This is a genomic window from Pseudomonas sp. F2 (assembly GCF_057174385.1).
Genome location: NZ_CM169904.1, coordinates 4,690,672 through 5,613,417, shown reverse-complemented (window position 1 = coordinate 5,613,417; position 922,746 = coordinate 4,690,672). Strand labels below are relative to the sequence as shown.

Genomic DNA, 922,746 nt, shown 5'->3' with positions numbered 1-922,746 from the left:
TGGGCCGCGTCGAAGGCTATCGCAACTTCTGCAACAAGATCTGGAACGCCGCGCGTTATGTTCTGGACAAAGGTGAAGACTGCGGCCAGAACGGCGAAGCCTACGAGCTGTCGCTGGCGGATCGCTGGATCATCTCGCAACTGCAACGCACCGAAGCCGAAGTGACCCGTCAACTGGATCAGTTCCGTTTCGACCTCGCCGCGCAAGCGCTGTACGAGTTCATCTGGAACCAGTACTGCGACTGGTACCTGGAACTGTCCAAGCCAGTGCTGTGGGACGAAAACGCGCCGGTCGAGCGCCAGCGCGGCACCCGTCGCACGCTGGTGCGCGTGCTGGAAGTGGCGCTGCGTCTGGCGCATCCGTTCATGCCGTTCATCACTGAAGAAATCTGGCAGCGCATCGCGCCGCTGGCCGGTATTCAGGGCAAGACGATCATGCTGCAGCCTTGGCCAGTGGCCAACGAAGAGCGCATTGATCCGGCCGCCGAGGACGACATCGAATGGCTCAAAGGTCTGATGCTCGGCACGCGCAACATTCGTGGGGAGATGAACATCGGCCCGGGCAAACCGCTGCCGATCTACCTGAAGAACGTCAGTGCTGAAGACCAGCGTCGTCTGACCGAGAACGAAGCGCTGCTGAAGAAGCTGGCGCGTCTGGAATCGATCACCGTGCTGGCCGCTGGCGAAGAAGCGCCACTGTCCGCCACCGCGCTGGTTGGCGAGATGGAAGTGCTGGTGCCGATGGCCGGCCTGATCGACAAGGGCGCCGAGCTGGCGCGTCTGGACAAGGAAATCCTGCGTCTGCAGGGTGAAGTCCAGCGAGTTGGCGGCAAGCTGTCGAACGCCGGTTTCGTTGACAAGGCCCCGGCCGAAGTCATCGAGAAGGAACGCGCCAAACTGGCCGAGGCGGAACAGGCCTTGGGCAAACTGGCCGAGCAACACGCGCGGATTTCCAGCCTGTAAGGGCAAGCCGCAATGACAAAGGGAGGCCAAGTGGCCTCCCTTTTTTATTCCAGAACACCAATCCCCTGTAGGAGCTGCCGAAGGCTGCGATCTTTTGACTTTGATTTTTTTAAAAACAAGATCAAAAGATCGCAGCCTTCGGCAGCTCCTACATGCGTTCGGCGCATGACTCATCAATGTGGGACAATACCCGCCACTTTCAGCCATACCCGAATCGATCACACCCATGAACGCCCCCCGCACACCCAAACCTGCGCGCAACAAGCCTGATGCCGCGACCCCGGCCAAAGCCGTCGAGCCGCGTGAAAAGGCCAGCCTGCACCCGCGCAATCGCCATCAGGGCCGCTACGACTTCCCGGCGCTGATCAAGACCACGCCGGAACTGGCGAAATTCGTGATCACCAACCCGTATGGCAAGGAAAGCATCGATTTCGCCAGCCCCGACGCGGTGCGCGTGTTCAACCGGGCGCTGCTCAAAGCGTTTTATGGGATCGAGCATTGGGACATCCCGGCCGATTACCTCTGCCCGCCGGTGCCGGGCCGTGCCGATTACGTGCACTTTCTCGCGGACCTGCTGGCCAGCATGAACGACGGCAAGGTGCCGCGCGGCGCGATCGTGAACGTGCTGGACATCGGCATGGGCGCCAACTGCGTTTATCCGCTGATCGGCAACAGCGAATACCGCTGGCACTTCCTCGGCTCGGAAATCGACCCGACCGCCGTGGCTGCCGCCCGAGCCATCGTCCAGTCCAACGGGCTGAACAAGGTGATCCAGCTGCGCCAGCAGGAGAACCGCAAGCACATCCTGATTGGCTTGCTGGAGCCGGGCGAGCGCTTTGACCTGACCATGTGCAACCCGCCGTTCCACGCCTCGATGGAAGAGGCGACCAAGGGCAGCGAGCGCAAATGGCGCGCACTGGGCAAGGCTGATCCGAAACGCAAACTGCCGGTGCTGAACTTCGGTGGTCAGTCTGCCGAGCTGTGGTGTGAAGGCGGTGAAGCGCGTTTCGTGACGCAACTGATCGCCGAGAGCGCGAACTTCCAGCACAAGGTGCTGTGGTTCAGCACCCTGGTCTCGAAAGCCTCGAACCTTCCGGCCATCGAAACCGCCCTGAAAAAGGCCGGCGTGCTGGAAAGCCAGGTGGTGGAGATGTCGCAGGGGCAGAAACAGAGCCGCTTCGTGGCGTGGACCTTCCAGACCAAGTCCGAGCAGCAGATCTGGCGTCGCGAGCGCTGGGTTCGCTGATTCTGTAGGAGCTGCGGCACGCTGCGATCTTTTGATCCTGCTTGAAAACAAGATCAAAAGATCGCTGCCTCGTTTCACTCGACAGCTCCTACAGGGCGGCGTAACGCCTTGCCAAATCGCAGGCACAAAAAAACCGTGCCCGGATCGCTCCGGTGCACGGTTTTTTATCGCTGCGTCTTACTTGTTCACAGCGTCGGTCAGGCCTTTGGCCACAACCAGCTTGATCACTTTCTTGGCAGGGATTTCGATGGCAGCGCCAGTCGAAGGGTTACGGCCAGTGCGGGCAGGACGCTCGGTCACTTTCAGCTTGCCGATACCTGGCAAGGTGATTTCGCCGCCGTTTTCCAGCTGATCGGCAACGATTTGGCCCAGTTGGTCCAGAGCGTTACGCGCGGTGGTTTTCGGCGCGTCGATAGCTTCAGCGATGTCGGCGATCAGTTGGTCTTTAGTAAGAGCCATGTAGTGTTCCTTCCCTATCAAATTCATATGGATTGCAGAGTGCAGTGTCAGCCATCGAGCCCGATCTTCTGGATCTGGCACCCTCGGCGATAACCACGACGAGTCGGGTTATAGATACCGAAATCAGGGTTTGGTTCGACCTGACAAATGCTGATTGCACGCTTAACGCAGTGACTTCGCGTAAGACCGGGCAAAACTAGCACAGAGACGGGGAAATATCCGCCTCTAGCTACCCATTTGGTCAGGTTTATTGCTCTAAATCGGTAAAAAACTGCATAAGCACAGGCGCTTGCCCCGGATTTAGCCTTCAACCCCGTGATTACGCGACCACGGGCCACAATTTTCAAGTCATCCCCCATTCATGTAGGAGCTGCCGAAGGCTGCGATCTTTTGACTTTGATTTTTCAAAAACAAGATCAAAAGATCGCAGCCTTCGGCAGCTCCTACAGGGAGCCTCGGATGGAGTTTGCGGTACACTGGGCGCTTTTTCGGGGGAGCCCGCCCTCCTCCCTTCCACCAGCCGAGAAGCCCATGCCGATCCGTCATTGCATCGTCCACCTGATCGACAAAAAACCCGACGGCACGCCCGCAGTTCTGCACGCCCGCGACTCCGAACTGGCTGAGTCCGCGGCCATCGAGAACATGCTTGCCGACCTCAACGAGAGCTACAACGCCAAGCAAGGCAAAGCCTGGGGCCTGTTCCATCCGGAATCCGGCGCGTTTCCGTTCAGCGGCTGGCTGAAGGAATACATGGAAGGCGGCCAGAACTTCACTGCGTTCAGCAAAGTCGCGGTCGAGCATCTGCAGAAACTGATGGAGGAATCGAACCTGTCGGTCGGCGGCCACGTGCTGTTCGCCCACTATCAGCAAGGCATGACCGACTACCTGGCGATCGCCCTGCTGCACCACAGCGAAGGCGTGGCGGTGACCGACGAGCTGGACGTCACCCCGTCGCGTCATCTCGACCTCGGCCAACTGCACCTGGCGGCGCGGATCAACGTCTCCGAGTGGCAGAACAACAAGCAGTCCAAGCAGTACATCTCGTTCATCAAGGGCAAGAACGGCAAGAAGGTTTCGGAGTACTTCCGCGACTTCATCGGCTGCCAGGAAGGCGTCGACGGCCCTGGCGAGACCCGCACCCTGCTCAAGGCCTTCAGCGACTTCGTCGAGAGCGAAGACCTGCCGGAAGATTCCGCTCGCGAGAAAACCAAGACTCTGGTCGATTACGCCAGCAGCCAGGCCAAGCTCGGCGAGCCAATGGGCCTGGAAGAGCTGTCGGAGCTGATCGACGAGGAGCGCCCGAAGGCCTTCTACGATCACATCCGCAACAAGGACTACGGTCTGTCGCCGGAAATTCCGGCGGACAAACGCACCCTCAACCAGTTCCGCCGCTTCACCGGCCGCGCCGAAGGCCTGTCAATCAGCTTTGAAGCGCACCTGCTGGGTTCGAAGATCGAATACGACGAAGAGGCCGGTACCTTGATCATCAAGGGCCTGCCGACCTCGCTCACCGATCAGCTCAAGCGCCGCAACTGATGCTGGGCAATGTGCTGAAGAAGGTTGCGCTGGTTCTGCTGGTGGTGGTGATCTATCAGAACTGGGGCAAGATCGAGCGGGTGTTCAACCCGTCGCAGATGGTTTCTGAGCAGACGCGGGCGCAGGCCCGTGTCGTGCTGTATGCCACCGACTGGTGCGGCTACTGCAAGCAGACAAAGCGTTTTCTCGACAGCAAGGGGATTGCTTTCCGGGAATTCGATATCGAGAAGGACGCCGAGGCGCGTAAAGCGTATGAGGCGCTGGGCGGGCGCGGGATTCCGCTGATCGACGTGAATGGCACGTTGATTCGCGGATTCGACCCGGACGAAATCCTCGCTGCCCTGCAGTAACAGCAAGATCAAGATCAAAAGATCGCAGCCTTCGGCAGCTCCTACATGAGATCGGTGTGGGAGCTGCCGGAGGCTGCGATCTTTTGCTTTTAGCGGGCTTCGATGCGGAAACCAAAGCGCGGGAAGTGCACGTGCACCACGCCGCCACGCGGGTCTTCGCGGCGCAGGATCAGCTCTTCGCGGCCAGCAAACAGCAACTCGCCTTCCACCGGATCCACCCCGTAGTCAATGGCAGCAATCGCCACCTGCTGCCCGGCCGTGAACCCGTTCGGATCGACAAACTGCTCATCCGGCAACGCCGCCGGCGTCGAGGTGCGCGCCACTTGCAGCGCCTCCTCGGCGCTCATTTCGCTCGCGGCGCCATGGCCAAAGCCCAGCACACGCCCAAGCCAGGCCGTCACGGCCGGATATTCATCGACCAACGGCGCAGTGACGTGCGTCGCCTTGAGGAACCATAGCGGATGCGCCAGGGCGAAGTCGGCAATCGACGGCTCACCGAACAGAAAGTCGCCCTGCTCGCGCTGCAACTGCTGCTCCAGGCGCGACATGATCGTTGGCCATTGGTGTTTGGCCTGTTCGGCCGGCAACCGCGTGGCGCTGCCACCACTGAACAGACCGGCACGGTCAGCCATGAACGCCTTGATCGCTTCCGGCGGCAACTTGCCGAAACGCACCGCCACCGATTCTGGCTGGAACACCAGGCTGACCGCATGCTGGAACACCACCGAATCGGCCCATGCCGCGAAGCTGACACTGATCATTTCCTGACCTTCCGGAAAAAACGCCGGCAGGGCTTTTTCCTGCTCCAGGCGACGGGCGATCAACGAGGTGTCGCAATAGATGTCGGCGCCGACCTGCAACACCGGAGTCTTGCGGTAGCCGCCAGTCAGCGCGGTCAGATCCGGCTTGGGCATCACCGGCGAGATGTGCACCGAGCGCCAGGACAAGCCTTTGAAGCCCAACAGCAGGCGAGCCTTTTCGGCAAATGGAGAGGTCGGGTAATGATGCAGAATCAACTCGGACATGCTCGGCTCCGCCGCACAGAAAGTGAATCGGCAGCTTAGCGTGCATTTGATTAGCAGCCTACAGATCTGGCTGATGGGAACCGATCAGTCAGATTGATAAGACGCGACCAGGCATTCCTTGGCGCTTTTGCGCAGCTTCTTGATCAAGCGTTCCTGGCGCAACGCATCGCTCTTGTCGCGGCAACGTTCGGTGTAGACCAGCGCCATCGCCGGGCTGGACAGGAAGAAGCGCGCGCCCTTGCCGCTCTGATGCTTGGCAAAGCGCCGCACCGGATCGTCGCTGATCCCGCAATACAGCGAGCCGTTGGCCGCGCGCACGAGATAGACGAACCAGGATTTGCTCACGGGTTCGACAACATCAACCGGTTTTTCGCTGAGGCTGGTCACTTCGGGATCTGGACGTGCAGGAAACAGGCCGCGATCTTATCAGCGACCGGCCTGAAATGCCTTCAGCCCTTTCAGCGCCTGTGCGCGAACGGCATTGCGCACCAGCGATGTCCAGCCCAGCAGCAAGCCCTTGAAACCCAACGCCTGACGCGACCAGCGCCACAGGTCGAAGTGATCGTGATGCTCGCAGATCTTGCCGTCACGAAAGACGAAGCGCGCCTGAATATCGTTAATCACCACGTTGCCGGTCTGGCTGAACAGATACGTCGCCACCCAGTGCGCGCCACCGCTGCGCTCGTCGGCGCGGACATTGTCGAAGGTCAGGGAGAAGTCCTTGGCGCGAGTGGTGAGCATGCGCCACATGTCCCCGGCATCGCGCCCGCGCAACTCGCCGAAGGCCGGATCGCTGAACACCACGTCATCGGTGTAGCACGCGGCCATGGCCTCGGCGTCGAGGCGCTGGAAGGCCTGGTAGAAGCGGGTGATCAGGGCGGCGTGGGCTTCGCTCATGGGCAAACTCCGGGAAATGGACAGATTGCCAGCACGATAAGCTGCAAATCGCAGAAACACTATCGGCATTCGCAAAGCGAATACCACGCAAGATTTAAAGCACCGCAAAAACTGTGGGAGCGAGCCTGCTCGCGAAGAAGCCGGCACATTCAACATGATCGGTGCCTGAACCATTGTCTTCGCGAGCAGGCTCGCTCACACATGGGATATCACTGGCCCCAAAAAAGGGTTACGCGTCAGATCTTTTCGCTTTGCACTTGCACGTACAGCGCCCGGCCGGCACCAAGGCCGGCAACGATCGCACCGGTGCCGATGATGCCGAAAATCCAGCCCACGGCATTCCAGCCGCCAGTCCAGTCATGCACCACGCCGACGGCGAACGGCCCCATCGACGCCAGGGTGTAGCCGAAGCCCTGGGACATGCTCGACAGGTTCGCTGCCACATGCGAGTCCCGCGAGCGCAGCACGATCAGGGTCAGCGCCAGACTGAACGTACCGCCCTGCCCCAGCCCCAACAGAATCGCCCAGCCCCACAGCCCTTCAATCGGCGCATACAGGCAACCGAACAGACCGCCGAGGGTCAGCGCCATCACCACCACGATCGCCAGACGCTGATCCTTGCCCCGGGTCGCCAGCCACGGCGCCGCGAGGGAGCTGGCGAGCTGGATGATCACCGAGCCGGACAGCACCAGGCCGGCCTGGGTCGGAGTCAGACCACGACCGATCAGGATCGACGGCAACCAGCCGAACACGATGTACGCCAGCGACGATTGCAGGCCCATGTACAAGGTAACTTGCCACGCCAGCGGATCGCGCAGCAGCCCACGCACCCGATAGGCAACGTTGTGCGCGCCGTGTTTCTGCCCGACTTGCGGCAGCCAGAACAGCGCCGCCACCAGCGCCGGAATCACCCAGAAGCCCAGGCCCAGTGCCCAGCTGTTATCAAAGTGCTCGCTCAACGGCACAGTCGAACCCGCTGCCATTGCCGCGCCCAGGCACAGCGCCATGGTGTACACGCCGGTCATGGTTCCGGCGTGTCTGGCGAAGTCGCGTTTGACAATGCCCGGCAGCAATACACCGATGATGCCGATGCTCGCGCCACCAAGCACGCTACCTGCAAACAGCCCGATCTCACCGAAGTTGCTGCGCACAATGATCCCGGCGGCCAGGGTCAGCAGAATCCCCAGCACCACCCGTTCAGCGCCGAAACGCCGCGCCAGAATCGGCGCCAGCGGTGCGAACAAACCGAGGCACAACACCGGCAGCGTGGTCAGCAGACCGGCCTGCGCCGCAGACAGGCCAAGGCTTTTCGACACTTCGCTGAGCAACGGCGCCATGCTCGACAGTGCCGGGCGCAAGTTGAGCGCCACCAGAATCAGCCCCAGCAGCAACAGCCACGGCCGACGCACCAGCGGATGGCTTTGCTGTACTTGTTCGTCGTCAGCCTCGGCATCGATCAGCAGCTCTTCGAGCTCCGCCGTGCGCTTGGGGGTTGAAAAGTTTTTCTCGCTTTCAAGGTTCATTGATCAACTGCCTCGATATGGCTTTGGCCCGTTCCGGGTCGCGTTGTTCGACGGCATCGAGCAACTCGATGTGCAGGTCGAACACTTCCTGACGGCGCGGGACGATGTTCAGCGTCTGGCGCAATTGCGCGCCGACGATGCTGGAGAAATAGCGATACAACTCGCTGAGGGTGGGGTTGTGCGCGGCGTCCACCAGACGGCGGTGGAACACCAGATCGCAGGCAATGTAAGTGTCGAGATCACCGTGGTAATGACTGCCACTGGCGCCAAGTGCCTCGCGCAGTGCGACCAGATCCTCATCGGTACGACGCAGCGCGGCCAGACCAATCGCCTCGACTTCGAGGATGTGGCGGGTTTCCCGCGCCTGCTCCAGCGAGCAACGGGACAACGCCTTGAGCGTGTCCATCGGATCCACCACCGCGCGCAAATAACTGCCGTCGCCCTGCCGGATTTCAATCAACCCGGAAAACGCCAGCACGCGCATGGCTTCACGCACGGTGTTGCGGCTGATGCCCAGTTCGGCGCACAGCTCAGGCTCGGTGGGCAGCCGTTCGCCAACCTGCCACACGCCATCGGTGATGCGTTGGCGCAACTGATCCAGGGCCTGATCGACCAGGGATCGCTTGATCAAAGGTGAGGTGTCTGTCATGAAATTCGCCCTTTCATCCAATCATAGGATGAATTTTCTGACATCTTAGTCAGCTGGCCGGGTTCATACAACCCCGTGTAGGAGCTGCCGCAGGCTGCGATCTTTTGATCTTGTGTTTAACGATCAACATCAAAAGATCGCAGCCTGCGGCAGCTTCTACAGGGGAAAAATGAAAATCGCGGCAAAAGAAAACCCGGCACAGGGCCGGGTTTGGTTTGCACGTCCGCTTGGGATCAATGCAGGATCTGACTCAGGAACAGTTTGGTGCGGTCATTCTGCGGGTTGTCGAAGAAGTCGTTGGGCGCTGCCTGCTCGACGATTTCGCCTTTGTCCATGAAGATCACCCGGTTGGCCACGGTGCGGGCGAAGCCCATTTCGTGGGTCACGCAGAGCATGGTCATGCCGTCTTCGGCGAGGCCGATCATGGTGTCGAGCACCTCTTTCACCATCTCCGGGTCGAGTGCCGAAGTCGGTTCGTCGAACAGCATGATTTTCGGTTTCATGCACAGCGCGCGGGCGATCGCTACACGCTGTTGCTGACCGCCGGACAACTGCCCCGGGAATTTATGCGCCTGCTCCGGGATGCGTACACGCTCCAGGTAATGCATGGCGATTTCCTCGGCCTTGCGCTTGGGCATCTTGCGCACCCACATCGGCGCCAGCGTGCAGTTCTGCAGGATGGTCAGGTGCGGGAACAGGTTGAAGTGCTGGAACACCATGCCGACTTCGCGGCGGATCGCTTCGATCTGCTTGAGGTCGTTGGTCAGCTCCACGCCATCAACCACGATGCGGCCCTGCTGGTGTTCTTCCAGGCGATTGAGGCAGCGGATGGTGGTCGATTTGCCGGAACCCGACGGGCCGCACAGAACGATACGCTCGCCCTGTTTGACGTTGAGGTTGATGTCCTTGAGCACGTGGAACTGGCCGTACCACTTGTTCACGCCCTGCATCTGGATAATGCCTTCAGGGCCCACAGGCTTTTTGATTGCTTCGCTCATTTACAAAGAACTCCTAACGCTTGTGGCCAGTGTCGAGCTTGCGTTCCAGATGCATGGAATAGCGCGACATACCAAAACAGAAAATCCAGAACACCAGGGCGGCGAACACGTAGCCTTCGGTGGCCATGCCCAGCCATTTCGGATCGGCAGCGGCTTGCTTGACGCTGTTGAGCAGGTCGAACAGGCCGATGATGATCACAAGGCTAGTGTCCTTGAACAGCGCAATGAAGGTGTTGACGATGCCCGGGATCACCAGCTTCAGGGCTTGCGGCAGAATCACCAGACCCATGGCTCGCCAGTAACCGAGGCCCATCGCCGCAGCCGCTTCGTACTGCCCTTTGGGGATCGCTTGCAGACCGCCGCGCACCACCTCGGCGACGTAGGCCGACTGGAACAGAATCACCCCGATCAGCGCCCGCAGCAGCTTGTCGAAGTTCATGCCCTCGGGCAGGAACAGCGGCAGCATCACCGAGGACATGAACAGCACCGTGATCAACGGCACGCCACGCCAGAACTCGATGAACGTCACGCAGACCACGCGAATCGCCGGCATGTTCGAGCGACGGCCCAATGCCAGAATGATCCCCAGCGGCAACGCGCCGGCGATACCGACGGTGGCGATCACCAGGGTCAGCATCAGACCGCCCCACTGACTGGTCGCCACAGTGTCGAGGCCGAACACGCCGCCGTGCAGCAGGCACCAGGCAACGATCGGGTAGATCACCAGGAAGCTCAGGCCGTACACCGCTTTGCGCGGGAAGCGCGAGATGAACAGCGGCGCCACGCCGAGCACTGCCAGCCACACGGTCAGGTCTACACGCCAGCGCAGTTCCACCGGGTAGTAGCCGTACATGAACTGGCCGAAACGCTGCTGAATGAACACCCAGCAGGCGCCGTCCTTGGTGCAGTCGGCGCGGGTGGTGCCGACCCAGTTGGCGTCGAGGATCGCCCAGCTGAGGATTGGCGGCACGACGAGATAGATCAGGTAAAACGCAAACAGGGTCAGCAGGGTGTTGAGCCAGCTGGAGAACATGTTGGCGCGTATCCATGCCATCGGGCCAAAAACCTTGGCCGGCGGTGGCATGTCGGGTTTGAAAGTATGGGTTGTCATGCGCGTTTCCTCACCGCTCGATCAGCGCAATGCGCTTGTTGTACCAGTTCATCAGCAGGGAAATGCTGATACTGATCGCCAGGTACACGCTCATGGTGATGGCAATGACTTCGATCGCCTGACCGGTCTGGTTGAGCACGGTACCGGCGAACAGCGAAACCATTTCCGGATAACCGATACCGGCGGCCAGCGACGAGTTCTTCGCCAGGTTCAGGTATTGGCTGGTCAGCGGCGGAATGATCACCCGCAGGGCTTGCGGAATGATCACCTTGCGCAGGGTCGGGCCGTTACGCAAGCCGAGCGAACGCGCCGCTTCGGTCTGGCCATGGCTGACCGACTTGATCCCGGAACGGACGATTTCCGCGATGAATGCTGCGGTGTACACAGTCAACGCCAGGGTCAAGGCGAGCAGTTCCGGGATCAGCACCCAGCCGCCGACGAAGTTGAAGCCCTTGAGTTGCGGCATTTCCCAGTGCAGGGGTGCACCGAAGATCAGCGTGCACAAGGTCGGGATCACCAGCAGGATCGCCAGGCCGGTCCAGAACTTGTGGAATGGTTCGCCGGTGTCTTCGAATCGCTTGTTGGCCCAGCGGCACATCAGCACGATGGCGACGATGGCCAGCACCACGCTGATGAAGAATGCCCAGAAGCCGTCAGCCATCTGCGCGGCCGGCATGTTCAGGCCCCGGCTGCTGACAAAGAAGGTGTCACCGAAGTTGTGGCTGTTACGCGGTCCCGGCATGGTCAGGAACACCGCGAAGTACCAGAACAGGATCTGCAGCAGCGGCGGAATGTTGCGGAACACTTCCACATACACGGTCGCCAGTTTGCTGATGATCCAGTTCGGCGACAGCCGCGCCACACCGATGATGAAGCCCAGCAGGGTCGCCAGGATCACGCCGATGAAGGTCACCAGCAGCGTATTGAGCAGGCCGATCACGAACACCCGCGCGTAACTGTCCGCTTCGGTGTAGGAGATCAGGTGTTGAGCGATGCCGAACCCGGCACTGCGCTCGAGAAAGTCGAAACCGGACGTGATGCCCCGGTGTTGAAGGTTGGTCTGGGTGTTATCAAACAGATACCAGCCCATGGCGACCACCGCCACGACAGTGATGATCTGAAACAGCCACGCACGCACTCGCGGATCGCTGAGGCTGAACCTCTGCTTTGGTGCGCCGATTGAATTTTGCATGAAGTGCCCCGGAAAAAATGGAACAGAACATCACCCGGCGGTTGGCCCGCCGGGTGATAGAACCATTAGCGCACTGGTGGTGCGTACTGAATGCCGCCGTTGGTCCACAGCGCGTTCAGGCCACGGTCGATTTCCAGCGGAGTGCTCTTGCCGAGGTTTTTCTCGAAGATTTCACCGTAGTTACCGACCTGCGAAACGATTTTCACAACCCAGTCCTTCGGCAGTTTCAGGTCCTTGCCGTATTCACCGTCAGCGCCCAGCAGACGAGCAACGTCCGGGTTCTTGGTGGATTTGGCTTCTTCCAGCACGTTTTTCGAGGTCACGCCGGCTTCTTCGGCGTTCAGCAGCGCGTAGCCAACCCAGCGAACGATCGCCAGCCACTCGTCGTCGCCATTACGCACGACCGGGCCCAGTGGTTCTTTGGAGATGGTTTCCGGCAGTACCACGTAGTCTTTTGGCGAGGCCAGCTTGCTGCGCTGTGCGTACAGCTGCGACTTGTCGGAGGTCAGCACGTCGCAACGACCGGATTCCAGCGACTTGGCGCTTTCATCGGAGGTGTCGAAGGTGATCGGGGTGTACTTCAGGCCGTTGGCGCGGAAGTAGTCGGAGACGTTCAGTTCGGTGGTGGTACCGGCCTGGATGCAGATGGTTGCACCGTCCAGTTCCTTGGCACTTTTCACGCCCAGCTTGTTGTTGGCCAGGAAGCCCACGCCGTCGTAGTAAGTGATGAAGCCCGGGAATTTCAGGCCCATGCCGGCGTCACGCGAGCTGGTCATGGTAGTGTTGCGCGAGAGCAGGTCGATTTCGCCGGACTGCAGCGCGGTGAAGCGCTCCTTGGCGTTCAACTGGCTGAACTTGACCTTGTTGGCGTCGCCGAACACGGCAGCGGCCACAGCGCGGCAAACGTCAGCGTCGATCCCGAGAATCTTGCCCGAAGCGTCCGGCACCGAGAAACCCGGCAGACCGTCGCTCACGCCGCATTGCACGAAACCTTTCTTCTGCACGGCATCCAGGGTTGCACCCGCCTGAGCGAACCCGCTGACGCCGAGTACTGCTGCAGCAGTCACGACCGCCAGAGTGGATTTCAACATCTTCATTCAAACCTCCAGTTTTGCTCTTGTTGTGTCGGAGCTTGAGTCCAGTCGCACCCTTTTGAGGCGTTGTTGACCCGTGTTGGCTTTTTTTGGGGTCAACCGACGTAAGACCTTCGCTATGAGTCTAGTAGGAGAAAATCCACATCATGGACAACTCACTTCTCACCAGTCGGCCGAACGGGCTGTAGCCCTTTCACGTTCGCGTTGCCCGTAGCGGCCATTGGCGAACATCCATCACCGGATTCTTTGCAATCCCTTCGCACGACGTACACTGATAGTGTTACCGCAAGGCGTAGGACGCTTCATACAGAATCCTCCATAGCAAAGCCCGTACCACACCGCTTGCTGAAGCGGTTGCGCGACAGGTCAATAGCAAAACTTGTAGCCTTGCGACATCTTGTTAACGGATCGACCGGGCGCGCACGCAAATCACGCACTTATTGAGAGCGCCCGCACATTTTTGGAGCAGCCATGCACGAGCCCCTGATTCTTCAACCCCAAAAGCCCGCAGACGCCTGTGTGATCTGGCTGCACGGTCTCGGCGCGGATCGCTATGACTTCCTGCCAGTGGCTGAAGCGCTGCAGGAAAGCCTGCTGAGTACGCGCTTCGTATTGCCGCAAGCGCCAACCCTGCCCGTCACCATCAACGGCGGTTACGCGATGCCGAGCTGGTACGACATAAAAGCAATGAGTCCGGCGCGGTCGATTGACCGTGAGCAGTTGGAAGCGTCGGCGGATCGCATCATCGAATTGATCGAAAAGGAGCGCGCCAGCGGAATAGACGCCTCGCGGATTTTTCTCGCCGGGTTTTCCCAGGGTGGCGCCGTTGTGCTGCACACCGCTTATATAAAGTGGCAAGGCCCGTTGGGTGGTGTACTCGCCCTGTCCACCTATGCCCCGACCTTCACTCACGAGATGGAGCTTTCAGCCAGTCAGCAGCGCATTCCAGCGCTGTGCCTGCACGGTCAATTCGACGGCGTGGTGCAGAACTCGATGGGGCGCAGCGCCTATGAGCATTTGGTGAAGCATGGTGTCACCGTGACATGGCAGGAATACCCAATGGAGCACGAAGTGTTACCCGAAGAAATTCGCGACATCGGGGTCTGGCTGGGTGAACACCTGCGTTGATCGTTTCAGTTCGAACGTCCCTTTGATCATCCCACTACGCCGAGCCCGCTTCTTGCATTACACTGGCCGGCGTACATTCCTTAACCAATTGATGAGATGACCGTGCTCAAAGCACTCAAGAAAATGTTCGGTAAAAGCGAGGCTGAGCAGCTCGCGCCAGTCCCCAGTGCGCCGTCGCACGCCCCCGGCCCTCGCAGTGAAGCGCCCAAGGTTGAACGTCCGGCTCCGGTAGCGACACCCAAGCCCGAGCCGAAACCCGCCAGCGCCGCCGAACCTGCCCGCGCCGAAGCGCCGAAACCGGCCCGTCCGCGCCGCGAACCGAAGCCCAAGGCACCGGTCATCCCCTGGAAACTCGAAGACTTCGTCGTCGAGCCACAGGAGGGCAAAACCCGCTTCCACGATTTCAAACTGGCTCCGGAACTGATGCACGCCATCCAGGACCTGGGCTTCCCGTACTGCACGCCGATCCAGGCGCAGGTGCTGGGTTTCACCCTCGCCGGCAAAGACGCCATCGGCCGCGCGCAGACCGGCACCGGCAAGACCGCCGCGTTCCTGATCTCGATCATCACCCAACTGCTGCAGACCCCGCCGCCGAAAGAACGCTACATGGGCGAACCCCGCGCACTGATCATCGCGCCGACCCGTGAGCTGGTGGTGCAGATCGCCAAGGATGCGGCCGACCTGACCAAGTACACCGGCCTCAACGTGATGACGTTCGTTGGCGGCATGGACTTCGACAAGCAGCTCAAGCACCTCGAAGCACGCCACTGCGACATCCTCGTCGCCACACCGGGCCGTCTGCTCGACTTCAACCAGCGCGGCGACGTGCACCTGGACATGGTCGAAGTGATGGTGCTCGACGAAGCCGACCGCATGCTCGACATGGGCTTTATCCCGCAAGTGCGGCAGATCATTCGCCAGACTCCGCCGAAGTCCGAGCGTCAGACCCTGCTGTTCTCCGCGACCTTCACCGAAGACGTGATGAACCTGGCCAAGCAATGGACCACCGATCCGGCAATCGTCGAAATCGAAGTCACCAACGTGGCCAACGAAAACGTCGAGCAGCACATCTACGCGGTAGCCGGTGCGGACAAGTACAAATTGCTGTTCAACCTGGTCAACGACAACGGCTGGGAGCGCGTGATCGTCTTCGCCAACCGCAAGGACGAAGTGCGCCGCATCGAAGAGCGTCTGGTACGTGACGGCATCAACGCTGCGCAACTGTCCGGCGACGTGCCGCAGCACAAGCGCATCAAGACCCTGGAAGGCTTCCGCGAAGGCAAGATTCGCGTGCTGGTGGCCACCGATGTCGCCGGTCGTGGCATCCACATCGACGGCATCAGCCACGTGATCAACTTCACCCTCCCGGAAGTCCCGGACGATTACGTGCACCGCATCGGCCGTACCGGTCGCGCCGGCGCCGATGGCGTGTCGATCAGCTTCGCCGGTGAGGACGACTCGTACCAGTTGCCGTCGATCGAAGAGAAGCTCGGTCGCAAGATCAGCTGCGAAACACCGCCGACGCACCTGCTGCGCGCAGTCGAACGCAAGCGTCCGCAGCCGCAGTAAACGACCCGAAAGCAAAAAGCGCAGCCGGCAACGGACTGCGCTTTTTTTTGCCCGACGTTTTCACCAGGCGCTTGCGATAGATAACTAAAAGTCCATAATGGACAAATAAGTTTATATCCAGACCGCGGAGCCTGACATGTCCAGTACACCCTACGTGATCGACCACACCCAGGCCCGCGAGCTGCTGGCGCGCATTGACGTGCCGCAGATCCTGCGCAAACTGTTTCGCGACCTTGCCGCCGGCCACGCCGTACAACCCGCGCAGCAACTGGTGGAGTTCCCGCAGGGCGCCGGCGACTTTATCAACTACCTGGGCGTGCTGGCCGAGGACGGTGTGTACGGGGTCAAGACCTCGCCGTACATCGTCCGCGAACAAGGGCCGCTGGTGACGGCGTGGACACTGTTGATGTCGATGCAAACCGGCCAGCCACTGCTGCTGTGCGACGCCGGCGAACTGACCACCGCACGCACCGCTGCGACCACCGCCGTTGCTGTCGATGCCCTCGCCCCGCTGAATGCCACACGACTGGCGATCATCGGCAGCGGCAAGGTTGCCCAGGCGCATCTGCATTACGTGAAAGGGCTGCGCGACTGGCAGCGCATCAGCGTGTACTCACCGAGCCTGTCTGAAGACGCTGAAACCCGGGCGCTGCTGAAAGAGATCTACCCCGGGTTGAACATTGCCGACAGCCGCGCAGCCGCCCTCGCCGAGGCCGACGTGATCATGCTCTGCACGTCATCTGCCGGTCCGGTCATCGACCCGGCCAGCTTGAGCAAACCGGCACTGATCACCTCGATCAGCACCAACGCCCCCCGCGCCCATGAAGTACCGCCAAAGACTCTGGGCGACATGCAGGTGTTCTGCGACTATCGGCTGACCACGCCGGGCTCGGCGGGTGAAATGCTGATCGCCGCCGAGCAGCATGGCTGGAACAAGGATTTGATCATCGGCGACCTGGCCGATCTGCTCAGCGAGAAAGTGCAGCGCCCCGGTTACGACCGTCACGTGTTCTTCCGTTCAATCGGCCTGGGCCTGGAAGACATTGCGCTGGCCAATGCTATTTATCACCTCAAGCACTGACACCTCGATCCCTTGTAGGAGCTGACGAGTGAAACGAGGCTGCGATCTTTTGATTTTCAAAAGACAAGATCAAAAGATCGCAGCCTCGTTTCACTCGTCAGCTCCTACAGGATTCCAGATAAATTGGGAGATTTCATGAGCCAGGCAGATTTCATCATCATCGGCGGCGGGATTGCCGGCGCTTCCACCGGTTTCTGGCTGTCGCGCCACGCCAAAGTGATCGTGCTCGAACGCGAATCACACCCGGCCTATCACTCCACCGGACGTTCTGCGGCGCTCTATACCGCCGCCTACGGCACGCCGCAGGTGCGCGCGCTGACGCTGGCCAGCCGTGAGTTTTTCGACCATCCGCCGAGCGGCTTTTGCGAGCACCCATTGCTCACGCCACGCGGCGAAATGACCGTGGATTTCACCGGTGACGCCGCCGAACTGAACAATCAGTACCTCAGCGCCAAAGCCACGGTGCCAGAGATGCAATTGCTCAGCGCCGATGAAGCCTGTGCCCGTCTGCCGATCCTGCGTCGGGAAAAAGTCCATGGCGCGATCTACGACCCGACCGCCAGCGACATCGACACCGACGCCCTGCATCAGGGCTACCTGCGCGGTATCCGCCGCAACAACGGCCAGGTGCACACCGATTGCGAAGTGCTGGGCCTGCGTCGTGACACTGACGGCCAGTGGCAAGTGCAGACCAACGGTCAGACCTTCAGCGCGCCGGTCATCATCAACGCCGCCGGCGCCTGGGCCGACAAGATCGGCGCACTGGCCGGTGCACAAGCGCTGGGCCTGCAACCCAAGCGCCGCGCGGCGTTCATTTTCGCCGGTCCCGAGGGCGTAGACATTCATCGCTGGCCGATGCTGGTCAGCCTCGATGAGTCGTTCTATATGAAGCCCGACGCCGGGATGTTCCTCGGTTCGCCGGCCAACGCCGACCCGGTCGAACCCCACGATGTGCAGCCGGAAGAGCTGGACATCGCCATGGGCATCTACCAGATCGAAGAGGCCACGACCCTGACCATCCGCCGCCCGACCCGCACCTGGGCCGGTTTGCGCAGTTTTGTCGCCGACGGTGATCTGCTCAGCGGTTTCGATCCGCAGGTGCCCGGGCTGTTCTGGGTCGCGGCTCAAGGCGGTTACGGTATTCAGACCTCACCGGCCATGGGCCAGGCCAGTGCGGCATTGGTACGCGGTGAAGCCTTGCCTGAACATCTGCAGCAGTTCGGCCTGAGCAGCGCCATGCTCTCCCTCGCAAGGCTCGGCTAAGACCCTTGGCGGATGACGCGCCCAACGGATTGCGGCACACTCGCAGCGCCCCCGTGCACGGGTGCGTTGACGCCGCCTGGAGCTCCACAAACATGACCGCCCCCGAATTCGATCCGGCACTGGATAATTTCCGCGCCATCGCCGACGCCATCGCCACGCTGTTCTTTCCCCACGCCGAAGTGGTGCTGCACGACTTGCGCACGCAGAAGGTCGACTACATCGCCAACAACTTGTCCAAACGCGAGATCGGCGACGATTCATCGCTTGAAGACATGCTCAGCGAGGAGGTCAGTGAGCGCAACATCGGTCCGTACGAAAAGCTCAATTGGGACGGCCAGAAGATACGCAGCCTGAGCACGGTGCTGCGCGACAGCGAAGAGCGGCCACTGGCGGTGCTGTGCATCAACCTGAATATTTCGTTGTTCGAGAATGCCAAGGCTGCGCTGGACCTGTTCCTGTCACCGAGCAAACTGATCCCGCAGCCGGATTCACTGTTTCGCGATGACTGGCAGGAGCGCATCAACACCTTCCTCCACGCCTGGCTGCGCGAGCGCCAGCTGAGCCTGAATCTGCTGACTCGCGACCACAAGCGCGAACTGGTGCTGGCGCTGCACGCCGAAGGCGCGTTCAAGGGCAAGAGCGCCTCGAACTATGTGGCCAACGTGCTGAACATGGGGCGGGCGACGGTGTACAAGCATTTGAAGGAATTGAAGGGCTGAAGATCTGCATTGGCATTTCCGGCCCCATCGCTGGCAAGCCAACTCCCACAGTTTTTTGGGTGTACACAAAATCTGTGCACGACTCGGTCGCTGTGGGAGCTGGCTTGCCAGCGATAGCGGACTGTCAGTCGCCGTAGATGTCGGACTTGAAATACTTCTCGGAAATCTTCTGATATTCGCCGCTGGCACGAATCCCGTCGATGGCCGTATTCAACTGGCTGACCAGTTCGGTATTGCCCTTGCGCACCGCAATCCCCGCGCCTTCGCCCACGTACTTCGGATCCTTCAGTTCTGGCCCGACAAACGCGTAACCCTTGCCGCGTGGCATCGACAGGAAGTCGGTCAGCGGAATGGTGTCGGCAAAAATCGCATCGAGCCGCCCTGCTGCAAGGTCCATGTAGATTTCTTCGTTATTGCCATAGCGCTTGACGATGATGCCCTTGGGCTCGAACACCTCGGTGGCATACCGGTCGGTGGTGGTCGCACGCTGCACACCGACGGTCTTGCCCTTGAGGCTGGCGTACTGGTCATCGACCGTGGCGCCTTCCTTCATCACCAGCCGCGACGAAGTGAAGTAGTACTTGTGGGTGAAATCCACCGACTTCTTGCGGTCTTCGTTGATGGTCATCGACGACAGCGCCATGTCGATTTTCTTCACTTTCAGCGAAGGGATCAGGCCATCGAACTCACCCTCGACCCATACGCACTTGACCTTCATCTGCGCACACAGGGCGTTGCCGATGTCGTAGTCGAAACCGACGATCTCGCCCTTGTCGGTTTTCGAGGCGAACGGTGGATAAGCGGCCTCAATGCCGATGCGCAGGGCTTTCTCAGCGGCAAAGGAATGGGTGCACGCCAACAGGCTCAGGGCCAGACCGGTGATGAGGGGGAGTTTCTTCATGTTCGTTCTCTCGCGGGTTGTTGTTGGTTTGGCAAGACAGAAGAAAAGAGCTGGAAAGGGGAATGCCTTTTTTTGTACTTATAAATCCATATTGGACTCGCACGTACAAATCGTCAATTAGCTGAAGAAAGGTATTTGGTGTTGCGGATGGCCTAATCGCCGGCAAGCCATCTCCCACAGGGTTCAGAGGTGTACATGAATATGTGCATGACACAAAACACTGTGGGAGCTGGCTTGCCAGCGATGACTGACTAGAGGGCGATGCAGTAATTACTTCTTCCAGCGATCCGCCGCAGCATGATCACTGTCACGCCCTTCCACCCAACGCGGGCCATCGCTGGTGTTTTCTTTTTTCCAGAACGGCGCGCGGGTTTTCAGGTAGTCCATGACAAAGGCGCAGGCGTCGAATGCCGCCTGGCGATGGGCGCTGGCCGCGCCGACAAACACAATCGGCTCGCCCGGCTCCAGCGCGCCGATGCGGTGCAGCACTTCCAGCTTCAGCAGCGGCCAGCGCTGCTCAGCCTCGATGGCGATCTTGCCAAGGGCTTTTTCGGTCATGCCCGGATAGTGTTCGAGGAACATGCCGGCCACATCCAGCCCGTCATTAAAGTCGCGCACGTAGCCGACAAAACTCACCACCGCGCCAACGCCGACATTCGCCGCGTGCATCGCGTTGACTTCAGCGCCGGGATCGAACGCCGTGGACTGCACACGAATCGCCATCCGTCAGCCTCCGGTCACGGTGGGAAAGAACGCCACCTCGTCGCCGTCGCTCACCGGTTCGTCGAGCTGGCACAGGTCTTCGTTGCGCGCGCACATCAGGTTCTGCTCGCTCAAGACCTCGGCGCCATCGCGTTGCGCGAGCAGCGTACGGACATCGTCGACCGTGGCGAAATCGCCTTCGACCTTGACCGAGTCCACGCCCAGCGCTTCACGGTAACGGGCAAAGAATTTAACCGTCAGTTTCATGGTTGCTCCGCCTGAAAATGCCCGCTCTTGCCGCCGACCTTTTCCAGCAAACGCACGCTTTCGATGGTCATGCCCCGGTCCACCGCTTTGCACATGTCGTAAATGGTCAGCGCGGCAACGCTGGCAGCGGTCAGTGCCTCCATCTCCACGCCGGTCTGCCCGGAGAGCTTGCAGCGGGCGACGATGCGAACGCTGTCGTCGCCTTCAGCACTGAGCTCGACCTTGACACCGGTGAGCATCAGCGGATGGCACAACGGGATCAGATCGCTGGTTTTCTTCGCGGCCTGAATGCCGGCAATGCGAGCGACGGCAAACACGTCACCCTTGGGGTGGCCGCCGCTGACGATCATCTGCAGGGTTTCGGGCAGCATGCGCACCAGCGCCTGGGCGGTCGCCTCACGGAATGTCACGGCTTTTTCGGTGACGTCGACCATGTTGGCGCGACCTTGGGAATCGAGATGAGTCAGCACGGGATTACTCCTGATCAGGAGCGTGGATTGTAAACCTGTGGGTCAAATTTCCGCACCCACGAATTCTTCGTGTAGGAGCTGCCGCAGGCTGCGATCTTTTGACTTTGATTTTTAGAAACAAGATCAAAAGATCGCAGCCTGCGGCAGCTCCTACAGTGGATCAGTGGTGTTCATCAGGCTGGCATCAATCAATGGAATTGTGGTTCAGGCATAAAAAACCGGGCGGCTTTGCGGCCGCCCGGTTTTGTTGGAAGGGTTACAGATGCGATTCGGCGTATTCGGCCAGGATCGAGCGTGGCACGCCCTGCAGGGTGATGTGCACCCCGTTGGGGAAATCCTTGAAGCGTTCGGTCAGATAGGTCAGCCCGGAGCTGGTCGCGGACAGGTAAGGGGTGTCGATCTGTGCCAGGTTGCCCAGGCACACCACTTTGGAACCGGCGCCGGCCCGGGTGATGATGGTTTTCATCTGGTGCGGCGTAAGGTTCTGGCATTCGTCGATCAGGATCAGGCTCTGCTGGAAGCTGCGACCGCGAATGTAGTTGAGCGATTTGAACTGCAACGGCACTTTGCTGAGGATGTAATCGACGCTGCCATGGGTGTTTTCATCATCCATGTGCAAAGCTTCGAGGTTGTCGGTGATGGCGCCCAGCCAGGGCTCCATTTTTTCCGCTTCGGTGCCGGGCAGGAAGCCGATTTCCTGGTCCAGGCCCTGCACGCTGCGGGTCGCGATGATGCGGCGATAGCGCTTGCTGACCATGGTCTGCTCGATCGCCGCGGCCAGCGCCAGAATGGTTTTACCGGAACCTGCCGCACCCGACAGGTTGACCAGATGAATGTCCGGATCCAGCAGCGCGTAGAGCGCCAGACTCTGATAGATGTCCCGCGGCTTGAGGCCCCAGGCTTCCTGGTGCAGCAGCGGTTCCTGGTGCAGGTCGAGGATCAGCAGCTTGTCTTCCTGGATTTCCTTGATCCAGCCGACAAAGCCTTGTTCGTCAATGATGAACTCGTTGATGTGCACCGCTGGCAGGTTGTCGATCAGCTGCACCTGATGCCAGGTGCGGCCGTGATCCTGACGGGTATCGACCTTGCTCACGCGGTCCCAGAAGGAGCCGGTCATGTTGTGATAACCGTTGGGCAGCAGGGACACGTCATCGACCAGTTGGTCGGTGCTGTAGTCCTCGGCATCGATGCCGCAGGCGCGCGCCTTGAGGCGCATGTTGATGTCTTTGGTGACCAGCACCACCGCCTTCTGTGGATCACGGGTGTGCAGGTCGATCAACTGGTTGATGATTTTGTTGTCGTTCAGGTGCTCGGGCAGAATCAGGTTCGACTCGGCCTGTTTGCTCATCAGAATTGACAGCAAGCCTTTCGGCCCGCCCTTGCCGCGCTGGATCGGCACGCCCAGCTCGACGTCCTCGGGGGAGGCATCGCCCAGGGTCTTGTCGATCAGGCGGATCGCCTGGCGGCATTCGGCAGCAACGCTGTGATGGCCGCTCTTGAGCTTGTCCAGCTCCTCAAGCACGGTCATCGGGATCGCGACGTGGTGTTCTTCGAAATTCAGCAGGGCATTTGGATCGTGAATCAATACGTTGGTATCGAGTACATAAAGGATTGGCTGGTTGGAAGAAGGGCTACGTCCGTGATCATCCATACTCGGTCACCTTTGTGGGAGCCATTCGACGCAATACCTGGGCGGTGCTGCGCCTCGAAGTGACTGCCGAATTCATCCACGAGGGCCTGGATGAACTGCACACAAAAGGAGTCTTGGAAGACGCCACCTGTGTTGCAGGTTTCGGCGGTCTGTCTTCGTAATACTCCAAAACCCATGACATAAAAAAGCACTTTGACGGTTTTTTTAAGTTTATTTTGCAGAGTGACGAAAAGCCCTTGGCGGACCGTGCAGACCCCGCTAAAGTCGGAAGTCCGCCTGCATCGAATTCTCTGAAAAAATCGCCAAAAGCCCAATGTTTCCGGGCTTTTTCCGTTTACTAGCGAAACCCGTCCTGACAATCTTCAAAGCCGATGCCGCTTTGCGCAGTCTGCGTGATCAACCACGGCAACGCGGTCCTCACCGCATCCTGTTTCATGTTGAAATTGATCACCCCGTGGCGCCATAAAAACATCAGGGTCAGCACTCGCTGCGCGCTCTGCGCCCCCTTGAGCTTGCCGGCACCATCCTGGGCATCGATGTCCCACAGCGCCACTTGCAGGCCCTGACTGCGCAAGAAGCTGCCAGCATCAGAACGACGCTGTCCCTCCGGCGGGCGGAACAGCGGCACGTAGTTTTCCGGCAACTTGTTCTTCACCAGATCGGCGCTGCGGCGCACCGAGTCCTGCCAGTCCTGCCAATAGCTGTGGGAACGGAACTCCCAACCCTGCACGCCGACACACTGTTTCGAGAACTCCGATTGCAGATTGCTCACTGAGCGATCCGCCAGTCGCGCCTGCACGTCCTTGCCCAACAGAAAGAACGTGCCGCTGAGATTGGCTTTGCGCAGGTAGTCGGCGATCCAGTCGGTGTTGTCCGGCTGCAGATTGGCGGCGCTGTCGAAACTCAGCAGAAACAGCCGGTCGTGCATCTCGTCGCCGCTGCGTTCATAGTCGCCGAAACGATCGATTTCACTGCTGGTCTGCGGCGACAGTGCGGCCTTGCGCATCAGCTCGTCCAGGTACTGCAGATGAAACAACCGGCTCGGTTCGGCCCATTTGGTGTAATAACTGTCGTCGCTGACCACGAACTTGGCGGCCTGCTCGCGCAGGGTCGGCAGGTCTTCGACGAGGAAGCAGAACGAGGCATCCTGATCGCAGCTCTGCTGGGCGAAGTTGTAGTTGGCCAACAGACGTTCCCAGAGCCGCTGCCGCAGGCGGCTGATCGCGTCGACATTGACCGTGCGCAGGCCAAGACGCTGGGCCAGCGCAGCCTCGTCCAGCGCTTCGGTGCCGAGCAGGCCCCGGGCGAACATGAGGATTTCCGCGCGCGAGGCGACGTCGAACAGCGTCGGATTGCTGAGCTGCTCCGGCCAGGTGCTGCGATCCAGCGTCGCCACATCGCCCGGTGCCGCCATGGCCCCGCAGCTCATCAGCCACGCCGTGAATAAAAGAACAATGCGCAAAGGGGTGTCTCCATAACCAAACCCGCGCGGCACTATATCGCGGGTGGCCGCAGGACAATCAAAAGAAAGATCAAAAGATCGCAGCCTTCGGCAGCTCCTACAAAGGCAGCCAACAGTCGACCGTAACCTGTAGGAGCTGCCGAAGGCTGCGATCTTTTCCAGCACACCATCGATCACCTATGGGCTTGATAGCTGGAGTCAACCCGGCCAACCCCCTAGAATCGCCCCCACGATCAAAGGAGACGACTTCATGCTGATGGTGATTTCCCCCGCCAAGACCCTCGATTACGAAACACCGCCGGCGACCCAGCGCTTTACCCAGCCGCAATACCTCGACCATTCCCAGGAGCTGATCCAGCAACTGCGCGAACTGAGCCCGGCACAAATCAGCGAACTGATGCACGTGTCCGACAAGATTGGCGGCCTCAACGCCGCGCGTTTCGGCAGCTGGACGCCTGCCTTCACCCCGGAAAACGCCAAGCAGGCGCTGCTCGCCTTCAAAGGTGACGTGTACACCGGCCTCGACGCCCAGTCCTTCAGCGAAGCCCAGTTCGACTACGCACAAAAGCACCTGCGCATGCTCTCCGGGCTCTATGGTCTGTTGCGTCCGCTGGATCTGATGCAGCCGTACCGTCTGGAAATGGGCACCAAACTGGCCAACGCCCGTGGCAAGGATCTCTACGCGTTCTGGGGCACCCGTATCAGTGAATGGCTCAACGAAGCGCTGGCCGAGCAAGGCGACGACGTGCTGCTGAACCTGGCGTCCAACGAGTACTTCTCGGCGGTCAAGCGCAGCGCCCTGAACGCGCGGATCATCAACACCGAGTTCAAGGACCTGAAGAACGGTCAGTACAAGATCATCAGTTTCTACGCGAAGAAGGCTCGTGGGCTGATGAGCCGTTTCGTGATTCAGGAAAAAATCAATGATCCCGCCCTGCTCAAACAGTTCGACGTGCAGGGTTATCAGTACAGCGCCGAGCAGTCGAAACCGGACAATCTGGTGTTTCTGCGCGACCACGCCCCGGAATAAAGCATGCCCAATGCACGACTCTTTCTATAAGGAGTCGTGCAGCTCGCACGACGTCAAAAATCCCCCGCCTCATTTCGCCGTTTTATTGGCGCCATAAAATCGTCCCACCCGATTCTAATTTTAGTTTCACTCGACACCCGCACTTTTTTTCAGTAGTGGCACGTAAATTTTTTTACGGTAGTGGCACAAAACTATCTAGCTGGATTGCGCACCGATTAATAAAGGGCCAAATCGAAAGTGCTATCAATTTGAGACCAGTGCCATCTTTGTCAATATTTCAAAAAATTTCAGATTTCGCGATGAGCGGGTAGGAACTATGTCCAAATGCATAGCTCATACCACCGGTAACGATTCTCGCCGAGTTTGTACGAGATAACTTACGCAGAGCGGAGAACCATGTAACCAAGTTGTCACAGCAACTTGCCTAGATGGTTCACTCATCTGATCAACTAACGATGGATAGGTGATACGCACCATAAACATCCTCTACAAGGCCAAGGCTGCGCCCCTGTAAACGTGCTCGCCTGAGCACCCAACCGCTTGATCTACGGGCTTTTCGTCCGACATCAGGTGGACTGAAAACATGCACGAGAGTCTTCCAGCAAGAAGATCCGCTGCATAACAGGGCAAGTCATAACAACCAGGCCTAGTTGCGCACATCTTGAGTGCACTTATTTAGACACTCGGAACTTAGTATGCCTGCACACGGCATTGTGGCGCCTGTTTGCCGCACTTTCGAGTGCACTATGACCGCTGAACACCATTAACTCCGGCCATCTAATGGCTTGATAAAACACAGAGGTATTTGCGATGCGCATCAGCATATTTGGTTTGGGTTACGTTGGCGCAGTATGTGCCGGTTGCCTGTCTGCACGGGGCCATGACGTGGTTGGCGTCGATGTTGCCAAAGACAAGATCGACATGATCAACGCCGGCAAGTCGCCGATTGTTGAACCGGGTCTGGGCGAACTTCTGGCCCAGGGTATCGAGACCGGTCGTCTGCGCGGTACAACCAACTTCGCCGAAGCAATTCGTGACACCGACCTGTCGATGATCTGCGTCGGTACACCGAGCAAGAAGAACGGCGACCTGGAACTGAACTACATCGAGGCGGTGTGCCGCGAGATCGGTTTCGTACTGCGTGAAAAATCCACCCGCCACACCATCGTGGTGCGCAGCACCGTGCTGCCGGGCACCGTCGCCAACGTGGTCATCCCGATCCTCGAAGACTGCTCGGGCAAGAAGGCCGGTGTCGATTTCGGCGTCGCGGTCAACCCGGAATTCCTGCGTGAATCCACCGCGATCAAGGACTACGACCTGCCACCGATGACCGTCATCGGCGAGTTCGACAAGGCCTCGGGCGACGTTCTGCAATCGCTGTACGAAGAACTCGACGCGCCGATCATCCGCAAGGACATCGCCGTCGCCGAGATGATCAAGTACACCTGCAACGTCTGGCACGCAACCAAGGTCACCTTCGCCAACGAGATCGGCAACATCGCCAAAGCGGTCGGCGTCGATGGCCGTGAAGTGATGGACGTGGTCTGCCAGGACAAGACCCTCAACCTGTCCCAGTACTACATGCGCCCTGGCTTCGCCTTCGGCGGTTCGTGCCTGCCCAAAGACGTACGCGCCCTGACCTACCGCGCCGGTTCGCTGGACGTCGAAGCACCGCTGCTCAACTCGCTGATGCGCAGCAACGAATCGCAAGTGCAGAACGCCTTCGACATCGTTGAAAGCCACGACAAACGCAAAGTCGCCCTGCTCGGCCTGAGCTTCAAGGCCGGCACCGACGACCTGCGTGAAAGCCCGCTGGTGGAACTGGCCGAAATGCTGATCGGCAAGGGCTATGACCTGAGCATCTACGACAGCAACGTCGAGTACGCCCGTGTTCACGGCGCGAACAAGGACTACATCGAGTCGAAGATCCCGCACGTGTCGTCCCTGCTCAACGCGGACTTCGATTCGGTGATCGACAACTCCGACGTGATCATCCTCGGCAACCGCGACGAGAAATTCCGCGCGCTGGCCCAGGAAGCTCCGCAAGGCAAACAGGTCATCGACCTGGTCGGCTTCATGGCCAAAGCCACCAACCCAGGTACTCGCACTGAAGGTATCTGCTGGTAACACAGACGTTGCGCGCCGCCGCGTAACTCATAGGCGGCGCGCAACCAATGTGTGATCCCGGAATGTAGGAGCTGCCGCAGGCTGCGATCTTTACCCGGCGCACTTGAGTCCTGAGTGAACCCGAAAAGATCAAAAGATCGCAGCCTTCGGCAGCTCCTACACAGGGTTCGCCCGAATTGCACGTGACATTGCAGTTCTTTGTAAGCCTGCCTTAACCCCATCGGGCCACCCGACAGGCTCGCCCGAGATAGAGACGGATGCAGATTATGCACAGGCTAAAGCACGGCCTACTTCAGGCCGCCGGTTGGCTGTTTTACCTCAGTTTGTTGATGGGTCTGGCCTTGATGCTGCCCACGTCCACATTCGACTCCGAGTCGAAGGACTTCATTTTCCTGATTGGCGCCGTGGGTATCTGGCGCTACTCGATGGGTGCAACGCACTTTGTGCGCGGCATGATTTTTCTCTACATCGTTTACCCGCACCTGCGCCGCAAAGTGCGCAAGCTGGGTAAAGCGGCGGACCCGTCGCATGTGTTTCTGATGGTCACCAGTTTCCGTATCGACGCGCTCACCACCGCGCAGGTCTACAGCTCGGTGATCCGCGAAGCCATCGACTGCGAACTGCCGACCACCGTGGTCTGCTCGATCGTCGAAATGTCCGATGAGCTGCTGGTCAAGGCGCTGTGGGCGCGGATGAATCCGCCAGACCGGGTGAAGCTCGACTTCGTGCGCATTCCCGGCACCGGCAAGCGTGATGGCCTGGCCTACGGTTTCCGCGCGATCTCCCGTCACCTGCCGGACGACCGCGCCGTAGTGGCCGTGATCGACGGTGACACCGTGCTCGGTGAAGGCACCGTGCGCAAGACCGTGCCGTGGTTCCAGCTGTTCGGCAATGTCGGCGGCCTGACCACCAACGAATTCTGCGAAGTGCGCGGCGGCTACATCATGAGCGAATGGCACAAGCTGCGTTTCGCCCAGCGTCACATCAACATGTGCTCGATGGCCCTGTCCAAGCGCGTACTGACCATGACCGGGCGTATGTCGGTGTTCCGTGCCACCGTGGTGACCGACCCGGAATTCATCGCCGACGTCGAAAGCGACTCGCTGCAGCACTGGCGCCTGGGTCGTTTCAAGTTCCTCACCGGTGACGACAAATCGAGCTGGTTCAGCCTGATGCGCCTGGGTTACGACACCTTCTACGTGCCGGACGCCGCGATCAACACCGTTGAACACCCGCCGGAAAAGAGCTTCATCAAGGCCAGCCGCAAACTGATGTTCCGCTGGTACGGCAACAACCTGCGCCAGAACTCGCGAGCGCTGGGCCTGGGTGTGAAACGCCTCGGCGCCTTCACCTCGGTGGTGCTGTTCGATCAGCGTGTGTCGATGTGGACCTCGCTGCTGGGCCTGACCGTGGCGATCATCGCCAGCTTCAAGTACGGCGGTGCGTTCATCCTCGCCTACCTGCTGTGGATCGGCATCACGCGCCTGATTCTGACCTTGCTGCTGTCGTGCTCCGGTCACCGGATCGGCCCGGCCTATCCCGTGATTCTGTATTACAACCAGATCGTCGGTGCGCTGGTGAAGATCTACGTGTTCTTCCGCCTCGACCAGCAATCCTGGACGCGCCAACCCACTTCCCTGACCCGTGATCTCGCCAGCTTTCAACGTTGGTTCAACACCTGGTCGTCTCGGACCATGACCTTCTCCGCCGGCAGCATTTTCGTCGCCGTGCTGCTGATGATGGTCTGACCTGCCCCTATTGAATTAACAAGGAAATCGCCCCCATGAATACCGCCGTCAACGCCAACGTAGTGCATGAATCCGAAGCCCAGCGTCAGCACGCCCGAGTGAAAATCCCGGCCAAACTGCGCTTCTTCGGCCCGGACCGGACGCCGGTCGAGGCGCGGGTCCTGGACCTGTCCGCCGGTGGTCTGGCGTTCAACGCCGGACAACTGCCGCTCAAGACCGGCGACGTGTACAAGGCACGCCTGCAATTTGTGATCGACAACCTCGGCCTGGCCATGGACGTCGAACTGCAAGTGCGCTCCTACGACCGCCAGAGCGGCCGCGTCGGTTGCCAGTTCCAGAACCTCGAACCGCAAGACATCTCGACCCTGCGTCACCTGATCACGTCGCACCTGGCCGGCGACATCGTCAGCATGGGTGAAGTGCTGGCGACGCTGCAGCGCGACAACTTCACCAAGGCGCGCAAGGTCAAGGACGGCGGCAGCGGCATGACCCCGTTCGGGCGTCTGAAAGCGGTGACCTTCAGCGCCGGGGTATTCGCCATCGGCCTGGTGGCGTTCGGTTTCGTCTTCAAGTCGGTGTACGGCATGTACTTCGTCAGCCATGCGCAGGCCGGTCTGGTCAGCGTACCGGGAATGAACATCACCATGCCGCGTGACGGCACCGTGCAGAGCCTGGTCAAGTCCGACGGCGTCGCCGCCAAAGGCGCCCCGCTGGCGACCTTCAGCACCAGCATGCTCGACGTGCTCAAGGGCCATCTCGACGAAGACCAGTTGCAACCGGCCAAGGTGGAAGAACTGTTCGGCAAGCAGATGACCGGCACCCTGACCTCGCCGTGCGATTGCACCGTGGCCCAGCAACTGGTGGCTGACGGTCAGTACGCAAGCAAAGGCGACGTGATTTTCACCCTGGTACCGCGCAACACCCAGGCCACCGTCGATGCGCGCTTCTCCTATCGCCAGTTCGGCGACGTGCGTCCGGGTACGCCAGTGAGCTTCCAGATCGCCGGCGAAGACCAGACCCGCACCGGCAAGATCGTCAGCAGCACCAGCCTGAAAAGCGCCGACCTGTCCTCCGACATCCGCGTGCAGATCCAGCCGGACGAACCGCTGGACAGCAGCTTCGCCGGCCGTCCGGTGGAAGTGAACAGCGACCGTGGTCCGAACCTGAACTGGCTGATCGACAAAGCCATGGCTGCCGGTCTTTAAGTCGAGGACATGCCTGTGACTATCATCCGTCTCCTGAGAACACCGCGATCCCTGTGGGAGCTGGCTTGCCAGCGATTGGATCAACGCGGTCTGTCTGACACACCGAGCCGCCTGAATCGCTGGCAAGCCAGCTCCCACAAAGGTCATATGGTGTGCTCGCTGGCACTGGCCGTCAGCCTCGCCGGTTGCGCCGGCCTGCCCGACCAGCGCCTGGCCAACGAAGCGCTCAAGCGTGGCGACACTGCCACTGCCGCGCAGAACTACCGCGCACTGGCCGATCTGGGTTACAGCGAGGCGCAAGTCGGTCTCGCCGATATCCAGGTCGACAGCCGCGACCCCGAGCAGATCAAACAGGCCGAAGCGACCTACCGCGCCGCCGCCGACGTGTCGCCACGGGCCCAGGCCCGTCTCGGTCGCCTGCTGGTGGCCAAGCCCGGTTCCACCGAAGCCGAGCACCACGAAGCTGAAAGCCTGCTGAAAAAAGCCGCCGCCAACGGCGAAGGCAACACGTTGATCCCGCTGGCGATGCTGTACCTGCAATTCCCGCACAGCTTCCCGAATATCAACGCGCAGCAGCAGATCGATCAGTGGCGCAAATCCGGTTACCCGGAAGCGGGTCTGGCGCAGGTGCTGCTGTATCGCACCCAAGGCACTTACGACCAGCATCTGGATGACGTGGAAAAGATCTGCAAGGCCGCGCTCAACACCACCGACATCTGCTACGTCGAACTGGCCACGGTGTATCAGAAACGTGCCCAGCCTGAGCAACAGGCCGAGCTGCTCAAGCAGATGCAGGCCGGTTACAGCCGCGGCACGGTCAGCGCGCAGCGCGTCGATTCGGTGGCCCGCGTGCTGGCCGATTCGACCCTCGGCAAAACCGACGAGAAGACCGCGCAGTCGCTGCTCGAACCGATCGCCCCGGGCTACCCGGCATCGTGGGTGACCCTCGCGCAGCTGCTTTACGACTTCCCGGAACTGGGCGACGTCGATCAGATGATGAAGTACCTGGACAACGGCCGCGCCGCCGACCAGCCGCGCGCCGAACTGTTGCTGGGCAAGCTCTACTACGAAGGCAAACTGGTGCCGGCCGACGCAAAAGTCGCCGAAGAACATTTCCAGAAAGCCGTCGGCCGCGAAGTCGCCGCTGACTACTACCTCGGCCAGATCTATCGCCGTGGTTACCTGGGCAAGGTCTATCCGCAGAAGGCTCTCGACCACCTGCTGACCGCTGCGCGCAACGGCCAGAACAGCGCCGATTTCGCCATCGCCCAACTGTTTTCCCAAGGCAAGGGCACCAAGCCCGATCCGCTCAACGCCTATGTATTCAGCCAATTGGCCAAGGCGCAGAACACCCCGCAAGCCGATGAACTGGCGACCACCCTCGCAGCGCAATTGCCGCCCGAGCGTCTGGCCGAAGCCCAGCGCCTGCTGCAACAGGAACAGGCCAGCCGTGGCGCCCTGAACCAGAACACGCTGCAACTGCACGCCCTGCAAGAAGAAGACGGCGAGGAATCCCTATGAAGTTGAATCCCTTTGTGAAGGCTGGCATTGGCCTCACGTTCGCGCTGATCTGGTCTTGCCCGACACTGGCCGCGATCACTGAAACCAAGAACTTCGGTCTGGAAGTGAAAATCACCGGCCAGTCCGAAGACGACCGCGACCTCGGCACCGCCAGCGGCGGCGACGTCAACGGTGTGGGCCTGGACCTGCGTCCGTGGGTCTACGGCGAAAGCGGTGCGTGGAGTGCCTACGCCATGGGCCAGGCCGTGACCTCGACCGACATTATCGAAACCGACACCCTGCAGCAGTCCGACGGTGAACAAACCACCGACAACAGCGACCGCAAAACCAAGAAAAACTACCTGGCGATGCGCGAATTCTGGGTCGGCTACAGCGGCCTGACGCCGTACCCCGGCGAGATGCTCAAGTTCGGTCGCCAGCGTCTGCGCAATGACGACGGCCAATGGCGTGACACCAACATCGAAGCGCTGAACTGGACCTTCGACACCACCCTGCTGCGCGCCAACGTCGGTGTCGCCGAACGCTTCAGCGAATACCGCACCGACCTCAAAGAGCTGGCGCCGAAAGACAAGGATCGCCTGCACGCCTACGCCGATGCCGCCTACCAGTGGACGCCGGGTAACTGGGTCGGCATTCGCGGTCATCACACCCACGACAACGGCAAGCTCGATTACGCCGAACCGGGCGTGCCCCGCGACACCCTCGACAAAACCCAGAACGGCGACATCAGCTGGCTCGGTCTGACCGCCGACAGCGACGCCTACAACTGGCGCAACACCAACACCATCAACTACTGGGGCAGCATCACCGGCATGAGCGGCGACCTTGATTCGGTCAACCCGCTGAACGCTGATGGCAGCCGTCCGGCCCAAGCCAAGCGCAGTGATGACATCAACGGCTGGGCCACTGACCTTGGCGTGCGCCTGCGCCTCGATCCGCAGTGGCAGGTCGGTGCGGCCTACGCCCGCGCCAGCGCCGATTACCAGCAGAACGGTCTGGAAAGCAACCGCTCCAACTACACCGGTACCCGCTCGCGCGTGCACCGTTTCGGCGAAGCATTCCGTGGCGAAATGAACAACATGCAGACCGCGACCCTGTTCGGTTCATGGATGCTCAACGACCAGTACGACGCCAGCCTGATCTACCACAAGTTCTGGCGCGTGGACGGCAACAAGCCGGTGGGCAGCAACGGCATCAACGCCGTGGAAAACAACACCGACGACGTCACCGGCGCAATCCTCTCCAGCACCTCGCTGCCACTGCAGGATGGCAACAAGGACCTGGGTCAGGAAATGGACCTGGTGGTGACCAAGTACTTCAAGCAAGGCTTGCTGCCGGCGGCGTTGAGCCAGTCGATCGACGAGCCGTCGGCGCTGGTGCGTTTCCGTGGCGGTGTGTTCAAGCCGGGTGATGCCTATGGCAGCCAGGTCGATTCGTACATGCACCGCGCGTTCATCGACGTGATCTGGCGCTTCTGATGCAAACCGCCAAGGGAGTGCCCGACATGCACCATGCAAGGAAAGGCTCGCTCAGCCTGTTGGCCGGCGCCATGCTGCTGGCCTCCGCTGGCGCGTTCGCCACGGTGGAACCGGCCAAGCCGGTGACCACCGCCAAAGAGCTGCAACAAGCCAAGACCTACACCGTCAGCAGCGCGCCGACCGAGGCGCTGGAGCTGGCCAAGCCGAAACTGCCCGACCTGTCCGGCTTCACCGCCGAGGCTGCTGCGGCGAAAATCGTCCGTAGCAAAGCAGGCAAGATCAGCGTGCGCCGGATGATGCAGGAAGACGCCCTGAAGGACTTCATCGGCGGCGACAACAAGATGGCCGAATGGGTGGTGCGTCAGCACGGTATCCCGCAGGCGATCTTCGTCGACGACGGTTACCTGAACCTCAAGGATCTGGCGCAGAAGCTGCCCAAGCAGTACTTCAGCGAGACCTCGCCGGGCGTGTACCTGGCGAAGCTGCCGATTGTGGTCGGCCGCAAAGGCATCCTCGAAATCGATGGTCAGACCCAGGAGTTGCGCCTGTCGCAAGAGGCCGGTTCGTTCCTGGTCAACGACGGTCAGTTGTTTGTGCGTGACACCAAAGTCACTGGCTGGCGCGAGAAGGACAACGGCCCGGCCACCTTCCGTTCGCCGAAGGAATTCCGTCCGTTCCTGCTGGCCTGGGGCGGCACCGAGACCTACATCGTCAACAGCAAGATGGCCAGTTTCGGTTACGCCAACAGTAAGTCGTACGGGGTGAGTATTTCCCAGTACACGCCGAACATGGCCAAGGTCCTCAAGCGTCCCGAGCCGACCGGCTGGATCGTCGGCTCCGAGTTCTCCGACATGTGGTACGGCTTCTACTGCTACGAGACCCGCGACTTCGTGGTCAAGGGCAACACCTACAAGGACAACATCGTCTACGGCATCGACCCGCACGACCGTTCCCACGGTCTGATCATTGCCGAGAACACCGTCCACGGCACGAAGAAGAAGCACGGCATCATCATTTCCCGTGAGGTGAACGACAGCTTCATCTTCAACAACAAGAGCTACGACAACCACCTCTCGGGCCTGGTGATCGACCGTAACAGCGTCAACAACATCATTGCCTACAACGAGATCTACAAGAACCACACGGACGGCATCACCCTCTACGAGTCCGCCGACAACCTGCTGTGGGGCAACAAGGTCATCAGCAACAAGCGCCACGGCATCCGCATTCGTAACAGCGTGAACATCCGCCTCTACGAAAACGTCGCCATGGCCAACGGGCTGACCGGCGTCTACGGCCACATCAAGGACCTGACCGACACCGACCGCGACATCAAGCTCGACCCGTTCGACGCCCAGGTCTCGCTGATCGTGGTCGGCGGTGAACTGGCGGCCAACGGCAGCGGCCCGATGGCCATCGACTCGCCGTTGAGCGTCGAGCTGTATCGCGTATCGATGCTGGCGCCGACCAAGTCCAGCGGCATCAGCTTCAACGGCATCCTCGGCGAGCGCCAGGATGAAATTCTCGACCTGCTGGTGCGCCAGCAGAAAGCCGTACTGATCGACCCTGTCGAACGCCAGACCGAACTGCGGGACTGAGGATAATTTTATGCACCCACACTTGATCAAATTACTCAGCCTGTCGGCCCTGACCGTGGGCATTCTGGCGGCCAGCAATGCTGCTCGCGCCGATGAAGCGGCGGGCGCCACCGCGCCAAAATTCAGCGCCGAACCGTGCTGCAACCTGTGCCCGGCCGCGCACGATGCGAAGAACTACACCACGCGTTATCAGCAGAACTTCACCACCCTGGTGCAGGCGCAGGGCGACTGGCTGTTCCGTACCCAGGAAGATTTGCGCACCGAGTTCAACACCACCCCGGCCGGCTACAAACGCCTGCAACAACTGCACGATGCGTTCAAGGCCAAAGGCGTCGAACTGGTGATCGTCTACCAGCCGACCCGTGGCCTGGTGAACCGCAACAAGCTCAACCCGCAGGAAAAAGCCGCGTTCGATTACGAGAAAGCGCTGGGCAACTACAAGACCATGCTCGGCCGTTTCGCCAAGATGGGTTACGTGGTACCGGACCTGTCGCCGCTGACCAACGAATCGCTGCCGGACACCCTGCCCGCCCACGATTTCTACTTCCGCGGCGACCAGCACTGGACCCCATACGGTGCTCAGCGCACAGCGAAAATCGTCGCCGAGAAGGTCAAGCAGATCCCGGCCTTCGCCGACATTCCCAAGCGTGAATTCGAGACCAAGCGCACCGGGCGCATGGGCAAGACCGGCACCCTGCACAACATGGCCGGGCAACTGTGCGGCACCAGTTACGCGATCCAGTACATGGACCAGTTCACCACCGAGCCGAAAGGCGAGGCCGGTGACGGCGACCTGTTCGGTGATTCCGGCAACCCGCAAATCACCCTCGTCGGTACCTCGCACAGCGGCAAGAACTACAACTTTGCCGGCTTCCTCGAAGAGGCCATTGGCGCCGACATCCTCAATGTCGCCTTCCCCGGCGGTGGTCTCGAAGGTTCGATGCTGCAGTACCTCGGTAGCGATGAATTCCAAAAGACCCCGCCGAAGATTCTGATCTGGGAATTCTCGCCGCTGTACCGCCTCGACCAGGAAACCATCTATCGCCAGATGATGGCGCTGCTGGATAACGGATGTGAAGGCAAGGAAACCCAAATGTCCGCCAGCACCACGCTCAAGCCTGGCGGCAAACAGGAACTGCTGGTCAACAGCAAAAACCTGAACCTGCAGAACAGCAGCCATCAGGTCGACATCCGCTTCGCCGACACCTCGGTGAAAACCCTGCAAGCCACCCTCTGGTACATGAACGGTCGCCACGAGGACATCAAGATCGAGAAACCGGAAACCTCCGACACCGACGGTCGTTTCGCCTTTGAGCTGCGCACGGACGAAGACTGGGCCTCGCAAAATCTGCTGGCCGTCGAAGTCCAGGGCCCGGAAGCGGGTACCGCGCCGCAAAAAGTCGAAGCGAAAATCTGCAAACGCAACGTATTCCCGGGCGCTGGGCCACAAACCGCGCAAGTCGGGCAATGAGGTCTGCTATGCGAAATCGAACGATCAAACACCTGCTTGCGCCATCCCTGCTGACCCTGGCGATGTTCGCCGGGGCCACTCAGGCCGCCGCGCCATTGCGCCCGCCGCAGGGCTACTTCGCCCCGGTGGATAAATTCAAGAGCGGCGACAACAGCGAAGGCTGCGACGCGATGCCGGCGCCGTACACCGGACCGCTGCAATTTCGCAGCAAATACGAAGGCTCGGACAAGGCCCGCGCGACCCTGAACGTGCAGTCGGAAAAAGCCTTCCGCGATACCACCAAGGACATCACCACCCTGGAGCGCGGCACCGCCAAACGAGTGATGCAGTTCATGCGCGACGGCCGTCCGGAGCAGCTCGACTGCACGCTGAACTGGCTGACCGCGTGGGCCAAGGCCGATGCGTTGATGTCGAAAGACTTCAACCACACCGGCAAGTCGATGCGCAAATGGGCGCTGGGCAGCATGGCCTCTTCGTACATCCGCCTGAAGTTCTCCGACTCGCATCCGCTGGCCACGCATCAGCAAGAAGCGCAGCAGATCGAGGCGTGGTTCAGCAAGATGGCCGATCAGGTGGTCAGCGACTGGGACAACCTGCCGCTGGAAAAAACCAACAACCACTCGTACTGGGCCGCCTGGTCGGTGATGGCCACCGCCGTCGCCACCAACCGTCGCGACCTGTTCGACTGGGCGGTGAAGGAATACAAGGTCGGGGTCAATCAAGTCGACGCCGACGGCTTCCTGCCCAACGAACTCAAGCGCCAGCAACGCGCCCTCGCCTATCACAACTACGCCCTGCCGCCACTGGCGATGATTGCCAGCTTCGCCCAGGTCAACGGGGTGGATCTGCGTCAGGAAAACAACAGCGCGCTCAAGCGTCTGGGTGATCGGGTGTTGGCCGGGGTGAAAGACCCGGATCAGTTCGAGGAAAAGAACGGCAAGAAACAGGACATGACCGACCTGAAAGAGGACATGAAATTCGCCTGGCTTGAACCGTTCTGCACCCTCTACACCTGCCCGGCAGATGTGATCGAGAAGAAGCACGGCATGCAACCGTTCAAGACCTTCCGCCTCGGCGGCGACCTGACCAAGGTCTACGACCCGTCGCATGAGAAGGGCAACAAGGGTTCGTAGGACAGGACACAAAACCCTGTGGGAGCTGGCTTGCCAGCGATTGCAATCCGACATTCAACACGGATGTCGAACGACCTGACGCTATCGCTGGCAAGCCAGCTCCCACACGGGTTGTGGTGAATCTGGATGCAATACATCCCCCGGAATTTTCATGGGGGGTTTGGGGGGGCTTTGGCCCTTGACTGTTGGTTCAAACATGGAGAGATCGGGATGGTATTTTCATCCAACGTGTTCCTGTTTCTGTTCTTGCCGATCTTTCTCGGCTTGTACTACTTGAGCGGGCAACGCTATCGCAACCTGTTGCTGCTGATCGCCAGCTACGTGTTCTACGCGTGGTGGCGGGTGGACTTCCTGGCGCTGTTCGCCGGCGTCACCCTGTGGAACTACTGGATCGGCCTGAAAGTCGGTGCCGCCGGCGTGCGTACCAAACCGGCGCAGCGCTGGCTGCTGCTCGGCGTCGCGGTCGACCTGTGCATCCTCGGCTACTTCAAATACGCCAATTTCGGCGTGGACAGCATCAACGCGATCATGACCTCGTTCGGTCTGGAACCGTTCATCCTGACCCACGTGCTGCTGCCGATCGGTATCTCGTTCTACATCTTCGAATCGATCAGCTACATCATCGACGTGTACCGCGGCGACACCCCGGCCACGCGCAACCTGATCGACTTCGCGGCGTTCGTGGCGATCTTCCCGCACCTGATTGCCGGCCCGGTTCTGCGCTTCCGCGACCTCGCCGATCAATTCAACAACCGCACCCACACCCTCGACAAGTTCTCCGAGGGCTGCACGCGGTTCATGCAGGGTTTCATCAAGAAGGTGTTCATCGCCGACACCCTCGCGGTAGTGGCCGACCACTGCTTCGCCCTGCAAAACCCGACTACGGGTGATGCCTGGCTGGGCGCGCTGGCGTACACCGCGCAGCTGTATTTCGACTTCTCCGGTTACAGCGACATGGCCATCGGTCTGGGCCTGATGATGGGTTTCCGCTTCATGGAAAACTTCAAGCAGCCGTACATCAGCCAGTCGATCACCGAGTTCTGGCGTCGCTGGCACATCAGCCTGTCGACCTGGCTGCGTGACTACCTGTACATCACCCTCGGCGGTAACCGCAAAGGCACGCTGATGACCTATCGCAACCTGTTCCTGACCATGCTGTTGGGTGGTCTGTGGCACGGCGCGAACATCACTTACATCGTCTGGGGCGCCTGGCACGGCATGTGGCTGGCGATCGAAAAAATGCTCGGCATCAACACCTCGCCGCGCAGCCTCAACCCGATCCGCTGGGCGCTGACTTTCCTGCTGGTGGTGATGGGCTGGGTGATCTTCCGTGCCGAGAACCTGCACGTCGCCGGGCGCATGTACGGCGCGATGTTCAGCTTCGGCGACTGGTCGCTGTCGGAACTCAACCGCGCCAGCCTCACCGGTCTGCAAGTGGCAACCCTGGTGGTGGCGTACGCAACGCTGGCGTTCTTCGGCCTGCGTGATCTGTACACCAACCAGCCTCCGGTCAAAACCAAGCCAGTAGTCAACGTCGAAACCGACGGCCCTGCCGCTGCGACCCCGGGCATCATCAAAGCCGCACCCGGCGAAAACCCGGCGAGCATCCACGAGCCTGGCTACACCGTCGGCGTCGAAGCCCAGGTGCAACCGGCGTACTGGACGGCGGACTGGTCGCGCTACGTGATGCGCGGGCTGATCCTGCTGCTGTTCATCGCCTCGATTCTCAAACTCTCGGCGCAAAGCTTCTCGCCGTTCCTTTACTTCCAGTTCTGAGGGATCTGACATGACCCGCTCATTACGCATCTTCTACATCGCTCTGTTTCTGCTGACCCTGCTGGTACTCGGTCTGTGGTCGGTGCGCAGCTTCTTCGGCTTCAACACCAATGCCGACGCGACGGTGCTCAACGGCCGCTGGACCAAAGCCGTGGAAACCCACTACGACGATCAGTTTCCGATCAAGCGACTGGGCACCAACCTCTGGGCGGCGCTGGATTTCAAACTGTTCAACGAAGGGCGTCCGGGCGTGGTGCTCGGTCGCGATCAGTGGCTGTACAGCGACGAAGAATTCAACCCGATCGTCAACGAAGAGCTGAACCTGCAAGGCAACTACGCGCTGGTTGAAGGCGTGCGCCAGACCCTGAAAGAGAAAGGCGTGAAACTGGTGATGGCGATCGTGCCGGCCAAGGTGCGCCTGTACCCGGAACACTTGGGTGAAGTGAAACCGGCGAGCATTCACGCCAACCTTTATCAGGATTTCCACGCCCGTGTCGCGGCAGACAAGATCCTCGCCCCGGACCTGCTCGGCCCGCTGCAACAGGCCAAGCAAAACGGTCAGCAAGTGTTCCTGCGCACCGACACCCACTGGACTCCGGAAGGCGCCGAAATCGCCGCCAACACCCTGGCCAAGACCATCGCCGACAAGTTCCCGCTCAGCGGCGAGCCGCAGCGCTTCGTCACCACGCCAGCGGAGAAGGTCACGCACAAGGGCGACCTGCGTCTGTTCCTGCCGCTGGATCCGCTGTTCGAAAACCTGATGCCGGCGCAAGAGCCGCTGCAAAAGCGCAACACCGTGGCCGCCGAGCAACCGGCCGGTGACGACGCGCTGTTCGCCAGCAGCGAAGTACCGGTCGCACTGATCGGCACCAGCTACAGCGCCAACCCCAACTGGAACTTCGTCGGTGCGCTGAAACAAGCGCTGCACAGCGACGTCGTGAATTACGCCGAGGACGGCCACGGCCCGATCCTGCCGATGCTCAGCTACCTGAAAAGCGATGACTTCAAGAACAGCCCGCCGCAGGTGCTGATCTGGGAGTTTCCTGAACGATATCTGCCTGTGAACAACGAAATCGGCGACGCCGACCCGCAGTGGGTCGCAGAGCTCAAACAAGCCGGTGCTCGCCAACAAAACGTAGCCATCAACACTAAATCCGAGACGCCCGATCGGGCGCAAAACTGAAAGAGAGGTAACACCATGACTTTCACTACTACTCCTCGTCGTCTCGCCAAACGCTTCGCACTGGTTGCAGGCCTCAGCGTGCTTTCCGTCCAGGCTTTCGCCGGTGGCGACGCCGCGCTGTACGGCCCGACCGCACCGAAAGGCTCGACCTTCGTGCGGGTCTACAACGCCAGCAACGCCGAAGTCAGCGCCACCGTCGGCAGCACCAATCTGAGTGACGTAGCGCCACTGGCCAGCAGCGACTTCAGCTTCATGCCGGGCGGTGACTACAGCGCCAAAGTCGGCAGCCAGACCCTGCCGGTCAAACTGGCCGGTGACCACTACTACACCCTGGTCAACAACGCGTCCGGCGCGCCGCAACTGATCGAAGAACCGCCGTTCAAGAACAAGCAGAAATCCCTGGTGCGCGTGCAGAACCTCAGCGACAAGCCGCTGACCCTGAAGACCGCCGACGGCAAGACCGAGGTGGTGCCGAACGTGGCCGCCAAGGGCCGTGGCGAGCGTGAGATCAACCCGGTGAAAGTCAGCCTGGCGCTGTACGAAGGTGACAAGAAAGTCGGCGACGTGAAACCGGTCGCGCTGGAGCGCGGTGAGGCCGCGGTGCTGTACGTCACCGGCTCCGGCAGCAGCCTGTCGCCAGTCTGGGTGAAACGCCCGGTGTCGACGCGCTAACACATTTCATGAACTGACCCGGCCTCCTGTGGGAGCTGGCTTGCCAGCGATGCAGACACCTCGGTTCTGCAGATACACCGAGGTGATGCCATCGCTGGCAAGCCAGGCTCCCACAGGGACCGAGGCAAGAGTTCGGATACGCGACAACAACAAGAGTGAAACGACACAACGTTCGTGCCTCTAACCAATCGATTTTTATGGAGTAAACAACATGATTCCGGTGATCTTGTCAGGTGGTAGCGGTTCACGTCTTTGGCCGCTTTCGCGTAAGCAATTCCCTAAACAATTCCTGGCCCTGACCGGTGAACACACGCTGTTCCAGCAAACGCTGGAGCGCCTGGTGTTCGAAGGCATGGACACGCCGATCGTGGTCTGCAACAAAGATCACCGTTTCATCGTCAACGAACAGTTGGCCAACCGTAACCTCGAATGCCAGCGCATCCTCATGGAGCCGTTCGGCCGCAACACCGCACCAGCGGTAGCGCTGACCGCGATGATGCTGGTCAATGAAGGGCGTGACGAACTGATGCTGGTGCTGCCGGCCGATCACGTACTGGAAGACCAGAAAGCCCTGCAACGCGCCCTCGCCCTGGCCACCGTCGCCGCCGAAAACGGCGAGATGGTGCTGTTCGGCGTGCCGGCGACCAAACCGGAAACCGGCTACGGCTACATCAAATCCACCGGCGACTCGCTGCTGCCAGAAGGCGTCAGCCGCGTTTCGCACTTCGTTGAAAAACCTGACGTCAAACGCGCCACTGAGTACGTTGAATCAGGCGGCTACTACTGGAACAGCGGCATGTTCCTGTTCCGCGCCAGTCGCTTCCTCGAAGAGCTGAAAAAGCACGATCCGGACATCTACGACACCTGCCTGCTGACCCTTGAGCGCAGCCAGCAGGACGCCGACACCATCACCTTCGACGAAGCCACCTTCGCTTGCTGCCCGGACAACTCCATCGACTACTCGGTGATGGAAAAAACCCAGCGCGCCTGCGTGGTGCCGCTGACCGCCGGCTGGAGCGATGTCGGTTGCTGGTCGTCGCTGTGGGAAGTCAACGAGAAGGATGCCAACGGCAACGTCAGCAAAGGCGACGTGGTGATCCAGGACAGCAAGAACTGCATGATCCACGGCAACGGCAAACTGGTGTCGGTGATCGGCCTGGAAAACATCGTCGTGGTCGAAACCAAGGACGCGATGATGATCGCCCACAAGGACAAGGTCCAGGGCGTCAAGCAGATGGTCAACACCCTCAACGAGCAGGGCCGCAGCGAAACCCAGAACCACTGCGAGGTCTACCGTCCATGGGGTTCCTACGACTCGGTAGACATGGGCGGCCGTTTCCAGGTCAAGCACATCTCGGTGAAGCCGGGCGCCTGCCTGTCGTTGCAGATGCACCACCACCGCGCCGAACACTGGATCGTGGTCAGCGGCACCGCCGAAGTGACCTGCGATGACAACGTGTTCCTGCTCTGCGAGAACCAGTCGACCTACATCCCGATCGCCTCGGTGCACCGCCTGCGCAACCCGGGCAAGATCCCGCTGGAAATCATCGAAGTGCAGTCGGGTTCGTACCTGGGTGAAGACGATATCGAGCGCTTCGAAGACATCTACGGTCGCTCCACCCCGATCGAACGCGGCGTGTCGGTGAAAACCATCGCGCAGTGATCTCCCGGCAATAAGAAGCCCCCGTCCAGCCCGCTGCGTCCCCTATCCGCAGTGGGTTGGGCGGGGGCTTTTTTTAGAAGCAAAAGATCGCAGCCTGCGGCAGCTCCTACAGGGAAAACGCGTTCAAACTGTAGGAGCTGCCGCAGGCTGCGATCTTTTGACTTTACCCTGCCCATCGCCAACCTCACCTACGGTTAGGTAGGATGCCCCTCTATCCCTGCGAGGTTGTGCGACATGTTCATCGGCGTCTTGCTGGTCATTACCTGGCTGATCCTCTTGCTGCGTTATCCGGCCAAGGCCGTGCCGGTGTCGGTCGCGGCCGCCGTAGGTCTGGGATTGGTCGCGGTCTGGGTGGTGTGGCTGGACAACCGCGAGCTCAAGCAACTGGCACGCCTGGAGATGCGCATTGTCTATGCGCCCGAACAATGCCCGGCGGATCGCCCGCTGCAACTGAAAATGAACAACGGCAACGACGTGCCGCTGACCGAACTGCGCTGGCGCATCGCAGCCTACGCGCCCGGGGACACGGTCAATCTGGCCGACAACCAATACTCCGCCCCACGCTATCGCGGCCCCGGCGAACTGCAGGCCGGCGGTAACTGGGAAGACTGCCTGCCGATGCCACCGCTGCGCCCCGGTTACCGTCCGCAAACCCTGGAGTTTCGCGCAGAGCGTTTGCAGGGCAGTTTCTCCGACTGATCCCCCTCCCCACCTTTTTGCACAAGGAATGCGCCATGCCCGTTGCGTTGATTACCGGTTGCTCCAGCGGCATTGGCCGCGCCCTCGCCGATGCATTCAAAGCCGCCGGCTACGAAGTCTGGGCCACTGCGCGCAAAACCGAAGATGTCGCGGCCGTCGCCGCTGCCGGGTTCACCGCCATCGCGCTGGACGTCAATGACAGCCTGGCGCTGGAACAGCTCGCCGAACGCCTCAACCAGCAACACGGCGGCCTCGATGTGCTGATCAACAACGCCGGTTATGGCGCCATGGGGCCGCTGCTCGACGGCGGCGTGCCGGCCATGCAGCGCCAGTTCGAAACCAATGTGTTCTCGATTGTCGGCGTTACCCGCGCACTGTTTCCGGTACTGCGTCGGGCCAAGGGGCTGGTGGTGAACATCGGCAGTGTCTCAGGCGTGCTGGTGACGCCGTTCGCTGGCGCGTATTGCGCCTCGAAAGCGGCGGTGCATGCGTTGAGCGATGCACTGCGCATGGAGCTGGCGCCGTTCGGCATTCGCGTGATGGAGGTTCAGCCCGGGGCGATTCAGTCGAGCTTCGCCAAGAATGCCGGGCACGAAGCCGAGCAACTGATCAACGAGCAATCGCCGTGGTTTCCCTTGCGTGAGGGGATCCGCGCACGGGCCAAGGCCTCGCAGGACAAGCCGACGCCAGCCAGTGAGTTTGCGGCTGAGTTGCTCAAGGCTGTGCAGCGGGACAAGCCGCCACGCTTGATTCGTATCGGTAATGGCAGCCGCGCGTTGCCGTTGCTGGCGACGGTGTTGCCCAAGGGGTTGCTGGAGTCGACGTTGATGCGGCGGTTCGGGTTGCGTGGGAAGCTCTGAGACCGGATTGACGCTTTCGCGAGCAAGCTCGCTCCCACACTGGATCTGTGACACATCGAAGATCCCCTGTGGGAGCGAGCCTGCTCGCGAAGGGGCCAGATCAGCCAACACTCAGCCCCAGCCCTTCATGAAATCAATGAACGCCCGCACCTTCAACGGCAAATGCCGGGTATCCGGGTACTGCGCATACACCCCCTACCGGGCGAAGCGGTGATCGACCAGCAACCGCACCAATCGCCCCGCTTCCAGATCGTCCTGAATCAGCCACTGCTGCTCAGTTCGCTGTTGGGCGCATTGGGCGGCAATGATTTCCGCTTACTGCTTTCTCGCCGCCGCTCTGCTGAAGCTGTTGCCGATGGTCGCCGCGCTGCGTTTCGACGCCTCCACAGTGCTCGCCCTACTGAGCCCACCTTCCCTTCAGGAAAAACCCACATGATTGACTACAACGAATATTTTGATGAAGTGATCCAGGCCCACCTGGTCATCGAACGCTGGTTTGCCGTGGAGCAGGATTCGGCGGAACTTGCGCGCTTGCTGAGCCGGTTCTCGGCGGATTTTTCCATGGTCACGCGGCTGGGTCGGGCGCTGGATATCGAAGCCTTGCGCGGGCTGTTTCAGTCAGCAGGCGGGAAGAAGCCCGGGTTCCGGATCGAGCTCAGTGAGCTGCGCGGGATTGCCCTGCATGCGCATGGCGCAACGCTGAGTTATCGCGAACAGCAGAGCGATGCGAGCGGGTTGCACACTGATCGCCGGTCGACAGTGGTGTTTGAAAAGAGCGAAGACGGGCGGGTGCTGTGGCGGCATTTGCAGGAGACGTTTTGCAGCGAATAGATTTCCTGAGAAACCGCGTCGCCCCAATCGCGGGCAAGCCACGCTCCCACAGGTATCACGGCGTTCAAAGAATTTGCGCACGCCACAACATCTGTGGGAGCGTGGCTTGCCCGCGATGGCAGCGACGCGGTCTGTCAGTTGTCCACCGACTCTTGCTTCACCACCACCGTGCAAGTGATCCCCGCCGCCAGCAACACCCCCTCCGGCACGTCATCGATGTGAATGCGCACCGGTACCCGCTGTGCCAGGCGCACCCAGTTGAACGTCGGGTTCACGTCGGCGATCAGCTCGCGGCTTTCCGGGTTGTCGCGGTCGTAGATGCCGCGGGAAATGCTTTCCACGTGGCCCTTCAACACTTCGCCGCTCATCAGTTGCATGTCGGCTTTGTCACCCACGCGCACATGCGGCAGTTTGGTCTCTTCGAAGAAGCCGTAGACCCAGAACGAGTTCATGTCGACCACGGCCATTTTCGCTTCGCCAATGCGCGCGTAGTCGCCGCGATGCACGTTGAGGTTGGTCACGTAACCGTCCACTGCCGCGCGCACTTCAGTGCGTTTGAGGTTCAGTTCCGCGGCTTCCAGTTGCGCTTGTGCGTGTTGGTAATCGGCCAGCGCGGCGTCGGCGATGTTGCTGGCGTCGTCGCGGTTTTCCTTGGAGATCACCAGGTTGTCCAGGTCAGCGCGGCGATGGGCATTGACCTTGCGCATCTCCCAGGTCGACTTGCGCGAAGCCACCAGCGACTGCGCCTGCTTGACCGCGATGCGGTAGTGCTCCGGATCGATCTGCATCAGCAGATCGCCCTTCTTCACCAACTGGTTGTCGCGCACCGGTACATCGATGACTTCACCGGTGACGTCGGCCGCGACGTTGATGATGTCGGCACGAACCCGGCCGTCACGGGTCCACGGGGTGTTCATGTAGTGCTCCCACAGGGTCCGGCCAATCCACAGTGCCAGGGCCAGCACCAGCAGGGTCGCGAGCAGGCTGAAAAACTTTTTCATCAGAACGTTCTCAACGGTAGACAGTCAGCGCCATCGCGCCGAACAGACAGGTAAACAGACTCAGGCGCAGCAGCGCCGGGTGCCAGAAAAAGCGGTACAGGTCGAACCCCGAAAGGAACCGGTCCAGCGCCCAGGCCAGCGCCGCGGCGACAAAAAACATCAGGGTCATGGTCGGCATGTACACGCCGTGGAAAGCAATTTCACGAGGCATGGGCAAGTCCTTCGGGCTTGGCGACGGCATAGGCGGCGAGCGGTGATTGCGGGTCGAGCAACGAGGTGCGGATGAAGTGCAGGTAGCTCTTCACCCGACGCAGCGCGGAGGTGTCGAAGTGCGGCGCGAACGGCTCGTCGGTCGCGGCGACCCGGCTGATCGCGTGATCGACCGCGACCAGTGCACGCTCCAGATTGCTTGGGTTCGGTTGCAGAAACAGCCGCACCAGCGCCCGGCCCATGACGCGGATCGCCTGACGCCACGGCTGCGATTCGGCGTACGCCGGGTGCACCGGGAGGATCGCCTGTTCCTTGCGCAACTCGATGATCGCGTGGCCGACTTCGAGCACCACGAACATCCAGCGCAGCAGGTTTTTTTGTACCTTCGGCTGACCGGCAGCGAGGCCGTATGCCTGATGCAACAGATCGCGGGTGCGACTCTCGAAACTCGACGCCAGCCCCTTGAGTTTGCCGCTGATGGCGTAGACCACCTGACCGCGCAGGTCCTGCTCCAGCCGCTTCCACAACCAGCGGCTGTTCGGCGGCAGAATGATTGCCCCCGCCGCCGCGCACACCAGCATGCCCATGACCATGGCGATGTAGTCGTTGATGAAGGTGTAAGGGTTGTAGACGGTCAGGTTGTCCGGCACGGAACCTGTGCTGAAGAAGATCAGCAACCCCAGGCCGACCCCGGCATATTGCGGCCGCGACGTGAGGAACGAACCGAGCACGATCACCGGCGCGAGCATCACGCACAACAGCGGAAAACCGTCGATCCACGGGAAGATGAAAAACATCTCGACGAAGCCGATCAGCGCCCCGAGGAACGTCCCGCAGGCCATTTGAAAAGCCATGCGTTTCGGGTTCGGTGTGGCGGCGGACAAACCCACGGTGGCGGCGGCAATCAAGGTCATGGTCGCGCCACTCGGCCACGCGGTGGCCACCCAATAGCTGCCCAGCACAATCAGGATGAACGACGCGCGGATCCCCGAAGCCGCCGCGGCCCACCAGTTGGTTTGCGGGGTGAACGGCTCGTCCCAGCGCTCACGCTCGTGGCGGTGATCGGCCAGCGAGGCGTGGGTCTGTGCATAACTGTGCAAGTCATCGACGAAGCGATAGAGCAATTCGTAGGCGGTGTGGAAGTCCAGTTGCTCGGCTTCACTCGGAGCGGTTTCCTGGAAAATGCCGCGCAAGGTTCGCACGCGTGTCGGCAGGCCTTCCTTGTAAGTCGCCAACGCCGTCGCCAAGCGTGCCGCGTCCGGGCTGGTCAAGGCACGGCCACTGAAGCCGTCGAGCACTTCGGCCAGGTCCTGCAGGCCCGGTTTGATCGCGGCCACCACATGTTCTTCGCCATTGCCGCGCAGGCGCTCGAGCAACTGATGCAGGGCGTTGAAGCGTGTGGTGATGCCCATGAACTCGCTGTTCAAACGACTGAGGCGACCGTTGCGCCGACGCATGTGCGGGTCTTCGAACACGGTCACGCTGCGCAGCCCTTCCAGGCCTACGGCTTCGGCGATGAAGCGCACGTTGCTCGCTTCGAACGACTCGGCCTTGCTGCGCCCGCGCAGGCCATCGGTGACGAACAGCGCGAACACACCGAAGCGCTGATACAGGGCGTTGCGCATGGCTGCGCTGGCGGTTTGCGGCAGGATCGCGGCGCTGATCACGGTCGAGCAGAGAATCCCCAACGAGATTTCCAGCACCCGCCACACAGCGGCCATGAACGCACCGTCCGGGTGCGCCAGCGCCGGCAGTCCGACCATCGCCGCGGTGTAGCCAGCGAGGACAAAACCGTAGGCACGAAAATTACGGCAGCGCGCCGCACCCGCCGAACAAATGCCGACCCAGATTGCCAGCGAGCCCAAGAACAATTCGGTGTTCTGCGCGAACAGCGCGATCAGCGTGACCATCATCGCCGACCCGGCCAGAGTGCCGAGGAAGCGATAGAAACTCTTGGCGAACACCTGCCCGCTCTGCGGCTGCATGACGATGAACACGGTGATCATCGCCGTACGCGGTTGCGGCAACTCCAGGCGCATCGCAAGCCACAGCGTCAGGAACGCGGCGAGCAATACCTTGAAGATGTAGACCCAGGTCACGCCATCACTGCGCGCCCAGTCAAAGAAGCCACGGCGCCATTCCAGGGAGGCGAGCCAGCGTAGAGGTGCGGGCAAGGGAGTCATTAAATCTGCTCAATGATTGAGGACTGAAGAGTTATCTGTGGCAAACATCAATTTTTGTGGTGAACACAAACTCTGTGGTGAGGGGATTTATCCCCGATGGGTTGCGCAGCAGCCCCAAGAAAAGCCAATGCGGTGTGCCAAGCAGAACCGGTTTGCAGGTTTTGGGGCTGCTCCGCAGCCCATCGGGGATGAATCCCCTCGCCACAAAGGTTTTGTGTAGTGAGTTGTGTGTTCACCGCAGCAGAGTCGGGGTTTTCGGGGCTGCTGTTTGCTCGGCAGTCGGCACGTCATTACCCGCCCCGAGGCCGCCACCCAACGCCGTCACCAGCTCGGCATGCGCACTCAAGCGCGCCGCCTGCACTTGCTGCTGCACTTGCTGTTGCTTGAACAGCAAGGTCTGCGCATTGAGCACGTTGAGGTAATCGGTGAGGCCGCGCTGATAGGCAATCATCGCGATGTCGTAGGTCTTCTGCGCGGTGGCCACCGACTCGGCAGCGAAGGCTTGCTGCTTGTCCATCGACTCGCGGCGGATCAACTGGTCGGAGATGTTCTTCAGCGCATTGACCAGCGTCTGGTTGTAATGCGCCACAGCGATGTCATACCCGGCGGACGCTTCGCCCAGCTCACTGCGCAAACGTCCACCGTCGAAGATCGGCAACGAGATCGCCGGGCCGACGTTGTAGTTGAGCTTCTTGCCAGTCAAAAACTCCAGCGCCCCGCCGCCGGTGGCCATGTAGCCGAGGCTGCCGACCAGATCGACGTTGGGATAAAACCCGGCGTGCGCCACGTCGATCCCGCGTGCCTGCGCTGCCACTTGCCAACGACTGGCAACCACGTCCGGGCGTTGACCGAGCAACTCGGCGGGCAATGCCGACGGCAGCTTCAACGCAGCCCCCAGCGCCAAAGTCGGGCGCTGCAACTGCGCGCCGTCGCCCGGGCCCCTACCGGCCAGCGCGGCGATCTGGTTGCGGCTCAGGGCGATGGCTTCGTCGAGCGCATCCAGTTGCCGATGGGTTTCCGGCAACGGTGTTTCGGCCTGACTGACTTCGAAGTGCGTGCCGATCCCGCCATCCAGACGCTTCTGCGCCAGATCCAGAATCTGCTGTTGCTGCTTGAGGGTCGCGGCGACGATATCGCGCTGGGCATAGTGCAGCGACAGCTCGATGTAGGCGCGCACGATATTCTTCTGCAATTCCAGCTGCGCCAGCCGCGCTTCGGCGGCGCTCATGTGCGCCAGATCCACCGCGCGTTCGCTGGCATTGCTTTCGCGGCCCCAGAGGTCGAGGGCGTAGCTGAAGCCCAGTGCGGCGTTGTTGTCCCAGGTGGTGGTGTTGGCCAGCTCGCCCGGGCCGTAGAACTGGTCGGTCGGCCAGTTGTGGCGCTTGAGCGTCGACTCGCCATTGATCTGCAACGACTCGGCCGCTTCGGCGACACCGGCCAGCGCCTTGGCCTGACGCACCCGCGCCGCGGCCATGGCCATGCTCGGACTGCCCTGCACGGCGAGGTCGATCCAGCGATTGAGTTGCGGGTCGCCGTAGGCTTGCCACCATTGTGCGGTGGGCCAATTGGCGTCTTTGGCGGCGTGGGCAATCGCGTCGTCGGTGGCCAGGGTATTGGCCTCCAGTGCCTTGCCCTGCGGGGCAATTCCTCCGGTACCGATGCAGCCGCCAAGACCCAAAGTAAAAGCCAGAACACTGAGCGGCAAAAGCGCTCTGTTGATGCGACGCGGCACAGCTGCGAATTCCTGAAAGAGGATAAGGCGGGACGTGTTCCCTTCTGTAGGAGCTGCCGAAGGCTGCGATCTTTGATCCTGATTCCCTTAAAACAGAATCAAAAGATCGCAGCCTTCGGCAGCTCCTACAGGGAACGGCGCAATTCTAGGGAACGCCCTGTTCGGCGATAAGCTGGGATTCCTGTGAATCTTTGTTACCGTTAACGAGATAATCCCTTGGTCGGGGGTCTCAGCCCCTGAAACTTCGTGTCACAATTTGCCATCTCCCTTGAGAGCACCCCATGGACACATTGCAAAACATGCGCGCCTTCAGTTGTGTGGCCGAAGCTGGCAGCTTCACCGCCGCCGCCGTGCAACTCGACACCACCACGGCCAACGTCTCGCGCGCGGTCTCCAACCTGGAAGCCCACCTGCAAACCCGCCTGCTCAATCGCACGACCCGGCGCATCGCCCTGACCGAGGCCGGCAAGCGCTACCTGCTGCGTTGCGAGCAGATCCTGGCCTATGTCGAAGAAGCCGAAGCCGAGGCCAGCGAAGCCCACGCGCGCCCCGCCGGCCAACTGAAAGTGCACACCATGACCGGCATCGGTCAGCACTTCGTGATCGACGCCATCGCCCGCTACCGCAAGACCCACCCGGACGTGACCTTCGACCTGACCATGGCCAACCGCGTGCCGGACCTGCTCGACGAGGGCTATGACGTGTCCATCGTGCTGGCCAGCGAACTGCCGGACTCGGGCTTCGTCTCGCAACGCCTGGGCATCACCTACAGCATCGTCTGCGCCTCCCCGGCCTACGTGAAAGCCAACGGCTGCGCGCAAAAACCCAGCGACCTGCTGAACCACGCCTGCCTGCGCCTCGTCAGCCCGGTGATCCCCCTGGAAAAATGGGCCTTCAACGGCCCCGACGGCCAGGAAATGGTCACCATCAACAGCTCGCCGTTCCTGGTGAACTCCGCCGACGCCATGAAAGCCGCGATCATCAGCGGCATGGGCGTCGGCGTCCTGCCGGTCTACGCCGCCATCGAAGGCCTGCGCAACGGCACGCTGGTGCGGATGATGCCCAACTACCGCTCGCAGGAACTCAACCTGTACGCGATCTATCCGTCGCGGCAATACCTGGATGCGAAGATCAAGACCTGGGTCGAGTATTTGCGCGGGTCACTGCCGGAGATATTGGCGGCGCACCAAGCGGAACTGGCGGCTTATGAGTTGAGTGGCAGCCTCGCCGGAGCCCGTGTCGCCAACTGATTTTCAACACATCGCTAAACCTGTAGGAGCTGCCGCAGGCTGCGATCTTTTGCCCTTGATGTTTAACAATCAAAAGATCGCAGCCTACGGCAGCTCCTACAGAAGCGGTGATTTGAAGGGAGTTTTCCGACAGGTTTTGACGGTTGTGGCTCGGAAGTGGGGTGGATAGGCTGGTTCGGTCGCTGACACATCAGCGACCGGGTCTGGAAAACCCGAAGGATCAAAGCACATGACATAATGCCGCGCTTTTTCAGCGCCGGTGTTTCAGTTATGGCGGCTGTACGTGGGAGACCCTCGGGTCTGCCGGGTTTGATCCTTTGCCGGTTTTTCCAGCCTGCGTACAGCTGCCACCCACTTCGCCTGGAAACGAAAAGTGGCAGCTCCATTTCGTTAAAAGGATCTTTGCCATGATTAAGCCTTCACCCAATCCGCCCCCAGCGGAAAGCACGTCCCCCTACGAATCCCTCGATTCAAAAAAGCTCCACGACGCCGCCGAACGCGCCCTCGACCACTACCTGAAACCTTCCGCCGCCGCTGTAAGAATCCACAAACCCAGCAGCATGTTCCAGGTCGCCCCCGACATGGACAACGAAAGCCTGCTGGTTCACGCCTGCGAATCACTGGCCTCGGCGAGCATCATGACCAGCGACATTGCGGCCTACGTCGACAGCCCGCAGCGACAAACGATACTGGCGATCCAGCAAATCATCATGCTCGCCGAACTGGCGGTGAACCGGGTGCTGGATAACCACGAAATCTCGCAATCTCCAACACATAACTAATCCCCCTGTGGGAGCGAGCCTGCTCGCGAAGGCGCCAGCGCATTCAGTATTTATGTTGCCTGCCCCACCGCTTTCGCGAGCAGGCTCGCTCCCACAGGTAAATCGGGTGCATTCAGCCAGAACCTGGTCGGCTGTCAGGCCGCCATCGCTGGCAAGCCAGCTCCCACAAGGACTGAGTGGATTCAGTTAGATCCAGGTCGGCTGTCAGGCCGCCATCGCTGGCAAGCCAGCTCCGACAAGATCAAGATCAAAAGATCGCACCCTCCGGCAGCACCTACACAGGATGAGCGTTAGCTCGGCTGCAGCTCTTGATCTTGCCGTGCCGGCCCCTTCGGCAGGCTGAGTGGAGGGGTTTATCCGGGGGTGGGAGCGCAGCGACCGTTTGGCGCAGCCAAAGGCATCGAGAGGAGGTGCAGCGAAGCAAACCGGAGGCGATGCCCCCGGATAAACCCCGCAACGAAGGAACCCGAGCCTAAGCGAGGGCCGTACGCCGGGGCCCAGCGTTTTGGTTACTTTTGGGCGTCTGCAAAAGTGACTCGCCGTAAGGGCGAAACCGCCAGCCGCAACACCCCAAGCAACGGATAAACACCCAAAACCCCAAGAGCATGGTCGGCCCAGAGGCCGCCAAGACAAGCCAAACCCCACAAAGAAATGTTAGCGTGCTTGGTAATAAAGACAGCCGAGCCCAAGCCCAATGAAAAAAACAGTCCTGGCCTTCAGCCGCATCACCCCACCCATGATCGAACGCCTGCAACAGGAATTCGACGTCATCGTTCCCAACCCGAAGAACGGTGACATCAACGCCCAGTTCAACGAAGCCCTGCCCCACGCCCACGGCCTGATCGGCGTCGGCCGCAAACTCGGCAAAGCCCAACTCGAAACCGCCACAAAACTCGAAGTGGTCTCCAGCGTCTCCGTCGGCTACGACAACTACGACCTCGACTACTTCAATGAACGCGGAATCATGCTCACCAACACCCCGGACGTGCTCACCGAAAGCACCGCCGACCTCGCCTTCGCCCTGATCATGAGCAGCGCCCGCCGCGTCGCCGAACTCGATGCCTGGACCAAGGCCGGGCAGTGGCAAGCCAGCGTCGGCGCGCCATTGTTCGGCTGCGATGTCCACGGCAAGACCCTGGGCATCGTCGGCATGGGCAACATCGGCGCCGCCATCGCCCGCCGTGGCCACTTCGGCTTCAACATGCCGATTATCTACAGCGGCAACAGCCGCAAGCCCGAACTGGAACAACAACTCGGCGCACACTTTCGCAGCCTCGACGAGTTGCTCGCCGAAGCCGATTTCGTCTGCCTGGTGGTGCCGCTCAGCGACAAGACCCGCCACCTGATCAGCCATCGCGAACTGGGCCTGATGAAGCCGGGCGCGATCCTGGTCAACATCTCCCGTGGTCCGGTGGTCGACGAGCCGGCGCTGATCGAGGCGCTGCAGAACAATCGCATCCGTGGCGCCGGTCTGGACGTCTACGAAAAAGAACCGCTGGCCGAGTCCCCGCTGTTCCAGTTGAAAAATGCTGTGACATTGCCGCACATCGGCTCGGCCACCGGAGAAACCCGCGAAGCCATGGCCAATCGCGCGCTGGCCAACCTGCGCAGCGCCTTGATGGGCGAGCGTCCACGGGATCTGGTAAACCCGCAGGTCTGGCGCGGTTAAACAAAATCGGGCAAGTGCCAAAAGACACTTGCCCGACACGTTATGCACGCCCACATACTTTGCAATTCAACCCGACACCAAAACAATAGACCCCGCTATAAACTCTCCCGACATATCGAACCCTCGACAAATGTTATGGAGAACACACTTGAACGCTCTGACCATGGATAAAATTATCCGCTACAGCAAAGTCATACTGATGAGTTACTTCAGTTTTTTTGGCTTGCTGATGATGTTCAGCAATTTCACCGACTACGGTTCAAACTACGAATATGTCGCGCACGTCCTGAGCATGGACACGACCGAACACAACCCCAACCTGCGCTACCGCGCCATCACCTCGCCAACGCTGCACCACCGTATCTACTGGCTGATCATTACCCTGGAAGTCACTTTCAGCGCATTTTGCATGTTGGGTGTCTATCAATTACTCAAGAACATCAACGGCTCCAGCGAGGAATTTCATGAAGCCAAGAAGTTTTCGATCATTGGCCTTTTAATAGCTGTTTTCATCTACTACGTATGTTTTCAAGTTGTCGGCGTCGAATGGTTCGACATGGACACTTCAAACATCTGGAACGCCAAGGATTGGGCCCGACATATTGTCGACTTTATCTTGCCGCTGCTGATTTACATCGTGATAAAAGTCGAGCGCTGAACATCAGCGCTCGCACAGTGACAGGCTCAAGCCAACTTGCCCTGACGGGGCAAAGCCAGGGCACGAGGTTTGCGAAATACCAAGACGTTGCCAAGCATGACCAACACCAGGCCGAGCAGCGCCGGAGCCGTCCACTGGTAGCCTTCGGCAAACGCCGAAACGTTCAGCGCCACCACCGGGAACAACACTGTGCAATAGGCCGCGCGCTCCGGGCCCATGCGCCCGACCAGCGTCAGGTAGGCGGTGAAACCGATCACTGAACCCGGGATCACCAGATACAACAGCGCGCCGACGTAACGTGGCGACCAGTCCATGTCGAACGCAATGCCTTTGACCAGGCACCACACCGACAACATCGCCGCCCCGTAGGCCATGCCCCAGGCATTGGTGGTCAACGGTTTCAGACCGGCCTTCTGCTGCAGACTCGACAGCATGTTGCCCGCCGAGAAACACAGCGTGCCGCACAGGGCCAACGCCAGACCGAGCAAGGTCTGCGGACTGGCTTGATGGCCGGACAGTTCCGGCCAGAACAACATCCCCAGACCGAACAAACCGAGCGCGCCCCCCATCAGCACATTGTGCGCAATGCGCTGACCGAAGAACACCCGCGCATTGAGCGCGTTCCACAAGGTGGCGGTGGAAAACACCACCGCCACCAGACCGCTGGGAATCCACTGGCTGGCCGTCAGAAAGCACATGAAGTTGACGCAGAAAAGGCACAACCCCTGCGCCACGCAGATCAAATGACCACGGCGATTCATCGGTTGCAGGCGCCGGCTGAGCAGCAACAGCACGAACAGCACCAGCGCGGCGAGGCCGAAGCGATAGACGATCGACACCGGAATCGCCACCACCCCCAATTGCCATTTCAGGGCAATCCAGGTGGTGCCCCAGATCAGCACGGTCAGCAGATACAGCGAAAGGTTCATGGCGAGACTCCTGAGGACACCAGACCTCTGTGGCGAGCGAGCTTGCTCGCGCCGGGCTGCGCAGCAGCTCCGTTCATGAGTGCGGCGCACTCGGCGGGAGCAAGCTCCCTCGCCACAGGGTTGTGTTGTATGGAGATTCAGGGTGCGGCAGCAACGATCGGGGCGCTTGCAGATTCTTGCGCTTTTGTCGCCCGACAGGCTGGCAGCGCCAAGGCTACGGAGTAGGATGCAAGGCGTTGGAGAGAACCGCACATGGCCGCTATCGATACCCTGCAAGTCTTTCAAGCCCTCAACCGCTCGCCGAACGCACGCCTTGTGCACAGCGCCGAGCTCGGTGACGGCTTGTCTGCGGCTCTGTGGACCAACCACCACGACGCCCAGGAATACGAAGCGCCGAGCCACCACACGCTGTCCTGCTACATCGCCGGTGGCACCGGCACCTTTCGGCGCGGGCAGCCGGGGCACAAGGGTGGACCGGACAAACTGTGCATCCTGCCCGCCGATCACCAATCCGGCTGGGTGATCAACGGTGACATTCGCCTCGCTCACCTGTACTTCAGTGCCGAGCAATTTGCGTTGGGCTGCGTCACCTTGCTCGATCGCGAGCCGCGAGAAATGCAGTTGCGCGAGCAGACGTTTCTCGAAGATCCGCAACAGGCACAGCGCTTTCGGCAATTGCTCACGCTGAACTGGGACGAGCCGGCCGAACGTTTGCTGACCAGCAGCCTCGCTCACGAGTTGATCAGCCACACCCTGCTCAGCCAGGTCGGCGCCCGTCAGGGTGTGCGCCTCAAGGGCGGACTGGCGCCCCACCAGCGCCGGCAGTTGGTGGAGTTCATCGACAGTCAATTGGCCGAACCGATCAGCCTAGGGCAACTGGCCGGTCTGTGTGCGTTGTCGGAATACCACTTTGCGCGGATGTTTCGCGTGAGCTTCGGCTTGCCGCCGCATCAGTACGTGCTGGCGCGACGCATGAGCCGGGCGCGGGAGTTGCTGCGCGGGACGGCGTTGCCGCTGGGGGAAATTGCGCTGGCGTGCGGGTTTGCCAGTGCCAGTCATTTCACCAACCGGTTTCGCCAAGTGTTGGGTGGGACGCCGGGGGATTATCGGCAGGCGTTTTTGCGTTAGAGGCGAATTTTTCAGGTGTCTGTCAGGGCCTTATCGCTGGCAAGCCAGCTCCCACAATGTCTCCGCCCGTTCAAGACGTCTGTGTCCCGACCGAGAACCTGTGGGAGCTGGCTTGCCGGCGATGAACGATGACGCGGTCCCCGATCAGAACTCCAGCGTGCTGGAGAGCGAAATCTGCCGCGAATCACCCATCGACACAAAGAACCGGCTCGCCGCCGAGGTGTAGTACGTGCGGTCGAACAGGTTCTTCACGTTGAGCTGGAACTTGACCTTCTGCCCTTCGAGTCGGGTGTCGTAAGTGGCGAATGCATCGGCCACGGTGTAGCTCGGCAGGTCGAAATCATTCACCGCGTTGCCCGCGCGCTCGCCGACATACCGCGCCCCGGCACCGACCCGCAGTTGGTCGCCACCGATCACGCTGCCGAAGTCATACACCGCTGACAATGAGCCGCTGTTTTTCGCCACGTTCTGCAGGCGATTGCCTTTGTAGTCCGGGTCTTCGGTGACCTCGGCATCGGTGTAGGCATAGGCGCCGATCAGGCTCCAGCGATCGCTCAACTGGCCGGTCAGGTCCAGTTCCAGACCACGGGAACGCACCTCGCCCGCGGCGCTGTAGATCGTGGTCGGGCCTTCGGCGTTGGCCACCAGCACGTTACGTTTCTTGATGTCGAACAATGCAATGTTGCCGGTGATGCGCCCCGGCATATCCAGACGCGCCCCCAATTCCCACGACTTGGCTTCTTCCGGCGCAATACTGCCGTCGAGCACAGTGCTGCTGCCGCTGAGCGGGGCGATGGTCGAGTTGGGTTTGAACGATTCGGTGTAGCTGCCGTAGAACGACAACTCGTCGGTGTAGCGATACACCAGACCGGCGCGCGGTACGAACTTCTGCCCGTTGCTGTCGGTGTTGGCCTTGAACGGCACGCCTTTGCCGGCATACTGGTCGTACTCCTGGAAGCGCCCGCCGGCGACCAGAATCCACTGATCATTGAGATGGATCGAGTCCTGCAGGAACACCGAATCGCTGCGCAGCAGATCGGTCTGCGCGCTGTCCGCCGGGCTGACCGTGGTGCCTTCGACTTCACGGCCATACACCGGATTGACGTAGCTGAAGGTGCTCAGGCTTTTCTGGCGGATCAGGTCGGCGCGATAGATTTTGCGGTACTCGTCGTCGACGCCGAACACCAGGTCATGTTGCATGCCCAGCAGGTTGACCTTGCCCTCAAGGCTGGCGGTGGTGAAGCGGTCGGTGCTGATCGCGCCTTGCGTGCCGTCCATGCTGCGGGTCAGCGTGCCTTTTTTGGTATCGATGGCGGTCACGCGCACCTGGCTGGCGTCGTAGGTTTCGCGGTTCCAGCTGTAGCCGAAGTGGGCTTTCCAGTCGTCGTTGAGTTCGTGGTCGGCCTCGAAATGGTACAGATCCGAGCGGCCTTCCATGTCGTTGAACGGCTCGTCCAGACGCTCGTTGCGCGAGATGTCCAGCGGATGGTTGGTGCGCGGATCGATGACCGTGCCCCGGTCGAACGGGGTGAGAAACTCGCGGTGTTCATAGCCGAACGACAGCTGGGTACGCTCGCCGAACCAGGCCAGCGACGGCGCGATCAGCGTCTCGCGGTGGGTGCCGTAGTTGCGCCAGTAATCTTCGTCTTCATGGTCCAGCACCAACCGGTAGGCCAGCCCGGATTCACCCAGTGCCCCGGTGCTGTCGAAGGTGCCGCCGCTGCCATTCTTGCCGTCGCCGTAGCTCGAACCGCGCAGGGTCAGCGCGTTGTATTGGGTCAATTCCGGCTTTTTGCTGACCAGGTTGACCACCCCGCCCGGGTCCTGAATGCCGTAGAGCAACGAGGCCGGGCCCTTGAGCACTTCGACCCGATCGACTGTCGCGTTCATGCCACGGCCCTGCACGATCGGCATGCCGTCGCGCATGATCGAGCCGTTGCGGTTGTCGCCGAAACCGCGGGTCATCACCGAGTCCTGAGTGCTGCCCAAGGTGTTGCCCTGGGTGATGCCGCTGACGTTGGCCAGCGCATCGTCGAGATTGCGCGGGGTCTGATCGCGAATGACCTGGGCCGGAATCACGTTGACGGTCTGCGGAATCTCCTGCAGCGAAGCCGAGGAGCGCATCACCGAACTGGTCTGCGGCGGCTGGTAGCTCATCGACTCGTCGCGGGTCGAGGTGATGGTGGTGGCGCCGAGGTTAAGCGCACCGGCGGTGGGCTGCGGTTCCAGCGCCAGGGTGTGGCTGTCGGTGCGGCGGAAGGTCATGCCCGAACCGCTGAGCAGGCGTTGCAGCGCTTGTTCGGCGCTCATCTGGCCGCTGACGGCCGGGGCGTTGATGCCGTACGGCGCCTCATCGGTGTAGACCACGCTCTGCCCGGTGACGCGGCTGAAATCGCTCAGGGCCTGGGGCAGCGGTTTGGCGCTCAGGGAAAAATTGAACGGCTTCTGCGCGGGGCTGCTGACGGCTTCAGCGGCGAGTGCAACGCTCATCGGCAACAGCGCCAATGCGGAAAAACTCAATGCCGAAACGCCTAACCACTGTTTGACCGAACCCGATTTTGCCCTGGACTTCATTGCTCAATGACCTGTGTAGAACCGCAACGGATGCGAATGAATCGCAGTTTCAGTCACTACACGGATGGGGCTGTGGTTTACCTCACCACAATTTTGAAAATTTTTTTGGAGATCAAAAGATCGCAGCCTGCGGCAGCTCCTACAGGTTACGCGATCCCCTGTAGGAGCTGCCGCAGGCTGCGATCTTTTGACGTTGATTCAACGCAGAATAATCAGATGCCCCAACACCTGACGCTGCTCAAACCCCAGCACACCCTGCAAAGAACTCAACACCGCCTGCGGATCCTTGCTCGGAAAACTGCCGCTGACCTTGCGCGCAGCCAACTCATCGTTGAGCACAACAATCCGCCCTGGGTAATAGCGCCGCAAATCCTGCACCACATCGGCCAGCGACGCCTTGTAGTACGTCAGCCAGCCTTGCCGCCAGGCCAATTGTGCTTCGCTGTCCACGGCGTGCAGTTTTTCTGCGCGGCCTTGTCCGTAAGCCACTTGCTGGCCAGCCGTCAGAATCTGCTGTTGCGCATTGCGATCCGCCGTCACGCCAACGCGCCCCGACAGCACCGTGACCTGCGCGCCCCGCGGTTGCAGACGCACTTCGAACTGCGTACCGAGGACCCGCGCCTGGCCATTCTCGGCCTCGACCACAAAGGGATCACCGGTGTGCGTCACATTGAAAAAACCAGCGCCACGCCGCAACTGCACATGCCGCTCACCTCGACTGAAATCCACGGCAATAGCGCTGTCGGCGTCCAACGTGACTTGCGATTGGTCGGCCAAGGTCACCGTGCGGATTTCCCCCGGCGCCGAAACGTAATCGGCGCCCAGATCGTCGATCCAGCGCTGCGGCTGCCAGCCCGTGCCGAGGCTGAGCATCAGCAACAGACACGCGGCCATTGCCAGCGCGCCCGACCAGCGCAACAGCGGCGAGCGACGCGGACGCTCCATTGCATTGAGGTAGCCCTGCAACGCAAACGCGTCCTCATCGGCCAGGGCGCGCGCCGGACTTTCGCTCAACTCCCACACGACTTGCGCCTGGGCGTAGGCCTCGGCGTGGGCCGGGTCGGCGCGCAGCCACTGGCTGAACGTCAGTTGATCGCCAGTGCTCGGGCGGTCGTGCAACAGGCTCAGCCAGGCGAGTGCGGCCTGTTCCTGAGCGGGTGTAGGGATGATGCGGTCGGTGGCTTTCACGGTGCTTTCCCTGGCAGGCGTGGTGCGGGTTCGCGCAGGCTGGCCTTGCAGGCCTCGAGGGCGCGCATCATATGTTTTTCCACGGCACTTTGAGACAGGCCCATCGCCTTGGCGATGTCTGCATACTTGCGACCGTGAATGCGATTGAGCAAAAAAATCTGCCGGGTGCGCTCGGGCAAGGCGCGCAACGCCGCTTCGACATGGCGCAGGTCATTGCCCGCTTCGAGCGCGGCTTGCGGTTCGCTGCCGTGGCTGTCCGGCGCATCCGGTTGCCAGCCCTCGTTGACCCGCACCCGCGTGCCTTCGCTGCGCAAATGATCAATGGCGATGTTGCCGGCGCAACGCAACAGGTAGGTGCTGAGTTCTTCGACCTGCACCAGCGGCCTGCGCCAGAACCGCAGGAACAGGTCCTGCACCAGATCCGCTGCCGTGGCCCGGCAACCGACGCGCCGGTTGACCAGCGCTTCCATTTGCGAGCGCTGCGAGAGGAACACCTGAAGAAAATGCGCACGCGCGCCATGGGGCTCGTCGTCGCGGGACTCCGGCGGATGACCGATCAGCATCTCAGCACCGCGCCCAGGCGGCGACCGGACTGGCGAGCAGGCTCAACCCGGCCAGTGCGAGGGCCAGACGTGGCCGATAGGGCAGCAACAACACCAACGCCAAGGCGCTGAGCATGAGCACCGCGAACCAGTCGACCAGACCGAAACCCCAGCCGTTTGCCCCGACAGCTGACCAGAGCGATAAGCCGAGCAACAGCCACCCGGCGAGTTTCAGAACCCGTGCACGTCGGGCCGAGGGTTTGTTGCCGAGCAGCTCATCGTGGTGCCGTGGCATCGACAGACACAACGCGCTGAACCCGGCATAGCACAGCAACAACGCCAGCAACATCAGCTCACCTCCTGCTCAAGCGTGATCGGCCGCGGCTTTTCGCGGGGAGTTTTTTTCACGCTGACGGCGCTGCCGGCACGCTGCATTTTCCAGGCGGCCCAACCAAGGAACAGGCCTGCGCCCAGGCACGTCAGATCGAAACCCGCCAGCGTCCAGTCGCCTTGCGCCAGCGTTACGCCGAGACTCCATGGCGTGGCCAGATTGATCAGTGGCACCGCGATAAACAGCACGCCAGCCAGCCCCAGCTGTTCGACCCAGGCCGTTCGCCCCTTGCGCAGCAGCGCATGCACCACGCTCAAGGCCCAGGCGATAAAAAACGCATTCACTTCTTGATCGGCGCGCCCGGCCAGGTCCGCCGGCAACAGGCGATTGGCCAAAAAGAACACCGCCACCGCCGCTGTCAGCCCGGCCATGCTGGCGATGTTCAGCACCTCCACCACGCGCAATTCGAATGGGAGCACACCGCTTTTGGCATGTTTGAGCTGGCGCTTGCCGAGCCAGATCACCAGCCCGGTGCAGATCATCGCGGCACTCGCCAGACCGCAGATGAAGTACAGCCAACGCAGGATCGGGCCGGCGAAATGACCGATGTGCAGACCGTAGAAACCACTGACGATCGTCATCGGCAGCGGCTTGTCGGGCGTGGCGCCGAGCATCTGCCCGGTGACGCCGTTGAAGGTCAGGTTGCTGCCGTACTCATAGGCGATCCGGTCGGAACTCGCGCGCGACAGCTGCACCGTGGCATTGGCGTCGCCGGGGTTGATGACGCTGACCCGCGCCGTATGCCCCCCCGCCCACTGCTCGCTCGCCCGTACCAATAAGGGTGCCAGCGGTGGCAGCGAACTCGCTTGAGCGGCGCGTTGCGGAGTTGGCGTTTCGGGAAACATCTCTTGGTAAAACGCTTCGCGATCAGTGCCGTAGGACGCCAGAATGCTGGCCGGCATGACCATCGCCATGAAAATCACCAGGCTGCTGTAAGTGATCATCAGATGAAACGGCAGTACCAGCACGCCGACCGCATTATGCCCGTCGAGCCATGAACGCTGGCCTTTGCGCGGGCGAAAGGTGAAGAAGTCTTTGAAGATTTTCTTGTGGGTGATGATGCCAGTGATCAGCGCAATGAACATTACCATCGCGGCCGTCGTCGCCAGCCAGCGGCCCCACGGATACGGCATTTGCAGCTGGAAATGGAAGCGGTAGAAGAACTCGCCGCCCCGGCTGTCCCGGGCCTGTATTTCTGCACCGGTCTGCGCATCGAGCGTTTTTTGCGTGAAGCTTCCACGCTTGCCGGCTTCGGCCGGTGTGTTTTGCCAACGCACAGTCAACGCAGGATCACGGGCATTCGGCAAATCAATCAACCAACGCGAAGCAGCCGGCGCGTGCTGCTGCAGATAGCCTTGCGCCAGGCTCAGGCTGTTCGCTGAATCGATGGCGTGCACGGGAATTTCCGGCTGCATCCAGTGGCTGATTTCAGCCTTGAAATAGGCCAGCGTTCCGCTCAGGAAAATCGCAAACAGCAGCCAGCCAAACACCAGTCCCGTCCAGGTATGCAGCCAGGCCATCGACTGACGAAAGCCCTCTTTCATGCGTAGCCCAAGCCCCGCGCGGCGCCGAATACCGTCGCCAGAATCACGCTGGGCACCAGCAGACCGACCCACGCCGACCACGCCGTGCGACAGGCGAAGCACCAGAGCACCGCGACCAGATAAACCAGAAAGGAAATGGTCATGCCGGTCACCACCGCTTCGGCACGACTCAACGGTAGCCACAGCGTCAGGGCGACACTGGCCAGCGCCGCAACCAGATAGCCGCCGAACACCGCCGCCAGCACCCGCGAGGTGATGGCCAGACGATAGGACATGGGAAGTGAGGCGAGTTTGCCTTTCATGTTTCGACCCTGAAACGAAAAAACGTCCAGCCGATAAAGCCGAACCAACAGGCGAGCAATATTAATGATAAATATTCTCATACGCAAAAGCATCTGATTGCCGGGCAGCGCTACACACCCCTACAATGCGAACAGTTCTTGTTCTCTAACGCATCGATCATGCGCCCGGAGTAATACCCTTGTCGTCCGCCCATCCCGTCGAATCGCTTTACCACGACCACCACAGCTGGCTCACCGGCTGGTTGCGGCGCAGGCTCGGCTGCCCGGACAGCGCCGCGGATCTGGCGCAGGACACCTTCATCCGCGTGCTCAGCGCTCGTGAACAACCGGTGATCATCGAGCCGCGCGCCTTCCTGACCACCCTCGCCAAACGCGTGCTGTTCAATCATTACCGTCGCCAGGACCTGGAACGCGCCTATCTCGAGACCCTGGCGCAGATGCCGGAAATGCTTGCGCCATCGGAAGAAGACAAAGCGATCATCCTGCAAACCCTGATCGAACTGGATCAGTTGCTCGACGGCTTGCCGCGCCTGGTCAAACGCGCCTTTCTGCTGGCGCAGGTTGATGGCCTGACCTATCCGCAAATCGCCGCCGAACTGGGCATCTCCGTAGCCACAGTCAAACGTCATCTGCACAAAGCCGCCCTGCGCTGCTATTTCGCCCTATGAACCGCAACCCGGATTTCTCTGCGCAAGTGGCCGAGCAGGCCGTGCACTGGTTGATGGAAATGCAGCAAGGGTCGCTCTCCCCGCGCCAGCAACACGCCTGGCAGCAATGGCTGGACGCCCACAGCGAACACCGTCGGGCGTGGGAGCACATGCAGCGGGTCAACCAGCGCTTGCGCGGTGTATCTTCGCCATTGGCCCATGCCGCGTTGAACGGGCCGAAGTCCTCCAGCCGCCGTCAGGCGCTCAAATTGCTGCTGCTTCTCGGTGCCGGTTCCGCCGTCACCTGGGGCATGCGCGAGCACAATCCGCTGCCGACACTGCTCGCCGATTACCGCAGCCCGCTGGGTCAGCGCCGCAAGGTGGCGCTGGGTGCGGGCAGCCAGTTGCAGCTCAACACCGCCAGTGCAGCGGACGTGGACAGCACGCAACGACTGATCCGTCTGCTGGAAGGCGAGATCCTCCTGAGCACCACGCAAGCGTTCGAAGTGCGCACGGCGCAAGGCACTCTGCAAACCCGGGCGGCACGCCTCAACGTGAGGCAGTTCGCCGATCGCACGCAGGTGGCAGTGTTTGAGGGTCAAGTGGAGTTGAATGCCCAAGGGTGTGCGCCGATGTTATTGCCCATCGCCCGTCAGCTGAGCTTCAGCGCCACCTCGATCAGCGAAGCCAGGCCACTGGACGCCAACAGCGGCGCCTGGGCCGACGGCATGTTGATCGCCGCGCACATGCGCCTGGGCGACTTCCTTGAAGAGCTCGCACGCTACCGGCGCGGCCAGTTGCATTGCGATGCGAAAGTGGCCGATCTGCTGATCTCCGGGACTTATCCACTGGACGACAGCGAGCGGATTCTGGATCTGCTGCAAGTCAGTCTGCCGGTGAACGTGCGGCGGTTTACCCGCTATTGGGTCAGCGTCGAAGCGCGGGCTTAGAGGCAAAATCCAAAGATCGCAGCCTGCGGCAGCTCCTACAGGATGTACATCAAGCCAATGTAGGAGCTGCCGAAGGCTGCGATCTTTTGCTCTCGAAAATAAATGAGCCGTTTTTCAGATCTGGCGTGACAGAGAAGGAAAGCCCCCTTGATTCAACCTTCTCAGGATCACCCTTCATGCACCCCACCCGCCTCACGCCACTGGCCCGCCACCTGCGCAACCTCGTACTGGGCGCCAGCCTGAGCTTCAGCGCTCTGCCAGCCATGGCCGCCGAAACCAAGGTTTACCACATCGCCCCGGCGTCGCTGGAAAACGCCCTCAACCAGTTTGGTCGTGAAGCCGGCGTGCTGATCTCCTTCGGTTCGCAGATCACCAGCGGCGTGCAAAGCCGTGGCCTGGAAGGCAGCTACACCGCCGCCCAAGGTCTCGATGCATTGCTCGAGGGCACCGGCCTGCAAGCCCGCGCCGAAGGTAACAACGCGTTCAGCCTGCAACCGGTCGGCGACACCGCGCTGGAGCTGGACGCCTCGAAAGTCGTCGGTGACTGGCTCGGTGACGCGGCGCAGGTCAACGTGTTCGAGCATCCGGGCGCCCGCGACGTGATCCGCCGTGAAGACTTCGAACGCCAAGGCGCGACCCAGGCGCGCGATGTACTCAACCGCATCCCCGGGGTCAACGCGCCGGAAAACAACGGCACCGGCAGCCACGACATGGCGCTGAACTTTGGCATTCGCGGTCTTAACCCGCGCCTGGCGGCGCGCTCGACGGTACTGATGGACGGCATTCCCGTGCCGTTCGCCCCTTACGGCCAGCCACAGTTGTCGTTTGCGCCGATCAGCATGGGCAACATGGACGCGGTGGATGTGGTGCGTGGCGGCGGCGCGGTGCGTTACGGCCCGCAAAACGTCGGCGGTGTGGTCAACTTCGTGACCCGCGCCATCCCCGATGAGCCGACGGTCAAGGGTGGGTTCCAGACAGAAACCAGTCCGTCGTCGAGCCATGACGGCTTCAAGACCAGCGCCAATCTGCTGGCCGGCGGCACCCATGCCAACGGTCTGGGCGGCGCGTTGCTGTATTCCGGGACTCGCGGTGGCGACTGGCGTGAACACAGCGACAGCGAGATCGACGACCTGATTCTCAAGGGTAAATACCAGTTCGACGAGGCCAACAGCTTCAACGCCATGGCCCAGTATTACGAAGGCAAGGCCGACATGCCCGGTGGCCTGAGCGTCGCCGATTACGACGCCGATCCGTACCAGTCGACGCGCCTGAAAGACCAGTTCTGGGGTCGCCGCACAATGTTCAACTTCGGCTATCGCTATCAGGAAGATCGCCGCGAATTCACCGCCAACACCTTCTTCACCAAAACCTTGCGCAGCGGTTATCTGGATCAGGGCAGCTTTCTCTCGCTGTCGCCGCGCGAGTATTGGGTACGCGGTTTCGAAACGCGCTTCGCCCAAGGTTTTGATCTCGGCCCGACCAGCCATGAAGTCGGCGTCGGTTATCGCTACATCAACGAGGCTGGCCACGAGTTGCGCTATCGCACGCCGATCAGCAGCAACCAATACCCGACCACTAACAGCCGCAACGACCGCGACACCCGCGGTGGCACCGAAGCCAATGCGTTGTTCGTCGACGATCGCATCGACATCGGCAAATGGACCATCACCCCGGGCGTGCGCTACGAGATGATCGAGTCGCAGCAGACCAACAACCTGACCAACGTCAAATACCAAGGCGACTACAACACCGCGCTGCCGGCACTGAATGTGCTGTATCACCTGACTGACAGCTGGAATCTGTACGCCAACACCGAAGGCTCGTTCGGCAGCGTGCAGTACAGCCAGATGCCTAACCGCGTGAGCAGCGGCGAAGTGAAACCGGAGAAGGCTCGCACCTGGGAACTCGGCACCCGTTACGACAACGGTGCATTGCGCGCGGAGATCGGTGCATTTCTGATCAACTTCGACAACCAATACGAAAGCAACCAGACCAATGATTCAGTGATCGCCCGTGGCGAGACCCGTCATCAGGGCATTGAGACCAGCGTCAATTACGCACTGGATGACTTGAGCCCGGCACTGGCCGGTTTCGATGTGTACGCCACTTATGCCTATGTCGACGCGACCATCCGCGAAGACGGGCCGAACAAGGGCAACCGCGTGCCGTTCTCCTCAAAACACAAAGGCACGATTGGCGTCGGTTACATCGAAGGGCCGTGGAAGCTCAACGTTGACAGTAGCTTCCAGAGCGACCAGTTCGCCGACAACGCCAACACCTCCAAGGAGAGTGCTGACGGCAGCACCGGCAAAATCCCCGGCTACATGCTGTTCAGCAGCCGCGCCGGTTACGACTTCGGCCCGCAACTATCGGATCTGAACGTGGCAGTGGGGGTGAAGAACATCTTCAACACGCAGTATTTCACCCGCTCGTTTGATGACAACAACAAGGGCAAGTACGTGGGTGAACCGCGCACGGTGTATGTACAAACGTCTGTAGCTTTCTGAAAAACTGTGGCGAGGGAGCTTGCTCCCTCGCCACACTGCTCAGCAACACAAACAAAAACGGGCCTGCTTGCGCAGGCCCGTTCTCATGGGGTGGCTTGAAAAATCAGCGCATCAACTGTTGATCGCTGCCTGTTCGTTCTCCAGAAACTCTTCTTCCAGCAGTGCGTCGTTCGCCTTGCTGAATGGCACGATGGCAGCGCGCGGTTTACCCCGCAGTTTGCCAAACAGGTGCTCCAGCGCATGTTCCAGTTTTTCGGCTGCACCGTCGATCGCCTGTTCCAGCGAATCGGCTTTATGGGTGACGGAAATCGGTTGATGGCCTTTTGGCCGCGCTTCCAGTTGGCAGCGCAAGTCATGGGGACCTGGTTTGTCGCCGTTCTCGTCGCTCAGGTGGACTTCGACACGGGTCAGGTCTTCTTCATAACGGTCGAGCGTGCTCTCAATGGTTGTACGTACCCACTCCTCCAGTCGTTTACTGCTTTGAATATGGTTATCGCTGTTGACTTGGATTTGCATAGTTCATCCCTTATTTCAGCTAGCTCGCGAGAGGCCTTGAATTGAATTTCCTGACCCCTTGGTTACAACAATCGGCCCGACTGACGAACATTTCAACCCCTGAAAAAAGATAAATATTCATTCGCAAAAAAAGCCGGACAACCGAGCAAGTCACTGGTAAGGTCGGGAGTTGGGTTGCCTCGCAACCCTGCAAAATCTGCTCACAATTGCCCGTCGTTCAACGGATGTAAACTGCGGAAAATCCCCGCTTCCTCCACCAGCCAGTCATGCACCGCACGCACGCCCGGATGGCTCAATGCCCCCGGCGCATAGAGCAATACATAGCGCTTGTGGTTCGGCACCGACAGCCCGAACGGCACGATCAACGTCCCGCGCTCCAGTTCATCGTTGAGCAACGTGCGCCGGGCAATCGCCACGCCCATACCGGCGATCGCCGCTTCGATGGTCAGGTGATTGCGATTGAACGTGTGCCCCCGCCGTACGTCGGCGCCTTCAAAGCCAATCGCGTTCAGATAAAACTCCCATTCCGCGTATTCATAACTGCCGCGCCAGGCGGTGATGTCGTGCAACAACGGGAAATGCACCAGATCCGCCGGCCCATGCAGCGGCGGGCGCCCGCGCAACAGGCTCGGCGCACACACCGGAAAAATCTGCTCATCGAGCAAGGCTGTGGATAACAGCCCCGGATAGCTGCCGTCGTTCAGATCGATCGCCAAATCGAAGTCACCCTCGTGCAACGGCACGCTGCTGTCCTCGGCCACCAGCCGTAACTGGATGTCCGGATAGCGCTGTTGCAGGCGCGGCAGACGCGGAGTCAGCCATTTGCTCAGGAACGACGGAATCGAACGCACGCGCAAAATCCCGCTGATCATCCCGGCATCCAGACGACGCAATTCAGCATCGATGTTGCCGTAGGCCTCATTGACGGTGATGGCCAGCCGCTGGCCTTCCGCACTCAACTCGACACCCCGCGCCCGGCGATGAAACAGGCGAAAGCCCAGACGCTCTTCCAGTTGGCGAATCTGCTGACTGACCGCCCCCGGGGTGATGTGCAGCTCTTCCGCGCAACGGGTGAACGACAGGTGCCGCGCGGCACAGGAAAACACCTGCAGCCAGACGTAGGTCTGGGCGTGCAATTGACGACTCATCGTTTAGTCCTGCTAAAGGCTTTCTTAGGAAGTTTCGTTGGTCACGTAGGACCGAGGTAGGCAGTATCGCCGACATTGCGCTTGTCCTACAAAAAATGGCAGCGATTCCTACTCCATTGCTTGTAAGGGTTTAGCATGGCTATCAGTGTTTTTGATCTATTCAAAGTCGGCATCGGTCCGTCCAGTTCCCACACCGTCGGCCCGATGCGCGCTGCTGCGACCTTCGCCCAGGCGCTGATCGAGCACCGCCTGCTCAACGATGTGCGTCGGGTGGAAATCCGTTTATACGGCTCGTTGTCGGCCACCGGTGTCGGCCACGCCACCGACCGCGCCACGGTCATGGGCCTGATGGGCGAATGGCCGGACAGCATTGATCCCTCGACCATCGACCTACGCATCCAGCAACTGCGCGAAAGCGGCCTGTTGCTTCTGGCCGGTCAGAGAGAAATTTCCTTCAACTGGCAGCACGATCTCCTGCTGCTGGACGAAAGCCTGCCCTACCACCCCAACGCCATGTCGCTGACAGCCTTTGGCGAAAGCGCCGAGCTGTTCACGCAAACGTACTACTCGATTGGCGGCGGTTTCATCGTCGAAGCGGCGCAAGCCGAGTCCGGTGTGGCGCCGGCCGGCGACGTGGTGCTGCCGTACGATTTTTCCAGCGCCGCCGAATTGCTCAGCCTGTGCAAGCAGTACAACTTGCGCGTGTCGGAGCTGATGATGGCCAACGAACGGGCCTGGCGCAGTGACGCTGAAATCCGTAACGGTTTGCTGCACATCTGGTCGGTGATGCGCGAGTGCGTCGAACAGGGCCTGCGCCACGAAGGCATCCTGCCCGGTGGGCTGAACGTGCCGCGCCGGGCGGCGAAACTGCACCGCAGCCTGCTGGAAATCGGCAAGCCGAACGTGATCAGTTCAACGCTGTCGGCGATGGAGTGGGTCAACCTTTTCGCCCTCGCCGTTAACGAAGAGAACGCGGCCGGCGGGCGCATGGTGACCGCGCCGACCAATGGCGCGGCCGGGATCATTCCGGCGGTGCTGCACTACTACATGAAATTCAACCCGGACGCTTCTGACGATGACGTGGTCGCGTTCTTCATGGGCGCCGCCGCTGTCGGCATTTTGTGTAAGAAAAATGCTTCGATCTCCGGCGCTGAAGTCGGCTGCCAGGGCGAGGTCGGTTCGGCCTGCGCGATGGCCGCGGCGGGCCTCGCTGAAGTGCTGGGTGCGACTCCGGAACAACTGGAAAACGCCGCCGAAATCGGCCTGGAACACAACCTCGGCCTGACCTGCGACCCGGTCGGCGGCCTGGTGCAGGTGCCGTGCATCGAACGCAATGCCATCGCCGCCGTGAAGGCGATCAATGCCACACAAATGGCCCTGCGCGGCGACGGCAAACACTTCATTTCCCTCGACCGGGTGATCCGCACCATGCGCGACACCGGCGCCGACATGCACGACAAATACAAAGAGACTTCACGGGGAGGCCTGGCCGTGAGCTGGGTGGAGTGCTAACGCGCATTCCCTGACCGCCCCGGCAGGCCGCAACTTGCGGCCTGCCAACCGTGAGCCCGAGCAAAAATAATAACGAGGCAAAAACGATGACCGATGTACGTACACCTGCTGCCGAAAATCCCGCTGTAGATCGCACACGCAACACCGACGTTGCCCACAAGGGCTGGAGCAAATCCGACACCACCTGGATGCTCGGTCTGTACGGCACCGCGATTGGTGCCGGCACATTGTTTCTGCCGATCAATGCCGGCGTCGGCGGTTTCTGGCCGTTGCTGATTCTGGCGCTGCTGGCCTTCCCGATGACTTTCTTCGCCCACCGAGGCCTGACCCGCTTCGTGCTGTCCGGGCGTTCCGGCGACATCACCGAAGTCGTCGAAGAACACTTCGGTATCGGCGCCGGCAAGCTGATTACCCTGCTGTATTTCTTTGCGATTTTTCCGATCCTGCTGGTGTACAGCGTGGCGCTGACCAACACCCTGAGCAGTTTTCTCGAACACCAGTTGCACATCGCCCCGCCACCACGGGCAATCCTGTCGCTGGTGCTGATCCTCGGCCTGATGGCGATCGTGCGCTGCGGCCAGAACGTGATCGTCAAAGCCATGAGCGTGCTGGTTTACCCGTTCGTCGCCGCGCTGCTGTTACTCGGCCTCAGTCTGATTCCGAACTGGAATGGCGCGTTCTTCGCCAGCGCACAAGAGGCAATGCCGCTGTCGACATTCCTCAAGACCCTGTGGCTGGCGATCCCGGTGATGGTGTTCTCGTTCAACCACTCGCCGATCATCTCCGCCTTCGCGGTCGACCAGAAACAGCGTTACGGCGCCAGGGCGGAACGCAAGAGCAGCGGCATCCTCGCCATGGCCCACGGCATGATGGTGGTGACGGTGATGTTCTTCTGCTTCAGTTGCGTGCTGGCGCTGTCGCCGGCCGATCTTGCAGCAGCGAAGGCGCAGAACATTTCGATCCTGTCGTACCTGGCCAACCACTTCCAGACCCCGGTCATCGCCTACGCCGCGCCGCTGATCGCGCTGGTGGCGATCACCAAATCCTTCCTCGGCCACTACATCGGCGCCAGCGAAGGCTTTCAGGGCATGATCGTCAAGAGTTTGCGTGGCCATGGCAAGGTGATGTCGGCGAGCTGGCTGAACCGTGCGACCGCGCTGTTCATGATCCTCAGTTGCTGGGCCGTGGCCACCTTCAACCCGAGCATTCTGGGCATGATCGAAACCCTCGGCGGGCCGGTGATCGCCTGCCTGTTGTTCCTGATGCCGATGTACGCCATCCGCCGAGTGCCAGCCTTGCGCCAGTACTCGGGACAGGCCTCCAACGTGTTCGTGGTGCTGATCGGCCTGATTGCACTGTCGGCGATCATCTACTCGGTTCTGCCCTGAAACGGGCCATAAATGACAAAGGCGAGCCATGGGCTCGCCTTTTTTATGCCGTATCCATTGTCCAACAATTTTCCCGGCACAGCCCTTGCTATGACCTGTGCAGGAGCTGACGCAGGCTGCGATCTTTTGATCTTTGTGACCGAAATCAAAACACTGAAGATCAAAAGAACGCAGCCTGCGGCAGCTCCTACACGAAGCAACAACACAGGCCACGGAATCGCCGATGGTCCGGTATGGCGAACCAACCCGATCACGGCCGGTCAACAACTGCACGTTCAATCAGGCGGTGACGCATCATGGACAACCCTTTTCAGATCATTACCGATGCCTTCGCGCCGGACTATCAGATCAACCTGAGCATTCAAGGACTGGACGGCAGCATCATGCTGACCCTGTCCAACAGCGGCCGAATCGTCGCCAAACGGATGATCAGCGCCGAACAGCGCAACGACCCGTTACGGCTCAAGCGGCTGGTGCAAAGCATTCAATTCGGCATCGCCATCGAACAGGGCCACAGTGCCATGGCGATCCTCGAAGCGATGACCAGCGGCGACGGGTTGCCCCCGCCACCGCAGCAGAACAATGGCCAGCCTCGGCCGTCGATGGGCCTTTAAAGCTCACCCTTCTCGATCTCGGGGTGTTCACCGGAACCGGCGCCGAGTTTGCGTTGCGGTTTTTCGATCTTCACCGACGGGAATTGCGACGAGGCGTAGCGCACCACCAGAATCGAGAACGCCAGCAGCAGAATGCCGCCGCACAGGTAGATGATGCCCATGTCCGGCGGATTGTGGTGCGAGACGTTGGAGATCAGCAGGCGGGTCAGCGCAGTGATCGCCACGTAGATCAGAAAGCGCACCGGCATGTGGTTGGTCTTGAAATAAATCCCGACCATTGCGCCCAGTTCCAGATAGATGAACAGCAACAGAATGTCATCGATCTTGATGTGGCCTTCTTCGAGCATGCCGAGAAATTCCATCACCGCCGCCCACGCGGTCACCGCACCGATGGCGAACAGCGCCAGGTAGTGGAAGGTTTCGACAAACAGGTTGCCCAGGGACTCGGCCAGTTGATGCACGTTTTGCCGCAATTTCTCGGCCCAGTTGATTTTCACGATGATGTTCCTTAGCCCGATGCGAGCGGATGATGCCGGTTGGACGTGACGGTTTTCCGTATGCGCTGTGCGCCATGCAGAAACGAGGCCACGCATCATGGCGAGCCGGCATGAAACCTGCGCCGTGGCGTTTGGTCGCACCGTTGAACAGACACCGTCGACAAGAACGATTGTGACGATCCAACTAAAGTTTCTTGATAAGTTCGTTACGCTGAAAAGGCATTAGCTTATAAATGAAATATTTATTGACCGGGTCATTCTGTGAACTCGCGCACACCCTCCCCGGTAATTCACCAGTTAGTTATCCAATAAATTACTCGTGTAATTATTTCCAGAGCAGACCCATCAACGAAGCTTTAACGGCAGCAGCAATCTTGTTTTGGCAACCGAGTTTCTTCAGGCAATGGTTTATATGGAAGTTTACGGTCCTTTTGCTGATGCCGAGGATCACCGAAACATCGTCCGATGACTTTCCGTCAGCGGTCCATTGCAGAATTTCCTTTTCCCTTTGCGACAGTTCTATCGGTACCGGGATTACCGAATCGGCGCCGCGCATTTGCAGGCGCGTCAGGCCCAGATGGGTGATCTGGGCCAGCCATGAAAGCGCTGCCTGCTTGGTTTCGAGTTCTAGTGCGGTGATCGCTTCGCTGCCCCGGGCAAACGTCACCAGCCCTTGAGTTTCGCTGTTCAGCAGCGTCTGCCCCCAACCTTCGCAGATTCCATGAGCATGCGCTTCCTGCCAGAATTCGGGCGCCTGAGCCTTGAGTTCCGCGTCCCACAACACCGGTCTCACGCTGCGCATTGCGCGCATCACGTAAGGGTCGATGTCCAGGTAACGATTGGCGGAATAGGCAGCTTGCCAGGCCGGCGAATAGTTATTGGCGAGAAACAGGCAAGGTTTGGTGATGGGAAAAAGCCTGCGTGAACCATAGGCCACATAATCAAACTCCAACTGCCTGGCAACGGTCTTGATATTGTCGAACAACAACTCGACATCCGTTGCAGACATGGCGTTTTCCAACAGTTCAGCCTGCCGATACGACATAGAGATTCCTTTCCCACAGTTATTGCTGTCGGCCTCTTGCCAACATGCCTAGCATATTTCCAAATGTTTCCGCTAGCTGTCAAGGGTGACAGGTAGTCTGCGAGCGCAGTGTGCACTTTAATCGCCACCCAACCAATCACTAAACGGAATCTGTGATGGATTACTTGTCAGGACGTTATGACCAGTTGACGACAGTAAAGCGTCAACGCTTGGCTCAATATCGCTATCAGGTCTTTGTCGAACGCCTCGGCTGGCAATTATCAACACCGAACGATTTCGAGTTTGATCAGTTCGACCACAGCGGCACCCATTACATCGTTGCGCAAGAACAAGACGGCAACATCAAAGGTTGCGCACGCCTGTTGCCGACCACCCAGCCGTATTTGCTGAGTGAGGTGTTCACCGCGTTGCTCGGTGACCAGCCTGCACCGTGCGGTGATGACATCTGGGAGCTGTCGCGCTTCACCTCACTGGACCTCGATGCCGAGGGCGGCAAAAACGAACAAGTGATGTCCGACGAAAATACCGTCGGCCTGTTCATGGCCACGCTCGAGTACGCCCGAACCTGCGGTGTTTCACATCTGGTGTCGGTGTCCCCGATCGCCATCGGCCGCCTGCTCAAACGTGGCGGCATCGACTACAAATGGCTGGCACCGCCACAGGTCCTGGACAACCGAACCCTCGGCGCCTGCTACATCACGGTGCAGTAAAACTGTCCGACACGCGATAACAAAAAACACATCAACTGAAGCTGCTGACACGCGTCGAGCAGCCCCTTTCGGTGTGGGTCGATTTCACGCCATGGATAGCAACTGCCTTAAACCAACGTTCAACACAGAGGGATGATCATGATCGACATGCACAGGAAAGTTGCCAAAGACATCGTCCACAAGGGCCACGACGACGATGTGCTGATTTACGACGCTCACCACTTGCTGCCGGCCTGGTTGCCTGCCGCCATCGTGCAACGGGCGAACCTTGATCCGGTGGATCTGGAGATAATCAATCAGGCCTATCGGCTGGACAGCGAGCGCCTGGTGCTGCGCTCACTGCCAACCATCATCGACCTGCAGGCGCTCGAACAGGCGGGCCTGTCCGACTGTCTACCGGAGCTGCTGACGAATTACGAAAAGACCACCGACCACCTGATCCTCAGCGGCGTCTGGGTGCTGGAAAGCACCGAAGCCAAACTGGCTCGACTGCCCGGTTGCGACAACGGCCTGAGCCTCGATCAGCGCCGGCAGGTGCATGATGTCCTGAAAAACCTGGACGGCTGCCCGCAGCAGGGTCTGCTGTATTTCACCCTGTTCAACGACACCGCCAATTACTTTTTCTACCGCAAGCACCACGAGCATGTCCCGGGCCTGATGCTGATCGAAGCGGCACGCCAGGCCATGTACGCGCAGTTCTACGAGCACAGCGGTTACGCCCGCGGCGAGGTGTCGATTTCCATCGTTGATCTGCTGTCGAGTTTTCCCCGTTACACCGAGTCTTCGTTTCAGGTGGATGTGCTGGTCGGCGACTACGAAGGCATGGCGCAGCCACGGGCGCGCAAGGTCGACAAGCGTGCACGCTTCTTTCAGCGCGGCGAACTGGTGGCCGACATTCGCCTGCATGGCGAAGTGATCAAGATGCCGGTGTTCAAGCGCATGCGGAATATCAACATCGACCCGGCCTGCTGGTTCCGCCCGCTCAAGGGCATACGCCATGAAGTGCTGGTGCGCCTGGATTCCGGGCGTCACCTCTCCGCCCGTCTGGAGCTGCTGTCGATGGCCGGCCTGCAAGTGCAATGCGACAGCCCGCTCGACGCCTCCGAGCGCGGCCACGTTTACCTGTATCTGGAAAGCGAAGGGATGCTCAGTCTGCCGCTGCAATCGCTGCACGCCAGCGACGCGACAAAGGCCGGCACGCTCAAACTGCATCTGGCAGAGCTGGATTCGCCGTTGCGCTTCAAGTGGCGCGAAGTGCTCAAACAGTTCGCTTACTTCTCCCACGAAGAAACCGCTCCGGCCCCGGCGCCCGCTCTCGGACAACCGGTGTGGATGACCTTCGATCAGACCAGCGCAATGCCCGAACACAGGAAGGAAGCATGATGACGCGCTATCCCCACGTGCTGGAGCCGCTGCGGCTGGCCGGCGGGCTGGAGTTGCGCAATCGGCTGTTCTTCGCGTCGATGGGCGTGGACCTGGCCGATCACAGCGGGTGCGTGACACCCGCCATGATCGAGTTTTATCAGGGCATCATGGAGGGCGGCTGCTCCATGGCGTTTCTGTGCAACGCCACGGTCTCGCCGCAGTCACGCTTGCAGAGCACCGGGCTCGGCCTGTTCGAAGCACATCAGGGCGAATCGCTCAGGGCGATGTTCGCCATGGCCGAGCAGGTCAACACGCCAGTGGGTGTGCAACTGCAGCATTACGGCGGCCAGGGCACCACCACCCACACCGGGGTTGCCGTGTTGACCCCGAGCGGCGTGCCCTGCCCGCGCGTGTCGAAACTTGATCCGGATTATCGCGTGCGGATCATGGACGAAACCGACATCGCCCTGGTGATCGAGCAGTTCGCCCATTCCGCCTGGCTGGCCTGGACCAACGGCGCACGCCTGGTGCAGTTGCAGGCGTCCAACGGCTACCTGCTGAGCAGTTTTCTCTCGCCGCACACCAACAAGCGCACCGACCGCTATGGCGGCAGCGAAGAGAACCGCGCGCGGCTGTTGCTTGACGTGGTCAGGGCCATTCGCGAGCGCACCCAGGGCCAATTGATCGTCACCATTCGTCTGGGCATCGACGACCGTCTGGGCGCGGAAGGGCTGCAATATCCGGACATCAAGGAAACCGTGCAGGCACTCTGTCAGGCCGGCGTTGCCGCGCTGGAATGTTCGATGTGCATGGGCGCGACCTTCGGCCAGTTGATTGTGCATTCCGAGACCATGGACGCCTACCTGCAAGCCGGCGTGCGGGCGATCAAGTCCGTGGCGACAGTGCCGGTGGGTTACGCCGGTTTCATCGACGGTCTGGACAAGGCCGAGCAGTTGCTGGCCGACGGCGTATGCGATTGGGTGGGCATGTCGCGGGCGCTGTTTGCCGACAACGACCTGATTAACAAAACCCTGCAGGGCCGCTCCGCCGATATCCACAAATGCCGGTGGGACAGCCAGTGCTTCAGCGACAAGAGCAATCCGCGACTGGATCGGGTGTATTGCTGCGTGAACCCGAAATATTTACGCCCCGCGTTGGCATAAGGAGATGCGACATATGTACGATTTTCTGGGAAAAGTATGCCTGGTCACCGGCGGCACCAGCGGCATTGGCGAGACCGTCAGCGAACGCCTGATCAAGGCCGGCGCCGAGGTGATCGTGTTCGGCCGGGACGAGGAAAAAGGCGCGGCGCTGGCCGATCGGCTGGGTGAACACTGCCGCTTCATCGCCTGCGATGTCGGGGATCCGGCGCAGGTCGAGCAGGCGTTCGCGAGCATTCGTTCGGCCTACGGCCGCCTCGATTGCGCGTTCAACAATGCCGGCGTGACCGCCAAGTACGGAGCGCTCGCGCAATCGTGCCCGGATGACTGGATGAAGGTGATGAACATCAACGTCAACGGCACCTATCACTGCATGCGTCATGAACTGCAACTGATGCTCACCCGCGGCACCGGGGCCATCGTCAATACCTCGTCCTGCGCCGGCGTGGTACCGATTGGCGGCCAGGTGGCCTATGTCGCCAGCAAGCAGGCGATCAACGGCATGACCCAAGTGGCGTCGATCGAAAATGCGCGGCTGGAAGACGGTGGCTGCATTCGCGTCAATGCGGTCGCCCCGGGACCGATCCTCGGCGGCATGAACAGCGAGGCACGCCTGAAAGCCGCACCGGAAAACACCCAGCGCAAAATCAACGTGACGTCGATGAAACGCTTCGGCACGGCGGACGAAGTGGCCAACGCGGTGCTCTGGCTGCTCAGCGATCAATCCGCTTACGTCACGGGTGTGATCATGCCCATCGATGGGGGGTACGCCAGCGGCAAGTTCTGAAATCAAACAAACCAACGACCCGCCGCGTGCGGGTCGTTTTGTTTGAGGGGCGTAAATCAGGAAAATCGCCGAATCCGGTCTACATTGAAAAGCCACTACCCAAAGCGCAGGGATTCGCTTATCCTTTCGCTGTATATAAATACAGTAGTCGCTAAGACAACTAAATGTGAAGGCATGTGAGGTGGTGAATGGCCGTCGAAGTGGTATACCGCAGCAGCCGAGATCTGGAGCGCTTGTTCATGGATAAAGCCGAAGCTGACCGTCATGACAAAATGCTCGAACTGGCCGAGATGCTGTCCGAAGTGTTGCAAAAAGCCGTGCCGTCGCTGAACGAGCAACAGGTTGAAGAAGTCGGGATCTACATGGCGAAGAACCGCGATGTGTTCGCCAAGGCGTTCAAGAGCCAGCCTGATGCGCTGTCGGAGCTGATCAATGCACCGGCAGACGTCGTTGAAAAAGCTGAAACGGCCGAGCCGGAAGAGGCTCCCGTGAAGCCGGTCAAAGCGGCGAAAGCTGCCAAATAACAACGTTTGAATCGAAAAGATCGCAGCCTGCGGCAGCTCCTACAGGGAATACGCATTCCATATGTAGGAGCTGCCGCAGGCTGCGATCTTTTGCTTTCAGCGATACAGGACTTTCTCCGCCAACTCATCCGCCACCCGCGCCGGCGAGCGTTTCTCGGCCTGCGCATGGGCAAACACCTCGGTCAGCCTCGAGCTGATCTTCGACAGGTGCGCAGTAATCGTCCCAAGCTCTTCGCCGCGATGCTTGAGCGAAACATAAATCAACCCGCCCGCGTTGATCACGTAATCCGGCGCATACAGAATCCCCCGACGCTCCAGTTGATCGGCCACATCCAGATGCGTCAGCTGATTGTTCGCCGATCCCGCCACCGCCGAGCAACGCAGTTGCGTCACTGTGTGGCTGTTGAGTACCCCGCCGAGGCCGCACGGCGCAAGGATGTCGCACGGTGTGCTGAGCAACGCATCGTTGGCGATCGGATGCGCGTTGAGCTGTTCCATCGCCAGTTGCACCTTGCCGTGATCGATATCGCTGACCAGCAACTCCGCGCCCGCCGCGTGCAACTGCTCGGCCAGTGCATAACCAACGTTGCCCAGACCTTGAATCGCCACGCGCAGGCCCTCGAGGTTGTCGCTGCCCAGCCGCGCCATGGCGGTGGCGCGAATGCCGGTGAACACCCCCATCGCCGCGTGCGGTGCCGGGTCACCGGCCGAGGTGGTGCTGGTGACATGCCGGGTCTGCTGGGCGATGCAATCCATGTCCGCCACCGACGTGCCGCTGTCGATGGCGGTGATGTAGCGACCGTCGAGCTGCTCGATGCAGCGCCCGAAAGCCTCGAACAGCGCACCGCGGTTTTCCACATGCGCCGGGCGTACGATCACTGCCACCCCGCCGCCCTGGGCCAGTCCGGCCAGCGCCGCTTTGTAGCTCATGCCCTGCGCGAGGCGAATGGCGTCCTCGACTGCGGATTCGTCGTTGGGATAGGCAAGATAACGGCAACCGCCCAGGGCAGGCCCGAGGCGACTGTTATGAATGGCAATGACCGCCTTCAACCCGGTGACCGGGTCAACGCTGAGGTGCAGCGATTCCAGGCGAGTGCTTTGCATGAGAGCGAACATCGGCAGGCTCCCGAATCACTTCTGGTAGTCGCCAGTATAGGCTTGCGCCCAAAAATTGCTGAAGCGCACCGGAATAAGCGTCGGCGCCAACGGCGACTTTGCGGCATAACCTGGCCGGTACTGGACGAATGGCACGGACGGGGCTAAAACGAGGCATGCCCCGGAGATTTCGATGAGTCCGCGCCAACGTTTTTTCGAGTGTCTGCACCGTTCACCGCCCGCACTGTTCGAAGCGGCGCTGTGGATGGCTGCCGAGCACGAAAAAGGCCTGGATGTCGAAGCACTGCAACACGACTTCAAGGAGCTGCAACAGCGCGTCAGCTACGGCTTGCCGATGCTGCCAGTCAGCGAACTGGCGCAACCGTTGCTGCGGCGGATGAATGATCTGGGCTTTTCTCAGGACGATTTTCTGCCGCTGCGCCCACAGGTCGCGTTGTTGCACAAGGTGTTGCAGACCCGTCGCGGCCAGCCACTGAGCCTGTCCCTGATAGCCCTGGAACTGGCGCGCAGTCTGGAGATTCCGCTGGTCGGCGTGAACTTCCCCGGGCATTTCCTGCTGCGGGTGCCCGGCGCTGATCACTTGCTGGATCCCTGCGGCGGTCGGCGGCTTTACCCGAATGATTGCCGCGAGTTGTTGCAGCGGCAGTACGGCGCGCACATGAAACTCAACGCCGAGCATCTATTGGTCGCCACCCCGGTCCAAATGCTGCAGCGCCTGTCACGCAACCTGCGCCAGTTGCATCTGGCGCACGAGGATTACATCGCTGCGTTGATCGATGCCGAACGCGTGCTGGAACTGGGCGGTGCCAGCGCTGCCGATTATCTGGCCCGCGCCAGCCTGTATCAGCGCCTCGACTGCCCGAACGCCGAGCGTTTCGATCTGGAGCATGCGTTGCTGCTCAGTGACGATCCGATCCAGCGCCTGCGCCTGACCGAACGGCTCGGGCACCTGCCTCCGAATTCCGTGGTCCACTAATTCCTGTGTGGGAGCGAGCCTGCTCGCGAAGCAGGCGCCTCGGTTTATCCTTTAAACCGCGTTATCGTTCTTCGCGAGCAAGCTCGCTCCCACATTGGGTTGCGGGATATCTGAGGGCGAACGCACCTGGATGATCAGCAGTGCCGCAATGACCGCCGGAATCGCGCAGAAGAAGAAAATCTGCGCCACCGGAATGTGCATCGCCAGCAGCAGGCTGCCGAACAGCGGCCCGAGGATCGAACCGAAGCGCCCTACCCCCAACGCCCAGCCCGTGCCCGTGGCACGCACCTGCGCCGGATAGAAGTTACTGGCGAAGGCGTTCAGCGTCAGTTGCCCACCAATGATGCAAAACCCGGCGGCAAACACGCAGGCCACCAGATAGCGCGGATTGTCGTGATTCAGGCCCAGCAGAATCGTGCACACAGCCGCCCCGGCCAACACTGCGCAGAGCAGGCGCACCTTGCGCTTGAGCCGGTCAGCGAACCACGCCATGCAAACCGCGCCCAAGGTGCCGGCGAACAGGAACATCGAGGTCACCAGGTTGGCTTCATTGAGTTTCAGACCGCTTTCGAGCAACAGCGTCGGCAGCCAGCTGATCATGAAATACAGCAGAATCAGGCTGACAAAAAACGTCGCCCAGATCAGCAGGGTCGGTCGTGCATAACCGTTGCGGAACAGCTCGACCACGGTCAGTTTGCTGCCCTGCTCGCGCTCGTTCTGCTCGACCGAGGCGGCCGGTGGCTGCCAGTCCGGCAGCATTCGCGCGGTGACTTTGCGCAGGCGCGCATAGGGCGGTGCATCGCGCAGCAGTCGCGGCAGCGATTCAGGCAGCATCCACCACAGAAACGGAAACAGCAGCAGCGGCGTGACACCACCGGCAAGGAACACCGCTTGCCAGCCAAAGCGATCAATGAACCCCGCCGCAACAAAACCACCCGCCGCACCGCCAAAGGAAAAGCCGCAAGCGGCCAGCGTAACCATCAAGGTGCGCAGGCGCGGCGGCGAATACTCCGACATCAGGGCCATGGCACTGGGCATCGCCCCGCCCATGCCGATGCCGCAGATAAAGCGCGCGATCATCAGGGTATTCAGGGAATCGGCGAACACCATCAGCACCGTGAGGGTGGCGTAGATCAGCACGCACGCCAGCAGAATCCGCCGCACGCCGAAGCGGTCAGCCAGCGGCGTCACCGCGAGCGAACCAAGGGTCAGGCCCAACAGGTTGGCACTGAAAACCGGCCCGAAGGCGGCTTTCTCCAGGCCCCAGTCCTGCGCCAGGGCCGGCACCACATAACCGAGCACCTGGGCGTCGTAGCCGTCGGTGACCAGCAACAAGGCGAGCAGGATCAAGAGCAACCACTGATAGCGGGACACAGGACGGGCGTCGAGTGCCGCCCGGAAGCTGGCAATCTGGTTGTGCATCGCAAGGTACCTGTTTTGTTTTTATGATGTTTTAGGTGCAACACGGACCCCATGAGGGAGCGAGCCTGCTCGCGAAAACGGTGTGCCAGCCAAAAGAATGTCTGCTGATACGACCTCTTCGCCAGCAGGCTCGCGCCCACAGGGTCTTACGGTGTATCGGGCTGGTTGGCCGGATGCGCCTTGATGAACGCCGGATGCTCAGCCGCCAACGCGGCTACGCGACAAATCCGTGGATAAGCCTCCAGCGAAACACCGAAGCGCTGCGCTGCGTACAACTGTGGAATCAGGTACACGTCCGCCACACACGGCCACTCGCCGAAACAGAAACCGCTGTCGCCGATCAACTGCTCGACAGTCGCCAGCCCCTGACTGATCCAGTGCGCAATCCACTCCACCACCTGCGGCTCTTCGTGGCCCAGCTGGCGCAGACGATTGAGCACGCTGACGTTGTGCAGCGGATGCACGTCGCAGCCAATCACCGCCGCGACGCCACGCACATGGGCGCGGGCGGCGAGGTCTTCCGGCAGCAGCGGCTGCTGTGGATAACGCTCTTCCAGGTACTCGATGATCGCTGGCGACTGAATCAGCAACTCGCCGTCATCCGTACGCAAAGCCGGCACCCGGCCCTGCGGATTGATCGCCAGATACGCCGCCTGCCGATGCTCGCCCCCGGACGGCGCAATCAGGTTGACCGGCAGCGCGTTGTAGTCGAGCCCCTTCAGCGCCAGAGCGATACGCACCCGGTACGACGAGGTGGAACGGTAATAGGTGTAGAGATCCATGAGCCGCTCCTGTCAGCGCGCCGCCAGCACTGTGCCGCGGCATTCGCCGAAGCCGATCGAGGCAAAACCGTCCCGGGCGCAACGCGCGCGCAGGATGATTTCATCACCGTCTTCGAGGAATTTGCGCACTTCGCCGGAAGCCAGTTCGATCGGCTTTTTACCGCCCTCGGTGATTTCCAGCAGGCTGCCGAACTGACCGCTTTGCGGACCGGACAAAGTGCCCGAACCGAACAGGTCACCGGCCTGCAACTGGCAGCCGTTGACGCTGTGATGCGCGACCATTTGTGCGACGGTCCAGTACATGTAGCGCGTGTTGCTCAGGGTCAGGCGATGAGCCGGCAGATTCTGCTCGCGCATGGCTTCGGTGAGCAGCAGCACTTCCAGTTCGATGTCAAAGGCACCGCCCTCCTGATCGCGCTTGTCGAACAGGTAAGGCAGCGGCTGCGGATCACCTTCAGGGCGCGCCGGTTGTGCCGTGCGGAAAGGCTCCAGCGCTTCGGCCGTCACCACCCACGGTGAGACGCTGGTGATAAAACTCTTGGACAGGAACGGGCCCAGCGGCTGGTATTCCCAGGCCTGGATATCGCGGGCCGACCAGTCGTTGAGCAGGCAGAAACCGGCAATGTGATCAGCCGCGTCACCAATGGCAATCGACTCGCCCATCTCGTTGCCCTGACCGATCCAGATGCCCAGTTCCAGCTCGTAGTCCAGTCGTGCGCACGGGCCGAAGGTCGGCTCGCTGGCACCGGCTGGCAGGGTCTGGCCTTTGGGGCGGCGCACGTCGGTACCGGAGGCGCGCACGGTGGAGGCGCGACCGTGATAGCCGATCGGCACGTGCTTGTAGTTCGGCAACAACGGGTTGTCCGGGCGGAACAGTTTGCCGACGTTCTGCGCGTGTTCGATGCCGACGTAGAAGTCGGTGTAATCGCTGATGCGGGCCGGCAGGTGCATCTGGCAATCGGCAGCCAAGGGCAGCAGTTTTGCGCCTTGGGCTTCGATGGCGCCGCGATGGCTGCTGCCCTCGCTGAACAGTTCCAGCAAGCGCGTACGCAAGGCGACACGGGCTTCGCGACCGAGGTCGAAGAAAGCATTCAACAGGCCGCCGTGCATGGCCTCGACCGCACTGCGCGCGGCGCCGTCAAACAGACCGGCTTCAAGCGCCACTTGCAGATCGAAAATATGCTCGCCAATCGCCACGCCCGCGCGCGGCGCCGAGCCGTTGATGCTGAACACGCCCAGCGGCAGGTTCTGCAACGGGAAATCCGCGTGGCCGTTGGCCGAAGCAACCCAGCTGCGGGTGATGGAATTCTGCGTCATGGGTTATCTCCGGGTCGGGTCGAACGTGGCGGGCAGCGTGGCCCAGCAGGCGTCGTAATTGGATTGCAGTTGCGGGCAGTCGAGGGCGAAACGGCTTGGGCGCAGCACCTGACTGGTCTCGAACATGAAGGCCATGGTGTTGTCGATCTTCGCTGGTTTGAGTTCGGCGTTGATCGCTTTGGTGCAGGTTTCGCCGTCCGGGCCGTGGGCACTCATGCAGCTGTGCAGCGAGGCACCGCCGGGCACGAAGCCTTCAGCCTTGGCGTCGTATTCGCCGTGGATCAGGCCCATGAACTCGTTCATCAGGTTGCGATGGAACCACGGTGGACGGAAGGTGTTCTCGGCGACCATCCAGCGTGGCGGGAAGATCACGAAGTCGAGGTTGGCCATGCCATGCACGCTGGTCGGCGAGGTCAGCACGGTGAAAATCGACGGGTCAGGATGATCGAAACTCACGGTGCCAATGGTGTTGAAACGGCGCAGATCGTATTTGTACGGCACGTTGTTGCCGTGCCAGGCGACCACGTTCAGCGGCGAATGATCGAGTTGGGTGCCCCACAACTGGCCAAGGAATTTCTGCACCAGCGTCGTCGGCTGCTGCAGGTTTTCGTAGGCAGCGACCGGCGCGAGGAAGTCCCGTGGATTGGCCAGACCGTTGCTGCCGATCGGCCCCAGGTCCGGCAGGCGCAGCGGCGCGCCGTGGTTCTCGGCAACGTAACCGCGCACCTGCGGATCAAGCAGTTCGACGCGGAATTTCAGACCGCGTGGCAACACGGCGATTTCCAGCGGCGCGACTTCGAGCACACCGAGTTCGGTGGCAATCCGCAGTCGCCCGAGTTGCGGCACCAGCAGCAGTTCGCCGTCGGCGTTGTAGAACACCCGATCCATCGAGCGATTGGCGGCGTAGTTATAGATGCTGATGCCGGCCGGTTTTTCCGCTGCCGAGTTGGCGACCATACCGACCAGGCCGTCGATGAAGTCGGTCGGCTCGGCGGGCATTTGCAGTGGATTCCAGCGCAGACGATTCGGGGTTACGTCACCCAGCGGGCCGCCAGCCAGTTGCCGCTCCAGTTTGACGAACGCCGGGTGATTGGCCGACGGTTGAATCCGGTACAACCACGTACGTCGCGCTTCACTGCGGGTCATGGTGAACGCCGTGCCGGAGAGCAATTCGGTGTAGAGGCCGTAGGGCGCTTTTTGCGGGGAGTTCTGGCCGATGGGCAAGGCGCCGGGCAACGCTTCACTGCAAAATTCGTTGCCGAAACCGGACTGGTACGCCAGCGCCGACGCGTTTGAATCGAGGTTCATGGAGCCTCCTGAACAGGGAGTCGGCAGTGGCCCATCGCTCTGGCTCAAAGCTTTGCGCACGCCGGGGTTGTTATTATCGTAATCCAATTACGCATAACGTAATTTGCTCGCTAACCAGCGTCAAGCTATAAAGACGCCCATTCGTTTTCGGATCCCGGCCGCACCATGGAAAAAACCAGCGACAGCAACGGCAAACAGAAAGTCCGCTCCGCCGAGGTCGGCACCGACATCCTCAAGGCATTGGCCGAGTTGTCGCCCTCCACCTCGTTGTCGCGTCTGGCCGAACATGTGCAGATGCCGGCGAGCAAGGTGCACCGTTATCTTCAGGCCCTGATCGCCAGTGGTTTCGCCGAGCAGAACGCCGCCACCAACCATTACGGACTCGGCCGTGAAGCGTTGCGCGTGGGCCTGGCAGCCCTGAACAGTATGGACGTGCTGAAAGTCGCCGCCCTGCCGCTGTCGGAGTTGCGTGATGAACTGAATGAAACCTGCTTTCTGGCGGTGTGGGGCAATCAGGGCGCGACCGTGGTGCACATCGAGCCGGCGGTGCGCGCGGTGACGGTGGTCACGCAATTGGGTTCGGTATTACCGCTGCTCAGTTCATCCACTGGCTTGGTGTTCAGTGCCTATCTGCCGCATCGCGAAACCGATGAACTGCGCGTACTGGAAACCGCCATCGCCGACCATCCGCTGGCCGATGAAAAAAACTACGTCAGCCTGTGTGAACAGATCCGTGAACGCGGTCTGCATCATGTGCACGGTTTGTTGATGCCGGGCGTGGATGCGTTGTCGGCGCCAGTGTTCAACGCCGTCGGGCAGATCGCAGCGGTACTAACGATTGTCGGCCCGACTTCATTGTTCCACGCCGATGAAAACGGCCCGGCCGCCCGGCGATTGCTGGCGGCGGCACGCGCCGTCAGTTGGCGCATGGGCTATCAGGCCGACGACCTGCGCCCTTGAAACAACAGCCACAATCCCTTCAGTGACCCAATAGCGTAGCCGGACACGACTGTTGCATGCCCCGTAACAGTGCATGTCCGGAATCGCTCTGTTTCCTTCGATCTCAAGTGCTTATTCTGAGCGGGCTTTCACGGCACACGCCGCAAAGCCCCGGCCTTGGCTGCCGAGCAACTCGCGCCAGCGCTGACCGATTTCAGATGAGTCGATGCTTCGATTGATCGCCCCGGTGTTCACTGACGTTGATTTGTAGCTCCTTGATCCAACGTCTTACCTTGGCCGCTGCGTTTGCAGCGGCCTTTTTTATGGGCGGGATTTATGCCGGTGGGACAGGTCGCTTGACGGTCATGGCAGATGTCAAAGCGAATACTTCTGCAGATTCGCCATCATTTCCTTCAGCGCTTCAATGTTGTCATTGGGATGCGCCGCGCCTTCGAAATCGCAGATCTGCTGCCAATGCGCCGCGACGTCTTCCGGAGAGAAACCGCTGCGTGGATCGAACCCGGCGCCGAGGCTGCGCTCCCAGCGCACCTTGCCCATCCAGCCACCACCGACTTCAAACAGACCGGACGTTTCCTGGCACTGTTCACTGGTCAGGTACACCACCAGCGGGCTGACCAGTTCCGGTTTCAGCTGTTCGAACACTTGCGGCGGGATCAGCCCCTCGGTCATGCGTGTGCCGCCAGTGGGCGCGATGGCGTTGACCAGAATGTTGTTCTTGCGCCCTTCGATGGCCAGCGTCCGGGTCAATCCGTACAGGCCGAGTTTGGCCATGCCGTAATTGGACTGACCGAAGTTGCCGTAGATGCCTGAGGTCGATGCCGTGAAGATCACCCGGCCATAGTTCTGCTCGCGCAGGTACGGCCAAGCGGCGCGGGTCACTTTGTAAGCGCCTTCGACGTGAACGCGATAGACCAGGTCCCAGTCGGCGTCGTCCATCTTGTGAAAGGTCTTGTCGCGCAGGATCCCGGCGTTGTTCACCACCACGTCGACACGGCCAAAGGCATCGAGGGCGTTCTGCACCAGTTTGTCGCCGTCGGTGACCGAGTCGTGGTTGGCCTCGGCAATGCCGCCGGCTTCGCGAATTTCCGCCACCACACGGTCGGCGGCGGAGGCGTTGGCGCCCTCACCCTGGGTCGAGCCGCCGAGGTCGTTGACCAGCACTCTGGCGCCGTGCCGGGCGAACAGCAAAGCATGCGCCCGGCCCAGGCCACCACCGGCGCCGGTGACGATCACGACTTTATCTTCGAAACGTACGGACTCATTCATCGCAGGAACTCCAGCAGGCCAGTATTGAGTCCGAGTGTCAGGCACAGGGCTTTGGGTCACAACAAATACGGCTGAGGCTGAATGGTGCGCGATAAGGGTGGGGGATGATGAGGGCGTCAAAAGATCAAAAGATCGCAACCTGCGGCAGCGCCTGCATTAATTTGTGCAGGAGTTGCCGCAGGCTGCGATCTTTTGATCTCTCAGGAGCACGCCACCTTGCGCGGCGGCAACGCCAGGCGGTCACGAAACGCCAGATAATGTTTGAGCACCTGCACCGGCGCCTCGATCTGTGGATAGTGGCCGATGCCCGGCAACAACACCGTGTCGGCGCCCGCGATCAACTGGCGGTAACGCTCGACCATGTGCGCACCGGAGACCGGATCGACTTCGCCATCAATCACCCGCAACGGGATGTCATCACGCTGCATGGCCGCTACCCAGCGGTCGCGCTGCGCCCGGCGCTCGGGGATGTAGCCAATCAGTTTGTGCAGGATGCGCGGACCGCGATGGGTCTCGATCAGGCTCCAGAAATCATCCAGCTCACTTTCGCTGGGGCCGGTCTGCGGACCGAAAATCTGCCGAAAGCTTTTCACCAACGCATCACGGCTGAAGGCCCGGCCAATCATCCAGCCCAAAGGGCTAAGCAACAGCTTTTGCATCAACACCGGGCGATGGGTTTCCGGGAACAGCCCGCCGTTGAGGAACACGCAACTGGCGACGGCGAGCCGGTTTTCGTAATGCCGCGCGAGCAGTTCCTGGGCGACGCTGTCGCCGTAATCGTGAGCCAGAATATGCAGGGGTTGCTCGACCTGCAGATGGGCCAGCAGTGCCTGTTGCAAATCGGCCTGTTCCAGCAGGCTGTAGCTGTGACTCAACGGTTTGGCCGAATCACCGAAACCGAGCATGTCACAGGCGATCACCCGATAGCGCTGGGCCAGCGGCTGCCACAAGTAGTGCCAGTCCCAACTGGCCGTTGGAAAGCCATGGATCAGCAACAGCGGCTCACCCTGCCCCGCCGTCCAGTAACGGATCGACTGGCCGCGAAAGACAAACGTCCGGCTGCGTTTGCGCCAGACACACAGAGGAATCTCGGCAAGAGGCATCAGAGTTTATATCCGGGGTCTTGTTTATCGAGTTTACGCAGCAACGCCGGCCAGGCCAGCGCGCCGCCCATGCCTTGAGCACTTTTGGTGACGCCGGCGATCATCGCTTTGGCGCCCGCCAGGATCTGCGGTTCGATGGCGATCAGTTCAGCACCGCCGGTCTGCGCCATGACCTGAATGTCGCAGGCGCGCTGGAAGGTGAACATCATCAAAAAGGTGTCGGCGATGGTGCCGCCACAGGTCAGCAGACCGTGGTTGTGCAGCATCAGGAAATCGTTCTCGCCCAGGTCGGCCTGCAAGCGCGCTTTCTCTTCGTGATTCAGCGCCACGCCTTCGTAGGCGTGATAGGCCAGGCTCGACAACACGAACAGCGACTGCTGGCTGATCGGCAACACGCCCTGCTTCTGCGCTGAAACGGCCACGCCGGACGCGGTGTGCGTGTGCAATACACACACCACGTCGTGCCGCACTTCGTGCACGGCGCTGTGGATGGTGTAACCGGCGGGGTTGATATCGTAGGGACTGTCCATGAGCTTGTTGCCGGCCTGATCGACTTTGACCAGGCTGGACGCGGTGATCTCATGGAACATCAAGCCGAACGGGTTGATCAGGAAGTCTTCGGTGCCCGGGACCTTGGCGGAAATGTGGGTAAAGATCAGGTCGTCCCAGCCATGCAGGGCGACCAGTCGATAACAGGCGGCGAGATCGACCCGGGTCTGCCACTCCGCAGCACTGACCTGGTCTTTGACATTAACGGGCGACTGGACGGGGGCTACGCTCACTGTATGCACCTCTGCGTTCTTATTGTTTGGCACGTGTCAGCAGTCTAGTCAGCTCCCGGGGCTCACGTAGTTGCATTGCCAGCCAGCTTGATGACTGAGCGGGTCAGCCATGCAAACAGCTTGGATCCATGTCAAAGCAACGACGCCAACAAAGGCGCGGCGAACAGATTGAGCAGTCCCGTCAGCACCATCACCAGCCCGGCCACCGAGCCCTCTTCACCGCCCACTTCATGCGCCCGACTGACGCCGGCACCGTGCGCGCCAACCCCAAACAATGCACCGCGCGCCAAGGCACTGCGCAGCGGCAGCCACTTGAGCAGCACGCCGCCGAGCATCGCACCGAACACACCGGTGAACATCACGAACACGGCCGTCAGTTCCGGCACGCCACCCAGATCCTGCGCCAGCGGCATGGCGAACGGCGTGGTGATCGAACGCGGCACCAGCGACATCGTGACTGAGATATCCAGCGCCAGCGCCCTGGCCAGGCCAAACGAGGTAGCGATCGATGCCGCGCTGCCGGCGAGCATGCCCAGCAACAGCGCTGACCAGTGCCGCACCAGCAGACGTCGCTGCTGCCAGATCGGCACCGCGAAAGCGACCGTCACCGGCCCGAGCACCAGCATCAGCCAATGGGTGTTGCTGGCGTATTCGGCATACGCCGTGTGCAACGGTATGGCGAGCGCCAGCAGCAGCGCCGGCACCAAAATCAGCGGCGACAGCAGATAACGCCCGGTACGCCGATAAATCCAGCGACTGAACAGATACGCCAACAGAGTGAAAGCGAGCCAGAACATCGGCATCCATTCAAGCTTCATGAGACCGCCTCAGGCGCACAGCCAACTCCACGGTAAAGGCCGTCACCAGCATCACCATCAGGGTGCTGGCGCCAATCACCAGCAGAATTCGCCAACCGTCATCACGCAGCAGTGCGCCGTAGTCGAGCAGACTCATCAGTGCCGGAATAAAGAACAGCAGCATCTCGGCCATCAGCAAGCCGGCACCCAGTTGCAGCGCCGCCGGTTTGACCCAGCCAAACGCGAACGCCAGCAGCAACAGGGCCATGCCGATAACGCCACCGGGGATTGGCCAGGCCAGCCACGCGGCGATCTGGCAGCCGAGCAGATAGAGACCGAGCAACACGCCCAGTTCTGCTATCAGACGGGAAACATACGTGAGGGACGCAGCGTTCATGATGGGCTCCTTACAGGGGCTTATTTTACGAAGCGGCCTGCCATCCCAGAAGCGAATTGTTAGACTCATGGCTATTCCAAAACGGAATCGGACAATGGAATTCAAACAGCTGCGCAGTTTTGTCGAAGTCATGCGTCAAGGCGGCTTTACCCAGGCGGCGAAAACCCTGCACGTCAGTCAGTCGGCGGTGAGCAAACAAGTCGCGCAACTGGAGCAGAGTCTCGGCACGCCGTTGCTCGAACGGCTCGGCTCCCAGTTACACCTGACCGCTGCGGGCAGCGTGGTGCTGTCACACGCCGAGGGCATGCTGCGCTTGCGTCAGGAGTTGCTCAGCGAACTGGATGATCTGAGCCAGCTGGCGCGCGGCGAATTGCGCCTCGGTCTGCCGCTGCTGGGCAGCGATGCGTTGTTCGCCGGTTTGTTCGCCGAATATCGGCGGCGCTATCCGAACATCAGCATTCAATTGCTTGAGGGCGGTAGCCGTAACGTCGAGCAGGCGGTGCTCAGCGGAGAACTGGAGTTGGGTGGCAGCTTGCTGCCCAAGGATCCGCAGTTCGATTTTCAGCCGTTCTGCGATGAGAAGCTCGACGCGTTGCTGCCGGTGGATCATCCACTGGCGGCGCGTGGTGAAATTGCTCTGGAGGAGTTGGCCGAAACACCGTTCCTGCTGTATCAGCGCAGCTTCGTACTCAATGACCGTCTATTGCAGGCGTGCCAGCAATTGGGCTTTACCCCGAAAGAAGGCGGACGCAGTGGTCAGGCGGATTTTCTCGTGGCGCTGGTGGCAGCCGGACAAGGCGTGGTGTTATTGCCGAGCGTGGTCGCCCGGGCACTGGAGCGTCCGGGCGTGGTGCGCCTGACCTTGCGCGCGCCAGATTATCTGCGTTGGGATATCGCGTTCATCTGGCGTCGCGGCGCCTACCTGTCGAAAGCTGCCCAGGCCTGGCTGGCCCTGCTGCGCGAACGCGCGATCAACCCTTGAGCGCGGCGATCAGTTGCGCCAGCCAAGGCTCGGCATCGGTTTCAGGGGTCACGCTTTCGCTGGCGTCCAGACGCAGCATCTCCTGTACTTCGCGCACGCCCAGCTCGGCGAACAACTCGCGCATCTGCTCGCCACCGCCGCAAAACGTATCGCCGTAACTGGCATCGCCCAAACCGATCACCGCGCCGGGCAAGCCGCGCCAGGCCATTGGCAATTGATCGCGAAGGCTGAAAAACAGCGGCTGCAGGTTATCCGGCAACTCGCCCATGCCGGTGGTCGAGGTCACCGCGAGAATCGCTTCAGGGCCGAACGCCTGAATATCCGCCAGGCTGGCGCGCGAGTTGTAGAAGGTTTCAAAACCGGCGTCTTTCAGCAGGTTCTGCGCGTGACGGGCGACTTCTTCGGCCGTGCCGTAAACCGAGCCGGAGAGGATGGCGACTTTCATCAATCTGATCCTGGAGCTGAAAAAAAGAGCGGCGATAGTAGCAGTCCGACGCAAAAGCCGCGATCCAGGCCCGAATAGCCGTGATGGCCAGTAGACAGACTGGCTGGAACTTCTAGAATGCCAGCCAATATCGACACTGAAAGGATTCATTGATGATCAACGCCAGTCTGCTGCAAATGGTGATCAACGCTTCGAACGACGGGATCGTGGTTGCAGAAAAGGAAGGCGAACAGGACAACATCCTGATTTACGTAAACCCGGCCTTCGAGCGCCTGACCGGTTATAGCAGCGAAGAAATTCTCTACCAGGATTGCCGTTTTCTGCAGTCCGGCGACCGCGATCAGCCAAGTCTGGAAAGGATTCGCGAAGTGCTGCGCGCTGGTGGCGCGTGTCGCGAAACATTGCGCAATTATCGCAAGGACGGCACGCCTTTCTGGAATGAACTGTCGCTATCGACGGTACAAAACGCCGATGATGGCCAGACTTATTTCGTCGGCGTGCAGAAGGACGTCACGGTTCAGGTCAAGGCGCAGCAACGCGTCGCGCAACTGGAAGCACAGGTTGCCGCCTTGCAAGCCGAACTCTCTGCCCTGAAAGCGACGAACGGCGCAAACAAAACGGCGAACTAAGTGTCAGTAACTACAATCACCAATGACTTTGTAACTAATTCTTTCGAGCCAGGCCATGCAACGCGACGCCCTCCTGACCCAGGATGAGCTGGATTTCATCCAGACCATGCAGCACAACCCGCAACTCAATGTGCGGGATGCGACGTCGAGCCTGTTGGTCAATGGTGGCTCGCAGATCCGTGACCTGCTCACGCGCCTGGCGGCTCATGAGCAAGTGACCATCCAGGCCAACTTCGAAAATCAGCAGATGACCTTCCCGTTGCACCTGGTGGAAGACGAATTTCACGCGTTGCACCTGCGTCTGGGCGTACCCAGCATTTACGAAGACGGGCCGATGGTTCGCCCATGGCGTCTGACCCTCGAAGAGCCGGTCGCGCTGGAAAATGCCAAGGGCCAACCGGGGATGATGTGGGTGCACGAGGTGTCGCACAAAGGCGTGCTGCTGGAAATGCGCAACAAGACCAAACCGCCCAAGCATTTCGCCCTGTGGTTCAGCCCTTCAGGTTATGAGCGGATCTCCCTGCGCGGCAATTTCGAGCGCGAAACCGAGCACGGCTTCTACGCCTACGAACTGAGCCAGACCGATGCCGATGAAACCGAACGCCTGCGTCAGTTCATCCTGCAACAACACCGTCTGACCCACCCCGCCCTGCACACCTGATATTCAGGTATCCAGCGTCCCCGCGAGAAACTGCGTCATGCGCTGACGCATCGTCGCCCCTTCATTGCCCAGACAACCGATTGACGATCCGGCCAGACTATCCTGTGCCAGATCGGCAGCGTCGCCCGCGAGCATTACCTGACAGTCGAGACTCAAGGCCAGCCGATTCAGACGGCGCGGCAAATCCGGGGTGGGGGCGTGATTGGAAAACAGCACCAGCGCCTGTGGCTTGATCCGCTCGCAGACCAACGCCAATTCATCGAATGGCTGACCAGTGGTCAGCACTCGCACCCCCGCATCATTGCCACTGAGAAATAACGCGGCAACCAGTAACTCGAGTTCACGGCACTGACCGGCGAGCGCACTGACAATCACCTTGCGCGGTTGCGTGCCGCGCAGCGTGACAATGCGTTGCAGAACCCGCGCCCTCAGGAACCCGTCGAAAAACAGCCACTCGCTGGTCTGCCCAAAGGCATCCTGGCGTTGCAACATCTGCAGCCACAACGGCATGAGAATGTCCTGGAACACCACTGACAGCGAATATGAAGAGAAAATCTGGTTGTAGACCTGATCCAGCGCGCGGTCATCGAACGCGCTGACTGCAACCTGCACCTGTAGCTGCCACTGCGCGTAATCAGCCTGCACCAGATCATCAGGAATGATATGCGCCAGCACTTTCAGCGGCTCGGTCTTGGCGAGGATCTTGCCGACCTTGCTCACCGCCACGCCGCGGTCGATCCAGTCGACGATGCTGCGCACGCGCTCGATTTCGGTCATCGAATACAGCCGGTGCCCGCTTTCGGTGCGCGTCGGCTGAATCAAACCGTAGCGACGCTCCCATGCACGCAGCGTTACCGGGTTGACGCCGGTCAGGCGCGACACCTCACGAATAGGGAACAACTCTTCGCGCTCAAATGCGACAGAGGCCTGCAAAGCAGAGTCAGCGTCCGTGATAACAGCCATTGTGCAGGTGCATCCACTCGGTAGATTTGGATCCCATTCTACCTCCGATGCCCTGTATCGGTTCAACCCATCAATAGAGACGAAAGTCTCTGAAACGGCGCGCAAAATCAGGAATAATCCTTGCTAGTCGAAAAACGCAGGCCCTTACCCCGGGCCTGCGCATCGCGAAACTTCTACCCGAAGCGACGCACTCGGAAACATGGAGATACATAATGTCTACTTCCCCCGTCACACTGATGGTCGCGCGTCGCGTCGCCGACGGACGCTATCAGGACCTGATTGCCTGGCTGCGCGAAGGCGAACAACTGGCCACTGACTTTCCCGGTTACCTGGGCTCCGGCGTGCTCGCTCCGCCACCCGGTGACAACGAATTCCAGATCATTTTCCGCTTTGTCGACGAACAGACCCTGCATGCCTGGGAGCACTCGGTCTCGCGTACCGCGTGGCTCGCGCGGGGCAGCGATCTGTTCGCGCATCCCAAAGAACATCGGGTCAGCGGCATCGAAGGCTGGTTCGGCGCGGCCGGTCAGCGGCCACCGCGCTGGAAACAGGCCGTGGCCATCTGGCTGGCGTTCTTTCCGGTATCGCTGCTGTTCAACTTTGTTCTCGGGCCGTTGCTCGGCGACATGAGCCTGCTGCCGCGGGTGTTGATCAGCACGGCGTGCCTGACGCCATTGATGGTGTATTTCTTTATTCCGCTGTCGACGCGGCTGCTGGCCAACTGGTTGAACGCTGTGCCAGCGCGACCTTTGCCTGCAACACCCTCTACGCAGAATCGCTAAAGATCGCAGCCTCGTTGCACTCGTCAGCTCCTACGGATGAAGGCGCCCCTGTAGGAGCTGCCGAAGGCTGCGATCTTTTCGCCAGCGTCGCTGTTATAGTTTTTGCTCCAACCGCGACGCGAGCCATTCATGACCAATTCCTCCGCCCCGATTCTCATCACCGGTGCCGGCCAGCGTGTCGGTCTGCACTGCGCGCAGCGTTTGCTTGAAGACGGCCATCAGGTCATTTTCACCTACCGCAGCGAACGTCCCGGCGTGCAAGCGCTGCGGGATCTGGGCGCGATCGGAGTGTTCGCCGACTTCTCCAGCGAAGCGGCCATTCTCGCCTTCATCGATGAACTGAAAACCCATACCGACCGCTTGCGCGCCATCGTCCACAACGCCTCCGAATGGCTGGCGGAAACCCCGGGCAACGAAGCCGAAGCCTTCGTACGCATGCTCAACGTGCACCTGCTCGCGCCGTACCTGATCAACCTGCACTGCGCCGACCTGCTCAAGCGCTCGACACCGGCCGACATCATCCATATCAGTGACGACGTCACGCGCAAGGGCAGCAGCAAACACATCGGTTATTGCGCCAGCAAGGCCGGGCTCGACAGCCTGACCCTGTCGTTCGCCGCGCGTTATGCACCGGCGATCAAGGTCAACGGCATCGCGCCGGCCCTGCTATTGTTCAATCCCGACGACGACGCGGCGTACCGCGCCAAGGCGCTGGCCAAATCCGCGCTGGGCATCGAGCCCGGCAGCGAAGTGATCTACCAGAGCCTGCGCTATCTGCTCGACAACCCCTATGTCACCGGTACGACCCTGACCGTCAATGGCGGACGGCACGTCAAATAAGCTGCTGCGCGAGGCTCTCCCATGACCCGTTCCCTGCCCGAGAATTACCGCGAGATCCTCATCGGCCTCGGTGAAGACCCCGACCGCGAAGGCCTGCTCGACACCCCGCTGCGCGCGGCCAGGGCCATGCAATACCTGTGTCACGGCTACGAACAGCGTGTGGAGGAGATCGTCAACGGCGCGCTGTTTGCTTCCGACAGCGACGAGATGATCATCGTCGCCGACATCGAGCTCTACTCGTTGTGCGAACATCACCTGCTGCCCTTCATCGGCAAGGCCCATGTGGCTTATATTCCAACCGGCAAGGTGCTGGGGCTGTCGAAGATCGCGCGGCTGGTGGACATGTTCGCCCGGCGCCTGCAGATTCAGGAAAACCTCACCCGGCAGATTGCCGACGCAGTGCAACAGGTCACCGATGCCGCTGGCGTCGCGGTGGTCATCGAGGCCCGGCACATGTGCATGATGATGCGCGGTGTCGAGAAACAGAATTCGACCATGAACACCTCGGTCATGCTCGGCGCCTTTCGCGACTCGAGCAACACCCGCCAGGAGTTCCTGCAATTGATTGGACGGAGCAAGTAAATGTCACAACTTCAACCGGGAATGGCGCGCATCCGGGTCAAGGATCTGCGCCTGCGCACCTTTATCGGGATCAACGAGGACGAGATCCTCAACAAACAGGATGTACTGATCAACCTGACCATTCAGTACGCCGCGCAGGAAGCGGTGCGCGACAACGACATCGATCATGCGCTGAACTACCGCACCATCACCAAGGCGATCATCGCCCACGTCGAGGGCAATCGCTTTGCGCTGCTCGAACGCCTGACCCAGGAGCTGCTGGATCTGGTGATGAGCAATACCGCCGTGCTTTACGCCGAAGTCGAAGTCGACAAGCCGCATGCCCTGCGATTTGCCGAATCGGTGTCGATCACCCTCGCGGCCAGCCGCTGAGCGCGTCTGGCGCATTGCTCGCCAGACTTTTATCATCCGCGCCACGAATAGACTGCACAGAGCCCATCATGACCGAGCAACAACGCCTCGAACTCGAAGCCGCCGCCTTCCGCCGGCTGGTCGCCCATCTGGACAGCCGCAAGGACGTGCAGAACATCGACCTGATGAACCTTGCCGGGTTCTGCCGCAACTGCCTGTCCAAGTGGTACAAGGCCGCCGCCGATGACCGTCAGATCGAGGTCAGCCTCGATGACGCCCGCGAAGTGGTTTACGGCATGCCGTACGCCGAATGGAAAGCCCAATACCAGCAAGAAGCCAGCGCCGAACAACAGGCGGCGTTCGCCAAAGGAAAACCCAATGAGTGATCTGAACACCCTGCGCGCCAGCCTCAACAGCGGCAAACACGCTTTCGCCGATACCCTGGCCTTCATCGCTGCCGGTTATGACTACCAGCCGCAAGCGTTCAACAATGGTGGCGTGGAAAACGCTGCCGGGCAGAACGAAGGTTCGTGCAAGACCCTGGGTCTGGCACTGCTGGAAGGCTTGAGCGATGAAGAAGCGCTGCTGGCATTCGGCGAGCATTACCGCTCGGTGCTGGCGACGCCTGAAGGCAGTGACCACGGCAATATCCGTGCGCTGATCAAGCACGGTCTGGCCGGTGTGAAGTTCGAAGCACAGCCGCTGACCCGCCGCTGATTCAAGATCAAAAGATCGCAGCCTGCGGCAGCTCCTACACTGATCCCTGTAGGAGCTGCCGCAGGCTGCGATCTTTTGACTCTCATAAAAAAACCGGCCGAAGCCGGTTTTTTTGTGCCTGCGGTCTTAGAACGAAGCGTTCTGCAGACCGTCCAGGTAACGCTCGGTGTCCAGTGCCGCCATGCAGCCGGCACCGGCCGAAGTGATGGCCTGACGGTAAACGTGGTCAGCGACGTCGCCGGCAGCGAAGATGCCTTCGACGCTGGTGGCAGTGGCGTTGCCATCACGACCGCCCTGCACCACCAGGTATCCGTCTTTGAGAGTCAACTGGCCTTCGAACAGCGAAGTGTTCGGAGTATGGCCGATGGCGATAAACACGCCGTCGACCTTGATTTCGTCGAAGCTGCCATCGTTGTTTTTCAGGCGCGCACCGGTCACACCCATGTTGTCGCCCAGCACTTCGTCGAGGTTGGCGTTCAGCTTGAGGATGATCTTGCCTTCAGCCACACGGGCGTTGAGCTTGTCGATCAGGATCTTCTCGGCGCGGAAAGTTTCGCGACGGTGGATCAGGGTCACGGTGCTGGCGATGTTGGCCAGGTACAGTGCTTCCTCTACTGCGGTGTTGCCGCCGCCGACCACAGCCACTGGCTTGTTGCGGTAGAAGAAACCGTCGCAGGTCGCGCAGGCGGAAACACCTTTGCCCATGAACGCCTCTTCCGACGGCAAGCCCAGGTAACGAGCGCTGGCACCCGTGGCGATAATCAGGGCGTCGCAGGTGTAGGTCGCGCTGTCGCCAGTCAGGGTGTACGGCTTGACGGCGAAGTCCACGGCGTTGATGTGATCGAAAACGATCTCGGTTTCAAACCGCTCGGCGTGCTCGCGCATGCGCTCCATCAGCGCCGGACCGGTCAAGCCGTGCACGTCGCCCGGCCAGTTGTCGACTTCAGTGGTGGTGGTCAGCTGACCGCCAGCCTGCATGCCGGTGATCAGCAGTGGCTTGAGGTTGGCACGGGCGGCGTAGACCGCAGCGCTGTAACCGGCAGGGCCGGAACCGAGAATAATCACTCGCGAATGACGGACTTCAGACATGACCTGCTCCTGTTGACCGGGCCGAAACACTGGCGCGGAACGCCGGACTGCCGGCGGGAATAAAAAAGGACTGTGGATAACCTTGGGGAAGGCATGAGCTCGACAGTCCTGTAAAAAGTTGGGTGCAGCGTATCGAGGGGGGCAAGATTAAGGAAATACGGTTTAACAATCCAGCTCATAGGTGGTCTCTATGCGCAGACTCCGACCAGATCGACGTCTTTGTTACAGTGAATGTCGATCGCTCTGCCGCGCTTTCGCACCGGTTGCAAAGTCGGTAAGGTCGGCGCGTTTTCCCTTGCTCGGAGCACCTTATGCCCGCCCCTGTTCTGTCCGGCCCGCAATACCTGCGCGAAGGCCTCAAACTGGTTCTCAGCCCGGGCCTGCGCCTGTTCGTGCTGCTGCCACTGGCGATCAACCTGGTGCTGTTCGTCGGATTGATCTATCTGGCCGGCCATCAGTTCAGCCTGTGGGTCGACAACTTGATGCCGTCGCTGCCCGACTGGCTGAGTTTTCTCAGTTACATCCTGTGGCCGCTGTTCGTGGTGCTGGTGGCATTGATGGTGTTTTTCACCTTCACCATGCTCGCCAACGTGATCGCGGCGCCGTTCAACGGCTTCCTCGCGGAGAAGGTCGAAGTGGTGGTACGCGGCACCGATGATTTCCCGGCCTTCAGCTGGGGCGAACTGATTGCGATGATTCCGCGCACCCTGGCCCGGGAAATGCGCAAGCTCGGCTACTTCCTGCCCCGGGCGATCGGCCTGTTCATTCTCTCGTTCATCCCGGTGGTCAATATCGTCGCCGCACCGCTGTGGCTGCTGTTCGGCGTGTGGATGATGGCGATTCAGTACATCGACTACCCGGCGGACAACCACAAACTGGGCTGGAACGAGATGCTCGCCTGGCTGCGGCAGAAGCGCTGGCAGAGCATGAGTTTTGGCGGGATCGTCTATCTGGTGCTGCTGATTCCGGTGGTGAATATTCTGATGATGCCGGCCGCTGTTGCGGGCGCGACCTTGTTCTGGGTACGTGAGCGCGGCGCGGAGAACCTTGTCGCACAGCGCTGAGCCGCTCACAGACCGCCAGTCACAAATCCATCATCCGAACGTCACAAGCACGACATGGCCTCAGCCGACACTGAGGTCATGACGACAGCTCTGCATATCACTCTGATCAGCGAAACCTTTCCACCGGAAATCAACGGGGTGGCCAATACCCTTGGCCGCTTGTGCGATGGTTTGCGCGCGCGTGGGCATCAGGTGGAACTGGTGCGACCGCGCCAGGCGGGAGATCCACAGCGTGTCGAGGACGATGCCTTGCTGTTGTGCCGGGGCTGGCCGTTGCCGGGTTATCCGGGATTGCAATGGGGTCAGTCGTCGATGCACAAGCTGCTGCGGCGCTGGCAGCGTCATCGCCCGGACGTGCTGTACATCGCCACAGAAGGTCCGCTCGGCTTGTCAGCCTTGCGGGCGGCGCGGCGCCTGGGGATCTCGGTGGTCAGCGGTTTTCATACCAATTTCCAGCAGTACACCCATCAGTACGGGCTGGGTTTGCTGACGCGCTTGCTGACGCATTATCTGCGCTGGTTCCACAATCGCTCGTCGATGACCCTGGTGCCGAGCGTCAGTCAGCGTCTGGAACTGGAGCGCCGGCATTTCGACCGCCTCGCCCTGCTCTCCAGAGGCGTGGACAGCCAGTTGTTTCACCCGGCCAGGCGCCTGAACGGGTTGCGTGAGCAATGGGGCCTGAGCGAGCAGGACATCGCGGTGATTCACGTAGGACGTCTGGCCACGGAGAAGAATCTGGGCCTGCTCAAGCGCTGCTTCGATAAACTCCGCAGCACTTATCCACAGCGCAACCTGAGACTGATCGTGGTCGGCGATGGACCGCAACGGCTTGCGCTGGAAAAAGAGCTGCCTGAGGCGATTTTCTGTGGGTCACAGCGCGGCGAAGCGCTGGCGGCGCACTATGCCTCGGGGGATATTTTTCTGTTCCCGAGCATGACCGAAACCTTCGGCAATGTGGTGCTTGAAGCACTGGCTTCAGGTCTGGGGGTGGTGGCGTACGATCAGGCAGCGGCGGCGCAGCATATTCGCCACGGCTACAACGGTGTGCTGGCGATGCCGGGTGATGAAGAGGCGTTTTGCGATGCGGCGGCTTGGCTGCTGGAAGAAGATGAGCGATTGCGCTGCGTGCGCCTGAATGCGCGCCAGCATGCCAGTCGCCAGGGGTGGGCGGCGATCATCGAGCAATTTGAAAAGCATTTGCGTGGGGCGTGTCTGCGGGAGCAGGTGTTGCCGAATGCGCAGACATTGCCTTAGATCTTTGCTGATTTTGAAGCCGCCATCGCTGGCAAGCCAGCTCCCACAAGGGCCTGCGGTGAACACAATTTTTGTGAACACCCGCAATACCTGTGGGAGCTGGCTTGCCAGCGATAGCATCAGTTTGAGCGCCGCTTAAACCAGCGTCATCAACGCCTCACGGCTGAACGGCAGAATGTCCTGCTCACGCCCTTCACGGACTTTCAGCGCCCAGTCCGGATCCACCAGCAGCGCACGGCCCACCGCCACCAGATCGAACTCGTCGTTGTTCAGACGCTCCAGCAGTTTCTCCAGGCTCGCCGGTTGTGCGACCTTGTCGGTGTTGACCATGAACTGCAGGAACTCGCCGTCCAGGCCGACGCTGCCAACGGTAATGGTCGGCTTGCCGGTCAGCTTGCGTGTCCAGCCGGCCAGGTTCAGCTCGGAACCGTCGAACTCGGGCTCCCAGAAACGCCGCGTCGAGCAGTGGAAAATATCCACACCGGCGTCGGCCAGCGGCTTGAGGAATTCGCCCAGCGCCTCGGGCGTTTGTACCAGACGCGCGGTGTAATCCTGCTGCTTCCACTGCGAGAAACGGAAGATGATCGGGAAGCCTTCGCCGACGGCGGCGCGCACCGCTTGAATCAATTCGATGGCGAAACGCGAGCGGTTGGCCAGGCTGCCGCCGTATTCGTCGCTGCGCTGATTGCTGCCTTCCCAGAAGAACTGGTCGATCAGGTAACCGTGGGCACCATGGATTTCCACGCCGTCCATGCCGATGCTTTTGGCGTCTTTGGCAGCTTGGGCGAATGCGGCGATCACGTCTAGAATGTCCTGCTTGGTCATGCCGTGCACCACGACCTGACCGTCCTTGAGCTTTTCCGTCGGGCCGTAACCCGGCACGCTGGCGTCCGGCTCGGTGCCGATACGGCGCACGCTGCCGACATGCCACAGTTGCGGAACAATCTTGCCGCCCTCGGCATGCACCGCGTCGACCACTTTTTTCCAGCCGGCCAGTGGCGCTTCACCGAAGAACTGCGGCACGTTCGGATAACCGTTGGAGGCCTTGTGACCGACCGTGGTGCCTTCGGTGATGATCAGACCGACACCGGCCGCGGCGCGGCGACGGTAGTACTCGATCACTTTGGAGTTGGGCACGCCTCCCGGGGAAAACGAGCGGGTCATTGGCGCCATGACCACGCGGGTCGGCAGTTCGAGGGCACCGAGGTGGAACGGTTTGAACAGGGCTTGCACCGGCATTGGAAGGCTCCACAGGGAATGACTTTATGACGGCGATAATATGGAGAGTCGCAAGCCTTGAACAGCATTATTGATTTGAGTGATCAAGGATCAAAAGACACAAAGCAAAGATCGCAGTCTGCGGCAGCGCCTGCAACGGTCAGTGCAGAAACGAAAAAATCGCAGCTTCGACAGTCCTTGTAGGAGCTGCCGCAGGCTGCGATCTTTCGCTCTGACTATTTCAGCCCAACGCTTTTTCAATCGCGTGAACGATGGTCGGATCATCCGGCGCCGTACGCGGCGAAAACCGCGCCAGCACCCGGCCGTCCTTGCCAAGCAGAAATTTCTCGAAGTTCCAGGTGATATCACCCGGAAACTCCGCACCCTCGCCCGCCAGCAAACGGTACAGTTGATGGCGCTCGTGACCATTGACTTCGAGCTTGCTCGACAACGGAAATGTCACTCCGTAGTTGAGGCTGCAGAACTCTTGAATTTCCTGTTCGCTACCGGGTTCCTGGCCGGCAAACTGGTTGCACGGCAGGCCCAGCACAGTGAAGCCTTTGTCTTTGAATTGCTGATAGAGGTTTTCCAGTGCCGCGTACTGTGGAGTCAAGCCGCATTTGGAGGCGACGTTGACCACCAGCACGACTTGGCCCTTGAACGGCGCCAGCGGTAGCTCCTGACCATCCAGGGCTGTCAACTTAAGGTCGTGAAAAGCACTCATGACGTACTCCAGGATTCCCGTGTTCTACTCGAAACAGCCACTTGGCGAGGCCACCAAGGACAGCCGCGGACTAAAAAGGCGCCCGCAGGCGCCTCTCCAGTACTCGAAGCTTAGCGCAGAAAATCAGTGGTGATGGCCACCTTCGCCATGGACGTGACCATGCGCGACTTCTTCCTGGCTGGCGTCACGGACAGCAACGACCTTCACTTTGAAGTTCAGGCGCTGACCGGCCAGTGGGTGGTTACCGTCAACGGTGACATCGTCGCCGTCCAGGTCACGGATGGTCACGATCTGCATCTGGCCGTCCGGCGCCGAAGCGTGGAACTGCATGCCGACTTCCAGCTCGTCAACGCCTTCGAACATGCTGCGGCTCAGGGTGCTGACCAGTTCGGCAGCGTATTCGCCGTAAGCGTCTTCCGGCTCAACGGACACTTCCAGCTCGTCACCAACAGCCTTGCCTTCCAGCGCTTTTTCCAGGCCAGGGATGATGTTGCCGGCGCCTTGCAGGTAGACCAGCGGAGCGCCGCCGGCGGAGCTGTCGATGACCTCACCAGCGTCGTTGGTCAGGGTATAGTCGATAGAGACAGCCTTGTTGGCGGCGATCAGCATGGGGCGAAACCTTTTGTATAAGAATATAGAAAGACCCAGTTTAGCGAAGCAATCGCGCGAAAGCGAACACAACCCGGACAAACGGGAATCAACGATCACCGGCTTCCATCAGGACGAGGAGGGACACTGGGTGGCCGAGCTATCCTGTGGCCACACCCAGCACGTGCGTCATCAGCCGCCCTGGCAATCGCGCGCCTGGGTCCTTGACCCGGCGCAACGTATTGAAAAAATAGGCCAACCCTTTACCTGCGGTTGGTGCGCACAAGGCTCGGTTAGCGATAACCTTGGCGACTGAATTTCGGTAGGCGGTCACATATAGATCGCCACCCTTGCCATGCACCCTCAGAGAATCCGCATGCAAACTTTTTTTATCGCACCCACCGATTTTGGCGTGGGTCTGACCTCCATCAGCCTGGGGCTGGTGCGTACCCTGGAGCGGGCCGGACTGAAAGTCGGCTTCTTCAAACCGATTGCCCAGCCGCATCCCGGCGACACCGGCCCTGAACGCTCCACCGAACTGGTGGCACGTACTCACGGCCTGAAACCGCCGCAACCACTGGGCCTGGCCCACGTCGAGCGAATGCTCGGCGACGGTCAGCTCGATGAGCTGCTCGAAGAAATCATCGCCCTGTATCAGCAAGCGGCTGTCGGCAAGGACGTGCTGGTGGTCGAAGGCATGGTGCCGACCCGCAGCGCCAGCTACGCCGCGCGGGTCAATTTGCACCTGGCCAAAAGCCTGGATGCCGAGGTGATTCTGGTCTCGGCTCCGGAAAACGAAGTGCTCGCCGAACTCTCCGGCCGCGTGGAATTGCAGGCGCAACTGTTCGGCGGTCCGAAAGATCCGAAAGTCCTCGGCGTGATCCTCAACAAGGTCAAGACCGAGGAGAGCATGGAGGCCTTCGCCACGCGGCTGAAGGAGCATTCGCCGTTGCTGCGCAGCGGTGACTTCCGCCTGCTCGGCTGCATTCCGTTCCAGCCCGAACTCAACGCCCCACGTACCCGCGACGTTGCCGACCTGATGGGCGCACAGGTACTCAATGCCGGCGATTATGAAACCCGGCGCATGACCAAAATCATTATCTGCGCGCGCACCATGCGCAACACCGTAGAACTGCTCAAGCCCGGCGTGCTGGTGGTAACCCCGGGCGATCGCGACGACATCATTCTTGCGGTCAGTCTTGCGGCGCTCAACGGCGTGCCATTGGCCGGGCTGTTGCTGACCAGTGACACCCTGCCCGATCCACGCATCATGGACTTGTGCCGTGGCGCGTTGCAGGCCGGTCTGCCGGTATTGTCGGTGAGCACCGGCTCCTACGACACCGCCAACCTGCTCAATGGCCTGAACAAGGAAATCCCCATTGATGACCGCGAGCGCGCGGAGATCATCACCGACTTCGTCGCCAGCCATCTCGACGCCAAGTGGCTGCACCAGCGCTGCGGCACCCCGCGGGAAATGCGCCTGTCGCCAGCGGTATTCCGCTATCAACTGATTCAACGGGCGCAGTCGGCAAACAAGCGCATCGTCCTGCCCGAAGGCAGCGAGCCGCTCACCGTGCAGGCGGCGGCGATCTGTCAGGAGCGCGGCATCGCCCGTTGCGTGTTGCTGGCCAAACCGGCGGACGTTGAAGCCGTGGCCCGCGCGCAAGGCATCGAGCTGCCGCCGGGGCTGGAGATTCTCGATCCGGACCTGATCCGCGAGCGCTATATCGAGCCGATGGTCGCCCTGCGCAAAAGCAAAAGCCTCAACGCGCCGATGGCCGAACAGCAACTGGAAGACACCGTGGTCATTGGCACCATGATGCTTGCGCTGGATGAAGTCGATGGGCTGGTGTCGGGCGTGATCAACACCACCGCCAACACCATCCGCCCGGCGCTGCAACTGATCAAGACCGCGCCGGGCTGCACGCTGGTGTCTTCGGTGTTCTTCATGCTGTTCCCCGAAGAAGTGCTGGTCTACGGTGACTGCGTGATGAATCCGCACCCAAGCGCAACTGAGCTGGCCGAGATCGCCCTGCAAAGCGCCGACTCGGCAGCGGCCTTCGGCATCACCCCGCGCGTGGCGATGATCAGTTACTCCAGCGGCGAGTCGGCCAGCGGCGAAGAAGTCGAGAAAGTCCGCGAAGCCACCCTGCTCGCCCACGAGCAACAGCACTCGCTGCTGATCGACGGGCCGCTGCAATACGACGCCGCTGCCAACGCCGATGTGGCCCGGCAACTGGCGCCCAACAGCCAGGTGGCCGGCCGCGCCACGGTGTTCGTGTTCCCCGACCTGAACACCGGCAACACCACCCACAAAGCCGTGCAGCGCAGCGCCGACTGCGTCAGCCTCGGCCCGATGCTGCAAGGCCTGCGCAAACCGGTGAACGACCTGCCGCGCGGCGCGCAGGTCGACGACATCGTCTACACCATCGCCCTGACCGCGATTCAAGCCGCCAACCGACCTATGGATGTGTAAATGCTGGACTTCCTGCCCGCCCCGATTCGCGGCGTGATCGCCGCACTGCTGTTGGCGCTCAATACGATTCTGCTGTGCTCGTTTCTGTTCTGTGTGGCGCTGATCAAAGTGCTGCCCTTCGACCTCGCCGGCCGCGCCTCGCTGTGGCTGATGAGCCACACCCACGAAGCCTGGATCAGTAACAACAAGGGCTGGATGAACCTGGTACGCCGCACCCGCTGGCACATCAGCGGCTTGCAAGGCCTGGATTACAAACACTCGTATTTGATCACCAGCAACCACCAGAGCTGGGTCGACATTCTGGTGCTGCAATACGTGCTCAACCGGCGCATCCAGCCACTGAAATTCTTCCTCAAGCAGGAGCTGATCTGGGTCCCGGTGATTGGCCTGGCGTGGTGGGCGCTGGGCTTTCCGTTCATGAAACGCTACTCCAAGGCCTATCTGGAAAAACACCCGGAGAAGAAAGGCAAAGACCTGGAAACCACGCGCAAGACCTGCGCGAAGTTTCGCGACAACCCGGTGGGGATTTTCAACTTTGTCGAAGGCACACGCTTCACCGAAGGCAAGCACGCGCAGCAGCAATCACCGTTCAAATACCTGCTCAAGCCCAAGGCTGGCGGCATCGCCTTTGTGCTGGATGCGATGGGTGAGCAGCTTGAGTCGATCGTCAACGTGACCATTCACTACCCGGGCGGGCGCCCGGGGTTCTGGGACCTGCTGTGCGGCAACGTGCGCGACGTGGTAGTGCACTTTGAAGAACTGAAAATCCCGCCGGCCTTCATCGGCAAGAACTACGACCAGGACGGCGAATACCGTCTGCAGTTTCAGGGCTGGATCAATCAGCTGTGGCAGGACAAGGATGCGCTGCTGGAGCAGATGCACTGCGAATTCCCGAACCGGCACTAACCTTGTGGAAGCCAGCCTGTTGGCGATGGCCGAGATCAGCTAGCGTCATTGGTGAATGACACACCGCCATCGCTGGCAGGCCAGCTCCCACAAAAGAGCAAAAGCAAAAACAAGATCAAAAGATCGCAGCCTGCGGCAGCTCCTACAGGGAAGATAATACAACCCGCACGCGGCGCATGCCGCCCCACTCCAGGATGAGCGCAAGCTCGGCTGCAGCTCTTGATCTTGATCCACGGGCGACGTCGGAAGGCTGAGCGAAGGGATTGATCCGGGGGTGGGAGCGCAGCGACCGTTTGGCGCAGCCAAACACAGCGAGAGGAGGTGCAGCGAAGCAAACCGTAGGCGCTGCCCCCGGATCAATCCCGCAGCGAAGGGACCCCGAGCCCCAGCGAGCGGGCCGAACGCAGGAGCAAGCCTTTTGGGTTACCTTTTCGGCGTTTGGAAAAGGTGACTCGCCGTAAGGGCGAAACCCTAAGCAGCCGTTACCGCAGCAACGGATATGTACTCAATCAACAAGAGCATGGTCGGCCCAAAAGCCGCCATCGCCGAAAACCAAATCGCCCCCAATAAAAAAGCCCGCCGATGATCACTCATCCGCGGGCCTTTCATTTCCGGCAAACGCTTAAATCGCGCCACGCTTGCGCAGCAGATCCAACACCTGCTTGACGCTCTCTTCCAACGACAGCGACTGCGTGTCGATCACCAGATCGGCATTCAGCGGCACGTCATACGGGAACGACTCACCCGGAATATTATCGCCACCCGCAGCATACAAGCCCTGCGGATCACGCTCGGCACACACCGCCGGCGAAGCCTGCACATAAACCGTCAGCAGACGATCCTTGCCGATCAGCTCCCTGGCCTGCTCGCGACCTTCAGCACTCGGCGCAACAAACGCCGCCAGGGTCAACAGACCGGCTTCGTTGAACTGACGCGCCACATGTGCGGCACGACGCCAGTTCTCGGTACGACCGGCACGATCCTGCGGCAGACCTTTGTTCAGGTCGTGACGCAGATTCTGACCATCCAGCACAAACACCGCACGGCCCATGTCGAACAACTTGCGCTCGACCGCATAGGCCAGCGTGCTCTTGCCCGCGCCCGACAGGCCGCTGAACAGCACGGTCGCCGGTTGCTGGCCAAAGCGCTGGGCACGTTCTTCGGTAGCAACGTGAGCCAGTTTGCCGTGGTGGGTGGCCGTGCCGTGGCTCAGTGGCTGAGCGACGATCATGCCGGCGCCAACGGTGCCGTTGGTCAGACGATCGATAACGATGAACGCACCGGTGGTGCGGTTGCTGTCGTAACCGTCGAGGGCGATCGGCGCGTCGAGCGCGACCTTCACCTTGCCGATTTCATTGAGCTGCAACGCGCTCGCCGGACCTTCTTCGAGGGTGTTGACGTCGACCTTGTTGACGATGCTGGCAATCGAGCCGGGCACGTAACTGGTGGCGCGCTTGATGTCGTATTTCTTGCCCGGCAACATCGGCTCTTCAGCCATCCACACCAGCATCGCTTCGAAGCTGTCGGTGACCGGCGGCACGTTGTCGGCATGCACCAGCAAGTCGCCACGGGAGATGTCGATTTCGTCTTCCATGGTCAGCGTCACCGCTTGACCAGGACCGGCCTGCTCCAGTTCACCTTCGAAGGTGACGATGGATTTGACGCGGCTGCTCTTGCCCGACGGCAGCACCACCACTTCGTCGCCCTTGTGCACGATGCCGCTGGCGAGGGTGCCGGCGAAGCCGCGGAAGTTCAGGTTCGGACGGTTGACGTATTGCACCGGGAAGCGCAGATCGGTGAAGTTGCGATCGCCCGACACCTCCACGGTCTCGAGAATTTCCATCAGCGACTGCCCTTTGTACCAAGGCGAGCGCTCGGACTTGTTCACCACGTTGTCGCCCTTGAGAGCAGACATCGGCACGAAGTGCATGCTGGTCGGCTTCATCTTCAAGCCTTCGGCGAACTTCAGGTAGTCGGCCTTGATCGACTCGAACACACCTTCATCAAAGTCTTTCAGGTCCATCTTGTTGATGGCGACGACGATGTGCTTGATGCCCAGCAACGAGGCGATGAAGCTGTGGCGACGGGTCTGGGTCTGCACGCCGTAACGCGCGTCGACCAGGATGATCGCCAGGTCACAGGTGGATGCACCGGTGGCCATGTTGCGGGTGTACTGCTCATGGCCGGGGGTGTCGGCGATGATGAACTTGCGCTTGGCGGTGGAGAAGTAGCGGTAGGCGACATCGATGGTGATGCCCTGCTCACGCTCGGCCTGCAGGCCGTCGACCAGCAACGCCAGGTCGATGTCGTCACCGGTGGTGCCGACTTTCTTCGAATCGCGGGTGATGGCTTCCAGATGATCTTCGTAGATCATCTTGGAGTCGTGCAGCAGGCGCCCGATCAGGGTGCTTTTGCCGTCGTCGACGTTACCGCAGGTCAAAAAGCGCAGCAGCTCTTTACGTTCGTGCTGGCCCAGGTAGGCGAGGATGTCCTCGCTGATCAAATCAGATGCGTGCGACATGACAACCCCTTAGAAATAGCCTTGACGTTTTTTATCTTCCATCGAGCCGGCGCCATCGTGGTCGATGACCCGGCCCTGGCGCTCGGAAGTTCGCGTCAGGAGCATTTCCTGAATGATGTCCGTGAGGCTTTCGGCCTCGGACTCCACCGCGCCCGTCAACGGGTAGCAGCCAAGGGTACGGAAACGCACTTTCTTTTTGACGATACGCGCCTTGTCCTCGTCGGACAGATGCTCAAGGATGCGCTCGTCATCGATCATGATCAGCGTGCCGTTCTTCTCGATCACTTCGCGTTCGGCGGCGAAATACAGCGGCACGATCGGGATGCCTTCGAGGTAGATGTACTGCCAGATGTCCAGTTCGGTCCAGTTCGACAACGGGAACACACGAATGGATTCGCCCTTGTTGACCTTGCCGTTGTAGACGTTCCACAGCTCCGGACGCTGATTCTTCGGGTCCCAGCGGTGCTTGCTGTCGCGGAACGAGTACACGCGCTCCTTGGCGCGGGACTTCTCTTCGTCACGACGGGCACCACCGAACGCGGCGTCGAAACCATGCTTGTCGAGTGCCTGCTTCAGGCCCTCGGTCTTCATGATGTCGGTGTGTTTGGCGCTGCCATGGGTGAACGGGTTGATGTTCTGCGCCACGCCATCGGGGTTGATGTGGGTGATCAGGTCCAGGCCCAGCTCTTCGACCATCTTGTCGCGGAACTTGTACATCTCCTGGAATTTCCAGCGAGTGTCGACGTGCATCACCGGAAACGGCAGTTTGCCCGGGAAGAACGCCTTGCGTGCCAGGTGCAGCATCACGGCGGAGTCTTTACCGATGGAGTACAGCATCACCGGGTTGTCGAACTCGGCGGCCACCTCGCGGATGATGTGGATGCTTTCCGCCTCCAGCTGTTTCAGATGCGTCAGTTTGTCGACCATGGCTACTCACGAAAGCTTTCTTATGAACGGCCAGCGGGCCGTGTTCGAGCGGGGAATCCTAGCACAGCGCCCTCTTCTAATCAGGACGCCAACTAGATCGAAAGGGCATATGAATATGCCCACCAGTTTGCCCCACTAACCCTGTAGGACAGCATCTCAGATCAGGCTCGCCGGGAGTCGTCAGATCGGGTTCGGGCAGTCGATGAAGATGTGTTCCAGAGCAAAACGTTTTGCCAGGTAGTCGCCCAGCGCCTGCACTCCATAGCGCTCGGTGGCATGGTGGCCGGCGGCGATGAAGCTGATGTCGTTTTCCCGGGCGCTGTGGAAGGTCTGCTCGGAGGCTTCGCCACTGAGGAACAGATCAACGCCCGCCGCCACGCCCTGATCGATATAGCCCTGCCCGCCACCAGTGCACCAGCCGACCCGGCGAATCATCGCACTGCCTTCGACCAGCAGTGGCTCGCGCCCCATGACATCCTGAACCTTGCGCGCGAAATCACGCGGGGTCATGGGCTCGTTCAACGAGCCGACCAGCCCGACGATCTTCAGGTTGTCCGGGTCCAACGGCCCTTCGACGGTGATGTCCAGTTGACGCGCCAGTTGCACGTTGTTGCCAACCTCCGGGTGCAGGTCCAGTGGCAGGTGATAAGCGAGCAGACTGATGTCGTGCTTGAGCAGGGTCTTCAGGCGGCGCTGCTTCATGCCGGTGATGCACGGGTTTTCGCCTTTCCAGAAATAGCCGTGATGCACGAGTATCAGATCGGCTTCGGCTTCCACTGCAGCATCGAGCAAGGCCTGACTGGCGGTGACGCCACTGACAATGCGCATCACCTGCGGACGCCCCTCCACCTGCAGGCCATTGGGGCAATAATCGGCGATTTTCGCACTGCCGAGGTAACGGTCGGCTTCTTCGACCAGGGTGCTGAGGGCGACGGCCATGAAAGACTCCTAAATATCCCGTTCAGAGGCGCGCGCGGCCTCGTATAATGCGCGACATTATCGGCGGTCTGCCCCCGCCTGCAACTTTTCCAGGACGTGCTTAATGCTCAAGGCGCTGCGTTTTTTTGGCTGGCCGCTGTTGGCCGGCGTGCTTATCGCTCTGTTGATTATTCAGCGTTACCCGCAGTGGGTCGGGCTTCCGAGCCTCGACGTCAACCTGCAACAGGCCCCGCAAACCACCAGTGTGCAGCAGGGCCCGGTGTCCTATGCCGACGCGGTGACCATCGCCGCACCGTCGGTGGTCAATCTCTACACCACCAAAGTCATCAACAAACCGGCGCACCCGCTGTTTGAGGATCCGCAGTTCCGGCGCTTCTTCGGTGACAACTCGCCGAAGCAGAAACGCATGGAATCGAGCCTCGGTTCCGGCGTGATCATGAGCCCGGAAGGCTACATCCTGACCAACAACCATGTAACCACCGGCGCCGATCAGATCGTCGTGGCGCTCAAGGACGGTCGCGAAACCCTCGCCCGCGTCATCGGCAGCGACCCGGAAACCGACCTCGCGGTGTTGAAGATTGACCTGAAAAACCTCCCGGCGATCACCGTCGGCCGCTCCGACAACATCCGTATCGGCGACGTCGCGCTGGCCATCGGCAACCCGTTCGGCGTCGGCCAGACCGTGACCATGGGCATCATCAGCGCCACCGGGCGCAACCAGTTGGGCCTGAACAACTACGAAGACTTCATCCAGACCGACGCGGCGATCAACCCGGGCAACTCCGGCGGCGCACTGGTCGATGCCAACGGCAACCTCACCGGCATCAACACCGCGATCTTCTCCAAGTCCGGCGGCTCGCAGGGCATCGGTTTTGCGATCCCGGTGAAACTGGCGATGGAAGTGATGAAGTCGATCATCGAGCACGGTCAGGTGATTCGTGGCTGGCTCGGTATTGAAGTGCAGCCGCTGACTCAGGAGCTGGCCGAGTCGTTTGGCCTGTCCGGGCGTCCGGGAATTGTCGTGGCGGGAATCTTCCGCGATGGCCCGGCACAGAAGGCCGGCCTGCAGTTGGGTGACGTGATTCTGAGTATCGACGGCGAACCGGCGGGTGATGGCCGCAAGTCAATGAACCAGGTGGCGCGGATCAAACCGACCGACAAGGTCACGATTCAAGTGATGCGCAATGGCAAGGAGCTGAAGCTGACCGCGGAAATCGGCCTGCGTCCACCGCCGGCGCCGGTCAAGGAAGAAGAGTAAGGCGCCAGTACAAACCAATGTGGGAGCGAGCCTGCTCGCGAAGAGGTCGTCACAGTCAACAATAATGTTGAATGACAGACCGCTTTCGCGAGCAGGCTCGCTCCCACAGGTTCAGCGGCGGTTTAGAGGTCGCCGAGGCCGTCGATCAGCGCCTGATTCTGCTCCGGCGTACCGATCGAAATCCGCAGGAACTGGGCAATCCGCTCCTGCTTGAAGTGACGCACGATCACGCCCTGCTCGCGCAGCCTGGCCGCCAGCCCTGCCGCATCGTGTTGCGGGTGACGGGCAAAGATGAAGTTCGCCGCCGACGGCAGCACTTCGAAACCCTTGGCCTGCAACTGCGCAATCACCCACTCACGACTCTCGATGACCAGACGGCAGGTCTTGTCGAAATACTCGCGATCCTCGAACGCGGCCGCCGCCCCGACAATCGCCAAGCGATCCAGCGGATAGGAGTTGAAGCTGTTCTTGATGCGCTCCAGCGCTTCGATCAGATCCGGATGCCCCACCGCCAGGCCGACGCGCAGGCCGGCCAGCGAGCGCGACTTGGACAGGGTCTGGGTCACCAGCAGGTTTGGATAACGATCCACCAGGCTGATCGCGGTTTCGCCGCCAAAGTCGATGTAGGCCTCATCCACCACGACCACCGAATCCGGGCTGGCCTTGAGGATCTGCTCGACCGCCTCCAGCGCCAACAGGCAACCGGTGGGTGCGTTCGGGTTGGGGAATATGATCCCGCCGCTGGGTTTGGCGTAGTCCGCCGGGTTGATCTGGAACTGTGCGTCCAGCGGCACGGCGTCGAACTGGATGCCGTACAGACCGCAATACACCGGATAGAAGCTGTAGCTGATGTCCGGAAACAGCAGCGGCTGCTCGTGTTGCAGCAGACCGTGGAAGATGTGCGCAAGCACTTCGTCCGAACCGTTGCCGAGGAACACCTGATTGCTCTGCACGCCGTAGTAGTGGGCGACGGCGGTTTTCAGCAGATCGCTGTTCGGGTCCGGGTACAGGCGCAGATTGTCGTTGAGCTCGGTCTGCATCGCCGCCAGGGCTTTGGGCGACGGGCCATACGGATTTTCGTTGGTGTTGAGCTTGACCAGTCTGGTCAGCTTCGGCTGTTCGCCCGGCACATACGGCACCAGATCCTTGACGAACGGGCTCCAGAATTTACTCATGTTCAATTCCCCTTCACTTCGTCTTTGATGCGATATTCGGCGCTGCGTGCGTGCGCGCTCAGGGATTCGCCACGGGCCAGCACGGACGCGGTCTTGCCCAGCTCGGAAGCACCGGCCTCGGAGCAGAAGATGATCGACGAACGTTTCTGGAAGTCGTACACGCCCAGCGGTGAGGAGAAACGCGCGGTGCCGGAGGTTGGCAGCACGTGGTTCGGGCCGGCGCAGTAATCACCCAGCGCTTCAGAGGTGTGGCGGCCCATGAAGATCGCGCCGGCGTGACGGATCTGCGGCAACCACGCTTGTGGGTCAGCGACCGACAGCTCCAGGTGTTCCGGGGCGATGCGGTTGGCGACTTCGATCGCCTGCGCCATGTCCTTCACGTGAATCAACGCACCACGGCCATTGATCGAGGTTTCGATGATGGTTGCGCGGTCCATGGTCGGCAGCAGTTTGTCGATGCTCGCCGCGACCTTGTCGAGGAACTCGGCGTCGGGACTGACCAGAATCGCCTGCGCGTCTTCGTCGTGTTCGGCCTGGGAGAACAGGTCCATGGCGATCCAGTCCGGATCGGTCTGGCCGTCGCACACTACGAGAATTTCCGAGGGGCCGGCGATCATGTCGATGCCGACCTGACCGAATACGTGGCGTTTGGCAGTGGCGACATAGATGTTGCCCGGGCCGACCACTTTGTCCACCTGCGGCACGCTTTCGGTGCCGTAAGCCAGTGCGGCAACCGCTTGTGCGCCGCCGATGGTGAACACCCGGTCAACGCCGGCAATGCACGCCGCCGCCAGCACCAGCTCATTGATTTCACCGCGCGGGGTCGGCACCACCATGACCACTTCGGCCACGCCGGCGACCTTGGCCGGAATCGCGTTCATCAACACCGACGACGGGTATGACGCCTTGCCGCCCGGCACGTACAGGCCGGCGCGATCCAGCGGTGTGACCTTCTGCCCGAGCACGGTGCCGTCGGCCTCGGTGTAGCTCCAGGAGTCCTGTTTCTGTTTTTCGTGGTAGCTGCGCACCCGCGCCGCGGCTTTTTCCAGCGCTTCGCGCTGTGCCACGGTGATGCGAGTCAGGGCCAGTTCCAGACGCTCGCGCGGCAGGATCAGGTCAGCCATCGAGGCGACTTCGAGACCGTCGAATTTCTGGGTGAACTCGACCAGCGCGGCGTCACCGCGTTCGCGCACCGCCTTGATGATGTCCAGCACGCGCTGATTGACCGAGTCGTCAGACACACTTTCCCAGCTCAGCAGATGATCCAGATGATGCGCGAAATCCGGGTCAGCAGCGTTGAGTCGGCGAATTGCAGTCGGTGCGGTCATAGCGAGAGCCTCATAGGAATGGCAAAAACTCAGGCGCCCTAACTTAGCAGTCGTTTCCGCTTGGGCACCTGAGATTCTGGCTATGAGGCGGATAGACGGGCGCGACTCAAGGTCGCGCAGGTACATCAGCCGCGGTGTCGCGATTCCACTGCCGTGCGCAGGTTATCGATCAACGCCTGGATTCGGGCGTGTTGCATCTTCATCGAAGCCTTGTTGACCACCAGGCGCGAGCTGATCGTGGCGATCAGTTCCTGAGGTTCCAGGCCGTTGGCGCGCAGTGTGTTGCCGGTGTCGACCACGTCGATGATCTTGTCGGCCAGACCGATCAGCGGCGCCAGCTCCATCGAGCCGTAGAGCTTGATGATGTCGACCTGACGGCCCTGCTCGGCGTAGTAGCGCTTGGCAACGTTGACGAACTTGGTCGCCACGCGCAAACGGCCCTTGGGCTCGGCTGCGCCGATCTTGCCGGCCGTCATCAGCTTGCACTGGGCAATCTGCAGATCCAGCGGCTCGTAGAGGCCCTGGCCGGTGTATTCCATCAGCACGTCTTTACCGGCGACGCCGAGGTCGGCCGCGCCATGCTCGACATAGGTCGGCACGTCGGTGGCACGCACGATCAACAGACGTACGTCATCCTGAGTGGTGGGGATGATCAGTTTGCGGCTCTTGTCCGGATTCTCGGTCGGCACGATGCCGGCTTCAGCGAGAAGCGGCAGGGTATCGTCAAGGATGCGGCCCTTGGACAGTGCGATGGTCAACATGGGAAACGTCAGTCCTTATCAAGGTACTCATGTCCGGTCGCAATCGGCGCCGGACACACATCGAGCCGGATACCGGCTCGACTCGAAACTAATTCAGTGGACACCTCCCTGTGCCCAGTGCAGCGACTAGCCCGGAACGCGACGGATCTTGGCGCCCAGCATCTGCAGTTTTTCTTCGATGCACTCGTAACCACGGTCGATGTGGTAGATGCGGTCGATCAGGGTATCGCCTTCGGCCACCAGGGCCGAGATGACCAGACTCGCCGAAGCACGCAGGTCGGTGGCCATCACTGGCGCGCCCTTCAGCACTTCAGTACCGGTGACGATCGCAGTGTTGCCTTCGACCTGGATTTTGGCGCCCATGCGGTGCAGTTCGTAGACGTGCATGAAACGGTTTTCGAAGATCGTCTCGATTACCGCACCGGTGCCTTCGGCAATGGCGTTGAGCGAGATGAACTGCGCCTGCATGTCGGTCGGGAACGCCGGGTACGGCGCTGTGCGCACGTTGACCGCTTTCGGGCGCTTGCCGTGCATGTTCAGCTCGATCCAGTCGTCACCGCTGGTGACTTCAGCGCCGGCTTCACGGAGCTTTTCCAGAACGGCTTCGAGGATGGTCGGATCGGTGTCCTTGACCTTGACGCGGCCACCGGTGACCGCAGCGGCCACCAGGTAGGTGCCGGTTTCGATACGGTCAGGCATGACTTTGTAGAAGCACGAGCCCAGGCGCTCGACGCCATCGATGGTAATGGTGTCGGTACCAGCGCCGGAAACCTTGGCGCCCATGGCGTTGAGGAAGTTCGCCAGGTCAACCACTTCCGGCTCGCGCGCAGCGTTCTGCAGCACGCTGCGACCCTTGGCGAGGGCTGCAGCCATCATGATGTTTTCGGTACCGGTCACACTGACGGTATCGAAGAAGAAGCTTGCGCCGCGCAGGCCGCCTTCAGGCGCCTTGGCCTTGATGTAGCCGCCTTCGACGTCGATCACCGCGCCCATGGCTTCGAGACCACGGATGTGCAGGTCAACCGGGCGCGAACCGATGGCGCAACCGCCAGGCAGGGCGACTTCGGCTTCACCGAAACGGGCAACCATCGGCCCCAGAACCAGGATCGAGGCACGCATGGTTTTCACCAGTTCGTACGGCGCGATCAGGGTCTTGATGGTGCGAGGGTCGATTTCAACGCTGAGTTTCTCGTCGATCACAGGCTCGATGCCCATGCGACCGAACAGCTCGATCATGGTGGTGATGTCGTGCAGGTGCGGCAGGTTGCCAACGGTCACCGGGCCATCGCACAGCAGGGTGGCGGCCAGAATCGGCAGGGCGGAGTTCTTCGCCCCGGAGATACGGATTTCGCCATCAAGACGAACGCCACCGGTAATAATCAATTTATCCATAAGAATCTCGACGCCCTAGGGCTCAGGTGCGCTCGGCCCAGGCCGCGCTGCTGAAAAATTTCATAGTGACCGCGTGGATGCTGCCATCAGCGATCCAAGGGTTCAAATGGGCATAGATGCTTTGCTGACGCTTGACCGGGCTCAACGCCGCCAGTTCATCACTAATCACGTTCAGCTGGAAGTTGCAGCCTTCGCCTTCAACTTCCACCTGCGTTCCTGGCAGCTTTCCTTCAAGGAAGCTCTTCACTTCTACGGCCTGCATGCTCAACCTCAATCGGCGCCCTGTGCGCACGGGTCGGACATCATACAAAAAAGCCCCGCGCCTGCGAACCCCGCATTGGCAGGACTCTGACGGGGGGCTTGTTTGTCGATGCGGGTTCAGGGGTGCGCCAGCAACTCGGTCAGTTCGCTGACCTGAGCGATTTCGCGCATGTCTTCCGGCATCGCGCGGATGCTGACAGCCTTGCCGGCCGCCCGGGCATCGCGCATGAAGCACAGCAGCAAGGACAAGCCGACGCTGCTGGACTTCTTCACTGCCGAACAATCAATCACCAGCGATGCCGCCTTGCTGGACTTGATCAGCGCCTGGCCTTCCTTGCGCAGGTCGGGGCCTGTGCGATAGTCCAGCACTCCGCTGAGCAATAGCTCGTCGACATCACTCATACGAACTGCCGCCTCATTCATTGCGCTGGCTTCTCGGCAGCTTTCTCGGTGGTTTCCTTGGCCTTGGCCACTTCGCCAGCCCAATTGTTGATGGTCTTGTCCAGATCGTTGCCATTGCGCTGCATCGCATCCGCGAACTGATCACGGAACAGCTTGCCGATGTTGATGCCGTTGATGATCACGTTGCGCAGCTTCCACTCGCCGTTGATCTTCTCCAGCGTGTACTGCACCGGATAGATCGCGCCGTTGCTGCCCTTGACGGTCATGCCGACGCTGGTGCGATCGCCCGATTCATCCTTGGCCGGATCAACCGTGATGCCCTGATTGTTGTATTCGAGCAAGGCATTGCCGTAGAACTGGAACAGGCCTTTCTTGAAGTTTTCCTGGAAAGTCTGCATCTGCGCGGGCGTGGCCTTGCGCGAATACTTGACCGTCATGATGCTCTTGGAAATGCCCTCGGCATCCACTACCGGGCCGACGATGTTGTTCAACGCGGCATAGAAATCAGCCGGATCCTGCTTGTATTTCGCTTTATTGGCCGACAGGTCGGCCAGCATCCGGTTCGTGGTGTCCTGAACCAGATCGTGCGCCGATTGCCCGGGCGCAGCGTTAGCCAGCAGTGGCAGTGTCGCGAGCAACACCAACAGGCCACGTCGCAAGGTAGAGATCATTCAAAAGCTCCTCATTTGGCGTCTTTGCTAACGGTATTGAGCAGGAATTTACCGATCAGGTCTTCCAGTACCAGAGACGACTGCGTGTCGTGGATGGTTCCACCATCCTTCAGACGAGTGTCCTCCCCACCCACGCTGATACCGATGTACTTCTCGCCCAACAGGCCAGCGGTCAGGATAGACGCTGTGGAGTCGGTCGGCAGGTTGTCGACCTTTTTATCCACTTGCAGGGTGACCCGACCGGTGAAGCTGTCGCGATCCAGATCGATGGCCGTGACCTTGCCGATGGTTACACCGGCCATGGTCACTTTGGCTCTGACCGTCAAACCGGCGATATTGTCGAAGTAGGCATACAGCTTATAGGTGTCGGTGGTCGAGGTCGGAGACAGGCCACTGACCCGCAGCGCCAGCAGCAACAAGGCCAGGATCCCTGCCAGCAGGAACAGGCCGACACCGATTTCCAGGGTGCGGTTTTGCATCAGAAATCTCCAAACATCAAAGCGGTCAGAATAAAGTCCAGGCCGAGCACTGCCAGCGAGGCAAACACCACGGTCTTGGTGGTGGCACGACTGATACCCTCGGAAGTGGGCTCACAGTCATAGCCTTGGAATACGGCAATCCAGGTCACTACAAAGGCAAAAACAATACTTTTGATCACGCCGTTGAGCACGTCACTGGTGAAATTCACGCTGTTCTGCATGTTCGCCCAATAAGAGCCTTCATACACACCCAGCCAGTCGACAGCCACCCATGAACCACCCCAGATGCCTACCACGCTGAAAATCATCGCCAGCACCGGCAGGGAAATGAAACCGGCCCACAGGCGCGGAGCAATGATGTACTTGAGCGGGTCGACGCCGATCATTTCCAGGCTGGAAAGCTGTTCGGTGGACTTCATGTTGCCGATTTCGGCCGTCAGCGCCGAACCGGCACGCCCGGCAAACAGCAGCGCCGTCACCACCGGACCCAACTCTCGCAACAAGGTCAGGGCAACCATCTGCCCCACTGCCTGCTCCGAACCGTAGCTCGACAGAATACTGAAGCCCTGCAGCGCCAGCACCATGCCGATGAAAATCCCGGAGACGACGATGATCACCAGCGACATCACGCCAACCGAATGCAGTTGCTTGACCAGCAGACCAAAACCGCCGCTGATGCCGCCACGACCGAGCAGGGCGTGAAACAGGAACAGGGTCGCGCGGCCAAACACCGCCACGGCGTCGATCGCCGTCTCGCCGAAGCGGCGGACGCGTTCTATCAATGAAATTCTGCGCATCAGCGCTTCCCCAGAAGATCTGCGCGGTAATCCGTCGCTGGAAAATGGTACGGCACCGGGCCATCGGGGTTGCCGGTCATGAACTGGCGAATACGCGGTTCATCCGAGTTCATCAATTCGTCCGGCGTGCCCTGTCCCAGCACCTGACCATCACCCACGACATAGATGTAGTCAGCGATGCTCGCGGTTTCGGCCAGGTCGTGGGAAACCACAATGCTGGTAATGCCCAGCGCATCGTTGAGCAGACGGATCAGGCGCACCAGTACGCCCATGGCGATCGGATCCTGACCAACGAAAGGCTCGTCATACATGAGGATCTGCGGATCGAGCGCGATCGCCCGCGCCAGCGCCACGCGACGTTTCATGCCGCCCGACAGCTCGTCCGGCATCAACTCGATCGCACCGCGCAGTCCAACCGCCTGCAATTTGAGCAGGACGATGTCGCGGATCATCTCGTCCGGTAATTGGGTATGAACCCGCAGGGGGAAAGCGACGTTCTCGAAGACATCGAGATCGGTGAACAGCGCGCCACTCTGAAACAGCACGCCCATGTGCTTTCGCGCATCGAACAGATCACTGCGCGACAGCGACGGCAGGTTCTGACCGTTGACCCAGACTTCCCCGCTGGAGGGCCGTAATTGCGCGCCCATCAATCGCAGCAGCGTGGTCTTGCCACACCCGGAAGGCCCCATGATGCCGGTAACCTTGCCGCGCGGGATGCGAATATCGACGTTATTGAAAATGCTGCGCGCACCGCGCTTGAAGGAGACTCCCTTCAGCTCGACCGCGTAGGCGTTATCGGCACTCATCTAAACTCCTTGCGATGCAGCCTCTCACTCGGACGCCTGGCTTTCCGCAGAAAGCACATACCTCCCGGGCAGGCCGAACTGGCGGCGAACTATATCACTGCAAACGCCAAGCGCCCAAGGCCCATGCCCTTCCGCGTTCAACGATATGACAGGCCCGATGGCACTTTTTCAGGGTTTTGGTTGCCAGGAATGACAAAGCTCGACGAACTTGCGTGAGGCTTTTCAACATAACCGCTATAATCGCCGCCTTTTCATCGGGCTATACGATTTCTGACATGAGCCAATCCAGCGACCTGATTCAATCGGCACAACGCACCATCCGCCTCGAAGTGGAAGCCGTACAAGGCTTGTTGCCCCATATCGACGCCGATTTCGTACGCGCTTGCGAGATGATTCTGGCCAGCAAGGGCCGTGTGGTCGTGGTCGGCATGGGCAAATCCGGGCATGTCGGCAACAAGATTGCCGCGACCCTGGCCAGCACCGGCACCCCGGCATTTTTTGTTCATCCAGCCGAAGCCAGCCACGGCGACATGGGCATGATCACCCGCGATGACGTGATCCTTGCCCTCTCCAACTCCGGCTCGACCAACGAAATCGTCACCCTGCTGCCGTTGATCAAGCGCCTGGGCATCCAGTTGATCAGCCTGACCGGCAATCCACAGTCACCGCTGGCCAAGGCCGCCGAAGTCAATCTCAACGTTCACGTCGAGCACGAAGCCTGCCCGCTGAACCTGGCACCGACTTCCTCGACCACCGCTGCGCTGGTCATGGGCGATGCCCTGGCCGTGGCGCTGCTGGAAGCCCGGGGTTTTACCGCCGAAGATTTTGCTTTCTCCCACCCGGGCGGCGCCCTGGGTCGACGCCTGTTGCTGAAAGTGGAAAACGTCATGCACGCCGGCCAGGAGCTGCCGCAAGTGCAACGCGGTACCCTGCTCAAGGACGCGCTCATGGAAATGACCCGCAAGGGCCTGGGCATGACCGCGATCGTTGAAGCCGATGGCAAACTCGCCGGGATCTTCACCGACGGCGACTTGCGCCGCACCCTGGATCGCAGCATCGACATCCGCAGCGCCACCATCGACCAGGTCATGACCGCACACGGCAAGACCGCACGGCCGGAGATGCTCGCCGCCGAAGCGCTGAAAATCATGGAAGACCACCGAATCAACGCACTGGTGGTCGTGGACGAAGAAGATCGCCCAATCGGCGCCTTCAACCTCTCCGATCTGCTGCGTGCAGGAGTGATGTAATGACAACCGATCTGCTGCAACGCGGCAAAGCGATCAAACTGGCGGTGTTCGACGTCGATGGCGTCCTCACCGACGGGCGCCTGTACTTCCTCGAAGACGGCAGCGAATTCAAGACCTTCAACACCCTCGACGGCCAGGGCATCAAGATGCTGATGAATGCCGGCGTAGAAACCGCCATCATCAGCGGCCGCAAGACGCCGGTGGTCGAGCGCCGGGCGAAGAACCTCGGCATCCCGCACCTGTTTCAGGGCCGCGAAGACAAATTGGTGGTTCTGGACGGCCTATTGGCGCAACTGGGCCTAAGCTATGAACAGGTCGCCTACCTCGGTGACGACCTGCCTGACCTGCCGGTGATCCGCCGCGTAGGCTTGGGCATGGCCGTGGCCAATGCTGCCGACTTCGTGCGCGAACACGCCCATGGCGTCACTCGGGCCCGCGGTGGCGAAGGTGCCGCCCGCGAATTCTGCGAATTGATCCTGCGCGCCCAGGGCCGCCTCGATGCGGCCAACGCCGCGTACCTGTGAGCCAAACCATGTTTAGCAAAAAATTTCGCAACTTCCTGTTGTTCGGCTGTATCGCTGCCCTGTTTGCAGCGGTCGGCTACTGGAACATCAGCCCTGAACGGTTCCTCGACAAACCTGTGACCAAGGTCGAAGACACCGCCATCGACTGGTACGCCACGAACACGCATACCCTGCAATACCTTCCGGACGGCAAGGTGCAGTACGAAATGACGTCGGACAAGGCCGAGCATCTGAAAGCGACGGACGTGACACTGGTCACCAAACCCGACCTCAACATGTTCCGCGGCACAGACTTTCCGTGGCATGTGACCAGCGAGCGTGGCGAAGTAAACCCGGACGGAACCCAGGTAGAACTGATCGACTCGGTACGCATCAAGCGCACCGATGAAAAGAACCGCGACACCCTGATCACCAGCACCCGCATGACGGTGTTCCCTCAGCAGCAATATGCGCAGACCGAGCAACCCGTTAGAATCGACGGCGCTGGCGGTGTATCGACTGGCGTGGGAATGAAGGCGTATTTGAAGGAAAGCAGGATACACCTGCAATCGAACGTAAGAGGACAGTATGAGGCTCGTTAAAACCCTCCCTATTTTGCTCAGTCTGGGCGCAGCACTGGGAAGCGTGAGCGCCTGGGCTCTGCCGAACGATCAGCAGCAACCTATCCGCATTCAGGCCGACGACGCCCAACTGGACGACAAGAATGGCATCGCCACCTATAAAGGTGACGTGATCATCACCCAGGGTTCGATGATCGTTAAGGGCAATACGGTGACCATCACCCGTACCCCGACCGGCGACATCGACGTGGTGACCTCGGTGGGTAACCTTGCCTACTTCGAGCAGTTGCAAACCCAGGGTGACACCAAGCCTGTACAGGGCTGGGGCGTGACGATCCAGTATCACGCCGCGCAAAACCGCGTCGTGCTGATCGACAAGGCCAAGGTTGTCGACAAGGACAACAACACCACCCAGGGCGAGAAAATCGTCTATGACACGGTGAGAAAACTGGCCAGCGCCGGTCGCGCTACCGGCAACAAGGTCACCGAGACGCGTCCGCGCATCGACATGGTGATCCAGCCGAAGAAGAAAACCGACGAGAAAACCCAGTAATGGCAACTCTGAAAGCTCAGCACCTGGCCAAGGCCTATAAAAGCCGCCAGGTCGTGCGTGACGTCAGCCTGTCGATCGACAGCGGCCAGATCGTCGGCCTGCTCGGCCCGAACGGCGCCGGCAAGACCACCTGCTTCTACATGATCGTCGGCCTGGTGCAGGCCGATCAGGGCCGCGTACTGATCGACGATCTGGACGTCAGCCACCAGCCGATGCACGGTCGCGCCAAGGCCGGTATCGGCTATCTGCCGCAAGAAGCGTCGATCTTCCGCAAACTGTCGGTGGCCGACAACATCATGGCCATCCTCGAGACTCGTCAGGAGCTCGACAAGGCCGGTCGTCGCAAGGAGCTGGAAAGCCTGCTGCAGGAGTTCCATATCAGCCACATCCGCGACAACCTCGGCATGAGCCTGTCCGGTGGTGAACGCCGTCGGGTGGAAATCGCCCGCGCCCTGGCGACCGCCCCGAAATTCATCCTGCTCGACGAACCGTTCGCCGGTGTCGACCCGATCTCGGTCGGCGACATCAAGCAGATCATCCATCACCTCAAGGCCAAGGGCATCGGTGTGCTGATCACCGACCATAACGTGCGTGAGACGCTGGATATCTGCGAGACCGCCTACATCGTCAACGACGGTCAACTGATCGCTGAAGGCGATGCGGCAACCATCCTTGCCAACGACCTGGTGAAGGAAGTGTACCTGGGCCACGAGTTCCGCCTCTAAAGCGCGAGCGCATTCGGCCAGCCGTCCGGGTGCTGTAACGTTGAAGCGCTTTTTTTATACGCTTTATTGTTACAGCGCTCTAGGCAAACACGACAGTTTCAGGCATATAATTTGCTTAAGTTTGGCGCTTCGGCGCCCTGTAGTGGATGGCGCATGCGCGCCGGCGAATAAGGTGTTAAGCCCCTGCCATGAAACCATCGCTAGTCTTGAGAATGGGCCAGCAGCTGACGATGACACCGCAGCTGCAACAGGCCATCCGCCTGCTCCAATTGTCGACCCTGGACCTGCAACAGGAAATCCAGGAGGCCCTGGAATCCAATCCGATGCTCGAGCGCCAGGAAGAAGGCGACGACTTCGACAACTCCGATCCATTGGCCGACAACGCCGAACAAAAACCCAACACCGAGATTCAGGAACCCTCCTATCAGGAAACCGCCCCGACGGTGGACAACCTGGAGGAAGGCGAATGGAACGAGCGCATTCCTAACGAATTGCCCGTCGATACCGCCTGGGAAGACGTCTACCAGACCAGCGCCAGCAGCCTGCCCAGCAGCGATGACGACGAGTGGGATTTCACCACCCGCACCTCCGCCGGGGAAAGCCTGCAAAGCCATCTGCTGTGGCAACTGAACCTGGCGCCGATGTCCGACACCGACCGCCTGATCGCCGTGACCCTGATCGATTGCATCAACAACCAGGGTTATCTCGACGAAACGCTCGAAGAAATTCTCGACGCCTTTGATCCGGAGCTCGACATCGAGCTGGACGAGATCGAAGCCGTTCTGCACCGCATTCAGCAATTCGAACCCGCCGGCATCGGCGCGCGCAACCTCGGCGAATGCCTGTTGCTGCAACTGCGTCAACTCCCGGCCAAGACTCCTTGGCTGAACGAAGCCAAGCGTCTGGTCAGCGACTACATCGATCTGCTTGGCAGTCGCGACTACAGCCAGCTGATGCGACGCATGAAGCTCAAGGAAGACGAGCTGCGTCAGGTCATCGAACTGGTGCAGAGCCTCAATCCGCGCCCGGGTTCACAGATCGAATCCACCGAAGCCGAGTACGTGGTGCCTGACGTGATTGTGCGCAAGGACAACGAACGCTGGCTGGTCGAGCTGAATCAGGAGTCGGTGCCTCGTCTGCGGGTCAATGCGCAGTACGCCGGCTTCGTGCGACGCGCCGACACCAGCGCCGACAACACCTTCATGCGCAACCAGTTGCAAGAGGCGCGCTGGTTCATCAAGAGCCTGCAAAGCCGCAATGAAACCCTGATGAAGGTGGCCACCCAGATCGTCGAGCACCAACGTGGCTTCCTGGAATACGGCGACGAAGCCATGAAACCGTTGGTCCTGCATGACATCGCCGAGGCGGTCGGCATGCACGAATCGACGATTTCCCGGGTCACCACGCAGAAATTCATGCATACCCCTCGGGGCATTTATGAACTGAAATACTTTTTCTCCAGCCACGTCAGCACCTCTGAAGGCGGTGAATGCTCATCCACGGCGATCCGCGCGATCATCAAAAAACTGGTCGCGGCGGAAAATCAGAAAAAGCCATTGAGTGACAGCAAGATCGCTGGTTTACTGGAGGCACAAGGCATTCAGGTGGCTCGCCGCACCGTCGCCAAGTACCGTGAATCCCTCGGGATCGCGCCTTCGAGCGAACGCAAGCGGTTGATGTAAGCCACGTTACAGCGTTCCAGTGGCAGGCTATCCGGCCTGCCGCTTTATGCACTGGCAACGAAGGAGAAGCTGTATGCAAGTCAACATCAGTGGACACCAACTGGAAGTGACCGAACCTCTGCGCACCTACATCAACGAGAAACTCGAACGATTGGAGCGCCATTTCGACAAGATCACTAACGTGCAGGTCACGATGTGCGTCGAAAAGCTCAAGCAGAAAATCGAAGCCACCTTGCATATACCCGGCAGCGAAGTGGTCGCCAACGCAGAAGATACCGACATGTATGCTGCGATCGACTCACTGACCGACAAGCTGGATCGCCAACTCAAAAAGCATAAGGAAAAGACCCAGAGCCTCCTTCAGGGCGCAACCGGTCGTTAACACTCCCAACCCATGATCCGACTTGAAAGTATCCTGACCCCCGGCCGTTCCCTGGTGAACGTGCCGGGCGGCAGTAAAAAGAAAGCCCTCGAACAGATTGCCAACCTCATCCATAAAGAAGTGCCGGATCTGGCCATGCAGGATGTGTTCGATGCGCTGATCGCCCGTGAGAAACTCGGTTCCACCGGTTTCGGCAACGGCATCGCCATTCCCCACTGTCGCCTCAAAGGCTGCGAAGCGCCTATCAGCGCATTGATGCACCTTGATGCCCCCATTGATTTCGATGCCATCGACGGCGCTCCGGTTGACTTGCTGTTTGTCCTGCTGGTCCCGGAAGCGGCCACCGATGCTCACCTCGAATTACTGCGCCAGATCGCCAGCATGCTCGATCGCAAGGAAGTGCGCGAAAAACTGCGCAGCGCACCGAGTAATGAAGCCTTGTATCATGTCGTCCTGAGCGAGCAGAACGGTCATTAATCATGCGTTTGATCATCGTCAGCGGCCGCTCCGGCTCGGGTAAAAGTACTGCCCTGGATGTCCTTGAGGACAACGGCTACTACTGCATCGACAACCTGCCGGCCGGCTTGCTGCCGGAACTCGCCGAACGCGCCCTGATTCATACGGAGCTGGCCCAGCCGCTGGTGGCCGTGTCGATCGATGCACGCAATCTGCCGAGCCACCTGTCGCGTTTCCCCGAACTGCTTGAAGAAGTCCGCGCCCGCCACATCCAGTGCGATGTGCTGTATCTGGATGCTGACGAAGAAACCCTGCTCAAGCGCTTCTCGGAAACCCGCCGACGCCATCCGCTGAGCACTGCCAACCGCTCGCTGGCCGAAGCGATCAACGACGAAACTGCCCTGCTCGGCCCGATTGCCGACCTGGCCGACCTCAAGGTCAACACTACCAACCTGAATCTGTACCAGCTGCGTGACACCATCAAGTTGCGCCTGCTGAACCAGCCGGAGCCGGGCACGGCGTTTCTGGTCGAGTCGTTCGGCTTCAAGCGCGGCATGCCGGTGGACGCGGATCTGGTGTTCGACGTGCGCTGCCTGCCCAACCCGTACTGGAAGCCGGAGCTACGCGCCCAATCGGGTCTCGATGCACCAGTCGCCGAATACCTGGCGGCGCAGCCGGAAGTCGAGGAGATGTATCAGGATATCTTCGGCTATCTGAATAAATGGCTGCCACGCTTTGCGGCGAGCAACCGCGCCTACGTCACCATTGCCATTGGCTGCACAGGTGGGCATCACCGCTCCGTTTACCTGACCGAACGCCTGGGTCAGGCCCTGCAGAAAACCCTGAAGAACGTCCAGGTTCGCCACCGCGACCTCACTTAAAGGATTCACACCGCGATGCCTGCTCTGGAAATCGAAATCATCAATAAACTGGGCCTGCATGCCCGAGCGTCGGCCAAGTTCGTCGGGGTGGCGGGTCAGTTCCCGGATTGCACGATCAGAGTGGGTCGTACACCAGAAACAACCGTGGACGGTAAAAGCATCATGGCGATGATGATGCTGGCTGCCGGCAAGGGCACGAAGATCTATCTGAGCACCGAAGGCCATCAGGAAAAAGAAGCGCTGGATGCGCTGGTGGCGTTGATCAACAACTACTTCGATGAGGGTGGTTGATCGTTAAAGATCAAAAGATCAAAAAATCGCAGCCTGCGGCAGCTTCTACAGTGAACGCATTCCAAATGCAGGAGCTGCCGCAGGCTGCGATCTTTTGATATTCAGCCCAATGCGGTATCCATCACCATCATCAGACAAAACCCGATCAGCAAGCCAAGACTGGCCAGCTTGTCATGACCATTGCGTCGCGACTCGGGGATCACCTCATGCGTCACTACCAGCAACATCGCTCCCGCGGCCAGCGCCAGCCCCAACGGCAACAACAACTCTGCCAGGCTGACCAGCCACGCACAGAGCAGCGCAAACACCGGCTCGACCAGCCCTGACGCCGCACCGATCAAAAACGCCTTGACCCGCGACATCCCGGCCCCGGCCAACACCAGCGCAATCACTAACCCCTCTGGCACATCCTGCAAGGCGATGCCCATCGCCAGGCTGTCGGCATCCGGCATGCCGCCGCCAGCAGACACCCCCACCGCCATGCCTTCCGGGATGTTGTGGGCAATGATGGCAAACACGAACAGCCAGATCCGCGGCGCAATCATCGGGCGCTCAGGGGTACCGACGAGCATTTCCGGTGAGGCGCCGGACAGTTTCAGGTCCGCCAGATACAGACCGAATGCACCGAGCATGATGCCGAAGCAGATCAACCCGCTGGCAGCCCACGGTGTCAGGCCCAGACTTTCAGCAGCAGCGATACCTGGCACGATCAGCGAAAACGCAGTCGCCGCCAGCATCACGCCGGCGCCGAACCCCAACAGCGTATCGCTGAGCCTCTGCGGCATGCGCCGGATCACCAGCACCGGCACCGCGCCGAGCGCCGTGCCGAGGGCGCAAATCGCGCCACCCTGCAAGGCCCGCGACAGTTTCGGCTGCAGATCCAGCCACTCCAGCCCATGCGCCGCCAGCAAAGTCATGCCCGCCAGCAGCAACAGCGACCCGATCGCGTAACGAAACATGCGTCCACCGCCAGCCGCCAGTGTTTCAGTGCTCATAGTCAGCCTTGGATTGTTTTTATGGATGACTTAAAACCAGAGCAGCCTGATAACGCGCGGCAACTTCAGGCCAATTGATCACGTTGTAGAACGCGTTGATGTATTCCGGGCGACGGTTTTGGTAACGCAGGTAGTAGGCGTGTTCCCAGACGTCCAGACCGAGAATCGGCGTGTTGCCGTTCATCAACGGGCTGTCCTGATTGCCGCTACTTTCCACGACCAGTTCTTTTTCCGGGGTCACGCTGAGCCAGGCCCAGCCACTGCCGAAACGGGTCAGCGCGGCTTTGGTGAAGGCCTCCTTGAAGCTGTCGAGACCGCCCAATTGCTCCTCGATCGCCTTGGCCAGTGCACCGTCAGGCTTGCCGCCACCGTTGGGCACCATGACTTCCCAGAACAGCGAATGGTTGGCATGCCCGCCACCCTGATTGATCACGGCCGCACGGAGTTTTTCCGGCAACTGCTGGACGCTGGCGACCAGTTTTTCCACCGGCCACTCGGCGTACTCAGTGCCTTCGACGGCAGCGTTGAGGTTGTTAATGTAGGTCTGGTGGTGCTTGGTGTAGTGAATCTCCATGGTTTGCGCATCGATGTGCGGTTCCAGGGCGTCGTAGGCGTACGGCAAGGCAGGCAAGGTAAAAGCCATTTCAGTGGACTCCATGGTGATGTGAGGCTGACGCGCGGCGTGCATTGCCGATGTCCGGGTGCAGCAGGCGCTGGGTGCGCGGGTATTCGCCGTGTTCGCCGATGAAATTCAGCAGCTCGACGTAGGTCTTGCTGCTCTGGCGCAACGCCGCTTCCCGCAGGGCCGGGCGCAGGCGCTCGTCCTGCATGGTCTGCAATAACCGTTGATGAATCGCGCAGAGGTACTCGGCGCTCTCCTCCGGCTGGTTCAGGCGCAGGTGCAGATCCGCCAGGTTGTGGTGGGAGATGACGCAGGCCGCCACTGCTTCGTCGGCGTCCGCCCAGCGTTCGAACAGCACTTGCGCCAAGGCCAGGGCTTGCAGGTAAGCCTCACGGGCATCAATCAGTTCGCCGAGCATGAAGCAGCGATTGGCCCGTTCGATCGTGCGTTTCCAGTGCTCCATGGTGAACCTCCAAAGCAGTTGCGGGATTTACACGCCGCCGGCAGTGAGTTTCTCGGGGTTGAGTAACTCTTCCAGTTGGCTGCGCGACAGGTCGGTGTGCTCCAGCGCGACGTCAATCACCGGGCGACCCTGTTTGTAGGCCTGCTTGGCGATTTCCGCGGCTTTCTGGTAACCGATGATCGGGTTGAGCGCGGTGACCAGAATCGGGTTGCGCGACAGCGCTTCCTTGAGCCGCGCCTCGTTGACCTTGAAGCTGGCGATGGCTTTGTCGCCGAGCAGACGGCTGGCATTGGCCAGCAGTTCGATGCTGCTCAGCAGGTTCTGGGCGATGATTGGCAGCATCACGTTCAGTTCGAAGTTGCCCGACTGGCCGGCGATGGTGATTACCGAATCGTTGCCGATGACTTGCGCGGCGACCATCGCGGTGGCTTCCGGGATCACCGGATTGACCTTGCCCGGCATGATTGAGGAGCCCGGCTGCAAAGCTTCCAGCTCGATTTCACCGAGACCGGCGAGCGGGCCGGAGTTCATCCAGCGCAAGTCGTTGGCGATTTTCATCAGCGACACGGCAATGGCCTTGAGCTGGCCGGAGACGGCGACGGCGGTGTCCTGCGAGCCGATCAGGGCGAACAGATCCTTGCCCGGAGTGAATTGCACATGGGTCAGCTGGCTTAATTGGCGGCTGAAACGCGCGGCGAATTCCGGGTGCGCATTGATCCCGGTGCCGACGGCCGTGCCACCCTGCGCCAGCGATTGCAGGCTCGGCAGCAGATCCTGCAGGTGGGCAATGTTGGCCTTGAGTTGCTGCGCCCAACCGTTGAGCACCTGACTCATGCGCACCGGCATCGCATCCATCAGGTGCGTGCGGCCGGTTTTAACGTGGTGATGCACTTGCACGGCTTTGTTTTCGATGACCTGCACCAGATGCAGCAACGCCGGCAGGAGTTGTTCGTGCAACGCCAAGGCAGCGCTGACGTGAATGGTGGTCGGGATGATGTCGTTGCTGCTCTGGCCGCAGTTGACGTGATCGTTCGGGTTGACCGGCTCGCCGAGCAAGCGACTGGCGAGGGTTGCGATCACTTCATTGGCGTTCATGTTGGAACTGGTGCCGGAGCCGGTCTGGAAGATTTCCACCGGAAAATGCTGCATGAAATCGCCTTCGAGCAGGCCTTGCGCGGCGTCGCTGATGGCCTTGCCTTGCGAGGCGCTGAGCTGGTTGAGCTCAACGTTGGCCCGCGCGGCGGCGGCTTTGGCGAGGATCAGCGCACGGATGAACTGCGTTGGCATCGGTTTGCCGCTGATCGGGAAGTTATCCACTGCGCGCTGGGTCTGCGCGCCGTAGAGAGCGTCCACCGGCACCTGCAGTTCGCCCATGCTGTCGCGCTCAATACGAGTCTTGGTCATCTGAAAATCCTTGGACTGATTCAATGAGAGGAATCGAGGGTTGCAACTCGCAGGTCGCCAGTTGCCAGGTGTAGCGCTGCCAACGCTGGAGTCGGCAGTTGCACAGCGACAGGCGCTCCATTTCACGCAGCGGGCGCCAGGCTTGATCGAGACACAAGCTGCGCCAGTGCCATGGCAACGCGATGTCGGTGGCTGTGTCGAGCAGCAAGCGGAAGGAGGTTTCAGCGATGGTCCACGGGGAAGTCGCCGTGCAGCAGGCCAGATAACGGCCCTCGGCCAGGTAATGTTCGATCAGGCGCGGTTCGTCGGGGTCCATCGCGCAACGGATCTGGCGACTCATCCAGCGCCAGCTTTCGAGGTATGGCTGCTCGTGCAAGGCAGAACTCATGATCCGGGACTCGTGCGGAGATGAGATTCATTATTAGATGATAATGAGAACCAAAACAAGAGCGCTTGGTTACACAAACTCCATTGTGGGAGCGAGCCTGCTCGCGAAGGCGTCGTGTCAGTCACCGCTGCGGTCGGCTGTTAAATCGCTTTCGCGAGCAGGCTCGCTCCCACAGGGTTTTGTGTCGAGCCATGAAAAAAGGCGCGCCACCCGATTGGGTGGCGCGCCTTTTTGTAACCGCCGGGTTTTAGCTGCCCGCCACAGTCATCCGCTCAATCAACACCGAGCCCGTGCGAATATTGCTGCGCAGCTCCAGATCATTACCGACGGCGACGATCTGCTTGAACATGTCGCGCATGTTGCCGGCGATGGTCACTTCCTGCACGGCGAACTGGATTTCGCCATTCTCGACCCAGAACCCCGCCGCTCCGCGCGAATAATCGCCGGTGACCATGTTCAAGCCATGACCCATCAATTCGGTAACCAGCAAGCCACGACCCATGCGTTTCAACAGCGCCGCCTGGTCTTCATCACCATGCGTCACGAACAGGTTATGCACGCCCCCCGCGTTGGCGGTGCTTGGCATGCCGAGTTTGCGCCCGGAGTACGTGCCGAGGATGTACGACACCAATTCGCCCTTTTCGACGAACGGTTTGGCGTAGGTGGCCAGACCATCACCGTCGTAGGACGCACTGCCCATGGCGCGCATCAGATGTGGACGCTCATCGATGGTCAGCCATTCCGGAAACAGCTTCTGCCCCAGCGTGCCTTCGAGGAACGACGATTTGCGATACAGACTGCCGCCAGACACCGCCGACAGGAAGCTGCCGAATAACCCGCCCGCCAGCTCAGCGGAAAACAGCACCGGCACTTCGCAGGTCCGCACCGGACGCGCGCCCAGACGACTCGCGGCCCGTTGCGCGGCACGCTGGCCGATGCTCACCGGATCCGCCAGCAGGCTGCCCTGACGATTGACGTCATACCAGTAATCGCGCTGCATCTGGCCATCAGCTTCGGCGATCATCACGCAGCTCAGGCTGTGCCGGGTCGACGCGTAGCCGCCGATGAAACCGTGGCTGTTGCCATACACGCGGCAGCCCTGATGGGTGCTGAGGGTGGTGCCGTCGGCGTTCTTGATTCGCGCATCGGCGTCGAACGCCGCCGCTTCACAGAGCAACGCCTTCTCGATCGCCTGCTCCGGGGTGATGTCCCATTCGTGGAACAGGTCGAAATCCTGCACCTCCCTGGCCATCAACGCGGCATCGGCGAGGCCCGAGGCTTCGTCTTCAGAGGTGTGTCTGGCGATCGCCAGTGCGGCAGCAACGGTTTCACGAATCGCATCCGGCCCGGTGGCGGAGGTGCTGGCCGAGCCTTTGCGCTGGCCGACGTACAGGGTGATGCCAAAGCCCTGGTCGCGATTGAACTCGACCGTCTCGACCTCACGCTGGCGCACCGAGGTCGACAAACCCTGCTCCAGCGACACCGCAACTTCGCAGGCACTGGCGCCCTGACGCTTGGCTTCGGCGATGATCTGCTCGACCTGTTCCTGCAGTGCCGGCAATGCTTGCGGGCCGACGCTTTGAACTGCACTCATGCTCATCTCCACTCAAATTCTGCTTTCGGCTGGGGTCATCGAGCGACCGGGCCGGACAAGCGGCCCCCGACTGGTTATCATGGCGGCGTTTCTTTGCGGACTGCCACCATGGTTGATTCTTACGACGACTCCCTCGATACGGGAGAAAAAAGCAAATCTCAGGTCAAACGCGAGCTGCATGCTCTGGTTGACCTTGGCGAGCGCCTTACAACACTCAAGCCCGACTTGCAGGCAAAACTGCCATTGACCGACGCTCTGCGCCGGGCCCTGGCCGATGCGCCGAAGCACACCGCGAACATCGCGCGTAAACGGCACCTGCAGTTCATCGGCAAACTGATGCGCGATCAGGACACTGACGCGATTCTGGTCCTGCTCGATCAACTCGATGCCTCCACCCGTCAGTACAACGAGCGTTTCCACAACCTCGAACGCTGGCGTGACCGGCTGATCGCCGGTGACGATGCCGTGCTGGAGAAATTCGTCGTCGAATACCCCGATGCCGATCGCCAGCAACTGCGTTCGCTGATCCGTCAGGCTCAGCACGAGGTTGCACACAACAAACCTCCTGCTTCCAGCCGCAAGATCTTCAAGTACATCCGTGAGCTGGACGATACGCAACGCGGTCTGCGTTGAGATTCGTCCCTGTAGGAGCTGCCGCAGGCTGCGATCTTTTGATCTTGTAAAAACAAAGATCGCAGCCTGCGGCAGCTCCTACAGCTGTTTTTTTTATGCGCCCGTGCCCCCCACGGTAATCGCATCGATCTTCAGCGTCGGCTGACCGACACCCACCGGTACCGACTGCCCGTCCTTGCCACACGTGCCCACACCGCTGTCCAGTGCCAGATCGTTACCGACCATCGACACCCGGCTCATCGCCTCGGGGCCGTTGCCGATCAACGTCGCGCCCTTGACCGGTGCGGTGATCTTGCCGTCCTCGATCAGGTACGCCTCGCTGGTGGAGAACACGAACTTGCCGCTGGTGATGTCAACCTGACCGCCGCCGAGGTTGGCGCAGTAGATGCCTTTCTTCACCGATGCGATGATTTCTGCCGGATCGCTTTCGCCACCGAGCATGTAGGTGTTGGTCATGCGCGGCATCGGCAGATGCGCGTATGACTCACGACGACCGTTGCCGGTACGGGCTACACCCATCAGGCGCGCGTTGAGCTTGTCCTGCATGTAACCCTTGAGCACACCGTTCTCGATCAGCGTGGTGCACTCGGTCGGAGTGCCTTCGTCATCGACGCTCAGCGAACCGCGACGGCCGCTCAAGGTGCCATCATCGACGATGGTGCAGAGTTTGGAGGCGACCATTTCGCCCATTCGCCCGCTGTAGGCCGAACTGCCCTTGCGGTTGAAATCCCCCTCCAGACCGTGGCCGACCGCTTCGTGCAGGAGCACGCCGGACCAACCCGAACCGAGGACGACAGGCAAGGTGCCGGCCGGTGCCGGAATCGCTTCCAGGTTCACCAGCGCCTGGCGCAGCGCTTCGCGGGCGTAGCCCATGGCGCGGTCTTCGGCGAGGAAATAGCGGTAATCGGTACGCCCGCCACCGCCATGCCCGCCGCGCTCGCGACGGCCATTCTGCTCGACGATCACGCTGACGTTGAAACGCACCAGCGGACGCACGTCAGCAGCCAGGCCACCGTCGGTGGACGCCACCAGAATCCGTTCCCAGACCCCGGCCATGCTCACGCTGACCTGTTGAATCCGTGGATCAAGGGCGCGGGTAGCGACGTCGATGCGCTTGAGCAGCTCGACTTTCTCGGCGCGGCTCAGCACTTCCAGCGGATTGTCCGGCGCGTACAGCTGTGCGACATCCTGAGTGCTGAAGGCCTGCACCGTGCCGTTCTGCCCGGCGCGGGAGATCGAACGCGCAGCACGCGCCGCCGCACCAAGGGCTTCAAGCGTGATCGCGTTGCTGTAGGCAAAACCGGTTTTCTCACCGGACTGCGCACGCACGCCAACTCCCTGGTCGAGGTTGAAGCTGCCTTCCTTGACGATACCGTCTTCCAGCGACCACGACTCGGAGATCTGGCCCTGGAAATACAGGTCGGCCGCATCGATCCCCGGGCCGGCCAGATCGCCGAGCACGCCTTGCAGGCTCTCGATGGTCACGCCGCCGGGCGCCAACAGGTGATCACTGACTGAGGACAACAACTCGCTCATAGGTTTACGCCTTAAATTCATGTTCTGAAGCAGGCCGCTGGGCGCCCTGCGAGAAAAACCGCCGATGACTCGTCACCGGCATTCGCGCCCTGATAGACGCTTGTTCGTCACTGTCGCGTGCGGCCAACAGCACCGCCTCGCCTTGATCCTGATGCGCCAGCACCCGGCCCCACGGGTCGACAATCGCCGCATGACCGAAGGTTTCACGCGGTCCCGGGTGAGTCCCGCCCTGTGCTGCCGCCAATACATAACACTGGGTCTCGATGGCCCGGGCGCGAATCAGTACCTCCCAGTGCGCCGCACCGGTCACAGCGGTGAAGGCCGACGGGGCGGTGATCAACTCGGCACCGGCAGCGCGCAATTCGCTGTACAACTCCGGAAAGCGCAGGTCGTAGCACACGGTCAGGCCGACTCGGCCGACCGGTGTGTCCGCCACCACGACGCCACTGCCATAAGCATAGTCATCGGATTCACGATACCGCCCGCGATTGTCCGCCACATCGACATCGAACAGGTGCAACTTGTCATACCGTGCAACGGTTTCACCCTGATCATTGACCAACAGCGAGCAGGCGTGAGACTTGGCGTCCGGTTGCCCGAGCGGCGGCAACGGCAAGGTGCCGGCAACTATCCATAACTTGAGGTCGCGAGCGGTCTGTTTCAACCATGGCAGGATCGGGCCTTCACCGAGCGCTTCGGCCCTGCCGATGTCGGCAATGTCACGACGACCCATGGCGGCGAAGTTTTCCGGCAGCACTGCCAGCTTCGCGCCGCCGGTTGCCGCCTGCTCAAGCAGGCGTCGGGCCTGCGCCAGATTGGCCAGCACATCGCTCTGGCTGACCATTTGAATCACCGCTAAAGACATGGCCGCTTCCTGACAGGGAGTCCACTTATCACTGCAGGAGCTGCCGCAGGCCGCGATCTTTTGATTTTGCTTTTAAAAACCACATCAAAAGATCGCAGCCTGCGGCAGCTCCTATACGGGGAAAAGCCTCATGCTACTCAAAAAGGCTTGTCGAAGGTGATTTTCGGCTCTTTCCATGGGCCCTTGACGGTGTATTTGACGCTGGCGAAGCGTGCCACGCGGTCACCGATCAGCTTGTCGATGAGGAACAATGCCCCGCCGACCGCTGGCGCGCCGACAATCAGCGCGGCGATCGGCAGATTGTTGGTCACCGGCAAGGTCACCAGCAATTTTGCATCGACCTGATCGCCAACCAGATCCAGAGTACCGTCCAGCTCAAGATTGCTTGAAGGACCGGTCAGCCGAATCGGCTCGCGGGTGACATACACGCCGTTGTTTGCCACCAACAGACCCTTGACCCGGTCGTAGCTCAAGCCTTTGCCGAACAAGTCGGAGAAGTCCAGACGCAGACGGCGCCCAATGGAGTTGAAGTTGAGCAGACCGAACACCCGCAACGCCTGCGCGCCGCCCTCCACTTCAACGAACTGACCTTTATTCAGCGAGGCATCCAGCGTGCCGGAGAAACGCTTGGTCGCCAGCCACGCCGGCGATCCCGGCCAGCGGCCATCGACGTCCATGTGGAATTCTTCACTGGTCACGCTCGGCGCAAAACCCCAGCCCTTGAGCACATCAGCGAGGTTTTTGCCGCTGGCCCGGCCTTTGAACCAGCTGTTGGTCGAACCCGGGGTACCTTCCCAGCCGCCATTGCCTTGCAACAGGATGCCCTTGAGGCCCATGTCCATATTGTTCAGGGCGAGGCCTTTGGCCGTTGGCCGTACCTTGAGCGACCAGCCGCCCACCAGATCCGCGCCGAGAAACAATTGATTGATGGTGATGTCCAGCGCGGGAATCTTCGTCGGGTCGACGGAAACCAGCGGATCAGGCGAGTTCTCGTCGGCCTGCACCGTCGGATCCGGTGCCGGCAGCCGCACGTATTGCAGATTGACCGCGATCGGCGCGCCCTTGGCATCGGGAAGACTGGCCGAGCCTTTGGCCTGCTGGCTGTCGAGTGCCAGATTCCACGCCCACGGTTTGCGATTGACCTGAACTGCCGCCTGGTCGAGGGTGGTGCCGAATGCGGTGAGCTTGCCCACCTTGAAGTCGGCACTGTTGAGTAATTGCTTGGCGCTGCCACCCGGGTCGTTACCGGCGTATTTATTGACCAGGTCCTGCCACGGCGCGACGTCCAGCTCCGACAGCACACCGCGAATGCGCAGGCCTTTGGCGTCCGGCAGGACTGCGTCGCCAGTTCCGAGAAACAGCTCGCCACGACCATCGGCGAAACTGCTCGGCGGTGCGGCGAAGGTGAAGCTGGCCAGTTGATCGTAACTGACCCAAAAACGCCGCTCCGGACCTTGCAAGCTCATGCGGAACACCGTGTCACGCCCTTGCTGGGCCGACATGCCGAACGGCGCCGGCAGATCCACCGCGACGCCTTTCATGCTGGAGTTGACCGTCAGTTGACTGTCGGTGCCGTCGAGGTTGACCTGCAACTGATAGGGAAGGGTCCCAGACACCGGCAACGGCTGAGTCACGCCCAGCCAGTCAGTGAGTTTCTTGACCTCGACCTGCCCGGAAGCCGAGACCCGCGTCTTGAGCTTGCCCGGGCTGCCATCCGCGAAAATCTGCGCGGTCACCGGCTTGTCAAAAGCCTTGGCGGCGATGTTCTGCCCACTCAATCCCTTGGCGCTGTCGAAACGGAAATCGCCTTTGAGCTGGCTCAGCTCAAGTTTCGGCTCCGCCAGTTTCAAGCGCGCATTGGCAGTCTTGAAGTCGACGAGGATCTTCGGCAAATCGCCCTTTTCCAGCGGGATATCGAGTTTGACCTTGCCCTGCAGATCGCCCTCGCCTTCCCAGCCGGCAAACGTTTCGCCAGTGCCGATCGGCGCGGTCTGGAGAATTTTCAGGCCATCGCCCAATCCACCGGCAAACCCGCCGTCGAGGAACAGATGCGTATGCTGCCCCGCCGGGACATGGGGAATGTTGACGAAAACATCGCTGACCTGGGTGTCGAGCAACTGCCCCTTGTCGGCCACGATGCGCACACCGCTGTCCTCGATGAACACGTCGCCACTGACCTTGCTCACGTGCGGCCAGCCTGGCTGGAACGCCAGCTCGGCGTCATGCACCTTGAAGAACAGGCTGATGCTGCGATCGACATCCTTGGCATTTTTGCTCAGCGAACCCTGGTACTGGAAAAACCCCTGGTCCACCGCGCCTTTGAGGATCGCCGTGCGCAGCCACTCGTCGAGGGCCGGACTCAAGACTTCGGGCAGGTATTTGGCGGTGTAGCGACCGTCGCCATCGACCAGCCCGACGCGCAGGTCCATGTAGTCTTCCTGGCTATGGTCGAAGTGCAGGCGGATCAGGAAATCGCCGGCAATCTTGCCCTCCTCGCCCAGCACTTTCAGGTAAGGCGCGATCAGGGTGAAACCTTCTTTATCGAGCTTCCAGGTCAGTCGGGCATTGGCCTGAATGTATTGCCACGGCTTGGCGAAGATCGGATCGAGGTGCAGGACGAAATCCTTGCTGTCCAGGCGCAGCTCGCCGCCGTCAAGGTTGCCGCTGAGGCTGCCACTGACGTTCCGCGCCGCCGGAGCACCGTGATAGGCGTCGAACCCGACTTTATCCAGATTGGCCGCGAAGCCGAATTTCGAGCCATCGGTAGCGTTCGGGCGAAAATCCAGCAACACGTTGCGCAACCCGCCGGTCACTTTCAGGTGATCGACAACAGTGGCGAAGCCTTCAGGCAGCGGCCCCAGTGCATTCAGCAACGGGGTGATCGGCTGCAAATCGAGGCGATCAGCCTGCAGATGCCACAGCTCGTCGACTGTATCAGTGGCTGCCGTCTGCTTGAGCTGCACGTGAGTTTCCCAGCGGGTTTCGCCAACACTCATCGCCAGCGAATCGAGCGTAACGGTCGCGCCGTCATCGTCGCGCTGGTAATAGCCATTGAGCGCCAGATTGCTGATCTTGATCGGCTTGCGCTCGGCATAAGCGCCGGTCACCTGCGGTGCGTTCAAACGGACAGCGGCGCTTTGCAGGGCGCCGTCATTCCAGTTCACCCACAGCTCGCCGCCCGCCTTGATCTCGGAAAAATTCCATTGCTGGGTCAAACGCTCGGGCAGCCACTTCGACCAGTCGCTTTGCGGCAGGCTGACATAGCCTTCCACCGAGCTGTCCGGCAGTCGGGAGGGGCGAATCCGTGTACGCAGGCTCATCGCCATCGGCTGCCCGTCGGGCAAAGTCAGACGAGCGTCGAGGCGCTGCCGGCTGCTGCCGGTTTTCAGATTGAGGCCGACGTAGGTGAAGGTCATCGGCGCATGGTCCAGCGGCTGCACGGTCACCTGACTGTCGAGCACCGACAATTGCTGAACGATCTGCGAGCGCTTGAACAGTTGTTCGGGATCAAGCGGCTGGTCGTTCTGCACCGGCAGGCCTTCCAGCGCCCAACTACCGTCCTGCGCTTCCTTGACGCTGATTTTCAGACCGTTCAATTCCAGATGGGCGATACGCACTTCGCGCGCCAGCAGGCTGCCCCAGAGATCCGGCACCGCACGTACCCGGTCCAGACGCAAGGCATTCGCGCCGTCACCGACCATCACGTCATGGGCCAGCAGGATCGGTGCAAATCCGCTCCAGTCACCTTCCAGTTCGCCGATCTGCAACGGCATGCCGAGCGCGGCACTGGCCTTGTCTTCGATGTCGGTACGGTACTCCGCCACCAGCGGCGTCAATTCCCGACCGAGGCTGACGTACAACGCCAACAGCACCAGAACCAACGCGCACAGGCCCAGTCCCCAGCGGGTGAGTGCGGCCAAAATGCGTGTCAGACGCTCCATGTCAGTTGGCTCCCATGGCGAAAAAACTGCGAAAAGCTGAGGCCAGCCGTTGTGGATTAAATGTGCCGCAGGGGATCAGAGCAGCACCACATCATATTGTTCCTGGGAATACATGGTTTCGACCTGAAAGCGTATGGTGCGACCGATGAACCCTTCAAGCTCGGCGACGTTACCGGACTCTTCATCGAGCAAACGGTCCACTACTTTCTGGTTCGCCAACACCCGATAACCCTCGGCCTGATAGGCCCGGGCTTCACGCAGAATCTCGCGGAAAATCTCGTAACAGATGGTTTCCGGGGTCTTCAACTTGCCCCGGCCCTGGCAACTGCTGCACGGCTCGCACAGCACTTGTTCAAGGCTTTCGCGGGTGCGCTTACGGGTCATCTGCACCAGGCCCAACTCGGTGATGCCAATGATGTTGGTCTTGGCGTGATCACGTTCGAGCTGTTTCTCCAGGGTGCGCAGCACCTGGCGCTGATGTTCTTCATCTTCCATGTCGATGAAGTCGATGATGATGATCCCGCCCAAATTGCGCAGGCGCATCTGCCGGGCAATCGCGGTGGCGGCTTCGAGGTTGGTCTTGAAGATGGTTTCTTCAAGGTTGCGATGGCCTACAAACGCGCCGGTGTTAACGTCGATGGTGGTCATGGCTTCCGCCGGATCGACCACCAGATAGCCGCCGGACTTGAGCGGCACTTTGCGCTCGAGGGCTTTCTGGATTTCGTCTTCGACGCCATACAGGTCGAAAATCGGCCGCTCGCCCGGGTAGTGTTCCAGACGATCGGCGATTTCCGGCATCAGTTCGGCGACAAACTGTGTGGTTTTCTGGAAGGTTTCCCGGGAGTCGATACGGATCTTCTCGATCTTCGGGCTGACCAGATCGCGCAGGGTACGCAGCGCCAGACCGAGGTCTTCGTAGATGACACTCGGTGCGCCGATGGTCTGGATCTGCGCGTTGATCTGGTCCCACAGGCGCCGCAGGTAGCGGATGTCCATGAGGATTTCATCGGCCCCGGCGCCTTCGGCGGCGGTACGCAGGATAAAGCCGCCAGCCTCCTTGATCCCTTCCTTGGCCACGCAATCGCTGACCACCTGCTTGAGGCGCTCGCGCTCGGCTTCGTCTTCGATCTTCAGGGAAATGCCGACATGGGCGGTGCGCGGCATGTACACCAAATAGCGCGACGGAATCGACAGCTGCGTGGTCAGGCGCGCGCCTTTGGAACCGATCGGGTCCTTGGTGACCTGCACCACCAGGCTCTGGCCTTCATGCACCAGCGCGCTGATGCTTTCCACCGCTGGGCCTTCGCGCAGGGAAATTTCCGAGGCGTGAATGAATGCCGCACGGTCCAGACCGATATCGACAAATGCCGCCTGCATGCCCGGCAGCACCCTGACGATCTTGCCTTTATAGATGTTGCCGACGATCCCGCGTTTTTGCGTGCGCTCGACGTGGACTTCTTGCAGCACACCGTTTTCGACCACCGCCACGCGCGATTCCATCGGCGTGATGTTGATCAGAATCTCTTCACTCATGGCAGGGTCTCGTTCAGGCATGTTCACGATAATGGCCGCATCTTGATCCATACGACGCTCATTGCGCGTTCAGGTTTTGCCAACAGGGTATGCCGAAATGGCCCAACAGTTCTGCGGTTTCGCAAACCGGCAGCCCGACCACCGCCGAATAGCTGCCATTGAGCCCGGCGACAAACACCGCGCCGAGGCCCTGAATGCCATATCCGCCGGCCTTGTCCCGAGGTTCGCCACTGGCCCAGTAGGCCGCCGCCTCTTCGCGGCTGATCGGGCGGAAGCGCACCAGACTGCGCACCACGCGCGACTCGCAACGCTGGCCGTCCAGCACAGCGATGGCGGTCAGCACTTCATGCTCTTTGCCGGACAACATCATCAGCATGGCGCATGCGTCGGCTTCGTCCACCGGTTTGCCAAGAATTTTATCGTCGAGTACCACGGCAGTGTCCGCCCCCAGTACGCAAAACGCCGCGTCGCAGGCGAGCGCGCGTCGACCGGCCTCGGCCTTGCCACGCGCCAGGCGCTCGACATAGGCCGAAGGCAATTCTTCGGCAAGCGGGGTTTCGTCGATTTCCGCGCTGATGGCGGAGAACGGCACGCCGATCTGCGTGAGCAATTCACGCCGGCGCGGCGAACCAGAGGCGAGGTAAAGCGGCTTCATCAAGACATCTCCCTTGTCGAGGTGCGGGCACATGCCTGACCGAATCAGTTGATTTTGTAGCGTCGGCGCAATCCACGCAAAGCGAAGCTGACCCAAGGCCAGAGCAACGCGCTGGTCAATGCCGGCAGTACCAGTGCCAGCGTTGGCTGGCGGTTGCCGGTCAGGGCGCTGAGCCACAGTTGAACCAGCTGAGCGAGGCCGAAGATCACCAGGATCACCAGGCATTGCTGCCACATCGGGAACATCCGCAGACGCTGCTGCAACGACAGCACCAGGAAGGTGATCAGCGTCAGGATCAACGCGTTCTGCCCAAGCAGCGTGCCGTACAGCACGTCTTCGGCCAGTCCCAGGCAAAACGCGGTAACCATGCCGACCGTTTGCGGCAGGGCCAGAGCCCAGAACGCCAGGAGCAGCGCCAGCCACAGCGGGCGCAGGATCTCCATGAATTGCGGCATCGGCGACACACTGAGCAGCAGGCCGATGAGAAACGTCAGCCAGACCATCCAACCGTTACGCGAAGCGGTAGCCCCGACCATTATTCTTGTCTCCCGGTGTTGGCCGGCGTGGTGACAGGCGGTTTGGCCGCTGGTCGAACCGCCGGCTGGGACGCTGCAGGCCGGCTATTCGCGGGCGTGGCTGCAGTTGGTTTGGCAGGCGGCTTGCTGGCGACCGGTTTGGCCGGCGTAGCACTGACCGCCGGCGTGGCGGTCGCGGCCGGCGCAGTCACCGCTGCAGGCGGTGTCACGGTTTTCGGCACCGTGGCCGGAATCACCGGTCCACCGCCCTGCGCATCAAGATTTTCCTGAGCCTGCGCCGCATCGTTGGCGCGCTCTTCGGCGGTGCGGTTGTCGCTGAATACCAGCAGCAGATAACGGCTGCGGTTCAACGCAGCGGTCGGCACCGCACGGACAATCGCGAAAGGCTGACCGGAGTCGTGGATGACTTCCTTGACCGTTGCCACCGGATAGCCGGCCGGGAAGCGCTGCCCGAGACCGGAGCTGACCAGCAGATCGCCTTCCTTGATGTCAGCGGTGTCGGCGACGTGCCGCAGTTCCAGACGTTCCGGGTTGCCGGTGCCGCTGGCAATCGCCCGCAGACCGTTACGGTTCACCTGGACAGGAATGCTGTGCGTGGTGTCGGTCAGCAGCAGCACACGGGAGGTGTACGGCATCAATTCGACCACCTGGCCCATCAGACCGCGCGCATCGAGCACCGGCTGACCGAGCACCACGCCATCGCGCTCACCCTTATTGATGATGATGCGATGGGTGAAGGGATTGGGGTCCATGCCGATCAACTCGGCCACTTCGACCTTTTCGTTGACCAGTGCGGAGGAATTGAGCAACTCGCGCAGCCGCACGTTCTGCTCGGTGAGAGCGGCGAGCTTTTGCATGCGGCCCTGCAACAGCAGGTTCTCGGTCTTGAGTTTTTCGTTTTCGGCGACCAGCTCGGTGCGACTGCCAAACTGACTGGCGACACCGTCCCACAACCGGCCGGGCAGGTCGGTGATCCAGTAGGCATCCATCAGCACCAGCGACGCTTGCTTGCGCGCAGGCTTGAGCAGGTCAAAGCGGGCATCGACCACCATCAGCGCGATCGACAGCACGGCCAGCACCAACAGGCGCACGCCCAACGAAGGGCCCTTGGCGAAAAGCGGTTTAATAAGCCGCTCCTCCCAGGCAAATGTTCTGTTTATTCATACGGCATCAAACCGGCCTGGATGAAGACTGACAGAAGATAAACGCCAACAGGCAGCACTGCAAAGTGCTGCCTGTGCGCTCACCCACGTATTGCAACCCAGCGCTTATTCGCTGGAGAGCAGGTCCATGGTGTGCTTGTCCATCATTTCCAATGCACGGCCACCGCCGCGAGCAACGCAGGTCAGCGGGTCTTCGGCAACGATCACCGGCAGACCGGTTTCCTGAGCCAGCAACTTGTCGAGGTCACGCAGCAGCGCGCCACCACCGGTCAGCACCAGACCACGCTCGGCGATGTCGGAAGCCAGTTCTGGCGGCGACTGCTCCAGGGCGCTTTTCACGGCCTGAACGATGGTTGCCAGGGACTCTTGCAGAGCTTCCAGCACTTCATTGGAGTTCAGGGTGAATGCGCGTGGAACGCCTTCGGCCAGGTTGCGACCGCGAACGTCGACTTCGCGAACTTCGCCGCCCGGGTAGGCCGTACCGATTTCCTGCTTGATGCGCTCGGCCGTCGATTCACCGATCAGGCTGCCGTAGTTACGGCGCACGTAGGTGATGATCGCTTCGTCGAAGCGGTCGCCGCCAACGCGGACGGATTCGGCATAGACCACACCGTTCAGGGAGATCAGCGCGATTTCGGTGGTACCACCGCCGATATCGACGACCATCGAGCCACGGGCTTCTTCAACCGGCAGGCCGGCACCGATCGCAGCAGCCATCGGCTCTTCGATCAGGAACACTTCACGGGCACCGGCACCAAGGGCCGATTCACGGATGGCACGACGCTCAACCTGGGTGGATTTGCATGGAACGCAGATCAGCACACGAGGGCTGGGCTGCAGAAAGCTGTTTTCGTGAACCTTGTTGATAAAGTATTGCAGCATCTTTTCGCAGACGCTGAAGTCGGCAATCACGCCGTCCTTCATCGGACGAATGGCAGCAATGTTGCCCGGCGTACGGCCGAGCATGCGCTTGGCTTCGGTGCCGACAGCGACGACACTTTTCTGGTTACCGTGTGTCCGAATGGCCACAACCGATGGCTCATTCAGGACGATACCGCGCTCGCGCACGTAAATAAGGGTGTTGGCAGTGCCCAGGTCAATGGAGAGATCGCTGGAAAACATGCCACGCAGTTTCTTGAACATGGGAAAGGGACCCTAGGCAACGCGTGGGTAAAAAAGTGCGGCAAACTCTAACAACGACAGGGATTTTGGGCAAGGCGCCAATATGTTAAATTGGCCGCTTTTCTGTGCACCAAGCCCCACAATCGCGGCCTTATGACCGTAGAAGTGCGGTAGTGTTCCGACAATCTAACACACGGACGCCGTCCGTTCTGTTTTCCACTGGAGAATCCCGATGGCGCTAGAACGCTCCGACGTGGAAAAAATCGCGCATCTGGCCTGCCTTGGCCTGAATGATGCCGATCTTCCGCACATTACTTCCGCCCTCAACAGCATTCTCGGGCTGGTCGACGAAATGCAGGCCGTCGATACCGACGGTATCGAGCCTTTGGCCCACCCGCTGGAAGCCAGTCAGCGCCTGCGCGCCGACGTCGTGACCGAGACCAATCACCGCGAGGCCTATCAGTCCATCGCACCAGCGGTCGAAAACGGCCTGTATCTGGTTCCGAAAGTCATCGACTAAAGGGAAAGAGCCTGCAATGCATCAAATGACTCTGGCCGAGATCGCCCGCGGTCTCGCCGATAAAAAGTTTTCCTCCGAAGAGCTGACCAAAGTCCTGCTGGCGCGTATTACCCAGCTCGATCCGCAGCTCAACAGCTTCATCAGCCTCACCGAAGAGCTGGCGCTTGCGCAGGCGAAAGCCGCCGACGCGCGTCGGGCCAACGGTGAGAGCGGTGCCCTGCTTGGCGCGCCGATCGCCCACAAGGACCTGTTCTGCACCCAGGGCATCCGCACCAGTTGCGGCTCGAAGATGCTCGACAACTTTAAAGCGCCATACGACGCCACCGTGGTTGCGAAACTGGCGGCTGCCGGTGCCGTGACGCTGGGCAAGACCAACATGGACGAGTTCGCCATGGGTTCGGCCAACGAGTCGAGCTGGTACGGCGCGGTGAAAAACCCGTGGAACCTGGAACACGTACCGGGCGGTTCGTCCGGTGGTTCGGCCGCGGCGGTTGCCGCGCGCCTGTTGCCGGCGGCCACGGCCACCGACACCGGTGGTTCGATCCGTCAGCCCGCCGCGTTCACCAACCTCACCGGCCTGAAACCGACCTACGGTCGCGTATCGCGCTGGGGCATGATCGCTTACGCCTCCAGTCTCGATCAGGGCGGCCCGCTGGCGCGCACTGCCGAAGACTGCGCGATTTTGTTGCAAGGTATGGCCGGGTTCGATCAGAACGATTCGACCAGCATCGATGAGCCGGTTCCGGATTACTCCGCGGGTCTCAACACTTCGCTGCAAGGCCTGCGCATCGGCGTGCCGAAGGAATACTTCAGCGCCGGTCTCGACCCGCGCATCGCCGAACTGATCCAGAACAGCATCAAAGAGCTGCAGAAGCTCGGCGCCGTGATCAAGGAAATCAGCCTGCCGAACATGCAACACGCGATTCCTGCGTACTACGTGATCGCCCCGGCCGAAGCTTCCTCGAACCTGTCGCGTTTTGACGGCGTGCGCTTCGGCCATCGCTGCGAGAACCCGGAAAACCTGATCGACCTGTACAAGCGCTCGCGTGGCGAAGGCTTCGGGCCTGAAGTGCAGCGCCGGATCATGGTCGGCGCCTACGCGCTGTCCGCCGGTTACTACGACGCCTACTACCTGAAAGCGCAGAAGATCCGTCGCCTGGTGAAGAACGACTTCATGGCGGCCTTCAATGAAGTCGACATCATCCTCGGCCCGACCACGCCGAACCCGGCCTGGAAGCTCGGCGCAAAGAACAGCGATCCGGTCGCTGCCTATCTGGAAGACGTCTACACCATCACCGCCAACCTCGCGGGCCTGCCGGGTCTGTCGATGCCGGCCGGTTTTGTCGACGGTCTGCCGGTGGGCGTGCAGTTGCTCGCGCCGTATTTCCAGGAAGGTCGCCTGTTGAACGTTGCCCACCAGTATCAGTTACACACTGACTGGCACACCCGCACCCCGCAGGGGTTTTGAAACTGCTGCGCTCGGTAATGCTGCGTTGAAAACTGGCTCGTAATGCTCATTGACTAAAGTCAACTCCGCTTACTCGCCAGTTTTCGCCTTGCCTTACCTTCGCTCGCAACGTTTCAAAATCCCCAGCAAAAGGCTAGGAGACACACATGCAATGGGAAGTCGTGATCGGGCTGGAGATTCACACTCAGCTCACTACCCGGTCGAAAATCTTTTCCGGTAGTTCCACCCAGTTCGGCTCCGAGCCGAACACCCAGGCCAGCCTGATCGACCTGGGCATGCCCGGCGTATTGCCGGTACTGAACCAGGAAGCGGTACGCATGGCGGTGATGTTCGGTCTGGCGATTGACGCCGAGATCGGTCAGCACAACGTGTTCGCGCGTAAAAACTACTTCTACCCGGACCTGCCGAAGGGCTACCAGATCAGCCAGATGGAATTGCCGATTGTCGGCAAGGGCCACCTGGACATCGCCCTGGAAGACGGCACGGTCAAGCGCGTCGGCATCACCCGCGCGCACCTGGAAGAAGACGCCGGCAAGAGCCTGCACGAAGAATTCAATGGTGCCACCGGCATCGACCTGAACCGTGCCGGCACGCCGCTGCTGGAAATCGTTTCCGAGCCGGACATGCGCAGCGCCAAGGAAGCCGTGGCTTACGTCAAAGCGATCCACGCGCTGGTGCGTTACCTGGGCATCTGCGACGGCAACATGGCCGAAGGCTCGCTGCGTTGCGACTGCAACGTCTCGGTCCGCCCGAAAGGCCAGGTCGAATTCGGCACCCGCTGCGAGATCAAGAACGTCAACTCGTTCCGCTTCATCGAGAAGGCGATCAACTCCGAGATCCAGCGGCAGATCGAGCTGATCGAAGACGGCGGCAAAGTGATCCAGCAGACCCGTCTGTACGATCCGAACAAGGACGAGACCCGTCCGATGCGTTCCAAAGAGGAAGCCAACGACTACCGTTACTTCCCCGATCCGGACCTGCTGCCGGTGGTCATCGAAGAGTCGTTCCTCGGCGAGGTGCGCGCCACCCTGCCAGAACTGCCACCGCAAAAGCGCGAGCGTTTCCAGAGCCAGTTCGGTCTGTCGGCCTACGACGCCAACGTGCTGGCCACCAGCCGTGAGCAAGCGGACTACTTCGAAAAAGTCGCGGCCATCGGTGGCGACGCCAAACTGGCGGCGAACTGGGTGATGGTCGAGTTGGGCAGCCTGCTCAACAAGCAAGGCCTGGACATCGAGGACTCGCCGGTCTCCGCCGAGCTGTTGGGCGGCATGCTGCAGCGCATCAAGGACAACACCATCTCCGGCAAGATCGCCAAAGTGGTGTTCGAAGCGATGGCCAACGGCGAAGGCACGGCGGACGAGATCATCGACAAGCGCGGCCTCAAGCAAGTGACCGACAGCGGCGCGATCTCGGCGGTACTGGACGAAATGCTCGCGGCCAACGCCGAGCAGGTCGAACAATACCGCGCGGCCGACGAAGCCAAACGCGGCAAGATGTTCGGCTTCTTCGTCGGTCAGGCCATGAAGGCTTCGAAAGGCAAAGCCAACCCGCAGCAAGTGAACGAACTGCTGAAAAGCAAGCTCGAAGGCTGATGAAAATGGAGCCAGACAAACAGCCTGGCTCCATCCCCTGTGGGAACAATCTATGGCTGAAGGGGTTTTGTGGTGAGGGGATTTATCCCCGATGGGCTGCGAAACGGCCCCGATTCTTCTGTATCTGGAATTTGGGGGCGCTGCGCGCCCCATCGGGGATAAATCCCCTCGCCACAGACGCTGATCTCCACATTGTGTTGTTTCCACATTTGTTTTGTGGAGCTTTCGAATGAAACGCCTGCTCGGCGCCTGCGCCCTGCTCTCCTTGCTCGCCGGTTGCGCCAGCAACGACATCATCGACCCGCACGGTTACGACCAGACTGGCGTCGCTTCCTATTACGGTGCCAAACACCACGGTAAACGCACCGCCAGCGGCGAAGCGTTCAACCAGAACTCCCTGACCGCCGCCCATCGCCAACTGCCGTTCGGCACGCGGGTGAAGGTCACCAACCTGAAAAACGACAAATCCTGCGTTGTGCGCATCAACGATCGCGGCCCGCACACCCGTGGCCGCTTGATCGATGTCTCCCGTGAAGCCGCCGAACGCCTTGGCATGCTCGGCAGCGGCACGGCACGCGTGCGCGTACAGGCCCTCGACGACTGATGGAGCGCTGACCATTTTTGCTCTGGCCGATTTACCGCTGATCAACGTGATCGAGTTGCTCAGCGGCCTGATCCTGTTGATCCTCGGCGCCGAACTGATGGTGCGCGCCGCGGTGCGCCTGGCCGCGCGCCTGCATGTGCGCCCGCTGATCATCGGCCTGACCATCGTCGCCCTCGGCAGCAGCGCCCCGCAAATGGCGGTCAGCCTGCAAGCGACCCTGACGCACAACCCCGACATCGCCGTCGGCAGCGTGATCGGCAGCAGCATCTTCAACATCCTCGTGACCCTCGGTCTGTCGGCGCTGATTATTCCGCTGCGGGTCTCGCGGCAACTGGTGCGCCTGGATATTCCGCTGATGATCGGCGCCAGCCTGCTGGTGTTTGTCCTCGCCTGGAACGAACAGATCGGTCGCTTCGACGGCGTACTGTTACTTGCGGCATTGGCGTTGTACCTCAGTTTGTTGCTGCGCCAGTCGCGGCACTCGGCGCGTCCGCATTCGCAATTGCCGCAAGCCCCGCAGGTGCCGTGGTTCAGCAGTCTGTTGATGATCGTTGTCGGCCTGGCGCTGCTGGTGTTCGCCGGGCATTTGCTGCTCGGCGCAGCGGTGGCGGTGGCGACGGACCTGGGTTTTTCCGAACGGGTGATCGGCCTGACCGTGGTCGCAGTCGGCACCTCGCTGCCGGAACTTGCCACCTCGCTGATCGCCGCACTGCGCGGACAGCGCGATATCGCCGTGGGCAACGTGATCGGCGCCAACCTGTTCAACCTGCTCGGGGTGCTCGGCGTTACCGCACTGATCGCACCGACACCGTTGTCGGTCTCGCCCAACGCACTGGATTTCGACCTGCCGGTGATGCTCGGCGTCGCCGCGTTGTGCCTGCCGGTGTTCTATTCCGGCTATCGCGTGACCCGCGCTGAAGGTTTGTTGTTGCTCGGTTTGTACGCGGTTTACGGGCTGCACGTGGTGTCGTTCACCACCGGCATGCCACTGGCCGGCAAACTGGAAAAGCTGATGCTGTTTTACGTGCTGCCAACGCTGCTGGCGTTTCTGTTGTTCACGTCCGTACGCGCCTGGCGCCGCCAACACCACAAGAGGGATGTGCCATGACCGATTCGCAGAAAACCGGGGTTGAAATCCGCCGCCAGGTAATGGGCGACGCGTTTGTCGACCGCGCGCTGGGCAATGCCACCGAGTTCACTCAACCCTTGCAGGATTTCGTCAACGAACACGCCTGGGGCGGCGTGTGGAATCGCGAAGGTTTGCCGCTGAAGACTCGCAGCCTGATCACCCTCGCCGCGCTGACCGCGTTGAAGTGCCCGCAGGAATTGAAGGGTCACGTACGTGGCGCGTTGAACAATGGCTGCACGGTCGATGAGATCCGTGAGGCGCTGCTGCATTGCGCGGTGTACGCCGGCGTACCGGCGGCGATCGACGCGTTCCGCGCGGCGCAGGAAGTGATCGACAGTTACCAGAAAAACTAAAAGATCGCAGCCTTCGGCAGCTCCTACAGGAGAACGCATTCCAATGTAGGAGCTGCCGCAGGCTGCGATCTTTTGATCTTGCCCTTCAGATCCACCCACCCCACTGCAACAGAAAGATCCCGATATTGGTGGTCACCGCCGCCATCAGCGTGGTCAGCACGATGATCGCCGCTGCCAGCTCATGATTGCCCTGCGCCGCACGGGCCATAACGAAACTGGCGGCGGCGGTCGGGCTGCCGAAGTACAGAAACAGAATCCCCAGCTCCGCCCCGCGAAAGCCCCACAGCCATGCGCCCAGCGTGGCAATCACCGGCAGGCCGATCATCTTCACCAGACTCGAGCTGAGCGCCATGTTGCCGCTTTTGCGCAGCGCCGCCAGCGACAGCGTACCGCCAATGCAGATCAGGGCCAGCGGCAGCGTGGTTTGCGCCAGGTACTGGCCGGAGGTTTCCAGCCAGCCCGGCAGACCGATCTTGAAATAAGCGAACGGCGCCGCCGCGATCACGCTGATAATCAGCGGATTGCTGAACACGCTTTTGCAGATGCTCCACGGATCGGACTTGATCACCGGGCTGTACACCGCGAGCACGATGGTCGACAGGGTGTTGTAGAACAGGATCACCAGCGCCGCGAGAATTGCCCCGAGAGAAATCCCGTAGTCGCCATACATGCTCGCCGCCAGCGCCAGGCCGATCACGCCGTTGTTGCCGCGAAACGCGCCTTGGGTGTAGATGCCCCGGTCTTCACGCGGGCAGCGGAAAATCGCCCAGCCCCAGGCCAGGGCAAAACTGACCAGCGTGGCGAGGGCGAAATAGATGAGCAGCGCCGGTTGCAACGCGGCGTGCAGGTCGGCATGCAGGATGCCGAGAAACAGCAGCGCCGGCATGCTGACGTTGAACACCAGCGAGGAGGCGGTGTGGATGAAGTTGTCGTTGATCCAGTCGATGCGCTTGAGCAACACCCCGAGGAACAGCATGGCAAACACCGGCGCGGTGATGTTCAGGGTTTCGAGGAAGATTGCCAGCATGCCGGGGGAGCCTTTGGGTGAGCGTCGTCAGGGGCTAATGATAAGCCACTGAGTTGCCATTGAAGATCAAAAGATCGCAGCCTGCGGCAGCTCCTACAGTGGAATTCGCGTTTCCCTGTAGGAGCTGCCGCAGGCTGCGATCTTTTTTGGACTCAGGTAATCGGCGCCGGATTGAACAGGGTGATGTCGTTATGCAGCTTGTGCTTCTCCGCCCATGTCTGCTGCTTGCCGCTCGCCACATCCAGGTAATAGTGGAACAACTCCCAGCCCAACGCCTCGATGGTCGCGCGCCCGGTGGCGATACGTCCGGCGTCGATGTCGATCAGATCCGGCCAGCGTTGCGCCAGCTCGGTCCGGGTCGAGACCTTCACCACCGGCGCCATCGCCAGGCCATACGGCGTACCTCGCCCGGTGGTGAACACATGCAGGTTCATCCCCGCGGCCAACTGCAAGGTGCCGCAGACAAAATCACTCGCCGGCGTCGCGCAGAAAATCAAACCCTTCTGCTTGAAACGCTCACCAGGGCCGAGCACGCCATTGATCGCGCTGCTGCCGGATTTGACGATCGAGCCCAGCGACTTTTCGACAATGTTCGACAAACCGCCCTTCTTGTTGCCCGGCGTGGTATTGGCGCTGCGATCCGCTTCGCCCTTGGCCAGATAGCGGTCGTACCAGTCCATCTCGCGCACCAGTTCCTGCGCCACGGTCTTGGTTTCGGCACGGGACGTCAGCAGATAGATCGCATCGCGCACTTCAGTGACTTCGGAAAACATCACCGTCGCCCCGGCGCGCAGCAGCAAGTCCGAGGCATACCCCAACGCCGGGTTGGCGGTGATGCCGGAGAACGCATCGCTGCCGCCGCACTGCATGCCGAGTATCAGCTCGGAGGCCGGCACGGTTTCGCGGCGGCGCTGGTCAAGTTTCTGCAAACGGACTTCGGCCAGCGCCATGATCTGCTCGATCATCTCGGTGAAACCGTGACTGGAATCCTGCAGGCGATACAGCCACGGCTCGCTGAGATCCACCGAGGCGTCATCCTCGTGCATCACCTGCCCGGCCTGCAATTTCTCGCAGCCCAGGCTGATCACCAGCGCTTCGCCACCCAGGTTCGGGTTGCGTGCCAGATTGCGCACGGTGCGGATCGGGATGTACGCATCGGTGGCGGTGATCGCCACGCCGCAGCCGTAACTGTGGGTCAGCGCCACCACGTCATCAACGTGCGGATACTTCGGCAGCAGCTCGTCCTTGATGCGCTTTACCGCGTGATCAAGCACGCCAGTCACGCACTGCACCGTGGTGGTGATCCCGAGAATATTGCGTGTGCCGACGGTGCCGTCGGCGTTGCGATAACCCTCGAACGTGAAGCCTTCCAGCGGGGCCTGCGCGGCCGGCACTTCGGTGGACAGCGGCAGGCTGTCCAGCGGCGGCGCGGTCGGCATGCGCAGTTGATCTTCCTTGACCCAGCTGCCCCGCGGGATCGGCTGCAACGCGTAGCCGATGGTCTGGCCGTAGCGAATCACCTGGCCGCCCTCGGGAATGTCCTCAAGAGTCACCTTGTGGCTCTGCGGCACAAAGTCCACGGTCACCAGACCGTCCGGGAACTCGGTGCCGGCCGGTACGCCCTGGTCGTTGACCACAATCACTACGTTGTCCCGCTCGTGCAGGCGGATGTAGCGCGGCGAGTCGGAATGTTCAATCAACTGCATGACGCCGCTCCTCAGGAATGCGCTTGAGACAATTTGCCAGTGATTTCAGAACCACCGTTGGTTGGCGGCTCTTTGAGCACCACACGTTTGATCGGGCCGACGATCACCAGGTAGCTGAACACCGCAACCAGTGCGTTGGCACCGACGAACACCAGTGCCCACTTGAACGAACCGGTGGAGCTGATGATGTAGCCGATCACGATCGGCGTGGTAATCGAAGCGAGGTTGCCGAAGGTGTTGAACAACCCGCCGCTCAGGCCAGCGATCTGTTTTGGCGAAGTGTCGGACACCACCGCCCAACCCAGCGCGCCCACGCCTTTGCCGAAGAAGGCCAGGGCCATGAAACCAACGACCATCCATTCCACGTCAACGTAGTTGCAGGCCACGATGCTGCTCGATACCAGCAAGCCGGCAATGATCGGCGCCTTGCGGGCGAAGGTCAGCGAATGCCCTTTGCGCAGCAGGTAATCGGAAATCACCCCGCCAAGCACCCCACCAATAAAGCCGCAGATCGCCGGCAACGAGGCAATGAAACCGGCCTTGAGGATGGTCATGCCGCGCTCCTGCACCAGGTACACCGGGAACCAGGTCAGGAAGAAATAAGTGATGCCGTTGATGCAGTACTGGCCCAGATACACGCCGAGCATCATGCGGTTGGTCAGCAACTGACGGATGTAATCCCACTTCGGCCCGTCGGCTTTTTTGCCTTGCTTGACGTCCATGTCGACCATGCCGCCATTGTCGGCGATGAACTGCACTTCGGCTTCGTTGGCCAGCGGATGCTGACGCGGGCTGTGGATAACCTTGAGCCAGACCAGCGAGAAGATGATGCCGAGGATACCCATGACAATAAACACGTGCTCCCAGCCGAAGCGATACACGATCCAGCCCATCAGCGGTGCAAACAGCACAGTGGCGAAGTATTGCGCCGAGTTGAAGATCGCCGAGGCCGTACCGCGTTCAGCGGTCGGGAACCAGGCCGCGACAATCCGTGCGTTACCGGGAAAAGATGGCGCCTCCGCCAGACCGACCAGGAAGCGCAGCATGAACAGCGCAACGATCGCCGTGGACATGCCGAATTCACCGACAAAGCCTTGCAGCACGGTGAACAGCGACCAGGTGAAAATGCTCAGGGCGTAGACTTTTTTCGAGCCGAAGCGATCGAGCAGCCAGCCACCGGGAATCTGTCCGGCAACGTAGGCCCACCCGAAAGCGGAGAAGATATAACCGAGGGTGACCGCGTCGATACCGAGGTCTTTTTGCAGGCTGGAACCGGCGATGGCGATGGTCGCTCGGTCGGCGTAGTTGATCGTGGTCACCAGAAACAGCATGAGCAGGATCAAATAGCGGACGTGAGTCGGCTTGGACGATTGCATGTAGATGTACTCCCACTGATTATTTTTATGCGCGGGTGAATCTTTCTTTGGTCTGGCTTTTGTGGGAGCTGGCTTGCCAGCGATGGCATCACCGCGGTACGACGAACTATCGCGTCGTCCGCATCGCTGGCAAGCCAGCTCCCACAGGTATTGCGTGTATCAGGAGCCGATGTAGCTGGTCTTCACGACCGTGTAGAACTCTTGCGCATAGCGGCCTTGCTCACGTGAGCCATAGGATGAACCCTTACGGCCCCCGAACGGAACGTGGTAATCGACACCGGCGGTCGGCAGGTTGACCATCACCATCCCGGCCTGCGAATGGCGCTTGAAGTGGTTGGCGTACTTCAGCGACGTGGTGGCGATACCGGCGGACAAACCGAACTCGGTGTCGTTGGCCATCGCCAGCGCCGCCTCGTAATCGGCCACGCGAACGATGTTGGCCACCGGGCCAAAGATTTCTTCACGGCTGATACGCATCGACGCTTCGCTGTCGGCAAACAGCGTTGGCGCGAGGAAGTAGCCTTCGGTGTCGCAGGTCACCAGACCACCGCCGCTGACCAGACGTGCACCTTCGGACTGGCCGATGTCGATGTACTTCATGTCCTGTTCCAGCTGCGCCTGGGAAACCACCGGACCGATGTCGGTGCCGGATTTCAGCGCGTGGCCGACCTTGATCGACTGCATGCGCTCGGCCATGGCTTCGACGAACTTGTCATGAATCCCGGCAGTGACGATCAAGCGGCTCGACGCCGTGCAACGCTGGCCGGTGGAGTAGAACGCGCTCTGCACCGACAGCTCGACCGCCTGCTTGAGGTCGGCGTCGTCGAGAATGATCTGCGGGTTCTTGCCGCCCATTTCCAGCTGAACCTTGGCCTGGCGCGACACACAATTAACGGCGATCTGCCGACCCACGCCGACCGAACCGGTGAAACTGATGCCATCAACTTTCGGGCTGTTGACCAGCGCTTCGCCGACCACCCGACCGCTGCCCATCACCAGGTTGAACACGCCGGCCGGGAAGCCAGCGCGGGAGATGATTTCCGCCAGGGCCCAGGCACAGCCGGGCACCAGATCCGCCGGTTTCAGCACCACGCAGTTGCCGTAGGCCAGCGCCGGAGCAATCTTCCAGGCCGGGATGGCAATCGGGAAGTTCCACGGGGTGATCAGACCGACCACGCCGAGGGCTTCGCGGGTGACTTCGACGTTGACGCCCGGGCGCACCGACGGCACATAGTCGCCGGACAGACGCAGGCATTCACCGGCGAAAAACTTGAAGATGTTGCCGGCGCGGGTCACTTCGCCGATGGCTTCGGGCAGGGTCTTGCCCTCTTCGCGAGCCAGCAGGGTGCCGAGTTCTTCGCGACGGGCGAGGATCTCCGTGCCGACTTTATCCAGCGCATCGTGACGGGCCTGAATGCCCGAAACCGACCAGGTCGGGAACGCGGCGCGGGCCGCATCGATGGCGGCGTGAACCTGCGTCAGGTCAGCCTTGGCGTAGTCGCCGATGGTATCGCTCAGTTCGGACGGGTTGATGTTCGCCGAGTAGTCGGCACCGGCGACCCATTCACCGTTGATGTAGTTGTCGTAGCGTTTTGCAGTTGTCACAGGGCAGCCCTCAAATCTCAAAGCCTTTACGCAAAAAGCCGCTGATTACTCAGCGGCCGCGTTTTTGTCGGGTGTTACTGCGCACCTTGCTTGTCGATCAGCGCAGCCAGCATTTCGTACTCTTCGCCGGTCAGGTCGGTCAGCGGTGCCCGCACCGGGCCTGCGTCATAGCCGGCGATTTTCGCGCCTGCCTTGACGATGCTCACGGCGTAGCCAGCCTTGCGGTTGCGGATGTCGAGGTACGGCAGGAAGAAGTCGTCGATGATCTTGCCGACGGTGGCGTGATCGTCGCGGGCAATCGCGTGGTAGAAGTCCATCGCGGTTTTCGGGATGAAGTTGAACACCGCCGACGAGTAAACCGGCACGCCCAGTGCCTTGTAGGCAGCGGCGTAGACTTCCGCGGTCGGCAGGCCGCCGAGGTAGCTGAAGCGATCACCGAGGCGGCGACGGATCGACACCATCAACTCGATATCGCCCAGACCGTCCTTGTAGCCGATCAGGTTCGGGCAGCGCTCGGCCAGTCGCTCCAGCAATGGCGCAGTCAGGCGGCAGACGTTGCGGTTGTAGACCACCACCCCGATGTTCACCGATTTGCACACGGCTTCAACGTGGGCGGCGACGCCGTCCTGACTGGCTTCGGTCAGATAGTGCGGCAGCAGCAACAGGCCTTTGGCGCCCAGGCGCTCGGCTTCCTGGGCGTACTCGATGGCCTGACGGGTCGAACCGCCGACACCGGCCAGAATCGGTACGCTGCTGGCGCAGGTATCGACGGCAGTCTTGATGATTTCCGAGTATTCGCTGGCGGCCAGGGAGAAGAACTCACCGGTGCCGCCGGCGGCGAACAAGGCTGAAGCGCCATACGGAGCCAGCCATTCCAGACGCTTGATGTAGCCGGCGCGGTTGAAATCGCCCTGCGCGTTGAAATCAGTGACCGGGAACGACAGCAGGCCGGCAGAGAGGATGGACTTCAGTTCTTGTGGATTCATTATTCGAACACCCTGGGTAGCAACGTTTTTTGTGAGTTTTATGATTCAGCCAACGCTGAAGTTGTAGGTCATCGTACAACTTAAAAGACAACCGTCAACTGCATTTCATCGTTGCCCCGCACTTTTTGTCGGACAAGATTCCTTCTTGACGTAGGAAAAATCTGGTCTAGGCTCGATTTAACTGTATATACATACAGTTAAAAATAAATTCACCGACGACATATCAAGGAGCCAGAAATGTCCGGACTGCATGCAAAACCACAGGAACGACCCAACCCGGTCGTCGCTCGACTCGATGATCTTTTCACTGTAAAAGGCATCCGCTTCAACGCCGACAATCCGCATCTGCTGCTGCACATCGCCGACGCCCACAGCGATGTCGCACCGGCTACCGCCCTCCCCGGCAACGCCTTGAACATTCGACCGCCACTGCGCTTCGAAGGCGCTGAACACACAGCCATCGGCGACAACACCCTGCTGCGCTTCAGCGAAAATGCCGAACCGATCCGCGCGCAAAACAAGCCCTTGCACTTGCCCAATGGCCTTGCGCTGACCTACGGCCAGGTGGTGGCGCTGGCTGGAGATTTCTACGGTGTGGTCGATCGACCGATCAACGAAGGCGCGACCCCGGCTGATCGCCTGAACCGCTTCCACGCTGCATTTGATTCTCTCGCCGTGCTGCCGGCCTCACGCGCCGAGGCCACACAGATTCTCGCGGTCATGCAAAAGGAGATCGACGCGGTCAAACAGGCGATCAAGGACGGCAAAGCACCGCACGAAGCCTACGACGCGCTCGGAGATACGTTGTCCGAAGAGTGGAACAAGCTCACCGGCGGCGGCAGTTTCGTCTCCGCGCTGTTTCCGCTTGGGCGTTATCTGAAACTGGCGGCGAACAACACCGACCACTTCGGCGAATGGGCCAGACTGGCCTACATCGCCGGCCACACCGCCGCCCTGCAAACCGCAGTCGCAGCCCGCACCGATCACGATGAGCAGCAACTGGAACGGGCCTACGCGATGAACGCGTTTGCCGACCACTTCCTCACCGACCTGTTCTCTGCCGGCCACCTGCGTGTGCCACGCAAAGAGATGGCGGCGGTGGTCACGCCGAGCGATCTCGGCTCGCTGGTCACCCGTTTCATGCACGACGAGGACAGCAAGTTCGGCCTCAAGGTACGCAACGCCCACGGCGATCAATGGCGTGCCTACGGCGACAAGCGCTACTTCGACGCCAGCGACGCGGACAACCGCACCCAGGTCAATCTGGCAGTGCAAGCTTCAGCGGACGAAATCTTTGCTGCCTACCTCAGCGGTAACGTGCCCGCCCCTTCAACGTTTGCCGCGCTGCAACGCCTGCCGGATCTGACGGCGGTGCTGAATCTTTCCAGCAACTTCTCGCCGCTGTTCCGCGTCGAGGGCGGCAAGGTGCTGCGGCGCAAAGATGTGAACAACCTCAACGACACCGCCACCATCGATGACTGGTGGGGCTGGAGCACGTACTTGCTGCTCAAGGACTACCACCCGACGGGCAACGTCAATCAGGGAGAATGAGCAATGACGATCACATTGAAACTGGAACTGGCGTCGGGGCAGTCGCTGCAGGGCGCACCGCTGGAGCTGCTGGCGGACGGCAAGCCGATTGCGCGAGGGATTGTGGATGAGGACGGTTTGGTGGCGTTTGCTGCCAAGCCGCGCAAAGCAAAACTGGCGGTGAGGGTGGATCGCTCGATATTGCCGCGCTGAATTCACCGGCCTCATCGCTGGCAAGCCAGCTCCCACAGTGACGGATGTCGTACGCGAAAGCCGCTTCAACACTTCAACTTGGGGGAGCTGGCTTGCCAGCGATGGCGGTATGTCAGGCGCACATAAACCGCCAGACACTCAGCCGCGCTGCGCCTGCGCCTCTTCATGGGCCTGGCGCAGCCTTTCACGGCTGTTGGTCAAATGCAGGCGCATCGCCGCCCGCGCCGCATCGGCATCCTGGCGGGCAATCGCCTCGTAGATTTCCTCGTGCTCACGGCTCAGGCGGTTCATGTAGTGCTGCTGATCATCGTGGGCCAGGCGCGCCGAATTCAACCGCGTACGCGGAATGATGCTGGTGCCCAGGTGGGTCATGATGTCGGTGAAGTAGCGGTTGCCGGTGGACAGAGCGATTTCCAGGTGGAAGGCGAAGTCCGACGCTACCGCATCGCTGGCGTGGGCCACGCTGTCGTTCAGTGCATCGAGGGCGGCGCGCATGGTCGCCAGTTGTTCGGGACTGCGACGTTGCGCGGCGAGGCCGGCAGATTCGACTTCCAGGCTGATGCGCAATTCGAGAATCGCCAGCACATCACGCAGGGTGACCACCGTGGCCGGATCGATACGGAAACCGCTCGGGCTTGGCGTGTCGAGCACAAAAGTGCCAATGCCGTGGCGGGTTTCAACTTGACCGGCCGCCTGCAAACGGGAAATGGCCTCGCGCACCACGGTGCGGCTGACGCCATGGGCTTCCATGATCGCCGACTCGGTAGGCAGTTTGTCACCGCGTTTGAGCAGGCCATCGCGGATCTGCTCGCTCAGCACCGTCACCAGTTCCTGGGCCAGGCTGCGGCGCTTGCGCGGGAGGCGAGGGGTGTCGATCGGGTTTTCCATGGTCAACGTCTGGTCTCGAAAATTCGGCTTGGTGAGCATCATAGCGCACGCGGGTTGTACGATCACTGTCGAGTCGAAACACCGCCCCTGTAGGAGCTGCCGCAGGCTGCGATCTTTTGATCTTGAAAAACAACATCAAAAGATCGCAGCCTGCGGCAGCTCCTACAGGGGTGTGGTGTTCAAGCGGTCACGGCCTGTTCCACCAGATGCCCGCTGTCGATCCGCACATGCCGTGGGTGGAAGCGCTTGAGGCTGCTGCGGTGGCCGACGCTGACAATGCTCAGGCCCGGCAACTGATCGATCAGCGCCTGATACAACGTTGCCTCATCCTCTTCATCCATCGCCGACGTCGCTTCGTCCATGTACAGCCATTGCGGTGCGTAAAGCATGGCGCGGGCGAAGGCCAGGCGTTGCTGCTCACCCGGCGACAGCATGCGCTGCCAGTGATTGGCTTCGTCCAGACGTGCGACCAGATGCGGCAGACGGCAAGTCTCCAGCACCTGCGCGTAACGCTCTGGCGCGTAGGTGTCGCCCGGTTGTGGATAACTCAAGGCTTCGCGCAGGGTACCGATCGGCAGATACGGCTTCTGCGGCAGGAACAGATAACGCGCCGCCGGCAGGCGAATAGCGCCGTGGCCCGCGGGCCACAAGTGCCCCATCGCCCGCAGCAACGTCGACTTGCCGCTGCCGGATCGGCCGCTGAGCATCACCCGCTCGCCCGGCTCCACCGTCATGTCGGCATTGGTCAGCAGGTGACGACCATCGGCCAGGTCCAGGCCAAGATTGTGCACTTGCAATTCACTGCCCTGATTCTGCACATCGATGGCCGGAGCGCGCTGTTCGTTATCGGTCATGGCCTGACGGAAGCTCAGCAGACGATCACAGGTGGCGCGCCAGGACGCGAGGCTCTGATAGGCGCTGATGAACCAGCTGAAACTCTCCTGGACGTTGCCGAATGCCGAGCTGATCTGCATCAGTTCACCCAGCTCGATCTTGCCGGCGAGGTAACGCGGCGACGCCACGATAAACGGGAAAATGATCGCAGCCTGGCTGTAACCGGCAGTGAAGAACGTCAGGCGCTTGGACACTTTCATGATGTCCCAGAAGTTGTGCCAGACATTACCGAAGCGACCGCTCAAGCGACGGTTTTCGTTCGGCTCGCCGTTGTACAACGCGATGCTCTCGGCATTCTCACGAATCCGCACCATGGAAAAACGCAGGTCGGCTTCGAAGCGTTGTTGTTGGTTGTTCAGGCCGATCAAGCGGCGACCGATCAAGTGCGTCAGCCAGCTGCCCACCACGGCATAGACCAGCACGCACCAGAACATGTAGCCGGGAATGGTGATGCCATAGACCTCAATGCTGCCCGACACGCCCCACAGAATGATCGAGAACGACACCAGGCTGACGATATTGCGCAGCAGGCCGATCCCCAGCTCAAGGGTATTGGAGGTGAAGTTATTGAGGTCTTCGGAAATCCGCTGGTCCGGGTTATCGGTGTAACCGCCCTGCTCCAGCTGGTAGTAATTCTTGTCGGCGAGCCAACGGGAGAAATGCTTTTCGGTGAGCCAGGCCCGCCAGCGAATCGTCAGCATCTGGGTCAGATAAAGCCGGTACACCGCACCAACAATCGCCACCGCTGCAATCGCGCAGAAATACAGAATCAGCTGCCAGAACGCCGCTTCATCTTTCTTCTGCAGCGCGTTGTAGAAATCCTTGTACCAGGTGTTGAACCACACCGAAATCCCCACGCTGAGCAGCGACAGCGCAATCACCGCAATCAGCAATGTCCAGGCCTTGCCCTTCTCTTCACTGCGCCAGTAAGGCGTGATGATCCCCCACACCTTGCGAAAAAACTGCCCGCGCACAGCATCGTTGACCGCGGAATATTCAGCGTTCTGATTCATGGAAAAGGCTCGATAAAGAAAAGAACAGACACGCACCGATCATAGTTGATCGGTGCGCGTTATCGCGAGAGTTGGCGATGGCCGTTCAGCGCAGGTTCAGCGACGAACCGGGCGCTTCTGCAGTTTGCGCTGCAGGGTGCGGCGGTGCATGCCCAGGGCGCGGGCAGTGGCGGAGATGTTGCCTTCGTGCTCGGTGAGCACGCGCTGGATGTGCTCCCATTGCAGACGGTCCACCGACATCGGGTTTTCCGGCACCAGGCTGTCGAGGTCGGCGTGCTCGGAGAGCAGCGCAGCCAGCACGTCGTCGGCGTCGGCCGGTTTACACAGGTAGTTGCAGGCGCCGCGCTTGATCGCTTCGACTGCCGTGGCAATGCTCGAATAACCGGTGAGGATCACCACGCGCATTTCCGGGTCCAGTTCCAGCAGCTTGGGCAGCAGCACCAGACCGGAGTCGCCGTCCATTTTCAGGTCCAGCGCGGCGTAGTCCGGCAGGTCGGCCTGGGCGATGGTCAAGCCTTCTTCGGCGGAACCGGCAGTGCTGACGCGAAAGCCACGGCGGGCCATGGCACGGGCCATTACCCGGGTGAAGGTCGCGTCGTCGTCGACCAGCAGCAAATGCGGCAGTTCTTCGCCTTCGACTTGGATTTCGTCACTCATGTTGGTCTCCTCGGGCGCCGTGGGGCAGGCGCAGCTCGGTGAGCGTGCCGCCTTCCTCATGACTATAGAGTTTCACTGAGCCGCCGGCGCGTGTCACGCTGGCCTTGCTCAAAAACAGGCCCAGGCCGAAACCTTTGCCCTTGGTGGTAAAAAACGGTTTGCCGATCTGCTCGGCGATGGCCAGCGGCACGCCGGCACCGTGGTCACGAATGCTGATGGTCACGGTTTCCGCGTCCCAGTCCAGCGTCACCTGAAGATTTTCCGGGCAGGCGTCGGCGGCATTGTTCAGCAGATTGAGCAGCGCCTGGGTCAGATCCGGCGGCGGTGCCATGCGCGGGACTGTGCCCTGGCCGAGACGCTGAAAGCGATAACTGGCTTCCGGACGCATCAGGTGCCAACGGTTCAGCGCTTCGTCGAGCCATTGGGTGACGTCCTGCATCTCCACGGCCATACGGCGGTTGGCCTCGGCGGCGCGCACCAGTTGTTGCAACGTTTCTTTGCACAGTTTGACCTGATCCTGCAGCACCTTCAGGTCGTCCTGCAACATCGCGTCGGGGTGGTCCTGCTGCATTTCCTTGAGCAACACGCTCATGGTCGCCAGCGGTGTGCCGAGTTCATGCGCCGCGCCAGCGGCCTGGGTGGCGACGGCGAGCAATTGCTGATCGCGCAGGCCTTCTTCGCGACGAATCGCGCGCAATTCTTCCTGACGACGCAGCTCTTCAGCCATGCGCGCAGCGAAAAACGTGATCACCGCAGCCGCCAGCGCAAAGCTCAGCCACATGCCGTAGATCTGCAGGTTCTCGCGGGCCACCGGCAGAGTTTCCAACGGGTAGAAACGCGTGAGCATCACGGTGTACAGCGCCAGCGCGATGCCGGACAGAATCACCGAATAACGCCACGGCAGCGTCACCGCCGCGATGGTCAGTGGCACCAGATAGTAGGAAACGAACGGGTTGGTCGAACCGCCGGAGAAATACAGCAGCGCACTGTGGATCACCAGATCGCAGGCCAGTTGCAGCGCATATTCGAGTTCAGTCACCGGCCACGAGGTGCGCAGACGCACGGCAGTGAACACACAGAGCAGTATCGAGCAGCCGAGGGTCATCGCCAGTTGCACCCACGGCAACGGCAGCAGTTGCAGCCAGTAGGCCAGGCCAACGGAACCGGCCTGCGCGGCGAGCACCAGGGTGCGGATGAACGTCAGCCGCCAGAGGTTCTGGCGAGTGGCGGAAGTCAGTTGTACGGGGGCGAGCATGAGCTCTCCTGATGAGCGCTCCAGGCGGATCGCACGGAGTATAACCAAGCCGCGGCTTTGAGAGGCGAAAGTGCGGCAAATGACCACATGGCGCTGGCGGTAAATTGGGCTACAGCGCATGGCTGTCCGAGATCAGTGTGGTGAGGGGATTTATCCCCGATGGGTGGCGAAGCCGCCCCAAACACTGCAATCCGCTTTTCACGGGCAGACCGCATCCGCAGAATTGCGACTGCTTCGCAGCCGATCGGGGCGGTGCGACGTTTCGCTAAATCCCCTCGCTACAAAAACACTTCCAGGCCAATCCGGCGCATCTGTATAGAAGTTGTAACTGGGCGAACCGCAGCGCAGAAGCTAGAGTCTGATGGTTTCACGCAGGGACGAACCAACACCTGCGCATTATTCAAGGAGCCTTCATGCACACATTTCGCCGCAGCGCCGCCCTTCTCGCCCTGACCGTCGGCAGCATCGCCAGCCTTCCGGCGCTGGCCGCCGATGAGCTGCACTACAACCAGATCTCCCTGCGCGCCGAAGTCAGCCAGGAAGTGGCCCGCGACCTGATGATCGTGACGCTCTACACCGAAGCGCAAAACACCGACCCGGCCAAACTCGCCGCCGACGTCAGCACCACCATGAACAAGGCGCTGGCCCAAGCCAAGCAAGTCAAAGACATCACCCTGCGCCAGGGCAGCCGCAACAGCTACCCGATCTACGACACCAAGGGCCAGAAAATCACCGGCTGGCGCGAACGCGCCGAACTGCGCCTGGAAAGCGCCGACTTCGCCGCCCTGTCCAAACTCACTGGCGAACTGCTGACCGACCTGAAAATGGGCGGCATGGACTTCGCCATCGCCGAGCCGACCCGCAAGGCCAGCGAAGACCAACTGCTCAAAGAAGCCGTCAACGCCTTCAAGGCCCGCGCGCAACTGGCCACCGATGCACTGGGCGGCAAAGGCTACAAAATCGTCAACCTGAACCTCAACAGCAACGGCTACCCACAACCGTACATGCGCGCCCCGATGATGATGAAAGCCGCCGGCATGGCGGATTCGGCACCGGTCACACCGGAAGTCGAAGCCGGCACCAGCCAGGTCAGCCTGACTGCCGATGGCTCGATTGAAGTGCTGATGCAGTGAATTGATGTGGGCTGAATGAAAAACCGGCGATCAGAGAATGATCGCCGGTTTTTTTGTGCCTGGGAGTTGTGTTGTTTGATCTGACGCCTTCGCGAGCAAGCTCGCTCCCACATTTGAAATGCGCACTCCTGTGGGAGCGAGCCTGCTCGCGAAGAACGATAACGCGGTCTCAAGCCGGCGGATCAACCCGATCCAGCGCCCGATTCACCGCCAGTTCAGCGAGCATGATGATCTGCTGGATCGCCAGCGCCGTATTGCGCTGCGGGCGACTGAGCTGATCGGCGAAATCACTGGCCATGGTGTTGGCCGAGGCCAGGGACTCACAGGCGTGGGCCAACAGACTTTCCGTGTCGATGCCCGGATGGACGAGGAACATCGAGCTGGGTGGACGCGGTTTTGTGGCTTCGGGGCTTAAGTAGAAATCGAGGGCGCGTTTGATCGCTTCGCGGTTTTTTGCGAGGTCTTCGGCGTGGAGGGCTTCGGTGAGTGGGGTTGTGGGTTCGAGTGGTGGATCTGGGACTGGCTTAGTCATTGGATAACCCTATTTTTGCAAATGAACGCCAGCACTTGCCGTTTCTCACGCGGCGAAGTGGGTGGCAGCTATGTGCGGGGTGAGAAACCGGAAAAATAGGAAACCGGCCAGACCGAAGTCTGCCCGCACACAGCCGCCATGACGCATTTGCAGGCAAAAGATAAGCCGCCTGCAATTATGCGGACACATGGACTGAATCACTAATTTTTCCAGGCTCTCACACCCGATCGCTGAGTTTTCAGCGACAGCTCAAGGCTAGAGAGCCAGCGTCCGAGGGACAACCTGAAAATCTTGTGGGAAGGTTCTGGTTATCCCACACACCTTTAAACACAACCCCACTCCCTGTAGGAGCTGCCGAAGGCTCGGGCCGCGTTCGGACGATCTTTTGACTTTGACTCTCACAATTAAAAGCAAGATCAAAAGATCGCAGCCTTCGGCAGCTCCTACAGGGGGATCGGGTTTATTCAGTTAGAGACCGGTCGGCTGTCAGGCCGACATCGCTGGCAAGCCAGCTCCCACAGTGGTGGAATTCAACCAATAGGCCGAGTGCCAGCTCGCCGAAAGCTTTTGATCTTGATCCACGGGCGACGTCGGAAAGCTGAGCGCAGGGATTGATCCGGGCGTGGGAGCGCAGCGACCGTTTGGCGCAGCCAAACACAGCGAGAGGAGGTGCAGCGAAGCAAACCGTAGACGCTGCGCCCGGATCGATCCCGGAGCGAAGGAACCCCGAGCCCCAGCGAGCGGGCCGAACGCAGGAGCAAGCGTTTTTGGTTACTTTTGGGGCGTTTGCCAAAAGTGACCCGCCGTAAGGGCGGAACCCCAAGCCGCCGTTACCGCAGCAACGGATATGTACCCACGGCCCAGATATACCGAGATAGACACCCCAACAAGAAAAACGATATTTCCGAACACACCCAAATCCCCGCTACCCTGAAAAAACAACCACCTCCAAAACCCGGGGACTCCATGGAAAGATTCACCCTCAAGCCACTCCTGATCACTCTCGCACTAACAGCCATAGCCCCCATCGCCAACGCCACCACCACCCTGGTCTATTGCTCCGAAGCCAGCCCCGCCGGCTTCGACCCCAGCCAATACACCAGCGGCACCGACTTCGACGCCTCCGCCGAAACCGTCTTCAACCGCCTCACCCAATTCCAGCGCGGCGGCACCGACATCGAACCCGGCCTGGCGACAAAATGGGACGTTTCCAACGACGGCCTGCAATACACCTTCCACCTGCGCCAAGGCGTGAAATTCCACACCACGGAATATTTCACCCCGACGCGCGACTTCAACGCCGACGACGTGCTGTTCACCTTCCAGCGCCTGCTCGACCCGGACAACGCCTTCCGCAAAGCCTACCCCGCCGAGTCTCCGTACTTCACCGACATGGGCCTGAACACCACGATCAAATCAGTGGAAAAACTCGACGACAACACCGTGCGCTTCAACCTGAACAACGTCGACGCCGCGTTCGTGCAAAACCTCGCCATGAGCTTCGCCTCGGTGCAATCGGCCGAATACGCCGCCCAACTGTTAAAGGAGGGCAAAGCCGCCGACCTCAATCAGAAACCGGTGGGCACCGGCCCGTTCGTGTTCAAGCGTTACCAGAAAGACGCGCAGATCCGCTACGCCGCGAACAAGGACTACTGGAAACCCGAGGACGTGAAAATCGACAACCTGGTGTTCTCGATTACCCCGGATGCCGCTGTCCGTCTGCAGAAGCTCAAGACCGGCGAATGCCAGGTCAGCGGCTACCCGCGCCCGGCCGACATCGAAGTGATGGAACAAGACCCGAACCTGCGCGTATTGAAGCAGGCCGGTTTCAACCTCGGCTTCCTCGCCTACAACACCACTCACCCGCCACTCGATCAGCTCAAGGTCCGTCAGGCGCTGGACATGGCCATCGACAAACCGGCGATCATCAAAGCCGTCTACCAGAGTGCCGGGCAACTGGCGCAGAACGCCTTGCCACCGGCGCAATGGTCGTATGACCCGAACATCAAGGACGCGCCGTACGACCCGGTGAAAGCCAAGGCGCTACTCAAGGAAGCCGGGGTTGCACCGGGTACCACCATCAATCTCTGGGCGATGACCGTGCAGCGCGCCTCCAACCCGAATGCGCGGATGTCGGCGCAGATGATCCAGCAGGATTGGGACAAGATCGGGATCAAGGCCAACATCGTCAGCTACGAATGGGGCGAATACATCAAGCGCGCTAAAAATGGCGAACACGACGCGATGATCTATGGTTGGACAGGAGACAACGGCGACCCGGACAACTGGCTCGGCGTGCTCTACAGCTGCGCGGCAGTCAAGGGCAGCAACTACGCCAAGTGGTGCGACCCGGCCTACGACAAATTGATTCAGCAGGCCAAGGTGTCCACGGATAAAGCGCAACGGGTAAAACTGTATCAACAGGCGCAACTGATCCTTAAACAGCAGGTGCCGATCACGCCCATTGCCAACTCCACGGTGTTCCAGCCGCTGCGCAAGGAAGTGAGCGACTTCAAGATCAGTCCGTTTGGCCTTACACCCTTCTACGGCGTGGGTATAAATAAGTAACACCAGGCCCCAATGCGGCGCGCACAACGTGACCGGCGCACCGTTTTGGGGCTTCGTTTGCACCGTAAAAAACGGCCGCAAACGGTCAAATGCGTCAACTCTTATACAAATGCGACATTAAGGTACGTTCGTGCCACGCTTTGAGGCCGGCAGTCGCTCTGGATCTTGCATTGGGTATGGCCCCTGCATAAGTATCCGCAGGCACGACTCACGAGGTCGTACCTCAATATTAAAAAATGACAACAAATCATGAGGCCAACATGCTTAAACACGCGGTCATTCCGTTTTTAGTCGGCGCAGGCTTGTTAGCCTCCGCACCTTTCGCATCCGCTGCGACTAACCTGGTGTTCTGCTCCGAAGGGAGCCCGGCCGGTTTTGATCCAGGCCAGTACACCACCGGAACCGACTTCGACGCCTCAGCCGAAACCATGTTCAACCGTCTGAGCCAGTTCGAGCGTGGCGGCACCGCCGTTATCCCGGGCCTGGCCACCAGCTGGGACATTTCCCCGGACGGCCTGAATTACACCTTCCACCTGCGTGAAGGCGTCAAGTTCCACACCACCCCGTATTTCAAGCCGACTCGTGAGTTCAACGCCGACGACGTGCTGTTCACCTTCAATCGCATGATTAACAAGGATGACCCGTTCCGTAAGGCCTACCCGACCGAATTCCCGTACTTCACCGACATGGGGATGGACACCAACATCACCAAGATCGATAAAGTCGACGACCACACCGTCAAGTTCACGCTGAAAGAAGTCGACGCCGCGTTCATCCAGAACATGGCCATGAGCTTCGCCTCGATCCAGTCCGCCGAGTACGCTGCCCAGCTGCTCAAGGAAGGCAAGGCTGCCGACATCAACCAGAAGCCGATCGGCACTGGTCCGTTCGTGTTCAAGAGCTACCAGAAAGACTCGAACATCCGCTACACCGGCAACAAGGACTACTGGAAGCCTGAGGACGTGAAGATCGACAACCTGATCTTCGCTATCACCACCGACCCGTCGGTGCGCATCCAGAAGCTGAAAAAGAACGAATGCCAGGTCACCCTGTTCCCGCGTCCGGCGGATCTCGCGGCGCTCAAGGCCGACAAGACCCTGAAGATGCCTGACCAGGCCGGTTTCAACCTGGGCTACATCGCCTACAACGTGATGGACAAGGTCAAGGGCAGCAACGAGCCTAACCCGCTGGCCGACCTGCGCGTGCGCCAGGCGCTGGACATGGCGGTGAACAAGCCGCAGATCATTGATTCGGTTTACCAGGGCGCCGGTCAGCTGGCCGTCAACGCCATGCCGCCGACCCAGTGGTCCTACGACACCACCATCAAGGACGCCAAATACGATCCTGAGAAAGCCAAACAGCTGCTCAAGGAAGCCGGCGTCAAGGAAGGGACCGAAATCGTTCTGTGGGCGATGCCGGTACAGCGTCCGTACAACCCGAACGCCAAGCTGATGGCTGAAATGCTCCAGTCCGACTGGAAGAAGATCGGCCTGAACGTGAAGATCACCAGCTACGAATGGGGCGAGTACATCAAGCGCTCCAAAGGTGGCGAGAACCAGGCCATGCTGATTGGCTGGAGCGGTGACAATGGTGATCCCGACAACTGGCTGAACGTGCTGTTCGGCTGCGACTCGCTCAACGGCAACAACTTCTCCAAGTGGTGCGACAAGAAGTACGACGGTCTCGTCAAAGATGCCAAGCGCACCACCGATCAGGCCAAGCGCACCGAACTGTACAAACAGGCGCAACACGTCCTCAAAGATGCTGTTCCCTACACACCTATCGCTCACTCGACGGTGTTCCAACCCATGCGCGCCAACGTGCAGGACTTCAAGATCAGCCCATTCGGCTTGAATTCCTTCTACGGCGTCAGCGTCAGCAATTAAGCCATCGCAGCGGCGACGTTCATGACGTCGCCGCTGCTTTAGCTGCCGGAAGTCAGGAATTTGCCTACAGCCAATTCCGTTGCGGATGACTGCAACGGCAGGGGATGTGTCGACTTTTCCTACGAGCATTCAGGCAATTACGCATTTACTGCCAGACCCACGGCCCCTACCGTCGGGTTCTGACCAGTTTCTGCGTGGGCCATCGGCTTGCTGTACGTACTGGATTGAGCTCAGTGCCACCTCAACTTCCCTGGACGGGATCGCGGTGCATTGAACAACACGACAAAAAGAGGGAGCGTCATGCGCCATACCTTGGTTTTTTCCGCATTGCTGGGCGCCGGCCTGTTGGCCGCCACGTCCGCCAGTTTTGCCGCCAGCAAGAGCCTGGTGTTCTGCTCCGAAGGCAGCCCGGCGGGTTTTGATACCGCGCAATACACGACGGCGACCGATAACGATGCCGCCGAGCCGCTGTACAACCGTCTGGTCGAGTTCGAAAAAGGCGCGACCAACGTCGTACCGGGACTGGCAACCCAGTGGGATATTTCCGAGGATGGTCTCAAGTACACCTTTCACCTGCGTGAAGGTGTGAAATTTCATACAACGCCGTACTTCAAACCGACGCGCGATTTCAACGCCGACGACGTGCTGTTCACGTTTAACCGCATGCTCGATCCCGCGCAGCCATTCCGTAAGGCTTATCCGACCGAATTCCCGTATTTCAACGGGATGAGCCTGAACAAGAACATCGCCAAGGTCGAAAAGACCGGGCCGCTGACCGTGGAGTTCACGCTCAACAGCGTCGACGCCGCGTTCATCCAGAACATTGCCATGAGCTTCGCCGCGATCCTGTCTGCCGAGTACGCCGACAAGTTGCTGGCCGAAGGCAAGCCGAGCGACATCAACCAGAAGCCGATCGGGACCGGGCCGTTCGTGTTCAAGAGCTATCAGAAGGACTCGAACATCCGTTATACCGGCAACGAACATTACTGGGACCCGAGCCGGGTCAAGCTGAAGAATCTGATCTTCGCGATCAACACCGACGCTTCGGTGCGCGTGCAGAAGCTCAAGGCCGGCGAATGCCAGATCACCCTGCACCCGCGCCCTGCCGACGTTGAAGCGCTGAAGGCCGACCCGAAACTGCAGCTGATTTCCAAGCCTGGCTTCAACCTCGGTTACATTGCCTACAACGTCCGTCACAAGCCCTTCGACCAGCTCGAAGTGCGTCAGGCGCTGGACATGGCGGTGAATAAACAAGGGATTCTCAACGCTGTTTATCAAGGCGCCGGACAACTGGCGGTCAACGGCATGCCGCCGACCCAGTGGTCCTACGACGACAGCATCAAGGATGCCGCCTACAACCCGGAAAAAGCCAAAGAGCTGCTCAAGGCCGCCGGCGTCAAGGAAGGCACCGAGATCACGCTGTGGGCGATGCCGGTCCAGCGTCCGTACAACCCGAACGCCAAACTGATGGCCGAAATGCTCCAGGCTGACTGGGCGAAGATCGGTCTGAAAGTGAAGATTGTCAGCTACGAATGGGGCGAGTACATCAAGCGCACCAAGAATGGCGAGCACGACATCAGCCTGATTGGCTGGACCGGCGACAACGGGGATCCGGACAACTGGCTGGGCACCCTGTACAGCTGCGATGCCATCGGCGGCAACAACTACTCCATGTGGTGCGATCCGGCTTACGACAAGCTGATCAAAGAGGCCAAGGTCGTCACCGACCGCGACCAGCGCACCACGCTCTACAAACAGGCGCAGCAGTTGCTCAAGCAGCAAGTGCCGATCACGCCTGTCGCCCACTCGACGGTCAACCAGCCGTTAAGCGCCCGGGTTGAAGGCTTCAAGGTCAGCCCCTTCGGTCGCAATGTGTTCTCGGGCGTCAGTATCGATTAACCCAACCGATTAGCCGCAATGCTGAGGGGGCTGTCTATCCCCCTCACGCAAGCGCTTTGCCGAAATTCGCCAATCAGGCCTTTTGCAAACGTTTGCGATGTGTGAATGAGTTCTAAACCAATAACCGGCCCACCCAAAAAAGCCGGCATAAAAAGAAAGTAAAGGAGCTTCACCCATGAAACTGAGCAATACCGCGATATTGGCCTTGGCCATCAGCAGCATCACCGCCACGGCTTACGCGGAAACCCAAAGCCAGGCGTTCACTCCGGTGACCGTTAACGAGAAGAGCGCCCAGGCTGAAGCCACCGGCTTCCTCGAAGGTCAGTCGATCAGCGGCTCGACCCGCAACTGGTACGCCAACGAACAACTGAAGCGCGGCGGCAAGTTCACCTATCGCAAGGATGGCGTGGCCACCCCGACCGATCGCCGTATCAACTGGGTGCAAGGCACCATCGTCAAGTACAACTCGGGCTTCACCGAAGGCACCGTCGGTTTCAGCACCGAAGTGGCGGCGTACAACGCCATCGCGCTGGAGCGTGACCGCGAGAACCTGGCGTCCAACAACGGTGGCGCACCGGGCACCCGTCCAGGCGCAGGTAACAACCGTACCCTGACCCGTGAAGGCGGCGAAGCCCAGGGCCAGTGGAGCAAAGTCGGCCTGGCCAACGTCAAGGCGCGTATCTCCAACACCACCCTGACCGCCGGCCGCATGAACTTCAGCAGCCCGCAGGTTGATGTGATCGGCAACCGTCCGCTGCCATCGAGCTTCGAAGGTATCGCGATCCACAGCGAAGAGCTGAACAATCTGTCCTTCGACCTGGCCTCGTTCGACCGCGTTTCGCCGCGTACCGAAGAAAGCCTGAGCAAGTTTCGCTCCGAATACGGCGCGATTGATGCCGAGGCCGACCACGTTCACACCGGCGGCATCTCGTACCAGCCGTTCGCCAGCCTGACCACCAGCCTCTGGGGCACCCAGGCCGAAGACCTGTGGAACCAGTACTACTTCGGCGCCACCCACGTGCTGGGTGACAGCTCGGTTCTGGCTCTGACCACCGGTCTGAACTACTACAAGACCGTGGACGAAGGTAAGAAAAAACTGGGTGAAATCGACAACGATACCTACTCCCTGTCGTTCGGCCTGACTCACCAGGCGCATACCCTGACCTTCTCTTACCAGGAAGTGAACGGTAACGAGTACTTCGACTACCTGCACGAAACCAACGGCATCTACCTGGCCAACTCCCTGCTGTCGGACTTCAACGGCCCGAACGAGAAATCCTTCCAGGTTGCCTATGGTCTGAACATGGCCGAATACGGCGTGCCAGGCCTGAAGTTCAACATCTACCAGGCCCGCGGCTGGGGCATCGACGGCACTCACTACAAGGGTGGCGGCTACGACGGCGTGCAGTCGATGGACGGCGAGCACCACTATGAATACGGCATCGGTGCTGCTTATGCCGTACAGAGCGGTCCTCTGAAAGCCACCACCGTTCGTGCGACCTATACCGCTCACCGCGCCAGCGAAAACCAGGCTGACGGCAGCATCAACGAGTTCCGTCTCGTGACCACGATTCCATTCAACATCCTGTAAAAACCGCCGACCGACGGCTGACTCATGACGAGTCGGCCGTTCGGTTTTTTGTCTTCAACCGATTGCAGAGGGTTATCGATGAAAATGCTTCCCCTACGTGCGGCCGTCACGGCTGTGTTGTTGAGCGCCGCCATCGGCGTCTCGGCCAAACCCTTGGTGGTCTGCACCGAAGCCAGCCCGGAAGGCTTCGATATGGTCCAGTACACAACTGCAGTCACTGCCGATGCGGTGGCCGAAACGATCTTCAACCGTCTGGCGGACTTCAAGCCCGGCACCACCGAAGTGATTCCGGCACTGGCCGAATCCTGGGACATCAGTGAAGACGGCCTGACTTACACGTTCCACCTGCGCAAAGGCGTCAAGTTTCACACCACCGAATACTTCAAGCCGACCCGCGACATGAACGCCGACGACGTGGTCTGGAGCTTCCAGCGTCAGCTGGACCCGAATCACCCGTGGCACAAACTGTCGAGCGTGGGCTTCCCGTACTTTGAAAGCATGGGCTTCAAGGAACTGCTCAAAAGCGTCGAAAAAGTCGACGACAACACGGTCAAGTTCACCCTGACCCGCCGCGAAGCGCCGTTCCTGGCCGACATCGCCATGGCGTTTTCCTCGATTTACCCGGCCGAATACGCCGACCAGTTGCTCAAGTCCGGCAAGACCGCCGACCTCAACAACAAGCCTGTGGGCACCGGCCCGTTCATCTTCCAGCGTTACGCCAAGGATGCGCAGGTGCGTTTCAAGGCCAACCCGGACTACTTCCGTGGCAAGCCACCGGCTGATGCGTTGATCCTGGCAATCGCCACCGACAACAACGTGCGCCTGCAGAAGCTCAAGGCCAACGAGTGCCAGATCGCGCTGTATCCGAAGCCGGATGACATTCCGAGCATCAAGAAAGACAGCAACCTGAAGGTCGATGAGCTGGACGCGATGACCGTCTCGTACATCGCCATGAACACTCAGCACAAATACATGAGCGACGTGCGTGTCCGCAAAGCGATCGACATCGCTTTCGACAAGGAAGCCTACGTCAACGCCCTGTTCGGCAAAGGCAACGCGACCGTAGCGGTCAACCCCTACCCGCCGACCCTGCTGGGCTACAACCACGACCTGAAGAACCCGCCACGTGACCTCGACAAGGCCCGCGCCTTGCTCAAGGAAGCCGGGGTCCCGGAAGGCACCGTGTTTACTCTGTTTACCCGTAACGGCGGCGGCCCGACCAACCCCAATCCGATGCTCGGCGCACAGATGATGCAGGCCGACCTGGCGAAAGTCGGGATCAAGGTCGACATCCGTGTGATGGAATGGGGCGAGATGCTCAAGCGCGCCAAGGCCGGCGAACACGATATGGTGTCGGCCGGATGGGCGGGCGACAACGGCGACCCGGATAACTTCCTGACGCCTATGCTCAGTTGCGAAGCGGCCAAGAACGGCGAAAACTACGCGCGCTGGTGCAACGAGAAATTCCAGGCACTGCTCGACGAAGCACGGGCTAAAGTAGATCCGGCCGAACGCGCAAAGCTCTACGAACAGGCCCAGGTGCTGTTTAATCAGGACCAACCGTGGATCAGCATGGCCCACACCCGTATGTTTACCGCAATGCGCAATAACGTAGAGGGTTACCACATCAGCCCTCTGACCACGAATAACTTCGCCACCACCCAGGTGAAGTAGATAAGAAACTCCCGGCCTCCCTGACCCCAGGGTCGCCGGGCACGCCTAACCGGCTGATGAGGTACCACACAAGATGTTTAGTTTTATTGCCCGCCGACTGGGGTTGTTGATCCCCACGTTTTTCGGCATCACCCTGCTGACTTTCGCGTTGATTCGCATGATTCCCGGCGACCCCGTGGAAGTGATGATGGGCGAACGTCGGGTCGACCCCGAAATGCACGCTCAGGCAATGGAACGCCTTGGTCTGAACAAACCGCTGTATGCCCAGTACCTGGACTACATCGGCAAACTGGCCCACGGCGATCTCGGCGAATCCCTGCGTACGCGTGAGAGCGTATGGACCGAGTTCACCTCCCTCTTCCCGGCGACCCTGGAACTGTCCATGGCCGCCCTGCTGTTCGCCGGCATTCTCGGTCTTCTGGCCGGGGTGATCGCGGCCCTCAAGCGAGGCTCCCTGTTCGACCATGGGGTGATGGGCATCTCCCTGGCGGGGTATTCGATGCCGATCTTCTGGTGGGGCCTGATCCTGATCATGTTCTTCTCCGTGAGCCTGGGCTGGACCCCGGTATCCGGGCGGATCGACCTGCTCTACGACATCGAGCCGCGCACCGGTTTCATGCTGATCGACACGCTGCTGGCCGATGACACGGGCGCGTTCTTCGATGCCCTGCATCACCTGATCCTGCCGGCCATCGTGCTCGGCACCATTCCACTGGCAGTGATCGCGCGGATGACCCGTTCGTCGATGCTCGAAGTGCTGCGTGAAGACTACATCCGCACCGCCAAGGCCAAAGGCCTGTCGCCGTCGCGCGTGGTGTTCGTGCACGGCCTGCGTAACGCGCTGATCCCGGTCCTGACCGTGGTCGGCCTGCAAGTCGGTACCCTGCTGGCCGGCGCGGTCCTGACCGAAACCATCTTCTCCTGGCCCGGCATCGGTAAATGGCTGATCGAAGCCATCGGCGCCCGGGACTACCCGGTTGTGCAAAACGGCATCCTGTTAATCGCCTGCCTGGTGATTCTGGTCAACTTCGTAGTGGACATCCTCTACGGCTTTGCCAACCCACGCATCCGTCATCAGCGCTGAGGTCCATACCATGAGCACTCCAACATCCTCAGTAGCCACTTCCGCGCCAAGCGCGGATCAAAGCCTGCTGTATCCGTCACCGTACAAAGAATTCTGGCAAGCCTTCGCGAAGAACAAGGGCGCGGTTGCCGGCCTGCTGTTCATGCTGCTGGTGATTTTCTGCGCGATCTTCGCGCCGTGGGTCGCCCCGCATAACCCGAGCGAGCAATACCGGGACTTCCTGCTGACGCCACCGGCGTGGCTCGAAGGCGGGCAAATGCAGTTCCTGCTCGGCACCGATGAACTGGGCCGCGACCTGCTGTCGCGGCTGATCCAGGGTTCGCGCCTGTCGCTGCTGATCGGTCTGTCGTCGGTGGTGATGTCGTTGATCCCGGGGATCCTGCTGGGTCTGTTCGCCGGTTTCTTCCCGAAGATGATCGGCCCGACCATCATGCGTCTGATGGACATCATGCTGGCCCTGCCGTCCCTGCTGCTGGCGGTGGCGATTGTCGCCATCCTCGGCCCTGGCCTGATCAACACCGTGATCGCCATCGCCGTGGTTTCGCTGCCGTCCTACGTGCGTCTGACCCGTGCCGCCGTGATGGGCGAACTGAACCGCGACTACGTCACCGCCGCGCGCCTGGCCGGTGCCGGTCTGCCGCGCCTGATGTTCATCACCGTGCTGCCCAACTGCATGGCACCGCTGATCGTACAGGCCACCCTGAGTTTCTCTTCGGCGATTCTCGACGCGGCGGCGCTGGGCTTCCTCGGCCTTGGCGTACAACCGCCAACCCCTGAGTGGGGCACCATGCTGGCCTCGGCCCGCGACTACATCGAACGTGCCTGGTGGGTGGTGAGTCTGCCTGGTTTGACCATTTTGCTCAGCGTGCTGGCAATCAACCTGATGGGCGACGGCCTGCGCGACGCGCTGGACCCGAAACTCAAGAACGCCGCCTGAGGAGATTCCCATGTCACTGCTAGAAATCAAGAATCTCAACGTCCGCTTCGGCGACAAGAACGCGACGCCCGTGGTCGATGGCCTCGACCTGAAAGTCGACAAGGGCGAAGTCCTGGCCATCGTTGGCGAGTCGGGATCGGGTAAATCCGTGACCATGATGGCGCTGATGGGGCTGATCGAGCATCCCGGCATCGTCACTGCCGACTCGCTCAGCTTCGACGGCAAAGACATGCTCAAGCTGAGCAATCGTCAGCGTCGGCAAATCGTCGGCAAAGACCTGTCGATGGTGTTCCAGGATCCGATGACCGCGCTCAACCCGAGCTACACCGTCGGTTTCCAGATCGAAGAAGTGCTGCGCCTGCACCTGAAAATGTCCGGCAAGCAAGCGCGTAAACGCGCCATCGAACTGCTGGAGAAAGTGGAAATTCCGGGCGCCGCCAGCCGCATGGACGCCTACCCGCACCAACTGTCCGGCGGCATGAGCCAGCGTGTGGCAATTGCCATGGCGATTGCCGGCGAGCCGAAACTGCTGATCGCCGACGAACCGACCACGGCGCTGGACGTGACGATTCAGGCGCAGATCATGGATCTGCTGCTGGCGTTGCAGAAAGAACAGAACATGGGCCTGGTGCTGATCACTCACGACCTCGCGGTCGTGGCCGAAACCGCCCAGCGCGTCTGTGTGATGTACGCAGGCCAAGCGGTAGAAGTCGGTCAGGTGCCGCAACTGTTCGACATCCCGGCACACCCTTACAGCGAAGCGCTGCTCAAGGCGATTCCCGAGCACAGTCTGGGCGCCGAGCGCCTGTCGACCCTGCCGGGCATCGTTCCAGGCCGCTACGACCGTCCGCAGGGTTGCCTGCTGTCGCCGCGCTGCCCGTACGTGCAGGACAGCTGCCGCGTGCAGCGTCCAGCCCTTGATCCGAAAGCCAACAGCCTCGCCCGTTGCTTCTACCCGCTGAACCAGGAGGTGGCGTAATGGCCGTCGTACTTACCGCCCGCGACCTGACCCGTCACTACGAAGTCTCCCGTGGCCTGTTCAAGGGCCACGCGACCGTGCGCGCCCTCAACGGCGTGTCGTTCGAACTGGAAGCCGGCAAGACCCTCGCTGTCGTAGGCGAATCGGGTTGCGGCAAATCCACCCTCGCCCGCGCCCTGACCCTGATTGAAGAGCCGTCTTCCGGCTCGCTGAAAATTGCCGGGCAAGAAGTCGCCGGCGCCGACAAGGCCCAGCGCAAGCAACTGCGCAAAGACGTGCAGATGGTGTTTCAGAGCCCGTACGCGTCGTTGAACCCGCGGCAGAAAATCGGTGATCAATTGGCCGAGCCGCTGCTGATCAACACCAACCTGAGTGCAACCGAGCGTCGCGAGAAGGTCCAGGCGATGATGAAGCAGGTCGGCTTGCGTCCTGAGCACTACCAGCGCTATCCGCACATGTTCTCTGGCGGTCAGCGTCAGCGTATTGCCCTGGCGCGGGCGATGATGCTGCAACCGAAAGTGCTGGTGGCGGACGAACCGACCTCGGCGCTCGACGTATCGATTCAGGCGCAGGTGCTGAACCTGTTCATGGACCTGCAGCAGGAGTTCAACACCGCCTACGTGTTCATCTCGCACAACCTGGCGGTGGTGCGGCATGTCGCCGACTCGGTGCTGGTGATGTACCTCGGCCGTCCGGTGGAAATGGGCCCGAAAGAGGACATCTACACCCGGCCTCTGCACCCTTACACCCAGGCCTTGTTGTCGGCTACACCCACGATCCACCCGGATCCCGACAAGCCGAAAATCAAGATTGTCGGCGAACTGCCTAACCCGCTGAACCCGCCACCGGGCTGTGCGTTCCACAAGCGCTGCCCGTACGCGACCGAGCGTTGCAGCACTGAAGAGCCGGCCCTGCGCCCGCTCGACAACCGGCAGGTGGCTTGCCATTACGCCGAACAGTTCCTCGATGGCGCGGCGTAAGCAAAACCGGAGACCGCCACTCAACCTGTAGGAGCTGTCGAGTGAAACGAGGCTGCGATCTGTTGAGTTTCAGAATCAAGATCAAAAGATCGCAGCGTGCGGCAGCTCCTGCAGGAATCGTGTTTATCCGGAAATAATGTGTTAACCCAAACCTCTTCTCCCCCGATTGCGCATCAGTCGGGGAAGAAGGGGTTTTCTTTTGCCGGCGATTTACGACTGGCTGTCGCCTTCGTCATCGTCAGTGTCCGGCTCGTCAGTGGTCGAGTCGTCATCATCCTTGCTGCCGCCCTGATCCTGATCGCCCGGTTCGGATTCAGACTTGGCCAGCATGACCACACCGGCTTGCCCGTGGGCTGCGTTAAACCCCTGTGATGGTGTGGCAGAACTTGCCCACGCCGCCGTAGTGCCAAGCGTCAACATCACCAAAACCTTAAGCAACAGCACAATGCGTTGAAAAATGCTCATAGCCATTTCCATCCTTTCGTGGTTGAAGCCTGGGGTGCCGATCCGGCGCTGAATGAAATCTAGTTCCGATCAGTCCGGTTCACCAGATAGGACGCTGACCAACCCCGGGAAATGCCCTGGTACGAGAGATCACTTGTGAATAACCGCTATAACCGAATCAGCTAAGCGAGACCGTGCGTTCGCTGGTGGCCAGCGCTTTGGCCTGGGTCGACGAGCGCGTCGCCAGGCAAATCAGCGGCAAGGTCAACAACGCCAGTGTCGCGCTCGCAAGCCATACACTGTGGCCGCCGAAGTGCCCATACAGCTGACCACTCAACACCGGCGACAACAATGCACTGGCGCTCCAGCTCATGAAAAACAGACCGAAATACTGGCCGCTTTTGCCACCCTGCGCGTGCCGCATGACCAGCACATTCAGCGGCGGCATGAAAAAAGCTTCACCCAAGGTCCAGATCACCGTCGACAGACACACGTAAAACAAGCCGGAGCCAAACGGCAACATCCCCAACCCGACCGCCAACAACACACAACCCGCGAGCAATTGCCGACGCAAGCCCCAGCGCTCGCCCCAGTGCGTAAGCGGGATCTGCAGCGCCACCACCAGCATCGCGTTAAGCCCGAACTGCCAGCCGATGGCCTCGGTGCTCAAGTGGTAGTAATCGCGCAGATAGTTGCCCAGCGTGCTGTAAACCGTGTCGAAGGCCATCCCCAGCAACACGGCCGCACCGAGCAGCCAGAGGAATGCCGCGTCGCGCAACGGTGTACGAGTGCCAGCTTCGGTCACCTCATCGGGCTTGAGTACCACGCGGCGCCAGGTGGTGCGCACAAACCACAGCAACGCGAGCAGCGTCATCGCCGCACTGACAAAAAACACCCAACGGAAATCCGTCTGCGCCAACACCCCGCCGGCCACCCCGGCAGCCGCCATACCAAGGTTTCGCGCCACCCGGCTCAAGGCTTGAGCACGGGAGCGCTGCGCAGGCTCGCAATACTCCATGATCAGCCGCTGATGCAGCGTTCTAATCGCCCCGTCGACGGCACCACTGAGCAACAGCAACACGGCCAGCAACGCCACCTGCGTCACCAGCCCCAACAGGATCAACACCCACATGGAAACAAAGAACAACGCGGCGGTCAGCCGCGCCGTCCGCACATGATCACTGAGCAACCCACCGAGCATCGAACCGATCAACAACCCGGCACCGTAAGCCGACAACAGCCAGCCCACCGTCTCGATCGCCAGCCCCAGCTCCTGACGCAGATACAGCGCCATGAACAATTTGACCATGCTGCTCAAGCGATTAATGAACAGCAGCGCCGCAAGCACCCAGGCCATCAGGCTGAAATAGCCGTTGGGGCGCAGCAGATGGACGAGGTTGCGCGTCATTCCATTGACCTCTCAAAGCGACTGGCGGGGACCTGAAACACTAACGCCCAGCACACCGGTTGTCGCGCTCAAGAACATCGATATCTGAAAATACAGAGTCGCCCTACAACCCTGTGGGAGCTGTCGTAGGCAGCGATCTTTTGACTTCGCGTTTCAAATCCAAAAGATCGCAGCCCTCGGTCGCTCAGTTCGATTAGAAAATGGTCGGCTCGCAGGCCGCCTTCGCTGGCAAGCCAGCTCCCACAACGGATTGGGGTATTCATTTGGAGAACGGTTGGCTGGCAGGGCGCCTTCGCGAGCAGGCTCGCTCCCACAGGGAAATTGAGTGACTTCAGTGGGAGATTGGTCGGCCGACAGGCCGCCATCGCTGGCAAGCCAGCTCCCACAATGGATTGGGTATTCATTTGGAGAACGGTTGGCTGGCAGGGCGCCTTCGCGAGCAGGCTCGCTCCCACAGGGAAATTGAGTGACTTCAGTGGGAGATTGCTCGGCTGACAGGCCGCCATCGCTGGCAAGCCAGCTCCCACAATGGATTGGGTATTCATTTGGAGAACGGTTGGCTGGCAGGGCGCCTTCGCGAGCAGGCTCGCTCCCACAGGGAAATTGAGTGACTTCAGTGGGAGATTGGTCGGCCGACAGGCCGCCATCGCTGGCAAGCCAGCTCCCACAATGGATTGGGTATTCATTTGGAGAACGGTTGGCTGGCAGGGCGCCTTCGCGAGCAGGCTCGCTCCCACAGGGAAATTGAGTGACTTCAGTGGGAGATTGCTCGGCTGACAGGCCGCCATCGCTGGCAAGCCAGCTCCCACAATGGATTGGGGTATTTATTTAGAGAACAGTTGGCTGGCAGGGCGCCTTCGCGAGCAGGCTCGCTCCCACAGGGAAATTGAGTGACTTCAGTGGGAGATTGGTCGGCTGACAGGCCGCCATCGCTGGCAATCCAGCTCCCACAATGGACTGGGGTATTCATTTGGAGAACGGTTGGCTGGCAGGGCGCCTTCGCGAGCAGGCTCGCTCCCACAGGGAAATTGAGTGACTTCAGTGGGAAATTGGTCGGCTGACAGGCCGCCATCGCTGGCAAGCCAGCTCCCACAACGGATTGGGGTATTCATTTGGAGAACGGTTGGCTGGCAGGGCGCCTTCGCGAGCAGGCTCGCTCCCACAGGGAAATTGAGTGACTTCAGTGGGAGATTGGTCGGCTGACAGGCCGCCATCGCTGGCAAGCCAGCTCCCACACAAGAGCAAGAGCAGAACGCGCACCGCTCTTGCTCCTCACCACTCAACACGATGAGCGTTAGCTCGAGTACCGCTTTTGATCTTGATCCACGGGCGACATCGGAAGGCTGAGTGGAGGGATTGATCCGGGGGTGGGAGCGCAGCGACCGTTTGGCGAAGCCAAACACAGCGAGAGGAGGTGCAGCGAAGCAAACCGTAGGCGCTGCGCCCGGATCAATCCCGCAACGAAGGGACCCCGAGCCCCAGCGAGCGGGCCGAACGCAGGAGCAAGCCTTTTTTTGCTTACTTTTTTGAGGCGTTTGTCAAAAAAGTGAGTCGCCGTCAGGGCGAAACCCTAAGCCGCCATCACCGAAAAAACGGATATACACCCAAAACCACCCGAAGCCTGGCCGGCCCAAAGGCCGCCAAGACAAAGTCCCAAAGAAAAGCCCCCAAGGCCTACACCTCAGGGGCTTTCGAACAACCCAGCTCAGCGCTTAATGATGCTCACGCGTCGCACGGAATTTCACATCCGGCCAACGCTCTTCCATCAACGCCAGGTTAACCCGCGTCGGCGCCAGGTAGGTCAGGTGCCCACCGCCATCCAGCGCGAGGTTCTCCACCGCCTTGTTGGAAAACTCCTCAAGCTTCTTCTTGTCGCTGCATTCGATCCAGCGCGCCGAGTAAACAGTGATCGGCTCATACGAGCACTCGACCTTGTATTCCTCCTTCAAACGACTGGCGACCACATCAAACTGCAGCACACCGACGGCGCCAAGAATGATGTCGTTACTGCGCTCCGGGAAGAACACCTGAGTCGCGCCCTCTTCAGCCAACTGCTGCAGACCCTGACGCAATTGCTTGGACTTCAGCGGATCACGCAGACGTACGCGACGGAACAGTTCCGGCGCAAAGTGCGGGATGCCGGTGAAACCGAGGACTTCGCCTTCGCTGAAGGTGTCGCCGATCTGGATCGTGCCGTGGTTGTGCAGACCGATGATGTCGCCGGCGTACGCCTCTTCCAGCTGTTCACGCTCGGAAGAGAAGAACGTCAGGGCGTCGCCGATGCGCACGTCCTTGCCGGTACGCACATGGCGCATCTTCATGCCTTTCTCGTACTTGCCGGAGCAGATACGCATGAAAGCGATACGGTCGCGGTGTTTCGGGTCCATGTTCGCCTGGATCTTGAAGATGAAGCCCGAGAACTTCTCTTCCACCGGCTCGACGGTGCGCTCGTTGGCGACACGGGCCAGCGGACGCGGCGCCCAGTCCACAACGGCGTCAAGTACGTGGTCGACCCCGAAGTTGCCCAGTGCGGTACCGAAGAACACCGGAGTCAGTTGACCGTCGAGGAACTCCTGCTGGTTGAACTCGTGGCAGGCGCCCTGCACCAGTTCCAGCTGTTCGAGGAAGCGCTCGTACTCGTCGCCCAAGTGCGCACGCGCCTCGTCGGAATCGAGTTTCTCGATGATCTTGGTTTCAGTGCGTTCGTGACCGTGACCGGCGGTGTAGACAATGATGTAGTCGTCGGCCAGGTGGTACACGCCCTTGAAGTCGCGGTAGCAACCGATCGGCCAGGTGATCGGCGCTGCCTTGATCTTGAGGACGGCTTCGATTTCGTCGAGCAGTTCGATCGGGTCGCGGATGTCACGGTCGAGTTTGTTGATGAAGCTGACGATCGGCGTGTCACGCAGACGGCAGACGTCCATCAGGGCGATGGTCCGTGGCTCGACACCTTTACCGCCGTCGAGCACCATCAGCGCCGAGTCGACTGCGGTCAGGGTGCGGTAGGTGTCTTCGGAGAAGTCTTCGTGGCCCGGGGTGTCGAGCAGGTTGATCATGTGTTCGCGATACGGGAACTGCATGACCGACGTGGTAATGGAAATACCCCGCTGCTTCTCCATCTCCATCCAGTCGGATGTCGCATGGCGGTCGGATTTACGGGATTTCACCGTGCCGGCCACTGCAATCGCCTTGCCCATCAACAGGAGCTTTTCGGTGATCGTGGTTTTACCGGCATCGGGGTGGGAAATAATGGCGAAAGTGCGGCGTTTCGCGACTTCGGCGGCCTGGTTGGTCATGGGAAATCGCCTGGCGGTGATTCAAAAAAGGGCGGCGAGTATAGCTTAAAAAGTAACCGCCGAACCACCGTCCCTCGGTCGCGCAAAACCCCTGCGGCAGCTCCTACAGGTGGCCAAACAGTGTCTAACGTGGGAACCTTTTAAAGCACGGAGACGTCCATCCCCTGTTACGACATTTCGTCAGGGGCTGAAAAATCAGCAAGTTAGCCTGACGAGGCTGCGCTCATGGCTCGCTTTCAGATCGCTTTGCCGGTCCTGAAAAACGGCTACTTTTCGCGAACGCTGACTTCGGCAGCCAGGAATGGCCTTGCCACACGGAGCTGCGCTCGCCGACTACAAAAAAAGGAGTCCGCCTGTGGCTATCCGCTATGGCAAAGGGCTGATGGGAGGTGCGGTGGTGATCGCGCTCCTGGCCCTGCTGGTCCACTGGATCGGCATCAACACGATCGAACACTACCGCGACGATTTGTTGTTTTACCTGCAAGCTCATCTGATTCTCGTCCTCGCTTCAATGCTGGCCGCCATGGTCGTGGGCATCCCCGCCGGTATCTTTCTCAGCCGCCCGAGCATGGTCGGCCGCGCTGAACGCTTCATGCAAATCTTCAATATCGGCAACACCGTGCCTCCGCTGGCGGTACTGGCGATTGCCCTGGGGATTCTCGGCATCGGCAGTGGTCCGGCGATCTTCGCTTTGTTCCTCGCTTCTCTGTTGCCAATTGTGCGCAACACCTACGAAGGCCTGAAAAACGTTCAGGGGTCGCTCAAAGAAGCCGCCGTCGGCATCGGCATGACCCCGCGCCAGGTGCTGTGGAAAGTCGAATTGCCTAACGCCGTGCCGATCATCATCGGTGGCGTGCGCGTGGCGCTGGCGATCAACGTCGGCACCGCACCGCTGGCCTTCCTGATCGGCGCCAACAGCCTCGGCAGCCTGATCTTCCCCGGCATCGCCCTGAACAATCAGCCGCAACTGCTGCTCGGCGCTGCGTGTACCGCGCTGCTGGCCCTGCTGCTCGATGGCGTCGTCACCCTCGCCAGCCGTCTCTGGCTGGAACGCGGTCTGCGCCCGTCTTAAGGCTTTTGCGAAGGAATAGTTATGAAACGATTTAGCTTGATCTTGAGCTGCCTCCTGCTGTTTGCAGGACTGGCCCAAGCCGCCGAAAAACCGGTTATCCGCCTCGGCGCCCGGGTGTTCACCGAGCAGACCCTGCTCGCGGAAATCACCGCGCAATACTTGCGCAGCAAAGGCTACGACGCGCAGATCACCGGCGGTCTGGGCAGCAACCTCGCCCGCAGCGCCCACGAAAGCGGACAGCTGGACATGCTCTGGGAATACACCGGCGTGTCGCTGGTGGCCTACAACCATGTCACCGAGAAACTCGACAGCGAACAGTCCTACGCCCGGGTCAAAGAACTCGACGCGAAAAAAGGCCTGGTCTGGCTGACCCCGTCGAAATTCAGCAACACCTACGCCCTCGCCCTGCCGAAAAAAGTCGCCGAGGAGTATCCGCAGATCAACACCATCAGCGACCTGAACAAGGTGCTGCGCGATGAAGCCCGGACCAATCACCTGGTGGCGCTGGACACCGAGTTCGCCAACCGCTCCGACGGTCTGGACGGCATGGTCAAGCTCTACGACATGAACCTGACCCGCAAGAACATCCGGCAGATGGACGCGGGGCTGGTCTACACCGCGCTGCGCAATGGCCAAGTGTTTGCCGGTCTGGTCTACACCACCGACGGCCGCTTGAATGCGTTCGGCCTGAAACTGCTGGAAGACGACAAGCACTACTTCCCCGACTACACCGCCGCGCCCGTGGTGCGCCAGGCCTACCTCGACGCGCACCCGCAACTGGCCGAGCAACTCAAGCCGCTGGCGCAACTGTTCGACGACGAAACCATGCGCCAGCTCAACGCGCGGGTCGACGTCGATCACGAAAGCCCATCGAAAGTGGCCGCCGATTTCCTGCGCCAGCATCCACTCAACTAAGGAGGAAAAGTCATGGAATTTCTGAACGCCTTTTCCCACCTCGACTGGCAGCAGGTGATGCACCTGACCTGGCAGCACATCACCCTGGTCGGCATCGCGGTGACATTGGCGATTCTCATCGGCGTGCCGCTGGGCATTCTGATGACGCGGTTCCCGACACTCGCAGGTCCCTTGCAAGCCAGCGCCACAGTGTTGCTGACCGTGCCGTCGATTGCCCTGTTCGGCCTGCTGCTGCCGTTCTATTCCAAATTCGGCCAGGGCCTGGGGCCGATGCCGGCGATCACTGCGGTGTTCCTCTATTCGCTGCTGCCGATCATGCGCAACACCTACCTCGCCCTGACCGGCGTCGAACCGGGCATTCGTGAAGCCGCGCGCGGCATCGGCATGACCTTCGGCCAGCGCCTGCGCATGGTCGAGCTGCCGATTGCGGTGCCGGTGATTCTCGCCGGCGTGCGCACTGCGGTGGTGATGAACATCGGCGTGATGACCATCGCCGCGACCATCGGCGCCGGAGGCCTCGGTGTGCTGATCCTCGCCTCCATCAGCCGCAGCGACATGTCGATGCTGATCGTCGGCGCGCTGCTGGTCAGTCTTCTGGCGATCTTCGCCGACCTTCTCCTGCAGTGGCTGCAACGTACGCTGACTCCAAAAGGACTCCTCAAATGATCGAACTTCAAAACCTCAGCAAGACCTTTCAGAGCAACGGCAAAGATGTCAAAGCCGTGGACTCGGTGAGCCTGACCGTCAATGAAGGCGAGATCTGTGTGTTCCTCGGGCCATCGGGTTGCGGCAAAAGCACCACGCTGAAAATGATCAACCGTCTGATCAAACCGACCTCGGGCAAGATCCTGATCAACGGCGAAGACACCACCGACCTCGACGAAGTGACCTTGCGCCGCAACATCGGCTACGTGATCCAGCAGATCGGTCTGTTCCCGAACATGACCATCGAAGAGAACATCGTCGTGGTGCCGAAACTGCTCGGCTGGGACAAACAGAAATGCCACGACCGCGCCCGCGAATTGATGAGCATGATCAAGCTGGAACCCAAGCAGTATCTGCATCGCTACCCGCGTGAACTGTCCGGCGGTCAGCAACAGCGCATCGGAGTGATCCGTGCGCTGGCGGCCGATGCGCCACTGTTGCTGATGGACGAGCCGTTCGGCGCGGTCGACCCGATCAACCGCGAGATGATCCAGAACGAGTTTTTCGAGATGCAACGCGCGCTGAACAAGACCGTGATCATGGTCAGCCACGACATCGACGAAGCGATCAAACTCGGTGACAAGATCGCGATCTTCCGCGCCGGCAAGCTGCTGCAGATCGATCACCCGGACACCCTGCTCGCGCACCCGGCGGACGACTTCGTCAGCAACTTCGTCGGCCAGGACAGCACCCTCAAGCGTCTGCTGCTGGTGAAGGCGGAAGACGCGGCGGACAACGCCCCGTCGGTCAGTCCGGAAACCCCGGTGGCCGATGCGCTGGAGTTGATGGACGAGCACGACCGCCGCTACGTGGTGGTCACCTGTGCCGAGAACAAGGCGCTGGGTTATGTGCGACGCCGCGACCTGCATCGCCAGACCGGCACCTGCGCGCAATTCCTCCGTGAGTTCAACGCCACTGCAGCGTACGACGAGCACCTGCGCATCCTGTTGTCGCGCATGTACGAGTTCAATCGTTCGTGGCTGCCGGTGATGGATGCCGAGCGGGTGTTCCTTGGCGAGGTGACGCAGGAGTCGATTGCGGCTTACCTGAGCTCGGGACGTTCGCGGGGCATGAAGACCAATATCGTTTCGCCGGCTGAGGCCGTGGTCGCCTGATCAATTAAAAGGTCGAATATCTACCCTGTGGCGAGGGAGCTTGCTCCCGCTGGGTCGCGAAGCGGCCCTGCTTTTAAAAAAGCGGGGACTGCTTCGCAGTCCCGCGGGAGCAAGCTCCCTCGCCACAGTTTTTTTGTGTATTCAAAGACTGGAAAAGAATATCAACACCGAGGTGAGCTCTGGCACTCCTAAAGCACCCGCCATATTTATCAAAATCCCCCTCACACCCACCTCTCGCCGCCAACGTCGCCGATGTTGCGCCTAACGTACTTGCCCTTGAGTTAGCTGACAAAAGCGGCGAACGTGCAGGTATTTTTAACACATGAAAATTGGTGGGGAACATCTGTCCGTCATCTCGGTCGGCTACAAAGAGTGATATCCGCGACGTACGTCAGAAGCGTGCAAAAACGCGACATTTTTAGTTGATCTCAGGCCCCTCACGCCCTAAAGTTCGCGCCGAACGTCCATGCTGGAAACGATCCATCCGGCTCAAGTACTGACGACGAGACAGCAAGGCCAAGGGCAGTTACGCCCGTGGCCTTTTTGCTTTCGGCGACATGCCTTGGGAAGTAGGCGAACCAAAGTGGGGATACGGAGGACGTTCATTTACACCCATGTTTTTACCCGTTTGCCCATAGGAGCACTCCAGCATGTCGATCCAGGTCGAAGACTATTTCGCGCGCGAAACCTTTCAGAAAATGAAGGCGTTCGCCGACAAACAGGAAACCCCGTTCGTGGTGATCGACACCGCGATGATCGCCCAGGCCTACGATGACCTGCGCGCCGGTTTCGAATTCGCCAAGGTCTACTACGCGGTCAAGGCCAACCCGGCTGTCGAGATCATCGACCTGCTCAAAGAGAAAGGCTCGAGCTTTGATATCGCCTCCATCTATGAGCTGGACAAAGTCCTGAGCCGTGGCGTCAGCCCGGATCAGATCAGCTACGGCAACACCATCAAGAAGTCCAAGGACATCCGCTACTTCTTCGAGAAGGGCGTGCGCCTGTACGCCACCGACTCCGAAGCCGACCTGCGCAACATCGCCAAAGCCGCGCCGGGTTCGAAAGTCTATGTGCGCATCCTCACCGAAGGCTCGACCACCGCTGACTGGCCGCTGTCGCGCAAGTTCGGCTGCCAGACCGACATGGCCATGGACCTGCTGATCCTCGCCCGCGACCTCGGTCTGGTGCCTTACGGCATCTCGTTCCACGTCGGTTCGCAGCAGCGCGACATCAGCGTCTGGGACGCGGCGATCGCCAAGGTCAAAGTGATCTTCGAGCGCCTGAAGGAAGAAGACGGTATCCACCTGAAGCTGATCAACATGGGCGGTGGCTTCCCGGCCAACTACATCACCCGTACCAACAGCCTGGAAACCTACGCCGAAGAAATCATCCGTTTCCTGAAAGAAGACTTCGGTGATGACCTGCCGGAAATCATTCTGGAACCGGGCCGTTCGCTGATCGCCAATGCCGGCATTCTGGTCAGCGAAGTGGTACTGGTCGCACGTAAATCGCGCACCGCCGTCGAGCGTTGGGTCTACACCGATGTGGGCAAGTTCTCCGGGCTGATCGAAACTATGGACGAAGCCATCAAGTTCCCGATCTGGACCGAGAAGAAAGGCGAGATGGAAGAAGTGGTGATCGCCGGTCCAACGTGCGACAGCGCCGACATCATGTACGAGAACTACAAGTACGGCCTGCCACTGAACCTGGCGATCGGTGATCGTCTGTACTGGCTTTCGACCGGTGCCTACACCACCAGTTACAGCGCCGTCGAATTCAATGGCTTCCCACCGCTGAAATCGTTCTACGTGTAACCCACGTCGATTGAAAAAAGGCCCATGTTTTCATGGGCCTTTTTTATTGGCGCAGCCATGACTCGATACGGGTCAACTGCGCATGGATCTTTTTGCCAATAGCCGACAATTCAGCCTCCCTGTCTTCACGAACGTCGTCAGCGTCTGCAAGGTCGTCAACCTCCTCCTTTAGCAATCGCAAATTTCTCTGTGAGCGCTCCTATTGATAATCTGCCATTCAACTTAGTTCACGAAAACAAATACCCACAAGCCGTTAAATATTAAAAAATACACACATCCCGAACAACCAAAACTCATCCACCACTTATGCAAGAGATTTCAAAAAACGACAAATAATAAACAACAAGAAGTCACACTCAATACCTATACTCACAAGCAAAAGCAATATTAACCTTGAGACTCTTACAACCACTCAAGGAATTAAAAAGTGCAACCCAGTCCAAATCCGCTCATCACCAAGGACGACATTCGAAAAATAAAGAACTACATCTCTGCCGCCAAAGCATTGCCACGCAATGTCGAAGATGTAGAACGCCAATTAAAAACCAAACACACCGGCATTACCGGCCTGGAACTTACTGACATTGTTCAGCTTAATCATACGATCATCAACAATGCCAATTCGTGGATCGATATCGAGTATTCGATGAAGCGTGTGGCCGGAAGTCTCTCGACCTTTTCGGAGGACCTGGAAAGTTTTGGTCAGGAAATTATCGACGCCATCGTGACGATGCCGGGCTACATAAATTACCTGGGCACCATCGACTCGCTGAGCGAAGAAGAAATAACCAGGCTCCCGCCACTGGAGATCGGCACGGCAGAAAAGAATCGATTTGGCTCCATTCAGGAATCTCTCGCATTCATTGCAAGATCGATCGGCGAGAAGCAGCTCAGCAGTCTGGATGTCAGCGAACGTTTGAAGTATTTCAGGACCGATCTTAACGACAACGTTGCCGTGAGTATTGGCGAAAAACTACGTTTGGCCGGCGATGCGCAACTCAACCGACAACTGACCGAATTGAACGTTTCGATTGATCGGGCGAACAAACTCATACAGGAAAAAACCCGCGAGACGGCGCCGGATTTTTTTGATCACATTCTTGGTTTTTTCACCGCTTACCAAGGCGGCCCCCTCGGCTCGAGCGTTTATTACAAAACGCTCGAACTTCAGCAGAGTACCCATTTACGCCCATTGATCGCCCAGCGAGATCAACTCGCGGAGCAGATCAAACAAACCAACATCCTGGCCGGCACGCTTCTGGAATTCCAGTCGGGTCTGGACAGCATGTCGCTGTATGTCGAAGGAGCCATCCAGAGTACCTCGCAACTGGAGACGCTATGGATCTCCATTACTGACTACATCAATGCTTCGCAAAATAAAGTCATGGGTATGCACGAATTTCTGACCCTCAGAAGTTTTGTCTCCAGTTTCAAGATTGTTATTAAAAACTGGAAAACCGTTCAAGCCAACGCGAATCAACTCATCCACGCATTCGACTGACACCATCCAATCATTCAGGAAATATTCATCATGACCAACCTTATTTACGCCCAGCCTGACCTCGGCCGTATTCAAGAAAGCCGCGAGGCAATTCGTTATCAAGCGCTCGTTGGCTCTGCCAACCTGTATATCAAAGCCTTGAGCGATGAGTTGATCGCTTTGAATGCCGCCGTCAGCGACCTTGATCTTACGGCCGCGAATATCTTCACTTCGGCAATTACAGCGCTGGAGACCGACGACCTGAACGAAAACCTGCAGGCACTGGCCAGCCTCAACGCCAGTGAAACTAGTGCTCAGGTTGAAAAAGCACGCCAGCAGTATTCGCACATCGTCACGCAACTGATCAAGCTATGCGCTGAACACATGACCAGGTTGCACGCTTCACTGCACAACGGTGTGTTCGGCGTACAGAGCATCGCCATCAGCAACAATCGTTTCCGACTTGAAGAATTGGCTGCGGCCAAAATCAGTCTGACCCAAGAGTACGACGCCGAGAAAATCCCGCTGGCTGAATTGAAAGACGATGAAACCGTTCTGAATCTGGCCATTGCCGAGTTCGAAAAGCTGACATTCATTGATCGAATCAAGCCATTGCTTGAACAACTGAAGGCGATCATCGGCAACAAACCGACCACCCCTGAGGCGGCGGCACTGGAGGCCGGACTGATTATCGCCAACAAGTTTCTCGACGAAGCCAACGAGCTGATCAAATACAAGGATCTGATCAAGGCGCGTCAGATCATCCAGACGCGCCTTGCACAACGCGAGGAGCGCGTGGCGTCGCTGGCCAGGCAACTGCGCGACAACGACGACAAGACCCGCCAGTTGAAAGATACCCAGAAGGTTGTGCCACACCAGCAAACCTATGTCAGTGAGGCCGGCAAACTGACGGCTGCGTTTTCCGCGTTTCTCGGTGCGGTCACGGCTGTGCCGAATGAAGACGTTCTGCGGCGTGGCGAACGATTGCTGGAACACAGCCAGTCCCTGCGCAATTACCTGATACCGCTGCAGGGACGCTGGTTACGCGGGTGATCGAAGGCGCCTGCCCTCGATTACTGATGGAGAGCAGGCGCCTCGGCGTCAAGGGCCGCCAGACGCTGACGGTACTCGGCGCCCATGGCGCGTATCTGCGGATGCGCGGATGCCAGCAGCGATTCGCCGCTGACGCGCAGGAACTTCACATTGCCGAGCCATAAAGCCTTGCGCAGCCATTGCAGCGCCTCTTCGATTCGCCCCGCTTGCGCCAGGATCGCGGCGTGACTGAACTGCCCGCGAAAATCCCCACCCTCGGCGGAGCGTCGATACCAGTCGTGTGCTGCTGGCAGATCCATCGGGCCTGCCCGCCCTTCCTCCAGATACCGTCCCAGCAGGTTCATTGACTTCGCATGACCCGCTTCAGCGGCGCGCCGATACAACGCCAATGCCTGACGCTGATCGACCATGACACCGCGCCCGGTCGCCAGCAGATTGGCGAGGTTGTACATCGCCCAATCCAGCCCCGCGTCAGCGGCGATTCGATAATGCTGCGCGGCAATCGCGGCATTCGCGACGCATCCCCAGCCATGCTCATGACAACGGCCCAGCATGTTGCGCGCCATCAAGTGCCCTTGCCTGGCGGCGATGGCGAACCAGCGCAGTGCCAACGTTTGATCCTGAGCAATGCCACGGCCATCGAGCAGGATCTGCCCGAGCAACGCCTGCGCTTCAACAATGCCCTGGCCGGCGGCGAGCAGAATCGCCTGCGCCGCACGCGCCGGACTTTCTTCGAGCATGGCGCTGAGCTGCGCAACGTCGAGCACTTCCTCGCGCCGCAGTTGAAAACTCATACGTCAACCCAGCGCCGCAGCAGGTTGTGATAGGTGCCGGTCAGGCGAATCAGCGACGGGTGATCAGGCATGTCCTGAGTGAGCTGCTGGATCGCCCCGTCCATCTCGAACAGCAAGGCGCGCTGGCTGTCTTCGCGCACCAGACTCTGCGTCCAGAAGAACGACGCATAACGCGCACCACGGCTGACGGCGTTGACCTTGTGCAGGCTGGTGCCGGGGTACAGCACCATGTCGCCGGCGGGCAGTTTCACCCGTTGCGTGCCAAAGGTGTCCTGAATCTCCAGTTCGCCGCCGTCGTAATCCTCGGGCTCACTGAAAAACAGCGTGGCCGACAGATCGGTGCGCACCCGCTCGATGCTGCCTTTGGGCTGACGCACGGCGTTGTCGATGTGAAAGTCGAAACTGCCGCCCGCCGTGTAGCAGTTGAGTAACGGCGGGAATACTTTGTGCGGCAGCGCAGCGGACATGAACTGCGGATTTTTCCACAGCCGCTCGAGCATCGCGGCACCGATTTCCTTGGCCAGCGGATGGCCTTCCGGCAGTTGCAGATTGTGCTTGGCCTTGGCCGACTGATAGCCGGCGGTTATTTTGCCATCGGCCCAATCCGCCTGCTCCAGCGCCTCGCGGATGCGCTGCACCTCTTCTTTGCCGAACAGGCCGGGGATATGCAACAGCATGGCGATCGTACCTGATGGTAAAGGGGTGCCAATGGTATTGATTCTTATTGTCTGTGTAAAACCCGCGTGACGGATGAACCGGTAAAAACCGTAAGGTTAAATTGTAAAGAATGTAAATTCGTCGCGAATAACAATGTTTCGCAATTGATACGAATACCTGTTTACCCTATATTCCGCGACCTCAAATCCTTGGGGAGGGGAATAAAAATGTCACGTCAACACGCACAATTGCCGGTCAGTTCACCACGCCTGCTCGCTTCGGCCATTGGTGTCGCCATCACCGCCGGTTCCGCTGGCCACATGGTCTTCGCCGCAGAAAAGACCGACAGCAAAGCCTCCGGCAATGCCATCGCCCTGGACGCTACCGCCATCACCGGCGAAGCGCAGGACTCGACGTCCTACCAGGTCGAAAAAGCCTCCTCGCCCAAGTACACCGCGCCGCTGGTTGATACCCCGCGCTCGGTCACCGTCATCCCGCAACAAGTGCTCAAAGACACCGGCGCCCTGAACATGCAGGACGCGCTGCGCACCGTGCCGGGCATCACCTTCGGTGCCGGTGAAGGCGGCAACCCGCAGGGTGACCGTCCGTTCATCCGCGGCTTCGACGCTCAAGGCGACACCTACCTCGACGGCGTGCGCGACACCGGTTCGCAGAGCCGCGAAATCTTCGCTGTGGAGAACATTGAAGTCAGCAAAGGCCCGAACTCGGCCATCGGCGGTCGTGGCGCAGCCGGCGGCAGCATCAACCTGGTGAGCAAAAAAGCACACCTGGGCAACTCGTTCGACGGTGGTTTCACCTGGGGTTCCGACCAGACCCAGCGATACACCCTGGATGGCAACTACCAGTTCAGCGACACCGCTGCCGGCCGCCTGAACCTGATGAGCCACGAGAGCAATGTCGCCGGTCGCGACAAGGTCGACTACGATCGCTGGGGCATCGCGCCGTCCCTGGCGTTTGGTCTGGGCACCGACACCCGGGTCAACCTCGACTACTACCATCTGGAAAGCAACGACACCCCGGACTCGGGCATTCCTTACACCATTCCGGCCGGTGGTTCGGCGGCACGTACCAAGTCCAACCCGGACAAGCCGTACGCCGGTGGCGATCACAGCAACTTCTACGGTCTGGATCGGGACTTCCGCAAGGGCCGCACCGACACCGCGACTTTCGCCATCGAGCATGACCTGAGCGACTCGCTGACCATCAAGAACACCCTGCGGCACGGCACCAGCATGCAGGATTACATCCTGACTCAGCCGGACGACAGCAAGGGCAACGTCAACAATGGCAGCGTCTGGCGCCGTGCCAACACGCGGGTCAGCAACACCGAGACCACCACCAATCAGACTGATCTGTTCGGCAATTTCTATGTCGCCGGTTTCAAGAACAGCTTCTCCACCGGTGTCGAATACACCCGCGAGGAAGGCCAGAAATCCTCGTACAACGTCAACACTGACACCACGCCGCGCACCAGCGCCGCGACCACCAATTGCACCCCGTCGATGATTGGCGCATCGAGCGGCTACAACTGCACCTCGCTGTCGAATCCGAACCCTAACGATCCGTGGAACGGCGCGATCTCGCGCAACTACGCCGGCACCGACACCAAGGCCAACACCTATGCGCTGTATGCGTTCGACACCCTGGAGTTGTCCGAGCAGTGGCTGGTGAACATGGGCCTGCGTTACGACCACTTCGATACCGACTACAAGACCTACAACAAAGCAGGCACCACCACTTCCAAGGGTGATGACACCAGCGAGTTCGTCACCGGTCAGTTCGGCGTGGTCTACAAACCGGCACCAAACGGCAGCATCTACGCCTCCTACGCAACCTCCGCGACGCCACCGGGCAACACCCTCGGCGAAGGCCAGGAAGGCAACCCGCTGGGCGGCACTCCGGACCGCAATGGCAACCTGCTCAAGAGCGACATGGAGCCGGAAACCACCAAGAACTACGAAATCGGTACCAAGTGGGATCTGCTGAACGATCGCCTGTCGCTGACCGCTGACCTCTTCCGCACCGAGAAAGAAAACGCTCGCGTACAAGTCGACACCACCTCGTACGAAAACGCCGGCAAGACCCGCGTGCAAGGTATCGAGCTGTCGGCCAGCGGCAAGATCACCGACAAGTGGCAAGTGTTCGCTGGCTACGCCTACATGGACAGCGAACAGGTGGACGGTGGCGACCTGCCGACCAACAAGGCCAACAACGGTAACGAGTTGCCGAACACGCCGAAAAACAGCGCCAGCCTATGGACCACTTACCAGGTCACGCCGAAGCTGACCCTCGGTGGCGGCGCGTTCTACGTCGACGACGTCTACGGCAGCGTGGCCAACACCACGATGGTCGATTCCTATGTCCGCTACGACGCGATGGCCGCCTACAAGCTGAGCAAGAACGTCGACCTGCAACTCAACGTGCAGAACCTGACCAACGAGGTCTACTACGACAAAGCCTTCTCGACGCACTTCGCCAACCAGGCGGCGGGCCGTACTGCATTGTTGAGCACCAACTTCCACTTCTGACCGATGTGGAAACCTGTGGGAGCGAGCCTGCTCGCGAAAGCGGTGGGTCAGTCAAGTAGAGGCTGACTGACACGACGTCTTCGCGAGCAGGCTCGCTCCCACAAGGTATGCGCCGCAAGGCTTGGCCCCGTTCATCGACTGAACGGGGCCTTTGTGCGTAATCAAAGAAGCTCTCGACAACCCACGGCATAATGCGCGCCGTGATGACAATTTTCGAACGGACAAGGCGAGCGACGTGTTGAAGAAAACCCTGTTCCAGTTGCACTGGTTTTTCGGCATCACTGCCGGGCTGGTGCTGGCCCTGATGGGCATTACCGGTGCCGCCTACTCGTTCCAGGACGAAATCCTGCGGGCGCTGAACCCGTCGGTGTTGCAGGTGGAAAAACAGGTCGCTGGCGTCCTGCCCCCGGTCGAGCTGGTGGAACACATCGAAGCAAGCGCCGGCAAGAAAGTCGCGATGCTCTGGGTCGAAACCGACAGCGGCAACGCCGCACGTGTCTACTTCACCCCGCCCAAAGGCGAACGTCGCGGCGAGATGCGCTACTTCGATCCGTACACCGGCGAGTTCATGGGCGACGCTGTGGGCCAGGACTTTTTCGGTCTGATGCTGCAACTGCACCGCTTCCTCGCCATGGGCGATACCGGGCGCAACATCACCGGCGCCTGCACCTTGATCCTGGTGTTCTTCTGCCTCTCCGGGCTGTACCTGCGCTGGCCGCGCCAGTGGAACAGCTGGCGCGTGTGGCTGACCCTCGACTGGCAGAAAAAGGGCCGCAGCTTCAACTGGGATTTGCACTCGGTGGCCGGCACCTGGTGCCTGCTGGTGTATCTGCTGCTGGCGTTGACCGGGTTGTCCTGGTCGTACGAGTGGTACAACAAAGGCCTGACCAGACTGCTTTCCGATGCGCCGCAAAACGAACGCATGCGCGGCGGTCGTGGCCCGGCGCCGGAAGGCCCGGCACCGACGGCCGACTACGCGGCGATGTGGAGCAGCATCTATAGCGCTGCCGGCCCGGGCCTGTCGGCGTATAACATCCGCATGCCGCCAGTGGCCGGGCAACCGGCGACCGTGTTCTACCTGCTCGACAGCTCGCCGCATGATCGCGCGCTGAACCAGATCACCCTCGACCCGGCCACCGGCGTGGTCAAACGTGTCGACCGCTACGCCGACAAGAGCTTCAAAGCGCAGCTGTTGACCAGCATTTACGCGCTGCACGTCGGCAGCTATTTCGGTCTGGCCGGACGGATCATCGTCACCCTCGCGGCGGTGTGCATGCCGCTGTTTTTCATCACCGGATGGCTGCTGTATCTGGACCGCCGGCGCAAGAAAAAACAGATTCAGGACGCACGCAAAGGTCTTCAGACTCCGGCCGGCGATGCACCGGCATGGTTGGTGGGTTTTGCCACTCAGAGTGGTTTTGCCGAACAACTGGCCTGGCAGACCGCCGGGCAATTACAGGCCGCCGGGTTGCCGGTGAAGGTGCAGCCGCTGGCGGACGTCAGCGCCGAGGATCTGCGCGAATCGAGCAATGCGTTGTTCGTGGTCAGCACGTTCGGCGACGGCGAAGCACCGGACAGCGCGCGCGGTTTCGAACGCAAAGTGCTGCGCACCGCTGCCAGCTTCGACGGCCTGAACTATGCGGTGCTGGGCCTCGGCGATCGCCAGTACCCACAATTCTGCGGCTTCGCCCGACGCCTGCATCAGTGGCTTGACGATCACGGCGGCAAGACCCTGTTCGCTCCGGTGGAAGTCGACAGCGGCGACCCGTACGCCCTGCGTCACTGGCAGACGCAGCTCGGCCTGATCACCGGGCAAGCGCCGGTCGACACCTGGCAAGCGCCGAGCTACGACAACTGGACGCTGGTCAGCCGCGAACTGATGAACCCCGACAGCAGCGGCGCGCCGGTTTACCTGTTGGGCCTGAAGGCGCCGAGTACCAGCAGCTGGCTGGCCGGGGATCTGGTAGAGGTGCTGCCACGCAATTGCGCGTGGGCGGTCGAACATTTCCTCGACGGCCTCGGCATTCGCGGCGAAACCCGCGTGACGATCAACGGCCTGGAAGAGCCGCTGGAAGTCGCCCTCGCCTCGCGCCAACTGCCCGAGCATCGCGCGCATCTGGTCGGCCTGCATGCGCAAGCGCTGGTGGAGGCAATGGTGCCGCTGGCGATGCGCGAGTACTCGATTGCCTCGATTGCCGCTGACGGTGTGCTGGAGTTGATCGTGCGCCAGGAGCAGCACAGCGATGGCAGCCTGGGCATCGGTTCCGGTTGGCTGACCGAGCATGCTCCGGTCGGCGGCAGCATCAGCCTGCGTGTACGTCGCAACAGTGGCTTCCACCTGCCAAACGAACCGGTGCCGATGATTCTGCTGGGCAACGGCACCGGCCTCGCCGGGCTGCGCAGCCTGCTCAAGGCACGCATCGCCGACGGTCAGCAGCGTCACTGGCTGCTGTTCGGCGAGCGCAATCGCGAGCATGATTTCCTCTGCCGCGCGGAGCTGGAAGAGTGGTTGATCAATGGCGATCTGGCGCGACTCGATCTGGCGTTTTCACGGGATCAGGCGCAGAAGATTTACGTCCAGGATCGCCTGCGCGAATCCGCTGAAGAGCTGAAGAAGTGGCTGGCCGATGGTGCGGTGATCTATATCTGCGGCAGCCTTCAGGGCATGGCCGCTGGCGTCGATCAGGCACTCAACGACATCCTCGGCAGCGCCGAAGTCGAACGCCTGATCGAACAGGGTCGCTACCGCCGCGACGTGTACTGACACTACTCATACCCCATGTGGGAGCGAGCTTGCTCGCGAAGGCGTCGTGCCAGTCGGCCTAATTGTCAACTGATCCACCGCTTTCGCGAGCAAGCTCGCTCCCACAAGGAAATTGCAGTGCCTGTGAAATCAGACAGGCTGCAACTTCTGCTCGAAAACCGCCACCCCATTCAAATCCCGCAACACCACACTCATCTCCCCGCTCTGCGCTTCGATATTCACCTCGCCAAAAAACTGAAACCCGGCAAACGGTGAAGCGTTCTGCGTCGGTGGTGCTTTCTGGAACACCACCTCCGGGCCGAAGGTCTTGTCCAGCGGATTGGGCCCGAAACTGCCGGCATTCAGCGGCCCGGCGACAAACTCCCAGAACGGTTCGAAATCCTGAAACGCCGCGCGATCCGGGTGGTAATGATGCGCCGCGCAGTAATGCACGTCCGCGGTCAGAAACACGAAATTGCGCACGTGCTGCGCCCGCAGAAAACCGAGCAGTTCGGCGACTTCCAGTTCACGCCCTTGCGCCGGGCCGGGATCACCGTTGGCCACCGCCTCCCAGCGTGCGACGCCGGGGCTGACTTCGCCGTCGGGCACGCCGAGGCCGATCGGCATGTCGGCGGCGATCACCTTCCACTGTGCCTTGGAGTGCTTCAAGCCGCGCTTGAGCCAGTCCAGTTGTTCACGTCCCAAAAACGGTTTGGCCGCGCCAAGGTTGTCGTCGTTGGCCCCGCGATAGCTGCGCATGTCGAGCACGAACACGTCGAGCATCGGCCCGTAGCTGAGCTTGCGATAAATCCGCCCGCCGCCATCGGCCGCCTGCAAACGCATCGGCGAATATTCCAGCCAGGCCTTGCGCGCACGGCCGACCAGGGTGTGGATATCTTTCTCTTGATAACGCTCGTCGAGCTGCTTGCCCGGCGACCAGTTGTTGACCACTTCGTGGTCGTCCCACTGCCAGATCTGCGGTACTTCGGCATTGAAGCGGCGGATGTTTTCATCCATCAGGTTGTAGCGGTAATTGCCGCGATAGTCGTCGAGGGTCTGCGCCACTTTGCTCTTGGCTTCGGTGGTGAGGTTGCGCCAAATCCGCCCGCCTTCGGTGGTTACTTGCGCCGGCACCGGGCCGTCGGCGTAGATGGTGTCGCCGCTGTGGATAAAGAAGTCCGGCAGGCGCAGGCGCATGGATTCGTAGATGCGCATGCCGCCGATGTCCGGGTTGATGCCGAAGCCCTGGCCGACGGTGTCGCCACTCCAGACGAAACGGATATTGCGCCGCGCCTTCGGAGCGCTGCGCAAATGGCCGAGCCACGGTTCGCTGGCGACGCCGGATTGCGCGTCCTTGAAATACACCCGATAGAAAATCGCCTGATCGGCGGGCAGCCCGGTCAGCTCAACCCGGGCGGTGAAATCGGTGCGCGCGTCAGCCAGGGGCGAGACGACACGGCGCGGGTGGCGAAACTGGCTGCGGGTGTCCCACTCGACCACCATCCGCGCCGGACGGTCGCTGCGGCTCCAGATCATCGCGCGGTCGCCTTGCAGGTCGCCGGACTGCACGCCGTCGGTGAGTTGCGGCCGATCCTTGACCGACGCGATCACTGCCGGCGCCAGCCCCGGCATCAGCAGCCCGGCACCGACAACCTGCATGACCCGTCGGCGACCAACGTTGAAATCGCTCATGCGTGTTCTCCCTGAAAAAAGGAAAACTTAAGCACGGGATCATGAATCCGGCATGACACAAACAAAGATCGCAGCCTGCGGCAGCTCCTACAGAGAACCTCGATCCCCTGTAGGAGCTGCCGAAGGCTGCGATCTTTTGCCCTTAAGCTTTTACCGGTTCCAGCGCCAACTCAACGGCTTCCGGACGCTTGACCGTCGCATAGACAACAGCCGTCAACAGACTCCCCGCGACAATCGCCAGCAGATACAACAACGCATGATTGATCGCATTGGGGATCGCCAGCACAAACAAGCCACCATGCGGCGCCATCAGTTTGCAGCCGAAGTACATCGACAACGCGCCGGTCAGCGCACCGCCGGCGATGCTCGCCGGGATCACCCGCAGCGGGTCTTTGGCAGCAAACGGAATTGCCCCTTCAGAGATAAAGCACAGCCCCAGCACCAGCGCCGCTTTACCGGCCTCGCGCTCGGTCTGGGCGAACTTGCGGCGAGCGATGAACGTGGCAATGCCCAGCCCGATGGGCGGCACCATACCGGCAGCCATGGTCGCGGCCATCGGCGCATAACTCTGCGAAGCCAGCAGCCCCACCGAGAAGGCATACGCGGCTTTGTTGATCGGTCCGCCGAGGTCGACGCACATCATGCCGCCGAGCAATACCCCGAGCAGGATCGCGTTGGTGGTGCCCATGCTGTCGAGGAAATGCGTCAGCGCCGCGAGCATCCCGGCGACCGGTTTACCCACCACGTAGATCATCACCAGACCGGTGAACAGGCTGGCGAACAACGGGATGATCAGAATCGGTTTCAGCGCTTCCAGACTCTGCGGCAACGCCACATAACGACTGATGGCCTTGGCCGCATAACCGGCGATGAAACCGGCGACGATCCCGCCGATAAACCCGGCGCCCAATGTGCTGGCAAGCAAACCACCAATCATCCCCGGTGCCAGGCCCGGACGGTCGGCGATCGAGTAGGCGATGTAACCGGCGAGCAGCGGCACCATCAATTTGAAAGCGGTCTCGCCGCCGATCTGCATCAGTGCCGCCGCCAGCGTGCCTTCTTCCTTGAACGCGGTGATGCCGAAGACGAACGACAGCGCGATCATCAGACCACCGGCCACCACCATCGGCAGCATGAACGAGACACCGGTCAGCAGGTGTTTGTAAACGCCGGTTTTCTCTTGTTTGGCCGGCGCCTTGCCGTCGCTCGCAGCGCTCTCCACCTGAGCTTCGGCGAGGGCTTTTTTCAGTGTGGCTTCGGATTGCTTCAAGGCAATGCCGGTGCCGCAGCGGTAGATTTTCTTGCCGGCAAAACGCTCGGTGGCGACTTCGATGTCCGCCGCCAGCAACACCACATCAGCCTCGGCAATCGCCGTCGCGCTGAGCGGGGTTTTCGCGCCGACCGAACCCTGGGTTTCGACGTGCAGTTCATAGCCCAGACGCTTGGCCGTCTGCTGCAACGCCTCGGCCGCCATGAAAGTGTGGGCAACACCGGTCGGGCAGGCGGTGATGGCGACGATGCGCGGCGCACGTGGCGCAGCGGTAAGCGGGGCGGCTTCGCTGGCGACATAAACTTCAGCCTCTTGCGCACCGCGACGCAGCACCGCTTCGACATCTTGCAGCGCTTGCGCCGGGGCGATGCGGAACACGCGCTTGCCGACAAAACGCGTCATGTCGATGTCACCGGTGGCGACCAGCAACACCCACTCCGCCGCCTCAATGGTGGCGGCCGACAACTCACGTTCCGGATGCGCCGCATCGACCACTTCAACGCTGGTGCTCCAGCCCTGACGCTGAGCCGCCGCGTCGAGCAGACGGGCGCACAGCACACTGGTGACCATGCCGTTCGGGCAGGCCGTGACAATGGCTAATTTCATGACAAACCCTCTTATTGTTCTGTCAGGGGACGCACGCGCACGCCCTGTTCGAGCCGCGCCAGTTGCGCCGCGTCGTTGATACCGAAGCCGATTTGCGTCACCGCCATCGCGGCAATCGCCGTGGCCGTGCGCAGAGTCTGCTCGGGCGTCTCGGCACTGAGCAGACCGTGGAGCATGCCGGCCAGCAGCGAATCGCCGGCCCCTACCGTGCTGGCGACCGTAACCTTCGGCGGCGTGGCATGCAGCGCCGAGCCGACACTGAACCAGTTCACACCGTCGGCACCGTGGGAGATCACCACGTGCTCGATGCCTTTGGCATGCAGGCACGCTGCAGCCTGGGCTTCGGCGGCGTGGGAGACCACATCGCAATCGAGCGCATCGGCGAGTTCTTCGGTGTTCGGCTTGATCAGCCACGGGCGCGCTTCAATGGCCGCGCGCAAGGCTTCGCCGCTGCTGTCGAGGGCGACTTTCAGGCCGAGGCCGTTCAGGCGTTCGATCAACTCGCGCAACCACTGCGCGCTGACGCCACGCGGCAGACTGCCGGCGACCACCACCGCGTCATGCCCCGGAGCAATCTGCAGCAGACGCTCAAGCAACGCTTGCTGCGCCGCGGCGTCGACCACCGGTCCCGGACCGTTGATGTCGGTGATGCGCCCATCGTGCTCGGCGACCTTGATGTTGCTGCGCGTCTCCCCCGGCACGCGGATGAACGCGTCGATAAAGCCGCGCTTGGCAAACAGGGTTTCGAAAGCCTGCAGATTGTCTTCGCCGAGAAAGCCGCTGACCGTCAGTTGATGCCCGAGATCCGCCAGCACTTGCGCGACGTTCACGCCTTTGCCGGCGGCGTGGGTGTGCATCTCGTCGCTGCGGTTGACCTGACCGGCCTCCAGGCGTGACAGCTCGACCGTGAGGTCCAGCGCCGGATTGAGGGTCAGAGTGAGAATCTTGGCCATTACAGGGCCTCCACTAATGCACGCACTTCGTTCGCGCTGCCCACGGTGAGGGCTTGTTGAGCAAGGGTTTGCGCCTGGTTCAGGCTGAGTTCGCGGATGCGCGCCTTGACCTCGGCGATGCTGCGCCCGGACACGCTCAGCTCATCGACACCGAGGCCGACCAGCACCGGCACCGCCAGCGGATCCGCCGCCAGTTCGCCGCAGACACCGACCCATTTGCCATGGGCATGCGCGGCGCGCACGGTGATGTCGATCAGTTGCAGCACCGCCGGGTGCAGGCCGTCAGCCTGGGCCGAAAGCGTCGGATGACCACGGTCGATGGCCAGGGTGTATTGCGTGAGGTCGTTGGTGCCGACGCTGAAAAAGTCGACTTCCTTGGCCAGCACCGGCGCCAGCAACGCAGCGGACGGCACCTCGATCATGATCCCCAGTTGCAAGTCCGCGACCGGGATTTCCAGGCGCAGGCGTTCGGTCATGTCGCGGGCCTGACGCCACTCTTCAACGCTGCCGACCATCGGGAACATGATCCGCAACGGCCGGTTGTCCGCCGAACGCAGCAAGGCGCGCAACTGCGCTTCCATGACCTGCGGACGCTGCAACGTCAGGCGAATGCCACGCACGCCGAGGAAGGGGTTTTCTTCCTTGGCGATCGGCCAATACGGCAGCGGTTTGTCGCCACCGACATCAAGGGTGCGAACCACCAGCGGCCGACCGGCGAGGCCATCGAGAACGCGGCGGTATTCGACTTCCTGAGTGGCTTCGTCCGGCGCCTGCGGGTGGGCCATGAAAATCAGTTCGGTGCGCAGCAGGCCGATGCCTTCGGCGCCCTGCTCCACTGCGGCGGTAACTCCGGCGCTTTCACCGATGTTGGCGAACACTTCCACGGCGTGACCGTCGCTGGTGTGCGCCGGTTGATGCCGTTGTTCGGCGGCAGCCTTGAGACGCTGCTCGCGGGTATCGCGTTCCTCGGCGGCACGTTGCAGGGTCGCGGCATCGGCATCGACGTGCAGGCGACCGCGCTGGCCGTCGAGCAGCAGCGGCGTGCCGGGTTCCAGCAATAACACTGCTGCGCCCGCACCAACCAGCGCCGGAATCCCCAATGCACGGGCGACGATTGCACTGTGCGCCGTGGCGCCACCACGCGCGGTGAGAATCCCAGCCACGCGGGACGGATCGAGTCGCGCCACGTCCGACGGGCCGACCTCATCCATCACCAGAATGTACGGCTGCTCCGGCTCGTTCGGCGTTTGTACACCGCAAAGTTGCGCCAGCACCCGGCGACCGATGTCCCGCAGGTCCGCCGCCCGCTCGGCGAGCAACGCGTCCTGCAGCGATTCCTGTTGCCTGGCTGCCGCTTCGATCACCGCCATCCACGCCGCTTCGGCGCTTTCGCCTTGCTTGAGGCGAGTGTCGACTTCGTCGGTCAGTTCCGGGTCGTCGAGCATTTCCTGGTGAGTGATGAAAATCTCGCGGATGGCCTTGGCCTTGCTGCGTTCGATCAGGCCCTGAATGTCACGGCGCACGTCGCTCAGAGCTTGCTTGAGGCGTTCGCGCTCGATCGCGGCGGACTCGCCGCGCAACGGGTAATCAATGGCTTGCTGCACCTGAATGTGCGCAGGTCCAATGGCGATGCCCGGTGCCGCCGGGATCGCCTGCAATTGCGCGCCGGACGCCGGGGCAATCAGCACCTCGGCAATATCGGTGATGACTTCGCGTTGCTGACTCACGGCCGGCAGCGGTTCGACTTCTTCACCGAGGCCTTCTTCGATAGCGGCCAGCAGCGCCGGCAAGGCATCGGCGGCGATGCTCGGTTCGGCGATCAACTCCAGCACCTGACCACGCCGCGCACCGAGGCTCAGCAGTTTGCTCAGGCTTTTCACCGACACCGCGCTGTCCGCGCTGTCGACGATGCGCACACGGATTTCACCGTCAAAACTCTTCGCCAGTTGCGCAAGGATCTTCGCCGGACGTGCATGCAGACCGTGAGCGTTGGCCAGCGCAATTCGCGCGCTCGGCCAATCGGCGGGCAGTTCGCCGCCGAGCACTTCGAGAACTTTGCGGCTGCTGGTGGCACGGCCCAGCTCATGGCCGCGACCTTCAATCAACAACGCGCACAGACGTTCGAGCAGCGCCTGATGCGCCTCACCCAGACTGGCCAGACAGAACAGACCGCTGAGCGGCTGGCCGAGGTAACGCATCGGTTTGTCCGGAGTGACGAACGCCAGGCCCGGACGCTTCACGGTTTGCTCGCTGTGCAGCCACCACAGGCCATCGCCCAGCGGCAGCGCTTCGACTTGCTGCAACACACCGGCAAACCCGTTGCTCACACAATCGGCCTGCCGCAGCAGACGCGCGCCACGCCAGACCAGTTCTTCGAAATCGTCAGCCGACACGCCGAGGCCGATCATCTGCGCATCCAGCGCCAATTCCTGCGGCGCACCTTGCAGCAGTTTCAGCAGCGCTTCCGGCGAGCTCGCGCGACGCAGGGCCTGGCCCAGATCGGTCTCGCCGAGGGCGCGGGTCAGCAGTTGCAGCAGACGCAGGTGTTCGTCGGATTTGGCAGCGATGCCGATCGCCAGATAAACGATCTGGCCATCGCCCCAATCCACGCCCTCGGGAAACTGCATCAGCCGCACGCCAGTGGCGAACACCTGATCGCGGGTCTCGGGCGTACCGTGGGGGATGGCGATACCCTGGCCGAGAAAGGTCGAGCCCTGGGCTTCCCGGGCCTGCAAGCCGGCGAGGTAACCGTCGGCGACCAGGCCATCGGCCACCAGATGATTGGCGAGCAATTGCAGGGCGGCGGGTTTATCCACAGCCGATTGGCCCATGGATATCTGCTCTATAGTGAGCTCGAGCATGCGATCTCCTTTTTGGCACATGGATGCGCCAGGATATTGTTTTGAATGGTCACAGCTTAGGCGCTGGTCAGCCTGCTTTTCAGCGGCCGTTTTGGCGGTTTCACGGCAGAACCGGCCAAAGGCGTCTAAAACGTAGAAAATACGCTTGCTGAAACGTTTAATCTAGATTGATCGGCACGTTACTCGATAATGTCTCATCCTTGAAGTCCAACTTGTCGGATGCGCTGCGACAATAGTCGTCTGCCTGAATCGGGTAGGATTGGCGAAAATGTCGCGGCAAGCTCGAAAAAACAAGGAAATACCGGGTTGAAACTCAGTGATATCGCGCGGTTGGCCGGAGTGTCCGTGACCACCGCCAGCTACGTCATCAACGGCAAGGCCGAACAGCAACGCATCAGCAACGCCACGGTCGAGCGGGTGCGTGCGGTCGTCGAACAGCACGGCTTCACCCCCAATCCACAAGCGGCCGGGTTGCGCAGTCGGCACACCCGCACGTTGGGCTTTATTCTGCCGGATCTGGAAAACCCCAGTTACGCGCGGATCGCCAAACTGCTCGAGCAAGGCGCGCGCGCGCGGGGTTATCAGTTGCTGATCGCCAGCTCCGACGACGCGCCGGACAGCGAGCGCCAGTTGCTGCAACTGTTCAAGGCGCGCCGCTGCGATGCGCTGATTGTCGCCAGTTGCCTGCCGGCCGGTGACGACAGCTATCGCCAGTTGCAGGCCAAGGGTCTGCCGATCATCGCCATCGACCGGGTCATGGAACCCGAGCACTTCTGCTCGGTGATCAGTGACGACCGCGAAGCCAGCCTGCACCTGACCCAGAGCCTGCTCGCCCCGCAGCCAAAACAGATCGTGCTGCTCGGCGCACGTCCGGAGCTGAGCATCAGTCAGGAACGTGCGGCCGGCTTCAAGCAGGCACTGCTCGACTTCAAAGGCGAAGTGCTGATCGAGCACGCCGAGTCCTTCAGCCGCGAATGCGGCAAGCAACTGATGGAAGAACTCCTGCAACGGCTGGGGCATTTGCCGGATGCACTGGTGACCACCTCCTACGTGCTGCTGCAGGGCGTGTTCGATGCGCTGCATGACTTCCCGCTCAAATCCCGTCCGCTGCGCCTGGGCACGTTCGGTGACACGCAGTTGCTGGACTTCCTGCCATTGCCGGTCAACGCCATGGCCCAGCAGCACCAGTTGATCGCCGACAAGGCGCTGGAGCTGGCGTTGGCTGCGGTTGAGCAAGCCGAATACAAGCCTGGCGTGCAGGCCATCGCGCGGACCTTCAAGCAGCGTATTCACCGGGACTGAGACGTGGAGCTGATCGACAGCCACACCCACCTCGACTTCCCCGACTTCGACGCCGATCGCGCGGCGTTGCTCGCCGAAAGCCGCGCTCTCGGCGTGCGGCGGATGGTGCTGCTGGGGGTTTATCAGGGCAATTGGCAACGGCTGTGGGATCTGGTGCAGAGCGATGCCGACTTGTATGCAGCGTTCGGTCTGCATCCGGTGTACCTCGATCAGCATCGACCCGCAGACCTGCGCGCACTCGGCGACTGGCTGACGCGGCTGCGCGGCCATCGGCAACTGTGTGCGGTGGGCGAGATCGGTCTGGATTATTTCATCGAAACCCTCGACCGCGAACGCCAGCAAGCGCTGTTCGACGCGCAACTGCAACTGGCGGCAGACTTCGATTTGCCGGCGCTGATCCACGTCCGCCGCAGCCACGCAGCCGTAATCGCCACGCTCAAGCGCTTCAAGCTCAAACGCGCCGGGATCATCCACGCCTTCGCCGGCAGCCGCGAAGAGGCACGCGAATACATCAAACTCGGGTTCAAACTGGGTCTGGGCGGCGCGCCAACCTGGCCGCAGGCGTTGCGCATGCATCGGGTGCTGGCGGAGTTGCCACTGGATTCGATCGTGCTCGAGACCGACTCGCCAGACATGGCCCCGGCGATGTTTCCCGGCGTACGCAATACACCGGCACACTTGCCGGCGATCTGTGCGGCGCTCGCCGAGTTGATGAACATCAGCCCGGAACAACTGGCTGTCGCCAGCACCGCCAACAGCTGCGAAGTATTCGGTTGGTAACACGCCTTCTGTAGGAGCTGCGGCACTGCGATCTTTTGCTCCTCGCCCTTAAAACAAGATCAAAAGATCGCAGCCTCGTTTCACTCGGCAGCTCCTACAGTCGGTTTGCATGCGCTCTGGCTGCGTCGAGGATCAGGGTCATGTGCTGACGGTGGTGAAAAAAACGCAGTAGCGCGAAGTACGCGAAAAGCACGATCAGTGACGCATTCAACTGTTCAGTCACGCTGAGCAGCCCGATCCATTCCATGACCAGCGCCACCAGCAGCGCGGTGCACACGGTTACCGAGGCGCTGAAGCGCAGCAATCCCAGCGAATCGAGGGACTTGAAGCGTTTAATCTGTTTCGGGCAACGCAACTCCAGAGTTTTCTGGCAGTGCGCGCAAGTGAACGGTTCGTTGATTGCGATGGCGTTGAGTTGCCATGGCTTGAGTAGCTGCGTGGTCTGGCAATGAGCACAACGGCCCTGGACTCCCAGGGTTGCAACGGACATGAGCGGCCTCCTCGACGCAATCAGCGGAACACGGATACTGGCTCATTAATGACGAAAAGCCAGCCGTCGGAAGAAAACAGGAATTGGCTTACACGCGTAGGTATCAATGCATTACAACATGTTCTGACATCTGCCCTGCTCCTCCTGTTGGAATGAGCATGTAGTGAGGGGATTCATCCCCGATGGACTGCGCAGCAGTCCCTGATCACTTGCAGGCATGAAGGGACGCTGCGCGTCCCATCGGGGATGAATCCCCTCCCTACAGGTTTCTCGGCAGTATTCAGACGCGGAACGCGCTGATCAGCTGTTTGAGTTCCACTACCTGCGCCGACAATGCCCGGCTGGCGTCCTCGGTCTGATGCGCACCTTGGGCCGTGCGTTCACCGGCGCGGTTGATCTCGACGATGTTCTGGTCGATGTCATGCGCGACGGCGGTCTGCTGCTCCACGGCAGCGGCGATCTGCTGGTTCTGATCGACGATCATGCCTACCGCACCCAGGATATTTTCCAACGCCTGCTGGACCTTTTCCGACTGCCCGACCGTGCCGTTGGCCATCTGATGGCTGACGCCCATGGCTTTCACCGCCGCACCGACGCCGCCATGCAGTTTGGCGATCATCTGCTCGATTTCTTCGGTCGATTGCTGAGTGCGTTTGGCCAACGTACGCACTTCATCTGCCACCACGGCAAAGCCACGGCCCTGCTCGCCGGCACGGGCCGCTTCGATGGCCGCGTTAAGCGCCAGCAGATTGGTCTGCTCGGCAATGCTCTTGATCACTTCCAGCACGCGGCTGATCGACTGGCTGTCGCTGGCCAACTGATTGATCACCAGCACCGATTGGTCGATCTCGCTGGCCAACGCGGCAATGCTGCCCTGCTGCGACTCCACCAGTGTGCGGCCGCTGACGGTTTCATCGTTGACGCTGTGCGCACTGCTCACCGCTGCCGCTGCGCTGCGTGCAACTTCCAGCGAGGTCGCCGACATCTGATTCATCGCGGTCGCCACTTGCTCGATCTGCGTGCGCTGCCCGGCCACCGCCTGATTGCTTTGCGCGGAGACGTTTTCCACCTGCCCGGCCTGGCGCTCGACCTCAGCCACGGTTTGGCCGACCCGTTCGATCAGGTCGTGGATCTTCCTTACGGTGCCGTTGAACACCTCGCCCAGCTCGCCGAGTTCATCGCGGCTGCTGGCCTTGAAATTGACCGTCATGTCACCGGCCGCGACCTTGTCCATCATCGCGCCCAAACGCTTGAGCGTGGTGCGGGTCGAGGCGTAGAAACCCGCGTAGAGATAGAAAATCAGCACGAACACCACCGACAACGCCACCGCCTGCAACACCATGTGCGTGCGGTTTTGCGCCAGGCGCTGTTGCAGTTGGGTATCGAGAAATTTCAAGGTCGCGTCATTGAGCTGGTAGGTCTGCGCCATCAGCCCGGTGACTTGGTCGTAAAACGCCTGCCACGGAGTATCGAGGGTCTCGGCCACCACGACTTTCGCTTCAAACAGTTCACTGGCCTGTTTGAGCGAGGTCTTGCTGCTGTCGGACGGCGCGCTGAGGCTGGCGCGCGCGGCTTTGCTGGAATCGAGGGCATCCTGCAATTTCAGTGCGTATTCGGCCTGGAGCTTTTCGATCTGCGCCAGCAACTCGTCGAAACGGGTACTCGACGAGCTGTTGAGAAAGCCCTGCCCCAACGAATATGAGCCGATGGCCCGGCCTTCGCCGAGGGTTTGGGTGACGCCCGGGGTAATGTTGGTGAGCAATTCGCTGAGCTGGCGGATGTCGCTCTGATTGTCGCGGCTCAGTCCGGCCTGACTGGCGATGATCTGGCTGAATATCTGCGCATTACCAAGCAATTTGCCGATCATCGCGCTTTTGCTTTGCAGGGAGCTTTCCGCCTGTTGCGCCTTGAACGCGCTGATCATTTCGTCGCGTTTGCCGTCGAACAGTTTGACCTGCTCGGGATCGTCGGTCATCGCCTGCAGACCTTGCAAGCGCGCCAGCACGGCTTGCTCCAAGCTGCTGATCTGCGCCTCGAGGTTGTCGGCCTTGCCGGACTGCCCGAGGACGACGTTGATCTGTACCAGATTGTTCAGGGTTTCCAGATCCCGGCGCAGGCTCAGGCTGCTGCCCAGCAGATCGAGGCTCTGCAATTCGACCCGGGTGCCCTGGAATTCGCGGTAGGAATCGCGCACCAGATAGAAATTGGTCACCAGCATCGGCACCAGAAACAGCACGCTGATCAGGCTGAACTTCATGCCGAAGCTCAGACGGTTCATCAGCGAGACGGCGGGATAGAGCAAGCTCTTCACTGGAAGTCTCCCTTGGTTTTTCTTGTTTTTATTGGCAGGCGCAGGGCGACAGCAGATAGCCACTATCGGGCGCTGTCTCTGTATAGCTCAAATCGGCGGGAGGTTTTGTAACTTAAGGTTAACGACTACGCTGCGCCGGTCACTGACCTGTGGCGAGGGGATTTATCCCCGATGGGCTGCGCAGCAGCCCATTAAGATATTGGGGCCGCTGCGCGCCCCATCGGGGATAAATCCCCTCACCACAATGAATTTCACGGGCGAGTATCAGTGAATCAAGACTGTCCACAAGGCAAACCCGGCATACCACAGCACTGCCGCGCGCAGCAGCAGTTCCCACAGGCAATCGAGGGTGTTGATGCCTTCAGGGCCGACCACCGGCGGCGGGATCTCGCCTGCTGCCAGACCGACCTTGTTGATCAGATGCGCGGCGCTGATGTTCCAGTTCAACAGCTCGTGCAACATCACCCGGCTGACCGCGACGAAGTTGCCAACCAGTGCAAGGCTGGCAGCCAGCAGGCGCACCGGCAACCAGTCAAAGGCGTGACGTAACTGGGCGGCACGTTCGGCGAGCGCCGGGTTCTGGCTGTTTTCTTCCGCCAACGCCAGCAAGCGATAAGCTAGCGCCGCCACAGGACCGAGCACGAAGTACCAGAAAATCACCGCGAAGAAGCTCTGATAGGCCTCCCATAACAGATGCCCCTGGACCCTATCCAGCAACTGCTCGCCGCTGTCGGCGCAGATGTCCAGATCACGTTTGGCCACATGCGCGGCCGCTTGCAGGTCTTCGCGACGCCAGGCGTCACGAAACGGCCCGAGGCCACCGAGCAGATCACCGCGTCCCAGCGCATAAATCACCACCAGCAAATGCACCGGTAGCGCCAGCAGGCCATAAGCGACAGGTTCCAGCACCAGCAGCAACAAGCCGAGCAGCGCCACCGGCAGCAACACCAGAATGATCAGCACCAGCCACGGCCGATTCGATAATCGTGGGCTGCTTTCGAGTTTGTGCAGCTCGCGGATCCATCCGCCATCGCGTTGAACCCGATGGCGCAAGGCCGAGAACTTCTCGATCCAGACCGCCAGCAGTAACACCAGAAAACTCATTGTCCTTCCTCTTGTGCCAGGGCTGCGCGGTAACGCGCCCAGTCGAATGCCGGGCCAGGATCGGTCTTGCGCCCGGGTGCGATGTCGCTGTGCCCGCAGATACGGGCGCCGGTGATGGCCGGAAATGCGGTTTGCAGCTGACGCGTCAGCGTGATCAGCGCCTGATACTGCGCATCGGTAAAGGGCAGATCATCGGTGCCTTCGAGCTCGATGCCCACGGAAAAATCGTTACAGGTTTCCCGGCCTTCGAACATCGACACGCCAGCATGCCACGCCCGCTCCAGACAGGAGACAAACTGGGTGACGCTGCCGTCACGTTCGATCAGAAAATGCGCCGAGACGCGCAAGTCGGCAATCCCAGCAAAATAGGGATGCTCGGTGACATCCAGACGATTCTGGAAAAATTCCTGCACCTTGCCGGTGGCGAACTGCGCCGGCGGCAGGCTGATGTTGTGGATCACCAACAGGGAGATTTCGCCCGCGGGGCGTTCATTGAAGTTGGGTGATGGGCAGACCTGCACCCCGTGACACCACCCGCTAGCGGGATCCAACTGCATACCGATTCCTTCAACGCCGACTGTGTTGGCGCCCAGTATGCCGTGATCAGCCCCCGGCGCGCGATCACTTGCCGCGATTGAGTCGCCGCAGATTGCCAAGCACCGACTCCAGCGCCCGATCGAACAGTAAAGTGTCATCCAGTGCCCGTACCGCGCCCCGGCGGAATTCAAGGGCCAGGTCGATGCGGCTGCGCTCCAGCACTTTCATCCCGGTGCGGTCGACGAACACGTATTTGCCGGTAGCCTCGATGATCGCTGCCAGCTTGCAGCGCAGGCTGTGCTCGTCGTCTTCCTGGAAGGCGACCCAACTGCCCAGACGCAGTTGCTCCACCTGACGCAGGCCGGGGTCGTCATGCGCCAGGCCGCTGGCATTCAGGCCGGTCGCGCCCTCATCGGCGCTGCGCAGGGTAATGTGCTGCGACACTTCAACCAGCGCCGGCGCATCGGTTGGCGGCTCGGTTGAGGGCTCAAGCACCCGCACATGCAACGCTTCCAGCTCGCTGAAAAATTCGCTGGTGGCGAACGGATCGAACGCCGAACTGCTCAGGCCATCACGCAATGATTTGAGCAAACCGGGCACCAGCGCCAGCAATCGCAGACCGGCGTCCGCCTCGTCATGACGCTGCACGCTCCAGATCAATTGTTCCATGGTCTGGACATCGGCCTGCCATTCAGCCGACTGGTCGCCATGCTTGAGGCACGTCAGCAGCAGTACTTTGCTCCACGCATCACGCACGAACATTACCACCGAAGGCGGCAGGACTTTCCCCAGCAGCGCCAGATTCAACACCTGCTCGACCCGCTGCCGGGCCAACTCGGTTTTCGCTCGCCCTTCCTCGGCGTCGCGCAAACGCTGCTCAAGCAATTCGCTGCGCCGCCGCTCATCGCTGGTGAAGGCGAGGAAGTCTGCGAGCAATTCGGAGAAGATCGCCGGGTCGTCAACGAACTCGGTGAGCAGGCGCTGCACCACTTGTTCGATGCGCAGATAAAGGCTGTCACGCGCCTCGCCGCTGCAATCGCCCCAGCCCATGGCGGCATCGGCGATTTCATTGAGCAGGCGTCGCGCCGGGTGGCTGCCGCGGCTGAAGAAGCTTTTGTCGAGCACCGCCACTTTGAGCATCGGAATCTGCAAACGGGCGATCAACGCCTTGAGCGAATCCGGCAGGTTAGGGTCTTCGAGGATGCAGTCGAAGACCATCGCGATCAGGTTGATCACATCTTCATCCGCACCGTCGACGATGCGCGATTTGCCGCTCCTGACGCTGACCCGCGTCAGCAACTGTTCGAGCTGGTTGCGCAGGTCGAAGTCATCCTGCGCCGCCAGCGCCGGTACGTATTGCTGCAGATGCGAGAGCAGGCGCAGCAGATCGCGGGTACTGATCGGTTGCGTCGCGACGCTCGGCTCCAGGGTCGGCGCGACGCTGCCGCGCACGTGCCGGAGCAACTCCTGCAACGCGGCGAAAACTTCCTGTACGCCTTCGTCGGCGGGAGCCGGCTCGTCGCTTTCTTCGCTGCTGATGCTCGCTGCCGCACGCTCGACCGCGCGACGCGCAGGTGCCGGTTTCAACTCGGGCAGCACGCCAGTGGCGACCAGCAATTGATTGGCTTCGGCGTACAACGGCTCGGTGTCGGCCAGCACGTAGCGTTCGAACAGTTTGAGCAAGATCAGCTTGACCTTGATCTCCACCCCCAGGTTGCGCCCGGCTTGCAGAAAAAACTCGCAGAGCATCGTCGGCCCGAGCGGGTTGTGCTGGTTGTCGAAATTCTTGCCCAGCAACACGTTGAGCCGCGCAGTCAGTTGATCGAGGGCAAAGCCGTCACGCTTGAGCACCCGACCGACCATGGTCTCGACCGCTACATTGCGCTCCATGTCGTCGGTCCGCGGTGCCGACTCTTCGAACATCAACGAATCGGGCAACGTGTGCTGAACGGGGTCGTACTGGATGAGGGCGACGAAGGCTTCGAAAAATTGTTCGAGAAACCCGCGCTCGATGTTTTTGCGTTTGAGGCGCAGGTCGCGCATGGCTTCGAAAAAGATGTTCTGTTCGACATCGTTGCGCGCCCGGTCGGCCATTTCGAACAGGGTGTCGTCGGCGTTATCGAACAACTCCTGCAAACCGTGGCGCAGTTGCTGGGCCGCCTTGTCGCGGACCTGAAGCAGAATCACAGGCAGGCGGGCGAGCGGCGAGTGATTCGCCTGATCGGTAGCGGCCTTGTGCAAAGGCACTACATTCCCGTCGTTGTGCATCCAAGCCTCCTGAAACGGTGATTCCACTGGGCAGATACCGCGCGATTCCCTGTGGGAGCGGGCTTGCTCTCACATCAGCGTCAAAGCCATGACGTCAAATGCAAGGCGGATTATCTTGCAAAACTTGTCGCGGGCGCTATAGCCATCAGGGTTTCCCCTATGCCTGCAACACCTTCCAGTGACCACGAGAAGCATTGCTTTGCTCACAGAAAATCGACCAGTTGCAGTCTGCCACGCGCGTTCTCGCCTTGGGTTGGCTCTCGCCATGCCCCTATAATCGGCGCACTTAGTTTGTGGAGCCCGTTATGCCGAATCTACGTCTCGCTGATCTGACCGCCGAAATCGAAGCCAACGTGCGCCGCGCGTTGCTCGAAGACGTCGGCAGCGGCGACATCACCGCGCAACTGATCCCGGCCGAACGTCTGGCCAAAGCCACCATCATTACTCGTGACGACGCCGTCATCTGCGGCACGGCGTGGGTCGACACGGTGTTTCGCCAGCTCGATCCGCGCGTCGCGGTGCATTGGCAGGTGCGGGATGGCGAACGGGTCAAACCCAATCAGCCGTTGTTTCACCTGGAGGGCCCGGCGCGTTCACTGCTGACGGGCGAGCGCAGCGCGCTGAACTTCCTGCAACTGCTGTCCGGCGTGGCGACGCGTGCGCAGTACCTGGCGGACTTCGTGGCCCAGACCCAGGTCAAGCTGCTGGATACCCGCAAGACCCTGCCGGGCCTGCGTCTGGCACAGAAATACGCAGTGACCTGCGGCGGCTGCCACAACCACCGCATCGGCCTCTACGATGCGTTTCTGATCAAGGAAAACCACATCGCCGCCAGCGGCGGCATCGCGCAGGCCATCGCCGCCGCGCACAAGATCGCGCCGGGCAAACCGGTGGAAGTCGAAGTGGAAAGCCTGGAAGAGCTGAAAGAAGCGCTGGCAGCCGGCGCCGACATCATCATGCTCGACGAGTTGAGCCTGGACGACATGCGCGAAGCCGTGCGCCTGAACGGCGGCAAGGCCAAACTGGAAGCCAGTGGCGGCATCAACGAAAGCACGCTGCTGCCGATCGCCGAGACCGGGGTCGATTACATCTCGATCGGTGCGATGACCAAGGATGTGAAGGCAGTGGACCTGTCGATGCGTCTGAGCCTCTGAGGCCCTCACGCCATAAAAAACGCCAGCCCGGTCAAGGCTGGCGTTTTTGTTTCAGACCACCAGATTGTTCATCTCGCAGTACTCTTCCCAATCGACGCCCAACACTTCGGCCGCCTCCTTGTGCAGTTCCAGACGCTTGGCCTCAAACTCTTCAGGGGTGCTGGTGTACTTGAGCGTCAACTCCCACGGCTGCAAGCCCTGGGCCTCGGCTTCGTCCTCGAACGCCCACTGGATCTGGTCCTTCTGCTCATCAGGACTCAGGTCCTTGATCTCTTCCAGCAGTTGGGGCGCATCGAGCTTGTATTTCTCCAGCGCTTGTTCGTGACGTTGCTCTTGAGTTAATTCGGTCATGGCGTTCTCGCTGATCGTAAGAATGGAGGATGGATCTGGATCATCAAGGATCTCTCTGACGCGGACTGTCCGGCCTTCGGAACCATTCGGGATCATCTGAAAACTGCTGGGCGATGCTCATGCAGGCATCGAATATAGGACGTTTGCATGACGAATTACACGGCTCTTTACATCTCTCGAACAAAAACTTGACCTGCGGAACATAAATCCGGATTTTGAATCATAGCGATGTGCCACTTCGGCACTCACTCTTGCTGTTCACAAGGAAAACCAGTGATGCGCAGCTTTTCGAAGAATTGTTCCGTTGTGTCTGCCAGTGCCTTGCTCGCCGCCATGCTGTTGCCGGCCAGCGCCATGGCGCTTGAATTGAGCAACAGCAGCTCATCCTATGGCGACAAGGTTTCGCTGATTCACAATGACTACGGCAAGGATGTTGTCATCAAAAGCGATATCAGCATTGATGAACTGCAAAAGATCCGCGATACCGTCCGCGATCAGTCACGCCAGATTGAAGAACTCAAACGCAGCAGCGGTTCGAGCTCGAACTCCAGCAGCAAGGAAATCGATGACCTGAAGAGCAAGGTCAAGGATCAGGACCGGCAACTGGATACCCTCGGACGCCAGGTCGAAGACCTCAAGCGCAACAGCGGCTCGAGCTCGAATTCCGCCAGCAGCGAGATTTCCAGCCTGAAGCAGAAAATCAATGATCAGGATCGCGCCATGGATCAGCTCAAACGTACCGTCGAGGATCTGAGCCGCAAAGTGAAATAAGGGAAGTGGTGCCCGAGACAGGAATCGAACCTGCGACCTTCGCGTTACGAGTGCGCTGCTCTACCGGCTGAGCTACACGGGCGGTGGGCTAAACCTAGCACCGGTTTTCATAAAAGCAAAGATCGCAGCCTGCGGCAGCTCCTACACGATCGTTAACACACCTGTTGTGTAGGAGCTGCCGCAGGCTGCGATCTTTTGATCTTTAAGCGCGACAAAAAAAATGCCCCGCCGTTTTCACGGCGGGGCATTTTCATTGCGCTGAAGCTGGGGGCTGATTAAACGCCCGAAGCCTTGGCCGCTGCCACGTCTTTGATGGACAGCTTGATACGGCCGCGGTTGTCCACGTCCAGTACCAGCACTTCCACTTCCTGGCCTTCTTTCAGGATGTCGGTGACTTTCTCTACGCGAGCGTCGCTCAGCATCGAGATGTGCACCAGACCGTCCTTGCCCGGCAGGATGTTGACGAATGCGCCGAAGTCGACGATGCGCTCAACCTTGCCGACGTAGATCTTGCCGATCTCGGCTTCTGCAGTGATGCTCAGAACGCGCTGACGAGCAGCTTCTGCGGCATCCTTGGTTTCGCCGAAGATCTTGATCGAACCGTCGTCTTCGATGTCGATCGAAGCCTTGGTTTCTTCGCAGATCGCACGGATGGTCGCGCCACCTTTACCGATAACGTCACGGATCTTGTCGGTGTCGATCTTCATCGCGATCATGGTCGGCGCGTTGGCCGACAGCTCGGTACGCGACTGACCGATGATCTGGTTCATCTGGCCGAGGATGTTCAGGCGCGCTTCCAGGGCCTGGCCCAGAGCGATTTCCATGATCTCTTCGGTGATGCCCTTGATCTTGATGTCCATCTGCAGCGCAGTAACGCCTTTGGCGGTACCGGCTACTTTGAAGTCCATGTCGCCCAGGTGGTCTTCGTCACCCAGGATGTCGGTCAGGACGGCGAACTTCTCGCCTTCCTTGACCAGACCCATGGCGATACCGGCAACCGGCGCCTTCATTGGAACACCAGCGTCCATCAGCGCCAGGGAAGCGCCGCAAACGGAAGCCATCGAGCTGGAACCGTTGGATTCGGTGATTTCCGACACGACACGGATGGTGTACGGGAACACGTCAGCGGCCGGCAGCATGGCCGAAACCGAACGACGGGCCAGACGGCCGTGACCGATTTCACGACGACCGGCGCCACCCATGCGACCACACTCGCCCACCGAGAACGGAGGGAAGTTGTAGTGCAGCATGAACGGGTCTTTTTTCTCGCCTTCCAGGGTGTCCAGCAGCTGTGCGTCACGGGCAGTACCCAGTGTCGCGACTACCAGAGCCTGGGTTTCACCACGGGTGAACAGCGCCGAACCGTGAGTCTTCGGCAGCACGCCGACTTCGATGTTCAGCGGACGTACGGTGCGGGTGTCGCGGCCGTCGATACGTGGCTTGCCGTTAACGATGTTTTCGCGAACGGTGCGGTATTCGATCTCGCCGAAAGCGGCTTTGACGTCGGCAGCCGAAGGCTGGCCTTCTTCACCGGACAGCTTGGCCACAACCTGGTCTTTCAGCTCGCCCAGACGTGCGTAGCGGTCAGCCTTGACGGTGATGGTGTAAGCCTGGGAGATCGCTTCGCCGAACTCGGCACGGATCGCGCCCAGCAGTTCGGTGGCTTCTGGAGCCGGAGCCCAGGTCCAGGTTGGCTTGGCGGCTTCAGCGGCCAGTTCCTTGACGGCGTTGATCACCACCTGGAACTCGTCGTGAGCAAACAGTACTGCGCCCAGCATCTGGTCTTCGGTCAGCTCTTTGGCTTCCGATTCAACCATCAGTACGGCGTCGGAAGTACCGGCGACGACCATGTCCAGGCTCGAAGCAGCTTGCTGCTCGTAGGTCGGGTTCAGCAGGTAGCCGGTGCTTTCGTGGAAAGCGACGCGAGCGGCGCCGATCGGGCCGTCGAACGGAATGCCCGAGATGGCCAGGGCAGCCGAGGTACCGATCATCGCAGCGATGTCCGGATCGGTCTTCTTGCTGGTGGAAACGACGGTGCAGACAACCTGCACTTCGTTCATGAAGCCTTCCGGGAACAGCGGACGGATCGGACGGTCGATCAGTCGGGAAGTCAGGGTTTCTTTCTCGGAAGGACGGCCTTCACGCTTGAAGAAACCGCCAGGGATCTTACCGGCAGCGTAAGTTTTTTCCTGGTAGTGAACGGACAGAGGGAAGAAGCCCTTGCCTGGATCGGCTTGCTTGGCACCGACTACGGTCACCAATACGCTGACGTCGTCGTCAACGGTGACCAATACTGCGCCGGAGGCCTGACGGGCGATACGGCCGGTCTCGAGGGTAACGGTCGACTGACCGAACTGGAATTTTTTGATTACCGGGTTCACGGTGTCCTACCTTCTTTGTGGCTCTTGGGGGAACTGGTTTCTTGCGAAATTCTTGGGCAATGTCGGGAATCGGCCCGCTGACTGTCCGGGTAAAACGGTAGTGCAGATAAAACTTGAGGCTGGGAGCCTGCCAGCCACCAGCGGAAAACCGCTGATGCCTGACAGACAACCAACCTCATAGCGCAATCGCTGATTAGCGACGCAGACCCAGGCGGCCGATCAGAGCGCTGTAACGGCTCAGATCCTTGCCTTTCAGGTAGTCCAGCAGCTTGCGACGCTGGTTTACCATGCGGATCAGACCACGACGGGAGTGGTGGTCTTTACCGTTGGCCTTGAAGTGACCTTGCAGTTTGTTGATGTTGGCGGTCAGCAGTGCAACTTGCACTTCTGGCGAACCAGTATCACCAACAGCTTGCTGGTAGTCGGCAACGATTTGAGCTTTTTCTTGAACGTCGAGAGCCATGAGGCAATCCTTTTATCAGGAAACTGTTTCAAAAACAGTTTCAACAGGCCAGGGACAAATCCCTGTATCTATAAATGAGTAGTGACCGTGCCTGTTGACAGCCACACTCGCCGGCCTGCTGTTACACAGACCGGTTTCCGGTCATTCTGACCGAATCAGTCGACGCGGCGCGATGCGCCCGTCTTCGCTCACTTCACCGATACCGATGAAGCGACCATTGTGATCCTGTACCCGTACCATGCCGAACTTCGGAGCATCCGGGGCACGTACCGGCTGGCCGTTGAGCCAGTAGAACGCACTCGCTTCGGAGAAGTGCAGCAGCGGCCAATCCTGCAGGCCGCTGTCCGATGGCATCAGGAAGCGGTCGACCGCTTCGTTGCCGCCTTCGGCATGTACCGCTTCCAGCTCTTCGAGGGTCACGGTCTGCGCCAGGGTGAAAGGTCCGGCCTGGGTACGACGCAGTTCCGCGACGTACGCACCACAACCGAGCTGCTCACCGATATCCTCCACCAGGGTGCGAATATAGGTGCCCTTGCTGCAATCCACCGCAAGACGCGCAGTATCGCCTTCGAAGGCCAGCAATTCCAAGCGCGCAATAGTAACAGAACGCGGTTCGCGCTCCACTACTTCGCCTGCACGAGCCAGCTTGTACAACGGCTGACCATCACGCTTGAGTGCCGAGTACATCGGCGGTATCTGACTGATTTGCCCGCGAAATTTCGGCAGAACCGCTTCGACATCGGCGCGACCAACGGTCACCGGGCGCTCCTGCAAAACCTCACCCTCGGCGTCCGCCGTGGTGGTGGTCTTGCCCAGTTGCGCGAGGGTTTCATAACCCTTGTCGGAATCGAGCAGGTATTGCGAGAACTTGGTTGCTTCGCCAAAGCACAGCGGCAATACACCGGTGGCCAACGGATCGAGGCTGCCGGTGTGACCGGCCTTCTCGGCGTTGAGCAACCAGCGAACCTTCTGCAACGCGGCGTTGGAGGTGAACCCCAGCGGCTTGTCGAGCAGGATGATACCGCTGACGTTACGACGGATACGTTTGACCTGAGCCACCGAATTACTCCTTGGTGTCTTCAGGTGCAGCGGCCACGTGCTGATTGTCCTCAGCCACGGCGCGCTCGATCAGGGCCGACAGGTGCGCGCCACGCACGACGCTTTCGTCGTAGTGGAAATGCAATTGCGGCACGCTGCGCAGCTTCATTTCACGGGCCAGTTGCATGCGCAGGAAGCCTGCGGCAGCGTTGAGCACCTTGATGCTTTGCGCGATGTCTTCGGCGTTGTCCTGCCCCATCACGGTGATGAAGATCTTCGCGTGACCGACGTCACGGCTGACTTCTACAGCGGTAATGGTGACCAGGCCGACGCGCGGGTCTTTGACTTCACGACGGATCAGCTGGGCCAGCTCACGCTGCATCTGATCGCCGATACGTTGGGTACGGCTGTATTCTTTTGCCATGATTTTGTTACCTGTTACTGCCCCACGGTGAAACCCGCAAGGTCTGAAAGCGGCAAACGCCCGGCCTGACAAAAGCCAGACCGGGCGTTGCGTTTAGAGTCCTGACGCCGTGGCGCGCATCTGCATGCGGCGGCTCGGCGTGGCCCTTGAAGTGCGCGAGTCAGAGGCTGCGAGCAACCTGAACCTTCTCGAAGACTTCGATCTTGTCACCGACTTTGACGTCGTTGTAGCTCTTCACGCCGATACCGCATTCCATGCCGGCACGTACTTCGGAAGCGTCATCCTTGAAGCGGCGCAGGGATTCCAGCTCGCCTTCGAAGATAACGATGTCTTCACGCAGTACACGGATCGGACGGTTACGGTGCACAACACCTTCGATCACCATGCAACCGGCGATCGCGCCAAACTTCGGCGAACGGAACACGTCGCGCACTTCGGCCACACCCAGGATGTTCTCGCGAACATCGCTGCCGAGCATGCCGGTCAGGGCTTTCTTGACGTCTTCGATGATGTCGTAGATCACGTTGTAGTAACGCATGTCCAGACCTTCCTGCTCGACGATCTTCCGTGCGCCAGCATCGGCACGCACGTTGAAGCCGAACAGTACAGCGTTGGAAGCCAGTGCCAGGTTGGCGTCGGACTCGGTGATACCACCGACACCGCCACCGACCACGCGCACTTGCACTTCGTCGTTGCCCAGGCCGTTCAGAGCGCCCTGCAAAGCTTCCAGCGAACCACGGACGTCGGATTTGAGGACGATGTTGAGCGTCTTCTTCTCTTCCTGGCCCATGTTTTCGAAGATATTTTCCAGCTTGCCGGCGTGAGCGCGAGCCAGTTTGACTTCGCGGAACTTGCCTTGACGGAACAGAGCCACTTCACGGGCTTTCTTCTCGTCGGCAACCACGCTCATCTCGTCGCCAGCGTCCGGTGTACCGTCAAGACCCAGGATCTCGACCGGAATGGCCGGACCGGCTTCCTTGATCGGCTTGCCGTTCTCGTCGAGCATGGCGCGCACGCGGCCATAGTTCGAGCCGACCAGCACCATGTCGCCTTGACGCAGCGTACCGTCCTGAACCAGCACGGTGGCCACCGGGCCACGGCCCTTGTCCAGACGCGATTCAACGACAACACCACGGCCAGGAGCCGATGGGGTGGCGGTCAGTTCGAGCACTTCGGCCTGCAGCAGAACGGCTTCGAGCAGTTCGTCAACGCCGGTACCCATTTTCGCCGAAACCGGTACGAATGGCGTGTCGCCGCCCCAGTCTTCGGAAGTCACGCCGTGAACCGACAGTTCGCTACGGATGCGATCGAGGTCGGCACCCGGCTTGTCGATCTTGTTCACCGCGACCACCAGAGGAACGCCAGCCGCCTGAGCGTGCTGAACAGCCTCGATGGTTTGCGGCATCACGCCGTCGTCCGCCGCAACCACCAGGATCACGATGTCGGTCGCCTTGGCACCACGGGCACGCATTGCGGTAAACGCAGCGTGACCCGGGGTGTCGAGGAACGTCACCATGCCACGGTCGGTTTCAACGTGGTATGCACCGATGTGCTGGGTAATGCCGCCGGCTTCGCCCGCTGCTACCTTGGCACGACGGATGTAGTCGAGCAGGGAAGTCTTACCGTGGTCAACGTGGCCCATTACGGTCACGACTGGCGCACGGGAAACAGCCTCGCCTTCAAACTTCAGGGACTCGGCCAGGGAATCTTCCAGGGCGGTGTCGCTGACCAGGGTCACTTTGTGGCCCAATTCTTCAGCGACCAGTTGAGCAGTTTCCTGATCGAGTACCTGGTTGATGGTCGCTGGAGTGCCCAGTTTGAACATGAACTTGATGATTTCAGCAGCCTTGACCGACATCTGCTGGGCAAGATCGCCAACAGTGATGGTCTCGCCGATCTTCACTTCACGCACGACAGGACCGGTAGGGTTCTGGAAACCGTGAGCGTTGCGCTTCTTCAGCTTGGCCTTGCCGCGACCACCACGACGGAAGCCGTCGCTTTCTTCGTCGGTTGTGCGTGGCGCCACACGTGGCGCCGGCGCTTTTTCTTTGACCGATGCGCGATGCGGAGCGTTTTTGCGCTCGCCGTCGCCGCCGCCGCCACGACGATTGTTATCGTCGGCACGTGGTTTGTCCGGACGGCGCTGTTCGTCACGCTTGCGAGTGTCGGCAGCTGGCGCAGCAGCGACAACCGGTGCGGCTTCGCGCACAGGTTCAGCGACTGGCGCAGGTGCTGCAACAGCTTCGGCAGGAGCGCTCGGCGCAGCAGCAGGCTGGCGACGCGCTTCTTCTTCAGCGCGCTGCTTGGCTTCTTCTTCAGCCTTCTGACGGGCAGCATTTTCTACTGCGCGACGCTCTTCCAGTTCACGCTGGCGCTCGGCTTCGATTTCTTCCGGGCTACGCTGTACGAAAACCTTCTTCTTGCGAACTTCTACGCTAATGCTCTTGCTACCAGCCACACGCAGGGTGCTGGTGGTTTTACGCTGCAGCGTGATTTTGCGTGGTTCTTCCACTTTCGCCTTGTGGCTGCTTTTCAAGTGAGTCAGCAGGGATTGCTTCTCACTGTCAGTCACATGTTCTTCGGCGGCGGTGTGCGGCAGACCTGCCTCACGCATCTGCTGCAACAGGCGCTCTACCGGTGTTTTGACCTCATCGGCCAGTTGTTTCACCGTGACTTGCGTCATGCACTTCTCTCCTCAGGCCGCGCCTAATTACTCGAACCAGTGGGCTCGGGCGGCCATGATCAACTTGCCGGCACGATCATCGTCAATGCCGTCGATGTCGAGCAGGTCGTCAATAGACTGCTCGGCCAGGTCTTCGCGGGTAATTACGCCGCGCACCGCCAGTTCCATCGCCAAATCCTTGTCCATACCCTCAAGCGAGAGCAGGTCTTCGGCCGGATGGGCGTCTGCCAGCTTTTCCTCAGTAGCGATGGCTTTGGTCAACAAACGATCCTTGGCACGAGCGCGAAGCTCGTTGACGATGTCTTCGTCAAAGCCGTCGATGTTGAGCATTTCTTCCAACGGTACGTAGGCAATCTCTTCCAGGCTGGTGAAGCCTTCATCTACCAGCACCTGAGCCAGCTCTTCGTCGACTTCCAGCTCGTCGATGAAGTTGCGCAGGATGTCGCCGGTTTCTGCTTGTTGCTTAGCCTGGATGTCCGATTCGGTCATCACGTTCAGGGTCCAGCCTGTCAACTGGCTCGCCAGACGCACGTTCTGACCACCACGACCGATGGCCTGAGCCAGATTGTCTGCGCCAACGGCGATGTCCATGGCATGGGCATCTTCGTCAACGATAATGGCCGCCACTTCTGCCGGCGACATGGCATTGATCACGAACTGCGCCGGGTTATCGTCCCACAGGACGATGTCGACACGCTCGCCACCCAACTCGCCCGACACGGCCTGGACGCGCGAACCGCGCATACCGATGCACGCGCCCTGCGGGTCGATGCGTTTGTCCTTGGAACGGACAGCGATCTTGGCACGCGAACCCGGATCACGGGACGCCGCCATGACCTCAATCAGGCCTTCAGCAATTTCCGGCACTTCGATGCGGAACAACTCGATCAGCATTTCCGGCGCGGTACGCGACAGGATCAACTGCGGGCCGCGGTTCTCGGTGCGGATTTCCTTGAGCAGTGCACGCAGGCGCACACCGACACGGAAGGTTTCGCGAGAAATGATGTCTTCACGGGCCAGCAACGCTTCGGCGTTGTTGCCCAGATCGACGATCACGTTGTCGCGGGTGACTTTCTTCACGGTGCCGGAGATGATTTCTCCCAGGCGCTCGCGATAGGCGTCGACCACTTGAGCGCGCTCGGCTTCACGGACTTTCTGCACGATGACCTGTTTGGCGGTCTGTGCAGCAATGCGGCCGAACTCGATGGATTCGATCTTTTCTTCGACGACGTCGCCGACCTTGGCGCCCGGATGCGTTTCGGCAACCTTGCTTGGCCAGGTTTCGATCGCAGGATCGTCGAGATCATTCTCTTCGACGACCGTCCAGCGACGGAAAGTCTCGTAGGAACCGGTGTGGCGGTTAATTTCCACACGCAGGTCAACTTCGTCTTCAAAACGCTTTTTGGTAGCAGTGGCCAGAGCCAGCTCCAGCGCTTCAAAAATCACGCTTGCCGGTACACCCTTTTCATTGGATACCGACTCAACAACCAGCAGTACTTCTTTGCTCATCGTACGCCTCGCCTTTCGCAAGCCATTGGATCCGCGGGATCCGCGTCTCAGTCAAAACTGGGAATAATGTTGGCCTTGTCGATCATATCGATCGGCAACAGGAACTCATGGTCTTCTACCTGCACCACGACGTCCTGTTCTTCTACACCGCGCAGAAGGCCCTGAAAGTTGCGTCGACCTTCAAAAGGCGAGCGCAGCTTGATCTTCACTTGTTCACCGGCAAATTTTGCAAACTGCTCAAGAGTGAACAGTGGGCGTTCCATGCCAGGCGAGGAAACTTCGAGGGTGTACTCAACGGAGATCGGATCTTCAACATCCAGGACACCGCTGATCTGACGGCTGACAATGGCGCAATCGTCCACCAGCACGCCACCCTCTTTATCGATATAAACACGCAACATCGAGTGACGACCCTGAGCCGAAAACTCGATACCCCAGCATTCATAGCCTAGGGCCACGACCACCGGGGCCAACAAGGCCTGCAACTCTTCTAGCTTGCTCGACACCTGAACCCCCTCGTGCATGTAAATGCATGCGCTGCAAAATAAAAAAATGGGCGAAACGCCCATCCTTGAAACGCCGTCGAACAGCGGCGCAGAAAGTATCCAGCTAACAAAAAGCCCCTGAAAAGGGGCTCCTTAAACTGGTTGCGGGGGCCGGATTTGAACCGACGACCTTCGGGTTATGAGCCCGACGAGCTACCAGACTGCTCCACCCCGCGACAAAGCTGGGGCGGAAGTATACGACCGATCCCTTATAGGGTCAATGTAACCTTCCACCTGCAAGAAAGCCCGCAACAGCGGGCTCTCCTGACTAATTGGTACCGAGAAGGGGACTCGAACCCCTACACCCTATGGGCACAACCACCTCAAGGTTGCGTGTCTACCAATTCCACCACCTCGGCAAAACTACGTTTGAAACCCTTCTTACTTCTGCTCTTGAGCTGGAGGTACGTCAGTCGCTGGAGTAGCCGACTTTTGCTCTTGAAGCACCGGGACATCATCAGAAGCCGGTTGTTGTTGCTTTGGTACTTCCAACACTGCTGGATCTGGCAAACCTGCTTGAGTCAGCTGATGAGCTTTCTCTTTAGCAAAGTAACCTAACCCCAAGCTGGTTATGAAGAAACCGGCGGCAAGTATAGCAGTAAACTTACTAAGAAAGGTAGAGGAACCTTGGCTTCCGAACACAGTATTTGAAGCACCTGCTCCGAAAGACGCGCCAGCGTCCGCACCTTTACCCTGCTGCAGCAAAACCAGAGCAACTACGCCCAATGCACCCAGCAGATGAAAAACGACTACGACTGTTTCCAGCATTTTTTCAGTTTCCCGCGGCGCGACAAATCGCACCGAACTCATCTGCATTCAGGGAAGCTCCACCAATGAGCCCCCCATCGATATCCGGCATGCCGAACAGTTCGACCGCATTGGCCGCCTTCACGCTGCCGCCGTATAGAAGCCGCACACCTCGCGCGACTTCAGAATTCTCTGCCGCCAACTGCTCGCGAATGGCTTTATGCACATCCTGAGCCTGTTGCGGCGTTGCAGTCAGTCCGGTACCAATGGCCCAGACAGGCTCGTAAGCAATGACCGCCTTGGCAAAGGCACCAACACCCAGCTCCTCGATGATGCTGCCCAGCTGACGCCCGACAACCTCAAGAGTTTTTCCGGCTTCGCGCTGCTCGAGGGTCTCCCCTACACACAACACCGGAATCAAGCCACATGCCTGTGCCGCTGCGAACTTGCGATTCAGCATCCCGTCTCGCTCGCCCATTATCTGGCGGCGTTCGGAGTGCCCGACAAGCACCAGGGAACAACCTGCATCCACCAACTGACTCGGCGCAATTTCACCGGTCAATGCACCTTGCATGGATTCCACCGCAGAATTCTGCGCACCGACCGAAATCGATTTGCCTTTCAAGCCATCAATCACTTGATTGATATGCAAGCAAGGCGGGAATACCGCGACATCAACACCGCTTGGCAAGGCCAGATGACGAAGGCCGTTGATCAGCTCAGCGACGCTGGCGCGGGTACCGTGCATCTTCCAGTTACCAGCTACCATAGGGCGACGCATGCTGTACCTCGTCGGTCAAAGTGGGCGCAGATGTTACCCAACACAATCATGGCTGGCAAGCCGAATCAGGCAGAAACTTCAGTTACCAGTTTTGCCAGTTCTTCGGCGTAGCTGCGAACCTGAGTTTCATCCTCGCCTTCGACCATCACACGCACCAATGGCTCTGTGCCGGACTTGCGTAGAAGCACGCGACCACGACCCGCCATTGCCTGGGTTACACGCGCACTGGCCTCCTTGACCGCCGGGTGCTCGAGCGGACTTTCGCCACCACCGAAATGCACATTGATCAGTACCTGAGGGCACTTGCGCAACGCCTGACGCGTTTGGGCAAGGCCTTCATTGCGGGTTTTCAGTGCCATCAGCACCTGCAACGCGGCAATGATTGCATCACCGGTGGTGGTGTGATTGAAGCAGACGATATGCCCAGAGTTCTCACCACCTACCAGCCAGTTGCGCTCCAGTAGTTCGGCGATCACATAACGGTCACCGACATTGGCACGAATGAATGGAATCGAGAGTTCTGCCAGAGCGAGCTCCAGACCGAGGTTACTCATCAGCGTGCCGACTACGCCGCCCTGCAATTTGCCACGCCCGTGCAGATCACGCGCGATGATGAACAGCAACTCGTCACCATCAACGATGGCGCCAGTGTGATCCACCATCAGCACCCGATCACCGTCACCGTCAAAGGCGATGCCCAGATCAGCGTGCTCGGCGAGAACAGCGGCTTGCAGCGGCCCCATATGAGTCGAACCGCAATTATCGTTAATGTTCAGACCATTGGGCTGAGCCGACAGCACGACCACTTCGGCGCCCAACTCACGAAAGACACTAGGAGCAACTTTGTAGGTCGCTCCGTGTGCGCAGTCGATCACGATTTTCAAACCGGAAAAGCTGGTACCGGTAGGCACGCTGCTTTTACAGAATTCGATGTAGCGACCCGAAGCGTCGTTGATACGCGACACCTTGCCAATCTTGCTCGACTCAACCACGGTCATCGGGGTATCGAGCAATTCTTCGATCATCAGCTCCAACTCGTCAGGCAGCTTGGTGCCTTTACCCGAGAAGAACTTGATGCCGTTATCGTCATGCGGGTTATGTGAAGCACTGATCACGATCCCGGCTTCGGCTTGAAACGTGCGCGACAGATAGGCAATGGCGGGCGTCGGCATCGGGCCGAGCAGCATCACATCGGCGCCCGCCGACGTCAGACCTGCCTCAAGCGCCGATTCGAACATGTAGCCGGAGATTCGCGTGTCCTTGCCAACCAGCACCTTGCACGCGCCCATCTTGCGAAAGGCCATACCGGCCGCCCAGCCGAGCTTAAGCATGAAGTCAGGAGTGATCGGATATTCACCGACACGACCACGAATACCGTCAGTACCAAAGTATTTCTTGCTCATAAGTGCTCCATCATTCTTATTCGGCTGATTCCACGGCCGCGAGCATACGCACCACGTCTACCGTTTCCGCCACATCATGGACGCGCAATATACGCGCTCCTTTAATCGATGCCAGTGCCGCCAGTGCGAGACCGCCGTGCAAACGCTCACCCACGGGTCGGCTCAAAGCCTGGCCAATCATGCTTTTGCGTGAGACACCGACCAATAGCGGACGCCCCAGCGCATGCAGGGCTTCCATATGCTTGAACAAGCTTAGATTGTGCTGCAGGGTTTTCGCGAAACCGAAACCGGGATCAAGAATAATCCGCTCTGCCGGAATACCTGCCGCCGCACATTGAGCCATGCGCTCTGCCAGAAACTCACCGACTTCCCGGGTAACGTCCTGATAGCGCGGGTTGTCCTGCATGTCACCCGGCTCGCCGAGCATATGCATCAGACAGACCGGCAACCCGGTCGCGGCTGCGGCATCCAGCGCACCATCGCGGCGCAACGAGCGCACATCATTGATCAACCCGGCACCCAGGCGCGCTGTTTCACGCATCACCGCAGGTGTCGAAGTATCGACCGAGATGACCACATCCAGCTCGCGATTGATCAGCTCCACGATCGGAGCTACGCGTTCCAATTCCTCGAGCGGTGAAACCGCACGCGCGCCAGGCCGGGTCGACTCACCGCCGACATCGATCAGCGTCGCCCCAGCAGCCACCATGGCTGCGGCGTGACGCAAGGCCACGTCGAGCTGGTTGTACCGGCCACCATCGGAGAAGGAATCGGGAGTGACATTGAGAATGCCCATGACATGCGTCCGGGCCAAATCAAGAACCCGGTTGCCGCAAGGCAACCGGGTCAGGGACTGTGCAGAAGTCATTTCAAACCTTAAACATCAGCAGCCGGACCGCCGATCGGTGTTTCCGGACGCTCATCCTGAATCACCGGAGGCGGAGGCGTACCCGTGCCACCTGTCCAGTCACGCGGCTCACGTGGCGTACGACCCGCCATGATGTCGTCGATCTGCTCGGCATCAATGGTTTCGTACTTCATCAGCGCATCAGCCATGGCATCCAGCTTGTCACGGTTGTCCGTGAGGATCTGCTTGGCCGTGCCGTAACACTGGTCGATGATGCTGCGCACTTCGGAGTCGATAAGTTTGGCTGTCTCACCGGAGAAGCTGGCATTCTGACCACCACCACCGCGACCGAGGAACACTTCGCCCTCTTCTTCGGCGTACATCAGCGGACCGAGTTTTTCCGACAGGCCCCACTTGGTCACCATGTTCCGCGCAATCTGACTGGCACGCATGATGTCGTTGGAAGCGCCGGTGGTCACACCATCGAAACCAAGGGTCATCTCTTCGGCGATACGGCCACCGTACAGCGAGCAGATCTGGCTGATCAGCGCACGCTTGGACAGACTGTAACGATCCTCTTCAGGCAGGAACATGGTCACGCCCAGCGCACGGCCACGCGGAATGATCGAAACCTTGTAGACCGGATCATGCTCAGGCACAACGCGCCCAACGATCGCATGGCCCGCTTCGTGATAAGCAGTGTTCTGTTTCTCTTTCTCGGACATGACCATGGATTTGCGCTCGGCGCCCATCATGATCTTGTCTTTGGCCAATTCGAACTCTTTCATTTCAACGATGCGCTTTCCGCTACGTGCCGCGAACAGCGACGCTTCGTTGACCAGGTTGGCCAGATCGGCACCGGAAAAGCCTGGGGTACCACGGGCGATAACGGCTGGAGCCACGTCATCACCCATTGGCACTTTCCGCATGTGAACCTTGAGAATCTGCTCGCGACCGCGGATATCCGGCAAACCTACAACGACCTGACGGTCGAAACGGCCCGGACGCAGCAGCGCAGGGTCAAGTACGTCAGGACGGTTGGTGGCAGCGATCACAATGATGCCGTCATTCATTTCGAAGCCGTCCATCTCTACCAGCAACTGGTTGAGGGTCTGCTCACGCTCGTCGTGACCGCCGCCCATGCCGGCGCCACGGTGGCGACCGACGGCGTCGATTTCGTCAATGAAGATGATGCACGGCGCGTGCTTCTTGGCCTGCTCGAACATGTCGCGAACGCGGCTTGCACCAACACCCACAAACATTTCAACAAAGTCGGAACCGGAGATGGTGAAGAACGGCACTTTCGCTTCGCCGGCAATCGCCTTGGCCAGCAAGGTTTTACCGGTACCCGGAGGGCCGACCATCAATACGCCGCGAGGAATACGACCGCCGAGGCGCTGGAACTTGCCCGGATCACGCAGGAACTCAACCAGCTCACCAACTTCTTCCTTGGCTTCGTCGCAACCAGCAACGTCAGCCAGCGTGGTCTTCACCTGGTCTTCGGAGAGCAGGCGTGCCTTGCTCTTGCCAAAGCTCATCGGTCCGCCCTTGCCGCCGGCACCGCCCTGCATCTGGCGCATGAAGAACATGAACACCGCGATGATCACCAGGATCGGGAAGCTGGCCACCAGAAGTTGAGTCCAGATGCTTTGCTGCTCAGGCTGCTTGCCTTCAACCACAACGTGATTGTCGACCAGGTCGCCGATCAGGCCGTTGTCCTGGATCGCCGGACGAATGGTCTTGAAGCTGTCGCCATCGTTGCGCTTGCCGGTAATCACATAGCCGTCAACGGCTACGCGCTCGACCTTGCCATCCTTGACCTGCTGGATGAAGTCGGAATAGTTGAGGGTCTGCGGCTCGTTAGGGCTGGAGAAGTTGTTCATCACCGTCACGAGGACTGCCGCGATGATCAACCACAGGATCAGATTCTTTGCCATATCGTTCAATTAACTACCCTCTGAAGCAAGCTCCGCTACTGGCGCGCGCTTCGCATGATATTCACCGGCCTAACTTACTACATTACCTACAACTCTTGCAGGCGCCGTCTGTAACCCTTTGTGAAACACTTTCTACACAATATTCGCTTATGCACGCGGGGCAAAATACGAAAAACCTATCGCCCCGGCAAAAAACCTCGTTTTACTCATTACCGCCACGGTAACCCCAAGCCAGCATGTATTGCTCGCGGGAGCTGCCACGGGAGGAGTCCGGCTTGATCATCTGGATCTTGTCGAACTTCTTCCGAGCATCCTTCAGGTAGACATCAAAACCTTCGCCCTGAAAAATCTTGATCACAAAATTACCACCCGGCTTGAGTATCCGCTCCGCCAGATCAAGCGCCAGCTCGCAAAGGAACATGGCTTTTGGCATGTCCACTTCAGGCGTACCACTCATATTGGGGGCCATATCGGAAATCACAAGGTCCACCTGTGAATTACCCACGGCTTCAAGGATTCGCGCGAGCACTTCGTCCTCGGTGAAATCACCCTGAATAAAGGTCACGTCAGGGATACTGTCCATCTCCAGGATGTCCGAAGCGATCAGTCGCCCCTGACCACCGATCAGCCGGCTGGTGACCTGCGACCAGCCGCCGGGCGCCGCACCCAGGTCGACAACGCTCATGCCGGAACGGATCAGCTTGTATTTCTCCTGGATCTCCAGAAGCTTGTAACTCGCACGCGAGCGGTAGCCATCCTTCTGCGCCTGCTTCACATAAGGATCGTTGACATGTCGTTTCAGCCAACCAAGGCTTGTCTTGGAACGCGCCATTGGGCACCTCGATAATAAGGGTCGTGATTAATTGGGCGGATCCACGAACCCTCGGGTAAAATGGCCGCCATTTTACAGAATCCAGACGAAAGGGTCAGATTATGCCGCTCACTCCAGAGCAGAAGAAACAGTACAAATCCATTGGCCACCACCTGAAACCGGTTTTGACGGTGGCGGACAACGGTCTGACTGAAGGTGTATTAGCCGAACTTGAACGCGCCTTGGCGGATCACGAGCTGATCAAGATCAAGCTCAACATCCTCGACCGCGAGTCGCGCCTGGCGCACATTGCAGAGCTGTGCAAGGTCGGCAAGGCTGATCTGGTACAGGTCATCGGCAAGATGGCGCTGGTTTATCGCAAGAACTTCAGCGTCAACAAGCAGCTGTCGAACGTTCATCGCTTCAAGTGATGGCAAGGGTCAAGGGTGTGCTTCGCGCACCCTGCCACTCCATCCCGGTAGCGGCTGCAACACCAGCACCAGTCCAGAGAAGCCCAACAGCAGAAAACTGAATGCCTGCCAGCGCTGCGCTTGCGGCCAGCCGACATGCACGGCGACAAACATCGCACACGCATACAGTGCCATCAACAACACCTGCCCGCGAAAATCCCGCCACAGACTGGCAAGGCCCTCGGCCCGTACCAGCACCAAAGCCTGAAAAATCACGCAGGCCGCGGCAAAAATCACCAGCGACACTTCGAACGCATCGGCAATCTCATCGATCAGCAACGGTGCCAGACCAATCTTGCCCAGCACCGGTCGCAAACCGAGATGAATCAGCCAGAAGCCGCCGACCCACAACGTCTGGGTCAGCTGCCAAAGCATGGTGCCCGCACGTAGCGGGCGCCTGCCTTCAGATGTGACGGACTTCGACAATCTCGTACTCGATAACACCACTCGGCGTTTTCACGGCAACCACGTCACCCTCTTCCTTGCCGATCAAGGCACGGGCCAAGGGCGAGCCGACCGAAATCTTGCCGAGTTTGAAGTCAGCCTCATCCTCACCCACGATGTGGTAAGCGACGCTTTCATCCGTCTCGACGTTGGCGATTTCGACAGTGGTACCGAAGATCACTTTGCCGGTGTGCGGAATGGTCGTGACATCAATGATGACCTGATTCTGGATCCGGCCTTCGATATCACGGATCCGCGCCTCGACCATGCCCTGCTGTTCGCGGGCGGCATGGTATTCGGCGTTTTCCTTCAGATCACCCAGCTCGCGAGCCGTACCGATGTCCTGGCTGAGCTTCGGACGAACGACCTTGGTCAGGTGAGCGTGTTCTTCTTCCAGGGCTTTTGCGCCCTGGACGGTCATTGGGTACTTGATCATGCCTTCAATCCTGCGTGTAGATCCTGCAAGCGGCGTACGGTCTTCTCGGGACCGAACTTCAGCGCTTCACAGATAGCTTCGCCCGCAGCAATGGTAGTGGTGCAGTAGATCTTGTGCTGCAGGGCATTACGACGAATGGAGTAGGAATCAGCGATCGACTGACGACCTTCGGTGGTGTTGATGATCAGGGTGACTTCGTCATTCTTGATCATGTCGACCACGTGCGGACGCCCCTCGGTCACCTTGTTCACGCGGCGCACTTTCAGGCCTGCGGCTTCGATCAGCTTGGCAGTACCGGCAGTGGCGACCACTTCGAAGCCCAAGTTGATCAGATCACGGGCCACGCCTGCAACCAGCGGCTTGTCATCGTCACGCACGCTGATGAACGCGGTACCGCCGGTCGGCAGCACTTCGCTCGCGCCCATCTGGGCCTTGGCGAAGGCTTCACCGAAGGTGTCGCCGACGCCCATCACTTCACCGGTGGACTTCATCTCCGGGCCGAGGATCGGGTCAACGCCAGGGAATTTGGCGAACGGGAACACCGCCTCTTTCACGCTGTAGAAGTTCGGGATGATTTCCTTGGTGAAGCCGATTTCCTTCAGGGTCTTACCGGCCATGACGCGTGCAGCGATCATTGCCAGGGAAACACCGATGCACTTGGACACGAACGGTACGGTACGCGAAGCGCGCGGGTTGACTTCGATGACGTAGATGTCTTCGCCCTGCAGGGCCAGTTGCACGTTCATCAGGCCGACAACGCCCAGCTCCAGGGCCATTTTCTTGACCTGTTCGCGCATCTCGTCCTGGATGTGCGCCGGCAGCGAGTACGGCGGCAGCGAGCACGCGGAGTCACCGGAGTGAACGCCCGCCTGTTCGATGTGCTGCATGATCGCGCCGATCACCACGTCTTTGCCGTCGCAGACCGCATCCACGTCCATCTCGATGGCGCAGTTGAGGAAGTGGTCGAGCAGCACCGGGCTGTCGTTGGACACCTGCACCGCATCACGCAGGTAGCGCTTGAGTTCGTCTTCCTTGTAGACGATTTCCATCGCGCGGCCGCCCAGTACGTAGGACGGACGCACCACCAGCGGATAACCGATTTTCGCGGCAGCGCGAACGGCTTCGTCTTCGCTGCGCACGGTGGCGTTTGGCGGCTGACGCAGGTTCAGGCGCTCAACCATTTGCTGGAAGCGCTCACGGTCTTCGGCGCGGTCGATGGCGTCAGGGCTGGTACCGATGATCGGCACGCCAGCGGCTTCGAGGGCACGCGCCAGTTTCAGCGGAGTCTGGCCGCCGTACTGGACGATCACGCCTTTCGGCTTCTCGACGCGGCAGATTTCCAGTACGTCTTCCAGGGTTACCGGCTCGAAGTACAGACGGTCGGACGTGTCGTAGTCGGTGGAAACGGTTTCCGGGTTGCAGTTGACCATGATTGTTTCGTAGCCGTCTTCGCGCAGTGCGAGGGCGGCGTGTACGCAGCAATAGTCGAACTCGATGCCCTGGCCGATACGGTTCGGACCACCACCCAGAATCATGATCTTGTCGCGACCGGACGGCGCGGCTTCGCACTCTTCCTCGTACGTCGAGTAGAGATACGCGGTGTCGGTGGCGAACTCGGCGGCACAGGTGTCAACGCGCTTGTAGACCGGGAACACTTCCAGTTTTTGACGGTGCGTACGCAGGTTCTTCTCGGTCACACCCAGCAGTTTGGCCAGACGCTGATCGGAGAAGCCTTTGCGCTTGAGCTTGAACATCAGGTCGCGGTCGATAGCGGACAGACCGAGGGTCTTGACCTTCTCTTCTTCCTTGATCAGATCTTCGATCTGCACCAGGAACCACGGGTCGATCATGTTCATGCCGAAAATGTCTTCGACGGTCATGCCGGCGCGGAATGCGTCCGCTACGTACCAGATACGCTCGGCGCCCGGCACGGTCAGCTCGCGCTTGAGGATGCTCATGCTTTCCGGGTTGCTCAGGTCGAGCTTCTCGTCCAGCCCGCAAACGCCCACTTCCAGACCGCGCAGGGCTTTCTGCAGGGATTCCTGGAAGGTGCGGCCGATGGCCATGACTTCACCGACCGACTTCATTTGCGTGGTCAGGCGCGCGTCAGCCTTGGCGAATTTCTCGAAGGCGAAACGTGGCAGCTTGGTCACAACGTAGTCGATCGACGGCTCGAAGGACGCCGGGGTCTTGCCGCCGGTGATGTCGTTGGACAGTTCGTCGAGGGTGTAGCCCACAGCCAGTTTGGCCGCGACTTTGGCAATCGGGAAACCGGTGGCTTTCGAAGCCAGTGCCGAGGAACGCGATACGCGCGGGTTCATCTCGATCACAACCATGCGGCCAGTGTCCGGGCAGATACCGAATTGCACGTTGGAGCCGCCGGTCTCGACGCCGATCTCGCGCAGTACCGCCAGCGAGGCGTTACGCAGGATCTGGTATTCCTTGTCGGTCAGGGTCTGTGCCGGAGCAACGGTGATCGAGTCACCGGTATGCACGCCCATCGGGTCGAAGTTCTCGATCGAGCAGACGATGATGCAGTTGTCCTTTTTGTCGCGGACAACTTCCATTTCATATTCTTTCCAGCCGATCAGCGATTCGTCGATCAGCAGCTCTTTGGTCGGCGACAGGTCCAGACCGCGGGCGCAGATTTCTTCGAACTCTTCCCGGTTGTAGGCAATACCGCCGCCGGTGCCACCCATGGTGAAGGACGGACGGATGATGCATGGGAAACCCAGACGCTCGAGAACGGCATTGGCTTCTTCCATGCTGTGGGCAATACCGGAACGCGGGCATTCCAGGCCGATGGATTTCATGGCCTTGTCGAAACGCGAACGGTCTTCAGCCTTGTCGATGGTGTCGGCGTTGGCACCGATCATTTCCACGCCGAACTTTTCCAGAACGCCTTCGCGCTCCAGATCCAGGGCGCAGTTCAGTGCAGTCTGGCCACCCATGGTTGGCAGCACCGCGTCCGGGCGCTCTTTTTCGATGATCTTGGCCACGGTCTGCCACTTGATCGGCTCGATGTACGTGGCGTCAGCCATGTCCGGGTCGGTCATGATGGTGGCCGGGTTGGAGTTCACCAGGATGACGCGGTAACCCTCTTCGCGCAGGGCTTTGCAGGCCTGGGCGCCGGAGTAGTCGAATTCGCAGGCCTGGCCGATAACGATCGGGCCAGCGCCGAGAATCAGGATGCTTTTAATGTCTGTACGTTTTGGCATGGGTTTGTCACTCAAATCCGCAGGTCAGTCGGCAAGCCGTCTTGATCGATTTCTGAAGCCCTGAGGGGCGCCACCGGTGTCGGGGCCGCCCTCGAGGGCTTCTCGCTACAGTCTCAAGGCGAACGCTTAGCGTCGCTTGGCCATCTCGTTGATGAAGCGGTCGAACAGGGGCGCCACATCGTTCGGGCCCGGGCTCGCTTCAGGGTGGCCCTGGAAGCTGAACGCGCTCTTGTCGGTGCGCTCGATGCCTTGCAGGGTGCCATCGAACAGCGATTTGTGGATCGCACGCACGTTGGCCGGCAGGGTCGCTTCGTCAACCGCGAAACCGTGGTTCTGGCTGGTGATCATCACGACGCCTGTGTCCAGATCCTGTACCGGGTGGTTGGCACCGTGGTGGCCATGGCCCATTTTCAGGGTCTTGGCGCCGGAGGCCAGAGCCAGCAGCTGGTGACCAAGGCAGATACCGAAGACCGGAATCTCGGTTTCCAGCACTTCCTTGATCGCCTTGATCGCGTAGTCGCAAGGCTCCGGATCACCAGGACCGTTGGACAGGAACACACCGTCCGGCTTGAGCGCCAGCACGTCGGCTGCCGGGGTTTGCGCCGGCACCACGGTCACGCGGCAGCCGCGCTCGACCAGCATGCGCAGGATGTTCAGCTTGACGCCGTAGTCGTAGGCAACCACGTGGTATGGCAGCTCGGACGCTTCGAGGGTCGCGTGACTGTCGGTCTTCAGATCCCAGACAGTGGAGCGCCATTCATACTTTTCCTTGGTGCTGACGACTTTCGCCAGATCCATGCCCTTCAGGCCCGGGAAGCCTTGCGCAGCAGCAATGGCAGCTTCTTCGGAGATGTTGTCGCCAGCCATGATGCAGCCGTTCTGGGCGCCTTTTTCACGCAGGATGCGGGTCAGGCGGCGGGTGTCGATACCGGCGATTGCCACAACGTTGTTGGCTTTCAGGTAGTCGGACAGGGACATCGTGTTACGCCAGTTGCTCGCTACCAGCGGCAGGTCACGGATGACCAGGCCAGCGGACCATACGCGGTCGGACTCGGCATCTTCCGGCGTGGTGCCGGTGTTGCCGATGTGCGGGTAAGTCAGGGTAACGATCTGTTGGGCGTAGGAAGGATCGGTAAGGATTTCCTGATAGCCGGTCATTGCGGTGTTGAACACCACCTCACCAACGGTTTGACCGTCGGCTCCAATGGCTTCGCCGCGAAAAATGCTGCCATCAGCAAGGGCGAGTATGGCTGGCTTAGTCAAGAAGACCTCCCGTAAATAACGCATGAAAGGGCAATCGCAGGTTGTAAAAAAGCGGAGTGACGTATGGACACGTCACCCCGCTTCTTCACTGAATTATTCTGCGCGCTTTTAGTGGACACACTAAAGCTGTAGCTTACAGAAAAAGGCTTTTTTGGTCCACCGCTAAAGAGCCTAAAAGGCCGGAGAATGCGACAGGGCGTCGCGCGGTGGAGAAAAACCAGCGCAAACCGGGCGTTTGCGCTGGGTAAAACATTCAATCAATGCAGGTCGAGCACGTCCTGCATGTCATACAGACCCGGCTCGCGGCCATCCAGCCACAACGCCGCACGCACCGCGCCCTTGGCGAAGGTCATGCGACTGGAAGCCTTGTGCGTGATCTCCAGGCGCTCGCCTTCGCAGGCAAACAGCACGGTGTGATCACCGACCACATCACCACCGCGAACGGTGGCGAAACCAATGGTTTCCCGCTCGCGCGCCCCGGTGTGACCTTCACGACCATAGACCGAGACTTTCTGCAGATCACGATCCAGCGCATCGGCAATCACTTCACCCATGCGCAGCGCCGTGCCCGAAGGCGCGTCAATCTTGTGCCGGTGATGCGCCTCGATGATCTCGATGTCGGCATCGTCGCCCAGCACCCGGGCAGTCATTTCGAGCAGCTTCAGCGACAGGTTGACCCCGACACTGAAGTTGGCCGCAAACACGATCGGAATATCCTTGCCCGCCTCGGCCAGCAGTTGCTTCTGCGCAGCGTCGAGCCCGGTGGTGCCGATGACCATGGCCTTGCCAGCCTTGCGACAGAACGCGAGGTTTTTCAACATCACTTCCGGCAGGGTGAAGTCGATCAGCACATCGAACTCTTCAGCCACCGATTCGAGGTTGCCGGACAACGGCACACCGATACGACCCAGCGAAGCCAGCTCACCGGCGTCCACTCCGATCAGCGTACTGCCGGGACGAACGATCGCCGCAGTCAGGCCGGTCAATGGCGCGCGCTGTTGCACGGCTTCGACCAGAATCTTGCCCATGCGCCCGGCGGCGCCCATCACAGCTATACGTCGCATGCCGACTCCTTACAGATCGCCGAAGAAGCGCTTCACACCATCGAACCAACCAGTGGTTTTCGGCGAGTGGCTGTTATCGTCCGCCAGCGAGCTGCGGAATTCTTCGAGCAGTTCGCGCTGACGACGATTCAGATTGACCGGGGTCTCGACCGCTACGCGGCACATCAAGTCGCCCGCACCACCGCCACGCACCGGCGCCACGCCTTTGCCGCGTACACGGAACTGCTTGCCGGTCTGGGTGCCTTCGGGGATTTTCAATTTGACGCGACCGTCGAGGGTCGGGATTTCCAGCTCGCCGCCGAGCGCCGCATCAACAAAGCTGATCGGCACTTCGCAGAACAGGTGCTTGCCATCGCGCTGGAAGATGTCGTGCTCGCGCACGTTGATCACCACGTACAGGTCGCCGGTCGGGCCGCCCTGGGTGCCCGCCTCGCCCTCGCCGGACAGACGAATGCGGTCGCCGGTATCAACACCAGCCGGCACTTTGACCGACAGGGTCTTGTATTCTTCGACGCGACCGTCGCCGTGGCAGGAATCGCACGGATCGGAAATGATCTTGCCTTGGCCATGGCAGCGCGGGCAGGTCTGCTGCACCGAGAAGAAGCCCTGCTGCATGCGCACCTGACCAATGCCGCCGCAGGTCGGGCAAGTCGATGGCGACGAGCCTTTCTTCGCGCCGGAACCATCGCATGGCTTGCAATTGACCAGTGTCGGAACGCGGATATTCACGGTGGTACCGCGTACCGCTTCTTCCAGATTCAGCTCCAGGGTGTAGCGCAAATCGCTGCCGCGCTGGGCGCCGCCACGGGAACCGCCGCGACCGCCACCGAAGAAGTCACTGAAGACATCGCCAAAGATGTCAGAGAAATTCTGCCCGCCGAAACCGGCACCACCGCCACCCATGCTTGGGTCGACGCCAGCATGACCGTACTGGTCGTAGGCCGCGCGCTTGCTCGAATCGGACAATACTTCGTAGGCTTCGTTGGCCTCTTTGAACAGTTCTTCCGACGCTTTGTCATCGGGATTACGGTCCGGGTGGTGCTTCATCGCCAGGCGACGATAGGCCTTTTTCAGGTCTGCATCGCTTGAACCACGCTCGACACCCAATACTTCGTAATAGTCACGCTTTGCCATAAGTCTTTGCACTCTTGAGGACGTTCGGCAAACCCCTCCTGAGGATGGCCAAACTCGTTGAGCCCCAATACAGGCCCGGACCCAACTCACGTCAATTCAACGATCCTGGTCTTTGTTTCTTGTGGTACTTGCGGCACGAAAAGCAGGAGCATTCCCGGCCATACCAACAGCATGCAAGGCTTGTCGCATGCTGTAAAAATTCACGTATTCCAGATACGCCAACGCGGGAGCAAGCTCCCGCGCGGCGACATCCTACCAGTCACCGCCGCAAGGCAGTCAACCGGCCGACCAACAACTTACTTGTGGTCTTTGACTTCTTCGAACTCGGCATCGACAACATCGTCAGCCTTTTCAGCTTTCTCGTCGTGCGGCGCCGCGCCTTCAGCAGGCTGAGCCTGTTCGGCGTACATCTTCTGGGCAACCGGAGCCGAGACTTTCGACAGCTCTTCGATCTTCGCTTCGATGGCAGCCTTGTCGTCGCCTTTCACAGCGGCTTCCAGTGCAACCACGGCAGCTTCAATCGCGGTCTTCTCTTCGGCGCTGACCTTGTCGCCCGCTTCGGTGACCATTTTGCGAGTCGAGTGAACCAGTGCGTCACCCTTGTTACGGGATTCAGCCAGCTCCGCGAACTTGCGGTCTTCCTCGGCGTTCAGCTCGGCGTCGCGAACCATCTTCTGAATTTCTTCATCCGACAGACCGGAGTTGGCCTTGATGGTGATCTTCTGCTCTTTACCGGTCGCCTTGTCTTTCGCGCCAACGTGCAGGATGCCGTTTGCGTCGATGTCGAAGGTCACTTCGATCTGCGGCACGCCACGTGGAGCAGGTGGAATGTCGGCCAGGTCGAATTTGCCCAGGGACTTGTTCTGCGCAGCTTGCTTACGCTCACCCTGCAGGACGTGAATGGTCACGGCGCCCTGGTTGTCGTCGGCAGTCGAGAACACTTGCGATTTCTTGGTAGGAATCGTGGTGTTTTTCTCGATCAGCGCGGTCATCACGCCACCCATGGTTTCGATACCCAGGGTCAGCGGGCTGACGTCGAGCAGCAGAACGTCTTTCACGTCACCGGCCAGAACGGCGCCCTGAATCGCAGCACCCATGGCAACCGCTTCGTCCGGGTTCACGTCTTTACGTGCTTCTTTACCGAAGAAATCGGTCACCAGCTTCTGTACCAGCGGCATACGGGTCTGACCGCCGACCAGAATCACGTCGTTGATCGCGCCAACGTCGATACCGGCGTCTTTCATGGCGATACGGCAAGGTTCGATGGTGCGCTGAACCAGGTCTTCAACCAGTGCTTCGAGCTTGGCACGCGAAATCTTCACATTCAGGTGCTTAGGACCGGTGGCGTCTGCAGTGATGTACGGCAGGTTGACGTCGGTCGACTGCGCGGACGACAGCTCGATCTTGGCTTTCTCAGCGGCTTCTTTCAGGCGCTGCATGGCCAGCGGGTCACCTTTGAGGTTCATGCCGCTTTCTTTCTTGAATTCGTCAACGAGGTAGTCGATCAGACGAATGTCAAAGTCTTCACCGCCGAGGAAGGTGTCACCGTTGGTGGCCAACACTTCGAACTGGTGCTCGCCGTCAACCTCAGCGATCTCAATCACCGACACGTCGAAAGTACCGCCACCCAGGTCGTAAACGATCACGGTGTGATCGCCCTTGGCCTTGTCCATACCGTAAGCCAGAGCCGCTGCGGTTGGTTCGTTGATGATACGTTTAACGTCCAGACCGGCGATGCGGCCGGCGTCTTTGGTCGCCTGACGCTGGCTGTCGTTGAAGTAGGCCGGAACGGTGATCACCGCTTCAGTCACAGGCTCGCCGAGGTAATCTTCGGCAGTCTTCTTCATCTTCTTCAGGATTTCAGCCGAGATTTGTGGCGGCGCCATTTTCTGGCCGTTCACTTCAACCCAGGCGTCGCCGTTGTCAGCCTTGGCGATTTTGTACGGGACCATCTTGATGTCTTTCTGTACGACTTCTTCGTCGAACTTGCGACCGATCAGACGCTTCACCGCGTACAGGGTGTTGTGCGGGTTGGTCACTGCCTGACGCTTGGCCGACTGACCAACGAGGATTTCACCATCGTTGGCGTAAGCGATGATCGACGGCGTGGTGCGCGCGCCTTCGGCGTTTTCGATAACTTTGGCTACGCCGTTTTCCAGCACGGAGACGCAGGAGTTGGTAGTCCCCAGGTCGATACCGATAATTTTGCCCATGTTCACTCTCCCGAAACTTTGGATTTTGTTGCCGCAGCAGTGGTGGCTAACTGCGGTAATACTTAAACGCTTGACTTCTAAATGGGGGCCTTGCGGCTAATTTCAAGCCTTCTCGTCAATCGAAGGCGAAATTGGCGCCGGCGCCTTGCTGACCACAACCATGGCCGGACGCAACAGGCGACCGTTGAGCTGGTAGCCCTTCTGGAACACCTTCAGAACGCTGTTCGGTTCAACGTCGGCGCTCTCCTGCATGGCCATCGCCTGATGGTGAACGGCGTTGAACGGTTCGCCATGCGGATCGATCGCTTCAAGCTGATAACGCTTGAGGGTGTCGTGGAACATTTTCAGGGTCAGCTCGATGCCTTCACGCATCGGACGGATGCTTTCGTCGTCCGGGCTCGACAATTCGAGACCGCGCTCCAGGCTGTCAACGATCGGCAGCAAGTCACCGGCGAATTTTTCCAGCGCAAACTTGTGCGCTTTCTCGACATCCTGCTCGGCACGGCGGCGGACGTTCTGCAGATCGGCAGCTACGCGCAGAGACTGATCCTGCGCGGCGGCCAACTGCTCTTCGAGCACTTGTACACGGGTCGCCAGGTCGTCACCCGAAGTTTCGGGCGCCTGATTGGCTTCTGGATTTTGCGTATCTACTGTCTGTTCGTCAGCCATAGAATTCTCCTTTCAATTACGTCCGCGAGCTGTACTCGCGCTTCTGCCCCGATATATGGGGCCGCAAAATCAGGCTTCAAGGGCCTGCAATGATTAACCCTACAAAAAAGTGCTGCATTGTCATTCCTGCTCGGACTAAGCATTTGATCGGATCAAGCAAATCGAGCTAAACGAGGGCATTGTCAGGCCGAAACAAAACACTGTATAAATAACCAGACCTAAAGCCTGGGAGCGGCCTTTATGCTGGTGCACCTGTCCGTACACAACTACGCCATCGTTGAACATCTCGATCTCGAACTTGATCGCGGGATGAGCGTGATCACAGGGGAAACCGGCGCCGGCAAGTCGATCATGCTCGACGCCCTGGGCCTGACCCTTGGTGACCGCGCCGACAGCGGCGTGGTTCGCCCGGGCGCCGACAAGGCCGACATTCTGGCCACCTTCGACCTGGTCGACATTCCCGAAGCCCACGCCTGGCTGGCCGAGCGCGACCTCGAAAACGACGGCCCGTGCATCCTGCGCCGGGTGATCACCGCCGAAGGCCGTTCGCGCGGCTATATCAATGGCACACCCTGCCCGCTCGGTGATCTCAAGGCCCTCGGCGAACTGCTGATCGATATCCACAGCCAGCACGAACACCAGTCCCTGCTGAAAACCGACACTCACCGGCGCCTGCTCGACGAATACGCCGGCGCTACCGATCTGGCCCGCCAGGTGCAACTCGCCGCGCAGCGCTGGCGCCAGACCCGCCAGGAACTGGAGCGCCTCTCCAACTCGGGTGACGAGCAACGCGCGCGTCACCAATTGCTCAGCTACCAGCTCGAAGAACTGGAGAACCTCGGCCTCGGCGAAAACGAGCTGGAACAGCTGGAGCAGGAACACAAGAATCTGACCAACGCCGAAACCCTGCTTGGCATTTGTCGACAGGTGGTCGAGCAGTGCAGCGAAAGCGATTCCGGCAATGTACTGAATGCACTGACCGCCAGTCTCAATCGCCTGTCGAGCGTGAACAACTCGGTCGGCGCGCTGGGCGAAGCCAGCAGCCTGCTGACCAGCGCGCAGATCCAGGTCGAAGAAGCCGTGGGCGAGCTCAATCGTTTCCTCGACAACTTCGATGCCGATCCGGCGCGCCTGCAGTATCTGGAAGAACGCCTCGACGCGATTTACACCTTGGCGCGCAAGCACCGGATCCAGCCAACCGAAGTCGCCGAGATGCAGCAGAAATTGCTCGATGAAATCGAGACATTGAATGCCAACGACGAATCCATCGAACGCCTGGGTGATGAACTGGCCTCTTATGCCCGCCATTATCAAGAGAAGGCCCGGGAACTGAGCGACTTGCGCCATCAGGCCGCCAGCAGCCTCGCCAGCGCCGTGGAGCAAGAGATCCAGCGTTTGGGCATGCCGGGCGGACGCTTCACCATCGAGCTGCGCGCCAATACCAGCGACGAACTGCAGCCTAACGGCCTGGAACAAGTCGAACTGCTGGTCAGCGCCAACCCCGGCCAGCCGCTCAAGACGCTGGCCAAAGTAGCCTCCGGTGGCGAGCTGTCGCGGATCAGCCTGGCGATTCAAGTGATCACTGCGCAGACCTCACGGGTGCCAACCCTGGTATTCGACGAAGTGGACGTGGGTATCGGCGGGCCGACAGCGGAAATCGTCGGTCAGTTGTTGCGGCGTCTTGGCGATCGCGGCCAAGTGCTGACCGTGACGCATTTGCCGCAAGTGGCGGCGCAGGGTCATCAGCATTTATTTGTGCACAAGGTTCGCGGCGAGCAGGCGACTCACACTGCCGTGTCCAAGCTGAGCAAGAACGACCGCATAGAAGAAGTGGCGCGGATGCTGGGCGGCATCGACTTGACCAAAGAGTCCTTGGCTCACGCGAAAAAAATGGTGGTCACGGCAAAAGTTTAAGAACGGCAGAAAGCACGAAGGCGACCCTTGGGTCGCCTTCGTTCGTTTCGCGAACCTGAAATTCGCGCGACATGCTTACTTTTTCTTGCGTACGTACAGCACCAGATTGTGATCTACCAGATCAACACCGTGCTCCTCGGCAATTGCCTTCTGGAGCTTTTCGATTTCCGGACTGACGAATTCGACGACTTCACCGGTTTCCACGTTGACCATATGGTCGTGGTGGCCACCGTCAGCCAATTCGAATACCGCGTGGCCACCGTCGAAGTTGTGACGGACCACGAGGCCAGCAGCTTCGAACTGGGTCAGAACACGGTAAACCGTGGCCAGACCGACGTCCTCGCCCGCTTCCATCAACGCCTTGTAGACGTCTTCGGCACTCATGTGACGCTGCTCGGTAGAATCGAGCATTTGCAGGATCTTGACCCGTGGCAGGGTCACTTTGAGGCCGGCTTTGCGTAGTTCGCTATTTTCAACCATGGTCAGCTTTCTCGCGATGCTGCTTCGCAGCTTCTCTTAATGCGGGTATGATCGGCGTTTACGTTGTCCCAGCCAAGATAGTGGAAGTCGCCCACCGATGCAAAACACCAAGCTCTTGCTAACCAGTTTCACCTTTGTGGGACTGCTCGCACTCGCCGGTTGTTCATTCCCCGGGGTTTACAAAATCGACATCCAGCAGGGCAATGTCGTCACGCAGGACATGATAGACCAGTTACGCCCGGGAATGACCCGTCGGCAAGTACGGTTTATCATGGGTAACCCTCTGCTGACCGACACGTTCCATGCCGATCGCTGGGATTATCTGTACAGCCTGCAACCTGGTGGCGGTGAACGCCAGCAGGAGCGCGTGAGTGTTAATTTCAACTCCAACGACCAGCTTGTCAGCCTGTCCGGTGACTTCATGCCGGGCGTAAGCCGTGACGAGGCCATTCTCGGAAAGGACAGTGGCACCAGCGTGACCGCCCCTGCTGAAAACGCCGAGAAGCCGAAGCCGGAACAACCCGCCAAACCAGGCTCCTTGCTGGATTCGATCCAGAAGGACGTGGACGGTGTTGAAACCGTTCCGGTTCCGACGCCTGAGCCGCTGGACACCTCGCCGCAGTAATGCGCGAGGCAATAAAAAACCCGGAATTTCCGGGTTTTTTATTGCCTGCGATCTGGCCAGGCTACTGATTTCGCGCTTTGGCCTCGGCAGCCTTGGCCGCCCGCAGGCGTCGAACCTCTTTCGGGTCCGCCAGCAACGGCCGGTAGATCTCGATGCGCTCCCCCGCCTGAATCAAGCGAGCCCGTGGATCAGCCACCACCTTGCCGAAGATCCCCAGCGGACAATCACTCAGATCCAGCTCCGGGAATTCATCGCCAATACCTGACTTGAGCACCGCCTCTCGCACTGTCGTCCCTTCCGGGACGCTCAAAGTGCGCAGAAGCTGACGATCCACGGCGGCATACACCACTTCAATCTCGATCACCGGATCAACCATGCATCTGCTTGGCACGCTGGCAGAACGCATCCACCAACGTATTCGCCGCCTGATTGAACAGCGGGCCAAGCGTCGCGCGCACCAGCGGGCCGGCGTAGTCAAAAGACAGGTCAAGACTGATCTTGCAGGCCTTCTCGTTCAATGCCTTGAAGACCCAGACACCATGCAGCTGGTTGAACGGGCCTTCTTCCAGGTTCATCTCGATCGATTGCCCCGGCACCAGCGTATTGCGCGTGACGAAGTGCTGACTGAGACCGCCCTTGGCCACGCCAACGCTGGCGCGCATGTGCTCGGGCGAGCTTTCCAGCACTTCGGCGGACGAGCACCATGGCAAGAATTCCGGGTAACGCGCGACGTCGTTGACCAGGTCGTAGAGGAATTGCGCCGGGTATGGCAGCAACGCCGAACGTTGAATATGTGTCGTCATGTAAGCGTTACTTCCAGAGCTGAGCGGCAAACACTACAAGAATGCCGATAGGCGCCACGTAGCGCATCAAGAACAAGGACAGGGCAAACAGCGCCGGGTTACGAATCGACAACTCCTCCCGCACCGCATCACGCCCCATCACCCAACCGGCAAACAGCACGAAGCACAGGCCACCGAGCGGCAACATGATCCGCGAGGTGAAGAAATCGATCACGCCGAAGAAGTCCAGACCGCCCGCCGCACCCCATTGGTAGAGATGGAACAGCCCGCCTTCGTTCACGAAAAATTTGGCTTCCTTCCAGATATTGAAAGAGAAAACCGTACCCAGACCGACGAACCAGCAGATGAACGCCAGCCAGAAAGTCACCCAGCCACGGCTGATTTTCGTGCGCTCAACCAGATAGGCCACCATCGGTTCAAGCAAGGAAATCGCCGAGCTCCAGGCGGCAATCGCCACCAGCACAAAGAACACCACGCCCATCAACTGGCCGAAAACCACGTTACCGAAGGCAAATGGCAGACTGACAAACATCAGGCCTGGGCCTTCGCTAGGGTTCAAACCGCCAGCAAACACAATCGGAAACAATGCCAGACCGGCCACCAGCGATACAAAGGTATCCAGCAGCGCCACACCGACCACGGTGCCAGAGAGCGAGGCTTCCTTGGTCATGTAAGCGCCGTAGATCATGATCGAGCCGACGCCCACGCTCAGGGAAAAGAACGCGTGGCCCATGGCGGGCAGCAAGCCGTCGAGGACTTTTTCCGGATGGAAGTCGAACATGAAATGCACGCCTTCCATGAAATGCCCGGTAGTCATGCTGTAACCCAGCAATACCAACACCATCACGAACAGCAGCGGCATCATGATCCGCAGGCTGCGCTCCAGCCCGGCAACCACGCCTTTGGCGATCACCACGGCCGACAACAGCATGAAAACTGTGTGCCAAAGTGTCAGACGCCAAGGATCGGAGATCACATTGCCGAAATAAGCGCCGACCTGCTCCGCCGTAGCACCCTGGAAGTCGCCGCGCCCCATGTCGATGATGTAATCCAGCGACCAGCCGCCGACCACACTATAGAAAGACAGGATCAGCAGCGCCGTGATCATCCCGGCAAACGCGCCCCACGACCACTTGCCCGAATGCCCGGCCTCCCGCGCGAGCACCTTCAAGGCGTTCGCCGGACTCTGCCGTGCGCGACGGCCGATCAGGGTTTCCGCCAGCATGACCGGGATCCCGATCAATGCGATGCAGGCGAGAAACATCAGCACGAAGGCGCCGCCGCCGTAGACCCCGACCATGTAGGGGAATTTCCAGATGCTGCCCAGTCCCACGGCCGAACCGGTCGCGGCGAATATGAAAACCCAGCGGCTAGCCCAACTGCCGTGGACAGAAACCTTGTCTGTCGACATTGAATATCACGCCCAAGCGTTAGAAAAAGAGGCCGCATTGTCCGGGATTCACTCAACCTGCTCAAGCACGCAGCATCACCGTAGCCGAGGATCATTTATCTCCATATAATGCCGCCCCTATGGCTAAACAGAAGAAACACCCAACAGGGACCATCGCGCAGAACAAAAAGGCGCGACACGATTACTTCATCGAACATCGTTTCGAGGCTGGTCTGGTCCTGGCCGGCTGGGAAGTAAAAAGTCTGCGGGCAAGCAAGCTGCAACTGGTCGACAGTTACGTGCTGCTCAAGGACGGCGAAGCCTGGCTTCTCGGCAGTCACATCACGCCGTTGATGACCGCCAGCACCCACGTCATCGCCGATCCGACCCGCACCCGCAAACTGCTGCTCAATAAGCGCGAGCTGGAAAAACTCGCCGCTGCCGTGCAACAGAAAGGCTACGCCTGCGTGTGCCTGTCCTTCTACTGGAGCAAGCACATGGTCAAGTGCGAGATTGCTCTGGGCAAGGGCAAGAAGGAATACGACAAGCGTGACACCGAGCGCGAACGCGACGCCGGTCGTGAGTTGCAGCGCGCCGTGCGCAACAAGGGCAAGGAAGAATAAATTTCTTCTGCCTGAAAAGATCGCAGCCTTCGGCAGCTCCTACAGGGAAAGACACATTCCTGTGTAGGAGCTGCCGAAGGCTGCGATCTTTTTGCTTCTAAAAACTACATTCCCTTGCGCCGCTCCGCCCGAGCCATGCGCTGAACTTCCTGCCGCACCTCTTCCAGCACCTCTTGCACATACAGAATGTGCCGACTGGAAACCTCCCGCGCCTGCTCCGCACGCCCTTCGATAATCGCCAGATACAGCTCCCGGTGCTGAGAGATCAGCATGTCGCGGGTTTCCGTGCGCTGTTTGTACATGCCGCCGATGTTGGTCACCACGTTGCGCTTGAGCAAATCGAAAAGCCCGCGAATGGTGTGCAGCAGCACCGCGTTGTGACTGGCTTCGGCAATCGCCAAGTGAAACTTCGCGTCCGCCGCGCCCTCTTCCACCCGGCTCACTTCGTCATGCCGCGTGTAGCAATCCTGCAGCTCGTTGAACGCTGCGGTCAGGCGCTCACGATCCACATCCGTGGCGCGCAATGCTGCGTAATAGGCACACGATGCCTCCAGAGTGTGCCGAAACTCCAGCAAGTCGCGCTGCGCTTCGGGGTTGCTCTCCAGCAGCAATAGCAGGGGGTCGCTGAAGGTCGATCCGAGGGTTTCCACCACGTAATTGCCGCCGCCCTGGCGACTGACCAGCAAGCCCTTGGCCGCCAGTTTCTGAATCGCTTCGCGCAACGACGGACGCGACACGCCGAACTGCTCGGCCAAGGTGCGCTCAGCCGGAAGCCGCTCGCCGGACTTCAGCGTGCCCTCGAGGATCATCCCCTCGAGGCGCTCGACAATATCGTCAGACAAACGGCGCTGACGAATCTGATCAAACCCCATAACTCATTTCTCCACGATCCCGACCGCTCGCCGGGCTCTCTATTCTGGCCTATCGGCGCCCCGCCGACACCTGTCAGAGCACATTTGCCCGACCGGATCAGATGCCTTCTGCACCGCTTATTCGACAAAAGTTTCAGGGCGACAAATTGACACACCGATATCAAGGCTTTTACCCTAGCCAACAGCGATTGTAAATTGGTATTACCAATTAACCAAGAACGCTGACAGTGCCTGACCAACAACAATTAGGGGCCACCCCATATGCAAACCTGGCAACAGCTCTACACCCCGCTCGGCAGTCTCGGCGTCTCCGCACTCGCGGCCGTCATCCCCATCGTTTTCTTCTTCCTGGCTCTGGCGGTGTTCCGCCTCAAGGGTCATGTGGCCGGCAGCATCACGCTCGCCCTGTCGATTGCCGTGGCGATTTTCGCCTTTCACATGCCGGTCGACATGGCTTTCGCCGCTGCCGGATACGGCTTTGCCTATGGTCTGTGGCCGATTGCCTGGATCATCGTCGCGGCGGTGTTCCTCTACAAACTGACGGTCAAGAGTGGTCAGTTCGAGGTCATTCGCAGTTCGGTGCTGTCGATCACCGACGACCAGCGCCTGCAGGTGTTGCTGATCGGTTTCTGCTTCGGCGCGTTCCTCGAAGGTGCCGCCGGCTTCGGCGCGCCAGTGGCCATTACCGCCGCGCTGCTGGTCGGTCTCGGGTTCAACCCGCTGTACGCCGCCGGCCTGTGCCTGATTGCCAACACCGCGCCGGTGGCGTTCGGCGCACTGGGGATTCCGATCATCGTGGCCGGTCAGGTGACGGGCATCGACGCGTTCAAGATCGGCGCCATGACCGGTCGCCAACTGCCACTGCTGTCGCTGTTCGTACCGTTCTGGCTGGTGTTCATGATGGACGGCCTGCGTGGTGTGCGTGAAACCTGGCCGGCAGCACTGGTTGCAGGCCTGAGCTTCGCCGTGACCCAGTACTTCACTTCGAACTTCATCGGCCCGGAGCTGCCGGACATCACCTCGGCCCTGGCCAGCCTGATTTCCCTGACCCTGTTCCTCAAAGTCTGGCAACCAAAACGCGCCGCCGGTCAGCACATCGCCGGCGCCGTGTCGGCCTCGGTGGTAACCGCCAGCGCTGGCGGTTTCGGCCAGAAGCGCAGCACCGTGGCGTCGCCTTACAGCCTCTGGGAAATTTTCATCGCCTGGTCGCCGTTCCTGATCCTTACCGTGCTGGTAACCATCTGGACGCTGAAACCCTTCAAAGCCATGTTCGCCGCTGGCGGTTCGATGTACGCCTGGGTATTCAACTTCGCCATCCCGCACCTGGATCAACTGGTGATCAAGACCGCGCCGATCGTGGCCACACCGACTGCGATTCCGGCGGTGTTCAAACTCGACCCGATTTCCGCGACCGGCACAGCGATCTTCTTCTCGGCATTGATCTCGATGCTGGTGCTGAAGATCAACTTCAAAACTGGTCTGACCACTTTGAAAGAGACCTTCTACGAACTGCGCTGGCCTATTCTGTCGATCGGCATGGTGCTGGCCTTCGCCTTCGTCACCAACTACTCGGGGATGTCTTCGACCATGGCGCTGGTCCTGGCCGCGACCGGCGCAGCCTTCCCGTTCTTCTCGCCGTTCCTCGGCTGGCTGGGCGTGTTCCTCACCGGTTCCGATACTTCGTCCAACGCGCTGTTCAGTTCGCTGCAGGCGACCACCGCACACCAGATCGGCGTCAACGACACCTTGCTGGTGGCAGCCAACACCAGCGGCGGCGTGACCGGCAAGATGATCTCGCCACAATCGATCGCCGTGGCCTGCGCCGCGACCGGGCTGGTGGGCAAGGAATCGGATCTGTTCCGCTTCACCCTCAAGCACAGCCTATTCTTTGCCACGATCGTAGGCCTGATCACGCTGGCCCAGGCCTACTGGTTCACCGGCATGCTGGTGCACTGATCCTATAAACAAAACGGAAATAACCGACGCCGGTTCGTGATTCCGGCGTCAGCAATTCACCACCCGGTCTGTAAGGCTGCTGAAAGCAAGGCGCTTTATATTCAGCAGCCGCCACAGACGGATAACCGGGCCCACCCGGAGACACGCCTGATGAGCGAGCTTTTTTACAACGCTGTGCCCAACGCCACGCGCGTCGCACCGCCGCTGCCCGAACCTCGGCAATACCCCAGCGAGAAACCGTCGCGGGTCTACCTGTTCGGCACGTGCGTGGTCGACCTGTTCTACCCCGAAGCCGGGATGGACGCGATCCATTTGCTGGAGCGCGAAGGCATCCGCGTCGAGTACCCGCAAGGGCAGAGCTGCTGCGGGCAACCGGCCTACACCTCGGGTTACACCGAGCAGGCGCGGACGGTCGCGCGCGCGCAACTGGCGTTGTTTGCCGGGGATTATCCGGTGGTGGTGCCGTCGGGTTCCTGCGCGGGCATGCTGCGCGAGCATTACGCGGACTTGTTCAAGGACGAGCCGCAAACGTTGAAACAGGTACAGGCCCTCGCGGCCCGCACTTATGAACTGGCTGAGTTTCTGCTGCTTGTCTGCAAGGTGCAGCTCAAGGACAGCGGCGAACCGGTCAAAGTGGCGCTGCACACTTCGTGTTCGGCACGTCGCGAAATGAACACCCACCTGCACGGCCGCGAGCTGTTGGCGCAGTTGAGCAACGTGGAACGGGTCAACCACGATCACGAAAGCGAATGCTGTGGCTTCGGTGGGACATTCAGCGTCCGTATGCCAGACATTTCCGGCGCGATGGTGGCTGACAAGACCAAAGCGTTGAAGGATTCCGGCGCACACAAAGTGTTGAGCGCCGACTGTGGCTGTTTGATGAACATCAACGGCGCATTGGAGAAACAAAAAGAAGCGCTGCGCGGGCAACATCTCGCCAGCTTTCTGTGGCAACGAACCGGAGGTGCGCAATGAGCACCTCGACGATTATTCCTACGGTTGCCGTAGAAGAAGACTTCCGCACCCGGGCGCACAACGCCTTGGGTGATCAGCAGTTACGGAACAACTTCCGTACTGCCATGGATTCACTGATGACCAAGCGGGCAGCGGCGTTCAGCGATGCCCACGAAAGAGAACACTTGCGTGCCCTGGGCAACTCGATCAGGGCGCGCGCGCTCTCCAAGTTGCCCGACCTGCTCGAGCAACTGGAACAGAACCTGACCCGCAACGGTGTGACAGTGCACTGGGCGGAAACGGTGGACGAAGCCAATGGCATCGTCCTTTCGATCATCCGCGCTCACGAGGCGCGGCAAGTGATCAAGGGCAAATCGATGGTCAGCGAAGAGATGGAGATGAACCATTTCCTCGAGGCTCAAGGTGTTGAATGCCTGGAATCCGACATGGGGGAATACATCGTCCAGCTCGACCACGAGAAGCCTTCACACATCATTATGCCGGCGATCCACAAGAATGCCGGTCAGGTCGCGTCCTTGTTCCACGACAAACTTGGCGTGGAGTACACCAAGGACGTTGACCAACTCATTCAGATCGGTCGCAGAGTCCTGCGGCAGAAATTCTTCGAAGCGGACATCGGCGTTTCCGGCGTCAACTTCGCCGTGGCCGAAACCGGCACCCTGCTGCTGGTGGAAAACGAAGGCAACGGGCGCATGACCACCACCGTACCGCCGGTGCACATCGCCGTCACCGGCATCGAAAAGGTCGTGGAAAACCTGCGCGACGTGGTGCCGCTGTTGTCGCTGCTGACCCGCTCGGCGCTGGGCATTCCGATTACCACCTACGTCAACATGATCTCCGGCCCGCGCAAGGAACATGAACTCGACGGCCCGCAGGAAGTGCATCTGGTGCTGCTCGACAACGGTCGCAGCCAGGCCTTCGCCGACAGCGAACTGCGCCAGACCCTGAACTGCATCCGCTGTGGCGCGTGCATGAACCATTGCCCGGTTTACACCCGCGTCGGTGGTCACACCTACGGCGAGGTTTATCCGGGACCGATCGGCAAAATCATCACCCCGCACATGGTCGGTCTGGCGAAAGTCCCGGACCACCCGAGCGCTTCGTCGTTGTGCGGTGCCTGCGGTGAAGTGTGCCCGGTGAAAATTCCGATCCCGGCAATTCTGCGCCGATTGCGCGAAGAAAACGTCAAAGCCCCGGACGCTCCACACCAAGTGATGCGCGGCCAGGGCAGCAAGTATTCGCGCAAGGAACGCTTCATCTGGAACGCCTGGGCGAAACTCAACAGCTCGCCGACGCTGTATCGGTTGTTCGGGTTCTTCGCCACGCGCCTGCGTGCCATGACCCCGAGCAATGTCGGCCCGTGGACGCAAAACCACAGCGCACCAAAACCCGCCGCCCGCTCACTGCACGACATGGCCCGCGAGCATCTGGGCAAACAGGGAGACCGCTGATGAGCGCCAAGCAAAATATCCTCGCCAAGCTGCGGAAAAGTCTGACCGGTGCCACACCGATTGCCGACGACTTCGACGTCGATCTGGTGACCCAGCCTTACACCTACAGCGCCGAGCAACGTATCCCGCAGCTGCGCAAACTTATGGAAGCGGTGCACACCGAAATCCATGTGACCACCGGCGCAGACTGGCCGGCGCTACTCGCGCAATTACTGCGTGACCGTCAGATGCCGAGCCTGCTGATTGCACCGACGACGCCTCACGGGCAACGCGTCTCACAACACTGGGCGAACAATCCTGATCTGCCGACGCTGAAGTACTACAACCGGCCGATGGAGGAGTGGAAAGCCGAACTGTTCAACGACACTCCGGCCAGCCTGACCGGCACCCTCGGCGCCATCGCCGCCACCGGCAGCCTGATTCTCTGGCCAACCCGTGAAGAGCCGCGACTGATGAGCCTGGTGCCGCCGGTGCATTTCGCCCTGCTCAAGGCCAGCGAAATCCGCGACAACTTCTATCAGGTGCAACAGGAATTCGAGTGGGCACAAGGCATGCCGACCAATGCGCTGCTGGTATCCGGCCCGTCGAAAACCGCCGACATCGAGCAAGTGCTGGCCTACGGCGCTCACGGCCCGAAAGACCTGGTGGTACTGATCCTGGAGGACCAATGACGCTTCCGGTGAATTTCCTGCGTGATGCGCAGCAACTGATTCCAGCGGAGCGCCGCTTCGACGATCCGCTGTCGACCTTGGCCTTCGGCACCGACGCCAGTTTTTATCGGCTGATTCCCAAACTGGTGATCCGCGTCGAGTCCGAAGACGAAGTGATAGCGCTGCTGAAACTGGCCCAGCGCGATCAAGTCCCGGTGACCTTCCGCGCCGCCGGCACCAGTTTGTCCGGGCAGGCGATCAGCGATTCGGTGCTGATTGTGCTGGGGGATAACTGGAACGCTCGCGAGATTCGTGATCAAGGCCTGCAGATTCGTCTACAGCCGGGCGTGATCGGCGCGCAAGCCAACGCGTGGTTGGCACCGTTCGGGCGCAAGATCGGCCCGGATCCGGCGTCGATCAACGCCTGCAAGATCGGCGGCATCGTCGCCAACAACGCCAGCGGCATGTGCTGCGGCACCGCGCAAAACACTTATCACACACTGGCCGGAATTCGTCTGGTACTGGCCGACGGCACCCGTCTCGACACTGAAGACGCAGCCAGTGTCGCCGCGTTTCGCGAAAGCCACGGCGAACTGCTGGAGCGTCTGGCGACGTTGGGCCGTGAGACCCGCGCCAATGCCGAACTGGCGGCGAGAATCCGCCACAAATACCGTCTGAAAAATACCACCGGCCTGTCACTCAACGCCCTGGTGGATTTCGACGAGCCTGTGGATATCTTGAGCCACCTGCTGGTCGGCTCCGAAGGCACCCTCGGCTTCATCAGTGCGGTGACCTATGACACAGTGATCGACCACCCGAACAAGGCGTCGGCACTGATCGTGTTCCCGGATGTGGAAACCTGCTGCAACGCGGTCACGGTGCTGAAAAACCAACCGGTATCAGCGGTGGAACTGCTGGACCGACGCAGCCTGCGCTCGGTGCAGGACAAACCCGGCATGCCGGATTTCGTACAACACCTGTCGAACAATGCCTGCGCGCTGCTGATCGAATCCCGCGCCGCCTCTTCCTCTTTGCTGCAGGAACAACTGGCGCAGATCATGGCTTCGCTGACCCGTTTCCCGGTGGAAAAACAGGTCGATTTCACCGAAGACCCGGCCGAGAACGCCAAGCTCTGGGCCATCCGTAAGGACACCTTCCCCGCCGTCGGTGCCGTGCGTAAAACCGGCACCACGGTGATCATCGAAGACGTGACCTTCCCGGTCGAGCAACTGGCGATCGGCGTCAACCGCCTGATTGAGCTGTTCGACAAACATGCCTACGACGAAGCGATCCTTTTCGGACACGCGCTGGAAGGCAATCTGCATTTCGTCTTCACCCAAGGCTTCAACAGTCCGGAAGAAGTCGCACGCTATCAAGCGTTCATGGACGACGTCGCGCAACTGGTAGCGGTGGAATTCGGCGGTTCGTTGAAGGCTGAACACGGCACCGGGCGCAACATGGCGCCGTTCGTTGAGCTGGAATGGGGCAGCGATGCGTATCAGTTGATGTGGCAGCTCAAACGCCTGCTCGACCCCAACGGCATCCTCAACCCGGACGTGGTGCTCAGCGAAGATCCGCAGATCCACCTCAAGCATCTCAAGCCGCTGCCAGCGGCGGACGAGATTGTTGATAAATGCATCGAGTGCGGCTTCTGCGAACCGGTCTGCCCGTCGAAAGGCCTGACCCTCAGCCCGCGCCAGCGCATCGTCATTTGGCGTGACATTCAGGCGAAAAAACGCGCCGGCGTTGACACCACCGAGCTGGAACAAGCCTACGAATACCAAGGCATCGAGACCTGCGCCGCGACCGGTTTGTGCGCTCAGCGTTGCCCTGTGGGCATCAATACCGGCGAACTGGTGAAAAAGCTTCGCGGCCGACACGCGACGCATCAGAAAACCGCTGACTGGATCGAAGGAAATTTCGCCAAGACCCTGCAAGGTGCACGTTTCACTTTGCACGTGGCCAATGGCGCACGGATGCTGCTGGGCGCACCGCGTCTGGCGAAGCTGTCGGCAACCCTGACGCGCTTGTCCAAGGGCCAGGTGCCGCTGTGGACCAACGCGATGCCGCAACCGGAAAAAGCCATTCGCTTCAACCCGAGTGTGTCGGATGAGCGCCCGCGGGTGGTGTATCTGGCGGCGTGCGTATCGCGGGTGATGGGCCCGGCGGCGGGTGACAAGGAGCAGATGTCGCTGTACGACAAAACCCGTGGCCTACTGGAAAAGGCCGGTTACCAGGTGGTGATCCCGGACAATCAGGACAACCTCTGCTGCGGTCAGCCGTTTGCCTCCAAAGGCTACGCCGAGCAAGCCGAACACAAGCGCCAGGAACTGATTAGCGCCCTCCTTCATGCCAGTCGCGGCGGGCTCGATCCGATCTATTGCGACACCAGCCCCTGCACCTTGCGCCTGGTGCAGGACGTGGGAAATGTTCGCCTGGATCTGTACGACCCGGTGCGCTTCATTCGTACGCACCTTCTCGATCGACTGGAGTTCACCCCGCAAGAGGCACCGATTGCGGTTCACGTGACCTGCAGCACCCAGCATCTGGGCGAGAGCCAGGCGCTGATCGATCTGGCGCGCAAATGCAGCAAAAACGTGGTGATTCCGGAAGGCATTCATTGTTGCGGGTTTGCCGGTGACAAGGGCTTCACCACCCCGGAGTTGAACAGCCATTCGCTGCGCACCCTCAAGGACGCGGTGCAGCATTGCAGCGAAGGCATTTCCACCAGCCGCACCTGTGAGATCGGCCTGACGCAACACGGCGGCATCGACTATCACGGGCTGGTCTATCTGGTGGATCGGGTGACCCGGGCCAAGGCCTGCTGAAGAAAAATAGAACCCTTGCGTGCGACCGTAGTCCACAGAATAGGCCCCGGAAAACGGGGCTTTTCCTCCCATCGGTTGCCCGTCCTGACGGCCAGCGCAGTCTGGATCCCTCAGTTCAAGGAGATACACATGAAACGTTCTGTACTGTTAGGTCTGTTCGTTACTGCCTCGATGATGGCCTCCACCTCGTTCGCCGCCAACAAGCCTGCCGACCTGTGCGATGCCAACATCCAGACCATCAACAATGCCAAGGGGCAGTTGTCAGCGAACCCGGAACTAAGTCAGCGTGCCGAAGCCAGTGTGAGCAAGGCACAGGCGCTGAAAGCCCAGGGCAAGATTGATGACTGCGTAGCGGAAACCTCGCAAACCATCATAGAACTGCGTAAATCCACCGGCACCAACAACTGATTCACGCCCCGGCCAACCTTCGGGTTGGCCTCGGGGGCCGTTTGGCGTACACTGCGCAGGCTTGTTGCCTCACCTGATGTACGAGGCAATGAGTTCGGGGCCGATTAGGATTCGACGCCGGTGACGAAACTTTAGGTGCATGCCGACTTGGTAACAGAAGTCGTAAATCCACTGTTGCAACTTCTTATAGTTGCCAATGACGACCAATACGGTGCTGCTCTCGCTGCTTAATTGCAGCTGACATGCACTCCTGGTGCCTTCGGGCCCAGCAATCATCAGGGGATGTCTGTAAACCCGAAATGATTGTCATATAGAACAGAATCGCCGTGCAGTACGTTGTGGACGAAGCGGCTAAAACTTACACAACTCGCCCAAAGCACCCTGCCCGTCGGGTCGCTGAGGGTTAACTTAATAGACACGGCTACGCATGTAGTACCGACAGCGGAGCACTGGCGGACGGGGGTTCAAATCCCCCCGGCTCCACCAAACTCAACGAAAAAAGACGTCCTCGGACGTCTTTTTTTGTGCCTGGAAATCTAGTGAAACAAGTGAAGTAACGGGCTTTAGCGCCATTCGCTGCCATAGAAAAACGGGCTTAACACCATCCCACCACTTGCCTGATGAAGAGAATGGCGCGTGGCTAGCTGTCTATCTGATATTTAGGCCGACTTGTTCAGGGTCAACTGCACTACCACTTGATTGACATTTCGCTTGACAGCTGATTACCTGCCAAAAGAGCCTGCAAGTTTTTTATTGATAAGAGCCTCTAGGTGCACCAACGGGCCGGCGTAGCCGGCCCGTTGGTGCACCTAGAGGGCGTGATGAAGAATGCATTTCGTCGGCACTGACTCGCAATCACAGCCCTCCGCCTGTAAATGCGCCGAGTGAGTGTGCTAACCTCAAGCCCAAGTCCATTTCACCCTTATGGGTACTTTCGCCATGATCAGCGGCCACCAGCATTCAAATGACCTTAGCTTTGCGGAAATGATGAGCCTTAAAAGCAGCTCACGTGACCGCCAGGTTGATGCTGTCTATGCAGCTGACCCTCAGATGCTTGAGATGGCTGCTGCCCGTGCCAAAGCCGTACTTCGTGGCAACTCTTCTTCAATCGCTCGCCCACAACGCTTCTCTGCGCTCAGCAACTGATGCCCGAGGCGGTGAACGAAGACGCTCCGTTCACCCAGCTTGAGCGTTCAGATCTCTTCGCTTTTCTGCTCGATCTAATTCAGCGCGTCTACCGACCCTCTGTTCTTTCCGCTGTTAACGATTACGGCCTTGTGATCGTGGGCGGTCAATCGCTCACGCTTTGGGCCCGGCAATACCTCATCGATGAAATGACAGGCGAGGATGTCGGATTCGTCACCAGCGATGATTTGGACTTTATCGGCAAGCCCAACTCAATTGATTATTGCGCCCGCATGATGGGCGTCCCTTTTCGCAAAGCGAAAATGGAAGACAACACAATAAATATTGCAGCCGCGTACATTCACTGGATTGACGATAAAGAGGTCATCGTCGATATCCTAGAAATGGACAGCGTCGGGGGCGCGCCCAAAAAAGAGATTTTCAAGTATTTATCCGTCTTGGATATCGAAGGCGTGCAAGTCGCCGTCATCGACCCCATCACATGCCTAAAGTCTCGCCTGTTCAACCTATTTGCTCACTGGCAGGATCGGCGGCACAGGGAATCCGTGCGGGTGAAGATCGCAATTCGCGCCTCGAACCATTACCTGCGCGACCTGCTTGTACATGACGGATACCGAGCCATATCAGAACATGTCCGCCGAATTAAGGCCTTGGCCCTGACAACGCTCGGCAAGCGTGTTTATGTCGAATATGGAATCGACGTGCTGGACGCCATCCCCTACGATCCGGCGCTGTATCCAACTGCCTACATGGATCGGGAACGACCGAACATGCTCCGCCAAATTGGTGACTTACGCCGACGAAAGTTAATTCAGTACCAACGATTCGCTTGTGGCCCTATCCATCCTAGCCATCTTCAGCCCGCTGCAGAGAACGATCCAAGATAAAGGAATCGGGATTACGCGAAACTCTCGCGCTGTCATCGCCTCGACTCTTCTTGCCTACAGCTTCTACTACCCAAACCTGATCTTCCCCCCCCGTGCCACCATCAAACAAGGTACATTTACGCCCATCGAGCACGATCAGCAGTGCCGGAATGGAGCGACCAGTCCGGTTTTGAAAGGGAATAGGGGTTATGGACAAAAAGTCGCTTTCCGAGCGGGACATCTGCAGCAAATACATCGTCCCAGCCGTTCAACAAGCTGGATGGGACATGCACAAGCAGGTGCGCGAGGAAGTCAGCTTTACCAAAGGCCGCATTATTGTCCGGGGCAAACTTCACAGCCGTGGAGAAGCACGCCGCGCAGATTTCATCCTCTACCACCAAGCCAACCTGCCTATCGCGGTGATCGAGGCAAAGGACAACAAGCACTCCGTTGGCTCCGGCATGCAGCAAGCCTTGGGCTATGCAGAAGCGCTGGACGTACCGTTCGTGTTCTCCAGCAATGGCGATGGCTTCCTGTTTCACGACCGCAGTGGCACAGGCAGCCAGGTAGAAACCGAACTCACCCTTGATCAATTCCCTAGCCCTGCTGAACTCTGGCAACGCTACTGCCAGTGGAAGGGGCTGGATAATACCGCCCAGCACAAGATCGAAGCGCCCTACTACGACGACGGCTCCGGGCGCATGCCGCGCTATTACCAAATGAATGCCATCAATCGCACCGTCGAAGCTGTGGCACGCGGCCAAAACCGTATTCTTCTGGTGATGGCCACTGGCACTGGCAAGACCTACACCGCTTTCCAAATCATCTGGCGGCTGTGGAAATCGAAACAGAAGAAACGCATCCTGTTTCTGGCCGACCGCAACATCCTCGTCGATCAGACCAAGAACAACGACTTCAAGCCCTTCGGCCAGACGATGACCAAAATCGCCAAACGCCAGATCGATACCTCCTACGAGATCTACCTGTCGCTTTATCAGGCCGTCACCGGCACTGATGACGAGATGAACATCTACAAGCAGTTCTCCCGCGACTTCTTCGACCTGATCGTGATCGACGAATGTCATCGTGGCAGCGCCTCGGAGGATTCAGCTTGGCGCGAAATCCTCGATTACTTCTCCAGCGCCACCCATGTCGGCCTCACCGCCACACCAAAGGAGACTAAAGAGGTATCGAGCATCACTTACTTTGGTGAGCCAATTTACAGCTACACACTGAAGCAAGGCATCGAAGACGGCTTCCTCGCTCCCTATAAAGTGGTGCGTATCGACTTCGACAAAGATCTGCAAGGGTGGCGTCCGCCCAAGGGCATGCTCGACAAAAACGGCGAACTGATCGAAGACCGCATCTATAACCTCAAAGATATGGACCGCACCCTGGTTATCGAGGCGCGCACTCAATTGGTGGCGCAAAAAGTTACCGAACTCCTCAAGGCCACTGATCCGTTTCAGAAAACCATTGTCTTCTGCGACGACATCAACCACGCAGAGCGCATGCGCCAAGCACTCGTCAACCTCAACCCCGAACGTGTAGCCGAAAACCGCAAATACGTCATGCGTATTACCGGCGATGATCAGGAAGGCAAGGCCGAACTGGATAACTTCATCAACCCGGAAGAGCGCTACCCAGTCATCGCTACAACCAGCAAGCTGATGACCACCGGCGTGGATGCGCAGACCTGCAAGCTGATCGTGCTCGATCAACACATCAAATCGATGACCGAGTTCAAGCAAATCATCGGTCGAGGTACTCGCATCAACGAGGACTACGGCAAGTACTGGTTCACCATCATGGACTTCAAAAAAGCTACCGAGCTATTTGCCGACCCGGCCTTTGATGGTGATCCGGTGGTGATCTACGCCCCCGATACCAATGACTCTCCTGTACCGCCGGACGATCCACTTGCCGATGAAGACGGCATCAGCGCTGGCGACGATACGGATGGCGATGGACTGGAATTCACCGGCGAGGAGGATGGCAAAAAACGCATCAAGTACGTGATCGATACCGTCCCGATTTACGTCGTCGCCGAACGTGTGCAGTACTACGGCCCCGATGGCCGACTGATTACCGAATCGCTCCATGACTACACCCGAACCTGCGTACAAAAGCAATTCACCTCGCTGGATGACTTCCTTCGCTGCTGGAGTGATGCTGAGCAAAAGAAAGTCATCATCGAAGAGATGGCCGTCCAGGGTGTGATGTGGGAAGCCTTGGCCGAAGAAGTGGAAAAGAAACAGGGCAAGCCGCTCGATCCGTTCGATCTGATCTGCCATGTAGCCTTCGACCAGCCAGCCCTGTCGCGCCGCGAACGAGCCGAGCAGGTGAAAAAGCGCAACTATTTCGCCAAGTATTCCGGTGCCGCCCGCCAGGTTTTGGAGGGGTTGTTGGATAAATACGCCGATACCGGCATCGAGCATATCGAGGACATCAAAATCCTTCAGCTTGACCCTTTCAGCCAGTTCGGTGCCCCCATGGAATTGGTCAAAGCCTTCGGCGGCAAGGCTGGCTACAACCAGGCCATACACGAGCTGGAAGACGAGCTTTACGCCAGTTAACGGCCAACTACCGACGACCTGCCAAAGCAGCTGTCCACACTATCCTGTAGAATTTCGCCCCCTTTGCGGTATGCGTTGAGAGAACTTCATGTCCATTAGCTCCACCATCAAGTCCATTCAGGACATCATGCGTAAAGACGTTGGCGTAGACGGCGACGCGCAGCGTATCGGCCAGCTCGTTTGGCTGCTATTCCTGAAAATCTTCGATGACCGCGAGCTGGAATGGGAGCTAATGGACGACAGCTATCGTTCGCCCATTCCCGACAGCTGCCGCTGGCGTACCTGGGCCGCCGACCCGGAAGGCATGACCGGCGACGCGCTGAAGGACTTTATCGACAACAACCTCTTCCCCCAGCTTCAGAACCTGCACGAGTACAGCAACACGCCGTCAGCCTTCGTGGTGCGCAGCGTGTTTGAAGACGCCTACAACTACATGAAGTCCGGACAGTTGCTGCGCCAGGTGATCAACAAGATTCAGGAAGGCGTGGACTTCAACAAGGCCCAAGAGCGCCACGAGTTCGGCAACCTCTACGAGCAACTGCTGCGAGACCTGCAGAACGCGGGCAACGCCGGTGAGTTCTACACCCCGCGCCCAGTTACCGAATTTATGGTGCGCATGGTCGATCCGAAGTTGGACGAAAAGGTCATGGACCCGGCCTGCGGCACCGGCGGCTTCCTCACCTGTGCCATTGATCACAAGCGCAGCCGCTATGTAAAAACCGCCGAAGACGAACGCACCCTACAAGCCAGTATCTTTGGCGTGGAGAAAAAGCCGTTACCGCACCTGCTGGCGACCACGAACATGATCCTGCACGGCATCGAGGTGCCCAACCAGATCCGCCACGACAACACCCTGAGCAAACCACTGATCAGTTGGGGGCCAAGCGAGCGTGTGCACTGCATCGTTGCCAACCCGCCGTTTGGTGGCATGGAGGAAGATGGCATCGAAACCAACTTCCCCGCCAGTTTCCGCACTCGAGAAACCGCCGATTTATTTTTGGTGCTGATCATGCAGCTACTGAAAGACGGTGGTCGCGCCGCCGTGGTGCTGCCCGATGGCTTCCTGTTTGGCGAAGGCATTAAAAGTCGTATCAAGGAAAAGCTGCTGACTGAGTGCAACCTACACACAATCGTTCGCTTGCCCAACGGAGTGTTTAACCCCTATACCGGCATCAAGACCAACCTGCTGTTCTTCACCAAGGGCACGCCGACCAAGCAGGTGTGGTTCTACGGACACCAGTACCCGGCAGGCGTGAAGAACTACTCAAAAACCCGGCCCATGCGCATCGAAGAGTTCGCCGTAGAGGAGGCCTGGTGGGGCAACGAAGCCGATGGCTTTGCCGCGCGGGTGGAGAACGAGTTTGCCTGGAAGGTCAGTATTGAAGAGTTGCAGGCACGCAACTGGAACCTCGACTGCAAGAACCCGCATATCGGCGAGCAGATCAGCCATGACCCGGATGAGCTGCTGCGCAACTACGCCAGCCTGCAAGGCGAAATCAGCCAGCTGCGCGACCAGCTTAAAGCCGGGCTGGCTGAAGCCCTTGCCTCTGATAAAGAGGAGCGCGAGGTATGACGGGGTTGCTGACCGAAAATCTGCCGCTGCTGGCCAGCGCACCGAATGGCATCAAGAAGCTGCGTGAGCTGATTCTGGAACTGGCGGTGCGCGGCAAGTTGGTGCCGCAAGATTCTAGCGATGAGCCGGCCAGTGAGTTGCTAAAGCGCATTGCCGAGGAAAAGGCGCGGTTGGTGGCAAATGGCAAGATCAAAATGCTGAAGCTGATCGAGGAGCCCCCGAATGTGGATGGCTTATCGAATTTACCTAGATCTTGGAGCTGGGTTCGATTTGGCGAGATCGCTCAGCACAACTCCGGAAAGACCTTAGATAAGGGGCGTAATACCGGCATACCCAGAGATTACATCACGACATCAAACCTCTATTGGGGAAGGTTTGAGCTCGAAAATGTTAAACAAATGCTCATACGAGAAGATGAGCTTGATAAGTGCACAGCAACTAAAAATGATCTTTTGATATGTGAAGGGGGCGAGGCAGGTAGAGCGGCTGTTTGGGAGGAAGACAGAGAAATTTGCGTTCAAAACCATGTTCACCGCGCACGCTTGTATGGCGAGGTTTCACCGCATTACGCCCAGCGATTCTTCGAAAAAATAAATGCTACTGGTGAAATAAATAAATACCGGAAAGGTATTGGCATTTCAAATATGTCTAGCAAGGCCCTGGCCTCAATTACATTCCCTTTACCGCCCCTCGCCGAACAACACCGCATCGTCGCCAAAGTCGATGAACTGATGGCCCTATGCGACCGCTTGGAAGCCCAGCAGGCCGACGCCGAAAGCTCCCACGCCCAACTAGTGCAAGCGCTGCTCGACAGCCTGACCCAAGCCAGCGACGCCACCGACTTCGCTACCAACTGGCAGCGCTTGGCTGAACATTTTCACATGTTGTTCACCACCGAACCCAGCATCGACGCCCTCAAACAAACCCTGCTGCAACTTGCCGTGATGGGCAGACTAGTTCAGCAAGACCCTAAAGATGAACCAGCCACTGAACTGCTCAAGCGCATTGCCATGGAAAAGACACGACTAGTGGCCGAGAGCAAACTCAAGAAGCAGAAAGCGCTGACTCAAATTGGAGAGGATGAAATCGCCTTCAAACTGCCACAGGGGTGGCAATGGGTGAGAAAGGCGGAGGTCTTCAACTTTCTGAATGGCTATGCCTTCAAGAGTGAATGGTTCCAGCAAGAAGGTGTTCGACTACTGCGCAACGTCAATGTCTCGCATGGAGTAGTTAACTGGAAAGAAGCCGCGTGCATTTCGAAAGAGCAGGCCGCAGATTTTCATGGTTTTTCGCTTAAAGAGAATGATGTAGTACTGACGCTTGATCGTCCGATTATTTCAACAGGACTAAAGTATGCGGTGATACGCAACACTGATCTCCCCTGCCTGCTGTTGCAGCGAGTAGCTAAAATTGCTCCGTATGCAGATGCTGTGAGCGTGCGTTATCTTTCGGCCTGGCTAAACTCGCGCTTCTTCGTCGATAACATCGATCCGGGTAGAAGTAATGGTGTCCCGCACATTTCGACGAGCCAAGTCGCAAGCATGCCTTTTGCTCTGCCTCCCCTCCCCGAACAACACCGTATCATCGCCAAAATCGATCAACTAATGGCCATCTGCGACCAACTCAAAACCCATCTAACCCAAGCCCGCCAACTGAACGAGCAGTTGACCAGCACCCTGGTCGAGCGAGCTCTCGCCGAGTATGGCCAACAGACTCCCATTGCCACGGACCAGCAACTATCCCGCACCCTGCTCGCCGCAGAAATCACTCATCGACTGCATAGCCAACGTACCTTCGGCCAACGCAAACTGCAGAAGGTGATTTACTTAGCCGAACACGCGGCCAAGCTCGCCGCGATCCAAGGTGACTACCTGCGAGACGCAGCCGGCCCCCACGATCGCCAGTTGATGAATAAGGTAGAAGGCGAGATGCAAAACCTTCAGTGGTATGAGCGCATCGAGCGCGAGACCGTTGGCCATGCTTACCGTCCGCTTTCCCAAGCAGGACAGCATCGGCAGGAGTATTGCAGCGCCTGGCCAGTCGCTGAACGCGCCACCATTGAACAGGCGATCGAGCTAATGCGGGACTGGGATACGGATCGTTGCGAAATGACTGTGACGCTCTATGCCGCTTGGAACGACTTTATCCTCGAAGGCCGCCCGGTTTCCGATGAAGCCATCGTGGACGAAGTCATGCATAGCTGGAACGACACCAAACTACGCTTCAGCAAAAATGAATGGTTGGCGGTTTTGTCAGAGATGAAAAAGCACGAAATCCTCATACCCACGGGATTTGGCAAACGAACCACGGGCGGCATGCGCAACTTACTCGGTAGAATTTAACCTACCTTCCGCTCACCGACGCTTAGCGGCAAGGCCCGCCCAGTGCGGGCCTTGTCGTATCCGATATTAATATTCCAAGTGTCAGTCCTATTGGGCATAGAGGCTTGACCTCCCTCGGCCCCCTCAGGCAACAGTTTTTACCAGAACAGCGCGATACGTATCTCATACACAACGTTTCTCCGCGGGACTCGGCGATTAACCATGTGCTCACAGTGAGCATTCCAAGCAGCACTGGAGCTAGCCCTCATCAGAAGTGGCAAAATAATGGCGCCACCATTATTCTAGCGACGCTATCTGCGCCTGGCGCTGGACAGCCTGTAAATTTGGACGCCTCGAAAACAACTTAAAAGGACGTATCCTCGTGAGCATTAGCGAAATCATACAAACGAAAGAAGTTGATATTTATATATCTCTTTTCTTCACTATTCTCGGACTTATCCTGGGTTTTATAGTAGACACCCTGACAAAAGGATCATCCCCTGCAGTCAACGGACAACAAACCCCAATCATTAATCTGACTGTTAGCAACGTAGTAAACCCTCCCAGTGCCTCGTCCTCTAAACCAGATCAAGACATGATGCCGGTAATCTGCACAGCCATGGTAATTACGGCACTTATCTATCTGTTTTATAGAGCCGAGATTCTCAACATACTGTCATGGATTACTATTTTCACCCTATCGCTCTGGGCAGGAGGGACTTTACACAGTCTCTATAAAGGCTACTTTAGCGGTGGGTCCTGGATTGCTTCCTTACTATTTTCGGTAGCATTTTGTGTTGCAGCGACACTCATGACTGGTGAGGCCTTTAGGCCTACCCACGCGCCTGAAAACTTCATATATATACAGGAAATTATTAACAAATACGGCATCACCGGACTTAAACGCTACTTCAATCCAGAAGACTTCAACTGGCTTATCCTTCACTTATTCGGCGTACTCATTCTCTTTTATGTAAGCATTCGAATGATGCTTTCATCGACGTACTTTATTACCACTGGGTTCGCCAATCCCGCGAGCGCCACCGAACCGTGGATTACTCAGAAAACCCGAAAATATGCAAACCAAAGAAAAAATATTATTTATATGCCGATACTATTGCTTCTTGCATACGCTCTGATATCTGGAGCCGTCTCTATATGGCTGACTCACGATATGCCGGGACAGTTGAATCAGCTGATTGATACCATTCTTCACGGTCGCTGATCCGAATTTACTCTTCAAGCAAAGCAAAAAGGCATTAGACGAGAATATCGCCTGTGCCTTTTTGAACATCGCAAACAAGCGTAAATCACTAGCGGACAGCCCCTGCAAAAAATAATGCCCCTTCTACACTCACACCGCCCCCACTGCCACGACGCGCCCCCATGACCACCCACCAAGACCGCATCAAGCAAGGCAAGGACGCCCGCAAGCAATGCTCGCGCAGCGCCCACGTCACCACCGGAAAGATGAACCGCGATCCGATCCCACTGATCAAGGCCTCGAGTCAGGGCCGCGTCGCTTCGCTGGTGGAGTTGCGTTACGGACGAATGCTGGTGTCGCCCTTCACGTTCTTCCGTGGCAACGCGCTGCTGCAGGCCCATGATCTGTCGAGCACCCAGAACATGGGGCTGGTTGGGCCGATCTGTGGGGATGCACACTTGATGAACTTCGGCGGTTTTGCCACGCCCGAGCGCAATCTGTTATTCAGCGTCAATGATTTCGACGAGGCGCATCCCGGGCCCTGGGAATGGGACGTAAAGCGGCTGGCGGCGAGTTTTGTGGTGGCGGCGCGGGATTTGCGCCATGGCGAGTCGGTTGAGGAAGAGGTCTGTCGGCAGATGGTCGGTGCCTATCAGGCGACGATGCTGGAGTGCGCCGAACAGAGTGCGCTGGAAACCTGGTACGAATCGATCAAGTACGAAGACTTGCTCGATCAGGCACGCAAGAGTGCGCTGGAGCATGTGCAGCGTGCCGTCGATAAAGCCGAACGGCGCACCCATGCCGAGTTGCTGCCGAAAATCAGTGAGCGCGACGCCAACGGGCGACTGGTCATTCGTGACGACCTGCCGGAAATTTTCCACCTGCACAAGAACACCACGCTGCTCGACGCCGACGATGACTGGTTGCGGCTGGCAGACTGGCGGCCGTTGTTCGATACATTCATGCGTGACTATCGCACCACGCTGCAGGCTGACCGGCGAGAATTGCTCTCGCGGTTTCACGTACAGGATCTGGCGTTCAAAGTGGTGGGTGTCGGCAGTGTGGGCACCCGATGTCTGGTGGCGCTGCTGACCGACGATCAGGAATTTCCGTTGTTTCTGCAGTTCAAGGAGGCGCGGCGCTCGGTGCTCGCCGACTATGTGAAGGCCAAGTCCCGCACGCGTCATGAAGGCCAACGGGTGGTCGAGGGGCAGCGCCTGATGCAGTCGGCCAGCGATCTGTTTCTCGGCTGGACCACCGGCCCCCACGGTCGGCATTTTTATGTGCGGCAATTGCGCGACATGAAGATCTCCGCCGAACTGGAAAACTTCGACGCCGAAACCTTCGCCGCCTATGCCCGGGTCTGCGGTCGCGCACTGGCCCGCGCCCACGCCAAAGCCTCGGGCAATGCGGCGGTCATCAGCGGCTATATCGGCAAGGGCGATGCCTTGGCCGACGCCCTGTTCAAATACGCCCGCAGTTACACCGCGCAGAACGAGCGCGACTTCGAACGTTTTCAGCAGGCTTGCCGCAAGGGCCGGCTGCGGGCACGTTCGGAGGCCGATTTCGCCGCGGATCACTTGCCTTGACGCGCTGCAGAGCGCTCGCTGTCGAGATGAATTTTTCTTCACTGCCCCCGTTCGATCAACACGGTACAGTCCGCTCGCTCATTCAAGAAACTACGGTTCGCCCGCGCTCTCCCGCGGGCTTTTTTTTGCCTGGTGTTTGCTGCGGAAACGATCCGCGCGGTTTGTTTTTTCCCGCCCCATGATCAATCCTGTCCCTCGACCCTGCCATCCGGAGCGCCCGATGCCGCTGCTGACCTTGCCCTGCCAACGCCTGACGCTCGCCATCCTCGCCCCGGAACAGGCCGAACTGGAAAGTGCGTTCTATGCACGTAACCAGCGCCACCTCGCACCTTGGTCGCCGATCCGCACCACCGAATACTTTTCCAGCGAACAGATTCGCCGACGCCTTGAAGTTCAGGCCAGTGCCTACGAGGCCGGGCTGGCGATGCATTTCGCCCTGCTGACGCCGGACGGCCAGCAAATGATCGGCGCATGCAATTTCAGCGGGATCATTCGCGGGGCGTTTCAGGCCTGTTATCTGGGTTATCACATCGACCACGCGCATCAGGGGCAGGGCCTGATGCAGGAAGGCCTGGAGGCCGGCATCGGCTACATGTTCGACACGCAGAACCTGCACCGGATCATGGCCAACTACATACCCGGCAACGAGCGCAGTGCGCGCTTGCTGGAGCGTCTGGGTTTCGAACGCGAGGGCTACGCCAAGGCCTACCTGAACATCGCCGGGCGCTGGCAGGACCATGTGCTGACGGCGCTGGTCAATCCGGTGTTCGAGGCGCCGGAAAAGCGTTGGTCACGACAACTGGCGTGAGTTTCACAATTTGTTAAGCATTGGCGAAGTATGCTCAAGGCTCCTGCCCTTTCCGGTTGCCTGAAATCCATGCCGCGTGCCGCCACTTCGCTGTTTCTACTCGCCGCCCTGCTGTTTTTTTTCGCTTTGGGTAACCACCAGCTGCAAGGCTCCACCGAGGCCCGGGTCGCCGGGATCGCCATGGAGATGCACCTGGACGATGACTGGGTGACGCCGCGCCTGTTCGGCGAACCGTTTCTGGAAAAACCACCGCTGAGCCTGTGGCTGGACGCCGGCGCCATGCGCGTGTTCGGCGTTTCGCCGTGGGCGGTGCGGCTGGCGTCGGCGGTGGCCGGGTTGCTCAGCGTGATGCTGCTGTACGGCATGCTGCGCCGCTTCGGACGGCCGAAAGCGCTGGCCTGGACGGCGGGGATTCTGCTGGCGACCATGGCCAGCTACTGGAGCAACGTGCGCGGGGTCGGCGAGGATGCGCTGCTGGCGCTCGGCGTGACCACCGCGTTGCTGGCGTTCTTTCAGGCGCAACGCGCACCGAACGCGGCTAACTCGCTGCTGTTTATCGTCGGGATCGCTATCGCGACGTTGAGCAAGGGCGTGCTGGGATTGGCGATGCCGGGGGTGGTGATTTTCGCTTATCTGCTGGCCGATAACCTGATCGACAAACGCCTGAAGCTCGGCGCGTGGTTGCGTCCCGGTTTGCTCACCGTCGTGGGCCTGATTCCATTGCTGATCTGGCTCGCGGTGCTCTATCAGCGCGGTGGTTCGCACGCTGTCGCTGAAGTGCTGCTGACCAACAGCGTCGGTCGCTTCAGCGGCTCGTTCGTCGAGGCCGGGCATTACGAGCCGTTCTATTACTACCTGGCCAAACTGCCGGAAGCGTTCCTGCCGTGGAACATTCTGGTGTATCTGGGCCTGTGGCATTTCCGCAAGGAGCTGAAGGCCAACCGTTACCTGTTGTTTTTCAGCCTGTGGATCGTCGCGCAGTTCATCATGCTGACCCTCGCTTCCAGCAAACGCACGGTGTACCTGATGTCGATGACCCCGGCGGCGGCGGTGATTGCCGCCGAGTATGCGCGCATACTCTTCGAGCGCTTGCAGGCCCGCGAAACCGCCGACCGTTTCATCGGAAAAGTCGCCCGTCATCGTCAGGCAATTGCCGCAGGACTGCTCACAGTGGTGATCGCCAGCTACCTCGGCGCCGCGCAGTGGGCACTGCCCAACGCCGACAAGGAGCTGTCGTTCCTGCCGTTGACCGAACACATTCAGAGCTTGCAGGCCAACGGTCAGCAGGTCGCGCTGTTCCAAGCCAACGAGCGGGTCGGCGGCGCCAGCGTGTTCTACACCCAACGTGTGCTCAAGGGACTGGACACCGACGCGCAACTGCATGACTTCCTCAGTGCCTCGCCCTCGAACGTCGCGGTGATCTCGGCGGACAGCGAACCCGTCGCACCACTCAAAGTGCTGAAGACCATGATGGTCGGGCGCCAGGCGTACTACTTCGTCGGCTACTGACGCCCTTCGCGCCAGCCAATAAAAAACCCGCCGTCACTGGCGGGTTTTGTTTGGGCCGACGCTTTGCCCTCCTCAGTTCATCGAGTGCTCACTGAATGCCAGTCGGAGGCTTCGATGAAGCCAAGCACGCGCGGGGCCGCTTTGTTCGCAGCGGAAACAAACAGCGAGGAGCCATAGCCCGGGTCCGAAACCGGCGAATTCAGATCCTTTTCCAGCTCCGCCATGCACTCGCTGTGGGTCACCAGAATCAGATTGCGTCCCGGGAGCTTGTGCGCCAGCGCTTCCTGCAGGATGTGGCCCTTGCAGCTGATCAGCCAGTCTTCGCCGGTGGCCGCGCGATTGAACATGTAACCGGCGGTCTGCACCGTGCGCAGCATCGGGCTGTTGTAGATATCGGCATTATTCAGGCCCAAATGCTCGAACTGTGCGCCGACACCGACCGCGACACTGCGCGAGCGGTCGGTGATGCCGTCGTCACCACTCAGGCACGGCGCCGGCGAGTGATCGCAGCGCTCGACGTGACGCACCAGCACAATCATCTCGCCCTTGGCCCACCCGGCCGCCAGCGCGCGGGCGCCGGACACATTGCCGTGGGCCAGGTCAGGCACCGCCGCCGGGGCGAGCAGCCACAGGGTCAGCGGAATCACCAATAACAAGGCGCCGAGCACGACCCAGGTATTGCGATAGCGGGCCAATCCGCTCAGGGAAATCGAGCGTTTGACGCCGAACAGACTCAGTCTCAATTCCACATCGGGCCGCCTCGTCGGCATCCATCACAGTCAATACGATGCGGCGAGGGTAGAGAAGCGGGCGTAAGTGGCGAGTGAAACGCATGTGAAAAAAGTCTTGAAACGCCCTTGTTACAAATTCCGTCGGACAAAATCCTTTCAGCTCTCGTGTTTGCGGCCGATACAGACCTGCTAACCCCCTTGCTGGCTCAAAAAAACAACAATCTTCCAGCCTGACCGACGATCAAGTAGCTCTACGTTCCTGGAGGAATTGTGATGAATAGCTGGTTCGGCAACATCAGCGTGAACATGAAATTGGGTCTGGGCTTCGGCCTGGTCCTGGCCCTGACCTGCGTACTGGCCCTGACTGGCTGGACCAGCCTCGGCGGTCTGATCGACCGCAGCAACTGGATGAGCGACATCACCCAGCTCAATGCCGGCCTGACCAAGCTGCGCGTGGTGCGCCTGCAATACATGCTGACCAACGGCGACGAAACCGCCGCGCAGAATGTGCAAACCACCCTCGAAAGCTTTGCCGCGCAACAACAGGCGCTGATCAACAAGTTCAAGAGCCCGGAAAACGTCAAACTGCTGAAAGAGCAGGCCGCGACCATCGCCGAATATCAGACTTCGCTGAACAAGATGCGCAACGCCTACCGCACCGGCAACAGCGCCCGCGACGTAATGGGCACCAACGCCGACACCGCTTACAACCTGATCGAAGCGATCAGCAAGCGCGTGCAGCAAATGGACATGAGCGAGCAGCGCTTCGAGCAGTTCCAGGCCATCACCCAGGCCAAGGAGGCGTTCATCCTCGCGCGCTATGAAGTGCGCGGTTACACCGCCACCACCAACGCCGAAACCGAGCAGAAAGCCGTCGGTCAACTGGACGCGGCGATTGCCAGCCTCAAGCAACTGAACGTGCATTTCGCCGCGACCCAGCAAGACGCTCTGCGTCAGCTGGAAACCGCCCTGACCAACTACCGCAGCGCGTTGCAGGCCTACAAGAACGCCAACAGCGAAGCGGTGCAGGCGCGTAAGGAGATGACCGATCAAGGTGCGGCCATCGTCACCACCAGCGAGCAGCTGTACCAGATCCAGCTCGACCGTCGCGACATCGAAAGCGCCCAGGCCCGTACGCTCCAGCTGATCAGCACCCTGCTGGCGCTGCTGGTCGGCGTGATTGCTGCGGTGATCATCACCCGTCAGATCACCCGTCCGCTGCAAGACACCCTGGCCGTGGTCGAGCGCATTGCCAGCGGCGACCTGACCCAGAACGTCACCGTCACCCGCCGCGACGAACTCGGCGTGCTGCAACAAGGCATCGCGCGTATGGGCGTAACCCTGCGCGACCTGATCAGCGGGATCCGCGACGGCGTCACCCAGATCGCCAGCGCCGCCGAAGAACTTTCGGCCGTGACCGAGCAGACCAGCGCCGGCGTGAACAGCCAGAAGGTCGAGACCGATCAGGTGGCCACCGCCATGCACGAGATGACCGCCACCGTGCAGGAAGTCGCGCGCAACGCCGAAGAAGCCTCGCAAGCCGCTGCCGCCGCTGACGGCGAAGCCCGTGAAGGCGACAAGGTGGTGAATGAAGCCATCGCCCAGATCGAGCGTCTGGCCAGCGAAGTGGTGCGTTCCACTGAAGCCATGAGCGTGCTGCAACAGGAAAGCGACAAGATCGGCAGCGTCATGGACGTGATCAAGGCCGTGGCCGAGCAGACCAACCTGCTCGCGCTCAACGCAGCGATTGAAGCCGCGCGTGCCGGTGAAGCAGGCCGTGGGTTTGCCGTGGTCGCCGACGAAGTCCGTGGCCTGGCGCAACGCACGCAGAAATCCACCGAAGAAATCGAAGGCCTGGTCGCCGGTCTGCAGAACGGCACCCAGCAAGTGGCTGCCGTGATGAACAACAGCCGCGCCCTGACCGACAGCAGCGTGGCCCTGACCCGCAAGGCTGGCGACTCCCTGGAAAACATCACCCGCACGGTGTCGAACATCCAGTCGATGAACCAGCAGATCGCCGCCGCGGCCGAACAGCAAAGCGCCGTGGCCGAAGAAATCAGCCGCAGCATCATCAACGTGCGCGACGTGTCGGAACAGACCGCCGCGGCCAGCGATGAAACCGCAGCGTCCAGCGTTGAACTGGCACGCCTGGGCGGTCAGTTGCAGCAGATGGTCAGCCACTTCCGCGTCTGATCTTCAGTCAGCGCCAAAGGGTAAATCCAATCGCGGGCAAGCCCGCTCCCACAGGAAACGAGTCGAACACGGAATATGTGAGCGACCGAAAAACCTGTGGGAGCGGGCTTGCCCGCGATTGCGTCAGTCCAGTCAGCCCATACTCACTGCTCCAACGCTCACACCTCCCACGGATTCATCACTTCCACTCCCGAGAACCGAAAGTCCTTCACGTTACGGGTGGCGATTGCCGCGCCATGAGCCCGGCAAATTGCGGCTATCTGCGCATCAGCCATCGACACCGCCCGCCCCTTTGCTTCGCAATCTGCGACGAGTGACGCGTACTCGACAGCGGCATGCGCATCGAACGGCAAAATGCGTCCGGCGAAATCCTCTTCGAACATTGCCATCGCATTGGCTTGAAGATTCTGTTTGCGCTTGCCTGAGGGAAGTCGGGCGATGCCGTGGAGTATCTCAGCCACCGTTATCGCACTGATGGCCAGATCCATGGCGGGCTGCGCATCAACCCAGGCCAGCACTCTGGCTTCAGGTTCGATACGCATGAACTCTGAAAGCACGTTGGTATCGAGCACTATCATTCAGAAAAATCCACCCCGGTGGCTTTCTCTGAGCGCTCTGGCAGATCAAGTTCTGCTCCGCCGAGAGCACTGAATCTGTTGCGTATCCGGCTTCCAAGTCCGCCGGCACGATCCACCGTTGCCAAGGCTCGACCGAGAATCAGGCGCGCCTCTTCTTCCATGGAGTGTCCGTTGTGTGCTGCGGTGATACGCAACTGTTCCTTGAGCTTCTCATCAAGGTTTCGAATGGTGATGCTGGCCATGATGCCTCCTGCAATCAATGAAATCATTGATTGCAGGCTAGCACATCCGGTCTGGCTCACACCGGGCAATCTTCCGAACGGCCATTCTCACAGCAACAGATGGTCAGCCATTTCCGCGTCTGACCTTCAGTCAGCGCCAAAGCTTAAATCCAATCGCGGGCAAGCCCGCTCCCACAGAAAACGAGTCGAACACAAAATATGTGAACGACCGAAAAACCTGTGGGAGCGGGCTTGCCCGCGATGGCGTCCGACCAGTCAACCCAATGCCCCAGACAACCCGTCTTGTGTAGGAGCTGCCGCAGGCTGCGATCTGTTGATCTTGGTTTTTTACAATCAAAGTCAAAAGATCGCAGCCTGCGGCAGCTCCTACAGGGATTGCGTTCGATCTGCAGTCCGGTACCCCTTAGCGTGTCCCGCGCTGGCGCAACGCCGATGGCATGAAATACGCGTCTTCCGGCACTGGTTGCGAGAAGTCGACGGTGGAGGCTTCTTCGTTGTCGAGGTTCTGCACGTAGTAACGGCGGGCCTGCAGGTCATGGAACACGTCCAGTGCGCTCCAGGTGGTCGGCAGGTCGTAGAAGTTTTTCAGGTAGGCCATCGACACCCGCCACAATTCCCCGCGCCCATCGTATTGATCGACCAGCGCCGCGCCCCAGCTGTCCTCGTCGAGGAACAGCACGCGTTTGGAATAGACATGTCGCGCGCCCGGTTTCAGGTTGCCCTCGACCACCCACACACGGTGCAGCTCGTAGCGGGTGAATTGCGGATTGAGGTGGCCCGGGGTCAGCAGTTGGGCGTACTTCACGTCGGGGCTGCCGACCTTGTAGTTGTTGTAGGGGATGTAGATCTCCTGCTTGCCCTTGAGTTTCCAGTCGTAACGGTCCGGCGCGCCGTTGAACAGGTCAGTGTCGTCGGCGGTGCGCAGGCCATCGGATGAGGCGATCGGCGTGTCATACGCCAGGTTCGGCGCACGGCGCACGCGACGTTGGCCGGCGTCGTAGACCCAGGCCTGACGCGGATCCTTGAGCTGATCGAGCATCTCGTGGACCAACGCCGCACCGCCGGCCAGGCGCGCCGGGCTTTTCACAAAAGCGAGGTAGTAGAACAGGATGTTTTTCAGGTCGGCATACTGCCCGCCCGGACGGTAGAAGTTGAACAACGCTTCCTGCTGAGAGGTGACCAAGGCAAAGCTGCCGTTGCGCTGCACCGGGGCTTCGGACGCACGACGCACCACGTAGATCCCGCGATAACGGGTGATGTGGTTCCACAGCACTTCGACGCCATCCTTAGGCACCGGGAACGGCACACCGCCGTAGGCATCGGCGAATCCGCTGCCGCCCTCCAGCAGCTTGGCTGAGGTCGCATTCTTCAAGGTGTTGTCATACAGCCATTGCGGCGCCGAACCGGAGCGGCGCGATGGATAGACCGGCATCTGGAACGTGTCGGGATAACTGTTGAACAACGCAATCTGACCGGGACTGAGGTGGGCCTTGTACTGGTCCAGATTGGCCTTGGTGATGGTGAACAGTGGCTTGTCTGCAGCGTAGGGATCCGGGTGATGCTGGCCCGGTTTGTACCCGGCCGGCGCCTGGGTGATGCCGCCGGTCCAGGCTGGAATGGTGCCGGCAGCGTTGCCGGCACGCTCGGCGCCCATGGGCGTGAGGGTGGTTTTCAGTTGTTCGGCTTGTTGTGGGGTGATGGCGGCGAAGGTGCTGCCGACGCTCAGGCCCAGAACCAGCGCCAGCGTTGTCTTCGTCAATCTTGAAATATGAAACATGTTCTTCTCCAGAATGCGTGCCCTGTGGGAGCTGGCTTGCCAGCGATAGCGGTGGGTCAGCCACCGTTGATGTCGAATGTGCTGCCGTCATCGCGGGCAAGCCCGCTCCCACAGGGGGATGAGTTGTCCCGGGATCTGCGTCTGAAACTCACAAGAAATACTTAAGGTTGAACCCGACGTTGTCGCGGTCGCGAATCCCGTTGTTCTGCCCGCCGCCCCAGAAGTTGGTGTATTGCACCTCGGCTTCGAGCTTGTTCTGGTAGTTGGCCTTGATCCCCAATGTGTAAGCCTTGCGCCCGTCGATGGTGTTGCCGGCCTGATAGCTGTTGCCCTTGAAGTCATCCTTGTAAACGACGTACGGCGAGACGTTGACCCCGGCGTACACATCGTTCCAGGTGCCGTTAAACATCACCGTGTAGCTGTAGGAGTTGCGATTGACCTGATCATCTCGATCACCGCCCGACACATAAGAGGTGTTGCCGGTACCGGCGTAATAGCGCCTGCTGCCGTCGTAGGCGGTGTATTGCAGGCTGCTGCCGTGCAGGTGTTCGGAGGCCAGTTCGAAGATGCCGAACATCGAGTCGAACGACAGCGTCGGGCCGAAGTTGTAGATGCTGCCCAGCGAGGTGTTGAACGCTTCCACGCGCTCGGCGTTGTTGATCTCGCTGTCGAGGGTGACCATCTGCCCGCCGACGTTGACGGGCTTGCCGGTCACCGCCACGGCGGCACCGTTGGCCAGGTCGCCGATCAAGTCGTTAGTCGCGGCAATCCCGATCGGCAGGTTCGGTCGATAGGCGATCTCGCCAAACACCGAAGCCTGGCCCAAAGTGGTGTTGAAGCTGAAACCGTACATGCGGATGTCTTCGGCATAACGTCGATGCGCCTGGATGTTGCCCATCACATCGGCCGTCGCCAGACCGTTGGCCAGCGCCCCGGCCTGACTGCCGGCGACGGTGGAGAGCATGTTGGTCAGGGCATTCATGTCGATGCCCTTGTAGCCACCCAAATCTGCGGCGATGGTCGGCTCCTTGGCGTGGTAGTTGACCAGGTACAGGCCGAACTCGGTGCTATTGAGCGCCTCGGCGATGTAGCGGAAGGCGAAGCCGAACTGGCCGTCGTTGCGCGCGTTGTAGTCCTTGCCGATCGACGCCACTTTCAGCGTGTTGCCGTAGGCCGGTGTCACGCCGTTGGCGTACAGGCCGGTGCTTTTCAGCGCCGGGCCGAGCAACGGGTTGTTGCCCAGTGCGCTGTACAGCCCGATGACGTTGCCGAACCCCGGCACCGGGGTATCAAGCGCGGTGCCGCTGAAGTTGTTGTAACCGGTGTTGCCGCCATCGGCGAACAGGTCGGTCTGCGAATAGAACGTGCCCACCGGGTCGATGCGGGTTTCCTTCCAGTTGGTCTGGTAGAAGCTCTCCAGGGTCAACGAATCGGTCAGGCCGATATTGAAGCTCACGGCCTCCACCGGCATCAGCACCTCCTTGACCTCGGCGCCGGGCAAGCGGTACTTGGCGGCGTCCACCGGGTTGGTGGTGTTGACGCCGCCGCGATAGAAAATCCCCTCGCCCCAGTTGAACACCTGACGCCCGACCCGCGCGGTCACCGGCATCTGCGCCACGTCCCAGTTGCCGTAGACATAGGCGTCAAGCATCTCGATCCGGCTGCCGGCGATGTCGCGGGTCTGGCTGGTGAAGCGGTCGTCCTGCGGATAGCTCTGGCTCGGCTGCGCCGGATTGTTGTTGCGGTAGTAATCGTTGCGCTTGTCCATCAACTGGGTGTCGTAGAACGCCGTGCCGCGCAGGAACATTCCGTAGTTGTGGTAGTTGGCTTCCAGCTCCGAAGTGATCTTGTACACCTCGGAAACCAGCCCGGTATCGAAGTTGCGATTGCCGTCGTTGGTGTTGACGTCGTCGTTGTTCTTATCGCGGCCCTGCACCCGCCACAAACGGCCATAGGACAGGGTCGTGTCGATCGAACCGGTGACTTGATTGTCCAGCACGCTGAACTCGGCTGCCTGCAGCGCATCCACCGCACAGAGTTGCAGCAGCCCCGCCAGGCCGACACCGGGCAGTGCCACGCCGGTGAAGCGCAATCGAGTGTTGATCATGGGTTCCTCCTTGTTCTTATTGTTTTTTGCGTGGCCGCGATGGCTACGGTGCCAGCCCCGCACGGACATAAATCCGGCTGTGCGCGCCGAAATGGCCGAGCAGTTTGAACAGCTGCTGATTGAGTGCCGGATGCTCGAAGGTCTCGCGCTGTAGTTGATTGCCGCTACTGAAATCGCTGGTCACCGGCGCCGTATCCAGCCATTGGCCGATGGCTTCATCGAACGCCGCCGAGTCCTCGACCGACTCGGCGCTGACCACTTCGCGCAGGTAGTCCACCGAGTACGGCGGATACTGTTGGTCCTGAGCGACATCGGCGTAGGCCGCGAGCATCGGATGCGCCTGACCGGCGCGCAGCACGCGGCGCAACCAGGTCGATTGATACTTCTCGACTTCCATATGGCGGGTGGCGACCCGTTCGATCGAGGCTTTTTTATCGTCGGCGAAACCGGCCAGCGCCTTGCCTTCCAGCAACAACAGACTCGGCAGTTCGACCCCGGGCAACGGCTTGGCGTGATACGGCTGGGTCAGGTCCTGCACGTGGTGCACGCCCCAACCGAGGAACCGGTAACCCCAGTAAGAATGACCAGTGGCGAACGCCAGACGCGCCAGCCCCAGGTACTGATAGGCGCGCCAGTCCGGCCAACTGCGCTGAAGAAAGCCGGCAGCGGCATACACCACCGCGCTTTCATGGAAGAAACCCATGTGGAACGGCGCCTGCGAGCTGTACTGGAAACGATCATCACCAAACGGCTGCGGGCCGAAGCCGTACCGCGCGCCGACCTCGCCCGGGTTGTCGCTGAACAGATTGATGTCGTGACCGTAATCCGGCTCGTCGGCGGCGCTTGCCAGCACGGCCAGCGGCGCGACGTTCTCGCCATCCGCCACGCGAATGAAGCGCTGACGATTCCACGGTGACAGCGTCTGCTCAACCATCACCTGATCGGCCGACAAGTGTTCACGCTCGGGCAGGTCTTGACCCGGCAACGGCTGAATGACCATCGCCAGATGAATGCGCGGATTGAGCCGCAGCGCGGTGAGAAAATCGTGGCGCAGATGGTCGCTCGGTACGGCGGGCAGCTTTAGATTGTCGGGGCGCGGCGGGTACTGGGTGAAGTGTTCACGGGCGAAGCTTTCCTGTTGCTCCAGCAGCGCGACCACGGCTGGATACTGCTCGGCGAGAAAACGCTCCAGCGGCTCGACCTCGACCGGCGGCGCATCGCGCAGCGTCGGCAGTGCCTGCAACGCCAGATAGCTGCCCACCGTGTGGTTCGACCAGCCCCACGCCGTCGGGGCCGTGGCACAAAGCAGCAACAGGAGAAAGGTCAGCTTCATTGCTTTTAATTCTTATTGGAGGTGCTGTGGGGGTTGAGCCTAACAACCGCCCCCGGCGCTGACACTGTCCGATCTCACCAGAAAAAGTCTCCGATAGCGCCATTTCAGGCTCACCGTCCATCCGTGTAGGAGCTGCCGAAGGCTGCGATCTTTTGACTTTGATTCTTTAAAAACAAGATCAAAAGATCGCAGCCTTCGGCAGCTCCTACAGGGGATTTCCAGTGTCTGGTTACGCGGGGTAACCGGTGATTTTGCGGATGCTCTGGTACAGCGGCTTGAGCTGGCGATACATGCGCAGGTACACCTCTTTGTACAACCGTTCGTAAACCTGCTGCGCCTCGGGCTGCGGGGTGAATACCGTCCCGACGCGGGTCATTGCCGCTATCGCCGCCGGGTAATCCGCATACAAGCCCAACCCCACCGCACAACAGATCGCCGCGCCCAGCCCCGACGCTTCATACACATGCGGGCGCTCCGCCGGCAGACCAAAAATATTCGCCGTCAGCTGCATCGCCGCATCACTCTGCGAACCGCCACCGGCCACCCGCAGACGCTTGACCGACACCTTCGAGCGCTTCTCGATGTTCTCCAGGCCCTGGCGCAACGCATACGCCAGCCCTTCCAGAATCGCCCGGTAAATGTGCGCGCGGGTGTGCACGTCGCCGAAGCCGATCATCGCGCCCTTGGCCTCGACGCCCGGCTCACGAATCCCCGGCGACCAGTACGGTTGCAGCATCAGCCCCATCGATCCCGGCGGCACCGCGTTGACCAGCGCATCAAACAGTTGCTCGGGTTCGATGCCCTGTTCTTGCGCCTGCTGCATTTCGCGCAGACCGAACTCGTTCTTGAACCAGCTGACCATCCAGTAACCGCGATAAATCATCACCTCGCAGTTGTACTGATCGGGCACCGCCGAGGGGTACGGCGGAATCAGCGGGACGATTTCCAGATAGCGCGAGCGGGTGCTGGTGATGGTCGCGGTGGTGCCGTAGGACAGGCACACCGTGCTCGCATCGACCACGCCTGAACCGACTACTTCGCAGGCCTTGTCAGCGCCGGCAGCAATCAGCGGCAAACCTTCGGGAATGCCGGTATGGCGAGCGGCCTCGCCGGTGATGTAGCCAAGGGTTTCGCCGGGTTTGTGCAAGGTCGGCAATTGCTCCGGACGCACCGCGAGCGCCTGCCATTTCCAGTCGCTGGGCGCGGCCCATTTCAGGCGTTTGAAGTCGAACGGCAGGTAGCCGACGCAGCAACCCACCGAGTCGACAAAGCGCCCACACAGGCGATGGGTGAGAAAGCCCGAGAGCAGCAAAAACTTGTCGGTCGCCGCCCAGATTTCAGGCTGGTGTCTGGCGATCCAGTTGGCCTCGGCCTGCGCGCGAAAGTAATCCACGGTGGCCTGTGCGCCGACCAGTTTGAACAGCCAGCCCCACGGTCCCTTGATCCCGCCCTCGACTTCGCTCTGGCGTTGATCGAGCCACAGAATTGCCGGACGCAGCGGTTTACCCTCGGCATCGACGTTGATCACCGTGCCGCGCTGGGTGGTCAGCGACACCCCGGCAATTTGCGAGCGATCAATCCCGGTTTGCGCCCACAGCTGCTGGCAGGCCTCGCCGAGTTTCGCCCAGTAATATTGCGGGTCCTGCTCGGCCCAGCCCGGTTGCGTCGAGTAGTACGCCTGCAATTCGACCTTGCCTTTACCGAGCAGATTACCCTGCAAATCGAAGAGCAATGCGCGCACGCTCTGGGTGCCGTTGTCGATCGCCAGCAGGTAGCGCTTGTTCGAGTGGTTATGCATGGCGCTCTCTTCAAGGGGCCTCAAGGCGTGGCATCCGGCAGGCCGTGGTGACGTTGCCACAACGCCCGGTAACGCTGCAGTTCTTGCTGCCAGCGTGCATCGTCCCAGCCCAGTCTTGGCTGGCAGAGTTGGCGGATGGCAGCGAAATGTTCTTCGCCACCGCGCGCCAGCAACAAGCCCAGCCGGGTGCGGCGCAACAACAGATCATCGAGGTGCAGCACCATTTCCGCCTCACAGGCAAAGGCCAATTCGGCCCACAAGGTGTCAGTGTTGCCGACCGTTTCGTGGCCCAACCCGGCGATCAGTTGCGCCAGTCGTGGCAGATCACAGCCGTGCCTGCCGGCCAGGCGTCGCCACTGTTGCGGGCTGAGTCCCGGAATGATCAGTGGCGGTACGGTTGCGAAAACCGGCGCGCCGTCATCTTCGAAAGCGCGGCCAAGCATGTCGGCACAGGCCTTGAGCACTTCGATGGCTTGCGGGCGAAACGTCGTCAGTTTGCCACCGGCCAACGTGACACAACCCGGCTCCTGCCACAGCACATGTTCACGGGTTTCATTCGACGGCTTGCCTTGCTGTGCACCCGCCGCGCTGCCCACCACCGGACGCACGCCGGACCAGGTCGACAGCACATCGCTCGCCGTCACTTCGGCGCCTGGAAATTGTTGCGTGCAAGCCGCCAGCAGGTAGTCGAGTTCTTCAGCGCTGATGCTCGCGCTCTGATCCAGACTCTCGCGATGATCGAGGTCGGTGGTGCCAACCACCGTCGCCCCTTCCCAGGGAAAAACGAACACCGGCCGACGGTCACGCGCATGCAAAAAAGTGAAGGCCTGCGCCACCGGCAAACGCCAGCCCGGCAGCAGCAGATGGCTGCCGCGCAATGGCCGCAGTTGTCGCGGAGCCTCGGGCAAACGCAGGCGCTGCGCCCACGCCCCGGTCGCCACCGCCAGCACGCCGCAACGCAATTGCCGCGACCCGCCCGCTTCACAGTCCTCGATCTGCACTCCACACACCCGGCCGTCTTCGCGCAGCAAATGTTCGACGCGCACCCCGTTGAGCACCACTGCGCCATCGGCCCGCGCTTCACTCAACACGCGCATCACCAGCCGTGCGTCATCGGTCAGCGCATCGACAAAACAGGTGCCACCGAGCAGCCGGGTTTCCTTCACCCCCGGCGCGAGAAACCGCAGTTGCTGCGCGTCGTAAAAACGATGGCTGCGTCGCCCGGCCAACGCGTCGTACACCGACAACAATCCACCGAGCACACGCGGCCCGGGAAAGCCGCCGCGATAGTGCGGCATCAGGAAACTCATCGGCTCCACCAGCCCCGGCGCTTCGTCGAGCAGGCGCTGGCGCTCGCGTACCGAATCGCGGGTCAGGCGCCACTGGCCCTTGGCGATATAACGCAATCCGCCGTGAACCATTTTCGACGACCGGCTGGAGGTGCCCCAGGCGAAATCCCGTTGTTCCAGCAGCAGACAACGCCAGCCACGCCGCGCCGCTTCGCGCAGGATGCCGGCACCGCTGATGCCGCCGCCGATGACGATCAGGTCCCAGCTTGCGTCGGCCAATGTCGGCAAGGTTTGCTGGCGCCACGCGGCGTTCCAGTCCGGGTGCATGATCGTCACTCCTGCATCAGCGTGCCGGGGTTGAGGCGCCCGGCCGGATCGAAGTGCTTGCTCAGCGCCTGCAAGGTCTCCATCGCCAGCGCGCCTTTTTCGCGCGGCAGATACGGCGCGTGATCCTTGCCGACCCCATGCTGGTGGCTGATGGTGCCGTGGTTGTCGACGATAGTCTGGCTGGCCGCGTGCTTGAGTGCCTGCCAGCGCGCCAGCGTTGCCGGATAATCCGCCGCCGGGCGAAACACGTAAGTGGTGTAGATGCTCGAGCCTTCGCCGTAAACGTGGGACAGATGGGTGAACACATGCACCCGTTCGCCCTCTGCCGCCAAGGCGTCGCGCAGGCTGTTTTCGATCAGGTTGAGCAGATGGTCGACGTTGCTCCAGTCGGTGGCGGTTTCCAGGGTGTCGACCACGTAACCGGCGTTCCACAGGTTCTCGCGCAGGTAAGGGAAACGGAAGCGGTTCTGCGCCCACTTTTTGCCAAGCAACGTACCGGTGAAGACGCCGCCGAAGGCTTTCAGATGCTGGCGCGCCTGGCTCAGCGACAGCGCGTTTTGCCGACGATTGCCGGTCACGCCGAAGGTCAGCAGGCACTTGCCTTCACCGGCGCCGCGCAGGTTCAGATACTTTTCCAGCCAGGCGATCTGCTGCGGATGCCCGGCCAGCGCCAGTTGGGTTTCGGTCTCCACCGCGTTCGACAGGCGCAGCATCGACAACGGCACTCGCGCTTGGGCCAATTGGCGGATCGCTTGCAGTGCCTTGCTCCAACTGGGCAGGAACACCCCGTAAAAACGCTCATCGGCCGGCAGCGGACTGACCCGCACTTTGACCTCGGAAATGATCCCGAAACGGCCCTCGCAACCGAGCACCACTTCGCGCAGATCAGGCCCCGCCGCCGAAGCTGGGAACGTCGGAATTTCCAAGGGTCCGGCGAAAGTTTCCAGGGTGCCGCCAGCGAACAACTGCTCGATACGCCCGTAGCGCAACGACTGCTGACCACTGGAGCGACTGGCCACCCAACCGCCCAGCGTCGACAACTCCCACGACTGCGGAAAATGCCCCAGCGTGTAGCCGCGAGCGCGCAGCTGACTTTCCACCTGCGGGCCACTGGCGCCGGGGCCGAACGTCGCCAATTGGCTGGCCTCGTCGAGGTCGACCAGGCGATTCATCCGCGCCAGCGACACCGTCACCACTGGCCGCGCCGAATCCGGCGGGTTGATGTGCCCGGCCACCGAAGTGCCGCCGCCGTAGGGAATCAGGCACAAGTCCTGTTCGTGGGCGAGCGCCAGCAATTGGCGGATCTGCCCGGCGGTTTCCGGAAACGCCACCGCGTCCGGATAATTGCCCAGCGCCCCTTCGCGCAGCGCCAGCCAGTCCGGCAAACTCTGGCCCCGAGCGTGCAGCAGACGATCATGGGCATCAACGCTGTACAAGGCGTGCGCCGCCAACCGTGAGACCGGCACCCGCGCCAATGCTGCCTCCAGCGTGGCATCGGGCAGCGCGCGCCCGGCCCCCAACCGTTCATGGAGAAAACTCGCGCCCTGGGCCGGCAGTTCGACCACCGTGGTTGCATCTCCCCAGCCGTTCCAGCGTCGCATGCGTGTGTCCTTCTTATGCAGTCTGATCAGTGATATTGCAGGCCTCCATACTAGTCAGCGGCCAAAAAGTGTCACGGTCGCATCCGGCCAGTTCGAGTAGCCAATTGAGTCAAACGTCGCGCAAGTGCCAGCCATTTACTTTAGTCGGGGTTTCAAATTACCTTTCAGGCATTCATTCGCTCACGCAGGCCTTGATCAAGGGATTCGGATCATGCAATCGCTCGGCTTCACCTCGGTTCCGCCGCTGCTCAAATACGTGCGCCATGCCGAGCAACTGGGCATGGCCATCGAGCCGGCGTTGGCCGCTGCCGGTTTGCAGGCGCAGCAACTGAGCGACAACAGCCTGCGCCTGCCGGGCGAAACCCATGAGCGCCTGCTCGATTATTTCTGCGAGCACTCGGGCGATCCGCTGTTTGGTCTCAACGCGGCAAACTTCGTCCTGCCCAATTCCTGGAGCGTGCTCGGTTACATCACCATGAACTGCGCGACTCTGGGCGATGCGATGAGCCGGATCATGCCGTTCGAAAAACTGGTGGGCGACATGGGCGTCAGCCGCGCCGACGTGCAGAACGGTCACGTGCACCTGATCTGGACGTGCCGCTACGAACGCCCGCGCATCCGCCGGCATCTGGTAGAAAACGTCCTCGGCTCGTGGCTGCAATACGCGCGCTGGATCGCCGACACACAGATGTCGCCCGCCGCCGTGTGGCTGGAACATCCGTGCCCGCCAGACGCCAGCCTGGCGCAGTACGAAGCGTTTTTCGATTGCCCGGTGCTGTTCGAGCAGGCGTATTCGGCGCTGATCGTGCCACTGCCGTATCTGCAGTTGCCGCTGCGCCAGGCCGATGCGCAATTGCTGCGTACCCTGGAAGAGCACGCGATGGGATTAATGGCGACGCTGGAGGATGCATCGCTGGAACAACGGGTCAAAAGCATCCTGCGTCAACTGCTCAAGGAAGGCTTGCCGCGCAAGGAACAGGTGGCCGAGCAGCTCGCGGTGTCGGTGCGCACATTGCAACGCCAGTTGCATCAGGCGGGGACGTCGTATCAGCAGATTCTGGATGACTTGCGTCAGGAGCTGGCCGAGCATTATTTGCTCAACAGCACGCTGCCGATTCAGGACATTGCGCAGTATCTGGGGTTTACCGAGCCGCGCTCTTTTCACCGAACCTTCAAGAGCCGGCGCGGGATGCCGCCGGGGGAGTTTCGGCAGATGCATCGGGGGTGATTGTTCTGGCCTCATCGCTGGCAAGCCAGCTCCCACAGGTTTCTTGGTGAAGCACAAATTTTGTGTACGACGCGATCACTGTGGGAGCTGGCTTGCCAGCGATGGCGTCAGTGGCCACCTGAATGGTTTGGCAGCGCTTTTTTTGTATGGCTCGACTCAGACACTGATCGCGTTGGTAAACACCAGTCGATTGCCAAACGGATCAGCAATGGTCATGTCCTGACTGCCCCACGGCATCGCCTGAATCTGTGGGTGCGAGAACTTGTAATCCTTGGCCTGCAACTGCTGCTGAAACGCCTCCAGCTCGTCGGTCTCGATGCGCAACGCCGAGCCCGGCGTCGCGTCGCCATGATGCTCGGACAGGTGCAGCACGCATTCGCCACGGGACACCTGCAGATACAAAGGGAAGTTCGCTTCGAAACGGTGCTGCCAGTCGATCGTGAAGCCGAGGAAGTCGACGTAAAACTCCAACGCCTTGGCTTCATCGAAGATCCGCAGGATCGGGGTGGTTTTGCCGAAGCTCATGGGGTGCTCCCTGACTGGTTGGCCCAAGCGTTTAGCGGGGCTGGATGTCAGCAATTCGGCTTGGCTTCGACATTCTTTAATCTCAGAGTGCCACTATGAGACACAGTTCAAAAGATCGCAGCCTTCGGCAGCTCCTACATTGGAATGCGATCTCCTGTAGGAGCTGCCGCAGGCTGCGATCTTTTGGCGCCATCACCATCAATGAAATCCTTCGCGCAGATCACCTTCGCGTGCCAGAAACCGCCCTTCCCGGCGACCATTCGCCTGCCCGTCGCGATAACTCAAAACGCCATTGACCCACACCCCATCAATCCCCTGCGCTGGCCGCTGCGGATCATGGAAATCCGCCACATCGCGCACCGTCTCAGGATCGAACAACACCAGATCCGCCCAATAGCCCTCACGAATCTCGCCGCGCCCTTTCAAGCCAAACCGCGCCGCCGACAGACCGGTCATCTTGTGCACGGCGGTATGCAGCGGAAACAGCCCGACATCACGACTGAAATGGCCGAGTACTCGTGGGAAAGCGCCCCACAGGCGTGGGTGCGGGAAAGGGTCTTCCGGCAGTCCGTCAGAGCCGACCATCGACAGTGGATGCGCGAGGATTTTTCGTACATCCGCCTCGTCCATGCCGTAGTACACCGCGCCCGCCGGTTGCAGGCGTTTGGCGGCGTCGAGCAGTGGCACGTTCCATTCGGCGGCGATGTCGATCAGGTCGCGACCGCTGACTTCGGGGTGCGACGTCGACCAGGTGATGGTGATGCGATGGGCATCGGTGACTTGCTTCAGATCCAGCGTCGAAGAGCTCGCCGCGTAGGGATAGCAATCGCAGCCCACATGCTGGGTTTTCGCCGCTGCCTCCAGCGATGCGAGCAACTGCGGACTGCGCCCCCAGTTGCCGACACCGGCGCATTTGAGGTGGGAAATGATCACCGGGGACTGCGAGTGACGGCCGATGCTGAACGCTTCGTCCATCGCCTCCAGCACCGGCTCGAATTCACTGCGCAGATGGGTGGTGTACACCGCGCCGAACGCGGTCAGTTCTTCGGTCAGTTGCTTCACTTCATCGGTGGAAGCGTTGAAGGCGCTGGCATAGGCCAGGCCTGTGGATAAACCGAGTGCGCCGGCCTCAAGGCTTTCACGCAATTGCTCACGCATGGCGGCGATTTCGTCTGGCGTGGCGGTGCGCAACAGGTCGTCGAGGTGATTGCTGCGCAGCGCGGTGTGACCGACCAGTGCGGCGACGTTCAGCGTGGTGTTCGCCGCTTCGACGGCGGCGCGGTAATCGCTGAAACGTGGATAGACGAATGCGGCGGCTGTGCCGAGCAGGTTCATCGGGTCCGGCGGATTGCCTTGCAAACTGACCGGCGAGGCGCTGATCCCACAGTTGCCGACAATCACCGTGGTCACGCCCTGACTGAGCTTGGGCAGCATCTCGGGCTGGCGGATGACCACCGTGTCGTCGTGGGTGTGCACGTCGATGAAACCCGGGGCGAGCACGCGGCCGGCGGCGTCGGTGTCTTCCGTGGCGCGGGCATCCTGCAGGTCGCCGATACGTTCGATGCGGCCGTTGAGAATCGCCACATCGGCGCGATAACCGGGCGTGTTGCTGCCATCGATGACGGTGGCGTTGCGGATCAGCGTGTCGTACTGCATGTCAGTCTCCCAGCGGCAGGTGATCGTCGCCGCCACGGTATTCGTCGAGGGCGAGTTTGATCCGCCGCAGACGCTCTTGATTGTCTTCAGGATTGGCCAGCGCCAGCTCGGTCGCAAGCACATCGATGGCCAGCAACATGCCGTAGCGCGCCGCCGTCGGTTTGTAGATGAACGAAGTTTCCGCGCCTTGCAGCGGCAGAACGATGTCGGCCAGTTCCGCCAGCGGCGAGTCGGCGCGGGTAATGGCCAGAATGCGTGCGCCGTAGTTGCGCGCCAGTTCGACAGTTTCCAAAAGCTCCGGAGTGATGCCGGTCAGCGAGCAGACGATCAGCACGTGCTCGGCATTGAGGCTGGCGGCGGTGACGCGCATCATCACCGCGTCGTGGCACACCGCAATCGGGTAGCCAAGCCGCACCAGGCGTACCTGCAATTCATCGCTGCACAGGGTCGAACAACCGCCCATGCCGAACGCATGAATCATCCGCGCCTGGCCGAGCATTTTCACCGCGTCGGCGAAGCGTGATTCGTCGAATCCAGCCAGATGCTGGCGCAGCGTGGTTTCGATATCGCCGACAATCTGCCCGTAGAACGCCGACTGTTCAGGGGTACCCGCCGGGTCGAGAAAACGGCTGCCAACGCCGCTGGCCTGGGCAAGTTGCAGGCGCAGATCGCGCAGGTCGCGGCAGCCCACCGTGCGGGCAAAACGCGACAACGTGGCGGTACTGACTTCGGCCCGTTGTGCGAGATCTTCGAGGCTGGCGCTCGCGGCAAAACCGACGTCGTCCAGCATCAGCCGGGCGATGCGGCCTTCGCCGGCGCTGAAGGAGTCCTGACGAGCGCGGATCTGATAAAGGATGTCCATGGCGGCGGGCTCCGGTTACAGCAGGTAAGAAAGGCCGACGGTCAAAGCGAAAGCGACCAGCGAGATCAGGGTCTCAAGCACGGTCCAGGTCTTGAACGTCTGCGCGACCGTCATGTTGAAGTATTCCTTGATCAACCAGAAGCCGCCGTCGTTGACGTGGGAAAAAATCACCGAGCCGGCGCCGGTCGCCAGCACCAGCAATTCCGGGTGTGGATAACCCAGACCAATGGCCACCGGCGCGACCACGCCGGATGCGGTGGTCATCGCCACGGTGGCCGAGCCGGTGGCCACCCGCATCAACGCCGCGAACAGCCAGCCCATGATCAGCGGCGACAGGTGAAATTCGTGGGCCAGCCCGACAATCTGATCGGTGACCCCGGCGTCCACCAGAATCCGGTTCAGACCACCACCGGCGCCGACCAGCAAGGTGATACTGGCGGTCGGCGCCAGGCACTCGTTGGTGAATTTGAGGATCGATTCACGGTTGAAACCCTGAGCGATGCCCAACGTCCAGAAACTCAGCAAGGTCGCCAGCAACAGTGCGATCACCGAATTGCCGATGAACAACAGAAACTGATTGAAACCGCTGCCCGGCGTGGAGATCAGGTTGGCCCAGCCACCAATCAGCATCAGCACCACCGGCAATAGAATGGTCGCCATGGTGATGCCGAACCCCGGCAGTTTGTCGCGCGGCTCGCGGTCGAGAAATTGTTTTTCCAGCGGGTTATCCGCCGGCAGTTGAATGCGCGGCACGATGAATTTGGCGTACAGCGGGCCGGCGATGATTGCGGTGGGAATACCGATGGCAATCGCATACAGCAAGGTCTGCCCGACCGAGGCCTGATAAGCCTGCACCGCGAGCATCGCCGCCGGGTGCGGCGGCACCAGCGCATGCACCACCGACAGGCCGGCAACCATCGGCAGGCCGACCATCAGAATCGATACGCCCACCCGCCGCGCCACGGTGAAGGCGATGGGTACCAGCAACACAAAACCGACCTCGAAGAACAGCGGCAGGCCGACCAGAAACGCGATGCAAACCATCGCCCAGTGCGCGTTTTTTTCGCCGAATTTCTCGATCAAGGTGCGGGCCATCTGCTCCGCACCGCCGGACTCGGCCATCATCTTGCCGAGCATCGTCCCCAGCGCCACCACCAGCGCAATATGCCCCAGCGTCTTGCCCACCCCGGCCTCATACGCCCCCACCACGCCCGACGGCGGCATGCCCGCCACCAGCGCCAGACCGATGGAAATCAGCGTGATGACAATGAACGGATTGAGCCGGTAACGGGCGATCAGCACGATCAAGGCAATGATGGCTACGGCGGCATAAATCAGTAGCCAATAGCCGAAGGAAGGCGTCATGCGGTACTCCTCGAAAGGGTCACGTTCGAATGGGTTGTGAAACTCATAAATCATTTCGAGATCGAGTTTTCAAACGCCATGAAAGTAATTTTCGTGGAGAGGTAAGGCGTGTCGCTGTTGGATATGTCTTGTCGCGATTAATGAAAATCGCGGGGCGGGATTTACATGGTTCCCAGGCAAACACAAAAACTTGTGGGAGCTGGCTTGCCAGCGATGGCGGCTGCACATTCAACATATTTGCTGACGGGTGCACCGCTATCGCTGGCAAGCCAGCTCCCACAGGTTCGGTGGTGTCTGGATGGCTGGAGTACGACTCACACCATCTCGTTACGAATCCACTCCACCACCGACGTACGTTTTGGCGCCCAGCCCAGCTGTTCGCGGGCGTGTTTGCCGCGTACGCGGCTGTTGGAGCCGAGGCCGTAGTTGGCCATTTCGTAGCCCCATTCGGCTTCGGCGTCCTGCAGTGGCCAGTCTTGTGGCTGGCCGAGGTTAAGGGCCTGAGCCATCGCGGTGGTCATGTCGATGAACGACGCTTCGCCACTTTCGACGAAGTAGAAGGTGCCCGGCACGTTTTTGGTCAGTGCCAGCAGGTACAGGGCGACGACGTCTTCGATGTGCACGTTGGACCAAATGTTCTGGCCAGTACCAACATGCCGCACCACACCGCTTTTACGTGCTTGTTTGAGCAAACGCGGCAACTGCACGCTGTCGCGCTTGACGCCCAGGCTGTGGCCGTAGATCAGCGTGTTGCAGATCACTGCCGAATTCACGCCGTCCTGTGCGGCGGCGAGGATCAGCTTGTCGATCGCCACGCGCGCCGCCTTGTCGACGGTGGGCTCCGGCAGATTGTCTTCGTAGTAGATGACGTCGCTGGACTTGCCGCCCGAGGCATCGCCGACGATGCTCGAACCGCTGGTGTGCAGGAACACTTTGTTCGAACCGCGCAGGGCGTCGAGCAACGCTTCGACTGCGCCGCGATGGTCACTGCTGGCGGCATTGATCACCGCATCGGCGGCGCGGGCCTGATCGGCCAGCAATGTACTGTCTTCAAGAGTGCCGATCACCGGGGTGATGCCCAGTGCTTTCAGTTCTTTAGCCTGCTCGGCGCTGCGCACCAGGCCGGTGACATTATGGCCAGCCTGGACCAGACCGGTGGCGATGGAGCCGCCGATAAAACCGGCGGCGCCGGTGATGAATACGTTCATGGAGAAACTCCCTGCGTGAATAAGTGATGCAGCGAGTATCGACCGGTCACCCCGATGGAAAAACCCGCCCTCGACCAAATCACTGTTGCGCAGGGGTCACGAATCAGCCTTTGAAATCAGCACTGGCGTACGCCGCGAGTTTGCTCTGGATGAAGTCGAGGAAGCACTGGATGCGCAGCGCCAGTTGCGAGTTCCGGTAGTACACCGCGTTGATCGGCTGGCGATAACCGCTGTTGAACTCCGCCAGCAACACCTTGAGGCGCCCGGCGCGAATGTCGTCGATGGTCATGAAGTGCGACAGGCAGGCAATGCCCTGGCCTTCCAGCGCCAGCTGGCGCACCGTTTCGCCGCTGGAAGCACTGATCGCCGGAGTGATCGGCCAACGGTCACCGTGCACGTAACGCAGCGGCCACTGATTGAGACCTTCGTTGTGGGTGAAACCGAGCAGGGCGTGGTCACTCAAGTCGGCGACCTGCTGCGGCGCGCCGTGCTGCTCCAGATACGCCGGACTGGCGACGATCAGCAGCGGACTGCAACCGAGCGAGCGCGCATGCAACGTGGAGTCGGCCAGGGTGCCGATGCGGATGGCGACATCGGTGCTTTGTTCCAGCAGGTCAATGATCAGGTCATTGCTGTTGAGTTCGAGCTGAATGTCCGGGTACAGGCCACGGAATTCGTCGATGTAGGGCACGATGGCGTGCAGCATGAACGGCGACGCAGCGTTGATCCGCAGACGCCCGGACGGGGTTTGCTGGCGTGAGGACAGACGCTCTTCGAGCGCATCCATCTGATCGAGAATCAGCTTGGCCTGCTCGAAGAAATACTTGCCCTCCTCGGTCAGGTCCATGCGCCGCGTGGTGCGGTTGATCAGCGTGGTGTCGAGCTTGGCTTCGAGCCGCGACAACGTGCGGCTGACCGCCGACGGCGTCTGCCCGACCTGTTCGGCGGCGGCGGAAATCGAACCGCACTCGATCACGCAGACGAAAATCTGCAACTCATCGGATCTGGCTTTCACGGGCGTCCCTTATTGGTCATCGCACAAAATCCATTGTGGAGAGAGAACACCCCTGTGGCGAGGGGATTTATCCCCGATGGACTGCGCAGCAGGCCCCCCGCTTTTTGAGATCAAGATCGGGGGCCGCTGCGCGACCCATCGGGGATAAATCCCCTCTCCACAGTTAAAACCCTCACCACATGAACTCATCTCAAGCCTTGAGAGCAAACACCTCTCTCAGATGCTGCTCATACCGCGCCACATCATTCTCGATGTTCGGCCGCTTCATCACGTCCACACAGAGAAACGTCGGCAATCCGGTCATGCCCAAGAACTCGTTGGCCTTGTGGAACGGGAAATACACCGCGTCGACACCTTTGGCTTCGAAGAAATCGCTCGGGTCGTCGAAAGCTTGCTGCGGTGCATTCCAGGTCAGCGACAGCATGTATTGCTTGCCTTGAATCAGGCCGCCGCTGCCGTACTTCTGCGACGCATCGGAACGAGTCCGGCCATCGCTGGCATAAAGGCTGCCATGACCTTCGGTGAAGACTTCGTCGAGGTACTTTTTCACCGTCCACGGCGCGCCCATCCACCAGCCCGGCATCTGATAAATGATCACGTCGGCCCAGAGGAATTTGGCCACTTCTTCAGCGACGTCGTAACCCTCATCGATGAACGTGGTTTTGACATCCAGGCCACCACGATCCAGCACGCTCAGTGCAGTTTCGTGCAGGGTCGCGTTGTAACGACCGTCGGAATGGGCGAATTTCTTGCCGCCATTGAGCAACAACACTTTTTTCATCAGAACGCCTCGCGCAGCCATTGGGCTGGGGAAAGATGGGAAAACGAATGGCGGCAGGTTAACCACCCATCTCGCGCGGAATAAGCCGCGTCGGCGCAAAATACATTTGATCAAAAAGCACGAATGGAACGCAGATTATTGCAATAGCATTGGCTGCCATCTGCATTTGAGGAGTTGTTCTGATGAGTGAACGCCACGGTTTCATCCTGCACGCCAAGACCCGCCCGGAGAAAGCCGAGGCTTTCGAAGCACTGTTTCGCGCCTATGTCGAACCGAGCCGCGCCGAGCCGGGCTGCATCGAGTACCACATGCTGCGCGACCAGGAAGACCCGACGCTGTTCATCTTTTACGAGATCTGGGAAAGCCAGGCGCACCTCGACGTGCACTCGAACCTGCCGCACATGCGCGAGTTTTTCGACAACCGCATGACGTACCTGGAGCGCGATTTCGATATCCGGCGGATCGACATGCTCAGCGCTTCTTCGGCTAGCCGCTGATCAGCAAATGGGCGCCGAGTGCGCCCAGTCCGATAAAGAACACCCGCTTGAACAACACGGCACTGATGCGCTGCCGCAGCCATTGGCCGAACCCCATGCCCAGCATCGCCGGGATCAGTACCAGCAGCGAGGCAGTCAATTCGCCACTGCCCAGTGCGCCGCGCCAGAACAGGCCGCCGGCCAGCGCCAGGGTCGAGACGGTGAACGACAGGCCCAGCGCCTGCACCAGTTCATCACGCTGCAAACCCAGCGCCTGCAGGTACGGCACCGCCGGTATCACGAACACGCCGGTGGCCGAAGTGATGACTCCGGTGATCAGCCCGCACAGCGGGCCGAGCCACGGCTCATGCCGTGGATTGACCTGCAGGGTCGGCAGCAGCAACCCGCTCAACGCATACAGCAACAACGCCGCGCCCAAGCCGCGCACCACCCAATGCCCGCCCGCCATGCCGATCGACAACGTGCCGACGGCGGTCCCGAGGAAGATCATCAGCAGCAGCGGCCACAGGCGTTTGATCAGCCCTTTCAGATGCCCGCCAAAAGCCAGTTGCCAAACGTTGGTCAGCGTCGCCGGAATGATCAGCAACGCGGCTGCCTGTGATGGGGCCATAGCCAGACCCAGCAGCCCCATCGCGACAGTGGGCAAGCCGAGACCGATTACCCCTTTGACCAGGCCGGCCATGATGAAGGTGGCGATGACCAGCAAGGATAGGCCCAGGCCGAGGTTTTGATAGAAGTCTGCGAGTGCGTTCATGGCGCTACTGTGCGCCTTGGCGGGTGCGCTGAAAATCTGCCATATACTGAGGCTGCCTCTGCCAATACAAGAGGCTGAAACCTGATTGAGACCTCTGGCCTCATCGCTGGCAAGCCAGTTCCCACAGGTTTCAGTGTGGATTACAGATTTTGTGCACAACACACATCCTGTGGGAGCTGGCTTGCCAGCGATAGGGCCCGCCCAGAAATCACGAAGACCAGAGGCTGCCCCCATGCACTTCGACCTCACCGACCTGCGCCTCTATCTGCACATCCTCGACAGCGGCAACATCACCGCCGGCGCCGCCCGCAGTCATCTGTCGCTGGCCGCCGCCAGTGCGCGCATCCGGGCCATGGAGGCTTCGCTCGGCACCGAGTTCCTGCAGCGCGGGCGCCGTGGCGTGAGCCCGACGCCGGCCGGCAAGGCGCTGGCGCAACATGCGCGCGTCCTCCTGCAACAGTCCGAACGCATGCAGCAGGATCTGGCCGATTACGCCCAAGGCGCCAAAGGCCAGGTACGGCTGCTGTGTAACACCACCGCGATCACTGAATACCTGCCAGAAATGCTGGCGGACTTTTTGTGCGAGCATCCCAACCTCGACATCGACCTGCAGGAATTGCCCAGCGCGCGCATCACTCATGCCTTGCGCCAAGGCGCGGCGGACCTCGGGATTGTGTCCGACGCCGTCGATACCAGCGACCTGCAGACCCTGCCATTTCGTGCCGATCCGCTGGTGCTGATTCTCCCCTCCGACCACCCATTGTCTGACGCTGCGCCAGTCCGTTTCAGCGACGCCCTGCAGCATGACTTTGTCGGACTGCGCGCCGACAGCGCGCTGGCGGTTTATCTGGAAGAACAAGCGCTGCACAGCGGCTCGCGGATGCAGATCCGTATCCGCGCCGACGGATTCGACGGGGTAATACGCATGGTCGCCCGAGGTGTCGGGCTGGCAATTGTGCCGCTGGCCGCGGTCGAGCGAAGCGCATTGCGTTCATTCAAATGGGTGGCGCTCAATGAGGCGTGGGCACGCCGCACGCTCATGTTGTGCGCCCGAGACTTCGCTACGTTGCCGAATTACGCCCGCGCGTTGTTACACGCGCTCACTGATCCGCGCGTTTCTGAGCAGTTCGATGTCGAGCACAGACAACTGAACGACGAGCAGGCGCTATAGGGTTCGCCTTCAAATCCTTCTGCCCGGAGTTCCCATGACCGCGACCGCCCCCATCACCGTTCTGCGCGACACCCACCCGCTGCCGGTACTCGATGCCTGCAAATGGGAAAAACTCGAAGGTGACCCGCACACCGTCAACCTCAACGCCTACACCAGCGAAGACGGCAGCAAGATCATGGGCACCTGGATCTGCACCCCGGGCAAGTGGCGAGTCGACTACGTGAAGTGGGAGTACTGCCACTTCCAGGAAGGCTATTGCATCATCACCCCGGACGGCATGGCGCCGATTCACCTGCGTGCCGGCGACATCTTCGTGGTTGAACCGGGGATGAAAGGCACCTGGGAAGTGGTCGAGACCGTACGCAAATATTTTGTCTTTGCCTGATGCAAAAAAGCCGGGAAACCACCCGACGTGATTTCCCGGCAACACCTACTGCATTCTGGCTGACGCCATGGTTGTGGCGTCTGTGAGATTTGTGGCGAGGGGATTTATCCCCGATGGGCGCAAAGCGCCCCCCGCATTGTGTCAGTTGAAACGCAGGCTCAGTGGTTGCGACTGCTACACAGTCGATCGGGGATAAATCCCCTCACCACAAAGTCTGCGTTGCCACAAAAAGTATTGATGTCCAAGTTACTGCGGCTTGCGATAGCTGTTGATGATCGCCGAGAAGTCCTTGCCGCCTTCCCCGCGCTGGCTCATCGCCTGATACAACTGCTGCGCCACCGCGCCGAGTACCACCGGTTGATGCGCCTGACGCGCCGCTTCGGTGGCCAGCCCCAGATCCTTGAGCATCAGCTCGGCACCGAAGCCGCCGGTGTAACCGCGCGAGGCCGGCGCCGTTTCGACGATGCCCGGCCACGGGTTGTACATTTCCGAACTCCAGCAACGCCCGGTGGAGCTGTTGATGATCCCGGCCAGCACCGAAGTGTCGATCCCCAGTGCATCGCCCAGTGCCATCGCTTCGCTGACACCGACCATCGAAATCGCCAGCAGCAAGTTGTTGCAGATCTTGGCGATTTGCCCGGTGCCGACTTCACCGCAATGCACGATGTTGCGGCCCATCTGCGCCAGCACCGGCTGCAGGGTGGCAAACAGTTCCGGAGTGGCGCCGACCATGAAGGTCAGCGTGCCTGCGGTCGCGCCGCCAGTGCCGCCAGAGACCGGTGCATCGGCCATGGCCACGCCCTGTTTGGCGGCAGCGGCGGCCACATCGCGGGCGGTCTGTGGATCGATGGTGCTGCAATCCACCGCTGGCACCCCTTTGCCGATACAGGCCAGCACTCCGTCCTCACCGAGCCAGACGCTACGCACATGCACCGCCGCCGGCAGCATGGTGATCACCAGCTCGGCGTCTTGCGCCGCTTCACGGGCCGAGGCGCGGATGGTGCCGCCCAGTTGCTCCAGTTCCGCCAGCACAGTCTTGTTCAGGTCCACCAGGTTCAGCGAATGGCCGGCCTTGATCAGATTGCGCGCCATCGGCGCGCCCATGTTGCCCAGACCGATAAATGCGATTTTCATGGCCAGTCCTCAGCGCAGGTTGATGGTGGTGTTCACGCCGTCGTTGACGCTGTCGTCATCGAACCAGCGCGCCGTGACCGTTTTGGTCTGGGTGTAGAACTGCACCACTTGCTTGCCATACGGGCCGAGGTCGCCCAGTTTCGAACCGCGCGAGCCGGTGAAGCTGAAGAACGGCACCGGCACCGGAATCGGGATGTTGATGCCGACCTGGCCGATGTCGATTTCACTCTGGAATTTACGCGCCGCCGCACCGCTCTGGGTGAACAGGCCCGTGCCGTTGCCGAATGGGTTGGCGTTGACCAGCGCAATGGCCTGATCAAGGGTGTCGACTTCCAGCACCACCAGCACCGGGCCGAAGATTTCCTGGGTGTAGATCTGCATGTCGGTGGTCACGCCCGAGAACAGGGTCGGACCGACGAAGTTGCCTTGCTCGTAGCCCGGCACCTTGATGTCACGACCATCAAGTTCCAGCTTGGCGCCTTCCTTGATACCGCTTTCGATCAGATCGAGAATTCGCGCTTTGGCTTTCTTCGAGATCACCGGGCCGACATCGGTGCCCGGCTCGCTGCCGGCGTTGACCTTGAGTTTCTGCGCCAGCGCTTTCAGGTCCGGCAGCCACTGTTTCGCCGCACCGACCAGCACCACCACCGAGGTAGCCATGCAACGCTGCCCGGCGGCACCGAAACCGGCGCCGACCAGGGCGTTCAGCGCTTGCTCGCGATTGGCGTCCGGCAGCACCACGGCGTGGTTCTTCGCGCCCATCATCGATTGCACGCGTTTGCCGTGCTTGCCGGCCAAGTCGTAGACGTGAGTACCGACTGCGGTCGAACCAACGAACGATACGGCTTTGATGTCCTTGTGGGTGCACAGGCCATCAACCACGTCTTTACCGCCGTGCACCACGTTGAGCACGCCCGCCGGAACGCCGGCCTCGATCGCCAGTTCCACCAGCAACATGGTCGACAGCGGATCCTGCTCCGAAGGTTTCAAGACGAAGGTGTTGCCGCAGGCGATGGCCATCGGGAACATCCACAGCGGAATCATCGCCGGGAAGTTGAACGGGGTGATGCCGGCGCACACGCCGATCGGCTGGCGCAGGGTGTAGGTATCGACGCCGCCGGCCACGTTTTCGGCGAACTCGCCCATTTGCAGGGTGCCGATGGAACAGGCGTGCTCGACCACTTCCAGGCCACGGAAAATGTCGCCCTCAGCGTCGGCAATGGTCTTGCCCTGCTCGGCGCTCAGCACCACGGCAATGCGCTTGGAGTGCTCGCGGATCAGCGCCTGCAGTTTGAGCATGATGCGCATCCGCGCGCCGATCGGGGTCAGTTTCCAGGTCTGGAAGGCGCGGTGTGCGGCACGGATGGCGGCATCGACTTCAGCAGCGGTGGCGAACGGTACTTTGGCCAGCACTTGCTGGGTCGCCGGGTTGACGATGTCGTGCCACTCAGTGGTCTGCGATTCGACCCACTCGCCGTCGATCAGCAGATTGACCTTCTGGACCGTGGTTTCGTTGGGCGTAAGCGATGCGTTCATGCTGGTCTCCGAAACTTGTTTTTATCGTAGGAGCCAAGGCGAAAGGGTTCGCCTTGAGATGAGGCGTGTGTCACGAATTGGTTGTCGGACTGTTTTTGGAGTATAGATGTGCAAACTTCTAATAAGAACGCACATATAAGCCCGTCCATCATGCAAAAAAACATCACCTCCCTGGGGTCGCTGAACTGGGACGACCTGAAGTTTTTCCTCGAAGTCGCCCGCACCCGCAAGGCCAGCACCGCGGCCAAACGGCTCGCCGTCGACTACACCACAGTGTCGCGGCGCATCAGTTCGCTGGAAGCGGCATTGGGTACGCTGCTGTTCGAAAAATCGCGCACCAGCGGGTTTGTGCTGACCACCGAAGGCCAGCGTCTGCTGGGCTACGCCGAGTCGATTGAAAGCACATTGCACATGGCCTGCGAGCAGGTCTCCGGCTCCGGTGTGGCACTGTCGGGCCATGTGCGCATGGGCTGCACCGAAGGTTTCGGCAGCTTTTTCATCACCCCGCAACTGAGCCATTTCGTCGACGCCTACCCGGCAATCTCGGTAGACATCCTGCCGCTGCCGCACTTCATCAGCCTGTCCAAACGCGAAGCCGATATCGTTATCGCGCTGGAGCGCCCGGAGCACGGCCCGTACGTGTGCTGCAAACTCTGCGACTACCGCTTGCAGCTGTACGCGACCCAGGACTACCTCGACCAGCACCCACCGATTCGCCGCCCGGCCGATTTGGGCAAGCATCAATTCATCAGTTATGTGGATGACCTGGCGTTCAGCTCGGAGTTGCTGTACCTGGCGAACGTGCTGCCTGGCGCCAGCGCGAACCTGCGCAGCACCAGCGTGATCGCGCAGTTCGTCGCAGCGCAACAAGGGCGCTCACTGGCCATTCTGCCGTGCTTCCTCGCGGCGCAGGATCCGCGCCTGCTGCCGGTGCTGCCCGAAGAAATCGACATCACCCGGCAGTTCTGGATGTACTGCCGGGAGGATCTGAGGAAGTTAAAGCGCATCACCCTTCTGTGGGATTACATCCGTGAGGTGACCGAGCGCAATCAGGCGCTGTTGATGGGGCAGACGCGGGAGATGCAGTTTGCCGATTAATCGGCGCTGACCACAATCGACACCCGACGATTCTCGGTGCGTCCGGCGGCAGTACTGTTGGATGCCACCGGCTCGCTGCTGCCCAGTCCGCGCAACTGGATGTTCTCTTCCTTCATGCCGACGGTGGTCAGCACTTTGGCCACACTCTTGGCCCGGCGCAGCGACAATTGCTGGTTATAGGTCTCTTTGCCCGAGGCGTCGGTATGACCGTCGACCCGTACGCGCTCAATGCCGACCCCCAGCAGCGCCTTGCCGATGCGTTCGACGATTTCGGTGCTTTGCGCGTTCAAGCTTTCGATATCGCTGCCAAACAGCACTTTGCCTGACAGGCCAAACTCCCAGCCTTCGTCGGTTGCCTCGAAGCCTTGTTGTTTGAGGACGGCGATCTGCGCCGGGGTCAGGCCTTTTTGCGGTGCGGTCTGACAGCCGGTCAGCGCCAGTACGGCGATCATCAGCAAGGCGGAAAACAATCGAGCGGGAAATGTGAACACGGGAATCAGCTCCTGGTTTGCAGATTGACAACCGGGCTCTCCGACCCGGCAGTGAATTGAGCACCACGCGACAGGCGTTTGGCCTGGTACATCGCCGCGTCGGCGGCGTTGAGCAAGGCACCTGGCGTGGCACCATGATCAGGGAAAACCGCAATGCCGATGCTGAGCGACGTCACCACACTGGTATCGCCCGGCAGCGCGATGGGCATGTCCATGCTGTCGAGAATCTTGTCGGCAATACGCTCGGCGTCTTCGACCTTGTGCAGCGGCGCAAGCAGCACGGCAAACTCATCGCCGCCGAGCCGCGCCACCAGATCCTCTTCACGCAGCTGCGCGCGGATCCGATTGGCGACCGCCACCAGCACGGCATCGCCGGCAGCATGACCGAAGTTGTCGTTGATACCTTTGAAACGGTCACTGTCGAGAAACAGCACCGCTACCCGCTCGTTGAGTTTGCCGGCATTACGCAGAGCACGAATCAATCGGCCCTCGAAAAACGCCCGGTTCGGCAAGCCGGTGAGGCTGTCGTGGCTGGCCTGGTGGGCGAGGGTTTCGTTCTCACTCTGCAGGTGGGTTTGCCAGGATTCGAGTTCGTCGAGCAACGCATTGAAGTCGTTGCCCAGATTATCGAGCTCGGCAATCTGCGCCGGCGGTACTCGCCGATCCAGCGCGCGCTCGCTGCGCGCGGCGTGGGCCACCGCGGCGAGGCTACGCAGCGGTCCGGTAATACCGCGTAATTGTCGACGCGCGAGATAAAGCGCGACCCAGGCACTGATGGCGGTACACAGGATGATCCCTGCCAGACCGCTCAGCAAAAAGCGCATGAGACTGCCGCCATGACCGACCAGCAGAATGTGACCGATTTCGCGCTCCTGATGCACAATCGGCAGCCTGACCGGCTTTTCCAGAACGGTACGCGTGATCTGCATTTCCAGTTCGGTAAACAGGCCGTTCTCGGGCCGCTGCCAACGCGCCAGCACCTGACCTTGCGCATCGAACACCTGCGCGTCCGCCACCTCTTCGGTGGACGCAATCAAGGCCAGCGCTTCAGTCGCGGCGGCCTTGTCGTTGAACACTACCGCCGCTTCCACGGTGTAGCTGATCGAGCGCGCAATGAGCTGCAAGTTGTGATCGGCGTACACCCGCAGCGCGAGAACGCCCAGCAGGGTCAGCGATACGCTGGCCATCGTCACGGCTACCAGCGCCACAATCAAATGGCCACGGCCAATGACCGATCCCAGCGTCGGGCGGCTTCCAGAACGGAACAGTTTCATGGCGCCGCCGGTTTGCGACGCGACAATTGCAGTACGCTCGGGTGGATGCGTACACCGCTGCGCGCGACAGAGTCGAGGTTGACCTCGAAGGACACCTGTTCATCGCCGACGCGCAGGCAGAACAGGCTGCCGACCGTACACTGATCGCCTCCTTCGCTGATGCTCAACACCGGGTGACCGATCAATGAAGCAAACAGCCGACTGCGCTCATCCGCCGTGAGTTTGCCGATGTACACCGCATCGCATTCGCTGACGATCGCCGGGTTGTCGGCCAGCAGTCGGCGTACGACGACCGGCCGACCAGTGGCCTGCGTGGTGCCTTTGACCAGATCGTCGGTGTATTCGGTAGGGCCGACGATGCACAGGCGCAATTGCGCAGGTTCAACCGGCCAGCGTGCATAGCTGAGAATGCCGAGCACGACCTGCGTCACCGCTTGGGCGCGTTGCTCGGCCATGCCCGCTGGCGTTTGTGGCTGCGCGATGGCAGCGCCCGCCAGCAAACAGAGCAGACCGACAAGCAATGCGTGCTTGCAGCGAACCACGCGCTCTGTCGCCCAGACAGCCACCTTCATGCAGGGATTCTCTTGGATCGTACCGAAATGATGCCGCAACGATAGCACAGCGAAGTAACACCAGCGAGACAGTGTCTTCTGACCGGCCGGTCAGTAATCGGTACCAGACATCAGGTTATTTCATTCCAGAGCCTCTGCGCCTTCCTCCAGTTCCAGCATCAATCCGCTCAGGCGCTTGACCTTGCGCTGCACGGCCTCTTCGAACACTCCGGACCGGGGCTCGATCAAGGTGAACCAGTGCTTGGCCCGTGTGATTCCGGTGTAGATCAATTCTTTGGTCAGCACCGGATTCAAGGCGTCAGGCAGGATCAGCGCGGTGTGGGCGAACTCCGAGCCTTGAGATTTGTGCACGGTCATGGCGTACACCGTTTCAACGTCGTTGAGCCGACTCGGCAGCACGAACCGTACCCCGCCCTGCCCGTCGTTTCGTGGGAAGGCCACGCGCAGTACCGGTCTGCCAGCTTCGGGGCCCTCGCGTTCGGGCAACTTGAGGGCGATGCCGATATCGCCGTTCATCAGTCCCAGACCATAATCGTTGCGGGTCATCAGCACCGGCCGGCCTTCGTACCATTGTTGGTCATGCTCGATCAGGCGTGCCTTGAGCAGGGTTTCGGTGATCCGCAGATTCAGCCCTTCAACGCCCCAAGGTCCCTTGCGCACGGCACACAACAACTGGAAGGTGTCAAACGCCTGCAGCACCGCCCGCGCCCAGTTGATCCAGTCTGGATGTTCCAGCGGTCTGCCTGCTGGCGGGCGTTGTTCGCGCAGGATGTTCAGATAGTGGCGATAACCCTGTGGACCGTCGCCATGACCGTCGAGCAACAGGCGCTCCAGCTTGTGATCGTGTTCTCCCTTGAGCGGCAGTGAAAACACATCGTCGTAGTGACCGGCCGCCAGCAACTGGCGCGCCTCATCCGGCAACTGCTGATTGACCCGCCGCGCCAGTTGACCAATGCCGCTACCTTCACCGAAACGCCGGGAATGACGCAGCATCACCAGTTGTTGGGCCAGCGGATGAGAGCCATCGAGGTCTACGTGCAGGTCACTGCCGTGCAATGACTCTCCGCTGACCGACTCCAGCCACTGCCGGGTGTGCGGGTTATACCAGCCTGCCTCGGCATCACGGCAAAGATCGCCAAGTACCGCTCCGGCCTCCACCGAAGCGAGTTGATCCTTGTCGCCGAGCAACACCAGACGCGCATGCGTCGGCAATGCATCGAGCAGGTTCGCCATCATTTCCAGGTCGATCATGGAAGCTTCATCGACCACCAGCACATCCAGCGGCAAGCGGTTGCCAGCATGGTGACGGAAGTGTCGGGTGCCGGGACGGCTGCCCAGCAAACGATGGACTGTCGTGACGTCGCAAGGGATCTTCTCGCGCACGTCTTCGGTGACCGTCAGCGATTGCACTTGCTGGCTGATGGATTCGGTCAACCGCGCAGCGGCCTTGCCGGTGGGCGCCGCCAGACGAATACGCAACGGTTGACCGGCCTCGACCGCCGGCGCCTGGAGCAGCGCGAGCAAACGCACCACGGTCGTGGTTTTACCGGTCCCCGGGCCGCCGGTGATGATGCTGAACGCACCGCGAGTGGCAAGGGCACAGGCGAGTTTCTGCCAGTCGATCACGGCCCCCGGTGTTGCAGGGCCGAACAACTCATCGAGGCGCTGAGGCAAGTCATCCGGCGGCGTTTCAGGCTGAGCCAGACGTGTCCGTAACGCTGCATCGATACGCCGCTCGTAAGCCCAGTAGCGCCGCAGATACAGGCGCTTGCCGGACAGCACCAACGGCCGCTGCTGCGCCGGGTCGCGGGTGTCCGCTGTCAGTGCAACCAGCGCACTGCTCGCCAGCGCCTTGCACCAATGGGCGCCATCCAGCGTTTCAAGCAACTGCGACGGCAGCAGCCATACATCACTCTGTACATCGCCTTCGGGAGGCAGGGAGAGGGCGAAATCCGGGGCCTTGAGGGTTTCGAACACATCAAGGCAAACATGCCCGTGACCCAGTTGATGGCTGGTCAGTGCGGCTGCGAGCAACACCAGAGGATCGGACTCAGGCGCAAGTTCGTGCAGGAAACCGACAAAGGCTTTGTCCAGCGAGCGAAGCCAGCCTCGTTCGACCCAGCGCTCAAGCAAGATCAGCAGATCCGAAGCTCTGGTCAGTGGCGTCAGGCTCGACGGGTTGTCGATAGCCGATGACAGATCGGCGAAGGTACGCTTCATAACAGGACTCCCTGTTCCCATGCGGGTTCGGCCTTGGCTTCCGGCTTACCCTGGAACAGGCGATCCAGGCGTTCGATCAAGTCCCGTGGCGGCCGCGCAAAGTACACGCCACTACTGTCTGCCCGGGTTCCCCGCAGGAATACATACAACGCACCACCGACATGCCGGTCGTAATCGTAGTCGGGCAGACGCGCCTTCAATTGCCGATGCAAGGCCAGCAGATACAGCACGTACTGCAGGTCGTAACGGTTGTCCAGGATCGAACGCTCCATGGCTTGCTCGGTATAGGCCGTATCGTCGACACCCAACCAGTTGGATTTGTAGTCGGCGACGTAGTAACGGCCCGCGTGCTCGAAGGTCAGGTCGATAAAGCCCTTGAACATGCCGTTGAGCTGTACTGGCTCGGCGGCTACTCGCGCCACACCGTTGTGGGTGTACTGGCGCACCCAATCATCAAGTTTGAGGACATCAACCTTGTGACTGGCAAACCAGAACTCCATTTCAACGCGGTACTGCTTCAGTTGCTCGAGCACGACCGGAGGCTGTCCGCCACCTGCTGGCAGCGGGGACTTGAGCAAGTGCTGCAGCCAGTCACTCAAGGTGACAATCCAGCCCTGCCAGCCGCGCAGATTGCAGCGCCGGCCAATTGCGTCCTTGATCGACTCACCGGAAACGGCAAAACCTTCATCGCCAGCCCACTCCAGCAAACCATGGAGGAAGGTTCCCGGGTTCGGACCGCGAGGAAAACGATGAATATCGGCGCCACCAACCACGAGCTCTCGCGGCGCATCCGGGTCAAGGCGCTCATCGTCAAACAGCTTTTGCGCTTGCGGACTGTCCGGCGCCTCATCGCTGCCGACACTCAACACGTCGCTGATGCGCAATGCACTGTAAGAGGCAATCCACCAGTTCTCGCTGGCCTTGCGCTTTGGCACCAATGTGGCGCTGAGGATCGCCTCATTGCGCTCGGGCTGGTAGATCTCCTGCGTCGCTTGAGGCAACTCACTCAGACTGATAGCCGCGCAGTTCTGTTGCAGATCCTGCAGCCAACGACTCAGGCTGGTTGACTCATCCAGCCTGGCGCCGCCACCCAGCAGATAGCCAAGCGCCGAAAGATGAAGCACTGAACTGTTGTTATTACCGCGCTTGAGGTCCGTGACACCCAGCCAGCATGCATGTTGCGCGCGAGTCAGCGCGACGTAGAGCAGACGCAGGTCCTCGGCCAGACGCTCGTCATCCGCCAGGGCGACCAATTCGGCGGTAGGCTTCAGTGTCACCTGGGCTTTGCCGGAGGCATCGTGGTAATGCAGCGGCAGGCGACTGCCATCCACCGGTTTTGCCGAACAGATGAAAGGCAGGAACACCAACGGATACTCAAGTCCCTTCGACTTGTGGATGGTCACCACCTTGACCAGTTGCTCGTCGCTCTCCAGACGTAATATCTGTTCTTCACCGGCCTGACCGGACAGTGCCAGCAACTCGGCCAGATGACGAATCAGCGCTTGCTCGCCATCGAGTTCCGCTGCGGCCTGCTGCATCAGTTCCGACAGGTGCAGAAGGTTGGTCAGCACTCGTTCGCCGTCACTGCGAGCGATCAGGGTCTGCGGTAAATGGAAGTCGTGCAGCAAGCGTCGCAACATCGGCAGTACACCTTGCTTGCGCCACAGTTCGCGATAGCCACGAAACTGCATGACGCGGGCTTCCCAGATCAACTCGTCCCGATTCAAGCGCTCAAGTTCAGCCAGAGGCAGATTGAGGGTGATGCAGGCCAGCGCGGCCTTCAGTGAGCGCTCGACATCCGGCTCGGCGCAGGCCTTGAGCCAGGACAGCAGGTCGTGCGCTTCCTGGGCGGCGAACACCGAGTCCTTGTCCGACAGATAAACGCTGCGCACGCCACGGGCCGCGAGTTCTGTGCGTACGGCTTGGGCCTCTTTGCCGTCACGTACCAGAATCGCGATATCGGAGGGCCGCAAACCGCGGAAGGCTTCTGCGTCCCGGACAAATCCCGCCGCGCCGGCTTGCCCGCCGTTGAGCAATGCGGTGATTTCGCTGGCACAGGCCGCCGCCAACTGCTGGCGATAGACCGCCCCTGACAGCGGCTGGTCCGTCGACAGGTGCCAGACATTCAGTGCCGCGACATCCTCGCCGGCGACCTGCAGCCGCTCTTTGCGTCCTTGCGAATCAACGGGCTGGAACGGCACCGGGTTTTCCCCGGTTTTTTCCCGGAATAAAAACGCGCCGCGTCCCTGCTCACGGGACTCGGCGCGTTCGAATACATGATTGACCGCATTGACCATGCCATGGCTGGAACGGAAGTTGGTGCCCAGTGTATGCAGGCGGCCAGTGGTGGCCTGACGCGCACGCAGGTAGGTATAGATATCGGCGCCACGGAACGCGTAGATCGCCTGCTTGGGGTCGCCGATCAGGAACAGGCCGGTGTCCGGACTGTTATCTTCGATGCGATAGATGCTTTCGAAGATCCGGTATTGCACCGGATCGGTGTCCTGAAACTCATCGATCAATGCCACCGGAAACTGCTCGCGGATCACCGCCGCAAGGCGCTCGCCGCTGTCGGATTGCAACGCCGCATCGAGCCGCAACAGCATGTCATCAAAACCCATTTCCGCGCGACGACGCTTCTCTTCTTCAAAACGCGCGCCCACCCATCTCGCCGCGTGCTGCAAGACAGCGGCATCCGGGGTGGGCAGCGCGTCGAGGCTCGACTTGAGCCCCGGCATCGCGTCGAGCCCCGGATGACTCGGCGCCTGCCCCTTCCAGGCTTCAGCCATCCCGTCAGGGGTCAGTCGGGTGAAACCAGTGCCGATGTCCAGTTGCTCCATGGACTCGTCTTGCGCCCAGGCCTTGAGTTTCTCGAACCAGGGCTCGAAGTAACGCGCCTGCATCTTGCGTCCGTCAACGGCTTTGCTCGCGACGCCCTCGTGACAAATCACCAGCAGCTCATCCGCCCACTGACGCCATGGCATTTTCAGCTCGAGCAACGCGGCACGTCGCTCCCGCAGACACTCGTCGATCAGCTCTGCGGGAGCCTTTCCGTCGCCACTTTCATGCTCACTGCCAAACAGACCGCGCACCCTTGGCAACAATGCGGCCGGCCCGCCCCAGTGGGTACGAACCCAGTTCAGCGCATCGCCCTGCATCGGATAACAAAACAGTCGCCAGTAATCGCGCAGCACTTCGCCGAGCAGGTCGCTGTGATCGGTCTCCAGGGATTGCGTAAACAGGCTGCCGCTGTCGAATGCATGTTCGCGCAACATGCGCTGGCACCAACTGTGGATGGTGGAGACGGCCGCTTCGTCCATCCATTGCGCGGCGATGTCCAGACGATTGGCGCATCCGGGCCACTGCGCCGGGTCAAATTGCTCACGCAATTCGGCAATCAGGGCATCCGGCGCAGGGGTTTCTTCACGGAAAAACCGCGCGGCCTCGGCCAGCCGCGTACGGATTCGTTCACGCAGTTCCTTGGTAGCTGCATCAGTGAACGTCACCACAAGAATCTGCGGGGGCAGCAGCTCACGGCCGAAGCCGCTCGCTTCGCCGCCGTGCCCAAGGATCAGCCGCAGATAAAGCGCCGAGATAGTAAAGGTCTTGCCGGTGCCGGCACTGGCCTCGATAAGTTGACTGCCGTGCAGCGGGAAGGCCAGTGCCAAAGGTGTCCTGGTACTCATGCGCGCGCCCCTTCGCTGCTCAGTGAACGCCAAGGCGCTTCATACAGAGGGCGATACAACGCGTCGCACCAACCGGAGAATGTTTCGTCCGCCAGCAATGCATCAAAGTCTGCAAATTGGCGGAGCAACGCGGGGTTCTCTCGGCGCTCGCCTTCACTGGTCTGGCCGTCACCTTCGTAGGCCTTGCGGGCAGCCGCTTCGGCTTTGAGCGGATCAGTCTGCGCAAGCCAGGCGAAGGCTGTCTTGACCGCGATCGGCAGCGGCTGGCGCATGCCGGCCTGCCAGGCGAGCAGAAGATCGCCAAGGAAACGAGTGGCACGATCCTTCTCCATCGGCTCGAGCAACAGCGTATCGTCACTCGCCACCAACGCCGTGCTCAGCATGAGTCCGCTGGCGCAGGCCACCAGGTGGTTGACCCAGGGCTTGATCAAGCGATGCCATTTCCGACTTTTGATCGAACCGATGCTGTTGGGAATGGCCGTGACGGACAGCACGCCACCGTCAGCACGCTGATGCAAACCCGCGAGCCAGCCTTCAATACGCACACCCTGCAACTCGAGATTGACCGGGAGTGCGCTGATCAACGGTGTCGGCCATAACGCCAGAAGTTGTTGGTAACGCTGCAGCAGGTCCGGTAACGGCTCGATCAACTCTCGTTGCAGGCATTCGCCGAAACCGGCCATAGGCAGCAACCCGCTGTTTTGCAAACGACGCGCCTGATCTTCGAGCGCATGATCAACATTATCGGGCTGCCGGAGCGCGGCTTCGAGCAGGCTCTCGCTGAGTGTGTAACGTTGCAATGCGTCCAGCACGAACGGTTCTTCGTCAGCCAGGGGCGCCTCGGCGGCCTCAAAGTACACTTTGAGTCGCTGCGTGAAAAAGTGCCGGACCGGATTGCGCAGGAAATCCTGCAGTAGGGCCAGACTCAGCGGCTCCTCCTGAACACAAGGCGCGAGTAGCTCCGCTTCGTGTTGTGGCTCATGCACCTGGTGCAAAACCTGCCATTCACGGGCATAACTGAATAGTTGGTCGCCTTCATGGAAATAGCGCGAGCTGAACGGTTGCAGGGGATGCTCCTCGGTCATGGCGTGCAACAATTCCTGGTGCTCATCGAGCGACTGCCAGCCACTGGCAAGGTGATCGCGCAACTGGCCGATCAGCACGGAAGCAGGCCGTTCACTATTGTCTCGAATACTGCGTCCGACCCAACTGATGTACAGCTGATTTCGCGCAGACAGCAGCGCCTCGAGCAACAGATAGCGATCATCCTCACGTCGGGAACGGTCACCAGGCCGGTAATCGCTGCCCATGAGGTCAAAATCAAGTGGAGGTTGCGCCCGGGGATAATCGCCATCGTTCATCCCCAGCAAACAGACGAGCTTGAACGGGATCGCCCGCATGGGCATCAGTGTGCAAAAATTTACTGCGCCGGCCAGAAAGCGCTGGGACAGGCGCCCCTGATCCAGACCCGCGAGCCAGGCCTCCCGAACTACTGTCAGCGGCAACTCATCTACCAACCCCACCGATTCGCAGGTCTGCAGCCAAGTCTCGCGCAGCTCCTCAAGTTGCGTGAGCAGATAATCGTCGTGCTCGTTACTGGCCTTGAAGAATAGTTGCATCAGAATCTGCAGCCGCAGGCCCCACGCCTTGGGCTGAGCAGCCTCATTGAGCTCGTGATGGGCCAGCTCCAATGCATCAAGCAGGGCAACCAGCGGCCCGATCAACGCAGCATCCAGACCGCCGATTTCATCGTAAGGCTCGATACCTGCGCAGGCGTTGGAGCTGCCTACGGCGTATCCAAGCAACATCCGTCGCAGGCCGAAATGCCAGCTGTTTTGCTCAAGCTCATCTGGCAAGCCCAGTCCGGCACGTTGTTCAGCGTTCATTCCCCAGCGCACCCCTGCGCCTTCGATCCAGCGATGCAGCGTAGGTAAGTCGCGTTCCTGAACGCCAAAGCGGGCGCGCAATGCAGGAACGTCGAGCAGGTCGAGGATCTCGCTTACCGGGAAACGACTGTCCGGCAGTTTGAGCAGGTGCTCGACGGCAATCAGCAACGGATCGCGACCGCGCTGGCCCTGGTCGGCCAAGGTAAATGGAATAAAGCGAGGATCATGCCGATCCAGTTGCCCGAACACCGCCCGAATATGGGGCGCATAGCTATCGATGTCCGGCACCATCACGATTACATCGCGCGGGCGTAGATGGGGATTGGCACTGAAGCGGGCGAGTAACTGGTCGTGAAGGATTTCCACCTCACGCTGAGCACTGTGGGCTATATGAAAGCGGATCGACTCATCCTGCGTCAGGTCGACGGCAGGCCAGTGCTCACGCGTTTCATTGAGCGGCCGCAATTCGAGGATGTCGTCCTGAAGTTGATTGAGCAGAGTCTGTGGCTGCGTCTCGCTGAACAGGTCGATGCGCCCGTCACGGAATGCCGCACGATAGCTATTGGGGTCATCGTAGCTGTCCAGCAAGTTGATGTAGTCGCGCCCCTGTTTGCCCCAGGCTGCGAGCAACGGATGCGCGTGTTGGTGCAGCGCTTCCGGATCGAGTACAACCGGCATGCCGGTCTTGCGGCTTTGCCGCTTGTATTGATGGCGCAGCAGATCCTTGTCGGCAACGATATCGGCCCAGTGGTGTCGGCAAGGGTTGTGCACACACAGCAGCACCTGACTGAAACGCGCAAGTCCGGCCAATGCTTCGAGCACCTGGGCCGGCAACGAAGATATGCCAAACACGATCACCCGCGAGGGTAGCCCCGCAGGTGCGTTTTCAAGGGCATTTATGCGCTCGACAAAGCGCTGATGAACACCTGCCCGGCTCTGCGCCATACCCTGCTCACCGACATCTTCCAGCAGAGCACGCCACAATTCAGCCTGCCAGCAACTGACCGGGGGCAGTGGCTTCACTTCACCTCGAACATTGCGCAACTGGTGCCGGCCTTCGGCCCAGTCCTCGAGCCAATCAGCCCGATACACTTGGTACTGGTCAAAGAGATCTGCCAGGCGCTCTGACAGCTGGTAGCGCTTGCGTAAATCCGTGTCGTGCGTGAGGAACCGTTGTAGCGGCTCAAAATGGGGGCGATCAATAACCTGCGGCAGCAAGCGCATCAGTCGCCAGGTCAATGGGGCTTTGTCGAGCAGGGACTTGGCGGGAATTTCGTCTCGGCCCAACACCATACGGTAAAGCTGCCACATGAAACTGCCAGGCAATTGCACATCTATGGCCGCAGCTATTCCGCATCCCCCGAGGTCGTCGTCCTCAGGGTCTTCCGCCAAAGCCAGTTTGAGCCATTGGGCGATACCATTGCTCTGCACCAGAGCGATTTCGTTCTCCAAGGGTGCCAATGGATAGCGCCGCATGACACTAACCACCAGGCTGCGCAGTTCGTCCAGGCTATTGCTCTGGACCACCATGAATGCAGCATTGAGGGACTGGGCGTCCGGCATAAAAACTTCCTTGGAAAAGTACAAAGCCAGGGCAGAACCTTAGCATTGTCGGCAGGCTGTGACAGCCGGAAGGGCATACCGCGCGCTGTAGGAACTTTCCTGCGGGCAAAACAAAACCCCAATTGCTTTCGCAATTGGGGTTTCGGAATTTAATCTTGACGATGACCTACTCTCACATGGGGAAACCCCACACTACCATCGGCGATGCATCGTTTCACTTCTGAGTTCGGGATGGGATCAGGTGGTTCCAACGCTCTATAGTCGTCAAGAAATTCGGGTACTGACTCGTGACCGGCTGGCCGCGCTTCAGCAAATCGGGTATGTGATACAGGTGTTTGTGAGCAGCGCGAACTTTCGGTTCATTGCGTCTTCACACACCGCAATCTGGTCTCTTTCGAGCATTCAAATTGCTTGGGTGTTATATGGTCAAGCCTCACGGGCAATTAGTATTGGTTAGCTCAACGCCTCACAGCGCTTACACACCCAACCTATCAACGTCGTAGTCTTCGACGGCCCTTCAGGGAACTCAAGGTTCCAGTGAGATCTCATCTTGAGGCAAGTTTCCCGCTTAGATGCTTTCAGCGGTTATCTTTCCCGAACATAGCTACCCGGCAATGCCACTGGCGTGACAACCGGAACACCAGAGGTTCGTCCACTCCGGTCCTCTCGTACTAGGAGCAGCCCCTCTCAAATCTCAAACGTCCACGGCAGATAGGGACCGAACTGTCTCACGACGTTCTAAACCCAGCTCGCGTACCACTTTAAATGGCGAACAGCCATACCCTTGGGACCGGCTTCAGCCCCAGGATGTGATGAGCCGACATCGAGGTGCCAAACACCGCCGTCGATATGAACTCTTGGGCGGTATCAGCCTGTTATCCCCGGAGTACCTTTTATCCGTTGAGCGATGGCCCTTCCATACAGAACCACCGGATCACTAAGACCTACTTTCGTACCTGCTCGACGTGTCTGTCTCGCAGTCAAGCGCGCTTTTGCCTTTATACTCTACGACCGATTTCCGACCGGTCTGAGCGCACCTTCGTACTCCTCCGTTACTCTTTAGGAGGAGACCGCCCCAGTCAAACTACCCACCATACACTGTCCTCGATCCGGATAACGGACCTGAGTTAGAACCTCAAAGTTGCCAGGGTGGTATTTCAAGGATGGCTCCACGCGAACTGGCGTCCACGCTTCAAAGCCTCCCACCTATCCTACACAAGCAAATTCAAAGTCCAGTGCAAAGCTATAGTAAAGGTTCACGGGGTCTTTCCGTCTAGCCGCGGATACACTGCATCTTCACAGCGATTTCAATTTCACTGAGTCTCGGGTGGAGACAGCGCCGCCATCGTTACGCCATTCGTGCAGGTCGGAACTTACCCGACAAGGAATTTCGCTACCTTAGGACCGTTATAGTTACGGCCGCCGTTTACCGGGGCTTCGATCAAGAGCTTCGCGTTAGCTAACCCCATCAATTAACCTTCCGGCACCGGGCAGGCGTCACACCCTATACGTCCACTTTCGTGTTTGCAGAGTGCTGTGTTTTTAATAAACAGTCGCAGCGGCCTGGTATCTTCGACCGGCATGAGCTTACGGAGCAAGTCCTTCACCCTCACCGGCGCACCTTCTCCCGAAGTTACGGTGCCATTTTGCCTAGTTCCTTCACCCGAGTTCTCTCAAGCGCCTTGGTATTCTCTACCCAACCACCTGTGTCGGTTTGGGGTACGGTTCCTGGTTATCTGAAGCTTAGAAGCTTTTCTTGGAAGCATGGCATCAACCACTTCGTCACCTGAAAGGTAACTCGTCATCAGCTCTCGGCCTTAAGATCCCGGATTTACCTAAGATCTCAGCCTACCACCTTAAACTTGGACAACCAACGCCAAGCTGGCCTAGCCTTCTCCGTCCCTCCATCGCAATAACCAGAAGTACAGGAATATTAACCTGTTTTCCATCGACTACGCTTTTCAGCCTCGCCTTAGGGACCGACTAACCCTGCGTCGATTAACGTTGCGCAGGAAACCTTGGTCTTTCGGCGTGGGTGTTTTTCACACCCATTGTCGTTACTCATGTCAGCATTCGCACTTCTGATACCTCCAGCAAGCTTCTCAACTCACCTTCACAGGCTTACAGAACGCTCCTCTACCGCATCACTTGCGTGATACCCGTAGCTTCGGTGTATGGTTTGAGCCCCGTTACATCTTCCGCGCAGGCCGACTCGACTAGTGAGCTATTACGCTTTCTTTAAAGGGTGGCTGCTTCTAAGCCAACCTCCTAGCTGTCTAAGCCTTCCCACATCGTTTCCCACTTAACCATAACTTTGGGACCTTAGCTGACGGTCTGGGTTGTTTCCCTTTTCACGACGGACGTTAGCACCCGCCGTGTGTCTCCCATGCTCGGCACTTGTAGGTATTCGGAGTTTGCATCGGTTTGGTAAGTCGGGATGACCCCCTAGCCGAAACAGTGCTCTACCCCCTACAGTGATACATGAGGCGCTACCTAAATAGCTTTCGAGGAGAACCAGCTATCTCCGAGCTTGATTAGCCTTTCACTCCGATCCACAGGTCATCCGCTAACTTTTCAACGGTAGTCGGTTCGGTCCTCCAGTCAGTGTTACCTAACCTTCAACCTGCCCATGGATAGATCGCCCGGTTTCGGGTCTATTCCCAGCGACTAGACGCCCTATTAAGACTCGCTTTCGCTACGCCTCCCCTATTCGGTTAAGCTCGCCACTGAAAATAAGTCGCTGACCCATTATACAAAAGGTACGCAGTCACAGAACAAAGTCTGCTCCCACTGCTTGTACGCATACGGTTTCAGGATCTATTTCACTCCCCTCTCCGGGGTTCTTTTCGCCTTTCCCTCACGGTACTAGTTCACTATCGGTCAGTCAGTAGTATTTAGCCTTGGAGGATGGTCCCCCCATATTCAGACAAAGTTTCTCGTGCTCCGTCCTACTCGATTTCATGACTAAGAGACTTTCGCGTACAGGGCTATCACCCACTATGGCCGCACTTTCCAGAGCGTTCCGCTAATCTCAAAGCCACTTAAGGGCTAGTCCCCGTTCGCTCGCCACTACTAAGGGAATCTCGGTTGATTTCTTTTCCTCAGGGTACTTAGATGTTTCAGTTCCCCTGGTTCGCCTCTTGCACCTATGTATTCAGTACAAGATAACCATCTTGTGATGGCTGGGTTCCCCCATTCAGACATCTCCGGATCAAAGTCTGTTTGCCGACTCCCCGAAGCTTTTCGCAGGCTACCACGTCTTTCATCGCCTCTGACTGCCAAGGCATCCACCGTATGCGCTTCTTCACTTGACCATATAACCCCAAGCAATCTGGTTATACTGTGAAGACGACATTCGCCGAAAATTCGCAAAACTCTTAAGAGTCACTCACAAATTTTACCTTAGCCTGATCCGTTACCAGTGAAAGTAACGTTCAGTCTATCTTTCTATCACATACCCAAATTTTTAAAGAACGATCTAATCAAAGACTAGAAATCAATATTCACGCCGGAATATTCATTTCTAAGCTCTAACAAGCAGAAGCAGTTAATGGTGGAGCCAAGCGGGATCGAACCGCTGACCTCCTGCGTGCAAGGCAGGCGCTCTCCCAGCTGAGCTATGGCCCCATACAAAATTGGTGGGTCTGGGCAGATTCGAACTGCCGACCTCACCCTTATCAGGGGTGCGCTCTAACCAACTGAGCTACAGACCCAATTTCGAGCGCGTAACTGATTAGCTCAGAGCTATCAGCTTGGAGCTTAAAGCTGCTTCTATCGTCTTCTTCAATGAATCAAGCAATTCGTGTGGGAACTTATGGAGCAGCTGATGTCGTCGATTAAGGAGGTGATCCAGCCGCAGGTTCCCCTACGGCTACCTTGTTACGACTTCACCCCAGTCATGAATCACACCGTGGTAACCGTCCTCCCGAAGGTTAGACTAGCTACTTCTGGTGCAACCCACTCCCATGGTGTGACGGGCGGTGTGTACAAGGCCCGGGAACGTATTCACCGCGACATTCTGATTCGCGATTACTAGCGATTCCGACTTCACGCAGTCGAGTTGCAGACTGCGATCCGGACTACGATCGGTTTTGTGGGATTAGCTCCACCTCGCGGCTTGGCAACCCTCTGTACCGACCATTGTAGCACGTGTGTAGCCCAGGCCGTAAGGGCCATGATGACTTGACGTCATCCCCACCTTCCTCCGGTTTGTCACCGGCAGTCTCCTTAGAGTGCCCACCATAACGTGCTGGTAACTAAGGACAAGGGTTGCGCTCGTTACGGGACTTAACCCAACATCTCACGACACGAGCTGACGACAGCCATGCAGCACCTGTCTCAATGCTCCCGAAGGCACCAATCCATCTCTGGAAAGTTCATTGGATGTCAAGGCCTGGTAAGGTTCTTCGCGTTGCTTCGAATTAAACCACATGCTCCACCGCTTGTGCGGGCCCCCGTCAATTCATTTGAGTTTTAACCTTGCGGCCGTACTCCCCAGGCGGTCAACTTAATGCGTTAGCTGCGCCACTAAGAGCTCAAGGCTCCCAACGGCTAGTTGACATCGTTTACGGCGTGGACTACCAGGGTATCTAATCCTGTTTGCTCCCCACGCTTTCGCACCTCAGTGTCAGTATCAGTCCAGGTGGTCGCCTTCGCCACTGGTGTTCCTTCCTATATCTACGCATTTCACCGCTACACAGGAAATTCCACCACCCTCTACCATACTCTAGCTTGCCAGTTTTGGATGCAGTTCCCAGGTTGAGCCCGGGGATTTCACATCCAACTTAACAAACCACCTACGCGCGCTTTACGCCCAGTAATTCCGATTAACGCTTGCACCCTCTGTATTACCGCGGCTGCTGGCACAGAGTTAGCCGGTGCTTATTCTGTCGGTAACGTCAAAATTGCAGAGTATTAATCTACAACCCTTCCTCCCAACTTAAAGTGCTTTACAATCCGAAGACCTTCTTCACACACGCGGCATGGCTGGATCAGGCTTTCGCCCATTGTCCAATATTCCCCACTGCTGCCTCCCGTAGGAGTCTGGACCGTGTCTCAGTTCCAGTGTGACTGATCATCCTCTCAGACCAGTTACGGATCGTCGCCTTGGTGAGCCATTACCTCACCAACTAGCTAATCCGACCTAGGCTCATCTGATAGCGCAAGGCCCGAAGGTCCCCTGCTTTCTCCCGTAGGACGTATGCGGTATTAGCGTTCCTTTCGAAACGTTGTCCCCCACTACCAGGCAGATTCCTAGGCATTACTCACCCGTCCGCCGCTGAATCCAGGAGCAAGCTCCTCTCATCCGCTCGACTTGCATGTGTTAGGCCTGCCGCCAGCGTTCAATCTGAGCCATGATCAAACTCTTCAGTTCAAACATCTTTGGGTTTTTAAGAAACCCTAAACTTGGCTCAGCAATCGTTGGTTACATCTCTGATTTCTCGCGGAGTAACTTGTGATGCTGATAATCTTGTTGACTATCAGTCTGACTCCACAAGCACCCACACGAATTGCTTGATTCAGTTGTTAAAGAGCGGTTGGTTAAGATCTTTCGTCTCAACCGAGGCGCGCATTCTACAGCAGCCTCATTTGCTGTCAAGTGATTATTTTCAGAAGTTTTCGAAGAATTCTTCAACAACTTCAACCACTTGCGCTTCCGATCTCTCGTTAGCGGGAGGCGAATTCTACAGCGTTACACGCTGCTGTCAACACCTCTTTTTCACCGCTTTCGACCGAGAAGATCGAACCGTCAAAAGAGCCAAACATCACCGCTCTTTCAACTCCCTCCAGGCTTCGATGAACTGAAGCGATCCGCCGTCGAAAACTGCGTAACTCATTGAATATCAAGGAGTTTTCCGTTTCGACTGCGCCGGAAGTGGGGCGAATTATAGACCTCCAGAATCTGCCGTCAACCGCTTTTTTCATATTTCTGTCATATCGGTCAAAAACACCCGAAAACACGAAGGCCGACCTCAAGGGTCGGCCTTCGTCATTCCCTTCTACTTACAAGCTAGGGAAAGCGAATTGCGAAGCTTCATGGCTCGCACGCTGCGGCCAGCGCTGAGTGATGGCCTTGCGACGGGTATAGAAGCGCACACCGTCCGGGCCATAAGCATGAAGGTCGCCGAACAGCGAACGCTTCCAGCCACCGAAGCTGTGGTAAGCCACCGGAACCGGCAGTGGTACGTTGACGCCGACCATGCCGACTTCAATCTCGTCACAGAACAGACGCGCCGCTTCACCGTCACGGGTGAAGATGCAGGTGCCATTACCGTATTCGTGATCGTTGATCAGCTTCATCGCCTCTTCCAGGCTGTTCACGCGAACCACGCACAACACGGGTCCGAAGATCTCTTCCTTATAGATGCGCATTTCAGGGGTGACGTTGTCGAACAGGCAGCCGCCGAGGAAGAAGCCCTCTTCGTTACCTGGAATGCTCAAGCCGCGACCGTCGACCACCAGGGTCGCGCCCGCTGCTACGCCGTCATCGACATAGCCGCTGACCTTGTCCCGCGCCTGACCGGTCACCAGTGGCCCCATGTCCAGCCCACACGAAGTGCCGGCACCGATTTTCAGCGCCTTGATCTGTGGAACCAGTTTCGCCACCAGCGCATCCGCCACCTGATCGCCGACACACACCGCGACCGAAATCGCCATGCAGCGCTCACCGCACGAACCGTAAGCCGCGCCCATCAATGCGCTGACTGCGTTGTCCAGATCCGCGTCCGGCATCAATACCGCGTGGTTCTTCGCCCCGCCCAGCGCCTGAACACGCTTGCCGCGCTTGGTACCTTCGGCGTAGATGTATTCGGCAATCGGCGTCGAACCGACAAAGCTCAGAGCCTTGACCTCTGGCGCTTCGATCAGCGCGTCCACTGCAGTCTTGTCGCCATGCACCACGCTCAGCACGCCTTTCGGCAGGCCGGCTTCCAGCAGCAGTTGGGCGATCAGCAGCGTCGAGCTCGGGTCACGCTCGGAGGGTTTGAGGATGAAGCAGTTGCCGCAGACGATCGCCAGCGGGTACATCCACAGCGGGACCATCGCCGGGAAGTTGAATGGCGTGATACCGGCAACCACACCCAGTGGCTGGAAGTCCGACCAAGCGTCAATGTTCGGGCCGACGTTGCGGCTGTACTCGCCCTTGAGGATTTCCGGGGCGGCGCAGGCGAACTCGACGTTCTCGATACCGCGCTTGAGTTCACCAGCAGCGTCTTCGAGGGTCTTGCCGTGTTCTTCGCTGATCAATTGCGAGATACGCGCTTCGTTCTGCTCCAGCAGTTGCTTGAAGCGGAACATCACCTGGGCACGCTTGGCCGGAGGAGTGTTGCGCCATGCCGGGAACGCAGCCTTGGCGGCGTCGATCGCGTGTTGAATGGTTTCGCGGGTGGCCAATGGCAGCTTGTGGATCGCCTGACCGGTGGATGGGTTGAACACATCAACCGCGCGACCGTTCTCGGTCACCAGTTCGCCATTGATCAAATGCGGGATAACGCTCATCGAAAACTCCTGAATTCTTGTGTACAGACGCCCGCATGGGGCGCCTGTTATTCGCAGGTATATATAGAGGGAAAATCAGTCGAGCTTGTTCAGCACTTCGCCAACCGCGTCGAACAGACGATCAAGGTCTTGCGGCTTGCTGTTGAAGGTTGGGCCGAACTGCAGGGTGTCGCCGCCGAAGCGTACGTAGAACCCGGCTTTCCACAGGGCCATACCGGCTTCGAACGGACGCACGATGGCGTCGCCGTCACGAGCCGCGATCTGGATCGCACCGGCCAGGCCGTAGTTACGGATATCGATGACGTTCTTCGAACCTTTCAGGCCGTGCAGGGCATTTTCGAAATGTGGCGCGACTTCGGCCACGCTCTGCACGAGGTTTTCCTTTTGCAGCAGGTCGAGTGCCGCCAGGCCAGCGGCGCACGCCACCGGGTGGGCCGAGTAGGTGTAGCCGTGAGGGAATTCCACCGCGTATTCCGGAGTCGGCTGATTCATGAAGGTCTGGTAGATCTCGGAGCTGGCAATCACCGCGCCCATCGGGATCGCGCCGTTGGTGACTTGCTTGGCGATACACATCAGGTCCGGGGTCACGCCAAAGCTCTCGGCACCGAACATCGAACCGGTACGGCCGAAACCGGTGATCACTTCGTCGAACACCAGCAGGATGTTGTGCTGATCGCAGATCTCGCGCAGACGCTTCAGGTAACCCTGCGGTGGAACCAGTACGCCAGCGGAACCGGCCATTGGCTCAACGAAGACCGCCGCGATGTTCGAAGCGTCGTGCAGTTCGATCAACTTCAGCAGCTCATCGGCCAGAGCGATACCGCCCTGCTCCGGCATGCCACGGGAAAATGCGTTGCTGGCCAGCAGCGTGTGCGGCAGGTGATCGACATCCATCATCGCCTGACCGAACAGTTTGCGGTTGCCGTTGACGCCGCCGAGGCTGGTGCCGGCGATGTTCACGCCGTGATAACCGCGGGCACGGCCGATCATTTTGGTCTTGGTCGACTGACCTTTCAGACGCCAGTAGGCACGGACCATTTTCACCGCGGTGTCGGCACACTCGGAGCCGGAGTCGGTGAAGAACACGTGGTTCAGGTTGCCCGGGGTCAGATCAGTGATTTTTTCCGCCAGTTGGAATGACAGCGGATGGCCGTACTGGAAGCCCGGCGAGTAATCGAGGGTGCCCAGTTGCTTGGCGACCGCTTCCTGGATTTCCTTGCGGGTATGCCCGGCGCCGCAGGTCCACAGACCGGACAGCGAATCGTAGATCTTGCGGCCCTTGTCATCGAACAGCCAGCTGCCTTCGGCACCCACGATCAGACGCGGATCGCGCTGGAAGTTGCGGTTGGCGGTGTACGGCATCCAGTGCGCGTCCAGCTTCAGTTGGCTGGCCAGTGGCGACGGCGCATTTTCAGGCATGTTCATCGGGCAAAACCTCGCAGGGCATAAGCATCAGGGAGATAAAAAAGCGTTGTTGCAGCTAAGTTGCCACGCGGATAAAGTCGATGAAATCCAACTTTTCTAACCTTCAGTTAGAAACCTGCTAAACAATGAGAACAACAGCATGAGCAGTCGTCGCCCCGATCCGCTGGCCCAGGTCAGTGATTTTGATATTCGCCTGCTGCGGATTTTCCGCAGCGTAGTGGAGTGCGGCGGCTTCTCGGCAGCGGAAACCGTGCTCGGCATCGGGCGCTCGGCGATCAGCCAGCAAATGAGCGATCTGGAACAGCGTCTCGGCCTGCGTCTGTGCCAACGTGGCCGCGCCGGATTCTCGTTGACCGAAGAGGGCCGCGAGGTTTATCAATCGGCGCTGCAACTATTAAGTGCGCTGGAAAGTTTCCGCACCGAGGTCAATGGATTGCACCAGCACCTGCGCGGCGAACTGATCATCGGCCTGACCGACAACCTCGTCACCCTGCCCCACATGCGCATCACCCATGCCCTCGCTCAATTGAAGGAGCGCGGGCCGGACGTGCAGATCCAGATCCGCATGATCGCCCCCAACGAAGTCGAACAAGGCGTGCTCGACGGCCGCCTGCATGTCGGCGTGGTGCCGCAGGCCAGTGCGCTGTCGGGGCTGGAGTATCAACCGTTGTACAGCGAGCGCTCGCTGCTTTACTGCGCGGTGGGTCATCCGCTGTTTTATGTCGATGACAAGCAACTGGATGACGAACGCCTGAACAGTCAGGACGCGATTGCGCCAACGTTCCGTTTGCCGGCGGAGATTCAGGCGCATTACCAGGCGTTAAATTGCACCGCCAGCGCTTCCGACCGTGAGGGCATGGCGTTTCTGATTCTGACCGGGCGTTATATCGGTTATCTGCCGGATCACTACGCCAGTCTGTGGGTGCAGCAAGGGCGCTTGCGTGCGCTGAAATCGACGACGCGTTTTTATGACTTGAGCCTCGCATCGGTCACGCGCAAGGGGCGGCGCCCTCATTTGGTGCTGGAGAGCTTTCTGGAGAGCCTGGCGGCGACGCGTTGAAAATGTAAATCCAGGATCAATCGCTGCGGCCTCGAACAGCGAGATCAAAGGATCGCAGCCTTCGGCAGCTCCTGCATTGGAAGGTGTACACGCAGAAAGCTGAGCAAGTGGACAGGTTTTTGCAGTGAAGGGTGAACTCGATCCCTGAACAAGAAGCCAAATCCATGCAGCCAGATTCTGAACCGTCCAGCGACCTGATCTACGGCCTCGATGACCGCCCAAAACCACCGGCAGCTATCCTCGCCGCCCTGCAACACGTGCTCGCCAGTTTCGTCGGCATCATCACCCCGCCGCTGGTGATCGGCTCGGCTCTCGGCTTGACCGCGCACTTGCCGTATCTCATCAGCATGGCGTTGATGGTTTCCGGGGTCGGCACCTTTATTCAAGCGCGGCGGCCGTTCGGCATCGGCGCCGGGATGATCTGTTTGCAGGGCACCAGCTTCGCCTTCCTCGGCGCAGTGCTGTCGGCCGGATTTCTGGTCAAGCAGCGCGGCGGCAGCCCGGAAGACATTCTGGCGATGATTTTCGGCGTGTGCTTTTTCGGCGCCGTGGTGCAGATCGTCCTCAGCCGTTTCATCGGTCAGTTGCGCCGGGTTGTCACGCCGCTGGTGACCGGGATCGTCATTACTCTGATCGGCATCAGCCTGATCAAGGTCGGCATTACCGATCTGGGCGGTGGTTTCAATGCTCCGGACTTCGGTGCACCGGGCAATCTCGCGCTGGGGGTGTTCGTGTTGCTGACGATCATCCTGCTCAACCGCTCGAACACACCGTGGGTGCGGCTGTCGGCAATCATCATCGGACTGCTGCTGGGCAGTCTGGCCGCGTGGTTCAGCGGGAAACTGGTTCCGCAGGCATTGCCTGACTTGCCGCTGATCAGCCTTCCTACGCCATTCAAGTTCGGTTTCACTTTCGACTGGACGGCGTTCCTGCCGGTCGCGCTGATTTATCTGATCAGCACCATCGAAACCGTCGGTGACCTCACGGCCAATTGCATGCTCGCCCGTCAGCCGATCAGCGGCCCTTCTTATATAAGCCGTTTGCGCGGCGGCGTACTCGGCGACGGCGTGAGCTGCATGATCGCCGCCACCTTCAGCGCCTTCCCCAACACCACGTTCGCGCAGAACAACGGCGTGATTCAGTTGACCGGCGTGGCCAGCCGCTATGTCGGGCTGTACATCGGCGCGATTCTGTTTTGTCTCGGCCTGTTCCCCATGATCGGCGCGGTGCTGCAGCAGATCCCGAAACCGGTGCTTGGTGGCGCCACCCTGGTGATGTTCGGCAGCGTGGCGGCGGCCGGGGTGCGGATCCTCGCGCAATCGCCGCTGGACCGCCGCAGCATGCTGATCATCGCCACCTCGCTCGGCGTCGGCCTGGGCATTGCCGCGCAACCAAACCTGCTGCACCTGTTGCCGAAACTGGTGCAGAACCTGTTCGACTCGGCAATTACCAGCGGTGGCCTGACCGCGATCATCCTCTGCCTGTTGCTGCCGGAGGCGAAAACCTCGACCGTCGAATCCGGCGCATCGTTGAACAAGATCGAACAGGCGTAACGGTTTTATTGCATCAGGACTTGTCGGATGCCTGTGGGTGCGTTATCAACGCAACTGGTTGCACCCACAGACAAACCGGAAGTGCCTATGACCTTTGAAGTCCCAGCCCATGGCGGCAAACCCGCCAGCCGCATTCGTCAGAAGAACGAAGAGACCATCCTCAAAGCCGCCGAAGACGAGTTCGCCCGTCACGGGTACAAAGGCACCAGCATGAACACCATTGCGCAGAATGCCGGGCTGCCCAAGGCAAACCTGCATTACTACTTCACCAACAAGCTTGGGTTGTACGTGGCGGTGCTGAGCAACATCATCGAGCTGTGGGACAGCACCTTCAATACCCTGACCGCCGATGACGATCCAGCCGAAGCGCTGACCCGCTATATTCGCGCCAAGATGGAATTCTCCCGCCGTCAGCCGCAGGCCTCGCGCATCTTTGCGATGGAAGTGATCAGCGGTGGCGAATGCCTGACCGAGTATTTCAACCAGGATTACCGCGCCTGGTTTCAGGGGCGCGCGGCCGTGTTTCAAGCGTGGATCGATGCGGGCAAAATGGACCCGGTCGATCCGGTGCACCTGATTTTCCTGCTGTGGGGCAGCACCCAGCATTACGCCGACTTCGCCACGCAGATCTGTCGCGTCAGCGGTCGCAGCAAGTTGACCAAGCAGGACATGGAAGACGCCGGCAACAACCTGATCCGCATCATTCTCAAAGGCTGCGGCCTCACCCCGACTGTTTAAGACGTTTATGCCTTTCACCCTCAGCGGTTTTTGCGAGTACCGCGAAGAGATTCGCAAGAGCCGCTTCATCACCTTCGCCGCGCCGATCGCCAGCCCCGCTGACGCGCAGGCGTTCTTCGAACAACACAGCGACCTGAATGCCTCGCATAACTGCTGGGCGTGGAAACTCGGTGCGCAATACCGCAGCAACGACGATGGCGAACCCGGCGGCACTGCCGGACGGCCGATTCTGGCAGCCATTGAGGCGCAGGATTGCGATCAGGTCGCAGTGCTGGTGATCCGCTGGTATGGCGGCATTCAACTGGGCACTGGCGGTTTGGCCCGGGCCTATGGCGGCGGCGCGAACAAGTGCCTGCAAGCGGCGGCGAAAGTCGAGTTGATCAGCCGTGTGCCGCTCAGTTGTGCCTGCGGCTTTGCCGAGCTGGCGCTGGTGAAGCTGCGGGTGGCGGACCTGGGTGGTTTGGTCGTGGAAGAAAACTTCACTGCCAATGGTGTTGAGTTGCAGTTGGCGGTGGGTGAGGCGCAGATCGAGTTGCTGCAAACGCAGTTGGCGGATTTGAGTCGTGGGCGGATTGTGCTGCAACGTTAGATGAGCAAAAGATCGCAGCCTTCGGCAGCTCCTACACAGGATTTAGCGCTTCCCTGTAGCAGCTGCCGAAGGCTGCGATCTTTTAGGGCAGCCCACAATCTGCTTATTCCACAGAGTTGCCCACATCCGCTGTGCACCCGACTGTGGATAACCTGAGTACATTCCGCTGTAACCCTTCTGTCACGTGGCTTTGCGCGATTTGCTCATTTTTCGTCCACTCCACCTGGAAAAAGACTAATCCCGCGTAAAAACAAATAGTTAGCGCTGTTTATCACCAATGGAAGATAGCACCGCTGCGCTTATGCCAAGGATTCCCAATTGCACACAAATACTGTGGAGCAACCTGTGGATAACCCGTTCATGGCTGGCGCAGTCGCAGGGTCTGCATAGGTCCCACGCATTTGCTCGTTTTTTGATCAGTTGCCTACGGGCAAAACTGGAGCCTGATCAACGGCTTTGCTCTCAATTGGTGCCGTACCTCCCGAACATTTGCCCTTCGACGCTCTACAGCAACCGTTGCCGTACGAGGGCCGCCAAGGTTCCTGACTCAATGGCCAGGAAATTGCTTTATCCACAGGCACAACTCCAAGCCAGTCGAGCCTGTCATGCCAAGCCCAGATTCAACGCCGCGCCTGCAACTGCGCCAGATCAGCAAACGCTACCCCGGTTGTCTGGCCAATGACGCCATCGACCTGAACATCGCGCCCGGAGAAATCCACGCCCTGCTCGGTGAGAACGGCGCGGGCAAAAGCACGCTGATGAAGATCATCTACGGCGTGACCCAGGCCGATGCCGGCGAAATGCTCTGGCAAGGTCAGCGGGTGAATATTCGTAATCCGGCGCAGGCCCGGCAGTTGGGGATCGGCATGGTGTTCCAGCATTTCTCGCTGTTCGAAACCCTCAGCGTCGCGCAGAACATTGCCTTGGCAATGGGCGCCACGGCCGGCACGCCGAAACAACTGGAGCCGACAATTGCCGACGTATCGCGCCGCTACGGCATGGCGCTGGAGCCGGAGCGACTTGTCCACAGCCTGTCGATCGGCGAGCGGCAACGGGTGGAGATCATTCGTTGCCTGATGCAGGACATTCGCTTGCTGATTCTCGACGAGCCGACGTCGGTGCTGACACCGCAAGAGGCCGAGGAATTGTTCATCACCCTGCGCCGTCTCGCCGCCGAGGGCTGCAGCATCCTGTTTATCAGCCACAAACTCGCGGAAGTGCGCGCGCTGTGCCATAGCGCCACGGTTTTGCGCGGCGGGCGGGTCGCCGGGCATTGCGTACCGGCCGAATGCTCGGATCAGCAGTTGGCGCAAATGATGGTCGGCGAAGCGGCGGCACTGATTGGCGAATATCCGAAGGTCAGCGGTGGCGCGGCGTACTTACAGGTCAACGGCTTGAGCTGGCACAACCCCGATCCGTTCGGCTGCTCGTTGAGCGACATCAGCCTGCAAGTTCGCAGCGGCGAAATCGTCGGTATCGCCGGGGTCGCGGGCAATGGACAGGATGAATTGCTGGCGCTGCTCAGCGGCGAGCAAACCCTGCCCCGCGACAGCGCGACATCGATCTGTTTTGCCGGGCAAGCGGTCGGCACTTTGCGCCCGGATGCGCGGCGCCAACTCGGACTGGCGTTCGTCCCGGCAGAACGCCTGGGCCATGGCGCGGTGCCGGAATTGAGCCTGGCCGACAACGCCTTGCTCACGGCTTTTCAACAAGGGCTGGTCAGCAACGGTTTGATCAAGCGCGGCAAAGTCGAAACCCTCGCCCAACAGATCATTCAGCGCTTCGGGGTGAAAACGCCCGATAGCCAGAGCGCCGCGCGCAGTCTCTCCGGCGGCAATCTGCAGAAATTCATTCTTGGCCGGGAAATCCTCCAGCAACCGAAACTGCTGATCGCCGCGCACCCGACCTGGGGCGTGGACGTGGGCGCCGCCGCGACCATTCACCGCGCGCTGATTGCCCTGCGCGATGCCGGCGCGGCGATTCTGGTGATTTCCGAAGACCTCGACGAACTGTTCCAGATCAGCGACCGCCTCGGCGCCCTGTGCGCGGGGCGTCTGTCACCGCTGCGAAACACCACCGACAGCCTGCTGAGTGACGTCGGCGGCTGGATGGCCGGGCAATTCAACGACGCGCCTTCATCGGCCACGCTTTGACGGAGTTTCCCCCTATGTTGCTTTCCCTCGAACCCCGTGGCCAGCAATCGCGCCTGATGCTGTGGTGCTCGCCGTTGCTGGCGGCGCTGCTGACATTGGGTTGCGGCTCGCTGCTGTTCATTGCCCTCGGCCATGACCCGCTGCAAACCCTGCACACGCTGTTGATCGCGCCGATCAGCGACCTGTATGGCGTCTCCGAACTGTTGGTCAAGGCGCTGCCGATCCTGCTTTGCGCACTCGGTCTGGCCGTGGCGTATCAAGCACGGATTTGGAACATCGGCGCTGAAGGTCAGTTGCTGTTCGGCGCGCTCGCCGGCAGTGCGTTGGCGGTGAACATCATCGATATGCAAAGCCATTGGGCACTGGTGCTGATCCTGCTCACCGGCACTTTCGCCGGTGCCGCCTGGGCCGGGCTGACGGCGTGGTTGCGCACGCGTTTCAACGCCAACGAAATCCTCACCAGCATCATGCTCAACTACATCGCACTGAACCTGTTGCTGTTCTGCGTGCACGGGCCGCTGAAGGATCCGGCCGGCTACAACTTTCCCGAGTCGGCGATGTTCGGCGACGCCAGTCGCCTGCCGCTTCTGATGGAGGATGGTCGGGTTCATGCCGGGGTGTATTTCGCTTTGCTTGCGCTGGTCGCGGTGTGGGTGTTGTTGCAGAAAAGCTTCGTCGGTTTTCAGATCAAAGTGCTCGGTCTGGATAAACGTGCGGCGGGGTTTGTCGGCTTTCGCGAGAAACGCCTGATCTGGCTCGCGCTGTTGATCAGCGGCGGTTTGGCCGGGCTGGCCGGGGTCTGCGAAGTGACCGGGCCGATTGGGCAATTGGTGCCGCAAGTCTCGCCGGGCTATGGCTATGCAGCAATCACCGTGGCGTTTCTCGGCCGGCTGAATCCGATCGGGATTCTGTTCTCAAGCCTGCTGATGGCGCTGCTGTACATCGGCGGCGAAAGCGCGCAAATGACCCTCAACCTGCCGCAAGCCATCACCCAATTGTTTCAGGGAATGATGCTGTTTTTCCTGCTGGCCTGCGACGTGCTGATTCTCTATCGGCCACGCCTGAAACTGCGCTGGGCACGGCGCACCTCGACCACCGCCGTAACCGCCGGAGCGCTGTGATGGATATCGATCTGCTGAGCAATATTTTCTACGCCATGGTGCGCTGCGGCACGCCACTGTTGTTGGTGGCGCTGGGTGAGCTGATCTGCGAGAAGAGCGGCGTGCTCAACCTCGGCCAGGAAGGGATGATGCTGTTTGGCGCGGTGATCGGTTTTATCGTCGCCCTCAACAGCGGCAACCTGTGGCTCGGCGTGTTGTTGGCGATGCTTGCCGGGGTGCTGCTGTCGTCGCTGTTTGCCTTGGTGGCGCTGGTGTTCAATGCCAATCAGGTGGCGACCGGGCTGGCGCTGACGATCTTCGGCGTGGGCCTGTCGACCTTCGTTGGCGCAGCATGGGTCGGCAAGCCACTGGCTGGATTCGAACCGTTGGCGATTCCGTACTTGAGTGAGATTCCGCTGATCGGCCGCATGCTGTTTGCCCAGGATCTGCTGGTGTATCTGTCGTTCGCGCTGTTTGCGCTGGTGGCGTGGGTGATCATCAAAAGCCGTGTCGGCTTGATCATTCAGGCAGTCGGCGAGAACCCGGACGCGGCCAGTGCGATGGGCCTGCCGGTACTGACCGTGCGCACGCTGGCGGTGCTGTTTGGCGGGGCGATGGCCGGTCTGGCCGGAGCCTATCTGTCCCTGGCTTATACGCCGATGTGGGCCGAGAACATGACCGCCGGACGCGGCTGGATTGCCCTGGCGCTGGTGGTGTTTGCCAGTTGGCGCGTGTGGCGGCTGTTGCTCGGGGCTTACCTGTTCGGACTCGCCAGCATCCTGCACCTGGTGGCGCAGGGCTTGGGGCTGGCGATTCCGTCGAGTCTGCTGGCGATGCTGCCGTATGTGGCGACGATTGTGGTGTTGGTGCTGTTGTCGCGGGATGCGGTGCGGACTCGGTTATATGCGCCGGTGTCGTTGGGGCAACCGTGGCAGGCCGGGCATTAGGGTGATGATGTCACTGGCCTCATCGCTGGCAAGCCAGCTCCCACAGTGGCGGTGTTGTCTACATGATGTGCGAGCACCGCTGAGCGGCCTGCGAATTTGAGAAGCAAGCATGCTAAAGCCTGGAGTATGCTCCGGGGTCAACAGCTCTTTTGAGAGCCGGTTCGATGTGCTGCGACGAGCGTTGCAACAACGACTCGGTCAGGCGTGTCCATTGAATCCGTGAACCGTAACTTTCAAGGAATTCCGTCATGTCCCAGGCAAAACACGCACTGATCATCGGCGCCTCCCGCGGCTTGGGCCTCGGGCTGGTGAAAACCCTGCTGGCCGACGGCTGGCAAGTGACCGCCACCGTGCGCAATCCGCAAAAGGCCGAGGCGCTGCAAGCGCTGGGCAAGGTGCGGATCGAGAAACTCGACATGGACGATCAGCAAGCAGTGATCGCCCTGAGCCAACAGCTCAAGGGCGAGACTTTCGACCTGCTGTTCGTCAACGCCGGGGTCAAAGGCCCGGAAGTGCAAACCCCGGGCGGCGCGACCCTGGCCGAAGTCGGCCAGTTGTTCTTCACCAACGCCGTGGCGCCGATCAACCTCGCGCAACGCTTCGTCGGGCAAATCCGCGATGGCAGCGGCATGCTGGCGTTCATGAGTTCCGGTCTGGGCAGCGTGACCGTACCGGACGCGCCGGAGCTGGCGCTGTACAAGGCCAGCAAGGCTGCGCTGAACTCCATGACCAACAGTTTTGTCACCCAGTTGGGCGAGCAGAAACTCACCGTGCTGTCGCTGCATCCGGGCTGGGTAAAGACGGACATGGGCGGTGAAGGTGCTGACCTGGATGTCGAGACCAGCACCCGTGGGCTGATTGATCAGGTGAATGCTTATACCGGCAAGGGTGGGCATTACTTCATCAACTACAAGGGTGAAACCATTCCCTGGTAAGCACTGAAAACCACCTGTAGGAGCTGCCGCAGGCTGCGATCTTTTGATTGTAAAAAACAAGATCAAAAGGTCGCAGCCTTCGGCAGCTCCTACAGAGGGTGATGTGTTGGCTTGTCGGGTTGGGCTTGCCCGCTGCCGCGATTTGTTTGAAACTCCGCACCTCGTCCATCGCGGCGACCCTGGATCAGCAGACAGGGCAACACTGAGCTGGCAACCCTGAACCCCACTTTCAGAGGAGCCGGCCACAATGCCTGCGACCCGTACCTGGTTAAAAAATCCCCTCGCCATTTTCACGGCCAACGCGCTCGATGCCCGTGGCGGTCTGGTGCTGCAAGACGGCGTGATCGTCGAAGTGCTGGCGGCCGGTCAGCAACCGTCCGCGCCGTGCAATGAAGTGTTCGATGCCCGCGAGCATGTGATCCTGCCGGGCCTGATCAACACCCACCACCACTTCTATCAAACCCTGACTCGCGCCTGGGCGCCGGTGGTCAATCAGCCATTGTTCCCGTGGTTGAAAACTCTGTATCCGGTGTGGGCGCGGCTGACCCCGGAAAAACTCGCCCTCGCGACGAAAGTGGCTTTGGCTGAATTGCTGCTGTCGGGTTGCACCACCGCCGCCGACCATCATTACCTGTTCCCGGACGGTCTGGAAAACGCCATCGACGTGCAAGTCGACACCGTGCGTGAACTGGGCATGCGCGCCATGCTCACGCGCGGTTCGATGAGCCTCGGCGAGAAGGACGGCGGCCTGCCACCGCAGCAGACCGTGCAGGAAGGTCAGGTGATTCTCGACGACAGTCAGCGCCTGATTCACGAGTACCACGAGCGCGGCGACGGTGCACAAATCCAGATCGCTCTGGCGCCTTGCTCGCCGTTTTCGGTGACCCCGGAAATCATGTCGGCCAGCGCCGAACTGGCGGACAAACTCGATGTACGCCTGCACACCCATCTGGCCGAAACCCTCGACGAAGAGGATTTCTGCCTGCAGCGTTTCGGCCTGCGCACCGTGGATTATCTGGACAGCGTCGGCTGGCTCGGCCCGCGCACCTGGCTGGCCCACGGCATCCACTTCAACCCGGACGAAATCGCTCGCCTCGGTCAGGCCGGCACCGGTATCTGCCATTGCCCGAGTTCGAACATGCGCCTGGCTTCCGGCATCTGCCCGAGCATCGATCTGACCGATGCCGGCGCGCTGTTCGGTCTGGGTGTGGACGGTTCAGCCTCCAACGATGCGTCGAACATGATCCTCGAAGCGCGGCAGGCGTTGTACATCCAGCGTCTGCGTTACGGCGCCGAGAAGATCACCCCGGAACGCGTGCTCGGCTGGGCAACCAAAGGCTCGGCGAGCCTGTTGGGGCGTACCGACATTGGTGAACTGGCGGTGGGCAAGCAGGCGGACCTGGCGTTGTTCAAGCTCGATGAGCTGCGTTTCTCGGGGAGCCATGATCCGATTTCGGCGCTGTTGTTGTGCGGTGCCGATCGTGCCGATCGGGTGATGATTGGTGGCCAGTGGCGGGTGATTGATGGCCAGGTTGAAGGGCTGGATCTGAAAGGCCTGATCGCCGATCACAGCCAGGCGGCTCGACAGTTGATCGCCGGTACCTGATCCAATAAAGAACCCTGTAGGAGCTGCCGCAGGCTGCGATCTTTTGATTTTGAAAACAAGTTCAAAAGATCGCAGCCTGCGGCAGCTCCTACACCGGATTTGTGGTGGGCTTAGAGACCCAACAGCGACAGCATGATAAACGTCGCAAACAGCACAAAGTGGGTCATGCCTTCGATGGCATTGGTCTCGCCGTCATTCAGGTTGATCGCACTGACGATCAGCGTGATGAAGATCATCACCGTCTGCACCGGGGTCATCGCCATTTGAAACGGCTGGCCGGTGTACAGCGCCATCGCCTCCATCACCGGCACGGTCAAAATCACCGTCGACAGTGACGCGCCCATCGCAATGTTCACCACCGACTGCATGCGATTGGCCAACGCGGCACGCAACGCCGTCAGAATCTCCGGCGCGGCGGAAATCGCCGCCACCAGAATCGCCGTGATCACCGGCGGTGCACCCGTGCCTTCCAGGCCCAGATCGAGGGTCTTGGACATCACTTCAGCCAGTGCGCCGATCACCACCACGCCGAACACCAGAATGCCGATCGACCACGCCAGGCTCAGAGGCTTCGGTTCATTTTCCACCGGCTCTTTCTTGCGGCGTTTATCTGGGTAGCTGTAGCTGAAAAAGTAACTGTGCGGGCCGACCTGCATGCGCAGGAACAACGCGTAAAGCACCACCATCGCACCGATGGTGAACGCTGAATAAACCTTCCAGTTGGCTGCCGGAATAAACTCCGGCACCACCATCGACACGCCCATGGCGGTGAGGATCATCACGCTGTAGCTGCGTGCCGAATCATCGTTGTACGACTGCTCGCCGTGCTTGAGTCCACCCATCAGCGCGGCGAGGCCAAGGATGCCGTTGATGTCGAGCATCACCGCCGAATAGATCGTGTCACGCACCAGCGTGGCGGACGCTTCGTTGCTCATCATGATCGCCAGGATCACCACCTCCACCAGCACTGCAGCGAGGGTCAGGATCATCGTGCCGTAGGGGTCGCCGACTTTTTCGGCGAGCAGTTCGGCATGATGGGCAACGCGCATCGAAGCCGCGACGATGAAGGCGATCAGCACCAGACCGCAGATCAGCGCGACGATCTGGCCGCTATGGAGCATCCAGTGTTCCAGCGGATAGGCGATGCACGCGGCAATCACCGCCAGCAGCAGAAAGCTTTCTTGCTTGAAAATCGTGAGCATGGCGGGCCTTTTTGCCGAGAGGTTCGAATGAGCTACTGACTGCGGCGCGGCGCTAACGTTTCGTTACACCTTAGCGCACCAGCCGATAGCGTGAATCCGCTGACTTGCACTGCGTTGGTTCCGGCGCTGAAAAGATCGCAGCCTGCGGCAGCTCCTACAGGTTTCCCATTCCCCTGTAGGAGCTGCCGCAGGCTGCGATCTTTTGCTTTGTTGTCCTTTTGGTCAGCAATTTGCATTGCCCCTGACCACACACAACAAAATGGAGCTCCAATTCATGCAAATACGTCCGCTGCACAAACTGCTGTGCGCCGCCATCGGTCTGGGGATCAGCCTGAGCGCCAGCGCTGCCGATCCGCTGAAGGTCGGTTTCGTCTACATCGGCCCGATCGGCGACCACGGCTGGACGTATCAGCATGAACAGGGGCGCAAGGCGCTGGCGGAGAAATTCGGCGCGCAGATCAGCACCAATTACGTTGAGAATGTGGCCGAGGGCGCCGACGCCGAGCGGGTGATCCGCAACATGGCCAAGGACAACTACAACCTGATCTTCACCACCTCGTTCGGCTACATGAACCCGACGCTGAAAGTCGCCAGGCAATTTCCCAAAGTGACCTTCGAACACGCCACCGGCTACAAGCAGGACAAGAACCTCGGCACCTATCTGGCGCGCACTTACGAGGGTCGCTACGTCGGCGGCTTCCTCGCGGCGAAGATGACCAAGACCAAGAAAATCGGCTACGTCGCCTCGTTCCCGATTCCGGAAGTGATCCGCGACATCAACGCGATCCAACTGGCCCTGAACAAGTACAACCCCGGCACCGAGATCAAAGTGGTGTGGGTCAACTCGTGGTTTGACCCGGGCAAGGAAGCCGATGCCGCCAACGCTTTGATCGATCAGGGCGTGGACGTGGTGTTCCAGCACACCGACAGCCCGGCGCCGATCCAGGCCGCTGAACGGCGTGGCGTGTACGCCGTGGGTTACGCCTCGGACATGGCGCACTTCGGCCCGAAAGCGGTGCTGACTTCGATCGTCAATGACTGGGCGCCGCATTACATTCAAGCGACCCAAAGTGTGATCGACCACAGCTGGAAATCCCAGGATTACTGGGGCGGGCTGAAAGAAGGCACGGTTGAACTGCCGATCAGCGAGCTGGTGCCGGCACCTGTGAAAGCCGAGGCCGAACAGATCATCGCTGACATCAAGAGCGGTGCGCTGCAACCGTTCACCGGGCCGATCAAGGATCAGGCCGGCGTGGAGAAAATCCCTGCCGGGGTGAGCGCAACCAATGCCGAACTGGCGTCGATGAACTACTACGTTGAAGGCATGAAGGCCGAGATGCCGAAGTAATCTCTTCAAACTTGCATCGTCCCCGTGGGAGCTGGCTTGCCAGCGATGGGGTCCTCACATTCAACATCATTGTTGCCTGTCAGACCGCTATCGCTGGCAAGCCAGCTCCCACATTTGATCTTCAGCGTTCTCAAGGATTGTGTATGGATCAGCTTCCGGTCATCGACATCAGCCCGCTCTATTCCACCGACCAAAACGCCTGGCCCGCCGTCGCCGCGCAGATCGACCAGGCCTGCCGCGAATGGGGCTTTTTCTACATCAAGGGCCACCCGATTTCCGCGCAGCGCATCGACTCGCTGCTCGACCACGCCCAGCGTTTTTTTGCGCAACCGGCAGAAGAAAAACTGCGGATCGACATCACCCAGACCCGCCACCATCGCGGCTACGGCGCCATCGCCACCGAACAGCTCGACCCGGACAAACCCAGCGACCTCAAGGAAACCTTCGACATGGGCCTGCACTTGCCGGCGGATCATCCCGACGTGCTCGCGGAAAAACCGCTGCGCGGGCCGAATCGCCATCCGGCGCAAGCGGGCTGGGAAGCGCTGATGGAGCAGCATTACCTCGACATGCAGGCCCTCGCGCAAACCCTGCTGCGGGCGATGACGATTGCGCTGGGGATCGAACGCGACTTCTTCGACTCGCGCTTCGTTGAACCGGTCAGCGTGCTGCGGATGATCCACTACCCACCGCGCCACACCGCCAGCAGCGCCGAGCAGCAAGGCGCCGGCGCGCACACCGATTACGGCTGCATCACCCTGCTCTATCAGGACAGCGCCGGCGGCCTGCAAGTGAAGAACATCAACGGTGAATGGATCGACGCGCCGCCCATTGACGGCACCTTCGTGGTCAACCTCGGCGACATGATGGCGCGCTGGAGCAATGACCGTTATCGCTCGACCCCGCACCGGGTGATCAGCCCGCTGGGGGTGGATCGCTATTCGATGCCGTTCTTCGCCGAGCCGCACCCGGACACCCGCATCGAATGCCTTCCCGGTTGCCAGGACGCACAGCATCCGGCGAAATATCCGACCACCACCTGTGCCGAATTCCTGCTGTCGCGCTTCGCCGATACCTACGCCTATCGTCGCGAGCCGCAAGCGGTCTGATGGATCGCTTGGTCAGGTTTTGCCAATTGTTTCGGCGCGCATCTGTAGAATGGCCGCCATCTGCACCTGATGAGAAAAGAATATGTACGATTGGCTCAACGCCCTGCCCAAGGCTGAACTGCACCTGCATCTGGAAGGCTCGCTGGAGCCCGAGCTGCTGTTCGCCCTGGCCGAACGCAACAAGATCGCCCTGCCGTGGAGCGATGTCGAAACCCTGCGCAAGGCTTACGCCTTCAACAACCTGCAGGAATTCCTCGACCTGTATTACCAGGGCGCCGACGTGCTGCGCACCTCGCAGGATTTTTACGACCTGACCTGGGCCTACCTGCTGCGCTGCAAAGCGCAGAACGTGATTCACACCGAACCGTTCTTCGACCCGCAGACCCACACCGACCGGGGCATCCCGTTCGAAGTGGTGCTCAACGGCATCGCCGCGGCACTCAAGGATGGCGAACAGCAACTGGGCATCACCAGCGGTTTGATCCTGAGCTTCCTGCGCCACCTGAGCGAAGACGAAGCACAGAAAACGCTGGATCAGGCGCTGCCGTTCCGTGATGCGTTTGTCGCCGTCGGCCTCGACAGCTCGGAGATGGGTCACCCGCCAAGCAAGTTCCAGCGTGTGTTCGACCGCGCCCGCCACGAAGGCTTCCTGACCGTCGCCCACGCCGGTGAAGAAGGCCCGCCCGAGTACATCTGGGAAGCCATCGACCTGCTGAAAATCCAGCGTATCGACCATGGCGTACGCGCCATCGAAGACGAGCGCCTGATGCAGCGGATCATCGACGAGCAGATCCCGCTGACCGTGTGCCCGCTGTCGAACACCAAACTCTGCGTGTTCGATCACATGTCGAAGCACAACATCCTCGACATGCTCGAGCGTGGAGTGAAGGTCACCGTCAACTCGGATGACCCGGCGTACTTCGGCGGTTACGTCACCGAGAACTTCCACGCGCTGCACGAACACCTGGGCATGACTCAGGATCAGGCCAAGCGCCTGGCGCAGAACAGCCTGGATGCGCGCCTGGTAAAACCGTAAGCAACACCGCATAACCGATGTGGGAGCGAGCCTGCTCGCGAAGGCTTCTTGTCAGTCACAGTTTGAGTTGTCTGACACTCGGCTTTCGCGAGCAGGCTCGCTCCCACATTTACACCGGTGTCGACTCTGTAAGCTCTTCCAGCGTCTTGCCCCGCGTCTCCATCCCGAACAGCCACACCACCCCCGCCGCAATCGCAAAGCACAGCGCACCCAGCGCAAACACCCCGCCCTGCCCGGTAATCGGGAACACCAGCCCGGTCACCAGCGGTCCGAGCAGGGAACCGACACGGCCAATCGCCGAGGCAAAGCCCGAGCCCGTGGCGCGCGCCGAAGTCGGGTACAACTCCGGTGTGTAGGTGTAGAGCACCGCCCACATGCCGAACAGGAAAAACTGCATCAACAATCCCGAGCCGATCAACAGCGCGACATTGCCCCCAAACACCGCACTTTGGCCGTAGATGAACGCCATCACCCCGCCGCCCAGCAGAGTGACGATGCACACCGGTTTACGCCCCCATCGCTCCACCAGCCACGCCGCCATCAGAAACCCGGGAATCCCGCCCAGTGAAATCAGCACGGTGTAATACACCGACTGGGTCACGGCGAAACCCGACTGCTGCAACAAGGCACTGAGCCACGACGTCAGTCCGTAAAAACCGAGCAAGGCGAAAAACCACAGACTCCAGATCATCGTCGTGCGCTGGCGGTATTGCGGCGACCAGATCTGCTGCAGGGCCGAGAAGAAGTTGCCCGGGGGCGTCACTGTCCTTGGCAGGCGCACCGGCTCAGGTAATGTCGCAACGCCAAGAGACGTGCGCACCCGTGCCTCGATGGCGCCAAGAACCTTGTCCGCCGCTGCGTGACGTCCGGCCTGCTCCAGCCAGCGCGGTGATTCGGGAATGAAAAAACGGATCGCCAGCACAAACACCGCCGGTACCGCCAACACCAGGAAGATGTCGCGCCAGCCAATCAACGGCAGCAGGAAGTAAGACAGTACGCCGGCAGCGACAAAACCCAATGGCCAGAAACCGTCCATCAATGCGATGTAGCGCCCGCGCCGTTGCGCCGGGATCAGCTCCGAGAGCATCGACTGCGCAATGGGAAACTCCATGCCCATGCCGATCCCCAGCAGGATGCGGAACAGCGTCAGGCTCTCGACCGTTTGTGCGGTCGAACACAGATAACTGGCCACGCCCCACAGCACGATGCTCCACTGAAACACCGGTTTGCGCCCGAAGCGGTCGGCGAGCATGCCCGACAGCGATGCCCCCAGCACCATCCCGAAAAAACTCGAACTGGCGAGCAGGCCGGCTTGTGCACTGCTCAGGCCAAACTCGCTTTTGATCGAGCCGAGCAGGAACGTCATCATGGCCAGGTCCATGGAATCGAAAAAGAACGCCAAGGCGATGATGATGAAAATGCCCCGGTGATAACCGCTGAGCGGCAGCCGTTCCAGGCGTTCTGCCGCGCTGAAGTTTCGCGTATCCATACCTCATCCCCCATCCACGAAGTGTGCGGACCGAGTGTGCGCGATAACGCCTCAACGCTTTTTCTGGATACGACCTGTTCGCAGTCACAGACGACGCAAGCCCCGAAGTGTTGACCGGCGAATGCTCTATTACGCCAGTTCCAGCTCGACTTCCTTGGCGAAACAGTGGATTTCCCGCTGTCCGGCCGGCGTGACTTGCAATGCGCGAGAATCCTTGGGCAGCACCAGCCAGCCGGACTGCATGAACAATTGCAGCAACGCGGCGCCCAGTGAACCGCCCAGATGCGGACGGCGTTCGCTCCAGTCCGGACAGGCACACGCCACCTGGGCCTTGCGATGAGCCAGGGCCTGAATGAACACTCCGCGATTTGCCAGCTGCGTCGAGCCTTTGAGCGTCACCACGACCCGCTGCTCGATCTGTTCGATCCAACCGGCATCGAGCAAACGCTGGTACAGATCGGCGGCCAGCGTGCCGCCCAAATGATCGTCGCAAAAGCGCGCACGCAGCAGCGAGGACGGCGCGGTTCGTGGATTGTTGATCGGCGTCGAGCGTTTGAATACGTGAGGGACGTCCCGCGGCGCACTGGCGATCGTGGCACTGGCCAGGGCTTCAATGGCGGCTGCGATTTCCGGAGCCGCCAGGCGGAAGAAGCGCTTGCGTCCACGGACCTCGACTTTCAACAGGCCACCCGCGGACAAACGCCCCAGATGCGCACTGGCCGACGACGGCGACAGCCCTGCCAGCAGCGCCAGCTCCTCGGTCTGGCGGGCCGAGCCATCCATCAACGCCCACATCATCGCGCTGCGCTTGGGGTCGGCCAGCAGCGTGGCGATCTGGCTGATGCAAGGTGCATGTTCCATGTATTCACTCCCTGTTGAATCGTATCGTCTACTGCTCGAAGACATCTTGACCAGTAATGTGTCGTCGGCCAAGACGGGTAAAACGCCATGAGCCGGTGCAAGCCAGGTCAGCGCTGCCACACCCGTCGATGGCGTGTTCACAGCGTTTGTATGGCACAGGCACGGCCCTGGAAAAACCGGCCTGATTCTGCCCTGGCCGGTTGTCGGTGCAGGTTTGAGGCGGTCGCTAGTATAAGCGGGATGCACGCGGCTTCCTGCGCCGTGGCTGACGCGAATGGTGATAGTTCCTGAGTGAAATTTCGCTAATTGCCTGCGACTAATGATCAACTTTCGGGAAATGGGGAAATTGACTACTCAATTCGACGCATCGGCTGGCGAGCATTTCCCTTAAAAGGTTTACCGGCTTACTCAATTGCGCGCGATGGGCGCACAACAGATTCAGCGGAGCACGCTCGCAGAGAAGCTCCGGCAGCAACACTTTGAGGCGTCCGGCGAGGACATCGGTGCCGACATCGAGCCACGATTTATAGGCAATCCCCGCCCCCGCCACCGCCCACAACCGTACGACGTCGGCGTCATCACTGAAGCGATCGCCACTGACCGTCAGACCGACTTCACGCTTGCCGTCATGAAAACTCCAATGGTCATGCACGCGGCTGCCGAGCATGTACAGCAGGCAATTGTGCTGCGCCAATTGTTCGAGCTGACGCGGCTCGCCGTGGCGCGCCAGGTAGGCCGGCGAGGCGCAGAGCACGCGGCGATTGTCCGGGGCGATGGGCAGGGCCACCAGACTCGAATCTTCCGGTTCGCCGTAGCGCAGGGCGATGTCCACTGGCTGGCGGAACAGGTCGGCGATACGGTCACCGAGCAACAGCCGCACGGTCAGCTTCGGGTGCTCGCGCTGAAACTCGTCGAGCCACGGCAACAGCAGGTTACGCCCGAAATCCGAAGGCGCCGATAACTGCAGGATGCCGCTGACCTGATCCTGCGCGCTGGAGAGAAAGCGCCGGCCCTCGTCCAGCGAACCGAGCGCGGCCCGGGCATATTCGAGAAAGCCTTCGCCCTCGGCGGTCAGGCGCAGGCTGCGGGTCGAACGCGCCAGCAAACGCACGCCAAGTTGCTGCTCGATGCGTTTGAGCGCGGCGCTGGCGACCGCGGCAGACATGTCCATCACCCGCGCGGCTGCCGACAGACTGCCCAGGTCCGCAGCGCGAACGAACAACTGTAAATCGTCGAAACGCAGCATTCTCAGCCTCGATTATCAAAATAAAATTGAAAGAGACTGCTCTTTTAGCCGGTTTTATCGCGCCGAGAAATAGCCAATGATTGGTCCAAGCCCATTTATCCCGCGACTGGAGCCAAACATGTCCCAAGCATTCACCGCCATCGCCACCCTGATCGCTAAACCCGGTCAGCAGGACACCCTCGAAAACGCTCTGTGCGCACTGGTTGAGCCGAGCCGCGCCGAGGAAGGCTGCGGCCAGTACGACCTGCACCGCGACCTCGCCGACCCGCTGACTTTCTATGTGATCGAACACTGGGCCAGCGAAGAAATCCTCCAGACGCACAACGCCAGCGCGCACTTCCAGAATTTCCAGGCCACAGCCGGCGACTGTATCGAACACTTCCAATTGAAACGCCTGGGCAGCATCGCCTGAGCCCTTCTTCTATTACCGCTACGGAGCAAGTCATGAAAGCCATCGCCTATTACGCTTCCCTGCCGATCAGCGACGAAAAATCCCTGCAAGACATCGAACTGCCGGAGCCGGTCGCCGGCCCGCGCGACCTGCTGGTGGAAGTCAAAGCCATCTCGGTCAACCCGGTCGACACCAAGGTGCGGCAGAACGTGGCGCCGGAAAACGGCGCGGCAAAAGTGCTGGGCTGGGACGTCGCCGGCGTGGTCAAAGCCGTCGGCAGTGAAGTGACGCTGTTCAAGGCCGGTGACAAGGTGTTCTACGCCGGCTCCATCGCCCGTGCCGGTGGCAACAGCGAACTGCACGTGGTGGATGAGCGGATTGTCGGCCACATGCCCAAGTCCCTGGGTTTCGCCGAAGCCGCTGCCCTGCCGCTGACCGCGATCACCGCGTGGGAATTGCTGTTCGAACGCCTGCAGATCCGTGAGGGCAAGACCGATGAAGGTCAAAGCCTGCTGATCGTCGGCGCCGCTGGCGGCGTCGGTTCGATCCTCACCCAACTGGCCCGCCAGTTGACCGGCCTGAAGGTGATCGGCACCGCGTCCCGTGCACAGACTCGCGACTGGGTGACTGAGCTGGGCGCCGATCTGGTGATCGACCACAGCCAGCCGTTGAGCGAAGAGCTTAAGCGCGCCGGCATCGACCACGTGACCCACGTCGCCAGCCTGACCCAGACCGATCTGCACCTCGATCAACTGGTCGAGGCCTTGGCGCCGCAAGGCAAACTGGCACTGATCGACGATCCCAAGTCACTGGATGTGAGCAAGCTCAAGCGCAAGAGCCTGTCGCTGCACTGGGAATTCATGTACACCCGCTCGCTGTTCGAAACCCCGGACATGATCGAGCAGCACAAACTGCTCAACCGCGTGGCCGAGCTGATTGATGCGGGGACCTTGAAGACTACGGTGGGTGAGCATTTCGGCACGATCAATGCGGCGAACCTGCGACGCGCGCACGAGTTACTGGAAAGCGGCAAAGCCAAGGGCAAAATTGTTTTAGAAAGTTTCTGAAAACCCGAACGTCGTCATCAGCGCCAGTCCTTTAAGGGCCGGCGCTGTTTTTTGCCGTCAGTCAGATGCTTGATCGTTGTCACAAATGCGATCGTATTCAGGTCTACACTCGAACCCTCTGCGATGCATCTTTTACACAAGGGAGGTCAGCAATGAAGATCCTGATAAAAGAAGTGGCAAAGTCTCAATGGCAGGTTCGTCTGGACCAGCACGCCGTGACCTTTCGCAGTGAAGCCGAAGCCCTCGCCTTCACCCGTACCCTCGAAGCGCGCCTGCACGCGCCCCATCAGATTCCCCAGCCCGGACAACAACGCGCCGTCGGCTGACGTTCAGGCTTCGGCCTGTGCTTGCGCCAGTGTCCGGGCATTCTGCAAACGCCGGGTGTACATCGCAATGCTCACCACCAGCAGTCCGCACAGGCTGATGACCATGGCCATCGGCATGGCGCTGCCGTCGTGCAGGACCCCCACCAGCGAGGCCGCGCCGGAGGCCACGCTGAATTGCAGGCAGCCCATCAGCGCCGAGGCACTCCCGGCGCGCGCACCCTGGCCGTTCATCGCACATGCCGCAGCATTGGGCAGGATGCAGCCGAGGCTGGCAATGCACACGAACAACGGAATCAACAGCGGCCACAATGCTTCGGTGTGCATCGCGCTGACCGCGAGCAGCGAAACGCCGGCCAACAGGTATACCCACACCGCTCGCGCCAGCAGGAAGGACGGACCGCGCTTGGCCAACAGCCGCGCGTTGACCTGAGCCACCAGAATGAAACCCGCTGCATTGGTACCGAACAGCCAGCCGAAGTGCTCGGCGGGTACGCCGTACAGTTTGATGAAGACAAATGGTGAGCCGGCGATGTAGGAAAACATTCCGGCGACCGCGATACCACCAGTCAGTGCGTGGCCGAGAAACACCCGGTCGCCGAACAACCGGCCGTATTGACGCAACGCACCGGACAGCGGCTGGCGCGGCACGGAGGCCGGCAGGCTTTCCGGCAACCCCAGCGCCACAGCGAGGCCGGCCAGTGCACTAAAGCCGGTCAGCACGAGGAAGATCGACTGCCAGCCCGTGGTGTTGACCAGCAGACCGCCGAGCAGTGGTGCAAGGATCGGCGCCAAACCCATCACCAGCATCAACTGCGAGAAGACTTTCGCCGAACCGACGGCATCGCATTTGTCGCTGACCACCGCCCGGGAAATCACCATCCCCGCGCAGCCGCCCAAGGCCTGGACGAAGCGGGCCCCGATCAGCCATTGCAGATTGGGTGCATAGGCGCAGGCCAATGAGGCCAGCGTGAACAGGCCGACACCGACCAGCAGCGGCAGGCGCCGACCAAACCGGTCGGCCACCGGGCCATACAACAACTGCCCGATCGACAGACCGGCGAAATACGCTGCCAGGGTCAGCTGGACGTGCTTTTCATCGGTGCCAAAGGCCAGCGCCATTGACGGGAACGCCGGCAGATAGAAGTCGATCGCCAGCGGACCGAAGGCGCTCAAGGCACCGAGAATCAGAATGGTACGGAAGTTCATCAGGCATCCAGGCTGGATTGGAGTCGGCAGCCCGACAGTCTAGCCGCGCAAAGACACCTTGAACATTCCGATAGCTCGCTAACTATTAAAAAGTCAGACGAACTGCACTGTGGAGTTTGCCTGCAAAGATCAAAAGATCGCAGCCTTCGGCAGCTCCTACATTGGAATGCGTTTCCTGTAGGAGCTGCCGAAGGCTGCGATCTTTTGGCTTTTGATCATCCGGCGAGTTTTACCGGGTAGCCCTCTTCGCTGATGACCTCGATCACCTGCTCGGGGCTGAGCGAGCTTTCGACGCCGACTTCTTTGGCTGCCAGATCGACCCGCACGCTGGCTGCCGGATCTTTCGCCTGCACGGCGTTGGTGATGGCTTTGACACAGTGGCCGCAGGACATGCCTTGAACGCTGAACACTTGCATGGAGGGACTCCTTTGAGTGAGGTTGCCGGCAGTGTCGAGCTTGCCACCATGGCAAGGTCAAGTTCTGCGTAAAACTGCCGGGCTGGCAATCGGCGCTGCGCTCAGCCAAGCTGCGTGCATCAATGACTCAAATTCAGGAGATTCAGCCATGCGCTGGTCAGCTTTCAGCCTGTTTGGCTTGCTCAGCCTCTTTGCCGCCCTGCCTCAGGCCAATGCGACCGGTGAGGACTATGCGGTTCTGATCATCTCGCGCGAGCGCCTGGAAGTGCCGACTTCCTGTGAGATTGGCGTATATCTCAATGACGAACTGGCGGCGCGCCTGCTTCAGGAGCAGACCACTTCGTTCAATCTGCCGCACGGCACGATTTCCATTCGTCTGAAACAATTGCCTGGCCAGATGCCGGGGTGCCAGGCAGGCATGCTCGCGCCGCCCGCGCAGCAGATCTCGCTCAAGGCCGGCGATGTGCTCAAGTACCGGATCGCGGCCAACGCCAAAGGGCTGTACCTGCGACCTGCCGCCCTCGAATATTGAGTCAACGAAAAAGATCGCAGCCTTCGGCAGCTCCTGCATTGGAATGCAATCCACCTGTAGGAGCTGCCGAAGGCTGCGATCTTTTGCTTTTCAGATTGGCGCTTGACCTTGCCCGCATGGCAAGGTTGATCCTTGTAGACATCTTCTACAGGGAGTAAGACCGATGTCCGATTCCATCACTTTCGATCTGCCGATTGCCGGCATGACCTGCGCCAGTTGCGCCGGGCGTGTCGAGCGGGCGTTGCGCAACGTCAGCGGCGCCAGTGGCGTCAGCGTCAATCTCGCCACCGAACAGGCCCGCGTCCAGGCACCCGGTGACAGCTTGCCGGCGTTGATGGAGGCGGTTGAACGCGCCGGTTACAGCGTCCCCCAACAAACCGTGGAGCTGAGCATCGACGGCATGACCTGCGCCTCGTGCGTCGGTCGCGTCGAGCGCGCCCTGAACAAAGTCCCCGGGGTGAGGAGCGTCAGCGTCAACCTCGCCAACGAACGCGCCCACCTCGAATTGCTCGGTCAGATCGATCCGCAATTACTGCTCGACGCCGTGAGCAAGGCCGGTTACTCGGCCAGCGTCTGGCAAGCCGAACATCCCGCAGCGGATAACCAGCAACAGCGCCTGCAACATGAACGCTGGGCGCTGATCTGCGCCATCGCTCTGGCCTTGCCGCTGGTGCTGCCGATGCTGCTGCAACCGTTCGGTATTCACTGGATGCTTCCGGCCTGGGTGCAATTTGCCCTTGCCACGCCGGTGCAATTCATTTTCGGCGCACGATTTTATGTGGCCGCGTGGAAAGCCGTGCGTGCCGGCGCCGGCAACATGGATTTGCTGGTCGCCCTCGGCACCAGCGCCGGATATGGCCTGAGCGTGTACGAATGGGCCACCGCCGCCGGGCGCATGCCGCATCTGTATTTCGAAGCGTCAGCGGTGGTGATTGCGCTGGTGCTGCTTGGCAAATACCTCGAAAGCCGCGCCAAGCGCCAGACTGCCAGCGCCATCCGCGCCCTTGAAGCCTTGCGCCCGGAACGGGCGATTCAAGTCATCGATGGTCGCGAGCAAGACGTGGCGATCAGCGCCCTGCGCCTCAACGATCTTGTTCTGGTCAAACCCGGCGAACGCTTCCCGGTGGACGGTGAAGTGCTGGAAGGCCAGAGCCACGCCGACGAAGCGCTGATCAGCGGCGAGAGCCTGCCGGTGCCAAAACAGCCGGGCGACCAGGTCACCGGCGGTGCGATCAACGGCGAAGGCCGCTTGCTGGTGCGCACCACCGCCCTCGGCGCGGAAAGCGTGCTGGCGCGGATCATTCGGCTGGTGGAAGACGCCCAGGCAGCGAAAGCGCCGATTCAGAAACTGGTGGATAAAGTCAGCCAGGTGTTCGTGCCCACTGTGTTGCTGATTGCCCTCGTCACGTTGATTGGCTGGTGGCTGTACGGCGCGCCTATGGAAACCGCGTTGATCAACGCCGTCGCCGTGCTGGTGATCGCTTGTCCGTGTGCCCTCGGCCTCGCCACGCCGACGGCGATCATGGCCGGCACCGGTGTGGCCGCGCGTCACGGCATTCTGATCAAGGACGCCGAAGCACTGGAGCGAGCCCATGAGGTCGACAACGTGGTCTTCGACAAGACCGGCACGCTGACGTCCGGTACGCCGCGAATCGCCCATTTCAGTGCGCTGGATGGCGATGAAAATACCCTGCTGACGCTGGCCGGTGCCCTGCAGCGCGGCAGCGAGCATCCACTGGCCAAAGCCGTGCTGGACGCGGCCGCCGAGCGCGGGCTGAACGTGCCCGATGTCAGCGACAGCCAGTCCCTGACCGGGCGCGGCATTGCCGGCCATCTTGACGGTCGGCGCCTGGCGCTGGGCAACCGGCGTATGCTGGAGGAAAGCGGCCTCAACGCGGGTGATCTCGCCGGGGCCGCCCAGGCCTGGGAAGCGGAAGGCCGGACCCTGTCGTGGCTGATCGAGCAAAGCCCGGAACCACAAATGCTCGGTTTGTTCGCCTTCGGCGACACGCTCAAGCCCGGCGCACTGCAAGCGGTGCAACAACTGGCTGCCCGGGGTATCCACAGCCATCTGCTGACCGGCGACAACCGCGGCAGCGCGAAAGTCGTCGCCGAGGCGTTGGGCATCGAGAACGTGCACGCCGAAGTGCTGCCCGCCGACAAGGCCGCCACTGTCGCCGAGCTGAAAAAAACCGGGGTGGTGGCGATGGTCGGTGATGGCATCAACGACGCCCCGGCACTGGCCGCAGCGGACATCGGTATCGCCATGGGCGGCGGCACCGACGTGGCCATGCACGCGGCCGGCATCACCTTGATGCGCGGTGATCCACGGCTGGTGCCCGCCGCGCTGGAGATCAGCCGCAAGACCTACGCGAAGATCCGCCAGAATCTGTTCTGGGCCTTCGTTTACAACCTGATCGGCATTCCGCTGGCGGCGTTCGGTTTTCTCAACCCGGTGCTGGCCGGCGCGGCAATGGCACTGTCGAGCGTCAGCGTGGTGAGCAATGCGCTACTGTTGAAAACCTGGAAACCGAAGGATCTGGAGGAGCACCGATGAACATCGGCCAAGCGGCCCGGCACAGTGGCCTGAGCGCAAAGATGATCCGCTATTACGAGTCGATCGGCCTGCTCAAGGCTGCCCATCGCACCGACAGCGGCTACCGGGTCTACAGCGACGACGACTTGCACACGCTGGCGTTCATCAAGCGTTCGCGGGACCTGGGGTTTTCTCTGGAAGAAGTCGGCAAGCTGCTGACCTTGTGGCAGGATCGCCAGCGCGCCAGCGCCGATGTGAAGGCCCTGGCGCGGCAGCACATCGACGAGCTGAACCAGAAGATCCGCGAACTCGGCGAGTTGCGTGACACCCTGCAGGACCTGGTCGAGCACTGTAATGGCGACCATCGCCCCGACTGCCCGATCCTCAAGGAACTGGCGTCGGGCTGCTGCGCGCAACCCGCCCGCGCCTGAGCGCCAACAGCTTAACGGTCAACAACGTACCAAGCGGGATGCCGTGGAACAGCAGCACCACGGCACCCGGCGTCCACCAGCCGTAGAACGGCGCGGCGATCAACATGCCGACACCGAACCCGGTCATTTGCAGCAAGGTCAGGAAGCTGAAAACCGGCAGGCGCAAATGCTCCGGTTCGCGTTGCAGGCGCGACATCAGGCCGACCTCGGAAATGCCGTCACCCAACCCCGCCGGCAGGGAAAACAGCAGCAGACCGAGCAGGCTGTGCTGCTGGAACATCAGGATGAAGCCGCAGGACATCAACGCCACGCCGAAGAAATACCGTCGCTCCAGATCACGGTTATCAGAACCTTTGAGGCCACTGGCAATCCGCGCACCCAGCAGTTTGCCGCTGGCCCACACCGCCAGCATCAGGCCGAGCGTGGTGCTGGCCGAATCGGGTGTCAGCAGTCTGGAGATGATCGGGAAGCCGACGTTGTGCGCGGCACTGCCCAAGGTGTCAGCCATGGTCACGGCGAGCATCGCCGCAATCACCGGAGCACTGCGCAGGCCTTGTTTCAGGGCTGACCACTCGCCGCGTTCGTTGGTCGATTGTTCGCTGACGTCTGCAGCGGCGAAGCGCAACGGCGCAATCAACAACGCCGCCAGCAAGTAGGTCAGTGCGTTGAGCGCGAATACCGTTTCAAAACCGAACGCCGCCACCAGCAAACCGGACACCAGGCTGCCACCAACCATTGCCGCCGATGAAGCCGAGGTGAGCCAGGCATTGGTTTTCAGTAGCTGCGCGGCTTCGATCAGCCTCGGCAATTGACTGTTGAGGCCGATAGCGAACATCGAGTTGCCAAAACCCAGGCCGAAAGCGATCACCGGCAACAGCAACGCCTGCTGGCTCACCGGCAGGATCAACAGCAGGCCCAGCAACACCGCGCGCAGCAGATCGAAGGCAATCAACGGCCCCCGGCCGTTCCAGCGCCGGTAAAAGCGAGTGCCAATCAGGCTGGCAAAAATCCCCCCGCCGACACGACTGGCGAGAAACACCCCGACGCTCATGGCGCTGTTGCTCAGCAGGTAAACGTACGTCGCCAGCGCGACCATGTTGAGGAAAGCGCCGAAGTCGGAGATCAGCCGGGCGCTGATGATGAGGCGGGCGTTCACATTCAATCCTTGAGTGTGCGAGGGCTGACAAGATTCCCACATAAAGTCCATAGACACCACCGGCCCCTGTGGGAGCTGGCTTGCCAGCGAAGAGGCCGGTACATCCGATAAAATTTTTCAGCTGAACCTCCACTATCGCTGGCAAGCCAGCTCCCACAGTGAGGTGTGGTGAAGGAACATGCGGGCACAAAAAACCCGGCCGAAGCCGGGTTTGTGTTCAAGCGCTTACTGCATCCACGGTGGCGGCGGTGGTTCGTCGGACTTGCCTTTGGGCGCATCGTCGGCGGCACGGATCGCCTGCTTGCGCTCTTCATCCAGACGCGCCGCCTCGATCTCGCGCAACACTCCGCCAACGTCGGCCAGGTCTTCAGGGTCGTCGAACTCGCCGGTCAGCACACTGTTCGGGTGCAAGGTGCCGGCTTCGTACAGCGCCCACATTTCTTTTGCATAACGGGTTTTCTTCAGCTCCGGGGCAAAGCGCCCGAAGTATGAAGCCATGTTGCCCACATCCCGCTCCAGCATGCTGAACGCGTGGTTGTTACCGGCGGCATCCACCGCCTGCGGCAGGTCGATGATCACAGGACCTGTCGGGGTCAGCAGCACGTTGAACTCCGAAAGGTCACCGTGCACCAGACCGGTACACAACATCAGCACGATCTGCGAGATCAGGAACGCGTGATATTCGCGGGCCTGATCCGGCTCCAGCACCACGTCGTTCAGACGCGGCGCGGCATCACCGTATTCGTCGGCCACCAGTTCCATCAGCAGCACGCCATCGAGAAAATCATACGGCTTGGGCACTCGCACGCCGGCACCGGCCAAGCGGAACAGCGCCGCGACTTCGGCATTCTGCCAGGCGTCTTCGGTCTCCTTGCGACCGAATTTCGAACCCTTGGCCATCGCCCGCGCCTGCCGGCTGTTACGCACCTTGCGCCCTTCCTGATACTCGGCTGCCTGGCGGAAACTGCGTTTGTTCGCCTCCTTGTAGACCTTCGCGCAACGTAACTGGTTACCGCAGCGCACCACATAAACAGCTGCTTCTTTACCACTCATGAGTGGGCGCAGCACTTCGTCGACCAGACCGTCTTCGATCAGGGGTTCAATGCGTTTTGGAGTCTTCATCAGCTTTTATTGTGGGTCCTTTATTACCAAACACGCGAATGTCACTCGTTATACGGCAATCCTCGCGCTACGGGGAGGGGTTGCCGACCTGTGAACCCTGTGGATGCACACACTGTGCCGAAATAATCGACCGACCGTTGCCGATCATAGCCGAGCCCACCGGGCTTGTAGTGATCGGTCGTCGAGGGCATTTGCGACAGAATCTGACATCGCATGCATTTCCCCCGGGGAATTGCGCTCAGCGTTCGATGATTGCGGTGACACCCTGGCCGCCGGCAGCGCAAATCGAGATCAGCCCCCTGCCCTTGCCCGCCGCATCCAGCAGTTTCGCCAGATTGGCGACAATCCGCCCGCCCGTCGCGGCAAACGGATGCCCCGCCGCCAGCGAGCTGCCTTTGACATTCAAGCGGCTGCGATCGATTGAACCGAGCGGCGCATCCAGTCCAAGACGGGTCTTGCAGTATTCGGGGTCTTCCCAGGCCTTGAGCGTGCACAGCACCTGCGCGGCGAATGCTTCGTGAATCTCGTAGTAGTCGAAGTCCTGCAAGGTCAGGCCATTTCGCGCCAGCAGACGCGGCACCGCATACACCGGTGCCATCAACAGCCCTTCGGCGCCGTTGACGAAATCCACAGCCGCCGCTTCGCCGTCACGCAGATAGGCAAGGATCGGCAAACCACGCTCTTTCGCCCATTCTTCACTGCCCAGCAGCACCACCGAGGCACCGTCGGTGAGCGGCGTGGAGTTGCCCGCCGTCAGCGTCCCTTTCGGGCTTTTTTCGAAGGCCGGTTTGAGCGTGGCGAGTTTTTCCAGGGTCAGGTCCGGGCGCAGGTTGTTGTCGCGGGTCAGACCGAGAAACGGCGTCATCAGATCGTTGTGCCAGCCTTCGCTGTAGGACGCGGCGAGTTTGTGATGGCTTTCGAGGGCCAGTTGATCCTGCTCTTCACGAGGAATGTTCCAGGTCTGCGCCATCAGTTCGCAGTGCTGGCCCATCGACAGGCCAGTGCGTGGCTCGCCGTTACGCGGAAATTCCGGAATCAAGTGCCGCGGACGCAGTTGCAGAAAGGTTTTCAGCTTGTCGCCGGTGGTCTTGGCGCGGTTGGCCTGCAGGAGGATTTTGCGCAAGCCTTCGCTGACGCTGATCGGCGCGTCCGAGGTGGTGTCGACGCCGCCAGCGATGCCGCAATCGATCTGGCCGAGGGCGATTTTGTTCGCCACCAGCAGCGCCGCCTCCAGCCCGGTGCCGCAGGCTTGCTGGATGTCATAGGCCGGGGTGGCCGGTGACAGCCGCGAGCCGAGCACACATTCGCGAGTCAGATTCATATCCCGTGACAATTTAAGCACCGCACCGGCCACCACTTCACCGATGCGCTGGCCGTGCAGGTTGTAGCGTTCGATCAGACCTTCGAGGGCGGCGGTGAGCATCACCTGATTGCTGGCGGTGGCGTACGGCCCGTTGGAGCGGGCGAAAGGAATACGGTTACCACCGATGATGGCGACGCGGCGCAGCTGACTCATGAAAAGCTCCTTGTTGATCCGAATTCAGGGAAATCCCTGTGGGAGCTGGCTTGCCAGCGATAGGGCCGGCACATCCAGCATTTCCAGTGGCTGACACTGCGCCATCGCTGGCAAGCCAGCTCCCACAGGGACGGTGGTCTACTCTGCTGTTCTAGCGTAGGCCTTATTGCGTGGATCGAACGATTGATTGCCGTTGGTAGTCCACACTTTGAACCCCAACTTTTGGAGAGCGTTCCATGTCTGACCGCTATATCGACTTCGCCAACTCATCCATCGGCCATCGTCTGGTCGGGGCGTTGGGCCTGCCGTCGCCGGTGCGGCTGGAACGCTGGCAGGCCGGGCGCCTGCGGCCGGTAGACGGTGCGCTGCTGATCGGCGGCGGGCCGCTGGCCGAGCGGGTCATTGCATTCGCCAACCGCCTGACCGATGCGATCTACAGCTACGGCACAGAACCGTCGCTGGCCACCGCGTGGATTCCCGGGCACGGGCCGAAACTCAAGGCAGTGGTGTTCGATGCCAGCGACCTGCAGCACACCGACCAGCTCAAACAGCTGCGCGAATTCTTCCAGCCGCTGATGAAAAACCTCGACCACAGTGCGCACCTGGTGATTCTCGGCCGCGCTCCGGAAACCCTGCGCGATCCCTTTGCCTCCAGCGCACAACGGGCACTTGAAGGTTTCTCACGCTCGCTGGCCAAGGAGTTGCGCAGCGGCGGTACGCTGCAACTGATCTATGTCGGTGAGGGCGCCGAAGAGCAACTGGAAGGCCCGCTGCGGTTTTTCCTCTCGCCGAAAAGTGCCTTCGTCTCCGGGCAGGTGATTCGCCTGACCGCGTGCGCCACGCATGTCACCGACTGGACCCGGCCATTGGCCGGACGCAAGGCGCTGGTCACCGGGGCGGCTCGCGGGATCGGCGCATCCATCGCCGAAACCCTGGCCCGCGATGGCGCCGAGGTGATTCTGCTCGACGTGCCGCCGGCCAGGACTGATCTGGAAGCCCTCGCCGCGCGGCTCGGTGGCCGGGCGATCACCCTCGATATCTGCGCTGAAGACGCCGCTGCGCAATTGATCGAACAACTGCCGGACGGTCTCGACATTCTGGTGCACAACGCCGGAATCACCCGCGACAAGACCCTGGCCAACATGACCCCGGAATTCTGGGATGCGGTGCTGGCGGTCAACCTCAATGCGCCGCAGGTGCTGACCAAGGCCCTGCTCGACAGCGGCTCCTTGCACGACAATGCGCGGGTAATTCTGCTGGCCTCGATCAGCGGCATCGCCGGCAATCGCGGACAGACTAACTACGCCGCGAGCAAGGCCGGGCTGATCGGCCTGGCCCAGGCCTGGGCGCCGACACTGCTTGAACGCGGCATCAGCATCAACGCCGTGGCGCCAGGTTTCATCGAAACCCAGATGACCGCACACATTCCATTCGGCCTGCGTGAGGCCGGGCGACGCATGAGTTCACTGGGCCAGGGCGGTTTGCCGCAAGACGTCGCCGAAGCCGTCGCGTGGCTGGCCCAACCGGGCACTGGCGCGTTCACCGGCCAGGCGCTGCGGGTCTGTGGACAAAGTGTTCTGGGGGCGTAGACATGAGCATTGAATGGCACACCCTCGACCGCGAACCGAGCCTGCCCGGCCTGTATGCGCGGGCCGCGACCCGACGCAAGATTACCGGCACCCGACTGCCCGACAGCGGCTTGCGCTGCTGGATCGATGTCGACGGCCAGAAGCTGGCGGCCTATCGCAAGGTCTGCGGCTTTGCCGATGACGGCCTGCTGCCGCCGACTTATCCACACATCCTCGCATTCGCCCTGCAAATGCAATTGCTCACGCAGAAAGATTTTCCGTTCCCGCTGCTGGGGTTGATTCATCTGAGCAACCGCGTCCGTGTATGGCGGCCGATGGGCGGAATCAGTCGCGCACAAGTCAGCGTCCGCGTGCACAACCTGCAGCCGCATCCCAAAGGGGCAACCTTCGATGTGTTGACCACCCTCGATGATCAACTCGGGCCGCTGTGGGAAGCCGAAAGCCAGATGCTTTGTCGCGGGGTGAAACTCGACGGCGAACCGGTCGAACAACAGTGGGAACCTGCGCAGCCTCTGACCCAAGTGGCGCAGTGGAAAGCGCCGGCCGATATCGGTCGGCAGTACGCCAAGGTCTCGGGCGACTACAACCCGATTCACCTGAGCGCCGCCAGTGCCAGGCTGTTCGGTTTTCCCACGGCGATTGCTCACGGCTTGTGGAACAAGGCACGAACCCTTGCGGCACTGGCCGATCACTTGCCAAAAGCCAACCTGGAAATCGTCGTGCACTTTCGCAAACCGGTGCGTTTGCCCAGTGAGGTTTCGTTGCTGGCGAGTGCGGCAGGGTCGAGTGGCGAATTACGCCTGATCGGTGCTGGCGATCTGGAGCATATGGTTGGTCAGTGGCAACCGGTTGCCTGATTCCACCCCGGGCAAGCCTGTAAATTGTGTATATATCACTTAAGTTTTCCCGCCCTTCACGCGGTGCCCTGAAAAACTCCCAGCCTTGATTTTCAAGGCTTTTTTTTGCGCGTTTATATCCTGGGTATTAGTCCTTAGGCACTGCGTGGCGCCTTATATATAAAGGCGTTAATACCAACTTGAGAATGGCGGCAAGCCGCGACGCGATCGAGATTGACACCACGGACGAGGCATCACCGGCGACAGACGGGTGAGCCATCGAAAACGACGAATGTTGTTACAGGTGCAAGGAATCTCAATCATGAAAACTCAAGTGTGGTGCAAATCGGCAACAGCTCTGGCATTGATCCTCTCCCTTGGCCTCGCGGGCTGCAGCAGCGGCGGTGGCGGCCATCACAGCAGTTCCGGCAGCTCTTCGCCTGACAGCGCGACATCGGGCACTGGCGGCACCGGAGGTTCCGGCAGCACTGGCGGCACCGATACCGCTGGCACAGGCGGTACTGGCGGCACTGGCGGTACCGGCACGACCAACCCGACAGATCCGACCAACCCAACCAACCCGACCGACCCTACGGACCCAACCAATCCGACCAACCCGACCACCACCCCGTTGGTGACCACCACCCTGGTGCAGGATGTCGGCAATACCGTCGCAGGCGTCGGCGACGGCGTCGGCCAGGTCGGCGATTCGCTCAGCACGGTTCCCGTGGTCGGTGGCGTCGTGCAAAGCGCGGCCAACACCGCTGGCAATGTGGTCAGCACTTTGGGTGACGGCGTGGCCAACGGTATCGGCAAACTGGGTACGGTCGATAATGGCCTGGGCGTCACCGCAGCCTCGGTCGGCGGCGTGGTTTCAGATGTCGGTACCGGCGTCTCGGACCTGAGCGGCAAACTGGCGACCGCTACCGGCAGCGTTCCAGTCGTCGGTGGCGTGGTGACCAAAGTGGCACCGGTGCTTGATGGCGTCGGCGAGAAAGTCACCATGCTCGGCGACACATTGAGCCTGGCCACCACCACAGGCCCGCTCGGTTCAGTGACCAAAAGCGTCGGTAACGGTCTGGTGCCGGTGATTGCGATGGTGGAAAGCACCACCGACAAAGTAGGTGATGCGACCGGCCTCGGTGCTCCGCTCAACGGTGTCCTCGGCCAGGTCGGTGGTGCAGTCAAAGGCCTGGGCGGTCAAGTTACCGGTGCCGGCAGCGGTAATGCCCTGACCAACACCGTTGGCGGCGCCCTGACCAACGTTGGCACCACGGTCGGCAAAGCCGGCGGTCTGGTCGACAATGGCACCGCTTCCGGTGGTGGCTTGGGCGGCGGCCTCGGTGGCGGTCTGGGCGGTACCGGCCTGCTGCAAACCGTAGGCGGCGCCGTGGTCAATGTGGGTGCCGGTCTGAACGCCGGCAGCACCAACGGCGTGGTCAGCGCCGGCGGCGTCACGGCTGGCGGACTGGGCAACACCATCGCTTCGCTCAACACCGTTCTCGGTGGCTCGGGCACGCCGATCACCGCCACCACCTCGCCGCTGGCCACCGTCGGCGCTACCGTCGGCGCAGGGCTGAACCCGGTCACCAGTGCGGTCACCAGCGTCACTCAACAAGTCGGCGCCGCCACAGGTCTGGGCGCGCCGGTCGCCGGTCTCACCGGCCAGGTCGGCGGCGCAGTCAGCACAGTTGGCGCCACCCTCGCGTCCACCAACAACCCGGTCACGACCGCCGTCGGTGGTGTGGTCAGCAACGTCGGCGCTACCGTTGGTGCAGTCGGCGGCCTGCTCAACGGTGGCACCAGCACCGGCGGCACCGCAACCGGTGGCCTGGGCGGTGTACTCGGTGGCCTGACCGGCACGCTTGGAGGCAACAAACGCTAAATTGCACCTGGCCGATTCGACGGCCTCACCTACAGCGCCTACGCTTGGTTGAGGGCGGAAGATTCCCACGAGTCTTCCGCTTTTTTCTTAGGAAAAATTCAGCCCAACGCTGTGATCTGACCATGGAGTGTCCTATGCGCGTAATGGCATCCCTGCTGTTCCTCAGTCTCAGTTCCGCCGCCCTCGCCGACACCCTGCCCAGTTTTCTCAACAGCAACGAAACCACCCGTAACCTGCCCGTGCCGAACCTGCCGGCCGATGCCTATCGCCCGGCCACTACTCCGGTGCAAGTACCGGAACCCGGCGCGGCCAGTGCCCAGCCGCTGATGATGGAAACCAGAATCTCCCTGAAGACGGTCCAGATTGAAGGCGGGACGATCTATCCACTCAGCGAACTGGCCGAGATCTATAAACCCCTGATCGGTCACCCGACCAGCCTCGCCGACCTGATCGAAGCCACCCGCACCATTACCCGCCGCTACCAACAGGACGGTTATCTGCTGTCCTACGCGTTCTTGCCCCAACAAAAATTCGACGATGGAGTCGCGCGGGTGGTGTTGGTGGAAGGCTACGTCAGGGACATCCAGATGCAGGGCGACGTCGGCCGGGTCAAAGGTCTGCTCGACAAGCTGGCAGCGAAAATCCAGGCTGAACGGCCGCTGACCCGCAAGACCTTCGAGCGCTATACCACGTTGATGACCCGCATTCCCGGCGTGACGGTGCAGGCTCAAGTGCCGCCGCCCGGCACCACCGACGGCGCAACAACACTGGTGGCCCAGGCCAGCCGCAAACCGTTCACCAGCACCCTGAGCACCACCGAAGACAACCGCAATGGCACCCAGGCGTTGCTCGGGGTCAGCAGCAACTCGCAGACCGCCATGGGCGAGCAATTGACCCTCAGCGGGCTGTTTCCGCCGGGGGATGATCACGAGCATTACTACCGACTGGACTACAACCAGTTCCTCAACAGCGAAGGCACGCAACTGAGCCTGTTTGCCTCACGCTACCGGGCCGATCCGGGCACCAATGTGCTCACCAGCGATGGCTTCGAACTCAAACCGCACAAGGAAGACGACCGTTACTCCATCGGTGTCAGCCACCCGTTCATTGCGGCCTCCAACGAGCTGCTCAACGCCGGTGCACGGCTGTATGCAGTGGATGACAAAAACCGCTACAACGTAGTCGGCTATCCGCTCAGCATCGAAGAGCGCACCAACGTGCGTGCCCTCGCGTTCGAGAGCGACTGGCGCAAGACCGATGCCCGCCAACTGCGGATTGTCAGTGGTGGCTTGTATCAGGGGCTGGACAGCATGGGCGCACATTCCAACAACCCGGCACTGGACCTGAACTTCCTGCGCCTGCGCCTCTCCGGCGTGCAGAGCGACAAGTTCTTCGACAACTGGCAAGGCGTGTTGTCGGCCGCGTTGTACTGGAGCGATGACACCCTGCCCGACAGCGAACGCGCCGTGTTTGGCGGACAGAACTTCGGCCGTGGCTACCCGGACGACCAGGCGTCGGGCGACAAGGGCTGGGGTGCGGCCTACGAGGTCAACTACAGCTTCAACCGCGACGGCAACTGGGTGCGCATCCTTCAGCCGTATGTGGTGCTGGACCGTTCGAAAACCTGGTTCAACAAGCTCGCGGTACAGAGCAACGACCTGTCATCGGCGGCAGTGGGGCTGCGTTTTGGCGATGCCAAGTACTACAACATTGCATTGGAGGCCGCCAAGCCAATGTCTGATGAGGCGCTGGATACGTTCAATCGACGGGCGCGCTACAGCATCAGTTTCAGTTATCAGTTGTAGACCTTCAGTCATTGCGTCATCGCTGCTTTAGCGGCGATGACGCAATGGATTGAGCCTCGCCAGCAACCTAGTTCTTGGTCTCGATCTTGCCGCCCGCGTCCGGGTCGTAGAAGTCCGGAATCTCATACTTGTACTTCTTCAGCCAGCGCTGCATCGCCTGTTCCCGCTCGGCCGCCGTGGCGGTTTGCGGTTTCGTCGAGGCCGCCTGGTTACGGCTTTGCAGCACCAGCCAGCCTTCGGTTTCCTGTTGCTGCGCCGAGGCCGGGCCGGCGTCGATCGCCTGGGCTGCTAGCGGCAGGCTGAGCAGTATCAGGCAGCTTAGGCGGTGCACGGTGTTCATGGTGATCTCCCGCAATGTCACTTGAGCGTCGACGGTTGTGGGTCAGCCACCACCGCCACTTGATTACCGGCCGCGGTCGGGGCCTTGGCCGGCACCTTGAGTTTTTCCGCACGGGCCTGGGCTTCGGAGAATTGCTCCGGCGTCAGGTGCGCGCGGCTGACGATTTCGGCGGCTTGCTGCCAGTTGTTCTGGTACAGCAGCAAGGTCACAAGATTCAGCGGAGCCAGTTGATCGTTCTGCTTGAGTTCAATAGCGGTAAGGAATTCGAAGCGCGCGTCTTCAAGACGCAACTGGTTGAGGTAGACCACGCCCAGGTCGTTGCGGATCTTGTCATTGGTTGGCGCCAGACGCACCGCGCGCTGCAGGTGCGCCTGGGCCTGACCGTTATCGCCACGGGCGGCATAAATCTGCCCCAGACCATGTTCGGCGTCCGCCGTCAGGCACGTGCCGAGCAGGCCGCGATACAGCGGCTCGGCCTCGTTGCGCCCGAGCAAGCGGTAAACCCTGGCCTTGCGCAAGCGCACCTCTACCAGGTTGTCGGGCAGGCTTTGCAGGTTGGCCAGACTGGCGTGCAGCTTGCCGTCGTTGGCCAGATCATCCGCCAGGTTCAGGGCCAGTTCCTGTTCGGAGTCGAGCTTGCTGCAACTGCTCGGCGCCAGCATTGCCGACCACGGTGCCTGGCCGTCAGTGGCACAGCCACCGAGCATCAACAGACTTGCCACGACAATCAGTGCTTTCATCAACGCTCTCCATGAGCCCACGTCAGTTTGCAAACGCCCGGGTAATCGCGGTGAACCCCGGGCCGGCCAGTACGATCAGCAAGGCAGGAAACAGAAACAGCATCATCACCACCGACATCTTCGCCGACATCTTCGAGATGTATTCCTGCAGTCGGGTCAGGCGCCGGTCGTCGAGCAATTGTTTGAGCGCCAGCAACGATTTCATCGCCCCGCCGCCCTGCTGAATCAGCTGTTGCAGGATCACGCAGGTGTCGGTGAACTCATCGACGGCGAGCATCACCGAGGCCTTGTTCAGCTCCTGCCCCAATTCCAGTCCCGAGTCGACCCGGGCCAGAATCAGGCGCAGTTCGCGGGTCAGTTCCGGCAGCAGTTTCTGCCCTTCGCTGCTGAGCACGCGCAGGGCCTGTTCGACCGCCATGCCCGACTCGAACAGGATGCGCAGCAACGGGATGAACGTGGAGATTTCCACGGCGATGGTTTTCTGCCGACGCCCGGCGGCGTACGCCAGCAAGCGCTTGGGCAACAGGTAACCGGCACCGGTGGCGAGCATCGGCACGATCCAGCGGTTGGCGGCGTGGGGGAAAAACACTTCCTGCAGAAAGATCGCCAGCCCCAAAACCAGCAGCGGCGTGCCGATCTGGCACGCGGCGTACAGCGAACGCTCACTGGCGCGGCGCCAGCCGAGGCGGCTGAGCAGGGTCTGGGTTTCACTGTCGATGCTCACCGAACGCTGGCCGAACTTGCTGTTGCCCAACGCTCGCAGCCAGTTGCCGAAACGGCTCTCACGCACCAGATGCCCCTGCAACCGCTGGTTGACCTGGCGCACCCGACGCCGCTCCGTCAGCAAGTGATTGACCACCAGCAACAGGGCGCCGAGCAGCAGCATCAGAGCGGCGAGATAGACCATGTCAAACACTCCGCAACATGCGCCACAGCGCCAGGCAGCCGGTCACTTGCAACACCACGGCGATGATCAACATGGTCCGCCCACCGCCGTCGTGCCACATGCCAAGCATGTAGCCGGGGTTGGTCAGCATGAAGTAGCCCACCAGGATCACCGGCAGCGAACCCAGCACCCAGGCCGTCATACGCGTTTCGCCGGTGAGCGCGCGCAGTTGCCGGGCACCTTGGTCACGCTCGCGGATCAGCTTGATCAGGTTCTCCAGCAACTCGCTGGCATTGCCGCCATAGCGATGATTGACCTTCAGGCCGAGGGCGAACATGCGCAATTCGTCCTGTTCATAAAGCTCGGCAAAGTCACTGACCGCATCCGGCAGATTGACGCCCAGTTGCACGTTGCGTTGCACCCGGCCCATGGCTTCTTTCAGCGGATCGTCACTCGACTCGATGCCGCCCATGACCGCGTCACTCAGGGTGCGGCCGGACTTGAGACTGCGCACGGTGTAGTCGAGCAACTGCGGTAACTGCTCGATCATGCGTTTGATCCGCCGGTGGTACCGCCAGGACATGTACAGACGCAGAATCAGCGGCGGTGCCAACAGCATCGACAGCAGACCGATCCAGCTCGCCAGCAGATACCCGAGGGCAATGGCCACGCCCCACAAGGTCAGCCACAGGCCGAAACGTTCGTTGGGACGGCCCAGCCCCGCACGCAGGAACATGCGTTCGAACCCGACCCACGCCGGTTTCTGGGCAACGAGTTGTGGCTGCCCCGCCGCGAGGCGATTGAGCACCCGTTCGTTGCCGCTCTTGTGGATGCCGTGCACGAACAGCCAGATCGACAGCCCGAGCAGAATCAGACAAAGCAGGATGAGAATGACCGGTCCGATCATGATGTGCGTCCCATGCTCTCAGCTCAGGTTCATCTCGTGGCGCAACTTGTCGCCGGCCGGATTGACCGCTTCGCGCAGGAAGCCGAAACCGGTACGCCGATCAAGGCGAAACAAGGTGTTGGTGACATAGATGTCTTCGCGGATGCCGACCACTTCCACCACCTCGCTGACACAACGGCGGCCGTCCGGCATGCGGGTCAGCTGGATGATCACGTCGAGGGCGGCGCAGATCATCTGGCGCAGGGTACGCTCGGCGATCGAGCGTCCGGTCAGCCCCACCAGCGTCTCCAGACGCAGCAGCGCATCCTGCGCATTGTTGGCGTGCACGGTGCTCATCGAGCCGTCGTGGCCGGTGTTCATCGCGGTCAGTACATCGACCACTTCGACCCCACGAATCTCGCCGAGGATGATCCGGTCGGGACGCATGCGCAGGGCGTTGCGAATCAGGTCGCTGGCCTTGACTTCACCGTGACCCTCAGCATTTGGCGGGCGGGTTTCCAGGCGCACGACATGCGGGTGGCCAAGCTGCAATTCGGCCACGTCTTCGATGGTCACCAGACGTTCGTGGGGGTTGATCAATTGGCTGAGGATGTTCAGCAGCGTGGTCTTGCCAGTGCCGGTACCGCCGCTGATGAGCACGTTGCAGCGCTTGCCCACCGCCTCTTGAAGAAACTCGAAAATCGCCAGATCGATGGTCTGCATCGCCATCAGGTCACTGCTCTTGAGCATGTCCTTGCGAAACTTGCGAATCGACAGGCACGGGCCATCGAGAGCGATCGGCGGGATGATCGCGTTGACCCGACTGCCATCCGGCAGGCGGGCATCGACCATCGGCGAAGACTCGTCGAGACGTCGCCCGAGTGGCGCGAGAATCCGCTGCATGACCCGCTCGACGTGATGCGCATCGATAAAGCGCAGGTCACTTTGATGCAGCACACCGTCGCGCTCGATGAACACCCGGTGCGGGCCGTTGACCAGAATCTCGGTCACCGATGGATCGCGCAGCAGCACTTCCAGCGGGCCGAAACCAGTGAGTTCGTCGACGATTTCTTCGGCCAGGCGCTCCATCTCGTAACGGGAAATCGCCAGGTGCAGACGGGCGATGTATTCGGCGACCTTGTCGGTGACAAATTGCGCCAGCAACTGGCGCGAGCCTTCCAGCAGGTTCTTCCCCGACTCTTCGATGGCGTCAATGATGTAGCGATGCAGGACCAGCTTCAGGCCTTCGTGATCGGTGTTGCCGGTCGCGCCGTGCTGCACCGCGCCGAACAGTTTTTCCGCGCTCATGAGGTGCCTCGCAAGCGGTCGAACCAGGTGACCTTGGGTTTGGCCAGGCCTTCGGAGCGCTTGGCCAGACGTTCGCCGAGGGTGCGCAGGCTCTGTGTGAGTTTTTCCCGCGGGGCCAGTTCGAACAGGCTGACGCCCTGGTTCTTGGCGTTCAAGCGCACTTCGGCGTTGGCTGCCAACACCGCGATCACCTCCAGGTTGAAGGTCTTGCCAAGGGTTTCGGCGTCCGGGGCGACGCTGCTCAAGTAACCGTCCACCAGCAAGCGTGCGTGGTCGAGTTTCATGCCTTTCTCGCGCCACTGGTTGAGCACGGCAAGGTTGCGACGGCAGTTGAGCACGTTCTGATCGGTGTACCAGATCAGCTTGTCGCAATGGCTGACAAACGTACGCAAGGCTTCACTGTCGGACTGCCCGGTGAGGTTCACGACGATGTGCTGGAAGTGTTGACGCAAGGCGCTGAGCAACATGTACAGCTCGGCGGCACTGGTACTGTCCAGCGGCTCGTCGCTGCTGGCATACGCCAGAATCCGCAGCCCCGCTTCAGCGCTGGTGAAGGCACTGTCGATCAGTGTCGCATCGAGCCTGCGCAAGTGACGCAAGGCATCGCCGAAGTGGAACGAACTCTCGAGCCCGAGCAGCGCCAGGCTGTCGCCCCGGGGCAGGCCCAGATCCAGCAGCAAGGTTTGCTGACCGCTCTTTTGCACCACCAGCGCCATGTGATTGGCCAGCAGCGCTCCGTCGGAATTGCTCTGGGTGCCGAACAACACGGTGAGGCCACCCAGTTGGGTGTTGGTGGTCACCGGTGGCAGGCGTTTGTTCAGGCGCCGCACCAGCCCGGCGACCTCACTGGCCCGCGAACCGTACGCGACGAAATCCCGGGCGCCGGCACGCATCGCATTGAGCACCAGCTGGTTGTCCATGCCATCACCCAGAGCAACGATGGCGAGCATGGGTTTGGCTTCCAGCGCACCTTCGATCAACGCACTCTGCGCCACCACGTGATCACGGTCGAGGCCGACGAACACCAGGCTGGCGAAGGTGACATCGACCAGCGCCAGCAACTCGTCCAGGCTCCCGGCCCCGGCGCTGACCACCTGGCCCAGCGGCGCGAGAGCGCCTTGCAGCCACTCCAGATCGGTGCTGTTACGGGTGATCGCAAGAAAGGTCTGGCTCAGGTTCTGGTTCATTGGGACAACCCACTGCGCTTGTCGAAGTTGCCGTTTTCGAGGAAGAACATGCGGTAGAAATTCGGATCGTAGTTGCGCAATTTTTCGCCCGGCAGCGACGGCAGCTGCGCATCGGCCGCCAATGGCTGCACCAGGTGCGGGGTGACGATCATCAGCAGTTCGCGCTCCTCGCGCTTGATCTGCGAATCACGGAAAAACGCGCCGAGCACCGGGATATCACCCAGCCCCGGAAACTTGTTCACTTGCGAGGTGTTGCTGGTGCTGATCAAGCCACTGATGACGAAACTTTCGCCGTCGGCCAGCGATACGCTGGTATCGGTACGGCGTACGGTCAGGGCCGGCACCGGGGTGCCGGCGATATTGATGGCGTTGGCGTAATCCAGTTCGCTGACTTCCGGCGCGACCTTCAGCGCCACGCGATTGCGGTCGATCACGGTCGGCGTCAGGGTCAGGCGGATGCCAAACTCCTTGTACTCGATGGTCACCGTATCGCTGCCGGAACTGGGCACCGGAATCGGGATTTCGCCACCGGCCAGAAAGCTTGCGCTCTGCCCGCTCAGCGCGACCAGACTCGGCCGCGCGAGGGTGTAGGCAAAACCGCTGCCTTCCAGCGCATTGATGATCGCCATGGTCTTGCCGCCGATCCAGGAAAAATTGAACTGGCCATTATTCACCGGCAACTTCGGTGTCGGCACACCACCGACATCGGGCAGCGTGCCGGGCGAGCCAAACAGAAAATTGCCGCGTACGCCGATCAAAGAGGCCGTGGCTTCCTTGAGTTTGGTGCGGCTGACTTCGACGAAGCGAATGTCGGTCTGCACTTGCGAAGGCAGCGTCGGGTCATCGGAAGGCAGTCTGCTGGTGCTGGTCAACGCCGCCGTGGCGCTGCCTTGCACGAACACCATGCTCTGACGCGGCTCACTGGAGCACGCGGTCCAGACCATCAGGCTGGTGGCGCCGGGGGCCACGCCAGTGAGCAAAAAAGAAGCGCTGCCGGTGTCATGCACATCAGCGATCTTCGGATCACCGATGGCCACCCGGGTGATTGCCACGGGCGACTGGATGTCCTGCTGGAACCCTTCGCCGATCTCGATCACCGGCGGCATGCGACCGAGCGCCGAGCAATTGCCGGTGGCCGCGATGGCCGCGTTCATCGTCAGTCCCATCAGTATCAAGGCCGGGACTACCGGTTTTAATAACGGCCTGAATCGACTCTGCATGCACGTGGATCCTTGCTCAGTCATGGGGCTTGTTGGGAAACCTGATTACCGCGGATCACTTCCATCGGCTTGCGTTCATGACCACCTGAGGACGGCGCTTTCGGCGCGGCGCCCAAGGCCAGTTGCGTGAACTGGAAGAGTTGGCTGTTGGCGTTATCCAGGTGCGCCGGCGCCTGCTGTTCACCGGCCCAGTATTTCGCCAGCCGCTGCTCTTCGCTGCTGCGCACGGCCAGACGCAAAGTGCCGACCTGGGTGGCGAGCATCATCCGGCTGAGCAATTGTTCAGGTACGGCCAGGACCACGGTGCGCGCAGCGATCCGGCGTTGATCCTGTTTGAGTTTGTCGTCGGCGCTGAGGGCCGGATTGGCGGGCTGGCCGTCGTTGGTCAGGCCGTATTGTTCACCCACGCCAAGCACGCGCATGGCCGGTACGACGATTTGCGCCGACTGCTGCAGATTGCTCGCGTCCTGGCGCAGGTAGAGCAGCACATCGACATAGTCGCCGGGGAGCAGTTGCCCGGCAGCGCCGATCACTTCATCCACGGCCACCGTCAGAGCGCGCTCGTCGCTGTGGATCATCCGCGCCAGTGAGCCGCCCGCCTCGAAGCTTTCATCGTTGAGCCAGGTGCCGGCGCTCAAATGCCGCCACGGGGTACGACCCACTGCCTGATCAACACTGGCAAGGCTGCCGGCCGGCGCATTGCGCAATTTTTCCACGGTCACATCGGCAGCGGTCAGCGGAGTGAACGGCGGAACATCGTGTAACAACACGACCACGGGCTGACGGGTCTGATCTTCGGCGGCGGCGACGGTTTTTTCCACCACGACGGGCGCAGCGGCAGGCACCTGGGCAACCGGAGCCGGTTGCCGACTGAGCACCAGGCCCCAGTAACCGACGATGATTGCGCCCAACAGCAGCACGGCTGCAAGGCCCATGGTGACGCGACTGTTCATGACGGCTCTCCCTTTCCTGCTGCACCGACAGCCTGTACTTCCTGCCGAGAGAATTTTTCGCGATCAGGCAGCTATGAACATGCAACGATTTCGCTATTTCCAAGCTAGCTGATACGAGCCAAAACGCCATTAGTGACAGGAAAATAACTCACTAAAGTATGAGTCATGGCCAATTAACTGTAGGGATTGGCTCAATTAACAATCCGGTTAATCCTTTGTGATTAATCCGTTCTTACAGTTGTTGACCGGGGGTTTGTTGACAATGCTCTGATAGCACGGTGAAAGCATGCCGCTGTAGCGTTGGATCGGCGCCAGAGGCGCGAAGGAGTGGACGTATGTTTCGGATGATCATCGACTATCTACTGGCCAGGGCCAGGCTGCTGTGCAGAAGTGAAGAAGGTGCGTCGGCCATCGAATACGCGATCGTGGTGGCAATGGTGGCGGTGGTGGTCGTGGTGTTTGTGACGCCCATCGGCGACAAGGTGCTGGCCATTTTCAACGTGGTGCTGACCAAGCTCGGTGGCACGGCACAGGTCAGAACGACGCCTTGATCAACATCCCTCCCGTCGTCCAGTGTCCGGGTCCATGCTGACCAGCAGCAGCGCTCAGACACTGGCAAATCTTCGGATTTCACAAGTCCGATCACCCGCCGTTACGAAGGAGAATGTCAATGATCCTCGAATATCTGATATTGCGCCTGAGGTCGTTTCTGGCAAGTACAGAGGCTGCATCCGCCATCGAGTATGCAATCGTGGTGGCGATGGTAGCGGTCGTTGTGGTGGTGTTCATCACACCACTGGGCGCGAAAATCTTTGCGATTTTCAATAGCGTCCTGGTATCCCTCGGCGGCACCGCGCAGACCGCTCCGGTGCAAACCCCCTGATGTGAGTCGCGTCCAGCGAATGTCGCGCTACACTCGATTGCACTTTCAGCTTTTCAGGGACTGCCCATGACTGCTTCCTCACTCCCCCGCCAACAGTTGCTTCTGGTTGACGACGAAGAGGACGCGTTGCTTGAGCTGGCCGAGCTACTGGAGGGCGAGGGCTTTGTCTGCCACACCGCGACGTCGGTGAAACTCGCCCTGCATCACCTCACCCGCCATCCGGATATTGCCTTGGTTATCACCGATCTGCGTATGCCGGAGGAGTCCGGCATGTCGCTGATCAAGCGCCTGCGCGAGCACACGTCGCGCCAGCATCTGCCGGTGATCGTGACCTCCGGACATGCCGACATGGAGGACGTCAGCGACATGCTGCGCCTGCAGGTTCTGGACCTGTTTCGCAAGCCGATCTACCACGTGCGGCTGCTGGAAACGTTGGACAATCTGTTCCCTAAACCGAAGACGCAGGTCGGGTAATTCTCTTGAAGTGTTTTTGGAAGAATTGACTGCCTGCCCGTGGAAGGCAGGCAATCGCGATCAGTGTGCGGTTACACGCTGACGGGCGGCCGAAGCACTGGGCGACAGCGCCAATGCCAACTGTGTGCGGTTGTGCATGTGGGTCAGGCGCAATACCTGGGAAACGTACAGTTTCACAGTGTTTTCAGTGATGCCCAACTCGCAGGCAATCTGATAGTTGGTCTGCCCTTTGCCCACCAGCCGCGCCACATCCAGTTGCCGTGGCGACAACTGATTGAAGATCGCCGGAATCTCCTGCTCGGCTTCGGCGCTGTCGCCACCGAGCATGTCTTTGACCACCGCCGCCGGGTTGCGCCGGACCTTGTCCAGGTCCTGGTAGAGGTCATCGATGGATTCGGAAAGAAACTGCAGCTTCTGGTTCAGGTGGCCCAACTGCACATTCTTGTGCCGCTCCTGCAGAGCCGCTTCCTGACGCTTCACGCCTTCGAGCAGTTCATCCAGCTCGATCGGCTTCTGATAGTAATCGGCGATCCCCGCGCGCAGGGCCTTGATCACGTCCTGTTTGTCGGCGCGCCCGGTGAGCATGATCGCTTCGAACACCCGGTGTTTGCCGCAGATTCGTTGCAGTTCCTGCACCAGCTGAATGCCGTCCATGTCCGGCATGTGCAGATCGCTCAGCACCAGGCCGATTTCCGCGTCTTCGCTGAAACGCTCGATCGCCTGCGCACTGGATTCACACGGCACACAGCGGTACCCGCTGCTTTCGAGAAACTCGCACAACTCTTCGACGATCAACGGCTGATCATCGACCACGAGCACTTTTACCGCCGACGTAAGCTTGTTCACGAACCACTCCATTGCTCGGGCCAAAGCTGACTTTTTCTGCACTTTGGCAATGTAACGACTTCATTTGAAAGTAGACGCACTTTCCGACTATGTACATAGAACTAGTGGCACCTGGCGACTAATGGATCCAATGAATCGAAGCCAGTACGCCCAGCAGCACGAACGGTGCAAATGGCAGCTTCTTTGACACTCCAGGTTCCATATATCGAAGATGTTCTCTAAGTCGTTGACTCATATGAAGCCAGACTCTTGGCGCAACAAGCAGCCAGAGCAGACTGGCGACGCCGGCGCCGATAAACGCACAAAGAATGAATAAACCGTTCGTCGCAAGGCCCATGGCTGTCATTAGTTTCACATCGCCGGCCCCCATGCGCCCCATGAAGTACCCCGGCAGGGTCAACACCAGAGCGATCACGCCCGCCCACAGTCCCTGCTGCGCTTCGGCACCGAGCCAGGTCGTGCCAGTCACCAGCAGATAGATCAGCGCCAGTGCTCCCGCGCCGAATGTCAGTGCATTGGCGATACGCCGTTTTCGGGCATCCTGGACGGCGCACACGGCCAGCCAGATCAGGAGAACGAAACTCTGCATCCGGTTAAATCCCGTCCGATTTTGCTGATTGATTCTATGCTGATACTACGCAGTGAACGTCAGGGTAGACGCAGTCATGAAAACCGGCTTCGCAAAATCACAGGCAGGCGCAGTGGCGATCGAATTCGCCCTGGTATTCGTGATTTTTTTTGCCGTGTTCTACGCGCTGGTCAGTTACAGCCTGCCGTTTGTATTGATGCAGACCTTCAATGAGGCGACATCCGAAGCGGTGCGCCGCAGCGTCGCAGTCGACCCCAACACGCCCGGTTATGCCTCCGTGGTGGTGAGCACTGCCAACACCGCGTTGACCCAGCAGTTGCAGTGGGTGCCACCCGCGCTGAACCTGGTGGTCGGCGTCGACACCTCGGCGGTGTATGACGCCACTCAAGGTACGCTGACGGTCAGAGTCGATTACCCCACCAGCAAGCTCAATCAGGTCATTCCGTTTCTGGTGCTACCGGGCGTGGGTGCCGTGCCGAGCCTGCCCGCCACCCTCTCCGCCGCGTCGAGCCTGAAATTTTGACCTCCGGCGACCATCTGTTCGGACGCCTGCTCAAACGTGCGCCCGCGCCCGCCAGCGAACTGCCCGACCACCTCGGCTCACCGCCGCAGGGGTTGCACCTGCACCTGGATCACGACGGCGGCGTACTGCAGATGGCCGGGCCGTTGCGTCATCTGTTGGCGCAACAGCCGCCACACGATTCGCCGCTGCCGTTGGCGGCCTATTTACTCGCCCACAGTACACTGGCGATCGAAGGCCGGCCGCAGGATTGGCAGGGGCAAATGCTCGACCTGGATTTCCCCGGGCTCAGTGACCAGACCCTGCATTTGCGCGGCTGGGTGCAGCCTTCGGCGGCGGGCTGGGTATTGCAACTGATGGACATCGGCGACCTGCTGCTGGAGCGCCAGCAATCGCGCCACCGCGAATCCTGTCAGGCCCTTGCCGGGCAGATCAGCGACCACCTGCGCACCTGCAGCCTGATGCGCCTGCCGGTGGTGCTCAGCGAGCAGTTGCAGGCCATCGCCCAGCGCTGGCGAATCCCGTGCCTGGCCATCGCCCTGCTCGACGAACAGGCACAGGGCTGGCAGATTTTTCAACACTATCGCGCCCACGATGCCCCTATGCTATGGCAGGACAACCAGCGTCTGGGCACGCCGCTCGACAGCCTCAACGGCAGTGCACCGCAGCGTCTCGGCGCGCATCACGGTTTGTTCGAACACTCGCGCGTTGCAGCGATCTTCGGCAACGCCGATGGTTTCGCCGTGCCCTACAGCGATGATCGCGGGGTGGCGGCATGGCTGCTCTGTGGTTTCTACACCGTGGGCGTTGTCGCGCCACACCTGAGCGACCGCGACTGGATGTCACTGACCGGCGCGCTCGCCGGCCCGCTGCTCAGCCGTCTGCGAGATCAGCAACATCATCACTACACCGAGCGCCTCGAGTCGCTGCAAATCCTGCTGGGTACCGGCTGGTGGGAAATGCTCGGGGACGACGTGTTGCTGGCGCCGTCGCTGCTCGCTGCGCTGCCGGCGGACAGCGCTCGAATCTCGCTGCAAGCCTGGCTGGGGCTGATTCATCCGGCCGACCGCGAAGAACTGCGCAGCCGTGTGCACGCCCTGCAACTGCACGGCGAAGCCCTGAGCCTGAGCGTTCGTCTGCACCGCAGCGAATCAGGACAAACACCGCTGTGGTATCGCGTGCAAGGTCAGGTCGCCGGCAGTGGTGAACAGCGGCGACTGGTGGGGTTCATGCTCGACATCAGCGACAACCGGAACCAGCAGCAGCGAGCCGAAGCTGCGCACGCGCGACTGGACAACCTGATCGCCAGTTCGCCAGCGGTGATTTATGTGCAGCGTTACGTCGAGGGCGCGCTACGTCCCGATTTCTTCAGCGCCAGTTTGCAGCCGCTGCTGGGCTGGACGCCGGACGAGGGCATTGGCACTGACTGGGTGCAATTGATTCATCCTGAAGACCGCGATCTGTATTTCGCCCGCACCCGCCAACTGCTGCGTGAAGGCTCGGTGCGCGCGCGCTTTCGTTTACGCGACGCGCGCGGCGAATACCACTGGCTGCTCGATGAAGCCAAGCTGCTGCGCAATGACCTGGGCCTGCCGGTCGAAGCCGTCGGCCTGTGGCTGGACGTCACCGAAGCGACCCTCGCCGCCGAACAGGTCAAACAGAGCGAAGAGCGCTACCGGATTCTGGTGGAAGACTCGCCGGCGATGATTTGCCGTTATCGTCCGGACCTGACCCTGACCTTCGGCAACCGGCCACTGGCGACTTATCTGGAATGCTCGCCGGAGCAATTGCCGGGGGTCGATCTGGGCAGCTGGATGTCCGACGAACAACGCGCCGCCTTCGTGCAACGCCTGGCGCTGCTGACTCCGGAGCTGCCGGTGAGCACTGCCGAAATCAGCCTGCAATTACCTGGGCGCGAACATGCCTGGTGGGTATGGTCCGATCGCGGGGTGTTCGATGAACACGGGCGCCTGCTCGAAGTGCAGGCCGTGGGCCGCGACAACACCGAGGTACGCCGCTCGCAACAGCAACTCACACAAAGCGCGAAAATGGCCACCCTCGGCGAAATGGCCACCGGCCTGGCCCACGAAATCAACCAGCCGCTGAACGTGATGCGCATGGCCATCGTCAACGTGCTCAAGCGTCTGGGTAATGGTGATGTGCAGATCGACTACCTGACCGACAAACTCAATCGCATCGACGCCCAGGTGCAGCGCGCGGCGAAAGTGGTCGATCACATGCGCGTGTTCGGTCGCCGCTCGGAGGTCGAGCAGCAACTGTTCAATCCGGCTTCGGCCATCGAAGGGACGCTGTCGTTGCTCGCCGAAGGCATGCGCGGCAAAGGTGTCGACCTGCGGATCAGCGAAACCGGTTTTAGCGTGCAGGTGCGCGGTTATGTCGATCAGCTGGAACAGGTACTGATCAACCTGATGGTCAATGCCCGCGATGCGCTGCTCGGCAAACGCGAGAAGGACGCGTCATTCAAACCCTGGATTTCGATTTACGCCGAGCGCGATGAAAGCAAGGTGCGGCTGTGGGTTGAGGACAACGGTGGCGGCATCGACCCGCGTTTGCTGGAGCGCATATTCGAACCGTTCTTCACCACCAAACCGGTGGGCGTCGGCACCGGTCTGGGGCTGTCGGTGAGCTACGGCATCATTGAAAACATGGGCGGCCATTTGAGCGTGCGCAACTCGCTGGAGGGCGCACGTTTCTGCATCGAGTTGCCGATAGCGGCGGACGTTTAGATCACCAGATAAGCCTTGCCGGTCTGACCGCAGGTCATGTTGGCGCCGACGTCGACGTCCATCAGGTTGATGCCCAGGCTTTTCAGCAGGTTGTTGAGTAATGGGTCGAGCAACGGGCTGACGAGGTTGGTAATCAGTGGCTGCAAAATCGCCGTGACATCACTGATCAGGCTGGCCACGCCAGTGACGATGGCGCCCAGTGGATTGCTGCCCTGCGGTTTGTAAACGATCAGATTGATCCCCGCCAACGTGTTCGCCAGGCTGTTGACGATATTGCTCGACGGCGCCGCCGAGATCACGCTTGGCGGCAGTTTGAGGTTGGCCGGCGTGGCGAACGGCGTGCTGCTGGAATACAGCAGATCCTGAGCGTTTTGCGCGACGCTGGTATTGATCATGATCGCGATCCCGCCCGCCCCGTACTGCACGTGGGTGCTCTCGTCGCAACTGCCAATGCCGAGGATCTTGTGGCAGGTCACGGTGCCAAGATCGACCAGTGGCAACGGTGTGACCGTCGGTTCGGCGAGTGAGGAAAAGGCATTGGTCGGGTCGATCTTGCCGACCTTGAGGTCCGCGATCGAGGTGAGGGTATGGGCGGTCAGACTTTTCGTGCCCGCAGTGCCCGGGCCTGCCGGGCAGCTGTAATCGGTGACGTAGCTGACCGCCCCACCGGCATCCAGGGCGATGTCGATTTGCGGCGATGGCAACAGCAGCGGATCAAGCTGTTCGCAACCGGCACCCAGCAGACAACCGACCGAGTTGAGGGTCGCCACCAGATTCAGACTCAACAGCGCATTGAGGGTCGGGGTCAAAGTACCGACCAGCCCCAGTACGGCGTTGGTCAACCCGGTCACCCCGGTCAGCACCGGCAGATTCACCGAGAGCAGCGTGCGAATCTGCGCCGTGCGCACATAAATCCGGTCCGGCCCCAACGGATTGGCCTTGGCCCGCGCCGGATCGCCAATGGCCGAGAACTGCGGCGGCTCGATCACCTTGACCCGCACCGTGACATTCGCCAGTCCCAGCACGCTGATCGGCAAGGTCGCAGCCACCGCGCTCTTGCTGTTGGCCAGTTGCACCACGCCCTGAATCAATTGCAGCAGTTGCAGGTTGGCATCCAGCCCGGCCGCTGTCGTGCCGGTCTGCAACTGCAGGATGTCGCCGAGCTTGACCGGCGCCGCATTGATCGCCGCAACCTGCAATTGCCCCAGCGCAGTGATCACCGTGGCGGTCGCGCCGTTGAGCTGCACCACCGTCGCGGCCGCCTGAATCAGTTGGGTGACCGTGGCCTGGGTGTTGAGCAGTTGCGTGTAGTTACCGGCCGCGACGTTGAGGTTGATTGCCAGTTGGTTGAGGTAGCTGAGCAGGTTGATGTCGGTATTGAGCAGGCCATCCCAGCCCAGTGCCGTGAGGTTGACGTTGCCGCCGAGCAGCCCGGAGAACAGCGGATTGAGGATGTTCGATTGTGCGGTGTTGATGCTCGCAAGGTTGCTGCGGATGTTCAGTTGCGCAACCGTCGGTGTCGGCTGGGCGGCGACAGCCGAAGCATTCAGCGTGGTGTTCAGACTGACCGCCGAGCCCGTGAACAGCGCTTGTACCCCACCGGCAAAACTGGTGGTCACTGTGTGGCTGGCAGCGACTTTCACCGCCGTCGACTGCGTCGCATCGGCAGTGAACGCGCGCAGTCCGGTGGCGGCGGTCTGTACGCTGCCGCAAGTGGTCACCAGCGTGTTGTTGCCATCGACGATGTAGCCATTGCGCACGGCGCTTTGCCCGGCGTAAGTCGCGGCGCTGAGACCGGACTGGCAGTTGCCGCCGCGACTGACGGCTTCCAGCGCGGCACTGTCGACCACCCGCTGCAACTTGCGCTGCTCCATATACAGCCGACCGGTGTCGACCACCAACAGCATCAACACCAGCGCCAGACTGAGGGTCGCAGCCGCCATCAAGCCGATCGCCCCGCGTTGCCGGGCCTTGCCATTGAACTGCGTACGAGGCGACATGGCGCACTCCTTTGCTGGCGCGTTGCCGAGCGCTACCTCCGATGGTGGAATTGAGTGTAGACGGCGCTAGTGGCAACGCGCCATTTGGTGCTGCACAAAACCCTGCAGACCTCGCCTGCTCGCGAATGCGCTGTGTCATTCAACATGGAGGTGGCTGACACGCCGTCTTCGCGAGCAAGCCCGCTCCCACAGGGAGATTTGTGGCGGGGCAAAAAAACGGGAGCCTCTTGGGCTCCCGCTTTTTTACGGCGCACTAGCGCGGTGGATAGTTGGCCAATATCCGGCTGACGGTTTCGCGCACCGCGTTGCTGCGATCCTGCGGATTGGGCGTGCTGCTGAGCATCTGCTCGTCGCTGCCGCGCCACACCAGTTTGCCGTCCTTGCCGTCGAGCAGGTCGATCTGGATTGTTGCCACCTTGTAGGTGATGTTGCGGGTTTCGTTGTACATCGGCGCGCCCCAGTAACCGTTCCACGGGCCACCCCAACCGCCGCCGTAGTTGGTGGTCACTTGCTGCTGGCGATCCTCGACAATCAGGTAGGTCTGCACGCTCAGGTCGCCCTTGGCCCCCGCCGCGGCGGGACGCAAACCGCGCTGGTCGAGCTGATCGCTGACGGCCTGGCGGATGCGTTGCTCGGTCAGGTCGCTCTTGATCCGTGGATCATCCGGGCGATATTGCAGCGCGGGTTCTTTCCAGCTCCAGCTGCGATAGGCGGCGAAATCGCGGCTGGCGTCAAAGTCGTGATTGACCTGGTTGGCAGCGCAGGCACTGAGCAGCGCGGCCATGGCCAGTAAAGCGAGACGACGGAACATGGTTGTTCTCCGGTTGAAGGCCTGAACCTGCGAAGCGTTCTCACCTGAAGTCTAGCTCGGCGGATAGGCCGACAGGGCTTTTTCCAGAGCCTCGCGAATGGCATCGGTGCGCACCAGTTGGCTGCCCTGGTTGGCGGTTTCGGCGCTGGCGCTCCACACCGGTTGCCCGGTGCCGGCGTCGAACAGATTGACCTGCACCACCACGACCTGCTCCTGATAGGTGCGAACAATCGGCACAGTGTTATACATGCCGTAACCGTGTCCGTAGCGATCATAGCCACCGTATCCGCCGTAGTAGCCGTAGTCGTCCTGCACCTGACGCAAGCGGGTTTCCAGACGCAGGTTGGCGCTGACCAACAGGTCGGCCGGTCGGTTGTCGTGCAACGGCCGCAATCCGCGCTGATCCAGCGCATTGCTCACCGCTTCGGCCACTTGCGCCGAGTCGGCCCACGCCGTGCCCGGCGGCAACTGGCCGTTGAGCCAGGCCCAACTGCGATAGCGCCCGTAATCGCGTGGCGGTGCCGGATAAGCACTGCGATCAAAGGTGTTGGCCGCTTGCGGCGGTGCCGGCGGCAACGGCCGTGACTGCGCGACGTACGGGTTGCTGCCCTGGCAGGCGGCCAGCCCCAGGCAGATCAGCAATAAACCGGATTGAGCTTTCATGCGATGCTCCGATCAGATCGGCCGGCAGATCCAGTGCAAGTAACGCCCAAGCCCGGCGAAGCTTGGGTGGCGACGGTGAGCGAGCTCCATCTCCAGCAAATCCACGAGTTCGGCGCGAGCCTGGAATTCCACGGGCATGTAGTCGTGAAAAACCCGGATCCCGCTCTGGGTTTCGACCTGCCACAACCCTTCGAGTTGCGTTGCCAGCTCCCGCGGATCAAGCGGCTGCTGTGGGGTCAGGCTTTGCTTTTCACCGGCCATGGTGTTTTTGCGCATTTTCTTGAAATGGCCTTTGAGCAGGTTGCGATAAATCAGCGCATCCCGGTTGTAGAACGCCAGCGACAGCCAGCCGCCGGGGCTGGTCAGCTGATGCAGCACTGGCAGGATCGCATGGGGTTCGGCCAGCCATTCGAGTACGGCGTGGCAGATCACCAGATCGTAGGGTTCGGTGAGCTGACCGAGCAGCTCCTGCCACGGCGCCTGGATGAACGTCGCGCTCTGCCCGGCTTCGGCGAAGCGCTGGCGGGCTCCTTCGAGCATCGGTTCGGCCGGTTCGGTGAAGGTCACTTGATGGCCACGCTCGGCCAGCCACAGCGACATGTGGCCCAGACCGCCACCGATGTCCAGCACGCGCAATGGCCGGTCCGGCAACGCTTCGGCCAGGTCGGCCTGCAACACCGCCAGGCGAATCGCGCCTTTGGCGCCACCGTAGATTTTTTCGGCGAAACGGGTCGCCAACTGATCGAAATGCCGGTCGCTCATCAGCTGAACCGCCGTTCGCTGTCAGCCAGCTTGCTGCGCACCACTTCATTCATGTCCAGCCCCAACTCGCTGCACAGCAGCAACAGATACAGGACGATGTCACCGACTTCCTGCCCGGCATGCGCCAGTTTGTCCGCCGGCAACTGGCGCGACTGGTCTTCGGTCAGCCACTGGAAAATCTCCACCAGCTCGGACATTTCCACGCTGGCGGCCATGGCGAGGTTTTTCGGGCTGTGAAATTGTCGCCAGTCATTACGGTCGCGGATGGCGTGCAGGCGTTCGGTCAGTTCAACAAGGTTCATCGGGCTCTCCTGAAGGCGTATAGCTTCGGGGGGATACGCGTTGAAGGCAAGGCCCACGTAGGAGCTGCCGCAGGCTGCGATCTTTTGATCTTGCCCCTGAAACTCAACAGCCAAAGATCGCAGCCTGCGGCAGCTCCTACAGATTTTCCGTTCGGCGCAGCATTGGGCCATACTCCTGTCAGGGAACTCGGCCACCCGCGTTGTGGCCCAAGGCTCAGCTCTTTCATCAGGATGCACACATGCAGGTAGAAAGCTTTTTCGAATGGCTCGGCCAGGCACTCGGTTCGATCATCCGCTTCATCGTCGATGGCCTCAGCGGCCTGTTCAACATACTGAGCAACGCTGGCGGCAATTTTGTCGATGGCCTGGCGAAGACGCTGGGCATGGACACCTCGATCATCAGCATCCTCGCGCTGATTGTCGGCCTGATGCTGCTGTGGTCGGCGATTCGCGCGTTCATGAATGCGTCGATCATTGCCGGGATCATCTGGCTGCTGTTGGGGTTGTGGTTGTTGAGCTGGATCATCCATTAGCCCTTGTGGGAGCGAGCCTGCTCGCGAAGGCGTCAGATCAGTCAAAACTGTTCTGAATGACACAGCGCTTTCGCGAGCAGGCTCGCTCCCACATTGGTTTGCATCGCAGACCGCATGAATCGCTACAATCCCCGCTCCCCCAAGGAGCCCGCATGTCCAACCTGATTGCCGACTGGCGCGACCGTCCGACTCACCGCAAGGTCTGGGCGCTCGCCGCGCCGATGATTCTTTCGAATATTTCCGTACCGCTGGTGGCGCTGGTCGACAGCACCGTCATCGGCCACCTGCCCCACGCCCATCAGTTGGGCGCAGTGGCGGTAGGCGCCAGCCTCTACACCTTCCTCGCCTGGGCCATGGGCTTTCTGCGCATGGGCACCACCGGGTTTGCCGCCCAGGCCGCCGGGCGCAGCGATGGCGCGGCGTTGCGGCAGATTCTGTTGCAGGGTTTACTGCTGGCGCTGGGACTGGCAATCGTGCTCGGCACGCTCGGCGTGCCGTTGAGCGGCGTGGCCCTGCACGTCATGCAGCCGTCGGCGGAACTTGATCAACTGACCCGCGAGTTCTTCCACACCCGGTTATTCGGGCTGCCCGCAGCGCTGGCCAGTTACGCCCTGGTCGGCTGGTTCCTCGGCACTCAGAACGCCCGGGCGCCGCTGGCGATTCTGCTGAGCACCAACCTGATCAACATCGCTCTGAACCTGTGGTTCGTGATTGGCCTGGAATGGGGCGTGGTCGGCTCGGCCCGGGCCTCGGTGATCGCCGAGTGGAGCGGTGCCCTGCTTGGCCTGTGGCTGACCCGTGGCGCCTTGCGCGCCTATCCCGGGCACATCGCCTGGGCGGCCTTGAAGTTGTGGCAGAACTGGCGCCCGTTGCTGGCGGTCAACCGCGACATTTTCATCCGCAGCCTGGCGCTGCAATCGGTATTTTTCCTGATCACCGTGCAAGGCGCGCGTTTGGGCGATGCCACGGTGGCGGCCAATGCCCTGCTGCTCAACGGCCTGCTGCTGACCGCCCATGCGCTGGACGGTCTGGCGCATGCGGTCGAAGCCTTATGCGGGCACGCGATCGGCGCCCGCGATCGCCTCGCCCTGCGCCGCTCATTGGTGGTGGCCGGCGGCTGGTCGTTGCTGGCCAGCCTCGGATTTGCCGCGTTGTTTCTGCTGGCCGGGCATTTGTTCATCGAAATGCAGACCGACATCCAGAGCGTGCGCGACACCGCGTTCATTTATCTGCCGTATCTGGCGGTGTTGCCGCTGATTGCGGTCTGGAGCTACTTGCTCGACGGCCTGTTCATCGGCGCCACCCGCGCCCGGGAGATGCGCAATGGCATGCTGCTGACCGTCGCTCTGCTGCTGCCGTTTGCCTGGGCGCTGCAAGGGTTGGGCAATCACGGGCTGTGGATAACGTTCCTGCTGTTCATGATCTTGCGCAGCCTGACGCTCGGCGTATTGGCCCTGTGGCTGCGCCGCGACGACGGCTGGTTCAGCGGCGCCGCTCACTGAGCCGGCGTGTGTTTGACGAACGCGACGACCTGCTCAAGCACCGGCGCCAGGTGCCGAAGCGGCCGCGACAGGCTCGCCACCAGCGTCACATGACTGGGGCGCGAGTAGTACAGATCCTGCACCGGCACACCGGCCTCGCGCAGTTTGCGCGCGAGGCCGGCGGTGTTGCGCGTCGGGTTGACCAGATTATCTTTGGTCGCAGCGATCAGCAGCGCCGGAGGCTCGCCCTGCCGGACATGGTTGATCGGCTGCGATTGCGGCGGTGAGTCAGGCCAGAAGAATACCGGGCGCACATCGGCATTCTTGATCGGCAGAAAATCGTACGGCCCGGCCAGGCCAATCCAGCCGCTAAGGTCTTTCGACGACATGCCCACCGCACCGAGCAGCGCAGGGTCGAGCGCCAGCATCGCCGCATTGTAGGCCCCGGAACTGTGGCCCATCAGGAACAGGCGTTGCGGGTTGCCGGAGAACGCGCGGATATGCGCCCGGGTCCAGGCCACTGCCCGTGCCGAGTCTTCAAGAAACAGCGGATAGCGCACTTGCGGGTACAGCCGATAATCCGCCAGCACCGCGACGATCCCCCGCGACGCCAGCGCCTCGCCGACAAAGGCGTAATCGCCGCGATCACCGCTGTTCCAGCTGCCACCGTAAAAAAACACCACCACCGGTGCGCCCTCCAGTGGCTGGCGTGGCACGTAGACGTCGAGCTTCTGCCGTGGATCTTCGCCGTAGGCAATGCCCGCCGTTCGCTGGAACGTGTCATCGGGTGTCAGCGCATTGAGCACCTTGACCGGCGAACACCCCGACAGCACCAGCAGCAGGCACCCGCCGAGGATTGAACCAAACCGTTGCCACAGCGGGTTTGTCATGGGTGCCACACCTCAAGATTGATCGTTCTGCCAGTGCCGCCGCACATGGTCGAGCCGTGCCTGCTGGCTCAGCCCGCCCGGCACGTCCGGCAGTTGCGTCCGGGGATGCTGCAAGCGTAGCCATAACCAGCCATCCAGCACCGCGCGGTCGCTGAAACCCAGGCTCAGGCCCTCCTGCACATGGGAGGCCATCCGCGCATAGTCGGTTCCCATGGATTGGCACCAGCGCCAGATGTGTTGTTCCAGCAGACAGTTTTGCAAGCGTTCGCGCTGGCGCCGGGTCAGGCTTTCGTCGACGCTCAGCGGCTCGACCGCCCATTGCGGATTGCGCAGTTGCTGCCAGCCTTCACTGCCAATGGCGAGGTCAGCCCAGGTACCACCGAACCAGCGCAGCAGTTGGATCGGCCCGAGCCAGCGGCTCAGGTCGGCGGCATCACAGGCATCGAAGAAGTAACTGGCTGTCTGCCGGTTGTAGTAACCGAGCAAGGCGCGATGATTGAGCCCGAACGAGACGGTCAGCATCCGTCGCAAATGACTCAGAAGAATCTGCCACGAGGCATCGCTCGCGATCAGCAGACCTCGCCAGGTCTGCGGATCACGGTGACACAGCGCCGCCAGTGCCGGGCACTCGTGCAGGTCGACCAGCAGCGGCCCGAGCTCGCTTACCGCCTGAAATTCGGTGCCCTCGAACAGCCGCGTGCAATGGACGGCGGCGAACCCCTGACGCAACGTCGTCAGCGCCTGCTGCGCATCGGCGCCATCGAGCAGCAGCCACTGTGTCTGCGGGGTGAATGGCGCGCCGCTCAAGTGGCGCCGCCCTGTCCCAGCGACGCGACCAGCCGGCAACTGCAGATTGTCGCCGTGCAGTGGTTATAACTGCCACCGCCGGGCACCAGACACAACAGCAACAGCGGTTCGGCGGACATCAACCACCGCGCCAGACCTGCACTCGGCAGAACGTCCGGCAGCACCGGAGGCTCCTGGCAGTCTTCGATCAGGGCCGGTTCCTGCAACACACCACTGATCACCGGCTGATCCGGATCGCCCTCAAGAAAACTCACCACCACCTCGACGCCCTCGTCCAACGCTGCCGGCGAAGTCTCGCTCAACGCCGCAGAAAGGGGCAGCCAGCAGTGACTGGCAGCAGCGCCTTCCCCCTGATAGAGCCAGTCAAACTGCACCGCTACCGACCGCCATTCGTCAGGTTGGGGCTCAGCGACGGTCACCACCCAGGCCCGTTGCAGACTGTGCATGCGCGGTGGTGTAGCAGGGCTCGTCGGCGGGGCAAGAGGCGCCTGGGCCGAGGCAAGAATTCGGTTGCTGTATGGCGGTTCGCTGGCCGGATCAGCACGATGCTCGATCCGGTTCAGCAGCCAGCGGCGGTTGCACTCGGCGAACGGATGTGCGCTCAGTGCCAGCCACCGCGCGCTGCGCAAGGTTGGCAGATCACTGTGGCCGTGGGCTTTGCCGGGCCGAGCCAAACGCTCCTGGATATCGCTGGCATCCACTTGCATCTGCCAGCGCCGGACACTCGGCGAGTTCGCGTCATTGTCCACAGATGCCCCGCCAGCCAGCGGAAACCTTGCGGGATCATCAACGAAGACCAGGCAGTGCCCGTCAGGCCGATGCTCGAAGTAGTAGTCAATTCGCGCCTGCGCGCACAGCCGCTGCACGAACTGCAGGTCCGACTCGCGGTATTGGGTGCAAAACGTGCGTACCGGGTATTCGCCGTGCAAATCAAAACGCCGTTGCGCGCCAGCGATACCGTGCTCCTTGAGGACCTGTGCGAGGATCTGCGGCACACACTGGCTGCTGAAAATGCGCTGACTGAAACGCAGCGCCAGACAACTCAACTTCGGTCCCAGCGTCACTCGGCACAACCGCACCCCCGCCTCGTGCTCATGCTGCACGACGCTCTGCAATTGCCCGCTCAGGCCATTGTGCCTGGGGCCGAAATGCAGGAATGCCGAGCGGTACAGCAGACCGGCCAGGTCCAGTTGCGGGTCATCGATCAACAGGTCGATGTCAAACGCAAAAGGTTCGCTGATGCCCTCACTGCCGGTAAAGGCCAGCACCTCGAAGGGGTCGGGCAGCCCCGTTACATCGAGACGAAACGACGGCTCGTTGACTGATTCGAACATGGGCGGATCTCTACAGGAGGGGCGGCCGGGGATTCTCGCCGAGAGACATGGCCGAGTAGAGAGCTGAAGTACAACTTAGGAAATGACCTACGCGAAAAGCAGACGGGATCACTTCACCGGCTGTGGCAGGCAGTTATTTCGCGGGAAATTTGGGAGATGTCCCACCGGGTCATCCGAATTTTCCACCGCTTTCGTGGAAATTTCAGACAACCCGGTGCAACAGCACCTGTCTCAGGAAGACAGGTAGGAGGAGCGGGTCAGACCCAGACGCAAGGCATCGAGGAACTGCGTGCGTTCGCTGGCACTGATGCGGGCACTGGCGCACTTGTCACGGTAGTGGGTCATCAGTTCTTCCGGCGACAAGTGCACGTAGCGCAGCATGTCTTCGATGGTGTCGTGGGTCTCGATACCGGCGTGGTACACGCTGCCATCGGCGTTCTGATAGATGTTCACCGAGTCGGTGTCACCGAACAGGTTGTGCATGTCGCCGAGGATTTCCTGATAGGCGCCGACCAGGAACACCCCCAGCAGATAGTCTTCACCTTCGTTCAGACCGTGCACCGGCAGGCTGGTCTCGATGCTCTGCTCATCGACGTACTGGTTGATTTTGCCGTCGGAGTCGCAGGTCAGGTCTTGCAGCACGGCACGACGCAGCGGCTCTTCGTCCAGACGATGCAGCGGGATGATCGGCAGTACCTGATCGATCGCCCAGGTATCCGGCAGGCTCTGGAACACCGAGAAGTTGCAGATGTACTTGTCGGCCAGCTTGTCGTTGAGTTCGTCGAGCACCTGGCGGTGCGAACGCTGACGGGCTTTCAACGAGTTATGCAGGCGACGGCACACCGCGAAGTAGCACTGCTCGGCCAGGGCTTTTTCAGCAAGGGTCAGTTTGCCGTCGGCGTACTGCGAGGCCACGTCGCTCATGTAGTGCGTCGCGCGCCAGTAAGTCTCGGTGACCATTTCGATGTCGGTCGGGCCGAGCAGGTCAACCAGCCACTGCACGGTTTCCGGTAGGGCTTCCTTGTTTTCGATCTGTGGCACGTCGTCGTTGTGCTTCTCGACGTCAGTCACTTGCACCACCAGCATCGCGTGGTGTGCGGTCAGCGAACGGCCGCTTTCGGAGAAGATGTGCGGATGCGGCAGGCTCTGCGCGTCGCAGAATTCCTTGAGCATGCCGACCACGACACCGGCGTAGTCGTCCATGTCGTAGTTGATCGAACTGGCATTGCGCGAGTGGGTACCGTCGTAGTCGACACCCAGACCGCCGCCGACGTCGATGTGATCGACCGGCAGGCCAAGGTTGCGCAGCTCGCCGTAGTAACGGATCGCTTCCTTGAAACCGTGCTGGTAGTCAGCCAGGTTGGCAATCTGCGAACCCATGTGGAAGTGCAGCAGGCGAATGCCCTGATCCAGGCCCGCGGCGCGGAAACGCTCGACCACCGACAGCAGTTGCGCCGCCGACAGACCGAACTTGGATTTCTCGCCACCGGTGTCCGCCCACTTCGACGACGCCAGCGACGACAGGCGCACGCGCAGGCCGACCTGTGGCTTGACCTTGAGCGAGGCCGCTTCTTCGATCACCAGGCCGACTTCGGATTCTTTCTCGATGACGATGAACACGTTGTGGCCGAGCTTCTGGCCCATCAGCGCCAGACGGATGAACTCGCGGTCCTTGTAACCGTTGCAGACGATGGTGCCGCCCTTCGGCGCCAGCGCCAGCACCGCCAGCAGCTCAGGCTTGGAGCCGGCTTCCAGACCGATGGAAACGTTCTGGGTGGCGATGATGTTCTCGATCACCGCTTCCTGCTGGTTGACCTTGATCGGGTACAGCGCGGTGTACTTGCTCTGGTATTCCAGGCGCTCGATGTTCGAGTCGAAAGCACCGGTCAGCTGACGGACGCGGTCTTGCAGGATGTCGGGGAAACGTACCAGCAACGGCAGGGACAAGCCGCTCTTGCGCAGTTGGTCGACTTGTTCGAACAGGTCGATAGGCGAACTGCTCGGGCCGTTCGGACGAACTTCGACGCGACCGGCGTCATTGATCGCGAAATACCCGGCCCCCCAATGGCGAATCCCGTAAACACTGCGGCTGTCCGCAACTGTCCATTGGCTGCCATCGTCTTTGCGTGTGCGTCGTACGGACATCGAAGTCCCCTATAAAGAAGTCATAGTGCGTCGCCTGATCGCAGGCCGGCGCAGTCTAAAGAATGAAAATGACGGTTCGTCAGCGCGGCGGTAGACCGCGCTGACCGCGTGTAGTTTAGAAACCGGTCATGAACAGGCTCTGTGAAAACCATGGAGACGACGCCGGATCTGAACTGCTTCAGTGCCGGATCAAGCCGCAGATGGATTTCACAGAGGCTGCTAGCCGCCGGACTTCTTCGCTTTGAAACCGTGTTTGATCAGCTCTGCCAAGAGTAGCTCGACATGATCGCCCTGGATTTCGATGACCCCGTCCTTCAACGCCCCACCGGTGCCGCAACGTTTCTTCAACGTTGTCGCCAGTTCCTTCAGGGCGTCTTCGGCCAGCGGCACGCCGGTGATGGTGGTCACCGTTTTGCCGCCACGGCCCTTGCTCTCGCGACGCACGCGGGCAATGCCGTCCCCGGCCGGGATCACGGTTTGTTTGCAGATACAGGCGTCCACCGGTTTGCTGCATTCCGGGCAATGACGACCTGCGTCGGTGGAAAATACCAGGCCGCCCAGGGCGGCGAAGGATGCGGCTTTTTTGGCCACCGGCAATCCTCTTGGGAGGACAAAGACTGATCGCGACCTTGGGCAAGGTCATCGACCGCGAAGCCCCACTCAGGCAGGGGCAGCGCTACTGCACCGAAACAATTGAACCGCTCGACTTCGACCTGCAGGAGCTGTCGAGTGCAACGAGGCTGCGATCTTTTGATCCTGGTCTTCAAAAATCAAAAGATCGCAGCCTTCGGCAGCTCCTACAGGCCTGTCATCGTTCAGGCCCACATCAAACCATTCGGTGCAGCTTGAAAAGGTCGCGCAGTGTAACGGCAAAAAGCGCAATTGCTAAGAGCCAATCGGCGCCAATTTATGTGTTCTTTGCGACGTCGCTTTGCTGCGCCTTCAGATAGCGCTTCAACGCGGCCAGAGAGTCCGGGCAGTAAGGCTTTTGCTCGATTTCCAGCAGCACCTGTTCGACCGGAATGAAGCGTGCTTCCAGCACTTCTTCCGGCTGCAGTTTCAGCGGGCCGTCCCACACCGCGGAAAACGCCGAGCACCACAGGCGATTGCCGGTGTCCTCGAAGAAGAAATGATCGTGGGCAGTCAGTTCCACCCCACTCACCCCCAACTCCTCTTCCAGCTCGCGGGCCGCCGATTCGGCGTAGGTCTCATCGGCCTGGACCATGCCGCCGGCCGCCACGTCCCAGTAACCGGGATAGATCGCCTTGCTCAAGGTGCGCCGATGCACGCAGAGCTCACCGGCACTGTTGAACAGCATGATGTAAGTGCCGCGACCGATCAGCCCACGCTCACGCAGATCGGCCCGCACCAGGGCGCCGAGCAGGTTGTCCTGCTCGTCGACCCAGGCGATCTGTTCAGCATCGGAGGCGGCGCGATGGGCCGCCTCTTTGGCGCTCTCGTCCATGACTCAGCCCTGATTGAGCAGTTGACGCAGATCGATCACGGCGGCGTTGGCCCGGGAGATGTAGTTGGCCATGACCAGCGAGTGGTTGGCCAACACGCCGAAGCCGCTGCCGTTGAGAATCATCGGGCTCCAGACCGGCTCCTGCGAGGCTTCCAGCTCACGAATGATCTGGCGCACGCTGACCGTGGCGTTCTTCTTCGCCAGCACATCGGCGAAATCGACTTCGATGGCGCGCAGCAGGTGCGACAGCGCCCAGGCCTGACCGCGTGCTTCATAGAACACGTTGTCGATCTGCATCCACGGAGTCTCGACCACTTCTTCGTCAACCTGCGGCACTTCGCCCACCGCCGGCACTTCGGTTTTCAGTGCGGTGTTGAGCTTGACCCGGCCAACACTGGCGGACAGACGTTGCGACAGCGAACCCAGGCGAGTGCCGACATCGCCCAGCCAGTTGTTCAGGTTGTCGGCGCGGGCGTAGAACAAGGCGTTTTTCTGCGTTGGATCAGACAGACGCGCCTGATAACGGCTCAGGGAGTTGATGCCTTCCTGATACTCCGATTCGCTCGACGGCAGGATCCAGCTCTTGTTGTCGAAGTTGAAACGCGGTTCGGCCTTGGCCAGATCGGCGTCTTCAGCCGACTGCGACTGCGAACGGGCGAAGTCTTTGCGCAGCGCCCGGGTCAGGTCACGCACTTGCACCAGCACGCCGTATTCCCAGCTCGGCGTGTTGTCCATCCACAGGCCTGGCGGGAAGCGGTCGTTGGAAATGTAGCCACCCGGCTTGTTCAGCAGCGTGCCGGCAACAGTCTTGAGGGTTTCGACCGTGGTGTAGCCGACCACCATTTGCTTGCCTTCTTTCTCGGCAGCCGCCTGGGCATTTTGTGCCACCGGGAACAGCGCGGGCTCCTGGCTCCAGTACCAGCCCAGGCCAATGGTCACCAGCAGATAAATGCCGATCAGCGTGGCCAGCGCGCGGCTGAACAGCAGCCCGCCCACGTAGCTGCGGGTGGCCGACTTCGGTTCAGCGGCACGTTCAGGCGCGCTGCCCGCGCGGTTCTTCCAGTCCAGCATGGCGATATCCTTTCAATCACTTGGGTTCAACGGTTCGACCACAACCATACAACAACGTGCCAAGGCCGGGCACCCGCCATCGAAGAGAAGCAGAAAATCCACGGAGAGCGCGACTTCAAGCTGCGAACTTTCTAAGGGTTTCCCTGATGCATCGTCCACGCTAAAAGTCGGCACGCCGTCGTCAAGGATCAATCCAAACCTGCACCATAGCGGTGTTGCCAAAGTTTTTTTCGCTGACCAAGCCGCCCGACGCGCCCGGTTTCAGGGGACTTCATCGACGAACGGGTCGAATCCAGCACCAACTGGTCAGAAACTGAATTGTGCAGCACCGCAGATTATTGACGCACGACACTCATATAAGGGAAAAGAGGTGCTAGCATAGAGCCACCAGTCGATCTCAGCATGCGCCCTAACTAGTAGTCAGGATATGACCGAGCCAGAAGACCCCAGCCGTGAGCGCCTCAAGCACCACTTTGCCCAGCGGGTAATTCATCAGGCACGTCAGATTCTTGAGATATGGCAGCGCCTGCAACGCAGTGAGTGGTCCACTGCCGACCTCGCCGAACTGAGCGAAGCGAACTTGCGCCTGCTGCGTTTTGCCGAGCGCTTCGAGCAGCCCGAGCACACGCAACTGGCTCATCACATCAGCCAGTCGCTGGAAGCGGTGGACGCCAATCGCGGGCGTCTGAGCAGCGGCCTGATCACCGACCTCAATCGCTTGATGCAGCGCCTGTCCCGCACCGGTCTGCGCCATGGCGATCAACTCGACCAGACCTTCCTGCCGCCGCTGCGCAAACCAATCTACGTGATGCTGCAGGATCACGACCGCGCCGAACGCCTGGCCAAGCAGCTGGAATTCTTCGGGCTGACCGCACAGGCGCTGGACAGCGTCGCCGCATTTCGCTCCTCGATGGTCGAGCGCTTGCCGGCCGCAATCGTCATGGACGTGGACTTCAGCGGCGCCGGTGTCGGCCTGCAACTGGCCGCCGAAGCCCAGGTCGGTCTGGAAGAACCGCTGCCGCTGCTGTTCTTCAGCCTGCACGAAACCGACACCCCGACCCGCCTCGCCGCCGTGCGCGCTGGCGGCCAGGAATTCCTCACCGGCACCCTTGAAGCGTCGAGCCTGCTGGAGAAGATCGAAGTCCTGACCTGCGTCGCCCAGTACGAACCTTATAAAGTGCTGATCATCGACGACTCCCGCGCCCAGGCCCTGCACACCGAACGCCTGCTCAACAGCGCCGGAATCGTCACGCGTACCCTGATCGAACCGATCCAGGCGATGGCCGAACTGGCGGACTTCCAGCCGGACCTGATCATCCTCGACATGTACATGCCGGCCTGCACCGGCACCGAACTGGCCAAGGTCATTCGCCATAACGACCGTTACGTCAGCGTGCCGATCATCTACTTGTCCGCCGAGGACGATCTGGACAAGCAGCTCGACGCGATGAGCGAGGGCGGCGACGACTTCCTGACCAAGCCGATCAAGCCGCGACATCTGATCACCACCGTGCGCAACCGCGCCGCCCGTGCGCGCAACCTCAAGGCGCGGATGGTCCGCGACAGCCTCACCGGCCTGTACAATCACACGCACATCCTGCAATTGCTCGAAGACTGCTCGTTCCGCGCCCGGCGCGAGAACAAACCGCTGAGCTTTGCCATGCTCGACATCGACCACTTCAAACGGGTCAACGACAGCCACGGCCACCCGATGGGCGACCGAGTGATCAAGAGCCTGGCGCTGTTCCTCAAGCAACGCTTGCGCAAGACCGACTTCATCGGTCGTTACGGCGGCGAAGAGTTCGCCATTGTCATGCCCGACACTGATATAGAAGCCGCGCACAAAGTGCTCGACGAGATCCGCCAGCGCTTTGCCGAAATCCACTATCCGGCGCAGCCGCAGGATTTGTGGTGCACCTTCAGCGCCGGCGTGGTGGAAATGCACGAAGACTCCGACAGCCTGATGATGGCCAGCCAGGCCGACGAAGCGCTGTACCGCGCCAAGGGTGCCGGACGCAATCGGGTGCAGACCGCGCGCGACTCAAAGCAAAGTGCCACCTTTTCATCGGAATCCACCGATTCGGTCATAACCCTGTAACAGAACCGCAATAAATTCAGGCGCTTACCATTTCTGCCGTTGGTAGCCGTCATGCGCCTGAAGTTGCTCACCAATCTCAACACCCTGCTGCTGGTCGCCGTCTGCGTGGCCCTCGGCGCAACGCTGTGGTGGTCGCAAAAAGCCCTGGAGCGTCCGTATCTGTTGATGGAGCGCTACCTGGGCCTGTCGCAGCAATTTCAGAATGACGTGGCGCGCAATGTCGAGGACTACCTCGCCAGCGGCGACGCCCTGCGCCTGAGCAGTGCCAGCCAGGCCATCGACGGCTTGCAGAGGGAACTCGGTGAACTGCCACCGGCGCTAACCGAGACCCTGCGCCCGAGCCTGTCGAGCCTGGAAGCATTCAGCAAAACCGACCTGCTCGCCGCCGGCAAACTGGCCGGTGATCCGCAGGCACTGCTGCTGCAAGCCGAACGCGAACTGAGCGCCAGCCTCGATCAACTCAGCACCTACGCCAATGGCAACGCGACGTACCTGACGCCGCTGCTCGTCGCTGCGCAGCATCTAGGCAAGCTGTCGCTGGCCCGCGACAAACTGGTCAGCAGCGGCCGCAGTGAACTGGCGGCCGATGTCGAGCGTGAAGTCGACAATATCCGCACCCAGGCTCAGGCCATCGATGCCCTGCCCCTGCTCGGCGTGGTCGCCAAGAATGAATCCGGCAGCGATGATTTCGCCGCGATGATGGGCATCGAAAGCACCGAAAAAGCCGCTGCCGAAGACGCCGGCATCGGCCTCAAGCGTGAACTTAACAGCCTGCTCGGCCGCTACCCGGCGGAGCTGGCACGCACCCGCGAGCAGATCCAGAAACGCACCGAACTGAGCACCGCGACCCACCTGAAAATCGCCGCCGTGCAACAGGCGATCGCGGGACTCGAACCGGTGGTGCGCGCCCAGCACGGACAGATCCAGGGCGAAGTACGCCTGATGCAGGGCGTGATGATCGGCCTGATTCTGCTGATCGCGCTGCTGATCGACACCTTGCAGCGGCGCCTGGCGCGCACCCTGACCAACCTTGCTCCGGCGCTGTCGACCTGGGCCGAAGGCGATTTCAGTCGCGACATTCATTTGGGCAAAACCAACCGCGAACTGCATGACATTGAGGCTTCGCTCAACCGCTTGCGCGCGTATCTGGTAGATCTGGTCGGGACGATTCGCGGTAACGCCGAACAGGTCGCCGACAGCAGCCGCACCCTGGCCGAACTGAGCAACAACCTGCACTCCGGTGCCGAGCATCAGGCCGGCGACACTGCGCTGATCCGCGATTCACTGGGTGAGCTGGAAGCGACGATTCAGCAGGTCGCCGGCGATGCACGGCAAGCTGCCGATGCCAGCCGCCATGCCGGGCTGGCCGTGGAGCACGGGCAAACCGTGATCGGCCAAAGCCTCACCGGCCTGCACGCGCTGGTTGGCGAAGTGCAAGGCAACGCGCAGATGATCGAGCACCTGGCCGAAGAGTCGGCGACCATTGGTGGCGTGCTGACGGTGATCCGTTCGATCGCCGACCAGACCAACCTGCTTGCCCTGAACGCGGCAATCGAAGCGGCGCGGGCCGGGGAAATGGGCCGTGGCTTTGCTGTGGTGGCCGAGGAAGTGCGCTCACTGGCACAACGCACGGCCGGCGCGACAGCGGAAATCCAGACGCTGATCGCCGGCCTGCAAGCCGCCGCCCGACAATCGGTCGAAGGCATGCGCGCGCAGGTCGAACACGCCGAAGCCACAGCCAATCAGGCACAAGCGGCGGACGGCGCGCTGGATAAAATCGTCGGCGCGATCCAGACCATTTCCGACACAGCGATCCGCATCGCCGAGATCACCGCGCAGCAGAGCGGCGCGGTCAGCGAAATCCGTGATCACAGCGAGCGGATCCATCAATTGGGCGGCGATAACCTGCTGCGCATCGGCGAGGGTCGCGAACAGGGGGAGAACTTGCTGGTACTGGGTGGGCAACTGCATACCGCCGTGCAGGCCTTCCGCGTCTGACACCAACCTCTGTAGGAGCTGCCGAAGGCTGCGATCCTTTGATCTTGCTTCTAAAAATAAAAAGATCGCAGCCTTCGACAGCGCCTACAGGACGAGATGAATGACCAGATCAAATCACTCAGTCACAAATTTCGCGTAAACATCGGTCATCGTGCTGGCTATTGCAGAGAACTGGACAGTCACAAAGCCTTTGCGGCATAGTCGCCGGGTTCTGACGACTGCTCATTCATAACAAGGAACATGCAGATGGCAACGCTACTGGTGCTGCACGGCCCCAACCTGAACCTGCTCGGCACCCGCGAACCCGGCACTTACGGTTCAACGACCCTGGCGCAGATCAATCAGGATCTGGAGCGCCGCGCCCGTGAAGCCGGCCATCATCTGCTGTATCTGCAAAGCAACGCCGAGTACGAATTGATCGATCGCATCCACGCCGCTCGCGGTGAAGGTGTGGATTTCATTCTGATCAATCCAGCAGCTTTTACGCACACAAGTGTCGCATTACGTGACGCGCTGCTGGGAGTGAGCATCCCATTCATCGAAGTGCATTTGTCCAACGTGCACAAGCGCGAACCTTTCCGCCATCACTCTTACTTCTCCGATGTAGCGGTGGGAGTGATCTGCGGCCTTGGCGCCAGCGGTTACCGACTGGCCCTGGAGGCCGCACTAGAGCAGCTTGAAACACAGGCAACGACTTGAACCACAAGCGTTAAACGCCCCTGACCGACCCTTGGGAGTTGATGATTCATGGATATCCGTAAAGTTAAGAAACTGATCGAATTGCTGGAAGAGTCCGGCATCGACGAGCTCGAGATCAAGGAAGGCGAAGAGTCCGTACGCATCAGCCGTCACAGCAAGACCCCGGCTCAGCAGTACTACGCTCCGGCGCCGATGCAGGCTCCGGCCGCCGCACCTGCCGCCGCTGCTGCTCCAGTGGCTGCTGCCGCTCCGGCTGCCGCTGCTGCTCCGGCACTGAACGGCACCGTGGCCCGCTCGCCAATGGTAGGCACCTTCTACCGCAAATCTTCGCCAACCTCGCCAGCCTTCGTTGAAGTCGGCCAGACCGTGAAGAAAGGCGACACCCTGTGCATCGTCGAAGCCATGAAGATGATGAACCACATCGAAGCTGAAACCAGCGGTGTGATCGAATCCATCCTCGTCGAAGACGGCCAGCCGGTTGAGTACGACCAACCGCTGTTCACCATCGTTTGAACTGCGGAGAGCCTTTGATGACTGCGAAGTTGGAAAAAGTTCTGATCGCTAACCGCGGTGAGATCGCCCTGCGGATTCTGCGTGCCTGCAAAGAGATGGGCATCAAGACCGTCGCCGTTTACTCCAAGGCCGACAAAGAGCTGATGCACCTGGGTCTGGCAGACGAATCCGTCTGCATCGGCCCGGCTTCTGCCGCTCAGTCCTACCTGCACATCCCGGCCATCATCGCTGCCGCTGAAGTGACTGGCGCCACCGCCATTCACCCAGGCTACGGTTTCCTCGCGGAAAACGCCGATTTCGCCGAACAGGTCGAGAACTCCGGCTTCGCCTTCATCGGCCCGAAAGCCGAAACCATTCGTCTGATGGGCGACAAGGTGTCGGCCAAGCACGCGATGATCGAAGCTGGCGTGCCGACCGTTCCAGGCTCCGACGGCCCGCTGCCGGAAGACGAAGAAACGGCGCTGCGCATCGGTCGTGAAGTCGGCTACCCGGTGATCATCAAGGCCGCTGGCGGTGGTGGTGGTCGCGGCATGCGTGTGGTGCACAAGGAAGAAGACCTGATCGCCTCGGCCAAGCTGACCCGCTCCGAAGCTGGCGCGGCGTTCGGCAACCCGATGGTCTATCTGGAAAAATTCCTGACCAACCCGCGTCACGTCGAAGTTCAGGTACTGTCCGACGGCCAGGGTCACGCCATCCATCTGGGCGACCGCGACTGCTCGCTGCAACGTCGTCACCAGAAAGTTCTCGAAGAAGCGCCGGCACCGGGCATCGACGAGCAGGCGCGTCAGGAAGTGCTGGCACGCTGCGTCAAGGCGTGCATCGACATCGGCTACCGTGGCGCCGGCACGTTCGAGTTCCTGTACGAGAACGGTCGTTTCTACTTCATCGAAATGAACACCCGCGTTCAGGTGGAGCACCCGGTTTCAGAAATGGTCACCGGTATCGACATCGTCAAGGAGATGCTCAGCATCGCCGCTGGCAACAAGCTGTCGTTCACCCAGGATGACGTGGTTATCCGCGGTCACTCGCTGGAGTGCCGGATCAACGCTGAAGACCCGAAAACCTTCATGCCGAGCCCGGGCACGGTCAAGCATTTCCACGCTCCAGGCGGCAACGGCGTTCGCGTCGATTCGCACCTGTACAGCGGTTATGCGGTTCCACCGAACTACGACTCGCTGATCGGCAAGCTGATCACTTACGGCGCGACCCGCGACGAAGCCATGGCGCGCATGCGCAATGCCCTGGACGAAATCGTGGTGGACGGGATCAAGACCAACATCCCGCTGCACCGTGATCTGACCCGCGACGAAGGCTTCTGCAAAGGGGGCGTGAACATTCACTACCTCGAGCACAAGCTGGCTGGCGACAAGCACTAAGCTTCAGCCCGCACCAGACAAGGCCGCCTTCGGGCGGCTTTGTTGTTTCTGCAGCAAAGTCAAAAGATCGCAGCCTTCGGCAGCTCTTACAGGAGAATGCATTCGAAATGTAGGAGCTGCCGAAGGCTGCGATCTTTTGCTTTTCAACCAAGTTCGTCTTCTTTGGCGCGCTCGCGTAAACTTGCGCGCTTCTCGCTGGCCGCTAGGCTGCAATCATATTTTTTCAAAGGTGCCCGCCATGCCTTGGCTGCAAGTACGTCTCGCCATCAGCCCGGAACAAGCCGAAACCTACGAAGACGCTTTCCTTGAAGTCGGCGCCGTTTCGGTGACCTTCATGGACGCCGAAGATCAGCCGATCTTCGAGCCGGAACTCAACACCACCCCGCTGTGGGCGCACACGCACCTGCTGGCCCTGTTCGAGGGCGGCACCGAGCCTGCGCCGGTGCTGGCGCATCTGGAACTGCTGACCGGCAGCCCGCTGCCCGAGCATCACAGCGAAGTCATCGAAGACCAGGATTGGGAACGTAGCTGGATGGACGGTTTCCAGCCAATGCGTTTCGGTCAGCGCCTGTGGATCGTGCCGAGCTGGCATGCCGCGCCCGAGCCTGATGCGGTCAACCTGCTGCTGGACCCGGGCCTGGCATTCGGCACCGGCACTCACCCGACTACCGCCCTGTGCCTGGAATGGCTCGACGGTCAGGACCTGAAAGACTGCAACGTGCTGGACTTCGGCTGCGGCTCGGGGATTCTGGCGATCGCCGCCCTGCTGCTCGGCGCCAAAGAAGCGGTCGGCACCGACATCGACGTGCAGGCGCTGGAAGCCTCGCGCGATAACGCCGGGCGCAACAATATTGCCGACGAGCTGTTCCCGCTGTACCTGCCGGAAGATCTGCCGCAGGTCAAAGCCGACGTGCTGGTGGCCAACATTCTGGCCGGCCCGCTGGTTTCCCTGGCGCCGCAGCTGTCCGGCCTGGTCAAGTCCGGCGGGCGTCTGGCGTTGTCCGGGATCCTCGCCGAACAAGGCGAAGAGGTCGCTGCAGCCTATGCGCAGGACTTCGATCTGGACCCGATCGCCAATCGTGATGGCTGGGTGCGCATCACCGGCCGTCGGCGCTAGAATGGCCGCCTGCATAAACCGGATCGCCGCATGACCGACAGCTTCGTCACCCAGTGCCCGCATTGCCAAACCAGCTTCCGCGTCAGCCATGCTCAGTTGAGCGTGGCCCGCGGGGTGGTTCGCTGTGGCTCCTGCCTGCAAGTGTTCAATGCCGCCAAACAGCTGCTGGAACAACACGCCGGCAAGGAAGCGGTTACGCCGGTGGCGCCGGCCATTGTCCAGCCAGCACCGTCTCAACCTGTGGTCAGCGAACCGCCGCCAGTGGTCGAAGCGCCTGTCGATGACGAACCGCCCGCGCCGCGCGCCATCAGCCAAAAGCAATGGAGCGCCAGCGAGCTGGACCTGGACAGCCTCGATCTGGACGAAGAACTGGCCCGCCTCGAACAACGGGAAATCCAGCCGACCACCGAATTCGGTCGTCAGCGCGAAGAGTCCCTGAGCGCCCGCCGCGACAGCCCTGAAGCCGATGAAACGGTGTGGCGCGACAGCCTGTTCAGCGCACGCGACGATGAACGCCTGCCCGAGCCCGAAGATGAAATCGAACCCGAGATCGTCGAAGCCGAACCGCTGAAAACCGCGCGCACCGAGCCTTCGTTGTCGCTGGAGCCGGTGGATCTGGACGACGAGCCGCCGATCCCGCAACTGCGCCTGCATGACCCGATCGATCCGAATGCCCGCCGCGAACGCCTGTCGGCCAGCGTCGAACCGGACGATGACGAGTTGCCATCGGTCGAACCGCTGCGTAAAAAACGTGAACGTGCCGAACCCGGCGTACGCGCCGAAGTGCTGCAGGATCTGACCGACGATCCACTGCAACTGGACTGGCAGAAGCGCCGTTCGCCCTGGGGCCGGCGCCTGCTCTGGAGTTTGCTGGTTCTATTGGCTGCCGCTGGTCTGGCCGGTCAGTACATCGCCTATCATTTCGACGAACTGGCGCGCCAGGATCAGTACCGCCCGTGGTTCCAGCAGTTCTGCCCGCAGATTGGCTGCACGGTGCCGTCCAAGGTCGACATCGGCAAAATCAAAAGCAGCAACCTGGTGGTGCGCAGCCATCCGGAATTCAGTGGAGCGCTGGTGGTCGACGCGATCATTTATAACCGCGCAACATTCTCCCAGCCGTTCCCGCTGCTGGAGTTGCGCTTCGCCGATCTCAACGGTCACCTGATTGCCAGTCGTCGCTTCAAACCCGGCGAATACCTCAACGGCGACCTTGAGGGCATGGCGGAAATGCCGCCACAGACGCCGATCCACATCGCACTGGACATCCTCGATCCAGGCCCCAAAGCGGTGAATTACAGCCTGAGTTTCCACTCCCCCGAGTGAATCGCTTCATCGCTTCAGGTTTGACGGCAGTTTTCTGACTTCGCCCACGCCAACCAAACCGCTGGCAATAACAGAATAACTGTTCAGATTTTGTTCAATTCAGCCTTTATCCAGTCATCGAGAGCGGGTATCATGCCAACCCTTTTTCGAACTCTCATGATCCGGCCCCACTTCAGGGAAGTCCTATGTCGGCGGTACGCATCGGCCCATATACATTGCAGAACGGTTTGATTCTCGCCCCGATGGCGGGCGTCACCGACCAGCCCTTTCGTCAGCTGTGCAAGCGTTTGGGCGCAGGGCTTGTAGTCTCGGAAATGGTCACCAGTGACATGAGCCTGTGGAACACCCGCAAGTCGCGCATGCGCATGATCCACGAAGGCGATCCCGAGCCACGCTCGGTACAGATTGCCGGTGGCGACGCGCAGATGCTCGCGGATGCGGCCAGGGCCAACGTCGAACTGGGCGCACAGATTATTGATATCAACATGGGTTGCCCGGCAAAGAAGGTCTGCAACAAGGCCGCCGGCTCCGCGTTATTGAAGGACGAAGCACTGGTCACCGAGATCCTGCAGGCCGTCGTCGCTGCAGTGGATGTGCCGGTGACCCTGAAGATCCGCACCGGATGGGATCGCGACAACAAGAATGGCCTGACCGTGGCGAAGATCGCCGAGCAGGCCGGGATCACCGCGCTGGCCGTGCATGGCCGCACGCGCGCCGATCTGTACACCGGCGAAGCCGAGTACGACACGATTGCCGCGATCAAGCAGGCGGTGTCGATCCCGGTGTTTGCCAATGGCGATATCGATTCGCCGGAAAAGGCCCGCTACGTGCTTGACGCGACCGGTGCCGATGGCCTGCTGATAGGCCGGGCTGCCCAGGGGCGGCCATGGATTTTTCGCGAGATCGAACACTTCCTGCGTACCGGCGAGAAATTGCCGGCGCCGGAGCTGAACGAAGTGGAACGCATCCTGCTGGAGCATCTGGCCGCCCTTCACGCCTTCTATGGGGATGTGATGGGCGTGCGCATTGCCCGCAAGCATGTGGGCTGGTATCTCGCAACCTTGCCGGGCGCCAGGGAGTTTCGCGCCCACTTCAATCGTTTGGATGGTACGGAAACACAATGCGCCAACGTTCGGGAGTTCTTCGCCGAGCGTTACAAGAGCCTGACAGGGGACGAAGAAGGGGTGGCCGCATGACGATGATGACCGAGACTTTAGTGAGTGGAACAGCACCCGTGAGCGACAACGTGAATTTGAAACAGCACCTCAATACCCCAAGCGAAGAAGGTCAGACCCTTCGCGGGAGTGTCGAGAAGGCGCTGCACAATTATTTCGCCCACCTTGAGGGCGCGTCCGTCACGGATGTGTACAACCTGGTGCTCTCCGAAGTCGAGGCTCCCCTGCTCGAAAGCGTGATGAACTACGTCAAGGGCAACCAGACCAAGGCCAGTGAGCTGCTGGGACTCAACCGCGGCACACTGCGCAAGAAACTCAAGCAGTACGATCTGCTGTAAGCATTCAATCAAACCAGAAAGGCGCCCGCGTAAAACCGGTCGCCTTTTTTGCTGACTTCCTTTGCTTTTGATGGAAATTGAGATGACCGACCAGACTACCCGCCTGCCGATCCGCCGCGCCTTGATCAGCGTTTCCGACAAGACCGGGATCCTCGAATTCGCCAAAGAGCTTGAAGCCCTCGGCGTCGAGATCCTCTCCACCGGCGGGACGTTCAAGCTGCTGCGCGACAACGGTGTTGCTGCAGTGGAAGTCGCGGATTACACCGGTTTCGCGGAAATGATGGACGGTCGGGTGAAAACCCTGCACCCGAAAATCCACGGCGGGATCCTCGGTCGTCGCGGTATCGACGATGCGATCATGAACGAGCACGGCATCAAGCCGATCGATCTGGTTGCGGTCAACCTGTACCCGTTCGAAGCCACCATCAACAAGCCAGGCTGCGACCTGCCGACCGCCATCGAGAACATCGACATCGGCGGCCCGACCATGGTCCGTTCGGCGGCGAAAAACCATAAAGACGTGGCGATCGTGGTGAATGCCAGCGATTACGCCAACGTCTTGCAAAACCTCAAGGCCGGCGGCCTGACCTACGCTCAGCGTTTCGACCTGATGCTCAAGGCCTTCGAACACACCGCCGCCTACGACGGCATGATCGCCAACTACATGGGCACCGTGAATCAGGCTGCCGAAACCCTGAGCACCGAAGGCCGCAGCGAATTCCCGCGCACCTTCAACAGCCAGTTCATCAAGGCCCAGGAAATGCGCTACGGCGAGAACCCGCACCAGAGCGCGGCGTTCTACGTGGAAGCCAAGCCTGCCGAAGTCGGTATCGCCACCGCGACCCAACTGCAAGGCAAAGAGCTGTCGTACAACAACGTGGCCGACACCGACGCCGCGCTGGAATGCGTGAAGAGCTTCGTCAAGCCGGCCTGCGTGATCGTCAAGCACGCCAACCCGTGCGGCGTGGCCGTGAGCCCGGACGCCGAGGGCGGTATCCGTCAGGCCTACGAACTGGCCTACGCCACCGACACCGAGTCGGCCTTCGGCGGCATCATCGCCTTCAACCGTGAGCTGGATGCCGAGACCGCCAAGGCGATCGTCGAGCGTCAGTTCGTGGAAGTGATCATTGCCCCAAGCGTCAGCGAAGAGGCTCGCGCCATCGTCGCCGCCAAAGCCAACGTGCGCCTGCTGGCCTGTGGCGAGTGGTCGGCGGACCGCGTTCCGGCCTGGGACTACAAGCGCGTCAACGGTGGCCTGCTGGTGCAGAGCCGCGACATCGGCATGATCGGCGCCGACGACCTGAAAGTGGTGACCAAGCGTGCACCGACCGAACAGGAAATCCACGACCTGATCTTCGCCTGGAAAGTCGCCAAGTACGTCAAGTCCAACGCCATCGTCTACGCCAAGAACCGTCAGACCATCGGTGTCGGCGCTGGCCAGATGAGCCGCGTAAACTCCGCGCGTATTGCTGCGATCAAGGCTGAGCATGCCGGTCTGCAAGTGGCCGGTTCGGTGATGGCATCGGACGCGTTCTTCCCGTTCCGCGACGGTCTCGACAATGCGGCCAAGGTGGGCATCACGGCAGTGATCCAGCCGGGCGGCTCGATGCGTGATGCTGAAGTGATTGCTGCTGCTGACGAAGCAGGCATCGCGATGGTCTTCACCGGCATGCGCCACTTCCGTCACTAACCAGTCGACGGCCGCACTGAAGCCGGCATCTGCTGCGTTGGAGCCGACCTCGATGATGCTCATTGCCAAAAGGCAACTCCGCTCATCGAGGTCAACTCCGCCTTGCATCTACCGACTTCATTGCGACCTCCTACAGCGTGAAGCGCTTTAGGCTCTAAAAACAGAATTAGCGTCATCCGAGGTTTTTGAAATGAATGTTTTGATCATTGGCAGCGGTGGCCGTGAACACGCCCTGGCCTGGAAAGTGGCTCAGGATCCGCGTGTGCAGAAGGTTTTCGTCGCGCCGGGCAATGCCGGTACCGCAATTGAAGCCAAGTGCGAGAACGTCGCCATCGACGTGCTGGCCCTTGAGCAACTGGCCGACTTCGCCGAGAAAAACGTTTCCCTGACCATCGTCGGCCCGGAAGTGCCGCTGGTGGCAGGCGTGGTCGATCTGTTCCGCTCCCGTGGCCTGGACTGCTTCGGTCCGACCGCCGGCGCTGCGCAGCTGGAAGGCTCGAAAGCCTTCACCAAGGATTTCCTGGCCCGCCACAAGATCCCGACCGCCGACTACCAGAATTTCACCGAGATCGAGCCGGCTCTGGCTTATCTGCGGGAAAAAGGCGCACCGATCGTGATCAAGGCCGATGGCCTGGCCGCCGGTAAAGGCGTGATCGTGGCCATGACCCTGGCCGAAGCCGAAGACGCCGTGCGCGACATGCTCGCCGGCAATTCCTTTGGCGACGCCGGTTCGCGCGTGGTGATCGAAGAGTTCCTCGACGGCGAAGAAGCCTCGTTCATCGTCATGGTCGACGGCAAAAACGTCCTGCCGATGGCCACCAGCCAGGACCACAAACGTGTTGGCGACGGCGACAGCGGCCCGAATACTGGCGGCATGGGTGCCTATTCCCCTGCCCCGGTGGTCACCGCCGATGTGCACCAGCGCGTGATGGACCAGGTGATCTGGCCGACCGTGCGCGGCATGGCCGAAGAAGGCAACGTCTACACTGGTTTCCTGTACGCCGGTCTGATGATCGACAAGGCCGGCAACCCGAAAGTCATCGAGTTCAACTGCCGCTTCGGCGACCCGGAGACCCAACCGGTGATGCTGCGTCTGCAGTCGAGCCTGGTGTTGCTGGTCGAAGCCGCTCTGGCGCAAGCGCTGGACAAGGTTGAAGCCCAGTGGGATCCACGTCCGAGCGTCGGCATCGTATTGGCCGCCGGTGGCTACCCGGGCGACTACGCCAAGGGTGCAGCGATCAACGGTCTGGACGCAGCCGCAAGCCTGGAAGGCAAAGTCTTCCACGCTGGTACGGCGCTCAAGGATGGCAACGTGGTGACGGCCGGTGGTCGCGTACTCTGCGCCACTGCCATGGGCGCCAGCGTCAGCGAAGCCCAGCAGCAAGCCTACAAGCTGGCCGCCGCTATCGACTGGGAAGGTTGCTTCTACCGCAAGGACATTGGCTACCGCGCCATTGCCCGTGAACGTGGCGAAACCCAGGAATAAGTTGTCCTTCAGGTCCGGCGCGGGATGCAGTCCCTCGCCGGGCTGTTCCGCCGCTGCGCATCGTTATATTCTGGCATCAACCTACGAAGGGATTTCGCCGTGCGCTGGCTCAGGATTGCCATAAGCTTCACCGTCACGCTGCTGACCTTGCTCTGCATGCTTCCGGCGCTGGCCGCGCAAGGCAGTGGCTGGTCGGTATTGCTTGACGATCAGGGCAATCTGCAACTGAGCGACATCCGCTCGACTCGCTACACCAATCAATTCAGCCCTATCGAACTGGATCGCCTCACGGCGGCCGAGCCCGATGGCGCACTCTGGCTGCGTTTCAAACTGGCGCCGGGCAAGCACGAGCAAGTGCTGCGTATCTTTGCGCCCGACCTGTCCAGCCTCAGCCTGTACGTGCTGGACGGCGACAAGCTGATCGAGCAACGCCTCTCCGGCACCCACCAGCCGCAGGCCGAGCGACCACTGCCCAGCAGCGATTTCCTGCTACCGCTGCCGCAAAGCGACAAGCCACTCGACATCTATCTGCGCATGGTCTCCGACCATCAGCTGCGCCCGCACATCACCCTGCAATCGGCGGTGATGAGTGCCGCCAATCAGAACCAGACGCTGATTTTCGGCTTGCTGTTCGGTTGCCTCGGCATGTTGCTGCTGCACAACCTCGTGCGCTATGCCTACTCGCGCTCGCGCAGCAGCCTGTGGCTGGCGGTCTGCGAAGGCCTGCTGGGCCTGAGTCTGTTGCTGCTGCTCAACCTCGCCGGCCCGTGGCTGCCGAACTGGCACGCGATCCAGACGCCGGGTGCTTATCTGGCGCTGCTGCTGACCGCCCCCGCCGGGTTGATGTTCGCCCTGCGCTTCTTCGCCCCGCTGGGCCCGCACCCGCTGAACAAACTGTTGCTGGGCGACATTCTGTTCATCGTGATCTGCAGCCTGCTGCTGTTGTTCGTCAACACCCTGCCGCTGAACATCATCACCTACGCGCTGGTGGCGCTGGCCGGCCTGAGCATGTTGCTGGTCGGCTTCTATCACTGGCAGAAGGGTTACCGTCCGGCGCGGCTGTTCGTGGCCGGGATGGTGGTATTCAACATCGGCACGCTGATTATTTTGCCGGCCCTGCTGGGGCTGACCCTGGTGGCGCCGCAAGGCCTGATCATGACCCTGATGGGCTTCATCTGCATCAGTGGCCTGCTGATGAGCATCGCCTTGGGTGAACGCCAGCGCAGCATCACCGAAAGCCGTTTCAGCATCAGCCGCGACCTCGCCGCCAGCAACGCCGAGATCAACGCCAAGGCCGAATTTCTCGCCAAGATCAGCCACGAAATCCGCACCCCGATGAACGGCGTGCTGGGCATGACCGAGCTGCTGCTGGGCACACCGCTGTCGGTCAAGCAACGTGATTACGTGCAAACCATCCACAGTGCCGGCAACGAACTGCTGACGTTGATCAACGAGATCCTCGACATCTCCAAGCTCGAATCCGGGCAGATCGAGCTGGATGATGTGCAGTTCGACCTCAATGCTTTGATCGACGACTGCCTGAGCATCTACCGGGCCAAGGCCGAACAGCAAAACGTCGAGCTGATCAGTTTCATCCAGCCACAGGTACCGCGCGTGATCAGCGGCGACCCGACCCGCTTGCGCCAGACCCTGCTGAGCCTGCTGGAAAATGCCCTGAAAAAAACCGACGAAGGCGAAGTGCTGATCGTCGTCGCCCTCGACGAGCGCAGCGTCAAGCCGCGCCTGCGCATCGCCGTGCAGGACAGTGGCCAGCCGATGGAGGCAGAAGAGCGCGATGCGCTGCTGCATGCCGAGCTGCACAGCAAGCACTTCCTCTCGGCCAACCGTTTGGGTGGCAACCTTGGGCTGGTGATTGCGCGGCAACTGATCCGCCTGATGCACGGCGAGTTCGGGATCAAGAGCGGCGCCAATCAGGGCAGCACCTTGTGGCTGACCCTGCCACTGGACCCGGATCGTCTGGAACACCCGACCTCCGACCTCGACGGCCCGTTGCAAGGTGCGCGCGTGCTGGTGGTGGACGACAACGACACGTGCCGCAAGGTGCTGGTGCAGCAATGCAGCGCCTGGGGCTTGAACGTCAGCGCGGTGCCCTCGGGCAAGGAAGCGTTGGCGCTGCTGCGCACCAAGGCGCATCTGCGTGACTACTTTGATGTGGTGCTGCTGGACCAGAACATGCCCGGCATGACCGGCATGCAACTGGCGGCCAAGATCAAGGAAGACCCGAGCCTCAATCACGACATCCTGTTGATCATGCTCACCGGCATCAGTAACGCGCCGAGCAAGATCATCGCGCGCAACTCCGGGATCAAACGCATCCTCGCCAAACCGGTGGCCGGCTACACGCTCAAGACCACGCTGGCCGACGAGTTGAACCAGCGCAACAAGGGCCAGGTGGTGTTCCAGCCGCAAGTGGTCACTCCCGCGACGGCGGCCAAGGTGCCGAGCGATTTCCGCATTCTGGTCGCCGAAGACAACACGATTTCGACCAAAGTGATTCGCGGCATGCTCGGCAAACTCAACCTGCAACCGGACACCGCCAGCAACGGCGAAGAAGCCCTGCAGGCGATGAAGGCTCAGCGTTACGACCTGGTACTGATGGACTGCGAAATGCCGATCCTCGACGGTTTCTCGGCGACCCAGCAATTGCGCGCGTGGGAAGTCAGTAATCAGCGCACCCGCACACCGATCGTCGCGCTGACCGCGCACATCCTCGCCGAGCACAAGGAACGCGCGCGCCAGGCCGGGATGGACGGGCACATGGCCAAACCGGTGGAGTTGTCGCAACTGCGTGAGCTGATCGAGCACTGGGTGGCCCAGCGTGATCAGCAGAACCGCACGGCCTCGACATTCTGACGATTCCGTTCATCGCCCGAAAGCGCTTGCAGCACCCAGGCAATCCGCCTCAGACACCGAGCTCGATCGCCTCAGCCAATGGCGCCACGTTCTGCGCCAGTCGATCTCCAAGCTTTCGCGCCACGGCCTGACGCGATAGTGCGTAGAGCGTTTGCGACAGCGTCGCTCGCGCATAACGCACGCACACCGGACCTTCGACTTCAGCGCTCGCGAAACGCTGCGACCACGGATTGGCAGCCAGCGTCTGTCGCGTCTTGAACTCAAGATAAAGGCTGCTGATCGATGTCGGACTCTGCGCTGCAATGGTCAGCAGGCGCACCACCTGAAGCGCAGGCCTCGGCGTTTGCATGAGCGCTTCGCCAGGCGCCTCGGGCAACGTCTGCACCGCCGAAACACCGTCAGTGATTCGCGCCGCATATGCCATCAGCCCGCCAAGTGCCGGATCGTTGCCAGCGTTATTGGCCAACACTGTCGTGGCCCACTCCAGCGCCGACCCTGTTCCTGCCTGAGCGACAGAAAAATCCTCGCGCGACTTCAGGCTTCGCACCCAGAAGTCATCCAGCACGGCGATGTAAGCGTCGTACCAACTTTCAACTTTCGCGTCTTCTATTTTTTTATTGGCGACCAGTTGCGCCAACAGACTTGATTGGACGAGATCATCATAATCCGAGCTGTGCCCGGATTCCGGCAATGCCAAAACAGCATGTCCCACTGCCAACAACTGATACAACCGAGTCATTATCAACCCTCAATGGAAAAAGGGCGGACCGATAACGGCCGCCCTATCAATAACACTCAATCAGATCTCGTAATCCTCGATCTTGGTTTTTGCGTTCAAACCCAGTTTGACGCGGATGGTATCGCGGGTTTGCTCGACAATCGAAGGCACTTTGCGGAATACCGAATCGCCCCGATAGAGTTTCACTTCGCGCGAATCCCAATCCATGAACAACACTTGATTGGCCGTGTTCTTGCGGATGAAACGCACAGTCCCCAGGGCCATGGTGACTTCGCCATTGATTTCGGTACACGTGCCCGCCGCCATACCGCCGACACCATGTTCCAGCATGTTGCGCTCGTACAGCGTCAGCGCGGTTTCACGCTTTTTCAGGGCGGTAATGGCGTCGCCTGCGACTTTCAGCATCAACACCGAAGCCGAGCCCGGTACAGCAAGCCCGGCCACGACGCTGCCGAGGATCTCCAGCACCAGTTGATCCATCCGGACGGTGTTCCCGCCGATGTTCATGTCGTTGTAATACTTGCTCGTTGGCAGCCAGCCAGCATCGGTCATCACTTGCAGAAACAGGTAGTACCATTCCTTGCCCTGATATTCGTACGGATATTTCTTGTTGGCGACCAGCGTGGCGAACAGGAACGCGTGTTGCACATCTTCGCGATTCTGTTCACTCAAATTTCCGGTAAAGGACAGAATGCCTTCACCGACGATGGAACCCTTGCCCGGCTCTTCGATTGCCGGCAGCGAAAGACCACGAGGACGAATAGCCGCGCCGTCCAGTTCATAACTCTGCAAGCGGTGGACACACTCAGCAACGGCGCAATCTTCAACATCATGAATATTCATTATCAAATCCTTATTAATTAAAACGAGCTCCTCTTGAACCCGCGAAAGAACAATAAACAGAACAATAAAAAACCGCAAACCAGAACATGTAACTTGCTAATAACAAGAACCGAAAACACCCACTTCAAACTACAACTTGTTTAGTTACTCCGAGGATATTTGTTTTCGCCATCCCCCCAAAAATTAAACCGGCTGATAGACTCCGCTCTGTCCATCTGCCGCCGCGAGCCAACACCATGCTCCACGTGTTATTCAGCGTTTACCTGAAGATGCTGGTGCTCTACAGCCCCTTCTTCGTGTTGTCCTGCTTCATCAGCCTGACCCGTGGCTACTCGCGCAAGGAGCAGCGGCGCCTGGCCTGGAAAGTGGCGATTGCCACGCTGGTATCCAGCGTCTTGCTGTACCTGTTCGGGCGGGTGATTTTCGATGTGTTCGGGATCACGGCGGACGCATTCCGCATCGGTGCCGGCAGCGTGTTGTTCATCTCGGCGTTGGGCATGGCCCAGGGCAGGCCGGTGGTGCAGAGTGACAACGTGCAGCAAGACGTGACGATCGTTCCGCTGACCATCCCGCTGACCGTCGGCCCGGGCACCATCGGCGCCCTGCTGGTGATGGGCGTCAGCCAGCCGCACTGGGACGATAAACTGACCGCGATCATGAGTATCACGCTGGCCAGTTTCACCGTCGGCGTCGTGCTGTACCTGTCCAATCACATTGAACGGGTTCTCGGTGATCAGGGCCTGCAGATCGTCAGTCGGCTGATGGGCCTTTTCGTCTGTGCCTTGGCGGCGCAAATCATCTTTACCGGGATCAAGGGCTACCTGGGATCCTGAACGAAAACGGGCTGCGGAAGAAAAATACCCGCAGCCCGATCTGATCAGTCCATGCAGAATGACTTATTGATCGCTGGACAGGCCGATCAGCGCACCAAGCTCCAGCAAGGTTTCGGTGGCCATCGCACTCATCAGTTCCTCCAGGCTGACGGTCACCGAGAGCTCGTCAGGTAAAGGAATATCGAATATCACCTGCTGTTGGCGTGCCGCATCAGCGCTCGAGGCGTCACGCAAGATGATGCTGCTCCCCGAGTCGGGATCCGTCAGCAGCAAGTGACCGCCGGAAGCCGAGACCAGCCACCGATGCATCGGCTCCAGCCTCAGCAGCAGATGAATGCCTGCTTCTGCGGAGTCGACGATCAGGCAATCAAGCCGATCCCATGTCTGCCGGTCCAGCGAAATGAAACCGGCGGATTGTGCGAACTTGAGTAGCAGCGTATCGACGCCATCCGGAATCGGCGCCATCCTGCCCGATGAGCCAATACCATCAATGACCAGCGTATTGGCCACTCGACTGACCTCTTGCACGGTCATCCCGTCATCCATGCGTGTGTCGTCGTTTCTGGCGTTGCTGAACAACCGGCCCGTCACCGGGTCATGCAGCACCGGAATCTGACCGTTCTCCAGGCCCAGATAGTGCGGCCATTCCTGGCCTGATGCCGTGGCGCTGAGCAGGCGACCGGCAGCGACGTCATACCAGCTGCACAGATCACCACGCCTGCCCGCCGTCAGGTAAGAAGTGCTGTGCTGACCTGCGAGCAATCGTGCCAGCTTTTCTTCCCGTGCCTGAAGTGAATCGGCGCCGTTGAAGAATTCGACCTCCACGCCGACGATACGCGGCGGCTCTCCTTCGATCAGATCGACCAGTACATGGTCATGCCGGCGGGCGCGCAGACCTGATCCATGCGGCACGGCCCAGGCAACCGTGTGCCGCGGCATGACGCGCTGCATCGGTGGCAGCAAGTCCGCCTGCAGCAGACGTGTCCCCGAACCGAATGCCGCCGCCAGGTTCTCCGGTTCCATGACCGGCTGACGATAGATTCGCCCGGTTGCCCGGTCCATCATCCACGCCGCTCTTTTGTCAGGCGTCAGCCTTAACACGCGCAGGGCCTTGCCCGCTGTGTCGGCAATCAGGAACTGCTGATCCAGATACACGACATACAGCGGTGTCTTGCCCGTTGCGTCACTGATGCCTCCGACCTCCACACCCTCGGCTGACCATTTCTGAATGCCGGTCGCGACCGTGTACCACCACCTGAATCCGCCGACACTACGCAGCTGCTGCGCCGACAGCCATGCCTGATTGAGGCCCACCAGACGCGTCTTGCCGTCGTTGCTCATCTGGAACAACATGCCGTCATCTGTGAGCAAGATGTATTGCCCGTGCTGGCGGTGCACCTGCTGCACCTTGAGCGGCAAGACACTTTGCGCAAACGTCTCGGGTGCCTGATCCGCCGTGGCGATGCGCTGGCGATAAACCAGACGATCACCCAGATGATGAAACAACACGGTATCGCCATCGCCAGCCACTTGAAGCGGATCAAGCAGCTCCCAATCATGAAAATCCGCTGAGCCTTCAACGTTACGCAACAGGGGTCGAATCAAGCGCCCATCGTCGCTGCGCACCCACGTTCGGGTGGCCTTGCGCAAGTTCTCGTCCAAGGCGTGGATCGTAATCATTGCGCCCAGCGTGAACTCCACCCGCTGCTCATCCAGCGCTTCATGGAACAGGTAGCTGTGCCGTTGGAGAAACTCCGCCACATTGCTGCGTCCATCGAGAATCAGCGACGGGTGGCCTGGATTCATATCGGAAATAGCAATGAGGGACAGGACATTTTCACCGAGCAGGTAAGTCATCTTGTAGACATTTTTAATCGCGTCTTCAAAACGCTGGACCACCTGCAGCAGCCCCTCTGGCGTCGGCTGAATGGAAACAATGCAGGGGTTGTTTTTCGAATCGATATTCATCAACCGGTAAATGCGCCTGATCTGCCCGGTCACGAGATCCGTGCGCCAGATAAATCCCTGCACCGGGCTGTAGTAAAACATCTCCTCGCCGACCTTCGGTCCCATGCAGATATCCGCCGTGTACTTCAGGTTCAGCCCCCGCACCAGGTGCAAGGCATCTTCGGTGTGGTCGTACCAGGCAGTGGTACGAACGCCAGTCAGGGCATCGTGGTAATTGCGGATGACCGTCGGGCTGTCGGCCAGACGCTGGTTGCGCGCGAGTTCGCGCAGGTGCTCGCGTGTGGCCTGAGCGTCGGCGTCGTTGACCGCGTCGAGTTCAGTGAAGAGCAAGGTTCCCGTCGCCCAGCCAATCTGATAGATACCGTCCTTGAGTTGCAGATACACAACATGCCTGGCAGGCACCTGCACCCGTATCGAACCCAGGTGAAACGTGTCCTGCTCCAGTTTCACCGCCGCCGTACTCACCCACGGGGCACGCAGCGACCATGTCATCGCATGGTCGGATGCAACCTGCAGCCGCAATGATTTGACGCCCTCGGCCAGGGTGATCGCGCAGTGTCCGCCGGCAGCATCGATGTCATAGCTAAGGTATCCGTGCACCTCCTGCGGCAATGGGGGGATGTGCAGAAAACGCTGATCAGTGCCAATCGCCACGCTGACATTGGTTTCCACGTAGTTGGGCACCATTTTTTCCATGATGTATTCGGTCGGTGCCTGGTAAAAGCTGAACCAGAATTGCTGCTTGCCTGCCCGCTTGTATTTTTCCAGTGCCAACGCCGTTTCCATGTCTTCTCTGAGCGTTGTCGCAAAAGGCAGACCTTCATGGACGAAGCCCAGGAAGCACTCCGGCACACTCGGCAGCACGACGCTTTCAATACCCGGCGCCGTATCGAAGGAAATCGAGTCGCGAAGGTCGAGGGCCTCTCGAATGCTGAAGGCCTTGCTGCGATCCCCGATGATCCTGGGCTTTTGCAGAGCGTGGTAGTCTTCCGCGGCGAAAATTTTGTGGCCGCCGAAGGTAATGAGTCCGTTGCGCAAATCAAGGCCGGTGTAGACCGCACACGGATTGGCAATGTAGCTATCGCCCTGCACCGAATGGCTTTCCGGTCGATAGGCCGCATGCACATCATTGAGATACCGGCCGATCCGCTTCCCACGTTCGGTCCTGGCACTGAAGCCCTCGACCAGCGCACCGATGCCCACCGCCAGCCCCCCCAGAATCACCCCGGCACCGCCGAGAAAGGCCGCCGCCGTCCCCGCGCCCACGATACCCGCGCCCAAAGCGCCGACACCCAGCGCCAGCCCGCCGGCATCGAATGCCAACTGAGTGGCATAGACCGCGCGCTGGATATCGTCCTGTGCATTGACCAACAGATAAATGTCGAAGCCGATGCTGGCCAGTTGCAAGACGCTTCCGACGCCGTCGTTCAATACGTTACCCAGTGCATTACTGACGATCGACGAAGTGGTTTTGGCTACCCGCAGACCATCGCTAAAAGCATGCCGCACCAGATTCAGCAGTTGTGCGGCGTCAACCACAAGCCCATGTGCCATCTGCGCGTAGGCGAGATAACCGTGGATACGCACTGCCGATGTCAGCGCCGTCGCCCCCATCCCGGACTCGGCACTTTGCAACCCGAGCAGCAAGGCTTGAATGGCAAATCCGGCATTGAGCGTGTGTACCGCACCGGCGTCCGTCGGATCGATCACGGCTGACCCGGCGCGTCTGCCGGACAACGCTTCAAATGTATCGCTGAGGTAAGACTTGATTCCGGACAGGCGCGGGTCATCGGTCTGCACCGTGCGTGTGCGCTGTGGATCACTGGCACTGACCAAGGTGATTTCGCTGCGCCCTTGTGCAGCGCTCTTCAGTGACTCGAACACCGGCACGAAGTCACGGGACAGCTGATGCTGGTCCTGCAACCGCAGGGTCGCGCTTTCGATTGTCCGTACCCACTTGTGGCTGTCCACACTGCTCAACGCCTGCCCCAGACGCGCGTTCTCTGACAGGGAACGCGCACGCAACGCGGCATGCTGACTCCACGGCTCGACGGCACGCCCACCGCCCAGCGGGTCACCACTGAGCAAATGTTCAACGCGGATATCCGAAGGCAACGAATGACCGGCAATAGTTGCGCCGTCGAGCTCGATGACCTCGAAAACGCTCGCAGCCGCCTGCTCCAGACCATAAAGCCTGGCAATCGACTCCTCCTGCACGAAGCGCTGAACCCCTTGCTGCAGCGCCTCGATCCGGGCGAACGCATACAGCCCGAAGTTCGGATCGTAGAAGCGATACGATGTCTCGCCCTGCGTCACGACCTTGCTCACCAGCATCGAGTGATTGTCGGTGTTGAGCAACAGGCTGCCGGCCGTGCTTTTCGCTTCCAGCGCCTGCATCACAGCGGCCAGGTTCACCGCCGGTCTTTTTTCGCCGAACCGCGCCATGGGTACGCCACGCAACTCGTCCAGCACCTTGAGCAGTGCATGGACTTGCGGCGCGTCGGGTGTGAGATTGGCCAGCGCCAGTTTACCGATCAGCGCACGCTCCGCCGAAGCGCCCTTTTCCAGCGCGGCGGCCATGATCAGCGCCAGCGGATAGCAGCGTCGACCCGGATCGCCCGCACCGCGCACCAACAAGTCTTGTGGCAACTGTCTGGCCGTGTGCGCACCCGCTTGAAAAAACGCCTCACGCACTGCCGCCCCCCGCGACAGGATCAACGCCCGGCGCTCCTGCATGGCAGCGACTTCGATCCGACTCACGTACTCACGCCATTGCCGTACGCTGATCGGCTCGGCAAATGCCTGGGCCTTCAGCGCTCTGGAGTTCTGGCCGAGCAATTCGCGCTCCGATGCATTGACTCGCGTCTGGACCGCTGCAGGATCGCGACTGAGCAGGGACTGCTCGATCACTTCATAGCGCGCGACCAAGCCACGGTCCCGCGTATCTTCGGCAAAGGCGACCGTGGTTGCCCATGCCTCCGCGAACCCGGCCTGGTCCAGCGTCACGGCGCCGAACAGGCCACCGAACATCACCCGGTGCAACGGACTCAACTGTTCCAGTGGCAACTTGCCCGCAGCGATGCGCGCCAAGGCCTCGTTGAGGTTGCCCAGGGACTCCGCCCCGATGGACGTCGGAACAGCGTCGGTCGACTGGTTCAGCACCTGCTGTCGGGCATCAAAACCAAGGCGGATGGGGGCGTTGAACGTAACATCACCGGTCAATCGGTCATTCATCGCCCGCACAAACGGCTCACCCAGATCATCCAGCAGTTGCTGCAGGACCGACGTCAGCAACACCGGTTTGCCTTCGATGACCGGCCAGCCAAGTTTGAACGTAAGCGTCCGCTCTTTCAGCAAATCGGACAGATTGCCGGCGTAGCGCGACTTGAGCTTGCCCGAGTTCCACTTCTCATGTTCTTTTGCCAGCCAGTCTTCGGGGGTACCTTTTACTGCCCAACCGGAGATCATTTCCTCTTCGGTGAAGACGTTGAAGCCCTCGACCTGCTTCAGATATTTACGAATCGCCGGCAGGTGTTCACGTTGCAGGTCTCTTTCGAAATAGCCGATTACGCCACCTTGAAGCGCGCCGGGTCCGGTCATGTCGATGGTGCCCAAGGCGTCGAGACGAATCCCGTCCTGGTAATAACCGAGGATGGCAGCGGTGAGTTTGTAGGGTAAGTTGGCGGTCGACGGCAAGCGCCCGTCAGCCTGAGCTTCAAGTACAACCTCGGACGTTATATTCCGGACCGAGGACTCATCTGATCGCGTCACACCCGCAAGGCTCATGCGGCGCTCAACCTCATACAGGCAGTCATAATTTGCCCGGATCAATTGCATGCTCGCATTGACCATGCCGCTGCCAGGGTGAGCCAGAATATAGGCATTCATTTCATTGGCCGTCGGACTGCCAAAGGCGGTGCCGCGCCGCATGGCATCCTTGGGCAAAGACACCGGCAATGGCGAAGCGAAGATCTTCTCCACACCCGGTTTGCTTCGGGCGAAGGCGCTCAGTGCCTCAAGATGTTCGGCGGGAATATGTCCGGTTCTGTCGGCATAGCGCTGCCGGTCGCGCCCCGGCATCAAAGCTTCATCATGGTTGAGGAGCAGCTGCAGGACACCGATCCTGGCGCGGTCACTGAAGCCACTGATGTCCACGCCGCCCGGCCTTTCGATCAGGGGTGGCAAATAATCCATATCGCTGTACCGCCCACCTTCGAAAAACTCGGCCTGCAGCCGCACCACATCACTGGCTGCTGCAAAATTGCCGCGCATGGCGACTTCGCGCTGGTAGACGTCTGCCAGAAAGTGACTGGCAAACTCCTGCCGAACATCGCGCAGGCGCAGATCCTCACCGACCATGGCCTGATGCGAGTCCAGACATTTCTGGCGGAAGGCTTCGAGCGTCGCACGTTCCTTGCCATAACCGCGCACCATCAGATCGATCCGCGCCTCGTCCGCACGCCCGGCCCAGCGCGGCTGATTCAGGTAATCGAACATCTGCTGCTTGAGCACTCTGGCGCGGTCTTCGATCATGCTCGACAACATGGTCGGAGATGCCGTTGCAGCCTCTGGCGACTCCATCGTGTGCACACGAGCGCTGTCGAGAATCACCCGGTTCATTTCAAAGGCCAGCAGTGCATCACTGTCATACCAGAGATTGAATGCATAGCCCTGCGCCGCCAGCACTTTGCGCCAGATGTTCATGTAGTCACGCTGGTTCGGTCCGACCTCACTGCCACCGACCCAGACAAAATGCATGATGCGCGGTATCGGTTTGCCAGCGGACAGCATTTCCAAGGTGGCGGTCAGACGGCGATGGTAGTCGCTCAGTTTCAGGCGCAGCGTCTTGACCTGGGCATCCGAAGAATCCAGCTGTGTTGATTCCATCGCGCCCTCGAGCAACCTGACCGCTATCAGTTGCTCTGAAAGACTGGGAGCCGCCGCAGCGGCGTCGTAGTAGCGCAAGGGAGCCTCGCCAAGGCTGCCACTCACCGACTCAAGTTCAGCGCGCGCGACATGATCGACGAACACAGTGCCCATATAGATTTCATCCGTAGTACTCAATGCAATTTCCTTTTTTCAGCCAAGCGAACGCATCACGACGACATCAGCCGTCGCGACACAGAGAGAAAACAAACTTGAAAAACCAACCAGGACTTTGCGTCAGGCCGGCACGGCTCCCAGCAACTGCGCAAGCGTTGCACTGCCGTCGGCATCATCGACCTCGACGACTTCACGCAGCCTTTGCACCAGACTCGATACCGCATGGGAGCGCTTGCCCTCGAAGCCGAGGAAGACGTCGCCGCGCATCGCCGGATCCGTCGAGCACACATCCCTCAGGATGAGGCTGTGCTGGCGATCCGGGTCGACGATCAGTAAGTGCTCGTCGACAAACGACAGTTGCAGTTTTTGCGGAGCGTCCAGCGCCCAGACCAGCTTGCCGGGAATCATCGGCACCTCGCCCAGTGGCGGACGACAATCGACGACGACCGATTCCAGCCGCAACCAACAGGCCTTGGACAGGTGATACGTCACACCGCCCTGCCCCACGCGCAACACCAGACAACTCACGTCATCAGCGATCAGTGGCAAGAGGTCTTCGACTTTTTTCTGGCCCTCGACCACCAAGACCTGGGCGTCGCGCCGCATATATTCGAAAGGGCCAATGCTCTCGTGACCGGGGTAGACGAAGACGCGGTGTGCGGGGCGCTCGTGCAACAGCACATGCTGATGGCGCGTACCAAGCAATTCGCAATCGTGCGGCAGGTCCTGGCCCGCGATCCGGATCAGTTGTGCATTCGCCGCGTCGAACCACTGCAGTTTGCCCGCGCCGGACTCCACGGCGATGTAGGGAGCATGCTCGGCAGTCTCCAGCAATGCCTGCAGAGAATCCGCCAAATGCTGCGCGTGCTCGCTTGCCCAGCGCTGATTGACGCCCATGATTCGTTCAGCTTCCTGATAAGGCAGCTTGAGTGACACGCCGTTGACGGACGTCCCGCGCAGACCGGAGCCGTCACTGCTCACGGTGTTGAACCGCCAGTTGTCCCAATCGGGCTGCGGTGCGGGCAGCAGCGCGCTCGCCAGTAGCTGTGCGCCATCGCCGAAGGCTGCTGCGAGTTGCCGGCTGTCGAAGAACAGCTGACGCCAGACCTGACCGCTGCCGACGTCGAACAGCCAGACCGCCTGATTGTCCGGGGTCACTCCGAGCAGGCGCATTTCCCGGTCGTGCCCCAGGTCGCACAACAGCACGCGGTTATCCACGTACCAGGCACACAGGTTGCGATCACCGCTGGCGTTACGCAGCCCCAGAATGGCGAAACTGTCGACCGGGTATTTCGCCGCCAGCGCCTCCAATGCTTGCCACCACTGGGCCCGCCCCTTGAGCCAGCGCTCACTCAAGCCACCCAGCTGCACTTCACCCTCGGCGGTCAGATTGAAGAACAGGCCGTCATCAGTCAGTGCCAGGTACCCGCCCTGTACCGGCACCACGTCATTCAGTCCGTCGGGCTGAAGCCATTGATGCGTCCATTGCGCCGGCCAGCGCTCGCTGCCTGCGGATACACGGCGTTGCACCCTGCACAGTTTTTGCGCCAGCCGGTCGTAGATGAAAAACAGCGTGTGCTCATCGTTGACCGGCAGCAGCAACAGCTCATCTAGATGCTTGATCGAATCGGCCCAGCCGCGGTTTCGTCCAGAGGCAAACGGATGAATGCACAACAGGTCACGGCTGCGAATCCAGACCAGATCGCGCTTGTCCGGATTGAACTTCCAGCACACCGACACGTAAGCGGCCGGTTGCCAGTCGACGGTGGTGACGCCTGCGCGTTCGGGCACCGGCGATAACGGGAAGTAGTGACCCAACACCACCGACCAATGTGTCAGGGTCGGATTGGCGAACACTCGCTGGCCCAAGTCACGGTCCATCTCTCGAGTCACCGCAACCAGCTGCAGCTGGCCCTCACGGATCAGGTAATTGAACTGCGTGACTTGCTGATCGGCGCCCTGACATTGTTGCTCGATGTGAATCACCCCTTGGGCATCGACATCGATACGCCGCACGCTGCACTGCCCCTTCATCACCAGCAGTCGGTAGCGGCATTCGAGTAAACCGCTGACGGCATCGACCTGCCAGATATCGTAGTTGTGCGTCTCGTAGAAAAACGCAGAATCGTCGACCACGGCGCCCAGCAGCATTTCATCGGCCGCGAGTACCTCTTCATTGCGAATGTACAGAAAGCGATCCCTGGCAGCGTCGTACCAGGCCGTGGTGTAGCGCGGTCGCTCCTCGGGCTCGAAAGGAATCGGAAAATGATGAACCGGCGTGTAAGGCATCACCAGCCGATGCTCCCGGGCCAGCGTCTGGTAGTGCGTGAGCAGCGATTGCTCATGCTCCCCGGCGGGCGCGTCCTGCTCGAGAACGTCGAGTCGTGCGTCACCGCGGTTGACCTTGAACGTTTGTCGCCCGGTCAGTTGCAGCGTGACGTCATGCCGTCCTCTGCCGGTGAAGGTCACCTTCACGCCCCCCACCGAAAGCACCCCGCCGGCTTCAATTTGCACATCGCTCTCGGTGGCCCAGGTGGCGGACAACTTCCAGTGACACAGCTGCAGGCTGGGAGACTGCAACTGGAGATTGGCCCCACGATTGAGAATCAGCGAACAGGCGCCACCTGCTCCTTCGATGCGGTATGACAATTTGTCTTGCCAGACCGGCGGCGTCATGGGTACCGCCAGCGCACGCTCGCGGGCATCCAGCCGCACCTCGATCACGGTTGAGCGATACGACGGTATCAGACGGTTGATGATGTAGTGCGCGGGAAAAGAGTAGAACGAAAACAGGAACTGCCACTGGCCTGCCGCATCCTTTTTCTCCAGCTTGCGGGCCGTATCGAAACCGGTGTCGTGACGCAACGTCGAGAACGGCAGCGCCTTGTATTCGTACCCGTAGTAGGTGGTCGGCGTGCAGGGCAGGACAACCAATTGCGTGCTGGGCGGATCGAAGCGGATGTAACCTGGTAGCCCCAGTTCACGCCGCAGATCGAGCGCTTGTTGATCATCCGGATTGATACCCGGCACCCCGAAATGGTCGCGCAGCCGATACACCTTCGGACTGTCAAGGACCAACATCGCGCGATTGAAGTCCAGGCTCCGAACGACCAGCGAAGGATGAGCGACCCACGCCCCAAGCCCGTCGTCATAACGATAACCGACACCGCGACAGGCCCGCTCCAGAGCGTCGAAAAACAACCCGACCTCCTGCGCCTGCCCGGCGATCCTGGCGAACCCCTGAGCCAGTGCCGCCACACCCACAGCCAATCCGCCCAGAACCACCCCGGCGCCGCCGAGCACGGCTGCCGCAGTCGCCGCGCCCGCCGTGGCGGCTCCCAGACCACCGGCAGTCAACGCCAGACTGGTGGCATCGAAGGCCAACTGAGTGCCGAACTGCGCGCGCTCGATCTCGTTGTCTGCCGTCGCCAATTGATAGATGTCGAAACCGACATTGGCCAGGCCCAGCACCGCGCCGACGCCTTCGTTGGCGACATGTCCCAGCGCCTCGCCCACCACTGGCGCACAGGTACGGGCGATGATTTTCTCTTCATTGAGTGCGGTCTTGATCAGACTGAGCAGACCGGCGACGTCGGTGACATTGCCGTGCACCAATTGCGCGTAATTGACGTAAGCATGCAACCTGACGGCGGTGGTCAAGGTGCGGTCATCGCCCTCTCGTCCACGCAAGACGTTCATCAGTGCCTGGATCGTGAAGCCGGTATTGAGGGTGTGAACGGCACCGGCCTCGACCATCTGCGGCGTGGCTCGGGTGCCCAGTGCCGAAAACTGCTCCGACAGATAATTTCTGATGCGCAGCAGGCGATGATCGCTGCTGACGACCTGCACCACATGCTCGGATTGCGCGGGATCGATCAGGTTGATCCGGTACTCGCCGGCGGACGTTATCTCCAGGGTTTCGAACAACGGCACCAACGGCTTTGCTGAAGCATGCAAGTCCTGTAAAGCGTCGGTCGCCTGGGCAATCTGCTGTCCCCACCAGTGACTGTCCAGATCGCGCAGGCTGCGCCCCAGGTGCGGATTGCTCACCAGCGAATGGCCGCGGGCACTGTTCAGGCGCCGACGGATGGGCCGCTGTGCCTGCTCCGACAACACATTGTCGGACTCCAGCAATTGCCCGACGCTAAATCCGCCGGACAGATTCAGGGCCGATATCTTTTGCCCCTGCAGCTCGATCAGATCAAACGCCGGACGCGCGTCGTCGCCATAGGCCGCATAGTATTTCGCCATGCCCTGCTTGTGGAAAAGGTCAGTCAGTGCCAGCTGCAACTGATCCGGCTGACTGAACTCGAACACGCCGAAATTGGGATCATAAAAGTGATAGGTGACCTGTCCACCCTTGAAGGTTTTCGCCACCAGCATGGCGTGATTGTCCGAGTTGAGCATCAGCGTGCGCGTGCTGGCGAACGCTTCCAGCGTGGTGCCGAGCTGTTGCAGATCGACTCGCCCCAACGGCTTGCCGATGTCGTGCAATTGCACGTCGTGCAACTCTTCGAGCGCCTCCAGAAACACCATTGAATCGTGCTGCTGCGGCTCGGCAGAGGCTAGGAAGAACCGTTCGCGCAATCGTCGCGACGCCGCAACGCCCTGCTCCAGAGCAGCACTCATGATCAGCGCCAGCGGGTAACAGCGGCCACCGGGATCGCCCGGCCCTTCGAGCAACAGATCCTGCGGCACCAGTTTGACGTCACTGGCTTCGATTTGTCCCAGCACCTGACCCAGCCGCAGGATCACCTGCTCGCGATGCTCGCGGGTGGCAACGGTCTGAATATGGGCAACATGACGCCCCCATTGAAACAGCGTGTACGCCTGCGACAGCGCGGCCCGCTTCAGCGTCAACGCGCTGTCCGACGCCACCATCGGCTGATCGACATGATTGGCAAGACCGGCCATGAACTGCGGGGCCCGCTGCTGATACAGATGGCGTTCAATGGCCGCATAACGTACCGACGCCCCTACCTCGGCAACGCTGTTGGCCAGATTGTCGAGCTCGGTGGCAAGTTGCGTGAGACTTGAGTTATCCAGTGAGCGTGCGCCGAGCATCTGTCCCAACACCACCCGTTGCAACGGACTGATCTGGAAGAACGACAGCGAACCCTCGGCAATGCCGCTTAGCAACTCATCCAGCGCCAGCCCCTGAATCCGCGCATCGCTGAGCGACGCCGGAGCCTGCAAAGTGACGGGCTGGGCCTTGATGGCCTGGCGATCATCGAAGCCGAGCCCCGCCCCGTCGGGAAACCATAATGAGCCGTTATGTCCGTCACGCATCGCGGCCACGAACGGTTCACCGAGTCTGTCGATCATCCGTTGCAGCACATCCGTCAACAGCACTGGCCGGCCCTCGATAACCGGCCAGCCCTCCTCGAACGCTATGCTCTGCTGGTCCAGCAATGCCTTTACATCACCGCTGTAGCGCGCGCTGTACTGTCCTTCCTGCCAGCGCCGCTGCTCGTCGAGCACCCACCGCTCGACATCAACGGCGTTGTTTTTCCAGGAGTGGTCCTGCTCTTCCTCGGTCTTGTCGTTGACCATCCACAGCGGCTCGATCGCCGCCTCCACACGCAAGGTTTCCACCTCGCGCGGAACGAAGTTGCGCCGTTCGTAGTCGGCCATGCCATCGCGCATCGCGCCAGGTCCGGTCAGATAAATCGTCCCCTCGCTCTGCGGGCGAATGCCGTCACTTAAGTAGCCCGCGATGGCCAGCATCAAAAAGCTGGCCGCCATGTCCTCGGTCATCGACAGCTCGGCCAGAGGGCCAAATACCTGTTCGAGAACTTCTCGCGCCAGCTCTGTCATGCCCTCGAAATCGGTCAATGCGACGCCTCGTTCGGCGGCGAGGCGGTTTGTCTGGTCGATGGCCTCATAGTTGAACCGGAACCGCTCGATCACGCTGTTGAGCATTGGCGATTGCGCATGAGCCATCAGGAACGAGTTGCTCAACGTTTCCTGCACGGCAACCGCGCGCAAGTCCTGCGGGCGCACAAGCAGTTCGGCCGGCGCCTGGAACACCTCGTGCAGTGCCGGTTGCTGCCGGGCGAAAGCCTCCAGCGCGGCGCGGTGTTCGTCGGGAATCCGGCCCCGATAATCGGTGTATCGGTCGCGCAATGCCTGGCGTCCCGGCATCCAGTGCGGATTGTGATCAAGCAGCAGTTGCAGAACGCCAAGGCGCGCGTCGCCGCCGAACGCACTGATGTCGACCCCGCCCAGGGTTTTGACCAGGGGCGGCAAGTTATCGACATCCACGTAGCGGCCACCCTCCTCGTACAAGACCTCGGCCCGCACCACGTCAGAGGCGGCGGCCAGATTTCCGCGCAAGCGGGTCTCGCGATCGTAGATGGCTTGCAGTCGCAGCGGTGCGTCGAGGTCACGCAAGTCACGCAACTGCAAATCATCGCCTGCCAGATCGAGCAGACTGCGCCGGTTCTGCTCGATCAAGGCTTCCAGTTGTTCCGCGTCCTGGCCGTAGGCGCGAGACAACAAGTCGATCCGCGCTTCATCCGCCGATTGCCCTCGTGCCAGCGCCTCATTGATGTGCATGAACATCTGCTGCTTGAGGACGATGACCCGCTCTTCGTACAACGTCCCAAGCCTGGTGTCGGTAATACGCTCGCTACCGCCATGTTGCATGGCGTCAGCCTTGGCGGCCTCGACGATCAACTTATTGGTTTGCCAGGCCAGTAGCGCGTCACTGTCATACCAGAGATTGAGGCTGTACCCCTGCCCGCTCAATACCTGCTTCCAGAGGTTGAGATAGTCACGCTGAATCTCGCCAAGGCCACCGCCCAGCCAGACGAAATGCAGATTTTTTACAACCGGAGTGGCGGCAGTCTTCGCGTAAATCTCGCTGTTTCGCAGACGGGTCTCGAACGCCTGAATAGCGTTGTAAATGCCCGATAAAGAGCTCTTCGGCGGTTCAGACTGGCCTGGCGTATCACGGCGCACGCGCGGCACGCCGATCAACTGTTCCAGGGAATGCTTGAGTAATGTCAGGGGTTCAATCAGTCGCGGGGAATTGAGCAAACCGATACATGCAAAGTAATAGCGCCACACTGACGGATAAACGTCACTGTCCCGGTGTACCAAAAGGGCTTGTTCGAGATCAGCCTGTTTGAACAGATTGATAAAACTGACATAACCACTGGCATCTTTAAATCTTTGATCGTGCATGAAAGTTCCTCCGTTATTCTGACCGACATCATGAGCGCACATAGGCACTTGAATGGCAGCAAAGTTAACGAATGGGGACTTCGCACTCAAACTTCAGAACTTTCAATACATGTCAAAACAGACAATTAAAAAACAACTGATAACGCATGTAACCGCAACAATTTATTGCGACAACCCTGATCAAAAAATCAATATGACTGCGAAAGTCGGCGGCACAACTGCGCATCGACTTTTTACTGCGGCCAATCAAGATTCAGGATAAGTCCGACAAAATGTAAGTCATAAGAAAGATCCCACGCGGTAGTGGAGCAAATCTCACACGCACCGCTGAAAGATATGACATCGGCAAATCCGGAAACAATCTCCCCGTCCTGGCCGGCATGGCGAGGGAGCAAGCCCCCTCGCCTGCGCTCATGCCTGCGGCTTTTCGCCGTACCAGCGCGGCGTGTAGACCCACACGCCACCTTCGGCCTTGGGGAAGGTGCACGTGGTCGAAGAACCAATCAGCACCATCGTGCGCATGTCCACCTGATCCGGAGTCAGTTGCCCCAGTGTGGTGACCCGCAGAGACTGCCCCGGCCGACCGATGTCGCGCCCCAACACCACCGGCGTCGCCTCCGTGCGATGCTGCGCGACGATTTCCAGCGCACGGCCCAGTTGCCACGGACGCGCCCGGGAGATCGGGTTGTAGAAGGCCAGGGCCAGGTCGGCGGCGGCCGCCAGATCCAGACGCTTCTCGATGATCGACCACGGCTTGAGGTTGTCCGACAGCGACATCACGCAGAAATCATGACCCAGCGGCGCACCCGCTTGCGCAGCCGTGGCGAGCGAAGCGGACACTCCCGGCAGGATTTCCAGCTCGACGCTGTGCCAGGCCGGATCGGTCGACTCGTGCAATGCTTCGAGCACCGCTGCGGCCATGGCGAACACGCCGGGGTCGCCGGACGAAACGACGATCACCGAACGGCCCTCGGCCGCCAGCCGGAAGGCGTGGCGGGCGCGCTGCATTTCTTCGCGATTGTCGGTGCAGTGCTGCACCTGATCAGCGCGAAACGGGCCGGCCATGCGCACATAGGTTTCATAACCGAGCACATCGGTGGCCCGCGCCAATTCCGCCTTGACCGCTGGCACCATCAGTTCGGCAGCGCCGGGGCCGAGGCCGATCACCGCCAGGCGTCCACGCTGACGACCGATCTGCGCGACGTCCAGCGGCTGTTCGGCGCGCGCAATCGCCAAGCCGTTGGCACGGCTGATCGTGGCCTGCGGCAGTGCGTGACGCGCCAACTCGTCGAGGTCTTTGTGCGCCGCGACAAAGCGCAGTGGCACACCCAGTTCGAGCGCGGCTTCACGCAGTTTGGCCGCCGCCATTTCCGTGTCAGCCGCCAGCAGACAAGCCAGCGCCTGCTGTGCAACCCCGGCCTGCTGCAACGCGGCGCGGACAGCGTTCGGCAGATCGTCCAGCTGCGCACTCACCGCCACCGCGACGCTGCGCGGATAAATCAGTAGCTCGTAGGCGCTCGCGATACGTTCGGCACTGCCGACATGAATCGAGCGCTGCGCCTGCGGGTCTTGCGGCAACTGCGCCTGATCCAGCCACGGCGCCGCACCTTCGATGCGCACGCTGTGCCCGGCCAGCAGGTCGGAAACGAAACGCTTGCCCAGTTCCAGATCCGCCAGCGCATAGCCGCTGGGTGGGTTGAGCAGGCAAGTGCCAAAGCGCAATTCGCCACTGGTGGTGATCGCCGCTGCGACCTGCAATGCGCCAGCGATTTCCCGGGCCATGACATTCACCCCGCCGAGGCCACCGAGCAGCGGCACCACGGCGCTGCCGTCTTCGGCAACGGCGAGTACCGCCGGTTCCGCGCCCTTCTCGATCAGTAACGGTGCCAGGGTGCGAATGACAATACCGGCCGCGCACAGGGCAATGATCGGCGTGTCTTGCTGGTACAACTCACGCAGGGTCGCGCCAAATTCCTGATAGCTGCGGTCGGCGCCTTCGACGCGTCCTGCGAGGCCGTGGATCTGCGCCGTCGGATACACCCGCTGGATACGTCGCGCGGTGGCCAGCGCGCTCTGTCCGAGGATGACAATGGCCGGTGTGGATTGCGTCATCAACCTTGCCACCGTTCGCCCGGGACGATGATCAGCGAGAAGTACGGCGAGGACATCGGCTCGACCTGATCCAGCGGCACGATCTTCTGATTGGCCATGGTCGCGCGTTCGACGTACAGCGCCCGCTCGGCCAGCCCGAGCTCTTCGAGTACCGCACGGACTTTGGGAAAGTTGCGCCCCAGTTTCATGATCACCGCCGCATCGGCGTCGGCCAGACGCCGCTTCAGATCCTCGTGCGGCAATACGCCGGAGAGCACCGACAGGCTCTGGTTGCGATACACCAGCGGCGCGCCGAGCACCGAGGCGCCGCCAAGCATCGAGCACACGCCCGGCACCACTTCGGCTTCGTAGCGGGTGGACAACCGGTCATGCAGATACATGTAGGAGCCGTAGAAGAACGGATCGCCTTCGCAGATCACTGCAACGTCGCGGCCGGCGTCCAGATGCGCCGCGACTTCTTCGGCGGCAGCGTCGTAGAAATCACTGATCACCTGCTCGTAGGACAGCGGCGCCGGCAGCACTTCGGTGGTCACCGGGTACACCAGCGGCAGCAGGTTCTGCGCGTCCTGCAGGTGCGCTTCGATGATGCCGAACGCATTGCCTTTTTTACCTTTGGCAACGAAGTACGCCACCACCGGCGATTCGCGCAGCAGACGCAGGGCTTTGACGGTAATCAGTTCCGGATCACCGGGGCCCACGCCGAGGCCGATCAGACGTCCTGTTGCCTGCATCATTCGACCTCCGTGGCGAGGGCATTGACTGCGGCGGCGGCCATGGCGCTGCCGCCGAGCCGGCCTTGCATGATCACGAACGGTACGCCGCGACTGTCAGCCGCCAACGCCGCTTTCGATTCGGCGGCGCCGACGAAGCCCACTGGGAAGCCAAGAATCAGCGCCGGTTTCGGTGCGCCGGCATCCAGCATTTCCAGCAGATAGAACAGTGCGGTCGGCGCGTTGCCGATCACCACCACGCTGCCCTCCAGGTGCGGACGCCACAGCTCCAGCGCCGCCGCCGAACGGGTGTTGCCCAGCTCACGGGCCAGCTCCGGCACGCTGTCGTCGCGCAAGGTGCAGATCACCTGGTTGTTCGCCGGCAAACGCGCACGGGTCACGCCTTCGGAGACCATCCGCGCATCGCACAGGATCGGCGCACCGGCTGCCAGCGCATCGCGCCCGGCCTTGCCGGCGCCCTCGGAGAATTGCAGACCGTCGACTGCCTCGACCATGCCGCAGGCGTGGATCACCCGCACCGCGAGTTTTTCCAGATCGGCCGGGATGCGTGCCAGATTGGCCTCGCTGCGAATGATCGCGAAGGAGTTGCGATAGATCTCCTGACCGTCGCGGATGTAATCAAGCATCAAGGGGGCTCCGTGAGCGGGCGTCGAGCAGGATCGCGGCCGCTTCAATAGTAAGGTTGCGTGCGTGCAGCGTGCCGAAACCCGGCAGCGCTGCATCGCGAAAATAGAGGTCGTAATGACCGGGGCTGATCGCCAGCAAGGTGGCGGGTGCGCAATGGGCCGCCGCGCAAGAGCGCGGGCAGCCGGACAGGTGCACGTTCTGCGCCTGTGGCAACAGCGTCGCCAGCCATCGGGCGTCGTGTTTGGTATCGGCCAGGCCTTTGCCGCATCCGCTGGAGCCGGTGCAGGCAATCAGCCTGGACAGCGGCTCACGGGCATCGGTCAGCCAGTGCAATTGCGTCAGTGTTTGCAAGACGTGCGCCGCGTCGGAGGGCTTCACGTTCGGCAGCAACAGACTTTGCCACGGGGTGAAACGCAGGCTGCCATCACCGTACTCGCGGGCCAGCCGGGCGGCGCCACGCAGCATGACCGGGTCGAGACGGCCGAGCGCCGGCACCGCGCCGACATACACCCGGTCGGCAGCGTTTTGCGGGTGAACACCGATGTGCAGAGCCTCCGCCAGCGGCGTGCGCTGTCGGGCAACGACGGCTTTGATCGCCACGCGCTCGCGCAACTGTTCGAGGAAGGCCGGCATCGGCCATTCATCAAGCAAATGGCGCATACGCGTCTGCTCCGGCCGAGCCCGCTCGAGGAACAACTCCAGCACCGCGACCACCAACGCATGGCCGTTTTCCAGGGTCACGGCACCGGCCGCCCGATCGGTCGGGCAGCCAGCCAGACCGAACGCCAACATGACTTCACCGTCACGCTCAAACGCCGACAACCACAGATCATGCGGATGTGCGAGCATCGCCAACGCCTCTCCGCCGTCCAGTTGCACGGCAAACTTCGCGCTCAACTCGGGAAAGCGCGGATGCGTCTGCAATGTCAGCAGAATCTGTTCGGCCAGAGGCCGGGTATCGAATAGCAACCGCCGATCGATACCGGCGCTCGGGCTGAGCATCAGGTTACGTACATCGTCACCCGCTGCGGTTTGCGGCCCGAGGCCGGCGGCCAGCAGACGGTCGATCAATACCGCTGACTGCTCACCGATGCCGCGAATCTGCAGGTTGGCGCGGTTGGTCGCCTCGATTTCCCCACGGGCGAAACGCTCGGCGGCATTGGCCACCGCGTCGGCCTGATCGGCAGTGATCGAGCCGCCATTGAGCTTGATCCGGCAGATGCCGCCGTCCAGCGCCTGGACGATACGCAGCAACCCCGGACAAGCCGAGGGGCGCAGAGCGGTGGACAGAGGGCGTTCGTTCAAGGGATGACCGGCTGGCTGGCAGCGCTGTAGTGGGCGAAAGGTCGCCATTATGCCTGCTTTGCCCGAGCGCATGAAAATGCCTGCCGGTCGGAAACTGCACCCAGGCAACAATTCCCGCCGCCTGGCGTTGCTTCAGAGTTGGTATTCCTCAAACCTGGACGCATGCGCGCCAATGGCTTGCTCCACGCTTGCCCGGTTGGCATCCATGGCCCGGCGCTTGATCAGCAGCTTTCTGGCGCGAATGTCCAGTTGTGACATCGGTTGATGAACCTGCCAGAACAGATAGTTGGTATTGAGTACCAACTTGATAAAGCGGATATGGCTGAGTACCACCACCAGCTCGTCACGGGTGTTCTGACTGACCGGCAAAATATGCGAGTTGAAGGTTTTGCCACTCAGCGCGGAAAACTGCTTCAACAATGCGACATCTTTTTCCAGCGCTGCAAGTCCCGCTTCAACCTGGGTCAGTTGAGAACGCGCGAGCAACGGCGCAGTCAATCGCCGCCATGCCTCCTGCACACTCCCGGAAAACGCCGTCTGCACAAGCACCACTGGCTGTTCCTCAAGGCTCCAGCCAAACGACCAGAGGATGCCGGCAAAATGATCAAACCACTGTGCAGGCTGAGTACTGCTGTTATAAACGCCGTCCGCCTTGATCTGCGCGAGATAAATGCAGTGCTTCACAAAGTTGTTATCGGCCTCGGCCTGACCTTCCAGGCCGGTGAATAACATATTGTTAACGGCCACTGCGTTATTCTGACTTAAACGTGTATTGGAACTGATATCCATATCATCTCCTGCCAACTTGGCATTGATTAATTTATCGGTCTATTGCGTCAGGCTTATAAAAAACTGACTTGAAGCAAACTAACAAAAACAGCAGTTGAAAAAACCAATATTGCTCAACAACACGTTTCCGCGCGGCTTTGGGCACGCCGCGACGACAGACCCGCGTCAGATGCCGGCCGCCGCGTTATCATGCCGCCCTTGAAGATCTACCCTGGATTTAAGGAACGGCATGACACCCTGGCTGACGGTTGTGGGAATCGGTGAAGACGGCTTCAAGGGCCTGGGCAAAAATGCCCGGCGCGCCCTGATGGGCGCCTCGCGGATCATCGGCGGCCAGCGGCAACTGGACTTGCTGCCGGTATGCATACGCGGTGAACGCGCGTTGTGGCCAAGCCCGTTTTCCCTCGCGCCGGTGCTGGAGCAGCGCGGCGAAGCGGTGTGTGTGTTGGCCAGTGGTGATCCGATGTTCTACGGCGTCGGCGCCAGCCTCGCGCGGCACGTGCCGAGTGCCGAGATGCTGATCCTGCCGGCACCCTCTTCCTGTTCGCTGGCCGCCGCCCGGCTCGGCTGGCCGTTGCAGGATGTAGTGACACTGTCGCTGGTCGCGCGACCTTTGGCGGCACTCAATGCGCAACTGTTCAGCGGCGTACGCCTGTTGCTGCTGAGCAATGACCGGCAGAGTCCGGCGGCGGTCGCGGCGTTGCTGCGTGAGCGCGGATTTGGCGGCAGTCGCCTGAGTGTTCTGGAACACCTGGGCGGCGAAGCCGAGCGGCGTATCGACGGCACTGCCGATGACTGGAACGACCCGGCGATTGCCGATCTGAATGTGATCGCCATCGAATGCCTGGCCGATGCGCAGGCACCGCGCCTGTCGCGCCTGGCCGGACTGCCCGACTCGGCATTCCAGCACGACGGGCAACTGACCAAACGCGATGTCCGCGCCATCACCCTCGCCCGCCTTGCACCGATCCCCGGCGAACTGCTGTGGGATGTCGGCGGCGGTTGCGGCTCGATCGGCATCGAATGGATGCGCACGCACCCCAGCTGCCGTGCCATTGCCATCGAGGCGGACGAAGGCCGACAGGCCTTGATCGAACACAACCGCGACGCGTTGGGCGTACCCGGTCTGCAATTGGTGCGGGGCCGCGCACCGCAGGCGCTCGCCGGGCTGGAGCGCCCCGACGCGATCTTCATCGGCGGCGGCGTGACCCGTGAGGGCGTGTTTGCAACCTGCTGGGATCAACTCAAACCCGGTGGTCGACTGGTGGCCAACGCCGTGACCCTGCAAAGCGAAGTCACCTTGATGAACTGGCGCGAACGCCACGGCGGCGAACTGACCCGAATCCACGTTGCCCAGGCGCAACCGCTGGGTGAGTTCGACACGTGGCGGCAGGCGCTGCCGATCACCTTGCTCGATCTGGTCAAACCCCTCGATGCGTGACGAAACCGCCGAACAACCCGCGCCGCTGCGTAGCGGCCTGACCACCGGCAGCTGCGCCACCGCCACCAGCCTTGCCGCCGCGCGCCTGCTGCTCGGCGGCACCTCGGCGGATGCAGTGCAGATCGTCCTGCCCAAGGGCAAGCAGGTGCAGATGCGTCTGGAGTTTTGCCGCTTGACCGCCGACGGCGCCGAGGCCGGAACGATCAAGGACGCCGGCGACGACCCCGACGTGACCCACGGTGCGCTGCTCTATTCGCACGTGCGGCTGCTGGCCGCGCCGGGGATTCGCTTCGTCGCGGGCACAGGTGTCGGCACCGTGACCCGGCCGGGGCTGGTGCTCGGCGTCGGTGAGCCGGCAATCAACCCGGTGCCGCGCAAGATGATCAGCGATCACTTGAGCCTGCTCGCCGCCGAAAGCGGTTATGCCGGCGGCTTCGAGGTCACGGTCAATGTCGAGGGCGGCGAAGCGCTGGCGCTGAAAACCATGAATCCACGGCTGGGCATTCTCGGCGGGCTGTCGATTCTCGGCACCAGCGGTATCGTCCGGCCGTTTTCCTGCGCGGCGTATATCGCCTCGATCCACCAAGGCATCGATGTGGCGAAAACCAATGGTTACCTGCACATCGCCGCGTGCACCGGCAACGCCAGCGAAGACACCATGCGCCGGGTCTACAACCTGCCCGAAATCGCCTTGATCGAAATGGGCGACTTTGTCGGCGCGGTGCTCAAGCATCTGCGCAAAGTGCCTGTGGATAAACTGAGCCTGTGCGGTGGCTTCGGCAAGATCAGCAAACTGGCGGCCGGGCACATGGATCTGCACTCGCGCCATTCCAGCATCGACCTGCCGCAACTGGCCGAATGGGCGGCGGCGATTGGCGCCGATCAGGCGTTGCAGCAAAGTATTCGTGAAGCGAATACCAGTCAGCAGGCCTTGGCGATGGCCAGTGCGGCAGGCATTGCCCTCGGCGATGAGGTCTGCCGCCACGCGCTGAATTTCGCCCGCAGCGTGGTGCCGGCGCAGGTTCAGGTCGAGGTGTATGCGATTGATCGCCAGGGCGGCATTGTCGGCCACGCCGGAGGTTTTGCATGAAGCGCATTCTGTTGCTGGGCGGCGTCACCGAAGCCCTGGCCATCGCCCGTACGTTGGGGCCAGAACACATCTACAGCCTGGCCGGCGTGGGCCGGGTACCGACCGACCTGACCTGCCAGGTGCGCGTCGGCGGCTACGGCGGGGCCGAAGGTCTGACGCAGTTCATGCGCGACGAAGGCATCGACCTGCTGCTCGACGCGACCCACCCCTACGCCGCGCAAATCAGCCACAACGCCGCCCGCGCCGCGCAACTGAGCGGCATCCCTTGCTGGGCCTTGCGCCGCCCCGCATGGCAGCCGCAACCGGGCGATGACTGGCGCGAAGTCAGCGACTGGACCGAACTGACCAAAGCCCTCAAACCATTCCGCCGCCCGCTGTTCACCCTCGGCCGCGAACCGCTGCAACACCTCGATGAAATCCCTGCCCACCAGTTCTGGACCCTGCGCGCGCTCGACGTCTACCCCGGCAACGAACGCTGCGAAGTGATCGGCGCCCGTGGGCCATTTCTGCTTGAGGACGAACGCTCACTGTTCGAGCGCCGGCAGATCGATGTCCTGATCAGCAAGAACAGCGGCAGCACTGCGACCGAACCCAAGCTGGAAGTGGCGCGGGAGTTGGGGGTGCCGGTGATTGTGTTGAAGCGGCCGGTGTTGCCGGGGGTTGATCGGGAGTTTCTGACGACGTCTGAAGTCTTCGCTGCCCTTGCCGCCTTCACCCGGCTTTAGCCAGGTGCAGATTTCGAATACGCCTTCGCGGGCAAGCCCGCTCCCACAGTGGTCCGCGCCGACTGCATAGTTTGTGTATGCCACGGATCCTGTGGGAGCGGGCTTGCTCGCGAAGGCGCCGGTACTGTAATCCTCTCTCCAGCGCCCTACAGCTAAACCGGATGCTACGTACAACCACTTAAAGAACCACTGACTGTCTGCATTAAATGCCCGGTTTTATGCTCACCGCTTTTGAGCCCAAAGGTGAACATTGCGATGACCGAAAAATTCACCCGTTTCGACGCCGCCGAATACCTCAAAACTCCTGAGGATATGGCGGCGTATCTGGACGCTTGCTTTGATGATGAAGGCGATGGCGTGCTCATCCGTGCAGCACTGAATGACATAGCCCGAGCTCAGGGCATGACACAGGTGGCACGTGATGCTGGCCTGGGTCGTGAAAGTCTCTATAAAGCGCTGAGCAGCACTGGTAACCCAGAATTCGCAACTATCATGAAGGTCATGAAGGCTTTGGGTTTGAGATTGCACGCCGTCGCGGTTTGATTGATCTGCGACACCAAACCGCACGACGCCTTTTTACTTATCGGCCCTGATCAGGCTAAATAGCCCGCGTCTGATCGCCCACCCAACGGATCTGTCCCATGAACCGACACCGGCTCGCATTTGCCTGGATCGCCTGCTTTGCAGTGCTGTTCAACATGCTCGCCATGCCGATGACCGGGGCGCTGGCGCAGGCGGCCAATTCACCGGCCGAACAGGTGCTGTGGAGCAGTTTCTGCACCGGCAGCGGGACGAAAATGGTGGCGATCAACATCGGCACCCCGGAGCAGAAAGCCCCGTCCAACGACAGCCATTCCAACATGCAGCATTGCTGGTGCTGCTCGGGTTCAGCGCCGCTGGTAGCGTTGCCGGGGCATGCGCCGCAGCTGTATTTTGCCCGCTTCGAAAGCAATCGCAGCGTGGCCCCGCCCTCGTTGCAAACACCGACACCGCGCCAGCAATGGCCGAGCCTTAATCCGCGCGCCTCGCCTCTGGTTTGATTTGTTCTCGCAATTGACCTGCGTATCAAATCGTTCTGGAGAACTGCCATGTTGAACAAACTCTTCGTCATCGCTGCGCTGTTGCTGCCGGCGTGCTTCGCCCATGCCCACGAATACAAGGCCGGCGAGCTGGAAATCGCGCACCCGTGGTCGCAGGAGCTGCCGCCCAACGCGCCGACGGTTGCCGCTTACTTCGTGATCAGCAATCCCGGCAAGGCCGACGATCGCCTGCTCAGCGTCGACTCGCCGATCACTGACGAGGCTCAGTTGCACGAGCACGTGATGCAGGGCGATCTGATGAAAATGCAACAAGTGCCCAACGTGGTGATTCCGGCCGGCGGCAAAGTGACGTTCGCGCCGATGGCCTATCACGTGATGCTGCTCAACCCGAAAGACCGCAGCCTGCTCAGCGACGGCAAACGCTTCCCGCTGACCCTGCATTTCGAGAAGGCCGGCAACGTTACCGTCGAAGTCGCGGTGCAGAAGAAACCGCCGGAAACCAAGGCACACGATCACGCCCAGTAACCGATCCGGCTGACCACGCCCGTGCGCCCGCAACGCGCCGGGGCGTCCAGCAAGCATCGCCAGAGTCAGGCTCTGACCCGCGGTAGCTGGATCGCCCTGTTCGCCATGTTGATGATCTTCATCGGCCCGCTGATTTCTCAGTCGATGCCGATGGATCAGCACGCTTCGAGTTCCATGCCGATGAGCATGGACATGGCCATGCCGGGTATGGATCACGCCGCGCACGGCGCACAACCGGCTGTCGAACACTGTCCGCCGCAATCCTCGCACCACGCCCTGTGGGAAAAGTGTGGTTATTGCAGCCTGCTGTTCAATTGCCCGGCGCTGACCGGTGGCGGCACGTTCGCCACATTCAGCATCGCCCACGTCAACACCTTCGTCCCATCCTCCCCGCGTCTGGGCCATGCCCGACAGACCTTCTTCCCTGGCGCCCGCACCCGCGCCCCGCCCGTCGCAGCGTAAACACCGCACCTTTGATTGCACACGGTCGAGAAGACAGCTTCAGGCTGCCGGCCGTGTCGTTTACGACTGTTTGATGGAAATTGTCATGTCCAGGTTTTCTGCTGTTCCACGCCCGGGTTCTGCCCAGGCGTCCTTCGCGCTGAACGCATCACGCATTCGTTTCTCGCACGCCACCGCCGCCCTTTGCGGCGTCCTGCTGTCCCCGCTGGTGCTGGCCGATGACCACGCCGGTCACGTTGATGAACTGAGCCCGACGGTGATCACCGCCATCGCCCCCAGTTCGCCATTGACCATCGTCACCAACCCCAAGGACCCGCGCCAACCGGTGCCGGCCAGCGATGGCGGCGATTACCTGAAGACCATTCCCGGCTTCGCCCTGGTGCGCAATGGAGGTACCAACGGTGATCCGGTGCTGCGCGGCATGTTCGGTTCGCGGCTGAACATTCTCACCAACGGCAGCATGCTGCTCGGCGCCTGCCCGGGGCGGATGGACGCGCCGACCTCCTACATCTCGCCGGAAACCTACGACAAACTCACGGTGATCAAAGGCCCGCAAACCGTACTCTGGGGCCCGGGGGCATCGGCGGGCACGATCCTCTTCGACCGTGAGCCGGAAAGCTTCGGCGAACTCGGCACGCGGGTGAATGCCAGCGTGCTGGCCGGCTCCAACGGACGCTTCGACAAGGTCGTCGACGCGGCTGCCGGCGGGCCATTGGGCTACGTGCGAGTGATCGGCAACACCGCGCACTCCGACGACTATCGCGACGGCAACAACGACATCGTTGCCTCGCGCTACGACAAGTGGAACGGTGATATCGCGCTCGGCTGGACCCCGGACGCCGACACCCTGATCGAACTCACCGCCGGCAAGGGCGACGGCGAAGCACGTTACGCCGGACGCGGCATGGACGGTTCGCAGTTCCTGCGCGAAAGCCTCGGCCTGCGCTTCGAAAAATCCAACATCACTGACGTACTGGAGAAACTCGAAGCCCAGGTCTACTACAACTACGCCGACCACGTGATGGACAACTACACCCTGCGCACACCGTCCGGCACCGGGATGATGGCCGGGCCCATGGCCTCCAACGTCGACCGCCGGACCCTCGGCGCGCGGATCAAGGCGACCTGGCGCTGGGCCGACATCCAGCTGATCACCGGCCTCGATGCGCAGACCAACGAACACCGCCAGCGCAGCGGCATGGGCATCGACACCTACAAGGATCAGCCCTACACCAAGGACGCCGATTTCCATAACTACGGCGTGTTCAGCGAAATGACCTGGTACGCCGCCGACCGCGATCGGCTGATTACCGGCGCCCGGGTCGACCGTGCTTCGGCCAAGGATTACCGGCAGCGCATTGGTTCGGGAATGATGAGCCGGCCAAATCCGACCGCCGACGAGACCCGCGCCGACACCTTGCCCAGCGGCTTCGTGCGCTACGAGCATGACCTGTCCGACACACCGGCCACGCTGTACGCCGGCCTCGGTCACGCGCAGCGCTTTCCGGATTACTGGGAGCTGTTTTCACCGAAGTCCGGCCCGGCCGGTTCACTGAATGCGTTCGACTCGATCAAACCGGAGAAGACCACCCAGTTCGATTTCGGCGTGAACTACAAGACCGCCGAACTCGAAGCCTGGGCCTCGGGCTACGTCGGTGTGGTGCGCGACTACATCCTGTTCGACTACACGCCGACGATGATGGGCATGAGTACTTCGCGCGCGGAAAACATCGACGCACGGATCATGGGTGGCGAACTCGGCGCCGCCTACAAACTCACCAATAACTGGAAAGCCGACGCGACTCTGGCCTACGCCTGGGGCAAGAACAGCAGCGATGGCAAGGCCCTGCCGCAAATGCCGCCACTGGATGCCCGCTTCGGCCTGACCTACAGCGAAGACGACTGGAGCGCCGGGGCGCTGTGGCGCGTGGTCGCGGCGCAAAACCGCATCGACCAGAACAAGGGCAACGTGGTCGGCAAGGACTACGACAAGAGCGGCGGATTTGGCGTGTTCTCGCTCAACGGCGCCTACCGGATCAACAAGAACTGGAAGGTCAGCACCGGCGTCGACAACCTGTTCGGCAAGGCTTACGCCGAGCACCTGAACCTGGCCGGTAACGCCGGTTTCGGCTACCCGGCCAACGACCCGCAAGCGATCAACGAGCCGGGGCGCACGCTCTGGACCAAGGTCGACATGAGTTTCTGACAAGAAAAAATCAAAAGATCGCAGGCTCCTGCAGGGGAGCGCGTAGATCCTGTAGGAGCTGCCGAAGGCTGCGATCTTTTGATCTAAAAAAATGATTCGCCAAGCGGAGCAAACGTGATGCAGAAGCCCAAACCGAATGTCTACAACCTGGCCTGGCGCTGGCATTTCTATGCCGGATTATTCGTCGCGCCGTTCATGGTGATGCTGGCCCTGACCGGCATCGTCTACCTGTTCAAACCGCAACTCGACTCACTGATGTACAGCAGCCTGCTCAAGGTTCCGGCCGGGCATCACATGGTGCCGGCCGATGACCTGCTGCAACGGGTCAAGAGCGCTTATCCACAAGGTCAGATCACCCAATACCTGCCACCGGCCAACGCCGAACGCAGCGCTCAGTTTGTCGTCAAGAATGAGGGTCATGAACTCAACGTTTTCATCGATCCGTACCACGGCGACATCCTCGGCGAACAGGATGCGAAGAAAAATCTGCAAGCCGTCGCCCGCGCCATTCACGGCGAGTTGATGATCGGCACAGTGGGTGACCGCTTGATCGAACTCGCCGCCGGTTGGGGTGTGGTGTTGGTGGTGTCCGGGGTGTTCCTGTGGTGGCCGCGCGGGCAGGCCGCCGGGATTCTGTGGCCACGGCTGAACAGTCGCGGTCGGGTGTTGTGGCGTGATCTGCACGCCGTCACCGGGTTCTGGGGCGCCGCACTGTTGCTGGTGATGCTGCTCAGCGGCATGACCTGGACCGGCTTCTGGGGCAAGCAATATGCCCAGGTCTGGAACGTGTTCCCGGCCGCGATGTGGAACAACGTGCCGACCTCCGACATCGAGGCCGGCAGTCTCAACAACGCCGCGCGCCAGACCGTGCCATGGGCGATGGAAAACACGCCGATGCCGATGTCCGGTGACCACGCCGAGCACATGGCCCACGGCGGCATGCAACACGGTCCCGCAGCGCCCGCGATCAGCCTGCAAGACGTGCAGAACATCGCCATTGAGCGCAAGGTCGAACCCGGCTACAGCATCACTCTGCCGACCACCGCGACCGGGGTATTCACCATTGCCGTGTTCGCCGACGACCCGCGTAACGATGCGACCCTGCATGTCGATCAGTACACCGGCAAGGTCCTCGCCGATGTGCGTTTCGAGCAGTACGGCGCGGTGGCACGGGCCACGGAAATCGGTGTGATGCTGCATGAGGGCAAGATGTTCGGCACTTTCAACCAGATCGTCGTGCTGCTGATCTGCCTGATGATTCTGCTCAGCGCCGTCAGCGGTGTGGTGATCTGGTGGAAGCGCCGTCCGCAGGGCAAGTTCGGCGTGCCGCCGCTGCGCCATGACCTGCCGAAATGGAAAACCGGCGTGGCGATCATGCTCGCTCTGGCCGTGATCTTTCCGCTGGTGGGCGCTTCGCTGGTGCTGGTCTGGTTGCTGGATCGCCTGCTGTTGTCGCGTCTGGGCCGCCAAGCTGAATCTGCCTCAACTTCAACGTGAAGCAGGCGAGATGCGCGTTTCAGACAGATCTTTAAACTGCCGGGGTTTAAACTCCGGCAGATTTTAGTGTTACTGTATAACGCAAATGTGCCGCTCTGCCCGCGATCAAAAGTGGCGGGCTTTCTTTTGAAGAAGTGATTCACCGCCCCGATGAACAAGTACCTCTTGTCCAGCCTCTGCCTGTTCGCCCTGAACAACGCCAACGCCGACAGCCAGCCGTTGACGCTGCCCGCGGGCACCATCACCGCGCCTGCGCTTGACGAAGAAAATGTCAGCCTGACCACGCCGACCACCGCCGGTTCGCGCCTGAACCTGACGGCCATGGAGACCCCGGCCAGCGTCGAAAGCCTCAGTGGCGAACAGGTGCGCGCCCGTGGTGATCGCAGCGTGCAGGACGCCGTGTCGCGCAGCACCGGCATCAGCCGCACCGGCACTCCGGGCGATGGCGGCACCTCGTTGCAGGCACGCGGCTTTACCGGGCAGAGTTCGGTGATGCAGCTGTATGACGGCAACCGCATGTACACCGGCATGGGCACCGTGACCTTTCCGGTCGACACCTGGTCGGTGCAGCGCGTCGACGTGCTGCGCGGCCCGGCCTCGGTGCTGTACGGCGAAGGCGCGACCGGTGCGGTGGTCAACGTGATTCCGAAGAAACCGTTCGAGGGCGACATCGAAAACCACTTGCGCCTCGGCTACGGCTCCTACGACCGTCAGCAGCAGGCGTTCGACAGCGGCGGCTCGCTGAGCGACACACTGAGCTATCGCCTCAATCTCAATCGTCTGCGCAGCAACGGCTGGGTCGATCGCGGTGATTCCTCCGGCGACTTCATCAGTGCCGCGCTGCGCTGGCAGGCCACCGACGACCTGGCCTTCACCCTCGCCCACGATTACGGCGATCAGCGCCCGCAGAACGACTTCGGCACGCCGTTGATCAACGGCCAATTGAAAGACAGCCTGCGCTACAAGAACTACAACGTGCGCGACGACCAGCAGCACTACAACGATCAGTGGACGCGCCTGACCACCGATTGGCAGATCAACAAGGCCGTCAGTGCCAGCAACGAGCTGTACTACCTCAAGGCCCGGCGCCGCTGGCAGAACGCCGAGAACTACAACTTCGACACCGCCACGCAACAGCTCAGCCGCAGCGGCTACTTCGGCATCGGCCATCAGCAGGAACAGGTCGGCGACCGCCAGACCTTCACCTTCAAACACTCGCTGTTCGGCCTCGACAGCCAGACCGTGACCGGCGTCGATTACAACCGGATCCGTTTTCAGCTCAACAGCAACTCGCCGTTCAACGATGTGCTGCCCAACGGTCAATCGCTGGATCTGTATCACCCGCAGCCGGGCTATTTCGAAAGCGCCAATCCATACCGCGACCAGTTCGACAGCACCACCAAACAGATGTCAGTGTTCGGCGAAAACCGCACGCAACTGAGCGAGCGCTGGTCGCTGGTGACCGGCGTGCGCCGTGACTACGTACAGGTGGATCGCAACAACCTGGTCGACGACAGCCAGAGCGACAAGACCCTGACCGGCAATAACTGGAAGGCTGGACTGGTGTTTGCCCTGACGCCCGAGACTTCGTTTTACGCTCAGGTCGCGACCAGCACCGACGGCATTGGCGGCCTGATATCCCTGAGCCCGAGTCAGCAGCAATACGACCTGTCGACTGCACGCCAGACCGAGGTCGGCCTGAAGCAGTTGTTCTGGGATCAACGCGGCGAGTTCACCCTGGCGGCCTATCGCATCGTCAAAAAGAAGCTGCTGACCGACGATCCGGGCAACCCGACGCTCAAGCAGCAAGTCGGTCAGCAATCGTCCAACGGTCTTGAAGCCAGCCTCGACCTGCAACTGCCGCACGCTTGGCAACTGCAGGCCAACGCCGCCATCGTCAAAGCCAAGTACGATGACTTCTCCGAAGTGGTCAACGGACAGACGCTGTCGTACAACGGCAATCGCCCGGTGGATGTACCGCGTCGAACCGCCAATCTGTGGCTGAATAAAAACCTCAGCGATGATCTGAAGGCTGGCGCCGGCGTGCGTTATGTCGACGCGCGCTACGCCGACATGGCCAACCGCAACGAGCTGCCGAGTTACACCGTGGTCGATGCGACGCTGTCGTGGCAAGCCTTGCGCAACACCACGCTGGGCCTGCAGCTGAACAATCTGTTTGACCGCCGGTACGCACAAAGCCAATACAATGACGGCCAGCAATGGATTCTCGGCGAACCGAGATCGTTCTTCGTCACGGCGGATTACACCTTCTAAAAGCTCAAACATTCCTGTGGTGAGGGGATTTATCCCCGATCGGCGGCAGCCGTCGCAATCCGATGAATACAGTCTTCTGACAAATCGTGATTACAGGTTTTGGGACCGCTGCGCGGTCCATCGGGGATAAATCCCCTCACCACAAATGATCTAACGAATTCAGGAATTTGATGACCTCGCTAAATCTCGCCAACCTCGCCTGGACACCTCTGGGCCACGGCCACTGCCATCACCAGTTCCAGCTGCGTGATGCCTCGTTGCAGGTGGCCGCCGGTGAGTTTGTCGGGCTGATCGGCCCCAACGGCAGCGGCAAGACCAGCCTGCTGCGCTGCGCCTATCGCTTCAGCCAGCCGGAAAGCGGCGAGGTCAGACTCGATCATCACAACGTCTGGAAACAGTCCTCGCGCTGGTGCGCGAAACGCATCGCCGTGGTTCTGCAGGAATTCCCCGATGCCTTTGGCCTGACCGTCGAAGAAGTGGTCGCCATGGGCCGCACGCCACACAAAGGCCTGTTCGATGGCGACACGCTGGAAGATCGCAATCTGGCGACGCAAGCGCTCAAATCCGTCGGACTCGACGGCTTCGAAGACCATGCGTTCGCCACCCTGTCCGGCGGTGAGAAGCAGCGGGTAATCCTCGCCCGCGCCCTGACCCAGCAACCGCAACTGTTGATCCTCGACGAGCCGACCAACCACCTCGACCCGCGCTATCAGTTGGAACTGCTGCAACTGGTCAAGCGTTTGCAGATCGGCACGTTGGCGAGCATCCACGACCTGAACCTGGCCGCCGCGTTCTGCGACCGTTTGTATGTGATCAACCACGGTCGCATCGTCGCCAGCGGCACCCCGCAAGAAGTCCTGACCGTCGAACTGCTGCGTGACGTGTTCGGCGTCGAAGCATTGATTGATCCACACCCCCTCCACGGCTACCCGCGAATCACCTGGATAACCCGACCATGACTTTGCGCTCCCTGCTTTGCCTCGCTCTGCTGCTGGGCACCACCCACGCCTTCGCCGAGGCCACGAAGTACCCGCTGACGATCCAGAGCTGCAACCGCGAAGTGACCTTCAAGGAAGCACCGAAGCACGCGGTCAGTCACGACATCAACATGACCCAGATGATGCTCGCCCTCGGCCTCAAATCGAAGATGGCCGGCTACAGCGGCGTCAGTGGCTGGAAGTCGGTAACGCCTGAAATGCAGAGCCTGCTCGACGGCCTGCCGGAGCTGGCAGCCAAGTACCCGTCGGTGGAAACCCTGCTCAACGCCAACGTCGATTTCTTTTTCGCCGGCTGGGATTACGGCATGCGCGTCGGCGGCGATCTCACCCCGCAGACCCTGCAACCACTGGGCATCAACGTGTATGAGCTGACCGAGTCCTGCGCCTTCGTGATGAAGCGCCCGGCGGCGACGCTGGATGACACCTACAACGACCTGCGCAACCTCGGGAAGATTTTCGACGTACAGGATCGCGCCAACGCACTGATCGCCGACATGCAGAATCAGGTCGCCGAGATCCGTAAAGACCTGCCCGCCGACAAGCCGCGTGTGTTCCTCTACGACAGTGGCGAAGACCGCGCCATGACTTCCGGCCGACTCGGCATGCCGCAGGCGCTGATCGACGCGGCGGGTGGGCGCAACATTCTCGATGACGTCGAAGCGAGCTGGACCCGGGTCAACTGGGAGACCGTGGTCGAGCGTAATCCGCAGGTGATCGTGATCGTCGACTACAGCGAAATCACTGCCGAGCAGAAGATCGAATTTCTGCTGAACAACCCGGCGCTGCAATCGGTGGACGCGATCAAGAACCAGCGTTTCATCGTCATCCCTTACGTGCAGGCCACACCGGGGATCGATAACGTGCTGGCGGTGGAAACCCTGGCCAAAGGATTCCACGGCGAATGATCGACCGGCGCTACGCCCTGTTGCTCACCGCCCTCGGCGCCCTGTTGCTGGTGTCGTGCGTGGTCTCGCTCGGTTTTGGTCCGGCGCGGGTGCCGGTGGAGGTGGTGTGGCGGATTCTGCTGCACAAGGCCTTCGGTTTCGGCGAGGTGAGCTGGAGCGCCGGGCAGGAACACATTGTCTGGCTGATCCGTGTGCCGCGCATGTTGCTCGGCGCGTTGGTCGGTGCCGGGCTGGCGTTGATCGGCGCGGTGTTGCAAGCGGTGACGCGTAATCCTCTGGCCGATCCGCACCTGCTCGGCGTCACCTCTGGCGCGACCCTCGGCGCAGTGATCGTGGTGCTGCACATCGGAGAGATCGTCGGTTTGCTGACCTTGCCGATTGCCGCCTTCATCGGTGCATTGCTGAGCATGTTTCTGGTACTGGGCATTGCCAACCGTCAGGGTCGACTCGACAGCGATCGCTTGCTGCTGTGCGGCGTGGCGGTGTCGTTCGTGATGATGGCGATCGCCAACCTGCTGTTGTTCATGGGCGACCATCGCGCCAGTTCGGCGGTGATGTTCTGGATGCTCGGCGGCCTCGGCCTGGCGCGCTGGGAGCTGCTGACGATACCCGCGTTGAGCGTGTTGCTCGGCCTCGGCCTGCTGCTGGGCATGGCCCGCCCGTTGAATGCACTGATGGCTGGCGAGCAGACCGCCGTGACCCTCGGTCTGAACGCTCGGGCGGTGCGCTTGCGGGTGTTTGTGATCGCCTCGTTGATGACCGGGGTGCTGGTGTCGATCAGTGGCTCGATCGGCTTTGTCGGACTGATGGTGCCGCACATTGCCCGCCGTCTGGTGGGTGCTGAACATCGCCGTCTGCTGCCGGCCTGCGTACTGCTCGGCAGCCTGTTTCTGGTGTGGGTCGATGTGGCCGCGCGAACCCTGATCGCGCCGGAAGACTTGCCCATCGGCGTTGCCACCGCGGCCATCGGCGGCCTGTTCTTCATCGGCCTGATGCGCCGCCGCTGATCCAACACCGATCAAAAACTGTAGGAGCTGCCGCAGGCTGCGATCTCTTGATCTTGCTTTTGATCATTGAAAATCAAAGTCAAAAGATCGCAGCCTGCGGCAGCTCCTACAGGATCAGAGCGCGCCCTAATCTGGCGCACACGAGTGCACCGTGACACGTGACTCGTCCCTTCATGGTGCGCACTGCCCACGCGCAACCGCTCTAAACCGACATTTTCCTGTCCGATCCCGACCGGGCACAGCCCTTGCAAAACACCCTTCAGTCGTCCGCATCTGCCAACCATAAAAAACTTTAACGTTCATGGAGATCGCACAATGAAGCGTCGCAGTTTGATCAAGGCTTTCACACTCACGGCATCCATTGCCGCGATGGGCATGACCTGGACTGTCCAGGCCGCCGAGACCATCAAGGTGGGGATTCTGCATTCGTTGTCCGGGACCATGGCGATTTCCGAAACGTCGCTCAAGGACATGGCGCTGATGACCATCGACGAGATCAACGCCAAGGGCGGGGTGAACGGCAAGATGCTCGAACCGGTGGTGGTCGACCCGGCATCGAACTGGCCGCTGTTCGCCGAGAAAGGCCGGCAGTTGCTGACCCAGGACAAGGTCGCGGTGGTGTTCGGCTGCTGGACCTCGGTGTCGCGCAAATCGGTGCTGCCGGTGTTCGAAGAACTCAACGGCCTGCTGTTCTACCCGGTGCAATACGAAGGCGAAGAGATGTCGCCGAACGTGTTTTACACCGGCGCTGCGCCGAACCAGCAAGCGATCCCGGCCGTTGAATACCTGATGAGCGAAGAAGGTGGCAGCGCCAAGCGTTTCTTCCTGCTCGGCACCGACTACGTCTACCCGCGCACCACCAACAAGATCCTGCGCTCGTTCCTGCACTCCAAAGGCGTGGCCGACAAGGACATCGAAGAGGTCTACACCCCGTTCGGTCACAGCGACTATCAAACCATCGTCGCCAACATCAAGAAGTTCTCCGCCGGCGGCAAGACCGCTGTGATCTCGACGGTCAACGGCGACTCCAACGTGCCGTTCTACAAAGAGCTGGCCAACCAGGGGCTGAAGGCGACCGACGTACCGGTGGTGGCGTTCTCGGTGGGTGAAGAAGAACTGCGCGGCATCGACACCAAACCGCTGGTGGGCAACCTCGCGGCGTGGAACTACTTCGAGTCCGTGGAGAACCCGGTGAACAAGAAGTTCGTCGCTGACTGGAAGGCTTACGCGAAGAAACACAACCTGCCGGGCGCCGACAAAGCGGTGACCAACGACCCGATGGAAGCCACCTACGTCGGCATCCACATGTGGGCGCAAGCGGCGGAGAAAGCCAAGTCCACCGACGTCGACAAAGTCCGCGAAGCACTCGCCGGCCAGACCTTCGCCGCGCCGTCCGGTTACACCCTGACCATGGACAAGACCAATCACCACCTGCACAAACCAGTGATGATCGGCGAGATCCAGAACGATGGTCAGTTCAACGTCGTGTGGCAGACCGAAGGCCCGATCCGTGCGCAGCCGTGGAGTCCGTTTATCGATGGCAACGACAAGAAACCGGATTATGCGGTGAAGAGCAACTGAGCCATTGGGTGTCGGCCTCGCGCCTGGCGTGAGGCCGACTCGATTCCCCTGTGGGAACAATATTTCGTGGTGAGGGGATTCATCCCCGATGGGTCGCGAAGCGACCCCAAATGCTACAGGCGCGATGTACCGGTGAATCGCGGCGACTGTTTTTGCGACTGCTTCGCAGCCGATCGGGGATGAATCCCCTCGCCACAAAGCCAGCTCCCACAATGTCCGTGTCAAGGCGACTTACCATGCCCACCGCCCTTTACCGTCTCATCCTCGCCCTCGCACTGTTGGTGCCGATGGCCGGCCACGCCGGCGATGCCGAAGACTTCGTCGCCGCCAATCCCGTGCAACAGGCCAAACTGCTGGAAGCCTGGGCTGCGCAGCCCGAGCCGGCGCGTGTCGAGCTGATCAACGCCCTGCAGCAAGGCGAATTGACCCTCGACGGCCAAACCAAAACCCTGCGCCTGAACAATCGCCTGCGGGGTCTGATCGACACCGCTTTGGCCAGCCACCAATTGCTCGCCGCCGACGCCAAAACCCGTCTGACTGCCGCGCAGCAATTGCAGAAAAGCGCGAAACCCGCGCAGCTGAAATTCCTCGACCAGCAACTGGCTGGCGAAAAAGACGAAAGCGTCCACGCCGCCCTGAGCCTGGCCCTGGCCAACCTGCAACTGGTGGACAGTGACCCGGCGGTGCGTCTGGCCGCCGTACGCCTGCTCGGCGAAACCGGCGATCCGCTGGCCCGCACCCGCTTGGAAGGACTGCTCGAACCCGGCGTCGAAAGCGATGCCGGTGTACGTACCGCCGCCGAAACCAGCCTCGCGCAGGTCAAGCGCAAACTGCTGATCGGTGAAGTGTTGGGTCAAGCGTTCAGCGGCATGTCGCTCGGCTCGATTCTGCTGCTCGCGGCTCTCGGTCTGGCGATCACCTTCGGCCTGCTCGGGGTGATCAACATGGCCCACGGCGAGATGCTGATGCTCGGCGCCTACTCGACCTACGTGGTGCAGTTGCTGTTCCAGCGCTACGCGCCGCAGGCGATCGAGTTCTATCCGCTGATCGCGTTGCCGGTGGCGTTCTTCGTCACCGCAGCAATCGGCATGGCGCTGGAGCGCACAGTGATTCGTCACCTCTACGGCCGACCGCTGGAAACCCTGCTCGCCACCTGGGGCATCAGCCTGATGCTGATCCAGTTGGTGCGCCTGCTGTTCGGTGCGCAGAACGTTGAAGTGGCGAACCCGGCGTGGCTGTCCGGCGGCATTCAGGTGCTGCCGAATCTGGTGCTGCCGTACAACCGCATCGTGATCATCGCCTTCGCCTTGTTCGTGGTGGTGCTGACCTGGCTGCTGCTGAACAAGACCCGCCTCGGCCTCAATGTCCGCGCGGTCACGCAGAACCGCAACATGGCCGCCTGCTGCGGCGTGCCCACCGGGCGCGTCGACATGCTCGCCTTCGGCCTCGGTTCGGGTATCGCCGGCCTCGGTGGCGTGGCGCTGAGCCAGATCGGTAACGTCGGCCCGGACCTGGGCCAGAGCTACATCATCGACTCGTTCCTGGTGGTGGTGCTGGGCGGTGTCGGCCAACTCGCCGGCAGCGTACTGGCGGCGTTCGGCCTGGGCATCGCCAACAAGATTCTCGAACCGCAGATCGGTGCGGTGCTCGGCAAAATCCTGATCCTCGCGCTGATCATTCTGTTCATCCAGAAACGTCCGCAAGGCCTCTTCGCACTGAAAGGACGGGTGATCGACTGATGAACCAGCCTCTACTTGTCACGGCCACGCAAAAGGCCGGCCCGAAACTCACCCTCGCCATCGGCGCGCTGATCCTCGCGCTGTTGATCGCCCTGCCGTTGCTCTCGCTGTTGCCGGCGGACAGCGCGCTGCATGTCTCGGCCTACACCCTGACGCTGGTCGGCAAAATCCTCTGCTACGCCATCGTTGCTCTGGCGCTGGATCTGGTCTGGGGTTACGCCGGGCTGCTGTCGCTGGGCCACGGGCTGTTCTTCGCCCTCGGCGGTTATGCGATGGGCATGTACCTGATGCGCCAGGCCGCTGGTGACGGCTTGCCGGCGTTCATGACCTTTCTGTCATGGACCGAACTGCCGTGGTACTGGAGCGGCACCAGCAGTTTTATCTGGTCGATGTGTCTGGTGGTGCTGGCGCCGGGTCTGCTGGCGCTGGTGTTCGGTTTCTTTGCCTTCCGCTCGCGGATCAAGGGCGTGTATTTCTCGATCATGACCCAGGCCCTGACCTTCGCCGGCATGCTCCTGTTTTTCCGCAACGAGACCGGCTTCGGCGGTAACAACGGCTTCACCAATTTCCGCACGATTCTCGGCTTCGGCATCACTGAACCGGGTACCCGCGCGGTGCTGTTTCTGACCACCGTGCTGTTGCTGGTGGCAAGTCTGTTCATCGGCTGGCGTCTGGCGCAGAGCAAGTTCGGCCGGGTGCTGACCGCGCTGCGCGATGCGGAAAACCGCCTGATGTTCTGCGGCTACGACCCGCGCGGTTTCAAGCTGTTCGTCTGGGTCTTGAGCGCGGTGCTGTGCGGTCTGGCCGGGGCGTTGTACGTACCGCAAGTAGGGATCATCAACCCCAGCGAAATGTCGCCGACCAATTCGATCGAAGCGGCGGTGTGGGTCGCCCTCGGCGGTCGCGGCACGCTGATCGGGCCGCTGCTCGGCGCCGGTGTGGTCAACGGCATGAAGAGCTGGTTCACCGTGGCGTTCCCCGAATACTGGCTGTTCTTCCTCGGCGCGCTGTTCATCGTCGTGACGTTGTATTTGCCCAAAGGCGTGATCGGCCTGCTGAAGAAACGAGGTGAACAATGAGAGTCACAGCGAGTGCTGAATTCATGCTCGAACCGGCGTTTTTCCCCGTAGAACCGAACAAGGACGAAGGCACCAGCCGCGACTCGATCGGCCTCGGCCAACGCGTCGGCCCGGGCCTCGACACCCGCCACGGCACGATCCTGACCCTGGAAGACATCAGCGTCAGCTTTGACGGTTTTCGCGCCCTGAACAATCTGAACCTGTACATCGGCGTCGGCGAGTTGCGCTGCATCATCGGCCCCAACGGCGCGGGCAAGACCACGCTGATGGACGTGATCACCGGCAAGACCCGCCCCAGCCACGGCAAGGCCTGGTTCGGCGAAACCCTGGATCTGACGCAAATGAGCGAAGTGCAGATCGCCCAGGCCGGGATCGGCCGCAAGTTCCAGAAACCGACGGTGTTCGAAGCGCTGAGCGTATTCGAAAACTTGGAACTGGCGCAGAAAACCGACAAGTCGGTGTGGGCCAGCTTGCGCGCACGCCTGAGCGGCGAGCAGCGCGAGCGCATCAGCGAAGTGCTGGAAACCATTCGCCTGACCACCTCGGTCAATCGCCCGGCGGGCTTGCTCTCTCACGGCCAGAAGCAGTTTCTGGAGATCGGCATGCTGCTGATGCAAGACCCGCAACTGCTGCTGCTCGACGAACCGGTGGCGGGCATGACCGATGCCGAAACCGAATTTACCGCCGAGCTGTTCAAGTCGCTGGCCGGCAAGCATTCGCTGATGGTGGTGGAGCATGACATGGGCTTCGTCGGCTCGATTGCCGACCACGTCACGGTGCTGCATCAGGGCAGCGTGCTGGCGGAAGGGTCGCTGGAGCAGGTGCAGGAAAACGAGCGGGTGATCGAGGTCTACCTCGGCCGCTGATGATCCATCCCCTGTAGGAGCTGCCGAAGGCTGCGATCTTTTGATCTTGATCTTAAAAACAAGATCAAAAGATCGCAGCCTTCGGCAGCTCCTACACAGGGATTTGAGGAGATTTTGAGAATGCTGCAAGTCGACAAACTGCACCAATACTACGGCGGTAGCCACATCCTGCGCGGCCTGAGCTTTGACGTGAACGTCGGCGAAGTCACCTGCCTGCTCGGGCGCAACGGCGTGGGCAAGACCACCCTGCTCAAATGCCTGATGGGCCTGTTGCCGGCCAAGGAAGGCGTGGTGAACTGGGAGGGCAAGGCAATCACCACACTCAAGCCGCACCAGCGCGTGCACGCCGGGATCGCCTATGTGCCACAGGGCCGGGAAATCTTCGGCCGGCTCACGGTGGAAGAGAATCTGCTGATGGGTTTGTCGCGGTTTCCCGGCAGTGAAGCGAAGGAAGTCCCAAGTTTCATCTACGAATTGTTCCCGGTGCTGCTACAAATGAAGCAGCGCCGCGGCGGCGACCTGTCCGGCGGTCAGCAACAGCAGCTCGCTATCGGTCGCGCCCTGGCCAGTCGTCCGCGTTTGCTGATCCTCGACGAACCTACCGAAGGCATCCAGCCCTCGGTGATCAAGGAGATCGGCGCGGTGATCAAGAAGCTCGCGGCGCGGGGCGACATGGCCATTTTGCTGGTGGAGCAGTTCTACGATTTCGCTGCGGAGTTGGCCGATCAATACCTGGTGATGTCCCGGGGCGAGATCGTGCAACAGGGTCGCGGCGAAAATATGGAGGCCGAGGGTGTACGAGGTCTGGTAACAATTTAATCTGTAGCTTCCTAACGATAATCACAAACCATGAACTTACCGCTTCCCACTGCCCTGTTTACCCCAAGCTGGCACGCCGAGCTGGAACTGGCCTACGCCCGCTTCGGTGACGGCACGCGCCCGGTCAAGCGCCGGCATCTGGGGCCGCTGCGGGTGCAGAAGCACCTGTACGCCGAAGGCCCCGAGGTCTGCCAACACATCATCGTCCATCCGCCGGGCGGGATCGCCGGCGGTGACCGGCTGAACATCAGCGCCCGCGTCGAACAGGACGCCTGGGCGCAGATCACCAGCCCCGGCGCCGCCAAATGGTATCGCGCGGCGGGGCCGGCGTATCAACAGCTCGATCTGCAAGTCGCGGCCGGCGCGACGCTGGAGTGGCTGCCGCAGGAAACCATCGTCTACAGCGCCGCTCAGGCTGAACTCACCACCTCGATCGAGCTTGAAGGCGATGCGCGGCTGTTCTACTGGGACGTGGTGGCACTGGGCCGACCGGCCAGTGGCGAGCGCTTCGACCTCGGACACTTTCAGGCGCATCTGGATATCCGCCGCGACGGGCGATTGCTGTGGCACGAGCGTCAGAGGATTACTGGCGGTGACGGTTTGCTGGATTCGCCCATCGGCCTGGATGGCCGTCCGGTGTTCGCCACATTGTTGGTCACTGGTGAGATTGATGCCGAGCTGCTGGAGCGCTGTCGTTCGCTGGGGCATGCCGTGCGCGGGGATTTGACCCAGTTGCCCGGCCTGTTGGTGGCTCGGTGTCTGGCGTCAGAAGCACTGCTCGCCCGTGCCTGGCTCATCGATTTATGGCGCTTGTTACGCCCGGCTCTGCTAGGCCGCGAGGCCCAGCCACCCAGAATCTGGAACACCTGAAATGCATTCCCCTGTAGGAGCTGCCGCAGGCTGCGATCTTTTGATCTTGCTGTAAAAAATCAACGTCAAAAGATCGCAGCCTTCGGCAGCTCCTACAGGGTGTACGACTTAACTTTCTTCTGCCGAGATTTGAAAAACAAATGGACCTGACCCCACGCGAAAAAGACAAGTTGCTGATCTTCACCGCCGGCCTCGTCGCCGAGCGCCGACTGGCCCGTGGTGTGAAGCTCAACTACCCGGAAGCGATGGCCTACATCTCCGCCGCGCTGCTCGAAGGCGCCCGTGACGGCCAGACCGTCGCCGAGCTGATGCACTACGGCACCACCCTGTTGAGCCGCGAGCAAGTGATGGAAGGCATTCCGGAAATGATCCCGGAGATCCAGGTCGAAGCGACGTTTCCCGACGGCACCAAACTGGTCACCGTCCACCAACCGATCGTTTGAGGACTCGCCATGACCTACACCATTCGCGATGCCCTGCACGCCGACCTGCCGGCGATCCGTGACATCTACAACGACGCGGTGCTCAACACCACGGCGATATGGAACGAATCGGCGGTCGACCTCGGCAACCGCCAGGCGTGGTTCAGCGCCCGTCAGGCCCAGGCCTACCCGATTCTGGTGATCGTCGACGCCGACAACGTGGTGCTCGGCTACGCTTCCTTTGGCGACTGGCGGCCGTTCGACGGTTTCCGTCACACCGTCGAGCACTCGGTCTACGTCCGTAGCGACCAGCGCGGCAATGGCCTTGGCCCGCAATTGATGAGCGTGCTGATCGAGCGGGCCAAAGCCTGCGACAAGCATGTGATGGTCGCCGCCATCGAAAGTGGCAATGCCGCTTCCATTCGTCTGCATGAACGCGCCGGTTTCAGCATCACCGGACAGATGCCGCAAGTCGGCACCAAGTTCGGCCGCTGGCTCGACCTGACCTTCATGCAACGGATCCTCAACCCTGGCGCGCAGCCCCCGGTCGCCAACAAGGAGTGACACGCGATGAACCCCGCCCAACTGCGACGCGTCAATGCGGAAAGTTTTGCGCACTATCGTCAGGGCCTGATTGATCTGCTGCTCGACGCCGTGGGTTATGGCGCCAGCGTCGGTTTCATGGCCGACCTCGATGCCGCGCAGGCCCGCGCCTATTTCGATGAAGTGCAGCAACAGGTGAACAAGGGCAGCGTGTTGCTCTGGGTGGTGGTCAAGGATGAAGAGGTGCAGGCCAGCGTGCAGTTGGGTCTGTGCCAGAAAGCCAACGGCCTCAATCGCGCCGAAGTGCAAAAACTGCTGGTGCGCGAACAGGCCCGGCGGCGTGGGCTCGGCCAGCAGTTGATGAATGCGCTGGAGCTCGAAGCGGCCAAACACAAGCGCGGCATGCTCTACCTCGACACCGAGGCCGGCTCGCCCGCCGAAGAGTTCTACAAGGCTCTGGGTTACACCCGTGCCGGTGAAATTCCCGATTACGCCTGCGACCCGCACGGCACGTACCGCCCGACCGCCCTCTACTACAAGATTCTGCAAGGAGCCCGGCCATGATTCCCGGCCAGTACCAGATCCAGCCCGGCGACATCGAACTGAATGTCGGCCGCCGCACCCTCAGCCTGAAAGTCGCCAACAGCGGCGACCGACCGATTCAGGTCGGTTCGCACTATCACTTTTTCGAAACCAACGATGCGCTGACCTTCGACCGCGCCGCCAGCCGTGGCATGCGCCTGAACATCCCCGCCGGCACCGCCGTGCGCTTCGAGCCGGGGCAAAGCCGCGAGGTCGAGCTGGTGGAGTACGCCGGGCATCGGCGGGTGTTCGGCTTTGCCGGGCGGGTCATGGGTGATCTCGACTGACGCTGATTCACCTGTGGTGAGGGGACTTATCTGTGGTGAGGGGATTCATCCCCGATCGACCGCGCAGCGGTCGCCAACGGCCGCCTGCCCCACCACAAAATCACTTTTGCTGAATGGCGGGTGCTTCGCACCCGATCGGGGATGAATCCCCTCGCCACAATAAATTTGTGCAAGGAATTCGGATGAAAATTTCAAGACAAGCTTACGCCGACATGTTCGGCCCCACCGTCGGCGACAGGGTGCGCCTGGCGGACACCGAGTTGTGGATCGAGGTCGAAAAGGACTTCACCACCTACGGCGAAGAAGTGAAGTTCGGCGGCGGCAAAGTCATCCGTGACGGCCAGGGCCAGAGCCAGTTGCTCGCCGCCGAAGTGGTCGACACGCTGATCACCAATGCGCTGATCATCGACCACTGGGGCATCGTCAAAGCCGACGTCGGTCTCAAGGACGGGCGCATCGCTGCTATCGGCAAGGCCGGTAACCCGGACGTACAACCGAACGTGACCATCGCCATCGGCGCCAGCACCGAAGTGATCGCCGGTGAAGGCATGATCCTCACTGCCGGCGGCATCGACACGCACATCCACTTCATCTGCCCGCAGCAGATCGAAGAAGCGCTGATGAGCGGCGTCACCACCATGATCGGCGGCGGCACGGGGCCGGCGACCGGTACCAACGCCACCACCTGCACCTCCGGCCCGTGGCACCTGGCGCGCATGCTTCAGGCCGCCGACGCGTTCCCGATGAACATCGGCCTCACCGGCAAGGGCAACGCCAGCCTGCCGGAGCCGCTGATCGAGCAGGTCAAGGCTGGCGCCATCGGCCTCAAGCTGCACGAAGACTGGGGCACCACCCCGGCGAGCATCGACAATTGTCTGAGCGTCGCCGACCAGTACGACGTACAAGTGGCGATCCACACCGACACCCTCAACGAGTCCGGTTTCGTCGAAACCACCTTGGGCGCGTTCAAGGGCCGCACCATCCACACCTATCACACCGAAGGTGCCGGTGGCGGCCATGCACCGGACATCATCAAGGCCTGCGGTTTCCCTAACGTGCTACCGAGCTCGACCAACCCGACCCGGCCGTTCACCCGCAACACCATCGACGAACACCTCGACATGTTGATGGTCTGCCACCACCTCGACCCGAGCATCGCCGAAGACGTGGCGTTCGCCGAAAGCCGCATCCGCCGCGAGACGATTGCCGCCGAAGACATCCTCCACGACCTCGGCGCGTTCTCGATGATCAGTTCCGACAGCCAGGCTATGGGCCGTGTCGGCGAAGTCATCACGCGCACCTGGCAGACCGCCGACAAGATGAAAAAGCAGCGCGGCCCGCTGCCCCAGGACGGCGCAGGCAACGACAACTTCCGCGCCAAGCGCTACATCGCCAAATACACGATCAACCCGGCGATCACCCACGGCATCAGCCATGAGGTGGGCTCGGTGGAGGTCGGCAAATGGGCCGACCTGGTGCTCTGGCGCCCGGCGTTCTTCGGCGTAAAACCGACGCTGATCCTCAAGGGCGGTGCCATTGCCGCCAGTCTGATGGGCGACGCCAACGCGTCGATCCCAACTCCGCAGCCGGTGCACTACCGCCCGATGTTCGCCAGCTACGGCGGCTCGCTGCACGCCACCAGCCTGACGTTCATCAGCCAGGCGGCGCAGGAATCGGGACTGCCCGACGCGTTGGGTTTGAAGAAGAAAATCGCCGTGGTCAAAGGCTGCCGCGATGTGCAGAAAACCGACCTGATCCACAACGATTACCTGCCGAACATCGACGTCGATCCACAGACCTATCAGGTCAAGGCCGACGGTGTGCTGCTGTGGTGTGAACCGGCGGAAACCTTGCCGATGGCTCAGCGTTACTTCCTGTTCTGACACACGGCAAAAGGCCCCCGACCCGCGTCTTGCGCACGGGCCGGGGGCCTTTTTCATGGGGCAGGAAAACCGATGTGCAAACGGTCGTGTATTTCCCGCCAAAGGGGCTAATATTCGATTCGCTCCGCCTATTTTCAGGAACTGCCCATGCGTCTTTCCGAGTTCATCCTGGCCAACATCGAGCCTATCGTCGATGAATGGGAACAGTTCGCCGCGACCATTACGCCGGCGGCCGACCATCTGGATTCCACTGCGCTGCGCGATCACGCCAGCGAGATTCTACGGGCCGCCGCCCGCGACATGAGCAAGCCACAGAGCCCCGCCGAACAGGCTGCCAAAGCCAAGGGCGAGGGCCCGGAAAAGACTCCGAGTCTGGACGAGGCCGGCGCCAGCCATGGCGAACTGCGCCACACCGTCGGTTTCGATCTGGTGCAGATGACCAGCGAATTCCGCCATTTGCGCGCCTGTGTGATCCGCCTGTGGGTCGACAGCCTTGAGTCGCCGGACGTGACCTATTTCCAGGACATGATCCGCTTCAACGAAGCCATCGACGAAGCCCTCGCCGAATCCACCGCTGCCTACGCCGAGCAGGTCAACCGCTCGCGCGACATTTTCCTCGCCATCCTCGGCCATGACCTGCGCGCGCCGCTGCAGGCGGTGAGCATGTCCACCGAACTGCTGCTGCGTAAATCCAGCCTCGAGGGCGATGCGCTGGCCTGTGCCTTGCACATCAAGCGCGGTGCGCGGCACATGGCGGCGATGGTCAGCGACCTGCTGGAGCTGGTGCGCAGTCGCCTGGGCCGTAGCCTGCCGATCGAGCCGGCGGCGATGGACCTGGCCGTTGCGGCGCGGGCGGCGATTGCCGAAGCCTGCGCCGGTAATCCGCTATCCGATCCGAAGCTCACGGTGCACGGCGACACCCGTGGGGTGTGGGACGCCGGGCGAATCGACCAGCTCCTGCAAAACCTGATCGGCAACGCCTTGCAGCATGGCACCAGCCAGCGCGACGTGACCCTTGATCTGCGTGGCGAGGCCGACAACGTGTACCTGTCGGTGCATAATTACGGCACGCCGATTTCCGAAGAGGCGATCGGCACGATTTTCGACCCGCTGGTGCGCAGCGCCGACGAAGAACTCGGGCAGCCGTCGACCAGCCTCGGGTTGGGCTTGTTCATCGTCAAGGAAGTGGTGACCGCCCATGGCGGGACGATCGACGTCAGCTCGAGCGAGGCTGACGGGACGCTGTTCAGTGTGGTGTTGCCGAGAAAGGTTTAAGCAGGAAAATCTGCGGTGAATTCATCGCTGGCAAGCCAGCTCCCACAGATCCGGCGTCGAATACAAACTTTGTGTACGACATAGTTCCTTGTGGGAGCTGGCTTGCCAGCGATGAGGCCGGCCAATACCACGGAAAACCTATTCGACCACCAGCCGCCCCAAGCGCTGCCTGAGCATCCGGTTCTCCGCCCGCAACTCATGCACCTCCTCCAGCAGATTCAGGGCCAGCGCGACCCCATCCCACTCCAGCTCCAGCTCGCGCCGCAACTTCGCGGCGCGCTTGGCCAGGCTCAGCTCGTAGTCGGTGAACCGCCATTCCCGGGGCTGCGCGCCCTGAGGTTCGAGGATGCCGTGTTCGACGATTTCGATCACGTAGACGTCCGACAGATCGGCCGCCTCACAGAATTCTGCCATGTCCAGTTGAACGATCAGGGGGCTGCTCATGATGGGCTACTCCGTCGTCGGATTCAGAAGTTCTCGCGTGGGTTGAACGCGGCTTTCTTCGCCAGTTCCTGCCACAGCGCCTTGACCTCGTCGTCCGAGGTTTTCGGCATCACGGCCTTGAGCTGGACGAACAGATAACCGCGCTCACCGGCCTTGTTTTTCAGGCCATGGCCCTTGGCGCGCATGCGCTGGCCATTCTGGCTGCCGGCCGGAACCTTGAGGTTGATCTTGCCGGTCAGGGTCGGCACGGCCACCTCGGTGCCCAGCGCCAGCTCCCACGGTGCCAATGGCAAGGTGATGATCAGGTTTTCGCCTTCGACATCGAATTTCGGGTGCGGCGCAAAGCGAATGGTCAGGTACAGATCGCCATTGGCGCCGCCACCGATGCCCGGCGCGCCCTGCCCCTTGAGGCGGATGCGCTCGCCGTCGGTCACGCCCGCCGGGATCTTCACGTTCAGGCTTTTGCTGGTGTTGCTGACGTGCTGACCGTTGGCGTTGTATTGCGGGACCTGAAAGCTGACCTTCTTCGACTCGTTCGACAGCGTCTCCTCAAGGAAGATCGGCAGTTCCATTTCCACGTCTTGTCCCCGCCGTCCTGCACTGCGTTGTTGCCGACCTTCGCCGCCACCGAAACCGGCGCCACGATTGCCGAAGATCGAACTGAAGAAGTCCGAGAAGTCGCCGGTGTCACCACCGCCGCCGCCAAAGCCACCACGGCTCTGCCAGCCCGGCGGGCCCTGGAACGGCTGACCATGCTGGCCATAACGGCGCAGGTCGTCGTACTCGGCGCGCTTGTCGGCGCTCTTCAGCGCTTCATAGGCTTCCGAGGCGTCCTTGAACTTGGCCTCGGCGTCTTTTTCCTTGCTGACATCGGGGTGGTATTTGCGCGCCAGCTTGCGATAGGCAGCCTTGATTGCCTTGTCGTCCGCTGTCGGCTCCACGCCGAGTATCTTGTAATAGTCTTTGAAGTCCATCGAAGGAATCACCATCCGTTATCGATTTCGCGCCGAGACCAGCATGCGCTCATTCGCACGTGCCGGGTTGACCGATCTCAACTTTGTGACCGGGTGGCGCAGCAGAAGTTTATCGGCAGTGGACGACGGTTCTTGCGACCGCCGGTATGTCTGCCGGCCCATGCCAGCGAGTTTGGGGCGAAGCTGCGACTTTCAAGAAGCTTAGTCGTGAAATAGCAGATGACCGGCCTTCGAATCTGCCGCGCACTGACATACACTGCGCGGCCGTTTTTTGACCGGAACCCGAAAGACATGAACAACGCCTCTCCAGCCCGTGCCTGCGGTATAGACTTCGGCACCTCCAACTCCACCGTCGGCTGGCTGCGCCCCGGCATGGAAACGATGATCGCGCTGGAAGACGACAAGATCACCCTGCCGTCGGTGGTCTTCTTCAACATCGAAGAACGCCGCCCGGTGTACGGTCGCCTGGCGCTGCACGAGTACCTGGAAGGCTACGAAGGCCGGCTGATGCGCTCGCTCAAGAGCCTGCTGGGTTCCAAGCTGATCAAGCACGACACCAGCGTGCTCGGCACGGCGATGCCGTTCAAGGATCTGCTGGGGCTGTTCATCGGCCAACTCAAGAGCCGCGCCGAAACGGCCGCCGGTCGCGAGTTCGAACAAGTGGTGCTGGGGCGCCCGGTGTTTTTCGTCGATGACGACCCGCTGGCCGACCAGGAAGCCGAAGACACCCTGGTCGAAGTGGCACGCAAGCTCGGCTTCAAGGACGTGTCGTTCCAGTACGAACCGATTGCCGCCGCCTTCGACTACGAGTCGACCATCGAAAAAGAAGAGCTGGTGCTGATCGTCGACATCGGCGGTGGTACTTCGGACTTCTCACTGGTGCGCCTGTCGCCCGAGCGTCGCGGCATGGACAACCGTCACGATGACATCCTCGCCACCGGCGGCGTGCACATCGGCGGGACCGATTTCGACAAACAACTGAGCCTGCAAGGCCTGATGCCGCTGTTCGGTTACGGCAGCCGGATGAAGAGCGGCGCCTACATGCCGACCAGCCACCACATGAACCTGGCCACCTGGCACACCATCAACTCGGTGTACTCGCAGAAATCCACCCTGGCGCTGGGCAGCATGCGCTACGACATCGAGGACACTGGCGGTATCGACCGTCTGTTCAAGCTGATCGAACAGCGCGCCGGGCACTGGCTGGCGATGGAAGTGGAAGAAACCAAGATCCAGCTGACCCACACCGACAGCCGCCACGTACCGCTGGATCGCATCGAGCCGGGCCTGAGCGTGGAACTGAGCCGCGCCCTGTTTGAATCGTCGATCGACGCGCTGCTTGAGCGCGTGCGCGGCAGCGTTACGCAGCTGTTGAACGATGCCAACGTCTCGGTGGGTCAGGTCGATACGGTGTTCTTCACCGGCGGCTCCAGCGGCATTCCGGCGCTGCGCAACAGCGTCTCGGCAATGCTGCCGAACGCGCGACATGTGGAAGGGAACATCTTTGGCAGCATTGGCAGCGGTCTGGCGATCGAGGCGATGAAGCGCTACGGCGCCATGAACTGACCTGAAATCGGCATTGCGCCTTTCGCGAGCAAGCTCGCTCCCACATTTGACCGCATTCCTTCAGTTGAAATGCAATCCAGTGTGGGAGCGAGCTTGCTCGCGAAGGCGCCAGATCAGGCAACACAGATCCATCGCTTACACCATCCCGCCCAGCTTCAACTCACTCTTCAGATACGCGTAATAAATCGGCCCCGCCACCACCCCCGGCAGGCCGAACGCGGCTTCGAACACCAGCATCGCCAGCAGCAACTCCCACGACTTGGCACTGATCTGCCCGCCGACAATGCGCGCGTTGAGGAAGTATTCGAGCTTGTGGATAAAAATCAGGTAACCCAGCGCCGCCACCGCCACCCAGATCGACAGCGACAGGCCGACGATGGTGATCAGCGTGTTCGACATCAGGTTGCCGATCACCGGCAGCAGGCCGAGCAGGAAGGTCAGGACGATCAGGGTCTTGGTCAGCGGCAGCTTGATGCCCAGAAGCGGCAGAATCACCGCAAGGAAAATCGCGGTGAAGAAGGTGTTCAGCAGGGAAATCTTGATCTGCGCGAAGACGATGTTGCGGAAGGCTTGCACCAGCAGGTGCAGGCGATCAAACAGGGCGGCGGCCAGCGGCTTGCGCTTGGTCACATCCGGTATCCGCTGCAGGGCAATGACCGCGCCGAGCACCATGCCGATCAGCAGGGTGACAAACATGTGCGCCGCGTCCTTGCCCACCAGTTGCAGGTCAGCCAGGTGTTTGCTCGCCCACTCACCAATCGCCACGCGAAACTCCGCAGCGCTGGCCGGCAGGTAGGCATCGAGAAACGGCGGCAGTTGCCCGCGCGCGCGATCGACCACGCCCATGAATTTGTCGAGCGAGGCGCCCGGGTTTTCCGCTTCGTGCAGCAGGAAACTGATAGCACCGGCAAAGATCAGCGCCAGCACGCTGACCACCAGGGTGCCCAGCAGCGCCACCGCCAGCCAGCGCGCACGCCGGCCTTCGATCAATCGTTGCAGTTGCGGGGTGAGCATGTTGACCAGCTCGAACACCAGCAGACCGGCCAGCAGGCTGGGCAACAAGCGCAGCGGCAATGCCAGCAGCAAACCGCCAAAAATAATGATGCAACTGACCCAAAACACAACATGACGCTCAGAAAACGTTGGCATACAGCCTCAAAACGAACGGCGTAAAAGGATTGGCAGTCTGCCAGCGATCCGGGGAGAGCACTAGGTATATGCGGTGCTTGAGATTGGCGGAGCCAAGACCGGCCTCTTCGCGAGCAGGCTCGCTCCCACAAGGGGTACGCATTTCAATGTGGGAGCGAGCCTGCTCGCGAAGAGGCAAGCCCGCTCACCACCAGACTCGAGTGATTACTTTTTCTTCAGGCAATCACTCATGAAGGTCTTGCGCGCGTCGCCGGTCAGGGCCTTGGTTTTCGCGTCGGCGTTGCAGGTCTTCATTTTTTCCTGCTGCGGGGTCAGCACTTTGGCGTCATTGGCGGCCGGAGCGGCCTTGAGGCAAGTGCTCATGAAAGTCTTGCGCTCATCGCCCTTGAGGTTCTTGGCGGTAGCGTCGGCATTGCAGGTGGTCATTTTGTTCTGTTGCGCCGTGGCGGCGAAACCCTGGGAACACAGGAGCAGACCGATCATCAACAAAGGGACACGCAACATCTTCATGGAGTTTTCTCCTTGTTGCCGCATCGATGGAGGCGGCCTGCGCTGAAGTGTAGCCAAATCTTGTTACACCTTCCTGCCTTCCAGGTGGCTGCGCCGATACTGTTCCGGGGTACAACCGGCCTGACGGGCAAACATGGCGATGAAGGCCGAGCCACTGCTGTAACCCAGATCGAAGGCGATCTCCTGCACGCTCTTCGTGCTTTCCAGTGCCTCGATGGCAGCCAGGTAGCGCAGGCGCTGACGCCATTCACCGAAACTCATGCCCAGTTCGCGCACGAACTGCCGGGCCAGCGTGCGCTCGCTGACGTGTACCTGCGCCGCCCAGTGCGCCAGCGGCTGGTTATTGCCGGGATCGGCCTGCAATGCATCGAGAATCGCCAGCAACCCGGGATGGCTCGCGTACGGCAGATAACATTCATGGACCGGCGCCTGTTGCAGTTGATCGACCAGCACCTGGGCCAGACGCTGGTCGGCGTCGAGTTCGGGGATCTTCACGTCACGGGCGGCGAAGTCCTTGAGAATCGCCTTGAGAATGTCACTGATCGCCAACGTGCAGGCGCGCTCCGGCAGATCCGCGCAGACCTTCGGATCGAGGCATACCGCGCGGTAGTTGACCGGTTGATGGCTGTAGAAACTGTGCTCGATCTGCGGCGGCACCCACACCGCGTACTGCGGCGGCGACATGAAGCGGTTGCCGTCGACGTCCATGTGCAGCACGCCGTGGGCCGCGTACTCCAGCGTGCCCCACGGATGGCGATGCGGCGCGGCGTATTCATGGGTGTTGAAGTCGGCGTAGCGGAAGTACACCGCTGACGGCAGTTCGCTGAAATCCAGCAGATCGATGTGTTTACTGTTCATGCTGTCCGGTTGCAGAGGCAGGTTGTCCGGTTCGCAGTATAGGGCTGCATCCAGACAGGGGATAATCACGGTTCATCAACGTTCTGGTTTTCACTCATGCAATACGCGTTTCCCCTGCTGGCGATTTTCATCTGGGCCGGCAATACCGTGATCAACAAACTGGCGGTCGGGGCGATCTTCCCCGCCGAGATCGGTTTCTACCGCTGGCTGCTCGCCGGCCTGCTGTTCACCCCGTTCATGCTCAAAGCGGTGATCGCCCACTGGCCGCAAATCCGCCCGAATCTGGGCAAGATCTTCGTTCTCGGTGTGCTGGGCATGGCGGTGTATCAGAGCCTGGCCTACTTCGCCGCGACCCTGACCAGCGCGACCAACATGGGCATCATCCTGTCGCTGATGCCGCTGATGTCGCTGGCCATGGCGATCATCAGCCTCGGTCAGCGCCTGACCGCCGGCGCACTGTTCGGCGCGGTGCTGTCGTTCGCCGGCGTGCTGGTGGTGGTGTCGTCCGGCAGCCTCGGCGCCTTGCTGCAGCACGGGGTAAATCTGGGTGACGCGATGATGCTGATCGCCACCCTCGCCTACGCGATCTACAGCACCCTGCTGAAAAAATGGCAGCTACGTTTGCCGCCGCTGGTGTTGCTGTACCTGCAGGTGCTGGTGGCGATTGTGGTGCTGTTTCCGCTGTACGCCGCCTCACCGAAAACCGGTTTCACCGCACAGAACATTCCGCTGGTGCTGTACGCGTGCCTGCTGGCCTCGATGCTTGCGCCGCTGGCGTGGATGCAGGCGGTGCAGCGTCTGGGGCCGAGCCGCACGACCTTGTTCTTTAACTTGCTGCCGTTGATTACCGCGCTGATTGCGGCGGTGGTGTTGAAGGAAGAGTTGGCGATGTATCACCTGGTGGGTGGGGCGTTGACGTTGGGTGGGGTGATTCTGTCGGAGCGTTGGACCACCGTTCTAGGCCGCAAACTCAGCGTCGCCTGATCTGGCCCTGTGGTGAGGGGATTTATCCCCGATGGGCTGCGCAGCAGCCCTTGTTTTGAGATAAAAAGCGGGGCCGCTGCGCGCCCCATCGGGGATAAATCCCCTCACCACAAAAGCGAGTCACACGCCGGCAGCCTTCAGCCGCGCCGCATGCTCGACAAACAACCGCACCGGATCCGCGCCCTTGCCCACCAGTCCCAGCGACTGGTTGACGATATCGAAGTGATCCAGCGGATAGTCGTCGCCAATCACCGTGCCCAGGTGCGAGCTGTAGCGCCCGACCATCCCGTCACACTGCCCCGGCTCACGCACGAAGGTTTTCGCGAACAACCGGCAGCTGCGGTTGGTGCCGTCGAACAGGTTGCCACCGCGGTCAGTCTTGCCCGGCTGCAATGTGCCGGACCACGAGTAATAACGCACGCCGTTGACCACTTCCGGCCCCTGCCCGCCCCAGGTTTCGGGCAGGCCCTGTGGATAACGCTGATTGAACAGCGCCACGCCCTCGCGGGTCAGCGATTGGTGCGAGGCGTGGATATCCACCGGCAGTTTCGGCCCGTGGTAACCGGTTTCCAGCAATGCCATCAGCCAGCCGACAACACGCAGCAGCGCTTCGAGCAGACGGCCCTTGGCAGTGTTCGCCGGGTAGTGTTGCTGCAGATAGTCGGCCAGTTCCGAACCGTGATTGGGCCCGGCCACCGACGTCACCGAGGCGACCAGATCCGGCCGTTTGGCGGCGGCATAACGGGCTGTCAACGAGCCCTGGCTGTGGCCGAACAGATTGACCCTGGCCGCGCCGGTCTCGCGCAAAATTTCGTCGATCCGCGCCAGCAGTTGCTCGCCGCGCACCTCGGTGGAGTTGAGCGGCGACACCTGTACCGCAATCACTGTGGCCCCGCCACGGCGCAACGCCTTGATGATCCCGTACCAGTACGGATACAGCAGCAACCGGATAAACCCGAGCATGCCCGGCACCAGCACCAGTGGATAACGTGTCGCCGTACTTTGTGACATGGGCAAACATCCTTGTGGTCGTGAGTGGAGGCCTGACGTGCAAAACACCCGCCAAGCCTCCTCCTTGATGATGACAACTGCACCCTCAGCCTACTTCAGGCCTACCACCCCCGCCACAATCAGCCCCACCGACAGCAGCTTGATCAGGGTCAGGCTCTCGCCGAGCAAGACAAAACCGAGAAACACCGTGCCCAGCGAGCCGATCGCCGTCCAGATCGGGTAGGCGATGCTCACCGGCAACTCGCGCAGCGCCAGCGTCAGGAAGTAAACCCCGCCAATCGCCGCGAGCACCGTGATCAGCGACGGCCACAACCGGGTGAAGCCTTCGGCGTACTTCATGCCCATGGCGAACGTCACTTCGAAACCGGCGGCGATCAGCAGGAACAGCCAGGCCACTTAGAATGTCCGGGCGAGGTCGAGCAATCGCTGCTCGGCCTCGGCCACCGACACCGCGAAGGTGCGCTCGGCCGACTCTTCGCCCTCGGCCGCGACCACCGTGACGTCGTTGATACCGATAAAGCCCAGTGCGGTGCGCAACCACGGATCGGCGTGGTTCAGTGCTTCCAGTTCACCGCCGGGGCCAAAGCCGAACCCGCCGCGACTGGTGACAATCAACGCTTTCTTGCCCTGCAGCAGCGGGGTGTACTGGGCCACGCCGTTGTCGAGGGTGTGGTCGAACGTCAGACCCAGGCGCACGATCTGATCGACCCAGGCCTTGAGGCCGCTGGGCACGCTGAAGTTGTACATCGGCGTGGAAATCAGCAGCAGGTCATGCTCGAACAACTCGCCGACCAATTGATCGCTGAGCGCCAGATCGGCTTGCATCGACAGTGGGCGCGCCTCGGGCTCAGGATGAAACGCAGCAGCGACAAACGCTTCATTGACTGGCGGGATCAGCGCGCGCCCGACTTCACGGCGGGTGACCTGCGTCTGCGGATGGCGCAAAAGCCAGGCGCTGAGAAAGCTTTCCGCGAGGCGCCGTGAATGCGAACGGTCACCCCGTGGGCTGGCATGAATTGCAAGAATTTTTCTCATCTGTGTTTCCTCCGGACTAGAATCAAACGGCTTGCGGCTCGCAGCTTGAAGCGCGTGACTGCGTCCATTCAAATGAGCAAAAATCAGTCGGGATGAATTCATTTCATCCATGGAGTTTTCAATGTTCGCCTCGTTGCCGCTGACCGCCCTGCGCGCCTTCGAATCCGCTTCGCGCCTGCTGAGTTTCAAGGCCGCCGCCGAAGAGCTGTCGGTCACGCCCACGGCAATCTCTCATCAGATCCGTACGCTGGAAGACTGGCTCGGCGTGGCACTGTTCGAACGTTTGCCGCGTCAGGTACGCCTGACCGAAGGTGGCGAGCGGCTGTTTCGCAGCCTGCACGGCGCGCTGCTGGAAGTGGCGCAAAGCGTCGATACCCTGCGCCCGCAACGCAGCGGCAGCAGCCTGACGCTGTCGACCACGGCCGCGTTCGCCGCGCTATGGCTGGTGCCGCGCCTCGGGCGCTTTTATGCGCAGCACCCGAACATCAACGTGCGCCTCGATACCCACTGCGAAGTCATCGACTTGCATCAGGACGCCAGCGTCGATCTGGTGCTGCGCTACAGCCTTGACGACTACCCCAATCTTTACGGCTTGTGCCTGTTCGATGAGTCGTTCGGCGTGTACGGCTCACCGGAGCAGGTGGCGCTGGCCGCCCGGCGCACGCCGACGCTGATCAGCGTGCGCTGGCACAACTCGAAGCTGTATGCCCACGGCTGGGAAGCGTGGTGCACCCGCGCAAGTGAGAACTGGATGAACCAGCATCCCGCAATGCGCGAATACGACGAAGAGCACTACGCGCTCCAAGCGGCGATTGCCGGGCAAGGCTTGGTCCTTGCGAGCAATATTCTGGTCTCGCAAAGCGTCGCCAGCGGGTTGCTGGTGCCGTACAAGGGGCAGGTGCAGGTCGATGGTGCCGGGTACAGCGCGCTGTGTGTGCCGGGACGGGAGCGCCATCCGCCGGTGCGGGCGTTTTTTGCCTGGTTGCAGGAGGAGGCGGTGTTGTCCGGCCTGACGCCAAGATTGCAGCCTTCGGCAGCGCCTACAGGGGGGACGGCGCAAATCTCGTAAAACTTTTTGCCTCGCGCAGGACTCACAACCAGGGTAAGCGATCACGCCTGTAGAGCGTGGCGCCCATTGGATTAGCCTCCTGGAGATCGAAATGAGCGATGACCTGCACTTGTCGGATGTCAAAACCCTGCGCGAACGTGCGCGGCAACACGTCGAGAACGGCGCGGTAACCGAAAGCTACAGTGCCAACCGTGAAGAGGTGCTGCGCCTGCTTAACGAATCGCTGGCCACCGAACTGGTCTGCGTGCTGCGCTACAAGCGCCACTACTTCATGGCCAACGGTCTGAAAGCCAACGTGGCCGCTGACGAATTTCTCGAACACGCCACCCAGGAAGCGCAACACGCCGACCGTCTGGCCGAGCGCATCGTGCAACTGGGCGGCGAGCCGGAATTCAACCCGGACCTGCTGTCGAAAATGTCCCACGCACAATACGTGGCCGGGAACACCTTGAAGGAAATGGTCTATGAGGACCTGGTGGCCGAGCGGATCGCCATCGACAGCTACCGCGAGATCATTCAGTACATCGGCGAAAAAGACCCGACGACTCGGCGCATCTTCGAAGACATCCTCGCACAGGAAGAAGAGCACGCCGATGACATGGCCGACATTCTGAAAGACCTGTAAACCTTTCAAAACCACCTTCGCGAGCAAGCTCGCTCCCACACTGGAATCCATTTCAAATGCGGGAGCGAGCTTGCTCGCGAACGGGCCGCAACAGAAGCAAAAAGATCGCAGCCTGCGGCAGCTCCTACATTCCACTGTAGGAGCTGCCGCAGGCTGCGATCTTTTGCTCTTGCCTTATTTGGTTGGCTTGACGGTCACGGGCGCCTTGCCAGCCTTCATCTGCTCAAGCAGCGGCGCGCACTGATTCGGCTCACCACCGCTCGGCGCCACCAGTGCCAGCAGTCCCGCCGCTGGTGCAGCGATCACGCCCAGTGCAACCATTCCCGCCCCGCGCAGCATCAACGGTACAGCCTTGACCCCGGCGTCCGGCTTGATGAACTTGCCGCGCACGTACAGCGGTGAACGCAGCGAAATCAGACGCCAGCCCTTGGATTCCGGGGTCACGGTCAGGTCCAGTTGCTCGGTGGCCATGTTCGCCGTGCCGTCGATGTAAATAATCGCGTTCTCGGTATCGAACACAAACAGCCGCGTGGTCGCCAGGCCGGTCTTGATGTCGAAGTCCGCCGCCGCGCAGTTGATCTTCACTTCCTTGTCGCCAAAGATCTTGCCGACCACGTAGTTACCGACGTTGAGTCCTGCCAGTTCCATCAGCTCGCGGCTGATCGCCCCGTCGTTGATCAGCATCTTCAACTGGCCATTGGCGCCACCGAGCAGCTTGGCCACCGAGTTGCCGCGGCCGCTGATATCGGCGTCGCCATTGAGCTCACCGAAACTGGTTTTCATCGGTTCGAAGGTCGGGAACAACTGCTTGAGCTTGAACCCGCGCGCGGTCAGTTTGGCCCGGCCTTCCAGCGGTTCGGCGCGACCGTTGAGGCGAATCTGCGCGTCCAGATTACCGCCGGCCACGCCGAAGCGCAGCGGTTCGAGGCTGAGTTCGCCGTCGTTGAGTTTCAGGTGGGTATAAAGGTCGGTGAACGGCAGTTTTTCGCTGTGCACGATGCGTTTGCCAGTGAACTCGACGTCGGCATCCATCGCGCGCCAGCGGTCGGTCTTGAACTCTTCAACCGGCAGCACTTTGTCGGTCGGCTGCTTGCTCTCGCCGCCGCGAGCCTTTTGCTTGTCATTCGAGTCGGCGCCGATCAGCGGCGCGAGGTCGGCGAACAGCATCTGATTGGACAGCAGCGCACCACTGAGTTTTGGCCGAGGCTGACTGGCGACGTAGGTCAGATCGCCATGAATGTCACTGCCGCCGATCTTGCCGTTGAACTGCTCGTAGGTGAATTTCGCCCCGGCGGCGTCATGCAATTTGGCAATCAGATGGCCGTCGGTGGAGTACGGCGGCGTGTCCGGCAGAGTCACGCCGGTCAGCGGATAGAGGTTGCCGAGGCTGGCACCGGCCAGTTTCAGCCGCAGATCGAGGGCACCGAGGTTGAGCGGGTCGGTCAGCGTACCGGCGAGTTCGAGGCTGGTGGCGCCGATCTTCGCCTGGGCCTGCAGCGGGAACGGTTTGTTCGCGTCCTGCAACGCCAGCAATCCGCCGATTTTGCCCTGGCCGGTGAGATTCTGGCCGTGGTACTGGCCTTTGACCTTCAGCGCGAACGCGTAGTCCTGCGGCGCGGTGCCTTTGTCCTGGGCCGTTTTCGCGGCTTTGTCACCGACGATTTCGCTGAACGGAATCGGTTTGCCCAGCGGATCGATCACCACATCGAGATTGGTCTTGAGCGTCTGGTCGTCCAGCGTGACGTGGCCCTTGTCGAAACCGATGGCGCCGATGTCCACCACCCAGTTCGACGGTTCGGCGTTCGGGTCTTTGGGGTCGAACTTGAAGGTCCAGTTGGCGCGGCCATCGGCCAGGCGTTGCAGTTGCGCGTTGGGCTCGGTCAGGTCGATGCGCGGGATCGTCACCCGTTGCGCCAGCAGGGCCAGCGGCGAGATGCGCAGCTCCACGCGTTTGAGGGTGACCATCTGCGGCTGCTTCGACCAGTCCGGGTTGCCCAGCGTCAGGTCTTCAGCCACCACGTGCGGCCACGGCACCCAGGCCCGCCAGCCGCCCTCGTCCGGCTCGCGCTGCCAGATCACTGCGAGGTTGCCATTGATGGCAAACGGTCGATGCAGTTCTTCCGAGACTTTGGCGTTGAGCGGCGGTTTGATCCGGTTCCAATCGAAGAACACGATGATCAGAACGAGTACCGCCAGCAGCAGTACGAGGATGGCGAAGGTCCAACTGAAGATTTTCCCGGTGCGCGTCATGCACAAAACTCCTGATGACGACCGCACGCCGACTTCGCGACGCACAGCTGAAACGGCGGGCCAAAGCGGCCCTCATGAAATCTACGACTGGCAAACAGTGCGCAGGTTTAATCGGAATATAGATTCCGTGGCAAAAAATCGCCCGAATGCTGACTGATTGGTCGAACAGCGTTACCGCTGCCCGCACATTTGCGAGGCGCGAGTGAGTCGAAAATACCCACTGCGGTGCAAAACCGCCGCCCGCAAACGCCCGAGCTAGAGCGCCTCGGCAGAACAATCAATTCTGTTGATTATTACCATTGCGTTTATGAACTTTTATATCGACTTATCGAGAGTAGCATTGGCTTCGTACCCACTTTATCGCCCTCCCAAGGAGCACCCCATCATGAAACGCCAATTACTGCTCAGCCTTACCCTGTCGATGCTAGCCAGCACTGCTTTCGCCCTGCCCGCTGCCGATCAGGCTACCCCACAAGTGAAATCCAGCCACTCGGTGTTCAGCCAGACTGTGGCTGCTGATGGTGGCGACCGCACTCCACAAGGCCAGACCCTGGCTGAAAACGGCCGTAATCGTCTGGAAGAGAAAGGCCTGGTACAAGATGGCTACGACAAGACGCCACAAGGCCAAGCTGTAGCAGAAGGTGGCCGTGATCGTCTGGAAGAGAAAGGTCTGGTGCAAGACGGCTATGACAAGACTCCACAAGGTCAAACCCTGGCTTCCGATGGCAGCGACCGCACGCCACAAGGCCAGACCCTCGCTGAAGGTGGTGGTGACCGCACCCCACAAGGCCAGACCCTTGCCGAAGACGGTTTCGACAAAACCCCACTGGGCCAAGCCGTTGCCGAAGGTGGTGGTGACCGTGTGATCGAACGCAACAGCGCTTTGAGCTAAGCCCATGGCGGCCTGGAAAAAAAGTCCAATCACCGGATTGGGCTTTTGACTTTTTCAGCACTGGCAACCTGCCCCCCCCCCTTTTTACCGCTGACATTCCCCCTGCCGTTCGACGCCAGCAAAGCCGATTTGCTAGAGTGCGGCGCTTGTCCCGCTCAAGAAAACGCCTTTGCGATGCTGCCCCGCGCCGAACAGAAACAACAGACCCGCAATGCCCTGATGGACGCTGCCCGCCATTTGATGGAAAGCGGCCGAGGATTCGGCAGCCTGAGCCTGCGCGAAGTGACCAAGACCGCCGGCATCGTGCCCACCGGTTTCTATCGGCACTTTGCCGACATGGACGAGCTGGGGCTGGTGCTGGTCAGTGAAGTCGGCCAGACCTTCCGCGAGACCATCCGCCTGGTGCGCCACAACGAATTCGTCATGGGCGGCATTATCGATGCGTCGGTGCGGATCTTCCTCGACGTGGTCAGCGCCAACCGTTCGCAATTCCTGTTTCTCGCCCGCGAGCAGTACGGCGGCTCGCTGCCGGTGCGTCAGGCGATCGGTCGTCTGCGCGAGAACATCAGCGCCGACCTCGCGGCCGACCTGACGCTGATGCCCAAGTTGCAACATCTGGATGCGGCCGGCCTGAGCGTGATCGCCGACCTGATCGTCAAATCGGTGTTCGCCACCCTGCCGGACATCATCGACCCGCCCGCCGAGGCCCTGCCGGAACATCTGACACCTCAGGCGAAGATCACCCAGCAATTGCGCTTCATCTTTATCGGCCTCAAGCACTGGCAAGGGCTGGGCAGCACCGAGTAAAGAGCAAAAGATCGCAGCCTTCGGCAGCCCCTACACCAACCCCTGTAGGAGCTGCCGAAGGCTGCGATCTTTTTTTGTTGGCCACAAATTGGTGCATGTAAAAATCTTCACGCACCAAAATCTTCCAAAATTCTGCAACATCTTGAAACATCCTCTACGCTCCGACAGGGATTTCCTACATCTCGGCCGGTTGGCAAGCCCCTTGCTCTAGCCCTCCTACAAGTCCACTGCTGGAAGCTTTCCGATGCTGGTGATTCACCGCAGAATCGACCCTCAACCTGTCTGGTCCGCCGAGTTGCACCTGACGTTCGAAGCGCGGAGCAAAAGCCGTTTGCGCTGTTTCAGTGCCGATGGCGAAGACGTCGGGTTGTTTCTGGAGCGCGGTCAGGCACCGTTATATGACGGCGAATGCCTGCAAGCCGAAGACGGGCGCATCGTCCGCGTCTGCGCGCGTCCCGAGCAACTGCTGCACGTCACCTGCGCCAATACTTTCGAGCTGACCCGCGCCGCCTATCACCTGGGCAACCGCCACGTCGCTCTGCAAGTCGGCGATGGCTGGCTGCGTCTGCTCGACGATTACGTGCTCAAGGCCATGCTCGAACAGCTCGGCGCGCAGGTCGAAGCGATTGAAGCGCCCTTCCAGCCGGAGCACGGTGCCTACGGCGGCGGCCATCATCATTCGCGGCATGGCGACGAAGATTTCAACTACGCGCCCAAACTCCATCAGTTCGGCGTTCGCCTGTGAATCCGGCCTGGGCGCTGCTGCGCCTGGCCAGTCCGCAACTGCCGATTGGCGGCTACAGCTATTCGCAAGGCCTGGAAATGGCGGTGGATAACGGCCGCGTGAACAACCCGGACAGCGCCCGGCGCTGGATCAGCGATCAACTGCTGCTCAACCTCGCCCGTTTCGAAGCGCCGCTGCTGCTCGCCCATTGTCAGGCTGCGGCCGAGGAAAACTGGCCCGAGTTGCTGCATCTCTGCGAAACCCACCGCGCCAGCCGCGAGACCCGCGAGTTACATCTGGAGAGTCGGCAGATGGGTTACTCGCTGCAGCAGTTGCTCAACGGTCTGCCAGAACTCGACGCGCCGGCCCGCCGCTTTCTCGAGCAATGCGCGGAACCGCATCTGGCTCTTGGCTGGGCACTGGCGGCCCGCGCCTGGGGCATCAACCCGCAGGATGCACTCGCCGCGTGGCTGTGGAGCTGGCTGGAAAACCAGCTCGCGGTATTGATGAAAACCCTGCCGCTGGGCCAGCAAGCCGCCCAGCGCCTGACCAGCGAACTGCTGCCACTGCTGCAACAGGCGCAGCAGGACGCCACGCGCATTAATCCCGAACACATCGGCAGCGCCGCGTTCGGCCTGTCTCTGGCGTGCATGGCGCATGAGCGCCAGTACAGCCGACTGTTTCGCTCTTAGGAGAACAAACCATGAACACACAACCCCTGCGCGTCGGCATCGGCGGCCCGGTCGGTTCCGGCAAAACCGCATTGACCCTGGCCCTGTGCCTGGCGCTGCGTGATCGCTACAACCTGGCCGTCGTCACCAACGACATCTACACCCGCGAAGACGCCGACTTTCTGGTGCGCAACGAAGCGCTGGCACCGGAGCGGATCATCGGCGTGGAAACCGGCGGCTGCCCGCACACGGCAATCCGCGAGGACGCCTCGATCAACCTCGAAGCCGTCGATCAACTGAACCGACGCTTTCCGGGGCTGGACCTGATTCTGGTGGAATCCGGTGGCGACAACCTGTCGGCAACCTTCAGCCCGGAGCTGTCAGACCTGACCATTTACGTGATCGACGTCTCTGCCGGCGACAAGCTGCCGCGCAAGGGCGGGCCGGGGATCTGCAAGTCCGATCTGCTGGTGATCAACAAGATCGATCTGGCGCCGCTGGTCGGCGCGTCGCTGGAAATGATGAACAGCGACACCCAGCGCATGCGCAACGGCAAGCCGTTCGTCTTCAGCAACCAGAAAACCGGACAGGGCCTGGACGACATCATTGCCTTCATCGAACGCCAAGGCCTGCTGAACGCCGCCTGATTCATTGACCAACAAGGAAGCTTCTCCATGACACTCAAACGCATTCTCGGCGCCGTGGCGCTGCTGCTGACCCCGGCCCTCGCCTTCGCCCACCCGGGCCACGGCGACAGTGGGCTGGTCGCCGGTATCAGCCACCCGATCGGCGGCCTCGACCACTTGCTGGCGATGATTGCGGTCGGCCTGTGGGCGGCGCAGCAACAAGGCGCGGCGCGTTGGGCGCTGCCGTGCACCTTCGTCGGCACCATGCTGATCGGCGGCATGCTCGGTTTTGAAGGGCTGGAGCTGCCGGCGCTGGAAAGCGGGATCGCTGCCTCGGTGCTGGCGCTGGGTCTGGCGGTAGCACTGGCGGTGCGTCCACCGCTGCTGATGGCGGTGGCGGCAACGGCACTGTTTGCACTGTTCCATGGTGTGGCGCATGGCCTGGAGCTGCCGGACATGAGCAGCCCGTGGGCGTATGCCGCCGGTTTCGTCGCGGCGACGGCGGCGCTGCATGCGGCGGGTTATGGCCTGGTGCGCGTGTTGCCTCAGGCTGCCGCGCCGCTGGTGCGACTGGCCGGTGCTGCTTCGGCGATGACTGGCGCCTGGTTGCTGGCCGGCTGATCTATACCGCCTGAACCGGCCTCATCGCTGGCAAGCCAGCTCCCACAGGTTTGTGGTTGATAACAATCCTTGTGGGAGCTGGCTTGCCAGCGATGACGGCCGATCAGACACCGAGACTCTAACAGCAGTCTCTCTGCTACCATGTCGCGCAATCGCCCCAGCCGTGACGACGTCCGCCAATGCCCCATGCTTGCCGCTCCACCTCCCTGCCCGAATTGACCGCCCTGTTCAGCGATGTGCAACAGCACTTTCTGAACGTGATCGTGCCGCTCTGGCAAGGCCCGGGCTGGAACGCCGACATGGCGCTGCCCTACGAGGCACTCGACGCGGCGCATCATCCGTTGCCACCGCAACGCTACCGGGCGATGGCCTGCGCACGGCAGCTGTACCTGTTTTCCAGCCTGATCGGGGTTGTGGATAATGCCGAGGTGCGCGCCGCCGCGCTGTTCCGCTCGCTGCAACGGCACTTCCATGATGCCGAGCACGGCGGCTGGTTCTACAGCATCGACGCGCAAGGCCAGCCGCTGGATCAGCGCAAAGACCTCTACACCCACGCCTTCATCCTGTTCGCCTGCGCCCATTACTGGGCCAAGTCCCGCGAGCCGTTGGTGGAATCCACGCTCAACGCTGCACTGGAAGTAATCGGCCAGCGCTTCGCCACTGGCGATGGCTTGTACGAAGCGTGCCTGGACCGCGACTGGAGCAACCTGCAAAGCGGTCCGCTGCAAAACCCGCTGATGCACCTGGCCGAAGCGTTCCTCGCCACCCTCGCCGTGCGCGAGGATGCGCCAACGCAGCACGCGCTCGTCGAGTTATGCACAGGCATGCAGCAACACTTCGTCGATCCACAGCACGGCGTACTGATGGAGAAACCGCTGGGAGCTGTGGATAACTGGTACGAGCCAGGGCATCAGTTCGAATGGTATTTCCTGCTGGAGTCGTCATCACTGCTGCGCGGCTCGAAACTGCACGCGGCGCTGGACCGGGCGTTCGCTTTCACCGAGCAATTTGGCGTTGAACACGCTTCAGGCGCGGTGCGGGCGATGCTCGATCTGCAACTGGATGGACGACCGAAAGATTCGACCCAGCGCATCTGGGCACAGGCAGAATATTTGCGCGCCCTGACCTTGCGTCCGGACAGCGAAGCCGCGGTGCTGCGCCAGTTGCAGGCGCTGCAGCAGCGTTTTCTGCATGCGGGCGGGTGGCATGAGTGCCGGGATGAGCTGGGCGAGGTCAGCCGCAAGGACATGCCGTCGACCACGCCTTATCACTTGGCGACATGCTATAGCGGGCTGGCTGAATACCTGAACTGAATGACTGAACTTATCCTGTGGCGAGGGAGCTTGCTCCCGCTTGAGTGCGCAGCACTCACAAAAATCCGGGGCCGCTTCGCAGCCCAGCGCGAGCAAGCTCGCTCGCCACAGGCGATTCAGCAGCTCTGAATCAGGCAATCCACTTCTTGTCGCCGGTAAAGCTGATGGTCAACCAGCGCGCCGCATCCGGCTCGCCCAACTGTGCCGAGATCTCCTCGCGCAACGCATCCAGTTGTCCAACGCTATCCAACCGGTAATTCGCCGGCAACACCACATGAATCTCGATAAACCGCGCTCGCCCGTGCTTCTGCACGTAGGTCACGTAATCGTCGAAACCGTGTTCGACCTTCGCCGCTTCCATGACCTGACGCACCTGGTCATCCAGCGTGTCCGGGGCAATACCCAGCACATCGCGCAGCGCCGGGCCGAGGATCTTGAACGCCGGCGGCAACATGGTCAGCGCCAGGACGATCAGGATCAGCGGGTCAACAAACTTCGCCCACTCCTCAAAGCCTTGGGCCTTGAGCAGCAGCGCGGCGAGAAAACTGATCAACAGGCCGACCGAGAGCATCGCGTCCACCAGCCAGCTGATGTTGTCGAACTGGATCAGGCTGGACTTGAGTTTGCGATTGCGCCGACGCACGTAGAAGAAATAGGCAAATTCAACGACGGTGAACACCGCCGCATAAATGATCACCAGCCCCAACTCGATGTCGCGGCCGCCGTTGATGATGCCGAACACACCGTTAAGAAACGCATAGATAGCGATCAACAGCAGGAAACTGCCTTCGATCAGCAGCACCATCGGCTCCAGATGCCAGAAACCGAACTGGAAGCGATGATTGCTTTCTTTGGCGATCAACCTGGCGGTGATCAACATCAGTACTTTGATGAACGTTGCGATCAGCGAGAAAAAACCATCGAAAAGGATGGATTGCGAACCTGAAACAAAACCGGTGACGATCCCGGCAATCGACACCGCAAACATCAGGATGGTCGATTGTTTGAGCAGCGACTGCTCACCTCGGTTACTCACTTTAACTCCTCGAAAACCTTGAAAACCGCGGGGTGCGGTGGGGTTGTTGAGGAGAGAGTTTACCTTATCGCCATGTTTTGCCTGTTACGGCCTCATCGCTGGCAAGCCAGCTCCCACAGGTACCGAGTCGATTACAAGATTTATGTATATCGACGATCCTGTGGGAGCTGGCTTGCCAGCGATGGCCATTATGCGGTCTTACGCCTTGTTACGCTCGATGGCAAACCCGGCCCAGGTCTGGCTCACCGGCATCAGCTCCAGGCTGTTGATATTGATGTGTGCTGGCGCGTTGAGCACCCAGAAAATCGTTTCGGCGATGTCCTGCGGCTGGATCGGCTCGGCACCGGCGTAGGTGGCGTTGTAGCGTTCCTGGTCACCGGCAAAACGCACCAGCGAGAACTCGCTTTCGCACAGGCCCGGCTCGATGTTGCTGACACGCACGCCGGTGCCCTGCAGGTCGCAGCGCAGGTTCAGCGAGAATTGCTTGACGAACGCCTTGGTCGCGCCATACACGTGGCTGCCCGGGTACGGATAGTTACCGGCGATGGAGCCGAGGTTGACGATGCCGGCGCCACGGCCGTGAGCGATCAACCGTGGCAACAGCAGGCGAGTGCTGTACATCAGGCCTTTGACGTTAGTGTCGACCATGGTGTCCCAGTCGTCGAGGTCGCATTTCGGTGCCGGATCGACGCCCAGCGCGAGCCCGGCGTTGTTGATCAAGCCACGCAGCTTGGCGAACGACGGCGGCAGATTGGCAATTGCCTCTTCCATCGCCTTGCGGTCACGAACATCGAGTACCAGGCCATGCACTTCAGTCTGCTCCGACAGTTCGGCGCACAGGGCATTCAGACGCTCTGCACGACGACCGGTCAACACCAGTTTCCAGCCAGCCTCGGCGAAACGACGGGCACAGGCTTCACCAAAACCGGAGGTTGCGCCGGTAATAAACAGGGTGTTGGACATCGTGTTCTCCTTGCGTCGGCCGCCAGCGCAGCCATTGGAATAGAAAATCAGCAGCCAGCATGCCCGGCCCGGCATTTACGAGCAACACCCGCACCGGGACATATTCCGATCAAATTTTGATCAACCGTCGCTACGCCATACCTGCCGTGGCCTGTAGCCATGTGCACGCACGTTATCCACAATCCCTTCCACAGTTTCCGGGGGCAAGTAGAAACGCGCAAAGCCGCGCCACACAAGGCTTTGCGCGGGACATAGAAAGTTTTTTGCTTGACCCTGAAGCCGCGGTTGTGCCGGAGATGGCATTTTGCACGACCGGCCGGTCAGCGCGGTGATTGCGCGAGGCCAGTAATTACGGCCCTCAGCGCGGTCTTTCCAGAGTTTAGTCACAGACTTATCCACAGGCTTGTTCACATGGATTTGCCTCTACTGCGCGGCCCAGAAAAAGGTTGACAACAGCGTCTTCGGCTCCCGCAAAAACGCCTGATCAAAAAGCGATCACCCGCCTGCAAGCCACGCCACACAAGGGCTTCAGCCAGCTACTCCCACGTTATTCACAGCCAGCTCCACAGCAAACGGGGACAAGTCAAAACTGTGGAAAAACAGCCATTTGCAGCGTCTATATGTCGCGCTTTGCCAGCGATGGGAATTTGTTTTCCACAATTTCAGAATCGACTTGATCTTGAAGACGAATTCTGTAGGAGCTGCCGAAGGCTGCGATCTTTTGATGTTGTTTTTAGGATCAAAAGATCGCAGCCTTCGGCAGCTCCTACAGGGGATCTGTGTGAACTTGAGATGTAAAAAGCCCCGGGACTCGCGTCGTCGGGGCTGTGCATGACAACGATCGAATCAGTGCCCGCCTAAATAAGCGTTACGCACCTCCTCGTTCACCAGCAGCTCTTTACCGCTACCGGTCAGGCGAATTTCGCCATTGACCATCACATACGCGCGGTCCGACAGCTTCAACGCATGGTTGGCGTTCTGCTCGACGAGGAAAATGGTCATGCCGGTTTTCGCCAGTTCACGCAGGGTGGCGAAGATCTGTTTCACCACGATCGGCGCCAGGCCCAGGCTCGGTTCATCAAGCAACAACAGCTTCGGCCGACTCATCAAGGCGCGGGCAATGGCGAGCATTTGCTGTTCGCCGCCGGACATGGTCATCGCCCGCTGAGTGCGGCGCTCTTCGAGCCGCGGGAACAGTTCGAACATGCGCTGCATGTCCTCTTTGGCGTACTTGTCGCCAATCGGGATGGTGCCCATCAGGAGGTTTTCCTCGACGGTCATGTCGGGGAACACCCGCCGCCCTTCCGGCGACTGCGCGATGCCATTGGAGGCGATGTAGTGCGAGGACTTGTGGGTGATGTCGATGCCTTGATAGAGGATCTGTCCGCCCGCCGCCCGTGGCTGGCCGAAGATCGACATCAGCAGCGTCGATTTGCCCGCGCCGTTGGAGCCGATCAGGCTGACCGTCTCGCCTTCGTTGATCTCAAGCGACACGCCTTTGAGGGCCTGGATCGGGCCATAGAACACGTCCAGGTCTTTGAGTTCGAGGATCGGTTTGCTCATACCAGTTCCTCTTCGTCGGCGCCCAGATAGGCGGCAATCACTTTCGGATCGTTGCGAATCGCATCGGGCCCGCCTTCGGCGATGACCACGCCGTGATCCAGCACCACGATGTGGTCGGAAATGCTCATGACCATGCCCATGTCGTGTTCGATCAGCACCACGGTCAGATCATGCTCGTCGCGCAGCAGCCGGATCATCGCGCTCAGCGCTTCGGTTTCCTGAGGGTTGAGGCCGGCGGCCGGTTCGTCGAGGCAGATGATCTGCGGTCGCGTGCACATGGCCCGGGCGATCTCCAGACGACGTTGCTGACCGTAGGACAGTTCACCGGCCAGGCGGTTGGCGCAGTCCACCAGATCGACCACTTCCAGCCAGTAGAACGCGCAGTCCAGCGCGTCGCTTTCCGCTTTGCGGTAGCCCTTGGTGTTGAGGATGCCGGCGAGCATATTGCGGTTGACCCACATGTGCTGCGCCACCAGCAGGTTTTCCAGCACCGACATTTCCTTGAACAGGCGAATGTTCTGGAAGGTCCGGGCCAGGCCGGCGCGGTTCACCAAGTGCGTGCCACCAAACATCTTGTAATACAGGCGACTGAGGAAGCTTTTCGGCGAGACGAAGTCGGTCGGTTTGAACGACTCGCCCAGCAACTGGATGACGTTGGTCTGCTTGCCGCGCACGTTGAGTTCGATCTTGCCGCCGGAGGCCTTGTAGAACCCGGTCAGGCAGTTGAACACCGTGGTCTTGCCGGCACCATTCGGCCCGATCAGGGCAAAGATCGAGTTGCGTTTGACCTTGAGGCTGACATCGCTCAGGGCCTTGATGCCACCGAAGTGCATCATCAGTTTTTCCACAGAGAGTACGACTTCACTCATGGCGCAGTCCTCTCATAGTGAATGGCACCTTTGCGTGGAGTGACCCCGGTACGGCTGATGCGGATCAGCCCGCGAGGTCGCCAGATCATCATCAACACCATCAGGATGCCGAACAGCAACACGCGATATTCAGCGAAGCCGCGCAGCAGTTCCGGAGCAACCGTGAGCACGAATGCGGCGATCACCACGCCGATGGTCGAGCCCATGCCGCCGAGCACGACGATGGCGAGGATCAGCGCCGATTCAAAGAAGGTGAACGAGGTCGGGTTGACGAAGCCTTGATAGGTGGCGAAGAACACCCCGGCCAGACCTGCGGTCGACGCACCGATGGTGAACGCCGAGAGCTTGACCAGTACGTGGTTCAGGCCCATCGAGCGGCAGGCGATTTCATCTTCGCGCAAGGCTTCCCAGGCGCGACCCACCGGCATTTTCACCAGACGATGCTTGATGTACAGCACGGCCAGCACCACCAGGAACAACACCGTATAGATGAAGTAATACTTCACGTCCGGGTTGTAGGCGATGCCGAAAAACTCATGGAACGGTACCCCGCCATCCTTGGCCCGCTTGCCGAATTCCAGGCCGAAGAACGTCGGCAAGGGCGCCGGCATGCCGTTCGGCCCGCCGGTCAGCGACAGCCAGTTGTTGAGGATCAGGCGGATGATTTCACCGAAGCCCAGGGTCACGATGGCCAGATAGTCACCGTGCAGACGCAGCACCGGAAAACCGAGGATGCAGCCGGCCAGGCCCGCGGTGATCGCCGCCAGCGGCAGCACAGTCCAGAAGCCCAGCCCGAGGTATTGATAACCGAGCGCCAGACCGTAGGCACCGATGGCGTAGAACGCCACGTAACCGAGGTCGAGCAGACCGGCGAGGCCAACCACGATGTTCAGCCCCAGCCCCAGCAGCACGTAGATCAGCCCGAGGATGACCACGCCCAGCAGGTACGAGTTGGAGACAAACGGCACAATCACCGCCAGCACAATCAGCAGTGGAATGATCCAGCGCAGGCGTGATTTGTGATCGGCAGGCAGCACATGCACACCGGAACCGGTGCTCTCGAATCCGTCGAGGATCTTCAGGCCCTTGGGCGTCTGCAGAAACAGGCTCAAGGCAAAGCGGCCGATCATGACAATGCCGATGATCCAGGCCACGCGGGTTGGTTCGAGGTTGAAGCTGTAGCCGTCGAGCACGACACCGACAATCGGGCCGAACACGATCAAGGCAATAAGGCCGGCCAGAATCGCCTCAACCAGGCTTTTTTTGATATCGATGTTTTTTTGAGTGGTTGAAGACATCGCTTACACCTTCGACACAAGAGGACGGCCCAACAGGCCCTGAGGCCGGAAGACCAGAACAAGTACGAGCAGCGAGAAGCTGAACACGTCTTTGTAGTCGGAGTTGACCAGGCCCGAGAACAGCGACTCGGAGATCCCGAGAATGATCCCGCCGAGCATCGCGCCGGGCAGTGAGCCGATCCCGCCGAGCACTGCGGCGGTGAACGCCTTGATGCCGATGACGAAGCCTGCGTAGAAGTCGAACGTGCCGTAGTTCATGGTGATCAGCACGCCGGCCAGAGCCGCCATCGCTGCACCGATGATGAACACGTAGGAAATCACCCGGTCGGTGTTGATTCCCAGGATCGAGGCCATCTTGCGGTCTTGCTGGGTGGCGCGGCACATGCGGCCGAGCTTGGTGTACTTGATCACGTAGGTCAGCAGGCCCATGCCGACGAACGCGGCCACCAGAATGAAGATCTTGGTGTAGGTCAACTGAACGAAACCGCTGCCGACGTCGATGCGCCAGGCACCGGTGAGCAACGTTGGAACACCCTGTTGGCGGGCGCCCTGGCTGATCTGGGCATAGTTCTGCAGGATCAGGGAGATACCGATGGCGCTGATCAGCGGTGCCAGTCGGGTGGAGTTGCGCAGAGGTTTGTAGGCGACGCGTTCGATTACCCAGCCATAGACGCCAGTGACGACGATGGTGAACACCAGCGTGCCGAGCATCAACAGCGGGAAGGATTCGATACCGAAGTAAGCCAGCAGAGCCAGACTGATTGCCGCCAGGTAAGCGGAAATCATGTAAACCTCGCCGTGGGCGAAGTTGATCATGCCGATGATGCCGTAGACCATTGTGTAGCCGATGGCGATCAGGCCATAGACCGACCCGAGGGTCAGGCCGTTGACCAGTTGCTGCAGGAAAATACCATCCATAACGCAATCTCACGCAATGAGAACCTGCCCGCCGGGGCGGGCGGTTCTTCTAGGAAAAATACAGATTTACGTCGGAGCAATGTCAGAGCGCGATAAGCCCAGACCCACCGATCTCCTGTGGGAGCTGGCTTGCCAGCGATAGCGGCGGATCAGCCAACCTGTGTGTCGACTGATCTGACGCCATCGCGGGCAAGCCCGCTCCCACAGGTATTGGTGGGGGTCAAGCTGATCGCGTCAGCCCTTACTTCTGTTTTTCCAGCTGATGGTATTTGCCACTCGCGTCCCACTGGTAAACCACGTAGTCGGACACTTTCAGGTCGCCTTTCTTGTCCCAGGCCTTCTCACCCATCACGGTTTTCACCGGGTTGGCCTTGAGCCATTCGGCGGCTTTTTCGCCACTGTTGGATTTGGCGCCGTTGAAGGCGGCCGCCAGGGTCTGAACCGACGCGTAGGCGTACAGGGTGTAGCCTTCAGGTTCGGTGCCGGCCTTGCGGAACGCATCGACCACGGTCTTGCTGTCTGGCAGCAGACGTGGGTCGGCGCCGAATGTCATCAGCACGCCGTCAACGTATTGCGGGCCACCGGCGGTGGTCACCAGTTCGTCGGTGACGATGCCGTCGTCAGACATGAACTTCACGTCTTTCAGGCCTTCGGTGCGCAGTTGCTTGACCAGCGGCCCGGCTTCCGGGTGCAGGCCGCCGAAGTAGACCACGTCGGCACCGGCCGCACGGATCTTGGTGACCACGGCGCTGAAGTCTTTCTCGCCACGGGTCAGGCCTTCATACAGCACCGGCTTCACGCCACGCTTTTCCAGTTGAGCCTTGGTCGCATCGGCCAGGCCCTGACCGTAGGTGTCCTTGTCGTGCAGCACGGCGACTTTCTTGCCCTTGAGCACATCGACAATGTAATCGCCCGCGACGATGCCTTGCTGGTCATCACGCCCGCACATACGGAACATGGCGCTCAGGCCGCGCTCGGTCACTTGCGGGTTGGTGGAACCCGGGGTGATCGCGATAACACCGGCTTCGTCGTAGATTTCCGACGCTGGAATGGTGGAGGAAGAGCAGAAGTGACCGACCACACCGGCTACCTTCTGGTTGACCAGATCCTTGGCGACTGTCACTGCCTGTTTCGGTTCGCAGGCGTCATCGCCCTTGACCAGTACGATTTTCTCGCCGTTGACGCCACCCGCCGCGTTGACCGCGTCCGCCGCCGCCTGTGCACCCTTCATGTACTGCTCGCCAAATGCCGCGTTGGCGCCAGTCATTGGACCCGCTACACCGATTTTCACATCAGCTTGAGCAAACGCAGAAACACCCAGCGCAGTAGCCACTGCGAGGGCCAGAAAGCCTTTCTTGTAAAACGTCTGGGACATGAGGTGGTGCTCCAAGGTTTTTTTTAGTTGGCACTGCGACTTCACTTCACTGAATGCTCTGAGCAAGCGCCGTGCCATCGGTTTTTTATTCTTCAAAAAGTCGCTGCTTTCTTGTTATTTCGACTGTTTCGTTCCCATTTTCATTGGGCGTGCAACCGTCTAAACCGCGGAAGGTGAAACCTTTTTAAATCTCAGGCGCAACCCGCTTGCGCCATCATTGCAACCGCGGCACCAAACGACGTGCAACCAGCCTGTAACAGCTCGCGTCACCGAACTGCACACTGCTGGTGCGGGACTGCTACAACCCGCACCATTACAGGCTAGTCGCTACGCGCAAAAGCGCCGTGTTAAGCAACATATTTCAACACTCAAATCACAATGCGCAGGCACTGGCCCGCGTGATACAGCGAGAACCCGGCCTCGTACAGGCAACTGCGCAGGCCGACACCGGCCAGGGGCTGCATCGGTGCGAAGGGGATCGGCAAGGCTTGAGGATTTCCGTTACACAGATAGTCGGCGAAGGCTTTGCCGACCACAGTGCCAGTGGTCACGCCGCGACCGTTGTAACCGGTGACGGCCACCAGTCCCGGCGCCGGCTCGAACAGCCGCATCAGGTGATCGGGGGTAAAGGCGATGCGCCCGGTCCAGGTGCACTCCCACTCCACCGGTTTCAGGTTGGGGAAGTAATGCTGCTGCACCCGATCGGCCCAGGCCTTGAGGAACCACGCCGGTTTCTGGTTGCCGTTGCCCAGACTGCCGAGCAACAACCGGCCATCCTTGTCGCGGCGAATGCTGCTCAATACCTGCCGCGTGTCCCACGAGCCTTGCCCGCCGGGGAGGATGTCATGGGCGGCGTCTTCGGTCAGCGGCACCGAGGCGACCTGATAGTAGTAACCGGGGAAGAAGTTGCGCTTGAGTTCGGTCCAGTCGCCCTCGGTGTAGGCGTTGGAGGCGATCACCACTTGCTCGGCGAGCACCGAACCGTGCTCGGTCTGCACTGACCATTGCTGGCCCACGCGCTCGAGACGGCTCACCGGCGAATGATCGAACATCTGCCCGCCCAGCCCTTTCACCGCGTTGGCCAGTCCGGTGACATAGGCCATCGGGTTGAGCGTGCCGGCGCGGCGGTCGAGCAGCGCGGCAGCGATCTTTTGCGTGCCGGTGGCTTGCTCGCAGGCCTTGCCGGTGAGCAACTCGACGGGCGCCCCGCGACGCTTCCATTGTTGCTCGCGACTGCGCAGATCCGCTTCGCCCTTGGCGTTGTGCGCCATGTGCAGGGTGCCTTCGCGGCGCAACTGGCAATCGATGTTGTATTTATCCACAAGGCTGAACACCAGCGCCGGCGCCGCCCCGAGCATGCGGTTGAGCTGACTGCCGACCGCTTCGCCGAACCCGGCCTCGATCTCGTCCGGCGGGATCCACATGCCGGCGTTGACCAGCCCGACGTTGCGCCCGGAGCCGCCGTGGCCGGCTCGATGCGCTTCCAGCACGCAGACGCTTTTGCCTTTTTCCAACAGATGCAGCGCCGCCGACAACCCGGTAAACCCGGCGCCGATCACGCAGACATCGACTTTGACCTCGCCCCGTAGCGCGGCGTTATCCGGGCGCTGCGGCGTGAGTTTTTCCCACAGACATTCTTCGCGTAACGGCATTGCCAGACTCCAACAGAAACCTGCCAAACACACTGCTGATCCTGTGGGATAAAGCCCTGTGGCGAGGGGATTTATCCCCGATCGGTTGCATAGCAACCGTAAAACCAGTGCATGCGGTGTATCTGAAACTCCGCGATTGCATGTTTTGGGGCCGCTGCGCAGCCCATCGGGGATAAATCCCCTCTCCACAAAAGCCCGCTCCCAGGATCTGCGTCATTCCAAACTCAGTCGAAGGTAATCCCCTGCGCCAGCGGCAACTCCAGCGAGTAGTTCACGGTATTGGTCTGCCGACGCATGTACGCGCGCCAGGCGTCGGAACCCGATTCACGACCGCCACCGGTCTCTTTCTCGCCACCGAATGCGCCGCCGATTTCCGCGCCGCTCGGGCCGATGTTGACGTTGGCGATGCCGCAGTCACTGCCGACCGCCGACATGAACTGCTCGGCCTCGCGCACGTCGGTGGTGAAGATGCACGACGACAGGCCTTGCGGTACCGCGTTGTTCAGGCGTAGCGCTTCCTGGAAGTCGCTGTAGCCGACCACATAGAGAATCGGCGCGAAGGTTTCGCTGCAGACCACGTCGCTCTGTTCCGGCATTTCGACAATGGCCGGCGACACGTAGTAGGCGTTGGGGAACTGCTCTTCGAGCTGACGCTTGCCGCCGAATACCCGCCCGCCCTCGCTCAGTGCCTGTTCCAGCGCGTCCTGCATGTTTTCGTAGCTGTGTTTGTCGATCAGCGGGCCGACCAGATTGCCTTCCAGCGGATGGCCGATGCGCACCTTGGCGTACGCGGCTTTGAGGCGGGTGACGATTTCTTCCTTCACCGACTCATGGGCAATCAGGCGACGCAGGGTGGTACAACGCTGACCGGCGGTGCCGACCGCGCTGAACAGGATGGCGCGCACGGCCATGTCCAGATCGGCGCTCGGGCCGAGGATCATCGCGTTGTTGCCGCCCAGCTCAAGAATGCTGCGGGCGAAACGCGCGGCGACTTTCGGCGCCACTTCGCGGCCCATGCGGGTGCTGCCGGTGGCGCTGATCAGCGCGACACGCGGGTCATCCACCAGCGCTTCGCCAGCGTCACGACCACCGATGATCACCTGGCACAGGTGCGCCGGCGCATCGGTGAAGTTCTTCACCACACGGTCGAACAATGCCTGGCAAGCCAGTGCGGTCAGCGGCGTCTTCTCCGACGGTTTCCACACCACCGGGTTGCCGCAGACCAGCGCCAGCGTGGTGTTCCACGCCCACACTGCGACCGGGAAGTTGAACGCACTGATCACGCCGACCACGCCCAGCGGATGCCAGGTTTCACGCATGTGGTGGCCCGGGCGCTCCGAGGCGATGGTCAAGCCGTACAGTTGACGCGACAGGCCGACGGCGAAGTCGCAGATGTCGATCATCTCCTGCACTTCACCGAGGCCTTCCTGGGTGATCTTGCCCGCTTCCCACGACACCAGCTCGCCGAGGTCAGCCTTGTATTCGCGCAGCACTTCGCCGAATTGACGCACCAGCTCGCCGCGACGCGGTGCCGGCACCTTGCGCCACTGCTCGAACGCATGATCTGCGCGACTGATGTGCTGCTCGACTTCGGCCGGGCCTTCCCAGTTCACGGCGGCGATGCGGCTGCCGTCGATGGGCGAATGCACCGGCACTTTGCCGTTCTGGTACAGGGCCGGGTTCACACCAAGACGATCAAGCAATGCGGCAACCATGGGTCACTCCTCAAGCGAAAAACTGAATGTGTGCGGCCGAATGTTCACGACCGGGCAGGCCTTTAGTTGTAGCTTCCCGAAGGCAAGGCAACAAACGACCTTTACGCGAGATATCATTCCGTTTATTCATGCTGCGCATAGAAAGACAAGAAAAAGGATCACCCATGCTGAACAAACGCCACCTGCCGTCGATCACCGCGCTGCAGTGCTTCGAGGCCGTGACCCGGCACCTGAGCTTCACCCGGGCCGCCGAAGAACTGAACCTGACCCAAAGCGCCGTCAGCAAACAGGTCGCGCAGCTTGAGGAATTGTTGCAGCACTTGCTGTTCCGCCGGGTGCGTCGGCGTTTGCAGATGACTCCGGCCGGGGATTTGTACCTGGTGGAAGTCCGAAAAATCCTCACTCAGGTGGAAATGTCCACGCATTACCTGCGTTCCTACGGCGGCGAGACCGAAGTCCTGCGCGTCTCCACACCCTCGACCTTCGGTGCGCGCTGGCTGGTTCCGCGTCTGAAAGGCTGGCGTCTGCGCCATCCGTCGATCCATCTCGACCTGTGCAACGAGCAGGAGGCAGATGACTTGCTGCAGGGGCGCAGCGATCTGGCGTTCTATTTCGGCCAGGGTTCGCGCCCCGGCACCGAATGCCTGAAGCTGTTCGGCGAAGAGCTGGTGCCGGTCTGCGCGCCCGGCAGCCTGCCGGATCAGCCTTTCACCGACCCGACGCAACTGACCGATCTGGTGCTGCTGCAAAACGCCTCGCGGCCACAGGCCTGGCATGATTGGTTCGACAGTCAGGGTTACCACACCGAACACAGCTATCACGGGCCACGTTTCGAAACCTTTTACATGTGCATCCGCGCCGCCCAGGTCGGCTGCGGCGTGGCGCTGCTGCCACGGTTTCTGGTGGAAGAGGAATTGGCCGACGGCAAACTGGTCATTCCCTGGCAGCATGCCATGCCCAGTTCCGACGCCTATTACCTGGCCTATCCGGAGCATGCGGCGGAAGTGCCGAAGGTGCGCGATTTTGTGAAGTGGATGCTGGAGCAGATCGATAGCCCCGACGACCACTGATTCTCCTGTAGGAGCTGCCGAAGGCTCGGGCCGCGATCGGACGATCTTTTGATCTTGTTTTTCAGGATCAAAAGATCGCAGCCTTCGGCAGCTCCTACAGTAAGCAAAATCCGCTACAGGCCAAAAATTGCTGGCAATCCCCACCGCTGATATGCGCCACTAGCACCATTGTTTGATACCGCGCCTTGCGCGGTGCACCTGGAGACCCCGTTTATGAGCGAGAGTGTGTTTGCCGATCGCATCGTGCAGAACCTGCTCGACACCGACTTCTACAAACTGACGATGATGCAGGCGGTGCTGCACAACTACCCCAACGTCGAAGTCGAATGGGAGTTTCGTTGCCGTAACAGTGAAGATCTGCGGCCGTATCTGGCCGAGATCCGCTACCAGATCGAGCGTCTCGCCGAGCTGAGCCTGAGCGCCGACCAGTTGAGCTTTCTCGAGCGCATCACCTTTCTGAAACCGGATTTCCTGCGCTTTCTCGGTCTGTTCCGTTTCAACCTGCGCTATTTGCACACCGGCATCGAGAACGGCGAGTTGTTCATTCGTCTGCGCGGCCCGTGGCTGCATGTGATCCTGTACGAAGTGCCGCTGCTGGCGATCGTCAGCGAAGTGCGCAACCGCTATCGCTACCGCGAAATCGAACTGGTGCAGGCGCGTGAGCAGCTGTATCGCAAGTTCGACTGGCTCAGCGCCAACGCCTCGACCGACGAACTGGCGCAATTGCAGGTCGCCGATTTCGGCACCCGTCGGCGTTTTTCGTATCGCGTGCAGGAAGAAGTGGTGAACGTGCTCAAGCACGATTTCCCCGGACGCTTCGTCGGCACCAGCAACGTGCACTTGTCCCGCGAACTGGACATGAAACCGCTAGGTACCATGGCCCATGAATGGATCATGGCCCACCAGCAACTCGGCCCGCGGCTGATCGACAGCCAGATCGCCGCCCTCGACTGCTGGGTGCGCGAGTACCGTGGTTTGCTCGGGATTGCGCTCACCGACTGCATCACCACCGACGCCTTCCTCGGCGACTTCGATCTGTTCTTTGCCAAGCTCTTCGATGGTCTGCGCCACGACTCCGGGGATCCGGTGCAGTGGGGCGAAAAATGCATCGCTCACTACCACAAGCTCGGCATCGACCCGATGAGCAAGACTCTGGTGTTCTCCGACAGCCTGACCCTGCCCAAGTCGCTGGAGATCTTTCGCGCGCTGCACGGGCGGATCAACGTCAGCTTTGGCATCGGCACCAACCTGACCTGTGACATTCCGGGTGTCGAACCGATGAGCATCGTGCTTAAAATGACTGCCTGCAACGGCCAGCCGGTGGCGAAGATCTCCGACGAGCCCGGCAAGACTCACTGTAAAGACCCGAATTTCGTCGCCTATTTGCGACATGTGTTCCAGGTTCCTGCCGTTTCCAGCCTATCTAGCAAGGAGTGAATTCATGCAAGCCGTACAGCGTGAGATTGCTGAACAGCTCAAGGTGCAACCGCCGTTCGCCGGGCATCAGGCCCTCGAAGCGGAAGTCGCCCGACGCATCACCTTTATCCAGGATTGCCTGGTGAATTCCGGCCTCAAGACCCTGGTGCTGGGCATCAGCGGCGGTGTCGACTCGCTGACCGCCGGTCTCTTGGCCCAGCGCGCCATGCGTGAGCTGCGCGAGCGCACTGGCGACAACGCCTACAAGTTCATCGCCGTGCGCCTGCCGTACGAAACCCAGTTCGATGAACACGACGCCCAGGCTTCGGTAGACTTCATCGCCCCGGATGAGCGCCACACGGTCAACATCGGCCCGGCGGTGAAGTCGCTGGCCAGTGAAGTGGCGGCGTTCGAAGGCAAACACGCGGTGTCGGTGGATTTCGTGCTCGGCAACACCAAAGCGCGGATGCGCATGGTCGCCCAGTACACCATCGCCGGCGCGGCCCACGGTCTGGTGATCGGTACCGACCACGCGGCGGAAGCGGTGATGGGCTTCTTCACCAAGTTCGGCGACGGCGCCTGCGACCTGGCCCCGCTCAGCGGTCTGGTGAAAAACCAGGTCCGGGCGATTGCCCGCAGCTTCGGCGCGCCTGAATCGCTGGTGGAAAAAGTGCCGACCGCGGATCTGGAAGACCTGTCGCCGGGCAAACCGGACGAAGCGTCCCACGGCGTGACCTACGCCGAGATCGACGCCTTCCTGCACGGCGAGCCGGTACGTCAGGAAGCGTTCGACATCATCGTCAACACCTACAACAAGACCCATCACAAACGGGTCATGCCGTTTGCGCCGTAAGTTGAAAACCCCTGTAGGAGCTGTCGAGTGAAACGAGGCTGCGATCTTTTGATCATCAAAAACAACCTCAAAAGATCGCAGCCTGCGGCAGCTCCTACAGAAAACAAAAAAGCGTCCCGAGGGACGCTTTTTTTGTGCCTGCAGCCATTACTTCACGGCAATGGTGCCTTTCATCATGGAGATGTGGCCCGGGAACGAGCAGAAGAAGCCGTAGTCAGTGCCAGCGGTCAGCTTCGATACGTCGATGGTCAGCGAGTCTTTCTCGCCGGCACCGATGATTTTGGTGTGAGCGATAACGCGCTCGTCGCCGTCTTTCAGGTAGTTCTTGTCGATGCCAGCGGCCAGGCCGTCGGTGGCGATCGGCTGCATGTCAGCGGTTTTGCTGACCACCAGGTTATGGCCCATGACGTTCTTCGGCAGGCTGCCGGAGTGGGTCAGTTCAACGGTGAACGTCTTGCAGCTCTTGTCGATCACGATCGACTGGGTGTTGAAGGACATCTGGTCGGTGGAATCAACGGTGGTTTTGCACTCGGCAGCCATCAATTGGCTGCTGGCCAGCGCCAGCAGGGATACCGCAACAACTTTGGAAAACATGGTGAATCTCCAAGGCAGGGTTAACAAAAACACGAATGATGGAAAGACTGCCTGAAATCTTCGCAAGTTCCTATGACTTGAGTCAAAAATTGTATACAACTTTCAGGCTATGACACTCATCGAAACAATCTACCGGCCAGATTTCCCGGCCGGGCCTATGATCGGCGCATCTACTGAAACGGAGTGCCTGTCATGTTCTTTAACGGTCTGTTGTGCAGTTTGCTCGCCGCCTACGCCTGTGGCGCCAGCGGTACCTTTGAATCACCGGAACGCGAAGTTTAGTCCTTGGATCAAGGCGTGCCAGCCATTACCCTGTGACGGATTGACCCAGGAGGAAGGCATGTCTCTCACATCCGTTTGTGTTTTTTGCGGTGCCAACGCCGGCACTGATCCGGCTTACACCGAAGCCGCCAAGGCCCTTGGCCGCGCGCTGGCCGAGCGTCAGCTGACGCTGGTTTACGGCGGTGGCGCCGTGGGCCTGATGGGCCTGGTGGCGGACGCCGCGCTGGCCGCTGGCGGCGAAGTGATCGGGATCATTCCGCAAAGCCTGATGGACAAGGAAATCGGCCACAAAAGCCTGACCCGTCTCGAAGTGGTCGATGGCATGCACGCGCGCAAGGCGCGCATGGCCGAGCTGAGCGATGCGTTCATCGCGTTGCCCGGCGGCCTCGGCACGCTGGAAGAGCTGTTCGAAGTCTGGACCTGGGGTCAGCTCGGCTACCACGGCAAACCGCTGGGGCTGCTGGAAGTGAACGGTTTTTACAGCAAACTCACCGCTTTTCTCGACCATATCGTCGGCGAAGGCTTCGTTCGCGCGCCACACCGTGACATGCTGCAAGTGAGCGAATCGCCCCAAACCCTGCTCGACGCCCTCGATCAGTGGAAGCCGACCGTCACGCCCAAGTGGGTCGACCAAAAACCCGGCTAACCGCCAGGCACCGATACAGGGCAGAATACGCGCCGCTCAACCTCACCTTCGACCCCAGAGGATCGCCCATGGCCAAACCCAATTACTCCTTCGCCAAACGTCAACGAGACCTGGCAAAGGAACAGAAGAAAGAGGAAAAGCTTCAGCGCAAGAAACAGATGGCTGAAGAAGCGGCACTGAACCCTGACGGGGAAGTGGCGACTGACAACGATGATGATGTTGATGCACAGAAAGACCAGGCGCCCGACGCCTGAGCTGATTGCTGATTCGCTCCCGGAGGGAGCGATCTGTGGTGAGGGAGCTTGCTCCCGCTGGGTTGCGCAGCGACCCCAAATTGTTTTGCGACTGCTTCGCAGTCGAGCGGGAGCAAGCTCCCTCGCCACATTGGCTCCCGCCAGTGAAATTCCTTACTCCAATGGCATCACCGTGACCCGCACTTCCGGATCATGCGAACCGCCCCCCAGTATCACCCCGCGCAACGGCGACACATCGGAAAAGTCCCGGCCCCACGCCAGGGTGATGTGCTCCAGCGCCGGCTGCACGTTGTTGGTCGGATCGAAATCCACCCAGCCCGATACCGGACAGAACACCGACACCCACGCATGTGAAGCATCAGCGCCGATCAGCCGTGGCTGGCCCGGCGGCGGCTGGGTCAGCAGATAACCACTGATGTAGCGCGCTGCCAGCCCTCGCGAGCGCACGCAAGCGAGCATCAGATGCGCGAAGTCCTGACAAACGCCACGCCGGCGCTCCAGCACCTCGACCAGCGGTGTCGCCACTTGCGTCGCCTCGGCGTCGAAAGTGAATTCGCTGAAAATCTTCTGCATCAAATCCTGCACGCCCAGCAACAAGGGTTTGCCCGGAGGAAAACAGCTTTCGGAGAATTCGACGAAGCTGCGTTTCAAATGCACGTAGGGTGACTGAAAGCGATAGCGACAAGCCTCGAGCAATTCGGCGGACAACGGCTGGCTACTGTAAGTCAACGCATTGCGCGTCTGCTCCCACGCCGGGGACTGATTGAAGTCCGCCAGCGGTCGCGCCAGCACTTCAACCGTGAGCCGGGCGTTGACCTGCAACTCGTCGTGCGGGCGCTCGAAGGCCAGCCGGGTCAGCGGATTGCCGAACACATCCAGCTCATCGCGCCGCGTGGTCGGCTGCGGGCTGATCAGCAATTGCTGCTCGGTGCAGCGCTGCCATGCGCACTCACGCGGCCACAGGTGCGCCAATTGCTGCGCCAGCGACACCGGGCTGTCGTAGTGGTAACAGGTGTCGTGGAGGATCTGGTAAAGGGCGCTCATCAGACGGACACCGTGCGCTGGCTGACATCATCGACATGGGCAAAGTGGCGCAGCGCCAGACGATCGGACACCTGAGCGCTGGCCTCGGCAATCGCTTGCAGCAGATCCGCCAGACCGTCGAGCGCCGCACGCACGCTGTTCTCCCCGAACAGCGGGTTCTCCAGACAGCCCAGATCGAACCGCGCCAGACGCTCGACCAATTGCGCCAGCCCGGCCTCGCGAGGTACGCCGAAATCATCGTTCAGGCGTTTCAAAGTGCGGGTCACCAGTTTCAACTGGAACAACACCGCGTGCGGGTTCTGCTCATCCAGCAGCAACAGGTCGAGCACCGGAATCAACTGCGCCACCGCCAGGTACCGCGAACGGTAGGTGATACTGCTGTTGCCCAGTTCCAGCAGCCATTCCAGCCCGGCCTGATCGAACGCCCCGGCACCGCGCAGAAACGCCGCCAGACTGCTGCTGAGAAACTGCAACCGTTCGATGCGCCGGCCGATCATCAGAAAGCGCCAGCCTTCGTCGCGGGTCATGTCGTCGAGGGCAAACCCGGACAACGCCGCCAGTGACATCACCAGCCGGTTGAGGAAATCCAGCAACTCGCCGAAGTCCGGCTCCTCGGTGTCCAGTTCCAGCGCCTCGCGCTGCAACTCGACCAACGCCTGCCAGTTCTCCCGCGAAAGCTTGCCGCGTACCTGCGAGGCCGCCCACTGCAAGCGCTGCAGGTTGGAGCGCAGGCTGAACGACCAGTCCTCGCCGAGCAGCGCCGCCAGCAGGCGCTCCGGCAACTCGCCCTCCTCCGGCAGCAACATCAGACGCTCGCCCAGCGCCACGGCGGCCTGCAAGGCTTGCGGATCATCACCATCGACATACCGCGCGAGCATGATCCGCAGCAGTCGCGCACTGTCGTCACAACGCTCGCAGTAACGGCCGAACCAGAACAGGTTCTCCACCACCCGCGAGGGCAGGTACGGATCGCGGCGCACCAGATCGTGTACGCCGACGTTGCGCTGGGTCTTCCATTGTTCGCCACTCGGCGCACGCTCGCCCAGCACCCAGGTGTCCTTGCTCGCGCCACCGCGCTGCATCGACACCACTTCGGCATCGGCCTCGGCGGCCACCCGGGTCAGGCCACCGGGCAGCACGCGATAGCCATCGCGACTGGCCACGGCGTACATGCGCATGCCGATGGCTCGCGGTTGCAACTGGCCGTCTTCGGCTTGCCAGATCGGCGCCTGGGACAACTGCGCCAGCTCTTGCGCCACATAAGCGTAAGGCCGGGCCTGCATGCGCTCGGCGAGCGCCTGACGCTGTGGTTCACTCAGATCGCGGCCGAATACCGGCGCGAAGCTTTGTGAGGGGAATGCCGGTTTGATCAGCAGCTCCGGCAGTTTTTCCAGCGCCTGCGCCAGCACTGGCGCCTCGCCGCACCACCAGGTGGCGATGGACGGCAGCAGCAGTTCTTCGCCGAACAGGTACTGATTGATCTTCGGCAGAAATCCGAGCAATCCCGGCGATTCCAGCACGCCGCTGCCCAACGCATTGGCCACCAGCACCCGGCCCTGACGCACCGCTTCCAGCAAGCCGGGCACCCCGAGTGCCGAGTCGGTGCGCAGCTCCAGCGGGTCGCAGAAGTCATCGTCGAGCCGGCGCATGATCGCGTGCACCCGGCGCAGACCGCTGAGGGTTTTCAGGTACACCGTGGCGTCGCGCACCGTCAGGTCGCCGCCCTCCACCAGCGGATAACCGAGCTGACGCGCCAGATAAAGATGTTCGAAGTAGCTTTCGTTGAAGCGCCCTGGCGTGAGCAACACCACCAGCGGCGCGTCGTCAGCACACGGCGCCTGACGCGCGAGGGTTTCCTGCAGGGTGCGAAAGAATCCGGCCAGGTGCTGCACTTTCAGATCGCGGTACAGCTCGGGAAACGCCCGCGAAACGATGGTGCGGTTTTCCAGCGCATAACCGGCGCCCGAGGGGGCTTGGGTACGATCCGCCGTAACCCACCAGCGCCCGTCCGGCGTGCGCGCCAGGTCCACGGCATACAGATGCAGAAACGCCTCTTCCGGTGGCGCGATGCCCTGACAGGGCCAGAGAAAATTGTTGTGGCCGAACACCAGCTCCGCCGGCAACAGCCCTTCGCGGATCAGCCGCTGCGGCCCGTACAGATCCGCCAGTACCGCGTTGAGCAAACGCGCACGCTGGGCAATCCCTGCCGACAGGTGCTGCCATTCATCAGCAGCGATCACATGCGGCAGCAGGTCCAGCTCCCACGGTCGGTCAGCGCCCTTCGGATCGGCGTAGACGTTATAAGTGACCCCGTTTTCCTGAATCTGTCGGGCGAGCAACGCCTGCCGCTGCACCAGTTGCGCCGGGGTGCTGCGCTGCAATTGATCGAACTGCCGCCGCCAGTGCGGGCGCACTTCCCCGCTGTCATCCAGCAGTTCGTGATAAGTGCCCGCAGTGCGCGGGTAGCGGTCTAGCAGGTCAGGCATGGAAAGCTCGGCAGACAGCAGGGAACGGTCAGACTAACGCAGGCACATGACGTGCGGATATACGAAAAATCCGCATGTCGTGCAGGACTTAGAAACGTCGCAAATCGAGTGTCATCGGCAACTCGTCGGAGATTGTCAGGTTGGGTATCGGAAGTTTCCCCGGCGTGTGTCCGATGCGGAAAAATCGCGCCATGCGCCGGCTCTCCGCCTCGTTGGCGTTGACCGGCAACGTTTCGTAATTGCGCCCGCCCGGGTGCGCCACGTGGTACTGACAGCCCCCCAGCGAACGCTGCATCCAGGTGTCGAGCAGATCGAACACCAGCGGCGCGTGCACCGGGATGGTCGGTTGCAGGCAATTGGCCGGTTGCCAGGCCCGGAAGCGCACACCGGCGACGAACTCGCCGATGCGCCCGGTCGGTTGCAGCGGCACCGGGACGCCGTTGCAGGTCAGCAGATAACGCTGCGGCGGCAGGCCGTTGAGTTTGATCTGCAAACGCTCCAGCGACGAGTCGACATAGCGCACCGTGCCACCCGCCGTACCTTCCTCGCCCAGCACATGCCAAGGCTCCAGCGCCTGACGCAGCTCCAGTTCGATGCCGTTGACGGCGTAATCGCCGACCTTGGGAAAACGGAATTCCAGGTGCGCGGCGAACCATTCGGCGCGCAGTGGGTAACCGGCATTGTTCAGTTCGACGATGACGTCGGCGAAATCCTGCTCGATAAAGTGCGGCAGCATGAAACGGTCGTGCAGCTCGGTGCCCCAACGCGCCAGTTTCGGCGGTGCATACGGCTCGCGCCAGAAGCGTGCGACCAGCGCGCGCAGCAACAACTGCTGGGCCAGGCTCATGCGCGCGTGGGGCGGCATCTCGAACGCGCGCAGCTCCAGCAGACCAAGACGCCCGGTCGCGCCATCCGGCGAATACAATTTGTCGATACAGAACTCGGCGCGGTGAGTATTGCCGGTGACGTCAATCAGCAGATTACGCAGCAGGCGATCCACCAGCCACGGCGCGCACTCTTGGCCCGGTTCAGGCATCTGCGCGAAGGCGATTTCCAGTTCGTACAAGGCGTCATTGCGGGCTTCATCAACACGCGGCGCCTGCGAAGTCGGGCCGATGAACAACCCGGAAAACAGGTAGGACAGCGACGGGTGGTTGTGCCAGTAGCTGATCAGACTGCGCAGCAGATCCGGACGACGCAGGAACGGTGAGTCCGCCGGGGTCGCGCCACCGAGGACGAAATGGTTGCCACCGCCGGTGCCGGTGTGGCGCCCGTCGATCATGAACTTCTCGGTGGTCAACCGTGTCTGTCGCGCCTGTTCATAGAGAAACTCGGTGCGTTCGACCAGTTCGTCCCACGTCGCCGATGGCTGCACGTTGACCTCGATCACCCCCGGATCCGGGGTAATACGGAAGTTGCTCAGGCGCGGGTCACTGGGCGGTTCGTAACCTTCCAGCAGCACCGGGCAATGCAGCTCTTCGGCGGTAGCCTCGATGGCCGCCACCAGCTCCAGATAATCCTCGAGCCGCTCCAGCGGCGGCAGGAACAGATACAGACGCCCTTCACGCGCCTCGGCGCAGAACGCGGTGCGGGTCAGCCAGTCGGCGGACTCGTCGATTGTCGGCGCACGTTCGTCGGTTGTGGCGGGTTCGGCATGACTGTTGAGCTGCGCGGTGTCCGGCAGCTCGGGGAAGGCCTGATTCGGATCGTTGGGATGAATGAACGGATACTCGGCGGCCTTCACCCACGGCTGCGAACCGAGCGGCAGACGGTAACCCAGCGGCGAGTCCCCCGGCACCAATCGGCAATGCTCGTCGCGCAGATACCAGCGCCCACTCTGCCATTGATCACCCCTGGCGGTGCGCGCCAACGGCAGCACCTGACCGATCACTTTATCCAGGCCCTGACTGAAGACCTTGCGCAGACGTGCGCGCTCCAGCGGCTCTTCAAGTCGCGAATCTTCAGCGCTGACATTGCTCGGCAATGCGCCCTCGCGCCAGAGGTAATAAAAATTGTCTTCGTAGGCCGGAAACACGAAACGTGCAGGCAGTTTCAGGCGTTCGGCAACACTCGCGAGAAAGCGTCCCGCCAGTTCACCATCGGCGCCGTAGTCCTGTTGCTCATCGGCGATCAGCGCACTGTTGTGCCAGATCGGCACGCCATCACGGCGCCAATAAGAATTGAGCGACCAGCGCGGCAATTGTTCGCCCGGGTACCACTTGCCCTGACCGAAATGCACCAGACCTTTCGGCGCGTAGTGCTGGCGCATGCGCTGGAACAATTCGGCGGAGAGGCGGCGCTTGTCTGGGCCCAACGCTGCTGTGTTCCATTCGGCGCCGTCCGGGTCGTCGATAGAGACGAAGGTCGGCTCGCCGCCCATGGTCAGGCGCACATCACCTTCCAGCAGGTCGGCATCAATCTGCCGCCCCAACGCCTGAATCGCCAGCCACTGCTCATCGGTGTAGGGCTTGGTCACCCGTGGCGCTTCCCAGATCCGCTCGACCGACATTTCGTGGCTGAACTGGCATTCGCACGGCTCGACCAGACCACTGATCGGCGCAGCCGAGGAAGGATCGGGACTGCAGGCCAGCGGGATATGCCCTTCACCGGCGAACAGGCCGGACGTGGCATCCAGACCAATCCAGCCAGCGCCCGGCAGGTAAACCTCGCACCACGCGTGCAGGTCGGTGAAATCGACGTCGGTGCCGGACGGGCCGTCGAGGCTTTTCACGTCGGCGGTCAGTTGAATCAGGTAGCCGGAAACAAACCGCGCGGCCAGCCCGAGGTTGCGCAACAACTGCACCAACAGCCACGCTGAGTCGCGGCAAGAGCCGGACGCCTGTTCGAGGGTGTGTTCCGGGGTTTGCACGCCCGGTTCCATGCGGATCAGGTAGCGGATGTCTTCGCTGAGACGCTGGTTGAGCATCACCAGGAAATCCACCGCCGGCAGCGGCGTGCGATCAATGCTCTCCAGATAGGTTTTGAAGGCTGGGGTCAGCGGCAGGGTTTCGAGGTACGGCGCCAATTCCTTGCGCTCATCTGCGGCGTAACTGAAGGGGATTTTCTCGGCATAGGGTTCGAGGAAGAAGTCGAACGGGTTGAACACCGCCATCTCGGCCAGCAGATCGACTTCGATGCGCAATTTGTTGGTTTTCTCGGGGAACACCAGACGCGCGAGGTAGTTGCCCTGCGGGTCCTGCTGCCAGTTGATGAAGTGCTGCTCGGGCGAGACCTTCAGCGCATACGACAAGATCCGCGTGCGGCTGTGAGCGGCCGGACGCAGGCGGACGATCTGCGGGCCGAGTTCGACAGCGCGGTCGTAGCGGTAATGCGTGACGTGATGCAATGCGACATGAATCGACACGGCGTGCCTCCTGCGAGCCTAAGCGTATTCGAAAGCGCGCAAGACTTATGCCATGCAGAAGCTTGGGCGCTTTCCCGGAATGCTCAGGGCAGTACAGCACCAAAATCGGGCGATGCGGGGAAATGGATTGAGGAAGTTGCGCCTAAATGTGGCGAGCAGTTGCAAATGAGGTGACTGAGCTGCCCCCTTCGCTGGCAAGCCAGCTCCCACAAGGTTCATCAGCGGCCACAGTTTTGTGAACCACAGATAAACCTGTGGGAGCTGGCTTGCCAGCGATGAGGCCAGTGCCTCCATCACATTTATTGAGCCCGGAAATGCAAAACGCCAACCCGAAGGTTGGCGTTTTCTGTTTTAGCGCGGAACGACGGGCTTGCGCGCCGGTTTCGGTCCCTTGCCCTTGGCCGCTTCCTTGCGCTCCTTGGCCGCCTGCTGGTTGCGGGCGAACGCCGCAGCCTTGGCTTGTTCACGCTTGTCCCAAGGGTTGCCACCGTCGCTGGCACGCGGCGGCAGGCCGGTGTGCTGGGTGAGAATCTTGGTGGTCTTCTCTTTCGCGACCTTGTGGCTGCCGGCCGGCGTCGAGTTCTTGCGACGGGCGCTCTGGTAGCTGTCGGTGGCCGGCTGGTGCAGCGGGATCAGCTGATTCTTGCCCGGCCCGATCAGGTCGGCGCGGCCCATGCGGGTCAGCGCTTCACGCAGCATCGGCCAGCCTTTCGGGTCGTGATAACGCAAGAACGCCTTGTGCAGACGACGCTGCTCCTCGCTCTTGACGATAGTCACACCGTCGCTCTTGTAGGTGACCTTGCGCAACGGGTTCTTGCCCGAGTGGTACATCGCGGTGGCGGTGGCCATCGGCGACGGGTAGAACGCCTGCACCTGGTCGGCACGGAAACCGTTGCCCTTGAGCCACAGCGCCAGGTTCATCATGTCTTCATCGGTGGTGCCCGGGTGCGCAGCGATGAAGTACGGGATCAGGTACTGCTCTTTGCCTGCTTCCTTGGTGTACTTCTCGAACATGCGCTTGAAGCGGTCGTAAGTACCGATCCCTGGCTTCATCATTTGGTTGAGCGGACCTTCCTCGGTGTGTTCCGGGGCGATCTTCAGGTAACCACCAACGTGGTGGGTCACCAGCTCTTTGACGTACTCCGGCGACTCGACCGCGAGGTCGTAACGCAGGCCGGAGGCAATCAGGATCTTCTTCACACCCGGCAAGGCACGGGCGCTGCGGTACAGCTGAATCAGCGACGAGTGGTCGGTATTCAGGTTCGGGCAGATGCCCGGGAACACGCAGGACGGCTTGCGGCACGCGGATTCGATTTCCGGGCTCTTGCAGGCAATGCGGTACATGTTCGCGGTCGGGCCGCCGAGGTCGGAGATGACGCCGGTGAAACCCGGGACCTTGTCGCGGATCTCTTCGATTTCGCGAATGATCGACTCTTCGGAACGGTTCTGGATGATCCGGCCTTCGTGCTCGGTAATCGAGCAGAACGTGCAGCCGCCGAAGCAGCCACGCATGATGTTCACCGAGAAACGGATCATGTCGTAGGCCGGGATCTTTTCCTTGCCGTACGCCGGGTGCGGAACCCGTGCGTAAGGCATGCCGAACACGTAGTCCATTTCTTCAGTGGTCATCGGAATCGGCGGCGGGTTGAACCAGACGTCGATCTCGCCATGCTTCTGCACCAGCGCGCGGGCGTTGCCCGGGTTGGTTTCCAGGTGCAGCACGCGGTTGGCGTGGGCGTACAGGACCGGATCGTTACGCACCTTTTCCATCGACGGCAGGCGGATCACGGTCTTGTCGCGGGTCATCTTCGGGCTGGCCAGGATCTGCACGACCTTGGCTTCCTCGGGATCGTCCACCGGGCCTTTTTCCTGCTCGATGGCGCAGGCCTGGGTGTCCTGGGTGTTGACGTACGGGTTGATGATCTTGTCGATCTTGCCCGGACGGTCGATGCGCGTGGAATCGACTTCGTACCAGCCTTGCGGCGTGTCACGGCGGATGAACGCGGTGCCGCGCACATCGGTGATGTCTTCGATCTTGTGCCCGTAGGACAGGCGCTGGGCCACTTCGACAATGGCCCGCTCGGCGTTGCCGTACAGCAGAATGTCAGCGCTGGCGTCGATCAGGATCGAGTTGCGCACGCGATCCTGCCAGTAGTCGTAGTGGGCGATGCGACGCAGGGACGCCTCGATGCCGCCGAGAACGATCGGCACATGCTTGTACGCCTCTTTGCAGCGCTGGCTGTAGACGAGGCTCGCGCGGTCCGGACGTTTGCCCGCCATGCCACCCGGGGTGTAGGCGTCGTCGGAACGGATTTTCTTGTCCGCGGTGTAGCGGTTGATCATCGAGTCCATGTTGCCGGCCGCGACGCCGAAGAACAGGTTCGGCTCGCCGAGCTTCATGAAATCGTCTTTGGACTGCCAGTTCGGCTGGGCGATGATCCCGACGCGGAAGCCCTGGGACTCCAGCAGTCGGCCGATGATCGCCATGCCGAACGACGGGTGATCGACGTAGGCATCACCGGTGACGATGATGATGTCGCAGGAATCCCAGCCGAGCTGATCCATCTCCTCCCTGCTCATCGGCAGGAATGGCGCTGGCCCGAAACATTCGGCCCAGTACTTTGGATAGTCAAATAACGGCTTGGCTGCTTGCATGTCGATAACCGGTGTTGGCTTTCATTGAATTTCGCGGGCGCGGAATATAGCACAAATTTTGACCAATTCCGACGGCTATGGTCGGAAATTGTGCTTTACCTGTGGCGAGGGAGCTTGCTCCCTCCGGGTTGCGAAGCAGCCCCCAGAATTCGACTGCTGCGCAGCCGATGGGGAGCAAGCTCCCTCGCCACAGGTGCTCGACGTTACTCGTCGTCGTCGAAGTTGTAACTGCCCGGCGCGAGGTTTTCGAAGCGGGTGTACTTACCGATAAACGCCAGGCGAATAAAGCCGATCGGGCCGTTCCGCTGCTTGCCGATGATGATTTCGGCGATGCCCTTGTGCTCGGTTTCCGGGTGATACACCTCGTCCCGGTACACGAACATGATGACGTCGGCGTCCTGCTCGATCGCTCCGGATTCCCGCAAGTCGGAGTTCACCGGACGCTTGTTGGGACGTTGTTCCAGGGAGCGGTTGAGCTGCGACAGCGCCACCACCGGGCAGTTGAATTCCTTGGCCAGGGCTTTCAGAGATCGCGAGATTTCGGAAATTTCGTTGGTCCGGTTGTCGCCGCTGGAACCGGGAATCTGCATCAGCTGCAGGTAGTCGATCATGATCAGACCGATGTCGCCATGTTCGCGAACCAGGCGCCGGGTCCGCGCTCGCATTTCCGACGGGCTGATGCCGGCGGTATCGTCGATGAACAGCTTGCGGTCGTTGAGCAGATTGACCGCCGAGGTCAGGCGCGGCCAGTCGTCGTCTTCCAGCTGGCCGGAACGCACCTTGGTCTGATCGATACGCCCCAGGGACGAAAGCATACGCATGATCAGCGATTCGCCTGGCATCTCGAGGGAGTACACCAGCACCGCCTTGTCGCTGCGCAGTACGGCGTTTTCCACCAGGTTCATGGCGAAGGTGGTCTTACCCATCGACGGACGGCCGGCGACGATGATCAGGTCGGCCGGTTGCAGGCCGCTGGTCTTCTCGTCAAGGTCGGTATAACCGGTGGACAGGCCGGTGATCGAGTCGGCGGTGTTGAACAGGGTGTCGATGCGATCGATGGCCTTGGTCAACAGTTCGTTGACGCCCACCGGCCCGCCGGTCTTGGGGCGCGCCTCAGCGATCTGGAAGATCTGCCGTTCGGCCTCGTCGAGGATCTCTTCGGCGGTACGACCTTCGGGGTTGAAGGCGGCGTCGGCGATTTCGGTGCTGATGCCGATCAACTGGCGCAACGTCGCCCGCTGGCGAACGATCTGCGCATAGGCCTTGATGTTGGCGACGGACGGCGTGTTTTTCGCCAGCTCGCCAAGGTAACCGAGGCCGCCAACCTGGGACGTCTGACCTTCCTTGTCCAGTTGCTCGGCAAGGGTCACGACGTCGATCGGCATGTTCTGATCGGCCAGTTTGGCGATCGCACGGAAGATCAGGCGGTGGTCATGCCGGTAGAAATCGCCGTCGGAGACTTGATCGAGCACGCGTTCCCAGGCGTTGTTGTCCAGCATCAGACCACCGAGTACAGCCTGTTCGGCCTCGATGGAATGCGGCGGCACTTTCAGCGCGGCGGTTTGCAGATCGTATTGCTCAGGAGCGGTGATTTCGTTCATGGCCACTTGGAGTCAGGGTTGAAAACGGGAGTACCAGAAAGACAAAGGGCACGACCTGTAAACAGGATCGTGCCCGATGTTACCGGCTAGCACCCGAGGGTGCCAGCCGACAAGTATTGCTTAAGCTGCTACCACGACAACGCGTACGGTGGCTTCAACTTCGGCGTGCAGGTGCACAGCCACGTCGAATTCACCCACGTTGCGGATGGTGCCGTTCGGCAGACGAACTTCGCTTTTCGCCACTTCAACGCCGGAGGCGGTCAGTGCGTCAGCGATGTCGTGAGTACCGATCGAACCGAACAGCTTGCCTTCGTCGCCAGCGGTGGCAGTGATGGTCACTTCCAGCTCGGCCAGTTGGGCAGCACGGCTTTCAGCCGATGCTTTACGGTCTGCGGCGGCTTTTTCCAGCTCAGCGCGACGCTCTTCGAACGCAGCCAGGTTGGCAGCGGTCGCAGCGGTAGCTTTGCCGAAAGGCAGCAGGTAGTTACGGCCGTAACCGGCCTTAACGTTTACTTTGTCGCCCAGGTTGCCCAGGTTGGCGATTTTTTCCAGAAGGATCAGTTGCATGTGGAAATCCTCTTAACTTTTAACCTTCACCGTTCGCGTTATCGGTGCCTTTCGACACGTGACGACCGCGAAAATCAATCAGGCTGTCGACAATGGCCAGAACCACGAGCAACGGATAGAGCAGCTGCATGAACAACAGCAGCGTGACGTACAACCCCACCAGCCAGAAACCGGCCAGTCGCTTCTGCCCGACCAGCCCGTGAATCAGGGCCAGTCCGGCGAACACCAGCGGTACGCTGCACAACGGCGTCAACATGGCCATCTGTGCACCGAGATTCGGGCCCAGAAGCATCAACGCCAGCAACAACATCGCCGGCCCCAGCGGGATCCGGATGGCGCGAAACTCGCGACCAAAACCACCCGGGTTGTACAACAACGCCTGCCAATGACGCCCGATAATCAGGCTCAGCACGCTGACGATCTGCAACAACGCCGCAATCAGTCCGGTCAGGACCGGTGCAATCAGGGACGCGAAACGCGCTTGCTCATCGACCGACAATTGCTTGTAGGTTTCACCAAGAAGCGCCGGCATGACCTTTATCAAGGCCTGCGCGAGCATCTCGATCTGGGCCGCAAACGCTGCCCCGAGCACCACAGAAAACACCACTCCAATCACTACGCTGACCAGCAGCGTGCGGACCCAGGATTCGCTTGCGCGCAACACCAACGCAAGCCCCGAAGACCCCAGCAGCACCAGAAGTGCTCGCGGATCATCGGCATACAGCCACCAGATCAATGCCGGCAGCAGCCCCAAGGACAGGACGCCAATGGCATCCGTCAGTCCGCGCCGCAGAAGCACCAGGCTCCCGGCGGCAGCACCCAACCAATACAACAACGGCAATGTTGCACACCCGGCCACTACGAGAGTGGCCTGCATGCGGCCGCGCATGATGAACTCAGCTAAGGCACGCATGCATTCAATCCTTTGCTACTTGTCGACTGCCCGGTCTCAGCGGCCGTGGCTGTCGGTGTAGGCCAGCAGGGCCAGGAAGCGGGCGCGCTTGATAGCGGTGGCCAGCTGACGCTGATAACGAGCTTTGGTACCGGTGATGCGGCTTGGAACGATTTTGCCGGTCTCGGATACGTAGGCTTTCAGAGTGTTGAGATCTTTGTAATCGATCTCTTTCACGTCTTCAGCGGTGAAGCGGCAGAATTTACGACGACGGAAGAAACGTGCCATTTGATAGGCTCCTTAAAAGGTCCGTGGATTACTCGTCAGCGTTATCGCTGTTGTCGCTGTCATCACCCTCAACGCCATCAGCGTCGGAGTGCTCAGGACGGTCGCGACGCTCACGGCGCTCACTGCGGTTTTCTTCAGCCTTGAGCATCTCGGACTGGCCGGTAACGGCTTCGTCGCGACGGATGACCAGGTTACGGATCACAGCATCGTTGTAGCGGAAGTTGTCTTCCAGCTCGGCCAGGGCCTTGCCAGTGCACTCAACGTTCAGCATCACGTAGTGAGCCTTGTGAACATTGTTGATTGCGTAGGCCAGTTGACGACGGCCCCAGTCTTCCAGACGGTGGATTTTGCCGCCGTCTTCTTCGATCAGCTTGGTGTAACGCTCAACCATGCCGCCGACTTGCTCGCTCTGGTCAGGGTGGACCAGAAAGATGATTTCGTAATGACGCATGAATGCTCCTTACGGGTTGTAGCCTGCCGCTCAAAAACGGTCAGACAAGGAGTGAATGACACTTATGGACTTGCTGGCGCGGGGCACATGCGTGCCTGCCGTCACAGCAAGGGGCGCAATTGTAGAGAAGGGACTGCAGAGGTGCAAGGCAATTGGTGATTATTTGAACAATCACCGATCTTCGGCCTGACACAAAACACTGTGGGAGCGAGCCTGCTCGCGAATGCGATCTATCAGGCAACATTATTGTCGTCTGACACACCCCTTTCGCGAGCAGGCTCGCTCCCACATTTGAACCGATTTCAGCTCAAGATTACTTCTTCGCGGCAACTTTGGCCTTGGCGCCGCGTTGACGCTGCGCTTCGAACAGGCACACGCCGGTCGCCACGGACACATTAAGGCTGCTGACGCTGCCAGCCATCGGCAGGTTCACCAGATAGTCGCAGTGCTCGCGGGTCAGGCGACGCATGCCTTTGCCTTCGGCACCCATGATCAGGATGGTCGGGCCGGTCAGGTCCTGGTCATAAATGCTGACCTCGGCCTCCCCCGCCGTGCCGACCACCCACAGACCGCGTTGCTGGAGCTTTTCCAGAGTGCGCGCCAGGTTGGTCACCGCCACCAGCGGAATCACTTCTGCCGCGCCGCAGGCCACTTTGCGCACCACGGGCGTCAGGGTTGCCGACTTGTCCTTGGGCACGATCACCGCCAGCGCGCCGGCAGCATCCGCCGAACGCAGGCAGGCACCGAGGTTGTGCGGGTCGGTCACGCCGTCGAGCACCAGCAACAACGGTGCGCCTTCGGTGCGGTCGAGCAGTTCGTCGAGCATCGCCTCGCCCCAGACCTGGCTCGGGCTGACCTCCGCCACCACGCCCTGGTGCACGCCTTCAACCCAGGCGTCCATTTCGCGGCGCTCGGCCTGACCGATCTGCACACGATTTTCGTTGGCCAGTTCGATCAGGGTCTGCACGCGCGGATCATTGCGGCTTTCGGCCAGCCAGATCTGCTTGACGCGTTTCGGGTGGTGACGCAGCAACGCTTCTACCGCGTGAACGCCGTAGATTTTTTCCAACTGACTCATGACTTCGCCTTCGGTTTACGCGACCCGCCACTTTTGGCTGGAGCCGAACCCGCTTTTGGCGGGCCTTTACGGTGTTTGCTCGGTTTGGCTGGCTTGCCGCCGACGGCCTTGTCAGGCGTCGACCGTCCGGTCTTTCCCCCAGACGCCGCTTTACCACCGCTTTTGGCTTCGGCCAGCAAGGCCTTCTTCAACTCACGGCTTTTGCGCAGCTCGGCGTTTTTCGCCACGGCATCGCTCGGGCGATAGGCCTCGACAGCCTTTTCCTTGGCCGGACGACGGCTGGCGGTTTTCGCCGGAGCCTTGTCCTCCACAGCCTTGGTCGCAGCCGGAGCGGTACTTTCGCTACCGCGCTTCTTACGACCAATCGGCGCGCTGATGGTTTTTTCGGCCATCTCGAAGTCGATCTTGCGCTCGTCGAGGTCGACGCGCATCACGCGCACTTCAACGGTATCGCCGAGACGGAAACTGCGACCGGTGCGCTCGCCCGCGAGACGGTGATGCACAGGATCGAAGTGGTAGTAATCGCCCGGCAGCGCGGTGACGTGCACCAAGCCTTCGACATAGATGTCAGTCAGCTCGACGAACAGACCAAAACCGGTCACCGCCGTGATCACGCCCGGGAACGATTCGCCGACGCGATCCTTCATGAACTCGCACTTGAGCCAGTTCACCACGTCGCGGGTGGCCTCGTCGGCACGGCGCTCGCTCATCGAGCACTGCTCGCCGAGCTGTTCCAGTGCGGCTTCGTCGTATGGGTAGATACGCGCCTTCGGAATGGTCATCGCCCCGGCACGGCGAACGTGCGGCGTGTCCTGCTTCGAATGGATCACGCTGCGGATCGCGCGGTGCGTGAGCAGGTCCGGGTAACGACGGATCGGCGAGGTGAAGTGGGTGTAGGCCTCGTAATTCAGGCCGAAGTGACCTTCGTTCTGGGCGCTGTACACCGCCTGACTCAGGGAGCGCAGCATCACGGTCTGGATCAGATGAAAGTCCGGACGGTCCTTGATGCTCGCCAACAGAGCCTGATAGTCCTTCGGCGACGGTCCTTCCTTGCCTTTGTGCAGGGACAGGCCCAGCTCGCCGAGGAAGGCGCGCAGTTTTTCCAGACGCTCCGGTGGCGGGCCGTCGTGGACGCGGTACAGCGCAGGGATTTCGTGCTTCTTGAGGAATTCGGCAGTGGCCACGTTGGCCGCCAGCATGCATTCCTCGATCAGCTTGTGCGCATCGTTGCGGGTGGTCGGACGGATTTCGGCGATCTTGCGCTCGGAACCGAAGATGATCCGGGTTTCCTGCGTTTCGAAATCGATCGCGCCGCGCACGTGACGGGCAGCCAGCAACACTTTGTACAGCGCATAGAGCTGCTTGAGGTGCGGCACCACGTCGGTGTATTCGCCGCGAAGCTTGCGTGCTTCGGTGGCTTTCGGGGTTTCCAGCATCGCGCTGACCTTGTTGTAGGTCAGGCGGGCGTGGGAATGGATCACCGCTTCGTAGAAGCAGTAGTCGGTCATTTCGCCGGACTTGGAGATGGTCATCTCGCAAACCATGGCCAGACGGTCGACATGCGGGTTCAGCGAGCACAGGCCGTTGGACAGCTGCTCAGGCAGCATCGGCACCACGCGCTCGGGGAAGTACACCGAGTTGCCGCGCACCTGGGCTTCGTTGTCCAGCGCCGAACCGATCTTCACGTAGCTGGAAACGTCGGCAATCGCCACGTACAACTTCCAGCCACCGGAGAACAGACGCAGTTTGCCCGGTTTGGCTTCGCAGTAGACCGCGTCGTCGAAGTCGCGGGCATCTTCGCCGTCGATGGTGACGAACGGCAGATGGCGCAGATCGACACGCTTCTCTTTGTCTTTTTCTTCGACTTCAGGCTTGAGCTTGGCGGCTTCTTTCAGCACCGCTTCAGGCCAGACGTGCGGAATGTCGTAGGTACGCAGCGCGACATCGATTTCCATGCCCGGCGCCATGTAGTTGCCGACCACTTCGATCACATCGCCTTGAGGCTGGAAGCGCGGCGTCGGCCAGTGGGTGATTTTCACCTCGACGAACTGACCGATTTGCGCGTTGGCGTTGCGACCCGGAGTCACCAGCACTTCCTGCTGAATCTTCGGATTGTCGGCCACGACGAAACCGATGCCGCCTTCTTCGAAGTAGCGACCTACGATGCTCTCGTGGGCACGGGACACCACTTCGACGATCACGCCTTCCCGGCGACCGCGACGGTCGAGACCGGAAACCCGAGCCAGGGCACGGTCACCGTCGAACACCAGACGCATTTGCGCCGGGCTCATGAACAAATCGTCGCTGCCGTCGTCCGGCACCAGGAAGCCGAAGCCGTCACGGTGACCGCTGATGCGACCGAGGATCAGATCGAGCTTGTCTACCGGCGCATAGGTGCCACGGCGGGTGTAGATCAGTTGAGCGTCGCGCTCCATGGCGCGCAGGCGGCGGCGCAGGGCTTCGATCTGGTCTTCGGTGGTCAGACCAAACTCTTCGACCAGTTGCTCGCGGGCAGCAGGCGAACCCCGATCAGCAAGGTGCTGAAGGATCAGTTCGCGGCTGGGAATAGGGTTTTCATATTTTTCCGCTTCACGAGCGGCCTCGGGATCGAGGGACTGCCAATCGGCCATTAGAGAGTTTTCACCTTGTCTATATGCGGGTTAGTTTGGCATAGGCGTCATCAAACGGGAAATTTCCGACTCTATAAGGCCCTTCTGAAGCCTTGTATCGACGCCTGAAAGCCCTTTTGAACACCGCCGGTAAAAAAAATCATTTTTTTTGCTGCCGGGGGTTTACAGTTAAAAAGGCGCTCCGTATAGTGCGCGCCATCGACGACGTACACACGTTGACGAGATGCCCAGGTGGTGAAATTGGTAGACACGCCAGCTTCAGGTGCTGGTGACCTTACGGTCGTGGAAGTTCGAGTCTTCTCCTGGGCACCAATTTCGAGTTTGAGACTAGAACAGTTTCAAGACTCATACAAAAACCCGCGAAAGCGGGTTTTTTGCATTCCGGGGAACGGTTTTGTCAAACCCGATTAATTAAAATTAAATCAGGGGTTTACAGATCAAAAAGCGCTCCGTATAGTGCGCCACATCAACAGCGGCAACGCTCGCGATGAATGCCCAGATGGTGAAATTGGTAGACACGCCAGCTTCAGGTGCTGGTGACCTTACGGTCGTGGAAGTTCGAGTCTTCTTCTGGGCACCAATTCAAACTCAAGGTTACGACGTTGAGTTTCCAAAAAACCCGCGAAAGCGGGTTTTTGCGTTTCTGGCATTTGAAAACTTGCGCCCCGACCCTGCAGGAGCTGCCGAAGGCTGCGATCTTTGCTTTTAAAAAAAGATCAAAAGATCGCAGCCTTCGGCAGCTCCTACATTTCTGCGAATGCGCCGTACCAGAGCTGGCGGCAGCCCGCAAGGCGCACTTGAGAAACAATATCGTTTATCATTGTTGCAAGTTTTTGCAATGCGACAGTGAGGAACCCTGCGAATGATGTTTCGAAATACCCTGCGCCGCGGCTTGACCTTCACCCTGCTCGGCCTGGCACTCGCCACTCCCCTCACCCAGGCAGCCGATGCGGTTTCCCTGACACTCTACAACGGTCAACACAAGGAAGTCGGCGATGCGATCGCCAAGGCTTTCGAAGCCAAGACCGGCATTCACGTCAATGTACGCAAAGGCAGCAGCAACCAGCTCGCCAGCCAGGTCATCGAAGAAGGCGACCGCTCCCCCGCCGACGTGATCTACACCGAAGAATCCCCACCACTGAACAACCTCGGCGAGCAAGGCCTGCTGGCCAAGACCGATGACGCCACGCTGGCCGTGCTGCCGAAAGAATACGTTGCCGGCAACGGCACCTGGATCGGTGTCACCGCGCGGGTTCGCGTGGTTGCCTACAACCCGAAACTGGTCGACGAAAAAGACCTGCCGAAGTCGGTGATGGAATTCTCCGATCCGAAGTGGCAAGGCAAAGTCGGCTTCGTCCCGACCAGCGGCGCCTTTCAAGAACAGGCCGTGGCAATCATCAAGATGCACGGTCGCGGCGCCGCCGAAGAATGGCTGACCGGCCTGCGCGCTTTCGGCAAGACCTACAGCAACAACATGGTCGCCCTCAAAGCTGTGGAAAACGGTGAAGTTGCTACCGTGCTGGTGAACAATTACTACTGGTTCGCCCTGCAGCGCGAGAAAGGCAAACTCGACTCGAAACTGCATTACTTCACCGGCGGCGATGTCGGCGGACTGATTACCGTGTCCAGTGCTGCCGTGCTGAAATCCAGCAAACATCCAAAAGAAGCTCAGCAATTCCTTGCCTACATGGCCAGCGAAGAGGGTCAGCGCGTGATCACCCAGACCACCGCCGAATACCCGCTGCACAAGGGCATGGAATCGGATCGCGGCCTCAAGCCATTCAGCGAATTGCAAGCGCCGAACGTGACCCCGGCCGATTTGGGCAACGCTGAGGAAGCCCTGGAGCTGGAACGTGAAGTTGGCCTGAACTGATGGCCGCATCGTTATCTGCCCCCGCCGCGCGCGGGGGTTACGTGCCACGCCGCAAGCGGCCATCGATCTGGCTGGTGCTGCCGGTTTTACTACTGGTGGTGCTGAGCCTGTTGCCGCTGGCCTATGTCGGGCTCAAAGCCTGGCAGGCCGGCTGGGCCGAGGCGCTGCACTTGCTGTGGCGCCCGTATGTGTTTGGCCTGCTGCGCAACACGCTGGCGTTGATGGTTGGCGTGACGCTGACGTGCGGCGTGATCGGCCTGTCACTGGCGTGGCTGCTGGAGCGCAGCAATCTGCCGGGACGACGCCTGTGGGGCGTGATTCTGTGCCTGCCGTTCGCGGTGCCGGCGTTCGTCAGCAGCTTTACCTGGGTATCGTTGAGCGCGCAGTTCGAGGGCCTCGGCGGGGCGATTCTGGTGATGAGCCTGTCGAAGTATCCGCTGATCTTTCTGCCGGTCGCGGCAACCCTGCGCAACCTTGATCCGTCCCTTGAAGAATCGGCTCGCACCTTGGGACAGAACCGCTGGGGCGTGTTTTTCCGCGTCACTCTGCCGTTGCTCTGGCCATCGCTGCTGGCCGGTTCGCTGCTGATTGCCCTGCACATGCTGGTCGAGTTCGGCGCGCTGTCGATCATCGGCCTGCAAACCTTCACCACCGCGATCTATCAGCAATTCGAACTGGAATTCAGCAACGCCAACGCGGCAATGCTGTCGGCAGTGTTGCTCGCCTTGTGTCTGATGCTGCTGTGGCTGGAGCTGCGTGCCCGCGGCAAAGGTCGCCATGTACGCACTGGCCAGGGCGCGGCACGTCAGGCCGAACAAGTGCGATTGGGGCCGTGGGCTATTGTCGGTCAGTTGTATTGCCTGTTGCTGGCGATTGTCGGCAGTGGAATTCCGCTGGGCATGCTCGCGTACTGGCTGGCGGTTGGCTCATCGGCAGCCTTCCCGGTCGCAGCGATCACAGAGGCGCTGCTGTCTTCGCTGGCCTTGTCGCTCGGTGGCGCGGCGCTGTGCCTGCTGCTGGCGGTGCCGGTCGGACTGCTGGTGGTGCGTTACAAGGGCCAACTGGCGCTCTGGGCCGAGCGCTTGCCGTATCTGCTCCACGCCTTACCGGGCCTGGTGATTGCGTTGACGCTGGTGTATTTCGCCCTGCATTACGTGCCGGCGTTGTACCAGACGTCGGCGCTGCTGCTGATCGCCTATGCGCTGCTGTTCCTGCCGCTGGCGCAGGCGCCAATTCGCACAGCACTGAACAAGGCTGCGCCGCAGTTGGAAGAAGCGGCACGCACGCTGGGCGCATCGTCGTTCACCGCGTTTTGCCGGGTGACCCTGCCGATCATTTTCCCGGCACTGGGCGCGGCGTTTGCGCTGGTGTTTCTGGATGCGATGAAGGAACTGACGGCGACGCTGCTGCTGAGCCCTACCGGGCTTAACACGCTGGCGACCGAGGTCTGGGCGCATACGGCGAATGTCGAATTTGCGGCGGCTGCGCCTTATGCGGCGCTGTTGATTGTGGTGTCGGGGTTGCCGGTGTATCTGCTGACGACCCGTATGTACCTGAGCCGCTAAAAGATCGCAGCCTGCGGCAGCTCCTACAGGGAAATGCAAATCCCCATGTAGGAGCTGCCGCAGGCTGCGATCTTTTGATTTAAGCCCTGAACTGTCCGAGGCTGGCCTTCAACTGCGCCGCCAACCCATCCAGCACCTTGCCACTGGCCGTGGTTTCCACCACCGCTTGCGCCGCTTTCTCGGCCTGGGCATGAATCGTCTCGACCCGCCCGCGCACTGCCTGCGCGCCCTGCGCCTGATGCGCCGCCGCCTGCGTCGCCAGACCAATCGCCGCGTGCACCTGCTCGACCGATGCCTGCACTGACTGCTGCAACCGTGCGCTGTCGCGTAACACCAGCAACCCTTCGCTGGCCTGCCGCCCGGCCTGACCAATCGCCTCGACCGCCTCACGCGCGCCTTGCTGCAACGCGACGATGTGCGCCTGGATATCGCCCGTCGAGCTTTGCGTCTTGCTCGCCAAGGCGCGCACTTCATCCGCAACCACCGCAAAACCGCGCCCGGTCTCACCGGCCCGCGCCGCTTCGATCGCCGCGTTCAAGGCCAACAGGTTGGTCTGCTCGGCGATGCCGTGAATCACCGTCAACACCACTTCAATCTGTTCGCTCTGCTGCGCCAGTCGCTCGATGACTTTCGCCCCGGTGTCGACCTGCCCGGCCAGCGCCTCGATCAAACTGCCGACCTTCGCCGAGGTGCGAGTGTTTTCATCGGTGGCTTGGCGAATATCCACCACCTGCTTCAACGCCGCCTGCATGGCGTGGCTTTCCGATTGTGCTTCGTCGGCCATCTGCGACAGCGCGCGCAGGCTCTCCGCCACTTCATCACGCTGCATCCCGGCCGCGGCATCGGCACCGGCGTTGCGCAGGGTCATCGCACCGATCTCCACGCCGGTACGCTGGGCCACATCGCCCGCCTCGCGCACGATCGGCTGCAACTTATCCACAAAGCGATTGACTGCCGAGGCCATGTCGCCGATCTCGTCCTTGCTGTTGATCTGCACGCGCTTGGTCAGGTCGCCCTCGCCCGCCGCCAGATCGTCCATCGCTGCGTTGAGCATTTTCAGACGATTGACCACTCGATGCCCGAGCACCACCGCCAGCAACAGCAACACGCCGCAACCGACCAGCGCCAGGCCCATGCCGATCCGCCAGCGCAAGGTCGCGGCGGCATCCTGCACGGTGCTGCTGGTATTGGCTTTCATTTCGGCAGCGGTGGATTGCGCCGACTGCAGGCGTGCCTGCATCGCAGTCGCGCTGTCCGCTGCTGCGCCTTTGAGGCTGTCGCCCACCAGTTGATCACTGCTGGCGATCAGCGCCGAGAAGCGCTGGTCGAGCGCCGCCAGATCGGTTTCCACCGACGCGGTCGAGACGCCCATCAGCACTCTGCCGATTTCCACGCCGTTAGGGTTGATCGACGCTTCGAGGTAGTAGACCGACGGATCGTTCTTCGCCGCGTCCAGCACCTTGTCCAGCGCACGCTCGCCCTGGCCTTTTTCCAGCAGGGCTTTGTTGATCGGGTTTTCGCGATTGAGATAACGCGTCAGGTGTTGTCCGGTGGCGTCGTCGTAAACCACGAACAGCACGTTGGGATTGCGCTGGGCGCGGCGGGCGAATTCCGACAGGGTCGGCACGTCGCTGTCCCACATGGCGCGTGGCGCCACTGAGGCGAGCAACTGGGCCATGTCATTGGCCGAATCCTTCAGGTCTTTTTCCAGCGTCGCACGCAGTTGTGCCTGCTCATCCTTCAGACGCGCGGACAGACCAGCGGTCAGACGTTGCCGGGTACTTGAGGAAAGGTTGTCGAGGCTGGAGGTGACTTCACGCCCGGCCTGCTCCAGCTCGCTTGAAAGCTTCTGGCTATCAGCACCCAGACGAGTGCCGAGGTCGGCTTCCAGCGCCGTGACCGTGCTTCGTGTCAGGGCGACTGCCACCAGCACTTGCACCAAAAGGGCGATACCAAGGGTAACGAACACGGGCCGCAACAAACGGCTTTGTAACAGTGAGAGAACGGCCGACACTGTGAATCCCTCTACGTCTGACGCCATTAATTTGATGGCACTCTTGTAGGAAGATTTACAGCAAAGGTCATGCCGTCCAACAGGCATAAACGACAAAGGCCCCGATGAAGGGGCCTTTGTTTTTTACATCAACGACTTATCAAGCGAACGGATGACGCAGAACGATGGTTTCGTTGCGATCCGGCCCCGTCGAAATAATGTCGATCGGCGCGCCGATCAACTCTTCAACGCGTTTGATGTAGGCACGAGCGTTAGCTGGCAGCTCTTCCAGGGTTTTGGCACCCACGGTCGATTCGGTCCAGCCCGGCACTTCTTCGTACACAGGCTGCAGGCCCACGTAGCTGTCAGCGTCGGTCGGCGCTACGGCATTGCCTTGCGCGTCCTTGTAGCCGGTGCAGATGTTGATGGTTTCCAGACCATCGAGGACGTCCAGCTTGGTCAGGCAGATGCCCGAGATGCTGTTCACATCGATAGCGCGACGCAGGATGACGGCGTCGAACCAGCCGCAACGACGAGCACGGCCGGTGGTCGCGCCGAACTCGTGACCTTGCTTGGCCAGGTGCGCACCCACGTCGTCGAACAGCTCAGTCGGGAATGGACCCGAACCGACGCGAGTGGTGTAAGCCTTGGTGATGCCCAGGATGTAGTCGAGGAACATCGGGCCAACGCCCGAACCGGTCGCCACGCCACCGGCGGTGGTGTTGGAACTGGTCACGTACGGGTAGGTACCGTGGTCGATGTCGAGCAGCGAACCCTGGGCACCTTCGAACATGATGTCCTTGCCGGCGCGACGCAGATCGTGCAGCTCGGCAGTCACATCGAGCATCAGCGGCTTGAGCAGCTCGGCGTATTCCTTGCACTCGGCCAGGGTCTTTTCGAACTCGATAGCCGGCTCTTTGTAGTAACCGACCAGCATGAAGTTGTGGTAATCCACCAGTTCACGCAGCTTGTCTTCGAAACGCGGCATGTTCAGCAGGTCGCCGACACGCAGGCCACGGCGGGCAACCTTGTCTTCGTAAGCCGGGCCGATGCCGCGACCGGTGGTACCGATCTTCAGCTCGCCACGGGCTTTTTCACGGGCCTGGTCCAGCGCCACGTGGAAGGACAGGATCAGCGGGCAGGACGGGCTGATACGCAGGCGCTCGCGCACCGGTACGCCTTTCTCTTCCAGCTTGGTGATCTCACGCAGCAGGGCGTCAGGTGCAACCACCACGCCGTTGCCGATCAGGCACTGCACGCCTTCGCGCAGCACGCCCGACGGGATCAGGTGCAAGACGGTTTTCTCGCCGTCGATCACCAGGGTGTGGCCAGCGTTGTGACCACCTTGGTAGCGCACTACGGCGGCAGCATGTTCGGTCAGCAGATCAACGATCTTGCCTTTGCCCTCATCACCCCATTGGGTGCCCAGGACTACGACATTCTTACCCATAACACTTGTCCTCATTCGCGCAAACTTGGTGCCGGCGATGGCCGGCAGGAAAACTCAAGAAGCCAGTGGCGATACTTGCCAAAGCCCGTTCTGCTGAATCAATTGCCGGTCGCAGTCCGCATCACGGGCGGCGGCCAAAGGTTGTCCAGGCAAGGCCTGAACGACACGCTGACCCTCACTGCGCAACTGGCAAACCTGCTGCCAGAGTGCCGCATCCGTACTGTCAGGCATCCAGATACCGCCAGACGGTAGCTCGATCTCAGCACGCCCCAGGGTCACCAGGGTTTTCAAATCGGTAGAGAAGCCGGTCGCCGGACGGGCGCGACCGAAGTCGGCGCCGATGTCGTCGTAACGACCGCCCTGAGCGATGGACTGACCCACGCCCGGGACAAACACCGCGAACACCACACCGGTGTGGTAGTGGTAGCCGCGCAGCTCGCCCAGATCGAAGTACAGCGGCAGATCCGGGAAGCGCGTCGCCAGACGCTCGGCGATTGCCAGCAAATCTTCCAGCGCATCCAGAACCGGCGCCGGGGCATTGGCCAGACGCTCACGGGCAGCGCTCAGTACTTCCCGGCCACCACACAGGTCGACCAGCGCCCGCAGCATGCCGGACAGATCGGCCGGCAGGCCTTCGGTCAAGGTAATGACCTCGTCGATGGCCTTGCGTTGCAACGCATCGAACAACTGCTGCTCAACCTCACCCGACAGACCGGCGGCACGCGCCAGACCACGGTAGATGCCGACATGGCCAAGGTCCATGTGCACATCCGGCACATCGGCCAGTTGCAGCATGGCCAGCATCAGGCTAATGACTTCAACGTCACTGCTCGGGCTGGCGTCGCCGTACAACTCGGCACCCAGTTGAATCGGGCTGCGCGAGGACGACAGCGCACGCGGCTGGGCATGCAACACGCTGCCGGCGTAGCACAAGCGGCTAGGGCCTTCGCGACGCAGGGTATGCGCATCGATGCGCGCCACTTGCGGCGTGATGTCGGCGCGGAAACCCATCTGCCGACCCGACTGTGGGTCGATGACCTTGAAGGTACGCAGATCCAGGTCCTGGCCCGCACCGGTCAGCAGGGATTCCAGGTACTCGATATGGGGAGTCACGACAAACTCGTAACCCCAGCTCTGGAACAGATCCAACACCTGACGACGCGCGACTTCAATGCGCGCCGCTTCCGGTGGCAGTACTTCTTCGATGCCATCTGGCAGCAGCCAGCGGTCTACCGTTGCCATTACGCCATTCCCCTTTGATCCGGGCGGCCAGCCTGCGGGCGAGCCTTGAGTGAAGCAGAAAATGACCAAACCGTTCAAAACGCACGCGCATGAACGACGCGGCGAAAGGCCTGTTACCGGCTTCGCCCATCACTTTCCTCGAAAAACGCTCGGGCCATTCAACCCGATGCCTGCAACAAAAAACAGCAATCAAACGTGCAGACGCAAAAAAGCCGGGAATTTCCCGGCTGCCGCATCATACACACGTTTTCCCAAAGGATCACCCCGCCCGAGGTTTTAGCCGCCGGGCGGAATGATTCAGGTCAACGTCGTATCAAGGCTTGGACTTTTCCAGGTAACGGAAGAAGTCGCTGCTTGGGTCGAGAACCATGACGTCGGATTTGTTCGCGAAGCTGTCACGGTAGGCACGCAGGCTACGGTAGAAACCGTAGAACTCCTGATCCTGACCGTAGGCCTTGGAGTAGATCGCAGCGGCCTGGGCATCGCCGTCACCGCGAATCTCTTCGGATTCACGATAGGCTTCAGCCAGCAGCACGCGGCGTTGACGATCGGCGTCGGCACGGATGCCCTCGGCCAGCTCGTTACCCTTGGCGCGGTGCTCGCGAGCTTCACGCTCACGCTCGGTGCTCATACGCTCGAACACGCTGCGGTTCACTTCTTTCGGCAGATCGATGGCCTTGACCCGGACATCGACGACTTCGATACCCAGCTCTTTTTCCGCCATCTTGTTCAGCGACGCGGTGATGTCAGCCATCAGCGCATCACGCTCACCCGACACCACTTCGTGCAGGGTGCGTTTGCCGAACTGGTCACGCAGACCGGATTCCAGACGACGGGACAGACGCTCGTCAGCGATTTGCTTGAGGCCGGAAGTCGCGGTGTAGAAGCGCTCGGCATCTTTCACGCGCCACTTGGCGTAGGCATCGACCATCACGGCTTTCTTTTCCAGGGTCAGGAAGCGCTGTGTCGGTGCATCCAGCGTCATCAGACGTGCGTCGAATTTACGCACCTGGTTAACGTAAGGCACTTTCACGTGCAGGCCGGGCTGAACATCAGCCTGAACCACACGACCGAATTGCAGCAGCACCGCACGCTCGGTCTGCGCGACGATGTAGAAGCAGTTCCAGCCCACCAACACCACGACAACGCCAACGATCAGGGCGATCAGCGATTTATTGCTCATCAGCGGCTCTCCCTTGTACGTGTCTGCGGCAGGTCAGTGACATGCGGCGCGACGTCCGTGTTGTTGCTGGCGGCGGCCGAACCGGTCACCGGTGCATTGCTGCCCGAACTGTTCTGGATCATCTTGTCCAACGGCAGGTAAAGCAGGTTGCTCTGGCCGTTCTTGTTGCCGGTCACGAGTACCTTGCTGGTGTTGCTGAAGACTTCCTGCATGGTGTCCAGGTACAGACGCTGGCGGGTGACTTCAGGGGCCTTGCGATACTCGGCGACCAGTTTGGTGAAGCGGTCTGCCTCACCCTTGGCGCGCGAGACCGTTTCGTCACGGTAACCGTTGGCATCCTCGAGGATACGCTGGGCCTGACCACGGGCTTCCGGCACGACGCCGTTGGCGTAGGTTTCCGCCTGGTTGCGCGAACGCTGCTCGTCTTCGCGGGCGCGGATCACATCGTCAAAGGCTTCCTGCACTTCGCGCGGTGCCGCTGCGCTCTGTACGTTGACCTGGGTGACGGTGATACCGGTGCGATAGGTATCGAGGAAACGTTGCAGACGCTCCTTGATTTCGCTGGCCATCAGCTCACGACCTTCGGTCAGCACCTGGTCCATGGCGGTCGAACCCACCACGTGGCGCAGGGCGCTGTCGGTCGCATGCTGCAGGCTGATTTCCGGCTGATCGACGTTCAGCACGAAGTCCTGCAGGTTGCTGATCTTGTACTGCACGGTCAGCGGCACTTCGACGATGTTTTCGTCTTCGGTCAGCATCTGGCCCTGCTTGGTGTAGGCACGCTCACGCGTGACGTTCTCCATGTACTTCTTGTCGATCGGCGGGAAGTAGATGTTCAGGCCGGGGCCGACAGTCTCGTAGTACTTGCCGAAGCGCAGCACCACGGCTTGCTCCTGCTCGTCGACCACATAGACCGCGCTGTACAGCCAGACAGCCGCCAGCACGACGAGGCCGATGCCGAGCAGACCGCCGAAGCCGCCACCACTCCTGCCCGAACCACCGCCGTCGTCACCACCGCGTTTCTTACCACCACCGAACAACCCGTTCAGGCTTTCCTGCAGCTTTCGGAAGGCCTCGTCGAGATCCGGTGGCCCCTTGCGGTCGCCGTTATTGCGGCGCTTGCCACCCCAAGGATCCTGATTATTCGAGTTGCCACCCGGCTCATTCCAAGCCATAGCGCTCTCCATCTGATAAAGCAAAGACGCACCCACGGCGCGCCGACCAATGCTACAGAATGCCTGCCGTTGCGGCACAACCGCTTTGCCAGGCTTTTATTGCAAAGTGTGTTGCTCGATGAATTCCATCGGCTGCAATCCTTCGCGGCTTACCAGTCGATTCAACTCGACCCGGGGCAAACGAACGGCCAGCAGGCAGATGCCTTCTTCGTCGTGTTCTTCTTTCTGTACCGCGCCGAGTTCGAAGAACTGCGCACGCAGTCGAGCGAACCGTTGTGGCAAACGCAATGTGCCCACAAACAAATCACTGCCCAGCAACTCGGCAATGGCTTGCTCAAGCAATTCCAGCCCCGTGCCATCACGCGCCGACAGCCAGACCCGTTGTGGCTTGCCATCGGCATCGCGCTGGATCTGTGGCTCAACGCCTTCAAGCAAATCGAGTTTGTTGTATACCTCGAGGATCGGCAAGTCCTGCGCCCCGATCTCGCCCAGCACCACCATCACCTGCTCGATCTGCAACATGCGATCCGGCTCGGCCGCGTCGATCACGTGCAACAGCAGGTCGGAGTTGCTCGACTCTTCGAGCGTAGACCGAAATGCCTCGACCAGCTTGTGCGGCAAGTGCCGAATGAACCCTACCGTGTCCGCGAGAACAATCGGCCCCAGGTCGTCCAGTTCCAGACGGCGCAGGGTCGGGTCCAGCGTGGCGAACAACTGGTCGGCCGCGTACACCTCGGATTTGGTCACGTTATTGAACAGCGTGGATTTACCGGCGTTGGTATAGCCCACCAGAGACACGGTAGGGATATCCGCACGGGAGCGGCCGCGTCGCGATTGCTCGCGCTGGCTGCGCACTTTTTCCAGACGACCCTTGATCTGACGCAGACGTACCCGCAGCAGACGCCGGTCGGTTTCGAGCTGGGTTTCACCCGGACCGCGCATGCCGATACCGCCACCCTGACGCTCAAGGTGAGTCCAGCCGCGAACCAGACGGGTGCTCATGTGATCAAGCTGGGCCAGTTCGACCTGGAGCTTGCCTTCATGGGTACGCGCGCGCTGGGCAAAGATATCGAGAATCAGGCCGGTACGGTCGATCACGCGACACTCGAAAACACGTTCGAGGTTACGTTCCTGACTGGGCGTGAGAATGTGATTGAAAATCACCAGATCGGCCTTCTCGGCATGGACCAGGTCGCGTAATTCTTCGACCTTGCCGCTGCCAATCAGGAATTTGGCGGTTGGCCGATGACGCGGTACGTTAAAAAACGCAACGGTCTCGGCGCCCGCCGAATTAGCCAATTCCTGAAACTCCTGCGGATCTTCGCGCGCCTCAGGGTCCTGACCTTCCAAGTGAACGAGGATGACTCGCTCACCACCACCGTGGCGCTCAAAGAACAAAGGAGACTCCTATCAGGCGTTACCTGGCTCAGCGTCACCTGCATCGGATTCGGTTGCGCTAGGCAGACGAATTGGACGTACTGGCACGACTGTCGAGATAGCGTGTTTGTAAACCATCTGGCTGACGGTGTTTTTCAGCAGGATAACGAACTGGTCGAACGACTCGATCGTGCCTTGCAGTTTGATACCGTTGACCAGGTAGATGGAAACCCCAACTTTCTCTTTACGTAAAGTATTCAAGTAAGGGTCTTGTAGCGAATGCCCTTTTGACATGTGCCGCACTCCTTTAAGGATTCAATAATAAAAATAGGTAATTCAGATGGCTTTGGCCGCCACACCCCCAAGGATAGACGGCAATTGCAAGGACTCAGCTCAATATGGAGATGGTCCCAAGGTATTTCAAGGCGCGTGGCAGATTGTCGCAATCAAGACTGTCCAGCCAGTGCAGTTCTTCCCAGCTGCGCAGCCAGGTGAACTGGCGCTTGGCCAATTGACGCGTGGCAATGATGCCGCGTTCCTGCATTTCAGCTAACGACAGCTTGCCATCCAGGTAGTCCCAGACTTGGCGGTAGCCTACCGCACGTATAGACGGCAACCCGGCATGCAGGTCACTTCTTTTACGCAGGGCTACGACCTCGTCGATGAATCCCTGTTCCAGCATATTTGTGAATCTTTGTTTAATGCGTTCGTGCAGTACCTGGCGATTTGCCGGAGCAATGGCCAAGTTCGCGACAGTATAGGGCAATTGTTGCCGTCCCGAAGCGGCTGCTTCAGTACTTTGCGCAGATTGTTGCTGACGCAGGGCGGTCATGCTCTGACCGCTGACCCGATAAACCTCCAGCGCCCGACTCAGGCGCTGCGGATCGTTCGGGTGAATGCGTGCCGCCGACACCGGATCGATGATCGCCAGCTGCTCGTGCAGGGCTTGCCAGCCAAGGCGCGCAGCCTCTTCTTCGATCTGTGCGCGGACTTCAGGATCAGCCGCCGGCATGTCCGCCAGGCCTTCAACCAACGCCTTGTAATAGAGCATGGTGCCGCCGACCAGCAGCGGAATTTTCCCGCGCGCGGTGATCTCGGCCATGGCTTGCAGGGCATCGCGACGGAAATCCGCAGCCGAATAGGCTTCAGCCGGATCGAGAATATCGATCAGCCGGTGCGGAAACTCGGCCAGCAACTCCCTGGAAGGCTTGGCGGTGCCGATGTCCATGCCGCGATAGACCAGCGCCGAATCGACGCTGATCAGCTCGCACGGCAGCACCTTGGTCAGCTCGATGGCCAGGTCGGTCTTGCCCGCAGCGGTCGGGCCCATCAGGAAAATCGCTGGAGGGAGCTGGCTCATCAACGACCGCGCAGGAACAGTTTGTCCAGATCGTCCAGGCCCAGTTGGGTCCAGGTCGGTCGGCCATGGTTGCATTGACCGCTGCGCTCGGTGTTTTCCATGTCGCGCAGCAGGCCGTTCATTTCTGGCAGGGCCAGACGCCGATTGGCGCGAATCGCACCGTGGCAGGCCATGGTCCCGAGCAGTTCGTTCAGGTGTGCCTGAATCCGGTCGCTGGTGCCGTATTCCATCAGATCCGACAACACGTCACCCACCAGCCGGTTAGCCTCGGCCTGTTTGAGCAGCGCCGGAATCTGGCGGATCGCCAACGTTTCCGGGCCCAGACGCTGCAGCTCGAAGCCCAGTTTCTGGAACCATGCAGCGTGTTCTTCGGCACAATCGGCTTCACGCTGACTGACCGCCAGCGACTCCGGCACCAGCAGCGGCTGGCCGCTGAGACCTTCGCTGGCCATGGCGATTTTCAGGCGTTCGTACATGATCCGCTCATGCGCGGCATGCATGTCCACCAGCACCAGACCCTGGGCGTTCTCGGACAGGATGTAGATGCCCTTGAGCTGCGCCAGTGCGTAACCAAGCGGCGGAGTATCTTCCTGACCGGCCGGCAGTGCGTTGGCATTCGCTTCCGGCAACGGTGCGAAGAACTCGCGGTAAGCGGCTTGAGCCTCGGCGGCCGGCGGGATCGCCGATTGCGGACGTGGCGTGTACTGATACTGATAAGCGCCGCCAGCGCTGGCGCCCGAAGACGTGTTGAACGCCGGTTGCGCCTGCGGTTGCTCGAGCAGCGCATTGGCTGCCAGACGCATTTCGCCCTGTGGGCCGAATTCGCCGGCCTCGATGCCCGTTGGCCGAACGACAGCGGTCGTCACGGAACCGGCCAACTGATCCTCGGGACGCACATCGCCCAGCGCGCGGTGCAGCGTGCCGTAAAGGAAGTCATGCACCATGCGCCCGTCACGGAAGCGCACTTCGTGCTTGGTCGGGTGCACGTTGACGTCCACCGCCGCCGGATCAACCTCGAAAAACAGCGCAAACGTCGGATGACGACCGTTGAACAGCACATCGCGATAAGCCTGACGCACCGCGTGGGCCACCAGTTTGTCGCGCACCGCACGGCCATTCACAAAGAAATACTGCAAGTCCGCCTGGCTGCGGTTGAAGGTCGGCAACCCGACCCAGCCCCACAGGTGCAGGCCGTTGCGCTCGATCTCGATCGGCAGCGCCTGCTCCAAAAAGCCCGAACCGCAGATCGCCGCCACCCGCCGGGCGCGGGCCGCATCATCGTGGGCCTCGTGCAGGCTGAGGATGGTCTTGCCGTTATGGCGCAGATGGAAGGCGACGTCGAAACGCGCCAACGCCAGACGTTTGATCACTTCTTGCAGGTGATCGAATTCGGTTTTTTCGGTCTTGAGAAACTTGCGCCGCGCCGGCGTATTGAAGAACAGGTCGCGCACTTCCACCGAGGTACCGACCGGATGCGCTGCCGGCTGCACCCGAGGCGCCATGTCGCGGCCTTCAGTCTCGACCTGCCACGCCTGCTCCGCATCGCGGGTGCGCGAGGTCAGGGTCAGGCGCGCCACGGAACTGATCGACGCCAGTGCTTCACCGCGGAAGCCGAGGCTCATCACCTGTTCGAGGTCTTCGAGATTGCGGATCTTGCTGGTGGCGTGACGGGCCAGCGCCAGCGGCAGGTCGTCGGCGGAAATACCGCTGCCGTCGTCACGCACCCGCAGCAGCTTGACGCCGCCCTGTTCGACATCGACATCGATGCGCCTGGCACCGGAGTCGAGGCTGTTTTCCAGCAACTCCTTGATCACCGAAGCCGGGCGTTCGACCACCTCACCGGCAGCGATCTGGTTCGCCAGCCGTGGGCTGAGCAGTTCAATGCGCGCAGCGTTCAACACCTGGTTCATTCTTTGGACGCCAGTTCGGTGCCAGGGATGGTCAGGTGCTGACCGACCTTCAACTCATCGCTGCTGAGGTTGTTGGCGCTGCGCAGCGTCGCGGGGGATACCTGATAACGCACCGCAATCATCGCCAGCGTTTCGCCCGGGCTTACGCGGTGATCACGCGGGCCCTGGGCGATCTTGCCGGAGTCACGCAGCCAGGCGATGTAGGTGCCCGGTGGCGGGTTCTGCTGGAAGAACTGGCGCACGCCGCTGCTGATCGAGCGGGCCAGCGCCTGCTGGTGGCTCGATGCCGAGAGTTTGTTCGCTTCGTTGGCGTTGGAGATAAATCCGGTTTCGACGAGGATCGACGGGATGTCCGGCGACTTCAGCACCATGAAGCCGGCCTGCTCCACCCGCTGCTTGTGCAGCGGGGTCACGCGGCCAATATTGGTCAGGACTTTCTGACCGACGTTGAGGCTGGAGGTCAGCGACGCGGTCATCGACAGGTCGAGCAACACACCGGCGAGCATGCGGTCCTTGTCGTCGAGGCTGACATTGCCGGCACCGCCGATCAGGTCGGAACGGTTTTCGCTGTCAGCCAGCCAACGGGCGGTTTCCGAGGTGGCGCCGCGATCGGACAGGGCAAACACCGAGGCACCGAAGGCTGCTGCAGACGGCGCGGCGTCGGCGTGGATCGAAACAAACAGGTCGGCGCCCTTCTTGCGGGCAATTTCGGTACGGCCGCGCAACGGGATGAAGTAGTCGCCGGTCCGGGTCAGCTCGGCGCGGAAACCTTTCATGCCGTTGACCTGACGCTGCAGTTCGCGGGCGATCTGCAGCACCACGTCTTTCTCACGCTGGCCGCGCGAGCCGGACGCACCCGGGTCTTCGCCGCCGTGGCCGGCGTCGATCACCACAATGATGTCGCGCTTGCCGGCCGGGGCCGGTGGCAACTTGATCGCCGGTTCCGACGGCGTGACCGGCACGGCCGGCACGGTGGCGACCGATGGCGTCGGAGCTGGCGGCGGCGCCGCATCGGCCGGGTTGTCGAACAGGTCGACCACCAGACGGTTACCGTATTGCGCGTTCGGCGCCAGCGAGAAGCTTTTCGGGGTGACGGCTTTTTTCAGGTCGATGACCACCCGCAGGTCGGTCGGCGTACGCTGGGCCGAACGCATCGCGGTGATTGGCGTGTTGGCGGTCGAGACTTTCAGCGGCGCGCCCAGGGTGGCGCCGTTGATGTCGATCACCAGCCGATCCGGTGCGGTCAGGGTGAAGACGCTGTGCTGCACCGGGCCGCTCAGGTCGAAGACCAGTCGCGTGTTGTCCGGCGCCCGCCACAGGCGCACGCTGTTGACCTTTGTCTCGGCCACAGCGTTGACGGTCACTGCCATCAACATCAGTCCAACGGCAGCCACCAACGCGCGAAAGCGCATACCTAACCCCATCATTTAATTGGATTCCAATGCCAAAGCGGCACACCAGGCGTCGCCACGCGAGCCCTGGGATAAAATTTTCAGCGAACGCCCGCTGTCTTGCGGGCTAATGGTAATGGTCAGGTCAGGCTTTGGCAAAAAGCCTGCACCTTTATCGGGCCACTCGATCAGGCACAGCGCGTCGTCTTCGAAATAGTCGCGGATGCCGAGAAACTCCAGCTCTTCCGGATCGACCAGGCGATACAGATCGAAGTGAAAGGCGCGGATGTCACCGATTTCGTAGGGTTCGACCAGGGTGAAGGTCGGACTTTTTACCGCGCCAACGTGCCCCAGGCCACGAATGATGCCCCGCGACAGAGTGGTTTTGCCCATGCCCAGGTTGCCTTCGAGAAAAATCAGGCCGTGGCCCCGGGTAACGCGGGCGATCCGTGCGCCAAAGTCGCTCATGGCCTGTTCATCGGCCAGGTACAGGGTTACTTCAGACACGGTGCATGCTCCTCCAACAACTGACGAATGACTGGAATCAGATCACTGGCCGCCAGACCACGGCCGAATTTACCTTGTTGCGCACCGGCATTGGCGTGTAGCCAGACCGCCAGACACGCGGCGTCGAAGCCGTCCATGCCCTGCGCCAGCAGCGCCCCGGTCAACCCGGCGAGCACATCGCCCAAGCCAGCAGTGGCCATGGCCGGATGGCCTTGATGACACAGCGCCAGACGCCCATCGGGATGGGCGATCAGACTGCCGGCGCCTTTGAGCACAACAACGGCCGAGTATTTCTTGCTCAACGCTCGCGCGGCGGCCGGACGATCGGCCTGAACCTCTGCGGTGCTGATCCCCAACAGGCGCGCTGCTTCGCCCGGATGCGGGGTGATCACGCAATCCTTGGGCAGGTTGACCGACCCCGCAGCCAGCAGATTCAACGCGTCGGCGTCCCACACTTGTGGCAGCGATGCATTGGCGGCAGCGGACAACAGCGCTCGGCCCCAACTGGCCTGCCCGAGTCCCGGGCCCACCACCAGCACTGAGACTTTTTCCAGCAGCCCCATCAACTGATTGGCCGACGACGTGCCGAGCACCATGACTTCCGGCATCCGCGTCAGCGCTGCCGGGACATGTTCCGGTCGGGTTGCCAGCGACACCATCCCGGCGCCGCTGCGCAGGGCCGTTTCGGAACTGAGCAGGATCGCCCCGCCAAACCCCTGATCGCCGCCGATCAACAGCAAATGCCCGAAGCGCCCTTTGTGCGCAGCGGGCGCACGCGCGGCCAGTCGTGGAAGATTAGCCGTCGCGAGACGCACAGCGCTGGCAGGAATGTCACGGTAGATGTCGGCGGCGGCTTGCAGATCGTTAAACACCAACGCCCCGACCTGATCCGCCGCATCACCGGTGAACAGGCCGAGTTTCAAGCCGATAAAGGTCACGGTAAGGTCGGCGCGCACCGCAACGCCGAGAACATGCCCGGTATCGGCAGACAGTCCGGAAGGAATATCCACCGCCACCACCGGCAGGCCACTGGCATTGATGGCCTTGATTGCGGCGGCATACGGCTCGCGTACATCGCCGGTCAGCCCGGTGCCGAGCAAGGCATCGACAATCACCCCGCGCAGCTCGCTGTGCGCGGTCCAGCCCTGCACGGCAACGCCATCGTTGATGGCCTGCGCGTAAGCCTGCGCCGCGTCGCCCTGCAAGCGTTGCGGATCACCGACGGCCAGCACCCGCACCGCCCACCCGGCCCGGTGCGCCAGCGCGGCGATCAGAAAACCATCACCGGCGTTGTTGCCATGCCCGGCAAGCACAGTCATTTGGTTCGCCGCAGGCCACTGTCGCACCAATGCGCGCCAGGTCGCATGAGCGGCGCGCTGCATCAATTCGAAGCCCGGCGTACCCGCAGCGATCAGCCGCGCATCGAGTGCTCGCACCTGCGCGGCGCCATACAGCGCGTCGGGTAATTCATCTTTCGTGTGCGGCATGCGTCTTAGGGCTCCGATGTCTGGCAGAATTATACGCACCTCAGCTCCGGTTTCTCTCGCCTCATGTCCGCCATCACCACAGATCTGCCCGCCCTCGCCCAATCGATCAAGGATTGGGGCCGCGAGCTGGGCTTCCAGCAAGTCGGCATCAGCGGTCTGGACCTGGCCGAGCATGAGCAGCATCTGCAGCGCTGGCTCGCCGCCGGCTACCACGGCGAAATGGATTACATGGGCGCCCACGGCAGCAAACGCTCGCATCCGGAGGAACTGGTTCCCGGCACATTGCGTGTGGTTTCGCTGCGCATGGACTATCTGCCCGGCGACACGCAAATGGTGCAAATGCTGGCGCAACCGGAGAAAGCTTACATCTCGCGTTATGCCTTGGGCCGCGATTACCACAAATTGATCCGTAAACGTGTGCAGCAATTGGCCGACAAGATTCAGTCGCAGATCGGCCCATTCGGTTTCCGCGCCTTCGTCGACAGCGCCCCGGTGCTGGAAAAAGCCATTGCCGAGCAGGCCGGGCTGGGCTGGATCGGTAAAAATACGCTCGTGCTGAACCGCAAGGCCGGCAGCTATTTCTTCTTGAGTGAACTGTTTGTCGATCTGCCGCTGCCCGTGGACGAACCGCACAGCAGCGAACATTGCGGGCGCTGCACCGCGTGCCTGGACATCTGCCCGACCAATGCTTTCGTCGGCCCCTACGTGCTGGACGCCCGGCGCTGCATCTCGTACCTGACCATCGAGCTGAAAAACGCCATCCCCGAAGACCTGCGCCCGCTGATCGGCAACCGCGTGTTCGGCTGCGACGATTGCCAGATCGTCTGCCCGTGGAACCGCTTCGCCCGACCGTCCGGAGAAAGCGATTTCAAGCCGCGGCACAACCTGGACAACGCCGAACTGGCGGAGCTGTTCATGTGGGACGAGGACAAATTTCTCAGCAGCACCGAAGGCTCACCGCTGCGCCGCGCCGGTTACGAGCGCTGGCTGCGCAATCTGGCGGTCGGCCTGGGCAACGCGCCATCGAGCATTCCGGTACTGGAAGCCTTGAAGGCGCGTCGTGATTACCCGTCCGATCTAGTCCGCGAACACGTCGAGTGGGCGCTGAAACAACACGGTCAATTGTAGGAGCTGCCGCAGGCTGCGATCTTTTGACTTTGATATTTAAAAGACAAGATCAAAGGATCGCAGCCTGCGGCAGCTCCTGCAGGGGAATGCATTAATGCTCGTCGTTATAGACGAACTTGGGCATTTCCCAATGGAAACGGATGGCCAGCAACCGCAGCAGAAAACCGCCGAATAAGGTGATCAGAATCGCCTGCTCGCTCGGCACATTCAGGTACAGGCAGAGCATGTAGCACCACGCGGCGGCGAATGAGACGCTGGCGTACAGTTCGCGGCGGAAGATCAGCGGGATGTCGTTGCAGAAAATGTCGCGCAGGATGCCACCGAACACTCCAGTGATCACGCCGCTGACCGACGCCACCAGCATGCCGTGGCCCATTTCCAGCGCAGTCATGCAGCCAATCAGGGTGAACGCCACCAGGCCGACCGCGTCGAGCACCAGAAACAGTGAGCGCAGGTGACGCATCCAGCGCGCGGTGAACACGGTGAGCATTGCGGCGGCCGAAGTCAGCACCAAGTATTCCGGATGTTTGACCCAGGTAAGTGGGTAATGCCCAAGCAGCACATCACGCACCGAACCGCCACCCAGCGCCGTGACGCAGGCGATCAGCACCACCCCGAACCAGTCCATGCCGCGCCGTCCGGCAGACAGCGCGCCGGTCATGGCTTCGGCGGTAATGGCGATCAGATAGAGCATCAGCAACATGGTGGCGGTCCTGGCAGGAAGGCGCGCAGTCTAGCCATTTCGGGGCCGCACCAGAAGGGGGCACGATCACGACAATCCTTCGCAGGAGCTGCCGCAGGCTCGGGCCGCGATCGGACGATCTTTTGATCTTGTTTTTTACAAGCAACATCAAAAGATCACAGCCTGCGGCAGCTCCTACAGGGACAACATCAAAACTTGATGAAATGCTTGCGGTAGTGCTGCAACTCGGCGATCGATTCACGAATGTCGTCCAGTGCCAGGTGCGTGCTGCCCTTCTTGAAGCTGTCGCGCACGTCCGGTGCCCAGCGTGCGGCCAGCTCCTTGAGCGTCGACACGTCGAGGTTGCGGTAGTGGAAGTAGCTTTCCAGCGCCTTCATGTGGGTATAAAGGAAGCGCCGATCCTGGCAGATGCTGTTGCCGCAGATCGGCGACTTGCCTTTCGGCACCCACTTTTCCAGAAAGGCGATGGTCTCGGCCTCGGCTTCGGCCATGCTGATGCGGCTGTCGCGTACGCGCTGGGTCAGGCCCGAGTTGCCGTGGGTGCGGGTGTTCCACTCGTCCATGCGGGCGAGCACCTCGTCACTGTGGTGAATGGCGATCACCGGGCCTTCGGACAAGGTGTTCAGGTCACTGTCGGTGACGATGGTGGCCATTTCGATGATGACGTCGTTTTCCGGATCCAGACCGGTCATTTCCAGGTCGATCCAGATCAGGTTCTGCGGGTTTTGCATATTCGGGCTCCTAGGCAATGCTGCGCAGTTTAGCCTAGGCCGGTGCCCGGGCGTGCTAAACTCGCGGCCGTTTTACCTAATCGCTGCATTCTTCAGACGGAACACCCATGGCCAAACGCCAACTCAATCGTCGTCAAAACTGGCGCATCGAAAAGATTCAGGGCGAGCGCGCCGCCCGCGCCGCTAAACGCGAGTCCTCGGCGGTCGAAGCCCTTGAGGGTGGCGATCTGGGGCCTGAGCAACACGGCCTGGTGATCGCCCACTTCGGGGTGCAGGTCGAGGTCGAGGCTGTGGACGGCGAACTGGCCGGCCAGGTATTCCGTTGCCACCTGCGCGCCAACCTGCCCGCACTGGTAACCGGTGATCGGGTAGTCTGGCGCGCCGGCAACCAGGGCATCGGCGTGATCGTCGCGCAACTGCCGCGCACCACCGAGCTCTGCCGCCCGGACAGCCGTGGCCAGCTCAAGCCGGTGGCCGCCAACGTCGACATGATCGTCATCGTCTTCGCGCCACTGCCCGAGCCGCATGCCAACCTGATCGACCGCTACCTGGTGGCCGCTGAACACGCCGGCATCCGTCCGTTGCTGCTGCTGAACAAATTCGACCTGATCGACGAGCAGAACGCCCCGGCGCTCAACGCGCTGCTGGCGGTGTACCGCACGCTGGGTTATCCGGTGCTGGAAGTGTCCGCGCATCACGGCAACGGCATGGAGCAGTTGCAGAAGCAGCTCGACGGCCGCATCAGCGTATTCGTCGGCCAGTCCGGCGTCGGCAAGTCGTCGCTGGTCAACAGCCTGCTGCCGGAAGTCGAAACCCGTGTCGGCCCGCTGTCGGAGTTGTCCGGTCAGGGTACGCACACCACGACCACTGCGCGCCTGTTCCACTTTCCGGGCGGCGGCGAGTTGATCGACTCCCCGGGGATCCGTGAGTTCGGCCTGGGCCACGTCAGCCGCGCTGATGTCGAAGCCGGCTTCATCGAGTTCAACGACCTGCTCGGCACCTGCCGCTTCCGCGACTGCAAGCATGACCGCGAACCCGGCTGTGCACTGCTCAAAGCCCTGGAAGATGGCCGTGTGCAACAGCAGCGGATGAACAGCTACCGCTCGATCATCGCCAGCCTGCCGGAAACCGGCTACTAAACATCTGCACTGGCAGCCCCCCGTCCGGGGGCTGCCGGATGTCGGACCACGCCTGACAAATCCCCCGACCGTTTAAACGTCAGACCTTTCTGACAGGCCTGCTCGCACCTGCTTGCAGGACATTTCTCTTTCCGCGCGCAGACCTTGCGGGCGCTTTCCAGATGCCTAGATTGGGTTGTTCCTTCGCACCTTCGCGACCTTCGAGGAACCCCATGCAGACCTACCATTTGTTCATCAGCCATTCGTGGAACTACGCCCACGCCCACGACAATCTGGTACGCCTGCTCGGCGCCAGACCGGATTTCAGTTTCAAGAATTTTTCCGTGCCGCCGCACAACCCGGTCATGGGCGCGCAGACCGACAGGCAGCTCGAAGAGGCCATCGAAAACAAGATTCGCCCGTGCTCGGCGGTGCTGATCATGGCCGGGATGTATTCGACCTACAGCAAGTGGATCAACAAGGAAATCGAGATCGCCAAGCGCATGGGCAAAGTGATCATCGCGATCAAACCGTTCGGCGCCGAGCGCATTTCCACGGTGGTGCGTAATGCGGCGCACGCCGAGTGCGCGTGGAATACCAATAGCATCATCGGTGCGATCCGCCAGCACACGGCGGTGTAACCATGCGCAAGGGACTGTTTATCGGCATTAACGACTACACCCATGTTTCGCGACTGAGCGGTTGCAGCAATGACGCCATGGCCATGGCTTCGGTGCTGAAGACCGACGCCAACGGCGATCCGAATTTCAAGAACGTGGTGCTGACGTCCGCAGAGGACTACCTGAGCCGGGAAAAACTTGAAGACCAGATTCGCGAACTGTTTTCCGGCGACTGCAACGTCGCCCTGCTGTATTTCGCCGGCCACGGCAGCTTCGATGTCGACACCGATGAAGGCATGCTGATCCCGCAGGACTATCGCACGGCCAAGGACGGCATCCGCATCAGCGACGTTCTCAACTGGGCCACCAAAGCCACCCGCATCAAAAACAAAGTGATCATCCTCGATTGCTGCCAAGGCGGCTCGGCCGGTGAGGTCCGAGTCTTGCGCAGTGAAAGCAGCGTGGTCGGTGAAGGCATGACCATTCTCACCGCCTGCAAAAAGGAGGAGCCAGCCATGGAGGGTACGCAACATGGCGTCTTCACCGCTTTATTGTTGCAGGCCCTGCACGGTGGCGCGGCGAACATTCTCGGCAAGATTACCCCCGGCAGCCTGTACTCCTTCGTCGACAACGCGCTCGACGCCTGGGAACAGCGTCCGGTATTCAAGACCAACGTTTCGCAGTTCATTTCCTTGCGCGAGGTCTCGCCGCTGATCCCCAAAGAGATCCTGCGCAAGTTGCCGGAATGGTTTGCCGAAGCCGAGTCGATGTTCGCCCTCGATCCCAGCTACGAACCTACCGAAACGACATTCGACCCGGAGCACGGTGAGGTCTTCGCGCAACTGCAAAAGTGCAACCGCCACAGCCTGATCGAACCGGTGGATGCCGAGCACATGTATTACGCCGCCATTCACTCCACGGGCTGCCGCCTCACGGCACTCGGCGCCTATTACCGCGAACTCGCCATAAAAGGACATTTCTGATGCCGGTTTTCATCAGCTACCGCCACATGGATCGCCCGCAGGCCATGGCTATCAACAGCCGACTGATACAGGCCAACATCAAGACTTACCTTGATGTGCTCGACCCGGAGTCGCAGACCACCGACGACATCACCGGCGTGATCACCCGCAACATCACCGAATGCACGCACCTGCTGGCGGTGGTTTCGGAGCAGACTGCGCTGTCGTGGTGGGTGCCGTTCGAAATCTGCGAAGCGACGATCAGCAACCGGCGGATCTGCTCGTTCCGCACCGGGCAAGCGCAGTTGCCGGAGTATCTGGACAAGTGGCCGAAGCTGAGCACGGCCAATGATCTGAACTTCTTCATTGATGCCTATCGTGAAGAGGTGTCAAGCAAGCGCTCGATGACGCTGGATTCGAGCAACGAATCCTTCAGTGGTACCTATAAGCGCAACGCCGATCTGTTCCATGAACAACTGAAAAACCGGATTCGGCGCGGTTTCTGAAGCCGATCAACAGCCACAAAAAAGCCGACATCACTGTCGGCTTTTTTGTCGGTCACTGCTTCGGTGCGGGGGCCGGTGCAGCGGCTGGCGGAGCAGAAGGCGCTGGCGCCGCAGTCCCCGGCGCGGCCGGTTTCGGTGCGGCGTCGTCGAACAGGTTCAAGCGTTCGCGCAACTCGTGGGCCGGTACCGGTTGCTGATCTGCCGGCAACGCGTTCGGATCGACCGGCGTCGCCGGAGCGGCGCCGTTCTGACCTTCGGCAGCAGGTTTGGCCGCATCGGCCCCCTGCGAGCCTTCGATGGCCGCTTGCGCCTTTTTGGTCAGGACCACGATGTCGATGCGGCGGTTGACCGGGTTGAACGGGTTTTCCTTGTCGAACAGCGCCGACGAGGCATAACCCACGACTCGCGCCACCTGCGAATCCGGATAACTGCCGGCCACCAGTGCACGCCGCGCGGCGTTGGCACGATTCGCCGAGAGCTCCCAGTTACCGAAATCGCCGGTGCCGGTGTACGGCTTGGCGTCGGTGTGGCCGCTGATGCTGATCTTGTTCGGCACCGCTTTGATGGTGTCGGCCATGGCCAGCAGGATGTCTTCGAAGTACGGCTTCAGACGTGCCGAGCCCGAGTCGAACATCGGCCGGTTTTCGGCGTCCATGATCTGGATGCGCAAGCCGTTCGGGGTGATCTCGAACAGGATCTGATCCTTGAACTTCTGCAGCTGCGGGTTCTCGTCGACCTTGTTCTGCAGTTCTTGCAGCAACAGCTCCAGGCGTTCTTTCTCGACCTGTTCGGCCATGCCTTCGACCTGTTCGGTGTCGACCGTGACCTTGTCCGGTTGCGGCTGCGATTTCACCTCAGGGTTGAGAGTGTTTTCCGGTGCCAGGGTCGGCGTACCGCCCAGATCGATGATGTACGGCGTGCCGCTTTCGGAGAAGCCGACCGGATCCTTGAAGTAACCGGCGATGGCGATCTTCTGCTCCGGCGTTGCGGTGGACAGCAACCACAACACCAGGAAGAACGCCATCATCGCCGTGGCGAAGTCGGCGAAGGCGATCTTCCACGCCCCGCCGTGATGCCCACCGGCTATGCGCTTGACGCGCTTGATGATTATCGGCTGATTATTTTCCATGGCTTAGCGACCGCGAACGGCTTGTTCCAGCTCGGCGAAGCTTGGACGGTGCGCCGGGTACAGAACCTTGCGCCCGAACTCCACCGCCAGCGATGGCGGCATGCCGGACGCCGACGCCACCAGCGAAGCCTTGATGGCTTCATAGACGTTCAGCTCTTCCTTGGCATCGTGGGCCAGCGAGTGCGCCAACGGGCCGAAGAAACCGTACGCCGCGAGAATACCGAAGAAGGTACCGACCAGTGCCGCACCGACGTGCAGACCGATGGATTTCTGATCGCCTTCACCCAGGGACGCCATGGTCACCACGATACCCAATACCGCCGCGACGATACCGAAACCGGGCATGGCGTCGGCGATGCCGTTCACCGCATGGGACGGGTGCTCAAGGTCTTCCTTGAGGCTGTAGAGCTCCATGTCGAACAGGCCTTCCAGCTCATGAGGAGCCATGTTGCCGGAGGACATGATGCGCAGGTAATCGCAGATGAACGCGGTCATGCGCTCGTCTTTGAGCACGGCCGGGTACTTGGCGAAGATCGGGCTCGCGGCAGCGTCTTCGATGTCGCCTTCGATGGCCATCATGCCTTCGCGGCGGCTCTTGTTGAGGATCTCGTAGATCAGGCCCAGCACTTCCAGATAGAACGTGTGGCTGAAACGCGAACTGAACATGCTCAGGGATTTCTTGAGCACGTGCATCGTCATGTAACCGGGGTTGGCCTGCAGGAATGCACCGAGGGCCGCACCACCGATGATCATCACCTCGAAGGGCTGGATCAGGGCGGCAATTTTGCCGTGGGAGAGCACGTATCCGCCGAGCACGCTCGCGAACACGACGATGATGCCGATAATTTTAGCCATAGGTAGAAAGTACTTGTTTAAGTCGGGTTCAAGGTCATATTCGGAAGTTAAAAAATCTCTTCTTCTACTTATCGGCAAAACTGCGCCAGACTATAGCCAGTTCAGGCGAAAAGCCAATTTAGCCCATGCCGGGCGCGTCTACAGTCAGTGAAGATCCCGTCCAGACATGGCTAATGAAACGAACGTCCCACCCGTAAAACCGACCACCCTCGAAGGCTGGGTCAAGCTGCTCGACAGTGTCCGGCTGCCCGTGCCGCAAGAGGCTCACGACAAGGTGTGCCGCGCGGTCCGTGACAACCGCAGTTCGCTGCGCGACATCGCCGACCTGATGCAGGACAGCCCGGCACTGGCCTTGAGCATCATCCGTGAGGCGAATCGTCACACCCACGGCACCCTGGCCGCACCGGCGGAAAATCTCGAGGTGGCGATCAACCGCCTGGGCCTGGCGCGTACCGAAGAATTGCTCGCGCGCCTGCCGGTCGAACCGCAGCTGCAGATCCCCAAAGCCCTGCGCCAACTGCAAATGATCAGCCAGCACGCCACACAACAGGCCAATGGTTTTTTCGCCAGTCGCCTCGCGCGTCTGTGGCAGGACATTCATTGGGGCAGCCTGTTGTTTCTCTCGCCGTTATGGCCGCTGGCGCTGACGTTTCCCGAGTTGCTCGAAGAGTGGGAGCTGCGGGTGATCCACAAGGGCGAATCGGCGCTGGTGGTCGAGAAGCAATTGTTTGGCGTCCGCCTGCTGAAGATCGCCGAGGCACTGGTACAGGTCTGGCACCTGCCGATCTGGGTGCAGCAAGGCTATAAACTGCTGCTCAGCGAACAGCGCGAACTGGTGAAAGTGCTGCGTATCGCCCGCGACAGCGAGCATCCGCTGCGCCAGCAGAATCGCCTCGATGACGATCCGACTTTGCGCCGCTGGCTCAATCAACCGGCCAACACCGTATTGCTGGCCAACGGTCTGGCGCTGTCGGCGCAACAGGCCTGGGACAGTCCGCACAGCGAGCGCTGGCAGTACCTGACCAGCCTTTATCTGCAAATCTCGATGGATGAAGTGCAGCAGCAGTTGCACCAGCAAGCCGCCAACAGTGCGCGCCAGCATGCCATGCCCGATCTGTGGCACCCGGCCGTTTCATTATTGTGGCCGTGGGGTACCCATCGCTTGCCGGCCGGGATGCTGCCAGCGGCCGCGCCGAGTGCCGAGGACCTGACGCAGTGGCGCCGACAATGCGCCGAACTGCTGGCCGAGCCGAGCCGCTTCACCAATGCCATGAGCCTGACCGTCGCCGCGCGCGATGCGCTGGTCGCCAGCGGCATGCGCCGGGTGATGATTCTGATGGCCGACCGCACGCAGTCCAATCTGCGCGTACACCAGACCTTCGGTTTGCCGAAGGAAGCCGCCGCGCTGAATTTTGTCGTCAGTCAGAGCAAAGTCCTGCAGCGGCTACTCGCGCAGCAGGCACAAGTGCGGATCAACCCCGAGAACAACGCACAGTTTTCCGCATTGTTGCCGCCGGGCCTGCGTTCGCTGTTCCGTGGCGAGCACCTGTTCCTGCGCTCACTGGTCAATAACGGCCGGGTGATCATGATCGTCGTGGCCGATCAGGGCGGCGGGCCGTTCGCCGACATCACCGTGCAGGCATTCGGCAAAACTGCACAATGCATCGAGAAAGCCCTGCACAGCTTTAGCAGCCGTGGCCGATGAGGCTGCGCTACAATCCCCCCCTTTGTGCTCTGGAGACCTCACATGTCTGACTTCTCTGGCTTGCCGCTCGTCATCGAGCCGAGCGACCTGCTCCCGCGTCTCGATTCCCCTGAACTGATTCTGGTGGATCTGACCAGCCCTGCCCGTTATGCCGAAGGTCATCTTCCCGGCGCACGCTTTGTCGACCCGAAACGCACCCAGCTCGGCCAGCCGCCGGCGCCGGGGCTGCTGCCGGCCAAAGCCGATCTGGAGGCGTTGTTCGGTGAGCTGGGGCATCGCCAGGATGCGGTCTACGTGGTCTACGACGACGAGGGCGGCGGTTGGGCCGGGCGTTTCATCTGGCTGCTCGACGTGATCGGTCATGACAAGTACCACTATGTCGACGGCGGTCTGCCGGCGTGGCTGGAAGCGGGCATGCCGATGTCGATCCAGGTGCCGCCTGCGGTGGGCGGCCCGGTGGCGCTGACCCTGCACGAAGGGCCGACCGCCACCCGCGAATACCTGCAAAGCCGTCTCGGCGCCGCCGATCTGGCGATCTGGGATGCCCGTGGGCCGCTGGAATATTCCGGCGAGAAGGTGCTGGCCGCCAAGGGCGGACATATCCCCGGCGCGGTGAACTTCGAGTGGACCGCCGGCATGGACAAGGCGCGTCAACTGCGGATCCGCACGGACATGCCGCAGATCCTCGAAGACCTCGGGATCACCAAGGACAAAGAAATCATTACCCACTGCCAGACCCATCACCGGTCGGGCTTCACTTATCTGGTGGCCAAGTCCCTCGGTTATCCGCGGGTCAAGGGCTACGCCGGTTCCTGGGGCGAATGGGGCAACCACCCTGATACGCCTGTCGAGATTCAAGGTTCTAAGGACAACTAATGAAAGAGCGTCTGTTTATCCTCAGCCAGTACCTGCTGCCTCATCACCTGCTGTCGCGTCTGGCCGGCTGCATTGCCGAGTGCCGCGTGCGCTGGTTCAAGAATGCCTTCACCCAGTGGTTCGCCAAGCGTTATCAGGTGGACATGTCGCAAGCGCTGGTCGAAGACCTGACCGCCTACGAGCACTTCAACGCGTTCTTCACCCGTGCCCTGAAAGACGGCGCGCGTCCACTGGACCAGACCCCGGGCGCGATCCTCAGCCCGGCCGACGGTGCGGTCAGCCAGCTCGGCCCGATCGAACACGGTCGCGTGTTCCAGGCCAAGGGCCACAGCTTCAGCGTGCTGGAGTTGCTCGGCGGTGATGCGGCGAATGCCGCACCGTTCATGGGCGGCGACTTCGCCACCATTTACCTGTCGCCGAAGGATTACCACCGCGTGCACATGCCGCTGGCCGGCACCCTGCGCGAAATGGTCTACATCCCGGGCCGGATTTTCTCGGTCAACCAGACCACCGCGGAAAACGTGCCGGAACTGTTCGCCCGCAACGAACGTGTGGCGTGCATTTTCGACACCGAGCGCGGGCCGATGGCTGTGGTGCTGGTGGGCGCGATGATCGTCGCTTCGATTGAAACCGTATGGGCCGGTCTGGTGACCCCGCCGAAGCGCGAGCTGAAAACCTTCCGCTACGACGAAGCCGCCCGTGCGCCGATTCATCTGGAAAAAGGTGCAGAACTGGGACGCTTCAAGCTGGGTTCGACCGCGATCGTGCTGTTTGGCCCGGATCAGGTGAAATGGGCTGAAGAGTTGGTCGCCGGTTCGCCAGTACAAATGGGTCAAGGCTTGGCACTGCCAAAAGCCTGATACATCAGCGCCCCCGCGTAGGAGCTGCCGCAGGCTGCGATCTTTTGACTTTGTTTTTAAAAACCAGGATCAAAAGATCGCAGCCTGCGGCAGCTCCTACCGGTTGAAGGCTGACATGCTCATTTGCTGCTATGGTTTTTGGCATGAGCCAGACCATCTCCCCCCCGCTGCTGAGCGCTCCGATTCCCACGCAGTCGCGCCTGTCGTTCTGCGAAGCCACCCCGCGCGACCTCAAGCGCTGGATCGCCGGCCTGCCCAAGGCCAACATCGGCGAAACCGCCCGCCAGTTGTACCAAGGCCTGGGCGAACTCAATCAATTGCTGACCCCCAGTGACAATCGCCTGCAACTGCTGGAGCTGCTGCGCCCCGAGGTGTATTTCGTCTGTCAGCATCTGGAGCGGCACTTCTTGCATCAGGCGATCATGCTCGATGACCGTTCGCGCAAGATCAGCAACCTGTGTCAGGCACTGCAAAGTCAGTTGGCCATCGGTTACAAACAGATCGTGCTGCGCATCGTGCCCAAGTACCACAAGGATCGTGCGGCGCTGGTCAGTCAGGCCCTGCAACGCGCCGCGCATGCGCTCAAGGGACAACTGCTGCGCGCCGCGCAGCTGTATAGCCCGGCGCCGGAGCAACTGTGGTTCGAGCTGCATCAGTTGTTTCGCTGCGCCTGTGGCTTGCAACTGCAACAGCGTCGGGTGCACGACGACCTGGCGAGCCTGACCACCGAGCTGAGCCTGGAGCAGACCTACATCGCCGCGCTGCTGCTGGGCAGCGCTCGTTGCAACCAACTGCGGCAGAACCAGATCGCCCGACTGGCTGAGGTGGTGGAACCGTGGAGCGCACTGCTCAAACTGCATCCTGGCAGCCCGGACGACGGGCTGTTCGCCATCAGCGCCGATCTGGACACCGGCCCGCGCTACCGCAGCATGTTTCGCAAGGAACAACAGGACACACTGCTCGGCGTCAATCCGCAGCCGCTGGTGAATGTCATCGAAGCGCATTTACTGCATCAGGAAACATCGACGCCGCTGCCTGTCCCGGCGGGTCTGAGCCTCGACACCCTGCAGCATCTACACGCCAGTTGGAGTCAGACCGCCGAGCGCAGTTTTCAGCGCACCCCCGGCCAGGGCAACCTGACCGTGTGCGTCGGCATGAGCGCCCTGCACTTCTACCTGGGAGGCGAACGCACTTTCAGTGATTTGCTCAAGCATCCCGGCGCCCGCGCGGCGAACTTCAGCCGCGCGGTGGCCAAGGGCGAAAAGGACAGTTGGAGCCAGGCGTTCGACGCCGCCCCGCAAAGCGGCGCTGATGAATTTCTGCCGTATGAAGAGATTCAGTACGACCATATCGGCGAAGACGAAAGCACAGCCGACCACACGCCGCACTACCCGACTTACACCTTGCCGGTGATCAACCATAGCCCCGGAGGTTATTGCCTGGGCTGGCCGAACGAGGTGCCCGCCGAGTTGCAGGCCGGGGAGATGGTCGGGATTCAGGACAGCTCGAATCAAGGCTGGAGCATTGCGGTAGTGCGCTGGATTCGTCAGGTACGCGGTGGCGGACCGCAAATGGGCCTTGAGCTGGTGGCGCCGCACGCCGAGCCCTGCGGTTTGCAACTGGTGCGTTCGCGGGACGATCACAGCCATTACTTGCGAGGCCTGCTGCTGCCCGAGATCAGTGCCATCGACTTGCCCGCGACCTTGCTGGCCCCGCGCCTGCCGTTTCAGGAAGGCAATAAAGTGCTGATCAACACCCATGGCGAAGAACACCGCGCCGGGCTGGATCGACGGGTGGCGAGTACGCACAGCTTCAATCAGTTTGCCTATCGCTCGCTGGAGGCCGCACGCAATGGCGGGGGCGAGGAGGATTTCGACTCGTTGTGGAAATCGCTTTAAAGCAAAAGATCGCAGCCTGCGGCAACTCCTACAGGAAAACGCGTATTCCAGTGTAGGAGCTGCCGCAGGCTGCGATCTTTTGATCTTTAATTACAACTGCCCGTCGCGATCGCGAAAGCCCAGCAAATACAGCACACCATCCAGCCCAAGGGTGGAAATCGCCTGCTTGGCCGACTGCTTGACCAGCGGTTTGGCGCGGAATGCCACACCCAGACCGGCAATCGCCAGCATCGGCAGGTCATTCGCACCGTCGCCGACGGCGATGGTCTGCTCCAGGCGCAAGCCTTCCTTGTGCGCCAGTTCCTTCAGCAGATCCGCCTTGCGCTGGGCATCGACAATCGGTTCGATCGCCACGCCGGTGCACTTGCCGTCGACCACTTCCAGTTCGTTGGCGAACACGTAGTCGATGCCAAGTTTGGCCTGCAATTGCTTGGCGAAGTACGTGAAGCCGCCGGACAGGATCGCGGTCTTGTAGCCCAGACGCTTGAGTTCGGCGAACAGGGTTTCCGCGCCTTCAGTCAGGCGCAGCGAGGCGCCGATCGAATCCAGTACGCTGACATCCAGGCCTTTGAGCAACGCCAGGCGCTCCTTGAAGCTGGCGCGGAAGTCCAGTTCGCCCGCCATCGCCCGCTCGGTAATGGCCGAGACTTGCTCGCCGACACCGGCGGCCTTGGCCAGTTCGTCGATGACTTCGGCTTCGATCAGGGTCGAGTCCATGTCGAACACCGCCAGACGCCGGTTGCGCCGGAACAGCGAGTCTTCCTGGAAGGCGATGTCGACGTTCAGCTCCTGGGCGACGCTGAGGAATTCGGCACGCAGCGCCTGCGGATCAGCCGCTTCGCCACGCACCGAGAACTCGATGCAGCCCTTGCCCTTGTCCGCCGGAGTGTCCAGCGGCATGCGACCCGACAGACGGTCGATATGGTCGATGTTCAGGCCATATTTGGCGGTGATCGAGCTGACCGCCTGCAATTGGCCGGCGGTCACTTTGCGGGTCAACAGGGTGACGATGTGGCGTTTCTTGCCCTGATTGCCCACCCATTGCTGGTAATCCTCTTCGGAAACCGGGGTGAAACGCACCTGCTGGTCGAGCTCGTAGCCCTTGAACAGGATGTCCTTGAGCACGGCTTTGCCTTGCTCGGAGTCGGGAATCTCGACCAGGATGCCGAACGACAGGGTGTCGTGGATCACCGCCTGACCGATGTCGAGAATGTTCACACCACCCTGTGCCAGAACGCCAGTAATGGCCGCAGTCAGACCCGGACGGTCGACTCCCGTGATGTTAATCAGGACGATTTCGCGCAACGCGCACCCCCGCAACTGGAAAAAAACCGCATTCTACCCACTTTCAGTGACCATCGGGCACCGCGAGCGCTTTGCCGGTCTAGGGCCTGTCGCTATACTGCGCGTCAACTTCACGGACAAAAGAGCCGAGCTCAGTGAACCGGCCCACGCCAGTTAAAACCGATAACTTCTTCCTGCTGATCTTCCGTGCACTGCGTCATCGCCGTGTGCCGATTGCATTGCGCATTGCCAGCCATAACGTGATCCTGGTCGCTCTGGCCCTGGTGATCTATGCCGGGGTGATGGGCTTGCAGTTCAAGCAGGCCATGCACGAGCAGGCCGACGCGCTGGGCGAAAGCCTGACTACGCAGACCGCCACCTCCGCCACTGAACTGTTGGTGTCCAACGACATCCTCAGCCTCAACGTGCTGCTCAACAACCTGACCAAGAACAAGCTGGTGGCCCACGCGGCCATCTATAGCGTGGACAACCGCATCCTCGCCGAATCCGGTCAGCGCCCCAAGCACAGCCTGTTGGGCGAAGCCGAAGGCATGTACGAGAGCAAGATCACCTTCCAGGACGTGACCGCCGGGCAACTGCGCATCAGCCTGGACATGGATCAGTTTCAGCAGCCGATGACCATCAGTCTGCAGAGCATGGGCATTCTCAGTGCGATCCTGTTGGCGCTGTCGCTGGCCCTGAGTCTGCGCATGGGCCGGTATCTGTCGACGCCGCTGCTGCAATTGCGCGTCTGGCTGCGCAACATCGACGAATACACCCCGGGCACCGACCGTCAGGACGAGATCGGCGATCTGGCGCGTCAGCTGCACGCCAACTTCGCCCCAGAGCCTGCGCCCAAACCCGAGCCCGAGCCGGAACCCGAGTTCGAAGAAGAGGATGAGCCAGAGTTCGAAGTGCGCAACCTGCGTGACCCGAGCTTTGACGAAACCCGCCCGATGGCTGCGCAAAAACCTGCACCGCGCCATGTGGTCAGCACCGTTGAAGACGATGAGGACGACGACGCTTTTGCTGACCTGCGCGACGAATCGCTGGATGCAGCGCCGCAACCGCTCACGCGCAAGGCCACGCCCAGCGTACCCCAGCACAGCGCGGTACTGGCCGTGCAACTGGGCTCGCAGGAACAACTGCGGCGCCTGCCGCGTGCCCGTCTGGAAGAGTTGCTGGAGCGCTACCGCGATTGCCTCGATCAGGCCGCTTCGCTGTATCAGGGCGAGATCGAAACCCTGAACGACGGCAGCACGCTGATGCTGTTCCACACCGAAGACAGCGGTGACGACTACCTGACCAATGCGATCTGCTGCGGTGAATTGCTGCGGGCGCTGGGCCATCAATTGCAGATCGAAGTCGCTGACAGCGGTATCACTCTGCAATTGCAGCTGGGCCTGACCCTGGGTGACGACCTGTTCGGTCTGAGCCAGATCGACTTGCTGCTGACCGACTCGGCCCAGGATGCCCTGGCCCTGTCGCAGCACAGCCGCAACCTGCTGCTGGTCGAGCGCAAGATCGGTGACGACGGGCTGATTCGCCAGCGTGCGCGGATCCGTCCGATCGCCAGCCCTGAGGGGGCTTGCTGTGTCGAGCGCTTGATGGAGCCGTATCCGTCGATGCTCGAGCGGCAACTGGCGCGGATGCATGAGCGCCGGGCGTAAGCTTCAGGCCTGATGCACAGAAGCCCGCAGACAAATGATTGTCTGCGGGCTTTTTTGTGGCCTGTACCGGCCCTTTCGCGAGCAAGCTCGCTCCCACAGTGGACGGTGGCTGCCACAGACCTTGTGAACACCTTCAAGACCTGTGGGAGCGAGCTTGCTCGCGAAGAGGCCCGCACTGACGGCAAAGATTTCCAGCCCCCAGACACAACAAAGCCCGCACAAGGCGGGCTCTGATTTGACGCTGATGCAGACTTAGAAGCGGAACACTTCCATATCGGTACGAATCGGCGAGGCCATCGGGATCTTTGGCTGTTTCTCGGCATCGGCTGCCGGCGCGGCCGGCTTTGGCGCCGCCTTGCGCGGTGCTTCGGCCACCGGAGGCTGGTTGGCCAATGGCTTGAGCGCCACCGACAACTGCTCGGCCAGACGCTGCAGCAGAATCCCCTGTGCTTGCACCTGAGAAGCCGTGGTCCCGGCATGCAACTCTTGCAGATGAACGATGCGGTTATCTCGCACCTGCCCACGACGGTCAATCAGACGCCATTGCGCATCGAGGATCGCCGGTTGTTTCTGACCGGAATCCAGTCGCGTGATGGTCAGCAATACCTGCACATCCGGCGTGAAGCCCAATGTTGCCGGTGCCAGCACCACACGCTGGCTGTCCAGATGACCCGCCACCTGTCGCATCAGCAATTGATCGATATCCGACGAAAGGCTGCCCGCCCAGCGACCATCGGTCGAGGCTTGCAGGCTGCCGTCGGGCTGACGCTGCAGCAGGGTTTCTCGTTGCAGGTAATCGGCCACGACGATCGGGCCCAACAAAACCGCCATGCCAGCGCTTTGCGCAGGCTGAACCGGACTTCCGCTGTCCAGTTGATACAGCGACACCGGCTGGTGAACGCTGCAGCCCGCCAGGCCCAAAACGCCAGCGAGCAGGAAAATAAGAGGGCGCAGAGCAGTCATCATCCCGTCCAGGTGGCCGCCACAAGGCTGACCACAGTGAAAATACTCAATAAATATGAAGAACGCTCGGCCACGCCGGCGCTTGGAAAGGCCATATCATCCGTGAATATGCGTTCCGACTCCAGCGCCAAAGCGTCGATCTACGCGTTAAATCGTAGTTCGACGCCTCTAGAAGGGCGTTTTCGCCTAATTGAGGTTTTCGACGAGCAGCGCATCCACCCGCTGAAAGCCCCTCGGGAGTTTATTCCCGCGACGTCCACGCTCACCTTTATAGTGTTCGAGGTCGTCGGCCTTCAGCGACAGGGTCCGTTTTCCGGCCTGCAGCACCAAGGTAGCGCCTTCCGGAAGTACGGCGATGTCCGTGACGTATTCTTCGCGACTGGCCACACGCTCGCCGGAAATTCCGATGATCTTGTTGCCCTTGCCCTTCCCTAATTGTGGCAGATCGCTGATTTTGAAGATCAGCAGGCGACCTTCGGTCGTGACCGAGGCCAGCCAGTTCTGCTCACGATCGGCCACTGGGCGCGGCGCGATGACTTTGGCGTTGTTCGGCAGGCTCAACAGGGCTTTACCGGCCTTGTTTTTGGCTTGCAGGTCTTCACCCTTGACCACGAAACCGTAACCGGCATCGGAGGCGATCACGTACAACGCATCGTCTTCGGGCATCAGCACGCATTCGAACGTGGCGCCGGGCGGCGGGGTCAGACGACCGGTCAATGGCTCACCCTGGCCTCGAGCCGACGGCAAGGTGTGCGCGGCCACCGAATAACTGCGACCGGTAGAGTCGATAAACACCGCAAACTGGTTGGAGCGCCCCGCCGCCGAGGTCTTGAAGCCATCGCCAGCCTTGTACGACAGGCCGGTAGCGTCGATATCGTGACCCTTGGCCGAGCGGATCCAGCCCTTTTCGGACAGCACGACGGTGACTTTCTCGTTCGGCAGCAGATCGTGTTCGGTCAGCGCCTTGGCTTCGGCACGCTCGACGATCGGCGAACGGCGATCATCACCGTAGGTTTCAGCGTCTTTCAGCAGCTCGGTGCGCACCAGCTTCTTCAGCTTGGCTTCGCTGCCCAGCAAGGCTTGCAGCTTGGCCTGTTCCTTGAGCAGTTCGTCCTGCTCGTCGCGCAGCTTCATCTCTTCCAGACGCGCCAACTGCCGCAACCGGGTGTCGAGGATGTAGTCGGCCTGGATTTCACTGAGGGCGAAGCGCTCGATCAGCTTGGCTTTCGGATGCTCCTCGGTGCGGATGATGTGGATCACTTCATCCAGATTGAGGTAAGCGATCAACAAACCGTCCAACAGATGCAGGCGGCGCTCGACCTTGTCGAGGCGGAATTGCAGGCGACGACGCACGGTCAGTACGCGGAACTCCAGCCATTCGACCAGCAATGCCCGCAGGTTTTTCAGCTGTGGCTTGCCGTCCAGCCCGATGATGTTGACGTTGACCCGGTAGGTCGATTCCAGCTCGGTGCTGGCGAACAGGTGCTGCATCAGCGCTTCGTGATCGACGCGGCTGTTGACCGGAATGATCACGATGCGGCACGGGTTTTCGTGGTCGGATTCGTCACGCAGGTCGGCGATCTGCGGCGCTTTCGACGGCTTGGCCTGCATCAGCGCGGCGATCTGCTCCAGCACCTTGGCCCCGGAGACCTGATGCGGCAGCGCGGTGACGATGATGTCGCCGTCCTCGACGTGGTACACGGCGCGCATGCGCACCGAGCCCTTGCCGGTTTCGTACATTTTCAGCAGGTCGGCACGCGGCGTGATGATTTCCGCTTCGGTCGGATAGTCCGGGCCCTGAATGTGTTCGCAGAGCTGTTCGACCGTGGCTTTCGGCTCATCGAGCAGGCGCACGCAAGCGGTAGCGACTTCGCGCAGGTTGTGCGGCGGTACGTCGGTGGCCATGCCGACAGCAATGCCGGTGGTGCCGTTGAGCAGGATGTTCGGCAAACGTGCCGGCAACACCAAAGGTTCCTGCAAGGTGCCGTCGAAGTTCGGCCCCCAGTCGGCCGTGCCCTGGCCCAGTTCGCTGAGCAGCACTTCGGAATAGCGCGACAGGCGCGCTTCGGTATAACGCATGGCGGCGAAGGACTTCGGATCGTCCGGCGCACCCCAGTTACCCTGACCGTCAACCAGCGTGTAGCGATAGCTGAACGGCTGGGCCATCAGCACCATCGCTTCGTAGCACGCCGAGTCGCCGTGCGGGTGGAACTTGCCGAGCACGTCACCGACGGTACGCGCCGATTTCTTGTGCTTGGAATCGGCGTCCAGCCCCAGCTCGCTCATGGCGTAGACGATACGCCGCTGTACCGGTTTCAGGCCGTCGCCGATATGCGGCAGGGCACGGTCCATGATCACGTACATGGAGTAGTTGAGGTAGGCATTTTCGGTGAAGTCAGCCAGCGAGCGGCGTTCTACACCGTCCAGGCTGAGATCAAGGGAGTCGCTCATGCGGGCCTCATCGGTTCGTTGTCTGGCGCAGCAGCATGGTGCCACCGCGCTGGGTGAATTCAAGTTTGTTCAGGGCGCTCATGCCGAGCAGCACCTGATCGCCATGCAGCCCCGGCGCCACCAGTGCGCGGACGTCCCGCAGCACGATGTCGCCCAGTTGCAGGCGGTCGATCTTTGTCCGGTAGCCCTGGCTCAGGCCGTTGGCCGTGCTCAGGGTCACACCGAAACCTTCTTCCAGTTTCAAGCGTTTGGCCAGATCCGCCGGGATCGCCACATCGGTGGCGCCGGTATCGAGCATGAACTCCACCGGCTCACCGTTGATCTGGCCACTGGCGACGAAATGCCCTTGGGCATTGCCCGCCAGTTTTACTTCGACCACGCCGTCATGCTGCTCGGACGTGACCACCACATTCGGATTCTGCTGACGTTCTTCCCACTGGCCGAAAAACCGTGTGGCCAGAAACAGTCCCGCGCACCAGGCCAGAATCATCAACACCCGGCCGGCGCGTTTGCCCGGCGGTTGTTGACTCACGGTTTGGCGCTCCAGCCACCTTCAGGCGCTGCGAAGCGCCAGACGATGGGCCGAACCTCACCGTCGGCGCGCGGGCCGAAATTATTGTCGATACCGACCCACGCCCCCTCCGCATCAACGATCAGCGCTTCTTCCAACCCGAAGTTCTGCGAATAACGGCGGTTGGCCTGCAACAGTTCAGCAGCGTACGACCAGCAACGCTCGACCCTGGCAGTCTGCGCATCGCGTCGACAAATCTGGAAGGCGTTGCGTTCAAGGGTAAACAATTTGCCGTTGAACAATGAAAGGTCGGAAAAGTCGCGGTCGACCGCTTTAGCGTGCGGGAACTGCGGCGGCTGCATCTCCTTGCCACCCTCGCTGAGCAACACGCAACGACCGTCGCAATCCCACACGGTCTGCTGACGCTTGATCAGCAGCAAGCCACGGTTTTGCCGTTCGCCGGCCAGCCACATCTGATCGCCCGCCGGGTTGATCGCCAGACCTTCGAAGATCGCGTTGAAATGCAGGAGCATGCCACTGGCCCGCGCTTCGCGAACCATCATCGGCGAAATCTTCAGCCAGTTGACCGGGCCGCTGACGGGCACCTGCAAGACCGCCGCGTGGCCCTCGCTGACAATGTAGCGATTGCCGGCGCTGTCGCAGCTGATGCCTTCGAAATCCAGGTCGCCACCGCGCACGAACGACGCGGCCCAATTGCGCGAGCGCAATCCCCACGGCAAACCGGTCTCCGGCACCAGAGGCACGTCGATGTGCAAGGCTTCGGCCTGCCAGACCTGATCGGCGGTATTGAGCCGGTAGATCTGATCGTCATCACGGTCCGACACCGCCCACAACTCGCTGCCACACATGGCCAGCCCCGACAGGTTGCCGCCGCGCATGCCGTCGACCGGGTGTTCGGAGAGCACGCGCAACTCCTGCAGCGGTTCGGCCGACACGCTCATCGCACTCAGCAGCAAGGCACCCGCCAAGGCCCAGCCAAACCGCATCAGGCCAGCACCTCGGCGAGGTTGCCCTTGGATTCGAGCCAGGTCTTGCGGTCACCGGCGCGTTTCTTCGCCAGCAGCATGTCCATCATTTCCGAGGTTTGGGCAAAATCGTCGCCCAGTGTCAGCTGCACCAGACGCCGGGTGTTCGGGTCCATGGTGGTTTCGCGCAGCTGTGGCGGGTTCATTTCACCCAGGCCTTTGAATCGGGTGACCTGTGGCTTGCCGCGTTTCTTCTCGGCCACCAGACGGTCGAGAATCCCGTCGCGCTCGGCTTCGTCGAGGGCGTAGTAGATCTCTTTGCCGAGGTCGATGCGGTACAGCGGCGGCATTGCCACGTAGACGTGCCCGGCATCCACCAGCGGGCGGAAGTGCTGGACAAACAGCGCACACAGCAGCGTGGCGATGTGCAGACCGTCGGAGTCGGCGTCGGCGAGGATGCAGATCTTGCCGTAGCGCAGCTGGCTCATGTCCGTGGCGCCCGGATCGACACCGATGGCCACGGCAATGTTGTGCACTTCCTGGCTCGCCAGCACTTCGCTGCCGTCGACTTCCCAGGTGTTGAGGATCTTGCCGCGCAACGGCAGGATCGCCTGGAATTCCTTGTCCCGCGCTTGCTTGGCGGAACCACCGGCGGAATCACCTTCGACCAGGAACAGCTCGGAGCGCATCGGATCCTGCCCGGCACAGTCAGCCAGTTTGCCCGGCAGCGCAGGGCCTTGGGTGACGCGCTTGCGCTCGACTTTCTTGCTCGCCTTGAGGCGGCGACCGGCGTTGTTGATCGCCAGTTCGGCCAGCGCCAGACCGGTTTCCGGATTGGCGTTGAGCCACAGGCTGAAAGCGTCCTTGACCACACCGGAAACGAACGCCGCCGCTTCACGGGACGACAGGCGCTCTTTGGTCTGGCCGGAGAACTGCGGTTCCTGCATCTTCATCGACAGCACGAAAGCGATGCGTTCCCAGACGTCTTCCGGCGCCAGCTTCACGCCGCGTGGCAGCAGGCTGCGGAATTCGCAGAACTCGCGCATCGCGTCGAGCAGACCCTGACGCAAACCGTTGACGTGGGTACCGCCCTGCGCCGTCGGGATCAGGTTGACGTAGCTTTCCTGCACCGCGTCGCCACCTTCCGGCAGCCACAGCAGCGCCCAGTCCACCGCTTCTTTATTACCGGCCAGGCTGCCGCAGAACGGCTCGTCCGGCAGGCGTTCGAATTCGCTGACCGCGTCCACCAGATAGGAGCGCAGGCCGTCTTCGTAATGCCACTCGACTTTCTCGCCGGTGCCTTTGTCTTCGAAGCTGACCAGCAGCCCCGGGCACAGCACAGCCTTGGCCTTGAGCACATGCTTGAGGCGGCTGATGGAGAATTTCGGTGAGTCAAAATATTTCGGATCCGGCGCGAAGTACACGCTGGTGCCGGTGTTGCGCTTGCCGACGGTACCGACGATTTCCAGTTCGGTGGCCTTGAAGCCATCCTTGAAAGTCATCTGGTATTCGTTGCCGTCACGCTTCACCCGTACCCGGACTTCGGACGACAAGGCGTTGACCACGGAAATACCCACCCCGTGCAGACCGCCGGAGAACTGGTAGTTCTTGTTGGAAAACTTGCCGCCCGCATGCAGCTTGGTGAGGATCAGCTCGACACCCGACACACCCTCTTCCGGGTGAATGTCGACCGGCATGCCGCGTCCGTCGTCGCTGACTTCCAGCGAGTGATCGGCGTGCAGAATCACCTGCACCGATTTGGCGTGGCCGGCCAGGGCTTCGTCGACACTGTTGTCGATGACTTCCTGGGCGAGGTGGTTCGGCCGACTGGTGTCGGTGTACATGCCGGGGCGTTTGCGCACCGGGTCGAGGCCCGAGAGGACTTCGATGGCGTCGGCGTTATAAGAGCTAGCGCTGGGAGTGGCCATAGGGTCTCGTCGTCAGTGATTCAATGAAAAAGGGGCAAGACGTCACAGTGCGGTGAAATCAATTGCCTGGTACAAATCGGCGCCAATGCCGGCAAAACTCAGCAACGCCGGCAATTGTCCGGCAAACCCTTGGAAACCATGGTCGCCGCCGGCCTGAATGCGCAAGGCGCAGGCCCGGTAATACTGCTGGGCGAGGCGATAGTTCAGTGTTTCATCGCCGGTCTGCAACCACACCTGATAGCGCTGCGCATCCACGGGTGCCGGCACTTCCAGCTCGGCCAGGGCCGTCACATGGTCATGGGTCAGTTCCCAGGTCTCATCGGTATACAGGTTTTTCTGCGTGCCCAGGTAGCCGTCGAACATCCGGTGCGGGCTGACCGCCGGGTTGACCAGCAGGGCTTTCAAGCCGTGGCGCTCAGCCAAGTGAGTCGCATAGTAGCCGCCGAGTGAGCTTCCCACCAGCAACGGCCGGCCCAGCTCGGCAATCGCCTGCTGCAACTGACCGATGGCTTCACGCGGGTGGTGATGCAGCGCCGGGACACGCAATTGCTCGCTCAAACCCAGCCGTTCCATCACCTCGACCAGCTGACAGGCCTTTTTCGAGGCTGGCGCGCTGTTGAAACCGTGGATATAGAGGATCGAACCGGACATTGGAGCTCCCTGAGTGTCGGCGAAAGATAGCGGAGTTTACAGGGAGTCGCGGTGGGATGGGCCATACAAATGATGTGCATGCCCTGTAGCAATGCTGCCCTCCCGACCCCGCTACCTCCTGTAGGAGCTGCCGAAGGGGGGGGTCAGTAGCCGTTGGAGCCGTAATCGACGGTGAATTGGAAGTCGGTAACGCGCTCGACACCGGTTTCCAGCCGCCCGTCCGGCAACAGCCGCAACCAGCGATAGCCCGGCGCCTGTTCGCCGACCTTGAAGTCGTGACTGCCCGGTTCGAACTGGATGCAGGTCGACGGTGAAGCCATCAACCGCACGCCGTTGCGGTCGCGGTCGATTTCCTGATGCACATGCCCCCACAGCACCGCGCGCGCCTGTGGAAAACGATCGAGCACGTCGAAAAACGCTTCCGGGTTGCGCAAGCCGATCGGCTCCATCCACGGGCATCCAATCGACACCGGATGATGATGGAAACACACCAGATGATGGCGCTCCGGCGCTTCGCTCAACGAACGGGCCAGCAACTGCAACTGATCATCCTGCAGATACCCCGGCACCGAGCCCGGCACCGCCGAATCGAGCAAGGTCACGCGCCAGTTGCCGACATCGACCACCGATTCCAGCAATGCACTTTGCACCGCGGCCTGAGCCATGATTTGCGGCTCATCGTGATTGCCGGGAATCCAGCGCGCCGGCGCATCGATCTGCGCGGTCATCTGGCGAAACAGTTGATACGACTCAAGTGTTCCGTCCTGTGACAAATCACCCGTGGCCAGCATCAGGTCAATCCGCGGCTGCTGCTTGAGTACCTGCTCAATGACCTTTTGCAGACTCTCGCGGGTGTTCATGCCCAGCAGCGTGCCGTCCGCCTCGGCGAACAGGTGACTGTCGGATAACTGCACCAGCAACGCCGGATCGGCGGTGGTCAATGTGGATACGCTCGGCAAGGCGTTCTCCCAGGGCAAAAGCACGGAATCGGTTGAGTGCCGCAATTATGCTGGGGGATGGTGCAAAGGGGAAACCGGCGAACCGGACGCAGTTCACAACTAGCGTACGACTTCGTACTCGTGCCCCAGGGCCAGGCAATGGCTCAGCCATTCCCCCAGGAACAGATTGAGCTGGGCCTTTTCATCCGGCTGATGCATCGCGGCGTTCGGGTAAGGATAGATGCCGCGAAAGCGTCGTGCATGTTCGGCGCTGATCACCTCGGCCATGCGCGCATCGTGATAGACCTGCACCTCCAGTTGGGGCACCGGCAACCACGGCAGACTGTGCTCCTGGCGCACCTGCAAAGTGGTGGTGTACGGGCAGGTCTGCAGCACTTCGAGGGCCAGCACGCCGAGCATCTGCTCGCCCTGGGTCACGGCGATGCGCCGCGCTTCGGGGTCGTTGCGCATGTCCGGCACCAGTCGCATCAGGCGCGCGTAGTTGGCCTCGCAGGCGGCTTGCAGCCCCGCAAGGTCAACTCGATAACGATCGCGCAGCTTGTTTACGACCATAACCCCCTCACTTCGGCGCGGTTCAGCGCCAGCCATTGCAAGGCGATGATGCTCGCCGCATTGGCAATGCGTCCGTCACGGACGGCCTGCAAGGCATCTTCAAAGGCCCAGACCGTAACGCGGATATCTTCTGCTTCTTCCTCCAGCCCGTGCAGGCCGCCTGCGCCGTCGGTGCTGCAGTGCCCCAGGTACAAATGCACGAATTCGTTGCTGCCGCCCGGCGACGGAAAATATTTGGTCATCGGCCACAGGGCTTTGATGTCCAGTCCAGCTTCCTCCTGTGCCTCGCGGTGAGCAACTTCTTCCGGCACTTCAACTTTGTCGATCAGACCGGCGACCAGCTCAACCAGCCACGGGTTGTCGGTCTTGCCCATGGCCCCGACGCGAAACTGCTCGAGCAGCACCACTTCGTCACGCTGCGGATCGTACGGCAGCAGGCACACGGCATCGTGACGCACGAAGACTTCGCGGTTGATCTCGCGGCTCATGCCGCCGGCGAACAGCTCATGGCGCAGGTGCAAACGGTCGAGCTTGTAGAAGCCCTCGTAGCAGCGCTCGCGCTTTACGACGTCGACGTTGGCCGGAGTGGCGTTGGCAAAATCTGTCATGAGCATCCTCTCTTACTGCAAATCCCGATACGAGGCGCCTTGTGGTGACCGGCAACCTCGACTTCGCGCCATCCTAACGCGCCGGTGATGATTGATGCAGCCCCTTTACCGTCAGCGGGATGGACGGTGGCGGCGAAACCCACTCTAATTAGCTTAGTGGCGAACTGACTGCCTCGGCGAGAGTCGAAGCGGATAACTTTTTGCCTTCCCCTGTTTCAGAAAGGACGCCCATGTCGCTTTTCAAAATTGCCTCCGTGGCCGCCATCGCCCTGACCCTGGGTGCCTGCGCCAACCTGTTCCAGCCCAACTACCGCACGCCGCTGGAAACCACCCGCGACGCCTCGGAAACCCTGAAACCCGGCTGTTCCAACCCTGATTGTCCGCTGGTGAATATCGATACCGTGCACTTCGCGGCCGAGCCTGCACTGGACGGCATTATCGAAAAGCGCCTGCTGCAAATGACCCGCACCGAGCAAAACGCAGCGGTCGCGCCAACCCTGGCGGCCTATCGTGATCAATTCCTGCGCACCGCCGGCCCGCGCAACAGCAGCTATCTGCAGGCCAAGGTACGCGAGCAGCATGACGGCTTGGTGATCATCGAACTGTCGAGCTACCTCGACACCGGCGGCGCCCATGGCACCCCGGGGCGCGGCTTCATCAACTACTCGCGTCAGCAGCACAAAGTGCTGAACCTGTCGGACATGTTGCTGCCGGGTCAGGAAGACGCGTTCTGGAAGGCTGCGCAGGTGGCGCACAACAGCTGGCTGATCAGCACCAAGCTCGATCAGGAAGCGGATTTCGTGAAGAGCTGGCCGTTCGTGAAAACCCCGAACGTGGCGCTGACCTACGGTGGCGTGATCCTCAAGTACGACGTGAGCACCATCGCGCCTTACGCGCTGGGCCACGTCGAACTGAAGATTCCTTACCCGCGTCTGAACGGCATCCTCAAACCCGAGCTGTTTCCCGGCCGTAACTGAAAGCCCGGCCCAGCACCAGTTGCAACAGCCCTGCCAGCACCAGTGCCGGCAGGGTCGCGCCGACATCCGGATACAGATTCGCCAGCAAGTGGTAGGTGCTGATCCCGCCCAGCCATGCCAACAGCGCCGGCCAGCGCAATGCGGCTGACGCCACGTAGGCGCTGCGCTTGCGCAGGATGAAGTGATCCACCAGCACTACGCCGAACAGCGGCGCGAACACCGAGCCGATCAGCAACAGGAAGTTCTGGTACTGCGCCAAGGGCGCCAGCAGTGCAATCAGGGTGCAGATCACGCCGATGGCCAAGGCCAGATGCTCGACCTTCAAACGCAACAGAATCCCGCTGGAAACCGCTGCCGAATGAATGTCGGCGAACGCGTTTTCCGACTCATCCAGCAGAATCAGCAACAGCGGAATGCCCAGACCGGCCCCGGCCAGTGCCAGCAGCAACGCATTGACCTCACCGCTTGGCGCAAACGCCAGGGTGTAGGCCACGCCGAGACTCATCAACCAGAAGTTGCCGACGAAGAAACCGATCGCCGTGCCGCCGAATACGTTTTTCGCGCGCTTGCCGAAACGCGAGTAGTCGGCGATCAGCGGCAGCCACGACAGCGGCATCGCGATGGCAATATCGAAGCCCACGGCAAACGGCATCGAACCGTCCCCCGCACGCGCCCAGAGTGCCGCCAGATCCGCCTTGGCGAACAGATTCCAGGTCAGCCAGATGCACGCCGCCAGGATCAGCCAGATACCCCATTTGCGCAGGATCTTGCGCACGAACGTCAGCGGCCCGCTGACCGCGAGCAAAGTCGCCAGCGCACCGAAGCACAACGTCCAGAGCATCGGACTGGCCCACAGCGAACCTTCGCTGAACGCGCGAGTGCCGAGCAGGCTGGCGGCATCACGCATGACGATGATTTCGAACGAGCCCCAACCGATCAGTTGCAGCAGGTTGAGCAGCGCCGGCAGGCTTGCGCCTTTGCTACCGAGGCTCAGTTTCAGTGCGGCCATCGATGACAGGCCGGTGTCGCTGCCGATCACGCCGACGGCGGCCAGCAGCAAAACGCCAACCAGCGTGCCGAGGAAAATCGCCAGCAGCGAACCGGAAAGGCCCAGACCAGGCGCGAGCAACGCGCCGGTCTGCAATACCATCAAGCCGATGCCGAGGGAGAACCACAGGGAAAACAGATCGCGACCGCCGAATACTCGCTTGTCGGCGGATACGGCGAGGTCGGGGGAATAAGTGCCGGGTTGAATGCTCAAGGTGTTATCTCAGAGGGACATTTGTTGTTGTGTGTGATCAAGCTGGCCCACTTGTGGCGAGGGGATTTATCCCCGATGGGCTGCGCAGCAGCCCCAAAACCTGAGAATGCGGTACATCTGAAGGACCCGGTTCTCAAAATTGCGACTGCTGCGCAGTCGATCGGGGATAAATCCCCTCACCACAAAAGATCAGTCAGGGATCAGACTTTTTTATACAGCTGACTGCCTTCCTTCTTGAACCGCTCGGCCTGTTCCGCCAGGCCTTGGGCGACGTCCACGTCGACCGCGTCGATCCGCTGGTTGGCCGCGTATTCGCGGACTTCCTGAGTGATCTTCATCGAGCAGAACTTCGGCCCGCACATCGAACAGAAATGCGCGACCTTGGCCGAATCCTTCGGCAGGGTTTCGTCGTGATACGAACGCGCGGTGTCCGGATCCAGACCGAGGTTGAACTGGTCTTCCCAACGGAATTCGAAACGCGCCTTGCTCAAAGCGTTGTCGCGAATCTGCGCGCCTGGATGCCCTTTGGCCAAGTCCGCTGCGTGGGCGGCGATCTTGTAGGTGATGATCCCGGTCTTCACGTCATCCTTGTTCGGCAGACCCAAGTGCTCCTTCGGTGTCACGTAGCAGAGCATGGCGCAACCGAACCAGCCGATCATTGCCGCACCGATACCCGAGGTGATGTGGTCGTAACCCGGGGCGATGTCGGTGGTCAGCGGACCGAGGGTGTAGAACGGCGCCTCGTCGCAGCACTCCAGCTGCTTGTCCATGTTCTCCTTGATCAACTGCATCGGCACGTGGCCCGGGCCTTCAATCATGCATTGCACGTCATGTTTCCAGGCGATCTTGGTCAGCTCGCCGAGGGTTTCCAGTTCGCCGAATTGCGCTTCGTCGTTGGCGTCGGCAATCGAGCCCGGACGCAGGCCATCGCCCAGCGAGAAGCTGACGTCGTAGGCCTTCATGATTTCGCAGATTTCGTCGAAGTGGGTGTAGAGGAAGTTCTCTTTGTGGTGCGCCAGGCACCACTTGGCCATGATCGAACCGCCACGGGACACGATGCCGGTCACGCGCTTGGCGGTCAGCGGCACGTAGCGCAACAGCACACCGGCGTGGATGGTGAAGTAGTCGACGCCCTGCTCGGCCTGTTCGATCAGCGTGTCGCGGAACAGCTCCCAGGTCAGGTCTTCAGCAACGCCGTTGACCTTCTCCAGCGCCTGATAGATCGGCACAGTGCCGATCGGCACCGGCGAGTTGCGGATGATCCACTCGCGGGTTTCGTGAATGTGTTTGCCAGTGGACAGGTCCATCACCGTGTCCGAACCCCAGCGAATGCCCCAGGTCAGTTTCGCCACTTCTTCTTCGATGGACGAACCCAGGGCGCTGTTGCCGATGTTGCCGTTGATCTTCACCAGGAAGTTGCGGCCGATGATCATCGGTTCCAGTTCGACGTGGTTGATGTTGGCCGGAATGATCGCGCGACCACGGGCGATCTCTTCGCGGACGAACTCAGGGGTGATTTCTTTCGGGATGCTCGCGCCGAAGCTGTGGCCGGCGTGTTGCTGAGTCAACAGGCCGGCAGCTCGGGCCTCTTGCAGCTTCATGTTTTCGCGGATGGCGACGTATTCCATCTCGGCGGTGATGATGCCTTTGCGCGCGTAGTGCATCTGGCTGACGTTGGCCCCGGCCTTGGCGCGGCGCGGGTTGTTGACGTGAGCAAAACGCAGTTTGGTCAGCTCCGGATCGGCCAGACGTTCCTGACCGAAGCTGGAGCTCAGGCCTGGCAGACGCTCGGTGTCGCCACGGTCATCGATCCACGCCGAACGCACGTCGCCCAGACCTTTGCGCACGTCGATCACCACGTTCGGATCGGTGTACGGGCCCGAGGTGTCGTAGACGGTGACCGGCGCGTTGATTTCGCCGCCGAAGTCGGTCGGCGTCACATCGAGGGTGATTTCGCGCATCGGCACGCGGATGTCCGGGCGCGAGCCCTGAACGTAGACTTTTTGCGAACGGGTGAACGGCTGAACCGACTGCTCATCGACCTTGGCCGAGTCACTCAGGTTGATCGCGTTTTTTGCTTTTGTAGTCATCACGGGCTCTCCAGACAGCATCCAGGCAATGGATTGTCGGAGCAGAACCTGAAAGGCACGGACGCACCAGGACTGGTGCTGTGCATCGTCGTCGAGCGTTCGATTGTCGAACAATTTTCCCGGACGAAGCACAAGAGGACTCGCCGGGTGACGAGAAATCTTGTTCCCTACGCAGGCGCTAACCTGATCAGGTTCAACGGGATCCGAAATTATTCGATCTCAGCCTCATAGCAAGGCACCCCGACAAGAACCCGGCCAGTCTAGACACAACCGGCGAAGAACGCCAACACCGCGGCAAACACCATGATGAATGGCGCAATTACCGGGACTTGCAGGATTGTTGCCGCACGTTTGCACAACTACACTCGCTTTGCCCTGCGCACCTTGACGCTGTCGGGGCCGCGCCGTAGCCTTGGCGCGCACATTATTTTCGTAATATTTTTGCTAGGGATCGCCTCATGCTGCGCAAACTTTCACTGGCTCTTGCCGTGTCTTGTGCGTCCAACGCAATGGCCTGGGCAGCAGAAGCGCCCTTGTCGACCAAGACCGATCTGGTCAGCGTCTATCAGGAAGCCGTCGACAACAACGCCGATCTGGCCGCCGCCCGCGCCCAGTACGGCGCGCAGAAAGAAGTGGTGCCACAGGCCCGTGCCGGCTTGCTGCCGAACCTGTCCGGCGGCGCCGAAGTGGCGGATGTGCGCACCTCGATCGACCAGCCTTCAGCCATTGCCAATCGCAGCGCGCATTCCTATCAGGCGACCCTGGCCCAGCCCTTGTTCCGTGCCGACCGCTGGTTCCAGTATCAGGCCGCCAAGGACGTCAACGAACAGGCCGCCCTGCAACTCTCGGCCAGCGAACAGAACCTGATCCTGCAATCAGCCGAAAGCTACTTCAACGTGCTGCGCAGCCAGGACAACCTGGCTTCGACCAAGGCAGAAGAAGCCGCGTTCAAGCGTCAGCTCGACCAGTCCAACGAGCGCTTCGATGTCGGCCTGTCGGACAAGACCGACGTCCTGCAATCACAAGCCAGCTACGACACCGCGCGTGCCAACCGGATCGTTGCCCAGCGTCAGGTCGACGATGCCTTCGAAGCGCTGATCACCCTGACCAACCGTCAGTACAACTCGATTCAGGGCATCGTCCATACGTTGCCGATCCTGCCGCCGACACCCAACGACGCCAAGGCCTGGGTTGACACCGCCGCCAAACAGAACCTCAATCTGCTGGCGAGCAACTTTGCGGTCAGCTCCGCCGAACAGACCCTCAAGCAGCGCAAGGCCGGCCACTTGCCGACCCTCGACGCCGTGGCCAAATACGAAAAGGGTGACAACGACGCCCTCGGCTTCGCCAACCCGAACGCCTTCGGCATGCCGTACGGTGGCAACGTCGATCAACGCACGCTGGCGTTGCAACTGAACATTCCGATCTACAGCGGCGGGCTGACCAGTTCGCAAGTGCGCCAGTCCTATGCGCAACTGGATCAGAGCGAACAGCAGCGCGAAGCCCTGCGCCGGCAGATCGTCGAAAACACCCGCAACCTGCACCGCGCGGTGAACACCGATGTCGAGCAGGTACAGGCGCGGCGCCAGTCGATCATTTCCAACCAGAGCGCGGTGGAAGCCACGGAAATCGGTTATCAGGTGGGGACGCGCAACATCGTCGACGTGCTCGATGCTCAGCGTCAGCTGTACACCTCGGTGCGCAACTACAACAACACCCGATACGACTACATCCTCGACAACCTGCGCTTGAAGCAGGCGGCGGGGACGTTGAATCCGGGTGATCTGGAAGACCTGCGACGTTATTTGAAGGCCGACTACAACCCGGACAAGGATTTCCTCCCGCCGGATCTGGCCAAGGCCGCCGAAGCACAGCTCAGGGCGCGGCCGTAAACAATCTGAATAAATCCCCTGTGGCGAGGGGATTTATCCCCGATTCGACTGCGCAGCAGTCGTAAACCCGGCTTACCCGATCTGACTGAATCACCGAGGTGAATGGTTTGGGGCTGCTGCGCAACCCATCGGGGATAAATCCCCTCGCCACAATGTTCCAGGCGACTATTTGATTAACCGGCCCAGCCCATCCAGCAGCCGCTGCAACGCTCCCTGATTACGCCGCATCACTGCCAGCCCGGCCTCGGCCATGCGCTGGGCATCGCGCGGCAATTCGAACAGGCGCTGCACTTCCACCGCCAGCCCTTCGGCGTCATCCACTTCGGCCAACGCCCCGGCTTCACGCAATTGCGCGGCGATGTCGAGGAAGTTGAACAGGTGCGGGCCGCTGAGCACCGGTTTTGCCAACGCCGCTGGCTCCAGCAGATTGTGTCCTCCGTTCGGCACCAGACTGCCGCCAACGAAGGCACTGTCCGCCAACGCGTAAAGAAACAGTAATTCGCCCATGGTGTCGCCGAGCAACACCGCGGTGTTTGCCTCAACATTGGCACCGGTGGAACGACGCACCGTGGCAAACCCTTCGCGCTGGCACAACTCGAACACCGAATTGAAACGCTCGGGATGACGCGGCACCAGAATCAGCAGCGCATTCGGGTAGTTAGCCAGCAGGCGACGATGGGCGTCGAGCACCACTTCGTCTTCGCCATCGTGGGTACTGGCAGCGATCCACACCGGGCGCTCCAGCGCCTGCCATTGGCCGCGCAACTCATGGGCGCGCTGCAGCAGTTGCGGGTCGATGGTCAGGTCGAACTTGATCGAGCCAGTGACCTCGACCGTCTGCGGACGCGCGCCGAGATCTCGGAAGCGCTGGGCTTCAGCCTCGGTCTGCACCGCAAAAAAACTCATTTCAGCGAGCATCGGCGCGGTCAGCTTGCTGAAGCGCCCATAGCCCCGCGCCGAACGCTCGGACAGACGACCGTTGGCCAGCGCCACCGGGATCCCGCGTTTGGCACACTGATGAATGTGGTTGGGCCACAGTTCGGTTTCCATGATCACCGCGAGTTTCGGTTTGGCGTGATCAAGAAAACGCGCCGCTGCGCACGGCAAGTCGTATGGCAGATAGCAATGCTGGATGCGCGGCTCGCTGGCGAACAGTGCCTGTATGCGCTCCGATCCGGTCGGGGTCATGCAGGTCACGGTGATCGGCAGCTGCGGATAACGTTGCAGCAAGGCGCGAATCATCGGTGCAGCGGCGATGCTCTCTCCCACCGATACTGCATGCACCCAGATGCCTCCGGGTCGCAGTGACGGCATGCCGTAAGAGAAGCGCTCGCCAATCCGTTTGGCATACGCCGGAGCCTTGCGCGAGCGCAGCCACAGCCGAATTGCCACCAATGGCAGCCCCAGGTAAAACAGCGCGGTGTAGAGAGTTCTATTCATGGCGGCGGAGTTTATCGACTTTTGTCGCCGATCGCCCGCAAGTGCACGGCAAAACGTTCCGCCAGCCACCTTGCGGCAGGGCCGAGCGGTTCGTCGCGGCGCCAGACCAGTTCCACCACCAGCGCCGGCGGCGTCCACTCACTGTCCAGCTCAACCATCAGGCCCTGATAGGCTGAATACTGCACCACATGCCGGGGCAGCCACGCCCAGCCAAGATCCCGCACCAGCCATTCGGCCATCACATAGAAACTGTCGGCACGCCACACCTGCGGGCTGGCTGGCTCGTTGCCGGGATAGACGCTGGTTTGCGTCGACATCAGCAATTGCCGATGCTGCGCCAGCTGCTGGCAGGTGACGTAGGACTGCGTCGCCAACGGATGATTGATGCCGCAGACGGTGACCATTTCCACCCGCCCCAAGACCCGACGTTCCAGCGCTTCGGGGATCTCATCGTGATAGAACAGCAGGCCCAGATCGGCACGGCGTTCGACCAGTTTGCGCGCCACTTCGCCCTGAGCGGCGCTGGTCAGTTGCACTTCGAGGCTAGGAAATTGCCCGGCCAGCGCATCGAAGCTTTCCACCAGTGCCTGATAAGGCATGGCCTCGTCCTGGGCCACGCGCAACTGCGCTTCCTGACCGCGCATCATCGCCATCGCCCGACCGTTCAGACGCTCGCATTGACGCAACACTTCTCGCGCCTCTTCGAGCAGCGCCTCGCCGGCTTCGGTGAGTCGGGGCTGGCGACCACTGCTACGCTCGAACAGGCAGACGCCCAGATCATCTTCCAGCAGGGCAATCGCGCTGCTGATGGCTGACTGCGCCTTGCGCTGCTGACGTGCGACGGCGGAGAACGAGCGCTGTTCGGCGACGCTGACGAAGGCGCGCAATTGTTCCAGATTCCACTGGGTATTCATCGATCGACCCATCTTCAAAACAGATAGGTAATGACTTTACCGCATCTGGCGAATCACTAGAATGCCGCCTCAGCAAGCAACGTTTTACATGAGGATCTACACATGAACGCCTACGCCTTCCTGGCTATCGCCATCTGCGCCGAAGTGATTGCCACCGTTTCGATGAAAGCGGTCAAAGGCTTGAGCACTCCGCTGCCGCTGATCCTGGTGATCGTCGGCTACGGGATCGCCTTCTGGATGCTGACCCTCGTTGTCCGCACCGTGCCGGTGGGTGTCGCCTACGCCGTGTGGGCGGGCATGGGCATCGTCATGGTCAGCGTCGCGGCGCTGTTTATTTATGGACAAAAGCTGGACGTGCCGGCAATGCTCGGGATGGCGCTGATCGTGCTCGGCGTGGTGGTCATCCAGTTGTTTTCCAAGACTGCCGGGCATTGAAGAAAAAGATCGCAGCCTTCGGCAGCTCCTACATTGGAATGCATATCCCTGTAGGGGCTGCCGAAGGCTGCGATCTTTTTTCGCCTCTGAGCTCCGATCCCCGAGTCTGTATACTGCGCCCTCGTCTTGAACACTGAGGTCGTTGCATGCCATCCGTTATTTCCACCGACGTTCTGATTGTCGGCGCTGGTGTCGCCGGCCTCTGGCTGAACGCGCGTCTGCGCCGCCAGGGTTTTTCGACCGTGCTGGTGGAAAGCGCCAGCCTCGGCGGCGGGCAGAGTGTGAAGTCCCAGGGCATCATCCACGGTGGCGCCAAATATGCGCTGCACGGTGCACTGACCGGCGCCTCGGAAGCCATCGCCGACATGCCGCGCCGCTGGCGTGAGGCGCTGGCCGGCAACGGCGAGCTGGACCTGTCCGGCGTGCGCGTGCTGTCCGAAGCGCATTACCTGTGGTCGCCCGGCACCCTCGCCGGCAACCTCACCAGTTTCTTCGCCAGTAAAGCCGTACGTGGCCGAGTCGATCAGGTCAAGGGCGATCAACTGCCGCCGGCGCTGCAAGACAAGCGCTTCAAAGGCAAGGTCTATCGCCTCGCCGAACTGGTGGTCGACGTGCCGAGCCTGATCCAGCGTCTGGCCGATCTGGCCGGTGACGGTCTGCTCGCCGGACAAACCATCGAGCCGCTGCTGGAAGCGGGCGTGCTGGTCGGCCTGAAGGTCGACGGCCGCGAGATTCGTGCCCAGCGCATCGTGCTCAGCGCAGGGGCCGGCACCGCGCAGTTGCTGGAACATCTGGGCCTGACCCAACCGGCGATGCAACGCCGACCGCTGCACATGATCATCGCCAAAGGCCCAAGCCTGAAGCCGCTGTACGCCCATTGCCTGGGTGGCGGCACCAAGCCGCGCATCACCGTCACGACTCACCCGGCCGCTGATGGCAACTGGGTCTGGTACCTGGGCGGCGACATTGCCGAAAGCGATGGCGTGGCCCGCGAGCCTGCCGAACAGATCGCCACCGCGCAGAAAGAACTCGGCCAATTGCTGCCGTGGATCGACCTGAGCCAGGTGCAATGGGCGACCTTGCGGGTGGATCGCGCCGAACCGCTGCAAACCGGCCTGACCCGCCCGGACAACGCTTTCCTTGCCGAGCAGGGTCGCCTGCTGGTGGGCTGGCCGACCAAACTGGCGCTGGCACCGGACTTTGCCGACCGGGTCATCGCCTCACTGGAGCGCGACGGCATTCAGCCACAACCGACCGAGCCACTGCCGGCATTGCCAAAACCACCGATGGGCGTACCGGCCTGGGAGCAATTGTTGCCATGAGCGTAGCGACCCTGCACGAACTGCATCGCCCGCTGGGCAGCACCGGCCTGCTGGTGTCCCCGCTGGGCCTGGGCACAGTCAAACTGGGCCGCGACCAGGGCGTGAAATACCCCAACGGCTTCCAGATCCCCGACGATGGCGCGGCACGCTTGCTGCTCAATCAGGCCAAAGGTTTGGGCATCAACCTGATCGACACGGCTCCGGCTTATGGCCGCAGCGAAGAACGCCTCGGCCCGTTGCTGCGCGGCCAGCGACAGGACTGGGTGATTGTCAGCAAGGTCGGTGAAGAGTTTGCCGACGGCCTGTCGCGGCATGACTTCAGTGCGGCGCATACACGGATGTCGGTCGAGCGCAGCCTGCAACGTCTTGAAACCGATTTTATCGACCTGGTGCTGGTGCACTCCGACGGCAACGATCTGGCGATCCTAGAGCACGAAGAAGTCTACGCCACCCTTGCCGCACTCAAGGCCGAGGGCAAGATTCGCGGGTTCGGTTTCTCCGGCAAAACTGTCGAAGGCGGGCTCAAGGCGCTGGAGCAAGGGGACTGCGCGATGGTCACCTACAATCTGAACGAACAGAACGAGAAGGCAGTCATTGACTATGCTGCTGCCCACGGCAAAGCCATTCTGGTGAAGAAGGCGCTGGCCAGCGGCCATGTGTGCCTGAGCCCCGGCGTGGACCCGGTACGCGCCAGCTTCGAGCTGCTGTTCCGGCAGCCCGGCGTGGCCAGTGCTATTGTCGGAACGATCAATCCGCTGCACCTCGCCCATAACGTTGCGACCGTTGCCCAGGTCCTTCGTGGTCACTGACGCCGCCTCGCGGCCTTAAGCAGGAGCCGACATGCCGCGCACGCTCATCAGAAAGAACCCGAGCAACTTCAAGACACTGCCGCTGTTCGTCGAGGCCACGCCCGAAGGCCTGACCTATCAGAGCGTCGGCATGCCGCTGAATTTCGCCCAGACCTTGCAGCGGCGCAAACCGGTGAGCGTGGCGGATGCCGAGCGCTTCGCGGTGGAACTGGCCAACCTCGGAGTCTCGGTGCGCCTGACCCTGCATTGGCAGAATCGCGACTACTGGGTGCTGGTGCGCCAGCGTCGGCAGGATCGCGGCGACGTGGTGCTCAAGCTGATTTCCGGTTACGTGCCAGCCCATGAGCTGAACATCCCGCTGCACACCGCAATTCAAGAGATTGCCGAAGAGTGCCTGCTGGAAACCCCGGAGGGCTGGCTCGGCGGGCGATTCAACGACACGTGGCTGCCCGCGCCCTACTCGTCCGCCCTGCATTACCGCGAAGCGCTGCCGTTTCGCTTGACGCCGTTGTCCGGCTCGGCGCGGCCGGTGCGCTGTGCCAATCTGCAATTGCTCGAACGGCCCCGGGCCTATGTGCATTTGCCCACCGCGTCGCTGCAACTGATCTACGACCTGCGCCTGGAAGTGCCAAAAGAAGCCAAATCGCTGAGCCTGTTTCATGTCGATGAGCGGCTGGAGGGTGATCAACTGGTGGCGCGCCTGGACCGCAAGCGTCCGGATCTGTATCTGATGCCGTTGCAGGATGGCGAGCCGCTGGCCGAGCTGTACACCTTGAAGAAAGGCCTGCTGTCTCCGGCCGGCACGCGCGGTCTGTATCTGGCCGAAAGTTTTGCCAGACAGGATGGCTGGCTGGTGCGCGAGGAGCGGATTCGCTGGAAGGATTGGCTACGTCAACAAGGCCTGACGCCGCCGGAGAAACCCACGGGCCTGGCGCGGTTGCGCGGCAAGGCGAAGCAACTGTTGAAGAAGATCGTACCGCGCAAGAAAGTCAGTTCCTGAAACGCAAAAGATCGCCGCTTGCGGCAGCTCGCATTCCAATGCGGAAGCTGTCGCAGGCGGCGATCTTTTTAGCTTGAATCAGTGACCACGAATTTTTTCCACGATCGCCGTGGTCGAGCTGTTTTCCACCAGCCCCAGCACTTTCACCGTGCCGCCGTAAGCTTTGACGATGTCGGCGCCGACCACTTGGTCGATACCGTAATCCCCCCCCTTGACCAACACATCCGGTTTGACTTCGCGCAGCAGGTTTTCCGGGGTGCCTTCCGGGAAGCTGATCACCCAGTCCACCGCGCCGAGGCCTGCGAGGACCGCCATGCGTCGGTCGACACTGTTGATCGGACGCCCCGGCCCCTTCAGACGGCTGACCGAGGCGTCATCGTTGATCGCCACGATCAGACGGTCGCCCTGGGCACGCGCCTGCTCAAGGTAAGTCACGTGCCCGGCGTGCAGAATGTCAAAGCAGCCATTGGTGAAGACGATGCGCTCGTTATGCGCGCGAGCATCGGCCACTGCCAGTACCAGTTGCTCCAGCCCCAGAACACCGCGCTCCGAACCTTCTTCACGCTGGATCGCGCGACGCAGTTCCGGAGCGCTGATCGCTGCAGTACCGAGCTTGCCGACCACAATACCGGCGGCCAGGTTGGCCAGTGCCACCGCGTGCGGCAGTTCTTCACCGGCAGCAATTGCCGCTGCGAGGGTGGAAATCACCGTGTCACCGGCACCGGTCACATCGAACACTTCACGGGCACGGGCCGGCAGGTGCAACGCCGGATGCTCCGGACGCAGCAGGGTCATGCCGTGTTCGCCACGGGTGACCAGCAGCGCGCCGAGTTCGAGATCGTGCATCAGGGCGGCGCCCTTGCTCACCAGCTCGTGCTCATCGGCGCAACCACCGACGATGGCTTCGAATTCGCTGAGGTTCGGCGTGATCAGACTGGCGCCACGGTAGATCGAAAAATCCTTGCCCTTGGGATCGGCCAGCACCGGAATGCCTTTGGCCCGGGCCGCCTGAATCAAGGCCTGATGGTTTTTCAATGCACCTTTGCCGTAGTCCGACAGCACCAGCACCTTGATCCCTTCGAGCAGATCATCGACCTGCGAGGCCAGGGCCAGCGCATCGGTGGCAAACGGTTCTTCGAAGTCGATACGCAGCAATTGCTGGTGCCGGCTCATGACCCGCAGTTTGACGATGGTCGGCTGATGCGCGATGCGCTGGAACAGGGCACGCACGCCAGCGCCCTTGAGACTGTTGCTCAGGCTGTCGGCAGCTTCGTCATCACCGGTCACACCGACCAGCGACGCCGGCGCACCGAGCGCGGCAATGTTCAAGGCAACGTTGGCAGCACCGCCCGGACGGTCTTCGATTTGCTCGACTTTTACGACCGGAACCGGTGCCTCAGGGGAAATCCGTGAGGTTCCACCATGCCAGTAACGGTCGAGCATGACATCGCCGACCACCAAGACTGGGGCTTGATCGAATCGCGGCATGGACAACTTCATGGAGCAACCCACATACAAAATGAACAGGGCCGCGATATTAACACAGGGTTGGCGCAGGCTTGAGTGCAGCCTGCAACAGGATGAAACAGTCCGTTACTTTGCTCATTTTTTGAGCACCAGCGCCGCCAGTTGCTCACAGGATTCGGACAACTCCAGCGCCTCGGTGTCGATCTGCCACTCGGCTGCCAATGGCGCTTCGTAAGGGCTGTCCACGCCCGTAAAGTGCTTGATCCTTCCTTCCCGCACGGCCTGATACAACCCTTTCGGATCGCGACGGGCGCAGACTTCGAGCGAAGTGCTGACGTGCACTTCGATGAAGTCACCCTGGGCAAACAACCTGCGCGCAGCGTCGCGTTCGGCGCGAAACGGCGAAATGGCCGCAACGATCACTATCAGCCCGGCGTCGACCATCAATCGTGCTACCTCGGCCATGCGCCGAGTATTTTCCCGGCGGCAGGCGTTGCTCATGCCCAGGTCGCGACACAGGCCATTGCGCACATTGTCCCCATCGAGCAGAAAGGTGTGCAGACCCGACGCATGCAGGTGCAGTTCGAGGGCATTGGCCAAGGTTGACTTACCGGCGCCGGAAAATCCGGTCAGCCACAGGCAGCGTGGGCGTTGCGCCTTGAGCGCTGCACGGGCCTGATGTGATAACGCCAGACCGTAAGGCCGAATGGCCGGGGCTTGCATCGGCATTGACAGGAACTCATTCATAACCGAGCAACTCGTAATCACGCTGATAAACCCGACGCACCAGACGCCGGGTGCGCACCGTACAGAACTCCCGCGCCGGCATTGCTTGCCTTTCCCGCGAGCCGTTGACGTGAGGCAACTCGCCAGTCAGCCCCAACTGTTCGCAAACCAGACGAAAATCCCGCGCCAAGTGTTCCTGATAACCGATGAAGTCCAGCGCCAGATGCCCCAGCGAATCGGTAAGAAAGTCGGTCTGTGCCGCAAAGTGCAATTGCCGGGCAACCGTCTCCGGATGCAGCCAGCGCGCGACAAAATCGTCGAAATCCCGGTACTGCCGCACCAACTGCTGCGCCGAATGGTCACGCGCGCTCAACTCGTTGCCACGCAAAAAGGCGTAGGCCGAATAGGCGCGCTCCAGCGGGTCGCGGACAAAGGCGAACTTGAAGGCGTTGGCGAACTGCTCGGGGAATTGCTCTTCGTACCAGTACAACGGCAAGTGCCCGGGACGCCAGCCGTCGAACAACGCCGTGCAAACGCTGCTGCCGGCACATTTCGGGACATGGATGAACAGGCAGGAGCGCTGCTGGAAGGGCTGGGGAAACGTCAGGTTGGCCGACATCGACTTGTTCACCACCTGCCGATCGACCACCGACAGGCGCCCGAGCAGAAAGGCTCGCTGCGGCTTGGGCAGCAGTTTCCAGAGATAGCGTTGCAACATGAAAGCACCCGCGCGACGGGGATGGCCCCCTCGATGAAAGTCAGAGTTCGTTGGGGAACCTTAACAAGCGCGATGCCCGGATTTATTCCGGTTTGGTCAAGAAGGGTAAAGGTCTGGATACAAACGACTGTGGGAGCGAGCCTGCTCGCGATAGCGGGTGAACATGCGACACGGACGTCGTCTGTTGCAGTGCTTTCGCGAGCAGGCTCGCTCCCACAGGACAGGGCCTGGAATCAGGCGATATCTTCGGCCGGCGCATCCAGGCCCATGGCATTGAGGCGCGCGTAGTAACCATTTTGCGCCAGCAACTGATCATGGGTACCACGCTCGACAATCCGCCCCTGATCCATGACCAGAATCAGGTCGGCCTTCTCGATGGTCGACAGACGGTGGGCGATCACCAGGGTGGTGCGACCCTTCATCACCTGATCCAGTGCCGCCTGAATGTGCCGTTCGGATTCGGTGTCGAGCGCCGAGGTGGCCTCGTCGAGAATCAGCAGCGGCGCGTTCTTGAGCAGCGCGCGGGCAATTGCCAGACGCTGGCGCTGACCACCGGAGAGCAATACACCGTTCTCGCCGACCTGAGTGTCGAGGCCTTGCGGCAGTTGCGAAATGAAGTCCATCGCGTAGGCATCACGCGCGGCTTTCTCGATGTCTTCGCGGGGTGCACCGGCCAGATCGCCATAAGCGATGTTATTGGCCACGGTGTCGCTGAACAGGGTGACGTGCTGGGTCACCTGGGCGATATGACGGCGCAGGTTGAGCAGCTTGTACTGCTCGATTTCCACGTCGTCGATAAGGATTTCGCCCTTGTCGTGGTGATAGAAGCGTGGAATCAGGTTGGCCAGCGTTGACTTGCCGCTGCCGGAACGGCCGACCAGCGCGACCATCTGTCCCGGCTGGACCGAGAAGCTGATGTCGTCGAGCACCTGACGCTCGGTGCCCGGGTAGGTGAAGCTCAGGTTGCGCACGTCCAGGCGACCGCTCACCGAATCGCGTTCGACCGTACCGGTATCAACTTCCGGCTCGACGTCCAGTTGTTCGAAAATGCTCTCGGCACCGGCCACGCCTTTCTGGATGGTCGAGCTGACTTCGGACAATTGACGGATCGGCTTGGGCAGCAGACCTGCCAGGGTGATGTAGGCGACCATGTCACCGGCCGAGGCGTCACCGCGCAGGAACAGCACGAGGAACATCAGCACCGCCATGGCGGTGTAGATCACCAGTTGCAGCATCGGCGTGTAGATCGCGCCGGTACGGGTCATGCGCAGTTGCTTGTCGGTGTTGCTCTGGCTGGCGTTGAGGAAGCGTTGTTCTTCGTAAGCCTCGCCACCGAAGCTGCGCACCACGCGATAACCCTGGATGGTTTCCGAGGCCACATGCGTGACATCACCCATCGCCAGCTGGATCTTCTTGCTCTGCTTGCGGAATTTCTTGCTCGCGGTGCGCACCATCAAGGCGATGAGCGGCAGGATCGCGACCATCACCAGCGTCAGCTTCCAGTTCATGAACAGCAGCGAGGCAAACAGGAAGATCACCGTCATCCCTTCACGGATTACGACCTTGATCGCATCTGTTGCCGCCCCCGTGACCATGGTCACGTTGAAGGTGATACGCGAAATCAGATGACCGGAGTTATGCTTGTCGAAATAGCGGTTGGGCAGCACCAACAGGTTGTTGAACAACTGCACACGCAAGTCATGCACCAGCCCCAGGGAAACCTTGGCCAGGAAGTAGTTGCCCAGATAGGAGCCCAGCCCCTGCCACGCGGCGATCACAATGATCAGCAGCGGTACGGCCTGCAGCAGTTGCAGGTCACGCAGGTAAGGCACGGAGGGAAACAGCACCGCTTCAGGATTGGACAGGCCATCGACAAAGTACTTGAGGATGTAGCCGAGCATCGGCTGCGTCGAGGCGAAAATCAGAAAGCCGACGATGCTGATCAGGAACAGACTGATGTACGGCCGGACGTAGCCGAGCAGGCGGAAGTAGATTTTCAAGCTCGAAGGGCTTGCGGCGGGACTGGAGTCGGTCATATCACGCGAAAGTCGATAAAAAGGACGCTGACTTTAGCACAGCTTCTTCAGGGTTCTGGCAATCGGCGAAAGGCTGTTATTGTTATGCACCTTTTCTGCATCAAATAGCCATCACTCGAATGGTCGATCAACCTCAGGAATGAATCTCACAGCATGCAACTTCGCGGCTTCAGCGGTACGTCCAATCGAGTTTTCGATTTCATTAGCCTGTGGATACTCCCCACCGGTTATTTCCTGCTCCTGTGCGCGCTGTTCTTTTTGCCGGGTCGAAGCCTTCATCACAAGTTGTTCTACGGGCTGTTCAGCATTCCGACACTGATCGCACTGTGCCTGCGCCCGCGTGAGCTCAAGGAGCTGCTGCGCGAGCCGGTTTTCGTCGCGGTCCTGCTGTTCGCTGCTTGGGCTTTGCTCAGTCTCGCCTGGGGGCCAGGCGGCGAGCCGCTCGGCGGAATGTTCAAGCCGCCACTGCATACCTTGCTGCTGTTTGCCGGCTGCTACCTGCTGGTGCGCTACCGTAGCGACATCCTGCAACCCTTGCTGTTCGGCGCAGCGCTGGTCGCCCTGATTGCTACCACCATTTTCCTGTTCATGTTCGCCCGGATTTATGAACCGGGGATGCGCCTGATTGGCGGCGGCGCCTTCGATAACCCGCTGCTCAGCTCACACCTGTTCGGGTTCTTCAGCGCCTACTGGCTGAGTGTGACCATGACCTGCAAGCGCCGCCAGATGATGTGGCTCAGCGTCCCGGCGATGGCCGTCATGTTCATGGCGGTGATCGGCACCGGCTCCAGAACACCACTGGTGGCTCTGACCATGGCTGCGTTGTGGCTGTGTTTCATTTGCTGGAACCGACGCTCGGTAGGGTTACTGATCGCGCTGGTCCTGAGTGCCGCGACCGTTCTGACCCTGTTTGCGCAGATGATCATTGAACGTGGCGATTCCTACCGCCTGGAAATCTGGCAGAAAGTGCTGCACATGATTGCTGATCACCCCTGGATCGGCCATGGCTACAGCGCCAGCCTGGCTGTCGACCCCGGCAACGGTGTCAGTTTTCAGGAGCCGCACAGCTTTGTCCTGGGGGTTCTGTATTACGTCGGCATCATCGGCCTGCTGCCATGGCTGTTTTTCCTGCTATGGGGCCTGCTGAGCAGTTGGCGTCAGCGTGTACAGCCCATGCTGATCATTGCTTCGACCTGGCTGATATTCGGTATCGGCGCAGGCCTGACGGAAGGTGGCGGGATCATTTCGCGGCCCAAGGAGCACTGGTTCCTGCTGTGGATCCCGCTGGCACTGATCGCGGCGCTGAGCATCAATCAACGCGCGCGGCGCCTGTTGACCCTGCCCGTGCAAAAGCTGTCGGTGACAGGCCTTGAGCAATTGAGCCGCGAAGCCCGGATCATCGAAGAAGACGGCCTGGGCCCGAAAGTCCTGTGCCTGAACGATGGCAGCTTCCTCAAACTGTTCCGTCGCCGCCGCTGGTACACCTCCGGCAGCTTCAACCCCTACTCCGAGCGGTTCGCAGTCAACAGCGAACAACTGCGCCAGATGGGGATTCCCACCCCGCAAGTATTGAACGTTTACCGTCTCGATGATGGCAGCAGTGCCGTGCATTACGCACCGTTGCCTGGCCACACCCTGCGTCAGGTGCTGCAGGGCATTACCGCCCCGGCGGTACGTCAGGCGTTGATCGAACGCTTCGGCAAATTCATGGCGCAATTGCATGAGAAAGGCGTGTACTTCCGCTCGCTGCACCTGGGCAACGTACTGGTACTGGAAGATGGCGAGTTCGGCTTGATTGATCTGGCCGACCTGCGCATCTACCCGACCCCGCTCAGCCTTTCGATGCGTCAACGCAATTTGCGTCATATGCAACGTTACACTGTCGACAAACGCTGGCTGTTCGAGGATCACCTCGATGCCCTGCTCCAGGGATACGCTGTGACGGCGTCCAAATCCGCAGTTGAAAATCTGCACAGGCAAGTGCTGGCCGGCAACACCCCGGCCCGAGTTCAGTGATGATCGAAACCAATCCTCTTATTGCGCTGGCAGCCTACCTGCTGGCCATCGTCACCTCCGCCCTGCTGTTGCGCGCGGTGCCGAAAATTGCCCGGCACCTGCAGCATTCCGGCGAAAGCCGCTATGCCAGCATCGACGGTCTGCGCGGCTATCTGGCGTTTGGTGTATTCGTGCACCATTCGATCATTACCTGGATCTTCTTGCGCACCGGCGTGATCGACTTCCCCCCGAGCAACTTCTATTCGATGCTGGGCCAGGGCAGCGTCGCGCTGTTCTTCATGATCACCGGGTTCCTGTTCTGGAGCCGCTTGCTCGCGCAGGGCCGCAACCACGACTGGCTGGCATTCGGCGTTTCGCGGGTTTTCCGCCTGTACCCGCTGTACCTGCCATTGATGCTGCTGGTGTTCGTCTCGATCTTCCACTTGCAGAGCTGGCAATTGAAAGAGCCGGGGCTGGAACTGTTCAAGCAGGTGCTTGCGTGGCTGACGTTCGACCGCCCGGACATCAACCAGTACCGACACTCCGGCATGCTGATATCCAACGTCACCTGGACGCTGGCCTATGAGGTGTTTTTCTACCTGGCACTGCCACTCGCCGGACTGGTGTTCATCTACCGCGGCAACTGGTTGCAGGTGGTGCTGTGCCTGATCGGCATCTACGCGCTGTACCAGATCATCGGTTGGGAGCATTCGCTGAAGAAGCACTTTCTGGCGAGCTTCCTCGGCGGTATTGCCGCCGCGTACTGGATTCGCCGCCCGGCGCTCGTGGCATGGAGCCAGTCACGCCTGGCGAGCATCATCGCCGTGCTCGCGCTGGTGGTTGCGTTCACCGCGTTCAGTCGGGCGTTCAAGACTGCGCCGCTGTTTTTGCTGACGCTGTTTTTCGTGATCGTGGCGTCCGGCAACAACCTGTTCGGCGCGCTGAAACCACGCAGCATTCGCTGGCTCGGCGAAATCAGCTACAGCACTTACCTGCTGCACGGTTTCGTCCTGTGGCTGATGGTGCAACGGCTGCCGCTGCTGCTGGATATCGATGCGCGGGAAGCTTCGGTGTACCTGCCCCTGGTGGCGGTCTGCACGTGCCTGCTGATTCTGATCAGCAGCGTGACCTTCCTCTATATCGAGCAACCGGGCATGGCTGCCGGCAAGAAGGTTGTGCATTGGTTGCGCCAGCGCCAGAAGGGCGAAAAGCGCCTGCCGGAGAAAGTCGCTCGCTGAGTGTGAGCGACCAGGACCTCAGTCCTTTTCCAGCGGAGAAAAGAGCAAGCGCCCCAAGCCGCGCCAGGTCTTCTTGTTCCAGGCCTTGAACGGGATCTGTGCCAGCAGTTCGCGGGCCAGCTTGCGATTGCGGTTGGCGGTCTTGAGGAACATCGAGTTCAGCGCCTTGAAGCGTACTTCGTCATACAGCGGATGATCGCTGAACAGCGCATAGGTGCGCAGAATGTTCTCGATCATGAAGCGATGGTTCTTGTAGGAGTTGGTAGCGTGCTTGCGGTAGCGCGCCATCACCACGTTCAAACCGTCGATGAAGTAGCCGGCGCGGGTCACTTTCAGCTCGATGTACAGGTCCTCAAGGCGAATCGTCGGATCGAAGCCACCCACCTTGTCCAGCGCCTCACGACGGATCATCAGCGTCGGTGCAGGTGGATACGGCTTGCGCTCAAGGAACATATCGTCGAAATCCAGACGGCGGAACGGCACGTCACGGCGCTGACGCTTCTCCGGGTAAAGGCTACCATCGGCGTGCATCAATTCGATGTTGCCGGCGCAGATCCCGACTTCGGGCTTGCCGTCCATGTACGCCACCTGGGTGGCGATTCTCTCCGGGTACATGATGTCGTCGGAGCCGAACGGCACGATCAGGCTGCCCTTCGAACGGGCGATAGCGCCATTGAGGGTATTGGTCAGGCCCTGATTCTGCTGCACACGAAAATCGAAACCGTACTGCGCCTGCAACGCGCTGATGCGCTCGACACTGTCGTCCTTCGAACCGTCATCGACCACCAGCAGCTCGATGTTCTTGTAGGTCTGATTGAGGACGCTGAGGATGCTTTCCTCGATGTACGGGCCGTGGTTGTACGAGGCGATGATCACCGTGACGAGGGCGTTGGCTTCGCTCATGACTTGTACTTCGCTCACGGCTGCTCCTTGCGGGCCTGCTCGAGGCCAGAGTCGATCAGGTCCAGGTATTGCTGACGGAACACCTCGATGTCGTGTTGTTCCTGCAGGTAGCGATAAGCCTGCTCGCCCTTGGCCTTGAGTTCTTCATCCGATAGCGCGAGATAGTTGTCCAGCGCGGCGACCAGACTCGGTACATCCTTGGGTGTAATCGCCAAGCCACCGGCGCCTTCGATCAGCGGCAACATGGCCGGCACATTCGAGGCGATCACCGGCAGGTGTCCGCTCATGCCTTCGAGCAAGGCCAGGCCGAGGCCTTCGGCCAGCGAGGGCATGGTCCAGATGTCGAACGCACGCACGTATTGCAGGGCGTTTTCCTTGAACCCCAGCAGATGCGCACGGCCGCTCAAGCCCAGTTGCTCAATCTCCGCCGCCAGCGGCGCTTGCAGGCGTCCGGCACCGATAATTGCCAATTGAGTGTTCGGGTATTTGTCTTTCAGCGCGGCGAAAGCTTGCAACAGATAGGTGTGGCCCTTGACCGACACCAGCCGCCCCAGCGCGCCAATCAAACGCACATTCGGGTCGAGGCCCAACAACTCGCGGGCTTTGTCGCGGCTGTGCTGCAAGCCTTCGGCCTGCTCGATGTCGATGGCATTGGTAATGGCGTAGGTGTTCTGGTCGGTGAAGCCGCAATCGCAATCGAGCAGGTACTGTTTGACCGCCGGTGACACGCCGACAAAGCGCCAGTGCCGATCGATCAGGCGCTGGGTCTGACGACGTCGGTAAAAGCGGTCGTATTCGCCGAAACCGTGGGAGATGCCAATGCACAGCGGCACCTTCAACCAGCGGTTGAGCGCCAGCATCATGTTCACCGGCTTGAAGCGGTTGCAGATCACCACATCGAACTTTTCCCGACGGCAGAACTTGTACAGCTGCCACATCGCCCGCAGGCGCATGCCTTTGAGCGACTTGTCGGAAAACTCGAAGTACACCGAACGGTCAGCCCGGCTCACCGGCTCGCCCGGCCCCGGTTTGCCGCGCAGGAACGCCGCCGTGACTTCATAGCGATCAGCCGGTAACGCCTTGACGATCTGCTCGGCCAGGTCGGCGAAATCATGGGCTTTGACGTTGTAGTCGGGTTGCAGCTGCAACACCTTGGACCGTTGACTCATGACTCTCCCCGCTGATCGCCCGGTTCACCGTGCTTCAATAACCAGAACAATTCCTGGCGTCTGACCGCTTTTCGAAAAAACTCGTTTTCGCCGTACACCGACGCGGCCCGCCCGGCGAGCACACGCTGGATAACTCGGCGCAGGCGCCGCTTGAACGGTGCCGGCGGCTGCAGGTCATGCATCATGCCCAGCGCCATGGCCTTGTCCCGCTGCAACTCGATGGACAGCGGCAGGCACAGCGGCTGCATCGGCACCGCCGCATCGAAGGCCGGCGGCAAGGCAATGCCCTGCCCGGTGTTGCCCATCGGCCAGCGGTCGTTGTCGTGCAAATGGTTGGCGTAACCGAGCAACGTCGGCTGCCAGTCCAGACTTTGGAGCGCCTGCAAAACCGCTTGCTGGGCGCAGACATGATCGGGATGCGGATCAAGGGTCGGGTGCGGCAACACAATCACGTCCGGACGGGCGCGCAGCAGCACTTCACGCAGGTCGGCCAACAGGTTGTTCCAGGTCGGCGCACCATCGGCGTCGCCCGGCAGAGTGAACGGATTCAACTGACGAAACAGGCGCGTGTCATTCAAGTCCGCTTCGCGCGAACCTACTGCCTGATTCGGCGCAGCTTGCATCGCGGCCAGTTGCAGACAAAAGTAACCGAGCTGCACGCAGTGTTCCTGCGGGACACCGGCCCAACGCGGCACGGCGAGGCTGTCCCAGGCGCGCAACCGGCCCTTGAGCCGCGCCGCCTCGACCTTGTTCATGCCCATCTGTTGATAGTGTTCGGCTTCGATTTCGCCTGCGGTCAGGGTAACGATCCAGGCTTCGTCGGCCTGACTGTACAAGCCATAGGCCGCCAGTTCGGCGTCGTCGGCGTGCGGGGCAATGACCATCACCCGCTGACGACGGTAATCAGGCTGTTCCAGCGCCCACAACACCGGTTCGCCGAACACCCGGCAAAAGCGCCCGCGCAGGCGCAACTGGCCTTGCGACAGAGCTTGCGCCTGACCGCTGAGATTCAGATAGCGCAGGCCATTGACCCCGCGCTCGAAGGTTTGCGCATCCGGATTAGTCCCGCCGAGCAGTTCCACGCGCGGATCAAAGAAGCGTCCGAGCCAACTGCTTTTAACCTTTACCGCGAGGATCAACGTCGCTTCGTCGACCAGCATCACACCTTCATCCAGACGCAATTGTTCGCCGTTCAGATGCACCTTCGGCTGCGGTGTAAACGGCGGAAAGCTGTACTGGTAATCGTCTTTCGGCGAATAGAACAGGTGATCGGCAAACCACGCTTCATGGGCGACCCAGCCAAGCACCGCGAGCACCAGCGGCAACCACCACGCCACCAGCACCCCGAGCGCGATCAACACGATCAGGGCGATCAGCAAGGTAATGCGTTTATTGCGCCGATGACGCTTGAGCAGTTGCTGTTTGCGGCTCATGGGCTGACTCATACGGTGAACACCGGCACAGGATTGCACCAGCGATCCTTGTATTCACGGTCGGCGCGACCGAAGGAAAACCGCAGCGGCTTGTTCAGTGCTCGCGCGTGCTCCCAGGCGCTTTGCGTATTGAGGAAGCTCAACACACTGCCAGGGCTGAATTCGCGGGTCTCGGGGTCGACGCCGCCGTTGATGTACTCGACGCTGATCCACTCCGGCGCTTCGACGCGGTACACCAGTTGAATGGCGATCGGCGCATCATTGAGGAAAATCACCGAACCGATCAACAGTTCGCGCAGCAGCTCGATGACGTCGGCCATGCGCGCCGCGCCGGTGGCCGGAAAGCCCCAGCGGCGCTGGAACAGATCACAGTAGATCGCCGCCAGTTCGGCACTGGAAAACTCACTGACCGGACGCACCAGTCCACCCGCCTCTTCCAGCAAGCGCAGTTCGCGGCGCTGGTTGTAGCGAAACTTCTTCGACAATTCTTCGGGGGTGCGGGCCATGGCCAGTTGTTCGGTCTGCAACTTGAGGCCGCTGAAGCGGTTTTCGTTGAGCGCCGACAGATAGCGGGCGCGATGGCGCAGCGGCGCCTGGGCATCGGCGGCGGCCGGCAGGATCAACTCGGCATTGCCGAGGTCGAACAGGCCTTTCTTGCCGTTGCGCTTGAGCACGTCTTTGGACAGCGCCAAATCACGGCCCCAGGTCGGGATTGCCGCTTTGACTTCGCCGTCCTGCTCCCAGGCCAGATAACGCACCGGGATACCGGCCAGATCCGCCAGGCGTTCGACCACCAGCGGATGGGTCGCGACACTGCCGCCAAAACGCTGCCAGGCGCTGGCATAGGTGGAGGCGTCAACGGGCGACCAGCCACGTTCGCGCCAGCCTTGAAATCGGTTGAGCATCAGCCCCTCGGTGCCAGATCGGTAACTTGCGGCAGACGCCAGAAGGTGTCGCGCACCGCACGGTCGGAGAAACGCTCACGCAGACGATCGAGCATCAGCTCGGCGCACTGCCGGCGTTGCTGATCATCCATACCGGCCAAATGTTGCAGGCCTTGGGCAAGGTGTTCGGCATCGCCCAGCGGAAACAGAATGCCCACGCCTTCGACCACTTCCTTGGCCCCGCCACAGGCAGTGGCGAGCAAAGGCACGCCGGCGGCCATGGCTTCGAGCAGCACCATGCCGAACGGTTCGTGATCGGAGCTCAGGGCAAACACATCGAAGGCGCGGAAGTAATTGCGCGCGTCCGGCACCTGACCGAGAAACAACACCCGATCACCGATGCCCAGTTCGCGCGCCAGTTCCTTGAGGTCCTGCTCCAGACGGCCCTTGCCGAGAATCACCAGCTGACTGTTGCCCGGCAGACCCGGCAACGCGGCAGCAAAACCGTGCAGCAAGGTGGCCTGATCCTTGTCCGGGTGCAGCCGTCCAACGTTGCCGACAATGAACGCATCAGCCGCCAGACCGAGGGTCTCGCGGGCTTCGTGGGCTGACACCTGACTGGCCTGCAAGGCCGGCACATCGATGCGGTTGTACAAGGTCTGGATGCGGGTCGACGGCCATTTCGGCAGGCAGCGCCGCATGTCGTCGCGCACGGCATCGGAGACGCCGAGCAGGCTCAGGCGCTTGCGGAAAATGTGCGCGAACAGCTTGCGCGTGCCGCGTTTGTAATCGTCAAACGCATGGTGCACGCCAATCACCGGCAGCGACGTGCCGAGCAAGGCGATGTAGATCGGCTTGAAGCGATGGGCGATGCAGAAACTGAAATTGCGTGAAGCGGCGATCTTGCGCAAATCGCCGATGGCGCCCAGCTTCAGGCCACGAATGGCCTTGGAGCTGTATTCCATGAACAACACTTCATCGGAAGCACACGCTGCGGCCACCTCGCTATCGGCGGCCCCGGTCAGAAAGACCGTGGTCACCCGATAACCGGTGCCCGCGAACAGGCTGGCGTACTGCCGTGCGCAGTCGAGGAACGGCCCGTCATAGCCGTGACAGAACTGCAGCACATGGCGTTCAGCCGAGCGAGTCATAAGCGTTTGCGCCCTCTTTGACCACCAGAATGTCTTCCATGATCAAGTACTGAAGATCGGAACCGAAGAACATGTTCAGGGCATCGGTCGGCGAGCAGATCATCGGTTCACCACGACGGTTCAGCGAGGTGTTCAGCGACACGCCGTTGCCGGTGAGATTTTCCAGCGCCTTCATCATGTCGTAGTAGCGCGGGTTGTATTCGCGCTTCAGGACCTGGGCCCGGGAAGTGCCATCTTCGTGGACAACTTCCGGCACGCGGGTCTTCCACTCTTCCGCCACTTCGAAGGTGAAGGTCATGAACGGCGCCGGGTGATCGATCTTGATCATCTGCGGTGCAACGGTGTCGAGCATCGACGGGCAGAAAGGCCTCCAGCGCTCGCGGAACTTGATCTGGTGGTTGATGCGATCAGCCACACCGGCCACGCTCGGGCAACCGATGATCGAACGACCGCCCAGTGCACGCGGACCGAACTCCATGCGGCCCTGGAACCAGGCCACCGGGTTGCCATCGACCATGATTTTGGCGATCTGCTCCGGCATGTTGTCGAGCTTGCGCCAGGTCGGTTTGTTCTCGTGACGGGCGCACGCGGCGATCACGTCTTCGTTGCTGTAGGACGGGCCGAGGTAGACGTGTTCCATCTTCTCGACCGGCACGCCACGGGCGTGCGACACATAGGCCGCGGCACCGACTGCGGTGCCGGCGTCGCCGGATGCAGGCTGTACGAACAGCTCTTTGACGTCGTCACGGGCGATGATTTTCTGGTTGAGCTTGACGTTCAACGCGCAGCCACCGGCGTAGGCCAGCTTGCCGGTTTCCTTGAGCACGTCGCCCAGGTAGTAATCGATCATCTGCAGCGCGATTTTTTCGAACAGTGCCTGGATGCTGGCGGCGTAGTGGATGTACGGCTCGTCGGCGATGTCGCCCTCGCGCTTGGGACCCAGCCACTCGATCAGTTTCGGCGAGAAGTAGTAACCCTTGCCCTTCTCCTTGTAGCGACGCAGGCCGATCACGTTGGCGTAGTCAGTGTTGATCACCAGCTCGCCGTTCTCGAAGGAAGCCAGGCGCGAGAAGTCGTATTTGCTGGCGTCGCCATACGGCGCCATGCCCATGACCTTGAACTCACCGTCGAGCATGTCGAAGCCGAGGAACTCGGTGATCGCGCCGTACAGGCCGCCGAGGGAGTCCGGATCGAAAAATTCCTTGATCTTGTGGATCTTGCCGTTTTCGCCATAGCCGAAGAAGGTCGTGGCGTACTCGCCCTTGCCGTCGATGCCGAGGATCGCGGTTTTCTCTTTGAAACCCGAGCAGTGGTAGGCGCTGGAGGCGTGAGCCAGGTGGTGCTCGACCGGCTCGATCTTGATCTTCTTCGGATCAAAGCCCAGTTGCTCCAGGCACCAGACGATCTTGTTGCGATAACGCTTGTAGCGACGGTTGCCCATCAGGATCGCGTCGAGTGCACGATCCGGGGCGTACCAGTAACGCTTGGCATACTGCCAGCGGGCCTTGCCGAACAGGCTGATCGGGGCGAACGGAATCGCCACCACGTCAACGTCGGACGGCTTGATGCCGGCCTGTTCCAGGCAGAACTTCGCCGATTCGTAGGGCATGCGGTTCTTTGCATGCTTATCGCGGACGAAGCGCTCTTCTTCAGCCGCCGCCACCAGCTTGCCGTCGATGTACAAGGCGGCTGAAGGGTCATGGCTAAGGGCGCCGGACAGGCCAAGAATCGTCAATGCCACAGGGTCTAGCCTCTTTAGTCTGCATTCAGGCGCGATGCGCCTTGAAAATTGATGTGCCCTCGCACCGGGCGAGAGACAGCTAAAGGGCGGGATTATAGCGTAAACGTGGCGGGAATGACCCTGTGCGAATTGCCCTTGGTGAATCGGCCCGGTGAAACCTTGCTTTCACACTCAATAACCGCCCGCGCGCCAATAGATACCGGGATTGCCGTCACTGGCTTGGCGGTAAATCGTATACGGCAACACCACCGTATCCAGCACCCCGGACAACGGCAGGTCGAGCAGCACGAACGGCTCCAGGACGCCGGATGGGTCTGGGGACGCGTGGAGTACGCAGACGTCGAACGCCAGCCCGCTGTAGCTCCGTGGAATCGACTGGCAGTAGGTTTTCTGTTTGCGCAGGTCGCGGGCGACGTCAGCGTCCATCTGCAATACCAAGGCGGCAGTGCCGGAGCCGGATAAAAGCCATGCGCAGGTGCCCAGTGCTACAGCGCTTTGGATGCTCAAGGTTTGCCCTCCGAAGTGGTCAGGGCAAGCTGGCATCGGGGCTGGAACGGGCACAGCTCATGGCTTCTGGAGAAGCTGCGGGACACGTCAGTGGAGTTCGTCCGCTGTTGCTTAACCGGATTTTTTTGGGGCTTTAAAGCCCTATCGCGAGCAGGCTCACTCCTACAGGAGAATGCTTTCCCATGTGGGAGCCAGCCTGCTGGCGAAGGCGGCTCATGCCGCGCTGGAGATGTCCTTGGGCAACCGCTGATCGATCACCTGATACAACGCGCTGCTCTCGGGCCAGTTGCGCATGAACCGTGCCCGATCCCGTGCATAGGCCGCTGCGAAACTTCCGACAGAGCCGTGCTGACACATCGAATCCAGGTCGATCAACGCCCAGCGACCTTCCTGCCAGAACAGGTTATGCCCCTTGAAGTCGCCATGACTGATGCGCTCGGCAATCAATCGGGCGAACAGTTGATCCAGCGCCTGCAGCTCGGATTCCGGCGCCGCACCGCTTTCAACATACGGCGCAAAGCGCTCGATGATGTCCGGCCCCGGCAGAAACTCGGTCACCAGATAGGCGCGACTGCGCAGCCACAGAAAGCGCTTTTCCAGCACCGCCAGCGGTTTCGGTGTGGCGATACCGAGGAACGCCAGGCGATTGCCTTCACACCACGAGTGCCAGGCGCGGCTCGGGCGCCAAAAGCGCTTGAGCCAGTGCGCAAAGCCTTTGATGTTGTAGCGCTTGATCACCAGCGTGCGCCCGGCCACTTCGACCTTGCCAACACTCGCCGCGCCGCCGGTCTTGTACAGATGACCCTGATCGAGCAGCACATCGGCTTGATCCAGCACCGGCAGCATGGCTGCCTCTTCCTCACGACGGACTGCCCGCAAGCCAAACGCACCGCGCTGCACACTGAACAATGTGCACTCGCGGCCCACCTTGATCAGATAATCCTTCAGGCGCCAGGCGCGCACCTTGGCGATCTGTTTCTGCAGGGCTTCCAGCGGCAACGCATGCTCGCTGTTGCTCAGCAGGTAATGCACCAGCAATTCCTCGATGAACGGCTCCAGTGACTTGGGCAACTGGGCGAAAAACACCCCGAGGTTTTCCAGCACCTTGTGCCGCGACAACGGCTGACCGGCGGTCTCGGCACAGATCCCGGCACCGTCGATCAAGTACAACTGGCCGCCCTGGCGCAGCAGGTTGTCGAGGTGCAGATCTTCCTGCCACAGGCCTTTGCCATGCAGTTGACCGATAGCGCCCAGTGCCTCGGCCAGCACCGCCGATTGCTCGTCCGCCAGCACCGGTAGCGATTCGACCTTCTGCCAGGCATCACCGAGGCTTTCGGCACCCTCAAGGAATTCAAACAGCAGCCAGCCGCCCTCGCCGTCCTTCAGGCCATCCGCCAACAACAGCGGCGTGGTCAGGCCTTGTTCGGCGAGCAGCTTGACGCCCGCCAGTTCACGCTGAAAATGCCGCGCAGCCTTGCTGCCCACCAGCAACTTGGCCAGCACCGGCCGACCGCGCCAGACCCCGGCGCCGACATAACGCTGCCCCGGCAACACCCGCAGCAGGCTCAGCAACTGCAAATCCGCAGGACCGGCCGCATCAGCGAGGCTGATCGTCAGCGGCAGATTCGGCGCACGCCCGGCGTTTTTCAGTTCGGACAAGCGCATCAACGGGTCTCCTTGCGACTGCGCCGTGCGGTCAGGCGCGAAACCCAGCTGCCGACCAGTGAACTGTCGACAGGCTGATCGAGGTACGCCGCGAGCAATTCGCGCAATTGCGCCTCGCTCCATTCCGGCGCGCGACGCAGCAGCGGCTCCAGATCCTTGACCCGATCGCGCATGCCGAACAGCAGGGGCCGGGTCTTTTCCAGGTCGATCAACTGCGCCCGATAGGCGTCGCCCTCAGCCTGCAAGAAAATGTGCTTGGGATAAAAACAGCCGTGCACCTGACGCACGCCGTGCAGCTGGCGCGCCAATTGTCCACAGGCCTTGAGAATCGCCGAGTGCTGCGCGGCGGTCAGCTCGGACCAGCGTTGCAACAGCGAGTCGAGATCATCCCAGCCGTCGAGGGCACGGGTCAGCAGGATCGCCTGAACATCGCCCTTGACCTTGCGCTCGCCGAAAAACGCCGCTTGCAGCGCAGGAATTCCCAGCTTGTTGTAGCGGCTGATGTTGCGAAACTCACGGGCGAAACTCGGCTCGCCGAACGGCGCATGCAAGGTGCGGGTCAGGTAATTGCTCTGCCGCTTGAGATAGTAGGCCCGCCCTTCCAGCTCCAGGCGAAACACGCTGCTCCAGCCACCGCCATCGGTGTTCGGTTCGTCCACGGCTTCGAGCTGCTTGGCCCAGAGCGCGTCGAAAGTGCCGAGGCCATGACGCTCAAGCAGCGCCCGGTCTTCAGCAGCCAGGAAATCAGTCATTCGCGTCCCTCGAAAAATCTCACCACGTGGCGAATCCGTTTCTTGTCGGCGGCATTCAGCCGATCACGTCCGCGGTATTGCAGGTAAAAGCGCAGGCGCTGGGTGTTCGACAGGTGATATTTGGCCACTTTGTCGAGACAGGCCAGATCCTTGGTGATCCGGTATTTGAGCCAGAAGCCGCGCCAGAAATCGCCGTTCGGGCAGTCGATCAGAAACAGCTGCGCCTGATCGTCGATCAGCAGGTTGCGCCACTTCAGATCGTTATGGGTAAAGCGGTGGTCGTGCATGGTTCGCGTATAGCCGGCCAGTTGCCGGCTGATGCCATCAACCCACAGGCGATCCTTGAGTTTCGGATCGTTGCGTTCGGCCAGCGCCGACAGGTCTTCGGTGCGTGGCAGCTCACGGGTGATCATGGCGCCACGGTTGTACGCCGCGCCCCGCCGCTCCAGGCCCCAGGCCACCACTTCTGCCGTGGGAATGCCCCACTTGGCGAAGCGCTTGAGGTTCTGCCACTCCATCTTCACCCGCGGCTTGCCCAGGTAGCGGCGCAAACCTTTACCGGCGCCGACGTAGCGCTTGACGTAGTAATTGACGCCGTTGCGCTGCACGCGGATGACTTCGGACAGCGGATCACGGGTCAAACGCTCGCCCCGCAGGGCAAACACCGCTTCGAGGCTGCCAAAGTCTTCGGCCAGTTCATTGTATTGCGGTTCAAGCTTCCAACCCGCCATCAGAGCGCATCCCCGTATCGCTGTTTGCGCGCATAAAGCTTGTTGGCCTTGCCTTCGAGCCAGCTCAACAGCGGCGCTTCTTCTGCCAGGATCTGCCGCAGCGGTTGCTGGAAGTAGCCCTTGAGGAAACGCAACTTGTCGCGACGGGTCAGGCCGATGTCCAGCGCCGAGAAATACAGCGCGGCCAGATCCTTGTTGCGCCAGCGTTGCGTGATCTTTGCACGGGTCTGGGCGCGGTGCAGGTCGATCACCGAGAGCTTGAAATCGTCCGGGGTGACCGGTTTGTCGGTGTGCAGCAGGAAGTGGCAGATGTAGCAGTCGCGGTGGTTGACCCCGGCGCGGTGCATCATGCCGGTCATGCGTGCCACTTCAGCGATCAGCGCGCGCTTGAGTTTCGGCTGCGGCGGGTTCCTGACCCAATCGATGCTGAAATCTTCGAGGCTGACGGTCGGCGCCAGCTCTTCGGTGACGATGAACGAATGCTGATCCGCCGGGTTGCTGCCCTTTTCGCCGTAAGCCACGGCGGTCATGGTCGGCACGCCGACTGCCTGCAAACGCTGGATCGCCTGCCATTCCTGCCCCGCGCCGAGCACCGGCAGCTTGGCGGTCAGCAGGTTCTTGAAGATCTCGCCCCAGCCGATGCCCCGGTGGATCTTGACGAAAAATCCGTTGCCTTCGACTTCCGTGCGCAGCGTGCGTCGAGCTTCCAGCTCGCGATAGACCTCGCCCTGCAAGCCTTCGACTTCGGCGAACGGGTCGCGTCCGGCCCACAGGCTCTTGAACGGTTCAGCCAGCATCAACTTCATTTAAGCGTGCTCCGCCAGAATCACATCGGCCGCGTGCTGCGGCATGCTGTAGAGGTCGGCCGTCTCGGCGAAGGCCAGACCATTGCGGCTCCAGGCCGCGCGTGCAGCGTCGTCACTCAACATGTCAGTCAGGTACTGCGTCAGTTGCGCCTGCTCAAACGGTTCGTCCAGCACGCGCCCGGCGTCCGCCTCGGCAATGTAATGGGCATAACCGCAGACCGCGCTGACCAGCACCGGCAAACCGGCGACCAGCGCTTCGAGCAGCACGGTACCGGTGTTTTCGTTGTACGCCGGGTGGATCAACAGATCGGCGCCGAGCAGGAACCGCGGGATATCGCTACGGCCCTTGAGGAACGTCACGTTATCGCCCAGACCCAAAGTTGCACTCTGCATCTGGAACAATTTGGGGTCATCCTGGCCGATTACAAACAGCCGGGTGCGTTTCTTCAGCTCGGCGGGTAATGCCGCCAGCGCCTTGAGGCTGCGATCGACGCCCTTGGTCTTGAACCCGGAGCCGATCTGCACCAGCAGCAGTTCGTCGTCCTTGAGGTTGAATTCGGCGCGGAAACCGGCGCGAATCTGGTCGGCATCCGCCGGCCGTCGACGATCTTGGGCGATACCCGGCGGCAGCAGATGGAAGCGCTCAAGCGGCGTGTCGTAATGCTTGATGAACAGCGGCTGCTGCACTTCGGAAATCATCAGCACTTCGGTTTTCGCCTCTTTGGCGAACACCGCGCGCTCGTACTCGGCGAAGTGGCGATAGCGGCCCCAACGGCGATACAGCGAATGGCGCAGGTTCTGCGCCTTGTCTTCGAAGCAGCCGTCGGCGGCGTAGTAGACATCCAGCCCCGGCATCTTGTTGAAGCCGATCAGCCGGTCCACCGGACGCTTGGCCAGATCCGCTTCCATCCACGCACTGAGCTTCTCGTTGCGCCGATGGTTGAAGAACGCCTTGACCGGCGCCACCAGCACTTCGAAACCGGGCGGCACGTCGCCTTCCCAGATCAGGGTGTAGACGCGAATCTGGTGACCGCGCTTCTGACATTCGAGGGCGATGCGCATGAAATCGCGCTGCAAGCCACCGAACGGGAAATATTTGTACAGGACAAAAGCCAATTGCATCAGCGCAGCTCCTCAGCCATTAACAACGTGCTCAGACGGCTGGCGACACGCTCGGGATTTACACGCGTGAAGCACAGAGGCTGCTCGCGCTTGAGGTCAAACTGACGGGCATCCTGCGCAGTCGGTTGGTAGGTACATTTCTTTTGCAGGCACGGGGCGCAGGGGAAATCACTGGCCATGTGAATCTGCACCTTGCCGTAAGCGCCGGTCAGGCCCGGGTTGGTCGGGCCGAACAGCGAAATCGTCGGCACATCCAGCGCGGCGGCAAGGTGACCAAGACCGGTGTCCACCGCCACGCAGGCCTGCGCACCGGCCAGCACTTTGCCGACCCCGGCCAGATTCAGCTTCGGCAGCACTTCGGCGTGCTTGAAACCGGCGGCAATGCGTTCGGCGCGGGCCTTCTCCTGCGGGTTGCCCCACGGCAGCTTGACCCCGACGCCCAGATAGCCGACGCGCTCGGTCAGCTCGCGCCAGTAGGCTTCCGGCCAGTGCTTGGTGTCCCACGTGGTGCCATGCAGGAACACCACAAAGGCACTCTTGCGCGGCAATTCCACCAGACGCTCGACGTTGAGGCCGTAGTCGCCCAACCCTTTGGGCAGGTCATAACCAAGGGCGATGGCGAACAGCTGACGCACCCGTTCGACGGCGTGTTGCCCACGGGCCACCGCCAGTTTGCGATCATAAAAACGTGCAGCGATCGGCTCGCGCGCCGAGCCTTTGTCGAGACCGGCTACCGGAGCTTTGACGTAGCGCGTCAGCCAGGCACTTTTCAGCAGGCCCTGAGCGTCGATCACCAGATCGTATTGGCTGGCGCGCACGCTTTGCTTGAAGCGCTTCCACTCGCCGCTCTTGAGGGTCTGCCAGAGGTTCTTGCGCCAGCGACGGATCGCCACCGGGATCACCTTGCCGACGGCCGGGTGCCACGTCGGGATCTCGGCGAAGCCTTCTTCCACCACCCAGTCGAACGTGATCCCGGGGATGGCCCGGGCCGCGTCGGTCAGCGCTGGCAACGCGTGAATCACGTCGCCCAGCGATGAAGTCTTGATCAGCAATACCCGCAACTTAATGAACCTCGACCACAGAGCCCTGCAGTTTCTGCAAGGCATCGTTGACCGCGTCCGGCATCAGCTGGCGCAGGCAGTTGTAATGGCCGAACCGGCAGGTACGGTCGAAGCACGGGCTGCAATCCAGACCCAGCCGAACGATTTCCACGTGCTCGGCCAGCGGCGGGGTGAAACCCGGCGACGTCGAGCCGTAGACCGCCACCAATGGACGGTTCAGCGCCGCCGCGACATGCATCAGGCCGGAGTCGTTGGAGACCACCGAATCGGCACAGGACAGCAGGTCGATGGCCTCGGCCAGCGAGGTGCCGCCGCTGAGGTTGACCGACTCTTCACGCAGGCCGGGAATCAGCCGTGCGCGGATGTCTTCGCCCACCGCGTGGTCGTTTTTCGAGCCGAACAACCACACCTGCCAGCCTTCGCGAATCCGCGCTTCGGCAACTTTGGCGTAATGCTCCGACGGCCAGCGCTTGGATTCGCCGAACTCGGCACCGGGGCACAGGGCCAACACCGGACGGTCGAGGGTCAGGCCGAACTTGGCCAGTGCCGCTTCGCGGGTCACCGGATCGATTTGCAGGCTCGGACGTGGATACGGTTTCGGCAGCTCGGCGTTCGGCTCGTAAGCCAGGGCCATGAAGCGCTCGATCATCAGCGGATAACGTTCCTTATCCAGCGTGCGCACGTCATTGAGCAGGCCGTAGCGGAATTCGCCGCGCCAGCCGGTGCGCTGCTTGATGCCGGCGAAAAACGGCACCAGCGCCGACTTCAGCGAGTTCGGCAGCAGGATCGCCTGATCGTACTGGCCGGCCAGGGATTTGCCGATTCGCCGACGCGTCGCCAGTTCCAGCGCGCCATGGCCGAGCGGAAAGCTCAAGGCTTTGCGCACTTCAGGCATGCGCTCAAGGATCGGCCGGCTCCACTCGGGGGCCAGCACGTCGATTTCGCATTGCGGGTGGCGCTGTTTGAGACACTGAAACAGTGTCTGCGCCATCACCATGTCACCGACCCAACTGGGCCCAACGATCAGAATATTCATGTGGTTTCCATAAACGAACCGGGGAGGCATTTACGCCTCCCCGCCTCGAGAATCACTGAGGGAGCGGCGCTGCTTGCGATGGGTCATTACCTTCAACATGACTGTCGACTGTCACTCCGCTATCGCGAGCAGGCTCGCTCCTACATGGTTTGTTCGTGTCTCAATCTGCAAATCACCACAAGTCCCTGTGGGAGCGTGGCTTGCCCGCGATGAGGCCATCACATCTGAAAGTGACGGTGGCTGACACTCCGCCATCGCGGGCAAGCCCGCTCCCACAAGGTATTCGATGCTTCAAATATCCGGTTTCAGCTTAGCCCCAACTCTTTCCAGATCCGCAATACCTGCCGGCGCTCCTCGACAAACTGGTCGCCTGCAATCACCCCGGCGTCCTTCTGCAAGGCCTGCCGGTGGGCGGCGGAGCGGTAAGCCTTATAGGCTTCGCGCAACAGGCTGGCGTCTTCGGCGGGCATCAGCCCTTCGTGTTCCAGCTCTTCCAGAATGCGGATGTTATCGGTCCAGCGCAGCAATGGCGGGTGGCTGTGCGACCACGCCAGGGCCGCGTATTGCACCATAAATTCAATATCGACGATACCTCCGGCGTCCTGCTTGAGGTCGAACGGCGCCGTGGCCTCGAAGGCATTAGCCGCCGTACCGGCCGCGGTGCCCTTGGTGCCGAGGTTGTCGCGCATCTTGGCGCGCATCTCGCTGACTTCCTGTTGCAATTTCGCCAGATCCCGCGCTTTACCCAAAACCTGCGCCCGGACCTTCTCGAAGGCCTGGCCGACATCCTGACTGCCCACCAGCACCCGCGCCCGCACCAGCGCCTGATGCTCCCAGGTCCAGGCTTCATTTTCCTGATAGCGCTCGAAGGCACCGAGTGAACTGACCAACAGCCCCGACGCGCCGGACGGGCGCAAACGCATGTCCACTTCGTACAACTGACCGGAGTTGGTCTGCGCCGTCAGCAAGTGAATGATCCGCTGCCCCAGCCGGGTGAAGAACTGCGCGCCATCGATCGGTTTCTGCCCGTCGGTTTCCACCTGCGGATCACCGTCATGGATGAACACCAGATCCAGGTCCGAACCATGCCCCAGTTCCAGCCCGCCGACTTTCCCATAACCGACAATGATGAAGCCCGGATCGCACAAACTGCCGTCAGTGCGCAGCGGCGTGCCGTACTTGGCCACGGTCTGGCGCCAGGCCAGCGCCAGCACTTGCTCGAGAATCGCTTCGGCCAGCCAGGTCAGGTAATCGCTGACTTTCATCAACGGCAGGCTGCCGGCGATTTCCGACGCGGCGACGCGCAAGCGGTGCGCGAGCTTGAAGTGACGCAGCGCCTCCATCTGCTGTTCGAGGTCGTCTTCGGGAATCCGCGTCAGCCGTTCGCGCAGCTCGGCGGCCAGTTCTGGCGCCAGGGGCGGCTTGAACAGGCGACCTTCGTTGAGCAACTCGTCGAGCAGCAGCGGGAAACGGGTGATCTGCTCAGCAATCCACGGACTGGCCGCGCACAGCGTCAGCAAGCGCCGCAAGGCGCCGGGGTTTTCCGTCAGCAACACTAAATAAGCCGAACGCCGCGCTACCGCTTCGACCAGCGGCAGCACTCGCTCCAGCACCAGATCCGGGTTGTCATGTTCCACCGCCTGAGCCAGCAGACGCGGAATAAACGCATCAAGACGTTCGCGACCCAGGCGCTGCATCGCGCGCAATTGCGGGCTGCCACGCAAACTGGCCAGCGCTTTCAGGGCTTTGCTCGCGTCCTTGAAGCCGCCCTCTTCCAATTGTCGGCAAGCGGCCTCCTCATCCTGCGCCTCTTCCCATAGCGGCAACCACTCACCACCGACCACCACTTCGCAGTCGGCACCCTGTTCTTCATCGGGATCGGCGATCACCTGCGCGAAGTGCCAGGCCACGCGGCCACGCCAGAACATCAGTTTTTCGTGGAAGGCCTGCCAATCGGCGAAACCGAGCATAAAGGCAATGCGCGCCTGATCCTGAGCGCCGTCCGGCAACATCTGGGTCTGGCGGTCGGCAATCGCCTGGATCGCGTGTTCGGTGTAGCGCAGGAACTCGTAGCCTTCGCGCAATTCACTGATCACTGCCGGCGGCAGATAGCCTTGCCCTTCCAGCGTGCTCAATACCTTTAATAGAGGACGCTGCTGCAGGCTCAGATCGCGCCCGCCGTGGATCAACTGGAAAGCCTGGGCGATGAACTCGACTTCGCGGATGCCGCCGGAACCCAGCTTGATGTTGTCGGCCATGCCCTTGCGCCGCACTTCCTGCTGGATCAACTGCTTCATGGTGCGCAGCGCTTCGATCGCCGAGAAGTCCAGATAACGCCGATAGACGAAGGGGCGCAGCATGTCGAGCAACTGCGCGCCGGCAGTCTGATCGCCGGCCACCACCCGCGCCTTGATCATCGCGTAGCGTTCCCAGTCGCGGCCCTGATCCTGGTAATACTGCTCCAGTGCATTGAAGCTCAGCACCAGCGCGCCGGACGAACCGTACGGGCGCAGGCGCATGTCGACGCGGAACACGAAGCCGTCGACCGTCATCGGGTCGAGGGCCTTGATCAGGCGCTGACCGAGACGAATGAAGAATTCCTGATTATCCAGCGCGCGTTTCACGCCGACGGTTTCGCCGCCCTCGGGGTAGGCGAAGATCAGGTCGATGTCCGACGACAGGTTCAACTCGACCGCGCCGAGCTTGCCCATGCCGAGGATGACCATCTGTTGCGGCAGACCGCTGCGCCGACCGGTTGGCGTGCCGAACTGATCGCAGTGGCGACGGTACAACCATTGATAAGCCTGATCGATGGTGGCGTCGGCCATGTCTGAAAGATCGCGGCAGGTCTGTACCAGATCAGCCTGGCGGTTCAGGTCGCGCCAGATGATTCGTACCTGATGGCGAGCGCGCTGGCGACGCAGGACACGACCGAGTTCATCTTCGCTTTGCGCGGTGTTCACGGCGGCGGCAATCTGCGCGCAGAGTTCACCCGGCGCGTACGGCCGGTCGAGTTCGCCGGACTGCACCAGCGACAGCAACATCAAAGGGTCACGAACGCTCTGTTCAATGACGAAATCGCTGGCGGCACCGACGCGGGCGAATTGCGCCCAACGCTCCGGTGTCCAGGTCGACAAGCCGTGATCGCCTTCAAGGGAGGCGACGGCCGTACGGAACGACTGCTCGGATCGAGTGACCAACGGCAGGAGAATGGCGGGGAGTTCAGCGAGCACGGGCAGGGTCATGGTCTATCCTTGATCGGCGTGTAAATGGCCGCTTGTAGTGTTTGATGAAAACCCGCTACGCGAAGGACTGTCGAACAAAAGTTAGAAATAGCTGAAATTTCTTCTTCTTTGGCATCCAGCATCAAACTTTCACCTTTTTCGGATGGTAATCGACCAACCTTAACGATTATTCTCACAACGCAGTCGGAGGCCACAAGCCTTTCCTCTGTAGTTTTACTACTCGTCTATACAGGCGAAAGGCTGAAATGCTCAAAGATTTGTAGTAAAACTACACGCCGCCGGAACAACCTGTCGGCAATCCAAGAATTTTAAATCGTCTGCCCACAAGGCCAGTCGCAAACTCAGGCAACCGATTCTGGAAGCCTTTCCGCCCTGGAGCAAGCCATGCAAGACCTCGATCCCGTCGAAACCCAGGAATGGCTGGACGCCCTGGAATCGGTTCTCGACAAAGAAGGCGAAGACCGTGCTCACTATCTGATGACCCGTATGGGTGAACTGGCGACCCGCAGCGGTTCGCAGCTCCCTTACGCCATCACCACGCCTTACCGCAATACCATCCCGGTAACCCACGAAGCACGCATGCCTGGCGACCTGTTCATGGAACGCCGCATTCGCTCGCTGGTGCGCTGGAACGCGATGGCCATGGTAATGCGTACGAACCTGAAAGATTCTGACCTGGGTGGTCACATCTCCAGCTTCGCTTCCAGCGCGACCCTGTATGACATCGGCTTCAACTACTTCTTCCAGGCCCCGACCGACGAACACGGCGGCGACCTGATCTACTTCCAGGGCCACACCTCGCCAGGCGTTTACGCCCGTGCATTCATGGAAGGCCGCATCACCGAAGACCAGATGAACAACTTCCGCCAGGAAGTCGACGGTCAGGGCCTGTCGTCCTATCCGCACCCTTGGCTGATGCCTGACTTCTGGCAGTTCCCGACCGTATCCATGGGTCTGGGTCCGATCCAGGCGATCTATCAGGCACGCTTCATGAAGTACCTGGAACACCGCGGTTTCATCCAGCCGGGCAAACAGAAAGTCTGGTGCTTCCTGGGCGACGGCGAGTGCGACGAGCCGGAATCCCTGGGCGCGATCTCCCTGGCCGGCCGCGAGAAGCTGGACAACCTGATCTTCGTCATCAACTGCAACCTGCAGCGCCTCGACGGCCCGGTTCGCGGCAACGGCAAGATCATCCAGGAACTCGAAGGCGTGTTCCGCGGTGCACAGTGGAACGTGACCAAAGTCATCTGGGGCCGTTTCTGGGACCCACTGCTGGCCAAGGACGTCGACGGCATCCTGCAACGTCGCATGGACGAAGTCATCGACGGCGAGTACCAGAACTACAAAGCCAAAGACGGTGCGTTCGTTCGCGAGCATTTCTTCAACACGCCTGAACTCAAGGCGATGGTTGCCGACCTGTCCGACGACGAGATCTGGAAACTCAACCGTGGCGGCCACGACCCGTACAAGGTCTACGCGGCGTACCACGAAGCGGTCAACCACAAAGAACAACCTACCGTCATCCTGGCCAAGACCATCAAGGGTTATGGCACCGGTGCCGGCGAAGCGAAAAACACGGCGCACAACACCAAGAAAGTCGACGTCGACAGCCTGAAGTTGTTCCGTGATCGCTTCGACATCCCGGTCAAGGATGAAGAGCTGGAGAACCTGCCGTTCTTCAAGCCAGAGCCAAACAGCGCCGAAGCCCGCTACCTGAGCGAGCGCCGTGCTGCACTGGGCGGTTTCGTACCACAGCGCCGCGCGCAGAGCTTCAGCGTACCGACCCCGGACCTGGACACCCTGAAAGCCATCCTCGACGGCTCGGGCGACCGTGAAATTTCCACCACCATGGCCTTCGTGCGCATCCTCGCGCAACTGGTCAAGGACAAGGAAATCGGCCCGCGCATCGTGCCGATCATCCCGGACGAAGCCCGTACCTTCGGTATGGAAGGCATGTTCCGTCAGCTGGGCATCTACTCCTCTGTCGGCCAGCTCTACGAGCCAGTCGATAAAGACCAGGTAATGTTCTACAAGGAAGACCAGAAAGGTCAGATCCTTGAAGAAGGCATCAACGAAGCGGGCGCCATGAGTTCCTTCATCGCCGCCGGTACTTCGTACTCCAGCCACAACCAGCCGATGCTGCCGTTCTACATCTTCTACTCGATGTTCGGCTTCCAGCGTATCGGTGACCTGGCCTGGGCCGCTGGCGACAGCCGCACCCGTGGCTTCCTGATCGGCGGCACCGCCGGCCGTACCACCCTGAACGGTGAAGGCCTGCAACACGAAGACGGTCACAGCCACCTGCTGGCCGCGACCATCCCGAACTGCCGCACCTACGATCCGACCTACGGCTACGAGCTGGCGGTGATCATTCAGGACGGCATGAAGAAGATGACCGAAGAGCAGCAGGACATCTTCTATTACATCACCGTGATGAACGAGTCGTACCAGCAGCCAGCCATGCCGGCCGGTGCCGAAGAAGGCATCAAGAAAGGCATGTACCTGCTCGAAGAAGACACCCGCGATGCAGCGCACCACGTGCAACTGATGGGCTCCGGCACCATCCTGCGTGAAGTGCGTGAAGCGGCGAAGATCCTGCGTGAAGAGTTCAACATCGGCGCTGACGTATGGAGCGTCACCAGCTTCAACGAACTGCGTCGCGACGGCCTGGCCGTAGAGCGCAGCAACCGTCTCAAGCCTGGCCAGAAGCCCAAGCAGAGCTACGTTGAAGAGTGCCTGAGCGGCCGTAAAGGTCCGGTCATTGCCTCTACCGACTACATGAAGCTGTTCGCCGAGCAGATCCGTCAGTGGGTACCGTCCAAGGAATTCAAAGTCCTGGGCACCGACGGTTTCGGCCGCAGCGACAGCCGCAAGAAACTGCGTCATTTCTTCGAAGTCGACCGTCATTTCGTGGTGTTGGCAGCCCTGGAAGCACTGGCTGACCGTGGTGATATCGAACCTAAAGTCGTGGCCGAGGCCATCGTCAAGTTCGGCATCGACCCGGAAAAACGCAACCCACTGGACTGCTGAGGAGACATTTTGTGAGCGAACTCATTCGCGTACCTGACATCGGCAGCGGTGAAGGTGAAGTAATTGAACTGTTTGTGAAGGTCGGCGACCGTATCGAAGCCGACCAGAGCATCCTGACCCTGGAATCGGACAAGGCCAGCATGGAAGTGCCGGCCCCGAAAGCCGGTGTCATCAAGAGCCTGAAAGTGAAGCTGGGCGACCGCCTGAAAGAAGGCGACGAACTGCTCGAGCTGGAAGTCGAGGGCGCCGCGCAAGCGGCTCCTGCGCCTGCCGCTGCACCGGCCAAAGCCGAAGAAAAACCGGCTGCTGCCGCTCCTGCTGCTGCCGCGCCAGCCGCTGCCCCGGCTGCCGCTTCGGTGCAGCAAGTGCACGTGCCGGACATCGGTTCGTCGGGCAAGGCCCAGATCATCGAGATCCAGGTCAAGGTCGGCGACACCGTCGAGGCTGATCAGTCGCTGATCACCCTGGAATCCGACAAGGCCAGCATGGAAATCCCGTCGCCTGCCGCAGGCGTGGTCAAGGCCATCAGCGTCAAGCTCAACGACGAAGTCGGCACTGGCGACCTGATTCTGGATCTGGAAGTGGCGGGCGCTGCGGCCCCGGCTGCGGCCGCTCCGGCTCAGGCTGCTGCTCCGGCACCCGCCGCTGCGCCTGCTCCGGCTGCCGCTCCAGCCGCCCCGGTCGCCGACAGCGTTCAGGACATCCACGTTCCGGACATCGGTTCGGCCGGCAAGGCCAAGATCATCGAAGTTCTGGTCAAGGCTGGCGACAGCGTTGAAGCCGACCAGTCGCTGATCACCCTCGAATCCGACAAGGCAAGCATGGAAATCCCGTCGCCTGCCGCGGGCGTGGTGGAAAGCGTTTCGATCAAGCTGGACGACGAAGTCGGCACCGGCGATCTGATCCTCAAGCTGAAAGTCAAAGGTGCGGCTCCGGCTGCGGCCCCGGCTCCAGCTGCCGCTGCGCCAAGCGCTCCGGCACCTGCCGCTGCTGCTCCGGCTGCCGCTGCCCCGGCTGCTGCCACTCCGGTTGCTGCGCCGGCCAAGCCTGGCGCGAAAGTTCACGCCGGCCCTGCCGTGCGTCAACTGGCCCGTGAGTTCGGCGTCGAGCTGAGCGCTGTTGGCGCCAGCGGTCCGCACGGTCGCATCCTCAAGGAAGACGTGCAGGTTTACGTCAAGGCGATGATGCAGAAGGCCAAGGAAGCGCCAGCTGCTGGCGGCGCAACTGGCGGCGCAGGCATCCCGCCGATTCCGGTGGTGGACTTCAGCCGCTTCGGCGAAATCGAAGAAGTGCCGATGACCCGTCTGATGCAGGTCGGCGCGGCCAACCTGCACCGCAGCTGGCTGAACGTGCCGCACGTGACGCAATTCGACTCGGCGGACATCACCGAGCTGGAAGCCTTCCGTGTTGCGCAGAAAGCCGTCGCGGAGAAGGCCGGCGTCAAGCTGACCATCCTGCCGCTACTGCTCAAGACCTGCGCACACCTGCTCAAGGAACTGCCGGACTTCAACAGTTCGCTGGCGCCAAGCGGCAAGGCGATCATTCGCAAGAAGTACGTCAACATCGGTTTCGCCGTCGACACCCCGGATGGCCTGCTGGTACCGGTCATCAAGAACGTCGACCAGAAGAGCCTGCTGCAACTGGCCGCAGAAGCTGCTTCGCTGGCTGAAAAAGCCCGGACCAAGAAGCTCTCTTCGGACGAGATGCAGGGCGCCTGCTTCACCATTTCCAGCCTCGGCCACATTGGCGGCACCGGCTTCACGCCGATCGTCAACGCGCCGGAAGTGGCGATCCTCGGTGTTTCCAAGGCAACCATCCAGCCAGTCTGGGACGGCAAAGCCTTCCAGCCGAAACTGATGCTGCCACTGTCGCTGTCCTACGATCACCGCGTGATCAACGGCGCTGCTGCTGCACGCTTCACCCAGCGTCTGGGCAGCCTGCTGGGCGACATCCGCACCATCCTGCTGTAAAGCGTTCGGCCCTCCGGCAACGGAGGGCCGACTGCGTTCCACGTTTTCGAGCGCCACACGCTCGTACCTCAACCCCGTCAGTTTGACGGGGCTTTTTTTGCACTGAAAAAAGTGCAGCGCCTCTTCCTACAAGTTCGGTTTACTTGAACTACGACTGCAGTCGAATTCGTCTCGATATTTTTCATCGACAGGCAACTAATCTCTGCCCTCGGATTAAATAACGTTTTCCCTGCGTTATTTATAAAAAATGAAACTTACTCGAATGGACTCGAATATGTTCAAGCCAACTATTGGCCCGATTATCGGCCACACGACAACTCATCACGCGCGCATATTCATGCGCGCCGACAAGCAAGGCAATGCACCGGTATTTGCCGCCATTCGCTATCGGAAGTCTGGAACACAACAGTGGTCAGCTAGTACTTTCGCCGAACCCGATGCGCTGCGCGACATGACCGAAGTGTTCACCCTCAACAACTTGAGCAGTGACACCGAATATGAATACCAGACCGGCTGGTTCAGCCCGATGAATCCGGTCCATACCGTGGACAGTGTCGCCGAACTGCCGCTGCAGTGGCCGCGGGAAATCTACCGATTGCGCACCCGTTCCAGCAATGCCCTGCAGCCAAAGGCCTATATCGTCGGCTCTTGCCGCTATTTGCGCATGACGGCGGGGGTGCCGGTGCTGCCCCATCTGGGTGACCGGATCTTTGCCTCCATCAACCAATTGATCGAAGGTGCGCAGCCGCCGATCAGTGCCACCCTGATGACGGGTGATCAGGTTTATCTCGACGACCTAAATCTGTTCGCACCTGATCGTGAATATAAGGACATCCTCAGCAAGTACCGTGCGGCCTTCTCTCAGCCGAATATTCAGCGTTTGATGTCCGGCACTTCGACTTATATGATCCTGGACGATCACGAAATCGAAGACAATTGGCCGGCGAATGCCGAACAATCAGATCAAGTGTTATATCGCAATGCAATGGCCGCCTATGAAATCTATCAAGTCAGCCACAGCCCGGCGCATGAACTTACAACTAACGAAAAGGTGAATCGGGCAAAACTCGAGCACTACTGGTATCAATTCAGTGACGCTGATATCGAATGGTTTGTGACCGACAGCCGCACCCGCCGCAACCTGTCAGCCGATGATCGCCGCATCCTCGATGAAGCGCAGGAACAGGCGCTGATCGAATGGCTGATCAATAGTTCGGCGCGGGTGAAATTCGTCGTGACCAGCGTAATGTTCTACCCGGATCGCCAACTGCTGGGCGACGACGCCTGGAAAGCTTTCCCGGAGCAGCGCCTGCGCCTGCTGGAAACCATCCGAACCCGACGCATCAAAAATGTCGTGTTTGTCTCGGGCGATGTGCATGGCTCGCTGACTTCGCGCCTGACCCACAGTGAAGACCCGGACTTCGAGGTCCATACCATCGTTTCCTCGCCGCTGTGCAACAGCAAGCTGCTGCCCTATGCCACGGCGTCGACGTTTATCCTCGATCGACCGCTGGCGCGCACGTCGACGGGTGATTATCAGCATGAGTTGACCAGCCCGGTCATCAGCGAAGACAACTTCGCCCATGTAGTCGTCGAGACTGATCAAATTCTGGTCAATTACCATGATCGTGATGGCAAGAAGCTGCAATCGATCAGCCTGAAATTACGCTGATATCTTGAAAGATCGCAGCCTTCGGCAGTTCCTACATTGGCATGCATCCACTGCAGGAGCTGCCGCAGGCTGCGATCTTTTGCTCTTTTCAACCACCTACTGGAGAAATGCTCTGAGCGGCCGACACATTCTTATAGCACTTGGCCTTCATCTCTCTTGTCAGTCGGTGCCGCAATGATGCAACCTTGCCGCAGGCAACAGTAAAGAGGGCGCGAGCCCGGCGCGTTCAGCATATTTCCAAGCGAGTTCCTTCATGAAGAGCCAACCCGATGCCGCCAGCCGTATGGCGGCCGAGGTAGTGACGCAGTTGCCTGTGCCCTCGCGGCTCGGCATGCTGCGTTTCGAGCGCTTGAATGAAGCCAGTTGGGCGATGCTGTTTCTCGACCCCAACTGCGAACGCCAGTTCGGCCAGCCGGCCGTCGAATTGTGTGCCCTGGTCGGCTCGCCCTACGCCAGCCTGATGGAGCCTGAAGCGCGCTATCAACTGCACGACACCATTCAGCAACAACTGCGCGACAGCCCGCATTATCTGGTGCGCTACACCTTGCACACCGCCGCTGGCGTGTTGAGCATCCTCGAGCTGGGCGAAGCCTATAAGCAGCACAATCGGCACTTGCTGCGCGGTTATCTACTGGCGGTCGATGATGTCTTCGACGAAGCGCCAGCGCTGCCCTCGGTCGACCTCGAAACCCAGAACTCGCGCCTGCAGATCGCCCTCGAACTCAACCAGCGCGCCCAGCAAGAACAACTGCAGCACCTTGATCGGGTGCGCGCCCAGCAGGACCTGATTCTGCTGCTCGCCCGCCAACGCTACAGCAGCCACAACTCGCTGCAGGAAGCCGCCGAACTGATCACCCGCTGCGCCTGCGATATCTATGAAATCGACTGCGCCAGCCTGTGGAACCTCGAAGGCAATCTGTTGGTGCCGATTTCCGCGTATCACCGCGCAACGCAGGAATACCTCCTGCCAGAGGTGATCGACATCAGCGGCTTTCCCGACTACATGGAAGCGCTGCACGGCAGCCGCGCCATCGACGCGCATAATGCGATGCGCGACCCGCGCACCCGCGAGATGGCTGAGGCCCTGCGCCCGCGCGACGTCAACGCCATGCTCGACGCCAGCATCCGCGTCGACGGCCAGGTGGTCGGCGTGCTCTGTCTGGAGCAGACCGGCGTGACCCGCGCCTGGCAGTCCGATGAAATCGCCTTTGCCGGTGAGCTGGCGGATCAATTCGCCCAGGTCATCAACAACCACAACCGCCGCACCGCCACCAGCGCCCTGCACCTGTTCCAGCGCGCAGTGGAGCAAAGTGCCAACGCCTTTTTGCTGGTCAATTGCGACGGTGTGGTCGAGTACGTCAACCCGAGTTTCACCGCGATCACCCAGTATTCCACCGAAGAAGTCCACGGCCAGCGCCTGTCGGAACTGCCGGCCCTGGAAAACCTCAGCGAGCTGCTGTTCGATGCGCCCTCGGCACTGGCCAAGAGCAACAGTTGGCAGGGCGAATTCAAAAGCCGGCGCAAGAACCTCGAACCGTACTGGGGCCAGTTGTCGATCTCCAAGGTGTATGGCGACAACCGCGAACTGACGCACTACATCGGCATCTACGAAGACATCACTCAGACCAAACTGGCGCAGCAGCGCATCGAGCGTCTGGCGTACACCGACAATCTGACCAACCTCGGCAACCGACCGGCGTTTATCCGCAATCTGGACGAGCGCTTCGCCCGCGATAGCGATACGCCGATCAGCCTGCTGCTGGTGGACATCGACAACTTCAAGCGAATCAACGACAGCCTCGGTCACCAGACCGGCGACAAACTGTTGATCAGCCTGGCCCGGCGTCTGCGCAACAGCCTCAGCCCGAGCGGCAGCCTCGCGCGGTTTGCCAGTAACGAGTTCGCCGTACTGCTCGACGACACGGATCTCGCCACCGGCCAACAGATCGCCAACCAGTTGCTGGCGACCCTCGACAAACCGATGTTCGTCGACAACCAGTTGATCAGCGTCACCGGCTCCGTGGGCCTGGCCTGCGCGCCGCTGCACGGACGCGACCCGCAAACCCTGATGCGCAACGCCGGCCTCGCTTTGCACAAAGCCAAGGCCAACGGCAAGCATCAGGTGCAAGTCTTCACCGAAGCGCTGAATGCCGAGGCCAGCTACAAGCTGTTCGTCGAGAACAACCTGCGCCGCGCCCTGACCCAGAACGAGCTGGACGTGTTCTACCAGCCCAAGCTATGCCTGCGCAGCGGTCGCCTGCTGGGCATGGAAGCACTGCTGCGCTGGAACCACCCCGAACGCGGGATGATCCGCCCGGATCAGTTCATCAGCGTGGCCGAAGAAACCGGCCTGATCATTCCGATCGGCAAGTGGATTGCCCGCCAGGCCTGCCGCATGAGCAAAGCGCTGACCGCCGCGGGCATGGGCAATCTGCAAGTGGCGATCAACCTGTCACCCAAGCAGTTCTCCGATCCCGATCTGGTCGCGTCCATCGCCAACATCCTCAAGGAAGAAGCGCTGCCGGCCAGTCTGCTCGAACTGGAGCTGACCGAAGGTTTGCTGCTGGAAGCCACCGAAGATACGCACTTGCAGCTCGATCAGCTCAAGCGCCTGGGCCTGACTCTGGCCATGGACGACTTCGGTACCGGTTACTCGTCGCTCAGTTACCTGAAGAAATTCCCGATCGACATCATCAAGATCGATCGCAGCTTCATCCACGAAATCCCCGACAATCAGGACGACATGGAAATCACCTCCGCGGTGATCGCCATGGCGCACAACCTGAAGCTCAAGGTCGTGGCCGAAGGCATCGAGACCGCCGAGCAGCTGGCGTTCCTGCGTCGCCACCGGTGCGACGTCGGCCAGGGCTACCTGTTCGACCGGCCGATCCCCGGCGGCGAGCTGATTCAGGCGCTCAAGCGCTACCCGCGCGGCCCGCTCTGCCTGTAGCCCCCCCCCGCCCTTTGATGTAGGAGCTGCCGCAGGCTGCGATCTTTTGATTCTGGTTTTTAAAGCCAAGATCAAAAGATCGCAGCCTGCGGCAGCTCCTACATTGAATAGTGCGAAATCCGGCATCATTCGGCACACTGGCGGTCTGATTTTTTACATCCCATCCTGACTGAGAGGAACGATCATGGTTCTGCGCTCGGAAATTCTGGTGAACAAAAACGTGCTACCGACCAAAGACCAAGCTCTACCCGGCCGCGAAACCGCGATGACCCTGCCTGAAAAGCACTTCGTCTTCGAAGAAACCCCGTTGCTCGGCCCGTTTTTCCAGGACGTCGACTTCGCGATCTTCGGTCTGGGTTGCTTCTGGGGCGCGGAGCGCCGTTTCTGGCAGCGCGAAGGCGTGGTCAGCACCGTGGTCGGTTACGCCGGCGGCTACACGCCGAACCCGACTTACGAAGAAGTCTGCTCGGGCCTGACCGGCCACGCCGAAGTGGTGCTGGTGGTGTATGACAAGGCCAAAGTCAGCTATGAAGAGCTGCTGGCGATGTTCTGGGAACTGCACAACCCGACTCAGGGCATGCGCCAGGGCAATGACATCGGCACTCAATACCGCTCGGTGATCTACGCGACCTCGCCAGAGCAACTGGACGCGGCGCTGAAGAGCAAAGCGGTGTATCAGGCTGAACTGTCGAAGGCAGGCCTGGGCGAAATCAGCACCGAAATCGAACAGGCGCCGACCGTGTATTTCGCCGAGGCCTATCACCAGCAATACCTGGCGAAAAACCCTGAAGGTTATTGCGGGATCGGCGGCACCGGCGTGTGCATGCCACCGAGCCTGGCGGGTAACTGACCCTTAAAAGCAAAAGATCGCAGCCTGCGGCAGCTCCTACAGAAAATCAGTGATCGTCCGCACATTGGTGGATGACACTAGATCCTGTGGAAGCTGCCGCAGGCTGCGATCTTTTAATCTTGCCGTTGATCAGCTCTCGGCAATCAACCAATCCATCTGCCATCCACCCTGAGTCTGCCCAAGCTTCTTCGACAACCACGGCAGCAACTCACGCAATTCTTCCTCCAGCCCCCACGGCGGATTGGCGATCGCCATGCCAGAGCCGTTCAGGCTGTTCGGCGTATCCAGCGGATGCACCAGCAGTTCCACGCGCAGCAACTTCGGCGCGCCGGTACCGGCCAGATCCTGATAGAAACGGCGCAACGCACGCTGATCCTTCACCGGATACCAGATCGCCGCGACGGTCTGGCGCATGCGGCCAATCGCCTCTTTCAGCGACGCCGCACACTTTTGCATCTCGTCGAGCTGTTCGAACGGCGGATCGATCAGCATCACCGCCCGCTTCTCCTGCACCGGCAGCATCGCCCGCGCCACGTGCCAGCCCTCGCCCAGATGCACCTTGACCCGACGATCGCCGGCCATGTTCTCCTTGAGCTGCACGCCGTCTTGCGGGTGTTTCTCGTTGAGCATCACCCGATCCTGCGGCCGGGTCAGACGCCGCGCCAGCTCCGGTGACCCCGGGTAGTAACGCAACTGGCCATCCGGGTTCATCTCGTGCAGCACCTTCATGTAATCGGCGGTCAGCGCCGGCAAATCCGGCTGATCCCATAAGCGCGCGATGCCTTCCAGGTACTCACCGGTACGGTTGGCCTGATCGCCCTGCAAGTCATACAGACCGATACCGGCGTGCGTATCGAGATAGGCAAACGGCTGCTCCTTGCGCGACATCAGGGCGATGAGGCGGGTCAAGGTCAGGTGTTTGAACACATCGGCGTGATTGCCGGCATGGAAGGCGTGACGATAATTCATGGCTGCTCCTGCGAGGGCCGTGAAGTTTACCTTTTACCGGGCGGCAAGTCAGGGGTTGGGGGCTGAGCGGCCCTCTTACACCTTAAGATCCGGCCCAATATCTGTGGCGAGGGGATTCATCCCCGATGGGCTGCGCAGCAGCCCCCTATTCCGTCACATGTTTTATTTGATGCTCCACGATGACAGGTCTTGGGGCCGCTTCGCTGCCCATCGGGGATGAATCCCCTCGCCACAGTTCAGGTACCTCGACAACCCATCGAAAGCTTTATCAAAACCCAGGACGCGAACATCGCTGATCCGAGGACTTCGCCCGGAAATTTCATTCTGCTTCGTCCTGCAAATGGTCCAATAAGGCCGATTGCGACGTTTCTTCCGACGCTGAAACCTGGAAAAACCGCCTGACCTTGCAACGTAAAACCGGCTCGGGAAAGGCCTCGAACAAGGCAGGATGCTCCTCGCTCAGCCACTGCACAGCATTGCCGATGCGAATGTCATCAGCAGTTGCGGCCAAGACCGATCCCGTTACTTTCCACCAAGGAAACACTCGCCCCGAAACCTGCGCCCTGCCCCCGATCTCCACGGCCTGTCCATTGATCAAGCCGCGCGAAATCACCGGCATCAACTGCGCAGATTGCACTTCGTCGGACTGCAGGATCGGCAACACAAAACGCCCATCCCAGAAGCGAAAAAACACCGCTGCGCCGTCCGGCATCAGCACTTGAGTCAGGCTGCGAAAGTGCTCAACCACCACCTCCAGGCTCGCCGAGGACACCGCCAACCACCCCCAGTCGCGAGACTCGGTAGAGGCCACCCAATCGAGAAACGCACTGTCCGCCGCGACAACTCCTACAAAGGGCATTACCGCGTCCCACTCGGCGTAGATCGTGTCCGCCCAGATCGGGTGGGGTCCGACCAGCGGAGGCCTGGCGTCGCTGGCATTACTGAAAATCGCGAACAGTTGCTCCGCAGGTTTCAGCGGCTCACGCGCCAGCCACGCTGAAGGCGTCAGGCACTCAGGTTGCACAAACACCGTCCTTGCAGCGCTCGCACTCTTCGCAGAATGGCGCATCACCTTTAAAGCTCATGATTTGTGCGGCGGTGAGCATGGCCGCCGGTGCCGCTGCAAGTTTCGCTGGCAGTCCCGGCACACTAGGTGCCGCGCCCATCGCCGTCATCGGCGCGCCACCGACCTGAATTGGCACGCTACTGAAGATCCCGCCAGGCCCGATGTTGATCCACTGCCCGCCGGCCTGAATCGTGGCGCTCGCGCCGCCATCGATCACCACTTGCTGCCCGGCACTGACGTGGATTTGTGCGCTGGCGCTGGTGGCCTGGTTGCTCACCCGAATATGCCGATCGCCGACCACCGTCAGGTGATCGTCCTGTTTGACTTCGATCTGGCGCTGGCCGTGAGTGATGCGTTGTTCGTCGGCCTTCAACTCATGTTTGGCGGTGCCCGTGACGACGATGCTGCGCTGGTTGTCGACCTGCACCTGCTGGTCGTGCAGTACATGCTGGGTCCAGTTGCGCTGGGCACGCAGGTAGATTTCTTCGGCGCCCTTTTTGTCGTCGATGCGCAGTTCGTTGTAACCACCGCCACCGGGGCTGCTATGGCTGCGGAAGATGCTGCGGGCCTTGTCCGCCGGGAGGTCCAGCGGCACCGGGGTCGCGGCATTCGGCAGGCACCCCATCACCAACGGTTTGTCGGCGTCGGCGTCGATGAAACCGACCAGCACTTCCATGCCGACTCGCGGGATCAACACGCTGCCGTATTGGTCATGTGCCCAACCGGTTGCCACACGCAGCCAGCAACTGGAATGCTCATTCAGCTCGCCGTCGCGGTCCCAGGCCAGTTGCACCTTGACCCGACCGTACTCGTCGCAGTGAATTTCCGCGTCGTGCGGCCCGGTGACGACGGCAGGTTGATAGCCAAGCATCCGGGGCTTTTCCGGGCCGAGGGCTGGGCGGAAGAACACGTCCCACGGCGTAGCAAGAAAGGTATTACGGTAACCCTGGAATGTTTCCCCATCGCTGGTGACCGATTCCTCCAGCACTTGCGGCTGTCGCCCACGGTGTTCGATGGCGGTAAGCAGCCACAGGTCATTCCAGTCCCGGCGCGGGTGTTCGGTCAGTTGCAGGAAATGTCCGCACACCAGTGCAGAGACGTCGCTGATGCCTTCGGCCTGACGGTAATCGGCGACATGTCGCTCAAGCGTGCGCTGCGCCAGATGCTTACCGGTCTCGCGATCGTTGAACTGGCCGGGAAAACGATAATCCTCCAGTACCGGGCGCTGCTCGCTGTCGCTGTGGCTTTGCAGTTGCAAGTGCGGCTTCTCAAAGTTGTAGTCGCGCCGGGTGACCACGCTGGTGCGGGTTTCGACCCGGACATTGAAACGCTGGATGGCGGGCGCACCAGCCGACATGCCGCTCCCCGGCAAATACAGCGTCGGCTCGGCCAGGCGCGGGAACACCGTTTGATCGTCGCCGAACACCAACAGATGCCCGTCGGGGCTGTGCTGAAAATGAAAATGAATGCCGACTTCGGCACACAGCCGTTGGATGAACGCCAGATCGCTTTCGGCGTACTGCACGCAATAATCGCGCATCGGGTAATCACTGCCGAGACGAAACTCGAAGGCGTCGCGCAGGATCGCGTGGTCCTTGAGGATCCGCGCCACGATCTGCGGCACCGTCTGATGCTGAAAAATCCGCTGGTTGATGCGATGCCCGAGGTAAGTCAGACGCGGTACCAGGCTCAGGTGATAGCGCGTCAGACGTTTCCCGGAATCACCCTGCCCGACTCGATAAATCTGACCATGGACACCGGAACCTTCTGCATCGAAGCTCAGGAACGCCTGACTATGCAGCAGGCTCTCGAGGTCCAGGTCGGGCCGTTCACTGACCAGTTCCAGGTCGAAGCGAAAGGGTTGGCTGATGGCTTCCTTGCCCGTGAACTCAAGGACTTTGAGATCAAATTGGGCGCCTTCGAGGGTCAACGTGAAACGCGGTTGATTGGCAGGCGCGAACATCCGATGTGTCTCTGCAGATTGAGGGCGGGCGATTCTGCATGAGGGGCAAGGGGTGTTGGGTGGGTGACGGGAAAATCAGATTTGCCCTACTTTTTCTGGCGAAAAAGCCTTCGAAAATCGGCGCATGCGACTACAGACAACTCTCTCAAAATCACCACCGAACAACTGTGGGAGCGAGCCTGCTCGCGAAAGCGGCATGTCAGTCGACACATTCATTGAATGATCAATCGCATTCGCGAGCAGGCTCGCTCCTACATTGGATCTCCACAGGATTCGAGAAATCACGGGCATAAAAAAACAGCCCGCCTCCTTGTAGGAAACGGGCCGTTTTTCTGTGAGCCGCAGCTCAGTGCATCACTTGTTCAGGTGGAAATCTTTTTCCGCCGCTTCGAAGCGCTGCACCATGCCTTTGGTTGGCTCGCCCATTTTGCTGACGATGTAGATCGCCAGGCTGGCGAAGATGAAGCCCGGGATGATTTCGTACAGGCCCATCACCTCGAAATGCTTCCACACCACCACGGTGATGGCGCCGACCAGGATGCCGGCCAGTGCGCCATTGCGGGTCATGTCTTTCCAGATCACCGAGATCAGCACCACTGGACCGAACGCGGCACCGAAACCGGCCCAGGCGTAGGACACCAGGCCCAGTACGCGGTTTTCCGGGTTGGCGGCCATGGCGATAGCGATCAGTGCCACCAGCAACACCATCGCGCGGCCGACCCAGACCAGTTCAACCTGGGAGGCGGATTTGCGCAGGAAAGTTTTGTAGAAGTCTTCAGTCAGGGCGCTCGAGCACACCAGCAGCTGGCAGCTCAGGGTGCTCATGACCGCGGCGAGAATCGCCGACAGCAGGACACCGGCGACCCACGGGTTGAAGAGGATTTTCGCCAGTTCGATGAACACCCGTTCGTGGTTCTCGGTCACCGGACCGGCCACTTCCGGGTGCGCCGAGAAGTAAGCGATGCCGAAAAAGCCCACGGCGACGGTGCCGCCCAGGCACAGGATCATCCAGGTCATGGAGATGCGACGGGCGTTGGCAATCGATTTCACCGAGTCAGCGGCCATGAAACGCGCGAGGATGTGCGGCTGACCGAAGTAACCCAGACCCCAGCCCATCAGCGAGATGATGCCGATGAAGGTGGTGCCCTTGAGCATGTCGAAGTTGCTTGGGTCCTGGGCTTCGATGGCGAGGAACGTGGTATCGACGCCGCCGGTGGCCAGCAACACGATGATCGGCGTCAGCAGCAGGGCAAAGATCATCAGCGTGGCTTGCACGGTGTCAGTCCAGCTCACCGCAAGGAAACCGCCGATAAAGGTGTAGGCAATTGTCGCCGCAGCACCGGCCCACAGCGCCGTCTCGTAGGACATGCCGAAGGTGCTTTCGAACAGACGGGCGCCAGCCACGATGCCGGACGCGCAGTAGATGGTGAAGAACACCAGAATCACCACCGCCGAGATAATCCGCAGCAGGCCGCTGTTGTCTTCGAAACGGCTGGCAAAGTAGTCCGGCAGGGTCAGCGCATCACCGTTGTGCTCGGTTTGCACACGCAGACGGCCGGCGACGAACAGCCAGTTCAGGTAGGCGCCGATGATCAGACCGATGGCGATCCAGCTCTCGGACAGGCCGGACATGTAGATGGCGCCCGGCAAGCCCATCAACAACCAGCCGCTCATGTCCGAAGCACCGGCGGACAATGCCGTCACCACGCTGCCGAGGCTGCGACCGCCAAGAATGTAGTCAGAAAGGTTGTTGGTGGAGCGATAGGCCATGAGGCCGATCAGTACCATTGCTGCGATGTAGATCACGAACGTGATCAGTGTTGGATTGCTTACGCTCATTAAGTACGCCCTGGCTTTGTTTTTATGTAGCAGCAGTGATCAATCGCACGCAAACGACGACGTTTGGCAGACGATTCGGGATCCCGCGCATTTAGGACTGATGTTTCCCCAGGAAAGCCACCAGCCGATACACCGGATACTCCCGGTTGCACCTTGGGCGCGAATGCTATGCAACAAAGTAAAAAAGGTGCAACCAGTTTCTGGCGATTAAGTTGCACCTAGTCGGATATACCGATAAATACGCCGTTTTTGCTCCTTTTTAGCGCAGTCACGGCGCTCCGCTAGAAGTAAAAGCACCAAGCAGGAGCGGCACTTCAGTACCAGAAAATAATTCCTGACGAAGCGTTAATTTTTCCGACAAAAAAAGGGTTGCACCCGGTTGCACCTCTTTCGGCGCACGGCTAATCTTGCCGCCAGCTGATGCCACGCAACTGTGGCAACCATGAGGATAAAAATATGGCTACCACCACCCTTGGGGTCAAACTCGATGACCCGACCCGCGAGCGCCTGAAGGCTGCCGCGACCTCGATTGATCGCACACCGCACTGGCTGATCAAGCAGGCAATTTTCAATTACCTGGAAAAACTCGAGGGTGGTGCAACCCTGACCGAGCTGAACGGCTTGACCGCCAAGGACAGCGACGACGCTGGTGAAGTCCACACCGATCACGCGCACCAGTGCTTCCTCGAATTCGCTGAAAGCATCCTGCCGCAATCGGTACTGCGCGCTTCGATCACGGCCGCCTACCGTCGCCCTGAGCCGGAAGTGGTGCCGATGCTGATCGAGCAGGCGCGCCTGCCGGCTCCGATGGCCGAAGCCACCAACAAACTCGCCGCGACCATCGCGGAAAAACTGCGTAACCAGAAAAGTGCCGGTGGTCGTGCAGGCATTGTTCAGGGCCTGCTGCAGGAATTTTCCCTGTCGTCCCAGGAAGGCGTGGCGCTGATGTGCCTGGCCGAAGCGCTGCTGCGCATCCCGGACAAAGGCACTCGCGATGCACTGATCCGCGACAAGATCAGCACCGGCAACTGGCAGCCGCACCTGGGCAACAGCCCGTCGCTGTTCGTCAACGCCGCAACCTGGGGACTGCTGCTGACCGGCAAACTGGTGTCGACCCACAATGAAGCTGGCCTGACCTCGTCGCTGAGCCGGATCATCGGCAAGAGCGGCGAGCCGATGATCCGCAAGGGCGTCGACATGGCCATGCGTCTGATGGGTGAGCAGTTCGTCACCGGCGAAACCATCGCCGAAGCACTGGCCAACGCGAGCAAGTTCGAAGCCAAGGGCTTCCGTTATTCCTACGACATGCTCGGTGAGGCGGCCCTCACCGAACACGATGCGCAGAAGTACCTGGCGTCGTACGAACAAGCCATCCACTCGATCGGCAAAGCCTCCCACGGCCGTGGGATTTATGAAGGCCCGGGCATTTCCATCAAGCTCTCGGCCCTGCACCCGCGCTACAGCCGTGCGCAGTACGAGCGCGTGATGGACGAGCTGTACCCGCGCCTGCTGTCGCTGACCCTGTTGGCCAAGCAATACGACATCGGCCTGAACATCGACGCCGAGGAAGCCGACCGCCTGGAGCTGTCGCTGGATCTGCTCGAACGCCTGTGCTTCGAGCCGCAGCTGACTGGCTGGAATGGCATCGGTTTCGTGATTCAGGCGTACCAGAAGCGTTGCCCGTATGTGATCGACTACGTGATCGATCTGGCCCGCCGCAGCCGTCATCGCCTGATGATCCGCTTGGTGAAAGGTGCGTACTGGGACAGCGAGATCAAGCGCGCGCAGGTCGAAGGCCTGGAAGGCTATCCGGTCTACACCCGCAAGGTGTACACCGACGTTTCCTACATCGCCTGCGCACGCAAACTGCTGTCGGTGCCGGAAGTCATCTACCCGCAGTTCGCCACGCACAACGCCCACACCCTGTCGGCGATTTACCACATTGCCGGTCAGAACTATTACCCCGGCCAGTACGAATTCCAGTGCCTGCACGGCATGGGCGAACCGCTCTACGAGCAGGTTGTCGGCAAAGTGTCCGAAGGCAAGCTGAACCGTCCGTGCCGCGTGTACGCACCGGTCGGCACCCATGAAACCCTGCTGGCGTACCTCGTGCGTCGCCTGCTGGAAAACGGCGCCAACACCTCGTTCGTCAACCGCATCGCCGACCAGTCGATTTCGATTCAGGAACTGGTGGCCGATCCCGTGGCGCAGATCGAGCAGATGGCGACCGTGGAAGGTGGTTTCGGCCTGCCGCACCCGCGCATTCCGCTGCCGCGTGACCTGTACGGTGCCGAGCGCGCCAACTCCGCCGGCATCGACATGGCCAACGAACATCGTCTGGCCTCGCTGTCCTGCGCCCTGCTCGCCACCGCGCACAACCACTGGAAAGCCGCGCCGATGCTCGGTTGCGCTTCCAGCAACGAAGCCCCCGCGCCAGTACTGAACCCGGCGGATCACCGTGATGTGGTCGGTCACGTGCAGGAAGCTACTGTCGAAGACGTCGACAACGCGATCCAGTGCGCGCTGAATGCTGCGCCAATCTGGCAGGCCACCCCGCCAGCCGAGCGCGCGGCGATTCTGGAACGTGCCGCTGATCTGATGGAAGGCGAGATCCAGCCACTGATGGGCCTGCTGGCCCGTGAAGCCGGCAAGACCTTCGCCAACGCCATCGCCGAAGTGCGTGAAGCGGTCGATTTCCTGCGTTACTACGCGGTGCAGGCGCGCAACGATTTCAGCAATGACGCCCACCGCCCACTGGGCCCGGTGGTGTGCATCAGCCCGTGGAACTTCCCGCTGGCCATCTTCAGCGGTCAGGTCGCTGCCGCACTGGCCGCCGGCAACCCGGTACTGGCCAAACCGGCTGAACAGACGCCACTGGTTGCCGCGCAAGCCGTGCGTTTGCTGCTCGAAGCCGGGATTCCCGAAGGCGTGCTGCAACTGCTGCCGGGTCGCGGTGAAACCGTCGGTGCCGGTCTGGTCGGTGATGAGCGCGTCAAAGGCGTGATGTTCACCGGTTCCACCGAAGTCGCGCGCCTGCTGCAGCGCAACATCGCCGGTCGTCTCGACAGCCAGGGCCGTCCGATTCCGCTGATCGCCGAAACCGGCGGGCAGAACGCGATGATCGTCGATTCTTCGGCACTGACCGAACAAGTGGTGATCGACGTGGTGTCCTCGGCCTTCGACAGCGCCGGTCAGCGTTGCTCGGCCCTGCGCGTGCTGTGCCTGCAGGAAGATTCCGCCGACCGCGTCATCGAAATGCTCAAAGGCGCGATGGCTGAAAGCCGTCTCGGCAACCCTGAGCGCCTGTCCGTGGACATTGGCCCGGTGATTGACGCCGAAGCCAAGGCCGGTATCGACAAGCACATCCAGGCCATGCGCGATAAAGGTCGCAGCGTGTATCAGGTGGCTATCGCCGACAGTGAAGAAGTCAAACGCGGCACCTTCGTCATGCCGACCCTGATCGAACTGGAAAGCTTCGACGAGTTGCAACGCGAGATCTTCGGCCCGGTGCTGCACGTAGTGCGCTACAAGCGCAAGGACATCGACCAGTTGATCGGCCAGATCAATGCCTCCGGTTATGGCCTGACCCTCGGCGTACACACCCGCATCGACGAGACCATCGCCAAGGTGATCGACAACGTCAACGCCGGTAACGTCTACGTCAACCGCAACATCGTCGGTGCCGTGGTCGGCGTGCAGCCGTTTGGCGGCGAAGGCCTGTCGGGTACTGGCCCGAAAGCCGGTGGTCCGCTGTACCTGTACCGCTTGCTGTCGACGCGTCCTACGGACGCCATCGAACAGTCCTTCGCTCGCGGTGATGCACTCGTCGCCCCGGACGTGCGTCTGCGTGAAGCCATGAGCAAACCGCTGAACGCTTTCAAGGCCTGGGCCGAGAGCAACCAATACGCCGAACTGAGCACCCTGTGCGTGCAATACGCCGCGCAGTCGCAAAGCGGTATCACCCGCGTGCTGGCCGGCCCGACCGGCGAGAAAAACAGCTACGCGATCCTGCCGCGTGAACACGTGCTGTGCCTGGCGGACGTCGAAGGCGATCTGCTGACCCAACTGGCGGCGGTCTTGGCGGTCGGTGGCTCGGCGGTATGGCCGGAATCCGACATCAGCAAGGCCTTGTTCGCACGCCTGCCGAAGGACGTTCAGGCGCGGATCAAACGGGTTGCCGACTGGCACAAGGATGAAGTGGTGTTTGATGCGGTTCTGCATCACGGTCATTCCGACCAGTTGCGTGGCGTGTGCCAGCAGATTGCCAAGCGTGCCGGTGCGATCGTTGGCGTTCAGGGCCTGTCCCAGGGCGAGACCAACATCGCGCTGGAGCGCCTGGTGATCGAGCGCGCACTGAGCGTCAACACGGCGGCGGCGGGGGGTAATGCGAGCCTGATGACTATCGGTTAAAAACCGTTAAGCCGGGTACTGCACAGGTGCCCGGTTCAGCAGAAAAAACTGTGGGAGCTGGCTTGCCAGCGATAGCGATGTGTCAGCCACCATTAATGGTGATTGCTCCGCCGCCATCGCTGGCAAGCCAGCTCCCACAGTTGTTTTGGGGTGTTTGCAAAGTTGTTGCGGGGCTCCAACATCACGCCCATCAATCATCCTGTTCAGCCTTTATCAGCACGCCTAGACTCGGCCCAACCCCAATTTACAGGTAGGCCGCCATGTCCGAGACGCTGCTCAGTTCCCGCAATCTGGCTTTCGAGCTGTACGAAGTCCTCGATGCCGAGGGCCTGACCCGGCGTGAGCGCTTTGCCGAGCACAACCGTGAAACGTTCGATGCGGCCATCGGCACGGCGCGCAACATCGCCGAGAAATACTTCGCACCGCACAACCGCAAGGGCGACGAGAACGAGCCGCGCTACGAAAATGGTCAGGCGGTTCTGATCCCGGAAGTGAAACCGGCGGTGGACGCATTTCTCGAGGCGGGTTTCCTCAACGCCGCGCGCAGCTTCGAAGCCGGCGGCATGCAACTGCCGACGCTGCTGTCGCAAGCGTGCTTTGCGCACTTTCAAGCGGCGAACGCGGCGACCACTTCCTACCCGTTCCTGACCATGGGCGCGGCCAACCTGATCGAAAGCTTCGGCAGCGACGAGCAGAAACAGCGCTTCCTGCAACCGATGATCGACGGCCGTTTCTTCGGCACCATGGCCCTGACCGAACCGCACGCCGGTTCGTCGCTGTCGGATATTCGTACCCGCGCCGAGCCGGCGTCTGACGGCACCTATCGCCTGAAGGGCAACAAGATCTTCATTTCCGGCGGCGATCACCCGCTGTCGGAAAACATCGTGCACATGGTCCTGGCCAAGCTGCCGGATGCGCCGCCGGGGGTCAAAGGCATTTCGCTGTTCATCGTGCCGAAGTTTCTGGTCAATGCTGACGGCAGCCTCGGTGCGCGCAACGATGTGCTGCTGGCCGGGCTGTTCCACAAGATGGGCTGGCGCGGCACCACCTCGACGGCACTGAACTTCGGCGACAACGGTGAGTGCGTAGGCTATCTGGTAGGCAAGCCGCACCATGGCCTGAGCTACATGTTCCAGATGATGAACGAGGCGCGGATCGGCGTCGGCATGGGCGCAGTGATGCTCGGTTACGCCGGCTACCTGTATTCGCTGGAATACGCCCGCGAACGCCCGCAAGGCCGAGTGCCGGACAGCAAGGATCCAACCACCGCGCCAGTGGCGATCATTCAGCACGCCGATGTCAGACGCATGCTGTTGACCCAAAAGTCCTACGTCGAAGGGGCGTTTGATCTTGGCCTGTACGCGGCGCGACTGTTCGATGACACCACAACGCTGGAGACCGAAGCCGAGCGCAAACAGGCCCATGAGTTGCTGGATCTGCTGACGCCGATCGTCAAATCCTGGCCGTCGGAGTTCTGCCTGAAGGCCAACGAATTGGCGATCCAGATTCTCGGCGGCCACGGTTACACCCGCGAATACCCGGTTGAGCAGTATTACCGCGACAACCGCCTGAACCCGATCCACGAAGGCACCCACGGCATTCAGTCGCTGGACTTGCTCGGACGCAAACTGGCGCAGAACGGCGGCGCCGGATTGAAGCAACTGATCCGCCTGATCGCCAACACCGCCGAGCGCGCGACCGCGTATGAATCGTTAACGGCATTGCGTGAGCCGCTGGAGCAACTGGTGGCGCGCCTGCAAACAGTCACCATCGGTTTGCTCACCGATCTGGCGCAGGGCAAGGTCAACAGCAGCCTGGCGAATTCGGCGCTGTACTTGAAGGTATTCGGGCACACGGTGATTGGCTGGCGCTGGCTGGAACAGGCGATCCGCGCCGAGGAAGGTCTGGCCAAAGGCAATGCGGCAGATGCTGACTTCTATCAGGGCAAGCTGCAGGCGGCGCGCTTTTTCCTGACGTGGGAAGTGCCGGGCTGTCACCATGAGCTGGCGTTGCTGGAGGCGCGGGATGATACGTGTCTGGCGATGCAGGATGCGTGGTTTTGATCCGGATTTTTTGTCGCTGCTGATGCCGTCTTCGCGGGCAAGCCCGCTCCCACAGGGTCATGTGGCGTTCACATATTAAGTGACCTGTCACAAGACCTGTGGGAGCGGGCTTGCCCGCGAAGAGGCCCGAACTGACAACACATCAGCTCAACTTGAACCCACCCATCTGCCTTGCCAGATCATCCGCCAACCGCTGCAACATCTGACAATCCTCACGACACGCCCGCACCTCTCCCGCCGTGGCCCGGGCCAGATCGGAAATCCCCTGCACGTTGCGATTGATCTCTTCAGTCACCGCCGACTGCTCTTCCGTCGCGGTCGCCACTTGATGGTTCATGTCGCTGATGCGCTCGACCTGCCCGGTAATCGCGGTCAGGGAGGCGCCGGTACGCTGGCTCGACTCAACCCCGGTGCCGGTCGCCGCCTGCCCGGTACGCATCGATGACACCGCATTTTCCGCGCCTTGCTTGAGGCTGCCGATCATCTGCTGGATCTCGTCGGTAGACGCCTGAGTCCTGCGCGCCAAGGTGCGCACTTCATCGGCCACCACGGCAAACCCACGGCCCATGTCCCCGGCCCGCGCGGCTTCGATGGCAGCGTTGAGCGCCAGCAGGTTGGTTTGCTCGGACACCCCGCGAATCACCGCCAGCACCGAATCGATCGACGCCACCTGATGCGCCAGTTCACCCACCGCGCCCGCCGCCACGCCAATCTCATCGGACATGCTTTCGATATGACGAATCGAACCGCCAACCACCTCCCGTGCCTGCAGCGCTTCATCCCGGGCGGTTTGTGAGGCGAGTGCGGCGTTGCCGGCGTTCTGCGCGATTTCCTGCACGGTCAGGCCCATCTCGTGCACCGCCGTGGCAACCATGTCGGTCATTTCCTGCTGGCGCCCGGAACGTTCGGCGGTGTTTTCCACCACCTTCGCCACTTGGCCGACCGCCGTGCGCAAGCGTTCGCTGGTGGTCAGGACTTCGCCGATCAGCCCGCGCTGACTGTCGAGGAAACGGTTGAAGCCCCGAGCCAGATCGCCCAGCTCATCGGCGCGGCTGGAATCTAACCGATGGGTCAAATCTCCACCGCCGCTACCGATCGCTACCAGCGCGGCTGTTACCTGACGAATCGGTCGCACCAGCCCTTGAGCCAGCCATACCACCAGCGCCAGGCACACCAGCGCCACCGCCAGACCGATACCGCCGCTCATCCACATCGCCTTGCGGGCTTCGGCGTAGATCTGCGCTTGCGGCACTTCGGCCACCAGCGTCCAGCCCAGATCGCGCAGCGGCAGGCTGAAGGCGAGGAAGTCTTCGCCATCGCGCTGGAACGAGCTGTTGGTGGCGACTTTTTGACCCATGACCGCTTGCGCCGCCGACGCACCGATTTGCTCCGTGAGGGTGCGCTTGCCGCTGAACTGCGCCTCGGGATGGACCTGGATCAAACCGTCGGAACGCACGAGATAGACCTTGCCGCGCTCGCCAAAGTTGAAGTTGTGGATCAGCTCCGACAGCTCTTTCATGCTCAAGCCCAGCCCGGCGACACCGACCACTTTGCCGGCCTGCTCGACCTTCAAGTCGATGAACAGCGCCAATTCTCCGGTGGCGCCATCGTTGTCGATGTTCAGGGTGCGCGGCTGGTTGCTGTCGAGGAAGGAATAGAACCAGGCATCAGCCGGTTTGGTCCGGCTGAGGGTGCGGTCCAGACCTTTTTCGGTGATGTAGTGATTGGAGTCGCTGCCGATGATCAACGCAGTGAAGGCTTTATGTTCGGCGCGGATGCCTTCCAGATACTGCGCGAAGGCTGCTGTTTTGCTGCTGTCTTCACCCGAGGCCAGCCAGTCGCGCACCATGCTGTTGCTGGCGATGTCTTTGGCGGCGGTCAGCGGCTGGACGAGGATGCGTTCGATGTCGTTGCGCGTCGCTTCGATGCTCGACGGCAGCGCTTGTTCGACCAGATAGCTCTGGGCGAGGCGGTTGACCACCAGGGTATAAATGCCAACCACGATCAGGATGCTGACCAACAGGGCGGTGCCCATGCTGAGAATCAGCTGCCATTGAATACTGCGTCGCCACAACTGCATGGAGCACCCCCAAAGAATAAGTGGCCGAAACAATGCAACAGCCGTGCCGATTGTATACAACCCGATCGACAATCTATTCTTTGGTTGTGCGCAACCCCATCAGCCCTGATTGATGGTCTTGGCGATGGTGTCGACCGTGGCGCTGACTTGCTCTTGGTAACGGTCGAGTTCCTGCTGGTGCTGCTTCTTCATTTCGATCTGCTGCGAGCACAGGTTCATCGCTGCCAGCACCAGCAAACGGTCACCGATCAGCGTCGGGTATTTGCGTTTGGTGTCGGCCAGAGCGGCCTTGAGCATCAGTGCGGCGTCCAGCAGGGTCTGTTCTTCCCCGGCCGGTGCCTTGATCGAATAGTCCTCCCCGAGAATGGAGATGACTTTTACCCCTGCGGTGCCGTGGTTCATGCGCTGACAGGACCTGCGTTGACGCGATCAACCAAAGCCTGGATGCGCGCTGCCGTGGCGCCGTGCTTCTCTTCCTGTTCCATCAGGCTCAGTTGCAGGCTTTCGTTTTCATCCTTGGCCTGGGCCAGTTCCGTGGACAGGGTCTGGTTGGTTTGCGCGAGGGTCTGGTTCTGTTGCACCAGGTCGCTGACGAGCTGTTCCAATTGGCTGAGGGATGCTTCCAACATTTTGATCTTCCAGGCGTTTTTCAAAGGGCGCGTACGATAAAGAAAAGTCACTGCGGATGCCAGGGTTATACCGGCGCAAGGCCTTGATTTTCCTGGCGGCCGACCGTTCTCGCGAGTTTAAAAGACTGTGATCTGCCGATCTGGTTCCTGCACTTCGTCGCTCAGCCCCCTATGCGACAAATACGCACAGCGCCTCAAGACTTTAGTCGTATGACCGATAAGTCATCCATACAGCAGTCTCAGCCCGCATGGATGCGGCCCTTTCTGGTATCCGCGCCATGTCCCTTCGCAATATGAATATCGCCCCCCGGGCGTTCACCGGCTTCGCCCTGATCGGCGGCCTGATGCTGATTCTCGGCGTGTTCGCCCTGAATCAGATGAGCAAAATCCGCGGCGCTGCCGAGGACATCACCAACAGCAGCGTGCCGAGCATCAAGAACCTCGACGAGTTCACGCAGCTGACCTTGCGCCTGCGGGTGCTGTCGTATCGCTTGCTGGTCAATCGCGAGCCGGACGTGCAGCAGAAGACCATGGAACTGCTGGACACCCGCAACCAGCAGATCCGCGCCGCCCAATCGGCCTATGAGCCGTTAATCAGCGGCCCGCAGGAACGCGCAGCCTACGATCAATATGTGCAGCTGCTGGGCCAGTACCGGCAGATCGAAGACCGGATGAAGAGCCTGTCGCGCAACAATCAGGTGGACGAGTTGCGCAACCTGCTCAACACCGAGTTGCTGAACAACTCCGAAGCGATGAACACCGTGCTCAACCGCCTGATGCAGATCAACGGCGAGCAGATCAGCCAGACCAATCAAGAGGCGGTCGACCAGTATTCCTCGGCGTTCAATCTGGTGGTCACCCTGCTGGTCGTGGCCACCGGCCTGACCTTCCTGTTCGCCTGGCTGCTGACCATCAGCATCACCAAGCCGATTTCCAAAGCGCTGGACGCGGCGGAAACCATCGCCGAAGGCAACCTGACCCAGCCGATCCACGTCGACGGCACCGACGAAGCCGGGCGTCTGCTGGCGGCCATGGCCAAGATGCAATCGAAGCTGCGCGACACCTTGCAGCGCATCTCCGGCTCGGCCACTCAGCTGGCTTCCGCTGCCGAAGAGCTGAACAGCGTCACCGACGAAAGCGCCCGTGGCCTGACCCAGCAGAACAACGAAATCGAGCAGGCCGCCACCGCGGTCAACGAGATGACCAGCGCCGTGGAAGAAGTCGCGCGCAATGCGGTAAGCACTTCGGAAGCCTCGAAGAACGCCACCACTTCGGCGGGCGACGGCCGCGACCTAGTGCAGGAAACCGTCAGCGCCATCGAACGCATGAGCGCCGATGTACAGAGCACTGCGAGCCTGATCGGCGATCTGGCGAATGAATCCCGTGACATCGGCAAGGTGCTGGACGTGATTCGTGGTCTGGCGGATCAGACCAACCTGCTGGCCCTGAACGCGGCGATCGAAGCGGCGCGTGCCGGTGAAGCCGGGCGTGGTTTTGCCGTGGTGGCGGACGAAGTGCGTGCGCTGGCGCATCGCACCCAGCAGTCGACCAGCGAAATCGAACGCATGATCGGCAGCATCCAGAGCGGCACCGAACACGCCGTGGACTCGATGCGCAACAGCACCGAGCGCGCCGAATCGACGCTGAACATTGCGCGGGGTGCCGGGATGTCGCTGGACACCATCAATACCGCGATCGTCGAGATCAACGAGCGCAATCTGGTGATCGCCAGCGCTGCTGAAGAGCAGGCGCAAGTGGCCCGCGAAGTGGATCGCAACCTGGTGAACATCCGCGACCTGTCGGTGCAATCGGCGACCGGCGCGAATCAGACCAGTGCGGCGAGTAACGAGCTCTCGCGCCTGGCGCTGGACCTGAACAACATGGTCGGGCGGTTCAGCCTGTAACTTTTAAAAGCAAAAAGATCGCAGCCTGCGGCAGCTCCTACATGGGATTGATTTACACCCTGTAGGAGCTGCCGCAGGCTGCGATCTTTTGATCTTGAAAAAAGCTTTTTGACAGCATCACATTTCAACAGGTTAGAATCGCTGGCACGCAGACTGCATGGTCAGTTTGTGCCCGTCTTTACGCTTCTGGAGTACTGCCTTTGAATGCGACGACCATCAACAGCCTGTTCTTGATCGGCGCGTTGCTGGTAGGTGCGAGCATTCTTGTCAGCTCACTGTCCTCCCGTCTCGGCATTCCCATTCTGGTGATCATCCTCGCGGTCGGCATGACCGCCGGGGTCGATGGCGGCGGGATCATTTTCGATAACTACCCGACGGCCTATCTGGTCGGCAACCTCGCACTGGCGGTAATCCTCCTCGACGGCGGCTTGCGCACCCGGGTTTCGAGTTTCCGCGTGGCCTTGTGGCCGGCGCTGTCGCTGGCGACGGTCGGGGTGTTGATTACCACCGGACTGACCGGCATGGCCGCCGCGTGGCTGTTCGACCTGAACCTGATTCAGGGCCTGCTGATCGGCGCCATCGTCGGCTCCACGGACGCCGCTGCGGTGTTCTCGCTGCTCGGCGGCAAAGGCCTCAACGAACGGGTGACCGCCAGCCTGGAAATCGAATCCGGCAGCAACGACCCGATGGCGGTGTTCCTCACCGTGACCCTGATCGACATGCTCGCCAGCGGCCAGACCGGCCTGCACTGGAGCCTGCTGACGCACCTGATCCGCGAGTTCGGCATCGGCGGCGTGATCGGTCTGGGCGGCGGCTGGCTGATGCTGCAACTGGTCAACCGGATCAACCTCGCCACCGGCCTGTACCCGATTCTGGTGATCGCCGGCGGTCTGGTGGTGTTCGCCCTGACCAACGCCCTGCACGGCAGCGGCTTCCTCGCGGTGTACCTGTGCGGTCTGGTGATCGGCAACCGCCCGGTGCGCAGCCGTCACGGCATCCTGCATATGCTCGACGGCATGGCCTGGCTGGCGCAGATCGGCATGTTCCTCGTGCTGGGGCTGCTGGTCACTCCGCATGACTTGCTGCCGATCGCCCTGCCCGCCCTCGGTCTGGCGCTGTGGATGATTCTGTTCGCCCGGCCGCTGTCGGTGATCGTCGGCCTGCTGCCGTTCAAGGCGTTCCATGGTCGCGAGAAAGCGTTTATTTCCTGGGTCGGTCTGCGCGGCGCGGTGCCGATCATTCTCGCAGTGTTCCCGTTGATGGCCGGGCTGCCGAATGCGCAGCTGTACTTCAACCTCGCGTTTTTCATCGTGCTGGTGTCGCTGCTGGTGCAGGGCACAAGCCTGCCGTGGGTCGCCAGACTGCTCAAGGTGACAGTGCCGCCGGAGCCGGCGCCGATCTCGCGTTCGGCGCTGGAAGTGCACATCACCAGCGAGTGGGAACTGTTCGTTTACAAGCTCGGCGCCGAGAAATGGTGCATTGGTTCACCGCTGCGCGAACTGAAAATGCCCGAAGGCACACGTATCGCCGCGCTGTTTCGTGGCCAGCAACTGCTCCATCCGTCGGGTAGTACCGTGCTGGAAGTCGATGATTTGCTGTGTGTTATCGGCCATGAACACAACCTTCCAGCCCTCGGCAAACTGTTCAGCCAGGCACCGCAACGCGGTCTGGATCTGCGTTTCTTCGGTGACTTCGTCCTCGAAGGAGACGCCCAGCTTAAAGCGGTTGCAGCGCTGTACGGGTTGCCGGCCGAGGGCATTGATCCGGACATGACCCTGGGCGCGTTCATTGCCCAGAAGGTTGGCGGTGCGCCGATCGTTGGCGACCAGGTGGAGTGGAACAACACCCACTGGACGGTCGCGGTCATGGACGGGAACAAGATCGGCAAAGTGGGCGTCAGATTCCCCGAAGGAAGTCGCCCGGGTCCCGGTCTCTTCCTCTAAACTGCGTCCACTCTCACTTGCTTGACCGGTCTCTATGCCTACCCTGCGCTCTTTCTTTTTCGCGGCCCTGCTGGGCCTGAGTCTTTCCGTCGGCCCGCTGTATGCCGCTGAACCGCCGTCCAGCGAAGCCGTGCAGGCCAGCCTGGACAAACTGGCCGACAGCAAACTGCCGGATGCCGACAAAAAGACCCTGCAAACGGTCCTGCAAACCACGCTCAACCAGCTCAACAGCCGGCGTGATTACGAGCAGAAGCTGATCGACCTCAAGCAGCAACTGGCCTCCGCCCCGCGGCAGACCATCGAGAACACCCGCGAACTCACGCGCCTCAAGGCCACGGCAGTGGTACCGGTGGCGCAGCGTTTCAGCAAAGAGTCGATCCAGCAGCTGGAGCAGATCCTCACCGATCGCTCGACCCAGCAAAGTGACCTGCAAAAAGCCCTGGCCGATGCCAACAGCCTGATCATCACCGCCCAGACTCGCCCAGAGCGTGCGCAGGCAGAAATCTCTGCCAGCCAGACGCGCATCCAGCAGATCAACAACATCCTCAAGTCCGGCAAGGACAGCGGCAAGACCGTCAGTGCCGAACAACGCGATCAATTGAACGCCGAGCTCGCCGCGTTGAACGCGCTGATCCCGCTGCGCCGCCAGGAACTGGCCGGCAACAGCCAGTTGCAGGATCTGGGCAACAGTCAGCACGACCTGCTCACGGAGAAGTCCGACCGACTCGATCGCGAGATCCAGGAACTGCAGACGCTGATCAACCAGAAGCGTCTGGCACAGTCGCAGGAAACCGTCACCCAGCAATCGATCGAGGCTCAGAAGGCCGGCGGCAGCAGCCTGCTCGCCACTGAAAGCGCCGCCAACCTCAAGCTTTCCGATTACCTGCTCAAAAGCACCGACCGCCTCAACGAAGTCACCCAACAGAACCTGCAGACCAAACAGCAACTCGACAGCCTGACCCAGAGCGACTCGGCCCTCGACGAGCAGATCAACGTGCTCAAGGGCAGCCTGCTGCTGTCGAAGATTCTCTATAAGCAGAAGCAGGCGTTGCCGCGGCTCAAGGTCGACCGCGATCTGGCGGACCAGATCGCCGACATTCGCCTGTATCAGTTCGAAGTCAGTCAGCAGCGCGAACTGCTGAGCAACCCGGCGACCTACGTCGACAACCTGCTTTCCACCCAGCCGCCGGAGCAAGTCACCCCGCAACTGCGCAAGAGCCTGATGGAACTGGCCAACACCCGCGCCGACCTGCTGGAACGTCTGAACCGCGAGTTGAGCGCGGTGCTCAACGAATCGATCACCCTGCAACTCAACCAGAAACAACTGCTGAGCACCGCGCAGAGCCTGCGTGCGACCCTCGACGAGCAAATGTTCTGGATCCCCAGCAACAAACCACTGGACACGGAATGGCTACGCGGTGTGCCGGAGCGGCTCAAGCGGCAGATCGACACCCTGCCGCTGGCCTCGAGCCTGAGTGAGCTGACCGACGGTCTGACCCAGCGTCCGCTGCTGTTTCTGCCGCTGGCCCTGCTGATCGGCGCTCTGCTGTGGCGGCGCAAGGCGCTGTATGCGCGGCTGAACAAGGTTCACCAGGACATCGGCCACTTCAAGCGTGACAGCCAATGGCATACCCCGCAGGCGATCCTGATCAACATTCTGCTGGCGATGCCGGTGGCCCTTGGCCTGGCGCTGTGCGGGCTGGCCCTGCAGATCGACGCCCGCGGGCAGAACGCCAACATGGGCGCGGCGCTGCTGCAAATGGGTCAGGCGTGGCTGGTGTTCTACACCGCTTACCGGATTCTCTCGCCAGGCGGTGTGGCTGAGCTGCATTTCCGCTGGGACAAGCCGCAGGTCGAGTTCCTGCAGGGCTGGATCCGTCGCCTCGGGCTGGTGGTGATGGCGCTGGTGACCGTGGTGGCGGTGGCGGAGCTGCAACCGGCGGCGCTGGCCGACGACGTCATCGGCATGCCGGTGGTGCTGACCTGCTACGCGCTGATGGCGTGGCTGCTCAGCCGCCTGCTGATCAGCAGCCCGGCCCACGAAAACACCTCCTTGTTCCGCAAGGCCGTGGGCGTGATGTTCACTCTGTTGCCAATCGCGCTGTTCGTCGCGGTGTGCTTCGGCTACTACTACACTGCGCTGAAACTCAGCGACCGGTTGATCAACACCCTGTACCTGCTGATGTTCTGGCTGGTGATCGAAGCCACGTTCGTGCGCGGTCTGGCGGTCGCTGCACGCCGCCTGGCCTATCAGCGCGCCCTGGCCAAACGTCAGGCGGCCAAAGAGGCCGGCGACGGCGAAGCGGTGATCGAAGAGCCGACCCTGGACATCGAGAAGGTCAACGAACAGTCCCTGCGCCTGATCCGTCTGGCGCTGCTCGGTGGCTTCATCGCCGCGTTGTACTGGGTCTGGGCCGATCTGATCTCGGTGTTCTCGTACCTCGACAACATCACCCTCTACGAATACACCAGCGGCACCGGCGCCAACATGAGCATGGTGCCGATCAGCATCGGCGACATGCTCGGCGCGCTGATCATCATCGGCATCACCTTCGCCCTGGCGCGCAACTTGCCGGGTCTGCTCGAAGTGTTCGTGCTGTCGAAACTCAATCTGGCGCAGGGCAGCGCTTATGCGACCACGACGCTGCTGTCCTACGTGATCGCCGGCGTCGGTTTCGTTTCCACGCTGTCGACCCTCGGCGTCAGTTGGGACAAGTTGCAGTGGCTGGTGGCGGCGCTGTCGGTCGGTCTCGGTTTCGGTATGCAGGAGATCTTCGCCAACTTCATCTCCGGCATCATGATCCTGTTCGAACGCCCGGTGCGGATCGGTGACACCATCACCATCGGCAACCTGTCGGGCACGGTCAGCAAGATCCGCATCCGCGCCACCACCATCACCGATTTCGACCGCAAGGACATCATTGTCCCGAACAAGACGTTCATTACCGGGCAATTGATCAACTGGTCGCTGACCGACACCATCACCCGCGTCACGCTGAAACTCGGCGTGGATTACGGCTCCGATCTGGATCTGGTCAAGGAACTGCTGCTCAAGGCTGCCCGGGAAAACCCGCGCGTCCTCAAGGAACCCGAGCCGCACGTGTACTTCCTCAATTTCGGCGAAAGCACCCTCGATCACGAACTGCGTATGCACGTACGTGACCTCGGTGACCGCAACCCGGTGATCGATGAAGTGAACCGCTTCATCAACCGCGAATTCAAGAAGCAGCACATCAACATCTCGTTCCGCCAGATGGAGGTGTACCTGAAAAACCTTCATGGCCAGGAATACAAGCTGGTACCCATCGAAGACGAGAACAAAACCATCGTCCCGATCGGCGCGGAGCAAAAGCCGCTGCAAGAGCCGCCGCCCGCCAAACTCGACTAACCGGACTGATCCCAGCAGAATGCTCGGACATTCTGCTGGAGCCGGCCCTTGAAAGCCCTCGACGAACTGACCTTCGACAATCGCTTCGCCCGCCTCGGCGACGCGTTCTCCGCCCATGTGCTGCCCGAGCCGATCGGCAACCCGCGTCTGGTCGTCGCCAGCCCGGCGGCGCTTGCTTTGCTCGATCTTGATCCGGCAACCGCTGACACTCAGGAATTCGCCGAACTGTTCGGCGGCCACACGTTGTGGGCCGATGCCGAGCCGCGGGCGATGGTCTATTCCGGGCACCAGTTTGGCGGCTACACACCGCAACTGGGTGACGGTCGCGGGCTGTTGCTCGGCGAGGTGTATAACCAGGCCGGCGAACATTGGGATCTGCATCTGAAGGGCGCCGGGCAGACGCCGTTTTCGCGCATGGGCGATGGTCGGTCGGTGCTGCGTTCATCGATCCGTGAATTTCTCGCTTCCGAAGCGCTGCACGCGCTGAACATCCCGACTTCACGCGCGGCCTGCGTGATCGGCTCCGACACTCCGGTGTGGCGCGAAAAGCAGGAACGCGCGGCGATGGTGCTGCGTCTGGCGCCAAGCCATATCCGTTTCGGCCACTTCGAATATTTCTATTACACCAAGCGTCCCGAGCAGCAGAAGCAGCTCGGCGAGCATGTATTGGCGATGCACTACCCCGAATGCCTGGAGCAGCCGGAGCCGTATCTGGCGATGTTCCGCGAAATTGTCGAGCGCAATGCCGAACTGATTGCCAAATGGCAGGCGTACGGCTTCTGCCACGGGGTGATGAACACCGACAACATGTCGATCCTCGGCATCACCTTCGACTTCGGCCCGTTCGCCTTTCTTGACGATTTCGATGCCCACTTCATCTGCAACCATTCCGATGATCAGGGTCGCTATTCGTTCAGCAATCAAGTGCCGATCGGCCAGTGGAACCTCAGCGCCCTGGCCCAGGCGCTGACGCCGTTCATCAGCGTCGAAGCCCTGCGCGAAACCCTCGGCCTGTACCTGCCGCTGTTCCAGGCGCACTACCTCGACCTGATGCGCCGCCGCCTCGGCTTCACCAGCGCCGAAGATGACGACCAGAAATTGCTCGAAGACCTGCTGCAGCTGATGCAGAACAGCGGCGTCGACTACAGCTTGTTCTTCCGCCGCCTCGGCGAAGATTCAGCAGAACAGGCTGTCGCCCAATTGCGCGATGACTTCGTCGACATCAAAGGCTTCGACGCGTGGGGCGAGCGCTACGTGGCACGGGTTGCCCGTGATGGCGACAGCAGTCAGGAACAACGCCGCACGCGCATGCACGCGGTCAATCCGCTGTACATCCTGCGCAACTATCTGGCGCAAAAGGCCATCGATGCTGCCGAACAAGGCGACTACTCCGAGGTGCGCCGGCTGCATGCGGTGCTGAGCAAACCGTTCGACGAACAGCCGGGAATGGAAGGCTATGCCGAGCGGCCGCCGGAGTGGGGCAAGCATCTGGAGATCAGTTGTTCGTCTTGAGGCAGACTAGATGAATACGTCTACAGGCACCTTGAAGTAGTCGGCCAGCCAGCGAACTTGCCGCAAGTTCAACTTGCACTTGCCGTTCAGAATTTCCGAAACAACGGATTGAGTACCCACACCCGGCAGGTCGCTCTGAGTCAGTCCATGTTCGCGCATCAGGTAGCCAAGGACCTCTTCGCCGCTCGCCTCGGCCATCGGATGGTGTGTGCGATCCCACTCCCCAATCCAGTCACTGATGATGTCCACCAGACTCGCGAGTGGATGCGAGCCATCATCACCGGTTATCTCAAGGATCTCGTCAACGGCCTGAACCAAGGCGTCGTAATCCTCTTCATTTTCTGGCCGACGCAGCGGACGAGGAAAGAAATCCGGACTTTGGTCAGCACCGGAATCCAGCCAAACATAATCGAAACCAACAAAGTCCCCGGCTAGCGAGTAAATCGCTCGGGCATTTAAGTCTTTAACAAACTCAGATCCTTCTAAAAGCTGTGAGAGCGAAAGACGTTTACCCGTTGTGAAGGCCATAGGGATGGAGTCCAAGAGTTATTCCGTTCAGGTCGGCACAAGATACCAATTGGATCAAATACGGATAATCAGACTCGGTCCCGACGCACGTAGGTCCTTTCCTTAAATGAAGATGGTAATGACCTACAGCCAATTCCTTGATAATCGCGACTTTGCCTCCAGATCAGTCTTATAGACTTCTTGCCTGAGAGCCCATCATGTCTGAACCACTCCTCATCCCCTGCCCCGCCTGCAACGGCCTCAACCGCATCCCCGCCGAACGCCTCGCCGACCAGCCAAAATGCGGGCGCTGCAAGTCCGAGGTGCTGCGGAGCAAGCCGTTCGAACTCAAGCAAGGTGACTACGCCAGCCAGATCAAGGGTGATCTGCCGTTGTTGGTGGATGTGTGGGCGGACTGGTGCGGGCCGTGCAAGTCGTTTGCGCCGGTATTCGAGCAGGCGGCGGCGCAGTTGGCGGGCAAGTGCCGGTTGGCCAAGCTCGACAGCGAAGCCAATCAGCAGTTGTCGGCGCAGTTGGGGATTCGTTCGATTCCGAGTTTGATTCTGTTCAAGAACGGCCGGGAGGTGGCGCGCCAGAGCGGGGCGTTTCCGTTGCCGCAGTTGCTGGCATGGCTGCGTAGCCAGGGCATCTGACCCTCCACAGGCCCCCATGTGGGAGCGAGCCTGCTCGCGAAGGCGCCCGTTCAGTCAACCGAGATGTTGAACGTGCGGGCCGCTTCGCGAGCAGGCTCGCTCCCACAGGAGGGTGGGGCGCCATCCGCAAATCAGTGATCTTCGAGCAGGTTGTGCAGTTCAACGAACTGCTGCGTCAGTTTGTGCCGTGGGTCGAGGTGGATCAGCGGGGTGCTGGCCTGGTGCGACTCGCGCATGCGCACCGAGCTGTTCAGATACACCGGCAGCACCGGCAAGCCCTCGGCAATCAACTCATCGAGAATCTGCTGCGGCAGGCTGGCCCGGGCCTGGAACTGGTTGACCACGATGCCTTCGACTTCCAGGCCGTCGTTGTGGTCCTCCTTCAACTCTTCGATTTCCGCCAGCAGCCCGTAAAGCGCCTGACGCGAGAAGCTGTCGCAATCGAACGGAATCAATACCCGATCGGCGGCGATCAGCGCCGACACCGCATAGAAGTTCAGCGCTGGCGGCGTATCGAGATAAATCCGGTCGTATTCGCCGTCCAGTTCATCGAGCAATTTGCGCAGCTTGTTGATTTTGTGCTTGGCCTCAAGCTTGGGCTGCAGATCGGCCAGTTCAGCGGTGGCGGTGATGATGTGCAGGTTGTCGAACGGGGTTTCGTAGATGTCGGCCTGGTTTTTCTTCGAAAACGGCCCCGATGACAGGGTCTGTTTGAAGAAGTCGGCAATGCCCATGGGAATGTCATCGCCAGTGAGCCCGGTCAGATACTGAGTGGAGTTGGCCTGGGCATCGAGGTCGACCAACAGCGTGCGATAGCCCTCGCTGGCACTCACTGCCGCCAGATTGCAGGCAATGCTGGATTTGCCCACACCACCTTTCTGATTGAACACCACGCGCCGCATGACAAAACCTCCGTGTATCAAAGAATGACCGAGTGTAGTTGCCTGTGCGTGCGCTTCGCTACCTTCAACGACGCGGACTACAGAGTCAGGTGCAAAAATCAGCGGGCACAGAGGGCAAAAACCTGCCGTGTGCGCTGACAGGCCCGACAGACAAATCCGGCACGGTCCGAATAATGGCCAAGTGACAGTTTTTCTGCGGACCACTCGGTACATTTTGCTGCGCAAAACGTAACCAACATTTGCTACACACTCGTCGCACCGGGATAATGCGCGCCACCCGGCGCCATGCGCCACGTCAAGTCAGCCGCGGCCTTGGCGACTCAAAGCGTCATAAAAAGCCCGCAGGGGCGGGATGAACATCCGTGATCAACTTCAACATCGCCCAATGGCGCGCGTGGGCCCCGGGGCTCGACAGCGTGGACGCGTGGCAGGCCTGGAGCCGACAACCGGTCGTACTCCCGGACAGCGATGCCGCGCCCGATGTGTCGTTTCTGCCCGCCATGCAGCGCCGGCGCCTCAGCCGTCTGGCGCGGATGGCGTTCAGTGTCGGCTGGCCACTGGCCGACGGACGGGAAAACCTGCCGTTGGTGTTTGTTTCACGACACGGCGAAACCCCGCGCACCTTCGAGATTCTCAGTGACCTGGCCAAGGACGAGCCGTTGTCGCCGACGCAGTTCAGCCTGTCGGTGCACAACGCGATCATCGGTCTGTGGTCGATCATGCGCGGCGAAACCAGCGAAATGACGGCCCTTGCGGCAGCGGGCGATGGCCTGGAACATGGCATTCTCGAAGCGGCCGCCCTGCTCGATGAAGGCGCTCCGGCGGTGCTGCTGATTATCACTGAAGAACAGCCGCCTCAGGCCTATTCGCAATGGATCGACGACGTACCGTTCCCTTATGCGCTGGGTCTGTTGCTCACCCCCGGTACCGACTGGCGGCTGACCCTGAACAGCGGCCAGGAAGCAGTGTCCAAAGCGCACTGGCCACACGCACTGAACCTGTTGCGAACCCTGCTCGGTCAGCAAACCCATTGCCAACATGCCTGGAAAAATCGTGTATGGACCTGGCAACGCAACCCGTGACCGAGAAAAACCGCGACGCCTACTACTGGCGCCTCCTGGCCACTGCCGCAAGTTTCGCGCTGTTCGGGCTGGGCGGGTTGTGCTTGCGCCTGCTGGTATTTCCGCTGCTCGGTTGCCTGCCCGGCGATGCGTTGAAACATCGTCAGCGCGCACGGCAGACCGTCAGTCGGCTGTTCTGGTTTTTCGTCCGTTTCATGGCCCGCACCGGCGTGCTGACCTATGACATTCAAGGGGCGGAACGTCTCGGTCGCCCGGGGCAAATGATCATCGCCAACCACCCGTCGCTGATCGACGTGGTGTTCCTGATCGGCCTCGTGCGCCAGGCCAATTGCGTGGTGAAGAAAAGCCTGTGGGAAAACCCGTTCACCCGTGGCCCGCTGCGCCGCACCGAATACATCAGCAATGACGGCAGCATGGACATGCTCGACGCCGCCGCCGAGTCCCTGCAAAACGGCCAGACCCTGATCATTTTCCCCGAAGGCACGCGCACTCAGCCCGGTCAGGCGCCCGCCTTTCATCGGGGGGCGGCGGCGATTGCCCTGCGCGGTGCGAAAATCCTTACGCCAGTGGTCATCAAGGTCAATCCGACCACCTTGACCAAGGCCGAACCCTGGTATCGGATCCCCCACCGCCGCGTGCACTTCAGTTTCCGTGTCGGGGCCGATATAGACCCACAGACTTTCGCCACGCAAGGCCCGGCACCGCAGGCCTCGCGCAAGCTCAACGATTATTTGCACTCTTACTTCATTAAGGAGCTCGCCGAAGATGAGCGATCTGAATAACCCTGGCCTGGTGCGCGACATCAAACGGCTGATCATCGATGCCCTGGGCCTCGAAGACATCAGCATCGACGATATCGGTGACGAACAGACGCTGTTCGGCGAAGGCCTGGGTCTGGATTCTGTCGACGCGCTGGAACTGGGCCTGGCGATCCAGAAAAAATACGGCATCAAGATCGACGCCGACGCCAAAGACACCCGTAACCACTTCACCAACGTGGCGAGCCTTGCGGCATTCGTCACGGCAAAACAGGCAGCTTGAGACCGGACCATGCAAACTCGTGACGACATTTTCAACACCCTGCGCGATGCCTTGGTCGAGCTGTTCGAACTGGATCCGGGGCGCATCAGCCTGGAGTCCAACCTGTATCAGGATCTGGAGATCGACAGCATCGACGCGGTCGATCTGATCGATCACATCAAACGCCAGACCGGCAAGAAAATCGCCGCCGAAGAATTCAAGTCGGTGCGCACCGTCGGTGACGTGGTCGAGGCGGTCTACCGTCTGGTTCAACCGGCCGCATGAGCCGATTGATCGGCCTCGGCCTGCTGCTGGCGGGGCTGCTGTACCCCTTTGCGGTGTATTTCGGTATGGAGCACTTCGCCCCGTGGCAGTTCGGGCTGCTGCTCGGTAGCCTGTGGCTGGCGCGCGCCCTGACTGGCGAGCGCAAGCCGGGCAGTCTGTGGATGGCCTGCGTGGCGCTCGTGTTCTGCCTGCTGCTGGCGCTGTTTGACAGTCCGCTGTTGCTGCGCTGGTACCCGGTGCTGATCAGCGGCTTCATGCTGGTGCTGTTCAGCCTGAGCCTGAAATGGGGCCCGCCGATGGTCGAGCGCCTGGCGCGGATCCGCGAGCCGCAACTGCCGCCCGAGGCGATCCGCTACACCCGTCAGGTCACCGTGGCCTGGAGCGTGTTTTTCTTCTGCAACGGTTTGTGCGCCGCGCTCCTGACCCTGTGGGCGCCGCTGCATTGGTGGATGTTGTACACCGGCCTGATCTCCTACGGATTGATCGGCCTGATGTTTGCCATTGAATGGCTGATACGACAACGGGTAAGAGGCCGTAAATGAACTGGATAAAACTTGAGCAACTGTTGCTCAAGGCCCTGCCGGGGCGAGCGATCACCGACACCCCGGCCCTCGACCATGCGCAACTGCGCGAGCAGGCGCTAAGCATTGCCGCCGGCCTGCAAGCACGCGGCGTGCAGCGCGTGGCGGTGCATCTGGAAGATGCCGCCGACCTCGCCATCGCCCTGCTCGGGGCCTGGCGCGCCGGCGTCAGCGTCCTGTTGCCCGCGGACCTGCAAGCGCAGACCCGCCAGCGCTGGTCGAGTGAAGTCGATCTGTGGCTGAGCGATCACTCCGATGATTCACACCTGAGCGATCTGTTGCAGCCTGCCCTGCCCGACGTCGAACTGGATCTCGACCAGTGCCGCCTGAGCCTGTGCACCTCCGGCTCCAGCGGTGAGCCCAAGCGCATCGACAAGACCCTGCGCCAACTGGCCAACGAGGTCGAAGCCCTGGAACAGTTGTGGGGGTCGGATCTGGGTGAAGCCTGGATCATCGGCAGTGTCGCCACTCAGCACATCTACGGCTTGTTGTTCCGCGTGCTGTGGCCGCTGTGCGCCGGACGGCCGTTCGTGCGCAGGCAACTGGCGTTCCCGGAAGATCTGCAACGCGCCAGCCGCGAACATCCGGCCTTCGCCTGGGTCGGCAGCCCGGCGCTGCTCAAGCGCATGGGCGACAACCTCGACTGGCCGGCGCTGAGTGCCGTGCGCCGGGTGTTTTCCTCCGGCGGCGCATTACCCGCAGACGCGGCGCAAAGCCTGCAGCAACGCTTGCAACAGTGGCCGACCGAAATCCTCGGCAGCTCGGAAACCGGCGGCATCGCCTGGCGCCAAGGCGCCAGCCTGTGGCAGCCCTTCGCCGGGGTTGAACTGAGCCAGGACAGCGACGGCGCCCTGCTGATCGCTTCCCCCTATTTGCCGGCGGGACATGTCGAACACACCGCCGACGCTGCGTGCATCGCTGCCGACGGGCGTTTCGAGTTGCTCGGGCGGCTGGACCGTATCGTCAAACTCGAAGAGAAGCGCATTTCCCTGCCGATGCTGGAACAGGCACTGGGCGCCCACGACTGGGTCGCCGAAGCACGGCTGGGCGTGGTTCAGGAAAACCGCGCAGTACTCGGCGCCTTGCTGGCGCTCAGCGACGCCGGCCTGTTTGCCTTGCGCGAACACGGCCGCCGCAGCCTGACCGAAGCCCTGCGCAAACACCTGAGCCAGCATTGCGAAGCGCTGGCCTTGCCCCGGCGCTGGCGTCTGGTGCGGCAACTGCCGCTGAACAGCCAGGGCAAACTGCCCCAGGCCGACATCGAAGCACGGTTGCTGGCGCCACGGCCGAAAGCGCCAGAAGTGCTGGAGCAAGTCGAAACCGACGGCGAGTGGAGCCTGCAATTGAGTGTTCCACCGGATCTGGCCTACTTCAGCGGCCACTTCCCCAAAGCCCCGGTGTTGCCCGGCGTGGTGCAGGTCGAATGGGCACTGAACCTCGGCCGACAACTGCTGAACCTGCCCGGAAAATTTGCCGGCATGGAAGTGCTGAAATTCCAGCAACTGGTGCGCCCGGGCGATGAAGTCCAACTGCACCTGCGCTTCGATCCCGAGCGCGGCAAGCTGTATTTCGCCTACCGCAATGACACCGCGACCTGCTCCAGCGGACGCATCCTGCTAGGAGCCGCCGATGCATAACCTGTGGCCAGGGAGCTTGCTCCCGCTGGGCTGCGCAGCGGCCCCAAACCCGGTTCACGCAAAACTGCGAGCGAGTGCTGCGCACTCGAGCGGGAGCAAGCTCCCTCGCCACAGTGGGGATGTGTTCAATGCATAACCCTTGCGCCGTGATTCCGGTCTACAACCATGAAACCGCGATCGGCACCGTGGTCGACGCGCTGCTCGCCCAGGACCTGTCGTGCATTCTGGTGGACGACGCCAGCACCCCGTCGTGCGCGCGCGTGCTGGATGCGCTGGCCGAGCGCGATAACGTGCATCTGGTGCGCCTGACCCTCAATCAGGGCAAGGGCGGCGCGGTGATGACCGGCCTGCGCGAAGCCGCGCGTCTGGGCTTCACCCATGCCCTGCAAGTGGACGCCGATGGCCAGCACGACCTGCACGACGTCGCGCGTTTCGTCGCGGAATCCCGCGCCCACCCGGACGCGATGATCTGCGGTTATCCACTGTTCGACGAGAGCGTGCCCAAGGGCCGTTTGTACGCGCGTTATCTGACTCATGTGATGGTCTGGATCAACACGCTGTCGCTGCAGATCCGCGATTCGATGTGTGGCTTTCGCGTCTATCCGCTGGCCCCGACGCTGGCGCTGATCGACTCGGCACGAGTCGGCAAGCGCATGGATTTCGACTCCGACATCCTCGTGCGCCTGGCGTGGCGCAACCAGCCGATGCGCTGGCTGCAGACCAGCGTGCATTACCCGCTGGATGGCGTCTCGCACTTCCGCCTGTTCCACGACAACGCGCTGATTTCCAGCATGCACACCCGGCTGTTCTTCGGCATGCTGCTGCGCCTGCCCGTCATCCTCTGGCGCCGGTGGCGCACATGAGCGTCGAGACCGACAAGAAACACTGGGCCGACCGCGAAGAGCGCGGCAGCTTCCTGCTGATGAAATTCACCGCAGTCGCCGCCAAAGTGCTTGGCCGACGCCTGCTCAGTCCGCTGCTGTACGGCATCGTCCTGTACTTCTTCCTGTTCGGCCGTACCGCGCGCAACAGTGCTTGGCAATACCAGCAACGGCTGGCTGACTGGAGCAACCGCGGCGAATTGCGCCCGAGTTACTGGCGCGTGTTCCGCCAGTTCATGGCGTTCGCCGATTCGCTGCTCGACAAGCTCGACGTGTGGAACGGCAAGCTGTGCATCGAGCAGATCGAAATCATCGACCCGGCCCTGCTGCGCAATCAGCTGCGCGGCAGTCGCGGGCAACTGCTGGTCGGCGCGCATCTGGGCAACCTCGAAGTGTGCCGCGCCCTGGCCGAGATCGGCGAAAAGGTCACCATGAACGTGTTGGTGCACACCAAGCACGCCGAGCAGTTCAACCGCTTGCTGGGCGAGGCCGGGGCGACCAATCTGCGCCTGATTCAGGTCAGTGAGCTGGACCCGGTGATCATGCTGCAACTGCACGAACGCCTGGAGCGCGGTGAATGGCTGGCGATTGCCGGCGACCGCGTGCCGTTGCACGGCGGGCGCAGCGTCACCGTGGATTTTCTCGGCCACCCGGCAGCGTTTCCGCAAGGCCCTTGGTTGCTGGCCGGTTTGCTCAAATGCCCGGTCAACCTGCTGATGTGCCTGAAACAACCGGACGGCCACTATCGCCTGACTCTCGAACCGTTTGCCGACAGCGTGGTGTGGACGCGCCGCGAGCGCGAGCAGGTCATTCATCAGTGGGCCACCCGCTATGCGCAGCGCCTGAGTCACTATTGCCTCCAAGCCCCGCACCAATGGTTCAACTTTTACCCTTTCTGGAAGACCGATGACGACGCCAACCCATGAGCCGGTTACCTTCGGCGAACGCCCTTTGCGCATCGAAGACGTGCTGGCCCTGGCCAACCGTCGGGCGCCCGTGCAGTTGCAGAGCGACGCCGCCTACCGCGAGCGCATCGCCAAGGGCGCACGGTTCCTCGATTCGCTGCTGGACAAGGAAGGCGTGATCTACGGCGTGACCACCGGTTACGGCGATTCCTGCGTGGTCGCGGTGCCGCTGCATCACGTCGAAGCATTGCCGCGTCATCTCTACACTTTCCACGGTTGCGGGCTGGGCAAGCTGCTCGACGCCCAGGCCACCCGCGCCGTGCTGGCGGCGCGCTTGCAGTCGCTGTGCCACGGCGTGTCCGGGGTGCGAATCGAACTGCTGGAGCGCCTGCATGCCTTCCTTGAACACGACATCCTGCCGCTGATCCCCGAAGAAGGTTCGGTCGGCGCCAGCGGTGATCTGACGCCGCTGTCCTACGTCGCCGCGACCCTGTCCGGCGAGCGCGAAGTGTTGTTCCGTGGCGAGCGTCGCCAGGCTGCCGACGTGCATCGCGAACTCGGCTGGACGCCGCTGGTGCTGCGCCCGAAAGAAGCGCTGGCGTTGATGAACGGCACCGCAGTGATGACTGGTCTGGCCTGCCTGGCCTTCGCCCGCGCTGACTATCTGCTGCAACTGGCCACGCGCATCACGGCGCTCAACGTGGTCGCGTTGCAAGGCAATCCGGAACACTTCGACGAGCGTCTGTTCGCCGCCAAGCCACATCCGGGGCAGATGCAAGTCGCCGCGTGGCTGCGCAAGGATCTGGCGATCGACGCGCCGACCGCGCCGCTGCATCGCCTGCAGGATCGCTACTCGCTGCGCTGCGCCCCACACGTGCTCGGGGTGCTGGCCGACAGTCTGAACTGGCTGCGTTCGTTCATCGAAACCGAGCTCAACAGCGCCAACGACAACCCGATCATCGACGCCGAAGCCGAACGCGTGCTGCACGGCGGGCACTTCTACGGCGGGCACATCGCATTCGCCATGGACAGCCTGAAAAATCTGGTGGCTAACGTTGCCGATCTGCTCGACCGACAACTCGCGTTGCTGGTGGACGAGCGCTACAACCATGGATTGCCGAGCAACCTGTCCGGTGCTCCGGCGGATCGCGCCATGATCAATCACGGCTTCAAGGCCGTGCAGATCGGCACCAGTGCCTGGACTGCCGAAGCGCTGAAAAACACCATGCCGGCCAGCGTGTTCTCGCGCTCCACCGAGTGCCACAACCAGGACAAGGTGAGCATGGGCACCATCGCCGCCCGTGACGCGATCCGCGTGCTGGAGCTGACCGAACAGGTCGCCGCCGCCACGTTGCTCGCGGCCAATCAAGGCGTGTGGTTGCGCGGTCGTGATGAAGACGCGCGTGCGCTGCCACCTTCGCTGGCCGCCATGCACGAAGAGCTGGCCAAGGACTTCCCGCCGGTCATCGAAGACCGTGCACTCGAAGGCGAATTGCGCCTGTGCCTGCAACGTATCGCCGAGCAACACTGGAGGCTGCATGCGTAGCGCCGGAGTGCTGCACGCCGACACGGAAATCCTCGTGCCGTTTTTTGACGTCGACACTATGCATGTGGTCTGGCACGGGCATTACGTCAAATACCTGGAAGTGGCGCGCTGCGCGCTGCTCGACCAGATCGGCCACAACTACACGCAGATGTCCGAGTCCGGTTACGCCTGGCCGATCATCGACCTGCAATTGCGTTACGTGCGCGGCGCGGTGTTCGGCCAGCGTTTGAACGTGCGCGCCAGTCTGGTGGAGTGGGAGAACCGCTTGAAGATCAATTATCTGATTACCGACCTGCAGACCGGCGAGCGCCTGACCCGTGCCAGCTCGGTGCAGGTGGCGGTCGAGATCAGCAGCCGCGAAATGCAACTGGCTTCCCCCAAAGTGTTCACCGACGCGGTGCAGAGGATGCTGCGATGAACCTGTTCTGCAAAGGCCTTGGCGCGCTGGCGCTGCTCGCCGTGTCGACGCTGGCCAACGCCTTCGACCTGCAGCAGCTCAGCGAGCAACTGGCGAAACCGGACGTTATCCACGGCCAGTTCATTCAGGAAAAGCACCTGCGCGCACTGCCTCAGCCGTTGCTCAGCAAGGGCAGCTTCGTGCTGGCGAAAAACCACGGTCTGCTCTGGCTGCTCAAGACCCCGCTGCAACAGGATTACCGCATCACCGCCAACGGCATCGCCCGTCGTGACGGCAACGCTTGGCAGTTGCTGCCGAACAAGAGCGCCGGTGCCGAACAGAACCGTTTGTTCCTCGCTGTGCTGCAGGGTGACAGCAGCGGCTTGCAGCGGGATTTCGAACTGGCCCTGAGCGGCGACGCACAGCAGTGGAAACTCACCCTGACCCCGCGTTCGCTGCTGCTCAAGCAAGTGTTCAATCAGATCAATATCAACGGTGGTGAGCTGGTACAGACCATCGAACTGCTGGAAACCCAGGGCGACAGCACCGTGCTGCGCATGCAGGACAGCACTGCAAACCAGCCGTTGAGCGAAGCGGAGCAACATGACTTTGCCGAGTGAGCGCAGGCTGCCGTGGCTGTTCCTGATCCTGCTGCTGGCGGTCGTTGCGCTGGCCGGGTGGCAGTGGCGCGACGGTGCGCCGCTGTCGGCCAACCTCATGGAACTGGTGCCCGGGACCAACCCTGACGCCCTCGAACTGCGCGCCGAACAGCGCATGCAGGAACCGCTCAATCGGGAAATGCTGGTACTGGTCGGGCACACCGATCGCCAGCAAGCGCTGGCCATGGCGCAAACCCTCGGCGAGCAATGGCAATCCAGCGGTCTGTTCGAAAAGGTCCAGTGGAACCTGCAGGCGGATCTGCCGGCGCTGCGCACGCAACTGCTGCAAGGGCGGCTGGCGATGCTCTCGGCGGATGATCGGCAACTGCTGACCGAGCATCCCGATGCGTTCATTCAACAACGGGTGCAGGCGCTGTTCGACCCGTTCAACGGTTTCACGTTGGTACCGAGCCAGGACGACTGGCTGGGCCTGACCGGACGCATCCAGAACAGCCAGCCGAAACACGGCGCGGTGCAACTGGACATCGGCAGCGGCGCACTGGTCGCCGATGCCGACGGCAAGAGCTGGGTGCTGCTGCGCGCGCGTACCACCGGCAATGCCTTCGATATGAACCTGCCGCTGAAAGTCGCCGATCTGCTGCAGCACAGTCGCGAGCAAGCAGCGAAATCCGATGTACACCTGTTGGCCGCCAGCGGTCTGCTGTACGCCGCCAACGGTCAGCAGCAAGCCACCCGCGAAATGACCTGGGTCGGCGGCGGCGCCACCCTCGGTATTCTGCTGTTGCTGCTGTTGGCGTTCCGCCGCTGGCGGGTGCTGCTGGCGTTCGTGCCGGTGCTGGTGGGCATGCTGTTCGGCGCGGTGGCCTGCGTCGCGGTGTTCGGCCACATGCATGTGATGACGCTGGTGCTCGGCTCCAGCCTGATCGGCGTGGCGGTGGATTACCCGCTGCACTATCTGTCGAAAAGCTGGAGCCTCAAGCCGTGGCGCAGTTGGCCGGCGCTGCGCCTGACCCTGTCCGGGCTGACGCTGAGCCTGATCACCAGCGCCATCGGTTATCTGGCACTGGCCTGGACGCCCTTCCCGGCGCTGACGCAAATCGCGGTGTTCTCCGCTGCCGGCCTGCTCGGTGCTTACCTGTCGGCGGTGTGCTTGCTGCCGGCCCTGCTGAAAAACGTTGAGCTGCAACCGGCGCAATGGCCGCTGCGCCTGGCCGAGCGCTTGGTGCAACTGCGCGAAAACCTGCTCGAACACGTGCGCACCCCGGTGCTGCTGGCGCTGCTGATCGCCTTCTGCGCTGGCGGTCTGGTGCAGCTGCAAAGCAAAAACGACATTCGCCAATGGGTCGGTGCGCCGCAACGCCTGACCGATGAAGCCCAGACCATCGCGCGCATCACCGGTTATCAGCCGACCAGCCAGTTCTTCCTCGTGCGCGGCGCCAATCAGCAGGAATTGCTGGAGCGTCAAGCCGCGTTGAGCGAGCGTCTGCAGCAACTGGTCAACCTCGACAAGCTGCAAGGCTATCTGGCCCTCGACCAACTGCTCAGTCCGCCGAGCCAGCAACAGCAAGTGCGCGAAGCGCTGAGCAAACTGCCTCAATACTGGCAGCCGTTGCTCGACCTTGGCGTACCGCTCGCGGCGTTGCAAACCGAGTTGCAGCAGTTGCAAAACCTGCCTGCCGAAGACATCGACGCAGCACTGGCCGGGCCGTTGGGCGAGCCTTACCGCACGCTGTGGCTCGGCCCGACCGAAGACGGCGTGGCGGCGATGACCAGCCTGCAGGGCCTGAACAATCCGTCACTGCTGCGAGTGCAGGCGCTGGACTTGCCGGGGGTGATGCTGGTCGATCGGCTCGGTGAATTGAACAATGTATTCGCCGCGACCCAGATCAGCGCCGCCGAACTGAAACTCGCCTCCTGCGTGTTGATCGTGCTGGTGCTGATCGTGCCGTTCGGCTTCGGCGGCGCGTTGCGCATCGTCGCCCTGCCGCTGCTGGCGGCGCTGTGCAGCCTGGCCAGCCTCGGTTGGCTCGGTCAGCCACTGACCCTGTTCAGCCTGTTCGGCCTGCTGCTGGTGACGGCGATCAGCGTCGATTACGCGATCCTCATGCGTGAACAGGTTGGCGGTGCGGCAGTGAGTCTGCTGGGCACCCTGTTGGCGGCGCTGACGACCTGGCTGTCGTTCGGTCTGCTGGCCGTTTCCAGTACGCCGGCGGTGAGCAATTTTGGCTTGGCAGTGAGCCTCGGTCTGGCCTTCAGCTTCATTCTCGCGCCGTGGGCCGGGCGCCACGTCCACAGCACCAGCGTCGCGGAGCCGGCAGCGTGACGGTCGCCGGCTTCTGGTTGATGGCCCTGGCGCTGTTCGCCGTAGCGACCCGCATCGGTCGGCACTTCGGCCTGATCCCGATCGTCAGCCAGTTACTGCTGGCCAGCTTCGGTTTGCCGCTGTTGATGTACTTCTGGATTGAGCCGACCTGGCAACTCAACGGCGCCGAACTGATTGCACCAGGGTGGTTGAAAGACCTCTACAGTTTGAGTTTCGCGCTGCTGCTCGGGCACATTCTCAGTGATGTGATCGACCTGCGCCTGGACCGCCAGAGCGTGAAAATCGCGGTGCCGAGTTTTGTTGTACCGTTCGCCTGCGGCCTGGCCGCCGCCTGCTGGCTGCTGCCGGCGCAACCGTGGCTGAACTCGCTGGCGATCGGTCTGGTGTTCGCGATCACCGCGATCCCGGTGCTGTACCTGTACCTGCGCCACATCGACTATCCGCCCACCGCCACCCGGCGTCTGGTACAAACGGCAATCCTCATCGACCTGACCTGCTGGACGCTGTTCGGTCTCGCTCAGGGCAGCCTGCATCTGAGCAGTCTGTTGCTGCCGCTGGGACTGGCCTGCGTGCCGCTGCTGCTGCATCTGTTGCGCGTGCGCCGACCGTTGACCTACAGCCTCGGCTTCTTTGCGCTGCTGGTGCTGGCCGAGCACTACAAACTCAACGCACTGATTTTCGGCATCGGTTATCTGCTGTGCATGGCCTTGCTGAAGGTGCCATTGGTGCTGCCATTGCCGGCGCGGTGGATGAGCCGCTTGCAGACGTGGATCGCGATCCCGCTGATCCTGACCTTCGGCATCGTGCAGATCGACGTGCACAGCGCCCTGGCCAGCCTCGGCGCGGTGCAATGGGCGGCGCTGCTGCTGTTGCCGATTGCCAGTAAACTGCTCGGCAACTGGCTCGGGCTGGGCTGGGCCGGTGCATCGTTCGAAGGCGCCAGCCGCTGGCGCGAAAGCGTGTTGCTGAATATTCGCGGGCTGAGCGAAATCGTCTTTCTCAACCTGTTGCTGCAACAACAGCTCATCAGCCCGGCGCTGTACTTCGCGCTGATGCTGATGGGCCTGATCGCGACGCTGTTGCCGGCCCTGATCGGCCTGCACCGCGCGCCTATGAAAACCAGCGCCACTGCGCCCGGGAGCTCACGTGCCAATCGTTGAAATGGAATCCCGTCAGGTCGTGATCATTGGCGCGGGCCCGTCCGGGGCCATCGCCGCCGCGTTGCTCAAGCGCCAGGGCCACGATGTGCTGGTGATCGAGCGCCAGCATTTCCCAAGGTTTTCCATTGGTGAAAGCCTGCTCAGCCATTGCCTGGATTTCGTCGAAGAGGCCGGCATGCTCGACGCTGTCAACGCCGCCGGCTTCCAGCGCAAGACCGGAGCTGCCTTCGCTTGGGGCGAGCGCTACAGCGCCTTCGATTTCAGCGACACCTTCACCGCGGGCAAGCCGACCACGTTCCAGGTGCAGCGCGCCGATTTCGACAAGCTGCTGGCTGATCAGGCTGAATTGCAGGGTGCCGAATTCCGTTACGGCGATGCCATCGTCAGCGTCGATTTCGACCGGGCCAGACCGCAGCTTGACGTGCTGCGCGAAGACGGCAGCGAGTACCGCATCGAAGCGGACTTTGTGCTCGACGCCAGCGGTTACGGGCGCGTGCTATCGCGTTTGCTTGATCTGGAAGCGCCGTCGAATTTCCCGGTGCGCCAGGCAGTTTTCACCCACGTTGAAGATCACATCGATAACCCGGCCTTCGACCGCGAGAAGATCCTCGTCACTACTCATCCCGAGTACCGCGACATCTGGTTCTGGACGATCCCGTTCAGCAACGGGCGCTGCTCGGTGGGCGTGGTGGCTGCTGCCGAACACTTCAAGGGGCGCGACAGCGATCTGGATGCCTGCCTGCGCGGTTTCATCGGCGAAACGCCGAGCCTCGCCGCTGTATTGAACAACGCGGTGTGGGACACCCCGGCGCGCACCCTCGGCGGTTATGCGGCCAATGTGAAAACCCTGCACGGCCCGGGCTTCGCCCTGCTCGGCAACGCGGCGGAATTTCTCGACCCGGTGTTCTCCTCCGGCGTGACCATCGCCATGCGTTCGGCGAGCATGGCCGCCGCTGTCCTGCACCGGCAGTTGCAGGGGGAAATCGTCGATTGGCAGCGCGAGTTCGCCGAGCCGCTCAAACGTGGGGTCGACACCTTCCGCTGCTACGTCGAGGGTTGGTACGCCGGTACCTTCCAGGACGTGATTTTTTATCAAGACAGCCAGGCAGACATCCGCCGGATGATCTGCTCGATCCTCGCCGGTTACGCCTGGGATGAGCGCAACCCGTTCGTCAGCGAAGCGCGTCGCCGGTTGAAGATGATTTCCGAACTTTGTGCAAAGGACGCCCCATGAATTACTTGAGCGACAGCTACGTCGAGGAAACCCGTTTCGGTTTCTGGTTCCTGCGCAGCCACACCTGGCAGCACCATGTGTTGCGCGTGGCGATCAACGACTTGCGCGGGTTGTTCAGCGAGTCGCTGCCAGCCAATCCGGTGCTGCTGGACGCTGGTTGCGGTCAGGGCAAATCGTTCCGCCATCTGCGCCAGACCTTCGCCCCACAGCGTCTGATCGGCGTCGACGCCGACCCGCACAGCCTGCAATTGAGCGCCGAAGAAGCGGCGCGGCAGGGCTTCGACGTCGAGCTGATCGGCAGCGACTGCGCGACGCTCAATGTGGCCGATGCCAGTGTCGACCTGCTGTTCTGCCATCAGACCTTTCATCACCTGGTCGAACAGGAAAAAGCCCTCGCCGAGTTCTACCGGGTGCTCAAACCGGGTGGTTATCTGCTGTTCGCCGAGTCCACCGAGGCTTACATTGATACTTGGGTGATCCGCTGGCTGTTCCGCCATCCGATGCAGGTGCAAAAGAGCGCGGCGCAGTACCTGGAAATGATTCGCCAGCAGGGTTTCGAGTTTGGCGAGCGCAATGTTTCGTACCCGTATTTGTGGTGGAGCCGGTCGAAGGATTTCGGACTGCTGGAACGGTTCGGATTGCGCCGGCCCAAGCCGTTTGGCGAGCGTGAGGAAACGTTGGTGAACGTTGTCGCCCGCAAACCATTGCAGGAATCCATCTGATGTACCACTTTCGATCAGCACAGCTAAACCCCTGTGGGAGCTGGCTTGCCAGCGATAGCGGTGTATCAGTTAACCAAAATGCTGGATGTGCCGCCGCCATCGCTGGCAAGCCAGCTCCCACAAGGTTTGCGGTATGGCTGATTTTGGTGGCATTTGCTTTGCTGAGTGGTTGCGCCAGCCAGGCCCCGCTGCCCGCGAGCGCACCGACGCTGCCGTTACCGCTGCAACTGCACATCGAACGCCAACAGGCCGATCAGCGTCAGGACTGGCTGTTGGTGATCCAGCGCGAAGGCCCCGGCATCCGCTGGTCGATGATGGATCCGCTGGGCATTCCCCAGGCCCGTCAGCAACTGATTGACGGGCGCTGGCAGGCCGACGGGCTGCTGCCGCCCAATCCCGAAGCCCGGGAGCTGTTTGCCGCGCTGCTGTTCGCCCTGACCCCGTCCGGCGAACTGGCGCGCACTTACCCCACCGCGCAGCAGCAGGGCGAGCAACGCACGCTGGCGCCGCGCTGGACGATCCGTTATGCACAACCGTTGAGTTTCCAATTGAATCTGCCCCAAGGCCCGCACTATCGGGTTTCTCCTCTCGGTGAACCGACGCCATGACTGCCTACCTCAATGCCCTCGGCGTGATCTGCGCGCTGGGCCGCGACAAGCAACAGGTCGCGCAGAACCTGTTTGCCGGTGACTGCTCGGGCATGCGCCGCGAGTCCGGCTGGGTTGCCGAGCGTGAATTGCCCGTGGCGGCGGTGCATGGTGAGCTGGCGGCCATTCCGGCCGAACTGGCCGACCAGCGCAGCCGCAACAATCAACTGCTGCTGGAAGCCGCGCTGCAGATTCGCGAGGACATCGACCGGGCCATCCAGACGTATGGTCGCGAGCGCATCGGCGTGGTGCTCGGCACCAGCACCTCGGGGATCGACGAGGCCAGCCGCGGGCTGGCGCACTACCTTCGCGAGCAGCAGTTCCCTGGCGAGTACGACTATCGACAACAGGAACTCGGCGCGCCGGCGAACTTTCTCGCCGATTGGCTGCAGCTCAGCGGCCCGGCCTACGTGATTTCCACCGCCTGCACGTCCAGTGCGCGGGCGTTGATGAGCGCACAGCGCCTGCTCGATCTGGGCCTGTGCGGCGCGGTGCTGTGCGGCGGGGTCGACAGCCTGTGCAAACTGACGCTCAACGGTTTCAGCGCGCTGGAAGCGGTGTCCGACCAGCGCTGCAATCCGTTCTCGGCCAACCGCAACGGCATCAACATCGGTGAAGCGGCAGTGCTGTTTCTGATGAGCCAGCAGCGCAGCAACGGCCCGGCCATTGCCCTGCTCGGCAGCGGCGCCAGCTCCGACGCGCACCATATTTCCGCGCCGGAACCGAGCGGTCGCGGCGCCCTGCAAGCGATGCAGAAAGCCTTGAGCCGCGCACAGTTGCAAGCGGCGCACATCAGCTACCTGAACCTGCACGGCACTGCGACCCAGCACAACGATGCGATGGAAAGTCTGGCAGTCGCCACACTGTTTCCCGACGGCGTGGCCTGCTCGTCGACCAAGCCGATGACCGGTCACACCCTCGGCGCGGCCGGTGCGCTGGAAGCAGCGTTCTGCTGGCTGAGCCTGAGCGCCGACAACCCGCAACAAGCCTTGCCGCCCCACGTCTGGGACGCCCAGCCCGACCCTGACTTGCCGGCGCTGAAGTGGGTGACCGCGAGCGAGCGCCTGTCGTCCATTGCACCCCGCTACCTGATGAGCAACTCGTTTGCTTTCGGCGGCAACAACGTCAGCCTGATTATCGGAGACGCCCCATGAACGACTGGCCGCTCGCCGAACTGCTGCCCCACGCTGGCGACATGATCCTGATCGACCGCATCCTCAGCTTCGACGAAGAGCAGATCCACACCGGCCTCACCGTCAAGCCCGACGGCTTGTTCAACCTGCCAGACGGCAGCCTGCCGGCGTGGGTCGGCATCGAGTTGATGGCGCAAAGCGTAGCCGCCTTCGCCGGTTGCCACGCACGGCAGAAGGGCAACCCGGTCGCGCTGGGTTTCCTTCTCGGGACACGTAAATTCGAGTGCAACGTCGAAGCGTTTCCGGCCGGCAGCGAACTGACCATCCACGGCATCCGTTCGCTGGAAGACGACAACGGCATGGGTGTTTTCGAATGCCATATCAACGCCCCCGGCATTGAGGCCAGCGCACGTTTGAACGTGTTCCGCCCGCCGCAGCCCAGCCAATATCTTGAACAAACCAGGGAGTCGAACGATGACTGAATCCGTATTGGTCACCGGCTCCAGCCGTGGTATCGGCCGCGCCATTGCCTTGCGTCTGGCGCAGGCCGGGCACGACATCGTCCTGCATTGCCGCAGCGGCGTTGCCGAAGCGCAAGCGGTGCAGGCCGAGATCGAAGCGCTGGGCCGTCACGCGCGCATCCTGCAATTCGACGTCGCCGACCGCGAAGCCTGCAAAACCATCCTTGAAGCTGACGTCGAAACCCACGGCGCTTATTACGGCGTGGTGCTTAACGCCGGCCTGACCCGCGATGGCGCTTTTCCGGCGTTGAGCGATGACGATTGGGACGTGGTGCTGCGCACCAACCTCGACGGTTTCTACAACGTCCTGCACCCGGTGATGATGCCGATGATCCGTCGTCGCGCCGCCGGTCGGATCGTCTGCATCACCTCGGTGTCGGGTTTGATCGGCAACCGGGGCCAGGTCAACTACAGCGCCTCCAAGGCCGGAGTGATCGGCGCTGCGAAGGCATTGGCGATCGAACTGGGCAAGCGCAAAATCACCGTTAACTGCGTCGCACCGGGCCTGATCGACACAGCGATGCTGGATGAAAACGTGCCGGTGGAAGAACTGATGAAAATGATCCCCGCACAACGCATGGGCACCCCGCAAGAGGTTGCCAGTGCAGTGAATTTCCTGATGTCGGCGGAAGCCTCGTACATCACCCGTCAGGTTTTGGCGGTCAACGGAGGCCTGTGCTGATGAAGCGCGTCGTCGTCACCGGCATGGCCGGCATCACCTCGCTTGGCAGCGACTGGCAGACCATCGCCGGCAACTTCGCGGCCAACCGCAGCGGCATTCGCCGCATGCACGAGTGGGACCGTTTCAGCGAACTCAACACCCGTCTGGCCGGACCGATCGATGATTTTCTCGTCCCGGCGCACTGGACCCGCAAGCAACTGCGCAGCATGGGCCGGGTCTCGCGGCTGGCCGTAGGCGCGGCAGAACAGGCACTGGCCGACGCCGGCCTGCTCGGCGATGAATCGATCAAGGACGGGCGCATGGGCGTGGCCTGCGGTTCGTCCACCGGCAGCACCGACGAGATCAAGGCCTTCGGCAACATGCTGCTCAATTCGGTGGCCGAAGGCCTCAACGCCAACTCCTACGTGCGGATGATGCCGCACACCACCGCGGCCAACATCAGCATCTTCTTCGGCCTCACCGGGCGCCTGATCCCGACGTCCAGCGCCTGCACCAGCGGCAGTCAGGGCATTGGCTACGCGTATGAAGCGATCAAGTTCGGACGGCTGCCGCTGATGCTCGCCGGCGGCGCCGAAGAGCTGTGCCCGACCGAAGCCATGGTTTTCGATGCGCTGTACGCCACCAGTCTGAAAAACGATGCGCCACAGACCAGCCCGCGTCCGTACGACAAGGGCCGCGACGGTCTGGTAATCGGCGAAGGCGGCGGCATGCTGGTGCTCGAGGAGCTGGAACATGCGCTGGCTCGCGGTGCGCGGATCCACGCCGAGATCGTCGGCTTCGGCAGCAACGCCGACGGCCAGCACACCACGCGCCCGGAACAGGTCACCATGCGCCGCGCCATGGAGCTGGCGCTGGAAGACGCCGGACTGACGCCGGATGCCATCGGTTACGTCAATGGTCACGGCACCGCTACAGAACAGGGCGACATTGCCGAAACACTGGCGACCAGCAGTCTGTTCGGCGAACACATGCCGATCAGCTCGCAGAAGAGTTTCCTCGGCCACACGCTGGGGGCCTGCGGCGCGCTGGAGTCGTGGTTCAGCATCGAAATGCTCAATCGCGACCTGTATGTGCACACGCTCAACCTCGACGAAGTCGATCCGCACTGCGGCAAGCTCGATTACCTGCGCGGCGAATTCCGCCAGATGCATCACGACTACGTGATGAACAACAATTTCGCTTTTGGTGGCGTCAACACCTCGTTGATTTTCCGCCGCTGGCACTGACCGCAACACGTTTGGAGTGAAGGGAATGACTCAGTTTCACCGCATCGCCGCCCTGCTGGCCCTGGCCTTGGCCTTGGTGCTCGGCGGTTGCACCAGCAAACCGGTTTACAACGCCAAGGAAGAATTTTCGCCCAACCTCGGATTCACCCAGGCGCAGATGAGCCGCGCCATCGTCACCGCGCTCAACGACCGCCAGTGGGTGGTGCAGTCGGTTCGCCCGGGCATGATCAAAGCGGCGATCACGGTACGCGGCCGCCACCACGCCGAGGTCGACATCCCGTTCAGCCCGACCTCGTTTGAAATCGACTACCGCAGCAGCTACGGCCTCGACGCCAAGGACGGCAAGATCCACGGCAACTACAACCGCTGGGTCAACCGCCTGCGCGACAACGTGCTCAAGGAACTGTCGATCAACCCGGACATCGAGTTCGTCAACGACCTGGGCATCGTCAAGCAAGGCGCCGACGAGCCGACCTACCTGAGCTTTCGCGAGGGCGTCAAACGCGCCACCGACGCCGGCCTGCTGGACGGCAGCGTGAAGTTCTACCTGGCCGGCGAAACCCTGCCGAAACAGGTGCGCAAACTCGACACCGTGAGCAGCAGCCGCAAGACCAACGGCTCGAACAAATCCGACACTGATGCCTGCTTCTGGGCCCTGCAATCGGCCCTCGCCACCCTGCAGAACGCCGCGAAAAAAGCCGACGCCAACGCGGTGATCAACATCGCCAGCGTCGATCAGCGCGACCTGTACAAAGACACCGAAAAATTCCAGTGCCGCGCCGGCCTGGTGGTGTCGAGCGTGGCGTTGCGTGGGGATTTGGCCCACGTTGATTGACTGAGTGAATCCAATCCTGTGGCGAGGGGATTCATCCCCGATGGGTCGCGTAGCGGCCCCGAAACCTGAGAACCCGGAGCATCAGGCATACCGAGTTCACTGGTTTTACGACGGCTGCGCCGCCGATCGGGAATAAATCCCCTCGCCACAAGGCGTTGTCTCCATTTCTGCATCTACACTCGCTCAACAGGCCCTCATTCAACGCCTGCCGGAACGGCGAGCCCCCATCGATCAAGCACTCGCGGTTCTCTTTCACCTTCAAGGAGATGACCATGCAAGTGAAAGCTCTGATCGCCGCCACGCTCCTCGGGCTATTGCCCAGCGCCAGCCACGCCACCAACCTGATGTACATGCCGTTCGAAACCGTGCTTTCGGATGCGATTCGCGCCGGGCGGCTGGATGGCAGTGTGAAGTTCTATCTGATCGGCAACGGGCCGCAGGGCACGCAGCGCTTGTTGCGCCGGGATGTGGTCAGTGATCTGAAGACCAACGGCTTCAACAAGAGTGATCACGATTCCTGCGAGTGGGTGCTGCAGTCGAACCTGATCAAGTTGCAGGCCGACGCCAAGCGGGTCGGGGCGAATGCGGTGGTCAATATCGTCAGTTATTACGACCAGCATGTGCGCAAGGATTTGAATACCTATGAGTGTCGGGCCGGGGTGTTTGTGACGCGGGTGGCGTTGAAGGGGGATCTGGTGCGGTTGCCCTGAAATATGCGGTGTTCGGGCGAGCGTCTTCGCGAGCAGGCTCGCTCCCACCTTGAAATGCGTTGCCCTGTGGGAGCGAGCCTGCTCGCGATTTTATTGCGCAACAATCAAGCGTTTGAAGGTTCGACTTTACGCGTCAGCAGTTCGACAAACGCCTTGGCCATCGGCGATTTCTGATCCTTGCGCTGCACCAGCCACACCGCCGACACCGCCTCCGGATCGAGCAGCGGTCGATAGACCACGCCGTCGATGCGCATCCGCTGGTAGGACGCCGGCAATACCGAAACCCCAAGCCCCGCTGCGACCAATCCGATGATGGTCATCGCCTCACCGGCCTCCTGGGCGAAATGCGGACTGAACCCGGCATCACGGGCCAGACTGAGCAGTTGCGCATACAGCCCGCTGCCGTAGCTGCGTGGAAAAAACACGAACGGCTCGAGGGCCAGAGCCGACAGAAACAGCCCCTCCTCACTGCCTTGGGCCAGCGGATGCTTGGAGCTGAGCACCGCCACCAAGGGCTCGCGCATCAGCTCAACCACGCTCAGCGAATCCGGCAAACCCAGCGGACGCATGATGCCGACTTCGATCGACTCATCCACCAGCGCGTCCGCGACCATGGTGCTGCTCATCTCCCGCAGGTTCAGGTGCACCGCCGGGAAGCGCTGGCGAAACGAAAAAATCGCCTGTGGAATGGTCGAGTTGAACGGCGCTGACGAGGTGAAGCCAATTTTCAATTCGCCCAGTTCACCGAGTTGCGCACGCCGGGCGACGTCCGCCGCTTTGTCGACCTGCGCCAGCACCAACCGCGCTTCCTGCAGAAACAATCGGCCGGCCTCGCTCAACTCGACCCGACGATTGGTGCGTTCGAACAACCGCGCGCCGACCTCTTGCTCCAGCGCCTGAATCTGCTGGCTCAGCGGTGGCTGAGAGATCCCCAGCACCTGTGCGGCGCGGCCGAAATGCAGTTCTTCGGCGACGGCGATGAAGTAGCGCAGATGACGCAATTCCATGGACACCCCATTAGGTCGTTAAAGCTATCAAACAGGTCGAACAATATATTGGATAGAAACATTAGCCAGCTATATGATTTTTTCATTGCCTGCCTGGCCGTGCCCTCCGAGGTCTAATGTGAAAACCGCCGCCGCCCCTCTTGCCCATGAAATTCCGCCTGCCGCGGCGGACGATGTGATCGCCGAGCTGCAGGAGATCTACATCGAAAAAGGCACGCCGATGTTCATGCGCACAGTGCTGGCGCTGTTCAGCGGTGGCTTCGCGACCTTCGCCTTGCTGTATTGCGTGCAGCCGATGATGCCGCTGCTGTCCCACGAGTATGGAATCAACGCGGCGCAGAGCAGCCTGATTCTGTCGGTGGCGACCGGCATGCTGGCCTTCGGTCTGCTGATCACCGGGCCGATCTCCGACCGCGTCGGGCGCAAACCGGTGATGGTCGCGGCACTGTTCGCCGCCGCGTTGTGCACGATCGCCAGTTCGATGATGCCGAGCTGGCACGGCGTGCTGATCATGCGCGCACTGATCGGCCTGTCGTTGAGCGGCCTGGCGGCGGTGGCGATGACTTACCTGAGCGAAGAGATCCACCCGCAGCACATCGGCCTGGCGATGGGCCTGTACATCGGCGGCAACGCGATTGGCGGGATGAGCGGACGCTTGATTACCGGGGTGTTGATCGACTTCGTCAGCTGGCACACGGCGATGCTGGTGATCGGCGGCCTGGCGCTGGTCGCGGCAGCGGTGTTCTGGAAGATCCTCCCCGAATCGCGCAACTTCCGCTCACGCTCGCTGCACCCACGCAGCCTGCTCGACGGTTTCACCATGCACTTTCGCGATGCCGGCCTGCCGCTGCTGTTTCTTGAAGCCTTTGTGCTGATGGGCGCGTTCGTCACTCTGTTCAACTACATCGGCTATCGCCTGCTGACGGCACCGTACAACCTCGATCAGGTGTTCGTCGGCTTGCTGTCGGTGGTGTACCTGTCGGGCATCTACAGTTCGGCCAAAATCGGTTCGCTGGCGGACAAACTGGGACGGCGTAAAGTGCTGTGGGCAACCATCGCGCTGATGTTCGCCGGCCTTGCGCTCACGATGTTCACACCGCTGTTGCTGGTGATCGTCGGCATGCTGATCTTCACGTTCGGCTTCTTCGGCGCGCACTCGGTGGCGAGCAGCTGGATCGGCCGGCGCGCGACCAAGGCCAAGGGCCAGGCGTCGTCGTTGTACCTGTTCAGTTATTACGCAGGCTCCAGCATTGCCGGGACGGCGGGTGGGGTGTTCTGGCATTTGGGCGGCTGGAATGGCATCGGCCTGTTTATTGGTGCGCTGTTGCTGGTGGCACTGCTGGTGGCGTTGAAACTGGCGAAGTTGCCGCCACTTGGTGGTGTGAAAGCTTAAAAGCAAAAGATCGCAGCCTGCGGCAGCTCCTACAGGGAAACGCGAATCCCAATGTAGGAGCTGCCGCAGGCTGCGATCCGTTGATCTTGTACAAAAATGCCCGGCATTGGCCGGGCGTTTTTTATCGGGCGTCGATCACTCGTGATACTGCGCTGACAACTCGTGCACCGCACGCAGGAACGCGCCCGCATGCTCCGGATCGACCTCTGGGGTGATGCCGTGGCCGAGGTTGAACACGTGGCCGCTGCCCTTGCCGTAGCTGGCCAGAATGCGCCCGACTTCGGTGCGGATCGCTTCCGGTTTGGCGTAGAGCACGGTCGGGTCCATGTTGCCTTGCAGCGCGACCTTGTCGCCAACACGGGCGCGGGCATTGCCGATGTCGCAGGTCCAGTCCAGGCCCAGTGCGTCGGCACCGGCCTCGGCGATGCTTTCCAGCCACAGGCCGCCGTTCTTGGTGAAGAGGATCACCGGCACCTTGCGCCCGTCGTGTTCGCGAATCAGGCCGCTGACGATTTTCTTCATGTAGGCCAGGGAGAATTCCTGATACGCCGCCGCCGACAGGTTGCCACCCCAGGTATCGAAGATCTGCACCGCTTGCGCGCCGGCCTGGATTTGGCCGTTGAGGTAGCTGGTGACCGACTGCGCGAGTTTATCCAGCAGCAGGTGCATGGCTTGCGGGTTGTCGTAGAGCATCGCCTTGGTTTTGCGGAAGTCTTTCGACGAGCCGCCTTCGACCATGTAGGTCGCCAAGGTCCACGGGCTGCCGGAGAAGCCGATCAGCGGCACACGGCCGTTCAGCTCGCGGCGGATGGTGCTGACCGCGTCCATCACGTAGCCGAGATCCTTGTGTGGATCCGGGATCGGCAGCGCTTCGATGTCGGCCAGGGTGCTGACGACTTTCTTGAAGCGCGGACCTTCACCGGTCTCGAAGTACAGGCCCTGGCCCATGGCATCGGGAATGGTGAGGATGTCGGAAAACAGGATCGCCGCGTCCAGTTGCGGGTAGCGGTCGAGCGGTTGCATTGTGACTTCGCAAGCGAATTCCGGATTCATGCACAGGCTCATGAAATCACCGGCCTGGGCACGGCTGGCGCGGTATTCAGGCAGGTAGCGGCCGGCCTGGCGCATCATCCACACCGGGGTGACGTCAACGGGTTGCTTGAGCAGGGCGCGGAGGAAACGGTCGTTCTTCAGGGCAGTCATGTCGGCATCCGGAAAAAAAGTGCGGGCATTTTCTCAGAGCGCGACGCAAAAGGCACGGATGCAGGTCAGCCTTTTGTCTATCGGGTCAATTTATTGCGCTGGAATGCAAATTTTTGCAGTAACACAAAGCACTGTGGGAGCTGGCTTGCCAGCGATGCAGACACCTCGTTTTGTCAGATTGACCGAGGTGATGCTATCGCTGGCAAGCCAGCTCCCACAGGTATTGCATTCCAATATTGGAAGTTGATCAGACGCCCAGGTAATCGAGGATCCCTTCAGCCGCATTGCGCCCTTCGAAGATCGCCGTCACCACCAGGTCGGAACCGCGCACCATGTCGCCACCGGCGAAGATTTTCGGGTTGCTGGTCTGGTGCTTGTACTGACCCTGCTCAGGCGCAACGACGCGGCCCTGGCTGTCGGTCTGGATTTCGAACTGTTCGAACCACGGTGCCGGGCTTGGACGGAAGCCGAAGGCGATGACCACGGCGTCGGCCGGGATGATCTCTTCGGAGCCCGGGATCGGTTCGGGGCTGCGACGGCCACGGGCGTCCGGTTCGCCGAGACGGGTCTCGACCACTTTCACGCCTTCGACCTTGTCTTCACCGACGATCGCGATCGGCTGACGGTTGTAGAGGAATTTCACGCCTTCTTCCTTGGCGTTCTTCACCTCTTTGCGCGAGCCGGGCATGTTCGCTTCGTCACGACGATAAGCGCAGGTCACCGACTTGGCGCCCTGGCGGATCGAGGTGCGGTTGCAGTCCATCGCCGTGTCGCCACCACCGAGCACCACAACCTTCTTGCCTTTCATGTCGACGAAATCTTCCGGCGACTTTTCAAAGCCCAGGTTGCGGTTGACGTTGGCAATCAGGAAATCCAGCGCGTCGTAGACGCCCGGCAGATCCTCACCGGCAAAGCCGCCCTTCATGTAGGTGTAGGTGCCCATGCCCATGAATACGGCATCGTATTCGGCGAGCAGTTGCTCCATGGTCACGTCCTTGCCGACCTCGGTGTTGAGACGGAATTCGATGCCCATGCCGGTGAAGACTTCGCGACGATTGCTCAGCACAGTCTTCTCAAGCTTGAACTCGGGAATACCGAAGGTCAGCAGACCGCCGATTTCCGGGTTCTTGTCGAACACCACCGGGGTCACGCCGCCACGCACCAGCACGTCAGCACAACCCAGACCCGCCGGGCCTGCACCGATGATCGCGACACGCTTGCCGGTCGGCTTGACCTTGGACATGTCCGGGCGCCAGCCCATGGCGAACGCGGTGTCGGTGATGTACTTCTCGACCGAACCGATGGTCACCGCACCGAAACCGTCGTTGAGGGTGCAGGCACCCTCGCACAGACGATCCTGCGGACAGACCCGGCCGCAGACTTCCGGCAGGGTGTTGGTCTGGTGCGACAATTCGGCGGCCTGGAGGATGTTGCCCTCGGCCACCAGCTTCAGCCAGTTGGGAATGAAGTTGTGCACCGGGCACTTCCATTCGCAATACGGGTTGCCGCAACCCAGGCAGCGGTGGGCCTGGTCGGCCGACTGCTGGGGTTTGAACGGTTCGTAGATCTCGACGAACTCTTTCTTGCGTTGACGCAACAGTTTCTTCTTCGGATCCTTGCGCCCGACATCGATGAACTGGAAGTCGTTATTCAGACGTTCAGCCATTGTTAAAACCTCATCAAACTCTTCAGGCGCATATCACTGCGGGTTGGCACGAGTGCTGGAAAGCAACGATTTCAGGTTGGCAGCCTTAGGCTTGACCAGCCAGAAACGACGCAGGTAGTCATCAAGGTTCTCGGCGAGTTCACGACCCCACTCGCTCTCGGTTTCCTTGACGTACTCGTTCAGCACGTTCTGCAAGTGGCTGCGGTAGGCTTCCATCGCCTCGCCGCTGATCCGCTGGATTTCCACCAGTTCGTGGTTGACCCGGTCAACGAAGGTGTTGTCCTGGTCGAGCACGTAGGCGAAACCACCGGTCATGCCAGAGCCGAAGTTGTAACCGGTCTTGCCCAGGACGCAGACGAAACCACCGGTCATGTACTCGCAGCAGTGATCGCCAGTGCCTTCCACAACCGTGTGGGCACCGGAGTTACGCACGGCAAAACGCTCGCCTGCGGTGCCGGCAGCAAACAGCTTGCCGCCGGTGGCGCCGTACAGGCAGGTGTTGCCGATGATGGCGCTGTTCTGAGTCTGATAGACGCTGCCCTTCGGCGGCACGATGACCAGTTTGCCGCCGGTCATGCCTTTGCCGACGTAGTCGTTGGCGTCGCCTTCCAGGTACATGTTCAGACCGCCGGCGTTCCACACGCCGAAGCTCTGACCGGCCGTCCCTTTGAAGCGGAAGGTGATCGGCGCATGGGCCATGCCCTGATTGCCGTGCTTGCGCGCGATTTCGCCGGAGATCCGCGCACCGATCGAACGGTCGCAGTTGCAGATGTCCAGATCGAACTCGGCGCCGCTGAGGTCATTGATCGCCGACGTCGCCATGTCGACCATTTTCTCGGCCAGCAGGCCCTGGTCGAATGGCGGGTTGCGCTCAACGCCGCAGAATTGCGGTTTGTCCGCCGGGATGTGATCGCTGCCCAGCAGGGGGGTCAGATCCAGGTGATGCTGCTTGGCGGTCTGGCCTTCGAGGACTTCCAGCAGATCGGTGCGACCGATCAGCTCTTCGAGAGAGCGCACGCCGAGCTTGGCCAGCCACTCACGGGTTTCTTCGGCGACGTAGGTGAAGAAGTTCACCACCATGTCGACCGTGCCGATGTAGTGATCCTTGCGCAGCTTCTCGTTCTGCGTCGCAACGCCGGTGGCGCAGTTGTTCAGGTGGCAGATGCGCAGGTATTTGCAGCCCAGCGCGATCATCGGCGCCGTACCGAAGCCGAAGCTTTCGGCGCCAAGGATCGCGGCCTTGATCACGTCGAGGCCGGTTTTCAGGCCACCGTCGGTCTGCACCCGGACTTTGCCGCGCAGGTCGTTGCCGCGCAGGGTCTGGTGGGTTTCAGCCAGGCCGAGTTCCCACGGAGCGCCCGCGTATTTGATCGAGGTCAGTGGCGAAGCACCGGTACCACCGTCGTAGCCGGAGATGGTGATCAAGTCCGCGTAGGCCTTGGCCACACCGGCGGCGATGGTGCCGACGCCTGCTTCCGCTACCAGTTTCACCGAGACCAGCGCCTTCGGGTTGACCTGTTTCAGGTCAAAGATCAGTTGCGACAAGTCTTCGATCGAGTAGATGTCGTGGTGCGGCGGTGGCGAAATCAGGGTCACGCCCGGCACTGCATAACGCAGCTTGGCGATCAGCCCGTTAACCTTACCGCCCGGCAGTTGCCCGCCCTCGCCCGGTTTGGCGCCCTGAGCCACCTTGATCTGCAGCACTTCGGCGTTGACCAGGTATTCCGGAGTGACACCGAAACGGCCGGTCGCGACCTGCTTGATTTTCGAGCTCTTGATGGTGCCGTAGCGCGCCGGGTCTTCGCCGCCTTCGCCGGAGTTGGAACGCGCACCGAGGCGGTTCATGGCTTCGGCCAGGGCTTCGTGAGCTTCCGGCGACAGGGCGCCCAGCGAGATACCGGCGGAGTCGAAGCGCTTGAGCACCGATTCCAGCGGTTCGACTTCACTGATGTCCAGCGGCGTATCGAGGGTCTTGACCTTGAACAGGTCACGGATCATCGACACCGGACGGTTGTCCACCAGCGAGGTGTATTCCTTGAACTTGGCGTAGTCGCCCTGCTGCACGGCGGCTTGCAAAGTGTTGACCACGTCCGGGTTGTACGCGTGGTATTCGCCACCGTGGACGAACTTCAACAGACCGCCCTGCTGGATCGGCTTGCGCGGACTCCAGGCTTCGGTGGCCAGTGCTTTCTGCTCGGCTTCGATGTCGACGAAACGCGCACCCTTGATGCGGCTCGGCACGCCACGGAAACTCAGCTCGCACACTTCTTCGGACAGACCGATGGCTTCGAACAGCTGTGCACCGCGATAGGACGCGATGGTCGAGATGCCCATCTTCGACAGGATCTTCAACAGACCTTTGGTGATGCCCTTGCGGTAGTTCTTGAACACCTCGTAGAGGTCACCCAGCACTTCACCGGTACGGATCAGGTCGCCCAGCACTTCGTAGGCCAGGAACGGATAGACCGCCGAGGCGCCGAAACCGATCAACACCGCAAAGTGATGCGGATCGCGGGCGGTCGCGGTTTCCACGAGGATGTTGGAGTCGCAGCGCAGGCCTTTTTCGGTCAGGCGGTGGTGCACCGCGCCGGTGGCCAGCGAAGCGTGGATCGGTAGCTTGCCCGGAGCAATATGGCGGTCACTCAGGACAATCTGGGTACGCCCGGCACGCACGGCTTCTTCAGCCTGATCGGCAACGTTGCGAATCGCCGCTTCGAGGCCGACGCTTTCGTCGTAGTTGAGGTCGATGATCTGCCGCTCGAAACCCGGGCGGTCGAGGTTCATCAGCGAGCGCCACTTGGCCGGCGAGATCACTGGCGAGCTGAGGATTACACGCGAGGCGTGCTCCGGCGATTCCTGGAAGATGTTGCGCTCGGCCCCGAGGCAGATTTCCAGCGACATCACGATCGCTTCACGCAGCGGGTCGATCGGCGGGTTGGTCACCTGCGCGAACTGCTGGCGGAAATAGTCGTATGGCGTGCGCACGCGCTGCGACAGCACGGCCATCGGCGTGTCGTCGCCCATCGAACCCACGGCTTCGTAGCCCTGTTCGCCAAGCGGACGCAGCACCTGATCACGCTCTTCGAACGTGACCTGATACATCTTCATGTATTGCTTGAGCTGATCGACGTCGTAGAACGCCGAACCGTGGTCGTTGTCTTCCATGGTCGCCTGGATGCGCAGAGCGTTCTTGCGCAGCCATTGCTTGTACGGATGACGGGACTTCAGACGGTTGTCGATCGCGTCGGTGTCAAGGATCTGCCCGGTTTCGGTGTCCACGGCGAGGATCTGGCCCGGGCCGACACGGCCCTTGGCGATCACGTCTTGCGGCTGGTAATTCCAGACGCCGATTTCCGACGCAACGGTGATGAAGCCGTTGGTGGTGGTGACCCAGCGCGCCGGACGCAGACCGTTACGGTCGAGCAGGCACACCGCGTAACGACCGTCGGTCATTACCACGCCAGCCGGGCCGTCCCACGGCTCCATGTGCATCGAGTTGTACTCGTAGAACGCTCGCAGATCCGGGTCCATGGTTTCAACGTTCTGCCACGCTGGCGGAATGATCATCCGCACGCCACGGAACAGGTCGATGCCACCGGTGACCATCAATTCGAGCATGTTGTCCATGCTCGAGGAGTCGGAACCGACACGGTTGACCAGCGGCCCGAGTTCTTCCAGATCCATCAGATCGTTGGTGAACTTGGTCCGACGGGCCTGCGCCCAGTTGCGGTTACCGGTAATGGTGTTGATCTCGCCGTTGTGCGCGAGGAAGCGGAATGGCTGGGCCAGCGGCCATTTCGGCAGGGTGTTGGTGGAGAAGCGCTGGTGGAACACGCAGATTGCGGTTTGCAGGCGCTGGTCACCCAGGTCCGGATAGAACGCGGCCAGGTCGGCCGGCATCATCAAACCTTTATAGATGATGGTCTTGTGCGAAAAGCTGCAGATGTAGTGGTCGGTGTCGGCGGCGTTGGCCACCGACGAGCGACGACGGGCGCTGAACAGCTTGACCGCCATGTCCTGATCGCTCAGGCCTTCACCGCCGATGTACACCTGCTCGATTTGCGGCAGACGCTCAAGGGCCAGGCGGCCGAGGACGCTGGTGTCGATCGGCACTTTGCGCCAGCCAATCAGTTGCAGGCCTTCAGCGAGGATCTCGCGGTTCATGTTCTCGCGAGCGGCTTCGGCCTTGGCCGGATCCTGATTGAAGAAGACCATGCCCACGGCATATTGCTTGGGCAGCTCGACGCTGAAGTTTTCCTGGGCCATCGCCCGCAGGAACGCGTCAGGCTTTTGAATCAGCAGACCGCAACCGTCACCGGTCTTGCCGTCGGCATTAATCCCACCGCGGTGGGTCATGCAGGTCAGGGCCTCGATGGCCGTTTGCAAAAGGGTATGACTGGGCTCGCCCTGCATATGGGCTATCAGGCCGAAACCGCAGTTATCCTTGAATTCATCTGGTTGGTACAGACCTGCTTTCATAGACACTTTCTCACCAGGCTGCCTCTTTACGAGGCAAATTTCTTTTCAATTCAACCACTTGCTTGCCGCGCCGAACGTACGCCGGCTTTGCGGGGGCAAAAGGGTGGTCATTGTACACAGCGACACAGACGCTCACAAATTTGACGACGAAATGTCGCAAATTCATGTCGCATTTGTGAAAGGTTTAAAGCGATCTGCTGTGCTAGTCAAACTTTTTTAATTCTGACTGCAACGACTCAAAGACTACTGTGACGCAGACACCACAAGGCACGCGACCCGTAGGGGCGGCGCGCACTTGTAGAAATTTTGAGGTGCTTGGAGAGGCGGCCTGGGTAAGGCCGCCGAATCTTCAGCGAGTTGTTGCCAGTTCCTGTTGGACGCTGGCGACAGTGCGAGGCCAAGGTTTACCAGCCTGAACCTTCGCTGGCAAGGCCTTGATGGCAGAAACGGCTGCATCACGATTGGCGAAGTTGCCGTAGGTGATCACGTAGAGCGGCTTGCCGTTGAGGACTTTCTTGAAATAACGGTACTCGCCGCCCTGCTCCTTGACGAAGTTTTGCGCGGTCGCTTCGGAGCTGGTGCCGAGGATCTGCACCACATAGTTGCTGGTCGGCTGACCGGCGTACCAGCTGCCACCGGCAGCCTTGGCCACGGTAACCGGCTTCTCGGCCGGTTTGGCGGCAGCAACAGGCTTGGCCGGCGCCGGGGCCGGTTTGGCCGCTGGCGCTGCCGGAGCAGGCTTGGCGGTGGCGATCTGAGTCGGAGCCGGGGTCGGCTTGGCCGCCGGAACAGGCACTGGCGTCGGCGCTGGACCGGCCGGAACACCTGCCGGTGGTGCGGAAGTCGTTACGGTTGGCGGCGTCGCGCTGGAACCTTCAACCGGCACGCCATCGTCACCTTCGGTGATGCCGCCTGCGGCCTCAGCCAACGGGCCGCGCATCACCGGCTGCGAGTTGCCGACCAGCGGCAGCGGCATCGGCTGGGTATTGCCGGCGAACTCGACGTTCGGCGCGCCACCCTTGGCGCCTTGGCCCAACGGCAGTTGTGCCTGTTCGTTGGCAGGTGCGCCGGTGGTTGGTGCCTTGTTGCGACCCGGCATCAGCCAGGCGGCGGCGACCGCGACCACAACGACGGCGGAAATCGCCAATACGTGTTTCTTCGGCATGTTGAACCCCATACTTGGACGCTTGACCGCAGAGCGGCTGGCAATCATGACTTCGATCAGTGCATCGCGAGCGACCTGGTTGATGTTGCCAGGCCAACCCTCCGAGCTTTCGTGAATCTCAGAGATCTGATCCGCGGTAAAAAGTTCGACACCCCGGCCCGCACCTTCGAGCCGTTGGTCGAGATATTCGCGGGTCTCTTCTTCGGTGTACGGCTGCAATTCGATGACGTGGAAGCGCTCTTCCTCAAGGTGCAAGGCCTCAAGCTGCGCGATCAGCGACGATTCACCGAACAGGAACACGTGCGGACGCCCTTCCGGTGCACCGGCACCCAGCGCCATCAGCGCTTCGAGCGCAGATTCGTCGAGCTGCTCGGCGTCATCCACCAACAGATAGACTTCCTGCCCGGTCAGCGCCAACTGCACCACTTGCGCCAGAATCGCGCCGACCTCGGCCTGCCCAACATCCAGCGCCTGAGCAACCTGACGCAGCACGCCGGCGGCATCGCCCGCTCCACGGGCCGATACCACAACGCTTTGCACCGATTGCTTGTTGGTGCTGGCTACCAGCGCCTGGCGCAGCAGGGTCTTGCCGCTGCCTTGCGGGCCAGTGACCACCAGCAGCAACTGGCTGTAACGCGCCAGATGGTGCAGTTGCCCCAGCACCGGCTTGCGCTGGGCCGGGAAGAATTTGAAGCCCGGCACCCGCGGCGCGAAAGGGTCGTGACTTAACTGGAAATGGCCGAGGAACGCCTCGTCGGCATGCAAACTAGTCATCGGAATCTTATTAACCTTTAAGCTGAGCCAGAGCGCGGTAATCCGCTCCCAGCGTGGCCTGTAGAACCTCTTTCGGATAATCGGCGGTCACCACCGCTTCGCCCATCCGGCGCAGCAGCACCAGGCGCAGACGACCGTCGATCACTTTTTTATCAATTGCCATGTGTTCGAGAAAATCGGCTTCGGTCATTTCTTCCGGCGGGATCACCGGCAGACCGGCACGCTGGAACAGACGAATGCCGCGATCACGTTCCTGTTCGCTGATCCAGCCCAGGCGCGCGGACATGTCCAGCGCCATCACGGTGCCAGCGGCGACCGCCTCACCATGCAACCAGACACCATAGCCCATGTGGGTCTCGATGGCGTGGCCGAAGGTGTGGCCGAGGTTGAGCGTGGCACGCACGCCGGTTTCCTTCTCATCGGCACCGACCACCGCAGCCTTGGCCGCGCAGGAACGCTCGATGGCGTAGGTCAGGGCCTTCTGATCCAGTGCGCGCAGGGCGTCAATGTTTTCTTCAAGCCAGCTCAGGAACGGCTCGTCGCAGATCAGCCCGTACTTGATGACTTCGGCCAGACCGGCCGACAGCTCACGCGCTGGCAGGGTTTTCAGCGATGCGGTATCGATCAGCACGACGTTCGGCTGATAGAACGCGCCAACCATGTTCTTGCCCAAAGGATGGTTGATACCGGTCTTGCCACCCACCGACGAATCGACCTGGGACAACAGCGTGGTAGGAATCTGGATGAAATCGACGCCGCGCTGGTAGCAGGCGGCGGCAAAACCGGCCATGTCACCGATGACCCCGCCGCCGAGGGCGATGATCGTGGTGCGGCGGTCATGACGGGCGGTCAACAGGCCGTCGAAGATCAGTTGCAGGGTTTCCCAGTTCTTGAAGGCTTCGCCGTCAGGCAACACCACGGAAATCACCGAGAACGGCGCAAGACTGCGGGTCAGACGTTCGAGATAGAGCGGCGCCACGGTCTCGTTGGAGATGATTGCCACCTGCCGCCCGTGGATATGCGGCGCCAGCAACTCGGGCTGATCCAACAAACCTTCGCCAATATGAATCGGGTAGCTGCGCTCGCCTAGATCGACCTTGAGTGTCTGCATGTGTCCCCACAGTGAAGATGGAAGCAGGCGTCCTGCCTTGAATTATTGGATGTCCGCGACCTTTAGCTGATGTGACGCCGCTCGCACGCCATCCGCCACAACCTCGACGGCGGTGACCGGACGCCGAGGATAGCGCATTTCGGGCGGCGCTTTAACGGGGTGGAAGCTGTGCCAGACGGTCGAGAATATCGAGCACCACCATGCGCGGTGGCCGTTCGTCGGTTTCCACCACCAGATCGGCGATCTCCCGATAGAGCGGATCGCGGATCTCCAGCAGGTCTCGCAGGGTTTTCGCCGGATCGGCGGTGCGCAGCAAAGGACGATTGCGATCACGCGACGTACGCCCGACCTGCTGCTCGACGGAGGCGTGCAGATACACCACCCGTCCGCCCGCGTGCAGGGCCTTGCGGTTGGCATCACGCATCACCGCGCCGCCACCGGTCGCCAGCACCACGCCGTCGAACGCGCACAGCTCGGCGATCATCGCCTGCTCACGGTCACGAAAGCCGGGCTCGCCTTCCTTGTCGAAGATCCACGGGATATTGGCGCCCGTGCGCAGTTCAATTTCCTTGTCGGAATCTTTGAACGGCAGGCGCAGCTCTTTGGCCAGCAACCGGCCGATGGTGCTTTTTCCAGCGCCCATCGGTCCTACAAGAATCAAATTTCGCACAGAATCAACGACTCACAGCAATCGCCTGGTTATTCATGATACGCGGAGTGAGAAATACCAGCAGCTCGGATTTTTTCTCCGAAACCACATCACGCCGGAAAAGGCGGCCAAGATACGGCACATCGCCAAGAAATGGCACCTTATCTACGACCTTGCTTTGAGTATTTGAGAAAACGCCCCCAATCACGATGGTCTCACCGTCGTTTACCAACACTTTGGCGTTGACTTCGTTCTTCTTGATCGGCGGCACATCCTGCACTTTGTTCAGGTAGTCTGGTTCGTCCTTGGTGACCTTGACCTCCATGATGATGCGGTTGTCGGGGGTGATCTGCGGCGTCACTTCCAGCGACAGCGAAGCCTCCTTGAACGACACCGACGTCGCACCGCTGGAGCTGGCTTCCTGGTACGGAATCTCGGTGCCTTTGAGGATTTTCGCGGTCTCCTTGTCGGAGGTAACCACTTTCGGCTGGGAGACGATCTCACCATTGCCGGTCTTTTCCATGGCGGTCAGCTCAAGATCGAGCAACACATTGTCGGTGATAAAAGCGATGCCGATCCCGGATGTGTTACCGACCGTGCCCATGTCGACGAACGGCGAGTTGGTGCTGGTACTGCCCGGTGTGCCGATGGTGGTCGAGGTGCCGTTACTGACCCCGGAGGTGTTCCAGTTGCCCTTGTTCTGGATCGAACCGCCCCAGCGCACGCCCAGGCTCTTGTCGTAATCAACGTTGGCTTCGACGATCCGCGCTTCGATCATCACCTGACGCACCGGGATATCCAGCTGCGCCACGATCCGCCGCAGTTCGTCGAGGCGATCCTGGGTCTGGTAGGCAATGATGTTGTTGGTCCGTTCATCGACCGTGATCGAGCCGCGTTCATCGATTTTCGCTTCGGCGCTGGTGACCGACTGGAACAGCTTGGCAATGTCCGCCGCTTTGGCGTAGTTCACTTGCAGCAGCTCGCGACGCAGCGGTGCCAACTCAGCGATCTGCTTCTGCGATTCCAGTTCCTGGCGTTCGCGGGCGGCGATTTCGTCGGCCGGCGCCACCAGCAACACGTTGCCGATCTTGCGTTTATCGAGCCCCTTGGTCTTCAGCACCAGGTCCAGCGCCTGGTCCCACGGCACGTTCTGCAGACGCAAGGTGATCCCGCCCTGCACCGTATCGCTGGCCACCAGATTGAGGTTGGTGAAATCGGCGATCAGTTGCAGCACCGAGCGCACGTCGATGTCCTGGAAATTCAGCGAAAGCTTTTCGCCGCTGTAGCTGTTGCGGTCGGCATTGCGCTTTTGCAGATCATCGACGGTCATAGGGCGAATGCTGACGGTCAGCTTGTTGTCGGTCTGGTAGGTGGAATAGTCGAACGTGCCGCTGGGTTCGACGGTGATGACCGCACGATCGCCAGTGGCGGCGGCATTGACGAACTGCACCGGGGTGGCGAAGTCCTTGACGTCGAGGCGTACCCGCAGCCTGTCGGGCAACTGGGTGCGGGCAAAGCTGAGAATGATCTTGCCGTCATGCTCCTGGATGTCCGGGGCGATGGTCGGGTCGGAAAGGTCGATGACCACGTTCCCCTCCCCTGCAGTTCCGCGCTGGAAATCGACGCCACGAATGGTTTTGGCGGCAGGGGTGTAAGCCTTCGCCGGAGCCGCAACCGGTCGCGGCGCAGCAGCGGCAGGCCTTGGCGCAGCAGGCTTGGCACCCTGCCCGACCACCACGAACAGATTGTTGCCCTCGACCCGTGAGGTATACGGCGTCAGTTGCGTCAGATTGATGATCAGACGCGTACGGTCGCTGGCTTCGACCACTGTCGCACTGCGGGCGTTGCCGCTGCCCAGATCGCGGGTCTTGTTCGTCAGTTGGCTGGCGACACCCGGCAGATCCAGGGCGATTCGCGCCGGCGATTCGGTGGTGTAGCCCTTGGGTTGCGGTGGCGGGCCGTCAAACGCCAGCTTCAACTCGATACGGTCACCCGGTAACGCCGCAACATCCAGCGCCTGGAGACTGGCCGCCTGAACCATCGGTGAAAGCAGCGCTATCCATAGCGAAAAACCGAGGGTGGAGAAAATCCTGTTCATTGTTCGACTTCCACTATGAGTGCTCTTTCAAAGGAATGGTGCGCGGACGTTCCAGCCAGGCGCCTTCGCCGTCGGGCACGATCTCGACCACATCGACCTGAGTGGCGCTGATAGCGACAATGCGCCCATCGTTGCGCCCCAGGTAGTCGCCGACTTTCAACCGATGCACACCGCCCGCCCCACGCAGCAACGCAAAGGAGCCGGAAGCATTGGAGATCGTGCCGACCATTTCAAACTGCTCGATGTTGAAACCTTCGAGGTATTGCTTGACCCGGTTGGGGTCGGGTTTGACGTTACGCGAGCCGCGCTGGTGCCCGGCCAGATCGACTCGCACCTGACGCGAGAACGGGCTGCGCAGGTTGGCCGCGCTGTAGGTGAACGTGGGATAGGAATGAAACGTCGGCGTCGGCTCGATCCGGCCGGCCGGCCGCAGACGTACTTCGTTCATGTAAGCGTCGAGGTCACTGAACTCGTCACTGCTGCCGCAACCACTGAGGCCGAACAACAGCACTGACAGGGCGAAAAAACGAATCGGGGTCATTTGTCCAACCCCTTGTCGTTGTAGCGGTATGTCTTGGCGAGGATGTTCATACGCAGCTTCGTCCCGCCGTCGGGGCTGGCAGGTGCCAGTTCGAAATCGTGCAAGGTGACGATCCGTGGCAACCCGGCAACCCCACTGACGAACGTCGCAAGGTCGTGGTAAGCCCCGGTGACGGTGATCTGGATCGGCAACTCGATGTAGAACGGCTGAGTCACTTCCGGCAGCAGTTTGATCTCTTCGAATTCGAGACCGCTGCCCAGCCCGGTGCGGGTGATGTCTTCGAGTAATCCCGGGACTTCGGTGTCGCTGGGCAACTGCCGGAGGAGCACGCCAAAAGTGTTTTCCATCTCCTTCATCTGCTGGGTGTACAGCTCCAGGTTGGCGGCCATGCGCGCCTTGCTGGCGAATTGCTCTTTCAAGGTGTCTTCTTCCTGACGCCTGGCTTCCAGCTGGTTTTCCATGTCGCTGATGAAGAAGTTGTAGCCAAGCGCCAGCACCAGCACCGCCAGGAACACTCCCGCGATGCTTTTCACCGCGGCCGGCCAGGAGCCGATATTGCTGGTGTCCAGATCGTTGAAGTCGATATTGCGCAGACTTTGCAGCCATTCGGACGGTTTCATTTGTCGCCCTCCGTCACAGCCGGCTGGGTCTGACGAACGGTCAGTTGAAAGACGTTGGCCTGGTCCACCTGACCGGCAGTCGTCGCTTTCACTTCATTGAGACTCGGCGCGTCGAACCAGTCGGAGGCGTCCAGATTGCGCATCAGCTCCGAAACGCGATTGTTCGACTCCGCTGCGCCGCTGATCGACAGCGTCTTGCCGGCCAGTTTCACGCTGGTGAAATACACCCCGTCCGGCAGCGTGCGCGCCAGTTGGTCGAAGATCCGCCCGCTGATCTGCCGGTTGCCCTGCAAGTCCTGGATGATGCGCATGCGCTCGACCAGTTGCTGGCGCCGTGCCTTGAGTTCGCTGATCTGCTTGATTCGTTCATCGACCACGGCAATCTGTTTGCCGATGTAGGCATTGCGTGCGGCCTGCCGCTCGATGGCGGTACTGAAGACCTGATCGGCGATAAATACCGCGCCCACCGAGCCGACGAAGACCCCGATGAGAATCAGCAGGAAGCGCTTGCGCCGCTCTTCGCGGCGCTCTTCACGCCAGGGGAGAAGGTTGATCCGCGCCATCAGTCGAAACTCCTGAGCGCGAGCCCGCAGGCGATCATCAGGGCCGGCGCGTCACTGGCCAGGGCCCCGGCGTTGACCTTGCTGCTCAAGGACATGTCGGAAAACGGGTTGGCGACCTGGGTCGGGGTGCCCAGACGCTGCTCGATCAGGCGATCCAGCCCCGGTACCGAGGCTGTGCCGCCGGCCAGCAGAATATGATCGACCGAATGGTACTGCCCGGAGGCGAAAAAGAACTGCAATGAGCGCGAGACCTGCTGCACCAGGGCGTCACGGAATGGCTGCAACACCTCGCTGACATAGTCATCCGGCAGACCGCCCTGCTTTTTCGCCAGTCCGGCCTGCTCGACGGTCAGACCGTAGCGGCGCTGGATTTCCTCGGTCAGTTGCCGGCCACCGAACAGTTGCTCGCGGGTATAGATGATGCGGCCGTTGTGCAGGACGCTGAGGGTGGTCATGGTGGCGCCGATGTCCACCACGGCGACAGTCAGGCGCTCCTGCGAGGCGGCCAATTGAGTGGCGAGCAGGCCGAACGAGCGTTCCAGCGCGTAGGCCTCGACGTCGACCACGCGCGCAGTCAGCCCGGCCAGCGCCAGCGCTGCCTCGCGCACTTCGACATTCTCCTTGCGACAGGCGGCCAGCAGCACGTTGACCCGCTCCGGGTTGCGCGGCGACACACCCTGGACCTCGAAATCGATGGCGACCTCGTCCAGCGGATAGGGGATGTATTGATCGGCCTCGATCTTGAGCTGGTTTTCCAGTTCGTCATCGGTCAGCCCGGCATCCATCTCGATGATCTTGGTAATCACCGCTGAACCGGCCACCGCCACCGCCACGCTTTTGAGGCCGGTCCGCGCCTTGACCAGCACGCGGGACAAGGCATTGCCCACGCCTTCGAGCTCGGCGATGTTCTTTTCAACCACGGCGTTGGGCGGCAGCGGCTCAACCGCGTAGGCCTCGACGCGGTAGCGGTCACCCTGACGGCTCAGTTCCAAAAGCTTCACCGAAGTGGAGCTGATGTCGATCCCCAGTAACGCATTGGTCTTTTTATTGAAGAGTCCCAGCACTACCAATTCCCTATGACTTTCCGTGAGTTACGGACTCTGTAATACGCATTGCGTTCCTTCACCCCGCCTTGACAGAAGCGCAAATGACGCCCCCAGCAGAAAAGTGCTTATAATGCCCAGCGTTTTTTTCCGCTTTTTACTGCCGGCCCAGGCTGTTCCGTGTGTTACCGGAACCCTGTCGCCACCTTCATTCTTTGCCCTGGATGCCCAAAAGCCTTGATTCGTCTGCTGAAATTTTTCGGTTGGTCCATCGTCGCCGTTTTCTGCGGACTGCTTTTAGGTCTCAGCGGCGCGTTTCTTTACCTTAGTCCGGGTTTGCCGTCTGTGGAGGCGCTGAGAAGCATTCAGTTGCAGATTCCGCTGCGGGTCTACAGCAGCGACAACAAGTTGATCGCAGAATTTGGCGAAATGCGCCGCACTCCGATCCGTTTCGCCGACATTCCGCCCAATTTCATTAATGCGTTACTAAGTGCTGAAGACGACAATTTCGCCAACCACTATGGCGTCGATCCGAGCAGCCTGATGCGTGCCGCGACCCAACTGGTCAAAAGCGGGCACATCCAGTCCGGCGGCAGCACCATCACCATGCAGGTGGCGAAGAACTTCTTCCTGACCAGCGAACGCAGCTTCTCGCGCAAAACCACCGAGATTCTCCTGGCCCTGCAGATCGAACGGCAGTTGACCAAGGACGAGATCCTTGAGCTGTACGTAAACAAGATTTATCTGGGTAACCGCGCCTATGGCATCGAGGCGGCGGCTCAGGTGTATTACGGCAAGTCGATCCGCGACGTCAGCCTGGCGCAGATGGCAATGATCGCCGGCCTGCCAAAAGCCCCGTCGCGCTTCAACCCGCTGGCCAACCCGGCGCGCAGCAAGGAACGCCGCGACTGGATCCTCGGCCGCATGTACAAGCTTGGAAAAATTTCCGAAGCCGACTACACCGCCGCGATCAACGAGCCGCTGAACGCCAGCTATCACGTACCGACCCCGGAAGTGAACGCACCGTACATCGCCGAGATGGCCCGTGCGGAAATGGTCGGCCGCTATGGCAGCGACGCCTACACAGAAGGTTTCCGCGTCACCACCACCGTGCCGAGCAACCTGCAGGAAATGGCCAACACCGCGTTGCACGAAGGCCTGATGACCTACGACCAGCGTCACGGCTACCGTGGCCCCGAGTCGCGCCTGCCGGGCAAGACCCACGAAGCGTGGGCCACCGAACTGACCAAGCAGCGCACCATCAGCAGCCTGGAGCCGGCCATCGTCACCCAGGTCGACAAGAATGGCTTGCAGGTACTGACCCGTACCGGCGAAGAGCACGTCGCCTGGGACACCATGAAATGGGCGCGCCCGTTCCTCAATACCAACAGCATGGGCGCCGCACCGCGTCAGCCGTCGGACGTGGCGCAGGTCGGCGACCTGATTCGCGTGCAGCGTCAGCCGAACAATTCGCTGAAGTTCAGCCAGATCCCGCAGGCGCAAGGCGCGCTGGTGTCGCTGGATCCGCAGAACGGCGCGATTCGCTCGCTGGTCGGTGGTTTCGCCTTCGAACAGAGCAACTACAACCGCGCCCTGCAGGCCAAGCGTCAGCCGGGTTCGAGCTTCAAGCCGTTCGTCTACAGCGCTGCGCTGGACAGCGGTTACACCGCCGCGACCCTGGTCAACGACGCCCCGATCGTGTTCGTCGACGAGTACCTGGACAAAGTCTGGCGGCCGAAGAATGACACCAACACCTTCCTCGGCCCGATCCGCTTGCGCGAGGCGCTGTACAAGTCGCGTAACCTGGTGTCGATCCGTTTGTTGCAGGCGATGGGTGTCGGCAAGACCATCGACTACATCACCCGCTTCGGTTTCAACAAGCAGGACCTGCCGCCAAACCTGTCGCTGGCGCTGGGCACCGCGACCCTGACCCCGATGGAGATCGCTACCGGCTGGAGCACTTTCGCCAACGGCGGCTACAAGATCACCCCGTACATCATCGACAAGATCGAAAGCCGCAACGGCGACACGCTGTTCGTCGCCAACCCGCCGACCGTGCCACAGGGCGGCTCGGCGACCGATGGCATCGCCGCGCCGACGCCTCAGCCGATTACTGTCAACGCCGCCGCGGCTCCGGGTGAAGCCCCGGGCGCTGCGACTGCGCCACAAACGCCTGCGGTGGCTGAGCGAATTGTCGATGGCCGCACCACGTACATCCTCAACAGCATGCTGCAGGACGTGATCAAGCTCGGCACCGGCCGCCGCGCGCTGGCCATGGGTCGCAGCGACATCGCGGGCAAGACCGGTACCACCAACGAATCGAAGGATGCATGGTTCTCCGGTTACAACGCCGATTACGTGACCACCGTGTGGACCGGCTTCGACCAGCCGGAAAGTCTCGGTCGCCGCGAGTTCGGTGGCACCGTGGCGTTGCCGATCTGGATGAACTACATGTCGGCGGCACTGAAGGACAAGCCGCCGCATGTGCAGCCTGAGCCGGAAGGCATCCTCAGCCTGCGGGTGGATCCGGTCAGCGGTCGTGCCGCCACCCCGAGCACACCGGGTGCCTACTTCGAGCTGTTCAAGGCCGAAGACACGCCGCCTTCGGTGAATGAACTGGGCAACGGTGCCGTACCGGGCAGCCCGCTGCCAGCGGATGAACAGGCGCCGATCGATCTGTTCTGATCCAGCGTCATTGAAAAGCCCCGCCTTCGAGAGAAGAGCGGGGCTTTTTATTGCCTGAAGATCAAGATCAAAAGATCGTCCGAACGCGGCCCGAACCTGCGGCAGCTCCGACGTTTGGAATGCGCTCCTGCTGTAGAAGCTGCGGTGCCGCGATCTTTTGATCTGCCAACAAAAAGCCCCGACTCATGACGAGCCGGGGCTTTTGGTTGGAGCGCTACAACGGCTTAGCCGTTGAACACGTCATCCACGCTTTTCAGCGGGTAGTTCTTCGGATACGGCAGGGTGGCCACACCGGTCTCGATCGCGGCTTTGGCCACAGCGTCGGAGATCAGGGTGATCAGGCGCTTGTCCATTGGCTTCGGAATGATGTACTCACGGCCGAATTCCAGCGGCGCACCACCGTAGGCGTCGCACACGTCCTGTGGCACTGGCAGTTTGGCCAGTTCGCGCAGGGCGTTGGCCGCAGCCACTTTCATTTCTTCGTTGATGCGCTTGGCGCGAACGTCCAGGGCACCACGGAAGATGAACGGGAAGCCCAGAACGTTGTTGACCTGGTTCGGGTAGTCGGAACGACCGGTGGCCATGATCACGTCGCTGCGGGTGGCGTGCGCCAGTTCCGGGGAGATTTCCGGATCCGGGTTCGAGCAGGCAAAGACAATCGGGTTGGCTGCCATCGACAGCAGGCCTTCAGCGCTCAGCAGGTTCGGACCGGACAGACCGACGAACACATCAGCGCCTTGCAGAGCGTCAGCCAGGCTGCGCTTGTCGGTGGCGTGAGCGAATACCGCTTTGTACTGGTTCAGGTCGTCACGGCCGGAGTGGATCACACCGGTACGGTCAACCATGAAGATGTTTTCGATTTTTGCGCCCATGCTCACCAGCAACTTCATGCAGGAGATGGCCGCAGCGCCAGCGCCGAGGCAGACGATCTTGGCTTCCGGCAGGGTTTTGCCGGCGATTTCCAGGGCGTTGATCATGCCGGCTGCGGTCACGATCGCGGTGCCATGCTGGTCATCGTGGAATACCGGAATGTCGCACTGCTCGATCAGAGCGCGCTCGATCTCAAAGCACTCAGGCGCCTTGATGTCTTCCAGGTTGATGCCACCGAAGGTGATGGAGATGCGTTTTACGGTGTCGATGAAGGCCTGCGGGCTTTCGGAGTCGACTTCGATGTCGAACACGTCGATGCCGGCGAAGCGCTTGAACAGTACGCCTTTACCTTCCATTACCGGCTTGGAAGCCAGTGGGCCGAGGTTACCCAGACCCAGAATCGCGGTGCCATCGGAAATGACTGCAACCAGGTTGCCCTTGCCGGTGTATTTGTAGGCCAGTTCAGGATCGCGGGCGATCTCGCGCACTGGTTCAGCTACGCCGGGGCTGTAGGCCAGCGACAGGTCGCGGGCGGTAGCAGTGGCCTTGGTGAGCTCGACACTCAGCTTCCCTGGACGAGGATTGGCATGATATTCGAGAGCGGCAGTTTTCAGATCAGACATTTTGGCATTCCGCTTTTTACTGTTGGACAGACTGGTCAGCGAGGATACGCGCCTCGCAAAGTCCCCACAAGACTGAGCGGTCACCCCTGTCAAGCGCCCTGTCCTACGACTTTGGGCCAAGAGCCACGGCGCACAAGGGCTGGACTGTTCACAATCGATAGAAAAAATGTCTACAATTTTTCTTCAGCGCGCACTTTGCAGCATCGACGGATCGGTCAACGGCAGCAGCCAACGCGGCTGACCCGGTTTCAACCCGCCACGCCGTGAACGGTCAACGACCCAGCCGCGAGCCTCGACCTGCCTGCCTTTGAGCGACTGCAACCGGGTATTGTCGAATTGTCCGAGCAGATTGGGCGCAACGCGCAGTACAACCGAGCCCTGCAACTCGATCCAGATTCCGCCACGATTGCGCTGAACCTTGCTCACACGCCCACTGACCACGGCGAACCCCGAAGTGCGGATCTGCTGCGCTTTCAGTACAGGCGACTGGCGCCAGACCCCGCGCCCAGCGGTTCGTGCACGCTGTTCGGCGGCTTGCTGACAGGCAACCAGATCGACATTCGGTGCCACCGCCACTTGAAAACCGAGACCCTCTGCAAGCATTTGCGCTTCAAGATTGGCCCCGCTTGAACTGTAGACATGCGCGAGGGTGCGACCGTAATGGTCTTTGGCCTGCTTGCCCGGCAGCAAACCGACCCGACCGCCGCTGTCCGCCACCAAAGCTTCAAGGCGCTTGCGCGCCGCCACGGCGAAGGGCTCATCACTGCGGCCCTGCTTGCCCAGTTCCGGGGTGTTGAGACCGATCATCCGCACGCTGCGTCCATCGTTCAGACGCAGGGTGTCGCCGTCGACCACGCGCTGTACCGCAATGCTACTCAGCCCTTTGGGCGCGGTGCAGAAGGCCTGGGCGTCGGACAGCCAAATCGCGGACACAAAAAAGGCGCCCACCAGGGACGCCTTTTTCATCAGCCTTGAAAAACCGCAGAGGCTTTCCAGGATGACCAATCTTACTTCTTGGCGCCGAAGGCACCGAAACGGTCGGCGAACTTCTGAACGCGACCACCGGTGTCCAGAGTCTTCTGCTTACCGGTGTAGAACGGGTGGCACTCGTTGCAAACGTCGATCGCCAGGGCTTTGCCGAAGGTCGAACGGGTTTCGAACTTGTTGCCGCAGCTGCAGGTAACAGCAACTACTGGGTAATCCGGGTGGATATCAGCTTTCATGGTGTATTCCTCAGGCTAGCGTGCCGCCACCCAACACTATTGTTGAATACCGCACGTAATTAGGCCGCGGATTCTACCAGACAATGCCAATCGCGCAAGCTGTCCCTGAGACCGACCGTCTGCTAGGCTCCCGGCCCATTGCGCTGTCCGTGTGGGAGCGAGCCTGCTCGCGAAGACGATCTATCAGCCAGCCTGTCAGCCGCCTGACACACCGCTTTCGCGAGCAGGCTCGTTCCCACAGGTTATGTACACAGTCCCTTTAATCGCCTGCTGATCGAGATCCCCCCGCGTGCCCGACGCCATTCTGCGCCTCGCCCTGCCTTCGCCTCTGCGCCGCCTGTTCGACTATCGGGCCCCGGCCGGGGTGCAGCGCGCCCAGTTGCAACCGGGCATGCGCCTGCGGGTGCCATTCGGGCGACGGGAGATGATCGGGATTCTGGTCGAGGTGGCCGACACCAGCGACGTGCCGCTGGAAAAACTCAAACCGGCGCTGGCCCTGCTCGATGTCGAACCGCCGCTGCCGCCCGCGCTGTTCAAGCTGTGCCTGTGGACGTCGCAGTATTACCAGCACAGTCTCGGCGATACCTTGAGCTGGGCGCTGCCGGTGCTGCTGCGTCAGGGCGAACTGGCGGAGGCCCGTCAGGAGCGCTTCTGGTCTGTCGCGCCCGGCGCCAGCCTTGATGATCCGCGCATCGCCCGTGCGCCCCGGCAACGGGAAGCGCTGGCGACGCTGGCGCAACACCCGCACGGCGTGGCTCATCAGTTGTTGAGCAAATTGATGCTGAGCAAGGACAGCCTCGACCTGCTGCTGGCCAAGGGTCTTGTGCAAGTGGAAATCCGCCGGCACGCGCCCGGCGTGCGCCATGAACACTGGCTGGCCCAACCGGAGTTGCCACTCAACACTGAACAACGCGCCGCTTACGAAGCGATCCGCGCCGGGTTCGACAGTTATCACGCGTTTCTGCTGGCGGGCGTCACCGGCAGCGGCAAGACCGAAGTCTATTTGCAACTGATCCGCGAAACCCTCGAAGCCGGCAAGCAGGCGCTGGTGCTGATTCCCGAAATCAATCTCGGCCCGCAGACCCTGGCGCGTTTCGAGCAGCGCTTCAACGCACGCATCGCCCTGCTGCATTCGGCGGTCAACGACCGCGAGCGCCTCGACGCCTGGCTCGCCGCACGCGACGGCGAGGCCGACATTATCATCGGCACCCGCTCGGCGCTGTTCACCCCGATGAAAAACCCGGGGCTGATCATCATCGACGAAGAGCACGACGGCTCCTATAAACAGCAGGAAGGCCTGCGCTATCACGCCCGGGATCTGGCGCTGGTACGCGCACGACAGGAAAACATCCCGATTGTCCTTGGCTCCGCCACGCCTTCGCTGGAAAGTCTGCACAACGCCTACACCGGTCGCTATGGCCTGCTGCGCCTCAACGAGCGGGCCGGCGGCGCCAGGCAACCACGCTTCTTGCGGCTAGACGTGAAAAGCCGTCCGCTGGACAGCGGCATTTCCGGGCCGATGCAACAAGCCATCGGCCAGACCCTCGCCGCCGGCCAGCAGGTGCTGGTGTTCCTCAACCGGCGTGGATTTGCGCCGACGTTGCTGTGCCACGATTGCGGCTGGATGTCCGAGTGCTCGCGCTGCGACGCGCGAATGACCGTGCACCAACGCTACGGCGAACTGCGCTGCCACCACTGTGGCAACGTCGAGCGCACGCCGCGCCAATGCCCCAAGTGCAATAAAGTCGATCTGCGCCCGGTCGGCGCCGGCACCGAACGCGCCGAAGAACGCCTGGCGATTCTGTTCCCGGATTACCCGGTGCTGCGCGTCGACCGTGACAGTACCTCGCGCAAGGACGCGATGAATCAGTTGTTCGCGACGATTCAGAAGGGACAGCCGTGCATTCTGGTTGGCACGCAAATGTTGGCCAAGGGGCATCACTTCCCCCGGGTCACGCTGGTGTCGATTCTGGATGCCGACGGCGGACTGTTCTCCGGCGACTTCCGCGCCAGCGAGCGTATGGCGCAATTGATCGTGCAGGTGGCCGGGCGCGCCGGACGGGCGGAAGAGCCGGGCAAGGTGATCATCCAGACCCACCTGGCCGACCATCCTTTATTGGTGCAATTGACCGAGCAGGGCTACTTCGCCTTTGCCGAACAGGCGCTGAGCGAGCGCCGCGCTGCGGGACTGCCGCCGTTTTCACACTTGGCCCTGTTGCGTGCCGAAGCGCACAAACCGGGGCAGGCCGAAGGCTTTCTCGATGAGGCATGCAGCGCCGCCGAGCGTTTGCTGGCCGAGCAGAATCTGGGCGGGATCGAACTGCTCGGGCCGGTGCCGGCGCCGATGGAGCGCCGCGCCGGTCGCTATCGGGCGCAGCTGTTGGTGCAGGCGGCAGCGCGGGCACCGCTGCATCGACTGCTCGCCAGCTGGTTGCTGGAATTGGAGCAGATGCCGAGCGGGCGGGCGGTGCGCTGGTCGCTGGATGTCGATCCGGTCGATTTGTACTAGCAGATCAAAAGATCGCAGCCTGCGGCAGCTCCTAGAGAATCGAGCGTGTTTCCCTGTAGGAGCTGCCAGAGGCTGCGATCTTTTGCTTTTAATGTCACCACATATCCACATCCTGCCTGCTAAGGTTGGCAAGCCCGTCTTCGCAACGGATAATGCCCAGTTTTTCCACCCGCGCATCGATGCGCCGCCGCGCTTGCGGTCGAAAGAGAAGACCATGAAAGACACCATTCGCCAGCTGATCCAACAAGCCCTCACCCAACTCGTCAACGAAGGTGTGTTGCCTGAAGGCCTGTCGCCGGCGATTCAGGTGGAGAACGCCCGTGACAAGACCCACGGCGACTTCGCCAGCAACATCGCCATGATGCTGGCCAAGCCTGCGGGCATGAAGCCGCGCGATCTGGCGGAGAAAATCATCGCCGCGCTGCCGGCCGACGACAACGTCACCAAGGCCGAAATCGCCGGCCCCGGCTTCATCAACTTCTTCCAGAACACCCAGGCCCTCGCCTCGCGCCTCGACGCCGCGCTGGCCGATGCTCACGTTGGCGTGCGCAAGGCCGGTCCGGTGCAGCGTACCGTCGTCGACCTGTCGGCACCGAACCTGGCCAAAGAGATGCACGTCGGCCACCTGCGCTCGACGATCATCGGCGACGGCGTGGCCCGTGTTCTCGAGTTCCTCGGCGACGAGGTGATCCGCCAGAACCACGTGGGCGACTGGGGCACCCAGTTCGGCATGTTGATGGCTTACTTGCAGGAAAACCCGATCACCAGCGACGAGCTGTCCGATCTGGAAAACTTCTACCGCGCCGCCAAACAGCGTTTCGACGAATCCGAAGAGTTCGCCGACCGTGCCCGTGGTCTGGTGGTCAAGCTGCAGGCCGGCGATGCCGAGTGCCTGGCGCTGTGGACCAAGTTCAAGGACATCTCGCTGTCGCACTGCCAGAAGATCTACGAACTGCTCAACGTCAAACTGACCATGGCCGACGTGATGGGCGAAAGCGCCTACAACGACGACCTGATCAACGTGGTCAACGACCTTAAAGCCGCGGGCATGCTGGTCGAAAGCAACGGCGCCCAGTGCGTGTTCCTCGACGAGTTCAAGAACGCCGACGGCGATCCGCTGCCGGTGATCATCGTCAAGGCTGACGGCGGTTACCTGTACGCCACCACTGACCTGGCAGCCGTGCGCTACCGTTCTGGCAAACTGAAAGCCGACCGCGCGCTGTATTTCGTCGACCAGCGTCAGGCCCTGCACTTCCAGCAAGTGTTCGCCGTGGCGCGCAAGGCCGGTTTCGTGACCCATCCGATGGAAATGGAGCACATGGGCTTCGGCACCATGAACGGCGCCGATGGCCGTCCGTTCAAGACCCGTGATGGCGGCACCGTGAAGCTGATCGACCTGCTGACCGAAGCGCAGGAACGTGCCTACAACCTGGTGAAAGAAAAGAACCCGGAACTGGCCGAAGACGAACTGCGCAACATCGCCAAAGTCGTTGGCATCGGCGCGGTGAAATACGCCGACTTGTCGAAACACCGCACCAGCGACTACAGCTTCAACTTCGACCTGATGCTGAATTTCGAAGGCAACACCGCGCCGTATCTGCTGTACGCCTACACTCGCGTGGCCGGTGTGTTCCGCAAACTGGGCAAGGACTTCAGCGAAGTCGACGGCCAGATCGTTCTCGAAGCCGAGCACGAACACGAGCTGGCGGCAAAACTGGCGCAGTTCGCCGAAGTGCTGAACAACGTCGCGGAAAAAGGCACGCCGCACATCCTCTGCACTTATCTGTATGACGTCGCCGGTCTGTTCTCCAGCTTCTACGAGAACTGTCCGATCCTCGCCGCCGAGACGCCGGCCCAGATGCAGAGCCGTCTGCGCCTGGCCGCGCTGACCGGTCGTACTCTCAAGCAAGGCCTGGAACTGCTGGGCCTGGAAACTCTGGAGCGCATGTAAGTTGGCTGCCAAGAAAAAACCTGCACCCAAGCGTGGCGCCAGCCGTTACCAAGCTCCTGCAAAGCAACCGATTCCGGGCTGGCTGTGGATGGCCATCGGCCTGACGGTCGGTGCGTTCATCGTATTCCTGATGAAACTGGAGCCGGGCAAGGGCAGCGACACGGTCAAGCGCGAGAAAGTCGAGCAGGCGCAACAGCAGAAAGCGTCGAAGATCGCCGAGGCCAACAAGACCCCGCCGAGCCCGACGCAACCGGTGAAGCCGAAGTACGACTTCTACACCCTGCTGCCGGAATCGGAAGTAATCGTGCCGCCGGACGCCGTGCCGGAGAAAACCCTGCCGACGCCACAAGTGCCAACCACGCCGGTCACCCCGGCGGAAGCGGCGAAGATCGATACCGCGCGGGCGCAGGCTGCGCTGTCGGGGATTACCCCGCCGCCAGCGCCACCGGTGGCGAAAGCGGCGCCGGTGACCAAGTTCTTCCTCCAGGCCGGTTCGTTCCGCAAAGAGGCGGACGCGGACAAGGTGCGGGCGCAGATCATTCTGCTGGGCCAGGCTGTTTCGGTTGAGTCGGGCACGGTGAAGGATGAAACCTGGTACCGCGTACTCGTTGGCCCGTTCAGCAACCGCGAACAGCTGACCACCGCACAGAAACAACTGGCGGGCAGTGGCTTCAGCAACCTGTTGTTACAACAACGCCAGAGCCGCTGACCTCTCGCCGAACGTAAATCGTTCGGCGGACTTTGTGGCGAGGGAGCTTGCTCCCGCTGGGGCGCGAAGCGCCCCTAAAGCCTGTAAACCCGGTGCATCAGACAGACCGGGATTGCAGGTTTACGACTGCTGCGCAGCCGAGCGGGAGCAAGCTCCCTCGCCACAGAGATTTGCACCACCCCTTCATCACCGCTCGTCCCCTCTCTGCGCCCCCTGTTGAAATTCTCTCCAGCACCCCCATATGAATGGGCATAAGGCATTTTCGCCCCGCTGCGTGGAGACTCTTCCCTTGACCACCATCGTTTCAGTCCGCCGCCACGGCAAAGTCGTCATGGGCGGCGACGGCCAGGTTTCTCTCGGTAATACCGTGATGAAAGGCAACGCGAAGAAAGTTCGTCGCCTGTACCACGGCCAGGTCATCGCCGGTTTCGCCGGTGCCACCGCCGACGCCTTTACCCTGTTCGAACGCTTCGAAGGCCAGCTCGAGAAACACCAGGGCCACCTGATCCGCGCCGCTGTCGAACTCGCCAAAGAATGGCGCACCGACCGCTCCCTGAGCCGCCTCGAAGCCATGCTCGCGGTCGCCAACAAGGACGCCTCGCTGATCATCACCGGTAACGGTGACGTGGTCGAACCTGAAGATGGCCTGATCGCCATGGGTTCCGGCGGCGCCTACGCGCAAGCCGCAGCCAGCGCGCTGCTGAAAAAGACCGACCTGTCGGCCCGTGAGATCGTCGAAACCGCCCTCGGTATCGCCGGCGACATCTGTGTATTCACCAACCACACTCAGACCATTGAGGAGCAGGATCTCGCTGAATAAGCCTGACGCGGCCTAAGTGCCACGGCTTGTTTCTGCTTGAGGACCGTCAATTACTATGTCCATGACTCCCCGCGAAATCGTCCACGAACTCAACCGCCATATCATCGGCCAGGACGATGCCAAGCGCGCCGTCGCGATTGCCCTGCGCAACCGCTGGCGCCGCATGCAGCTGCCTGAAGAGCTGCGCGTTGAAGTGACCCCGAAAAACATTCTGATGATCGGTCCGACCGGTGTCGGTAAAACCGAAATCGCCCGTCGTCTGGCGAAGCTGGCCAACGCGCCGTTCATCAAGGTCGAAGCGACCAAATTCACCGAAGTCGGCTACGTTGGCCGTGACGTCGAATCGATCATCCGTGATCTGGCCGACGCCGCGATCAAGATGCTCCGCGAGCAGGAAATGACTCGCGTGCGTCATCGTGCCGAAGACGCTGCCGAGGACCGCATCCTCGACGCACTGCTGCCACCGGCGCGCATGGGCTTCAGCAACGAAGAAACCCCGAGCAGCGATTCCAACACCCGTCAGCTGTTCCGCAAGCGCCTGCGTGAAGGTCAGCTGGACGACAAGGAAATCGAGATCGAAGTCGCCGAAGTGGCCGGCATCGAGATCGCTACACCACCTGGCATGGAAGAGATGACCAGCCAGTTGCAGAACCTGTTCGCCAACATGGGCAAGGGCAAGAAGAAAGCCCGCAAGCTCAAGGTCAAAGAAGCGCTGAAACTGGTGCGCGACGAAGAGGCCGGGCGTCTGGTCAACGAAGAAGAGCTGAAGGCCAAGGCGCTGGAAGCGGTCGAGCAACACGGCATCGTGTTCATCGACGAAATCGACAAGGTCGCCAAACGCGGTAATGTCGGCGGCGCCGATGTCTCCCGTGAAGGCGTACAGCGCGACCTGCTGCCGCTGATCGAAGGCTGCACCGTCAACACCAAGCTGGGCATGGTCAAGACCGACCACATCCTGTTCATCGCCTCCGGTGCGTTCCACCTGAGCAAGCCGAGCGATCTGGTGCCTGAGCTGCAAGGGCGTCTGCCGATCCGTGTCGAACTCAAGGCGCTGAGCCCGGAAGACTTCGAGCGCATCCTCAGCGAGCCGCACGCATCGCTCACCGAGCAATACTGCGCGCTGCTGAAGACTGAAGGCCTGAACATCCAGTTCCAGCCGGAAGGCATCAAGCGTCTGGCGGAGATCGCCTGGCAGGTCAACGAGAAGACCGAGAACATCGGTGCCCGTCGCCTGCACACGCTGCTTGAGCGTCTGCTGGAAGAAGTGTCGTTCAGTGCCGGCGACCTGGCCAGCGCGCATGACGACCAGCCGATCCTGATCGACGCTGCGTACGTCAACAGCCATCTGGGCGAATTGGCGCAGAACGAAGACCTGTCCCGTTATATCCTGTAGGTCACTCTTCCCTGTAGGAGCTGCCGCAGGCTGCGATCTTTTGATCTTGAAAAGCAAAATCAAAAGATCGCAGCCTGCGGCAGCTCCTACAGGGGTTCATCACAGTCGGATGACCTGCAATGACCACGATCCCCACCGACATCAAACTGCACAAAGCCTCGAAAACCCTGACGCTCAAGTACGCGTCCGGCGAGGAGTACACCCTGCCCGCCGAATTTCTGCGCGTGCACTCCCCTTCCGCCGAGGTCCAGGGCCACGGCAAACCGATCCTGCAATTCGGCAAGCTCAATGTCGGTCTCACCGGCCTGGAACCGGCCGGTCACTACGCACTGAAACTGACCTTCGACGACGGTCACGACAGCGGCTTGTTCACCTGGGATTACCTCTACGAGCTGGGGCGACGTTATGACGCACTCTGGGCCGATTATCTGGCCGAGCTCAAAGCCGCCGGAAAAACCCGCGATCCGGACCAGTCGATTGTCAAGCTGATGCTCTAGTCCGAGACTCTTGCTCTTTAGAGGGCATTTTCTAAATTCATCTGTTTGAATGCTGCGCCTGGCGGTCGAGGATCGGCTGCTTGCGAAAAAAATTAAACTCGGGTAACCAATGGAGCTGGCAAGTTCCCTGCAGTGCTCTATGAACTGTAAAGCAGCTATGCAGAATTAACGGTCACCCGAGCAGTAGTACCTGGCATTGGCTGTGGAACTGCACAGCTGAAACCGGGTACTCGTCTCAGGACAATGGAGCGTCGTAGATGAGTAACAAGAATAACGATGACCTGAAGTACCAAGCCTCGGAAAACACCCTGGGGCTTAATCCCGTCGTTGGGCTACGCGGAAAGGATCTGCTGGCCTCTGCTCGAATGGTGCTGACCCAGGCCATCAAACAACCGATCCATAGCGTCAAGCACGTCACCCATTTCGGCCTCGAACTGAAGAACGTGCTGTTCGGCAAATCCGAACTGCAACCGGCCAGCGATGACCGTCGCTTCGTTGACCCGGCGTGGAGTCAGAACCCGCTCTACAAACGTTATCTGCAAACTTACCTGGCGTGGCGCAAGGAGCTCCATTCCTGGATCGACGACAGCAGCCTGTCGCCCAAAGACATCGCGCGCGGCCACTTCGTGATCAACCTGATGACCGAAGCCATGGCCCCGACCAATACCGCCGCCAACCCGGCGGCGGTCAAACGCTTCTTCGAGACCGGCGGCAAAAGCCTGCTCGACGGCCTCTCGCATCTGGCCAAGGATCTGGTGCACAACGGCGGCATGCCGAGCCAGGTCAACATGGGCGCGTTCGAGGTCGGCAAGAGCCTGGGCGTGACCGAAGGCGCGGTGGTGTTTCGCAACGACGTGCTGGAACTGATCCAGTACAAGCCGATCACCGAGCAAGTCCACGAGCGCCCTCTGCTCGTGGTGCCGCCACAGATCAACAAGTTCTACGTGTTCGACTTGAGCCCGGACAAGAGTCTGGCGCGCTTCTGCCTGCGCAATAACGTGCAGACCTTCATCGTCAGCTGGCGCAATCCGACCAAGGCCCAGCGCGAGTGGGGCCTGTCGACTTACATCGATGCGCTCAAGGAAGCCGTCGACGTGGTCACGGCCATCACCGGCAGCAAAGACGTGAACATGCTCGGCGCCTGCTCCGGCGGCATTACCTGCACCGCCCTGCTCGGCCACTATGCCGCGATCGGCGAGAACAAGGTCAACGCCCTCACGCTGCTGGTCAGCGTGCTCGACACCACGCTGGACAGCGACGTCGCCCTGTTCGTGGACGAGCAGACCCTGGAGACCGCCAAGCGCCACTCCTATCAGGCCGGTGTGCTCGAAGGCAAAGACATGGCCAAGGTCTTCGCGTGGATGCGCCCCAATGACCTGATCTGGAACTACTGGGTCAACAACTACCTGCTCGGCAACGAGCCGCCGGTGTTCGACATCCTGTTCTGGAACAACGATACGACTCGACTGCCCGCCGCGTTCCACGGCGACCTGATCGAGATGTTCAAAAACAACCCACTGATTCGGCCCAATGCACTGGAAGTGTGCGGCACGCCGATCGACCTCAAGCAGGTCACTGCCGACATTTTCTCGCTGGCCGGCACCAACGACCACATCACCCCGTGGAAGTCCTGCTACAAGTCGGCGCAGCTGTTTGGTGGCAAGGTCGAGTTCGTGCTGTCGAGCAGCGGGCATATCCAGAGCATCCTGAACCCGCCGGGCAACCCGAAATCGCGTTACATGACCAGCGAAGGCATGGCCGCCAATGCCGATGACTGGCAAGAGAACTCGACCAAGCACACCGATTCCTGGTGGCTGTACTGGCAGGCGTGGCAGGCCGAGCGCTCGGGCAATCTGAAGAAGGCGCCACTGAAACTGGGCAACAAGGCGTATCCGGCAGGCGAGGCCTCGCCGGGCACTTATGTACATGAGCGGTAACTGACACCTCGCCCTCCCTGTAGGAGCTGCCGCAGGCTGCGATCTTTTGATCTTGATTCAACAAAACAAGATCAAAAGATCGCAGCCTGCGGCAGCTCCTACAGGGGAGCGGGGATGAATTAATCCACAGGGCCTGAAGCATGCCGCAACCGTTCATTTTCCGTACCGTCGACCTGGATGGTCAGACCCTCCGCACGGCGGTACGTCCCGGCAAGCCTCATTTGACGCCCTTGCTGATTTTCAACGGCATCGGCGCCAACCTGGAGCTGGTGTTTCCATTTGTCGCGGCGCTGGACCCGGATCTGGAAGTGATCGCCTTCGACGTGCCCGGTGTCGGCGGCTCGTCGACGCCCAACCGGCCGTATCGCTTTCCCGGGCTGGCGAAGCTGACCGCGCGGATGCTCGACTACCTCGATTACGGCCAGGTCAACGTCATCGGCGTGTCCTGGGGCGGCGCGCTGGCGCAGCAGTTTGCTCACGACTACCCCGAGCGCTGCAAGAAACTGGTGCTGGCAGCGACCGCCGCCGGTGCGGTGATGGTGCCGGGCAAACCGAAAGTGCTGTGGATGATGGCCAGTCCGCGGCGCTACATTCAGCCATCGCACGTGATCCGTATCGCCCCGCTGATCTACGGCGGCTCGTTCCGCCGCGACCCGACGCTGGCCGCCAGCCATGCCGCCAAGGTGCGTTCGGCGGGCAAGCTCGGCTACTACTGGCAGCTGTTCGCCGGCCTGGGCTGGACCAGCATTCACTGGCTGCACAAGATCCATCAGCCGACGCTGGTACTGGCCGGCGACGACGATCCGCTGATCCCGCTGATCAACATGCGCATGCTTGCCTGGCGGATTCCCAACGCCCAGTTGCACATCATCGACGACGGCCATCTGTTCCTGATCACCCGCGCCGAAGCCGTGGCGCCGATCATCATGAAATTCCTTGAGGAGGAACGCCAGCGCGCGGTGATGCATCCGCATCCGACCCCGCTGGGCGGCTGAATCACTGCGGCAGGCTTTATGCAGGGTTTTGAACAAAGTGCGCGGCAGGACGCCGCGCGGGCAGCAACCCGTAACAGCGACTATGGTGTTCTGGTTCGGTGAGTTTGTTTTTGACCTGAAGACGAAGGAGTGTTGAGTCATGCGCGACAAACCAGCGACGGGCGTTGTGCCCAGCCCCGCCGTGTTCATCAACGCACAAAGTGCGATCACCGGCCTGCGCGGCCGGGACCTGATCTCGACCTTGCGCAGCGTCGCCGCCCACGGTCTGCGCAACCCGATTCACAGCGCGAAGCACGCCTTGAAACTCGGTGGCCAACTCGGTCGCGTGCTGCTCGGCGAAACCCTGCACCCGACCAACCCGAACGACAGCCGCTTCGCTGATCCGGCATGGAGTCTCAATCCGTTCTACCGGCGCAGCCTGCAGGCCTATCTGGCCTGGCAAAAACAGGTCAAGAGCTGGATTGATGAAAGCAACATGAGCGATGACGATCGCGCCCGCGCGCACTTCGCCTTCACCTTGCTCAACGACGCGGTGGCACCGTCGAATACGCTGCTCAACCCGCTGGCAGTCAAGGAGCTGTTCAACTCCGGCGGGCACAGTCTGGTGCGCGGTCTGAGTCATCTGTTCGATGACCTGCTGCACAGCGACGGCCTGCCACGCCAGGTCACCAAACAGGCATTCGAGGTCGGCAAGACCGTCGCCACCACCTCTGGCGCCGTGGTGTTTCGCAACGAGATGCTTGAGCTGATCCAGTACAAGTCGATGAGCGAAAAGCAATACGCCAAGCCGCTGCTGGTGGTGCCGCCGCAAATCAACAAGTACTACATTTTCGACCTCAGCCCGCAGAACAGCTTCGTCCAGTACGCGCTGAAAAATGGCCTGCAGACGTTCATGATCAGTTGGCGCAATCCAGACGTGCGCCATCGCGAATGGGGCCTGTCGACCTACGTCGAAGCGGTGGAAGAAGCGATGAACATCTGCCGGGCGATCACCGGCGCCCGCGACGTCAACCTGATGGGCGCCTGCGCCGGTGGCCTGACCATTGCCGCGCTGCAGGGGCATTTGCAGGCCAAACGGCAGCTGCGACGTGTCTCCAGCGCGACCTATCTGGTCAGCCTGCTCGACAGTCAGATTGAAACCCCGGCCACGCTGTTCGCCGACGAACAAACCCTCGAAGCCGCCAAGCGCCGCTCCTATCAGAAAGGCGTGCTCGACGGGCGCGACATGGCCAAGGTCTTCGCCTGGATGCGCCCCAACGATCTGATCTGGAGCTACTTCGTCAACAATTACCTGCTGGGCAAAGAACCGCCCGCGTTCGACATCCTCTACTGGAACAACGACAACACCCGCCTGCCCGCCGCATTTCACGGCGACCTGCTGGACTTCTTCAAGCACAACCCGCTGACCCATCCGGGCGGGCTGGAAGTCTGTGGCACGCCGATCGACCTGCAGAAAGTGACGGTCGACAGCTTCAGCGTGGCCGGCATGAATGACCACATCACGCCGTGGGACGCGGTGTACCGCTCGACCCTGTTGCTTGGCGGGGAGCGGCGCTTCGTGCTGTCCAACAGTGGCCACGTGCAAAGCATCCTCAACCCGCCGAGCAACCCGAAAGCCAACTACGTCGAGAACGGCAAGCTCAGCAGCGATCCACGCGCCTGGTACTACGACGCCAAACGCGTCGACGGCAGCTGGTGGCCACAGTGGCTGGAGTGGATTCAGCAACGCTCCGGCGCCCAGCGCGAAACCACGTTCACCCTCGGCAACCCGAACTATCCACCGATGGAGGCAGCACCCGGCACCTACGTGCATGTGCGCTGACGCTTAACCGAACTTTTCTAAGAAGACTGGATGAAAACCCGCGACCGGATTCTCGAATGTGCCCTGCAACTGTTCAACGAAAAGGGTGAGCCCAACGTCTCCACCATGGAGGTTGCCAACGAAATGGGGATCAGCCCCGGCAACCTCTACTACCACTTCCACGGCAAGGAGCCGCTGATTCTCGGCCTGTTCGAGCGTTTCCAGAACGAACTGACGCCGCTGCTCGACCCACCGTCGGACGTCGAGCTGGCGCCGGAGGATTACTGGCTGTTTCTGCACCTGATCGTCGAGCGCCTGGCGCAATACCGGTTTCTGTTCCAGGACCTGTCGAACCTTGCCGGGCGGCTGCCGAAACTGGCCAAAGGCATTCGTCATCTGCTCAATGCGCTCAAGCGCACCCTGGCGTCATTGCTGGCGCGGTTAAAGGCGGCAGGGCAGTTGGTCAGTGATACCCAGGCGTTGGGGCAACTGGTGGAGCAGATCACCATGACCCTGCTGTTCTCGCTGGACTATCAACGGATACTCGATCGCGAGGGTGAGGTCAGGCTGGTGGTGTACCAGATCATGATGCTGGTGGCGCCACATCTGCTGCCGCCGGTGAAAGTCGCCACCGAACGTATGGCCCTGCAGTATCTTGAAGATCACGAGTGATCCAGAATCAAAAGATCGCAGCCTGCGGCAGCTCCTACATTGGTCATGTTCGCCACCCATTTTTCGGTTTGGCAACGATTCTGTAGGAGCTGCCGCAGGCTGCGATCTTTTGATCTTCAAACAAAAACGCCCGACCTTCACAGGCCGGGCGTTTTGTTTTGCCCTGAAAAATCAGGACTGACTGGTTGGCGTCGACGGAGTCGATGCCGCAGTCGGGGTCGCTACCGGGGTCGGTGCAGCGGCGGAGTTCGACGCGCTGGCCGGGGTTGCCGGGGTTGCAGGCTTGGCTGCCGGAGCGGCCGGTTTTGGCGCGGCGGCTTTTGGCGCGGCCGGTTTTTTCACTGCCGGTTTTTTCGCCGCAGCCGGTTTGGCCGCAGGCTTGGCAGCCGGTTTCGCGGCTGCGGTTTTCGCTGCTGGCTTGGCGGCTGGTTTGGCCGCGGACTTGGCCGCAGGTTTCGCAGCGGCTTTGGCAGCAACCGGTTTCGCGGCAGCCTTGGCAGCGGGTTTGGCAGCCGCCGTTTTAGCAGCAGGCTTGGCGGCAGCGGTTTTTGCCGCTGGCTTGGCTGCAGCTTTCGCGGCGGGTTTCGCCGCCGCTTTGGCCAGTGGCTTAGCGGTCGTTTTGGCTGCCGGTTTGGCCGCTGCGGTTTTCGCTGCAACCGGTTGGGTTTTCAGACCGGTGAGTTTCTCGATCTGCTTGGTCAGAGTCTCGACCTTGCTGTGCAGCGCTTTCACTTCATTGCGGCTTGGTACACCCAGGCGCGAAATCGCGCTGTTCAGGCGCTTGTCGAAAGCCCCTTCCAGCTCGTCCCACTTGCCCAGTGCACGATCTTTCACGCCGCTGATGCGCGACTTGGCCGACGAAGCGGAGTCCTTGGCGGCATCGACTTTCTTGCCGACTGCCGACTTGGTGAGCTTCTCGGCTTTCTCGCCGTCTTTGACCAGTGACTCGAAGAGCTTGCTGCCGTCAGTGTCGATCTTCGAGTACACGCCTAAACCAGCCAGCCAGATTTTGCGGGAGTAGTCTTCGACTTTCCCAATCCACGAGCTGCCTTCTTTATCGGTGTTCTTTTTACCAGCCATCCCGTTCTCCTTAAGATTTACGCGCGACGCGTTCGAGCAATGCCGTCAGCTCATCGAGCTTAGCAGAGAGTGTCTCAACGTCATGTTTAGACGGAATGCCGATACGATTCAAGGCGCTTGCCACACGGGAGTCGAACGCCTTCTCGACCTTGTCGAGCTGAACTTCGACACGACCTTTGAACGAGCTGACTTCACCCTTGGCTTCATCGATCTCGGCGTTGGCGGCTTCAAGTTTTTCGGTGACGGCTTTTTTGCCTTTCTTTTCAACAGTTTGACCAGCCTTGATCAACTCTTGAAAGTAGTCGCTGCCCTCTTGGCCGACCTTGGCGTAGGCACCCAGGCCTGCCAGCCAGATCTTGCGGGCATAGGATTTGACGTCGCTCAGAGCAGAAGTCGAAGCGTCGATTTTTTTCTTCAGAATGACTTTGGCCATGGTGCACCTCACGCGCAGAAGGTTTGAGGAACTGCCCGCAGATGTGTCGGGCTCAGGCACAAAGTAGGGAGAAAAATTAGAAACGGCACCCTAACAACTGACATAAACAGTCTGCAGGACAAACACGAACCCTTGTGGGAGCGGGCTTGCCCGCGATGAGGCCGGCACATCCAGAATTTTCGTTATCTGACCCAACGCCATCGCGGGCAAGCCCGCTCCCACAGCGATTCGGGATTGAGAAAAACCGCGATCAGACCAGCGCTTTATCCAGCGCCTTCTCGATCTCGGCTTTGATCATGCCGCTCATGGCCGACATCATGATGCCCAGCTCCACATCGACACGGATCGAATCGTCAGCCACATGCACCGCGCCTTTCACGCCCGAGCGCTTGAGGTTCAGGGTGTCGCCCGACCACTGCGGCTCCAGGCCATATTGATCAGAGAGTTTCTGCGCCAGCTTGTCGGCCTTCTCGCGGGCGGCTTCCTTGCCCAGGCTGTGGGCACGCTCAACACTGATTTTGGCCATTGAATGACTCCTGCTTGATGAATGGGTGTCGGTAAATCTTGACCGCGTCTGCGGCAAATCGTCCCGAAGGTTGCCCATCTTACCTTTAGCCATTCCAAGACAAAGCATGGCTTGGGGATTAGAATGTCGCGCATTCTCTTTTGGTGACAGCGATATGACTGATCAGCGCAAAGGCAGCGATGCCGAACCCACCACTCACTTCGGCTTCAAAAACGTTCCGGAAAGCCAGAAAGCGGAAAAAGTCGCTGAGGTGTTCCACTCGGTAGCCGCGAAATACGACCTGATGAACGACCTTCTGTCGGGCGGCATGCACCGTCTGTGGAAGCGTTTCGCGATCGAACTGTCCGGTGTGCGTGCAGGCAATCGCGTGCTCGACATCGCCGGCGGTACCGGTGACCTGACCAAAAAGTTCTCGCACCTCGTAGGCCCGACCGGCCAGGTGGTGCTGGCCGACATCAACGAATCCATGCTCAAGGTCGGTCGTGACCGCCTGCTGGATCTGGGTGTGTCGGGCAACGTCGAATTCGTCCAGGCCGATGCGGAAAAGCTGCCGTTCCCGGATAACCATTTCGACTGCGTGACCATCGCCTTCGGCCTGCGCAACGTGACGCACAAAGAAGACGCCCTGCGGTCGATGCTGCGCGTGCTCAAGCCCGGCGGCCGTCTGCTGGTGCTGGAATTCTCCAAGCCGACCAACGCACTGATGTCCAAGGCGTACGACGCCTACTCGTTCGCCTTCATGCCGTTGATGGGCAAGCTGATCACCAACGACTCGGAAAGCTATCGCTACCTGGCCGAATCGATCCGCATGCACCCGAATCAGGAAACCCTGAAATCGATGATGGTCGACGCCGGTTTCGACCGTGTGACCTATCACAACATGACCGCAGGCATCGTCGCCCTGCACCGCGGCATCAAGCCCTGATGTTGCTCACCGGGCTGCTCGCCAGCGTCGAACTCGGCCTCAACCGGGTGCTGCGTCTCGACAGCACGGCGCTGCCGCGACTGGCGCATCTGACTGGCAAAGTGATTGCCGTGGATTGCCGCAGCCCGGCGCTGCAACTGTTCATCCTGCCCAGCGATGAGGGCCTGATGCTCGCTTCGCACTGGGAAACCGGCGTCGATTGCACCCTGCGCGCGCCCGCTTCCAGCCTGGTGAAACTGGCCGTGAGCAAAGACAAGACCGCGGTGCTGCACGCCCCGGAAGTCGAGCTCGACGGTGACAGCGGTGTGTTGCTAGAACTGGCCGGCGTGTTGCAGGACCTCGAGCTGGACTGGGAGTACGAACTCTCGCGCTGGCTCGGCCCGGTCGCCACGCAACTGATTGGCGGTCACCTGCGCAGCCGCGCGCGCTGGTATCAACAAGGATTTGCCAGCCTCAACCAGAACCTCGCCGAATACCTCGCCGAAGAATCGCGCACCCTCGTCGGCCAGCGCGAAGCCGAAGCGCGGTTCAGCGAACTGGACCGGATCAAACTTGATCTGGAACGTCTCGAGGCGCGTTTCGAGCGCCTTTCCCGATCCCTCGACCCAAGCGATAACGCATGAAGCTGCTTGCCGTCCGCCGTCTGTTGCGCATCCAGCGCGTCGTGATCCGCTACCGCCTCGATGACCTGCTGTTCGAGCTGCCGTTGCCCTGGTTTCTCCTGGCGCTGCGCTACGTGCTGCCGTGGCGCTGGTTCCCGCGCAAACCGCTGGAGCTGAACCGTGGCGCGCGCCTGCGTCTGGCGCTGCAGGATCTGGGGCCGATCTTCATCAAGTTCGGGCAGATTCTCTCGACCCGCCGCGACCTGCTGCCGGAAGACATCGCCGATGAGCTGATGCTGCTGCAGGACCGTGTGCCGCCGTTCGATTCGCAGCTGTCGATCAAGTTGATCGAAGAGCAACTGGGCAAGAAAATCAGCGACGTGTTCAGCCGCTTTGACGTCGAACCGCTGGCCTCGGCTTCGGTGGCGCAGGTACATGCTGCACAGCTGAAAACCGGCGAAGAAGTGGTGGTCAAGGTGATCCGCCCAGGCCTGAAACCGGTGATTGCCCAAGACCTGGCGTGGCTGTTCATCCTCGCCCGCGCCGCCGAAAAGATCTCCGCCGATGCCCGCCTGCTGCACCCGGTGGACGTGGTGCAGGACTACGAAAAAACCATCTACGACGAACTCGACCTGCTGCGCGAGGCGGCGAATGCCAGCCAGCTCAAGCGCAACTTCGAAGGCTCGCCGCTGCTCTACGTGCCGCAAGTCTATTGGGACTGGTGCCGGCCGAAAGTGCTGGTCATGGAGCGCATCTACGGGATTCAGGTAACGGATCTGGCGACCCTCGCCGACCAGCGCACCGACATGAAAATGCTCGCCGAACGCGGCGTGGAGATCTTCTTCACCCAGGTGTTCCGCGACAGTTTCTTCCACGCCGACATGCACCCGGGCAACATCTTCGTCAGCACCGTCAACCCGTGGAGCCCGCAGTACATCGCGATCGACTGCGGCATCGTCGGCAGCCTGACCCCGGAAGACCAGGACTACCTGGCGCGCAACCTGTTCGCCTTCTTCAAGCGCGACTACCGCCGTGTCGCGCAATTGCACATCGATTCGGGCTGGGTGCCGGCGGAAACCAAACTCAACGAATTCGAAGCGGCGATCCGTACCGTGTGCGAGCCGATCTTCGAAAAACCGTTAAAAGATATTTCATTTGGCCAGGTGCTGATGCGCCTGTTCCAGACCGCGCGACGCTTCAACATGGAAGTCCAGCCGCAGCTGGTGCTGCTACAAAAGACCTTGCTGAACATCGAGGGCCTCGGCCGTCAGTTGTACCCGGATCTGGATCTGTGGAACACCGCACAACCGTTCCTTGAACGCTGGATGCGCGAGCGCGTCAGCCCCAAAGCCTTGATCGGCAACGTGCAGAGCCAGTTCGAACAGCTGCCGCACCTGGCCAACATGGCCCGTGATCTGCTCGAACGCATGTCCCAACCGCACGCCTACGACCCGCCGCCCCCGTGGCACAAACGCAAGGACGACTGGTTCCTGCGCCTGCTCGGCAGTGCGCATCTGGCGGGCGGTACCATCCTCGCCGCCGGCGGCCCGCTGCACGAACTGGGGCATTGGCCGGCCGGCATCATGGTGGCCGTCGGCTTGTATCTGGTCGTTCGCCGATAGCCAGTTCGCTGATCGGCTGGCACACTGTTTCAACGCCTGAACCCGACTATTGAAGTGCGGGTTCGCTGTCGGAGTCGAAGATGAAAAACTGGCTGGACGAGATCAAGTGGGACGCCGATGGCCTGGTGCCGGCGATTGCCCAGGATCACAAGACCGGACGCGTGCTGATGATGGCCTGGATGAACCGCGAAGCGCTGGAGCTGACCGCTGCGGAAAACCGTGCAATCTACTGGTCACGTTCCCGTGGCAAGCTGTGGCGCAAGGGCGAAGAGTCCGGCCACGTACAGACCCTGCATGAAATGCGTCTGGACTGTGACGCCGACGTGATCATCCTGATGGTCGAACAGATTGGCGACATCGCTTGCCATACCGGCCGCCAAAGCTGCTTTTACCGCGTTTACGAAAACGGCGACTGGAAAACGGTCGACCCGGTTCTGAAAGACCCGCACGCCATTTATTCCGCAGGACACAAACATGAGTGACACCCTGACTCGCCTGGCCGAAGTGCTCGAAGAGCGCAAAGGCGCAGCGGCCGACAGCTCATATGTAGCTAGTCTGTATCACAAGGGCCTGAACAAGATTCTGGAGAAAGTCGGCGAAGAGTCGGTCGAAACCATTATTGCCGCCAAGGACGCCGCCATCAGCGGTGACTGCAGCGATGTGATCTACGAGACTGCCGACCTGTGGTTCCACAGCATGGTCATGCTCGCCCAGTTGGGGCAGCATCCGCAGGCCGTGCTGGATGAACTGGATCGCCGCTTCGGCCTGTCCGGACACGTCGAGAAAGCCTCGCGTCCGTCCGCCTGAACAATTTTTAGAGAGGAACAGCAACATGGGCATTTTTGACTGGAAACACTGGATCGTCATTCTGGTAGTCGTGGTGCTGGTGTTCGGCACCAAGAAACTGAAAAACCTCGGCACCGACGTCGGTGAGTCGATCAAGGGTTTTCGCAAAGCCATGAACGACGATGAGAAACCCGCCGCCGATCCGACCGTAACGCCTGCGCAGCCGGTACCACCGGTGCAGCCGCAAGCCTCCGCTCAGGCCAACCCGCCGCACACCATCGACGTGCAGGCGCAGAAAGTCGAAGAGCCGATCCGCAAAGACGTGTGAGCACTGACTAATGTTTGGTATCAGCTTCTCTGAACTGCTGCTCGTCGGCCTCGTCGCCCTGCTGGTGCTGGGCCCCGAGCGTCTGCCGGGCGCTGCGCGCACCGCCGGCCTGTGGGTCGGCCGGCTGAAGCGCAGCTTCAACGCGATCAAACAGGAAGTTGAACGTGAAATCGGTGCCGACGAGATCCGTCGGCAACTGCACAACGAACACATCCTGTCGCTGGAGCAGGAGGCGCGGAAGATCTTCACGCCACCGGTTCAGCAGGAGCCGACGCCGGTTGAGCATGTGGGTGAGCAGACGATTCATGCGCCAGCTGTAACAGCTCCGACACCTGCACCTGCCGCCGCTGTAGCGCCGCCAGCCCCCGTGCCGACTGCTACAGAAACTTCGGTTGAACACGTATCTCCAACCGCCGCGCCGATCACACCTGCGCCTCACGACACCACTTTGCCGCCGCGAGCCCCATGAGCGATCTCCCCGAAAACGACCAGCACATGCCGCTGGTATCGCACCTCACCGAGTTGCGCACCCGCCTGCTGCGTTGTGTAGCGGCGGTGTTCATCATCTTCGCCGGGTTGTTCGCCTTCACCCAGCAGATCTACACCTTCGTCTCGACGCCGCTGCGCCAGTACCTGCCGGCCGGTGCGACGATGATCGCCACGGATGTGTCGTCACCGTTCCTCACGCCGCTGAAGCTGACGATGATGGTCTCGCTGTTCCTCGCGATTCCGGTGATCCTGCACCAGATCTGGGGTTTCATCGCGCCGGGCCTGTACAAGCATGAGAAACGCGTCGCCGTGCCGCTGCTGGTGTCGAGCATCCTGCTGTTCTACACCGGCATGGCGTTCGCCTATTACTTCGTGTTCCCGCTGATCTTCAAGTTCTTCGCCGCGGCCACTCCGGCCGGCGTGGAAATGATGACCGACATCACCAGTTACCTCGACTTTGTGATGACGCTGTTCTTCGCCTTCGGCGTCGCGTTCGAAATCCCGGTGGCCGTGGTGCTGCTGGTGTGGATCGGCGTGGTCGACGTCAAATACCTGAAGAAGATCCGTCCGTACGTGATCATCGGCTGCTTCGTGGTCGGCATGATCCTCACGCCGCCGGACATCTTCTCGCAGACCCTGCTGGCCGTGCCGATGTGGATGCTGTTTGAAATCGGCATTCTGTTCGGCAGCCTGGTCAGCAAACGCGAACGCCCGGACGAAACGCCGGCTGACGATCACAACGACCAGCCGCCAGCGACCCAGGCATGAACCTGCTGTTGCTCGAAGAGGCCGACTTCATCGCGGCCGACCGCGTCGTGCTGCGTGACCGGCGCCTGACGCACATGCAGGAAGTGCATCGATCCGAAGTCGGCGACAGCCTGCGCGTCGGGCGCATCAATGGGCTGATGGGTTCGGCTGAACTGCTGCGCCTCGAGGCCGGCGAAGCCGAGTTGCGCGTCAGCCTCGATCAACCGCCACCGGCCAAGCTGCCGCTGACGCTGGTACTGGCCCTGCCACGGCCGAAAATGCTGCGCCGGGTGTTCCAGACCGTGGCGACCATGGGCGTGTCGAAGGTGATTCTGGTCAACAGCTACCGGGTCGAGAAGAGTTTCTGGCAGACGCCGTTTCTGGAGCCGGAGGCGATTCGCGAGAATTTGATCCTCGGCCTCGAACAGGCCCGCGATACCGTGGTGCCGGACATCATTATCGAGAAGCGCTTCAAGCCGTTCGTCGAAGACCGACTGCCTGCGATAACCGAAGGCACCCTCGGCCTGGTCGGCCATCCTGGCAATTTTCCGCCGTGCCCGCGCGCGTTGAGCGAACCGGTAACGCTGGCGATCGGCCCCGAAGGTGGCTGGATTCCTTACGAGATCGACCTGCTTGCCAAGTCCGGCCTGCAACCGGTGCAACTGGGCGAGCGCATCCTGCGCGTCGAAACCGCCGTCACCGCCCTGCTCGCCCGCCTGTTCTGACACACCTCTCCCTGGAGGAGCTGCCGCAGGCTGCGATCTTTTGATCTTGTTTTTTTAACAGCAAGATCAAAAGATCAGCCTGCGGCAGCTCCTACACAAGGGCGGTGTCGGACAAATCGGGTTACAGATTGCCATCACCCAGCCGATACAGTCCCCATAAGTCCAATTAGTGGTCCGAGGGGAGTCGTCGCATGTACCGTTGGTTAGCCGAGAATCTTGGAAACGTCAGCGTCAAACGCAAGCTGGGTATCGGTTTCGGCCTGGTGCTGTTGCTCACCCTGTTGATCACCTTTACCGGCTGGACCGGCATGAGCGGCATCATCAGCCGTGGCGACAAGCTCGGCTTCATCTCCAGCCTCAATGAACTGACCAAGGACCTGCGCCTGGCCCGTCTGGACTATGAAGCTCGTCGCGGCGAACAAGGCCCGGGCGCGGTCAACGAACTGCTGAGCAAGCTCGACAGCGGCCTGCAAACCGCCCGAGGCCTGATCGAACAACCAGCCGATGCCGCCAGAGTCGACCAGCAACTGGCCGCCGTCGCCGAATACAAACGCGCCTTCGCCGAGATGGTGCAGGCCGGGGCCAACCGCGAAGACGCCCGCAGCAAACTCGGCGCCACCGCCGACAACGCCGTGGCCAAGGTCGCCGAAGTGGAAAAATCAATGCTCCAGGGCGACAGCATTGCGCAGTTCAACGCGGTGATCGACCTGAGCAAACTGATCCAGCAAGCGCGCTTCCAGGTGCGTGGCTATACCTACAGCGGCAAGACCGAAGCCGAACAACCTGCGCTCGACGCCATCGACAACGCCCTGAAAAACCTCGAAACCCTGCCGGCCAAGCTACCCGAGCAGTATATCGCCAACCTGCAACAGGCCACTGATTCGCTCAAGGCTTATCGCGCGGCGGTCAGCCAGTTCCGCGACTCGCAGGTCGCCAGTGCCAAGGCTCTGGCCCGCATGTCAGCTCAGGGCGACATCCTGCTCGACGTCAGCAAGCAGCTCACGCAATCGCAAACCGTGGTGCGCGACACCGATGCCGCGCACGCCAAGAACATGCTGATCATCGCCACCTTGCTCGCCTTAGCCTTCGGCTTGCTGGCCGCATGGGCGATTACCCGGCAGATCATCATTCCGCTGAACCAGACCCTGAAAGTCGCCGAACAGGTGGCCGCCGGCGACCTGACGCATAATCTGGTGTCGCAGCGCCGCGACGAACTCGGCCAGTTGCAGCGCTCGATGCAGAGCATGACCCAAGGTCTGCGCGAGCTGATCGGCGGCATCAGCGACGGCGTCACGCAGATCGCCAGTGCCGCCGAAGAGTTGTCTGCCGTCACCGAGCAGACCAGCGCCGGGGTCAACAATCAGAAAGTCGAGACCGACCAGGTCGCCACCGCCATGAACGAAATGGCTGCCACGGTGCAGGAAGTCGCGCGTAACGCCGAGGAAGCTTCGGAAGCGGCCGTCGCTGCTGACCAGCAGGCCCGCGAAGGCGACAAAGTGGTGGGTGAAGCCATCGCGCAGATCGAGCGCCTCGCGACCGAGGTTGGCCACTCCACCGAGGCCATGGGCGAACTCAAGCGCGAGAGTGACAAGATCGGCAGCGTGCTCGACGTGATCAAGTCGGTGGCCCAGCAAACCAACCTGCTGGCGCTCAACGCCGCCATCGAGGCGGCGCGTGCCGGTGAAGCCGGGCGTGGCTTTGCGGTGGTCGCCGATGAAGTGCGCAGCCTCGCCCAGCGCACGCAGAAGTCCACCGAAGAAATCGAAGAGCTGATCGTCGGCCTGCAGACCGGCACCCAGCAAGTGGCGACGATCATGGACAACAGCCGCAGCCTGACCGACAGCAGCGTCGAACTGACCCGCCGCGCCGGTGGCTCGCTGGAAAGCATCACCCGTACCGTGTCGGCGATTCAGGCGATGAACCAGCAGATTGCCGCAGCGGCAGAGCAGCAGAGCGCCGTGGCTGAAGAGATCAACCGCAGTGTGCTGAATGTGCGGGATGTATCGGATCAGACGTCGGCGGCAAGTGAAGAGACGGCGGCGTCGAGCGTTGAGCTGGCGCGGCTGGGGACGCATCTGCAGATGCTGGTGGGGCGGTTCAAGGTTTGAGGTGATCCATCAACCTCGGTTCACTGTGGACCGAGGTGATGCTATCGCTGGCAAGCCAGCTCCCACAGGTTTGCAGTCGTTCACAAAGTTCGTGTTCAACCCATTTACTGTGGGAGCTGGCTCGCCAGCGATGGCGTCCGGGAGAACGCCGCCGTTACAAGACCTGACGCAGGAAAGCCTGCGCCCGCGGATCCTTCGGCGCATCGAAGAACTCCGCCGGGGACGCATCTTCCAGCAATTTGCCGTGATCGAAGAACAGCACCCGATCCGCCACTTCCCGGGCGAAGCCCATTTCGTGGGTCACGCAGACCATGGTCATGCCTTCCACGGCGAGGTTCTTCATCACGTCCAGCACTTCACCGACCATTTCCGGGTCGAGGGCCGATGTCGGCTCGTCGAACAGCATCACTTTCGGGTCCATCGCCAGCGCCCGGGCAATCGCTACGCGCTGCTGCTGACCGCCGGACAGACGTGACGGGTATTCGCGGGCTTTTTGCGCGATACCGACCTTCTCCAGCAACGCCAAGGCCTTGGCTTCACTTTCCTTCTGCCCGCGCTTGCGCACGACCTTCTGCGCCAGGCAGAGGTTTTCCAGCACGGTCATGTGCGGGAACAGGTTGAAATGCTGGAAGACCATGCCGACTTCGCGGCGGTAGGCGTTGACGTCGGTTTTCGGGTCGGCCAGTTGCAGGCCGTCGATGCTCACCGAACCCGAGTCGAACGCTTCCAGGCCATTGAGGCAGCGCAGGAAGGTCGATTTGCCGGAGCCGGACGGGCCGATCACCACCAGCACTTCGCCCTTGGCCACTGTGGTGGTGACGTTATCCACCGCCCGCACTACCTGACCACGGGTGTCGAAGACTTTTACCAGATCGCGGACTTCAATCACTTTGCGCGAGCCTCCGCTCTAGCCGGCTGGCGATTTTCGACAGCGGCAGGTTGATCAACAGGTACAGGCCGGCGACGCAGAACAGGATTTCAAACGGCGAGAACGAGGTGGTGATGACTTCACGGCCGCTTTTCAGCAGCTCGGTAATCGCAATCACCGACACCAGCGAGGTGTCCTTGACCAGACTGATGAACTGTCCGGCCAGCGGTGGCAGCACGCGTTTGAACGCTTGCGGCAGCACCACATGGCGCATCGACTGGCCGGCGCTCAGACCCAGCGAACGCGCCGCTTCATTCTGGCCACGGGCAATCGACTGCACGCCGGAGCGGATGATCTCGGCCACGTAGGCGCCGGTAAACAGCGACAGCGCGGCGATCCCGGCGAACTCGCGGGACAGGTTCATCACCGTGCCGATGAAGAAGTAGAAAATGAAGATCTGCACCAGCAGCGGCGTGCCGCGCACAAGTTCGACGTAGATGCTCGACAGGTCGCGCAGGGTCGGGTTGCTCGACAAGCGGCACAGCCCGGTGACCAGGCCGATCAGCAGACCGAGTACCCCAGACACCACCGACAGCCACAGCGTGGTCCACAGCCCCCACAGCAGCGGCCCTGCCGCCCAATGCCGGGTTACGCCTACGACGTCACCTTCGGCCACCTCGTCGCCCTGAGCGAATTGCAGGCTGTTTTCGTCGACGGTCAGGTGCTGCTCGTCACCGGCGTCGTTGCGCAGGGTGACCTGCGCGCTGCCGCCCTTGCGCACCAGTTCGGTGACGGTGGAGATGTCGCTGGCGCGCTGGGACTCTTCGGCCTGATAGGCGAAGTACTGCGGCACGCGGTTCCAGCGCCATTCGTAGGACATCAGCGACGTGGCGTAATACAACGCGCCCGCCAGGCCGACCAGCACCAGCACGGTCAGGACGTGCCAGGGCCATTGGGCTTTTTTCTGTTTCATCTAAGAGCAAATCCATATCGATCAGGATGCTCGCTCCCTCTGTGGCGAGGGAGCTTGCTCCCGCTGGGGTGCGCAGCAGCCCTGAAATCAGCCACCGCGCAACGTCGGGTACAACGAGTCAACCGGTTTACGACTGCTTCGCAGCCGAGCGGGAGCAAGCTCCCTCGCCACAACGACCGGGCTTATTCCATGTCCTTGAGCCACTCGGTGCTCTTGAACCACTTGTCATGAATGCGATCGTAGGTGCCGTCTTCGTGGATCTGGTGCAGGAAGTTATTGATGAAGTTGAGGCTGTCGTAATCACCCTTCTTCAGACCGAAAGCCAGCGGCTCGTAGGTGAACGGCTTGTCGAGGAACACCAGTTTGCCGGCGCCGACCTTGTTCACCGCGACCACGTTGTACGGTGCGTCGTAGATGAACGCGTCGGCCTTGCCGTTGACCACGTCGAGCACGGCTTCCTGCTCGTTGTCGTAGCCGTGGTACTTGGCTTTGGCGATCAGCTTCTTGGCGACCATCTCACCGGTGGTGCCGAGCTTGGAGGTGATGCGGTAGTCGGCGGTGTTCAGGTCTTTATAGGACTTGATGGTGCCTTCCAGCTCCTTGCGGATCAGCAAGGTCTGGCCGACCACGATGAACGGTTCGCTGAAGTTCAGGCGCAGGTTGCGCTCCTGGGTCAGGGTCATGCCGCTGCCGATCATGTCGAACTTGTCGGTCATCAGCGCCGGGATGATCCCGTCATAACCGGTGGAGACCAGTTCCAGCTTGACGCCCATGGCCTTGGTCATGGCTTTGAGGATGTCGACTTCGAAGCCGATGATCTCGCCGCGCTTGTTGGTCATTTCGAACGGCATGTAGGTCGGATCCATACCGACTTTCAACGTGCCGCGCTTGACCGCATCATCGATTGCACCGGCGTGCGCCGCATTGACTGCAACCAGTGCCGTGACGCCGACCAGCAGCATCGACAGATACTTCTTCATCTTCAAGTCCCCAAAACCATTGCATGTGCGGCGCGAAAACCAGCCGTGATGGGCAAAAATGCCCGGGTGCGCCAATTCGGGGACGGATGCTAACGCACTCGTCCGTTTGCACAAGGTTTTTTGCGGGGATTTGTTGTTGCAGGGAGGGTTTTGAAAGCAAAAGATCGCAGCCTCCGGCAGCTCCTACAGGTGTGCGCATAACCCTGCAAGAGCTGCCGAAGGCTGCGATCTTTTAAAAAAAAAGCCCCGCATTGGCGGGGCTTTTTCTTAGGCCGGCTGAGCCTGCATGCTCAGCGGTCGCAACGGCAGCAGCGGCGCGTGGGGATCGGCTTTCACCGAGGCCCGCCATGCGTCCAGCCACTCGGCGTGACCTTCGGCCCACACCTGCTCGTGCAGACGGGCCAGGGCCACCGGATCGCTCAGCAGTTGCAGGCGATCATGGTTGTTCAGCCCCGCCGGACCGACCTTGATCGCGTGACGCACACGCTCCTGACGCAGCCACTCGATCGGCTCGGCCTGACCGTGACGGGCCGTCGCCAGCGAACACGCCAGGGCGTTCTGCTGCGGATCAACTACGGCGCGGATGAAGCCGTCGTTCAGCGCGTGCCAACGGTTTTCATGGGTGTACTGATCGGTGGCCAGCAGTGCCTGTGGCGGATTGTATTCCTCGGGGATGAGGAACAGGCTCTCGTCACGGGACTTGAGGCCCAGACCGACACGACTGGAAATCACCGACACCGGGATCGACAGCATCAGCGAACCGACGATCGGCACCAGCCACCACAGGAAGCTCGGGTTCAGCCAGATCACCAGCAGCGCCCAGCAGAAACCCAGCAAGGTCTGCGGACCGTGGCGCTTGACCGCCTCGCTCCATGGCGTGGAGTCGTCGTCACGCTGCGGCGAGTTCCAGGTCGCGGCCCAGCCGAGGAACGCGGCCAGGACGAAACGGGTGTGGAAAATCATCCGCACCGGCGCCAGCAGCATGGAGAACAGCATCTCCAGCAGCATCGACAGGGTCACCTTGAACTTGCCACCGAACTCTTTCGCGCCCTTGGCCCAGATCAGGATGATGCTCAGCAGTTTCGGCAGGAACAGCAGCACAATGGTCGTCGAGAACAGCGCGATCGCCTTGTCCGGGTGCCATTGCGGCCACAGCGGATAAAGCTGACGCGGTTCCAGGAAGTACTGTGGCTCCATCAGCGTGTTCACCGCCAGCAGCGCGGTCGACAGCACCAGGAAGAAGAACCACAACGGTGCCGACAGGTACGACATCACGCCAGTCAGGAACACCGCACGGTGCACCGGGTGCATGCCCTTGACCAGGAACAGGCGGAAGTTCATCAGGTTGCCGTGGCACCAGCGACGGTCACGCTTCAGTTCGTCGAGCAGGTTCGGCGGCAGTTCTTCGTAGCTGCCCGGCAGATCGTAGGCAATCCACACGCCCCAACCGGCACGACGCATCAGCGCGGCTTCAACGAAGTCGTGGGACAGAATCGCCCCGGAAAACGCACCTTTGCCCGGCAACGGCGCCAGGGCGCAGTGGTCGATGAACGGCTTCATGCGAATGATCGCGTTGTGACCCCAGTAGTGGGATTCACCCAACTGCCAGAAGTGCAGACCGGCGGTAAACAGCGGACCGTAGACGCGGGTGGCGAACTGCTGCATGCGCGCATACAGCGTGTCCATGCCCGACGCACGTGGCGCGGTCTGGATGATCCCGGCGTCCGGCGTGGCTTCCATCAGGCGCACCAGACTGGTCAGGCACTCGCCGCTCATCACCGAGTCGGCGTCGAGCACGACCATGTACTTATAGTCACCGCCCCAACGACGGCAGAAGTCGTCGAGGTTGCCGCTCTTGCGTTTCACACGACGGCGACGGCGGCGATAGAAGATCTTGCCGAAGCCCTTGGCTTCGCGGCAGACGTCCAGCCAGGCCTGTTGCTCGGCGACGCAGATATCGGTGTCGTTACTGTCGCTCAGGACGAAGAAGTCGAAGCGATCCAGATCACCGGTGGCCGCGACCGACTCGAAGGTGGCGCGCAGACCGGCGAATACCCGAGGCACGTCTTCGTTGCAGATCGGCATCACCAGCGCAGTACGAGCGTCTTTCGGAATCGGCTCGTTGCCGGCGCTTTTGCCGGAGATACGGTATTTGTCGTGACCGGTGAGCAACTCGAGGAAGCCCATCAGCGCCGTCCAGAAGCCGGCCGACACCCAGCAGAACAGAATCCCGAACAGAATCAGGATGCTGGTTTGCAGCGCATACGGCAGCACTTGCGTGGCGGTTTGCAGCAGCGGCTGGTGCAGGACCTCTTCAAGATCGACGAACGACCAGCCCTGGTACGGCATGATGCCTTTCATGTACCAGCCGGCGACGATGGTCTGGCCGAGCATCAGCAGCAACAGAATATAGCGACGGATCGAACCGACGGTGCGCCAGCGCGCGGCCGGCAACACATTCGCATCTTTTGGCGGCTGCGGCGGGTTGGTGCGACCGGTCAGACGGCGCCAGCCACGCACCAGAATATTGGTGCGCCAGGGTTCCGGCACGACTTTGGTCCGGTGGATGGGCGGCGTCGCCTTCATGGCGACCCGGCCGCTGGCGTCGAGCACCAGCATCTCCGCCTCTTCCAGTTCCTCTGCGGTGCTCAGGGTCAGGCGCTTGCCCACCGAAGCCTGGGCGGCTTCGGTAGGGGCGTCGAACGTTGGCGACGACAGGCGCTGGTGCAGTTCGCTGAAAGACTGGCAGCCCGCGAGTTCCGCGCGCTGCTCGTCGGTCATCGGCAGATGCGCCAGATACTCCGACAGAGTTTCTGGCTGTACTTGAGAGTTACTCATCGGCAGGCAACTGATAGCTCCAGGTCTCGGTCAGGACTTCTTCAGTCGGTGCCGATTCCGGTGTGGCTGGGGCCGCGTTCGCAGCCGCTGGCTGCTTGGCGTCTTTGTTGGCCTTGTCCTTGGCATCTGCGGCGGGCTTGGCGTCGGCCTGTTTGGCTTCAGCGGCCTTGGCTTCCTTGTCTTCCTTCTCTTGTTGCTTGGCGGCGATCTTGTCAGCCTTGGCCACCGACGAATTCGACGCCGGTACCGAAGATTTGGCCAGATCAGCGGTGACCACTGGCTGGACCAGGGCAGCACGCATCTCGGTGGACTTGCTCGCGTCCTTGATCTTCATCCGCAGGGTCAGGCGCCAGCCCTTGGTTTCCGGGTTGTAGCGCACGCTGTTCTCGACCAGCTCGGCGTTATCGCCAACGCTGACCTGACTGCGCACGTCGGCATCCGGCGCCAGGGCTGCCAGCGATGGACCTTCGAAGTCGACCAGGTAGGCAACGCTGCCGTCCGGCTGACGAATCAGGTTCGACTGCTTGACGTCACCGGTCGAACGCAGGGTCTGCTTGACCCAGGCACTGTCGGGGGCGTGAATCGCCGCTTCGTCCATGGTCCAGTGCAGGCGGTAGGCGAAGTCCAGCGGCTTGCCCGGCTCCGGCATGGTTTCCGGGCTCCAGAACGCAACGATGTTGTCGTTGGTTTCGTCGGCGGTCGGAATCTCTACCAGATCAACGGTGCCCTTGCCCCACTCGCCCTTCGGCTCGATCCAGGCACTTGGACGCTTGTCGTAGCGGTCGTCGAGGTCTTCGTAGTGGCTGAAGTCGCGGCCACGCTGCAGCAGACCGAAACCACGCGGGTTCTCGACGCTGAAGTTGCTCACGGCCAGGTGTTTCGGGTTGTTCAGCGGACGCCAGATCCACTCGCCGTTGCCGGCATGGATCGACAGACCGCTGGAGTCGTGCAGTTCACGACGGTAGTTGAGGACTTTCGACGGCTGGTTGGCGCCGAACAGGAACATGCTGGTCAACGGCGCGATGCCCAGTTTGCCGACCTTGTCACGCAGGAACATCTGCGCCTTGACGTCGACAATGGTGTCGCTGCCCGGACGCAGGATCAGCCGATAGGCACCGGTGGCGCGCGGCGAATCGAGCAGGGCGAAGATCACCAGGTGCTTGTCGCCCGGCTTCGGCTGCTGAATCCAGAACTCGCGGAAACGCGGAAACTCTTCGCCCGACGGCAGCGCGGTGTCGATCGCCAGACCACGGGCCGACAGACCGTAGGTGTGACCCTTGCCGACGACGCGGAAGTAACTCGCGCCAAGCATGGTCATGATTTCGTCTTGCTTGTCGGCCTTGTTGATCGGGTACAGCACGCGGAAACCGGCGTAGCCCAGCTGCTCGGTGGCCTTCGGATCGAACTTGAGGTCGCCGAAATCGAAACGGGTCGGATCGTATTTGATCTCTTCGACGGTGTTCGCCGTGATTTCGTTGATTTTCACCGGCGTATCGAAGTGCATGCCCTGGTGATAGAAGGACAGCTTGAACGGGGTCTTCTGATCGGCCCACTCAGCCTTTTCGGTGAGGAAGCGGATTTTCTGATAGTCCGCGAATTTCATGTCGCGGAATTCGTTCGGCAGGTTGCTGCGCGGGGCTTCGAACTTCTGCCCGGCGAGCTCTTTAGCCTTGGCTGATACATCGTCAAGATTGAACGCCCAAAGCTGGCCGGCGCTGAGCAGGCACAGGAGCGCCGAACCCGCTACCAGGGCACTTCGCATGCGTTTGGCAGACATTTTTGCTGCATTACAGGGACTAACAATCACGAGCAACCCTCGCCGAAAACAGATCAAAAAACCAACGGCCAGCAAGCCGTCTGTGTGGCCATTTTCGTCAGCTTATTTCGGTTCCAGAGAGCCAGATACTGCGTTGCCGCTCCTCGCCATAGCGGGCTATGACTCGTCGCGGCGCCTTGTCTCTGGCTCCCTGGCCCTCGAAATAATGCTGACAAAAATGGCCGTACAGACCGCTCATGCCAGGTTGGCGAGCATTGTTCCGACTCCGCTGGGGCAAAATGATTCCCCAATCGGATCCAGACAAGTCTCTACCTAAGTCAAAAATGGACCAGCGAACGCTGATCCCCATAGCGCGCGATTATCTAGTAGCCCGCGTGACAACGCATCAGGGGTAACAAAGTATTTATCGCGAAAAACGCCTGTTTTCAGTCGAAAAGCCCTTGAAAAGATGTTTCAAGCGCTTTCATGTCTGTAACAGGAAGGTGACCGGGCCATCGTTGACCAGGTGCACCTGCATATCCGCGCCGAATCTACCTGATGCCACAGTGCCATGCATCTGTTTAGCTTTGCTGAATAGATAGTCGAACAATTCCTCGCCCAATGCCGGAGGGGCTGCGGTCGAGAAACTCGGACGCAACCCGCTCTTGGTGTCGGCAGCCAGGGTGAACTGAGAGACCAGCAGCAACCCGCCGCCCACATCCGCCAGGGACAGATTCATCTTGCCCTCGGCGTCACTGAATACCCGATAGTTAAGCAGCTTATGCAGAAGTTTGTCGGCACTGGCACGGGTGTCGTCGGGTTCGACCGCCACCAGCACCAGCAAACCCTGATCCACCGCGCCGACTATTTCTCCCGCGATTTCGACCCGCGCACCGCGCACGCGCTGTAGCAGCCCCTTCATGCTTCTTCGGGCGGCAGATCGAGCAGGCGGCGGGCCATGTTGCTCGCGGCACGCACCAGCGCGTCGGTAATGCCTGGCTCGGAGGCGGCGTGGCCAGCATCGCGAATCACCTGCAGCTCGCTGTTCGGCCAGGCCTGATGCAATTCCCAGGCGTTGTCCAGCGGACAGATCACATCGTAGCGACCGTGAATGATCACCCCCGGCAGATGAGCGATCTTGCCCATGTCGCGGATCAGCTGGTTCGGCTCGAGGAACGCATTGTTGGTGAAGTAGTGGCATTCGATCCGCGCAATCGACAGGGCGCGCTGCGGTTCGGAGAACCGGTCGACCACCAGCGGGTTCGGCCGCAGGGTTGCGGTGCGCCCTTCCCACGTCGACCAGGCCTTGGCCGCGTGCATCTGGGCGATCTGATCGTTACCGACCAGGCGCTTGTGGAAAGCGCCGAGCAGATCGTCGCGCTCGTCCAGCGGGATCGGTGCGATGTAGTCCTGCCAGTAATCAGGAAACAGACGGCTGGCACCGGCCTGATAGAACCATTCGATTTCCTGCGGACGGCAGAGAAAGATCCCACGCAGGATCAGACCGTGTACGCGCTCGGGGTGGGTTTGCGCGTAGGCCAGCGCCAGGGTCGAGCCCCACGAACCGCCAAACAGCACCCATTTGTCGATGCCCAAGTGCTTGCGGATACGCTCGAGGTCGGCGACCAGATCCCAGGTGGTGTTGTTTTCCAGGCTGGCGTGGGGGGTGGAGCGTCCGCAGCCGCGCTGGTCGAAGGTGACAATGCGATACAGGTTCGGGTCGAAATAGCGACGGCTCTGCGCGTCGCAACCGGCGCCGGGACCACCGTGGATGAACACCACCGGCAAGCCTTCCGGCGAACCGCTTTCGTCGACGTACAGCGTGTGGGTGTCATCGACAGCCAGATCGTGCCGGGCATGGGGTTTGATCTGCGGAAACAATGTCTGCATTGCGTGCTCCGTAAGGGGTCGAGGTCATCCCTGGGGGGACTTCTATTATTCTGCCGTCCGGCATCATAAACCCGATTTACATCAATGAGCATGCCCGCACGCAGTCACAATTTGTCAGCCATGAACCTCAACAGGTTTTCGTAGAGCCGGTCGACCTCGGCGACCTGACCTCGCGCACGCAAACAACCGTGCACCAGCCCTTCGCCGTAATAAAGCGAAGCGTCGGTGCCGGCGCTGGCCAGTCGTTCAGCGTAGCCCACGCCGTCGTCGCGCAGCGGATCGAATTGCGCCACGGCGATCCAGGCTGGCGGCAATCCACTGAAATCGTCAGCGAGCAGCGGCATGGCATAAGCATCCGGCCGAGGGCTGCCGCGCAGGTATAACGCGTGATAGCTGTGCACATCATGGCTGCCGAGCAACGGTGCATCGGCGCATTCGCTGCGTGACGGCAACCGGTCGTCACCGCCAAGGCCGGGATAGATCAGCACTTGAGCCGCCGGCATCGCCTCGTCGGCATCGCGCAACGCCAGGCACAACGCGGCGGCGAGATTGCCACCGGCGCTGTCGCCGGCTACCAGCAGTTTCTGCGGGTCAAACCAGAACGGCCCGCTGCGCAACGCGCGCCAGACACTCAGGCAATCCTCGAACCCCGCCGGGTATGGCTGTTCTGGCGCCAGCCGATAATCCACCGCCACCACCATCGCACCCAGCGCCATGGCCAGTTCGAAACAGATGAAGTCGTGCGAGTCGAGCCCTCCGACGACCCAACCACCACCATGTAAGTACAACACGCAAGGCCAGCCGCTGACCGGTGGCTTGAGCGGCGGCCGATAGGAGCGCACCGGTACGCCGCTCAACTGGAAGTCGACGACCTCCAGCCCTGCGGGCCGTTCAGGGGTGAAGGCCCGACACATGGCGTCATAGGCCTGGCGCAGTCCTGCGAGACTGCTGTCATCACTGACGAAACTTTCGGTTCGGGTAACGAAGGCCGCCATGGCCGGCGTCAGCGGATAATGGCTCATCAGTTTTTCAGACTGGCCTGAACGGCCCCCACGCCATCCTTGCCATCGAAACTGCTGACCCCGGCCAGCCAGCGCTGCAGATCCTCGGGGTGTTCACGCAGCCAGTTCTTCGCCACTTCCTGCGGCGTCTTGCGCGCCATGATCGGTACCATCAGCTGGCTTTCCTGGGCGGCCGTGAACGTCAGGTTTTGCAGCAGGCGATGGACGTTCGGGCAACGTTCGGCGTAATCCGGCGCGGTCACGGTGGACACGGTGGCGGCGCCTTCGTTGGGGCCGTAGACGTCTTCGCTGCCGGTCAGGTAGGTGATCTTCATGTTGATGTTCATCGGGTGCGGGGTCCAGCCGACGAACACCACAAACTCTTTGCGATTCACCGCGCGTTGCACAGCGGCGAGCATGCCTGCCTCACCGGACTCGATGATCTTGAAATCCTTCAGACCGAAATGGTTGGTCTCGATCATGTTCTTGATGGTGGTGTTGGCCCCGCTGCCCGGCTCGATGCCGTAGATCTTGCCGCCCAACTGATCCTTGAACTTCGCGATGTCGGCAAAGGTTTTCAACCCGGCCGCCGCCACATAATCCGGTACCGCCAGCGTCGCCTGTGCATCCGCCAGACTCGGTTTGTCCAGGACTTTGACCTGGTTGGCAGCGAGGAAGGGCGCAATGTTGTTGTCCATCGCCGGTTTCCAGTAGCCGAGGAAGATGTCCAGACGCTTGTCGCGAATGCCGGCAAAGATGATCTGCTGCACTGCGCTGGTCTGCTTGCTGTCGTAGCCGAGACCATTGAGCAACACATCGGCCATGCCGCTGGTGGCGATCACGTCGGTCCAGTTGACCACGCCCATGCGCACGGTTTTGCAGGAGGCGTCGTCATTGGCCATGACGCCAGCGCTGAACAGCGCGCAGCCGGTGAAGATTAACGCACAACGAGTGAAGAGCTTTTTCATTCGGGGGTTCTCGTGCGGCAGCGGATTATTGTCAGGTCGGTGTCTGGTGCACCGTGGCCGCAACATTACGCAGGCGACGAGAGAGAAAGATGAACGGTGGCGACTGTGTTTTGCACAGCGGCGACCCGGACGGAACACCGCCCCCTCGTGGGAGCAAGCTTGCTCACGAATGCGGTGAATCAGTCACCTCATAATCGACTGACACGATGCTTTCGCGAGCAAGCTCGCTCTCACAGGGGGTTGTGGGTCTGTGTTCAGGCTTGGTAGTGGCTCTCGCCCCAGGCGAGCAAACCCTGCAGCAACGCCTTGAGCACCACCCGCGTCGGCTCCGCCAGATCGGCGCGGTAGCGGAACGGTTCGAACTCTTCCATGTAGGTGCTCTGGCACAGCTCCAGTTGCACGGCGTGGATGTGCTCGGCCGGGTTGCCGTAATGGCGGGTAATGTGGCCGCCCTTGAAGCGCCCGTTGAGCACGTGGCTGTAAGGGTCGTGACGGGCGCAGATGGCTTCCAGTTGCGTCGCCAGTTGTGGATCGCAACTGGCGCCGTTGAAGGTGCCGAGGTTGAAATCCGGCAGTTTGCCGTCGAACAGGTGCGGGATGACCGAGCGGATCGAGTGCGCGTCGAACAGCAGCGCATAGCCGAATTCAGCCTTCAGCCGCGCCAGTTCTTCCTGCAAGGTGCGGTGGTACGGCATCCAGATCTGTTCCAGGTACGTCGTGCGTTCTTCTTTCGACGGCTCCTTGCCTTCCTTGAACAACGGAATGCCATCGAACAGCGTTGCCGGATACAGCCCGGTGGTGGCGCCGGCGTACAGCGGTTTGTCGTCGGACGGGCGGTTCAGGTCGATGACGAACCGAGAGTACTCGGCGGCCAACGTGCTGGCGCCCAACGCCTCGGCAAAATCGTAAAGCTGCGGAATGTGCCAGTCGGTGTCCGGCAGGCTTTTCGCGTCCGGGATCAATCCGGCCTCGACCGCCGGGGTCAGACGTACGCCAGCGTGAGGCATGCTGATCAGCAACGGCACGCGACCTTGTTTGAAGTTCAGAACCTTATCCACAACCGCTCTCCTACAGACTTGATTCAACGCCGTGACGCACGACGCGTTTGTCCAGATCGCCCCCGAGCCAATAGGCCAGGTCCGCCGGGCGGTCGATCTGCCAGGCGACAAAATCCGCGACCTTGCCGACTTCAAGCGAGCCATGGGTGTCGGCCATGCCCAGCGCTTGCGCCGCGTGGAGGGTCACGCCGGCCAGGGCTTCTTCCGGGGTCATGCGGAAACAGGTGCAGGCCATGTTCAGCATCAGGCGCAACGACAGCGCCGGCGAGGTGCCGGGGTTGAGGTCGCTGGCGATGGCGATTTTCACCTTGTGCTTGCGCAGGGCGTCCATCGGCGGCAACCGGGTTTCGCGCAGGAAGTAGAACGCGCCCGGCAACAGCACCGCGACGGTGTCGGCTTTGGCCATGGCGATGGCGTCGTCTTCATCCATGAACTCCAGATGATCGGCGGACAACGCCTTGTAGCGCGCGGCCAGGCTGGAGCCATGCAGCGACGACAATTGTTCGGCATGCAGCTTTACCGGCAGACCGAGTTTCTGTGCGGTGATGAACACCCGCTCGACCTGCTCCGGCGAGAACGCCAGGTACTCGCAGAACGCATCTACGGCATCGACCAGACCTTCGGCGGCCAAAGCGGGAAGCATCTCGGCGCAGATGTGCTCGATGTAGTCGTCAGCGCGATCCTTGTACTCCGGCGGCAAGGCGTGGGCGGCCAGACAGGTGCTGCGCACGCTGATTGGCAGTTGCGCGGCGAGCCGGCGAATGACCCGCAGGATCTTGCGTTCACTGGCCAGATCCAGACCGTAGCCGGACTTCATCTCGACCGTGGTCACGCCGTCGCGCATCAGGCTTTTCAAACGCTTGGCGGCGCTGGCGAACAGCTCGTCTTCGCTCGCTTCACGGGTGGCGCGCACAGTGCTGGCGATACCGCCGCCCTGCGCCGCGATCTCGGCGTAGCTGACGCCTTGCAGGCGTTTCTCGAATTCGCCGCTGCGGTTGCCACCGAACACCGTGTGTGTGTGGCAGTCGATCAGGCCGGGGGTGACCCACGCGCCTTGCAAGTCGTTGACCGCCGGGTATTCGCCAGAGGGCAATTGATTGCGCGGGCCGATCCACTCGATGTGCGCACCGGACGTCACGATGGCCGCATCCTCGATGATCGAGTAGACGCCCTGCGCCATGGTTGCGACGTGGCAGTGTTGCCAGAGGGTTTTCATCCCAAGTCCTCGTCTTGTTCAAAATCGTATCGCTGGCAAGCCAGCTCCCACAGGTATTTGTGAGAGCGGGCTTGCCAGCGATGAGGGCCTTACAGGCTCGGCAGCAGCCTGGCTGGAACCAGCTCGGTCAGACACCGCGAAGCCAACAACTCGGTCGCCGCATTGATGTCCGGGGCAAAGAAGCGATCCTTCTCATAAAACGGCACTTCGCGCCGCAGAATCGCCCGCGCCTGTTCCAGCTTGGCCGAGGTCTTCAGACCGTTGCGCAGGTCCAGCCCCTGCACCGCCGCCAGCCACTCCACCGCGAGAATCCCGCGGGTGTTTTCGGCCATTTCCCACAGGCGCTTGCCGGCGGCCGGGGCCATCGACACGTGGTCTTCCTGGTTGGCCGAGGTCGGCAGGCTGTCGACCGAATGCGGATGGGCCAGCGCCTTGTTCTCGCTGGCCAGTGCCGCGGCGGTCACCTGAGCGATCATGAAGCCCGAGTTGACGCCGCCATTGGCCACCAGGAACGGCGGCAGTTGCGACATGTGCTTGTCCATCATCAGCGAGATGCGGCGCTCGCTCAGCGAGCCGATTTCAGCGATGGCCAGGGCCATGTTGTCGGCGGCCATGGCCACCGGCTCGGCGTGGAAGTTACCGCCGGAAATCACATCACCTTCAGCCGCGAACACCAACGGGTTGTCGGAGACGGCGTTGGCTTCGATGGCCAGCACTTCGGCGGCCTGACGGAACTGGGTCAGGCAAGCGCCCATGACTTGCGGCTGGCAGCGCAGCGAATACGGATCCTGCACCTTCTCGCAGTTCTGGTGCGAATCGGAGACTTCGCTGCGCTCGCCGAGCAGATCGCGATATGCGGCGGCTGCATCAATCTGGCCTTTCTGACCGCGAGCGGCGTGAATACGTGCATCGAACGGCGAGCGCGAACCGAGCACCGCTTCCACCGTCAGACCGCCGATTGCCAGCGCACCGGCAAACAGGTCTTCACCTTCAAACAGACCACGCAGGGCAAATGCGGTGGACACCTGAGTGCCGTTGAGCAGCGCCAGACCTTCTTTCGCCGCCAGGGTCAGCGGGGTCAGACCGGCGACTTTCAGCGCTTCGGTCGCCTCCATCCATTCACCCTTGTAGCGCGCCTTGCCCTCGCCGAGCAGCACCAGCGACATGTGCGCCAGCGGTGCCAGGTCACCTGAGGCGCCGACCGAACCTTTGAGCGGAATGTGCGGGTACACCTCGGCGTTGATCAGTGCGATCAGCGCGTCGATCACCACGCGGCGGATGCCGGAGAAACCACGGCTGAGGCTGTTGACCTTGAGCATCATGATCAGCCGCACCAGTTCATCGCTGATCGGCTGACCGACGCCGGCGGCATGCGACAGCACCAGCGAGCGCTGGAGGTTTTCCAGGTCTTCACTGGCGATGCGGGTCGAGGCCAGCAGGCCGAAACCGGTGTTGATGCCGTAGGCGGTACGGTTCTCGGCGAGGATCTGCTCGACACACGCAACGCTGGCCTCGATCTGCGCGGAGGCGCTGTGGTCGAGGGTCAGCTTGACCGGTTGCTGATAAACGTCACGCAGTTGGGCCAGGCTCAATTGGCCGGGAATCAGGTTCAGCGCAGTCATTTAAATGCTCCTGTTTAGGCATTGTTATTAACTACCAGTCGCTCCGGAGCATTCCGTTATCCGTCGTTTCTCGTCTTGTGGACGATCCACGCCTTGGCACGCTGGTATGGGTATTGTCAGTGCAGATTCGGTAATACGTTGTGCAGCGAATCCGGGTGTTTCAGAACGCTTGCGGCGGCAGCGATGTCCGGCGCCAGCCAGCGATCCTGATCGTAGGCCGGGACGGTTTCACGCAGCAGGCGCCACGCCCGGTCGGTGCCCGCGCCAAAGCGCTGCGCCTTGAGAAATTCAAAGGCCTGCGCCGCCAGCAGGTACTCGATGGCGAGGATCTGCGTGCAGTTTTCGAGGGCACGGTGCAGCTTCAGCGCAGCGCTGGTGCCCATGCTCAAGTGGTCTTCCTGCAGGCCCGAGGTGACGTAGTTGTCGAGCACCGCCGGTTGCGCCAGTTGGCGGTTCTCGGCACACAGCGAGGCGGCGACGTATTGCACGATCATCATCCCGGAGTTCACCCCCGGATTGGCCACCAGAAACGCCGGCAGACCGCTGACGTGCGGGTTGACCAGGCGATCGAGGCGACGCTCGGCAATCGAGCCGATTTCAGCCATGGCAATCGCCAGCAGATCCGCTGCCATCGCCACTGACTGGCCGTGCGGGTTAGCCTGCGACATCACCCGGAAGTTGTCCGGCGTGCCCAGCAGCAACGGGTTATCGGTGCAGCCATTGAGTTCGGCTTCCACCTGCCTGATCGCATGTTCCAGTTGATCGCGCGCTGCGCCGTGCACCTGCGGGATCGAGCGGATGCTCAGTGCATCCTGAGTGCGAATGCCCTTGCTGGTCGCGATCACTTCACTGCCATCGAGTAACGCACGCAGATTGCTCCCGACCTGCTGCATGCCCGGGTGCGGCTTGAGGGCGATGATCTCGGCGTCGAACGCGGCGATCTGACCGCGCTGGGCTTCGAAGCTCATGGCGCCGATCACGTCGGCCCATTGCACCAGGCGCGTCGCATCGGCAATCGCCAGGCAGCTGAGGCCAGTCATGCACGGCGTGCCGTTGACCAGGCACAAACCGTCCTTCGCGCCGAGCTGCACCGGTTGCAGGCCTTCTTCGGCCAGCGCCTGCTGCGCCGAGATGATTTGCCCGCGATAGCTGACATGGCCCACGCCCAGCAGCGCGATGCCGATGTGCGCCATGTGCGTCAGGTAACCCACCGAGCCTTGCGCCGGCACCTGCGGGGTGATGCCACGATTGAGCAGCGCCAGCAACGCTTCGACCACGCGGCGATGAATACCGGACTTACCATGGCTGTAGTTGTGAATCGCCGCGCAGATGATCGCGCGGGTCTGCTCATCGGGCAGCACCGGGCCGACACCGCAGGCGTGGCTGAGCAAAGTATTGCGCGAGAGCTGGCTGAGTTGTTCGTCTTTCAACGAGACGTTGGACAGACCACCCAGACCGGTATTGACGCCATAAGCGCGCTCGCCGCTTTCGACGATGCGCTGGACGATGCCCTGAGCGTTTTCGATGCGTGCCCAGGTTTCGCTCGACAGCTCCAGTTTTGCGCCATGACGGGCGACGGCGACCACGTCCTGCCAATGCAGGGGGTTGCCGGTGATGATGATGATTTTTTCAGCCTGGGACATCTAAAACCTCATGCCTATTCTGTTGATACACCCTGTGGCGAGGGGATTTATCCCCGATGGGCTGCGCAGCAGCCCCAAAACCTTCAGCCAGGATGTTTCAGGTGCACCGCATGCAATGTTTGGGGGCGGCTTCGCCACCCATCGGGGATAAATCCCCTCGCCACAAAGGCAATCCATTTCAGACTACCGCCGCCCGCCGCTGCACGAACCGGTCAACATACTCATCCGCCGGCGAATGCAGGATCTCTCTCGGGGTGCCGACCTGAATCAGGCGGCCGTCCTTGAGGATCGCGATGCGGTTGCCGATGCGCACGGCCTCGTCGAGGTCGTGGGTAATGAAGACGATGGTTTTGTGCAGGGTCTTTTGCAGCTCCAGCAACTGGTCCTGCATCTCGGCGCGGATCAGCGGATCGAGCGCACTGAACGCTTCGTCCATCAGGATGATGTCGGTATCTGCCGCCAGTGCCCGGGCCAGCCCCACACGCTGGCGCATGCCGCCGGAGAGCTGATGCGGGTATTTGTTTTCGTAGCCTTTGAGGCCCACGGTGTTGATCCAGTGCAGCGCACGTTCGGCGCACAGTTGCTTGCTCTCGCCGCGCACTTTCAGGCCGTAGGCGACGTTCTCGATCACGGTCTTGTGCGGCAGCAGGCCGAAGCTCTGGAACACCATGCTGATCTTGTGCCGGCGAAATTCGCGCAGCGCTTCCATGTCGTATTGCAGGATGTCCACGCCGTCGACCAGGATCGCGCCGCTGGTGGGGTCGATCAGGCGATTGAAGTGGCGCACCAGCGTCGACTTGCCCGAGCCGGACAGCCCCATGATCACGAAGATCTCGCCAGTGCCGATGCTCAGTGACAGGTCATTGACCCCGACCACGCAACCGGTTTCGTTCAGCACCTGATCCTTGGTCTTGCCCTGGCCAACCATTGCCAGTGCGTCCTTGGCGCGGTTGCCGAAAATCTTGAAGACGTTTTTGACTTCGATCTTGCTCACGGTTGCGTTGTTCATTTGCTCACCTCATGCCGTGGCCGACCGTACGCCTGAGTAATGCGGTCGATGACCACTGCGAGAATCACGATCGCCAGACCGGCTTCGAGGCCGCGTCCGACGTTGAGGGTCTGAATGCCCACCAGTACGTCTTCACCCAGACCTCGGGCGCCGATCATCGAGGCGATCACCACCATCGACAGGGCCATCATCGTGGTCTGGTTGATCCCGGCCATGATGCTCGGCAGGGCCAGCGGCAGTTGCACACCGAACAGTTGCTGCCAGCGGTTGGCACCGAAGGCGTTGATCGCTTCCATCACTTCACCGTCGACCTGGCGAATGCCCAGATCGGTCAGGCGGATCAACGGCGGCGCGGCATAGATCACCGTGGCGAAAATCGCCGGGACCTTGCCCAGGCCGAACAGCATCAGCACCGGAATCAGGTACACGAAGCTGGGCATGGTCTGCATGATGTCGAGCAGCGGCATCAGCACCGAACGCAGGCGATTGCTGCGCGCCGAGAGAATCCCCAGCGGAATGCCGATCAGCACCGAAATGATCGTCGCGACCATCATCAGCGCCAGCGTCTGCATGAGTTTGTCCCACAGGCCGACAGCGCCCACCAGGAACAGCAGACCGACGATGACGGCGGTGGTCACGACTTTACGCGTGGCGTGCCAGGCGACCACACCGACGATCGCCAGCATCAACCACCACGGCGCCGCACGCAGCAGGCCTTCGAGGTTGACGATGGCCCACAGCAGCGTGTCCGAGATGTGGCGGAACACATCACCATAATTGGTGACCAGCGAATCGACCCAACCGTTGACCCAGTCGGCGATGGAAAAGGTAAAGCTTTCGGGAAACATAAGCGGCTCTCAATCAGAAATCTCAATCAAGCGATGACGGCATATCTCCCGGCCAGCCTCACGGTTGACCGGGAGGTATCGACCTACAGCGCCGCGTCGATTTTCTTGGCTGCGTCGTCACTGACCCACGCGTGCCAGACCTCAGGATGTTCCTTGAGGAAGATTTTCGCCAGTTTTGGCGACTCGATACGTTCCTTCGCCATGCGGCCCAGGTTCTGGTTCAGCAGATCAATCGGCAGATTGACTTTTTCCAGCACGGCCACCAGTTCCGGCGCCTGTTCGTGGAAGGTTTTCGACAGACCGACCTTGATGCTCACGCTCTTGTCGACGCCCGGTTTTTCTTCAAGTTTGACCGCGTCGATCTGGCCCATCAGCGGGGTTGGCGACCAGTAGTAGAACAGGATCGGCTCGCCACGCTTGTAGCTCGACAGCACCGCCGCATCCAGCGCCGGGCCGGTGCCCGGACGGAAGTTGGTGTAGCTGTTTTCCAGGCCGTAGCTCTTGAGCATTTCGCTGTTGTCCAGCTCACAGGTCCAGCCCGCCGGGCAGTTGTAGAAACGGCCCTTGGACGGCTCTTCGGCGTCCTTGAAAATCGTCGCGTATTTGCCCAGATCAGCAATGTTTTTCAGGTCCGGGGCTTTTGCCTCGATCTTGCGTTTGGCATCGCCTTCGATCACGTAGCGCGGCACGTACCAGCCTTCGATAGCGCCGACGATCGGGGCGCCGACACCGACGACTTTGCCGGCCTTCTCAGCCTTGTTCCAGACTTCGCTGCGACCGACCCACTCTTCGGCGAACACTTGAATGTCGTTGCTGCTCAAGGCGTTCTCCATGGTGATGGAGTTGCCCGGCAGGCTGTCGGTCTTGCAGTCGTAACCTTTCTCCAGCACCACTTGCAGCACGTCGGTCAGCAACATGCCGCTTTCCCAGTTCAGGCCGGCGAATTTCACCGGTTTGCCGGATTCGCACCAGCCGGCCGCCTGGGTGGCGCCGGCACTGGCCAGCAGGCCCATGGACAGCAGTGTGGTGAGCAGGGTCTTGTTCGATTTCATTATTGCGACGCTCCTAATCATGAATTGGCTTACGGCAGTCAAGAGGCATCCAGCCCTGTCCACGTCCAATCAGGCCTGCGCCGCAGCGCGCCCGGCCCCACTTTTTTCAGGTTGTACAGCACTGTTCTGCTCGAGCGGCAAAATCAGTTGATCAGGCACCGAGCCGTGCCATTTTTTCGCGCACAGGTAATACAGCGCGGCAGGCAGCACCAGGCCGATGATCCAGGAAATATCCACGTCGCCGAGGGCAGCCACCAGCGGGCCGGTGTAGAACTTGGTGGAGATGAACGGCAGCTGCACCAGCACACCGAACACATAGACGCTGATCCCGAGCAGGTTCCAGCGGCCATAGCGACCATTCGGATCGGCCAGCGCCGGCACGTCATAGCGCTCACGAGTGATGCAGTAGTAGTCGACCAGGTTGATCGCGCTCCATGGCGTGAAGAACGCCAGCAGGAACAGGATGAACGACTTGAACGCACCGAGGAACGAATGCTGGCCAAGCAGTGCGATCAGGGTCGCCGCACCGACAATCACCAGCACGAACACCAGACGCTGCAGGCGGGTGACCGTCAAATGCCCACGGAAGCCGCTGATGATCGTGGCGATGCACATGAAGCTGCCGTAAGAGTTCAACGTCGAGATGGTGACCTTGCCGAAGGCGATGCTGAAGTACAGCAGCGCCGCCGTGGCACCGGTGCCGCCCAGCCCGACGATGTAAGCCACTTCATGCCCGGCGAACTGGCCGTTGGCCGACGCCGCGGCGAATACGCCGAGGACCATCGCCACCTGCGCGCCGATGACCGAACCTGCGCCAGCGGCAAAGAAGGTTTTCACCGAGGAAACCTTGCTCGGCAAGTAACGCGAATAGTCCGCCACATACGGGCCGAAGGCGATCTGCCAGGACGCCGCGAGCGACACCGCCAGCAGGAAGCTGCTCCAGCTGAAGTGGCGGATCTGCAACAGGGCGCCCACATCCACCTGACTCAGCAGGCGGCTGAACAGATACACGAAGGCAATCACGCCAATGACGCTGGCGACACGCCCGATCCAGTGGATCACCCGATAACCGAGCACGGTGACCACCACGATGACACTGGCGAACAGCAGGATGCCGACGGTGTCGCTGACCCCGAATAACTGGCCCAGCGCCTGGCCGGAAAGCACCGTACCGGTGGCGGTGAAACCCAGGTACATCAGGCACACCAGCACGATCGGGATCGCCGCGCCATACACGCCGAACTGCACCCGGCTGGAAATCATCTGCGGCAGGCCAAGCTTCGGCCCTTGCGCCGCGTGCAGCGCCATCACGCCGCCGCCGAGCAGTTGACCGATCAACAGACCGATCAACGACCAGAACACATCACCGCCCTGCACCACGGCCAAGGCCCCGGTAACAATCGCGGTGATTTGCAGATTCGCACCCATCCACAGGGTGAACTGGCTCAACAGACGACCGTGTCTTTCCGCTTCCGGGATGTAGTCGATCGAACGCCTTTCGATCAACGGTTTGTTACCTGCACGATCGGGGGTTACAGCCATGATTCAACCTCTGTGGATTGTTTTGATTGTTCTCTCGGGCCTACTCGAACCCTTGTGGGAGCTGGCTTGCCAGCGATGACGTCGGCACCTTCAATATCTATTCCGGCAATGCCACCGCTATCGCTGGCAAGCCAGCTCCCACAGGAATCTGTGTTACTTGCCGCCGGTAATCATTGGCAGGTTCAGCCCCTGCTCCTTCGCGCAGTCGATGGCGATCTGGTAGCCGGCATCGGCGTGACGCATGACGCCAGTGGCCGGGTCGTTGTGCAGCACGCGCGCAATACGCTCGGCCGCTTCGTCGGTCCCGTCGCAGACAATCACCATGCCCGAGTGCTGCGAGAAGCCCATGCCCACGCCACCACCGTGGTGCAGCGAGACCCAGGTCGCGCCGCTCGCGGTGTTCAGCAGCGCATTGAGCAGTGGCCAGTCGGAGACAGCGTCGGAACCGTCCTGCATCGATTCGGTTTCGCGGTTCGGGCTGGCGACCGAGCCGGAGTCGAGGTGGTCGCGACCGATCACGATCGGTGCCGACAGCTCGCCGCTGCGCACCATTTCGTTGAACGCCAGGCCGAGCTTGGCGCGCAGGCCCAGGCCGACCCAGCAGATACGTGCCGGCAGACCCTGGAAGCTGATGCGCTCGCGGGCCATGTCCAGCCAGTTGTGCAGGTGCGCGTCGTCCGGGATCAGCTCTTTGACTTTGGCGTCGGTCTTGAAGATGTCCTGCGGATCACCCGACAGCGCCGCCCAACGGAACGGGCCGATGCCACGGCAGAACAGTGGGCGAATGTAGGCCGGGACGAAGCCCGGGAAGTCGAACGCGTTTTCCACGCCCTCTTCCTGCGCCATCTGACGGATATTGTTGCCGTAGTCGAAGGTCGGAATGCCTTGCTTCTGGAAGTCCAGCATCGCTTTGACGTGAACCGCCATCGATTGCTTGGCGGCTTTGATCACGGCGGCCGGCTCGGTCTTGGCGCGGGCGCGGTACTCGTCCCAGGTCCAGCCCGCCGGCAGGTAGCCGTTCAGTGGGTCGTGGGCGCTGGTCTGGTCGGTGACCATGTCCGGACGCACGCCGCGCTTGACCAGTTCCGGGAGGATTTCTGCGGCGTTACCCAGCAGGGCGATGGAGATCGCTTTGCCTTCGGCGGTGTATTTGGCGATGCGCGCCAGGGCGTCGTCGAGGTCTTTGGCTTGCTCGTCGACATAACGGCTTTTCAGGCGGAAATCGATGCTCACCTGCTGGCATTCGATGTTCAGCGAGCAGGCACCGGCCAGGGTTGCAGCCAATGGCTGTGCGCCGCCCATGCCGCCCAGACCCGCGGTCAGGACCCACTTGCCTTTGAGGTTGTCGTTGTAGTGCTGGCGGCCGGCTTCGACGAAGGTTTCGTAGGTGCCCTGAACGATGCCCTGGCTGCCGATGTAGATCCAGCTGCCGGCGGTCATCTGGCCGTACATGGCCAGGCCTTTGGCGTCGAGTTCGTTGAAGTGTTCCCAGCTCGCCCAGTGCGGCACCAGGTTGGAGTTGGCGATCAATACGCGCGGGGCGTTGCTGTGAGTCTTGAACACGCCGACCGGTTTGCCCGACTGCACCAGCAGGGTTTCGTCGTCATTCAGGTGGGTCAGGCTTTCGACGATCTTGTCGTAGCACTCCCAGTTACGCGCGGCGCGACCGATACCACCGTAAACCACCAGCTCTTTCGGGTTCTCGGCCACTTCCGGGTCGAGGTTGTTCATCAGCATGCGCAGCGGCGCTTCGGTCAGCCAGCTCTTGGCGGTCAGCTTGTTGCCGCGTGCAGCGCGGATCTCGACGTCACGGTATTTAGTAGGTTTTGTGTCAGTCACGAAAAAGACTCCTCAGCGATCAATTCAAACCAACCCTGGCAGTGGGCAAGCAGCCTGCGCGCCTCAATGCGCGACAAGCGAATCAGTGGACGCTGCGGACTTATACGCATACGTCTTTACTTGTACATACAAGCATATGCAATCAAGCGGCCAACTCACTGAAGAGCCGTTCAAGAAAAATCTCGAACAGGGCTACAGAGCGCTGGAAACAAGGGTTGTGGCGCGGATGAAATTTTTTGCAGGGGAGAATTGAGGTCGCGGGGGAGCGTTACGAACCCGTGGCTTTGCGCCACGCTGGGGCGTTCGGTAACAAGTTGGTGCGCTGAGGGAAACAGGAATTGAAATGCAATTGTGGTGAGGGGATTTATCCCCGATGGAGCGCGTAGCGGTCCCAAAAGGTCTGCTGCGCCGCCATCGGGGATAAATCCCCTCACCACAGGAGTGTTACCAGAGTTGGATCAGCGCGCCGTCAGCTCGATCACGCAGCACGCGGCATTGACCGCGACTTCAACCAGACCGGTGTTACCGTCCAGCTGCAGGCAATCATGTCGGGCCAGTTGCGCAGTGCTGTCACCGACCCGCATTTGCAGCAGCTCGCTGACACTGAACACCAGCACCGTCGAGGCCGAGCTGAAAAACCGCTGTTCACCGTCCAGCCACTGCAACCGCGCGTGGTAACGCTGCGGTGCGTAAATCAGGTTGAAGTCGCGTATCGCACCGCCGAGCAAGGTGCAGGACACCTGGCTTTCGCCGCTGAACGCAAACGGGTCCAGCGGTAACAGTGGACGCGTGTCGTCACCATCGACGCACAAGGTCATGCCGTCACCCTGCAAGACGGTGATCACTCGCTGGTAACCGCTGAAGGTGGAGAAACCGCCCGACTCGGCAATGTCGGCAATCGACAGACGCCAGCCAAAACCATCCAGGCCAGCACCGGCGTCACGGGTGATCTCTTCGGTGCTGCCGCCGCCGTTTTTCCACGGCATGCGCGGGTAACCTTCGGCGCGTAAAACTTTCACTTCACTGCTCATTTATGAAAGCGTCCTTCCAGACGATGACGGGAACCTGGGTGAATCAAACGCGCGGCGGTCACCGGCTGACGCCCCGACCACGTACGACGACGGATCAACAGGCACGGCTCGCCTTTCTCGATCTGCAACAACTTGCACTCGGACGGCTCGGCGAGGATCGCTTCGACCACGTGCTCGCCTTCAGTCAACGGCGCGACTTGGTTGAGATAGGCGTACGGGGTTTGCAGAGTGAAATCCTGCTTGAGGTATTCCGGAGCGACCAGCGCGTTGACGAAACGGTCTTCGATTTGCACCGGAATGTCGTTTTCGTAATGCACGATCAGCGAATGGAAGACCTTCTGCCCTTCGCGCATGTCCAGCGCCAACGCGCGCTCGGAGCCGGCGGCCTCTTCTTCGAGGGTGATCACCTGACAGGTGTGGCGATGCCCACGGGAAGCAATTTCGTCGGCGATGTTGTGCACTTCGAACAGCGCAGACTGGCTCTTCGGTTCGGCGACAAACGTGCCGACACCTTGCATGCGCACCAGCAGGCCGTCGGCGGTCATTTCGCGCAGCGCGCGGTTGATGGTCATGCGGCTGAAACCGAGCTGGCTGACCAGTTCGCTTTCCGACGGCACGCGGTAGTGCGGTGGCCAGTTACCGCTGTCGATCTGCTGGGTGATCATCTGTTTGACGCGGGCGTACAAGGGCGCCGGACTGTCGCCCAGGTTCGCGGCCAACGGGGAGACTGGAGGCGGAGTCGGCACGGTGGATCCCTGTTCATTGGATGAAGGTTGCTAGCTTGCCGGAGTTTACCGGGCAGGCAAACGTCTGTATATGTATATACAAATAACACACGATGGGGTGCTGAACCATGTCCGCTTTCTTTGCCGAACGCGCGCTGCTGCCTAACGGATGGGCCAACCATGTACGTCTCGAAGTCAGTGCCGATGGCATGCTGACCCGAATCCAGGCCGATTCCACCGCAGATGGCGCCGAGCGGCTGAGCGGTCCGCTGCTGCCGGGCATGCCCAATCTGCACTCCCACGCCTTCCAGCGCGCGATGGCGGGACTGGCCGAAGTGGCTGGCAATCCCAACGACAGCTTCTGGACCTGGCGTGACCTGATGTATCGGCTGGTCGGAAAAATCAGCCCGGAGCAACTCGGCGTGATTGCCCGTCAGCTGTACATCGAAATGCTCAAGGCCGGTTACACCTCGGTTGCTGAATTCCACTATGTGCACCACGACAATAACGGTCAGCCGTATGCCGATCCGGCCGAGCTGGCACTGCGCATCAGCCAGGCAGCGAGCGACAGCGGCATCGGTCTGACCCTGTTGCCGGTGCTTTACAGCCATTCCGGATTCGGCGGCCAAACGCCCAATGACGGGCAGCGCCGCTTTATCAACAGCACCGAAAACTATCTGAACCTGCAAGCGCGCCTGCAGCCGCTGCTGGCTCAGCAAAAAGCGCAATCGCTGGGGCTGTGCTTCCACTCGTTGCGCGCGGTCACCCCGCAACAGATCAGCGAAGTGCTGGCGGCAAGCGACAAACAGTGCCCGGTGCACATTCACATTGCCGAGCAGCAGAAGGAAGTCGATGACTGCCTGAGCTGGAGCGGTCGCCGGCCGCTGCAATGGCTCTATGAAAACACCGAAGTCGATCAGCGCTGGTGCCTGGTTCACGCGACCCACGCCAATCCCGAGGAAGTCACGCTGATGGCCAAGAGTCGCGCAATCGCCGGCCTGTGCCTGACCACCGAAGCTAACCTCGGCGACGGAATTTTCCCGGCGGTGGATTTCCTCGCGCAGGGCGGACGCATGGGCATCGGTTCCGACAGCCATGTGTCGCTCAGCGTGGTCGAGGAGTTGCGATGGCTGGAGTACGGCCAGCGTCTGCGCGACCAGCGGCGCAACCGTTTGTATGGCGCGGATCAGCCGATGGTCGGGCGCACGTTATATGACGCGGCGCTGGACGGCGGGGCGCAGGCGTTGGGGCAGCCGATTGGCGCGCTGGAAGTCGGCAAGCGTGCCGACTGGATCGTGCTCGATGGCAATGATCCGTATCTGGCCACGGCCAGTGGTGACGGGATTTTGAATCGCTGGTTGTTTGCTGGCGGCGATCGTCAGGTACGCGATGTATTGGTCAATGGCCAGTGGGTGGTGCGCGATGGCCGGCATGCAGGCGAAGAGGAAAGCGCACGCGCCTTCACCCAGGTTCTGCGCGAACTTTTAGGCTGACACAAAACAAAAATGTGGGAGCGAGCCTGCTCGCGAAAGCGGTGTATCAGCAACATTTTCGTTAACTGACACACCCTCTTCGCGAGCAGGCTCGCTCCCACATTTGATTGGTGGTGGTCTTTAATTCGAAGTCTTCGCCATCTGCCGATCCGACGCTCGCCAGATCAGTCGCGTGGTGTCGTAACCCTGCTGACGCGCCTTGCTCAGCAACTCCTCACGCACCACACCGTTGACGGTCGGCGTGCGGGACAGCAACCACATGTACTTGCGGCTCGGGTCGCCGACGATAGCGGTCTTGTAGTCGTCGCTGACGTACAACACCCAGTATTCGCCTTTCGCCACTCCCGGAATCAAACGCGAGAACCAGGTATCGAATTCGACCCACAACTTGTCGGTCTTGCCCGGCACCTGTGGATAAGCCTTGCCTTTGGCTTCTTCCCATTGCCAGTCGGCGGTCAGGCAACGATTGAGCACGTCGACATTACCGTCCGGCCTGAGCGAATAATGGGCTTCGGATTGCGCGCAGTTGCGCTGGAAGTACATCGGCAGTCGCGCCAGTTCGTACCAAGTACCCTGATAACGCTTGAGGTTGACACTGTGAGCCGTCTTGGGCGCCAGCGGATCTTCACCGTGAGTGGCGCAGCCGGCCAGTACCAGGCCGGCAAAAAGGACGAACAATAACCGCTTCATTATTTTTCTCCCGTGGGCGCTTGGCCCCGGTTTACTTCAGGCCTTGGCCAGAAAACATCAGCACTTTGTCACCGGCGTACTGCACGCTGATAAAGCTGTTTTTGTCGCCCCAGGTGCAACTGGACATGCCGAGCGCACCCGAACAGTCGGTGGGTTTGCCGAGCAGCGTCTCAACTTCGGCTTTGGCCATGCCGGCCGAAAGCTTGGAATAGTTTTCCTGATTGACCTTGCTGCACGCGGCCAACAGCACGCAAAAAGTCAGAAGGGCGATAGATCGCAGCGACATGAAGTAACTCCTGGAGCGGAAGGGGGATGGCATGGTGCCAACCAGAAGCTTAGAAGAGAAAACCCTCATCTGGTTCCCTTCAGAAATGGCTATTTATCGCTCCGCTCGTCTGGCATTTACCGGCAAATCAGACACTTTCTGCGGCTATTGAGCATTTCGTCGCATTTCACCAAAGACGCCTAATCTTTGGCGCACCGCGGTCGAAATAAGAGCAGCGCAAAGCCCCCGAGTGTGGCAAATTGCCGCCCTTTCTCGACCAGCCCCTTCGCGGTAGTTCATTCGATGACCAGAAACATGAAATTCAGCCACAAGATCTTGTTGGCTGCCGCCCTCGTGGTGGCCGTTGCGTTCGCCTGTTTCATTTTTTTCAACGACTATCGACAACGCGAAGCCCTGAGCAGCAGCACCGAAGCCTCGATGCAGGAGTTGGGGAGTCTGACGACCAGCAACATCCAGACCTGGCTGGAGAGCCGCATCCAGTTGCTGCAATCGCTGTCGCAGCAGGTCGCCGCCGACGGCAGCGCCCCGGCCAGCCTCAAGCGCATCATCGACCTGCCCGCCTACACCGGCAATTTCCAGCTCAGCTATTTCGGCGGCGCTGACGGCGTGATGTTCTCGGTTCCCGCCGGTAATCGTGCGCCGGATTACGACCCGCGCGCCCGTGGCTGGTACAAGGCCGCCAACAGTGCGCAGCAGACCATCGTCACCGAACCCTACATCGCCGCTTCGTCGGGCAAACTGGTGATCACCGTTGCCACCCCGGTGCAGCGTCAAGGCCAGATGATCGGTGTGGCCGGCGCGGATATCGACCTGACCAGCGTCAGCGCGATCATCAATTCGCTCAACTTCGGTGGCCACGGCCATGCGTTCATCGTCAGCGCCGATGGCAAGATCCTGATTCACCCGGACAGCAAACTGGTGCTGAAAACCCTTGCCGAGGCTTATCCGAACGGTGCGCCGAAAGTCAGCCCGGGCCTGAAAGAAGTCGAATTCGACGGCAAGACCCAACTGATTTCGTTCACCCGCGTCAACGGCGTGCCATCGGCTGACTGGTACGTGGCGCTGGTGCTGGACAAGGACACCGCGTTCTCGATGCTCAGCGAATTCCGCACCTCGGCGCTGATCGCCATGGTCATTGCCGTGGTGATCATCATCGCCCTGCTCGGCATGCTGATCCGCGTGCTGATGCAACCGCTGCTGACCATGGGCCGTGCCATGCACGACATCGCTGAAGGCGAAGGCGACCTGACCAAGCGGCTGGTGATCCACGGCCACGACGAATTTGGCGCGCTGGGCCTGTCGTTCAACCGCTTCGTCGAGCGTATTCATACCTCGATCCGCGAAGTGTCGTCGGCCACCGGGCAAGTCAACGAAGTCGCCCTGCGAGTGGTCGCGGCCTCGAACTCGTCGATGTACAACTCCGACCAGCAGGCCAGCCGCACCAACAGCGTGGCCGCGGCGATCAACCAGCTCGGCGCCGCCGCCCAGGAAATCGCCCAGAACGCCGCTCTCGCCTCGCAGCACTCCAGCGATGCACGCAGCCTGGCGGTCGACGGTCAGCAGGTTGTGGATAAAACCATTCACGCGATGCAGCAGTTGTCGGCAAAAATCAGCGACTCCTGCGGCAACATCGAAACCCTCAATAGCAACACGGTGAACATCGGCCAGATTCTGGAAGTGATCACCAGCATCTCGCAGCAGACCAACCTGCTGGCGCTCAACGCCGCGATCGAGGCGGCCCGCGCCGGTGAGGCTGGTCGAGGTTTCGCCGTGGTCGCTGACGAAGTGCGCAACCTCGCCCACCGCACTCAGGATTCGGCGCAGCAAGTGCAGAAGATGATCGAAGAGCTGCAAGTCGGCGCGCGTCAGGCGGTGAGCATCATGACCGAGAGCCAGCGCGAGAGCGAAAGCAGCGTCGGCATCGCCAACCAGGCCGGCGAACGCCTGGGCAGCGTGACCCAACGCATCGGCGAGATCGACGGGATGAACCAGTCGGTGGCTACCGCGACTGAGGAACAGACGGCTGTGGTCGAGTCGATCAACGTCGACATCAACGAGATCAACACGCTGAATCAGGAAGGTGTCGAGAACCTGCAGGCAACCTTGCGCGCTTGCTCGGATCTGGAGCAGCAGGCGGCACGCTTGAAGCAGCTGGTAGGCAGCTTCAGGATCTAAGGCGCGGCCACCGGCGTCTTCGCGAGCAGGCTCGCTCCCACAGGTATTTATGAACGACACATATCCCCTGTAGGAGGCCGCCTGCGGCGATGACGGCTTTAGCGACGATTGAACGTTGAGTTGAAATACGCTGGTCAGCTCGCACTGACGATGGACTGAATTAAGACTAAACTCAGTCCTATTCAATTTGGGCGAGTATCAAACATGAAGCTTTCATCGCAAATCAAACCGATCAGCTACCTCAAAAGTCATACAGCGGAGATCGTCAAGTCGATCACTGAAAGCCGTGAGCCATTGGTCATTACCCAAAATGGTGAAGCCAAGCTTGTAGTTATGGACGTGAAAAGCTTTGAGGAGCAGGAAGACACAATGGCTTTGCTGAAGCTATTGGCAATGGGCAATCGGGAGATTGAGGAGGGCAAGTATCGAGACGCTGAGGACGTTTTCGCGGACTTGGACAGAGCCGACCATCAATGAGTTTAAAGGTCGTTATTCTTCAGTCCGCACAAACAGATCTCAAAGAACTCCGTACCTACCTTATCAAACAGTTCTCGAGTCAGACGTGGCAGAGTACCTACGCTGATCTCAAGATCGCCATTCTGGGTCTCGCAGACCTTCCTTATTCCGGTTCAATCCCCGAGGAAATCGAGAAGCTCAATCTTGGTCAATACCGACAAATCATTTCCGGGATGAACCGAGTCATTTACGAAGTCAGGGAAAAAACCGCCTTCGTTCATATCATTGCCGACTCAAGAAAAAGCCTGCCTTCACTTTTGATGAAGAGACTGTTGAACGGCAATCCTTGAATTCAACAAATCAGAACCGTGACCCAGGCTGACTGAGAAACGCCAACTCCTCAGCCGTCGACTCCCGTCCCAACACCGCATTGCGATGCGGAAACCGTCCAAACCGTGCAATCACTTTCCGGTGCCGCTCGGCATAGTCCAGGTTATCGGCAAACACCGCCCGCTCGCCCTCCGGCTGTTCAGCCAGCAGATCCATAAACCGCGAAACGGCTTCGTTCTGCACCGCGAGGTTTTCGCAGTGTTCGAACACCAGATAAATGAATACCCGCTGAATCGGCTCCAGTTGCCGATCGAAATCCGCCGCAATGCCTTGCGCGACAAGTTTCTGCGCGCGCAGATCACCGGAAAAGGCTTTGGGTGTATCGCGAAAGATCATGCGTGGCAGTTGATCGAGCAGCAGCACCACCGCCAGCCAACCTTCGGGACGTTGCGTCCACTCGGTCAATTCACCAGCGAGGGCCTGATCGACAAAGACCCCGAAACGCTCACGCGCTTCGAGGTCTTGGCGGTCTTTCTTGCCGAACCACAATGTACCCTTCTCAGCCGATATCTCGCGCGGTGATTCGGCGTGTCCGAACCACCAATCGAGCAGCGGCTGCCAGGGCGCGTTCACGGCTTATTCCTTGTGGTAAGCCGTGGCGCGGGCGACTTCTTCTTTCGAGCCGAGGAACACCGCTACGCGCTGGTGCAGGCCTTCGGGCTGAATGTCGAGGATGCGCTGGTGACCGTCGGTGGACGCGCCGCCGGCCTGTTCCACCAGGAACGACATCGGGTTGGCTTCGTACATCAGACGCAGTTTGCCCGGCTTGGATGGCTCACGGCTGTCGCGTGGGTACATGAACAGACCACCACGGGTCAGGATGCGGTGCACGTCAGCCACCATCGCCGCGACCCAGCGCATGTTGTAGTTCTTCTTCAGCGGGCCTTCTTCGCCGGCCAGCAGTTCGCTGACGTAGCGTTGTACCGGGGCTTCCCAGTGGCGCTGGTTGGACATGTTGATCGCGAATTCCTGGGTGGTTTCAGGAATGGTGATGTCTTCGTGGGTCAGCACGAAGCTGCCCATTTCGCGGTCGAGAGTGAAGCCTTTGACGCCGTCGCCCAGGGTCAGCACCAGCATGGTCTGCGGGCCGTAAATCGCGTAACCGGCGGCAACCTGCTGGGTGCCTGGCTGCAGGAACGCTTTCTCGTTCAGCGCTTCGTTCTGGCTCAGGTATTCGTTCGGGCAACGCAGCACCGAGAAGATGGTGCCGACCGGGGCGTTGATGTCGATGTTCGACGAGCCGTCCAGTGGGTCGAAGACCAGCAGGTAGGCGCCTTTCGGGTATTTGCCCGGGATCTGGTAGGCATTGTCCATTTCTTCGGACGCCATGCCGGCCAGGTGACCGCCCCATTCGTTGGCTTCGAGCAGGATCTCGTTCGACAGCACGTCGAGCTTCTTCTGCACTTCGCCTTGGACGTTTTCAGTGCCCATGCTGCCCAGAACACCGCCCAGGGCGCCTTTGGACACGGCGTGGCTGATCTCTTTGCAGGCACGCGCCACCACTTCGATCAGGAAGCGCAGATCGGCAGGAGTGTTATTGCTGCGGGTCTGCTCAATCAAATAGCGACTCAGGGTAACGCGGGACATGGACGGCTCCGGTGGAATGGGGGGCTAAAAACCCGCGCAGTTTACAGGGAGTCTGAAAACCTAGCGAGCGAAGACGCCCGGTAACGTGCGTTGGGGCGCAATTGCTTGTATCAGACGTGATCGGGTCGAGAGAGTTCAGGCATCGGATTGAGCGTAGTCTGGTTCGGGACGGGTGGTGGCTGGGTTGATAGCGACAGTTTGAGGATTTTTGTTGATTGATCCGCCGTCATCGCTGGCGAGCCAGCTCCCACAAGGACTTCGGCCGTTCACCTGTTTTGTGTACACCAAATTACCTGTGGGAGCTGGCTTGCCAGCGAATGGCGCGCAGCGCCAGCCATTCTCAGGAACGGGTCGGTGGCTTGCGCAACAGACTCGCCGCCATCACCCCGAGGAACACCACACTCACCAGCAACACCGCCCACAAGCCGATTTTCTTCCAGTTGGTTTCAGCCACCGCCGCTGTGGTGGCCGGGGCGGTCGGCGTGGTGACCACATCGCCCTGCACCGTCGCCTTGCCGAGCGACGCGAGCTTCTGCGGTTTGAAATCCGGAATCAGCGTGCTCAGTGGCAGATTCGCGGTTTTCACCGTCGGATTGCCCAGCGCCAGGCTGTACGGTCCGTCACCGCGCGCGAGGAAAATCACCTGCGTCGCCCGCACCGCGTATTTCAGGCTCGGCGCCTGCTCGCCCAGGCCACCGCCGCGCTCATCCACGCTCAGTTTCAATTGCTGCACGGTTTGCCCGTACAACTGCAATTCGTTCTGCACCACATCCTGACCGTTCTGGGTCAGGCGATACAGCAAACCGTTGCTCATGGGCTGCCACGGCAGGCTGCTCTCGCGGCGACCCGCGAGGGTGACCGGCGCCAGACTGTTCGGTTGTTTCAGCTCAACCTGCACCCGCTCGACATTCAGCCCCATCGGCAACTGCCAGGTGTACTCGCCGGATTGAGTGCTGCTGCCCGTCAACGCTTGCGACCAGACCAACGGCAGCGGCACGTTGCGTGGATCGCTGCTTTTCAATTGCACCGCAGTGAGGATGGGTGCCGAGGTGGACGCCTCCCACAGCAGACGCAGATAGCGCGCCGATTGCCCCGGCAGCGTCACCTCATGCTGTTCGATACGCTCGTCGGAAAACGTCAGGCGCGCCACCTGCCCTTCGCCCCACGCCTGCCAATGCTGCAGGTCATCACTGGCCTCGATGCTGAAGCGCTGGAAGCCGTCGCGCTCGCTGGTCCAGTCGAGAATCAGCTGCTGCAGCGGCGCCTTGATCGCGCTGGCATCGAGCAGCCAGCCGCGCAGCACTTCCTCACCGGCCTCCAACTGAGTTGACGGCTGCACTTCCACCAGCGTGCCGGTGGTGGTCGATTGCACGCGTACGTTCGGCGCGCGCTCGCTGGCGTCGGCGGCGTTGTACAACGGAAACCACTTCACTTCATGCAACTGCCCGTCGTCGCGGGTCTGCGCCGATTCCCGGGCCAGGGCGTAGGCCTGCGGCTCGCCAGCAGCGTTGAACACGCGCAGGTCGCTGAGATCGGTCTGACGGGCCTGCAATTGCGCGCTCAGCGGCAGATCGAGGCGATACCACGGGCCGTTGCCGCTCACCGTCAGCGGCACCTGCGTGGCGAAGTCCGCCGGTTTTTCCTGCGCGCCGGCAGCCATCACTACGCCCAGCGCCAACCACCCCAGATTCAGCATGCGACTCAAGATGAAACTCCTTCGGTATCCGGCACGGGTTTGCCCGCCGCCGGCTCGGCTTCGACGCGTTTCGGTGGCAGCGGTGCAAAGTAGCCCACCACCAGCAGCAACACGCCGACGCCGATAAACGAGACGATCCGGGCCAATCCGCCACGGTTGCTCAATTCGACAAAAATCAGTTTGGCCACCACCAGCGCAATCAGCGCCGCGCCGATCAGCCAGACTTCGCGCCGGTGACGCAAATGCCCGCCGATCATCAGACCCAATGCCATCAGGGTCCAGACGATGGACAACCCGGCCTGCACCAGCATCGATTCGAGCAGCAGATCCAGCTCGAACGGGATCCCCGCCCAATGGTGCGCGGCGCGGGTCACCAGCGCGGTACAAAAGGCGAACAGCGAAACCCCGGCGACCAGTTGCGTGGCGTACTCGGCGTAATCCTTGCGCAGGGCAAACTGCGTCACCGCATGGCGCGACCACGCATACACCCCGAACAGGGCAAACAGCAGGCCCAATTCCAGCGGGTTGACCAGCGGTACGTACGGCAGCGGCTCGGCATTGCCGTCGCTGAAGCCGTTGGCCAGCCAGAACCACGCCAGCATCAGCACTGCCAACGGCGCAGCGGCATACAAACGATATTCGCGCGAGAACGCGGCCACCGGCCAAGGCCAGTTGCGTGGAGCCGCCGCCAGCAACAGATACAGGCTCGGCAGGATCGCCCAGCCGAGCCAGCGCCAGGCGTTGTATTGCTCGGACAACAGCAGCAAGCCGTAGCGCATCTCCAGCGCCAGCACGCCGATCAGCAGCCAGCAACCCAGCACATGCGCCGTGCTCAAGGCCCGTGCCGGCAACATCGGCGCCAAGCGTCGCAAGCTGAAGAAGTGCACGACGAACACCAGCACCCACGCCAGCCAGCCGACATTCGCCGCCGGGTGATAACGCGAATGCCACGCCGCCAGCAGCACCAGCCCCGCCGCCGGGATCAGCAAGGTGCAGAGCAGGCCCAACGCCGGCCATTTCAGGCGCAGCGCCAACAGCGTCCACAACGCCACACTCAGCGCAGCGACCAGCAGCAACAGCGACGCCTGCAGATTCAACGGCGCAAAACGCAGCACCTCACTGACCCACGCCAACGCCCACCAACCGGTGCCCCACACCAGCAGCACTTCGGACAGGCGTTGCAAACCCAGCGCATCGAACGCCGAGGCATGATTGCCCAGTTGCAGACGCCAGGCACCGACCAGCGCGGCCAGCCCCAACACCAGCGGCGTCCAGAAGCCGCCATGGGCCAACGGCCGCAGACCTTCGCTGGACAACGGCCCGAGCAACTCGGGGCCGGCCAACAAGAACGCCGCGCCACCGATCAACTGCAACAACAGGCCGAAAACAAAACTCACGCGCTGCTTGAGGTACAGGCTCAGCCAGATGATCAGCAAGCCGCTGGCCGCCCACACCGCACTCGCGGTTTGCCACGGCAGCACGAACAGCACCGCCAGGTTGATCAGCACCAACCCCGCCAGCAACACCACCGACAAGCCGCGCAGCAGCCGCACATCGCCGCGCACCATCTCGTCCCGTGCCGCCAGCAGCATGCCGGCGATCAACACCAGACCGATCAGCGATGCGCTGAGCAACCCGCTCCACCCGGCGCTGAACACCGCCGCCGAATCCTCGCCCGCGCCTTGCAGACGCAACAGGAACAGCGCACCGCCGAACAACTGCACGGCGAACGCGGTGAACAGGAACGTACGCGATTGCAGGCGCAGGCCGACAAACAAGGTCACCAGTCCGGCCAACGCCCAACTGATCGCTGTCGCCTGAACAAAGAAAAACAACGGCGCCAGCAAATACAGGAAGGTCAGGCCCAGCGCCGCGAGTACCGGCAAACCCTGGCGCTCCCACGGCGAAGCCTGTTCCGGCGCCGCTTTGCGCAATTGATAGAAACTGAACAGCAGCGCGAAGCCGAGCATCAACGCGCCCAACGGTGCGCCGTCGAGCAGGCTGCTTTCGCCGACCCGCAGCTGACTGAGGAACGCCAGCGCCGAACCCAGTTGCAGCAACAGGGCAAACGCTCGGGCGAACGGCCGCTGCTGACGCAGGCCGAGCCAGAAAATCCCCGCGCCCTCCACTGCCCACGCCGCTGAGGTCCAGCGTGCATCGAGGCCTAGCGGGATCGCCAGACTGGCGAAAATCACCCCCAGCGCCAGACAGGTTTCACCCAGCAACAAGGCGCGGCCGCCCATCAACACCCGGGCCAGACCCATGTAGATCACGCCCAGTGCGAGTGCGCTGAACGCAGCGGCGAACTCCAGGTGCTGCACCAACGCAAACTGCAGACCGAAGCCCACGAGCGGCGGGCCGAACAGCATTGTGCCGTCGACGTAGTCGCCCTTGCGCGCCGACCAGTGCAGCAGTGCTTCACGATCGCCGTCTGCCGGCGCATCGGGCATGTCGAGCAACTTGCGGCGGGCAAACAGCAGGCCGATGGCCAGGTACATCAGGAAGAACAGAATCAGGAACGGTTCGGTGCTCCACAGCAACTCGGGCGCATACGAACGCAGCCCCCAGGCGAAGCCGATGCCGAACGTGCCTACGAATCCGATCAGGTTGAGCAGGCGCCAGGCCTTGAACCAGGCGATGGCAAGGATGCCGGCATTGAGCAGCGCAAAATAGCTGAACAGCGCCACATGGTTGCCGGCGCCGGTCGAGGTCAGTATCGGCGCGGCGAAACCGCCCAATGCTGCAGCCGCCGCCAGCCCCAGCGCATCCTGAGTGATGGCGAGAATCGCCGAGAACACCGTGACCGCCACCAGCAACCCCAGCGCGGCGGACGGATCGAGCAACGGATGCAGACGCATCGCCGCAAACACCGTCAGGTACAGCACCGCGATCCCGGTGCCCTGCAGTATCAGCGCATAGCTGCTGTTGCGCCGACGCAACCACCAACCCAGCGCCAGCAGGGCCAACGCCGCCGCCGCGACGCCGGCATAACGCAATTCGATCGGCACCACCATGCCTTCGGTGGCATAGCGCAGCAGGAACGCCAGACCGAAAAACAGCAGTACCACGCCGACCCGCAACACCGTGTTGCCGCCGAACAGCCAGTTGCGCGCAGCACGGATGCCGCGCTCGATCAGGTTCGGGCCACGGGGTTCGGCAGGTTGTGTGGGGACTGCGGGCTCGTCGGTGACGGCGTCCAGACGCCAGACATCGGCCGGCAGCGGCTGGCTGGTTTCGCTGGCAACGGCAGAGATAGGTTCGAGTTCCGGCGGCAGTTCCCAGACCAGCTCAGGGGTGGCGGCGGATGCTTGTTCGGCAACGATGACGGGGTCGACGGCAGCGTCCGGAGTCGGCGCCATGCTCGGCGGCGTAGTACGCACGCCGGCACCTTCAAGCAGGAACAGACGCTGCTCGACAGCCTGCAAGGCGACTTTGGCCTGCTCCAGTTGGCGCTGCTGTTCGGTGGCCTGCGAGCCAAGCCGGGCAAGGCGCAGCGTTTGCCCGATCGCCAGCCCGAGCAGCGCCCCCAATAGCGCGGCGCTGAACGACTCATCAAGCAGCCAGCCGAGCAGCAGCCCGATCAACATGAACATCCATTGCATGGTCGATATCCCTAAGCGCAAAGGCCAATCCGGGAAGATTAGCGCAGCCTGATCCAAAAAGATCGCAGCCTTCGGCAGCTCCTACAGGGTTATGTGAACACCTGTGTAGGAGCTGCCGAAGGCTGCGATCTTTTCCGGCGCGCCGATTATATCGAGCCCAGCGAAAAGTTACTCCAGTGCCTTCCAGATATCCGTGGCGTACTCACGAATGGTCCGGTCAGAGGAAAACCAGCCCATCCGCGCCGTGTTGAGCACTGCCGAACGCCACCAGTTATTGGCGTCGTGCCAGTGCGCGTCGACGCGTTTTTGCGCTTCCCAGTAGGAATCGAAGTCGGCGCAGACCAGGAAGCGGTCGTAGTCCACCAGCGAATCAATCAGTCCGGTATAGCGCGACGTGTCATCCGGCGAGAACACGCCACTGCGGATCGCTTGCAGCACGTCGCTCAAACGATGCGACGCGGCGATGTCCGGCGCGGCGCTGAACTCGTGGTTCTGTTTGCGCGCTTCAACCTGCTGCGCACTGAGGCCGAAGATGAACATGTGCTCGGCGCCGATGCGCTCGCACATTTCCACGTTGGCACCGTCGAGGGTGCCGATGGTCAGTGCGCCGTTGAGACCGAACTTCATGTTACTGGTGCCCGACGCTTCGAACCCGGCCGTGGAAATCTGCTCGGACAAATCCGCCGCCGGAATGATGCTCTCGGCGAGGCTGACGTTGTAGTTGGGCAGGAACACCACCTTCAGCAAACCACGCACGGTCGGGTCGTTGTTCACTACACGGGCGATGTCGTTGGTCAGCTTGATGATCAGTTTGGCCTGGTGATAACTCGCCGCCGCTTTACCGGCGAAGATCTTCACCCGCGGTACCCAGTCCACTTCCGGCTCGGCACGAATCGCCTGATACAGCGCCACCGTGTGCATCAGGTTGAGCAACTGGCGCTTGTATTCGTGGATCCGTTTGACCTGCACGTCGAACATCGCCGCCGGATTGACCGCGATCCCCAACCGCTCGTGAATCAGATAGGCCAATGCTTTCTTGCTGTGCAGGCGCTGCTCGGCGAAGGCTTTGCGGAACGTGGTTTTCTCGGCGAACGGCTCCAGATCGAACAAGCGCTCTTCCGGGTTATCCAGCACCTGCGGGCCGAGTGCATCGACCAGCATCGAGGTCAGTTCGGAGTTGGCCTGGAACAACCAGCGGCGGAAGGTGATGCCGTTGGTTTTGTTGTTGATCCGCTCCGGGTAGAGCTTGTGCAACTCGGCGAACACGGTCTTGCGCATCAACTGCGTGTGCAGCCCGGACACCCCGTTGACGCTGTGCGAACCGAGGAACGCGAGGTTACCCATGCGCACCCGGCGACCGTTGTCTTCTTCGATCAGCGACACCGCGCGCAGCACGTCGAAATCATGAATGCCCTTGGCGCGCAGCGAGTCGATGTGCTGCGCATTGATCAGATAAATGATCTGCATGTGCCGCGGCAGCATGCGCTCCATCAAACCGACCGGCCAGGTTTCCAGCGCCTCGGGCAACAGCGTGTGGTTGGTGTACGACAGCGTGTCGACGGTGACTTGCCACGCCGCATCCCAGGCCACGTCGTAGACGTCGACCAGTTGCCGCATCAGTTCGGCGACGGCAATCGAGGGGTGGGTGTCGTTGAGCTGAATCGCTGCGTGGTCGCCCAGGGTCAGCACCGAGGTGTGCATGTTGCGATGGCGACGCAGCAAATCCTGCAGCGAAGCCGCGACGAAGAAATATTCCTGACGCAGGCGCAATTCCTGCCCGGCCTCAGTGCTGTCTGCCGGGTAAAGCACCCGGGAAATACTTTCCGCGCGAGCTACCTCAGCCACCGCGCCCAGGTGATCACCGGCGTTGAAACGCTCCAGGTGCAGATCTTCCATGGCGCGTGCACGCCACAGGCGCAGAGTGTTGACGCTCGCCCCACGCCAGCCGACCACCGGCGTGTCGTAGGCAATCGCCCGCACGGTTTCTGCCGGCGACCAGACCTGTTTGGTCTTGCCACTGGCATCGGTGACTGTTTCGACGCTGCCACCGAAGCCAATGGTGTACACCACTTCCGGACGCTCAAACTCCCACGGGTTGCCGAAATCCAGCCAGTGCTCGGTCTGCTCCTGCTGCCAGCCATCGACGATGGCCTGGCGGAACAACCCGTGTTCATAACGAATGCCGTAACCGTGCCCGGCAATGCCGAGGGTCGACATGCTTTCCATGAAGCACGCCGCCAGACGCCCGAGACCACCGTTGCCGAGCGCCGCATCGGGTTCCAGCAGACGAATGCGTTCCAGATCGACACCCAGTTCGGTCAGCGCTTCACGGGCGACGTCCAGCAGGCCGAGGTTGCTCAGGCTGTCGTAGAGCAAACGGCCGATGAGAAATTCCAGCGAGAGGTAATACACCCGCTTCTGGCCTTTGCGGTAGATCTGCCGGGTGTGGTCCATCCAGTGTTCGACCATGTGGTCGCGTGCCGCCAGGGCAATGGCTTCGAACCAGTCATGGTCAAAGGCGTGATCCGGGTCTTTGCCCACCGCATAGGTGAGCTTGGTCAGGACGGCATCGCGGAATGCGGCCACCTCTGCTTCGCGAACTAGTGGTTCTTGAGTCATCGATAGGACCTCGAGCGAGCGGGGAATTGTCTGAGCCTAGACGGTCTGACCGACGGTAGAGGCGCAGGTTCGGCAGTTTTTCCGAAGTCGGTGAGATCGCCCGGCATTACCTTGGCGAGTGGGCTAATGAATGCAGGGGCCGTGCCGGACTGAATGGCATTTACACGGCGTTTGCAAAAATCTGGCGAAAGGTTGTTCAAAAATCCACCAGTCCCGGTATGATCGCGCGCCCTGATGCATACACGCCTGGTAACCCCGATGATGAAGCCCAACCTGATTGCCGCCGCCGAGATCGACCGTCTCGATACGTGGGCCAAATATTCGGCCCCGATGTGCGGCTCTTGTGTCTCCAGCTGCTGCACCCTGCCGGTCGAGGTCAAGATCAAGGACCTGGTACGCATCGGCGTGGTCGACGAGTTCGAGCTGGGCGATCCGCCGAAGAACATCGCCAAGCGCCTGCAAAAGGAAGGGCTGGTCGAGCGCTTCAACCAGAAATCGGGGATCTTCACCCTGCAGCGCATGAGCAACAACGATTGCTACTACCTGGATCGTAAAAGCCGCCTGTGCACCATTTATGACAAGCGCCCGGACACTTGCCGCAACCACCCGAAAATCGGCCCGCGGCCGGGGTATTGCGCGTACAAGCCGAAAGAAGTCGAGCGGGTGCAGAATTCGCGGTCGATCGAGAAGTTCTGACCTTTCCTGAATTTTTCGGCGCCTGTCCGGTCGCCATCGCTGGCAAGCCAGCTCCCACATTGATTGTTGTCGTACACAAGATTCATGTGCGACGCAAAACCCTGTGGGAGCTGGCTGCCAGCGATTGAGGCCAGCACAAACACCGCACAAATCCCGGACAAACAAAAACGCCCCCGGTCTCGCGACCGGGGGCGTTTTTTTCAAGCTCGGGCTGAATTACGCCTTGGCTTTCTTGGCAGCGCGGGTACGCTCGCTTTCGTCCAGGATCTTCTTGCGAAGACGGATGGACTTAGGAGTGACTTCGCACAGCTCGTCTTCCTGGATGTATTCCAGAGCCTGTTCCAGAGTGAAGCGAACAGGTGGTACCAGAGCGATGGTTTCGTCTTTACCCGAAGCACGCATGTTGTCGAGCTTCTTGCCTTTGGTAGGGTTCACACCCAGGTCGTTGTCGCGGCTGTTCTGACCAACGATCTGACCGTTGTAGATCTCCTGGCCGTGTTCTACGAACAGCTTGCCGCGAGCCTGCAGGGTTTCCAGCGAGTAGGTCAGTGCCTTGCCGGTTTCAACCGAAACCAGTACGCCGTTCTGACGGCCGGACATGTGGCCCGACTTCACTGGCGCGTAACGGTCGAAGATCGAGGTCAGGATGCCAGCACCGTTGGTCAGGGTCAGGAACTGGTTACGGAAACCGATCAGACCGCGAGCAGGGATGTTGTATTCCAGACGAACACGGCCCTTGCCATCCGGCACCATGTTGCTCAGGTCGCCTTTACGCAGACCCATCTCTTCCATGACCTTGCCCTGGGATTCTTCAGGGATGTCGATGGTGACGTTTTCGAACGGTTCCTGCTTCACGCCGTCAACTTCACGGATGATCACTTCAGGACGGCCCAGGGCCAGCTCGAAGCCTTCGCGACGCATGGTTTCGATCAGTACCGAGAGGTGCAGCTCACCACGGCCGGAAACCTTGAACTTGTCAGCCGAGTCGCCTTCTTCAACGCGCAGTGCAACGTTGTACAGCAGCTCTTTGTCCAGACGGTCCTTGATGTTACGGGAGGTCACGAACTTGCCTTCTTTACCGCAGAATGGCGAGTCGTTTACCTGGAAGGTCATGGAAACGGTTGGCTCGTCAACGGTCAGCGGCTTCATCGCCTCGACGGTGTTGATGTCGCACAGGGTGTCGGAGATGAACAGCTCGTCGAAGCCGCTGATGCAGACGATGTCGCCGGCTGCTGCTTCTTCAACGTCAATGCGGTGCAGACCGTGGTGACCCATCAGCTTCAGGATACGACCGTTGCGGCGCTTGCCGTCGGCGCTGATTGCGACAACCGGAGTGTTTGGCTTGACGCGACCACGAGCGATACGGCCAACACCGATAACACCCAGGAAGCTGTTGTAGTCCAGAGCGGAGATCTGCATCTGGAACGGACCGTCACGGTCAACGGCCGGAGGCGGAACGTGGTCGACCACTGCCTGGTACAGCGCAGTCATGTCTTCGCCCATGGCGGTGTGGTCCAGACCGGCGATGCCGTTCAGGGCCGAAGCGTAAACAACCTGGAAGTCCAGTTGTTCTTCGGTCGCACCGAGGTTGTCGAACAGGTCGAAGATCTGGTCCAGAACCCAGTCCGGACGCGCGCCTGGACGGTCAACCTTGTTGATCACCACGATTGGACGCAGGCCGGCTTCGAAGGCCTTCTTGGTCACGAAACGGGTTTGCGGCATAGGGCCGTCTTGAGCGTCAACCAGCAGCAGAACGGAGTCAACCATCGACATTACGCGTTCTACTTCGCCGCCGAAGTCGGCGTGGCCCGGGGTGTCCACGATGTTGATGTGGTAGCCGTTCCAGTTGATGGCGGTGTTTTTCGCCAGGATGGTAATACCGCGCTCTTTTTCCTGGTCGTTGGAGTCCATCACGCGCTCGTCGTTGAGCTCGTTGCGCTCCAGAGTGCCGGATTGACGCAGGAGTTTGTCTACCAGGGTGGTCTTACCATGGTCAACGTGGGCAATGATGGCGATGTTACGTAGATTTTCGATCACTTGTGTATCTCGATCAGAGGATTCGGTTTGCTGACAAGTCTTGGCAGCGATTAACAGTAGTGTCCGGCATGGCCGTTACAGCTTGACGGCGGTGTCGGGGGGCCGGTGACGCAGGCCACAGGCAAACAGCCCCGGGCACTTAGCTCGGTCGATAAACGCGCACATTGGCATGCCCCTCACTGAGCAAATGGTGAGCATGCAGGCGACTCATCACGCCTTTGTCGCAATACAGCAGGTACTGGCGAGTCGGATCCAGCTCCTTGAAACGAGCGTTCACTGCGTAGAACGGCATCGTCTGTACTTCTATGCCGGCGAGTTCCAGCGGGTCATCCTCGGCCGCATCCGGGTGACGGATGTCGATGACGATCTGACCGGCCAGCGCTTCGCCGACTTCTTCGATCTGCAAGTCCTGGCCCAATTCGTCGATCACTCGATCGATCGGCACCAGTTTGGCGTTTTCGAGCGCACGCTCGAGGACCGCCATGTCGAATTCTTTCTCTTCGTGCTCAACACGGTGGCGCTTGGCGGCGGTCTTCGGATTGACCGAGATGACCCCGCAGTACTCCGGCATGTGCCGGGCGAAATCGGCGGTGCCGATCTCGTTGGCCGTGTCGATGATGTCCTGCTTGTGCGCAACGATCAGTGGGCGCAGGACCAGCTTGTCGGTCACGCAGTCGATCACCGACAGGTTCGGCAGCGTCTGGCTCGATACCTGGGAAATCGCTTCGCCGGTGACCAGCGCGTCGATGTGCAGCCGGTCGGCAATGGCCGACGATGCGCGCAACATCATACGCTTCAATACGACGCCCATATGACTGTTATCGACTTTGCCGAGAATTTCACCCAACACTTCTTCGAACGGAACACTGACAAATAGCACGCGTTGCGAGCTGCCGTACTTCTTCCAGATGAAATGCGCGACTTCCATCACGCCCAGTTCGTGGGCACGCCCGCCCAGATTGAAGAAGCAGAAATGTGCCATCAGGCCGCGGCGCATGATCTGGTACGCGGCAACCGTCGAGTCAAAGCCGCCGGACATCAATACCAGCGTCTGCTCCAGGGCGCCGAGCGGGTAACCGCCAATACCGTTGTGCTGGCTGTGGATGACAAACAACCGTTGGTCGCGAACTTCGATGCGAACTTCGATTTCCGGGTCTTTGAGGTCGATTCCGGCCGCCCCGCATTCGCGACGCAGCTTGCTGCCGACGTATTTTTCGACGTCCATCGAGCTGAACGGATGCTTGCCTGCACGTTTGCAGCGCACCGAAAAAATCTTCCCGGCCAGCACATCGCCGTAGTGCTGTTTGCACTTCTCGGTGATGTCGTCGAAGTCGCCCAGCGGGTATTCGTCGATCTGCAGAAAGTGCGCGACACCAGGAGTACAAGTGAGGCGCTCGCCCATCTCTTTCAAGGCTTTGGGGTCGGTCACGCGGGTTTCCAGCTCGAGATTGTCCCACACACCGTTCACCACCACGGCCGGGTCCAGATCGCGGAGCACGGCGCGGATGTTCTTGGCCAGCTGGCGGATGAAACGCATCCGGACAGGGCGGCTTTTGATGGTGATCTCGGGGAAGACTTTTACGATTAGTTTCATGAAAACAGCGCGCGCAGGGCCAGCCGAAAAAGGGGGGCGCGGATTATAGCGGAAATTGCTCAAGGTTTAACCAGTTAATATGCAGAAGGTTTCACTTGCACCAAAACGGGTCATTTCTGATTTGAAGCGCTACATTAAGGGGCGATAAATTCGCCTTTATGGCGCTTTCTTGCTTCGAAAGCGTGAAATTGGGGCAAAAAACCCATGCTGGGGCACTGGCATGCAATTTGCTCCCTTGTGAGGCAGGTTGCCTTGGCAGAGTATCTGCGCCGGCATCACCCAAATTAAGGGCATCCACTACCAAGCCCTAAGCCACCCGGAGGACACTATGTCGAAGTCGGTTCAACTCATCAAAGATCATGACGTCAAGTGGATTGATCTGCGCTTCACGGACACCAAAGGCACTCAGCACCACGTGACCATGCCGGCTCGCGATGCGCTGGAAGACGACTTCTTCGAAGTCGGCAAGATGTTCGACGGTTCCTCCATCGCTGGCTGGAAAGGCATCGAAGCCTCCGACATGATCCTGCTGCCGGACGACGACACTGCCGTTCTCGACCCGTTCACCGAAGACGCGACCCTGATCCTGGTTTGCGACATCATCGAACCTTCGACCATGCAAGGTTACGATCGCGACCCGCGCGCCATCGCGCACCGCGCCGAGGAATACCTGAAGACCACCGGTATCGGTGACACCGTCTTCGCCGGTCCAGAACCAGAATTCTTCATCTTCGACGAAGTGAAGTTCAAATCCGACATCTCCGGCTCGATGTTCAAGATCTACTCCGAGCAAGGTTCGTGGATGTCCGACCAGGACATCGAAGGCGGCAACAAAGGCCACCGTCCTGGCATCAAAGGCGGCTACTTCCCGGTTCCGCCGTTCGACCACGACCACGAAATCCGTACTGCCATGTGCAACGCACTGGAAGAGATGGGCCAGACCGTTGAAGTTCACCACCACGAAGTGGCGACTGCCGGTCAGAACGAAATCGGTGTCAAGTTCAACACCCTGGTGAAAAAAGCTGACGAAGTTCAGACCCTGAAATACGTTGTCCACAACGTTGCCGACGCTTACGGCCGCACTGCGACCTTCATGCCGAAGCCACTGTACGGCGACAACGGCTCGGGCATGCACGTACACATGTCCATCGCCAAAGACGGCAAGAACACCTTCGCTGGCGAAGGCTATGCCGGCCTGTCCGAAACCGCCCTGTACTTCATCGGCGGTATCATCAAGCACGGTAAGGCCCTGAACGGCTTCACCAACCCGGCCACCAACTCCTACAAGCGTCTGGTGCCAGGTTTCGAAGCGCCGGTGATGCTGGCCTACTCGGCTCGCAACCGCTCCGCCTCGATCCGTATTCCTTACGTCAACAGCCCACGCGGCCGTCGTATCGAAGCTCGCTTCCCGGATCCGGCTGCCAACCCGTACCTGGCTTTCGCAGCACTGCTGATGGCCGGTCTGGACGGTATCCAGAACAAGATCCACCCTGGCGATGCCGCTGACAAAAACCTGTACGACCTGCCGCCTGAAGAGGCGAAAGAGATCCCACAGGTTTGCGGCAGCCTGAAAGAAGCCCTGGAAGAGCTGGACAAGGGCCGTGCGTTCCTGACCAAGGGCGGCGTATTCTCCGACGACTTCATCGACGCTTACATCGCGCTGAAATCCGAAGAAGAAATCAAGGTCCGTACCTTCGTACACCCACTGGAATATGAGCTGTACTACAGCTGCTGATCCGGTAGCGCTGCGCTACGCAGCGTGACAAAAGAGGCCTCCTTCGGGAGGCCTTTTTATTGCCCACGATTTATGAAGCTACACAAATCCCCGGTGGGAGCGAGCCTGCTCGCGAATACGGTGGGTCATTGACGGGGATGGCGACCGCCTTCGCGAGCAGGCTCGCTCCCAAAGGGGATTTTGGCGTCTGAATGATCTCCGGATATATCCCGGGCTGGGCCAACCGCCGCACCCTGGCCTATGCTGCACCCCATCGCTTTCTTTCCCGGTCGATTTCATGGGTCGCACCTTTCTCTACATTCTGCTGCTGATCGCCTTGCCCGCCGCCGCGCAGATCTACAAGTACACCGACGCCAACGGCAACACGGTCTACAGCGATCACTCGCCGGACGGCGTCAAAGCACAACCGCTTGAGTTGCCGCCACTTAACAGCGTCGAGCCACAGGCACCGAGCGCGCCAGCGCCTTCAAGCACCGACACACGCCCCGCGGCACGCAGTGCCTACGAGGTGCTGGAGCTGACCGGCCTGCCCAGCGAAGAGGCGCTGCGCGCCAACAACGGCACCTTCACTGTCAATGTGCTGATCAAGCCGCGCCTGCAGGCGCCGCACCAATTGAGGCTGGTGCTGGACGACGCGCCTTACGGCCAGCCGAGCAACGTGCCCATCCTGCAACTGGTGAATGTTGATCGTGGCGAGCATCGTCTCGCGGTGCAGGTGATCGACGGCGAAGCGATCATCCAGCAGAGCCCAACGGTGGTGTTCACCGTGCAGCGGGTGCACAAGCCATGAGGATTTTCTGGCTGATCCTGTGTCTGTTCGCCCTGCCCGTTTCGGCGGAGGTCTTCACCTACGTCGATGCGCAGGGTAATCGCGTCTACACCGATCAGCCGCGCGGCAATGCCAAGCGCGTTCCCATCGCAACCAGCAACCGCATGTCGGCCAACCCCACGGTCGCTGCGCCGATCAACGCCGCAAAAAAATCCCCGGAACAACCGCTGTTTCACTACGACATGCTGCGCATCCTCATCCCCGAGCCGGACGCGACCCTTCGCAGCAGCGCGGGCGAGGTGATCGTCAGCGTCACCAGCGAACCGGGTCTACAGCAGGGTCACCGCTATCGCCTGCTGCTGGACGGACAAGCCACTGGCGAGCCGGGCCTGACTCCTGTTTTCCCGCTGAGCAACATTGATCGCGGCAGCCATAACCTGTCAGTGGAAATCCTCGATGACCAGGGCCGCACCGTCGAACGCACCGCCAACCAGCCGTTCCACATGCTGCGCATCTCGCTGGCACAAAAACGCCAAGTCAAACCCTGCGTCAGCGAGGACTACGGCGTACGCCCGGAATGCCCATTGAAAGACAAACCCGCTGAAGAAAAAAATCCCTTCCTGCGCTTCTTCTAACGCTGTTCAGCTTTGCGCACTATATTGGTGCATAAGACTGCACCGTACTCACATTTCAACCCAATTTGGTTCGAAACTTCCCGCCCTGAGCACATTGGCGCCACGCAAACGAGCGTCAAACGCCTGTTTCAGGGGACGAACGCTTCTTTTCGGAGCCTTGGTTTGGTTTTTGCATTTTCCGTTTAACGACGCCTGCTTCTTGCGCACGCTCCGCCCCCAAAAGAGGCTCCGATGACTATTAGCGACGCAATCCACCGTTTGCTGCTCGACAACCTGACCACCGCTACCATCCTGCTCGACGCCGAATTGCGCCTTGAGTACATGAACCCGGCGGCCGAGATGCTGCTCGCCATCAGCGGCCAGCGCAGCCATGGGCAGTTCATCAGCGAGTTGTTCACCGAGTCCACCGAGGCGCTCAACTCGCTGCGTCAGGCAGTCGAACAGGCGCACCCGTTCACCAAGCGCGAAGCGATGCTCACCGCCCTCACCGGCCAGACCCTGACCGTGGACTACGCGGTGACGCCGATCCTCAGCAACGGCGCAACCATGCTCTTGCTGGAAGTGCACCCGCGTGACCGCCTGCTGCGGATCACCAAGGAAGAGGCGCAGTTGTCCAAGCAGGAAACCAGCAAAATGCTGGTGCGCGGTCTGGCCCATGAGATCAAGAATCCGCTCGGCGGCATCCGTGGCGCCGCGCAATTGCTGGCCCGCGAGTTGCCGGAAGACAGCCTGCGCGACTACACCAACGTGATCATTGAAGAGGCCGACCGCCTGCGTAATCTGGTCGACCGCATGCTCGGCTCGAACAAGCTGCCATCGCTGGCGCTGTGCAACGTCCACGAAGTGCTCGAACGCGTCTGCCAACTGGTCGAGGCGGAAAGCCAGGGCTGCATCACCTTGGTGCGCGACTACGACCCGAGCATTCCCGACGTATTGATCGACCGCGAGCAAATGATTCAGGCCGTGCTGAACATCGTGCGCAACGCGATGCAGGCAATCAGCAGCCAGAACGAGCTGCGCCTGGGGCGCATCAGCCTGCGCACCCGGACCATGCGCCAGTTCACCATCGGCCACGTCCGCCATCGCCTGGTAACCAAGATCGAAATCATCGACAACGGCCCGGGGATCCCGGCGGAACTTCAGGAAACCATCTTCTTTCCCATGGTCAGCGGCCGCCCGGACGGTACCGGGCTGGGCCTGGCCATCACCCAGAACATCATCAGCCAGCACCAGGGCCTGATCGAGTGTGACAGCCACCCCGGCCACACCACGTTCTCGATCTTTCTGCCACTGGAACAAGGAGCCACATCGACATGAGCCGTAGTGAAACCGTGTGGATCGTCGATGACGACCGTTCTATCCGTTGGGTTCTGGAAAAAGCCTTGCAGCAGGAAGGCATGACCACGCAGAGCTTCGACAGCGCCGATGGCGTGATGAGTCGTCTGGCCCGTCAGCAGCCTGATGTGATCATTTCCGACATCCGCATGCCGGGCGCCAGTGGCCTCGATCTGCTGGCGCGCATCCGCGAACAGCACCCACGGTTGCCGGTCATCATCATGACCGCTCACTCCGACCTGGACAGCGCCGTCGCCTCCTATCAGGGCGGCGCGTTCGAGTACCTGCCCAAGCCGTTCGACGTTGACGAGGCGGTGTCGCTGGTCAAGCGCGCCAATCAGCATGCGCAGGAACAGCAAGGCCTGGAAGTGGTACCCGCGCTGACCCGCACCCCGGAAATCATCGGTGAAGCACCGGCGATGCAGGAAGTGTTTCGCGCCATCGGCCGCTTGAGCCACTCCAACATCACGGTGTTGATCAACGGCGAGTCCGGCACCGGTAAAGAACTGGTGGCCCACGCCCTGCACCGCCACAGCCCGCGCGCGGCCTCGCCGTTCATAGCGCTGAACATGGCGGCGATCCCCAAGGACCTGATGGAGTCCGAGCTGTTCGGCCACGAGAAAGGCGCGTTCACCGGCGCGGCCAACCTGCGTCGCGGGCGTTTCGAACAGGCGGACGGCGGCACGCTGTTCCTTGATGAAATCGGCGACATGCCAGCCGATACCCAGACCCGTTTGCTGCGGGTGCTGGCCGATGGCGAGTTCTATCGCGTTGGCGGGCATGTGCCGGTCAAGGTCGATGTGCGGATCATTGCCGCGACCCACCAGAACCTGGAAACCCTGGTGCACGCCGGTAAATTCCGTGAGGACTTGTTCCACCGCCTCAACGTGATCCGCATCCACATTCCGCGCCTGTCGGACCGTCGCGAAGACATCCCGACCCTGGCCAAACACTTCCTCAGCCGCGCCGCGCAAGAACTGGCGGTGGAACCGAAGCTGCTGAAAAGCGAGACCGAGGAATACCTGAAGAACCTGCCATGGCCGGGCAACGTGCGGCAGCTGGAGAACACCTGCCGCTGGATCACCGTGATGGCCTCCGGTCGCGAAGTGCACATCAGTGACCTGCCACCGGAACTGCTGAGCCTGCCGCAGGATTCGGCACCGGTGACCAACTGGGAGCAGGCGCTGCGTCAGTGGGCCGATCAAGCCTTGGCCCGTGGCCAGTCGAGCCTGCTCGACAGCGCAGTGCCGGCTTTCGAACGGATCATGATCGAGACCGCGCTGAAGCACACGGCCGGACGCCGGCGTGATGCGGCGGTATTGCTCGGCTGGGGGCGTAATACCCTGACGCGCAAGATCAAGGAATTGGGAATGAAAGTGGATGGCGGGGAAGATGATGAGGGGGATGAGGGCTAAGCCCCTCCTCTAATCGTCCGCAAAAAGATCGCAGCCTTCGGCAGCTCCTGCAGAGAATGTATAGCCCTGCAGGAGATGTCGAAGGCTGCGATCTTTTTTTTGTGTGCACCGCCACAAGGCACGGCGAACCGCAATTGGGCATAACTCACTGATCAAAAAAACACCAACCAGGTTCAAAGCTCCAGCCACGCAGAAGCATCAAAGCCCCGATTTACGGGGGCTTTCGCGCATCTGAAGCTTTTTTCTGTTTCGAAATACTAAAACTGGCACGCCGCCTGCAATATCCCTCACAGGTGATTCGATTCACCACCCGTTTCGGGGGCCTTGGTACAGGCAGGCTGGGGATTCCCCTCTTTACACCGGGTTCAAACCGCAACGCGGCGAACCCACCCTTTTGGGATCCTTGGTACAGGCAGGCCGGGGGTTCCCTCTTTATACCGGACCGACGCTCTCAGCGAAGTCCACCCCGTTTTGGGAACCCCGGTACAGGCAGGCCGGGGATTCCCGCTTTTATTGCTCCTGGAGATGGATCTCCAGCCGCCAGCGGTCATCGACCTTGCTCCCGGCCCATTCCCCTTGCAGCGGCCGCGCCGCCAGCACTGTCAACATCAGCCCACCGTCACTCGCTCGCGTACGCCAGTTCACATCCTTGCCATTGAGCTTGAGCTGGCCCTTCTGCGCGCGGCCTTCAGCCTGAAACAACAAAGCCACGGTACCGTCGATGATCTCGCCGTGCAGCTTCGGCTCATTGTTGAACCACACCACCAGGCCGTCAGCGGTCACGTCGACCTGCTGCAGCACGCTCGGGTCCGGCGTGGTCAGGCGACCGATCATCAAGCCGACCATCAAGCCGAAAATCGCCAGCGAACCGATCACCCGCGGGAATAGTTTCGAACGCGGGTCGGCTGGCGGCGTAGAATGCGCGTCATCTTTACCTTCGGAGCCGTGCATGTTTCACGTCATCCTTTTTCAACCAGAAATTCCGCCGAACACCGGCAACGTTATCAGGCTGTGCGCCAACAGTGGCTGCCACCTGCATTTGATCGAACCGCTGGGTTTCGAGATGGACGACAAACGCTTGCGCCGGGCCGGTCTCGACTACCACGAATATGCCACGTTGCAGCGCCACGCCGACCTCGCCAGTTGCCTGGAAAGCCTCGGCAACCCACGGTTGTTCGCTTTCACCACCAAGGGCTCGCGGCCGTTTCACGACGCCGCGTTCGTCCCGGGCGATGCGTTCATCTTCGGCCCGGAAAGCCGTGGCCTGCCGCCGGAGGTGCTCGACGCCCTGCCCGCCGAGCAGCGCCTGCGCCTGCCGATGCGTGAAGGCTGCCGCAGCCTGAACCTGTCCAACACCGTGGCGGTGGCCGTGTACGAAGCGTGGCGGCAGAACGACTTCAAATAACCACCCGATCCTGTAGGAGCTGCCGAAGGCTGCGATCTTTTGATCCTGTTTTTGAAGATCAAGATCAAAAGATCGCAGCCTGCGGCAGCTCCTACATGAAGTCATGAAGTCTGTATTCCAACCCAAGAAAAAAGCGCCCGTTACGGCGCTTTTTTCGTTGTCGCTCAAACCGCTTATTGAACGGTCGGCGTCTCGCCCGCAGCCTGCATGCGCTGCAGCTCTTGCGCGTACAGGGCGTCGAAGTTCACTGGCGCCAGCATCAGGGCCGGGAACGAACCGCGGGTCACCAGGCTGTCCAGGGTTTCGCGAGCATACGGGAACAGGATGTTCGGGCAGAACGCACCCAGGGTGTGGCTCATCGAAGCCGCGTCCAGGTTCTTGATCAGGAAGATACCGGCCTGCTGCACTTCAGCGATGAAGGCCACTTCGTCGCCGTTTTTCACGGTCACGGACAGGGTCAGCACGACTTCGTAGAAATCGCCTTCCAGTTCTTTCTGACGGGTATTCAGGTCCAGACCGACGGTCGGGTCCCACTGCTGGCGGAAGATCGCCGGGCTTTTCGGGGCTTCGAAGGACAGATCGCGTACGTAGATGCGCTGCAAGGAGAATTGCGGTGCGGTTTCTTCTTCGCTGGCTGCAGTGTTCTGTTGGTCAGTCATCTCAGATCCTTTCTGATCTTGGGTCTTTTAGGGATTGCTGTACGTGGGTGCAGCCGTTCAGGCCTTGAGCAGCGCGTCGAGCTTGCCGGCGCGCTCCAGGGCATACAAATCATCACAACCGCCGATGTGCTTGTCGCCGATCCAGATCTGCGGCACGGAGGTGCGTCCGGCCTTCTGGCTCATGGCAGCACGAATCTGCGGCTTGCCATCGACCTTGATCTCTTCGAAGGCCACACCTTTGTTCGCGAGCAATTGCTTGGCTCGCATGCAATAAGGGCAGTAATCGCTGGAGTAGACGATGACTTCGCTCATATCACTTCACCAACGGCAGGTTGTCGCCTTTCCAGCTGGAGATCCCGCCGGACAGCTTGGCGGCGGTGAAGCCGGATTTCATCAGCTCGCGAGCGTGGGTACCAGCGGTCTGGCCCAGGGCGTCCACCAGAATGATGGTCTTGGCCTTGTGCTTTTCCAGCTCACCGGCACGCGCAGCCAGCTTGTCTTGAGGAATGTTGATCGCGCCAACGATATGACCGGCGGCGTAATCTTTCGCCGGACGGATGTCCACCACCACGCCTGCGTCCTTGTTGACCAATGCGGTCAGCTCGCCAGTGCTCAGGCTTTTACCGCCGCCCTGCATCGTGTGCGCCAGCAGCAGAGCCAGCAGTACGACGAAGATACCGACAAGAATGTAGTGGTTAGTGGCAAATTCAATCAGGTGAGCAACCATCGAAGGAGGTTCCAGGGCGTTAAAATGTCGGCCAGTATACACAGCCACTATGGTGGGCCAAACCCCGTCCGGCGGTGACGCCGCAGGAACTTCGCTTTAAACTGCCACTCCCTTTTCCATCGCCCTCTTCTTTATTAGCCACGAGTGGATTCCATGACTACCACGCCTAAACCTTTGGTCCTGATGATTCTCGACGGCTTCGGTCACAGTGACAGCCACGAATCCAATGCCGTGTATGCGGCGAAGAAGCCTGTGCTCGACCGTCTGTGGGCCACGGTGCCGAACGGCCTGATCTCGGGCAGCGGCATGGACGTCGGTCTGCCGGACGGCCAGATGGGCAACTCCGAAGTCGGCCACATGAACCTCGGCGCCGGGCGCGTGGTGTATCAGGACTTCACGCGAGTGACCAAAGCGATCCGCGACGGCGAGTTTTTCGAGAACCCGACCATCTGCGCCGCTGTGGATAAAGCCGTGGCCGCCGGCAAAGCCGTGCATTTCATGGGCCTGCTGTCCGATGGCGGCGTGCACAGCCACCAGGATCACTTGATCGCCATGGCCGAACTGGCATTCAAGCGCGGCGCCGAAAAAATCTACCTGCACGCCTTTCTTGATGGCCGCGACACGCCGCCAAAGAGCGCCGCTTCGTCGATCGAACTGCTCGATGCGACGTTCCAGGCGCTCGGCAAGGGGCGCATCGCCAGCCTCATCGGTCGCTACTACGCGATGGACCGTGACAACCGTTGGGACCGTGTATCACAGGCCTACAACCTGATCGTCGACGGCAACGCCGAATTCAACGCCGCCACTGCTCAGGAAGGCCTCGACGCTGCCTACGCCCGTGGCGAAAGCGACGAATTCGTCAAAGCCACCACCATCGGCGAGCCGGTCAAGGTTGAAGACGGCGACGCCGTGGTGTTCATGAACTTCCGCGCCGACCGCGCCCGCGAGCTGAGCCGCGTGTTCGTCGAAGACGATTTCAAGGAATTCGAGCGCGCGCGCCAGCCAAAAGTGCAGTACGTCGGCTTGACCCAATACGCGGCCAGCATCCCGGCCCCGGCCGCCTTCGCTCCGGGCAGCCTGGAAAATGTACTTGGCGACTACCTGGCAAAAAACGGCAAGACCCAGCTGCGCATCGCCGAAACCGAAAAATACGCACACGTCACTTTCTTCTTTTCCGGTGGCCGTGAAGAACCGTTCCCGGGTGAAGAGCGCATTCTGATCCCGTCGCCGAAAGTCGCCACCTACGACCTGCAGCCGGAAATGAGTGCGCCGGAAGTGACTGACCGTATCGTCGATGCGATCGAACACCAGCGTTACGACGTGATCGTGGTCAACTACGCCAATGGCGACATGGTCGGCCACAGCGGCGTGTTCGACGCTGCGGTGAAAGCCGTGGAATGCCTGGACACCTGCGTCGGGCGCATCGTCGAGGCGCTGGAAAAAGTCGGCGGCGAAGCGCTGATCACCGCTGACCACGGCAACGTCGAAAAAATGGCCGATGAAGAAACCCACCAGGCGCACACCGCGCACACCACCGAGCCTGTGCCGTTCATTTATGTCGGCAAGCGTGACCTCAAGGTCCGTGAAGGCGGCGTACTGGCGGACGTGGCTCCGACCATGCTGATGCTGCTGGGCCTGGAAAAACCGGCGGAGATGACGGGTACCTCGATTCTGGTGTAATTCGCCAGATCAAACACCGCCAAACCCTGTGGGAGCTGGCTTGCCAGCGATAGCAAACTGACAGCCAACAGCTATGTTGAATGTGCAGACGCCATCGCTGGCAAGCCAGCTCCCACAGTGGTTTATGGGGTTTTCGAAATGGAAATGGGCCTCTGCGCCGCTCCAGTTATCACACAAGCCCAATTGGGCGTTTTTTTTGCAGCCCCGGGCGGGCATACTAGGCCGTCCATTACCCTGGTGCCGCCCGCCTCTATGCTCCGCGTCCTGATCGCCCTCGCTCTGACCTGCCTGCTCCAACCGGCCTTCGCTGACGAGCGCGCGCAAACCCAACAGCAGTTGGATGCCACGCGTCAGGACATTGCCGAGCTGAAAAAGCTGCTGGGCAAGCTGCAGGAAGAAAAATCCGGTGTGCAGAAAGAGCTCAAGGGCACTGAAACCGAGATGGGCAAGCTCGAGAAACAGGTCGATGCCCTGCAGAAAGAGCTGAAGAAGAGCGAATCCGAGCTGCAGCGACTCGATGCGGAGAAAAAAAAACTCCAGAGCGCGCGCACTGAACAGCAGCGACTGATCGCCATCCAGGCCCGCGCGGCCTATCAGAACGGCCGTCAGGAATACCTCAAGCTGCTGCTCAACCAGCAGAATCCCGAGAAATTCGCCCGCACCCTCACCTATTACGATTACCTGAGCCAGGCCCGCCTGGAGCAGTTGAAGAACTTCAACGAAACCCTGCGCCAACTGGCCAATGTCGAAAAAGACATCGCCACGCAGCAGGCGCAATTGCTGGTGCAGAAAAGCAGCCTCGACAGCCAGCGCGACGAACTGGAAAAAGTCCGCAAGGAGCGCCAGCAAGTCCTCGCCAAGCTCAACGATGACGTGAAAGCCCGCGACCAGAAACTGGCCGCCCGCGAGCAAGATCAGGCAGACCTGTCTAAAGTCCTTAAAACCATTGAAGAAACCCTGGCCCGTCAGGCCCGTGAGGCAGAAGAAGCGCGGCAGAAAGCGCTGATCGCCCAGCAGGAAGCGGAAAAAAAGCGTTTGCGTGAGGCGCAGGCTGACACCAGCGACGCCCCACGAAAACCAGTCAAGTCAACGCCAGGCGCGCTGGTATCCAGCAGCGGCGAGACCTTCGGTGGCCCTTTTGCTGCAACCCGGGGAAAACTTCCGTGGCCGGTTGATGGTCGATTGCTGGCACGCTTCGGCGAAAGCCGTGGCGACGATGCCCGCACCAAGTGGGATGGCGTGATGATCAGCGCCGCCGCCGGCAGCCAGGTGCATGCCGTGCACGGCGGACGCGTGGTGTTCGCCGACTGGTTGCGCGGGGCCGGGCTGCTGGTGATCCTCGATCACGGCAATGGTTATCTGAGTCTTTACGGTCACAACCAGACGCTGCTCAAGTCGGCCGGTGACGTGGTAAAAGCCGGTGAGTCGATCTCCACTGTGGGTAACAGTGGCGGTCAGGACACACCAGCGCTGTATTTCGCAATTCGTCAGCAGGGTCACCCGAGTGATCCGGCGCAATGGTGTCACGCGCAAGGATAAGCGCGTCGCCTAATTCAGGAGTTCGTTCGACATGCTGCATTTGTCCCGCCTTACCTCGCTGGCCCTGACGATCGCCCTGGTGATCGGCGCGCCTCTGGCGTTCGCCGCTCAACCGGCCCCGGCCGTCGCACCGGCAGGCACTGCCGCGACCGCCAAGGCACCGTTGCCGCTGGAAGAGTTGCGCACCTTTGCCGAGGTGATGGACCGGATCAAGGCCGCCTATGTCGAGCCGGTGGACGACAAGACCCTTTTGGAAAACGCGATCAAGGGCATGCTCAGCAACCTCGATCCGCACTCCGCCTATCTCGGCCCTGAAGACTTCACCGAACTGCAGGAAAGCACCAGCGGCGAATTCGGCGGCCTGGGCATCGAAGTCGGCTCCGAAGACGGTTTCATCAAGGTCGTCTCGCCGATCGACGACACCCCGGCGTCGAAGGCCGGCATTCAGGCCGGGGACTTCATCGTCAAGATCAACGGCCAGCCGACCCGTGGCCAGACCATGACCGAAGCCGTGGACAAGATGCGCGGCAAGATCGGCCAGAAAATCACCCTGACTCTGGTGCGCGATGGCGGTACGCCGTTCGACGTGACGCTGGCCCGCGCCGTGATTCAAGTGAAGAGCGTCAAGGCGCAGCTGCTGGAGTCGGGCTACGGCTACATCCGCATCACCCAGTTCCAGGTCAAGACCGGCGAAGAGGTCTCCAAGGCCCTGGCCAAGCTGCGCAAGGATAACGGCAAGAAGCTCAACGGCATCATCCTCGACCTGCGCAACAACCCGGGCGGGGTGCTGCAGGCCGCCGTGGAAGTGGTCGACCATTTCATCAAGAAAGGCCTGATCGTCTACACCAAAGGCCGGATCGCCAACTCCGAACTGCGCTTCTCCGCCACGGGCAAGGACGAAAGCGAAGCGGTACCAATGGTCGTGCTGATCAACGGTGGCAGCGCCTCGGCTTCGGAAATTGTCGCCGGCGCCCTGCAGGACCAGAAACGCGCCGTGGTCATGGGCACCACCAGTTTCGGCAAAGGCTCGGTGCAGACCGTGCTGCCGCTGAACAACGACCGCGCATTGAAGATCACCACGGCACTGTACTTCACGCCGAACGGCCGCTCGATCCAGGCCCAGGGCATCGTCCCGGACATCGAAGTGCGCAAGGCCAAGATCACCAACGAAGCCGACGGCGACTACTTCAAGGAAGCCGACCTGCAAGGTCACCTGGGCAACGGCAACGGCGGCGCGGACAAGCCGACCGGTTCCGGTGCGAAGGCCAAGGCCATGCCGCAGGATGACGATTACCAGTTGGCCCAGGCGCTGAGCCTGCTCAAAGGGCTGAGCATCACGTCTGGCCGTTGAGGATGTCGTTGCGTTTCTTCTTCGTCCTGCTGTGCTGTCTGGCGGGTGCTGCTCACGCAGAACTCGCCAGGACCACCTCGCAAAAAGCCTACCTGACGCTGATCATCGACGACCTGGGGCAGAACCTGCCCCGGGATCGCCGCGTGCTGGCCCTGCCCGGCCCGGTGACCACAGCGATCATGCCCGACACCCCGCACGCTACCGAATTCGCCCGCGAAGCCCATCGCGCCGGCAAGATCGTGATTCTGCACATGCCGATGGACCCGGCCACCGGCCCTTACGCCTGGCATCCCGAACTGCCGCTCGAGGAACTGCAAAAGCGTCTCGACGCCGCCTTCAAAATGGTCCCCTACACCGCTGGCATCAACAACCACATGGGCAGTCGCATGACCGCTCAGCCGCTGGCGATGGCGTGGCTGATGGGTGAGTTGCAGCGCCGGCACAAGTTCTTCGTCGACAGCCGCACCAGTGCGCAGACCGTGGCGGCGCAACAGGCACAGAAGATCGATCTGGCGAGTGTTTCGCGGGATGTGTTCCTTGATGACGAGCGCACCGAAGCCGCCATCTTCACCCAACTGCAGACCGCCATCAGTCTGGCGCGCAAGCAGGGTTCGGCGGTGATGATCGGTCACCCGTATCCGCAGACCCTGGCCGTACTGGAACGTGAATTGCCGAAGCTCAAGGCACAAGGCATCGAGTGGATCGACATCAAGCAGATGATCAGCGTGCGCAGCAATCGCGCCACCGCCGCCCATGGCAAGGACGGCGTCTACCGTTGAACAGCCTCGCCCGCTATACATAATTACCGCCAAACGGCCCGCTAACGGCCGGATAGTGAGCCCTGCAACCGTGACGACTCTTCCCGAGTCGTCTTTCACTATCAGGGCTGATTATGAACACCGAAGACAAGGACGCAGGCGTCCCGCAACAGGCAAAACCGATCACGCTGGACAATCTGCTGATCAACTTCACGACTGATTTCCAGCGCATCTGGGACAGCAGCGGATCGAAAGCGGCACCCGGGAGCTTTTGGCGCCCGACCCCCTCTCCCGAGATGCTGCCGGGTTACTTTCCGTTAGGCGATGTCGTGGTGGGCAGCCACGACAACATCAACGCAAAACACATCGTGGCCGTTGTCAGCGAGCGCGAGACCGACCCGACAAAAGCCAGAGCCCTCAGCGCGCCCCTCGACTTTGAACAAGTCTGGAAGGATACCGGCTCGGGCGCCAAAACCAACTGCACGGTCTGGCGACCGCTGCCCCCGGCCGGCTACGTTGCCTTGGGCCAGGTTTGCTCCAGCGGCGACGACAAGCCACTGCTCAGTAGCGTGCGCTGCGTCCGGGCCGATCTGGTGATCGCTTCAACGGTCGGCAATATGCTCTGGAGCGACAAGGGCAGCGGTGCACGGCAAAGTTTCAGCGCCTGGAGCGTCACGCCGCCCAGCGCACCGCCGGGAGACATTCACTTCGCACCCGGCACCTTCGTTGCGGCAGACAGCTTCAACCGACCACAGGCCGAGGTCAGTGTCTTTGCCTTGCGGATGCAGATCGCGCCGCTGATCAAATCATCGCCAGTGTTGCCGGCGCTCCGCGCAGCGGACGCTCCGCAAACCAACGGAGCGGCCTCCCTCGCTCAAGTGGTGGAACTTCCGTGGTTCGTGGTCAAGGATGACCTGTCACCGCTCGAACAATTACGCAGCACGCCCTTCTATCGCCTGGAAAGAACCGACCAGTATTATCTGGTCGGGAGCGGACACAATACGGGCGACAAGGCGCGGGCATTCAAGTGGACTGCGCAACGGCTGCAGAATCCGAAGGTGCTGCGCCTGTTCACCCAGGTTACCGCCATCAGTTTTGTGAGCGCCTGGGCAACAAAGGGCGACGTCCATCCGTCACTGCCATTCTCGGCGAGACTCGACCGCCAGTTCACGCACTGCGAAACCTCAACCAGCGGCTGGCTGACACCGTTCATCAGCCACGTCCTCGCCATGGCCGACAAAGGCAAATTTGTCGCGGCTTATCAGCAGGAAAGCTTCTACGAGCTGCTTCGTGCAGATGGCTCGCAAGCGGGGATCAACCTTGGTTACACCCAGTTCGAGAGCCTGGAACTGCTGCAGTATCCGTCGCACGAATGCATCCATGAAGCCGCGGACAAAGCGTTGCCGACAGCTACAGATAGCGCCCCATGATTTCGTCGACCACACCGTCCTTGCGCATCTGATCCAGCGCCGCCTGCAGCCTGGCGACCGTTGCATCCGACACGTCCTTGTTCAGCGCCAGGTACAACTCGGCGCTGTTGAAGCGCAATACGGTCTTGAGACCGGTGACCCCGTCCTGCCGCGCCAGGTAACGCCCGGCAGGATCACCGGTGGCCCACAGGTCGATCTGGCCGTTGACCAGTTTCTTTGCGTTGTCCTGATCGCGCAGGACGACCACCGGCTTCAAGCCTTGCTTGGCCAGGGTCTCGGCAATTGCGTCGCCCTTGTAGGCACCGATCTTGTATTTGCGCGCATCGCTGAGGGTTTCGAGGGTGATCTTGCTGTCGGCCCGGGCCAACATGATCCAGTCGTCCGGACCGATCGGACCGACCCACTTGAACAGGTTTTCGCGATCCGGCAGGCGCGCCATCACGAAAGCACCGTAACCGGGATTTTCCAGTGCCAGTTTGTAGACCCGCTCCCACGGAAAGCGCAGCGTCAGGCTGTAGGTGAGCCCGGCACGCTTGAACATTTCACGCACGATGTCGGCGGCAATGCCGTTGATGTTCTCGCCCTTGGCGAAATTCTTGCCGTCTTTCGCCATGTTGTAGGGCGGAAAGTTTTCGGTGAGGAGCACCAGATCGGTGTCGGGACTGTTTTCGGCCCGCGCCGTGTTGAGCAACAACACAGAAGCACTGGCGAGAACAAGAAGCAGGCGTTTGATCATGTCGGGCTACCGGAATCCATGGCGTGCCCAAGAGTGCCTTGGGTACGCCATGCTGTCCACTGGCCTGTACGGTTTAGCGCATCACAATGCCGCGTTTGGCCATATACGCTTTCGCTTCCTGCACGGTGTATTCGCCGAAGTGGAAAATACTCGCCGCCAGCACCGCGCTGGCGTGGCCTTCGAGGATGCCGTCGGCCAGATGCTGCAGGTTGCCGACACCGCCGGAAGCGATCACCGGAATGCCCAGCGCATCGCTGATCGCGCGAGTCACGCCGAGGTCGAAGCCGTTTTTCATGCCGTCCTGATCCATGCTGGTCAGCAGGATCTCACCGGCACCGAGGCCTTCCATCTTCTTCGCCCACTCGACTGCATCGAGACCGGTCGGTTTGCGCCCGCCGTGGGTGAAGATTTCCCAACGCGGGGTTTCACCCGGGCCGGAGACCTTCTTCGCGTCGATAGCGACGACGATGCATTGCGAGCCGAAATGCTGCGCCGCTTCACCGACGAATTCCGGGTTGAACACCGCTGCGGTATTGATCGAGACCTTGTCCGCACCGGCGTTGAGCAGGTTGCGGATGTCCTGCACGGTGCGCACGCCGCCGCCCACGGTCAGCGGAATGAACACCTGGCTGGCCATGCGCTCGACGGTATGCAGCGTGGTGTCGCGGCCATCGACGCTGGCGGTGATGTCAAGAAAGGTAATCTCGTCAGCACCCTGCTCGTCATAACGACGGGCGATTTCCACCGGATCGCCGGCATCGCGGATGTTCTCGAACTTCACACCTTTGACGACCCGGCCGTTGTCCACGTCCAGGCAAGGGATGATGCGTTTGGCCAGCGCCATGGTCAGTCCTCAGCCTTGGTACGAATCGCAGAAAGCTTGCGCTTCGGCGACGTCGAGGGTGCCTTCGTAGATCGCCCGGCCAGTGATTGCGCCAATGATGCCCGGCGCCTTGGCGTCGAGCAGCGACTTGATGTCACCCAGATTGTGGATACCGCCGGAGGCAATCACCGGGATCTTCGTCGCAGCAGCCAGCGCAGCGGTGAACGGTACGTTGCAGCCCTGCATCATGCCGTCTTTGGCGATGTCGGTATAAACGATCGACGATACGCCGTCGGCTTCGAACTGCCTGGCCAGATCGATGACCTGCACGGTGCTGATTTCAGCCCAGCCATCGGTGGCGACGAAGCCGTCCTTGGCATCCAGACCGACGATGATCTTGCCCGGGAACGCACGGCAGGCTTCAGCGACGAACGCCGGATCCTTCACCGCTTTGGTGCCGATGATCACATAGCTCACGCCCGCCTTGACGTAGTGCTCGATGGTTTCCAGCGAGCGAATGCCGCCGCCGATCTGGATCGGCAGGTTCGGGTAGCGTTTGGCAATCGCGGTCACCACTTCGCCGTTGACCGGCTGACCTTCGAACGCGCCGTTCAGATCGACCAGATGCAGACGACGGCAACCGCCCTCCACCCACTTGGCAGCCATGCTCACCGGGTCCTCGGAGAACACTGTGGAATCTTCCATGCGGCCCTGGCGCAGACGTACGCAGGCACCGTCTTTAAGATCGATAGCGGGAATAATCAGCATCTGGCAAACCTTCAAATTTGAATGTTCAGCTTGGCTCGGAAATCAGTTTTTCTCGAGCGCCCACAGGTCGCTTTCGATGCTTTCAAACCGCTCTTTGAGGTGGGTCTGCACATCGAAAATCGCCCTGTTGTAATAGTGCGGAGCAATTTCGCGGGTAAACAGCTCAAGAATTTCCGCCGCTTCGAACGAACCCAGGTCGAGTTCGAACCGATCCTCCATGAACCGCTGAATCTTGCGATTGGCCTCGCTCTCCTGTTCGGGAGTGAGGGTCAGGATCGGCGGCTTGGATTTCCTGGCAGCCATTTACCAGCGACCGTCCCACGCGGCGAAGTTCTGCAGCAATTGCAGGCCATGGGTATGGCTCTTCTCCGGGTGGAACTGCACAGCGAAACGCGAGCCATCGGCCAGCGCGGCAGCGAAATCGATCCCGTAATGACCGCTACCGACTACCTGCCGCGCGTTGGCGGCGGCGATGTAGTAGCTGTGCACGAAGTAGAAACGCGCCATGTCCGGAATGTCGTGCCACAGCGGGTGGCTGACCTTCTGCTGCACCTCGTTCCAGCCCATGTGCGGGACTTTCAGATGCTCGCCGTCTTCATGCAGGTCTTTGCCGAAGAACTTAACCGCGCCCGGGAACAGGCCGATGCAGTCGACGCCGTCGTTCTCTTCGCTGCTGTCGAGCAGGGCTTGCATGCCGACACAGATGCCGAGGAACGGACGATCCTGGCTGACTTCACGCACCAGCGCGTCGAAACCGAGGCGACGGATCTCCGCCATGCAGTCGCGAATCGCGCCAACGCCCGGGAATACCACGCGGTCGGCTTCACGGATCACGTCCGCATCGCTGGTGATCAGCACCTTGCCGGCGCCCACGTGCTCGAGGGCCTTGGCCACCGAGTGCAGGTTGCCCATGCCGTAGTCGATAACTGCAACCGTCTGCATTACAGAACGCCTTTGGTCGATGGCATTTGCCCGGCCATGCGCTCATCCAGCTCGACGGCCATGCGCAGCGCGCGGCCGAATGCCTTGAACACGGTTTCGATCTGGTGGTGGGTATTGGTGCCACGCAGGTTGTCGATGTGCAGGCTGACCAGCGCGTGGTTGACGAAGCCCTGGAAGAATTCCTGGAACAGGTCGACGTCGAAGCCGCCCACGGTGGCGCGGGTGTACGGCACGTGCATCTGCAGGCCCGGGCGACCGGAGAAGTCGATCACCACGCGCGACAGCGCTTCATCGAGCGGCACGTAGGCGTGACCGTAGCGACGGATGCCTTTCTTGTCGCCGATGGCTTTGGCGAAGGCCTGGCCGAGGGTGATACCGACGTCTTCCACGGTATGGTGGTCGTCGATATGCAGATCGCCCTTGCATTCAATATCCAGGTCGATCAACCCGTGACGGGCGATCTGATCCAGCATGTGCTCAAGAAAAGGAACACCGATATCGAATCGGGCCTTTCCGGTGCCATCAAGGTTGATCGAGGCTTTGATCTGGGTTTCCAGAGTGTCGCGCTCGACAGACGCCTTACGTTCGGCCATCACCAGCTCCGCAAAATCATTGGGCGAAAAAGGCAGCCATTATAGGCACGCGGGGCCGAAACAGAAACACGCGACGTGATATGCCTGACGGACAGAAGGCCCGGCTGTCGCGGGTAGACATGTCCATACAAGCCATTACAGCCACCCCGAAAACAAATGTGGGAGCGAGCCTGCTCGCGAATGCGGTGAGTCAGCCAACACTCATGGCAACTGACCGTCCGTCTTCGCGAGCAGGCTCGCTCCCACAGGGGTACTGCGTTTTACCCATTACTTAGTGAAACAGTACCGCCGTCTTCTGCAGGGTCACCCACACACCCCACGCCAACGGAATGCCCACCACCAGCCACGCGGCGATTGCCAGCGGCTTGCTGCCCGGTGCGGCTTTCCACTCCAGCACGGTGCTCGCATCAGCCCCTTTGTCGTGGCCCAGCGCCTGTTCGGCGGCCAGTTCGGCGTCGGTCATGAAGTACTTGTCGGCCACCGGACGCACCATCAGGTTGCACAGGAAACCCAGCACCAGCAGGCCGGCGAGGATGTACAGGGTGATGTCGTAAGCGGCCGCGCGTTCAACGCCGATGCTCAACTGATACTCACGCAGGTAGTTCACCAGCACCGGACCGAGCACGCCGGCCGCAGCCCAGGCGGTCAGCAGGCGACCATGGATCGCACCGACCATTTGTGTGCCGAACAGGTCGGCCAGATACGCCGGAACGGTCGCAAAACCACCGCCGTACATCGACAGGATGATGCAGAACGCCGCCACGAACAGCGCTACGTTGCCCAGATGGCCCATGTTCGGGATCAGCGCGTACAGGGCAAAACCGAGGGCGAAGAACACGAAGTAAGTGTTTTTGCGACCCAGGTAGTCCGAGAACGAGGCCCAGAAGAAGCGGCCACCGATGTTGAACAGGCTCAGCAGACCTGTGAAGCCGGCAGCAATCGCGGCGATCGAAGCCAGTTGCCCGGCGTCCAGTTGACCAAACGGCACGTCAACGCCCAGCAGCTTGCCGCCGAACACCTCCTGCAGCAGTGGCGAGGCCATGCCGAGGATGCCGATACCGGCCGACACGTTCAGGCACAGCACCAGCCACACCAGACGGAACTGCGGGGTTTTCCACGCTACATTCACGTGGACGTGACGGTGAGTGATCATCGAGTTCGAGGCTTTTTTCGCCGGAGCGGTCCAGCCTTCAGGCTTCCACCCGGTTGGCGGCACGCGGTAGGCCAATGCGCCACCGATCATGAACACGAAGTAGATCGCGGCCATGGCCACGAAGCTCTGCCAGACGCCGACACCGGCAGGCGAAGCGAAGTGGCTCATCAGCGCAGTCGCCAACGGTGCACCGACCATCGCGCCGCCGCCGAAGCCCATGATCGCCATGCCGGTCGCCATGCCGCGCTTGTCCGGGAACCACTTGATCAGGGTCGAGACCGGCGAGATATAGCCCAGGCCCAGACCGATACCGCCGATCACGCCGGAGCCGATCCACATCAGCCAGATCTGGTGGGTATAAATCCCCAGTGCCGAGATCAGCAGACCGCCGCACCAGCACAGCGCCGAAACCACACCGGCCTTGCGTGGCCCGGCGTGTTCCAGCCAGCCCCCCCAGATCGCGGCCGAGCAGCCGAGGAAGATAAAGAACAGGGTGTAGATCCAGCCGAGCATGGAGATCGGCCAGTCGCATTGCGAAGAGAAGACCTGAGCGATGAAGCTCATGTCCGGTGCGCAAGCCACCGGAGCGGTGACGCCCAGCGCCTTGGACAGCGGCAACCAGAACACCGAGAAACCGTAGGCCATGCCGATGCACAGGTGAATGGCCAAAGCGGCCGGTGGAACCAGCCAACGGTTGAAACCGGGCTTGGCGATAATGCGTTCCTTGGACAGGAACGCAGGCTGGTCGGCGCGAAGGCCGTCCGCCGTGATGCTCGTGCTCATTGTGTATCCCCCAATTATTAGTATGGTTCGCCAGCCACTGCTCACCCTCGGCCTTTATGCACGCAGGCATGACCGTTTTTTCGGGTGAAGCTCCTTGAAGGCGCGACGTTAAGTCGCAGAAGGACGGACGAACCGGCGAAGGTTACCATTTGCACGTGACAGAAAAACCAAACTGATATCACCTTTTTCATGTCATCTGATCTCGTCCCCCACAGGAAAAAGCCATGCCGATCGTTGTCCAAGCGCTGCACGATGCCAGTTACCAGGATCAACAGGATCTGCAGAAAATCTATCGGGACGCCCCGCAATGGCTGTTCGCACCGTATTCCGGGGACGCTCAACTGATCGAAAACAGCCTGGCTGACAGCTCTTTGATTGCAGGACGTTTCAATGATCGCCTGCTGGGCGCAGCTCGCCTGACAAGGCACGACCGGGTTTGGTATTTGTCACATTTGTGTGTACGAAAAGTCACCCGGCGCCGTGGGGTGGCCGAGCGTCTGGTGAACCAAGCGCAGAAAATGGCGTCGCAAGCGGGTGCACAACTGCGCCTGCGGGCACCGGCCGGGCGTCTTGAAATCCAGGCGCTGGCCATCAAATTGCAAGTGCCGCTGGACGTCCTCGCGACATGACTGCGCCCCGAACCGGGCGGATCCAGCGCTATACTCCCCGGCTAAATTACGAATTCGACTAACTACAAGGACTCGCCCATGAAAGCGTTCGGCAAAATCCTGGGTCTGGTACTTCTCGGGCTGTTGCTGATCATTGTGGCGGCGGGCTTCGCCCTGACCCACCTGTTTGATCCCAACGACTACAAAGACGAGATTCGCCAGATAGCCCGCGACAAGGCCCACATCGAGCTGACGCTCAATGGCGATATCGGCTGGAGCCTGTTTCCGTGGCTTGGCCTGGAACTGCATGAAGCCAGCATCGCCACCCTGATCAATCCGACCGAGCCGTATGCCGATCTGCAAATGCTTGGCCTGTCCGTGCGCGTGCTGCCATTGCTGCGCCGCGAAGTGCAGATGAGCGACGTGCGTGTCGAAGGCCTGAACCTGCGCCTCAAACGCGACAAGTCCGGCCACGGCAACTGGGAAGACATCGGCAAGCTGCCGCCTCCTGCCGTGCCTGCCGGCAGCCCTGCGCCCGCCAGCCCGCCTGTCGCAGAGGCCTCCGCCCAGCCGGAAAAACCGCCGCAGCCGATCCGCCTCGACATCGACAGCCTGACCGTCAACAACGCCCGGGTTGAATACAACGACGAGCAGACCGGCAAACAGTACAGCGCCGAAAGCATCCAGCTGAGCACCGGTGCGGTACACGACTCGACCAACATTCCGCTGAAAGCCACGGCGTTCCTCAGCACCAATCAGCCGGTGCTGCGCGTGCGTACCGAACTCAATGGCGAGCTGCGCATCGAGCGTGCATTGCAACGCTACAAGTTCGAAGACATGAAGTTGTCCGGCGAACTGACTGGCGACCCGCTGCAGGGCAAGGCCATGACCTTCTCCGCCCAAGGGCAGATCTTGCTGGACAAGGCAGCGAACGTCGCCGAATGGACCGGGATCAAGATATCTGCCAACCAGTTGCGCGCCTTGGGTGAGCTGAAAGCCAACGACCTCGACAAGACTCCGCAGATCACTGGCGGTATCTCGATCGCCCAGTTCGATCTGGCCAAGTTCGTCGACAGCATCGGCCAGACACTGCCAGCGATGGCGCCCGGCAGCCTGAGCAAGGTCGAGCTGGTCAGCCGCGTGGCCGCGACGCCCACCAGCGTGGCCTTCGACAACATCAACCTGAAACTCGACGACAGCAGCTTCAGCGGACGCATTGCCGTTGAGGACTTCGCCAAGCAGTCGCTGCGGGCGATCCTCAAGGCTGACACGTTCGACGTCGACCGTTACCTGCCGCCGAAATCGGAAAAAGCCAAAAACGCCACGCAAGTGCGTCAGGCCGAAGTCGCCAGCACCGAAGCCGATGCCATGGCCGGCGCCGGCAGCACACCGCTGCCGGACAAGCCGAGTAAAAGCGCCTGGAGCACTGAGCGCCTGTTGCCGGTCGAGCGCCTGGCCAAACTCGACGTTGATGCCGATCTGAGCTTCGGCCAACTGACCCTCGACAAACTGCCGATCCAGAACGCCGCGCTCAAAGCCACCGGCCAGGGCGGCCTGCTGACCCTGGAAAACCTGCGCGGCGGGCTGTACAACGGCGACTTCGAAGCCAAGGGCACCCTCGATGTGCGCCCGAGCGCGCCAGTGTTGAATCTGCAAACCCGGATCAACCGCGTGCCGGTGGAGAAAATCCTCGAAAGCCAGGGCAAGAACCCGCCAGTCAAAGGTCTGGTCACACTGACCAGCAGTCTCACCGGCAGCGGCAACAGCCAGCAGGCGCTGATCGAAACCCTCAACGGCAACGCCAGTTTCGTGATCAACAACGGCGTGCTGCTCAACGCCAACCTTGAACAGCAACTGTGCAAAGGCATCGCCACGCTTAACCGCAAAACCCTCAGCGGCGAGCCACGGGGCAAGGACACACCGTTCCAGGAACTCAAGGGCAACCTGACCTTGCGCAACGGCGTGGCGAGCAACCCGGACCTCAAGGTGCGCATCCCCGGCATGACCGTGAACGGCGACGGCGACATCGACCTGCGCGTGCTGGGCATGGATTACCGCGTCGGCATCATCGTCGAAGGCGATACCAGCGCCATGCCGGATCCGGCCTGTCAGGTCGGCGAGAAATTCGTCGGCATCGAGTGGCCGCTGCGCTGCCGTGGTCCGCTGGAGCTGGGCGCCAAGGCCTGCCGCGTGGATAACGAACGCCTCGGCCAGGTCGCGACCAAAATGGCCGGAGACAAACTCAGCGAGAAGATCGATGAGAAACTTGGCGACAAGGTCAGCCCGGAATTGAAAAACGCATTGAAGGGGCTGTTCAAGCGATGAGAGCGGAGCAGTTTTCCACCGCGGTGCTGGAATGGTTCGACCGCCACGGCCGCCACGATTTGCCTTGGCAGCAGGACATCAACCCGTATCGGGTGTGGGTCTCGGAGATCATGTTGCAGCAGACCCAGGTCAGCACCGTGCTCAATTACTTCGACCGCTTCATGACCGCGCTGCCGACGGTACAAGCATTGGCCGAAGCGCCGGAGGACGAAGTGCTGCATCTGTGGACGGGGCTGGGTTACTACACCCGCGCGCGCAATTTGCAGAAGACCGCAAAGATCGTCGTCAGCCAGTACGGCGGCGAATTTCCGCGGGACGTCGAAAAGCTGACAGATCTGCCGGGCATCGGCCTGTCCACCGCCGGCGCCATCGCCAGCATCAGCATGGGCCTGCGCGCGCCGATCCTCGATGGCAACGTCAAACGCGTTCTGGCGCGTTTTACTGCGCAAGAGGGTTACCCGGGTGAACCGAAGGTTGCCAGACAGCTGTGGGCCAACGCAGAGCGTTTCACGCCACATGATCGAGTCAACGCCTACACCCAGGCGATGATGGATCTCGGCGCCACGCTGTGCACCCGCAGCAAACCCAGCTGCCTGCTGTGTCCGCTGGAAAAGGGCTGCGAGGCGCACATGCTCGGCCTGGAAACGCGCTACCCGATCCCCAAACCGCGCAAAGCGATACCGCAAAAACGTACGCTGATGCCGATGCTCGCCAATGGCGACGGCGCGATTCTGCTTTATCGCCGTCCCTCCAGCGGTCTGTGGGGCGGTTTGTGGAGCCTGCCGGAACTCGACGATCTCGACGACCTGCAACATCTGGCCGATCAGCACTCGCTGTCCATGGGCGAACAGCAGGCGCTGCCAAGCCTCGTTCACACCTTCAGTCATTTCCAGCTGTCCATCGAACCCTGGCTGGTTCAGGTACAGGAGGCCACCCATCACGTGGCCGAGGCCGACTGGCTCTGGTATAACCTCGCCACCCCGCCGCGCCTGGGCCTTGCTGCCCCGGTCAAAACCTTGCTCGAGCGCGCGGCCGCCGTATTGAACGCAGGAGAGTCGTCATGACCCGCACCATCATGTGCCGCAAGTACAAAGAAGAATTGCCCGCGCTGGAACGCGCTCCCTTCCCGGGCGCCAAAGGTCAGGACATTCTTGACCACGTCTCGGCCAAGGCCTGGGCTGACTGGCAGAAACACCAGACCCTGCTGATCAACGAAAAGCGTCTGAACATGATGAACGCCGAAGACCGCAAATACCTTCAGGGCGAAATGGACAAGTACTTCTCCGGCGAGGATTACGCCAAGGCCGAAGGCTACGTTCCGCCTGCTGAATAAACCCGCAAAATCCGGGGGCGAATCGTAAGCGACGGAATTAATTTAAGAAATTTTAAAAAAGTCGTTGACGTAAATCCGAAAAACCCTTTTAATGCGCCCCGTTGCCCAGATAGCTCAGTCGGTAGAGCAGGGGATTGAAAATCCCCGTGTCGGCGGTTCGATTCCGTCTCTGGGCACCAAATACCGAAAACCCTGAATCGCAAGATTCAGGGTTTTTTTATGCCTGCGATTTGATGCTGGCTCATTCCAGCCTTTTTCCTGGGCTGCGCAAATGCGCGACGGGTTTCGAACAAAGGCGATCCGCGCTACTTTGGCCGCACCTTATGGAAGAGGGTCATCCGCTCGATGAACCAGAAAAGAACCCGCGTGCCCCTGCCCCATCCGCCACCCTATCGCCAGAGCCGGATTGCATTCTGGCTGATGATACTGGTCGGCATACTGATCGCCTTCCTCATCGCCGCGTCGACTTATCTGATCGTCCATAGCTTGATCAGCGGTTCCATCACCACCTGGAACCGCTCCGGTCCACGCCATACCTACACCCTCGCGCAGCAACCCCGGATGTTCTGGTTCGAGATCGTGTCGCAGTGCGTCGGCACTCTGTTCCTGATAGCCGTCGGCTGGATCGGATTGTGGATTCACCGAATGGCGCGCGAGCCCGGTGACAAGCAGAAGGCCAAGCGCAGGCGGGGGTAAAGGAAGGCGCGGGATTTTACCCGCGCCTCGACGCTCAATTACACCCAACGTTATCCAGCGTCATTCCAATGGAACACCAGATTGCGCGCAGTACCGCTGCCAACGTCTGTCACGTCACGCCGCGTTTCGCCATTGCGCGTGGCGACTACCGTGTACTTACCGGGTGGCAATTGCACGTAGACCAGCGGACCCGTTTGGCTGAGGGTCAGTACGGTCTGCCCCGGCGACTTTTGAATCACCACATCGACATCAGCGGTGTACTGGTCTTGCGCGCCCACCGCGAACGTCATGTGCAGGTTGTAACCAGTGGATTGTTGAATGGCTTTTGACTCGTCCAGGCCGATCCCGCCGGACAGGTAGTTGATGCCGTTTTGCTGTTGTTGCTGGACTTGCACACCGGCACTGTCGATCAGGTCGAGATTGGCCGCCTGCAACATCGCCGGAAAAGCCAATGCCGCCACCGCCGCGATGGGCAGCAGGAATGAAAGAACGCGTTTCATGATGACGACTCCCGGGCTCTTGTAGAGCCCAACCGTTACTCCTTATTTGATCCGGCCAGGGAAGCACGTGTTTTAGAATGATTGGCACTTGGCCAGGGTGCGAAAGGGACTAATTCGAGACGCACTGCGGCTCGAATTTACAGAGTCGCCAACCCTCAATCCGGAACGCACTGCGTTCCGAGTGATTGCGCAGCCCGGCGTTGAAGCTCATTCTCGATCCGTCTTCGCCAAGGCCAAGTCCATATGAATTCACGCAGTCCCGCGTTTAGGCCCGACACAGCAACCGTGAGCGAACCTTTCAAAGAAGCTGCCGCCGATGGCTTTATGCTCGGCGGCTTCACCTGGCGTCACGCCCTGCCCGATGCGCAACGCCCGGTAGTCATCATCAACGCCGCCACCTCGGTACGCTGCCGACATTACTCGCGCTTCGCCGATTACCTGTTCGCCAACGGCTTCGACGTGATCACCTACGACTACCGAGGCATCGGCGAATCGCGTCCGGCAACCCTGAGAGGCCTTGAGGCTTCATGGACCGACTGGGGCGCGCTGGATTTCGAGGCGATGCTCAAGCGCGCGCAACGAGAGCTCCCCGGCCAGCCAATCGATGTGGTTGGCCACAGTTTCGGCGGTTGCGCGGCGGGACTGGGTGAGTCCGGGCAGGTCATTCGTCGGCTGGTGACGGTCGGTGCACAGTTCGCTTACTGGCCTGACTATGCGCCGGAGCAGCGCTGGCGCATGTTCGGCAAATGGCATGTGCTGATGCCGCTTCTGACGCGCCTCTGTGGCTATTTCCCGGGCAAGCGCCTTGGCTGGCTGGAAGACACGCCAGCAGGCGTCGTACGCGACTGGAGCACGCCTGCCGCGCGCTACGAGCAGCGTCCGAGCGGCCGTCGACTGCTGAAAACAACCGGCCGCCTGCCCTTCGCCAATGTCCGCGCAAAGACCTTGGCGATCAGCATCAGCGACGACCCGTACGGTACGATCCCTGCCATCGAACGCCTGCTCGACTACTTCAGCCATGCGCCCAAAACCCACTTGCGTATCGAGCCGCAGGACATCGGCGAACAGCAAGTCGGACATTTCGCCTTTTTTCGTAGCGCATACCAAGCCACACTATGGCCCATCGCTCTGACCTGGCTGCAAATCGGCGAACTGCCACCCGCTGCACCCGGGCGGCCAGTGCCACGCAGCTGAGCCCTCTCAACGCACGATGGAACACACCATGGCCTCCGCCAACAAGCAGCAAAAACGCGCCGCCCGGGCCAAGACCAAGGCCAAGCAGAACCGCACCAAACGCGCCGAGGCGCCGCTCGAACTGGACCCGAACGATGACCGTATCGACTTCGAGTCGGTGGACCTGACCGAGCTGTTCAAGAAAATGATCGACGCCGAGAAGATCAGCCAGCAAGCCATGTGCAGCGCATTCCTCGAAGACCCGCTGCTGGAGCTGGTCTACGAGCAGGAAGGCGAAGAAGGCGCAATGGATTTCATCCTCGCCGCGCTGATCGAGTATCGCCAGTGGTCGCAAGAAACCGACGAAGCCGGTGCCCTGGCGTGGATCGAATCCCCGGCCTTCCAGGCCGACTATGTGGCGGCCTCCGACGCGATCGCCGCACACACCCAACAGAAGAACTGAGTTCCCATGGCATCCCTGAACAAGCAACAGAAACGCGCCAAACGCGCCAAGGCCAAAGCCAAGCACATCCGCATGGTCGGCCGTAAGCCGCTGGACCAGGACGACAACCTCGGGCATCTGGACGAGCCGATCCCGGAATACACCCTGGCGATGTTCAGCAAAATGCGCGACGCCGAAGCCGTCAGTCGCAACGAAATGCTGCTGACCCTGCTGCGCGAACTGGCGTTCATCATCGTTGACCATCCAGAGCTGCTGGACATGGAAAACGCCGAGAACGAAGGCATGGCCGCCACTCACCTGGCCGCCGACATGCTGATCGACTACCGCATGTGGGCCGACGGCATGGACATCGAAACCGCCCAGGCCTGGCTGACCGAGCCACAGTTCATCACCGATTTCGGGATTGCGCTGGATACTTACGGCAAGTCGCTGGAGGACAGCGCCCCCAAAGCCGAGTAACTTTTTGCACCTGACATTCACGCACGATCAAAAAAGGAGGTCAGGTGAAGAAGACAGCTTCATGCAAGGATGGACAATTGCCGAAATCAGAAGACTCAGCTGCGACCATCCAAAGCAAAACCGTTAAAACTCCCAAGGAAACAACTTGGGATGAATGGTTCGACGAAGAGAAAGGCAGCTCAGACTTTATGCTCTTGCGAGAACAAAGCTGATTACGGATATGTGGCGATGTTTCGCCACCTGCAGCACAAGCAAAAACGGCCGCTCGTCATCACTGACAGCGGCCGTTTTGCATTACGCGTTGCGGATCAGTTCAACACCACCGCACCACGCTTTTCCAGCTTGCGGCGGCGTGCCACCAGCAGGCCGGCGGCAACGACCATGAGGCTCAGCAGGCCGGTTGCGAGGATTTCCACGCGGTGGGCTTCCTGGAACAGCATGATGGTCAGGGCCGCGACGATGAAGATGATCACCGCGTAGGTCAGGCCCGGGAACAGCCACATGCTGAAGACGATTTTCTCGCCGCGGGCCATGCGTTGTTTCCGCATGCGCAGTTGCGAGAACGCGATCACCAGGTACACCAGCAATGCGATGGCGCCGGAGCTGGCCAGCAGGAATTCGAACACGGCAGCCGGGGCCACGTAGTTGGCGAAGGTGCAGAGGAACGCCGCGCCGGTCGACAGCATGACAGCCCAGTAAGGCGTACCGCTTTTGTTGACCCGAGTCGACATCGCCGGTGCGTCACCGCGCTTGCCGAGGGAGAACAGCATGCGCGACGAGGTGTACAGCGCCGAGTTCAGGCAGCTGGTGACCGCGACCAGCACCACGATGTCGACGATCATTTTCGCGTTCGGAATGCCCATGCGCTCAAGCACGGTCTGGTAGGAACCGAGGTTGGCCAGCGTAGGATCGTTCCACGGCACCAGGGCCACAACGATGAAGATCGAGACGAGGTAGAACAGGCCGATCCGCCAGATCACCGAGTTGGTGGCCTTGGAAATCTGCTTGCCCGGGTTCTTCGATTCCGCGGCCGCGATGGTCACGATTTCGGTACCCATGAACGAGAACATGGTAGTCAGGATTGCGCCCAGCACCGCGCCCATGCCGTTTGGCAGGAAGCCGCCAGAGTCGAACAAGTGCGAAACGCCGCTGACCTGACTGTTCGGCAGGAAGCCGAAGATCGCCGCGAGGCCGAGGATGATGAAGCCAATGATCGCCAGGACTTTGATCAGGGCAAACCAGAATTCGAATTCACCGTAGTTTTTCACGCTGAACAGGTTAGTCACCGTAAGCAACATGGTGATGACCAAGGCGAAGGCCCAGATCTCCACGCTCGGAAACCAGGCATGCAGGATGGTCGCGGCAGCGTTGGCTTCCAATGGAATCACCAATACCCAGAACCACCAGTACAACCAGCCGATGGTGAAGCCGGCCCAGTGCCCGATGGCACGGTCGGCGTACGTGGAGAACGAGCCGGTGTCGGGCGAAGCGACAGCCATTTCACCGAGCATGCGCATCACCAGCACCACCAGGGTACCGGCGGCGGCGTAGGCCAGCAGCACGGCAGGGCCGGCGGCAGCGATGGCGTGGCCGGAGCCAACGAACAGACCGGCGCCGATCACACCGGCGATCGACAACATGGTCACATGACGCGGTTTGAGCCCCTGTTCGAGGCCATTGGAGCTTGGGGTACTGCTCATCGGAACTACCTTTGCGAGGAAAGCGATTGCGTCCGACCTGCCTGGTTTTCCTTCTCGTAAAAAGAAACCAACAGGGCGTTCCAGATTCTGCACGCAATAAATGCGCCAAAATGTTTCAAACTCTGCTGGCCCGCGGCTTTGAACGCGACCGGACAGTCATCGCAAGTCCTTAAAATTAATGGCAATTCGCCAGAGCGTTACTGTGCGACTCACTTTTCAAGCGAACAGACGCACCAGAAACACACTGAAAAAGTGTGGGATGCACAATAAAAGGGCGAATCAGGAACGTTCGGCCGGATAGCGCTTCCAACACCCCGCCAAAGCTGGCAACATCGCGCCTTTTTTTACGCAACACCCACGGGTTTGCACGTTCAAACACCCGTTCGGTTGTTGATGGGGCGACAGTCTGCTGTGCCGATGCGACAACCCGCCACACGCCATCCGCTTACCGCCCGTAGCGCTGTTGGCTGCCATTGAAACGCTATGCTAGCTTGGCCGCCTCGCCAGGAAGGCCCGCCAACAGCAGGAGCGCAACATATATGAGGAACGCACATGGCTGAGGCCACGCCCGCGCTTGAAATCCGCAACTTGCACAAACGCTACGGACAGCTTGAGGTGCTTAAAGGCATCTCGCTGACCGCCCGCGACGGCGATGTGATCTCGATCCTCGGTTCCTCCGGTTCCGGCAAGTCCACGTTCCTGCGTTGCATCAACCTGTTGGAAAACCCGCACCAGGGTCAGATTCTGGTAGCCGGTGAAGAACTCAAGCTCAAGCCCGCCAAGAACGGCGAACTGGTTGCTGCGGATGGCAAACAGATCAACCGCCTGCGTTCCGAGATTGGTTTTGTATTTCAAAACTTTAATCTGTGGCCGCACATGAGCGTGCTCGACAACATCATCGAAGCCCCGCGCCGCGTGCTCGGCCAGAGCAAGGCCGAGGCGATCGAGGTCGCCGAAGCGCTGCTGGCCAAGGTCGGCATCGCCGACAAGCGCCACGCCTATCCGTCGCAATTGTCCGGTGGTCAGCAACAACGCGCCGCGATTGCCCGCACGCTGGCGATGCAGCCGAAGGTGATTCTGTTTGACGAGCCCACCTCTGCCCTTGACCCGGAAATGGTTCAGGAAGTACTTAGTGTCATCCGCGCACTGGCCGAAGAAGGCCGCACCATGCTGTTGGTGACCCACGAAATGGGCTTTGCCCGTCAGGTTTCCAGCGAAGTGGTGTTCCTCCACCAGGGGCTGGTGGAAGAGCAAGGATCGCCTCAGCAGGTGTTCGAAAACCCGCTTTCGGCGCGCTGCAAACAATTCATGTCCAGCAACCGCTAACGGAGCAACATGCATGCAGAATTTTAAAAAGGTCTTCCTGGCCGCCGCCGTCACCCTCGCATTCAGCGCCGGGGCCATGGCCGAGACCCTGAAGATGGGCATCGAAGCGGCTTACCCGCCGTTCAACAACAAAGACGCCAGCGGCAACGTGGTCGGCTTCGACAAAGACATTGGCGACGCCCTGTGCGCCAAGATGAAAGTCGAGTGTTCGGTGGTCACCTCCGACTGGGACGGCATCATCCCTGCGCTGAACGCCAAGAAGTTCGACTTCCTGGTGTCCTCGCTGTCGATCACCGAAGAGCGCAAGGGCGCGGTGGACTTCACCGACCCGTACTACTCGAACAAGCTGCAGTTCATCGCGCCGAAAGATAAAGAGTTCAAAACCGATAAGGATTCGCTCAAAGGCAAGATCATCGGTACCCAGCGCGCCACCCTCGCGGGCACCTGGCTTGAGGACACTTACGGCAGCGATATCGAAGTCAAACTCTACGACACCCAGGAAAACGCCTACCTGGACCTGACCTCCGGTCGTGTCGACGCTATCCTCGCCGACAAGTACGCCAACTACGACTGGCTGAAAACCGATGCAGGCAAGGCCTACGAGTTCAAAGGCGACCCGGTCGTGGAAAGCGACAAAATCGGCATCGCCGTGCGCAAAGGTGACCCGCTGCGCGAGAAGCTGAACGCCGCACTGAAGGAAATCGTCGCTGACGGTACCTACAAGAAGATCAACGACAAGTACTTCCCGTTCAGCATCTATTGATCTGACCTGCGGGACCGGCGCCATCCACCGACGGCGCCGGCTCCCGGCCTTGCCTGCCGCGATTTGAAAAGAAATCCATGATTATCGACCTCTACGGATTCGGCCCGGCCCTCGCTGCCGGTGCGCTGATGACCGTCAAACTGGCGCTGACGGCCCTGTGCCTGGGACTGGTGCTCGGTCTGCTCGGCGCCTTGGCCAAGACTTCCCCGTACAAGCCGCTGCAGTGGCTTGGCGGCACTTATTCGACCCTGGTGCGTGGCGTCCCGGAATTGCTCTGGGTGCTGTTGATCTACTTCGGTACGGTCAACCTGATGCGCAGCCTCGGTGAGTTTTTCGGTAACCCCGACCTGCAACTCAGCGCCTTCGCCGCCGGCGTAATCGCGCTGGGTCTGTGCTTCGGCGCCTACGCCACGGAAGTGTTTCGCGGCGCAATCCTTGCCATTCCCAAGGGCCACCGTGAAGCCGGTGTGGCGCTGGGCCTGTCGAAATGGCGGATCTTCACCAAGTTGATCATGCCGCAGATGTGGCGCATCGCCCTGCCCGGCCTGGGCAACCTGTTCATGATCCTGATGAAAGACACCGCGCTGGTGTCAGTCATCGGTCTGGAAGAAATCATGCGTCACGCGCAGATCGGCGTGACCGTGTCGAAACAACCGTTCACCTTCTATCTGGTGGCCGCAGTCATGTACCTCGGCCTGACGGTGCTGGCGATGACCGGCATGCACTTCCTGGAAAAACGCGCCGCTCGCGGCTTTGCGAGGAGCGCTTCATGAACTGGGAAGTGATCATCAAGTGGCTGCCGAAACTGGCGCAGGGCGCGACTTTGACCCTCGAACTGGTGGCGATTGCCGTGATTGCCGGCCTGCTGCTGGCGATTCCGCTGGGCATCGCCCGCTCGTCGAAGCTGTGGTACGTGCGCGCCTTGCCCTACGCCTACATCTTCTTTTTCCGTGGCACGCCGTTGCTGGTGCAACTGTTCCTCGTCTATTACGGCCTGGCGCAGTTCGATGCGGTGCGCAGCAGCGCGCTGTGGCCGTACCTGCGCGATCCGTTCTGGTGTACCACCGCGACCATGACCCTGCACACGGCGGCGTACATCGCGGAGATCCTGCGCGGCGCGATCCAGGCGATTCCGCCGGGGGAAATCGAAGCGGCGCGAGCACTGGGCATGTCCAAGCCCAAGGCGATGTTCTACATCATGCTGCCTCGTGCGGCGCGCATCGGCCTGCCGGCCTACAGCAACGAAGTGATCCTGATGCTCAAGGCCAGCGCACTGGCGAGCACCGTGACCCTGCTGGAACTGACCGGCATGGCCCGCACGATCATCGCGCGCACCTACCTGCCGGTGGAAATCTTCTTCGCCGCCGGCGTGTTCTACCTGCTGATGTCCTACGTGCTGGTGCGCGGCTTCAAGCTGCTGGAGCGCTGGCTGCGCGTCGATGCCTGCCAAGGGCGTTGAAACTTCCCACGTGCTGACGGGCGAGGCCCTACTCGCCCGCTTCACCGCGCTGGATGATTTTCTTACGGCGCATCAGGCGCTGTGGAAACCTCGTCCGTTCACTCATCTTTCGCTTCCATGGGAAACCGCCTACCCCGAATTGGCTTCGTGGCTACGCGGACGATCGCTGGAAGATGCAGAGCGTGCACATAATCATCCCGCCGATCTCGCCGATGCCCCGGAGCCGTTCGCCTCATTGGCGGCGTTGTCGGCTGAGCTGAGCGCAGTTGGTGAGTTGCCGGGACATGCGCTGGAAACTACAGGCCATCGATTGAATGTCGACGTACCGGGACGCAAGTGGCAGCAGATCGAAGCGTTCGGCAGCCGTTTGTCTTTCGCCTCGCCGCCCACGCATTGGCTGGACTGGTGTTCCGGCAAAGGGCATTTGGGCCGGCGCCTGTTGAGCGCCAGGCAACAGCTGACCTGTGTTGAATACGATCCGGCGCTGGTCGCCAGCGGTCAGGCTCTGAGTCAGCGTCATCATTTGCATGCCCTGCATGTCGAGCAGGATGTGCTCGCAACAGATGCGGCAACCGTGCTGAGCGCTCACCACACCCCGGTCGCCCTGCACGCCTGCGGTGATTTGCATGTGCGCCTGATGCAACTGGCAAGCGCGGCCGGATGTCAGCAGATGGCCATCGCCCCGTGCTGTTACAACCGGATTAATCGCAGCGAGTATCGGGCATTGTCCTCAGCGGGTTTGCGATCCGCCCTACAGCTCTCGCTCGAAGATCTGGCGCTGCCCATGAGCGAAACCGTCACCGCCGGTGCAAGAGTCCGACGTCAGCGCGACACCTCCATGGCGCGACGTTTGGCCTTTGATCTGCTGCAACGACAAGTGCGCGGAGTAGACGAATACCTGCCCACCCCGTCCCTGCCCAATGCCTGGCTGGACAAGCCTTTCGCCGATTACTGCCGCGACCTGGCAGTGCTGAAAGAGTTATCCACAATCGGTACGCCGGATTGGCAGGCACTGGAAGCTGCCGGTTGGCAGCGATTGGCCGAAGTTCGCAACCTGGAATTACTGCGCGGATTGTTCCGACGGCCGCTGGAGCTTTGGCTGAATCTTGATCGAGCCATTTTCCTCAACGAACGGGGATACTTCGTACGGCTCGGCACCTTCTGCGACAGCTCGCTGACGCCGCGTAATTTTCTACTACTGGCCGAGCGCGCCTGAAACCTTTACAGCCTGTGGATAACTCTGTTGATGGTTTTCCCGTGGATCCAATATCCACGGCCATTGGACGGCAAAAACACCATTGGTCATTTTTTGTTCACATTGATAAAAAACCTGTAAAACAGGGCTTTGCGCACAAAATGAGAACGTGTCCACAAATTCCCCTGCAACGCCAAGGTCGCGCCGATCCGTTGTGCATAAGCTTCCAATCAAAAGGACATAAACGGGTGAAATGGGTGCTTGAACGGCGCGGAAATCCTGCCATCACGCTCATGCTGGATTGACGTCGAACAGCCCGATTTTGCGGCTTGAGACCTAATGACACAGCTCAAGCCGCGCCTGATCCAGCACCTGCGTAAAAATAGTCTGAATTCAGGGGTTTACAGAACCCACCCAATCGCTATAATCGTCGCCCACACGCCGGTATAGCTCAGTTGGTAGAGCAACTGACTTGTAATCAGTAGGTCCCGGGTTCGACTCCTGGTGCCGGCACCATACAAAACAAAGCCCCTGCAGAAATGCAGGGGCTTTGTTGTTTCTGGCGTTTGGACTCCGCAGAGGTTTCCACATTGCTGCGACCAGACCTGCGGCCCCTTATCTCAAACTCCGTCCCCTGTGCTTCAAGCCGTTACAATTTCACATCAGCCCAACATTGACGGGCTCTCGCACCCACCTAGAATGCACCCCAACACACCCGCCAAGCCTAGGTTGACCCAGTCAGCAAGCTCAAATCGTGCGGGTTTTTTTTGCCCGGAGAAAACTACATGAGGCCCTTCGACAAGCCGGCCCTCAGCGTAGAACAGCAATTGGAACTGCTAAAGCAACGAGGCCTACAAGTCGCAAACGACGACCGCGCCATGTGTTTCCTTGAAGTGGTCACGCTGTTTCGCCTGAGCCCCTACATGCGCCCTTTTCAGGAAACGAACCCTGAACACACCTTCAAGCCTGGTAGCACTCTAAAAGCAGTCGTCGACATCTATCGTTTCGACGGTTCGTTGCGCCGCATTACCATGGATGCTATCGAACGTGTGGAAGTCGCCATACGAGCGACTATCAGCAACCACATGTGCCCTAAGTACGGGCCTGAATGGATAGCTGAGGCGTCAATCTTCTCCTCGTCATACTCACATTCTGATTTATTGCGGCCCCTGCGAGATCAACTGAGCAAGGAGCGCAACAAACTTGGACGTGAGATTGACCGTATAAAAAAGAGCAGCCGAGCAGATCAGATCCAGCAGCGGCGAATTGAAAATCGCATGCGCGATAACTATTTTCGATTCTACAGATCAACCTATTCCCATCCCGAGTTGCCACCCGCCTGGGCTGTTCTGGAAGAACTGAGCCTTGGAACGGTGTCCAACCTGTTGGCAGAATTGGGGGACGGCAAAATTGGGGGGCAGGCCACGTTTATCAATTAATAGAGAGTCGCAGCCTTAATTCTTTTTTACGATTTTAGTGCCGACGCCATACAAAACGAAGCCTCTGCAGAAATGCAAGGGCTTCGTTGTTTTCTGTAGCAGAAGTCAGCCAAAAGGCTTTAAGTGGTATCAAGCAGGGAGCAGATCCCGCAACGCTTCCGGATGCTGACTTGCAACCCGCAAGAGAGTTTGCGCCGCACCCGTCGGCTGACGGCGACCCTGCTCCCAATCCTGCAATGTGCGCAGACTCACACCGATAAGTTTGGCAAACGCACTTTGTGAAACGCCCACTTTGGCACGTGCTTCCGCTGCCGCAGAGAGCGGCACCTGCGTTACGCGCGCGGCCTTTCCGGCCTTCATCTGACGTACAGATTCCAGCAAGTCCTGCTGGAATTGCTCCAGTTCATCGACCATCGCTGATTTCCTCCTTCAGTTGCTTAAGGAAGGCTACGGGCAAGTTGTCGAGCTTTGCCTTGGTGTAGGCAATGAGCAACCAAATCGAGCCTTCAGAAAGCGTGTTGTAATAAATGACGCGTGTACCGCCTCGCTTGCCCATGCCGCTACGAGTCCACCGCACCTTACGCAAACCTCCACTGCCAGGCACGACATCACCAGCCAGAGGATTTGCAGCAAGCCAATTGATGAATTCATGGCGTTCACCATCACCCCATATGGCCTCTGCATAGCGCTTGAACATTTCCGTTTCGATGATTGTATACATGAACCGAACTATACGGCTACGCCGTATAAACAAACCATAAACGCTTATGGGGACAGATCGACGAAATGCATGGCGCGAAGACTTGTGAAATCTGTTGTAACGAGAAGCCACTGCTAGCCACCGTTGCTCATTCGCCCCTCGCAAAGCTACCGTTCAGCTCGTCGCTGCCAATTCAGCGACCGGGCCTGATAACCCGGGTAAGATACAGGCGCACCAGCGCCCCAATTCACGTTTGCCGGCGCTTTTTTGTGTCTGCATTGCCGTGCAATGGCGGCTGTGCGTGGGAGACCTTCGGGTCTGCCGGGTTCCTGTATCTCCGGTTTATCAGCCCGCGCATAGCTGCCACCCATTCGCCTGATAACGAATTGGCAGCTCTCATTTGATACAGGGAGTTCACAAATGAATGCCAATGATCCATCCGTAATCCGCCTAGCAATGGCACCGGTCACCTCACTCCACTTCCTTAACCACGGCAGGTGAAGCGAAATGACCCACTACCTCGATTTGAAAACCCCAGGCCTCACGCACTTTTCCTTCCAGGCCAATCAAGCGCTGTTCCGCACCAATCGTGGTGTGCCAGTAATCGCCGCCCTCTCGCACGCCTCACACTTGCTTCACATCTCCAAGCTACTGACTGCAGATTCCACAGTCTCTCGCGATCCTGACCTTCACGCTTACGCCTCCCAGTATCTGCAGGAGTTAAGCAAGGCGTTGATCGATGATGTCGTGAAAGTGATGGATGCGCCGCCGGACAAGCCGTAGATGTAATCACCCACATGAAGCCCTCGTTGATGCGAGGGCTTTTTGCGATTCAAACCTGACTGATCTCAAACACAAACGAAATCCTGCGTTGACTCGCACTCCACACATAACGCAAATGCTTACCCTGCTTCGGAATCGACACGGCCGGCGGGCGGAACGCAGCGACACATTCGTGACCCGGCAAACGCACGCTGTTGTAGAGAATTCCCCACGATTCAGACTCGCGCAGTTGTCGGGCAAACGCCTGTGACGGGCCATAGGCTTCCGGATCGGGTTGATGCAAATGTGCAAAACCATCACGGACATCGTGCAGCGGCTTAACCACCCGATTGACGTAAGTCCGCATGGTCAACTCAAGGTCCGCTTCGTTGGTGGCCGCGAGGAAGCGTTCCTGGTGATAGCAGGTTTCGGCGATGGCCGCGGCCTGGCTGCTGGCGGCGTAGTAGACGCCGAAGGTGCCATCGGTGAAGCGACTGCTTTTGCCGATGTGGGTAAACGCCGCCATCACCGGGGTTGAACCGGGGCCGGAGAGGCGATCTCCGGGGCGCACGCGGGCGAGGACGCCGGCCTGTTCGATCAGGCGATCATTGGTCAGCGCTTCCAGCGCGTAGGCGATTTCCAGGTCTTCGGGGTCGAGCACGTCTTCGAACAGCGCAATCGGCGGGAAGCTGCTGTTGACGATCCGGTAGGCCTTCGGCCATTGCGGCTCAGCCAGCGGCGGGGCCTTCAACCGCGCACCCCGTCGAGATAACGGCGCACGTCGGCGATGTCGACCACCCTCCCCGCCAGCATGTAATCCAGCGCCGTTCGACCATTGAATGGCGCAGCGGTGTTGGGGCTGCTGACCCAGGTGTAAGCGCGCTCACGGCTGTTGCTGAAGATGATGCTTAACGCCTTGTGAATGCCCATCAGGTACGAGATACGCTCCAGCGTGTCGTGCGGCAGGCGAATGTTCGGCGGCAGGTGTTTGTACTTGTAGAACGTGGTGTTGCCGACGCCGCCCAGCAGCGTGCGCTGCTGCTCGGCGTTGCAACCCCAGCGCTCCATGAGATTGAAGAAAAACTTCAGCGCGACGCGCCCGGCCTCGGAGACGTCGAGTTGTTCGCGTGGGGTGAGGGCTGGGGATGAGGTAGGCATGGTCGTCCTTCTAAGCGGGTCCGCAAGATGAGCGTAGTACACATATGAATTTTTTACATGAAATTATTCGTATACGAATAAACGCCTAAGAATTTCCAAGTTGACACGTTAATGTTCCGTAGCAGAGGATCTGCCTCAAGAGCGCGAAACCGACTGCCATCAGGTGGCGATAGTCGGCGTTAGGAACCCCGTTGATGACCTGAAGATCAGCGCTCGGGTGAGACCTCTACCCTTGTTCAAGGGAGCAAAAAGCCGACAGCAATGTCGGTTTTTTATTGCCTGGTTTATTTGAGCATTTCGCTTGCCTAGTCGAAGTGCTGGCGAATTTTGCCTATGTGCATTCACATGCGGACGCTCTTCAGCGTCCCGTGAATGGCGGCTCTAGAGTCGCAACAAACTGGTGAAGACGAAATTGGAAAGCATCCCTGATGCTAAGGGCACTCGCGCTCAAAGCTGAAAAATATGCGCATATCTCGCCGGGGAAATTACAGGAGCCATAAGCCGTTTCTCCTCGAAAAACCCTCCCGGCGCACCAAAACCACGCACTTTTCTTGACCCCAATCACCCCCACGTCATCAAAAATCCCGATCCTGTGTCAGCTTCCAGCCATCGGCAGGGACATCAATTCGCTACTAAACCCGCGACAACTATGCTCAGGTGCTGGAATATAGCCGGCATATGACGCCGGATCGGCAGTCTCGTAAACAACAATACCCAGCCCACTTCAGAGGGCATTACCCATGGATAGCAGAACCTTACGCAACCTCATGCGCATCGTGCAGACCGGCTCGTTGTCGGCCGCAGCCGAGCATTCGTGCCTGACTGTGCAGGCCCTGGCCGCGCAGTTGAACAAGGTCGAAGAGCAGTTCGGTTTCCGCTTGTTTCGACGTTCCAACAAAGGGCTGACGCTGACGCCGCAAGGCACGGAGCTGACGCCCTACATGGACAAAGTGCTGATCGCCACGCGACAGATGGAAGAAAAGGTCGAGGCGCTCAAGGTGCCGGGCCAGCGCACATTGAAGGTCGCGTTGAACAACACGTTGTCGTCTGACTTCAACCGGCGAATGATCGGACGCCTGATTGAGGTGTTTCCCGATTACCAGATGGAATTCAGCTACGCCGAGTCGATGGAAAACCTCAGCAAGCTGAAGAATGAGGACTTTGACCTCGCGGTGCTGATCGGCCCGCAGCGGCCGGGTTTGCCGAGCATTGTTTTGCCGGATGTGCAGGTGCAGGTGGTCGGTGCTCATTGCGGGCAGGAAAACGATCCACTGACGTTGCTGGGCAACAAGTTTCAGGTGCGTCCTGCGGAAGATTGTCCGTATTCCCACAGTTTCCTGCGTTTTCTCGACGCCGGACTGGGCAATCACGAGAACGGTCAGCGCATGGTTTATTCCTGCAGCGAGACCCTGACGCTGTCGTTGATCACGCAGATGGACGCAGTCGGCATGGTGTCGCGTGAGGCCGCACAAAAGAACGGCCTGACGATCTTCCCCGGTTTCGAGGATTTTCTCGAAGTGCGTCTGGCGGTGAACAACCCAAACCTGTCAGGCCAGGCCCTGAACGACGTGGTCGATCTGCCGCTACATGAACGAGCCGAGCGCAATGTACGCAGCCGTCCCAACCGCCACACTGAGAAAGAGGTTTTTGCTGAAATACGCACATAGCAACGTCGGAATGGCTGCATAAAATTCCGGGCGATCGAGCTGTATGTGCTGATCCTTGATCAACAAGGGTGTCAGGCTGATCGCAGCGACGATCGCCACCGGCAAGTATTCCAGCGCCCGCGCAACGAATGGCGGCCAGTGCTCGGTGTTGACTTGCAGCGGCAGCGCGCGTGGCAGGAAGGTCACGGCCATCATCAGCGCGACCACCAGAATCAGGAACGTTTGGTCAGGCATACACCCACTCCGCAGCCCACAAACGTGGCGATGAAAACATTGAATGGCGAAGTGCCGACCAGGCTCAGCGCGCCCATGCAGACGACGGCAGCCGCGGCGGCGATGAGTTTGTTGCGGGTGTTGCACAGCGACACCAGCACGTAGAGCATCATCGCGGTCAGCGCGTAGTCGAGCTGATATTTGATCAAGTGCGAGGCATATTGCGCGCAGACAGCGCCCAACAATCCTCCCAGCACCCATGAGGTGTGGCAGAACAGGTTGAAGCCGATCAGGTAACGGATGTTGACCGGCGCGCCGGTGCCCAGTTTGACGCTGTGAAACGCGAAGGATTCGTCGGTCAGTCCACCGGCGTAGGCCCAGCGTTCCATGCGGCTGAGGCCCAGTGCGCGCAGGGCCTTGGCCATGTACACCGACATCAGCATGTGCCGCGCATTGATCAGGAAGGTGGTCAATACGATGGTGGTCAGCGACGCACCACTGGAGATCAGCGCCAGCGCGGCAAATTGCGAAGCGCCGGCGTAGACGAATAAACACATCGCCACCGGCAGCCACATCGGCAGCCCGGCATTGACCGCCATCAGCCCGAACACGAATGACACCGTGAAGTAACCGGCCACCACCGGGCTGGCTTCGGCAAACGTGCGCGATGGCTGATGGGCAGCCATCAGCGGCGCACTGCCGGACGTTTCATTCATAGATCCCTCTCAAATGTCCGCTCGCCGTGGGGTTCGCAAAAACCCTGGGCAGTCCAGAATCGCCTGCCCGCGAGGTTAGCATCGTCGACGAACAGAAACATCCGTAATACACCGACCCGTTTCATGTCGGACGACGCCGCTTCCACCAGCCGCTGGCCGACGCCCTGGCTGCGATAGCGTGGGCTGACCGCCAAGTGGTTGATGGTGCCGCGACTGCCGAGCATGCCGCCAAGCACCGCACCGACGATTTCGCCCGCGACGTCGAAGGCCAGATAGGCGGTGGTGGTCTTCTGGATCAACACGCCGCGCAGGCATTTGGCGTCCTGCCATTCGCAGAACGACACTTCGTCGAACTGGCGGAAGAAGCGCTCCATGCGCTGCGCGTCCTTGGCGGTGGCACGTCGCAGCACCACCGGCGTCGAGCACTCGACGCCGTCGATTGGGGTGATCTGATTAGCGAACAATGTCGAAAGCGGTCCCGGGCCGCGAGAAGGAAATCGCCAGAATCTGCCGGTACGCCATGGCATGCGTGTGGGTGTTGCGCGCGGGGGTCACGTAGTGGCGCATGTCGCGGTCAAGGAAGTAGGTGGTGTCGAGAATTTCCTGGTAGGTGGTCGACGCCAATTGATGCTCGTGGATATCGTAAAGACGACTCTCCGCCCCCTCGACATTGTTGCGCCCCCAGAAGTGCACGCCGCTGAACGGATAACCGTCGCAGTGAATCCCTTCCGGGGTGATTTCCAGCTGCTTGCCGGGTTTGATCTCGATGCGGATCTGATGAATCTGGCACTGCCAGATTTCATCGTGCAGTTCTTCCGGCAGCACGCTTTTGTACACTTCAAAATCGGTGTCGATCAGGCTGCGCATCACCGGCGAAGTAATCACTTCATCGGAGAAGTCCTGAAAGTGCCGCACAACACCGCCCACGTAGGCGTTGTTTTCCTTGGACTGCACGTAGGCGCGATGCTCGAGTTGCTTGAGCTCACGTGTTTTCGGGTTGTATTCAAAGTCGCTGTAACGACGGTAACGCATGCCGGCTTCGGCCTGACCGTAGTAACTGTCTGGCTCCATGTTTTCCCAACTTTTGGTCAGTCTGACGAAGTCGGCAAAATGACCGTAGAGATTGAAGTCACCACCCTGGACGTTGACATATTTGTCGCGCCGTAGCGATTCGCCCACTTCTCTGTTCAAAACGATCATTACCAAATTCTCCGCTGCGTTGAGCGGCCTAATCTATTAGGTGGAGAATTTGCGTCCATGAGAAAGAATTTCAGGCATTTAAAGCCCTGTTTGAAACGGTACTTGAAGGCGCTTGAAAACCACTTTTACGTGACAAAAACACGGGTTTTTTCCAGTTTTCGCAGAAAAGACCTCGAAAAAAAACCCCGAACCAGTCGGGGTTTTCTCATGTTTCTTACACCGGATCGTTCATCAGAAGATGTTGATCGGGTAGTCCACAAACACACGCAGCTCGTTGCCGCTGACGTTGTACTCGCTGGATTTCTGCGACACGCGCAGGATCGAGCTGCGCAATTTCACGCTCAAGTCTTTCGCCGGACCACTTTGTACGACGTATTTGACCTGGTTGAAAATTTCGCGCTCGGTGCCGCCTTCGCTGGTGGAGGTGGTGATGTTGTCGCCACGCACATAAGCGAAGTTGTAGCTCAGACCCGGTACGCCGAATGCGCCGAAGTCCAGGCCGTAACCCAACTGCCAGCTGCGCTCGTCTTCAGCGTTGAAGTCCGACCAGTAGGAGTTGGCCAGGTAGATGGTGTTGCCACCGTCACCGACACGACCTTGCTCTTTCTGATAGCCGCCGTAGGCGTAGCCCAGGTTGCTGTCGCCGGTGGAGCGCTGATGCGCCACGGTGAACGAGTGCGGGCCGGTGGCGAACGTTGCTGCCAGGCTCCAGATCTTGTTGTCATCACCGGTAGCGCCACTTTCGCGGACGTAAGAGTCGTCCAGCTTGGTGCGATAGCCGTTGAAGTCCAGGGTCAGGGACTGATCCTTGTCGATCGGGAACACGTAGTTGGCGTTCACGTATTGCTTCTTCAGCACGTCTTCGACGTCGGAAGCGTACAGCGCCGCCTTGAATTGTTCGGTGAACTGATAGCTGCCGCCCAACACGTTGATCGCCTTCAGACCACCGCTGTCACGGCCTTCAGCGCTTTTGCGCGACTCGGCAGTGAAACGACCGGCGTCCAGTTGCAGGCCTTTGATCTCTTTGGAAGTGATCAAGGTACCGGTGTAGCTTTCCGGCAGCAGACGCGAATTGTCATAGTTCAGCACCGGCAGGGCCGGCATCTGGTCACCGTAGGTCAGCACGGTGTTGGACAGACGGAATTTGACCGCAGCGCCGCCCTTGGACAGGTCATTGGCAGGCTTGCCGCTGTCGCCACGTTTGAAGAAGTCGATACCGCCGGCACCGCTGCGATCTTCGCTGCGTTCCAGGTTCAGGGCGTACAGGCCGAAAGCATCGACACCCACGCCGATGGTGCCTTGGGTGAAGCCGGACGAGAACGTACCGATAGCCGCTTGGCCCCACTCGGATTTGTCCGCGTTGCCGTCTTTGTAATCACGGTTGATGTAGGCATTGCGCAGCAGCACTTTGAGGCTGCTGTCTTCTACAAAACCCTTGGACTCGGCCTGGCCGTCAGCCATGGCCTGTGTGGCACTCAACATCCCCAGTGCGATCAGACTGATTCGCTTGTTCAACATTTTGTTTTCCTTATTACGGGTTGAAACGCGCTGTGTCGAACGGCTGAAACGGCGCTATTGCACTCTTTTTTCACCCCGAAACAAAAAGACCCGCCCACGGTTATACCGTGTCGGGCCCTTTTATTATTCTTGAGTCATGGCGGTTGGCCACAGGCGTTGGGCCGAATCGTAGCCGCGCCCTCAATAATGTGTCAATTTCAAGAATCGTCTTTAAATAGGTAAAAATCGTCTAAGAATCGTAAATTTTGCGATAGCGCATTGCTCGGAAATGCGCTTAACCAGTGAATCCGGCGCGATTACGCGCAGCCATCGAGATCGCATAGCGCGGGGGATTGAGCCGGCTCATCGGCCACAACCGCTTGCCCTAACCAATCAGCAAAGGCCTGCGGTTTACCTAACCACGGGCTGATGTCGATCAAGGTGAATTGCCCGTCCTGCTCCAGCGCCAATGTTGGAAAACCCTGGCCGCCCAGTTGCGCCAAGAGTGCGCGGCTGGCTTTCACATGCGCTGTCGTATCAACGGATTTAAACGCAGCCGCAAAGGTGTTCTCGGCGTAGCCCAACTCACTGGCGAGTTCGAACAGTACGGATTCATCGGCAATCCGCCGTCCCTCAACGTAATGCGCCGTTTGCAAACGCCCAAGCAATTGCAGGCCACGGCCGTCGATGGACTCTGCCGCCATCACCGCTGCGATCGGCGGCGTCGAATCGAAAACCGCCGATTGATCCCGCAGCAGACCTTCGAAATACGCCTCGCCAAAAGGTTGCCCGGTGTATTCGGCGATGCGCCGGTCGTGGGGCATGACGTAATCACGCAGTTGCGGCGAAACGCGCTGACGGCTCGCGCCGCTCATCATTCCGCCCGCATGGGCAATGACCGGCAGCACTTGCTGTGCCGCTTGCACCAGCGGTTTGGCGCCGTAGCACCAGCCGCACAATGGATCGTATATGTAGTGAAGGATCATGAGAGAACTCCGGCAACCAATCAGGAAAATTCGATGCCGGCAGACTATTCCTACGCGTGTTGGGGAAAAACGCTGGAATGGCTCTCAGACTGTTTCGCGAATCGGTCGAATGGGTTGCCTTGTTCGGCTACCGCTTCAAGCCCCCTCCCACAGGTTCAATGTTCGCCATGGTTTTCCATCGCGCATAAAAAAGCGCCGCCATCCCGGCAGCGCTTTTACCAATCCTTGTTGTTTTTCTTATCCTTGCATCACAGCCCACAACGCTTCCAGTTCGGCCTCGCTGAACAGGTCAGCGGGATAGCGCTCAATCATCATCCGGCGCGGATCAGGTTCCCTGATCTGACGCGTTCCATTGGACTTCAAAAAGTGCGCGACAATCTGGAGCGATTCGCCGTTTACGACCATGGGATGCAAATTCCGCTCGCTGATTACGTTCACTTCGGCGTTCATTTCAGCGCTCTCTCCCCGTTCGTGAGCGGCTAAGTTATCCAAGGTATATGACAGAACTGTTGAAGCTCCCCCCCTCCCTAGTGCGCGTTATCCGATACAAGAGCTATGCCAAGGTTTCCGATTTGTCGACAGGCGGATACAAAGAAGCCCGCGGTCCAGCAGGACCGCGGGCTTCTTCGCACCCATCGCAAAAAACTTGCAGCCCGGGTGATTTATTAATCAACTCAGGCTGTTACGTCTCAACTCACTCTTTGTGCGGGGCTGGCTGCTGTTGGGTAAGGCAGTGGATATTGCCGCCGCCCAGTAACAGTTCGCGGCCCGGCACCATCACCACTTCGTGCTGCGGGAACAGCTTCTGCAGGATTTCCCGCGCAGGCGCATCCATCGGATCGTCGAAGCTCGGCGCGATGATGCCGCCGTTGACGATCAGGAAGTTCACGTAGGAACCAGCCAGGCGCACGGACGGGTTGCGCTCCTGCGTACCGTCCACCGGATCGACACCGGCGCACTCTTCTTCGGTGGCGTACAGCGGCCCCGGAATCGGCATCTTGTGCACCGTGAATGGGCGGCCCTTGGCGTCGGTGCTGCTTTGCAGCACGTTCATTGCGGCCTGGCAGCGCGGGTAATTCGGATCCTGCGGATCGTCGGTCCACGCCAGCAATACTTCGCCCGGGCGCACGTAGCAGCAGAAGTTATCCACATGGCCGTCGGTTTCGTCGTTGAACAGACCATCCGGCAACCAGATGATCTTATCCACAGACAGATTGTCGCGCAGCACCGCTTCGATCTCTTCGCGACCCAGATGCGGATTGCGGTTGTGGTTGAGCAGGCACTCTTCGGTGGTGATCAGCGTGCCTTCACCGTCGACGTGAATCGAACCGCCTTCCAGCACAAAACCTTCGGTGCGATAACGCGGGCTGCGCTCGATTTCGAGGATCTTGCCACCGACCTGCGAATCACGGTTCCACGGCGAATACAGACCGCCTTCAAACCCGCCCCAGGCATTGAAATCCCAGTTCACACCGCGCACTTCGCCGCTGTTGTTGATGACGAAAGTCGGGCCGCTGTCACGCACCCAGGCGTCATCGCTGGACATCTCGACCACCCGAATATTCGGTACATCGAGGCGTGCACGAGCGTTCTCGTACTGACCGGCCGACACCGCGACCGTCACTGGTTCAAACCGTGCGATGGCTTTGGCCACGGCCGCATGCGCGGCTTGCGCCGGCTTGCCACCCAGGCGCCAGTTGTCCGGACGCTCGGGCCAGATCATCCAGGTCTGGGTCTGCGGCGCCCACTCGGCCGGCATGTAGAAGCCATCGTCACGCGGGGTACTTTTCAAGGTGGTCATCGGATCAGGACTCCTGGGAACCGTCGAGGGGTTGCGAAGCAATGGCGACTTTATAACCGATAAATATCGGTATTAAAAGCTAACAACCAACCGATCATCGAAAATCCAACAACAATTATCGATATAAATCCGAATCCCTGTAGGAGCTGCCGCAGGCTGCGATCTTTTGACCTTGTTTTTCAAAAGCAAAATCTAAAGATCGCAGCCTGCGGCAGCTCCTACAGGGGTCTGGTTTAGAGGCCTTCCTCGAGCACCCGATCCAGCATGTCGACAAAGAAATCCACACTGCGCCGCGAGGTGACCATCGGCGGTTTGATCTTGAGAATGTTCAGGTCATCCCCGGTCGGCTGCATGAAGATCCCCAGCTCGCGCAGGCGATCGCACAACAGCGTGGTCTCCTCGGTGGCCGGCTCCAGCGTCTCGCGGTTGCGGATCAGCTCCACCCCCAGATAGAAACCCGAACCATGCACCGCGCCCACCAGCGGATGTTTATCGATCAAGGCTTCCAGGCGCGCCTTGAAATGCCCGCCCACCACCCGGGCGTTTTCCCAGAGCTTTTCTTCTTCCATCACATCCAGCACCGCCATGCCGATCTGGCAGCTCACCGGACTGCCGCCGGCCGACGAGAAGAAATAACCTTCAGCTTCCAGTGCCTCGGCGATTTCCCGACGCGTGATCACCGCGCCCAGCGGCTGACCGTTGCCCATGCCCTTGGCCATGCAGATGATGTCCGGCACCACGCCTTGCTCTTCGAAGCCCCAGAAGAAGTGGCCCATGCGCCCGTAACCGACCTGAACTTCGTCGGCGATGCACACCCCGCCCCGGGCCCGCACCAGCGCATAGACCTGTTTCAGATAAGTCGGCGGCAGCGAGATACCGCCAGCGTTGCCATACACCGGCTCGCAGATGAACCCGGCCAGTTGACGCCCCTGCGCGGCGATATGCGCCAATTGCGTTTCGACGCTGCGTACATAATCCGGCGCAGAATCCAGGCCACGGAATTCGCCACGATAGATATTCGGCGCGGTCACCGGATGTACCCAGTCCGGACGGCTTTCCAGCGCTCGCGGGTTGTCGGCAACCGACGTCGACACCGCATCGGCGCCGACCGTCCAGCCGTGATAGGCCTCCAGCACGCTGAGCATGTCGCGGCCGCCGCTGTAGGCCCACGCCAGCCGGATCGCCAAGTCGTTGGCCTCACTGCCGCTGTTGACCAGAAACACCCGGTCCATGCCTTCCGGCGCCAGTTTCAGCAAACGCTCGGAAAACTCCGCCACCGCCGCATAGTTGAAACGCGAGTTGGTGTTGAGCAGCGACCACTGCCGCGCCGCCACCTGCGCCATGCGCGGATGACCATGGCCAAGCACTGCGACGTTGTTGAGCATGTCGAGGTAGGAACGGCCCTGCATGTCGATCAGGTGATTGCGCCAGCCACGCTCGATGCGCGGTGGATCGACGTAATAATGTTTTTGCGTGCGGGCGAAACTGGCGTCACGTCGTTCGAGCAGGGTTTTGGCGTCCAGCTCCGGTTCGGCATCGCAGGCCAGCCCGAGCAGCGTGGCTGGCGAAGGACACAACGCCTGCCACGCGGCCGCGCGCGAAGGGCTGCAAAACAACGGCGCATCCAGCGACGCAACGCGGCTCAACTGCACCTTCAACGGGCCATCGACCGCCCCCAGCACCTGACCTTTGACCAGTGCCGCGCCACTGTGCAGTGAGGCGCTCACACCCCACAGGCGCACGCTGAGCCGGGGTCCGTCGAGTTGCAACACACCGTCCGCCGCGTGATGCAGCACACCGGCAAACGGCGCTTCCACCGCCGAACCCTGCGGCACGCGCAACTCAACGTGCAGCGGAAACGTCTGGGGCTCGACCGCACTGTCCGGTCGCGTCTGCGACAGGCGATATTGTCCGTAACGGCTCGCCGCCAGGCCATGCGCGGCAGCGGCTTCGGTCAGCAACCGTTGATCGATGTCCGGCTGCTCCCAGTTGCCCGCTTCGAAATGCGGACTCAGGACGCCAAGATCGATCAGCGCAAACTCCCGCCCGACCAGTTCCGGCAGCAGCGGCGCGAAACTTTCACCGCCAATGGCCGGCAGCGGCTGGCCGGCCGCCGTGAGAATCGCCGCCTCCATCAGCGCCAGCGGCACCGAAGTCGCTACGTGGAAGATTTCCCACTCATGTTCAAGGTTGTCGCGGCTATAGGTGTTGCCCGGATCGATGCTGACCTGTTGCTCGCCACTGAGCACCAGTACCGCCGCCCGCGCCACGATCAACGGCCACAACGCCAGCAGCTCTTCATGTTGCAGCGGATTGACCGCGTGATAGGCCTGCACCGCCGGCAGAATCACAAACGGATCGCCGCCGGCATGGTGCAGCAGCGCCGCGCACGTCACCGACAGGTCAGTGATGCGCCAGGTGCGCACCAGATCACCGAAGTCGATCACGCCCTGCAATTGCCAATGACGCTTGGTATCGCGTTGCCAGACCGCATTATCGTCAGTGATGTCCATGTGGATCGCCTGCACCGGCAGCTTGTCCTGCAACGGCTGCAAGCGACGTTCGGCCTGCTCGGCGGCGCCTGCGATCAGTGCGCGCTGGCGTTCATCGTTGATCACCGGCAGCAGGTGGCTGATCAGCGCACTGGCATGGCGCGCGTCCCATTGCAGCGTGCGCTGCAGGCCCGGGTGATCGAAGCCGGCCAGGGCCAGATCCATCTCGCCACACAGCTGACCGAAACCGGCCACCACATCGTGGCCCAAGTGATCAAGATGCGTCAGCGGCTGACCTTCGATGTAGTCCAGCAATCGCACGTGCACCGGCTCGCCGTCGGCTTCCAGCGACAACAGATCCGCGCCATTGCTGGCAGGGATCACCCGGGGTACGTGCACTGACGAGTGTTCGGCAAGGTACTTGAGGCCTGCATGCTGAGCCTGCAACTCCACCAGTGCATAGTCGCCGCGGCAGATTTTCAGGACAAAGCGCCCACGCTCGCTGTCGACCCGATAGTTCAGATCCTGCTGACTGCCCAGCGCCTGTAACGTGCCGCTGAGCCCGTAATGCTCCGCCAACCACTGCCGGGCCTGCGCCTCAGAGACCTGTGGGCTGGGCAAACTGGCGCGATGAATCAACGTGGCAAGCGGCATGGGACGACCCCTGAAATTTTATTAGGCGCCTATATCGCCATTGCTACAGACGATGCGCAACCCCCGACCGGAGATATTCAAGCGCTCGCATCCGCCGGCACTTTGCGCAAGAATGTCGGCCATTCACACCTATCTGGAAAAACCTCATGAATGTAATCACCACCGATCTGCCCGGTGTTCTGATCATCGAACCCAAGGTATTTGGTGACGAGCGCGGCTTCTTCTACGAGAGTTTCAACGCCAAGGCGTTCCAGGAAGCGACCGGTCTGGACACCCAGTTCGTGCAAGACAACCATTCGCGCTCGCAGAAAGGCGTGCTGCGCGGTCTGCATTACCAGTTGCAAAATACCCAGGGCAAACTGGTTCGGGTCACTGCCGGCGAAGTGCTTGATGTGGCGGTGGACATTCGCCGCAGCTCGCCGCACTTCGGCAAATGGGTTGCCGTACGCCTGTCGGCCGAGAACCACCGCCAATTGTGGGTGCCGGAAGGCTTCGCCCATGGCTTCGTGGTACTGAGCGAGTTCGCCGAATTCCTCTACAAGACCACCAACTACTACGATCCATCGTCCGAGCGCAGCATTCGCTGGGACGACCCCGCGCTGGGCATCGACTGGCAACTGGACGAAGCGCCGAAGCTGTCGGCCAAGGATCAGGTCGGCGCGCTGCTCAAGGACGCTGACGTCTTCGCCTGAGCCTGGGCATAATGCGCCTGTTCACTCAGGCGCATCCGGCTCATGAAACCTACCCTTCCCCGCAGACCCCGCTGGCGCAGCCTCGCCCTGCTGGCCCTGTGTCTGGCGCCGCTGCTATGGCCGCTTGAGCATCTGGCCGAGCGCTATTACCGCAGTGAACTGGCCGGGCAAAACCGCCAGACCCTCGACCTCTACGTCGCCAACCTGCTGGGAACCCTGCACCGTTATGAAGTGTTGCCGCAGATTCTCGGCGACCTGCCGGCCCTGCGCGCCGTACTCGGCGCACCGGACGACGGCGTTACCCAGGGCAATGCCAACCGCCTGCTGAAAAACATCGCCGCACAGACCGGCGCCGAAGTCATGTACCTGATGGACACCAGCGGCCAGACCCTGGCGGCGTCGAACTGGGACAAACACGACAGTTTCGTCGGACGCAATTTCGCTTTCCGTCCGTATTTCAGCGAAGCCATGGCTGGGCGTCTGGGACGCTTCTTCGGCCTCGGCACTACGTCGGCCAAACGCGGTTATTTCTTCGCCGCCGCCGTGCGCAATGGCGAAAAAATCATCGGCGTGCTGGTGATCAAGGTCGACCTCGATCACACCGAAAGTCTGTGGGGCAAAACCCCGGAACAACTGTTGGTGACCGACCATAACGGCGTGGTCATCCTCACCTCGCGCCCGGAGTGGCGTTTCCGATCAACCCGGACGTTGAGCGACACCGAGCGCTCGGCGATCACCGCGATCCTGCCCTATCCGACCCGCGAGCCGCGTCCGCTGAACCTCAGCGAAAACGCCTGGCTGACGCAGACCGTGAACATCGCCGAAACCGGCTGGAGCGTCAGCATCCTTGCCCCGCGCACGCTGATCGATCGCCCGGTGCGCACCGTTGTCGCCATCGGTGGCGCCACGCTGTTGGTGGTGATGCTCCTGCTCGGTTTGATGATGCAGCGCCGTCGACATTACCTGGAACGTATTGCCTTCGAAGCCAAGGCCCGCCGTGAACTCGAAGGCCGGGTGGCGGAGCGGACCAGCGATCTGGAAGGTCTCAACCGCCGCCTCAAGCAGGAAGTGCTGGAGCGCGAACAGGCGCAGCAGGAGCTGGTACGGGCTCAGGACGATCTGGTCCAGGCCGGCAAACTCTCGGCACTGGGCACGATGTCGGCGAGCATCAGCCACGAGCTCAACCAGCCTCTGGCGGCGATCCGCAGTTACGCGGAAAACGCCGAAGTGCTGCTTGATCACCAACGCACCGAAGACGCCCGTGGCAACCTCAAACTGATCAGCGAACTGACCGGGCGCATGGCCTCGATCATCGCCCACCTGCGTGCCTTCGCCCGCCGCGACCGTCATGCTCCGGAAAGCGTCGCCCTGCAACCGGCGCTGGATGATGCATTGGCATTGCTGGCCAAGCGGCGCCGCAGCATGGAAGTCGAGCTGATCCGCGACCTGCCCGCCGCCACCCTGTGGGTCGAGGCCGGGGAAACCCGACTGCGCCAGGTGCTCGGCAATCTGCTGGCCAACGCCCTCGATGCGCTGACCGAAAAAGGCCCGCCGCGCAAACTGTGGCTGAGTGCCGAATCCACGGCCGAAGGCGTCAATCTGTACATTCGCGACAACGGCCCGGGCTTTTGCATGGAAGCCCTCGGCCGCGCCAGCGAGCCCTTCTACACCACCAAGACCCGCACTCAGGGCCTTGGTCTGGGGCTGGCGATCTGTGAAACCCTGATGCGCGCCTTCGGCGGCGAACTGTCGTTCGCCAACCACAAGCAAGGCGGCGCCTTGATCACCCTGCGGCTGCGCGCCGGTGCACCCGGGGTCAGCCTGCAACCGTCCGAGGATCGAAGTGCATGACCATCGACAATCGCATTCAGGTGGTGTTGATCGACGACGATCCGCACCTGCGTCAGGCCCTCGGCCAGACCCTGGACCTCGCCGGCCTGAAAATCCTTCCGCTGTCCGAAGCCAAAGGTCTCGCCGCGCAACTGGAGCGTGACTGGCCCGGCGTGGTGGTCAGCGACATCCGCATGCCAGGCATGGACGGCCTGGAACTGTTGAGCGAATTGCACGCTCAGGATCCGGAGCTGCCGGTGCTGCTGATCACCGGCCACGGCGACGTGCCGCTGGCAGTGCAGGCGATGCGGGCCGGCGCCTATGACTTTCTGGAAAAACCGTTCGCCAGCGATGCCCTGCTCGACAGCGTGCGCCGCGCCCTCGCCCTGCGCCGGCTGGTGCTGGACAACCGCAGCCTGCGTCTGGCCCTCAGCGACCGTAACGAATTGAGCGCGCGACTGGTCGGCCATTCGGCGCCGATGCTGCGCCTGCGCGAGCAGATCGGCGCACTGGCGGCGACCAAGGCCGACGTGCTGATTCTCGGTGAAACCGGCGCCGGCAAAGAGGTCGTGGCCCGTGCGCTGCACGATTTGTCGAGCCGGCGCAACGGCCCGTTCGTGGCGATCAATGCCGGGGCGCTGGCCGAATCGGTGGTCGAAAGCGAGCTGTTCGGGCATGAGCCGGGCGCGTTCACCGGCGCGCAGAAACGCCGGATCGGCAAGTTCGAATTCGCCAACGGCGGCACGCTGTTCCTCGATGAAATCGAAAGCATGAGCATGGACGTGCAGGTGAAACTGCTGCGCATGCTGCAAGAGCGGGTTGTAGAACGTCTGGGTGGCAATCAGTTGATCCCGCTGGACATCCGCGTCATCGCCGCGACCAAGGAAGACCTGCGGCAAGCCGCCGATCAAGGACGCTTCCGCGCCGACTTGTATTACCGCCTGAACGTGGCGCCGCTGCGCATCCCGCCACTGCGCGAACGCGGCGAAGATGCGCTGGTGCTGTTCCAGCATTACGCCGATGAAGCCAGCGCCCGCCATGGCCTGCCGCCGCACGAACTGCAACCGGCGCAACGCGCCTTGCTGTTGCGCCACACCTGGCCCGGCAATGTGCGCGAACTGCAGAACGCCGCCGAGCGTTTCGCCCTCGGTCTGGAGCTGGCGCTGGACAACAGTGGAAGTGAAGGCAGCGGCAGCGCCGTGGAAGTCATCAGTGGCGGCCTGAGCGAGCAGGTGGAAAACTTCGAGAAATCGTTGATTGCCGCCGAACTGGCGCGCTCCCACAGTTCGGTGCGCAGCCTCGCCGAAGCCCTGGGCATTCCGCGCAAGACCCTGCACGACAAACTGCGCAAGCACGGCTTGAATTTCGCCGACAGTAACACCCATGGAGACGAAGCCGAATGAGCCGCGACAGTCGCTATCTGGAATCGGTGCTGCATCACGACATTCCCCTGACCCGCGAGATGGGCCTCAAGGTCCTCGGTTGGCACGAGCAGCAGTTGAGTCTGCACTTGCCGCTGGAGCCGAACGTCAATCACAAGAGCACCATGTTCGGCGGCAGTCTCTACTGCGGCGCGGTGCTGGCGGGTTGGGGCTGGCTGCACCTGCGCCTGAAGGAAGAAGGCATTGAAGACGGGCACATCGTGATTCAGGAAGGCCAGATCAGCTATCCGCTGCCCGTGACCGGTGATGCCACGGCGATTTGCCCGGCCCCGCAGGCAGCCGTCTGGAAGAAGTTTCTGGCGATGTATCAGCGCTATGGACGCGCGCGATTGACCCTCGATACGCGAATCGTCAACACCGGCAGTGATGAGGATGCAGTGACGTTTCGCGGGCAGTACGTTTTGCACCGCTGAAGCAAAAGATCGCAGCCTTCGGCAGCTCCTACAGGGAAATGCTAAATCCTCTGTAGGAGCTGCCGCAGGCTGCGATCTTTTGATCTTATGAGCGGGCCAGCTCCAACAGTTTCGCGCGCCAAGCCGCTTTCGCCGGCAACGCCAGAAAGAACTCATTGAGCAGCGATTCCCGCGCTGGATAACAGAACGCTTCGCCCTGCAGATCCAGCACCTCGCCGCCTGCACCTTCGAGCACGCCCTGCGCTGCCGCAGTGTCCCATTGCGAAGTCGGCGCCAATCGCGGATAACAATCCGCCGCCCCTTCAGCCAACAGACAAAACTTCAGCGAACTGCCGATGTTTGCCAGTTGCAACTCGCCCAGGCTGGCGCTCAAACCGGCGAGCAGACGTTCCTGCTCCGCACTGGAGTGGCGACGGCTCGCCACGACGGTAAACGCTTCACCGGGCGCGAGCGCGTCACGCACCTGAATCGCCACCGGCGAACCACCTTTGTCCCCACGCCACGCGCCGAGACCGGCACCGCCGACATAGAAGCGGCCATTGGTCGGCATCGACACCACGCCAAACACCACCCGCCCGTTTTCGATCAGGGCGATGTTGACGGTGAATTCTTCGCTGCCGCTGATGAACTCCTTGGTGCCATCCAGCGGATCCACCAGCCACCAGCGCTGCCACCCGGCGCGCACGCTCTGCGGAATGTTGGCGTCTTCCTCGGACAGAATCGGAATACTGGAGTCCAGCGCGGTCAGCCCGGCGACGATCACGTGGTGCGCGGCCATGTCCGCTGCGGTCACCGGTGAATCATCGGACTTGGCGGTGACTTCCACGCCAGAGCGCCAGAACGGCAGAATCGCCTCGCCAGCCTGCAAGGCCAACGTCACCACTGGCGCCATTAACGGATGGGGAAACTTCATCGATATCTCACTCATGACTGAAAATACCCGCGCTGCCCCAGCAGATCGCGGGTCAGGTACAACGCCGCCAAGGCGCGACCTTCGGAAAATTGCGGATTCTGCGCCAGCGCCGCCAGCTCACGCAGGTTGACCTTGTCGACCCGCATCGGCTCGGGTTCGTCGCCCTCCAGACGCTCCTCGTACAGATCGGTGGCCAGTACCACCTGAATCTTCTGGCTCATGTAACCGGGCGACAGCGACAACTCGGTCAGATGCTCCAACTGACGAGCGCCATAACCGGCCTCTTCCTTGAGCTCGCGCTCGGCCGCGGCCAGCACATCCTCGCCCGGCTCGATCAAGCCTTTGGGCAAGGACAATTCGTATTCATCAGTGCCGCCGCAGTACTCCTCGACCAGCACCGCGTGTTCACTGTCGAGCATTGCCACGATCATCACTGCGCCATAGCCCGCGCCTTTGCCCACCAGACGCTCGTAGGTGCGTTCCACGCCGTTGGAAAAACGCAGCTTCAGTTCTTCGACGCAAAACAGGCGACTGGTGGCGACAATCTCGCGGGCGAGTACAGTGGGTTTCTGGCGCATGCAAAGCTCCTTGGCGTGAACGCGCTACTATAACGCGGCTTTCCCGATTGTTTGTGTCGGATATCTTTCTACCGCTCGAGACGTTGCCATGCCTTCTTTACCGTGGTCTGACATCGATACCGTCCTGCTGGACATGGACGGTACGTTGCTGGACCTGCACTTCGACAACCACTTCTGGCTGGAACACCTGCCACAACGCTACGCCGATCTGCACGGAGTGAGCCGGGCCCTGGCCGATATGGAACTGCAGCCGTTGTTCGAGCGCCATGCCGGGCAGCTGCAGTGGTACTGCCTGGATTTCTGGAGCACCGAACTGAAGCTTTCGGTACGTGAACTGAAACGGGAGACCGCGCACCTGATCGCGCTGCGTCCGGATGCCGACACCTTTCTGCAGGCGATCAAAGAGGCCGGCAAACGGGTGATCATGATCACCAATGCGCATCGCGATTCACTGTCGCTGAAACTGGAGCGAGTCGAACTGGCGCCCTATTTCGAACGGCTGATCAGCTCACATGATTACGGTTATCCCAAAGAGAACCCGCAGTTCTGGGATGCCTTGCAGGCGGATATCGATTTTGATCCGGCGCGCAGTCTGTTCATCGACGATACGTTGCCGATTCTGCGCAGTGCGCGGGAATTTGGTGTGACGCATTTGTTGGCGGTGAAAGAGCCGGACAGTCGCAAGGGGCCGAAGGACACGGCCGAGTTTGCGGCGGTTGAGGATTACCGCGATTTGATTCAGGGACTCTGATTTCCTGTAGGAGCTGCCGAAGGCTGCGATCTTTTGACTTTGATTGTTTAAAAAACAAGATCAAAAGATCGCAGCCTTCGGCAGCGCCTGCAGGATGTTGTGTTACTCGGGGATACGCAGGGTCTGGCCCGGGTAGATTTTGTTTACATCCTTGAGCATTGGTTTGTTGGCCTCAAAGATCTTGTTGTACTGGTTGGCATTGCCATACACCGCCAGGGAAATCGCGCTGAGGGTATCGCCCTTCTTCACTACGACAAAACGTGCCGCAGCCACAACCGGCCCGGTCACCGTGATCTGATCATCAACACTGCCCACGCCTTCGATATTACCCACCGCCAGCAGGATTTTTTCCTTCTCCTCCTGGCTCGCTACCTCACCGGTCACTGTGACTTTGTCGCCATCCACGGTTGCCTGAACATTCGGGTTGCCCAGCCCGACCTTGCTGATGTGTTCCTTCAACTGCTCGCTGGCATTGGCATTACCAGGGGTCAGCAGATCGATCAGTTTCTCACCGGCCTCTTTCACAAAGCTCAACAGACTCATGGCGCACACTCCTTGATTTGGATTCCAGACGTCCAAGCCTAGACCACGTTTGCAAGACCCGGTTCCAGCCCGACCAATGACCCGGCTCCGCTGCTGGCTCAAGCGGCTGGCGCGCGTCCCGCAGATCGCGGCGCATTGCTTGATCGACGGCGTCTATCAATAGATCGACAGTAGCGATTAGACGCGACAAGTTGCCGCGCCTAGTCTTAGCGTTGATCAATCCGTCGGTGATGCCATGAACGCCAAGCGCCCCACTTGCGCGGCGCCTGCACTTCAAACGCCCGCGCCCGCCGCCAGCCAGACCTACAGTTACAGCGATCTGCCCCTTGTGGAATCGGCCAGCACCGCGCTCGCCGAGGAAGTCGCACTGGCAATCGCCTACAACGGCATCAGTCAGGCGGTGATGCTGGTGACGCCGACGGATCTGGAAGATTTCATCGTCGGTTTCAGCCTCGGCAGCGGCATCATCGCAGACGCCAGCGACATTTATGACCTGCAATTGACTGGCGCCGGCTCGGCGCAATACGCGCAAGTGACCATCGCCAACCGCGCCTTCTGGAACCTCAAACAACAGCGCCGACAACTGGCCGGCACCAGCGGCTGCGGTCTGTGCGGCGTTGAAGCGGTCGAGCAAGCCCTGCCCGATCTGCAAGTCCTGCCCGGCGCACCGCTGCCGCCCGCCGCATGGCTCGACGGTCTGCGCCAGCGCATCGGCGCGTTCCAGCCCCTCGGCCAGCACTGCGGTGCGGTACACGCCGCAGTGTTCATGAACGCCAGCGGTGAATTGCTGCTGGGCCGTGAAGACATCGGTCGGCACAACGCCCTCGACAAGCTGATTGGCGGGCTGATCCGCCAGAAGATTTCCACCGACGGCGGCCTGGCGATTGTCACCAGCCGGTGCAGTCTCGAATTGATCCAGAAAGTGTTGCGCGCCGGGATCCAGACGCTGGTCAGCCTGTCCGCGCCCACCGGCCTTGCCGTGCAATGGGCCCGCCGCCACAACCTCAATCTCATCCACCTGCCGCAGAAGAATGCGCCGCGGGTCTATAGCCCAGCGATGGAGAACCAAGCGTGAGCCAACATCATCAAGCCGACCAGAAACCTGTCCCGCGCTACAAGCCTTACAAGGGCCCTGCCGGCGGCTGGGGTGCACTGATCAGTGTGGCTCAGGCCTGGTTGACCAGCGACAACGCGCTGAAAAACCTGCGCATGATGCTCAAGACCAACCAGAACGGCGGCTTCGACTGCCCGGGCTGTGCCTGGGGCGATTCGCCGGAAAGCGGCATGGTCAAGTTCTGCGAGAACGGCGCCAAAGCGGTGAACTGGGAAGCGACCAAGCGTCGAGTGGATGGCAAGTTCTTCGCCAAACACAGCGTCACGTCGTTGCTGGAGCAGAGCGACTATTGGCTGGAGTACCAGGGCCGCCTGACCGAGCCGATGGTCTACGATGCCCAGACTGATCGCTACAAGCCGATCGCCTGGGACGACGCCTTCGCCCTGATCGGCAAGCACCTGCAAGCGTTGTCGAGCCCGGATCAAGCCGAGTTCTACACCTCGGGCCGCGCCAGCAACGAAGCGGCGTACCTGTATCAACTGTTCGTGCGTGCCTACGGCACCAACAACTTCCCCGACTGCTCGAACATGTGCCACGAGGCCAGCGGCGTGGCGTTGGCGCAGAGCGTTGGCGTCGGCAAAGGCACGGTCACCTTCGACGACTTCGAACACGCCGATGCAATTTTCGTCTGGGGCCAGAACCCCGGCACCAACCACCCACGGATGCTCGAACCGCTGCGCGAAGCCGTGAAGCGCGGCGCACAAGTAGTGTGCATCAACCCGCTGAAAGAGCGCGGTCTGGAACGTTTCCAGCATCCACAGCATCCGCTGGAAATGCTCACCAATGGCGACAAACCGACCAACACCGCGTACTTCCGTCCGGCACTGGGCGGCGACATGGCGGTGCTGCGCGGCATGGCCAAGTTTCTTCTGCAGTGGGAACGCGATGCGCAGAAGGCCGGTGAACCTGCGGTGTTCGATCACGACTTCCTCAATGCCCACAGCACCAACGTGCTGGAGTATCTCGGCGTGGTGGATGACACACCGTGGGAGCAGATCGTCGCGCAGTCCGGCCTGACCCTGGTCGAAATCGAACAAGCGGCGCGCATGTACGCCAAAGGCAAGAATGTGATCATGTGCTGGGCGATGGGTATCACCCAGCATCGTCACTCGGTGCCGACCATCCAGGAAATCGCCAACCTGATGCTGCTGCGCGGCAACGTCGGCAAACCCGGGGCCGGCCTGTGCCCGGTGCGCGGTCACAGTAACGTGCAGGGCGACCGCACCATGGGCATCAACGAGCGCCCACCGGTGGCGTTCCTCGACGCTCTTGAGCGACGTTTCCAGTTCAAGGTGCCGCGTGACAACGGGCACAACGTGGTCGAGGCGATCCACGCCATGGCCGAGGGCCGCGCCAAGGTCTTCATCGGTCTGGGCGGCAACTTCGCCCAGGCCACGCCGGACAGCCCGCGCACCTTCGCGGCGCTGAGCAACTGCGACCTCACGGTGCAGATCAGCACCAAGCTCAACCGCAGCCACCTGGCCCACGGCAAGGACGCGCTGATCCTGCCGTGCCTCGGCCGCACCGACATCGACATCCAGACCGAAGGCCCGCAGGCAGTCACCGTGGAAGACTCGTTCAGCATGGTCCACGCCTCCAATGGCCAGTTGCAGCCGCTGTCGAACCAGATGCGCTCGGAACCGGCGATCATTGCCGGGATCGCCGCCGCCACGCTGGGCAGCAAACCGGTGGACTGGAACTGGCTGGTGGCCGATTACGGGCGCATCCGCGACCTGATCGCCGATACCATTCCAGGCTTCAAGGACTTCAACGAGAAGGTCAAGAATCCAGGTGGGTTCTACCTCGGCAACAGTGCTGGCGCACGCAAGTGGAACACCCCGTCGGGCCGGGCCAATTTCCGCGCCAACCGGCTGCCCAAGGATCTGGTGCACGAACGCACCCGCGCCACCGGGCAACTGCCGGACCTGATCCTGCAATCGATGCGCTCCCACGATCAGTACAACACCACCATCTATGGCCTCGACGACCGTTATCGTGGGGTCAAGGGCCAGCGCGATGTGCTGTTCGCCAACGAGGCCGACATCATTCGTCTGGGCTTCCGTCCCGGGCAGAAGGCGGACATTGTGTCGCTGTGGGACGATGGCCGTGAACGTCGGGTGAAGGGCTTTACCTTGCTGGCGTTTGATATTCCGGCGGGTCAGGCGGCGGCTTACTATCCGGAAGTGAATCCGCTGGTGCCGCTGGAGAGCACCGGCGATGGCAGCCATACGCCGACGTCGAAGTTCATTGCGATCCGCCTTGAGGCGGCGAGCGAGACGGGTTTGATCATGGCCAAATCCGCTTGAACTCGCGGCCCTGTGGCGAGGGAGCTTGCTCCCGCTGGAGGCCGCAGGACTCCCTCCGTTTTGCATTTTTTGGGGCCGCTTCGCGGCCCGGCGGGAGTAAGCTCCCTCGCCACAGAATCTGTGTTGAGTCTCTGGTTCCTGAAGCTTTCGAACGCCCACAAAAAAGGCCGCTTTTTCTCAAAAACGGCCTGTCCGAAGTAGCTAAAGACCGGCGAAAAACGCTTAAGTTCCGCATACAAAACAGCAACTTGCAGAATTGTATACAGGTCGTGTTATTCGTCGGATTTCGATTGTCAGTCTTGGTACAGAGCCTCAGGATCGCGCCGTCATCCCTTTGAGGCTCCTCTATGAAGTTCTCCTCGATTCTCTTGTTGTCCCTTGGCCTGGTCAGTGGCTTCGCTTCTGCCGGAGGCACCACCGAAGCAGGTGTGGGCGGCGCATTGGGCGGGGTTCTTGGCTCGGTCGTCGGTCAGTCTTTAGGCGGCAATACAGGTTCAACCATTGGCGCAGCCCTGGGCGGCGCGGGTGGTAGCGCGGTCGGCGCCAACAAGCACAGCCGTGGCGAAGCCGCCATTGGTGGTGCGCTGGGCGCAGCCGGCGGTAACGTAGTCGGCCGCAGCATGGGCGGCACCACCGGCAGCCTGATCGGCGCCGCAGCAGGTGGCGGCGCCGGTGGCGCGCTGGGCAACTACATGGGTAACGAAAGCCGTGACGATGATCGTCATTACGATCGCGGCCGCGACGACCGTCGCTACTACCGCGACCGTCATCCTGGCCGTGGCCACGCTTATGGTCACCGCAAACATCACCGCTACTATCGCGACTAATCCGTTGCGTTAAGCGGGAAAGCAAAAATCGCAGCCCAAGGGCTGCGATTTTTTTTGCTCTGGTTCAAACCACCAGACGCTCCAGCGCGTCACGCAATCTGCCTGGAATCGACACCGGCTGATTGCTCGTCCGGTCCACGAATACATGGACGAAACGCCCCGCCGCACAGGCCTCAGTTTCACCGACCTTGAACACTGCCAGTTCGTATTGCACCGAACTGTTGCCCAGTTTGCCGACCCGCAAACCGATCTCGATCAAGTCCGGAAAAGCAATCGAGGCAAAGTAGTCACAGGCCGAACTGACCACAAACCCCACCACCTCGCCGTCATGAATATCCAGGCCGCCGACCTGGATCAGGTAGGTATTCACTGCAGTGTCGAAGAAACTGTAATAGGTGACGTTATTCACATGCCCGTAGACGTCGTTGTCGTGCCAGCGCGTGGTGACCGGCTGGAAATGCGGGTAATCGGAGCGTTGTGGCATCGGGTTGGACATCAGCATTGATCCAGGAAGTTTTGCGAGCAGTCTAAAGGCGAAACCGTGGTGGCTCTAGCAATCAGCGTTCGGCAAACCCCTTGCCCTGAGCCGCCAGCTCGCCAATCAAGCGCGCCGGTTGCCACTGATCACCCTGCCGCGTTTGCAGTGCCAGCAAGCGCTGATGAATGTCCGCCAGCCCCTGTTGATCCGCCCAGACCATGGGCCCGCCCTTGTCGGCCGGGAATCCGTAGCCGTTCAGGTACACCAGATCAATGTCATGGGCCGACCCGGCAATGCCTTCCTGAAGTATCTTTGCGCCCTCGTTGACCAGCGCCAGCAGGCAACGCTCCAGAATCTCCTCCGGACCGATCGCGCGGCGCTGGAAGCCCAGCCCTTCGCTGACCCGCAGCACCAGTGCATCGACTTCGGGATCAGGCTCGGCCTGTCGACTGCCCGGCTCATAGTGATAATAACCATTGCCGGATTTCTGCCCGAAGCGGCCCATCTCGCACAAACGGTTGTCCACCTGAACCTCCGGCGCATCCTGCCCCTTGCCGGCCAGCTCGCGTGCGCGCCATTCCAGATCAATACCGACGACGTCATACATGCGGAACGGCCCCATGGCGAAACCGAACCCCTGCAGCGCCGCGTCCACCTGTTGTGGATAAGCGCCCTCAAGCAGCATCTTGCGCGCCTCCAGCACGTACGGATGCAGCATGCGATTGCCGATAAAGCCGTGGCAGTTGCCCGACACCACACTGACCTTGCCCATGCGCTTGCCCAGCGCCAGCGCCGCTTCCAGTGCAGGCGGCGAAGTCTGTGCCCCACGGACGATTTCCAGCAGTTTCATGATGTGCGCGGGGCTGAAGAAATGCAGGCCGAGCACTTGCGACGGACGTCGAGTCGCAGCAGCAATCGCGTCGATATCCAGCGCCGAAGTGTTACTCGCCAACAACGCCTCAGGCTTGAGCAGGCCATCCAGCTCGCGAAAGATCTTCTGCTTGAGCTCAAGGTTTTCGTATACCGCTTCGATCACCAGATCGACATTGCGGATCGCCGGGTAATCCGCCGCCGCGCTGATCCGGGCAAGGCGTGCGTCGGCTTCGACCTGATCGATCCGGCCCTGACGCACATTGTGTGCATAGGTGTCGGCGACCGTCGCCAGTGCCTGTTCAAGCATCTGTGGATTGTTATCGACCCACTGCACGGCGATGCCAGCATTGGCCAGGCACATGACAATGCCGCGGCCCATGGTGCCCGCGCCGATCACGGCAGCTTGCTGAATATCGAAGGATGTCTGGCTCATGTTGTTCTCTTGTTGGCGATCCAAAGACAGCCTTCACCATAGTCAGGCACCGGACGTTTTTGAAGTTTATTACCGTGATGAGCGACATTCAGCGCATGGATAAACCTCAATCGCCCTGAAATCGCACACTCCAGGAGCTACCGACCTATCAGAGATGTTCTTGAGCCCACCTGCGAACCTCGGCGTACGGATACTCCTCCAACGCCGCATACCCCGAAATCGTCCGTGCCTTTAACCTGGTGAACAACGGCACACTGATCCCGCACAGAAACCGCGTCAGGCGCTCCGCCGTCGGCACACTGCCAGTGTGCTGTTCGTGCCTGTGGATAAAATCACCGCACAGCACCGCGAAGTTTTTATCCACAAGCGCTGGCAACTCGGGAGGCGCCGGAAGGCGCGCGATAGCACCGTGACACACCGAACAGTGCCCGCATCGCTCGGGGGCGTTGTGATCGCCGAAGTGTTCGGCCAGGCGATGGCCCAGGCAGCGCTCAGTGCCGAACAGATCGAGCATGGCGTGAATCCGCGCTATTTCAGCCTGTTCATGCCGGGTGAAATACGCATGCAGTTCGGCGCTCAAAACAGCGCTGTCGAAATCACTGTGCAGCACGTTGTAGACCTCGGTCATCTGCTTGCTCTCAAGCTCGACCCAGCCCTTCTCCTGAAAGTAATCCAGCGCCTTCACCACCCGGTTGCGCTCAGCCGAATACTGCGTGTACATCGCTTCGAAATTCACCGTGGCCCAGGTGCGTGCGCGACTGGAGGTGTGGATGATGGCCGCGACAAAATCCCTGCGCTCACCGTCGAAATGCTCAAGCAAGGCTTCCGGCTCCAGCAGGTATTTGAAACGGTATTCGGCGTAATAGGCATAGCGCGGCGCGATCAAACCGCGCAGCTCCATTTGCACCAGTAGAGTTTTCAGCGGCAACGCGCGAATGTTGCTCTGATCGGCCAGCGGCCCGAGCAGAAACTCCCACTGCCCGTCGGCTGCGGCAGCCTGCATTTCTTCCAGCACACAACGAATCCCTTCACGCTCCGGGGTATCGCCGTAGACGAAGTTTTCCAGCACGTTGAGGCTGTCACGGTTGGCCAGCACCAGGCAATCCGACGACTGCCCGTCGCGTCCGGCGCGACCGATTTCCTGACTGTAGTTTTCGATGGATTTCGGCAGATCGAAATGCACCACGTTGCGGATGTCGCTCTTGTCGATCCCCATACCGAAGGCAATGGTTGCGACGATGCAATTGGACTGCCCGGCCATGAATTCCTTCTGAATCGCCTCGCGCTGATCATTGGGCAAACCGGCGTGATAGGCCTGGGCCTGTATGCCGTTACGCCCCAGATGCTCGGCGATGTGTTCGGCGGTTTTCTGCAGCGTCACGTAGACAATGCCCGGCTGGCCTGGACGCTCGCTCATCCACTCCACCAGGCGCCGGCGCTTGTCCTCGCCGCGTACCGGTTCCACCAGCAGATTGAGGTTGGGTCGATAGAAGCCGGTGGTCACCACATCAGCGGCGGCGATGGCGAATCTGGCCTGCATGTCGGCGACGACTTTCGGCGTCGCCGTAGCCGTCAACAGCAGGGTTTGCGGAATGTTGAACTGGCGCTGATAGTCCGGCAGCTTCAGATAGTCGGGGCGAAAGTTGTGGCCCCATTCCGAGATACAGTGCGCTTCGTCAATCACCAGCAACGAGATCGGCACCTGCTGCAAAAAGTTGCGGAAACGCTCGTTCTTCAGACGCTCCACCGAAATCATCAGAATCTTCAATTCACCCGAACGGGCGCGGGCCATCACGTCACTGGCATCATCGCGACTTTGCGCCGAATCGATGCTTCCGGCACTGATACCGTGACGCTTGAGGAATGCCAGTTGATCCTGCATCAACGCCAACAGCGGCGACACCACCAGGGTCAGATGCGGCAGCAACAGTGCCGGCACTTGATAACACAGTGACTTGCCGGACCCGGTGGGGAAAATCGCCGCCGCCGAGCGCCCGGCCAATACAGCGCTGATTGCCGCTTCCTGCCCGGGTCGAAACTGTGGATAACCGAAAACCTGTTCCAGGGTGTGGTGCATGCGCTGTCACTCCGTTGACCGCTGTGATGTCAACAGCCTAGCGGGCGATCACAGCGAGTCGAGAAAAGGTCGGGGTCAATTCGATACGGAATGATACAGCGCCGGGGCGGATGCCACCGGATCAAACAAGGAAACAATTTGCCTCTCGCCGGCCTGACCGCAAGGCAGGTAACGTGCGCCGCATCCACGAAACGAGCGTCGTGCCAGGACGGCCGACACCCGTGGATCAATTCAAGGAATAAACATGTCCGACAGACTGAAACTGCTCCTCACCCTGACGCTCGCATCGCTGTTGCTGGGCGGATGCATGCAACTCCCCGATGACATTCCGCCCCTCGCCATGTGCGCCACCGCAGGCCACGCAATCACATAGTTCTCGCCGCAACGACGACCCTAGGGACGCAGCACCGCCACGCGAAGTTGCGCATTCAGTTCCTGTTCATGCACACCCTGGCTCTTGCTCGCCCACTGTGCATGGGCCGGACTGATATCGCCGGTAAACGCCGCCGCCAGTTGTCGCAGGTCCGCCACACTGCGCACTCGTGCACAGAACAGCTGTTCGCCACAGTCCTGACTGGCGTTGCGATAAATGCCCAGCAAACGCTCCCACAGTCCCGCGCGCACCTGCCGGATCGGTTTGAGCCGCACATGCGACACACCCAGTTGCCGTTGCAGTGCGCCTGCATCCAGCGTTTCACTCGCCAGCAGGACTTTGGCGAACATCAACGCCTCGGCACGTGACGCAGTATCGATGCGGGCCTGGCTGGACAGCGCGTCGGGCCAGCCGGTGCGTTGCAGATCGACAAACATCCAGCCGTTGCCAGCGTCTGCGGATACGGCCAAGCGGCAACCACTGGTCCACAGTAATAAAATCGAGGCTATTCGTAGCCACCGCATACTCAATTCCCTTTAAGCGCGCATCGGACGTTTGGAAACGTCCTACAGTTTCTGGCGCGCACCATACAGAGGATTCTCAAGAAACGCCTGTGAATCCCGTGGGAAATTTCTGCGCTAAGGGTTTTACCTCGAAAAAGCTGCAAAACCTTGTAGGGCAATTGCCCGAGTCTCGGAAAAACCCCTACGAACTCCGTCCATCACGGCGGTCTTGTGACCCCTTGCCACGCACTTCTATAGTGGCCGGCGCGGCTGCAACCACTGGAGCGACTTCGTACAGGACACGTCTGAACATGAACATGCATAACCCGCTGGCCAATCGTTATCGCCCGCTCAAAAGCACCGACGGCGATCATCCGGTGCTGACCATAGATACTCAAGCCAGCCACGGCGAACTGCTCGACGCTGCGCATCAACGCCTGCGTGCCGCCAGCGATTTGCTGGAGACTCTTTACTGTTTGTGTTTCAAACAGGCCGATGTCAAAGACATCCCGAACATCGTCAACGCCTTGTATTTATTGACCCAAGATGGCTGCGAACTTCTGGAAGTAGCAAAACTTCAAATTGCAAACTCCTTATAAAATCACGCGCACAAACAACGCAACAACTAACCACTTCATATCCGCAATATAAAAAACTAGCCTGCTTGCTCTTAATTCATTCAAGAGCAACATTATGAGTACATTGACTATTTTCTTTTGCGGCACGGGTTCCACCAAGTTCGACACCAGCAACAGCAACTATTGGAACGGTGAGTTGGTGTCCACTCTCGCTTCGCACCACACTGGCCGCGAGTTCGCCGAATGGATTGTCGTCGACGGCCCCGGCTCCAGTAATCTGCAGGCCGATGAGCTGTTCACCAAATCTGCCGACTACGGTCTCGGCGGCACGTTGTTCGGCAAGGGCTGGGAGGAAAACGTGCAGCACGCAATGAACATCATCAAAGGCAAGTGCGACTGGCAACGCCAGCAACTGACCGAAGCGGAATACAACCGTCTCAAAGCGGCCGGTATTCCCATTGAAGATGTAAAAATCGAAGGCTCCTGGTTTTGGCGTAAATACAACTACGGAGAACGCAGCGTGACCCAGCAGAAGTTGCAGGAGCAAATCATTAAAACGTTCCGCAAGGACGGCATTATTCCCACTCAGGTCAACCTGGTCGGCTGGAGTCGAGGCGGTATAAGTTGCCATATGCTGGCCAACGCCATGTTCAATGACAATGCTTTGAAAAGCATTCCGGTGAAGATCCTCGCCATTGATCCGGTGCCCGGTATCGGCAACTTCCAGGAACATCGGGTCAAACTCAACAGCAACGTCAAAGAGTACGTTGGCTTCTATGCCCGCGACGAGCGTTCGAAAGGTTTCAGCTGCGTCATCCCGCAAACGGCTACCGGTACGCGCACGCACATCTTCCCGGTCCCTGGCCGCCATGCCACCCTGGTCGGCAACGCTGCCGCTGACGGCAACACCGGCCCGAAGGTCCTCGCCGAACCCGGCCAGTTCGTGCGCCACTTCGCCGAAACCTGCCTCAAGCGCTGGGGTACCCCGCTGACCAACTCCCTGAACCTGAGCGATGCCGCCCTGAAGCAATGCGGCGATGCGATGGTCAGGGACGCCGCGAAATACAAGGCCATGGAAAAGTACTCCTACACCTGGTTCACCGAACTGGACCAAGGCGAACGCTACGTTTCGCTGGGCAGCAGAGGCGTGCCTTTCTCGTCGGTGAAGGGCGGGATCTACGCGCCGGCGACCGGACTGACGACGAGTGTGCTGGATGTCGAGGGGTATCGGGCGATTCGTTGAAAACCGTGATAGATCTGTAGGAACGGCCTGCTCGAATCTGCATCCCGTTCCTACACGCAGCGACGCCTTGTCTTCTATCGGCGCCGATAGGCCGAAACCTATAGTTGTGACTGTCGCTGCCAATTCAGCGGCTCGGGCTTGGTCACCCGATTGGATCATGCATTCGCGTCCGCTGTATGCTGCCGGCACTCAATTGCCAGCAGCGTTATGGTGGCTGTGTTTGGGACGCTTTCGAGCGTGCCGGGTATGTGCATGATCCTCACCGGTTGACCAACCCGAACACAGTCGCCTCCAGTCGCTTGGTCACGATGTGGTGGCTTCATTCGAAGCAATTGAGGATCTAAAAATGAAATCATGGAACGAGCTCCACTCCGATCGCTACCGCCCCGTCGACTCCAACCTCACTGACACCAAGCCCCTGGTCATCGACACCGATGCCAACCCGCAAGACATCCTCGAATGCGCCGTCCAGCGCCTGCGTGCGTCCAGTGACCTGCTGCAAACGCTCTACTGCATCTGCTTCAAACACGCCGACGTCGAAGACATCCCGCACATCACCCATGCCCTCTACCTGCTGACCAAAGACGGCTGCGACCTGCTGCAAGTCGCCCAGCAGAAAATGCTCAGCTGGAAAGCCCCGGCCTGAAGCTGAGAGATCGAATCGCTCTCAGGCACTGCCTGAGAGCGATGGAAAAAACGCAATCAAACGATGGAGATTCTCGTGAGCAAATTTTTTGATGAGCTGATGGAAAGCGTCAAACAGGCAGATGAAATCTTCCGCCGCGAGCACGGAGACCTCGACTCGCCACCTGCTCCAAAGATGCCGCTGGAAAATTGAAGAGCACCTTCAAGGCACACCGTTTCCTGACAATGACGAAGACAAATAAGTACCAAAATTATGCTTATTAGCCATAAAAACAGGTGGAATACTTCCAGTTAGCTGTTTCTGCCTCCACTTGTCTTGCCGAACATTCTTCTTAGTCTTAAGTGCTACTATTCTGGTAGTTAAGGCTTAAAAATGAAGGAATATTGGCACATGGCTAATAAGACAGCACCGCTCTTGCCCGCGACTTCCAGACTGCTTTCCGAGTTTGGCGAGCGCCTGAAGCTGGCCCGCCTGCGCCGTAAACTGACGGCCAAACAGGTCGCAGAACGATCAGGCATGTCGCTGACAACCCTGCGCTCACTGGAGTCTGGTGGCTCGGGAGTAACCATCGGTGCCTATCTATCAGTCATGCAGGTACTCGGGCTGGAAAAGGATCTGAATAAACTGGCCGAGGCCGATGAGATGGGGCGCCGATTGCAGGACGCGCAATTGCTGCCTGGATCAACCCCCCAACGAGTACGCGGAACATCCAGGATCAAGAAGTCGCCTCTGGTCGGCGAAAAGAGCACAAGAGTGGAGGAAGACAGCGCCTACATCGCCAGCCTGACGGAAGATTTTCCCCTCAACACCCACTCGCTTTCAGAACTGTTGAACAAGAAAAAAAGCGGCTCCAAAACAGGTGAAGAATGACGCGAATTGCGGTTTATGCAGATTGGGAATCCTTGAATGGCGCAAGACGCCTCGGATTCCTGCATGTCAGAAAGGCCCGTGCTAACGAAGTGTTCGAGTTTGAGTACGATCCAGCCGCACTGGCCGATCCTGAACTGAACTTCATGAAGCTCGATCCCCGTATCAACTTTTTCGAAGGACACCAATTCCCCGGCGGGCACCAAACCCAGTTCGGTGTATTCGCAGACTCAAGCCCTGATCGCTGGGGACGCTTGCTGATGAAGCGGCGGCAGGAACGCGACATTCGGGACGGCTTGATGCCAAAAGGCAGCAAACTGTACGAATCCGATTATCTGCTGGGCGTACATGACCTCTTTCGCGTAGGAGGTCTGCGCTACAAGCTCAATGATGAGGGCAGCTTCCTCGATGACCGCGACGGCTTGGCAGCGCCACCCTTTTTAGAGCTGCGCGCATTAGAGCAGGCAAGCCGCGCGCTGGAAAACGACCCGGACAACACGGCACTGGAAGGACGCGAGTGGCTAAGAATGCTGATCGCACCCGGTGGCTCTTTGGGTGGCGCCAGACCCAAAGCCAGCGTTGCAGACCAACACGGTCATCTGTGGATTGCCAAGTTTCCAAGCATTCGAGATGACTACGACGTCGGTGCCTGGGAAATGGTGGTGAATGCTCTCGCCAAAAATTGTGGCTTGAGAGTCGCAACCGCCACCGCCCAGCGCTATGCGAGCCAGCATCACTGCTTCATGGTTAAACGCTTTGACCGAAGCAGATCCGGTGGCCGCTTCCACTTCGCCTCCGCCATGACCATGACCGACCGCGTCGACGGTGACGATGCCTCGAATGGCGCCAGCTACATCGAACTGGCTCGAGCGATCATTGAACACGGCTCAGAAGTCGACACCGACCTGCGCGAGCTATGGTCGCGAATTGTCTTCAATATTCTCGTTTCAAACACCGACGACCATCTGCGTAACCACGGATTCCTTCTCGACCCTGGTCGCGGGTGGCGGTTGTCCGAGGCTTACGACATTAATCCCGTGGCGAATGCGGATGGGTTGAAACTGAACATCACGGACTTTGATAACGCCTTGGATCTGGAATTGGCTAGAGAAGTGGCAGAGTTTTTTCGAGTCAGCCGGGAAAATACAGAAAATATCATCGAACGGTTTCGGGCCGTTGTTAGTCAGTGGCAAACCATCGCTGGGGTTCTGCGCCTGTCTAAGCGTGAGCAGGACAGCATGGAGCCGGCGTTTCGGGATTCTGGCCGACAGTAACACTCATGGCCAAGCAAGTAACTTGCAGCTCAGATGGCTTTTTAACACTTCGAAAAAAGCCACCTCATCAACCTAGTGAACTAATTGGTTGGCACACTGGCGATCTGATGGCTATGATCTAATCTTCCTCTAAAGCGATAAAATCCAATACAGAGGAATGAGTAATAGATACTTGGTGGAAAACGTTTTTGGGACCTTGAACAATCGGCAACCGGTAGACAGGGAGTAAAAAATGCCAAGAGCTAAAAAGAACAAAGAAAAACTTTCAATCTACTTGGCAAAAAACGACCATGCATCCGACATAGAGTTTGTAAAAGTTGAAAACTCAATCGCCCCAAAAACAGTAAAGCTTCCTACGGGATCCGCAACGCTTTATATAAAAAAGGAAGTCGATCCTCACCCCCCCCAAATGGGCAAGTTTCCTTTGCAAGGATCAAGAATTCTCACCAGAAATTTTTGGACAGGGAAATACCGTCGGCGCGCTATTAGTAATTCGAGTTCATGGGAAAATATTCTCTCTAGCTTTTGGCTCAGGCTACCACTTGATAATATCCGACAGCATTGAACGCGACTTTGGTCTTCGCGTAACCTTAAACTCTGTAAGTCCTGAAAAGCTCAGAAGCCTGGACAAGTCAAACTATGAAGACAATCCACTGAACTCGAGAAATCAGAGCCCTAAAAGCGTAGGAATCTTTGAGCTTGAAATAGACTCGGAGACGGATATGCTTTACGCGATAACTGGGGAGTCCATGGTCAGCATATTCGGGACTCAAATAACTGGCAGAGATGCTCTTGTCATATGCCCAGAAGTGACTCTTGATACATTATCAGACATCCTATTTGAAGCACTAGAACGCTTCAAAATGAAGCTTCCAGAAAACTTCGAATGGGTGGACAACATAAGTAAAATAAAAGACCCAGACGTTGCATTATTACTCGACATGGAGCTGGATGAGAGATTATCCGTCGATCAGCATCTTGATCATTTTTGGCTAGGTGAGCCAGAAATCGTAGATTGGGAGTATCAATCGGGGTACTCATTTGACCAGCATTACAAGGCGGCAATACATCCGACATTAGAAATTAAAGAACTCGCAAGGCATTTACAGACCAATAGTCAAGAGAAAATATGTACAAAAGCCTTGAAGAAACAACAAATTTTTATAGTTCACGAGGAACATCATAGCAATAAGTCATGGTCTGCATATCGCTGTCTTTACGCCGAAATAACATATGGCAGTGAACAATATATCCTTAGAAACGGGATATGGTACAGAGTAAATCAAGACTTCGTGAAACGCATAGACAACTACCTCAGTGAATTAACGCAGTATCAATACACCCTTCCAACTTACAACCATGAAAGGGAAGACGAATACAACAACTATGTCGTTGCAAACGACCCTAATTATGTACTGTTTGACAAAAAAACTATTGGACTTGGCGGAAAAAATGACAAAATCGAGTTTTGCGATATTTTAAGAAACTCTCGAGACTTAATTCACGTCAAATACTATAGAAGCTCGAGCACCCTAAGCCACTTATTCTCTCAAGGCTGCGTCGCTGCCGAAGCATTTGTTAGTGACAAAGAGTTCCGAAAAAGACTAAACAAAAAACTACCTGAAGAAATGAAGTTAGCTGATATAGACATTCGGCCAGAATCAAAAAAATTCTGCGTTGTATATGCCATTGCCGTAAACCGAGAGATACCGAAAAAGCTACCTTTTTTTTCAAAAGTAACGTTGAAAAATGCTTTCAGAACATTAAGGGCTTTAGACTTTGAGGTCAATCTTGCAAGAATCGAGGTAGATGCTGTTCTTGCCTGCAAGAAAAAACACAGGAAGAATAAATGAGGGCTTATATAAGAAAAAAAGCCGCCCTCAAGAGGCGGCTTTTCATTCACCAGAACTAAGTCTTACAACTTAGGACCCGCCGCCTTGATCGCGTCGCTCACTTCGAACTTTTTGAAGTTCTCGATGAACAGACCGGCCAGGGCCTTGGCCGCTTCGTCGTAGGCAGCTTTGTCAGCCCAGGTGTTGCGTGGGTTGAGCAGGTTGGTTTCAACGCCCGGTACGGCCAGTGGCACGTCGAGGTTGATGGTGTCCAGGTGCTCGGTGGCGGCACCGATCAGTGCGCCGCTCTGGATCGCGGCGATCACCGCACGGGTGGTCGGGATGTTGAAGCGTTTGCCGACGCCGTAGCCACCGCCGGTCCAGCCGGTGTTGACCAGGTAGACCTTGGAGCCGAAGCCGCGGATGCGCTTGATCAGCAACTCGGCGTATTCACCAGCCGGACGCGGGAAGAACGGTGCGCCGAAGCAGGTGGAGAAGGTCGACTTGATGCCGCTGCCCGAACCCATTTCAGTCGAGCCCACCAGCGCGGTGTAGCCGGACAGGAAGTGGTAGGCCGCTTGTTCTTCGTTGAGGATCGACACTGGCGGCAGGACGCCGGTCAGGTCGCAGGTCAGGAAGATCACCGCGTTTGGCTCGCCGCCCAGGTTCTTCGCGGAACGCTTGGCAACGTGCTCCAGCGGGTAGGCCGCGCGGCTGTTCTGGGTCAGGCTGACATCGGCGTAGTCGGCGTGCTTGGCGTCGTCGATGACCACGTTTTCCAGGACGGCGCCGTGCTTGATGGCTTTCCAGATGACCGGTTCGTTCTTCTCGGACAGGTCGATGCACTTGGCGTAGCAGCCGCCTTCGATGTTGAAGACAACGCCTTCGCCCCAGCCGTGTTCGTCGTCACCGATCAGGTAACGGCTTTCATCGGCCGACAGGGTGGTTTTACCAGTGCCCGACAGACCGAAGAACAGGGTCACATCGCCTTCTTCGCCGATGTTGGCAGCGCAGTGCATTGGCAGCACGTCAGCGGCCGGCAGCAGGAAGTTCTGCACGGAGAACATGGCTTTCTTCATCTCACCGGCGTAACGCATGCCGGCAATCAGCACTTTCTTCTGCGCGAAGTTGATGATCACGCAACCGTCGGAGTTGGTGCCGTCACGCTCAGGCACGCACTCGAAGTTGGCCACGTTGAGCACTTGCCACTCTTCACGACCGGCCGGGTTGTACTGGGCCGGGTTGATGAACAGGCAACGACCGAACAGGTTCTGCCAGGCAGTCTGGGTGGTCATTTTCACGGCCAGGTAGTGATCTTCAGCCGCACCTACATGCACGTGGGAAACAAAGTGCTCTTGCGCGTTGTTGAACGCCTCGACACGAGCCCACAGCGCGTCGAACTTGTCGGCCGGGAACTTGCGGTTGATCGGGCCCCAGGCGATAGCGGCCTGGGTGGAAGGCTCTTCAACGATGAAACGATCGACTGGCGAACGACCGGTACGGTGACCGGTGCGGACTACCAGAGCGCCGGTATCGGCAAGCTCGCCCTCACCGCGCTGCAGGGCTTCTTTAACCAGATCATCAACACTCAGATCGGTGTACACGGCGTTATTGGCTTGCGTCATGAGGTTCCCCGTCGGCCAGTGGCCGAGTGTGCTCCAAACGTTTTGTAGTAGAAAGTCGTGCACTACTACCGCGAAAAAAGTGGGCCGGATTATGCCAGAAAAGCCCAAAAAGAGTAGGGTCCTCCCGTCGTAACGGCGAAATTCCGTCGTTACGCAGTGAATTTACCTGCGCTGAACCGTTTTAGTGCCGGGTATCTGACGGCGTGTCGACGCCTGCGCCAGCGAACAATTGAGCAATATCGGCCGAGTCGAACAGGTAACGCTGGTTGCAGAACTGGCAATCGATCTCGACTTCGCCACCGCGTTCGGCCACCAGTGCCTGCGCGTCTTCCAGACCCAGGCTGACCAGCGCATTACCCGAGCGCTCCCGCGAGCAGCTGCAGCGGAAGCGCAGGTTTTGCACATCGAACAAACGCACCTGCTCTTCGTGGTAGAGACGATGCAGAACGGTTTCGTTGTCCAGGCTGAGCAATTCATCGGCGTTCAGGGTGCTGGCCAGCGCGGTGATGTGCTGCCAGCTGGCGGCGCGCTCTTCTTCGTCTTTCAGACGGTCGGCCGGCAGTTGCTGCAGCAGCATGCCGCGGGCACGACGGCCGTCGGCGAACAGCTTGAAGCGGGTGCCAACCTGCTGAGACATGACGAAATAATTGGTGAAGCATTCCGACAGGGTTTCACCGTCGAGATCGACGATACCCTGGTAACGCTGGCCGATCGTCGGGTCGACGGTCAGGGTCAGGTCACCGCCCGGCATCAGGTCGGCAAGGGTCGCATCCGGGGCGATCTGCTCGGCGTTATAACGCGCCAGACCACGGATCTCGCGCTCGCTGGAGCATTCGATCATCAGCAGCGGAATCGGGCCTTCGGAGCGCGCCTGCAGAATCAGCAAGCCGTCGAATTTCAGGGTGCCCACCAGCAACGAGGCCGCCGCCATCAATTCGCCCAGCAATTGCGCGACCGGCTCCGGGTACGGGTGCTTGGCGAGGACTTCGGCGTAGCTGCGCTCAAGCGCAACCAGTTCGCCGCGTGTGTCGCTGTCATCGAAGATGAAACGTTGGGTGAAATCGGTATCCGCTAGGTCGGTCATAATTTTGGGTATCTGAATGTGGTGACAAAATGGTTACAAGACGTGAAAATTTGCGCTTCTTGGCACCCTTTTTGGTGCCAGCGCTAAGCCATGGGAGGCATTTTATGAACAATCCGGGTTTGTTCCAATCAAGGTGGAACCTCGGCCGGCTGGTTCTGTGTAACGTAGTGCCCTTGGCGCTACTGGCTTTCTGGTTATGGCCTACGGGCCAAATGCTGTGTGTGATTTTCGACGAGTGGCTGTTCCGCTCACTCAATGCACCACTGGCCAGCAACCCCATATGGCTCCACATCTGGGCAATTGCAAGTCTGCGCCCGTTCGACATCATCGTCGGACTGATCCTGCTGACGCTGCTGATCAAGGGCGACTGGGTGTTCAAGGCGATTGATGTGCGTCGCGCCTTCTTCGGATTTTTCTCGATCCTGCTGTTGATGGTGGTGATTCGCGCGCTGTTTTCCAAATTCGCCGACTACATGGACTGGCAGCACAGCAGCCCGTCGATGGTGCTGGAAGGCGCGGTGCACCTGAGTGATTACTTCCCGCACCTGGAAAAAGCCTGGGAGCTGAAGGATCGCTCGAGCCAGAGCTTCCCCGGTGACCACGCTTCGGTGTTGCTGATCTGGGCACTGTTCATGGGCGTGTTCAGCCGTACTGTTGGTCAGTTCCTGACCGTCTGGGGCCTGGCACTGCTGTTCATGCTGCCGCGTCTGGTGGCCGGCGCGCACTGGGGCCAGGACGATTACATCGGCGGCATGCTGCTGGCGGTATGGGCGTTGGGCTGGGGTTACTACACACCATTCGCTTATCACGCCGCCAACTTCTGGCTGAAGGTGACTGCGCCGGTTTTCAATCTGCTGGGCAAGCTGCCGGTGGTTTCGCGGATGAGTGTGGTGTCTGCCGCGAACTGACAGTTGTGTGAAGACCTGTGGCGAGGGAGCTTGCTCCCGCTCGGCTGCGTAGCAGTCGCTTTACCCGTCGATGCAGTTGTATTTTGAAATACGTGCTCGCCTGTACAGGGCGTCCTTCGGCCGCCAGCGGGAGCAAGCTCCCTCGCCACAAGTGTGTTCGTCGCACACTACTCGTGGCTGCTGCCACGAAATTTGAACAGATCCCGCCGTTGCTTCTTGCTCGGTTTGCCATCAGTGCTCACGCCCAGCGCCCCGGCCTTACGCATCGCCGCTGCCGCTTCACGTTTGGCAATACTCGCCTCGGTCTCGGAATACAGCGTCTGCGCCTCGGGTGCGCCGCGACGCACGATCGACAAGGCGTCGACCCTCACCGTGCGCTCTTCAAAACCGGTACGAATCTCGAATTCATCGCCAATGCGTGGCTCTTTGCCAGGCTTGCAGCGCTCCCCTCGGCAGTGCACCTTGCCACTTTCGATGGCTGCTTTGGCCAGCGCCCGGGTTTTATAAAAGCGCGCCGCCCACAACCACTTGTCGAGCCGGACCTTGTCGTCCTCTTCGCTTTTTTGTGCCATGGAATTTCCTCATTCTGAAATATTGATGAACTGTACTACCGTTTCTGTCGTGCCATGAATGACGCCGCCGCGGATTACAATGCGCACCAGCCGACACCCGCTTGAGGCGTCGGCGATCCGGGCCATAGAAATCTGTCGCCTTTTAACCCTTATTCTGCGTGAATACCGCGAACCCGGCCCTTGCGGGCTGAGCGGTTGCCACGGTTGAGCATTTTTTTGAAGACATTTGACCATTTGACCGTTGTCGGTCTGCGCGAGTGGGTGGCGCTCCCGGATCTGGGAGTCGCGGGCCTGCGGGCGAAAATCGACACCGGCGCCAGCACCTCCAGCCTGCACGCCACCGACATTGAACCGTTCGAACGCGATGGCGAGAAGTGGGTGCGTTTCACCGCGCATCTGGGCACGGTGGTGCAGTTGCGTCATCGGCGTTGCGAAGCACCGCTGGTGACGCGCAAAACCATCAAAAGCTCCAACGGCCAGGCGCAGGTGCGCTATGTGATCAGCACCACCCTGGCCCTCGGTGATCGGGTCTGGCACGTCGAGTTTACCCTCGCCTGCCGCAAGTCCATGCGCTATCGCCTGTTGCTCGGGTCCAAAGCCTTGATCGACGGCCAGCTGGTGGTCAATCCGGGCATCAAATATGTACAAGACAAGCCGGTGTTCCCGGTATCTACCTCCTCCACAGGTGTTGCATGAAGATCGCTGTGCTGTCGCGGAATCCGCGTCTGTATTCCACCCGTCGCCTGGTCGAAGCCGGCACCGAGCGCGGGCATGAAATGGTCGTGATCGACACCTTGCGCGCCTACATGAACATTGCCAGCCACAAGCCGCAAATCCACTACCGCGGCAAACCGCTGGAAGGCTTCGACGCGGTGATTCCGCGAATCGGTGCATCGGTGACGTTTTATGGCTGCGCGGTGTTGCGCCAGTTCGAAATGATGGGGGTGTTTCCGCTCAACGAGTCGGTGGCCATTGCCCGCTCCCGGGACAAATTGCGTTCGCTGCAACTGCTGTCGCGTCGCGGCATCGGCCTGCCGGTCACCGGCTTCGCTCACTCGCCGGACGACATTCCCGACCTGATCGACATGGTCAACGGCGCGCCGCTGGTGATCAAGGTGCTGGAAGGCACTCAAGGCATCGGTGTGGTGCTGTGCGAAACCGCAACCGCAGCCGAATCGGTGATCGAGGCGTTCATGGGCCTGAAGCAGAACATCATGGTTCAGGAATACATCAAGGAAGCCGGCGGTGCGGATATCCGCTGCTTCGTGGTCGGCGACAAGGTGATCGCAGCCATGAAACGTCAGGCCAAACCGGGCGAGTTCCGCTCCAACCTGCACCGTGGCGGCAGCGCCAGCCTGATCAAGATCACCCCGGAGGAACGCATGACTGCGTTGCGTGCGGCCAAGGTCATGGGCCTGGCGGTGGCGGGCGTGGATATTTTGCGCTCGAACCACGGGCCGCTGGTGATGGAAGTGAACTCGTCGCCGGGCCTGGAAGGCATCGAGACCACCACCGGCAAGAACGTGGCGGGGATCATCATCGAACACCTCGAGAAGAATGGCGGGCCGAACATGACCCGCACCAAGGGCAAGGGTTAAAAGCAAAAGATCGCCGCTTTCGGCAGCGCCTGCATGGGAATCCGTACCCTGCAGGCGCTGCCGAAGGCAGCGATCTTTTTCAACGGTTAAACAGCATCCCGCGGCAACATCAACCCCAACGGCAACCTTACCCGCGCTTCCAGCCCGCCACCGGAACGGTTGCGCAACTCGACATTGCCGCCATGCATCGAAGCAATCCGCTTCACAATCGCCAGACCCAACCCGGTACCTTTGCCACCCCGGGCACGGTCGCCACGGGTGAACGGGTTGAAGATCGCCTCAAGCTCTGACGGATCAATCCCCGCGCCACGGTCCATCACGCTCAACACCACGTACGGCGCGCTGGTATCGCCAGACACATAAGCCGCGACCTCGACGCCACTGCCGGCATGGTTCAGGGCGTTGCCGATCAGGTTGTTCAGCAGGCGTTTCATCGACACCCGGCGCAGTGGAAACGGCTGGATCGGTTCCAGTCGCAGGCGCACTTTCTCTTCGCTCTGGTTATAGGGTGCGGCCACCTCACGCACCAGATCGCTCAGGTCCACTTCTTCCACCGACTCGTCACGACCGTCACGAATGAACGCGAGAAACTGGTCGAGAATCGCGTCCATGTCTTCGATGTCGCGGACCATGTCGTCGGTCAGGTCATTGCGGTCGCCCATCAGCTCCAGCGACAGCCGCAAACGGGTCAGCGGCGTGCGCAAATCATGGGAGACCCCCGCCAGCATCAGCTCGCGCTCGCGACCGGCCTGTTCGACGTCTTCGGCCATCTGGTTGAAGGCGCGGTACACCTCGGTCATCTCGCTCGGTGTGTCGCTGATCGGCAGACGTACGCTGCGGCCCTGACCCAGTTGTCGGGCGGCGTACACCAGACGCTTCAAAGGCTGGTTGAGCTGGCTGACGAAAATCCACGCCGAGGCGGTGGACAGCAAGCCGATGGCGAGGAACCAGCCAAGCACGTTCCAGATTTTCTGGCCGCGCAATGGATGCGGGTACAGCGGCACTTTCAGCCAGCCATCGCCCAGGCTCGGTGCACGCACCCACAGCGCCGGCGGCGAGTGCATGCGCAAACGCACTTCGGTATCGGCGCCCAGCTCCGCCTGCATCTGCCGCTGATAAATTTCACTGTACGGCCAGTGCTGTTCGCCCTCCGGCACACCGGCGCCGACCACCCGGATCAGCGTCGCGGCATCGGCGATCTTCGCGCGGTTTTCTTCATCGGCCGCCCAATAGGCACGCAGCGTCAGGGCGACGCCGTGGCTGTATTGGCGATCCACCAGCACGTCCTCGTTCATCAACAGATAAACCAGGGTCAGCGCCTTGGAAAACAGCACGACGATGAGCACCAGCCAAAGGGTGCGGGAGAAAAAACTTTGGGGGAACCAGACGGGGGTTTTCATCGATAACCGTTACACACTTGCAGGAGCGAGCCATGCTCGCATATTGCGGATTGCGAGTCTGCGCAGAGGGTCGATCAACCCGATCTGCGCAGACCCGCTCCTACAAATCGCCGATCACTTGGTGGCGGCGCCATCCGGCACGAACACGTAGCCCACGCCCCAGACCGTCTGGATGTAGCGCGGTTTCGACGGATCCGGTTCGATCATCCGGCGCAGACGGGAAATCTGCACATCGATGGAACGCTCCAGGGCATCCCACTCGCGACCACGGGCCAGGTTCATCAGTTTGTCGCGGGTCAGCGGCTGACGCGCGTTCATCACCAGCGCCTTGAGCACCGCAAACTCACCGGTGGTGAGCATGTGCACTTCATCGCCACGTTTCAGTTCGCGGGTCGCCAGCGACAGCACGTAATCACCGAAGGTGACATTTTCGTCTTCGCTGCCCGGCGCGCCCGGCACCGGTGCGGCCTGACGACGCAGAACCGCTTTGACCCGAGCCATCAGCTCGTCCGGGTTGAACGGCTTGGCCAGGTAGTCATCGGCGCCCAGTTCCAGGCCCTTGATGCGGCTCATCTCATCGCCCTTGGCGGTGAGCATGATGATCGGAATCTGATTGTTCGCCGCCCGCAGGCGACGGCATGCGGTCAGGCCGTCTTCGCCCGGCAGCATCAGGTCGAGGACCACCAGGTTGAACACTTCACGCGACAGCAGGCGGTCCATTTGCTCGGTGTTCGGTACGGCACGGGCGCGGTAGCCCTTGCTGACGAAAAAGCGTTCCAGCAGGCTGCTCAGCCCCGGATCGTCGTCAACAATAAGAATTTTTTCGCCTTCAGCATTGTTTGCAGTGCTGCTCATTGGATGCTCCTTTTAGCTCGGCGCGCATTATGGCGTAGCTGCCGTTATACGCACCGTGTGCATTGTTAGCAGATTTTTCCTTCACTGCCAGAAAACCGGGGTTTATGCCTACAGACTGCTACACCCCCGAATGACAGAACGCTGGTTATAATGCGCGGCGTTTTGTGCCAGGCAACGTCTGAATCGTTACCGCAGGTGGCCGGGCTTTTTTCGCGGTGGCCGCAGTAATTGTTCGATTTCACGGGTCAATGGGGAGCCTTTTGACCCAGGCAGCGGCAATTTTCTAGCCGCTCAACCAGACTCCGGGCCTTTATTTCCGTGCCTGCGAGCCTGCTTTCACACTATGTCAGGTGGTTTTATGGACAGCATCAACAGCCGCATCGCCGAGGAACTCGGCGTACGCCCGCAACAGGTCGAAGCGGCCGTCGCGCTACTCGATGAAGGCTCTACCGTTCCCTTCATCGCCCGTTACCGGAAAGAAGTCACCGGCAGCCTCGATGACACCCAGCTGCGTCATCTGGAAGAGCGTCTGCGCTACCTGCGAGAACTCGACGAACGGCGCATCAGCATCCTCGCCAGCATCCAGGAGCAGGGCAAACTCACCCCCGCCCTCGAGCGCGACATCAAACTCGCCGACACCAAGACCCGCCTCGAAGACTTGTACCTGCCGTACAAGCAGAAGCGCCGCACCAAGGGCCAGATTGCCCTGGAAGCCGGCCTCGGCGAGCTGGCCGACGGCCTGTTCAACGACCCGAATCTGTCGCCAGAAACCGAAGCCGCACGCTTCGTCGACGCCGAGAAAGGCGTAGCCGACGTGAAAGCTGCGCTGGAAGGCGCCAAGTACATCCTGATGGAGCGCTTCGCCGAAGACGCCAGTCTGCTGGAGAAGCTGCGTAACTTCCTCAAGCAGGAAGCGACCATCAGCGCCCGCGTGATCGCTGGCAAGGAAGAAGAAGGCGCCAAGTTCCGCGACTACTTCGAACACGACGAGCCGCTGAAAAGCATGCCGTCGCACCGCGCACTCGCGATTTTCCGTGGCCGCAACGAAGGCATCCTCAGCTCCGCACTGAAAGTCGGCGACGAACTGCCGGGCACCATGCACCCGTGCGAAGGCATGATCGGCCAGCAATTCGGCATCCAGAACCAGAACCGTCCGGCCGACAAATGGCTCGGTGAAGTGGTGCGCTGGACCTGGAAGGTCAAGCTCTACACGCACCTGGAAACCGACCTGCTCGGCGAGCTGCGCGACGGTGCCGAAACCGAGGCAATCAACGTCTTCGCCCACAACCTGCATGATCTGCTGCTGGCGGCGCCGGCCGGCCCGCGTGCGACCCTGGGCCTTGACCCGGGCCTGCGTACCGGCTGCAAGGTCGCGGTGGTGGACTCCACCGGCAAGCTGCTCGATCACGCCACGGTTTATCCGCATGTGCCGCACAACAAGTGGGATCAGACCATCGCGATCCTGGCCGCCCTGTGCGCCAAGCACTCGGTTGATCTGATCGCCATCGGCAACGGCACCGCCAGCCGCGAAACCGACAAACTGGCGATCGAGCTGATCAAAAAATACCCGGCGATGAAGATGACCAAGGTCATGGTCTCCGAGGCCGGCGCCTCGGTGTACTCGGCATCGGAACTGGCAGCCAAGGAATTCCCGGATCTGGACGTGTCGATCCGTGGTGCGGTGTCGATTGCCCGTCGCTTGCAGGATCCACTGGCCGAGTTGGTGAAGATCGATCCGAAATCCATCGGTGTCGGCCAGTACCAGCACGACGTGTCGCAGCTGAAGCTGGCGCGCGGTCTGGATGCGGTGGTCGAGGACTGCGTGAACGCCGTCGGTGTCGATGTGAACACCGCCTCGGTGGCCTTGCTGGCGCGGATCTCCGGCCTCAACGCGACCCTGGCGCAGAACATCGTTGCCCACCGTGACGAGCACGGCGCCTTCAAGACCCGTGCGGCGCTGAAGAAAGTTGCGCGTCTGGGCGAGAAAACCTTCGAACAGGCCGCAGGCTTCCTGCGCGTGATGAACGGCGACAACCCGCTGGATTCTTCCGCTGTTCACCCGGAAGCCTATCCGCTGGTGCAGCGCATTGCCGCTGAAACCGACCGTGACATTCGCTCGCTGATCGGCGACGCCGCATTCCTCAAGCGTCTGGATCCGAAGAAATTCACCGACGAAACCTTCGGTCTGCCCACCGTCACCGACATCCTGCAAGAACTGGAAAAACCCGGCCGCGACCCGCGTCCGGAGTTCAAGACTGCCGAGTTCCAGGAAGGCGTCGAAGACCTCAAAGACCTGCAACTGGGGATGATCCTCGAAGGCGTCGTGACCAACGTGACCGCGTTTGGCGCGTTCGTCGACATCGGCGTGCATCAGGACGGTCTGGTGCACATCTCGGCGCTGTCGGAGAAGTTCATCAAGGACCCACGCGAAGCGGTGAAGGCCGGTGACGTGGTGAAAGTGAAGGTCATGGAAGTCGACATCCCGCGCAAACGCGTCGGCCTGTCGATGCGCATGAGTGATACCCCGGGCGAGAAGATCGACGGTGCCCGCGGTTCGCGTCCAGGCTCGGCACCGCGCCAGTCGTCGAACAACGCGCCGCGCAAGGAAACAGCCACAGCCGCTCCGGTGAACAACGCCATGGCTTCGCTGTTCGCTAACGCCAAGCAGTTGAAGAAACGCTGATGGAGATTCCGGCCGGGCTCGTCGAGAGCGCGTTTTTCCAGCTGTTGGGCTGCCGCCTGCACAGCCTGGAAACCGGGGTGGCGCAAGTCGCCCTGGTGCTGGAACCGCAACTGCGCAATCGCGGCGGCAAATTGCACGGTGGCGCGCTGTTCAGTCTGGTGGATATCGCCATGGGGCTGGCCTGTTCCAGCACCCACGGCTTCGACCAGCAGAGCGCGACCATCGAGTGCAAGATCAACTACATCCGCGCCGTATCCGACGGCGAGGTGCTGTGCACGGCGCGGGTGATCCACCCGGGCCGCCGCACGCTGGTGGTCGAGGCCGACGTGATGCAGGGCGACAAACTGGTCGCAAAAGCGCAAGGCACGTTCGCTGTCCTGTAGATGTTGTTCATCATTTTGAGTTAATTTCGGCGCAATGAATCCTGTAGGAGCTGCCGCAGGCTGCGATCTTTTGATCTTGCTATTGAAAAACAAAATCAAAAGATCGCAGCCTGCGGCAGCTCCTACAGTTTATGTGTGTGGCTGACCGGCTAGAAAACCAGGCGAAAACGCCAGTTTCAACTTCACCCTTGTAGACCGTCCTGCCCACCCCCATATTGGGGCGACTGACGCGTGAAGGAATCCAAATTGAGCGAACTTCTCAACCGCCGCCTGGCTCTGCTCGGCGAGCGCGCCAACCTCTCTCTGCTCGAACAGTGCCTCCACGGTATCGAACGTGAATGCCTGCGCGTGACCAGTGAAGGTCGTCTGGCGCAAACGCCGCACCCGGAAGCCTTGGGTTCCGCGCTGACCAATGAACAGATCACCACCGACTATTCCGAGTCGCTGCTGGAATTCATCACCCCCGCCCTGCCCGATCCGGCCGATACGCTGGCGAGCCTGGACAAGATTCATCGCTTTGCCTACAGCAAGCTCGGCAACGAGTACCTGTGGAGTCCATCGATGCCGTGCCCGTTGCCGGCCGAGGAAGATATCCCGATTGCCTATTACGGCACCTCCAACATCGGTCAGCTCAAGTACGTCTACCGCAAAGGCCTGGCCCTGCGGTACGGCAAGACCATGCAGTGCATCGCCGGGATTCACTACAACTTTTCCCTGCCGGAAAAGCTCTGGCCGCTGCTGCGCGAAGCCGAAGGTTTCGTCGGCACCGACCGCGATTTCCAGTCGTCGTCCTACATCGCGCTGATCCGCAACTTCCGCCGCTACAGCTGGCTGCTGATGTACCTGTTCGGTGCTTCGCCAGCGCTGGATGCGGGCTTCCTGCGCGGCCGTTCGCATCAGTTGGAACAACTGGATGCGGACACCCTGTACCTGCCGTACGCCACCAGCCTGCGCATGAGCGACCTCGGTTACCAGAGCAACGCCCAGGCCGGCCTGACGCCGTGCTACAACGATCTGGCGAGCTACACCGACAGCCTGCGCAAGGCTGTGGCCACGCCGTATCCGCCATATGTGGAAGTCGGCACGCACCAGGATGGAGAGTGGGTTCAGCTCAACACCAACATCCTGCAGATCGAAAACGAGTACTACTCCAACATCCGCCCGAAACGCGTGACCTACACCGGCGAGCGGCCAATCCAGGCACTGATGGCCCGTGGCATTCAGTACGTCGAAGTGCGTTGCCTGGACATCAACCCGTTCCTCCCGATGGGCATCGACGTCACCGAGTCGCGCTTCCTCGACGCGTTCCTGCTGTACTGCGCGCTGAACGACAGTCCGCTGCTGACCAACACTTCGTGCGGCAACGCCACCTCGAACTTCCTCAGCGTGGTCAAGGAAGGCCGGCGTCCGGGGCTGCAATTGCAGCGTGACGGTGAAGCGGTCGAGCTGAAGGTCTGGGCAGCCGAGCTGCTGGAAAAAATCGCACCGCTGGCGGCGTTGCTTGATCAAAGCCACGGCGGCGACGCGCATAGCAAGGCGCTGGATGCGCAACTGGCCAAAGTCAGCGACCCGTCCCTGACCCCGTCGGCGCAGGTGCTGGCCGCGATGGCCGAGCACAAGGAAAGCTTTGCGCAATTCTCCCTGCGTCAGAGCCAGGCCCACGCCGAGTTCTTCCGCCGCGAGCCGTTGACGGCGGATGAGCAGGCGAAGTTTGAGGAACTGGCGCGTTCGTCGCTGGCGCAACAGGCGGAGCTTGAACAGAACGAGGTGGGCGATTTCGATGTGTTTGTCGGGTCGTATCAGGCGAGCATTCTGGCGATCAGCAACTAAGCGCCGCCTTTGAAAAGATCGCAGCCTGCGGCAGCTCCTACAGGGTGTACGCCTATCCCATGTAGGAGCTGCCGCAGGCTGCGATCTTTTGATCTTTAGATTTTTCCGCTCATAAGCTAAGTCTAAAAAGTTATTTATTTTTAGTTTCTTAGATCATTTAGTCTCCTTTCACACCGATCGTCGGTCGCCTGATTTGGAGCACTCCCCATGAAACTGAATTTCCCGCTTCGCCTGCTGGCCGTGGCCTCTCTGGCTGCTGCGAGCTTTCTGGCGCAGGCCGCCGACCTCACCGTCGCTTACCAGACCACCGTCGACCCGGCGAAAGTCGCCCAGGCCGATGGCACCTACGAGAAAGCCACCAAAGCCGACATCAGCTGGCGCAAGTTCGACAACGGCGCCGACATCATCGCCGCCATTGCTTCCGGTGATGTGCAGATCGGCTACCTCGGTTCCAGCCCGTTGACCGCTGCGATCACCCGCAAAGTCCCGGTGGAAACTTTCCTCATCGCCACCCAGATCGGCGCCGCTGAAGCACTGGTCGCTCGCGACGGTTCCGGGATCAAGACCCCGCAGGATCTGGTCGGCAAGAAAATCGCCGTGCCGTTCGTGTCCACCGGACACTACAGCCTGCTCGCGGCGTTGAAACACTGGAACATCGATCCGTCGAAAGTCACCGTGCTCAACCTCGCCCCGCCAGCGATCATCGCCGCATGGAAACGCGGTGATATCGACGCCACTTACGTGTGGGATCCGGCCCTCGGTGTGGCCAAGGAAAACGGCAAAGTGTTGATCACTTCTGGTGAACTGGCCAAGTTTGGCGCGCCGACCTTCGATGCCTGGATCGTGCGCAAAGACTTCGCCGAGAAGCACCCGGAAATCGTCACCGCATTCGCCAAGGTCACCCTCGACGCCTACGCCGATTACCGCAAGGATCCCAAAGCCTGGCTCGCCGACCAGTCCCACGTCGACAAGCTGGTGAAGCTCTCCGGCGCCAAGGCCAGCGACATTCCATTGCTGCTGCAAGGCAACGTCTACCCGCTGGCGGCTGATCAAGTGAACAGCCTCGGCGCGCCGACCACCCAAGCCATCACCGACACCGCCGCGTTCCTCAAGGAGCAAGGCAAGGTCGAAGCCGTACTGCCGGACTACGCGCCGTACGTCAGCGCCAAATACATCACTAACTGATCGGGAGTTCACTGCGATGGCCTTGCTACAGCTGGAGCGCATCAGCGCACAGTACCCGGGCAGCCCGGAACCGGTGCTGGCGGACATTTCCCTGACCCTCGGGCCTCAGCAATTGCTGGTCGCCCTCGGCCCGTCCGGCAGTGGCAAGACCTCGCTGTTGAACCTGATTGCCGGCTTCGTCGAACCCAGCGCCGGGCGCATCACCCTCGACGGCGTGCCGGTCAAAGGCCCGAGCGCCGAACGTGGTGTGGTGTTCCAGGATGACGCGCTGCTGCCCTGGCAGGATGTGTTGGCCAACGTCGCGTTCGGTCTGGAACTGGCTGGTATCGCCAAGGACAAGCGCGAAAAGATCGCCCGGGAAATGCTCGCGCTGGTTGATCTCTCAGGGTTCGAAAGCCGTCGTATCTGGCAACTCTCCGGCGGCCAGAAACAGCGCGTCGGCCTGGCCCGCGCCCTCGCCGCCAACCCGCGCGTGCTGCTGATGGACGAGCCCTTCGGCGCCCTCGATGCGTTCACCCGCGAGCAGATGCAGGAGCTGTTGCTGCAAGTCTGGCAGCGCACTGCAAAACCGGTGTTCCTGATTACCCACGACATCGAAGAAGCGGTATTCCTCGCCACTGACCTGATTCTGCTGGCGCCGAATCCGGGGCAGATCGTCGAGCGTCTGCCTCTGGATTTCGGCCAGCGCTACGCCGCCGGTGAGTCGGCGAGAGCGATCAAATCCGACCCGCGTTTTATCGAAACCCGCGAGCACGTGTTGAGCAGAGTGTTCTCGCAACGCAGCGCCGTGCAACGGCAGGAGCGCGCATGAGCAGTTACGACGTTTCCGCCCCCGCAGTGAAAACCCCGTCGGTAGCGATTCCAGTCCGGCGCAGCCTCAGCACCCGCTGGATCAGCTTGCTGACCCTGTTCGCCTTGCTGGTGATCTGGTGGGCCGTGACTGCCACCGGTTTGATCGAACCGCTGTTTCTGCCACCACCGTCCGCCGTGTTGCAAAAAGGCTGGTTGCTGGCGACCACTGGTTACATGGATTCGACCCTGTGGCAGCACCTGGGCGCGAGCCTGAGCCGCATCGGTCTGGGTCTGGGTTTTGCGATTCTGACCGCAGTGCCGGTGGGCATCGCCATCGGCGCCAACCGTATTGCCCGTGGTGTGCTTGATCCGTTGATCGAGTTCTACCGGCCGATTCCGCCACTGGCGTATCTGCCGCTGATCGTGATCTGGTGCGGTATCGGCGAGTTGTCGAAAGTGCTGCTGATCTACCTGGCGATTTTCGCCCCGATTGCCATTGCCACCGCGACCGGCGTGCGCACCGTTGACCCGGCGAAATTGCGCGCTGCTCAGTCGCTCGGTGCGACCCGCGCACAGTTGATCCGCCACGTGATTTTGCCCAGCGCCCTGCCAGATATTCTGACCGGTGTGCGCATCGGTCTGGGCGTTGGCTGGTCGACCCTGGTCGCTGCCGAACTGATCGCCGCCACCAGCGGTCTGGGCTTCATGGTGCAGTCGGCTGCGCAATTTCTGGTCACCGATGTGGTGGTGCTGGGGATTCTGGTGATCGCCCTGATTGCCTTCGCCATGGAAATGGGCCTGCGCGCCCTGCAGCGCAAACTGGTGCCGTGGCACGGCCAAACCCACTAAAGCATTTGTGAATCCTCCTGTGTAGGAGCTGCCGCAGGCTGCGATCTTTTGATCTGCTTTTAAAAAACAAATCAAAAGATCGCAGCCTGCGGCAGCTCCTACAGGGGCGCGGTTACCCGGAATTGAAGAGAACCATCATGAGCAGCCTGACCATCACCCCCTTAAGTTCGGCCCTCGGCGCGCAGATCAGCGGCGTCGACGTCAGCCAGCCGTTGAACCTGGAACAGCGCAATGCCATCGAGCAGGCGCTGCTCAAGTACCAGGTGCTGTTCTTTCGCAACCAGCCGATTGAGCCTTCGCAACAGGCGCGTTTCGCGGCGTACTTTGGCGACCTGCACATCCATCCGATCTATCCGAACGTGCCAGAGCAGCCCGAGGTGCTGATCCTCGACACCGCCGTCACCGACGTGCGCGACAACGCGATCTGGCACACCGACGTGACCTTCCTGCCAACGCCGGCAATGGGCGCGGTGCTCAGCGCCAAGCTGCTGCCGGAGTTCGGTGGCGATACGTTGTGGGCCAGCGGGATTGCCGCGTACGAAGCGCTTTCGGCGCCGATGAAAACCCTGCTCGAAGGGCTGACTGCGACCCACGATTTCACCCGCTCGTTTCCGCTGGAGCGCTACGGCAACACGCCGGAGGCGTTGGCACAGTGGGAAGAGGCACGACGCAAGAACCCACCGTTGTCACACCCGGTGATCCGCACGCACCCGGTAAGCGGTCGCCGTTCGTTGTTCGTCAACGAAGGCTTCACCTCAAAGATCAACGAACTGTCGGACACCGAAAGCGAGGCGATTCTGAAATTCCTGTTCGCCCACGCAACGCGGCCTGAATTCACCATTCGCTGGCGCTGGCAGCAGGACGACATCGCGTTCTGGGATAACCGCGTGACCCAGCATTACGCGGTGGATGATTACCGTCCGGCGCGGCGGGTGATGCAACGGGCGACGGTGTTGGGGGATGTGCCGTTCTTCAAATGAGGCCCGATTTCCTCATTGCCTGAACTGGCCCCTTCGCGGGCAAGCCCGCTCCCACAGGTACAGCACCGTTCACAGACTTTGTGTACGACTGGAACCCTGTGGGAGCGGGCTTGCCCGCGAAAGCGTCAGAGCAGGCGCCGAATAATTCGGCGCCAGTCACTTATTCAGCGGTCGAAGGCTTCTCCCACAGATTGATCCCGCCCTCTTGGGCAAAGCGATCAATCTCCGCCAGTTCCTCAGCACTGAAGCTCAGATTCTTCAGCGCCCCGACGTTTTCGATGATCTGCTCCGGCCGGCTCGCACCGATCAGCGCCGAAGTTACCCGTGGATCACGCAGGGTCCAGGCCAATGCCAGCTGCGCCAGGCTCTGGCCACGACGCTTGGCAATCTCGTTCAGCGCTCGCACGTGGGCAATGTTGGCCTCGGACAAGTGCGACGCCTGCAGCGAACCACCGCCCGGACGATTGACCCGCGCATCCGCCGGCACGCCGTTGAGGTATTTGTCGGTCAGCAGACCTTGGGCCAACGGCGTGAACGCGATCACACCAGTGCCGAGTTCTTCGGTGGTGTCGAGCAGGTCTTTTTCCACCCAGCGATTGAGCAGGTTGTACGCCGGCTGATGAATCAGCAGCGGCACCTTCCATTCCTTGAGCAGCGCAGCGATCTCGCGGGTTTTCACCCCGGAGTACGACGAGATGCCGATGTACAACGCCTTGCCCTGCTGCACGGCGGTGGCGAGAGCGCTGGCGGTTTCTTCCAGAGGGGTGTCCGGGTCGAAGCGGTGCGAATAGAAGATATCCACGTAGTCCAGACCGAGGCGCTGCAGGCTCTGGTCGAGGCTGGCCAGCACGTATTTGCGCGAGCCGCCGCCCTGACCGTACGGGCCGGCCCACATGTCCCAACCGGCCTTGCTGGAGATGATCAGCTCATCGCGGTACGGCTTGAAGTCTTCGCGCAGCAGACGACCGAAGTTGATTTCGGCGCTGCCGTATGGCGGGCCGTAGTTGTTGGCCAGGTCGAAGTGGTTGATGCCCAGGTCGAACGCCGTACGCAGCAGGGTGCGCTGGGTGTCGATCGGCGTGCTGTCGCCGAAGTTGTGCCAAAGGCCCAGCGACAGCGCCGGCAGCACCAGACCGCTGCGGCCGACGCGGCGGTAAGGGATGGAGTCGTAGCGGTTTTCGGCAGCGGTATAAGTCATCGAATCCTCTCTTGTTTGATTAACAGCAAATTGAGGGTGAATTTCAACTTTGTGGTGAGGGGATTTATCCCCGATGGACGGCGTAGCCGTCCCAAAAAAATCGCGAATTTGAATACAGATTTGGGGGTGGCTTTCGCCACCCATCGGGGATAAATCCCCTCACCACAGGGTGTTTACACAAATCTGTTTTGCGGTCGGACCAGGCCGAGGTGCTCGCGCAAGGTTCGGCCCTCATACTCGGTTCTGAACAGCCCACGCCGTTGCAGTTCCGGGACCACACCATGGGCGAAGTCTTCGAGACCGCCCGGCAGGTGCGGCACCAGCACGTTGAAGCCATCCGCCGCGCCTTGTTCGAACCACGCCTGCAAGTGATCGGCGATCTGCGTCGGCGTGCCCACCAGGCTGTAATGCCCGCGTCCGCCAGCAATCCTGCGGCCCAATTCGGCGAGGGTCAGGTTCTCCCGGCCCGCCAGCTCAGTCAGCAGTTTCTGCCGGCTCTGCTGGCCGCTGTCGGTCAGCGGCAACTCAGGCAACGGTCCGTCCAGCGGGTACTTCGACAAGTCGAAGTTGCCCAGCATACGCCCAAGCAACGCCACGCCAACCTCCGGTTCGACCAATTGCTGAAACGTTTCACATTTTTCCTGGGCTTCGGCTGCTGTCTGGCCGACGACAACAAACACCCCCGGCATGATTTTCAGCGAATCGGCACGGCGTCCGTACTTGGTCAGACGTCCCTTGAGGTCGGCGTAGAACGCCTGCGCGCCGGCCAGTGAAGTCTGCGCGGTGAACACCACTTCAGCAGTTTGTGCCGCCAGCTCACGCCCGGTTTCGGACGAGCCGGCCTGCACGATTACCGGTTGTCCCTGCGGCGAGCGTGCGACGTTCAACGGGCCTTTCACCCGAAAGTGTTCGCCGACGTGATCCAGCACGTGCAGCTTCGACGGGTCGTAATACGCGCCACTTGCCTTGTCGCGGACAAATGCATCATCCTCCCAACTGTCCCACAGCCCGGTGACCACCTGATGAAACTCCCGGGCGCGGCTGTAGCGCTCGGCGTGGCCGATGTGCTCGTCGCGACCAAAGTTCAGTGCCTCGGCAGCGTTGTCCGAGGTCACCAGATTCCACCCGGCGCGGCCGCCCGACAGATGATCGAGCGAGGCGAATTTGCGCGCCACGTGATACGGCTCGTTGTAGCTGGTGGTCGCCGTGGCGATCAGGCCGATGTGCTCGGTCACCGCGCTCAGGGCCGAGAGCAAAGTCAGCGGCTCGAAGTGATCCGAGCGTGCCATGCGGCTGGCGATGTCCTGGGTCGGCGCGGCGACGCTATCGGCGACGAACAGCGTGTCGAACTTCGCCGCCTCGGCAATCTGCGCCAGACGCTTGTAGTGGGCGAAATCCAGACCGGCATTGGCCGGTACCTGCGGGTGTCGCCACGCAGCGACGTGGTGCCCGGTGGCCATGAGAAACGCGCCGAGTTTCAGTTGTCTGCTCATCTCAGAAATCCTTGCGCAGTTGCACGCCGAAGTAGCGCTCGTCATCCCGTGGCACGGCGCGATAGATGTAGTTGCCGCCGCTGGCGAGCAGGGGTGAATAGGACTTGTCGGCGAGGTTTTTGCCCAGCAGCGCCACGCGCCAGCCGTTGCTGTAATCGGCGAGCGCGACGCTGGCGTTCCAGAGGCCGTAGGCACCTTGTTTGGTGTCGGCGTTCTGACTGATGTCGTACTGCACTTCGCTCTGCCAGCTGTAGTCGGTGCCGAGTTCGATATCCAGGCCGTTGTCCAGCGGGATGCTGTAGTCGGCGCGCACGTAGCTTTTCCAGTCGGGGCTGAACGGCAACGGCTTGCCATTGACGGTGCAGGACGCTGCCGCAGCGGCCGGGCAACTGAATTGGTCGATGCGCGCGCGGGTGTAGGCCAGCGCCCCGGAGAACTTCAGTTGCTGGGTCGCCTGCAAGGCGTAATCGAGCTCGACGCCTTCGGTGCTGACGCTGCCGGCGTTGATCAGGCGCGTCACCACTTGCCCGGCGACCGTGTCGAAAAAGTTTGCCTGGTAGTTGTCGTAGTCGCTGTGGAACACCGCGAGGTTGGTGGTCAGCCGGTTGTTCCAGCTGGTGGCCTTGATCCCCGCCTCCCAGGTATTGGAGGTTTCCGGTTTCAGCGCTTCGGTGTCACGCGGCTGCATGTTGAAGAACACGTTGTACGCCGGGCCTTTGTAGCCACGCGAATAGGTCAGGTACGTGGTGACCGCATCGCTGAGGTCGTACTGCACGCCGAGCCGGCCGGACCAGCCGTCCTCGTCCACCGAACCGGAACTGCGGGTGGCCGGCTGGATGCCGCTGACCGTGGTCGCCGAGGTCGAGACGCGGCGGTGAGCGTATTCCAGATCATCGTGGGTGTAGCGCAGGCCGGCGATGCCACGCAGGTCGGAAGTGAAGTTCAGCGTGGCTTCGCCAAACGCCGCGTAGCTGTCGCTGGTGGTGCTGTAGTCAGCCACGCCACGGTTGACGCTGGTCGGCGTCGTCAGGGTGCGCTGGTAGGTCTCGTCATCCTTGCCGTGCATGTAGAACAGGCCGCCAACGTATTCGAGGAACTCACCTTTCGGCGAAGCCAGGCGCAGCTCTTGCGAGTACTGGTCGAAGGAAAGATCGCCCTTGTCGGCGGTGCCGGGGAACGCTGCAGTGATCGTGCTCAGCCGATCGCCATCCTGATACTGGGTGTTGTCCCAGCCGCGCCACGCAGTGATCGAGGTCAGTGTGTAATCGCCCAGTTGCCAGTCGAGCTGGCCGGACAGGCCCTTGTTGGTGTCCTCGACATGGCTGCGGGTATCGGTGTTGATGTCGCGGTTGTGACTGCTGGCGTAGACCGGGCCCAGCGCGTTGGCGAAGGCCGGGGTCAGCGACTTGCTGACCACGCCGTTGGGGCCGTCGTCGTGGGACTGCATGTAGTCGGCAATCAAGGTGAAGGTGACGTCGTCGTTCGGGGTGAATTCGAGTTTGCCGCGCACCCCGCGATGGTTGTAGCCGTTGACCTCCTGGCCGTTGTGCTGGTTATCGACGTTGCCGTCGTACGTGCCGAACAGGGTGCTGATCGACCCCTTGAGCGTATCCGGAATCAGGCTGCCGCCAATGCCGAAGCGGGTGCGGCTTTCGTTGCCGCTGTAGTACGACTGGTCGATGTAACCGTGGGTCTCGTTGGTCGGCGCCTTGCTGGTGATGTTGAGCACACCGGCCGAGGCGTTCTTGCCGAACAGCGTGCCTTGCGGGCCACGCAGCACTTCGACGCGCTCCAGATCCAGCAGGTCGAGAGTCGATTGACCGGGACGCGCATAGACCACGCCATCGATCACCGTGGCCACCGTTGGCTCGACGCCGGGCGAGGTGGAAATCGTGCCGACGCCCCGCACAAACAACGAGGTGTCCTTGTTCGACGCCCCAGTGCGGAAATTCAGCGACGGCACTTGCTGGACGATGCTTGCCACGCCGTTACGGTTATCGCGTTCCAGTTGTTCGCCGTCGATCACCGACACTGCCACCGGAACCTTCTGCAGCGACTCTTCGCGGCGAGTGGCGGTGACCGTGACGGACTTGAGGGTCGGCTCTTGTTCGCGGCTGTCGGCGGCGAAAGCCGTGGGCAGCGGCAACGCCGCCAGCCCGGTAAAAATCCAGCCAGCGGCGCGAATCGATTGCGCCAGTTTGTGTGTCGCCCCGGGAGTGTTGTGCATGGTTGCCCGCTCGAAATTGGCCCTGAACCGCTGCCGTTCTGCGACGACAGCGCCTGAATCGGTGTCTTGGGCATTCGCTCGAGCGAGTAGCAGACAATGCGCCTTGTTAGCGCTAACATCGCCAGTATTGGCAAACTCGTCATAGAGCGTCCAATACTGAAAAATTACTTTTATATGCGTTTTGGTTTTTAAGAAGGATCGAGCCTTGAGCCAGGAAAAGCCTCGCAAACGCCGTGGCGCCGGACGCGTGACCCTGAATGCAGTGGCGCGCGAGGCTGGCGTCTCGGCGATTACCGTGTCGCGCTATTTCAATCAGCCGGAAACCGTCTCGCCCGAGCGCCGCGAGCGGATCGCGGCGGTGGTGGCCGAGCTGGGTTATGTACCGAATCTGGTGGCCGGCGGCCTGGCCTCGGCGCGGGGCAAAATCGTCGGCATGGTGATTCCGAACATCTCCGGGCCGATTTTTGCCAACACCATTCAGGGCTTCAGCGACACCCTCAGCCGCCACGGTTATCAGCTGCTGCTGGCGTCGAGTTACTTCAGCACCGAACAGGAAGAAAACGCCGTGCGCGCATTTCTCGGCTGGTCGCCGGCGGCGCTGGTGCTGACCAGTCACTTCCACAGCGCAGGCACGGAAAAAATGATCGCCGAAGCGGACATTCCGGTGATCGAAACCTGGGATTACCAGCCGGATCGCGAGCCAATGCAGATTGGCTTTTCGCACCATGAAGTCGGCGTGAGCGCTGCGCGTTATCTGCATGACAAAGGCTATCGCCGCATCGCCTTCGTGCAGAACAGCGCACTCGGTGACCTCAGTGCCCTCGAACGTCGCGACGGTTATGCCGCCACCGTGCGCGGGTTCGGCCTTGAGCCTTGGGTATTCGCCCCCGACACCGACCGCGCGCCGTTCGAAGCCGGCAAGCAAGCGATGGAAGCGCTGATGAACGCCGCTCCCCGCCCCGACGCGATCATCTTCGCCAACGACAACCTCGCCGCCGGCGGCCTGCTCGCCGGGCAACGCGCCGGCCTCAGAATTCCCGAAGACTGCGCTGTGCTCGGCTTCGGCGATTACCCGTTCGCCGAGATGCTGTTGCCGAGCCTGAGCACGATCAAGCCACCGGCACTGGAGATCGGCGTGCTGGCGGCAACGCGGGTATTGGAAAGTCTCGGGGTGCTGCCGAGCGATGATGTGCAGCGGCTGAATCTGTTGCAGTGCCAGTTGATCGAGCGCGAGAGCACCTGACGAACATGCTTCTGTAGGAGCTGCCGCAGGCTGCGATCTTTTGATTCTGGCTTTTAAAAGCGAAAGATCGCAGCCTGCGGCAGCTCCTACAGGTTATGCCGACAATTCGCGTAACGCAGCGGCGGCCAGAAATCCGGAGCGGGAACTGTAGCGCTGATCACGCCGGACTGTTTGATCTATACGCTCCAGCAGTTGCTCGGGCAACGTGGCGTTGAAGCGTACCGACTTGCCGAAATAGGGTGTGATATCAAAGTCGACGACACCCCAGATCCCACCCGCATAATCCGGGTTGTCGAGATGTGCATCAATGTCCCGAACTCGAGGCAACGGTGTACCATCAGCCACCAGCCCCTCATAGTGCAGGGCCAGAGCCTCCTGAGTGTTTTCAAAAGCTTCGGCTACCGTGCTCCCTGCGGAGAAGCACCCCGGTACATCCGGGACAATCACTCCGTAGTCCGAGTCGGCATCCTTGTGCAAAACGACCGGGAATTTCATAAACGTGAATCCTTCGTCTGATGTGTCCATAAAAGGACTTTCACTTCCAATAACGGGCTTCATTTCAACCCCGCCTGTTTCAAAATGCTGTTGATCGTCCCTTTGGGAAGGTCTGAATCCGGATGCTTGATCGTCACCCGACCCGGCTTACGCGGATGCTTGTACTGATGGTGACTGCCCTTCACTGCAACCAGATACCAACCATCCTCCTCGATCATCCTGATCATTTCCCGACTACGCATTTCCTTCGCCCTGTTCGACAGCAAGAGCGGGTCACTTTAGGGCGTAAGCAACCGATTTATACACACGATACACACTATGAGAAATATTAGCTGGGTGAACAAACGCTCGGTAATTGGTTCGACCAACGGCAGGCGCGAGCCAGCGAGAAAGGGCCTTGCCGTCCAGATACATTTGAATGCGTCGCGAAATGTGTCTGATTGAGAATGGTTGGCTTGTATTGATGTGGGCTGACTTGACTATGCTCTCAATGAAACCGAGGTGGCCCTTTCGCGGGCAAGCCCGCTCCCACAGGATCTTTGTTGTGTACAGAATCTGTGAATGACCGAGATCACTGTGGGAGCGAGCTTACCCGCGAAGGCGTCCGATCAAGCAACGCAAAACCCGCAGGCACACCCATGCACACCGCCATCATCATCTTCTTCGGCCTGGTCCTGCTGGCCCTGATGCTCTACATCGGCGAGCGCATCGGCTTCAGCCGACAAACCCTGGCCTACAGCTTCGCCGCGCTGTGGCTGGCATTGACGGTGATCAACGGTGCGGTGGGGGTGGTGCATGCCGGGCAGCCGCTGGGATCAGAAATCGCGGTGGGCAGTGCGGTGTTCGGGGTGCCGGTGGCGGCGATGGTGTTGTTCATGGTGCTGAGCGCCGAGTCGTGAAACGTCCCGGCGCTCAGTTGCCGATCAACGTACCAGATGCAGGAACTGCATGTGGCGTTCGTACTGGTCGAGGATGTCGTTGATGATCTGTTCCTTGGTGTAGCCGACCAGATCGTAGTCCTGACTGCCCTCGCTCAAGTGCACTTCAGCGCGGTAGTAGCGGCGGTTGTTGAGTTGCTTGGAACCCATGCCACCCCGGGCGAACGACGGCGTGAAGTAGCCGCGCATCTGCACCTGGTAGATGAACGGATGCTGCTCACCGTGGCCGATTTCCAGGCTGATGTTGTCGTGCGCCGGATCCGGCTGGGTGACCACGTTCAAGCCCTTCTCGACGAAGACCGCCGTCACTTCCTCAATCGCCGGACGCACCGTGGTGTCCATGAAGCGGTACACCTCGTCGCGCGACGGGAAGTGCACCGCCTGACTCAGACGCTGGCGCCAGCCGCCCGTGCCGCGCCGCGAACCGGAGACCGGTGCCAGCGAATGCAGTTGCGCGATCTGCTTCTGCGATTCCAGATAGAACGCCTTGTGCAATCCCCACATCATCAGCAGCAAAATCATCGAGAACGGCAACGAGGTCAGCACCACTGCCGATTTCAGCGCATCGATACTGCCGGAGAACAACAGCGCACTGGTCACCAGAGCGGTCATCGCGCCCCAGAACACGCGCAGCCATTTCGGCCCGTCTTCGTCCGGATTGCCGCCCTTGGCCGACAGGGTGGAAAGCACCACGGTACCGGAGTCGGCAGAAGTGACGAAGAACACGAAGCTGATGAACACCGTCACCGCGATGACCGTTTTGCTCCACGGGTAGGTTTCCAGCAGCAGATAAAGGCTCATCGACGGATTGTCGAGGGCCGACATGCCCAGCGCCGACATACCGTGGTTGAGCACCTGATCGATGGCGCTGTTGCCGAAGATCGACATCCACGCCAGGGTGAAACCGAGCGGAATCAGCAGCACACCGAAGACAAATTCGCGGATGGTACGGCCACGGGAAATCCGCGCGATGAACAGGCCCACGAACGGCGACCATGCAATCCACCAGGCCCAGTAGAACACCGTCCAGCCGCCGAGCCAGTCGCTTGGTTTGTCGTAGGCGTAGAGGTCGAAACTCTTCATCGGCAACGCACCGAGGTAGTCGCCGAGGTTCTGGATCAGCGTGTTGAGCAGGTGCTGGGTGGGACCGGCGAACAACACGAACAGCAGCAGCGCACAGGCCAGCAGCATGTTGATGTCGGACATCACCCGCACGCCCTTGTCCACACCGGAGACGGCGACGATGATCGCCGCGCCCATCATCAGCGTGATCAGGCCGACCTGAATCCACTGGGTGTGGGCGATGCCGAACAGGTAGTCCAGACCGGAGTTGAGGTGCAGCACACCAAAACCCATGTCGGCACCCAGGCCGAACACCGTAGCGATAATGCCGAAGCCGTCTACCGCGTAACCGATGGGGCCGTTGATGCGCTTGCCGATCAGCGGGTACAGCGCCGAACGCAAGGCCAGCGGCAGGTTATGCCGGTAGGCGAAATAGGCCAGCGCCATGCCGACAAAGGCGAACACGCCCCAGCCGTGCAGGCCCCAGTGCAGAAACAGAATCTGCATCGCCTGGCGCGCTGCATCGGCGGTGCCGGCCTCGCCTTGCGGCGGTTGCAGCATGTGGGTCAGCGGTTCGGACACGCAGAAGAAGAACAGCGTGATGCTGATCCCGGCGGCGAACAGCATGCCGGCCCAGGACAGGTAACTGAACTCGGGTTCGTCGTGGTCGGCACCGAGTTTGATCTTGCCGTAGCCCGATAACGCGGTGACCACCACGAAGACCAGATACAGCGTCATCGCGAGCATGTAATACCAGCCGACCGTGTTGGCCGCCCAGTTTTGCGCAGCCAGCAACCAGGCGCCGGCCTGCTCCGGCATGGCGATGACAACCAGACCAAACAGCAGAATCACCGTCGCGGCGAAGTAGAACACCGGCGGATTCATGCGCACCAGACCGCTGGCGGGGGTAGACGATGCACTCATGAAACGTGCACCTCGAGGGGTTGAAACGTGGCTGAAATGATCGGACTCAGCAAAGGCAAGCCTCCTGTTGTGAGCGGGCAGCGAACCACCGGTTTAACTTGAATGAACGTTCAAGTTAAACATGGATAGGGTGGTAAGGACTAATCGCAGGGCCAGGCGGTAGTTTTCGTACAGCAGCCCAAGGAGGGGTATGACGCGGGTTTGAGGGGATTCGTTCAACGGAGAATTGGCTGAATGCCATCAACCTGATTCGATGCGAAAACTGTTGCGAGGGAGCTTGCTCCCGCTGGACTGCGCAGCAGTCCCAATGCGGCGTCAGTCGCAATTGGGAGTCCTGCGGCCTCCAGCGGGAGCAAGCTCCCTCGCCACAAACGAACTGGAAATATTACTTCTGCGTCCCGTCATCATGCTGCAGATTGGCCTGGGTCAGGTTGCTCCCCGCCGGCACACTGCGGGTCAGCCAGACATTGCCGCCAATGGTCGAACCCTGGCCGATGGTGATCCGCCCCAGAATCGTCGCCCCGGCGTAAATCACCACGTCATCCTCGACAATCGGATGCCGTGGATGGCCCTTCTGCAACTGCCCGTCTTCATCCGCCGGGAAGCGCTTGGCGCCCAAAGTCACGGCCTGATAAATCCGCACCCGCTCGCCGATGATCGCGGTCTCGCCGATCACCACACCGGTGCCGTGGTCGATGAAGAAACTGCGGCCGATCTGCGCGCCCGGGTGGATATCGATGCCGGTGGCCGAGTGCGCAATTTCCGCGCTGATCCGCGCCAGCAACGGCAACCCGGCGCGATACAAATGGTGCGCCAGACGATGGTGAATCACCGCCAGAATCCCCGGATAGCACAACAGCACCTCATCGACGCTGCGTGCCGCCGGGTCACCGTGATAGGCCGCCAGCACGTCGGTATCGAGCAGGCTGCGCAGGCCCGGCAAGGCCAGGGCAAAATCCTGAATGATGCGGATCGCCTGCGCTTCGACATCAGCATCACCTTGCGCGCTGTGCCGGGCGACATACCGCAATTCCAGCCGCGCTTGCGCCAGCAAGGCATTCAACGCGGTATCGAGGGTGTGGCCGACATAGAAGTCCTCACTTTCCTCACGCAGATCCACCGGCCCCAGCCGCATCGGGAACAACGCGCCACACAGCGCTTCGAGAATCTCGGCCATCGCCGCGCGGGACGGCAACTCACGACCACCCTGCTCGCCGCTGGCCCGGCCATTCTGGGTACGCCACTGATCCCGCGCGGTACGCAGTTGGCTGACGATGGTCTGCAATTGCCAATGGCTGGAACGCTCGCTCACGGTAAAGACTCCTCACGGGCGGCCGGACGGTCTGGCCGCGTCAACGGCGACTACTTTACGGCATGCCCGTGAGGGCGAATTAAGAACCGATAGTGCTGGCCTAAGCACATTTGGCTATAAGCGATTCACGGTTGCCCCGGTAAAACGGCGTGCCTATAGTCCTGTCATCTTTCTCCGCCAGTACGGACTCATGATCAAACAACAGCTGGATCGCTTTAACCGTCTCGACCTGCTCGGCCAACCCACGCCGCTGGAAAAACTTGAACGTCTGACCGCCTGGCTGGGCCGCGATGTGTATATCAAACGCGATGACCTGACGCCGCTGGCCATGGGCGGCAACAAGCTGCGCAAACTCGAATACCTCGCCGCCGATGCCCTCGCTCAGGGCGCCGACACGCTGATCACCGCCGGTGCCCTGCAATCGAACCACGTGCGCCAGACCGCCGCATTGGCGGCCAAGCTCGGCCTGGGTTGCGTGGCGCTGCTGGAAAATCCGCTAGGCACCGATGACAGCAATTACACCGGCAACGGCAACCGTCTGCTGCTCGATCTGTTCGACACCAGGGTCGAGTTGGTGGACAACCTCGACAACGCCGACGAACAACTCGCCGCACTCGCCGTGCGCCTGCGCAGCAATGGCAAGAAACCGTATCTGGTACCGATCGGTGGCTCCAATGCTCTCGGTGCATTGGGCTACGTGCGTGCCGGTCTCGAACTGGCGGAGCAGATCAAGGACACCGGCCTGGAATTCGCCGCCGTGGTGTTGGCCTCTGGCAGCGCCGGAACCCACAGCGGTCTGGCGCTGGCGTTGAGCGAAGCGCTGCCGCAATTGCCGGTGATCGGCGTGACGGTATCGCGCAGCGAAGAAGATCAGCGCCCGAAAGTGCAAGGTCTGGCCGAACGTACGGCGGACCTGCTGGGCGTGAAATTGCCAGTGAACTTCAAGGTCGAGTTGTGGGACGAATACTTCGGTCCGCGTTACGGCGAGCCGAATGCCGGGACACTGTCGGCGGTGAAGCTGTTGGCCAGTCAGGACGCGGTGTTGCTCGACCCGGTGTATACCGGCAAGGCCATGGCTGGTCTGCTCGACGGGATTGGCCGCCAGCGTTTTGATGAAGGGCCGATCATCTTCCTGCACACGGGTGGGGCGCCGGCGTTGTTTGCCTACAGGGATTCGCTGACAAGCTGATCCTCCCTGCTGCAAGAATTTCTGTGGTGAGGGGATTTATCCCCGTTGGACTGCGCAGCAGTCCCCTGCTCTTCAAGTCAGAAGAGAGGGCCGCTTCGCGCCCCATCGGGGATAAATCCCCTCGCCACAATTGATCACATATATTCGAAATTGGAATAACAGAAAGATCATTAAGTATTTTCAAGTCTAAAGCAGACATCTTATAGTCTCGCCGCAGGCGAATTTCGGGCAAGACGCATAAGCTGCTTTAGGGCACGATAACGCAGTCGTTCAACTCCCGGATTCGCCAACTTTCCTTAAGCGTCTTCCATAAGAAAACACAGGGGCTTGTCATGAATTTTTCCGCACTACGTCGCACTCTGCTGGTAGGTTCGCTGGGCCTTGCACTGAGCGCCGGCCTGATCGGCCAGGCAACTGCCGGTGAGCAATTGCAACAGATCAAGGACAAAGGCGTCATCAACGTCGGCCTGGAAGGCACTTACCCACCGTTCAGCTTCGTTGACGAGAACGGCAAACTGTCCGGTTTCGAAGTCGAACTCTCCGAAGCCCTGGCGCAGAAACTCGGCGTCAAAGCCAAGATTCAGCCGACCAAGTGGGACGGTATCCTCGCTGCACTGGAATCCAAGCGTCTGGACGTCGTGGTCAACCAAGTGACCATCTCCGACGAGCGCAAGAAGAAATATGACTTCTCCGAGCCGTACACCGTTTCCGGGATTCAGGCGCTGGTGCTGAAGGACAAGGAAGCCAAGTTGAACATCAAGACTGCCGCCGATCTGTCCGGCAAGAAAGTCGGTGTCGGCCTGGGCACCAACTACGAGCAATGGGTCCGCGCCAACGTGCCGGGCGCTGACGTGCGCACCTACGACGATGATCCGACCAAGTTCGCCGACCTGAACAACGGCCGCACCGACGCCATCCTGATCGACCGTCTGGCCGCACTGGAATACGCCAAGAAAGCCCCGAAAACCGTGGCTGCCGGTGAAGCGTTCTCCCGTCAGGAATCCGGTATTGCCCTGCGCAAGGGCGAGCCTGAGCTGCTGGCTGCGGTGAACAAGGCGCTCGACGAGCTGCGTGCCGACGGTACCCTTGAGAAGCTGTCGAAGAAATACTTCAACGCTGACGTCACCAAATAATGGAAGAAGCTTTCCAACTCGCACTGGACTCCGCGCCCTTTCTGCTCAAGGGCGCGTACTACACGGTCATCCTCAGCCTGGGCGGCATGTTCTTCGGCTTGCTGCTGGGCTTCGGCCTGGCCTTGATGCGCCTGTCGCGCTTCAAACTGGTGAGCTGGATTGCCCGCATCTACGTGTCGTTCTTTCGCGGCACGCCGTTGCTGGTGCAACTGTTCGTGATCTATTACGGCTTGCCGCAACTGGGTCTGGAACTGGATCCGCTGCCGGCGGCGCTGATCGGCTTCTCGCTGAACATGGCCGCCTACGCCTGTGAAATCCTGCGTGCGGCGATCGGTTCGATCGAACGTGGTCAATGGGAGGCCGCTGCGAGCATCGGCATGACCCGTGCGCAAACCCTGCGCCGGGCCATCCTGCCGCAGGCCATGCGCACAGCGCTGCCGCCGTTGGGCAACAGCTTCATTTCGCTGGTCAAGGACACGGCACTGGCCGCCACCATCCAGGTGCCGGAACTGTTCCGCCAGGCGCAGCTGATTACCGCCCGGACTTTCGAAGTCTTCACCATGTATCTTGCCGCCGCGCTGATCTACTGGATTCTGGCCACGGTGCTGTCGCACCTGCAGAACAAGCTGGAAGAGCGGGCCAATCGGCACGACCAGGAGTCCTGACCCATGATTGTCGTGGAAAAACTGACAAAGCAGTTCAAGGGTCAAGAGGTGCTCAAGGGCATCGATCTTGAGGTGAAGGAAGGCGAGGTCGTGGCCATCATCGGCCCTAGCGGTTCGGGTAAAACCACGTTCCTGCGCTGCCTGAACTTCCTTGAAGAGCCCACCAGCGGCCGGATCAAGGTCGGCGATATCGAAATCGATACCCGCCGTCCTCTGAGCCAGCAACAAAGCCTGGTGCGCAATCTGCGCCAGCACGTAGGTTTCGTGTTCCAGAACTTCAACCTGTTCCCGCACCGCACCGCCCTGGAAAACGTCATCGAAGGGCCGATCGTGGTCAAGAAGATGCCGCGCGAGCAAGCCGTTGCCCTGGGCATGAAGCTGTTGGCCAAGGTCGGTCTGGCCGGTAAGGAAGATGCGTATCCGCGTCGTCTGTCCGGTGGTCAGCAACAGCGCGTGGCGATTGCCCGGGCGCTGGCGATGGAACCGGAAGTGATCCTGTTCGACGAACCGACCTCGGCGCTCGACCCGGAACTGGTCGGCGAAGTGTTGGCGACCATTCGTGGTCTGGCTGAAGAAAAACGCACCATGGTCATCGTCACTCACGAAATGGGGTTCGCCCGCGACGTGGCCAACCGTGTGGTGTTTTTTGACAAGGGCGTGATCGTCGAGCAAGGCGAAGCCAAGGCCTTGTTTGCCAACCCGAAAGAGGAGCGTACCAAACAGTTTCTCAGCAAGTTTCTGAATCACGCCTGAGAAGCTTATTGCTTTGAATCATTAACTTCCACGGATGGAAGTTATACTTTTCCCGCCTGCACAAATATCTAAACCCCTCCATTCTAAAATCTGTCCAAACAATACATACATGTTCTGCAGCCATTGGATCTAATCCGTTGCGCATTTCTTTGCCTGCGAAACGATCCAAACTCGCCTGCACTAAAACAATAAAAACTGCCAAAAAACCGTAGTTCCATTCGCCATTGCGGCTAGGCAGCGTGACCGTACAACGTAGGAATCTTCTGATTAATCGGTAATTCACGGATTAACTAAGACACTCTATTGACACTCTTTCCCGCACACTCTTATCTAGTCGTCAACCGGCACCCATTAGTTGAATCAATTCGCACTCAGCCCGAACAAAAGTTCAGGCTGCATTACCGATTCATCACGCCTTTTGTTTTTTCAAGAAACGGAATTCGCCGCAAGATTTCAAGGAGAGAGCCCGATGATCCGCACTTCGCATACCCCCGAACTGGCAGCCCCGCACCTGGCAGCCGCGCAAAAAAACGCCATCAACCTGGCCGCGGCCGCGCATCTGCTGATCGATGTCCTGCCGTACCCCGGCATGGACGCCGGCGATCTGATCGAACTGTTCTGGAACAACTGCTACGTCGCCTCACGCGTCCTGACCCGTGAAGACCTCGGCACATCGGTCAGTCTGCGAGTGCCGGAGAGCTTCATCGCCAGCGGTACCGCACGGATCCACTATCGGGTCATGCAAATCGGGCAGGGACCGGCGCTGTCGGCGGCAACCCGGGTTCAAGTCAAGCTCGACTGCCCAGGCGGCCAGCCTTCGGCGTTGTGCGGGGACGAGAATCAGCAACTGGCGCCGGTCACGGTACCCGACACCATCCGCCGCCAGGGCGTGAACCCCAATCAGATCAAACGCGGTGTGCCCCTGACCATCGAGCCCTACCGGAACATGGCCGAGGACGACGCCATCACCTTGCGCTGGGGCGATGTGCGCATGGATCTGGCCCGAATCACCGCTGCCGATGTCGGCCTGCCGATTCAGGTCTGGGTACCACCGGCAGTGATTGTCGAGGGCGGTGAGGATCTGCGCCTCGACGTGACCTACTGCGTCATCGACTGGGTCGGCAACAACTCACGCTGGGCACCGCCACGGACGCTGAAGATCGGTTGCGTGAATCCTTATCTGAGGGTGCCGCTGCGCCAGGATCTGAAGGCCGCTGAATCGACCAAGGATTGATGCCGCATTCCTGTACTCATGGGGCTTTGCAGTGAGGGGATCCAGGGAAAAGTCGCACCGCCCCGATGGACTGCGAAGCGGTCCCGTTTTTTATGATTCAGAAAGGGCCGCTGCGCGGCCTGTCGGGGATAAATCCCTCACCACAGGTTGTACCACCACGGCTGGGAGCCTGTTAACCAACCCGACCACCACCCCTTCTATACATATTCCTAAAAGTTAGTTTATTTAATATTTATACACGCTTAGGGTATATGAACCGGACCACCGGACATTCTTTCGTTCGCCGCACTTTTGCGGCGTTTTTCATGAGATGTGAGGTAGGTAGTATGGTCCGGAACACAATCACCCCAGTGCAGATCGCCAGGGCATTGCGTGCAGCCAGGGAGCGGCACTGATGTCCAGTCTGGCCGATGCAAACGTCCAGTCGGATCTGGACATCGCCCCGTTGTTGTTGCCCGCGCAGGTCTTGCGCAACGACGCCCAAGCCATCAAGGCCGCCCATGAGCTGGCGCAAGTCGCCCGCGTGCAGGCCGCCAGGCGCGACCGCCAGCGCAAGCTGCCGTGGTCGGAAATCGAACAATTCACCCGCAGCGGTCTGGGCAGCATTGCCATCCCCCGTGAATACGGCGGCCCGCAGGTTTCGTTTGTCACGTTGGCCGAGGTGTTCGCGATCATTTCCGCGGCCGACCCGGCGCTGGGACAGATCCCGCAAAACCAGTTCGGCATTATCAATCTGGTACTCGGCAGCGCTACCGAAGCGCAAAAAAAACAGCTGTTCCAGAGTGTTCTGGAAGGCTGGCGCATCGGCAACGCCGGCCCTGAGCGCGGTACCAAAAACACCCTGGAATTGAAAGCGCGCATCACCGCCGACGGTGATGATTATGTGATCAACGGCCAGAAGTTTTATTCCACCGGCGCATTGTTCGCGCACTGGGTGGCGGTCAAGGCGCTCAATGACGACGGCAAGCAGGTGCTGGCATTCGTCCGCCGTGGCACCCCGGGCCTGCGCATAGTCGATGACTGGTCAGGCTTCGGTCAGCGCACCACCGCCAGTGGCACGATTCTGCTCAACAACGTGCGCGTCGAGTCGAGCCTGGTCGTCGATAACTGGAAGATCAACGAGAAGCCAAACACTCAAGGCGCCGTGTCGCAGCTGATTCAAGCGGCCATCGACGCTGGTATCGCCCGAGGTGCCATCGACGACGCCATCGAATTCGTCAAAACCCGCGCGCGGCCATGGATCGACGCCAAGGTCGAACGCGCCAGCGATGACCTCTACGTGATCGCCGACATCGGCAAACTGAAAATCGAACTGCACGCCGCCGAGGCATTGCTGCGCAAGGCCGGGCAAGTGCTGGATCAGGTGCACGCCGCACCGCTCACCGCCGAGTCCGCCGCCCGCGCGTCGATTGCCGTGGCCGAAGCCAAAGTGCTGACCACCGAGATTTCACTATTGGCCAGCGAAAAGCTTTTCGAACTGGCCGGCAGCCGCGCGACCCTCGCCGAATTCAACCTCGACCGCCACTGGCGCAACGCCCGGGTGCACACCCTGCACGACCCGGTGCGCTGGAAATATCACGCGGTCGGCGCCTATCGCCTCAACGGTACTTTGCCGGCCCGCCATTCCTGGATCTGACGACCGCACACTTTCTCAAAGGCATTGGAGAGAACCATGACTTTTTCCCACCCCGTCGCGGTCATCACCAGCGATGAGCAAGCCCTGATCGTCGCCAGCGACCTGGCCGAAGATTTCAAACGCGACAGTTCCGTGCGTGACCGTGAACGTCGCCTGCCACTGCCGGAACTCGACGTATTCTCCCGCTCCGGCCTGTGGGGCATCAGCGTGCCCAAGGAATACGGCGGCGCTGCTGTGTCCAACGTGACCCTGGCCAAAGTCATCGCCCTGATCGCTCAGGCTGACGGTTCTCTCGGGCAGATTCCGCAGAACCATTTCTACGCCCTCGAAGTGCTGCGCGTTAACGGCAGCCACGAGCAGAAACAGCGGCTGTACGCCGAGGTGCTGGCCGGCCAGCGCTTCGGCAACGCCCTGGCGGAACTCGGTACCAAAACCGCCCACGACCGCGTCACCCGCCTCGAACGTGACGGCGACGGCTATCGCATCAACGGGCGCAAGTTTTATGCGACCGGCGCGATCTACGCGCAGCGCATCCCGACGTCGGTGGTCGATGAAAATGGCGTGCAGCAACTGGCCTTCGTCCCGCGTGACAGCCAAGGCCTGACGGTCATCGACGACTGGAGCGGCTTCGGCCAGCGCACCACCGGCAGCGGTTCGGTGGTGTTCGAAGACGTCTACGTTGCCGCCGAAGACGTGGTCCCGTTCCAGAGTGCTTTCGAGCGTCCGACCACGGTCGGCCCGCTGGCGCAGATCCTTCACGCCGCCATCGACACCGGCATCGCTCGCGCCGCTTACGAAGATGCCCTGCACTTCGTGCGCAGCAAAACCCGGCCGTGGATTGACTCCGGTAATGACAAGGCCACCGAAGACCCGCTGACCCTGAAGAGTTTCGGTCACTTGAGTATTCGTCTGCACGCCACTGAAGCACTGCTGGAACGCGCCGGCGAATTCCTCGACAAGGCCCAGGCCGAGACCAACGCCGAAACCGTCGCTGCCGCCTCGATTGCCGTCGCCGAAGCGCGGGCGATCAGCACTGAAATCTCGCTGGCTGCTGGCAGCACGCTGTTCGAACTGGCCGGCAGCCAGGCCACCCTGATCGAGCACGGCCTCGACCGCCACTGGCGCAATGCCCGGGTGCACACCCTGCACGACCCGGTGCGCTGGAAATATCACGCGGTGGGCAATTACTACCTCAACGATGAAAAGCCGCCACTGCGGGGCACCATTTGATGAGCAAGAAAAAGATTCTGCTCAATGCGTTCAACATGAACTGCATTGGCCACATCAACCACGGTTTGTGGACCCACCCGCGCGACACCTCGACGCGCTACAAAACTCTCGAGTACTGGACCGAACTGGCGCAATTGCTGGAGCGCGGGCTGTTCGACGGACTGTTCATCGCCGACATCGTCGGCGTGTACGACGTCTATCAGAACTCGGTGGACGTCACGCTGAAAGAGTCGATCCAGTTGCCGGTCAACGATCCGCTGCTGCTGGTGTCGGCCATGGCTGCGGTGACGAAAAATCTCGGCTTCGGCCTCACCGCCAACCTCACCTATGAACCGCCCTATCTGTTCGCCCGCCGCATGTCCACGCTCGATCATCTGAGCCGTGGTCGGGTCGGCTGGAATATCGTCACCGGTTACCTCGACAGCGCCGCCAAGGCCATGGGCCTGCGCGAACAGGTCGAGCACGACCGCCGTTACGATCAGGCCGATGAGTACCTCGAAGTGCTCTACAAGCTCTGGGAGGGCAGTTGGGAAAACGGCGCGGTACTCAATGACCGCGTGCAGCGCATCTACGCGCAGCCGGAGAAGGTGCACAAGGTCGAGCACCACGGCGAGTTCTATCAAGTCGAGGGTTATCACCTCTGCGAGCCGTCGCCGCAGCGCACGCCTGTGCTGTTCCAGGCTGGCAGTTCCGATCGTGGATTGCTGTTCGCCGGGCGTCACGCCGAGTGCGTATTCATCAGCGGCCAGAACAAGCCATCGACCAAAGTGCAGGTGGACAAGGTCCGCGCCAGCGCCGTCGAGGCCGGGCGCAATCCCGAAGACATCAAGGTGTTCATGGGCCTCAACGTGATCGTCGGCGCCACCGAAGAAGCCGCGTGGGCCAAGCACGCCGAGTACTTGAGTCATGCCAGTGCCGAGGCCGGTGTGGCGCACTTCTCGGCGTCCACCGGCATCGATTTTTCCCAATACGAAATCGACGAGCCGATCCAGTACGTCAAGAGCAACGCCATCCAGTCCGCAACCAAGAACCTGCAGAACAACGACTGGACCCGACGCAAATTGCTCGACCAGCACGCTCTCGGTGGCCGCTACATCACCGTGGTGGGCTCGCCTGAGCAAGTGGCGGATGAACTGGAAGCGTGGATCGCCGAAACCGGTCTCGACGGCTTCAACCTGACGCGCATCGTGACCCCGGAAAGCTATGTCGATTTCATCGAGCTGGTGATTCCGGAGTTGCAGCGGCGCGGGTCGTACAAGACTGCGTATGACAGCGGCAGCCTGCGCGAAAAGCTGTTTCACGCAGGGGCGCAGTTACCTGAGCAACATACCGGCTCTTCGTACCGCCGCTAAAAGCATCGCTGGCAAGCCAGCTCCCACAAGGGTCTGTGGCGTTCATAAAACCTGTGGGAGCTGGCATGCCAGCGATGAGGCCCGACCCGACACCACAAAATTCATGCACTGACTGGAAAACCACCATGACCAAGAAACTCCTGTCCCACCCAGTCAAAGCACTGGTCCTGGCCTTCGGCCTGTTCAGCTCGGCGGTGTTCGCCGCCGATGCACCACTGAAAATCGGCACCACCGCTGCCTTCGCGATTCCGCTGGAAGCCGCCGTAGAGGAGGCCTCCAGACAAGGCCTGAAAGTCGAGCTGGTGGAGTTCACCGACTGGATCGCACCGAACGTCAGCCTCGCCGCCGGCGACATCGACGTGAACTACTTCCAGCACATCCCGTTCCTCGAAAACGCCAAGGCGGCCTCCGGTTTTGACCTGGTGCCGTTCGCCCCGGGGATCATCAACAACGTCGGCCTCTACTCGAAAAAATACAAAAGCTTCGACGAGTTGCCCGAAGGCGCCAGCGTCGCCATCGCCAACGACCCGATCAACAGCGGTCGCGGTCTGCAACTGCTGGCCAAGGCTGGCCTGATCATCCTCAAACCTGGCGTCGGCTACAAGGCCACCGAAGACGACATCGTCGCCAACCCGAAGAAGATCAAGATTCTGCAAGTCGAAGCCGTGCAACTGGTGCGCGCCTACGATGACGCCGATCTGGTCCAGGGCTACCCGGCCTACATTCGTCTGGCGAAGACTTTTGACGCAGGCTCAGCGCTGCTGTTCGACGGTCTCGACCACAAGGAATACGTGATCCAGTTCGTGATCCAGCCGAAGAGCAAGGACGACCCGCGCCTGATCAAATTCGTCGATATCTACCAGCACTCGCCGGCCGTTCGCGCCGCGCTGGATAAGGCTCACGGCAAGCTGTATCAGGCCGGTTGGGAAAGCTGAACATGACCGCCGCGATCCTACGGCGACTGGAGATTCCAGAGCCAAAACATGCTGAAAAAACCGAACTGCATCCCGAGCTGAATCGCGCCCACGTGCGCTTCATCGGCCTGGGTAAAACCTACGCGGGTCGGCAAGGCCCGGTGGCGGCCCTGCAAGGCATCGACCTGGCGATCCAGCGCGGCGAGGTGTTCGGCATCATCGGGCGCAGCGGCGCCGGCAAATCGTCGCTGATCCGCACGATCAATCGTCTGGAGCAACCGACGGCGGGACGGGTGCTGATCGATCAGGTCGACATCGGCGAGTTCGATGAGGATCGCCTGGTCGCGCTGCGCCGAAGGATCGGCATGATCTTCCAGCACTTCAACCTGATGTCGGCCAAGACCGTGTGGCAGAACGTCGAACTGCCGCTGAAAGTCGCGGGTGTGCCGAAGGCGCAACGCGAGCAGAAGGTTCGTGAGCTGCTCGAACTGGTCGGCCTGCAAGCCAAGCACAAGGCTTACCCGGCGCAACTCTCCGGCGGACAGAAACAGCGCGTCGGCATCGCCCGCGCATTGGTGCATGACCCGGACATTCTGCTGTGCGACGAAGCCACTTCGGCGCTCGATCCCGAGACCACTCAGTCGATCCTCGGCCTGCTGCGCGAGATCAATCAGCGCCTCGGCCTGACCATTGTGTTGATCACTCACGAAATGGCGGTGATCCGCGAAATCTGCGACCGCGTGGTGGTCCTGGAACACGGGCGAATCGTTGAGCAAGGCCCGGTCTGGGAAGTGTTCGGCAATCCGCAACACGAGGTCAGTCAGACCTTGCTCGCGCCGCTGCAAGACGCACTGCCGGAAGAGCTGCAAAGCCGTCTGCATGCCCAGCCGCCCTCCCCGGGCGCGGCGGTGGTATTGCGTTTGCAGTTCACCGGGGGCGCCGCCGACGAGCCGGATCTGGCCGCGTTATTTGCCGCCCTCGGTGGACGCGTGAAGTGGCTGCAGGGCGGCGTCGAACGGATTCAGGGACACGCGCTGGGACAACTGTTGCTGGCAGTCAGCGGCTCGTCCTTGAGCGCCGAACAATTGCGCGAGCGCGCCGGGCAGTGGGCGCAACGGGTGGAGGTATCGGGTTATGTGGTTTGATCGTTTGCTCCAGGGATTCATCGACACCTTCCTGATGGTCGGTGTGTCGTCGCTGATCGCCTTGCTGGTAGGGATCCCGATGGCAGTGATTCTGGTCACCAGCGACAAGGGCGGGATCTATCAGGCGCCGCTGCTCAACCGCGCGCTGGGCGCGTTCGTGAATCTGTTCCGCTCGATCCCGTTTCTGATTCTGATGGTCGCGCTGATTCCCTTCACCCGGCTGATTGTCGGCACCACGTACGGTGTGTGGGCGGCGGTGGTACCGCTGACGATTGCCGCGACGCCATTTTTTGCGCGAATTGCCGAAGTCAGTTTGCGCGAGGTCGATCACGGCTTGATCGAAGCCGCGCAGGCCATGGGCTGCCGGCGCTGGCACATCGTCTGGCATGTGCTGTTGCCGGAAGCGCTGCCGGGGATTGTCGGCGGGTTCACGATTACGCTGGTGACGATGATCAACTCGTCAGCCATGGCCGGAGCGATTGGCGCCGGCGGCCTCGGCGATATCGCTTACCGCTACGGTTATCAACGTTTCGACAGCCAGATCATGCTGACGGTGATTGTGTTGTTGGTGGCGTTGGTGGCGGTGATTCAGGTGGGCGGCGATCGCCTCGCCAGAGGTCTGAACAAGCGCTGAAGCAAGATCAAAAGATCGCAGCCTTCGGCAGCTCCTACAGGGGAATGCGATCTTCTGTAGGAGCTGCCGAAGGCTGCGATCTTTTAAAGCGCGAAAGCGCTTATAGTCTGCTCAACTCCCCCAAACAGTCCGCCCCATGAAACAGACTCCCACCGATCTGGAACAGATCACCGCCACCACCCTCGGCCACTACAACTCGGTGGCCGAAGACTTCCGCGAAGGCACCCGCGACCACGATGTCAGCCAGAACATCGACGCGCTGTTACGGCATATCCACGGCACTGCGCCGTTCACCCTGCTCGATTTCGGCTGCGGCCCCGGACGTGATTTGCAGACGTTCACCCGCATGGGCCACGTCGCGGTCGGCCTTGATGGCTCAGAGGAATTTGCGCGCATGGCCCGCGAAGACAGCGGTTGCGAGGTCTGGCAGCAGGACTTTCTGAAACTCGATCTGCCGACCGAGCGCTTCGACGGCATCTTCGCCAATGCGGTGCTGTTTCATGTGCCGTTGCAGGAGTTGCCGCGGGTGCTCAAGCAGCTGCATGGCACACTGAAACCGGGCGGGGTGTTGTTCAGTTCCAATCCGCGCGGGGATAACCGTGAGGGCTGGAATGGGCCACGCTACGGCTCATATCACGACCTGGACGCGTGGCGCGGGTTGTTGACGGCGGCGGGGTTTGTCGAGCTTGAACATTACTACCGGCCGGCGGGATTGCCGCGCGAGCAGCAGCCTTGGCTGGCGAGCGTCTGGCGGCGGGTTGGCTGAAGATCAAAAGATCGCAGCCTGCAGCAGCGCCGACATGGGATTTCCTGTAGGCGCTGCCGCAGGCTGCGATCTTTTGCTTTTGCCTTATGCGGTCTCTTTCTTCGGCTCGCGAATCTTGTACCAGGCCACATACAGCGCCGGCAGAAACAGCAGGGTCAGCAACGTCGCGACCACGATCCCGCCAATCATCGCGTAGGCCATCGGCCCCCAAAACACTTCCCGGGCAATCGGAATCATGCCCATGCTCGCCGCCGCAGCCGTCAGCAGGATCGGCCGACGCCGGTGCTCGGTCGCTTCCACCACCGCATCCCACGGCGTATAGCCCTTCTGCTCGAACTCATCGATCTGCGTCACCAGAATCACCGAGTTGCGGATGATGATACCGATCAGTGCAAGGATCCCCAGGATCGCCACGAAGCCCATCGGCGTACCGGTCGGCACCAGCGCCAGCACCACGCCGATCAGACCCAGCGGCGCGACACTTGCCACCAGAAACATCTTCTGCACGCTGTGCAACTGGATCATCAGGAAGGTCGCCATCAAAAACAGCATCAACGGCAGGACCTTGGCGATCGGTCCCTGGGCCTTGCCGCTTTCCTCGACCGTACCGCCCGTGGCGACTTTGTAGCCGACCGGGAGTTTTTCAGCGAACGCATCAATCGACGGCTTGAGCAGTTTCACCAGGTCGGTCGGCTGGATCTCGTCGCGCACCGAGGCCTTGATGGTGATGGTCGGCAGACGGTCACGACGCCACACCAGCGGTTGCTCCAGCTCATACCGCACGGTGGCGAAGGCCAGTAGCGGAATCGACGTACCGTTGGGTGTGACGATCTGCAGGTTCTGCAGGGTTTCCGGGGTACCGCGTTCGGAATCCACCGCGCGGCCGACGACGTTGATCAGGTAGATATCGTCATCGACCTGGGTCAGGGGCGAGCCGCTGACGATGCTGTTCATCAGCTTCGCCACGTCTTCCGAGGACAGCCCGAGCTGACGCGCCTTGTCCTGGGCAATGTCGATGCGCAGCACTTTGCCCGGCTCGTTCCAGTCGTAAATGATCTCGCCGATGTGCTCGTTCTTGTCCAGCTCGGTCGCCAGGTCGATAGCGTGCTTGCGCACCTGATCGATGTCCTTGCCGCTGACCCGGTACTGGATCGGACGTCCTACCGGCGGGCCCATTTCCAGCGCCTGCACGTAACTGCCGATGCCGACGAAGTCCTTGTGCAAGCGTTCACGCAGGCGTTGGCTGAGGGCTTCGCGGGCCTCGAAATCTTTGCTGACGATCACCAGTTGCGCGTAGTACGGGTTCTGCAATTGCTGGTCGAGCGGCAAGTAGAAACGGATCGCGCCCTGACCGATGTAAGTGCTCCAGCGCACGATGTCCGGGTCGCCCTTGAGCGTGGCTTCGAGCTTGTCCACGGCCTTGCGGGTTTCGTCGATCGAGGCATTTTGCGGCAGGTTCAGATCGACGAGGATTTCCGGGCGATCGGAGGACGGGAAGAACTGGTTCTGTACAAAGCGCATGCAGAACACCGCCAGCACGAAGCACAACACGGTGATGCCGATCGCCCACCAGCGGTTGCGCATCGACCACAGCAATCCGTGGTTGAATGCCCGACCAATGCGTCCCGGCTCGCCCTCGTGAGGTTTCACATTGGTGCTGAGGATGTGCACGCCGATCACCGGTGCGAACAGCACCGCGACGATCCACGACACCAGCATGGCCACCGCGATCACCGCAAACAGGGTGAAGGTGTACTCACCGGCGGAGCTGGCGTTGAGGCCGATCGGCACGAAGCCGGCAACGGTCACCAGCGTACCGGTGAGCATCGGGAACGCTGTCGAGGTGTAGGCAAACGTAGCCGCCTGCTCCTTGGTCTCGCCCATTTCCAGACGCGTGACCATCATCTCCACGGTGATCATCGCGTCGTCCACCAGCAGGCCGAGGGCGATGATCAGCGCACCGAGGGAAATCCGCTGCATGGTGATGCCGCTGTATTCCATGAACACAAACACCATCGCCAGCACCAGCGGAATCGAGCACGCCACCACCAGCCCGGCGCGCACGCCAAGACTGATGAAGCTGACCACCAGCACGATGATCACTGCTTCGAACAGCGCGCTGGTGAAGCCACCAACCGCCTCTTCCACCACCACGGCCTGATCGGACACCGTATGGACGCCGACGCCAACCGGCAGATCAGCGGTGATCTGGTCGATCCGCTGGTGCAACGCCTTGCCGAATTCCTGAACGTTGCCGCCCTTCTGCATGGCAATCGCCAGACCGATTGCCGGCTTGCCGTCGAAACGGAATTCCGGCGTGGCCGGGTCAACATAACCGCGACTGATGTCGGCGATATCGGCCAGACGATAGAAGCGCTCATTGAGTTTGAGATTGACCTCGGCCAGATCCTTCTCCGACGCGAACTGTCCTGAAGTACGCACCGAGATACGCTCGGGCCCGGCCTCGATCACACCCGCCGGAGTCACGGCGTTCTGCGATTGCAGGCTCTGCACCACCTGACGCTGATCGATGCCCAGTGCCGCGAGCTTGCGGGTGGAGAAGTTCAGGTAAATCACTTCGTCCTGCTGGCCGATCATCTCGATCTTGCCCAGACCCGGCACGTTGCGGATCTCGGCGCGGGCCTGTTCCACGTAGTCACGCAACTGGCGCATGGTCAGGCCGTCGGCGGTAAACGCGTAGACCGAGCCGTAGACGTCACCGAACTCATCGTTGAATCCGGGCCCCTGAATCCCTTGGGGAAACTGTCCGCGAATGTCATCGATCTTCTTGCGCACCTGGTACCAGATTTCCGGAATGTCCTTGGCGCTGGTGGTGTCGCGCAGGTACACGTAGACCGTCGATTCACCGGGGCGCGTGTAGCTTTTCACGTAGTCGAGAGAATCGAGCTCCTCGAGTTTTTTCTCGATGCGGTCGGTGACCTGCTTGAGGGTTTCCTCCTGGGTCGCGCCCGGCCATTTGGTCTGGATGACCATGGTCTTGATGGTGAACGAAGGGTCTTCTTCACGCCCCAGATTGAAGTAAGAGAACACCCCCATCAGCAACGCGACGAACATCAGGTACCAGACGAACGACTGATGCTTGAGGGCCCATTCGGAGAGATTGAAAGAGCCTTTCATTGACTGTCCTCGTCGAGTTTCACGGCTTGTCCGGGTTTGAGACTGTTGACGCCTGCGCTGACCACGCGCTCGCCGGATTTGACGCCGTCGGTCAGTACCACGGTGCCGTCGGTACGGCTGATCACGCTGACGTCACGGGGCGCGACGGTTTTGCTGGAAGTGTCGACCACCCAGATGCGGGCCTTGCCATCGGCTTCCTGCAGGGCGGTGGCGGGCAACTCGATACGCGGCTTGATCGCCGAACTGAGGGTCACGCTGATCGCCGTACCGAGGCGGAACCCCTCCGGGGTGCTGGCCAGGGTCAGCCGTGCGCGGCGGGTGCGCGTGGCGCTTTGAGCCTGCGGTTCGATCTCGCGAATGGTCGCAGTGGTATTGATGCTCGGGTCGAGTTGCCCGGCCACCAGAAACACCACGTCGGCGGGGATCTGATCAACCAGTGTGTCCGGCAGGTCGATCACCGCTTCCTTGATGTCCGGTTGCGCCAGAGTCACCACTTGCTGGCCGGCAGTCACCACCTGGCCGGCTTCGGCATTCCATGCGGTGACCACGGCTTTGTGGTCGGCGCGCAGTTCGGTGTAGCCGAGCTGATCCTTGCTCTGATCGACCGCCGCCCGTGCCTGATCGAGCGAGGCCTGGGTGGTTTTCAGATCGGTGATGGCGATGTCCAGTTGTGCCTGCGCGCCCACCCCACGATCAAACAGCGCCTGCTGACGCCTGGCGTTGGCCTGGGCGTTGATCAGTTGCGCCTGCACCTTGGCCAGATCGCCTTGGGCCGAACGCAACTGGTTCTGTTGATCGGAGGGGTCGAGCGTGGCGAGCAACGTACCCTTTTGCACCTCGGTACCGACATCGACGTTACGGCTGGCAATACGTCCACCGACGCGGAAACCGGTGTTGCTCTCGTAACGTGCCTGAATGCTGCCGGCGAAACGCCCGAGGGTTTCCTCGTTCAGCGCCTGTACCTTGATCGACAGCACGGGTCGTACCGGCTCCGGAGGCGGCTCGCTTTTCGAGCAGGCGGCCAGCAACACACTGATGGATAACAGCCCCAGACGCTTCATGGCTGTGCTCCCGGTTGCAGATCCTTGTAGGTGTTTTCGGCGATCTCGACTTTCATGCCCGGATGCAACAACTGCCCACCCGCGACAATGACTTTTTCCCCGCCTTGGAGACCGTCGCTGATGATCACCTTGCCGATCAGGTAGCGGCTGACAGTGACGTTGTGCAACTGCGCCTCGCCCTTGTCGTCAACCATCCATACGGCCGGCTCGCTGATGTTTTTGGTCAGCGCCGACCATGGCAATTCCACCGCCGACTTGCCGCTGCCCTTGGCCGTGGCGCTGACCACCGAGCCGAGCTGCATGCCCTGCGGCAGGCTGTCGAGGGTGACTTTGACTTGCACCGTGCCGGACTGCGCCGACACCGCCGGGGTGATTTCGCGCACCGTGCCGGTGGTCTTGATCGCGGGGTTGTCGAGCAGGCTGACGACAATCGAGCGATCGTCAGGGCGTTCGGCCAGCAGCGATTCGTAGACGTTGAACACCGCGTCGCGATCGCCATCGCGGGCCAGTTTGAAAATCGGCGCGGTGGCCTGGACCACTTGGCCGACCTCGGCCTGGCGCTCGGTGATAATCCCCGGGGCATCGGCGATCAGTGCGGTGTAGCTCAGTTGATCCTTGGCATTGGCCAGTTGCGCCTGCGCCGCGCTCAGGGCGCTCTGGCTGCTGCGCAAGGCGGCTTGGGCGGAGTCGAATTCGCTCTGGCTGGTGTAACCCTTCGGCAACAGTTTCTGCTGACGCACGAACGCCGCCGCGCTCTGTTTGACCCGTGCCTGCTCGGCGATGACCTGGGCCTGAGCGGAATCGACGTTGGTCTGCAAATCCTTGGGATCGAGTTTGGCCAGCACTTGCCTGGCGCTGACCCGGTCGCCGACATCGACCATGCGCTGGATGATCTTGCCACCGACCCGGAACGACAGTTCGGTCTGCACCCGGGCCTGCACATCGCCGGTCAGGGTCACGGCAGCCGCGTAATCGGCGGGTTTGACCTCTTGCACAAAGACCCGTGGCAGGTACTCCGCCGGGGCTTCTTTCTTGCCGCAAGCGGTCAACAACGTGAGCAGGCTCAGCACGACAACTGTTTTCAATCCGGGACTCGCCATGCAGACTCCTTCCTGTGTACGAACGTGCAAGTGACGATACGACTGTGAGCTTAGAACAGGGTTCAACGTTCGCTCGCGCGATCTCTATATTTCCCCTGTAGGAGCTGCCGCAGGCTGCGATCTTTTGACTTTACAAAAGCAAGATCAAAAGATCGCAGCCTGCGGCAGCTCCTACAATGGTCGCCTCAAGAGAAGGATTTTCATGCTCAAGACCCTCGCGGTGGCCAATTACCGCTCGATCAACAAACTGGTGATTCCGCTGGGCCGGCTGAACCTGATCACCGGCCCCAACGGCAGCGGCAAGTCCAATCTCTACCGCGCCTTGCGCCTGCTGGCGGAGACCGCTCAGGGTGGCGTGGTCAATGCACTGGCCCGCGAGGGCGGGCTGGACTCGACATTCTGGGCCGGGCCGGAAACCATCAGCCGGCGCATGCGCAACGGCGAAGTGGCGATCGAGCCGACCGTGCGTCAGGGCGTCAAACGGCTGCGCCTGGGGTTTGCCGGAGAGGATTTCAGCTACTCCATCAGCCTCGGCCTGCCCGACTCCAACGGCCACTTCATGTTGCCGGGAGACACTCAGCCCAGCCCCTCGCGTTTCAGCCTCGATCCGCAGATCAAGCGCGAATGCATCTGGGCCGGCCCGCTCTATCGACCGGCCAGCCTGCTGGTGGATCGCAACGGTGCGATGATCCGCGCCCGCGAAGCCCGCAGCTGGGACGTGCTGGCGCAACACACGCCGAATTTCGACAGCCTGTTCGACCAGATCGGCAGCCTGCGCAGTTCGCCGGAAGTGTTCCAGATGCGCGAGTTCATCCGCCGCTGGCGCTTCTACGATCACTTTCGCAGCGACGCCGACGCCCCGGTGCGCCAGCCGCAACTGGGCACGCGCACGCCGGTGCTGCACCACGACGGTCGCGATCTGGCCGCCGCGTTGCAGACCATCAATGAAATCGGCGACCCCGAGGCCTTGCAGGTGGCGATCAGCGATGCGTTTCCCGGCGCACGGCTGAACATCGCACCGCTGGCCGGCGGACGCTTTGCCATCGAGTTTTTCCAGGAGGGGTTGCTGCGACCCTTGTCGGCGGCGGAGCTGTCGGACGGGACGTTGCGTTATCTGTTGCTGATTGCCGCATTGCTGACGCCAAGACCACCGTCATTGATGGTGCTCAACGAACCGGAAACCAGTCTGCACCCGGATCTTTTGCCGGCGCTGGCGCGCTTGATCATTCGCGCGTCGGAACAGTGTCAGGTGTGGGTGGTGTCCCATGCACGGCGGTTGATTTCAGCGTTGCAGGAGGATCCGGAATGCAACTGCATCGTGCTCGAAAAAACGCTGGGGCAGACCGGAATTGTCGGGCAGCGGGTGCTGGATGAGCCGGCGTGGAACTGGCCGGATTGAAAGCGAAAAGATCGCAGCCTGCGGCAGCTCCTACAGGTTTCGCGTCGCGCCGTGATAGGGCGACAGGCGCTGTCCATGTAGGAGCTGCCGCAGGCTGCGATCTTTTGCGCCTTAATTAATCAACCCTGCCACTTGCCACCCTCGACAATCACACTCTCAGGCCGGGTGTCATCGCTCAGCTCTTTGCGCACGTATTGGTCGTATAGCTTGAGCAGGTACTTCTCTTCACCCAGCTTCGCCAGTTCGCTGTTCACCCAGTCACGCAGCTCGACATTACCCTTCTTCACCGCCGGGGCAATCGGTGCTTCGGCGCCGAGTTTTTCCTCCAGCACACGGTAGCCCGGGTTCTGTTTGGCCCAGCTGAACAGCACCAGATTGTCCTGCGCGTAGGCATCGCCACGGCCATTGGCCAGGGCTTGCAACGACTCGGAGTTTTTCTCGAACTTCAGCAGTTTCCAGTCCGGGTGGTTCCTGGTCAGCCAGATATCGGCGGTAGTCCCCGTGGTGACGATGGTGGTGCGGCTGGCCAGGTCATCCAGTTTTTTCACCGCACTGCTTTGCGGCACTAATGCCTGCACCGCCACCTTGAGGTTCGGGTTGGTGAATTCCACCGCCTCCTTGCGCTCCGGGGTCACGGTCATGTTGGCGAGGATCAGGTCGACCTTGTCGCTCTGCAGGAACGGAATGCGGCTCGCCGGCTCCACGGCAACAAACTCGACTTTGTTCTCGTCACCGAGCAGATCCTTGGCGAAACGCCGGCCGATGTCGGTGTCGAAACCGACGTAGCGCCCGGCCTCATCGACGAAACCGAACGGTGGCTTGTCGGTGAACACGCCGACGATCAGTTTGTCGCGAGCCTTGATCTTATCCAGGTAACCGGCTGGCGCGGTGCTTTCACTGGCGACTTTAGGCTTGGCCGGTTCTTCGGTTTTGCTGCAACCGGCAAGCAAGGCAAGGCTGAGCAGGGGCAGTAAAAAAGCGGCAGTTTTCATAACAGTTCCAGTTCCTTTGTCGGATTCGTTTTTGGCAGTGTTGCAACGAAGGAGAACTTCTCCAGGAACTGCTGCGCGCGTGCGGTTTGCGGGTTCGTAAAGAAAATCTCGGGCGGGTTCTGTTCAAGGATGCGCCCGGCATCCATGAACACGATGCGGTCGGCCACCGCGCGGGCGAAGGCCATTTCGTGGGTGACGATCAGCAGGGTCATGCCCTCGCGGGCCAGGCCCTGAATCACTTGCAACACTTCCTTGACCATCTCCGGATCAAGGGCGGCGGTGACTTCATCGAAGAGCATGACCCGTGGGTTCATGAACAACGAACGGACGATGGCGATGCGTTGCTGCTGGCCGCCGGAGAGCTGGCGCGGGAAGGCATCGCGCTTGTCCGCCAGGCCCAAGCGTTCGAGCAGCGCTTCGGCTTGCTGCTGCGCTTCACGGCGCTGACGCTTTTGCACCTTGAGCGGGCCAAGCAATAAATTGTCGAGCACGCTCATGTGCGGAAACAGGTGATAACTCTGGAACACCATGCCGATCTGTTGGCGCACTTCGCGCCAGTCGGTGGCCTTGTCCAACAGTTCACGACCGACAAATTTCAAGCTGCCGCTGTGCGCTTCTTCCAGACCGTTGAGGCAACGCAGCAACGTACTTTTGCCACAACCGCTGGGGCCGAGAATGACGATCACTTCGCCGCTGCGCACGCGCAGGTCGATGCCCTTGAGCACCTGTTGCTCGCCATAGAATTTGTTGAAACCCTGAAACTCGATCAATGCGCTCATGCTTGCGTCCAGCGTCGCTCCAGCACGCGCGAGGCGGCCGACAGCGGGTAGCAGATAAAAAAGAAAAACAGGAACAGCGCGCCGTAGATCAACACCGATTCGTAGGTGCGCTCGATGATCTGCTGGCCGACCTTGATCACATCGACCACGCCAATCAGCACCGCCAGCGAACTGGTCTTGATGATCCGTGTGTAAACGTTGATGGTCGGCGGCGTCATGCGTTTCAGCGCCTGCGGCAGCAACACGTAGCCGTACAGTTGCGCCGCATTCAGACCAATCGACAGTCCCGCTTCACGCTGCCCGCGCGGCAATGAATGCAATGCACCGCGCGCCACTTCGCCGACTTCGCTGGCACCCCACAGCGACAGCACCAGCACCGCACACCAGAAGCTCGGCAGGCTCAGGCCGAAGAAAATCGGCAGGCCGAAAAACAGCAGGTACAACCAGACCAGCACCGGAATCGCCCGGAACAGTTCCAGATAAACCCGCAGAATCGCGTTCAGCCACGTCACGTTGAGCGTGCGCAGTACGCCGTAGAGCACGCCGCCAACCGTGCTGATGGCGATGCTCAGGAATGAGATCGACAGGGTTTGCCCGGCGCCTTTTGCCAGTTGTGGCAACGACACCCAGAGCAGTTCAAGACCCGAACTGGCCATGCTGAAGCCTCCTTTCCAGGCGGCTGAGCAACAGCGACAGCGGCAAGAACAACAGCACGCAGATCAGCGTCAGCACGGCGAGCATTTCGTAGGTCTTGTAGTAGAGCGCGATGTAGCTCTTGGTGGTGTAGAGGATTTCCGGCACCGCCACCGCCGAGACCACGGTGGTTTCCTTGAGCAGGAAAATGAAATTGGCGAACAGCGACGGCAGGCTGAGAATCCCCGCCTGCGGCAGGATCACGTAGCGCAGCAACTGACCGTGGGACAGGCCGATGGAGCGCCCCGATTCCAGTTGCGCCTGCGGCACCGCATCGATGCCGGCGCGCAATACCTCGGTGAGGTAGGCACCGCCAAGGAAAGTCATGGTAATGATCGCTGCGGTGAATCCGGAAACCTTGATCCCCAGCGCCGGCAAGGCGAAGTAGACGAAGAACAGTTGAATCAGCAGCGGCGTGTTGCGCGCCAACTCCACATACAGGCCGACGGCGCGTTGCAGGTAAGGCGTGCGGAACACCAGAATCGTCGCGTTGAGCAGGGCCACCAGCAGCGACGTGCCGATGGCAATGAACCCGACCTGCAGCGTCACGCCCACAGCCTTGAGAAAGGCCGGCAGGGTACTGAGGATAAAGGCGTAGTCGAAAGTCATGAAGCATCCTGGACGTCGCTCGGTAAGCGACGGTCATGCAGTCCATGGACAGCGGGTAACCGTCCGGCAGGTGCTGACTTTATAGGTATAAAAACAAGTATTTAAATACCGTTAAAGCATATTGATATCACCCAAAAAACTACCCTGTGGGTTTGCCGGGAAGGAATAAGAAGGCTATTTTCCCTTGCGCTGTAGGAAGGATCTTTTTTGCCTGAAAGCCCTCCAAGGACGAACAGCTTTTGGCCAGACTCCCCCGGCCAAACCATTACAAGGAAGACAACATGGACGTAAAAGTGCCGCAGCGACTGGATCCGCAGGACATCGTGAAATTGCTCGTGGCGTTGCGCCGGGCGTTGAAGGCTCAGGTGGCCTGAGTTACCACACATCAAGATCAAAAGATCGCAGCCTGCGGCAGCTCCTACAAAAGATCGCTTTCCCCTGTAGGAGCTGCCGCAGGCTGCGATCTTTTGATTCTGGCTTTAGATCCTGTGGCGATCCCATAAATCGAGCACACAAAAAAACGCCGATGACCCTCACTGGCCATCGGCGTTTTCATACCTTGAAGGGGTGGTTCAAGCGGCGGATCAGAACGCCGGCAGTACCGCGCCGTTGTACTTCTTCTCGATGAACGCTTTGACTTCAGGGCTGGTCAGGGCAGCGGCCAGTTTCTTGATGGCGTCGCTGTTCTTGTTGTCCTCACGGGCGACCAGGAAGTTCACGTAAGGCGAATCAGCGCCTTCGATCACCAATGCATCCTTGGTCGGGTTCAGCTTGGCTTCCAGCGCGTAGTTGGTGTTGATCATGTCCAGATCAACTTCCTTCAGCACGCGTGGCAGCAGGGCCGATTCCAGTTCCTTGAACTTGAAGTTGTGCGGGTTCTTGGCGATGTCTTTCGGGGTCGCCAGGGCGTTTTTCGGATCTTTCAGTTCGATCAGGCCCGCCTTCTGCAGCAGGATCAGGGCACGGCCGCTGTTGCTGCCTTCGTTCGGGATGGCGATGGTCGCGCCGTCAGGCAGATCAGCCAGTTTCTTGTACTTGCTCGAGTAGCCACCGAACGGTTCAACGTGCACGCCTTGCACGGTCACCAGATACTTGGCCTTGTCGTCCTTGTATTTGCCGGCGTTGAAGCTGTCCAGGTAAGGCTTGGTCTGGAAGTAGTTGGCATCCAGACGCTTCTCGCCCACCTGCACGTTCGGCTGCACGTAGTCGGTGAAGACCTTGATTTCCAGATCCACGCCTTCTTTGGCCAGGGTCGGTTTGATCAGCTCGAGGATTTCCGCGTGTGGCACCGGAGTCGCCGCCACCACCAGTTTCTCGCCGGCCTGGGCCAGGGAAGCAGTCAGAGCAGCCGCCAATGCGGTAAACAACAGAACCTTTTTCATGCAGTGTCCTTATCGAGAATCACGGTCGCGAATGGCGACGGCTATTAATACCAGTGCCAGTGAAGTGCTATCTCTGGCGTGAAGCGGACAATACCGGGATTTTTTATTCCCGGACAATAACGTTTATTCACGTTGATATTCCATTTTGTTCATACACGCGAGATAGCCATGCAGGCGCTGCCGCAGGCAGCGATCTTTTGATTTTCAATGGTTTAAAAGTGCTGAAAGCAAGATCAAAAGATCGCAGCCTGCGGCAGCTCCTACACGAGCCCCGCGTTTTTCAGTAACTGCTTTAGCGACTGCTGATCGGCAGCGGTGCCATTTTCCAGGATTTGTTTGATCTGGCTTTCGATCTGCACCAGCGTCTGTGGCAGGTTCAGGTGCTCCGGGAGGATTTCCTCGCCGGTGCTGACCAGCAGCGCGAAGTGAATGACGTTTTCCAGCTCGCGGGTGTTGCCCGGCCAGCTGTGGCGTTCCAGCAGGTGCTGCGCGGCTTCGCTGATCAATGGCACCGGCAGATCCAGACGCTGGCTGTAGATGCCGAGAAAGTATTCGGCCAACGACAGGATGTCGCCGATCCGTTCGCGCAGCGCCGGCAATTCCAGTTGCCCTTCGCTGAGGTAGTGATAAAGCCGTTCGTGAAATTTCCCCGCGTCCACCGCTTGTGCCAGATCGATGCTGGTGGCCGCTACCAGCCGTACATCCACCGGGCTTGGCTGATGGGCGCCGACGCGGGTGACTTCATGATTTTCCAGAGCGGCGAGCAGTTTGATCTGGATCGGCAGCGGCAAGTCGCCAATCTCGTCCAGATACAACGTGCCGCCGTTGGCCGAACCGAACCAGCCGGCACGACTGCTGGCCGAACCGGTGTAACTGCCGGCGGCATAGCCGAACAGCTCGGCATCGGCGTAGGTCGGGCTGATCGCGCCGCAATTGACCGAGACGAACAGACCGCTGCGATCACTGGCGCGGTGGATGTGGCGCGCGAGCAACTCTTTACCGGTGCCGGTCTCGCCACGGATCAATACCGAGATTGTCCGTGGTGCCAGGTGCTCAAGCTCTTCACGCAGCTGCCGCGAACGCGGATCGACGAAGACCAGCGCCTTGGCACGGATGCTCAGGGGACTTTTTTCCGCATCGGGAAAGGTCAGCAACGGCTGACCGAACGCTTCAAAACTCATGGCAGACTCCCGCCCACAACCGCCGGGAGACGGGGGCGATCAAAAAGAAAAAATACCACTCAAGCGCGACGCCGCGCGTGGAGTTCCAGGCGGTTTTGCAGGCGATAGAGGTAAGCGAAACCCTGCTCCCAGCGCTGGTGCCCGGACTTGACGTTGATGTGCCCGGCCCCGGCGAGAATCCCCGCTTCGGCGCCCCAATGGCGCGCCAGCTCCAGCGCGCGTGGCGCGCTGACGGCGGCGTCGTTGTCAGAGGCGACGACCTGACTGGGGAACGGCAGCAGGTCAGTCGGGATCGGTGCGAAGTTACGCAGCGCCGGTGCACAGGTCGGGCGCTCGACGTCGGCCGGCGCGACCAGCAACGCCCCGCGCACCCGACGCAGAAATTGCACGGGCGCAGTGGCAGCCCAATGCGCAACGGTGACGCAGCCGAGGCTGTGGGCAATCAGGATCACTGGCGTGCTGTCGGCGGCAATCGCTTCGGCCAGCGCCGCGACCCAGTCTTCACGGCGCGGTGTCAGCCAGTCGGCCTGCTCCACCCGGGCGCTGTTGGGCAGGCTGTTCTGCCAATGGGTTTGCCAATGATCTTCTGGCGATCCTTGCCAGCCCGGCACAATCAGGTAACGGATTGATTCGTTGCGCATGGGGGAGCTCTCCTGCGTCGTGTCTGTTCCTGATCGAGTATAGGGATGGGATTTATATTCGTTAAGGAATAAGAAGCTATTTATTAAGACCCAAAAGAAATATGTTTGGCTTCGTGTAGGAGCTGCCGAAGGCTGCGATCTTTTGATTTTGATTTTAAGAACAAGAGCAAAAGATCGCAGCCTTCGGCAGCTCCTACAGGGATCGGGTGTGGGTTTAAATCGAGATAAAAAAAGGGCCGCACCCTGCCAAGGAGACGGCCCCGGAAAAACGTAAATCCTGTTACCGCGCCGTGATCACCGACAACTTGGTAATCCCCGCCCGCTCGATCGAAGCCATGGCCCGCGCCACTTCGCCGTAGTTCACCCCGTCGTCGGCCTGCAGTTGCACGCGGACTTCCGGGTCTTTCGCCTTGGCTGACTTGAGGTTGAATTCCAGCAGGTCCGGCTGGATTTCATCCTTGTTGATAAACAGTTTGCCGGCGCCGTCGATGCTTACCACCAGCGGATCTTTCTGCTCGACCGGCGCCACCGCTTCGGTCTTCGGCAAGTTGATCGGGATCGCATTGGTCAGCAGCGGTGCGGTGACGATAAACACCACCAGCAGCACCAGCATCACATCCACCAGCGGCGTCACGTTGATCTCGCTCAGCACCTCGTCGCTGTCTTGCGTGGAGAAGGCCATATCAGGACGCCTCCTTCACTTTTGTCGCGTTGCCCGGTGCCGACACCTTGTTTGCAGTCGGGTGGATCAACACGCGGAACGCACTCTTCTGCGCCAGGCTGTAGAAGTCGTGGGCGAAGTCATCCAGATCCGCCGCCGTCAGTTTCAGACGCCGCAAAAAGTAGTTGTAAACCAGCACCGCCGGCACCGCGACCGCGATCCCCACACCGGTGGCGACCAGTGCCGCACCGATCGGACCGGCGACTGTTTCCAGGCTCGCCGAGCCTGCCGCGCTGATGCCCTTGAGCGCTTCCATGATTCCCCACACCGTGCCGAACAGGCCAATGAACGGCGAGGTACTGCCAATACTCGCGACCACCGCCAGACCGGTTTCCAGCGAACGCCGTTCGCGCACGATCTGCTGGCGCAAGGCCCGCTCCAGGCGATCCTGATGGTTGATCGCCTGGCTCAAATCATTGGCCTGCGGCGCCTCACCCACCTGAATCGCCGCGTAACCGGCCTGTGCCACCCGGGCCGCAGCGCCGGGTTGGGTTTCGCTCAACTCAGCGGCGGAGTCGAGACTCGACGCCGCCCAGAAGCGTTTATGAAACTTGCGATCCTGCGCCTTCAGACGACCGAACTGCACAGCCTTGAGCAGCGCCAGTCCCCAGGTGGCAACGGAAAAAACCACCAGCAGCCAGATCACCGCACTTTCGATGGATTCCAGTGGAGAGGCCAGTAACGTCATGATGTGTTCCCTCGTGTAAACATTTAGCGCGAATAGGTTTCGGTTTAATGAATCTTGAAATCGATGGGCACGCTGACCCAGCCGTCCTGGGCGACATCACCCTGCCTGGCCGGGACGAAGCTCCACTGTTTGACGGCGTTGAGCGCTGCATCGTCGAGTTGCTGCCGGCCACTGCTTTTCTGAATCTGGATCTCGCCCGGCTTGCCATTGGCCAACACATGCACCCTTAACATCACCGTGCCTTCCCAGCCGCGACGCTGAGCCAGCGACGGGTATTCCGGCGCCGGGTTCTTCAAATACGCGGCGTTGGCCGAGGCCGGCGTTACCGGAGCCGGAGCCGCGGGTGCAGGTGGCGCTGGCGCAGCGACCGGGGCGGCCGGTTGCGGCGGCGCCGGTGGTTGCTCCACGGCTTTGGGGGCTGGCTTCGTCACCGGTTTAACCACCGGTTTCGGCTTGGGTTTGGGGATCGGTTTGGGCGGTGGCGGCTTCACCGCCAACTCGTCTTCAACCGGTGGCGGAGGTTCGACCACCGGCGCGGGCGGCGGCGGTTCAACCACGGGCGGCGCGGGTGGTGCCGGCCGCGAAAACTCGATGGTCATCGGCGGAACTTCCGGCGGCACGATCGGCAACGCTGGTGTCGGATGCTGATTGATCCAGTAGATCACCGCACCATGCACCAGCAGCGCCAGCACGCCGAGCAGGATCGCTTCACGACGGCTCAGAATGCCCTTGGGCGCGCGCTGCAAACGCAACTGCCCCAACGGCACACGATGGGGCCGGCCGAGATCGACCAATTCGCCACTTGGTGTCTGACGCCACAGCAATTCCTGTGCGCTGGCGGCGGTCTGGACATTGCCCATTGATTTACTCCCTGCGGTCTCTATGCGTTCTTTCGCTTGGCCGATCCGTCGTTTGTTGAATCCCCCACGGCGTGATCGATGGGTCAATCATTGGGCCAGCGGCTTATCTCCGAAAGTAATCTTTCATGTTATGGATAGACATTTATGGAATATGAAAAACGGTCATTTCCGCCAAAGCCACGGGCTGCAAGGCTTCCAGCGATTCGCCGAAATCGACATGCTTTCCCGGCATAAAAAGTATTCATCCAAGGCATCGGGTTATCGATGACCCGGGATTAAGTGACAACTAATACCAACGTGATAGTTGAAAAACTTTTCAAAAGGCAAACAAAAAGGCCGATGCACTTTTAATGCATCGACCTTCGATTTACGGAATTTTTTATTGCTTCACAAACTCCCCGGCCAGACCGACTACATCACCATCAAAGTTAGTACGCGAACCCACCGCACGAACTTTCGAATAGTTGTGATCCGGCGAGAACAGCGTCCAGGACTGATAGCCAGTCCCATCATTCAGCGCCGCGAACGTGATGATCGTCGGCTGCCCGGTACTGTTCTGGAAATGGTAATGCCCGTAGGCGATGTCGTAGTTCACGCCGTTCTGGCTGAACTTGCCGCTGAAGGTGCCGTTGGAATCGTTACCATCGGTGATCGTCAGTTTGGCGCCAGCGTTAGCGTTTACATAATTGCCATTAATGCTCGACATAACGTGATTTCCTTTATCGTTGGATAAGTGTCTTCCGATGAGAGCAAGTTTCCTCCTGGAAACTCACGACACACAGGATGGTTGTCCATTGACTTATTGTCCACGGCACTTATCAACGATATTGCTATATGCACTATTCATGTCGTTCATAACTTATTTCGATTCCGAAGAACCTTAATAACTAACGGCTGACTTGGGTTTGTTGCACACCGATGGCCGGTACCAGAACTGCCGTCTCTGAACGCGGCGTTCCCGCCGGAACCCAGTCATAACTCACAGGCAGCGCGCGATAGACCCAGTTGCTGATTGCATCACTGCCCGGCGCCTTGCCCAGATACGGGCTGACATATTCCCAGACGTTTTCACCGCTGGCCGTGACCTGGAAAAACCGCCCGTTCATGCCTTCGTCGATCAGCGTATTGCCATTGGGCAAGCGTCGCGCGCTGCTGATGAATGAACTGTAGAAGGCCCAACCCGGCTGCTTCGAATTCGCTGCGCTGTATTGCCAGACGATTTGATTTTTCTGCGGGTCGATTTCCAGCACCCGCGAGCCGGAAATCAGCCCGAGGGTAACGTTTGGATAGCCCGCCGAACCCTGGTTATCGAACACCAGCAGATTACCGGCACCGGGGAGCCCGGCGGGGATGATGTGCGCGTCGTGCTGACCGACAAACTGATCCACCGGACGCGGTAATTTCTGCGCGGTTTTCGGGTTGATCAGCGGCAGGTTCGGGCCGAGGCGCCACACCACTTTGCCGCTGTGCTTATCGATGATCGCGATGAAGTTGGCATTGCGCGAATCGAGCAACAGGTTGTCCGGATTGAAGCGTTTGTCTCCGGCATCGAACCACTTGTTCGGCCCGACCACGCTGAGGTTGTTGATGTGCAGGTAATCCGGATTTTCGCTGGCGTGCACCAGTTTCAATTGCTCCGGGGTGAAGCCGAATTCGTTCAGGTGCTCCGAGGCCAGCCACTGCCATTTCACCGCACCGTCAGGACTGACTTCATAGATCGCATCATCGATCACCTCAGGCACTTTGAAGCCTTTGACCTTATGCACCTTGTTCGCCAGCACCACCGTATTGCCGTTGCTCAACCGGCGCTGATCGTGGTGTTGCTGTGCTGCGCCGCCAGGGGCCTTGTCGCCCCACTGCCAGACGACTTTGCCGCTCCAGTCCAGTTCGCCGACGCTCTGGTTGCCCAGACCGTTACCGGCGGAGCCGAGCTTGCCCGGATCCTTGTCACTCAGTTGCAACAGCACATGCCCGCGCGCGCCGCCGACCAGTTGCGGGTCGATGATCGCCGACGGGAAACCCGCCTGTGGCCAGGTTTTCACCTCATTGCCGTTCATGTCGATCAAGTGGGTCTGCTTGTCGGCGCCACTGAAGATCACGTACTGGTTGAACGCTTTGTTCGGGTCATAGCGGGTGACGCCGGTCGGGTACACGCTGGGGGCGGCGAACACTCCGGTGCTTGAGACTGCGCCGGATAACAACAGGGCTAAAGCGGTTTTGCCTGGCAACATGATGCAGCTCCTTGAATGACGGATCAGAAGTCGTAGCGACCGGTTACGCCGAGGGTGCGCGGCGTACCGAGCAGGCCTTCATAACCGCCGTTGCCGCCGGTCCACAGCGTCGTGTAATAGGTCTTGTCGAAGGCGTTCTTCAGCCACAGCGAAACGTCCCACTGGCCCTGATTGAAATCGCCACGCAGACCGGTGGACAGGTTGACCACGGCGTAGCTCGGGATCTGCCCGTAGTCGGAATCCTCGACCGTGCCCACCGCTTTGGAGCGGAACGCGTAACTGCCGGTGACGTAAGGTTGCAGACCGTTGGCCAGATTCCATTCGTATTTGCCGTTGGCGTTGCCGATCCATTTCGACGCGCCGACCACCTGGTGGCCGCTGAGGTCGCAAGAGGCCGGTGCGCCGGGTGCCTGGCTGACTTCCGGCGGGCACGGTGCATCTTTGTACGAGAGATAGCTGACGTCGTTGTACGAGCCGTTGAAGTTCAGGGTCAGGCCGCGCAACGGGATCACCGTGCTTTCGAATTCGACGCCGCGTGAGCGCACCGAACCGGCGTTGGTCAGGTATTGCACGCGGTTGACGTCGTCGTAGGCGTTGGTCTGGTAGGCGTTGACCTGGGTCCAGAACACGTTGGCGTTGAGCTGCAAACGCCGGTCCCACAGCGTGCTTTTGAAGCCGAGTTCGGCGTTGTTGGCCCGTTCGGTGCCAATCAGCAGCGAGTCGGCGCCGGCGGTTGGCGCCGAACCCACCGCGAGGTTCACGCCACCGGATTTTTCCCCGTGAGACAGCGTGGCATAGCCGAGCAGGTCATCGGTGATGCGATAGCTGAGGTTGAGCAGTCCGGACGGGCTGGAGCTGTACTGATTCAGATCGCCGGAGTCGTAGGCACCCGTGCGTCCGCGACGTGCGGTGGCCGCTGCGCCGGTGACCGTGGCGCCACCGACCGGCGCATCGCGGGTGACCAAGGCGTTCTTCTCTTCGTAGGTGCCACGCACGCCGGCAGTGAAGTCCAGGCGCTCGGTCAGGTGCCAGGTGCCTTGGGCGAACAGGGCGAAGCTGTCGGTCTTGATGTGGCCGTTGCCGACGCTGCCGACGTTGGCCAGCGCGCCGCGTGGCGTGCCGTTCCAGATGTCGGCCTGCGGGCCGTAATAGGCAAAGGATTTGTTGTCGAGATCCGAGCCGAAGTAGTACGCGCCGACCACGTAATCGAAGAACTCGCCCTTGGGCGAGGCGAGGCGAAACTCCTGCGAGTACTGTTTATCTTCGACCGAAACCCCGGCGTTGTAAGTCGCGGCGACGTTGAGACCGTCGTCGTTGGCCGGGGTGAAATTCCAGAAGCGATACGAGCTGATCGAGGTCAGGGTGAAATCGCTCGGCAGCGTCCAGTTGGCCTCCACCGACGTGCCGCCCTGATGCACGGTGACGTGCTGATCGTTGTCCAGATTGACCTTGCGGTGCGAGCCGTTGACCAGCGTCGCGCCGGCGGCATTGGCCCGCGACTGGTAGAGGTTGACGCCGTTGATGGTCGGCCCGGTGTTGTACAGCACGCGGGTGCCGGCGCTGGAATCCTCTTCGTTGTAGTCGCCGATCCAGCGCAGGTTGAAGTCTTCGTGGGGCTTGAACAGCAACTGCGCACGGAAGCCATCACGCGAGCCACCGTTCAGGTCATGACCGTTGTATTCGTTCTTGATGTCGCCGTCGCTGCGGGTGCGATAGGCCGAAAAACGTCCGGCCAGTTCATCGTTGAGCGGCCCGGAAATGGTGCCCTTGGTCTGGAAATAACCGTCTTCGCCAACCGAGGTTTCGATGCTGCGTTCCGGGGTAAAGGTCGGCGCGCGGGTACTGATGTTGATCACCCCGGCGGTGGTGTTCTTGCCGAACAGCGTGCCCTGCGGCCCGCGCAGGACTTCGAGCTGTTCGATGTCCATCAGGTCGAACACCGCCATCCCCGAACGGCCCAGATAGACGTTGTCGATGTACAGACCGACGCTGCCTTCCAGACCGTCGCTGGCCGGGTTGTTGCCCAGGCCACGAATCGACACGCTGGACTGGCGCGCGTGCATGTAGGCGACGTTGACGCTGGGCACCAGTTGCTGCAAATCCTGAATCCGGTAGACCCGTTGCGTCTCCAGCGTCTGACCGCTGACCACGCTCATCGGCGTCGGCACGTCTTGCGAACTTTCTTCGCGACGGCGGGTGGTGACGGTCACGGTTTCCAGCTGCGAGCTGTTGGCCGCAGGCTTGCCGGCGGGAGCCGGCGGTGGGGTGTCGGCGTCGGCGGCGTAGCTCTGAGTCCAGCTGGCACTCCCCGCCAGCAACAGGGCCAGAGGCAGGCGTTTGAGCCGTCGTGGCGTTAAGGGTGACGCAAGGTTCAACGGACTCATGGCGCGGCTCCTGGTCAAAAAACACACAGACATCTTCAGCGCTGCATATTCTTTTAAGTTATTTATTTATGGATTTACAAATATTTACTGCATAAGAGATTGCCTTTATAAGGAGTCGACCTAATGCATATCCAATGCATTTCCCGGATATTTTTTATGTGAAAAATGCATATCGACTTGCGCCAACTTCGACACTTCATCGCCCTCGCCGAACAACGCAGTTTCGTCGCCGGCGCGCAGGCGGTGAACCTGTCGCAGTCGGCGTTCAGCCGCAGCATCCAGGCGCTGGAGCACAGCGTCGGCTGTCAGTTGGTCGATCGCGGGCGCAAGGAATTACCGCCGACCAAGCAGGGTCAGGTGCTGCTCGAACATGCGCGGCGACTGGTCAGCGGCGCGCAGCAGATGGCCAACGAGATCAGTCAGTTCAATGGGCTGGAGGCGGGCGAATTGCGCTTCGGTTGCGGCCCGGCGCCGGCAGCCGGATTGATCCCGCGCGCGATCGGCGCGTTCATCGGGCGCTACCCGAAAGCGCGGGTGCAATTTCAGGTCGATGACTGGCAGAGCCTGAGCAAACGCCTGCTCAGCGAAGAGTTCGAGTTCTTCGTCGCCGACACTCGCCACTTCGAAGCCGATCCGGATTACCTGACGTACCGTTTGCGGCCGCGCAAATGGCATTTCTGCTGCCGCGCCGGGCATCCATTAGCGGCATTCGAACGGGTTTCGGCCGAGCAATTGATGAGTTATCCACTGGCGGTGAGCCTTCGTCCGCCGAACCTGCGCAAGGTCATCGTCGACCTCAGCGGCCGACCGGATATCACCCCCAATGTCGAATGCGAAAACAGCTCAAGCCTGCTCGGCGTGGTGCTGCGTTCGGATGCCATCGGCATCGTTGGCGCGTATTCCGACGCACTGCATCAGGTCAAGGGCGAACTGGTGTGTTTGCGGATCGAGGGTTTGGCCGATGACCTGGAGGAGCTGTACACCCGTTATGGGATTGTCAGTCGGGCGGGGTATCGGTTGTCGCCGCTGGCCGAGGCGATGATTGAGCAGATCAAGGCGATTGATGCGGTGGATGAGGAGGTTTGTTCACTCGAAAATTTAGCTGTCTGAGCTACCGCTATCGCTGGCAAGCCAGCTCCCACAAGTTCCGGGTGTTCACACCATTTTGGCTTGGCGCAAATCCTGTGGGAGCTGGCTTGCCAGCGATGGTGCCGAAACAGTCACCGATGCATCCACTGCATAAAACCCATTCCCCAAATGCACTTGCCGAACACCCCCGCCGAAAGCGACAACCCTCGCCTGTCTTTCTGACCGGTGAATCCCATGTCCAACCCGCAAAACCCCGTGCGCAACGTGCTGTACATCATGTGCGATCAACTGCGCCGCGATTACCTGTCCTGCTACGGCCATCCGCATCTGCATACACCGAACATCGATCGTCTGGCCGCCGCCGGCGTGCGCTTCAGCCGTGCTTACACCCAGGGCACGATCTGCGGGCCGTCGCGGATGTCGGCCTACACCGGACGCTACGTCAGCAGCCATCAAGTGGCATGGAACGCGGTGCCGTTACCGCTGGATGAACTGACCATCGGCGATTACCTGCGCCCCCACGGCATTCGCACCGCGCTAGTCGGCAAGACCCACGCCACGGCCAACGTCGACGCCTTGCAGCGTCTGGCGATCAACCCGGACAGCGCGCAGGCCGAAGTGCTCAACGAGGTCGGTTTCGAACCGTACTTTCGCCACGACGGGATCTTCCCCGACGACCCGTTGTTCGCCGACAAACGCGAATCCGCGCCCTACACCCATTACCTGCGCGAGCAAGGCTTCGACGGGCGCAACCCCTGGCACGACTGGGCCAACGCTGCCGAAGGCGAGAACGGAGAAATCCTCAGCGGCTGGCACATGCGTCATGCGCATTTGCCAGCGCGAATTCCCGAGCAGTTCTCAGAGACTGTCTACACTACAAATCGAGCCATCGACTTCATCACCGAGCAAGGTGAGAAATCCTGGTGTTTACACCTCTCCTACATCAAACCGCACTGGCCCTATATCGTACCTGCTCCATACCACGCTTTGTACAGTACGAAATCGATTCTCGAAGCGGTCCGCGCGACGCCCTCCGAAGCCAGCAAACACCCCGTATACACGGCGTTTCGCCAGCATGAGGAAAGTCTCAACTTCTCCCGTGATTCAGTACGATTGAATGTAATCCCCACCTACATGGGCCTGATCAAGCAAGTGGATGACCAGCTCGGTCGGCTGTTCGATTTTCTGCAGAGCAACGGTCGTTGGGATGACACGCTGATCGTGTTCACCAGCGATCACGGCGACTTTTTGGGCGACCACTGGCTGGGCGAGAAGGAGTTTTTGCTCGAACAAGCGGTGGGCGTGCCGTTGATCGTGCGCGACCCGCGTGCGGCGGCGGATATCACTCGCGGCACGGTGGATGAGCGGCTGGCGGAGACAATCGATGCATTGCCGACGTTTCTCCAGGCCCTGGGTTTGCCGGGCGCCGAGCATCGGCTGGAGGGCCGCTCGCTGATCCCGCTGTTGCACGGCGAAAAACCTGATTGGCGCCGCTACGCCATCAGCGAATACGACTACGCCTTTCAGGCTCCGGCACGCGAGCGACTTGGCCAGCCGATCGACCGTTGCCGCATGACCATGGTGCGCAGCGAGCGCTGGAAATACCTGGCGTACGACGGCTTCCGGCCGCAGTTGTTTGACCTGCTGAATGATCCGCAGGAGTTGCACGATTTGGGTGACGATCCGGCGTACGCGCCGGTGCGCGAGGAGCACGCGGGGCACCTGTTTGAATGGGTGCGCGGGTTGAAGCGGCGGACCACGATCAGTCATCAGGAGATCGATTTGCGTGGGCAGCGGTTTCGCTATGGCGAGCCGGAGACCGAGAAGGTGGTGCAAATCGGTGTGTGGTAGTTAAAAGCATCGCTGGCAAGCCAGCTCCCACAGGTTTTGCGTTGTTCACATCCTTTGTGTCCGACACCAATCTCTGTGGGAGCTGGCTTGCCAGCGATGGAGCCTTATCAAACGCCGCCGATATCAAATCCCTTGATTGTTTGACTACGCTGCCCCGAAGCCCCGACCGGCACTTCCCCCTTGAGCGTCACCCGTCGCACGATGCGATCCTGGGTACCGTAATCATCAATCGCATAATGCTGCGTCGACCGGTTGTCCCAGATCGCCACATCACCGGTCTTCCAGCGCCAGCGCACGGTGTTTTCCTGACGAATCACATGGCTCTGCAACAAGCCGAACAGGTGCGCCGAATCGGCTTGCGAATAACCCTTGATGCGCTTGACGAAGTGCCCCAGCAGCAAGCTCTTCTCGCCGCTGATCGGGTGGACTCGCACTACCGGGTGCTCGGTCTCGTAGACGGTTGAAGTGAAGACCTTGCGATAGCGCTCCAACTTCTCCGCCGACACGTCTGGCTTGGCCCCGGCGTAGTCGTATTCGTTGCTGTGCACGGCGACCAGTTTGTCCGCCAGCTCGCGCAGCTCGCTCGGCAGTTCGTTGTAGGCGGTCGCGGTGTTGGCCCACAAGGTGTCGCCACCGAAGGCCGGGGCCACCACCGAGCGCAGGATCGAGGCTTTGGGGTAGGCGTCGACGAAGGTCACGTCGGTGTGCCAGGAGTTGGCGCGCTGGCCCTCGGCGCCGTCCAGTTCCAGCAGATAACGGGTGCCCTCACGCACCGGCACGGTCGGATGCGCCACGGGCTCGCCGAGCAGATGGGCGAAGGCTTCCTGGCGCTGATCGTCGAGCTGGGTCTGCTCGCGGAAGAACACCACCTTGTACTGGATCAGCGCCTGCTGAATGGCTTCGACGGTAGCGGCGTCCAATTCACCGGACAGGTGCACGCCACGAATCTCGGCGCCGATACGGCCGGCCACCGGATGGATTTCCAGCGCGTGGACAGCGGGTTTTACAGCGAGTGCGGCATTGCTCATGGGTAGACCCTCATCGACTGCTTGCGGTTGGGCGACAGCGAAACATGGCTCTATCTATATTCCATTTACATCTAATAGATATTCACATGCTTCGTTGACGGAATAAGAGCTTGCATTTAAAACCTCAAGCAACCCTCGTCGCAAATGCCTTCGAGCTATTTTTAGGATGCCGGGAAAGCATATGGATCTTCGCCAGTTGCGCTACTTCATCGCCCTCAACGAACACCGCAGTTTTGTCCGTGCGGCGGACGCAATGGGCATCACTCAACCGGCGTTCAGCCGCAGCATCCAAGGGCTAGAGCAAGAGTTCGGCTGCGTGCTGGTGGATCGCGGCAACAAGGATCTGCGCCCCACCCCCGAAGGCCAGGTGGTGCTGCAACACGCTCTGACCCTGGTGCAGGGCGCAGCGTTGCTCAGCGCCGAAGTGACGCAAATGACCAAGCTTGATGCCGGAGAGCTGCACTTTGGTTGCGGCCCGGCGCCAGCGGTGAAACTGGTGCCGGATGCGGTGGCGCAATTCATCAACGCGCACCCGAAAGTACGCACCTGTTTTCAGGTGGATAACTGGGAAAAACTCAGCCGCGCGCTGAGCCGTGAAGAGATCGAATTCTTCATCGCCGACATCCGCCATTTCGAGGCCGATCCAAACTTCCAGACCCAGGCCCTGACGCCCAAACGCGGGGTGTTTTTCTGCCGGCCCGGGCACCCGCTGCTGGCCAAGGAAAGCCTGTCGACCAACGACATGTTTGACTACCCGCTGGCGACCACGCTGATTCCGCCAGGGATTCGCAAACTGCTGGCGAACCTCAGCGGCCGGATCGATTTTTCGCCGACCATCGAGACCGAGCATTTCCCGGCGCTGGTGAAAGTGGTGCTGCAATCCAATGCGATTGGCGTCGGCACGGAAGAGGCGTTCGTCGAAGACATTGCCCAAGGTTCACTGGCGCTGCTGCACTGGCGCAACCTGCCGCAGAATCTGGAGAGCATGAATGCGCGCTGCGGGATTGTCAGTCGTACCGGGTTTCGCCTGTCGCCCGCAGCAAGAGCGATGATCGAGACGTTGGTGGCGGTGGATAAACAGGAAATCAGCGTCGCGGTTTGAAGATCAAAAGATCGCAGCCTTCGGCAGCTCCTACATGGGAATGCGTTCTCCTGCAGGCGTTGCCGAAGGCTGCGATCTTGTGATTTTAAAGCTTGGCCGCCGCCAGTTCAGGCACCACCCAATCACTGACCTTGAACGGTTTGCGGATCAGTTTCTGCTGCGCCGCCAGATCCACCGAGTCCTGCAATTTGCCGAGGAACACCGGGTCCAGCGTTGACGGGAACATTTCGCTGAGTTTCTGATCCTGCAGGTCCTGGGTCAGGATCAGCGGTGGATAACTCGCCAGCCCCGACACCAGTTGCACGTAGGCATCCTTGTTGTTGTCTTGGGTCAGCCAATCCGCGGCTTGCTGCTGCGCCTTGAGCAGCTTTGCCACGACCTGCGGATGCCCGTCGACAAACTTGCCGGTGCCCACCAGCACTGACTGCACACTGCCGGCCCCGCCCAGATCCTTGGTGTTCAGCGGCAATTCCGCCAGCCCCTTGGCTTGCAGGGCCGTCAACCCTGAACTGCCCCACGATGCGTCGATCTGTTTAGCCGCCAATGCCGCGACCGCTGCGTTGAAGTCGAGGTTGATCACCTTCAGATCCTTTTCGCTCAGGCCCTGACTGGCCAGCGCCGCATCAAACGACAACTGCGTGGCGGTGCCACGAAAGATCGCCACGCGCTTGCCCTTGAGATCCTGCAAAGTCTTGATCCCCGAACCCGGCACCACGCCCAGATATTGCTTCACGCCGCGCGCACTGGCGCTGAGCAAGCGTGTGTCGAGGCCGTTGGACTTGCCGATGATCGCCGCCAGGTCGCCCAGATACGCCAGATCGACCTGACCGTTGGCAAACGCCTCGTTGATCACCGGTCCGGCGCCCTTAAAGAAGCTCCATTGAATCTTGATGCCCTGATCGGCGAAAGCTTTTTCGAAGATCTGCCGATCACGCAGCACATCCACCACACCGCCGCCGCTGTGCTGGGTGCCGGCGCTCAGGTCAGGCACAGCGATCCGGATTTCCTTGAGCTCGTCGGCCTGCGCGGTAAACGCCAGCAGGCCCGCCAGTGCCGGAATGGCAAACAGACTGAAAACTCGTTTGAAGGGAAGGTTCATGGATGTAGCTCCTTGATCACGACAGGCGTTGAGGAACCGAAAGTAGGCCGAAGCGTGACCTTCGCTTAAATACTATAAATGCACATTTTTATAGCCATTAACGCTAAGCAAGCAACAGCGCGGGCTTCAGCGGCGTATGCATTAACAGCATCGAAAATATTCTTCGAATGCATTGGATGCGCGATGTTCTGGAAGCCTTAAATGGCGCTGCTTATCTCCAAATTCAATATTTTTGATATCGCTTATAACAATTTGTTTATAGCTAATACCACTGGAGATCGCAGCCTTCGGCAACTCCTACAGGGGCGAATTCACGGACGCGTCCCCCTGCAGGAGCTGCCGAAGGCTGCGATCTTTTGATCTTGCTCCCGATCCAACCCGACAACGGAGGTCACCCATGGCCCGTGATTCCCTGCTCAGCCTGCCGCTGCCCGCGCCGCCCCTGAAACGTCATCGGGCGTGGCCAAGCCTCAACCAACGCCTGTTGCCCTGGCTGCTGCCAGTCAGCCTGTTCGCTCTGTGGTGGCTGGCCGCGCGCAATCAATGGATGAGCGAACAGATTCTGCCGGCGCCATCGCTGGTGTGGAACAGCGCCATCGAGCTGTCCCAGGGCGAGCTGTGGAGTCATTTGTGGATCAGCCTGCAACGCCTGCTCTGGGGCTTGCTGGCCGGCATCTGCGCGGGTGCGGTGCTGGGTGCCGCACTGGGTTTCAGCCGGCGCCTCGAACGGTTGGTGTTTCCGACCTTCGCCGGTCTGGCACAGGTGCCAACGCTGGCGTGGATTCCGCTGTTCATGGTGTTTTTCGGCATCGGCGAAGTGTTGAAACTGGTGGTGCTGATCAAGGCCATCGTGGTGCCGGTGACCCTGCACACCTTGGTCGGCGTTCGAGATGCGCAACCGAAACTGCGCGAAGCCGCCGCCGTGTTGCGCCTGCCGTCGTACTTGCTGATCCGGCGTCTGGTGCTGCCCGCCGCACTGCCAGCGTTCATGGCCGGCGTACGCCTGGCCCTGGCCGCTGGCTGGACGTCCTTGCTGGCGGTGGAGCTGTTGGCGTCCAGCGAAGGCATCGGTTACCTGATGGTCTGGGCACGGCAACTGTTCATGCTCGACATCGTGTTCGTGTGCATCGTGGTTATCGGTGTGCTCGGCGTGGCGATGGATCGCGGCATCGGCTTGCTCGACCGCAAACTGGTGCACTGGCCGCACCCGGCCACCGCAGAAATCCGCGGTGGCCCGCGCTATGAAGGCTGGCAGCGGCTGCAACCGTGGCTGTTGCCGCTGAGCCTGATCGGTTTGTGGCAAGTGGCGAGCGATCAGCAATGGGTCGATGCGAACATCCTGGTCAGCCCGTTCGCGGTGCTGGAAACAACAAAAAACGGTTTGCTCGACGGCACGCTGATCAGCGGCATGGCCTTGAGTCTCGGTCGTACCCTTGGCGGCTTGCTGCTGGGCGGCGGACTCGGTTTCGCCCTCGGCTTGCTGTTGGGGCTTTCACGCACCAGCGAACGACTGCTCGGCCCGACCCTCGCCGCCCTGCGGCAGATTGCGATTTTCGCCTGGGTGCCGCTGCTCACCGCGTGGTTCGGTTTGGGTGAATTGGCGAAGTGGGTGTTCGTCGCCCTCGCCGCGTTCTTTCCGTTGTTCATCGCCACTCAGCGTAGCGTCGCCAGTCTCTCGCCACACCTGAATGAAGTCGCGCAGGTACTGCGCCTGAGCCTCGGCCAGCGCCTGCGCCGTCTGGTGCTGCCGGGCGCGGCGCCGGGGATTTTTGCCGGGCTGCGCCTGAGTCTGATCTACGCCTGGCTCGGCACCATCGGCGCCGAATACTTCATGCCGTCCAACGGCGGCATCGGCAGCCAGATGATCGGCGCCCAACAACTGCTGCGCATGGACCTGATCATGGCCGGAATGCTGCTGGTCGGCCTCACCGGCGCCCTGCTCAACCTCATCGGCCAACGCCTGGAAATTCGCGCCACTCGCTGGAGACACGCATGAACGCACCGATTGTCAGCTTCACCCACGTAGGCAAATCCTTCGACGTCGACGGTTTCGAACTGGAGGCGATTCGTGAATTCAACCTCGACATCGCCGAGGGCGAATTCGTCGCCATCGTCGGGTCCAGCGGTTGCGGCAAATCCACCTTGCTGCGTTTGCTGGTGGGCCTCGACACGCAGTTTCGCGGGCAGATCAGCGTCGATGGCAAAGCCGTCAGCGGCATCGGTAGCGAGCGCGGCATCGTATTTCAGGAGCACCGTTTGTTCCCGTGGCTGACGGTGGCCGACAACATCGGTCTCGGTCTGGTCAACGAACCACTGAGCGCCGCCGAAAAGCAGCAGCGCATCAACGATTTCATTGAGCTGGTCGGCCTGCGCGATTTCACCCGGGCCTATCCGCACCAGCTCTCCGGCGGCATGGCGCAGCGCGTGGCGATTGCTCGCGGACTGGTCGCCAGCCCACGGATTCTGCTGCTCGACGAACCCTTCGGCGCACTCGATGCGCTGACCCGCCAGCAGATGCAGGACGAACTGCTGGCGATCCGCGACCGGGCAAAAATCACCACGATTCTGGTCACCCACGACGTCGAGGAAGCGATCTTCCTCGCCGACCGCGTGGTGGTAATGGAGCCGCGTCCGGGACGGATCAAGCAGGTGGTCGACATCGCCTTGCCGCATCCACGTCAGCGCAGCAGTTTCGACTTCCATCAGTTGCGTGAAGAACTGCTGCACGAACTGACCAGTGACGACCATTACCAACCGAGCCTGCCGGTGCAGATCCGCGATCTGCCGCTGTCGTTCATTGCCTATTGAGAGGAGCTGTATCGATGCCGCAACGCCCCAACTTTCTGGTGATTCTGGCCGACGATCTCGGCTTTTCCGATATCGGCGCCTTCGGTGGCGAAATCGCCACGCCGAACCTCGACGCGCTGGCCAACAATGGCCTGCGCCTGACCGATTTCCACACCGCACCGACCTGCTCGCCAACGCGTTCGATGCTGCTGACCGGCACCGACCACCACATCGCCGGCATCGGCACCATGGCCGAAGCGCTGACCCCGGAACTGATCGGCAAACCGGGTTATGAGGGCTACTTGAATGACCGCGTGGTCGCCCTGCCCGAGCTGCTGCGCGAGGCCGGTTATCAGACCCTGATGAGCGGCAAATGGCACCTCGGCCTGACGGCTGAGCTGGCACCGCAGGCCCGTGGTTTCGAGCGTTCGTTCTCGCTGCTGCCGGGGGCGGCCAACCACTATGGTTTCGAGCCGACTTACGACGAACACACCCCTGGCCTGCTGAAATCGACGCCAGCGCTGTACATCGAAGACGACACCTTTATCGATGAGCTGCCCAAGGATTTCTACTCGTCGGACGCCTTCGGCGACAAGCTGCTGCAGTATCTCAAGGAGCGCGATCAGAGCCGGCCATTCTTCGCTTATCTGCCCTTCTCCGCACCGCACTGGCCGTTGCAGGCACCGGCCGAGGTAGTCGAAAAATACCGTGGCCGCTATGACGCCGGTCCCGAAGTCCTGCGTCTGGAACGCCTGGAAAAACTCAAGGCGCTGGGCCTGATCGAGCCGGATGTCGAGCCGCATCCGCTGATTCAACTGAATGCACAATGGGCTGCGCTAAGCGCTGAGCAACGACAGATTTCCGCGCGAGCCATGGAGGTCTACGCGGCGATGGTCGAGCGCATGGACTGGAACATTGGCCGGGTGGTCGATTACCTGCGCCAGCAGGGCCAACTCGATAACACCTTCATCCTGTTCATGTCCGATAACGGCGCCGAGGGTGCGCTACTGGAAGCGTTCCCCAAGTTCGGCCCGGAACTGCTGACGTACCTCAACCAGCATTACGACAACAGCCTCGACAACATCGGACGTGCCAATTCCTACGTCTGGTACGGACCGAGCTGGGCGCAGGTGGCGACCGCGCCGTCACGGCTGTTCAAGGCGTTCACCACCGAAGGCGGGATTCGCGTACCGGCGCTGCTGCACTATCCGCAATTGCCAATCAAAGGGCAGATCAGCCACGGTTTCGGTACGGTGATGGACATCACCCCAACGATTCTCGATCTGGCCGGCGTGCGCCATCCGGGCAAGCAATGGCACGGCAAACCGGTGGCGCCGCTGCGCGGTAAATCATGGCTGGGCTTTTTGTCTGGCGAGACGGTGCAGGTGCATGACGAGCACACCGTCACCGGCTGGGAATTGTTTGGCCGCCGGGCGATTCGCCAAGGGTCGTGGAAGGCGGTGTGGATCCCCGGGCCGGTGGGGCCGGCGACCTGGCAGCTGTATGAATTGAGCAGTGATCCGGGGGAGATTCATGATCTGGCGTCGAGTCAGCCGGACAAGCTCAACACCTTGATCGGGCATTGGCAGAAATATGTGGAGGAGACTGGGGTGATTCTGAGTGCTTCGCCGTTTCAGCCGGACTGAAACGGCCAGAACCACCGCTATCGCTGGCAAGCCAGCTCCCACAAGGTTCAATGTCGTTCACAAATCCTTTGAATGACGCTGAAACCTGTGGGAGCTGGCTTGCCAGCGATACGGCCCTCAAACTCAGCCATCAAGCCCTGGCAGTACGCACCTCTTCCTGCACCACCTCATCCCGACGAACAAAACGGTTAGCCCGCCCAAACGTGCCGAAATCATTGAACCGCACGCCCACCTCACGCATCACCTTGTGCGCCACCGGCACGGTCATCTGCCGGATGTAAAACGGTTCCTTCACCACGAAATGATGAATGCCGTGGCTGCTGCCGAAGTTGAAGCAGAACGCCTGCAGCGGCCACAGCCACCACGGATTGAGCACTTGGCATTGCTGCAGCACGTTGCCCGCCTCAATGTCGCCGTAGTAATGCATGTTCGAGCTGATGAAGTGCAGGCAAAAGGTGCGCAGCACGTTCGGGCCGATGATCACCACTGCCGCGATGTCGATCACCTGCATCACTGACAACGTGGTCGCCGACCATTCGATCGGCGAACCCACGAGGTAAGCCACGCCATTTGCCGCGTGGAAGCCGAGAAACACGTACCACGCGCCCCAGTGCAGCAGCGCCAGTGGCGCATAGACTTTCAGGGTGCGTTTGATGATGTTGATTTTGTGGGCCCAGGTCTTGGCCCGCAGCATGCGGATGAACGCCGACATGACGTTGTCGCCGACCATCAGCAACCGCGCAAAACCCCATGGTTCGCCGTTGGTGATTGCGCGCTCTTCCATGTCGGTTTCAGTGCCGGACACCTTATGGTGATTGAGGTGCAGATGGCGGCGGATCCACGGATTGATCGTGCTCGGCCGCGCCAGCCACACCAGGCCCATCATCAGGTTGTGCGGCAGCCGTTGTTTGCGGAAATACATGCTGTGGATCAGGTCGTGCTCCAGCTCGTGGGTCAGGGAGGCGAAAAACGCGTTGAGCAACAGGCACACCCACCACGCCATATGGCCAGTGATGTACAGCGTCGCCGAACCGATCATCCCGGCCAGGGCAAAAGCCAGAATCCCCGCACCGAGAGCGTCCTGATGCTGCAGGATCGGGTAGCGCTCACGCAGTTCGACGCCTTTGGCCAGCACCACTTCGCGAATATGCGCTGATCGCTGGGCAGCATTGTGTCGCTGGGGACTTGCAGAAGTACGGTCCATGCTTCCATCCTCTGTTTATTGATGTTCGCATCCTGCCCTGCGAACGCTTTATTGATGGTAGCCGTGAACGCCAACCTGTTGACCGGAAGCGCCAATCAGCATGAAGGAACCGACCTCACTCGCCAGCTGGACCCGTGCCTTGCGCAAGCAACTCGATGCGCTGGGGCTGGACAGTATCGGCCTGTGCCAACAGGCCGGGCTCGACCCACAGTTGATGGACGACCCGAACGCGCGCTATCCGTTGTCCGGCACCACGCGCCTGTGGCAACTGGCGGTGCAGTTCAGCGGGGATCCGGCGATCGGCCTGCGAGTGTCGCGGTTCGTCAGCCCGACCACGTTCCATGCGCTCGGTTACGCGCTGGTGGCCAGTGGCAGCCTGCGTGAGGTGTTCGAGCGCATCGTGCGTTATCACCCGGTGGTCAGCGATGCGCTGGAACTGGAGCTGAGCCGCAGCGACGACCGCTATCTGTTTCGTCTGAAGATTCCGTCAGGCAATCCGGCGCCGGCTTTCGAAGCCATCGACGCGTTTGCCGCGATCTATGTGCGCACCTGCCGCAATCGCCTCGGTCGCGACTACGCACCGCTGGCGGTCTACCTGCGCCGCCCGGAACCCTCCGATGCACATCAGTGGCACAAAGTGTTCCGCGCCCCGGTGCATTTTTCCTGCGCCGAGGATCGCCTGGAGTTCTCCCTTACCGACTTCGACAGCCACCTCGACGACGCCAACCCGGAACTGGCCGAACACAACGAAGCGGTGCTCAAGCGCACCCTGGCCCAGCTCCAACCGCTGACCTGGGAGCGCAAGGTGCGCGACGCCATCGAAGAACAACTGCCCGAAGGCGAACCTAGCGCCGAGCGCATCGCCCAGGCCTTGCACCTGAGCCTGCGCAGCCTGCAACGGCATCTGGCGGACGAGGGCTGTCGCTTCGACACGCTGCTCAACGAGAGCCGCGAAAACCTTGCGCTGCTGCACCTGCGCGATCCGCAATGTTCGTTGAGTGAAGTCAGTTACCTGCTGGGATTTGCCGACACCAGCAGCTTCAGCCGCGCGTTCAAACGCTGGACGGGAATGACGCCGGGGCAGTTTCGCGATCAGTTGCGCTGATTGATCCGGAATGTGTGCTGAACCTACTGGCCTCTTCGCGGGCAAGCCCGCTCCCACAGTGTCCGTGTCGTACTCAAAGCTCATGTACGCCCGATATCCTGTGGGAGCGGGCTTGCCCGCGAAGGCGCCCGTCAGACAACCTCAAAACCCAGCTCGAACACCGTACCTGCAGCATCACTGCTCACCCGCACCCGCCCGCCATGCAACTGCATGATCGACTGCACAATCGCCAGCCCCAGCCCACCCGAATCTCCAGGCTGCGCCCGTGAAGGGTCGACGCGATAGAAGCGGTCGAACAGTTTGCCCAGATGTTCTGGCGCAATCACCGGGCCGTGGTTGTGTACCTGCAACCAACACACACCCGCCTCATCACGGCGGCGCAGGCTGATCGGCGTGCCTTCATCGGCGTGGCGCACCGCGTTGGCCAGCAGATTACCCAGGGCGCGTTGCAGCAGTTGCTGGTCGGCCAACAGTTCGCCGTGCAGCTGGTTTTCCAGGCGCAACTGGCGATCATCGGCCAGGGCTTCGAAGTAGTCGCACAGCTCGCTGCCGAGGCTGTGCAGATCCAGGGTTTGCAAGTCGAGCGCGCGCTCCGCCTGTTCGGCGCGGGCGAGGAACATCAGGTTTTCGGCCATGCGCTTGAGGCGTTCGAATTCTTCCATGTTCGAGGCCAGCAGCTCCTGATACTCCGCCGTGCTGCGCGGATGGTTCAGCGCCTGACCGTTGCTGGCGAGCAAGGTGTGCAACGGGGTGCGGATCTCATGGGCCAGATCGGCGGAAAACTGCGACAGCCGCTGCACGCTGTCGTCCAGCCGCGCGAGCATGCCGTTGAGCGCCTGCACCGGTTCGAGCAGTTCGGCGGGGGTGCCGCTGGCGGGCAGACGCTGGTCGAGGCTGCGCAGATCAATGCCGCGCACCGCCGCGCTTAACTGGCGCAACGGTTGCAGGCCACGGCGCAGCAGCACCAGCCCCAGCGCGAACGCCAGCAACGCACCGAGCCCGACGGCCAGGTACAGGCGCAAGCGATAACTGGCGAGCATCTGTTCCCGTTCAGTGAGCACCTTGCCGGCGATCACCGTCAGCGGCTCGCCGTTCGGCCCTTGAGCGTCACCGGACAACAGCGCCAGCTCGGCGCCGTCCGGCGCCTGCCAGGTCAGCACATCGCGACGCTGCGGCGTTTGCTCGCGTGCGATTGCGTTCAATGGCGGCAACTCACGCTGGCGCGGATTGATCGCGATCACGTTCGAGCCATCGGCGCGCCGCACCAGCAACAGGCTGTCGAGGTTACCGAGCATGTTCTGATAGAGACGTGGCCGCGCCTGTAAAGCGCCGAGGCTATCGCTGTCGGCGAGCAAGGCGCGCACTTGCTCCAGGCGGCCAAGCAACGCCAGATCATCCCGGTAGGCGATCTCCGAGTCGAGCGAGCGGTAGAGAAACACACCGATCGCACTCAACACCCACGCGCAGACCACGGCGAACGCCAGCGCCAGACGCCAGGCGATCGACCTAGACCGCATCGTCGGGCGCCTCCAGCTGATAGCCGACGCCGCGCACGGTGTGAATCAGTTTCGGCATGAACGGGTCATCGACCTTGGCCCGCAGGCGGCGCACCGCGACTTCGACCATGTTGGTGTCGCTGTCGAAATTGAGGTTCCACACCTGCGAGGCGATCAGCGTGCGCGACAGCACTTCGCCCTGGCGACTGGCGAGCAGTTGCAGCAGGGCGAATTCCTTGTTGGTCAGGGCAATGCGCTGGCCGCCGCGACTGACTCGACGCCGCAGCACGTCGATTTCCAGATCGGCGATGCTGTAGGACTCGGCCTCGCGCAATGGCCCGCGGCGCAGCAGCGTACGCACCCGCGCGAGCAACTCGGCGAAGGCGAAGGGTTTGAGCAGATAGTCGTCGGCGCCGAGTTCGAGGCCGCGTACGCGGTCTTCGATGGCATCCTTGGCGGTCAGGAACAACACCGGCGTGGCGCCGCGCTGGCGGATCAGTTGCAGCAATTGCCAGCCATTGAGGCCCGGCAGCATCACGTCGAGGATGATCAGGTCGTATGCCTGCTGCTCGATGAAATAGCGCCCATCGAGGCCATTGAGCGCCACGTCCACGGCAAACCCCGATTCGCCCAGGCCCTTGGCCAGGAAATTCGCGGTTTTGGCTTCATCTTCTACGACCAGCAAACACATGGCACACCTCGATTGATCAGGCACACAGGCTAGGCGCCTTCGACGGCGTTGCCCATTACAAACTTGTAATCCGACTGACGGGGTTCTGACGAAGAGCGGCGGCTAAGGTGATGTCCTTCGCTTTCGGAGCCTGTTCATGACCGTCAAATACCTTGCAGCCAGCCTCGCCCTCGGCCTCAGCGCCAGCGCTTTCGCCGCCCCTGAACTGCCGCGTCACGCTGACCTCGACCTGAAAACCGCACGCCTGCTGGCCGACACAGCACTGAGCCATTGCACCGCGACGGTATCGGTGCTCGACCGTGGCGGCAACGTGCTGGTGACCCTGCGCGGCGACGGCATCGGCCCGCACAATACCGCGGCCAGCCAGCGCAAGGCCTACACCGCGCTGTCGACGAAAACCCCGACCCGGCTGTTCGCCGAGCGCGCCCGCAGCAACCCGGAAACCGCCAATCTCAACACCCTCGACGAGCTGTTATTGCTTGGCGGCGGGATCCCGTTGTTCGCCGGCAATGAGTTGGTCGGCGCCATGGGCGTGGCCGGTTCCGGCGGCGGCGAGCAGGACGAAAACTGTGCCATCAAGGCCGCCGAAAAGGCCGGCCTGACCCTTACCCGTTCCCAATAAGGAGACTGACCATGACCACCCTGCGCATGACCTTCGCCGCACTCGGCCTGAGTGCCTTCTCCGGCCTGGCGCTGGCCGCCGGCAATCCACTGAGCGTGCACGTGCTCAACCTGGAAAACGGCCTGCCCTCCCCGGGCGTCAACGTGACGCTGGAAAAACACGTCGGCCAGAACTGGCAGCCACTGGCCCAGGGCACCACCAACGAACAGGGACGCATCGCCGAACTGTTTCCGGCCAAACAGCCTTTCGAAGCGGGCGAATATCGGGTGGTGTTCAAGACCGGCGAGTATTTCGAAAAGAACAAGCGCGAGACGTTTTTCCCGGAGATCCCGGTGATTTTCCAGGTGAAGCAGACTGACCAGCACTACCACATCCCGTTGCTGCTCAGCCCTTACGGTTTCTCGACCTATCGCGGCTCGTAAGCCACACTCCTGCAGGTTCTGTGGTTTGCCTCAAAGATCATGGATAGTTGAGAACCCTGTGGGAGCTGGCTTGCCAGCGATGGCATCAGTTCAGCAAGCATGCATGTCGACTGATGCACCGCAATCGCTGGCAAGCCAGCTCCCACAGTGGAATGGTGTGAGTTTTCAGACAGTGGCGACGGCGCGCAATCGCTCGGCATCGAGAATCTCGATCTCGCCATACCCCAACCCGATAATCCCCTGCCCCTGTAAGTCTTTGAGGATCTGATTGGTAGTCTGGCGTGACAGCGAGAGCATCGACGCCAGTTGTTCCTGAGGCAATTGCAGGACCCGGCGTGGCGCATCGATTTCACCGTAGCCCTCGGCGATCATCAGCAATCGATGCGCCAGGCGAGCCGGGGCCGGCAGCAGGCTCAACTGTTCGAGGTTGATAAAGGTCAAGCGCAGTTTGTGGCTCATCAGCAATGCCAGATGGCGCCAGTACACCGGTTGTTCATCGAGGATTTTCAGCAGCGTGGCCTGCGGGATATTCAGCAGCGTGCACGGCCCGACTGCATACGCATCGTGAGTGCGCGGCTGGCCATCGAACAGGCAGATTTCGCCGAACCAGTGCGGTGCCTCGACCAGGCTCAGCAACGCCTCTTTGCCCTGTTCGCTCACTGCGCCGATGCGGATCGCGCCGTCGAGCACCGCGTACAACCCGCAGGGCGGATCACCGCGCTGGAACAAGCGCTGCCCCGCCGTCAGCCGCCGCTCCCGGGCCGCCGCCAGCAGACTATCCTGAAAGGATGTCGGCAGATGACTGAACCATTGCCCGGTCATCAGCCGTGAACGCTTATCCATGAACACTCCCAATTGTCGCCTGCCTGACAGAGCGAACACCGAACCCGAGGCATGCTGCACGCACCCTACAGGAGGAACAACAATGAAAAGCCTCGTCGACCATCTCAGTCAATACGCCGCCTACCACCGCGACCCGCGCAACATCGCCAGCCACTTTATCGGCATTCCGCTGATCGTGGTGGCGGTGGCCGTTTTATTGTCGCGACCAGCGTGGTCACTGGGCGGCTTGTGGATCTCTCCGGCGGTGCTCTTGGCGCTGGCCTCGGCATGGTTTTATCTGCGCCTGGAAGTAAAACTCGGCGTGTTGATGACGGTGCTGATGGGCCTGTCGGTCTGGGCCGGACATGCATTGGCGCAGCAGAGCACGATGGTCTGGCTCAGCAGCGGGCTGGCGATGTTTGTGATTGGCTGGGTGATCCAGTTTGTCGGGCACCACTACGAGGGGCGCAAACCGGCGTTTGTCGATGATGTCAGCGGGTTGATTGTCGGGCCGCTGTTTGTCGTGGCCGAAGTGGCGTTCCTGCTGGGAATGCGCCACGAGTTGAAAGCGCAGATCGAGGCGCGGGCGGGGGCGGTGCGGGTCAATCCGAATCGCAATGCGGCGGCTTAGGCCGCTTTAAAAGATCGCAGCCTGCGGCAGCTCCTACAGGAGAAACGCATTCCAATGTAGGAGCTGCCGCAGGCTGCGATCTTTTGACTTTAGAGGCTGGCGACTTTCTGCCAGACCTTCGGCTTGAAGAACAGGGTTTCACCCTTGGCCAGACCGATCAGGCTGTCGTGATCCTTCACCACTTCAGCCTCGATCAGGTCCGTCTGCCCTTCCACCTTCAGCGTCACCCGCGTGGTCGCGCCCAGCGGCCGGATATCGCGCACTTCAGCGGCGTGGTGATCTTCCAGCTCATGTTTGGACAACGACACTTCGTGCGGACGGAACAGCACGTGGTTGTCGTCGCTGAGCAACAAGCGGTTGGAGTCGCCGAGGAAGTGATAAACGAAGTCGCTGGCCGGGTTTTCGTAGACGTCACCCGGTGAGCCGATCTGTTCGATCACGCCTTTGTTCATCACCACGATGCGGTCGGCGACTTCCATCGCTTCTTCCTGGTCGTGGGTCACGAATACCGAGGTCAGGTTGATGTCTTCGTGCAGGCGCGCCAGCCAGCGGCGCAGCTCTTTGCGCACCTTGGCGTCGAGGGCGCCGAACGGCTCGTCGAGCAGCAGCACTTTCGGTTCAACCGCCAGCGCGCGCGCCAAAGCGATACGTTGACGCTGACCGCCGGACAGTTGCTCCGGATAGCGATCCGACAACCAGTCCAGTTGCACCATGTTCAGCAGCTCATGCACCTTGGTCGCGATCTGGCTTTCGCTCGGGCGCTGGTTTTTCGGTTTCATGCGCAGGCCAAACGCGACGTTGTCGAACACCGTCATGTGCCGGAACAGCGCGTAGTGCTGGAACACGAAACCGACGTTGCGATCACGCACGTCGTGGCCGGAGACGTCTTCGCCGTGAAACACGATGTTGCCCTGATCCGGGGTTTCCAGGCCGGCGATGATCCGCAGCAGCGTGGTCTTGCCGCAGCCGGACGGGCCGAGCAGCGCCACCAGTTCACCGCTCTGAATGTCCAGGCTGATGTTGTCCAGCGCCTTGAACGCATTGAAATTCTTGCTGACGTTACGCACTTCGATCGACATGAATTATTCCTCCGCGGCGCTGGCGCGCAGGCGGTTGATACGGTTTTCGCTCCACTGCTTGAGCAGCAGGATGAAGAGCGCCAGGATCAGCAACAGGCTCGCCACGGCAAACGCGGCCACGTGGTTGTATTCGTTGTAGAGGATCTCGACGTGCAGCGGCAAGGTGTTGGTCACCCCGCGAATGTGCCCGGAGACCACCGACACCGCACCGAACTCACCCATGGCCCGCGCGGTACACAGCACCACGCCATAGATCAGGCCCCACTTGATGTTGGGCACGGTGACGTGCCAGAACATCTGCCAGCCGTTGGCGCCAAGCAGCCGCGCGGCCTCCTCTTCCTGCGTGCCCTGTTCCTGCATCAGCGGGATCAGCTCACGGGCCACAAACGGCACGGTGACGAAGATCGTCGCCAGCACAATGCCCGGCAGGGCGAAGACGATCTGGATGTCGTGATCCTGCAGCCACGGCCCGAACAGGCCCTGCGCACCGAACATCAGCACGTAGACCAGACCTGCGATCACCGGCGACACCGAGAACGGCAGGTCGATCAGCGTCACCAGCATGCTCTTGCCGCGAAACGAGTATTTGCTCACACACCATGCGGCGCTGACGCCGAACACCAGGTTCAGCGGCACCGAAATCAGCACGGCGATCACCGTGAGTTTCAGCGCCGACAGCGCGTCCGGTTCAAAGATCGCGGTGAAGAAGGCGCCAAGGCCGTTTTTCAGGCCCTGCGAGACCACGATGAACAGCGGCAATACCAGAAACAGGAAAAAAATCAGCCAGCCAAGGCCGATCAGGATTCTGCGCGAAGTGGCACTGCCACGCCGCGCAGCGTTGGCCGAGGACGCGGCCGCAATAGACGATTGGGACATGGTTCGCGCCTCCTTATGGGGTTTCGATGCGCCGCTGCAGCAAGTTGATCAGCAGCAACAGGACGAAGGAAACCACCAGCATCAGCACGCCGATGGACGTGGCACCGGTGTAATCGTACTGGTCGAGTTTGACCATGATCAGCAGCGGCAGGATCTCGGTTTTCATCGGCATGTTGCCGGCGATGAAAATCACCGAACCGTACTCGCCGACACCCCGGGCAAAGGCCAGGGCAAATCCAGTCAGCCACGCTGGCAACAGCGCTGGCAGGAGGATATGGCGGAACACCTGCAACGGTTTCGCACCGAGGCACGCGGCAGCTTCTTCGACTTCACGGGGAATGTCAGCCAGTACCGGTTGCACCGTGCGCACCACGAACGGCAGGGTCACGAACGTCAGCGCCAGGGTGATGCCCAACGGGGTGTAGGCGATCTTGAAACCGAGGTCGGCGGCAAACTGGCCAACCAGCCCGGTCGGGGTGTACAGCGCGGTCAGGGCAATACCGGCCACCGCCGTCGGCAGGGCGAACGGCAGGTCGATCATCGCGTCGATGACCTTGCGCCCCGGGAAGGTGTAGCGCACCAGCACCCAGGCCAGCAGCGTGCCGATGATGCCGTTGATGATCGCGGCACACAGCGCGGTGCCGAAGCTCAGCTTCAGAGCAGCCAGCACGCGCGGTGCGGAGATGATCGTCCAGAACTGATCCCAGGTGAGTTGGGCGGCGTGGACGAACATCGCCGCCAGCGGGATAAGCACAATCAGGCTGAGGTACACCAAGGTGTAACCCAGCGTCAGCCCGAAGCCGGGTATGACGGGGGAGATACGACGCGACATAAAAGTCCTTGGTTAAAAACGCATCAATGTGGGAGCGAGCCCTGTGGTGAGGGGATTTATCCCCGACCGACTGCGAAGCAGTCGCAAAACCAGAGTTCGCGGTAGATTTGATTCACCGCAAAAGTCGGCGTTGGGGCTGCTGCGCAACCCATCGGGGATGAATCCCCTCACCACAAAGGCTCACTCCCACATCTCAAGTGCCTGAACTTCAGGCTCATTGTGGGTCAGATTACTGCGCTTGGTAGATCTGGTCGAACACGCCACCGTCGTTGAAGAATTTCGGCTGCGCGGATTTCCAGCCGCCGAAGTCCTTGTCGATGGTCACCAGTTCCAGTTTCGGGAACTGCTGGGCGTACTTCGCCGCCACGTCCTTGTCACGCGGACGGTAGAAGTTCTTCGCGGCGATCTCCTGACCGGCCGGGCTGTACAGGTGCTTCAAATAAGCTTCAGCGATCTGCTCGTTGCCTTTTTTCTCGGCGTTCTTGTCGACCACCGCCACCGGTGGCTCGGCAAGGATCGACAGCGACGGCACGACGATGTCGAACTTGTCAGCGCCGCCGTCTTCTTTCAATGCCAGGAACGCCTCGTTTTCCCAAGCCAGCAACACGTCACCCTGACCGTTGTTGACGAAGGTGATGGTCGAGCCACGAGCGCCGGTGTCCAGTACCGGAACGTGCTTGAACAAGGTCTGCACGTACTCTTTGGCTTTTTCTTCGCTGCCGCCGTTGGCTTTCAGGCCGTAGGCCCACGCGGCGAGGAAGTTCCAGCGCGCACCGCCGGAGGTTTTCGGGTTCGGGGTGATCACCGAAACGTCGTTCTTGATCAGGTCGCCCCAGTCCTTGATGCCTTTCGGGTTGCCCTTGCGCACCAAGAACACGATGGTCGAGGTGTACGGGGTGCTGGCATCCGGCAGACGCTTCTGCCAGTCGGCCGGCAGGGTCTTGCCAAGCTTGGCGATTTCGTCGATGTCGCCGGCCAGCGCCAGGGTCACCACGTCGGCGCGCAAACCGTCGATCACCGCACGGCCCTGCTTGCCAGATCCGCCATGGGATTGCTGGATTTTCACGGTGTCGCCGGCGTGATCTTTCTGCCAGAACTTGATGAATTCGGCGTTGTAGTCCTGATACAGCTCGCGCGTCGGGTCATACGACACGTTGAGCAGTTCGTAATCCTTGGCAACTGCAGAACCGGCAAACACGGCACTGGCCAGGGCGGCCAAAGCGTAACGGCGAATCGACGACATGGTGAAAGCTCCTGGAATTCTTGGTGGTGGCTTTTTCTTATGTATTTCGGAAATCGGGGTGCCGGTTCAAAGGTCGCAGCCTGCGGCAGCTCCTACACAGCCCCCTGTAGGAGCTGCCGCAGGCTGCGATCTTTTGATCTTCAAATCAGCTCGGTTTGTTACCCGGCTGCTGCAGACGGAATTTCTCTTTGCGTTCGATCTGCACGACCTGGGCGTTGTGCACAGTGATCTCCACCGCGCCGAAACGCAGATCGCGCAGGGCGCTCTGGATTTCCCGCAAGATGGTGCTTTCGTCCTGACCGTCAACGCTGCGAAGGGATGCGCTCATGGTGCTGCTCCTTTGAATGGGATATGCCTGGCAGTGGGCGGCACTGCGTTCGGCGTGGGAGCAATATAAGAGAGCTGTGGATATTCTTAAAAAGACTATTTAAGAATGTTTATATAACTGGAAAACATTATCTGACGGGCCGAGGGTTTGCGCGGTGTTCACTGAGTTTGAAGACTGTATGAAACCCTGTGGCGAGGGGATTCATCCCCGATGGACTGCGTAGCAGTCCCTGTTTTTCAGGGCCGCTGCGCGACCCATCGGGGATAAATCCCCTCGCCACAGGTTTGGTGTCAGCCAGAGCAGGACTGTTAACCGATAACAGGGGCTTTGCCCCAATCAATCTCCCCCGCCGGCACCGGCCGCCCAAACCAGTAGCCCTGTCCCAGATCACAGGCCTGCTCCAGCAGAAACGCCGCCTGCTCGGCCTGCTCGATCCCTTCGGCATGCACCTGCATGCCCATACTCCGGGCCAGCGCGATGATCACCCGAACGATCGCGGCGTCGTCCTCGTCCCACGGCAACCCGGCGACAAAACCCTGATCGATCTTGAGCTTCTGCACCGGCAGGCGCTTGAGCCGCAACAGGGATGAGTAGCCGGTACCGAAATCGTCAATGGCCAGGCGAATCCCCAGTTCACGCAAATGATGCATTTGCTCCAGCGCCACTTCCGGATCATCCATCACCGCGCTCTCGGTGACTTCCAGTTCCAGAAAGGCCGGATCCAGACCGGTCTCGTGCAGCACCTGCGCCACCTGCTGGTACAGCTCACGCCGGGCGAACAACCGCGACGACACGTTCACCGCGACGAACGACAGCACGACCCCGGCCTGCTGCCAATGGCACATCTGCGAACACGCCTGGCGCATCACCCAGGCGTCGATTTCAGCAATCATCCCGGTGCGCTCGGCAATCGGAATGAATTCCGCCGGCGACACCAGCCCGCGCTGTGGATGCTGCCAGCGCACCAGCGCTTCGACACCAATCAGGCGACTGCTGCGCAAATCGTGAACAGGCTGGTAGTAGACCCGCAGTTCCTGTTGCTCCAGCGCGCGGCGCAGCTCGAAAGCGAGCTCGACCCGTTGCTGCGCGTGGGCGGTCAGCTCTTCGGTGTACAACGCGTAACCGTTGCGGCCGCTGCTCTTGGCCTTGAACAGCGCGGCGTCGGCATTGCGCAACAACTGATCGGCACTCAACGCGTCGCTGGGGAACAGGCTGATGCCGATACTGGCGTTGATGAACAGCTCGTGCCGGTCGATGCGGAATGGCTCCTTGAGCGCATCAAGAATGCGTTGCGCCAGTGCTGCCGCCTGAACCAGTTGTGGACAACTCTCCGCCAGCACCGCGAACTCATCACCGCCAAGCCGCGCCAGAGTAATCCCGGGGCCGAACAGCTCCTGCAGGCGCGCCGCCACCGCTTTGAGCAGGCGATCGCCGATGTTGTGCCCGAGGCTGTCGTTGATCATCTTGAAGTGATCCAGATCGATCATCAGCAAGGCGCAGCCGCGCTTGTGGATCTGCGCCGACGCCAGTGCCTGCTCGGCGCGGTCGCTGAACAACAGGCGATTGGGCAAGTCGGTCAGCGGGTCGTGGTGGGCGAGGTGCTTGAGTTCGTGTTCAGAGTCCTTGATCGCACTGATGTCGGAAAACACCGCCACGTAGTGGCTGAGACGGCCCTGATCATCGTGAATCACGCGGATGGTCTGCCACTGTGGATAAATCTCGCCGCTCTTGCGCCGGTTCCAGATCTCCCCGCTCCATTCGCCCTCGCTCTCCAGCGTGGCGAACATCGCCTGATAAAAGCCCGGCGGATGATGACCGGACTTGAACAGGCTCGGCTGGTGGCCGAGAACTTCCTCGTACTGGTAGCCGGTGATTTCCATGAACGCACGGTTGACGTGCACGATCAGACCCTCGCGGTTGGTCACCAGCACGCCCTCGCGGGTGCAGTCGAATACCGCGGCGGCCTGGCGCAGGCGTTCACGGTCGGCCTGCCGCTCGCGTAACCGCGCACCGATGCCGAGAAATTCGCACAATCTGGCCCGCGCGAGGAAGATCAGCCCCGCGCTGACGGCAGCCCAGACGTAACCGTTGATCAGTTGCCATCGCTGCAGATCGACAGACTCATCAAAGAAACTGTTCAATAAGTAACCAGTGCCCTGCAGCCAGATAACAGCAAGCAACAGGTAAAGCAGCGCTGCACGCAGGGCATCGCGGTAAGTGGCAGGCATTCGGCTGTCCATGTCCCTACAAAAAAGGTTGGAATTATAGGTCAAGAAACATCCAGCGACTCTTATCTGAAAGGGCGACTGGTTTTATCTGTGTGCTTGGTGATAATGCAACGGCTGTTTTTATCTTTATCGAGGGCCCTATAGCCTATGTGGTACGAAGGTTTTCTTGGCTTGTCGGCCTGGTCTCTGGTCGCGGTCACCCTGCTGATGACCCACGTGACAATTGTCGCCGTCACGGTCTATCTGCACCGTTACTCGGCCCATCGCTCACTTGAGCTGAATGCCGGCCTGAAACACTTTTTCCGCTTCTGGCTGTGGCTGACCACGGCGCAGAACACCCGCGAGTGGACTGCCATCCACCGCAAACACCACGCCAAGTGCGAAACCGAAGATGACCCGCACAGCCCGGTGATCAAGGGTCTGTCCACCGTGCTGCGCAAAGGCGCCGAGCTTTATCGCGCCGAAGCCGAGAATCCGGAGACCCTGCGCATCTACGGCAAGAACTGCCCGGAAGACTGGATCGAGCGCAATCTCTACAGCCGCTATCCGCTGCTGGGTGTGGCGATCATGGGCATCATCGATCTGCTGCTGTTCGGCACCATCGGCATCACCATCTGGGCGATCCAGATGATGTGGATCCCGGTCTGGGCCGCCGGCGTGGTCAACGGTCTGGGCCATGCCATCGGCTACCGCAACTTCGAATGCCGCGACGCGGCGACCAATCTGGTGCCGTGGGGCATCCTGATCGGTGGTGAAGAGCTGCACAACAACCATCACACCTACCCCAACTCGGCCAAGCTGTCGGTGAAGAAGTGGGAATTCGACCTCGGCTGGGCGTGGATCAAAGTCTTCAGCTTCTTCAGACTGGCCAGGGTCCAGCGTGTGGCGCCGATCGCCCACCGCGTCGAAGGCAAGGGCCATCTGGACATGGACACCGCCATGGCGATCCTCAACAACCGCTTCCAGATCATGGCCCAATACCGCAAATTGGTGATCGGCCCACTGGTCAAGCAGGAGCTGGACAAGGTCGATCATTCGGTACGCCATCAATTCCATCGGGCCAAACGCCTGCTGTCGCGGGAAACCAGCCTGCTGGAAGACCGTCATCACTTGCGCATCCAGAACATGCTCGAGCACAGCCAGGCGCTGAAGGTCATTTACGAAAAACGCCTGGCCCTGCAGCAGATCTGGGTCAAGACCAGCGCCAATGGCCACGACATGCTCGCCGCCATCAAGGAGTGGGTGCACGAGGCCGAGGCCAGCGGCATCCAGTCCCTGCGTGAATTCGCCGACCAGCTGAAAACCTACTCGCTGCGCCCCGCCGCAGCCTGACCGCCATGAACGAATCCCCTGTGGCGAGGGGATTCATCCCCGATCGGTAGCGCAGCTACCGCAAATTTGTCGACGCGTTCTCATTGCTGAAACGCGTCATATCTACCGCCCGGCGGGAGCTAGCTCCCTCGCCACAAAAGCGCGGAACTTAGCACCGAAAGCCCTATCTCAAAGACACTTCGCCATCCCGGCGGGCTGTACTGTGGCCGTTGTCGAAATCGCGGCACGCCCTTTGAGATATGTGCCGATGGTCAACAACAATCAACAAGACTCATCCCTCGCGCAGTGGCCCGAGGCCGCGCAAACCCTGATGGCGCTGATGCACGCCCAAGGCGAAGTCGCCCGGCTGAGCGAGCGCGAACAACTGTTCAGTTCCTTGCTGGTGAGCGTCAACGCGGTGCTCTGGGCATTCAATTGGGAAACCCGCCAGGTGCTCTATGTCAGCCCTGCCTACGAGCGGATTTTCGGTCGCTCCGCAGGGCTATTGCTGGCTGACTACAACCAATGGCGCGACAGCATCTACCCCGACGATCTCGACTATGCCGAGCGCAGCCTGGCCGAAGTGCTGCACAAAGGCGCGGTGGAAGACCGCGAATACCGGATCATCGCCGCTGACGGCCAGGTTCGCTGGCTCAGCGACAAGTGCTTCATCAACCGTCAGGACGAGCCCGGGCAACCGGTGATCATCGTCGGCATCGCCGAAGACATCACCGACAAAAAACGCATGGAAACCGAACTGCATCGCCTGGCCACCACCGACGTACTGACCCAAAGCAGCAACCGTCGCCACTTCTTCGAATGCGCCAACCGCGAGTTCGACGACGCGCGCCTGCAAGGTTCGCCACTGGCCTTCCTGCTGCTGGACATTGATGACTTCAAGCAGATCAACGACAGCTACGGCCACCCGGAAGGCGACAACGTGCTGCAACGCATCGCCGAATGCGGGCGCACCTCGTTACGTCGGGGCGATCTGTTCGGACGTATCGGCGGAGAAGAATTCGCTGCTGTGTTCCCCGGTTGTGCACCGGACATGGCGATGCAAGTGGCCGAGCGGCTGCAGCAGGAGATTCAGCGGATGGTCTTCAATGTCGACGGCCAGACCTTCGGCATCACCGTCAGCCAGGGACTGACCAGCCTCAGGAACGATGACGAAAGCCTCGACAGCCTGTTCGCCCGGGCGGACGCAGCGATGTACGAGGCCAAACGGCAGGGCAAGAACCGGATTATCTCAAGCTGAATCCACCCTCCGATTTACCTCCCCTGTAGGAGCTGCGGCACGCTGCGATCTTTCGATTTTTGCTTTGAAAGACAAGATCAAAAGATCGCAGCGTGCCGCAGCTCCTACAGGGGGATGCTCGTGAATCCGGTTACTTGCGCATCCGCATCAGTTCCGGCAACCCGATCTTCAGCAGCCGCGCCGTACGACTCCTCGCCAGCTCCTCAACGCCCTCATGCTCGGTCAGGCGGGCCATTTGCGCCGCCATGTTCATCACCAGCGCCTCACGGGAATACACCCCGCCTCCGAGCTGGTAGACCGACGCAATCAACTCGCGCAGCTCCAGCGGCAGGCGCCAGCGCGTGCGCAACGCCGAACCGTAAGCCGCGCCGAATTCCGCCAGCGCGTCACCGACTTCCTCCCACTCATCCAGCTCACCACCCGCCTGCTTCCACTCCTGTAAACAGCGCAACAGCGCCAGATCACCAAGGCGATGCAGCATGCCGGCGCAATAGCAGCGTTCCTGATCCAGGTCGAGCAGGCGCGCCAGGGTGCGGGCGTATTCGGCGGTGTGCAGCGACAAGCCCCAATAGCGCTCGGCGTAATCCGCCAGGCACGGGTCGCTGAGTTTGGCGCTGCGCTTGAGCGCCAGGCCGAGAATCAGGTTCATGCTCTGCCCGGTGCCGAGGCGATGCAGCGCCTGCCCCAGGGTCTGTACCGCCGCGCCATGATGCTGCGCCGCGCTGTTGGCGGCGGCGATCAGCACGGCGGTAATCTGCGGATCGGTACGGATCTCTTCTTCCAGCAGTTTCAGGTCGAGGCCATTGGGGTTGAGGCTGCGTTTGACCGCCACCTGCACATCGGTCATCAATGGCGCGCCGTCGGCCTGCTCGCGGCGCCGCTCGAGGAACACCGACAAGGTCATGCCCGGCGCCAGCGTCGGCACTTCGCAGAACACCTCTTCACCCGCATTCAACAGTAAACCCTGCAGCCGCTCGGTCAGGCTTTCCATGTTCAGCGGTTTGGTCAGGTAGGCCGTCGGGGCCAACGGGATGGCTTCGCGCACACTGGCACTGTCGTTGCGGTTGCTCATCAGAATGAATGGCAGCGGCGGATTGCGTTTGCGCTGACGCACGCTGCGCAGCACGCTCAAACCGTCGATGCCCGGCAACTCCCAATCGACAATCGCCAGGTCGTAGGGCACGTCGGTGAGTAACGACAGCGCTTGCTGGCCGTCGGCACACAAGTCCAGCCGCGCATCGCAGCGCACGTTGAGCAACACATGTTTGAGCAGATCACGGGACCACGGATCGGCCTCGGCAATCAGCACTCGGGGTACGGCGGGTAAATCAACGGCGGTCATGCGCGCTCTCCCTTGCAATGCCTGAACCTTAGCCAATGCTGGCCCTTCGATACAGCGCAAAAGGGTTTCCGAGGCATAAAAAAACCCGCCGAAGCGGGTTTTTTCTCGATCCGATCACACAGTGCCCGGAATTACAGCTCCGAGAAGCACTCTTCGATGATCGCCAGGCCTTTGTCCAGTTGCTCGTCCGGCGAGGTCAGCGGTACGAGAACGCGCAGCACGTTGCCGTAAGTGCCGCAAGACAGCAGGATCAGACCCTTGTCACGTGCCTTGGCTACCACCGATGCCACTGCGGCCGCGTTCGGCTTGTGGCTGTCGCCGTTTTCGAACAGCTCGATCGCGATCATCGCGCCCAGCGCACGCACTTCGCCGATCACTGCCGGGTATTTGGCCTGGATGGCCTTCAGGCCGGTGACCAGACGCTCGCCAACAGCCTTGCAGCGGTCCAGCAGGTGTTCTTCTTCGAACACTTCCATCACGGCCAGGGCCGCAGCGCAAGCGATCGGGCTACCGGCGTAGGTGCCGCCCAGGCCGCCTGGAGCGATGGCGTCCATGTATTCGGCCTTGCCGCAGACACCGGCCAGCGGGAAGCCGCCAGCGATGGATTTGGCGAAGGTGGTCAGGTCGGCCGCAACGCCCATCTGTTCCATGGCGAAGAAGGTGCCGGTACGGCCAGCGCCGGTCTGCACTTCGTCAGCGATCAGCAGGATACCGTGCTGGTCGCACAGGGCGCGCAGACGCTTCATGAACTCTTTCGGCGCGACGTAGAAACCACCTTCACCCTGCACCGGCTCGATGATGATCGCGGCGATGTCTTTCGGCTCGGCGTCGTTCTTGAAGATGCGTTCGATGGACGCGATCGAATCGTCGATGCTCACACCGTGCAGCTCGTTAGGGTACAGCGCGCGGAAGATGCCGCCTGGCATCAGGCCCATGCCGGCCGAGTACGGCACGACCTTACCGGTCAGGCCCAGGGTCATCATGGTGCGACCGTGGTAGGCACCGGTGAAGGCGATCACGCCGGCACGGCCAGTGGCGGCACGGGCGATCTTCACGGCGTTTTCCACGGCTTCGGAACCGGTGGTCACCAGCAGGGTTTTCTTGGCGAAATCACCAGGCACCTTGGCGTTGATCTTTTCACACAGCTCTACGTACGGTTCGTAGGCCAGCACCTGGAAACAGGTGTGGGTCAGCTTGTTCAGCTGTTCGGTCACGGCGGCGATGATTTTCGGGTGCACGTGGCCGGTGTTCAGTACCGCGATACCGCCGGCGAAGTCGATGAACTCACGACCTTCAACGTCAGTCACGGTAGCGTTCTTCGCCGATTCGGCGAAGATCGGGTGAATCTGGCCAACACCACGTGGAACAGCTGCGGTACGACGGGCCATCAGTTCAGCGTTAGTCTTGCTCATTACAGTCCTCATTCACCGCTCATCGGGCGGCGTGGTTCAAGGATTAAGCGGGGGGAATCGGCGGTGACAGCATGCGATGATCGACTGCCACGGCGTTCCCGGCCGCAGAGAAAATTCCGGTTTGAAACGACGCAAAGGGACAGCGCTCTCGTGCCCTTTGCGTTTGCAGCGATCCCTTTCCCGGCTTAGATGCCCAGGCAGAGGTATTTGATTTCCAGGTAATCCTCGATGCCGTACTTGGAGCCTTCACGGCCCAGGCCCGACGCCTTGATGCCGCCGAACGGCGCGACTTCGTTGGAGATCAACCCGGTGTTGACGCCGACCATGCCGTATTCCAGGGCTTCCGCCACACGGAACACGCGGCCCAGGTCGCGGGCATAGAAGTAGGAGGCCAGACCGAACTCGGTGTCGTTGGACATCGCGATCACTTCGGCTTCGTCTTTGAAGCGGAACAGCGGCGCCAGCGGGCCGAAGGTTTCTTCCTTGGCGACAGCCGCGTCTTTCGGCACATTGGTCAGAATGGTCGGCTCGAAGAAGTTGCCTTCCATCGGCTTGCCACCGGCCAGCACGGTGGCGCCTTTGGCCACGGCGTCAGCGATGTGCTCTTGCACCTTGGCCACGGCTTTCTCGTCGATCAGCGGGCCCGTGGTGGTGCCCTCTTCCAGACCGTTGCCGATCTTCAGCTTGGCCACCGCGACTTTCAGCTTCTCGGCGAACGCGTCGTAGACCGAATCCTGAATGTACAGGCGGTTGGCGCAGACGCAGGTCTGACCGTTGTTGCGGTATTTGGAGATGATCGCGCCTTCGACGGCCTTATCCAGGTCCGCGTCGTCGAACACGATGAACGGCGCGTTGCCGCCCAGTTCCAGCGAGACTTTCTTGATGTCCTTGGCGCATTCCGACATCAGCTGACGGCCGATTTCGGTCGAACCGGTAAAGGACAGCTTGCGCACGATCGGGTTGCTGGTCAGCTCGCTGCCGATGTCGCCGGCGCTGCCGGAGACCACGCTGAACACACCTTTAGGGATGCCGGCGCGCTGCGCCAGTTCAGCCAGGGCGAACGCGGAGAATGGGGTTTGCGAAGCCGGCTTGAGCACCATGGTGCAACCGGCGGCCAGCGCTGGGCCGGCCTTACGGGTGATCATCGCCGCCGGGAAGTTCCACGGGGTGATCGCGGCGGTCACGCCAATTGGTTGCTTGATCACGATCAGGCGCTTGTCCGGCTGGTGGCCCGGAATCACATCACCGTAAATGCGCTTGGCTTCTTCGGCGAACCACTCGATGAACGACGCGGCGTAAACGATTTCGCCCTTGGCTTCGGCCAGCGGCTTGCCCTGCTCAAGAGTCATCAGGCGCGCGAGGTCGTCCTGGTTCTCGATCATCAGTTCGAACCAGCGACGCAGCTTGCCGGCACGCTCTTTGGCGGTCAGTGCACGCCAGGCCGGCAGCGCCTTGTCGGCGGCTTCGATGGCACGGCGGGTTTCCGCAGCGCCCATCTTCGGCACGGTGCCGAGAATTTCGCCGGTGGCCGGGTTGTTGACCTTGATCGTCTGACCGTTGTCCGCATCGACCCAAGCGCCATCAATGAAGGCTTGCTGGCGGAACAACTGGGTATCTTTAAGCTGCATGTCGGCTTTCCTTAACAGCACCGCGGCCTGCGCGGAGCAAAATTATGATTGTAGAAAGGCGCCTCGCAAGGCTGCCGTCAGGGAAATCATCTACCGGGTGAGGCGCAGTGATCGTGCGTTATTCACCGCACCTGCGCTTCCACACCCCGTCAAAGAGCGTTTGAAATCTCAAACGGATCGTAGGAGCAAAGGGGTTAAAGGACAATAGGTCGTTCGAAAAAAAGAACAAAAACCCTGCGTTTGCTGGATTTTTCAGATCAACGCGCAAAAAGCCCCGGCCGCAGCCAAACCATAGATCAGCCGGGAAAAAGCGCCAAGCGAGGGTTTTGCAGGACGTTACAGCTTTAAGGAATGCAGCGTTTCACACCGACACGCGCACTGACAAAACCCGCCAAAACCCGGCATGGACGCCCCGAGCCGACCTAGGTATGATGTCGCCCGCTGCACCAGTAGCTCAGCTGGATAGAGTACTGCCCTCCGAAGGCAGGGGTCGTGGGTTCGAATCCCGCCTGGTGCGCCATGAATTGAAACGAGAAAGCCCCGGTCTGTGATGGTCCGGGGCTTTTTTGTGGGCGCTGACTTTCATGTGACTGCTGTCACTCCGTCGTCCAGTCAAACTCATCGTAATCGTCGTCTTCCTCTTCCTCCCCAACCTCCTCAAAAACCTCGTCTTCTTCCACGACGTCGTCTTCCGACTGGTTCAGCAGGAACTCCTTGCGCGCCTCGGTAATCGCGCGCCGCATCTCCTCGCCCTTCTGCGGGCAGTTGAGGAGTTGGGCGATGCGGTCGATTTTTGCTGCCACTTTGTTCTCCAGCGCTTCAGCCATGGCTCGATAGTGCGCGTTTTTGCCGGGCAATGCCAAATGGCTGGGTGAACAAGCGGTCAGTTCTGGCGAATGCGCTCAAGTCGCAGGTCGAGGTTCACCCCGGGGTAGCGTTTGTGCAGATTGTTGTACAGCGCATCCGCGGCTTGCGACTGGCCGGCCTCGCGCAGGCGCAGGACTTCGCGCAGTTGCTCATCCAGGCCGTTGGCCGGCGCGACGGCGCGTTTGCTGAGTCTGGCTTCGTCGGCGCTGATCGCGTCGCTTTGCATCGGCTCAGCCATTTCCATCATCGGTGCCGGTGCGGGCATGAACGCAGCGGGCGGGGCGGCCAGTGACTGCGCTTCCGGCGCTTGCTTGCGCGCCAATGGCGCGGCCGGTTTGGCGGCCGGGGCGAAGTCGAATTGCGCTGGCGGCTCGGGCGCACGTTGCACCAGCGAGAGCATCAGTGCCATACCGACCAGGCTGGCGAATGCGACCTGCCAGCGCGGTTTCTGGCAGGCCTGCAGCCAGCGTTGCCACAGGCTTGGCTTGGGCGCCGGAGCGGCGCGGCGTGCAGCGGCGAGAATCAGCGCATCGAGCTGTTCTGACGGCTCGCTGGTGTGTTGCTCGCGATAATGTTTGAGCAGTTGCTCTTCCGGCGTCTGGCGGGCGTCAGTCATGTCAGTACCTCCTCGGCCAGCAGCCGACGCAGTTTTTGCTGGGCGTAGCGCAAGCGGCTCTTGACGGTTTCCAGCGATGTTTCGGTGAGGCTGGCGATTTGTGCCAGGTCGAGGTCACCGTGGGCGCGCAGCAGGAACACCTCGCGTTGCTCGGCGGGCAGGGTTTGCAGGGCGCTTTCCAGGCGCTGGCTGTCGCGGCTGAGGTTCAGCCGTTGTTCGGGATCGTGGGTCTCGTCGCCGACCGCGTGCAGCTGTTCGTCGTAACTGTCGTGCAGCGGCTGATATGCACCGTGTTTACGCCAGTGATCAATCAGCCGATTGCGCGCAATCTGGAACAGCCACGTACGAAACGTCGCCCGTCCTTGTGGCTGACTGGTGCTGCGGATCAGGCTCAGCCAAGTGTCCTGAAACACCTCGTCAGCCAGCTCCGGTTTGCCGCTCAACCCGAGCAGAAAGCGATACAGACTTTGCCGATGACGGGCGTACAAAATCTCGAACGCCGCGCCGTCGCCTTCGCGATAACGCGCCAGCAGGGTTTCATCGCTGCCGGCGGCCGGGCTGTCTGGTGAAGCAAACAGCTGACTGATGAAACCTTTCAATCGGCTCACTATTCAATCCGTCGCTCAGTGGGCATCGCATTCGATGCGGTTGAGCTGCGCAGGCTTTGCGCCAGTTCCACCAGTTGCACGAACTCGCTGCGCAAACCAAAGCGGTCGTCGCCGCGAGCGCCACGGGCCAGCGCTTCGGTGTCTTTCAGGCTGAAGTCGCCGGTGTAGCGAGCATCCTTGAGCTGCTGGGAAAACGCCGCCACCGCCGCTGCGAAACGCAGATCGTCACTGGCCGGTGCGACTTGATCGGTAATCGGCCGCTCGATCAGCAGACTTTTCCCACCTTCGGGCTGTTGATAACGCACACGCAGCATCGCCAATTCCCCGCTGTTCGTAGCCACTGTCGCCTGCGATTTACCGTAACGCAGCGGTTCCAGCCAGCCCTGCTCACCTGCCGGGACAATTTCATACAGCGCGGTCACCGTGTGTCCTGCGCCGACTTCACCGGCATCGACTTTGTCGTTGCTGAAATCCTCACGCTTCAGAGCGCGGTTTTCGTAGCCGAGCAGGCGATATTCACTGACCTGCGCCGGGTTGAATTCCACCTGCAATTTGACGTTTTTCGCCACCACGGCAAGGGTCGAACCGAGTTGATCCACCAGCACTTTGCGCGCCTCGCGCAGATTGTCGATGTAGGCGTAGTTGCCGTCGCCAGCGTCGGCCAGTTGTTCCATCAAGTGTTCATTGTAGTTATCCACACCGAAACCCAAAGTGGTCAAGGAAATCCCGGTCTTGCGTTTATCCACGGCCATTTGCTTGAGGCTGTCGAAGTCGCTGATGCCGACGTTGAAGTCACCGTCAGTGGCCAGCAGGATGCGGTTGATGCCTTTGGGAATGAACGCCTGTTGTGCCATTTGATAGGCCAGTTCGATGCCCGACGCACCTGCAGTTGAGCCGCCAGCGGTCAATTGCTCGATGGCTGTGCGAATTTTGGCTTTTTCCCGGCCAGACGTTGGCTCCAGCACTACGCGGGATTCGCCGGCATACACCACCAGCGACACCCGATCCTGCTCGCGCAACTGCTCGACCAGCAGTTTCAATGTGCTTTTGACCAACGGCAGCCCTTCGCGGCGATCCATCGAACCGGACACATCCACCAGAAACACCAGGTTCGCTGGGGCCAGTTCCGCCACGGCGCGGTCGGACGCCTTGATGCCGATCCGCAGCAGACGGGTGTGCGGATTCCACGGGGTGACGGCCAGTTCGGTGGTCACGCCGAAGGGCGAGCCATCGCTGGGCAGCGCATCGTTGTAGGGAAAGTAATTGACCATCTCTTCCAGCCGCACGGCGCCTTCCGGAGGCAGGCGTCCCTGATTGAGCAACCGCCGGACGTTAGCGTAGGCGCCGGTATCGACGTCGGCGCTGAAGGTCGAGACCGGAGATTCGGCCACGCTATGGACCGGATTATCGGCCAGCGCCTGATACTGCTCGCGCTGCTCGTCGCGGTAGCCTTGTGGATAACTTTCCGGGGCCGGCATTGCCGCGAAACTCGCCATTGGCGCCGGTCGCGCACTGCGCTTGGCCAGCGCACTGTCGGCAGCGAGCACCTCATGCTGAATCGACGGCTGTGGCTGGGCCGGCGCCGGGACGGCAGCCGACTCCGGATTGGAAGACACGCCGCAACCGGCGACGGTCAATAACACACCAACGACAACGGGTCGCAGAAAAGGCAGGGAGCGGGACATGGGGGCTGACCTCGGGATGAAAGTGATCCATTCATCCACTGAGACGGGCAGCCCCTTCAGATCGGGTTAAACCCCGCTAAAAATTTTTTAGCGGTGATAACGCCGCACCACGCTGCTGTTACGCAGTACGTGGCCTTTGATCTTGTCCATCAGCTCGGCGCGGGTCAGGCCGGCGGGCAAGGCGTCCGGGGCCAGATCCAGGGCGTAGATCTGAATGATGTAGTGGTGTGCACTGTCGCCAACCGGTGGGCATGGCCCGATGTAATGGGTCGTGCCTTTGCTGTTGGTGCCGCCTACGCCTTCGAGACTGGATTTGGCGCCGACACCGGCCGGGATCTGCCGGGTGGTGGCCTTGATGCCGTAATGAATCCAGTGATCGACGCCAGCCCCTTTCTGGCCGTCCGGGTCGTGCATGACGATCGCATAGCTCTGGGTGCCGGCAGGCCCCGCGTTCCAGGCCAGTGCCGGCGACTGGTTTTTGCCACCGCAACCGGTGGCATCGCTCGCGGCGGCCGAGGTGAACAGGCGATTGTCCGAGACACCGGGGATGTCGAGGGTAAAGCGCTCGGCCGCCTGCGCCGGACACTGCACGCAAAGGGCGACGACAATGGCCGCCAGCCAAGGGTTGAGAGAGGTCAATCGGGTCATTCCGGGAGTACCTTGTGCAGTTGGGCCTTCGTCGGCCTGCAAACTATAGCCGTACCGTTCGTACCTTGGCAGTGGCAATTGGCTGAACCTCGCCCTGCGGCGCAAACTCGTAAGAGAAATGCCTGCCAGGAGCACGACCATGAGCCTGCACCGTGTCGCCCGTTTCGCCGATGTTCCCGAAGACCGTGGCCTGCAAGTCAAAATCGGTGAGCACAAGATTGTCCTGCTCCACGCCAATGGCCAACTGCGCGCGTTTCAGGGTGAATGCCCACACGCCGGCGCGCCGCTGGTGGAGGGCGCCTTGTGCAACGGACGACTGATCTGCCCGTGGCACAAGGCCGCGTTTCGCGTCGAAGACGGCGCGTTGTGCGAGCCGCCTGCCCTCGACAGTCTCAAGCGTTATCCGCTGGAGTTACGTGGCGATGAGGTCTGGGTCGATGACCAACCGCTGCCGGATGGGCACACGCCGCCGGCCGATGATTCGCGCACCTTCGTGATAGTCGGCGCAGGTGCAGCGGGCACGGCATGTGCGGCGGCACTGCGGGAGAAAGGTTTCGGTGGCCGGATCATCATGCTCGACCGCGAAGCGGATGCCGGCTACGACCGCACGGTGCTGAGCAAATTTGTCCTCGCCGGCGAAATGTCGACGCAGGAAACTCCGCCGCTGCGCGATGAAGAGTTTTATCAAAGTCAGCGCATCGAACGCCGACAAGGCGAAATCACTGCCCTCGACGCCTCAGCGAAAACCCTGCATTTGCACGATGGCCAATCCCTGCGCTACGACGCCGCGGTGCTCGCCACCGGCGGCGAGCCCAATCCGCTGCAACTGCCCGGCGCTGATCTGCCGCAGGTGTTCGTCCTGCGTTCGAAAGCCCAGGCTGAACAGATCATGCGCACCGCCAGACCCGAACAGCGGGCGCTGATCATCGGTGACAGCTTTATCGCCCTGGAATGCGCCTCCGCCCTGCGCCAGCTAGGGCTCGACGTCACGGTCAGCGCCCGCCACGCCATTCCGTTTGCCGCACAATTCGGCACAGCCGTGGGTAAAGCGATCCGTGCGCTCCACGAACAACACGGGGTGAAATTCATCACCGATCACGAAGTCCGGGAAATCATTGGCGACGGCAAAGTCGAAGCGGTGCTGCTGGACAACGGTTTGCGCGTCTCGGCGGATCTGGTGCTGGCGGGGGTCGGCGTGCATCCGGCCACCGAGGCTTATGCGTCGCTGCCGAGGGAGAAAGACCAGTCACTGCGAGTCGACGCCGGCCTGCGTGTTTGCGACGGGCTGTGGGCAATTGGCGATATCGCCACGTTCCCCCTGAGCGGCCAGCCGCAACGCATTGAACACTGGCGCCTGGCCCAGCAGCATGCGCGCATTGCTGCCGCCAACATGCTGGGCGCCGATGAGCATTATCTGGATGTGCCGTTTTTCTGGACCTGGCACTTCGGCAGGAACTACGACTACCTTGGCCACGCCAGCCAGTGGGATGAAATCGAGTTCAGGGGCGAACCCGAGCATCCGCCCTTCATCGGCCTGTTCGGCCATAACGGCGTGGTGGTCGCCGCGGTGGCCTGCGAGGAGGAACGGGCCATGGCGATGCTCGCGGAGCGGATGAAACAACCACTGGCGATGGAAGAAGCTTGGGAACTGATTCGCTGCTGAACGCTGAACGCTGAACGCTGAACAATGTAGGAGCTGCCGAAGGCTGCGATCTTTTGATCTTGATTTTAAAGATCAAAAGATCGCAGCCTTCGGCAGCTCCTACAGGGGGGGCATCTTTCAGGTGGGGCGATTTACCGGGTCGCGATTATCGTCATCCTCGGCGTGCAGAAAGATCACCCGCGGATGCTCCAGCGGCGCCAGCGGTGGCGGCAGCTCCGCAGGCTCCAGTGGCCGAAAGTTCAGCACCACATGGCTGATGTCACCTTCCTGATCGTTGTGGATGGTCATCACCCCCGGCGTGCGCAGTTTCTGCAAGCGCTCATCGCACAGGCGGAAGCTCTTGCTCAGCCCTTCATCATCGACCACCGGCGCCGGCAATCGACGCTGGGCGAAGCTTCGGCTTTTGCGCTGTTGATAACGCGCCCAACCAATCAGGATCACCGCGTTGACCAGCGCCACCCACAGGTAGATCTGCAACGTCCCCAGCGCCTCGAACGCCGAGTTGTCGATGCGTGGCCCACCGGCGTGGGTTTCGATCAGCGGCCACAGCCCGCGTATCAGCAGGAACAGCAGGCCGACCCAGGCCAGCACGGTGAGAATCACGTCGATCACGACCAGGAACGGTCGCTGGCGGGTCCGGATGATTTTCATTTGATGACCTCCTCTTCGTCGTCGCCGACCGGTTTGATGCCCCGATCAGGACTGACCCAGCGCGCACGCTTCTGATGTTGGCCAAACAAGACCTTGGGGAAGCTGACCAAGGTGGTGAGCAGACTGACCAGCCAGAAAGCGATCGGGTACCAGACCACCCAGAACATGGTTCGGCCCAGACCCGGCTCATAGCGCCGGTCGATAATGATGCTGACGGCGAACTGCACCAGACAGACGAAGGCCAGCAGCAATCCAGTGAACGCCGGGGGCATCAGGTGATGCACGGCAATCGACTCCGGCATGACGACGAACTTGCCAACGGCCCAGAAGATTACCGACAGCAGAAAGGTGAAGGCCCAACCGGTCGAAAGGCAATACTCGAACAGCAGCGGCCACAGGTAACGATGGCGGTACTGCCAGATGCCGCGGATGTTCTTGAACAGCACCTCGGCACCGCCCTGGGCCCAGCGCAGGCGCTGCTTCCACAGACCACGCAGGGTTTCCGGCATCAGGATCCAGCACAGCGCGCGCGGCTCGTAAAAGATGCTCCAGTGATCGAGTTGCAGCTTCCAGCTGATGTCGATGTCTTCGGTGATCATGTCCGGGCTCCAGTAGCCGACCCGGTTCAACGCGGTACGGCGGAACGCGACGATCACCCCGGACACGGTGAAGATCCGCCCGAACACCCGTTGCGTGCGCTTGATCAGGCCGATGATCGAGGAGAACTCACCGACCTGCACCCGCCCGACCAATGTCGAACGTGTACGGATACGCGGGTTGCCGGTCACCGCGCCGAGGCGCGCGTTGTCGAGCATCGGCGCCACCAGATAGGCCGCCGTGTTCGGTGCCAGCAGCGCGTCGCCGTCGATGCACACCAGATATTCGCTGCGCGCAGCAATGGCGCCCATGCGCAGCGCCACAGCCTTGCCCTGGTTTTCCGCCAGGTGCAGCACCCGCAGGCGTGGGTCTTCTTGGGCGAGCCGGTCGAGCACTTCGGCGGTGTTGTCCTTGGAACCGTCGTTGATCGCGATGACTTCGATGTTCGGGTAATGCTGGGCCAGCGCCGCGTGAATGGTATCGGCGGCGTTTTCGCCTTCGTTGTAGCAAGGGATCAGGATCGAGATCAGTGGTTCGCCTTCCAGTGGCGGCGGCAGGGTGTCGTCCTGCCATGGCCAGTGACGCTCCCAGTGCAGCCAGAAATACAGGCCGCCGGCAATCCACAGGCCGGACATGAACAACGGGTAGAAGAACACGAAGTCCATCAGGAACTGCCCGGTGACCAGGAAGATCAACCCCAGCGGCACGCCGAGGACGAGCGCCAGAACAAGCAGGGCTAACAGTCTATCCAGCATGTCATGGGTTCCATTTGTTGGAGAGCGCAGGCCTTACGGTTTTCAGGTCCGGCAGGTTGTCGAGGAAGTTGTCCGGGTAGTAACCAAAACTGGTCGCCCCCTGACGCTTGAGCCGGCCCATCCAGTCCGCCAGTTGCGCACCGTCGATGTCGGCCTGATCCTTTTTCGTCCAGTCGCGGGCCTGCAGTTCGAAGACTGTGCGATCCAGTGCACCAGGGCGCTGTTTGATCTTCGCCACCAGTTCTTCAAGCCACGGGCCGGATTGCGCCTGGGTCTGTTTTTCCATCAGCGGCATGGCCATCGGCGCCGTCCAGTCGTAGGTCACGAGGAAGTCGTCGAGGTTCTGCGCAAACCAGGCTTCGCTCTGCGGATTGAGCACCGGCTCGGCGAAGATGTTGCGTGCGGTCAGCACCTGCGGGCCACGGATCGCACGGACCTTGGCGGTCAGCTCATTGGTGAAATCGATCAGGTATTTACTCTTGAAGCGCGTCCAGCGTTGCATCGCCGCCGGATCATCTCGAAGCGCAGCGATTGACCCCGGCAAGCCGTGCGCGGCATAAGCTTTCAGGGCCTCAGGGCTGGCGTCTTCGAAGTCCGACAGCACTGCGTCGTCGTGGTACAGAATGCCGTCCACCGAGGTCAGACGCGCCACGTCTTCGTAGATTTCACCGATGATCCGCCGTACTTGCGGATCGAACGGCGACAGGCGCTGATACTGGTCCGGATCGACTGCGGTGCTGCCGGTCTTCGGATCCCAGCGCGTGACACGCGGCAGTTTCGCATCGAGGCCAAAACTCAGCACCGGCATCCAGGCGAACACTTTCACGTGCGCCCGAGTGCGCAGTTGCCAGGCAACGCGGTCGAAAATATCGGCGCGCACCGGCAGGTGACGGTTGGGGAAGTACAGCGAGTGCACCAGTCCGTCGCCCTTCGGATCGGCGAAGGCCTGCAGGAACACGGTGTTGGCACCCATGTCGGCCATGCGCTGGATCAGCTTGCCGAGGTTGATTTCCTGCTGCGCCGGGTCCGGGTCGTAAACGTTGTCCAGATCGACGTGCACCACACGCATGGCGAAATCCGCTTGCACGCCGACGATGCTGTTGGCGAAATGCTCGCCGTCGGGATCCGAGGCCACCAGGAAGCGCGGGCTGCTCATCAGGTTGTCGAGGGCGTCGAGACCGTCGTCCAGGGTCAGGGCCATTTCGTAGCCCTGCTCGCCGACCACGGCCAGCGAAGTGCCGTCCGCCGTGCCGTACGGCCAGACCCAGATGCGCGGTTTCTTGCCGGTGACCTTGCGGATTTTTTCCGAAATGGTCGCCACGTCATTGCTGATTCGAGCACGGAACTGCTCTTCGGACTCATAGCGCTTGGTGAGCGGATCGTAGCGTCGGGTGGCCGCCGCCGGCTGCATGTTGCCTTGCGGGTTGGCGAGGATGCCTTTGTGGCTGGCGTCGGTGTGCGCGGCGATTTCCACCAGCCCTGACTGCGAGATTTCCCGCACCTGATCCCAGGTCAGAAAGTCCGAACGTGCGCGGGGTGCACCGGCAAAATCCACCGGTTGATTGAGCGGCGTGTCGATCCACACGCCGACCGGCGCCAGCAGAGCGTGCCAGTTGTAGGCGCGCAGCACCGGCAGCACGCGGGTGTAGAAGCTTGAATAACCATCGTCGAAGCTGAGCAGGATCGCTTTGGCCGGCAGTTCCGGGCCGCCCTTGCGCGCCGCCATGATCTGATCGACGGTGACCGGTTGGTAGCCGTTCTCCCGCAGCCACGCGAGCTGCTCGATCATGCGTTCGGTGCGCACCGCCACCACCGCCTGATCGGGGTCGCGGTCTTCGATATCGTGATAGGCGATGCCCAGCACATGGTTTTTCGGCCAGGGTTTTTCACTGGCCGCTACGGGACGTTGCGACGGCGGCGCGAAGGCCGGGGCTTGCTGGGCGCAGGCGCTGATCAGCAGCACTCCCAGCAGAAGGATGAAACGCGTCATCAAAGGCATCTTCAAACTCTTCTAGAAGCGGAAAGTGAGGTCGACGAGCAGACGCAGATCGGTCTCCCGATCACCGTCGTAGGGCCGGTTGATCACACTGAACAAACCGCCCACCTCGAACACGTCGTTCCAGGCATAACGCTGGCCGTAGCCGAGCATTGCCATGCCGCCAGTGCCGTGATCACGCTGGCTGTAGGTGCCTGCACCGGCCTGGAACTGCTGGCTCCACGAGGTTTCGTAACGGTGGTAGAGCACATGGTTGACGTTGACCGTCGGCATGACGCTGAAGTCCGATTTCGGGTTGAAGTACGGCACATCCTCGGACTTGGAGTTGTGGCTGGTACCGACTTCCAGACCGGCATCGACCTGCACGTTCGGCGCGCTGTAGACGCCCTCGCGCCCGGTGAGCAAAGCTTCGACGCGGTTATTGCCGTCGCTGAAGTGCGACGGACTGACCGACAGCCGCCACTCGCGACTTTCGTTGGCGCGCCAGCGAATGAACGCGTTGCCGCCGTTGGCCTTGATGTCACTGTTGAGCGCCCGCAACGGCGTCTCGGCCGACAGATAGGCGAAGCTGCCGCCGTACTGCCAGTGGTCGTTGATGTCGCGGGCAATCGCGATGCGCGCGCCCTGTTTGGCGCCGTAACCGTAATCGTGGTTGGAGACCTCGGCTTCCAGGCTCATGTCGCGGGTACGCCGCTCCAGGCCCACGCGCTGGAAGCGGTCGGTACCGGTGCCTTCGGCGAAGTCGCCGGTGGCATACCCGGCGCCGACGAACACCCGCCAGTCTTCATCGATTGGCGGGCTGTACAAAGTGCTCTGGATGCCGAAATCGCGGCTGCCACTGACCGCGCCCGCACCACTGCCGCCGCCTCCGTTGGCCTTGCCGCCATAGGCTTCGACGCGCAGTTCGGACATGTCGTGCACTTCGCGCTCGCGGGCCGCACGCTGCACCTGACGGTTGTCGGGAAAACGCGCGACCACGTCATCGGTCAGCGCATCCATCTGCCGCCATTCCTGCAGGGTCATCGCGGTGCGCGCCTGAGCGAGTTCCAGGCCCATGTCGCGCGGGACCATGCTCTCGGTTTCCTTGAGCTGATTTTCCGCGCGGCGTGGCCATTGCCGGGCCAGGTACAGATCGGCCTGCGCCAGGCGCAGGCCGATGTTGCCCGGGGCCTGATCGACCAGGGTTTGCAGGCGTTCCTCGCCGTGCGGCAGGTCGGAGCCGTAGGTGCCGGCCTGCGCCGCGAGTTGCTGCGCGTCCATCCATTCGTCGTTGGGGTTGCCGATCGGCAAGCCCTTGAGTTCGACGCGCGGCTTCTGGGTCTTGGCCAGGTCCTCGGCGACGTTGCGCGCTTCATCGGCGCGATCGCTTTCCAGCAACGAGTAATACAACGCGGTGGTGTCTTCGAGGCGATCACCGACATCGGCGTCCGGGGCCGACAGCACCTGGCGATACAGGTCGGTAGAGACTTCTGGCTGGCGCTGATCCAGATACGACGCGGCGACCCAGCGCAAGGCGTAGGTCGGAATCTTCACGCCTTGGCTTTGCAGCTTCTGGTATTCATTGATCACGTCAGCGGTGCGCGCCCGGGCCTTGAGTGCACCCATGCGGTCGATACGCCAGCGAATCACGTCATCGTGGGCGCTGGCATCCGGGGTCCAGGTGGCGAGCAGTTTGTCGTAATCGGCCAGCGCGCGGTCGGCGATCACGTAGCGTTCTTGTTCACTGCGGGTGGCGAGTTCGGCCAGACGCACGCGTTCGGCGGCCAGATCACCTTCGAGGCGGCGCAGGGTGACCGGGTCGATCAGCCCCGGACGTTGATTGGCCAGACGCAGCGCCGGTTCCGGCAGCCGCGCCTTTTGCAGGGCGACCACGTATTCGCGGGCGACCTCCGGCTTGCTGCCGGCACGGATAAACGCTTGATCGTATTCAAACAACGCGTCGTACTGCTTGCCGGCGCGGGCCAGGGCATAGCCCAGGGCAAGGCGGCGCGAAGGATCGTCGGGTTTGGCGGCGACCAGCGCCTTGGCGCGGGTCACGGCTTCGTCGGGTTTGCCCGCGTCAGCCTGAGTCAGGGCCAGCCCCAATTGCAGGTCAGCGTTGTCCGGCTCCAGCGCCAGCGCCTTGTTGTAGACCTGAGTCGCCTGATCCCAACGCTTGAGGTTGCGATAGGCCCGTGCCGTGGCGGTCAGTGCCTGCACCGGCAGCACCCGGTCACGGCCCTGGGTTTCATAGACCTGCACCACTTCGGCATCGAGGCCGGCCCAACTGGCGATCTGCAGGTGATCGCTGATCTGGCCAGTGGTCGACTGCCCCGGCGGCACCTGGCGCAGCACATTCAGCGCGGGCGTGGTCTGCCCGGCACGGGCATCACGCACCATCTGATCATAGGGCGTGTCGGCAAACGCCAGTGCCGGCCAGAGCAACTGGCTGCACAGCGCAACACGAAACAACGGGCGTAAACCACGATGTAGAACAGGCACATCAATACGCGGCATTCGTCAGCATCCTTACATGGCCAGCCGGGTCGCAATGCCCCCCTTGCCCATTCGTAACGGAGGCTGAGCCAACAAAGACCCAGCCAAGCTTAGTCAGGCAGTCTTGCATGCAAGCGTAGTCGAATATTCAGAACACAATAATTGTTCAGAATCGTGCCGCCGGCTCAGTGCAAAACCCGAATGCCAGACAGCAAAACGCCCGGCGTCCGCGAATCCAGAGGCCGGGCGTTGCTATTTAGAGCGCAGGATTACTGCACTTGCGTGACGCCAGCGAACTTGCTCATCAGGAAGCCGACGAACTGCTCGACGGTCATTTTCTGGCCGTTGAATTCCACCTGGTTGGCGGCGTAGTGCAGCTTGGTCACGACATTGGTGCCGTCGACGGTCGCCAATTGCGAACCGACTGCCATCCCGGAGAACATGTCGGCGCCGGCGCTGGCCTGGTCGACGATGGCTTTGGCGTCAGTCTGACCGTCGAGCTGCGCCTGCACGCTGAGCAGATCGATCAGCATCGGCTTGGACACCTGAATATTCAGGTCCAGCAGCGCGATCAATTGCTTGCCCAGTTGATCCGGCGGCAGGTCCATCGACTGCGGTTTGGTCAGATCAATCACCAGACTGGCGCGGCTTTCACCGTTGGCGGTTTTCAGCGACAGGTTTTCCAGCGCGATCTGTGGGCTGGCGGCCAGCAGTTTCTGCAGGTCAGCCTTGACCTGTGCCGATTCGGCTTCGGTCAGGTTCAGTTCCGGTGCCGGCAGACCGGCCTCGGCAGCCGCCGCCGCTTCCTTCTCGTACGGCTGCAATTTGGTCTGGTAGATCTGCATCAGCGACATCGTCGACGGGATGTCGAGATTTTTCAGGCTCATGGCCATGTTGGCCGAACCGATTTTCTTGTCGTTGAGGGTGACTTCACCGACCTTGTAGTCAGCGCGGCCCGAAGCATTGCTGCCGCTCTCTTCGGTGAGGTTCTTCATTTCGAAGTTCTTCACACCGAGTACCGACTGCTTGGGCCCGAAGGTGGTTTTGCTGTTGGTCAGCTCCAGGGTGTTTTCCCCGGTGTAGTAGCCGTAGCTGCTCTTGGCGAGGTTGCTGGCCAGGGTCAGACCGTTGAGTTCGACCTGCACCGGCGCCTGGTCCTGGGCCACGGTGACCAGTTTCAGGCTGTCCATGTAGCCGTCAGCCTTGACCTTCTGCGCCTTGGCACTGGCGGAGATGTTCATGGTCAGGCCGGAGAATTTCAGGCTCGATTGCTCATCCAGTGCGGTTTCCAGTGGCAGCAGTTCGACGCTGCTGGTGGTGGACTCGTCGTAGCCGATGCTGGTCACGCCCTTGACGGGTGCGGCCCCCTTGGTGGCGGCAAACCATTTTTCGGTGGCCGGGCTCTTTTCCAGCTCGTAATTGCTGGTGGCCATGACCGGCAGCCACTTCAGCGACACCAGACGCGAGAAGGGCAACGGGCCGTGTTCGATGTGGTCGACGAACAGCAACTCGACCGGCTTGTCACCGAACATCTCGCCCTCGCCCTTGAGGCGGTAGTGCGCGGTGCTGGTGAAAGTGTGGCGTTCCAGCGACACCAGTTCCAGCGATGCGGTGCCATTGGAACCGGCCATCGCGGTCTGCAGCTCCTGGTTGGCGTTGGTGACGGCGTTGTTCAGCACGCCTTCGATCCTGGTTCCGGTGTACCAGGCCCCACCCGCGCTGATCGCACCGATGGCAACAACAATCCCGAGAAGCACGCCTGCTGATTTATTCATGAATGACCTGATCAATGTCCGTGGCTGAAAGTGTGGTCGTCTTCCCTGAACCCGTGACCGGGTCGCGGCTCGACTCCGCTGAAATTAGCGGTGGAGATTAGCACTGGCAGCGCGAAGCGGCCCAATGTTTAAAGGTTAAAGAGTGTCTATGGGGAGTGTGGACAGCTGACAGGCGGGGAGAGTTGCAGTGTTGTTGAGGACGCTATCGCTGGCAAGCCAGCTCCCACAGGACTGGTTGTGTTCACAAAATCCGAGAACACCACAAAAACTGTGGGAGCTGGCTTGCCAGCGATGGGGCCAGAGGACTCCCAGAAGATCAGGAATACTGAACCTCGATCTCATCGAGCTGATGATCGAAGCTCTTCAACCGCGCCGTCCAGGTATACACCAGCACTTCAAAGTCGCGGTCGATCACCGCCCCGCCCGGCCCGTCGGCTCGGGGGTCGCAGAAATCCAGCTGATAGCGTTCGCGGGCCATGGCCGTGGCGACATCCGACAGTTCGCGGGCATTGTTGAGCCAGTGCCAGCCTTCATCGGCGATCTGCTTGTCGAGTTCCAGACACTGTTTTTTCAAGGCTTCGAGGCTTTTTTCCAGCGGCGTGCCGGTCAGTTCGCCCATGACTTCGGCGAAGGTGCGTCCCGGTTGCCAGTAGCTGCCCCAGAAGTAGCGATCGAACACGGTTTCGACCCGGCGCAGGGCGACTTTGGTGTCCCAGATCAGCACCAGGGTCTTGCCTTGTTCAAGTTGGCGTTTCTTGACCCGCTGCACCTGGATCGACGCCCAGGCCACGACGACAATTGCCATCACCGCGATCAACGCCGTGGCGCTGTCGAGGAAGACCATGGCCTTGTCGATCTGATGGGCCAGCATGATGCCGTAGAAATAGGTGGCCGACAGCAGCACCAGCGCTACCAGGGCGCACCAGAAGCCGAGAGCGTAAGGGTTTTTCATTATTGGTTTCCCCTAGACCAGCGCTAGCGATGTGCGCTGAAAGGGTGCGTTGCACGGGGCACCCTTTCAACACTTCAAAGCATAGCAACGGCTTCAGGGTTTGCTGGTGCTTGAGGCTTGCGTTCGTCCGCTTTCCCAGCCGCCACCCAGGGCGAGGAACAAATCGATCTGGCTCATGGCAACCTGGGTGTTGGCAGCGGCCAGTTGCGCGGTGACATCGGTGTAGGTGCGGGTCGCCTGCAGGTCGGCGAGGAACGACTCGCGCCCGGCCTGGAAGAAGCGATGGGTCTGGTCCGCTGCCAGTTTCGCCGACTGCTCGGCATCGGCCAGGGCGTCGCGGCGTTGCAGCAGTGCGCTGTACTGGGCCAGACCGGTCTGGGTTTCGCGGATGGCGTTGAGCACCACGCCGTCGAAATGCGCCAGTGCGGCCTGGGTGTTGGCCTCGGCTTCACGGATCCGCGCACGGGCGCCGTTGGTCGGCACCTTCCAGCTCAACGACGGACCGAAGCCCCAGCGGTTGGTCGACGGATCGCCCAAGTCGTCAATAAGACCGACGGTGCCGATGGTCGCGCCGATGCTGATGTCCGGATACAGCTCGCCCGTGGCGACGCCGATGCCCGCTGTCGAGGCCGCCAAGCGACGTTCCGCCTGACGGATATCGGGACGACGCTTGAGCAGCGCCGCACCGTCGCCCACCGGCACCAGTTGGGCAATTTTCGGCAGCTCGGCACAAGTGGCGGTACCGGCCGGCAATTGCTCGACCGGTTTGGCCAGCAGCATCGACAGGCGGAACAACCCGGCCTGACGCGCTGCCTCATAGCGCGGCAGGTCGGCGCGCAACGACTTGAATTGGGTTTGCGAACGGGTGACCTGGGTTTCATCACCACGCCCGGCATCGCGCAGACGCTGGATCAGCGTGGTGCTCTGCGATTGCAGGTCGAGGGAGTGCTGGGCAATTTCCCGCTCTTCGTTGGCCGCGCACACCTGGGTGTAGGCGCGAACCACGTCGGCCACCAAAGTGATGCGTGCGGTGTCAGCCGCTGCTTGAGTCGCATCGGCGTTAGCCTTCGCGCCTTCGATACCGCGTTGCAGGGTGCCCCACAGATCGAACTGATAAGACGCGCTGATGCCAATATCGCCGACGTTGTCGACCGGGACTTTTTCCGGCAGCAAGAACGCCTGCCCGGATTCCTGCAAACGCTGCGCGCCCATCTTCACGCCCGCGCTCCAGCCACCCGCCGCTTCGGCTTCATCGACTTGTGCGCGAGCCCGTTGAAGGTTCGCCGCCGCTACGCGCAAATCAGTGTTTGACGCCATGGCTTGCTGCACCAGTTGATCCAGTCGCGGATCCTTATACAGCCGCCACCAGTCCGCCGGCACCGGCGCCGACACCACTGGTTTGCCGTCCACCGCCAGCTCGCCCTGAAAATCCTTGCGCTGCACCGCCGCATCAGCGGGCAGATGATAGTCCGGCCCGACCATCTGACAGGCCGAGAGCATCATGCCCAACCCGGCGATCATCAGGGCCCTGTTCATTGCGCGGGCTCCTGGGTTTTGTCGTCGATGATCGACACGGTCGCGGTCCTACCGGCGATCATGCGGAAATCTGCCGGCACCTCGTCAAAGGCGATGCGCACCGGAATCCGTTGCGCCAGGCGCACCCAGCTGAACGCCGGGTTGACGTTGGGCAGCAGGTTGTTGCCGCTGGTGCGGTCGCGGTCTTCGATACCGGCGACGATGCTTTCGACATGCCCACGCAGCCTGGCCTTGTCGCCGATCACGCGGATATCCACCGACTGCCCGACATGAATACCGTCGAGTTTGGTTTCTTCGAAATAGCCGTCGATGTGGAACGAGTTGCTGTCGACCACCGACAATACCGGACGCCCGGCGGTGACGAATTCCTGCACTCGCGGCGCACGGTCGTTGACGTAACCGTCCACCGGGCTGCGGATCACCGAACGATCCAGATTGAGCTGCGCGCTGTCCACCGTCACCAGCGCTTCGGCCAGCGCCGATTGCGCCCGGGCGACTTTCGACTGGCTTTCTTCCAGTTGTTCGGCCGGCACCAGATTGCCCAGACCACGGTTACGCTTGGCTTCACGCTGCGCCTGGGCCAGGGTTTCTTCGCGATCGGCGACCGCCGCTTTAGCCTGACGCAGGGCCAGTTTGAAGCGGTCCTGGTCGATGCTGAACAGCACCTGGCCGCGTTTGATCAACTGGTTGTCCTTGACCTCGACCTGCTGGATCAGCCCGGACACGTCCGGGGCGATCTGAATAATGTCGGCGCGAATGTGGCCGTCACGGGTCCACGGCGCAAACATGTAATACATCACCATGCGCCAGACAAGGACGACGGCGAAAGTCACGATCAGCAGGGTCAGGACCACGCGACCGATAGTCAGAAACGGTTTTTTCATGTCATCAGGTATCGACTGAGTGAGTCCACGCCGTACAGCATCACGGCGTAGAGGGCCACGTTGAACAATGCCCGGTGCCAGACCAGACGGTAAAAGTGCAGGCGCGTGAGCACGCCATGCACCAGCACAAACAACACATAGGTGATGCCCATCAACACCAGCAGGGTCGGCAGGAAAATGCCGCTGATATCCAGATCACCAATCATAGGGGCGCTCCATCGGGCAGCGGTTCTTCGGCATCGCCCGTGCTGACAAATTCCACGCCGGGCAACAGCGCCAGGCGCAAACCGCTCAGGGCATGCAACAGGTTTAGCCGGGTTTCTTCGTCGCCGTGGCCTTTGAGCGCGCGGCGGGCGCGGTCCATGGTCATCAGCAGCGGGCTCGGTGCCGGCAAGCGTTCGCCGGCCTTGAGGCAAGCGCGGAAATACTCGCCGACCTCGGCCACCACTTGCTGCAGCAGGGCCTTCGGCGCGCCGCTGACTCGTGGCGTGTAAGCCAGCAGATCGAGCAGGTTCAGGCCGACACGCACTTCACGCATGGCAATCCCGGTGTCCTGTCCGGTCATGGCCAGACGCGGCAAGTGCTGCATCAGACGATCGAGCAACTGCACGCCCAGATGCCGATGTTCGGCCAGATTGGCCGGCTCGGTCATGCGCACGATGTCTTTCCAGCTGAAGCGGGTCAGACGTTTGGCGGCCAGCTCGACGCCGAACGGGCGGGCGATCAGGGTCCAGATAAACGCGAACAACAGGCCCAGAGGGCCGGCCAGGTTGGAGTTCACAAAGGCGAAGAAGTCCGCGTCGTACGCGCCCTGAATGCTGATGAACGACGAGGTGTTGACCAGCGTCAGGAGCATGCCGAGGAAGAAGCGTGGCTGCACCGTCAGGGTGCCGACACAGATGAACGGAACCGCAAACGCCAGTACCAGCATCGGGAAATCGTGCAGGTTCGGCAGAATCAGGAACAGATAGAGACTGGCGAACAGCACCGACATACCGGTCCAGAAAAAGAACCGGTAGATCTGTGGCGCCGGGTCGTCCATCGAGGCGAAGAAACTGCACGCTACCGCCGCCAGAATCACCGCACTGCCGCCGTCCGGCCAACCCAGCAGAATCCACAGCACCGAAGCGACGATGATCGCCAGAACGGTCGAGGCCACCGAATACAGCATCATCCCGCGGTCGAGAAATGGCGTCAGCCGCCCGAGGCGCCAGTGCCGGTAAACCGCGCGCCAGCTGTCCTGGCGCTCGCAGAGAATCGCGTCCTGCAAACTGCGGCAGTCCTGCCACAGATCGATGAATTCACCGAGGCGATAAATCGCGTTGGAGAACAGCAATTGCTTGCGATCTTCCAAGGCCTCGCAGTTTGGCTGCAGGGCCTGGAGTTGATCCTTGAGCGCCTGCCAGCGATCCAGATCGGCGTCTTTGTGACCGAGCCATTCCTGGGTCGCGGTCAGCAGCGGGGCAAACTTTTCCACCAGTTCCGGCGTGCGTCGCTCAAGGGCGTAGAGCGAGTCTTCCAGAGCGTCGATTACCGGCAGCAGGTGGATCATCCGCCCGCGCAGTTCCTTGGTGTTGCGCACGGTTTGCGGACGAGCGCCTTCGTGGGGCAACTGGCCGATCATCAATTCGAGGCTATTGAAATTGGCGACCATGGCCATGCGCAGCGTGGCGATCTGTTCAGGCTGCACGTCGCGGCTGAGAAACTTCAGGCTGTAGGTGGTGGCGTCGGCGAACCATTTACCCACTGCGTCGTTGAACACCGGCGCCAAGCGACGCGGCCAGAACATCGCGCCGACCACTGCCGCCACGGCGATACCGAGAAAAATCTCTTCGGTCCGCGCTTCCGCCACGTCCCACACCGCCAGCGGATTATCCACGGTCGGCAAGGCAATCAACGGCAGGGTGTAACCGGCCAGCATCAACGCGTAGTTGTTGGCGGTACGCAGGTGCAGCGACAGGAACAGCAAAATCCCCGTCCACAAGGCAATCACCACCACCAACACGTACGGACTCTGTACGAACATCGGCACGAACAGCACCGCCGCCGCCGCCCCGAGAAAGGTGCCGATGGCGCGGTACAGCGCCTTGGAACTGGTCGGGCCGAGAAACGGGCTGGAGACGATGTACACCGTGGCCATCGCCCAATACGGACGCGGCATTTGCATGAGCAAGGCGATGTACAGCGCAATCATCGACGCTGCAAAGGTGCGGACCCCGTAGAACCAGTCACGGGCAGGCGGGATGCCAGAGAAAAAACCGTTCAAGAATTAATCACCACAGGCGGATTGGCCGCCTCAAAAGCTCGCAGTACCCGAAGCGTAGCTTCCAGATCACTCTGGTCGATGCCTTCGAGCACTTCATGACGCAGACGCACCAGTTCGCTTTCCACCGCTTGCACCAGTTCACGGCCGGTGTCGGTCAGGCTCAGGCACTTGGCCCGACGATCCTGCGCATCTTCGGTGCGGCAGACGTAGCCGGCGTGGCACAACTGGTCGAGCAGGCGTACCAGCGACGGACTTTCCATCCCGGCTGCCTGCGCCACTTGCACCTGACGTACACCCTCGCCCAACCGCCCGATCATCAACAACGGCACGGCGCAGGCTTCGGAGATTCCATAGTTGACCAGCGTGGTCTGGCAGATCTTCCGCCAATGCCTGGCGGCCACCACCATGGCACTGCTGATGTTCATCTGGAGAGCGTCGAGGGAATTCGGCACGGGAAAATGCACACTGTTAGTTTGCTAACTATCAATATCGCATTGGCGGGGAATTTCAGTCAAGTTTTGAAACAAATCTTCTCTGCAGAGAATTTCTATAGTTCATCCGACTCGATGGCTACTCCTACTTCGTTCCTGCGCAAATGTGTGATTGACACCAAATCGAAATCATCCAGCGTATTCAGGATCGCTTCATACATTTCTGACGAGACCAGCACAGCCACTGTTGTGTCGTGCTCCCGAAGCTCGACAGGCCCGTTGGAGATGCTTTCGATCACTGCCTCAATACAGTCTCCAAGCGCGTCAATATCAATAGTTCTGACTGGCAAAAATGATTGCATCGACGGCTCCGGGTTGTTGAATGGGCAAGCTACTCCAACATCAATAGGGATCCTGTGGACATTCTGTAATAAGGTTTTACTCAGTCCTACAAAACCCGCCCCTTGCGCAACAACACATCCAGCTGATCCACCACCTCCGCCCAATCCGCATCATCAAGAATCTCGCCGCGCAAGAAATCCGCCTGACTTTTACTCCAGAAAAACGCGTCCGCCAGGTGCAGCTCGGGTTTGAGCGGTGAATGGGTGGCGATGAATTGGTCGATGCTGGTCGGGTCGCTGTCCAGGCCCAGTTGTTTGAACAGGGATGGCAGGCTGTGGGTGGGCTGTTCCATGGAGGACTCCTTCAAGAATTCGGTGGGTGGAGATTATTCGCGAGCAGGCTCGCTCCCACAGGGGGAACTCGATCAACCTGCTCGCGAAGGCGCCGGCAAAAACGCTACAAGTCCTACTGACTCAACTCCCGCACCTCGGCATGCGGCACCATTTTCAGAAACTCGGGCATGCTCATGTGCAGCAGGTAGTTGTGGTTGCCGGCTTCCAGATAGATGTCTTTCTGCCGGGTCAGCAGCGGGTCGATGACCATGTCCAGGCCGTAGGAATCACCCAGCGGCGGCACCGCGCCGCGTTCGCAGTCATCGAAGATGTGCGCCAGGTTGCTTTCCCGGGTGATCTGCCATTCGCCGCGGCTGCGCACTTTGCTCAAATCCAGGTGCCGGCTGGCCGGCAGCACGGCCATCAGGTAATGCCCGTGGTGGTCGTCGAGAATCACCGACTTGGCCACGCGCTCGGCGGGCACCCCGGAAACCCGTGCGGTTTCCAGACTGCTGGCGGAGTGGCGGTGGGCCACGACGTCATATTCGCAATGCGCCCGGTTCAGGCTGCTTTGCACTTTTTTTGCCATACGCATGCTGCACCTCGGTGTCACGCGGAACGTTGTGCCTGTTCTGCTGAGTCTAGTTCGGCGAGGCTCAGGCGAAGGGAAATCCGCTCACTGGACACATCTGCTCATTGAGCAGAATTCATTCAGCGCCAGGCTCAACTAGACTTAAGGAAACACCCCCTGACTCTCCCGGAGGGTCACGTGAACAGCCGATGTTGTCTGTTTTTTCTGATACTGCTGGCCAGCGGCCCGGCCCTCGCGGCTGACGTCCCGCTGACGGCGGTCAATCCGGTCGGCCTGTGGCTGATCACCCTCGGCATTGCCTTTCTGATTGCCGAAGCCGCGCTGCCCAACTACGGGGTCATCGGCCTTGGCGGGATCATCATGTTCGTCATCGGCGCGCTGATCCTGAGCAACGCCGAGGTGCCGGTACCGATGATCATCGGCCTCGGCCTGCTTAGCGCCCTGCTGCTGATCGCCTTGATCGTCCGCGCCTTGAAAACCCGCCCCCGCCATACTGTCAGCGGCGATGCCGGGCTGGTCGGCAGCGTGACGGCGGTGACCACCGTGCAAGCGCAAAACGCCCACAACGGCTGGGTGCATTTGCAGGGTGAACACTGGCAAGTGCACAGCGCCACACCCTTGCACACCGGGCAATCGGTGCGCGTGGTCGGGCGTAAGGGCTTGTTGCTGAAAGTCGCCGCGACTGACGCGGTGCGACACGGAGAGTGATCATGGGTCTGCAAATCGGTTTTGTTGCACTGCTGCTGTTGGTGATTGCACTCGCCGGCTCGACCTTCCGCATCCTGCGTGAGTACGAGCGCGGCGTGGTGTTCCAGCTCGGGCGCTTCTGGCAGGTCAAAGGGCCGGGGCTGATCCTGTTGATACCGGTGGTGCAGCAAATGGTCCGGGTCGACCTGCGCACCGTGGTGCTCGACGTACCGCCGCAGGATGTGATCACCCGCGACAACGTCTCGGTGAAGGTCAATGCGGTGCTGTACTTCCGCGTGCTTGACCCGCAGAAGGCGATCATTCAGGTCGAAGACTTTCTTTCGGCCACCAGCCAACTGGCGCAGACCACCCTGCGCGCGGTGCTCGGCAAACATGAACTGGATGAACTGCTGGCCGAACGCGAGCAACTGAATATCGATATCCAGCAGGTGCTCGACGCCCAGACCGACGCCTGGGGCATCAAAGTCGCCAACGTCGAGATCAAGCACGTCGACCTCAACGAATCGATGGTCCGTGCCATCGCCAAACAGGCCGAAGCCGAACGTGAACGCCGGGCCAAGGTGATCCACGCCGAAGGCGAACTGCAGGCCTCGGAAAAACTCATGCAGGCCGCCGAAATGCTCGGCCGTCAGCCCGGCGCCATGCAGTTGCGCTACATGCAGACCTTGAGTTCGATTGCCGGCGACAAGAGCTCGACGATTGTCTTTCCCCTGCCCATCGAATTGCTCAAGGGGATGGCGGATCTGTCGGGAAAAACCTGACAGCAAAAGATCGAAGCCTGCGGCAGCTCCTGCATCGGTTATGCGTACACCCTGTAGGAGCTGCCGAAGGCTGCGATCTTTCATGCATTGCGCAGCAATTCAAGATTCAGAAAGGCATCCTGGGCACATTGCCGAACCCGTTCGCGCAACCACGGCGAAGCCTCGCGACGCTTGTCTTCGCCATCGGCAACAAAGCGCTGGGACGGCTGCTTGGCATGCTGCATCGTCGCCGCCAACACCTGCTGCCGCTGCTCGACATTCAAACGAAAAAACTTCGCCAATCGTCCGGCCATGGCCTCGGGTAACTCGCTGTAGTTCACCAGCAGTCCATCACCCTCACGGCAGTGCAGATACGCCGACGCCAGCAAGCGTCCAAGCCGTCGTGCAATGAAGTCTTCACTGCCGGTAAACGGCAAACCATCGTCGAGCACACAATCACCAAGCATCCCCGGCACCATGTGCATCCCCGGACGACGCACGTGCGATACGGCGATTTCCAGCGGATCGCGATACACGAACAGCCACGGCGTGTCGGGAAAGCATGCCTGCAACAACGGCCATTCGCCGATGTTCCAGGCATCGAGCTTGATCACCAGTCGCTGCTCGATACCGCGTCGACGTTGACCGTAGGCCGAGAGCAGTCCACTGATCGCTGCCCGCCGCTCGGCTTCGGGCAGCTCACCGCGCAAAAGTGCATCAAGCGGCGGTGGCTCCGAGACTACGATGTGGTCATCGAGCCGCGCGAGCATCTGGCTGATCAATGTCGAACCGCAACGCGAGGCGTGCAGGATAAAGGCACTCGGGGCCAACCCCGGGCTTTGCGCTTGCCACTCGGTCAGCACCGATAGCGGCGTCTGCCGGCGAAAAGCCTGATTGAACGGCAACCGCAGCGCTTCTTCGACGGCGTCACGAAAAAAAGGCTGATGCAGTGGTGTGTCAGCAAACCAGCACCAGTCCACTTGCCATTGCTCCGCCAGCGGCCAGATCCGGATCGGCAGCCAGCCGTCGAAGTTCAGCCTTTCCATTGTTCGTTCCATTGCCGACGACCGTTGCGCATCGCGGCGCGCAGTTCTTCGCGGGAGAATCGCAAGCCGTGTTCGGCGGCCAGCTCCAGAGTGCGCTCGATGAATATTT

797 protein-coding genes, 10 tRNA genes, 3 rRNA genes, 1 other RNA gene, 7 pseudogenes and 1 riboswitch (2 of these 819 cut by a window edge) are annotated in these 922,746 nt (G+C 60.7%); of the genes and pseudogenes, 384 read left to right on the top strand and 434 right to left on the bottom strand.

Annotated elements, in window-relative coordinates; genetic code table 11:
• Together AC193Q_RS25195 and rlmF are read left to right on the top strand one after the other, a co-directional pair.
• Nucleotides 1-962 carry the end of a valine--tRNA ligase gene (locus tag AC193Q_RS25195; RefSeq protein ID WP_007965170.1) on the top strand. 1,885 nt of this gene lie to the left of the window's left edge, so only the last 962 of its 2,847 coding nucleotides appear in the window; its start codon lies beyond the left edge, outside the window; the stop codon is at nt 960-962.
• Nucleotides 963-1,188: 226 nt separating this feature from the next.
• Nucleotides 1,189-2,208 (top strand): 23S rRNA (adenine(1618)-N(6))-methyltransferase RlmF, encoded by a 1,020-nt coding sequence (rlmF, locus tag AC193Q_RS25190; protein WP_047292701.1) that lies wholly within the window; start codon nt 1,189-1,191, stop codon nt 2,206-2,208.
• A 177-nt stretch (nt 2,209-2,385) separates the two neighbouring features.
• On the opposite strand, the gene AC193Q_RS25185 is transcribed toward rlmF, so the two are convergent.
• Nucleotides 2,386-2,667 (bottom strand): HU family DNA-binding protein, encoded by a 282-nt coding sequence (locus AC193Q_RS25185; RefSeq protein ID WP_003221909.1) that lies wholly within the window; start codon nt 2,665-2,667, stop codon nt 2,386-2,388.
• A 531-nt stretch (nt 2,668-3,198) separates the two neighbouring features.
• Between AC193Q_RS25185 and yejK the strand changes: the two genes are divergently transcribed.
• Nucleotides 3,199-4,203 (top strand): nucleoid-associated protein YejK, encoded by a 1,005-nt coding sequence (gene yejK, locus AC193Q_RS25180; RefSeq protein ID WP_483878945.1) that lies wholly within the window; start codon nt 3,199-3,201, stop codon nt 4,201-4,203.
• The gene (locus tag AC193Q_RS25175) at nt 4,203-4,553 is read left to right on the top strand and encodes a glutaredoxin family protein (protein ID WP_121183814.1); all 351 of its coding nucleotides are present in this window, start codon (nt 4,203-4,205) and stop codon (nt 4,551-4,553) included. The genes yejK and AC193Q_RS25175 overlap by 1 nt, the downstream gene beginning before the upstream one ends.
• An 89-nt stretch (nt 4,554-4,642) precedes the next feature.
• On the opposite strand, the gene AC193Q_RS25170 is transcribed toward AC193Q_RS25175, so the two are convergent.
• The 9 genes from AC193Q_RS25170 to AC193Q_RS25130 all read right to left on the bottom strand — a co-directional run bounded on the left by AC193Q_RS25170 (nt 4,643) and on the right by AC193Q_RS25130 (nt 13,045).
• The gene (locus AC193Q_RS25170; protein ID WP_483878944.1) at nt 4,643-5,578 is read right to left on the bottom strand and encodes a glutathione S-transferase family protein; all 936 of its coding nucleotides are present in this window, start codon (nt 5,576-5,578) and stop codon (nt 4,643-4,645) included.
• 84 nt (nt 5,579-5,662) lie between these two features.
• Entirely contained in the window at nt 5,663-5,965 is a 303-nt protein-coding gene (locus tag AC193Q_RS25165; protein WP_047292696.1) for a GIY-YIG nuclease family protein, read from the bottom strand.
• A 39-nt stretch (nt 5,966-6,004) separates the two neighbouring features.
• Entirely contained in the window at nt 6,005-6,475 is a 471-nt protein-coding gene (locus tag AC193Q_RS25160) for a nuclear transport factor 2 family protein (RefSeq protein ID WP_483878943.1), read from the bottom strand.
• 236 nt (nt 6,476-6,711) lie between these two features.
• Nucleotides 6,712-7,998 carry a CynX/NimT family MFS transporter gene (locus AC193Q_RS25155; protein ID WP_483878942.1) on the bottom strand — a complete coding sequence of 429 codons (1,287 nt, stop codon included), beginning with the start codon at nt 7,996-7,998 and terminating at the stop codon, nt 6,712-6,714.
• Nucleotides 7,988-8,647, bottom strand: a complete 660-nt coding sequence (locus tag AC193Q_RS25150; protein ID WP_483878941.1) for a FadR/GntR family transcriptional regulator — start codon at nt 8,645-8,647, stop codon at nt 7,988-7,990. Before AC193Q_RS25150 ends, AC193Q_RS25155 begins: the two co-directional genes overlap by 11 nt.
• 233 nt (nt 8,648-8,880) lie before the next feature.
• Complete coding sequence (locus AC193Q_RS25145) at nt 8,881-9,645, bottom strand: amino acid ABC transporter ATP-binding protein (RefSeq protein WP_003221897.1); 765 nt, start codon at nt 9,643-9,645, stop codon at nt 8,881-8,883.
• Nucleotides 9,646-9,658: 13 nt separating this feature from the next.
• The gene (locus AC193Q_RS25140; protein WP_095667440.1) at nt 9,659-10,756 is read right to left on the bottom strand and encodes an amino acid ABC transporter permease; all 1,098 of its coding nucleotides are present in this window, start codon (nt 10,754-10,756) and stop codon (nt 9,659-9,661) included.
• A gap of 10 nt (nt 10,757-10,766) precedes the next feature.
• Nucleotides 10,767-11,948: an amino acid ABC transporter permease gene (locus AC193Q_RS25135; RefSeq protein ID WP_047292689.1), complete on the bottom strand. Its 1,182-nt coding sequence runs from the start codon at nt 11,946-11,948 to the stop codon at nt 10,767-10,769.
• Between the two features lie 65 nt (nt 11,949-12,013).
• Complete coding sequence (locus tag AC193Q_RS25130) at nt 12,014-13,045, bottom strand: amino acid ABC transporter substrate-binding protein (protein WP_047292688.1); 1,032 nt, start codon at nt 13,043-13,045, stop codon at nt 12,014-12,016.
• Nucleotides 13,046-13,513: 468 nt separating this feature from the next.
• Here AC193Q_RS25130 and AC193Q_RS25125 point away from each other — a divergent pair, with 468 nt between their 5' ends.
• From AC193Q_RS25125 to AC193Q_RS25105, 5 genes are all read left to right on the top strand, one after another.
• Nucleotides 13,514-14,170, top strand: a complete 657-nt coding sequence (locus tag AC193Q_RS25125; protein WP_483878940.1) for an alpha/beta hydrolase — start codon at nt 13,514-13,516, stop codon at nt 14,168-14,170.
• Between the two features lie 96 nt (nt 14,171-14,266).
• A complete protein-coding gene (gene rhlB / locus AC193Q_RS25120; protein WP_047292683.1) occupies nt 14,267-15,739 on the top strand; it encodes an ATP-dependent RNA helicase RhlB in 1,473 nt (490 codons plus the stop codon).
• 136 nt (nt 15,740-15,875) lie between these two features.
• Nucleotides 15,876-16,820 (top strand): ornithine cyclodeaminase family protein, encoded by a 945-nt coding sequence (locus AC193Q_RS25115; RefSeq protein ID WP_095667441.1) that lies wholly within the window; start codon nt 15,876-15,878, stop codon nt 16,818-16,820.
• Nucleotides 16,821-16,955: 135 nt separating this feature from the next.
• Nucleotides 16,956-18,083: an NAD(P)/FAD-dependent oxidoreductase gene (locus AC193Q_RS25110; protein ID WP_483878939.1), complete on the top strand. Its 1,128-nt coding sequence runs from the start codon at nt 16,956-16,958 to the stop codon at nt 18,081-18,083.
• 92 nt (nt 18,084-18,175) lie between these two features.
• Nucleotides 18,176-18,802 (top strand): helix-turn-helix transcriptional regulator, encoded by a 627-nt coding sequence (locus AC193Q_RS25105; protein WP_047292678.1) that lies wholly within the window; start codon nt 18,176-18,178, stop codon nt 18,800-18,802.
• Between the two features lie 124 nt (nt 18,803-18,926).
• Here the strand turns inward: AC193Q_RS25105 and AC193Q_RS25100 are convergent, their stop codons facing one another.
• The 6 genes from AC193Q_RS25100 to AC193Q_RS25075 all read right to left on the bottom strand — a co-directional run bounded on the left by AC193Q_RS25100 (nt 18,927) and on the right by AC193Q_RS25075 (nt 24,207).
• Nucleotides 18,927-19,703, bottom strand: a complete 777-nt coding sequence (locus AC193Q_RS25100; RefSeq protein WP_047292677.1) for an ABC transporter substrate-binding protein — start codon at nt 19,701-19,703, stop codon at nt 18,927-18,929.
• Between the two features lie 270 nt (nt 19,704-19,973).
• Nucleotides 19,974-20,426: a molybdopterin synthase catalytic subunit MoaE gene (gene moaE, locus AC193Q_RS25095; protein WP_218441496.1), complete on the bottom strand. Its 453-nt coding sequence runs from the start codon at nt 20,424-20,426 to the stop codon at nt 19,974-19,976.
• Between the two features lie 3 nt (nt 20,427-20,429).
• Nucleotides 20,430-20,672: a molybdopterin converting factor subunit 1 gene (moaD, locus tag AC193Q_RS25090; protein WP_047292675.1), complete on the bottom strand. Its 243-nt coding sequence runs from the start codon at nt 20,670-20,672 to the stop codon at nt 20,430-20,432.
• Nucleotides 20,669-21,142: a cyclic pyranopterin monophosphate synthase MoaC gene (gene moaC / locus AC193Q_RS25085; protein ID WP_007972660.1), complete on the bottom strand. Its 474-nt coding sequence runs from the start codon at nt 21,140-21,142 to the stop codon at nt 20,669-20,671. Before moaC ends, moaD begins: the two co-directional genes overlap by 4 nt.
• A 256-nt stretch (nt 21,143-21,398) precedes the next feature.
• Nucleotides 21,399-22,793, bottom strand: coding sequence for a PhoH family protein (locus AC193Q_RS25080; protein WP_041064814.1), 1,395 nt, complete (start codon nt 22,791-22,793; stop codon nt 21,399-21,401).
• Nucleotides 22,794-23,130: 337 nt separating this feature from the next.
• Nucleotides 23,131-24,207 (bottom strand): polysaccharide deacetylase family protein, encoded by a 1,077-nt coding sequence (locus AC193Q_RS25075; RefSeq protein WP_483879648.1) that lies wholly within the window; start codon nt 24,205-24,207, stop codon nt 23,131-23,133.
• Nucleotides 24,208-24,505: 298 nt separating this feature from the next.
• Here AC193Q_RS25075 and yaaA point away from each other — a divergent pair, with 298 nt between their 5' ends.
• From yaaA to AC193Q_RS25000, 15 genes are all read left to right on the top strand, one after another.
• Complete coding sequence (yaaA, locus tag AC193Q_RS25070) at nt 24,506-25,285, top strand: peroxide stress protein YaaA (RefSeq protein WP_182403914.1); 780 nt, start codon at nt 24,506-24,508, stop codon at nt 25,283-25,285.
• A gap of 810 nt (nt 25,286-26,095) precedes the next feature.
• Nucleotides 26,096-27,412 (top strand): nucleotide sugar dehydrogenase, encoded by a 1,317-nt coding sequence (locus tag AC193Q_RS25065; protein ID WP_041064820.1) that lies wholly within the window; start codon nt 26,096-26,098, stop codon nt 27,410-27,412.
• 266 nt (nt 27,413-27,678) lie between these two features.
• A complete protein-coding gene (gene alg8, locus AC193Q_RS25060; protein WP_217436834.1) occupies nt 27,679-29,160 on the top strand; it encodes a glycosyltransferase family 2 protein in 1,482 nt (493 codons plus the stop codon).
• A gap of 35 nt (nt 29,161-29,195) precedes the next feature.
• The gene (locus AC193Q_RS25055) at nt 29,196-30,365 is read left to right on the top strand and encodes an alginate biosynthesis protein Alg44 (protein WP_047292670.1); all 1,170 of its coding nucleotides are present in this window, start codon (nt 29,196-29,198) and stop codon (nt 30,363-30,365) included.
• 9 nt (nt 30,366-30,374) lie between these two features.
• Entirely contained in the window at nt 30,375-31,886 is a 1,512-nt protein-coding gene (gene algK, locus AC193Q_RS25050; protein ID WP_446927487.1) for an alginate biosynthesis TPR repeat lipoprotein AlgK, read from the top strand.
• Nucleotides 31,883-33,364, top strand: a complete 1,482-nt coding sequence (locus tag AC193Q_RS25045) for an alginate export family protein (RefSeq protein ID WP_483878938.1) — start codon at nt 31,883-31,885, stop codon at nt 33,362-33,364. Before algK ends, AC193Q_RS25045 begins: the two co-directional genes overlap by 4 nt.
• Before the next feature lie 26 nt (nt 33,365-33,390).
• Nucleotides 33,391-34,962, top strand: coding sequence for a mannuronan 5-epimerase AlgG (algG, locus tag AC193Q_RS25040; protein WP_483878937.1), 1,572 nt, complete (start codon nt 33,391-33,393; stop codon nt 34,960-34,962).
• Between the two features lie 10 nt (nt 34,963-34,972).
• Nucleotides 34,973-36,433, top strand: coding sequence for an alginate O-acetyltransferase (locus AC193Q_RS25035; RefSeq protein WP_262947989.1), 1,461 nt, complete (start codon nt 34,973-34,975; stop codon nt 36,431-36,433).
• 8 nt (nt 36,434-36,441) lie between these two features.
• Nucleotides 36,442-37,566 (top strand): mannuronate-specific alginate lyase, encoded by a 1,125-nt coding sequence (locus AC193Q_RS25030; protein ID WP_121183804.1) that lies wholly within the window; start codon nt 36,442-36,444, stop codon nt 37,564-37,566.
• A 210-nt stretch (nt 37,567-37,776) separates the two neighbouring features.
• On the top strand, nt 37,777-39,342 hold the full coding sequence (locus tag AC193Q_RS25025; protein ID WP_047292665.1) for an MBOAT family O-acyltransferase: 1,566 nt from the start codon (nt 37,777-37,779) through the stop codon (nt 39,340-39,342).
• A gap of 10 nt (nt 39,343-39,352) precedes the next feature.
• Nucleotides 39,353-40,525 carry an alginate O-acetyltransferase gene (locus AC193Q_RS25020; protein ID WP_047292663.1) on the top strand — a complete coding sequence of 391 codons (1,173 nt, stop codon included), beginning with the start codon at nt 39,353-39,355 and terminating at the stop codon, nt 40,523-40,525.
• Between the two features lie 15 nt (nt 40,526-40,540).
• Complete coding sequence (locus AC193Q_RS25015; RefSeq protein ID WP_041064839.1) at nt 40,541-41,197, top strand: alginate O-acetyltransferase AlgF; 657 nt, start codon at nt 40,541-40,543, stop codon at nt 41,195-41,197.
• Between the two features lie 211 nt (nt 41,198-41,408).
• On the top strand, nt 41,409-42,860 hold the full coding sequence (locus tag AC193Q_RS25010) for a mannose-1-phosphate guanylyltransferase/mannose-6-phosphate isomerase (RefSeq protein ID WP_041064843.1): 1,452 nt from the start codon (nt 41,409-41,411) through the stop codon (nt 42,858-42,860).
• 234 nt (nt 42,861-43,094) lie between these two features.
• A complete protein-coding gene (locus AC193Q_RS25005) occupies nt 43,095-43,559 on the top strand; it encodes a multidrug transporter (RefSeq protein ID WP_483878936.1) in 465 nt (154 codons plus the stop codon).
• Nucleotides 43,560-43,594: 35 nt separating this feature from the next.
• Nucleotides 43,595-44,419 (top strand): SDR family oxidoreductase, encoded by an 825-nt coding sequence (locus AC193Q_RS25000; protein ID WP_483878935.1) that lies wholly within the window; start codon nt 43,595-43,597, stop codon nt 44,417-44,419.
• 111 nt (nt 44,420-44,530) lie between these two features.
• On the opposite strand, the pseudogene AC193Q_RS24995 reads toward AC193Q_RS25000, so the two are convergent.
• A pseudogene (locus AC193Q_RS24995) lies at nt 44,531-44,689 on the bottom strand (LysR substrate-binding domain-containing protein); the annotation flags it as partial.
• A 162-nt stretch (nt 44,690-44,851) separates the two neighbouring features.
• On the opposite strand from AC193Q_RS24995, the gene AC193Q_RS24990 reads away from it, so the two are divergent.
• Nucleotides 44,852-45,250: a DUF4440 domain-containing protein gene (locus tag AC193Q_RS24990; protein ID WP_476285412.1), complete on the top strand. Its 399-nt coding sequence runs from the start codon at nt 44,852-44,854 to the stop codon at nt 45,248-45,250.
• A gap of 134 nt (nt 45,251-45,384) precedes the next feature.
• On the opposite strand, the gene AC193Q_RS24985 is transcribed toward AC193Q_RS24990, so the two are convergent.
• The 4 genes from AC193Q_RS24985 to AC193Q_RS24970 all read right to left on the bottom strand — a co-directional run bounded on the left by AC193Q_RS24985 (nt 45,385) and on the right by AC193Q_RS24970 (nt 50,376).
• Nucleotides 45,385-46,251 carry an efflux RND transporter periplasmic adaptor subunit gene (locus AC193Q_RS24985; protein ID WP_121183790.1) on the bottom strand — a complete coding sequence of 289 codons (867 nt, stop codon included), beginning with the start codon at nt 46,249-46,251 and terminating at the stop codon, nt 45,385-45,387.
• A gap of 10 nt (nt 46,252-46,261) precedes the next feature.
• Nucleotides 46,262-46,462, bottom strand: coding sequence for a DUF1656 domain-containing protein (locus AC193Q_RS24980; protein ID WP_003221811.1), 201 nt, complete (start codon nt 46,460-46,462; stop codon nt 46,262-46,264).
• Nucleotides 46,452-48,644 (bottom strand): FUSC family protein, encoded by a 2,193-nt coding sequence (locus tag AC193Q_RS24975; protein ID WP_131671480.1) that lies wholly within the window; start codon nt 48,642-48,644, stop codon nt 46,452-46,454. Before AC193Q_RS24975 ends, AC193Q_RS24980 begins: the two co-directional genes overlap by 11 nt.
• Before the next feature lie 232 nt (nt 48,645-48,876).
• A complete protein-coding gene (locus AC193Q_RS24970; RefSeq protein WP_483878934.1) occupies nt 48,877-50,376 on the bottom strand; it encodes an efflux transporter outer membrane subunit in 1,500 nt (499 codons plus the stop codon).
• Nucleotides 50,377-50,657: 281 nt separating this feature from the next.
• On the opposite strand from AC193Q_RS24970, the gene AC193Q_RS24965 reads away from it, so the two are divergent.
• The 4 genes from AC193Q_RS24965 to AC193Q_RS24950 all read left to right on the top strand — a co-directional run bounded on the left by AC193Q_RS24965 (nt 50,658) and on the right by AC193Q_RS24950 (nt 54,735).
• Nucleotides 50,658-51,626 (top strand): LysR family transcriptional regulator, encoded by a 969-nt coding sequence (locus AC193Q_RS24965; protein ID WP_025112118.1) that lies wholly within the window; start codon nt 50,658-50,660, stop codon nt 51,624-51,626.
• Between the two features lie 407 nt (nt 51,627-52,033).
• Nucleotides 52,034-52,408 (top strand): DUF6124 family protein, encoded by a 375-nt coding sequence (locus tag AC193Q_RS24960; RefSeq protein WP_483878933.1) that lies wholly within the window; start codon nt 52,034-52,036, stop codon nt 52,406-52,408.
• 694 nt (nt 52,409-53,102) lie between these two features.
• Nucleotides 53,103-54,077 (top strand): 2-hydroxyacid dehydrogenase, encoded by a 975-nt coding sequence (locus AC193Q_RS24955; RefSeq protein WP_483878932.1) that lies wholly within the window; start codon nt 53,103-53,105, stop codon nt 54,075-54,077.
• A 148-nt stretch (nt 54,078-54,225) separates the two neighbouring features.
• Nucleotides 54,226-54,735, top strand: coding sequence for a DUF2165 family protein (locus AC193Q_RS24950; protein WP_131671477.1), 510 nt, complete (start codon nt 54,226-54,228; stop codon nt 54,733-54,735).
• 26 nt (nt 54,736-54,761) lie between these two features.
• Here AC193Q_RS24950 and AC193Q_RS24945 read toward each other — a convergent pair whose 3' ends face one another.
• On the bottom strand, nt 54,762-55,664 hold the full coding sequence (locus AC193Q_RS24945; protein WP_483878931.1) for a DMT family transporter: 903 nt from the start codon (nt 55,662-55,664) through the stop codon (nt 54,762-54,764).
• A 252-nt stretch (nt 55,665-55,916) separates the two neighbouring features.
• On the opposite strand from AC193Q_RS24945, the gene AC193Q_RS24940 reads away from it, so the two are divergent.
• Complete coding sequence (locus AC193Q_RS24940; protein ID WP_483878930.1) at nt 55,917-56,792, top strand: AraC family transcriptional regulator; 876 nt, start codon at nt 55,917-55,919, stop codon at nt 56,790-56,792.
• Nucleotides 56,793-56,936: 144 nt separating this feature from the next.
• Here AC193Q_RS24940 and AC193Q_RS24935 read toward each other — a convergent pair whose 3' ends face one another.
• From AC193Q_RS24935 to AC193Q_RS24910, 6 genes are all read right to left on the bottom strand, one after another.
• Nucleotides 56,937-59,366 (bottom strand): TonB-dependent siderophore receptor, encoded by a 2,430-nt coding sequence (locus AC193Q_RS24935; RefSeq protein ID WP_483878929.1) that lies wholly within the window; start codon nt 59,364-59,366, stop codon nt 56,937-56,939.
• A 198-nt stretch (nt 59,367-59,564) separates the two neighbouring features.
• On the bottom strand, nt 59,565-60,554 hold the full coding sequence (locus tag AC193Q_RS24930) for a FecR family protein (protein ID WP_483878928.1): 990 nt from the start codon (nt 60,552-60,554) through the stop codon (nt 59,565-59,567).
• Nucleotides 60,551-61,117, bottom strand: coding sequence for an RNA polymerase sigma factor (locus AC193Q_RS24925; protein ID WP_003221797.1), 567 nt, complete (start codon nt 61,115-61,117; stop codon nt 60,551-60,553). Before AC193Q_RS24925 ends, AC193Q_RS24930 begins: the two co-directional genes overlap by 4 nt.
• A gap of 1 nt (nt 61,118) precedes the next feature.
• Entirely contained in the window at nt 61,119-61,445 is a 327-nt protein-coding gene (locus AC193Q_RS24920) for a DUF3325 domain-containing protein (RefSeq protein WP_047291824.1), read from the bottom strand.
• The gene (locus AC193Q_RS24915) at nt 61,445-63,031 is read right to left on the bottom strand and encodes a PepSY-associated TM helix domain-containing protein (protein WP_483878927.1); all 1,587 of its coding nucleotides are present in this window, start codon (nt 63,029-63,031) and stop codon (nt 61,445-61,447) included. Before AC193Q_RS24915 ends, AC193Q_RS24920 begins: the two co-directional genes overlap by 1 nt.
• Nucleotides 63,028-63,333 carry a DUF3649 domain-containing protein gene (locus AC193Q_RS24910; protein ID WP_483878926.1) on the bottom strand — a complete coding sequence of 102 codons (306 nt, stop codon included), beginning with the start codon at nt 63,331-63,333 and terminating at the stop codon, nt 63,028-63,030. Before AC193Q_RS24910 ends, AC193Q_RS24915 begins: the two co-directional genes overlap by 4 nt.
• A gap of 179 nt (nt 63,334-63,512) precedes the next feature.
• Here AC193Q_RS24910 and AC193Q_RS24905 point away from each other — a divergent pair, with 179 nt between their 5' ends.
• The 3 genes from AC193Q_RS24905 (at nt 63,513) to fecA (ending at nt 67,437) form a co-directional block, all read left to right on the top strand.
• Nucleotides 63,513-64,001: a sigma-70 family RNA polymerase sigma factor gene (locus tag AC193Q_RS24905; protein ID WP_121183765.1), complete on the top strand. Its 489-nt coding sequence runs from the start codon at nt 63,513-63,515 to the stop codon at nt 63,999-64,001.
• Complete coding sequence (locus AC193Q_RS24900) at nt 63,998-64,930, top strand: FecR domain-containing protein (RefSeq protein ID WP_483878925.1); 933 nt, start codon at nt 63,998-64,000, stop codon at nt 64,928-64,930. The genes AC193Q_RS24905 and AC193Q_RS24900 overlap by 4 nt, the downstream gene beginning before the upstream one ends.
• A gap of 176 nt (nt 64,931-65,106) precedes the next feature.
• Entirely contained in the window at nt 65,107-67,437 is a 2,331-nt protein-coding gene (gene fecA, locus AC193Q_RS24895) for a TonB-dependent Fe(3+) dicitrate receptor FecA (protein WP_483878924.1), read from the top strand.
• Between the two features lie 111 nt (nt 67,438-67,548).
• Here fecA and AC193Q_RS24890 read toward each other — a convergent pair whose 3' ends face one another.
• Together AC193Q_RS24890 and AC193Q_RS24885 are read right to left on the bottom strand one after the other, a co-directional pair.
• Nucleotides 67,549-67,953, bottom strand: a complete 405-nt coding sequence (locus AC193Q_RS24890) for an HPF/RaiA family ribosome-associated protein (RefSeq protein WP_007968091.1) — start codon at nt 67,951-67,953, stop codon at nt 67,549-67,551.
• A 200-nt stretch (nt 67,954-68,153) separates the two neighbouring features.
• On the bottom strand, nt 68,154-69,101 hold the full coding sequence (locus AC193Q_RS24885) for a LysR substrate-binding domain-containing protein (protein ID WP_047291811.1): 948 nt from the start codon (nt 69,099-69,101) through the stop codon (nt 68,154-68,156).
• 135 nt (nt 69,102-69,236) lie between these two features.
• Here AC193Q_RS24885 and AC193Q_RS24880 point away from each other — a divergent pair, with 135 nt between their 5' ends.
• The 3 genes from AC193Q_RS24880 to AC193Q_RS24870 all read left to right on the top strand — a co-directional run bounded on the left by AC193Q_RS24880 (nt 69,237) and on the right by AC193Q_RS24870 (nt 72,615).
• Complete coding sequence (locus AC193Q_RS24880; RefSeq protein ID WP_483878923.1) at nt 69,237-70,613, top strand: L-serine ammonia-lyase; 1,377 nt, start codon at nt 69,237-69,239, stop codon at nt 70,611-70,613.
• 86 nt (nt 70,614-70,699) lie between these two features.
• The gene (locus tag AC193Q_RS24875; protein WP_483878922.1) at nt 70,700-72,001 is read left to right on the top strand and encodes an HAAAP family serine/threonine permease; all 1,302 of its coding nucleotides are present in this window, start codon (nt 70,700-70,702) and stop codon (nt 71,999-72,001) included.
• Between the two features lie 296 nt (nt 72,002-72,297).
• Nucleotides 72,298-72,615, top strand: coding sequence for a DUF3509 domain-containing protein (locus AC193Q_RS24870; RefSeq protein ID WP_047291805.1), 318 nt, complete (start codon nt 72,298-72,300; stop codon nt 72,613-72,615).
• Here the strand turns inward: AC193Q_RS24870 and AC193Q_RS24865 are convergent.
• Together AC193Q_RS24865 and AC193Q_RS24860 are read right to left on the bottom strand one after the other, a co-directional pair.
• Nucleotides 72,612-73,112: a phosphate-starvation-inducible protein PsiE gene (locus AC193Q_RS24865; protein ID WP_003221775.1), complete on the bottom strand. Its 501-nt coding sequence runs from the start codon at nt 73,110-73,112 to the stop codon at nt 72,612-72,614. The two genes, AC193Q_RS24870 and AC193Q_RS24865, sit on opposite strands and share 4 nt — an antisense overlap.
• A 325-nt stretch (nt 73,113-73,437) precedes the next feature.
• Nucleotides 73,438-74,157, bottom strand: a complete 720-nt coding sequence (locus AC193Q_RS24860) for an autoinducer binding domain-containing protein (protein ID WP_483878921.1) — start codon at nt 74,155-74,157, stop codon at nt 73,438-73,440.
• Between the two features lie 155 nt (nt 74,158-74,312).
• Here AC193Q_RS24860 and AC193Q_RS24855 point away from each other — a divergent pair, with 155 nt between their 5' ends.
• From AC193Q_RS24855 to AC193Q_RS24835, 5 genes and pseudogenes are all read left to right on the top strand, one after another.
• Nucleotides 74,313-74,867: an acyl-homoserine-lactone synthase gene (locus AC193Q_RS24855; protein ID WP_483878920.1), complete on the top strand. Its 555-nt coding sequence runs from the start codon at nt 74,313-74,315 to the stop codon at nt 74,865-74,867.
• Between the two features lie 138 nt (nt 74,868-75,005).
• Nucleotides 75,006-76,250 carry an AfsA-related hotdog domain-containing protein gene (locus AC193Q_RS24850; RefSeq protein ID WP_483878919.1) on the top strand — a complete coding sequence of 415 codons (1,245 nt, stop codon included), beginning with the start codon at nt 75,006-75,008 and terminating at the stop codon, nt 76,248-76,250.
• Nucleotides 76,247-77,395 carry an oxidoreductase gene (locus AC193Q_RS24845; protein WP_222016484.1) on the top strand — a complete coding sequence of 383 codons (1,149 nt, stop codon included), beginning with the start codon at nt 76,247-76,249 and terminating at the stop codon, nt 77,393-77,395. Before AC193Q_RS24850 ends, AC193Q_RS24845 begins: the two co-directional genes overlap by 4 nt.
• Before the next feature lie 13 nt (nt 77,396-77,408).
• On the top strand, nt 77,409-78,179 hold the full coding sequence (locus AC193Q_RS24840; RefSeq protein ID WP_483878918.1) for an SDR family NAD(P)-dependent oxidoreductase: 771 nt from the start codon (nt 77,409-77,411) through the stop codon (nt 78,177-78,179).
• A 188-nt stretch (nt 78,180-78,367) separates the two neighbouring features.
• Nucleotides 78,368-78,622: pseudogene (locus AC193Q_RS24835) on the top strand (YebG family protein); the annotation flags it as partial.
• A 177-nt stretch (nt 78,623-78,799) separates the two neighbouring features.
• Here the strand turns inward: AC193Q_RS24835 and AC193Q_RS24830 are convergent.
• Nucleotides 78,800-79,819, bottom strand: a complete 1,020-nt coding sequence (locus tag AC193Q_RS24830; protein ID WP_239778758.1) for a Glu/Leu/Phe/Val dehydrogenase family protein — start codon at nt 79,817-79,819, stop codon at nt 78,800-78,802.
• Nucleotides 79,820-79,991: 172 nt separating this feature from the next.
• Between AC193Q_RS24830 and AC193Q_RS24825 the strand changes: the two genes are divergently transcribed.
• A complete protein-coding gene (locus AC193Q_RS24825) occupies nt 79,992-80,795 on the top strand; it encodes a SirB1 family protein (protein ID WP_483878917.1) in 804 nt (267 codons plus the stop codon).
• 51 nt (nt 80,796-80,846) lie between these two features.
• On the opposite strand, the gene AC193Q_RS24820 is transcribed toward AC193Q_RS24825, so the two are convergent.
• The 4 genes from AC193Q_RS24820 to hmgA form a co-directional block, all read right to left on the bottom strand.
• Complete coding sequence (locus AC193Q_RS24820; RefSeq protein WP_095667470.1) at nt 80,847-82,217, bottom strand: MFS transporter; 1,371 nt, start codon at nt 82,215-82,217, stop codon at nt 80,847-80,849.
• Between the two features lie 146 nt (nt 82,218-82,363).
• Nucleotides 82,364-82,999, bottom strand: a complete 636-nt coding sequence (gene maiA / locus AC193Q_RS24815) for a maleylacetoacetate isomerase (protein ID WP_095667471.1) — start codon at nt 82,997-82,999, stop codon at nt 82,364-82,366.
• 12 nt (nt 83,000-83,011) lie between these two features.
• Nucleotides 83,012-84,316 (bottom strand): fumarylacetoacetase, encoded by a 1,305-nt coding sequence (gene fahA, locus AC193Q_RS24810; RefSeq protein ID WP_047291782.1) that lies wholly within the window; start codon nt 84,314-84,316, stop codon nt 83,012-83,014.
• 3 nt (nt 84,317-84,319) lie between these two features.
• On the bottom strand, nt 84,320-85,624 hold the full coding sequence (gene hmgA, locus AC193Q_RS24805; protein ID WP_121183748.1) for a homogentisate 1,2-dioxygenase: 1,305 nt from the start codon (nt 85,622-85,624) through the stop codon (nt 84,320-84,322).
• Between the two features lie 165 nt (nt 85,625-85,789).
• Here hmgA and AC193Q_RS24800 point away from each other — a divergent pair, with 165 nt between their 5' ends.
• Nucleotides 85,790-86,584, top strand: a complete 795-nt coding sequence (locus AC193Q_RS24800) for an IclR family transcriptional regulator (protein ID WP_047291777.1) — start codon at nt 85,790-85,792, stop codon at nt 86,582-86,584.
• Between the two features lie 354 nt (nt 86,585-86,938).
• Here the strand turns inward: AC193Q_RS24800 and AC193Q_RS24795 are convergent, their stop codons facing one another.
• From AC193Q_RS24795 to AC193Q_RS24775, 5 genes are all read right to left on the bottom strand, one after another.
• Nucleotides 86,939-87,850: an SDR family oxidoreductase gene (locus tag AC193Q_RS24795; protein ID WP_121183746.1), complete on the bottom strand. Its 912-nt coding sequence runs from the start codon at nt 87,848-87,850 to the stop codon at nt 86,939-86,941.
• A 200-nt stretch (nt 87,851-88,050) separates the two neighbouring features.
• Nucleotides 88,051-88,953 (bottom strand): alpha/beta fold hydrolase, encoded by a 903-nt coding sequence (locus tag AC193Q_RS24790; RefSeq protein WP_047291773.1) that lies wholly within the window; start codon nt 88,951-88,953, stop codon nt 88,051-88,053.
• Nucleotides 88,953-89,735, bottom strand: a complete 783-nt coding sequence (locus AC193Q_RS24785; protein WP_121183744.1) for a class II aldolase/adducin family protein — start codon at nt 89,733-89,735, stop codon at nt 88,953-88,955. The genes AC193Q_RS24790 and AC193Q_RS24785 overlap by 1 nt, the downstream gene beginning before the upstream one ends.
• Before the next feature lie 131 nt (nt 89,736-89,866).
• Entirely contained in the window at nt 89,867-90,553 is a 687-nt protein-coding gene (locus tag AC193Q_RS24780) for an LrgB family protein (protein WP_047291768.1), read from the bottom strand.
• Nucleotides 90,543-90,929 carry a CidA/LrgA family protein gene (locus AC193Q_RS24775; RefSeq protein ID WP_121183742.1) on the bottom strand — a complete coding sequence of 129 codons (387 nt, stop codon included), beginning with the start codon at nt 90,927-90,929 and terminating at the stop codon, nt 90,543-90,545. The genes AC193Q_RS24780 and AC193Q_RS24775 overlap by 11 nt, the downstream gene beginning before the upstream one ends.
• 94 nt (nt 90,930-91,023) lie before the next feature.
• Here AC193Q_RS24775 and AC193Q_RS24770 point away from each other — a divergent pair, with 94 nt between their 5' ends.
• A complete protein-coding gene (locus tag AC193Q_RS24770) occupies nt 91,024-91,911 on the top strand; it encodes a LysR family transcriptional regulator (RefSeq protein ID WP_121183740.1) in 888 nt (295 codons plus the stop codon).
• Here the strand turns inward: AC193Q_RS24770 and AC193Q_RS24765 are convergent.
• Entirely contained in the window at nt 91,901-92,356 is a 456-nt protein-coding gene (locus AC193Q_RS24765; protein ID WP_121183738.1) for a flavodoxin, read from the bottom strand. The two genes, AC193Q_RS24770 and AC193Q_RS24765, sit on opposite strands and share 11 nt — an antisense overlap.
• A gap of 152 nt (nt 92,357-92,508) precedes the next feature.
• Here AC193Q_RS24765 and AC193Q_RS24760 point away from each other — a divergent pair, with 152 nt between their 5' ends.
• Nucleotides 92,509-92,985: a PAS domain-containing protein gene (locus tag AC193Q_RS24760; RefSeq protein ID WP_121183736.1), complete on the top strand. Its 477-nt coding sequence runs from the start codon at nt 92,509-92,511 to the stop codon at nt 92,983-92,985.
• A gap of 55 nt (nt 92,986-93,040) precedes the next feature.
• Nucleotides 93,041-93,646 carry a hypothetical protein gene (locus tag AC193Q_RS24755; protein ID WP_025109427.1) on the top strand — a complete coding sequence of 202 codons (606 nt, stop codon included), beginning with the start codon at nt 93,041-93,043 and terminating at the stop codon, nt 93,644-93,646.
• Nucleotides 93,647-93,649: 3 nt separating this feature from the next.
• Here the strand turns inward: AC193Q_RS24755 and AC193Q_RS24750 are convergent, their stop codons facing one another.
• Nucleotides 93,650-94,609, bottom strand: coding sequence for a MerR family transcriptional regulator (locus AC193Q_RS24750; RefSeq protein WP_047291763.1), 960 nt, complete (start codon nt 94,607-94,609; stop codon nt 93,650-93,652).
• 212 nt (nt 94,610-94,821) lie between these two features.
• Here AC193Q_RS24750 and AC193Q_RS24745 point away from each other — a divergent pair, with 212 nt between their 5' ends.
• The 6 genes from AC193Q_RS24745 to AC193Q_RS24720 all read left to right on the top strand — a co-directional run bounded on the left by AC193Q_RS24745 (nt 94,822) and on the right by AC193Q_RS24720 (nt 97,881).
• Nucleotides 94,822-95,391: an antibiotic biosynthesis monooxygenase gene (locus AC193Q_RS24745; RefSeq protein WP_047291761.1), complete on the top strand. Its 570-nt coding sequence runs from the start codon at nt 94,822-94,824 to the stop codon at nt 95,389-95,391.
• Nucleotides 95,392-95,520: 129 nt separating this feature from the next.
• The gene (gene folM, locus AC193Q_RS24740; RefSeq protein WP_047291759.1) at nt 95,521-96,231 is read left to right on the top strand and encodes a dihydromonapterin reductase; all 711 of its coding nucleotides are present in this window, start codon (nt 95,521-95,523) and stop codon (nt 96,229-96,231) included.
• Nucleotides 96,232-96,252: 21 nt separating this feature from the next.
• Nucleotides 96,253-96,813, top strand: coding sequence for a GTP cyclohydrolase I FolE (gene folE / locus AC193Q_RS24735; RefSeq protein WP_483878916.1), 561 nt, complete (start codon nt 96,253-96,255; stop codon nt 96,811-96,813).
• The gene (folX, locus tag AC193Q_RS24730; protein ID WP_041073935.1) at nt 96,814-97,185 is read left to right on the top strand and encodes a dihydroneopterin triphosphate 2'-epimerase; all 372 of its coding nucleotides are present in this window, start codon (nt 96,814-96,816) and stop codon (nt 97,183-97,185) included.
• Between the two features lie 68 nt (nt 97,186-97,253).
• Nucleotides 97,254-97,550, top strand: coding sequence for a DUF1244 domain-containing protein (locus AC193Q_RS24725; RefSeq protein WP_007968038.1), 297 nt, complete (start codon nt 97,254-97,256; stop codon nt 97,548-97,550).
• On the top strand, nt 97,543-97,881 hold the full coding sequence (locus AC193Q_RS24720; protein ID WP_047291751.1) for a HopJ type III effector protein: 339 nt from the start codon (nt 97,543-97,545) through the stop codon (nt 97,879-97,881). Before AC193Q_RS24725 ends, AC193Q_RS24720 begins: the two co-directional genes overlap by 8 nt.
• A gap of 126 nt (nt 97,882-98,007) precedes the next feature.
• Here the strand turns inward: AC193Q_RS24720 and trxB are convergent, their stop codons facing one another.
• Complete coding sequence (gene trxB / locus AC193Q_RS24715) at nt 98,008-98,970, bottom strand: thioredoxin-disulfide reductase (RefSeq protein WP_047291749.1); 963 nt, start codon at nt 98,968-98,970, stop codon at nt 98,008-98,010.
• Between the two features lie 311 nt (nt 98,971-99,281).
• Between trxB and cysZ the strand changes: the two genes are divergently transcribed.
• The gene (gene cysZ, locus AC193Q_RS24710; protein ID WP_047291747.1) at nt 99,282-100,034 is read left to right on the top strand and encodes a sulfate transporter CysZ; all 753 of its coding nucleotides are present in this window, start codon (nt 99,282-99,284) and stop codon (nt 100,032-100,034) included.
• Between the two features lie 54 nt (nt 100,035-100,088).
• The gene (locus AC193Q_RS24705; RefSeq protein ID WP_483878915.1) at nt 100,089-101,288 is read left to right on the top strand and encodes a glycosyltransferase family 4 protein; all 1,200 of its coding nucleotides are present in this window, start codon (nt 100,089-100,091) and stop codon (nt 101,286-101,288) included.
• Between the two features lie 135 nt (nt 101,289-101,423).
• Here the strand turns inward: AC193Q_RS24705 and AC193Q_RS24700 are convergent, their stop codons facing one another.
• The 3 genes from AC193Q_RS24700 to AC193Q_RS24690 form a co-directional block, all read right to left on the bottom strand.
• Nucleotides 101,424-102,527: an NADH:flavin oxidoreductase gene (locus AC193Q_RS24700; protein ID WP_483878914.1), complete on the bottom strand. Its 1,104-nt coding sequence runs from the start codon at nt 102,525-102,527 to the stop codon at nt 101,424-101,426.
• A gap of 220 nt (nt 102,528-102,747) precedes the next feature.
• Entirely contained in the window at nt 102,748-103,230 is a 483-nt protein-coding gene (locus AC193Q_RS24695; protein ID WP_047291740.1) for a glutathione peroxidase, read from the bottom strand.
• 123 nt (nt 103,231-103,353) lie between these two features.
• Complete coding sequence (locus tag AC193Q_RS24690) at nt 103,354-103,839, bottom strand: FKBP-type peptidyl-prolyl cis-trans isomerase (RefSeq protein ID WP_003221719.1); 486 nt, start codon at nt 103,837-103,839, stop codon at nt 103,354-103,356.
• On the opposite strand from AC193Q_RS24690, the gene AC193Q_RS24685 reads away from it, so the two are divergent.
• Genes AC193Q_RS24685 through AC193Q_RS24675 form a run of 3 tightly spaced genes read left to right on the top strand, consistent with a single transcriptional unit; the run spans nt 103,838 to nt 107,200 of the window.
• Nucleotides 103,838-104,134, top strand: coding sequence for a DUF3565 domain-containing protein (locus AC193Q_RS24685; RefSeq protein ID WP_483879647.1), 297 nt, complete (start codon nt 103,838-103,840; stop codon nt 104,132-104,134). The genes AC193Q_RS24690 and AC193Q_RS24685 overlap by 2 nt on opposite strands.
• Before the next feature lie 60 nt (nt 104,135-104,194).
• Nucleotides 104,195-106,294: a phosphate acetyltransferase gene (gene pta, locus AC193Q_RS24680; protein WP_047291738.1), complete on the top strand. Its 2,100-nt coding sequence runs from the start codon at nt 104,195-104,197 to the stop codon at nt 106,292-106,294.
• Entirely contained in the window at nt 106,295-107,200 is a 906-nt protein-coding gene (locus AC193Q_RS24675; protein WP_483878913.1) for an acyltransferase, read from the top strand.
• Between the two features lie 622 nt (nt 107,201-107,822).
• On the opposite strand, the gene cysN is transcribed toward AC193Q_RS24675, so the two are convergent.
• The 3 genes from cysN to AC193Q_RS24660 form a co-directional block, all read right to left on the bottom strand.
• Nucleotides 107,823-109,721 carry a sulfate adenylyltransferase subunit CysN gene (gene cysN, locus AC193Q_RS24670; protein WP_483878912.1) on the bottom strand — a complete coding sequence of 633 codons (1,899 nt, stop codon included), beginning with the start codon at nt 109,719-109,721 and terminating at the stop codon, nt 107,823-107,825.
• A gap of 9 nt (nt 109,722-109,730) precedes the next feature.
• On the bottom strand, nt 109,731-110,648 hold the full coding sequence (gene cysD / locus AC193Q_RS24665; RefSeq protein WP_007912374.1) for a sulfate adenylyltransferase subunit CysD: 918 nt from the start codon (nt 110,646-110,648) through the stop codon (nt 109,731-109,733).
• 180 nt (nt 110,649-110,828) lie between these two features.
• Nucleotides 110,829-111,587 carry a Nif3-like dinuclear metal center hexameric protein gene (locus tag AC193Q_RS24660; RefSeq protein ID WP_047291328.1) on the bottom strand — a complete coding sequence of 253 codons (759 nt, stop codon included), beginning with the start codon at nt 111,585-111,587 and terminating at the stop codon, nt 110,829-110,831.
• 103 nt (nt 111,588-111,690) lie between these two features.
• Between AC193Q_RS24660 and algW the strand changes: the two genes are divergently transcribed.
• The gene (algW, locus tag AC193Q_RS24655) at nt 111,691-112,845 is read left to right on the top strand and encodes a Do family serine endopeptidase AlgW (RefSeq protein WP_041072868.1); all 1,155 of its coding nucleotides are present in this window, start codon (nt 111,691-111,693) and stop codon (nt 112,843-112,845) included.
• A 122-nt stretch (nt 112,846-112,967) separates the two neighbouring features.
• Here algW and hisC read toward each other — a convergent pair whose 3' ends face one another.
• The 10 genes from hisC to AC193Q_RS24605 all read right to left on the bottom strand — a co-directional run bounded on the left by hisC (nt 112,968) and on the right by AC193Q_RS24605 (nt 120,920).
• Complete coding sequence (gene hisC, locus AC193Q_RS24650) at nt 112,968-114,020, bottom strand: histidinol-phosphate transaminase (protein WP_483878911.1); 1,053 nt, start codon at nt 114,018-114,020, stop codon at nt 112,968-112,970.
• A gap of 2 nt (nt 114,021-114,022) precedes the next feature.
• A complete protein-coding gene (gene hisD, locus AC193Q_RS24645) occupies nt 114,023-115,348 on the bottom strand; it encodes a histidinol dehydrogenase (RefSeq protein WP_047291324.1) in 1,326 nt (441 codons plus the stop codon).
• A gap of 125 nt (nt 115,349-115,473) precedes the next feature.
• A complete protein-coding gene (hisG, locus tag AC193Q_RS24640; RefSeq protein WP_483878910.1) occupies nt 115,474-116,109 on the bottom strand; it encodes an ATP phosphoribosyltransferase in 636 nt (211 codons plus the stop codon).
• Nucleotides 116,110-116,235: 126 nt separating this feature from the next.
• Entirely contained in the window at nt 116,236-117,501 is a 1,266-nt protein-coding gene (gene murA / locus AC193Q_RS24635) for a UDP-N-acetylglucosamine 1-carboxyvinyltransferase (protein WP_047291321.1), read from the bottom strand.
• Between the two features lie 22 nt (nt 117,502-117,523).
• A complete protein-coding gene (locus AC193Q_RS24630; RefSeq protein ID WP_007953556.1) occupies nt 117,524-117,763 on the bottom strand; it encodes a BolA family protein in 240 nt (79 codons plus the stop codon).
• 116 nt (nt 117,764-117,879) lie between these two features.
• Nucleotides 117,880-118,185 (bottom strand): STAS domain-containing protein, encoded by a 306-nt coding sequence (locus AC193Q_RS24625; protein ID WP_041072857.1) that lies wholly within the window; start codon nt 118,183-118,185, stop codon nt 117,880-117,882.
• On the bottom strand, nt 118,182-118,835 hold the full coding sequence (locus tag AC193Q_RS24620) for an MlaC/ttg2D family ABC transporter substrate-binding protein (protein ID WP_041072855.1): 654 nt from the start codon (nt 118,833-118,835) through the stop codon (nt 118,182-118,184). Before AC193Q_RS24620 ends, AC193Q_RS24625 begins: the two co-directional genes overlap by 4 nt.
• An 11-nt stretch (nt 118,836-118,846) precedes the next feature.
• The gene (mlaD, locus tag AC193Q_RS24615; RefSeq protein WP_007967220.1) at nt 118,847-119,314 is read right to left on the bottom strand and encodes an outer membrane lipid asymmetry maintenance protein MlaD; all 468 of its coding nucleotides are present in this window, start codon (nt 119,312-119,314) and stop codon (nt 118,847-118,849) included.
• The gene (gene mlaE, locus AC193Q_RS24610) at nt 119,314-120,111 is read right to left on the bottom strand and encodes a lipid asymmetry maintenance ABC transporter permease subunit MlaE (RefSeq protein ID WP_025109452.1); all 798 of its coding nucleotides are present in this window, start codon (nt 120,109-120,111) and stop codon (nt 119,314-119,316) included. The genes mlaD and mlaE overlap by 1 nt, the downstream gene beginning before the upstream one ends.
• Nucleotides 120,111-120,920 carry an ATP-binding cassette domain-containing protein gene (locus AC193Q_RS24605; protein ID WP_047291316.1) on the bottom strand — a complete coding sequence of 270 codons (810 nt, stop codon included), beginning with the start codon at nt 120,918-120,920 and terminating at the stop codon, nt 120,111-120,113. Before AC193Q_RS24605 ends, mlaE begins: the two co-directional genes overlap by 1 nt.
• A gap of 275 nt (nt 120,921-121,195) precedes the next feature.
• On the opposite strand from AC193Q_RS24605, the gene AC193Q_RS24600 reads away from it, so the two are divergent.
• The 10 genes from AC193Q_RS24600 (at nt 121,196) to AC193Q_RS24555 (ending at nt 128,224) form a co-directional block, all read left to right on the top strand.
• Nucleotides 121,196-122,170, top strand: coding sequence for a KpsF/GutQ family sugar-phosphate isomerase (locus AC193Q_RS24600; RefSeq protein ID WP_027610849.1), 975 nt, complete (start codon nt 121,196-121,198; stop codon nt 122,168-122,170).
• Entirely contained in the window at nt 122,170-122,694 is a 525-nt protein-coding gene (locus tag AC193Q_RS24595) for a KdsC family phosphatase (RefSeq protein WP_007967216.1), read from the top strand. Before AC193Q_RS24600 ends, AC193Q_RS24595 begins: the two co-directional genes overlap by 1 nt.
• A gap of 8 nt (nt 122,695-122,702) precedes the next feature.
• Nucleotides 122,703-123,275 carry an LPS export ABC transporter periplasmic protein LptC gene (gene lptC, locus AC193Q_RS24590; protein WP_041072852.1) on the top strand — a complete coding sequence of 191 codons (573 nt, stop codon included), beginning with the start codon at nt 122,703-122,705 and terminating at the stop codon, nt 123,273-123,275.
• Nucleotides 123,262-123,807 carry a lipopolysaccharide transport periplasmic protein LptA gene (gene lptA / locus AC193Q_RS24585; RefSeq protein WP_025109456.1) on the top strand — a complete coding sequence of 182 codons (546 nt, stop codon included), beginning with the start codon at nt 123,262-123,264 and terminating at the stop codon, nt 123,805-123,807. Before lptC ends, lptA begins: the two co-directional genes overlap by 14 nt.
• Nucleotides 123,807-124,532 (top strand): LPS export ABC transporter ATP-binding protein, encoded by a 726-nt coding sequence (lptB, locus tag AC193Q_RS24580; protein WP_041072850.1) that lies wholly within the window; start codon nt 123,807-123,809, stop codon nt 124,530-124,532. The genes lptA and lptB overlap by 1 nt, the downstream gene beginning before the upstream one ends.
• 188 nt (nt 124,533-124,720) lie before the next feature.
• A complete protein-coding gene (locus tag AC193Q_RS24575; RefSeq protein ID WP_121183720.1) occupies nt 124,721-126,214 on the top strand; it encodes an RNA polymerase factor sigma-54 in 1,494 nt (497 codons plus the stop codon).
• A gap of 73 nt (nt 126,215-126,287) precedes the next feature.
• Nucleotides 126,288-126,596 (top strand): ribosome hibernation-promoting factor, HPF/YfiA family, encoded by a 309-nt coding sequence (hpf, locus tag AC193Q_RS24570; protein WP_025109458.1) that lies wholly within the window; start codon nt 126,288-126,290, stop codon nt 126,594-126,596.
• 12 nt (nt 126,597-126,608) lie between these two features.
• The gene (ptsN, locus tag AC193Q_RS24565) at nt 126,609-127,073 is read left to right on the top strand and encodes a PTS IIA-like nitrogen regulatory protein PtsN (RefSeq protein WP_483878908.1); all 465 of its coding nucleotides are present in this window, start codon (nt 126,609-126,611) and stop codon (nt 127,071-127,073) included.
• Between the two features lie 2 nt (nt 127,074-127,075).
• Nucleotides 127,076-127,933, top strand: a complete 858-nt coding sequence (rapZ, locus tag AC193Q_RS24560; RefSeq protein ID WP_047291309.1) for an RNase adapter RapZ — start codon at nt 127,076-127,078, stop codon at nt 127,931-127,933.
• Between the two features lie 15 nt (nt 127,934-127,948).
• Nucleotides 127,949-128,224 carry an HPr family phosphocarrier protein gene (locus AC193Q_RS24555; protein ID WP_047291306.1) on the top strand — a complete coding sequence of 92 codons (276 nt, stop codon included), beginning with the start codon at nt 127,949-127,951 and terminating at the stop codon, nt 128,222-128,224.
• Between the two features lie 101 nt (nt 128,225-128,325).
• Here AC193Q_RS24555 and AC193Q_RS24550 read toward each other — a convergent pair whose 3' ends face one another.
• The 6 genes from AC193Q_RS24550 to pmbA form a co-directional block, all read right to left on the bottom strand.
• The gene (locus tag AC193Q_RS24550) at nt 128,326-129,219 is read right to left on the bottom strand and encodes a ZIP family metal transporter (protein ID WP_483878907.1); all 894 of its coding nucleotides are present in this window, start codon (nt 129,217-129,219) and stop codon (nt 128,326-128,328) included.
• A 19-nt stretch (nt 129,220-129,238) separates the two neighbouring features.
• Entirely contained in the window at nt 129,239-129,862 is a 624-nt protein-coding gene (locus tag AC193Q_RS24545; protein ID WP_047291301.1) for a superoxide dismutase, read from the bottom strand.
• 1 nt (nt 129,863) lies between these two features.
• The gene (locus AC193Q_RS24540; protein ID WP_047291299.1) at nt 129,864-130,304 is read right to left on the bottom strand and encodes a hypothetical protein; all 441 of its coding nucleotides are present in this window, start codon (nt 130,302-130,304) and stop codon (nt 129,864-129,866) included.
• A gap of 27 nt (nt 130,305-130,331) precedes the next feature.
• Nucleotides 130,332-131,708, bottom strand: a complete 1,377-nt coding sequence (locus tag AC193Q_RS24535) for a class II fumarate hydratase (protein ID WP_483878906.1) — start codon at nt 131,706-131,708, stop codon at nt 130,332-130,334.
• A complete protein-coding gene (locus AC193Q_RS24530) occupies nt 131,689-132,096 on the bottom strand; it encodes a hypothetical protein (RefSeq protein ID WP_047291295.1) in 408 nt (135 codons plus the stop codon). The genes AC193Q_RS24535 and AC193Q_RS24530 overlap by 20 nt, the downstream gene beginning before the upstream one ends.
• A gap of 247 nt (nt 132,097-132,343) precedes the next feature.
• Nucleotides 132,344-133,690, bottom strand: coding sequence for a metalloprotease PmbA (gene pmbA, locus AC193Q_RS24525; protein ID WP_483878905.1), 1,347 nt, complete (start codon nt 133,688-133,690; stop codon nt 132,344-132,346).
• 108 nt (nt 133,691-133,798) lie between these two features.
• On the opposite strand from pmbA, the gene yjgA reads away from it, so the two are divergent.
• The gene (gene yjgA, locus AC193Q_RS24520; RefSeq protein ID WP_007961589.1) at nt 133,799-134,323 is read left to right on the top strand and encodes a ribosome biogenesis factor YjgA; all 525 of its coding nucleotides are present in this window, start codon (nt 133,799-133,801) and stop codon (nt 134,321-134,323) included.
• Between the two features lie 93 nt (nt 134,324-134,416).
• Here yjgA and tldD read toward each other — a convergent pair whose 3' ends face one another.
• The 8 genes from tldD to mreB all read right to left on the bottom strand — a co-directional run bounded on the left by tldD (nt 134,417) and on the right by mreB (nt 145,695).
• Nucleotides 134,417-135,859, bottom strand: a complete 1,443-nt coding sequence (gene tldD / locus AC193Q_RS24515) for a metalloprotease TldD (protein ID WP_007961588.1) — start codon at nt 135,857-135,859, stop codon at nt 134,417-134,419.
• 4 nt (nt 135,860-135,863) lie between these two features.
• On the bottom strand, nt 135,864-136,724 hold the full coding sequence (locus AC193Q_RS24510; protein WP_047291290.1) for a carbon-nitrogen hydrolase family protein: 861 nt from the start codon (nt 136,722-136,724) through the stop codon (nt 135,864-135,866).
• Nucleotides 136,725-136,861: 137 nt separating this feature from the next.
• Nucleotides 136,862-140,665 carry a YhdP family protein gene (locus AC193Q_RS24505; protein WP_483878904.1) on the bottom strand — a complete coding sequence of 1,268 codons (3,804 nt, stop codon included), beginning with the start codon at nt 140,663-140,665 and terminating at the stop codon, nt 136,862-136,864.
• Nucleotides 140,666-140,740: 75 nt separating this feature from the next.
• A complete protein-coding gene (gene rng, locus AC193Q_RS24500) occupies nt 140,741-142,198 on the bottom strand; it encodes a ribonuclease G (protein WP_007961585.1) in 1,458 nt (485 codons plus the stop codon).
• Between the two features lie 58 nt (nt 142,199-142,256).
• Nucleotides 142,257-142,853, bottom strand: coding sequence for a Maf family protein (locus tag AC193Q_RS24495; protein WP_095667491.1), 597 nt, complete (start codon nt 142,851-142,853; stop codon nt 142,257-142,259).
• Nucleotides 142,854-142,897: 44 nt separating this feature from the next.
• On the bottom strand, nt 142,898-143,389 hold the full coding sequence (gene mreD / locus AC193Q_RS24490) for a rod shape-determining protein MreD (RefSeq protein WP_003221660.1): 492 nt from the start codon (nt 143,387-143,389) through the stop codon (nt 142,898-142,900).
• A complete protein-coding gene (gene mreC / locus AC193Q_RS24485) occupies nt 143,389-144,480 on the bottom strand; it encodes a rod shape-determining protein MreC (protein ID WP_230679356.1) in 1,092 nt (363 codons plus the stop codon). Before mreC ends, mreD begins: the two co-directional genes overlap by 1 nt.
• Before the next feature lie 177 nt (nt 144,481-144,657).
• Nucleotides 144,658-145,695, bottom strand: a complete 1,038-nt coding sequence (mreB, locus tag AC193Q_RS24480) for a rod shape-determining protein MreB (protein ID WP_002555108.1) — start codon at nt 145,693-145,695, stop codon at nt 144,658-144,660.
• Nucleotides 145,696-145,906: 211 nt separating this feature from the next.
• Here mreB and gatC point away from each other — a divergent pair, with 211 nt between their 5' ends.
• The 6 genes from gatC (at nt 145,907) to AC193Q_RS24450 (ending at nt 151,340) form a co-directional block, all read left to right on the top strand.
• Nucleotides 145,907-146,194 (top strand): Asp-tRNA(Asn)/Glu-tRNA(Gln) amidotransferase subunit GatC, encoded by a 288-nt coding sequence (gatC, locus tag AC193Q_RS24475; protein ID WP_003221657.1) that lies wholly within the window; start codon nt 145,907-145,909, stop codon nt 146,192-146,194.
• A gap of 16 nt (nt 146,195-146,210) precedes the next feature.
• The gene (gene gatA / locus AC193Q_RS24470; protein WP_047291281.1) at nt 146,211-147,662 is read left to right on the top strand and encodes an Asp-tRNA(Asn)/Glu-tRNA(Gln) amidotransferase subunit GatA; all 1,452 of its coding nucleotides are present in this window, start codon (nt 146,211-146,213) and stop codon (nt 147,660-147,662) included.
• A 146-nt stretch (nt 147,663-147,808) separates the two neighbouring features.
• Nucleotides 147,809-149,254 carry an Asp-tRNA(Asn)/Glu-tRNA(Gln) amidotransferase subunit GatB gene (gene gatB, locus AC193Q_RS24465; RefSeq protein ID WP_041072816.1) on the top strand — a complete coding sequence of 482 codons (1,446 nt, stop codon included), beginning with the start codon at nt 147,809-147,811 and terminating at the stop codon, nt 149,252-149,254.
• Nucleotides 149,255-149,483: 229 nt separating this feature from the next.
• Nucleotides 149,484-149,858 (top strand): septal ring lytic transglycosylase RlpA family protein, encoded by a 375-nt coding sequence (locus tag AC193Q_RS24460; protein WP_095667493.1) that lies wholly within the window; start codon nt 149,484-149,486, stop codon nt 149,856-149,858.
• A 46-nt stretch (nt 149,859-149,904) separates the two neighbouring features.
• Entirely contained in the window at nt 149,905-150,966 is a 1,062-nt protein-coding gene (locus AC193Q_RS24455) for a calcium/sodium antiporter (protein ID WP_095667494.1), read from the top strand.
• Entirely contained in the window at nt 150,963-151,340 is a 378-nt protein-coding gene (locus AC193Q_RS24450; RefSeq protein WP_047291274.1) for a carboxymuconolactone decarboxylase family protein, read from the top strand. Before AC193Q_RS24455 ends, AC193Q_RS24450 begins: the two co-directional genes overlap by 4 nt.
• 85 nt (nt 151,341-151,425) lie before the next feature.
• On the opposite strand, the gene AC193Q_RS24445 is transcribed toward AC193Q_RS24450, so the two are convergent.
• The 5 genes from AC193Q_RS24445 to kdgD form a co-directional block, all read right to left on the bottom strand.
• Nucleotides 151,426-152,367, bottom strand: a complete 942-nt coding sequence (locus AC193Q_RS24445) for an AEC family transporter (RefSeq protein ID WP_121183708.1) — start codon at nt 152,365-152,367, stop codon at nt 151,426-151,428.
• 152 nt (nt 152,368-152,519) lie between these two features.
• Entirely contained in the window at nt 152,520-154,073 is a 1,554-nt protein-coding gene (gene garD, locus AC193Q_RS24440) for a galactarate dehydratase (RefSeq protein WP_121183706.1), read from the bottom strand.
• An 11-nt stretch (nt 154,074-154,084) separates the two neighbouring features.
• Nucleotides 154,085-155,449 (bottom strand): MFS transporter, encoded by a 1,365-nt coding sequence (locus tag AC193Q_RS24435; protein WP_095667497.1) that lies wholly within the window; start codon nt 155,447-155,449, stop codon nt 154,085-154,087.
• A gap of 159 nt (nt 155,450-155,608) precedes the next feature.
• Nucleotides 155,609-157,054 (bottom strand): aldehyde dehydrogenase family protein, encoded by a 1,446-nt coding sequence (locus AC193Q_RS24430; protein WP_095667498.1) that lies wholly within the window; start codon nt 157,052-157,054, stop codon nt 155,609-155,611.
• Nucleotides 157,055-157,128: 74 nt separating this feature from the next.
• Entirely contained in the window at nt 157,129-158,040 is a 912-nt protein-coding gene (gene kdgD / locus AC193Q_RS24425) for a 5-dehydro-4-deoxyglucarate dehydratase (protein WP_047291262.1), read from the bottom strand.
• Between the two features lie 237 nt (nt 158,041-158,277).
• On the opposite strand from kdgD, the gene AC193Q_RS24420 reads away from it, so the two are divergent.
• Together AC193Q_RS24420 and AC193Q_RS24415 are read left to right on the top strand one after the other, a co-directional pair.
• Nucleotides 158,278-159,591, top strand: a complete 1,314-nt coding sequence (locus AC193Q_RS24420; protein ID WP_483878903.1) for a phospholipase — start codon at nt 158,278-158,280, stop codon at nt 159,589-159,591.
• A gap of 3 nt (nt 159,592-159,594) precedes the next feature.
• Nucleotides 159,595-159,783, top strand: a complete 189-nt coding sequence (locus AC193Q_RS24415; RefSeq protein WP_476284981.1) for a hypothetical protein — start codon at nt 159,595-159,597, stop codon at nt 159,781-159,783.
• A 138-nt stretch (nt 159,784-159,921) separates the two neighbouring features.
• Here the strand turns inward: AC193Q_RS24415 and AC193Q_RS24410 are convergent, their stop codons facing one another.
• The 4 genes from AC193Q_RS24410 to AC193Q_RS24395 form a co-directional block, all read right to left on the bottom strand.
• Complete coding sequence (locus tag AC193Q_RS24410) at nt 159,922-160,671, bottom strand: FadR/GntR family transcriptional regulator (RefSeq protein WP_182402785.1); 750 nt, start codon at nt 160,669-160,671, stop codon at nt 159,922-159,924.
• Nucleotides 160,672-160,850: 179 nt separating this feature from the next.
• Nucleotides 160,851-162,578, bottom strand: coding sequence for an ABC transporter ATP-binding protein/permease (locus AC193Q_RS24405; RefSeq protein WP_131671444.1), 1,728 nt, complete (start codon nt 162,576-162,578; stop codon nt 160,851-160,853).
• 96 nt (nt 162,579-162,674) lie between these two features.
• Complete coding sequence (locus tag AC193Q_RS24400; protein WP_003221630.1) at nt 162,675-163,235, bottom strand: response regulator transcription factor; 561 nt, start codon at nt 163,233-163,235, stop codon at nt 162,675-162,677.
• Nucleotides 163,228-164,490 carry an ATP-binding protein gene (locus AC193Q_RS24395; protein ID WP_027610820.1) on the bottom strand — a complete coding sequence of 421 codons (1,263 nt, stop codon included), beginning with the start codon at nt 164,488-164,490 and terminating at the stop codon, nt 163,228-163,230. Before AC193Q_RS24395 ends, AC193Q_RS24400 begins: the two co-directional genes overlap by 8 nt.
• A 413-nt stretch (nt 164,491-164,903) precedes the next feature.
• Here AC193Q_RS24395 and AC193Q_RS24390 point away from each other — a divergent pair, with 413 nt between their 5' ends.
• Nucleotides 164,904-165,623, top strand: coding sequence for an SIMPL domain-containing protein (locus AC193Q_RS24390; protein WP_047291253.1), 720 nt, complete (start codon nt 164,904-164,906; stop codon nt 165,621-165,623).
• A gap of 169 nt (nt 165,624-165,792) precedes the next feature.
• Here AC193Q_RS24390 and AC193Q_RS24385 read toward each other — a convergent pair whose 3' ends face one another.
• On the bottom strand, nt 165,793-166,155 hold the full coding sequence (locus tag AC193Q_RS24385; RefSeq protein WP_483878902.1) for a DUF6124 family protein: 363 nt from the start codon (nt 166,153-166,155) through the stop codon (nt 165,793-165,795).
• A gap of 966 nt (nt 166,156-167,121) precedes the next feature.
• Between AC193Q_RS24385 and AC193Q_RS24380 the strand changes: the two genes are divergently transcribed.
• The 9 genes from AC193Q_RS24380 to AC193Q_RS24340 all read left to right on the top strand — a co-directional run bounded on the left by AC193Q_RS24380 (nt 167,122) and on the right by AC193Q_RS24340 (nt 179,753).
• Complete coding sequence (locus AC193Q_RS24380; RefSeq protein WP_121183694.1) at nt 167,122-168,723, top strand: ABC transporter substrate-binding protein; 1,602 nt, start codon at nt 167,122-167,124, stop codon at nt 168,721-168,723.
• A 260-nt stretch (nt 168,724-168,983) separates the two neighbouring features.
• Entirely contained in the window at nt 168,984-170,609 is a 1,626-nt protein-coding gene (locus tag AC193Q_RS24375; RefSeq protein ID WP_041072781.1) for an ABC transporter substrate-binding protein, read from the top strand.
• A gap of 300 nt (nt 170,610-170,909) precedes the next feature.
• Complete coding sequence (locus AC193Q_RS24370) at nt 170,910-172,508, top strand: ABC transporter substrate-binding protein (RefSeq protein WP_047291247.1); 1,599 nt, start codon at nt 170,910-170,912, stop codon at nt 172,506-172,508.
• A 175-nt stretch (nt 172,509-172,683) separates the two neighbouring features.
• Nucleotides 172,684-174,099, top strand: coding sequence for an OprD family porin (locus tag AC193Q_RS24365; protein ID WP_047291246.1), 1,416 nt, complete (start codon nt 172,684-172,686; stop codon nt 174,097-174,099).
• Nucleotides 174,100-174,177: 78 nt separating this feature from the next.
• Complete coding sequence (locus AC193Q_RS24360) at nt 174,178-175,773, top strand: ABC transporter substrate-binding protein (RefSeq protein ID WP_047291244.1); 1,596 nt, start codon at nt 174,178-174,180, stop codon at nt 175,771-175,773.
• Between the two features lie 73 nt (nt 175,774-175,846).
• The gene (locus AC193Q_RS24355) at nt 175,847-176,857 is read left to right on the top strand and encodes an ABC transporter permease subunit (protein ID WP_047291242.1); all 1,011 of its coding nucleotides are present in this window, start codon (nt 175,847-175,849) and stop codon (nt 176,855-176,857) included.
• A gap of 10 nt (nt 176,858-176,867) precedes the next feature.
• On the top strand, nt 176,868-177,794 hold the full coding sequence (locus tag AC193Q_RS24350; RefSeq protein WP_041072771.1) for an ABC transporter permease subunit: 927 nt from the start codon (nt 176,868-176,870) through the stop codon (nt 177,792-177,794).
• A 10-nt stretch (nt 177,795-177,804) separates the two neighbouring features.
• Nucleotides 177,805-178,773: an ABC transporter ATP-binding protein gene (locus tag AC193Q_RS24345; RefSeq protein WP_041072769.1), complete on the top strand. Its 969-nt coding sequence runs from the start codon at nt 177,805-177,807 to the stop codon at nt 178,771-178,773.
• Nucleotides 178,773-179,753 (top strand): peptide ABC transporter ATP-binding protein, encoded by a 981-nt coding sequence (locus AC193Q_RS24340; protein ID WP_121183688.1) that lies wholly within the window; start codon nt 178,773-178,775, stop codon nt 179,751-179,753. Before AC193Q_RS24345 ends, AC193Q_RS24340 begins: the two co-directional genes overlap by 1 nt.
• Before the next feature lie 210 nt (nt 179,754-179,963).
• On the opposite strand, the gene AC193Q_RS24335 is transcribed toward AC193Q_RS24340, so the two are convergent.
• The 3 genes from AC193Q_RS24335 to AC193Q_RS24325 all read right to left on the bottom strand — a co-directional run bounded on the left by AC193Q_RS24335 (nt 179,964) and on the right by AC193Q_RS24325 (nt 184,901).
• Nucleotides 179,964-180,218 carry a hypothetical protein gene (locus AC193Q_RS24335; protein WP_047291237.1) on the bottom strand — a complete coding sequence of 85 codons (255 nt, stop codon included), beginning with the start codon at nt 180,216-180,218 and terminating at the stop codon, nt 179,964-179,966.
• Between the two features lie 157 nt (nt 180,219-180,375).
• Nucleotides 180,376-181,605, bottom strand: a complete 1,230-nt coding sequence (locus AC193Q_RS24330; RefSeq protein ID WP_121183684.1) for an MFS transporter — start codon at nt 181,603-181,605, stop codon at nt 180,376-180,378.
• Nucleotides 181,606-183,317: 1,712 nt separating this feature from the next.
• A complete protein-coding gene (locus AC193Q_RS24325) occupies nt 183,318-184,901 on the bottom strand; it encodes a peptide chain release factor 3 (protein ID WP_007965665.1) in 1,584 nt (527 codons plus the stop codon).
• Between the two features lie 382 nt (nt 184,902-185,283).
• On the opposite strand from AC193Q_RS24325, the gene AC193Q_RS24320 reads away from it, so the two are divergent.
• The 7 genes from AC193Q_RS24320 (at nt 185,284) to AC193Q_RS24290 (ending at nt 193,055) form a co-directional block, all read left to right on the top strand.
• Entirely contained in the window at nt 185,284-185,973 is a 690-nt protein-coding gene (locus AC193Q_RS24320; RefSeq protein ID WP_483879646.1) for an ABC transporter permease, read from the top strand.
• Nucleotides 185,974-185,994: 21 nt separating this feature from the next.
• Entirely contained in the window at nt 185,995-186,888 is an 894-nt protein-coding gene (locus AC193Q_RS24315; RefSeq protein WP_483878901.1) for a glycine betaine ABC transporter substrate-binding protein, read from the top strand.
• A 12-nt stretch (nt 186,889-186,900) separates the two neighbouring features.
• Nucleotides 186,901-187,554: an ABC transporter permease gene (locus tag AC193Q_RS24310; protein WP_041066877.1), complete on the top strand. Its 654-nt coding sequence runs from the start codon at nt 186,901-186,903 to the stop codon at nt 187,552-187,554.
• Nucleotides 187,551-188,708, top strand: coding sequence for an osmoprotectant ABC transporter ATP-binding protein OsmV (locus AC193Q_RS24305; protein WP_047291222.1), 1,158 nt, complete (start codon nt 187,551-187,553; stop codon nt 188,706-188,708). The genes AC193Q_RS24310 and AC193Q_RS24305 overlap by 4 nt, the downstream gene beginning before the upstream one ends.
• 650 nt (nt 188,709-189,358) lie before the next feature.
• Entirely contained in the window at nt 189,359-190,522 is a 1,164-nt protein-coding gene (locus AC193Q_RS24300; protein ID WP_047291221.1) for a type III PLP-dependent enzyme, read from the top strand.
• Nucleotides 190,523-190,949: 427 nt separating this feature from the next.
• Complete coding sequence (locus AC193Q_RS24295) at nt 190,950-192,023, top strand: alpha-xenorhabdolysin family binary toxin subunit A (RefSeq protein ID WP_047291219.1); 1,074 nt, start codon at nt 190,950-190,952, stop codon at nt 192,021-192,023.
• A gap of 30 nt (nt 192,024-192,053) precedes the next feature.
• The gene (locus AC193Q_RS24290) at nt 192,054-193,055 is read left to right on the top strand and encodes an alpha-xenorhabdolysin family binary toxin subunit B (RefSeq protein WP_483878900.1); all 1,002 of its coding nucleotides are present in this window, start codon (nt 192,054-192,056) and stop codon (nt 193,053-193,055) included.
• Nucleotides 193,056-193,075: 20 nt separating this feature from the next.
• Here AC193Q_RS24290 and AC193Q_RS24285 read toward each other — a convergent pair whose 3' ends face one another.
• Both AC193Q_RS24285 and AC193Q_RS24280 read right to left on the bottom strand, forming a co-directional pair.
• Nucleotides 193,076-193,849, bottom strand: coding sequence for a tetratricopeptide repeat protein (locus tag AC193Q_RS24285; protein WP_131671437.1), 774 nt, complete (start codon nt 193,847-193,849; stop codon nt 193,076-193,078).
• Nucleotides 193,846-194,526: a Fe2+-dependent dioxygenase gene (locus AC193Q_RS24280; RefSeq protein ID WP_047291212.1), complete on the bottom strand. Its 681-nt coding sequence runs from the start codon at nt 194,524-194,526 to the stop codon at nt 193,846-193,848. The genes AC193Q_RS24285 and AC193Q_RS24280 overlap by 4 nt, the downstream gene beginning before the upstream one ends.
• A 207-nt stretch (nt 194,527-194,733) precedes the next feature.
• On the opposite strand from AC193Q_RS24280, the gene AC193Q_RS24275 reads away from it, so the two are divergent.
• Both AC193Q_RS24275 and AC193Q_RS24270 read left to right on the top strand, forming a co-directional pair.
• Nucleotides 194,734-197,055, top strand: a complete 2,322-nt coding sequence (locus AC193Q_RS24275) for a TonB-dependent receptor (RefSeq protein ID WP_047291209.1) — start codon at nt 194,734-194,736, stop codon at nt 197,053-197,055.
• Between the two features lie 235 nt (nt 197,056-197,290).
• On the top strand, nt 197,291-199,819 hold the full coding sequence (locus AC193Q_RS24270) for a PepSY domain-containing protein (RefSeq protein WP_047291207.1): 2,529 nt from the start codon (nt 197,291-197,293) through the stop codon (nt 199,817-199,819).
• Between the two features lie 129 nt (nt 199,820-199,948).
• Here AC193Q_RS24270 and AC193Q_RS24265 read toward each other — a convergent pair whose 3' ends face one another.
• The 4 genes from AC193Q_RS24265 to ptsP all read right to left on the bottom strand — a co-directional run bounded on the left by AC193Q_RS24265 (nt 199,949) and on the right by ptsP (nt 207,180).
• Nucleotides 199,949-201,490, bottom strand: a complete 1,542-nt coding sequence (locus AC193Q_RS24265; RefSeq protein ID WP_047291205.1) for an alkaline phosphatase D family protein — start codon at nt 201,488-201,490, stop codon at nt 199,949-199,951.
• A gap of 142 nt (nt 201,491-201,632) precedes the next feature.
• Nucleotides 201,633-203,366: a PTS fructose-like transporter subunit IIB gene (locus AC193Q_RS24260; RefSeq protein ID WP_315437892.1), complete on the bottom strand. Its 1,734-nt coding sequence runs from the start codon at nt 203,364-203,366 to the stop codon at nt 201,633-201,635.
• An 11-nt stretch (nt 203,367-203,377) separates the two neighbouring features.
• The gene (gene pfkB / locus AC193Q_RS24255; RefSeq protein WP_483878899.1) at nt 203,378-204,319 is read right to left on the bottom strand and encodes a 1-phosphofructokinase; all 942 of its coding nucleotides are present in this window, start codon (nt 204,317-204,319) and stop codon (nt 203,378-203,380) included.
• The gene (gene ptsP, locus AC193Q_RS24250) at nt 204,319-207,180 is read right to left on the bottom strand and encodes a phosphoenolpyruvate--protein phosphotransferase (RefSeq protein ID WP_483878898.1); all 2,862 of its coding nucleotides are present in this window, start codon (nt 207,178-207,180) and stop codon (nt 204,319-204,321) included. Before ptsP ends, pfkB begins: the two co-directional genes overlap by 1 nt.
• A gap of 306 nt (nt 207,181-207,486) precedes the next feature.
• On the opposite strand from ptsP, the gene cra reads away from it, so the two are divergent.
• Both cra and AC193Q_RS24240 read left to right on the top strand, forming a co-directional pair.
• The gene (gene cra, locus AC193Q_RS24245; RefSeq protein ID WP_041066838.1) at nt 207,487-208,482 is read left to right on the top strand and encodes a catabolite repressor/activator; all 996 of its coding nucleotides are present in this window, start codon (nt 207,487-207,489) and stop codon (nt 208,480-208,482) included.
• A gap of 3 nt (nt 208,483-208,485) precedes the next feature.
• The gene (locus AC193Q_RS24240) at nt 208,486-209,262 is read left to right on the top strand and encodes a TatD family hydrolase (RefSeq protein ID WP_483878897.1); all 777 of its coding nucleotides are present in this window, start codon (nt 208,486-208,488) and stop codon (nt 209,260-209,262) included.
• A 94-nt stretch (nt 209,263-209,356) separates the two neighbouring features.
• Here the strand turns inward: AC193Q_RS24240 and AC193Q_RS24235 are convergent, their stop codons facing one another.
• From AC193Q_RS24235 to AC193Q_RS24215, 5 genes are all read right to left on the bottom strand, one after another.
• Entirely contained in the window at nt 209,357-209,752 is a 396-nt protein-coding gene (locus AC193Q_RS24235; RefSeq protein WP_047291192.1) for a hypothetical protein, read from the bottom strand.
• Between the two features lie 280 nt (nt 209,753-210,032).
• A complete protein-coding gene (locus AC193Q_RS24230) occupies nt 210,033-212,063 on the bottom strand; it encodes a methyl-accepting chemotaxis protein (protein WP_446927483.1) in 2,031 nt (676 codons plus the stop codon).
• Nucleotides 212,064-212,327: 264 nt separating this feature from the next.
• A complete protein-coding gene (gene ampE, locus AC193Q_RS24225; RefSeq protein ID WP_131671429.1) occupies nt 212,328-213,167 on the bottom strand; it encodes a regulatory signaling modulator protein AmpE in 840 nt (279 codons plus the stop codon).
• Nucleotides 213,164-213,724, bottom strand: coding sequence for a 1,6-anhydro-N-acetylmuramyl-L-alanine amidase AmpD (ampD, locus tag AC193Q_RS24220; RefSeq protein WP_003221563.1), 561 nt, complete (start codon nt 213,722-213,724; stop codon nt 213,164-213,166). Before ampD ends, ampE begins: the two co-directional genes overlap by 4 nt.
• Before the next feature lie 64 nt (nt 213,725-213,788).
• Complete coding sequence (locus AC193Q_RS24215; protein WP_476284946.1) at nt 213,789-215,972, bottom strand: DUF1631 family protein; 2,184 nt, start codon at nt 215,970-215,972, stop codon at nt 213,789-213,791.
• 305 nt (nt 215,973-216,277) lie between these two features.
• Here AC193Q_RS24215 and nadC point away from each other — a divergent pair, with 305 nt between their 5' ends.
• Entirely contained in the window at nt 216,278-217,126 is an 849-nt protein-coding gene (gene nadC, locus AC193Q_RS24210; protein WP_121183660.1) for a carboxylating nicotinate-nucleotide diphosphorylase, read from the top strand.
• A gap of 51 nt (nt 217,127-217,177) precedes the next feature.
• Here the strand turns inward: nadC and AC193Q_RS24205 are convergent, their stop codons facing one another.
• Nucleotides 217,178-217,477, bottom strand: a complete 300-nt coding sequence (locus tag AC193Q_RS24205) for a DUF6388 family protein (RefSeq protein ID WP_041066817.1) — start codon at nt 217,475-217,477, stop codon at nt 217,178-217,180.
• A gap of 276 nt (nt 217,478-217,753) precedes the next feature.
• Here AC193Q_RS24205 and AC193Q_RS24200 point away from each other — a divergent pair, with 276 nt between their 5' ends.
• Nucleotides 217,754-218,248, top strand: a complete 495-nt coding sequence (locus AC193Q_RS24200; protein WP_121183658.1) for a hypothetical protein — start codon at nt 217,754-217,756, stop codon at nt 218,246-218,248.
• Nucleotides 218,249-218,254: 6 nt separating this feature from the next.
• Here the strand turns inward: AC193Q_RS24200 and AC193Q_RS24195 are convergent.
• The 16 genes from AC193Q_RS24195 to rlmE form a co-directional block, all read right to left on the bottom strand.
• A tRNA-Thr gene (locus tag AC193Q_RS24195) sits at nt 218,255-218,330 on the bottom strand.
• A 193-nt stretch (nt 218,331-218,523) separates the two neighbouring features.
• Nucleotides 218,524-220,629: a polyribonucleotide nucleotidyltransferase gene (pnp, locus tag AC193Q_RS24190; protein ID WP_007961443.1), complete on the bottom strand. Its 2,106-nt coding sequence runs from the start codon at nt 220,627-220,629 to the stop codon at nt 218,524-218,526.
• Nucleotides 220,630-220,822: 193 nt separating this feature from the next.
• Nucleotides 220,823-221,092, bottom strand: coding sequence for a 30S ribosomal protein S15 (gene rpsO / locus AC193Q_RS24185; RefSeq protein WP_003221553.1), 270 nt, complete (start codon nt 221,090-221,092; stop codon nt 220,823-220,825).
• Between the two features lie 141 nt (nt 221,093-221,233).
• Complete coding sequence (gene truB / locus AC193Q_RS24180; protein WP_024011571.1) at nt 221,234-222,151, bottom strand: tRNA pseudouridine(55) synthase TruB; 918 nt, start codon at nt 222,149-222,151, stop codon at nt 221,234-221,236.
• 4 nt (nt 222,152-222,155) lie between these two features.
• Nucleotides 222,156-222,554: a 30S ribosome-binding factor RbfA gene (gene rbfA / locus AC193Q_RS24175; protein ID WP_007961438.1), complete on the bottom strand. Its 399-nt coding sequence runs from the start codon at nt 222,552-222,554 to the stop codon at nt 222,156-222,158.
• A 160-nt stretch (nt 222,555-222,714) separates the two neighbouring features.
• Nucleotides 222,715-225,237: a translation initiation factor IF-2 gene (gene infB / locus AC193Q_RS24170; RefSeq protein ID WP_121183656.1), complete on the bottom strand. Its 2,523-nt coding sequence runs from the start codon at nt 225,235-225,237 to the stop codon at nt 222,715-222,717.
• Nucleotides 225,238-225,264: 27 nt separating this feature from the next.
• Nucleotides 225,265-226,746, bottom strand: a complete 1,482-nt coding sequence (gene nusA, locus AC193Q_RS24165) for a transcription termination factor NusA (RefSeq protein WP_003221546.1) — start codon at nt 226,744-226,746, stop codon at nt 225,265-225,267.
• Between the two features lie 47 nt (nt 226,747-226,793).
• Nucleotides 226,794-227,252 carry a ribosome maturation factor RimP gene (gene rimP, locus AC193Q_RS24160; protein ID WP_007973115.1) on the bottom strand — a complete coding sequence of 153 codons (459 nt, stop codon included), beginning with the start codon at nt 227,250-227,252 and terminating at the stop codon, nt 226,794-226,796.
• 138 nt (nt 227,253-227,390) lie between these two features.
• Nucleotides 227,391-227,467 (bottom strand) — tRNA-Met (locus AC193Q_RS24155).
• Nucleotides 227,468-227,564: 97 nt separating this feature from the next.
• Nucleotides 227,565-227,650 (bottom strand) — tRNA-Leu (locus tag AC193Q_RS24150).
• Nucleotides 227,651-227,672: 22 nt separating this feature from the next.
• Nucleotides 227,673-228,059: a preprotein translocase subunit SecG gene (gene secG / locus AC193Q_RS24145; protein WP_027610782.1), complete on the bottom strand. Its 387-nt coding sequence runs from the start codon at nt 228,057-228,059 to the stop codon at nt 227,673-227,675.
• A gap of 4 nt (nt 228,060-228,063) precedes the next feature.
• On the bottom strand, nt 228,064-228,819 hold the full coding sequence (gene tpiA, locus AC193Q_RS24140) for a triose-phosphate isomerase (RefSeq protein WP_008088336.1): 756 nt from the start codon (nt 228,817-228,819) through the stop codon (nt 228,064-228,066).
• Nucleotides 228,820-228,884: 65 nt separating this feature from the next.
• Nucleotides 228,885-230,222, bottom strand: coding sequence for a phosphoglucosamine mutase (gene glmM / locus AC193Q_RS24135; RefSeq protein WP_483878896.1), 1,338 nt, complete (start codon nt 230,220-230,222; stop codon nt 228,885-228,887).
• A gap of 16 nt (nt 230,223-230,238) precedes the next feature.
• Nucleotides 230,239-231,090, bottom strand: a complete 852-nt coding sequence (gene folP, locus AC193Q_RS24130; RefSeq protein WP_047291170.1) for a dihydropteroate synthase — start codon at nt 231,088-231,090, stop codon at nt 230,239-230,241.
• 8 nt (nt 231,091-231,098) lie between these two features.
• Nucleotides 231,099-233,006 carry an ATP-dependent zinc metalloprotease FtsH gene (ftsH, locus tag AC193Q_RS24125; RefSeq protein WP_027610779.1) on the bottom strand — a complete coding sequence of 636 codons (1,908 nt, stop codon included), beginning with the start codon at nt 233,004-233,006 and terminating at the stop codon, nt 231,099-231,101.
• Nucleotides 233,007-233,208: 202 nt separating this feature from the next.
• Nucleotides 233,209-233,838: a 23S rRNA (uridine(2552)-2'-O)-methyltransferase RlmE gene (gene rlmE, locus AC193Q_RS24120; protein WP_003221536.1), complete on the bottom strand. Its 630-nt coding sequence runs from the start codon at nt 233,836-233,838 to the stop codon at nt 233,209-233,211.
• 101 nt (nt 233,839-233,939) lie between these two features.
• Between rlmE and AC193Q_RS24115 the strand changes: the two genes are divergently transcribed.
• Nucleotides 233,940-234,248 carry a YhbY family RNA-binding protein gene (locus AC193Q_RS24115; RefSeq protein ID WP_003221534.1) on the top strand — a complete coding sequence of 103 codons (309 nt, stop codon included), beginning with the start codon at nt 233,940-233,942 and terminating at the stop codon, nt 234,246-234,248.
• 9 nt (nt 234,249-234,257) lie between these two features.
• Here AC193Q_RS24115 and AC193Q_RS24110 read toward each other — a convergent pair whose 3' ends face one another.
• The 8 genes from AC193Q_RS24110 to grpE all read right to left on the bottom strand — a co-directional run bounded on the left by AC193Q_RS24110 (nt 234,258) and on the right by grpE (nt 244,728).
• Nucleotides 234,258-234,662, bottom strand: coding sequence for an MFS transporter (locus tag AC193Q_RS24110; protein ID WP_483878895.1), 405 nt, complete (start codon nt 234,660-234,662; stop codon nt 234,258-234,260).
• 28 nt (nt 234,663-234,690) lie between these two features.
• A complete protein-coding gene (gene greA, locus AC193Q_RS24105; RefSeq protein ID WP_041066788.1) occupies nt 234,691-235,167 on the bottom strand; it encodes a transcription elongation factor GreA in 477 nt (158 codons plus the stop codon).
• A complete protein-coding gene (gene carB / locus AC193Q_RS24100; protein ID WP_047291165.1) occupies nt 235,164-238,385 on the bottom strand; it encodes a carbamoyl-phosphate synthase large subunit in 3,222 nt (1,073 codons plus the stop codon). Before carB ends, greA begins: the two co-directional genes overlap by 4 nt.
• A gap of 126 nt (nt 238,386-238,511) precedes the next feature.
• The gene (gene carA / locus AC193Q_RS24095) at nt 238,512-239,648 is read right to left on the bottom strand and encodes a glutamine-hydrolyzing carbamoyl-phosphate synthase small subunit (protein WP_047291163.1); all 1,137 of its coding nucleotides are present in this window, start codon (nt 239,646-239,648) and stop codon (nt 238,512-238,514) included.
• Between the two features lie 257 nt (nt 239,649-239,905).
• The gene (gene dapB / locus AC193Q_RS24090; RefSeq protein ID WP_483878894.1) at nt 239,906-240,712 is read right to left on the bottom strand and encodes a 4-hydroxy-tetrahydrodipicolinate reductase; all 807 of its coding nucleotides are present in this window, start codon (nt 240,710-240,712) and stop codon (nt 239,906-239,908) included.
• A gap of 9 nt (nt 240,713-240,721) precedes the next feature.
• Nucleotides 240,722-241,846 (bottom strand): molecular chaperone DnaJ, encoded by a 1,125-nt coding sequence (gene dnaJ, locus AC193Q_RS24085; protein WP_003221522.1) that lies wholly within the window; start codon nt 241,844-241,846, stop codon nt 240,722-240,724.
• 296 nt (nt 241,847-242,142) lie between these two features.
• Nucleotides 242,143-244,059, bottom strand: coding sequence for a molecular chaperone DnaK (gene dnaK / locus AC193Q_RS24080; RefSeq protein ID WP_003221521.1), 1,917 nt, complete (start codon nt 244,057-244,059; stop codon nt 242,143-242,145).
• A 102-nt stretch (nt 244,060-244,161) separates the two neighbouring features.
• The gene (gene grpE, locus AC193Q_RS24075; protein WP_007961425.1) at nt 244,162-244,728 is read right to left on the bottom strand and encodes a nucleotide exchange factor GrpE; all 567 of its coding nucleotides are present in this window, start codon (nt 244,726-244,728) and stop codon (nt 244,162-244,164) included.
• 240 nt (nt 244,729-244,968) lie between these two features.
• Here grpE and recN point away from each other — a divergent pair, with 240 nt between their 5' ends.
• On the top strand, nt 244,969-246,642 hold the full coding sequence (gene recN / locus AC193Q_RS24070) for a DNA repair protein RecN (protein ID WP_483878893.1): 1,674 nt from the start codon (nt 244,969-244,971) through the stop codon (nt 246,640-246,642).
• A 75-nt stretch (nt 246,643-246,717) separates the two neighbouring features.
• Here the strand turns inward: recN and fur are convergent, their stop codons facing one another.
• Nucleotides 246,718-247,122, bottom strand: coding sequence for a ferric iron uptake transcriptional regulator (gene fur / locus AC193Q_RS24065; RefSeq protein ID WP_003221515.1), 405 nt, complete (start codon nt 247,120-247,122; stop codon nt 246,718-246,720).
• 97 nt (nt 247,123-247,219) lie between these two features.
• On the opposite strand from fur, the gene AC193Q_RS24060 reads away from it, so the two are divergent.
• Nucleotides 247,220-247,747 (top strand): outer membrane protein assembly factor BamE, encoded by a 528-nt coding sequence (locus AC193Q_RS24060; protein WP_027610774.1) that lies wholly within the window; start codon nt 247,220-247,222, stop codon nt 247,745-247,747.
• Nucleotides 247,748-247,808: 61 nt separating this feature from the next.
• On the opposite strand, the gene AC193Q_RS24055 is transcribed toward AC193Q_RS24060, so the two are convergent.
• Genes AC193Q_RS24055 through AC193Q_RS24045 form a run of 3 tightly spaced genes read right to left on the bottom strand, consistent with a single transcriptional unit; the run spans nt 247,809 to nt 249,961 of the window.
• Complete coding sequence (locus AC193Q_RS24055) at nt 247,809-248,123, bottom strand: RnfH family protein (protein WP_047291158.1); 315 nt, start codon at nt 248,121-248,123, stop codon at nt 247,809-247,811.
• Nucleotides 248,116-248,550: a type II toxin-antitoxin system RatA family toxin gene (locus tag AC193Q_RS24050; RefSeq protein WP_003221509.1), complete on the bottom strand. Its 435-nt coding sequence runs from the start codon at nt 248,548-248,550 to the stop codon at nt 248,116-248,118. Before AC193Q_RS24050 ends, AC193Q_RS24055 begins: the two co-directional genes overlap by 8 nt.
• Before the next feature lie 7 nt (nt 248,551-248,557).
• On the bottom strand, nt 248,558-249,961 hold the full coding sequence (locus AC193Q_RS24045; protein ID WP_047291154.1) for a sodium-dependent transporter: 1,404 nt from the start codon (nt 249,959-249,961) through the stop codon (nt 248,558-248,560).
• A gap of 119 nt (nt 249,962-250,080) precedes the next feature.
• On the opposite strand from AC193Q_RS24045, the gene smpB reads away from it, so the two are divergent.
• A complete protein-coding gene (gene smpB, locus AC193Q_RS24040; protein ID WP_003221505.1) occupies nt 250,081-250,563 on the top strand; it encodes an SsrA-binding protein SmpB in 483 nt (160 codons plus the stop codon).
• A 104-nt stretch (nt 250,564-250,667) separates the two neighbouring features.
• On the opposite strand, the gene AC193Q_RS24035 is transcribed toward smpB, so the two are convergent.
• Nucleotides 250,668-251,435, bottom strand: a complete 768-nt coding sequence (locus AC193Q_RS24035) for an FCD domain-containing protein (RefSeq protein ID WP_041066759.1) — start codon at nt 251,433-251,435, stop codon at nt 250,668-250,670.
• 261 nt (nt 251,436-251,696) lie between these two features.
• On the opposite strand from AC193Q_RS24035, the gene AC193Q_RS24030 reads away from it, so the two are divergent.
• The 15 genes from AC193Q_RS24030 to AC193Q_RS23960 all read left to right on the top strand — a co-directional run bounded on the left by AC193Q_RS24030 (nt 251,697) and on the right by AC193Q_RS23960 (nt 273,295).
• Complete coding sequence (locus AC193Q_RS24030) at nt 251,697-253,391, top strand: lactate permease LctP family transporter (protein ID WP_027610771.1); 1,695 nt, start codon at nt 251,697-251,699, stop codon at nt 253,389-253,391.
• A gap of 150 nt (nt 253,392-253,541) precedes the next feature.
• Complete coding sequence (locus AC193Q_RS24025) at nt 253,542-254,366, top strand: (Fe-S)-binding protein (RefSeq protein WP_483878892.1); 825 nt, start codon at nt 253,542-253,544, stop codon at nt 254,364-254,366.
• The gene (locus AC193Q_RS24020) at nt 254,363-255,817 is read left to right on the top strand and encodes a LutB/LldF family L-lactate oxidation iron-sulfur protein (protein ID WP_476284926.1); all 1,455 of its coding nucleotides are present in this window, start codon (nt 254,363-254,365) and stop codon (nt 255,815-255,817) included. The genes AC193Q_RS24025 and AC193Q_RS24020 overlap by 4 nt, the downstream gene beginning before the upstream one ends.
• A complete protein-coding gene (locus tag AC193Q_RS24015) occupies nt 255,817-256,488 on the top strand; it encodes a LutC/YkgG family protein (RefSeq protein ID WP_483878891.1) in 672 nt (223 codons plus the stop codon). Before AC193Q_RS24020 ends, AC193Q_RS24015 begins: the two co-directional genes overlap by 1 nt.
• A complete protein-coding gene (locus AC193Q_RS24010) occupies nt 256,485-259,295 on the top strand; it encodes an FAD-binding and (Fe-S)-binding domain-containing protein (RefSeq protein WP_483878890.1) in 2,811 nt (936 codons plus the stop codon). Before AC193Q_RS24015 ends, AC193Q_RS24010 begins: the two co-directional genes overlap by 4 nt.
• Nucleotides 259,296-259,424: 129 nt before the next feature.
• On the top strand, nt 259,425-259,703 hold the full coding sequence (locus AC193Q_RS24005) for a hypothetical protein (protein ID WP_483878889.1): 279 nt from the start codon (nt 259,425-259,427) through the stop codon (nt 259,701-259,703).
• Between the two features lie 96 nt (nt 259,704-259,799).
• Nucleotides 259,800-260,189: a transfer-messenger RNA gene (ssrA, locus tag AC193Q_RS24000) on the top strand.
• A gap of 671 nt (nt 260,190-260,860) precedes the next feature.
• The gene (locus AC193Q_RS23995) at nt 260,861-261,736 is read left to right on the top strand and encodes a hypothetical protein (RefSeq protein WP_483878888.1); all 876 of its coding nucleotides are present in this window, start codon (nt 260,861-260,863) and stop codon (nt 261,734-261,736) included.
• A gap of 188 nt (nt 261,737-261,924) precedes the next feature.
• Nucleotides 261,925-264,291 (top strand): EcoAI/FtnUII family type I restriction enzme subunit R, encoded by a 2,367-nt coding sequence (hsdR, locus tag AC193Q_RS23990; protein WP_483878887.1) that lies wholly within the window; start codon nt 261,925-261,927, stop codon nt 264,289-264,291.
• Nucleotides 264,292-264,379: 88 nt separating this feature from the next.
• Nucleotides 264,380-265,864, top strand: a complete 1,485-nt coding sequence (locus AC193Q_RS23985; RefSeq protein WP_483878886.1) for a type I restriction-modification system subunit M — start codon at nt 264,380-264,382, stop codon at nt 265,862-265,864.
• Nucleotides 265,861-268,206, top strand: a complete 2,346-nt coding sequence (locus AC193Q_RS23980; RefSeq protein WP_483878885.1) for a restriction endonuclease subunit S — start codon at nt 265,861-265,863, stop codon at nt 268,204-268,206. Before AC193Q_RS23985 ends, AC193Q_RS23980 begins: the two co-directional genes overlap by 4 nt.
• 361 nt (nt 268,207-268,567) lie before the next feature.
• On the top strand, nt 268,568-269,410 hold the full coding sequence (locus tag AC193Q_RS23975) for a hypothetical protein (RefSeq protein ID WP_483878884.1): 843 nt from the start codon (nt 268,568-268,570) through the stop codon (nt 269,408-269,410).
• 161 nt (nt 269,411-269,571) lie between these two features.
• Nucleotides 269,572-270,978 (top strand): DUF2252 domain-containing protein, encoded by a 1,407-nt coding sequence (locus AC193Q_RS23970; RefSeq protein WP_483878883.1) that lies wholly within the window; start codon nt 269,572-269,574, stop codon nt 270,976-270,978.
• 220 nt (nt 270,979-271,198) lie between these two features.
• Complete coding sequence (rimJ, locus tag AC193Q_RS23965; protein ID WP_108181623.1) at nt 271,199-271,786, top strand: ribosomal protein S5-alanine N-acetyltransferase; 588 nt, start codon at nt 271,199-271,201, stop codon at nt 271,784-271,786.
• Between the two features lie 30 nt (nt 271,787-271,816).
• Nucleotides 271,817-273,295 (top strand): ArnT family glycosyltransferase, encoded by a 1,479-nt coding sequence (locus AC193Q_RS23960; RefSeq protein ID WP_315438364.1) that lies wholly within the window; start codon nt 271,817-271,819, stop codon nt 273,293-273,295.
• Nucleotides 273,296-273,372: 77 nt separating this feature from the next.
• Here AC193Q_RS23960 and pmrG read toward each other — a convergent pair whose 3' ends face one another.
• Nucleotides 273,373-274,044 carry a lipopolysaccharide core heptose(II)-phosphate phosphatase PmrG gene (gene pmrG, locus AC193Q_RS23955; RefSeq protein ID WP_095667591.1) on the bottom strand — a complete coding sequence of 224 codons (672 nt, stop codon included), beginning with the start codon at nt 274,042-274,044 and terminating at the stop codon, nt 273,373-273,375.
• 255 nt (nt 274,045-274,299) lie between these two features.
• Between pmrG and AC193Q_RS23950 the strand changes: the two are divergent.
• Nucleotides 274,300-275,313 (top strand): annotated as a pseudogene (locus AC193Q_RS23950) (methyl-accepting chemotaxis protein); the annotation flags it as partial.
• A 42-nt stretch (nt 275,314-275,355) separates the two neighbouring features.
• Nucleotides 275,356-276,219, top strand: a complete 864-nt coding sequence (locus AC193Q_RS23945) for a methyl-accepting chemotaxis protein (protein WP_371260362.1) — start codon at nt 275,356-275,358, stop codon at nt 276,217-276,219.
• 158 nt (nt 276,220-276,377) lie between these two features.
• On the opposite strand, the gene AC193Q_RS23940 is transcribed toward AC193Q_RS23945, so the two are convergent.
• From AC193Q_RS23940 to AC193Q_RS23905, 8 genes are all read right to left on the bottom strand, one after another.
• Entirely contained in the window at nt 276,378-276,797 is a 420-nt protein-coding gene (locus AC193Q_RS23940; protein WP_131671412.1) for a type II toxin-antitoxin system VapC family toxin, read from the bottom strand.
• The gene (locus tag AC193Q_RS23935) at nt 276,794-277,039 is read right to left on the bottom strand and encodes a FitA-like ribbon-helix-helix domain-containing protein (protein ID WP_027614126.1); all 246 of its coding nucleotides are present in this window, start codon (nt 277,037-277,039) and stop codon (nt 276,794-276,796) included. Before AC193Q_RS23935 ends, AC193Q_RS23940 begins: the two co-directional genes overlap by 4 nt.
• 403 nt (nt 277,040-277,442) lie before the next feature.
• The gene (locus tag AC193Q_RS23930; protein WP_483878882.1) at nt 277,443-278,816 is read right to left on the bottom strand and encodes a DUF1329 domain-containing protein; all 1,374 of its coding nucleotides are present in this window, start codon (nt 278,814-278,816) and stop codon (nt 277,443-277,445) included.
• Nucleotides 278,817-278,964: 148 nt separating this feature from the next.
• The gene (locus tag AC193Q_RS23925) at nt 278,965-280,923 is read right to left on the bottom strand and encodes a DUF1302 domain-containing protein (RefSeq protein WP_483878881.1); all 1,959 of its coding nucleotides are present in this window, start codon (nt 280,921-280,923) and stop codon (nt 278,965-278,967) included.
• A gap of 43 nt (nt 280,924-280,966) precedes the next feature.
• Complete coding sequence (locus AC193Q_RS23920; protein ID WP_483878880.1) at nt 280,967-282,256, bottom strand: phospholipase; 1,290 nt, start codon at nt 282,254-282,256, stop codon at nt 280,967-280,969.
• 229 nt (nt 282,257-282,485) lie between these two features.
• Nucleotides 282,486-284,054, bottom strand: a complete 1,569-nt coding sequence (locus AC193Q_RS23915; protein ID WP_483878879.1) for an FGGY-family carbohydrate kinase — start codon at nt 284,052-284,054, stop codon at nt 282,486-282,488.
• A 20-nt stretch (nt 284,055-284,074) separates the two neighbouring features.
• A complete protein-coding gene (locus tag AC193Q_RS23910) occupies nt 284,075-285,670 on the bottom strand; it encodes a glycerol-3-phosphate dehydrogenase/oxidase (protein WP_483878878.1) in 1,596 nt (531 codons plus the stop codon).
• Nucleotides 285,671-285,675: 5 nt separating this feature from the next.
• A complete protein-coding gene (locus AC193Q_RS23905; RefSeq protein WP_483878877.1) occupies nt 285,676-287,271 on the bottom strand; it encodes an FAD-binding oxidoreductase in 1,596 nt (531 codons plus the stop codon).
• 211 nt (nt 287,272-287,482) lie between these two features.
• Here AC193Q_RS23905 and gliR point away from each other — a divergent pair, with 211 nt between their 5' ends.
• On the top strand, nt 287,483-288,499 hold the full coding sequence (gene gliR, locus AC193Q_RS23900; RefSeq protein ID WP_483878876.1) for an AraC family transcriptional regulator GliR: 1,017 nt from the start codon (nt 287,483-287,485) through the stop codon (nt 288,497-288,499).
• Nucleotides 288,500-288,655: 156 nt separating this feature from the next.
• Here the strand turns inward: gliR and AC193Q_RS23895 are convergent, their stop codons facing one another.
• From AC193Q_RS23895 to mdaB, 7 genes are all read right to left on the bottom strand, one after another.
• A complete protein-coding gene (locus AC193Q_RS23895; RefSeq protein WP_047291121.1) occupies nt 288,656-289,024 on the bottom strand; it encodes a glyoxalase superfamily protein in 369 nt (122 codons plus the stop codon).
• Between the two features lie 198 nt (nt 289,025-289,222).
• Complete coding sequence (locus AC193Q_RS23890; protein ID WP_483878875.1) at nt 289,223-290,680, bottom strand: N-acyl-D-amino-acid deacylase family protein; 1,458 nt, start codon at nt 290,678-290,680, stop codon at nt 289,223-289,225.
• A gap of 1 nt (nt 290,681) precedes the next feature.
• The gene (locus tag AC193Q_RS23885) at nt 290,682-291,542 is read right to left on the bottom strand and encodes a MurR/RpiR family transcriptional regulator (RefSeq protein ID WP_047291119.1); all 861 of its coding nucleotides are present in this window, start codon (nt 291,540-291,542) and stop codon (nt 290,682-290,684) included.
• Nucleotides 291,543-291,557: 15 nt separating this feature from the next.
• Nucleotides 291,558-292,907, bottom strand: a complete 1,350-nt coding sequence (locus AC193Q_RS23880) for a GntP family permease (RefSeq protein ID WP_483878874.1) — start codon at nt 292,905-292,907, stop codon at nt 291,558-291,560.
• Nucleotides 292,908-293,221: 314 nt separating this feature from the next.
• Nucleotides 293,222-294,115, bottom strand: coding sequence for an NAD-dependent epimerase/dehydratase family protein (locus AC193Q_RS23875; protein ID WP_483878873.1), 894 nt, complete (start codon nt 294,113-294,115; stop codon nt 293,222-293,224).
• A gap of 103 nt (nt 294,116-294,218) precedes the next feature.
• The gene (locus tag AC193Q_RS23870) at nt 294,219-295,130 is read right to left on the bottom strand and encodes a LysR family transcriptional regulator (RefSeq protein ID WP_047291117.1); all 912 of its coding nucleotides are present in this window, start codon (nt 295,128-295,130) and stop codon (nt 294,219-294,221) included.
• 190 nt (nt 295,131-295,320) lie between these two features.
• Entirely contained in the window at nt 295,321-295,911 is a 591-nt protein-coding gene (mdaB, locus tag AC193Q_RS23865) for an NADPH:quinone oxidoreductase MdaB (protein WP_483878872.1), read from the bottom strand.
• A 182-nt stretch (nt 295,912-296,093) separates the two neighbouring features.
• On the opposite strand from mdaB, the gene AC193Q_RS23860 reads away from it, so the two are divergent.
• Complete coding sequence (locus AC193Q_RS23860; RefSeq protein WP_047291115.1) at nt 296,094-296,408, top strand: putative quinol monooxygenase; 315 nt, start codon at nt 296,094-296,096, stop codon at nt 296,406-296,408.
• Here the strand turns inward: AC193Q_RS23860 and AC193Q_RS23855 are convergent.
• The gene (locus AC193Q_RS23855; RefSeq protein WP_483878871.1) at nt 296,398-297,162 is read right to left on the bottom strand and encodes a sulfite exporter TauE/SafE family protein; all 765 of its coding nucleotides are present in this window, start codon (nt 297,160-297,162) and stop codon (nt 296,398-296,400) included. The genes AC193Q_RS23860 and AC193Q_RS23855 overlap by 11 nt on opposite strands.
• A gap of 232 nt (nt 297,163-297,394) precedes the next feature.
• Here AC193Q_RS23855 and AC193Q_RS23850 point away from each other — a divergent pair, with 232 nt between their 5' ends.
• The gene (locus AC193Q_RS23850; protein WP_483878870.1) at nt 297,395-298,333 is read left to right on the top strand and encodes a LysR substrate-binding domain-containing protein; all 939 of its coding nucleotides are present in this window, start codon (nt 297,395-297,397) and stop codon (nt 298,331-298,333) included.
• Nucleotides 298,334-298,367: 34 nt separating this feature from the next.
• Complete coding sequence (locus AC193Q_RS23845) at nt 298,368-298,718, top strand: cupin domain-containing protein (RefSeq protein WP_003221437.1); 351 nt, start codon at nt 298,368-298,370, stop codon at nt 298,716-298,718.
• A gap of 246 nt (nt 298,719-298,964) precedes the next feature.
• Here the strand turns inward: AC193Q_RS23845 and mmsB are convergent, their stop codons facing one another.
• Both mmsB and AC193Q_RS23835 read right to left on the bottom strand, forming a co-directional pair.
• The gene (mmsB, locus tag AC193Q_RS23840; protein ID WP_483878869.1) at nt 298,965-299,852 is read right to left on the bottom strand and encodes a 3-hydroxyisobutyrate dehydrogenase; all 888 of its coding nucleotides are present in this window, start codon (nt 299,850-299,852) and stop codon (nt 298,965-298,967) included.
• Nucleotides 299,853-299,861: 9 nt separating this feature from the next.
• Complete coding sequence (locus tag AC193Q_RS23835) at nt 299,862-301,388, bottom strand: CoA-acylating methylmalonate-semialdehyde dehydrogenase (protein WP_095667607.1); 1,527 nt, start codon at nt 301,386-301,388, stop codon at nt 299,862-299,864.
• 150 nt (nt 301,389-301,538) lie between these two features.
• On the opposite strand from AC193Q_RS23835, the gene AC193Q_RS23830 reads away from it, so the two are divergent.
• Nucleotides 301,539-302,486, top strand: a complete 948-nt coding sequence (locus AC193Q_RS23830; RefSeq protein WP_483878868.1) for a LysR family transcriptional regulator — start codon at nt 301,539-301,541, stop codon at nt 302,484-302,486.
• Here the strand turns inward: AC193Q_RS23830 and yfiB are convergent.
• The 13 genes from yfiB to aptA all read right to left on the bottom strand — a co-directional run bounded on the left by yfiB (nt 302,483) and on the right by aptA (nt 323,100).
• Nucleotides 302,483-302,938 (bottom strand): outer membrane lipoprotein YfiB, encoded by a 456-nt coding sequence (gene yfiB / locus AC193Q_RS23825; RefSeq protein WP_182403736.1) that lies wholly within the window; start codon nt 302,936-302,938, stop codon nt 302,483-302,485. The two genes, AC193Q_RS23830 and yfiB, sit on opposite strands and share 4 nt — an antisense overlap.
• 44 nt (nt 302,939-302,982) lie before the next feature.
• Nucleotides 302,983-304,251 (bottom strand): diguanylate cyclase DgcN/YfiN, encoded by a 1,269-nt coding sequence (gene dgcN / locus AC193Q_RS23820; protein WP_095667609.1) that lies wholly within the window; start codon nt 304,249-304,251, stop codon nt 302,983-302,985.
• Complete coding sequence (gene yfiR, locus AC193Q_RS23815) at nt 304,248-304,823, bottom strand: regulatory sequestration protein YfiR (RefSeq protein WP_047291107.1); 576 nt, start codon at nt 304,821-304,823, stop codon at nt 304,248-304,250. Before yfiR ends, dgcN begins: the two co-directional genes overlap by 4 nt.
• A 120-nt stretch (nt 304,824-304,943) precedes the next feature.
• Nucleotides 304,944-307,043, bottom strand: coding sequence for an exodeoxyribonuclease V subunit alpha (gene recD, locus AC193Q_RS23810; RefSeq protein WP_131671385.1), 2,100 nt, complete (start codon nt 307,041-307,043; stop codon nt 304,944-304,946).
• Nucleotides 307,040-310,729, bottom strand: a complete 3,690-nt coding sequence (gene recB, locus AC193Q_RS23805) for an exodeoxyribonuclease V subunit beta (RefSeq protein WP_483878867.1) — start codon at nt 310,727-310,729, stop codon at nt 307,040-307,042. The genes recD and recB overlap by 4 nt, the downstream gene beginning before the upstream one ends.
• Nucleotides 310,726-314,178, bottom strand: a complete 3,453-nt coding sequence (gene recC, locus AC193Q_RS23800; RefSeq protein ID WP_483878866.1) for an exodeoxyribonuclease V subunit gamma — start codon at nt 314,176-314,178, stop codon at nt 310,726-310,728. Before recC ends, recB begins: the two co-directional genes overlap by 4 nt.
• A 153-nt stretch (nt 314,179-314,331) precedes the next feature.
• Nucleotides 314,332-314,447: ribosomal RNA gene (rrf, locus tag AC193Q_RS23795) — 5S ribosomal RNA — on the bottom strand.
• A gap of 153 nt (nt 314,448-314,600) precedes the next feature.
• A 23S ribosomal RNA gene (locus tag AC193Q_RS23790) occupies nt 314,601-317,492 on the bottom strand.
• 237 nt (nt 317,493-317,729) lie between these two features.
• A tRNA-Ala gene (locus tag AC193Q_RS23785) sits at nt 317,730-317,805 on the bottom strand.
• 9 nt (nt 317,806-317,814) lie between these two features.
• A tRNA-Ile gene (locus tag AC193Q_RS23780) sits at nt 317,815-317,891 on the bottom strand.
• 124 nt (nt 317,892-318,015) lie between these two features.
• A 16S ribosomal RNA gene (locus tag AC193Q_RS23775) occupies nt 318,016-319,552 on the bottom strand.
• The 16S, 23S and 5S rRNA genes sit together here with 2 tRNA genes alongside, the layout of an rRNA operon.
• Before the next feature lie 629 nt (nt 319,553-320,181).
• Nucleotides 320,182-321,675, bottom strand: coding sequence for a CoA-acylating methylmalonate-semialdehyde dehydrogenase (locus AC193Q_RS23770; RefSeq protein ID WP_041067919.1), 1,494 nt, complete (start codon nt 321,673-321,675; stop codon nt 320,182-320,184).
• Nucleotides 321,676-321,750: 75 nt separating this feature from the next.
• Nucleotides 321,751-323,100, bottom strand: coding sequence for an omega-aminotransferase AptA (aptA, locus tag AC193Q_RS23765; RefSeq protein ID WP_041067922.1), 1,350 nt, complete (start codon nt 323,098-323,100; stop codon nt 321,751-321,753).
• A 139-nt stretch (nt 323,101-323,239) separates the two neighbouring features.
• Between aptA and AC193Q_RS23760 the strand changes: the two genes are divergently transcribed.
• The 9 genes from AC193Q_RS23760 to AC193Q_RS23720 all read left to right on the top strand — a co-directional run bounded on the left by AC193Q_RS23760 (nt 323,240) and on the right by AC193Q_RS23720 (nt 333,781).
• On the top strand, nt 323,240-324,160 hold the full coding sequence (locus AC193Q_RS23760; RefSeq protein WP_007968115.1) for a LysR family transcriptional regulator: 921 nt from the start codon (nt 323,240-323,242) through the stop codon (nt 324,158-324,160).
• A gap of 164 nt (nt 324,161-324,324) precedes the next feature.
• Complete coding sequence (locus AC193Q_RS23755) at nt 324,325-325,713, top strand: uracil-xanthine permease family protein (protein WP_483878865.1); 1,389 nt, start codon at nt 324,325-324,327, stop codon at nt 325,711-325,713.
• An 87-nt stretch (nt 325,714-325,800) separates the two neighbouring features.
• Entirely contained in the window at nt 325,801-326,451 is a 651-nt protein-coding gene (locus AC193Q_RS23750) for a TetR/AcrR family transcriptional regulator (protein ID WP_047291099.1), read from the top strand.
• Nucleotides 326,452-326,458: 7 nt separating this feature from the next.
• Nucleotides 326,459-327,040, top strand: a complete 582-nt coding sequence (locus AC193Q_RS23745) for an IMPACT family protein (RefSeq protein ID WP_027613645.1) — start codon at nt 326,459-326,461, stop codon at nt 327,038-327,040.
• A gap of 605 nt (nt 327,041-327,645) precedes the next feature.
• Nucleotides 327,646-329,193, top strand: coding sequence for an ABC transporter ATP-binding protein (locus AC193Q_RS23740; RefSeq protein ID WP_483878864.1), 1,548 nt, complete (start codon nt 327,646-327,648; stop codon nt 329,191-329,193).
• Between the two features lie 14 nt (nt 329,194-329,207).
• Complete coding sequence (locus tag AC193Q_RS23735; protein WP_121183575.1) at nt 329,208-330,314, top strand: ABC transporter permease; 1,107 nt, start codon at nt 329,208-329,210, stop codon at nt 330,312-330,314.
• A complete protein-coding gene (locus tag AC193Q_RS23730) occupies nt 330,314-331,240 on the top strand; it encodes an ABC transporter permease (RefSeq protein WP_121183573.1) in 927 nt (308 codons plus the stop codon). Before AC193Q_RS23735 ends, AC193Q_RS23730 begins: the two co-directional genes overlap by 1 nt.
• A gap of 248 nt (nt 331,241-331,488) precedes the next feature.
• Nucleotides 331,489-332,175, top strand: a complete 687-nt coding sequence (locus AC193Q_RS23725) for an SDR family oxidoreductase (protein WP_483878863.1) — start codon at nt 331,489-331,491, stop codon at nt 332,173-332,175.
• Between the two features lie 247 nt (nt 332,176-332,422).
• A complete protein-coding gene (locus AC193Q_RS23720) occupies nt 332,423-333,781 on the top strand; it encodes an 8-oxoguanine deaminase (protein WP_483878862.1) in 1,359 nt (452 codons plus the stop codon).
• Between the two features lie 110 nt (nt 333,782-333,891).
• On the opposite strand, the gene AC193Q_RS23715 is transcribed toward AC193Q_RS23720, so the two are convergent.
• A complete protein-coding gene (locus AC193Q_RS23715; RefSeq protein WP_095667620.1) occupies nt 333,892-334,983 on the bottom strand; it encodes a calcium:cation antiporter in 1,092 nt (363 codons plus the stop codon).
• A 274-nt stretch (nt 334,984-335,257) separates the two neighbouring features.
• On the opposite strand from AC193Q_RS23715, the gene AC193Q_RS23710 reads away from it, so the two are divergent.
• From AC193Q_RS23710 to AC193Q_RS23700, 3 genes are all read left to right on the top strand, one after another.
• On the top strand, nt 335,258-336,331 hold the full coding sequence (locus AC193Q_RS23710; RefSeq protein WP_483878861.1) for a BMP family ABC transporter substrate-binding protein: 1,074 nt from the start codon (nt 335,258-335,260) through the stop codon (nt 336,329-336,331).
• Between the two features lie 143 nt (nt 336,332-336,474).
• On the top strand, nt 336,475-337,440 hold the full coding sequence (locus tag AC193Q_RS23705; RefSeq protein ID WP_239778670.1) for a 2-oxoglutarate and iron-dependent oxygenase domain-containing protein: 966 nt from the start codon (nt 336,475-336,477) through the stop codon (nt 337,438-337,440).
• An 82-nt stretch (nt 337,441-337,522) separates the two neighbouring features.
• A complete protein-coding gene (locus tag AC193Q_RS23700) occupies nt 337,523-338,476 on the top strand; it encodes an adenosine deaminase (protein WP_047291090.1) in 954 nt (317 codons plus the stop codon).
• Between the two features lie 109 nt (nt 338,477-338,585).
• On the opposite strand, the gene AC193Q_RS23695 is transcribed toward AC193Q_RS23700, so the two are convergent.
• From AC193Q_RS23695 to AC193Q_RS23685, 3 genes are all read right to left on the bottom strand, one after another.
• Nucleotides 338,586-339,965: an MFS transporter gene (locus AC193Q_RS23695; protein WP_131671025.1), complete on the bottom strand. Its 1,380-nt coding sequence runs from the start codon at nt 339,963-339,965 to the stop codon at nt 338,586-338,588.
• Nucleotides 339,966-340,094: 129 nt separating this feature from the next.
• A complete protein-coding gene (locus AC193Q_RS23690) occupies nt 340,095-340,826 on the bottom strand; it encodes an ArsR/SmtB family transcription factor (protein WP_041067961.1) in 732 nt (243 codons plus the stop codon).
• A gap of 316 nt (nt 340,827-341,142) precedes the next feature.
• Nucleotides 341,143-342,072, bottom strand: a complete 930-nt coding sequence (locus AC193Q_RS23685) for a LysR family transcriptional regulator (protein ID WP_095667623.1) — start codon at nt 342,070-342,072, stop codon at nt 341,143-341,145.
• Between the two features lie 118 nt (nt 342,073-342,190).
• Here AC193Q_RS23685 and AC193Q_RS23680 point away from each other — a divergent pair, with 118 nt between their 5' ends.
• From AC193Q_RS23680 to AC193Q_RS23670, 3 genes are all read left to right on the top strand, one after another.
• Nucleotides 342,191-342,484: a putative quinol monooxygenase gene (locus AC193Q_RS23680; protein ID WP_483878860.1), complete on the top strand. Its 294-nt coding sequence runs from the start codon at nt 342,191-342,193 to the stop codon at nt 342,482-342,484.
• A 32-nt stretch (nt 342,485-342,516) separates the two neighbouring features.
• Entirely contained in the window at nt 342,517-343,530 is a 1,014-nt protein-coding gene (locus AC193Q_RS23675; protein WP_047291086.1) for a zinc-binding alcohol dehydrogenase family protein, read from the top strand.
• Between the two features lie 152 nt (nt 343,531-343,682).
• On the top strand, nt 343,683-343,856 hold the full coding sequence (locus tag AC193Q_RS23670; RefSeq protein ID WP_169842458.1) for a hypothetical protein: 174 nt from the start codon (nt 343,683-343,685) through the stop codon (nt 343,854-343,856).
• A gap of 3 nt (nt 343,857-343,859) precedes the next feature.
• On the opposite strand, the gene AC193Q_RS23665 is transcribed toward AC193Q_RS23670, so the two are convergent.
• Both AC193Q_RS23665 and AC193Q_RS23660 read right to left on the bottom strand, forming a co-directional pair.
• Nucleotides 343,860-345,062: a multidrug effflux MFS transporter gene (locus tag AC193Q_RS23665; RefSeq protein WP_131671023.1), complete on the bottom strand. Its 1,203-nt coding sequence runs from the start codon at nt 345,060-345,062 to the stop codon at nt 343,860-343,862.
• 215 nt (nt 345,063-345,277) lie between these two features.
• A complete protein-coding gene (locus tag AC193Q_RS23660) occupies nt 345,278-345,478 on the bottom strand; it encodes a heavy-metal-associated domain-containing protein (RefSeq protein ID WP_047291084.1) in 201 nt (66 codons plus the stop codon).
• Between the two features lie 148 nt (nt 345,479-345,626).
• Here AC193Q_RS23660 and AC193Q_RS23655 point away from each other — a divergent pair, with 148 nt between their 5' ends.
• The 3 genes from AC193Q_RS23655 (at nt 345,627) to cueR (ending at nt 348,977) form a co-directional block, all read left to right on the top strand.
• Nucleotides 345,627-346,010 carry a hypothetical protein gene (locus AC193Q_RS23655; protein WP_047291083.1) on the top strand — a complete coding sequence of 128 codons (384 nt, stop codon included), beginning with the start codon at nt 345,627-345,629 and terminating at the stop codon, nt 346,008-346,010.
• 163 nt (nt 346,011-346,173) lie between these two features.
• Nucleotides 346,174-348,567 (top strand): heavy metal translocating P-type ATPase, encoded by a 2,394-nt coding sequence (locus tag AC193Q_RS23650; RefSeq protein ID WP_483878859.1) that lies wholly within the window; start codon nt 346,174-346,176, stop codon nt 348,565-348,567.
• Nucleotides 348,564-348,977 (top strand): Cu(I)-responsive transcriptional regulator, encoded by a 414-nt coding sequence (gene cueR, locus AC193Q_RS23645; RefSeq protein ID WP_007962968.1) that lies wholly within the window; start codon nt 348,564-348,566, stop codon nt 348,975-348,977. The genes AC193Q_RS23650 and cueR overlap by 4 nt, the downstream gene beginning before the upstream one ends.
• Here the strand turns inward: cueR and AC193Q_RS23640 are convergent.
• The 3 genes from AC193Q_RS23640 to AC193Q_RS23630 all read right to left on the bottom strand — a co-directional run bounded on the left by AC193Q_RS23640 (nt 348,931) and on the right by AC193Q_RS23630 (nt 352,771).
• Nucleotides 348,931-350,175: an MFS transporter gene (locus AC193Q_RS23640; RefSeq protein WP_239779140.1), complete on the bottom strand. Its 1,245-nt coding sequence runs from the start codon at nt 350,173-350,175 to the stop codon at nt 348,931-348,933. The two genes, cueR and AC193Q_RS23640, sit on opposite strands and share 47 nt — an antisense overlap.
• Before the next feature lie 183 nt (nt 350,176-350,358).
• Nucleotides 350,359-351,255, bottom strand: coding sequence for a PA4780 family RIO1-like protein kinase (locus tag AC193Q_RS23635; RefSeq protein ID WP_041067990.1), 897 nt, complete (start codon nt 351,253-351,255; stop codon nt 350,359-350,361).
• 238 nt (nt 351,256-351,493) lie between these two features.
• Entirely contained in the window at nt 351,494-352,771 is a 1,278-nt protein-coding gene (locus AC193Q_RS23630; RefSeq protein ID WP_121183559.1) for an acetyl-CoA C-acetyltransferase, read from the bottom strand.
• Between the two features lie 236 nt (nt 352,772-353,007).
• Here AC193Q_RS23630 and AC193Q_RS23625 point away from each other — a divergent pair, with 236 nt between their 5' ends.
• The 4 genes from AC193Q_RS23625 to AC193Q_RS23610 all read left to right on the top strand — a co-directional run bounded on the left by AC193Q_RS23625 (nt 353,008) and on the right by AC193Q_RS23610 (nt 358,886).
• Nucleotides 353,008-354,360 carry a 3-oxoacyl-ACP reductase gene (locus AC193Q_RS23625; RefSeq protein WP_121183557.1) on the top strand — a complete coding sequence of 451 codons (1,353 nt, stop codon included), beginning with the start codon at nt 353,008-353,010 and terminating at the stop codon, nt 354,358-354,360.
• 2 nt (nt 354,361-354,362) lie between these two features.
• On the top strand, nt 354,363-355,217 hold the full coding sequence (locus tag AC193Q_RS23620; RefSeq protein ID WP_483878858.1) for a MaoC family dehydratase: 855 nt from the start codon (nt 354,363-354,365) through the stop codon (nt 355,215-355,217).
• 301 nt (nt 355,218-355,518) lie between these two features.
• Nucleotides 355,519-357,081, top strand: coding sequence for a collagen-like triple helix repeat-containing protein (locus AC193Q_RS23615; protein WP_121183553.1), 1,563 nt, complete (start codon nt 355,519-355,521; stop codon nt 357,079-357,081).
• 134 nt (nt 357,082-357,215) lie between these two features.
• Complete coding sequence (locus AC193Q_RS23610; RefSeq protein ID WP_047291075.1) at nt 357,216-358,886, top strand: ShlB/FhaC/HecB family hemolysin secretion/activation protein; 1,671 nt, start codon at nt 357,216-357,218, stop codon at nt 358,884-358,886.
• A gap of 67 nt (nt 358,887-358,953) precedes the next feature.
• Here the strand turns inward: AC193Q_RS23610 and AC193Q_RS23605 are convergent, their stop codons facing one another.
• The 8 genes from AC193Q_RS23605 to cpaB are packed head-to-tail and all read right to left on the bottom strand — an operon-like array spanning nt 358,954 to nt 366,406.
• Nucleotides 358,954-359,226, bottom strand: a complete 273-nt coding sequence (locus AC193Q_RS23605) for a DUF3613 domain-containing protein (protein ID WP_041068008.1) — start codon at nt 359,224-359,226, stop codon at nt 358,954-358,956.
• Nucleotides 359,227-359,243: 17 nt separating this feature from the next.
• Nucleotides 359,244-359,966 carry a tetratricopeptide repeat protein gene (locus tag AC193Q_RS23600; RefSeq protein ID WP_222016731.1) on the bottom strand — a complete coding sequence of 241 codons (723 nt, stop codon included), beginning with the start codon at nt 359,964-359,966 and terminating at the stop codon, nt 359,244-359,246.
• A gap of 22 nt (nt 359,967-359,988) precedes the next feature.
• On the bottom strand, nt 359,989-360,873 hold the full coding sequence (locus AC193Q_RS23595; protein ID WP_239778663.1) for a type II secretion system F family protein: 885 nt from the start codon (nt 360,871-360,873) through the stop codon (nt 359,989-359,991).
• 1 nt (nt 360,874) lies between these two features.
• Nucleotides 360,875-361,759, bottom strand: a complete 885-nt coding sequence (locus AC193Q_RS23590) for a type II secretion system F family protein (RefSeq protein ID WP_483878857.1) — start codon at nt 361,757-361,759, stop codon at nt 360,875-360,877.
• 18 nt (nt 361,760-361,777) lie between these two features.
• Nucleotides 361,778-363,046: a TadA family conjugal transfer-associated ATPase gene (locus AC193Q_RS23585; protein WP_121183545.1), complete on the bottom strand. Its 1,269-nt coding sequence runs from the start codon at nt 363,044-363,046 to the stop codon at nt 361,778-361,780.
• Nucleotides 363,043-364,233 carry a CpaE/TadZ family protein gene (locus AC193Q_RS23580; protein WP_095667632.1) on the bottom strand — a complete coding sequence of 397 codons (1,191 nt, stop codon included), beginning with the start codon at nt 364,231-364,233 and terminating at the stop codon, nt 363,043-363,045. Before AC193Q_RS23580 ends, AC193Q_RS23585 begins: the two co-directional genes overlap by 4 nt.
• Complete coding sequence (locus tag AC193Q_RS23575; RefSeq protein WP_047291070.1) at nt 364,230-365,453, bottom strand: type II and III secretion system protein family protein; 1,224 nt, start codon at nt 365,451-365,453, stop codon at nt 364,230-364,232. The genes AC193Q_RS23580 and AC193Q_RS23575 overlap by 4 nt, the downstream gene beginning before the upstream one ends.
• A 20-nt stretch (nt 365,454-365,473) precedes the next feature.
• Nucleotides 365,474-366,406 (bottom strand): Flp pilus assembly protein CpaB, encoded by a 933-nt coding sequence (gene cpaB, locus AC193Q_RS23570; RefSeq protein WP_047291069.1) that lies wholly within the window; start codon nt 366,404-366,406, stop codon nt 365,474-365,476.
• A gap of 335 nt (nt 366,407-366,741) precedes the next feature.
• On the opposite strand from cpaB, the gene AC193Q_RS23565 reads away from it, so the two are divergent.
• The 3 genes from AC193Q_RS23565 (at nt 366,742) to AC193Q_RS23555 (ending at nt 367,763) form a co-directional block, all read left to right on the top strand.
• The gene (locus tag AC193Q_RS23565) at nt 366,742-366,957 is read left to right on the top strand and encodes a Flp family type IVb pilin (protein ID WP_373557745.1); all 216 of its coding nucleotides are present in this window, start codon (nt 366,742-366,744) and stop codon (nt 366,955-366,957) included.
• 119 nt (nt 366,958-367,076) lie between these two features.
• On the top strand, nt 367,077-367,289 hold the full coding sequence (locus AC193Q_RS23560; protein WP_041068032.1) for a Flp family type IVb pilin: 213 nt from the start codon (nt 367,077-367,079) through the stop codon (nt 367,287-367,289).
• A gap of 66 nt (nt 367,290-367,355) precedes the next feature.
• Complete coding sequence (locus tag AC193Q_RS23555) at nt 367,356-367,763, top strand: response regulator (protein ID WP_047291068.1); 408 nt, start codon at nt 367,356-367,358, stop codon at nt 367,761-367,763.
• A gap of 60 nt (nt 367,764-367,823) precedes the next feature.
• Here AC193Q_RS23555 and AC193Q_RS23550 read toward each other — a convergent pair whose 3' ends face one another.
• Both AC193Q_RS23550 and AC193Q_RS23545 read right to left on the bottom strand, forming a co-directional pair.
• Nucleotides 367,824-368,609, bottom strand: coding sequence for a response regulator transcription factor (locus AC193Q_RS23550; protein ID WP_041068038.1), 786 nt, complete (start codon nt 368,607-368,609; stop codon nt 367,824-367,826).
• Nucleotides 368,610-368,727: 118 nt separating this feature from the next.
• Nucleotides 368,728-369,198 carry an A24 family peptidase gene (locus tag AC193Q_RS23545; protein ID WP_095667635.1) on the bottom strand — a complete coding sequence of 157 codons (471 nt, stop codon included), beginning with the start codon at nt 369,196-369,198 and terminating at the stop codon, nt 368,728-368,730.
• A 76-nt stretch (nt 369,199-369,274) separates the two neighbouring features.
• Between AC193Q_RS23545 and AC193Q_RS23540 the strand changes: the two genes are divergently transcribed.
• Both AC193Q_RS23540 and AC193Q_RS23535 read left to right on the top strand, forming a co-directional pair.
• Nucleotides 369,275-369,721 (top strand): TadE/TadG family type IV pilus assembly protein, encoded by a 447-nt coding sequence (locus tag AC193Q_RS23540; RefSeq protein ID WP_047291066.1) that lies wholly within the window; start codon nt 369,275-369,277, stop codon nt 369,719-369,721.
• Nucleotides 369,718-372,465 (top strand): PAS domain-containing sensor histidine kinase, encoded by a 2,748-nt coding sequence (locus tag AC193Q_RS23535; RefSeq protein ID WP_483878856.1) that lies wholly within the window; start codon nt 369,718-369,720, stop codon nt 372,463-372,465. The genes AC193Q_RS23540 and AC193Q_RS23535 overlap by 4 nt, the downstream gene beginning before the upstream one ends.
• On the opposite strand, the gene AC193Q_RS23530 is transcribed toward AC193Q_RS23535, so the two are convergent.
• From AC193Q_RS23530 to AC193Q_RS23510, 5 genes are all read right to left on the bottom strand, one after another.
• A complete protein-coding gene (locus AC193Q_RS23530; RefSeq protein WP_483878855.1) occupies nt 372,462-374,465 on the bottom strand; it encodes a pilus assembly protein TadG-related protein in 2,004 nt (667 codons plus the stop codon). The genes AC193Q_RS23535 and AC193Q_RS23530 overlap by 4 nt on opposite strands.
• A 253-nt stretch (nt 374,466-374,718) precedes the next feature.
• Nucleotides 374,719-375,276 (bottom strand): DUF4136 domain-containing protein, encoded by a 558-nt coding sequence (locus tag AC193Q_RS23525; RefSeq protein WP_007963018.1) that lies wholly within the window; start codon nt 375,274-375,276, stop codon nt 374,719-374,721.
• A gap of 51 nt (nt 375,277-375,327) precedes the next feature.
• Nucleotides 375,328-375,939, bottom strand: coding sequence for a DUF4136 domain-containing protein (locus AC193Q_RS23520; RefSeq protein WP_047291062.1), 612 nt, complete (start codon nt 375,937-375,939; stop codon nt 375,328-375,330).
• Nucleotides 375,940-375,951: 12 nt separating this feature from the next.
• Nucleotides 375,952-376,701 (bottom strand): methyltransferase, encoded by a 750-nt coding sequence (locus AC193Q_RS23515; RefSeq protein WP_041068058.1) that lies wholly within the window; start codon nt 376,699-376,701, stop codon nt 375,952-375,954.
• The gene (locus tag AC193Q_RS23510; RefSeq protein ID WP_007951009.1) at nt 376,701-377,003 is read right to left on the bottom strand and encodes a MazG-like family protein; all 303 of its coding nucleotides are present in this window, start codon (nt 377,001-377,003) and stop codon (nt 376,701-376,703) included. The genes AC193Q_RS23515 and AC193Q_RS23510 overlap by 1 nt, the downstream gene beginning before the upstream one ends.
• Before the next feature lie 239 nt (nt 377,004-377,242).
• Between AC193Q_RS23510 and AC193Q_RS23505 the strand changes: the two genes are divergently transcribed.
• Nucleotides 377,243-377,536 carry a hypothetical protein gene (locus AC193Q_RS23505; RefSeq protein ID WP_007963021.1) on the top strand — a complete coding sequence of 98 codons (294 nt, stop codon included), beginning with the start codon at nt 377,243-377,245 and terminating at the stop codon, nt 377,534-377,536.
• A gap of 152 nt (nt 377,537-377,688) precedes the next feature.
• Entirely contained in the window at nt 377,689-379,038 is a 1,350-nt protein-coding gene (locus AC193Q_RS23500) for an MATE family efflux transporter (RefSeq protein WP_131671013.1), read from the top strand.
• Here AC193Q_RS23500 and AC193Q_RS23495 read toward each other — a convergent pair.
• The 7 genes from AC193Q_RS23495 to AC193Q_RS23465 all read right to left on the bottom strand — a co-directional run bounded on the left by AC193Q_RS23495 (nt 379,032) and on the right by AC193Q_RS23465 (nt 386,729).
• On the bottom strand, nt 379,032-379,907 hold the full coding sequence (locus AC193Q_RS23495) for an alpha/beta hydrolase (RefSeq protein ID WP_483878854.1): 876 nt from the start codon (nt 379,905-379,907) through the stop codon (nt 379,032-379,034). The genes AC193Q_RS23500 and AC193Q_RS23495 overlap by 7 nt on opposite strands.
• Nucleotides 379,908-379,919: 12 nt before the next feature.
• Nucleotides 379,920-380,714, bottom strand: coding sequence for a DUF4123 domain-containing protein (locus AC193Q_RS23490; RefSeq protein ID WP_131671011.1), 795 nt, complete (start codon nt 380,712-380,714; stop codon nt 379,920-379,922).
• A complete protein-coding gene (locus AC193Q_RS23485) occupies nt 380,711-382,048 on the bottom strand; it encodes a type VI secretion system Vgr family protein (RefSeq protein WP_483878853.1) in 1,338 nt (445 codons plus the stop codon). Before AC193Q_RS23485 ends, AC193Q_RS23490 begins: the two co-directional genes overlap by 4 nt.
• 231 nt (nt 382,049-382,279) lie before the next feature.
• Nucleotides 382,280-384,193 (bottom strand): arginine decarboxylase, encoded by a 1,914-nt coding sequence (speA, locus tag AC193Q_RS23480; protein ID WP_007963030.1) that lies wholly within the window; start codon nt 384,191-384,193, stop codon nt 382,280-382,282.
• A 219-nt stretch (nt 384,194-384,412) separates the two neighbouring features.
• A complete protein-coding gene (locus tag AC193Q_RS23475) occupies nt 384,413-384,784 on the bottom strand; it encodes a translation initiation factor Sui1 (protein WP_041068080.1) in 372 nt (123 codons plus the stop codon).
• Nucleotides 384,785-385,100: 316 nt separating this feature from the next.
• The gene (locus AC193Q_RS23470; RefSeq protein WP_047291057.1) at nt 385,101-385,658 is read right to left on the bottom strand and encodes an NUDIX hydrolase; all 558 of its coding nucleotides are present in this window, start codon (nt 385,656-385,658) and stop codon (nt 385,101-385,103) included.
• Between the two features lie 3 nt (nt 385,659-385,661).
• Nucleotides 385,662-386,729 carry a DUF2333 family protein gene (locus AC193Q_RS23465; protein WP_007963034.1) on the bottom strand — a complete coding sequence of 356 codons (1,068 nt, stop codon included), beginning with the start codon at nt 386,727-386,729 and terminating at the stop codon, nt 385,662-385,664.
• Between the two features lie 427 nt (nt 386,730-387,156).
• On the opposite strand from AC193Q_RS23465, the gene gcbA reads away from it, so the two are divergent.
• The 12 genes and pseudogenes from gcbA (at nt 387,157) to AC193Q_RS23405 (ending at nt 403,416) form a co-directional block, all read left to right on the top strand.
• Entirely contained in the window at nt 387,157-388,827 is a 1,671-nt protein-coding gene (gcbA, locus tag AC193Q_RS23460) for a diguanylate cyclase GcbA (protein ID WP_041068095.1), read from the top strand.
• A gap of 1,491 nt (nt 388,828-390,318) precedes the next feature.
• A pseudogene (locus AC193Q_RS23455) lies at nt 390,319-390,825 on the top strand (methyl-accepting chemotaxis protein); the annotation flags it as partial.
• Nucleotides 390,826-391,071: 246 nt separating this feature from the next.
• Nucleotides 391,072-391,524, top strand: coding sequence for a type II 3-dehydroquinate dehydratase (aroQ, locus tag AC193Q_RS23450; RefSeq protein ID WP_007914604.1), 453 nt, complete (start codon nt 391,072-391,074; stop codon nt 391,522-391,524).
• Nucleotides 391,525-391,572: 48 nt separating this feature from the next.
• Entirely contained in the window at nt 391,573-392,037 is a 465-nt protein-coding gene (gene accB / locus AC193Q_RS23445) for an acetyl-CoA carboxylase biotin carboxyl carrier protein (RefSeq protein WP_024164417.1), read from the top strand.
• Between the two features lie 17 nt (nt 392,038-392,054).
• Complete coding sequence (gene accC, locus AC193Q_RS23440) at nt 392,055-393,413, top strand: acetyl-CoA carboxylase biotin carboxylase subunit (protein WP_041068145.1); 1,359 nt, start codon at nt 392,055-392,057, stop codon at nt 393,411-393,413.
• A 238-nt stretch (nt 393,414-393,651) separates the two neighbouring features.
• A complete protein-coding gene (gene prmA, locus AC193Q_RS23435; RefSeq protein ID WP_041068147.1) occupies nt 393,652-394,530 on the top strand; it encodes a 50S ribosomal protein L11 methyltransferase in 879 nt (292 codons plus the stop codon).
• Nucleotides 394,531-394,560: 30 nt separating this feature from the next.
• Nucleotides 394,561-395,853, top strand: a complete 1,293-nt coding sequence (locus tag AC193Q_RS23430; RefSeq protein WP_483878852.1) for a DUF3426 domain-containing protein — start codon at nt 394,561-394,563, stop codon at nt 395,851-395,853.
• A 185-nt stretch (nt 395,854-396,038) separates the two neighbouring features.
• The gene (dusB, locus tag AC193Q_RS23425; protein WP_047291054.1) at nt 396,039-397,049 is read left to right on the top strand and encodes a tRNA dihydrouridine synthase DusB; all 1,011 of its coding nucleotides are present in this window, start codon (nt 396,039-396,041) and stop codon (nt 397,047-397,049) included.
• Nucleotides 397,046-397,366, top strand: coding sequence for a DNA-binding transcriptional regulator Fis (gene fis / locus AC193Q_RS23420; RefSeq protein WP_003221275.1), 321 nt, complete (start codon nt 397,046-397,048; stop codon nt 397,364-397,366). The genes dusB and fis overlap by 4 nt, the downstream gene beginning before the upstream one ends.
• Before the next feature lie 82 nt (nt 397,367-397,448).
• Nucleotides 397,449-399,056 carry a bifunctional phosphoribosylaminoimidazolecarboxamide formyltransferase/IMP cyclohydrolase gene (gene purH / locus AC193Q_RS23415; RefSeq protein WP_047291053.1) on the top strand — a complete coding sequence of 536 codons (1,608 nt, stop codon included), beginning with the start codon at nt 397,449-397,451 and terminating at the stop codon, nt 399,054-399,056.
• 190 nt (nt 399,057-399,246) lie between these two features.
• Nucleotides 399,247-400,542 (top strand): phosphoribosylamine--glycine ligase, encoded by a 1,296-nt coding sequence (gene purD / locus AC193Q_RS23410; protein WP_095667646.1) that lies wholly within the window; start codon nt 399,247-399,249, stop codon nt 400,540-400,542.
• A 99-nt stretch (nt 400,543-400,641) separates the two neighbouring features.
• Nucleotides 400,642-403,416, top strand: coding sequence for a hybrid sensor histidine kinase/response regulator (locus AC193Q_RS23405; protein ID WP_239778654.1), 2,775 nt, complete (start codon nt 400,642-400,644; stop codon nt 403,414-403,416).
• Between the two features lie 49 nt (nt 403,417-403,465).
• Here AC193Q_RS23405 and AC193Q_RS23400 read toward each other — a convergent pair whose 3' ends face one another.
• Nucleotides 403,466-404,155 carry a hypothetical protein gene (locus tag AC193Q_RS23400; RefSeq protein WP_483878851.1) on the bottom strand — a complete coding sequence of 230 codons (690 nt, stop codon included), beginning with the start codon at nt 404,153-404,155 and terminating at the stop codon, nt 403,466-403,468.
• A gap of 60 nt (nt 404,156-404,215) precedes the next feature.
• Nucleotides 404,216-404,998, bottom strand: coding sequence for a hypothetical protein (locus AC193Q_RS23395; RefSeq protein WP_483878850.1), 783 nt, complete (start codon nt 404,996-404,998; stop codon nt 404,216-404,218).
• Nucleotides 404,999-405,234: 236 nt separating this feature from the next.
• Here AC193Q_RS23395 and AC193Q_RS23390 point away from each other — a divergent pair, with 236 nt between their 5' ends.
• Nucleotides 405,235-405,831 carry a MarC family protein gene (locus tag AC193Q_RS23390; RefSeq protein WP_483878849.1) on the top strand — a complete coding sequence of 199 codons (597 nt, stop codon included), beginning with the start codon at nt 405,235-405,237 and terminating at the stop codon, nt 405,829-405,831.
• A 63-nt stretch (nt 405,832-405,894) separates the two neighbouring features.
• On the opposite strand, the gene AC193Q_RS23385 is transcribed toward AC193Q_RS23390, so the two are convergent.
• The 7 genes from AC193Q_RS23385 to AC193Q_RS23355 form a co-directional block, all read right to left on the bottom strand.
• The gene (locus AC193Q_RS23385; RefSeq protein WP_483879645.1) at nt 405,895-412,839 is read right to left on the bottom strand and encodes a TcdA/TcdB pore-forming domain-containing protein; all 6,945 of its coding nucleotides are present in this window, start codon (nt 412,837-412,839) and stop codon (nt 405,895-405,897) included.
• Between the two features lie 123 nt (nt 412,840-412,962).
• A complete protein-coding gene (locus AC193Q_RS23380; protein ID WP_483878848.1) occupies nt 412,963-420,030 on the bottom strand; it encodes a TcdA/TcdB pore-forming domain-containing protein in 7,068 nt (2,355 codons plus the stop codon).
• 411 nt (nt 420,031-420,441) lie between these two features.
• Nucleotides 420,442-422,142: a precorrin-3B C(17)-methyltransferase gene (cobJ, locus tag AC193Q_RS23375; RefSeq protein ID WP_483878847.1), complete on the bottom strand. Its 1,701-nt coding sequence runs from the start codon at nt 422,140-422,142 to the stop codon at nt 420,442-420,444.
• Nucleotides 422,142-422,876: a precorrin-2 C(20)-methyltransferase gene (locus AC193Q_RS23370; RefSeq protein ID WP_371260372.1), complete on the bottom strand. Its 735-nt coding sequence runs from the start codon at nt 422,874-422,876 to the stop codon at nt 422,142-422,144. The genes cobJ and AC193Q_RS23370 overlap by 1 nt, the downstream gene beginning before the upstream one ends.
• Complete coding sequence (locus AC193Q_RS23365; protein ID WP_121183498.1) at nt 422,873-423,499, bottom strand: precorrin-8X methylmutase; 627 nt, start codon at nt 423,497-423,499, stop codon at nt 422,873-422,875. Before AC193Q_RS23365 ends, AC193Q_RS23370 begins: the two co-directional genes overlap by 4 nt.
• Nucleotides 423,492-424,790, bottom strand: coding sequence for a precorrin-3B synthase (gene cobG, locus AC193Q_RS23360; protein ID WP_483879644.1), 1,299 nt, complete (start codon nt 424,788-424,790; stop codon nt 423,492-423,494). The genes AC193Q_RS23365 and cobG overlap by 8 nt, the downstream gene beginning before the upstream one ends.
• A 147-nt stretch (nt 424,791-424,937) precedes the next feature.
• Nucleotides 424,938-425,594, bottom strand: a complete 657-nt coding sequence (locus AC193Q_RS23355) for a hypothetical protein (RefSeq protein ID WP_483878846.1) — start codon at nt 425,592-425,594, stop codon at nt 424,938-424,940.
• 229 nt (nt 425,595-425,823) lie between these two features.
• On the opposite strand from AC193Q_RS23355, the gene cbiE reads away from it, so the two are divergent.
• From cbiE to AC193Q_RS23230, 25 genes are all read left to right on the top strand, one after another.
• Nucleotides 425,824-427,035 (top strand): precorrin-6y C5,15-methyltransferase (decarboxylating) subunit CbiE, encoded by a 1,212-nt coding sequence (cbiE, locus tag AC193Q_RS23350; protein WP_483878845.1) that lies wholly within the window; start codon nt 425,824-425,826, stop codon nt 427,033-427,035.
• Entirely contained in the window at nt 427,028-428,125 is a 1,098-nt protein-coding gene (locus AC193Q_RS23345; RefSeq protein WP_483878844.1) for a cobalt-precorrin-5B (C(1))-methyltransferase, read from the top strand. The genes cbiE and AC193Q_RS23345 overlap by 8 nt, the downstream gene beginning before the upstream one ends.
• Complete coding sequence (locus AC193Q_RS23340) at nt 428,122-428,850, top strand: cobalt-precorrin-6A reductase (protein ID WP_121183487.1); 729 nt, start codon at nt 428,122-428,124, stop codon at nt 428,848-428,850. The genes AC193Q_RS23345 and AC193Q_RS23340 overlap by 4 nt, the downstream gene beginning before the upstream one ends.
• Nucleotides 428,851-429,105: 255 nt before the next feature.
• A complete protein-coding gene (locus AC193Q_RS23335; RefSeq protein WP_121183485.1) occupies nt 429,106-429,393 on the top strand; it encodes an addiction module antidote protein in 288 nt (95 codons plus the stop codon).
• Nucleotides 429,394-429,491: 98 nt separating this feature from the next.
• Nucleotides 429,492-429,890: a DUF2946 domain-containing protein gene (locus AC193Q_RS23330; RefSeq protein WP_095667657.1), complete on the top strand. Its 399-nt coding sequence runs from the start codon at nt 429,492-429,494 to the stop codon at nt 429,888-429,890.
• A gap of 48 nt (nt 429,891-429,938) precedes the next feature.
• Nucleotides 429,939-430,415 (top strand): copper chaperone PCu(A)C, encoded by a 477-nt coding sequence (locus AC193Q_RS23325; protein WP_239778643.1) that lies wholly within the window; start codon nt 429,939-429,941, stop codon nt 430,413-430,415.
• A gap of 21 nt (nt 430,416-430,436) precedes the next feature.
• Complete coding sequence (locus tag AC193Q_RS23320) at nt 430,437-430,877, top strand: DUF2946 domain-containing protein (protein WP_483878843.1); 441 nt, start codon at nt 430,437-430,439, stop codon at nt 430,875-430,877.
• An 85-nt stretch (nt 430,878-430,962) separates the two neighbouring features.
• A complete protein-coding gene (locus AC193Q_RS23315; RefSeq protein WP_483878842.1) occupies nt 430,963-433,083 on the top strand; it encodes a TonB-dependent copper receptor in 2,121 nt (706 codons plus the stop codon).
• A gap of 117 nt (nt 433,084-433,200) precedes the next feature.
• Nucleotides 433,201-434,580, top strand: coding sequence for a PepSY-associated TM helix domain-containing protein (locus AC193Q_RS23310; protein WP_483878841.1), 1,380 nt, complete (start codon nt 433,201-433,203; stop codon nt 434,578-434,580).
• Between the two features lie 150 nt (nt 434,581-434,730).
• Nucleotides 434,731-436,854 (top strand): TonB-dependent receptor, encoded by a 2,124-nt coding sequence (locus AC193Q_RS23305; protein WP_483878840.1) that lies wholly within the window; start codon nt 434,731-434,733, stop codon nt 436,852-436,854.
• A gap of 170 nt (nt 436,855-437,024) precedes the next feature.
• Nucleotides 437,025-437,813: an ABC transporter ATP-binding protein gene (locus AC193Q_RS23300; protein ID WP_121183475.1), complete on the top strand. Its 789-nt coding sequence runs from the start codon at nt 437,025-437,027 to the stop codon at nt 437,811-437,813.
• Nucleotides 437,810-438,757 carry an ABC transporter substrate-binding protein gene (locus tag AC193Q_RS23295; protein WP_483878839.1) on the top strand — a complete coding sequence of 316 codons (948 nt, stop codon included), beginning with the start codon at nt 437,810-437,812 and terminating at the stop codon, nt 438,755-438,757. Before AC193Q_RS23300 ends, AC193Q_RS23295 begins: the two co-directional genes overlap by 4 nt.
• The gene (locus tag AC193Q_RS23290; RefSeq protein WP_121183471.1) at nt 438,754-439,764 is read left to right on the top strand and encodes an iron ABC transporter permease; all 1,011 of its coding nucleotides are present in this window, start codon (nt 438,754-438,756) and stop codon (nt 439,762-439,764) included. Before AC193Q_RS23295 ends, AC193Q_RS23290 begins: the two co-directional genes overlap by 4 nt.
• A 315-nt stretch (nt 439,765-440,079) precedes the next feature.
• Complete coding sequence (urtA, locus tag AC193Q_RS23285) at nt 440,080-441,345, top strand: urea ABC transporter substrate-binding protein (protein WP_027613564.1); 1,266 nt, start codon at nt 440,080-440,082, stop codon at nt 441,343-441,345.
• A gap of 236 nt (nt 441,346-441,581) precedes the next feature.
• A complete protein-coding gene (urtB, locus tag AC193Q_RS23280; RefSeq protein ID WP_483878838.1) occupies nt 441,582-443,084 on the top strand; it encodes an urea ABC transporter permease subunit UrtB in 1,503 nt (500 codons plus the stop codon).
• Nucleotides 443,084-444,163 (top strand): urea ABC transporter permease subunit UrtC, encoded by a 1,080-nt coding sequence (urtC, locus tag AC193Q_RS23275; RefSeq protein WP_239778635.1) that lies wholly within the window; start codon nt 443,084-443,086, stop codon nt 444,161-444,163. Before urtB ends, urtC begins: the two co-directional genes overlap by 1 nt.
• On the top strand, nt 444,160-445,029 hold the full coding sequence (gene urtD / locus AC193Q_RS23270) for an urea ABC transporter ATP-binding protein UrtD (protein ID WP_103368047.1): 870 nt from the start codon (nt 444,160-444,162) through the stop codon (nt 445,027-445,029). Before urtC ends, urtD begins: the two co-directional genes overlap by 4 nt.
• A 120-nt stretch (nt 445,030-445,149) precedes the next feature.
• A complete protein-coding gene (urtE, locus tag AC193Q_RS23265; protein ID WP_003221219.1) occupies nt 445,150-445,848 on the top strand; it encodes an urea ABC transporter ATP-binding subunit UrtE in 699 nt (232 codons plus the stop codon).
• Nucleotides 445,849-445,878: 30 nt separating this feature from the next.
• Nucleotides 445,879-446,718, top strand: a complete 840-nt coding sequence (locus AC193Q_RS23260; protein ID WP_483878837.1) for an urease accessory protein UreD — start codon at nt 445,879-445,881, stop codon at nt 446,716-446,718.
• 140 nt (nt 446,719-446,858) lie between these two features.
• Nucleotides 446,859-447,161 (top strand): urease subunit gamma, encoded by a 303-nt coding sequence (gene ureA, locus AC193Q_RS23255; protein ID WP_003221215.1) that lies wholly within the window; start codon nt 446,859-446,861, stop codon nt 447,159-447,161.
• 9 nt (nt 447,162-447,170) lie between these two features.
• The gene (locus tag AC193Q_RS23250; protein ID WP_047291020.1) at nt 447,171-447,704 is read left to right on the top strand and encodes a GNAT family N-acetyltransferase; all 534 of its coding nucleotides are present in this window, start codon (nt 447,171-447,173) and stop codon (nt 447,702-447,704) included.
• A gap of 6 nt (nt 447,705-447,710) precedes the next feature.
• Nucleotides 447,711-448,247, top strand: coding sequence for a GNAT family N-acetyltransferase (locus AC193Q_RS23245; RefSeq protein WP_047291019.1), 537 nt, complete (start codon nt 447,711-447,713; stop codon nt 448,245-448,247).
• The gene (locus AC193Q_RS23240) at nt 448,244-448,552 is read left to right on the top strand and encodes an urease subunit beta (RefSeq protein WP_007966984.1); all 309 of its coding nucleotides are present in this window, start codon (nt 448,244-448,246) and stop codon (nt 448,550-448,552) included. Before AC193Q_RS23245 ends, AC193Q_RS23240 begins: the two co-directional genes overlap by 4 nt.
• A gap of 182 nt (nt 448,553-448,734) precedes the next feature.
• Nucleotides 448,735-450,435 (top strand): urease subunit alpha, encoded by a 1,701-nt coding sequence (ureC, locus tag AC193Q_RS23235; protein WP_483878836.1) that lies wholly within the window; start codon nt 448,735-448,737, stop codon nt 450,433-450,435.
• Nucleotides 450,436-450,582: 147 nt separating this feature from the next.
• Complete coding sequence (locus AC193Q_RS23230) at nt 450,583-451,710, top strand: ATP-binding protein (RefSeq protein WP_483878835.1); 1,128 nt, start codon at nt 450,583-450,585, stop codon at nt 451,708-451,710.
• A gap of 138 nt (nt 451,711-451,848) precedes the next feature.
• On the opposite strand, the gene AC193Q_RS23225 is transcribed toward AC193Q_RS23230, so the two are convergent.
• Together AC193Q_RS23225 and AC193Q_RS23220 are read right to left on the bottom strand one after the other, a co-directional pair.
• Nucleotides 451,849-452,154, bottom strand: coding sequence for a chaperone modulator CbpM (locus AC193Q_RS23225; protein WP_047600625.1), 306 nt, complete (start codon nt 452,152-452,154; stop codon nt 451,849-451,851).
• A gap of 23 nt (nt 452,155-452,177) precedes the next feature.
• Entirely contained in the window at nt 452,178-453,128 is a 951-nt protein-coding gene (locus tag AC193Q_RS23220) for a DnaJ C-terminal domain-containing protein (protein ID WP_041065895.1), read from the bottom strand.
• A gap of 291 nt (nt 453,129-453,419) precedes the next feature.
• Between AC193Q_RS23220 and AC193Q_RS23215 the strand changes: the two genes are divergently transcribed.
• Nucleotides 453,420-454,694 (top strand): Hsp70 family protein, encoded by a 1,275-nt coding sequence (locus AC193Q_RS23215; RefSeq protein WP_047291015.1) that lies wholly within the window; start codon nt 453,420-453,422, stop codon nt 454,692-454,694.
• Nucleotides 454,695-454,829: 135 nt separating this feature from the next.
• On the opposite strand, the gene AC193Q_RS23210 is transcribed toward AC193Q_RS23215, so the two are convergent.
• The 3 genes from AC193Q_RS23210 to AC193Q_RS23200 all read right to left on the bottom strand — a co-directional run bounded on the left by AC193Q_RS23210 (nt 454,830) and on the right by AC193Q_RS23200 (nt 457,211).
• Nucleotides 454,830-455,843 carry an AI-2E family transporter gene (locus tag AC193Q_RS23210; RefSeq protein ID WP_483878834.1) on the bottom strand — a complete coding sequence of 338 codons (1,014 nt, stop codon included), beginning with the start codon at nt 455,841-455,843 and terminating at the stop codon, nt 454,830-454,832.
• A gap of 204 nt (nt 455,844-456,047) precedes the next feature.
• Nucleotides 456,048-456,353 (bottom strand): PsiF family protein, encoded by a 306-nt coding sequence (locus tag AC193Q_RS23205; RefSeq protein ID WP_041065573.1) that lies wholly within the window; start codon nt 456,351-456,353, stop codon nt 456,048-456,050.
• Between the two features lie 63 nt (nt 456,354-456,416).
• A complete protein-coding gene (locus AC193Q_RS23200; RefSeq protein WP_145596172.1) occupies nt 456,417-457,211 on the bottom strand; it encodes an AraC family transcriptional regulator in 795 nt (264 codons plus the stop codon).
• A gap of 96 nt (nt 457,212-457,307) precedes the next feature.
• Here AC193Q_RS23200 and AC193Q_RS23195 point away from each other — a divergent pair, with 96 nt between their 5' ends.
• The gene (locus AC193Q_RS23195; protein ID WP_483878833.1) at nt 457,308-458,195 is read left to right on the top strand and encodes a DMT family transporter; all 888 of its coding nucleotides are present in this window, start codon (nt 457,308-457,310) and stop codon (nt 458,193-458,195) included.
• Between the two features lie 120 nt (nt 458,196-458,315).
• Here AC193Q_RS23195 and AC193Q_RS23190 read toward each other — a convergent pair whose 3' ends face one another.
• The 3 genes from AC193Q_RS23190 to AC193Q_RS23180 form a co-directional block, all read right to left on the bottom strand.
• Nucleotides 458,316-459,206, bottom strand: coding sequence for an esterase/lipase family protein (locus AC193Q_RS23190; protein ID WP_239778628.1), 891 nt, complete (start codon nt 459,204-459,206; stop codon nt 458,316-458,318).
• Between the two features lie 90 nt (nt 459,207-459,296).
• Nucleotides 459,297-459,602, bottom strand: coding sequence for a DMT family transporter (locus AC193Q_RS23185; protein WP_047291010.1), 306 nt, complete (start codon nt 459,600-459,602; stop codon nt 459,297-459,299).
• Nucleotides 459,603-460,241, bottom strand: coding sequence for an FMN-dependent NADH-azoreductase (locus tag AC193Q_RS23180; protein WP_483878832.1), 639 nt, complete (start codon nt 460,239-460,241; stop codon nt 459,603-459,605).
• Between the two features lie 109 nt (nt 460,242-460,350).
• On the opposite strand from AC193Q_RS23180, the gene AC193Q_RS23175 reads away from it, so the two are divergent.
• Both AC193Q_RS23175 and AC193Q_RS23170 read left to right on the top strand, forming a co-directional pair.
• Nucleotides 460,351-461,310 carry a LysR substrate-binding domain-containing protein gene (locus AC193Q_RS23175; RefSeq protein ID WP_483878831.1) on the top strand — a complete coding sequence of 320 codons (960 nt, stop codon included), beginning with the start codon at nt 460,351-460,353 and terminating at the stop codon, nt 461,308-461,310.
• A gap of 91 nt (nt 461,311-461,401) precedes the next feature.
• Nucleotides 461,402-461,935 carry a ferritin-like domain-containing protein gene (locus tag AC193Q_RS23170; RefSeq protein ID WP_003221186.1) on the top strand — a complete coding sequence of 178 codons (534 nt, stop codon included), beginning with the start codon at nt 461,402-461,404 and terminating at the stop codon, nt 461,933-461,935.
• 174 nt (nt 461,936-462,109) lie between these two features.
• On the opposite strand, the gene AC193Q_RS23165 is transcribed toward AC193Q_RS23170, so the two are convergent.
• Nucleotides 462,110-464,185 (bottom strand): AsmA family protein, encoded by a 2,076-nt coding sequence (locus AC193Q_RS23165; RefSeq protein WP_483878830.1) that lies wholly within the window; start codon nt 464,183-464,185, stop codon nt 462,110-462,112.
• Nucleotides 464,186-464,570: 385 nt separating this feature from the next.
• On the opposite strand from AC193Q_RS23165, the gene AC193Q_RS23160 reads away from it, so the two are divergent.
• The 7 genes from AC193Q_RS23160 (at nt 464,571) to AC193Q_RS23130 (ending at nt 469,839) form a co-directional block, all read left to right on the top strand.
• Nucleotides 464,571-465,077: a hypothetical protein gene (locus tag AC193Q_RS23160; RefSeq protein ID WP_041065594.1), complete on the top strand. Its 507-nt coding sequence runs from the start codon at nt 464,571-464,573 to the stop codon at nt 465,075-465,077.
• 174 nt (nt 465,078-465,251) lie between these two features.
• Nucleotides 465,252-465,884, top strand: a complete 633-nt coding sequence (locus tag AC193Q_RS23155) for a TetR family transcriptional regulator (protein WP_007966952.1) — start codon at nt 465,252-465,254, stop codon at nt 465,882-465,884.
• Nucleotides 465,885-466,128: 244 nt separating this feature from the next.
• Complete coding sequence (gene ureE / locus AC193Q_RS23150) at nt 466,129-466,629, top strand: urease accessory protein UreE (RefSeq protein ID WP_483878829.1); 501 nt, start codon at nt 466,129-466,131, stop codon at nt 466,627-466,629.
• Nucleotides 466,626-467,300, top strand: coding sequence for an urease accessory protein UreF (locus AC193Q_RS23145; protein WP_047291005.1), 675 nt, complete (start codon nt 466,626-466,628; stop codon nt 467,298-467,300). The genes ureE and AC193Q_RS23145 overlap by 4 nt, the downstream gene beginning before the upstream one ends.
• A gap of 11 nt (nt 467,301-467,311) precedes the next feature.
• Entirely contained in the window at nt 467,312-467,926 is a 615-nt protein-coding gene (ureG, locus tag AC193Q_RS23140; RefSeq protein ID WP_047291004.1) for an urease accessory protein UreG, read from the top strand.
• Between the two features lie 27 nt (nt 467,927-467,953).
• On the top strand, nt 467,954-468,526 hold the full coding sequence (locus tag AC193Q_RS23135) for a HupE/UreJ family protein (RefSeq protein ID WP_483878828.1): 573 nt from the start codon (nt 467,954-467,956) through the stop codon (nt 468,524-468,526).
• A gap of 179 nt (nt 468,527-468,705) precedes the next feature.
• Nucleotides 468,706-469,839 carry an AGE family epimerase/isomerase gene (locus tag AC193Q_RS23130; protein ID WP_483878827.1) on the top strand — a complete coding sequence of 378 codons (1,134 nt, stop codon included), beginning with the start codon at nt 468,706-468,708 and terminating at the stop codon, nt 469,837-469,839.
• Between the two features lie 130 nt (nt 469,840-469,969).
• Here AC193Q_RS23130 and AC193Q_RS23125 read toward each other — a convergent pair whose 3' ends face one another.
• The 9 genes from AC193Q_RS23125 to amaB all read right to left on the bottom strand — a co-directional run bounded on the left by AC193Q_RS23125 (nt 469,970) and on the right by amaB (nt 481,228).
• Nucleotides 469,970-470,875: a cation diffusion facilitator family transporter gene (locus tag AC193Q_RS23125; RefSeq protein ID WP_047291001.1), complete on the bottom strand. Its 906-nt coding sequence runs from the start codon at nt 470,873-470,875 to the stop codon at nt 469,970-469,972.
• A gap of 198 nt (nt 470,876-471,073) precedes the next feature.
• Nucleotides 471,074-471,838, bottom strand: coding sequence for an SDR family oxidoreductase (locus AC193Q_RS23120; RefSeq protein ID WP_047291000.1), 765 nt, complete (start codon nt 471,836-471,838; stop codon nt 471,074-471,076).
• Between the two features lie 846 nt (nt 471,839-472,684).
• Nucleotides 472,685-473,401, bottom strand: a complete 717-nt coding sequence (locus AC193Q_RS23115) for an ABC transporter ATP-binding protein (RefSeq protein WP_131670987.1) — start codon at nt 473,399-473,401, stop codon at nt 472,685-472,687.
• Complete coding sequence (locus AC193Q_RS23110; RefSeq protein WP_041065624.1) at nt 473,398-474,270, bottom strand: ABC transporter ATP-binding protein; 873 nt, start codon at nt 474,268-474,270, stop codon at nt 473,398-473,400. Before AC193Q_RS23110 ends, AC193Q_RS23115 begins: the two co-directional genes overlap by 4 nt.
• Nucleotides 474,267-475,568 (bottom strand): high-affinity branched-chain amino acid ABC transporter permease LivM, encoded by a 1,302-nt coding sequence (gene livM, locus AC193Q_RS23105; RefSeq protein WP_041065627.1) that lies wholly within the window; start codon nt 475,566-475,568, stop codon nt 474,267-474,269. Before livM ends, AC193Q_RS23110 begins: the two co-directional genes overlap by 4 nt.
• 3 nt (nt 475,569-475,571) lie before the next feature.
• Entirely contained in the window at nt 475,572-476,486 is a 915-nt protein-coding gene (locus tag AC193Q_RS23100) for an ABC transporter permease subunit (RefSeq protein WP_027613532.1), read from the bottom strand.
• A gap of 241 nt (nt 476,487-476,727) precedes the next feature.
• The gene (locus AC193Q_RS23095; protein ID WP_041065631.1) at nt 476,728-477,861 is read right to left on the bottom strand and encodes an ABC transporter substrate-binding protein; all 1,134 of its coding nucleotides are present in this window, start codon (nt 477,859-477,861) and stop codon (nt 476,728-476,730) included.
• 368 nt (nt 477,862-478,229) lie between these two features.
• The gene (gene amaA / locus AC193Q_RS23090; RefSeq protein ID WP_047290998.1) at nt 478,230-479,513 is read right to left on the bottom strand and encodes an L-pipecolate oxidase; all 1,284 of its coding nucleotides are present in this window, start codon (nt 479,511-479,513) and stop codon (nt 478,230-478,232) included.
• 224 nt (nt 479,514-479,737) lie between these two features.
• A complete protein-coding gene (gene amaB, locus AC193Q_RS23085) occupies nt 479,738-481,228 on the bottom strand; it encodes an L-piperidine-6-carboxylate dehydrogenase (RefSeq protein WP_095667679.1) in 1,491 nt (496 codons plus the stop codon).
• 164 nt (nt 481,229-481,392) lie between these two features.
• Here amaB and AC193Q_RS23080 point away from each other — a divergent pair, with 164 nt between their 5' ends.
• The 3 genes from AC193Q_RS23080 to nadE all read left to right on the top strand — a co-directional run bounded on the left by AC193Q_RS23080 (nt 481,393) and on the right by nadE (nt 484,567).
• A complete protein-coding gene (locus AC193Q_RS23080; protein ID WP_041065642.1) occupies nt 481,393-482,298 on the top strand; it encodes a LysR family transcriptional regulator in 906 nt (301 codons plus the stop codon).
• Nucleotides 482,299-482,511: 213 nt separating this feature from the next.
• Nucleotides 482,512-483,735, top strand: coding sequence for a nicotinate phosphoribosyltransferase (gene pncB / locus AC193Q_RS23075; protein ID WP_166496027.1), 1,224 nt, complete (start codon nt 482,512-482,514; stop codon nt 483,733-483,735).
• A gap of 4 nt (nt 483,736-483,739) precedes the next feature.
• A complete protein-coding gene (gene nadE, locus AC193Q_RS23070; RefSeq protein WP_047290995.1) occupies nt 483,740-484,567 on the top strand; it encodes an ammonia-dependent NAD(+) synthetase in 828 nt (275 codons plus the stop codon).
• A gap of 147 nt (nt 484,568-484,714) precedes the next feature.
• Here nadE and azu read toward each other — a convergent pair whose 3' ends face one another.
• Nucleotides 484,715-485,161, bottom strand: coding sequence for an azurin (gene azu / locus AC193Q_RS23065; protein ID WP_047290994.1), 447 nt, complete (start codon nt 485,159-485,161; stop codon nt 484,715-484,717).
• A 340-nt stretch (nt 485,162-485,501) separates the two neighbouring features.
• Between azu and AC193Q_RS23060 the strand changes: the two genes are divergently transcribed.
• Both AC193Q_RS23060 and AC193Q_RS23055 read left to right on the top strand, forming a co-directional pair.
• Nucleotides 485,502-486,089, top strand: coding sequence for a cytokinin riboside 5'-monophosphate phosphoribohydrolase (locus AC193Q_RS23060; protein ID WP_041065653.1), 588 nt, complete (start codon nt 485,502-485,504; stop codon nt 486,087-486,089).
• Between the two features lie 68 nt (nt 486,090-486,157).
• Nucleotides 486,158-486,343, top strand: coding sequence for a hypothetical protein (locus AC193Q_RS23055; RefSeq protein ID WP_483878826.1), 186 nt, complete (start codon nt 486,158-486,160; stop codon nt 486,341-486,343).
• 153 nt (nt 486,344-486,496) lie between these two features.
• Here AC193Q_RS23055 and AC193Q_RS23050 read toward each other — a convergent pair whose 3' ends face one another.
• From AC193Q_RS23050 to rnr, 11 genes are all read right to left on the bottom strand, one after another.
• Nucleotides 486,497-487,387: a transglutaminase family protein gene (locus AC193Q_RS23050; RefSeq protein ID WP_095667681.1), complete on the bottom strand. Its 891-nt coding sequence runs from the start codon at nt 487,385-487,387 to the stop codon at nt 486,497-486,499.
• Complete coding sequence (locus AC193Q_RS23045) at nt 487,387-489,873, bottom strand: circularly permuted type 2 ATP-grasp protein (protein ID WP_483878825.1); 2,487 nt, start codon at nt 489,871-489,873, stop codon at nt 487,387-487,389. The genes AC193Q_RS23050 and AC193Q_RS23045 overlap by 1 nt, the downstream gene beginning before the upstream one ends.
• Before the next feature lie 88 nt (nt 489,874-489,961).
• Entirely contained in the window at nt 489,962-493,237 is a 3,276-nt protein-coding gene (locus AC193Q_RS23040; RefSeq protein WP_483878824.1) for a transglutaminase family protein, read from the bottom strand.
• Between the two features lie 351 nt (nt 493,238-493,588).
• Entirely contained in the window at nt 493,589-495,892 is a 2,304-nt protein-coding gene (locus AC193Q_RS23035) for a YgiQ family radical SAM protein (protein ID WP_041065663.1), read from the bottom strand.
• A 203-nt stretch (nt 495,893-496,095) separates the two neighbouring features.
• Entirely contained in the window at nt 496,096-497,493 is a 1,398-nt protein-coding gene (gene dnaB, locus AC193Q_RS23030; RefSeq protein ID WP_041065665.1) for a replicative DNA helicase, read from the bottom strand.
• 120 nt (nt 497,494-497,613) lie between these two features.
• A complete protein-coding gene (rplI, locus tag AC193Q_RS23025; RefSeq protein WP_003186385.1) occupies nt 497,614-498,060 on the bottom strand; it encodes a 50S ribosomal protein L9 in 447 nt (148 codons plus the stop codon).
• Between the two features lie 19 nt (nt 498,061-498,079).
• Nucleotides 498,080-498,973 carry a hypothetical protein gene (locus tag AC193Q_RS23020; RefSeq protein ID WP_047290989.1) on the bottom strand — a complete coding sequence of 298 codons (894 nt, stop codon included), beginning with the start codon at nt 498,971-498,973 and terminating at the stop codon, nt 498,080-498,082.
• 36 nt (nt 498,974-499,009) lie between these two features.
• On the bottom strand, nt 499,010-499,240 hold the full coding sequence (gene rpsR / locus AC193Q_RS23015) for a 30S ribosomal protein S18 (RefSeq protein WP_002551829.1): 231 nt from the start codon (nt 499,238-499,240) through the stop codon (nt 499,010-499,012).
• A gap of 28 nt (nt 499,241-499,268) precedes the next feature.
• Nucleotides 499,269-499,691, bottom strand: a complete 423-nt coding sequence (gene rpsF, locus AC193Q_RS23010; protein WP_003221133.1) for a 30S ribosomal protein S6 — start codon at nt 499,689-499,691, stop codon at nt 499,269-499,271.
• Between the two features lie 313 nt (nt 499,692-500,004).
• Nucleotides 500,005-500,769 (bottom strand): 23S rRNA (guanosine(2251)-2'-O)-methyltransferase RlmB, encoded by a 765-nt coding sequence (rlmB, locus tag AC193Q_RS23005; RefSeq protein WP_047290988.1) that lies wholly within the window; start codon nt 500,767-500,769, stop codon nt 500,005-500,007.
• Nucleotides 500,766-503,399, bottom strand: a complete 2,634-nt coding sequence (rnr, locus tag AC193Q_RS23000) for a ribonuclease R (RefSeq protein WP_095667684.1) — start codon at nt 503,397-503,399, stop codon at nt 500,766-500,768. Before rnr ends, rlmB begins: the two co-directional genes overlap by 4 nt.
• Nucleotides 503,400-503,624: 225 nt before the next feature.
• Here rnr and AC193Q_RS22995 point away from each other — a divergent pair.
• The 5 genes from AC193Q_RS22995 (at nt 503,625) to AC193Q_RS22975 (ending at nt 506,837) form a co-directional block, all read left to right on the top strand.
• Nucleotides 503,625-503,711, top strand: a tRNA-Leu gene (locus AC193Q_RS22995).
• A 181-nt stretch (nt 503,712-503,892) separates the two neighbouring features.
• Nucleotides 503,893-503,979: transfer RNA gene (locus AC193Q_RS22990), tRNA-Leu, on the top strand.
• Nucleotides 503,980-504,001: 22 nt separating this feature from the next.
• Nucleotides 504,002-504,265, top strand: coding sequence for a hypothetical protein (locus AC193Q_RS22985; RefSeq protein WP_143519815.1), 264 nt, complete (start codon nt 504,002-504,004; stop codon nt 504,263-504,265).
• A complete protein-coding gene (locus AC193Q_RS22980; RefSeq protein WP_483878823.1) occupies nt 504,262-505,272 on the top strand; it encodes an extracellular solute-binding protein in 1,011 nt (336 codons plus the stop codon). Before AC193Q_RS22985 ends, AC193Q_RS22980 begins: the two co-directional genes overlap by 4 nt.
• Nucleotides 505,272-506,837 (top strand): ABC transporter permease, encoded by a 1,566-nt coding sequence (locus AC193Q_RS22975; protein WP_483878822.1) that lies wholly within the window; start codon nt 505,272-505,274, stop codon nt 506,835-506,837. Before AC193Q_RS22980 ends, AC193Q_RS22975 begins: the two co-directional genes overlap by 1 nt.
• A gap of 79 nt (nt 506,838-506,916) precedes the next feature.
• Here the strand turns inward: AC193Q_RS22975 and AC193Q_RS22970 are convergent, their stop codons facing one another.
• From AC193Q_RS22970 to AC193Q_RS22915, 12 genes are all read right to left on the bottom strand, one after another.
• On the bottom strand, nt 506,917-508,851 hold the full coding sequence (locus tag AC193Q_RS22970) for a methyl-accepting chemotaxis protein (protein ID WP_047290983.1): 1,935 nt from the start codon (nt 508,849-508,851) through the stop codon (nt 506,917-506,919).
• Between the two features lie 139 nt (nt 508,852-508,990).
• Entirely contained in the window at nt 508,991-510,280 is a 1,290-nt protein-coding gene (locus tag AC193Q_RS22965) for an adenylosuccinate synthase (RefSeq protein ID WP_003221122.1), read from the bottom strand.
• 54 nt (nt 510,281-510,334) lie between these two features.
• The gene (locus AC193Q_RS22960) at nt 510,335-511,522 is read right to left on the bottom strand and encodes an ATP phosphoribosyltransferase regulatory subunit (RefSeq protein ID WP_131670982.1); all 1,188 of its coding nucleotides are present in this window, start codon (nt 511,520-511,522) and stop codon (nt 510,335-510,337) included.
• A 313-nt stretch (nt 511,523-511,835) separates the two neighbouring features.
• Nucleotides 511,836-512,705 carry a protease modulator HflC gene (gene hflC / locus AC193Q_RS22955; protein WP_041065696.1) on the bottom strand — a complete coding sequence of 290 codons (870 nt, stop codon included), beginning with the start codon at nt 512,703-512,705 and terminating at the stop codon, nt 511,836-511,838.
• Nucleotides 512,705-513,880, bottom strand: coding sequence for an FtsH protease activity modulator HflK (hflK, locus tag AC193Q_RS22950; protein ID WP_041065698.1), 1,176 nt, complete (start codon nt 513,878-513,880; stop codon nt 512,705-512,707). Before hflK ends, hflC begins: the two co-directional genes overlap by 1 nt.
• Before the next feature lie 96 nt (nt 513,881-513,976).
• On the bottom strand, nt 513,977-515,278 hold the full coding sequence (hflX, locus tag AC193Q_RS22945; RefSeq protein ID WP_003221114.1) for a ribosome rescue GTPase HflX: 1,302 nt from the start codon (nt 515,276-515,278) through the stop codon (nt 513,977-513,979).
• A gap of 12 nt (nt 515,279-515,290) precedes the next feature.
• Complete coding sequence (gene hfq / locus AC193Q_RS22940; RefSeq protein WP_003221112.1) at nt 515,291-515,551, bottom strand: RNA chaperone Hfq; 261 nt, start codon at nt 515,549-515,551, stop codon at nt 515,291-515,293.
• Nucleotides 515,552-515,645: 94 nt separating this feature from the next.
• On the bottom strand, nt 515,646-516,617 hold the full coding sequence (gene miaA / locus AC193Q_RS22935; RefSeq protein WP_121183419.1) for a tRNA (adenosine(37)-N6)-dimethylallyltransferase MiaA: 972 nt from the start codon (nt 516,615-516,617) through the stop codon (nt 515,646-515,648).
• Complete coding sequence (gene mutL / locus AC193Q_RS22930) at nt 516,617-518,518, bottom strand: DNA mismatch repair endonuclease MutL (protein ID WP_183082872.1); 1,902 nt, start codon at nt 518,516-518,518, stop codon at nt 516,617-516,619. The genes miaA and mutL overlap by 1 nt, the downstream gene beginning before the upstream one ends.
• Before the next feature lie 5 nt (nt 518,519-518,523).
• The gene (locus AC193Q_RS22925) at nt 518,524-519,903 is read right to left on the bottom strand and encodes an N-acetylmuramoyl-L-alanine amidase (protein WP_373557748.1); all 1,380 of its coding nucleotides are present in this window, start codon (nt 519,901-519,903) and stop codon (nt 518,524-518,526) included.
• A gap of 51 nt (nt 519,904-519,954) precedes the next feature.
• The gene (gene tsaE / locus AC193Q_RS22920; protein WP_047290977.1) at nt 519,955-520,425 is read right to left on the bottom strand and encodes a tRNA (adenosine(37)-N6)-threonylcarbamoyltransferase complex ATPase subunit type 1 TsaE; all 471 of its coding nucleotides are present in this window, start codon (nt 520,423-520,425) and stop codon (nt 519,955-519,957) included.
• Nucleotides 520,413-521,912: an NAD(P)H-hydrate dehydratase gene (locus AC193Q_RS22915; protein WP_121183415.1), complete on the bottom strand. Its 1,500-nt coding sequence runs from the start codon at nt 521,910-521,912 to the stop codon at nt 520,413-520,415. The genes tsaE and AC193Q_RS22915 overlap by 13 nt, the downstream gene beginning before the upstream one ends.
• Before the next feature lie 63 nt (nt 521,913-521,975).
• Between AC193Q_RS22915 and queG the strand changes: the two genes are divergently transcribed.
• Nucleotides 521,976-523,040 carry a tRNA epoxyqueuosine(34) reductase QueG gene (queG, locus tag AC193Q_RS22910; protein WP_121183413.1) on the top strand — a complete coding sequence of 355 codons (1,065 nt, stop codon included), beginning with the start codon at nt 521,976-521,978 and terminating at the stop codon, nt 523,038-523,040.
• 91 nt (nt 523,041-523,131) lie between these two features.
• Here the strand turns inward: queG and AC193Q_RS22905 are convergent, their stop codons facing one another.
• Complete coding sequence (locus tag AC193Q_RS22905; RefSeq protein WP_047290974.1) at nt 523,132-523,743, bottom strand: trimeric intracellular cation channel family protein; 612 nt, start codon at nt 523,741-523,743, stop codon at nt 523,132-523,134.
• A 188-nt stretch (nt 523,744-523,931) separates the two neighbouring features.
• Entirely contained in the window at nt 523,932-524,474 is a 543-nt protein-coding gene (gene orn / locus AC193Q_RS22900) for an oligoribonuclease (protein WP_121183411.1), read from the bottom strand.
• Nucleotides 524,475-524,581: 107 nt separating this feature from the next.
• Between orn and rsgA the strand changes: the two genes are divergently transcribed.
• From rsgA to AC193Q_RS22880, 4 genes are all read left to right on the top strand, one after another.
• A complete protein-coding gene (gene rsgA / locus AC193Q_RS22895; RefSeq protein WP_095667692.1) occupies nt 524,582-525,613 on the top strand; it encodes a small ribosomal subunit biogenesis GTPase RsgA in 1,032 nt (343 codons plus the stop codon).
• A 212-nt stretch (nt 525,614-525,825) separates the two neighbouring features.
• On the top strand, nt 525,826-526,233 hold the full coding sequence (locus AC193Q_RS22890) for a TIR domain-containing protein (protein ID WP_483878821.1): 408 nt from the start codon (nt 525,826-525,828) through the stop codon (nt 526,231-526,233).
• A 2-nt stretch (nt 526,234-526,235) separates the two neighbouring features.
• Nucleotides 526,236-527,195, top strand: a complete 960-nt coding sequence (locus tag AC193Q_RS22885; protein WP_483878820.1) for a caspase family protein — start codon at nt 526,236-526,238, stop codon at nt 527,193-527,195.
• A complete protein-coding gene (locus tag AC193Q_RS22880; RefSeq protein ID WP_483878819.1) occupies nt 527,195-527,680 on the top strand; it encodes a toll/interleukin-1 receptor domain-containing protein in 486 nt (161 codons plus the stop codon). Before AC193Q_RS22885 ends, AC193Q_RS22880 begins: the two co-directional genes overlap by 1 nt.
• Nucleotides 527,681-527,732: 52 nt before the next feature.
• On the opposite strand, the gene motB is transcribed toward AC193Q_RS22880, so the two are convergent.
• Together motB and motA are read right to left on the bottom strand one after the other, a co-directional pair.
• Nucleotides 527,733-528,809, bottom strand: coding sequence for a flagellar motor protein MotB (gene motB, locus AC193Q_RS22875; RefSeq protein WP_047290970.1), 1,077 nt, complete (start codon nt 528,807-528,809; stop codon nt 527,733-527,735).
• Between the two features lie 3 nt (nt 528,810-528,812).
• Complete coding sequence (gene motA, locus AC193Q_RS22870) at nt 528,813-529,664, bottom strand: flagellar motor stator protein MotA (RefSeq protein WP_007952169.1); 852 nt, start codon at nt 529,662-529,664, stop codon at nt 528,813-528,815.
• Nucleotides 529,665-529,830: 166 nt separating this feature from the next.
• On the opposite strand from motA, the gene AC193Q_RS22865 reads away from it, so the two are divergent.
• From AC193Q_RS22865 to AC193Q_RS22850, 4 genes are all read left to right on the top strand, one after another.
• A complete protein-coding gene (locus tag AC193Q_RS22865) occupies nt 529,831-531,369 on the top strand; it encodes an HDOD domain-containing protein (protein WP_483878818.1) in 1,539 nt (512 codons plus the stop codon).
• 42 nt (nt 531,370-531,411) lie between these two features.
• Complete coding sequence (gene rhdA / locus AC193Q_RS22860; protein WP_047290968.1) at nt 531,412-532,245, top strand: thiosulfate sulfurtransferase; 834 nt, start codon at nt 531,412-531,414, stop codon at nt 532,243-532,245.
• Nucleotides 532,245-533,105 carry an archaetidylserine decarboxylase gene (asd, locus tag AC193Q_RS22855; protein WP_047290967.1) on the top strand — a complete coding sequence of 287 codons (861 nt, stop codon included), beginning with the start codon at nt 532,245-532,247 and terminating at the stop codon, nt 533,103-533,105. Before rhdA ends, asd begins: the two co-directional genes overlap by 1 nt.
• Nucleotides 533,106-533,248: 143 nt before the next feature.
• The gene (locus AC193Q_RS22850; RefSeq protein ID WP_121183405.1) at nt 533,249-535,003 is read left to right on the top strand and encodes a molecular chaperone; all 1,755 of its coding nucleotides are present in this window, start codon (nt 533,249-533,251) and stop codon (nt 535,001-535,003) included.
• Between the two features lie 90 nt (nt 535,004-535,093).
• On the opposite strand, the gene serB is transcribed toward AC193Q_RS22850, so the two are convergent.
• Complete coding sequence (gene serB, locus AC193Q_RS22845; protein ID WP_007967407.1) at nt 535,094-536,308, bottom strand: phosphoserine phosphatase SerB; 1,215 nt, start codon at nt 536,306-536,308, stop codon at nt 535,094-535,096.
• A 134-nt stretch (nt 536,309-536,442) separates the two neighbouring features.
• On the opposite strand from serB, the gene AC193Q_RS22840 reads away from it, so the two are divergent.
• Complete coding sequence (locus AC193Q_RS22840; RefSeq protein WP_095667695.1) at nt 536,443-537,957, top strand: AhpA/YtjB family protein; 1,515 nt, start codon at nt 536,443-536,445, stop codon at nt 537,955-537,957.
• Nucleotides 537,958-538,209: 252 nt separating this feature from the next.
• Here the strand turns inward: AC193Q_RS22840 and AC193Q_RS22835 are convergent, their stop codons facing one another.
• From AC193Q_RS22835 to AC193Q_RS22795, 9 genes are all read right to left on the bottom strand, one after another.
• Nucleotides 538,210-538,920 (bottom strand): PqiC family protein, encoded by a 711-nt coding sequence (locus AC193Q_RS22835; protein WP_041065754.1) that lies wholly within the window; start codon nt 538,918-538,920, stop codon nt 538,210-538,212.
• A gap of 186 nt (nt 538,921-539,106) precedes the next feature.
• Nucleotides 539,107-541,371: a DNA topoisomerase IV subunit A gene (gene parC, locus AC193Q_RS22830; protein ID WP_003221074.1), complete on the bottom strand. Its 2,265-nt coding sequence runs from the start codon at nt 541,369-541,371 to the stop codon at nt 539,107-539,109.
• A gap of 7 nt (nt 541,372-541,378) precedes the next feature.
• The gene (locus AC193Q_RS22825; protein WP_047290964.1) at nt 541,379-541,903 is read right to left on the bottom strand and encodes a retropepsin-like aspartic protease family protein; all 525 of its coding nucleotides are present in this window, start codon (nt 541,901-541,903) and stop codon (nt 541,379-541,381) included.
• Entirely contained in the window at nt 541,900-542,889 is a 990-nt protein-coding gene (locus AC193Q_RS22820; RefSeq protein WP_483878817.1) for an esterase-like activity of phytase family protein, read from the bottom strand. Before AC193Q_RS22820 ends, AC193Q_RS22825 begins: the two co-directional genes overlap by 4 nt.
• Nucleotides 542,889-544,796 (bottom strand): DNA topoisomerase IV subunit B, encoded by a 1,908-nt coding sequence (parE, locus tag AC193Q_RS22815; protein ID WP_047290962.1) that lies wholly within the window; start codon nt 544,794-544,796, stop codon nt 542,889-542,891. The genes AC193Q_RS22820 and parE overlap by 1 nt, the downstream gene beginning before the upstream one ends.
• Nucleotides 544,797-544,838: 42 nt before the next feature.
• Nucleotides 544,839-545,447, bottom strand: a complete 609-nt coding sequence (locus tag AC193Q_RS22810) for a YqiA/YcfP family alpha/beta fold hydrolase (protein ID WP_483878816.1) — start codon at nt 545,445-545,447, stop codon at nt 544,839-544,841.
• Nucleotides 545,448-545,590: 143 nt separating this feature from the next.
• Nucleotides 545,591-546,406 (bottom strand): 3',5'-cyclic-AMP phosphodiesterase, encoded by an 816-nt coding sequence (gene cpdA / locus AC193Q_RS22805; protein ID WP_483878815.1) that lies wholly within the window; start codon nt 546,404-546,406, stop codon nt 545,591-545,593.
• A 99-nt stretch (nt 546,407-546,505) separates the two neighbouring features.
• Nucleotides 546,506-546,958, bottom strand: coding sequence for a DUF1249 domain-containing protein (locus AC193Q_RS22800; protein ID WP_007967395.1), 453 nt, complete (start codon nt 546,956-546,958; stop codon nt 546,506-546,508).
• Nucleotides 546,949-547,566, bottom strand: coding sequence for an NUDIX domain-containing protein (locus tag AC193Q_RS22795; protein WP_047290959.1), 618 nt, complete (start codon nt 547,564-547,566; stop codon nt 546,949-546,951). The genes AC193Q_RS22800 and AC193Q_RS22795 overlap by 10 nt, the downstream gene beginning before the upstream one ends.
• A gap of 230 nt (nt 547,567-547,796) precedes the next feature.
• Here AC193Q_RS22795 and AC193Q_RS22790 point away from each other — a divergent pair, with 230 nt between their 5' ends.
• Nucleotides 547,797-548,543, top strand: a complete 747-nt coding sequence (locus tag AC193Q_RS22790) for an RsiV family protein (protein WP_041065775.1) — start codon at nt 547,797-547,799, stop codon at nt 548,541-548,543.
• Here AC193Q_RS22790 and cytX read toward each other — a convergent pair.
• A complete protein-coding gene (cytX, locus tag AC193Q_RS22785; protein WP_047290957.1) occupies nt 548,512-549,804 on the bottom strand; it encodes a putative hydroxymethylpyrimidine transporter CytX in 1,293 nt (430 codons plus the stop codon). The genes AC193Q_RS22790 and cytX overlap by 32 nt on opposite strands.
• Before the next feature lie 200 nt (nt 549,805-550,004).
• Nucleotides 550,005-551,894, bottom strand: a complete 1,890-nt coding sequence (gene thiC, locus AC193Q_RS22780) for a phosphomethylpyrimidine synthase ThiC (protein ID WP_047290956.1) — start codon at nt 551,892-551,894, stop codon at nt 550,005-550,007.
• Between the two features lie 147 nt (nt 551,895-552,041).
• Nucleotides 552,042-552,147, bottom strand: a riboswitch (TPP riboswitch).
• Nucleotides 552,148-552,352: 205 nt separating this feature from the next.
• On the opposite strand from thiC, the gene AC193Q_RS22775 reads away from it, so the two are divergent.
• Nucleotides 552,353-553,786, top strand: coding sequence for a TolC family outer membrane protein (locus tag AC193Q_RS22775; RefSeq protein WP_483878814.1), 1,434 nt, complete (start codon nt 552,353-552,355; stop codon nt 553,784-553,786).
• 165 nt (nt 553,787-553,951) lie between these two features.
• Here AC193Q_RS22775 and waaA read toward each other — a convergent pair whose 3' ends face one another.
• A complete protein-coding gene (gene waaA, locus AC193Q_RS22770) occupies nt 553,952-555,226 on the bottom strand; it encodes a lipid IV(A) 3-deoxy-D-manno-octulosonic acid transferase (RefSeq protein WP_047290955.1) in 1,275 nt (424 codons plus the stop codon).
• Nucleotides 555,227-555,237: 11 nt separating this feature from the next.
• The gene (locus AC193Q_RS22765; protein WP_483878813.1) at nt 555,238-556,140 is read right to left on the bottom strand and encodes a LysR family transcriptional regulator; all 903 of its coding nucleotides are present in this window, start codon (nt 556,138-556,140) and stop codon (nt 555,238-555,240) included.
• 102 nt (nt 556,141-556,242) lie between these two features.
• Between AC193Q_RS22765 and AC193Q_RS22760 the strand changes: the two genes are divergently transcribed.
• The 4 genes from AC193Q_RS22760 (at nt 556,243) to AC193Q_RS22745 (ending at nt 559,706) form a co-directional block, all read left to right on the top strand.
• Nucleotides 556,243-556,575 carry a DMT family transporter gene (locus tag AC193Q_RS22760; RefSeq protein WP_003221050.1) on the top strand — a complete coding sequence of 111 codons (333 nt, stop codon included), beginning with the start codon at nt 556,243-556,245 and terminating at the stop codon, nt 556,573-556,575.
• 146 nt (nt 556,576-556,721) lie between these two features.
• Nucleotides 556,722-557,897 carry an NAD(P)/FAD-dependent oxidoreductase gene (locus AC193Q_RS22755; RefSeq protein WP_047290953.1) on the top strand — a complete coding sequence of 392 codons (1,176 nt, stop codon included), beginning with the start codon at nt 556,722-556,724 and terminating at the stop codon, nt 557,895-557,897.
• On the top strand, nt 557,894-558,706 hold the full coding sequence (locus AC193Q_RS22750) for an aldo/keto reductase (protein WP_483878812.1): 813 nt from the start codon (nt 557,894-557,896) through the stop codon (nt 558,704-558,706). Before AC193Q_RS22755 ends, AC193Q_RS22750 begins: the two co-directional genes overlap by 4 nt.
• A gap of 31 nt (nt 558,707-558,737) precedes the next feature.
• Nucleotides 558,738-559,706, top strand: a complete 969-nt coding sequence (locus tag AC193Q_RS22745; protein WP_047290951.1) for a hypothetical protein — start codon at nt 558,738-558,740, stop codon at nt 559,704-559,706.
• A 78-nt stretch (nt 559,707-559,784) separates the two neighbouring features.
• On the opposite strand, the gene hldE is transcribed toward AC193Q_RS22745, so the two are convergent.
• From hldE to msbA, 4 genes are all read right to left on the bottom strand, one after another.
• On the bottom strand, nt 559,785-561,206 hold the full coding sequence (hldE, locus tag AC193Q_RS22740) for a bifunctional D-glycero-beta-D-manno-heptose-7-phosphate kinase/D-glycero-beta-D-manno-heptose 1-phosphate adenylyltransferase HldE (protein ID WP_041065802.1): 1,422 nt from the start codon (nt 561,204-561,206) through the stop codon (nt 559,785-559,787).
• Nucleotides 561,207-561,308: 102 nt separating this feature from the next.
• Nucleotides 561,309-561,920 (bottom strand): adenylyl-sulfate kinase, encoded by a 612-nt coding sequence (gene cysC, locus AC193Q_RS22735; RefSeq protein WP_047290950.1) that lies wholly within the window; start codon nt 561,918-561,920, stop codon nt 561,309-561,311.
• Nucleotides 561,913-562,617 carry a sulfotransferase family 2 domain-containing protein gene (locus AC193Q_RS22730; RefSeq protein WP_047290949.1) on the bottom strand — a complete coding sequence of 235 codons (705 nt, stop codon included), beginning with the start codon at nt 562,615-562,617 and terminating at the stop codon, nt 561,913-561,915. The genes cysC and AC193Q_RS22730 overlap by 8 nt, the downstream gene beginning before the upstream one ends.
• Nucleotides 562,618-562,850: 233 nt before the next feature.
• Complete coding sequence (gene msbA / locus AC193Q_RS22725; RefSeq protein ID WP_047290948.1) at nt 562,851-564,653, bottom strand: lipid A export permease/ATP-binding protein MsbA; 1,803 nt, start codon at nt 564,651-564,653, stop codon at nt 562,851-562,853.
• Nucleotides 564,654-564,806: 153 nt separating this feature from the next.
• Between msbA and AC193Q_RS22720 the strand changes: the two genes are divergently transcribed.
• Together AC193Q_RS22720 and AC193Q_RS22715 are read left to right on the top strand one after the other, a co-directional pair.
• Complete coding sequence (locus tag AC193Q_RS22720; protein WP_095667708.1) at nt 564,807-566,669, top strand: bifunctional O-antigen ligase/aminoglycoside phosphotransferase family protein; 1,863 nt, start codon at nt 564,807-564,809, stop codon at nt 566,667-566,669.
• Complete coding sequence (locus AC193Q_RS22715) at nt 566,669-567,886, top strand: acyltransferase family protein (protein ID WP_121183378.1); 1,218 nt, start codon at nt 566,669-566,671, stop codon at nt 567,884-567,886. The genes AC193Q_RS22720 and AC193Q_RS22715 overlap by 1 nt, the downstream gene beginning before the upstream one ends.
• Before the next feature lie 18 nt (nt 567,887-567,904).
• On the opposite strand, the gene AC193Q_RS22710 is transcribed toward AC193Q_RS22715, so the two are convergent.
• The 16 genes from AC193Q_RS22710 to AC193Q_RS22635 form a co-directional block, all read right to left on the bottom strand.
• Nucleotides 567,905-568,789 (bottom strand): glycosyltransferase, encoded by an 885-nt coding sequence (locus tag AC193Q_RS22710; protein ID WP_108184357.1) that lies wholly within the window; start codon nt 568,787-568,789, stop codon nt 567,905-567,907.
• Between the two features lie 14 nt (nt 568,790-568,803).
• The gene (locus AC193Q_RS22705; RefSeq protein ID WP_095667709.1) at nt 568,804-569,958 is read right to left on the bottom strand and encodes a glycosyltransferase family 4 protein; all 1,155 of its coding nucleotides are present in this window, start codon (nt 569,956-569,958) and stop codon (nt 568,804-568,806) included.
• Complete coding sequence (locus tag AC193Q_RS22700; protein WP_483878811.1) at nt 569,955-571,391, bottom strand: PIG-L deacetylase family protein; 1,437 nt, start codon at nt 571,389-571,391, stop codon at nt 569,955-569,957. Before AC193Q_RS22700 ends, AC193Q_RS22705 begins: the two co-directional genes overlap by 4 nt.
• An 8-nt stretch (nt 571,392-571,399) precedes the next feature.
• Nucleotides 571,400-572,296: an antimicrobial resistance protein Mig-14 gene (locus AC193Q_RS22695; protein WP_239778602.1), complete on the bottom strand. Its 897-nt coding sequence runs from the start codon at nt 572,294-572,296 to the stop codon at nt 571,400-571,402.
• Nucleotides 572,296-573,426, bottom strand: coding sequence for a glycosyltransferase (locus AC193Q_RS22690; RefSeq protein WP_047290942.1), 1,131 nt, complete (start codon nt 573,424-573,426; stop codon nt 572,296-572,298). The genes AC193Q_RS22695 and AC193Q_RS22690 overlap by 1 nt, the downstream gene beginning before the upstream one ends.
• Nucleotides 573,410-575,167 carry a carbamoyltransferase family protein gene (locus AC193Q_RS22685; RefSeq protein WP_041065832.1) on the bottom strand — a complete coding sequence of 586 codons (1,758 nt, stop codon included), beginning with the start codon at nt 575,165-575,167 and terminating at the stop codon, nt 573,410-573,412. Before AC193Q_RS22685 ends, AC193Q_RS22690 begins: the two co-directional genes overlap by 17 nt.
• A gap of 171 nt (nt 575,168-575,338) precedes the next feature.
• Nucleotides 575,339-575,674, bottom strand: a complete 336-nt coding sequence (locus AC193Q_RS22680) for a YceK/YidQ family lipoprotein (protein WP_483878810.1) — start codon at nt 575,672-575,674, stop codon at nt 575,339-575,341.
• 213 nt (nt 575,675-575,887) lie between these two features.
• Nucleotides 575,888-577,339, bottom strand: coding sequence for a lipopolysaccharide kinase InaA family protein (locus tag AC193Q_RS22675; RefSeq protein WP_483878809.1), 1,452 nt, complete (start codon nt 577,337-577,339; stop codon nt 575,888-575,890).
• Entirely contained in the window at nt 577,339-578,091 is a 753-nt protein-coding gene (locus AC193Q_RS22670; RefSeq protein WP_483878808.1) for a lipopolysaccharide kinase InaA family protein, read from the bottom strand. The genes AC193Q_RS22675 and AC193Q_RS22670 overlap by 1 nt, the downstream gene beginning before the upstream one ends.
• Entirely contained in the window at nt 578,088-578,822 is a 735-nt protein-coding gene (locus AC193Q_RS22665) for a lipopolysaccharide kinase InaA family protein (RefSeq protein ID WP_483878807.1), read from the bottom strand. Before AC193Q_RS22665 ends, AC193Q_RS22670 begins: the two co-directional genes overlap by 4 nt.
• A complete protein-coding gene (gene rfaP, locus AC193Q_RS22660; RefSeq protein WP_483878806.1) occupies nt 578,822-579,628 on the bottom strand; it encodes a lipopolysaccharide core heptose(I) kinase RfaP in 807 nt (268 codons plus the stop codon). Before rfaP ends, AC193Q_RS22665 begins: the two co-directional genes overlap by 1 nt.
• On the bottom strand, nt 579,629-580,750 hold the full coding sequence (locus AC193Q_RS22655) for a glycosyltransferase family 4 protein (RefSeq protein ID WP_483878805.1): 1,122 nt from the start codon (nt 580,748-580,750) through the stop codon (nt 579,629-579,631).
• Nucleotides 580,750-581,811, bottom strand: coding sequence for a lipopolysaccharide heptosyltransferase I (waaC, locus tag AC193Q_RS22650; protein WP_121183358.1), 1,062 nt, complete (start codon nt 581,809-581,811; stop codon nt 580,750-580,752). The genes AC193Q_RS22655 and waaC overlap by 1 nt, the downstream gene beginning before the upstream one ends.
• Before the next feature lies 1 nt (nt 581,812).
• A complete protein-coding gene (gene waaF, locus AC193Q_RS22645; RefSeq protein WP_047290935.1) occupies nt 581,813-582,847 on the bottom strand; it encodes a lipopolysaccharide heptosyltransferase II in 1,035 nt (344 codons plus the stop codon).
• 305 nt (nt 582,848-583,152) lie between these two features.
• Nucleotides 583,153-586,092 (bottom strand): bifunctional [glutamate--ammonia ligase]-adenylyl-L-tyrosine phosphorylase/[glutamate--ammonia-ligase] adenylyltransferase, encoded by a 2,940-nt coding sequence (glnE, locus tag AC193Q_RS22640; RefSeq protein WP_483878804.1) that lies wholly within the window; start codon nt 586,090-586,092, stop codon nt 583,153-583,155.
• Nucleotides 586,089-586,214, bottom strand: coding sequence for a hypothetical protein (locus AC193Q_RS22635; RefSeq protein ID WP_256198919.1), 126 nt, complete (start codon nt 586,212-586,214; stop codon nt 586,089-586,091). The genes glnE and AC193Q_RS22635 overlap by 4 nt, the downstream gene beginning before the upstream one ends.
• A 262-nt stretch (nt 586,215-586,476) precedes the next feature.
• On the opposite strand from AC193Q_RS22635, the gene aceE reads away from it, so the two are divergent.
• The 5 genes from aceE to msrA all read left to right on the top strand — a co-directional run bounded on the left by aceE (nt 586,477) and on the right by msrA (nt 596,564).
• Nucleotides 586,477-589,122 carry a pyruvate dehydrogenase (acetyl-transferring), homodimeric type gene (gene aceE / locus AC193Q_RS22630; protein ID WP_003220999.1) on the top strand — a complete coding sequence of 882 codons (2,646 nt, stop codon included), beginning with the start codon at nt 586,477-586,479 and terminating at the stop codon, nt 589,120-589,122.
• Between the two features lie 11 nt (nt 589,123-589,133).
• Complete coding sequence (aceF, locus tag AC193Q_RS22625; RefSeq protein ID WP_483878803.1) at nt 589,134-591,092, top strand: dihydrolipoyllysine-residue acetyltransferase; 1,959 nt, start codon at nt 589,134-589,136, stop codon at nt 591,090-591,092.
• Between the two features lie 274 nt (nt 591,093-591,366).
• Entirely contained in the window at nt 591,367-592,764 is a 1,398-nt protein-coding gene (locus AC193Q_RS22620; RefSeq protein ID WP_483878802.1) for an alkaline phosphatase D family protein, read from the top strand.
• A gap of 253 nt (nt 592,765-593,017) precedes the next feature.
• Nucleotides 593,018-595,714: a putative bifunctional diguanylate cyclase/phosphodiesterase gene (locus tag AC193Q_RS22615; protein ID WP_047290931.1), complete on the top strand. Its 2,697-nt coding sequence runs from the start codon at nt 593,018-593,020 to the stop codon at nt 595,712-595,714.
• Between the two features lie 184 nt (nt 595,715-595,898).
• On the top strand, nt 595,899-596,564 hold the full coding sequence (gene msrA, locus AC193Q_RS22610) for a peptide-methionine (S)-S-oxide reductase MsrA (RefSeq protein WP_047290930.1): 666 nt from the start codon (nt 595,899-595,901) through the stop codon (nt 596,562-596,564).
• A gap of 129 nt (nt 596,565-596,693) precedes the next feature.
• Here the strand turns inward: msrA and AC193Q_RS22605 are convergent, their stop codons facing one another.
• From AC193Q_RS22605 to putP, 4 genes are all read right to left on the bottom strand, one after another.
• Nucleotides 596,694-597,533: a 23S rRNA (adenine(2030)-N(6))-methyltransferase RlmJ gene (locus AC193Q_RS22605; RefSeq protein ID WP_041065871.1), complete on the bottom strand. Its 840-nt coding sequence runs from the start codon at nt 597,531-597,533 to the stop codon at nt 596,694-596,696.
• 319 nt (nt 597,534-597,852) lie between these two features.
• Nucleotides 597,853-598,557 carry a DUF4123 domain-containing protein gene (locus tag AC193Q_RS22600; protein ID WP_047290929.1) on the bottom strand — a complete coding sequence of 235 codons (705 nt, stop codon included), beginning with the start codon at nt 598,555-598,557 and terminating at the stop codon, nt 597,853-597,855.
• A complete protein-coding gene (locus AC193Q_RS22595) occupies nt 598,547-600,562 on the bottom strand; it encodes a type VI secretion system Vgr family protein (RefSeq protein ID WP_483878801.1) in 2,016 nt (671 codons plus the stop codon). Before AC193Q_RS22595 ends, AC193Q_RS22600 begins: the two co-directional genes overlap by 11 nt.
• Before the next feature lie 354 nt (nt 600,563-600,916).
• Nucleotides 600,917-602,401 (bottom strand): sodium/proline symporter PutP, encoded by a 1,485-nt coding sequence (putP, locus tag AC193Q_RS22590; RefSeq protein WP_121183342.1) that lies wholly within the window; start codon nt 602,399-602,401, stop codon nt 600,917-600,919.
• Nucleotides 602,402-602,857: 456 nt separating this feature from the next.
• Between putP and putA the strand changes: the two genes are divergently transcribed.
• Together putA and AC193Q_RS22580 are read left to right on the top strand one after the other, a co-directional pair.
• On the top strand, nt 602,858-606,811 hold the full coding sequence (putA, locus tag AC193Q_RS22585; protein ID WP_121183340.1) for a trifunctional transcriptional regulator/proline dehydrogenase/L-glutamate gamma-semialdehyde dehydrogenase: 3,954 nt from the start codon (nt 602,858-602,860) through the stop codon (nt 606,809-606,811).
• Nucleotides 606,812-607,071: 260 nt separating this feature from the next.
• Nucleotides 607,072-608,874, top strand: coding sequence for an acyl-CoA dehydrogenase (locus AC193Q_RS22580; protein ID WP_121183338.1), 1,803 nt, complete (start codon nt 607,072-607,074; stop codon nt 608,872-608,874).
• Nucleotides 608,875-609,016: 142 nt separating this feature from the next.
• On the opposite strand, the gene AC193Q_RS22575 is transcribed toward AC193Q_RS22580, so the two are convergent.
• From AC193Q_RS22575 to AC193Q_RS22565, 3 genes are all read right to left on the bottom strand, one after another.
• Nucleotides 609,017-610,954, bottom strand: a complete 1,938-nt coding sequence (locus AC193Q_RS22575; RefSeq protein WP_121183336.1) for a methyl-accepting chemotaxis protein — start codon at nt 610,952-610,954, stop codon at nt 609,017-609,019.
• Nucleotides 610,955-611,053: 99 nt separating this feature from the next.
• Nucleotides 611,054-611,356: a cell division protein ZapA gene (locus AC193Q_RS22570; protein WP_007967308.1), complete on the bottom strand. Its 303-nt coding sequence runs from the start codon at nt 611,354-611,356 to the stop codon at nt 611,054-611,056.
• Entirely contained in the window at nt 611,353-611,583 is a 231-nt protein-coding gene (locus AC193Q_RS22565; RefSeq protein WP_007967306.1) for a hypothetical protein, read from the bottom strand. The genes AC193Q_RS22570 and AC193Q_RS22565 overlap by 4 nt, the downstream gene beginning before the upstream one ends.
• Nucleotides 611,584-611,831: 248 nt before the next feature.
• On the opposite strand from AC193Q_RS22565, the pseudogene AC193Q_RS22560 reads away from it, so the two are divergent.
• The 5 genes and pseudogenes from AC193Q_RS22560 to selO form a co-directional block, all read left to right on the top strand.
• A pseudogene (locus AC193Q_RS22560) lies at nt 611,832-612,584 on the top strand (MCP four helix bundle domain-containing protein); the annotation flags it as partial.
• 30 nt (nt 612,585-612,614) lie between these two features.
• Nucleotides 612,615-613,487, top strand: coding sequence for a methyl-accepting chemotaxis protein (locus AC193Q_RS22555; RefSeq protein WP_371042268.1), 873 nt, complete (start codon nt 612,615-612,617; stop codon nt 613,485-613,487).
• A gap of 200 nt (nt 613,488-613,687) precedes the next feature.
• Entirely contained in the window at nt 613,688-615,430 is a 1,743-nt protein-coding gene (locus AC193Q_RS22550) for a potassium/proton antiporter (protein WP_041074130.1), read from the top strand.
• A 34-nt stretch (nt 615,431-615,464) separates the two neighbouring features.
• Nucleotides 615,465-618,818, top strand: coding sequence for a mechanosensitive channel MscK (gene mscK / locus AC193Q_RS22545; protein WP_108181470.1), 3,354 nt, complete (start codon nt 615,465-615,467; stop codon nt 618,816-618,818).
• 48 nt (nt 618,819-618,866) lie between these two features.
• Nucleotides 618,867-620,330 (top strand): protein adenylyltransferase SelO, encoded by a 1,464-nt coding sequence (selO, locus tag AC193Q_RS22540; protein WP_121183334.1) that lies wholly within the window; start codon nt 618,867-618,869, stop codon nt 620,328-620,330.
• A gap of 6 nt (nt 620,331-620,336) precedes the next feature.
• On the opposite strand, the gene AC193Q_RS22535 is transcribed toward selO, so the two are convergent.
• The gene (locus tag AC193Q_RS22535) at nt 620,337-620,729 is read right to left on the bottom strand and encodes a transcriptional regulator (protein WP_183082871.1); all 393 of its coding nucleotides are present in this window, start codon (nt 620,727-620,729) and stop codon (nt 620,337-620,339) included.
• A 326-nt stretch (nt 620,730-621,055) separates the two neighbouring features.
• Here AC193Q_RS22535 and trxC point away from each other — a divergent pair, with 326 nt between their 5' ends.
• Nucleotides 621,056-621,490 carry a thioredoxin TrxC gene (gene trxC, locus AC193Q_RS22530; RefSeq protein ID WP_121183332.1) on the top strand — a complete coding sequence of 145 codons (435 nt, stop codon included), beginning with the start codon at nt 621,056-621,058 and terminating at the stop codon, nt 621,488-621,490.
• Nucleotides 621,491-621,621: 131 nt separating this feature from the next.
• Here the strand turns inward: trxC and AC193Q_RS22525 are convergent, their stop codons facing one another.
• The gene (locus AC193Q_RS22525; protein ID WP_041074859.1) at nt 621,622-622,392 is read right to left on the bottom strand and encodes a ParA family protein; all 771 of its coding nucleotides are present in this window, start codon (nt 622,390-622,392) and stop codon (nt 621,622-621,624) included.
• Nucleotides 622,393-622,754: 362 nt separating this feature from the next.
• Between AC193Q_RS22525 and AC193Q_RS22520 the strand changes: the two genes are divergently transcribed.
• The 22 genes from AC193Q_RS22520 (at nt 622,755) to AC193Q_RS22415 (ending at nt 642,539) form a co-directional block, all read left to right on the top strand.
• Complete coding sequence (locus AC193Q_RS22520; protein WP_121183330.1) at nt 622,755-623,474, top strand: beta-ketoacyl synthase chain length factor; 720 nt, start codon at nt 622,755-622,757, stop codon at nt 623,472-623,474.
• On the top strand, nt 623,450-624,256 hold the full coding sequence (locus tag AC193Q_RS22515) for a lysophospholipid acyltransferase family protein (protein WP_041074863.1): 807 nt from the start codon (nt 623,450-623,452) through the stop codon (nt 624,254-624,256). Before AC193Q_RS22520 ends, AC193Q_RS22515 begins: the two co-directional genes overlap by 25 nt.
• Nucleotides 624,240-624,515, top strand: coding sequence for a phosphopantetheine-binding protein (locus tag AC193Q_RS22510; protein WP_121183328.1), 276 nt, complete (start codon nt 624,240-624,242; stop codon nt 624,513-624,515). The genes AC193Q_RS22515 and AC193Q_RS22510 overlap by 17 nt, the downstream gene beginning before the upstream one ends.
• A 9-nt stretch (nt 624,516-624,524) precedes the next feature.
• The gene (locus tag AC193Q_RS22505; RefSeq protein WP_041074867.1) at nt 624,525-624,779 is read left to right on the top strand and encodes an acyl carrier protein; all 255 of its coding nucleotides are present in this window, start codon (nt 624,525-624,527) and stop codon (nt 624,777-624,779) included.
• Nucleotides 624,776-625,321: a COG4648 family protein gene (locus tag AC193Q_RS22500; protein WP_047290915.1), complete on the top strand. Its 546-nt coding sequence runs from the start codon at nt 624,776-624,778 to the stop codon at nt 625,319-625,321. The genes AC193Q_RS22505 and AC193Q_RS22500 overlap by 4 nt, the downstream gene beginning before the upstream one ends.
• Complete coding sequence (locus AC193Q_RS22495) at nt 625,318-626,997, top strand: acyl-CoA synthetase family protein (protein WP_121183326.1); 1,680 nt, start codon at nt 625,318-625,320, stop codon at nt 626,995-626,997. The genes AC193Q_RS22500 and AC193Q_RS22495 overlap by 4 nt, the downstream gene beginning before the upstream one ends.
• A gap of 128 nt (nt 626,998-627,125) precedes the next feature.
• The gene (locus AC193Q_RS22490) at nt 627,126-627,860 is read left to right on the top strand and encodes a glycosyltransferase family 2 protein (protein ID WP_121183324.1); all 735 of its coding nucleotides are present in this window, start codon (nt 627,126-627,128) and stop codon (nt 627,858-627,860) included.
• A complete protein-coding gene (locus AC193Q_RS22485) occupies nt 627,857-628,804 on the top strand; it encodes an LpxL/LpxP family acyltransferase (RefSeq protein WP_121183322.1) in 948 nt (315 codons plus the stop codon). Before AC193Q_RS22490 ends, AC193Q_RS22485 begins: the two co-directional genes overlap by 4 nt.
• Complete coding sequence (locus AC193Q_RS22480) at nt 628,785-630,329, top strand: HAL/PAL/TAL family ammonia-lyase (protein ID WP_483878800.1); 1,545 nt, start codon at nt 628,785-628,787, stop codon at nt 630,327-630,329. Before AC193Q_RS22485 ends, AC193Q_RS22480 begins: the two co-directional genes overlap by 20 nt.
• Nucleotides 630,322-630,747 carry an acyl-CoA thioesterase gene (locus tag AC193Q_RS22475; RefSeq protein WP_047290910.1) on the top strand — a complete coding sequence of 142 codons (426 nt, stop codon included), beginning with the start codon at nt 630,322-630,324 and terminating at the stop codon, nt 630,745-630,747. The genes AC193Q_RS22480 and AC193Q_RS22475 overlap by 8 nt, the downstream gene beginning before the upstream one ends.
• Nucleotides 630,744-631,346 carry an outer membrane lipoprotein carrier protein LolA gene (locus tag AC193Q_RS22470; RefSeq protein WP_483878799.1) on the top strand — a complete coding sequence of 201 codons (603 nt, stop codon included), beginning with the start codon at nt 630,744-630,746 and terminating at the stop codon, nt 631,344-631,346. The genes AC193Q_RS22475 and AC193Q_RS22470 overlap by 4 nt, the downstream gene beginning before the upstream one ends.
• Nucleotides 631,330-633,669: an MMPL family transporter gene (locus tag AC193Q_RS22465; RefSeq protein WP_483878798.1), complete on the top strand. Its 2,340-nt coding sequence runs from the start codon at nt 631,330-631,332 to the stop codon at nt 633,667-633,669. Before AC193Q_RS22470 ends, AC193Q_RS22465 begins: the two co-directional genes overlap by 17 nt.
• Complete coding sequence (locus AC193Q_RS22460) at nt 633,666-634,829, top strand: cation:proton antiporter (RefSeq protein WP_483878797.1); 1,164 nt, start codon at nt 633,666-633,668, stop codon at nt 634,827-634,829. The genes AC193Q_RS22465 and AC193Q_RS22460 overlap by 4 nt, the downstream gene beginning before the upstream one ends.
• Nucleotides 634,816-636,063, top strand: a complete 1,248-nt coding sequence (locus AC193Q_RS22455) for an NAD(P)/FAD-dependent oxidoreductase (protein WP_483878796.1) — start codon at nt 634,816-634,818, stop codon at nt 636,061-636,063. Before AC193Q_RS22460 ends, AC193Q_RS22455 begins: the two co-directional genes overlap by 14 nt.
• On the top strand, nt 636,060-636,785 hold the full coding sequence (locus AC193Q_RS22450) for a class I SAM-dependent methyltransferase (RefSeq protein WP_131670936.1): 726 nt from the start codon (nt 636,060-636,062) through the stop codon (nt 636,783-636,785). Before AC193Q_RS22455 ends, AC193Q_RS22450 begins: the two co-directional genes overlap by 4 nt.
• Nucleotides 636,785-637,393 carry a hypothetical protein gene (locus tag AC193Q_RS22445; RefSeq protein WP_179294947.1) on the top strand — a complete coding sequence of 203 codons (609 nt, stop codon included), beginning with the start codon at nt 636,785-636,787 and terminating at the stop codon, nt 637,391-637,393. The genes AC193Q_RS22450 and AC193Q_RS22445 overlap by 1 nt, the downstream gene beginning before the upstream one ends.
• Nucleotides 637,390-638,586: a beta-ketoacyl-ACP synthase gene (locus AC193Q_RS22440; protein WP_476285615.1), complete on the top strand. Its 1,197-nt coding sequence runs from the start codon at nt 637,390-637,392 to the stop codon at nt 638,584-638,586. Before AC193Q_RS22445 ends, AC193Q_RS22440 begins: the two co-directional genes overlap by 4 nt.
• Nucleotides 638,583-639,047 (top strand): hotdog family protein, encoded by a 465-nt coding sequence (locus AC193Q_RS22435; RefSeq protein ID WP_047290903.1) that lies wholly within the window; start codon nt 638,583-638,585, stop codon nt 639,045-639,047. Before AC193Q_RS22440 ends, AC193Q_RS22435 begins: the two co-directional genes overlap by 4 nt.
• The gene (gene fabG / locus AC193Q_RS22430; RefSeq protein WP_041074891.1) at nt 639,040-639,768 is read left to right on the top strand and encodes a 3-oxoacyl-ACP reductase FabG; all 729 of its coding nucleotides are present in this window, start codon (nt 639,040-639,042) and stop codon (nt 639,766-639,768) included. Before AC193Q_RS22435 ends, fabG begins: the two co-directional genes overlap by 8 nt.
• Nucleotides 639,768-640,994, top strand: coding sequence for a beta-ketoacyl-ACP synthase (locus AC193Q_RS22425; RefSeq protein WP_095667740.1), 1,227 nt, complete (start codon nt 639,768-639,770; stop codon nt 640,992-640,994). The genes fabG and AC193Q_RS22425 overlap by 1 nt, the downstream gene beginning before the upstream one ends.
• A 25-nt stretch (nt 640,995-641,019) precedes the next feature.
• Nucleotides 641,020-641,829 carry a hypothetical protein gene (locus AC193Q_RS22420; RefSeq protein WP_041074895.1) on the top strand — a complete coding sequence of 270 codons (810 nt, stop codon included), beginning with the start codon at nt 641,020-641,022 and terminating at the stop codon, nt 641,827-641,829.
• Between the two features lie 272 nt (nt 641,830-642,101).
• Nucleotides 642,102-642,539, top strand: coding sequence for an excinuclease (locus AC193Q_RS22415; protein ID WP_098966827.1), 438 nt, complete (start codon nt 642,102-642,104; stop codon nt 642,537-642,539).
• A 104-nt stretch (nt 642,540-642,643) separates the two neighbouring features.
• Here AC193Q_RS22415 and AC193Q_RS22410 read toward each other — a convergent pair whose 3' ends face one another.
• Nucleotides 642,644-643,546, bottom strand: coding sequence for a LysR family transcriptional regulator (locus tag AC193Q_RS22410; RefSeq protein ID WP_239778579.1), 903 nt, complete (start codon nt 643,544-643,546; stop codon nt 642,644-642,646).
• 151 nt (nt 643,547-643,697) lie between these two features.
• Between AC193Q_RS22410 and AC193Q_RS22405 the strand changes: the two genes are divergently transcribed.
• Nucleotides 643,698-644,939, top strand: coding sequence for an MFS transporter (locus AC193Q_RS22405; protein ID WP_483879643.1), 1,242 nt, complete (start codon nt 643,698-643,700; stop codon nt 644,937-644,939).
• A gap of 135 nt (nt 644,940-645,074) precedes the next feature.
• Here AC193Q_RS22405 and hemE read toward each other — a convergent pair whose 3' ends face one another.
• The 11 genes from hemE to AC193Q_RS22350 form a co-directional block, all read right to left on the bottom strand.
• On the bottom strand, nt 645,075-646,142 hold the full coding sequence (gene hemE / locus AC193Q_RS22400; RefSeq protein WP_047290897.1) for a uroporphyrinogen decarboxylase: 1,068 nt from the start codon (nt 646,140-646,142) through the stop codon (nt 645,075-645,077).
• Nucleotides 646,143-646,389: 247 nt separating this feature from the next.
• Nucleotides 646,390-647,808, bottom strand: coding sequence for an FAD-dependent oxidoreductase (locus tag AC193Q_RS22395; protein WP_007909438.1), 1,419 nt, complete (start codon nt 647,806-647,808; stop codon nt 646,390-646,392).
• Between the two features lie 33 nt (nt 647,809-647,841).
• On the bottom strand, nt 647,842-652,287 hold the full coding sequence (gltB, locus tag AC193Q_RS22390; protein WP_047290896.1) for a glutamate synthase large subunit: 4,446 nt from the start codon (nt 652,285-652,287) through the stop codon (nt 647,842-647,844).
• Between the two features lie 349 nt (nt 652,288-652,636).
• Complete coding sequence (locus AC193Q_RS22385) at nt 652,637-654,226, bottom strand: AAA family ATPase (protein ID WP_483878795.1); 1,590 nt, start codon at nt 654,224-654,226, stop codon at nt 652,637-652,639.
• 10 nt (nt 654,227-654,236) lie between these two features.
• Nucleotides 654,237-655,337: a 3-dehydroquinate synthase gene (aroB, locus tag AC193Q_RS22380; protein ID WP_041074910.1), complete on the bottom strand. Its 1,101-nt coding sequence runs from the start codon at nt 655,335-655,337 to the stop codon at nt 654,237-654,239.
• A 151-nt stretch (nt 655,338-655,488) separates the two neighbouring features.
• Nucleotides 655,489-656,007 carry a shikimate kinase AroK gene (gene aroK / locus AC193Q_RS22375; RefSeq protein WP_027611316.1) on the bottom strand — a complete coding sequence of 173 codons (519 nt, stop codon included), beginning with the start codon at nt 656,005-656,007 and terminating at the stop codon, nt 655,489-655,491.
• 4 nt (nt 656,008-656,011) lie between these two features.
• Nucleotides 656,012-658,084: a type IV pilus secretin PilQ gene (locus tag AC193Q_RS22370; RefSeq protein WP_047290894.1), complete on the bottom strand. Its 2,073-nt coding sequence runs from the start codon at nt 658,082-658,084 to the stop codon at nt 656,012-656,014.
• Nucleotides 658,085-658,097: 13 nt separating this feature from the next.
• Nucleotides 658,098-658,625 carry a pilus assembly protein PilP gene (locus tag AC193Q_RS22365; protein ID WP_047290893.1) on the bottom strand — a complete coding sequence of 176 codons (528 nt, stop codon included), beginning with the start codon at nt 658,623-658,625 and terminating at the stop codon, nt 658,098-658,100.
• Nucleotides 658,622-659,245: a type 4a pilus biogenesis protein PilO gene (gene pilO / locus AC193Q_RS22360; RefSeq protein WP_047290892.1), complete on the bottom strand. Its 624-nt coding sequence runs from the start codon at nt 659,243-659,245 to the stop codon at nt 658,622-658,624. The genes AC193Q_RS22365 and pilO overlap by 4 nt, the downstream gene beginning before the upstream one ends.
• Nucleotides 659,242-659,808, bottom strand: coding sequence for a PilN domain-containing protein (locus AC193Q_RS22355; protein WP_047290891.1), 567 nt, complete (start codon nt 659,806-659,808; stop codon nt 659,242-659,244). Before AC193Q_RS22355 ends, pilO begins: the two co-directional genes overlap by 4 nt.
• The gene (locus AC193Q_RS22350) at nt 659,808-660,872 is read right to left on the bottom strand and encodes a pilus assembly protein PilM (protein ID WP_047290890.1); all 1,065 of its coding nucleotides are present in this window, start codon (nt 660,870-660,872) and stop codon (nt 659,808-659,810) included. Before AC193Q_RS22350 ends, AC193Q_RS22355 begins: the two co-directional genes overlap by 1 nt.
• A 216-nt stretch (nt 660,873-661,088) precedes the next feature.
• Here AC193Q_RS22350 and AC193Q_RS22345 point away from each other — a divergent pair, with 216 nt between their 5' ends.
• Nucleotides 661,089-663,536, top strand: a complete 2,448-nt coding sequence (locus AC193Q_RS22345; RefSeq protein ID WP_121183294.1) for a penicillin-binding protein 1A — start codon at nt 661,089-661,091, stop codon at nt 663,534-663,536.
• Nucleotides 663,537-663,760: 224 nt separating this feature from the next.
• On the opposite strand, the gene AC193Q_RS22340 is transcribed toward AC193Q_RS22345, so the two are convergent.
• The 3 genes from AC193Q_RS22340 to rpmE all read right to left on the bottom strand — a co-directional run bounded on the left by AC193Q_RS22340 (nt 663,761) and on the right by rpmE (nt 666,252).
• Nucleotides 663,761-665,029, bottom strand: coding sequence for a malic enzyme-like NAD(P)-binding protein (locus tag AC193Q_RS22340; protein ID WP_041074924.1), 1,269 nt, complete (start codon nt 665,027-665,029; stop codon nt 663,761-663,763).
• A 183-nt stretch (nt 665,030-665,212) separates the two neighbouring features.
• Nucleotides 665,213-665,995, bottom strand: a complete 783-nt coding sequence (locus AC193Q_RS22335) for a thermonuclease family protein (RefSeq protein WP_483878794.1) — start codon at nt 665,993-665,995, stop codon at nt 665,213-665,215.
• Between the two features lie 41 nt (nt 665,996-666,036).
• Nucleotides 666,037-666,252: a 50S ribosomal protein L31 gene (rpmE, locus tag AC193Q_RS22330; RefSeq protein ID WP_041074926.1), complete on the bottom strand. Its 216-nt coding sequence runs from the start codon at nt 666,250-666,252 to the stop codon at nt 666,037-666,039.
• A 289-nt stretch (nt 666,253-666,541) separates the two neighbouring features.
• On the opposite strand from rpmE, the gene AC193Q_RS22325 reads away from it, so the two are divergent.
• The 10 genes from AC193Q_RS22325 to AC193Q_RS22280 all read left to right on the top strand — a co-directional run bounded on the left by AC193Q_RS22325 (nt 666,542) and on the right by AC193Q_RS22280 (nt 679,536).
• The gene (locus tag AC193Q_RS22325; protein ID WP_483878793.1) at nt 666,542-668,761 is read left to right on the top strand and encodes a primosomal protein N'; all 2,220 of its coding nucleotides are present in this window, start codon (nt 666,542-666,544) and stop codon (nt 668,759-668,761) included.
• Nucleotides 668,762-668,975: 214 nt separating this feature from the next.
• Nucleotides 668,976-670,712: an arginine--tRNA ligase gene (gene argS / locus AC193Q_RS22320; protein WP_315438038.1), complete on the top strand. Its 1,737-nt coding sequence runs from the start codon at nt 668,976-668,978 to the stop codon at nt 670,710-670,712.
• Between the two features lies 1 nt (nt 670,713).
• The gene (locus tag AC193Q_RS22315; protein WP_041074932.1) at nt 670,714-671,421 is read left to right on the top strand and encodes an SPOR domain-containing protein; all 708 of its coding nucleotides are present in this window, start codon (nt 670,714-670,716) and stop codon (nt 671,419-671,421) included.
• 289 nt (nt 671,422-671,710) lie between these two features.
• The gene (hslV, locus tag AC193Q_RS22310) at nt 671,711-672,241 is read left to right on the top strand and encodes an ATP-dependent protease subunit HslV (RefSeq protein WP_007968352.1); all 531 of its coding nucleotides are present in this window, start codon (nt 671,711-671,713) and stop codon (nt 672,239-672,241) included.
• Nucleotides 672,242-672,296: 55 nt separating this feature from the next.
• Complete coding sequence (hslU, locus tag AC193Q_RS22305) at nt 672,297-673,634, top strand: ATP-dependent protease ATPase subunit HslU (RefSeq protein ID WP_047290886.1); 1,338 nt, start codon at nt 672,297-672,299, stop codon at nt 673,632-673,634.
• A gap of 119 nt (nt 673,635-673,753) precedes the next feature.
• On the top strand, nt 673,754-674,131 hold the full coding sequence (locus AC193Q_RS22300) for a gamma-butyrobetaine hydroxylase family protein (protein ID WP_095667750.1): 378 nt from the start codon (nt 673,754-673,756) through the stop codon (nt 674,129-674,131).
• A 257-nt stretch (nt 674,132-674,388) separates the two neighbouring features.
• On the top strand, nt 674,389-676,068 hold the full coding sequence (gene phaC, locus AC193Q_RS22295) for a class II poly(R)-hydroxyalkanoic acid synthase (RefSeq protein ID WP_041074938.1): 1,680 nt from the start codon (nt 674,389-674,391) through the stop codon (nt 676,066-676,068).
• 140 nt (nt 676,069-676,208) lie between these two features.
• On the top strand, nt 676,209-677,063 hold the full coding sequence (gene phaZ / locus AC193Q_RS22290) for a poly(3-hydroxyalkanoate) depolymerase (RefSeq protein WP_041074940.1): 855 nt from the start codon (nt 676,209-676,211) through the stop codon (nt 677,061-677,063).
• 139 nt (nt 677,064-677,202) lie between these two features.
• Nucleotides 677,203-678,885 (top strand): class II poly(R)-hydroxyalkanoic acid synthase, encoded by a 1,683-nt coding sequence (phaC, locus tag AC193Q_RS22285; RefSeq protein ID WP_483878792.1) that lies wholly within the window; start codon nt 677,203-677,205, stop codon nt 678,883-678,885.
• 30 nt (nt 678,886-678,915) lie between these two features.
• Entirely contained in the window at nt 678,916-679,536 is a 621-nt protein-coding gene (locus tag AC193Q_RS22280) for a TetR/AcrR family transcriptional regulator (protein WP_047290883.1), read from the top strand.
• Nucleotides 679,537-679,707: 171 nt separating this feature from the next.
• Here the strand turns inward: AC193Q_RS22280 and AC193Q_RS22275 are convergent, their stop codons facing one another.
• The 3 genes from AC193Q_RS22275 to AC193Q_RS22265 form a co-directional block, all read right to left on the bottom strand.
• Nucleotides 679,708-680,616 (bottom strand): phasin family protein, encoded by a 909-nt coding sequence (locus tag AC193Q_RS22275; RefSeq protein WP_121183286.1) that lies wholly within the window; start codon nt 680,614-680,616, stop codon nt 679,708-679,710.
• A gap of 10 nt (nt 680,617-680,626) precedes the next feature.
• Nucleotides 680,627-681,049, bottom strand: coding sequence for a phasin family protein (locus AC193Q_RS22270; protein ID WP_041074948.1), 423 nt, complete (start codon nt 681,047-681,049; stop codon nt 680,627-680,629).
• A gap of 250 nt (nt 681,050-681,299) precedes the next feature.
• Nucleotides 681,300-681,575 (bottom strand): polyhydroxyalkanoic acid system family protein, encoded by a 276-nt coding sequence (locus tag AC193Q_RS22265; protein ID WP_003220859.1) that lies wholly within the window; start codon nt 681,573-681,575, stop codon nt 681,300-681,302.
• Nucleotides 681,576-681,729: 154 nt separating this feature from the next.
• On the opposite strand from AC193Q_RS22265, the gene ubiE reads away from it, so the two are divergent.
• The 11 genes and pseudogenes from ubiE (at nt 681,730) to AC193Q_RS22210 (ending at nt 689,907) form a co-directional block, all read left to right on the top strand.
• Nucleotides 681,730-682,500, top strand: a complete 771-nt coding sequence (gene ubiE, locus AC193Q_RS22260; protein WP_007961779.1) for a bifunctional demethylmenaquinone methyltransferase/2-methoxy-6-polyprenyl-1,4-benzoquinol methylase UbiE — start codon at nt 681,730-681,732, stop codon at nt 682,498-682,500.
• Entirely contained in the window at nt 682,500-683,123 is a 624-nt protein-coding gene (locus AC193Q_RS22255) for a ubiquinone biosynthesis accessory factor UbiJ (RefSeq protein WP_003220855.1), read from the top strand. Before ubiE ends, AC193Q_RS22255 begins: the two co-directional genes overlap by 1 nt.
• A complete protein-coding gene (gene ubiB / locus AC193Q_RS22250) occupies nt 683,120-684,724 on the top strand; it encodes a ubiquinone biosynthesis regulatory protein kinase UbiB (RefSeq protein ID WP_041071521.1) in 1,605 nt (534 codons plus the stop codon). The genes AC193Q_RS22255 and ubiB overlap by 4 nt, the downstream gene beginning before the upstream one ends.
• Nucleotides 684,725-684,804: 80 nt before the next feature.
• Complete coding sequence (hisI, locus tag AC193Q_RS22245; RefSeq protein WP_003220851.1) at nt 684,805-685,206, top strand: phosphoribosyl-AMP cyclohydrolase; 402 nt, start codon at nt 684,805-684,807, stop codon at nt 685,204-685,206.
• The gene (locus AC193Q_RS22240; protein ID WP_007909355.1) at nt 685,199-685,531 is read left to right on the top strand and encodes a phosphoribosyl-ATP diphosphatase; all 333 of its coding nucleotides are present in this window, start codon (nt 685,199-685,201) and stop codon (nt 685,529-685,531) included. The genes hisI and AC193Q_RS22240 overlap by 8 nt, the downstream gene beginning before the upstream one ends.
• A 25-nt stretch (nt 685,532-685,556) precedes the next feature.
• Nucleotides 685,557-685,838 (top strand): twin-arginine translocase TatA/TatE family subunit, encoded by a 282-nt coding sequence (locus AC193Q_RS22235; RefSeq protein WP_095667754.1) that lies wholly within the window; start codon nt 685,557-685,559, stop codon nt 685,836-685,838.
• Between the two features lie 10 nt (nt 685,839-685,848).
• Nucleotides 685,849-686,307, top strand: a complete 459-nt coding sequence (gene tatB, locus AC193Q_RS22230; RefSeq protein WP_121183282.1) for a Sec-independent protein translocase protein TatB — start codon at nt 685,849-685,851, stop codon at nt 686,305-686,307.
• Complete coding sequence (tatC, locus tag AC193Q_RS22225) at nt 686,304-687,095, top strand: twin-arginine translocase subunit TatC (RefSeq protein WP_047290879.1); 792 nt, start codon at nt 686,304-686,306, stop codon at nt 687,093-687,095. The genes tatB and tatC overlap by 4 nt, the downstream gene beginning before the upstream one ends.
• Nucleotides 687,092-687,799: a 16S rRNA (uracil(1498)-N(3))-methyltransferase gene (locus AC193Q_RS22220; RefSeq protein ID WP_047290878.1), complete on the top strand. Its 708-nt coding sequence runs from the start codon at nt 687,092-687,094 to the stop codon at nt 687,797-687,799. Before tatC ends, AC193Q_RS22220 begins: the two co-directional genes overlap by 4 nt.
• A gap of 191 nt (nt 687,800-687,990) precedes the next feature.
• A pseudogene (locus AC193Q_RS22215) lies at nt 687,991-689,052 on the top strand (methyl-accepting chemotaxis protein); the annotation flags it as partial.
• Nucleotides 689,035-689,907 (top strand): methyl-accepting chemotaxis protein, encoded by an 873-nt coding sequence (locus tag AC193Q_RS22210; RefSeq protein WP_419188549.1) that lies wholly within the window; start codon nt 689,035-689,037, stop codon nt 689,905-689,907. The pseudogene AC193Q_RS22215 and the gene AC193Q_RS22210, both read left to right, overlap by 18 nt.
• A gap of 154 nt (nt 689,908-690,061) precedes the next feature.
• Here AC193Q_RS22210 and AC193Q_RS22205 read toward each other — a convergent pair whose 3' ends face one another.
• From AC193Q_RS22205 to hutC, 20 genes are all read right to left on the bottom strand, one after another.
• Nucleotides 690,062-690,796: an amino acid ABC transporter ATP-binding protein gene (locus tag AC193Q_RS22205; RefSeq protein ID WP_041071506.1), complete on the bottom strand. Its 735-nt coding sequence runs from the start codon at nt 690,794-690,796 to the stop codon at nt 690,062-690,064.
• A complete protein-coding gene (locus tag AC193Q_RS22200; protein ID WP_121183277.1) occupies nt 690,789-691,748 on the bottom strand; it encodes an amino acid ABC transporter permease in 960 nt (319 codons plus the stop codon). The genes AC193Q_RS22205 and AC193Q_RS22200 overlap by 8 nt, the downstream gene beginning before the upstream one ends.
• A gap of 182 nt (nt 691,749-691,930) precedes the next feature.
• Entirely contained in the window at nt 691,931-692,728 is a 798-nt protein-coding gene (locus AC193Q_RS22195; protein ID WP_095667758.1) for a transporter substrate-binding domain-containing protein, read from the bottom strand.
• A 267-nt stretch (nt 692,729-692,995) separates the two neighbouring features.
• The gene (gene mdoH, locus AC193Q_RS22190; protein ID WP_121183275.1) at nt 692,996-695,566 is read right to left on the bottom strand and encodes a glucans biosynthesis glucosyltransferase MdoH; all 2,571 of its coding nucleotides are present in this window, start codon (nt 695,564-695,566) and stop codon (nt 692,996-692,998) included.
• Nucleotides 695,559-697,343 carry a glucan biosynthesis protein G gene (locus AC193Q_RS22185; protein WP_161794907.1) on the bottom strand — a complete coding sequence of 595 codons (1,785 nt, stop codon included), beginning with the start codon at nt 697,341-697,343 and terminating at the stop codon, nt 695,559-695,561. Before AC193Q_RS22185 ends, mdoH begins: the two co-directional genes overlap by 8 nt.
• 463 nt (nt 697,344-697,806) lie before the next feature.
• Complete coding sequence (gene dtd, locus AC193Q_RS22180) at nt 697,807-698,244, bottom strand: D-aminoacyl-tRNA deacylase (RefSeq protein WP_483878791.1); 438 nt, start codon at nt 698,242-698,244, stop codon at nt 697,807-697,809.
• Nucleotides 698,241-699,212 (bottom strand): prolyl aminopeptidase, encoded by a 972-nt coding sequence (pip, locus tag AC193Q_RS22175; protein WP_121183273.1) that lies wholly within the window; start codon nt 699,210-699,212, stop codon nt 698,241-698,243. The genes dtd and pip overlap by 4 nt, the downstream gene beginning before the upstream one ends.
• Before the next feature lie 104 nt (nt 699,213-699,316).
• Nucleotides 699,317-700,234, bottom strand: a complete 918-nt coding sequence (locus AC193Q_RS22170; protein WP_483878790.1) for an alpha/beta hydrolase — start codon at nt 700,232-700,234, stop codon at nt 699,317-699,319.
• Entirely contained in the window at nt 700,234-701,181 is a 948-nt protein-coding gene (locus AC193Q_RS22165) for a choline ABC transporter substrate-binding protein (protein WP_483878789.1), read from the bottom strand. The genes AC193Q_RS22170 and AC193Q_RS22165 overlap by 1 nt, the downstream gene beginning before the upstream one ends.
• Nucleotides 701,182-701,435: 254 nt before the next feature.
• On the bottom strand, nt 701,436-702,239 hold the full coding sequence (gene hutG / locus AC193Q_RS22160) for an N-formylglutamate deformylase (RefSeq protein WP_483878788.1): 804 nt from the start codon (nt 702,237-702,239) through the stop codon (nt 701,436-701,438).
• Between the two features lie 10 nt (nt 702,240-702,249).
• Nucleotides 702,250-703,455, bottom strand: a complete 1,206-nt coding sequence (hutI, locus tag AC193Q_RS22155) for an imidazolonepropionase (RefSeq protein WP_483878787.1) — start codon at nt 703,453-703,455, stop codon at nt 702,250-702,252.
• Between the two features lie 89 nt (nt 703,456-703,544).
• Nucleotides 703,545-705,077 carry a histidine ammonia-lyase gene (hutH, locus tag AC193Q_RS22150; protein ID WP_483878786.1) on the bottom strand — a complete coding sequence of 511 codons (1,533 nt, stop codon included), beginning with the start codon at nt 705,075-705,077 and terminating at the stop codon, nt 703,545-703,547.
• A gap of 116 nt (nt 705,078-705,193) precedes the next feature.
• Complete coding sequence (hutH, locus tag AC193Q_RS22145; RefSeq protein WP_483878785.1) at nt 705,194-706,720, bottom strand: histidine ammonia-lyase; 1,527 nt, start codon at nt 706,718-706,720, stop codon at nt 705,194-705,196.
• Between the two features lie 178 nt (nt 706,721-706,898).
• On the bottom strand, nt 706,899-707,729 hold the full coding sequence (locus AC193Q_RS22140; protein WP_047601084.1) for a quaternary amine ABC transporter ATP-binding protein: 831 nt from the start codon (nt 707,727-707,729) through the stop codon (nt 706,899-706,901).
• Complete coding sequence (locus AC193Q_RS22135; RefSeq protein ID WP_007949591.1) at nt 707,726-708,577, bottom strand: ABC transporter permease; 852 nt, start codon at nt 708,575-708,577, stop codon at nt 707,726-707,728. Before AC193Q_RS22135 ends, AC193Q_RS22140 begins: the two co-directional genes overlap by 4 nt.
• An 83-nt stretch (nt 708,578-708,660) precedes the next feature.
• A complete protein-coding gene (locus tag AC193Q_RS22130; protein WP_041071468.1) occupies nt 708,661-709,629 on the bottom strand; it encodes an ABC transporter substrate-binding protein in 969 nt (322 codons plus the stop codon).
• Nucleotides 709,630-709,698: 69 nt separating this feature from the next.
• Nucleotides 709,699-711,171 (bottom strand): purine-cytosine permease family protein, encoded by a 1,473-nt coding sequence (locus AC193Q_RS22125; protein ID WP_483878784.1) that lies wholly within the window; start codon nt 711,169-711,171, stop codon nt 709,699-709,701.
• A 153-nt stretch (nt 711,172-711,324) separates the two neighbouring features.
• Entirely contained in the window at nt 711,325-713,010 is a 1,686-nt protein-coding gene (hutU, locus tag AC193Q_RS22120) for a urocanate hydratase (protein WP_121183259.1), read from the bottom strand.
• A gap of 458 nt (nt 713,011-713,468) precedes the next feature.
• Nucleotides 713,469-714,041 carry a HutD family protein gene (locus AC193Q_RS22115; protein WP_121183257.1) on the bottom strand — a complete coding sequence of 191 codons (573 nt, stop codon included), beginning with the start codon at nt 714,039-714,041 and terminating at the stop codon, nt 713,469-713,471.
• Complete coding sequence (hutC, locus tag AC193Q_RS22110; RefSeq protein WP_230679353.1) at nt 714,038-714,706, bottom strand: histidine utilization transcriptional repressor HutC; 669 nt, start codon at nt 714,704-714,706, stop codon at nt 714,038-714,040. The genes AC193Q_RS22115 and hutC overlap by 4 nt, the downstream gene beginning before the upstream one ends.
• Before the next feature lie 188 nt (nt 714,707-714,894).
• Here hutC and AC193Q_RS22105 point away from each other — a divergent pair, with 188 nt between their 5' ends.
• Entirely contained in the window at nt 714,895-716,259 is a 1,365-nt protein-coding gene (locus AC193Q_RS22105) for a formimidoylglutamate deiminase (protein ID WP_041071457.1), read from the top strand.
• Nucleotides 716,260-716,379: 120 nt separating this feature from the next.
• Here the strand turns inward: AC193Q_RS22105 and AC193Q_RS22100 are convergent, their stop codons facing one another.
• Both AC193Q_RS22100 and AC193Q_RS22095 read right to left on the bottom strand, forming a co-directional pair.
• Nucleotides 716,380-716,949, bottom strand: coding sequence for a lipocalin family protein (locus AC193Q_RS22100; protein ID WP_041071454.1), 570 nt, complete (start codon nt 716,947-716,949; stop codon nt 716,380-716,382).
• A 31-nt stretch (nt 716,950-716,980) separates the two neighbouring features.
• Complete coding sequence (locus AC193Q_RS22095) at nt 716,981-717,235, bottom strand: hypothetical protein (protein WP_003220802.1); 255 nt, start codon at nt 717,233-717,235, stop codon at nt 716,981-716,983.
• Nucleotides 717,236-717,517: 282 nt separating this feature from the next.
• On the opposite strand from AC193Q_RS22095, the pseudogene AC193Q_RS22090 reads away from it, so the two are divergent.
• From AC193Q_RS22090 to AC193Q_RS22075, 4 genes and pseudogenes are all read left to right on the top strand, one after another.
• Nucleotides 717,518-718,504 (top strand): annotated as a pseudogene (locus AC193Q_RS22090) (cache domain-containing protein); the annotation flags it as partial.
• Between the two features lie 141 nt (nt 718,505-718,645).
• Complete coding sequence (locus AC193Q_RS22085; protein WP_371260421.1) at nt 718,646-719,410, top strand: methyl-accepting chemotaxis protein; 765 nt, start codon at nt 718,646-718,648, stop codon at nt 719,408-719,410.
• Nucleotides 719,411-719,614: 204 nt separating this feature from the next.
• Nucleotides 719,615-719,887 (top strand): type II toxin-antitoxin system Phd/YefM family antitoxin, encoded by a 273-nt coding sequence (locus AC193Q_RS22080; RefSeq protein ID WP_047290864.1) that lies wholly within the window; start codon nt 719,615-719,617, stop codon nt 719,885-719,887.
• Complete coding sequence (locus tag AC193Q_RS22075; protein ID WP_121183253.1) at nt 719,884-720,216, top strand: type II toxin-antitoxin system RelE/ParE family toxin; 333 nt, start codon at nt 719,884-719,886, stop codon at nt 720,214-720,216. Before AC193Q_RS22080 ends, AC193Q_RS22075 begins: the two co-directional genes overlap by 4 nt.
• 10 nt (nt 720,217-720,226) lie before the next feature.
• On the opposite strand, the gene AC193Q_RS22070 is transcribed toward AC193Q_RS22075, so the two are convergent.
• From AC193Q_RS22070 to AC193Q_RS22050, 5 genes are all read right to left on the bottom strand, one after another.
• Nucleotides 720,227-720,829 (bottom strand): DUF924 family protein, encoded by a 603-nt coding sequence (locus tag AC193Q_RS22070; protein ID WP_121183251.1) that lies wholly within the window; start codon nt 720,827-720,829, stop codon nt 720,227-720,229.
• A gap of 3 nt (nt 720,830-720,832) precedes the next feature.
• Entirely contained in the window at nt 720,833-721,843 is a 1,011-nt protein-coding gene (locus AC193Q_RS22065; protein ID WP_003220797.1) for a class 1 fructose-bisphosphatase, read from the bottom strand.
• A gap of 340 nt (nt 721,844-722,183) precedes the next feature.
• The gene (locus AC193Q_RS22060; protein WP_483878783.1) at nt 722,184-723,548 is read right to left on the bottom strand and encodes a DUF3999 domain-containing protein; all 1,365 of its coding nucleotides are present in this window, start codon (nt 723,546-723,548) and stop codon (nt 722,184-722,186) included.
• Complete coding sequence (locus AC193Q_RS22055) at nt 723,545-727,141, bottom strand: DUF2339 domain-containing protein (protein WP_483878782.1); 3,597 nt, start codon at nt 727,139-727,141, stop codon at nt 723,545-723,547. The genes AC193Q_RS22060 and AC193Q_RS22055 overlap by 4 nt, the downstream gene beginning before the upstream one ends.
• A gap of 168 nt (nt 727,142-727,309) precedes the next feature.
• Nucleotides 727,310-729,760 carry a glycogen/starch/alpha-glucan phosphorylase gene (locus AC193Q_RS22050; protein ID WP_483878781.1) on the bottom strand — a complete coding sequence of 817 codons (2,451 nt, stop codon included), beginning with the start codon at nt 729,758-729,760 and terminating at the stop codon, nt 727,310-727,312.
• Between the two features lie 258 nt (nt 729,761-730,018).
• Between AC193Q_RS22050 and AC193Q_RS22045 the strand changes: the two genes are divergently transcribed.
• Nucleotides 730,019-730,456 (top strand): YkgJ family cysteine cluster protein, encoded by a 438-nt coding sequence (locus tag AC193Q_RS22045; protein WP_007961740.1) that lies wholly within the window; start codon nt 730,019-730,021, stop codon nt 730,454-730,456.
• Nucleotides 730,457-730,672: 216 nt separating this feature from the next.
• Here the strand turns inward: AC193Q_RS22045 and typA are convergent, their stop codons facing one another.
• The gene (gene typA / locus AC193Q_RS22040) at nt 730,673-732,493 is read right to left on the bottom strand and encodes a translational GTPase TypA (RefSeq protein ID WP_007961739.1); all 1,821 of its coding nucleotides are present in this window, start codon (nt 732,491-732,493) and stop codon (nt 730,673-730,675) included.
• 139 nt (nt 732,494-732,632) lie between these two features.
• A complete protein-coding gene (gene thiI, locus AC193Q_RS22035) occupies nt 732,633-734,087 on the bottom strand; it encodes a tRNA uracil 4-sulfurtransferase ThiI (protein WP_027611269.1) in 1,455 nt (484 codons plus the stop codon).
• A gap of 328 nt (nt 734,088-734,415) precedes the next feature.
• Here thiI and glnA point away from each other — a divergent pair, with 328 nt between their 5' ends.
• From glnA to ntrC, 5 genes are all read left to right on the top strand, one after another.
• On the top strand, nt 734,416-735,822 hold the full coding sequence (glnA, locus tag AC193Q_RS22030) for a glutamate--ammonia ligase (protein WP_003220788.1): 1,407 nt from the start codon (nt 734,416-734,418) through the stop codon (nt 735,820-735,822).
• Nucleotides 735,823-736,099: 277 nt separating this feature from the next.
• Entirely contained in the window at nt 736,100-736,612 is a 513-nt protein-coding gene (locus tag AC193Q_RS22025; protein ID WP_095667774.1) for a DUF4124 domain-containing protein, read from the top strand.
• Complete coding sequence (locus AC193Q_RS22020) at nt 736,609-737,226, top strand: DUF4124 domain-containing protein (protein WP_483878780.1); 618 nt, start codon at nt 736,609-736,611, stop codon at nt 737,224-737,226. Before AC193Q_RS22025 ends, AC193Q_RS22020 begins: the two co-directional genes overlap by 4 nt.
• Nucleotides 737,227-737,457: 231 nt before the next feature.
• A complete protein-coding gene (gene glnL / locus AC193Q_RS22015; RefSeq protein WP_007961730.1) occupies nt 737,458-738,543 on the top strand; it encodes a nitrogen regulation protein NR(II) in 1,086 nt (361 codons plus the stop codon).
• Nucleotides 738,540-739,976 (top strand): nitrogen regulation protein NR(I), encoded by a 1,437-nt coding sequence (ntrC, locus tag AC193Q_RS22010; protein WP_131670908.1) that lies wholly within the window; start codon nt 738,540-738,542, stop codon nt 739,974-739,976. Before glnL ends, ntrC begins: the two co-directional genes overlap by 4 nt.
• 510 nt (nt 739,977-740,486) lie before the next feature.
• On the opposite strand, the gene AC193Q_RS22005 is transcribed toward ntrC, so the two are convergent.
• On the bottom strand, nt 740,487-740,927 hold the full coding sequence (locus AC193Q_RS22005; protein ID WP_483878779.1) for a hypothetical protein: 441 nt from the start codon (nt 740,925-740,927) through the stop codon (nt 740,487-740,489).
• Between AC193Q_RS22005 and AC193Q_RS22000 the strand changes: the two genes are divergently transcribed.
• A complete protein-coding gene (locus AC193Q_RS22000) occupies nt 740,926-741,381 on the top strand; it encodes a tRNA (cytidine(34)-2'-O)-methyltransferase (protein ID WP_003220777.1) in 456 nt (151 codons plus the stop codon). The genes AC193Q_RS22005 and AC193Q_RS22000 overlap by 2 nt on opposite strands.
• A gap of 173 nt (nt 741,382-741,554) precedes the next feature.
• On the opposite strand, the gene secB is transcribed toward AC193Q_RS22000, so the two are convergent.
• From secB to AC193Q_RS21985, 3 genes are read right to left on the bottom strand one after another with little or no spacing between them, the layout of a single operon-like run.
• Complete coding sequence (gene secB, locus AC193Q_RS21995; RefSeq protein ID WP_025110924.1) at nt 741,555-742,040, bottom strand: protein-export chaperone SecB; 486 nt, start codon at nt 742,038-742,040, stop codon at nt 741,555-741,557.
• Nucleotides 742,041-742,097: 57 nt separating this feature from the next.
• The gene (grxC, locus tag AC193Q_RS21990; protein WP_041071421.1) at nt 742,098-742,352 is read right to left on the bottom strand and encodes a glutaredoxin 3; all 255 of its coding nucleotides are present in this window, start codon (nt 742,350-742,352) and stop codon (nt 742,098-742,100) included.
• A gap of 1 nt (nt 742,353) precedes the next feature.
• A complete protein-coding gene (locus AC193Q_RS21985; protein ID WP_041071418.1) occupies nt 742,354-742,767 on the bottom strand; it encodes a rhodanese-like domain-containing protein in 414 nt (137 codons plus the stop codon).
• Nucleotides 742,768-742,920: 153 nt separating this feature from the next.
• On the opposite strand from AC193Q_RS21985, the gene gpmI reads away from it, so the two are divergent.
• The 5 genes from gpmI (at nt 742,921) to AC193Q_RS21960 (ending at nt 749,525) form a co-directional block, all read left to right on the top strand.
• Nucleotides 742,921-744,447, top strand: coding sequence for a 2,3-bisphosphoglycerate-independent phosphoglycerate mutase (gpmI, locus tag AC193Q_RS21980; protein ID WP_095667777.1), 1,527 nt, complete (start codon nt 742,921-742,923; stop codon nt 744,445-744,447).
• Between the two features lie 252 nt (nt 744,448-744,699).
• The gene (locus AC193Q_RS21975) at nt 744,700-745,986 is read left to right on the top strand and encodes a murein hydrolase activator EnvC family protein (RefSeq protein ID WP_041071412.1); all 1,287 of its coding nucleotides are present in this window, start codon (nt 744,700-744,702) and stop codon (nt 745,984-745,986) included.
• 31 nt (nt 745,987-746,017) lie between these two features.
• A complete protein-coding gene (locus AC193Q_RS21970) occupies nt 746,018-747,337 on the top strand; it encodes a S41 family peptidase (protein WP_041071409.1) in 1,320 nt (439 codons plus the stop codon).
• A gap of 2 nt (nt 747,338-747,339) precedes the next feature.
• A complete protein-coding gene (locus AC193Q_RS21965) occupies nt 747,340-748,116 on the top strand; it encodes a divergent polysaccharide deacetylase family protein (protein ID WP_483878778.1) in 777 nt (258 codons plus the stop codon).
• A 113-nt stretch (nt 748,117-748,229) separates the two neighbouring features.
• Nucleotides 748,230-749,525 (top strand): Vps62-related protein, encoded by a 1,296-nt coding sequence (locus tag AC193Q_RS21960; RefSeq protein WP_483878777.1) that lies wholly within the window; start codon nt 748,230-748,232, stop codon nt 749,523-749,525.
• Here AC193Q_RS21960 and AC193Q_RS21955 read toward each other — a convergent pair.
• From AC193Q_RS21955 to AC193Q_RS21925, 7 genes are all read right to left on the bottom strand, one after another.
• Nucleotides 749,506-750,261, bottom strand: coding sequence for a substrate-binding periplasmic protein (locus AC193Q_RS21955; RefSeq protein WP_047290851.1), 756 nt, complete (start codon nt 750,259-750,261; stop codon nt 749,506-749,508). The two genes, AC193Q_RS21960 and AC193Q_RS21955, sit on opposite strands and share 20 nt — an antisense overlap.
• Before the next feature lie 73 nt (nt 750,262-750,334).
• A complete protein-coding gene (gene hisF / locus AC193Q_RS21950; protein WP_007909211.1) occupies nt 750,335-751,105 on the bottom strand; it encodes an imidazole glycerol phosphate synthase subunit HisF in 771 nt (256 codons plus the stop codon).
• A 9-nt stretch (nt 751,106-751,114) separates the two neighbouring features.
• A complete protein-coding gene (hisA, locus tag AC193Q_RS21945; protein ID WP_027611256.1) occupies nt 751,115-751,852 on the bottom strand; it encodes a 1-(5-phosphoribosyl)-5-[(5-phosphoribosylamino)methylideneamino]imidazole-4-carboxamide isomerase in 738 nt (245 codons plus the stop codon).
• A 42-nt stretch (nt 751,853-751,894) separates the two neighbouring features.
• Nucleotides 751,895-752,155, bottom strand: a complete 261-nt coding sequence (locus AC193Q_RS21940; RefSeq protein WP_041071393.1) for a DUF2164 domain-containing protein — start codon at nt 752,153-752,155, stop codon at nt 751,895-751,897.
• Nucleotides 752,156-752,794, bottom strand: coding sequence for an imidazole glycerol phosphate synthase subunit HisH (hisH, locus tag AC193Q_RS21935; RefSeq protein WP_047290850.1), 639 nt, complete (start codon nt 752,792-752,794; stop codon nt 752,156-752,158).
• The gene (gene hisB, locus AC193Q_RS21930; RefSeq protein WP_007909204.1) at nt 752,794-753,387 is read right to left on the bottom strand and encodes an imidazoleglycerol-phosphate dehydratase HisB; all 594 of its coding nucleotides are present in this window, start codon (nt 753,385-753,387) and stop codon (nt 752,794-752,796) included. The genes hisH and hisB overlap by 1 nt, the downstream gene beginning before the upstream one ends.
• A 271-nt stretch (nt 753,388-753,658) precedes the next feature.
• Complete coding sequence (locus AC193Q_RS21925) at nt 753,659-755,323, bottom strand: MFS transporter (protein ID WP_476285553.1); 1,665 nt, start codon at nt 755,321-755,323, stop codon at nt 753,659-753,661.
• Nucleotides 755,324-755,547: 224 nt separating this feature from the next.
• Here AC193Q_RS21925 and AC193Q_RS21920 point away from each other — a divergent pair, with 224 nt between their 5' ends.
• The 6 genes from AC193Q_RS21920 (at nt 755,548) to AC193Q_RS21895 (ending at nt 760,285) form a co-directional block, all read left to right on the top strand.
• A complete protein-coding gene (locus AC193Q_RS21920) occupies nt 755,548-755,952 on the top strand; it encodes an acetyl-CoA sensor PanZ family protein (protein WP_483878776.1) in 405 nt (134 codons plus the stop codon).
• A 78-nt stretch (nt 755,953-756,030) separates the two neighbouring features.
• Nucleotides 756,031-758,256, top strand: coding sequence for an AsmA family protein (locus AC193Q_RS21915; RefSeq protein ID WP_121183229.1), 2,226 nt, complete (start codon nt 756,031-756,033; stop codon nt 758,254-758,256).
• Nucleotides 758,253-759,320 carry an A/G-specific adenine glycosylase gene (mutY, locus tag AC193Q_RS21910; RefSeq protein WP_047290847.1) on the top strand — a complete coding sequence of 356 codons (1,068 nt, stop codon included), beginning with the start codon at nt 758,253-758,255 and terminating at the stop codon, nt 759,318-759,320. The genes AC193Q_RS21915 and mutY overlap by 4 nt, the downstream gene beginning before the upstream one ends.
• Nucleotides 759,317-759,589, top strand: coding sequence for an oxidative damage protection protein (locus AC193Q_RS21905; protein ID WP_033043799.1), 273 nt, complete (start codon nt 759,317-759,319; stop codon nt 759,587-759,589). The genes mutY and AC193Q_RS21905 overlap by 4 nt, the downstream gene beginning before the upstream one ends.
• 103 nt (nt 759,590-759,692) lie before the next feature.
• Nucleotides 759,693-759,768, top strand: a tRNA-Phe gene (locus tag AC193Q_RS21900).
• 166 nt (nt 759,769-759,934) lie between these two features.
• Nucleotides 759,935-760,285: a hypothetical protein gene (locus AC193Q_RS21895; RefSeq protein ID WP_047290846.1), complete on the top strand. Its 351-nt coding sequence runs from the start codon at nt 759,935-759,937 to the stop codon at nt 760,283-760,285.
• A 50-nt stretch (nt 760,286-760,335) separates the two neighbouring features.
• On the opposite strand, the gene AC193Q_RS21890 is transcribed toward AC193Q_RS21895, so the two are convergent.
• Nucleotides 760,336-760,785, bottom strand: coding sequence for a hypothetical protein (locus AC193Q_RS21890; protein ID WP_047290845.1), 450 nt, complete (start codon nt 760,783-760,785; stop codon nt 760,336-760,338).
• 243 nt (nt 760,786-761,028) lie between these two features.
• Between AC193Q_RS21890 and AC193Q_RS21885 the strand changes: the two genes are divergently transcribed.
• The 4 genes from AC193Q_RS21885 to AC193Q_RS21870 are packed head-to-tail and all read left to right on the top strand — an operon-like array spanning nt 761,029 to nt 763,092.
• Nucleotides 761,029-761,979, top strand: a complete 951-nt coding sequence (locus AC193Q_RS21885; protein WP_315437981.1) for an alpha/beta hydrolase family protein — start codon at nt 761,029-761,031, stop codon at nt 761,977-761,979.
• A gap of 28 nt (nt 761,980-762,007) precedes the next feature.
• Complete coding sequence (locus tag AC193Q_RS21880; RefSeq protein WP_041071360.1) at nt 762,008-762,421, top strand: hypothetical protein; 414 nt, start codon at nt 762,008-762,010, stop codon at nt 762,419-762,421.
• 6 nt (nt 762,422-762,427) lie between these two features.
• Nucleotides 762,428-762,880: a hypothetical protein gene (locus AC193Q_RS21875; protein WP_003220723.1), complete on the top strand. Its 453-nt coding sequence runs from the start codon at nt 762,428-762,430 to the stop codon at nt 762,878-762,880.
• A gap of 44 nt (nt 762,881-762,924) precedes the next feature.
• Nucleotides 762,925-763,092 carry an AbrB/MazE/SpoVT family DNA-binding domain-containing protein gene (locus AC193Q_RS21870; RefSeq protein ID WP_155416792.1) on the top strand — a complete coding sequence of 56 codons (168 nt, stop codon included), beginning with the start codon at nt 762,925-762,927 and terminating at the stop codon, nt 763,090-763,092.
• 96 nt (nt 763,093-763,188) lie between these two features.
• Here the strand turns inward: AC193Q_RS21870 and gabP are convergent, their stop codons facing one another.
• Entirely contained in the window at nt 763,189-764,580 is a 1,392-nt protein-coding gene (gene gabP / locus AC193Q_RS21865; RefSeq protein WP_047290843.1) for a GABA permease, read from the bottom strand.
• Nucleotides 764,581-765,132: 552 nt separating this feature from the next.
• Between gabP and AC193Q_RS21860 the strand changes: the two genes are divergently transcribed.
• The 8 genes from AC193Q_RS21860 to AC193Q_RS21825 all read left to right on the top strand — a co-directional run bounded on the left by AC193Q_RS21860 (nt 765,133) and on the right by AC193Q_RS21825 (nt 770,762).
• Complete coding sequence (locus tag AC193Q_RS21860) at nt 765,133-765,906, top strand: ABC transporter ATP-binding protein (RefSeq protein ID WP_041071351.1); 774 nt, start codon at nt 765,133-765,135, stop codon at nt 765,904-765,906.
• Nucleotides 765,907-765,919: 13 nt separating this feature from the next.
• Entirely contained in the window at nt 765,920-766,669 is a 750-nt protein-coding gene (locus tag AC193Q_RS21855) for an ABC transporter substrate-binding protein (RefSeq protein ID WP_041071347.1), read from the top strand.
• Nucleotides 766,670-766,746: 77 nt separating this feature from the next.
• On the top strand, nt 766,747-767,442 hold the full coding sequence (locus AC193Q_RS21850; protein WP_007961693.1) for an ABC transporter permease: 696 nt from the start codon (nt 766,747-766,749) through the stop codon (nt 767,440-767,442).
• Nucleotides 767,439-768,128 (top strand): ABC transporter permease, encoded by a 690-nt coding sequence (locus AC193Q_RS21845; RefSeq protein WP_003220713.1) that lies wholly within the window; start codon nt 767,439-767,441, stop codon nt 768,126-768,128. Before AC193Q_RS21850 ends, AC193Q_RS21845 begins: the two co-directional genes overlap by 4 nt.
• Nucleotides 768,109-769,344, top strand: a complete 1,236-nt coding sequence (locus AC193Q_RS21840) for a methyltransferase (protein WP_483878775.1) — start codon at nt 768,109-768,111, stop codon at nt 769,342-769,344. Before AC193Q_RS21845 ends, AC193Q_RS21840 begins: the two co-directional genes overlap by 20 nt.
• 41 nt (nt 769,345-769,385) lie before the next feature.
• A complete protein-coding gene (locus AC193Q_RS21835) occupies nt 769,386-769,628 on the top strand; it encodes a hypothetical protein (RefSeq protein ID WP_483878774.1) in 243 nt (80 codons plus the stop codon).
• Nucleotides 769,629-769,763: 135 nt separating this feature from the next.
• Nucleotides 769,764-769,839, top strand: a tRNA-Thr gene (locus tag AC193Q_RS21830).
• 269 nt (nt 769,840-770,108) lie between these two features.
• Nucleotides 770,109-770,762: an Abi family protein gene (locus AC193Q_RS21825; protein WP_236170261.1), complete on the top strand. Its 654-nt coding sequence runs from the start codon at nt 770,109-770,111 to the stop codon at nt 770,760-770,762.
• Nucleotides 770,763-770,891: 129 nt separating this feature from the next.
• Here AC193Q_RS21825 and AC193Q_RS21820 read toward each other — a convergent pair whose 3' ends face one another.
• Both AC193Q_RS21820 and AC193Q_RS21815 read right to left on the bottom strand, forming a co-directional pair.
• Nucleotides 770,892-771,176 (bottom strand): helix-turn-helix domain-containing protein, encoded by a 285-nt coding sequence (locus tag AC193Q_RS21820; protein ID WP_047290840.1) that lies wholly within the window; start codon nt 771,174-771,176, stop codon nt 770,892-770,894.
• Nucleotides 771,166-771,483, bottom strand: coding sequence for a transcriptional regulator (locus tag AC193Q_RS21815; RefSeq protein WP_095667798.1), 318 nt, complete (start codon nt 771,481-771,483; stop codon nt 771,166-771,168). Before AC193Q_RS21815 ends, AC193Q_RS21820 begins: the two co-directional genes overlap by 11 nt.
• A gap of 486 nt (nt 771,484-771,969) precedes the next feature.
• Here AC193Q_RS21815 and AC193Q_RS21810 point away from each other — a divergent pair, with 486 nt between their 5' ends.
• On the top strand, nt 771,970-772,245 hold the full coding sequence (locus AC193Q_RS21810; protein ID WP_047290839.1) for a DUF3077 domain-containing protein: 276 nt from the start codon (nt 771,970-771,972) through the stop codon (nt 772,243-772,245).
• Between the two features lie 49 nt (nt 772,246-772,294).
• On the opposite strand, the gene AC193Q_RS21805 is transcribed toward AC193Q_RS21810, so the two are convergent.
• Both AC193Q_RS21805 and AC193Q_RS21800 read right to left on the bottom strand, forming a co-directional pair.
• The gene (locus AC193Q_RS21805) at nt 772,295-772,975 is read right to left on the bottom strand and encodes an RES domain-containing protein (protein WP_476285532.1); all 681 of its coding nucleotides are present in this window, start codon (nt 772,973-772,975) and stop codon (nt 772,295-772,297) included.
• The gene (locus AC193Q_RS21800) at nt 772,972-773,382 is read right to left on the bottom strand and encodes an MbcA/ParS/Xre antitoxin family protein (protein ID WP_483878773.1); all 411 of its coding nucleotides are present in this window, start codon (nt 773,380-773,382) and stop codon (nt 772,972-772,974) included. Before AC193Q_RS21800 ends, AC193Q_RS21805 begins: the two co-directional genes overlap by 4 nt.
• A gap of 740 nt (nt 773,383-774,122) precedes the next feature.
• Here AC193Q_RS21800 and AC193Q_RS21795 point away from each other — a divergent pair.
• Nucleotides 774,123-775,049 (top strand): LysR family transcriptional regulator, encoded by a 927-nt coding sequence (locus tag AC193Q_RS21795; RefSeq protein ID WP_007961685.1) that lies wholly within the window; start codon nt 774,123-774,125, stop codon nt 775,047-775,049.
• Here the strand turns inward: AC193Q_RS21795 and AC193Q_RS21790 are convergent.
• From AC193Q_RS21790 to AC193Q_RS21750, 9 genes are all read right to left on the bottom strand, one after another.
• Entirely contained in the window at nt 774,966-775,283 is a 318-nt protein-coding gene (locus AC193Q_RS21790) for an AzlD domain-containing protein (protein ID WP_007952614.1), read from the bottom strand. The genes AC193Q_RS21795 and AC193Q_RS21790 overlap by 84 nt on opposite strands.
• Nucleotides 775,262-775,978 (bottom strand): AzlC family ABC transporter permease, encoded by a 717-nt coding sequence (locus AC193Q_RS21785; protein WP_027611235.1) that lies wholly within the window; start codon nt 775,976-775,978, stop codon nt 775,262-775,264. Before AC193Q_RS21785 ends, AC193Q_RS21790 begins: the two co-directional genes overlap by 22 nt.
• On the bottom strand, nt 775,975-776,352 hold the full coding sequence (locus AC193Q_RS21780; protein WP_483879642.1) for a GNAT family N-acetyltransferase: 378 nt from the start codon (nt 776,350-776,352) through the stop codon (nt 775,975-775,977). Before AC193Q_RS21780 ends, AC193Q_RS21785 begins: the two co-directional genes overlap by 4 nt.
• Before the next feature lie 79 nt (nt 776,353-776,431).
• Nucleotides 776,432-777,178, bottom strand: coding sequence for a 2OG-Fe dioxygenase family protein (locus tag AC193Q_RS21775; protein WP_007961854.1), 747 nt, complete (start codon nt 777,176-777,178; stop codon nt 776,432-776,434).
• Between the two features lie 231 nt (nt 777,179-777,409).
• Nucleotides 777,410-778,696 carry an OprD family porin gene (locus AC193Q_RS21770; RefSeq protein ID WP_041071313.1) on the bottom strand — a complete coding sequence of 429 codons (1,287 nt, stop codon included), beginning with the start codon at nt 778,694-778,696 and terminating at the stop codon, nt 777,410-777,412.
• A gap of 296 nt (nt 778,697-778,992) precedes the next feature.
• Nucleotides 778,993-779,661, bottom strand: coding sequence for a DsbA family protein (locus tag AC193Q_RS21765; protein ID WP_483878772.1), 669 nt, complete (start codon nt 779,659-779,661; stop codon nt 778,993-778,995).
• 237 nt (nt 779,662-779,898) lie between these two features.
• The gene (locus tag AC193Q_RS21760; protein WP_047290834.1) at nt 779,899-780,111 is read right to left on the bottom strand and encodes a hypothetical protein; all 213 of its coding nucleotides are present in this window, start codon (nt 780,109-780,111) and stop codon (nt 779,899-779,901) included.
• A gap of 244 nt (nt 780,112-780,355) precedes the next feature.
• Nucleotides 780,356-781,462 (bottom strand): agmatine deiminase, encoded by a 1,107-nt coding sequence (gene aguA, locus AC193Q_RS21755; RefSeq protein ID WP_047290833.1) that lies wholly within the window; start codon nt 781,460-781,462, stop codon nt 780,356-780,358.
• A gap of 233 nt (nt 781,463-781,695) precedes the next feature.
• Nucleotides 781,696-784,608: an aminotransferase gene (locus AC193Q_RS21750; RefSeq protein ID WP_483878771.1), complete on the bottom strand. Its 2,913-nt coding sequence runs from the start codon at nt 784,606-784,608 to the stop codon at nt 781,696-781,698.
• 146 nt (nt 784,609-784,754) lie between these two features.
• Between AC193Q_RS21750 and rfbC the strand changes: the two genes are divergently transcribed.
• The 4 genes from rfbC to AC193Q_RS21730 are packed head-to-tail and all read left to right on the top strand — an operon-like array spanning nt 784,755 to nt 788,985.
• Nucleotides 784,755-785,300, top strand: coding sequence for a dTDP-4-dehydrorhamnose 3,5-epimerase (rfbC, locus tag AC193Q_RS21745; RefSeq protein ID WP_047290831.1), 546 nt, complete (start codon nt 784,755-784,757; stop codon nt 785,298-785,300).
• Nucleotides 785,301-785,342: 42 nt separating this feature from the next.
• On the top strand, nt 785,343-787,151 hold the full coding sequence (locus tag AC193Q_RS21740; protein ID WP_041071297.1) for a sensor histidine kinase: 1,809 nt from the start codon (nt 785,343-785,345) through the stop codon (nt 787,149-787,151).
• On the top strand, nt 787,148-788,533 hold the full coding sequence (locus AC193Q_RS21735) for a sigma-54-dependent transcriptional regulator (RefSeq protein ID WP_483878770.1): 1,386 nt from the start codon (nt 787,148-787,150) through the stop codon (nt 788,531-788,533). The genes AC193Q_RS21740 and AC193Q_RS21735 overlap by 4 nt, the downstream gene beginning before the upstream one ends.
• Nucleotides 788,530-788,985 (top strand): thioesterase domain-containing protein, encoded by a 456-nt coding sequence (locus AC193Q_RS21730; RefSeq protein ID WP_041071291.1) that lies wholly within the window; start codon nt 788,530-788,532, stop codon nt 788,983-788,985. Before AC193Q_RS21735 ends, AC193Q_RS21730 begins: the two co-directional genes overlap by 4 nt.
• Nucleotides 788,986-789,070: 85 nt before the next feature.
• Here AC193Q_RS21730 and cysQ read toward each other — a convergent pair whose 3' ends face one another.
• Together cysQ and nudE are read right to left on the bottom strand one after the other, a co-directional pair.
• Nucleotides 789,071-789,898 (bottom strand): 3'(2'),5'-bisphosphate nucleotidase CysQ, encoded by an 828-nt coding sequence (gene cysQ / locus AC193Q_RS21725; protein WP_483878769.1) that lies wholly within the window; start codon nt 789,896-789,898, stop codon nt 789,071-789,073.
• 11 nt (nt 789,899-789,909) lie between these two features.
• Nucleotides 789,910-790,476 carry an ADP compounds hydrolase NudE gene (gene nudE / locus AC193Q_RS21720; protein WP_041071285.1) on the bottom strand — a complete coding sequence of 189 codons (567 nt, stop codon included), beginning with the start codon at nt 790,474-790,476 and terminating at the stop codon, nt 789,910-789,912.
• Between the two features lie 88 nt (nt 790,477-790,564).
• Here nudE and yrfG point away from each other — a divergent pair, with 88 nt between their 5' ends.
• Nucleotides 790,565-791,227 (top strand): GMP/IMP nucleotidase, encoded by a 663-nt coding sequence (gene yrfG, locus AC193Q_RS21715; protein ID WP_047290827.1) that lies wholly within the window; start codon nt 790,565-790,567, stop codon nt 791,225-791,227.
• 102 nt (nt 791,228-791,329) lie between these two features.
• On the opposite strand, the gene lysM is transcribed toward yrfG, so the two are convergent.
• The gene (gene lysM / locus AC193Q_RS21710; RefSeq protein WP_027611221.1) at nt 791,330-791,770 is read right to left on the bottom strand and encodes a peptidoglycan-binding protein LysM; all 441 of its coding nucleotides are present in this window, start codon (nt 791,768-791,770) and stop codon (nt 791,330-791,332) included.
• Between the two features lie 235 nt (nt 791,771-792,005).
• On the opposite strand from lysM, the gene fdhD reads away from it, so the two are divergent.
• From fdhD to AC193Q_RS21695, 3 genes are all read left to right on the top strand, one after another.
• Nucleotides 792,006-792,845, top strand: coding sequence for a formate dehydrogenase accessory sulfurtransferase FdhD (fdhD, locus tag AC193Q_RS21705; RefSeq protein WP_086793967.1), 840 nt, complete (start codon nt 792,006-792,008; stop codon nt 792,843-792,845).
• A complete protein-coding gene (locus AC193Q_RS21700) occupies nt 792,842-795,190 on the top strand; it encodes an FdhF/YdeP family oxidoreductase (protein WP_483878768.1) in 2,349 nt (782 codons plus the stop codon). Before fdhD ends, AC193Q_RS21700 begins: the two co-directional genes overlap by 4 nt.
• Before the next feature lie 347 nt (nt 795,191-795,537).
• Nucleotides 795,538-796,017 (top strand): glycine zipper domain-containing protein, encoded by a 480-nt coding sequence (locus AC193Q_RS21695; RefSeq protein WP_041071273.1) that lies wholly within the window; start codon nt 795,538-795,540, stop codon nt 796,015-796,017.
• A 64-nt stretch (nt 796,018-796,081) separates the two neighbouring features.
• Here AC193Q_RS21695 and AC193Q_RS21690 read toward each other — a convergent pair whose 3' ends face one another.
• The 3 genes from AC193Q_RS21690 to AC193Q_RS21680 all read right to left on the bottom strand — a co-directional run bounded on the left by AC193Q_RS21690 (nt 796,082) and on the right by AC193Q_RS21680 (nt 799,878).
• Nucleotides 796,082-796,513, bottom strand: coding sequence for an acyl-CoA thioesterase (locus AC193Q_RS21690; RefSeq protein WP_483878767.1), 432 nt, complete (start codon nt 796,511-796,513; stop codon nt 796,082-796,084).
• A gap of 61 nt (nt 796,514-796,574) precedes the next feature.
• Nucleotides 796,575-797,801, bottom strand: coding sequence for a 3-hydroxyacyl-CoA dehydrogenase (locus AC193Q_RS21685; RefSeq protein WP_483878766.1), 1,227 nt, complete (start codon nt 797,799-797,801; stop codon nt 796,575-796,577).
• 148 nt (nt 797,802-797,949) lie between these two features.
• Entirely contained in the window at nt 797,950-799,878 is a 1,929-nt protein-coding gene (locus AC193Q_RS21680; protein ID WP_483878765.1) for a RecQ family ATP-dependent DNA helicase, read from the bottom strand.
• A 244-nt stretch (nt 799,879-800,122) separates the two neighbouring features.
• Between AC193Q_RS21680 and AC193Q_RS21675 the strand changes: the two genes are divergently transcribed.
• The gene (locus AC193Q_RS21675; RefSeq protein ID WP_257012229.1) at nt 800,123-800,251 is read left to right on the top strand and encodes a hypothetical protein; all 129 of its coding nucleotides are present in this window, start codon (nt 800,123-800,125) and stop codon (nt 800,249-800,251) included.
• Nucleotides 800,252-800,271: 20 nt separating this feature from the next.
• On the opposite strand, the gene AC193Q_RS21670 is transcribed toward AC193Q_RS21675, so the two are convergent.
• On the bottom strand, nt 800,272-800,775 hold the full coding sequence (locus AC193Q_RS21670; protein WP_483878764.1) for a polysaccharide deacetylase: 504 nt from the start codon (nt 800,773-800,775) through the stop codon (nt 800,272-800,274).
• A 290-nt stretch (nt 800,776-801,065) separates the two neighbouring features.
• Between AC193Q_RS21670 and AC193Q_RS21665 the strand changes: the two genes are divergently transcribed.
• From AC193Q_RS21665 to AC193Q_RS21635, 7 genes are all read left to right on the top strand, one after another.
• Nucleotides 801,066-801,353 carry a hypothetical protein gene (locus AC193Q_RS21665; RefSeq protein WP_095667810.1) on the top strand — a complete coding sequence of 96 codons (288 nt, stop codon included), beginning with the start codon at nt 801,066-801,068 and terminating at the stop codon, nt 801,351-801,353.
• A gap of 94 nt (nt 801,354-801,447) precedes the next feature.
• The gene (locus AC193Q_RS21660; protein ID WP_483878763.1) at nt 801,448-802,575 is read left to right on the top strand and encodes a hypothetical protein; all 1,128 of its coding nucleotides are present in this window, start codon (nt 801,448-801,450) and stop codon (nt 802,573-802,575) included.
• Nucleotides 802,576-802,921: 346 nt separating this feature from the next.
• Nucleotides 802,922-803,221: a hypothetical protein gene (locus AC193Q_RS21655; RefSeq protein WP_182403391.1), complete on the top strand. Its 300-nt coding sequence runs from the start codon at nt 802,922-802,924 to the stop codon at nt 803,219-803,221.
• 390 nt (nt 803,222-803,611) lie between these two features.
• The gene (locus AC193Q_RS21650; protein WP_239778541.1) at nt 803,612-804,091 is read left to right on the top strand and encodes a helix-turn-helix domain-containing protein; all 480 of its coding nucleotides are present in this window, start codon (nt 803,612-803,614) and stop codon (nt 804,089-804,091) included.
• Entirely contained in the window at nt 804,088-805,362 is a 1,275-nt protein-coding gene (locus AC193Q_RS21645) for a type II toxin-antitoxin system HipA family toxin (protein WP_239778540.1), read from the top strand. Before AC193Q_RS21650 ends, AC193Q_RS21645 begins: the two co-directional genes overlap by 4 nt.
• A 232-nt stretch (nt 805,363-805,594) precedes the next feature.
• Nucleotides 805,595-805,927 carry a hypothetical protein gene (locus AC193Q_RS21640; RefSeq protein ID WP_483878762.1) on the top strand — a complete coding sequence of 111 codons (333 nt, stop codon included), beginning with the start codon at nt 805,595-805,597 and terminating at the stop codon, nt 805,925-805,927.
• The gene (locus AC193Q_RS21635) at nt 805,815-807,215 is read left to right on the top strand and encodes a TIGR04141 family sporadically distributed protein (protein WP_483879641.1); all 1,401 of its coding nucleotides are present in this window, start codon (nt 805,815-805,817) and stop codon (nt 807,213-807,215) included. Before AC193Q_RS21640 ends, AC193Q_RS21635 begins: the two co-directional genes overlap by 113 nt.
• 62 nt (nt 807,216-807,277) lie before the next feature.
• Here AC193Q_RS21635 and AC193Q_RS21630 read toward each other — a convergent pair whose 3' ends face one another.
• The gene (locus AC193Q_RS21630) at nt 807,278-808,819 is read right to left on the bottom strand and encodes a phosphoenolpyruvate carboxykinase (RefSeq protein WP_041071255.1); all 1,542 of its coding nucleotides are present in this window, start codon (nt 808,817-808,819) and stop codon (nt 807,278-807,280) included.
• Nucleotides 808,820-809,000: 181 nt separating this feature from the next.
• Nucleotides 809,001-809,903 carry an Hsp33 family molecular chaperone HslO gene (gene hslO, locus AC193Q_RS21625; protein ID WP_483878761.1) on the bottom strand — a complete coding sequence of 301 codons (903 nt, stop codon included), beginning with the start codon at nt 809,901-809,903 and terminating at the stop codon, nt 809,001-809,003.
• Between the two features lie 104 nt (nt 809,904-810,007).
• On the opposite strand from hslO, the gene AC193Q_RS21620 reads away from it, so the two are divergent.
• The gene (locus tag AC193Q_RS21620; protein WP_047290816.1) at nt 810,008-810,811 is read left to right on the top strand and encodes a phosphatase PAP2 family protein; all 804 of its coding nucleotides are present in this window, start codon (nt 810,008-810,010) and stop codon (nt 810,809-810,811) included.
• 167 nt (nt 810,812-810,978) lie between these two features.
• Here AC193Q_RS21620 and AC193Q_RS21615 read toward each other — a convergent pair whose 3' ends face one another.
• A complete protein-coding gene (locus AC193Q_RS21615) occupies nt 810,979-811,383 on the bottom strand; it encodes an RNA-binding S4 domain-containing protein (RefSeq protein ID WP_047290815.1) in 405 nt (134 codons plus the stop codon).
• 216 nt (nt 811,384-811,599) lie between these two features.
• Here AC193Q_RS21615 and rimB point away from each other — a divergent pair, with 216 nt between their 5' ends.
• Nucleotides 811,600-812,079, top strand: coding sequence for a retropepsin-like aspartic endopeptidase RimB (gene rimB, locus AC193Q_RS21610; RefSeq protein ID WP_121183115.1), 480 nt, complete (start codon nt 811,600-811,602; stop codon nt 812,077-812,079).
• Entirely contained in the window at nt 812,076-812,981 is a 906-nt protein-coding gene (gene rimK / locus AC193Q_RS21605; RefSeq protein WP_007949201.1) for a 30S ribosomal protein S6--L-glutamate ligase, read from the top strand. Before rimB ends, rimK begins: the two co-directional genes overlap by 4 nt.
• Nucleotides 812,982-813,067: 86 nt before the next feature.
• Here the strand turns inward: rimK and AC193Q_RS21600 are convergent, their stop codons facing one another.
• Both AC193Q_RS21600 and ompR read right to left on the bottom strand, forming a co-directional pair.
• A complete protein-coding gene (locus tag AC193Q_RS21600) occupies nt 813,068-814,381 on the bottom strand; it encodes an ATP-binding protein (protein WP_027611205.1) in 1,314 nt (437 codons plus the stop codon).
• Between the two features lie 114 nt (nt 814,382-814,495).
• Complete coding sequence (ompR, locus tag AC193Q_RS21595; RefSeq protein WP_007964700.1) at nt 814,496-815,236, bottom strand: osmolarity response regulator transcription factor OmpR; 741 nt, start codon at nt 815,234-815,236, stop codon at nt 814,496-814,498.
• A 358-nt stretch (nt 815,237-815,594) separates the two neighbouring features.
• Between ompR and AC193Q_RS21590 the strand changes: the two genes are divergently transcribed.
• The 7 genes from AC193Q_RS21590 (at nt 815,595) to tauD (ending at nt 823,938) form a co-directional block, all read left to right on the top strand.
• On the top strand, nt 815,595-817,919 hold the full coding sequence (locus AC193Q_RS21590) for a Tex family protein (protein WP_086793978.1): 2,325 nt from the start codon (nt 815,595-815,597) through the stop codon (nt 817,917-817,919).
• Nucleotides 817,919-818,302, top strand: coding sequence for a PaaI family thioesterase (locus tag AC193Q_RS21585; RefSeq protein WP_052912698.1), 384 nt, complete (start codon nt 817,919-817,921; stop codon nt 818,300-818,302). The genes AC193Q_RS21590 and AC193Q_RS21585 overlap by 1 nt, the downstream gene beginning before the upstream one ends.
• 246 nt (nt 818,303-818,548) lie before the next feature.
• Nucleotides 818,549-820,132 carry a glutamate--cysteine ligase gene (gene gshA / locus AC193Q_RS21580; RefSeq protein ID WP_121183112.1) on the top strand — a complete coding sequence of 528 codons (1,584 nt, stop codon included), beginning with the start codon at nt 818,549-818,551 and terminating at the stop codon, nt 820,130-820,132.
• A 207-nt stretch (nt 820,133-820,339) separates the two neighbouring features.
• Nucleotides 820,340-821,317, top strand: a complete 978-nt coding sequence (gene tauA, locus AC193Q_RS21575) for a taurine ABC transporter substrate-binding protein (RefSeq protein WP_121183110.1) — start codon at nt 820,340-820,342, stop codon at nt 821,315-821,317.
• 16 nt (nt 821,318-821,333) lie between these two features.
• The gene (tauB, locus tag AC193Q_RS21570) at nt 821,334-822,128 is read left to right on the top strand and encodes a taurine ABC transporter ATP-binding subunit (protein WP_121183108.1); all 795 of its coding nucleotides are present in this window, start codon (nt 821,334-821,336) and stop codon (nt 822,126-822,128) included.
• On the top strand, nt 822,125-822,958 hold the full coding sequence (gene tauC, locus AC193Q_RS21565; protein WP_121183106.1) for a taurine ABC transporter permease TauC: 834 nt from the start codon (nt 822,125-822,127) through the stop codon (nt 822,956-822,958). The genes tauB and tauC overlap by 4 nt, the downstream gene beginning before the upstream one ends.
• A 137-nt stretch (nt 822,959-823,095) precedes the next feature.
• Nucleotides 823,096-823,938 (top strand): taurine dioxygenase, encoded by an 843-nt coding sequence (tauD, locus tag AC193Q_RS21560; RefSeq protein WP_121183104.1) that lies wholly within the window; start codon nt 823,096-823,098, stop codon nt 823,936-823,938.
• 160 nt (nt 823,939-824,098) lie between these two features.
• Here the strand turns inward: tauD and mgrA are convergent, their stop codons facing one another.
• The 3 genes from mgrA to AC193Q_RS21545 form a co-directional block, all read right to left on the bottom strand.
• Complete coding sequence (gene mgrA, locus AC193Q_RS21555) at nt 824,099-825,136, bottom strand: L-glyceraldehyde 3-phosphate reductase (protein ID WP_483878760.1); 1,038 nt, start codon at nt 825,134-825,136, stop codon at nt 824,099-824,101.
• A 173-nt stretch (nt 825,137-825,309) separates the two neighbouring features.
• Entirely contained in the window at nt 825,310-826,629 is a 1,320-nt protein-coding gene (locus tag AC193Q_RS21550; RefSeq protein WP_483878759.1) for an LLM class flavin-dependent oxidoreductase, read from the bottom strand.
• A 1-nt stretch (nt 826,630) separates the two neighbouring features.
• The gene (locus AC193Q_RS21545; protein WP_483878758.1) at nt 826,631-828,856 is read right to left on the bottom strand and encodes a TonB-dependent receptor; all 2,226 of its coding nucleotides are present in this window, start codon (nt 828,854-828,856) and stop codon (nt 826,631-826,633) included.
• Between the two features lie 205 nt (nt 828,857-829,061).
• Between AC193Q_RS21545 and AC193Q_RS21540 the strand changes: the two genes are divergently transcribed.
• A complete protein-coding gene (locus AC193Q_RS21540) occupies nt 829,062-830,099 on the top strand; it encodes a LacI family DNA-binding transcriptional regulator (protein WP_483878757.1) in 1,038 nt (345 codons plus the stop codon).
• Nucleotides 830,100-830,192: 93 nt separating this feature from the next.
• Here AC193Q_RS21540 and AC193Q_RS21535 read toward each other — a convergent pair whose 3' ends face one another.
• Both AC193Q_RS21535 and AC193Q_RS21530 read right to left on the bottom strand, forming a co-directional pair.
• A complete protein-coding gene (locus tag AC193Q_RS21535; RefSeq protein ID WP_095669259.1) occupies nt 830,193-830,594 on the bottom strand; it encodes a type II toxin-antitoxin system HicB family antitoxin in 402 nt (133 codons plus the stop codon).
• A 59-nt stretch (nt 830,595-830,653) separates the two neighbouring features.
• Entirely contained in the window at nt 830,654-830,836 is a 183-nt protein-coding gene (locus AC193Q_RS21530; protein ID WP_027611194.1) for a type II toxin-antitoxin system HicA family toxin, read from the bottom strand.
• 396 nt (nt 830,837-831,232) lie between these two features.
• Between AC193Q_RS21530 and AC193Q_RS21525 the strand changes: the two genes are divergently transcribed.
• Nucleotides 831,233-831,493, top strand: a complete 261-nt coding sequence (locus AC193Q_RS21525; protein ID WP_095667822.1) for a hypothetical protein — start codon at nt 831,233-831,235, stop codon at nt 831,491-831,493.
• Between the two features lie 24 nt (nt 831,494-831,517).
• On the opposite strand, the gene betT is transcribed toward AC193Q_RS21525, so the two are convergent.
• Entirely contained in the window at nt 831,518-833,479 is a 1,962-nt protein-coding gene (gene betT, locus AC193Q_RS21520; protein WP_174377299.1) for a choline transporter BetT, read from the bottom strand.
• A gap of 424 nt (nt 833,480-833,903) precedes the next feature.
• Entirely contained in the window at nt 833,904-834,830 is a 927-nt protein-coding gene (gene epsC, locus AC193Q_RS21515) for a serine O-acetyltransferase EpsC (protein WP_041071188.1), read from the bottom strand.
• A gap of 190 nt (nt 834,831-835,020) precedes the next feature.
• On the opposite strand from epsC, the gene AC193Q_RS21510 reads away from it, so the two are divergent.
• The 12 genes from AC193Q_RS21510 (at nt 835,021) to AC193Q_RS21455 (ending at nt 847,481) form a co-directional block, all read left to right on the top strand.
• Nucleotides 835,021-836,019 carry a D-cysteine desulfhydrase gene (locus AC193Q_RS21510; RefSeq protein ID WP_483878756.1) on the top strand — a complete coding sequence of 333 codons (999 nt, stop codon included), beginning with the start codon at nt 835,021-835,023 and terminating at the stop codon, nt 836,017-836,019.
• 332 nt (nt 836,020-836,351) lie between these two features.
• The gene (tcyJ, locus tag AC193Q_RS21505) at nt 836,352-837,152 is read left to right on the top strand and encodes a cystine ABC transporter substrate-binding protein (protein ID WP_086794003.1); all 801 of its coding nucleotides are present in this window, start codon (nt 836,352-836,354) and stop codon (nt 837,150-837,152) included.
• The gene (gene tcyL / locus AC193Q_RS21500; RefSeq protein WP_003220607.1) at nt 837,152-837,817 is read left to right on the top strand and encodes a cystine ABC transporter permease; all 666 of its coding nucleotides are present in this window, start codon (nt 837,152-837,154) and stop codon (nt 837,815-837,817) included. The genes tcyJ and tcyL overlap by 1 nt, the downstream gene beginning before the upstream one ends.
• Before the next feature lie 3 nt (nt 837,818-837,820).
• Nucleotides 837,821-838,570 (top strand): L-cystine ABC transporter ATP-binding protein TcyN, encoded by a 750-nt coding sequence (gene tcyN, locus AC193Q_RS21495; protein WP_047290800.1) that lies wholly within the window; start codon nt 837,821-837,823, stop codon nt 838,568-838,570.
• A gap of 469 nt (nt 838,571-839,039) precedes the next feature.
• A complete protein-coding gene (locus AC193Q_RS21490) occupies nt 839,040-839,804 on the top strand; it encodes a hypothetical protein (protein WP_483878755.1) in 765 nt (254 codons plus the stop codon).
• Nucleotides 839,805-840,198: 394 nt separating this feature from the next.
• Nucleotides 840,199-841,440, top strand: a complete 1,242-nt coding sequence (locus AC193Q_RS21485) for an SfnB family sulfur acquisition oxidoreductase (protein WP_483878754.1) — start codon at nt 840,199-840,201, stop codon at nt 841,438-841,440.
• 36 nt (nt 841,441-841,476) lie between these two features.
• The gene (locus AC193Q_RS21480; protein WP_483878753.1) at nt 841,477-842,670 is read left to right on the top strand and encodes an SfnB family sulfur acquisition oxidoreductase; all 1,194 of its coding nucleotides are present in this window, start codon (nt 841,477-841,479) and stop codon (nt 842,668-842,670) included.
• Complete coding sequence (locus AC193Q_RS21475) at nt 842,670-844,022, top strand: LLM class flavin-dependent oxidoreductase (RefSeq protein WP_483878752.1); 1,353 nt, start codon at nt 842,670-842,672, stop codon at nt 844,020-844,022. The genes AC193Q_RS21480 and AC193Q_RS21475 overlap by 1 nt, the downstream gene beginning before the upstream one ends.
• A gap of 125 nt (nt 844,023-844,147) precedes the next feature.
• Nucleotides 844,148-844,957, top strand: coding sequence for a MetQ/NlpA family ABC transporter substrate-binding protein (locus AC193Q_RS21470; RefSeq protein WP_483878751.1), 810 nt, complete (start codon nt 844,148-844,150; stop codon nt 844,955-844,957).
• Nucleotides 844,958-844,959: 2 nt separating this feature from the next.
• Nucleotides 844,960-846,081, top strand: a complete 1,122-nt coding sequence (locus AC193Q_RS21465; RefSeq protein ID WP_483878750.1) for a methionine ABC transporter ATP-binding protein — start codon at nt 844,960-844,962, stop codon at nt 846,079-846,081.
• On the top strand, nt 846,071-846,715 hold the full coding sequence (locus tag AC193Q_RS21460; RefSeq protein WP_121183078.1) for a methionine ABC transporter permease: 645 nt from the start codon (nt 846,071-846,073) through the stop codon (nt 846,713-846,715). Before AC193Q_RS21465 ends, AC193Q_RS21460 begins: the two co-directional genes overlap by 11 nt.
• Before the next feature lie 136 nt (nt 846,716-846,851).
• Entirely contained in the window at nt 846,852-847,481 is a 630-nt protein-coding gene (locus AC193Q_RS21455; RefSeq protein WP_095667830.1) for a class I SAM-dependent methyltransferase, read from the top strand.
• Nucleotides 847,482-847,565: 84 nt separating this feature from the next.
• Here the strand turns inward: AC193Q_RS21455 and AC193Q_RS21450 are convergent, their stop codons facing one another.
• The 3 genes from AC193Q_RS21450 to AC193Q_RS21440 are packed head-to-tail and all read right to left on the bottom strand — an operon-like array spanning nt 847,566 to nt 852,780.
• On the bottom strand, nt 847,566-850,619 hold the full coding sequence (locus AC193Q_RS21450) for an efflux RND transporter permease subunit (protein WP_041071156.1): 3,054 nt from the start codon (nt 850,617-850,619) through the stop codon (nt 847,566-847,568).
• On the bottom strand, nt 850,616-851,680 hold the full coding sequence (locus AC193Q_RS21445) for an efflux RND transporter periplasmic adaptor subunit (RefSeq protein ID WP_121183076.1): 1,065 nt from the start codon (nt 851,678-851,680) through the stop codon (nt 850,616-850,618). The genes AC193Q_RS21450 and AC193Q_RS21445 overlap by 4 nt, the downstream gene beginning before the upstream one ends.
• Entirely contained in the window at nt 851,677-852,780 is a 1,104-nt protein-coding gene (locus AC193Q_RS21440) for an efflux RND transporter periplasmic adaptor subunit (RefSeq protein WP_047290789.1), read from the bottom strand. Before AC193Q_RS21440 ends, AC193Q_RS21445 begins: the two co-directional genes overlap by 4 nt.
• 202 nt (nt 852,781-852,982) lie before the next feature.
• Between AC193Q_RS21440 and AC193Q_RS21435 the strand changes: the two genes are divergently transcribed.
• Entirely contained in the window at nt 852,983-854,179 is a 1,197-nt protein-coding gene (locus tag AC193Q_RS21435; RefSeq protein WP_121183074.1) for an AAA family ATPase, read from the top strand.
• 119 nt (nt 854,180-854,298) lie between these two features.
• On the opposite strand, the gene AC193Q_RS21430 is transcribed toward AC193Q_RS21435, so the two are convergent.
• The 13 genes from AC193Q_RS21430 to AC193Q_RS21370 form a co-directional block, all read right to left on the bottom strand.
• On the bottom strand, nt 854,299-855,171 hold the full coding sequence (locus AC193Q_RS21430; RefSeq protein WP_047290787.1) for a transporter substrate-binding domain-containing protein: 873 nt from the start codon (nt 855,169-855,171) through the stop codon (nt 854,299-854,301).
• The gene (locus AC193Q_RS21425) at nt 855,168-855,950 is read right to left on the bottom strand and encodes an amino acid ABC transporter ATP-binding protein (RefSeq protein ID WP_483878749.1); all 783 of its coding nucleotides are present in this window, start codon (nt 855,948-855,950) and stop codon (nt 855,168-855,170) included. Before AC193Q_RS21425 ends, AC193Q_RS21430 begins: the two co-directional genes overlap by 4 nt.
• Nucleotides 855,947-856,606: an amino acid ABC transporter permease gene (locus AC193Q_RS21420; RefSeq protein WP_047290785.1), complete on the bottom strand. Its 660-nt coding sequence runs from the start codon at nt 856,604-856,606 to the stop codon at nt 855,947-855,949. The genes AC193Q_RS21425 and AC193Q_RS21420 overlap by 4 nt, the downstream gene beginning before the upstream one ends.
• On the bottom strand, nt 856,587-857,252 hold the full coding sequence (locus AC193Q_RS21415; protein WP_041071136.1) for an amino acid ABC transporter permease: 666 nt from the start codon (nt 857,250-857,252) through the stop codon (nt 856,587-856,589). Before AC193Q_RS21415 ends, AC193Q_RS21420 begins: the two co-directional genes overlap by 20 nt.
• A 584-nt stretch (nt 857,253-857,836) precedes the next feature.
• Nucleotides 857,837-858,634: a MetQ/NlpA family ABC transporter substrate-binding protein gene (locus AC193Q_RS21410; RefSeq protein WP_041071133.1), complete on the bottom strand. Its 798-nt coding sequence runs from the start codon at nt 858,632-858,634 to the stop codon at nt 857,837-857,839.
• A 260-nt stretch (nt 858,635-858,894) separates the two neighbouring features.
• Nucleotides 858,895-859,815 carry a sigma 54-interacting transcriptional regulator gene (locus tag AC193Q_RS21405; RefSeq protein WP_121183069.1) on the bottom strand — a complete coding sequence of 307 codons (921 nt, stop codon included), beginning with the start codon at nt 859,813-859,815 and terminating at the stop codon, nt 858,895-858,897.
• 59 nt (nt 859,816-859,874) lie between these two features.
• Nucleotides 859,875-860,456 (bottom strand): alpha/beta hydrolase, encoded by a 582-nt coding sequence (locus AC193Q_RS21400; RefSeq protein WP_121183068.1) that lies wholly within the window; start codon nt 860,454-860,456, stop codon nt 859,875-859,877.
• A gap of 280 nt (nt 860,457-860,736) precedes the next feature.
• A complete protein-coding gene (locus AC193Q_RS21395; RefSeq protein ID WP_003220570.1) occupies nt 860,737-861,138 on the bottom strand; it encodes an ExbD/TolR family protein in 402 nt (133 codons plus the stop codon).
• Nucleotide 861,139: 1 nt separating this feature from the next.
• Nucleotides 861,140-861,865: a MotA/TolQ/ExbB proton channel family protein gene (locus AC193Q_RS21390; protein WP_041071117.1), complete on the bottom strand. Its 726-nt coding sequence runs from the start codon at nt 861,863-861,865 to the stop codon at nt 861,140-861,142.
• A gap of 44 nt (nt 861,866-861,909) precedes the next feature.
• A complete protein-coding gene (locus AC193Q_RS21385; protein ID WP_483878748.1) occupies nt 861,910-862,725 on the bottom strand; it encodes an energy transducer TonB in 816 nt (271 codons plus the stop codon).
• 379 nt (nt 862,726-863,104) lie between these two features.
• Nucleotides 863,105-863,431 (bottom strand): hypothetical protein, encoded by a 327-nt coding sequence (locus AC193Q_RS21380; protein WP_007952780.1) that lies wholly within the window; start codon nt 863,429-863,431, stop codon nt 863,105-863,107.
• 181 nt (nt 863,432-863,612) lie between these two features.
• Nucleotides 863,613-864,956 carry an aryl-sulfate sulfotransferase gene (locus AC193Q_RS21375; RefSeq protein ID WP_483878747.1) on the bottom strand — a complete coding sequence of 448 codons (1,344 nt, stop codon included), beginning with the start codon at nt 864,954-864,956 and terminating at the stop codon, nt 863,613-863,615.
• 23 nt (nt 864,957-864,979) lie between these two features.
• Nucleotides 864,980-867,340, bottom strand: a complete 2,361-nt coding sequence (locus AC193Q_RS21370; protein ID WP_483878746.1) for a TonB-dependent receptor — start codon at nt 867,338-867,340, stop codon at nt 864,980-864,982.
• Between the two features lie 165 nt (nt 867,341-867,505).
• Here AC193Q_RS21370 and AC193Q_RS21365 point away from each other — a divergent pair, with 165 nt between their 5' ends.
• Both AC193Q_RS21365 and AC193Q_RS21360 read left to right on the top strand, forming a co-directional pair.
• The gene (locus tag AC193Q_RS21365) at nt 867,506-868,450 is read left to right on the top strand and encodes a LysR family transcriptional regulator (RefSeq protein ID WP_483878745.1); all 945 of its coding nucleotides are present in this window, start codon (nt 867,506-867,508) and stop codon (nt 868,448-868,450) included.
• Nucleotides 868,451-868,663: 213 nt separating this feature from the next.
• Nucleotides 868,664-870,280 (top strand): alkaline phosphatase family protein, encoded by a 1,617-nt coding sequence (locus AC193Q_RS21360; protein ID WP_121183058.1) that lies wholly within the window; start codon nt 868,664-868,666, stop codon nt 870,278-870,280.
• A 107-nt stretch (nt 870,281-870,387) separates the two neighbouring features.
• On the opposite strand, the gene AC193Q_RS21355 is transcribed toward AC193Q_RS21360, so the two are convergent.
• On the bottom strand, nt 870,388-871,308 hold the full coding sequence (locus AC193Q_RS21355) for a TauD/TfdA dioxygenase family protein (protein ID WP_121183056.1): 921 nt from the start codon (nt 871,306-871,308) through the stop codon (nt 870,388-870,390).
• A gap of 181 nt (nt 871,309-871,489) precedes the next feature.
• Between AC193Q_RS21355 and AC193Q_RS21350 the strand changes: the two genes are divergently transcribed.
• Nucleotides 871,490-872,410 (top strand): LysR family transcriptional regulator, encoded by a 921-nt coding sequence (locus AC193Q_RS21350; RefSeq protein ID WP_047290777.1) that lies wholly within the window; start codon nt 871,490-871,492, stop codon nt 872,408-872,410.
• Nucleotides 872,411-872,495: 85 nt separating this feature from the next.
• Here the strand turns inward: AC193Q_RS21350 and AC193Q_RS21345 are convergent, their stop codons facing one another.
• Nucleotides 872,496-873,509, bottom strand: coding sequence for an ABC transporter substrate-binding protein (locus tag AC193Q_RS21345; protein ID WP_121183054.1), 1,014 nt, complete (start codon nt 873,507-873,509; stop codon nt 872,496-872,498).
• Nucleotides 873,510-873,906: 397 nt separating this feature from the next.
• Between AC193Q_RS21345 and AC193Q_RS21340 the strand changes: the two genes are divergently transcribed.
• Genes AC193Q_RS21340 through AC193Q_RS21330 form a run of 3 tightly spaced genes read left to right on the top strand, consistent with a single transcriptional unit; the run spans nt 873,907 to nt 877,942 of the window.
• A complete protein-coding gene (locus tag AC193Q_RS21340) occupies nt 873,907-875,505 on the top strand; it encodes an ABC transporter permease (protein WP_121183052.1) in 1,599 nt (532 codons plus the stop codon).
• On the top strand, nt 875,502-876,317 hold the full coding sequence (locus AC193Q_RS21335; protein WP_047290774.1) for an ABC transporter ATP-binding protein: 816 nt from the start codon (nt 875,502-875,504) through the stop codon (nt 876,315-876,317). Before AC193Q_RS21340 ends, AC193Q_RS21335 begins: the two co-directional genes overlap by 4 nt.
• A 14-nt stretch (nt 876,318-876,331) precedes the next feature.
• Nucleotides 876,332-877,942 (top strand): arylsulfatase, encoded by a 1,611-nt coding sequence (locus AC193Q_RS21330; RefSeq protein WP_483878744.1) that lies wholly within the window; start codon nt 876,332-876,334, stop codon nt 877,940-877,942.
• 130 nt (nt 877,943-878,072) lie between these two features.
• Here AC193Q_RS21330 and AC193Q_RS21325 read toward each other — a convergent pair whose 3' ends face one another.
• Nucleotides 878,073-879,146, bottom strand: a complete 1,074-nt coding sequence (locus AC193Q_RS21325) for a fatty acid desaturase (RefSeq protein ID WP_483878743.1) — start codon at nt 879,144-879,146, stop codon at nt 878,073-878,075.
• Between the two features lie 100 nt (nt 879,147-879,246).
• On the opposite strand from AC193Q_RS21325, the gene AC193Q_RS21320 reads away from it, so the two are divergent.
• Nucleotides 879,247-880,251, top strand: a complete 1,005-nt coding sequence (locus AC193Q_RS21320) for an AraC family transcriptional regulator (protein WP_047290771.1) — start codon at nt 879,247-879,249, stop codon at nt 880,249-880,251.
• Nucleotides 880,252-880,382: 131 nt separating this feature from the next.
• On the opposite strand, the gene AC193Q_RS21315 is transcribed toward AC193Q_RS21320, so the two are convergent.
• Both AC193Q_RS21315 and AC193Q_RS21310 read right to left on the bottom strand, forming a co-directional pair.
• Nucleotides 880,383-881,768 (bottom strand): heavy metal sensor histidine kinase, encoded by a 1,386-nt coding sequence (locus AC193Q_RS21315; RefSeq protein WP_483878742.1) that lies wholly within the window; start codon nt 881,766-881,768, stop codon nt 880,383-880,385.
• Entirely contained in the window at nt 881,758-882,438 is a 681-nt protein-coding gene (locus AC193Q_RS21310) for a heavy metal response regulator transcription factor (protein WP_121183046.1), read from the bottom strand. The genes AC193Q_RS21315 and AC193Q_RS21310 overlap by 11 nt, the downstream gene beginning before the upstream one ends.
• Nucleotides 882,439-882,574: 136 nt before the next feature.
• Here AC193Q_RS21310 and AC193Q_RS21305 point away from each other — a divergent pair, with 136 nt between their 5' ends.
• Together AC193Q_RS21305 and uraH are read left to right on the top strand one after the other, a co-directional pair.
• The gene (locus tag AC193Q_RS21305; RefSeq protein WP_121183044.1) at nt 882,575-883,060 is read left to right on the top strand and encodes a heme-binding protein; all 486 of its coding nucleotides are present in this window, start codon (nt 882,575-882,577) and stop codon (nt 883,058-883,060) included.
• Nucleotides 883,061-883,071: 11 nt separating this feature from the next.
• Entirely contained in the window at nt 883,072-883,482 is a 411-nt protein-coding gene (gene uraH / locus AC193Q_RS21300) for a hydroxyisourate hydrolase (RefSeq protein WP_047290767.1), read from the top strand.
• A 165-nt stretch (nt 883,483-883,647) separates the two neighbouring features.
• Here the strand turns inward: uraH and AC193Q_RS21295 are convergent, their stop codons facing one another.
• Nucleotides 883,648-884,325, bottom strand: coding sequence for a Crp/Fnr family transcriptional regulator (locus AC193Q_RS21295; RefSeq protein WP_095667849.1), 678 nt, complete (start codon nt 884,323-884,325; stop codon nt 883,648-883,650).
• 82 nt (nt 884,326-884,407) lie between these two features.
• On the opposite strand from AC193Q_RS21295, the gene AC193Q_RS21290 reads away from it, so the two are divergent.
• The gene (locus AC193Q_RS21290) at nt 884,408-884,935 is read left to right on the top strand and encodes an Mpo1 family 2-hydroxy fatty acid dioxygenase (protein ID WP_047290765.1); all 528 of its coding nucleotides are present in this window, start codon (nt 884,408-884,410) and stop codon (nt 884,933-884,935) included.
• Nucleotides 884,936-885,024: 89 nt separating this feature from the next.
• On the opposite strand, the gene AC193Q_RS21285 is transcribed toward AC193Q_RS21290, so the two are convergent.
• From AC193Q_RS21285 to dibA, 6 genes are all read right to left on the bottom strand, one after another.
• Entirely contained in the window at nt 885,025-886,014 is a 990-nt protein-coding gene (locus tag AC193Q_RS21285) for a sulfate/molybdate ABC transporter ATP-binding protein (protein ID WP_027611148.1), read from the bottom strand.
• Between the two features lie 3 nt (nt 886,015-886,017).
• Nucleotides 886,018-886,890: a sulfate ABC transporter permease subunit CysW gene (cysW, locus tag AC193Q_RS21280; protein ID WP_007952817.1), complete on the bottom strand. Its 873-nt coding sequence runs from the start codon at nt 886,888-886,890 to the stop codon at nt 886,018-886,020.
• Nucleotides 886,891-886,903: 13 nt separating this feature from the next.
• A complete protein-coding gene (gene cysT / locus AC193Q_RS21275; RefSeq protein WP_007952818.1) occupies nt 886,904-887,722 on the bottom strand; it encodes a sulfate ABC transporter permease subunit CysT in 819 nt (272 codons plus the stop codon).
• 229 nt (nt 887,723-887,951) lie between these two features.
• Nucleotides 887,952-888,965, bottom strand: coding sequence for a sulfate ABC transporter substrate-binding protein (locus AC193Q_RS21270; protein WP_047290763.1), 1,014 nt, complete (start codon nt 888,963-888,965; stop codon nt 887,952-887,954).
• A gap of 145 nt (nt 888,966-889,110) precedes the next feature.
• The gene (gene oscA, locus AC193Q_RS21265) at nt 889,111-889,293 is read right to left on the bottom strand and encodes a sulfur starvation response protein OscA (protein ID WP_039772974.1); all 183 of its coding nucleotides are present in this window, start codon (nt 889,291-889,293) and stop codon (nt 889,111-889,113) included.
• Nucleotides 889,294-889,601: 308 nt separating this feature from the next.
• Nucleotides 889,602-891,521, bottom strand: a complete 1,920-nt coding sequence (gene dibA, locus AC193Q_RS21260) for a phosphodiesterase DibA (protein WP_483878741.1) — start codon at nt 891,519-891,521, stop codon at nt 889,602-889,604.
• Between the two features lie 147 nt (nt 891,522-891,668).
• Here dibA and desA point away from each other — a divergent pair, with 147 nt between their 5' ends.
• Both desA and AC193Q_RS21250 read left to right on the top strand, forming a co-directional pair.
• The gene (gene desA / locus AC193Q_RS21255) at nt 891,669-892,853 is read left to right on the top strand and encodes a delta-9 fatty acid desaturase DesA (RefSeq protein ID WP_121183040.1); all 1,185 of its coding nucleotides are present in this window, start codon (nt 891,669-891,671) and stop codon (nt 892,851-892,853) included.
• A gap of 247 nt (nt 892,854-893,100) precedes the next feature.
• Complete coding sequence (locus AC193Q_RS21250; RefSeq protein ID WP_047290760.1) at nt 893,101-894,090, top strand: GGDEF domain-containing protein; 990 nt, start codon at nt 893,101-893,103, stop codon at nt 894,088-894,090.
• Between the two features lie 130 nt (nt 894,091-894,220).
• On the opposite strand, the gene AC193Q_RS21245 is transcribed toward AC193Q_RS21250, so the two are convergent.
• The 3 genes from AC193Q_RS21245 to gabD form a co-directional block, all read right to left on the bottom strand.
• Nucleotides 894,221-895,432, bottom strand: coding sequence for a response regulator (locus AC193Q_RS21245; RefSeq protein WP_121183038.1), 1,212 nt, complete (start codon nt 895,430-895,432; stop codon nt 894,221-894,223).
• A 131-nt stretch (nt 895,433-895,563) separates the two neighbouring features.
• Nucleotides 895,564-896,844 carry a 4-aminobutyrate--2-oxoglutarate transaminase gene (gene gabT / locus AC193Q_RS21240; RefSeq protein ID WP_108181327.1) on the bottom strand — a complete coding sequence of 427 codons (1,281 nt, stop codon included), beginning with the start codon at nt 896,842-896,844 and terminating at the stop codon, nt 895,564-895,566.
• 185 nt (nt 896,845-897,029) lie between these two features.
• On the bottom strand, nt 897,030-898,472 hold the full coding sequence (gabD, locus tag AC193Q_RS21235; protein ID WP_007963502.1) for an NADP-dependent succinate-semialdehyde dehydrogenase: 1,443 nt from the start codon (nt 898,470-898,472) through the stop codon (nt 897,030-897,032).
• Nucleotides 898,473-898,915: 443 nt separating this feature from the next.
• Between gabD and AC193Q_RS21230 the strand changes: the two genes are divergently transcribed.
• Nucleotides 898,916-898,992: transfer RNA gene (locus tag AC193Q_RS21230), tRNA-Arg, on the top strand.
• A gap of 76 nt (nt 898,993-899,068) precedes the next feature.
• On the opposite strand, the gene AC193Q_RS21225 is transcribed toward AC193Q_RS21230, so the two are convergent.
• From AC193Q_RS21225 to AC193Q_RS21205, 5 genes are all read right to left on the bottom strand, one after another.
• On the bottom strand, nt 899,069-899,299 hold the full coding sequence (locus tag AC193Q_RS21225) for a hypothetical protein (protein WP_443541962.1): 231 nt from the start codon (nt 899,297-899,299) through the stop codon (nt 899,069-899,071).
• A gap of 56 nt (nt 899,300-899,355) precedes the next feature.
• Nucleotides 899,356-899,955: a hypothetical protein gene (locus tag AC193Q_RS21220; protein WP_483878740.1), complete on the bottom strand. Its 600-nt coding sequence runs from the start codon at nt 899,953-899,955 to the stop codon at nt 899,356-899,358.
• Entirely contained in the window at nt 899,952-900,533 is a 582-nt protein-coding gene (locus AC193Q_RS21215) for an RNA polymerase sigma factor (RefSeq protein WP_483879640.1), read from the bottom strand. Before AC193Q_RS21215 ends, AC193Q_RS21220 begins: the two co-directional genes overlap by 4 nt.
• A gap of 29 nt (nt 900,534-900,562) precedes the next feature.
• The gene (locus AC193Q_RS21210; RefSeq protein WP_483878739.1) at nt 900,563-902,248 is read right to left on the bottom strand and encodes a vWA domain-containing protein; all 1,686 of its coding nucleotides are present in this window, start codon (nt 902,246-902,248) and stop codon (nt 900,563-900,565) included.
• Between the two features lie 87 nt (nt 902,249-902,335).
• A complete protein-coding gene (locus AC193Q_RS21205) occupies nt 902,336-902,896 on the bottom strand; it encodes a YbhB/YbcL family Raf kinase inhibitor-like protein (RefSeq protein WP_483878738.1) in 561 nt (186 codons plus the stop codon).
• 139 nt (nt 902,897-903,035) lie between these two features.
• Here AC193Q_RS21205 and AC193Q_RS21200 point away from each other — a divergent pair, with 139 nt between their 5' ends.
• Nucleotides 903,036-904,559: an FAD-dependent oxidoreductase gene (locus AC193Q_RS21200; protein ID WP_483878737.1), complete on the top strand. Its 1,524-nt coding sequence runs from the start codon at nt 903,036-903,038 to the stop codon at nt 904,557-904,559.
• Nucleotides 904,560-904,676: 117 nt separating this feature from the next.
• Here AC193Q_RS21200 and pgaD read toward each other — a convergent pair whose 3' ends face one another.
• The 14 genes from pgaD to AC193Q_RS21130 all read right to left on the bottom strand — a co-directional run bounded on the left by pgaD (nt 904,677) and on the right by AC193Q_RS21130 (nt 920,146).
• Nucleotides 904,677-905,210: a poly-beta-1,6-N-acetyl-D-glucosamine biosynthesis protein PgaD gene (gene pgaD, locus AC193Q_RS21195; RefSeq protein ID WP_047290751.1), complete on the bottom strand. Its 534-nt coding sequence runs from the start codon at nt 905,208-905,210 to the stop codon at nt 904,677-904,679.
• Nucleotides 905,207-906,562: a poly-beta-1,6-N-acetyl-D-glucosamine synthase gene (gene pgaC / locus AC193Q_RS21190; protein WP_083367373.1), complete on the bottom strand. Its 1,356-nt coding sequence runs from the start codon at nt 906,560-906,562 to the stop codon at nt 905,207-905,209. The genes pgaD and pgaC overlap by 4 nt, the downstream gene beginning before the upstream one ends.
• Nucleotide 906,563: 1 nt before the next feature.
• Nucleotides 906,564-908,561 carry a poly-beta-1,6-N-acetyl-D-glucosamine N-deacetylase PgaB gene (pgaB, locus tag AC193Q_RS21185; protein ID WP_121183030.1) on the bottom strand — a complete coding sequence of 666 codons (1,998 nt, stop codon included), beginning with the start codon at nt 908,559-908,561 and terminating at the stop codon, nt 906,564-906,566.
• Nucleotides 908,562-908,573: 12 nt separating this feature from the next.
• Nucleotides 908,574-911,054 (bottom strand): poly-beta-1,6 N-acetyl-D-glucosamine export porin PgaA, encoded by a 2,481-nt coding sequence (pgaA, locus tag AC193Q_RS21180; protein ID WP_483878736.1) that lies wholly within the window; start codon nt 911,052-911,054, stop codon nt 908,574-908,576.
• A gap of 248 nt (nt 911,055-911,302) precedes the next feature.
• Nucleotides 911,303-912,808, bottom strand: a complete 1,506-nt coding sequence (locus AC193Q_RS21175; protein ID WP_121183026.1) for a YdgA family protein — start codon at nt 912,806-912,808, stop codon at nt 911,303-911,305.
• 316 nt (nt 912,809-913,124) lie between these two features.
• A complete protein-coding gene (locus AC193Q_RS21170) occupies nt 913,125-913,760 on the bottom strand; it encodes a hypothetical protein (RefSeq protein ID WP_025113416.1) in 636 nt (211 codons plus the stop codon).
• 93 nt (nt 913,761-913,853) lie between these two features.
• Nucleotides 913,854-915,296, bottom strand: a complete 1,443-nt coding sequence (locus AC193Q_RS21165; RefSeq protein ID WP_121183022.1) for an efflux transporter outer membrane subunit — start codon at nt 915,294-915,296, stop codon at nt 913,854-913,856.
• Nucleotides 915,293-916,180 (bottom strand): efflux RND transporter periplasmic adaptor subunit, encoded by an 888-nt coding sequence (locus AC193Q_RS21160; RefSeq protein ID WP_047290744.1) that lies wholly within the window; start codon nt 916,178-916,180, stop codon nt 915,293-915,295. The genes AC193Q_RS21165 and AC193Q_RS21160 overlap by 4 nt, the downstream gene beginning before the upstream one ends.
• Nucleotides 916,177-916,386: a DUF1656 domain-containing protein gene (locus AC193Q_RS21155; RefSeq protein WP_007957657.1), complete on the bottom strand. Its 210-nt coding sequence runs from the start codon at nt 916,384-916,386 to the stop codon at nt 916,177-916,179. Before AC193Q_RS21155 ends, AC193Q_RS21160 begins: the two co-directional genes overlap by 4 nt.
• Nucleotides 916,383-918,446 carry an FUSC family protein gene (locus AC193Q_RS21150; RefSeq protein ID WP_121183020.1) on the bottom strand — a complete coding sequence of 688 codons (2,064 nt, stop codon included), beginning with the start codon at nt 918,444-918,446 and terminating at the stop codon, nt 916,383-916,385. Before AC193Q_RS21150 ends, AC193Q_RS21155 begins: the two co-directional genes overlap by 4 nt.
• Nucleotides 918,443-918,871, bottom strand: coding sequence for a MarR family winged helix-turn-helix transcriptional regulator (locus AC193Q_RS21145; protein ID WP_047290742.1), 429 nt, complete (start codon nt 918,869-918,871; stop codon nt 918,443-918,445). The genes AC193Q_RS21150 and AC193Q_RS21145 overlap by 4 nt, the downstream gene beginning before the upstream one ends.
• Before the next feature lie 122 nt (nt 918,872-918,993).
• On the bottom strand, nt 918,994-919,239 hold the full coding sequence (locus AC193Q_RS21140; protein ID WP_121183018.1) for a hypothetical protein: 246 nt from the start codon (nt 919,237-919,239) through the stop codon (nt 918,994-918,996).
• 86 nt (nt 919,240-919,325) lie between these two features.
• Nucleotides 919,326-919,571, bottom strand: a complete 246-nt coding sequence (locus AC193Q_RS21135) for a DUF2789 domain-containing protein (RefSeq protein WP_121183016.1) — start codon at nt 919,569-919,571, stop codon at nt 919,326-919,328.
• A gap of 113 nt (nt 919,572-919,684) precedes the next feature.
• Nucleotides 919,685-920,146 (bottom strand): aminoacyl-tRNA deacylase, encoded by a 462-nt coding sequence (locus AC193Q_RS21130; RefSeq protein ID WP_121183014.1) that lies wholly within the window; start codon nt 920,144-920,146, stop codon nt 919,685-919,687.
• A 174-nt stretch (nt 920,147-920,320) separates the two neighbouring features.
• Between AC193Q_RS21130 and AC193Q_RS21125 the strand changes: the two genes are divergently transcribed.
• Together AC193Q_RS21125 and AC193Q_RS21120 are read left to right on the top strand one after the other, a co-directional pair.
• Nucleotides 920,321-920,851, top strand: a complete 531-nt coding sequence (locus AC193Q_RS21125; protein ID WP_121183012.1) for an NfeD family protein — start codon at nt 920,321-920,323, stop codon at nt 920,849-920,851.
• 2 nt (nt 920,852-920,853) lie between these two features.
• Nucleotides 920,854-921,612 carry a slipin family protein gene (locus AC193Q_RS21120; protein WP_041070974.1) on the top strand — a complete coding sequence of 253 codons (759 nt, stop codon included), beginning with the start codon at nt 920,854-920,856 and terminating at the stop codon, nt 921,610-921,612.
• Nucleotides 921,613-921,692: 80 nt separating this feature from the next.
• Here AC193Q_RS21120 and AC193Q_RS21115 read toward each other — a convergent pair whose 3' ends face one another.
• Both AC193Q_RS21115 and AC193Q_RS21110 read right to left on the bottom strand, forming a co-directional pair.
• Nucleotides 921,693-922,637, bottom strand: a complete 945-nt coding sequence (locus AC193Q_RS21115) for a sulfotransferase family protein (RefSeq protein WP_095667862.1) — start codon at nt 922,635-922,637, stop codon at nt 921,693-921,695.
• A protein-coding gene (locus AC193Q_RS21110; RefSeq protein WP_121187690.1) for an aspartyl/asparaginyl beta-hydroxylase domain-containing protein crosses the window boundary here: on the bottom strand, nt 922,625-922,746 show its final stretch. The gene runs 664 nt beyond the window's last position; the window shows 122 of its 786 coding nt (coding positions 665-786); its start codon lies off the right edge, out of view; it ends in the stop codon at nt 922,625-922,627. The genes AC193Q_RS21115 and AC193Q_RS21110 overlap by 13 nt, the downstream gene beginning before the upstream one ends.

Excerpts from the sequence above, each read along its gene's own strand:
- AC193Q_RS23560 (WP_041068032.1), top strand. The coding sequence starts at position 367,077 with ATGATCCTCGAATATCTGATATTGCGCCTGAGGTCGTTTCTGGCAAGT.
- tauA (WP_121183110.1), top strand. The coding sequence starts at position 820,340 with ATGAAACTGAATTTCCCGCTTCGCCTGCTGGCCGTGGCCTCTCTGGCT.
- AC193Q_RS24110 (WP_483878895.1), bottom strand. The coding sequence starts at position 234,662 with ATGCTTTGGCAGCTGACCCAGACGTTGTGGGTCGGCGGCTTCTGGCTG.
- AC193Q_RS22695 (WP_239778602.1), bottom strand. The coding sequence starts at position 572,296 with ATGCTCAACCGATTTCAAGGCTGGCGCGAACGTGGCTGGTCGCCCGTT.
- AC193Q_RS24910 (WP_483878926.1), bottom strand. The coding sequence starts at position 63,333 with ATGAAAGGCAAACTCGCCTCACTTCCCATGTCCTATCGTCTGGCCATC.
- AC193Q_RS22485 (WP_121183322.1), top strand. The coding sequence starts at position 627,857 with ATGAGCGTCGAGACCGACAAGAAACACTGGGCCGACCGCGAAGAGCGC.
- msrA (WP_047290930.1), top strand. The coding sequence starts at position 595,899 with ATGGTTCTGCGCTCGGAAATTCTGGTGAACAAAAACGTGCTACCGACC.
- AC193Q_RS25135 (WP_047292689.1), bottom strand. The coding sequence starts at position 11,948 with ATGCAAAATTCAATCGGCGCACCAAAGCAGAGGTTCAGCCTCAGCGAT.
- AC193Q_RS24365 (WP_047291246.1), top strand. The coding sequence starts at position 172,684 with ATGAAACTGAGCAATACCGCGATATTGGCCTTGGCCATCAGCAGCATC.
- gatB (WP_041072816.1), top strand. The coding sequence starts at position 147,809 with ATGCAATGGGAAGTCGTGATCGGGCTGGAGATTCACACTCAGCTCACT.
- AC193Q_RS23930 (WP_483878882.1), bottom strand. The coding sequence starts at position 278,816 with ATGTTTCATATTTCAAGATTGACGAAGACAACGCTGGCGCTGGTTCTG.
- AC193Q_RS21735 (WP_483878770.1), top strand. The coding sequence starts at position 787,148 with ATGACCATCGACAATCGCATTCAGGTGGTGTTGATCGACGACGATCCG.
- AC193Q_RS23575 (WP_047291070.1), bottom strand. The coding sequence starts at position 365,453 with ATGCAGAGTCGATTCAGGCCGTTATTAAAACCGGTAGTCCCGGCCTTG.
- tauB (WP_121183108.1), top strand. The coding sequence starts at position 821,334 with ATGGCCTTGCTACAGCTGGAGCGCATCAGCGCACAGTACCCGGGCAGC.
- AC193Q_RS25115 (WP_095667441.1), top strand. The coding sequence starts at position 15,876 with ATGTCCAGTACACCCTACGTGATCGACCACACCCAGGCCCGCGAGCTG.
- AC193Q_RS23615 (WP_121183553.1), top strand. The coding sequence starts at position 355,519 with ATGAAAACTCAAGTGTGGTGCAAATCGGCAACAGCTCTGGCATTGATC.
- oscA (WP_039772974.1), bottom strand. The coding sequence starts at position 889,293 with ATGAGCGCATCCCTTCGCAGCGTTGACGGTCAGGACGAAAGCACCATC.
- urtD (WP_103368047.1), top strand. The coding sequence starts at position 444,160 with ATGAGAGTCACAGCGAGTGCTGAATTCATGCTCGAACCGGCGTTTTTC.
- aceE (WP_003220999.1), top strand. The coding sequence starts at position 586,477 with ATGCAAGACCTCGATCCCGTCGAAACCCAGGAATGGCTGGACGCCCTG.
- AC193Q_RS24725 (WP_007968038.1), top strand. The coding sequence starts at position 97,254 with ATGACCGAGCAACAACGCCTCGAACTCGAAGCCGCCGCCTTCCGCCGG.
- AC193Q_RS21690 (WP_483878767.1), bottom strand. The coding sequence starts at position 796,513 with ATGTCCAACCCGATGCCACAACGCTCCGATTACCCGCATTTCCAGCCG.
- AC193Q_RS21815 (WP_095667798.1), bottom strand. The coding sequence starts at position 771,483 with ATGTATACAATCATCGAAACGGAAATGTTCAAGCGCTATGCAGAGGCC.
- AC193Q_RS21780 (WP_483879642.1), bottom strand. The coding sequence starts at position 776,352 with ATGGAGCGCTTCTTCCGCCAGTTCGACGAAGTGTCGTTCTGCGAATGG.
- nudE (WP_041071285.1), bottom strand. The coding sequence starts at position 790,476 with ATGCGCCAGAAACCCACTGTACTCGCCCGCGAGATTGTCGCCACCAGT.
- AC193Q_RS23095 (WP_041065631.1), bottom strand. The coding sequence starts at position 477,861 with ATGTCCCAGACGTTTTACAAGAAAGGCTTTCTGGCCCTCGCAGTGGCT.
- AC193Q_RS24335 (WP_047291237.1), bottom strand. The coding sequence starts at position 180,218 with ATGAGCATTTTTCAACGCATTGTGCTGTTGCTTAAGGTTTTGGTGATG.
- cbiE (WP_483878845.1), top strand. The coding sequence starts at position 425,824 with ATGACACCCTGGCTGACGGTTGTGGGAATCGGTGAAGACGGCTTCAAG.
- putA (WP_121183340.1), top strand. The coding sequence starts at position 602,858 with ATGGCTACCACCACCCTTGGGGTCAAACTCGATGACCCGACCCGCGAG.
- AC193Q_RS25075 (WP_483879648.1), bottom strand. The coding sequence starts at position 24,207 with ATGGCGGCACCGGGCGATGTGGCGACGCTGGATCGCAGCACCTGGCCG.
- AC193Q_RS21440 (WP_047290789.1), bottom strand. The coding sequence starts at position 852,780 with ATGGCGAGTCCCGGATTGAAAACAGTTGTCGTGCTGAGCCTGCTCACG.
- AC193Q_RS21120 (WP_041070974.1), top strand. The coding sequence starts at position 920,854 with ATGGGTCTGCAAATCGGTTTTGTTGCACTGCTGCTGTTGGTGATTGCA.
- AC193Q_RS21940 (WP_041071393.1), bottom strand. The coding sequence starts at position 752,155 with ATGGCTGCCAGGAAATCCAAGCCGCCGATCCTGACCCTCACTCCCGAA.
- AC193Q_RS23845 (WP_003221437.1), top strand. The coding sequence starts at position 298,368 with ATGACCGCGACCGCCCCCATCACCGTTCTGCGCGACACCCACCCGCTG.
- AC193Q_RS22960 (WP_131670982.1), bottom strand. The coding sequence starts at position 511,522 with ATGGCAACGGTAGACCGCTGGCTGCTGCCAGATGGCATCGAAGAAGTA.
- AC193Q_RS21320 (WP_047290771.1), top strand. The coding sequence starts at position 879,247 with ATGAAGGAACCGACCTCACTCGCCAGCTGGACCCGTGCCTTGCGCAAG.
- AC193Q_RS24055 (WP_047291158.1), bottom strand. The coding sequence starts at position 248,123 with ATGGTTGATCCGGTGATCGAGATTGAAGTGGTGTATGCCGCCGTGGAT.
- AC193Q_RS21140 (WP_121183018.1), bottom strand. The coding sequence starts at position 919,239 with ATGCAATCATTTTTGCCAGTCAGAACTATTGATATTGACGCGCTTGGA.
- AC193Q_RS24115 (WP_003221534.1), top strand. The coding sequence starts at position 233,940 with ATGCCGCTCACTCCAGAGCAGAAGAAACAGTACAAATCCATTGGCCAC.
- AC193Q_RS21350 (WP_047290777.1), top strand. The coding sequence starts at position 871,490 with ATGGATCTTCGCCAGTTGCGCTACTTCATCGCCCTCAACGAACACCGC.
- AC193Q_RS23300 (WP_121183475.1), top strand. The coding sequence starts at position 437,025 with ATGACCTCGCTAAATCTCGCCAACCTCGCCTGGACACCTCTGGGCCAC.
- AC193Q_RS24720 (WP_047291751.1), top strand. The coding sequence starts at position 97,543 with ATGAGTGATCTGAACACCCTGCGCGCCAGCCTCAACAGCGGCAAACAC.
- AC193Q_RS22065 (WP_003220797.1), bottom strand. The coding sequence starts at position 721,843 with ATGTCCCGCGTTACCCTGAGTCGCTATTTGATTGAGCAGACCCGCAGC.
- rnr (WP_095667684.1), bottom strand. The coding sequence starts at position 503,399 with ATGGCCGATTGGCAGTCCCTCGATCCCGAGGCCGCTCGTGAAGCGGAA.
- AC193Q_RS23880 (WP_483878874.1), bottom strand. The coding sequence starts at position 292,907 with ATGACGCCTTCCTTCGGCTATTGGCTACTGATTTATGCCGCCGTAGCC.
- nadE (WP_047290995.1), top strand. The coding sequence starts at position 483,740 with ATGCAAGCCGTACAGCGTGAGATTGCTGAACAGCTCAAGGTGCAACCG.
- AC193Q_RS24965 (WP_025112118.1), top strand. The coding sequence starts at position 50,658 with ATGGACACATTGCAAAACATGCGCGCCTTCAGTTGTGTGGCCGAAGCT.
- trxB (WP_047291749.1), bottom strand. The coding sequence starts at position 98,970 with ATGTCTGAAGTCCGTCATTCGCGAGTGATTATTCTCGGTTCCGGCCCT.
- gliR (WP_483878876.1), top strand. The coding sequence starts at position 287,483 with ATGCAATCGCTCGGCTTCACCTCGGTTCCGCCGCTGCTCAAATACGTG.
- AC193Q_RS22125 (WP_483878784.1), bottom strand. The coding sequence starts at position 711,171 with ATGGCTGTAACCCCCGATCGTGCAGGTAACAAACCGTTGATCGAAAGG.
- pilO (WP_047290892.1), bottom strand. The coding sequence starts at position 659,245 with ATGAAACCGTCCGAATGGCTGCAAAGTCTGCGCAATATCGACTTCAAC.
- AC193Q_RS22300 (WP_095667750.1), top strand. The coding sequence starts at position 673,754 with ATGACCACGATCCCCACCGACATCAAACTGCACAAAGCCTCGAAAACC.
- AC193Q_RS21155 (WP_007957657.1), bottom strand. The coding sequence starts at position 916,386 with ATGATTGGTGATCTGGATATCAGCGGCATTTTCCTGCCGACCCTGCTG.
- AC193Q_RS24900 (WP_483878925.1), top strand. The coding sequence starts at position 63,998 with ATGAACCGCAACCCGGATTTCTCTGCGCAAGTGGCCGAGCAGGCCGTG.
- AC193Q_RS25140 (WP_095667440.1), bottom strand. The coding sequence starts at position 10,756 with ATGACAACCCATACTTTCAAACCCGACATGCCACCGCCGGCCAAGGTT.
- AC193Q_RS23625 (WP_121183557.1), top strand. The coding sequence starts at position 353,008 with ATGTCTGACCGCTATATCGACTTCGCCAACTCATCCATCGGCCATCGT.
- dnaK (WP_003221521.1), bottom strand. The coding sequence starts at position 244,059 with ATGGGCAAAATTATCGGTATCGACCTGGGGACTACCAACTCCTGCGTC.
- AC193Q_RS21330 (WP_483878744.1), top strand. The coding sequence starts at position 876,332 with ATGCCGCAACGCCCCAACTTTCTGGTGATTCTGGCCGACGATCTCGGC.
- AC193Q_RS23400 (WP_483878851.1), bottom strand. The coding sequence starts at position 404,155 with ATGACTCGGTTGTATCAGTTGTTGGCAGTGGGACATGCTGTTTTGGCA.
- gatA (WP_047291281.1), top strand. The coding sequence starts at position 146,211 with ATGCATCAAATGACTCTGGCCGAGATCGCCCGCGGTCTCGCCGATAAA.
- AC193Q_RS23020 (WP_047290989.1), bottom strand. The coding sequence starts at position 498,973 with ATGCGTGCCTTAGCTGAGTTCATCATGCGCGGCCGCATGCAGGCCACT.
- nadC (WP_121183660.1), top strand. The coding sequence starts at position 216,278 with ATGCCGAATCTACGTCTCGCTGATCTGACCGCCGAAATCGAAGCCAAC.
- AC193Q_RS23055 (WP_483878826.1), top strand. The coding sequence starts at position 486,158 with ATGGCCAAACCCAATTACTCCTTCGCCAAACGTCAACGAGACCTGGCA.
- AC193Q_RS22925 (WP_373557748.1), bottom strand. The coding sequence starts at position 519,903 with ATGTTGATGGCAGTGACCGTCAACGCTGTGGCCGAGACAAAGGTCAAC.
- AC193Q_RS22705 (WP_095667709.1), bottom strand. The coding sequence starts at position 569,958 with ATGAGTCAACGGTCCAAGGTGTTGCAGCTGCAACCCGACTACAACGTC.
- smpB (WP_003221505.1), top strand. The coding sequence starts at position 250,081 with ATGGCTAAACAGAAGAAACACCCAACAGGGACCATCGCGCAGAACAAA.
- pncB (WP_166496027.1), top strand. The coding sequence starts at position 482,512 with ATGAGCGAGAGTGTGTTTGCCGATCGCATCGTGCAGAACCTGCTCGAC.
- AC193Q_RS23485 (WP_483878853.1), bottom strand. The coding sequence starts at position 382,048 with ATGTTCGAATCAGTCAACGAGCCGTCGTTTCGTCTCGATGTAACGGGG.
- AC193Q_RS25015 (WP_041064839.1), top strand. The coding sequence starts at position 40,541 with ATGACTTTCACTACTACTCCTCGTCGTCTCGCCAAACGCTTCGCACTG.
- AC193Q_RS24235 (WP_047291192.1), bottom strand. The coding sequence starts at position 209,752 with ATGTCCGTTGCAACCCTGGGAGTCCAGGGCCGTTGTGCTCATTGCCAG.
- AC193Q_RS24280 (WP_047291212.1), bottom strand. The coding sequence starts at position 194,526 with ATGCTGTTGCATATCCCCGGCCTGTTCGGCAAAGAAGAGGTGCAGCGC.
- secG (WP_027610782.1), bottom strand. The coding sequence starts at position 228,059 with ATGCTGGAAACAGTCGTAGTCGTTTTTCATCTGCTGGGTGCATTGGGC.
- dtd (WP_483878791.1), bottom strand. The coding sequence starts at position 698,244 with ATGAAGGGGCTGCTACAGCGCGTGCGCGGTGCGCGGGTCGAAATCGCG.
- AC193Q_RS21875 (WP_003220723.1), top strand. The coding sequence starts at position 762,428 with ATGGCATCCCTGAACAAGCAACAGAAACGCGCCAAACGCGCCAAGGCC.
- AC193Q_RS24705 (WP_483878915.1), top strand. The coding sequence starts at position 100,089 with ATGGCCTCAGCCGACACTGAGGTCATGACGACAGCTCTGCATATCACT.
- AC193Q_RS23580 (WP_095667632.1), bottom strand. The coding sequence starts at position 364,233 with ATGAACCAGAACCTGAGCCAGACCTTTCTTGCGATCACCCGTAACAGC.
- AC193Q_RS21965 (WP_483878778.1), top strand. The coding sequence starts at position 747,340 with ATGTCGTTGCGTTTCTTCTTCGTCCTGCTGTGCTGTCTGGCGGGTGCT.
- AC193Q_RS22570 (WP_007967308.1), bottom strand. The coding sequence starts at position 611,356 with ATGAACCACGGCACCGCAGGGGTAAAAGTCATCTCCATTCTCGGGGAG.
- ftsH (WP_027610779.1), bottom strand. The coding sequence starts at position 233,006 with ATGGCAAAGAATCTGATCCTGTGGTTGATCATCGCGGCAGTCCTCGTG.
- murA (WP_047291321.1), bottom strand. The coding sequence starts at position 117,501 with ATGGATAAATTGATTATTACCGGTGGCGTTCGTCTTGATGGCGAAATC.
- rfbC (WP_047290831.1), top strand. The coding sequence starts at position 784,755 with ATGAATGTAATCACCACCGATCTGCCCGGTGTTCTGATCATCGAACCC.
- AC193Q_RS24310 (WP_041066877.1), top strand. The coding sequence starts at position 186,901 with ATGGAATTTCTGAACGCCTTTTCCCACCTCGACTGGCAGCAGGTGATG.
- AC193Q_RS22865 (WP_483878818.1), top strand. The coding sequence starts at position 529,831 with ATGGCTAATGAAACGAACGTCCCACCCGTAAAACCGACCACCCTCGAA.
- AC193Q_RS21415 (WP_041071136.1), bottom strand. The coding sequence starts at position 857,252 with ATGACTTTCGACTACGCCTTTATCCTCAGTACCCTGCCGGCCTTTCTC.
- AC193Q_RS21895 (WP_047290846.1), top strand. The coding sequence starts at position 759,935 with ATGAACCAGAAAAGAACCCGCGTGCCCCTGCCCCATCCGCCACCCTAT.
- AC193Q_RS21960 (WP_483878777.1), top strand. The coding sequence starts at position 748,230 with ATGAACACCGAAGACAAGGACGCAGGCGTCCCGCAACAGGCAAAACCG.
- AC193Q_RS23690 (WP_041067961.1), bottom strand. The coding sequence starts at position 340,826 with ATGGAACATGCACCTTGCATCAGCCAGATCGCCACGCTGCTGGCCGAC.
- AC193Q_RS21730 (WP_041071291.1), top strand. The coding sequence starts at position 788,530 with ATGAGCCGCGACAGTCGCTATCTGGAATCGGTGCTGCATCACGACATT.
- AC193Q_RS24355 (WP_047291242.1), top strand. The coding sequence starts at position 175,847 with ATGTTTAGTTTTATTGCCCGCCGACTGGGGTTGTTGATCCCCACGTTT.
- hsdR (WP_483878887.1), top strand. The coding sequence starts at position 261,925 with ATGGACAAAAAGTCGCTTTCCGAGCGGGACATCTGCAGCAAATACATC.
- AC193Q_RS23325 (WP_239778643.1), top strand. The coding sequence starts at position 429,939 with ATGTTGAACAAACTCTTCGTCATCGCTGCGCTGTTGCTGCCGGCGTGC.
- AC193Q_RS25100 (WP_047292677.1), bottom strand. The coding sequence starts at position 19,703 with ATGAAGAAACTCCCCCTCATCACCGGTCTGGCCCTGAGCCTGTTGGCG.
- AC193Q_RS24460 (WP_095667493.1), top strand. The coding sequence starts at position 149,484 with ATGAAACGCCTGCTCGGCGCCTGCGCCCTGCTCTCCTTGCTCGCCGGT.
- phaZ (WP_041074940.1), top strand. The coding sequence starts at position 676,209 with ATGCCGCAACCGTTCATTTTCCGTACCGTCGACCTGGATGGTCAGACC.
- AC193Q_RS24675 (WP_483878913.1), top strand. The coding sequence starts at position 106,295 with ATGCTGGACTTCCTGCCCGCCCCGATTCGCGGCGTGATCGCCGCACTG.
- glnA (WP_003220788.1), top strand. The coding sequence starts at position 734,416 with ATGTCGAAGTCGGTTCAACTCATCAAAGATCATGACGTCAAGTGGATT.
- mreB (WP_002555108.1), bottom strand. The coding sequence starts at position 145,695 with ATGTTCAAGAAACTGCGTGGCATGTTTTCCAGCGATCTCTCCATTGAC.
- urtE (WP_003221219.1), top strand. The coding sequence starts at position 445,150 with ATGCTGCAAGTCGACAAACTGCACCAATACTACGGCGGTAGCCACATC.
- AC193Q_RS22565 (WP_007967306.1), bottom strand. The coding sequence starts at position 611,583 with ATGTTGGAAGCATCCCTCAGCCAATTGGAACAGCTCGTCAGCGACCTG.
- AC193Q_RS21225 (WP_443541962.1), bottom strand. The coding sequence starts at position 899,299 with ATGGCTGAAGCGCTGGAGAACAAAGTGGCAGCAAAAATCGACCGCATC.
- AC193Q_RS24750 (WP_047291763.1), bottom strand. The coding sequence starts at position 94,609 with ATGGCTGTTATCACGGACGCTGACTCTGCTTTGCAGGCCTCTGTCGCA.
- AC193Q_RS24840 (WP_483878918.1), top strand. The coding sequence starts at position 77,409 with ATGTACGATTTTCTGGGAAAAGTATGCCTGGTCACCGGCGGCACCAGC.
- AC193Q_RS24600 (WP_027610849.1), top strand. The coding sequence starts at position 121,196 with ATGAGCCAATCCAGCGACCTGATTCAATCGGCACAACGCACCATCCGC.
- AC193Q_RS25160 (WP_483878943.1), bottom strand. The coding sequence starts at position 6,475 with ATGAGCGAAGCCCACGCCGCCCTGATCACCCGCTTCTACCAGGCCTTC.
- amaB (WP_095667679.1), bottom strand. The coding sequence starts at position 481,228 with ATGGTTGCCGCATTGCTTGATCGTCTTGGTGTGAACCCGGCCCTGTAC.
- AC193Q_RS24975 (WP_131671480.1), bottom strand. The coding sequence starts at position 48,644 with ATGACTCCCTTGCCCGCACCTCTACGCTGGCTCGCCTCCCTGGAATGG.
- AC193Q_RS21670 (WP_483878764.1), bottom strand. The coding sequence starts at position 800,775 with ATGCGGTGGCTACGAATAGCCTCGATTTTATTACTGTGGACCAGTGGT.
- AC193Q_RS23620 (WP_483878858.1), top strand. The coding sequence starts at position 354,363 with ATGAGCATTGAATGGCACACCCTCGACCGCGAACCGAGCCTGCCCGGC.
- AC193Q_RS24345 (WP_041072769.1), top strand. The coding sequence starts at position 177,805 with ATGTCACTGCTAGAAATCAAGAATCTCAACGTCCGCTTCGGCGACAAG.
- AC193Q_RS21590 (WP_086793978.1), top strand. The coding sequence starts at position 815,595 with ATGGACAGCATCAACAGCCGCATCGCCGAGGAACTCGGCGTACGCCCG.
- AC193Q_RS25000 (WP_483878935.1), top strand. The coding sequence starts at position 43,595 with ATGCCCGTTGCGTTGATTACCGGTTGCTCCAGCGGCATTGGCCGCGCC.
- AC193Q_RS22675 (WP_483878809.1), bottom strand. The coding sequence starts at position 577,339 with ATGCGCTTGTCCGAACTGAAAAACGCCGGGCGTGCGCCGAATCTGCCG.
- AC193Q_RS21905 (WP_033043799.1), top strand. The coding sequence starts at position 759,317 with ATGACCCGCACCATCATGTGCCGCAAGTACAAAGAAGAATTGCCCGCG.
- AC193Q_RS21305 (WP_121183044.1), top strand. The coding sequence starts at position 882,575 with ATGACCGTCAAATACCTTGCAGCCAGCCTCGCCCTCGGCCTCAGCGCC.
- moaD (WP_047292675.1), bottom strand. The coding sequence starts at position 20,672 with ATGAAACTGACGGTTAAATTCTTTGCCCGTTACCGTGAAGCGCTGGGC.
- ampD (WP_003221563.1), bottom strand. The coding sequence starts at position 213,724 with ATGCAGTTGGATCCCGCTAGCGGGTGGTGTCACGGGGTGCAGGTCTGC.
- hutI (WP_483878787.1), bottom strand. The coding sequence starts at position 703,455 with ATGAAAACCCTCTGGCAACACTGCCACGTCGCAACCATGGCGCAGGGC.
- AC193Q_RS21770 (WP_041071313.1), bottom strand. The coding sequence starts at position 778,696 with ATGTTGAACAAGCGAATCAGTCTGATCGCACTGGGGATGTTGAGTGCC.
- AC193Q_RS23365 (WP_121183498.1), bottom strand. The coding sequence starts at position 423,499 with ATGCTTGATTACATCCGCGACGGTCAGGAGATCTATCGCAACTCCTTC.
- AC193Q_RS23470 (WP_047291057.1), bottom strand. The coding sequence starts at position 385,658 with ATGGACGAGAGCGCCAAAGAGGCGGCCCATCGCGCCGCCTCCGATGCT.
- hslU (WP_047290886.1), top strand. The coding sequence starts at position 672,297 with ATGTCCATGACTCCCCGCGAAATCGTCCACGAACTCAACCGCCATATC.
- lptB (WP_041072850.1), top strand. The coding sequence starts at position 123,807 with ATGGCAACTCTGAAAGCTCAGCACCTGGCCAAGGCCTATAAAAGCCGC.
- gatC (WP_003221657.1), top strand. The coding sequence starts at position 145,907 with ATGGCGCTAGAACGCTCCGACGTGGAAAAAATCGCGCATCTGGCCTGC.
- rsgA (WP_095667692.1), top strand. The coding sequence starts at position 524,582 with ATGGCCAAACGCCAACTCAATCGTCGTCAAAACTGGCGCATCGAAAAG.
- glnE (WP_483878804.1), bottom strand. The coding sequence starts at position 586,092 with ATGACCCTGCCCGTGCTCGCTGAACTCCCCGCCATTCTCCTGCCGTTG.
- AC193Q_RS22655 (WP_483878805.1), bottom strand. The coding sequence starts at position 580,750 with ATGCAATTGGCTTTTGTCCTGTACAAATATTTCCCGTTCGGTGGCTTG.
- AC193Q_RS23730 (WP_121183573.1), top strand. The coding sequence starts at position 330,314 with ATGGATATCGATCTGCTGAGCAATATTTTCTACGCCATGGTGCGCTGC.
- AC193Q_RS24285 (WP_131671437.1), bottom strand. The coding sequence starts at position 193,849 with ATGAGTTTTCAACTGCGGCGCGAGGAAGTGCTCGACGTTGCGCAGCTC.
- AC193Q_RS21455 (WP_095667830.1), top strand. The coding sequence starts at position 846,852 with ATGAAACAGACTCCCACCGATCTGGAACAGATCACCGCCACCACCCTC.
- azu (WP_047290994.1), bottom strand. The coding sequence starts at position 485,161 with ATGTTTTCCAAAGTTGTTGCGGTATCCCTGCTGGCGCTGGCCAGCAGC.
- AC193Q_RS24660 (WP_047291328.1), bottom strand. The coding sequence starts at position 111,587 with ATGGCCGTCGCCCTCAGCACCCTGGTCGAAGAAGCCGACCGTTACCTC.
- yrfG (WP_047290827.1), top strand. The coding sequence starts at position 790,565 with ATGCCTTCTTTACCGTGGTCTGACATCGATACCGTCCTGCTGGACATG.
- AC193Q_RS24700 (WP_483878914.1), bottom strand. The coding sequence starts at position 102,527 with ATGCCGGTGCAAGCCCTGTTCAAACCGTTCCACCTCGGTGCCCTCGAA.
- AC193Q_RS21925 (WP_476285553.1), bottom strand. The coding sequence starts at position 755,323 with ATGAGCACGAGCATCACGGCGGACGGCCTTCGCGCCGACCAGCCTGCG.
- AC193Q_RS24945 (WP_483878931.1), bottom strand. The coding sequence starts at position 55,664 with ATGAACCTTTCGCTGTATCTGCTGACCGTGCTGATCTGGGGCACCACC.
- folE (WP_483878916.1), top strand. The coding sequence starts at position 96,253 with ATGACCCGTTCCCTGCCCGAGAATTACCGCGAGATCCTCATCGGCCTC.
- AC193Q_RS24875 (WP_483878922.1), top strand. The coding sequence starts at position 70,700 with ATGACCGATGTACGTACACCTGCTGCCGAAAATCCCGCTGTAGATCGC.
- algK (WP_446927487.1), top strand. The coding sequence starts at position 30,375 with ATGCCTGTGACTATCATCCGTCTCCTGAGAACACCGCGATCCCTGTGG.
- phaC (WP_041074938.1), top strand. The coding sequence starts at position 674,389 with ATGAGTAACAAGAATAACGATGACCTGAAGTACCAAGCCTCGGAAAAC.
- AC193Q_RS21315 (WP_483878742.1), bottom strand. The coding sequence starts at position 881,768 with ATGCGGTCTAGGTCGATCGCCTGGCGTCTGGCGCTGGCGTTCGCCGTG.
- AC193Q_RS21795 (WP_007961685.1), top strand. The coding sequence starts at position 774,123 with ATGGATAGCAGAACCTTACGCAACCTCATGCGCATCGTGCAGACCGGC.
- AC193Q_RS23920 (WP_483878880.1), bottom strand. The coding sequence starts at position 282,256 with ATGAAGCTGACCTTTCTCCTGTTGCTGCTTTGTGCCACGGCCCCGACG.
- mreD (WP_003221660.1), bottom strand. The coding sequence starts at position 143,389 with ATGGTCGGGGCTACCGCTTCGCGTAACGGTTGGATGGTCTGGCTGACG.
- AC193Q_RS24205 (WP_041066817.1), bottom strand. The coding sequence starts at position 217,477 with ATGACCGAATTAACTCAAGAGCAACGTCACGAACAAGCGCTGGAGAAA.
- livM (WP_041065627.1), bottom strand. The coding sequence starts at position 475,568 with ATGTCTTCAACCACTCAAAAAAACATCGATATCAAAAAAAGCCTGGTT.
- AC193Q_RS23670 (WP_169842458.1), top strand. The coding sequence starts at position 343,683 with ATGAAGATCCTGATAAAAGAAGTGGCAAAGTCTCAATGGCAGGTTCGT.
- AC193Q_RS24315 (WP_483878901.1), top strand. The coding sequence starts at position 185,995 with ATGAAACGATTTAGCTTGATCTTGAGCTGCCTCCTGCTGTTTGCAGGA.
- AC193Q_RS23935 (WP_027614126.1), bottom strand. The coding sequence starts at position 277,039 with ATGGCCAGCATCACCATTCGAAACCTTGATGAGAAGCTCAAGGAACAG.
- AC193Q_RS24855 (WP_483878920.1), top strand. The coding sequence starts at position 74,313 with ATGGATTACTTGTCAGGACGTTATGACCAGTTGACGACAGTAAAGCGT.
- AC193Q_RS24765 (WP_121183738.1), bottom strand. The coding sequence starts at position 92,356 with ATGAAAGTCGCCATCCTCTCCGGCTCGGTTTACGGCACGGCCGAAGAA.
- AC193Q_RS22690 (WP_047290942.1), bottom strand. The coding sequence starts at position 573,426 with ATGACTCGCTCGGCTGAACGCCATGTGCTGCAGTTCTGTCACGGCTAT.
- AC193Q_RS23430 (WP_483878852.1), top strand. The coding sequence starts at position 394,561 with ATGACCGACAGCTTCGTCACCCAGTGCCCGCATTGCCAAACCAGCTTC.
- cysT (WP_007952818.1), bottom strand. The coding sequence starts at position 887,722 with ATGTCGCGTCGTATCTCCCCCGTCATACCCGGCTTCGGGCTGACGCTG.
- hfq (WP_003221112.1), bottom strand. The coding sequence starts at position 515,551 with ATGTCAAAAGGGCATTCGCTACAAGACCCTTACTTGAATACTTTACGT.
- ureC (WP_483878836.1), top strand. The coding sequence starts at position 448,735 with ATGAAAATTTCAAGACAAGCTTACGCCGACATGTTCGGCCCCACCGTC.
- AC193Q_RS25150 (WP_483878941.1), bottom strand. The coding sequence starts at position 8,647 with ATGACAGACACCTCACCTTTGATCAAGCGATCCCTGGTCGATCAGGCC.
- AC193Q_RS21585 (WP_052912698.1), top strand. The coding sequence starts at position 817,919 with ATGGAGATTCCGGCCGGGCTCGTCGAGAGCGCGTTTTTCCAGCTGTTG.
- AC193Q_RS24505 (WP_483878904.1), bottom strand. The coding sequence starts at position 140,665 with ATGGAGCGTCTGACACGCATTTTGGCCGCACTCACCCGCTGGGGACTG.
- AC193Q_RS21890 (WP_047290845.1), bottom strand. The coding sequence starts at position 760,785 with ATGAAACGCGTTCTTTCATTCCTGCTGCCCATCGCGGCGGTGGCGGCA.
- AC193Q_RS25175 (WP_121183814.1), top strand. The coding sequence starts at position 4,203 with ATGCTGGGCAATGTGCTGAAGAAGGTTGCGCTGGTTCTGCTGGTGGTG.
- AC193Q_RS23385 (WP_483879645.1), bottom strand. The coding sequence starts at position 412,839 with ATGGGCACTGTGTTCGTCGATCATGTCGCGCGCGCTGAACTTGAGTCG.
- AC193Q_RS23855 (WP_483878871.1), bottom strand. The coding sequence starts at position 297,162 with ATGAACGCACTCGCAGACTTCTATCAAAACCTCGGCCTGGGCCTATCC.
- AC193Q_RS21345 (WP_121183054.1), bottom strand. The coding sequence starts at position 873,509 with ATGAACCTTCCCTTCAAACGAGTTTTCAGTCTGTTTGCCATTCCGGCA.
- AC193Q_RS22755 (WP_047290953.1), top strand. The coding sequence starts at position 556,722 with ATGCCATCCGTTATTTCCACCGACGTTCTGATTGTCGGCGCTGGTGTC.
- AC193Q_RS23335 (WP_121183485.1), top strand. The coding sequence starts at position 429,106 with ATGACCGAAAAATTCACCCGTTTCGACGCCGCCGAATACCTCAAAACT.
- cysZ (WP_047291747.1), top strand. The coding sequence starts at position 99,282 with ATGCCCGCCCCTGTTCTGTCCGGCCCGCAATACCTGCGCGAAGGCCTC.
- AC193Q_RS24915 (WP_483878927.1), bottom strand. The coding sequence starts at position 63,031 with ATGAAAGAGGGCTTTCGTCAGTCGATGGCCTGGCTGCATACCTGGACG.
- AC193Q_RS25045 (WP_483878938.1), top strand. The coding sequence starts at position 31,883 with ATGAAGTTGAATCCCTTTGTGAAGGCTGGCATTGGCCTCACGTTCGCG.
- AC193Q_RS24780 (WP_047291768.1), bottom strand. The coding sequence starts at position 90,553 with ATGAAGCTTGAATGGATGCCGATGTTCTGGCTCGCTTTCACTCTGTTG.
- uraH (WP_047290767.1), top strand. The coding sequence starts at position 883,072 with ATGACCACCCTGCGCATGACCTTCGCCGCACTCGGCCTGAGTGCCTTC.
- AC193Q_RS22635 (WP_256198919.1), bottom strand. The coding sequence starts at position 586,214 with ATGCTGGATGCCAAAGAAGAAGAAATTTCAGCTATTTCTAACTTTTGT.
- AC193Q_RS21510 (WP_483878756.1), top strand. The coding sequence starts at position 835,021 with ATGATCAAACAACAGCTGGATCGCTTTAACCGTCTCGACCTGCTCGGC.
- AC193Q_RS23160 (WP_041065594.1), top strand. The coding sequence starts at position 464,571 with ATGAAACGCCAATTACTGCTCAGCCTTACCCTGTCGATGCTAGCCAGC.
- AC193Q_RS21885 (WP_315437981.1), top strand. The coding sequence starts at position 761,029 with ATGAATTCACGCAGTCCCGCGTTTAGGCCCGACACAGCAACCGTGAGC.
- AC193Q_RS24755 (WP_025109427.1), top strand. The coding sequence starts at position 93,041 with ATGCAACGCGACGCCCTCCTGACCCAGGATGAGCTGGATTTCATCCAG.
- cueR (WP_007962968.1), top strand. The coding sequence starts at position 348,564 with ATGAACATCGGCCAAGCGGCCCGGCACAGTGGCCTGAGCGCAAAGATG.
- AC193Q_RS24745 (WP_047291761.1), top strand. The coding sequence starts at position 94,822 with ATGTCTACTTCCCCCGTCACACTGATGGTCGCGCGTCGCGTCGCCGAC.
- AC193Q_RS22980 (WP_483878823.1), top strand. The coding sequence starts at position 504,262 with ATGATGTTTCGAAATACCCTGCGCCGCGGCTTGACCTTCACCCTGCTC.
- lptA (WP_025109456.1), top strand. The coding sequence starts at position 123,262 with ATGAGGCTCGTTAAAACCCTCCCTATTTTGCTCAGTCTGGGCGCAGCA.
- AC193Q_RS22820 (WP_483878817.1), bottom strand. The coding sequence starts at position 542,889 with ATGCGGTTTGGCTGGGCCTTGGCGGGTGCCTTGCTGCTGAGTGCGATG.
- pfkB (WP_483878899.1), bottom strand. The coding sequence starts at position 204,319 with ATGGCCAAGATTCTCACTCTGACCCTCAATCCGGCGCTGGACCTCACG.
- AC193Q_RS22800 (WP_007967395.1), bottom strand. The coding sequence starts at position 546,958 with ATGGTCGTAAACAAGCTGCGCGATCGTTATCGAGTTGACCTTGCGGGG.
- AC193Q_RS22355 (WP_047290891.1), bottom strand. The coding sequence starts at position 659,808 with ATGGCGCGGATCAACCTTCTCCCCTGGCGTGAAGAGCGCCGCGAAGAG.
- AC193Q_RS22765 (WP_483878813.1), bottom strand. The coding sequence starts at position 556,140 with ATGAATACCCAGTGGAATCTGGAACAATTGCGCGCCTTCGTCAGCGTC.
- AC193Q_RS23245 (WP_047291019.1), top strand. The coding sequence starts at position 447,711 with ATGAACCCCGCCCAACTGCGACGCGTCAATGCGGAAAGTTTTGCGCAC.
- AC193Q_RS24685 (WP_483879647.1), top strand. The coding sequence starts at position 103,838 with ATGGGGCGAAACCTTTTGTATAAGAATATAGAAAGACCCAGTTTAGCG.
- AC193Q_RS21465 (WP_483878750.1), top strand. The coding sequence starts at position 844,960 with ATGACCGCCGCGATCCTACGGCGACTGGAGATTCCAGAGCCAAAACAT.
- AC193Q_RS24420 (WP_483878903.1), top strand. The coding sequence starts at position 158,278 with ATGTCCGGACTGCATGCAAAACCACAGGAACGACCCAACCCGGTCGTC.
- AC193Q_RS23175 (WP_483878831.1), top strand. The coding sequence starts at position 460,351 with ATGGAGTTTTCAATGTTCGCCTCGTTGCCGCTGACCGCCCTGCGCGCC.
- AC193Q_RS24495 (WP_095667491.1), bottom strand. The coding sequence starts at position 142,853 with ATGAAGCCGCTTTACCTCGCCTCTGGTTCGCCGCGCCGGCGTGAATTG.
- AC193Q_RS22500 (WP_047290915.1), top strand. The coding sequence starts at position 624,776 with ATGAGCCGATTGATCGGCCTCGGCCTGCTGCTGGCGGGGCTGCTGTAC.
- kdgD (WP_047291262.1), bottom strand. The coding sequence starts at position 158,040 with ATGAATCCACAAGAACTGAAGTCCATCCTCTCTGCCGGCCTGCTGTCG.
- AC193Q_RS22270 (WP_041074948.1), bottom strand. The coding sequence starts at position 681,049 with ATGGCCAAAGTCATTCTGAAGAAAAAAATCGACGCTTCGACTTCTGCT.
- carB (WP_047291165.1), bottom strand. The coding sequence starts at position 238,385 with ATGCCAAAACGTACAGACATTAAAAGCATCCTGATTCTCGGCGCTGGC.
- lptC (WP_041072852.1), top strand. The coding sequence starts at position 122,703 with ATGTTTAGCAAAAAATTTCGCAACTTCCTGTTGTTCGGCTGTATCGCT.
- AC193Q_RS24400 (WP_003221630.1), bottom strand. The coding sequence starts at position 163,235 with ATGAGTGACGAAATCCAAGTCGAAGGCGAAGAACTGCCGCATTTGCTG.
- AC193Q_RS21250 (WP_047290760.1), top strand. The coding sequence starts at position 893,101 with ATGGTCAACAACAATCAACAAGACTCATCCCTCGCGCAGTGGCCCGAG.
- AC193Q_RS21975 (WP_041071412.1), top strand. The coding sequence starts at position 744,700 with ATGCTCCGCGTCCTGATCGCCCTCGCTCTGACCTGCCTGCTCCAACCG.
- infB (WP_121183656.1), bottom strand. The coding sequence starts at position 225,237 with ATGACGCAAGTCACGGTGAAACAACTGGCCGATGAGGTCAAAACACCG.
- AC193Q_RS21810 (WP_047290839.1), top strand. The coding sequence starts at position 771,970 with ATGACCCACTACCTCGATTTGAAAACCCCAGGCCTCACGCACTTTTCC.
- AC193Q_RS24275 (WP_047291209.1), top strand. The coding sequence starts at position 194,734 with ATGTCACGTCAACACGCACAATTGCCGGTCAGTTCACCACGCCTGCTC.
- AC193Q_RS23830 (WP_483878868.1), top strand. The coding sequence starts at position 301,539 with ATGCAAAAAAACATCACCTCCCTGGGGTCGCTGAACTGGGACGACCTG.
- AC193Q_RS23110 (WP_041065624.1), bottom strand. The coding sequence starts at position 474,270 with ATGAGTGAAGTCGTACTCTCTGTGGAAAAACTGATGATGCACTTCGGT.
- AC193Q_RS22665 (WP_483878807.1), bottom strand. The coding sequence starts at position 578,822 with ATGGCGGGTTGGAAGCTTGAACCGCAATACAATGAACTGGCCGAAGAC.
- AC193Q_RS23155 (WP_007966952.1), top strand. The coding sequence starts at position 465,252 with ATGCTGCCCCGCGCCGAACAGAAACAACAGACCCGCAATGCCCTGATG.
- AC193Q_RS21485 (WP_483878754.1), top strand. The coding sequence starts at position 840,199 with ATGTCCAGTCTGGCCGATGCAAACGTCCAGTCGGATCTGGACATCGCC.
- AC193Q_RS23725 (WP_483878863.1), top strand. The coding sequence starts at position 331,489 with ATGTCCCAGGCAAAACACGCACTGATCATCGGCGCCTCCCGCGGCTTG.
- AC193Q_RS21160 (WP_047290744.1), bottom strand. The coding sequence starts at position 916,180 with ATGAAAAAACCGTTTCTGACTATCGGTCGCGTGGTCCTGACCCTGCTG.
- AC193Q_RS21685 (WP_483878766.1), bottom strand. The coding sequence starts at position 797,801 with ATGAGCCAGACATCCTTCGATATTCAGCAAGCTGCCGTGATCGGCGCG.
- AC193Q_RS23635 (WP_041067990.1), bottom strand. The coding sequence starts at position 351,255 with ATGAAGACTCCAAAACGCATTGAACCCCTGATCGAAGACGGTCTGGTC.
- AC193Q_RS24940 (WP_483878930.1), top strand. The coding sequence starts at position 55,917 with ATGGCCGCTATCGATACCCTGCAAGTCTTTCAAGCCCTCAACCGCTCG.
- AC193Q_RS22775 (WP_483878814.1), top strand. The coding sequence starts at position 552,353 with ATGCTGCGCAAACTTTCACTGGCTCTTGCCGTGTCTTGTGCGTCCAAC.
- AC193Q_RS23680 (WP_483878860.1), top strand. The coding sequence starts at position 342,191 with ATGTCCCAAGCATTCACCGCCATCGCCACCCTGATCGCTAAACCCGGT.
- AC193Q_RS23700 (WP_047291090.1), top strand. The coding sequence starts at position 337,523 with ATGTACGATTGGCTCAACGCCCTGCCCAAGGCTGAACTGCACCTGCAT.
- hisI (WP_003220851.1), top strand. The coding sequence starts at position 684,805 with ATGAAAAACTGGCTGGACGAGATCAAGTGGGACGCCGATGGCCTGGTG.
- AC193Q_RS21915 (WP_121183229.1), top strand. The coding sequence starts at position 756,031 with ATGAAAGCGTTCGGCAAAATCCTGGGTCTGGTACTTCTCGGGCTGTTG.
- AC193Q_RS23980 (WP_483878885.1), top strand. The coding sequence starts at position 265,861 with ATGACGGGGTTGCTGACCGAAAATCTGCCGCTGCTGGCCAGCGCACCG.
- AC193Q_RS21425 (WP_483878749.1), bottom strand. The coding sequence starts at position 855,950 with ATGAGCGCATTGATCGAGTTTCAGGGTTTCAACAAATTCTATGGCGAG.
- pip (WP_121183273.1), bottom strand. The coding sequence starts at position 699,212 with ATGCAGACATTGTTTCCGCAGATCAAACCCCATGCCCGGCACGATCTG.
- AC193Q_RS22880 (WP_483878819.1), top strand. The coding sequence starts at position 527,195 with ATGCCGGTTTTCATCAGCTACCGCCACATGGATCGCCCGCAGGCCATG.
- AC193Q_RS22420 (WP_041074895.1), top strand. The coding sequence starts at position 641,020 with ATGACTCAGTTTCACCGCATCGCCGCCCTGCTGGCCCTGGCCTTGGCC.
- AC193Q_RS21365 (WP_483878745.1), top strand. The coding sequence starts at position 867,506 with ATGCATATCGACTTGCGCCAACTTCGACACTTCATCGCCCTCGCCGAA.
- AC193Q_RS23860 (WP_047291115.1), top strand. The coding sequence starts at position 296,094 with ATGAGTGAACGCCACGGTTTCATCCTGCACGCCAAGACCCGCCCGGAG.
- AC193Q_RS23770 (WP_041067919.1), bottom strand. The coding sequence starts at position 321,675 with ATGAGCGTTATCCCGCATTTGATCAATGGCGAACTGGTGACCGAGAAC.
- AC193Q_RS23655 (WP_047291083.1), top strand. The coding sequence starts at position 345,627 with ATGCGCTGGTCAGCTTTCAGCCTGTTTGGCTTGCTCAGCCTCTTTGCC.
- hutH (WP_483878786.1), bottom strand. The coding sequence starts at position 705,077 with ATGACTGCGCTGAACCTGATTCCCGGCCAATTGAGCCTGGCCCAACTG.
- AC193Q_RS23755 (WP_483878865.1), top strand. The coding sequence starts at position 324,325 with ATGCAGCCAGATTCTGAACCGTCCAGCGACCTGATCTACGGCCTCGAT.
- AC193Q_RS22025 (WP_095667774.1), top strand. The coding sequence starts at position 736,100 with ATGGGTCGCACCTTTCTCTACATTCTGCTGCTGATCGCCTTGCCCGCC.
- tcyJ (WP_086794003.1), top strand. The coding sequence starts at position 836,352 with ATGAATTTTTCCGCACTACGTCGCACTCTGCTGGTAGGTTCGCTGGGC.
- AC193Q_RS24630 (WP_007953556.1), bottom strand. The coding sequence starts at position 117,763 with ATGCAGGCCGTAGAAGTGAAGAGCTTCCTTGAAGGAAAGCTGCCAGGA.
- AC193Q_RS22240 (WP_007909355.1), top strand. The coding sequence starts at position 685,199 with ATGAGTGACACCCTGACTCGCCTGGCCGAAGTGCTCGAAGAGCGCAAA.
- yfiR (WP_047291107.1), bottom strand. The coding sequence starts at position 304,823 with ATGAAGGTGGCTGTCTGGGCGACAGAGCGCGTGGTTCGCTGCAAGCAC.
- AC193Q_RS24510 (WP_047291290.1), bottom strand. The coding sequence starts at position 136,724 with ATGTCTTTAGCGGTGATTCAAATGGTCAGCCAGAGCGATGTGCTGGCC.
- algG (WP_483878937.1), top strand. The coding sequence starts at position 33,391 with ATGCACCATGCAAGGAAAGGCTCGCTCAGCCTGTTGGCCGGCGCCATG.
- AC193Q_RS21355 (WP_121183056.1), bottom strand. The coding sequence starts at position 871,308 with ATGAGCAATGCCGCACTCGCTGTAAAACCCGCTGTCCACGCGCTGGAA.
- AC193Q_RS24030 (WP_027610771.1), top strand. The coding sequence starts at position 251,697 with ATGCAAACCTGGCAACAGCTCTACACCCCGCTCGGCAGTCTCGGCGTC.
- AC193Q_RS21800 (WP_483878773.1), bottom strand. The coding sequence starts at position 773,382 with ATGCCTACCTCATCCCCAGCCCTCACCCCACGCGAACAACTCGACGTC.
- AC193Q_RS22210 (WP_419188549.1), top strand. The coding sequence starts at position 689,035 with ATGCAGAGCATGACCCAAGGTCTGCGCGAGCTGATCGGCGGCATCAGC.
- trxC (WP_121183332.1), top strand. The coding sequence starts at position 621,056 with ATGTCTGAACCACTCCTCATCCCCTGCCCCGCCTGCAACGGCCTCAAC.
- AC193Q_RS23260 (WP_483878837.1), top strand. The coding sequence starts at position 445,879 with ATGAACTTACCGCTTCCCACTGCCCTGTTTACCCCAAGCTGGCACGCC.
- AC193Q_RS21290 (WP_047290765.1), top strand. The coding sequence starts at position 884,408 with ATGAAAAGCCTCGTCGACCATCTCAGTCAATACGCCGCCTACCACCGC.
- AC193Q_RS23330 (WP_095667657.1), top strand. The coding sequence starts at position 429,492 with ATGAACCGACACCGGCTCGCATTTGCCTGGATCGCCTGCTTTGCAGTG.
- gabP (WP_047290843.1), bottom strand. The coding sequence starts at position 764,580 with ATGAGCAGTACCCCAAGCTCCAATGGCCTCGAACAGGGGCTCAAACCG.
- AC193Q_RS22000 (WP_003220777.1), top strand. The coding sequence starts at position 740,926 with ATGTTTCACGTCATCCTTTTTCAACCAGAAATTCCGCCGAACACCGGC.
- AC193Q_RS22085 (WP_371260421.1), top strand. The coding sequence starts at position 718,646 with ATGTACAACTCCGACCAGCAGGCCAGCCGCACCAACAGCGTGGCCGCG.
- AC193Q_RS25065 (WP_041064820.1), top strand. The coding sequence starts at position 26,096 with ATGCGCATCAGCATATTTGGTTTGGGTTACGTTGGCGCAGTATGTGCC.
- AC193Q_RS22095 (WP_003220802.1), bottom strand. The coding sequence starts at position 717,235 with ATGTCGCTGCGATCTATCGCCCTTCTGACTTTTTGCGTGCTGTTGGCC.
- AC193Q_RS24060 (WP_027610774.1), top strand. The coding sequence starts at position 247,220 with ATGCAAAACACCAAGCTCTTGCTAACCAGTTTCACCTTTGTGGGACTG.
- AC193Q_RS24990 (WP_476285412.1), top strand. The coding sequence starts at position 44,852 with ATGATTGACTACAACGAATATTTTGATGAAGTGATCCAGGCCCACCTG.
- dibA (WP_483878741.1), bottom strand. The coding sequence starts at position 891,521 with ATGCCTGCCACTTACCGCGATGCCCTGCGTGCAGCGCTGCTTTACCTG.
- hutC (WP_230679353.1), bottom strand. The coding sequence starts at position 714,706 with ATGATCACCCAGCAGATCGACAGCGGTAACTGGCCACCGCACTACCGC.
- AC193Q_RS23390 (WP_483878849.1), top strand. The coding sequence starts at position 405,235 with ATGCTCCACGTGTTATTCAGCGTTTACCTGAAGATGCTGGTGCTCTAC.
- fur (WP_003221515.1), bottom strand. The coding sequence starts at position 247,122 with ATGGTTGAAAATAGCGAACTACGCAAAGCCGGCCTCAAAGTGACCCTG.
- AC193Q_RS21165 (WP_121183022.1), bottom strand. The coding sequence starts at position 915,296 with ATGAACAGGGCCCTGATGATCGCCGGGTTGGGCATGATGCTCTCGGCC.
- pgaB (WP_121183030.1), bottom strand. The coding sequence starts at position 908,561 with ATGCCTTTGATGACGCGTTTCATCCTTCTGCTGGGAGTGCTGCTGATC.
- AC193Q_RS24330 (WP_121183684.1), bottom strand. The coding sequence starts at position 181,605 with ATGACGCGCAACCTCGTCCATCTGCTGCGCCCCAACGGCTATTTCAGC.
- AC193Q_RS21650 (WP_239778541.1), top strand. The coding sequence starts at position 803,612 with ATGGCTAATAAGACAGCACCGCTCTTGCCCGCGACTTCCAGACTGCTT.
- desA (WP_121183040.1), top strand. The coding sequence starts at position 891,669 with ATGTGGTACGAAGGTTTTCTTGGCTTGTCGGCCTGGTCTCTGGTCGCG.
- AC193Q_RS23510 (WP_007951009.1), bottom strand. The coding sequence starts at position 377,003 with ATGAACCTTGTTGAACTGACCGAACGCCTGCACGCCATCCGCGACCGT.
- tauD (WP_121183104.1), top strand. The coding sequence starts at position 823,096 with ATGAGCAGCCTGACCATCACCCCCTTAAGTTCGGCCCTCGGCGCGCAG.
- recD (WP_131671385.1), bottom strand. The coding sequence starts at position 307,043 with ATGAAGCGTACCTTCGCCGATCTGTCATCGGCTATCGACAACCCGTCG.
- AC193Q_RS24770 (WP_121183740.1), top strand. The coding sequence starts at position 91,024 with ATGGAATTCAAACAGCTGCGCAGTTTTGTCGAAGTCATGCGTCAAGGC.
- rlmB (WP_047290988.1), bottom strand. The coding sequence starts at position 500,769 with ATGAGTCAGTTGGAAAAAATCTACGGCGTTCACGCGGTAGAAGCGTTG.
- AC193Q_RS23970 (WP_483878883.1), top strand. The coding sequence starts at position 269,572 with ATGACCACCCACCAAGACCGCATCAAGCAAGGCAAGGACGCCCGCAAG.
- AC193Q_RS22410 (WP_239778579.1), bottom strand. The coding sequence starts at position 643,546 with ATGGAATTGCGTCATCTGCGCTACTTCATCGCCGTCGCCGAAGAACTG.
- AC193Q_RS22850 (WP_121183405.1), top strand. The coding sequence starts at position 533,249 with ATGAGCCAGACCATCTCCCCCCCGCTGCTGAGCGCTCCGATTCCCACG.
- AC193Q_RS21395 (WP_003220570.1), bottom strand. The coding sequence starts at position 861,138 with ATGGCCTTCTCCACGCAAGACAGCGACGAGGTGCTGAGCGAGATCAAC.
- ntrC (WP_131670908.1), top strand. The coding sequence starts at position 738,540 with ATGAGCCGTAGTGAAACCGTGTGGATCGTCGATGACGACCGTTCTATC.
- AC193Q_RS22525 (WP_041074859.1), bottom strand. The coding sequence starts at position 622,392 with ATGCGGCGCGTGGTGTTCAATCAGAAAGGTGGTGTGGGCAAATCCAGC.
- AC193Q_RS23600 (WP_222016731.1), bottom strand. The coding sequence starts at position 359,966 with ATGAAAGCACTGATTGTCGTGGCAAGTCTGTTGATGCTCGGTGGCTGT.
- AC193Q_RS22080 (WP_047290864.1), top strand. The coding sequence starts at position 719,615 with ATGAAGCTTTCATCGCAAATCAAACCGATCAGCTACCTCAAAAGTCAT.
- AC193Q_RS22710 (WP_108184357.1), bottom strand. The coding sequence starts at position 568,789 with ATGAGCGAAGCCAACGCCCTCGTCACGGTGATCATCGCCTCGTACAAC.
- mdaB (WP_483878872.1), bottom strand. The coding sequence starts at position 295,911 with ATGAAAAAAGTGTTGTTGCTCAATGGCGGCAAGAAATTCGCCCATTCC.
- AC193Q_RS21850 (WP_007961693.1), top strand. The coding sequence starts at position 766,747 with ATGATTATCGACCTCTACGGATTCGGCCCGGCCCTCGCTGCCGGTGCG.
- AC193Q_RS23180 (WP_483878832.1), bottom strand. The coding sequence starts at position 460,241 with ATGAGAAAAATTCTTGCAATTCATGCCAGCCCACGGGGTGACCGTTCG.
- AC193Q_RS23595 (WP_239778663.1), bottom strand. The coding sequence starts at position 360,873 with ATGGTCTATCTCGCCGCTCTGATGCTGCTGCTCGGCGCCCTGTTGCTG.
- AC193Q_RS24025 (WP_483878892.1), top strand. The coding sequence starts at position 253,542 with ATGAGCGAGCTTTTTTACAACGCTGTGCCCAACGCCACGCGCGTCGCA.
- AC193Q_RS22890 (WP_483878821.1), top strand. The coding sequence starts at position 525,826 with ATGCAGACCTACCATTTGTTCATCAGCCATTCGTGGAACTACGCCCAC.
- AC193Q_RS23355 (WP_483878846.1), bottom strand. The coding sequence starts at position 425,594 with ATGGATATCAGTTCCAATACACGTTTAAGTCAGAATAACGCAGTGGCC.
- AC193Q_RS22720 (WP_095667708.1), top strand. The coding sequence starts at position 564,807 with ATGCAACTTCGCGGCTTCAGCGGTACGTCCAATCGAGTTTTCGATTTC.
- AC193Q_RS22885 (WP_483878820.1), top strand. The coding sequence starts at position 526,236 with ATGCGCAAGGGACTGTTTATCGGCATTAACGACTACACCCATGTTTCG.
- AC193Q_RS21860 (WP_041071351.1), top strand. The coding sequence starts at position 765,133 with ATGGCTGAGGCCACGCCCGCGCTTGAAATCCGCAACTTGCACAAACGC.
- AC193Q_RS23080 (WP_041065642.1), top strand. The coding sequence starts at position 481,393 with ATGCTGAACAAACGCCACCTGCCGTCGATCACCGCGCTGCAGTGCTTC.
- AC193Q_RS22340 (WP_041074924.1), bottom strand. The coding sequence starts at position 665,029 with ATGTCTGATCTGAAAACTGCCGCTCTCGAATATCATGCCAATCCTCGT.
- algW (WP_041072868.1), top strand. The coding sequence starts at position 111,691 with ATGCTCAAGGCGCTGCGTTTTTTTGGCTGGCCGCTGTTGGCCGGCGTG.
- dusB (WP_047291054.1), top strand. The coding sequence starts at position 396,039 with ATGTCGGCGGTACGCATCGGCCCATATACATTGCAGAACGGTTTGATT.
- AC193Q_RS23760 (WP_007968115.1), top strand. The coding sequence starts at position 323,240 with ATGAGCAGTCGTCGCCCCGATCCGCTGGCCCAGGTCAGTGATTTTGAT.
- hldE (WP_041065802.1), bottom strand. The coding sequence starts at position 561,206 with ATGAAGTTGTCCATGCCGCGATTCGATCAAGCCCCAGTCTTGGTGGTC.
- AC193Q_RS24880 (WP_483878923.1), top strand. The coding sequence starts at position 69,237 with ATGGCTATCAGTGTTTTTGATCTATTCAAAGTCGGCATCGGTCCGTCC.
- AC193Q_RS23850 (WP_483878870.1), top strand. The coding sequence starts at position 297,395 with ATGCACTTCGACCTCACCGACCTGCGCCTCTATCTGCACATCCTCGAC.
- AC193Q_RS21435 (WP_121183074.1), top strand. The coding sequence starts at position 852,983 with ATGCTCAAGACCCTCGCGGTGGCCAATTACCGCTCGATCAACAAACTG.
- AC193Q_RS23545 (WP_095667635.1), bottom strand. The coding sequence starts at position 369,198 with ATGCAGAGTTTCGTTCTCCTGATCTGGCTGGCCGTGTGCGCCGTCCAG.
- purH (WP_047291053.1), top strand. The coding sequence starts at position 397,449 with ATGACCGACCAGACTACCCGCCTGCCGATCCGCCGCGCCTTGATCAGC.
- AC193Q_RS25145 (WP_003221897.1), bottom strand. The coding sequence starts at position 9,645 with ATGAGCGAAGCAATCAAAAAGCCTGTGGGCCCTGAAGGCATTATCCAG.
- AC193Q_RS22715 (WP_121183378.1), top strand. The coding sequence starts at position 566,669 with ATGATCGAAACCAATCCTCTTATTGCGCTGGCAGCCTACCTGCTGGCC.
- pgaD (WP_047290751.1), bottom strand. The coding sequence starts at position 905,210 with ATGAAAATCATCCGGACCCGCCAGCGACCGTTCCTGGTCGTGATCGAC.
- mmsB (WP_483878869.1), bottom strand. The coding sequence starts at position 299,852 with ATGAAAATCGCATTTATCGGTCTGGGCAACATGGGCGCGCCGATGGCG.
- AC193Q_RS22965 (WP_003221122.1), bottom strand. The coding sequence starts at position 510,280 with ATGGGTAAGAATGTCGTAGTCCTGGGCACCCAATGGGGTGATGAGGGC.
- AC193Q_RS21410 (WP_041071133.1), bottom strand. The coding sequence starts at position 858,634 with ATGAAAAAGGTTCTGTTGTTTACCGCATTGGCGGCTGCTCTGACTGCT.
- AC193Q_RS22135 (WP_007949591.1), bottom strand. The coding sequence starts at position 708,577 with ATGTTTCCCGAAAGCTTTACCTTTTCCATCGCCGACTGGGTCAACGGT.
- AC193Q_RS25080 (WP_041064814.1), bottom strand. The coding sequence starts at position 22,793 with ATGGATGATCACGGACGTAGCCCTTCTTCCAACCAGCCAATCCTTTAT.
- AC193Q_RS21645 (WP_239778540.1), top strand. The coding sequence starts at position 804,088 with ATGACGCGAATTGCGGTTTATGCAGATTGGGAATCCTTGAATGGCGCA.
- AC193Q_RS23710 (WP_483878861.1), top strand. The coding sequence starts at position 335,258 with ATGCAAATACGTCCGCTGCACAAACTGCTGTGCGCCGCCATCGGTCTG.
- waaF (WP_047290935.1), bottom strand. The coding sequence starts at position 582,847 with ATGAATATTCTGATCGTTGGGCCCAGTTGGGTCGGTGACATGGTGATG.
- AC193Q_RS23630 (WP_121183559.1), bottom strand. The coding sequence starts at position 352,771 with ATGAGTCAGCTGCGCCGCGTCGCCATCATCGGTGGTAACCGTATTCCT.
- AC193Q_RS23675 (WP_047291086.1), top strand. The coding sequence starts at position 342,517 with ATGAAAGCCATCGCCTATTACGCTTCCCTGCCGATCAGCGACGAAAAA.
- AC193Q_RS21475 (WP_483878752.1), top strand. The coding sequence starts at position 842,670 with ATGAGCAAGAAAAAGATTCTGCTCAATGCGTTCAACATGAACTGCATT.
- AC193Q_RS22200 (WP_121183277.1), bottom strand. The coding sequence starts at position 691,748 with ATGAAACAGAAAAAAGCCCAATGGCCCTGGCACGTCCTGACCGTGCTG.
- AC193Q_RS21920 (WP_483878776.1), top strand. The coding sequence starts at position 755,548 with ATGCCGATCGTTGTCCAAGCGCTGCACGATGCCAGTTACCAGGATCAA.
- AC193Q_RS24435 (WP_095667497.1), bottom strand. The coding sequence starts at position 155,449 with ATGCAATCGTCCAAGCCGACTCACGTCCGCTATTTGATCCTGCTCATG.
- AC193Q_RS21270 (WP_047290763.1), bottom strand. The coding sequence starts at position 888,965 with ATGTCGTCGATTCGCCGTTACGCTTTGGCCGCCCTGGCCAGTGCCGTG.
- ureA (WP_003221215.1), top strand. The coding sequence starts at position 446,859 with ATGGACCTGACCCCACGCGAAAAAGACAAGTTGCTGATCTTCACCGCC.
- AC193Q_RS21790 (WP_007952614.1), bottom strand. The coding sequence starts at position 775,283 with ATGCCTGACCAAACGTTCCTGATTCTGGTGGTCGCGCTGATGATGGCC.
- AC193Q_RS21480 (WP_483878753.1), top strand. The coding sequence starts at position 841,477 with ATGACTTTTTCCCACCCCGTCGCGGTCATCACCAGCGATGAGCAAGCC.
- AC193Q_RS24035 (WP_041066759.1), bottom strand. The coding sequence starts at position 251,435 with ATGGGGTTTGATCAGATTCGTCAGCGCCGTTTGTCTGACGATATTGTC.
- AC193Q_RS23610 (WP_047291075.1), top strand. The coding sequence starts at position 357,216 with ATGCGCGTAATGGCATCCCTGCTGTTCCTCAGTCTCAGTTCCGCCGCC.
- gpmI (WP_095667777.1), top strand. The coding sequence starts at position 742,921 with ATGACTACCACGCCTAAACCTTTGGTCCTGATGATTCTCGACGGCTTC.
- hisH (WP_047290850.1), bottom strand. The coding sequence starts at position 752,794 with ATGCAGACGGTTGCAGTTATCGACTACGGCATGGGCAACCTGCACTCG.
- AC193Q_RS23685 (WP_095667623.1), bottom strand. The coding sequence starts at position 342,072 with ATGCTGCGTTTCGACGATTTACAGTTGTTCGTTCGCGCTGCGGACCTG.
- AC193Q_RS25020 (WP_047292663.1), top strand. The coding sequence starts at position 39,353 with ATGACCCGCTCATTACGCATCTTCTACATCGCTCTGTTTCTGCTGACC.
- AC193Q_RS21220 (WP_483878740.1), bottom strand. The coding sequence starts at position 899,955 with ATGACTGACGCCCGCCAGACGCCGGAAGAGCAACTGCTCAAACATTAT.
- AC193Q_RS24020 (WP_476284926.1), top strand. The coding sequence starts at position 254,363 with ATGAGCACCTCGACGATTATTCCTACGGTTGCCGTAGAAGAAGACTTC.
- AC193Q_RS25105 (WP_047292678.1), top strand. The coding sequence starts at position 18,176 with ATGACCGCCCCCGAATTCGATCCGGCACTGGATAATTTCCGCGCCATC.
- AC193Q_RS24980 (WP_003221811.1), bottom strand. The coding sequence starts at position 46,462 with ATGCCTCGTGAAATTGCTTTCCACGGCGTGTACATGCCGACCATGACC.
- AC193Q_RS21405 (WP_121183069.1), bottom strand. The coding sequence starts at position 859,815 with ATGAGTTTTGAAGCGTTCGGTCAGCCGTTGCTGACCTTTCCCGATGCG.
- AC193Q_RS24010 (WP_483878890.1), top strand. The coding sequence starts at position 256,485 with ATGACGCTTCCGGTGAATTTCCTGCGTGATGCGCAGCAACTGATTCCA.
- AC193Q_RS21470 (WP_483878751.1), top strand. The coding sequence starts at position 844,148 with ATGACCAAGAAACTCCTGTCCCACCCAGTCAAAGCACTGGTCCTGGCC.
- AC193Q_RS24410 (WP_182402785.1), bottom strand. The coding sequence starts at position 160,671 with ATGGAAAACCCGATCGACACCCCTCGCCTCCCGCGCAAGCGCCGCAGC.
- AC193Q_RS21620 (WP_047290816.1), top strand. The coding sequence starts at position 810,008 with ATGAACAATCCGGGTTTGTTCCAATCAAGGTGGAACCTCGGCCGGCTG.
- AC193Q_RS22050 (WP_483878781.1), bottom strand. The coding sequence starts at position 729,760 with ATGACTCAAGAACCACTAGTTCGCGAAGCAGAGGTGGCCGCATTCCGC.
- rpsO (WP_003221553.1), bottom strand. The coding sequence starts at position 221,092 with ATGGCTCTCGACGTTCAAGAAAAAGCTCAAATCGTTGCCGACTACCAG.
- AC193Q_RS21740 (WP_041071297.1), top strand. The coding sequence starts at position 785,343 with ATGAAACCTACCCTTCCCCGCAGACCCCGCTGGCGCAGCCTCGCCCTG.
- AC193Q_RS21325 (WP_483878743.1), bottom strand. The coding sequence starts at position 879,146 with ATGGACCGTACTTCTGCAAGTCCCCAGCGACACAATGCTGCCCAGCGA.
- AC193Q_RS22515 (WP_041074863.1), top strand. The coding sequence starts at position 623,450 with ATGGACCTGGCAACGCAACCCGTGACCGAGAAAAACCGCGACGCCTAC.
- cysC (WP_047290950.1), bottom strand. The coding sequence starts at position 561,920 with ATGAATGAGTTCCTGTCAATGCCGATGCAAGCCCCGGCCATTCGGCCT.
- AC193Q_RS21825 (WP_236170261.1), top strand. The coding sequence starts at position 770,109 with ATGAGGCCCTTCGACAAGCCGGCCCTCAGCGTAGAACAGCAATTGGAA.
- AC193Q_RS24200 (WP_121183658.1), top strand. The coding sequence starts at position 217,754 with ATGCGCAGCTTTTCGAAGAATTGTTCCGTTGTGTCTGCCAGTGCCTTG.
- AC193Q_RS22440 (WP_476285615.1), top strand. The coding sequence starts at position 637,390 with ATGACTGCCTACCTCAATGCCCTCGGCGTGATCTGCGCGCTGGGCCGC.
- phaC (WP_483878792.1), top strand. The coding sequence starts at position 677,203 with ATGCGCGACAAACCAGCGACGGGCGTTGTGCCCAGCCCCGCCGTGTTC.
- AC193Q_RS21655 (WP_182403391.1), top strand. The coding sequence starts at position 802,922 with ATGAAATCATGGAACGAGCTCCACTCCGATCGCTACCGCCCCGTCGAC.
- AC193Q_RS21550 (WP_483878759.1), bottom strand. The coding sequence starts at position 826,629 with ATGAGCAGACAACTGAAACTCGGCGCGTTTCTCATGGCCACCGGGCAC.
- recB (WP_483878867.1), bottom strand. The coding sequence starts at position 310,729 with ATGAGTACCAGGACACCTTTGGCACTGGCCTTCCCGCTGCACGGCAGT.
- AC193Q_RS23225 (WP_047600625.1), bottom strand. The coding sequence starts at position 452,154 with ATGAGCAGCCCCCTGATCGTTCAACTGGACATGGCAGAATTCTGTGAG.
- lysM (WP_027611221.1), bottom strand. The coding sequence starts at position 791,770 with ATGAGTCTGTTGAGCTTTGTGAAAGAGGCCGGTGAGAAACTGATCGAT.
- AC193Q_RS24300 (WP_047291221.1), top strand. The coding sequence starts at position 189,359 with ATGTCGATCCAGGTCGAAGACTATTTCGCGCGCGAAACCTTTCAGAAA.
- AC193Q_RS22385 (WP_483878795.1), bottom strand. The coding sequence starts at position 654,226 with ATGACTAGTTTGCATGCCGACGAGGCGTTCCTCGGCCATTTCCAGTTA.
- AC193Q_RS24215 (WP_476284946.1), bottom strand. The coding sequence starts at position 215,972 with ATGCACAACGACGGGAATGTAGTGCCTTTGCACAAGGCCGCTACCGAT.
- AC193Q_RS21665 (WP_095667810.1), top strand. The coding sequence starts at position 801,066 with ATGAACATGCATAACCCGCTGGCCAATCGTTATCGCCCGCTCAAAAGC.
- AC193Q_RS22415 (WP_098966827.1), top strand. The coding sequence starts at position 642,102 with ATGCAAGTGAAAGCTCTGATCGCCGCCACGCTCCTCGGGCTATTGCCC.
- AC193Q_RS21840 (WP_483878775.1), top strand. The coding sequence starts at position 768,109 with ATGCCTGCCAAGGGCGTTGAAACTTCCCACGTGCTGACGGGCGAGGCC.
- AC193Q_RS22100 (WP_041071454.1), bottom strand. The coding sequence starts at position 716,949 with ATGAAGCGGTTATTGTTCGTCCTTTTTGCCGGCCTGGTACTGGCCGGC.
- tatB (WP_121183282.1), top strand. The coding sequence starts at position 685,849 with ATGTTTGGTATCAGCTTCTCTGAACTGCTGCTCGTCGGCCTCGTCGCC.
- AC193Q_RS22365 (WP_047290893.1), bottom strand. The coding sequence starts at position 658,625 with ATGACCCCGATTCGTTTTTTCGCCCTGTCAGTGCTGTTGTTCGGCCTC.
- AC193Q_RS22670 (WP_483878808.1), bottom strand. The coding sequence starts at position 578,091 with ATGACTGATTTCCTGGCTGCTGAAGACCGGGCGCTGCTTGAGCGTCAT.
- AC193Q_RS22475 (WP_047290910.1), top strand. The coding sequence starts at position 630,322 with ATGCGTAGCGCCGGAGTGCTGCACGCCGACACGGAAATCCTCGTGCCG.
- AC193Q_RS22730 (WP_047290949.1), bottom strand. The coding sequence starts at position 562,617 with ATGTTGCAACGCTATCTCTGGAAACTGCTGCCCAAGCCGCAGCGAGCC.
- fis (WP_003221275.1), top strand. The coding sequence starts at position 397,046 with ATGACGATGATGACCGAGACTTTAGTGAGTGGAACAGCACCCGTGAGC.
- AC193Q_RS22750 (WP_483878812.1), top strand. The coding sequence starts at position 557,894 with ATGAGCGTAGCGACCCTGCACGAACTGCATCGCCCGCTGGGCAGCACC.
- AC193Q_RS23750 (WP_047291099.1), top strand. The coding sequence starts at position 325,801 with ATGACCTTTGAAGTCCCAGCCCATGGCGGCAAACCCGCCAGCCGCATT.
- AC193Q_RS21370 (WP_483878746.1), bottom strand. The coding sequence starts at position 867,340 with ATGAGTCCGTTGAACCTTGCGTCACCCTTAACGCCACGACGGCTCAAA.
- AC193Q_RS23240 (WP_007966984.1), top strand. The coding sequence starts at position 448,244 with ATGATTCCCGGCCAGTACCAGATCCAGCCCGGCGACATCGAACTGAAT.
- AC193Q_RS21660 (WP_483878763.1), top strand. The coding sequence starts at position 801,448 with ATGAGTACATTGACTATTTTCTTTTGCGGCACGGGTTCCACCAAGTTC.
- AC193Q_RS25110 (WP_483878939.1), top strand. The coding sequence starts at position 16,956 with ATGAGCCAGGCAGATTTCATCATCATCGGCGGCGGGATTGCCGGCGCT.
- garD (WP_121183706.1), bottom strand. The coding sequence starts at position 154,073 with ATGCAGTTGATTGAACATTCCGACTCGCCGCGCTACATCCGCCTGCAC.
- hisD (WP_047291324.1), bottom strand. The coding sequence starts at position 115,348 with ATGACCGCACCGACTGCAATTCGCCGACTCAACGCTGCTGACCCGGAT.
- accB (WP_024164417.1), top strand. The coding sequence starts at position 391,573 with ATGGATATCCGTAAAGTTAAGAAACTGATCGAATTGCTGGAAGAGTCC.
- AC193Q_RS23205 (WP_041065573.1), bottom strand. The coding sequence starts at position 456,353 with ATGAAGATGTTGCGTGTCCCTTTGTTGATGATCGGTCTGCTCCTGTGT.
- AC193Q_RS22140 (WP_047601084.1), bottom strand. The coding sequence starts at position 707,729 with ATGAACAACGCAACCGTGAGCAAGATCGAAGTCAAAAACGTCTTCAAG.
- ptsP (WP_483878898.1), bottom strand. The coding sequence starts at position 207,180 with ATGCTCGAGCTCACTATAGAGCAGATATCCATGGGCCAATCGGCTGTG.
- rpsF (WP_003221133.1), bottom strand. The coding sequence starts at position 499,691 with ATGCGTCATTACGAAATCATCTTTCTGGTCCACCCTGACCAGAGCGAG.
- AC193Q_RS23200 (WP_145596172.1), bottom strand. The coding sequence starts at position 457,211 with ATGAACAGTAAACACATCGATCTGCTGGATTTCAGCGAACTGCCGTCA.
- ureG (WP_047291004.1), top strand. The coding sequence starts at position 467,312 with ATGAACACACAACCCCTGCGCGTCGGCATCGGCGGCCCGGTCGGTTCC.
- gcbA (WP_041068095.1), top strand. The coding sequence starts at position 387,157 with ATGACCGAGCCAGAAGACCCCAGCCGTGAGCGCCTCAAGCACCACTTT.
- AC193Q_RS22170 (WP_483878790.1), bottom strand. The coding sequence starts at position 700,234 with ATGAGCCATTATCCGCTGACGCCGGCCATGGCGGCCTTCGTTACCCGA.
- AC193Q_RS22055 (WP_483878782.1), bottom strand. The coding sequence starts at position 727,141 with ATGCAATGGATGTTCATGTTGATCGGGCTGCTGCTCGGCTGGCTGCTT.
- AC193Q_RS21210 (WP_483878739.1), bottom strand. The coding sequence starts at position 902,248 with ATGTCCCGCTCCCTGCCTTTTCTGCGACCCGTTGTCGTTGGTGTGTTA.
- AC193Q_RS24325 (WP_007965665.1), bottom strand. The coding sequence starts at position 184,901 with ATGACCAACCAGGCCGCCGAAGTCGCGAAACGCCGCACTTTCGCCATT.
- AC193Q_RS23890 (WP_483878875.1), bottom strand. The coding sequence starts at position 290,680 with ATGCAGTACGACACGCTGATCCGCAACGCCACCGTCATCGATGGCAGC.
- AC193Q_RS23740 (WP_483878864.1), top strand. The coding sequence starts at position 327,646 with ATGCCAAGCCCAGATTCAACGCCGCGCCTGCAACTGCGCCAGATCAGC.
- recN (WP_483878893.1), top strand. The coding sequence starts at position 244,969 with ATGCTGGTGCACCTGTCCGTACACAACTACGCCATCGTTGAACATCTC.
- AC193Q_RS23215 (WP_047291015.1), top strand. The coding sequence starts at position 453,420 with ATGAACAACGCCTCTCCAGCCCGTGCCTGCGGTATAGACTTCGGCACC.
- rapZ (WP_047291309.1), top strand. The coding sequence starts at position 127,076 with ATGCGTTTGATCATCGTCAGCGGCCGCTCCGGCTCGGGTAAAAGTACT.
- AC193Q_RS23165 (WP_483878830.1), bottom strand. The coding sequence starts at position 464,185 with ATGACGCGCACCGGGAAAATCTTCAGTTGGACCTTCGCCATCCTCGTA.
- AC193Q_RS23210 (WP_483878834.1), bottom strand. The coding sequence starts at position 455,843 with ATGCCAACGTTTTCTGAGCGTCATGTTGTGTTTTGGGTCAGTTGCATC.
- AC193Q_RS25125 (WP_483878940.1), top strand. The coding sequence starts at position 13,514 with ATGCACGAGCCCCTGATTCTTCAACCCCAAAAGCCCGCAGACGCCTGT.
- msbA (WP_047290948.1), bottom strand. The coding sequence starts at position 564,653 with ATGACCGACTCCAGTCCCGCCGCAAGCCCTTCGAGCTTGAAAATCTAC.
- AC193Q_RS23250 (WP_047291020.1), top strand. The coding sequence starts at position 447,171 with ATGACCTACACCATTCGCGATGCCCTGCACGCCGACCTGCCGGCGATC.
- secB (WP_025110924.1), bottom strand. The coding sequence starts at position 742,040 with ATGACTGACCAACAGAACACTGCAGCCAGCGAAGAAGAAACCGCACCG.
- AC193Q_RS24320 (WP_483879646.1), top strand. The coding sequence starts at position 185,284 with ATGGGAGGTGCGGTGGTGATCGCGCTCCTGGCCCTGCTGGTCCACTGG.
- ompR (WP_007964700.1), bottom strand. The coding sequence starts at position 815,236 with ATGAGCAGCACTGCAAACAATGCTGAAGGCGAAAAAATTCTTATTGTT.
- thiC (WP_047290956.1), bottom strand. The coding sequence starts at position 551,894 with ATGACTACAAAAGCAAAAAACGCGATCAACCTGAGTGACTCGGCCAAG.
- tatC (WP_047290879.1), top strand. The coding sequence starts at position 686,304 with ATGAGCGATCTCCCCGAAAACGACCAGCACATGCCGCTGGTATCGCAC.
- asd (WP_047290967.1), top strand. The coding sequence starts at position 532,245 with ATGAAAGAGCGTCTGTTTATCCTCAGCCAGTACCTGCTGCCTCATCAC.
- mscK (WP_108181470.1), top strand. The coding sequence starts at position 615,465 with ATGCCTACCCTGCGCTCTTTCTTTTTCGCGGCCCTGCTGGGCCTGAGT.
- AC193Q_RS21775 (WP_007961854.1), bottom strand. The coding sequence starts at position 777,178 with ATGATCGTTTTGAACAGAGAAGTGGGCGAATCGCTACGGCGCGACAAA.
- pgaC (WP_083367373.1), bottom strand. The coding sequence starts at position 906,562 with ATGCTGGATAGACTGTTAGCCCTGCTTGTTCTGGCGCTCGTCCTCGGC.
- cysN (WP_483878912.1), bottom strand. The coding sequence starts at position 109,721 with ATGTCGCACGCATCTGATTTGATCAGCGAGGACATCCTCGCCTACCTG.
- mutY (WP_047290847.1), top strand. The coding sequence starts at position 758,253 with ATGAGAGCGGAGCAGTTTTCCACCGCGGTGCTGGAATGGTTCGACCGC.
- AC193Q_RS24960 (WP_483878933.1), top strand. The coding sequence starts at position 52,034 with ATGATTAAGCCTTCACCCAATCCGCCCCCAGCGGAAAGCACGTCCCCC.
- AC193Q_RS23695 (WP_131671025.1), bottom strand. The coding sequence starts at position 339,965 with ATGGATACGCGAAACTTCAGCGCGGCAGAACGCCTGGAACGGCTGCCG.
- AC193Q_RS24555 (WP_047291306.1), top strand. The coding sequence starts at position 127,949 with ATGCCTGCTCTGGAAATCGAAATCATCAATAAACTGGGCCTGCATGCC.
- aroQ (WP_007914604.1), top strand. The coding sequence starts at position 391,072 with ATGGCAACGCTACTGGTGCTGCACGGCCCCAACCTGAACCTGCTCGGC.
- AC193Q_RS23590 (WP_483878857.1), bottom strand. The coding sequence starts at position 361,759 with ATGATCGGACCGGTCATTCTCATCCTGCTTTGTCTGATTCTGCTCGGG.
- rimJ (WP_108181623.1), top strand. The coding sequence starts at position 271,199 with ATGCCGCTGCTGACCTTGCCCTGCCAACGCCTGACGCTCGCCATCCTC.
- AC193Q_RS22465 (WP_483878798.1), top strand. The coding sequence starts at position 631,330 with ATGACTTTGCCGAGTGAGCGCAGGCTGCCGTGGCTGTTCCTGATCCTG.
- rlmE (WP_003221536.1), bottom strand. The coding sequence starts at position 233,838 with ATGGCGCGTTCCAAGACAAGCCTTGGTTGGCTGAAACGACATGTCAAC.
- AC193Q_RS25130 (WP_047292688.1), bottom strand. The coding sequence starts at position 13,045 with ATGAAGATGTTGAAATCCACTCTGGCGGTCGTGACTGCTGCAGCAGTA.
- AC193Q_RS23910 (WP_483878878.1), bottom strand. The coding sequence starts at position 285,670 with ATGCACCCGGACTGGAACGCCGCGTGGCGCCAGCAAACCTTGCCGACA.
- AC193Q_RS22235 (WP_095667754.1), top strand. The coding sequence starts at position 685,557 with ATGGGCATTTTTGACTGGAAACACTGGATCGTCATTCTGGTAGTCGTG.
- AC193Q_RS21750 (WP_483878771.1), bottom strand. The coding sequence starts at position 784,608 with ATGCCGCTTGCCACGTTGATTCATCGCGCCAGTTTGCCCAGCCCACAG.
- AC193Q_RS24265 (WP_047291205.1), bottom strand. The coding sequence starts at position 201,490 with ATGAGCGATTTCAACGTTGGTCGCCGACGGGTCATGCAGGTTGTCGGT.
- AC193Q_RS23230 (WP_483878835.1), top strand. The coding sequence starts at position 450,583 with ATGCGTCTTTCCGAGTTCATCCTGGCCAACATCGAGCCTATCGTCGAT.
- AC193Q_RS21855 (WP_041071347.1), top strand. The coding sequence starts at position 765,920 with ATGCAGAATTTTAAAAAGGTCTTCCTGGCCGCCGCCGTCACCCTCGCA.
- AC193Q_RS21390 (WP_041071117.1), bottom strand. The coding sequence starts at position 861,865 with ATGACGTTACTGGCCTCTCCACTGGAATCCATCGAAAGTGCGGTGATC.
- AC193Q_RS24535 (WP_483878906.1), bottom strand. The coding sequence starts at position 131,708 with ATGACCAAGACTCGTATTGAGCGCGACAGCATGGGCGAACTGCAGGTG.
- AC193Q_RS21460 (WP_121183078.1), top strand. The coding sequence starts at position 846,071 with ATGTGGTTTGATCGTTTGCTCCAGGGATTCATCGACACCTTCCTGATG.
- AC193Q_RS24620 (WP_041072855.1), bottom strand. The coding sequence starts at position 118,835 with ATGATCTCTACCTTGCGACGTGGCCTGTTGGTGTTGCTCGCGACACTG.
- grxC (WP_041071421.1), bottom strand. The coding sequence starts at position 742,352 with ATGAGCGAAGTCATCGTCTACTCCAGCGATTACTGCCCTTATTGCATG.
- AC193Q_RS21695 (WP_041071273.1), top strand. The coding sequence starts at position 795,538 with ATGAAGTTCTCCTCGATTCTCTTGTTGTCCCTTGGCCTGGTCAGTGGC.
- dgcN (WP_095667609.1), bottom strand. The coding sequence starts at position 304,251 with ATGAAACTGTTCCGTTCTGGAAGCCGCCCGACGCTGGGATCGGTCATT.
- mlaD (WP_007967220.1), bottom strand. The coding sequence starts at position 119,314 with ATGCAAAACCGCACCCTGGAAATCGGTGTCGGCCTGTTCCTGCTGGCA.
- ampE (WP_131671429.1), bottom strand. The coding sequence starts at position 213,167 with ATGAGTTTTCTGGTGTTACTGCTGGCGGTCTGGATCGAGAAGTTCTCG.
- AC193Q_RS22165 (WP_483878789.1), bottom strand. The coding sequence starts at position 701,181 with ATGAAAAAGCTCTTCACTCGTTGTGCGTTAATCTTCACCGGCTGCGCG.
- AC193Q_RS22835 (WP_041065754.1), bottom strand. The coding sequence starts at position 538,920 with ATGACTGCTCTGCGCCCTCTTATTTTCCTGCTCGCTGGCGTTTTGGGC.
- AC193Q_RS23640 (WP_239779140.1), bottom strand. The coding sequence starts at position 350,175 with ATGTGGGAATCTTGTCAGCCCTCGCACACTCAAGGATTGAATGTGAAC.
- tauC (WP_121183106.1), top strand. The coding sequence starts at position 822,125 with ATGAGCAGTTACGACGTTTCCGCCCCCGCAGTGAAAACCCCGTCGGTA.
- AC193Q_RS23515 (WP_041068058.1), bottom strand. The coding sequence starts at position 376,701 with ATGAGCGACCGGCATTTCGATCAGTTGGCGACCCGTTTCGCCGAAAAA.
- AC193Q_RS23940 (WP_131671412.1), bottom strand. The coding sequence starts at position 276,797 with ATGATAGTGCTCGATACCAACGTGCTTTCAGAGTTCATGCGTATCGAA.
- AC193Q_RS25155 (WP_483878942.1), bottom strand. The coding sequence starts at position 7,998 with ATGAACCTTGAAAGCGAGAAAAACTTTTCAACCCCCAAGCGCACGGCG.
- tcyN (WP_047290800.1), top strand. The coding sequence starts at position 837,821 with ATGATTGTCGTGGAAAAACTGACAAAGCAGTTCAAGGGTCAAGAGGTG.
- AC193Q_RS23745 (WP_027613645.1), top strand. The coding sequence starts at position 326,459 with ATGCCTTTCACCCTCAGCGGTTTTTGCGAGTACCGCGAAGAGATTCGC.
- AC193Q_RS24305 (WP_047291222.1), top strand. The coding sequence starts at position 187,551 with ATGATCGAACTTCAAAACCTCAGCAAGACCTTTCAGAGCAACGGCAAA.
- yaaA (WP_182403914.1), top strand. The coding sequence starts at position 24,506 with ATGCTGATGGTGATTTCCCCCGCCAAGACCCTCGATTACGAAACACCG.
- hemE (WP_047290897.1), bottom strand. The coding sequence starts at position 646,142 with ATGACTGCCCTGAAGAACGACCGTTTCCTCCGCGCCCTGCTCAAGCAA.
- AC193Q_RS23715 (WP_095667620.1), bottom strand. The coding sequence starts at position 334,983 with ATGCTCACGATTTTCAAGCAAGAAAGCTTTCTGCTGCTGGCGGTGATT.
- AC193Q_RS21445 (WP_121183076.1), bottom strand. The coding sequence starts at position 851,680 with ATGAAGCGTCTGGGGCTGTTATCCATCAGTGTGTTGCTGGCCGCCTGC.
- AC193Q_RS24575 (WP_121183720.1), top strand. The coding sequence starts at position 124,721 with ATGAAACCATCGCTAGTCTTGAGAATGGGCCAGCAGCTGACGATGACA.
- AC193Q_RS22045 (WP_007961740.1), top strand. The coding sequence starts at position 730,019 with ATGATGAAGCCCAACCTGATTGCCGCCGCCGAGATCGACCGTCTCGAT.
- rpmE (WP_041074926.1), bottom strand. The coding sequence starts at position 666,252 with ATGAAAGCTGATATCCACCCGGATTACCCAGTAGTTGCTGTTACCTGC.
- AC193Q_RS24405 (WP_131671444.1), bottom strand. The coding sequence starts at position 162,578 with ATGAATCAGAACGCTGAATATTCCGCGGTCAACGATGCTGTGCGCGGG.
- AC193Q_RS21845 (WP_003220713.1), top strand. The coding sequence starts at position 767,439 with ATGAACTGGGAAGTGATCATCAAGTGGCTGCCGAAACTGGCGCAGGGC.
- putP (WP_121183342.1), bottom strand. The coding sequence starts at position 602,401 with ATGAGCGTAAGCAATCCAACACTGATCACGTTCGTGATCTACATCGCA.
- AC193Q_RS24015 (WP_483878891.1), top strand. The coding sequence starts at position 255,817 with ATGAGCGCCAAGCAAAATATCCTCGCCAAGCTGCGGAAAAGTCTGACC.
- AC193Q_RS21205 (WP_483878738.1), bottom strand. The coding sequence starts at position 902,896 with ATGACCCGATTGACCTCTCTCAACCCTTGGCTGGCGGCCATTGTCGTC.
- AC193Q_RS23665 (WP_131671023.1), bottom strand. The coding sequence starts at position 345,062 with ATGAACTTCCGTACCATTCTGATTCTCGGTGCCTTGAGCGCCTTCGGT.
- AC193Q_RS24760 (WP_121183736.1), top strand. The coding sequence starts at position 92,509 with ATGATCAACGCCAGTCTGCTGCAAATGGTGATCAACGCTTCGAACGAC.
- AC193Q_RS21375 (WP_483878747.1), bottom strand. The coding sequence starts at position 864,956 with ATGTTGCCAGGCAAAACCGCTTTAGCCCTGTTGTTATCCGGCGCAGTC.
- motB (WP_047290970.1), bottom strand. The coding sequence starts at position 528,809 with ATGGAAAATAATCAGCCGATAATCATCAAGCGCGTCAAGCGCATAGCC.
- fecA (WP_483878924.1), top strand. The coding sequence starts at position 65,107 with ATGCACCCCACCCGCCTCACGCCACTGGCCCGCCACCTGCGCAACCTC.
- rlmF (WP_047292701.1), top strand. The coding sequence starts at position 1,189 with ATGAACGCCCCCCGCACACCCAAACCTGCGCGCAACAAGCCTGATGCC.
- hisG (WP_483878910.1), bottom strand. The coding sequence starts at position 116,109 with ATGTTGACCATCGCACTGTCCAAGGGCCGCATCCTTGACGATACCCTG.
- AC193Q_RS22395 (WP_007909438.1), bottom strand. The coding sequence starts at position 647,808 with ATGGCTGAACGTCTGAATAACGACTTCCAGTTCATCGATGTCGGGCGC.
- AC193Q_RS25035 (WP_262947989.1), top strand. The coding sequence starts at position 34,973 with ATGCACCCACACTTGATCAAATTACTCAGCCTGTCGGCCCTGACCGTG.
- AC193Q_RS23305 (WP_483878840.1), top strand. The coding sequence starts at position 434,731 with ATGAACAAGTACCTCTTGTCCAGCCTCTGCCTGTTCGCCCTGAACAAC.
- AC193Q_RS23895 (WP_047291121.1), bottom strand. The coding sequence starts at position 289,024 with ATGAGCTTCGGCAAAACCACCCCGATCCTGCGGATCTTCGATGAAGCC.
- AC193Q_RS21285 (WP_027611148.1), bottom strand. The coding sequence starts at position 886,014 with ATGTCGATCGAAGTGCGTAACGTCAGCAAGAATTTCAATGCGTTCAAG.
- cysQ (WP_483878769.1), bottom strand. The coding sequence starts at position 789,898 with ATGAAGTTTCCCCATCCGTTAATGGCGCCAGTGGTGACGTTGGCCTTG.
- AC193Q_RS24350 (WP_041072771.1), top strand. The coding sequence starts at position 176,868 with ATGAGCACTCCAACATCCTCAGTAGCCACTTCCGCGCCAAGCGCGGAT.
- AC193Q_RS24540 (WP_047291299.1), bottom strand. The coding sequence starts at position 130,304 with ATGGAGCACTGGAAACGCACGATCGAACGGGCCAATCGCTGCTTCATG.
- AC193Q_RS24385 (WP_483878902.1), bottom strand. The coding sequence starts at position 166,155 with ATGACTAAGCCAGTCCCAGATCCACCACTCGAACCCACAACCCCACTC.
- AC193Q_RS22555 (WP_371042268.1), top strand. The coding sequence starts at position 612,615 with ATGGCCAAGATGCAATCGAAGCTGCGCGACACCTTGCAGCGCATCTCC.
- AC193Q_RS24985 (WP_121183790.1), bottom strand. The coding sequence starts at position 46,251 with ATGAAAAAGTTTTTCAGCCTGCTCGCGACCCTGCTGGTGCTGGCCCTG.
- miaA (WP_121183419.1), bottom strand. The coding sequence starts at position 516,617 with ATGAGCCAGCTCCCTCCAGCGATTTTCCTGATGGGCCCGACCGCTGCG.
- dnaB (WP_041065665.1), bottom strand. The coding sequence starts at position 497,493 with ATGAACGAAATCACCGCTCCTGAGCAATACGATCTGCAAACCGCCGCG.
- AC193Q_RS25030 (WP_121183804.1), top strand. The coding sequence starts at position 36,442 with ATGCGAAATCGAACGATCAAACACCTGCTTGCGCCATCCCTGCTGACC.
- AC193Q_RS23190 (WP_239778628.1), bottom strand. The coding sequence starts at position 459,206 with ATGTCACAAAGTACGGCGACACGTTATCCACTGGTGCTGGTGCCGGGC.
- folP (WP_047291170.1), bottom strand. The coding sequence starts at position 231,090 with ATGACTTCTGCACAGTCCCTGACCCGGTTGCCTTGCGGCAACCGGGTT.
- hmgA (WP_121183748.1), bottom strand. The coding sequence starts at position 85,624 with ATGAACCTCGATTCAAACGCGTCGGCGCTGGCGTACCAGTCCGGTTTC.
- AC193Q_RS22130 (WP_041071468.1), bottom strand. The coding sequence starts at position 709,629 with ATGAAATCGAACAAGACCCTGCTCACCACACTGCTGTCCATGGGCCTG.
- urtA (WP_027613564.1), top strand. The coding sequence starts at position 440,080 with ATGAAGCGTCGCAGTTTGATCAAGGCTTTCACACTCACGGCATCCATT.
- AC193Q_RS23100 (WP_027613532.1), bottom strand. The coding sequence starts at position 476,486 with ATGGATGGTATTTTCCTGCAGCAACTGGTCAACGGCCTGACCCTCGGG.
- AC193Q_RS23315 (WP_483878842.1), top strand. The coding sequence starts at position 430,963 with ATGTCCAGGTTTTCTGCTGTTCCACGCCCGGGTTCTGCCCAGGCGTCC.
- AC193Q_RS21400 (WP_121183068.1), bottom strand. The coding sequence starts at position 860,456 with ATGCGCAACGAATCAATCCGTTACCTGATTGTGCCGGGCTGGCAAGGA.
- AC193Q_RS25025 (WP_047292665.1), top strand. The coding sequence starts at position 37,777 with ATGGTATTTTCATCCAACGTGTTCCTGTTTCTGTTCTTGCCGATCTTT.
- gltB (WP_047290896.1), bottom strand. The coding sequence starts at position 652,287 with ATGAAAGCAGGTCTGTACCAACCAGATGAATTCAAGGATAACTGCGGT.
- AC193Q_RS21545 (WP_483878758.1), bottom strand. The coding sequence starts at position 828,856 with ATGCACAACACTCCCGGGGCGACACACAAACTGGCGCAATCGATTCGC.
- AC193Q_RS22425 (WP_095667740.1), top strand. The coding sequence starts at position 639,768 with ATGAAGCGCGTCGTCGTCACCGGCATGGCCGGCATCACCTCGCTTGGC.
- ptsN (WP_483878908.1), top strand. The coding sequence starts at position 126,609 with ATGATCCGACTTGAAAGTATCCTGACCCCCGGCCGTTCCCTGGTGAAC.
- AC193Q_RS22505 (WP_041074867.1), top strand. The coding sequence starts at position 624,525 with ATGCAAACTCGTGACGACATTTTCAACACCCTGCGCGATGCCTTGGTC.
- AC193Q_RS24375 (WP_041072781.1), top strand. The coding sequence starts at position 168,984 with ATGCTTAAACACGCGGTCATTCCGTTTTTAGTCGGCGCAGGCTTGTTA.
- AC193Q_RS23525 (WP_007963018.1), bottom strand. The coding sequence starts at position 375,276 with ATGTTCCGTCGTCTCGCTTTACTGGCCATGGCCGCGCTGCTCAGTGCC.
- AC193Q_RS22020 (WP_483878780.1), top strand. The coding sequence starts at position 736,609 with ATGAGGATTTTCTGGCTGATCCTGTGTCTGTTCGCCCTGCCCGTTTCG.
- AC193Q_RS23660 (WP_047291084.1), bottom strand. The coding sequence starts at position 345,478 with ATGCAAGTGTTCAGCGTTCAAGGCATGTCCTGCGGCCACTGTGTCAAA.
- tcyL (WP_003220607.1), top strand. The coding sequence starts at position 837,152 with ATGGAAGAAGCTTTCCAACTCGCACTGGACTCCGCGCCCTTTCTGCTC.
- AC193Q_RS24800 (WP_047291777.1), top strand. The coding sequence starts at position 85,790 with ATGGAAAAAACCAGCGACAGCAACGGCAAACAGAAAGTCCGCTCCGCC.
- pgaA (WP_483878736.1), bottom strand. The coding sequence starts at position 911,054 with ATGCCGCGTATTGATGTGCCTGTTCTACATCGTGGTTTACGCCCGTTG.
- prmA (WP_041068147.1), top strand. The coding sequence starts at position 393,652 with ATGCCTTGGCTGCAAGTACGTCTCGCCATCAGCCCGGAACAAGCCGAA.
- AC193Q_RS21675 (WP_257012229.1), top strand. The coding sequence starts at position 800,123 with ATGTCCGACAGACTGAAACTGCTCCTCACCCTGACGCTCGCATCGCTG.
- AC193Q_RS21335 (WP_047290774.1), top strand. The coding sequence starts at position 875,502 with ATGAACGCACCGATTGTCAGCTTCACCCACGTAGGCAAATCCTTCGAC.
- AC193Q_RS23720 (WP_483878862.1), top strand. The coding sequence starts at position 332,423 with ATGCCTGCGACCCGTACCTGGTTAAAAAATCCCCTCGCCATTTTCACG.
- AC193Q_RS21880 (WP_041071360.1), top strand. The coding sequence starts at position 762,008 with ATGGCCTCCGCCAACAAGCAGCAAAAACGCGCCGCCCGGGCCAAGACC.
- AC193Q_RS23370 (WP_371260372.1), bottom strand. The coding sequence starts at position 422,876 with ATGATGCAGGCAACAGGACGTCTGATCGGCCTCGGCGTGGGCCCCGGT.
- AC193Q_RS25185 (WP_003221909.1), bottom strand. The coding sequence starts at position 2,667 with ATGGCTCTTACTAAAGACCAACTGATCGCCGACATCGCTGAAGCTATC.
- AC193Q_RS23705 (WP_239778670.1), top strand. The coding sequence starts at position 336,475 with ATGGATCAGCTTCCGGTCATCGACATCAGCCCGCTCTATTCCACCGAC.
- AC193Q_RS22760 (WP_003221050.1), top strand. The coding sequence starts at position 556,243 with ATGAACGCCTACGCCTTCCTGGCTATCGCCATCTGCGCCGAAGTGATT.
- AC193Q_RS24850 (WP_483878919.1), top strand. The coding sequence starts at position 75,006 with ATGATCGACATGCACAGGAAAGTTGCCAAAGACATCGTCCACAAGGGC.
- AC193Q_RS21175 (WP_121183026.1), bottom strand. The coding sequence starts at position 912,808 with ATGAATAAATCAGCAGGCGTGCTTCTCGGGATTGTTGTTGCCATCGGT.
- AC193Q_RS21680 (WP_483878765.1), bottom strand. The coding sequence starts at position 799,878 with ATGCACCACACCCTGGAACAGGTTTTCGGTTATCCACAGTTTCGACCC.
- AC193Q_RS23380 (WP_483878848.1), bottom strand. The coding sequence starts at position 420,030 with ATGCACGATCAAAGATTTAAAGATGCCAGTGGTTATGTCAGTTTTATC.
- AC193Q_RS23605 (WP_041068008.1), bottom strand. The coding sequence starts at position 359,226 with ATGAACACCGTGCACCGCCTAAGCTGCCTGATACTGCTCAGCCTGCCG.
- AC193Q_RS24450 (WP_047291274.1), top strand. The coding sequence starts at position 150,963 with ATGACCGATTCGCAGAAAACCGGGGTTGAAATCCGCCGCCAGGTAATG.
- AC193Q_RS22335 (WP_483878794.1), bottom strand. The coding sequence starts at position 665,995 with ATGAAAAAGGCGTCCCTGGTGGGCGCCTTTTTTGTGTCCGCGATTTGG.
- AC193Q_RS22195 (WP_095667758.1), bottom strand. The coding sequence starts at position 692,728 with ATGAAGAAGTATCTGTCGATGCTGCTGGTCGGCGTCACGGCACTGGTT.
- AC193Q_RS21630 (WP_041071255.1), bottom strand. The coding sequence starts at position 808,819 with ATGACGCAAGCCAATAACGCCGTGTACACCGATCTGAGTGTTGATGAT.
- AC193Q_RS21135 (WP_121183016.1), bottom strand. The coding sequence starts at position 919,571 with ATGGAACAGCCCACCCACAGCCTGCCATCCCTGTTCAAACAACTGGGC.
- rplI (WP_003186385.1), bottom strand. The coding sequence starts at position 498,060 with ATGCAACTGATCCTTCTGGAAAAAATCGCCAACCTGGGCAACCTGGGC.
- AC193Q_RS21200 (WP_483878737.1), top strand. The coding sequence starts at position 903,036 with ATGAGCCTGCACCGTGTCGCCCGTTTCGCCGATGTTCCCGAAGACCGT.
- AC193Q_RS21765 (WP_483878772.1), bottom strand. The coding sequence starts at position 779,661 with ATGATCCTTCACTACATATACGATCCATTGTGCGGCTGGTGCTACGGC.
- AC193Q_RS23985 (WP_483878886.1), top strand. The coding sequence starts at position 264,380 with ATGTCCATTAGCTCCACCATCAAGTCCATTCAGGACATCATGCGTAAA.
- AC193Q_RS24690 (WP_003221719.1), bottom strand. The coding sequence starts at position 103,839 with ATGCTGATCGCCGCCAACAAGGCTGTCTCTATCGACTATACCCTGACC.
- AC193Q_RS21450 (WP_041071156.1), bottom strand. The coding sequence starts at position 850,619 with ATGAAAGGCTCTTTCAATCTCTCCGAATGGGCCCTCAAGCATCAGTCG.
- AC193Q_RS21530 (WP_027611194.1), bottom strand. The coding sequence starts at position 830,836 with ATGCGTAGTCGGGAAATGATCAGGATGATCGAGGAGGATGGTTGGTAT.
- aroB (WP_041074910.1), bottom strand. The coding sequence starts at position 655,337 with ATGCAGACACTCAAGGTCGATCTAGGCGAGCGCAGCTACCCGATTCAT.
- AC193Q_RS23220 (WP_041065895.1), bottom strand. The coding sequence starts at position 453,128 with ATGGACTTCAAAGACTATTACAAGATACTCGGCGTGGAGCCGACAGCG.
- AC193Q_RS23650 (WP_483878859.1), top strand. The coding sequence starts at position 346,174 with ATGTCCGATTCCATCACTTTCGATCTGCCGATTGCCGGCATGACCTGC.
- AC193Q_RS25055 (WP_047292670.1), top strand. The coding sequence starts at position 29,196 with ATGAATACCGCCGTCAACGCCAACGTAGTGCATGAATCCGAAGCCCAG.
- mgrA (WP_483878760.1), bottom strand. The coding sequence starts at position 825,136 with ATGACTTATACCGCTGCCGAAAACCGCTACGACTCCATCCCTTACCGC.
- AC193Q_RS24290 (WP_483878900.1), top strand. The coding sequence starts at position 192,054 with ATGACCAACCTTATTTACGCCCAGCCTGACCTCGGCCGTATTCAAGAA.
- AC193Q_RS22605 (WP_041065871.1), bottom strand. The coding sequence starts at position 597,533 with ATGAATTATCGTCACGCCTTCCATGCCGGCAATCACGCCGATGTGTTC.
- AC193Q_RS21955 (WP_047290851.1), bottom strand. The coding sequence starts at position 750,261 with ATGATCAAACGCCTGCTTCTTGTTCTCGCCAGTGCTTCTGTGTTGTTG.
- AC193Q_RS23565 (WP_373557745.1), top strand. The coding sequence starts at position 366,742 with ATGTTTCGGATGATCATCGACTATCTACTGGCCAGGGCCAGGCTGCTG.
- AC193Q_RS23835 (WP_095667607.1), bottom strand. The coding sequence starts at position 301,388 with ATGAACGCATCGCTTACGCCCAACGAAACCACGGTCCAGAAGGTCAAT.
- grpE (WP_007961425.1), bottom strand. The coding sequence starts at position 244,728 with ATGGCTGACGAACAGACAGTAGATACGCAAAATCCAGAAGCCAATCAG.
- AC193Q_RS24445 (WP_121183708.1), bottom strand. The coding sequence starts at position 152,367 with ATGCTGGCAATCTTCCTCGAAACCCTGAACATCACCGCGCCGGTGTTT.
- AC193Q_RS23050 (WP_095667681.1), bottom strand. The coding sequence starts at position 487,387 with ATGAGCGCCCTTTACCAGATCCTCCACGACACCTGTTACCACTACGAC.
- mlaE (WP_025109452.1), bottom strand. The coding sequence starts at position 120,111 with ATGCGCAGAATTTCATTGATAGAACGCGTCCGCCGCTTCGGCGAGACG.
- hisA (WP_027611256.1), bottom strand. The coding sequence starts at position 751,852 with ATGCTGATTATTCCCGCTATCGATCTTAAAGACGGTGCCTGCGTACGT.
- queG (WP_121183413.1), top strand. The coding sequence starts at position 521,976 with ATGTCCGCCATCACCACAGATCTGCCCGCCCTCGCCCAATCGATCAAG.
- AC193Q_RS23465 (WP_007963034.1), bottom strand. The coding sequence starts at position 386,729 with ATGCTGGACTGGAAGAACCGCGCGGGCAGCGCGCCTGAACGTGCCGCT.
- AC193Q_RS22615 (WP_047290931.1), top strand. The coding sequence starts at position 593,018 with ATGAAGAGCCAACCCGATGCCGCCAGCCGTATGGCGGCCGAGGTAGTG.
- speA (WP_007963030.1), bottom strand. The coding sequence starts at position 384,193 with ATGTCCGTACGACGCACACGCAAAGACGATGGCAGCCAATGGACAGTT.
- rbfA (WP_007961438.1), bottom strand. The coding sequence starts at position 222,554 with ATGGCAAAAGAATACAGCCGTACCCAACGTATCGGCGATCAGATGCAG.
- AC193Q_RS22905 (WP_047290974.1), bottom strand. The coding sequence starts at position 523,743 with ATGTTGCTGATGCTCTATCTGATCGCCATTACCGCCGAAGCCATGACC.
- AC193Q_RS23340 (WP_121183487.1), top strand. The coding sequence starts at position 428,122 with ATGAAGCGCATTCTGTTGCTGGGCGGCGTCACCGAAGCCCTGGCCATC.
- pta (WP_047291738.1), top strand. The coding sequence starts at position 104,195 with ATGCAAACTTTTTTTATCGCACCCACCGATTTTGGCGTGGGTCTGACC.
- AC193Q_RS22620 (WP_483878802.1), top strand. The coding sequence starts at position 591,367 with ATGTTCAAGCCAACTATTGGCCCGATTATCGGCCACACGACAACTCAT.
- AC193Q_RS23290 (WP_121183471.1), top strand. The coding sequence starts at position 438,754 with ATGATCGACCGGCGCTACGCCCTGTTGCTCACCGCCCTCGGCGCCCTG.
- argS (WP_315438038.1), top strand. The coding sequence starts at position 668,976 with ATGAAAGACACCATTCGCCAGCTGATCCAACAAGCCCTCACCCAACTC.
- AC193Q_RS23735 (WP_121183575.1), top strand. The coding sequence starts at position 329,208 with ATGTTGCTTTCCCTCGAACCCCGTGGCCAGCAATCGCGCCTGATGCTG.
- AC193Q_RS22595 (WP_483878801.1), bottom strand. The coding sequence starts at position 600,562 with ATGTTCGCGCCTGCCAATCAACCGCGTTTCACGTTGACCCTCGAAGGC.
- rpsR (WP_002551829.1), bottom strand. The coding sequence starts at position 499,240 with ATGGCACGTTTCTTCCGTCGTCGTAAATTCTGCCGCTTCACCGCTGAA.
- AC193Q_RS22220 (WP_047290878.1), top strand. The coding sequence starts at position 687,092 with ATGAACCTGCTGTTGCTCGAAGAGGCCGACTTCATCGCGGCCGACCGC.
- AC193Q_RS24775 (WP_121183742.1), bottom strand. The coding sequence starts at position 90,929 with ATGAACGCTGCGTCCCTCACGTATGTTTCCCGTCTGATAGCAGAACTG.
- hutH (WP_483878785.1), bottom strand. The coding sequence starts at position 706,720 with ATGTCCCAGGCTGAAAAAATCATCATCATCACCGGCAACCCCCTGCAT.
- AC193Q_RS24845 (WP_222016484.1), top strand. The coding sequence starts at position 76,247 with ATGATGACGCGCTATCCCCACGTGCTGGAGCCGCTGCGGCTGGCCGGC.
- AC193Q_RS24260 (WP_315437892.1), bottom strand. The coding sequence starts at position 203,366 with ATGAAATTAGCCATTGTCACGGCCTGCCCGAACGGCATGGTCACCAGT.
- AC193Q_RS23915 (WP_483878879.1), bottom strand. The coding sequence starts at position 284,054 with ATGCATAACCACTCGAACAAGCGCTACCTGCTGGCGATCGACAACGGC.
- AC193Q_RS24395 (WP_027610820.1), bottom strand. The coding sequence starts at position 164,490 with ATGCTCGCCCCCGTACAACTGACTTCCGCCACTCGCCAGAACCTCTGG.
- AC193Q_RS23345 (WP_483878844.1), top strand. The coding sequence starts at position 427,028 with ATGCGTGACGAAACCGCCGAACAACCCGCGCCGCTGCGTAGCGGCCTG.
- ubiE (WP_007961779.1), top strand. The coding sequence starts at position 681,730 with ATGACTGATCAGCGCAAAGGCAGCGATGCCGAACCCACCACTCACTTC.
- AC193Q_RS23960 (WP_315438364.1), top strand. The coding sequence starts at position 271,817 with ATGCTCAAGGCTCCTGCCCTTTCCGGTTGCCTGAAATCCATGCCGCGT.
- AC193Q_RS24695 (WP_047291740.1), bottom strand. The coding sequence starts at position 103,230 with ATGAGTGCTTTTCACGACCTTAAGTTGACAGCCCTGGATGGTCAGGAG.
- fahA (WP_047291782.1), bottom strand. The coding sequence starts at position 84,316 with ATGACGCAGAATTCCATCACCCGCAGCTGGGTTGCTTCGGCCAACGGC.
- AC193Q_RS22700 (WP_483878811.1), bottom strand. The coding sequence starts at position 571,391 with ATGAGCCGCAAACAGCAACTGCTCAAGCGTCATCGGCGCAATAAACGC.
- AC193Q_RS25005 (WP_483878936.1), top strand. The coding sequence starts at position 43,095 with ATGTTCATCGGCGTCTTGCTGGTCATTACCTGGCTGATCCTCTTGCTG.
- AC193Q_RS23585 (WP_121183545.1), bottom strand. The coding sequence starts at position 363,046 with ATGAGCGCGGAAAAACTGTTCGGCGCGGTGCAGCACGGCGCGACCGGC.
- AC193Q_RS23875 (WP_483878873.1), bottom strand. The coding sequence starts at position 294,115 with ATGAACGTATTCATCACCGGCGCCGCCGGTTTTATCGGCGGCTCCATC.
- AC193Q_RS21130 (WP_121183014.1), bottom strand. The coding sequence starts at position 920,146 with ATGCGTATGGCAAAAAAAGTGCAAAGCAGCCTGAACCGGGCGCATTGC.
- AC193Q_RS23035 (WP_041065663.1), bottom strand. The coding sequence starts at position 495,892 with ATGCAAGCAGCCAAGCCGTTATTTGACTATCCAAAGTACTGGGCCGAA.
- AC193Q_RS22915 (WP_121183415.1), bottom strand. The coding sequence starts at position 521,912 with ATGCCGCACACGAAAGATGAATTACCCGACGCGCTGTATGGCGCCGCG.
- AC193Q_RS22490 (WP_121183324.1), top strand. The coding sequence starts at position 627,126 with ATGCATAACCCTTGCGCCGTGATTCCGGTCTACAACCATGAAACCGCG.
- AC193Q_RS23555 (WP_047291068.1), top strand. The coding sequence starts at position 367,356 with ATGACTGCTTCCTCACTCCCCCGCCAACAGTTGCTTCTGGTTGACGAC.
- AC193Q_RS22280 (WP_047290883.1), top strand. The coding sequence starts at position 678,916 with ATGAAAACCCGCGACCGGATTCTCGAATGTGCCCTGCAACTGTTCAAC.
- yjgA (WP_007961589.1), top strand. The coding sequence starts at position 133,799 with ATGGTTGATTCTTACGACGACTCCCTCGATACGGGAGAAAAAAGCAAA.
- accC (WP_041068145.1), top strand. The coding sequence starts at position 392,055 with ATGACTGCGAAGTTGGAAAAAGTTCTGATCGCTAACCGCGGTGAGATC.
- purD (WP_095667646.1), top strand. The coding sequence starts at position 399,247 with ATGAATGTTTTGATCATTGGCAGCGGTGGCCGTGAACACGCCCTGGCC.
- hisC (WP_483878911.1), bottom strand. The coding sequence starts at position 114,020 with ATGAGTAAATTCTGGAGCCCGTTCGTCAAGGATCTGGTGCCGTATGTG.
- AC193Q_RS22115 (WP_121183257.1), bottom strand. The coding sequence starts at position 714,041 with ATGAGCAGTGAAGTGAAAGTTTTACGCGCCGAAGGTTACCCGCGCATG.
- AC193Q_RS22105 (WP_041071457.1), top strand. The coding sequence starts at position 714,895 with ATGTCCGCTTTCTTTGCCGAACGCGCGCTGCTGCCTAACGGATGGGCC.
- AC193Q_RS21490 (WP_483878755.1), top strand. The coding sequence starts at position 839,040 with ATGATCCGCACTTCGCATACCCCCGAACTGGCAGCCCCGCACCTGGCA.
- urtC (WP_239778635.1), top strand. The coding sequence starts at position 443,084 with ATGAACCAGCCTCTACTTGTCACGGCCACGCAAAAGGCCGGCCCGAAA.
- AC193Q_RS21615 (WP_047290815.1), bottom strand. The coding sequence starts at position 811,383 with ATGGCACAAAAAAGCGAAGAGGACGACAAGGTCCGGCTCGACAAGTGG.
- AC193Q_RS23925 (WP_483878881.1), bottom strand. The coding sequence starts at position 280,923 with ATGATCAACACTCGATTGCGCTTCACCGGCGTGGCACTGCCCGGTGTC.
- AC193Q_RS21600 (WP_027611205.1), bottom strand. The coding sequence starts at position 814,381 with ATGAAAACCCCCGTCTGGTTCCCCCAAAGTTTTTTCTCCCGCACCCTT.
- AC193Q_RS23045 (WP_483878825.1), bottom strand. The coding sequence starts at position 489,873 with ATGCCTGACCTGCTAGACCGCTACCCGCGCACTGCGGGCACTTATCAC.
- AC193Q_RS22495 (WP_121183326.1), top strand. The coding sequence starts at position 625,318 with ATGAACTGGATAAAACTTGAGCAACTGTTGCTCAAGGCCCTGCCGGGG.
- AC193Q_RS25010 (WP_041064843.1), top strand. The coding sequence starts at position 41,409 with ATGATTCCGGTGATCTTGTCAGGTGGTAGCGGTTCACGTCTTTGGCCG.
- AC193Q_RS22185 (WP_161794907.1), bottom strand. The coding sequence starts at position 697,343 with ATGTCTGCCAAACGCATGCGAAGTGCCCTGGTAGCGGGTTCGGCGCTC.
- thiI (WP_027611269.1), bottom strand. The coding sequence starts at position 734,087 with ATGAAACTAATCGTAAAAGTCTTCCCCGAGATCACCATCAAAAGCCGC.
- AC193Q_RS21115 (WP_095667862.1), bottom strand. The coding sequence starts at position 922,637 with ATGGAAAGGCTGAACTTCGACGGCTGGCTGCCGATCCGGATCTGGCCG.
- AC193Q_RS22445 (WP_179294947.1), top strand. The coding sequence starts at position 636,785 with ATGTACCACTTTCGATCAGCACAGCTAAACCCCTGTGGGAGCTGGCTT.
- AC193Q_RS24340 (WP_121183688.1), top strand. The coding sequence starts at position 178,773 with ATGGCCGTCGTACTTACCGCCCGCGACCTGACCCGTCACTACGAAGTC.
- betT (WP_174377299.1), bottom strand. The coding sequence starts at position 833,479 with ATGAATCCGCCGGTGTTCTACTTCGCCGCGACGGTGATTCTGCTGTTT.
- rfaP (WP_483878806.1), bottom strand. The coding sequence starts at position 579,628 with ATGAAGTTGATGCTGGCTGAACCGTTCAAGAGCCTGTGGGCCGGACGC.
- AC193Q_RS22470 (WP_483878799.1), top strand. The coding sequence starts at position 630,744 with ATGAACCTGTTCTGCAAAGGCCTTGGCGCGCTGGCGCTGCTCGCCGTG.
- hisB (WP_007909204.1), bottom strand. The coding sequence starts at position 753,387 with ATGGCCGAACGTAAGGCGTCTGTCGAGCGCGACACTCTGGAAACCCAG.
- AC193Q_RS24390 (WP_047291253.1), top strand. The coding sequence starts at position 164,904 with ATGCACACATTTCGCCGCAGCGCCGCCCTTCTCGCCCTGACCGTCGGC.
- AC193Q_RS22450 (WP_131670936.1), top strand. The coding sequence starts at position 636,060 with ATGAATTACTTGAGCGACAGCTACGTCGAGGAAACCCGTTTCGGTTTC.
- AC193Q_RS22810 (WP_483878816.1), bottom strand. The coding sequence starts at position 545,447 with ATGTCCGGTTCGATCCTCTATATCCACGGTTTCAACAGCGCGCCAGCC.
- AC193Q_RS21295 (WP_095667849.1), bottom strand. The coding sequence starts at position 884,325 with ATGGATAAGCGTTCACGGCTGATGACCGGGCAATGGTTCAGTCATCTG.
- amaA (WP_047290998.1), bottom strand. The coding sequence starts at position 479,513 with ATGCCGTTACGCGAAGAATGTCTGTGGGAAAAACTCACGCCGCAGCGC.
- yfiB (WP_182403736.1), bottom strand. The coding sequence starts at position 302,938 with ATGATCGCCGTACTGGCGCTGACCGGCTGTCAGACCGCACCGCAAAAA.
- aptA (WP_041067922.1), bottom strand. The coding sequence starts at position 323,100 with ATGAACATGCCTGAAAATGCGCCGTCGCCACTGGCCAGCCAACTGAAG.
- AC193Q_RS22790 (WP_041065775.1), top strand. The coding sequence starts at position 547,797 with ATGTCGCTTTTCAAAATTGCCTCCGTGGCCGCCATCGCCCTGACCCTG.
- AC193Q_RS24530 (WP_047291295.1), bottom strand. The coding sequence starts at position 132,096 with ATGAGTTCTGCCTTGCACGAGCAGCCATACCTCGAAAGCTGGCGCTGG.
- AC193Q_RS22255 (WP_003220855.1), top strand. The coding sequence starts at position 682,500 with ATGTTGCTCACCGGGCTGCTCGCCAGCGTCGAACTCGGCCTCAACCGG.
- aguA (WP_047290833.1), bottom strand. The coding sequence starts at position 781,462 with ATGACCACCTTGAAAAGTACCCCGCGTGACGATGGCTTCTACATGCCG.
- AC193Q_RS23495 (WP_483878854.1), bottom strand. The coding sequence starts at position 379,907 with ATGACAAACCCGCTGTGGCAACGGTTTGGTTCAATCCTCGGCGGGTGC.
- AC193Q_RS23120 (WP_047291000.1), bottom strand. The coding sequence starts at position 471,838 with ATGTCCAACACCCTGTTTATTACCGGCGCAACCTCCGGTTTTGGTGAA.
- AC193Q_RS24415 (WP_476284981.1), top strand. The coding sequence starts at position 159,595 with ATGACGATCACATTGAAACTGGAACTGGCGTCGGGGCAGTCGCTGCAG.
- AC193Q_RS21380 (WP_007952780.1), bottom strand. The coding sequence starts at position 863,431 with ATGTCGAGCATTAATGGCAATTATGTAAACGCTAACGCTGGCGCCAAA.
- recC (WP_483878866.1), bottom strand. The coding sequence starts at position 314,178 with ATGCCGGACGCCCAGTCCCTCAATGCTGCATTCATGGTGGTCCAGAGC.
- AC193Q_RS24925 (WP_003221797.1), bottom strand. The coding sequence starts at position 61,117 with ATGCTGATCGGTCATCCGCCGGAGTCCCGCGACGACGAGCCCCATGGC.
- folM (WP_047291759.1), top strand. The coding sequence starts at position 95,521 with ATGACCAATTCCTCCGCCCCGATTCTCATCACCGGTGCCGGCCAGCGT.
- folX (WP_041073935.1), top strand. The coding sequence starts at position 96,814 with ATGTCACAACTTCAACCGGGAATGGCGCGCATCCGGGTCAAGGATCTG.
- AC193Q_RS23395 (WP_483878850.1), bottom strand. The coding sequence starts at position 404,998 with ATGAATATTCATGATGTTGAAGATTGCGCCGTTGCTGAGTGTGTCCAC.
- yejK (WP_483878945.1), top strand. The coding sequence starts at position 3,199 with ATGCCGATCCGTCATTGCATCGTCCACCTGATCGACAAAAAACCCGAC.
- AC193Q_RS24955 (WP_483878932.1), top strand. The coding sequence starts at position 53,103 with ATGAAAAAAACAGTCCTGGCCTTCAGCCGCATCACCCCACCCATGATC.
- glnL (WP_007961730.1), top strand. The coding sequence starts at position 737,458 with ATGACTATTAGCGACGCAATCCACCGTTTGCTGCTCGACAACCTGACC.
- AC193Q_RS21420 (WP_047290785.1), bottom strand. The coding sequence starts at position 856,606 with ATGGCCAGTTCGGGTCTTGAACTGCTCTGGGTGTCGTTGCCACAACTG.
- AC193Q_RS23885 (WP_047291119.1), bottom strand. The coding sequence starts at position 291,542 with ATGGACATCCTTTATCAGATCCGCGCTCGTCAGGACTCCTTCAGCGCC.
- nusA (WP_003221546.1), bottom strand. The coding sequence starts at position 226,746 with ATGAGCAAAGAAGTACTGCTGGTTGTTGAGTCGGTATCCAATGAAAAG.
- AC193Q_RS24920 (WP_047291824.1), bottom strand. The coding sequence starts at position 61,445 with ATGTTGCTGGCGTTGTTGCTGTGCTATGCCGGGTTCAGCGCGTTGTGT.
- AC193Q_RS23060 (WP_041065653.1), top strand. The coding sequence starts at position 485,502 with ATGTCTCTCACATCCGTTTGTGTTTTTTGCGGTGCCAACGCCGGCACT.
- AC193Q_RS24050 (WP_003221509.1), bottom strand. The coding sequence starts at position 248,550 with ATGACGACACATATTCAACGTTCGGCGTTGCTGCCATACCCGGCGCAA.
- AC193Q_RS24870 (WP_047291805.1), top strand. The coding sequence starts at position 72,298 with ATGGACAACCCTTTTCAGATCATTACCGATGCCTTCGCGCCGGACTAT.
- AC193Q_RS24625 (WP_041072857.1), bottom strand. The coding sequence starts at position 118,185 with ATGAATGAGGCGGCAGTTCGTATGAGTGATGTCGACGAGCTATTGCTC.
- AC193Q_RS21430 (WP_047290787.1), bottom strand. The coding sequence starts at position 855,171 with ATGAAAACTGCCGCTTTTTTACTGCCCCTGCTCAGCCTTGCCTTGCTT.
- AC193Q_RS21170 (WP_025113416.1), bottom strand. The coding sequence starts at position 913,760 with ATGAAAAACCCTTACGCTCTCGGCTTCTGGTGCGCCCTGGTAGCGCTG.
- hflC (WP_041065696.1), bottom strand. The coding sequence starts at position 512,705 with ATGAGCAATAAATCGCTGATCGCCCTGATCGTTGGCGTTGTCGTGGTG.
- motA (WP_007952169.1), bottom strand. The coding sequence starts at position 529,664 with ATGGCTAAAATTATCGGCATCATCGTCGTGTTCGCGAGCGTGCTCGGC.
- AC193Q_RS21245 (WP_121183038.1), bottom strand. The coding sequence starts at position 895,432 with ATGACCGCCGTTGATTTACCCGCCGTACCCCGAGTGCTGATTGCCGAG.
- AC193Q_RS21525 (WP_095667822.1), top strand. The coding sequence starts at position 831,233 with ATGCACACCGCCATCATCATCTTCTTCGGCCTGGTCCTGCTGGCCCTG.
- AC193Q_RS24370 (WP_047291247.1), top strand. The coding sequence starts at position 170,910 with ATGCGCCATACCTTGGTTTTTTCCGCATTGCTGGGCGCCGGCCTGTTG.
- waaA (WP_047290955.1), bottom strand. The coding sequence starts at position 555,226 with ATGAATAGAACTCTCTACACCGCGCTGTTTTACCTGGGGCTGCCATTG.
- tpiA (WP_008088336.1), bottom strand. The coding sequence starts at position 228,819 with ATGCGTCGCCCTATGGTAGCTGGTAACTGGAAGATGCACGGTACCCGC.
- AC193Q_RS22370 (WP_047290894.1), bottom strand. The coding sequence starts at position 658,084 with ATGAACAGGATTTTCTCCACCCTCGGTTTTTCGCTATGGATAGCGCTG.
- AC193Q_RS21760 (WP_047290834.1), bottom strand. The coding sequence starts at position 780,111 with ATGAACGCCGAAGTGAACGTAATCAGCGAGCGGAATTTGCATCCCATG.
- AC193Q_RS22745 (WP_047290951.1), top strand. The coding sequence starts at position 558,738 with ATGCCGCGCACGCTCATCAGAAAGAACCCGAGCAACTTCAAGACACTG.
- AC193Q_RS24820 (WP_095667470.1), bottom strand. The coding sequence starts at position 82,217 with ATGCACAACCAGATTGCCAGCTTCCGGGCGGCACTCGACGCCCGTCCT.
- AC193Q_RS22075 (WP_121183253.1), top strand. The coding sequence starts at position 719,884 with ATGAGTTTAAAGGTCGTTATTCTTCAGTCCGCACAAACAGATCTCAAA.
- fabG (WP_041074891.1), top strand. The coding sequence starts at position 639,040 with ATGACTGAATCCGTATTGGTCACCGGCTCCAGCCGTGGTATCGGCCGC.
- dnaJ (WP_003221522.1), bottom strand. The coding sequence starts at position 241,846 with ATGGCAAAGCGTGACTATTACGAAGTATTGGGTGTCGAGCGTGGTTCA.
- AC193Q_RS23945 (WP_371260362.1), top strand. The coding sequence starts at position 275,356 with ATGGGCGTAACCCTGCGCGACCTGATCAGCGGGATCCGCGACGGCGTC.
- AC193Q_RS24830 (WP_239778758.1), bottom strand. The coding sequence starts at position 79,819 with ATGTTCGCTCTCATGCAAAGCACTCGCCTGGAATCGCTGCACCTCAGC.
- cobJ (WP_483878847.1), bottom strand. The coding sequence starts at position 422,142 with ATGACGCAATCCACACCGGCCATTGTCATCCTCGGACAGAGCGCGCTG.
- AC193Q_RS23540 (WP_047291066.1), top strand. The coding sequence starts at position 369,275 with ATGAAAACCGGCTTCGCAAAATCACAGGCAGGCGCAGTGGCGATCGAA.
- AC193Q_RS23195 (WP_483878833.1), top strand. The coding sequence starts at position 457,308 with ATGCAATACGCGTTTCCCCTGCTGGCGATTTTCATCTGGGCCGGCAAT.
- AC193Q_RS22435 (WP_047290903.1), top strand. The coding sequence starts at position 638,583 with ATGAACGACTGGCCGCTCGCCGAACTGCTGCCCCACGCTGGCGACATG.
- AC193Q_RS21535 (WP_095669259.1), bottom strand. The coding sequence starts at position 830,594 with ATGAAATTCCCGGTCGTTTTGCACAAGGATGCCGACTCGGACTACGGA.
- AC193Q_RS24595 (WP_007967216.1), top strand. The coding sequence starts at position 122,170 with ATGACAACCGATCTGCTGCAACGCGGCAAAGCGATCAAACTGGCGGTG.
- AC193Q_RS25170 (WP_483878944.1), bottom strand. The coding sequence starts at position 5,578 with ATGTCCGAGTTGATTCTGCATCATTACCCGACCTCTCCATTTGCCGAA.
- AC193Q_RS23500 (WP_131671013.1), top strand. The coding sequence starts at position 377,689 with ATGTCCAACCTGATTGCCGACTGGCGCGACCGTCCGACTCACCGCAAG.
- AC193Q_RS24790 (WP_047291773.1), bottom strand. The coding sequence starts at position 88,953 with ATGCCTCTTGCCGAGATTCCTCTGTGTGTCTGGCGCAAACGCAGCCGG.
- AC193Q_RS23135 (WP_483878828.1), top strand. The coding sequence starts at position 467,954 with ATGACACTCAAACGCATTCTCGGCGCCGTGGCGCTGCTGCTGACCCCG.
- AC193Q_RS24550 (WP_483878907.1), bottom strand. The coding sequence starts at position 129,219 with ATGAGCACTGAAACACTGGCGGCTGGCGGTGGACGCATGTTTCGTTAC.
- AC193Q_RS23530 (WP_483878855.1), bottom strand. The coding sequence starts at position 374,465 with ATGTCGCCTCGTACGCAGTTCAATGGCAAGGCCCGGCAACGCGGGGCG.
- AC193Q_RS21985 (WP_041071418.1), bottom strand. The coding sequence starts at position 742,767 with ATGGTTGCTCACCTGATTGAATTTGCCACTAACCACTACATTCTTGTC.
- gabD (WP_007963502.1), bottom strand. The coding sequence starts at position 898,472 with ATGCAGCTTAAAGATACCCAGTTGTTCCGCCAGCAAGCCTTCATTGAT.
- AC193Q_RS22575 (WP_121183336.1), bottom strand. The coding sequence starts at position 610,954 with ATGCAGTTGTGGCGACGCAGTATTCAATGGCAGCTGATTCTCAGCATG.
- AC193Q_RS22005 (WP_483878779.1), bottom strand. The coding sequence starts at position 740,927 with ATGCACGGCTCCGAAGGTAAAGATGACGCGCATTCTACGCCGCCAGCC.
- parC (WP_003221074.1), bottom strand. The coding sequence starts at position 541,371 with ATGAGCGACTCCCTTGATCTCAGCCTGGACGGTGTAGAACGCCGCTCG.
- AC193Q_RS24045 (WP_047291154.1), bottom strand. The coding sequence starts at position 249,961 with ATGTCGACAGACAAGGTTTCTGTCCACGGCAGTTGGGCTAGCCGCTGG.
- rhdA (WP_047290968.1), top strand. The coding sequence starts at position 531,412 with ATGTCTGACTTCTCTGGCTTGCCGCTCGTCATCGAGCCGAGCGACCTG.
- dapB (WP_483878894.1), bottom strand. The coding sequence starts at position 240,712 with ATGCGACGTATAGCTGTGATGGGCGCCGCCGGGCGCATGGGCAAGATT.
- AC193Q_RS24545 (WP_047291301.1), bottom strand. The coding sequence starts at position 129,862 with ATGGCTTTTACCTTGCCTGCCTTGCCGTACGCCTACGACGCCCTGGAA.
- orn (WP_121183411.1), bottom strand. The coding sequence starts at position 524,474 with ATGCAAAACCCGCAGAACCTGATCTGGATCGACCTGGAAATGACCGGT.
- alg8 (WP_217436834.1), top strand. The coding sequence starts at position 27,679 with ATGCACAGGCTAAAGCACGGCCTACTTCAGGCCGCCGGTTGGCTGTTT.
- AC193Q_RS22480 (WP_483878800.1), top strand. The coding sequence starts at position 628,785 with ATGACGACGCCAACCCATGAGCCGGTTACCTTCGGCGAACGCCCTTTG.
- gabT (WP_108181327.1), bottom strand. The coding sequence starts at position 896,844 with ATGAGCAAGACTAACGCTGAACTGATGGCCCGTCGTACCGCAGCTGTT.
- AC193Q_RS23505 (WP_007963021.1), top strand. The coding sequence starts at position 377,243 with ATGCAGGTAGAAAGCTTTTTCGAATGGCTCGGCCAGGCACTCGGTTCG.
- AC193Q_RS24795 (WP_121183746.1), bottom strand. The coding sequence starts at position 87,850 with ATGAATGAGTCCGTACGTTTCGAAGATAAAGTCGTGATCGTCACCGGC.
- AC193Q_RS23115 (WP_131670987.1), bottom strand. The coding sequence starts at position 473,401 with ATGAGCAAACCGATCCTCGAACTCAAAGACCTGGACGTGTTCTATGGC.
- glmM (WP_483878896.1), bottom strand. The coding sequence starts at position 230,222 with ATGAGCAAGAAATACTTTGGTACTGACGGTATTCGTGGTCGTGTCGGT.
- AC193Q_RS21310 (WP_121183046.1), bottom strand. The coding sequence starts at position 882,438 with ATGTGTTTGCTGGTCGTAGAAGATGAAGCCAAAACCGCGAATTTCCTG.
- AC193Q_RS21785 (WP_027611235.1), bottom strand. The coding sequence starts at position 775,978 with ATGAATGAAACGTCCGGCAGTGCGCCGCTGATGGCTGCCCATCAGCCA.
- cysD (WP_007912374.1), bottom strand. The coding sequence starts at position 110,648 with ATGGTCGACAAACTGACGCATCTGAAACAGCTGGAGGCGGAAAGCATC.
- AC193Q_RS24885 (WP_047291811.1), bottom strand. The coding sequence starts at position 69,101 with ATGAGTCGTCAATTGCACGCCCAGACCTACGTCTGGCTGCAGGTGTTT.
- moaE (WP_218441496.1), bottom strand. The coding sequence starts at position 20,426 with ATGGCGATTCGTGTGCAGTCCACGGCGTTCGATCCCGGCGCTGAAGTC.
- AC193Q_RS21145 (WP_047290742.1), bottom strand. The coding sequence starts at position 918,871 with ATGAACATCAGCAGTGCCATGGTGGTGGCCGCCAGGCATTGGCGGAAG.
- AC193Q_RS21340 (WP_121183052.1), top strand. The coding sequence starts at position 873,907 with ATGGCCCGTGATTCCCTGCTCAGCCTGCCGCTGCCCGCGCCGCCCCTG.
- AC193Q_RS24360 (WP_047291244.1), top strand. The coding sequence starts at position 174,178 with ATGAAAATGCTTCCCCTACGTGCGGCCGTCACGGCTGTGTTGTTGAGC.
- AC193Q_RS22975 (WP_483878822.1), top strand. The coding sequence starts at position 505,272 with ATGGCCGCATCGTTATCTGCCCCCGCCGCGCGCGGGGGTTACGTGCCA.
- AC193Q_RS22275 (WP_121183286.1), bottom strand. The coding sequence starts at position 680,616 with ATGGCTGGTAAAAAGAACACCGATAAAGAAGGCAGCTCGTGGATTGGG.
- AC193Q_RS23520 (WP_047291062.1), bottom strand. The coding sequence starts at position 375,939 with ATGAAAGCTCAATCCGGTTTATTGCTGATCTGCCTGGGGCTGGCCGCC.
- AC193Q_RS22795 (WP_047290959.1), bottom strand. The coding sequence starts at position 547,566 with ATGACAGATTTTGCCAACGCCACTCCGGCCAACGTCGACGTCGTAAAG.
- AC193Q_RS23130 (WP_483878827.1), top strand. The coding sequence starts at position 468,706 with ATGCCCCATGCTTGCCGCTCCACCTCCCTGCCCGAATTGACCGCCCTG.
- AC193Q_RS21385 (WP_483878748.1), bottom strand. The coding sequence starts at position 862,725 with ATGGGCAATGTCCAGACCGCCGCCAGCGCACAGGAATTGCTGTGGCGT.
- AC193Q_RS22580 (WP_121183338.1), top strand. The coding sequence starts at position 607,072 with ATGTCCGAGACGCTGCTCAGTTCCCGCAATCTGGCTTTCGAGCTGTAC.
- maiA (WP_095667471.1), bottom strand. The coding sequence starts at position 82,999 with ATGGATCTCTACACCTATTACCGTTCCACCTCGTCGTACCGGGTGCGT.
- parE (WP_047290962.1), bottom strand. The coding sequence starts at position 544,796 with ATGGCCACTCCCAGCGCTAGCTCTTATAACGCCGACGCCATCGAAGTC.
- AC193Q_RS23310 (WP_483878841.1), top strand. The coding sequence starts at position 433,201 with ATGCAGAAGCCCAAACCGAATGTCTACAACCTGGCCTGGCGCTGGCAT.
- cpaB (WP_047291069.1), bottom strand. The coding sequence starts at position 366,406 with ATGAACAGTCGCGTCACCATGGGCCTTGCAGCCGTGCTGCTGTTGGGC.
- AC193Q_RS24825 (WP_483878917.1), top strand. The coding sequence starts at position 79,992 with ATGAGTCCGCGCCAACGTTTTTTCGAGTGTCTGCACCGTTCACCGCCC.
- AC193Q_RS21360 (WP_121183058.1), top strand. The coding sequence starts at position 868,664 with ATGTCCAACCCGCAAAACCCCGTGCGCAACGTGCTGTACATCATGTGC.
- tldD (WP_007961588.1), bottom strand. The coding sequence starts at position 135,859 with ATGAGCGAGTTGTTGTCCTCAGTCAGTGATCACCTGTTGGCGCCCGGC.
- pmbA (WP_483878905.1), bottom strand. The coding sequence starts at position 133,690 with ATGAGTGCAGTTCAAAGCGTCGGCCCGCAAGCATTGCCGGCACTGCAG.
- rimK (WP_007949201.1), top strand. The coding sequence starts at position 812,076 with ATGAAGATCGCTGTGCTGTCGCGGAATCCGCGTCTGTATTCCACCCGT.
- AC193Q_RS22265 (WP_003220859.1), bottom strand. The coding sequence starts at position 681,575 with ATGGCCAAAATCAGTGTTGAGCGTGCCCACAGCCTGGGCAAGGAAGCC.
- hslO (WP_483878761.1), bottom strand. The coding sequence starts at position 809,903 with ATGACCGACCTAGCGGATACCGATTTCACCCAACGTTTCATCTTCGAT.
- AC193Q_RS24005 (WP_483878889.1), top strand. The coding sequence starts at position 259,425 with ATGAAACGTTCTGTACTGTTAGGTCTGTTCGTTACTGCCTCGATGATG.
- AC193Q_RS23295 (WP_483878839.1), top strand. The coding sequence starts at position 437,810 with ATGACTTTGCGCTCCCTGCTTTGCCTCGCTCTGCTGCTGGGCACCACC.
- fdhD (WP_086793967.1), top strand. The coding sequence starts at position 792,006 with ATGAACGCCAAGCGCCCCACTTGCGCGGCGCCTGCACTTCAAACGCCC.
- urtB (WP_483878838.1), top strand. The coding sequence starts at position 441,582 with ATGCCCACCGCCCTTTACCGTCTCATCCTCGCCCTCGCACTGTTGGTG.
- ubiB (WP_041071521.1), top strand. The coding sequence starts at position 683,120 with ATGAAGCTGCTTGCCGTCCGCCGTCTGTTGCGCATCCAGCGCGTCGTG.
- AC193Q_RS23905 (WP_483878877.1), bottom strand. The coding sequence starts at position 287,271 with ATGCGACGCTGGAACGGCTGGGGAGATGCAACCACGGTGGTCGAACTG.
- rng (WP_007961585.1), bottom strand. The coding sequence starts at position 142,198 with ATGAGTGAAGAGATTCTGATCAACATCACGCCGATGGAATCGCGCGTG.
- rhlB (WP_047292683.1), top strand. The coding sequence starts at position 14,267 with ATGACCGTGCTCAAAGCACTCAAGAAAATGTTCGGTAAAAGCGAGGCT.
- AC193Q_RS21640 (WP_483878762.1), top strand. The coding sequence starts at position 805,595 with ATGCCAAGAGCTAAAAAGAACAAAGAAAAACTTTCAATCTACTTGGCA.
- ureE (WP_483878829.1), top strand. The coding sequence starts at position 466,129 with ATGCTGGTGATTCACCGCAGAATCGACCCTCAACCTGTCTGGTCCGCC.
- AC193Q_RS21820 (WP_047290840.1), bottom strand. The coding sequence starts at position 771,176 with ATGGTCGATGAACTGGAGCAATTCCAGCAGGACTTGCTGGAATCTGTA.
- AC193Q_RS24935 (WP_483878929.1), bottom strand. The coding sequence starts at position 59,366 with ATGAAGTCCAGGGCAAAATCGGGTTCGGTCAAACAGTGGTTAGGCGTT.
- greA (WP_041066788.1), bottom strand. The coding sequence starts at position 235,167 with ATGATCAAGTACCCAATGACCGTCCAGGGCGCAAAAGCCCTGGAAGAA.
- AC193Q_RS24890 (WP_007968091.1), bottom strand. The coding sequence starts at position 67,953 with ATGCAAATCCAAGTCAACAGCGATAACCATATTCAAAGCAGTAAACGA.
- AC193Q_RS22510 (WP_121183328.1), top strand. The coding sequence starts at position 624,240 with ATGAGCGATCTGAATAACCCTGGCCTGGTGCGCGACATCAAACGGCTG.
- hflK (WP_041065698.1), bottom strand. The coding sequence starts at position 513,880 with ATGGCTTGGAATGAGCCGGGTGGCAACTCGAATAATCAGGATCCTTGG.
- cysW (WP_007952817.1), bottom strand. The coding sequence starts at position 886,890 with ATGTCCCAATCGTCTATTGCGGCCGCGTCCTCGGCCAACGCTGCGCGG.
- AC193Q_RS24380 (WP_121183694.1), top strand. The coding sequence starts at position 167,122 with ATGGAAAGATTCACCCTCAAGCCACTCCTGATCACTCTCGCACTAACA.
- AC193Q_RS23170 (WP_003221186.1), top strand. The coding sequence starts at position 461,402 with ATGAGCGATGACCTGCACTTGTCGGATGTCAAAACCCTGCGCGAACGT.
- AC193Q_RS24860 (WP_483878921.1), bottom strand. The coding sequence starts at position 74,157 with ATGTCGTATCGGCAGGCTGAACTGTTGGAAAACGCCATGTCTGCAACG.
- hisF (WP_007909211.1), bottom strand. The coding sequence starts at position 751,105 with ATGGCGCTGGCCAAACGCATCATCCCTTGCCTGGACGTGGACAACGGC.
- hpf (WP_025109458.1), top strand. The coding sequence starts at position 126,288 with ATGCAAGTCAACATCAGTGGACACCAACTGGAAGTGACCGAACCTCTG.
- AC193Q_RS21970 (WP_041071409.1), top strand. The coding sequence starts at position 746,018 with ATGCTGCATTTGTCCCGCCTTACCTCGCTGGCCCTGACGATCGCCCTG.
- mdoH (WP_121183275.1), bottom strand. The coding sequence starts at position 695,566 with ATGAGTAACTCTCAAGTACAGCCAGAAACTCTGTCGGAGTATCTGGCG.
- AC193Q_RS24605 (WP_047291316.1), bottom strand. The coding sequence starts at position 120,920 with ATGAGTGCCGATAACGCCTACGCGGTCGAGCTGAAGGGAGTCTCCTTC.